This is a genomic window from Billgrantia antri (assembly GCF_017868935.1).
In the GTDB taxonomy this organism is placed as follows: Bacteria; Pseudomonadota; Gammaproteobacteria; order Pseudomonadales; family Halomonadaceae; genus Halomonas; species Halomonas antri.
Genome location: NZ_CP053383.1, coordinates 2,678,466 through 3,587,944 on the forward strand (window position 1 = coordinate 2,678,466; position 909,479 = coordinate 3,587,944).

General features: G+C 63.7%; 822 protein-coding genes, 14 tRNA genes, 3 rRNA genes, 1 other RNA gene, 3 pseudogenes and 2 riboswitches (2 of these 845 cut by a window edge). Of the genes and pseudogenes, 303 read left to right on the plus strand and 540 right to left on the minus strand.

The genetic code is table 11. From position 1 onward, the window contains the following. Positions 1–488, minus strand: partial view of an argininosuccinate synthase gene (locus tag HNO53_RS12400; RefSeq protein WP_209472489.1) — the 5' end (the start) only. It extends 733 nt beyond the left edge of the window; only the first 488 of its 1,221 coding nucleotides appear in the window; the start codon lies at positions 486–488; its stop codon lies off the left edge, out of view. A gap of 201 nt (positions 489–689) precedes the next feature. Here HNO53_RS12400 and rnt point away from each other — a divergent pair, with 201 nt between their 5' ends. Further along, complete coding sequence (gene rnt / locus HNO53_RS12405; protein ID WP_209472491.1) at positions 690–1,355, plus strand: ribonuclease T; 666 nt, start codon at positions 690–692, stop codon at positions 1,353–1,355. 35 nt (positions 1,356–1,390) lie between these two features. On the opposite strand, the gene HNO53_RS12410 is transcribed toward rnt, so the two are convergent. Both HNO53_RS12410 and grxD read right to left on the minus strand, forming a co-directional pair. Beyond that, positions 1,391–2,032 carry an HPF/RaiA family ribosome-associated protein gene (locus HNO53_RS12410; RefSeq protein WP_209472493.1) on the minus strand — a complete coding sequence of 214 codons (642 nt, stop codon included), beginning with the start codon at positions 2,030–2,032 and terminating at the stop codon, positions 1,391–1,393. A gap of 238 nt (positions 2,033–2,270) precedes the next feature. Then, positions 2,271–2,621, minus strand: a complete 351-nt coding sequence (grxD, locus tag HNO53_RS12415; RefSeq protein WP_209472495.1) for a Grx4 family monothiol glutaredoxin — start codon at positions 2,619–2,621, stop codon at positions 2,271–2,273. A gap of 161 nt (positions 2,622–2,782) precedes the next feature. On the opposite strand from grxD, the gene argF reads away from it, so the two are divergent. After that, complete coding sequence (gene argF, locus HNO53_RS12420) at positions 2,783–3,703, plus strand: ornithine carbamoyltransferase (RefSeq protein ID WP_209472497.1); 921 nt, start codon at positions 2,783–2,785, stop codon at positions 3,701–3,703. An 18-nt stretch (positions 3,704–3,721) separates the two neighbouring features. Here the strand turns inward: argF and HNO53_RS12425 are convergent, their stop codons facing one another. The 4 genes and pseudogenes from HNO53_RS12425 to HNO53_RS12440 form a co-directional block, all read right to left on the minus strand. Further along, the gene (locus HNO53_RS12425; protein ID WP_338034810.1) at positions 3,722–4,585 is read right to left on the minus strand and encodes a putative bifunctional diguanylate cyclase/phosphodiesterase; all 864 of its coding nucleotides are present in this window, start codon (positions 4,583–4,585) and stop codon (positions 3,722–3,724) included. Then, positions 4,562–6,607: pseudogene (locus tag HNO53_RS21645) on the minus strand (bifunctional diguanylate cyclase/phosphodiesterase); the annotation flags it as partial. The gene HNO53_RS12425 and the pseudogene HNO53_RS21645, both read right to left, overlap by 24 nt. Then, complete coding sequence (locus HNO53_RS12435; protein WP_209472503.1) at positions 6,507–7,193, minus strand: OmpA/MotB family protein; 687 nt, start codon at positions 7,191–7,193, stop codon at positions 6,507–6,509. The gene HNO53_RS12435 and the pseudogene HNO53_RS21645, both read right to left, overlap by 101 nt. Next, positions 7,186–8,004 (minus strand): motility protein A, encoded by an 819-nt coding sequence (locus HNO53_RS12440; protein WP_209472505.1) that lies wholly within the window; start codon positions 8,002–8,004, stop codon positions 7,186–7,188. The genes HNO53_RS12435 and HNO53_RS12440 overlap by 8 nt, the downstream gene beginning before the upstream one ends. 311 nt (positions 8,005–8,315) lie before the next feature. Here HNO53_RS12440 and HNO53_RS12445 point away from each other — a divergent pair, with 311 nt between their 5' ends. Both HNO53_RS12445 and HNO53_RS12450 read left to right on the plus strand, forming a co-directional pair. Then, positions 8,316–9,092, plus strand: coding sequence for an EAL domain-containing protein (locus tag HNO53_RS12445; protein WP_209472507.1), 777 nt, complete (start codon positions 8,316–8,318; stop codon positions 9,090–9,092). 80 nt (positions 9,093–9,172) lie between these two features. Beyond that, on the plus strand, positions 9,173–10,375 hold the full coding sequence (locus tag HNO53_RS12450) for an EAL and HDOD domain-containing protein (protein WP_209472509.1): 1,203 nt from the start codon (positions 9,173–9,175) through the stop codon (positions 10,373–10,375). On the opposite strand, the gene HNO53_RS12455 is transcribed toward HNO53_RS12450, so the two are convergent. The 28 genes and pseudogenes from HNO53_RS12455 to HNO53_RS12590 all read right to left on the minus strand — a co-directional run bounded on the left by HNO53_RS12455 (position 10,372) and on the right by HNO53_RS12590 (position 44,970). Further along, positions 10,372–11,076, minus strand: a complete 705-nt coding sequence (locus HNO53_RS12455; RefSeq protein WP_209472511.1) for an RNA polymerase sigma factor FliA — start codon at positions 11,074–11,076, stop codon at positions 10,372–10,374. The genes HNO53_RS12450 and HNO53_RS12455 overlap by 4 nt on opposite strands. A 54-nt stretch (positions 11,077–11,130) precedes the next feature. Beyond that, the gene (locus HNO53_RS12460; protein WP_209472513.1) at positions 11,131–11,469 is read right to left on the minus strand and encodes a flagellar protein FlhE; all 339 of its coding nucleotides are present in this window, start codon (positions 11,467–11,469) and stop codon (positions 11,131–11,133) included. 77 nt (positions 11,470–11,546) lie between these two features. After that, a complete protein-coding gene (locus tag HNO53_RS12465; protein ID WP_209472515.1) occupies positions 11,547–12,137 on the minus strand; it encodes a hypothetical protein in 591 nt (196 codons plus the stop codon). Then, positions 12,138–14,351 carry a flagellar biosynthesis GTPase FlhF gene (gene flhF / locus HNO53_RS12470; protein ID WP_209478630.1) on the minus strand — a complete coding sequence of 738 codons (2,214 nt, stop codon included), beginning with the start codon at positions 14,349–14,351 and terminating at the stop codon, positions 12,138–12,140. It abuts the gene before it with no gap. A 12-nt stretch (positions 14,352–14,363) separates the two neighbouring features. Then, positions 14,364–16,445, minus strand: a complete 2,082-nt coding sequence (flhA, locus tag HNO53_RS12475) for a flagellar biosynthesis protein FlhA (protein ID WP_209472517.1) — start codon at positions 16,443–16,445, stop codon at positions 14,364–14,366. Continuing rightward, the gene (flhB, locus tag HNO53_RS12480) at positions 16,442–17,638 is read right to left on the minus strand and encodes a flagellar biosynthesis protein FlhB (RefSeq protein ID WP_209472519.1); all 1,197 of its coding nucleotides are present in this window, start codon (positions 17,636–17,638) and stop codon (positions 16,442–16,444) included. The genes flhA and flhB overlap by 4 nt, the downstream gene beginning before the upstream one ends. A 297-nt stretch (positions 17,639–17,935) precedes the next feature. Next, complete coding sequence (gene cheZ / locus HNO53_RS12485) at positions 17,936–18,628, minus strand: protein phosphatase CheZ (RefSeq protein ID WP_209472521.1); 693 nt, start codon at positions 18,626–18,628, stop codon at positions 17,936–17,938. A 37-nt stretch (positions 18,629–18,665) separates the two neighbouring features. Further along, the gene (gene cheY / locus HNO53_RS12490; protein WP_209472523.1) at positions 18,666–19,055 is read right to left on the minus strand and encodes a chemotaxis response regulator CheY; all 390 of its coding nucleotides are present in this window, start codon (positions 19,053–19,055) and stop codon (positions 18,666–18,668) included. Between the two features lie 75 nt (positions 19,056–19,130). Then, complete coding sequence (locus tag HNO53_RS12495) at positions 19,131–20,891, minus strand: methyl-accepting chemotaxis protein (protein ID WP_209472525.1); 1,761 nt, start codon at positions 20,889–20,891, stop codon at positions 19,131–19,133. Positions 20,892–20,941: 50 nt separating this feature from the next. Next, positions 20,942–22,003 (minus strand): protein-glutamate methylesterase/protein-glutamine glutaminase, encoded by a 1,062-nt coding sequence (locus tag HNO53_RS12500; protein ID WP_242597414.1) that lies wholly within the window; start codon positions 22,001–22,003, stop codon positions 20,942–20,944. 100 nt (positions 22,004–22,103) lie between these two features. Further along, positions 22,104–22,967 carry a CheR family methyltransferase gene (locus HNO53_RS12505; RefSeq protein ID WP_209478631.1) on the minus strand — a complete coding sequence of 288 codons (864 nt, stop codon included), beginning with the start codon at positions 22,965–22,967 and terminating at the stop codon, positions 22,104–22,106. A gap of 20 nt (positions 22,968–22,987) precedes the next feature. Further along, complete coding sequence (locus tag HNO53_RS12510; protein WP_209472529.1) at positions 22,988–25,174, minus strand: methyl-accepting chemotaxis protein; 2,187 nt, start codon at positions 25,172–25,174, stop codon at positions 22,988–22,990. 50 nt (positions 25,175–25,224) lie between these two features. Beyond that, on the minus strand, positions 25,225–27,411 hold the full coding sequence (locus HNO53_RS12515; RefSeq protein WP_209472531.1) for a methyl-accepting chemotaxis protein: 2,187 nt from the start codon (positions 27,409–27,411) through the stop codon (positions 25,225–25,227). 80 nt (positions 27,412–27,491) lie between these two features. Continuing rightward, positions 27,492–28,826 carry a methyl-accepting chemotaxis protein gene (locus tag HNO53_RS12520; protein ID WP_209472534.1) on the minus strand — a complete coding sequence of 445 codons (1,335 nt, stop codon included), beginning with the start codon at positions 28,824–28,826 and terminating at the stop codon, positions 27,492–27,494. 81 nt (positions 28,827–28,907) lie between these two features. After that, a complete protein-coding gene (cheW, locus tag HNO53_RS12525) occupies positions 28,908–29,402 on the minus strand; it encodes a chemotaxis protein CheW (protein WP_209472537.1) in 495 nt (164 codons plus the stop codon). A 2-nt stretch (positions 29,403–29,404) separates the two neighbouring features. Further along, positions 29,405–31,549: a chemotaxis protein CheA gene (cheA, locus tag HNO53_RS12530; RefSeq protein WP_209472539.1), complete on the minus strand. Its 2,145-nt coding sequence runs from the start codon at positions 31,547–31,549 to the stop codon at positions 29,405–29,407. A 57-nt stretch (positions 31,550–31,606) separates the two neighbouring features. Further along, a pseudogene (gene motB / locus HNO53_RS12535) lies at positions 31,607–32,555 on the minus strand (flagellar motor protein MotB). Continuing rightward, positions 32,552–33,424 carry a flagellar motor stator protein MotA gene (motA, locus tag HNO53_RS12540; RefSeq protein ID WP_209472541.1) on the minus strand — a complete coding sequence of 291 codons (873 nt, stop codon included), beginning with the start codon at positions 33,422–33,424 and terminating at the stop codon, positions 32,552–32,554. The pseudogene motB and the gene motA overlap by 4 nt, the downstream one beginning before the upstream one ends. Positions 33,425–33,616: 192 nt before the next feature. Beyond that, complete coding sequence (gene flhC, locus HNO53_RS12545) at positions 33,617–34,192, minus strand: flagellar transcriptional regulator FlhC (protein WP_209472543.1); 576 nt, start codon at positions 34,190–34,192, stop codon at positions 33,617–33,619. Between the two features lie 2 nt (positions 34,193–34,194). Then, entirely contained in the window at positions 34,195–34,521 is a 327-nt protein-coding gene (flhD, locus tag HNO53_RS12550; RefSeq protein WP_209472545.1) for a flagellar transcriptional regulator FlhD, read from the minus strand. A gap of 341 nt (positions 34,522–34,862) precedes the next feature. After that, positions 34,863–35,144 carry an EscU/YscU/HrcU family type III secretion system export apparatus switch protein gene (locus HNO53_RS12555; protein WP_209472547.1) on the minus strand — a complete coding sequence of 94 codons (282 nt, stop codon included), beginning with the start codon at positions 35,142–35,144 and terminating at the stop codon, positions 34,863–34,865. 18 nt (positions 35,145–35,162) lie between these two features. Continuing rightward, entirely contained in the window at positions 35,163–36,467 is a 1,305-nt protein-coding gene (fliK, locus tag HNO53_RS12560) for a flagellar hook-length control protein FliK (RefSeq protein WP_209472549.1), read from the minus strand. Then, entirely contained in the window at positions 36,464–36,847 is a 384-nt protein-coding gene (locus HNO53_RS12565; protein WP_209478632.1) for a flagellar protein FliT, read from the minus strand. Before HNO53_RS12565 ends, fliK begins: the two co-directional genes overlap by 4 nt. Position 36,848: 1 nt before the next feature. After that, positions 36,849–37,268, minus strand: coding sequence for a flagellar export chaperone FliS (gene fliS, locus HNO53_RS12570; protein WP_209472551.1), 420 nt, complete (start codon positions 37,266–37,268; stop codon positions 36,849–36,851). A gap of 200 nt (positions 37,269–37,468) precedes the next feature. Further along, entirely contained in the window at positions 37,469–39,154 is a 1,686-nt protein-coding gene (locus tag HNO53_RS12575; protein WP_209472553.1) for an HD domain-containing phosphohydrolase, read from the minus strand. A gap of 31 nt (positions 39,155–39,185) precedes the next feature. After that, positions 39,186–43,220, minus strand: a complete 4,035-nt coding sequence (locus HNO53_RS12580) for a sensor domain-containing phosphodiesterase (RefSeq protein WP_242597416.1) — start codon at positions 43,218–43,220, stop codon at positions 39,186–39,188. Positions 43,221–43,307: 87 nt separating this feature from the next. Then, complete coding sequence (locus HNO53_RS12585; protein ID WP_209472555.1) at positions 43,308–44,528, minus strand: GGDEF domain-containing protein; 1,221 nt, start codon at positions 44,526–44,528, stop codon at positions 43,308–43,310. Positions 44,529–44,712: 184 nt separating this feature from the next. Further along, complete coding sequence (locus HNO53_RS12590) at positions 44,713–44,970, minus strand: DUF2835 domain-containing protein (RefSeq protein ID WP_338034789.1); 258 nt, start codon at positions 44,968–44,970, stop codon at positions 44,713–44,715. Between the two features lie 135 nt (positions 44,971–45,105). Here HNO53_RS12590 and HNO53_RS12595 point away from each other — a divergent pair, with 135 nt between their 5' ends. Further along, positions 45,106–45,606, plus strand: coding sequence for a hypothetical protein (locus tag HNO53_RS12595; RefSeq protein WP_209472559.1), 501 nt, complete (start codon positions 45,106–45,108; stop codon positions 45,604–45,606). A 348-nt stretch (positions 45,607–45,954) separates the two neighbouring features. After that, positions 45,955–47,931, plus strand: a complete 1,977-nt coding sequence (locus HNO53_RS12600; RefSeq protein ID WP_242597417.1) for a sensor domain-containing diguanylate cyclase — start codon at positions 45,955–45,957, stop codon at positions 47,929–47,931. Positions 47,932–47,953: 22 nt separating this feature from the next. Here HNO53_RS12600 and HNO53_RS12605 read toward each other — a convergent pair whose 3' ends face one another. The 8 genes from HNO53_RS12605 to HNO53_RS12640 all read right to left on the minus strand — a co-directional run bounded on the left by HNO53_RS12605 (position 47,954) and on the right by HNO53_RS12640 (position 62,352). Beyond that, entirely contained in the window at positions 47,954–48,310 is a 357-nt protein-coding gene (locus HNO53_RS12605; RefSeq protein ID WP_209472563.1) for a hypothetical protein, read from the minus strand. A 97-nt stretch (positions 48,311–48,407) separates the two neighbouring features. Continuing rightward, positions 48,408–49,796, minus strand: a complete 1,389-nt coding sequence (locus tag HNO53_RS12610) for a flagellin N-terminal helical domain-containing protein (protein WP_209472565.1) — start codon at positions 49,794–49,796, stop codon at positions 48,408–48,410. A gap of 287 nt (positions 49,797–50,083) precedes the next feature. Beyond that, positions 50,084–53,515, minus strand: a complete 3,432-nt coding sequence (locus HNO53_RS12615; RefSeq protein ID WP_209472567.1) for an O-linked N-acetylglucosamine transferase, SPINDLY family protein — start codon at positions 53,513–53,515, stop codon at positions 50,084–50,086. A gap of 154 nt (positions 53,516–53,669) precedes the next feature. After that, positions 53,670–54,878, minus strand: coding sequence for a FliC/FljB family flagellin (locus HNO53_RS12620; protein ID WP_209472569.1), 1,209 nt, complete (start codon positions 54,876–54,878; stop codon positions 53,670–53,672). A gap of 318 nt (positions 54,879–55,196) precedes the next feature. Continuing rightward, positions 55,197–56,567 (minus strand): flagellar filament capping protein FliD, encoded by a 1,371-nt coding sequence (gene fliD / locus HNO53_RS12625; RefSeq protein ID WP_209472571.1) that lies wholly within the window; start codon positions 56,565–56,567, stop codon positions 55,197–55,199. Positions 56,568–56,702: 135 nt separating this feature from the next. Further along, positions 56,703–58,526, minus strand: coding sequence for a methyl-accepting chemotaxis protein (locus HNO53_RS12630; protein WP_209472573.1), 1,824 nt, complete (start codon positions 58,524–58,526; stop codon positions 56,703–56,705). A gap of 121 nt (positions 58,527–58,647) precedes the next feature. Continuing rightward, the gene (locus tag HNO53_RS12635; protein WP_242597418.1) at positions 58,648–59,661 is read right to left on the minus strand and encodes an OmpA family protein; all 1,014 of its coding nucleotides are present in this window, start codon (positions 59,659–59,661) and stop codon (positions 58,648–58,650) included. Positions 59,662–59,832: 171 nt separating this feature from the next. Next, positions 59,833–62,352, minus strand: coding sequence for an EAL domain-containing protein (locus tag HNO53_RS12640; protein WP_209472577.1), 2,520 nt, complete (start codon positions 62,350–62,352; stop codon positions 59,833–59,835). Between the two features lie 341 nt (positions 62,353–62,693). Here HNO53_RS12640 and HNO53_RS12645 point away from each other — a divergent pair, with 341 nt between their 5' ends. Next, entirely contained in the window at positions 62,694–63,059 is a 366-nt protein-coding gene (locus HNO53_RS12645) for a flagellar protein FlaG (protein WP_209472579.1), read from the plus strand. Between the two features lie 3 nt (positions 63,060–63,062). On the opposite strand, the gene fliE is transcribed toward HNO53_RS12645, so the two are convergent. Further along, positions 63,063–63,392 (minus strand): flagellar hook-basal body complex protein FliE, encoded by a 330-nt coding sequence (gene fliE, locus HNO53_RS12650; protein WP_209472581.1) that lies wholly within the window; start codon positions 63,390–63,392, stop codon positions 63,063–63,065. 312 nt (positions 63,393–63,704) lie between these two features. Between fliE and fliF the strand changes: the two genes are divergently transcribed. From fliF to fliR, 13 genes are all read left to right on the plus strand, one after another. After that, the gene (gene fliF, locus HNO53_RS12655) at positions 63,705–65,444 is read left to right on the plus strand and encodes a flagellar basal-body MS-ring/collar protein FliF (RefSeq protein WP_209472583.1); all 1,740 of its coding nucleotides are present in this window, start codon (positions 63,705–63,707) and stop codon (positions 65,442–65,444) included. After that, complete coding sequence (fliG, locus tag HNO53_RS12660) at positions 65,441–66,445, plus strand: flagellar motor switch protein FliG (protein ID WP_209472585.1); 1,005 nt, start codon at positions 65,441–65,443, stop codon at positions 66,443–66,445. The genes fliF and fliG overlap by 4 nt, the downstream gene beginning before the upstream one ends. Then, on the plus strand, positions 66,438–67,181 hold the full coding sequence (locus HNO53_RS12665; RefSeq protein ID WP_209472587.1) for a flagellar assembly protein FliH: 744 nt from the start codon (positions 66,438–66,440) through the stop codon (positions 67,179–67,181). The genes fliG and HNO53_RS12665 overlap by 8 nt, the downstream gene beginning before the upstream one ends. Positions 67,182–67,190: 9 nt before the next feature. Beyond that, on the plus strand, positions 67,191–68,588 hold the full coding sequence (fliI, locus tag HNO53_RS12670) for a flagellar protein export ATPase FliI (RefSeq protein ID WP_240549159.1): 1,398 nt from the start codon (positions 67,191–67,193) through the stop codon (positions 68,586–68,588). Next, complete coding sequence (fliJ, locus tag HNO53_RS12675; protein ID WP_209472589.1) at positions 68,585–69,040, plus strand: flagellar export protein FliJ; 456 nt, start codon at positions 68,585–68,587, stop codon at positions 69,038–69,040. The genes fliI and fliJ overlap by 4 nt, the downstream gene beginning before the upstream one ends. 19 nt (positions 69,041–69,059) lie before the next feature. Next, positions 69,060–70,331: a flagellar hook-length control protein FliK gene (locus HNO53_RS12680; RefSeq protein WP_209472591.1), complete on the plus strand. Its 1,272-nt coding sequence runs from the start codon at positions 69,060–69,062 to the stop codon at positions 70,329–70,331. A 111-nt stretch (positions 70,332–70,442) separates the two neighbouring features. After that, a complete protein-coding gene (fliL, locus tag HNO53_RS12685) occupies positions 70,443–70,919 on the plus strand; it encodes a flagellar basal body-associated protein FliL (RefSeq protein ID WP_209472593.1) in 477 nt (158 codons plus the stop codon). Positions 70,920–70,936: 17 nt separating this feature from the next. Beyond that, entirely contained in the window at positions 70,937–71,983 is a 1,047-nt protein-coding gene (gene fliM, locus HNO53_RS12690; protein ID WP_209472595.1) for a flagellar motor switch protein FliM, read from the plus strand. Further along, positions 71,976–72,548, plus strand: coding sequence for a flagellar motor switch protein FliN (gene fliN, locus HNO53_RS12695; RefSeq protein ID WP_209472597.1), 573 nt, complete (start codon positions 71,976–71,978; stop codon positions 72,546–72,548). Before fliM ends, fliN begins: the two co-directional genes overlap by 8 nt. After that, entirely contained in the window at positions 72,545–72,970 is a 426-nt protein-coding gene (gene fliO / locus HNO53_RS12700; protein ID WP_209472599.1) for a flagellar biosynthetic protein FliO, read from the plus strand. The genes fliN and fliO overlap by 4 nt, the downstream gene beginning before the upstream one ends. After that, a complete protein-coding gene (fliP, locus tag HNO53_RS12705) occupies positions 72,967–73,728 on the plus strand; it encodes a flagellar type III secretion system pore protein FliP (protein WP_209472601.1) in 762 nt (253 codons plus the stop codon). Before fliO ends, fliP begins: the two co-directional genes overlap by 4 nt. Positions 73,729–73,737: 9 nt before the next feature. Further along, complete coding sequence (gene fliQ, locus HNO53_RS12710; protein WP_209472603.1) at positions 73,738–74,007, plus strand: flagellar biosynthesis protein FliQ; 270 nt, start codon at positions 73,738–73,740, stop codon at positions 74,005–74,007. Positions 74,008–74,014: 7 nt separating this feature from the next. Beyond that, positions 74,015–74,809 carry a flagellar biosynthetic protein FliR gene (fliR, locus tag HNO53_RS12715; protein ID WP_209472605.1) on the plus strand — a complete coding sequence of 265 codons (795 nt, stop codon included), beginning with the start codon at positions 74,015–74,017 and terminating at the stop codon, positions 74,807–74,809. A gap of 132 nt (positions 74,810–74,941) precedes the next feature. On the opposite strand, the gene flgL is transcribed toward fliR, so the two are convergent. The 11 genes from flgL to flgB all read right to left on the minus strand — a co-directional run bounded on the left by flgL (position 74,942) and on the right by flgB (position 85,840). Further along, entirely contained in the window at positions 74,942–76,234 is a 1,293-nt protein-coding gene (gene flgL / locus HNO53_RS12720; RefSeq protein WP_209472608.1) for a flagellar hook-associated protein FlgL, read from the minus strand. Between the two features lie 19 nt (positions 76,235–76,253). Next, entirely contained in the window at positions 76,254–78,167 is a 1,914-nt protein-coding gene (flgK, locus tag HNO53_RS12725; RefSeq protein ID WP_209472610.1) for a flagellar hook-associated protein FlgK, read from the minus strand. 61 nt (positions 78,168–78,228) lie between these two features. Further along, positions 78,229–79,359, minus strand: a complete 1,131-nt coding sequence (gene flgJ / locus HNO53_RS12730; RefSeq protein ID WP_209472612.1) for a flagellar assembly peptidoglycan hydrolase FlgJ — start codon at positions 79,357–79,359, stop codon at positions 78,229–78,231. Next, the gene (locus HNO53_RS12735) at positions 79,359–80,456 is read right to left on the minus strand and encodes a flagellar basal body P-ring protein FlgI (protein WP_242597419.1); all 1,098 of its coding nucleotides are present in this window, start codon (positions 80,454–80,456) and stop codon (positions 79,359–79,361) included. Before HNO53_RS12735 ends, flgJ begins: the two co-directional genes overlap by 1 nt. A 65-nt stretch (positions 80,457–80,521) precedes the next feature. After that, the gene (locus HNO53_RS12740) at positions 80,522–81,181 is read right to left on the minus strand and encodes a flagellar basal body L-ring protein FlgH (protein ID WP_242597634.1); all 660 of its coding nucleotides are present in this window, start codon (positions 81,179–81,181) and stop codon (positions 80,522–80,524) included. A 138-nt stretch (positions 81,182–81,319) separates the two neighbouring features. Then, positions 81,320–82,102, minus strand: a complete 783-nt coding sequence (gene flgG / locus HNO53_RS12745; RefSeq protein ID WP_209472616.1) for a flagellar basal-body rod protein FlgG — start codon at positions 82,100–82,102, stop codon at positions 81,320–81,322. 52 nt (positions 82,103–82,154) lie between these two features. After that, entirely contained in the window at positions 82,155–82,910 is a 756-nt protein-coding gene (locus tag HNO53_RS12750) for a flagellar basal body rod protein FlgF (RefSeq protein ID WP_209472618.1), read from the minus strand. A 31-nt stretch (positions 82,911–82,941) separates the two neighbouring features. Further along, entirely contained in the window at positions 82,942–84,207 is a 1,266-nt protein-coding gene (flgE, locus tag HNO53_RS12755; RefSeq protein ID WP_209472620.1) for a flagellar hook protein FlgE, read from the minus strand. Between the two features lie 82 nt (positions 84,208–84,289). Beyond that, positions 84,290–84,982, minus strand: a complete 693-nt coding sequence (gene flgD, locus HNO53_RS12760; protein ID WP_209472622.1) for a flagellar hook assembly protein FlgD — start codon at positions 84,980–84,982, stop codon at positions 84,290–84,292. Positions 84,983–84,987: 5 nt separating this feature from the next. After that, complete coding sequence (gene flgC, locus HNO53_RS12765; protein WP_209472624.1) at positions 84,988–85,395, minus strand: flagellar basal body rod protein FlgC; 408 nt, start codon at positions 85,393–85,395, stop codon at positions 84,988–84,990. 31 nt (positions 85,396–85,426) lie between these two features. Then, positions 85,427–85,840, minus strand: coding sequence for a flagellar basal body rod protein FlgB (flgB, locus tag HNO53_RS12770; protein ID WP_209472626.1), 414 nt, complete (start codon positions 85,838–85,840; stop codon positions 85,427–85,429). Positions 85,841–86,021: 181 nt separating this feature from the next. On the opposite strand from flgB, the gene flgA reads away from it, so the two are divergent. From flgA to HNO53_RS12785, 3 genes are all read left to right on the plus strand, one after another. Beyond that, complete coding sequence (gene flgA, locus HNO53_RS12775; protein ID WP_209472628.1) at positions 86,022–86,711, plus strand: flagellar basal body P-ring formation chaperone FlgA; 690 nt, start codon at positions 86,022–86,024, stop codon at positions 86,709–86,711. A 141-nt stretch (positions 86,712–86,852) separates the two neighbouring features. Next, complete coding sequence (gene flgM, locus HNO53_RS12780; RefSeq protein WP_209472630.1) at positions 86,853–87,134, plus strand: flagellar biosynthesis anti-sigma factor FlgM; 282 nt, start codon at positions 86,853–86,855, stop codon at positions 87,132–87,134. Beyond that, a complete protein-coding gene (locus HNO53_RS12785) occupies positions 87,131–87,580 on the plus strand; it encodes a flagella synthesis protein FlgN (protein WP_209472632.1) in 450 nt (149 codons plus the stop codon). The genes flgM and HNO53_RS12785 overlap by 4 nt, the downstream gene beginning before the upstream one ends. Before the next feature lie 249 nt (positions 87,581–87,829). Here HNO53_RS12785 and HNO53_RS12790 read toward each other — a convergent pair whose 3' ends face one another. Then, positions 87,830–89,827: a diguanylate cyclase gene (locus HNO53_RS12790; protein WP_209472634.1), complete on the minus strand. Its 1,998-nt coding sequence runs from the start codon at positions 89,825–89,827 to the stop codon at positions 87,830–87,832. 283 nt (positions 89,828–90,110) lie between these two features. On the opposite strand from HNO53_RS12790, the gene HNO53_RS12795 reads away from it, so the two are divergent. Beyond that, complete coding sequence (locus HNO53_RS12795) at positions 90,111–91,856, plus strand: putative bifunctional diguanylate cyclase/phosphodiesterase (RefSeq protein WP_209472637.1); 1,746 nt, start codon at positions 90,111–90,113, stop codon at positions 91,854–91,856. Between the two features lie 30 nt (positions 91,857–91,886). On the opposite strand, the gene HNO53_RS12800 is transcribed toward HNO53_RS12795, so the two are convergent. After that, positions 91,887–93,311 (minus strand): amidase, encoded by a 1,425-nt coding sequence (locus HNO53_RS12800; protein ID WP_209472639.1) that lies wholly within the window; start codon positions 93,309–93,311, stop codon positions 91,887–91,889. A 286-nt stretch (positions 93,312–93,597) separates the two neighbouring features. Between HNO53_RS12800 and HNO53_RS12805 the strand changes: the two genes are divergently transcribed. The 4 genes from HNO53_RS12805 to HNO53_RS12820 all read left to right on the plus strand — a co-directional run bounded on the left by HNO53_RS12805 (position 93,598) and on the right by HNO53_RS12820 (position 96,926). Continuing rightward, positions 93,598–93,840: a hypothetical protein gene (locus HNO53_RS12805; RefSeq protein WP_209472641.1), complete on the plus strand. Its 243-nt coding sequence runs from the start codon at positions 93,598–93,600 to the stop codon at positions 93,838–93,840. 372 nt (positions 93,841–94,212) lie between these two features. Then, a complete protein-coding gene (locus HNO53_RS12810) occupies positions 94,213–95,886 on the plus strand; it encodes a methyl-accepting chemotaxis protein (RefSeq protein WP_242597420.1) in 1,674 nt (557 codons plus the stop codon). Between the two features lie 416 nt (positions 95,887–96,302). Further along, positions 96,303–96,485, plus strand: coding sequence for a type II toxin-antitoxin system HicA family toxin (locus HNO53_RS12815; protein WP_209472643.1), 183 nt, complete (start codon positions 96,303–96,305; stop codon positions 96,483–96,485). A gap of 36 nt (positions 96,486–96,521) precedes the next feature. Further along, entirely contained in the window at positions 96,522–96,926 is a 405-nt protein-coding gene (locus HNO53_RS12820) for a type II toxin-antitoxin system HicB family antitoxin (protein ID WP_209472645.1), read from the plus strand. A 708-nt stretch (positions 96,927–97,634) separates the two neighbouring features. Here HNO53_RS12820 and HNO53_RS21605 read toward each other — a convergent pair. From HNO53_RS21605 to HNO53_RS12830, 3 genes are all read right to left on the minus strand, one after another. Then, a complete protein-coding gene (locus tag HNO53_RS21605; RefSeq protein WP_275951344.1) occupies positions 97,635–97,769 on the minus strand; it encodes a hypothetical protein in 135 nt (44 codons plus the stop codon). 385 nt (positions 97,770–98,154) lie between these two features. Continuing rightward, positions 98,155–100,386 carry a putative bifunctional diguanylate cyclase/phosphodiesterase gene (locus HNO53_RS12825; protein ID WP_209472647.1) on the minus strand — a complete coding sequence of 744 codons (2,232 nt, stop codon included), beginning with the start codon at positions 100,384–100,386 and terminating at the stop codon, positions 98,155–98,157. A gap of 226 nt (positions 100,387–100,612) precedes the next feature. Then, positions 100,613–101,263 carry a hypothetical protein gene (locus HNO53_RS12830; protein WP_209472649.1) on the minus strand — a complete coding sequence of 217 codons (651 nt, stop codon included), beginning with the start codon at positions 101,261–101,263 and terminating at the stop codon, positions 100,613–100,615. A gap of 247 nt (positions 101,264–101,510) precedes the next feature. On the opposite strand from HNO53_RS12830, the gene HNO53_RS12835 reads away from it, so the two are divergent. Both HNO53_RS12835 and HNO53_RS12840 read left to right on the plus strand, forming a co-directional pair. Next, entirely contained in the window at positions 101,511–101,741 is a 231-nt protein-coding gene (locus HNO53_RS12835; RefSeq protein ID WP_209472651.1) for a hypothetical protein, read from the plus strand. Positions 101,742–101,895: 154 nt separating this feature from the next. Beyond that, a complete protein-coding gene (locus HNO53_RS12840) occupies positions 101,896–102,471 on the plus strand; it encodes a tyrosine-type recombinase/integrase (protein WP_242597421.1) in 576 nt (191 codons plus the stop codon). A gap of 188 nt (positions 102,472–102,659) precedes the next feature. On the opposite strand, the gene HNO53_RS12845 is transcribed toward HNO53_RS12840, so the two are convergent. Continuing rightward, a tRNA-Ala gene (locus HNO53_RS12845) sits at positions 102,660–102,735 on the minus strand. 256 nt (positions 102,736–102,991) lie between these two features. Here HNO53_RS12845 and uvrY point away from each other — a divergent pair. The 7 genes from uvrY to HNO53_RS12880 all read left to right on the plus strand — a co-directional run bounded on the left by uvrY (position 102,992) and on the right by HNO53_RS12880 (position 107,103). Continuing rightward, positions 102,992–103,639: a UvrY/SirA/GacA family response regulator transcription factor gene (uvrY, locus tag HNO53_RS12850; protein WP_209478637.1), complete on the plus strand. Its 648-nt coding sequence runs from the start codon at positions 102,992–102,994 to the stop codon at positions 103,637–103,639. A 50-nt stretch (positions 103,640–103,689) separates the two neighbouring features. After that, on the plus strand, positions 103,690–105,504 hold the full coding sequence (uvrC, locus tag HNO53_RS12855) for an excinuclease ABC subunit UvrC (protein WP_209472653.1): 1,815 nt from the start codon (positions 103,690–103,692) through the stop codon (positions 105,502–105,504). Between the two features lie 67 nt (positions 105,505–105,571). Continuing rightward, positions 105,572–106,120, plus strand: coding sequence for a CDP-diacylglycerol--glycerol-3-phosphate 3-phosphatidyltransferase (gene pgsA / locus HNO53_RS12860; RefSeq protein ID WP_209472655.1), 549 nt, complete (start codon positions 105,572–105,574; stop codon positions 106,118–106,120). 71 nt (positions 106,121–106,191) lie between these two features. Continuing rightward, positions 106,192–106,266: transfer RNA gene (locus tag HNO53_RS12865), tRNA-Gly, on the plus strand. A gap of 37 nt (positions 106,267–106,303) precedes the next feature. Then, a tRNA-Cys gene (locus HNO53_RS12870) sits at positions 106,304–106,377 on the plus strand. Between the two features lie 298 nt (positions 106,378–106,675). Further along, positions 106,676–106,978: a nucleotidyltransferase family protein gene (locus tag HNO53_RS12875; RefSeq protein WP_209472657.1), complete on the plus strand. Its 303-nt coding sequence runs from the start codon at positions 106,676–106,678 to the stop codon at positions 106,976–106,978. Positions 106,979–107,017: 39 nt separating this feature from the next. Continuing rightward, a tRNA-Leu gene (locus HNO53_RS12880) sits at positions 107,018–107,103 on the plus strand. Positions 107,104–107,145: 42 nt separating this feature from the next. On the opposite strand, the gene HNO53_RS12885 is transcribed toward HNO53_RS12880, so the two are convergent. The 22 genes from HNO53_RS12885 to HNO53_RS12990 form a co-directional block, all read right to left on the minus strand. Beyond that, positions 107,146–109,626 (minus strand): phage tail protein, encoded by a 2,481-nt coding sequence (locus tag HNO53_RS12885; protein ID WP_209472659.1) that lies wholly within the window; start codon positions 109,624–109,626, stop codon positions 107,146–107,148. A 15-nt stretch (positions 109,627–109,641) separates the two neighbouring features. Next, on the minus strand, positions 109,642–110,445 hold the full coding sequence (locus HNO53_RS12890) for a phage BR0599 family protein (protein WP_209472661.1): 804 nt from the start codon (positions 110,443–110,445) through the stop codon (positions 109,642–109,644). 294 nt (positions 110,446–110,739) lie between these two features. After that, on the minus strand, positions 110,740–111,888 hold the full coding sequence (locus HNO53_RS12895; protein WP_209472663.1) for a hypothetical protein: 1,149 nt from the start codon (positions 111,886–111,888) through the stop codon (positions 110,740–110,742). An 84-nt stretch (positions 111,889–111,972) separates the two neighbouring features. Next, entirely contained in the window at positions 111,973–114,963 is a 2,991-nt protein-coding gene (locus tag HNO53_RS12900) for a phage tail tape measure C-terminal domain-containing protein (protein WP_209472665.1), read from the minus strand. A gap of 1 nt (position 114,964) precedes the next feature. After that, on the minus strand, positions 114,965–115,273 hold the full coding sequence (locus HNO53_RS12905; RefSeq protein WP_209472667.1) for a hypothetical protein: 309 nt from the start codon (positions 115,271–115,273) through the stop codon (positions 114,965–114,967). Positions 115,274–115,305: 32 nt separating this feature from the next. Next, positions 115,306–115,743 carry a phage pre-tape measure protein gene (locus HNO53_RS12910; RefSeq protein WP_209472669.1) on the minus strand — a complete coding sequence of 146 codons (438 nt, stop codon included), beginning with the start codon at positions 115,741–115,743 and terminating at the stop codon, positions 115,306–115,308. 62 nt (positions 115,744–115,805) lie between these two features. After that, complete coding sequence (locus HNO53_RS12915) at positions 115,806–116,603, minus strand: phage tail tube protein (protein ID WP_209472671.1); 798 nt, start codon at positions 116,601–116,603, stop codon at positions 115,806–115,808. A 39-nt stretch (positions 116,604–116,642) separates the two neighbouring features. After that, a complete protein-coding gene (locus HNO53_RS12920) occupies positions 116,643–117,107 on the minus strand; it encodes a hypothetical protein (protein WP_209472673.1) in 465 nt (154 codons plus the stop codon). A gap of 5 nt (positions 117,108–117,112) precedes the next feature. Continuing rightward, entirely contained in the window at positions 117,113–117,538 is a 426-nt protein-coding gene (locus HNO53_RS12925; protein WP_209472675.1) for a phage virion morphogenesis family protein, read from the minus strand. Between the two features lie 7 nt (positions 117,539–117,545). After that, positions 117,546–122,561, minus strand: a complete 5,016-nt coding sequence (locus HNO53_RS12930; protein WP_209472677.1) for a phage protein Gp36 family protein — start codon at positions 122,559–122,561, stop codon at positions 117,546–117,548. A 31-nt stretch (positions 122,562–122,592) separates the two neighbouring features. Continuing rightward, on the minus strand, positions 122,593–123,522 hold the full coding sequence (locus tag HNO53_RS12935) for a minor capsid protein (RefSeq protein ID WP_209472679.1): 930 nt from the start codon (positions 123,520–123,522) through the stop codon (positions 122,593–122,595). Between the two features lie 191 nt (positions 123,523–123,713). Then, complete coding sequence (locus HNO53_RS12940; RefSeq protein WP_209472681.1) at positions 123,714–123,929, minus strand: hypothetical protein; 216 nt, start codon at positions 123,927–123,929, stop codon at positions 123,714–123,716. Continuing rightward, the gene (locus HNO53_RS12945) at positions 123,929–124,174 is read right to left on the minus strand and encodes a hypothetical protein (RefSeq protein ID WP_209472683.1); all 246 of its coding nucleotides are present in this window, start codon (positions 124,172–124,174) and stop codon (positions 123,929–123,931) included. The genes HNO53_RS12940 and HNO53_RS12945 overlap by 1 nt, the downstream gene beginning before the upstream one ends. 245 nt (positions 124,175–124,419) lie before the next feature. After that, on the minus strand, positions 124,420–124,593 hold the full coding sequence (locus HNO53_RS12950) for a hypothetical protein (protein WP_209472685.1): 174 nt from the start codon (positions 124,591–124,593) through the stop codon (positions 124,420–124,422). 59 nt (positions 124,594–124,652) lie between these two features. Next, positions 124,653–125,585 carry a P22 phage major capsid protein family protein gene (locus HNO53_RS12955; protein WP_209472687.1) on the minus strand — a complete coding sequence of 311 codons (933 nt, stop codon included), beginning with the start codon at positions 125,583–125,585 and terminating at the stop codon, positions 124,653–124,655. 71 nt (positions 125,586–125,656) lie between these two features. Further along, entirely contained in the window at positions 125,657–126,457 is an 801-nt protein-coding gene (locus tag HNO53_RS12960) for a hypothetical protein (RefSeq protein WP_209472689.1), read from the minus strand. A 157-nt stretch (positions 126,458–126,614) separates the two neighbouring features. Then, positions 126,615–127,481, minus strand: coding sequence for a hypothetical protein (locus HNO53_RS12965; protein WP_209472691.1), 867 nt, complete (start codon positions 127,479–127,481; stop codon positions 126,615–126,617). An 82-nt stretch (positions 127,482–127,563) separates the two neighbouring features. After that, positions 127,564–128,061: a histone-like nucleoid-structuring protein, MvaT/MvaU family gene (locus HNO53_RS12970; protein WP_338034790.1), complete on the minus strand. Its 498-nt coding sequence runs from the start codon at positions 128,059–128,061 to the stop codon at positions 127,564–127,566. 44 nt (positions 128,062–128,105) lie between these two features. Further along, positions 128,106–129,473 (minus strand): DUF4055 domain-containing protein, encoded by a 1,368-nt coding sequence (locus tag HNO53_RS12975; protein WP_209472693.1) that lies wholly within the window; start codon positions 129,471–129,473, stop codon positions 128,106–128,108. A 191-nt stretch (positions 129,474–129,664) separates the two neighbouring features. Continuing rightward, on the minus strand, positions 129,665–131,227 hold the full coding sequence (locus tag HNO53_RS12980; RefSeq protein ID WP_209472695.1) for a terminase large subunit domain-containing protein: 1,563 nt from the start codon (positions 131,225–131,227) through the stop codon (positions 129,665–129,667). 27 nt (positions 131,228–131,254) lie between these two features. Next, entirely contained in the window at positions 131,255–131,689 is a 435-nt protein-coding gene (locus HNO53_RS12985; protein WP_209472697.1) for a cysteine peptidase family C39 domain-containing protein, read from the minus strand. Beyond that, positions 131,679–132,248 carry a hypothetical protein gene (locus HNO53_RS12990; RefSeq protein ID WP_209472699.1) on the minus strand — a complete coding sequence of 190 codons (570 nt, stop codon included), beginning with the start codon at positions 132,246–132,248 and terminating at the stop codon, positions 131,679–131,681. Before HNO53_RS12990 ends, HNO53_RS12985 begins: the two co-directional genes overlap by 11 nt. Positions 132,249–132,371: 123 nt before the next feature. Here HNO53_RS12990 and HNO53_RS12995 point away from each other — a divergent pair, with 123 nt between their 5' ends. Then, positions 132,372–132,809 (plus strand): hypothetical protein, encoded by a 438-nt coding sequence (locus tag HNO53_RS12995; protein WP_209472701.1) that lies wholly within the window; start codon positions 132,372–132,374, stop codon positions 132,807–132,809. 191 nt (positions 132,810–133,000) lie between these two features. Here HNO53_RS12995 and HNO53_RS13000 read toward each other — a convergent pair whose 3' ends face one another. The 5 genes from HNO53_RS13000 to HNO53_RS13020 all read right to left on the minus strand — a co-directional run bounded on the left by HNO53_RS13000 (position 133,001) and on the right by HNO53_RS13020 (position 135,766). Then, positions 133,001–133,495: a hypothetical protein gene (locus HNO53_RS13000; RefSeq protein WP_209472703.1), complete on the minus strand. Its 495-nt coding sequence runs from the start codon at positions 133,493–133,495 to the stop codon at positions 133,001–133,003. A gap of 64 nt (positions 133,496–133,559) precedes the next feature. Continuing rightward, a complete protein-coding gene (locus HNO53_RS13005; protein WP_209472705.1) occupies positions 133,560–133,802 on the minus strand; it encodes a hypothetical protein in 243 nt (80 codons plus the stop codon). A 67-nt stretch (positions 133,803–133,869) separates the two neighbouring features. Further along, positions 133,870–134,355: a hypothetical protein gene (locus HNO53_RS13010; RefSeq protein ID WP_209472707.1), complete on the minus strand. Its 486-nt coding sequence runs from the start codon at positions 134,353–134,355 to the stop codon at positions 133,870–133,872. A 146-nt stretch (positions 134,356–134,501) separates the two neighbouring features. Further along, the gene (locus tag HNO53_RS13015; RefSeq protein WP_209472709.1) at positions 134,502–135,275 is read right to left on the minus strand and encodes a PDDEXK family nuclease; all 774 of its coding nucleotides are present in this window, start codon (positions 135,273–135,275) and stop codon (positions 134,502–134,504) included. A gap of 116 nt (positions 135,276–135,391) precedes the next feature. After that, positions 135,392–135,766: a hypothetical protein gene (locus HNO53_RS13020; RefSeq protein WP_209472711.1), complete on the minus strand. Its 375-nt coding sequence runs from the start codon at positions 135,764–135,766 to the stop codon at positions 135,392–135,394. A 294-nt stretch (positions 135,767–136,060) separates the two neighbouring features. Here HNO53_RS13020 and HNO53_RS13025 point away from each other — a divergent pair, with 294 nt between their 5' ends. Next, positions 136,061–136,318, plus strand: a complete 258-nt coding sequence (locus tag HNO53_RS13025) for a hypothetical protein (protein WP_209472713.1) — start codon at positions 136,061–136,063, stop codon at positions 136,316–136,318. Between the two features lie 36 nt (positions 136,319–136,354). On the opposite strand, the gene HNO53_RS13030 is transcribed toward HNO53_RS13025, so the two are convergent. The 10 genes from HNO53_RS13030 to HNO53_RS13070 form a co-directional block, all read right to left on the minus strand. Next, a complete protein-coding gene (locus HNO53_RS13030; protein ID WP_209472715.1) occupies positions 136,355–136,726 on the minus strand; it encodes a hypothetical protein in 372 nt (123 codons plus the stop codon). 69 nt (positions 136,727–136,795) lie between these two features. Further along, a complete protein-coding gene (locus HNO53_RS13035) occupies positions 136,796–136,984 on the minus strand; it encodes a hypothetical protein (protein WP_209472717.1) in 189 nt (62 codons plus the stop codon). Then, the gene (locus tag HNO53_RS21610) at positions 136,981–137,115 is read right to left on the minus strand and encodes a hypothetical protein (RefSeq protein WP_275951345.1); all 135 of its coding nucleotides are present in this window, start codon (positions 137,113–137,115) and stop codon (positions 136,981–136,983) included. The genes HNO53_RS13035 and HNO53_RS21610 overlap by 4 nt, the downstream gene beginning before the upstream one ends. Next, positions 137,115–137,387 carry a hypothetical protein gene (locus HNO53_RS13040; RefSeq protein ID WP_209472718.1) on the minus strand — a complete coding sequence of 91 codons (273 nt, stop codon included), beginning with the start codon at positions 137,385–137,387 and terminating at the stop codon, positions 137,115–137,117. Before HNO53_RS13040 ends, HNO53_RS21610 begins: the two co-directional genes overlap by 1 nt. Continuing rightward, positions 137,384–137,560 (minus strand): hypothetical protein, encoded by a 177-nt coding sequence (locus tag HNO53_RS13045; RefSeq protein ID WP_209472720.1) that lies wholly within the window; start codon positions 137,558–137,560, stop codon positions 137,384–137,386. The genes HNO53_RS13040 and HNO53_RS13045 overlap by 4 nt, the downstream gene beginning before the upstream one ends. A gap of 22 nt (positions 137,561–137,582) precedes the next feature. Further along, positions 137,583–138,023 (minus strand): hypothetical protein, encoded by a 441-nt coding sequence (locus HNO53_RS13050; RefSeq protein WP_209472722.1) that lies wholly within the window; start codon positions 138,021–138,023, stop codon positions 137,583–137,585. A 21-nt stretch (positions 138,024–138,044) separates the two neighbouring features. Then, a complete protein-coding gene (locus HNO53_RS13055) occupies positions 138,045–138,239 on the minus strand; it encodes a hypothetical protein (protein WP_209472724.1) in 195 nt (64 codons plus the stop codon). Positions 138,240–138,428: 189 nt separating this feature from the next. Next, positions 138,429–138,701 (minus strand): hypothetical protein, encoded by a 273-nt coding sequence (locus HNO53_RS13060; RefSeq protein ID WP_209472726.1) that lies wholly within the window; start codon positions 138,699–138,701, stop codon positions 138,429–138,431. Positions 138,702–138,776: 75 nt separating this feature from the next. Then, positions 138,777–139,085, minus strand: coding sequence for a hypothetical protein (locus HNO53_RS13065; RefSeq protein ID WP_209472728.1), 309 nt, complete (start codon positions 139,083–139,085; stop codon positions 138,777–138,779). A 250-nt stretch (positions 139,086–139,335) separates the two neighbouring features. Beyond that, positions 139,336–139,701 (minus strand): hypothetical protein, encoded by a 366-nt coding sequence (locus tag HNO53_RS13070; protein WP_209472730.1) that lies wholly within the window; start codon positions 139,699–139,701, stop codon positions 139,336–139,338. Positions 139,702–139,892: 191 nt separating this feature from the next. Here HNO53_RS13070 and HNO53_RS13075 point away from each other — a divergent pair, with 191 nt between their 5' ends. Both HNO53_RS13075 and HNO53_RS13080 read left to right on the plus strand, forming a co-directional pair. Beyond that, complete coding sequence (locus tag HNO53_RS13075) at positions 139,893–140,498, plus strand: VRR-NUC domain-containing protein (protein ID WP_209472732.1); 606 nt, start codon at positions 139,893–139,895, stop codon at positions 140,496–140,498. Between the two features lie 838 nt (positions 140,499–141,336). Then, positions 141,337–142,407 (plus strand): site-specific integrase, encoded by a 1,071-nt coding sequence (locus tag HNO53_RS13080; RefSeq protein ID WP_209472734.1) that lies wholly within the window; start codon positions 141,337–141,339, stop codon positions 142,405–142,407. A gap of 572 nt (positions 142,408–142,979) precedes the next feature. On the opposite strand, the gene HNO53_RS13085 is transcribed toward HNO53_RS13080, so the two are convergent. From HNO53_RS13085 to HNO53_RS13095, 3 genes are all read right to left on the minus strand, one after another. After that, positions 142,980–143,228: a hypothetical protein gene (locus tag HNO53_RS13085; protein ID WP_209472736.1), complete on the minus strand. Its 249-nt coding sequence runs from the start codon at positions 143,226–143,228 to the stop codon at positions 142,980–142,982. Beyond that, positions 143,225–143,611, minus strand: coding sequence for a hypothetical protein (locus HNO53_RS13090; RefSeq protein WP_209472738.1), 387 nt, complete (start codon positions 143,609–143,611; stop codon positions 143,225–143,227). Before HNO53_RS13090 ends, HNO53_RS13085 begins: the two co-directional genes overlap by 4 nt. Before the next feature lie 378 nt (positions 143,612–143,989). Next, a complete protein-coding gene (locus tag HNO53_RS13095; RefSeq protein WP_209472740.1) occupies positions 143,990–146,332 on the minus strand; it encodes a DEAD/DEAH box helicase family protein in 2,343 nt (780 codons plus the stop codon). Positions 146,333–146,700: 368 nt separating this feature from the next. Here HNO53_RS13095 and HNO53_RS13100 point away from each other — a divergent pair, with 368 nt between their 5' ends. Then, entirely contained in the window at positions 146,701–147,240 is a 540-nt protein-coding gene (locus HNO53_RS13100) for an N-acetylmuramoyl-L-alanine amidase (protein ID WP_209472742.1), read from the plus strand. Positions 147,241–147,356: 116 nt separating this feature from the next. Here HNO53_RS13100 and HNO53_RS13105 read toward each other — a convergent pair whose 3' ends face one another. Beyond that, complete coding sequence (locus HNO53_RS13105) at positions 147,357–148,997, minus strand: tyrosine-type recombinase/integrase (RefSeq protein ID WP_209472744.1); 1,641 nt, start codon at positions 148,995–148,997, stop codon at positions 147,357–147,359. 372 nt (positions 148,998–149,369) lie between these two features. Between HNO53_RS13105 and nadB the strand changes: the two genes are divergently transcribed. Further along, positions 149,370–150,971: an L-aspartate oxidase gene (gene nadB, locus HNO53_RS13110; protein WP_209472746.1), complete on the plus strand. Its 1,602-nt coding sequence runs from the start codon at positions 149,370–149,372 to the stop codon at positions 150,969–150,971. Between the two features lie 32 nt (positions 150,972–151,003). Here the strand turns inward: nadB and HNO53_RS13115 are convergent, their stop codons facing one another. Together HNO53_RS13115 and HNO53_RS13120 are read right to left on the minus strand one after the other, a co-directional pair. Then, positions 151,004–151,396 (minus strand): hypothetical protein, encoded by a 393-nt coding sequence (locus HNO53_RS13115; RefSeq protein ID WP_209472748.1) that lies wholly within the window; start codon positions 151,394–151,396, stop codon positions 151,004–151,006. Beyond that, positions 151,356–151,649: an FAD assembly factor SdhE gene (locus tag HNO53_RS13120; RefSeq protein ID WP_209472750.1), complete on the minus strand. Its 294-nt coding sequence runs from the start codon at positions 151,647–151,649 to the stop codon at positions 151,356–151,358. Before HNO53_RS13120 ends, HNO53_RS13115 begins: the two co-directional genes overlap by 41 nt. Before the next feature lie 201 nt (positions 151,650–151,850). On the opposite strand from HNO53_RS13120, the gene HNO53_RS13125 reads away from it, so the two are divergent. Genes HNO53_RS13125 through lapB form a run of 3 tightly spaced genes read left to right on the plus strand, consistent with a single transcriptional unit; the run spans position 151,851 to position 153,670 of the window. Next, complete coding sequence (locus HNO53_RS13125; protein WP_086508802.1) at positions 151,851–152,147, plus strand: integration host factor subunit beta; 297 nt, start codon at positions 151,851–151,853, stop codon at positions 152,145–152,147. A gap of 29 nt (positions 152,148–152,176) precedes the next feature. After that, positions 152,177–152,482: a LapA family protein gene (locus HNO53_RS13130; RefSeq protein ID WP_209472752.1), complete on the plus strand. Its 306-nt coding sequence runs from the start codon at positions 152,177–152,179 to the stop codon at positions 152,480–152,482. Then, positions 152,483–153,670: a lipopolysaccharide assembly protein LapB gene (lapB, locus tag HNO53_RS13135; protein WP_209472754.1), complete on the plus strand. Its 1,188-nt coding sequence runs from the start codon at positions 152,483–152,485 to the stop codon at positions 153,668–153,670. Positions 153,671–153,676: 6 nt separating this feature from the next. On the opposite strand, the gene pyrF is transcribed toward lapB, so the two are convergent. Next, positions 153,677–154,378 (minus strand): orotidine-5'-phosphate decarboxylase, encoded by a 702-nt coding sequence (pyrF, locus tag HNO53_RS13140; RefSeq protein ID WP_209472757.1) that lies wholly within the window; start codon positions 154,376–154,378, stop codon positions 153,677–153,679. 201 nt (positions 154,379–154,579) lie between these two features. Here pyrF and cfa point away from each other — a divergent pair, with 201 nt between their 5' ends. From cfa to HNO53_RS13155, 3 genes are all read left to right on the plus strand, one after another. Then, positions 154,580–155,731, plus strand: a complete 1,152-nt coding sequence (gene cfa, locus HNO53_RS13145) for a cyclopropane fatty acyl phospholipid synthase (protein WP_209472759.1) — start codon at positions 154,580–154,582, stop codon at positions 155,729–155,731. 229 nt (positions 155,732–155,960) lie between these two features. Next, positions 155,961–156,872: a GGDEF domain-containing protein gene (locus HNO53_RS13150; RefSeq protein WP_209472761.1), complete on the plus strand. Its 912-nt coding sequence runs from the start codon at positions 155,961–155,963 to the stop codon at positions 156,870–156,872. Between the two features lie 142 nt (positions 156,873–157,014). Continuing rightward, positions 157,015–158,202, plus strand: coding sequence for an amino acid aminotransferase (locus HNO53_RS13155; RefSeq protein ID WP_209472763.1), 1,188 nt, complete (start codon positions 157,015–157,017; stop codon positions 158,200–158,202). A gap of 80 nt (positions 158,203–158,282) precedes the next feature. Here HNO53_RS13155 and HNO53_RS13160 read toward each other — a convergent pair whose 3' ends face one another. Further along, a complete protein-coding gene (locus tag HNO53_RS13160) occupies positions 158,283–159,029 on the minus strand; it encodes a Crp/Fnr family transcriptional regulator (RefSeq protein ID WP_209472765.1) in 747 nt (248 codons plus the stop codon). 188 nt (positions 159,030–159,217) lie between these two features. On the opposite strand from HNO53_RS13160, the gene HNO53_RS13165 reads away from it, so the two are divergent. Then, the gene (locus HNO53_RS13165; RefSeq protein WP_209472767.1) at positions 159,218–160,744 is read left to right on the plus strand and encodes an NCS2 family permease; all 1,527 of its coding nucleotides are present in this window, start codon (positions 159,218–159,220) and stop codon (positions 160,742–160,744) included. 84 nt (positions 160,745–160,828) lie between these two features. Here HNO53_RS13165 and HNO53_RS13170 read toward each other — a convergent pair whose 3' ends face one another. The 21 genes from HNO53_RS13170 to leuC form a co-directional block, all read right to left on the minus strand. Continuing rightward, positions 160,829–161,512, minus strand: coding sequence for a hypothetical protein (locus tag HNO53_RS13170; protein ID WP_209472769.1), 684 nt, complete (start codon positions 161,510–161,512; stop codon positions 160,829–160,831). Positions 161,513–162,043: 531 nt separating this feature from the next. After that, positions 162,044–162,511: a Spy/CpxP family protein refolding chaperone gene (locus HNO53_RS13175; RefSeq protein ID WP_209472771.1), complete on the minus strand. Its 468-nt coding sequence runs from the start codon at positions 162,509–162,511 to the stop codon at positions 162,044–162,046. 83 nt (positions 162,512–162,594) lie between these two features. Beyond that, positions 162,595–163,935: an MATE family efflux transporter gene (locus HNO53_RS13180; RefSeq protein ID WP_209478638.1), complete on the minus strand. Its 1,341-nt coding sequence runs from the start codon at positions 163,933–163,935 to the stop codon at positions 162,595–162,597. Positions 163,936–163,961: 26 nt separating this feature from the next. Further along, positions 163,962–164,459 (minus strand): PAS domain-containing protein, encoded by a 498-nt coding sequence (locus HNO53_RS13185; RefSeq protein WP_242597422.1) that lies wholly within the window; start codon positions 164,457–164,459, stop codon positions 163,962–163,964. Between the two features lie 122 nt (positions 164,460–164,581). Beyond that, the gene (locus HNO53_RS13190) at positions 164,582–165,166 is read right to left on the minus strand and encodes a YceI family protein (RefSeq protein WP_209472773.1); all 585 of its coding nucleotides are present in this window, start codon (positions 165,164–165,166) and stop codon (positions 164,582–164,584) included. Positions 165,167–165,206: 40 nt separating this feature from the next. Next, complete coding sequence (locus HNO53_RS13195; RefSeq protein ID WP_209472775.1) at positions 165,207–165,761, minus strand: cytochrome b; 555 nt, start codon at positions 165,759–165,761, stop codon at positions 165,207–165,209. 147 nt (positions 165,762–165,908) lie between these two features. Next, the gene (locus HNO53_RS13200) at positions 165,909–167,105 is read right to left on the minus strand and encodes an O-succinylhomoserine sulfhydrylase (RefSeq protein WP_209472777.1); all 1,197 of its coding nucleotides are present in this window, start codon (positions 167,103–167,105) and stop codon (positions 165,909–165,911) included. A gap of 11 nt (positions 167,106–167,116) precedes the next feature. Beyond that, positions 167,117–168,658, minus strand: coding sequence for an amidophosphoribosyltransferase (purF, locus tag HNO53_RS13205; RefSeq protein WP_209472779.1), 1,542 nt, complete (start codon positions 168,656–168,658; stop codon positions 167,117–167,119). A 56-nt stretch (positions 168,659–168,714) separates the two neighbouring features. Continuing rightward, positions 168,715–169,284 carry a CvpA family protein gene (locus tag HNO53_RS13210; RefSeq protein ID WP_209472781.1) on the minus strand — a complete coding sequence of 190 codons (570 nt, stop codon included), beginning with the start codon at positions 169,282–169,284 and terminating at the stop codon, positions 168,715–168,717. A 4-nt stretch (positions 169,285–169,288) separates the two neighbouring features. Further along, positions 169,289–169,984, minus strand: coding sequence for an SPOR domain-containing protein (locus HNO53_RS13215; RefSeq protein WP_209472783.1), 696 nt, complete (start codon positions 169,982–169,984; stop codon positions 169,289–169,291). 16 nt (positions 169,985–170,000) lie between these two features. Further along, complete coding sequence (folC, locus tag HNO53_RS13220) at positions 170,001–171,287, minus strand: bifunctional tetrahydrofolate synthase/dihydrofolate synthase (RefSeq protein WP_209472785.1); 1,287 nt, start codon at positions 171,285–171,287, stop codon at positions 170,001–170,003. Positions 171,288–171,296: 9 nt separating this feature from the next. Further along, positions 171,297–172,313 carry an acetyl-CoA carboxylase, carboxyltransferase subunit beta gene (gene accD, locus HNO53_RS13225; RefSeq protein ID WP_209472787.1) on the minus strand — a complete coding sequence of 339 codons (1,017 nt, stop codon included), beginning with the start codon at positions 172,311–172,313 and terminating at the stop codon, positions 171,297–171,299. Positions 172,314–172,396: 83 nt separating this feature from the next. Further along, positions 172,397–173,212 (minus strand): tryptophan synthase subunit alpha, encoded by an 816-nt coding sequence (trpA, locus tag HNO53_RS13230; protein WP_209472788.1) that lies wholly within the window; start codon positions 173,210–173,212, stop codon positions 172,397–172,399. A gap of 2 nt (positions 173,213–173,214) precedes the next feature. Next, a complete protein-coding gene (gene trpB, locus HNO53_RS13235; RefSeq protein ID WP_209472790.1) occupies positions 173,215–174,429 on the minus strand; it encodes a tryptophan synthase subunit beta in 1,215 nt (404 codons plus the stop codon). A 64-nt stretch (positions 174,430–174,493) separates the two neighbouring features. Next, positions 174,494–175,147, minus strand: coding sequence for a phosphoribosylanthranilate isomerase (locus tag HNO53_RS13240; RefSeq protein ID WP_209472792.1), 654 nt, complete (start codon positions 175,145–175,147; stop codon positions 174,494–174,496). Beyond that, on the minus strand, positions 175,144–176,088 hold the full coding sequence (truA, locus tag HNO53_RS13245) for a tRNA pseudouridine(38-40) synthase TruA (protein WP_209472794.1): 945 nt from the start codon (positions 176,086–176,088) through the stop codon (positions 175,144–175,146). The genes HNO53_RS13240 and truA overlap by 4 nt, the downstream gene beginning before the upstream one ends. Before the next feature lie 7 nt (positions 176,089–176,095). Next, complete coding sequence (locus HNO53_RS13250) at positions 176,096–178,696, minus strand: FimV/HubP family polar landmark protein (RefSeq protein ID WP_209472796.1); 2,601 nt, start codon at positions 178,694–178,696, stop codon at positions 176,096–176,098. A 222-nt stretch (positions 178,697–178,918) separates the two neighbouring features. Further along, the gene (asd, locus tag HNO53_RS13255; RefSeq protein ID WP_209472798.1) at positions 178,919–180,031 is read right to left on the minus strand and encodes an aspartate-semialdehyde dehydrogenase; all 1,113 of its coding nucleotides are present in this window, start codon (positions 180,029–180,031) and stop codon (positions 178,919–178,921) included. 103 nt (positions 180,032–180,134) lie between these two features. Then, entirely contained in the window at positions 180,135–181,214 is a 1,080-nt protein-coding gene (leuB, locus tag HNO53_RS13260) for a 3-isopropylmalate dehydrogenase (protein ID WP_209472800.1), read from the minus strand. A 237-nt stretch (positions 181,215–181,451) separates the two neighbouring features. Then, positions 181,452–182,105, minus strand: a complete 654-nt coding sequence (leuD, locus tag HNO53_RS13265; RefSeq protein WP_209472802.1) for a 3-isopropylmalate dehydratase small subunit — start codon at positions 182,103–182,105, stop codon at positions 181,452–181,454. A gap of 3 nt (positions 182,106–182,108) precedes the next feature. Then, entirely contained in the window at positions 182,109–183,554 is a 1,446-nt protein-coding gene (gene leuC / locus HNO53_RS13270; protein WP_209472804.1) for a 3-isopropylmalate dehydratase large subunit, read from the minus strand. Between the two features lie 224 nt (positions 183,555–183,778). On the opposite strand from leuC, the gene HNO53_RS13275 reads away from it, so the two are divergent. After that, on the plus strand, positions 183,779–184,669 hold the full coding sequence (locus tag HNO53_RS13275) for a LysR family transcriptional regulator (RefSeq protein ID WP_209472806.1): 891 nt from the start codon (positions 183,779–183,781) through the stop codon (positions 184,667–184,669). 116 nt (positions 184,670–184,785) lie between these two features. Beyond that, complete coding sequence (locus tag HNO53_RS13280) at positions 184,786–186,063, plus strand: hypothetical protein (RefSeq protein ID WP_209478640.1); 1,278 nt, start codon at positions 184,786–184,788, stop codon at positions 186,061–186,063. 66 nt (positions 186,064–186,129) lie between these two features. Here the strand turns inward: HNO53_RS13280 and HNO53_RS13285 are convergent, their stop codons facing one another. Further along, positions 186,130–186,645 carry a zinc ribbon-containing protein gene (locus HNO53_RS13285; RefSeq protein ID WP_209472808.1) on the minus strand — a complete coding sequence of 172 codons (516 nt, stop codon included), beginning with the start codon at positions 186,643–186,645 and terminating at the stop codon, positions 186,130–186,132. Positions 186,646–186,852: 207 nt separating this feature from the next. Between HNO53_RS13285 and leuS the strand changes: the two genes are divergently transcribed. The 6 genes from leuS (at position 186,853) to HNO53_RS13315 (ending at position 193,055) form a co-directional block, all read left to right on the plus strand. Beyond that, entirely contained in the window at positions 186,853–189,435 is a 2,583-nt protein-coding gene (leuS, locus tag HNO53_RS13290) for a leucine--tRNA ligase (protein ID WP_209472810.1), read from the plus strand. 22 nt (positions 189,436–189,457) lie between these two features. Continuing rightward, a complete protein-coding gene (locus tag HNO53_RS13295; protein WP_209472812.1) occupies positions 189,458–189,952 on the plus strand; it encodes an LPS-assembly lipoprotein LptE in 495 nt (164 codons plus the stop codon). Between the two features lie 36 nt (positions 189,953–189,988). Beyond that, positions 189,989–191,047, plus strand: a complete 1,059-nt coding sequence (holA, locus tag HNO53_RS13300) for a DNA polymerase III subunit delta (protein ID WP_209472814.1) — start codon at positions 189,989–189,991, stop codon at positions 191,045–191,047. A 183-nt stretch (positions 191,048–191,230) separates the two neighbouring features. Then, entirely contained in the window at positions 191,231–191,623 is a 393-nt protein-coding gene (locus HNO53_RS13305) for a PA2779 family protein (RefSeq protein WP_209472816.1), read from the plus strand. Positions 191,624–191,634: 11 nt separating this feature from the next. Beyond that, positions 191,635–192,585 carry a PA2778 family cysteine peptidase gene (locus HNO53_RS13310; protein WP_209472818.1) on the plus strand — a complete coding sequence of 317 codons (951 nt, stop codon included), beginning with the start codon at positions 191,635–191,637 and terminating at the stop codon, positions 192,583–192,585. 44 nt (positions 192,586–192,629) lie between these two features. Continuing rightward, positions 192,630–193,055, plus strand: coding sequence for a DUF488 domain-containing protein (locus HNO53_RS13315; protein ID WP_209472820.1), 426 nt, complete (start codon positions 192,630–192,632; stop codon positions 193,053–193,055). A 40-nt stretch (positions 193,056–193,095) separates the two neighbouring features. Here the strand turns inward: HNO53_RS13315 and HNO53_RS13320 are convergent, their stop codons facing one another. The 14 genes from HNO53_RS13320 to HNO53_RS13385 form a co-directional block, all read right to left on the minus strand. Next, a complete protein-coding gene (locus tag HNO53_RS13320; RefSeq protein ID WP_209472822.1) occupies positions 193,096–194,061 on the minus strand; it encodes a glycosyltransferase in 966 nt (321 codons plus the stop codon). A 25-nt stretch (positions 194,062–194,086) separates the two neighbouring features. Further along, a complete protein-coding gene (locus HNO53_RS13325; protein WP_209472824.1) occupies positions 194,087–194,578 on the minus strand; it encodes a DUF120 domain-containing protein in 492 nt (163 codons plus the stop codon). Between the two features lie 23 nt (positions 194,579–194,601). Beyond that, positions 194,602–195,918, minus strand: coding sequence for a hypothetical protein (locus tag HNO53_RS13330; RefSeq protein ID WP_209472826.1), 1,317 nt, complete (start codon positions 195,916–195,918; stop codon positions 194,602–194,604). A 28-nt stretch (positions 195,919–195,946) separates the two neighbouring features. Further along, positions 195,947–196,834 carry a hypothetical protein gene (locus HNO53_RS13335; RefSeq protein ID WP_209472828.1) on the minus strand — a complete coding sequence of 296 codons (888 nt, stop codon included), beginning with the start codon at positions 196,832–196,834 and terminating at the stop codon, positions 195,947–195,949. A gap of 335 nt (positions 196,835–197,169) precedes the next feature. Beyond that, positions 197,170–198,561, minus strand: coding sequence for a Si-specific NAD(P)(+) transhydrogenase (sthA, locus tag HNO53_RS13340; RefSeq protein WP_209472830.1), 1,392 nt, complete (start codon positions 198,559–198,561; stop codon positions 197,170–197,172). A 115-nt stretch (positions 198,562–198,676) separates the two neighbouring features. Continuing rightward, positions 198,677–198,943 carry a (Na+)-NQR maturation NqrM gene (gene nqrM / locus HNO53_RS13345; protein ID WP_209472832.1) on the minus strand — a complete coding sequence of 89 codons (267 nt, stop codon included), beginning with the start codon at positions 198,941–198,943 and terminating at the stop codon, positions 198,677–198,679. An 18-nt stretch (positions 198,944–198,961) separates the two neighbouring features. Further along, positions 198,962–199,657 (minus strand): hypothetical protein, encoded by a 696-nt coding sequence (locus tag HNO53_RS13350; protein WP_209472834.1) that lies wholly within the window; start codon positions 199,655–199,657, stop codon positions 198,962–198,964. A gap of 77 nt (positions 199,658–199,734) precedes the next feature. Continuing rightward, the gene (nqrF, locus tag HNO53_RS13355; RefSeq protein ID WP_209472836.1) at positions 199,735–200,967 is read right to left on the minus strand and encodes an NADH:ubiquinone reductase (Na(+)-transporting) subunit F; all 1,233 of its coding nucleotides are present in this window, start codon (positions 200,965–200,967) and stop codon (positions 199,735–199,737) included. A gap of 68 nt (positions 200,968–201,035) precedes the next feature. Beyond that, positions 201,036–201,653, minus strand: coding sequence for an NADH:ubiquinone reductase (Na(+)-transporting) subunit E (gene nqrE, locus HNO53_RS13360; protein WP_209472838.1), 618 nt, complete (start codon positions 201,651–201,653; stop codon positions 201,036–201,038). A 1-nt stretch (position 201,654) separates the two neighbouring features. After that, the gene (locus HNO53_RS13365; protein WP_209472840.1) at positions 201,655–202,323 is read right to left on the minus strand and encodes an NADH:ubiquinone reductase (Na(+)-transporting) subunit D; all 669 of its coding nucleotides are present in this window, start codon (positions 202,321–202,323) and stop codon (positions 201,655–201,657) included. An 11-nt stretch (positions 202,324–202,334) separates the two neighbouring features. Beyond that, entirely contained in the window at positions 202,335–203,147 is an 813-nt protein-coding gene (locus tag HNO53_RS13370; RefSeq protein WP_209472842.1) for a Na(+)-translocating NADH-quinone reductase subunit C, read from the minus strand. Further along, positions 203,147–204,373: an NADH:ubiquinone reductase (Na(+)-transporting) subunit B gene (locus HNO53_RS13375; protein ID WP_209472844.1), complete on the minus strand. Its 1,227-nt coding sequence runs from the start codon at positions 204,371–204,373 to the stop codon at positions 203,147–203,149. Before HNO53_RS13375 ends, HNO53_RS13370 begins: the two co-directional genes overlap by 1 nt. Beyond that, a complete protein-coding gene (locus HNO53_RS13380; protein ID WP_209472846.1) occupies positions 204,373–205,722 on the minus strand; it encodes a Na(+)-translocating NADH-quinone reductase subunit A in 1,350 nt (449 codons plus the stop codon). Before HNO53_RS13380 ends, HNO53_RS13375 begins: the two co-directional genes overlap by 1 nt. 362 nt (positions 205,723–206,084) lie before the next feature. After that, positions 206,085–207,548, minus strand: coding sequence for a glyceraldehyde-3-phosphate dehydrogenase (locus tag HNO53_RS13385; protein ID WP_209472849.1), 1,464 nt, complete (start codon positions 207,546–207,548; stop codon positions 206,085–206,087). 231 nt (positions 207,549–207,779) lie between these two features. Between HNO53_RS13385 and mfd the strand changes: the two are divergent. Together mfd and HNO53_RS13395 are read left to right on the plus strand one after the other, a co-directional pair. Continuing rightward, positions 207,780–211,230 (plus strand): annotated as a pseudogene (gene mfd, locus HNO53_RS13390) (transcription-repair coupling factor). A 191-nt stretch (positions 211,231–211,421) separates the two neighbouring features. Continuing rightward, on the plus strand, positions 211,422–212,501 hold the full coding sequence (locus tag HNO53_RS13395) for a L,D-transpeptidase family protein (protein ID WP_209472852.1): 1,080 nt from the start codon (positions 211,422–211,424) through the stop codon (positions 212,499–212,501). A gap of 127 nt (positions 212,502–212,628) precedes the next feature. On the opposite strand, the gene HNO53_RS13400 is transcribed toward HNO53_RS13395, so the two are convergent. From HNO53_RS13400 to HNO53_RS13440, 9 genes are all read right to left on the minus strand, one after another. Then, positions 212,629–212,892, minus strand: coding sequence for an Lpp/OprI family alanine-zipper lipoprotein (locus HNO53_RS13400; RefSeq protein ID WP_167110963.1), 264 nt, complete (start codon positions 212,890–212,892; stop codon positions 212,629–212,631). A 192-nt stretch (positions 212,893–213,084) separates the two neighbouring features. Then, positions 213,085–213,699, minus strand: coding sequence for a L,D-transpeptidase family protein (locus HNO53_RS13405; protein WP_209472854.1), 615 nt, complete (start codon positions 213,697–213,699; stop codon positions 213,085–213,087). A gap of 190 nt (positions 213,700–213,889) precedes the next feature. Further along, positions 213,890–215,134, minus strand: coding sequence for a GspE/PulE family protein (locus HNO53_RS13410; protein WP_209472856.1), 1,245 nt, complete (start codon positions 215,132–215,134; stop codon positions 213,890–213,892). A gap of 170 nt (positions 215,135–215,304) precedes the next feature. After that, positions 215,305–215,763 (minus strand): GIY-YIG nuclease family protein, encoded by a 459-nt coding sequence (locus HNO53_RS13415; protein WP_209472858.1) that lies wholly within the window; start codon positions 215,761–215,763, stop codon positions 215,305–215,307. 47 nt (positions 215,764–215,810) lie between these two features. Continuing rightward, a complete protein-coding gene (locus tag HNO53_RS13420) occupies positions 215,811–216,275 on the minus strand; it encodes a ferritin family protein (protein ID WP_209472860.1) in 465 nt (154 codons plus the stop codon). 140 nt (positions 216,276–216,415) lie between these two features. Further along, positions 216,416–216,880 carry a DUF6586 family protein gene (locus HNO53_RS13425; protein WP_209472863.1) on the minus strand — a complete coding sequence of 155 codons (465 nt, stop codon included), beginning with the start codon at positions 216,878–216,880 and terminating at the stop codon, positions 216,416–216,418. After that, positions 216,877–219,504 (minus strand): type I DNA topoisomerase, encoded by a 2,628-nt coding sequence (gene topA, locus HNO53_RS13430; protein ID WP_209472865.1) that lies wholly within the window; start codon positions 219,502–219,504, stop codon positions 216,877–216,879. The genes HNO53_RS13425 and topA overlap by 4 nt, the downstream gene beginning before the upstream one ends. A gap of 264 nt (positions 219,505–219,768) precedes the next feature. After that, positions 219,769–222,213, minus strand: coding sequence for a DUF3141 domain-containing protein (locus HNO53_RS13435; RefSeq protein WP_242597423.1), 2,445 nt, complete (start codon positions 222,211–222,213; stop codon positions 219,769–219,771). A gap of 140 nt (positions 222,214–222,353) precedes the next feature. Further along, a complete protein-coding gene (locus tag HNO53_RS13440; protein WP_209472867.1) occupies positions 222,354–223,331 on the minus strand; it encodes an ATP-binding protein in 978 nt (325 codons plus the stop codon). Between the two features lie 89 nt (positions 223,332–223,420). On the opposite strand from HNO53_RS13440, the gene HNO53_RS13445 reads away from it, so the two are divergent. Both HNO53_RS13445 and lipA read left to right on the plus strand, forming a co-directional pair. Then, positions 223,421–224,410, plus strand: a complete 990-nt coding sequence (locus HNO53_RS13445; protein WP_209472869.1) for a LysR family transcriptional regulator — start codon at positions 223,421–223,423, stop codon at positions 224,408–224,410. 182 nt (positions 224,411–224,592) lie between these two features. Beyond that, positions 224,593–225,645, plus strand: coding sequence for a lipoyl synthase (gene lipA, locus HNO53_RS13450; RefSeq protein WP_209472871.1), 1,053 nt, complete (start codon positions 224,593–224,595; stop codon positions 225,643–225,645). Between the two features lie 104 nt (positions 225,646–225,749). Here the strand turns inward: lipA and lipB are convergent, their stop codons facing one another. The 11 genes from lipB to HNO53_RS13505 form a co-directional block, all read right to left on the minus strand. Then, entirely contained in the window at positions 225,750–226,445 is a 696-nt protein-coding gene (lipB, locus tag HNO53_RS13455) for a lipoyl(octanoyl) transferase LipB (protein WP_275951347.1), read from the minus strand. After that, a complete protein-coding gene (locus HNO53_RS13460; RefSeq protein WP_209472873.1) occupies positions 226,446–226,754 on the minus strand; it encodes an HP0495 family protein in 309 nt (102 codons plus the stop codon). It abuts the gene before it with no gap. Between the two features lie 83 nt (positions 226,755–226,837). Beyond that, positions 226,838–228,043, minus strand: coding sequence for a D-alanyl-D-alanine carboxypeptidase family protein (locus HNO53_RS13465; protein WP_209472875.1), 1,206 nt, complete (start codon positions 228,041–228,043; stop codon positions 226,838–226,840). Between the two features lie 45 nt (positions 228,044–228,088). Then, complete coding sequence (locus HNO53_RS13470; RefSeq protein ID WP_420827839.1) at positions 228,089–229,054, minus strand: septal ring lytic transglycosylase RlpA family protein; 966 nt, start codon at positions 229,052–229,054, stop codon at positions 228,089–228,091. Further along, a complete protein-coding gene (gene mltB / locus HNO53_RS13475; RefSeq protein WP_209472877.1) occupies positions 229,051–230,115 on the minus strand; it encodes a lytic murein transglycosylase B in 1,065 nt (354 codons plus the stop codon). Before mltB ends, HNO53_RS13470 begins: the two co-directional genes overlap by 4 nt. Positions 230,116–230,170: 55 nt before the next feature. Further along, a complete protein-coding gene (gene rodA, locus HNO53_RS13480) occupies positions 230,171–231,331 on the minus strand; it encodes a rod shape-determining protein RodA (protein ID WP_209472879.1) in 1,161 nt (386 codons plus the stop codon). 3 nt (positions 231,332–231,334) lie between these two features. Beyond that, positions 231,335–233,242, minus strand: coding sequence for a penicillin-binding protein 2 (gene mrdA, locus HNO53_RS13485; protein WP_209472881.1), 1,908 nt, complete (start codon positions 233,240–233,242; stop codon positions 231,335–231,337). 42 nt (positions 233,243–233,284) lie between these two features. Continuing rightward, positions 233,285–233,752, minus strand: a complete 468-nt coding sequence (rlmH, locus tag HNO53_RS13490) for a 23S rRNA (pseudouridine(1915)-N(3))-methyltransferase RlmH (RefSeq protein ID WP_209472883.1) — start codon at positions 233,750–233,752, stop codon at positions 233,285–233,287. Next, entirely contained in the window at positions 233,749–234,111 is a 363-nt protein-coding gene (gene rsfS, locus HNO53_RS13495) for a ribosome silencing factor (RefSeq protein WP_209472885.1), read from the minus strand. Before rsfS ends, rlmH begins: the two co-directional genes overlap by 4 nt. A gap of 66 nt (positions 234,112–234,177) precedes the next feature. After that, positions 234,178–234,828 carry a nicotinate-nucleotide adenylyltransferase gene (gene nadD, locus HNO53_RS13500; RefSeq protein WP_209478643.1) on the minus strand — a complete coding sequence of 217 codons (651 nt, stop codon included), beginning with the start codon at positions 234,826–234,828 and terminating at the stop codon, positions 234,178–234,180. A 47-nt stretch (positions 234,829–234,875) separates the two neighbouring features. Next, entirely contained in the window at positions 234,876–236,177 is a 1,302-nt protein-coding gene (locus HNO53_RS13505) for a glutamate-5-semialdehyde dehydrogenase (protein ID WP_209472887.1), read from the minus strand. A 90-nt stretch (positions 236,178–236,267) separates the two neighbouring features. On the opposite strand from HNO53_RS13505, the gene HNO53_RS13510 reads away from it, so the two are divergent. The 3 genes from HNO53_RS13510 to HNO53_RS13520 are packed head-to-tail and all read left to right on the plus strand — an operon-like array spanning position 236,268 to position 239,496. Further along, on the plus strand, positions 236,268–237,137 hold the full coding sequence (locus HNO53_RS13510) for a hypothetical protein (protein WP_209472890.1): 870 nt from the start codon (positions 236,268–236,270) through the stop codon (positions 237,135–237,137). Beyond that, positions 237,130–238,062, plus strand: a complete 933-nt coding sequence (locus HNO53_RS13515) for a diguanylate cyclase domain-containing protein (RefSeq protein ID WP_209472892.1) — start codon at positions 237,130–237,132, stop codon at positions 238,060–238,062. The genes HNO53_RS13510 and HNO53_RS13515 overlap by 8 nt, the downstream gene beginning before the upstream one ends. Before the next feature lie 36 nt (positions 238,063–238,098). Next, entirely contained in the window at positions 238,099–239,496 is a 1,398-nt protein-coding gene (locus HNO53_RS13520) for a bifunctional DedA family/phosphatase PAP2 family protein (RefSeq protein WP_209472894.1), read from the plus strand. Between the two features lie 15 nt (positions 239,497–239,511). On the opposite strand, the gene HNO53_RS13525 is transcribed toward HNO53_RS13520, so the two are convergent. The 3 genes from HNO53_RS13525 to mpl form a co-directional block, all read right to left on the minus strand. Then, positions 239,512–240,135 (minus strand): LysE family translocator, encoded by a 624-nt coding sequence (locus HNO53_RS13525; protein WP_209472896.1) that lies wholly within the window; start codon positions 240,133–240,135, stop codon positions 239,512–239,514. An 80-nt stretch (positions 240,136–240,215) separates the two neighbouring features. Further along, complete coding sequence (locus tag HNO53_RS13530) at positions 240,216–240,875, minus strand: flavin prenyltransferase UbiX (protein WP_242597424.1); 660 nt, start codon at positions 240,873–240,875, stop codon at positions 240,216–240,218. Next, positions 240,868–242,247 (minus strand): UDP-N-acetylmuramate:L-alanyl-gamma-D-glutamyl-meso-diaminopimelate ligase, encoded by a 1,380-nt coding sequence (gene mpl / locus HNO53_RS13535; protein WP_209472898.1) that lies wholly within the window; start codon positions 242,245–242,247, stop codon positions 240,868–240,870. The genes HNO53_RS13530 and mpl overlap by 8 nt, the downstream gene beginning before the upstream one ends. A 178-nt stretch (positions 242,248–242,425) precedes the next feature. Between mpl and HNO53_RS13540 the strand changes: the two genes are divergently transcribed. Then, positions 242,426–243,685, plus strand: a complete 1,260-nt coding sequence (locus HNO53_RS13540) for a 6-phosphofructokinase (RefSeq protein ID WP_209472900.1) — start codon at positions 242,426–242,428, stop codon at positions 243,683–243,685. Positions 243,686–243,748: 63 nt separating this feature from the next. Here HNO53_RS13540 and HNO53_RS13545 read toward each other — a convergent pair whose 3' ends face one another. Then, the gene (locus HNO53_RS13545; RefSeq protein ID WP_419975038.1) at positions 243,749–245,494 is read right to left on the minus strand and encodes a bifunctional protein-serine/threonine kinase/phosphatase; all 1,746 of its coding nucleotides are present in this window, start codon (positions 245,492–245,494) and stop codon (positions 243,749–243,751) included. A 216-nt stretch (positions 245,495–245,710) separates the two neighbouring features. Between HNO53_RS13545 and ppa the strand changes: the two genes are divergently transcribed. The 8 genes from ppa to purH all read left to right on the plus strand — a co-directional run bounded on the left by ppa (position 245,711) and on the right by purH (position 254,441). Next, complete coding sequence (ppa, locus tag HNO53_RS13550) at positions 245,711–246,241, plus strand: inorganic diphosphatase (protein WP_209472904.1); 531 nt, start codon at positions 245,711–245,713, stop codon at positions 246,239–246,241. Positions 246,242–246,458: 217 nt separating this feature from the next. After that, entirely contained in the window at positions 246,459–248,303 is a 1,845-nt protein-coding gene (gene dsbD / locus HNO53_RS13555) for a protein-disulfide reductase DsbD (protein WP_209472906.1), read from the plus strand. A 206-nt stretch (positions 248,304–248,509) separates the two neighbouring features. After that, positions 248,510–248,977 carry an acetyl-CoA carboxylase biotin carboxyl carrier protein gene (gene accB / locus HNO53_RS13560; RefSeq protein WP_209472908.1) on the plus strand — a complete coding sequence of 156 codons (468 nt, stop codon included), beginning with the start codon at positions 248,510–248,512 and terminating at the stop codon, positions 248,975–248,977. A 27-nt stretch (positions 248,978–249,004) separates the two neighbouring features. Further along, complete coding sequence (gene accC, locus HNO53_RS13565) at positions 249,005–250,345, plus strand: acetyl-CoA carboxylase biotin carboxylase subunit (protein ID WP_209472910.1); 1,341 nt, start codon at positions 249,005–249,007, stop codon at positions 250,343–250,345. Between the two features lie 76 nt (positions 250,346–250,421). Next, positions 250,422–251,336, plus strand: a complete 915-nt coding sequence (prmA, locus tag HNO53_RS13570; protein WP_209472912.1) for a 50S ribosomal protein L11 methyltransferase — start codon at positions 250,422–250,424, stop codon at positions 251,334–251,336. A gap of 78 nt (positions 251,337–251,414) precedes the next feature. Then, positions 251,415–252,458 (plus strand): tRNA dihydrouridine synthase DusB, encoded by a 1,044-nt coding sequence (gene dusB, locus HNO53_RS13575; RefSeq protein WP_209472914.1) that lies wholly within the window; start codon positions 251,415–251,417, stop codon positions 252,456–252,458. Next, complete coding sequence (fis, locus tag HNO53_RS13580; protein ID WP_209472916.1) at positions 252,455–252,793, plus strand: DNA-binding transcriptional regulator Fis; 339 nt, start codon at positions 252,455–252,457, stop codon at positions 252,791–252,793. The genes dusB and fis overlap by 4 nt, the downstream gene beginning before the upstream one ends. A gap of 67 nt (positions 252,794–252,860) precedes the next feature. After that, the gene (gene purH / locus HNO53_RS13585) at positions 252,861–254,441 is read left to right on the plus strand and encodes a bifunctional phosphoribosylaminoimidazolecarboxamide formyltransferase/IMP cyclohydrolase (RefSeq protein ID WP_209472918.1); all 1,581 of its coding nucleotides are present in this window, start codon (positions 252,861–252,863) and stop codon (positions 254,439–254,441) included. 115 nt (positions 254,442–254,556) lie between these two features. Here the strand turns inward: purH and HNO53_RS13590 are convergent, their stop codons facing one another. The 4 genes from HNO53_RS13590 to folE form a co-directional block, all read right to left on the minus strand. Then, entirely contained in the window at positions 254,557–256,014 is a 1,458-nt protein-coding gene (locus HNO53_RS13590) for an NAD-dependent succinate-semialdehyde dehydrogenase (RefSeq protein ID WP_209472920.1), read from the minus strand. Between the two features lie 66 nt (positions 256,015–256,080). Beyond that, positions 256,081–256,398 (minus strand): hypothetical protein, encoded by a 318-nt coding sequence (locus HNO53_RS13595; RefSeq protein WP_209472922.1) that lies wholly within the window; start codon positions 256,396–256,398, stop codon positions 256,081–256,083. A gap of 85 nt (positions 256,399–256,483) precedes the next feature. After that, a complete protein-coding gene (folX, locus tag HNO53_RS13600; protein WP_209472924.1) occupies positions 256,484–256,894 on the minus strand; it encodes a dihydroneopterin triphosphate 2'-epimerase in 411 nt (136 codons plus the stop codon). A 57-nt stretch (positions 256,895–256,951) separates the two neighbouring features. After that, on the minus strand, positions 256,952–257,509 hold the full coding sequence (gene folE, locus HNO53_RS13605) for a GTP cyclohydrolase I FolE (RefSeq protein ID WP_209472926.1): 558 nt from the start codon (positions 257,507–257,509) through the stop codon (positions 256,952–256,954). A gap of 268 nt (positions 257,510–257,777) precedes the next feature. Between folE and HNO53_RS13610 the strand changes: the two genes are divergently transcribed. Beyond that, complete coding sequence (locus HNO53_RS13610) at positions 257,778–258,344, plus strand: hypothetical protein (RefSeq protein ID WP_209472928.1); 567 nt, start codon at positions 257,778–257,780, stop codon at positions 258,342–258,344. A 39-nt stretch (positions 258,345–258,383) separates the two neighbouring features. Here HNO53_RS13610 and HNO53_RS13615 read toward each other — a convergent pair whose 3' ends face one another. Continuing rightward, entirely contained in the window at positions 258,384–259,370 is a 987-nt protein-coding gene (locus HNO53_RS13615; protein WP_209472930.1) for a serine/threonine protein kinase, read from the minus strand. A 59-nt stretch (positions 259,371–259,429) separates the two neighbouring features. Further along, positions 259,430–260,170, minus strand: coding sequence for a ComF family protein (locus tag HNO53_RS13620; protein ID WP_242597425.1), 741 nt, complete (start codon positions 260,168–260,170; stop codon positions 259,430–259,432). 232 nt (positions 260,171–260,402) lie between these two features. On the opposite strand from HNO53_RS13620, the gene bioB reads away from it, so the two are divergent. From bioB to bioA, 7 genes are all read left to right on the plus strand, one after another. Then, positions 260,403–261,509 (plus strand): biotin synthase BioB, encoded by a 1,107-nt coding sequence (bioB, locus tag HNO53_RS13625; RefSeq protein WP_209472932.1) that lies wholly within the window; start codon positions 260,403–260,405, stop codon positions 261,507–261,509. A 5-nt stretch (positions 261,510–261,514) separates the two neighbouring features. Next, complete coding sequence (gene bioF, locus HNO53_RS13630) at positions 261,515–262,669, plus strand: 8-amino-7-oxononanoate synthase (RefSeq protein ID WP_209472934.1); 1,155 nt, start codon at positions 261,515–261,517, stop codon at positions 262,667–262,669. Next, on the plus strand, positions 262,666–263,403 hold the full coding sequence (locus tag HNO53_RS13635) for an alpha/beta fold hydrolase (protein WP_209472936.1): 738 nt from the start codon (positions 262,666–262,668) through the stop codon (positions 263,401–263,403). The genes bioF and HNO53_RS13635 overlap by 4 nt, the downstream gene beginning before the upstream one ends. Next, entirely contained in the window at positions 263,400–264,215 is an 816-nt protein-coding gene (locus HNO53_RS13640; protein ID WP_209472938.1) for a methyltransferase domain-containing protein, read from the plus strand. The genes HNO53_RS13635 and HNO53_RS13640 overlap by 4 nt, the downstream gene beginning before the upstream one ends. Further along, positions 264,212–264,913, plus strand: a complete 702-nt coding sequence (gene bioD / locus HNO53_RS13645; protein ID WP_209472940.1) for a dethiobiotin synthase — start codon at positions 264,212–264,214, stop codon at positions 264,911–264,913. The genes HNO53_RS13640 and bioD overlap by 4 nt, the downstream gene beginning before the upstream one ends. A 44-nt stretch (positions 264,914–264,957) precedes the next feature. After that, positions 264,958–265,042, plus strand: a tRNA-Leu gene (locus HNO53_RS13650). Positions 265,043–265,183: 141 nt separating this feature from the next. After that, complete coding sequence (bioA, locus tag HNO53_RS13655) at positions 265,184–266,452, plus strand: adenosylmethionine--8-amino-7-oxononanoate transaminase (protein ID WP_209472942.1); 1,269 nt, start codon at positions 265,184–265,186, stop codon at positions 266,450–266,452. A 90-nt stretch (positions 266,453–266,542) separates the two neighbouring features. Here bioA and lpxC read toward each other — a convergent pair whose 3' ends face one another. The 17 genes from lpxC to rsmI form a co-directional block, all read right to left on the minus strand. Then, entirely contained in the window at positions 266,543–267,454 is a 912-nt protein-coding gene (lpxC, locus tag HNO53_RS13660; protein ID WP_209472944.1) for a UDP-3-O-acyl-N-acetylglucosamine deacetylase, read from the minus strand. Between the two features lie 111 nt (positions 267,455–267,565). Further along, the gene (gene ftsZ / locus HNO53_RS13665) at positions 267,566–268,735 is read right to left on the minus strand and encodes a cell division protein FtsZ (protein ID WP_209472946.1); all 1,170 of its coding nucleotides are present in this window, start codon (positions 268,733–268,735) and stop codon (positions 267,566–267,568) included. A 33-nt stretch (positions 268,736–268,768) separates the two neighbouring features. Further along, entirely contained in the window at positions 268,769–270,052 is a 1,284-nt protein-coding gene (ftsA, locus tag HNO53_RS13670) for a cell division protein FtsA (RefSeq protein ID WP_209472948.1), read from the minus strand. Between the two features lie 194 nt (positions 270,053–270,246). Continuing rightward, entirely contained in the window at positions 270,247–270,969 is a 723-nt protein-coding gene (locus tag HNO53_RS13675; protein WP_209472950.1) for a cell division protein FtsQ/DivIB, read from the minus strand. Next, a complete protein-coding gene (locus HNO53_RS13680) occupies positions 270,966–271,895 on the minus strand; it encodes a D-alanine--D-alanine ligase (protein WP_209472952.1) in 930 nt (309 codons plus the stop codon). The genes HNO53_RS13675 and HNO53_RS13680 overlap by 4 nt, the downstream gene beginning before the upstream one ends. Continuing rightward, positions 271,892–273,304 (minus strand): UDP-N-acetylmuramate--L-alanine ligase, encoded by a 1,413-nt coding sequence (gene murC / locus HNO53_RS13685; protein WP_209478646.1) that lies wholly within the window; start codon positions 273,302–273,304, stop codon positions 271,892–271,894. Before murC ends, HNO53_RS13680 begins: the two co-directional genes overlap by 4 nt. A gap of 58 nt (positions 273,305–273,362) precedes the next feature. Beyond that, positions 273,363–274,451: an undecaprenyldiphospho-muramoylpentapeptide beta-N-acetylglucosaminyltransferase gene (gene murG, locus HNO53_RS13690; RefSeq protein ID WP_209472954.1), complete on the minus strand. Its 1,089-nt coding sequence runs from the start codon at positions 274,449–274,451 to the stop codon at positions 273,363–273,365. Next, the gene (gene ftsW, locus HNO53_RS13695) at positions 274,448–275,704 is read right to left on the minus strand and encodes a putative lipid II flippase FtsW (RefSeq protein ID WP_209472956.1); all 1,257 of its coding nucleotides are present in this window, start codon (positions 275,702–275,704) and stop codon (positions 274,448–274,450) included. The genes murG and ftsW overlap by 4 nt, the downstream gene beginning before the upstream one ends. Beyond that, positions 275,697–277,076 (minus strand): UDP-N-acetylmuramoyl-L-alanine--D-glutamate ligase, encoded by a 1,380-nt coding sequence (gene murD, locus HNO53_RS13700; protein ID WP_209472958.1) that lies wholly within the window; start codon positions 277,074–277,076, stop codon positions 275,697–275,699. The genes ftsW and murD overlap by 8 nt, the downstream gene beginning before the upstream one ends. A gap of 38 nt (positions 277,077–277,114) precedes the next feature. Then, positions 277,115–278,197 (minus strand): phospho-N-acetylmuramoyl-pentapeptide-transferase, encoded by a 1,083-nt coding sequence (gene mraY / locus HNO53_RS13705; RefSeq protein WP_209472960.1) that lies wholly within the window; start codon positions 278,195–278,197, stop codon positions 277,115–277,117. 9 nt (positions 278,198–278,206) lie between these two features. Then, positions 278,207–279,574, minus strand: coding sequence for a UDP-N-acetylmuramoyl-tripeptide--D-alanyl-D-alanine ligase (locus tag HNO53_RS13710; protein WP_209472962.1), 1,368 nt, complete (start codon positions 279,572–279,574; stop codon positions 278,207–278,209). Further along, the gene (locus tag HNO53_RS13715; protein ID WP_209472964.1) at positions 279,571–281,079 is read right to left on the minus strand and encodes a UDP-N-acetylmuramoyl-L-alanyl-D-glutamate--2,6-diaminopimelate ligase; all 1,509 of its coding nucleotides are present in this window, start codon (positions 281,077–281,079) and stop codon (positions 279,571–279,573) included. Before HNO53_RS13715 ends, HNO53_RS13710 begins: the two co-directional genes overlap by 4 nt. A 31-nt stretch (positions 281,080–281,110) precedes the next feature. After that, positions 281,111–282,820, minus strand: coding sequence for a peptidoglycan D,D-transpeptidase FtsI family protein (locus HNO53_RS13720; protein ID WP_209472966.1), 1,710 nt, complete (start codon positions 282,818–282,820; stop codon positions 281,111–281,113). After that, positions 282,817–283,146, minus strand: coding sequence for a cell division protein FtsL (ftsL, locus tag HNO53_RS13725; RefSeq protein WP_209472968.1), 330 nt, complete (start codon positions 283,144–283,146; stop codon positions 282,817–282,819). The genes HNO53_RS13720 and ftsL overlap by 4 nt, the downstream gene beginning before the upstream one ends. 8 nt (positions 283,147–283,154) lie before the next feature. Next, positions 283,155–284,111, minus strand: a complete 957-nt coding sequence (gene rsmH / locus HNO53_RS13730; RefSeq protein ID WP_209472970.1) for a 16S rRNA (cytosine(1402)-N(4))-methyltransferase RsmH — start codon at positions 284,109–284,111, stop codon at positions 283,155–283,157. 64 nt (positions 284,112–284,175) lie between these two features. Then, positions 284,176–284,540, minus strand: an RNA gene (rnpB, locus tag HNO53_RS13735) — RNase P RNA component class A. A 52-nt stretch (positions 284,541–284,592) separates the two neighbouring features. Continuing rightward, complete coding sequence (gene rsmI, locus HNO53_RS13740; RefSeq protein ID WP_209472973.1) at positions 284,593–285,450, minus strand: 16S rRNA (cytidine(1402)-2'-O)-methyltransferase; 858 nt, start codon at positions 285,448–285,450, stop codon at positions 284,593–284,595. A 103-nt stretch (positions 285,451–285,553) separates the two neighbouring features. On the opposite strand from rsmI, the gene HNO53_RS13745 reads away from it, so the two are divergent. The 4 genes from HNO53_RS13745 to HNO53_RS13760 are packed head-to-tail and all read left to right on the plus strand — an operon-like array spanning position 285,554 to position 288,876. After that, entirely contained in the window at positions 285,554–287,308 is a 1,755-nt protein-coding gene (locus tag HNO53_RS13745) for a penicillin-binding protein activator (protein ID WP_209472975.1), read from the plus strand. Next, positions 287,292–287,660, plus strand: a complete 369-nt coding sequence (locus HNO53_RS13750) for a YraN family protein (protein WP_209472977.1) — start codon at positions 287,292–287,294, stop codon at positions 287,658–287,660. The genes HNO53_RS13745 and HNO53_RS13750 overlap by 17 nt, the downstream gene beginning before the upstream one ends. A 38-nt stretch (positions 287,661–287,698) precedes the next feature. Next, the gene (locus tag HNO53_RS13755) at positions 287,699–288,292 is read left to right on the plus strand and encodes a phosphoheptose isomerase (protein WP_159553038.1); all 594 of its coding nucleotides are present in this window, start codon (positions 287,699–287,701) and stop codon (positions 288,290–288,292) included. A gap of 5 nt (positions 288,293–288,297) precedes the next feature. Further along, complete coding sequence (locus HNO53_RS13760; protein ID WP_209472979.1) at positions 288,298–288,876, plus strand: BON domain-containing protein; 579 nt, start codon at positions 288,298–288,300, stop codon at positions 288,874–288,876. Positions 288,877–288,952: 76 nt separating this feature from the next. Here the strand turns inward: HNO53_RS13760 and HNO53_RS13765 are convergent, their stop codons facing one another. From HNO53_RS13765 to zapE, 8 genes are all read right to left on the minus strand, one after another. Further along, entirely contained in the window at positions 288,953–289,441 is a 489-nt protein-coding gene (locus HNO53_RS13765) for a ClpXP protease specificity-enhancing factor (protein WP_209472982.1), read from the minus strand. A gap of 49 nt (positions 289,442–289,490) precedes the next feature. After that, positions 289,491–290,117, minus strand: coding sequence for a stringent starvation protein SspA (gene sspA, locus HNO53_RS13770; RefSeq protein ID WP_209472984.1), 627 nt, complete (start codon positions 290,115–290,117; stop codon positions 289,491–289,493). 148 nt (positions 290,118–290,265) lie between these two features. Then, on the minus strand, positions 290,266–291,033 hold the full coding sequence (locus tag HNO53_RS13775; RefSeq protein WP_209472986.1) for a cytochrome c1: 768 nt from the start codon (positions 291,031–291,033) through the stop codon (positions 290,266–290,268). Then, positions 291,033–292,292: a cytochrome b gene (locus HNO53_RS13780; protein WP_209472988.1), complete on the minus strand. Its 1,260-nt coding sequence runs from the start codon at positions 292,290–292,292 to the stop codon at positions 291,033–291,035. Before HNO53_RS13780 ends, HNO53_RS13775 begins: the two co-directional genes overlap by 1 nt. Further along, the gene (gene petA / locus HNO53_RS13785; protein WP_209472990.1) at positions 292,292–292,891 is read right to left on the minus strand and encodes a ubiquinol-cytochrome c reductase iron-sulfur subunit; all 600 of its coding nucleotides are present in this window, start codon (positions 292,889–292,891) and stop codon (positions 292,292–292,294) included. The genes HNO53_RS13780 and petA overlap by 1 nt, the downstream gene beginning before the upstream one ends. Positions 292,892–293,101: 210 nt before the next feature. Further along, positions 293,102–293,491, minus strand: a complete 390-nt coding sequence (gene rpsI / locus HNO53_RS13790; protein WP_149326461.1) for a 30S ribosomal protein S9 — start codon at positions 293,489–293,491, stop codon at positions 293,102–293,104. Positions 293,492–293,504: 13 nt separating this feature from the next. Then, a complete protein-coding gene (gene rplM / locus HNO53_RS13795; RefSeq protein WP_209472992.1) occupies positions 293,505–293,933 on the minus strand; it encodes a 50S ribosomal protein L13 in 429 nt (142 codons plus the stop codon). A gap of 171 nt (positions 293,934–294,104) precedes the next feature. Continuing rightward, the gene (gene zapE, locus HNO53_RS13800) at positions 294,105–295,283 is read right to left on the minus strand and encodes a cell division protein ZapE (protein WP_209472994.1); all 1,179 of its coding nucleotides are present in this window, start codon (positions 295,281–295,283) and stop codon (positions 294,105–294,107) included. A gap of 206 nt (positions 295,284–295,489) precedes the next feature. On the opposite strand from zapE, the gene HNO53_RS13805 reads away from it, so the two are divergent. Next, entirely contained in the window at positions 295,490–295,939 is a 450-nt protein-coding gene (locus HNO53_RS13805; protein WP_209472996.1) for a Z-ring associated ZapG family protein, read from the plus strand. A 22-nt stretch (positions 295,940–295,961) separates the two neighbouring features. Here the strand turns inward: HNO53_RS13805 and HNO53_RS13810 are convergent, their stop codons facing one another. Continuing rightward, positions 295,962–296,723 (minus strand): Nif3-like dinuclear metal center hexameric protein, encoded by a 762-nt coding sequence (locus tag HNO53_RS13810; RefSeq protein WP_209472998.1) that lies wholly within the window; start codon positions 296,721–296,723, stop codon positions 295,962–295,964. A 100-nt stretch (positions 296,724–296,823) separates the two neighbouring features. On the opposite strand from HNO53_RS13810, the gene HNO53_RS13815 reads away from it, so the two are divergent. Further along, positions 296,824–298,032, plus strand: coding sequence for a Do family serine endopeptidase (locus tag HNO53_RS13815; protein WP_209473000.1), 1,209 nt, complete (start codon positions 296,824–296,826; stop codon positions 298,030–298,032). 12 nt (positions 298,033–298,044) lie between these two features. Here the strand turns inward: HNO53_RS13815 and hisD are convergent, their stop codons facing one another. The 9 genes from hisD to HNO53_RS13860 form a co-directional block, all read right to left on the minus strand. Continuing rightward, entirely contained in the window at positions 298,045–299,367 is a 1,323-nt protein-coding gene (gene hisD, locus HNO53_RS13820; RefSeq protein WP_209473002.1) for a histidinol dehydrogenase, read from the minus strand. A 55-nt stretch (positions 299,368–299,422) separates the two neighbouring features. Then, on the minus strand, positions 299,423–300,085 hold the full coding sequence (gene hisG, locus HNO53_RS13825; protein ID WP_209473004.1) for an ATP phosphoribosyltransferase: 663 nt from the start codon (positions 300,083–300,085) through the stop codon (positions 299,423–299,425). Positions 300,086–300,126: 41 nt separating this feature from the next. Beyond that, a complete protein-coding gene (murA, locus tag HNO53_RS13830) occupies positions 300,127–301,389 on the minus strand; it encodes a UDP-N-acetylglucosamine 1-carboxyvinyltransferase (protein ID WP_209473006.1) in 1,263 nt (420 codons plus the stop codon). Positions 301,390–301,402: 13 nt separating this feature from the next. Beyond that, positions 301,403–301,672, minus strand: coding sequence for a BolA family protein (locus HNO53_RS13835; protein ID WP_209473008.1), 270 nt, complete (start codon positions 301,670–301,672; stop codon positions 301,403–301,405). A gap of 137 nt (positions 301,673–301,809) precedes the next feature. Continuing rightward, positions 301,810–302,142: an STAS domain-containing protein gene (locus tag HNO53_RS13840; protein ID WP_209473011.1), complete on the minus strand. Its 333-nt coding sequence runs from the start codon at positions 302,140–302,142 to the stop codon at positions 301,810–301,812. Continuing rightward, on the minus strand, positions 302,139–302,801 hold the full coding sequence (locus tag HNO53_RS13845; RefSeq protein ID WP_209473013.1) for an MlaC/ttg2D family ABC transporter substrate-binding protein: 663 nt from the start codon (positions 302,799–302,801) through the stop codon (positions 302,139–302,141). The genes HNO53_RS13840 and HNO53_RS13845 overlap by 4 nt, the downstream gene beginning before the upstream one ends. A gap of 24 nt (positions 302,802–302,825) precedes the next feature. After that, the gene (mlaD, locus tag HNO53_RS13850; RefSeq protein ID WP_209473015.1) at positions 302,826–303,290 is read right to left on the minus strand and encodes an outer membrane lipid asymmetry maintenance protein MlaD; all 465 of its coding nucleotides are present in this window, start codon (positions 303,288–303,290) and stop codon (positions 302,826–302,828) included. Between the two features lie 37 nt (positions 303,291–303,327). Further along, positions 303,328–304,110 carry a lipid asymmetry maintenance ABC transporter permease subunit MlaE gene (gene mlaE, locus HNO53_RS13855; protein WP_209473017.1) on the minus strand — a complete coding sequence of 261 codons (783 nt, stop codon included), beginning with the start codon at positions 304,108–304,110 and terminating at the stop codon, positions 303,328–303,330. Further along, the gene (locus tag HNO53_RS13860; protein WP_209473019.1) at positions 304,107–304,919 is read right to left on the minus strand and encodes an ABC transporter ATP-binding protein; all 813 of its coding nucleotides are present in this window, start codon (positions 304,917–304,919) and stop codon (positions 304,107–304,109) included. The genes mlaE and HNO53_RS13860 overlap by 4 nt, the downstream gene beginning before the upstream one ends. Before the next feature lie 140 nt (positions 304,920–305,059). On the opposite strand from HNO53_RS13860, the gene HNO53_RS13865 reads away from it, so the two are divergent. The 11 genes from HNO53_RS13865 to HNO53_RS13915 all read left to right on the plus strand — a co-directional run bounded on the left by HNO53_RS13865 (position 305,060) and on the right by HNO53_RS13915 (position 313,246). After that, positions 305,060–306,004, plus strand: a complete 945-nt coding sequence (locus tag HNO53_RS13865) for a calcium/sodium antiporter (RefSeq protein WP_209473022.1) — start codon at positions 305,060–305,062, stop codon at positions 306,002–306,004. Positions 306,005–306,036: 32 nt separating this feature from the next. After that, a complete protein-coding gene (locus HNO53_RS13870; RefSeq protein WP_240549166.1) occupies positions 306,037–307,050 on the plus strand; it encodes a KpsF/GutQ family sugar-phosphate isomerase in 1,014 nt (337 codons plus the stop codon). A 24-nt stretch (positions 307,051–307,074) separates the two neighbouring features. Then, positions 307,075–307,632: a KdsC family phosphatase gene (locus tag HNO53_RS13875; protein WP_209473024.1), complete on the plus strand. Its 558-nt coding sequence runs from the start codon at positions 307,075–307,077 to the stop codon at positions 307,630–307,632. An 11-nt stretch (positions 307,633–307,643) separates the two neighbouring features. After that, positions 307,644–308,264, plus strand: coding sequence for an LPS export ABC transporter periplasmic protein LptC (gene lptC / locus HNO53_RS13880; protein WP_209473026.1), 621 nt, complete (start codon positions 307,644–307,646; stop codon positions 308,262–308,264). Further along, a complete protein-coding gene (gene lptA, locus HNO53_RS13885; protein ID WP_419974881.1) occupies positions 308,261–308,800 on the plus strand; it encodes a lipopolysaccharide transport periplasmic protein LptA in 540 nt (179 codons plus the stop codon). The genes lptC and lptA overlap by 4 nt, the downstream gene beginning before the upstream one ends. Before the next feature lie 7 nt (positions 308,801–308,807). Next, positions 308,808–309,533, plus strand: coding sequence for an LPS export ABC transporter ATP-binding protein (lptB, locus tag HNO53_RS13890; protein WP_209478649.1), 726 nt, complete (start codon positions 308,808–308,810; stop codon positions 309,531–309,533). 158 nt (positions 309,534–309,691) lie between these two features. Beyond that, positions 309,692–311,113 (plus strand): RNA polymerase factor sigma-54, encoded by a 1,422-nt coding sequence (locus HNO53_RS13895; RefSeq protein ID WP_209473028.1) that lies wholly within the window; start codon positions 309,692–309,694, stop codon positions 311,111–311,113. A 108-nt stretch (positions 311,114–311,221) separates the two neighbouring features. Then, entirely contained in the window at positions 311,222–311,530 is a 309-nt protein-coding gene (gene hpf, locus HNO53_RS13900; RefSeq protein WP_167111169.1) for a ribosome hibernation-promoting factor, HPF/YfiA family, read from the plus strand. A gap of 6 nt (positions 311,531–311,536) precedes the next feature. Continuing rightward, the gene (gene ptsN / locus HNO53_RS13905; RefSeq protein ID WP_209473030.1) at positions 311,537–312,007 is read left to right on the plus strand and encodes a PTS IIA-like nitrogen regulatory protein PtsN; all 471 of its coding nucleotides are present in this window, start codon (positions 311,537–311,539) and stop codon (positions 312,005–312,007) included. A gap of 46 nt (positions 312,008–312,053) precedes the next feature. Further along, complete coding sequence (rapZ, locus tag HNO53_RS13910) at positions 312,054–312,974, plus strand: RNase adapter RapZ (RefSeq protein ID WP_209473032.1); 921 nt, start codon at positions 312,054–312,056, stop codon at positions 312,972–312,974. A gap of 2 nt (positions 312,975–312,976) precedes the next feature. Continuing rightward, positions 312,977–313,246: an HPr family phosphocarrier protein gene (locus tag HNO53_RS13915; RefSeq protein WP_209473034.1), complete on the plus strand. Its 270-nt coding sequence runs from the start codon at positions 312,977–312,979 to the stop codon at positions 313,244–313,246. A gap of 149 nt (positions 313,247–313,395) precedes the next feature. Here the strand turns inward: HNO53_RS13915 and pmbA are convergent, their stop codons facing one another. Beyond that, complete coding sequence (gene pmbA, locus HNO53_RS13920) at positions 313,396–314,736, minus strand: metalloprotease PmbA (RefSeq protein WP_209473036.1); 1,341 nt, start codon at positions 314,734–314,736, stop codon at positions 313,396–313,398. Between the two features lie 144 nt (positions 314,737–314,880). Here pmbA and yjgA point away from each other — a divergent pair, with 144 nt between their 5' ends. After that, positions 314,881–315,387, plus strand: coding sequence for a ribosome biogenesis factor YjgA (gene yjgA / locus HNO53_RS13925; RefSeq protein ID WP_209473038.1), 507 nt, complete (start codon positions 314,881–314,883; stop codon positions 315,385–315,387). Here yjgA and tldD read toward each other — a convergent pair whose 3' ends face one another. The 7 genes from tldD to HNO53_RS13960 form a co-directional block, all read right to left on the minus strand. Further along, positions 315,388–316,842 (minus strand): metalloprotease TldD, encoded by a 1,455-nt coding sequence (tldD, locus tag HNO53_RS13930; protein ID WP_209473040.1) that lies wholly within the window; start codon positions 316,840–316,842, stop codon positions 315,388–315,390. After that, entirely contained in the window at positions 316,839–320,672 is a 3,834-nt protein-coding gene (locus tag HNO53_RS13935) for a YhdP family phospholipid transporter (RefSeq protein WP_209473042.1), read from the minus strand. The genes tldD and HNO53_RS13935 overlap by 4 nt, the downstream gene beginning before the upstream one ends. Before the next feature lie 7 nt (positions 320,673–320,679). Next, on the minus strand, positions 320,680–322,143 hold the full coding sequence (rng, locus tag HNO53_RS13940) for a ribonuclease G (protein ID WP_209473044.1): 1,464 nt from the start codon (positions 322,141–322,143) through the stop codon (positions 320,680–320,682). A 53-nt stretch (positions 322,144–322,196) separates the two neighbouring features. Continuing rightward, on the minus strand, positions 322,197–322,793 hold the full coding sequence (locus HNO53_RS13945; protein WP_209473046.1) for a Maf family protein: 597 nt from the start codon (positions 322,791–322,793) through the stop codon (positions 322,197–322,199). A gap of 12 nt (positions 322,794–322,805) precedes the next feature. Further along, complete coding sequence (gene mreD, locus HNO53_RS13950; RefSeq protein ID WP_209473048.1) at positions 322,806–323,297, minus strand: rod shape-determining protein MreD; 492 nt, start codon at positions 323,295–323,297, stop codon at positions 322,806–322,808. After that, complete coding sequence (gene mreC, locus HNO53_RS13955) at positions 323,297–324,172, minus strand: rod shape-determining protein MreC (protein WP_209473050.1); 876 nt, start codon at positions 324,170–324,172, stop codon at positions 323,297–323,299. The genes mreD and mreC overlap by 1 nt, the downstream gene beginning before the upstream one ends. A gap of 131 nt (positions 324,173–324,303) precedes the next feature. Then, entirely contained in the window at positions 324,304–325,341 is a 1,038-nt protein-coding gene (locus tag HNO53_RS13960; RefSeq protein WP_104201758.1) for a rod shape-determining protein, read from the minus strand. Between the two features lie 179 nt (positions 325,342–325,520). Here HNO53_RS13960 and gatC point away from each other — a divergent pair, with 179 nt between their 5' ends. The 5 genes from gatC to HNO53_RS13985 all read left to right on the plus strand — a co-directional run bounded on the left by gatC (position 325,521) and on the right by HNO53_RS13985 (position 331,328). Further along, positions 325,521–325,808 carry an Asp-tRNA(Asn)/Glu-tRNA(Gln) amidotransferase subunit GatC gene (gatC, locus tag HNO53_RS13965; RefSeq protein WP_209473052.1) on the plus strand — a complete coding sequence of 96 codons (288 nt, stop codon included), beginning with the start codon at positions 325,521–325,523 and terminating at the stop codon, positions 325,806–325,808. 72 nt (positions 325,809–325,880) lie between these two features. Continuing rightward, positions 325,881–327,341: an Asp-tRNA(Asn)/Glu-tRNA(Gln) amidotransferase subunit GatA gene (gene gatA, locus HNO53_RS13970; protein ID WP_209473054.1), complete on the plus strand. Its 1,461-nt coding sequence runs from the start codon at positions 325,881–325,883 to the stop codon at positions 327,339–327,341. Next, a complete protein-coding gene (gene gatB, locus HNO53_RS13975) occupies positions 327,341–328,795 on the plus strand; it encodes an Asp-tRNA(Asn)/Glu-tRNA(Gln) amidotransferase subunit GatB (protein WP_209473056.1) in 1,455 nt (484 codons plus the stop codon). The genes gatA and gatB overlap by 1 nt, the downstream gene beginning before the upstream one ends. A 57-nt stretch (positions 328,796–328,852) precedes the next feature. Then, the gene (locus HNO53_RS13980) at positions 328,853–329,404 is read left to right on the plus strand and encodes a cupin domain-containing protein (protein ID WP_209473058.1); all 552 of its coding nucleotides are present in this window, start codon (positions 328,853–328,855) and stop codon (positions 329,402–329,404) included. Positions 329,405–329,633: 229 nt separating this feature from the next. Then, positions 329,634–331,328: a methyl-accepting chemotaxis protein gene (locus HNO53_RS13985; RefSeq protein ID WP_209473060.1), complete on the plus strand. Its 1,695-nt coding sequence runs from the start codon at positions 329,634–329,636 to the stop codon at positions 331,326–331,328. Positions 331,329–331,355: 27 nt separating this feature from the next. On the opposite strand, the gene HNO53_RS13990 is transcribed toward HNO53_RS13985, so the two are convergent. Beyond that, positions 331,356–332,732, minus strand: a complete 1,377-nt coding sequence (locus HNO53_RS13990; protein ID WP_209473062.1) for a DNA recombination protein RmuC — start codon at positions 332,730–332,732, stop codon at positions 331,356–331,358. Between the two features lie 193 nt (positions 332,733–332,925). Between HNO53_RS13990 and HNO53_RS13995 the strand changes: the two genes are divergently transcribed. Further along, positions 332,926–333,744 (plus strand): helix-turn-helix transcriptional regulator, encoded by an 819-nt coding sequence (locus HNO53_RS13995; protein WP_209473064.1) that lies wholly within the window; start codon positions 332,926–332,928, stop codon positions 333,742–333,744. Between the two features lie 68 nt (positions 333,745–333,812). Here the strand turns inward: HNO53_RS13995 and HNO53_RS14000 are convergent, their stop codons facing one another. Together HNO53_RS14000 and HNO53_RS14005 are read right to left on the minus strand one after the other, a co-directional pair. Then, positions 333,813–335,312 (minus strand): aldehyde dehydrogenase, encoded by a 1,500-nt coding sequence (locus HNO53_RS14000; RefSeq protein ID WP_209473066.1) that lies wholly within the window; start codon positions 335,310–335,312, stop codon positions 333,813–333,815. Further along, complete coding sequence (locus HNO53_RS14005; protein ID WP_209473068.1) at positions 335,309–336,556, minus strand: M20 family metallo-hydrolase; 1,248 nt, start codon at positions 336,554–336,556, stop codon at positions 335,309–335,311. The genes HNO53_RS14000 and HNO53_RS14005 overlap by 4 nt, the downstream gene beginning before the upstream one ends. A 163-nt stretch (positions 336,557–336,719) precedes the next feature. Here HNO53_RS14005 and HNO53_RS14010 point away from each other — a divergent pair, with 163 nt between their 5' ends. The 4 genes from HNO53_RS14010 (at position 336,720) to HNO53_RS14025 (ending at position 341,395) form a co-directional block, all read left to right on the plus strand. Continuing rightward, the gene (locus HNO53_RS14010; protein WP_209473069.1) at positions 336,720–338,129 is read left to right on the plus strand and encodes an aminotransferase; all 1,410 of its coding nucleotides are present in this window, start codon (positions 336,720–336,722) and stop codon (positions 338,127–338,129) included. A gap of 63 nt (positions 338,130–338,192) precedes the next feature. Further along, positions 338,193–339,662 (plus strand): Na+/H+ antiporter NhaC family protein, encoded by a 1,470-nt coding sequence (locus HNO53_RS14015; RefSeq protein ID WP_209473072.1) that lies wholly within the window; start codon positions 338,193–338,195, stop codon positions 339,660–339,662. 8 nt (positions 339,663–339,670) lie between these two features. Then, positions 339,671–340,795, plus strand: a complete 1,125-nt coding sequence (gene aguA / locus HNO53_RS14020) for an agmatine deiminase (protein ID WP_240549167.1) — start codon at positions 339,671–339,673, stop codon at positions 340,793–340,795. A gap of 126 nt (positions 340,796–340,921) precedes the next feature. After that, a complete protein-coding gene (locus HNO53_RS14025) occupies positions 340,922–341,395 on the plus strand; it encodes a hypothetical protein (protein WP_209473074.1) in 474 nt (157 codons plus the stop codon). 88 nt (positions 341,396–341,483) lie between these two features. On the opposite strand, the gene HNO53_RS14030 is transcribed toward HNO53_RS14025, so the two are convergent. Genes HNO53_RS14030 through HNO53_RS14040 form a run of 3 tightly spaced genes read right to left on the minus strand, consistent with a single transcriptional unit; the run spans position 341,484 to position 345,162 of the window. Next, positions 341,484–342,986, minus strand: coding sequence for an aldehyde dehydrogenase (locus HNO53_RS14030; protein WP_209473076.1), 1,503 nt, complete (start codon positions 342,984–342,986; stop codon positions 341,484–341,486). Further along, positions 342,983–344,380: an aspartate aminotransferase family protein gene (locus HNO53_RS14035; protein WP_209473079.1), complete on the minus strand. Its 1,398-nt coding sequence runs from the start codon at positions 344,378–344,380 to the stop codon at positions 342,983–342,985. Before HNO53_RS14035 ends, HNO53_RS14030 begins: the two co-directional genes overlap by 4 nt. A 14-nt stretch (positions 344,381–344,394) precedes the next feature. Further along, positions 344,395–345,162 (minus strand): gamma-glutamyl-gamma-aminobutyrate hydrolase family protein, encoded by a 768-nt coding sequence (locus HNO53_RS14040; protein ID WP_209473081.1) that lies wholly within the window; start codon positions 345,160–345,162, stop codon positions 344,395–344,397. 231 nt (positions 345,163–345,393) lie between these two features. Here HNO53_RS14040 and HNO53_RS14045 point away from each other — a divergent pair, with 231 nt between their 5' ends. Continuing rightward, positions 345,394–346,770 (plus strand): glutamine synthetase family protein, encoded by a 1,377-nt coding sequence (locus HNO53_RS14045; RefSeq protein WP_209473083.1) that lies wholly within the window; start codon positions 345,394–345,396, stop codon positions 346,768–346,770. Between the two features lie 75 nt (positions 346,771–346,845). On the opposite strand, the gene HNO53_RS14050 is transcribed toward HNO53_RS14045, so the two are convergent. The 13 genes from HNO53_RS14050 to hemA all read right to left on the minus strand — a co-directional run bounded on the left by HNO53_RS14050 (position 346,846) and on the right by hemA (position 360,775). Further along, entirely contained in the window at positions 346,846–347,421 is a 576-nt protein-coding gene (locus HNO53_RS14050; protein WP_209473085.1) for a glycine zipper 2TM domain-containing protein, read from the minus strand. A 197-nt stretch (positions 347,422–347,618) separates the two neighbouring features. Then, positions 347,619–348,911, minus strand: coding sequence for an NAD(P)/FAD-dependent oxidoreductase (locus HNO53_RS14055; RefSeq protein WP_209473087.1), 1,293 nt, complete (start codon positions 348,909–348,911; stop codon positions 347,619–347,621). A gap of 26 nt (positions 348,912–348,937) precedes the next feature. Beyond that, complete coding sequence (locus tag HNO53_RS14060; protein WP_240549168.1) at positions 348,938–349,774, minus strand: ABC transporter permease subunit; 837 nt, start codon at positions 349,772–349,774, stop codon at positions 348,938–348,940. 2 nt (positions 349,775–349,776) lie between these two features. After that, positions 349,777–350,685: an ABC transporter permease subunit gene (locus HNO53_RS14065; RefSeq protein ID WP_209473089.1), complete on the minus strand. Its 909-nt coding sequence runs from the start codon at positions 350,683–350,685 to the stop codon at positions 349,777–349,779. Positions 350,686–350,706: 21 nt separating this feature from the next. After that, complete coding sequence (potA, locus tag HNO53_RS14070; RefSeq protein ID WP_420827868.1) at positions 350,707–351,783, minus strand: polyamine ABC transporter ATP-binding protein; 1,077 nt, start codon at positions 351,781–351,783, stop codon at positions 350,707–350,709. Between the two features lie 262 nt (positions 351,784–352,045). Next, a complete protein-coding gene (locus HNO53_RS14075) occupies positions 352,046–353,146 on the minus strand; it encodes a polyamine ABC transporter substrate-binding protein (protein ID WP_209473091.1) in 1,101 nt (366 codons plus the stop codon). A 67-nt stretch (positions 353,147–353,213) separates the two neighbouring features. Then, positions 353,214–354,560 (minus strand): glutamine synthetase family protein, encoded by a 1,347-nt coding sequence (locus HNO53_RS14080; protein ID WP_209473094.1) that lies wholly within the window; start codon positions 354,558–354,560, stop codon positions 353,214–353,216. A gap of 38 nt (positions 354,561–354,598) precedes the next feature. Next, entirely contained in the window at positions 354,599–355,894 is a 1,296-nt protein-coding gene (locus HNO53_RS14085; RefSeq protein WP_209473096.1) for an NAD(P)/FAD-dependent oxidoreductase, read from the minus strand. 235 nt (positions 355,895–356,129) lie between these two features. Then, the gene (locus HNO53_RS14090) at positions 356,130–356,879 is read right to left on the minus strand and encodes a HesA/MoeB/ThiF family protein (RefSeq protein WP_209478653.1); all 750 of its coding nucleotides are present in this window, start codon (positions 356,877–356,879) and stop codon (positions 356,130–356,132) included. A 5-nt stretch (positions 356,880–356,884) separates the two neighbouring features. Next, positions 356,885–357,385 (minus strand): winged helix-turn-helix transcriptional regulator, encoded by a 501-nt coding sequence (locus HNO53_RS14095; protein WP_209473097.1) that lies wholly within the window; start codon positions 357,383–357,385, stop codon positions 356,885–356,887. A gap of 188 nt (positions 357,386–357,573) precedes the next feature. Continuing rightward, positions 357,574–358,410: a peptide chain release factor N(5)-glutamine methyltransferase gene (gene prmC / locus HNO53_RS14100; protein WP_209473099.1), complete on the minus strand. Its 837-nt coding sequence runs from the start codon at positions 358,408–358,410 to the stop codon at positions 357,574–357,576. After that, the gene (gene prfA, locus HNO53_RS14105; RefSeq protein ID WP_209473101.1) at positions 358,410–359,498 is read right to left on the minus strand and encodes a peptide chain release factor 1; all 1,089 of its coding nucleotides are present in this window, start codon (positions 359,496–359,498) and stop codon (positions 358,410–358,412) included. The genes prmC and prfA overlap by 1 nt, the downstream gene beginning before the upstream one ends. An 11-nt stretch (positions 359,499–359,509) precedes the next feature. Continuing rightward, complete coding sequence (gene hemA, locus HNO53_RS14110; RefSeq protein WP_209473103.1) at positions 359,510–360,775, minus strand: glutamyl-tRNA reductase; 1,266 nt, start codon at positions 360,773–360,775, stop codon at positions 359,510–359,512. Between the two features lie 350 nt (positions 360,776–361,125). Here hemA and HNO53_RS14115 point away from each other — a divergent pair, with 350 nt between their 5' ends. The 8 genes from HNO53_RS14115 (at position 361,126) to HNO53_RS14150 (ending at position 368,067) form a co-directional block, all read left to right on the plus strand. Then, positions 361,126–362,760 carry a tetratricopeptide repeat protein gene (locus HNO53_RS14115; protein WP_242597426.1) on the plus strand — a complete coding sequence of 545 codons (1,635 nt, stop codon included), beginning with the start codon at positions 361,126–361,128 and terminating at the stop codon, positions 362,758–362,760. A gap of 26 nt (positions 362,761–362,786) precedes the next feature. Beyond that, positions 362,787–363,407 (plus strand): lipoprotein insertase outer membrane protein LolB, encoded by a 621-nt coding sequence (gene lolB / locus HNO53_RS14120; RefSeq protein ID WP_209473105.1) that lies wholly within the window; start codon positions 362,787–362,789, stop codon positions 363,405–363,407. Positions 363,408–363,411: 4 nt separating this feature from the next. Continuing rightward, positions 363,412–364,260: a 4-(cytidine 5'-diphospho)-2-C-methyl-D-erythritol kinase gene (gene ispE, locus HNO53_RS14125; protein WP_209473107.1), complete on the plus strand. Its 849-nt coding sequence runs from the start codon at positions 363,412–363,414 to the stop codon at positions 364,258–364,260. A gap of 102 nt (positions 364,261–364,362) precedes the next feature. After that, positions 364,363–365,304 carry a ribose-phosphate pyrophosphokinase gene (locus HNO53_RS14130; RefSeq protein ID WP_010629229.1) on the plus strand — a complete coding sequence of 314 codons (942 nt, stop codon included), beginning with the start codon at positions 364,363–364,365 and terminating at the stop codon, positions 365,302–365,304. 121 nt (positions 365,305–365,425) lie between these two features. Next, the gene (locus tag HNO53_RS14135) at positions 365,426–366,070 is read left to right on the plus strand and encodes a 50S ribosomal protein L25/general stress protein Ctc (RefSeq protein WP_209473109.1); all 645 of its coding nucleotides are present in this window, start codon (positions 365,426–365,428) and stop codon (positions 366,068–366,070) included. A gap of 84 nt (positions 366,071–366,154) precedes the next feature. Then, entirely contained in the window at positions 366,155–366,736 is a 582-nt protein-coding gene (pth, locus tag HNO53_RS14140; protein ID WP_209473111.1) for an aminoacyl-tRNA hydrolase, read from the plus strand. Between the two features lie 110 nt (positions 366,737–366,846). Continuing rightward, positions 366,847–367,938, plus strand: coding sequence for a redox-regulated ATPase YchF (gene ychF, locus HNO53_RS14145; RefSeq protein WP_209473114.1), 1,092 nt, complete (start codon positions 366,847–366,849; stop codon positions 367,936–367,938). 52 nt (positions 367,939–367,990) lie between these two features. After that, positions 367,991–368,067, plus strand: a tRNA-Met gene (locus tag HNO53_RS14150). 53 nt (positions 368,068–368,120) lie between these two features. Here HNO53_RS14150 and HNO53_RS14155 read toward each other — a convergent pair. Then, the gene (locus tag HNO53_RS14155) at positions 368,121–369,419 is read right to left on the minus strand and encodes a M18 family aminopeptidase (RefSeq protein WP_209473116.1); all 1,299 of its coding nucleotides are present in this window, start codon (positions 369,417–369,419) and stop codon (positions 368,121–368,123) included. A 127-nt stretch (positions 369,420–369,546) separates the two neighbouring features. Here HNO53_RS14155 and HNO53_RS14160 point away from each other — a divergent pair, with 127 nt between their 5' ends. Continuing rightward, positions 369,547–371,619 (plus strand): carboxy terminal-processing peptidase, encoded by a 2,073-nt coding sequence (locus HNO53_RS14160; protein WP_209473118.1) that lies wholly within the window; start codon positions 369,547–369,549, stop codon positions 371,617–371,619. Positions 371,620–371,939: 320 nt separating this feature from the next. After that, positions 371,940–375,026 (plus strand): bifunctional diguanylate cyclase/phosphodiesterase, encoded by a 3,087-nt coding sequence (locus HNO53_RS14165; protein WP_209473120.1) that lies wholly within the window; start codon positions 371,940–371,942, stop codon positions 375,024–375,026. A gap of 115 nt (positions 375,027–375,141) precedes the next feature. Here HNO53_RS14165 and HNO53_RS14170 read toward each other — a convergent pair. The 5 genes from HNO53_RS14170 to HNO53_RS14190 form a co-directional block, all read right to left on the minus strand. Further along, a tRNA-Asn gene (locus HNO53_RS14170) sits at positions 375,142–375,217 on the minus strand. Positions 375,218–375,259: 42 nt separating this feature from the next. Continuing rightward, positions 375,260–375,335 (minus strand) — tRNA-Asn (locus HNO53_RS14175). A gap of 32 nt (positions 375,336–375,367) precedes the next feature. After that, positions 375,368–375,443: transfer RNA gene (locus HNO53_RS14180), tRNA-Asn, on the minus strand. 144 nt (positions 375,444–375,587) lie between these two features. After that, positions 375,588–375,664, minus strand: a tRNA-Met gene (locus tag HNO53_RS14185). A gap of 76 nt (positions 375,665–375,740) precedes the next feature. After that, the gene (locus HNO53_RS14190) at positions 375,741–376,703 is read right to left on the minus strand and encodes a choline ABC transporter substrate-binding protein (protein WP_209473122.1); all 963 of its coding nucleotides are present in this window, start codon (positions 376,701–376,703) and stop codon (positions 375,741–375,743) included. Between the two features lie 167 nt (positions 376,704–376,870). Between HNO53_RS14190 and betI the strand changes: the two genes are divergently transcribed. The 4 genes from betI to HNO53_RS14210 all read left to right on the plus strand — a co-directional run bounded on the left by betI (position 376,871) and on the right by HNO53_RS14210 (position 383,471). Then, positions 376,871–377,491 (plus strand): transcriptional regulator BetI, encoded by a 621-nt coding sequence (betI, locus tag HNO53_RS14195; protein WP_209473124.1) that lies wholly within the window; start codon positions 376,871–376,873, stop codon positions 377,489–377,491. After that, on the plus strand, positions 377,488–378,957 hold the full coding sequence (betB, locus tag HNO53_RS14200; RefSeq protein WP_209473126.1) for a betaine-aldehyde dehydrogenase: 1,470 nt from the start codon (positions 377,488–377,490) through the stop codon (positions 378,955–378,957). The genes betI and betB overlap by 4 nt, the downstream gene beginning before the upstream one ends. Before the next feature lie 229 nt (positions 378,958–379,186). Beyond that, positions 379,187–380,878: a choline dehydrogenase gene (betA, locus tag HNO53_RS14205; RefSeq protein WP_209473128.1), complete on the plus strand. Its 1,692-nt coding sequence runs from the start codon at positions 379,187–379,189 to the stop codon at positions 380,876–380,878. Positions 380,879–381,026: 148 nt separating this feature from the next. After that, positions 381,027–383,471 carry an acyl-CoA dehydrogenase gene (locus tag HNO53_RS14210; protein ID WP_209473130.1) on the plus strand — a complete coding sequence of 815 codons (2,445 nt, stop codon included), beginning with the start codon at positions 381,027–381,029 and terminating at the stop codon, positions 383,469–383,471. A gap of 55 nt (positions 383,472–383,526) precedes the next feature. Here HNO53_RS14210 and HNO53_RS14215 read toward each other — a convergent pair whose 3' ends face one another. The 4 genes from HNO53_RS14215 to HNO53_RS14230 all read right to left on the minus strand — a co-directional run bounded on the left by HNO53_RS14215 (position 383,527) and on the right by HNO53_RS14230 (position 389,346). Then, on the minus strand, positions 383,527–385,395 hold the full coding sequence (locus HNO53_RS14215) for an SLC13 family permease (RefSeq protein ID WP_209473132.1): 1,869 nt from the start codon (positions 385,393–385,395) through the stop codon (positions 383,527–383,529). Between the two features lie 133 nt (positions 385,396–385,528). Beyond that, positions 385,529–386,338, minus strand: a complete 810-nt coding sequence (locus HNO53_RS14220; RefSeq protein WP_209473134.1) for an enoyl-CoA hydratase-related protein — start codon at positions 386,336–386,338, stop codon at positions 385,529–385,531. Next, entirely contained in the window at positions 386,335–388,530 is a 2,196-nt protein-coding gene (locus tag HNO53_RS14225) for an acetate--CoA ligase family protein (protein ID WP_209473136.1), read from the minus strand. Before HNO53_RS14225 ends, HNO53_RS14220 begins: the two co-directional genes overlap by 4 nt. 21 nt (positions 388,531–388,551) lie before the next feature. Beyond that, positions 388,552–389,346, minus strand: a complete 795-nt coding sequence (locus tag HNO53_RS14230) for an enoyl-CoA hydratase/isomerase family protein (RefSeq protein WP_209473137.1) — start codon at positions 389,344–389,346, stop codon at positions 388,552–388,554. A 279-nt stretch (positions 389,347–389,625) separates the two neighbouring features. On the opposite strand from HNO53_RS14230, the gene HNO53_RS14235 reads away from it, so the two are divergent. Further along, complete coding sequence (locus tag HNO53_RS14235) at positions 389,626–390,552, plus strand: MurR/RpiR family transcriptional regulator (RefSeq protein ID WP_242597428.1); 927 nt, start codon at positions 389,626–389,628, stop codon at positions 390,550–390,552. 66 nt (positions 390,553–390,618) lie between these two features. Here the strand turns inward: HNO53_RS14235 and HNO53_RS14240 are convergent, their stop codons facing one another. After that, positions 390,619–391,596, minus strand: coding sequence for an NADPH:quinone reductase (locus HNO53_RS14240; protein ID WP_209473141.1), 978 nt, complete (start codon positions 391,594–391,596; stop codon positions 390,619–390,621). An 87-nt stretch (positions 391,597–391,683) separates the two neighbouring features. After that, entirely contained in the window at positions 391,684–392,244 is a 561-nt protein-coding gene (locus HNO53_RS14245; RefSeq protein ID WP_209473143.1) for a hypothetical protein, read from the minus strand. Positions 392,245–392,379: 135 nt separating this feature from the next. Here HNO53_RS14245 and HNO53_RS14250 point away from each other — a divergent pair, with 135 nt between their 5' ends. Together HNO53_RS14250 and nadE are read left to right on the plus strand one after the other, a co-directional pair. Continuing rightward, on the plus strand, positions 392,380–393,144 hold the full coding sequence (locus HNO53_RS14250; protein WP_209473145.1) for a glycerophosphoryl diester phosphodiesterase: 765 nt from the start codon (positions 392,380–392,382) through the stop codon (positions 393,142–393,144). Between the two features lie 80 nt (positions 393,145–393,224). Continuing rightward, positions 393,225–394,565, plus strand: coding sequence for an ammonia-dependent NAD(+) synthetase (gene nadE, locus HNO53_RS21650; protein ID WP_338034791.1), 1,341 nt, complete (start codon positions 393,225–393,227; stop codon positions 394,563–394,565). 77 nt (positions 394,566–394,642) lie between these two features. Here the strand turns inward: nadE and HNO53_RS14265 are convergent, their stop codons facing one another. The 7 genes from HNO53_RS14265 to cbiE all read right to left on the minus strand — a co-directional run bounded on the left by HNO53_RS14265 (position 394,643) and on the right by cbiE (position 400,932). Further along, positions 394,643–396,094, minus strand: coding sequence for a cobyric acid synthase (locus HNO53_RS14265; RefSeq protein ID WP_209473147.1), 1,452 nt, complete (start codon positions 396,092–396,094; stop codon positions 394,643–394,645). Then, positions 396,082–396,813: a 5,6-dimethylbenzimidazole synthase gene (gene bluB, locus HNO53_RS14270; RefSeq protein WP_209473149.1), complete on the minus strand. Its 732-nt coding sequence runs from the start codon at positions 396,811–396,813 to the stop codon at positions 396,082–396,084. Before bluB ends, HNO53_RS14265 begins: the two co-directional genes overlap by 13 nt. Positions 396,814–397,111: 298 nt before the next feature. Continuing rightward, positions 397,112–397,735, minus strand: a complete 624-nt coding sequence (gene cobO, locus HNO53_RS14275) for a cob(I)yrinic acid a,c-diamide adenosyltransferase (protein WP_209473151.1) — start codon at positions 397,733–397,735, stop codon at positions 397,112–397,114. Then, complete coding sequence (gene cobF, locus HNO53_RS14280) at positions 397,735–398,490, minus strand: precorrin-6A synthase (deacetylating) (RefSeq protein WP_209473154.1); 756 nt, start codon at positions 398,488–398,490, stop codon at positions 397,735–397,737. The genes cobO and cobF overlap by 1 nt, the downstream gene beginning before the upstream one ends. Then, entirely contained in the window at positions 398,487–399,320 is an 834-nt protein-coding gene (gene cobM, locus HNO53_RS14285) for a precorrin-4 C(11)-methyltransferase (RefSeq protein ID WP_209473156.1), read from the minus strand. Before cobM ends, cobF begins: the two co-directional genes overlap by 4 nt. Beyond that, positions 399,317–399,715 carry a cobalamin biosynthesis protein gene (locus tag HNO53_RS14290; protein WP_242597429.1) on the minus strand — a complete coding sequence of 133 codons (399 nt, stop codon included), beginning with the start codon at positions 399,713–399,715 and terminating at the stop codon, positions 399,317–399,319. Before HNO53_RS14290 ends, cobM begins: the two co-directional genes overlap by 4 nt. Continuing rightward, positions 399,712–400,932: a precorrin-6y C5,15-methyltransferase (decarboxylating) subunit CbiE gene (gene cbiE / locus HNO53_RS14295; RefSeq protein WP_209473158.1), complete on the minus strand. Its 1,221-nt coding sequence runs from the start codon at positions 400,930–400,932 to the stop codon at positions 399,712–399,714. Before cbiE ends, HNO53_RS14290 begins: the two co-directional genes overlap by 4 nt. Here cbiE and HNO53_RS14300 point away from each other — a divergent pair, their 5' ends adjacent. Further along, the gene (locus HNO53_RS14300) at positions 400,933–401,739 is read left to right on the plus strand and encodes a cobalt-precorrin-6A reductase (protein WP_209473160.1); all 807 of its coding nucleotides are present in this window, start codon (positions 400,933–400,935) and stop codon (positions 401,737–401,739) included. It abuts the gene before it with no gap. Here HNO53_RS14300 and cobJ read toward each other — a convergent pair. From cobJ to HNO53_RS14340, 8 genes are read right to left on the minus strand one after another with little or no spacing between them, the layout of a single operon-like run. Continuing rightward, positions 401,655–402,479 (minus strand): precorrin-3B C(17)-methyltransferase, encoded by an 825-nt coding sequence (gene cobJ, locus HNO53_RS14305; RefSeq protein WP_209473162.1) that lies wholly within the window; start codon positions 402,477–402,479, stop codon positions 401,655–401,657. The two genes, HNO53_RS14300 and cobJ, sit on opposite strands and share 85 nt — an antisense overlap. Continuing rightward, positions 402,476–403,201 (minus strand): precorrin-2 C(20)-methyltransferase, encoded by a 726-nt coding sequence (gene cobI, locus HNO53_RS14310; RefSeq protein ID WP_209478657.1) that lies wholly within the window; start codon positions 403,199–403,201, stop codon positions 402,476–402,478. Before cobI ends, cobJ begins: the two co-directional genes overlap by 4 nt. 11 nt (positions 403,202–403,212) lie before the next feature. Then, the gene (locus tag HNO53_RS14315) at positions 403,213–403,842 is read right to left on the minus strand and encodes a precorrin-8X methylmutase (RefSeq protein WP_209473164.1); all 630 of its coding nucleotides are present in this window, start codon (positions 403,840–403,842) and stop codon (positions 403,213–403,215) included. Continuing rightward, positions 403,826–405,019: a cobalamin biosynthesis protein CobG gene (locus tag HNO53_RS14320; protein WP_209473166.1), complete on the minus strand. Its 1,194-nt coding sequence runs from the start codon at positions 405,017–405,019 to the stop codon at positions 403,826–403,828. Before HNO53_RS14320 ends, HNO53_RS14315 begins: the two co-directional genes overlap by 17 nt. Further along, positions 405,016–408,897: a cobaltochelatase subunit CobN gene (gene cobN / locus HNO53_RS14325; protein WP_209473169.1), complete on the minus strand. Its 3,882-nt coding sequence runs from the start codon at positions 408,895–408,897 to the stop codon at positions 405,016–405,018. The genes HNO53_RS14320 and cobN overlap by 4 nt, the downstream gene beginning before the upstream one ends. Beyond that, the gene (gene cobW, locus HNO53_RS14330) at positions 408,897–410,018 is read right to left on the minus strand and encodes a cobalamin biosynthesis protein CobW (protein WP_209473171.1); all 1,122 of its coding nucleotides are present in this window, start codon (positions 410,016–410,018) and stop codon (positions 408,897–408,899) included. The genes cobN and cobW overlap by 1 nt, the downstream gene beginning before the upstream one ends. Further along, a complete protein-coding gene (locus tag HNO53_RS14335) occupies positions 410,015–411,403 on the minus strand; it encodes a cobyrinic acid a,c-diamide synthase CobB (protein WP_209478658.1) in 1,389 nt (462 codons plus the stop codon). Before HNO53_RS14335 ends, cobW begins: the two co-directional genes overlap by 4 nt. Next, positions 411,403–413,151 (minus strand): AAA family ATPase, encoded by a 1,749-nt coding sequence (locus tag HNO53_RS14340; RefSeq protein WP_209473173.1) that lies wholly within the window; start codon positions 413,149–413,151, stop codon positions 411,403–411,405. The genes HNO53_RS14335 and HNO53_RS14340 overlap by 1 nt, the downstream gene beginning before the upstream one ends. 144 nt (positions 413,152–413,295) lie before the next feature. After that, positions 413,296–413,500: riboswitch (cobalamin riboswitch) on the minus strand. Positions 413,501–413,756: 256 nt separating this feature from the next. On the opposite strand from HNO53_RS14340, the gene HNO53_RS14345 reads away from it, so the two are divergent. From HNO53_RS14345 to HNO53_RS14355, 3 genes are read left to right on the plus strand one after another with little or no spacing between them, the layout of a single operon-like run. Next, positions 413,757–414,692 (plus strand): ABC transporter substrate-binding protein, encoded by a 936-nt coding sequence (locus tag HNO53_RS14345; protein WP_242597430.1) that lies wholly within the window; start codon positions 413,757–413,759, stop codon positions 414,690–414,692. After that, positions 414,689–415,756: a FecCD family ABC transporter permease gene (locus HNO53_RS14350; RefSeq protein WP_209473177.1), complete on the plus strand. Its 1,068-nt coding sequence runs from the start codon at positions 414,689–414,691 to the stop codon at positions 415,754–415,756. The genes HNO53_RS14345 and HNO53_RS14350 overlap by 4 nt, the downstream gene beginning before the upstream one ends. Further along, a complete protein-coding gene (locus HNO53_RS14355; RefSeq protein WP_209473179.1) occupies positions 415,753–416,517 on the plus strand; it encodes an ABC transporter ATP-binding protein in 765 nt (254 codons plus the stop codon). The genes HNO53_RS14350 and HNO53_RS14355 overlap by 4 nt, the downstream gene beginning before the upstream one ends. A 40-nt stretch (positions 416,518–416,557) precedes the next feature. On the opposite strand, the gene HNO53_RS14360 is transcribed toward HNO53_RS14355, so the two are convergent. From HNO53_RS14360 to HNO53_RS14415, 12 genes are all read right to left on the minus strand, one after another. Then, positions 416,558–417,325, minus strand: a complete 768-nt coding sequence (locus HNO53_RS14360; RefSeq protein WP_209473181.1) for an ABC transporter ATP-binding protein — start codon at positions 417,323–417,325, stop codon at positions 416,558–416,560. Further along, positions 417,325–418,305, minus strand: a complete 981-nt coding sequence (locus tag HNO53_RS14365) for a FecCD family ABC transporter permease (RefSeq protein WP_242597431.1) — start codon at positions 418,303–418,305, stop codon at positions 417,325–417,327. Before HNO53_RS14365 ends, HNO53_RS14360 begins: the two co-directional genes overlap by 1 nt. 7 nt (positions 418,306–418,312) lie before the next feature. Then, entirely contained in the window at positions 418,313–419,248 is a 936-nt protein-coding gene (locus HNO53_RS14370) for a cobalamin-binding protein (protein ID WP_420827840.1), read from the minus strand. Continuing rightward, positions 419,229–421,097, minus strand: coding sequence for a TonB-dependent receptor domain-containing protein (locus tag HNO53_RS14375; RefSeq protein WP_209473184.1), 1,869 nt, complete (start codon positions 421,095–421,097; stop codon positions 419,229–419,231). Before HNO53_RS14375 ends, HNO53_RS14370 begins: the two co-directional genes overlap by 20 nt. A 116-nt stretch (positions 421,098–421,213) precedes the next feature. Beyond that, positions 421,214–421,440, minus strand: a riboswitch (cobalamin riboswitch). 52 nt (positions 421,441–421,492) lie between these two features. Beyond that, entirely contained in the window at positions 421,493–421,921 is a 429-nt protein-coding gene (locus HNO53_RS14380; RefSeq protein WP_209473186.1) for a bifunctional adenosylcobinamide kinase/adenosylcobinamide-phosphate guanylyltransferase, read from the minus strand. Beyond that, positions 421,873–422,514 carry a histidine phosphatase family protein gene (locus tag HNO53_RS14385; RefSeq protein WP_209473188.1) on the minus strand — a complete coding sequence of 214 codons (642 nt, stop codon included), beginning with the start codon at positions 422,512–422,514 and terminating at the stop codon, positions 421,873–421,875. Before HNO53_RS14385 ends, HNO53_RS14380 begins: the two co-directional genes overlap by 49 nt. Further along, a complete protein-coding gene (cobS, locus tag HNO53_RS14390) occupies positions 422,466–423,224 on the minus strand; it encodes an adenosylcobinamide-GDP ribazoletransferase (RefSeq protein WP_209473190.1) in 759 nt (252 codons plus the stop codon). The genes HNO53_RS14385 and cobS overlap by 49 nt, the downstream gene beginning before the upstream one ends. Beyond that, complete coding sequence (locus tag HNO53_RS14395; protein WP_209473192.1) at positions 423,221–423,769, minus strand: bifunctional adenosylcobinamide kinase/adenosylcobinamide-phosphate guanylyltransferase; 549 nt, start codon at positions 423,767–423,769, stop codon at positions 423,221–423,223. The genes cobS and HNO53_RS14395 overlap by 4 nt, the downstream gene beginning before the upstream one ends. After that, positions 423,766–424,851 (minus strand): threonine-phosphate decarboxylase CobD, encoded by a 1,086-nt coding sequence (gene cobD / locus HNO53_RS14400; protein ID WP_209473194.1) that lies wholly within the window; start codon positions 424,849–424,851, stop codon positions 423,766–423,768. The genes HNO53_RS14395 and cobD overlap by 4 nt, the downstream gene beginning before the upstream one ends. A gap of 17 nt (positions 424,852–424,868) precedes the next feature. Then, positions 424,869–425,864, minus strand: a complete 996-nt coding sequence (cbiB, locus tag HNO53_RS14405; protein WP_209473197.1) for an adenosylcobinamide-phosphate synthase CbiB — start codon at positions 425,862–425,864, stop codon at positions 424,869–424,871. Further along, complete coding sequence (cobT, locus tag HNO53_RS14410; RefSeq protein WP_209473199.1) at positions 425,861–426,916, minus strand: nicotinate-nucleotide--dimethylbenzimidazole phosphoribosyltransferase; 1,056 nt, start codon at positions 426,914–426,916, stop codon at positions 425,861–425,863. The genes cbiB and cobT overlap by 4 nt, the downstream gene beginning before the upstream one ends. A gap of 56 nt (positions 426,917–426,972) precedes the next feature. Then, the gene (locus HNO53_RS14415; RefSeq protein WP_209473201.1) at positions 426,973–429,192 is read right to left on the minus strand and encodes a heavy metal translocating P-type ATPase; all 2,220 of its coding nucleotides are present in this window, start codon (positions 429,190–429,192) and stop codon (positions 426,973–426,975) included. Positions 429,193–429,309: 117 nt separating this feature from the next. Between HNO53_RS14415 and HNO53_RS14420 the strand changes: the two genes are divergently transcribed. Next, on the plus strand, positions 429,310–430,392 hold the full coding sequence (locus HNO53_RS14420) for a PA0069 family radical SAM protein (protein ID WP_209473202.1): 1,083 nt from the start codon (positions 429,310–429,312) through the stop codon (positions 430,390–430,392). Positions 430,393–430,439: 47 nt separating this feature from the next. Here HNO53_RS14420 and HNO53_RS14425 read toward each other — a convergent pair whose 3' ends face one another. The 16 genes from HNO53_RS14425 to HNO53_RS14500 all read right to left on the minus strand — a co-directional run bounded on the left by HNO53_RS14425 (position 430,440) and on the right by HNO53_RS14500 (position 446,294). Beyond that, positions 430,440–431,126, minus strand: a complete 687-nt coding sequence (locus tag HNO53_RS14425) for a glutathione S-transferase family protein (protein ID WP_209473204.1) — start codon at positions 431,124–431,126, stop codon at positions 430,440–430,442. A 109-nt stretch (positions 431,127–431,235) separates the two neighbouring features. Next, a complete protein-coding gene (locus tag HNO53_RS14430; protein WP_209473206.1) occupies positions 431,236–432,231 on the minus strand; it encodes a zinc-dependent alcohol dehydrogenase family protein in 996 nt (331 codons plus the stop codon). 60 nt (positions 432,232–432,291) lie between these two features. Further along, complete coding sequence (locus HNO53_RS14435) at positions 432,292–433,089, minus strand: DUF2797 domain-containing protein (protein WP_242597638.1); 798 nt, start codon at positions 433,087–433,089, stop codon at positions 432,292–432,294. A gap of 49 nt (positions 433,090–433,138) precedes the next feature. After that, positions 433,139–433,423, minus strand: coding sequence for a YeaC family protein (locus HNO53_RS14440; protein WP_209473213.1), 285 nt, complete (start codon positions 433,421–433,423; stop codon positions 433,139–433,141). A 48-nt stretch (positions 433,424–433,471) separates the two neighbouring features. Next, positions 433,472–434,314, minus strand: coding sequence for a rhomboid family intramembrane serine protease (locus HNO53_RS14445; protein WP_209473215.1), 843 nt, complete (start codon positions 434,312–434,314; stop codon positions 433,472–433,474). Between the two features lie 209 nt (positions 434,315–434,523). After that, positions 434,524–435,510, minus strand: a complete 987-nt coding sequence (locus HNO53_RS14450; protein ID WP_209478661.1) for a metallophosphoesterase — start codon at positions 435,508–435,510, stop codon at positions 434,524–434,526. A gap of 16 nt (positions 435,511–435,526) precedes the next feature. Beyond that, the gene (locus HNO53_RS14455) at positions 435,527–436,420 is read right to left on the minus strand and encodes an NAD(+) kinase (RefSeq protein WP_209473217.1); all 894 of its coding nucleotides are present in this window, start codon (positions 436,418–436,420) and stop codon (positions 435,527–435,529) included. A 64-nt stretch (positions 436,421–436,484) separates the two neighbouring features. Further along, complete coding sequence (locus HNO53_RS14460; RefSeq protein ID WP_209473219.1) at positions 436,485–437,354, minus strand: carboxylate/amino acid/amine transporter; 870 nt, start codon at positions 437,352–437,354, stop codon at positions 436,485–436,487. A 59-nt stretch (positions 437,355–437,413) separates the two neighbouring features. After that, the gene (locus HNO53_RS14465) at positions 437,414–439,111 is read right to left on the minus strand and encodes a glycerol-3-phosphate dehydrogenase/oxidase (RefSeq protein WP_209473221.1); all 1,698 of its coding nucleotides are present in this window, start codon (positions 439,109–439,111) and stop codon (positions 437,414–437,416) included. A gap of 149 nt (positions 439,112–439,260) precedes the next feature. Next, a complete protein-coding gene (locus HNO53_RS14470; RefSeq protein WP_209473223.1) occupies positions 439,261–441,003 on the minus strand; it encodes an ABC transporter substrate-binding protein in 1,743 nt (580 codons plus the stop codon). Positions 441,004–441,065: 62 nt separating this feature from the next. Continuing rightward, positions 441,066–441,338 carry a DUF2160 domain-containing protein gene (locus tag HNO53_RS14475; RefSeq protein WP_104201682.1) on the minus strand — a complete coding sequence of 91 codons (273 nt, stop codon included), beginning with the start codon at positions 441,336–441,338 and terminating at the stop codon, positions 441,066–441,068. Positions 441,339–441,354: 16 nt separating this feature from the next. Beyond that, positions 441,355–442,248, minus strand: a complete 894-nt coding sequence (locus HNO53_RS14480; protein WP_209473225.1) for a carbohydrate ABC transporter permease — start codon at positions 442,246–442,248, stop codon at positions 441,355–441,357. Between the two features lies 1 nt (position 442,249). Further along, positions 442,250–443,134, minus strand: coding sequence for a carbohydrate ABC transporter permease (locus HNO53_RS14485; protein ID WP_209473227.1), 885 nt, complete (start codon positions 443,132–443,134; stop codon positions 442,250–442,252). Beyond that, positions 443,131–444,228, minus strand: coding sequence for an ABC transporter ATP-binding protein (locus HNO53_RS14490; RefSeq protein WP_209473229.1), 1,098 nt, complete (start codon positions 444,226–444,228; stop codon positions 443,131–443,133). The genes HNO53_RS14485 and HNO53_RS14490 overlap by 4 nt, the downstream gene beginning before the upstream one ends. Continuing rightward, positions 444,228–445,316, minus strand: a complete 1,089-nt coding sequence (locus tag HNO53_RS14495; RefSeq protein WP_209473231.1) for an ABC transporter ATP-binding protein — start codon at positions 445,314–445,316, stop codon at positions 444,228–444,230. Before HNO53_RS14495 ends, HNO53_RS14490 begins: the two co-directional genes overlap by 1 nt. A gap of 444 nt (positions 445,317–445,760) precedes the next feature. Beyond that, on the minus strand, positions 445,761–446,294 hold the full coding sequence (locus HNO53_RS14500) for a YqaE/Pmp3 family membrane protein (RefSeq protein WP_209473233.1): 534 nt from the start codon (positions 446,292–446,294) through the stop codon (positions 445,761–445,763). 221 nt (positions 446,295–446,515) lie between these two features. Between HNO53_RS14500 and HNO53_RS14505 the strand changes: the two genes are divergently transcribed. From HNO53_RS14505 to putP, 6 genes are all read left to right on the plus strand, one after another. Then, a complete protein-coding gene (locus HNO53_RS14505) occupies positions 446,516–446,923 on the plus strand; it encodes a CBS domain-containing protein (protein ID WP_209473235.1) in 408 nt (135 codons plus the stop codon). Positions 446,924–447,273: 350 nt separating this feature from the next. Then, a tRNA-Gly gene (locus HNO53_RS14510) sits at positions 447,274–447,347 on the plus strand. Between the two features lie 53 nt (positions 447,348–447,400). Then, positions 447,401–447,781: a hypothetical protein gene (locus HNO53_RS14515; RefSeq protein WP_209473237.1), complete on the plus strand. Its 381-nt coding sequence runs from the start codon at positions 447,401–447,403 to the stop codon at positions 447,779–447,781. Between the two features lie 53 nt (positions 447,782–447,834). After that, positions 447,835–448,647 carry a helix-turn-helix domain-containing protein gene (locus HNO53_RS14520; RefSeq protein ID WP_209473239.1) on the plus strand — a complete coding sequence of 271 codons (813 nt, stop codon included), beginning with the start codon at positions 447,835–447,837 and terminating at the stop codon, positions 448,645–448,647. Positions 448,648–448,827: 180 nt separating this feature from the next. Beyond that, entirely contained in the window at positions 448,828–452,019 is a 3,192-nt protein-coding gene (gene putA / locus HNO53_RS14525; RefSeq protein ID WP_209473241.1) for a bifunctional proline dehydrogenase/L-glutamate gamma-semialdehyde dehydrogenase PutA, read from the plus strand. A 43-nt stretch (positions 452,020–452,062) separates the two neighbouring features. Further along, positions 452,063–453,541, plus strand: coding sequence for a sodium/proline symporter PutP (gene putP, locus HNO53_RS14530; RefSeq protein WP_209473243.1), 1,479 nt, complete (start codon positions 452,063–452,065; stop codon positions 453,539–453,541). Positions 453,542–453,599: 58 nt separating this feature from the next. Here putP and HNO53_RS14535 read toward each other — a convergent pair whose 3' ends face one another. Further along, positions 453,600–453,896, minus strand: coding sequence for a hypothetical protein (locus tag HNO53_RS14535; protein ID WP_209473245.1), 297 nt, complete (start codon positions 453,894–453,896; stop codon positions 453,600–453,602). 273 nt (positions 453,897–454,169) lie between these two features. On the opposite strand from HNO53_RS14535, the gene HNO53_RS14540 reads away from it, so the two are divergent. After that, the gene (locus tag HNO53_RS14540) at positions 454,170–454,772 is read left to right on the plus strand and encodes an OmpW/AlkL family protein (protein WP_209473247.1); all 603 of its coding nucleotides are present in this window, start codon (positions 454,170–454,172) and stop codon (positions 454,770–454,772) included. A gap of 234 nt (positions 454,773–455,006) precedes the next feature. Continuing rightward, positions 455,007–455,633 (plus strand): OmpW/AlkL family protein, encoded by a 627-nt coding sequence (locus HNO53_RS14545; protein WP_209473249.1) that lies wholly within the window; start codon positions 455,007–455,009, stop codon positions 455,631–455,633. An 80-nt stretch (positions 455,634–455,713) separates the two neighbouring features. Here HNO53_RS14545 and HNO53_RS14550 read toward each other — a convergent pair whose 3' ends face one another. The 5 genes from HNO53_RS14550 to HNO53_RS14570 all read right to left on the minus strand — a co-directional run bounded on the left by HNO53_RS14550 (position 455,714) and on the right by HNO53_RS14570 (position 458,836). Then, on the minus strand, positions 455,714–456,214 hold the full coding sequence (locus tag HNO53_RS14550; RefSeq protein ID WP_209473251.1) for a gamma-glutamylcyclotransferase family protein: 501 nt from the start codon (positions 456,212–456,214) through the stop codon (positions 455,714–455,716). A gap of 30 nt (positions 456,215–456,244) precedes the next feature. Then, entirely contained in the window at positions 456,245–456,577 is a 333-nt protein-coding gene (locus HNO53_RS14555; RefSeq protein WP_209473253.1) for a YqcC family protein, read from the minus strand. A 65-nt stretch (positions 456,578–456,642) separates the two neighbouring features. Then, positions 456,643–457,389, minus strand: a complete 747-nt coding sequence (locus HNO53_RS14560; RefSeq protein ID WP_209473255.1) for an amino acid ABC transporter ATP-binding protein — start codon at positions 457,387–457,389, stop codon at positions 456,643–456,645. Beyond that, complete coding sequence (locus HNO53_RS14565) at positions 457,386–458,060, minus strand: amino acid ABC transporter permease (protein ID WP_209473257.1); 675 nt, start codon at positions 458,058–458,060, stop codon at positions 457,386–457,388. The genes HNO53_RS14560 and HNO53_RS14565 overlap by 4 nt, the downstream gene beginning before the upstream one ends. Positions 458,061–458,077: 17 nt before the next feature. Continuing rightward, entirely contained in the window at positions 458,078–458,836 is a 759-nt protein-coding gene (locus HNO53_RS14570) for an amino acid ABC transporter substrate-binding protein (RefSeq protein WP_209473259.1), read from the minus strand. A gap of 319 nt (positions 458,837–459,155) precedes the next feature. Between HNO53_RS14570 and HNO53_RS14575 the strand changes: the two genes are divergently transcribed. From HNO53_RS14575 to HNO53_RS14590, 4 genes are all read left to right on the plus strand, one after another. Next, positions 459,156–460,187: a DUF3549 family protein gene (locus HNO53_RS14575; RefSeq protein ID WP_209473261.1), complete on the plus strand. Its 1,032-nt coding sequence runs from the start codon at positions 459,156–459,158 to the stop codon at positions 460,185–460,187. Between the two features lie 65 nt (positions 460,188–460,252). Further along, positions 460,253–460,690, plus strand: coding sequence for an ATP-dependent zinc protease family protein (locus HNO53_RS14580; RefSeq protein WP_209473263.1), 438 nt, complete (start codon positions 460,253–460,255; stop codon positions 460,688–460,690). Between the two features lie 29 nt (positions 460,691–460,719). Next, positions 460,720–461,628 (plus strand): 30S ribosomal protein S6--L-glutamate ligase, encoded by a 909-nt coding sequence (gene rimK, locus HNO53_RS14585; RefSeq protein ID WP_209473265.1) that lies wholly within the window; start codon positions 460,720–460,722, stop codon positions 461,626–461,628. A 109-nt stretch (positions 461,629–461,737) separates the two neighbouring features. Further along, entirely contained in the window at positions 461,738–462,181 is a 444-nt protein-coding gene (locus tag HNO53_RS14590; RefSeq protein ID WP_209473267.1) for a hypothetical protein, read from the plus strand. Positions 462,182–462,196: 15 nt separating this feature from the next. Here HNO53_RS14590 and HNO53_RS14595 read toward each other — a convergent pair whose 3' ends face one another. The 8 genes from HNO53_RS14595 to HNO53_RS14630 all read right to left on the minus strand — a co-directional run bounded on the left by HNO53_RS14595 (position 462,197) and on the right by HNO53_RS14630 (position 471,095). Next, positions 462,197–462,925 carry a SanA/YdcF family protein gene (locus HNO53_RS14595; protein ID WP_209473269.1) on the minus strand — a complete coding sequence of 243 codons (729 nt, stop codon included), beginning with the start codon at positions 462,923–462,925 and terminating at the stop codon, positions 462,197–462,199. A 66-nt stretch (positions 462,926–462,991) separates the two neighbouring features. Then, positions 462,992–463,564, minus strand: coding sequence for a putative Fe-S cluster assembly protein SufT (gene sufT, locus HNO53_RS14600; RefSeq protein ID WP_209473271.1), 573 nt, complete (start codon positions 463,562–463,564; stop codon positions 462,992–462,994). 1 nt (position 463,565) lies between these two features. Beyond that, the gene (locus tag HNO53_RS14605; RefSeq protein WP_209473273.1) at positions 463,566–464,825 is read right to left on the minus strand and encodes an aminotransferase class V-fold PLP-dependent enzyme; all 1,260 of its coding nucleotides are present in this window, start codon (positions 464,823–464,825) and stop codon (positions 463,566–463,568) included. Between the two features lie 14 nt (positions 464,826–464,839). Next, positions 464,840–466,207 carry a Fe-S cluster assembly protein SufD gene (gene sufD / locus HNO53_RS14610; protein WP_209473275.1) on the minus strand — a complete coding sequence of 456 codons (1,368 nt, stop codon included), beginning with the start codon at positions 466,205–466,207 and terminating at the stop codon, positions 464,840–464,842. Continuing rightward, positions 466,204–466,956 carry a Fe-S cluster assembly ATPase SufC gene (sufC, locus tag HNO53_RS14615; RefSeq protein ID WP_209473277.1) on the minus strand — a complete coding sequence of 251 codons (753 nt, stop codon included), beginning with the start codon at positions 466,954–466,956 and terminating at the stop codon, positions 466,204–466,206. The genes sufD and sufC overlap by 4 nt, the downstream gene beginning before the upstream one ends. Before the next feature lie 186 nt (positions 466,957–467,142). Further along, entirely contained in the window at positions 467,143–468,585 is a 1,443-nt protein-coding gene (sufB, locus tag HNO53_RS14620; RefSeq protein WP_209473280.1) for a Fe-S cluster assembly protein SufB, read from the minus strand. 70 nt (positions 468,586–468,655) lie between these two features. Then, complete coding sequence (locus HNO53_RS14625) at positions 468,656–469,120, minus strand: SUF system Fe-S cluster assembly regulator (protein WP_209473282.1); 465 nt, start codon at positions 469,118–469,120, stop codon at positions 468,656–468,658. A gap of 244 nt (positions 469,121–469,364) precedes the next feature. After that, a complete protein-coding gene (locus HNO53_RS14630; protein WP_209473284.1) occupies positions 469,365–471,095 on the minus strand; it encodes a putative bifunctional diguanylate cyclase/phosphodiesterase in 1,731 nt (576 codons plus the stop codon). Positions 471,096–471,356: 261 nt separating this feature from the next. Between HNO53_RS14630 and HNO53_RS14635 the strand changes: the two genes are divergently transcribed. After that, complete coding sequence (locus tag HNO53_RS14635) at positions 471,357–471,830, plus strand: Lrp/AsnC family transcriptional regulator (protein WP_209473286.1); 474 nt, start codon at positions 471,357–471,359, stop codon at positions 471,828–471,830. A gap of 52 nt (positions 471,831–471,882) precedes the next feature. Further along, positions 471,883–472,809 carry a complex I NDUFA9 subunit family protein gene (locus HNO53_RS14640; RefSeq protein ID WP_209473288.1) on the plus strand — a complete coding sequence of 309 codons (927 nt, stop codon included), beginning with the start codon at positions 471,883–471,885 and terminating at the stop codon, positions 472,807–472,809. Between the two features lie 35 nt (positions 472,810–472,844). On the opposite strand, the gene HNO53_RS14645 is transcribed toward HNO53_RS14640, so the two are convergent. Genes HNO53_RS14645 through HNO53_RS14655 form a run of 3 tightly spaced genes read right to left on the minus strand, consistent with a single transcriptional unit; the run spans position 472,845 to position 475,952 of the window. Further along, positions 472,845–473,396 carry a hypothetical protein gene (locus tag HNO53_RS14645; RefSeq protein ID WP_209473290.1) on the minus strand — a complete coding sequence of 184 codons (552 nt, stop codon included), beginning with the start codon at positions 473,394–473,396 and terminating at the stop codon, positions 472,845–472,847. 58 nt (positions 473,397–473,454) lie between these two features. Continuing rightward, complete coding sequence (locus tag HNO53_RS14650) at positions 473,455–474,360, minus strand: ribose-phosphate diphosphokinase (protein WP_209473292.1); 906 nt, start codon at positions 474,358–474,360, stop codon at positions 473,455–473,457. After that, positions 474,360–475,952 carry a thymidine phosphorylase family protein gene (locus HNO53_RS14655; RefSeq protein ID WP_240549174.1) on the minus strand — a complete coding sequence of 531 codons (1,593 nt, stop codon included), beginning with the start codon at positions 475,950–475,952 and terminating at the stop codon, positions 474,360–474,362. Before HNO53_RS14655 ends, HNO53_RS14650 begins: the two co-directional genes overlap by 1 nt. Positions 475,953–476,162: 210 nt before the next feature. Between HNO53_RS14655 and HNO53_RS14660 the strand changes: the two genes are divergently transcribed. Next, positions 476,163–477,107, plus strand: a complete 945-nt coding sequence (locus HNO53_RS14660) for a 2-dehydropantoate 2-reductase (protein WP_209473294.1) — start codon at positions 476,163–476,165, stop codon at positions 477,105–477,107. A 93-nt stretch (positions 477,108–477,200) separates the two neighbouring features. Continuing rightward, positions 477,201–477,968: a class I SAM-dependent methyltransferase gene (locus HNO53_RS14665; RefSeq protein WP_209473296.1), complete on the plus strand. Its 768-nt coding sequence runs from the start codon at positions 477,201–477,203 to the stop codon at positions 477,966–477,968. A gap of 89 nt (positions 477,969–478,057) precedes the next feature. Here the strand turns inward: HNO53_RS14665 and thpD are convergent, their stop codons facing one another. The 3 genes from thpD to HNO53_RS14680 all read right to left on the minus strand — a co-directional run bounded on the left by thpD (position 478,058) and on the right by HNO53_RS14680 (position 480,361). Beyond that, positions 478,058–478,969: an ectoine hydroxylase gene (thpD, locus tag HNO53_RS14670; RefSeq protein WP_209473298.1), complete on the minus strand. Its 912-nt coding sequence runs from the start codon at positions 478,967–478,969 to the stop codon at positions 478,058–478,060. Positions 478,970–479,130: 161 nt separating this feature from the next. Beyond that, entirely contained in the window at positions 479,131–479,844 is a 714-nt protein-coding gene (locus HNO53_RS14675) for a hypothetical protein (protein ID WP_209473300.1), read from the minus strand. A 40-nt stretch (positions 479,845–479,884) separates the two neighbouring features. Next, positions 479,885–480,361, minus strand: a complete 477-nt coding sequence (locus HNO53_RS14680) for a YbhB/YbcL family Raf kinase inhibitor-like protein (protein WP_209473302.1) — start codon at positions 480,359–480,361, stop codon at positions 479,885–479,887. A gap of 76 nt (positions 480,362–480,437) precedes the next feature. Here HNO53_RS14680 and HNO53_RS14685 point away from each other — a divergent pair, with 76 nt between their 5' ends. After that, the gene (locus HNO53_RS14685; protein ID WP_209473304.1) at positions 480,438–480,899 is read left to right on the plus strand and encodes a flavodoxin family protein; all 462 of its coding nucleotides are present in this window, start codon (positions 480,438–480,440) and stop codon (positions 480,897–480,899) included. A gap of 100 nt (positions 480,900–480,999) precedes the next feature. Here the strand turns inward: HNO53_RS14685 and HNO53_RS14690 are convergent, their stop codons facing one another. From HNO53_RS14690 to fadB, 3 genes are all read right to left on the minus strand, one after another. Further along, positions 481,000–481,182: a CCGSCS motif protein gene (locus HNO53_RS14690; RefSeq protein WP_209473306.1), complete on the minus strand. Its 183-nt coding sequence runs from the start codon at positions 481,180–481,182 to the stop codon at positions 481,000–481,002. A gap of 139 nt (positions 481,183–481,321) precedes the next feature. Further along, complete coding sequence (gene fadA, locus HNO53_RS14695; RefSeq protein ID WP_209473309.1) at positions 481,322–482,500, minus strand: acetyl-CoA C-acyltransferase FadA; 1,179 nt, start codon at positions 482,498–482,500, stop codon at positions 481,322–481,324. Between the two features lie 28 nt (positions 482,501–482,528). Beyond that, positions 482,529–484,706 (minus strand): fatty acid oxidation complex subunit alpha FadB, encoded by a 2,178-nt coding sequence (gene fadB, locus HNO53_RS14700; RefSeq protein WP_209473311.1) that lies wholly within the window; start codon positions 484,704–484,706, stop codon positions 482,529–482,531. A 334-nt stretch (positions 484,707–485,040) separates the two neighbouring features. Here fadB and slyA point away from each other — a divergent pair, with 334 nt between their 5' ends. Beyond that, positions 485,041–485,484, plus strand: a complete 444-nt coding sequence (gene slyA, locus HNO53_RS14705) for a transcriptional regulator SlyA (protein ID WP_209473312.1) — start codon at positions 485,041–485,043, stop codon at positions 485,482–485,484. A 4-nt stretch (positions 485,485–485,488) separates the two neighbouring features. On the opposite strand, the gene HNO53_RS14710 is transcribed toward slyA, so the two are convergent. After that, the gene (locus tag HNO53_RS14710) at positions 485,489–486,025 is read right to left on the minus strand and encodes a preprotein translocase subunit YajC (RefSeq protein ID WP_209473314.1); all 537 of its coding nucleotides are present in this window, start codon (positions 486,023–486,025) and stop codon (positions 485,489–485,491) included. A gap of 100 nt (positions 486,026–486,125) precedes the next feature. Here HNO53_RS14710 and HNO53_RS14715 point away from each other — a divergent pair, with 100 nt between their 5' ends. Further along, on the plus strand, positions 486,126–486,578 hold the full coding sequence (locus HNO53_RS14715; RefSeq protein WP_209473316.1) for a universal stress protein: 453 nt from the start codon (positions 486,126–486,128) through the stop codon (positions 486,576–486,578). A gap of 55 nt (positions 486,579–486,633) precedes the next feature. On the opposite strand, the gene HNO53_RS14720 is transcribed toward HNO53_RS14715, so the two are convergent. After that, positions 486,634–488,559, minus strand: a complete 1,926-nt coding sequence (locus HNO53_RS14720; RefSeq protein WP_209473318.1) for an ATP-binding cassette domain-containing protein — start codon at positions 488,557–488,559, stop codon at positions 486,634–486,636. A gap of 100 nt (positions 488,560–488,659) precedes the next feature. Here HNO53_RS14720 and HNO53_RS14725 point away from each other — a divergent pair, with 100 nt between their 5' ends. Beyond that, on the plus strand, positions 488,660–489,553 hold the full coding sequence (locus tag HNO53_RS14725; RefSeq protein ID WP_242597432.1) for a TatD family hydrolase: 894 nt from the start codon (positions 488,660–488,662) through the stop codon (positions 489,551–489,553). Between the two features lies 1 nt (position 489,554). Further along, on the plus strand, positions 489,555–490,031 hold the full coding sequence (locus HNO53_RS14730; RefSeq protein WP_209473322.1) for a hypothetical protein: 477 nt from the start codon (positions 489,555–489,557) through the stop codon (positions 490,029–490,031). On the opposite strand, the gene HNO53_RS14735 is transcribed toward HNO53_RS14730, so the two are convergent. After that, positions 490,017–491,108 carry an ACP S-malonyltransferase gene (locus HNO53_RS14735; protein ID WP_209473324.1) on the minus strand — a complete coding sequence of 364 codons (1,092 nt, stop codon included), beginning with the start codon at positions 491,106–491,108 and terminating at the stop codon, positions 490,017–490,019. The genes HNO53_RS14730 and HNO53_RS14735 overlap by 15 nt on opposite strands. Then, positions 491,105–493,336 carry a dehydrogenase E1 component subunit alpha/beta gene (locus HNO53_RS14740; protein WP_209473327.1) on the minus strand — a complete coding sequence of 744 codons (2,232 nt, stop codon included), beginning with the start codon at positions 493,334–493,336 and terminating at the stop codon, positions 491,105–491,107. The genes HNO53_RS14735 and HNO53_RS14740 overlap by 4 nt, the downstream gene beginning before the upstream one ends. A gap of 101 nt (positions 493,337–493,437) precedes the next feature. On the opposite strand from HNO53_RS14740, the gene HNO53_RS14745 reads away from it, so the two are divergent. Further along, complete coding sequence (locus HNO53_RS14745) at positions 493,438–494,289, plus strand: LysR family transcriptional regulator (protein WP_209473329.1); 852 nt, start codon at positions 493,438–493,440, stop codon at positions 494,287–494,289. On the opposite strand, the gene HNO53_RS14750 is transcribed toward HNO53_RS14745, so the two are convergent. Continuing rightward, a complete protein-coding gene (locus HNO53_RS14750; protein ID WP_242597433.1) occupies positions 494,247–494,831 on the minus strand; it encodes an elongation factor P hydroxylase in 585 nt (194 codons plus the stop codon). The two genes, HNO53_RS14745 and HNO53_RS14750, sit on opposite strands and share 43 nt — an antisense overlap. Positions 494,832–494,963: 132 nt before the next feature. On the opposite strand from HNO53_RS14750, the gene HNO53_RS14755 reads away from it, so the two are divergent. The 3 genes from HNO53_RS14755 to HNO53_RS14765 all read left to right on the plus strand — a co-directional run bounded on the left by HNO53_RS14755 (position 494,964) and on the right by HNO53_RS14765 (position 498,285). Next, a complete protein-coding gene (locus HNO53_RS14755; protein WP_209473333.1) occupies positions 494,964–496,412 on the plus strand; it encodes an MATE family efflux transporter in 1,449 nt (482 codons plus the stop codon). Between the two features lie 22 nt (positions 496,413–496,434). Next, entirely contained in the window at positions 496,435–497,436 is a 1,002-nt protein-coding gene (locus HNO53_RS14760) for a DUF3080 family protein (RefSeq protein ID WP_242597434.1), read from the plus strand. Positions 497,437–497,571: 135 nt separating this feature from the next. Further along, a complete protein-coding gene (locus tag HNO53_RS14765; RefSeq protein WP_209473338.1) occupies positions 497,572–498,285 on the plus strand; it encodes a hypothetical protein in 714 nt (237 codons plus the stop codon). 34 nt (positions 498,286–498,319) lie between these two features. Here the strand turns inward: HNO53_RS14765 and tusA are convergent, their stop codons facing one another. After that, positions 498,320–498,577 carry a sulfurtransferase TusA gene (tusA, locus tag HNO53_RS14770; RefSeq protein ID WP_209473340.1) on the minus strand — a complete coding sequence of 86 codons (258 nt, stop codon included), beginning with the start codon at positions 498,575–498,577 and terminating at the stop codon, positions 498,320–498,322. Between the two features lie 29 nt (positions 498,578–498,606). Here tusA and HNO53_RS14775 point away from each other — a divergent pair, with 29 nt between their 5' ends. Then, on the plus strand, positions 498,607–498,894 hold the full coding sequence (locus HNO53_RS14775; RefSeq protein ID WP_209473342.1) for an antibiotic biosynthesis monooxygenase family protein: 288 nt from the start codon (positions 498,607–498,609) through the stop codon (positions 498,892–498,894). A gap of 27 nt (positions 498,895–498,921) precedes the next feature. Here the strand turns inward: HNO53_RS14775 and rlmM are convergent, their stop codons facing one another. After that, positions 498,922–500,007 (minus strand): 23S rRNA (cytidine(2498)-2'-O)-methyltransferase RlmM, encoded by a 1,086-nt coding sequence (rlmM, locus tag HNO53_RS14780; protein ID WP_209473344.1) that lies wholly within the window; start codon positions 500,005–500,007, stop codon positions 498,922–498,924. A gap of 249 nt (positions 500,008–500,256) precedes the next feature. Here rlmM and gdhA point away from each other — a divergent pair, with 249 nt between their 5' ends. Then, positions 500,257–501,609 (plus strand): NADP-specific glutamate dehydrogenase, encoded by a 1,353-nt coding sequence (gene gdhA, locus HNO53_RS14785; RefSeq protein WP_209473347.1) that lies wholly within the window; start codon positions 500,257–500,259, stop codon positions 501,607–501,609. Positions 501,610–501,705: 96 nt separating this feature from the next. Here gdhA and sugE read toward each other — a convergent pair whose 3' ends face one another. The 12 genes from sugE to HNO53_RS14845 form a co-directional block, all read right to left on the minus strand. Beyond that, a complete protein-coding gene (gene sugE, locus HNO53_RS14790) occupies positions 501,706–502,020 on the minus strand; it encodes a quaternary ammonium compound efflux SMR transporter SugE (RefSeq protein WP_209473349.1) in 315 nt (104 codons plus the stop codon). 138 nt (positions 502,021–502,158) lie between these two features. Continuing rightward, positions 502,159–502,274: ribosomal RNA gene (gene rrf / locus HNO53_RS14795) — 5S ribosomal RNA — on the minus strand. Between the two features lie 102 nt (positions 502,275–502,376). After that, positions 502,377–505,264, minus strand: a 23S ribosomal RNA gene (locus HNO53_RS14800). 316 nt (positions 505,265–505,580) lie between these two features. Then, a tRNA-Ala gene (locus HNO53_RS14805) sits at positions 505,581–505,656 on the minus strand. A gap of 108 nt (positions 505,657–505,764) precedes the next feature. Further along, positions 505,765–505,841: transfer RNA gene (locus HNO53_RS14810), tRNA-Ile, on the minus strand. 108 nt (positions 505,842–505,949) lie between these two features. After that, a 16S ribosomal RNA gene (locus tag HNO53_RS14815) occupies positions 505,950–507,489 on the minus strand. Together the 16S, 23S and 5S rRNA genes with 2 tRNA genes alongside form the textbook arrangement of a ribosomal RNA operon. 634 nt (positions 507,490–508,123) lie before the next feature. Next, positions 508,124–509,608: a 2-methylcitrate dehydratase gene (prpD, locus tag HNO53_RS14820; RefSeq protein ID WP_209473351.1), complete on the minus strand. Its 1,485-nt coding sequence runs from the start codon at positions 509,606–509,608 to the stop codon at positions 508,124–508,126. A gap of 92 nt (positions 509,609–509,700) precedes the next feature. Continuing rightward, positions 509,701–510,879 carry a 2-methylaconitate cis-trans isomerase PrpF gene (gene prpF / locus HNO53_RS14825; RefSeq protein WP_209473353.1) on the minus strand — a complete coding sequence of 393 codons (1,179 nt, stop codon included), beginning with the start codon at positions 510,877–510,879 and terminating at the stop codon, positions 509,701–509,703. A gap of 63 nt (positions 510,880–510,942) precedes the next feature. Then, a complete protein-coding gene (gene acnD, locus HNO53_RS14830) occupies positions 510,943–513,558 on the minus strand; it encodes a Fe/S-dependent 2-methylisocitrate dehydratase AcnD (protein ID WP_209473355.1) in 2,616 nt (871 codons plus the stop codon). Positions 513,559–513,633: 75 nt separating this feature from the next. Beyond that, complete coding sequence (gene prpC / locus HNO53_RS14835; RefSeq protein ID WP_209473358.1) at positions 513,634–514,761, minus strand: bifunctional 2-methylcitrate synthase/citrate synthase; 1,128 nt, start codon at positions 514,759–514,761, stop codon at positions 513,634–513,636. A gap of 49 nt (positions 514,762–514,810) precedes the next feature. After that, positions 514,811–515,701, minus strand: a complete 891-nt coding sequence (gene prpB, locus HNO53_RS14840; RefSeq protein ID WP_209473360.1) for a methylisocitrate lyase — start codon at positions 515,699–515,701, stop codon at positions 514,811–514,813. Between the two features lie 31 nt (positions 515,702–515,732). After that, entirely contained in the window at positions 515,733–516,443 is a 711-nt protein-coding gene (locus HNO53_RS14845; protein WP_209473362.1) for a GntR family transcriptional regulator, read from the minus strand. 235 nt (positions 516,444–516,678) lie between these two features. On the opposite strand from HNO53_RS14845, the gene pabB reads away from it, so the two are divergent. Next, positions 516,679–518,058: an aminodeoxychorismate synthase component I gene (gene pabB / locus HNO53_RS14850; RefSeq protein ID WP_209473364.1), complete on the plus strand. Its 1,380-nt coding sequence runs from the start codon at positions 516,679–516,681 to the stop codon at positions 518,056–518,058. 115 nt (positions 518,059–518,173) lie between these two features. Beyond that, a complete protein-coding gene (locus HNO53_RS14855; RefSeq protein WP_209473366.1) occupies positions 518,174–518,791 on the plus strand; it encodes a phosphoadenosine phosphosulfate reductase domain-containing protein in 618 nt (205 codons plus the stop codon). A gap of 100 nt (positions 518,792–518,891) precedes the next feature. On the opposite strand, the gene cysB is transcribed toward HNO53_RS14855, so the two are convergent. After that, on the minus strand, positions 518,892–519,863 hold the full coding sequence (cysB, locus tag HNO53_RS14860) for an HTH-type transcriptional regulator CysB (protein ID WP_209473368.1): 972 nt from the start codon (positions 519,861–519,863) through the stop codon (positions 518,892–518,894). 284 nt (positions 519,864–520,147) lie between these two features. On the opposite strand from cysB, the gene trxA reads away from it, so the two are divergent. Continuing rightward, positions 520,148–520,471, plus strand: a complete 324-nt coding sequence (gene trxA / locus HNO53_RS14865; RefSeq protein WP_197447954.1) for a thioredoxin — start codon at positions 520,148–520,150, stop codon at positions 520,469–520,471. A 17-nt stretch (positions 520,472–520,488) separates the two neighbouring features. Here trxA and HNO53_RS14870 read toward each other — a convergent pair whose 3' ends face one another. Further along, a complete protein-coding gene (locus HNO53_RS14870) occupies positions 520,489–521,649 on the minus strand; it encodes an AI-2E family transporter (protein WP_209473370.1) in 1,161 nt (386 codons plus the stop codon). 176 nt (positions 521,650–521,825) lie between these two features. On the opposite strand from HNO53_RS14870, the gene HNO53_RS14875 reads away from it, so the two are divergent. Continuing rightward, complete coding sequence (locus HNO53_RS14875) at positions 521,826–522,590, plus strand: SIMPL domain-containing protein (protein WP_209473372.1); 765 nt, start codon at positions 521,826–521,828, stop codon at positions 522,588–522,590. On the opposite strand, the gene serS is transcribed toward HNO53_RS14875, so the two are convergent. After that, the gene (gene serS / locus HNO53_RS14880; RefSeq protein WP_209473374.1) at positions 522,568–523,857 is read right to left on the minus strand and encodes a serine--tRNA ligase; all 1,290 of its coding nucleotides are present in this window, start codon (positions 523,855–523,857) and stop codon (positions 522,568–522,570) included. The genes HNO53_RS14875 and serS overlap by 23 nt on opposite strands. 180 nt (positions 523,858–524,037) lie before the next feature. On the opposite strand from serS, the gene HNO53_RS14885 reads away from it, so the two are divergent. Further along, positions 524,038–527,271, plus strand: coding sequence for an FAD-binding and (Fe-S)-binding domain-containing protein (locus HNO53_RS14885; protein ID WP_209473376.1), 3,234 nt, complete (start codon positions 524,038–524,040; stop codon positions 527,269–527,271). A gap of 85 nt (positions 527,272–527,356) precedes the next feature. Next, positions 527,357–527,557, plus strand: coding sequence for a DUF2905 domain-containing protein (locus HNO53_RS14890; protein WP_209473378.1), 201 nt, complete (start codon positions 527,357–527,359; stop codon positions 527,555–527,557). Here HNO53_RS14890 and nosP (HNO53_RS21505) read toward each other — a convergent pair. Both nosP (HNO53_RS21505) and trpC read right to left on the minus strand, forming a co-directional pair. Continuing rightward, entirely contained in the window at positions 527,534–529,891 is a 2,358-nt protein-coding gene (gene nosP / locus HNO53_RS21505; protein WP_242597435.1) for a nitric oxide-sensing protein NosP, read from the minus strand. The two genes, HNO53_RS14890 and nosP (HNO53_RS21505), sit on opposite strands and share 24 nt — an antisense overlap. A 121-nt stretch (positions 529,892–530,012) precedes the next feature. Next, positions 530,013–530,819, minus strand: a complete 807-nt coding sequence (gene trpC / locus HNO53_RS14900; protein ID WP_209473380.1) for an indole-3-glycerol phosphate synthase TrpC — start codon at positions 530,817–530,819, stop codon at positions 530,013–530,015. A gap of 166 nt (positions 530,820–530,985) precedes the next feature. On the opposite strand from trpC, the gene HNO53_RS14905 reads away from it, so the two are divergent. From HNO53_RS14905 to HNO53_RS14920, 4 genes are all read left to right on the plus strand, one after another. Continuing rightward, entirely contained in the window at positions 530,986–531,720 is a 735-nt protein-coding gene (locus HNO53_RS14905) for a 4'-phosphopantetheinyl transferase family protein (RefSeq protein WP_209473382.1), read from the plus strand. A gap of 97 nt (positions 531,721–531,817) precedes the next feature. Continuing rightward, positions 531,818–532,522, plus strand: coding sequence for a response regulator transcription factor (locus HNO53_RS14910; protein ID WP_209473384.1), 705 nt, complete (start codon positions 531,818–531,820; stop codon positions 532,520–532,522). Further along, positions 532,519–533,874, plus strand: a complete 1,356-nt coding sequence (locus HNO53_RS14915) for a sensor histidine kinase (RefSeq protein WP_209473386.1) — start codon at positions 532,519–532,521, stop codon at positions 533,872–533,874. Before HNO53_RS14910 ends, HNO53_RS14915 begins: the two co-directional genes overlap by 4 nt. A gap of 107 nt (positions 533,875–533,981) precedes the next feature. Then, positions 533,982–535,925: a TonB-dependent receptor domain-containing protein gene (locus HNO53_RS14920; protein WP_209473388.1), complete on the plus strand. Its 1,944-nt coding sequence runs from the start codon at positions 533,982–533,984 to the stop codon at positions 535,923–535,925. Between the two features lie 60 nt (positions 535,926–535,985). On the opposite strand, the gene trpD is transcribed toward HNO53_RS14920, so the two are convergent. Then, on the minus strand, positions 535,986–537,005 hold the full coding sequence (gene trpD, locus HNO53_RS14925) for an anthranilate phosphoribosyltransferase (RefSeq protein ID WP_209473391.1): 1,020 nt from the start codon (positions 537,003–537,005) through the stop codon (positions 535,986–535,988). A 26-nt stretch (positions 537,006–537,031) separates the two neighbouring features. Further along, positions 537,032–537,616, minus strand: coding sequence for an anthranilate synthase component II (locus HNO53_RS14930; protein ID WP_209473393.1), 585 nt, complete (start codon positions 537,614–537,616; stop codon positions 537,032–537,034). A 326-nt stretch (positions 537,617–537,942) separates the two neighbouring features. Between HNO53_RS14930 and HNO53_RS14935 the strand changes: the two genes are divergently transcribed. Next, entirely contained in the window at positions 537,943–538,914 is a 972-nt protein-coding gene (locus HNO53_RS14935; protein ID WP_209473395.1) for a metal ABC transporter solute-binding protein, Zn/Mn family, read from the plus strand. Positions 538,915–539,019: 105 nt separating this feature from the next. On the opposite strand, the gene trpE is transcribed toward HNO53_RS14935, so the two are convergent. The 4 genes from trpE to rpe form a co-directional block, all read right to left on the minus strand. After that, a complete protein-coding gene (trpE, locus tag HNO53_RS14940) occupies positions 539,020–540,504 on the minus strand; it encodes an anthranilate synthase component I (protein WP_209478664.1) in 1,485 nt (494 codons plus the stop codon). 246 nt (positions 540,505–540,750) lie between these two features. Then, a complete protein-coding gene (locus tag HNO53_RS14945) occupies positions 540,751–541,416 on the minus strand; it encodes a phosphoglycolate phosphatase (RefSeq protein WP_209473397.1) in 666 nt (221 codons plus the stop codon). After that, positions 541,401–541,694, minus strand: a complete 294-nt coding sequence (locus HNO53_RS14950; RefSeq protein ID WP_242597436.1) for a GIY-YIG nuclease family protein — start codon at positions 541,692–541,694, stop codon at positions 541,401–541,403. Before HNO53_RS14950 ends, HNO53_RS14945 begins: the two co-directional genes overlap by 16 nt. A gap of 10 nt (positions 541,695–541,704) precedes the next feature. Next, positions 541,705–542,403 carry a ribulose-phosphate 3-epimerase gene (gene rpe / locus HNO53_RS14955; protein ID WP_209473399.1) on the minus strand — a complete coding sequence of 233 codons (699 nt, stop codon included), beginning with the start codon at positions 542,401–542,403 and terminating at the stop codon, positions 541,705–541,707. Positions 542,404–542,585: 182 nt separating this feature from the next. On the opposite strand from rpe, the gene cysP reads away from it, so the two are divergent. Genes cysP through HNO53_RS14975 form a run of 4 tightly spaced genes read left to right on the plus strand, consistent with a single transcriptional unit; the run spans position 542,586 to position 546,415 of the window. After that, the gene (gene cysP, locus HNO53_RS14960) at positions 542,586–543,593 is read left to right on the plus strand and encodes a thiosulfate ABC transporter substrate-binding protein CysP (protein WP_209473401.1); all 1,008 of its coding nucleotides are present in this window, start codon (positions 542,586–542,588) and stop codon (positions 543,591–543,593) included. 37 nt (positions 543,594–543,630) lie between these two features. Then, positions 543,631–544,494 (plus strand): sulfate ABC transporter permease subunit CysT, encoded by an 864-nt coding sequence (gene cysT, locus HNO53_RS14965; protein WP_209473403.1) that lies wholly within the window; start codon positions 543,631–543,633, stop codon positions 544,492–544,494. Further along, entirely contained in the window at positions 544,494–545,321 is an 828-nt protein-coding gene (gene cysW / locus HNO53_RS14970; RefSeq protein ID WP_209473405.1) for a sulfate ABC transporter permease subunit CysW, read from the plus strand. Before cysT ends, cysW begins: the two co-directional genes overlap by 1 nt. Continuing rightward, on the plus strand, positions 545,318–546,415 hold the full coding sequence (locus tag HNO53_RS14975) for a sulfate/molybdate ABC transporter ATP-binding protein (protein ID WP_209473408.1): 1,098 nt from the start codon (positions 545,318–545,320) through the stop codon (positions 546,413–546,415). Before cysW ends, HNO53_RS14975 begins: the two co-directional genes overlap by 4 nt. Before the next feature lie 12 nt (positions 546,416–546,427). Here the strand turns inward: HNO53_RS14975 and HNO53_RS14980 are convergent, their stop codons facing one another. Continuing rightward, on the minus strand, positions 546,428–546,880 hold the full coding sequence (locus HNO53_RS14980) for a GNAT family N-acetyltransferase (RefSeq protein WP_209473410.1): 453 nt from the start codon (positions 546,878–546,880) through the stop codon (positions 546,428–546,430). A gap of 192 nt (positions 546,881–547,072) precedes the next feature. Between HNO53_RS14980 and HNO53_RS14985 the strand changes: the two genes are divergently transcribed. Further along, positions 547,073–547,663, plus strand: a complete 591-nt coding sequence (locus tag HNO53_RS14985; RefSeq protein WP_209473411.1) for a YajG family lipoprotein — start codon at positions 547,073–547,075, stop codon at positions 547,661–547,663. Positions 547,664–547,726: 63 nt separating this feature from the next. On the opposite strand, the gene HNO53_RS14990 is transcribed toward HNO53_RS14985, so the two are convergent. From HNO53_RS14990 to HNO53_RS15000, 3 genes are all read right to left on the minus strand, one after another. Then, positions 547,727–548,368 (minus strand): class I SAM-dependent methyltransferase, encoded by a 642-nt coding sequence (locus HNO53_RS14990; RefSeq protein WP_209473412.1) that lies wholly within the window; start codon positions 548,366–548,368, stop codon positions 547,727–547,729. 13 nt (positions 548,369–548,381) lie between these two features. Further along, on the minus strand, positions 548,382–549,008 hold the full coding sequence (locus HNO53_RS14995) for a TIGR04211 family SH3 domain-containing protein (RefSeq protein ID WP_209473413.1): 627 nt from the start codon (positions 549,006–549,008) through the stop codon (positions 548,382–548,384). Positions 549,009–549,163: 155 nt separating this feature from the next. Then, positions 549,164–549,493, minus strand: a complete 330-nt coding sequence (locus tag HNO53_RS15000; RefSeq protein WP_209473414.1) for a DUF1820 family protein — start codon at positions 549,491–549,493, stop codon at positions 549,164–549,166. Positions 549,494–549,717: 224 nt separating this feature from the next. Here HNO53_RS15000 and miaB point away from each other — a divergent pair, with 224 nt between their 5' ends. The 5 genes from miaB (at position 549,718) to lnt (ending at position 555,159) form a co-directional block, all read left to right on the plus strand. Next, complete coding sequence (gene miaB, locus HNO53_RS15005) at positions 549,718–551,061, plus strand: tRNA (N6-isopentenyl adenosine(37)-C2)-methylthiotransferase MiaB (RefSeq protein WP_209473415.1); 1,344 nt, start codon at positions 549,718–549,720, stop codon at positions 551,059–551,061. A gap of 127 nt (positions 551,062–551,188) precedes the next feature. Then, entirely contained in the window at positions 551,189–552,265 is a 1,077-nt protein-coding gene (locus HNO53_RS15010) for a PhoH family protein (protein ID WP_209473416.1), read from the plus strand. Beyond that, positions 552,262–552,780, plus strand: coding sequence for an rRNA maturation RNase YbeY (gene ybeY / locus HNO53_RS15015; RefSeq protein ID WP_209473417.1), 519 nt, complete (start codon positions 552,262–552,264; stop codon positions 552,778–552,780). Before HNO53_RS15010 ends, ybeY begins: the two co-directional genes overlap by 4 nt. Continuing rightward, positions 552,777–553,652: an HlyC/CorC family transporter gene (locus tag HNO53_RS15020; RefSeq protein WP_209473418.1), complete on the plus strand. Its 876-nt coding sequence runs from the start codon at positions 552,777–552,779 to the stop codon at positions 553,650–553,652. The genes ybeY and HNO53_RS15020 overlap by 4 nt, the downstream gene beginning before the upstream one ends. Before the next feature lie 28 nt (positions 553,653–553,680). Beyond that, positions 553,681–555,159 (plus strand): apolipoprotein N-acyltransferase, encoded by a 1,479-nt coding sequence (gene lnt, locus HNO53_RS15025; RefSeq protein WP_209473419.1) that lies wholly within the window; start codon positions 553,681–553,683, stop codon positions 555,157–555,159. Between the two features lie 67 nt (positions 555,160–555,226). Here the strand turns inward: lnt and phaC are convergent, their stop codons facing one another. From phaC to prmB, 5 genes are all read right to left on the minus strand, one after another. Continuing rightward, positions 555,227–557,065, minus strand: a complete 1,839-nt coding sequence (phaC, locus tag HNO53_RS15030) for a class I poly(R)-hydroxyalkanoic acid synthase (protein WP_209473420.1) — start codon at positions 557,063–557,065, stop codon at positions 555,227–555,229. 173 nt (positions 557,066–557,238) lie between these two features. Then, the gene (locus HNO53_RS15035) at positions 557,239–557,685 is read right to left on the minus strand and encodes a phasin family protein (protein WP_209473421.1); all 447 of its coding nucleotides are present in this window, start codon (positions 557,683–557,685) and stop codon (positions 557,239–557,241) included. Positions 557,686–557,892: 207 nt separating this feature from the next. Next, a complete protein-coding gene (locus tag HNO53_RS15040) occupies positions 557,893–558,276 on the minus strand; it encodes a DUF6489 family protein (protein WP_209473422.1) in 384 nt (127 codons plus the stop codon). Positions 558,277–558,345: 69 nt separating this feature from the next. Continuing rightward, positions 558,346–559,431 (minus strand): chorismate synthase, encoded by a 1,086-nt coding sequence (aroC, locus tag HNO53_RS15045; RefSeq protein ID WP_209473423.1) that lies wholly within the window; start codon positions 559,429–559,431, stop codon positions 558,346–558,348. Positions 559,432–559,462: 31 nt separating this feature from the next. Continuing rightward, entirely contained in the window at positions 559,463–560,413 is a 951-nt protein-coding gene (gene prmB, locus HNO53_RS15050; protein ID WP_209473424.1) for a 50S ribosomal protein L3 N(5)-glutamine methyltransferase, read from the minus strand. A 116-nt stretch (positions 560,414–560,529) separates the two neighbouring features. Between prmB and HNO53_RS15055 the strand changes: the two genes are divergently transcribed. After that, positions 560,530–561,108, plus strand: coding sequence for a Smr/MutS family protein (locus HNO53_RS15055; protein WP_209473425.1), 579 nt, complete (start codon positions 560,530–560,532; stop codon positions 561,106–561,108). Here HNO53_RS15055 and HNO53_RS15060 read toward each other — a convergent pair. The 3 genes from HNO53_RS15060 to HNO53_RS15070 are packed head-to-tail and all read right to left on the minus strand — an operon-like array spanning position 561,105 to position 563,863. Beyond that, positions 561,105–562,163: a patatin-like phospholipase family protein gene (locus HNO53_RS15060; RefSeq protein ID WP_209473426.1), complete on the minus strand. Its 1,059-nt coding sequence runs from the start codon at positions 562,161–562,163 to the stop codon at positions 561,105–561,107. The two genes, HNO53_RS15055 and HNO53_RS15060, sit on opposite strands and share 4 nt — an antisense overlap. Before the next feature lie 27 nt (positions 562,164–562,190). After that, a complete protein-coding gene (locus tag HNO53_RS15065) occupies positions 562,191–563,051 on the minus strand; it encodes an alpha/beta fold hydrolase (RefSeq protein WP_209473427.1) in 861 nt (286 codons plus the stop codon). After that, on the minus strand, positions 563,048–563,863 hold the full coding sequence (locus HNO53_RS15070) for an alpha/beta fold hydrolase (RefSeq protein ID WP_209473428.1): 816 nt from the start codon (positions 563,861–563,863) through the stop codon (positions 563,048–563,050). Before HNO53_RS15070 ends, HNO53_RS15065 begins: the two co-directional genes overlap by 4 nt. 219 nt (positions 563,864–564,082) lie before the next feature. Here HNO53_RS15070 and HNO53_RS15075 point away from each other — a divergent pair, with 219 nt between their 5' ends. After that, the gene (locus tag HNO53_RS15075; protein ID WP_209473429.1) at positions 564,083–565,030 is read left to right on the plus strand and encodes an AEC family transporter; all 948 of its coding nucleotides are present in this window, start codon (positions 564,083–564,085) and stop codon (positions 565,028–565,030) included. A gap of 28 nt (positions 565,031–565,058) precedes the next feature. Here the strand turns inward: HNO53_RS15075 and sixA are convergent, their stop codons facing one another. From sixA to HNO53_RS15115, 8 genes are all read right to left on the minus strand, one after another. Then, a complete protein-coding gene (gene sixA, locus HNO53_RS15080) occupies positions 565,059–565,532 on the minus strand; it encodes a phosphohistidine phosphatase SixA (protein WP_209473430.1) in 474 nt (157 codons plus the stop codon). Continuing rightward, positions 565,529–566,602 carry an NAD(P)H-dependent glycerol-3-phosphate dehydrogenase gene (locus HNO53_RS15085; protein ID WP_209473431.1) on the minus strand — a complete coding sequence of 358 codons (1,074 nt, stop codon included), beginning with the start codon at positions 566,600–566,602 and terminating at the stop codon, positions 565,529–565,531. The genes sixA and HNO53_RS15085 overlap by 4 nt, the downstream gene beginning before the upstream one ends. Before the next feature lie 115 nt (positions 566,603–566,717). Next, positions 566,718–568,160 carry an NAD(P)(+) transhydrogenase (Re/Si-specific) subunit beta gene (locus tag HNO53_RS15090; protein WP_209473432.1) on the minus strand — a complete coding sequence of 481 codons (1,443 nt, stop codon included), beginning with the start codon at positions 568,158–568,160 and terminating at the stop codon, positions 566,718–566,720. Positions 568,161–568,175: 15 nt separating this feature from the next. Further along, positions 568,176–569,747 carry a Re/Si-specific NAD(P)(+) transhydrogenase subunit alpha gene (locus tag HNO53_RS15095; RefSeq protein WP_209473433.1) on the minus strand — a complete coding sequence of 524 codons (1,572 nt, stop codon included), beginning with the start codon at positions 569,745–569,747 and terminating at the stop codon, positions 568,176–568,178. Between the two features lie 280 nt (positions 569,748–570,027). Continuing rightward, positions 570,028–571,932, minus strand: coding sequence for a molecular chaperone HtpG (htpG, locus tag HNO53_RS15100; RefSeq protein WP_209473434.1), 1,905 nt, complete (start codon positions 571,930–571,932; stop codon positions 570,028–570,030). Between the two features lie 92 nt (positions 571,933–572,024). Continuing rightward, positions 572,025–572,495, minus strand: a complete 471-nt coding sequence (locus HNO53_RS15105; RefSeq protein ID WP_209473435.1) for a PaaI family thioesterase — start codon at positions 572,493–572,495, stop codon at positions 572,025–572,027. Continuing rightward, complete coding sequence (locus HNO53_RS15110) at positions 572,488–572,982, minus strand: PaaI family thioesterase (RefSeq protein WP_209473436.1); 495 nt, start codon at positions 572,980–572,982, stop codon at positions 572,488–572,490. The genes HNO53_RS15105 and HNO53_RS15110 overlap by 8 nt, the downstream gene beginning before the upstream one ends. Positions 572,983–573,033: 51 nt before the next feature. Next, positions 573,034–573,366, minus strand: a complete 333-nt coding sequence (locus HNO53_RS15115; protein ID WP_242597437.1) for a YkvA family protein — start codon at positions 573,364–573,366, stop codon at positions 573,034–573,036. 168 nt (positions 573,367–573,534) lie between these two features. On the opposite strand from HNO53_RS15115, the gene HNO53_RS15120 reads away from it, so the two are divergent. After that, the gene (locus tag HNO53_RS15120; protein ID WP_420827841.1) at positions 573,535–575,493 is read left to right on the plus strand and encodes a transglycosylase SLT domain-containing protein; all 1,959 of its coding nucleotides are present in this window, start codon (positions 573,535–573,537) and stop codon (positions 575,491–575,493) included. An 8-nt stretch (positions 575,494–575,501) separates the two neighbouring features. On the opposite strand, the gene HNO53_RS15125 is transcribed toward HNO53_RS15120, so the two are convergent. Continuing rightward, positions 575,502–576,143: a LysE family translocator gene (locus HNO53_RS15125; protein ID WP_209473437.1), complete on the minus strand. Its 642-nt coding sequence runs from the start codon at positions 576,141–576,143 to the stop codon at positions 575,502–575,504. A gap of 327 nt (positions 576,144–576,470) precedes the next feature. On the opposite strand from HNO53_RS15125, the gene HNO53_RS15130 reads away from it, so the two are divergent. Further along, positions 576,471–576,677: a cold-shock protein gene (locus HNO53_RS15130; protein ID WP_111413787.1), complete on the plus strand. Its 207-nt coding sequence runs from the start codon at positions 576,471–576,473 to the stop codon at positions 576,675–576,677. A gap of 124 nt (positions 576,678–576,801) precedes the next feature. Here HNO53_RS15130 and HNO53_RS15135 read toward each other — a convergent pair whose 3' ends face one another. From HNO53_RS15135 to HNO53_RS15145, 3 genes are all read right to left on the minus strand, one after another. Then, a complete protein-coding gene (locus HNO53_RS15135; protein WP_209473438.1) occupies positions 576,802–577,518 on the minus strand; it encodes a prolipoprotein diacylglyceryl transferase in 717 nt (238 codons plus the stop codon). 161 nt (positions 577,519–577,679) lie between these two features. Further along, the gene (locus HNO53_RS15140) at positions 577,680–577,904 is read right to left on the minus strand and encodes a hypothetical protein (RefSeq protein ID WP_209473439.1); all 225 of its coding nucleotides are present in this window, start codon (positions 577,902–577,904) and stop codon (positions 577,680–577,682) included. Positions 577,905–577,910: 6 nt separating this feature from the next. Beyond that, entirely contained in the window at positions 577,911–578,507 is a 597-nt protein-coding gene (locus HNO53_RS15145) for a LemA family protein (protein ID WP_209473440.1), read from the minus strand. Positions 578,508–578,611: 104 nt separating this feature from the next. Here HNO53_RS15145 and HNO53_RS15150 point away from each other — a divergent pair, with 104 nt between their 5' ends. After that, positions 578,612–580,210: a cation:proton antiporter family protein gene (locus HNO53_RS15150; RefSeq protein ID WP_209473441.1), complete on the plus strand. Its 1,599-nt coding sequence runs from the start codon at positions 578,612–578,614 to the stop codon at positions 580,208–580,210. Between the two features lie 32 nt (positions 580,211–580,242). Then, entirely contained in the window at positions 580,243–580,530 is a 288-nt protein-coding gene (locus HNO53_RS15155; protein WP_209473442.1) for a hypothetical protein, read from the plus strand. Between the two features lie 81 nt (positions 580,531–580,611). On the opposite strand, the gene pepN is transcribed toward HNO53_RS15155, so the two are convergent. The 5 genes from pepN to HNO53_RS15180 form a co-directional block, all read right to left on the minus strand. After that, positions 580,612–583,245, minus strand: coding sequence for an aminopeptidase N (pepN, locus tag HNO53_RS15160; RefSeq protein WP_209473443.1), 2,634 nt, complete (start codon positions 583,243–583,245; stop codon positions 580,612–580,614). A gap of 72 nt (positions 583,246–583,317) precedes the next feature. Beyond that, positions 583,318–583,725 (minus strand): YbaN family protein, encoded by a 408-nt coding sequence (locus HNO53_RS15165; RefSeq protein WP_209473444.1) that lies wholly within the window; start codon positions 583,723–583,725, stop codon positions 583,318–583,320. Positions 583,726–583,864: 139 nt separating this feature from the next. Further along, entirely contained in the window at positions 583,865–584,395 is a 531-nt protein-coding gene (locus tag HNO53_RS15170) for an Hsp20/alpha crystallin family protein (protein ID WP_209473445.1), read from the minus strand. 191 nt (positions 584,396–584,586) lie between these two features. Continuing rightward, on the minus strand, positions 584,587–585,072 hold the full coding sequence (locus HNO53_RS15175) for a YajQ family cyclic di-GMP-binding protein (RefSeq protein WP_111413798.1): 486 nt from the start codon (positions 585,070–585,072) through the stop codon (positions 584,587–584,589). A gap of 98 nt (positions 585,073–585,170) precedes the next feature. After that, the gene (locus HNO53_RS15180; protein WP_209473446.1) at positions 585,171–585,629 is read right to left on the minus strand and encodes a GNAT family N-acetyltransferase; all 459 of its coding nucleotides are present in this window, start codon (positions 585,627–585,629) and stop codon (positions 585,171–585,173) included. Positions 585,630–585,812: 183 nt separating this feature from the next. On the opposite strand from HNO53_RS15180, the gene HNO53_RS15185 reads away from it, so the two are divergent. The 9 genes from HNO53_RS15185 to HNO53_RS15225 all read left to right on the plus strand — a co-directional run bounded on the left by HNO53_RS15185 (position 585,813) and on the right by HNO53_RS15225 (position 599,671). Further along, positions 585,813–587,318 carry a RimK family protein gene (locus tag HNO53_RS15185; RefSeq protein WP_209473447.1) on the plus strand — a complete coding sequence of 502 codons (1,506 nt, stop codon included), beginning with the start codon at positions 585,813–585,815 and terminating at the stop codon, positions 587,316–587,318. 374 nt (positions 587,319–587,692) lie between these two features. After that, positions 587,693–589,039, plus strand: a complete 1,347-nt coding sequence (locus HNO53_RS15190) for a UDP-glucose dehydrogenase family protein (protein ID WP_209473448.1) — start codon at positions 587,693–587,695, stop codon at positions 589,037–589,039. A gap of 9 nt (positions 589,040–589,048) precedes the next feature. Further along, entirely contained in the window at positions 589,049–590,974 is a 1,926-nt protein-coding gene (locus tag HNO53_RS15195; protein ID WP_209473449.1) for a glycosyltransferase, read from the plus strand. 18 nt (positions 590,975–590,992) lie between these two features. Beyond that, positions 590,993–592,573, plus strand: a complete 1,581-nt coding sequence (locus HNO53_RS15200; protein WP_209473450.1) for a PilZ domain-containing protein — start codon at positions 590,993–590,995, stop codon at positions 592,571–592,573. Continuing rightward, the gene (locus tag HNO53_RS15205; protein WP_242597438.1) at positions 592,551–593,447 is read left to right on the plus strand and encodes a polysaccharide lyase; all 897 of its coding nucleotides are present in this window, start codon (positions 592,551–592,553) and stop codon (positions 593,445–593,447) included. Before HNO53_RS15200 ends, HNO53_RS15205 begins: the two co-directional genes overlap by 23 nt. Before the next feature lie 38 nt (positions 593,448–593,485). Beyond that, the gene (locus HNO53_RS15210; protein WP_209473451.1) at positions 593,486–594,730 is read left to right on the plus strand and encodes an alginate lyase family protein; all 1,245 of its coding nucleotides are present in this window, start codon (positions 593,486–593,488) and stop codon (positions 594,728–594,730) included. 39 nt (positions 594,731–594,769) lie between these two features. After that, the gene (locus tag HNO53_RS15215; protein WP_209473452.1) at positions 594,770–597,403 is read left to right on the plus strand and encodes a tetratricopeptide repeat protein; all 2,634 of its coding nucleotides are present in this window, start codon (positions 594,770–594,772) and stop codon (positions 597,401–597,403) included. Positions 597,404–597,477: 74 nt separating this feature from the next. Next, positions 597,478–598,368, plus strand: a complete 891-nt coding sequence (locus HNO53_RS15220) for a polysaccharide lyase (RefSeq protein WP_242597439.1) — start codon at positions 597,478–597,480, stop codon at positions 598,366–598,368. A gap of 49 nt (positions 598,369–598,417) precedes the next feature. Further along, positions 598,418–599,671: an alginate lyase family protein gene (locus HNO53_RS15225; RefSeq protein WP_209473453.1), complete on the plus strand. Its 1,254-nt coding sequence runs from the start codon at positions 598,418–598,420 to the stop codon at positions 599,669–599,671. A 64-nt stretch (positions 599,672–599,735) separates the two neighbouring features. On the opposite strand, the gene HNO53_RS15230 is transcribed toward HNO53_RS15225, so the two are convergent. The 11 genes from HNO53_RS15230 to HNO53_RS15280 form a co-directional block, all read right to left on the minus strand. After that, positions 599,736–601,031: an adenylosuccinate synthase gene (locus tag HNO53_RS15230; protein ID WP_209473454.1), complete on the minus strand. Its 1,296-nt coding sequence runs from the start codon at positions 601,029–601,031 to the stop codon at positions 599,736–599,738. A gap of 124 nt (positions 601,032–601,155) precedes the next feature. After that, complete coding sequence (locus HNO53_RS15235; protein ID WP_209473455.1) at positions 601,156–602,331, minus strand: ATP phosphoribosyltransferase regulatory subunit; 1,176 nt, start codon at positions 602,329–602,331, stop codon at positions 601,156–601,158. 174 nt (positions 602,332–602,505) lie between these two features. After that, entirely contained in the window at positions 602,506–603,390 is an 885-nt protein-coding gene (gene hflC / locus HNO53_RS15240; RefSeq protein WP_209473456.1) for a protease modulator HflC, read from the minus strand. Then, on the minus strand, positions 603,391–604,614 hold the full coding sequence (gene hflK, locus HNO53_RS15245) for an FtsH protease activity modulator HflK (protein WP_209473457.1): 1,224 nt from the start codon (positions 604,612–604,614) through the stop codon (positions 603,391–603,393). Between the two features lie 148 nt (positions 604,615–604,762). Further along, the gene (hflX, locus tag HNO53_RS15250) at positions 604,763–606,079 is read right to left on the minus strand and encodes a ribosome rescue GTPase HflX (protein WP_209473458.1); all 1,317 of its coding nucleotides are present in this window, start codon (positions 606,077–606,079) and stop codon (positions 604,763–604,765) included. An 8-nt stretch (positions 606,080–606,087) separates the two neighbouring features. After that, complete coding sequence (hfq, locus tag HNO53_RS15255) at positions 606,088–606,339, minus strand: RNA chaperone Hfq (protein ID WP_103968388.1); 252 nt, start codon at positions 606,337–606,339, stop codon at positions 606,088–606,090. An 89-nt stretch (positions 606,340–606,428) separates the two neighbouring features. Continuing rightward, positions 606,429–607,367 carry a tRNA (adenosine(37)-N6)-dimethylallyltransferase MiaA gene (gene miaA, locus HNO53_RS15260; protein ID WP_209473459.1) on the minus strand — a complete coding sequence of 313 codons (939 nt, stop codon included), beginning with the start codon at positions 607,365–607,367 and terminating at the stop codon, positions 606,429–606,431. 15 nt (positions 607,368–607,382) lie between these two features. Then, complete coding sequence (mutL, locus tag HNO53_RS15265) at positions 607,383–609,329, minus strand: DNA mismatch repair endonuclease MutL (RefSeq protein ID WP_209473460.1); 1,947 nt, start codon at positions 609,327–609,329, stop codon at positions 607,383–607,385. Then, entirely contained in the window at positions 609,326–610,804 is a 1,479-nt protein-coding gene (locus tag HNO53_RS15270; RefSeq protein WP_240548990.1) for an N-acetylmuramoyl-L-alanine amidase, read from the minus strand. Before HNO53_RS15270 ends, mutL begins: the two co-directional genes overlap by 4 nt. Continuing rightward, positions 610,804–611,304 carry a tRNA (adenosine(37)-N6)-threonylcarbamoyltransferase complex ATPase subunit type 1 TsaE gene (gene tsaE, locus HNO53_RS15275; protein ID WP_209473461.1) on the minus strand — a complete coding sequence of 167 codons (501 nt, stop codon included), beginning with the start codon at positions 611,302–611,304 and terminating at the stop codon, positions 610,804–610,806. Before tsaE ends, HNO53_RS15270 begins: the two co-directional genes overlap by 1 nt. Beyond that, positions 611,285–612,847, minus strand: coding sequence for an NAD(P)H-hydrate dehydratase (locus HNO53_RS15280; protein WP_209473462.1), 1,563 nt, complete (start codon positions 612,845–612,847; stop codon positions 611,285–611,287). The genes tsaE and HNO53_RS15280 overlap by 20 nt, the downstream gene beginning before the upstream one ends. 100 nt (positions 612,848–612,947) lie before the next feature. On the opposite strand from HNO53_RS15280, the gene queG reads away from it, so the two are divergent. Next, entirely contained in the window at positions 612,948–614,048 is a 1,101-nt protein-coding gene (gene queG, locus HNO53_RS15285) for a tRNA epoxyqueuosine(34) reductase QueG (RefSeq protein WP_209473463.1), read from the plus strand. 153 nt (positions 614,049–614,201) lie between these two features. Here queG and orn read toward each other — a convergent pair whose 3' ends face one another. Then, complete coding sequence (gene orn / locus HNO53_RS15290) at positions 614,202–614,786, minus strand: oligoribonuclease (RefSeq protein ID WP_209473464.1); 585 nt, start codon at positions 614,784–614,786, stop codon at positions 614,202–614,204. A gap of 88 nt (positions 614,787–614,874) precedes the next feature. On the opposite strand from orn, the gene rsgA reads away from it, so the two are divergent. The 3 genes from rsgA to asd (HNO53_RS15305) all read left to right on the plus strand — a co-directional run bounded on the left by rsgA (position 614,875) and on the right by asd (HNO53_RS15305) (position 617,875). Further along, complete coding sequence (gene rsgA / locus HNO53_RS15295) at positions 614,875–615,909, plus strand: small ribosomal subunit biogenesis GTPase RsgA (protein ID WP_209473465.1); 1,035 nt, start codon at positions 614,875–614,877, stop codon at positions 615,907–615,909. A 30-nt stretch (positions 615,910–615,939) separates the two neighbouring features. Then, the gene (locus HNO53_RS15300; protein ID WP_209473466.1) at positions 615,940–616,770 is read left to right on the plus strand and encodes a sulfurtransferase; all 831 of its coding nucleotides are present in this window, start codon (positions 615,940–615,942) and stop codon (positions 616,768–616,770) included. 244 nt (positions 616,771–617,014) lie between these two features. Continuing rightward, on the plus strand, positions 617,015–617,875 hold the full coding sequence (asd, locus tag HNO53_RS15305; RefSeq protein WP_209473467.1) for an archaetidylserine decarboxylase: 861 nt from the start codon (positions 617,015–617,017) through the stop codon (positions 617,873–617,875). A 6-nt stretch (positions 617,876–617,881) separates the two neighbouring features. Here the strand turns inward: asd (HNO53_RS15305) and epmA are convergent, their stop codons facing one another. Then, entirely contained in the window at positions 617,882–618,859 is a 978-nt protein-coding gene (epmA, locus tag HNO53_RS15310) for an EF-P lysine aminoacylase EpmA (RefSeq protein ID WP_209473468.1), read from the minus strand. Positions 618,860–618,922: 63 nt separating this feature from the next. Further along, positions 618,923–619,489, minus strand: a complete 567-nt coding sequence (gene efp / locus HNO53_RS15315; RefSeq protein ID WP_209473469.1) for an elongation factor P — start codon at positions 619,487–619,489, stop codon at positions 618,923–618,925. A 105-nt stretch (positions 619,490–619,594) separates the two neighbouring features. Between efp and epmB the strand changes: the two genes are divergently transcribed. Continuing rightward, positions 619,595–620,641 carry an EF-P beta-lysylation protein EpmB gene (epmB, locus tag HNO53_RS15320; protein ID WP_209473470.1) on the plus strand — a complete coding sequence of 349 codons (1,047 nt, stop codon included), beginning with the start codon at positions 619,595–619,597 and terminating at the stop codon, positions 620,639–620,641. A gap of 47 nt (positions 620,642–620,688) precedes the next feature. On the opposite strand, the gene HNO53_RS15325 is transcribed toward epmB, so the two are convergent. The 5 genes from HNO53_RS15325 to HNO53_RS15345 form a co-directional block, all read right to left on the minus strand. Next, positions 620,689–621,810 carry a hypothetical protein gene (locus HNO53_RS15325; RefSeq protein ID WP_338034792.1) on the minus strand — a complete coding sequence of 374 codons (1,122 nt, stop codon included), beginning with the start codon at positions 621,808–621,810 and terminating at the stop codon, positions 620,689–620,691. Between the two features lie 26 nt (positions 621,811–621,836). Then, positions 621,837–623,543 (minus strand): 2-isopropylmalate synthase, encoded by a 1,707-nt coding sequence (gene leuA / locus HNO53_RS15330; protein WP_209473471.1) that lies wholly within the window; start codon positions 623,541–623,543, stop codon positions 621,837–621,839. 325 nt (positions 623,544–623,868) lie between these two features. Continuing rightward, on the minus strand, positions 623,869–624,204 hold the full coding sequence (locus HNO53_RS15335) for a protealysin inhibitor emfourin (protein WP_209473472.1): 336 nt from the start codon (positions 624,202–624,204) through the stop codon (positions 623,869–623,871). Continuing rightward, positions 624,201–625,244 carry a M4 family metallopeptidase gene (locus HNO53_RS15340; RefSeq protein WP_209473473.1) on the minus strand — a complete coding sequence of 348 codons (1,044 nt, stop codon included), beginning with the start codon at positions 625,242–625,244 and terminating at the stop codon, positions 624,201–624,203. Before HNO53_RS15340 ends, HNO53_RS15335 begins: the two co-directional genes overlap by 4 nt. 68 nt (positions 625,245–625,312) lie before the next feature. Continuing rightward, positions 625,313–626,146 (minus strand): ion transporter, encoded by an 834-nt coding sequence (locus HNO53_RS15345; RefSeq protein WP_209473474.1) that lies wholly within the window; start codon positions 626,144–626,146, stop codon positions 625,313–625,315. Between the two features lie 242 nt (positions 626,147–626,388). Here HNO53_RS15345 and HNO53_RS15350 point away from each other — a divergent pair, with 242 nt between their 5' ends. Beyond that, the gene (locus HNO53_RS15350) at positions 626,389–627,243 is read left to right on the plus strand and encodes an SDR family oxidoreductase (RefSeq protein ID WP_209473475.1); all 855 of its coding nucleotides are present in this window, start codon (positions 626,389–626,391) and stop codon (positions 627,241–627,243) included. A gap of 93 nt (positions 627,244–627,336) precedes the next feature. Here the strand turns inward: HNO53_RS15350 and HNO53_RS15355 are convergent, their stop codons facing one another. The 6 genes from HNO53_RS15355 to pgi all read right to left on the minus strand — a co-directional run bounded on the left by HNO53_RS15355 (position 627,337) and on the right by pgi (position 635,551). After that, complete coding sequence (locus HNO53_RS15355) at positions 627,337–627,597, minus strand: TIGR02647 family protein (protein ID WP_209473476.1); 261 nt, start codon at positions 627,595–627,597, stop codon at positions 627,337–627,339. Positions 627,598–627,680: 83 nt separating this feature from the next. Then, the gene (serB, locus tag HNO53_RS15360; RefSeq protein ID WP_209473477.1) at positions 627,681–628,901 is read right to left on the minus strand and encodes a phosphoserine phosphatase SerB; all 1,221 of its coding nucleotides are present in this window, start codon (positions 628,899–628,901) and stop codon (positions 627,681–627,683) included. After that, the gene (parC, locus tag HNO53_RS15365) at positions 628,898–631,150 is read right to left on the minus strand and encodes a DNA topoisomerase IV subunit A (RefSeq protein WP_209473478.1); all 2,253 of its coding nucleotides are present in this window, start codon (positions 631,148–631,150) and stop codon (positions 628,898–628,900) included. The genes serB and parC overlap by 4 nt, the downstream gene beginning before the upstream one ends. Positions 631,151–631,223: 73 nt before the next feature. Next, complete coding sequence (parE, locus tag HNO53_RS15370; protein ID WP_209473479.1) at positions 631,224–633,104, minus strand: DNA topoisomerase IV subunit B; 1,881 nt, start codon at positions 633,102–633,104, stop codon at positions 631,224–631,226. Positions 633,105–633,183: 79 nt separating this feature from the next. After that, entirely contained in the window at positions 633,184–633,816 is a 633-nt protein-coding gene (locus HNO53_RS15375; RefSeq protein ID WP_209473480.1) for a YqiA/YcfP family alpha/beta fold hydrolase, read from the minus strand. A 55-nt stretch (positions 633,817–633,871) separates the two neighbouring features. Beyond that, positions 633,872–635,551: a glucose-6-phosphate isomerase gene (pgi, locus tag HNO53_RS15380; protein ID WP_209473481.1), complete on the minus strand. Its 1,680-nt coding sequence runs from the start codon at positions 635,549–635,551 to the stop codon at positions 633,872–633,874. 216 nt (positions 635,552–635,767) lie between these two features. Between pgi and cmoA the strand changes: the two genes are divergently transcribed. Both cmoA and cmoB read left to right on the plus strand, forming a co-directional pair. Continuing rightward, complete coding sequence (gene cmoA, locus HNO53_RS15385) at positions 635,768–636,511, plus strand: carboxy-S-adenosyl-L-methionine synthase CmoA (RefSeq protein WP_209473482.1); 744 nt, start codon at positions 635,768–635,770, stop codon at positions 636,509–636,511. Between the two features lies 1 nt (position 636,512). Next, a complete protein-coding gene (cmoB, locus tag HNO53_RS15390) occupies positions 636,513–637,505 on the plus strand; it encodes a tRNA 5-methoxyuridine(34)/uridine 5-oxyacetic acid(34) synthase CmoB (RefSeq protein WP_209473483.1) in 993 nt (330 codons plus the stop codon). Between the two features lie 15 nt (positions 637,506–637,520). Here the strand turns inward: cmoB and cueR are convergent, their stop codons facing one another. After that, entirely contained in the window at positions 637,521–637,937 is a 417-nt protein-coding gene (cueR, locus tag HNO53_RS15395; RefSeq protein WP_209473484.1) for a Cu(I)-responsive transcriptional regulator, read from the minus strand. Between the two features lie 135 nt (positions 637,938–638,072). On the opposite strand from cueR, the gene HNO53_RS15400 reads away from it, so the two are divergent. Together HNO53_RS15400 and HNO53_RS15405 are read left to right on the plus strand one after the other, a co-directional pair. After that, the gene (locus HNO53_RS15400) at positions 638,073–638,276 is read left to right on the plus strand and encodes a heavy-metal-associated domain-containing protein (protein ID WP_209473485.1); all 204 of its coding nucleotides are present in this window, start codon (positions 638,073–638,075) and stop codon (positions 638,274–638,276) included. 52 nt (positions 638,277–638,328) lie between these two features. Then, the gene (locus HNO53_RS15405; RefSeq protein ID WP_209473486.1) at positions 638,329–640,884 is read left to right on the plus strand and encodes a heavy metal translocating P-type ATPase; all 2,556 of its coding nucleotides are present in this window, start codon (positions 638,329–638,331) and stop codon (positions 640,882–640,884) included. 29 nt (positions 640,885–640,913) lie between these two features. On the opposite strand, the gene HNO53_RS15410 is transcribed toward HNO53_RS15405, so the two are convergent. The 3 genes from HNO53_RS15410 to HNO53_RS15420 all read right to left on the minus strand — a co-directional run bounded on the left by HNO53_RS15410 (position 640,914) and on the right by HNO53_RS15420 (position 644,670). Then, positions 640,914–642,122 (minus strand): MFS transporter, encoded by a 1,209-nt coding sequence (locus HNO53_RS15410; protein WP_242597440.1) that lies wholly within the window; start codon positions 642,120–642,122, stop codon positions 640,914–640,916. A 279-nt stretch (positions 642,123–642,401) separates the two neighbouring features. Further along, positions 642,402–643,721, minus strand: coding sequence for an erythromycin esterase family protein (locus HNO53_RS15415; RefSeq protein ID WP_209473488.1), 1,320 nt, complete (start codon positions 643,719–643,721; stop codon positions 642,402–642,404). 274 nt (positions 643,722–643,995) lie between these two features. Then, positions 643,996–644,670, minus strand: a complete 675-nt coding sequence (locus HNO53_RS15420; RefSeq protein ID WP_209473489.1) for a zinc metallopeptidase — start codon at positions 644,668–644,670, stop codon at positions 643,996–643,998. 156 nt (positions 644,671–644,826) lie between these two features. On the opposite strand from HNO53_RS15420, the gene hemP reads away from it, so the two are divergent. The 6 genes from hemP to HNO53_RS15450 all read left to right on the plus strand — a co-directional run bounded on the left by hemP (position 644,827) and on the right by HNO53_RS15450 (position 650,894). Beyond that, positions 644,827–645,018, plus strand: a complete 192-nt coding sequence (hemP, locus tag HNO53_RS15425; RefSeq protein WP_242597441.1) for a hemin uptake protein HemP — start codon at positions 644,827–644,829, stop codon at positions 645,016–645,018. 106 nt (positions 645,019–645,124) lie between these two features. Next, a complete protein-coding gene (locus HNO53_RS15430) occupies positions 645,125–647,122 on the plus strand; it encodes a TonB-dependent receptor domain-containing protein (protein WP_209473490.1) in 1,998 nt (665 codons plus the stop codon). Between the two features lie 13 nt (positions 647,123–647,135). Then, positions 647,136–648,194, plus strand: coding sequence for a ChuX/HutX family heme-like substrate-binding protein (locus HNO53_RS15435; protein WP_209473491.1), 1,059 nt, complete (start codon positions 647,136–647,138; stop codon positions 648,192–648,194). Next, a complete protein-coding gene (locus tag HNO53_RS15440; protein WP_209473492.1) occupies positions 648,191–649,087 on the plus strand; it encodes a heme/hemin ABC transporter substrate-binding protein in 897 nt (298 codons plus the stop codon). The genes HNO53_RS15435 and HNO53_RS15440 overlap by 4 nt, the downstream gene beginning before the upstream one ends. Beyond that, positions 649,084–650,142 (plus strand): FecCD family ABC transporter permease, encoded by a 1,059-nt coding sequence (locus HNO53_RS15445; RefSeq protein ID WP_242597442.1) that lies wholly within the window; start codon positions 649,084–649,086, stop codon positions 650,140–650,142. The genes HNO53_RS15440 and HNO53_RS15445 overlap by 4 nt, the downstream gene beginning before the upstream one ends. Continuing rightward, on the plus strand, positions 650,136–650,894 hold the full coding sequence (locus HNO53_RS15450; RefSeq protein WP_209473493.1) for an ATP-binding cassette domain-containing protein: 759 nt from the start codon (positions 650,136–650,138) through the stop codon (positions 650,892–650,894). Before HNO53_RS15445 ends, HNO53_RS15450 begins: the two co-directional genes overlap by 7 nt. A 64-nt stretch (positions 650,895–650,958) precedes the next feature. On the opposite strand, the gene HNO53_RS15455 is transcribed toward HNO53_RS15450, so the two are convergent. The 8 genes from HNO53_RS15455 to HNO53_RS15490 form a co-directional block, all read right to left on the minus strand. Continuing rightward, the gene (locus tag HNO53_RS15455) at positions 650,959–651,447 is read right to left on the minus strand and encodes a 20S proteasome subunit A/B (protein WP_209473494.1); all 489 of its coding nucleotides are present in this window, start codon (positions 651,445–651,447) and stop codon (positions 650,959–650,961) included. A gap of 165 nt (positions 651,448–651,612) precedes the next feature. Continuing rightward, positions 651,613–652,695 (minus strand): App1 family protein, encoded by a 1,083-nt coding sequence (locus HNO53_RS15460; protein WP_209473495.1) that lies wholly within the window; start codon positions 652,693–652,695, stop codon positions 651,613–651,615. A 153-nt stretch (positions 652,696–652,848) separates the two neighbouring features. Then, positions 652,849–654,288 (minus strand): sulfate adenylyltransferase subunit CysN, encoded by a 1,440-nt coding sequence (gene cysN, locus HNO53_RS15465; protein ID WP_209473496.1) that lies wholly within the window; start codon positions 654,286–654,288, stop codon positions 652,849–652,851. Next, positions 654,288–655,259: a sulfate adenylyltransferase subunit CysD gene (gene cysD / locus HNO53_RS15470; RefSeq protein ID WP_242597443.1), complete on the minus strand. Its 972-nt coding sequence runs from the start codon at positions 655,257–655,259 to the stop codon at positions 654,288–654,290. Before cysD ends, cysN begins: the two co-directional genes overlap by 1 nt. A gap of 119 nt (positions 655,260–655,378) precedes the next feature. Beyond that, complete coding sequence (locus tag HNO53_RS15475) at positions 655,379–656,113, minus strand: phosphodiesterase (protein ID WP_209478674.1); 735 nt, start codon at positions 656,111–656,113, stop codon at positions 655,379–655,381. Then, positions 656,113–656,562: a DUF1249 domain-containing protein gene (locus tag HNO53_RS15480; RefSeq protein ID WP_209473497.1), complete on the minus strand. Its 450-nt coding sequence runs from the start codon at positions 656,560–656,562 to the stop codon at positions 656,113–656,115. The genes HNO53_RS15475 and HNO53_RS15480 overlap by 1 nt, the downstream gene beginning before the upstream one ends. 1 nt (position 656,563) lies before the next feature. Beyond that, complete coding sequence (locus HNO53_RS15485) at positions 656,564–657,208, minus strand: NUDIX domain-containing protein (RefSeq protein WP_209473498.1); 645 nt, start codon at positions 657,206–657,208, stop codon at positions 656,564–656,566. 114 nt (positions 657,209–657,322) lie between these two features. Then, positions 657,323–657,958, minus strand: coding sequence for a TRAP transporter TatT component family protein (locus tag HNO53_RS15490; RefSeq protein ID WP_209473499.1), 636 nt, complete (start codon positions 657,956–657,958; stop codon positions 657,323–657,325). Positions 657,959–658,130: 172 nt separating this feature from the next. Between HNO53_RS15490 and greB the strand changes: the two genes are divergently transcribed. Continuing rightward, complete coding sequence (gene greB / locus HNO53_RS15495) at positions 658,131–658,679, plus strand: transcription elongation factor GreB (RefSeq protein WP_209473500.1); 549 nt, start codon at positions 658,131–658,133, stop codon at positions 658,677–658,679. Here the strand turns inward: greB and HNO53_RS15500 are convergent. From HNO53_RS15500 to HNO53_RS15510, 3 genes are read right to left on the minus strand one after another with little or no spacing between them, the layout of a single operon-like run. Beyond that, a complete protein-coding gene (locus HNO53_RS15500; protein ID WP_209473501.1) occupies positions 658,649–659,659 on the minus strand; it encodes a methyltransferase in 1,011 nt (336 codons plus the stop codon). The two genes, greB and HNO53_RS15500, sit on opposite strands and share 31 nt — an antisense overlap. Beyond that, positions 659,656–660,462, minus strand: coding sequence for a methyltransferase domain-containing protein (locus tag HNO53_RS15505; protein ID WP_209473502.1), 807 nt, complete (start codon positions 660,460–660,462; stop codon positions 659,656–659,658). The genes HNO53_RS15500 and HNO53_RS15505 overlap by 4 nt, the downstream gene beginning before the upstream one ends. A 35-nt stretch (positions 660,463–660,497) precedes the next feature. After that, the gene (locus tag HNO53_RS15510) at positions 660,498–662,006 is read right to left on the minus strand and encodes an amidase (protein ID WP_209473503.1); all 1,509 of its coding nucleotides are present in this window, start codon (positions 662,004–662,006) and stop codon (positions 660,498–660,500) included. A gap of 120 nt (positions 662,007–662,126) precedes the next feature. Between HNO53_RS15510 and HNO53_RS15515 the strand changes: the two genes are divergently transcribed. Together HNO53_RS15515 and HNO53_RS15520 are read left to right on the plus strand one after the other, a co-directional pair. Beyond that, positions 662,127–662,203, plus strand: a tRNA-Arg gene (locus HNO53_RS15515). Between the two features lie 163 nt (positions 662,204–662,366). Then, complete coding sequence (locus HNO53_RS15520) at positions 662,367–663,401, plus strand: sodium:calcium antiporter (RefSeq protein WP_209473504.1); 1,035 nt, start codon at positions 662,367–662,369, stop codon at positions 663,399–663,401. A 31-nt stretch (positions 663,402–663,432) separates the two neighbouring features. Here the strand turns inward: HNO53_RS15520 and HNO53_RS15525 are convergent, their stop codons facing one another. Beyond that, a complete protein-coding gene (locus tag HNO53_RS15525; RefSeq protein ID WP_209473505.1) occupies positions 663,433–664,185 on the minus strand; it encodes a Crp/Fnr family transcriptional regulator in 753 nt (250 codons plus the stop codon). A 191-nt stretch (positions 664,186–664,376) separates the two neighbouring features. Here HNO53_RS15525 and HNO53_RS15530 point away from each other — a divergent pair, with 191 nt between their 5' ends. Beyond that, positions 664,377–664,634: a hypothetical protein gene (locus HNO53_RS15530; protein WP_209473506.1), complete on the plus strand. Its 258-nt coding sequence runs from the start codon at positions 664,377–664,379 to the stop codon at positions 664,632–664,634. Between the two features lie 270 nt (positions 664,635–664,904). On the opposite strand, the gene HNO53_RS15535 is transcribed toward HNO53_RS15530, so the two are convergent. The 10 genes from HNO53_RS15535 to HNO53_RS15580 form a co-directional block, all read right to left on the minus strand. Then, positions 664,905–665,987, minus strand: a complete 1,083-nt coding sequence (locus tag HNO53_RS15535; protein WP_209473507.1) for a porin — start codon at positions 665,985–665,987, stop codon at positions 664,905–664,907. A 410-nt stretch (positions 665,988–666,397) separates the two neighbouring features. After that, entirely contained in the window at positions 666,398–667,447 is a 1,050-nt protein-coding gene (locus tag HNO53_RS21510) for a ProQ/FINO family protein (protein WP_242597444.1), read from the minus strand. A gap of 166 nt (positions 667,448–667,613) precedes the next feature. After that, entirely contained in the window at positions 667,614–668,132 is a 519-nt protein-coding gene (locus HNO53_RS15545) for a dihydrofolate reductase (RefSeq protein ID WP_209473508.1), read from the minus strand. Next, the gene (locus HNO53_RS15550; protein ID WP_209473509.1) at positions 668,129–668,953 is read right to left on the minus strand and encodes a thymidylate synthase; all 825 of its coding nucleotides are present in this window, start codon (positions 668,951–668,953) and stop codon (positions 668,129–668,131) included. Before HNO53_RS15550 ends, HNO53_RS15545 begins: the two co-directional genes overlap by 4 nt. Positions 668,954–669,034: 81 nt before the next feature. Further along, the gene (gene lgt, locus HNO53_RS15555; protein ID WP_209473510.1) at positions 669,035–669,829 is read right to left on the minus strand and encodes a prolipoprotein diacylglyceryl transferase; all 795 of its coding nucleotides are present in this window, start codon (positions 669,827–669,829) and stop codon (positions 669,035–669,037) included. Between the two features lie 7 nt (positions 669,830–669,836). After that, positions 669,837–670,631: a sulfite exporter TauE/SafE family protein gene (locus HNO53_RS15560; RefSeq protein WP_209473511.1), complete on the minus strand. Its 795-nt coding sequence runs from the start codon at positions 670,629–670,631 to the stop codon at positions 669,837–669,839. Next, positions 670,628–672,010: a response regulator gene (locus HNO53_RS15565; RefSeq protein WP_209473512.1), complete on the minus strand. Its 1,383-nt coding sequence runs from the start codon at positions 672,008–672,010 to the stop codon at positions 670,628–670,630. The genes HNO53_RS15560 and HNO53_RS15565 overlap by 4 nt, the downstream gene beginning before the upstream one ends. Positions 672,011–672,066: 56 nt before the next feature. Next, positions 672,067–672,867: an NRDE family protein gene (locus HNO53_RS15570; RefSeq protein ID WP_209473513.1), complete on the minus strand. Its 801-nt coding sequence runs from the start codon at positions 672,865–672,867 to the stop codon at positions 672,067–672,069. Positions 672,868–672,875: 8 nt separating this feature from the next. Continuing rightward, positions 672,876–675,137: a phosphoenolpyruvate--protein phosphotransferase gene (gene ptsP / locus HNO53_RS15575; protein ID WP_209478676.1), complete on the minus strand. Its 2,262-nt coding sequence runs from the start codon at positions 675,135–675,137 to the stop codon at positions 672,876–672,878. Between the two features lie 157 nt (positions 675,138–675,294). After that, positions 675,295–675,786 (minus strand): RNA pyrophosphohydrolase, encoded by a 492-nt coding sequence (locus HNO53_RS15580; RefSeq protein WP_209473514.1) that lies wholly within the window; start codon positions 675,784–675,786, stop codon positions 675,295–675,297. 219 nt (positions 675,787–676,005) lie between these two features. On the opposite strand from HNO53_RS15580, the gene HNO53_RS15585 reads away from it, so the two are divergent. After that, entirely contained in the window at positions 676,006–676,662 is a 657-nt protein-coding gene (locus tag HNO53_RS15585) for a histidinol-phosphatase (protein WP_209473515.1), read from the plus strand. 196 nt (positions 676,663–676,858) lie between these two features. Here the strand turns inward: HNO53_RS15585 and HNO53_RS15590 are convergent, their stop codons facing one another. Beyond that, a complete protein-coding gene (locus tag HNO53_RS15590) occupies positions 676,859–677,833 on the minus strand; it encodes a malate dehydrogenase (RefSeq protein WP_209473516.1) in 975 nt (324 codons plus the stop codon). A gap of 312 nt (positions 677,834–678,145) precedes the next feature. Here HNO53_RS15590 and HNO53_RS15595 point away from each other — a divergent pair, with 312 nt between their 5' ends. Together HNO53_RS15595 and HNO53_RS15600 are read left to right on the plus strand one after the other, a co-directional pair. Beyond that, positions 678,146–679,249: an efflux RND transporter periplasmic adaptor subunit gene (locus HNO53_RS15595; protein ID WP_209473517.1), complete on the plus strand. Its 1,104-nt coding sequence runs from the start codon at positions 678,146–678,148 to the stop codon at positions 679,247–679,249. Position 679,250: 1 nt separating this feature from the next. Continuing rightward, positions 679,251–682,334, plus strand: a complete 3,084-nt coding sequence (locus HNO53_RS15600) for an efflux RND transporter permease subunit (protein ID WP_209473518.1) — start codon at positions 679,251–679,253, stop codon at positions 682,332–682,334. 96 nt (positions 682,335–682,430) lie between these two features. Here the strand turns inward: HNO53_RS15600 and rsd are convergent, their stop codons facing one another. Then, positions 682,431–682,919: a sigma D regulator gene (rsd, locus tag HNO53_RS15605; protein WP_209473519.1), complete on the minus strand. Its 489-nt coding sequence runs from the start codon at positions 682,917–682,919 to the stop codon at positions 682,431–682,433. 216 nt (positions 682,920–683,135) lie between these two features. Here rsd and HNO53_RS15610 point away from each other — a divergent pair, with 216 nt between their 5' ends. The 13 genes from HNO53_RS15610 (at position 683,136) to HNO53_RS15670 (ending at position 695,857) form a co-directional block, all read left to right on the plus strand. After that, positions 683,136–685,421 (plus strand): bifunctional salicylyl-CoA 5-hydroxylase/oxidoreductase, encoded by a 2,286-nt coding sequence (locus tag HNO53_RS15610; protein WP_209473520.1) that lies wholly within the window; start codon positions 683,136–683,138, stop codon positions 685,419–685,421. A gap of 2 nt (positions 685,422–685,423) precedes the next feature. Next, positions 685,424–686,167: an SDR family NAD(P)-dependent oxidoreductase gene (locus HNO53_RS15615; protein ID WP_209473521.1), complete on the plus strand. Its 744-nt coding sequence runs from the start codon at positions 685,424–685,426 to the stop codon at positions 686,165–686,167. Continuing rightward, positions 686,164–686,628 carry a MarR family winged helix-turn-helix transcriptional regulator gene (locus HNO53_RS15620; RefSeq protein WP_209473522.1) on the plus strand — a complete coding sequence of 155 codons (465 nt, stop codon included), beginning with the start codon at positions 686,164–686,166 and terminating at the stop codon, positions 686,626–686,628. The genes HNO53_RS15615 and HNO53_RS15620 overlap by 4 nt, the downstream gene beginning before the upstream one ends. A 2-nt stretch (positions 686,629–686,630) precedes the next feature. Next, positions 686,631–687,440: an enoyl-CoA hydratase family protein gene (locus tag HNO53_RS15625; RefSeq protein ID WP_209473523.1), complete on the plus strand. Its 810-nt coding sequence runs from the start codon at positions 686,631–686,633 to the stop codon at positions 687,438–687,440. Beyond that, positions 687,440–688,591 (plus strand): acyl-CoA dehydrogenase family protein, encoded by a 1,152-nt coding sequence (locus tag HNO53_RS15630; RefSeq protein WP_209473524.1) that lies wholly within the window; start codon positions 687,440–687,442, stop codon positions 688,589–688,591. The genes HNO53_RS15625 and HNO53_RS15630 overlap by 1 nt, the downstream gene beginning before the upstream one ends. A gap of 82 nt (positions 688,592–688,673) precedes the next feature. After that, positions 688,674–690,305 (plus strand): benzoate-CoA ligase family protein, encoded by a 1,632-nt coding sequence (locus HNO53_RS15635; RefSeq protein ID WP_209473525.1) that lies wholly within the window; start codon positions 688,674–688,676, stop codon positions 690,303–690,305. 130 nt (positions 690,306–690,435) lie between these two features. After that, positions 690,436–691,578: an ABC transporter substrate-binding protein gene (locus HNO53_RS15640; protein ID WP_209473526.1), complete on the plus strand. Its 1,143-nt coding sequence runs from the start codon at positions 690,436–690,438 to the stop codon at positions 691,576–691,578. A 62-nt stretch (positions 691,579–691,640) separates the two neighbouring features. Next, entirely contained in the window at positions 691,641–692,555 is a 915-nt protein-coding gene (locus HNO53_RS15645) for a branched-chain amino acid ABC transporter permease (RefSeq protein ID WP_209473527.1), read from the plus strand. Continuing rightward, on the plus strand, positions 692,548–693,594 hold the full coding sequence (locus tag HNO53_RS15650; RefSeq protein WP_209473528.1) for a branched-chain amino acid ABC transporter permease: 1,047 nt from the start codon (positions 692,548–692,550) through the stop codon (positions 693,592–693,594). Before HNO53_RS15645 ends, HNO53_RS15650 begins: the two co-directional genes overlap by 8 nt. Beyond that, positions 693,587–694,330, plus strand: a complete 744-nt coding sequence (locus HNO53_RS15655; RefSeq protein ID WP_209473529.1) for an ABC transporter ATP-binding protein — start codon at positions 693,587–693,589, stop codon at positions 694,328–694,330. The genes HNO53_RS15650 and HNO53_RS15655 overlap by 8 nt, the downstream gene beginning before the upstream one ends. 1 nt (position 694,331) lies before the next feature. Further along, on the plus strand, positions 694,332–695,012 hold the full coding sequence (locus HNO53_RS15660; protein WP_209473530.1) for an ABC transporter ATP-binding protein: 681 nt from the start codon (positions 694,332–694,334) through the stop codon (positions 695,010–695,012). Positions 695,013–695,025: 13 nt separating this feature from the next. After that, entirely contained in the window at positions 695,026–695,430 is a 405-nt protein-coding gene (locus tag HNO53_RS15665) for an acyl-CoA thioesterase (protein WP_209473531.1), read from the plus strand. A gap of 13 nt (positions 695,431–695,443) precedes the next feature. Beyond that, a complete protein-coding gene (locus HNO53_RS15670) occupies positions 695,444–695,857 on the plus strand; it encodes a RidA family protein (protein WP_209473532.1) in 414 nt (137 codons plus the stop codon). Here HNO53_RS15670 and HNO53_RS15675 read toward each other — a convergent pair whose 3' ends face one another. From HNO53_RS15675 to HNO53_RS15695, 5 genes are all read right to left on the minus strand, one after another. Further along, positions 695,858–696,709, minus strand: a complete 852-nt coding sequence (locus HNO53_RS15675) for an alpha/beta hydrolase (RefSeq protein ID WP_209473533.1) — start codon at positions 696,707–696,709, stop codon at positions 695,858–695,860. A 25-nt stretch (positions 696,710–696,734) separates the two neighbouring features. Beyond that, positions 696,735–697,256 carry a disulfide bond formation protein B gene (locus HNO53_RS15680; protein ID WP_209473534.1) on the minus strand — a complete coding sequence of 174 codons (522 nt, stop codon included), beginning with the start codon at positions 697,254–697,256 and terminating at the stop codon, positions 696,735–696,737. Further along, a complete protein-coding gene (gene gshA, locus HNO53_RS15685) occupies positions 697,256–698,872 on the minus strand; it encodes a glutamate--cysteine ligase (RefSeq protein ID WP_209473535.1) in 1,617 nt (538 codons plus the stop codon). Before gshA ends, HNO53_RS15680 begins: the two co-directional genes overlap by 1 nt. Positions 698,873–699,015: 143 nt before the next feature. Beyond that, entirely contained in the window at positions 699,016–701,370 is a 2,355-nt protein-coding gene (locus HNO53_RS15690) for a Tex family protein (RefSeq protein ID WP_209473536.1), read from the minus strand. A 71-nt stretch (positions 701,371–701,441) separates the two neighbouring features. Beyond that, a complete protein-coding gene (locus tag HNO53_RS15695; RefSeq protein WP_209473537.1) occupies positions 701,442–701,693 on the minus strand; it encodes a DUF1127 domain-containing protein in 252 nt (83 codons plus the stop codon). 114 nt (positions 701,694–701,807) lie between these two features. Between HNO53_RS15695 and HNO53_RS15700 the strand changes: the two genes are divergently transcribed. Together HNO53_RS15700 and HNO53_RS15705 are read left to right on the plus strand one after the other, a co-directional pair. Beyond that, positions 701,808–702,674, plus strand: coding sequence for a LysR substrate-binding domain-containing protein (locus HNO53_RS15700; RefSeq protein ID WP_242597445.1), 867 nt, complete (start codon positions 701,808–701,810; stop codon positions 702,672–702,674). A 166-nt stretch (positions 702,675–702,840) separates the two neighbouring features. Continuing rightward, on the plus strand, positions 702,841–704,496 hold the full coding sequence (locus tag HNO53_RS15705; protein ID WP_209473538.1) for a methyl-accepting chemotaxis protein: 1,656 nt from the start codon (positions 702,841–702,843) through the stop codon (positions 704,494–704,496). Positions 704,497–704,516: 20 nt separating this feature from the next. Here the strand turns inward: HNO53_RS15705 and msrB are convergent, their stop codons facing one another. The 5 genes from msrB to yrfG all read right to left on the minus strand — a co-directional run bounded on the left by msrB (position 704,517) and on the right by yrfG (position 709,028). After that, entirely contained in the window at positions 704,517–705,014 is a 498-nt protein-coding gene (msrB, locus tag HNO53_RS15710; RefSeq protein ID WP_209473539.1) for a peptide-methionine (R)-S-oxide reductase MsrB, read from the minus strand. A gap of 106 nt (positions 705,015–705,120) precedes the next feature. Beyond that, complete coding sequence (locus HNO53_RS15715) at positions 705,121–706,677, minus strand: phosphoenolpyruvate carboxykinase (protein ID WP_209473540.1); 1,557 nt, start codon at positions 706,675–706,677, stop codon at positions 705,121–705,123. Positions 706,678–706,980: 303 nt separating this feature from the next. Beyond that, complete coding sequence (gene hslO / locus HNO53_RS15720) at positions 706,981–707,856, minus strand: Hsp33 family molecular chaperone HslO (protein WP_209473541.1); 876 nt, start codon at positions 707,854–707,856, stop codon at positions 706,981–706,983. Positions 707,857–707,905: 49 nt separating this feature from the next. Beyond that, positions 707,906–708,292: a ribosome-associated heat shock protein Hsp15 gene (gene hslR / locus HNO53_RS15725; protein ID WP_197448095.1), complete on the minus strand. Its 387-nt coding sequence runs from the start codon at positions 708,290–708,292 to the stop codon at positions 707,906–707,908. Beyond that, positions 708,285–709,028 carry a GMP/IMP nucleotidase gene (gene yrfG / locus HNO53_RS15730; RefSeq protein ID WP_209473542.1) on the minus strand — a complete coding sequence of 248 codons (744 nt, stop codon included), beginning with the start codon at positions 709,026–709,028 and terminating at the stop codon, positions 708,285–708,287. The genes hslR and yrfG overlap by 8 nt, the downstream gene beginning before the upstream one ends. 97 nt (positions 709,029–709,125) lie before the next feature. On the opposite strand from yrfG, the gene nudE reads away from it, so the two are divergent. Beyond that, a complete protein-coding gene (gene nudE / locus HNO53_RS15735) occupies positions 709,126–709,713 on the plus strand; it encodes an ADP compounds hydrolase NudE (RefSeq protein WP_209473543.1) in 588 nt (195 codons plus the stop codon). Between the two features lie 15 nt (positions 709,714–709,728). Here the strand turns inward: nudE and HNO53_RS15740 are convergent, their stop codons facing one another. From HNO53_RS15740 to HNO53_RS15760, 5 genes are all read right to left on the minus strand, one after another. Then, positions 709,729–710,817 carry an oxidoreductase gene (locus tag HNO53_RS15740; protein ID WP_209473544.1) on the minus strand — a complete coding sequence of 363 codons (1,089 nt, stop codon included), beginning with the start codon at positions 710,815–710,817 and terminating at the stop codon, positions 709,729–709,731. A 73-nt stretch (positions 710,818–710,890) separates the two neighbouring features. Beyond that, positions 710,891–712,735: a dihydroxy-acid dehydratase gene (gene ilvD / locus HNO53_RS15745; RefSeq protein WP_209473545.1), complete on the minus strand. Its 1,845-nt coding sequence runs from the start codon at positions 712,733–712,735 to the stop codon at positions 710,891–710,893. Positions 712,736–712,931: 196 nt separating this feature from the next. Continuing rightward, the gene (locus HNO53_RS15750; RefSeq protein ID WP_209473546.1) at positions 712,932–713,477 is read right to left on the minus strand and encodes a hypothetical protein; all 546 of its coding nucleotides are present in this window, start codon (positions 713,475–713,477) and stop codon (positions 712,932–712,934) included. A gap of 23 nt (positions 713,478–713,500) precedes the next feature. Then, positions 713,501–715,306: a TRAP transporter permease gene (locus tag HNO53_RS15755; protein WP_209473547.1), complete on the minus strand. Its 1,806-nt coding sequence runs from the start codon at positions 715,304–715,306 to the stop codon at positions 713,501–713,503. 54 nt (positions 715,307–715,360) lie between these two features. Beyond that, positions 715,361–716,338: a TAXI family TRAP transporter solute-binding subunit gene (locus HNO53_RS15760; RefSeq protein WP_209473548.1), complete on the minus strand. Its 978-nt coding sequence runs from the start codon at positions 716,336–716,338 to the stop codon at positions 715,361–715,363. Positions 716,339–716,481: 143 nt separating this feature from the next. On the opposite strand from HNO53_RS15760, the gene HNO53_RS15765 reads away from it, so the two are divergent. Then, positions 716,482–717,210, plus strand: a complete 729-nt coding sequence (locus tag HNO53_RS15765) for an SDR family NAD(P)-dependent oxidoreductase (RefSeq protein ID WP_209473549.1) — start codon at positions 716,482–716,484, stop codon at positions 717,208–717,210. Positions 717,211–717,233: 23 nt separating this feature from the next. Here HNO53_RS15765 and lon read toward each other — a convergent pair whose 3' ends face one another. The 10 genes from lon to HNO53_RS15815 all read right to left on the minus strand — a co-directional run bounded on the left by lon (position 717,234) and on the right by HNO53_RS15815 (position 727,152). Beyond that, entirely contained in the window at positions 717,234–719,666 is a 2,433-nt protein-coding gene (gene lon, locus HNO53_RS15770; RefSeq protein WP_209473550.1) for an endopeptidase La, read from the minus strand. 112 nt (positions 719,667–719,778) lie between these two features. Next, positions 719,779–721,017 (minus strand): DUF945 family protein, encoded by a 1,239-nt coding sequence (locus HNO53_RS15775; RefSeq protein WP_209473551.1) that lies wholly within the window; start codon positions 721,015–721,017, stop codon positions 719,779–719,781. 53 nt (positions 721,018–721,070) lie between these two features. Beyond that, positions 721,071–721,544 carry a phosphatidylglycerophosphatase A family protein gene (locus tag HNO53_RS15780; protein WP_209473552.1) on the minus strand — a complete coding sequence of 158 codons (474 nt, stop codon included), beginning with the start codon at positions 721,542–721,544 and terminating at the stop codon, positions 721,071–721,073. Next, positions 721,541–722,494, minus strand: coding sequence for a thiamine-phosphate kinase (gene thiL / locus HNO53_RS15785; protein ID WP_209473553.1), 954 nt, complete (start codon positions 722,492–722,494; stop codon positions 721,541–721,543). The genes HNO53_RS15780 and thiL overlap by 4 nt, the downstream gene beginning before the upstream one ends. An 11-nt stretch (positions 722,495–722,505) precedes the next feature. Next, entirely contained in the window at positions 722,506–723,012 is a 507-nt protein-coding gene (gene nusB, locus HNO53_RS15790; RefSeq protein ID WP_209473554.1) for a transcription antitermination factor NusB, read from the minus strand. After that, positions 723,009–723,506 carry a 6,7-dimethyl-8-ribityllumazine synthase gene (gene ribH, locus HNO53_RS15795; RefSeq protein ID WP_209473555.1) on the minus strand — a complete coding sequence of 166 codons (498 nt, stop codon included), beginning with the start codon at positions 723,504–723,506 and terminating at the stop codon, positions 723,009–723,011. Before ribH ends, nusB begins: the two co-directional genes overlap by 4 nt. Before the next feature lie 108 nt (positions 723,507–723,614). Then, positions 723,615–724,769, minus strand: a complete 1,155-nt coding sequence (gene ribBA / locus HNO53_RS15800) for a bifunctional 3,4-dihydroxy-2-butanone-4-phosphate synthase/GTP cyclohydrolase II (RefSeq protein WP_209473556.1) — start codon at positions 724,767–724,769, stop codon at positions 723,615–723,617. A gap of 172 nt (positions 724,770–724,941) precedes the next feature. Further along, positions 724,942–726,078, minus strand: coding sequence for a bifunctional diaminohydroxyphosphoribosylaminopyrimidine deaminase/5-amino-6-(5-phosphoribosylamino)uracil reductase RibD (ribD, locus tag HNO53_RS15805; RefSeq protein WP_209473557.1), 1,137 nt, complete (start codon positions 726,076–726,078; stop codon positions 724,942–724,944). Between the two features lie 11 nt (positions 726,079–726,089). Next, complete coding sequence (gene nrdR, locus HNO53_RS15810; RefSeq protein WP_209473558.1) at positions 726,090–726,572, minus strand: transcriptional regulator NrdR; 483 nt, start codon at positions 726,570–726,572, stop codon at positions 726,090–726,092. 136 nt (positions 726,573–726,708) lie between these two features. Beyond that, positions 726,709–727,152 carry a copper chaperone PCu(A)C gene (locus tag HNO53_RS15815; protein WP_209473559.1) on the minus strand — a complete coding sequence of 148 codons (444 nt, stop codon included), beginning with the start codon at positions 727,150–727,152 and terminating at the stop codon, positions 726,709–726,711. 198 nt (positions 727,153–727,350) lie between these two features. Here HNO53_RS15815 and dsbG point away from each other — a divergent pair, with 198 nt between their 5' ends. After that, positions 727,351–728,103 carry a thiol:disulfide interchange protein DsbG gene (dsbG, locus tag HNO53_RS15820; RefSeq protein WP_209473560.1) on the plus strand — a complete coding sequence of 251 codons (753 nt, stop codon included), beginning with the start codon at positions 727,351–727,353 and terminating at the stop codon, positions 728,101–728,103. A gap of 58 nt (positions 728,104–728,161) precedes the next feature. On the opposite strand, the gene HNO53_RS15825 is transcribed toward dsbG, so the two are convergent. From HNO53_RS15825 to HNO53_RS15875, 11 genes are all read right to left on the minus strand, one after another. Then, the gene (locus tag HNO53_RS15825; protein WP_209473561.1) at positions 728,162–729,178 is read right to left on the minus strand and encodes a c-type cytochrome; all 1,017 of its coding nucleotides are present in this window, start codon (positions 729,176–729,178) and stop codon (positions 728,162–728,164) included. A gap of 11 nt (positions 729,179–729,189) precedes the next feature. Then, positions 729,190–729,828, minus strand: coding sequence for a c-type cytochrome (locus tag HNO53_RS15830; RefSeq protein WP_242597446.1), 639 nt, complete (start codon positions 729,826–729,828; stop codon positions 729,190–729,192). Further along, positions 729,821–731,236 carry an ATP-binding protein gene (locus HNO53_RS15835; RefSeq protein ID WP_209473563.1) on the minus strand — a complete coding sequence of 472 codons (1,416 nt, stop codon included), beginning with the start codon at positions 731,234–731,236 and terminating at the stop codon, positions 729,821–729,823. Before HNO53_RS15835 ends, HNO53_RS15830 begins: the two co-directional genes overlap by 8 nt. After that, the gene (locus tag HNO53_RS15840) at positions 731,233–731,931 is read right to left on the minus strand and encodes a response regulator (RefSeq protein ID WP_209473564.1); all 699 of its coding nucleotides are present in this window, start codon (positions 731,929–731,931) and stop codon (positions 731,233–731,235) included. The genes HNO53_RS15835 and HNO53_RS15840 overlap by 4 nt, the downstream gene beginning before the upstream one ends. A gap of 148 nt (positions 731,932–732,079) precedes the next feature. Further along, complete coding sequence (locus HNO53_RS15845) at positions 732,080–732,493, minus strand: DUF6691 family protein (protein WP_209473565.1); 414 nt, start codon at positions 732,491–732,493, stop codon at positions 732,080–732,082. After that, positions 732,490–732,951 (minus strand): YeeE/YedE family protein, encoded by a 462-nt coding sequence (locus tag HNO53_RS15850; protein ID WP_209473566.1) that lies wholly within the window; start codon positions 732,949–732,951, stop codon positions 732,490–732,492. The genes HNO53_RS15845 and HNO53_RS15850 overlap by 4 nt, the downstream gene beginning before the upstream one ends. A gap of 12 nt (positions 732,952–732,963) precedes the next feature. Next, a complete protein-coding gene (locus HNO53_RS15855; protein ID WP_209473567.1) occupies positions 732,964–734,754 on the minus strand; it encodes a SulP family inorganic anion transporter in 1,791 nt (596 codons plus the stop codon). A 3-nt stretch (positions 734,755–734,757) separates the two neighbouring features. After that, a complete protein-coding gene (locus HNO53_RS15860; protein WP_209473568.1) occupies positions 734,758–735,192 on the minus strand; it encodes a protein tyrosine phosphatase family protein in 435 nt (144 codons plus the stop codon). 22 nt (positions 735,193–735,214) lie between these two features. Further along, positions 735,215–736,081, minus strand: a complete 867-nt coding sequence (locus HNO53_RS15865; RefSeq protein WP_209473569.1) for an MBL fold metallo-hydrolase — start codon at positions 736,079–736,081, stop codon at positions 735,215–735,217. Positions 736,082–736,306: 225 nt separating this feature from the next. Further along, on the minus strand, positions 736,307–736,501 hold the full coding sequence (locus tag HNO53_RS15870; protein ID WP_209473570.1) for a YgaP family membrane protein: 195 nt from the start codon (positions 736,499–736,501) through the stop codon (positions 736,307–736,309). 355 nt (positions 736,502–736,856) lie between these two features. Next, complete coding sequence (locus HNO53_RS15875; protein WP_209473571.1) at positions 736,857–738,266, minus strand: MBL fold metallo-hydrolase RNA specificity domain-containing protein; 1,410 nt, start codon at positions 738,264–738,266, stop codon at positions 736,857–736,859. Positions 738,267–738,518: 252 nt separating this feature from the next. Here HNO53_RS15875 and HNO53_RS15880 point away from each other — a divergent pair, with 252 nt between their 5' ends. After that, positions 738,519–742,367, plus strand: coding sequence for an Ig-like domain-containing protein (locus HNO53_RS15880; RefSeq protein WP_209473572.1), 3,849 nt, complete (start codon positions 738,519–738,521; stop codon positions 742,365–742,367). A 12-nt stretch (positions 742,368–742,379) separates the two neighbouring features. On the opposite strand, the gene HNO53_RS15885 is transcribed toward HNO53_RS15880, so the two are convergent. The 6 genes from HNO53_RS15885 to HNO53_RS15910 all read right to left on the minus strand — a co-directional run bounded on the left by HNO53_RS15885 (position 742,380) and on the right by HNO53_RS15910 (position 752,019). Further along, positions 742,380–743,735, minus strand: a complete 1,356-nt coding sequence (locus HNO53_RS15885; RefSeq protein ID WP_209473573.1) for an HlyD family type I secretion periplasmic adaptor subunit — start codon at positions 743,733–743,735, stop codon at positions 742,380–742,382. Beyond that, positions 743,732–745,474 (minus strand): type I secretion system permease/ATPase, encoded by a 1,743-nt coding sequence (locus HNO53_RS15890; protein WP_209473574.1) that lies wholly within the window; start codon positions 745,472–745,474, stop codon positions 743,732–743,734. Before HNO53_RS15890 ends, HNO53_RS15885 begins: the two co-directional genes overlap by 4 nt. 242 nt (positions 745,475–745,716) lie before the next feature. Further along, entirely contained in the window at positions 745,717–746,982 is a 1,266-nt protein-coding gene (glyA, locus tag HNO53_RS15895; protein WP_209473575.1) for a serine hydroxymethyltransferase, read from the minus strand. Between the two features lie 114 nt (positions 746,983–747,096). Then, a complete protein-coding gene (locus HNO53_RS15900) occupies positions 747,097–748,512 on the minus strand; it encodes a hypothetical protein (RefSeq protein ID WP_209473576.1) in 1,416 nt (471 codons plus the stop codon). Positions 748,513–748,666: 154 nt separating this feature from the next. Continuing rightward, positions 748,667–751,267: an ABC transporter permease gene (locus tag HNO53_RS15905; protein ID WP_209473577.1), complete on the minus strand. Its 2,601-nt coding sequence runs from the start codon at positions 751,265–751,267 to the stop codon at positions 748,667–748,669. Beyond that, the gene (locus tag HNO53_RS15910; RefSeq protein WP_240548996.1) at positions 751,264–752,019 is read right to left on the minus strand and encodes an ABC transporter ATP-binding protein; all 756 of its coding nucleotides are present in this window, start codon (positions 752,017–752,019) and stop codon (positions 751,264–751,266) included. The genes HNO53_RS15905 and HNO53_RS15910 overlap by 4 nt, the downstream gene beginning before the upstream one ends. Between HNO53_RS15910 and HNO53_RS15915 the strand changes: the two genes are divergently transcribed. After that, positions 752,018–752,731, plus strand: coding sequence for an arylesterase (locus HNO53_RS15915; RefSeq protein ID WP_209473578.1), 714 nt, complete (start codon positions 752,018–752,020; stop codon positions 752,729–752,731). The two genes, HNO53_RS15910 and HNO53_RS15915, sit on opposite strands and share 2 nt — an antisense overlap. 42 nt (positions 752,732–752,773) lie before the next feature. Here HNO53_RS15915 and HNO53_RS15920 read toward each other — a convergent pair whose 3' ends face one another. Then, positions 752,774–753,700 (minus strand): DMT family transporter, encoded by a 927-nt coding sequence (locus HNO53_RS15920; protein WP_240548997.1) that lies wholly within the window; start codon positions 753,698–753,700, stop codon positions 752,774–752,776. Beyond that, positions 753,697–753,966, minus strand: coding sequence for an Rdx family protein (locus HNO53_RS15925; RefSeq protein ID WP_197448128.1), 270 nt, complete (start codon positions 753,964–753,966; stop codon positions 753,697–753,699). The genes HNO53_RS15920 and HNO53_RS15925 overlap by 4 nt, the downstream gene beginning before the upstream one ends. A 54-nt stretch (positions 753,967–754,020) precedes the next feature. Here HNO53_RS15925 and HNO53_RS15930 point away from each other — a divergent pair, with 54 nt between their 5' ends. The 4 genes from HNO53_RS15930 (at position 754,021) to ettA (ending at position 758,088) form a co-directional block, all read left to right on the plus strand. Next, entirely contained in the window at positions 754,021–755,334 is a 1,314-nt protein-coding gene (locus tag HNO53_RS15930; RefSeq protein ID WP_209473579.1) for an MFS transporter, read from the plus strand. An 87-nt stretch (positions 755,335–755,421) separates the two neighbouring features. Beyond that, positions 755,422–755,856, plus strand: coding sequence for a PAS domain-containing protein (locus tag HNO53_RS15935; RefSeq protein WP_209473580.1), 435 nt, complete (start codon positions 755,422–755,424; stop codon positions 755,854–755,856). A gap of 186 nt (positions 755,857–756,042) precedes the next feature. Then, entirely contained in the window at positions 756,043–756,258 is a 216-nt protein-coding gene (locus tag HNO53_RS15940; protein WP_209473581.1) for a PA3496 family putative envelope integrity protein, read from the plus strand. A 168-nt stretch (positions 756,259–756,426) separates the two neighbouring features. Continuing rightward, the gene (gene ettA / locus HNO53_RS15945; RefSeq protein ID WP_209473582.1) at positions 756,427–758,088 is read left to right on the plus strand and encodes an energy-dependent translational throttle protein EttA; all 1,662 of its coding nucleotides are present in this window, start codon (positions 756,427–756,429) and stop codon (positions 758,086–758,088) included. A gap of 116 nt (positions 758,089–758,204) precedes the next feature. Here the strand turns inward: ettA and HNO53_RS15950 are convergent, their stop codons facing one another. The 14 genes from HNO53_RS15950 to HNO53_RS16015 form a co-directional block, all read right to left on the minus strand. After that, a complete protein-coding gene (locus HNO53_RS15950; RefSeq protein WP_111413928.1) occupies positions 758,205–758,363 on the minus strand; it encodes a DUF1328 domain-containing protein in 159 nt (52 codons plus the stop codon). A gap of 133 nt (positions 758,364–758,496) precedes the next feature. Continuing rightward, positions 758,497–759,411, minus strand: a complete 915-nt coding sequence (lpxL, locus tag HNO53_RS15955) for an LpxL/LpxP family Kdo(2)-lipid IV(A) lauroyl/palmitoleoyl acyltransferase (RefSeq protein WP_209473583.1) — start codon at positions 759,409–759,411, stop codon at positions 758,497–758,499. Between the two features lie 43 nt (positions 759,412–759,454). After that, entirely contained in the window at positions 759,455–760,573 is a 1,119-nt protein-coding gene (gene alr / locus HNO53_RS15960) for an alanine racemase (protein WP_209473584.1), read from the minus strand. Positions 760,574–760,705: 132 nt separating this feature from the next. Next, positions 760,706–762,163 carry a TolC family outer membrane protein gene (locus HNO53_RS15965; RefSeq protein WP_209473585.1) on the minus strand — a complete coding sequence of 486 codons (1,458 nt, stop codon included), beginning with the start codon at positions 762,161–762,163 and terminating at the stop codon, positions 760,706–760,708. A gap of 114 nt (positions 762,164–762,277) precedes the next feature. Further along, positions 762,278–763,264 carry an RNA polymerase sigma factor RpoS gene (gene rpoS / locus HNO53_RS15970; protein ID WP_209473586.1) on the minus strand — a complete coding sequence of 329 codons (987 nt, stop codon included), beginning with the start codon at positions 763,262–763,264 and terminating at the stop codon, positions 762,278–762,280. A gap of 146 nt (positions 763,265–763,410) precedes the next feature. Then, the gene (locus HNO53_RS15975; RefSeq protein ID WP_209473587.1) at positions 763,411–764,472 is read right to left on the minus strand and encodes a peptidoglycan DD-metalloendopeptidase family protein; all 1,062 of its coding nucleotides are present in this window, start codon (positions 764,470–764,472) and stop codon (positions 763,411–763,413) included. Further along, positions 764,465–765,451 carry a DUF368 domain-containing protein gene (locus HNO53_RS15980; RefSeq protein ID WP_209473588.1) on the minus strand — a complete coding sequence of 329 codons (987 nt, stop codon included), beginning with the start codon at positions 765,449–765,451 and terminating at the stop codon, positions 764,465–764,467. Before HNO53_RS15980 ends, HNO53_RS15975 begins: the two co-directional genes overlap by 8 nt. Beyond that, positions 765,448–766,128, minus strand: coding sequence for a protein-L-isoaspartate(D-aspartate) O-methyltransferase (locus HNO53_RS15985; RefSeq protein WP_209473589.1), 681 nt, complete (start codon positions 766,126–766,128; stop codon positions 765,448–765,450). Before HNO53_RS15985 ends, HNO53_RS15980 begins: the two co-directional genes overlap by 4 nt. Continuing rightward, entirely contained in the window at positions 766,115–766,861 is a 747-nt protein-coding gene (gene surE / locus HNO53_RS15990) for a 5'/3'-nucleotidase SurE (RefSeq protein ID WP_209473590.1), read from the minus strand. The genes HNO53_RS15985 and surE overlap by 14 nt, the downstream gene beginning before the upstream one ends. Before the next feature lie 4 nt (positions 766,862–766,865). Continuing rightward, complete coding sequence (gene truD, locus HNO53_RS15995; RefSeq protein ID WP_209473591.1) at positions 766,866–767,927, minus strand: tRNA pseudouridine(13) synthase TruD; 1,062 nt, start codon at positions 767,925–767,927, stop codon at positions 766,866–766,868. After that, entirely contained in the window at positions 767,920–768,414 is a 495-nt protein-coding gene (ispF, locus tag HNO53_RS16000; protein ID WP_209473592.1) for a 2-C-methyl-D-erythritol 2,4-cyclodiphosphate synthase, read from the minus strand. Before ispF ends, truD begins: the two co-directional genes overlap by 8 nt. Beyond that, on the minus strand, positions 768,414–769,145 hold the full coding sequence (gene ispD, locus HNO53_RS16005; RefSeq protein ID WP_209473593.1) for a 2-C-methyl-D-erythritol 4-phosphate cytidylyltransferase: 732 nt from the start codon (positions 769,143–769,145) through the stop codon (positions 768,414–768,416). Before ispD ends, ispF begins: the two co-directional genes overlap by 1 nt. Then, positions 769,138–769,476 (minus strand): cell division protein FtsB, encoded by a 339-nt coding sequence (ftsB, locus tag HNO53_RS16010; RefSeq protein WP_209473594.1) that lies wholly within the window; start codon positions 769,474–769,476, stop codon positions 769,138–769,140. The genes ispD and ftsB overlap by 8 nt, the downstream gene beginning before the upstream one ends. Positions 769,477–769,550: 74 nt before the next feature. After that, positions 769,551–770,684 carry a GNAT family N-acetyltransferase gene (locus HNO53_RS16015; protein ID WP_209473595.1) on the minus strand — a complete coding sequence of 378 codons (1,134 nt, stop codon included), beginning with the start codon at positions 770,682–770,684 and terminating at the stop codon, positions 769,551–769,553. Between the two features lie 199 nt (positions 770,685–770,883). Between HNO53_RS16015 and edd the strand changes: the two genes are divergently transcribed. From edd to HNO53_RS16040, 5 genes are read left to right on the plus strand one after another with little or no spacing between them, the layout of a single operon-like run. Further along, complete coding sequence (edd, locus tag HNO53_RS16020) at positions 770,884–772,770, plus strand: phosphogluconate dehydratase (protein ID WP_209473596.1); 1,887 nt, start codon at positions 770,884–770,886, stop codon at positions 772,768–772,770. Further along, a complete protein-coding gene (gene glk / locus HNO53_RS16025; RefSeq protein WP_209473597.1) occupies positions 772,767–773,735 on the plus strand; it encodes a glucokinase in 969 nt (322 codons plus the stop codon). Before edd ends, glk begins: the two co-directional genes overlap by 4 nt. A gap of 12 nt (positions 773,736–773,747) precedes the next feature. After that, positions 773,748–774,683, plus strand: a complete 936-nt coding sequence (locus HNO53_RS16030; RefSeq protein WP_209473598.1) for an aldose epimerase family protein — start codon at positions 773,748–773,750, stop codon at positions 774,681–774,683. Next, the gene (locus tag HNO53_RS16035; protein WP_338034793.1) at positions 774,680–775,555 is read left to right on the plus strand and encodes an aldo/keto reductase; all 876 of its coding nucleotides are present in this window, start codon (positions 774,680–774,682) and stop codon (positions 775,553–775,555) included. The genes HNO53_RS16030 and HNO53_RS16035 overlap by 4 nt, the downstream gene beginning before the upstream one ends. 42 nt (positions 775,556–775,597) lie before the next feature. Next, a complete protein-coding gene (locus HNO53_RS16040; RefSeq protein ID WP_209473600.1) occupies positions 775,598–776,560 on the plus strand; it encodes a carbohydrate kinase family protein in 963 nt (320 codons plus the stop codon). A gap of 4 nt (positions 776,561–776,564) precedes the next feature. On the opposite strand, the gene cra is transcribed toward HNO53_RS16040, so the two are convergent. Then, positions 776,565–777,563 carry a catabolite repressor/activator gene (gene cra / locus HNO53_RS16045; protein ID WP_209473601.1) on the minus strand — a complete coding sequence of 333 codons (999 nt, stop codon included), beginning with the start codon at positions 777,561–777,563 and terminating at the stop codon, positions 776,565–776,567. 213 nt (positions 777,564–777,776) lie between these two features. Here cra and ptsP (HNO53_RS16050) point away from each other — a divergent pair, with 213 nt between their 5' ends. The 3 genes from ptsP (HNO53_RS16050) to HNO53_RS16060 are packed head-to-tail and all read left to right on the plus strand — an operon-like array spanning position 777,777 to position 783,375. Then, positions 777,777–780,659, plus strand: coding sequence for a phosphoenolpyruvate--protein phosphotransferase (gene ptsP, locus HNO53_RS16050; RefSeq protein ID WP_209478679.1), 2,883 nt, complete (start codon positions 777,777–777,779; stop codon positions 780,657–780,659). Next, positions 780,659–781,633: a 1-phosphofructokinase gene (pfkB, locus tag HNO53_RS16055; RefSeq protein ID WP_209473602.1), complete on the plus strand. Its 975-nt coding sequence runs from the start codon at positions 780,659–780,661 to the stop codon at positions 781,631–781,633. The genes ptsP (HNO53_RS16050) and pfkB overlap by 1 nt, the downstream gene beginning before the upstream one ends. Then, the gene (locus HNO53_RS16060; RefSeq protein WP_209473603.1) at positions 781,630–783,375 is read left to right on the plus strand and encodes a PTS fructose-like transporter subunit IIB; all 1,746 of its coding nucleotides are present in this window, start codon (positions 781,630–781,632) and stop codon (positions 783,373–783,375) included. The genes pfkB and HNO53_RS16060 overlap by 4 nt, the downstream gene beginning before the upstream one ends. Before the next feature lie 184 nt (positions 783,376–783,559). Here the strand turns inward: HNO53_RS16060 and HNO53_RS16065 are convergent, their stop codons facing one another. From HNO53_RS16065 to zwf, 3 genes are read right to left on the minus strand one after another with little or no spacing between them, the layout of a single operon-like run. After that, a complete protein-coding gene (locus tag HNO53_RS16065) occupies positions 783,560–784,222 on the minus strand; it encodes a bifunctional 4-hydroxy-2-oxoglutarate aldolase/2-dehydro-3-deoxy-phosphogluconate aldolase (RefSeq protein WP_209473604.1) in 663 nt (220 codons plus the stop codon). A gap of 16 nt (positions 784,223–784,238) precedes the next feature. Continuing rightward, positions 784,239–784,916 carry a 6-phosphogluconolactonase gene (pgl, locus tag HNO53_RS16070; protein WP_209473605.1) on the minus strand — a complete coding sequence of 226 codons (678 nt, stop codon included), beginning with the start codon at positions 784,914–784,916 and terminating at the stop codon, positions 784,239–784,241. Position 784,917: 1 nt separating this feature from the next. Then, on the minus strand, positions 784,918–786,426 hold the full coding sequence (gene zwf / locus HNO53_RS16075) for a glucose-6-phosphate dehydrogenase (RefSeq protein ID WP_209473606.1): 1,509 nt from the start codon (positions 786,424–786,426) through the stop codon (positions 784,918–784,920). A gap of 196 nt (positions 786,427–786,622) precedes the next feature. On the opposite strand from zwf, the gene HNO53_RS16080 reads away from it, so the two are divergent. After that, positions 786,623–787,480 (plus strand): MurR/RpiR family transcriptional regulator, encoded by an 858-nt coding sequence (locus tag HNO53_RS16080; RefSeq protein ID WP_209473607.1) that lies wholly within the window; start codon positions 786,623–786,625, stop codon positions 787,478–787,480. A gap of 30 nt (positions 787,481–787,510) precedes the next feature. Here the strand turns inward: HNO53_RS16080 and HNO53_RS16085 are convergent, their stop codons facing one another. The 5 genes from HNO53_RS16085 to HNO53_RS16105 all read right to left on the minus strand — a co-directional run bounded on the left by HNO53_RS16085 (position 787,511) and on the right by HNO53_RS16105 (position 792,798). Next, a complete protein-coding gene (locus tag HNO53_RS16085) occupies positions 787,511–788,122 on the minus strand; it encodes a 2-dehydro-3-deoxy-6-phosphogalactonate aldolase (RefSeq protein WP_209473608.1) in 612 nt (203 codons plus the stop codon). A 33-nt stretch (positions 788,123–788,155) separates the two neighbouring features. Next, a complete protein-coding gene (locus tag HNO53_RS16090; protein ID WP_209473609.1) occupies positions 788,156–789,115 on the minus strand; it encodes a 2-dehydro-3-deoxygalactonokinase in 960 nt (319 codons plus the stop codon). A gap of 10 nt (positions 789,116–789,125) precedes the next feature. Further along, on the minus strand, positions 789,126–790,274 hold the full coding sequence (gene dgoD, locus HNO53_RS16095) for a galactonate dehydratase (RefSeq protein WP_209473610.1): 1,149 nt from the start codon (positions 790,272–790,274) through the stop codon (positions 789,126–789,128). Beyond that, the gene (locus HNO53_RS16100; protein ID WP_209473611.1) at positions 790,271–791,071 is read right to left on the minus strand and encodes a FadR/GntR family transcriptional regulator; all 801 of its coding nucleotides are present in this window, start codon (positions 791,069–791,071) and stop codon (positions 790,271–790,273) included. The genes dgoD and HNO53_RS16100 overlap by 4 nt, the downstream gene beginning before the upstream one ends. Positions 791,072–791,199: 128 nt before the next feature. Beyond that, complete coding sequence (locus HNO53_RS16105; protein ID WP_209473612.1) at positions 791,200–792,798, minus strand: solute:sodium symporter family transporter; 1,599 nt, start codon at positions 792,796–792,798, stop codon at positions 791,200–791,202. Between the two features lie 263 nt (positions 792,799–793,061). Between HNO53_RS16105 and HNO53_RS16110 the strand changes: the two genes are divergently transcribed. Genes HNO53_RS16110 through HNO53_RS16120 form a run of 3 tightly spaced genes read left to right on the plus strand, consistent with a single transcriptional unit; the run spans position 793,062 to position 796,218 of the window. Continuing rightward, positions 793,062–793,934 (plus strand): putative selenate ABC transporter substrate-binding protein, encoded by an 873-nt coding sequence (locus tag HNO53_RS16110; RefSeq protein WP_209473613.1) that lies wholly within the window; start codon positions 793,062–793,064, stop codon positions 793,932–793,934. Continuing rightward, positions 793,934–794,698 carry an ATP-binding cassette domain-containing protein gene (locus HNO53_RS16115; protein WP_209473614.1) on the plus strand — a complete coding sequence of 255 codons (765 nt, stop codon included), beginning with the start codon at positions 793,934–793,936 and terminating at the stop codon, positions 794,696–794,698. The genes HNO53_RS16110 and HNO53_RS16115 overlap by 1 nt, the downstream gene beginning before the upstream one ends. Then, on the plus strand, positions 794,695–796,218 hold the full coding sequence (locus tag HNO53_RS16120) for a PhnE/PtxC family ABC transporter permease (protein WP_242597447.1): 1,524 nt from the start codon (positions 794,695–794,697) through the stop codon (positions 796,216–796,218). Before HNO53_RS16115 ends, HNO53_RS16120 begins: the two co-directional genes overlap by 4 nt. A gap of 11 nt (positions 796,219–796,229) precedes the next feature. On the opposite strand, the gene HNO53_RS16125 is transcribed toward HNO53_RS16120, so the two are convergent. Next, complete coding sequence (locus HNO53_RS16125) at positions 796,230–796,607, minus strand: RidA family protein (protein ID WP_209473615.1); 378 nt, start codon at positions 796,605–796,607, stop codon at positions 796,230–796,232. 260 nt (positions 796,608–796,867) lie between these two features. Here HNO53_RS16125 and modA point away from each other — a divergent pair, with 260 nt between their 5' ends. From modA to modC, 3 genes are read left to right on the plus strand one after another with little or no spacing between them, the layout of a single operon-like run. Further along, complete coding sequence (gene modA, locus HNO53_RS16130; RefSeq protein WP_242597641.1) at positions 796,868–797,581, plus strand: molybdate ABC transporter substrate-binding protein; 714 nt, start codon at positions 796,868–796,870, stop codon at positions 797,579–797,581. 26 nt (positions 797,582–797,607) lie between these two features. Continuing rightward, on the plus strand, positions 797,608–798,300 hold the full coding sequence (gene modB, locus HNO53_RS16135) for a molybdate ABC transporter permease subunit (RefSeq protein WP_209473617.1): 693 nt from the start codon (positions 797,608–797,610) through the stop codon (positions 798,298–798,300). Continuing rightward, positions 798,297–799,361, plus strand: coding sequence for a molybdenum ABC transporter ATP-binding protein (gene modC / locus HNO53_RS16140; RefSeq protein ID WP_209473618.1), 1,065 nt, complete (start codon positions 798,297–798,299; stop codon positions 799,359–799,361). Before modB ends, modC begins: the two co-directional genes overlap by 4 nt. Before the next feature lie 54 nt (positions 799,362–799,415). On the opposite strand, the gene HNO53_RS16145 is transcribed toward modC, so the two are convergent. Further along, positions 799,416–799,784 (minus strand): winged helix-turn-helix domain-containing protein, encoded by a 369-nt coding sequence (locus tag HNO53_RS16145; RefSeq protein WP_209473619.1) that lies wholly within the window; start codon positions 799,782–799,784, stop codon positions 799,416–799,418. Between the two features lie 204 nt (positions 799,785–799,988). Here HNO53_RS16145 and HNO53_RS16150 point away from each other — a divergent pair, with 204 nt between their 5' ends. Further along, on the plus strand, positions 799,989–801,182 hold the full coding sequence (locus HNO53_RS16150; protein WP_209473620.1) for an MFS transporter: 1,194 nt from the start codon (positions 799,989–799,991) through the stop codon (positions 801,180–801,182). Positions 801,183–801,232: 50 nt separating this feature from the next. Here HNO53_RS16150 and HNO53_RS16155 read toward each other — a convergent pair whose 3' ends face one another. The 6 genes from HNO53_RS16155 to HNO53_RS16180 all read right to left on the minus strand — a co-directional run bounded on the left by HNO53_RS16155 (position 801,233) and on the right by HNO53_RS16180 (position 808,193). Beyond that, on the minus strand, positions 801,233–802,087 hold the full coding sequence (locus HNO53_RS16155; RefSeq protein ID WP_209473621.1) for a universal stress protein: 855 nt from the start codon (positions 802,085–802,087) through the stop codon (positions 801,233–801,235). A 113-nt stretch (positions 802,088–802,200) separates the two neighbouring features. After that, positions 802,201–803,691: a SulP family inorganic anion transporter gene (locus HNO53_RS16160; RefSeq protein WP_209473622.1), complete on the minus strand. Its 1,491-nt coding sequence runs from the start codon at positions 803,689–803,691 to the stop codon at positions 802,201–802,203. A gap of 329 nt (positions 803,692–804,020) precedes the next feature. Beyond that, complete coding sequence (locus HNO53_RS16165) at positions 804,021–804,938, minus strand: DMT family transporter (RefSeq protein ID WP_209473623.1); 918 nt, start codon at positions 804,936–804,938, stop codon at positions 804,021–804,023. A 65-nt stretch (positions 804,939–805,003) separates the two neighbouring features. Beyond that, positions 805,004–805,807, minus strand: a complete 804-nt coding sequence (locus HNO53_RS16170) for a slipin family protein (RefSeq protein WP_209473624.1) — start codon at positions 805,805–805,807, stop codon at positions 805,004–805,006. Positions 805,808–805,880: 73 nt separating this feature from the next. Next, the gene (locus tag HNO53_RS16175) at positions 805,881–807,353 is read right to left on the minus strand and encodes an NfeD family protein (protein ID WP_209473625.1); all 1,473 of its coding nucleotides are present in this window, start codon (positions 807,351–807,353) and stop codon (positions 805,881–805,883) included. Positions 807,354–807,476: 123 nt separating this feature from the next. Next, complete coding sequence (locus HNO53_RS16180) at positions 807,477–808,193, minus strand: hypothetical protein (protein WP_209473626.1); 717 nt, start codon at positions 808,191–808,193, stop codon at positions 807,477–807,479. Positions 808,194–808,397: 204 nt separating this feature from the next. Here HNO53_RS16180 and HNO53_RS16185 point away from each other — a divergent pair, with 204 nt between their 5' ends. From HNO53_RS16185 to HNO53_RS16195, 3 genes are all read left to right on the plus strand, one after another. Further along, positions 808,398–809,609 (plus strand): ABC transporter substrate-binding protein, encoded by a 1,212-nt coding sequence (locus tag HNO53_RS16185; RefSeq protein ID WP_209473627.1) that lies wholly within the window; start codon positions 808,398–808,400, stop codon positions 809,607–809,609. 62 nt (positions 809,610–809,671) lie between these two features. Continuing rightward, positions 809,672–811,366 carry an ABC transporter permease gene (locus HNO53_RS16190; protein ID WP_209473628.1) on the plus strand — a complete coding sequence of 565 codons (1,695 nt, stop codon included), beginning with the start codon at positions 809,672–809,674 and terminating at the stop codon, positions 811,364–811,366. Next, positions 811,363–811,998 carry an ATP-binding cassette domain-containing protein gene (locus HNO53_RS16195; protein ID WP_209473629.1) on the plus strand — a complete coding sequence of 212 codons (636 nt, stop codon included), beginning with the start codon at positions 811,363–811,365 and terminating at the stop codon, positions 811,996–811,998. The genes HNO53_RS16190 and HNO53_RS16195 overlap by 4 nt, the downstream gene beginning before the upstream one ends. On the opposite strand, the gene HNO53_RS16200 is transcribed toward HNO53_RS16195, so the two are convergent. The 3 genes from HNO53_RS16200 to HNO53_RS16210 all read right to left on the minus strand — a co-directional run bounded on the left by HNO53_RS16200 (position 811,992) and on the right by HNO53_RS16210 (position 815,425). After that, complete coding sequence (locus HNO53_RS16200; protein ID WP_209473630.1) at positions 811,992–812,585, minus strand: DinB family protein; 594 nt, start codon at positions 812,583–812,585, stop codon at positions 811,992–811,994. The two genes, HNO53_RS16195 and HNO53_RS16200, sit on opposite strands and share 7 nt — an antisense overlap. 96 nt (positions 812,586–812,681) lie before the next feature. Next, positions 812,682–812,960, minus strand: coding sequence for a hypothetical protein (locus HNO53_RS16205; RefSeq protein WP_209473631.1), 279 nt, complete (start codon positions 812,958–812,960; stop codon positions 812,682–812,684). A 128-nt stretch (positions 812,961–813,088) separates the two neighbouring features. Further along, complete coding sequence (locus HNO53_RS16210) at positions 813,089–815,425, minus strand: PqqD family peptide modification chaperone (protein WP_209473632.1); 2,337 nt, start codon at positions 815,423–815,425, stop codon at positions 813,089–813,091. 281 nt (positions 815,426–815,706) lie between these two features. Between HNO53_RS16210 and HNO53_RS16215 the strand changes: the two genes are divergently transcribed. The 11 genes from HNO53_RS16215 (at position 815,707) to HNO53_RS16265 (ending at position 832,822) form a co-directional block, all read left to right on the plus strand. After that, entirely contained in the window at positions 815,707–816,663 is a 957-nt protein-coding gene (locus HNO53_RS16215) for a sulfurtransferase (protein WP_209473633.1), read from the plus strand. Positions 816,664–816,734: 71 nt separating this feature from the next. After that, the gene (locus HNO53_RS16220; RefSeq protein ID WP_242597448.1) at positions 816,735–817,388 is read left to right on the plus strand and encodes a sigma-70 family RNA polymerase sigma factor; all 654 of its coding nucleotides are present in this window, start codon (positions 816,735–816,737) and stop codon (positions 817,386–817,388) included. Between the two features lie 5 nt (positions 817,389–817,393). Further along, a complete protein-coding gene (locus HNO53_RS16225; protein WP_275951375.1) occupies positions 817,394–817,597 on the plus strand; it encodes a zf-HC2 domain-containing protein in 204 nt (67 codons plus the stop codon). A 398-nt stretch (positions 817,598–817,995) separates the two neighbouring features. After that, positions 817,996–819,615 carry a glycogen synthase GlgA gene (glgA, locus tag HNO53_RS16230; RefSeq protein WP_209473634.1) on the plus strand — a complete coding sequence of 540 codons (1,620 nt, stop codon included), beginning with the start codon at positions 817,996–817,998 and terminating at the stop codon, positions 819,613–819,615. Further along, complete coding sequence (gene treZ, locus HNO53_RS16235) at positions 819,612–821,426, plus strand: malto-oligosyltrehalose trehalohydrolase (RefSeq protein ID WP_209473635.1); 1,815 nt, start codon at positions 819,612–819,614, stop codon at positions 821,424–821,426. Before glgA ends, treZ begins: the two co-directional genes overlap by 4 nt. Beyond that, positions 821,423–823,567, plus strand: coding sequence for a 4-alpha-glucanotransferase (gene malQ, locus HNO53_RS16240; RefSeq protein WP_209473636.1), 2,145 nt, complete (start codon positions 821,423–821,425; stop codon positions 823,565–823,567). Before treZ ends, malQ begins: the two co-directional genes overlap by 4 nt. After that, positions 823,560–826,352, plus strand: coding sequence for a malto-oligosyltrehalose synthase (gene treY / locus HNO53_RS16245; RefSeq protein WP_209473637.1), 2,793 nt, complete (start codon positions 823,560–823,562; stop codon positions 826,350–826,352). Before malQ ends, treY begins: the two co-directional genes overlap by 8 nt. 1 nt (position 826,353) lies before the next feature. Next, positions 826,354–827,013: a DUF2934 domain-containing protein gene (locus HNO53_RS16250; RefSeq protein WP_209473638.1), complete on the plus strand. Its 660-nt coding sequence runs from the start codon at positions 826,354–826,356 to the stop codon at positions 827,011–827,013. A gap of 43 nt (positions 827,014–827,056) precedes the next feature. Further along, the gene (gene glgX, locus HNO53_RS16255; RefSeq protein ID WP_209473639.1) at positions 827,057–829,240 is read left to right on the plus strand and encodes a glycogen debranching protein GlgX; all 2,184 of its coding nucleotides are present in this window, start codon (positions 827,057–827,059) and stop codon (positions 829,238–829,240) included. Positions 829,241–829,271: 31 nt separating this feature from the next. After that, complete coding sequence (gene glgB / locus HNO53_RS16260) at positions 829,272–831,491, plus strand: 1,4-alpha-glucan branching protein GlgB (protein ID WP_209473640.1); 2,220 nt, start codon at positions 829,272–829,274, stop codon at positions 831,489–831,491. A gap of 35 nt (positions 831,492–831,526) precedes the next feature. Next, positions 831,527–832,822, plus strand: coding sequence for an MFS transporter (locus tag HNO53_RS16265; protein WP_209473641.1), 1,296 nt, complete (start codon positions 831,527–831,529; stop codon positions 832,820–832,822). 2 nt (positions 832,823–832,824) lie between these two features. Here the strand turns inward: HNO53_RS16265 and HNO53_RS16270 are convergent, their stop codons facing one another. From HNO53_RS16270 to HNO53_RS16310, 9 genes are all read right to left on the minus strand, one after another. Next, on the minus strand, positions 832,825–833,508 hold the full coding sequence (locus tag HNO53_RS16270) for a haloacid dehalogenase type II (protein ID WP_209473642.1): 684 nt from the start codon (positions 833,506–833,508) through the stop codon (positions 832,825–832,827). 83 nt (positions 833,509–833,591) lie between these two features. After that, complete coding sequence (locus HNO53_RS16275; RefSeq protein WP_209473643.1) at positions 833,592–834,545, minus strand: cyclodeaminase; 954 nt, start codon at positions 834,543–834,545, stop codon at positions 833,592–833,594. Positions 834,546–834,585: 40 nt separating this feature from the next. Further along, the gene (eutB, locus tag HNO53_RS16280; protein ID WP_209473644.1) at positions 834,586–835,584 is read right to left on the minus strand and encodes a hydroxyectoine utilization dehydratase EutB; all 999 of its coding nucleotides are present in this window, start codon (positions 835,582–835,584) and stop codon (positions 834,586–834,588) included. 125 nt (positions 835,585–835,709) lie between these two features. Then, entirely contained in the window at positions 835,710–837,134 is a 1,425-nt protein-coding gene (locus HNO53_RS16285; protein WP_209473645.1) for an aminotransferase, read from the minus strand. Positions 837,135–837,401: 267 nt separating this feature from the next. Continuing rightward, the gene (locus HNO53_RS16290; protein WP_209473646.1) at positions 837,402–838,901 is read right to left on the minus strand and encodes an NAD-dependent succinate-semialdehyde dehydrogenase; all 1,500 of its coding nucleotides are present in this window, start codon (positions 838,899–838,901) and stop codon (positions 837,402–837,404) included. 192 nt (positions 838,902–839,093) lie between these two features. Then, positions 839,094–841,898, minus strand: a complete 2,805-nt coding sequence (locus tag HNO53_RS16295) for an aminotransferase class I/II-fold pyridoxal phosphate-dependent enzyme (protein ID WP_242597449.1) — start codon at positions 841,896–841,898, stop codon at positions 839,094–839,096. Between the two features lie 40 nt (positions 841,899–841,938). Continuing rightward, entirely contained in the window at positions 841,939–842,922 is a 984-nt protein-coding gene (locus HNO53_RS16300; protein ID WP_209478684.1) for a C45 family autoproteolytic acyltransferase/hydrolase, read from the minus strand. Between the two features lie 41 nt (positions 842,923–842,963). After that, positions 842,964–844,436, minus strand: coding sequence for a biotin carboxylase (locus HNO53_RS16305; RefSeq protein ID WP_209473647.1), 1,473 nt, complete (start codon positions 844,434–844,436; stop codon positions 842,964–842,966). 136 nt (positions 844,437–844,572) lie between these two features. Further along, positions 844,573–845,442 (minus strand): carbon-nitrogen hydrolase family protein, encoded by an 870-nt coding sequence (locus HNO53_RS16310; protein WP_209473648.1) that lies wholly within the window; start codon positions 845,440–845,442, stop codon positions 844,573–844,575. A 648-nt stretch (positions 845,443–846,090) separates the two neighbouring features. Between HNO53_RS16310 and HNO53_RS16315 the strand changes: the two genes are divergently transcribed. The 6 genes from HNO53_RS16315 (at position 846,091) to HNO53_RS16340 (ending at position 852,756) form a co-directional block, all read left to right on the plus strand. Beyond that, on the plus strand, positions 846,091–847,173 hold the full coding sequence (locus HNO53_RS16315) for a coiled-coil domain-containing protein (RefSeq protein ID WP_209473649.1): 1,083 nt from the start codon (positions 846,091–846,093) through the stop codon (positions 847,171–847,173). A gap of 129 nt (positions 847,174–847,302) precedes the next feature. Next, entirely contained in the window at positions 847,303–848,424 is a 1,122-nt protein-coding gene (locus HNO53_RS16320; protein WP_209473650.1) for a hypothetical protein, read from the plus strand. A 67-nt stretch (positions 848,425–848,491) separates the two neighbouring features. Continuing rightward, positions 848,492–850,432, plus strand: coding sequence for an AAA family ATPase (locus tag HNO53_RS16325; RefSeq protein WP_209473651.1), 1,941 nt, complete (start codon positions 848,492–848,494; stop codon positions 850,430–850,432). Next, positions 850,429–851,781: a DUF6638 family protein gene (locus tag HNO53_RS16330; RefSeq protein ID WP_209473652.1), complete on the plus strand. Its 1,353-nt coding sequence runs from the start codon at positions 850,429–850,431 to the stop codon at positions 851,779–851,781. The genes HNO53_RS16325 and HNO53_RS16330 overlap by 4 nt, the downstream gene beginning before the upstream one ends. Positions 851,782–851,831: 50 nt before the next feature. After that, positions 851,832–852,098, plus strand: coding sequence for a hypothetical protein (locus HNO53_RS16335; RefSeq protein WP_209473653.1), 267 nt, complete (start codon positions 851,832–851,834; stop codon positions 852,096–852,098). Positions 852,099–852,108: 10 nt separating this feature from the next. Beyond that, a complete protein-coding gene (locus HNO53_RS16340; RefSeq protein ID WP_275951349.1) occupies positions 852,109–852,756 on the plus strand; it encodes a DUF1523 family protein in 648 nt (215 codons plus the stop codon). 90 nt (positions 852,757–852,846) lie between these two features. On the opposite strand, the gene HNO53_RS16345 is transcribed toward HNO53_RS16340, so the two are convergent. The 3 genes from HNO53_RS16345 to doeA all read right to left on the minus strand — a co-directional run bounded on the left by HNO53_RS16345 (position 852,847) and on the right by doeA (position 855,696). Continuing rightward, complete coding sequence (locus HNO53_RS16345; protein WP_209473655.1) at positions 852,847–853,326, minus strand: Lrp/AsnC family transcriptional regulator; 480 nt, start codon at positions 853,324–853,326, stop codon at positions 852,847–852,849. A gap of 41 nt (positions 853,327–853,367) precedes the next feature. Then, complete coding sequence (gene doeB, locus HNO53_RS16350; protein ID WP_209473656.1) at positions 853,368–854,381, minus strand: N(2)-acetyl-L-2,4-diaminobutanoate deacetylase DoeB; 1,014 nt, start codon at positions 854,379–854,381, stop codon at positions 853,368–853,370. A gap of 115 nt (positions 854,382–854,496) precedes the next feature. Next, positions 854,497–855,696, minus strand: coding sequence for an ectoine hydrolase DoeA (gene doeA, locus HNO53_RS16355; RefSeq protein WP_209473657.1), 1,200 nt, complete (start codon positions 855,694–855,696; stop codon positions 854,497–854,499). Between the two features lie 215 nt (positions 855,697–855,911). On the opposite strand from doeA, the gene ehuR reads away from it, so the two are divergent. Further along, the gene (gene ehuR, locus HNO53_RS16360) at positions 855,912–857,318 is read left to right on the plus strand and encodes a MocR-like ectoine utilization transcription factor EhuR (protein ID WP_209473658.1); all 1,407 of its coding nucleotides are present in this window, start codon (positions 855,912–855,914) and stop codon (positions 857,316–857,318) included. Positions 857,319–857,364: 46 nt separating this feature from the next. Continuing rightward, on the plus strand, positions 857,365–858,300 hold the full coding sequence (locus HNO53_RS16365; protein WP_209473659.1) for a 2-hydroxyacid dehydrogenase: 936 nt from the start codon (positions 857,365–857,367) through the stop codon (positions 858,298–858,300). Positions 858,301–858,371: 71 nt separating this feature from the next. Here the strand turns inward: HNO53_RS16365 and HNO53_RS16370 are convergent, their stop codons facing one another. Continuing rightward, entirely contained in the window at positions 858,372–860,366 is a 1,995-nt protein-coding gene (locus tag HNO53_RS16370; protein ID WP_242597450.1) for a methyl-accepting chemotaxis protein, read from the minus strand. A gap of 399 nt (positions 860,367–860,765) precedes the next feature. Between HNO53_RS16370 and HNO53_RS16375 the strand changes: the two genes are divergently transcribed. From HNO53_RS16375 to HNO53_RS16425, 11 genes are all read left to right on the plus strand, one after another. Then, positions 860,766–861,455, plus strand: a complete 690-nt coding sequence (locus HNO53_RS16375) for a hypothetical protein (protein ID WP_209473660.1) — start codon at positions 860,766–860,768, stop codon at positions 861,453–861,455. Positions 861,456–861,552: 97 nt separating this feature from the next. Then, positions 861,553–862,479 carry a LysO family transporter gene (locus HNO53_RS16380; RefSeq protein WP_209473661.1) on the plus strand — a complete coding sequence of 309 codons (927 nt, stop codon included), beginning with the start codon at positions 861,553–861,555 and terminating at the stop codon, positions 862,477–862,479. 184 nt (positions 862,480–862,663) lie between these two features. Beyond that, on the plus strand, positions 862,664–863,929 hold the full coding sequence (locus HNO53_RS16385) for an ABC transporter substrate-binding protein (protein WP_209473662.1): 1,266 nt from the start codon (positions 862,664–862,666) through the stop codon (positions 863,927–863,929). A gap of 16 nt (positions 863,930–863,945) precedes the next feature. Next, positions 863,946–864,923 carry a carbohydrate ABC transporter permease gene (locus HNO53_RS16390; protein WP_209473663.1) on the plus strand — a complete coding sequence of 326 codons (978 nt, stop codon included), beginning with the start codon at positions 863,946–863,948 and terminating at the stop codon, positions 864,921–864,923. Continuing rightward, entirely contained in the window at positions 864,923–865,765 is an 843-nt protein-coding gene (locus HNO53_RS16395) for a carbohydrate ABC transporter permease (protein ID WP_209473664.1), read from the plus strand. Before HNO53_RS16390 ends, HNO53_RS16395 begins: the two co-directional genes overlap by 1 nt. 92 nt (positions 865,766–865,857) lie before the next feature. Beyond that, positions 865,858–867,468, plus strand: a complete 1,611-nt coding sequence (locus HNO53_RS16400; RefSeq protein ID WP_209473665.1) for an alpha-glucosidase family protein — start codon at positions 865,858–865,860, stop codon at positions 867,466–867,468. Between the two features lie 90 nt (positions 867,469–867,558). Next, entirely contained in the window at positions 867,559–868,665 is a 1,107-nt protein-coding gene (locus tag HNO53_RS16405) for an ABC transporter ATP-binding protein (protein WP_209473666.1), read from the plus strand. Positions 868,666–868,759: 94 nt separating this feature from the next. After that, the gene (locus HNO53_RS16410) at positions 868,760–869,815 is read left to right on the plus strand and encodes a LacI family DNA-binding transcriptional regulator (RefSeq protein ID WP_219790426.1); all 1,056 of its coding nucleotides are present in this window, start codon (positions 868,760–868,762) and stop codon (positions 869,813–869,815) included. Between the two features lie 115 nt (positions 869,816–869,930). Continuing rightward, positions 869,931–871,355 carry an ATP-binding protein gene (locus HNO53_RS16415; protein WP_209473667.1) on the plus strand — a complete coding sequence of 475 codons (1,425 nt, stop codon included), beginning with the start codon at positions 869,931–869,933 and terminating at the stop codon, positions 871,353–871,355. A gap of 12 nt (positions 871,356–871,367) precedes the next feature. Then, positions 871,368–872,087, plus strand: a complete 720-nt coding sequence (locus HNO53_RS16420; protein WP_209473668.1) for a response regulator — start codon at positions 871,368–871,370, stop codon at positions 872,085–872,087. 85 nt (positions 872,088–872,172) lie between these two features. Then, entirely contained in the window at positions 872,173–872,817 is a 645-nt protein-coding gene (locus tag HNO53_RS16425; protein ID WP_209473669.1) for a hypothetical protein, read from the plus strand. Between the two features lie 83 nt (positions 872,818–872,900). Here HNO53_RS16425 and HNO53_RS16430 read toward each other — a convergent pair whose 3' ends face one another. From HNO53_RS16430 to HNO53_RS16440, 3 genes are all read right to left on the minus strand, one after another. Next, complete coding sequence (locus HNO53_RS16430) at positions 872,901–874,220, minus strand: TRAP transporter large permease (protein ID WP_209473670.1); 1,320 nt, start codon at positions 874,218–874,220, stop codon at positions 872,901–872,903. Then, positions 874,217–874,813: a TRAP transporter small permease subunit gene (locus HNO53_RS16435; protein WP_240549049.1), complete on the minus strand. Its 597-nt coding sequence runs from the start codon at positions 874,811–874,813 to the stop codon at positions 874,217–874,219. Before HNO53_RS16435 ends, HNO53_RS16430 begins: the two co-directional genes overlap by 4 nt. 109 nt (positions 874,814–874,922) lie before the next feature. Then, complete coding sequence (locus HNO53_RS16440) at positions 874,923–876,134, minus strand: TRAP transporter substrate-binding protein (protein ID WP_209473672.1); 1,212 nt, start codon at positions 876,132–876,134, stop codon at positions 874,923–874,925. Between the two features lie 480 nt (positions 876,135–876,614). On the opposite strand from HNO53_RS16440, the gene betT reads away from it, so the two are divergent. Together betT and dauA are read left to right on the plus strand one after the other, a co-directional pair. Further along, entirely contained in the window at positions 876,615–878,663 is a 2,049-nt protein-coding gene (gene betT, locus HNO53_RS16445; protein WP_209473673.1) for a choline BCCT transporter BetT, read from the plus strand. A gap of 158 nt (positions 878,664–878,821) precedes the next feature. Then, positions 878,822–880,567 (plus strand): C4-dicarboxylic acid transporter DauA, encoded by a 1,746-nt coding sequence (gene dauA / locus HNO53_RS16450; RefSeq protein ID WP_209473674.1) that lies wholly within the window; start codon positions 878,822–878,824, stop codon positions 880,565–880,567. A gap of 7 nt (positions 880,568–880,574) precedes the next feature. Here dauA and HNO53_RS16455 read toward each other — a convergent pair whose 3' ends face one another. The 3 genes from HNO53_RS16455 to HNO53_RS16465 form a co-directional block, all read right to left on the minus strand. Further along, complete coding sequence (locus HNO53_RS16455; RefSeq protein ID WP_209473675.1) at positions 880,575–880,994, minus strand: secondary thiamine-phosphate synthase enzyme YjbQ; 420 nt, start codon at positions 880,992–880,994, stop codon at positions 880,575–880,577. 145 nt (positions 880,995–881,139) lie between these two features. Continuing rightward, on the minus strand, positions 881,140–881,580 hold the full coding sequence (locus tag HNO53_RS16460) for a cupin domain-containing protein (protein WP_209473676.1): 441 nt from the start codon (positions 881,578–881,580) through the stop codon (positions 881,140–881,142). 36 nt (positions 881,581–881,616) lie between these two features. Continuing rightward, on the minus strand, positions 881,617–882,408 hold the full coding sequence (locus HNO53_RS16465; protein ID WP_209473677.1) for a methyltransferase domain-containing protein: 792 nt from the start codon (positions 882,406–882,408) through the stop codon (positions 881,617–881,619). Positions 882,409–882,546: 138 nt separating this feature from the next. Here HNO53_RS16465 and HNO53_RS16470 point away from each other — a divergent pair, with 138 nt between their 5' ends. Genes HNO53_RS16470 through HNO53_RS16480 form a run of 3 tightly spaced genes read left to right on the plus strand, consistent with a single transcriptional unit; the run spans position 882,547 to position 884,826 of the window. After that, on the plus strand, positions 882,547–883,302 hold the full coding sequence (locus HNO53_RS16470; protein ID WP_209473678.1) for a sigma-70 family RNA polymerase sigma factor: 756 nt from the start codon (positions 882,547–882,549) through the stop codon (positions 883,300–883,302). Next, on the plus strand, positions 883,302–883,559 hold the full coding sequence (locus HNO53_RS16475; protein ID WP_209473679.1) for an anti-sigma factor family protein: 258 nt from the start codon (positions 883,302–883,304) through the stop codon (positions 883,557–883,559). The genes HNO53_RS16470 and HNO53_RS16475 overlap by 1 nt, the downstream gene beginning before the upstream one ends. A 19-nt stretch (positions 883,560–883,578) precedes the next feature. Next, a complete protein-coding gene (locus HNO53_RS16480; RefSeq protein ID WP_209473680.1) occupies positions 883,579–884,826 on the plus strand; it encodes a MerC family mercury resistance protein in 1,248 nt (415 codons plus the stop codon). 74 nt (positions 884,827–884,900) lie between these two features. Here the strand turns inward: HNO53_RS16480 and adhP are convergent, their stop codons facing one another. The 7 genes from adhP to pedF form a co-directional block, all read right to left on the minus strand. Continuing rightward, positions 884,901–885,929: an alcohol dehydrogenase AdhP gene (gene adhP / locus HNO53_RS16485; RefSeq protein ID WP_209473681.1), complete on the minus strand. Its 1,029-nt coding sequence runs from the start codon at positions 885,927–885,929 to the stop codon at positions 884,901–884,903. 163 nt (positions 885,930–886,092) lie between these two features. Next, positions 886,093–887,613, minus strand: coding sequence for an acetaldehyde dehydrogenase ExaC (exaC, locus tag HNO53_RS16490; RefSeq protein WP_209473682.1), 1,521 nt, complete (start codon positions 887,611–887,613; stop codon positions 886,093–886,095). Between the two features lie 268 nt (positions 887,614–887,881). Beyond that, complete coding sequence (locus HNO53_RS16495) at positions 887,882–889,651, minus strand: PQQ-dependent methanol/ethanol family dehydrogenase (RefSeq protein WP_209473683.1); 1,770 nt, start codon at positions 889,649–889,651, stop codon at positions 887,882–887,884. A 205-nt stretch (positions 889,652–889,856) separates the two neighbouring features. Next, positions 889,857–890,801, minus strand: coding sequence for a quinoprotein relay system zinc metallohydrolase 1 (locus HNO53_RS16500; RefSeq protein ID WP_420827842.1), 945 nt, complete (start codon positions 890,799–890,801; stop codon positions 889,857–889,859). Continuing rightward, positions 890,798–891,568 (minus strand): quinoprotein dehydrogenase-associated SoxYZ-like carrier, encoded by a 771-nt coding sequence (locus tag HNO53_RS16505; protein ID WP_209473684.1) that lies wholly within the window; start codon positions 891,566–891,568, stop codon positions 890,798–890,800. Before HNO53_RS16505 ends, HNO53_RS16500 begins: the two co-directional genes overlap by 4 nt. Position 891,569: 1 nt before the next feature. Then, positions 891,570–892,496 (minus strand): substrate-binding periplasmic protein, encoded by a 927-nt coding sequence (locus HNO53_RS16510; protein ID WP_242597452.1) that lies wholly within the window; start codon positions 892,494–892,496, stop codon positions 891,570–891,572. A 43-nt stretch (positions 892,497–892,539) separates the two neighbouring features. Next, entirely contained in the window at positions 892,540–892,977 is a 438-nt protein-coding gene (gene pedF / locus HNO53_RS16515) for a cytochrome c-550 PedF (RefSeq protein WP_209473685.1), read from the minus strand. Between the two features lie 267 nt (positions 892,978–893,244). Between pedF and HNO53_RS16520 the strand changes: the two genes are divergently transcribed. The 4 genes from HNO53_RS16520 to HNO53_RS16535 all read left to right on the plus strand — a co-directional run bounded on the left by HNO53_RS16520 (position 893,245) and on the right by HNO53_RS16535 (position 897,028). Then, complete coding sequence (locus tag HNO53_RS16520; protein WP_209473686.1) at positions 893,245–894,414, plus strand: ABC transporter substrate-binding protein; 1,170 nt, start codon at positions 893,245–893,247, stop codon at positions 894,412–894,414. Positions 894,415–894,489: 75 nt separating this feature from the next. After that, positions 894,490–895,458, plus strand: a complete 969-nt coding sequence (locus HNO53_RS16525; protein WP_209473687.1) for a YVTN family beta-propeller repeat protein — start codon at positions 894,490–894,492, stop codon at positions 895,456–895,458. Then, positions 895,455–896,231, plus strand: coding sequence for an ABC transporter ATP-binding protein (locus HNO53_RS16530; protein ID WP_242597453.1), 777 nt, complete (start codon positions 895,455–895,457; stop codon positions 896,229–896,231). The genes HNO53_RS16525 and HNO53_RS16530 overlap by 4 nt, the downstream gene beginning before the upstream one ends. Continuing rightward, on the plus strand, positions 896,231–897,028 hold the full coding sequence (locus HNO53_RS16535) for an ABC transporter permease (protein WP_209473688.1): 798 nt from the start codon (positions 896,231–896,233) through the stop codon (positions 897,026–897,028). Before HNO53_RS16530 ends, HNO53_RS16535 begins: the two co-directional genes overlap by 1 nt. On the opposite strand, the gene HNO53_RS16540 is transcribed toward HNO53_RS16535, so the two are convergent. The 9 genes from HNO53_RS16540 to HNO53_RS16580 form a co-directional block, all read right to left on the minus strand. Beyond that, positions 897,025–897,972, minus strand: coding sequence for a beta/alpha barrel domain-containing protein (locus HNO53_RS16540; RefSeq protein WP_209473689.1), 948 nt, complete (start codon positions 897,970–897,972; stop codon positions 897,025–897,027). The genes HNO53_RS16535 and HNO53_RS16540 overlap by 4 nt on opposite strands. Before the next feature lie 5 nt (positions 897,973–897,977). Next, complete coding sequence (gene serC / locus HNO53_RS16545) at positions 897,978–899,087, minus strand: 3-phosphoserine/phosphohydroxythreonine transaminase (RefSeq protein ID WP_209473690.1); 1,110 nt, start codon at positions 899,085–899,087, stop codon at positions 897,978–897,980. Between the two features lie 10 nt (positions 899,088–899,097). Next, the gene (locus tag HNO53_RS16550; protein ID WP_209473691.1) at positions 899,098–899,601 is read right to left on the minus strand and encodes a urate hydroxylase PuuD; all 504 of its coding nucleotides are present in this window, start codon (positions 899,599–899,601) and stop codon (positions 899,098–899,100) included. A 103-nt stretch (positions 899,602–899,704) separates the two neighbouring features. After that, positions 899,705–900,847: a pyrroloquinoline quinone biosynthesis protein PqqE gene (pqqE, locus tag HNO53_RS16555; RefSeq protein ID WP_209473692.1), complete on the minus strand. Its 1,143-nt coding sequence runs from the start codon at positions 900,845–900,847 to the stop codon at positions 899,705–899,707. After that, a complete protein-coding gene (gene pqqD / locus HNO53_RS16560; RefSeq protein WP_209473693.1) occupies positions 900,810–901,109 on the minus strand; it encodes a pyrroloquinoline quinone biosynthesis peptide chaperone PqqD in 300 nt (99 codons plus the stop codon). Before pqqD ends, pqqE begins: the two co-directional genes overlap by 38 nt. A 96-nt stretch (positions 901,110–901,205) precedes the next feature. Then, the gene (pqqA, locus tag HNO53_RS21680; protein ID WP_114477445.1) at positions 901,206–901,280 is read right to left on the minus strand and encodes a pyrroloquinoline quinone precursor peptide PqqA; all 75 of its coding nucleotides are present in this window, start codon (positions 901,278–901,280) and stop codon (positions 901,206–901,208) included. A gap of 255 nt (positions 901,281–901,535) precedes the next feature. Continuing rightward, positions 901,536–902,204, minus strand: coding sequence for an ABC transporter ATP-binding protein (locus HNO53_RS16570; RefSeq protein ID WP_209473694.1), 669 nt, complete (start codon positions 902,202–902,204; stop codon positions 901,536–901,538). Beyond that, a complete protein-coding gene (locus HNO53_RS16575; RefSeq protein ID WP_209473695.1) occupies positions 902,197–902,961 on the minus strand; it encodes an ABC transporter permease in 765 nt (254 codons plus the stop codon). The genes HNO53_RS16570 and HNO53_RS16575 overlap by 8 nt, the downstream gene beginning before the upstream one ends. After that, positions 902,958–903,983, minus strand: a complete 1,026-nt coding sequence (locus HNO53_RS16580) for an ABC transporter substrate-binding protein (protein WP_209473696.1) — start codon at positions 903,981–903,983, stop codon at positions 902,958–902,960. Before HNO53_RS16580 ends, HNO53_RS16575 begins: the two co-directional genes overlap by 4 nt. A gap of 137 nt (positions 903,984–904,120) precedes the next feature. On the opposite strand from HNO53_RS16580, the gene HNO53_RS16585 reads away from it, so the two are divergent. Both HNO53_RS16585 and HNO53_RS16590 read left to right on the plus strand, forming a co-directional pair. Further along, entirely contained in the window at positions 904,121–904,717 is a 597-nt protein-coding gene (locus HNO53_RS16585; protein ID WP_209473697.1) for a rhodanese-like domain-containing protein, read from the plus strand. A 52-nt stretch (positions 904,718–904,769) separates the two neighbouring features. Next, positions 904,770–905,450: a response regulator gene (locus tag HNO53_RS16590; protein ID WP_209473698.1), complete on the plus strand. Its 681-nt coding sequence runs from the start codon at positions 904,770–904,772 to the stop codon at positions 905,448–905,450. Here HNO53_RS16590 and HNO53_RS16595 read toward each other — a convergent pair. The 3 genes from HNO53_RS16595 to HNO53_RS16605 form a co-directional block, all read right to left on the minus strand. Continuing rightward, positions 905,410–907,980, minus strand: a complete 2,571-nt coding sequence (locus tag HNO53_RS16595) for a hybrid sensor histidine kinase/response regulator (protein ID WP_209473699.1) — start codon at positions 907,978–907,980, stop codon at positions 905,410–905,412. The two genes, HNO53_RS16590 and HNO53_RS16595, sit on opposite strands and share 41 nt — an antisense overlap. Next, positions 907,967–909,166, minus strand: coding sequence for a nitric oxide-sensing protein NosP (nosP, locus tag HNO53_RS16600; protein WP_209473700.1), 1,200 nt, complete (start codon positions 909,164–909,166; stop codon positions 907,967–907,969). The genes HNO53_RS16595 and nosP (HNO53_RS16600) overlap by 14 nt, the downstream gene beginning before the upstream one ends. Positions 909,167–909,276: 110 nt before the next feature. Continuing rightward, on the minus strand, positions 909,277–909,479 hold the end of the coding sequence (locus HNO53_RS16605) for a porin (protein WP_209473701.1). It continues 946 nt past the right edge of the window; only the last 203 of its 1,149 coding nucleotides appear in the window; the start codon falls outside the window, past its right edge; the stop codon is at positions 909,277–909,279.

Sequence of the window (909,479 nt, forward strand, 5' to 3'; positions counted from 1 at the left end):
TGCTCGCAGTAGGCCATCAGCTTCTCGCGGGAGGTGAGATCCCACTCGCGCCACGGTGCGATCACCTTGACGCCTGGCTTGAGCGCATAGGCGCCCATCTCGAAGCGTACCTGGTCGTTGCCCTTGCCGGTGGCGCCGTGGGAAATCGCGTCGGCGCCGGTCTCGTTGGCGATCTCGATCAGGCGCTTGGCGATCAGCGGGCGGGCAATGGAGGTGCCGAGCAGGTACTCACCTTCGTAGATGGTGTTGGCGCGGAACATGGGGTAGACGTAGTCGCGCACGAACTCTTCGCGCAGATCCTCGATGTAGATCTCCTTCACGCCCAGGGCCTGGGCCTTGGCGCGCGCGGGCTCCACTTCCTCGCCCTGACCGATGTCGGCGGTAAAGGTCACGACCTCGCAGTTATAGGTTTCCTGTAACCACTTGACGATCACGGACGTGTCCAGGCCGCCGGAGTAGGCAAGCACGACCTTCTTGACATCGGACATTCGGGGGCTCCTCTGAGGTAGACGTCTCAAGGCGCTCAGTATAGCGTGGCTGCCGCCCGGCGAATACCGGCGGCGGGACGTATCACGGCCAAGCTGTTAGACTTTTCGCCCATGAGATTCGGCCTGGCCGCGGCAATGGCCCGTCGGCAAGGAGCCGTCCCCGATTTACGACAGTGAGAGGCACATGATGAGGAGAAGCGCATGAGCGAGGCGATCACTCGCGACATGATGGCGCAGCGGTTTCGCAGTTTTCTGCCGGTGGTGGTCGATCTGGAAACCGGCGGTTTCAACGCGGAGCGCGACGCCATTCTCGAAATCGCCGCCGTGACGCTGACCATGGACGCGGAGGGCAATCTGATGCCCGATGCGACCTACGCCTATCACGTGCAACCCTTCACGGGGGCCAACGTCGAGCAGTCGGCGCTGGACTTCACCGGCATCAAGCTCGACGACCCGCTACGTCAGCGCGTCGCCCTCTCCGAGGCAGAAGCGCTGGGCGAAATCTTCCGCCCGGTACGCAAGGCGATCAAGTCCTACGGCTGCACCCGCGCCGTGCTGGTGGGCCACAACGCCGCCTTCGATCACGGCTTCCTCAATGCCGCGGTCAATCGCTGCGGCATCAAGCGCAACCCCTTCCACCCCTTCTCCAGCTTCGACACCGCCAGCCTGTCGGGCCTGGTATACGGCCAGACGGTACTGGCTCGCGCGTGCCGCGCGGCGGGCATCCCCTTCGACAACCAGGAAGCCCACTCGGCGCGCTACGACACCGAGCGAACCGCGGAGCTGTTCTGCGCCATCGTCAACCGCTACAAGGATCTGGGCGGCTGGGCGTTGGCGCAGCGCGAGCAGGGCCTGGAAGATATCTAGGCAGAACGACGGTCAAGTCTCCGTCAGCGGCAAGTTCAGTGGCGAGTGCCGGTCTCCTGCTCCCAGCCGGCGGGCATGTCGAGATCGTCCTCGCCCGGCGAGCCGCCAACGCCAGGCTTGTCGAGGATCTGCACTGTGCTGGCATGCAGCCCTTTTTCGCCTTCGTCGGGTTCGAAGCGCACCCGGGTACCCACGGTCAGCCGGTCGAAGTCCCCGTGCAACACCGCGTTCTGGTGAAAGTAGAACTCCTCCCCGCTGAGGCTCTTGAGAAAGCCGTAGCCATCCTTCTCGAACAGACGCACCACGGTGGCCACCGGCGGGATCGGCTCGTCGTTGTGCTGCTTGACCTTGCCATCGCGCTTCGCCGTCTGCTTCTTGAGCTGCTTCTCCATCGCTTCGAAGGCATGGCGAATGATCGGGCGCAACTGAACCTGCGGATCGGTCACCTTGTCGCTCTTCTCGGCCACGAGTTCCCCCTTGGCTGGCAGGGAAACCTCGACCAGGGCACGATAGGGATTGCCCGTCCTGTGGGGGTTCTGCGTCTGTTCGATGGTGACGCGACAAGAGACGATGTCGCGGCTGAATTGCTCCAGCTTCTCCACCCGCGATCTGACGTATTCGTCGATCCATGCGGAGCGCGACACGTGCTGATAGGTAATTTCCAAGGGCGTCTGCATGTTACCTCCCTGCCGAACAAGGAAACCGCTACCGGTTCCTCGATGCCTGTCTCCATTTGGCCGTCAACCGCTAGCGTGGTAGCAGGCACGGGAGATTTCAATCGACTCCGTTCGACCATTTGGTTTCCCAACGTTACCTCACGCAACACAGGTCACTTCACCCTTGCCCGCCCCCAGGAAGGCACAAGGCCCGCGAACGAGCGTTCGCGGGCCTTGTGAGGGGCGGACGGGAGCGGGCTCAGGCGTCGCCACCCTCCTCCTTGGCCTTGGCACGTGCCGCCGCGTCCTTGATCAACTTCTCCAGCTCACCGCTCTGGTGCAGCTCGCCGACGATGTCGCAACCACCCACCAGCTCGCCCTCGACCCACAGCTGAGGGAAGGTAGGCCAGTTGGCATACTTCGGCAGCTCGGCGCGGATGTCCGGGTTGTCGAGCACGTTGACGAAGGCGAAACGCTCGCCGCAGGACATCAGGGCCTGGACCGTCTGGGCGGAAAAACCGCACTGGGGCAGCTGAGGTGTGCCCTTCATGTAGATCAGGATCGGGTTCTCGCTGATCTGGCGCTGGATGTTCTCGAGGGTAGTGCTCATGTGCGCTCCGTGTTGGATCGTGAATGCCGAGGCTGCCGGGCCGATACCCGAGTGCCGCACTCGGCCTTTCTCTCTTTGCCCTCATTCTACTGATGACGGGCGAATTGCGCATCCCCCGCCAGCTGGATAGGATGGTGGTTTTTTCGCGCGGAGAGTTCGCCATGGCGACACGCCATTTCCTGACCCTGCTGGACCTGAGCCCAGAAGAGCTGCACTACCTCATCCAGCGCGCCATCACGATCAAGAACCGCCTGCGTGCCCAGGGCCCGACCTATGCCCCGTTCACCAACCGCACGCTGGCGATGATCTTCGAGAAATCTTCGACGCGCACCCGGGTCTCGTTCGAGACGGCCATGGCCCACTTCGGCGGCCATGCGCTGTTCCTCTCGCCGCGGGATACTCAGCTCGGTCGCGGCGAGCCGATCGAGGATACGGCCCGAGTACTGGCGGAGATGGTCGACATCGTGATGATCCGCACCTTTTCCCATGCCGGCCTCGAGACCTATGCCGGCTCCAGCACGGTGCCGGTGATCAACGCGCTCTCCGACGACTACCATCCCTGCCAGCTGCTGGCCGACGTGATGACCTGGACCGAGCTGCGCGGCAGCGTGCGCGGACGTACGGCAGTATGGATCGGCGACGGCAACAATATGTGTCATTCCTGGATCAATGCCGCCCGCCAGTTCGACTTCCAACTGCGCGTTTGCTGCCCCGAGGGCTACGAGCCGCGCCAGGACATCCTCGAGGCCGCCGGCGATCGTATCACCCTGATGCGCGATCCAGACGAGGCCGTGGTTGGCGCCGATCTGGTCACCACCGACGTGTGGGCCTCGATGGGCCAGGAGGAGGAGCAAGCCAAGCGCGAGGCAGACTTCGCCGGCTTCCAGGTCAGCGAAGCCATGCTGGACCGCGCCAAGCCCGACGTACTGTTCCTGCATTGCCTGCCCGCGCATCGCGGCGAGGAAATCAGTGAGACGCTGCTCGACGACCCGCGTGCGGTGGTGTGGCAGGAAGCCGGCAATCGCCTGCATGCACAGAAGGCGCTGATCGAGTTTCTGCTGCTGGGTCGCGTCGACCATTGAGCCTGCGCATCGCCGGGTTCACTCCCCGGCGATGCAGACCGGCTCGTTCAGCTGCCGCTCCAGCTCCGCCAATGGCTGGGGGCGACCGAGCCAATACCCTTGAAAGGCGTGGCAGCCTTGCTCTTCCAGCCAGTCGTGATGGGCCTGGGTCTCCACCCCCTCGGCAATCACTTCCAATCCCAGGTTACGACCGAGATCGATGATCGAAGCGCAGATCACTCTGTTGACGTCATCTGCGAACAGCGGCCGCACGAAGGACTGGTCGATCTTGAGCTGATCGAGTGGTAGTCGATTCAGGTAACTGAGCGACGAGTAGCCTGTACCGAAGTCGTCCAGCGAGAAGCGCACCCCTAGCGCCTTGATGCGCAGCATGGTCTCGCGTACGGCATCGGGTTCGTCCATGAACAGGTTCTCGGTCAGCTCCAGCTTGAGACGCTCGGGGGACGCGCCAGACGCGGCTAGAATCGCTTCGAGGCGAGTCACGAAATCGGGCTGCTGGAATTGCATCGGACTGATGTTGACGGCCATGCCCAGGCCCGCGGTCCGCGTCTCACGGGCCCAGTCAGCGAGCTGATGACAGGCTTGCTCCAGTACCCAGTCACCGATCGTCACGATCAGGTAGCTCTCCTCGGCGATGGTAATGAAATCGCCAGGCGGTACCATGCCGTACTCAGGATGCTCCCAGCGCAGCAGCGCCTCGACCCCGGTCACGCGTGCATGCCGGTCGACCTGGATCTGGTAATGCAGCCGCAGTTGGTCGCGTGGCACCGCCTGGCGCAGCTCGCTCTCGAGCAGGGCTCGCCGCACCGCCACCGCCTGCATGGTTGGATCGAAGAACCGCCAGGTATTGCGGCCGGCATGCTTTGCCTGGTACATCGCCATCTCGGCCTGTTGTAGACAGGCTTCGGCATCGTCAGCGCCATCGCAAAGCAGCGTGATCCCGACGCTGCCCGACAGCAGATGGCGTCGCTTACCGAGCCAGCAGGGCTCGGCCACCATCCCCAACACGCGAGTCGCCAGCCTTTCTGCGCGCCGCGAAGCCGCCTCGATGGTGTCTCACAGGTCTTCGGCCAGGATTACGAATTCGTCGCCGCCGAGACGCGCCACCAGCTCGGCAGTGCCGCTGACGTCGACGAGACGACGGGACATGAGCCGCAGCAGATCGTCACCCGCTTGATGGCCGAGCGAGTCGTTGATGTGCTTGAAACCATCGAGGTCAATGAATACCAACGCACCCTGTCGCTCCTGTTGTTCGCCTGCCTGCAGGGCCTGGGCCAGCCGCTCCAGCAGCATGCGCCGATTGGGCAGGCCGGTGAGCGGATCATAGAAGGCCAGGCGATGGGCCTCCTGCTCGGCAGCTCGGCGCAGCGAAATATCGGTCAGCGTGGCGACATAGTGGCTGGGCTTGCCCATGTCATTCCTGACGGCACTGATGGTGAGCCACTGGGGGTAGATTTCGCCGTTCTGGCGACGGTTCCAGACCTCGCCTTGCCAGCTGCCCTGCTCATGAATGTTGCGCCACATGCCTCGGTAGAAGTCGGCATCGTGGCGACCCGAATTCAGTAGGCGCGGGTTCTTTCCCAAGACGTCTTCTGCCCGATACCCGGTGATTGCCTCGAACGTGGAATTGACCTTGCAAATGGCACCGCTGGCGTCGGTGATGAACATCCCCAAGTGAGTATCGAAGGCCAGCGCCGCAATATCGAGTTCCGCCTGCAGCGATTGATTCAGGTGATGCAGGCGCTTCTCGCTGGTCAAAAGCTCCGTCTCGGTACGCTTGAGACGCAGGTAGTGACGTAGCAGGACACCGCCGAGTACCGCCACGACCAGCCACCCGAGCATGAGCAGCACCACCTTGTCTCGCCAGCCGGCCAGGGCGTGCGACAGACTGTGCCCCACGACAACCGCGAACGGCAGCCCTTCGACCCGCCCCATGCCGAACAGCCTCCGCTCGCCGTCCAGCGGGGAGGCGATGATTGCCGCACGGCTGTCGTCACCTTGCAGCAGCTCGGCGACCTCCGGCGTCTCGATGCGCAAACCCAACGCCTGGGTAACGGAGACCCCTTCCAGTCCCGGTCGCCTGGCAATGAGGCGCAGCTCATCATCGAGAAAGGTAACGCTTTCCCCCGGTGCCAGCTGTATCGCTTGCAGTTCGTGAGCAAAGTAGAGCAGATCGAGATGGGCCGCAGCGACGCCGGTGAAGAGCCCCTCGGCATCGAACATGCGCCTCAGGTAGAGCATGCGATGCCCAGTCACGCCTGGGTTCCAGTAGACGGCGGACTTAACCTTTTCTTGATTCTGCAGAAAGCGCCTGATAAAGGCACGCTCCTCATTATCGACGCCGCTGAAGTCCTGTGCCCGAGTCGTGTAGAGCGGCACGCCGGTATGGCTGAGGATGCCCAGGCTTTCCAGAAACGGAAGGCTTCGCTGACGCTGCGCCAGGAGACTGGCAAAGGCGTTGGAAAGGGAGTTCTCACTCTCCGCGTCCAGAGATAGGCTAAAGAGATTGGCCAGCCCACTCAGAGTGTCGTCGGTCCTGGTAAAGGCGGACGATGCCCATTCGGCGATTAGCTCAGCATGTGCCAGGGCATTGTCACGCTCTGCCGCCAATTCGTGATCATGTCGGTCTTTCAGGACCCACATCATCAGAGCCAGCAGACTCACCATCACGACGCCGTACAGGAGCGAGGCCTGGCAGGCCAGCGAGCCTATGAACGGCAGCCGCTCCTGACCTGTTCCACGAGACATTATCCAGCGTCCTCGTCGTATACGGTAGATGATGGGATTGCCGACGGTGGGCAGCCTAAGGGCTCTCAGCTTCCTGATGCAGCAGCAGCTCGACTCGACGATTGGCGGCACGCCCCTCAGGGGTTTCGTTGCTGCCCAATGGGCGCGTCTCGGCATAGCCCACCGCCCGCAGCCGCTCGGCCGGTACGCCCAGCTCGGCCAGATAGCGCAATACGGCGATGGCCCGTCCGGAGGAGAGTTCCCAGTTCGACGGGAAGCGGAAACTGGCAATGGGGATGCTGTCGGTGTGCCCTTCCACGGAGATGTCCCCCTCGAATGACACGAGCACTTCGCGCAACCGGCCCAGCACTTCACGTCCCTGCCCCGTGAGAATGGCCTGACCGCTGTCGAACAGCAGGTTGTCGTCGATACGCAGGGTAATGCCTTGCTGGTCCTCCAGCACGCTCACCCCTTCGATCTCGAGCCCGGGGAAGCGCGGCTCAATACCATCGTGGCGCGGCAGAAGCCCCGCCCCGGCCACCATGCGGGCGGCAGCTTCGGCCTGAGGCGAAACTACGGCGGTCACTTCGCCGCCATGCTGGCTACCCTTTATCGCCAGGCCGTTGCCGGCCAGCGAGAGCAGCAGCACGAACAATGTGATGAGCAGCGTCAGCACGTCCAGATAGCTCACCAGCCAGCCTTCGCCCTCCGCCGCATCGACGGCGGGCGGCTGCAACATGTCACGCGTGCTGCGATCAAGCATTCTGTGCCTGTCCGTCTGGGTCGTCGCGCTTGGCCACTTCCGGGTCGCGAATCTCGTCGTGATAGTTGACGACGAAGGAGTGCAGGGTTTCTTCGATGAACGAGGGCAGACGACGCTTGGTGATCAGTGAAATGCCTTCGAGCACCATGTTCATGGCGATCAGGCGCTCCTCGGTACGCCGCTCTAGCTTCACGGCGATGGGCTTGAACACGAGGTTGGCCAGCAGAATGCCGTAGAAGGTCGTCAGCAGGGCCACGGCCATCCGCGGGCCGATGACGTGCAAGTCGCCCGACTCCATCACTTCGAGCATGTTGACCAGCCCGACCAGGGTGCCAATCATGCCGAAGGCCGGCGCATAGGTGGCCATGGTGCGAAAGATCTGGGCTTCGGCGTGCTCGCGCGCCTTGAGCCGGGCGATGCGCCAGCGCAGCAGGTCGAAGATCTCCTCCTCCTTGGTATTGGCGATGACCAGTTGGATGCCGGTGCGCAGGAAGGGATTGCGTGCCTTCTCCAGGGCCGCCTCGACTGCCCGCACGTCGCCCTTGAACCACAGCCGCGAGATGTCCACCAGCTCCTTGATGTCGTCGCGCATGTAGGTGTTCTCCCGGCGGAACACCAGGCCCACCAGGCGCACCACACGCAGCACCTCCCGCAGTGGATAGCTGATGAAGGTAGCCGCCATGGTCCCGGCCAGTACGATGGCTAGGCCCGGCAGGTTGATGAAGCTCTGCGGCGACTCGGCGGTAAAGAACAGCACGCTGACCAGCAGAACGATGCTGGCGAACATACCGATGATGGTAGACGGGTTCATGCAAGCTCCTGAAAATACGGGGCGAGTCTAGGGAAAGATATCGGCCGTGGGCATAGGCACTTTAGCCGAAATCGGAAAATGCCTGCAGTCAGTTGATCCAGGTCAATCTTTCCGCAAGACGCTAAAGTTTCCTCGATAACGGCCGATACGACAGTCATGAGATCCTTGTCGGCAACAGGTCCTGCGGTCAGGCCTGTCATGGAGGATGGTGCAGGCCACTGGCCTGCGCCTTGCCAGCGAGCGATTCCGGCGGCGACCAAGCCGCGCCGGGGAACCATCCGTTGGCCAACCGCGGCCAAACAGGAGTAGTCATGCCACGATGCGCCGAGAAGGAAGGACATTGCGAACGCTGCGAGGGGCCGCTGCCGTTCGCGTTCACCATGGCCTTCCAACCGATCGTCGACCTCGCCTCGGCCCGCATCACCACTTACGAAGCACTGGTGAGAGGGCCGGCCGGCGAGTCGGCAGCCAGCATTCTGGCCCAGGTCACCCCCCGGCTGCTCTATCGCTTCGACCAGGCGTGTCGCATCCGTGCCATCGAACTTGCCAGTCGTCTCGGCATGCGCGAGACCCTGTCGATCAACTTTCTGCCCAACGCGGTTTACGAACCGATGGCCTGTATCCAGGCAACGCTGGCGATTTCCGAGCAGGTCGGCTGGCCGCTTCAGCGGCTGATATTCGAGGTGACCGAAAGCGAGAGGGTGCAGGACCAGCAGCATCTGCGCAGCATCATCGAGGCCTACCGCAAAACGGGCTTCCTGACCGCCCTGGATGACTTCGGCAACGGTTTCGCCAACCTCGACCTGCTGGTCGAGCTGCACCCCGACCGACTCAAGATCGATCGCACCCTGGTGATGAACTGCGAAAGCGACACCCGCCGTCAAGCCATCCTGCGTGCCATCGTCAACCTCGCCGGGGAGCTGGATATCGGCCTGGTGGCCGAAGGCGTCGAGACGCAGGCGGAAGCGTTGTGGCTGGCCCGCAGCGGCATTTTCCAGCAGCAAGGCTTCTTCTTTGCCCGCCCCGGCCTCGAAAGCCTGACCCATGGCCTCGAGCCGACGCTCGTGGCATTGCAACGGGCTGTCTAGCACAAACGATTCGATCACGAGCCTATCAGCCACCATTGAGAATGTCCGAGTGCATCACACTCAGCACGGAGCCAAGCAGCATGCCTGAGCAAAGGGACACCGATCCTTTCACCGTCGCTCTCCACCCGATCCACGACGCCAGCCATCATCACGTTGCGGATCGTCTGGTCTATACCCGGCACACCGATACCGAAGCCGAGGACGTCATGGCCGCCACGGCCAGGGCGCTGGCCAGTGCCGTCTACGAACTCGGCGACGGCGGCCTGCTGGGCGACAGGACGCTGTTCGTCGACCTGCCCCTGGAGTGGCTGGAGCGCCCCGAACTGCTGCCGACGCCGGCACCACGCCTGGCGCTTGGCATTGCCGAGACGCACACGGTCGATGCCGAGCTGCTCGTACGCCTTGATGATATCCGTGAGCGCGGCTACCGGGTCATCGTCCCGTCACGCCTGTTCAAGCAGGACCCGGAAGCGATGCTCGAGCGCTGCGACATCATCGTGCTCTCTTCACCCCAGGATCTCGCCGACGAGACCCTGGAGCGACTTCCCGGGCGCAACATCAAGCTGCTGGTCGAAAATCTCGACAGCCGCGACGAGCTGGAGCGCTACCAGGCGATGGGCTGCGACTACTATCATGGCCGCTACCTCGCCAAACCCAGCTTCATTGCCTCGGCCCCACGGGGTCGTCACGGCAATCGTGCCGCGCAGATCCGCCTGATCCGCGCCCTCTACGAGGACAACCACGACCTCAACCGCCTTCACGAGCTGGTCGTGCAGGTGCCCCACCTGCACGTGGCCATCCTGCGTCGGGCCAACTCGAGCTACTTCCATCGTGGCGGCAAGGAGGTCGATCTGCACCGCGCGGTACAGCTGCTGGGCCTGATCGAACTTCGCCGGCTGATCCTGACCCTGACGCTCGCCAGCCTGCAGCCCACATCGCGTATCGTACTGCGCATGGCGCTGATCCGCGCCTTCATGTGCCGCAACCTGGCGGCCCCCTTTCCTGCCCTCGACCCCGAGGATGCCTTCACCACCGGCCTGTTCTCGATGATGGATGCGCTGCTGGAGGAGGACCGCAACACTCTGCTCGAGCACTTGCCGCTGGGGCAGCCGATCATCGACGCCCTGCGACACCGGGCCGGCCCCCTGGGCGCCGTGCTGACACTGTGCGAGAACCACGAGCGTCAGGTCGAGGAAGCCATCGACGACGTGCCGGCCGACCGGCTCCATGCTTGCTACATGAACGCCCTGGGAAGCACCAAGGCGCTGATGGAAAATCTTTAACCGTGATCGGTCAGGCGCGCCCGGAGCCGGCTCACCGCCTGACTGTGCAGTTGGCATACCCGCGACTCGGTCACGCCGAGTACGACGCCGATCTCCTTGAGGTTGAGCTCCTCCTGGTAGTACAGCGCCATCAGCAGCTTCTCGCGCTCGGGAAGCGCTTCGATCCCCTCGGCCAGCTGCTGGCGCTTCTCTTCGTCGATGAGCATGCGGTAGGGCGTGTCGATCGAGGCATCTTCGATCCCGGGCTCGATGCCCTCGGCCATCAACGCCTCGAAGGGCAGCAGGTGCCCGCTGTTGGTATCGCTGAGCAACTGGCGATACTCCTCCAGGCCCATGTCGAGTTCGGCGGCGATCTCGGTTTCCTCGGCCGGCCGGCCCAGCGTCTGCTCCAGACGCCGTACTGCCTCGTCGACGGCTCGGGCGTTGCGTCTCACGCTGCGCGGCAGCCAGTCCCGACTGCGCAACTCATCGAGCATGGCGCCGCGAATACGCTGGCTGGCGAAAGTGGCAAAGCTGGCTCCCTGGCCCGCATCGAAGCGCCCCAAGGCCTCGAGCAGTCCCACCGTGCCGGCCTGGATCAGGTCGTCGAGCTCGATGCTCGACGGTAGCCGAACCTGCATGGAGAGCGCCTGACGCCTAACCAACGGCAGGTACTCCTCCAGCAGGTCTGCCTGTTCGATCTTGCCTCGTGCTGTGTACATGCGCTTGCTCTCACGGCTGACAATTCCCTCGGGCGTCGATTCACGCCCGATGGATCAGGGACGTTGCAGGGATTGGTGGTTGACGATCACCTGCAGCCCCTGCAGGGTCGCGGCGCGCTGCCGGCGATCCTGCAGTGAAAACTGAAAATGCAGTGGCGTGTCGGCCGGCAGGCCCGCCAAGTCATCGGTCTGGCCACGCGACGCCGGCAAGCGTGTGCAGCCTCCTGGATGACACAACCAGGCATTCACCACGCTGCCGGCCGGCGGCTGGAACTGCCAACCGACCCGTCCCATGACCTGACCACTGGCCAGCTCGGGCGACGGTGGCAGCAACACTGCGGACGACATCGGCCGATCGGCCGTGACGACCGGCAGCGAGGGAGCAGTGGCCACCCAACTGCCACTGGCATACGCGCCTCCCATCCACCCACAGAGGACCACTGCCGCCAACCAGCGATGCGCTCGAACCATCATCTCGCCAATACCAACAGTTCGATGCCGAAATAAGCCTCCGCGACATACTGTAGATTGGTCAATAGACCCTGGCGCCCCACTCCTGGCGGATGCACGGCGATCAAACGCCGCGGCCCACCCTGCTCGTCGATCTGCTTGAGCAGACGGTAGCCGCGACGAAAGGCTTCGAGATCGTCATCTACCCACAGCGCCCACTGCGACTGCTGGGTCGCCAGCACTGGCAGATGCGGGCTGCTGATGGGCAGCGCCACGATGCGCCATGCGCGTGGATCCCCCACCCAACGTCGTCCCTCGCTGGCCCAGCTTTGCAGCAGCTCGGTGACTCTGGCGGTGTGCCGTTCGGCGGTTCCCGGCAGGCCCAGCACCATCAGCGTCACCGCACTACCAGTGTCAGGGACTCTGTTGCCGGTGTCAGTGGCTCTATGTGTCGATACGCGAGCGGTACTTGCCGGTTTGGCCGGCGCCCTTGCCGTGCCGTTGCCCCCGGCGGCTGCCAACTCGACCAGCGTCTCGGCCACATGTGCCGGGCAATCCTGTGCCTCCCCGTTCGCCCATTGGCGCAGCCCAGCGGCCTGGTCCCATCCCATCTAGCCTGTCTCCCTTTCACCGAGACCCAGGTGGCGAATGGCATCGCGCACCATGAAGAGTTGTACCAACGACTCGAGCAGCGCGACATCGCGCCGCCGGCGACGCCCCCCGCCGAGCCCCAGCAATTCCGCTCGCAGATCCATCGCCGCTACGTCCTCGGCAAGATCCAGGTGCGCTGCCACCGTGGCCAGGCCACTGGCCATCAGCAGGCGCAGGTCGGCGCGCAGCTCACCCAATTCGGCTGGATCCAGGCGCTGCCACGCACGTCGGGCGAGCTGCGGCAGTACGTCGCCCTGCAGCAGGGTCAACAAGAGCGGCCGGGGCTCGCGCTTCAGCCGCAACGGCACTATCCAGTAGCGTTTCGCCAGCACCTTGCCACTCTCTTCATCACGCACCTCACCGAACCAGGCCTGCGCGTCGAGGCTCTGTTGGTCGCGCCGGGCTCCCTTGAACACCACGCCGACGGGAAGCGTAGCGAGACCGAGGCGTGCTGCAGCACCGCGGAATCGGCAGCGCACGTCGCCAACGGCGTCGCCTATGCCACTGAGCGACGCCAGGGAACGCCGCTCGCCGCCAAATTCGACACGCTGGCTGCCGCGTACCTGACTGCACCAGCTCAGTCCACGTTTCTGTAGCCAGTCTCCCGCGTCGCTGTCGGGCAGCCCATTCAACAGATGCACGCCGACCCCGTATTGCTCCAGCATCTCTGCCAGGCGTGCCTGCTGGCCCGCCACTTGGCGATGCTGCAGCAACGGCAGCGCCAGCCAGGTACCCTCGGGACTGAGCGCCACGTCCGGCATCGACCAGCTCTCGCCCGGTACGCGACGGCGTTCACTCCACAGCATGCCGAGTGCCTGATCGCCCTGAGGGTAATCGGCCAACAGTCGCTCCAGGCGCTGCTGCTGGACGGAGGCTGGCATTCCCAACAGGTTCCACACCTCTTCGAAGCGCTCGAAGCCGGGCAGACGCTGGCGTAGCGCCTGCAGTACTGAAGCCAGGCGGCGGCCTTGTCCCAACAGGTTGCCTGAACTACGCACGGCCGCTTCCGGCATCTGACGGGCCGGAGACCTGGTGGACGGCGTGCGATCGGCAAGGGCATCGGCGATCAAGGCTTCGGGTTCGGCGAGCGCCATGTCCTCCGGAACGCGTTGGCCATGGGAGACAAAAAGCAGACGCAAACCGTGACGCATGACGATATCGAGCACAGGCGCCAACCGCCCTGCCTCGTCCTGCTTGGTGATGATGCAATCGGTGAGCTCGCCACCGGCGGCCTGAGCGGCCTGCCGATAGCGCACCACGACCTCCTCGAGGGTCTCGGGCTGGCTGGCAGCGTTGAGCAGCAGTACCAGGCGCACGGGCGAATCGCCTCCGTGCAAGTGGCTGACCTGCTCGATCACGCGGTGATCGCGCTGGCTCATGCCGACCGTGTCGATGATGATCCAGGACTTGCCTTTCATGCGCCCCAGCAGCTCCGACACCGGCTGGTCGGCGTTGAGGGCATACATCGGCACGTCGAGCAGGCGTGAGTAGATTCGCAACTGCTCGTGGGCACCGATACGGAAGCTGTCGGTCGTCACCAGTGCCACCGGTCGGGTGCCGTGACGCATGACATAGCGCGCTGCCAGCTTGGCTGTAGTCGTGGTCTTGCCTACCCCGGTGGGCCCGATCAGTGCCACGATCCCGGTGCGATCCATGAAGGCGGCCTCATCGTCCAGGCCACCGAGTCGCTTGACCAGCTGTCGCGCCAGCCATGCCAAGGCACGCTCGTCGACTGCCCCGGCCAGCGCCAGCTCCTCGGGCAGTGCCGCGACAACCTCGTCGGCCAGCGCCTGGCTGAAACCGGTCTCCAGCATCGTGCCGATGAGCTGCTCGCCAAGCGTACGCGTCGAGTCAGACGGGTCACGCTCGCGTGACAGCAGGGCACGCATGTCCCGCATCTCTTCGAGCAGCCTTGCACTCATGGCCTCGAAGGCCTGGGCGGGATCGGGGCTTGCCGGGGTGGCAGGCGCCGCCACTGGCGGGCGACTCGGCTCCACGGAACGAGGTGCGGATTCGCCGACATTGGCCTCGCCCTGCGTGGCCGCCGACTCGGCCATCGCCAGAATCTCGACGCCATGCTCGGTCTGTCGGTTGGCCAGGATCAGGGCCTCGTCACCCAGGGCCGCGCGTACCTGACGCATGGCCTCGCGACTGTTGCCCCCCACGAAACGCATGACACTCATTGCTTATCGACCTCCCACCAGCGTCACGATGCGCAGCGTCCGATCATCAGGTATTTCCGCCTGCGACATGACCACCAGGTGGCGCATGCGCCGACGCAGGAAACGAGCCAGTAGCGGACGCAGGCTATGCTGCACCACCAGCACCGGTGGCTCGCCGCTCGCCTCATGCCGCTCGACGGCTTGCTCGGTCTGGCTCATCAGTGTCTCGGCCAACCCTGGCTCGAGCGCCCCATTGCCGTTCATGGCTTGCATCAGGACCTGCTCGAGCTGGGCATCCAGGCCGATCACGTTCAGCGTATCGCGTCCAGGGAACCATTGCTGAGTAATCGCGCGTCCCAGCATGATCCGAACCAGTGCTGTCAGCTCGTTGGCATCCTGTTGCTGAGGTGCATACTCTGCCAGGGTATCGAGGATGGTACGCATGTCGCGAATGGAGACATCTTCGTCGAGCAGGTTCTGCAGGATACGCTGGAGTACGGTCAGGCTGATGGCTTTGGGCACCACGTCCTCGACCAGCGACTTCTGCTCCTCGCCCAGCTTGTCGAGCAGCTTCTGGACCTCCTGGCGTCCCAGCATTTCGGCCGCGTGACGATGCAGCAGGTGGTTGAGGTGCGTGGCGATCACGGTGCCGGCGTCGACTACGGTATAGCCGTAGACTTGGGCGTGCTCGCGCTGTCCTCCATCGATCCACACCGCCGGCAGGCCGAAGGCCGGATCGGACGTCGGCGTGCCCTGCAGCTGGCCAGTGACCTGTCCCGGATCGATGGCGAGCCACTGTCCGGGGAAGGCCTCGGCCCGGCCGATCTCAGCGCCTTTCAGCGTGATCACGTAGGTGTTGGCACCCAGTTCCAGATTGTCGCGAATATGCACCACGGCGGGCAGAAAGCCGACTTCCTGGGCGAATTTCTTGCGCACGCTCTTGATGCGGCCCAGCAGTTCGCCATCCTGGCGCTGGTCGACCAGCGGAATCAAGCGATGCCCGACCTCGAGCCCCAGGGTATCCACCAGCTGGACGTCCGACCAGCTGGCCTCGGGCGTTTCGGGCGCCGGCGGCGGCTCGGCCTTGAGTTCCTCCGCCACCAGGCGCTGCTCCTGCTGGCGAGTGAGCATCCAGGCCAGGCCAGCCAGGAGCCCGGTGAAGATCAGAAACACCATGTTGGGCATGCCCGGCACCAGGCCAAGCAGCCCCATGACCAGCGCTGCCAACACCATGACCTGAGGATTGACGAACAGCTGGCCGATCATCTGCTGGCCGACGTCCTGCTCGGTATTGACGCGCGACACGGTCACGCCGGCGGCCGTGGAGATCACCAGTGCAGGAATCTGGGCGACCAGACCGTCACCGATGGTCATCAGCACATAGGTCCGGGCGGCATCGCCGAAGCCCATGTCGTGCTGGAGCATGCCGATCAGCAGGCCGCCGATGACGTTGACCACCATGATCACCAGGCCGGCCATGGCATCGCCACGCACGAACTTGCTGGCACCGTCCATGGAGCCGTAGAAATCGGCCTCCTGGGCAACCTCGGCGCGACGCGTGCGAGCATCTTCCTCACCGATCAGACCGGCGTTGAGGTCGGCATCGATGGCCATCTGCTTGCCCGGCATGGCATCGAGCATGAAGCGCGCGCCCACCTCGGCAATGCGCCCGGCCCCCTTGGTGATGACCATGAAGTTGATGATGACCAGGATCAGGAAGACCACCAGGCCCACGGCGAAATTGCCGCCGATGAGGAACTCACCGAAGGCTTCGATCACCTTGCCCGCCGAATCACCGCCCTGGTGGCCTTCCATCAGGATCACCCGTGTGGAAGCAACGTTCAGCGATAGACGCAACAAGGTGGTGAACAACAGCACTGCAGGAAAGGCGGCAAAATCCAACGGCTTCTGGGTGAACATGCTGACCAGCAGCACCATCACCGCCAAGGCAATATTGAAGGTGAACAGCAGATCCAGCGCGAACGGCGGCAGCGGCACGATCATCATGCCGAGGATCATGATGATCAGGATCGGGCCGGCCAGCAGCTTCATGCGGACATCGCCCACCCAGTCGCGTCGCCCCATGAACTGGCTGAGGGATTTCATCGGCGTGCTCCGCCAGGCTCGAACGGCCCTGGTTCAGTAGTGCCATCGCCCGCATCGCCGGCGGGTACCGCCAGGCTCTCCGGTATCGGCAAGTTCACGGGTGTAGGCGGCACCTCTCCCCCCTCTTTTGATACGTGCTTGAGGCGGAAAGCCCAAGCCAGGACTTCCGCCACGGCGGTATAAAGATCCAGCGGTATTTCTCGCTCTAGGTCAACGTGACGGTATAGGGCGCGAGCCAGCGGCGGTGCCTGCAACAGCGGCACTCCGGCCTCCTGGCCGAGCTCACGAATGCGCGCTGCGACCATGTCGGTACCCTTAGCCACCACCCTGGGAGCCCCCATGCGAGCCTCATCGTACTGCAGGGCCACGGCATAATGGGTCGGGTTGGTGATGATCACGTCGGCCTCCGGTACCTTGCTCATCATGCGGTTTCGCGCCATCGCCTGCTGCTGGGAGCGAATGCGCGCCTTGACGTGCGGGTCACCTTCCGACTCCTTGTGCTCGCGCTTGACCTCTTCCTTCGACATGCGCATCTTCTTGGCATGGCTGTAGAGCTGGTAGGGCACGTCGATCAGGATGACGACCAGCAGCGTCAGCACCATCAGGCCGCAAGCCTCGGCGGCCATCATCAGCGCCCGTGCCAATGCCTGGGTGGTCGGCTGATCCATCAGCGACAGATATTCCCCACGCTTGTAGTACAGGTACGCCATGCCGACCCCACCGATGAGCACCGACTTGGCCACCGCCTTGAACAGCTCGATCAGCGCCTGGGTGCCGAACATGCGCTTCAGCCCCTTGAACGGGTTGAGCTTCGACAGCTGGGGCTGGAGCGACTTGGCCGAGATCAACCAGCCGCCCAGCAGGGCCGGCGCCACCAGCGCCACCAGCGTGAGCAATAGAAACAGCGGCAACATGGTCCACAGCGTGCGGCTTCCCAGATCGAGCACATTGCTCAGCATGGGGCCGGTCTCGAAGGCTTGGCGGCGCTCGAACAGAAAGGCCTGTTCCATCACCAGCCCCAATTGATCGTAGAGCATCGTGCCCATCGACCACATTCCCACCACGCCACCCAACAGCAGCATGAAGGTGGTCAGCTCCCGTGAACGGGCAACCTGACCCTCCTCGCGCGCCTTTTCCAGGCGCCGTGGCGTGGCCTCTTCGGTCTTTTCCTGATCGCTGCTCTCGTCGGCCATGGCACCCGCACACTTTTCCGCACGGTGGCCATTGTGGCGTCAACGGCAGGCTGGCGATACGCCAAAAAGCGCCGATGATCGTGGCTTTATCGGCCACGACCCTCGGCGCCTATGAAGATGGGAAGCTTGAAATAGGTGGCTTAAGGACTATTCATGTCTATGCGAACGCTGAGCAAATTGCCGAGCGAGATGAAGCGCAAGGCGCGCGGCGCACAGGAACCGGAGCATATGGGGTATATGTGAGGATTCCGAGCACCGCGCAACGCAGCGATTCGCTCGCGCAGGTATTTGTGCACCCTAGAAGCCGAGCTGGTCGAGCAGATCGTCCACCTGATCCTGGTTGGTGACGACATCGACCCCAGGCTTGATCTGAGGTCCGTTGAGCAGCCCCTCCTCGCGGCGACGCGCCTCGTTCTCCCACTGATCGTTGGCCTTGCGCTGCATGTTCTCGCGCGCCACTTCCTCGGGCACGTTATCGATCAGCACCTGGACCAGCTGATGCTCGATCTCGCGGATGACATCCATCATCTTCTTGATCACCTGGCCGGTCAGATCCTGGAAGTCCTGGGCCATCATGATCTCGAGCAGTTCCTTCTGCGTCGCCTGCGTCTTGTCGGGCACACCGGCCAGATAGGAGCGCGTCTGCTTGACCAGATCTCGCGCCTCATCGAGCTCCTTGGGCTCGGCGAACCATTCGGCCCAGCGCTTGTCCAGCGACTCGGCGCCACTGCTGATCGAATCCTGCAGCGGCTGTGCGCGGTCGATGGCGTTGAGGGCGCGCTCCGCGGCCTGCTCGGTCATGGTGGCTACGTAGCTCAGGCGATCGCGCGCGTCGGGAATCGCCTCTGCCGCCTTCTCGATCTCCTTGTCCAGACCCAGCTCGCGCATGCTTTCCCGCAGCATGCGGGTCAGCTGTCCGATGCGCTGGACCAGCTCCTCGCCAGCGGCGCCTGCCGGTTGAGCCTGGCCAGGCTGCTCGTTTGCGCTCATCTTGTTCTCTCCTCCGCAAGCGGGACTATCGCCGGCGTCACTTGCCCAGTTTCTCGAAAATCTTGTTGAGCTTCTCTTCCAGGGTGGCGGCGGTGAATGGCTTCACCACGTAGCCGCTGGCCCCGGCCTGCGCCGCCGCGATGATGTTCTCCTTCTTCGCCTCCGCGGTCACCATCAGCACCGGCAACTGCTTGAGCGCATCGTCGGCGCGGATCTGCTTGAGCATCTCCAGGCCGTCGAGGTTTGGCATGTTCCAGTCGGAAACCACGAACTCGAAGGAGCCCGAACGCAGCTTGGTGAGCGCCTCTTGCCCGTCCTCGGCCTCCTCGACGTTGGTGTAGCCCAACTCCTTGAGCAGGCTTCGAACGATCCGGCGCATGGTCGGAAAGTCGTCGACCACCAGAAAGCTCATGTTCTTGTCAGCCATCGGAAATACCTCTTCTCTATCAATCGATGTTCATCTTCTGACGGCGACGGGCACCGTCGTGGTTGGAAGCAGCGTTCAGAATTCTTCCCAGTCCCCCTCGACCACGGGCTCGGCCTGGCTCTTGCGCTTGGGCTTGGGGTCGACTTCGGCGGCACGCGACGTAGCGGAGCGCTCTCGGGCACCCGGCCCGACCAAGGCAGGCATACCGCTGCGCGGCGCCTCAGCCACAGCCCCAGCGGGGGCACGTCTCGCCGCCTCACGGGGTGCTTGCTGGGCGTCACCCGCAAGGCGGAATACGGCGACGGCCTGCTCGAGACGGCTGGCCTGCTCTTCGAGCGAAGCCGCGGCAACCGAGGCTTGCTGCACCAGCGAGGCGTTCTGCTGGGTCACCTGGTCCATTTGGCCTACCGCTTGACTGACCTGCTCTATGCCGTCGCTCTGCTCCTGGGAAGCCGCCGATATCTCGTCCATGATGTCGGTCACGCGGCGTACCGCCTTGACAACTTCGTCCATGGTTTCGCCGGCCTGCTCGGCCAGGGTCGAGCCCTCCTTCACCTGGGCCACCGAGCCGTCGATCAGCGCCTTTATCTCCTTAGCCGCCGTGGCACTGCGGCTGGCCAGGTTGCGCACCTCACCGGCCACCACGGCGAAGCCACGCCCCTGCTCGCCGGCCCGGGCCGCCTCCACCGAGGCATTCAGCGCCAGGATGTTGGTCTGGAAGGCAATTGAGTCGATGACGCTGGTGATGTCGCTGATTTTCTGCGAGCTTGTGGAAATACCGCCCATGGTCTTGACCACGCGATCGACCACTTCGCCGCCGCGCTCGGCCGTGGTCGAGGCATCCAGAGCCAGCCCGCTGGCCTGGCGCGCGTTGTCGGCGTTCTGGCGCACCGTGGCAGTGAGCTCTTCCATGCTCGAGGCGGTCTCCTCGAGCGAGGCCGCCTGCTGCTCGGTACGAGACGACAGGTCGGCGTTGCCGCTGGCTATCTCACGCGTGCCCACATGGATCGAGCCACTGCTGTTGCGCACCTGGCCGACGATGCGGGTCAGGCTCTGCTGCATGTTGCGCATGGCGTTGAACAGCTTGCCGATCTCGTTGCGGCTGCCCTCGGGGATTTTGCCGGTGAGATCGGCCTTGGCAATGGTCTGCAGATGATTGACCGCAGAGTTGAGCGGCCGGATCACCGTGGCCCGCAGCCCGGCATAGACCAGCACCAGCACCAGAGCGGCCAGCACCAGCGCACCCAGCTTGATGGCAGCGAAACGATCTGCCTGCGCATGGTAGTCGGCCATCATCGCCTGACCGCTGCTGAAACCATCACGCACGAACTCGGTCATGCTGCTGGCGAGCGCATCACTGGGCTCGGTCAGCGCATCACGCAGCCTGCCGAACTGCGGGGTATCGAGCTGATCGAGCGCTGCGTACTGGTCCCGAGCGAGACCGAGCACCGCCGCGAACTGCTCCTCGAGCCGCTGAGCCAGTTCCCGTGACGCATCGGACTTGGGTGCCGCCGCAAAGTGGTTCAGGCGCGCCTCGGCCCGATCCATACGGTCGGCGGCGACATCGAGCTGCTGGTTGGCATCGGCCATGCGGCCCAGCATGATCTGGTTGGAGGCGATTTCGAGGCTGACGCGCGCCACATTGAGTAGGGCATCGGCACGATTGATCTCGTTGAGCTGCTGCGCATTGATACGATCGAGGTCCGCCATGACCCGCTCCGCCTGGCGCTCCGACAGGAACGAGAGCAGAGAGACCAGCCCGATCAGCACGGCGAAGCTGACCAGGGCAGCGATCACGGACACGTTGATACTGATATTTCGAATCAGGCGGCTCATTACCTGGCGGCTCCTTGCGTAAGGTGACGATGCTTGTTGTTCTGTTCCGGTCAGACCCGCTGCGCGCGACCAGAGGCCGCCACCAGCGCCATCAGGCGCTCGGGTACTTCATCCAGGCTGGCCACTTCGACGGCGCCGCCCAGGGCAATCGCTTCGCGCGGCATGCCGAAAACCACGCAGCTCGCCTCGTCCTGCGCCAGGGTGGACGACCCTGCCTGACGCATCTCGAGCAGGCCGGCGGCTCCGTCCTTGCCCATGCCGGTGAGGATCACCCCGATGGCGTTGCGCCCCGCCTGGGTGGCGGCGGAATGGAACAGCACGTCGACAGAAGGACGATGGCGGTTGACCGGCGGCCCGTCGTCGAGCCTGGCCACGTAGTTCGCCCCGCTGCGCGCCAGCTTCAGGTGCGCATCGCCTGGTGCGATATAGGCATGCCCTGGCAAGACGCGCTCACCGTCACTGGCCTCCTTCACGGTGATGTTGCATAACCGGTTCAGGCGCTCAGCGAAAGAACGCGTGAATCCCCCCGGCATGTGCTGGGTGATCAGGATGGCCGGGCTGTTGGCCGGCAGCGGCTCGAGCACGGCGCGGATTGCTTCCGTGCCCCCGGTGGAGGCCCCGATGATGATCAGCTTTTCGCTCGACACCAGCGGCGCCTTCAAGGTAGCCCGTGGCGCCGTCTGGGCCTGGCGCGCCTGGCGCGGGCGCGACTTGGCCGCGGCGCGGATCTTCTCGGCGATGTCGTTGGCATATTCGAGCATGCCGCTGCGGATGCCCAGCGACGGCTTGGCCACGAAGTCCAGCGCCCCCAGTTCCAACGCGCGCAGGGTGATCTCGGAGCCGGCCTGGGTCAGCGACGACACCATCAGCACAGGCATTGGCCGCAAACGCATGAGACGCTCGAGAAAATCGAGGCCGTCCATGCGCGGCATCTCGACATCGAGGGTCAGGACATCAGGGTTGTGGCGCTTGATCAGATCGCGCGCCACCAGCGGGTCCGGCGCCACGGCCACGACTTCCATGTCCGGCTGCGAGTTGATGATCTCGCTGAGCAGGTCACGAATCAGCGCCGAATCATCAACGCACAGCACCTTGATCCTGTTCGATCCCAAGGCAAATCTCCTGTTCATGGGGAAGCCACGCTGACCCCTGGCATTCCAATATGTGGTTCATCGGCCCCGATGGCGAAAACTTTAGCCGCGCGCTGTCTGGCTAGGCGTTTGCACCGGTACGTTCCGCCAGGGTATAGACCGTCTGCCCGCGCAGGCGAAACACCTTGCTGATGTAAGAGAAATTTTCCGAGTGACCGGCAAACAGCAGGCCATCGGGCTTGAGTAGCGGAGCAAAGCGCTCGAGGATACGGGCCTGGGTCTGCTTGTCGAAGTAGATCATCACGTTGCGACAGAAGATGGCGTCGAAGGGACCCTTGATCGGCCACTGCGGGGCCAGCAGGTTCATCGACAGGAACTCCACCATCGAGGAGACTTCGGGGCGCACCCTGGCCAGCCCCTCGTGTTGCCCCCGCCCCTTCTGGAAAAAGCGCTTGACACGACTCTCCTCGATCTTGCGAACCTGCTCGACCGGGTAGACGCCGGCCCGGGCACGCGTCAGCGCTTCGGTATCGATGTCGGTCGCCACGACACGCGCCTCGGCCGCCCGCGGGCCCAGGCTCTCGTGCAGGGTCATGGCGATCGAATAAGGCTCCTCGCCGGTAGACGCAGCGGCGCTCCAGATGCGTACGGGCCCGCTGGACTTGCGCACGTGCTCGGCCAGCAGCGGAAAGTGATGCATTTCGCGGAAAAAGGCAGTTAGGTTGGTCGTCAGCGCATTGGTGAACGCTTCCCACTCCCGCGCATCGGGCTGACGCGCCAACTTCTCCAGGTAGTCGCTGAAGCGGGTCAGGCCATGGTGACGCAAGCGCTTGGCCAGACGGCTGTAGACCATCTCGCGCTTGTGCTCGGCCAGCACAATACCCGCACGCTGATAGATCAGCTGACGAATCCGGGAAAAATCTTCGTCGGTGAGGACCAGGTCACGCTCGAGGTGACCCAGCCCGGACCATTGCCCCGGCTCCATCCCGGGACTCAGTGGCTTCGTCAAAATGTTTCCCACTCTTCATCGGCTGTAGCCTTGCTGGACTGGCCAGGAGCCCGCTTCACGGGAAGCGGATCGTGCCTCAAGGCGGGGGTGACAGAACGTGAACGTTCGTTCGAGGTTTCAACGGCGCTCTCCTGCGCATGAGCAACGACCTGCTCGAGCCCGGCACCACGCAGCCGGAACACGCGAATCGCCCGGTCGAGCAATTCCGCCTGGTGCTGCAGGTCGCTTGCCGCCCGCGCGCTCTGCTGCACGCGCTCGGCATTCTGCTGGGTCACCTGGTCCATCTCGGTGATGGCCTGGTTGATCTGGCCGATGCCGCTGCTCTGCTCCTCGGATGCCGCCGTGATCTCGCCCATGATGTCGTTGACCCGCTGCGAGGCCGACACCACCTCGGCCATGGCGCTCTCGGCGCGCTGCACCTGGCTGGCGCCCTCGTGGATCTCGCTGGCAGAGCCATCGATCAGGCTACGGATCTCCTTCGCCGCCTCCGCACTGCGCCCCGCCAGATTGCGCACCTCGCCGGCCACCACCGCGAAGCCGCGCCCCTGCTCGCCTGCCCGCGCCGCCTCCACCGAGGCGTTCAGCGCCAGTATGTTGGTCTGGAAGGCGATCGAGTCGATCACGTTGATGATGTCCTTCATCTTCTCGGCACCGGCGGTAATGCGCTCCATGGTCTGCACCACACCATGCATCAGCTCGCCGGTGTCACGCACGCGGCTGGCGTTGTCCAGCGCCAGCCCGCTGGCCTGGCGCGCGTTGTCGGTATTCTGCTGCACCGTGGTGGTCATCTCCTCCATGCTGGAGGCGGTCTCCTGCAGCGAGGCGGCCTGCTGCTCGGTACGTGCCGAGAGATCCTCGTTGCCACGCGCGATGGAGCGCGACGCCGGCGTCACCACGTCGATGCCCTGCTGTACGCTGCGGGTAGTGCTGTAGAGGCTCTTGCGCATGGTGTTCAGCGCACCGAGCAACACGCCGATCTCGTCGCGCGTGCGGTCGGGCGAGCGCACCGCCAGGTTGCCCGAGGCGATCTGCAGGGTGAAATCCACGGCGCGGTGCACCGGCCGGGTGATCGCACGCAGGGTCCAGAAGCCCAGCAGGATCAGGAACAGGATGCCCACCGACAGCACCGCCAGCTGGCCCGTGAGCATCAGGGCCTGGCCGCGCTCGGCCTCTTCCGCCAGCTGATCGGCATAGCCGAGCTTGCCCTCGATCAGCGCATTGATGCTCTGACTGATGCTCTCGACCTCCGGTCGCAGCACATCGTTGTATGCCTCGTAAGCGGCGAAACCGCTGCCGTCGATCAATGCCTGCAACGTGGGGCGGATACCGCCATCGACGGCAACACCGAGCTGAGCCTCGAGCATGGCGATCGTTTCGCTGGCCACGTCCTCGCCTTCGAGGAAACTCTCCCAGGCGGTCTCAACGCGCTCGACAATGCCTTCGGATTCGTCTGCCAGCGCCTGGATCTGCTCCAGGCGCAGCGCCCTGGGGTTACGCACCGGGCGCTCCAGGTCGGTCATCAACTGGCTCAACAATTGGTCGATGCGCTGCAGAGCGGCAATGTCCTGCACTCCATTGCCGTTGATGAAGGCGACACGATCACCCGACACCTTGAGGCCGTAAAGCCCCACGGCCCCGCTGAGCAGCAGCAACAGCACCGGCACCAGGGTCAGGGTGACCAGCTTGGCACGGATGGTATGGACGTTGAGCCGCGACAGAGCGCCCAGCGCACCGCGCCGTACGAGCTGGCCCTGCTTGAACACCAGCTTGCGCTGCCCCTCACGAATCCGGGCATAGGCGCGGGCCGCCGCTTCGGCGGTTGCCGCCTCGACCGGCGTTCGCACCGAGGTGTACCCCTGGCACTTGCCCTCTTCCAGAATCGGCGTGACCGTTGCCTGAACCCAATAGTGGTCTCCATCCTTGCGCCGATTCTTGATCACCCCCTGCCAGGTGTCGCCTTTCTTGATGGTCCTCCACAGGTCCTCGAAGGCCTCGGACGGCATGTCGGGATGACGAATCAGGTTGTGTGGAGCGCCGATCAATTCTTCATGATCGTAACCGCTGACCTCGACGAACGCGGAGTTGGCATAGGTGATCCGCCCCTCCAGGTCGGTACGGGTGATGAGCAGATGTTCATCGCCCAGCTTGTATTCACGCTCTGTTACCGGCTGATTGTCACGCATCGTTATTATCCTTTGCCGCCTGGTCTAAGTGAGTCCCCTGCCAACACCCTTTAGAACGTTTCCCACTCCTCTTCGGAGGCCTGTTTGTGGGGCTTGGCCTGCGTCCGCTTGGCGGGTAGCGGGTCGTGTTTCAAGGCGGGCGTGGCCGCCGGTGTCCTAGCGGACCCGGCCGGCCGCTCTACGGACTGCTTGGTGTCAGGGATCGTCTCGGGGCCGGCCCCCTGCAGACGATAGACGCGAATGGCCTGGGCCAGCTGCTCCGCCTGGTGCTGCAGGTCGCTTGCCGCCCGCGCGCTCTGCTGCACGCGCTCGGCATTCTGCTGGGTCACCTGGTCCATCTCGGTGATCGCCTGGTTGATCTGGCCGATGCCGCTGCTCTGCTCCTCGGACGCCGCCGTGATCTCGCCCATGATGTCGTTGACCCGCTGCGAGGCCGACACCACCTCGGCCATGGCGCTCTCGGCGCGCTGCACCTGGCTGGCGCCCTCGTGGATCTCGCTGGCAGAGCCATCGATCAGGCTCCGGATCTCCTTCGCCGCCTCCGCACTGCGCCCCGCCAGATTGCGCACCTCGCCGGCCACCACCGCGAAGCCGCGCCCCTGCTCGCCTGCCCGCGCCGCCTCCACCGAGGCGTTCAGCGCCAGGATGTTGGTCTGGAAGGCGATCGAGTCGATCACGTTGATGATGTCCTTCATCTTCTCGGCGCCGGCGGTAATGCGCTCCATGGTCTGCACCACACCGTGCATCAGCTCGCCGGTGTCACGCACGCGGCTGGCGTTGTCCAGTGCCAGCCCGCTGGCCTGGCGCGCGTTGTCGGTATTCTGCTGCACCGTGGTGGTCATCTCCTCCATGCTGGAGGCGGTCTCCTGCAGCGAGGCGGCCTGCTGCTCGGTACGTGCCGAGAGGTCCTCGTTGCCACGCGCGATGGAGCGCGACGCCGGCGTCACCACGTCGATGCCCTGCTGTACACTCGCGGTAGTGCTGTAGAGACTCTTGCGCATGGTATCGAGTGAGCCGAGCAGCGCGCCGATCTCGTCACGTGTCTGCTTCGGCGTCTGAACCGCCAGGTTGCCCGAGGCGATCTGCAGGGTGAAGTCGGCGGCGCGACGCACCGGCCGGGTAATGGCACGCATGATCCACACGCTGATGACGAGCAGCAGCACGAAGCCGAGGGCCATGAAGCCCAGCTGACCCATGAGCATCTGCCGCTGCCCCTGCTCGGCCGCTTCCGCCATGCCCAGGGCGGCGATACGCTGCTGGTCGATCAACTGATTGACCAGTCCGGTCAGGGTCTCGGCACGCTCACGCAGCCCTGCCGTCTCGTTGTTCAATGCCATCATGGCATCGAAGGCCTCCTCGCCACCCAGCGCCTCGGCCATCGGACCGAGTCCCTCCTGCATGAAACTCTCCAGTGCGGTATCGAACTCCAGTGCCAGCTCGGTGCGGTTGACCTCGCGATCCATATAGTCGTCTCGCAGCCCAGCCAGCCGGTCGGCGATACCGGTGAGCTCCTCGGCATGCTCGTGCCGGCTACTCAGGATTTCCATGCGCTGCTCGGCGCTCAGCCGCTGCGGCCCCTCGCCGATGAGCTGCCCCAACTGCTGCAGACGAATCACGTCCTGCAGGCCGTCACGGTTCAACTCCGCCAGACGCTGCCCCGAGGTCTCCAGGCCATAGAGGCCGACGGCACCACTGACCGCCAGCAAAACCAGTGCCGAGAAGGTGAGCATGGAGAGCCGGGCGCGGATGGAGTGCAGATTGATCCGCGCAAGCCAACCCAACGGGCCGCGACGCACCAGCTTGCCTTGACGTACGGCCAAGCCGGAACGCCCGCCACGCAGACGCGAATAGCCACGTTCGGCCCCCTCCGCCACGGCGGGAAGCACGGCAGTACGCACTGAGGTGTAGCCCAGGCATTTTCCCTCTTCGACAATCGGTGTGACCGTGGCGCGAACCCAGTAGTGATCCCCGTCCTTGCGACGATTCTTGACGAGCCCCTGCCACGTGTCCCCGCGCTGAATCGTCTGCCACAGGTCGGCAAAAGCCTCCTCGGGCATGTCGGGATGACGGATGATGTTGTGGTTTGCTCCGATAAGCTCATCGTGGCTGAAGCCGCTTACCTTCACGAACGCCGTGTTGGCATAGGTAATACGACCGTCGAGGTCGGTGCGGGTAATCAGAAGCTGCTGATCGTCCAGCTTGTATTCCCGTTGTGTGACTGGCTGGTTGTTGCGCATATGTTGTTCCCTTACCGCCTCGGTTTGTCAGGGGTGCGGAGTAACCGGAGGAGCCCCCACCTTTCCGGAGTTTCAGCGCCTCAGAACGAGGCCCACTCTTCTTCTTGTGTTGTTCTAGCCTTTGCGTTCGCCTCGTACTGGCGGCGCTTGGCAGGTAGCGGATCCTGCGTGGCGGCGGCCGGGCCAGCGGGAACGGCTTTCTTCCTCGCCTCCTGGCGTGGCTTGTCTTGCTGACCAGCCAGGCGGAAGCGCAGCACGGCCTCGCGCAGGCGAGCTGCTTCGGCCTCGAGCTGGGTCGCTGCCGTGGCGGCCTGCTGCACGAGTGCCGCGTTCTGCTGGATCACCTGGTCCATCTGGGTCACGGCCTGATTCACCTGGCCGATGCCGTTGCTCTGCTCAAGCGAGGCCGAGGCGATCTCGTCCATGATGTCGCTAACGCGCTGCACGGCGGCAACGATCTCGCTCATGGTCTGGCCGGCCTGGTCCACTCGTGCGGTACCGACGTCCACCTTTTCTAGAGAGGCCTTGATCAGGGTGCGAATCTCGCCTGCAGCCGACGCGCTGCGTCCGGCCAGGCTGCGTACTTCCTGCGCCACCACGGCGAAACCACGCCCGTGCTCACCGGCACGCGCCGCCTCGACTGAAGCATTCAGCGCCAGGATGTTGGTCTGGAAGGCGATGCTGTCGATGACGCCGATGATGTCGGAGACCTTGTGCGAGCTTTCACTGATGTCGTGCATGGTCGAAACGACCTCGCCCACCACCTCGCCTCCCTGGACAGCTGTACGCGATGCCTCGCTCGCCAATTGGCTCGCCTGGCGTGCATTGTCGGCGTTCTGCTCCACGGTCGAGGCCAGTTGCTCCATGCTGGAGGCGGTTTCGGCCAGCGAGGCAGCCTGCTGCTCGGTTCGGGACGACAGCTCGCCGTTGCCTTCGGCAATCTCCTGAGCCCCCAGGTAGATGCTCTCGCTGCTGCTACGTACGGTGCCAACGGTTCCCGAGAGCCCCTCCTGCATGTGCCTGAGCGAGGTAAACAAGCGGCCGATCTCGTTGTTGCCACGGTTTTCCACCGGCTGGGAGAGATTGCCCTGCGCCAAGCCCTCGAAGTACCCGACAAGACGGGCGAGCGGGCGCAGCACGTTGACGCTGATGCCCCACACCACGATCCCCATCACCACCGCCGATCCCAGCAGCACGGCAACGATCGCCAGGCGTATCAAGCCGGCCGTGGCGGCAAACGAGGCTTGATGGGTCACGCCTGCCTCCCCCGCATGAGGGGCCATGACGGCCACGGCCGCACTGCCTTGCTGCAGGGCATAGAGCCCCAGGACACTCAGTACGACCAGCATCGCACCGAAGAACAGCAGTACCAGGAACCAACTGGCCCGGACTGTCAGGTTGTCGAGTAACTTCACGTCATCCCCTTATCAGCGGCGTGCGAAAAGCAGTCCTTTCCAACGAACATCGGCATGGGCGAGGCGAACTTGAGTCCGCCTCTACTCCGCCACACGATCGACCAGCGCCATCTCGTCGCTGGTGAGCAGCTTGTCGATGTCGACGATGACCAGCATGCGGTCCTCGAGGCTGCCAAGCCCACTGAGGAAGTCCGAGGACAGGGTGACGCCGAACTCGGGTGCCGGCTTGATCTGGTCTGGTGACAGGGTCATGACGTCGGACACCCCGTCGACGACGATACCGACGACCCGATCCTCGACATTGACCACGATCACTACCGTCTGCCCGCCGTACTCCACCTTGTCGAGGTGGAACTTGATACGCAGGTCGACGATCGGCACGATCACGCCGCGCAGGTTGGTGACCCCCTTGATGAAATCAGGCGCGTTGGCGATTCGCGTGACGTTCTCGTAGCCGCGAATCTCCTGCACCTTGAGAATATCGACGGCATATTCTTCATCGCCCAGTGAGAACACCAGAAATTCACGGTTGTGGGCTTCGGCAGCGGCGAGTGCCGCATCGTTCGTCTGGCTCATGATCAGTTCTCCAGCGCGTTTTCGGTCAGGACTTCAAGTGTCTGCAATCCACGTTCGGGCCGGCGTTTTTCCTTCTTGGCCCGGCTGAGGCGGTGCAGGCCGGTAATATCGAGGATCAGCGCCACACTGCCGTCCCCCAGGATGGTCGCCGCGGAAACCCCCGGCACCTTGCGATAGTTCGTTTCCAGATTCTTGACCACCACCTGCTGCTGGCCGACCAGATCGTCCACCAGCAAGGCATAGCGACGGCCCTCCCCCTGCACGATCACGGCGATGGTTTCGGTCAGGGTGGTCTTGGCGTTCGGCACATCCAGCGCCTCGTGAACCGCCACCACCGGCAGGTACTCGTCGCGGACCTTGAGCACCACGTCGTCTCCCGCCATGGCATACAAGTCTTCCTTGGCCGGCTGCAGCGATTCGAGCACGGCGGACAGCGGCAGAATGAACATCTCGTTGCCGACCTTGATCGACATGCCATCGAGGATCGCCAGCGTCAGCGGCAGCACGATGCGGATGGTGGTGCCTTCGCCCGGCGTGGACATGATCAGTACATGCCCCCCCATGCCCTGGATGTTGCGCTTGACCACGTCCATGCCGACGCCGCGCCCCGAGACGTCCGTCACCTCCTTGGCAGTGGAAAAACCCGGAGCGAAGATCAGCTGCCACACCTCGTCGTCACTCATGGTGTCGGAAACAGGCAAACCGTTTTCGCGCGCCTTGGCCAGCAGCCTGTCACGATTGAGGCCGGCGCCATCGTCGATCACTTCGATGATGATATTGCCGCCCTGATGCTTGGCCGACAGGATCAGCTTGCCGGTGCGCGGCTTGCCGGCCGCCTCGCGCACGTCGGGCGGCTCGATACCGTGATCGAGGCTGTTGCGCACCAGATGCGTCAGCGGGTCTATGATGCGCTCGGTCAGGCTCTTGTCGAGTTCGGTCGACTCACCTTCGGTGACCAGCTCGATCTCCTTGCCCAGCTTGCCGGCGGTCTCGCGCACGACACGGGGAAAGCGGCTGAAGACGAAGTCCATCGGAATCATGCGGATCGACATCACCGACTCCTGCAGATCCCGTGCATTGCGCTGCAGCAGGCTCATCCCGTTGAGCAGGGCGCTGTCGGCGACGCCTTCCATTTCGCTGACGGTCTGGTCGAGCATCGACTGGGTGATGATCAACTCGCCCACCAGATTGATGATCTGATCGACTTTGTCGACCGACACCCTGATAGAGGTCGATTCTCCTCCGCCCTTGGCCTTGCTCTTGGCCTTGGCGGACTTGGCATCTCCAGCCGGCTTGGCCTCCCCAGCTGTCTTGGCAGCCGCCGACTTCGGCGAAGGCGCCTCCGGAGGAGTCGGCTGCGCTGTCGGCTCCTGCTGGGCTGGCGCTTTCTTCTCGGGATCCGGGGCATCGGCCGGGCTGGCCGACACACCACCGGCTGAGCGAATCTGAACCTGATCGGCATCGACGATGAAGCACATCACCGCCTCGATATCGTCGTTGCCCACCGACGAGGCGAGCGTTACCTCGTAGCACGCCTCGTCGCCGCCATGGGTGATGACCTCGCCCAATTGCCCCAACTCCTCGACGAGCAACTGGCGGTCCTTCTCTCCCACGTTGAGCAGCGTCACGATGCAGTGATTCGAGTCCTCCTCAGTGTCCGGTTCGTCCGAGGCGACAGGTTCCGGCTTCGGCTCCGGCTCCGGCTTCGCCTGAGGTTTTGGCGCGGCCACAGAGGTGCTTCCCCCCTCGAGGTCCTGCCCGATCTCCTCGAGCGCCAGCCGCTGCAGCGTTTCGCAGATACGCTCGAAGGCCTCCTGGTCGGGCTCGTCGCTATTGCGATAGGCGTCTAGCTGATCACTGAGCATGTCCTTGGTTTCCAGAAAGATGTCGACGATATCCCGGCGCAGCTTGAGTTCGCCCTTGCGGGTATGGTCGAGCAGGTTCTCGAACAGGTGCGTCGTTCTCTGGAGCACATCGAAGCCGAACGTACCGGCGCCACCCTTGATCGAGTGGGCCGCCCGGAAAATGGCATTGAGCTGCTCGGTATCCGGCGCGTCCACATCGAGCTCCAGGAGGTAGCGCTCCATGTCGGCCAGCAGCTCTTCGGCTTCCTCGAAGAAAGTGTCATAGAAATCCGTGATATCCATGCGCTTCACCACCTGGTGTCAAGATTTGGTTTTCTGCTGCCCTGTACTCTCTGCGCCCTATTCAGGGTTGAGAGTACGGCGCAGGCCTTCGGTAAATTGCTGCACGGGTGCCAAGTCGACCTCGCTTTCGAGGCGTGTGCTCATCGGGCTCGGCACACCCGGACCATTCAGGATGCTCGGCCGGCGAATAAACTCCGCCACCTCCGGCAGCAGCACCAGCAGCTCGATCCGGCGATTGTCCGCATCGAAAGGATCGGTTTCGGGCAGCAGTACGCGGTCAGCAAAGCCGGATACCCGCAGCAGCTTGTCCGAATCGAGCCCCGCCGGCAACCAGCTCACGGCGCGAGGCATTGGCCCGGTCGCTGGATAGCTCCCAGTTGCTGTAGCCTCGATATCCACCCGCATAGGGACGGCTATCGGTGTGCCCGCTGATGCTCAGATCGTTGGGCAGGTCGTTGAGCAATGGCGCAATGGTACGCAGCAGGTTACGCATGTAGGGCTCGACGCGATCACTGCCGATGGCGAACATCGGTCGCTGCTCGGTATCGAGCAACTGGATGCGAAGCCCTTCGGGGGTGAGGTCGAAGCGCATCTGCTGACGCAGTTCACGCAGTTCGGGATCGGCCTCGATCACCGTCTCGATGCGCCGCTGCAGGTCCATGAAGAAGCGACGCTGCTGCTCGCTCGGGCGCGTGAACTCACGGGTATCGATACGTGCCCGCTCGCCATCGCTATGAGCAGGATCGGGCCCCCCACCGGGAATGACCTGGGTACTGCCTGCCCGATCACCGCCCGATACGGCACTGACCAACGGCGTGCTGAAGTAATCGGCGACGCCCTCTCGCGCCTCCGGACTGGCGACCGAGAGTATCCACATCACCAGGAACAGCGCCATCAGAGCCGTCATGAAGTCGGCGAGGGCGATCTTCCAGCTACCGCCATGGTGAGCATGGACGACTTTCTTGCGCCGAATGATGATCGGGCGCTTGTCTCCTCCCGCACTCATTCTGCTGCCGCACCCGACTTGGCGTTACGCACGTACTCCTCGAGTTCGGTGAACCCGGGACGCTCAGCGGTGTGCAACGCCTTGCGACCGAACTCCACTGCCAACTGCGGCGCATAGCCGTGCAGGCTGGCCAAAAGCGTGATACGAATGCACTGAAGCATTTTCTCCGCTTCCTTTACCTGGCGTTCGATACTGCTGGCCACCGGATTGATGAAGCCATACCCCAGCAGGATGCCGAGGAAGGTACCCACCAGGGCGTGGGCAATCATCTCCCCCATTTGCTCGGGGCCGGCATCGGCATAAGTGAGCGCCTTGACCACCCCCATCACGGCCGCGACGATACCGAACGCTGGCATGGCATCCCCCACCTTGGCGATGGCATCCGCCGGGATATGCGCTTCCTGCTCGAAGGTCTCGATCTCATGGAGCATCAGCTCGTCGATCTCCATGGGATCCATGCCGCCGGCCACCATCAGGCGCAAATAGTCGGTCAGGAAGTTCATGATCATCGGGTCGGCCAGTACCTTGGGATGCTCCTGGAACAGCGCGCTCTCCTGCGGACTGTCGATGTCGCGCTCGATACCGAGCATGCCCTCGCGACGAACCTTGGTCAGCAGCTTGAACTGCACCGCCAGCAGCTCCATGTACATCTGCTTGTTGTACTTCTTGGTGCGCCGCAGCTTGGGCAGGATCTTGAAGCTTGCCTTGATCGCCTTGCCGTTGTTGGCGGCAATGAAAGCCCCAACCCCGGCCCCACCGATCATCAGCAGCTCGGTGGGCTGATAAAGCGGTCCAAGAAAGCCCCCCGCCAGCACGAAGCCACCGAAGACGCACAGTACCACCACGAGGTAACCCAGAAGAATCAGCACAACCGATACCCTTCAATAAATGCAAGACGTCATTATCACTGCATATCGGCCAAGCGACGCCACACTTGAGGCCTGTCGGCCAAAAAGAGCGCTTCGACTTCCCGCACCGCATCCCACCTTTCTCCGAACAGCAAGACGCCGCCCGAAGGCGGCGTCTTGCTACGCAGGTTCCGTGTCAGTCGCAGACCATCGTCAACCGACTCGCTTGATCGAAGCCTCACGGCCCACGGCTTCCTCCGCTTCACGTTCGCGGCGCTTGCGGGTCTTGCCGGCGCGTGAAGGCGGCATACAGATACCGCAAACGTAGTCGTGGTCCGGCGTATGGGCATGGGCAACGAAGTGGCCATGGCAATGATTGCAGGTAGACAGCTGCAGCAGCTCGCTCTCGAAAAACCTGACCAGCGTCCACGCACGAGTCAGACCCAGCACCGGCTCGGCCTGGTCGATGCTGACCTGCTCATTGTACAGCCGATAGGCCGTAACGAAGGCCTGCATCCGCTCGCACTTCTGCCCCTCGACCAGGCTGCGATAGATGTTATAGAACAGCGAGGCATGCACGTTCGGCAGCCAGGTAATGAACCAGTCGGTAGAAAACGGCAGCATCCCCTTGGGCGGAGACATGCCGCGTACTTCCTTGAACAGGCGAATCAGACGTGCGCGACTCAGGTCGGTTTCGGTTTCCAGCACCTGAAGCCGGGCCCCCAGCTCGATCAACTCTATGGCGAGCTGGACCTGCTGCATTTCCTCGACGAGGCTTTTCTGCGACATCTTCACACCCCCCGTGACATGGAGGCGTTACCACGGCTCGCCATCAGCAGCGAGGCGTGGAACTGCGACAGTCCATTGTCACGGGGGTTGTCGATCACTTGACGCAGCTGCTCGACGCCTTCGAAACCGAAATGGCAGAGCAGTTGATTGGTTCGAGCCAGGCGGGTCAGCTGGGCAACACCGAGGGATACGAGCAGATCAGCGGTTTCGTCGTCGATCTTGAGACGAAACATGGCCGCAGCACGATCATCGTTGAGCAAACGCTGAGCCAGAAGAAGATAGGCAAGATTCAGCTCCTGGATCTCGTCCAGGTGGTTCGTGTTCATCATTCAGTTTCCCTGCACGCTGTTGATTCGCGTGTCCTTTGTTTTCTTGTAACGTACTTATTCAGGACGAACGGCCTAGAGATACGTCGGTTGGTTCAACGAAGCACCAGGCTGCACCTGATAAGGACATATCTCACACACAGGCATTGTGACCACTGTTTTAATACCTGCCAACCTCTCTCAACGCAAGATCTACTCAGACAAAAAGGTGAGATGGCTAAGCCCTAAGAACTATTTTGTTAACGCCTTGTACGGGAACATAAAAAAAGACACACAACAGGCTTGACAAAGCGTAGAGGGCGAAATCTCGTTTACAATTTTTTACAAAAATAAGGGTATCCGTTTCAACGCTGGCCTTGCGCGTCGGCAAGCTCATACACCCATACGAGCAGCTCGGCAATCACCTGATACAGCATCGGGGGGATGCGCTCATCCAGGTCCAACCCCATCAGCAGCGCGACCAGCTCGGGGGCATCGTGAACGTAGATCCCCTGCCGCCTGGCCTCGGCCAGAATCCGCTCGGCCATGTCGCCATAGCCTTTGGCCAAGACCCGCGGGGCATCGTCACCCTCGCGGTAAGCCAGTGCCACTGCCTGGCGTCGGCGCTCAGGCTTCGCTTCCGTCATCCCTCCCTCCCCTCATTCTCAATCCCTTTCCCACAAACGCGCATCGACCAGCACCGTCGCAAGGCCTGCCTTCTGCAGCCTATTCTCAAGCTGCGGCAAACCGCGCTCAAGCACTTCCAGGCTGGCATCATCCCTGGCCAGCAGCTGCAAGCGCACCTGCTTCTCCTGCAGCCACATCGCCACGCGAATCTCCCCCAGACTTGGCACCGTGAGCTGGAGCTCGGAGTGCCAGGTCTCCTGCTGTGCCTCTTCCTCGCCCTGTGGAGCGCCTTCATGCTCGTGACGGGCACCAGCCGGTAGTTGAATCATCAAGGCCATGAAGATGCCGGACCAGACGTCACCCTCCCAGCGCAGGACAGGCGCCACGAGCATCTCGAGTTGGTGACGCACCAGACCCTGGAGGCTTTCGTGTACCGACTCGCCACCCGTTGAGCGCGCACGAGCCAGCGGTTCGCCTGCCTCGCGCCCCGCCTGCTCCATCCCTTCGGTACGTGGCGCAGCCGATTGGCCCGTGTCACGTACTTGGCCGGTAGATAGGGGCACCTCAGCCCTCGCACTCTCGCCACGAGCCGCAGAAGGATAAAGCGATTCGGTGGCAACATAGGCGCTGGCTGCCGCATTGGCCTGCCCCGGGAGTGACGGCCCAGGAAGGCTTGCTCCCGGCGCAGGCGGCGCAGGAGGCACTTGTCCGGGCGACACCAAGCCTTGCGCGCCGCCGGCCAGCGCCGAATGCGCCCCCATGGCCGGTGCCGCTGCGGGCGCATTCGGCGCTGCCGCTGGCCCGTTTCCCGGCGCTGCTGGCGTAAAGCGCAATGTGCGCAGCATCTGGGGTTCCCGCTCCAGCTGCTGTCGGCTCATCTCACCGCGATACCAGCGGGACAGATGCGCCTCGTAGAACAGGCCGCTGTCGCGTACGCCGGTTTGCAACCGCTCGGCCAGTGCCGAAGCGTTTGGGACTTCCCCCGCGCTCATCAAGGGTGAGCTCGAGCTGAGCACGGATGGCGGCGCTGGAAAACGCACCAACAGGTCGGCGATGGTGCGCGCCGAGGGGCTGAAATGGGTCTGGAAGGAAGCAGCAGGCTGAGCTGGGTCGCTGCGTGGCGTAGCGGCATCACCCCGCTGGCTGGGTGTCGTCGTGCCCTGCAGCGGCACCATGCCCGGGCGGCGCCCTTCGAGGCGTGAGTCGCTATGTAACGCCCGCGGCCCCTCACCCGGGTCGACGGGCCGGACCGGCTCGGTCAGCTCCCGCGGAGGCGCAGTATCGATACGCTTGCCCAAAACCTGATGGAGCAGCGTATCGAGCAAGGGCGTGATGCCACTCACGTTGTCCCCGGGCCAAACTTGTCGGAAGCATCGACAAGGGATGCCGCCTGCTTGCCATAGCTGCGATGCAAGTCACGTTGCCGCCGACTGGTATCCATGAGCTGGCCGAGCTCACTGCGGCGCGCCATCAGATGCTCACGGATCGCAAGATCGTCGGCCAGTATGGCTTCCAGCAGCTCGGCCTTGCTTTGCTGGCTCTCGCGATCGAGTACGGTCTCCTTGTCGAGCTGCTGGATTCGGTCGACAAGCTGCAGATAGCCGGACTGGCGCTCGATGAGGGCATCCCACTCACCGGCGCGCGCCAGTTCGAGCATGACGGCGACTTGTCGCCTAAGCCGGGTGTAACCGTCGAGGACGGCACGAGTGGTCGACATCGCCATATCAGCCTTGCGCCCCGGCACCGCCTATTTCTCGCCACGCCGAGGCGATATCGTCCAGCAGTTTTTCGGCCTGGTCGAGGCTCTCCTGGTCATTGTGCCGGTTGGCTGCCAGCAACAAGCGGCCGATGTAGTCGTAGAGCGAGCCCAAGCGCTCGGCAACCTCTCCCCCTTTTTCGATATCCAGTGCCGCCAATAGCCCATTGTTGACGATATCGAGCGCTTTGGAGATGGCCTTGCCCTTCTCTGCGGTATTGCCCGCCTGCATATGGATGCGCGCCGCCCGGATGGCGCCCTGGGCGCCGTCGAACAGCATCACGATCAGCTGGTGCGGAGAGGCGGACATGGCGGCACTCTCGACGCCGACCCTGGCATAAGCGCCTGCCCCTCTTCCGTAGGCGGCAGCTCCTCGCGTGGTAGTCATGGAACGTTCTCCGAAGTATCGTGGCGGCGAGACGGACACGATGTCTATGGCCAGTGGCGTATATTGTGGCAGCCTTGGCGCCATCGGTTGCGGTGAAAAGCACGCCACCAAGGGGTTATTTCCTGTTATCGGCACGCGTTGCGGAGACTTTAGCAACGACGTGCCAGCCACCATCCTGCCCATGTCCCAGGGCAAACCGCTCAGGTCGAGACGGGAATCTCCTCTACCATCTCCCCCAGGCGCGACGTGACATCCCCACGTAGCACCTCACCCAGCGCCTCCCCCGGCGGCGCGACCCGTACGGCCAGCTGCACCTGGAAGGGCTTACCTTGCTGGTCGAGCCGCTGCACCCAGGCCAGCGCGCCACCGGAGAAGCGCACCAATGACCCCACCGGGCGCAGCCCGAAGCGCTGTACGTAGCGCTTTACCCAGCGCGGATCGTACTGATTGGGTGACTTGAGCAGATGCCGGTACACTGCGTCGATGCGCCAGGCGGGGCGATCGGCGCGATCGCGTCGCATGGCATCCACCGCATCCACCACCGCGCTCATGCGAGCCAGCTCGGGCAGCTCATCGCTCGTTGCACCCGCGGGATAGCCGCTGCCATCGAGACGCTCGTTGATACCCCCCACCACCGCCGTCATAACGCCTGCAGCCAACCACTGGCAGTTGCCCAGCCGCTGCTTCAGCAGCGCCACGTGCTCTCTGAGAAGCGTGCGCGCCTCGGGCCCCAGCGACTCGGCTGCCAGCAGACTGGGAGGCAAAAGCCCCTTGCCCAGGTCATGCACCATGGCGCTGGCTGCCAAGGCCTTGCGAACGTCTCGCGGTACCGTGCCGGTACCCGCCAATGCCAGCAAGTGCACGGCGACACCCAGCCCGTGACGCACCAGAAGCGGCTCCTGGCCCAGGCAGCGAGTGGCGAAGAGCAGCGCTTCGATATCTTCCTCGGCGAGTTGCAGCAGCATGTCGGCATGACGCGAAAGCTGTACCGAGTCGATGTCATCGCCCTGCCGAAGCTCTAGCAGTTGAGCATCGAGATAACCCGCCACCCGCGCCAGCCGACGCGCCATGGGGGTCGGGTAAGCCTGAAGGTTGCGCCGGCCGACCGGGGCAGCAGCGCTGGCCGACTGACTCTGAAACAGCAACGAGGGCAGGCGGCCGACGTCGGCATCGTCGCCATAGCGGGATGACTCGCGCTCGATCTCGCGCACGAAGAACCACAGCTTGCGCTCCTGCTCGGCACTACAGTGCTCGAACTGAAACCCCACCCTCAGCGCCTGACGATCACTGTCCGCCACCGTGTGGCGTGGCACCGCCTGGACCGTGAAACGCGTGTCGTTGGGAAAGCAGAGCTCTATTTCGACCAGCACGGCCTCGGCAAGCAGCGCCGCGGCAGACGATGGCAACTCCAGTTGGCAGCCCTGTTGGGACAGGTCCTTGAGATCTCCCTGAACTGCGGTCTCGCCTTCGGCGCCGCGCACGATGGCCCCGACCTCCATGCCCAACCGCAGACGCGCACGAAAAGCCTCGCGCCGCTGCAGTTCCTCCAGGTAGTGGGGGTACTCACAACGGCACTGCACCCTTCCGTCCACTGTGTCGACCTGGATCGACTTGAGTACCGGGCTGCGAATCATTTTGCCGCGTACCTGTCCCAGCAGTCGAAAGCCGGTGCCGCGTCTGAGTTCGCCGACAATCTCTCGCACGGCAGTAATGTCGAGTAGCAGCGTTTGCGGGACGGCCTGTTCCATCACCACCACCGGCAGGGGCGTACTGCCGGGTTTGTCGAGCAGCAGCGACGCGCCGCCAGGCTGGATCAACCGCTCCAGCAACGCCTCTATCTCGCTCGGACTTCCTACTCGAAGAAACTCGTCCTGAACCTGCGCCATGCTCGCCATTCCGCCCCTTCAACGATTGGTTTTAATGATTGTCGTCTCGCCACGACGGGGCGCCGGCCGCCAGCACCTCTCTCCCGTTCGGCACCGGCAGAATGTCACGCCGCCCAGACACGCCGCCCCGCTGCTTCAAGTAGTCCTGCAACTTTCCAAGCGGCATCGGCCGGGCGAAGAAGAAACCTTGGAACACATCACAGCCATGTGCCGCCAGGAAGTCGCGCTGCTCTGCCTCCTCGATGCCTTCTGCCACCACCAGCAGCCCCAAGTGATGCGCCATCGAGATGATACCCTGAACGATGGCGCTATCGTGGCGATTGACGGTCACATCGCGCACGAAACTGCGATCGATCTTGATCTTGCCGATGGGTAGCTGCTTCAAATAGCTCAAGCTGGAGAAGCCGGTACCGAAGTCATCGATGGATACCTCCACCCCCATGTCGCGCAGCAGGTGCAGGGTCTCGACGGCCGCTGCGGTGTCGGTCATCAGCACCCCCTCAGTAAGCTCCAGCTCGAGATAGTCCGCCGCCAGCCCCGTCTCCAACAGCGCCTGTTGAAGATTGGCCAGGAAGTTGGCGCGACGGAACTGCAGCGGCGAAAGGTTGACCGACACGCGATAGCGGCCATAGCCCTCGGCTGCCAATCGGCACATGTCGCGGCACGCCTGGCGCAGCACCCATTCGCTGATCGGCCCGATCTGCCCGGTGTCCTCGGCCATCGGAATGAACAGCCCCGGGGAGAGGTATCCCTTGACCGGATGCTTCCAGCGCACCAACGCCTCGAAACCGACCACCTCGCCGCTCCGGGCGCAGAGCAGGGGCTGATAGTGCAGTTCGAAGCTCTCCGCCTCGATGGCTTCCTGCAGGTCGTTGCGCAGCGCCATGCGCTCGTTCACTTCATCGTTGATGTCGCTGGTGAAACACTCCCAGGCATTGCGCCCTTTCTGCTTGGCACGGTACATCGCCATGTCGGCCTGCTGGATCAACTCGACGGGATTCTCCAGCCCTTCGCGCAGGAAGGCGATGCCCACACTGGCGCCGATGTAGAGTTCGTGCTCGCCAACCCGATAGGGACGACGGACGCTGGGGAGCAGTTGCTCGACCAGATGAATGGCCTCTTCCTCCCTCTCCAGCTCGGGCAACAGAATGACGAACTCATCACTACCGAAGCGAGCCAGCGTATCACCCGGGTTCAGCGCCTCGCCCAGGCGCTGGGCGGCCTGAATCAGGACCTGGTCGCCCACTTCGTGGCCGAGGCTGTCGTTGATCGGCTTGAAATCATCCAGATCGAGGAACAGGACCGCCAGATGGCACCCGTGGCGCTGCGCCAGCAGCACGTCATGCAGCAGGTGGTCTTCGAACAGCGAACGGTTGGCCAGCCCCGTCAGCGCATCGTGGCTGGCATGATAGGAGAGTTTCGCCTCGTAGGACTTGCGCTCGGAAATATCGTGTTGGATGCCGATGAAATGGCTCACGCCGCCATTGTCATCCCGCACCGGCGCCAGGTAGAGATTGTTCCAGAACGGAGAGCCATCCTTGCGGTAACAGCACAGCGTGACGTTGATCTCGCGCTGCTCGGCAATCGCCTGCTTCAATTGCGCCAGGGCGTCTGGATCTGTCTCAGTGCCTTGCAGGAAACTGCCACTGCGTCCCAACACCTCGTCCCGCTGGTAGCCGGTGATCCGCTCGAATGCCTCGTTGACATAAATGATGGGGTTATTGGACTGTCGGGCATCGGTAATGATGATGCCATTGATACTGGCCTCGACGCTGCGCTGCAGGATGCGCAGTTCGGTCTCGCGCCGGTGCTGCTCTGTCATATCCTTGGCGATGCCGTAGAAACCGATGATACGCTCGTTGACCACGATGGGCAGATTGGTCACGTCCAGGGAGACACTGCGATTTTCACGGTGCTGGATGGTGACCGAGTAGCGGAACGCCTCGCCCCTGTCGGCATCGCGATAGAGCGATTCGATGTGCTCGCGGTCCTTATGCTGGACCAGCCGCGAAAAGTGCAGGCCGATCAATTGCTCCAGGGCATAGCCGGTGACGCTGCTGCAGGCCGCATTGGCAGTGGTGAAATGTCCCTCCAGATCGAGGGAGAAAACCGCATCGGGATGATAGGTGAACATCGAGCGATAGCGCTGCTCGTTCTCCTTCAACGCCCGACGGTTGTGCTCACGCTCCACGGCCAACGACACCAGTTCGGCCGCCTCGATCACGCGACGACGGTCGCTTCGCGTGGGCTCGCCCGGCTGGTGGTAGTAGATGGCAAAGGTGCCCAGGAGCTGTTGGCTGTTGCCGACCACAGGATAGGACCAGCAGGCTCTCAGGCCGTGACGGGCCGCGAGTGCATGATAGCCGACCCAGCGCGGGTCCTTGGCCAGATCGGTGCAGATGACGAAGTCGCGCAGGTACGCCGCTCGGCCACAGGCACCGTTGTCGGGACCGATCTCCACGCTCCCGACCGCATCGCAGTAGGCTTGCGGCAAACTCACGCTATGCAGTTGCTCCAGCCGCTGCCGCGCCTCGTCGCAGAGCATGATGGAGGCGATGCCGCCCGGCACCTGGACCTCCACGATGCGGCAGATGGCCTTGAGCGTTTCCTTAAGGGGCTGGTCCCGTGCGATCAACGTCTGGACACGCTGCTGCGCCCGCAGATGGCGTTGCGTGCGTGCCAGCGCCAGCGAGCGCCGCCGGCTCAGGCCGTCCATCCCGAGGCTGAAGGCCAGCAGGTAGCTCATGACCAGCCCGCCGATGGCCACACCCAGTGGCATAAGCCCCGTCAGGCTGGCTTTCAGCGGCCCTGCGTCATGGATGCGCATATCCATGGCGGCTCCGCCTGGCAACATCACCAGTCCGCGCCGCAGCTCCACTCCCGTTTCAGCATCCCGCCGGTGATTGATCGGCAACAGGCTCACATCGCTCTGCATGGAGAGTCGCAGCGGCGTCACCAGGGAGTTCACCTCCTCGCGAAACAGGCGAGTGAGGTCGAGTACGGCAATCAGCTTGCCATGCGCAGGCAGCGACAACGGTACCGATACGAGGGCAAGCTCGGGATCGTCTGCGTCCGGCAGCACCCAGCGAGGGTAAGGACCGCCCACCGCCAGCCAGTCCAGCAGCCAGTCATGCCTTACCAGCCAATCGGATAACCGAAAGTCGTCTCTTTCTCGTCCCCAGAGAAGCTGCTCGTCGAGCCCGGACTGCCAGTGAAGCGCGACCAGGCTTGGCATATCGCGAAAGAACCCCTCGACCTCGACTTCCCGATGCTTTCGAGGCGGCAGCCCCCCGAACTCCACCCACCGCTCCGCCATGCGCTGGAGTTCACGCTGCTTGTTGTCCACCACGCGCTCGGCGCTAACCTTGAAGGTAAAGAACAGCTCCGTTGCATGCTGCTGCCTGGCGTCGTACTGCTGCCAGGTAAGCCCGTACCAGGCAATGCCACTGGCCAGCACACCGCCAGTCAGGGCCAGTATCGTCGTACGATTCAAAGCAGGCATTACGGCCGGGTGACGCGCCATCAACATCATGGCCGTACCGCTCAGCAGTGCAGGCAGAGCGGTAAAGGGCGTGGCGAAGGCGCTCCCCCAGGGACTGGCGGCAAACAGATCCGGTCGCAACCCTGCCACCACGCTAGCCCCCCCGACCAGGAACAGGCCGACGCCGCCCAGCCACCAGAACAGGCGAGCACGCACCGAGCGATTGCTTGCCATCAGGCATACGGACACGATCAGTATGGCAATGCTGGTGGCCGGCGTGAGCGGCTGCATCCCAAATGCGACATCAACGGACAGATCGCCGGGTAGCCATGCCATCAACGGCGCGTACAGGCCGATCGGCAGGAGCATTGCCCCGCAAAGCTGGGCCGTTTTCACTCTGCCCACCTGCGTCGCCAACAGCCCAGAACCCACCAGCACCATGATGGGGAGACTGATCCCGGGCGGCTGCCATTCGACCGGCAACTGCCAGGTAGCAAGGCCGTTGACGATGCCCATGACCAGCAGCAGCACTGGCACTAGCACCAGCCAGGTATGAAGCGCCACTTGCTGTGAATTGTTGGGCATTCGTCCCCCACTCGCTAATTTCCCTGAGTGAATTATCGGCAGCGAGCGGCGGGACTTGAGGAACTGGGTGAAGGAAGTCGTGCAGGTTCAAGCGTCGCAGGATACGAGCGCCGCCATGACCAGGTTACGGCCCTCCCGCTTGGCGCGGTAAAGCGCGTGGTCAGCGCGCTTGAGCGCTTCCTGAGCCGGCTCGTCCTGCTCCAGCCTGGTTACCCCAATACTGGTGGTGACGGGAATGGGCTCGCCATCGAGACCGCTGAAAGCGGCATTTTCCACGGCATGTCTAATGCGCTCGGCGACATCCAGCGCCCTGGCCTGGCTACTGCCAACCAGGATGATCACGAACTCCTCGCCACCGTAGCGCGCGACACAGTCATGCCGGCGCGTCTGTTGCACCAGCAGTTCGGCGAACTGGTACAGCACGCTATCCCCGGCGGAATGACCGTAGCTGTCATTGATCTGCTTGAAGTGGTCGAGATCCGCCATCAGCAGCGAACAGGGAATGCTGCCGAGGCGGTCCTGGCCCTCGATCTCACGCTGCCAGGCCTGGACTTTCTCCAGATGCAGCTCCAGCGCACCGCGGTTGTAGAGCCCGGTCAAGGGGTCATGGGTCGCCTGGCGATAGAGTCTCAACAGCAGGCTGAGCTGAAAGTGGTTGGCCGCCAGCGAAACGCCCAGCAGACTGGCGAGCAGCCACATGCTCTCCACGCCGCGGCCGGTCAGCCAGCTGCCATCGACGGCCTGCGAGAATCCCAGCAGCCCGAGCATGGCGAGGCCGGCAGCAAGCGATTCCAGCAGGGTAAAGGGAAACACGCTCAGCGCCGCCACCAGCAGGAACGGAATGAAGCCGTAACCCACCAGGTTTTCCACCTGCTCAGGTGGCAGCATGAGCAGTACGAAGAGGTAGAACCCCGCCGGCAGGGCCAGCAACATGCCGGCGCTGAAGCGAATGCGTCGTATCCGCTCGTGCGTGACATAGGCCAGCACCACGACGCCCATCAGCCCCAGCAACAGTCCCACCCGCCCCACCAGGGTCAAGTACAAAAGCTCGCTGGGTAACACGAGCGCATCCACCACGATCCATAATGGGGAAAGCAGCGTAAAGATGAGGCCAAGGGCTAACACACGGCTACGCAAGTATCGTGCGTGAGCGAAGGCAAAATCTCGCGAATGGTGGCGGCTGCTCAGGGTATCACGCAGGGCACTCAGGCCGACGAACAGTTCATGACCCACCTCGGGCGGTTCGGCCAACGCATCCAGGCGACGGCTCTGGTACTCATGGGACTCACGCGTTTGGCTGAAGCGCATGCTATCGCCTTGTCGGAGGGCCACCCTTCCTGATGGCGGGAAACGGAAATGCTGCTTCATGGCCGGACGAAGGGCCACTGTGCAGCTTTGTCGTTATATCAGAGCAAGCTCAAGGTAACGAGTCCACAAGGCTTGACATACGACAAATATCAAGCCATTTCACTTCCATTTCAGCCATCGCGCTTCAAGTGAACCGGTCCAGACGGGCAATCGACTGAAAACGCCCTTCCGGCGTAAAGCAGAGACGAAAGGTGCCATGCACGCCATCCCGCGACACCACTCGCCGTAGCGCCTCGGCCGGAAACACTACCCGCCGACCGTCCAGGCTACGGGCCATCACCTGCCCTACCCGCCCCTCATAATGGGCAAGGCAGGCCTCGCAAGATAGGGACAGGGTGACATCTATACTCGGCATGCGCTTCGACCGGCCCTGAGGTTTCATTATGGATCATGTTCTACAGCCGCTGGCCAAGTGTTGAATCAGCGACTTCTCATCGAAGTACAACCGCCTTATTCTACGACACTCGACACCAACGAAACGATAAGTCCCTGGACTTGATTACGCAGGAATAACACCTTGAACAGATCCCCCCTCTCCCGTACCGCCCTGGCAGGCGGCGCCTCGATCGTGGGCCTGGCCCTGATGCTCGGCACGGCCCAGGCCCAGGAGCCCGACTGGACCGCCGAACCCAGCTACGGCAGCCACCACCTTGCCGCCGGCTTCACGCCCGATCCCTGGACCCAGAGCCTGCAGGCAGGCGGCTCCTCCCCCGTCAGCGGCAAGCTGGGCCCCAACTGCACCGGCTATATCATGGCCAGTGCACCGGACCTGGACCTGCACTACACCGCCGGCAGCATGCCGCTCTACGTCACCGTGAGTTCCAGCGCCGATACTACTCTGGTGATCAATGCACCGGACGGCCGCTGGTACTGCAACGACGACTTCAACGGCCTCGACCCGGTGGTCATGTTCCAGAACCCGCCCAGCGGCATGTACAACATCTGGGTCGGCGTTCACGGCAGCGATCAGATGCAGCCGGCCACACTCAAGATCACCGAGCTGAATCCTGCAAACTGAAACGCAAGCCCCCTGCTCATGTCAGCCAAGCGAGGCCCCGCTTCTCACAGCGAGGCCTCGGTTAAGAACGCTCTTCTCGCAGCGTCATCCTCGAGGCACCTTCCGGCGGACCGCATGCATGCCAGGTTCATCGCGTGCAGCACATCAACTCATCGGACATCGGCATTTCAGCGAAACGCTTAGCCAGGAAAAGGCTTGAGATAGTCCCGACATTTGTCACGACTGCCTTTTGGTGTGCGCAGCTTACCGTATGTTCAGCCTGCTTAAAAAACAGCGTTTCCTTTCACGACAGCCTACCCTAGAATGCGCCGGCTCGAGCTTCGCTCATCACTTACGGGGGATCGCCTGGTGACGCTGAAAGTCCTTTGCAGGCGCTTGGTCGTTGCTGTTTTCGTACCTGTCATCCTGGTATCGGCCACCCTCTACCCGATATTTCGAGCGCACCTTGACGCCCGGCTCGATGGCGCCGTATCCGCCGCCGACGCCAAGCTAGAGGCCGGGCTGAGGGTACTGCAGACCGAGATCAACGCCAGCATCAACCACCTGCTGGCGACCGCCGAGATGCCTCTGCTCCAGCGCTACCTGGCTGGCGTAGGGACGGTACAATCCCCGCGACAGGAGGCCACCGCACATCTGACCCAAGCCCGCCTTCACGCTCTGTTCGACACGCTGCTGCCACACTACGCACGTTACACCCAGTTAAGCCTGATAGATTCAGCCGGCCGGCTACTGGTGCACGTCGGCAATGCACCGGCCCAGCCCGAGCGTCATACCGAGGCCACTTTCTTCCGTGAAGCCACGGCGCTCGCGCCGCGAGACGTCTACCTCGCTACGCCATCTCACGCGCCGGGGCAAAAAAGCCGCCAAACGGCTGGCGCTTACCAGCTGACTATCGCCACGCCCGTTTTCGATACGCTTGGCGAGCGCAAGGGCGTGCTGCGGTTCACCCTGGATTGGCATCACCTGGCCACCGATATCCAACGAACCGTCGCCATGGATGTGGAATCGCTCCCTTTCCTGATCGACGCACAGGGCACCTGGCTGCTGACAGAGACGAAAGGGCCACTCTCATTCGGTGACGACTTTGCGGCCCATTCGCCGACCATCTGGGAAGCGCTCCTCCAGCGTAAACGCGGAGAAGTGGACGAGGGAGATCGGCGGGTCTTGTTTCGCGCTTACGATGCGCGTATCGACCACTATCATAGCCAGGCCGGAATGGTCACCGGCCCACCGGGTCATTATCCGTGGCGGCTGGGCATCACGGTGACCCATCCTGCTCTCGCTACTCTGCTCGCAGAGCAGCCTACGGCCGTTCTGATCGCCCTGCTTCTCTATGTGCTTTCCATCGCCTTCGGCATCTACTGGGCTATCAGTCATCATCGGCAACAGGCCCTGCGCCAACAGGCGCAGCGGCTCTCCCAGGAGGCACATGACTATGCTCATGAGGTACGCGATCTCTACGAGAATGCTCCGTGCGGCTATCACTCGCTGGATGCCGACGGGCGCGTGGTCAAGGTCAACCGTACCGAACTCAACTGGCTGGGCTACGCCGCCGAGGAGGTGATCGGCAAGCGAGACTATCGGGATTTCGTCACGCCCGAGACTCGCGAGGCGTTCGACGCCGCCTTTAAGCAAGTGCTGGGCGTCGAACGGGAGGGGTCGGCGGAATGCGAGCTTATCACTCGACATGGCACCACCCTGCCCGTGGTCATCCAGGCTACCGCTTACCGTACCCGTCAGGGCTTCGTGCACTCTCGGGCCATGGTCTTCGACCTGAGCGAGCGCAAACGGCTAGAAGAGACGCTGGCCCACCAGGCCATGACGGATCCTCTGACGGGGCTGGGCAACCGCCGCTACCTCAAGGATCAGGCCAGCCTGGAAATGGCCCGAGCCCGGCGCAGCGGCGCGCCCCTCAGCCTGATCGTCATCGACCTCGACCACTTCAAGCGCATCAATGACGAATATGGCCACGACGTTGGCGACCTGGTACTGCAGCACTTCGCCCACAAGACCGGGGAGCAACTGCGGGAAGGCGACGTGCTGTGTCGCATGGGCGGCGAAGAGTTTGCCGTGCTGCTGCCCGACACGCCGAAGGAAGCAGCGCTTCAGGTGGCCGAACGCCTGCGCCAGGCGCTGGAGCGATCACCCGCAGCGGTGGATCGCGAGATCGCGCCTGGGGGGCAGCTGCGCTATACCGCCTCGCTGGGGGTGACGTGGGTCAATACGGAGGAAGCGACTCTGAAACCGGCGATCAAGCGCGCCGACACCGGGCTCTACGAGGCCAAGGCACGCGGGCGCAACCGGGTAGTGTGGCAGGGAGAGTGACGTCAGGCGATTGGTGGTAGCCTTATGCAGGATCAGTCTGCAGCCCCTGGGAGCGCTGGTAGAGACGACGAATTCTCTCGATAGCCACGGCTTCGTGTTCGTCCAGCACAAGCGGTGCTCCCCTCTCCCCTTTAGAGTCCTCAATTGCTCCCATCAGCTGATCTGAATATCTCCTGAAAAGATGCTTGAGGTTCATGCGGATCATGGAGATCTCCAGCTCGAATTCTGTCTTGAGATTTCGGAGCCGAAGTTTTTCCCTCGGATCACGACTGCCATCTATTCTGACGCGAAGCGTATCGTGGAGAAAGAGCTCAGTGGCCTTGAGCTTCGGTATTACTTCTTCCAGTAGCTCCGTATCCGTTACGCTGGTTTGGATCATCGAGGTCATTCTCCTTACCCAATAAATGCCGCAATGGCGTCAGTTGCTCGCTTGTAGCACCGGGTGGCAAGATTTTTCCTTCCAATCGACTGCCTGATTACCCCAGCAGAGCCAGCACAGTCTGAGGCACCTGGTTCGCTTGGGCCAGCATACTCGTTCCAGCCTGCTGCAGGATCTGCGCCTTAGTCAGGTTGACGATTTCTGACGAGTAATCAGCATCCATAATGCGAGAAACAGCGCTACTGGTGCTGATTTTTTGCTGCTGCAGATTCTCGATGGAACCCTCGAAGCGGTTGTGCAAAGCACCAAGTCTGGATCTGTGCTGGTCTAAAATGCTCAGGGCAGAATCGAATTTTTCCAATGCACTCGAAGCCCCCCCTCGTGTTTCTAAACTGACAGCAGCGATACCCAGGGAGCGAGCATCAGCTGGGGCGGGATCTATTGTGACCTTGCTTAGCCCCTCCCCGAATTGAGCATCGACTACAATATCGACTGGTTTACTAATAGGGGTAGGCTCAGGAGGATCGTCGACCCAATCAAACTCCTCAATGACAAAGCTGCCTTCGCCTGTCACCATAACAAAGAGCGGCTCAGTAATATGGTCGATATTTAATGTTTCAATAGTATCCTTGGGCGTAGCAGGATTGCCATCACCACTATAGCTCAAGGTCATCCCATTGTACGTTAACGTACGAGGATTGCTTCGATCAAAAAAGCCCGACCCATCCAGCAACAAGGAATCGTCGTATTCCGCATCAGCTTCAAATCCGTTCGAGGAGGTGAAAACCTTTTGCTCGACATCCTCCCCCGAATGTATGTCTACAGTCGAACTGGACCACGTGCTTTCCGCGCCAAGAGAAGTTCCGATCAAGTGTTTTCCATCTCGAGTAAATATCTGCAAGTCATCGTTCATGCCCAGGTCATCTATGCGTATGGAGAACTGTGCCACATCAGTCGGGATAAAACCTAGAGGTATAGATCCCGAAGTCTGCGGCATGCCGATTTTTGGATCGACATCTCGAACGCTCGACACATTACCAAGTTGGTTATCAACTTGATGCGGCTTGGCAGGAGCCAGGGGATACTTATCGAAAATCTCTGTTTCATAGGCGATTTTATCTATCTGATCGCGCAAGTGATGAAACTCCCGTTGAACAGCACCACGATCGGCTGTCGAGAGTGTTCCATTCGCCGCCTGTACGGCTAATTGCCGACCGCGCTGTAGCAGCTCGTTGATATTATCCAGCCCTCCATTGGCGGTCTGCAGCAATGAAATGGCATCGCTGATACCACGCGTCACGGTATCGTTTGCCCGTAGGTTTGCCTCCATTCGGTTGGCAATACCCAAGCCGGCTGCGTCATCCTTCGCACTGTTGATGCGCAGGCCAGAGGAAAGGCGCTCAATGGAAGTCGCCAGATGGGACTGGGATCGCTTGAGGCTGGATTGCCCCGTAAGCGAAAGAAGGTTGGTGTTGATGGTTGCCATGAAGGAAGCTCACCGCGCCTAGGTCGTTTCTCCCCTTATCGGCCTAAGCGCGCTGAGCTTTAGGAATCACTTAAGAAAAAGGCGTTTCGGCACACTTTTGAATCGATGCGGTCCCAAGCCTTGTTATTACGTCCCGGGAGGGCTCACACTGGCTCCCCGCCAGTTGGTCCAGCAAACGGGCCGCACCCTGCGGCCCCTCACACTCCCTCTGCCGCCCCGCCGACAAGGTTGGATGGTGACGGATTCCCGTAAACATGCGCCCTTCTCGGCTCATCCGGTCAAGGCTATCAGGCGGGCTGCCTTGCATATTCTGTCCATACCTTACGGAGATCCTTTTCTTTTATTTTCTTCTTGAGCTTGAACAAGCCTGCCGTATCAACCCTCTCAATAGGCTCAAGGAAATCGAGAACAATGTGATAAACAGGGCGGTCCCAGAAATCGTGGATGAATATCCTCGCCTCGTCCGGATCAACGCCGTGGCTCAGCAAGTGCTGTATTGCCGTGATTACGCAGGCAACCCGGAAACGACCGTCAACGAGAATCAGATCGAAAGGACTGTCATGCGCCAAGATCGCGCGGCTGTAATTTTGAAACTTGCCTGCTGCGTCGAGCGAGGTGGGGTAGCCCCACTCTCTTGTCGGACCGATGTCAACGACCTCGACTTGGCAGCGTTCACCCAGAGACTCCTTGAGGGCTGAAACCCAGTTGGCATCACTTTCCACACCGTATGCAGTCAATCCGGCATTGACTGCCCAGACGGTTGACCCCCCCGAGCCAAACTCAAAATACCGCTTGGATTCTTTCAGAGCAGCCTCGAAGAGACGCCTCTCGGCATCCGACATATGAGGAGCCTCGGGAAGACGTGGCTCTACTTCGCCCTCATTTTCCAAGGTAACTGGTTGAGCCTCATCCGTATTTTTTTTGTCACCTTGGCTCACTTGTTTTTCAATGGGCAAGGTTTCTGCAGACAAATAGCGCGAAGCGAGTTCTTCATCCACGCCCTGAAGGAGAGAAAAAGCCGCATCCTTGGCGCCAAATACAGTATGAAGCAGAAACGCAAGTTTGGTCTTGGCGGCTTGACCGAGACAAGAAAGTCGGTGGCTATCGGGCAAGAACAGAGCATCCGCCGATACTAAAGCCGTACCAGGTAAGCTATTACCTTGCAAATCACCGTCTAAAAGTCGCGCGTGATTCAGATCATTCAAACGGTAAAACTGAAAGCCATGCTGACTCAGCCATCGTTGCACATCAGCAAGCTCAGGCTGGTGTTCATGTGTCGGCTGGAAAACGACACGCACCTGTATCAGCAAGGTATCGACTAGAGCTTTCTTGCCATGTTCAAGAATGGTTATGGCATCACTAAGGTCATCCAAGATCAGCCAATCTAGGCTTTCCAGCCCTTCGATGCTGTCCAGAGAAACAGTATTGATGGGCAATTGAGTCAATACCCTAGCCCTTTGGGCATTGGCACCAAACTGCTGATCGACAGATAGCGGTTTCAAGGTGGCACTAAACGCTGGTTCGAGGCAAGCATACAGGGTCGCGGGTTGGCCATCACCCAGCACGGCATGCGGAAATACCTGAACATCATCACTGCCCTCGAAGCGCCCCGGATTCTCCACGCGGCTGGCCGGATCGAAGGAAACGATACCGAAGGCATTCAAACGGCGCAGAGCATCGAAGCCATCTTGCCTGACCAATTTGGCGCTGTTGTCGAGAGCGATAATCCTGCCAGGCAATTTCCAGTTGTAGCCGCTCTCTTCCTTCTCTGGGGCATACTGAAAGACCACTGGCTCAGATTCCCCCTCGAACCAGGCCTCACCCTCCTTATCGAAGGTCAGTGCCGCGGGTGGCTTGCCTTCACAATAGCGCTGCCAGATGGCACGGATAGCATCGGTGAAGTGTGTAGCAAAACGCTGCGCATCACATACTGGTGACTCGAGCAACACCTGTCGCAGGTGCTGGCGAATCGTCGCAAGACTATCCAGATCTGAGGCCAACTCTACGGCACGCTCTTGATACTCATCCCAGCTATTGACTACCAACTCCGGCATTCCTGCATTGATCAAGTGGGTAGCGCTGTGACGGCCGGCAAAGGTAGGCCCTGGCATGGTAATTACCGGCACGCCCATCAAGAAAGCCTCACACGTCGTCAATCCACCGGAGTAGGGCCACGGATCTAAAGCGATATCCACCCTTTGGTAAGCTGCCAGCAGATCCAGATGGCTAGAGGGGCCTTCAATGCACAATCGATCTTCAGTTATACCATAAGAGTGCAGAATCTCTTTGACGCTCTCACGAAGCTCCTGGCTATCAAACTGTAGACTTTTCAAAAAGAGTCTCGAGTTAGGCAAAACCTGGAGAATTCCTGCCCAGCAACCCAAAATCTCCTTATTTATTTTTTTTGCATTATTAAAACATCCGAATGTTATATACCCATTTCTAGCCGCAGGAAGAGAAGACACCTCCGGGAGATATGGAGGAGGTGTATAACAAATATAATCATCTGGCAACCTTACAAGCTTTTCAGTATATTTATTGTCCACCCCCACAGGAGTCTCAATATTATCAGAGATCAAATAGTCTATAGCTTCAACGCCTGTAGTATTGATCAGGCCACCCACCCACTTGACAATGATTGGGGCAGGTTCCATTGCCATGGCCATGACCTTGTTTCCAGCATTATGCCCAGCCAAGTCGACAAGGATGTCGATGCTATCATCTTTAATTTTATCAGCCACCCCTTTATCATCGAGGTGATCTACTTGGAACCAAGATTTTGCTATCCTCTTGAACCTATTTGTCAAATAATCCACATGATTAGTAGTAGTGTAGAAATAAAACTCCAACCCCTTGCCATAGCAGTGCTCTAAGGCAGAAATGGTCATCTGCCCTACTGGATGGTTTCGAAAGCCATCCGATACCATTCCAACCCGTATGGCTTTATCCGGACGCTTATCGCTTGCCTCTTGACGTTGCACGACCAAAGCCTTTGCATATTTATCATTCCATTGCCGGCATACTTTCTCTATCTCTCTTCCAGTATAGGCTGGATGGTAATGCATAGTCGTAATCAAATTAGAGAATGCCAATGGCGTGGCATTGGGCATCGACATTGCCTTTTTATAAGCAACAATACTCTCATCAAGAAGCCCAAGATCGTTCAAGGCATTACCATAGTTATTCAGCAAAGCAGGATCATCAGGAGAAATGGCAAGGCCTTGCCTATAACAATCCAACGCCTCAGAGTAGCGATGCATTGCTACCAACACTATGGCTTTAAATGATATATAAACCACATTCTTTGGCTGAAGCTTACAGGCTGACACTATGTAATTTAATGATTCTTTATTTTTATTCTTTTTATGCAGCAAATATGCCATTCCATGCAAGGCTTCGGCATAATCCGGCTTTTTCTCCAAAGCCTTCAGTAGCGATGCTTCTGCAGCCTCCGCTTGGCCCAGACGGTGCTGTAATTCGGACAGTCTCCCATACACCTCATGATCAGCACACCCGTTTTCGATCAGGTAATGGAAGTGTCGAGCCGCCTCTTCCAACTGACCTTCACTCATTAAGCTAATAGCCCATGCTTTGCGATACGAAGGGTTATCAGGAGATCTTTCAAATCTCTGCTTGACCCTTGTTACACTATAATCTTTGTTCTTTTCTAGCGTCTGTACCGTAGAAGACTTCCGGCTTTTTCTCATGCTCTGGCTCATGAAACACCTAATCGACAGCTGGGCTATCGCAGCAGCATAGCAAGAATGGTAGCCTCTCAAAGCGTGGAAAAGCGCATGCTAAACAGCATAAAAAAGCAGACCCCTAGAGGGGTCTGCTCGATGAACCACTGTAGATCGCAGTCCAACCGGATGATTAGCCCAGCAGGGACAGCACGTTCTGCGGCACCTGGTTGGCTTGCGCCAGGACGGAAGTTCCAGCCTGCTGCAGGATCTGCGCACGGGTCATGTTGCTGACCTCAGAAGCGTAGTCGGCATCCTCGATGCGTGAGCGTGCCGCCGAGAGATTGGTCTCGTTGGTCTGCAGGTTGGTAATGGCCGACTCGAAGCGGTTCTGGATCGCACCCAGATCAGAGCGCAGAGTATCGACCTTCTTCAACGCCGCATCCAGTTGGCTCATCGGGTCAGCCGTGGCACCGCTCAGCAGATCCTTGGCGCTCAGCGTGCTGCCATCCAAGGTAAAGCCAGCGGTGTTGGCGGTAGTGGTGATATTCGCATCGGCCGGCTCCAGCGCAATCTGGAACGTCTTCGGGGTCCCAGTTTCAACTTCGAGCCCCTGCAAATTCAATGCTGTAGTTTCTGAAGCGCTAGCGGCAGTAATTGTTACATCCACGTACCAGTTACCCGCTTCATCTACTTTTGCGGTAGCTTGGTTAGTGATAGAAGTTGCTGCAATGCCAAGCTCAGTAGCCATTGCAGCAGTAAAATCGTTAACAGTGGTGGTAGTGATGCTGGTAGCCGTGCCGTAAGCAGATTCAAAGGCAGCAGTAGCCGTTGCGCCACCAGCGGAAGCCAGAGAAGTCAGCGTGCCCTGGGCACCGTTGACGTTGAAGCTATCCAGGCTCAGGGTGCTGGAAGTGATCTTTTCCAGGCTGATGCTGATGGATTCCCCATCGTTGGCGCCAACTTGGATAGAGAGGCTCTGGTCCTTACCCAGCACCTTGACGCCGTTGAAGTCAGTCTGCTCGGAGATGCGGTCGATCTCGGTCAGGCGCTGATCGATTTCAGCCTGGATGGAGGCGCGGTCGTCGGCGGAGTTGGTGTCGTTCTGGGACTGAACGGCCAGCTCGCGAATACGCTGCAGGTTGTCGTTGACCTGGTTCAGGGCACCTTCGGCGGTCTGCGCGACGGAGATACCATCGTTGGCGTTACGCTGGGCCTGGGCCAGACCGGTGATCTGGGCGCTCATGCGGTTGGCGATGGCCTGACCGGCGGCGTCGTCCTTGGCGCTGTTGATACGCAGGCCTGAGGAGAGACGCTCCATGGCGGTAGACAGAGAGTTCTGCGACTTGGCCAGATTCTGCTGACCGATCATTGCAGTAATGTTGGTATTGATCACTGACATGGTGTCATTCCTTCTTGCGTTGAGGGCTCCATTGGTGGGCCCACTGAACCTTGGTTTTGCTGGCCCAGCATCTCGGGCCTACCTCAACGGCGCCGTTGGCCGTTACCCTAATTAACGGCACCTGGCGCCAGGACTTTAGGGTTTGGATGGAAAAATTTTCGTTTGGCGTTGACACCCTTCTTGCGGGCAGGCGCCAGCGAATCAATATCAGCCTGACGAGCTCCACAAAAGACGAGACTTGCGAAAGCTAGGGGGTGGGCAGAACCATCCATAAAAAACGCCGCCAGGCAGAGCCTGGCGGCGTTTTTCTAATACCGGTTAACGCTTACTTCGCCCGAGCTGGGCATTCATCATATCGAACTGCTGGATCAGATAGGAGCTGGTCTGATTCATCTGTGCAATCATGCCGTCCAGCTGGGAGAACTGCTTGCGATAGCGTTCGATGGTGCGCTCCACGCTCGCCTCCATACGCGTAAAGCGCTCATTCAAGCTCTCCACCCGACTTTCGGCACCCTCGATGGCATTACCGATCATGCCCTCGTCGTCGAGGATCTGCTCCAGAGTGGCACTGAACTGGCCGGCCATGCCGGTCTCGTCGCTTTCCCCGGCGAAGAAGGACGCCACCGACGCAGGTGAGTCCGCAATGGCGGCATCCAAGGTCTCCTCGTCGACCTCCAGCCTACCCTCCTTGTTCAGGGAGATGCCCAGATCCGATAGCAGCGTATAGTCGCCGCCCGGCACGCTGCTGGTCAGGTCACGCACCATACGCGATTCCAGGGTGCGAACGGTACGATCACCGATCAGCTCTCCCGACGAAGCCCCATCGACACCCGGCTTGATCATGCGGCCAATGGTTGACTGCAGCTCATTGTAGGCGGCCACCCACTTGTTGACGGCCTCCTTCACCGACCCTTTGTCGCGGGCAACGGTCAAGCTAAGGGTATTGCCCTCGGCCTCGGGCGTGAGCGTCAAGGTCACACCCTGGATGGCCTCCTCCACGGTATTGGTGGCACTAGTGATGTCGATACCATTGATCGTAAGGCTCGCATCCTTACCCGCCCGGGCCGTTGCGGCATCCTCACCCAGCGTGACACCGGTCGATAGTCCCGCGAAGGTCATCCCGGTAATGCCTGCATCGACCCCGGTCTCCCGCGAGGAGAGTACCAGCCGATACCCGGCGCCGTCGTTGATGATGGACGCGTCGACCCCGGCGGCCTCGTCGGCGTTGATGGCATCGCGAATGTCTTCCAGCGTGCTGCCTGCATCCAAGGCCACCTGATGGGTACTGCCATCGCCGAAGGCGAGATCCAGGGTCGCGCCGGCATCCGTGAGCCCGGTCTCGAGGCTGTCCACGCGGGTCGTCGCCAGCGTACCGGCGGTAGCAATGCTGGTCACCGTCACGTCATAGCGGCCAGGGCTCGCCTTGTCGCTGGCCGATGCTGACATGCCATCACCCTGCACGGAAGCAGTGAGTTTCTGGTAAAGCGCCGTGTCGTTAAGTGACTGCGCCGCACTCTGCAGCTTGTCGACACCTGCCTTCAGCCGGCCGTAAGCGGAAATCTTGGCCTCCTGCTGAGCCTTCTGCTGAGCAATGGGCTGCAGCTTCTGCCGCTCGGCACTGCGCAACTGGTCGAGCAAACCGTTCAGATCCAGCCCTGAGCCAATACCGAGTGAGGAGATCGTCGCCATTTTTTCACTTCCCTGGTGGCAGAGATAAGGAGTTAGTACCGCTATCGACCGCTATGCCGAGAACTTTAGCGCTTCCTCTGCTTTTTTTTTGCTATCAGCGGGTCGCGTCCTTGCAACCCGCCTCGTTTCGAGCCTTCAGGCGTGGGTAAGCCGACGCTCGCTGAGCTTGAAGCCCCCCACGGCCTCGGCCAGCCTGTCGGCCTGGTCCTTGAGCTGCTCGGCGGCGACGGTGGACTCCTCTACCAGGGCGGCATTTTGCTGGGTCATGCGGTCGAGTTCGGCCACCGCCACGTTGACCTGGCCAATGCCGTCGCTTTGCTCACCTGCCGCCACGCTGATTTCGCCCAGCACCTTGGCCACGCGGCCAACACCCGCAACCAGCTCCTCCATGGTGGTGCCGGCCCGCTGGACCAGCTCGGTGCCCGAGGCCACTTTCTGCCCCGACGCTTCGATCAAGCCACGGATCTCGCGTGAGGCTTCGGCGCTGCGCGTGGCCAACTGGCGCACCTCACCCGCCACCACGGCAAAGCCCCGGCCCTGCTCGCCGGCCCGGGCGGCTTCCACCGAGGCGTTGAGCGCCAGCAGGTTGGTCTGGAATGCGATGCCGTCCATCACCTTGACGATGTTGCCGATGCGCTCGGAGGAAGCCGTTATCTCGGCCATGGTGGTCACGACCTGCCCCACCACTTCGCCACCGCGAGTCGCAACCTCGGAGGCGGACTGCGACAGTTCGCTGGCATGACGGGCCGAATCCGCGGTGTGCTCGACGGTGCTGGTGATCTGCTCGATGGAGGCCGAACTCTGCTGCAGGCTCGATGCGGCGTTCTCGGTGCGACGGGAGAGGTCCTGACCACCAGTGGCGATTTCACCCGCCGCCACGGTTACCGACTCGCTGGCATCGCGGATGGTCAACATGACGTCCTCGATGCGCGAGACGAAGCGGTTGAAAGCAGCAGCTATCTGGGCCACCTCATCGCGCCCACTCTCCGGCAGGCGCCGGGTGAGATCACCTTCGCCACTAGCAATATCGGTCATGGCATCGCGAATCACCTGTAGCCGGCGGAACATGATCTTGAGCAGGGTTCCCAGTACCAGGAAGGTACCGACCACTACCAACACTAGGGTAATCGCCGAGCTACCCAGCACAGCCCGAAGGCCGGCGGTGGCTTCGCGCTCGTCCAGTGCGATGACCAGCTGCCAATCGGTACCCTCGATTGGCATACCTCGCAGCCGCTTGTTTCCGCCCTGCAGGGCCAGCCGAACCGGGCGCTCGGTGCCAATGCTCGAGACAAAAAAATCACCGACGAAGACATCGCTGAGGCGGGCAGCCGGCTCCAGGGTCAGCTCGGCATCGGGATGGGCCACCAGGGTGCCATCGGCAGTAACCAGGAAGGCGAAGCTGGCCGGCGTAGGGGCGATGGCGTCGACGATGGAGACCACCTTGTCAATGGCGATGTCGCCACCGGCAACGGCCACCAGACGACCATCGCGATAGAACGGTGTCGCAATGGTGACGATCAGTCCGCCGGTACTGGCGTCAACATAGGGCTCGGTGACCACGGTGGACTCCTCCTCCACCGCCTTCAGAAACCAGGGGCGCTCGCGGGGATCATAGTCGGCCGGCGGCTCCCAGCCATCGGAGAAGACGCCACTGCCGTCGCTGGCATCGGCCAGGTAAGCCGAGATGAAGCCGCCGGCAGCTGCCGCCTGGCGTAGCCTCGGCAGCGGGTCGTCACTCTGCACTGCGGGTTCCAGTGCCTCCAGCATGCCGGCACGGGCTTGCAGCCACTCACCGATGGCCAGCGCGTTGCCTCTAGCCTCGGCGGCCAGGTTCTGCGCCACTTGACGGTCATTGTGATGCTGGAAGGTGAAGTAGCTGATGGCGGCATTGACGATCAGTGCCACGGCGATCACAGCGGCCGTAGCCGCCAGGAGTCGGATTCTCAGGGAGGAAAGCATGCAGGTCTCACGGTTAACTCAGGATGCATTGGCCGGTCCCCTCCCTGGGCCGGGGCTGAGAATACATCGGCTACGAGAGACAATACTTTAGGCTTACACTCAGCTTTTGCTCCTACCTCACTCACCGAGCATGAATGATCACCTCGACTCGACGGTTCTGGGCCCGCCCCTCTCCGGTGTCGTTGCTCGCCAGGGGCCGGGTGTCGGCTAGGCCCACCGCCCGCAGGCGCTGCGAGTCGACGCCGGCCCGCTCCAGGGCGTGCACGATGGCAATAGCCCTGGCACTGGAAAGTACCCAGTTGGAGGGAAACTCGTCGGTCTGGATCGAGCGGCTGTCGGTGTGGCCCTCCACGGCAACCTCGCCATCGTGGCGCTGGATAACCTCCATCAGACGCTGGATGAGCGCCTCACCGTCAGCGGTCAGCTCCGCCGTTGCGGTGGGAAATAGCAGCCGATCCTCCACGCGCAGCTTGATGCCTTCCGCTACTCTGGATATTTCGACACCCTCCAGATCAGCCAGGAAAGGCGCGTCGTCCAAGTCTTGAGCCAGCGCCTGTTGGAGTGTCTGGGAAGCCGCAATCGCTTGCGGGTCGATCTGGCGCGCGCTGCTCGGCGGGCGGTCGGTCAGCACCAACACGAAGTCGCCCTCGGGTTTCGGCAGGTCGCCGTTGGCCGACAGGATCGGCTGGAGTTCGTTCTTCAACGGCACTGGCGCCTGAATCAGCATAAACGGTGCAGGCTCACGCTGTTCCAGCAGGGCCAGCGGTGTCGGCGGAGCGATAAAGGCAACACGCCCGCCCGGCTCGGTGCGACGCGGCAGCCCCGCCACTCCCAGCGCCGCCGAGATCGCCGACTGGCTCAACCGGCCGAGAGCCGGGCGCGGTTCGGCCGGTACGGGCAGTGCTTGGGCCATATCGCTGGGTAGCGCCTGAGCCAAGTCGCCGGGTAGTGGGATGGCAAAGGGCACGTGCGCAGCGAGCGACGTCGCTTCGTCATCCGGCTGCCCGGCGCTCGTCAGCGTGAAGATGAGCACCAACAGCGCCACCAACAGAGTCATGATGTCCAGATAGCCGATCATCCAGGTGCTGTCCTGGTCGTGATCGTGGTGGGTCGGCATCAGCGACTCGTGGCGCATGGGACCACGATGATCTCCACTAGTGGAATGCAAAGGACTCATCGAGACGGCTGTCGATCCGAGAGTGGGAGTGACGGTCGGAGAAAGATACCTAGCCTAATGGTTCGCCGCCATGGGTGAAGCGACGAAAAGCGGTCCCTTAAGCCGGTTCCTTGCCTGGCCAGACCCGTTTTAGGCGTCCTGAGGCGTCACGTCGCTTCGAGAGAGATAGCGACTGGCGAAGAGGTCGGCCGGTACCGGCTGGCCGGTGAGGTAGCCCTGGATAAGTTCGACCCCATGCCGGGCCAGGACATCGCGCTGTGCCTCGGTCTCGACCCCGACGGCAGCAAGGCGCAATTCCATTTCGCGAGCCAATCCGGCCACCGCGGCCACTATGCCCGCACTGCCCCGCTGCCCGCTATCCAGGCGCTGCACGAAGCGGCGGTCGATCTTGACCATGCTGATCGGCAGCTCCTGAAGATAGCCGAACGAGGCATAGCCCGTGCCGAAATCATTGATGGCAACCTCGCCTCCCAGGCGTCGCAGCCGCTTGAGCACGACGGCCGCCTGGTGCGGCTTTTCCAGCAGCGTACGCTCGGCGATCTCGAATCCCAGCAGGCCTGGTGGCAGTTTGTGTTCGTTGAGCTTGGTGGCCACACGCACGGGCAGGTCATGCTGCCAGAATTGGCGCGCCGAGAGATTGATACTGACAGGAACCGGCCCGGCACCAGAGGCACCCCAGGCGGCCAGTTGCGCGCAGATCTGCTCGAGGATGTACTCATCGAGCTGCGGCAGCAACCCCGCCCGCTCGGCCAGCGTCACGACGCTGATCGACGGTACGCTGCCCAACAGCGGGTGGTGCCAGCGCAGCAGCACCTCGGCACCGCGCAACCGGCTACCGTCACGCTCGAACATGGGTTGATAGTGGAGCTGCAAGCCCTCGCCGTTGGCGAGCGCTTCGCGCAGGGCGGTCTCCAGCGCACGCTGGCGATCGTCCTGGAGGTTCATCTCGTTGCGGTAGAGGCGGTAGCCGTTGCGTCCTTCCTGCTTGGCCCGGTACATGGCGACATCGGCGTTGTGCACCAGCGATTCCGCCGTCGAGGCATCGTCGGGGTAGAGGCTGATACCCAGGCTGCAGCCGAGGCGGAACTCCTGCCCTTCAAGCACGCAGGGCTCACGCACGGCCTCTACCAGGCGCCGGGCCACCCGGACGACTTCGTCGACCTCCTCCAGATCGGGTAGCAAAACGAGGAACTCGTCGCCGCCGAGGCGGGCCAGGGTGTCATCCTCTCGCAAGCGAAGCTGCAGCCGCTCGGCGATCATCACCAACAGCTCGTCGCCAAAGGCATGCCCCAGCGCATCGTTGACCTCCTTGAAGTGGTCCAGGTCGACGAAGATCACGGCGAGTCGGCTCTGATTGCGATGGGCGTGGCGTATCGCCAGCTCCAGGCGGTCTTCCAGCAGGCGACGATTGGGCAGCCCGGTCAGGGCGTCGTAGTAGGCCAGCTTGCGGATGCGATCTTCGTTGTCTCGCAAGTGCGTGATGTCACTGAACAGAGCAGCGTAATGGGTAGCCGCACCGCTGTCGTCAGTGATCGCCGTGATCGTCAGTAGTTCCAGGTAAAGCTCGCCGCTCTTGCGTCGATTCCAGATTTCCCCGCGCCAGTAGCCGCTGCGCTGCAGGGTGTCCCACATCTGACGATAGAAGGCTCCGTCGTGACGTCCCGACGACAGAATGGCGGGCGTCTTGCCGATCACCTCTTCCGCGGTATAGCCGGTCATGTGGATGAAGGCGCGGTTGACGAATTCGATGCGATTGGCGGCATCGGTGATGATGATGCCTTCCAGCGAGGAGTCGATCACCCGCTCGGCCAGTTGACGGTTCTCCCGCGACTGGGCAAGCGCACGGTCGCGCTGCTCCAGCGCGTGGCGCAGGTCCTGCATGTAGAGATGCTCGGCCCCCGCCAGCATGTCGCGGAAGCCCAGCAGCCCCACCACTTCGCCGGCCTCGTCCAGCACTGCCAGATGTCGCACGCGATGCTCCATCAGCAGATCGCGCGCGGCAATCAGGGTATCGTTCTGGCGCACCGTCAGCAGGGGACGACTGGCAAGCGAATCGATCGGCGTATTGCCCGGATGGCGCGCCACGAACCTCACCAGGTCGCGCTCGGTCAGTATGCCCAGCTCGCCGCCGTCACACTTGACCACCACGGCGTCACACTCGGAGAGCCGCATCGAACGCGCCGCCTGAGCGAGGCGCTGCTCGCCTTCCAATACCAGCGCTCGCTGGCGCATGGCCGCCTGCACTTCGCGCAGCCTCAGGTAGGGTTCGAGCCCCTGGTTCAGGGCCACGTCGGTCTGCGACACGATGCCTACCGGTGATCCACCGTCATCGACTACCAGGAAATGCCGCCTTCGCTCGGCACTGAACCGCAACGCGGCTTCACTGACCGGCATGGACCGTGGCAGGCTCGCCACCGGCTGGCTCATGACCTGGGAAATCGGCAGGCGCACGGCATCGGGGTCAGCGAAATTGACTGCCAGTGCATCGTGTTCCGTCCAGATCCCCAATGGTTGCCCTGACTTGACCACGATGATCGAGCTGAACTGGCGCGCCGCCATGCGCTCGGCAGCCATCCACAGCGGCGTCTCGGGCTCGCAGGTAAGGAGCCCGGTTTGCATGATGCGTTCGACGGGTAGCTCTTGGCTCATGGCGCCTCGCTGGCTGGATACTGCTACTTGAATCGCGTCAACGGCGACCCAAGAGCAACCTGCACGCGTCCCTGCACGCTTCAGGATTCCTGCCTGTCTGGAAAGGAAACATTCGAGAATGTAGCCAAACCGTAACTGCATTTTATCTACTTAGGCTGACTTTGCATCAACGCAGGGAAAAAAAGACCAACGCTACGCGTAGAGGTGAAAAAAGATGGCCGGATCGCTAAAGTCGTCGCTGCACCGGCCGATAGAGTTTGCGGGAGAGGCTGTCTGCCGGGCGGCCTTGGGAAGGAAGCGGAATATCGCTTCTGCTAGGGCATACACAAGGAAAACATGACATGTCTTCGCCACTGACCGATGCCACCAACGCCTTGAACACATCGGCACTGCACGATCTGACGCCGCGTCAGCGCAAGGAGACCGTGCTTGCCACGCTACCAACGGCAGGCTCAGTGCTGGCCCAGGCCGCAAGCCATGGTCAGTCGCCCAGCCCAGCGGATCTGGTGGAACCGATTCAACGCATCAATGAAGTGCTTCGCCAGTACGGCGTGGAGTTCGAGCTCAACGACACGTCACGCGTGATCACTCGTATCGTCGACCGCGAAACGGGCGATGTATTGCGCCAGATACCTTCCGAGGAAGTGCTGGCCATCGCCGAACGTCTGGAAGAGCTGCAGGGACGGCTGATCAGCCTGGAAGCCTGAAGTTTACACCTGCATGTTCATGACATCTTTGTAGGCCGTCACCAGACGGTTGCGAACCTGCAGCCCCATCTGAAAGGCGACGCTAGCCTTCTGCATGTCGACCATGACGTCGTTGAGCTCGACATTGGGGTCGCCTGCCTGAAACGCCATGGTCTTGGCGGCGGAGGCCTGCTGCAAGCGATTGATGCGCTGTATCGACGCCTGCAGCTCGCCGGCAAAGCCGCCCTGGCCGACCTGTGTGGAAACCTGCTGCCCCTTGCCTGCTTGGCCGGCGGCCTGGGTCGCCAGGGTCTGCATCTGCGCCAATGCCGACTGAATGGTCGGTGAACTCATGCTCCATGCCCCCTCATTTCAGCCATGGCGTTACCGCCACGGCAGGCTTGTCTGCTTTCGCCCCGATGCCGCCGAAACGGGCTCCTGGCGAATGTAGAGCAAGGCTATCAGCTTACGAAACGTAACCAAGCTGCCAATTGGCAGGTAAAAAAGGGGCTTTTCCCGCCTTTGGAGTGGATGGCGGCTCGCATAATAGCGTTCATCACAGTTGCGCCCCATGGGGCAACCAGAACGCGGTGAACGGATGCAGTCGATGCCAGCTTCCAGCAACATTTTCCCAGCAGCCGATGGCGCTCTCCGACAGGGGGGCGCATGAGCAACGGCGCCACGACGCAAGAGCGTCAGGACTCCCCGAGCGGCGGATCTTCCACCGCGGTGCTGGAGCGCATCCAGCAGCAGTTTCGCGGCAACCCGCTGATCGCCGTTCTGATCGGCGGCGCTGCCATGATCGCGATCGTGCTGGCATTGCTGATGTGGGCGCGCGAGCCCGAGTATCGTGTCCTCTACAGCAACCTCACCGAGGCCGATGGCGGTCGCATCATCGGTGAGCTGGACAGCCGCGGCGTTCCCTATCGCTTCAGCGAGGGCGGCACCGCCCTGCTGGTACCGGGGGATACCGTGCACAGCCTGCGCCTGCAGCTGGCCGAACAGGGCCTGCCGCGCGGCGGCAATGTCGGTTTCGAACTGATGGACAGCCAAGCCTTCGGTGTCAGTCAGTTCGCCGAGCAGGTGAACTACCAGCGCGGCCTCGAAGGCGAGCTCTCCCGTTCGATCGAATCCCTGGGGCCGGTGGAGCGCGCCCGCGTTCACTTGGCCATGGCCAAGTCCTCCGTCTTCGTGCGCGACCGCGAACCCGCCAAGGCGTCCATCATCGTGACCCTCGAGCCGGGCCGCGTCATGGGGGAAGGCCAGGTCGCCGCCATCGTCCACATGGTCTCCAGCAGCGTACCGGACCTCGCGGCCGAGAACGTCACCGTGGTCGACCACGGCGGCCGCATGCTGTCGATGCCGAACAGCCAGGGCCGCGGGCTCGACGCCACCCAGCTCGACTATATCGCCGAGGTCGAGCGCTCCTTCCAGCAGCGCATCGAGAATATCCTCTCCCCCATCCTCGGCCGCGACAGCATCAGCGCCCAGGTGACAGCCCAGATTGATTTTTCGCGCCGCGAGGAAACCAGCGAGCGCTACGGCCCCAACCAGCCGCCCAACGAGGCCGCGGTACGCAGTCGCCAGACCAGCCTCTCCTACAACGGCGGCGACGGCGTGGCACGCGGCATTCCCGGCGCGCTCAGCAACACACCCCCCGGCACGGCCCCCTCACCCATCGAAGAACTTCCCACCGACGAGGATGGCGAACTCACCGAGGAGGCACAGCAGAGCCTGCAGGCGCTGAACAACCTGAGTCAGGACGACGTCGTCAACTACGAGGTCGATCGCAACATCCAGCATATCCAGCATCGCCAGGGGCAGGTGACGCGTCTGACCGCCGCGGTGGTGGTGGACTACCGCGAGGAACGCGACGAGAACGGCGAATGGCAGCGCGTTGCGCTGAGCGATGCCGAGGTCGCCCAGATCGAGCGCCTGGTGCGTCAGGCCATTGGTTTCTCCCAGGCGCGGGGCGATGCGATCGAAGTCGTCAACAGCCCGTTCAACCGCGTGGTGGAAGAAAGCGAAGAGCTCGAGTGGTGGCAGTCACCCCAGGTTCATGCCCTGGCGCTCACCATCGGTCGCTACCTGCTGGTGGCACTGGGCATCCTGCTCGGCTACCTGCTGATCTTGCGCCCGCTGATCAAGCGCCACACCGAGCGGCCCGTGCTGGCTGCCGCGCCGGGCACCGGCCTGCAGGTTCGCGTAGGCGACGATGCCGAGGCCAGCGAAGGCGAGCTGCAGACGGCCGGCGACGAAGACGACGAACTGCGCCCGTATCAGAAGCCGAAGCGCAAGCGCCGCTCCTCGGCCTACGAAGACCATCTGGCCGAGCTGCGTGAGCTCGCCCAGGAGGATCCACGCATGATCGCCATGATCGTACGCAGCTGGATGAACAAAGAATGAGCAGTGCCAAGCCAATGAGCGGCGTACGCCGCAGCGCCATCCTGATGCTGGCCCTCGACGAGGACAGTGCCGCGGAGGTATTCAAGTACCTCGCGCCCAAGGAGATCCAGCAGCTCAGCATGGAGATGGCGGAGATGGATCAGGTCTCTCATGAGGACATGCAGCAGGTCATGCTGGAGTTCCATCGTGAGACCGAAGAGTTCATCGCCCTGAACCTCAACTCCAGCGATCACATCCGCTCGGTGTTGACCAAGGCTCTGGGCAGCGAACGCGCCACCAGCCTGATCGAGGACATCCTGGAGTCCACCGGCACCAGCAGCGGCATCGATTCATTGAATCTCATGGAAGCCTCCATGGTGGCGGAGCTGATCCGCGACGAGCATCCGCAGATCATCGCTACCATCCTGGTCCACCTGGAGCGTCATCAGGCCGCCGACGTGCTGGAGCTTTTCGACGACAAGCTGCGCAACGACGTGGTACTGCGTATCGCCACCTTCAGCGGCGTGCAGCCAGCTGCCCTACAGGAGCTCACCGAAGTGCTCTCCGGCATGCTCGACGGCCAGAACCTCAAGCGCAGCAAGATGGGCGGCGTGAGAACCGCCGCCGAGATCCTCAACCTGATGAACTCCTCTCTCGAGGAGACCGCCATCGAGACGGTACGCGCGCACAGCGAGGATCTGGCCCAGAAGATCATCGACGAGATGTTCCTGTTCGAGAACCTCATGGACCTGGACGATCGCAGCATCCAACTGGTGCTCAAGGAGATCGACACCAACTCGCTGGTGGTGGCGCTCAAGGGCGCCCCCGAGGGGCTCATGGAAAAATTCTTGCGCAACATGTCGCGGCGCGCCGCCGACCTCTTGCGCGAAGACATGGAAGCCCGCGGGCCGATTCGTGTCTCCCAGGTGGAAGCCGAGCAGAAGGCCGTTCTCCAGGTGGTACGTCGACTGGCGGACTCCGGCGAGATCGTGCTGAGCGGTGGGGACGACACCTATGTCTGAACGGTCGAGCGCCTCTTCCGAGCGCCACGCGCCCTGGCAGCGTTGGCAAATGGGCCAGTTGCACGACGAGAGCCCGGCCGAGCGGCAGAGCCAGGAGCTGGACCCCGCCGAGCAAGCCCGGCGGCGTGCCGCATTCCAGCGCCAGGCGGAGCTGAAAGCGCTGCGCGAAAAAGTGATTCAGGAAGCTCGCGAAGAGGGCTATCAGGCCGGCTTCGAGACGGGACGCCGTGAAGGCCATGCCCAGGGCTTGCAGGAAGGGCGCCAAGAGGCCGAACGCGAGCTCAAGCTGCGCACACACGAGGTCGTCACGCCGCTCAAGCCAATTGCCGAGCAGTTCACGGATGCACTCGAGCAGCTCGACGAAGAGATTGCCAACGACCTGGTGGAGCTGGCCATGGCGACGGGACATCAGCTGGCCGGCGAGGCGCTCAAGGCGCGTCCCAAGCAGGTGCTCGAGCTGATCAAGGCGTTACTGCACACCGAACCACCGCTGGTCGGGCAACCGCGCCTGTGGCTGAACCCCCAAGATCACAAGCTGGTCGAGGAACATCTGGGTAGTGAACTGACGGCGGCAGGCTGGAAGCTGCAGCCCGACGCGCAGTTGACGCGTGGCGGGTGTCGCGTGACGAGCGCCAACGGTGAACTGGATGCCACGTGGGAAAGTCGCTGGGAGGCCGTCAAATCGCAAGTGCGGCGGCGACGTTCGCCGACACCCCCCGACGGCAACGATGAGTAGAGGCAGAACATGAGCGAAGCAGCGGTATCGACCAACACGCATCAGACACGCTGGCAGCAGACGCTGCGGCATGTCCGTGCGCGCGTGGAGTCGGTGCCGGGCTATCGCACCAGCGGCCGTGTACTGCGCGCGACCGGGATGGTGATCGAGGCCGTCGGCCTGCGCGTGGCCCTGGGTAATGCCTGCCGTATCGAACTGCTCTCGCCCGGCGGTAGCGAGCCACCCCGTTTCGCCGAGGCCGAGGTGGTCGGCTTCAACGGCGAGCGCCTGCTATTGATGCCGCTCACAGAGATAGCTGGCCTGATGCCTGGCGCTCGGGTCTTCCCGCTGGGCGATGGCCCGGATCATGCTGCCCGCCGCTTCCCCCTCGGCGAGTCGCTGTTGGGTCGCGTAGTGGATGGCAATGGCGACCCACTGGACGGTCTCGGCCCCCTGGACGGCGCGCCCCGTTCCCCGCTTTCCACCCCACCGCTCAATCCGCTCAAGCGAGCACCGATCGACGAACAGATCGATGTCGGCATTCGCGCCATCAATGCCCTGCTAAGCGTAGGCCGCGGGCAGCGCATGGGGTTGTTTGCCGGCTCCGGCGTGGGCAAGTCGGTACTGCTCGGCATGATGGCTCGCTATACCGGTGCCGACGTCATTGTCGTGGGCCTGATCGGTGAACGCGGCCGCGAGGTGCAGGACTTCATCGACAACATTCTGGGCTCCGAGGGGCGTCGCCGAGCCGTAGTGGTGGCGGCGCCGGCCGACACCTCACCGCTGCAGCGTCTGCAGGGCGCCGCCTATGCGACGCGCCTGGCGGAAGGCTTTCGCGACCAGGGCAAGAACGTCCTGCTGATCATGGATTCCCTGACCCGCTACGCCATGGCCCAGCGCGAGATTGCCCTGGCTATCGGCGAACCCCCGGCGACCAAGGGCTATCCGCCCTCGGTCTTCGCCAAGATTCCCAGCCTGGTGGAGCGTGCCGGCAACGCCGAACGCGGTCGCGGCTCGATCACTGCCTTCTACACCGTACTCACCGAAGGCGATGATCAACAGGATCCAATCGCCGACTCCGCGCGAGCCATTCTCGATGGCCACATCGTGCTGTCGCGGACCCTGGCCGAGGCCGGCCACTACCCGGCCATCGACATCGAGGCTTCGATCAGCCGCGTGATGACACACATCATCGACGACCAGCAGTTGTCCATGACCCAGGCGTTCAAGCGCCTCTTCTCGCGCTATCAGCGCAACCGCGACCTGATCAGCGTGGGCGCCTACAGCCCCGGCCACGACCCACAGCTGGACGAAGCCGTACAGCGATACCCGCAGTTGGAGCATTTTCTCCAGCAGGGGATGCAGGAAAATGCCTCGATCGAGGCCTCTCGACAGGTTCTTGCTGAGACCCTAGGAGTCAGGCAATGAGTGCACCGTCACAGCTCGCCATGCTGAGTGAACTGGCTCGCGATGCTCGCGATCAAGCCGGCCGCCTGCTGGCTGGTGAGCGACAGAGCGAGCGCCAAGTGGCTGCTCAGCTGGAATCGCTCAATCGCTATCGGCTCGAGTACTCCGAGCGTTTGCAACAGGCCATGCGTGAAGGTATCGATCCAGCCAGCATGCACAATTACCAGCAGTTTCTGGCGTCGCTGGATGCCGCGCTACAGCGGGCTAGAAAGGCGCTCGATGCACAGCAGCAGCGCGTCGAGCAGACTCAGCAACAGTGGCAGCAGGAACAGAAGCGACTCTCGGCCTATGACACCCTGGTGTCTCGCCGCGACGCCGAGCGGCAGCGCCAAGAGGATCGCCGCGAACAACGTATCAGCGACGAAATGGCGACCGGACGGCTACTGCGTCAGCGTGCCGGATACGCATCGTGATCCGGCAAAGGAGATAACCATGAACATCCAGATGATTCTGTCCACCCTGCCGACGCCACTCTCCGGCCAGCCGGAGGCTAACGCCGAGCCAGGACAGTTCGCGCTGGCCCTGAGCCAAGCGACTCAGGGCCCCCAGTCGAATGGCGCCGCTCTGCCCATCTCGCTAAAGGCCTTGCCGGGACAAGGACTGCCCCAGACCATGGCGGCACGGGAGGCACTGCTACAGGCCCTGAGTGCCCATGTGAATCAGCAACCAGAAGGCAAAGCCGAAGCTGTCCTTCCCAACGCCGAGCTGAGTGAAATCATGACTCGGCTAGCCCTGATCGATGACAGTTACCAGCAGACACCGCCGACCATGGGCACTCTGCAACCGCTGCCCGATCAGGAAGTGTTGCTTCCCACCGCTGAGGCGGGCGTCGAGTTCGACGAGCAGCCCCAGGCTGCCGCTCTGGTTGCAGCTGTCGTCGCCGAAACCCAGCGCCCTGGCACGACTATTCCCGAGCAGAAGCCGCTGGGCGAAGCCACCGCACAAGCCGTCAAGCCGGCCGCGCACACCCCAGCCACCTCTGGTCACTCCGTGACGGCTGCGCCGGCGGCGGTCGCCTCGCAGGATACCGATGGTGACGCTGCAGCGCCGGCTCGACCGGTCGACTTCGCCAATGTCACGGCCAAGGCGACGGCGCCACAGCCGGGCAACGAGCCGCGTGCCGTAGTCCCCGAGGCACGGCCTGGTGGCTTCGTGCCGGAGTCCGCTCCGTTGTCTCCGGCTTCCGCCAGCCCGGCGGCGCCAGCCAGTGCATCGGCCCAGACCGCTACACTCGCCACCCCATTCACTCAGGCCAGCCTTGCCGCGCCTCTCCAGAACCCGGCCTGGCCCTCACAGTTGGGGCAACAGCTGGTGCAGTTCGCGCGTCAAGGCGGTGAGCAGCAGATCGAGATGCGCTTGAACCCAGCCGATCTCGGTCCGCTATCCGTGACGCTGAAAATGACTGAGCAAGGTGCCCAGGCTCAGTTCCTTTCCGCGCATGCCCAGGTACGACAAGTGCTCGAACAGGCCATCCCTCAGTTACGGGAGGCACTGGCTGAACAGGGCATCAGTCTCGGCGAGGCATCCGTGGGTGAGCAACGCCAACAGAATGCCCAGGCCTTTGCGGGCCAGGACGATAAGCGTGGCCCGGCAGCACAGGCTCCCAACGAAGGCGACTTGGCACTGTCGGGTGCCGAGGAACTTGGCGTAACGCCCTCCTCCACTACGCTTTCGCTGGATGGCCGCGTGAACCTCTACGCTTGAGACAAAAAGCCAAGATAGGCCCTTTCGCGCGGCCTGTTCCTGTCATCAGGGGTCGCGCACCTTCGGCATACTCTCCTCAACGGCTAGACCAACATCGATAAAGGCAAGGCAATGGCGAAATCGACGGGTGGCTCCTCCAAGCTCCTGTGGTTGATGATACTGCTGGTACTGCTCTCCACGGCAGCTGCCGGAGCAGCCATCTACATGGTCATGAACGACCGCAACGGCGAAGATGAGGCCAACCTGCAGACTCAGCAGATCGAGCGTCAGGCCCCCATCTTCGTCAAGATCGACCCCTTTACGGTCAATCTGGCTGACGACAATTTCGGTTCGCGTCTGTTGTATACCGGCATCTCACTGAAAGTCGGCAACGATGAGACACGCGAAATCCTGGACGAGCATATGCCGCAAGTGCGCAGCCGGTTGCTGATGTTGTTCTCCGGCAAGCAGGCAAGCGAGCTGACCACGCAGAGCGGCAAGCGTCGCCTGAGCGAAGAGGTCGTGGCCGTGCTCTCCGAGCCGCTGACCGAGCCCCAGCCCGCCCTGGAGATCCAGGATGTGCTGTTCACCGAGTTCATCGTGCAATAACGGGTGCCCTGGCCACCATGTCCCAAGACGATCTGCTGTCACAGGATGAAATCGACGCCCTGCTCAAGGGCGTCAGCGGCGACGACGAGCCCGATGCGCGAAGCGACGGCGACTCTCGCGTACGTCCTTATGACCCGGCGACCCAGCACCGCGTGATTCGCGAGCGCCTGCAGGCGCTGGACATCATCAACGAACGCTTCGCGCGGCACTTTCGCATGGGGCTGTTCAACCTGTTGCGCCGCAGTGCCGACATCACCGTCGACTCGGTACGTTACCTGAGCTACAGCGAGTTCTCTCGCAACGTTCCGGTGCCGACCAACATCAACATCATCGGCATGAAACCGCTGCGCGGGTCTGCGTTGATCGTGTTCCCACCCAACCTGGTCTTCATGGTGGTGGACAACTTGTTCGGCGGAGATGGACGCTTTCTGACCAAGTCGGAAGGACGGGAGTTCACCAACACCGAGCAGCGCATCATCCAGCGTCTGCTGCAGTTGGCAATCGACGCCTACGAGGAATCGTGGAAGTCGGTCTATCCCCTGCAGATCAGCTACCTGCGCTCGGAGATGCAGTCGAAGTTCGCCAACATCACCAACTCGCCCAACGAGATCGTGGTGAACACGAACTTCAACATCGAGGTCGGCAACCTCTCCAGCAGCTTTCAGATCTGCATCCCCTACCTGATGATCGAGCCCCTGCGTGACCTGCTGGCCAATCCGCTCAGCGATGGTCACCACGACCAGGACGGTTCCTGGACGAAGCGCATGGCGGGCGAGCTGCGTCGCTCCGAAGTGGAGTTGATCGCCAACTTTGCCGACGTGCCCACCCGCATCGCCCATGTCATGGCACTCAAGGTGGGTGACGTTCTCCCTCTCGAGCTACCCGAGACGGTCACCGCCAGCGTCGATGGCGTACCGGTGATGGAGTGCGACTACGGTAGCCAGCACGAGCAACGCGCGCTGCGTGTCATCCGCATCATCGATCATGGTGCACAGAACCCGGTGTCGAAGGACGCCTTCATCAAGGGCGCAGCGCCTCAAGCCAAGGACTTCAAGCATGACTGATCCCAAGAAACCCGATCAGAACGTTTCCGACGACGACTGGGCCTCCGCGATGTCCGAGCAGGAAGGAAACGAGCCCGCGGCCGATGACGATCCGTGGGCGGAAGCCATGGCCGAGCAGGAGGCGGCCGAAGCCGCCGCCGGTGCCGAGGACGACCCTTGGGCGGAAGCACTAGCCGAGCAGGAAGCGGCCGAAGCCGAGGCCGACGAAGCGCCGGCAGCATCCAGTGCGCCCCCTTCTGCCCCTCAGTCCGCCGGTGACCGTGTGTTCCGCCCGCTCGACAAGGGCAAGGAAGGCGGTGCAGCCCGTGATCTCGAAATGATCATGGATATTCCGGTCAAACTGACCGTGGAACTGGGCCGCACCAAGCTGACCATCAAACAACTGCTGGAACTGACCCAGGGCTCAGTCGTCGAGCTCGACGGCCTGGCCGGCGAGCCGATGGACATCCTCATCAATGGCTACCTGATCGCCCAGGGTGAAGTCGTCGTGGTCGACGACAAGTACGGCATCCGCATCACCGAGATCATCACCCCCTCCGAGCGGGTACAGAAACTCAACCGATGAGCAACACCACCTCTTCCGCGACCGCGTCTCTCACCGGCGGTGGCGATGCCCTGGTCGGCATGGCCACCCTCGGCAAGACCGCCGCAGCGCTGGCCCTGGTCATCGCCATCATCCTGGTCTGCACAGCGCTCCTGCGTCGCTGGAACCCTCAAAAGCGCGCGGCCGGTGGTCACCTCCAGGTGATCGGCAGCGCCGCCCTGGGCAGCCGTGAGCGGGTGGTGATCGTCGAGATCGAAGGTACCTGGCTGGTGCTCGGCGTCGCTGGCGGTCAGGTCAACAAGCTGCACGAACTTGCAGCCCCGGCCCGCCCCGCCAGCGGCGCCACATCTTCGACACCCGAGGGTGAGCGATTCGCCGCTCGCTTCGCACGCGCCCTCAAGCACAACGCCGGCCTGGGCGGCCGCGGGCGGGGAGATGCATGACCGCTCTTTCTCGCTCGCTGCGCCTGCTTGTCCTGGCTGTCTTGCTGGCCGTCGCGCTATTGCCATTGGCCGCTCATGCCCAGCAAATTCCCGGTATCGTCAGCCAGCCCCTGGAGAACGGCGGTCAGCAATGGTCACTCTCGCTGCAAACCTTGCTGCTGCTCACCTCACTCGCGTTCCTGCCGGCGGCGCTGCTTATGATGACCAGCTTCACCCGGATCATCATCGTGCTCAGCCTGCTGCGCACCGCCATCGGCACCCAGGCCACGCCGCCCAATCAGGTGCTGCTCGGCCTGGCGCTGTTTCTCACCTTTTTCGTCATGTCGCCGGTGTTCAGCCTGGTTTACGAAACCGCGTGGGTGCCGCTGAGTGCGGACGAGATCAACTTCGATGAATTCCTGCAACTGGCACAACAGCCCTTTCGCGAGTTCATGCTGGCCCAGACCCGCGAGCCCGACCTGGCTCTCTTTGCACGCCTGGCCGAAGTCGGTCCCATGCAGGGACCGGAGGACGTTCCGCTACGCATTTTGGTGCCATCCTTCGTCACCAGCGAGCTGAAGACGGCGTTCCAGATCGGCTTCACCATTTTCATCCCGTTCCTGATCATCGACCTGGTGGTGGCCAGTGTTCTCATGTCGCTGGGCATGATGATGGTGCCGCCGGCAACGATCTCGCTGCCGTTCAAGCTGATGCTGTTCGTGCTGGTGGATGGCTGGCAGTTGATCATCGGCTCACTGTCGGAAAGTTTCTTCATCTAAGGAGTCGCCATGACACCGGAAATGGTCATGAGCATTGCCTACCAGGGGATGCGAGTCACGCTCTACCTGGCCGGACCGCTGCTGATCACCGCGCTGCTGACCGGCCTGATCGTCAGCCTGTTTCAGGCCGCGACCCAGATCAACGAAATGACGCTCTCCTTCATCCCCAAGATATTGGGGGTGTTCAGCGTGCTGGTGCTTGCCGGCCCATGGCTGATCGGCCTGATCGTCGACTTCACGCGCAATCTCTTCACCAGCATTCCCAGCATGCTGATGTGAGGCACGCATGGTCGAGGTGACTTTCGACCAGCTACACGGCTGGCTCGTCATCCTGCTGTGGCCCTTCGTTCGGATCCTGGCTTTCTTTTCCGCCGCCCCGCTGTGGGGGCACTCCAGCGTACCCAGGCAAGCCAAGGTCGGGCTGGCCTTTCTGATCACCGTGGTGATTGCACCGGTGCTGCCGCCCATGCCAGACGTGCCGATCGTCTCCTGGGAAGGTCTTGGGCTGATGGTGGAACAGATGCTGATCGGCATCGCGATCGGTGTAGTGATGCACGTGACCTTTGCCGTGGTGCAAGCTGCCGGTGAGTTCATCGGTCTGCAGATGGGCCTGGCCTTCGCCACCTTCTTCGACGCCGGCAGCGGCACCAATACCATGATTCTCTCCCGGGTGCTCTACATGATCGCCCTGCTGCTCTTTCTCGCTCTAGGTGGCCACTTGATGATACTGGAAGCATTGGCCACGAGCTTCCACGCTCTGCCTGTCGGTATCGGTGCCTTCAACCCCGCTGCCTTCGAGATGCTGGTACGCTACGGAGGTACCATCTTCGTGGCGGGCATGTCACTGGCGCTACCATTGGTAGGGTCACTACTGATCCTCAATCTGGCCATGGGTATCCTCAACCGTTCTGCCCCTCAGCTCACGGTATTCAACATCGGCTTCCCCATGACCCTTACCATCGGTCTCGTTCTGCTGATGGTTCTAATGACGGATCTTTCCGGTTTTCTCCAGCACCTCTTCAGCCACGGTGTACAGTTCCAATACCAACTCATCGAGGGCTTGGCACCGCTCGGTAACTGACTAACGCCAACGAAGCGTGAGCGCAAAAAAACCGCTCCGGCGAACCGCAGCGGTGAAAGAGATCACGCCTATGCCACCGACATGATCTGCAGGGAAAAGCGGGCATGCGATCTACATGCCCAGGCATGACGGCTACAGGAAATTGAAGAGCGACAGGCCCTTCACATCGACAAAGGCCTTCTGCGCCGCCTGCAGCCCGACTTGGCGCAGGCTGTATTCAGAAATTGCCTCGTTGTAATCGAGATCGACCAGATCCGACAGCGTTTGTTCGTAGTTCATCATGCGATTGCTGCCCACCGCATCGACCACGTCGAGCTCGTTGAGCCGCGCGCCCATGGAAGCACGCACCGTGAGCACATTGTCGAGGCTGTTATCCAGCTCACGCATGGCGGAGCTGAGCGTATTGCGGAAGTGGGCACGATTCTCATCGAGACCGGCCTGGTCCATCTCCAGCACGTCGATGGCATCTTTCAGCGACTTGAAGAGATCCTGGTTGGCATCACCGGCATTGGCCGGCCGCAGCTGAATCTGGTCACCATCGGCCGGTTCGCCATCGAGCGTGATGCTCACACCGCCGAAGCTGATGCTCTTGCCCGACACATAAGCCTCGTCATACATGTCGGTACCCGGGTTGTTCGGATCCTCCACCCGCACGCGCATCACGCCGGCATCGTCTTCGAAGCGAACAGTGAGGTTGTCGCCGAAGGCGGGATCCTCCGGATCGATACGGTCAGGGCCCTTGAACGTTACGGAGCCCGCATTGGCGTAGTAACCTTTGTCCGCCTGCACACCCAGCGTATTGCCGGTACCGGGATCGCTGTCGCGTTCGGCACGGGCTACGTAGCCGGCCCCGGAGGGCACACTCTGGAAGATAGTCTTGCCGTTGTCCGCTACCGGCATCAGACGCGATGCATCTATGCGCTGTTCACGGATGTTTTCGTCACCGATGTAGGCAACGCCGGAAACACCCTGCCCCGTAGTACGAGCGAAGGGCGGCGAATCGTCCTGATAGCCGCCGAACAGGTAGCGTCCGTTACCATCGGTGGCATTGGCCTGACCGATCAACGTTTCATAGATGCCCTTCAGTTCGGACGCCAGCGACTCGCGGTCGACATCACTCAGGGTATCGCTGGCAGCCTGTACCAGACGTGTCTTGGCACTCGTCACAGCATCGCTGACGCTATTGAGAACGCTTTCGGCCTGTGCCAGCGAGTTGCGCGCCGAAATCCGCGCATCGGCGTGCTGCTCGGTTACTGCCTTGGCTTGCGAGACGCCTACCGCACGAGAAGCCGCCTGGGGATCGTCGGAAGGGTTGACCACGCGGCGACCGCTGGCAATCTGTTGGCCTACCTTGAGGAAATCGCCCTGTTGACGATTCATGGACGAGACGCTTTGCTCGTACATGGTGACGGTGCTGATACGCATCGCACTAAGCTCCTTCGAATCAGTTACGCAGACCAAGGATGGTGTCAAACACCGTCGAGGCGGTGTCGATGACGCGAGCATTGGCCATATAGAACTGCTGATAGCGGATCAGGTTGGCCGCCTCTTCGTCCAGGTTCACCCCGGATTCAGACTGCTGTGCCGCCTTGAGCTGGTCGGTCAAACCCTGGCGCGCGTCGAGATTGACCTTGACGATATTGGTACGGTTGCCGACATCACTGACCATGCCGCCATAGCTTTGGCTGAGCGTGGCACGACCTGCCACCAGCGAAGCATCCTGCAGATCTTGCATGGCCAGCGCATTGCGATTGTCGCCGGTACCCGAGCTTGCTACGCCGAATTCGAGGCTTGCAGTCTCGCCTGCATTGGGCAACGCGGTGACTTCGAACGCAATACCGTCGATCTCCAGTGTATCGCCCGCCACGACAGTATCCGTGACGGGATCGAAAGCCTCACCGTTACGAGTGACGGAGCTTCCTCCAGGCACCACGGTTAGCGAACCATCATCCGCCAGCTCGAGGCTGTAGGCGGAACCGCTGGACAGCGCCCCATCGTTGGCGCGCAAATTGCGGATCGCCATATCCCCCTCGGATCGCACGAAGCTACCTGCGGCGATTTTGTCCAGATCGGAGATATTGGAATTCATATCGGCGGCGGCACGTCGTACCGGCTGAACCTGATAGCGATCGCCTTCGGCGGGCTGGCCGTCGAAGATCAGCGTCACGCCACCAAAGCTCAGCTCACCGACGGTGCCGTCGAAGTCCCAGGCGAATTCGCCAGCGGTAAGCGCGCGACCGTTGTCGTTGCGAGTCACCTGCGGGTCACCCGCCGCATCAAAGCGGATCGTGTAGTCGGTCGCTCGCAGTTGGTCGAGGTTGGCGCTATCGAAACTGGCGCTCGTCACATCGACACCGCCCGTGTTGCGTTCGTGCGAGTATGCCTTGGGCTGGCCGATGCTGAAGAAGTCACCGCCCTGGTCGCCGTTGAGATCCATGCCCAGGCGATGCTGCTGGTTGAAGCCCGCAACGAGCGACACGGCCAGCTGGCCGATCTGGTTCTGAGTCTTGTCCAGGGTTTCCGCACGGAAGGTCATGAGCCCGCCGAGCGTTCCCCCGGTGATGGTATCTTCCGACAGCGCCACCAGGTTGCCACCCGAATCCTTGTAACCCAGGACCATTCGCTGCGGGTCGCTGGGTGACTCCATCGCTTCCAGACGATAATGATTGGTGCCGGAAACCAGCGGCTGGCCGTTGGGCAGGCTGATGTTGTAACTCTTGCCGTCCTGGATCTCCAGGCGCAGGTTCATGCGCTCGCTCAATTCCGCCACCAGCTGGTCACGCTGGTTTAGAAGGCTGTTGGGCGCCTTTCCGCTACGCGCACGTGCCAGCGCAATTTCTCGATTGAGGGTCGCCAGCTGCTCTGTCGCGTTGTTGATCTGGGTGACTTCATCCGCGATCTGCCCGTTGATGCCCTCCTGCATGTCCTGCAGGTAACCGTCGAAGGCGCGGAACTGAGCGGTCATCGTATCGGCACTGCCGAGCACCCCTTGCCGGGCCGCCGGATCTGAAGGGGCGCCAGCGAGGTCTTCCAGCGACGAAAAGAATTTCTGCATCAACGGCGCCAGGCCTGCATCCCGGTCGGCCAGCAAATTGTCGATCTGGCTGATCTGGTTCTCGTAGGTCTTCAGCGCACTGGATGAGCTGGTCGCTGCATTGAGCTGCGAGGCAACGTACTGATTGAACTGGCGCTGGATGTCGTTGACCTGCACGCCGGCATCGGCACGACTCTGCCCCAGGATCGTCAGCTCACGATTGTAGCCCGGGGTATAGACATTGCTGATGTTGTTGCTGGTGGTATTCAGCGCGTTCTGGGCGGCATTCAGGCCGCTCAGGCCGACGGAAAAAATGATGCTCATGGTGTCGTTTCCTTTCGCCAATGCCCTGTATATCGGCCCGTCAGGTCAGAACTTTAATCATTCAATAGCTAAAAAAGACCAGCGAATCCCCACGCTGCTGCATCGGGCCCATGGAGTTCATCACCGCGATCAGCTTGTCGGCATAGGCCGGGTCGGTGGCGTAGCCGCCTGCCTGCAAGGCACGAGCCGCCTGCTCGGCATTGCCGGCCGTCGTGACCGCTGAGTAGCGGGGATTGTTGCCGATCAGCCGTGCATAGTCGGTGAAGGCTTGCTCGAAGTTGTCGTAGGCACGGAAAGTATCCACCACGCGCGTGCGGCGTCCGTCGATGTACTCATGAGTGGTGACGTCGGTGGTTCGTCCCTGCCAGTTGCTACCCGCCTTGATGCCGAACAGATTGTAGCTATTGCCGCCGTCTGCCGTGGCGATCTCGTGACGCCCCCAACCGGTTTCCAGCGCCGCCTGGGCCAGGATCAGCTCGGCCGGAACGCCGGTCTGACGGCTGGCGGCCTGGGCAGGTGCCGAGAGTCGCTCCATGAACCGGCGCGCATGCTCTCCGCCCTGATTGCCAGTCGAGCCGGCGCGGGATGCTGTATTCGCTGTCGGGCCAGTATTGCCTGGCTGGACGGCAGCAGGGGCCGCAGCCGGCAACGCTGCATCAAGCGCCGACATGAAGCCGCCACGCACCGCCTCGAGCTCTTCGAGGAAGGTCGCCGGCATGGCCGATGCTTCGACGTTCCCAGCCGGCGCGGCCGCCTCCCGCTCATCCTGCGGAGGCGTTTCTTCGCTCGGCTGAAGGGCGTCTTGAAGCACCCTCGGCGTGCCGCGAGGAATGCCAGCAATCAGTTCGCTCAGTTCGCTGTCGGCCACGCCGGAGCGTGCAGGCACCGCTCCCAGTTGGCCTTCGAGCTGAGCGACGAGATGGTCGGCCAGGCCGACACCCCGCCCCGCCATGGTCTGCGCCCACTGTTGATCGAGCATCGACTGGTAGAACTCGCCCTGCTGGCTGTCCAGCAGGCCGCCCGAAGGAATCGTGTCGCGCATGCTCTTGAGCATCATCTGCAAGAACAGCGCCTCGAACTGCTGGGCGGCACCGCGCAGACCGGCCGCGCTGTCCTGACGCGCCGTATGCTTGAGCCGTTCGAGACCTTGTACGTCAAGGGCGAACTGACTGGTGGCGTCCTGGATGCTCATCAAATGATCTCCAGCTCGGCGCGCAGCGAACCCGAGGCCTTGAGCGCTTCGAGAATGGACATCAGGTCGGAAGGCGTGGCGCCCAGCGCATTGAGTGCATTGACCACGTCAACCAGGTCGGCACCTTCCACCACGCGCAGATAGGCATCCTGCTCCTGCACCTCGATTTCGGTATCGGGCACCACCACCGTTTCCCCTTCGCCGAAGGGCGCCGGCTGGCTGACCTGGAAGCGGGTATCGATCACGATGGAGAGGTTGCCGTGAGCCACCGCCGCGCGATGCAGCTTGACCGCACTGTTCATGACGACCGAACCGGTACGGGCGTTGAACACTACCTTCGCCGGTGCCTCCGTGGGCGTGACCTGAATGTTCTCAACCTGAGCCATGAAGTTGACCCGTGAATTGGCATTCATCGGCCCGTCGAGCGCGATGACCCTGCCATTCATCGCCGCGGCTACCGGACGCCCGAATTCGTTGTTGATGGCGCTGACGACGCGCTGGGCAGTGCCGAAATCCGCCTCTTTTAATTCCAGCTCGAGTAGCCCGGCATTGCTCCCGAGATCGAGCGGAACCTCGCGCTCCACCATGGCGCCCCCGGCAATGCGGCCACCGGCCAGTTGATTGACCTGCACCTGGGCGCCACCCGCTTGCGCCCCGGCCCCGCCCACCAGCAGGTTGCCCTGCGCAATGGCATAGGTATCGCCATCGGCGCCCTTGAGCGGCGTCATCAATAACGTGCCGCCGCGCAGGCTGCGTGCGTTGCCTATGGAGGAGACGTTGACGTCCAGTCGCTGACCCGGGCGCGAGAAAGGCGGCAGGTCGGCCGTGACCATCACCGCGGCCACGTTGCGAAGCTGCATGTTGGTTCCCGGCGGCACGGTAATGCCGAGCTGCGACAGCATGTTGGTCAAGCTCTGCCCGGTGAAGGGTGCCTGCATGGTCTGGTCGCCGGTCCCGTCGAGGCCGACCACCAGGCCGTAGCCCACCAGCTGGTTGTCACGCACGCCGGCGAAACTGGCAATCTCCCGAATCCGCTCGGCCTGGGCCGGCAGCGCCAGCAGACACAGCCAAGCCAGCATCAAGAGTTTCGCCGCCATCGAAGGGGATCGTTTTGGCTTGGACATCATGGAAATCATCATGATCGCCTCGCTAGCAGATCGCATCAGAAAGGCGAAATATTGAGGAAGAAGCGCTGCAGCCAACCCATGTGCTGCGCTTCGCTGATGTAGCCATTACCCACGTATTCGATACGCGCATCGGCTACCGCGGTCGAGGGCACCGTGTTCTGTCCGGTAATGGTGCGCGGGTTGACCACACCGGAGAAACGGATGAACTCGACGCCCTGATTGACGGCGATCTGTTTCTCGCCGCGCACACGCAGGTTGCCGTTATGCATCACCTCGAGCACCGACACGGTGATAGTCCCGGTCATGCTGTTGCTGGCCTGGGAGCCACCGCCACCGGCAAAGGTACTGTTGCCGGAAAGCTCACCGGACAGGTCGACGCCCTGCTCGGCCAGGCGCTCCAACACATCGGGCAGCGCTGAAAGATCGAGGCCCGCGGAACCGTCACGGTTCATGTTGGACTGCGAGTTCTTGCTGGCGCTGACCTGCTCGTCGAGTACGATGGTCAGGATGTCGCCCACCATGCGCGGACGTCGATCCTCGAACAGCGGCTGGGCCCCGCGATGCGACTGGTAAATCGACCCGTTGGCCAACCTCGGCGGCGGTTCGACGATATTGATCTGCTCCTGCTCGCCCACCACCGAGGCACGCGGCACCTGGGCGCAGCCACCCAGAACCAGGAGTGCCACGGCAACCATCAGCAAGGTCACTCGGGAGGCCAAAGCCCTCGTACCCGAGCCAGTGCTTGAACCAGTCGTTGAGATCGTACCCGTACCTTTCATTCTCACTCGCTTCCGGCCGAACCCGTCAGGCCAAGATGTTTCGTTGTTCGTCGATCAGAGCTGGCTCAGGCGCGCCAGCATCTCGTCGCTGGTTTGCACGGCACGGCTGTTGATTTCATAGGCCCGCTGGGTCTGAATCATGCTGACCATCTCCTCCACCACGTTGACGTTGGAGGTTTCCACGTAGCCTTGGAACAGCCTGCCAGCACCATTCATTCCCGGCATGGCCTCGTTGCGCGGGCCGGAAGAGGTGGTCTCGCGATACAGGTTGCCACCGATGCTCTCCAGCCCGGTCTCGTTGATGAAGGTGGAGACCGTGATTTGGCCTACCTCCAGCGCCTGGTTGACGCCGGGCTGGGTGACCGAGACGATGCCGTCTTCGCCGATGGAGATGGACAGGGCATTGTCGGGAATGATAATGGCCGGCTCGAGCGGGTAGCCGTTGGCGTTCACCATCTGGCCGTTCTCATTGAGCTGGAAGCTGCCGTCGCGGGTATAGGCCGTGGAGCCATCCGGCATCAGCACCTGAAAGAAGCCTTTGCCGTTGATCGCCAGGTCACGCGAGTTCTCGGTCTGTTCGAGACCACCCTGGCTATGCAGACGCTCGGTGGCCACCGGGCGCACGCCGGTACCGACCTGCATGCCCGAAGGCAGACGATTCTGCACGTCGTTTTGTGCACCGGGCTGACGTAGATTCTGGTAGAGCAGGTCCTCGAACACTGCCCGCGAACGCTTGAAGCCGTTGGTGCTGACGTTGGCCAGGTTGTTGGAGATGACGTCCAGTTTGACCTGCTGGGATTCCAGGCCAGTCTTGGCCGTCCACAGTGACTTGATCATGATGTTTTTCCTTTACCCTGCGTACGGGCCATCAGCCCGGTTTCGAAAGCCATCAGCCTTGTATTGAGAGCAGATTGTTGGCCCGCTGCGCGTTCTCGTCCGCGGTACTGATCGCTTTCATCTGCATTTCATAGCGTTTGGCCACATCGATCATGGCAACCATCGCCTCTACCGCGCTGACGTTACTGCCTTCCAACGCACCGCTGGCAAGCCGGGCTTCCTCGTCGGCTTCCAGCGCGGCCACCTCTCCCTCGTCATTCGGTGGCATGCGGAACAGGCCATCGTCGCCGCGCAGCAGGTTCCGCTGCGGCGTGACCAGCTTGAGTCGCCCCACGTCGACCAGGGCCTCGGGCCCCTGCCCTTCGCCAATGGCACTGAGGGTACCGTCGGCACCGACGCTGACACTCGAGCCCAGCGGCACTATAATGGGACCGCCATCGCCGATGACCGGGCGTCCCATGATGGTGACGAGACCATTGCTGTCGATCTGGAGATCCCCGCGACGGGTATAGGCCTCGCTACCGTCATCGGCCTGCACGGCGAGCCAGGCGCTGCCTTCCACCGCCACATCCAGCTCCCGTCCGGTGTGGGTGATGGGCCCCGGGCTGAAGTCGCTGCCCGGGGTGGTCGCCGCTACCGAAACGCGGGTCGGCAGCACACCGTCACCCTGGACCGGCACGGCGCGCATGGCATGTAGCTGGGCGCGAAAGCCGCTGGTCGAGACGTTGGCAAGGTTGTGGCTGACCACCGCCTGCTGGTCCATGCTCTGCTTGGCCCCGCTCATGGCGGTGTAGAGAATACGATCCACGGTTCGGCTCCCTTGGCGCTCGTCTTAGTGCTTAGCGCAGGTTGATGGCGGTCTGCAGGAGCTCGTCCTGGGTCTTGATCGTCTGCGAGTTGGCCTGGTAGGCACGCTGCGCCACGATCATGTTGACCAGTTCACGCGACATGTCGACGTTGGAGGTCTCGACCGCGCCGGAAACGATGCCGCCCAGCAGCCCGGTGCCCGGTGCACCGACCAGCTCCTGGCCCGACTCGTTGGAGGCGCGCCAGACGTTGTCGCCGGCGGGGGTCAGGCCTTCCGGGTTACGGAAGCTGACCAGGGCAACCTGGCCAGCCGGGCGCGACTCCTCATTGGAGTAGTTGCGCATGATGGTGCCGTCTTCGTTGATGGTTATGCCCACCAGGGTGCCCGAAGTGTAACCGTTCTGGGTCAGGCTGCTGACGGTGGATGTGTTGCCGAACTGCGTGGTGCCGGCCAGGTTCAGGTCGAAGGTAAGATCCTCCGGCTCGCCATTCAGATAGGCGGTGGTGTCGAAGGTAATCCCACCGATGGTTCCGTTGGCATCGACGTCACCCGCGCCGTTGACCAGCTTGCCGTTGTTGTCGAACTGCACGGAGAATTCGGTCACGTTACCGGCCCCATCGTCCAGCGTGGTGCCATCGAGGGTCATTCGAGCGGTCCAGTCATTGGCCGCGGTCTTCTCGTAGTACACGGTGATGTTGCGCGGATTGCCGAGCGAGTCGTAGATGGTGAAGTTATTGGAGTAGTGGTAGTCGATCATGGCCGGGTTGCCCGTCGAATCGGTCGCCTCCACCGTGCTCAGGTCTTCGCCTGTCACCTTGCGTGCATCCAGGTTGAGCGTGGTGCCGATGCGCGTGGTGGCACTCGCCGCCAGCTCCTCGGCAGAAACATTCAGCGGCTGCGGCTGCCCCCCCACCTGCACCTGACCCTGGGCATTGAGGCCGTAGCCCATGATCTGGAAGCCCTGCGCATTGACCAGGTCACCGTCGGCCTGCATTGAGAGCTGGCCGTTGCGTGAATAAACCACCTCACCGCTTGTATCCATATAGCGGAAGAAGCCATCCCCCGCGACCGCCAGATCCAGGTTGCGGTTGGTGGACTCGATGTTGCCTTCGCTGAAGTTCTGCAGCACGGACGCAACGCGCGTGCCCAAGCCAACCTTGGAGTTGGCGAACACATCGGAGAACTGGACGTTGGAACCCTTGAAACCCACGGTCTGGGAGTTGGCAATGTTATTGCCGATGGTCCCCAGCTTCTGCGCCTGGGAGTTCAGGCCACTCAGTGCTTGTGAAAAGCTCATTTTTCGTTCCTCTGCCTACCGCTGAAAGTGCCGCTATGCGCGGTTCTTTTATGCTATGTATGCGTTGTGAGTGAGTGTCGAATCAAAGAATCTGCTTGACCTGATCGAGTCCGACCTGGCCATAGACGGCGCCCAGGTCCAGCCTGACGCCACCGTTCTTGTCAGGGGGCGTCACCCCGCCGACCACTGCATAGTTGAGCGTGGTGCCTTGCACGGTCTTGTCACCGCTGGTGGCCTCGATGCGAACGCGATAGGAGCCCGAGGCCGCCACCTCACCCTCGCTGGTACGGCCATCCCAGGCAAACGACTCCACGCCCGCCTTGGCCGAGCCGATATCGTAGCGGTTGACTACCTGACCGCTGGCATTGGTGATGACCACGCGAACGTTATCGACCGACTGAGGCAGCTCGATACCGAACGGCGTGGTATGCGGCTCGCCGTCCTCGCCCTGCTCGAGCAGCACGCGATCGCCGGGCACCAGCACGCCCTTGCCGATCAGGCCGGTGGCCTGGAGGGTCTGGCCGGCATTCATCTGGTCGGTGATGCCAGTGAGCGTCTCGTTGAGATCCTCGATGCCGCTGACGGTATTGATCTGTGCCAGCTGGCTGGTCATCTGATGGTTGTCCATCGGCTTGAGCGGATCCTGGTGCTGCATCTGGGCAATGAGCAGGGTCATAAAATTGTTGCGCAGGTCAGCGGACTGGCTGGCGTCGCGAGCCGCTGAGCCACCCTGGTTCATGCGCGTGACGACATTGGCGTCGATGGTGGTGGACATGCGGCTTAACCCTCGCCCAGCGTGAGTGTCTTGAGCATCATTTGCTTGCTCGTATTCAAGACCTCGACGTTGGCCTGGTAGGAGCGCGACGCCGAGATCATGTTGACCATCTCATGCACCGGCTCGACGTTGGGCATCGACACGTAGCCTTCTTCATTGGCCAACGGGTGCTCGGGGCGATACTCCATGCGCAGCGGGGAGGGGTCCTCGACCACTTCGCTCACGGCGACGCCGCCAATGCCTCGCCCATCTTGCAGGCGCGTCTCGAACATGACCTGCTTGGCTCGGTAGGCCTCTCCGTTCGGCCCAGCGACACTGTCGGCGTTGGCCAGATTGCTGGCGGTAACGTTCATGCGCTGCGACTGGGCGCTCATGGCCGAGCCGGCGATATCGAACACGGAAAACATCGACATGGTATGCTCTCTCTTCGTCTGATCCGGTCTGTTATTCCGGCTGCATGGCATTCTTCAGGCCCTGAATGCGCCTGTTCATGATGGTCAGTGCCGCCTGGTAACGCACCGCGTTATCGGCGAACTGCGTACGCTCGCGGTCCATGTCCACGGTATTGCCATCCAGGCTCGGCTGATCGGGAATGCGATAGAGGAGCTCGCGGCCTGGCGTCGCCATGGCTTGGCCTTCGAGGTGGCGCTCGGAGGTGCGTGCCAGCGATAACCCGCCACCGGGGGACCTACCGTGCTCTACCGCCCGCTTCAGCTCGCTGGCGAAGTCGATATCGCGCGCCTTGTAGTTGGGCGTATCGGCATTGGCGATGTTGCTGGCCAGGATCTGATGACGCTGCTGACGCAGACCCAATGCCTGCTGGTGGTAATTAAAGGCGGCCTCGAGCTGGTCGATCATGCCGGCACTCCCGTACAAGCCCAGTGGATGACATGCGGAACTTCTTGAGGTTGAAGAATAGCGACGCCGCTGTCATTTCAATGGCAGGAACAGACCGGTTTTCCTCGTTCATTTCCGCTGTTTCAGCCTATGGCCTCCCGCTAGAATTCGACTATCACCCATTGCTGGACAGTCTTGCCCTATGCGCCTGATCCGCTTCGCTCCGCTGCTGCCGCTATTGCTGGCCATATCGTCGCCACAGGCAGCTGCCATGGCTGACGATGCCGAACTGCTGCAAGCCGTGCATGCGTTCCTGCATGATGAGGCGAGCAGTCTCGGCGACGAACTGATCATCGAGGTGCGTCCGCCATCCGCCAGGTTGCCTGCCTGCGAATTCCCCGAGCCATTCCTCGCGCGCTCCGGCGACGTCCCGCTCGGGCGCGTTTCCGTCGGGGTACGCTGTGGCAGCGACGGCCGCCAGGTGCGCTATCTGCAGGCCGAAATCGGTGCGATGGGAGACTATCCCGTTCTTGACGTCCCACTGGGAGCGGGTGAAACCGTTCGTCACGAACACCTGACCATGCAGTCGGGCAATCTGGCCGAACTACCGAATCGCGCCCTGCTCGACCCCACGACGATCGTCGGTCAGGTGGCGACCCGCCCCCTCAGTCCCGGCCAACCCCTGATGGAACACCAGTTCCGCAGTCTGCCGCTGGTGGAGAGAAATCAGCGCGTGGTGGTCGAAGCCAGAGGTTCGGCATTTCGCGTAACCCGCGAGGGACAAGCACTGGAACCAGGGGGCCTTGGCGACCGAGTCCGCGTTCGCTTCGACAGTCGCGAGATCGTGACCGCGGCAGTGGCCGGCGAGGGCGTGCTTGTCGTAGACTTCTGACATCACCACACCGCTGACGACATGCACACCGGCAAGGCAGGCACAGCCCCGCCTCGGAAGGCTGCACCGAAAAATCGAGCCTAAAGTTTTTCTGTACGCTGCCGATAGCAGGTGAAAGCATCCGGTCATGAGGCCAATATCGTGAAGATCAATAGCCAGAACCCCCTGACTCGCCCGACTCAGACGACGCCGCGCGAGGAGACTCAGCCAGTCAAGGGCGCCACCTCGGCAAAGCAGCAGGAGCCTGGCCCATCGGCCGCCACGCACCTCAGCCAGAAGGCCACCGATACCTCGCGCGACGTTGACATGGCGAGGGTCGAAGAGATTCGCGACGCCATTCGCGAAGGGCGGCTGGAAATTCGTGCCGACCGCATTGCCGATGGGCTAATCGACTCCCTTTCTGCGGAGCGCAGCGGGGAATGAGCCTGGCAAAGCTACTTCTGGACCAGCAGCAGCGCCTCAATGGCGTTCTTGAACTGCTTCAGCACGAGCGCATCGTGCTGGCTAGCGCGCAGATCGATGGCCACCAGCTCGGCGAGATCGCCCAACGCAAGCAGGCGCTACTCGCCAAGCTGGAGGCCAGCGAAAAGCTGCGTCAAGGTGTGCAACAGCGACTCGGCTATACCAGCGGTGCGCAAGGCGCTCGGCAGGCAGCCAACGATGCCGGCTGCGAGCAGGCCTGGATGCACACTCTAGAGTTGACCCGCGAAGCCCAGCGTCTCAATGCGCTGAATGGCCAGCTGGTGGAGCTGCGCATGGAGCAGAACACCCGGCTGCTGGCATTCATCCACCAAGCCGCCGAAAAGACCGTCTATCGCGCCAGCGGACGCGTTGCTGCCCAATCGGGGCGCATCAATGCCTCGGTCTAGGATGGAATAGCGGAGCCAGTGCATCGCGGCAAGAGCACGGCGACGACAACCTTCGTTACCCTCTCACTACCCCTTCGTCCTTTTTCCAAGCGCTTGCTTGCGCCCAAGACCAGGCGCCGAGCTGGCACCGCATGGCGTTTCGTCACGCCAAGCCAGAGTGCCTCCGTCACTGAGGGCAGCCAGGCCAGCCCTTGCTTGACCAGCACAGAAAGTGTCGTCGGCATGAGTACGTCGCATTTTCACATCGCACTACCACAGGCTATCGACCAGATCGTCATCGAAAGTCGTGATCACCACGGTATTGCGCCCATCCGCCTTGGCCTTGTAGCTTGCCTCGTCGGCACGAGCGAGCACGGTCTCGGCCGACTCATCGCCCTCCTGTAGCGCCGTGACCCCCATACTTAGCGTAATGCTGTATGTCTTGTCCTCGTTGGTTACCGTGACCTCGGCCACTGCTCGACGCAAGGATTCAGCAATTTCCCCCGCTTGCTTGAGCGTGCAGCTGGGCAGCAGAACGGCAAATTCATCCCCGCCCTGACGGGCCACGTGGTCGCTGCGCCGCACTTCCCAGGCCACTACCTGGGCGACACGCCGCAGCATTTCGTCACCCAAAGCATGCCCACCCTCGTCATTGATCGGCTTGAAATGGTCGAGGTCGAACAGGATCAGCACCGAAGGCGTTCCCGTCTTGGCATATTCCGCCAGCGCCTCCTCGAGGCGGCGTTCGAAGCCGCGTCGGTTGAGCAGGCCGGTCAAGGGGTCGTGTTCGGCCTCCCAGCGCTGCAGGGCTTCCTGCTGTCGCCGCTCGGTAATGTCCTTGACCATGCCCACGAAGCCCAGCGCCTGCTCGTTGCCCAGCACCTGGCTGGCATGCACCTCGACCCAGAGAGTGACACCGTTAGGATGGAGAAAGCGCAGCTGGCGCACGAAGTCGCTGCCGGTGGCCAGGGTGTGACGCCACATGTCTTCGGTGCCCTGCTTGTCAGCGGGATGAATGCGCTCCCACCATTCGTTGGCACTGTACACCTCATTCAAGCCGAGCAGCTCGAGCAGCGCTGGGTTGAGATAGTTAAGACGGCCGTTCAAACCCGCCACGAACATGCCGATGGGCGTCGAACCGAGCACCGCATCGAGAAACGCCTGGCGATCGCGCAAGTGCTCGAGCGCCGCCAGCCGCTCATGTTCGAGACGATTGAAGCTGCTCGCGACCTGGCGCAGTTCATGCATATTCGTGGATAACTCGAGGTAGCGCCTCTCGCCCGCACCAACCTGTGCAATCTGCTGCTCAAGCCGGTGCAAGGGACGCAGTAGTCGCCTCACCAGTAGACGCATGGTGACCAGCATCAACACCGCCAGTGCCAACCAGGCCCACCACAGCCGGCTGAGAAATTCACCCAGGGGCTGCTGGATCTGGGCTTGGGGCACCGCCACCTTGACGACCCAGCCGGCCGGCCAAATCTGGCGATACGACACCAGAGCGGTGGCCTCTCCACCAGCCCGGGCTACCGTCTCGCCCTGCCAGCCATCCAGTGCAAGCTGCAGGGCCGCCGAATCATCCTGGGCACCCTCTGGCCTCAACGACGAATGCCGGCGCGGATGAAAGAGCCGCTCCCCCATAGCAGTGAATATCGACACATAACCCTCCTCGCCCAAGCGGATCGTCTCCAGACGCTGAAACAGACCGCCCTGGGCGAGATTGATCATACCGCCGACGACACCGTCAAAGCTCCCTCGGTCATCGAAGCGAGGCACCAGCATGAGCACCAGCGAGTCGCCACTCGCCCTGCCGACGAAGGGACGGCTCACGTAGGGCCACGGCGAGTGGCGGACCATGCGGAAGTATTCTCTGTCGGCGATTTCCAGCCCGACTCGCCCTGGTACGACGGGCCAGTCGGCAACGACACGACCGTCGGGATCAGTGACCATCAGCCCCTCGAACCACTCCATCAACACCTGGCTGTTCGCCAACCGGGCATTAAGCTCCTCCTCACCGGCCCCACGCAGGCTCCGCTCGAGCCGCTCGAGAGCACCCAACCGGCGCTCGACCTGCCGGGTCAAGTCCTCGGCGATCAGCCGCGACTCATAGCGCAGGTGCGAGAGGTTGGCGTCATCGACGAGCTCCTTGCCAAACTGCCAGGCCAGCAGCAGAACGATACCGACGATCACCAGCCAGGTCATGACCAGCCCGGCAAGGAGGCGCCCCTGCAATGAGCAGATCGAGCGAGTCAGGGACGCAAATGGTGCCATCACGTGCAATGCAATCTCCCGGATGGAGGTAAAATGGGGCCTGCCGCCTTCGGCGTGACATCGTGTGCCGCCTGTTCCTGGCAGCCCCGCACGCAAGCGGGAAACTACCTTGACTATCGGCACGCCCGAAGCGAACTTGAGCCCTGCAAACGCATCAAACCATGTTACTCAACATGACGCCCCCGCTACTCAACGCAAGCAGGCGCCATCGCTCAAGTCTTGGCACGAAAGGACGATATAGACATTAGGACGAACCGAATTCAACTTCACCGAAGCCGTTCCGATGACCGAAAAAGGTAACCGCCCCCCGGGCAAGCATACGCACGCCCTTGCCCAGCATCCGGCTCGGCTGGTGCAACATGCCTTCGAGCAAAGCCAGAACGGCCTGGTCATTACCGACGGCGATGGCAACATCCTGCTGGTCAATGACGCGTTCTGTAGGATCGCCGGCGTGGATCGAGCCGAGACGAGCGGCTGGCCGATCGAGCACTTCTACCTTTCCCGGCGTACGCCTTCCCACCTGCCGGTTACCGCCGATACCACGCCGAGCCTGACACACTCCTGGCAGCAGGAGGTACTCTGCCGCAGCACGGAGGGCGAGTCGCTGCCGGTCTTGATGACGGTCGACGCCATGCTCGACGAGCATCAGCAGCCGCGCCATTTCCTGCACACCTTCGTTCAGCTCTTTCGTTCCAATGGAGAGATGCTCGACGACCGTCATTGGATCCATATCGACCCCATCACCGGCTTGCCAAACTGGCTGCTGCTGCGCGACCGCCTGAGCCATGCCCTGGCCCAGGCCGAACGCGCCGACACCACCTTGGCGCTGTTGTTCATCGATATCGACCAATTCAAGACCATCAATGACTCCGTGGGTCATACCGAGGGCGATCGCATATTGGGCGAGCTGGCCCAACGTCTGCAACGCGAGGTCCGCAGCAAGGACACCCTGGCCAGACTGGGCAGCGACCAGTTCGTGGTACTGCTGGAGAAGGACGGCACGCCCGAGGCGGCACAACTGGTAGCGGAGCGTCTGCATGAGGCGCTGGAGCCCCCTTTCACGTCGGGGGATCGCTACCTGTTGATGACGGCATCGATCGGCATCGCGCTGTACCCCACCGATGCCCAGGATGTCGAGCCGCTGCTCGCAGCGGCTCGCAGCGCCATGTTCATCGCGCGCAAAAAAGGGCCGGGGCGTCTGGCCTTCGTCGACCGTCGACTGACGGCGCAACTCAAGGAGAAGTACCGCCTCGAGAGCCTGCTCAGCGAAGCCATCCATATGCCGAGTCACCATTTGGAGCTGCACTACCAGCCGGAGCTCGACCGTAGCAGCCTTCGCTGCACCGGCCTGGAGGCCGTGCTGCGTTGGAAGCGACCTACGCACTGGCAGCACCCGCCCGGTGACTATCTGGATACGCTCGCCCGCCTGGGGCTCGGCGTACGACTCAACCGCTGGATGATCCAGACGGCGATCGCCGACCACCGCCGATGGCATGACAGCGGCACGGCCCTCGGCAAGCTTCCCGTTGCCATTCAGCTCTGCGAGTCGCACCTGGCACAGGACACTTTCGACCACCGACCGCTGGACCACTTCCTGCGGCACCAGGGTCACGACTCCTTCGAGTGGCTGACGCTGAAGGTACCCGCCCAGGGGCTTGGCGGTGAGCTGGACAAGGCTACTCACCTACTCAAGCGACTCGAGCGACTCGGCATCCGCCTTGCGGTGGAGGGCTTCGGCAGCCAGGCCGTGGACCTGGCCTGGCTGTCGCGCCTACCCTTCCACAAGGCTACGGTCGATGCCCGACTGCTCGGGATGCACCATGAAGGACGGCGCCTGCTGGAAGCCTCGTGTCGCATGCTGAATGCCCTCGACATCGAGCCAGTGCTCGTGAGCATCGATGAAGGCAGCGTGGCGGCCGGCCTGGAGGGGATTTCCGCACGCCTCGTACAGGGCGACCTGTATAGTCCAGCCATGCCGGCAGACGCACTGGAGAGCTGGCTTGAAACCCACGGGCCAGGCGGTGAATGAATATGGCCTGGAGCCACGCTTTTGACACTCCTAGCCAGCTGAATCGCCCCTCGCCAGGTCGAGCGCGTCGGGGAATGACGGAGGAAAGGCCGTAAGGTAGGCATTGCTGACTCGCAGCACTCGGGTATCGTCATGCTTGCCACCCGCCAGCTGAAACCCCACCGGCAGACCGCACGGTGTGAAGCCACAGGGAACGGATGCCGCGGGCTGCTGGCTGAGATTGAAGGGGTAGGAAAACGGCGCCCACTCCTCCCAGTCTCGCATGCCGGCATCGGGCGGCACGTCACGATTGAGGGGAAAAGGGCGAACCGCCACTGAAGGCGTCATGACCAGGTGATAGCGCTGGTTGAAGTGTTCGAGCCTCTCGGTGAGACGCGCCCTCTCCTTGAGCGCATAGAACATGTCCAGCGCACTCAGCCGTTCGGCTCGCTTCGCATCGGCCACCAGGCCTGGATCGAGCAGGCGGCGCTGCCGCTCGCCGTGCTCGCGATACACCGCCAACGACGCGGTAAACCACAGCGTATTGAAGATGCGTATGGGCGATTCGAAGCCGGGGTCGATCTCCTCCACCTCGGCACCGAGCTCCTCGAGACGACGGGCCGCCCTGCGTACGCATTCGATCACCTCAGGCTCCACCCGGGCGTAGCCTAGCGTGGGCGAAAAGGCGATACGCATGCCCTCGACGCCTTCGCCAAGCTCCTCTCCCCAGTCCTGAGGCTGCCCTCGCAGGGCATAGGGGTCACGATAGTCGTAGCGCCCCATCACGTTCAGCATGCGTGCTGCGTCGGGCACGGTTCGAGTCAACGGCCCCAGGTGAGAGAGAGAGGCCTCCTTGGAGCGCGGCCACTCCGGCACCCAACCAAAGGTCGGCTTGAAACCGAACACGCCGCAGAACGACGCGGGAATGCGGATCGAGCCTCCTGAATCGCCCCCTTGGTGCAGCACCCCCATGTTGAGGGCCGCCGCCACCGCCGCACCGCCCGACGACCCACCCGGCGTCAGCCCAGTGTGCCACGGGTTGGCCGTAGCACCGAAAATGCGGTTGTCGGTAATAGCTTTCCAGCCGAATTCCGGCGTATTGGTCTTGCCCAGGATTACTGCCCCCGCTTCACGCAACATTCGCGCCGGTGGGGAGTCCCGCTCGCACGGGGCGGCCGATTCCGTCAGCGATCCCTTGCGCGCCGGCAGACCGCGGGATTCGGTCAGATCTTTCAACGAGACGGGAACACCATCGAGATGGCTGAGCGGACGACCTTCCCGCCAACGCCGGGTCGACGCCTTGGCGGCCGCCTCAGCTCCCTCCCTGTCGATCACCACATAGGCATTGACGACGCCATTGAAGCGGTCGATACGCTCGAGCGCGGCCCGTGTTGCCTCCAAGGGGGAAGCCACCCCGCTCTCGAAACACAGGCGAAGCTGCCCTGCATCCATGGTGCCAAGATCGGTGTCGCTCACAAGAACCTCCCTTTTTCCAGTGAGACCTTTACGATTGTGGAAAACATTCATCCTGGATGGCAAATGGCCGGTAGCTCAGCGGCTCCGGCCTTCTATGCATGAGGCAGGCCGGTGCATCGAGCCAGCGAAGCGACGCCGCGCATGAGGTCATGGCTCTGCAACGGTTTGCCCATAACGTAGTCGACCGCGCCCCAGATGACCTCGACATGGACCGCCCACTTTGTAACCCTTCGTACTAAGGGACTAACCTTGCTTAACAAAAGCAAACGAAAACAAGGTAAAGACAATGAACAAGGCATGGGTGATCGCCGCCTGCATGGCTGGTATCGGCCTCGGCATCTACCTGCTCGACGATGCAAGGGACCGGGCAGCGCGCGTGAGTCCGGATGAACTGACGCCGGAGCAGCAGCGCTATTGCGAGAGTGTCGAACAGTGGTACCGGGAGGAGATGCTGGACGTCGCCCCCAAGTGGCGGCTCGGCCACCCCGATGAACAGGGCACCTACACCCAGTGGTGTACGAAAAGATGACACGAAAAAGCCGCCTGGCGCGATGCGTCAAGCGGCTGATTCGTCGAAGCTTGTTGGTGGAGCCTAGCGGGATCGAACCGCTGACCTCAACACTGCCAGTGTTGCATAGGCGTTCGCCTAACTTGCTGCTGGAAAAGAGAAACGCGACCTTTCAGCTGGAAGCATATACAGCATATCCGCTCCGCGTGACTGCTGACGCTCCGGCGGGGTTTTACGGTTCTTCTCCAGGCGGATGTGACCGATCGATTCGTACCAACCTGATACAGCAGGCGACGGCTGCATAACAGGGCGTCCTTTTCTTCTAGGAATACTTAAGTTTTAGATGCCGAAGCCGATAGAGGGACATCATTCCTTCACAAGCGGTACTGAAACATGCTGTCACGCGTCAAAATTGGAACAAGGCTCGGCATCGCCTTCGGTAGTATTTCTCTGCTGCTTCTAAGCATCTTCGGCGCAGGAATGCTTGGTCTCAAAGCGATTAACACAACTGTGAATACCACATTTGAAAGAGATGTGGCTCTTGCATCAAACTCTGCGCTAGTACAAATACTTTCTTTACAACAGCGACGTTACGAAAAAGATGCATTTATAAACATCGCAAACCAAGAAAAGCTAGCTTCTTATTACGACAAATGGGTAGATACCCAGAACCGGCTCAGAGAAGCACTATCAAATGGTCCCTCTTTGACCGAATCGGAATCTATACACGTACTTTACAATGAAGCCGGCATAGCTCTAAATGGCTATGTCGACGGCTTTAACGAGGTCTATGATAAAATTTTAAGCGGCATGCTTATTGATACGGAAAGTGCCAACAGTGCTTTCCGCGAGCATAAGCAGTCCATCTATCGATTAGAAGAGGTAGCCGAGCAAATAGAGCAAGCCGCCATATCCAATATGGCGTCAGCCAAAGGAGATATACTTAACCAATATGACTATGCGCGCTGGTCACTTGCCGCTTTTTCTACGATAGCTCTCTTGCTGGCTACTTTCTTAGCTTATGCGATCACGCGCAGCATAGTAAACCCCTTGCATCGTGCAGTAGAGGCAGCCCAACGAGTCGCAGAAGGGGATTTGACATCGAAGATCGTTAGCAAGGGGTCAGATGAAGTATCTTTGCTTTTGTCTACTCTTAATAACATGCAAGACAAACTCAGCAACTTGGTTAGCTCTCTGCGCAGCAGTAGTAAAAACGTTTACACCGGCTCCAATGAAATTGCAATAGGTAGTCAGGATCTTTCTTCGCGTACCGAGGAACAGGCCTCCTCCCTGCAGGAAACCGCATCCAGCATGGAGGAAATGGCTTCAACTGTTCGTCAAAACACTGATTCTGCGACTGAAGCGGATCGACTTTCTGCCGATGCTGCCGCCACAGCTGAAGCCGGTAGTCAGGATGTTTTTCGCACCATTGAATTAATGCAAGAAATTGCAGCCAGCTCAAACAAGATAAACGAATTCATTGAGATAATAGATACCATATCCTTTCAGACCAACATCCTTGCTCTGAATGCTTCCGTCGAAGCAGCGCGAGCCGGCGAACAGGGTCGAGGATTTGCAGTAGTGGCCAATGAGGTGCGCTCTTTGGCTAGCCGAAGCGCCGAGTCTGCAAAAGAGATTCGCGCTGTAGTAGAATCAACTACAGCTCAAATCAGCAATGGAGCCGAGCAGGCCAAGCGCAGCGGTAAAACCATCAACCAGACGGTCGATTCGATTCGTCAGGTCTCAGACTTGATGAAAGAAATCGCTATCGCAACCCGTGAGCAAAGCAGCGGCATTGATCAGATCAATATTGCACTCACTTCCATGGACACCATAACTCAGCAGAATGCTTCTCTAGTCGAACAAACAAGTGCCGCCGCTGCTTCTCTCGAGATCCAGGCCAAGCAACTGACTGAACTAGTTTCCACGTTCCGCACGGAGGATAAAATCGAAACGAGCCCTTCACCCCTGCAAGATGTAAGAGAGAGTCAGTCGCTTTCGATTACTCCTACAAAATTATCTCTATCTCCGGTTAAGCCCCAAGAAGCAGTTTGGAGTGAGTATTAAGCAAGAACGCATGTGTTACGCAAGGCTGCCTAGCAATTCCCTTTTGGCTACAGCTGCGCAGTATCACTGTAGTTATATCGCCATACTTTGGCTTGTTTTATAACAGGTGTGCGTGGGTGCCGACAAGCTATTGTCCGCCCGCGCAATCTCTGCGCAGGTGTAGCTCAATGGCAGAGCTGCACCAATGCAATTTCCCCTTCCCTGCCAGTGCCATACAGACCGCCCTGTCTAACATTCCGGCGATTGTCTAACAACTGCACCATTCCCCTGTCGAGAATCTGGCACCCCTTAGGGGTCGCGCCTGTTCTTCAGCCATAAGCTTTCCTACCAAAATATAACCCCAGGCGCATCTTTCTTTTGACTGTTTATGCGCCTGGGGTTATATTTTCAACATCACAAACTGAAAGGGGCCGGAGGTGAAGAGCAGAGACCTGATAAGGGAGCTGGAAGCAGATGGCTGGTATCTGGATCGAGTCAAGGGCAGCCACCACATCTTCAAGCACCCAACCAAACTAAGCTCGGTGCCAGTACCACACCCAAAGAAGGACCTACCGAACGGCACCGTCAACAGCATCAGGAAACTCGCCGTGCTGAAATAGCCCGGCAAGCTCGGCACCACCGTAGGAGACAACACCATGCAATATCCCATCGCCATTGAATGGGGTGACGAGAAGACAGCCACCGGCATAGTGTTTCCGGACATTCCCGGTGCGATCACTGCTGGCGACACCATTGAGCAAGCCTACGAAATGGCTGTCGAGGTTGCACACATCCAGTTGGAAGAGCTCGCGAACGCCGGCCAGCCGATCCCCAAGCCTCGCAGCATCGCCGAGCACCGCGACAATCCTGAGTTTGATGGCTGGGGTTGGGGGTTGGTAGAAATCGACCTTACCCCCTACCTGGGCAAGGCCGAGAAGGTCAACGTCACCCTGCCTGGCCGCCTGGTCAAGCAGATCGACGATTATGTCACCCTGCACGGCATCAAAAGCCGATCAGCCTTCCTGACTCGAGCAGCCATGCACGAACTCGAGCGCAGCTAACCCATCCAATTATGCAAAAGGCCCGGCCGCTCCTCGACCGGGCCCATCCCGTTGCGCATCGTTCCCTGACGCACCTACCAGCGTGGCTCTAGGCTCCGCTCACGTCAGTAGCATTTCTGTAAGCGCTTTCCCATCAGCTATGTACGATATGGCTTACAGCCGTGGCGAAACCCCATCGCGATACTGTATAAATATCAGTATCGGCATGACAGGAGAGAAACCACTATGACCAAGACACCCCGGGCACCGCGCCCACCCTCGACATACGAGCTGCTGGGCCAGCGGATCTAGCGGGTAAACAATTCGCCGCGGGCGCAGTCGGACCGCTGCGCGGAGATCTCGCGTCAGCCATACCCATCCGAGCGGTACGATCCCGCAACCACTGAAACGCTAGACGCCGCTCAGTCCTCGCTGCCGGCGTCATGGGACATGATCTCGACGACGGCCGTGTGATCTGCGTTGGCTCGGTGCCGCAGGGCCTCGTACACGGCCAGCAACTCCAGCACACCCCGGTGGGTTGCGGCGCCCATGCCAGATGGTGGGAGCGGTTTTCGAAATAGTCGACCGTGCCGACAGAGATAGCAACAGCCGAGGCTGTTGCCACCGGCAATGCCAATCGCTTAAGCACACTCATTTCTGCGGCAACTCTTCACTAGGGCGCCGCAGCCTGGCCATTTCAGCCGCATGTCTGCTGAGCGTGGCATCGTGCTAACGCTGGAGCATTTCTAGCTTCTGGCGCTCGATACGGGCACGCCGAAAGATCAGCCACAGCTGAGCCAGCAGGTAGAGGCACGTGTGCAGCCCGGCCACGATGGTGACCTGGGTGCTGGGATCAACGGACATGATGGCCTCCCAACAGGCGCAACCCAAGCACCCTCGTGGATATCGATCTTTGCAGACATGAAGACCCGTCTCGGCAGGTAGAGAAAAGCCCCGCACGATGGAGGCAAAGACACCAGGAGGTGCCAACACGAAAAGGGGCCATCCATGGCAGGGGAACACGCTGGGGAGGATGCGTGTTTGGTAGCAGGCTCTAGAGTCGAACCAGGTTCCCGAGGGTTTGAAGGCCCCCGTGACTTGCCGTCTGTCCCGCCTGCTGAAACGGAAACGCCCCGCCGGTGATGCCGGCAGGGCGTTGTGTGATTCTGGCTCCCGGCGATACTGCCTGCCAGGCTACAGATACGTTAGCGCAAGTTACTTTTAACGCAACAGGCACAGTTAATCAATGTCATCTTTCGAGTCCAGCCCTAACGCTCTCGCTGACTTTAAGATGCTCTACAAAGTGTGCCCTCTCTAACATCGGGTAAAGCTCCTGCGGTGTAATAGGACGTGAGATTACGTAACCTTGGGCGGTATCACATCCCATTTCAGCCAATGCTTGAAGTGTCGCTAGATCTTCCACTCCCTCAGCGGTAACTTTTAGGCCTAGGTCATGAGCCAAGCTAATTGTTGAAGCTACGATCAACCTATTTTTATTGCTGACCAGCATATTGTTTATAAAACTTCTATCTAGCTTAACTTCGTCAACAGAAAATCTACTTAAATAAGAGAGCGAGGCATATCCAATACCAAAGTCGTCCACGGAGCTTCTAATACCAGAGTCGTGCAAAACATTAAGCACCTCCTGAACATGCTCATAATCCTCTATAACGCCTGTTTCAGTAATTTCTAGACACACTCCTCCCGGAAACCATTGCGAACTTTTTCCACAAATCAAATCGACCAGAAAATCTTCATCTTGTAGATCACGCGCAGAAACATTAACGCTAACACTAAAGCTCGGAATCACACCCCGGAATCGCTCAACCTCTAGTATGGCTTCTTCTAGCACCCACGACGTCAGTTTAGTTACCAAACCTGTTTCTTCTAAAAGTGATACAAAATGCCCAGGAGGCACCATCCCTAAACTTGGATGCTTCCAACGTACCAATGCTTCAGCCTCATGAACTTTACCGGTCCTTAAATCCAGCTTAGGTTGAAAGAGAAGAAACATATCTTTAGTTCCATTGCGCTTAAAATCTTCAACAAGCATTAAATCATCAGAGTTTGGCTCTACATCCAAGCTGTAAATTTTCCAAGGCTGGCCTGACCTTATGGCGGAAGAATACGCTGTCGTAGCACGGCGAACCAATTCTTCAGATTCTGAAAGGCTTTTATGCTCCGTTTCTGCACGACCTTCACTAATCCCGATGGAAACTTGAGCACTTATCATCAAGTTTTCTATTTCAAAAGTATGATCCATAAAATCAACTATCTCTTCATGAGACATTTCCTTATCTCTATAAATAGCAAAAACACCGGAACCGAAGTGACTAACAAGAGGAAACCCGACTGAAACCAAATGATCCGCAAAACCTTTAATTACTTTTTCATAACCATAATGATAGCCAAACAAACTGATAAGCTGCTCTAGATTAAGCAGTCTCGCCAACATCACAGTAGGAGAAGCTTCTTCATTTTCCTTTACTATCACACCCAACTTTTCGATGAATGAAGATCGACTAGGAAGACCGGTGAGTTCATCGAAATCTGCTTTCTTTCTCAGCATTTTCTCCAGCTTTTCCCTAACCTTTAGCTCATCGGTCAGCTGCTTGGTACGAAGTGCTACCTTACGCTTCAAGTACCAAGCTGCCGTATAACCAGCTAGACCCGCGATTGACAGAGGAATCAAAATTAAAAGAAGGTGTCCAATCCAATCATATACTGAATGTTCATGCCACTCCAACTCAGGCAGCCATTTACGATATATTTCGTGGTACTGCCCCTCCGCATGCACTCTTGCCATTTGTTGATTCAACCATTCAATCAGCTCACCGTCTCCCTCACGAACGGCAAACACATAAGGTTGAGGCCAGAACGGCGCGCTAGTCTGTTCTACATCAAGCTCTGAAGCCATATGCCGAGAAGTAACCACGACTTCTATGCAAGCATTAGCCACATAGTCGTGAACAGCCTCTAAACATTCGCGTTCTGTATTTACCTTCAAAACCTTAATGTTATATGCATCATTTTCTAGCCGTGAAGATGCAAAGCTACCGGCAACGACAGCAACTGTCTCCCCCTTCAATTCCTCAATCGCATTATAACTCTCTGACCGTCGAGAAAAGATTCCATGCGCCAAATAGTAGAATGGCTCAGAAAAATCAAACAATTCCCCTCTCGCTTCGGACTCTAGCATAGGTATAACATCAGCTTCACCAGCAAGAACAGCACCTAGAGCCTTGTTCCAATCCATTAAACGATGCTCAGCACTCAGCCCACCTGCTTCAGCCAAGATTTCTTGAAGGTCGATAATAAACCCTTTCTCTTCCCCTTCTTTATCTATCCATTGAAACGGGGGGTAAGTAGCGGAACCCACAAATATAACTTTATCTTCAATAATTGAAGCACAGGCAGACGAAATATTTATTAACAATATCGCAGCAAGCAAAAGCATTGAATTAAAAAATTTTAATCTCATAACCCCCCCCCCTATTCTAACCATTCCTTTTATAGTTTTATTTGATCAAGGCTGAGCGAAATGGACTGACACTTTACCCACCCCACGTAGCCATGAACTTCATCCCTCATAAGCTTAGGATACTAATACTTTCCTGGTTAAGCGAATTTTAGATACGACGCGATAAGCGGTGGTTGAGCACTCCCCCCGCAAGAATTGTATATAAATCCAGTATCTGCCTGGCTGCCTAAGTTCCAGCTTTGGCAAGCAAGATCAACTCCGTACGCGCCTGTGCCGCTGCATTGGTGATGGCCTTCCCATCCTTAAAAGCTGACAAGGTCCGCGTCGAGCACACCTTATGGCCACCCTCTTGGTCCTGGCCAATGCAGTCGATTACGTGGCCCGAGACGCTAGAGCCCAGTCGCCGGGGGTAGTGCTGAATGTCGATGGCGATCTGCTCATAGCTGGCGCCCCACTCCCCCTGCACCCGTCTGTCCAACTTCCTTGCTTGAACCAGAACTGCGAGCAAGTTGCGCGGCGACAACCGGGCAGCCACGATCCACCTGCGCGCTGCCTCATGATCAGAATGCAGCCGAATTCCACGGTCATAGGCCAACGCCAGCGGTTCTCGAGCAATGTCGGTGCCGCCAGGCGCAAGCCCGCGGGCCATGGGGCTGTGCGTGTGCCAACCGCAGTTTTCGTGCTCGATCACCAGTCGCCGCTCCACCTCCATATTCAGGAACCGGCGCACGAATACCCTGGCCGCCTCGTCGACGTGCTCCGGGTGTGTCTGTCGCGCCAGCTCCCGCAGCCACCAGATGCCCATCCGCTCGTGATCCACCACAGTTGCCCCTCGCTCAGTCCGCTGTGACGTCAGTGGCAATGCCGCCTTCCCCATCGTCGCTCTCCCCCTTTCACCACTCGGTGCCGCACGGGCACGCCTCTCGAAACTCTGTCCTACTGTCTCTACCGATGGCACGGTCTCAGCCAAGCCCGCTTACCACCGAAGCATCTCCTGCGCCTCCTCGTAACCGCTCGCGAGCAGGGCGCAGTAGCCCCGGCCCTCTGTCAGCGCCAGCCAATCCCTTTGGCTCGATGCTAGGGCCGCATGCTTCGGCACCGGCCCGCTCGACGGACACCAGCTGGTGATCTATCACGAACTCGGCCGGGACGTTCTGAACGCCACCACTGCCGACGACTGGTACCAGCACTGGCGTCCGGTCGCCGCCGACGCCTGTCCGGTCTGCATGGGCAGCGGGCATGACCAGATCAAGGGCAACAAGAACCGGCCGTGCGGCGGTTGCTTCGGGCTGGGGAAGGTCAGGAAGGACGGCGAGCCGCCGACGGACATGTGGGAGCTGGCCGAAGCGGCGTAAGGTGCGGTTCGCCGGCACACCGCCGGCCATGTCCACAATCCGCAAGTGGTGCCGGGAAGGCGAGTAACTCGACGAGTACTTCAAGGGCGAGCCCTACCGCTAGCACCGCGGCCTGCTGGTTCAGGTCTTCAACTACGCGCGCACCAAGGGCTGGTTGTCGGAGAACCCCATCGAGCCCACGGCCAAGAGCGATGCCGGGTACAGCAAGCAACGGCGCCGTCTGACGCCCGGTCAGTTCAAGGCCATCTACGACAAGGCCGAGCCTTGGCTCCAGATCGCAATGGAGCTTTCCCTGGTCTGCCTGTTTGGCCGGGCCGAGGTCGCCGCGGCGCGCTATGACCACATCGTCGACGGCCGGCTGCGCTACATCCGCAAGAAGACACGCACGCGCAGCCACACCGCTTACGTGGCCATCGAGGTGACACCGGCCATCGAAGACCTGGTGCAGCGCTCTCGCCTGCTGCCGCCGGTTTCGCCCTACGTGCACCGGATACACAAGCGCATCACCGCCGAAACCAAGGCGCGCGACCACTGGAGCCGGGTAACCGACGACATGATCAGTAAGGAAGTCGCCCGGCTGCGCGACAAGGTCCCCGAGATCGCCAGACTAGAATCGCGCCAGCGCCCCACGTTCCACGAGATCCGCTCGCTCGGCTCCAAGCTGCTCGAAGACAGTGGCGCCGACCTCGGCGACATCCAGGTGCTAATCGGCCACGCCGACGGGCAATGACCCAGCATTATCTCGACGGTCACGGCATCCGCTGGCAGGAAGCGAAGGGCCCCGGCAAGGGCATGGCAGCCCTTCTTGGAGCGTCCTAAAATGGCCGGAAAACGGTGTGGAATTTTTCGGGAATTTTACGGGCACAAGAAAAAGCCGCCTGGCGCGTTGCGCCAAGCGGCTGATTCGTCGAAGCTTGTTGGTGGAGCCTAGCGGGATCGAACCGCTGACCTCAACACTGCCAGTGTTGCGCTCTCCCAGCTGAGCTAAGGCCCCACATGTCTCGACCTTGCGAGAACGAGGCGTATCATACCCGTCACACCGGACACCGTCAATAGGCAGGTGCAACGTATGCTTTGCGTTGAGAGAAAGCGGGAATCGGGATGCCTGTTCAATTTCCCTTGCCTTGCGAGTATGGCAAGCTTGCACTTGGATGCCGAAGACTCGGCGATCAAGAGCCCAACCTGAGCTCAAGCTCCGTGCGACTCTGCTCGTCGCCGCCAGCTCTCCGCAATGACGAGGAATGTCAATCTTGATCAAGGTGCTCATTGTCGACGATCATCACCTGGTTCGCACCAGTCTTGCTCGCTTGCTCGAGAACGAAGAGGACATCGACGTGGTGGGCGAGGCTGCCAGCGGTGAGGAAGCCATCACCCTATGCCGCCAGCTCGAGCCGGACGTGATACTGATGGACCTGCGCATGCCGGGTATCGGCGGCCTAGAAGCAACCCGCAAGATCATGCGCAACAATACCGACGTACGCATTCTGGCGCTGACTGGCTTCATGGAGGACAACTTCGCACAGCGCATGCTCGATGCCGGTGCTGGCGGCTTCATCAGCAAGGACACCCAGGTACCCGATATGGTCGACGCCATCCGCAGCGTCTTCGCTGGGCACCGTTACATCAGCCCTGACATTGCCCAGCGCCTGGTACTCTCCCGTTTCGACTCGGAAGAGAACCCCTTCGACAAGCTCTCACAGCGAGAGCTGCAAGTGGCCATGATGATCGTCAATTGCCAACGAGTATCGGAAATCTCCGACCGGCTGTTTCTCAGCCCCAAGACCGTCAATACCTATCGTTACCGGATCTTCGAGAAACTCGGCATCGAGACCGACGTCGAACTCACCCATCTGGGGCTGAAACACGGCCTGATCGAAGGGTTCGACACCGCCAACTGAGAAGAGGCTTCTGGTACCCTATTGCCTCCCTGCAAGACAGCCAGAGCGCCATGACCTTCGATCCGCGGCAGTTCCTTGCCAACCTCACCCAAGCCCCCGGCATCTACCGGATGCTGGACGAGCACGGCGACACCCTCTACGTGGGCAAGGCCAAGCGGCTCAAGGCTCGTCTGGCCAGCTATTTTCGCGGCGCCCTCAATACCAAGACCCAGGCCATGGTATCGCGCATCGCCGATGTCCAGGTCACGGTGACACGCAGCGAAATCGAGGCCCTGCTGCTCGAACAGACCCTGATCAAGGAGCTGCGGCCGCCCTATAACGTCCTGCTGCGCGACGACAAGTCGTACCCCTTCGTATTCGCCAGCGACCGCCACCCCTACCCCGCACTCGAGTACAAGCGTGCCCGCCGGCGCCATGACGACGGGCGCTATCTCGGCCCCTATCCAAGCAGTGGTGCGGTACGGGAGAGTCTTTCCCTGATGCAGAAGATCTTCCGCATACGCAACTGTGAGGACAGCGTCTTCGCGCATCGCACACGCCCCTGCCTGCAGTACCAGATTCAGCGCTGCAGCGCTCCGTGCGTGGGGTACATCAGCGAAGCCGACTACCGGCGCGACCTGGAGCACGCCATCATGTGCCTCGAGGGACGCAGTGAACAGGTCACCCAGGAGCTGACCGACGCCATGGAAGCTGCCAGCCGCGACCTGGCCTTCGAGGATGCCGCCCGCCTGCGCGACCAGATCCAGCACCTGCGCCAGCTCCAGCATCGCCAGTTCGTCGATACCGAAGGGGGCGATGCCGATGCCTTCGCCCTGGCCGAGCGCGAAGGCGCATTGTGCATCTCGGTGCTGGCGGTGCGTCAGGGGCGGCTATTGGGAGCACGCCACCATTCGCCTGACAACGGCCTGGGCCTGGAAACCGCCGAACTGCTGGGCGAGTTCGTCAGCCAGTATTATCTTGGCCAGGATCGTGAGATCCCTCGCGAAGTCATCAGCAGCCTGCCGCTACCCGACAGCGAGATTCTGGAAAGCGCCCTGAGCCGTCGCGCCGAACGGCGCGTGCGGGTGACCCACAAGGTGCGTGGACACCGAAGCCAGTGGCTCGAACTGGCGCGCACCAATGCCGAGCAGCAACTGACCAGCCGTCTGGCCAGCCAGAGCGAACTCGAGCGCCGCTTCGACGCGTTGCAACAGACCCTGGCGCTGGAGGCGCCCGTCGAGCGACTCGAGTGCTTCGATATCAGCCACAGCCATGGCGAGGCCACGGTCGCTTCGTGCGTGGTGTTCGACCGCAACGGCCCGCGCAAGTCGGACTACCGACGCTTCAACATTGAGGGCGTGACGGCAGGAGATGACTACGCTGCCATGCGCCAGGCGCTGGATCGGCGCTTTCGCCGCCTCGCCGAGGGAGAAGGCATGGCACCAGACATTCTGCTGCTGGATGGCGGCAAGGGGCAGCTCAACCTGGCCCGCGCAGTCATGGCCGAACTGGGGCTCGACAACATCCGCCTGCTGGGCGTGGCCAAGGGCACCACCCGAAAAGCCGGCCTCGAGACGCTGTTCATCGAGACTGTCGATCGCACCCTCGACCTGCCGGCTGCCTCCCCGGCGCTGCACTTGATCCAGCATGTTCGTGACGAAGCTCACCGCTTCGCCATTACCGGGCATCGTAACCGGCGCGACAAGGCGCGACGCAGCTCCGCCCTTGAAGAGATCGACGGTATCGGCCCCAAGCGGCGCCGGGAACTGCTGCGATTTTTCGGCGGGCTACAAGGCGTCAAACAGGCCAGCCGCGAGGAACTCGCCCGCGTTCCCGGCATCAGCGTTACCCTGGCCGAGACGATTCATCGCTCGCTGCATGGATGATGGCGTCCGGTACAGATAGAATGGGCCCACTTCGGCACTCTGATCCAAGGCAAGGACCCCCCGTGAAATGAACATCCCCAACATCCTGACGCTGGCCAGAATCGCCTTCATCCCGCTGCTGGTGGTGTTCGTCTATCTTCCCTATGCCTGGAGCATGCCGGTTGCAGCGGGCCTGTTCGCCCTGGCTTCGGTGACCGACTGGCTCGATGGCTATCTGGCACGGCGCTGGAATCAGTCCACTCCCTTCGGCGCTTTCCTCGACCCAGTGGCGGACAAGTTGATGGTCGCCGTCGCCCTTGCCCTGCTCATCGAGCGCTTCGATACCATCTGGCTGACGCTGCCGGCACTGGTGATCATTGGCCGCGAGATCGTGATCTCGGCGCTGCGCGAATGGATGGCCGAGATGGGCAAACGCAGCAGCGTTGCCGTCTCCTGGCTGGGCAAGGTAAAGACGACACTGCAGATGGTCGCCCTGCTGCTGCTGCTGGCCTTCCCCCCCGGTACGCAGCTCTCTTTACTGGGTGTTGCCACCCTGCATGTCGCCGCGATCATGACACTATGGTCGATGCTGTTGTACCTTCGCGCCGCCTGGCCCCACCTGTCTCGCTCGATGTGACCGAACGGCATCCAGCGCCAACAAGTGATTGACACCAACGAGCTTATCCGTATAATTCGCACTCGAGTCGAGCGGGAATAGCTCAGTGGTAGAGCATCGCCTTGCCAAGGCGAGGGTCGGGAGTTCGAATCTCCTTTCCCGCTCCAACCTCTTCGGAGATACAAGAGGCAAACGACTCATCGAGGCTGGATGGCAGAGTGGTCATGCAGCGGACTGCAACTCCGTGTACGCCGGTTCGATTCCGACTCCAGCCTCCATTTCCTTATCCCCTTGTCAGCTGCCTACTCGAAACCGTGCCGCCCGGATGGCGAAATTGGTAGACGCAAGAGACTTAAAAGCCCCCTCTTGCTGAGCCTCATCCACTCTGCGACAGCTGAATAATTTCTTTCGTTACAACAGCTTGCCATCTGCGATAGCCTAAGCGAGACGGCCTGTCGCAGAAGCTATGTGACAGATCTGCGACAGATATTTATTCACTTTATTAAATCCTCCTTCCTTTCTCGCCCGCTTTTAGCTAGATTTTTTTGGCATAAGCACAGCAGAAAGGTAGCTCCTATGGCATCAGGACTGCGCGAACTGGTCGATCAGAACCGGGAAGGGATTAGGCGTATCGTGACCGAAGGGAGGTGCGCGAATCCCCGCCTGTTTGGCTCTGTAGCGCGTGGCGATGATGAACCCGGTAGCGACATCGATATTCTTGTAGATACGCTTCCAGGCTGCGACCTGTTCGACCTGGGCGGCATCGACACAGGTCTGCGGGAGCTGCTGGGTGTCGATGTAGACCTGCTCACGACGAATGCACACCAGATACCCTCTGCCGAGCTAGCCGAGATCCTAAGCGAGAGCGTGCCCATCTGATTGACGATGAAGCTTTTTTGGGTATGATGGGTGCCCTGCGCGAGCGTGGCGGAATCGGTAGACGCCGGAGACTTAAAATTTCCTGACCTTTGGTCGTGTGGGTTCGAGTCCCACCGCTCGCACCAAAATGAAGCCCCTGGTCGTTGCCGGGGGCTTCGTCATTTGGGTTAGCGGCTGTGGTACAGCGTGGACTTGTAGTAGCTGGAACGCGACGTATCGGGGTCCCATCCCTGCACCTCGACCCTGAGATTTGGCGTACCGTTGTCACCTTCCCACGTATACGTATCGGCCTGCACCGTGGCCACGGCCAGCGGCAAAATGATGCCCCCTGACAGATCATCGTCGTAGACAGCCACTCTGACCCATCCTGCCGACTCCAGATCATCATTCGAGACCACAGATGCGTAGGAGGCCGGACGGCGCTTAAACGTAACCTCCAGCTTGCCATCGACGTTTTCCGACACCTGGGCGTTGATCGGGGAATTTGGTCGCGTGTATCGGTCCGACTGCGTAATGCGATACTCATCCATGCCACTGGTTAGGCTACCTGTCTCCGTTATCGTTGCGGCCTGGACGTTGTGCCTGACCCCAGCATTGCCTAGCCCACCAACCCTCGGTATCTCAGCGTTTGCTGCACTGAACAAAAAGACCCGAGACCCTGCGCTGTGGCTCATCGGTTGCGTGTCAAAAAGCCCTCGCCACACGTCAAAAATTTGGACCGTGCTACCACCTGCATTTCCAGCGCCGTAGGATATGTACTCATGCTCACCAGTCGATTCGTTGACAATGACTGCTAAGTTGGAACCCTGCGCCCTTTGCTCATCACTAATCGGGAAAAACGAGTCTATGTGAAAGGTTCCCTGGAGCGTTATTATGTCGTCATCTTTTTCTATATTGCTCTGCAAATACACCTCGTCAGTATATTCTTCAGGATGACCAGATATATCTTCAAAAACATAGCCGAAGTTTCCAGTGGCGTGCAGTAAATTATAGCCTAATTGCTTACCTGGGCTTCGTGGCGCATCGGTAAATACATTAATACTTCCGGTTGGAACTTCAAATAGATTAATCTCATTAGCATTCGTTGGTTCACCTGGCTCACTAGACTCGCCAGTGATGCCAGCGTACAACTTAGGAGATCGACCAAATACATCCTCAACCATATCTAAAGTAACCTTATTATTTTCCAGGCTACCCAGATCTATGGACTGAATACGATAAACGCGATAGAACTCATCGAAAATAGGTAGCTTAACTTTTACAGCATCGCCTATATTAAGCACAGCAGCATCTCTGTTCGATACCAGCTTTACTGTCGATATGTCGTTTGTCATGCTTACTAGGTCGCGATCAGCAGCCCATTGAGCTAGCGAAGCCTTGCAAAAGAAGGTGTAGTCTTTGTTAACTTGGTTTTGCTGGATATCGTTATTTATCAGGCCGATGTTATGGGAAACGACATTGCGCTCCTTATATTTTGCTGCTCTGTCTAAATACTTTATTTTGATTTGTGTGTTGAGCGCGTCTAGAGAAGGCTTGGAATAGTCAGAGACAGCATGGATATTAGTTTCGTCAAAAGCAAATAGATCATCAATATTATAATCAGGCCGAATTGCTATAAGCTCCACCTTGCCTGTCTCATGATTTTCACGCCTAGTTAGGTCGCAGTGGTCGCATATTTTAGTTATAAGAGAATCAAAACTTGACGGCTGAGACCACACAAACGAGATACCTAGCCCCTCATCCTTACATTGCTGTGCAACCTTCTCAACCGAAGCGATATCCAAAAACTTAGTTGCTACGCCAGCGTGCTGAGCATGAGCCATTAATTCATAGATGACATAGGCAGGATTGGCGTCATCATCAACCACCTCATTGTCGACAAAACCCATCGGCGAAGGCGGATAATGAGCTAGCTCGAAAGAAAGTTTTTTTGGTATTGGCTGCTGGCCTACATGCATGTCGTCAAAAACTATGTGAGCAAGCCCTTTGTATGCCGGGTAATGTTGCGATACCTTTTGCCTAAGTAGCGAGGAAGGCGACTGCCAGTTGTTGCCACCGAAGTATTCGAATCGGCCTATGACGCCATCTTCTTTCATTAATTTGTAGCTAATATTGTAGGTGTAGCTTCCTTTTGAGCCCCTGACGTTTTCGAACTGTATATCAAGCGCATCTACGGGGACTAACCTTCTGCCGTTGACGATGTGGCTGACGCTATGGTTGGTGATGTTAAATATGCGCTTCTGGGTAAAGTCGCCAGCCATGCCTGTGCCTGAGCTTAGGTTACCGCTGTATATCTTTTTCTCGTCCTCGTAGATGGCTGTCAGCTTGGCGGGACCAAAGGCTAGGGCTAGGTCCATTGAGGTGTAGTAGCGGTGGCCGACAATAGCTGTATCCGGCACTCCCATTAGTTTTGCTATAAACCCTATGTCTTGTTTCTCTTTAATGGGCTCGCTACGTTCGCCTCCAGCCCATATCGTGTTAGGAGCTTTGATTAAAGCCTTGCCAAAGACACATGATATCGACTTGTCTTTTGACTCAGGGTAGCTCGATACATCAAAGTTACCTGCTTCGACATTTTGGGTCTGAGGTTTTTTCCAAGTCAGCAAAAATATTACTGCGTTAACTGCAAACCATAATAGCTGCTGCATATTATATTCCTTTTATTATTGTAAATTTTTAAATGGATTGACTGGACGCATGACGCCAGAAGTCCAAATGTCATCGCTAGGTATCCAGGGAAAGCCGTAGAAGTTATCTTCGTTATTGAAGCTGACACATGCGTTCAGGCTGCGGTTACACCCTTTTGCGGCTTTTATAATGCTACCTACCGCTATGCCGGTTATAGGAGCAAATAGTGTTATGGTTCCCGCTGTGGGGTCGTAGCCGGATATCATTGCGTATATGCCATTGAACTCGCACAAGCCGCTTACGTAATGCTTGTCAGGCTTACCCTTGAGGGATTCAGCTTGTATGGTAAAGCCGCGATTAGACATAGCTTCCACGGTTACTGTATCGGCCCAATCTGAAAATTTAAGGCCGCATTCATTGCTATATAAAAGGTGATTGCAGCCAGCCGAGAAGGTGTAGTTAAGCCCGCTGGTACTTAGCTTTGAAATAATGGAAGAGCAAGTAATGGATGCGCGAGCCGTTGCACCTATTTGGGCAGAAAATGAGACTCCCGCGACGTTGCCTGTAAAATAAGGGTGCAGTTCGTCGCCAACCACTCTAGAAACCTTGACAGTAACGGTGGCATCCGGTGTGGCATTTTTGAATAGCTGGACCACCTCGTTGTCAGCGGACACCTCTATTTCAAGGTCTCTGCTATCACTTTCTGACTTTACCACCACGGAACGATTAGCAGCTATAGGGCTAAAAATCTTACCTGCAATGGATTGGATTTTGCGCGAGGATGTGTATTTAAAACTTTGATCTCTGTATGTGAACTCGATTACTTCGACGACAGCCATTATTGTTTATCTTTTAGTATATTATATCATTTAATGCAACGATTATCATTGGTTATCGAGGTGGAGTATGTTACGTACCTAAAAAAACGTCTAAATCTATAGACGTATATTTTTTTATTAATACGGAACATATCCATTGAATTAGTAGCTCTTCGATTGTGGCACTTATACATACTTATATTAATATAAAAACATTCATAAGTGACACATATTTAGGTGTAGCTAATATTTATATTGTGGAGTTTATGCATGTTATTATTATATATAGACAGTCATAAGTGCCACATCCTAGGATCAGGCTGGCTGCCATGATCGAACGGATCTCAGAGATTTGCTAATCCTTGCGTATTGATCATGATAAAAATCGTACTCGAAAACATCGTTAAGGAACCGGGCTACATGCAGGAACCTAATATCTATTAATAAGCTATGGGCTTCATCTGGAATCGACTCATTCAAAACAAGGATGTCATAGGTGCTAGCAGGCATAACATCCACCACCTTACGCCGGAAAACTCCACTTTCTGTAATAACCTCCACGACCTTGTGTGGCACATATGCCAGCTCGCCAAGCCTAGACTTTTCTACATTTATCTGGTTACCGCTGCCTATGCTATGCATATAAAAAGCGCTTGAATGGTCACTTACCCAAAAGCTACCCTGGCGCCCCCGCACCTCATGGGCAAACGCCTTGAATCTCTGTATTTCAGGACCAGCCAAATCAAACGTCATCCGCATATCCAAGCCAGCAGCCCTATTAATTCTATCTTTTACTGTGGTCCCCCAACCTGCCCCTACATCATCGTAGAACTCTCGATGATCAATAGGCTCGGCAAAATTGTGCTTGAAATCCATCACCGGCAAGCCGTCAAAAAACTCCACATCGCTTCCTGCCAACGGCATCTTAAAACTTTCCTCATCAGCCTTAAAAGGAACCGTAACCTGCACAAAATCTCCTGCCAGCACCCGCAGTTCCAGGTCCGTACTTAGGTAAAAAACATCCAGCCGAACACACTCACACCAATTCATGTCGGCCTGAACAGGTCCCGAAAGATAAACTCCACTAGACCCAACAGTACTAACCGAGTGAACGGTACGCCTGCCCTCATTATCCTTCAAAAGCAGCCATCCACCCTCCTTAAACGCCCAGGGCGGAACAGTTAAATAGGTACTACCCTTAACCACATCCCGCAAAATAAAATGCAAGTTCCGATTAGGCACCAAAAAACCTCCTTCCCGATGCCCATTTATTTTATTTCTTGCCTCAAGCCAATCGGATTTATGCAGTACATAATTATTAAATAAGGTATGATCCGGCTCATCCAATAAAGCGATACGCTGCTCAGTTCCATCCCAAGCTTCGATAATATCCGTTTTGTACTCATATCGTTCAGAAACGGGCGATGAGTAATCAATGTCGTAAAACCACTCTAACAACTCCATTATACTTATTCCTTTTTGTTATATTATAACATTTAAATAGCTGCGCAGGGATATAAAAAAGGCCAGCTCTTGCCAGCCTAATTTTTACAGTATGCTTTTTATTGTTGCTCGCTCGGCTCTTATTACGTTCACGATAGCGTTTCGACCATCGGGGGTATCCATGGCACCCGCTATGCTGGCTGAATCCACAACGTTAGTTATATTTACTGCCTGCTGACCTGCACCGCTTCCTCCAGGGGTATATCCATTACCACCGTTCTTCGGGTTGCGTATATCGTACTTATCAAGCACATACTCGCCCTTCTGAGCTATAATCGGCACTTCGTCAGCACCTATTAGGCCGCCATCATGAAACTCGGGAGCACCCGCAAAAAGGGACATAGGAACACTGCGCCTTGCGCTACCTGCCCCTATATACCCGCCTGTGTGGTTCATGCCGACCGAACTAAGGGCAGATCCAAAACCGCCACCGATAGCACTACCAGCTGCTTGCAAGGCGTTAAATATTTGCTGTTGGATAATCATTTTTAGCAAGTCAGCAATGATTCCTGCTGCCATTTCATGAAACGCATCCTTGAGGCTCTTGGTCCCCATTATGACACTGTGTAGCCCATCCGTGAGGCCCATGAAACGATTCCCGACAACATCACCTACCTGATATGCCACATCGCCAAAATTACGGTACTCCTCAGCCATGCGCTTCGTGCTGTCTATTATTTCCTCGTTACCTGTTCGTATAGCTGCCGCATTAAGATCAGGCGTAAGAGCTTCAACACCACTGTTATACTCAGATCTCGAAATCTCACCTAAATCATATGCTGCCCTCAAATCCTCTAGCTGCTTCTTGAACTCATCCAGCTGCACCTGGGCAGTCTTCATGTCCAGAAGCTTCTCGATTAACTGTGCGCCTTCACTATTGCCCTCAAGCTCTGTTAGCATGTCGCCATATTTGTTTTTGAGTTCAACTATCTGAGCGTCGGCTTCGTTACCTGTCTGTCGCAACAGGTCAAGCTTGAGGTCTGCTACCATCTTCTCTTGCTTAGCTACCTGCTCTGCGGCCTCCTTACGCTTCTCTTCGCTTTCCTTCTCAACCTTTTCTGATTCTTTGCGTAGAGCCTCCCTTTGGCGCTCAGCATCGGCAATTACCAGCAGTTCGTTTTTATACTGAGATGCAAGATCAATGTTTTCAGCTTCGAATTTAAGCCCTTTTATTCGTGCCTCAGCTTCCTCTATTTTTTGCACAGTGCTTAGGTATTCCGCGCTACCCTGCTCCAAACTACCCAGCATGTCTGACAGTGCGTCTCTCTGCCTTTTAACTGCCTCTATATCCATGTCAATGAGTCGCTGACGCATCTCGGCCACCTGCGCGTTGTGGCTCTTTTCAAGCTCCAGGCGTTTTGCGTAGTACTGCGCTGACCCTAGTTCGCCTGCGTTCTTTTGCGATTCAAGGTTTTTGAGGGCGACATCCTGCTCATGCTCCATGTCACGTATGCGCTGTCGTGTAATGGACTTTTGAGCCTCGGCCTCGTTGTTTTCCCTGGCTTCGGCTAACGCTTTCATTGCCTTTTGAGCTTCGGCGGTTATGGTTAGGTTAACAGGATTTCTGTCTGCCTCATTCTGGGCTTCGTCTGCTGCATCCTTCGCCGCCCTACGTGCCCTTTGCTCCTCTAGCAGTACATCAAGCTTGGCGGATAGCGGAGGCACATCTTTATTAAGGTACTCCTGTCCTTCTTTCCATGCTTCCTGGGCTTTTTTCTTTATTTCCTCGCCCATGGCATCAAGCATGGCACCATTGTTATTTTGCTTAGGCTTGTAGTTAGCAATGTCATCTGCCATTTGCTTCGCTGTGTCGCTAAGCTTACCAGCTATTCTTAGCCCTCCCTCTAGGGTTGCAAAGGCACCGTTAACAACAGTATTAACCATTCCATCGTAGGCTTTAACAATTAGCCCAGCCCCAGATACCACAGCATGGAAAAGCCCCAAAACAGCTGTACTCAGAATTTTATTTATGCCGCGCCATTTATTATATGCACCGATGATAAACTCAACACCTGTAATTACCGCCTTAGCCATTGACCCGCCCTCGTCGGCGCTCTTTTCCATGCCTCCGATTAGGTCGTTTATGTGCTCAACGATGACCTCGATAGCTGGGGAGATTTTGGCGAGGAACTTGTCGCGGAGAATGCCGAAGTTTCTGCCTAGGTCATTGACATCTTTGCCAATGCTGGATATGCGGTCGGCCTCAAGGCTGGATATGGTAAGTCCTGCCTCTTTGGCGTTCTCGATCATTTGGAAAAATTCGGCGTTAGAGCCTTCTAGGACGTTGGTTAGCTCACGGAGATTGTCAGAGCCAAGCTGATCTAGGAGTTGTGATCGCTCTTGGGTGGACAGGTCTTTCATCGCGTCTGTCACAGCTCGTAGCTGATCAAGGCCATCCATATTCATCATTTTGGTCGGGTCTAGTTGCTCGAATTGCGCAAAAAGATCGGCGGCCTCGCCTGCTCCATTTTTAGCAAAGTCCACAATTCTTTCGTTAAGGTCATCAAGGCCATCTTTCAGGTTTTCCCAATTAAGCCCTGCGGCCTGGGATGCGGCTGCCTCGGCTGCGGTGAACTCCTCCATTGACATGCCTAGACGCTCTGCTGCGTTAGCCATTTGGATCATTTCACGCGAGCGGTCTTTTATTTGGCTAAGCCCAGCCATACCAGCAACAGCAGCGGCAGCAGCAGCGGCTAGACCAACGAGCCCCCCGCGAAGCTTACTAACACCTGTATTCATCGCCCCGCTAACAGCAGAGCCAGTTTTAACCTCTTTGTTTAGCTTATCGACAGAATCTGCGGCTTTTTTGGCGGATCTGCTTTGTTTTTCTAGGTTTCCATCAAGTTGTTTCGCTGTTTGGCCTAGCTTACGAGAAGAGCCAGAGGTTTCTTTTATTTCCTTATCAAGCTTATCGAAACCACCAGCGGAGCTTTTAGCAGTATTGGAAACGCTACCGATGCTTTTTATAAGTTTATCAATTTCTTTTGTGCCAGCTGTCTTCAGGTTAATTAATAGCTCGACTGCTTTATTTGCCATACTACTGCTCCGTTAATTTTTTTATGTATTCTTGAAAGTATTTCCCTCCCTCCTGAGAATTAGTTCCAATAATTGCGGCTTGGTGAGCTATACTTTTATTCGCTATATTTTGGCTATATATTGCATGCGTTCGCTCGTAAGCTTTTACTAATTCCTTAAATGGGTAGCTAAAAGGATTTCTAAATTCGTTATTGTGCCCCTGGGATATAAGGAAATAGCACATACCTTCTAGGTTTTTTATTAAGTTACTTCTTACTTCTCCAGCATTAAACTTCTTCCTTGGCGTTACTAGACCAGCTTGCTTAGCCATTAGGTCACGTAACTCTCTTGCTTCTTCGCTACTTAACCCTTCACTTTTCCGCTTCTTCTTGAGGCTTGCGATACGATCCCACCCAGTATCACTCCCACTCCCTGCTGGATCTTTTTTTTTGAATCGGCCTCGGGTAGTGTCAGCTGGTACACCGCACTCAATATTTCAATCTGCTTTGATATGGGTAATTGCGCATAAAGATCGGCGTTTTCGACATCATTACATGCTAAGGAAGTGGCGAGTGCAGCAAGGGCTGGCAGGCGAACAATAACCTCTTTCACGATCATTTCACCCGAATCCCAGCTAAACGCATCGCTAAATAGTGCAGCCATAGCGTTTTCTTCTTCATTAAACAGTACTGCAAAATCCTGAGCTGTCAGGCCACGTGCCTCGACAAAAAGAGCCTCACCGCTATCGCTCGTGCCGACTCTAATTCTTTCTCTTTTAATTACTGATGGATCTAGTGGCATATATTATTTCCTTTATTAAATTAGGCGGGGGCCGACGCGGTGCCCCCGGATTGGTTTAGCCCTTAGGCAGCGTCTTGATCTACTGTTTCTTCTTTGTACAACCTGGACAGACCAGTTCCAGTCACTGCATTTGACGCCATAAGTGTTCCCTGGATCTGCAATTCTGCTTCCTGCTCAACAGAGATAAGTCCACGCTGCTGGGTTGGCGACAAAGAAACCTTATGCATGGTCACCTTCAGCGGGTCGTCGCTATTTGCAGTGTTGACGCCAACAAACACGATCTGGACGTTCACCTCATTCTTCACCATTGCCTCTAAAGACTTAGAAGCTTTGGTGTCATAGGTGATGGTTACAGCAGTATCAGCGGCCAACGGAGAAGTAGCGCCGGACTGGTCGCGGAAAAATTCGATAGCACCGTCAGAAATTGCGTAGTTCTCACCTTCGACCAAGACATTCATGGCGTCATCTTCGATTGAAGTAACAGCCGCAAGAATGCCGTCGGGAGAAACGATATGCCCTGGGCTTACGGTAGCCTGCATGGTCTCGCCAGTCTTCGCAGCGGTCTTGATGATGTCGCCATACATACCCAAAGCGATAGTGTCAGCACCAAAAGACTTGGCAGACAGGTTCAGCGTACCAGTCACAGACCTAGAGAGACGCTTGACCACGTTATTTGAACCTGACTGGGTTTCACGAATCTCTTGAGAGTCAGTTTCGAAAGAAAGGTCAGCTGAATTCATGGAACCGATGTTTACAAAGTTGCCAACAGGCTTATCGTTTTCATCAACTGGACGGACCAGTACCGAACCTTGACCCATGTAAAAGAGGTCGTTGTTAGTTAAGTTGTTACCAAATGACATATTAATATGCTCCTATATAGTTTGTTTTTATTTGCTTAGCTAAGCGATAGTCAATTCTTGGTTAAAAATTAAATACCACACAACAAATCCCCGCTTCTCGAAATCCTGATTCGAGAGAGCGCTGAATTCAGTAATGATTGGTGTGCGTAAAGAGGCCGGGTGCTTCTTTCCTACTTCATTTTTGTGCACAATATCGAGAATTTGTTTTGTAGTATCTATGGCAAAAGAGCTGTAGCCGATAGTTTCGTTGTCGTTATCTTTTCCGGCTAGCACATAAATACCGAAGCTACAGGTATTAAGTCTTTGTTGACCAGCGAGCCTAACGGGGCCACCAACTGCTGTAATGAGCACATTAGCCACCCCATGCTGGTGGGATAACTTATCAATATCTTCAGCGCTAAAAGATGACCCCAAAATTTTAACTTGGTGAACAGACTCTAATTGCTCTAGTTCTGCTTTGTAGTCATGCAGATATGTGTTCAAATCTATTGTTTTTGTGCTCATTGAACTTATTGAATAGCTCTTTCAAGCTTCTTCGTTATTACGTTAATTATAACATTATTATAACTAGCAGGCAATTTGTTAGAATTAGTTGGAATAAACATTCTTTGCCTAACATGCCCAAGCCCAATATTGTGAACTGGTGCATATTCAACATCGGTTCCAATGCTTACCTGAAGCCCGTTGGAGCGCCGTGTTACATCGTAGTCAATACTTGACACCATATTAAAAGTATCAAGAAGCGGCTTGCCTTCGCGGTGTGATATACCCGGCCATGCTCGTCCGTAGGGATCTTCGGAACGGTCAAAGCCTGCCATAACCAGATCATGTAGGCGCTCACCTATTTCATTACCGTCGGCTTCGTTAAAGAAAGAGTCGTCCCTGACCTTTTCTAGATACCGTTGTAGCTCGCCTAGGTTGTGCTTAATATCCATATTACTATTACCTCAGGAGCTGAATAGTGTGGAGCCCTTTCTTTCTTGACTCTTGAGTTTTCATTTTAATCCTGACATTCCCTTTTGCTATGTCCTTTAGCCACTGGATTGCAACTTCATTCTTTTTGGTTACGCTTTCGCTTGGCGTGCCGACATTTAGCCATAGTTTGTAGTGTGCGATATCCCAAATAGCTTCCTTGATGTACGAATAAACCTCGTCGTCAAGCTCTAGCTGCGCAGCGATAAGGAACGTCTTTACGTAGTTCAGCGTATGCGCTTTGGCGATCCTGAACTGGTCTGCGCCGATCCCCGTTGGGAAGCTTCGTCCGTAGTGGGTTTGCAGGTTGGAGAGCGTAAAGTCGTCAGTGCTGGCCGTGTCTTTTTTGGCCTGCTCGCTTGCGCTGATCGTCGCGCCGGTCTCGTCCATGACGCTCACGCTGATGGTTAGATCCCCATCGACCAACTCAGAGAGATCCAGAGCTTTGATATAGCTGCCATCGGCTCCCACGGTCGCTGTGCTGGATACTTGGCCGCCTTCTCTGTCAGTGACGCGGATGGTGACCTGCTCAAGTTCATGGACGTTGATTGTGGAGCCAGCTGCCTGGATGCGGCCCACGTTGTCCGGCGACACGTCAGGCATGAACACATCGATGGTGCCTGGGTGCAGGGCGTCCTTCTCAACCTGGGTGCTTGCCGTGATCTCTGCGCCGGTCTCGTCGGTGGTCGTGACAGTAATGGTAAGGGTGCCGTCAGCCAGCTCAGACACGTCGAGATCGGTACTGTAGCCCTCAGCCTCGGTTACGGTGCTTACGCTTGCTTGCCCGCCCTCGATGTCCTCTGCAACCACCCACAGGGAGGAGCCAGTTGGCACGTTCACCGTATTACCAAAAACCGATACTGCGCTGACGTTATGCTTGCCTACGGACGGAGCCTCGATAGTCAGGGTTCCGGGGTGCAGGGCGTCCTTCTTGATGCTCACGCTTGCGCTGATCGCGGCTCCGGTTTCATCCTCTACGCTGGCTAAAACGTGCACCTGGCCATCTGCAAGGCTGCTTAGGTCAATGGTGCCCGCATAGGAGCCGTCAGCCTGGATCTCGGCTTCTGCCCTTGCTATCTCGTTCAGTGGGCCTGTGGCGCTAATGCTGACCACGTTGCCTGCTGGTGTGTTGGCAGTTGATCCAGAAACCGGCACAGCGAGGACATTTTCTTTTGTTACCGCTTCGCTTATTGCAGTAATAGTTCCAGGGTGTAGTGCATCCTTGGTCACAGTAACGCTATCGACGATGGTTCCACCAATTTCATCAGTCGTCGTTGCAGTTATGGTAAGCTGGCCATCTAGTAGGCCTGACACATTAAAGCTAGCTGAGTACTCGCCCGTTGCTTCAACCGATGCAGTAGCGGTTACTAAACCAGATCCGCCATCGTGAACAGTGATAGTAACAGACTGACCAACATTAACATTTAGGGTTGACCCCCATACCGCAAAAGAGCCGACATTATCTTTTCCAACATCACTCGCAGATACCGCTATCGTTCCACCTTGCTCGACCGATGTGCTCTTTTGTGCTTGCGCAGTGTCAGCTACTACCGCGCCGGTCTCGTCCTCAACGCTGGCCGTGATAGTAAACGTGCCGTCAGCAATTGCAGAAAGATTCAGCGTTGTCTGGTAATCCCCATTCGCGTCCGTGTTCGCCGTGAAGTTATGTACCACCTCCGCTCCATCCACCACCTGCAAGCCCACCTGGGAGCCGCTAGGGGTGTTGGTAGTGCCTCCAGACACGGTTACTGCCGAAATGTCGCTGGTAGACCCGATACGGATAGACACTGAGCCCGGTAGCAACGAATCCTTCTCGACCATACCAGTAGCCGAAACCACATCCCCGCGCTGATCGGTGACACTCGCAGTCGCAGTTATGGTGCCATCATCCAAAGCATTGGCATCAAGGCTCAGTGACCAGCTGCCGTCTGCCTGGGTGCTCGCCGTGCCTGTAACAGTATTAGCTCCATCAGTCAGATCGACAGTGACAGTGCTCGCCTCGGGGGTGTTGGTAGTTCCACCAGACAGTGGGACCGCGCTCACGTTCGTCTTGTCTATCTGGGCGGGCAAGGTGAGGTCAATGGTGCCAGGAAGCCTAGTATCCTTGTCCGCCGTCGCCGTGGACGTCACGGTGTCGCCCCGCTGGTCAACCACGCTCGCATCGGCTGTTAGGGTGCCGTCAGCAAGCCCTGACACGTCTAGGGTGGTGCTGTAGCTTCCATCCATCCCCACCAGCGCAGAACCCGCTACAGTGCCCGCAGAGCCATCCGTGACCGAAATCGATACCGTCTCGCCCTCTGGGATCTCGCTAGTCGTACCGCTGACCGCCCATGCTGTGTCGTTGTTGTAGTCAACCGCTGCCAGGGCACCTATGGAGATTGAGCCAGCAGGAACGATATCAACGGTGACAACGGCAGTGTCAGCCAGGAGGTTGCCGTTTTGGTCCGTGACCGTGGCTTCAATCGTCGCTTCGCCGTTCGTTAGCGTGCTAGCGTCGATGGTTGCGCTGAAGGAGCCGTCCGCGATCACTTCGGCATTCGCTGTTATGGTTGCGCCAAGGCTGCCGGTGACCGTTATGCTGACAAACTCGCCAGAAGGGATACCAGTTGTAGTACCGGGTATGGCGTAAGCTGAGGCGTTGTCGCCAGTTATGGTAGCCAGAGGATCGAGCGCAAGGGTTCCGTCCAGGTGTGTGCTTTTTTGGGCCGTGGTTGTGGCAGTTACTGTGTTCCACTGCATATCCACTACCGAAGCTTCATAGGTGATGGTGCCACCAGCAAGCGCTGATACATCTATAGACCCGATATACGCACCGTCTTGCTCAGCGCTTGTGTAAGCAGTTGCTGAACTTCCAACTGAGTCCGAAGCCACGATTTTAATAAGGGTTCCAGGCTCAAGATTGGCATATGTACCGGAAGCCTGAACCGCCGCCTCGTTTGTTGCGTCAGCCGCTTCTGCTGTAATGCTCAACGTAGCGGATAAGAGCGCACTATTGCCAAAATAAAGCGGAGACCCATTAACAATATCGTATTGTGTAAGATCCTCTTTCGGCTTAATGCTTCCACTTCCTGTGCTCGCTACGGTAAGCTCAAGATCATAAACACCATCCACACCGTTAGCCTGCACCGTAAACTTGTCGCCAGGATAAATAAAGTTGTAAGCAATAGTCGAAGCTGTGTAGCCCACATCTTCACCAACATCAAAGCTAATAATCCCAGAGCCAGTGCCGTATGTTGGGGAGGTAGTTTGATTAACACCAGTTACATACAGGACATTCTTTAGCTTATTTACTTCATTTTGGCTTTTATGCCCCGCTACCAAGGTTCCGACTACAGGCTGACCGTCCTGCCAGACTGAATTTAGTAGGGCGCTATCGGCGGTATATTTGCTGGCATTTCTGGAAAAGCCAACAGTAGCAAAATCGTTAAACTTAACATGCTTGCCAGCCAAGGCCTTAGCAATGGTTGTTCCGTCGAGTCCTGAATAGCTGCGTATGGCGACATTGATTGAGTTGTAGCTATCAACATACAGGTCATGTGCAGGCAAGTTCTCGTAGCGTCTGGATCTCAAATACACTATCGTTTTGCCAGCAACATCAGCATGTTCAATACCTTTATCTTGGTAAGTTCCAAGAAAGGTAAAATCGGTGCCGGACATTTCAAATTCAATGTGCTCAAGACCAGCGAGGGTAATTATGTCGCCCGGCAACAGGTGTCCGTGATTTACGTTAAAGGCATTCTCGGCATATTTTACGCTAAAAGTGTTCTGGTCATGAAAGCCAGTTACTTCGAGCAAACCGTTTTCTGGAGCACCCTGCCGCGTGAATTCCTCAAACATTAGGCCTTTGATTGCCGTGGTTGTGTCAGTTATGGTTGTTCCAGTCTGATCCACGACGCTAGCTTCGGCGGTCAGGGTGCCGTCAGCGAGGGTGGATACGTCAAGGGTTGTGCTATAGGTGCCATCCAGTGCTACCAGCGCTGAGCCAGCCACGGAGACAGAGGAATCGTCAGTAACGTTGATAGAGACAGTTTCGCCCTCAGGGATGTCGGTGGTTGAGCCCGATACTGTTAGGACTGTCTCGTTTTGGTCAGTGACATGCTCTATAGGATCTAAAGCAATATCACCAGGAATAGCACTACCAGTAAAGTTAAGGTAAGAACCTTCGACAATAGTATAGGAGCCAAGAGGTTCTGCTGTGTAAATTCGCTTAGATACGCTTCCGTCAGTGTCTGACTCAACGGTAAATACAGTAAAGTCAATGCCGTCAATATTGAAAGTGTCGTCAGGAAAAACAAAGTCTGTAAGTATGTCTTGGGCAGTCATGCTGCTAGAGCTTTCGACCGTAAACGAATCAGTGGAGTAATCGACACCCGTAATGTACAGCGAATTTTTAATGTTTACTCTTACATACTCATCAAAATCCTCTTGGGTTTTTTGATTGATTATATGGCCAGCTACTTTAGCAGCCTCACCAAAACTGGATAAAGTATATTGTAAGTAAGCAGTAGCAGTGTCTGAAGAAGTAGCGCTTGTCCTAATTTCGTTAAGCTTAAAAACTGCCTCGCTTCCTTCAAACTGGAAGTAAGAAACACTAGGGAAAAAACTAGCTAACCGTCCATCACCAACAAAGTCATTACTTCCTGCATTAAAAGTGGAATGAGTAGAAGCAATGTCAGCTTTTAAAAAATATGAGGCGGGCGTTATAGAGTAGTCTTCAGATTTAATATACGTAAGTGGAAGTCCGCGCAGATCAGTATGACTTATTCCAGGAAGCGAGGCCAAGTCGTTAAACACATATATCAAATTAGAAGATGCTTTAGCGTGAACCACAAATTCTATATCGTAGCCACCAACCTTAAAAACGTCACCAATCTCAATCGTGGAGTTATCTTCGACATATATTCGGTTATACGTTGTGTACGTGTTAGTAACTGTCAGTGCGCTTGAAAAACCCTCACGCTGGTAATACTGGATCTGAAAACTCATTCGCTGGCTCCTATTCTGTAATATTCAAAAATTAATTTTCTAACTCGCGCAACTCTGCTAGCGTCAAAACATGGTTATTCTCATCAACAAACTGAGTGATCTTCATGCCTTTTTTATACAAAGCATACCGCCCCGGCCCTAATAGCTTTCGCTTCTCCTGCTCAGTCTGCCGCTCCAAAAAGGATGAATAAGACTGCTGCTCCACCGGCTCATCGCTTTCCAGCTCAATGATCTGAGTCCGGCAATTTGGATGAAATGGCGGCCTAGGTGCGGTAGGATCGCTTAGGCTGTAGACTTTACTTGTATCAATGGCTGAACATATTTTGGAAGTACGCGAGTCCAAAACGACAGACAGCTGGTAATACTTCGCCTTGCTTTTTTTAGCTGTCTCTAGTTTTACACCCGTAGTAACTCCCTCACCAATAGTTCTTATAGCATTCCCCGACTGCTGCTTGGCTCGCTCCTTTACAGCTGTATCTAGCCTTTCCTGTATTTGTCGCTTGCTCTCACCCGCCCCGGCTCCAATCCTTAGCTCTTGGCGAAAGCTCTTTCGCATCGTATCTGCCTGCTCGCTAACCCACTCGCTCGCCAACTTCCCGTATATAGCCTGTTCCGACACAAGCGCAGCGACGACACCAGCAGCCAGCGCAGAGCCACCTAACCCTCTTTCTTCATTGGACTTAGCACTGTACTCTGACTCGTATTCTCCAAGCTCCTGCATTTGCTCCGTAAGCTGGGATTCATACTCCTTAAAAACCCCTTCAATGAGCACATCAACCCGCTTAATGACAGCATTAATCCCCCTGGGGCTGGCAAGGTTCTTAGTCTTTTCCAGCTCACGATAAATTTTGGCAACAAGCTCATCGATGATGACATTAAGCTCATTGCTAATTCGCGTAAACTGGCCGCGTAGGTATATGCTGTGGCGTATTTGTTTGTCTAGCTTTTCTTTTGTTGTCATTTATTGTTGTTGTGCACATTGGGGTTATGTGCTCATATATGTAATATTATAACATTTGAAGTGATTAATTAACAGATAAAAAAAGACCGGAAGCGGGGCCGGTCTATTTAATGAGGTACTCTAGATCGAGTATATATCGGGCTAGTGCAGATGCGTCATTATGGGTGAAGCATGTGTAACCTGGACGACACTCACTGGCTGTTATTTTTGGTTTGCTCGGAAGTGTCTGGGTTTTTGTTATTGTTGTGCATGCTGTCAGTGTCAGCATTAAAATGGTCGTTAAACCAAGCTGTAGGGTCTTCATTGGCATCTTTGACCTCTTGTTGTTTTGCTTCATTGCGGTTTTGTTTGATAAATACTTCTACAATGGCCAGCAATGATCGAAGAATGGCTATGATGCTAGACATTACTCTTGCTCTTTTTCTGCTCTAGCTTTATCAACTTCGTTTTTAACTTCTTTCTCGCTAATGCTTATTCCGAGAGCTATACCGATGACAGAGACCAAAGCAGTAACTAGCTCAGCGACCTGAACTTGACTATCTTCTCCGAACTCGATACCAAAAGCACCCAAGATAACTGCAATTGCAGTGATAATAAGAACAACATTAGATCTTTTTGCTAACACTTTTAGTAATGCTTTAACTTTATTCATTATGTTCACCTCGTTATTTTGATTGCTTTAGCTGCCAATCTACTATTCTATTTAAGCTTTTATCGATACTGTCTAAGCGTGAGTCAAGCCTATTTTGATCTTCAATCCTTAGCGCTTCTAAATTTCCGACCCTATGCTCGACTGTGCTTACTCGGGTATCCAGCTTGCTAAACGTTACTACTGCGACAACTATAAGAGTAATTACCTGTAATATGAATGCAGGATTAAAAAACTGCTTTAGCACATCATTCGCTTGCTGACTCATCGCTCACCACCTCATCTTCTTTCTTATTTTTTCTAGCAGTGGCCTTGCGAGCAGTCTTGGCTTCAGCTTCAAATCCGAATTTTTTCATGTTTTCGACAGCGTTAGCATTAACATAAAGTACACGGTCACCCTTTTGGACTTTCACTTTTTCCATTTTATACTCCTATTTTTTATTTTATTAAATGCCCGCCCCGGTCGGACGGGCTATAGTGCTTAGTCTTCCTGAAGCATGATCACGGCAGAGTTCGGACGAGTAGCGGCAACGCCGTACAGGGTCTCAAACTTCCAGTGGTGTTTGCTGGTCTTCGGATTAAACCACACAGTCATGCGCATCGGGATGCCAGAGATCGGGTCAACGATGTTCTGAACGATTGCGCCGCCAGTGTTGCTGTCAGCACCTTCCAGGTTACGGAAAGCCACAGTAAAAGCAGACTGGTGGTAAGCAATGTTTGGCTCGGGAGCAACGCCATCGACAGAGACAATGGAGGTATCCTCAAACACATCAAAGCCGAACATTCCGCCCAGCTGACCAGAGACATAGTGCGGATCGTTCTTGTCGAAACCGTTGTTTACGGTATGATTCAGAAGATCCTGGGCAGCGATAGGACCGAGGCCGAGGAAGCGGTTCTCAGGATCAACTTCCAGCTGGTCAAGAGCGAACTTGGCAGCAGTTACCGACTTAGTGCCGTACTTAGAGCCAGCTCCACCTGAGGTAGCAGTAACAGCAGCAGTCAGAGACAGGGTCTGCTTGTTAACGTCCTTGGCGAGAGAATTGATAGCGGCCTGCATAGCGTCAGGAACAACGCCGCGAGACTGAGAGGTAGAAAACTCACGCAGGGACATAGCGAACTCTTTGTAGATATGACGGTTCAGAGTCACAAGAGCAGTCTGCTGGGTAAAGCTAGTCTCAGTAGACTCAGCGCCGGGAGCCAGAACATCAGCATCGCCCAGATCGATAGGCAGGCGTGCTTTAATAGTTTCGCCAACAGCTGAAGCCCCTTCGCTAGTGTCAGTATTAACACGAGCCAAAATAGGGGTCTTCTTGCGGAAAAGCTGAAGAGCCTGCCCAGAAATAGTTTCCAGCATGATATCGGTCAAGTCGTTATAACGAGCACCGACATAGTTTAGTTGTATTGCGTTTTGCATAGTTTTTATACTCCATTAATGGTTTTGTTTTTGTTTAATGTGTTGTTGTGCACAAACACTTTTGAGGGCAATTAACCCTCGACAAGCTTGATCTCGCCGCTTTGTGCTTTACGAATCAGGTCTGCTTGCTCTTTTCCGGTCGAAGTTGCGACCTTCATTCTGTACTCGGCCTTAGTCATGCGCTGTGCGCCGCCAGGTTGGCCGTTATTTAACCCGCCTGCTCCCTGGGCTCTAGCAGCGAAGAAATTGAACGGAGGAACCTGTAGCAGCTCATCGATAAACTCTTCAGCATCAGCCGCTCTGCGTCCGTCTGGGAGGGTGTAAACGACCTGTCCGGTCTCATCGAGGTTTATGTACTGCTGAGCTTGCTGAAACAAGAGATCTTCACCGCCACGCTCTACGCCTTTGTGTTCGGCTGCGTACTTCATAAATGAATCTTTTTTGGCGTAGGTACGCTCTTTTTCTTGGTATTCGTTCAGCTTGTCTTCTAGATCTTTTAGTTTTCCACGCTCTTTTTCAAGGACAGGGTTGTAACGCTCTTCTGCCCAAGCCTGAATACGGGTAAAAGCTTCGGCTTCATCGGTGACATCATCACCAAGTATTTTGCGGAGAGTTTCGCCTTGGAATTTTTGGTCCTTAGACTGCTGCTCTAGCTTGGACTTTTCTTTCTTTAGGTCGGCGAGCTGCTGGTCAAAAGAAGTCACCTGACTTTGTAACTGCTTATAAGTAGGATCACTTTCACGGACTTTCTGAATAAATTTAGGGTCTTTTAACAGTGCATCATAGTCAATCTGTTGGCCCTGTCCTTCACCTTCGCCGCCTTCATCGTTAAATCTGGCACCTAGGTAATTAAGTTTAAAAAGCTGAGTCATGCTTACATATCCTTTTTTATCGTTATTCATATGTTATATTATAACAAAAGAGAATAACCAGCACAACATATAGATCTGTAATTGTATTCAAATACTATATGTGCACAAGATAGGGTTGTAAGCAAAAAAGAAGCCCGCCGAGTGGCAGGCTTATATCTTAGCAGGACTGTATGTTTAAATAGTGCTCTTCGATCTTGGCTATTTCTTTGTGTGCTTGCTCTATTTTGTAGTCAAAATGTCTTTCTATATATATCGGTCTGGCGTCTATGTTTAAGCCTAGCTGGTCTTTTTGCTCTTGTACTTCCCTTACGTGGGCTTTGAGATTGTTTATTTCTTCGTATATGGCTGCTTCTCGACTTTCGTAGTAGCGTCGCTCCGTGTCTTTGCTGGTCTTTTTTGCTGCTTTGCGTGCTTCTCTGGCTGCGTCATAAAGTAGTTTTATCTGTCGGGAAATTCGCTGAATATTGTTCAGGCCTTTCTCTATTTCCAGCATCCTTGCCACATGTTCGCGCAGCTTATCTTGTTGGAACTGTAGCTTCTCTAGCCTATTAAGCGGTATCCGGCCCCGATCTGGCTTATCAGGAAATATCGAGTCATAGTGGTAAACTTCACGTACTAACTCAAAAATTCTGTCCAGGGTGCGCTTAATTTCATAGTCGATATGAGTTAGCTCGTCAGCTGGCTTGCGGCCTACCGCGTGCATGGTCTGGTTGTCCACCAGAGGGTCACGGATCTGATCAAGCGGCACATGGGGCTCTCCCTGCTCGCGCTCGTAGCGCCGCAGCTCCTGAGCCATCCTGCGCAGCCGTAGCAGCTCGTCTCGTACCTTGTCCTGTCGAAGCTTCTTAGGCCTCCCTGGGCCTGTGTGCAGCTGTCTCTCCTCCCAGCCTACAATGTCTAGTTGCTTGCGTAGCTCCCTACACCGCTCGCTCTGTCTCCTTACCCGTCGCCTTAGCTTCTCCAGCTCAGAGATTTTCGGTCGGCCTTGGTTGTAGGCTCGCCTATCCTTTACTTCCTCCGCCATCTTATTTTACCTTTAATTAAATAGAGACAACGCAAAAAGGGCCAGCGATCTGCCAGCCCTCCCGCCTTACATTACTTGACGCTTATACTGCCTGCTTGTCCTTGCCCGCTTTCTGCTCGCCACCTGCACCCTTCTTGCTCGCTTGGGTCTTGCTCTGCTCACCTTCTGCTCGCTTTTCGCTCACATCCAGCTCGCCCTGACCCTCGGCAGCCTGCTTCGCCTCAGCTTCCCAGCCTTCAACGGTTTCTTCGCCGTACTGGTCTTTCCAAGCCTTGAGCGTTTTCTGGTTGCCGCCCCGAGTCTCGACCACCTCGCCAGTGTGCGGGTTGGTGTATACCTTCAGGCGACGCTGGCGGCGCTGACGCTGCTGGTTATCTTGTCCGCCTTCGGCACGGCTGGGGTCAAGCATAACGATAAGCTCGGAGGAAGTAATGCTGTACTCACGCATCAGCGCTTCGAGCATTTCCTTGAACTCCAGCTCTTTCTTCAGCTCACCACTTTGCTCAAGCTGCTTCAGCTCTTCGGCCAGTTGCTTCATGAGCTGTTCTTTTTCCATGTACGTAGCGAGGCGGCTAGACATAGTAAGTTCCCTTGCGCTGTGTATGTAAGCGATATAATAAACGATTAAATATTGGCGTCAAGTTCTTCTTGCAGTCTGAGCGCATTTTCTTCGGTGTCCATGTCGCCATCTAGCACGCCTCTCCTAATTAGCTCCTTGATGTAGTAGTGGCGTGATAGCGCTCCGCTTTGGTATGCGCTAGCCAAAGCATTGAGTTCGTCGGCGCTAATGCTTACGCCAAAGTCCGTGTTGACCGATACAGACACAACCGGGGTACGGGATAGCTTGTAGTAGCTCAGCATCTGCTCGAACACTTTTTGCAGCGTGACGCCTAGGTTTCGGGCTATGCCGCCCAGCACGCTATTGCTCTCGTTGGCCTTCAGGGCTCGCCCTGTGGCCGTCTCAGCTGCTCCGCTGCGTGGGGTGACAAAGCTGAAGCCCATGGCCTCCATGCGTGCCTCTAGACGATCTAGGCTCTCCATAGCGTACTTAACCGTGGTGCCACCTGGCTCTACCCACTTTAGGTCTGCGTTCTCGTCGCTGGATACAATCACACGATTGACGCCGAAGTACAGCTGCTCATCGCTGGCTATGCCCTTGGCAAAAAGCTGTGGCACGTTCGCTATGTGCAGTATGTTTTCGTGATCGCTAGACTTGTTCCAGTGCAGGACGGCAAGCTCGATGAGGTTTTGCACGGCGCTACGGCATGCTATCCCGCACCCTTCCAGCACCTCGCCAGCTTTGAAGACAAAAAGCGGTATGTTGTCAAGGTCGGTTTGTACCCATTCACCCTGCATGCGGACGCCATTGGCCCCTTCCGAGAACCTGGACCAATACACGATTCCGTCGTTCTTTATGTAAGCTTTTTCTGTTTTGACAACATCTTTGGTCATGTCATCAAAATTCATCTTGTCTTCAAATTCACGTATGCGCACCGCCACCAGCTCGCCGTCCACGTAGTCGGCCTGGAGAATATCGTCTATGTGCACAAAATAGGCTACTGCCCTGCCGTTGATGAAGTCGGTGAGGATGGCTGCTGAGCCGTTCCAAATAGCTTCTGTTAGGAGTTGAAGCTGAAGGTCGTATAGGTCACTGCCCTGGCCGTCGAGATCGGTTAGGAGGGTTTCTAGGAGCTGCTGGTGGCGTGCGTAGTCGGCTGTGGCCTGGGTGGGCTTGCGTAGCACTTTGCCTACCATGCGTGATACGGCTTCGCTGGGTATGTTGGTCAGGACAGACCTTTTGAGGCGGTCGCGGTACGGATCAAAGGAGATGCCGGTTTCTTGGTCTACGCTACGTCGCTCAGCCTTTTCTCTCGGCAGGTATCTCTCGGCAGCATCGCGCATAGCTTGGGTGCCGCCTCGGATGCACCTGACTATATCCCTAACTTGGAATGCGTTGGATAGCTCGCTGGTTCGTTCGTGGATTTGTGCCATTATTGTTATATTCCTATTCGTTATATTATATCATTTCCTAATTCCTTAATCAGTAATTGAGTGAGGTGGAAATAACTTAAGTAAAAATAAAAAACTACATATTCTTTTGTTGTGATACGTTTTACTATCCACAGGTATGTGTCACTTATGCTATTCTTCTTTATATATAAGCATGGATAAGTGCCACAAATTTAGAATGGATTTACGCCAGTTGTCTTGCTCTTCTTTTTCATCGTTAGCCGGTAAGCTAGAGCATCCCATAGGTGATCGTCTGGACCTTTTGCTACCTCGCCAGCTTTGTCAGGGTGCCTGTTTAGCTCCGGCATAAACTTAACAGAATATTTACAAGTATTGAAAAAATAAATGTGCGGCCTAGTCATGTCTTGTTTTTTTGTAGCATCTAGCCTTTCAATCATAATGCCAGCGGACATTTCACGTGACCCATTGGCCTTATATGCGTCGATAAACTTAAGACCTTCAGCCTTCATCTCTTTAAACACCGTAGGATACGTACCTTTATCTATGTTTTTGCCGGTATGTGTGGAAGTATCAGCTGGCCCTGGTAATATCTTACAGTTCCTAAGAAGCCCCTCTTGTAAACCAGCCTCGCGCTTTAGTAGTCTCCTTGCGATAGGTCTGGCTGACATATTGAGCCCTTTATTTCTCCTAACTTGCTTTCCGTTCTTTTCCTCAGTTCCGTAATCTTCAGCAACAACGATTATTGAACCAGCTGGGGGTCTGAACTTTGTGCCATCCTTTAGCGCTACCTCAGTTCCATCCGCCTCTGCCGTCCATAGCATCGCAAAAGGACTATCCGACCCATCGTCATAACTACGGTGTACAGGCCAGCATGAAGGAATTTCAAAAGGATCAATGACGGTATGCTCGGACCAGTGGTAGCCAAAAATTGCCGCAATATCTATGCTATTCCAATCTCCATATAGGTAAGCCGCTTTTTTAACTGGATCGGGCTCACACTCCAGCTCTTCAATATACGACTTGATGATTCTGATATTTTCGTAAACACTCCCCTTAATATGCATAAGGTGAGGCCTGCCACGTCGATATACTATTTCGCCAACTGGAGCACGATCTATAAAGTAATCCTTTACCCATCCTTTGCCACGGCCATACGGGTTTGTAGTTGCCCTTACCTGTAGCGGCGGAGCATCAGGATCATATACCTCTTCTAGCTCATCCTCGTCATCCTCAATATCTTCATCATCTTCATTTCTTCGAGTTCTTAAGCAGGTCTTCATCAAGCTATATACTGCATCACTTTCCCAAGTACTAAGCTCGTCGAACCCAATAAACTGATACTCATTACCATGGTGCTTCTGCTCGTAGTCGCTCTCTGTCTTGCAAAAATCAAAATAAAGCTTCTCGCCGCCAGGGAATGTCCAGCATCTATGTGTCTTGTTAAACGTAGCTCCAGGGAACGCAGCACCAATAATCCGATAACTTTTCGAAATTAGATCCTTCAAAGACTTAATTTCACGCCTCAAAATAACACCAGTCCACCTAGCTCCATACCCTTTCCCTACATGCTGCAAATAGGCGACTATTAAGCACTCCGATTTTCCGAACCCCCGCCCGCCATGATACAGAACCTCTTTTACTAAGAACTCTTTCTGCCCCGTCAATAAAAAAGAGATCTGTGAGCTGTTGGGAAGCGGACTCCAGGCTACCTTTTTCTTATCAGCCTTCCTCTTTCTAGAGACCTCTCGCCTCTTTACACCGCGTGCTGCACTCATTTTATACCTTTATTTTTCTTATTATTATCAATCATGCAACAACACCACCTCTAAAACCGTATACTCCTTAAAATACCCTTGCCCCATCACCCCCCTTTTTGGACACAAAACCCCATTGCCATCAAAATACACCGCATGTAAACAACCACTCGGAGTCCGAACAGTTAGGATCGCCCGTTGTTTTGTTGTGCACAAAAGCTGGGTTATGTCCTCATGACTTATATTCACCCGCTGGTCTGCATACGGGTCGCATGCTTGGACGGCCTCTTTTGTCATCATGTAGGTGGGTTTGTGTCCAATAGACCAGAGGTAGAGCACCGTCTCGTTAGCGGTTACGCCTATTTGTCGGGCCTGGGTGCCGAGTGCGGCCAGGATCTCGTCGTAGGGCTTGCGGAGAGCTGTAGCTAGGGCTGCTACGCCACAATCAAAGTCTGTCTGCTGGGGTACTAGCCTAGTCGTCATCGCCGTTCTCCTGCCGTTTTGCCTGGGCGAGAGACTGCGTGTAGGCTTGCTGCTGCTTTATTAGGGCGGCTAGGTCTTGGCCTTGAGCTGTTGGGATACCTATAACGCCTGATTCAGTTCCACTCTCTTGCTCGCGCTCTTCTCTGGCCTCCTTGGTGGCGAAGGTGAGCATGTGAGCGTATTCTTTAGCGGGAACCCAGTCGGTAGGTATTCTTTTGCCCTTGTCGTTAAGTATGTAATTACCGTCTTCGTCCATGGCCCACTTTCGGCCAATGGCAGTATCTCTCATGATTTTAAGGTACTTGCCTACGTGAAGAGGTACGCCCATGTCAACGACGATAAAGAATTCAAGCAAGAGCTTTTCTTTTTTGGTTAACTCCGATTCTTCCACCTCTTCATCCATTACAGCATCAAAAATATCTCTAGCCTGAGCTTTATAGCGGCTATAAGATCTTGGCGGAATACCAGCTAGAGCGGCTGCTTCCTGCTGGGGATATTCGGTGATTAGCTTAGCGAGCTTGTTTATTTTGGCTTTTGTTAGCTCTAGCTTTTTTGCCATCTCTATATTCTATTTTGTTATATTATAACACTTATTAATAGCTAAGTCAGTATAACAAGCTGGCACCATTCAGAAAAAGCTGATAAATTTCTACTTAGCTCATCGCAACTAGGGAGAAAGCGTGTGCGCATCGCAGTCCTCATCTCAGCCCTGATGATAGGCGTGTCAACCAGTGCCAACGCCGAAGACAAGTATATATGTGCTGCTGACAGCTCGGTCGGCTTTGCTTATAACCAACTTACGCAAACATGGAATAATGCTAGCTTTAATTCTGAGGCTCGGTATGTGGTATCTGAACCGGGAGAGTCCGAGGAAAGCGAGTACGTTATTACTGAAATAGGACAGCAATTTCCCGATGGTTTTTGCAAAAACGGATTCAACGAATACGGTTTCCTGCATTGCAATACAATAGGAGGAAGCTTTAAATTTAACAGAAACACTGGCAGATACTTATTAGCTTATCACTTTGGTTATTATTCTGTTCCAAAAGAAGATCTGGGCACTGTCGAAGAAGGCAATAATACTCCCTATATCGAAATTGGGACCTGCTCACCCTTTTAAAGTATATGGCCTAGGCTCCCTGCGATTCTAGGCCACCCTCGAAATGTCATGTTTATCGCACAAAAAACCTGCCCTAGCTAACATGTAGAATTTTAAATGTTGCCCACTGATTCAGAGCCTAACATATAGATTTTTACACGTTAGCTTTGCAGGCAAAAAAAGACCCTCGGCGTGGCGAGGGTGAGATTATTTTACTGGGTTAATTCTAGGATCTGACTTCTCATGCTTTCAATAGCCTTATACAGATCCCCGAACCTTTCTTCGATTAGATCATGATTACTGCATCCTGAATATGGTCTTAGTGTTGTTTTAAGTGCATCTTTCAGTTCCTGATCTATATCATTCATGATTAAAATGGCTTGAAATTCTCTTCCATGATATTTTTCACAGAAGTCTCTCTCATTTTTAACGTAACCAAATTCGATATTAATTCCTGAATCCAGAGTGATTTTGTGCTGTGTTTTATTGTGAGACTCTACTAATGAATTGATCTGGCAATACACACTTCTCTCATGAACTTTCATTCTGCTAAAACCATCTGCTACAACAAGAACATCTTTAGCGTTATCTAGTACATATAAATGATGCAAAAAACCAGCTAAGATAAGACTATGACCTGCTCTTATATCGCTATAGTCTTTAAAACAAAACTTATCTCTTGAATCTTTTATTATTTCTCTACTCATCATCTTACTCCTTTTTGGTTTAGTTTTGGTTTTGTTGACACCAACCGTGGCCGGTGCCGGGGTGTTAGATTTCTATAAAGCCTGAAACTCGGACTTCTTTCAGCGTCTCCGCATCAATATAGGTCGGATATTTCTCTTTCCAAGATCCTTCGCCATGCCCGCCACTTACATGCTGCTCTGCCATGACTACCAAAAGATTCATTCCTCCATACGTGCATTTGAAGTTACCACTCAGAATCGCTTTTTCACCACACTCAGATTCCCAGTAACCAGTTCCATATGCGCGACTTACCCATTTGATTTTCATTATCTTGCTCCTTTTATCTTATTGTTTATTAATCTTTTGGCACCAACCGTGGCCGGTGCCGGGGTGGTTAGCCAAAATCTACTGGAATCTTTGCAAAAACCTTTTCAGGATTACCACTACTTCCTGAACTTACCGAGCTTAATAATGGCACTGTCTTCGTAAACAGCGACATGGCTTCATTACATATACTGTCTATCTTTAGGGGCTCGATGTATGGCTTTCCGTCCTGATAGTCTTTAACTAATCCTGCAACCTGCTGAGCCCTTCGTACCTTACCATCGAGTTTCTCCCTGAGCGCATCAACAACTTCAGATGCCAAGTCAAAATCAGTATCAATAACACCCAGCTTAGCAATTTCCTCTAGCCTTTGTGCCGCCTCACTAATCCCTTTAACTCCATCTTTTGGATTGAAGGAAATTTGTTCTACCTTTTGATAAGATTCCCATTCCAAACCATAGTCATCGCCACCTGTGACGAACTGAATGTCAATATCAAAATTGAAGTTATCGCAGATGTGGCTAAGGTTCTCAATTTCTACTCGTACATTAATCATTTTCCTCTCCTTTTATTTTCCGTCTTATTAAATTAAGTATAACATTCTTATTGCATTAGTTGCAAACAATAATTACCTTGCGTACATATGTATTTACTCTTATGTTTACATATTGGGGTTATGGTGCCATAGCCCCTTTGGTGCCATTACTTATTATATGCTCTCAACAAATTGCGGTAGGTCGCGGACTTAATAAAGTCGTCAAATTCGTCAGCGTAAGTGTATAGGAAGCCGTTCTTTTGGCACCATTGTTCGTGGGTCTGGCGGGTGCCGTCGACGCGCTTCTTTTGCCACAATATTTCGATGTCTCTGGCTTGGAAAATAAAGATTATTATTTTGCCGGTTTGTTCCGAGACAAGTTTGTATTTTTTGGCTTCGGCTGCGTCGCGGAATATTCCTTTTGATTCGAAGAGAATATCGGGGTTGAGGGGTGATACGAAATCAGGCTTGTAAGTCGCTATGAGGGTGTATTGAACGTGGGATGATTTGTCTTCGTAGTTCGCCCTGGATAGCTTTGTGTTCAGCATTAGGTGGGCTTCGAAGCACGAGGAGGCGTATGCTCCGTTTATCCTTGGCAGTTTAACGAAGGGCTCCATGATGTTGAAATGGTAGGTAACGCCCTTGGATTTAAGCTCGTTGTACTTATTCCAATTGATCGCTTGGCTGTAGTCGTACCCTTCGGCGACGTACACTTTAAATTCTTCGATGTTGTTGTCGTATAGGGCTTGTAGCTCGTCTTCGCTCAGCTTGCCGAATAGCCTGTAGTGCTGAACGTTTACGGGTCGTATAAATAGATCTTCTCTTTCGCAAGGCATCTCAACCTGAGTCGAGGTGGTCAGCTCGCTAGTGTACTTTTCAAAAAGCTCTTTACTTAGTAGTCCAGCGTGGTAGTCATTTTGTAATTGTGTTAGTAGATTCATTATTATTATACGGTACTTTGTTCACTTGCTTAGCCTATGGCTTCGTCATGATCTCGTTTTCCCGTTCTCCTTATTTTATTTTTTGTTTTATTAATACCCTGATGCTGCCACCAGGGTTAGGACCAATCTTTCTCTGTTAAGCTCTCTACTGCTCTAAGCGCTGCCACATGCGCACGATTGCTTGGGTCGAAACCCTCAGGCAAGTCAGCATCAGCGGCCAGCAGCAGCTCCTCAAGCTCCAAATCGCTAAGCGCCATTGGCCCAGGTATACCCGCAAAAAGACCCGGCAGCTGGTGGCCCGTATGCAGCGCTAGCATGTTGTACATTTGCTTGGTAATCCTTCCTTGCAGCATGTAGCCAATGGTACGCTTGCACACACCTAGAAAGTCAGCCGCTGCTTGCCTATCCACTGATCCGCTAGCCGTTACAAAGCCATTCACCCTTAACAAAGTTTCAAAGTCTTCGCCTGTGTACTCTTCGTAATCTTTCATCTTGGTTCCCCTTTATTACTTTCTTCCCTTATACTTATATTATATATTAACTTGGGCATTAAATGCAATACTTCAACCTAATTATTTATACTATTATTTATCAACTTGCACCCCATTTGATTACAACTTATATTATGTGCACATACACCCTTTTGAGCACAATAACACCTAAACCCAAGACCAGCACCTAAATATTATTTCTTGTCTCGATCTGCTTTTTTTGATGGCAAAAGGGGTGTGTTGCGCTTGGCGAAGAGTTCTGCGATACTCCCGAAAAACAACGGGGGATGAGGAATGATGATTGGGCTTTGGGTGATCTTCAGTTTTGCGGCGGGCTACTATACAACAATGCAGTATGGAAAGAAGTGTGTCAAAACTACGCGCACACACGCTCAAAGCGGAATCATGGAGGGATGGTTAACGGCTTATGGGCTAGCCAGCTTTGCTTTTGTGGTGTCCGAGCCAGTGCTGGTGGTCCCTGGGATTGCAGCGCTTGGCTATGTCGCGTATCGCTTCGACAAGTATAAAAAGCCAGTAGATGAGTCCGCCTAATGAGCACAAAAAACCCCGGCACTGCCAGGGCTGGTGTTACCATGCACTGTATAACTTATTGCGTGTCTTAAGTATAAGGTGTCTCTCCTCGCTGCTTAACTTCCCTTGTCTTTCTAGTTTATTCAGTAACTCATTTAAAGCAGCTGTAGAATCCTTTCTTGTAAAGCACGGTTTATTACAAATATATTCCGCTATGTCTTCTAGTAAAAGTAATAGAGCTTCGTTTAAGTCATCATGCTCAATTTCAAAATCAGCATCATCACCGTTGCTAAATATACCAGCCCTAACAATCCAGCTGTCCGTATAATGATTGTAGTTTAAATCAATCTCTTGACAATATCTTTCTGAGCCGACATACCGTATTAGGCTTTTTATGCAAATTTTTGTTAGCAAGCTAGTTATATCCATTACCCTTCTCCTCTCGCTTCATTTGTGCTCATACTGGATTTTGCAGACATACCTTCGATCATGTTTACATTAATGTTCATTGTGCTCATCCTCTTCTCCTTCATCCTCATCCTCGAAATTATCCCCGAGTAAGTAATCCATTATTTCTCGCGCTTTTCTGTATGTTTCGGGATTCTCTTTTACAAACTTGTTATGTCTATCTATTTCCTCTATGCCGCCCTTAAGATACAGCCCTCTAAATAAATCTGCGTCGTTCATCTCTCTTCTCCTTTTTCTCTAATCTCAATTATGTAGTTCATAAGTTGCTCTACTGCTTCGTCTATCTCTGCTTCTAAGTTGTCTGCATCGATGGTGTTGTGCTCATCTATATAGCTCTCGTAGTTGCTCATTATTCCTCTCCTCTCGTATCATTTACACCCCACCCTTCCCGTATTGCCTGCAAAACCTTCATGGCCACGGACATTTGCTCGCCTGTATTGGCTATTTTCCACTTCATTTCGATGGCCTCGGCGATGTCTACTATGCTTTCATAAGTTAGGAATAGGTCCCCCTTTATGTCCTTTTCGACCATAACTGGGTTGTTTACTACGCATTCCTCGTTATTGTGCACAAGCTTTATGAAAGCATAGGGTGCGGCAAGACGGTGTACTATCACTTTCATGAGCGCTCTCCTTCGTTAAAATCCAAGAACTTTTCGATGGCTTCTTCTAGCGTTTCCGCGTCTATTTCCTTGCCTTCCTGCGTATCGCATAGACTCTCGAATAGCTCTTGATCCATCTCTGCCAGTCTTTTTCGGCGTAGGTTAACTAGGAAGTTCTGCTTTGCTTTGTCCATTGTGACTCTCCTTTTTTTTATTTTACGCTTTATTAATATTGATTATAAGTTTATTTTCTTCGCTCGGATTTTTCAGATCTTCCATTTTGTTTAGTGCGGCAGCTATTCTTTTTGCTCTACTTATCGATTTGCCTTGGCACATTACTTCCCATTTACTTTTATCCGTTACTGAATCTGTTAGGCATGTATCTAAAACATAAGCAATGTAATTATGATAAATATTGGACTTCTCTACCCTAACAACATATCTGTCACTACCTAACTCTCTCCTTTCTTTTGATCTATTTAGATATTTAGCTTCTGTTTCTTTTGCCAATCTTGCTTTTGCTATATCAAATTCACTTCGTATATAATTAATATCTTCAGTTGTTAGAACAGTTGCTTTCTTATACTTATTTATTTTTTTCCCAATAATTGACACATCGCATTCAGCTATTTTACTTAACTGCTTCTCTGTAAACATTTTGATTCCCCTCTCTTTATTTTAAGCTTTATTAATATCTAGTATTTGTTCAACGAGGATGGTCAGTGCTAGAGCCCCCGGCACCAGTGCTGCCAGCAGTCCTGCCCCTACGCCTCCGCTGTGGTGCACGTTAGCCTCCACCACCGCATAAGCCCCAAAAGCGATGGCTACGCATGCAGCACAAGCTATGCCAGCAACAAGGCGTGATGTGCTCATAGCAGTCTTCCTGGGCCTAAATGTCGGCTCGCGGGTTCCTCGGGCTAGTAATGTTGGTGGCTCGCCTGGACCGCCCATAAATACTTGGTCCCCGTTATTCATCCTGATTCTGGTTATTCTCTTTTTCATTTCCCTTGCTCCTTTTATTTTGTGGTTTATTATATTCCCCGCCCTGCGACGGGGAGGTATTTATTCGTAATAGTCTTCTATCTTTTCTGCGATACTCCGAATAAGGTCATCGTCATCGCCAAATTTTTCTTTTATATCCGATATGTTGTGGTCGGCTAGCGTAATGTTGCGCGTATCGTAGTTCATCTCGTAGCTTATTAGGTCAGAATATACTTGGCCGTCTTTAGCTTTTATTACAATATTTGCATCGCCAACGCCACAGTCCCATTCCGGCTCATCGTAAAGCATTTGCTCAGCTGTAGCGTTATCTAATTCTATGTTGTAGTTAGTCATTTCTCTTCTCCTTTAATGTTGTCTTACTATACTTTTATAATATCAAGATTGGGCACTAAGTGCAATAGGTAACATTCATTTTATTAAATTATTTTTTATGTCGGTTGCGAGCTTATCAAAATCTTCATACACTTTGGCTTGGGTGCTAGCATACTTGCTATAGTTGTATTTTTGCTGGTTGTAGAGCCAAACAGAGTCGTCGGCCATTACTTGTATTAGTCCGATTTTAAGAGCTTCGGTAAAGATCATCTTTTGGCCCATAAAATCTGCGCTATTCGGCCAAGTCCTGTAGAAGCCTCCATTCGGATCTAGCTTTGCGCCGCTTTTGAGCATGCAATTTATTACGTCTTTCTTAGTAGCTGTTTCCTTCGTTGCATTAATCATTAATATTCACTCCTTTATATACTTATATTACCAAGCCAGGGCATTATGTGCAACAGCCAAAAATAGTCATTAATACCCTAATCAGCCCTACCCTTAGCTACTCCTAAAAACCCTAACCAAAAGAAAAATACATACAAGTAGCACAGACAAGAAAAACCCCAGCTCGGGGCCGGGGCAAAAGAAGGAGAAATGTTTAATGCTATCTACCCTTATATTGTATTATTAAGCAGCGGCCAGCTCAAGTATTATTTTAAAACTCCTCAAAATACTTCGTTGCAAATGGCTCTAAGGCTCGATAGGTTCCCACTTTCATATCTTTAACTTTCTTGGCGTCAAGTGCGATATTTTTAAGCATTTGAGCGTGCCTGGGCTTCCTGGCTATGCTTTGGCGTACGTGCTTAGCTGTCATTTTTATGCTGTATGCTAGTGCCTTTACCGCGTCTTCATCACCATCAGCTGCTTCCTTCATCAGCATATAGCATACGTCCAGCTTCGCCTCATGCTTAATTCTTGCTCCCTCAAGGCGTGCCACAGCCTCCTCCAGCTGGTGCAGCTTGACAGTATTAAACAAAAATTCGTCGCTCAAAATAGCCTCGTCTTTTATTATTTTACTCATAACTACTTCCCCTTTTGTTATATTATAACACATATTATTTATCTATATATAGCACTAGTTGCAAACAAACCAACCCCATTTGGCACCATACCTTTATGACAACAACACCTGCCCCTGCTTGTTTGCATAAGGTTTTGTGCACATTGTTTCCTGCCCATCCTGTAGGTACAATGCCGCAAAAAGGAGGAGCTATGGCACTTACAAAGAACGACATGATTGGCGACGCAGGCGAAGCACTGGCTGAAAAATATCTGGTCGAGACGGGATATGAGCTATTTGCTTTTGGTGTTAGTCGAGACTATGCAAGCCGTAAAAAGCTAGAAGCGACTGACGAGACAGCTGAAGCCTTTTTAAAAATAAACCAGAAAATATCGGACTACATCCAGCAATGTTGGACCGACTACAATAAACAAGATCCCCTTCCCTACCCTGGACCTGTTGTTTTCGAAATGATGAAGAAAGATAGAAAAGAAGCCGAGCGTATGAAAGATGCTAATCGCAAGGCACTCAAAAAGACATTCCCGGCTGGACACCCTGGTCGATATGACTTTATCGGCTTAAAAAACGGACAATACGAAGCGATAGAAATTAAGGTGAACACATCAAGGCTGAGCTATTGGCAAAAAGTAAGGCTCGGCTTACTACAAAAACATGGATACCCTGTTAAGGTCGTCCGAGTCAAAATATCCAAGGAACAGCAAGAGAAGATCTTGGTTGGTGAAGAATCGGCGCACACATCGATAGATATTACTGAGACCGTAGATACAAAAGATGTGCACATACCTGATTCATTGTGACCAATAGAGAGGGTATGTATCAGGGACCGGGCTACGCGGAGCCAGGGAGCGTAAGCGAGCTGCGCGTAGCGGGCTTTGGACGATAGCGAGCGTGAGCGAGCTGGAGGGAAAAGCCGTGACTGAAGGAGGGCCTATCGAGCGACAGCGAGTATAGGTTCGAGGGAGGGAGCTTGGGGTTGGGGTTAGTGGGTGCCATACTCCTACCATATATTGTGGATTGACTGAGCGAAGCGAAGGAAAAGTAGCAATATATAGAGTGGGAGTATGGGGAGGGTGTATGGCTTTAGGAGCTTTTGTTTACAAAGTTGGAGCGAGCGGAGCGAGTCGAACAACGTGTCAACAAAAGGGACGACAAGCCACAAGTATTTCAGCGAGCCTAAGCGAGTCCTGAAATACGCAGCCCGACCCGCGAGCCGTGAGGGGCTTGAAGCTCTCGTCCCAAGCGGGGTTTGCGCAGGGACAGAGAGCGAGGGCGCTGAGGGGTCGCTGTCGCCGAGAGTAGGAATGCGAGGATACCGCAAGCATGGAGAGCGAAGGTGGCAGGTGGTCGCTCCACCCGAGAGCGAGCATGGGTAGGTGTGGCACTGCCTGAGTGTGATTATCTTGGCGCTGAGCGAGGTTAAAAAGGATTTAGGCCATAATTGCATTCGCTGGGTCACCTTTGGCCCACCGTGGGTCACATTGGCCCAACCTGGGCCAGCCCTGGTCCATACTAATTAATGCGCACTTTCTTGTTATATCTTTTGTTATTTCCTTAACTTCCCACTTTATTTATTCGCTGATAGTATTTATCTTTTGCAATATATGCTATACTTATAAATAAGAAGGAAGAATAATAATGAGCAACAAGAGATTTAATGAAAAACTATTTAAAACATATAACAAGTATTCGAAAGACCATAAAAAAGATGTATTAAAAGAAAAGACTTATTATAGCTACTTAGGTGATGCCTCTGCCTTCCTTAATAGCGTAATAGTAACAAAAATGGCGAGTATTAAAACAAAAAAAGAGCTAAAGGTTATGCTAGACGAAAACCATAGGCTTATTATGCTATCCCTTAAGTCTACGGCTTACTCAAAAACAAGTGACTCTTGGCGCAAGCTTCGTAGAGCATTGACGATAATGTATCGTGCTGCTGGGTTAAGCGAATATGCTAGCGAAGTCGCCAAGCTTGATAACCCCGCCCCTGTTTCTGACAGGTCCCACAATACTAAGAAAAGTCGCCGTCTAGTAAAAGTAACGGATGATGTGATGCGAGACATTATTAAGCATTGCCAGGATAATAATGATCAGGACTCACTCGATCTTATCGTTCTTGCCAAGTGCTTAGGTATTCGTCCCTCCGAAGCTGAGCGCTTGCAGCTTATAAATAACGACGGCAAAGAAATTACAGTGAAGATCCACGGCAGCAAAAAGACTCTCATCGGCGAGCGCAACAAATCCAAGGCTCGCGGACTCGATAGGACGCTGACCGTAGCCCACAACGCCTCCCTACAGGCCGCCATAGACCGGGCTAGGGATCTGGATGAGCTACGCATCAAGGCCGCCCAGATGCGCTTGCACAGGGCTTCACGCAAGATTTTTGACACGACCGAGAAGCACTTCTGCCTGTACTCGCTGCGCTACACCTTTGGCTCGAACCTCAAGCGGCAGCTGTACCAGACTGAAGGCGGCAGGATAGTTGCAGCGGCGATCATGGGGCACAAAAACACCAGCTCCATTTCCAGCTATGGCCACTTCCGCTCAGGATCAGTGAGCGCGGAGATCCCTCAGGTAGACGCCGACACCATAGCCCAGGTGAAGGACAACATAGGCGAGCGCTTCGGCAAGGCGGGTCAAAACTTTGACATAGGTGAGGCCATACGCAACCGGGACTACATCAAGACCGAGCCCTCCTACAGCCCTTAGCCCCCACCAGCTACCCCGGCGTCGTCCGGGGTCCACCCCTCATTGCGCACAACACCACCCCAGCCCAACCCCAGCACCTCGCCCTTTCAATGCCCGCAAAAAATTATCGCCAGCCAAGGATTTTTATCGCTCTCGTCACGCCAGCCAGTATTTTTGGTGCCAACACCCCTTTTGCTCACATTCTTGGTTTTGTGCGCATAGCTAGGCGTAGCACATACAGGCCTTGAGACGCTTTGCTGTTAGCAGTAGCTCATCAGTACGCCTTCCCAAGCCCTGACTGCCAGAAGCTCTGAGGAAGCGATATAGGCGCGTGCGGTAGTAGCACATGTTGTATGGGCGAAGGTGCGTGTAAAAGTTGTGCAGCTCTAGATATGCGAAGCTCTCATTTATGTGAAAAATGCAGTGACGCCCCTTGCGCTCAATCACCACTATGTCAGGGTCACGCATATCAACCTCCCACTAAGCACTTAGCTATATATTGTGCTGTATCCGCTGTTATGTGCCCATATGTGGTATAAAGTTCTAGGCAGTGATTTGTTATTTTGATGCTGGCAGGGATGTCTCGTATCTGCTCATTGGATCTCCCCCTTGGCTGTCCATCCGTCGTTCAGGGCGTCAGCTGCGGCTAGGATAGCGTCTATGTGGATTGCAGGGGCAAGCCAGCCCGAGGCCATATGTAGGTCGTGTTGCAGTTGCTCACGGCGCTGGCACCGGGTCAGGCAGGCAAAGGGCTTTTTTGCGTAGTAGTCGGGAACCTTAAGGCAGGCGTCGTCTACATAGATAGTGAGGGATTCGCCATGCCTTTTCAGCTCGATCATCATTTGGTGTTGCCTGCTAGCTTCTGGCCTACGTCCGCCTCGATAACGTTATCCAGGTGCGCCAGAAACGATTTTATGCAACCCATAATAGCGGCGTGACTGTAATTGTGGTATGCCTCCAGCTCTCGGATTTCTTCCTGTAGCACCATGTAACGCTTAATCATACGAAGGTCTTTTGTCACGATTTCGGCCAAGGTTCGGGTGCTAAATCGATGTGTTGTAGTAAACTCGAATTTAGCATTTTCCATCCGTGTTAGGTCAGTAATGATTATCTCGACCTTAAATTTTACGCGAATGTCGCCTCTGAACTGCCGTGGATCTGTTTTAATCACCACGTTGTGATTATGGCCGTTGCCATGCAGGTGGTACTTTACTTCGTAGGACATATTAACGCTCACTCGTTTTGCGCTGGACTTTTTCCGAGAACGATGCTATGCATTTTATAATCTCGTTCTCGGGTGCCTGACTATTTTTCCTTAACTGCTTCAAAAATTCGTAATATGAAAATAATAAGAATAGATCGTGCATTGTTAGTTCATGCAAGCACAATGAGTAAAAGCGATAATGCATAAAAAAGAAGCCAAGATAACTATCTTTCTCTTTGGTTACCTCCACTTCTACAGGGATATGTTTAAAGTCGTCGTTACTTAGCTTACCCATGGTATTAATGACTATTTTATGTCCTGAGCTAAGCATGTATTCCTGCAACATGTCCTGCCCCCTTGGCTTAGGTAAGCTTCGAGGGCAGTATATTTTACATTTTATTAAATTGTCAAGTTCTGCGCGGCGCGGTTGGCTAGGTACTGCACCATGCGCTGGGCCGATTCGGAGGTGACGCTGTAGGTGTTGGTCATCCTGTCGCCGTCGCGGGTAGTTCTGCCTTTGTCCGTGTCCAGACCCATTTCCTTAAGGATGTCCTTTGCTGTGCGTGTAAAGCTGGCTGGCTTTTGCTTACGAAGCTTTTTGCGCAGTGTTAAGCGGTTGAAGCTCTCTCGGCTGGCGTGCAGGATCTCGCCTAGCTTGTCCGCATCCTGCGTTGTGAAGCTTCCTTCCAGTGTCTGCGGGTCAATATTAAGCGTAGCAAGCACCAGAGCCAGAGCTTCGCGATGAGATGCATAGTCAAAACGATCTCGGGCAGCACGGATTTTTTTCTTCTCGTTATAGGTCTTAACGTTTGCTTGCTGTTCAGTCATACGTGCTAACTCTACATTTTTGACTTGCTGAGCTAGTGCACCGCGCTTCCAAGCTTTTACATCGCTCATGGTGATATCGGTCTTTCCTGTAGCTTTTTCAAGCTTAGCACGTTCCACTTGGATAGCTGTCTCCGCTGTTGATTCGCCGTTCTCTTTTGCGTTGCGAATATCAGCGCGGGTCGCAGGAACAGCATTTAGTAACTCTTCCTTATACTCAGCTGATTCGATTTGTGTTGCGCTAGCATTGATTGAACGAGCTTCTTCCTTTTGTTTTTCGTTACTTAAATTGCCCACTGTGACTTTAAAGCCTGCTAGCTCAAGAGCCGTAGCTATTGTGGTAGTAATGTTGTTGCGTATGAAGTTGTCATCAGCTTCGATGCGTGCAGCGAACATATCAAATTCTGAGCTAATACCGTCGTTACGCGCTAGGATTTCTGAGGCATTATCTAGAAATACTTCATCGTTCGGCTTGGCGGCCACCGTAAAGGCCCTTGCTGTGCGCTCGCGGCGTAGCATCTGTACAGCATCCCCGCTTGTGATAACCCCTGAAAATAGCCCGTAGTGACCTGTGTAGCCGCCGTTCAGAATTGAGACTGATGAGGTTATGGCCGGTGAGAACATGAAGCTGCTGTACTCGCGTAGCTCGTCTGGATTCGCGATCAGGCTTTGGTAGTCCTCGATGTTGTCAGCTGTCAGCCCCAAAACACCCTCAATGCCTTCCTTCCGTGCCTTGGCTACGTGCTTACGGACGAATGCCTTGTTGTCGCAAGCGACGAATGCCCTACCGTTGTAAATCGTATGGACGGCTGCTGCCTGAGCTTCCTCAAAATCCTCGATGACCGCCTCTACGCCAAGCTCACGTGCTGATTCGAACATGACAATTTTTTCGTTTCCGTGCAGATCCTTTCTAGCACTCCTAATGAAGTCAATTACGAAGTCTGAGGTGTCAGCGTCTGCCACATAAACAACACGTGCTTTTTTTACGGCTTCTTTTAGTTTTTCGTAGGCGGTTACGCGGTCGTTTTTGCCGTCGAACGATCCTTTTGCGATGTGCCTGAGTGTCTGGGCCGCCTCATCGATAACCAATACGTCTAGCTTTGAGCAGTGAATGAACTCCTGTACCTGAGGCTTAGCAATCGAGTTGACCACGGTTTTCAGGGTGCGAATCTCGGCCTCTGACCCTGGCTTAATAGATTCGTAATGCTGGGCGAAGGGAGCGTTCGAGCGAGCGATAGAGCGCCTATGAGCGACGTACAGCCCGCGCCCGCCTCGGATCAGCGCCTCGACTGCCTTTTCTGTTTTGCCAAAGCCAGTGACAGCTCTATTAATAAATATTCCGCCACCCAGGATTTCGTCTACGCTAATGTCGTCCTTGCTTGTGATACGGCGCACGTCGATGCCATCAGTGCTAGTAACGCTTAATATAGACTTTGTTTTAGCAGTAATGTTATCGTAGGTGCGCTGGGCTTGCGTGTATATGTAGTCGCTCAACTCTGCTCCTGTCTCGCCTAGCTTGGCATTGATCTGTTCAGCTGAGGTGCGGACGCCGTTTTTGCGGATGGCTGAAGCAATGTAGCTGCGAGCGATGCTGTCAGCGGAGCTATTAGTAGAAAATTTTAGCTTAAGCAGGTGCAGCTGGTCGGCCTTGTAGTCGCTAATAGTGTAGCTTTCGCCAGCATAGGTAAAATCGCTGTAGGCTTCGATGGCTGCTGTAGCGTCTGCCTTTGTTTCGGCCAGTACGTGAGTTTTAGCCTTGAAATTTTCCTTGTGAAACCTGACGACGCTAAGAAGGTCGGATGGCTCTGCTGCTATGTGGGCTTTCTCGTTAAAGCGTGCTGAAATGAATAGGGTTGCGTCTTCTTCGATTTCCCTTATGATTTTATGTGGTAGTTGTGTTTGGTAGATAGTTCTCATTTTGTTTCTCTTCCTTACCTCTTATATTATTATATCAGTGCACATAATGCAACCCCTTAATTATCGTATTTAGTAAATAAGATGGGATGTGATTATTTGCTTTGCGAAATACTATTATAACAATTCAAAGCCACCATTTGCAGTCTTGACTTTTATCCAACCTGTTAGCCTTAATATTATTACTTCAATATATTGTATCTAATTAGCCCTTACTTATTGTATAGCTACTATATATAGTGTTATAATAAAAGTGTGGTAAAGGTAGTGAGTCTCCTTTTTCCCCGCTCGGCCTTCTCTCTCTTCCTCCTTCTGGCCGATGCGGGGTTTTTATTTGTATGTTATAATTTAATTAAATCGAACAATAATAAATGAACCATATTAAATATTTCACTATTCATGCTTCCGCTACTTACCCAGCCATGGACATTGACATTGAATGGATACGAGATGTACACGTTAACCAAAAGGGCTGGCGAGATGTTGGATATCATTACTTTATTAAGCGGGATGGAACTGTACAAAAAGGAAGACCTGACAACGTTCAGGGTGCACATGTTGGAAGGCACAATAAAAACAACATTGGCATTTGCTTAGCAGGCGGCCTTAAAACTGGCACAAAAGAACCTGAAGATAATTTCACTGCTGCTCAGTACATAGCACTTACTAACCTTATTACTAAGCTTAAGGAGACTCATCCAGATGCTCATATTATGGGGCACAATGGATTTAGTGGTTACCTGTCTAGGGGTTGCCCTTGCTTCGACTGGAGAGCATACAGGGACTATATAGAGCTTTCCTTGGCTTGCGAGTATCGCCCTGACTGGTGGCGTACGCATGACTGGAAAAGAGGTGTCCCTGAAGACTGGCTAAAGCCGCAAAACTGGTACGAAGCCGTCCTCAAGCAATAAGGTGGCCCCTCGTAACAACCACAAACCTTTTGCACACAAAACCCCATAAACAAAGCCCCAACCAGGATGCCTAATTCCATATCCTAGCGGGGCTTTTTTTGTGCTCATAGTTTACACTAAAACATAGCTATCATTTCGAGCAGTTGTTTTGCTTGCATATCGGGGTATTTGTGTGCAAAGGTTCCGAGCTTAATGCATTGCTCGTACATGTCGCGCACCGATTTGTTTGCTGATTCTGCTAGGCTTTGAATCTCAGCATGTAGCTCATCCTTTATATTGAAAGGGTTGGCGTCAGCGGTAAAAACCTTCTCTTTTGGCTTTCGCTTGACTCCCGCGTTTTCAAGAATGAAGTCAGTGATTGCCTGAGCGTAGAATCGCATCGTTTCAATTTCTGAGCGTGTATAGCCTGATGTTACATCCTGCGGCTGGTTGCCGTGGTCAACGAGCTGCTTATATATGTTAACTGGCACCTTGCATGACTCGGCGCAAGTAATATAAGTGGACCGTAGGCCGTGAGGAGTAAAGTCGATTTGTACGCGCTCCCGTACCCACCTTGTCCAGTCTGGTACGCCTATGGCTGCGCCCTTTTTGCCGGTTAGGTTGGGAAATATGAACTCTGAAAAATTTCCGTGCCGCCTGCGCATGTCCTCGATGATGTCGGCTGCTTCATCGCTAAGGGGCAGCATAAAGTCGTTATCAGCTTTCATCAGGTACTTGTCGTCACCAACGATGTATAGCGACTTTTCCTGAGGCTTGTACATGCGGAATTTTAGGTTAGACAAGGCACCGCCACGCATCCCTGTCATGAGCATAAACATAAGGTAAGCGCGGCCAATGATGTGGGAGGCTACATTCTTGTTGTGCCGGTCGGGTTCGTAGTCCTTGAGACCGTCTAGGACTGTCCAGAACCGTGCTAGCTCGGCTTGGCGTATACTTCTGTCACTAGCCTTTCTGACGCGGTGATCCGAGCCGACCGTCTTTGTGGCCTTGAGAGGGTCGCAGGGGTTGTGGGTAATGATCTTTTGAGGTGGAAGGTCTTCGGTCTCGTAGTTCTTCTCAGCGAAGCGGTACAGCTCATTGATTAGGTTCACTACCTTGGCCGCTGTCGCGTACCCTTCTCCTCGCTTCGCCCCGCGCTTGCGTACGTCTTTAGGAATCTGGTCATGAACCTGACGCACCTCATAGCTGGTGATCGTCGTCATATGCCTGTTGGCGAGACCGTAGCTTTCGAGGATGCGCATGTGCTTGCGATGGGTCTTGACTGTCGATTGAGCTAGCCCCTTCGGTCGTTCTGGTCTGATTCCGCGCTCTCGGATTTTATCTTCGAGGCACTGAGCTAGTGTCGGGCCTTCGAGGGCTACCTTTTGCCGCTGCGCGTCCTTAGGGTGCTTGCCCTCACTGATGGCTATGCGAGCTTCCTTTGCCAGCTTCACGGCTTGCTTGAGGTCGATGTCCTCGAAGCTGGCGATTTTGTAGCTTCGCTCCGATGCACCTGGGCGCGGGCGGTAGTGAATGACCCAAGCTGCCTGATGAGTGGTCGTTACGCGGATACAGACCTGAGCATGATCGTCGCGGGTTTCGCGGTACGTGATGGACGTATATGCCGTATAGACGGGATCTCTTTCGCGCAGCTCCTTGTCGAGACCTGTAAGGAAATGCTTATTCAGCTCTACGTCAACCACTGGGGTTTTGGACTGTCCAGGTGCCCTCTCGTAGCCCGTTGCCGTTTTGTTGCGCAAGTGGTTATTTTTCGGCATGCTTCGCGTCCCCCGTACCCTGTTTTGATGCTGTCGCAGACCTGTCGCAGATGGCGCTAGCATAGCAGGTTTTGTGGGGATTCTGCGACGATATTTTATTTTCTATTAAAAATAATGCTGTCGCAGATTAGGTGGGCTAACGCCCTTTTTGTTTAATTTCAGCTAGTTAGCCACTGGTGTCGGATTGGGTCTTTCGGGTTTACAAGGGTTTGGATACCAGCGTGAGTTACTTAAAATCTCTCGGTGGCAACACCGTGCCGGTTCGAGCCCGGCTCCGGGCACCAGGCTCTTCGCCGTCCCCCTCGCTTCCCTATCCTGTTGGACACCATTGCGGCATGCTGGCTGATGCAACAAGCCTCAGCGAGAGTGCGCATGTCTCCAATTCGTCCGACTCGTAGCGAACATGACGTTCTGGTCATCGGCGGCGGCGTTGCCGGCCTGACCCTGGCCCTGCATGTCGCCGAGACGCGCCGCGTGACCCTGGTTCGCCCCGCCAGCGACGATCAGGGCGCCAGCCGCTGGGCCCAGGGCGGCATTGCCGCGGTGCTCTCCCCCCAGGACAACTTCGACGCGCACGTCGCGGATACGCTGGTGGCGGGAGATGGCCTGTGCGACGAACGCGCCGTGCGCTTCACCGTCGAACAGGGGCCTGGCGCTATCGAATGGCTACTTTCCCTCGGCGTGCCGTTTACGCGCGACCACAGCCCAAGCGCCAGCTATCCCTACCACCTGACCCGGGAAGGAGGGCACGGCGCCCGTCGCATCATCCATGCCGAAGACGCCACCGGGCGTGCCGTACTCGACACCCTGAAGGCCCACGTCGAGGCAAGCCCGGCGATCACCATTCGCGACGATCTCGTCGCCATCGGCCTGCTGGCCGATGCCCAGCAACGCTGCCGTGGCGCCCGCTGCCTCAACGAACGAGGCGAACTGCAGGAACTGCTGGCCGGCGATACGGTACTGGCGACCGGCGGCGCCAGCGGGCTCTATCGCCACACCACGAGCCCGCACCCGGCCAGCGGCGAAGGCATGATGATGGCCGCCGAGCTAGGCGCCGAGCTGATGAACCTCGAGTTTCAGCAGTTTCACCCGACCTGTCTCTACGACCCAGACGGCCCGCCCTTCCTGATCAGCGAAGCGGTTCGAGGTGAAGGTGGACGGCTTTACAGCACGGATGGACGACGCTTCATGCCCGAGCTCGATGAGCGTGCGGAACTGGCGCCCCGCGACATAGTCGCTCGCGCCATCGACGCCGAGATGCAGCGTACCGGCTCGCCGCACGTCTGGCTGGACGTGGCCCACCTCGGCGAAACGGCCATACGCCACCACTTCCCGACGATCCAAGCCCACTGCCTGAATCGCGGGCTGGACATTACCCAAGCGCCGATTCCGGTCGTGCCTGCCGCTCATTACAGCTGCGGCGGCATTGCCACCGACCTCGACGGCAGCTCCAGCGTGCCGCATCTTTACGCCGTTGGCGAAGTCGCGTGCACGGGACTCCACGGCGCCAATCGCATGGCCAGCAACTCGCTGCTGGAGTGCCTGGTCTATGCACGCAGCTGTGCCGCCACGCTGGCAACAAGCCAAGCCCCTTCCACTCAGCCACTACTGATGGCGGAAAGCGCGAATACGGAACAGGTGAAGGGTCAGCAGGTCCAGCAGTGGCGCACGACCATGTGCGACATCATGAGCCACCACGTGGCCATCGTGCGCCGCGACGCAGGGCTCGAAGCCGCCGCGCGCAAGCTGAGCGAGCTGAGCCAAGAGGTGCATGCCGCCATGGTGCATGCCGCACCCGATACGGCGCTGGCAAGCTTATGGCTCGCCGTGAGGCTGGCTCGCCTGACCGTACTGGCAGCCCGCCAACGCCGCGAGTCGCGCGGCCTGCATTTCAACCCCGACTGCCCGCACCATACCGAAAGCGGCCTGACGCCCAGCCCATCCCGCCTGCGCCTGGCTGACCTTGCCACCTGAACCTCTTTCCCCGCCCGAAGCTCCGCGATAGGTTAGCGAGCCAGGGCGCGCCTCACTTGTCGCAACGACTCGCGCGAGGCACTGTCGGGCCATAGCCAGGTCCGGCACTGGTCAATGTCCAGGGCAATCAACCAAGGGCCGAGGTAGACGCTACGCAGCCTGACGGGAACGGCTTCGGCGGCCGCCTCCTGCCGCCATGACCAGCGCCAGCCACCGTCGGTTTCCGGCTGCATCAGCAACTCCCCCCGCGGTTGACCCCGCCAGAGCCACACACCAAGCGCCAGGAGCCACGCCACGGCCGGCAGCGTCAGCCAGTCGGGAGCATGGACAAGCACGGCACCGGTAACCGCCAGCGCCAGCAGCCACTGACAGCCCCAGGCCAACCTAGACGGGGCGACGCGGATCGTTGTCGGCGTTCTCGGCATGTTCCTGAATCAGCGCGACGATGCGACGAAACGGCGGCTCGGGCTCCTCGCGCTGCATCAGCCAGGCGAACAGGTCCTGATCCTCGCCCTCGATCAACGCGCGGTAGGCTGCCTGATCGTCGGCACCAAGCTGATCGTAGCAGTGCTCGAGAAAGGGAATCAGCAGCAGGTCGAGCTCCCACATTCCGCGCCGGGAGTGCCAATAGAGCCGCTTGCGCAAGGCAGCAGCATCGGGAGTATTCGCTTCGCTCAACGTCGACCTCGATGGTAGAAAGAATGAGTCACCAGTATACCGGAGCCGCCGAAATGGGGCAGCGCTTCGCCCCGCACTGCCTCTATTCTCTTGACCATGGTCGTAGTGCGTTGTTTTATCTCGGTTTGAGCAGTATGCTGACGGGAGAACAAGAATGCCACCCAGGTCCCACCGGACCAGGATACGCCTGGAGATGACCCGATGACCAAATCCGAGTTGATCGAACAGATCGCCATGCGCCAGCCCGAGCTCTCGATCAAGGAAGTCGAATCTGCGGTTCGCCTGATACTCGACGATATCACCGACACGCTGGCCGAAGGCGGACGGGTCGAAATAAGGGGATTCGGTAGTTTCTCCCTGCACTACCGGGAGCCTCGCGTAGGCCGCAACCCCAAGACCGGCGAACCGGTCGCACTGGAGGGCAAGTTCGTGCCACACTTCAAACCTGGCAAGGAGCTCCGCGAGCAGGTCAATGCCAGCCGCGCCCTCGGTTATTAACACTTTCGTCATTTACAAGGGAAAAACACATGCGTTGGCTCAAAGGCCTGATCCTGGCCATCATTCTGCTGGCGGTTCTGCTTGTCGGCATTCTTTTCGCCGTCAACAACCAGCAGACGGTACCACTCAACCTGATCTGGATAGAGCTGCCGGCCATTTCGCTCTCGGTCTGGCTTCTGGTCGCCCTGGTCAGCGGCGTGGTGCTGGGCATGCTGGCGATGACTGGAGTCTGGCTGAGACTGCGCACCGCACTCTCCCGTGCCCAGCGCTTGAATCGACAGCAACGCAAGGAACTCGACCGACTGCGCGTTCAGGAGCTCAAGGAACTGCCGTAAATGCCTGATGCCCTGCTGCTTGTGATGCTGGTGGCTGCCGTTGCCATTGGCTGGTGGCTAGGTCGCCGTGAGCGCCAGGGCAGCCGCGATCTCGCACCACCTAACACGCTGTCACGGGATTATTTCGTCGGTCTGAACTACCTGCTCAACGAGCAGCCCGATCGCGCCATCGAAACTTTCGTCAGCGCACTGGAAGTCAATAGTGAGACCATCGATACCCACATAACCTTGGGCAACCTGTTTCGCACTCGCGGCGAAGCCGACCGCGCCGTCAAGATTCATCAGAACTTGCTGGCGCGCCCCACCCTGACGGCACTACAAAGCGAGCAGGTGCAGCTAGAACTGGCGCGGGATTTTCTTCATCTGGGCTTATTCGACCGCAGCGAGCGACTGCTTCAGCAACTCATACAGGACGCCAGCCATGACGACTTCCGTCATTCCGCCAAGCGCCTGCTGGCAGACCTTTTCGATCGCGAGGGAGAGTGGCAAGCCGCCTTCGACGTGGCCTACCCCGGCCTGACTCGTCAGCACGATGACATCCGTCGGGCAGCCGCCCACTGGCTATGCGAAATGGCCGATCAGGAGCGCCATTCGGCCAGCCCGGGACTGGCTCGCAAGCACCTGCGCCGGGCGCTGTCCATCGACCCTCGCTGCGTTCGCGCCAACCTCTTGTTGGCAGCGCTGGCGCAGGATACTGGCCACTATCGCGAAGCCATCCGCATCCTCATGCGCATCCCCGACCAGGATATGGACATGATGCCGATCGTCCTGGAACCGCTACACCATGCCTACTCGATGATGGATGACGAGGCGGGCCTGGTGAATTGCCTGGAACGATTGCTTGAACGAGCCCACGTGACCAGCCTGATCATCCTGCTGGCGGAAACACAGCGCAAACGCCTAGGACTGCAGGTAGCCATCGAGCTGGTTAGCGAACAGCTCAACCGCGCGCCGAGCCTGGGTGCACTCGACTACTTGCTGGATCTCTACCAGCAACAGCAGCAGGAGCAAGGCCCTCCCGACAACCGGTTGCAGCTGCTCAAGCAACATACCCACACCCTGTTGACGGCACGTCCCAAGCATCGGTGCCAACGCTGCGGGTTTGCCGGCCAGCCGCTCCACTGGCAGTGCCCCAGCTGCCGGAGCTGGGGCACCACGCGTCCCATCACCGGCATCGAAGGGGAATGAGGCTGCTCAACGCGCAGCCAGCTCCTGCTCGATAGCCGCCAGGGCCGCCATGGGATCGTCCGCCTGGGTCACCGGCCTGCCGACCACGAGGTGAGTGCTTCCCGCCGCCATTGCCTCGGCCGGCGTCATCACGCGACGCTGATCACCCGGCTCGGCAAAGTGAGGTCTGATCCCTGGGGTCACCTTGAGGAAGTCGTCGCCGCAGAGCTCGCGTAAGCGAGCCGCCTCCTGTGCCGAACACACCACTCCATCCATGCCGCTCTGGCGCGCCAACAGGGCCAGTCGCTCGACATGCTGCGCCGGACTTGCATCGATGCCCACACCAGCGAGATCGCTTGTCGTCATGCTGGTCAGCACCGTCACGGCGATCAGTTGGGTGGACAAACCGTGGCGGTCCAGTCGCTCACGTGCCGCTTCCATCATGCGCTTGCCGCCGCTGGCGTGCACGTTGACCATCCAGACGCCCTGCTCGGCGGCCGCCTGAACGGCTCCGGCAACGGTATTGGGGATGTCATGAAACTTTAGGTCAAGAAAGATTTGGAAACCACGGCCGTGAAGCGCATCGATTACCTCCGGCCCGCTGCGGGTAAACAGCTCCTTGCCCACCTTGACGCGACAGCGCTCGGGATCGAGCCGGTCGGCCAGGCATAGGGCAGCATCGAGAGAAGGGTGGTCGAGAGCAATGATAAGCGGCGAATCGCTGGACACGTTCAAGAACTCCGGCTGCATGTGGGTAGCGCGAGTATACCAGCCATGCGTAGTTCACCGTTCTCTCCACCCTGAACTATGCTCTTACCTAATATGAGCACGCCATGGCATGCACGATAGACACAGATCGCTTCCAGGCTTCGCGACACTCAACTCAGCCGTGCCATGCATGCCCCCTGCCTCGAGGATCAGGAGGTTTCCATGTCAAGTGAGCAACGCATAGCGCCTATCGCCCTACCTGACAACCGAGCCCAGCGAGTTCTGACGACGCTGCTGGAGGGTTCCGGCGTCACGCTCAATGGCGAGGCTGCCTGGGACCCGCAGATTTATCATCCCGACTTCTGCTCGAGGATCCTGCGTCAAGGCTCCCTGGGTCTGGGAGAATCGTTCATGGACGGCTGGTGGGAATGCGAGCAGGTCGACGAGATGGCTTGCCGCCTGCTCCTACACGGCCTGGGAGAGCGGGCTCGCCCCCCCGCGGATCGCATCATGTATCGCCTCCAGGCGGGGCTTCTCAACCTGCAGAGCAAGGCACGCGCCTATATCGTCGGCGAAGCGCATTACGACCTGGGCAATGATCTGTTCGAGCGTATGCTCGATCCCACCATGTGCTACTCCTGCGGCTACTGGAAGGATGCCAAGACACTCCACGAGGCTCAGCTCGCCAAGCTCGAACTGGCCTGCCGCAAGCTCGAGCTGCGCCCCGGCATGCGCGTACTGGACATCGGCTGCGGCTGGGGCAGCTTCGCCGAGTACGCGGCCCGTCATTACGGCGTCTCGGTGACCGGCATCACCATTTCACGCGAACAAGCGGAACTGGCCAGGAAGCGCTGCGCGGGGCTGCCCGTCGAGATCGAGCTGGAGGACTACCGTGAGTTGAGCGGCTGCTTCGACCGCATCGTTTCCATCGGCATGTTCGAGCACGTGGGGCATCGCAACTATGCGGTCTATTTCCAGACCGTGGAGCAACTGCTGGCCGAAGGAGGCCTCTTTCTACTACATACCATTGGCTCGAACAGCTCCGAGATCAGCGTCGATCCCTGGATCGACCGGTATATCTTTCCCAACGGGGTGCTGCCCTCGGCACGCCACATCGCAGAGGCCAGCGAAGGCCTGCTGCTGATGGAGGATTGGCACAACTTCGGCCCCGACTACGACAGGACACTGATGGCCTGGCGCGACAATTTCGACGCCCACTGGCACGAGATCGCCGATCGTTACAGCCAGCGCATCGAGCGCATGTTCCGCTACTACCTGTCGGTATGCGCCGGCGCCTTTCGTGCACGTGACCTTCAGCTCTGGCAGATCGTCTTCTCCCGCGGCAGGAAGGCTCGCTACGACGCGCCACGGTGACGGCCACGCTGCGTGTGGCTTTGTCTTACAAGCTGTATAGCCAATCTCTTACAGCTTCTGCTAGATGATTTACGCACTGTTACAACGTATATTAGACATTCTCTCAACGGCTCCCTTGTACAGGTGGCGCTTCCCACGGAAGCCATGCCTGTCCGTGACGTGATACCGAGCCGTGACATAACAACATCAGGACTATGCCTGTACGCAGCAGGCCACAAGGGATGCCCGCATGCCTGAAGAGAATGCCATGACGGGAGGGGAGCTGAATGAGCCGATCAGCATGCGCGACTTCACGGAACGCCTGCCCGGCGTCGTCTTTCAGTTTCATCGTGACCATCACGGGCACATGCATTTCCCCTACCTGGCCGGAAGCGGCACCGGCCTGCCAGGAATTGACCGCGACGCCTTGAACCAGGACGCTCGTCATATGCTCGACCGCCTGGATGAGGAAGACTATCCGCGAGTGATGGCTGCCATCGAACGCTCGGCTCGCTGGCGCATTCCCATCGCCACCAAGTTTCGCATACGCCTGTCGAGCCGCCGCTGCCGCTGGGTCGCGCTCCGCGCCCAACCGGAAGATGCGACGACTGGTGTACTCTGGTACGGCCTGATGATCGACATCACCGAGCAAATGGCCGAGGAGGCCCGATTGCGCCGGCTCTCGGATACCGATGACCTGACCGGCCTGGCCAACCGCCGCAGGCTGATGACCCGGCTGGAGGAAGAGATCGCCAAGTGCAACCGGCATACCAGCCCGCTCTCCCTGATGCTGATCGACCTCGACCATTTCAAGCGCATCAATGATACCTGGGGCCACCTGCAGGGCGACCAGGTTCTCGCCGAATTCGCCAACCTGTGCCATGAACTGCTTCGCGAGGAAGACGTCATTGGCCGGCTCGGCGGCGAGGAGTTCGCCGTGCTGTTGCCTCTGACCCCCCTGGTCGCCAGCCAGCCGCTGGCCGAACGGCTGCGCCACGCCATTGCCACGCACGACTTCGGTATCGAGGCAGGCCAGGTCACCGCCAGTATCGGGCTTGCCGAGTACCGTCTGGGGGAGTCGAGAGACACGCTGATCGGCAGAGCCGACCGCAGTCTATACGCGGCCAAGCATCAAGGTCGAAACCGCGTCATCAGCGGCTGATCGCGCCACTGCCCGCCGACACCTCAAGTGGCAGAATGCGTAAGGCAGTGGCATCATGTAGAGGATGCGGGCCGTACGATAACGAGGCCCGGCGTCGCCACGATCACCCACTTGCCGCCAGACCGACGAGGTAGCGAAATACATGTTCGAACATATTGAGCGGGTTCCCGGGGACGCCATCCTCGGCCTGATCGAAGCCTTCAAGAAGGATACCAATCCCGAGAAGGTCGATCTCGGTGTCGGCGTCTACAAGGACGCCCAGGGCAATACCCCGGTGATGCGCGCCGTCAAGGAAGCCGAGGCCCTGCTGCTCAAGAACGAAACCACCAAAACCTACATCGGCTCCCATGGTGCACCCGAGTATGGCGAAGTGATCCTGCCGATGGTGCTGGGCGAAGGCTCGCCGGTACTCGAGGCCGGTCGCGCCAGCGCGACACAGTCACCGGGTGGCACCGGCGCACTGCGTCTGGCCGCCGACTTCATCAGCACCCAGCTCCCCGGCAAGGGCATCTGGGTCAGCAACCCTACCTGGCCGAACCACCACGGTATCTTCACTGCCGCCGGTATCGAACTGCACAAGTACCCCTACGTCGACGCCGAGAACCGCCTCGACTTCGAAGGCATGCTGGCAGCGGTCAAGCAGATTCCCGCCGGCGACGTCATCGTGCTGCATGCCTGCTGCCACAACCCCACCGGCTTTGACCTGAACCGCGAACAGTGGCAGCAGATCCTCGAAGTGGTTCGTGAGCGCGGCCTGCTACCACTGATCGACTTCGCCTACCAGGGCTTCGGCGAAGGTCTCGATGAAGACGCCTACGGCGTTCGCCTGTTGGCCGAGAACCTCGACGAGGTGATCATCACCAGTTCCTGCTCGAAGAACTTCGGCATCTACTGCGAGCGCACCGGCTGCCTGATCATGGTGGCGAAGAATAACGAGCAGATGCAGAACATCCGCTCGCAGGTGGCCATCGTCGCCCGCGAGAACTACTCCAACCCACCGGCCCATGGCGGCGCCATCGTCAGCGAGATCCTGCACTCCGCCGAGCTGGCTGCACTGTGGCGCGAGGAACTCACCGAGATGCGCGACCGCATCAACACCCTGCGCCGCGATTTCGTCGAGGCTCTGAAGCCCTATGGGCTCGACCAGAAGTATGCCTGCGTGGCCGAGCAGCGCGGCATGTTCTCTTATACCGGCCTTCAGCCGGAGCAGGTCGACCGCCTGCGCGACGAGTTCGGCATCTACATGGTACGTTCGGGCCGCGCCAACGTGGCCGGTTTCTCCCACGAGAACCTGCCCTACCTGGCCAAGGCCATCGCCGCGGTCAACTGATCGAGTACGGTAAGTCGCCAATGCTGCACCCCGGTATATCCGGGGTGCAGCGTTTTTATCTTGTTGATAGCCTCACGACGTCATGCGCCCTGGCCACCAAGCACAGGGCGAATGTTCTCGATCAGGTAGCGGTCATCGAACCCGGCCTCCTGGGTCAAGGCCTCCAGGTCCGGCAAGGTCACCTTGTGTCGATTACGAATGACCAGTCCATCTTCACTCAGGGCAGTAAAGGTTCGGCTGATATGCACCGGGCTGAGCCCCAGCAGATCGGCCAGGATCTCCTGTGACATCGGCAACCGAATGCTATCGCTACCATGGGCATGGGTCTGCTTGAGGCGCTGATAGATTTCCAGCAGGAAGTGCGCCAGTTTCTGACGAGCGTTGCGGCGTGCCAGATTCACCAGGCGCTCGGTAATCAAGATCTGCTGGCGGCTGGCCACGGCAAACAGGATCGAAGTGAGGGTAAACGATTGACGAAAAATGTTGACGAGGTTGCAGTGGGGAAAGAAGCAGACTTCTCCGTCCTCGACCATCTGCACCCCGGCCAGGCGCTGCGTGAAGGCAAACTCGCGCAGCCCGATGATATCGCCCGGCAGATAGATTTCGAGGATCTGTCGCGTACCGTTCTCCAGCTCACGGTAGGAGAATGCCCAGCCAGCCTTGAGCGTACAGAACTCTTCGGCCTCATCCCGCTCCTCCCACAGCACGGTGCCCGCCCGCACCCGTGAGGCGCTGTCTTCGAGCGTGGCTAGCAGTGCCTTGTCCTCCTCGGACAGAGGACTGTAAAAATTGAAGTGGCGAACGATACAGCTCTCGTCTAGATCCATCGATCAATCCCCTGTCTGCATGGGCGCCTACGCATCTCTCCCGCATAGCGCAACGAAATCCACGAAAATTGACCCATCATACCGCGCTAGCCTTGCGACATACGACAAAGGCAGTCTTGACCGAATAGTCAGAAAATAGTCAAACTGGGCCTGCCTTGACTACAACCCCAACACGCAAGAGGCTCATCATGGCGGCTTCCCCCGTGCACTACCCCTGGTACAAGAAGGAGGACACCGATGCCTTCTTCGCCCTCTTCCAGAACAATATCGCCAACTTCGTCATCATCGCCATCACCATGCTGGGTATGGGCTTTCCCGCTTCCATCGTCTTCGGCCAGGTATTACCGGGAGCTGCAGTGGCGGTGATGGTCGGCAACTTCTACTACGCCTGGTCGGCAGCACGCCTGGCACGCAAGGAGAACCGCGCCGACGTCACCGCGCTCTCCTACGGCATCTCCACGCCGGTGATGTTCGTTTTCCTGTTCGGCGTGCTGCTGCCTGCCAAGCAGCTCACCGGAGATGCCGAGCTGGCCTGGAAGGTGGCGGTCGCGGCCTGCTTCATCAGCGGTGCCATCGAGGCCGCCGTCAGCCTGGTAGGCCGTTGGGTGCAGTATCACCTGCCGCGAGCCGCCATGCTCGGGGCAGTGGCGGGGGTGGCACTGACCTTCATCGCCGGCGAGATGCTGTTCAAGACCCTGGAAATGCCCGTGATCGGCCTGCTGGTCTTGGCAATCATCATCGTCGGCCTGGTGGCCCGCGTCAGCATGCCGTTCCGCCTGCCTACCTCGCTGTTCGCCATCGTCATCGGCACCGCCATGGCCTACCTGATCGGTGATGCCGGCGGCGAGCGCTTCAGCGACGCCTTTACCCACCTGGGATTCTATCCGCTGCTGCCCAACCTGGCCTGGTTCGAGGGGCTGGGACTGCTGTTCACCGGCATGTTGGCGGTGCTCACCGTGGTGCTGCCAATCACGCTGTATAACGCCATCGAGACCATGAACAACGTCGAGGCCATGGAGGCCGCGGGCGACAAGTATGACGTTCGCGAGTGCCAGGCCGTGGATGGTGCCGGTACCATGATCGGCGCATTGTTCGGCGGCGTCTTCCCTACCACCGTTTATATTGCCACCGTGGGCGCCAAGTGGATGGGAGCGGGACGCGGCTACAGCATCCTCAACGGTGCCGTCTATGCCGTTGCCACTATGTTCGGCCTGATCGCCGCGCTGGCAGCCATCATCCCCGTCTCGGTGGTCGCACCGATCCTGGTCTTCGTCGGCATGTCGATGATCGCCACCGCCTTCCAGAGCAATGATACTCGCTACTACCCGGCGGTGGCACTGGCCATGCTGCCCTACTTCGCTAACTACGTGATGACACGCTTCAACCGGGCCGCCGAAGAGACCGTCACGGGCATCTCCTCGGGTGTCGTACCGATGGGCCAGGGGGCCATGTTCATGGCGATCTTTATCGGTGCCATGACGGTGTCGGTCATCGACCACCAGTTTCGTCGCGCCGCCACCTTCGCCGCGGTGGCAGCCACCTTCTCCTTCGTCGGCTTGATGCACGCCCCCAAACTGGCCGTAAATGCCGCCTGGGACTTCACCCTCGGCTACCTGGTGATGGGCGTGCTGTTCCTCTATTTCGCATGGCAGCAGGAGAAGCTGGCAGTCCCTCATGCCTCACCCTCGAGGCCCGCGCCGCCAGCAGCCGACTGAGGCGCAGAGCACCGGGGGCGCAGCTGCGCCCCCGGTTTCCTTACTGGCTCCCTCAGAATGCTTTGAGAGCAAACGCATGCCGGTTCAATTGGTGTCGATGGTAGTTTCGGCTTCCGTCTCGCCCTCTGCCGTCCCCCTGATGCGCTCACGATTCTGTTCGATCCGTTCCTGGGCAGGCTCGGCAGCTTGCTTCATGGCACGATCCAGCCCTGGTGCTTTCGGATCGTCGGCTTCAACCTCGGTCTCCGTTTCCGCATCGGCGTCCATGTCGGTCTCCGCGTCGAACTCATCCGTGGTTTCCGTCTCCATGTCACCGTCAAGGCTGCTCTCGGCATCGCCATCGAGAGAACCATCGGTCGTATCACCTTCGGCGCTGGCATCGGTGTCGCCATCGACACTGCCTTCGACATCGCCATCCAGGCCACCCTCGGCATCGCCATCCAGGCCACCCTCGGCACCGCCATCCAGGCCACCCTCGGCACCGCCATCCAGGCCACCCTCGGCACCGCCATCCAGGCCACCCTCGGCACCGCCATCCAGGCCACCCTCGGCACCGCCATCCAGGCCACCCTCGGCACCGCCGTCCAGGCCACCCTCGGCACCGCCGGCCTGGGCCAGCAGCATGGGAGACGATTCGCTGGCCACTCCCAACGATGCCGTGGCGGAAACATTGCCGCTCTGCCACGTCTCGCTATCGGCATGAGCGGTCGCGCCAGCCAGGCCGGCAAAGATCAGGGCCATACTGGCAGTCAGTGTCTTGAGCTTCATAGCGCCTCCTTGTCCCCGTCTCCTTGGGGGTGGTTCGGTCAAACTCCTGATGAGCGACTCATCAACGATCCCGCTCATACCCTGCCTAGCGAAAGGTATGCCATGCCAAACATAAAACTAAAAAAACAGATAATTGAAAGAGCACGGTGTTCATGCAGCTGCTTACAACTGATTAGCGCAGCCTCGATCCGTCGCAATGATGAGACAGCACAAACGTGAGGCTCGCCCACAAAATTCGCCCCGTGATACGGAGGATAAGAAGGTGCAGCCCCTGTTTCCATTTCGCGACTTCATGCCACGAGCGCAGCAGAAGCCAACCCCTACCGACGCAACGAGGCCCTGCCGATCGCTCGACAGGGCCTCGTCGATACCCACCCGTGCGCTACGTCATGCAGCGTCACGGGATACATTCAGACCGCTCGGGTCGATGATGGATCACGCCATTCGGTCAGGGGCGAACAGCAACAAGCCGCCGCTGACTTCTCCCGATGCCACAGCGACTCCCGCACGAAAGTCGCTGTGCAGGCAGCCTTACTCCGCAGGCTGGGCCGGCTGGGCCTGTTGCTGCATCTGGTTCTGCAGGTCCTGCATCTGCTGCTGTTGCTGGGCGATCGCATCGTCCAGCTGCTGACGCTGCTCATCGGTGAACACTGACTCGATGCGAGACTGAAGCAATACCGTCTCGGCCGTGATCTCGCCGGTCAGGTCGCCTAGCCGCGAGGCATCCTCACGAATCTGGTTCTCGTCGTAGTCGGGACCGACATGATCACCAAGGCGCGCCTGAAGCGCCTGGGCTTCCTGCTCCTTGGGCGCCAGCTGACGCTCAGCCTCATCCAGCAGGCTACGGATCTCCTGCTGTTGGTTCTCGTCCAGGTCGAGCAACTGATCGAGCTGGTCCACCTGATCCCCCTGGGGCGGGGCCTGCATCTGCTGTGCCGACACGCCGCCGGCAATACCCAGGGTGAGCGCGATCGTTGCCAGAAACTTGGTGAGCTTCATTACGTACTCCATTCCATCAGAGTTGCTTTCATGACCCGGAACGGTCGAGCCACTACGTCCTAATCCTGACAGCGGAACAGGCGTCAGGTTCGCTCACGAGACAAAAGTTTCGAACAGGCCTCGCTTCGTGCCAGCATGTGCCGCATCAGTTGCCAGGCAACCACTCCAGCCAGCACGTTGCCCAACGCCGCTCCCATGGCGAGCCCCGGCAGACCGGCAAGCGAAGCTCCCAGCCAAAGAAACGGCAGATAGCAGAGGAACAGCCTCGCCATCGACATCAACATGGCCCGCAGCGGCCAGCCCAGCGCATTGCCGGCGGACACTACCAGCATGCAGACGCCGAGAGCTGCGTAGCTCGGCAGCAGAAAACGAATCAGCACCGTCAGATCGTCACGCACGTCAGGACTGCCCGCCAGCAGCTCAGCAGCCCAGGGCGAAAACAGCGCCAGAATGATACCCAGTGCGAGTTGCCATCCCACCACGAGCCGCAGCGCCAGGCGCACCAGTTGCCTGATCTGCGTCCAGTCGCCGGCACCATAGCAGCGCCCCAGCCAAGGGGGCAGTGACATGGTCATGGCCAGCACCACGACTAGCGCCAGCGTTTCGAGCCTGCTCGCCAGGCCCCAAGCAGCCACGGAAGACTCACCGAGACTCGCCACCACCGAAACCGCAAGCATGGCCGCCAGCGGCGGCATGAGTTGGCTGATCATTGCCGGCCCGGCAATGCCAACGAAGGGACGCGTCGAAACCGCCAACTCCCGCCTGAGTCCACTGCCCGCCAACCAGTCGTTCTGAAGCAGCCGCTTGGCGATCAGCAGCAGCCCACTGGCGAAGGCGATCGCCGTGGCCCAAGCTGCACCGGGCAGACCGAGCCCCTGCCAAGGGCCGAAGCCGAAGATCAGTAGCGGATCGAGCAGCAAGTTGACGAGACTGGTTACCACCATCATCTTGCCAGGCAGTCGCGTATCGCCGTGAGCACGAAACAGACTGTAGACGAAGTAGAGGAGCGCCCCCAGCCAAGCGGCAAGCAGTTGCGGTGCCCAGTAGTGGCGGATTAGTTCTCGTGTTGCCGCATCGGCACCCAAGCGAGAGAAAATAGGCGACTGGGCCCACCACAGCATCAATGCGAGCAGAGCAATGATGGCACCGCCCACCATCAGTACCAATGAGCCAAGGCGCCGCGTCCTTTCAATTTCGCCGGCACCCAGCGCACGCGAAATCAACGCAGCAATGGCGATGCCAAGCCCCACCTGCACACCGATGATCAGGAATGTCAGAGGGAAGGTGAACGACTGGGCTGCCAATGGCGCCGTGCCCAGCCGAGCGACGAAGGCACTGTCCACCAGTTGAAAGCCAAGCAGTGCCAACACCCCGATAGTCATTGGCCAGGTCTGACGCCAGAGGGCCGGGCCCAACCGAGACATGGCGGCATCGCGAGAGAAAAGCGGTTTCACTGCAATAATGTCTCCAGATCCATATCGATCGCAGAGGGTGCTCGTCGCTCGGCCTCGATGTCATCGAGACGAACATCGACACAGAACATGACGGGATCTGCGGTGAATTCGTCGAGCATCACATGGTAGGAGTAGACAGGCACCGGACACCCCTGCTTGTCCTGCAGCACCAGGCGCCCCGGTGGTATGGCCTTGCCCTCGCATAGCCATGCCGTGTGGTTGCGTATCACCTGCGCTCGCATGGGCTCGGGAATGATCAGCTCTTCGAGGGGACGACCGGCAGCCTCTTCGGCCCGGTAACCGTAGAGCCGAACACTTTCCGCATTCCAGTAGATGACCCGCCGATTGCGGTCATAGCCTTGGACCGCGACATTCGGCAGGCTTTCCAGCAGCACCCTGAAACGTGAGTCACCCTGGCAACCATTGCTAGCTGAGCGTGAACGGAACCTTGATAATTGCCACAGGCAACGGAAAGGACTGAGCAAATGACGCACCTGCAGGCTCCATGACCGAGTTAAGCCTGCATGGTACTAGAGTTCAGCGACAATCTCGTATCGGCTTGCATAATGAGGCCCTCGGCTGTGTCGAGGGCCTCATCACGACAGCGAGCGCTCTGTTACTGACGCACGCCCTCGAAGGTAACGTAGAGTTCCAGCTCATGCATCGCTTCGGGGAAGTCGCTCATGTCGATACCGAAGTCGGCCAGGGTCAGCGTCGTCGATCCCTCGAAACCGGCACGGTAGCCGCCCCACGGGTCTTCTCCCTCACCCATCAGGGTAACCGGCATCTCGATCTCGCGAGTCTCTCCGTGCAGGGTCAGGTCACCGGTCAAGATACCCTCGTCCTCACCGTTGGGCGTAAAGCCGGTGGAAACGAAGGTGGCGGTCGGATACTCATCGGCTTCCAGGAAGTCGCCACTGAGGAAGTGCTTGTCACGCTCAGCATTATTGGTGTTCAAGCTATCCACCTGAACCTCCATCTCGACGCTTGATGCCTCGAGGTCCTCGGGGTCGTAGTGGAAGCGGCCTTCGAACTCCTCGAAATTGCCGAGAATGTAGGAAAAGCCGAGATGGTTGATCTTGAACTGGATGAAAGCATGCTGCCCTTCGGTGTCCACCACGTAGTCGTCTGCCAGTACCGGACCGGCGACGGCCAGGGAAACGGCGCCAAAGGCAGCAGCGAGTGCGGTTTTCTTGAACATCGAGTCTCTCCTTGATGGAAGCGCCCATGGGCGCTGGCGTTCAACGGCGACGCGTACGTGCCGGATTCAACATGCGCACGAAGGTATCGTGGCGATCGAAAAAGTGGTGTTTCAGTGCTGCCAGGGTATGGCCCGCCGCCAGCAGCAACAGCGCCACGGCACTGTACCAGTGGATCTCGCCAGCAACGCTGGCCTGGTCGGGAAGGTGACTCACCAGAGCCGGCACCTCGAACCAGTCGAAGACGCTGATGCCATGCCCTTTGGCAGTGGAGATCAGGTAGCCGCTGATCATGACGGATAGCATCAGCACATAAAGTGTGATATGCCCCACGTGCGCGGCGACACGCTCCACGCGGCTACCATGGGCGACGGGAGTGGGTTGTAACAGGCGCCAGAACACGCGCAGCAGCGTAGCGAACAGCAACAGCATGCCAATGGAGCGGTGCCACCACGGGGCACGGTTGTACCAAGGATCGTAGTAGCCTAGGTCCGTCATCCACCAACCGAGCAGGAACAGGCCCACGATTGCCAAGGCGCTGGCCCAGTGAAGAAGTATGCTGACCAGGCCCCAGCCTGAGCGGGTGTTGCGCCACATCTCGTCGCTCCCGTTGAGCTGCGTCGTCGATGAAAGGCAGCATACCGTAACGGTTGCTCAGGATGTGCTGAAAAAACCGAACGTTACATTCGTAAAAATCACTCGCTCGAGCGCCGTGCGTGCCTGCGCCGCGCCAAGCATTTCGAGTCAGAGCAGCGCATCGAGTCCACGCGCCAGGTCGAGGCGAATGTCGTCGAACGCCTCGAGACCGACCGCCACGCGGATTAGCCCCTCACCAATCCCCGCAGCTTCCTTTTGTGCCTCTGAGAGACGCCCGTGGGTGGTGGTGCCGGGATGGGTGATGGTGCTCTTGACGTCACCCAGATTACCGGTAATCGAGAGCATGCGGGTGGCATCGATGACCGACCAGGCGGCCTCGCGGCCCCCTTTCACCTCGAAACCCAGCACCGCACCAAAGCCAGTCTGCTGGCGACAAGCCAGCTCATGCTGCGGGTGGTCCGGCAAGCCACTGTAGTAAACCCGCGCCACCGCCGGGTGTCCCTGCAGCCACTCGGCAAGTGCCTGGGCATTCTCGCAGTGGGCTCGCATGCGCAGCGAGAGCGTCTCGAGACCCTTGGTGAAGATCCAGGCGTTGAACGGGCTCAGACATGGCCCACAGGTGCGCACCACGCCGAACACCTCTTCGAGTACCTTGTCGCGCCCCACGACGGCGCCTCCCACCGCACGTCCCTGCCCGTCCAGATATTTGGTGGCAGAATGGATCACCAGATCGGCCCCCAGCGTCAGCGGTTTCTGCAATGCCGGCGTCAGGAAGCAGTTGTCGATAGCGAGCAACGCCTCATTCCGGTGAGCGATCTCGGCAAGTGCCGCAATGTCGACCACCTCGGAAAGCGGGTTGGAAGGCGTCTCGGCAAACAATAGGCGGGTATGCGGCGTGATTGCCGCCTCCCAGGCGGCCAGATCGGAGAGCTCCACGTAGCGTGTGGTAATACCCAACTTGCCGAAGTACTTGTCGAACAGGCTGACGGTGGAACCGAACAGCGAGCGTGAGGCGACGATTTCGTCCCCGGCCTGCAACAGGGCAAGCACGGTCGATAGAATCGCCGCCATGCCGGAGCTCGTCGCCACGCAGCGCTCACCGCCTTCCAGCGCGGCAAGACGACGCTCAAAGGTGTGCACCGTGGGATTGGTGAAACGCGAGTAGACGTTGCCCGGCTCTTCTCCCTTGAACTTGCGCGCCGCTTCCGCGGCACTGCCGTAGACGAAGCTCGACGTGGGGAAGATCGGCTCGCCGTGCTCCTGCTCATGGGTACGCTGATGGCCAGCACGAATCGCCAGGGTTTCCAGCGCCCAGCCGTCGTCTGGAGATGTTGTGTCATGCATGCTCGGCCACCTCAGTCGTCGATGTCGTCTTCCTGATTGTGCATGCCCACCAGGGCGTGGGCCCCGACGCTTAGCTGCTCCTTGGCGGCGTCATTGCGCGAGGCTTCCAGTGCCGAGAGGTAGCTGTCGTCGATATCGCCGGTGATGTAGTTGCCATCGAACACCGAGCAGTCGAATCGCTCGAGTCCCGGGTTGACCTCGCGACAGGCGGCCTTGAGGTCCTCCAGATCCTGGTAGAAGATGCGATCGGCGCCGATCAGTTCCCCCACTTCCGCTTCACTGCGGCCATGGGCGATCAATTCCGCAGCCGCCGGCATGTCGATACCGTAGACGTTAGGGTAGCGCACCGGCGGCGCCGCCGAGGCGAAGTACACCTTGTTGGCCCCTGCATCGCGTGCCATCTGGATGATCTGCTTGCAGGTAGTGCCGCGGACGATGGAGTCGTCCACCAGCAGCACGTTCTTGCCCTTGAACTCGACGCCAATGGCGTTGAGTTTCTGGCGCACCGATTTCTTGCGCTGGGTCTGGCCCGGCATGATGAAGGTGCGGCCGATGTAGCGATTCTTCATGAAGCCTTCGCGATAGGTCACACCCAGATGCTGAGCTAGTTCCAGCGCCGAGGTACGCGAGGTATCAGGAATCGGAATCACCACGTCGATGTCGTGCGCCGGCCACTCGCTGCGGATACGGTCGCCAAGCTTGCGCCCCATCTGCATGCGCGTGCCGTAGACATAGGCGCCGTCGAGAATCGAGTCGGGGCGCGCCAGGTAGACGTGCTCGAAGATACACGGCGACAACCTTGGCGTATCGGCGCACCTTGGCGTATCGGCGCACTGCTGGGTATGAAACTCTCCCTCCATGTCGACGAAGATCGCTTCGCCCGGCGCCAGGTCGCGGTGCAGTTCGAAACCGCCAACGTCGAGCGCCACCGATTCAGAGGCGATCATCACTTCCTGACCGTTGCCCTCGTCGCGGGTGCCGAACACGACAGGACGAATGCCGTTGGGGTCGCGGAAGGCGACCAGACCAACGCCGTTGATGATAGCCACCGCGGCATAGCCGCCGCGGCAGCGGCGATGCACGCGACGCACCGCGTCGAAGATGTCGCCTGGGGCGAGATGCAGCCCCTGCTTGCCCAGCTCATGGGCGAAGACGTTGAGCAGTACTTCGGAATCCGAACTGGTATTGATATGCCGCAGATCGGAAGAGAACAGCTCCTGCTTGAGCTGCTCGGAATTGGTCAGGTTGCCGTTGTGGGCCAGCGCGATGCCATACGGGGAGTTGACATAGAACGGCTGCGACTCCGCCTCGCTGGAGGAGCCCGCCGTGGGGTAGCGCACATGGCCAATGCCCAGGTTGCCCTGCAGTCGCGCCATGTGGCGCGTGTGGAACACATCGCGTACCAGGCCATTGCTCTTGCGCAGCAGAAAGCGCCCCTCGCTCCATGTCATCATGCCGGCGGCATCCTGGCCGCGATGCTGAAGCACCGTCAGGGCGTCATAGATCGCCTGGTTCACGGTCTGCTTGGCCAGAAGGCCGACGATACCGCACATTCCACCTTACCTCGCTTGCAGGGTGCCGACCGGGTCGGCAAAGAAGAATCCGTCGTTCACTGCGCATCGGCGGCGGGCTCGGGCATCTGCCCACCACGACGCTCGGGCAGCGAAATATTCCGCCAGCCCTCGGCGGCCTCGGGCACGCGCCCTTCCCAGGTCTCGAGCTGGCTCACGGCCCAGTCGCGCAGTTGCTCGAAGGTGGGCCGCAGCTCTGCATTCTGCCACGCCTGTAGCTGTGACAGGGGCGTCAGGCTGATCAGGATGGTGGCTACCACCAGTATGGCCGCACCGCGGGCGATACCGAAACAGGCACCGGCGACACGGTTGAAGAATCCCATCCCGACCCACTCCACGGCGGCATGGACCATGCGAATGACGATACCGCAAAGCAGTACCACACCAAGAATCACCAGCACGAAAGCCAGCACCAGCCTGCCATCGGGGTTGTCGATCAGACCGGACAGCAGGTCGGCCACCGGCTCGGCCAGCAGTCGGGCAGCCAGCAGCGCGATGATCCAGGCCGCCAGACCCAGGCCTTCGCGAACCAGGCCACGCATGAAGCCGGCCAGAGTCGAGACGGCCAGTACGGCGAGAAACCCCCAGTCGATCCAGGTCAGCGTCATGCGCTCACTCTCTCACTCGCACCAGCAGGCCCTGGAGGTTGACCCGCTCCTTGACGGCGCTCATGGCACGCTCACCGGACTCCGACGAGTCGAAGGGTCCCACGTAGACCGTGGTCATGTTGTTGTCGCGCCGCCGGCTGTAGACGGGGAAGCCTTGTTCCTGCAACTGCGCCTGGAGCCGCTCGGCATTGCCCGGCTCGCCAAAGCTGCCCACTTGCACGGCCCATTCACCGCCGGGTGACGCGCTCACGCTATTCACTTGTCGCTCGGCGCCTGAGGCTTCCGGCTGGCGACTCTCCTGCCGTTCCGACGCGGCCTGGGCCAGCTCGGCAATCGGATCCTCGCGGGGTGCCTCGACCGACGGCTCCGCGTCGTTGCCCTTCTCTTCCTGGAGCGCCACGGCCGGGTCCGCATCGATCCGAGTTGCATCATCGGGCTCGGGCTCGACGTCTGCCATCGGCGGCTGCGGCTCCACCCGCGCAGGATTCGCCTCGGGACTCTGGATCTGTCCCAGGCTCGCCGGCGGCTGCGGATCAGGCACGTTACGCCGTTCCACCGGCACCGGCTGCTCGATTGTCAACACCGGCTGAGGGCGCTCATCGCGGGGAGCGGGCTCATCGAACAGCATCGGCACGAAGATTACCGCCAAGGCAACCAGAATGATGGCACCGCTGATTCGTTCGCGCATTCCGTACTTCATCACCCCTCCTGCCCCACTAAAACGCTTGCGCCTGCTTCCACGCCAGTATGGCCGCCACCGTGAAGAAGGAGCCGCACACCAATACGCGATCGTCCGGCGCCAGGCGCCCCGACAACCATTCGGCGCCAGCCTCGGGCGACTCTGCCTGGTAAGCGACATGCCCGCCTCGGTCGTCGATGCGCCGCGCCAGATCGGCGGCTGCCCGCGTCCGCTCTCCTGCCAGCGTCACGGCTACCCAGCCATCCGCCAGTTTGGCCAGCGCCTCGATGACGCCGTCGGCGTCCTTGTCTGCGAGCATGCCTAGCAGCACCCAGGTACGACCGCGACATGGCTGAGTCGAGAGCCTCTCCGCAAGATAGCCCGCGGCATGCGGGTTATGCCCCACATCCAGGCACCATTGCCCCAGCCATTGCATCCGACCGGGTACCTGCAGCTCGCGCAAGGCCAACCGACAGCTCACTGGGTCGAGCACTACGCCGGCCGCCGTCAAGGCTTGCAGTGCCGTTGCCGCATTGTCCAGCGGCAGCCCCGGATCGGGCAAGTCTTCGAGACTGGGCAAGGCGCCGTCGACAGCGCTTCCCTGCCAGTCGAAGCGGCCGGAGGCGCCCGCTTGCCAGCGAAACTCCTGCCCCAGCGCCAAAACCGGAGCCCCACAGGCCTTGGCGTACTGGCGTACGCTGTCGGGAAGCTCGCGGCTACCCAGGATGGCGGGGCTCCCGGCGCGCATGATACCGGCCTTCTCACGGCCGATTCCCGCCAGGTCGGTGCCAAGGAAGGCGGCATGATCAAGAGCGATGGTCGTGATCACGGCGACGTCGGCATCGATGACGTTGACTGCATCCAGGCGGCCGCCAAGCCCCACTTCGAGGACGGCGAGATCCGGCGCGTGGCGGGCAATAGCCCAAAGCGCCGCCAGGGTTCCTGCCTCGAAGTAAGTCAGGCTGACGGGATCATCGGAAAGACGTGCTGCCTCGACGGCTTCGAAGCCGGCAATGAGCGTGGCGTCATCAGCCTCGTCACCGTCGATACGCAGCCTCTCGTTGTAACGCATCAGATGCGGCGAAGTATAGGCGGCCGTAGTCAAGCCGTGCGCCCTGGCCAACGCTTCGATCATGGCAACGGTCGACCCCTTGCCATTGGTTCCGGCGACCGTGATCACCCGCGGCGCCAGGCGCTGGGACAGCAGCCCAATGCGACGGGCTACCTCGGCCACCCTATCGAGGCCAAGGTCGATGCCAACCGGATGGATCCGCTCCATGTAATCGAGCCAGGCCTCCAGGCTACGAGACGGAATCGAAGGCATCACGAGCAATCAGCGAGCCGGGTCGCCACGATCGAGGTTCTCGGAAGATTCAGCCTCTTCCGGCGCCCCCGGGTCGGCCGCCCCCATGTACTCGCCTTCTTCCGCCTCTGCTCGCTGTGCCTCATCGACCAGGTCCGGCTCGAGGGGCTCGGGAGGCTCCAGGCCCTGAGGAGGCTGGTGGGTAAGCTTGCGCAGCACGCCACCGAGACGGGCACGCATTTCGCCCCGGGTCACGATCATATCTACCGTGCCATGCTCGAGCAGGAACTCGCTGCGCTGGAAGCCTTCGGGGAGCTTCTCGCGCACGGTCTGCTCGATGACGCGAGGGCCGGCGAAACCGATCAGGGCATTGGGCTCGGCCACGTTGAGATCGCCGAGCATGGCCAGCGACGCCGAAACGCCACCGAACACCGGATCGGTCAGCACCGAGATGTAGGGCACGCCGGCCTCACGCAGGCGCTCCAGCGCCGCCGAGGTCTTGGCCATCTGCATCAGCGAGAACAACGCCTCCTGCATCCGCGCCCCACCCGAAGCGGAGAAGCAGACGAAAGGAATACGCTCTTCGAGCGCCAGGGTAGCCGCACGCACGAACTTCTCACCCACCACGGCGCCCATGGAGCCGCCCATGAAGGTGAACTCGAAGGCCACCACGACCACCGGCAGGCCGTCCAGCGTTCCGCGCATGGTCACCAGGGCATCCTTCTCGCCGGTCTCCTTCTGAGCCGCGCCTAGGCGATCCTTGTACTTCTTCGAATCGCGGAACTTAAGCCGATCCACCGGCTCCAGGTCGGCCGAGATCTCCTCCCGCCCTTCCTTGTCGAGGAACCAGTCGAGTCGCTTGCGCGCCGTCAACCGCAGATGGTGGTCGCACTTGGGACAGACGTTGTGATGCTTCTCCAGTTCGGGCAGGTAGAGTACCGCCTCGCACTTCGGGCACTTGCGCCACAGGCCGTCGGGCACGCTGGCCCGCCGGTCCTTGCGCTGAATCCGCCCCATGGAGGGAACAATCTTGTCGAGCCAGCTCATGTCAGAAAGACTTCCGTATGCTGTTGCGCCCGGCGGTACCGGGCGTCATGAGTCAAAATCGTGGGCAAGGGCGAGCCCCAAGGCTAGCGCGCCGGTAGCGCATCCAGGGCCTGGCGCATCTCACCGAGAATCGCCTTGAGCTCTCCGGCAATCACGTCCGGCTGCTCGGCGTGCTCGGCGATACGACCGACCAGGGCGCTGCCAACGATGACACCATCGGCGACCTGGCCGACTTCGGCGGCCGAGGCACCGTCACGAATGCCGAAACCGACGCACAGCGGCAGCTCGGTCAGTCTACGCAGCGGCGCCAGGTGCTCGGCAACATCCGCGGCGTTGAGCGTGGCGGCCCCGGTCACCCCCTTGAGCGCAACATAGTAGAGGTAGCCCTCGCCATGGGCGCATATTGTAGCGGCCCGCTCCTGCGAAGTGGTAGGGGCGACCAGAAAGATCGACGCCAGGCCCTTCTGCTTGAGAATGGGACCGAGCTCATCGGCCTCTTCGGGCGGCATGTCCACGGTCAGCACACCGTCGACACCGGCGTCAGCAGCTTGCGCGGCGAAGGCCTCGAGGCCGATGCGCTCGACCGGGTTGAGATACCCCATCAGCACGATCGGGGTCTGAGCATCACGCTGACGGAATTCGCGCACCATCTCGAACAGATGGGTGAGGCGTACGCCGTGCTTGAGCGCTCGCTCGCAGGCCTTCTGGATCACCGGGCCATCGGCCATCGGATCGGAAAAAGGCACCCCCAGTTCGATCACGTCGGCACCCGCCTCCACCAGGGCATGCATGAAGCCGACGGTGTGCTGGGGCGCCGGATCGCCGGCAGTGATATAGGGGATCAGTGCGCGACGCCCCTGGGCCTTGAGTTCGGCGAAGCGTGCATCGATTCGATTCATCGTCAAAACTCCAGGCCGTCGATCTTGGCCACCGTCATGATGTCCTTGTCGCCGCGGCCGGAAAGATTGACCACGATATTCTGCTCGGGCCGCATGGTGGGTGCCAGCACCTTGGCATGCGCCAGGGCGTGGGCTGATTCAAGCGCCGGCATGATGCCCTCGATACGAGTCAGCTCGCGGAACGCCTCGAGTACGGCATCGTCGTTGGCAGTCACGTACTGCACCCGACCCACGTCCTTCCACAATGCATGCTCGGGCCCTACGCCGGGATAGTCGAGGCCGGCCGAGATCGAGTGGGTATCGGAAACCTGGCCACCTTCGTCGGACATCAGATAGGTGCGATTGCCGTGCAGTACGCCACGCGGCGCATTGGACGCCAGCGGGGCGGCATGACGCCCGGTGTCGACGCCGTCGCCACCGGCCTCGACGCCATACATGGCGACCTCGTCATCCTCGACGAAGGGGTAGAACAGGCCCATGGCGTTGGAACCGCCGCCGACGCAGGCGACCAGCGCATCGGGCAGCTTGCCGAACTCCTCGAGCGACTGGCGGCGTGCCTCGCGACCGACCACGGCGTTGAAGTCGCGCACCAGCATCGGATACGGATGCGGCCCGGCCACCGTGCCAATGATGTAGAAGGTGTCGTCGACGTTGGTCACCCAGTCGCGCAGCGCCTCGTTCATGGCGTCCTTGAGAGTACGAGTACCCGACTCCACCGGGATCACGTTGGCCCCCAGCAGGCGCATGCGGTAGACGTTGAGCTTCTGGCGCTGCACGTCCTCGGCGCCCATGTAGACCTCGCACTTGAGCCCCAGGCGCGCCGCCACGGTGGCCGTGGCCACGCCGTGCTGGCCGGCACCGGTTTCAGCGATCACCCGCGGCTTGCCGCTCATCTTGGCCAGCAGCGCCTGGCCGATGGTGTTGTTCACCTTGTGTGCGCCGGTATGGTTGAGGTCCTCGCGCTTGAGCCAGATCCGTGCCCCACCCAGCTTCTTCGACCATCGCTCCGCATGGTAGAGCGGAGAGGGGCGGCCCACGTAATGGGCCAGGTCATAGTCGAATTCGGCCTGGAAGTCCGGATCGTCGCGAAGACGCAGGTAGGTCTTCTCCAGATCGTCCAGGGCGAAGCTCAGGGTCTCCGAGACGAACCGACCGCCATAGGGGCCGAAGTGGCCGCGGGCGTCCGGCAGTCGGGTCAGGTCACTGAACTTGCTCACTAAAGACACCTCATAGGGTCGCCATAAGGGACAGGGAATTGGGTCGGGCTTGGGCAAATGACGTTCATGCCAGGCGCTTGCGATCCGCCTCGGCCACCGCCGCGGCGAACACCGACAGCAGGCGCGGATCCTTGCAGCCGGGTTCGGCCTCCACGCCGCCGGAAACATCCACCGCGAAGGGGCGCACGCGCTCGATGGCGTCGGCGACGTTGTCCGCGCTCAGCCCACCCGCGAGAATAACAGGTTTTGCCAGGTTTGCGGGGATTCGCGACCAGTCGAAGGTCTCGCCGGTGCCTCCCGGCACGCCGGGACGATAGGCGTCCAGCAGCAGCGCCTGGGCGCCGGCATAGGCCTCTGCGGCAGCGTGCAGGTCGAGGTCGTCGCGCATGCGCAGCGCCTTGATCCAGGGCCGGCCGATACCGGAACAGAACGCCGGCGTCTCGTCGCCGTGGAACTGCAGCAGGTCGAGATACTCCGCGCAGCGCGCGATCAGCTCGGGCTCCTGATCGACGAACAGCCCCACCCGAGTGACGAAAGCCGGCACTCTGGACGCAAGCGCCGCCAGGCGCTGCTCATCGACGCAGCGCTTGCTGCCAGGCCAGAGCACGAAGCCCAGGGCATCGGCTCCGGCAGCCACGGCATCGGCCACGTCCTGCTCGCGGGTCAGGCCGCAGAACTTGATGCGGGTGCGCACCGGGGGCGGGCAGGCTATCGTCATGACTCATCCTCCTTCGCCATGGGCGCCTTGCCCGCTGCTTCGGCCACGGGCCGGCCCCGGCGAAATTCGACCATGGGACACGCGGGCAGTTCGCGCTCGCCGGTCCACTCACCCAGAAAAGCCAGCAGGTTCGGCCCCAGCGGCTCCTGCGGCAGCCCCCAGGCCTCGTCATAAAGCGAGTCGACGAAGTGCAGCCCACAAGCCGGCGCGGTGACGTCGGATAGCGTACGGTCCTTGAGCGCCAGCAGCTCGGCCAAGTAGCCATCGCCTTGCTCGCCGCGACCCACCGTGACCAGTGCTCCGACGATGTTGCGAATCATGTGGTGCAGGAAGGCATTTCCCTGCACGTCGACGACGACTAGCGGGCCGTGGCGATGCACCTCGATAAAGTGCAGGTGGCGCCAGGGCGTCTTCGATTGACAGCCCGCCGCCCGGAAGCTGGAAAAATCGTGTTCCCCCACCAGCGCCTGGGCCGCGCGATGCATGGTGTCGGCGTCCAGCGGATCCCGGCACCAGGTGACATTGGCACGTTCCAGCACCGGCCGGCTGGGCTGGTTGAGGATGAGGTAGCGGTAACGCCGTGCCAGCGCCTTGAAACGGGCGTGGAACGCCTCGGGAACTTCGCGCACCCAGCGCACGGCGATGTCGCGCGCCAGATTGGCGTTGACACCGAACACCCAGGCCTTCTGCGAACGGGGCGCCGGCGCATCGAAGTGCACGATCTGGCGGGTGGCGTGCACGCCGGAATCGGTGCGCCCACTGGCGTGTATCGTAATTGGCTGGCTCGCCACCTTGGAGAGCGCCCGCTCCAGTTCGGCCTGCACCGAGGGAGCGTGCTTGAGCCGCTGCCAGCCACAGTAGGCGCTGCCGTCATACTCCACCCCCATGGCCAGGCGGCCACTCAAGGGGCGATGATCATCGAGAGGTCGGAACAGGGTCATGCCACCGTCAGAGTCGATTGTGTGTGAGCAATGCTTGCGCCTCGTCGCGCAGGCGGGAATCCTCCGCCCCGTCACGCAGACGCTGCAGCATCGCACGAGCGCGCTCCACCTCACCGGCATCCAGCAACCGGCGGGCCTCACTCAGCTCGCCGCGCCAGTCAGGCTCGCTTGGGGCTGCACCATTATCCCGGTCCAACGGCGGGAAGGCCACCTCCTCGACCTCCCACTCGGCCTCGTCCGCCTGATCGTCGTGGCGGTCCGTCGCCTCGGCCTCCTGCTCGGCGCTGCCGGCCGCGCTGATTCGTGGGAACTCGACGCTGGGCTGCATCGGCGTCTCTTCACGAGCGGGCGGCTCCGGATCCAGGCTGGGTGGTTGATAGTCGATCGTACGCCACTCCAACGTCTCGCTGCGCCCGATGGGCGCGGCGTGTCCCGCGCCGGTGTCGGTCGAGGCCTCGTCGTCATCCTCCTGCGGCGTAACATCCGACGTCCTGGGCGACGGGACCTCCTCACGGAACGCCTGCTGATCAGGCCTCGCCTCCCCGCTGTCGGCAGGAGTCGGGGAAGGAAGGTCGGCATGCTCACGCTCGGCCGATGCCGAGGACTCGTCTCGCTCTGAGGTATGCTCTTGGGGCTCGGCCTGCTCCCTCACTCCTGGCTCGGCCAGGGGTCGCGGCGTCTCAGAGCGGCTCGACAGGGAGTCAGTCTCCGGCGAAGGAGGCTGGTGCTTGGCCAGCAACCGCCCCGCTTCGGCCACCAGGGCCGCATCGCCGGTCTCGGCCAACCGCTGCGCCTCGTGCTCTGCCGCCTGCCGGTCACCCTGCTCGACGTGCACGTTGAGCAACTTGAGGCGCAAGTCCTGCCGTTCGGGATCACGCGCCAGACCTGCCTCCAACAACTCTCGGGCCTGATCGAAGCGACCATAGGCCATGAAGATATCCGCCTCACTGATCGCCTCGGCCTGAGGCATGGCATTGCGCGGCACCTCCTCCTGTGAGGACTCGACCTCTCCTACGCTCATTCCCCTGACGACAGGAGATGCCGGCTCGGCTGGAGCGCTCGACGGTGCCACCGCAGCGGTTGGAGGAGCACCATGCACCATGTTCGGCATGGTACGGCTTCCCATCGTCGACGCGGCCTCACGGTGCTGGCGCCGACGAATAAAGAGCCAGAGTCCTAGCAGGGCCGCCAGCCCCGCGCCGCCCAGGATGAGGTTGCGATCTATGGCCACCGGATAGGCCGCCCCCCACCATGCCGCATCGGCATCGGATTCAGTCCCGCGCTGAACGACCACACCGGTACCCTCTGCCTCATCACCCGCACCGTCATTCATCAGGGCATCAAGCTGCTCCCGCATGGCCTCGATCTCGTCGCGCAGGCCACCCAACTCGTGCTGCAAGGCATCACGCTCCCTCTGGACCTCTTCCAGCGCAGCACGGCTCTCCTCCCAGCGCTGTTCGAGCAGTGCGAGTCGAGGGCCGCTTCCGCCGACGGTCAGCTCGCCGGCTCCCAGCGTTGCCAATACCTCGGCATCAAGCACGTCCTGGGCAAGTCCGCCTTCTTCTTCGGCAGTGGTCGCCGATCGGTTCTCATCCCTGGCCACACCCAGCGCGGCCTCGGCAGCCAACTCTTCATCGCTGAGCAGCGTCAGGCGCGGCGCGGCGGAGGCCTCGCCCGCCGTAGTACCGGCACCCTCCCCCTGCTCGGTCGCTTGCGGCTGACCTGACGCTGCGGAAGACTCGGCCACCGCTTGCGCTGCAGCAGTGGCAGCCACCTCGACACTGTCACCGACCGCGGCGGCTGGCGTCAGTGAAACGCGAGCCGGACCACCGCTGCCTCGGCTCGCCCAGGCCTGATTCATGGCCTGAACGATGTTGGTTGCCTCTTGTGCAGAGCGCGCCGCAATGGCCTCGCGCGACGGCACGTCCAACGTATGACCGGCGCGCATGGCGTTGATGTTGCCTGAAGGGAAAACGTCGGGATTGGCTTCGACCAGCGCCACCATCATCTGGTCCATGCTGATCCCACCATCCGGACGCAGGCGCCCGGCAACCGACCATAGGGTATCGCCACTGCCGACCCAGGCGCTCTCCTCCGCCGGACGCCGCCCATCCGCAGGCACAACGGCCACTTGTGAGGCAACGGGCGCAGTCTCGGTTACCCGCGTTTCGACGGCGGGACTTGCAGGCTGGCGCTCCGAACCGCTCACCAGCACTGGCATGCTGTCATAGCCAGGCGGGTCAAGCAGCAGCGTCATTTCTCGCAGCTGACGGCCCGCTGGCCAGTCGAAGCGCAGCAGCAGGTCCACCCAAGGCTCCCGGACCGCATTCTCGCTGGAGAGGGTCACGACCCAGCGCCCCTGGCGAACCTCTACGTCGGCTCGCACGCTGGCCGCCAAGGGAGTGCGCGACAGCCCAGCGGACTCGAACTCCTGAGGCCCCGCCACACTGACTCGCAGCCGCTCGGGGTCGAGCCCTTGCGTATCGGTGAGTGGAATGACGGCACGCAGCGGTGCATTGAGGGAGGAGCGCACTTCGACCTCCCCCACGCCCAGTGCCAGTGCCAGAGGGCTTGCGGTCGTAAGCGCCAGCAGCATGGCTGATGTCAACTTGCGTCTCATTGGTTTCCCTTGCATTGCCGCCTGCCTTCAAGGCACCCGGTTACTGTGCTGCCCGGGGCAGGTTCGAATATCTACCATATCTCGTACCGCGTGCTGCACGTCGATGTCCAGTGCAGCAGTCTTCCCCGTACAGCACAGCGCCTGCTGAGCCCACACAAAAACGGGGCACCTCCCGCAGGAGATGCCCCGTTGACGGCAACTGCGAGACGATCACTGCTCGCGCAGGATCTTCAGCATGCGCTTGAGCGGTTCGGCCGCGCCCCACAGCAACTGGTCGCCCGCGGTGAAGGCGGAAAGGTACTCGCCGCCCATGTTCAGCTTGCGCAGCCGGCCCACCGGAACACTCAGGGTGCCGGTAACGACCGAAGGCGTCAGCCCGGCGATGGTGGCCTCCTTGTCGTTGGGGATCACCTTGACCCACTCGTTGTGCTTGGCGATGCGCTCCTCGATTTCATCTATCGGCACATCTTTCTTCAACTTGATGGTAAACGCCTGGCTGTGCGAACGCATGGCACCGATGCGCACGCAAATACCGTCGATGGGAACCGGATTGTCCTGGAGACCGAGGATCTTGTTGGTCTCGACGCTGCCCTTCCACTCCTCACGGCTCTGGCCGTTGTCGAGCTTGGTGTCGATCCACGGCAGCAGGCTGCCCGCAAGCGGTGCGGTGAAATTGTCGATCGGGAAGTCGCCGCCGCGCATGGCCTGAGTGACCTTGCGGTCGATGTCGAGAATGGCGCTGGCGGGATCGTCCAGCTCATCGGCGACGCTGTCGCGCAGCGCACCCATCTGGTTGAGCAGCTCGCGCATATGCTTGGCGCCGGAGCCGGAGGCGGCCTGATAGGTCATGGAGGTCATCCACTCGATCAGGTCGGCCTCGAACAGGCCACCCAGGCCCATCAGCATGAGGCTGACGGTACAGTTGCCGCCGACGAAGGTCTTGGCGCCGCGGGCCAGCTGCTCATCGATGACGCGACGGTTGACCGGATCGAGCACGATGGTCGCCTCGTCCTCCATGCGCAGGGTGCTCGCAGCGTCGATCCAGTAGCCCTTCCAACCGCTGCCGCGCAGATCGCCGTAGACCTGCTTGGTATAGTCGCCGCCCTGACAGGTGATCACCACATCCAGCGCCTTGAGCTCTTCGATGTCGGTGGCATCCTTCAGCGGAGGCACGTCCACGCCGACGTCGGGGCCGGGCTGACCGACCTGGGAGGTGGTGAAGAAGATCGGCTCGATGCCGTCGAAATCTCCATCCTCCTGCATGCGCTGCATGAGCACGGAGCCCACCATGCCACGCCATCCGACGAAACCGACTTTCAACATGTGAAGTCCTCCTGGAAAGAATGAGGCCAATAGTATACACGACCCGGGCTCACCTCGCAGGCGAGCCCGGGCCCAGGGTAACGACAGAGGAATGCGTTGGCGTTCAGTGCGCCTCGAAGGCCGCCAGCACCGCGTCGCCCATTTCCGTAGTAGAGACGGTACGCGTGCCCTCCGAGGCAATATCCGCGGTCCGCAGGCCGTCGTCCAGCACTTTCCCCACGGCACTTTCAATGCCTGCCGCCAGCTCGGGCTCGGCGAGCGAATAGCGCAGCATCATCGCCACCGAGAGGATGGTCGCCAGCGGGTTGGCAATGCCCTGACCGGCGATGTCCGGTGCACTGCCGTGGCAGGGTTCGTACATGCCCTGGCCACTCTCGTTGAGCGAGGCGGAGGGCAGCATGCCGATGGAGCCGGTCAGCATGGCAGCGGCGTCGGAGAGGATGTCGCCGAACATGTTGCCGGTGACCATGACGTCGAACTGCTTGGGTGCGCGCACCAGCTGCATGGCGGCGTTGTCGACGTACATGTGCGTGAGCTCGACGTCGGGGTACTCCGGCGCCAGCCGCTCCATCACCTCTCGCCAGAGAATCGTGACTTCCAGCACGTTGGCCTTGTCGACGCTGCACAGGCGCCTGCCGCGCTTCTGTGCCAGCTCGAAGGCGACCCGACCGATACGCTCGATCTCGCTCTCGGAGTAGACGTAGGTGTTGAAGCCGACGCGCTGGCCGTCGCGCACCTCGATGCCGCGGGGCTGGCCGAAGTAGATGCCGCCGGTAAGCTCGCGCACGATCATGATGTCCAGCCCGGCCACGAGCTCGGGCTTGAGACTGGAGGCGCTAGCCAGTTGCGGGTAGGTGATGGCCGGGCGCAGGTTGGCGAACAGGCCGAGGTTCTTGCGCAGGCCGAGCAGTCCCTTCTCGGGGCGCTTGGCCAGGTCCTCGAGCTTGTCCCACTTGGGGCCGCCCACGGCGCCGAGCAGGATAGCGTCGGCGACTTTGGCCTTGTCCAGGGTGACGGCGGGCAGCGGCTCACCGTGCTCGTCATAGGCGCTACCACCCACGAGCGCCTCCTCCACCTCGACGTCAAGGCCGCGGGCCTGGCAGGCGGCCAGGATGCGGCTCGCCTGGGCGGTGATCTCGGGGCCGATGCCGTCACCCGGCAGTACCAGAATCTTGCGTGTCATCGTAGCTTCCTTGGTTGACTACCACCGTCGCAAGCGGGGCGCCGAGGGCAGGCCGAAGAGGAGAGCTTTTGCCATGGATGGCAAAAGTAGCGCCCAGGGATGGGTTCACAGCGCCTCCTCGCAGGCCTGCCGCCGGATCAGCTCCTCGGAGTGCCAAAGGCAAGCTTGAGTTAAGAGGCGACCACTTGCCAGCCGCCTAATCAGCCCCTCACCGACGGATGTAAAGAAAAGATCTTGTCAGGCCTGAGCACCATCACGAAACAGCCATGGCCTCTCGGCACGGTGGCGCTGCTCGAAGGCGCGAATGGCGTCCTCGTCCTGCAGCGTGATGCCGATGTCGTCCAGCCCCTCGAGCAGGCAGTGCTTGCGGAAGGCATCGACCTCGAACTCGAGGATCTCGCCCGAGGGTGTGATCACCCGCTGGTTCTCGAGATCCACGTCGAGGCGGTAGCCTTCATTCGCTTCCACTTCGCGGAACAGACGATCCACGGTCTCTTCCGACAGCGTGATCAGCAGCAGGCCGTTCTTGAAGGCGTTGTTGTAGAAGATATCGGCAAAGCTCGGCGCAATCACCACGCGGAAACCGAAGTCCTCCAGTGCCCAGGGCGCGTGCTCGCGGGAGCTGCCGCAGCCGAAGTTGCGCCGCGCGAGCAGCACGCTGGCGCCCTGATAGCGCGGCTGATTGAGGACGAAATCCGGGTTGAGCGGACGCTGGGAAACGTCCTGACCGGGCTGCCCCTCGTCGAGATAGCGCAACTCGTCGAACAGATTGACGCCAAAGCCGGTGCGCTTGATCGACTTCAGGAACTGCTTGGGAATGATCAGGTCGGTATCGACGTTGGCCCGGTCGAGCGGTGCGACGAGCCCTTCGGTGCGTTCGAATTTCCTCATGGCTCAGGCCTCCTCTGCAACGGGCTGGGCGTCGAAGTTGCGCACGTCGACGAAGTGGCCGGCGATGGCGGCGGCGGCGGCCATGGCCGGGCTGACCAAGTGGGTGCGCCCGCCGTAACCCTGGCGTCCCTCGAAGTTGCGGTTCGAGGTGGAGGCGCAGTGCTCGCCGGCACCCAGCTTGTCGGCGTTCATCGCCAGACACATGGAGCACCCCGGCTCGCGCCATTCGAAGCCTGCTTCGATGAAGATCTTGTCGAGCCCCTCGGCCTCGGCCTGGCGCTTCACCAGGCCCGAGCCCGGTACCACCATGGCGAGCTTGATGGAATCTGCCACCTTCTTGCCGCGGGCCACCTTGGCCGCCTCGCGCAGATCCTCGATGCGCGAGTTGGTGCACGAGCCGATGAACACCTTGTCGAGCTTGATCTCGGTGATTCTCTGCTTGGGCGCGAGCCCCATGTACTCCAGCGCTCGGGTGTAGCCGCGCTTGACGGTGTCATCGCCCTGCTCGGTCGGGTCGGGTACTTCGCCGGAGATGCCGGTGACCATCTCGGGGCTGGTACCCCAGCTCACCTGGGGCTCGATCTCGGCGGCATCCAATGTGACCACCTTGTCGAACTGGGCGTCCGCATCGGAGACCAGGTTGCGCCAGTCCGCCACGGCGGCCTTCCACTGCTCGCCCCGGGGAGCGAAGGGACGCTCGGCGAGATAGTCGATGGTAGTGTCGTCCACGGCGATCAGGCCGACCCGGGCGCCGGCCTCGATGGCCATGTTGCACACCGTCATGCGGCCTTCCATGGAGAGGTCGCGAATGGCGCTGCCGGCGAACTCGATGGCGTAACCGGTGCCGCCGGCGGTGCCGATCTTGCCGATGATGGCCAACACCACGTCCTTGGCGGTCACGCCGGTGCCAAGCTTGCCCTCGACGCGCACCTGCATGTTCTTCATCTTCTGCGCCAGCAGGCACTGGGTGGCGAGCACGTGCTCGACCTCGGAAGTGCCGATGCCGTGGGCGAGCGCGGCGAAGGCGCCGTGGGTGGCGGTATGGGAGTCGCCGCACACCACGGTCATGCCGGGCAGCGTGGCGCCCTGCTCCGGGCCCACCACGTGCACGATGCCCTGGCGCGGGTCGTTGATCTTGAACTCTTCGATACCGAACTCGACGCAGTTGTCGTCCAGAGTCTGCACCTGGATCAGCGACACCGGGTCCTTGATGCCGGCGTTGCCCTCGGCGCGTTCCTTCAGCGTGGTCGGCACGTTATGGTCAGGCGTGGCCAGGTTCGCGTCGAGACGCCACGGCTTGCGCCCGGCCAGGCGCAGCCCCTCGAAGGCCTGCGGCGAGGTCACTTCGTGCAGCAACTGGCGGTCGATGTAGATCAGTGCGGTGCCGTCGTCGCGCTCCTTCACCAGGTGCTGCGACCACAACTTGTCGTAAAGCGTCTGGCCTGCCATATCGTTCTCCCGGGCTCTATGGCCCTTTTGCTCATCCGGTCGGTCCGAGCTGCCCCAATGCCGCGGCTGTTCCGGCGCCGCTCACGCTGCAGCAACCGCCAAGCTAATCCGTACGGGTGATTCACGCTTGGCTCTCGTTGGTGTCATCAAGTCTTGCGCGGCTCGCCCATAAAAGCAATTCATGTTATTTATCCATTGGATTCCATAAAGGAATACAAGGAAAGATGGACACTCAAAGCCTGCAAGCCTTCCTCGCCGTGGCCGACAGCGGCAGCTTCTCCCGCGCCGCCGAGCATCTGTACCTGACCCAGCCGGCGGTCTCCAAGCGCATTGCCACCCTCGAGGAGCAGATCGGTGCCCGCCTGTTCGATCGCATCGGCCGCCGCGTCACCCTCACCGAGGCGGGCCGGGTGCTGCTGCCCCGCGCCCGTGAAATTCTCGTCATGGTGGACGACAGCCGCCGCGCACTGACCAATCTCGAAGGCCAGGTGGCCGGCAACCTGACCCTCGCCACCAGCCACCATATCGGCCTGCACCGCCTGCCACCGCTGCTCAAGACCTACACCCAGGCCCACCCAGAGGTGCGACTCGACCTGCGTTTCCTCGACTCGGAGCAGGCCTACCAGGGCGTGCTGGACGGCGAGCTGGAGATCGCCGTGGTAACCCTGGCGCCGCACCCGGACCCGCAGCTCGACGTGGTACCCGTCTGGCAGGACCGCATGTGCTTCGTCTGCGCCCACGACCACCCGCTGGCCGGATACGGGAAGCTCTCGCTCCATGAACTGTGCGCCTTCGATGCGGTGCTCCCCGGTTCGCTGACCTTCACCCGCACGCTGGTCGAATCACGCTTTGCCGCCGCCGGTCTCGAGCTACCGGTGGCGCTCTCCACCAATTACCTCGAAACCCTCAAGATGATGACCGCCATCGGCCTGGGCTGGAGTCTGCTGCCGGAGCGACTGGTAGCGGGCGATCTTCACGAGCTCGATGTGGCGCACCCCGACATTCACCGCTCGCTGGGTTATCTGGTGCACCGCAGCCGTACGCTTTCCAATGCCGCGCGAGCGATGCTCAGGCTACTCGAAGAGGCGCGTGATGCGGCGAGTCGCAAGAAATAGGCAGACATTGTTAGACTGCTCATGAAATAGAAGAATCGCCTCGACTCGCCGGAGCCCCATTCCTCGTGCCCCCACCCGATTCGCCACCGACATCCTTGCGTCATGCCCTGGCTGGCATGCTGATCCTGCTCGGCCTGGTGCAGCAGATCCTTGGCTTCGCCGGGCTGTCGCCGCTGCCGCACGGCGTCGGCTACGCGCTGTGGCTGGCCACCTTTCTACTATGGCGAGACATACCACGCCGCACCCGTTGGCAGGCCGGTGCATTGGCCGCCATCGGCCTAGGATTGCTGATCCTGGCGGGTTGGCGCTACGGCGCCGATATCGCTTGGCCGACAGTCACCAGCGGCAACAGCTATGTGGTGGCCATGCTGGTCGGCGTCAGCTTCATCGGGCTGATTGGCAACCGCAGCGGCAAGACCCGACCGCTCGGCCGTCCGATAACGGGCCGCCGAGGCACCCTGGGCACCTGGCTCGGCGTCCACCTGCTCGGCACCATCCTCAACCTCTCGACTGTGTTCATGATCGGCGACCGCCTCGCCCGGCGCGGCCCGTTGACCACGCCCCAACTGTTGGCACTCAACCGAGGGCTCTCCAGCGCCGCGCTGTGGTCGCCATTCTTCGCCTCCATGGGGGTGGTCATGACCCTGGCGCCGGACATGGCGTATTCTCGCATCCTGACGGTGGGGCTGCCGCTGGCGCTGCTCAGCGGCCTCCTGACCACGCTCGAACTGTCGCGCCGCTTCGATCTGGCCGAGGTGTCCGGGTTCTCGCTCTCGCCGCGCAGCCTGATGATGCCGGTATCGATGGCTATCCTGGTGATGCTATTTCACTTCCGGCTCACGCCCGAACTCGGTATCGTCAGTATCATCACCTTCCTGTTGCCGGCCGTGGCACTGGCCAGCAACCTATCCGCCGGACCACGCTGGACCCTGCGCCGAGTGCGCCAGCACACCCTCACGCGCCTGCCAGCGATGCGCGGCGAGATCGCCCTGTTCCTCTCGGCAGGCCTGCTGACCATGGGACTCTCTACTTTCGTCGTCGCGGCGACAGGCAGCGAATGGCGACTGTTCTCTCATTTCGGCCCGGTCCAGGCCGTGACCAGCTTCCTCGCCATCGTTGTCAGCGCCGTTGCCGGGCTGCACCCGATCATCGGCGTCTCGGTGCTGGCCTCGATGCTGGACCTGCGTGGCAACGAGCAGACGCTGTTTGCCTTTACCGCCCTGGCCTCCTGGGCGGTGGGCACCTCGGTGGGGCCGCTATCGGGGATCAATCTTTCATTGCAGGGCCGCTATGGCGTTAGCGGTTATCGCATGATGCGTCACAACCTGGGGTACGCCCTGCTGCTCAGCGGGCTAGTAGTGGTGTCGATACTCGCGCTCCATGCCTGGTTATGACGACCGATCAGAGTAGCAGCGCCGCAGCGGGCCGGCATGGCACCAACCCGCCAACTCAGGGCTCGCTTATTGCGATAGGCGATAGAAGTAGCGGTGCCCGCACCGATGGCAAGGCTCGATGCGCGTCACACCCTCCAGTTCGACCACCGCATCGCAGTGCACGCAAGCCATGCGCCCAGGTGCCGCTACCTCACCTTCGCAGTAGTCGGCCCGGGCTGCTTCCAGGTCTTCATTGAGTTGTGCGTTCTCGACAATGCTGCGGTCGGCAATGGAGAACAGGGACTCCACCACTCGGCGCGAGAGATGATCGAGGTCGATGCCCAACCAAGCGGCCACACCACGACCACCTGCCCGCAGGTAGCGGCGCATGTCGATCAGGTCACGCTCGACCCAGGCGCGCAGCAGGGCGAGTTCGTCCTTGGTGAACTCCTCCAGTTCGGCCTCGAACTCTACCGCCTCGTCCAATTCCCGCTGAAGGTTCTCCCAGGTCAGATCATCCGCACCCTCACGCAGCCTGCCAAGCATGCGCTCATAGCCCTCACGCAGCCGATGTTCGCGATGGGAGTCGGGACGTTCGCTCATAGTCATCTCCTCGAAGCGGTTTTCGGCATGGACCGGGCATGGCCGGGCATGCGCTACTGGGGTATCCTTGGTTACCATTTAGACGCCATCCCGCCGTCAGTTCAACGTTTTATCGTGAGACTGCCGGCCGGCAATGACGTCGGACAACTTTCTGCGCAAGCGCACGGCGCGCCGTGCCCGAACACATTAAGGTCATTTCGAAAGCCGATGGATGCCCAGTACAAGCCCTTTGAGATAGAACGCGACGCCCAGAACTTCTGGGAGAAGAACCAGTGCTTCAAGGCGGTGGAGGATGCCAGCCGCGAGAAGTTCTACTGCCTGTCGATGTTCCCCTACCCCAGTGGCAAGCTGCACATGGGGCACGTGCGCAACTACACCATCGGCGACGTGGTCTCGCGCTTCCAGCGCATGCAGGGCAGGAACGTGATGCAGCCCATGGGCTGGGACGCCTTCGGCATGCCGGCCGAGAACGCGGCGATCCAGAACCGGGTGCCACCGGCCAAGTGGACCTACGACAACATCGACTACATGCGTAGCCAGCTCCAGGCGTTGGGGTTCGCCTACGATTGGAGCCGCGAGTTCGCCACCTGCGATACCGACTACTACCGCTGGGAGCAGTGGTTCTTCGCCAAGCTGGTGGAAAAAGGGCTGGTCTACAAGAAGATGTCCACGGTCAACTGGGACCCGGTGGACCAGACCGTGCTGGCCAACGAACAGGTCATCGAGGGCCGCGGCTGGCGCTCCGGTGCACTGGTGGAGCGCAAGGAGATCCCGCTGTGGTTCCTGCGCATCACCGACTACGCCGACGAGCTGCTCGCCGACCTCGACAAGATCGAGTGGCCCGAGCAGGTCAAGACCATGCAGCGCAACTGGATCGGCAAGTCGCGTGGCGTGGAGCTCAGCTTCGATATCAAGGCTACCGACGGCAGCGCGGCAGAACCGCTTTCGGTCTACACCACTCGCCCCGATACCCTGCTGGGAGTCACCTACGTGGCGGTGGCGGCCGCGCATCCGCTGGCCAAAGCCGCGGCTGAAGACAATGCCGAGCTGGCCGCCTTCTGCGAGGAATGCGCCCAGGGCGGCACCTCCGAGGCGGAGCTGGCCACCAAGGAGAAGCGCGGCATGCCTACCGGCCATATGGCCGTGCATCCGCTGACCGGTCGCGAGGTGCCCGTTTACGTTGCCAACTTCGTACTGATGGAGTTCGGGACCGGGGCGGTGATGGCGGTTCCCGGCCATGACCAGCGGGACTGGGAGTTCGCCACCAAGTACGACCTGCCCATCGAGGCAGTCATTGCCGACGATAACGGCCAGGCCCCGGATCTCTCGCAAGGCGCCTACGTGGAATACGGCGTGCTGATCAACTCCGGGGAGTTCGACGGCCTGGACTTCGATGCCGCCTTCGAGACCATCGCCGGCAGGCTGGCTGAGCTGGGTCGCGGCGAGGTGAAGATCAACTATCGCCTGCGTGACTGGGGCGTGGCCCGCCAGCGCTACTGGGGCGCACCGATCCCGGTCAAGTACGGCCCCGAAGGGCAGACCGTGCCGCTCTCCGACGACGAGCTGCCCGTCGCCCTGCCCATGGAGGTCACCGTCGACGCCAGCGGCTCGCCGCTGAAGCGTATGCCCGAGTTCTATGAGCTGGGCGACGGCTGGGTGCGCGAGACCGATACCTTCGATACCTTCATGGAGTCGTCCTGGTACTTTGCCCGCTTCTGCTGTGCCGACAATCGCGACGCCATGCTCGACGAGCGCGCCGACTACTGGCTGCCGGTGGATCTCTACATCGGCGGTATCGAGCACGCCATCCTGCACCTGCTATACGCGCGCTTCTTCACCAAGCTTATGCGCGACCTGGGCCTGGTGAAGGTCGACGAACCGTTCCAGCGCCTGCTCACTCAGGGCATGGTGATCGCCGAGACCTTCTACCGCTCGACGCCGAACGGCGGCAAGGAGTGGTTCAATCCCGCCGACGTGGAGGTCAAGCGCGACGACAAGGGCCGCCCGGTCAGCGCGGTGCTCATCAGTGACCGCCAACCGGTGGAGATGGGCGGCATCGAGAAGATGTCAAAGTCGAAGAACAACGGCGTCGATCCGCAGTCGATGATCGACCGCTTCGGCGCCGATACCGTGCGCCTGTTCATGATGTTCGCCGCACCGCCCGAGCAGTCGCTGGAGTGGTCCGATTCGGGCGTCGAGGGTGCCAGCCGCTTCCTCAAGCGCCTGTGGCGCATTGTGTTTGAACACCTCGAGGCCGGCCAGCCGGGCAAGCTGGACACCGAGGCGCTCAACGACACCCAGCGTGAACTGCGGCGCAAGACCCACGAAACGATCAAGAAGGCCAGCGACGATATCGGCCGGCGCACCACCTTCAACACTGCCATCGCTGCGGTGATGGAGCTGACCAACGCCCTTGCCAAGTTCGACGACGCCACGCCCCAGGGCCTGGCCGTGGCCCGCGAGGCCGTGGAAGCCTGCGTGCTGTTGCTGGCACCGATCACGCCGCATGCCTGCCATGCGTTGTGGCGCGAGCTGGGCCATGAGGAGCCGGCCATCGACGCCCCCTGGCCGAAGGTGGACGAATCGGCTCTCGCGCGCGACACCATCGAGCTGGTGGTACAGGTCAACGGCAAGCTGCGCGCCCGCATCGAGGTAGCGGCCGAAGCCTCCAAGGAAGCCATCGAAGCCGAAGCCTTCGCCGCCGAGAACGTCCAGCGCCATACCGAGGGCAAGGCGGTACGCAAGGTGATCGTGGTGCCGGGCAAACTGGTCAATATCGTGGTGAGCTGACGCAGACCGAACGGGAGCCCCCATGCAGCGACGCGATTTTCTCAACCTTGCCATGGCCGCCGGGGCGGCCATGGCACTGGCCGGCTGCGGCTTTCGCCTGCGCGGCTTCGATACGCCGGGACTAGCCCTGGAAGAGCTCGCACTGGCGGGAGACGACAGCGAGCTGGCCCGCCTGGTGGAAGAGCGCCTGACAGCGATCGGCACCCGGGTTAACGACAACGCTCCGCTGGTGCTCAATCTCGGCCCGGAGACTTTCCGTGAACGCCAGCTCAGCGTTCTCGACAGCGGTCCTCAAGAGCGGGAGATGTCGCTCACGGTCCCCTTCTCGGTACAACAGCGTAGCGACGGGGCCTACCGCCTCTCCGAACAGCGCCTCGAGGTATCGACCCGGTTCACCGTCAGCGACGACAATCTGCTGGCTCAGGATGATCTCCGCGAGGAAGCGCGCCAGGACCTGCGTCAGGAGGCCCAGCGCCGCTTGTTCGACCGTCTGCGCGCAGTGACCGACGGCTCGTGAATATTAATTCCCTACTGCTCGCATGAAGGCGCGCTCATGAAGGTCTTTGCCGACAAGCTTCCGGAAGCGCTGGCCAAGAAATTGCCCCCGGTGGTAATCGTGGCCGGTGAGGAGCCGCTACAGCACATGGAAGCCTGCGACGCCGTGCGCAGCGCGGCCCGCGAGCGGGGCATCGATGAGCGCGACATCCTTCACGTGGAGGCCAACTTCGCCTGGGGCCGGCTGCGCGAGGCTGCCGCCAGCCTGTCGCTGTTTGCCTCACGCAAGGTGATCGAGCTGCGTCTGGGTAGCCAGAGCCTCGGCCAGGAGGGCGCCAAGGCACTGAAGGAGTACGCCGAAGCACCGGGTAACCGTGACAACGTCTTGCTCGTCAGCATGGGCAAACTCGATTTCCGCCAGCAGAAGAGTGCCTGGTTCCAGGCGCTCGACAAACTCGGATTGTTCGTCCCGGTGTGGCCGGTAGACATGGCGAGACTGGGCTTCTGGCTACGCGACCGCGCCGAGCGCCACGGTTTGTCGCTCGAGCTGGATGCCGCCCGCCTGCTCGGCGAGCGCACCGAAGGCAACTTGCTCGCAGCAGACCAGGAACTGCAGAAGCTGGCCCTTCTGTTGCCTCCAGGCACGCGCGTGGGCCCTGCACAGATTGCTGGCGGTGTGGAAGACAGCGCACGCTATGATGTCTTCACCCTGACCGATGCCTGCCTCAAGGGCGAGCGCGAACGCGTCTCGCGCATCGTACGTGGCCTGCGCGGGGAAGGCGTCGAGGCCCCCATCGTGCTATGGGCGCTGAGCCGCGAGCTTCGCACCCTGCTGTCGTTGCATCAACACCTCGATCAAGGCCAGAGCTTCGAACACGCTTGCAAGGCGCAGAAACCGGCGATTTTCGACAAGCGCCGCCCAGCCTATCAGCAAGCCATTTCACGACTGCCAAGGAAACGTCTGCACAAGCTGCTGCTGTTTTCCCAGCGCCTCGATCTCTCGATCAAGGGCGCCGCCCATCTGCCGCTGTGGGAGGGGCTACACGACCTGGCAGTGACGCTGGCGGGTGGCCGCGGCCTGCTCGCTGAACTGCCCTCCTCCTATCGTGTGGGATAAGCTGGTCACTGAATCTCGATTATTTCGACATATCGATTTATGCAAGGGCATGAAATTTCACGCGCTTTCTGCTTATACTTATACAGCATCGCTGGAGCAAGTGGACCTCTGCGCTCACCGAACCGGGAGCGCTGGATCATTCAAGAGCCGGAAGCCTCACCTCAAGAAGAAGGAACACTGATCATGAAAACACTCCGCCGCTTTCTCAGTCCCCTGCTGATTCTCGCCCTAGTACTCGGCAGCGTCTCGGTATCGGCCGCGCCGCTTCCCGCCAGCGAGCTGGTCTCTACCCAGGCAGCCCTCTCGGCCGAACGAGCCGACGCCGACCGGGAGCGAATCAACGAGATCCTCTCTCGGGCCGACGTGCAGGAACAGCTCGTCGCCCAGGGGGTGGACCCAGCCGAAGTCGAAGCCCGCGTGGCCGCTCTTTCTGACGAAGAGGCCCGTCAGATGGCCGAGCAGCTCGACCAGTTGCCCGCCGGTGCCAGCGTCGTAGGTGCCCTGGTCCTCATCTTCCTTGTCCTGCTGGTCACCGACATCCTCGGTCTGACCAACGTCTTCCCCTTCACCCGCTGATGAAAGACGACATGCAGAACCGTTTCATGCCACTACGCAAGAACGCCCGCTTCGCGGGCGTTTTTCTGTTGGGACTGTGGCTGTTCATGCTGGTGGGTTGCGCCTCGACGCCACGCCTGACCGAAAGCACGGAGCAGGCCTTGCCGCAGCAAGTGCTGATCGAGGACGTTCCATTCCACGCCCAACGAGAATATCAGTGTGGACCCGCTTCGCTAGCCATGGTGCTCAACCATGACGGTGCGGACGTGGCCATGGAGCGCCTGATTCCACAGGTCTTCCTGCCCGGTCGCGAGGGAAGCGTTCAACCCGAGATGCTTGCCACGGTGAGACGCCACGGCCGTATTCCTTACGTCCTCGACAACAGCTTCGATGCGCTGCTCACCGAAATCGCCGCCGGCCACCCTGTCGTCGTCATGCAGAACCTTGCCCTTCCGGCATGGCCGATGTGGCATTACGCCGTGGCCATCGGCTACGATCTGGAAGCCGAGGAAATGACCGTGCACAGTGGAGAAGAAGCGGCGCGCATCGAATCCTTCCGCCGCTTTGATGCCACCTGGGCACGCAGCGATCGCTGGGCTTTCGTCGCCCTGGCTCCCGGCGAGATGCCTAGCGGTATCGGTGAGCAGCACGCGCTACAGGCGATCGCTGCCTTCGAGCAGGTGCAGGGGGCCGAAGCAGCCCTCCCGGCCTGGGAGGCTTTGGTCGCACGCTTCCCCGACTCCGGCATGGGGTACTTTGCATTGGGTAATGCCCGCCATGCCGCAGGAGATGCATCGGGCGCCATAGCGGCATTTCGCGCATCGGTAGCGCATCGGGACGACTTGGGCGTAGCATGGCTGAACTTGGGCCTGCTGTTGGGCGCGCAGGGCGAAACCGGCGAGGCTCGCCAGGCCTTGGGCCGCGCCGCTGATCTGCCTGGCCAGTGGCAGCCACGCGCCAGGGAGGCGCTGCAGCGGTTGTAGCCCGGCTCAGCCAAAGAGTGTCGATAGCATTTAAGGGAGACGGCGTGCGCTACGAGATTGTACTCAAGCGAATCTATAGCCCGGGCGAACCAACGGACGGTGCCCGGGTTCTGGTCGATCGCCTCTGGCCTCGTGGAAAGAGGCGCGAGAGCCTGGCGCTGACGGAGTGGTATCGTGACGCGTCGCCCTCGCCCTCGCTGAGTCGCCAACTACGTCAGGACGAGATCAGCCCCAAGGTCTTTGCCGTGCGTTATCGTGGCGAGCTGAGGGATCATCCCGAGAGCCTGGTTCCCTTGATGCGCTATGCCCGCCAAGGGAAGTTGACGCTGCTATCAGCCGCGCGCAATCTCGAGGAGTCCTACCTACCACTGTTGCAGCAGGCTCTGCTTGAAGCACTACGGCATGAGGACGTGGAGGATCTGGAACTCGCCTCGCCGCCTTGCTATCGGCATCAAGTACCGGACGAGTAAATGACCAACGCCAGCTACCTCGGCACCTCTGCGAGGCTTCTCATTCTCTCGACTCTGCACGCATGCATCTCCTGATCCGACCCCTTGCATGGCCATCGAACAGGTAATAGAGCAGATATGCCAGCACCGTAGGATCACGTAATTCCAGGCAAGCCCTCACCAGTAGGTTCAAGTCGATCTCAGTTCCTGCACTCCTGCACAGGGACACATAGCGCTTGAGGAAAAGCCTCATACGTTGATGGATGAACGTGGTGAGCTGCCTGTCCCTCACTTTCCGGTTGAGCATCAGGAGGGTCCTGACGGTAGCATGCATGCCCTGAACGTGCTTGGGAACCTTGTGCTGGGTCATGGTCGAGTTCAGTCTTATGCGCCTTTCAAAGTATACCCGCTGTGTCACCAGGCAGCGTCTAGCGGCCATCACCAATGGGTAGAGGATACATTCATCCTCATGAAAGTGTTGGATGAACCTAAGCGAGGCATCGGTCCATAGACGGCGCCTGCTCATGTACAGACAGGTCGAGGCGGAAAATCTTCCGCTAGCACGGAACGCTTCGAGCAGTTCTATCGAGGACTCGAAGACTCCATCAAATCCCCTGTCATATTCCAGTTGGATGACGCTTTCGTCTACGCCGTCATAAAAGCTCCTTCCCGAGAAGAAGATAATATCTGGGAAAGCATTATCCTCTGCCGAATTTTTCATATCGGATATGAAATCCGGCGTTACCAAGTCATCCGCATCGAAAAAATACACATATTCACAGCTAGCCAACGACAGCCCCAGGTTTCTAGCGCACCCTTGCCCTTGGTTTCTTGTAGATAGTATTTTGACAGGGTAAGGGTGCTGAAATTCTCCCACCAATGCCAGTGTATCATCCGCACTGCCATCATCGACGATGATGACCTCATCGGGGAGAGTCTCCTGATTTGCCATGGAAGTGAGCGCCTCCACTATATAGCGCGAGACGTTGAATGCCGGCATGACCACACTAATGCTAGCCTTTTTCATTATCACTCCATATCGATATCACATATCATTTTCTTTGCCCATCTCGCATGCACCTTCTGGCAAAAAAAATCATCCTATTACTGGTATAGTTTCTTCTGTAGTAAAGATGACTTCTCCCAAACCCCCAAATCACAAGTGTAGAGATCTTCTCACGCAGACACATTCTCTCGACAAAGCCATCATCCAAGTCGATTATTATCTTCGATCCGTCCTGTACATTAAGCACCTCTCTGAGTTTTTTATCGGAAAGTATTTCCATAATATGGAATGGCGTGCCTTGCCAACGATATATCCAGACAGGCTGCCCGGCTATGCAAGCCGGCCAGATAAAACGCCTTCCGTTATCGAATATCTTTGCGCAGGCAACACGCAACTTGACTCCATCATCAAGAACGATATTCAATGAGCCAGGGAAGATGCGCAGCCCAGTGAGGTTCTCGATTTCCTCGACGGAATGAGTTATATGCTCGTTAGCCCTCCCCCTGCCCGAAGATACGACACCCTCAACCCTTCTCATTATCCATCCCCTTGAGCCGGATCTTAATGGATAGATTTTCCAATCACATTGAAACTCGGTTTAACTTGGTCTCTCATCTTTCTCAATACCTTATTAGCGAGACGAACAGGTTTCATGGCCATTTTTCCGAAAACACCCAACTCTCTTTCGCCAAACATCGACTCACTTAGCAATCCCACCACTTCCTTGTTAATATTAACCCCAACATCTATAGGCTTTTCGTAATAATAGTTATTTGATTTAAGATATCCTTTGAGCAAACCACCCATTTGCACATTATCATGCACATTGACATCTTGATACCAACTCCACTGCTTTTCCCTTGCAATCTCTTCGAGAAGTTCGATATAGCTTTTACTAACTCGACTCTTATGTACTTTACAATGATAAAGCAGTGAAAAGAAAAGATCCTCCAACTCAGGGACAAAGAAATTACCATGCTTTTTCCTGCGTTCCAGCATGTCCTTTTCCCAAGAACAAGGATAATATCCATCTCCCACGAATCGGATGTCGACAGGTATTGTATTGCCTGCAATGTCGATAGTTCCTTTGTACGGCCTCCCACTCTTCTGGTAGACGTTGGCCGCCGAGGCCAGTTTCTGGAAGTCGGAGCAAAGAAAATCCACGTCACCACAGCCGGTCCTGACAGGTAGATTTTCGAAATTCCTCAGCACAAGGTATTTTACGCAATTATTCAAAATCTCAAATGGCTCATTCCAGTCCCGCCAGCCATTAGCTCCCTCAAGGTCTTTTTGTATGTCTTTCTTTATAGGGACATCAGAGGAAAGGCATTCAGCAAGAAGTTCGCTACCTAGAACTAGAGATGTCTGAAAAATGAATTCTTCGTAATTATTACTGGAGTGGACCTGGTATGCCTTGTCGAACCAAGCGCGAAATTCATATTTTTTCTTCACGACATTGCGATTAGAAAGCTCAATATTACCGGACACATTTCGAATCAAGGCATACTGAGGCTCTAGATCCTCAACAATAATGAAGCGAAACGGGGGCTTTCCAATCTTTTTATCGTAACCTTTGAACTCAAGTGAACCCGAGGGCCTTTGGTAAAGACGTTGTATATTTCTATTATAGTTACGCTCCGACCAGAATATATTATAATCACCTAAAATATTGAAGTTACGTCTTATTCCTTCGACAATCTCACCTTCCTTGCTCCGCCCCCCCTCCCATATGGCAAAACAAGAAAAGTCTCTTCTTACCAGATCTTCCCTTTCCTGCATCACGGCTAGCTCACTCGCAGGCCCACGCCCTTTACTTTCAAGCTTGAACATGGCGTCAGGCTCGACCGAACTACCATTCATATGCCCGATAGTATTCATTTTTCATCTCGCTCTGGCTTTTCAATAGCTAGACGGCTTGTCTGATCTCTTCACGTTTCGGCCATAATCGTTCTTGCAAATGCCGCTCGAACCGACGACGAAAAATGTCGGCAGCCTCTTCCACTGTATAAAGCCCACGCCGAACATTAGGCCACAAATGGGCCTCCTCGAGTCTGATGACAGGGTTATCCTTATCGAACAGCATGGGAATGCTTTCTATCTCCAAAGCCAGACATATCGCAACGCGATGCCAGCCATGCCTCGGCTGTATGATTTCCTCACCTTTAGTGGTAAATATTCTAGCTCTTATCAGCCCAAACTCTTCCTTCAGTCCTATTCTCCTGATAGACTCATACGTATCAATGAGCCTTTTCAGCTCCATTTCCACCAACTTGGGGGAGACTGGGCCAAATCCCTTCCAGCCATCTTTCTCGCGCCAGGCTTCGAAACCATTCTTTCTCGCCTCATCACGCATCAACTTGATGCGGAATTCTCTCTTCTCCTCCGGTGTCGAAGCATCCCATGGGTATACATAAGCAAGTGGGTCCAGGAGAAGCCATTTCTTGTTGGGCATTACATTCAGGAACTCGGCCACATTCCTTGGCTGAAATTCATTAAAATAATCGGAAAAGTACCGCAGTGCCGCACCCCTTCCGCCACGTTCATAGAAACGAATCACCTCAATCCAGATGTGCATCAGGTTAGTGCTCGCCAGCAGAGCAGGCGGCACGTCTAACACATATCTCCGCTGCTTGCTGACATACATGCCTTCCAGAGGCGTGAGACACCTTCCGGGGGCCCTCATGTCCTGTAAACGAGCCTGTTGCCTTTCGATCCGGTAACCGGCCAGGCGCAATGGCCCAGCGAGACACGCTCCGACAACTCTCCTTCCCCACGCGCCCAGCGTTCGTTTCATAGCCCCCCCTCGGCCAATCGACTCGGCAACATGCTTCTCTTGTGTAGAGTTTGTCGACGGTTTTCCTCCTTTCGTAATCAAGACGCTAATGCACGCTCTCGGAAAGAACAAATTGAAACCTTTCGATACTCAAGATCACACAGCTCGCGCAGCGCTGCGTATATCATTTTTCTCATTCTTTTTTGCGAGCCTAGGGCCATGCACCGCGAACGGCGCGTATGACGAAGCGCTAGCGTGGGCGCTTCCTTGGGCTGCGCAAGCGATGCTGCCGGCAAGGACACGTGCCGGTCATGACGACCGGCACGTGAAAGCGGAGGGATCCTGAACGGAAAGGGTCAGAACACCCGATTCAGTCCGTTCTGTGCTGCTACCCGGTAGGCCTCGGCCATGGTGGGGTAGTTGAAGGTGGTGTTGACGAAATACTTGAGGGTGTTGGCTTCGCCCTTCTGCTGCATGATTGCCTGGCCGATGTGCACGATCTCCGAAGCCTGATCGCCGAAGCAGTGGATACCGTAGATCTCCAAAGTGTCCTGGTGAAACAGGATCTTGAGCATGCCAACCGTGTCGCCGGTGATCTGAGCACGGGCGGTATCCTTGAAGAAAGCCTGAGCAACTTCATAGGGCACTTTGGCTTCGGTGAGCTCACGCTCGGTCCGCCCGAACGAGCTGATCTCGGGAATGGTGTAGATGCCTGTCGGCACCTCGTTGACGAAGCGATAGTCGCGTTCGAGCAACTCGTCGCAGGCGTTGAGCCCCTGGTCATAGGCGGCGCTCGCCAGGCTCGGCCAACCGATCACGTCGCCGGCGGCATAGATGTGCGGGATGGCAGTCCGGTAGTGGTCGTCTACCTGGAGCTGGCCGCGCCCGTTGGCTTCAAGACCGATGTTCTCCAGGCCGAGCTCGTCGGTATTCCCGGTGCGGCCGTTGGCCCATAGGAAGGCGTCGGCACGCAGTTTCTTGCCAGACTTGAGATAGACCACCACGCCCGACTCGTCACCCTCGACCCGTTCGTACTCTTCATTGTGGCGGATCAGTACGCCATGCTTGCGTAGATGATAGGAGAGCGCGTCGCTGATCTCGTCATCGAGAAACGACAGTAGACGATCACGACTGTTGATCAAGTCCACCTTGACGCCGAGTCCGGAGAAGATGGAAGCGTATTCACAGCCGATCACACCTGCACCGAAAATGATCAGCGTACGCGGCGTATGCGAGAGGCTCAGGACGCTATCGGAATCGTAGATGCGCGGATGTCGAAAATTGATGTCGGCGGGACGATAGGGACGCGAACCGGTGGCGATGATGATTTTCTGCGCCACCAATTCCTCCAACGCCTCCTGACGGTCGCGCACCAGCAAGGTGTGCTCGTCCTTGAAGCGGGCCACCCCGCTGAACAGATCGATACGATTGCGCGCATAGAACTTGGTACGCATCTCGACCTGCTGGTCGATGGTGATTCGCGAGCGCTCCATGACTCTGGGAAAGGAGAACCAGCGCGGCTCACCGATATCACGGAACATGCGGTTGGTGTTGAACTGCATGATCTGCTTGACCTGATGGCGAAGAGCCTTGGAGGGAATCGTTCCCCAGTGGGTACAGTTCCCCCCCAGGATCGGCTGCTTCTCCACGACCGCCACCCGCTTGCCATGCTTGGCGGCATTGATCGCCGCGCTCTCGCCGGCGGGCCCGGTACCGATCACCACCACGTCATAGTTATGGATTGCCATGGGCGCTTGCGTCTCCTTTCCCTTGTCGATGTTGGTTTTCGGCTTTCGGGGCTACGCCTGCTGCACGATAATTCGGCCAGTTTGGCTTGGCGAAGGAGCAAGACACACCTCCCCCCTAGCGGCGGGTAGCGTCATAGCCCAGATCGGCGCCACGACTCTCGTCGCTCGAACGGCGTGCACTGGCTGCCTCCCCCTTGCGCTTGCGGTTCTCTTCCTCGCACACCTCGTCCTTGCCGCCGCAGATGTCGCACCCCTCCTTGAGGCCCAGCTTGTTGAGGCCGCCGCAGGAGCCGGCAATGGGCTTGCGTCCCATGATCACGCCGATGGCCATACACCCCATGATCAGCAGCATGAAGCCCAGTACAACGAGAAAAGTGGTCATTGCTTTCCCTCCAGGCGGCTAGGGCTCGAGCCAAGGCTCAAGGGCCGCGGTATGTTGAATTTCGATACCCTGTGGTGTCTTGACAACAACCCTGGCGGCACTATCCATGCTCTCCGCCAGGAGCAAGGCGTCCGCAGGATCGGCCTGGATCAGTAGACTGGCCTGTTGCATGGCCTCGCTGGCGCTCGGTGCAACGACACTGACCGCCAGGGGGGTCGACAACGTGACCAGTGGAACCACATCCTGCTGGGCAAAGCGCTGCACCAAGGCGGCATCCTGAAGACGCAGATGTCGTGCGCCATCCGGTCCCGAAAGCCCTGCCTGCTCGAGCGATAGGCGCCAGCCATTCTCGGAGGGCTTGCCCCGACCACGCATTACGCCGCCCACCTCGACCAGCATGGCGGCTGGAGCCATGGGATGGTCCTCGAGCCAACGCGTCAACCGATCGACAGCAAGCGAGTGAACGACGCGATCCGTCTCATGCCGCAGGCTCGGCGTGGCTATCCAGAAGTGGCTGAACGCCGCGTCCAGCGCTTGGGTAAAGATGCTTCGCTGACGTTCAAGCGTTGCCAGTTCACCTTGTATGCCGGCCTCGAGTTCAGCAACCTGGGACTGATCGAGGTCGGCATACAAGGTGATATGGTAACCCGTGCCAAGAGTCGTGCCGTGGAGATAGTACTCGCTGGCCTGATCGCGGCAAGCGCTGAGTGCCATGACCAAGGACACTGCCAGAAGGAGCCGGGCTGGCCCACACAGAGCCAGCCCGGAGAGTCGCCCGAAGGCGAAGGGGGTCATCCGCCAAAGTCGTCCAGCAAGATGTTTTCGGGCTCGACGCCCAGGTCGAGCAGCATCTTGATGACGGATGCGTTCATCATGGGCGGTCCACACATGTAGTACTCGCAATCCTCGGGAGCCGGATGGTCCTTGAGGTAGTTCTCGTACAACACGTTGTGAATGAACCCGGTGGGACCGGTCCAGTTGTCCTCGGGTAGCGGGTCCGATAGCGCCAGGTGCCACTCGAAGTTGGGGAACTCCTCGGCCAACTGATCATACTCGTCGTTGTAGAAGGTCTCGCGCCAGGAGCGCGCACCGTACCAGAACGAGATCTTGCGGTCGCTCTTGAGTCGCTTGAGCTGATCGAAGATATGGCTGCGCATCGGCGCCATGCCTGCACCGCCACCGACGAATACCATCTCGGCGTCGGTGTCCTTGGCGAAGAACTCGCCGAAGGGACCCATCACCGTGACCTTGTCACCCGGCTTCAGGCTGAAGACGTAGGTCGACATCAGCCCCGGCGGATGGCTTGTACCGGGAGGCGGTGTGGCGATACGGATGTTGAACTTGAGAATGCCCCTCTCTTCCGGGTAGTTCGCCATCGAGTAGGCGCGAATGACCTCCTCGTTGTTCTTGTGAGAGAGCTTGAACAGGTCGAACTTCTCCCAGTCGCCGCGATACTCCTCCTCGATGTCGAAGTCGGAAAACTTGATATCGTAGGGCGGCGCCACCAGCTGCACGTAGCCGCCAGCGCGGAAATCAACATTCTCGCCTTCGGGAAGCTTGAGGTTGAGCTCCTTGATGAAGGTCGCCACGTTGGGGTTGCCGATGACCTCGCATTCCCATTTCTTGACGCCGAAGACCTCCTCGGGTACCTCGATCTTCATGTCCTGCTTCACCGGCACCTGGCAGGAGAGCCGCCAGCCCTCCTTCTTTTCGCGCAGAGTGAAGTGGGACTCCTCGGTCGGCAGGATCGAGCCGCCGCCCTCTTCCACCCGGCACTTGCACTGTGCGCAGGAGCCGCCGCCGCCGCAGGCGGAGGAAAGGAAGATGCCATTGGCCGCCAGCGTGTTGAGCAGTTTGCCGCCCGCCTGGGTGCTGATGGTGTGTTCCGGGTCGCCGTTGATCTCGATGGAAACGTCGCCGGTACTGACGAGCTTGCTTCGGGCCGCCAGGATCACCACGACGAGACCGATGATGACCACGGTGAACATGACCACACCGAGCAAGATGATAGATGTTCCAACCATGTCGGTTTCCTATTTGCTGTGTAACCTGTTTCCCGGCGGCGCGAGCGCCGCCGGAAATGCGCCCCGGCTCAGAGCTGAATGCCCGAGAAGGACATGAAGCCCAGCGACATCAAGCCCACCGTGATGAATGTGATGCCCAGGCCCTGCAGGCCAGCCGGCACGTCACTGTACTTGAGCTTCTCGCGGATCCCCGCCAGCGCGGTGATGGCCAGCGCCCAGCCCACGCCGGAGCCCAGGCCGTAGACCACGGATTCGCCGAAGTTATAGTTGCGCTCGACCATGAACAGCACGCCCCCGAGGATGGCGCAGTTCACGGTGATCAGCGGCAGGAACACGCCCAATGCGTTGTAGAGCGCCGGCACGTACTTGTCGAGGAACATCTCGAGAATCTGCACCAGCGCGGCGATCACGCCGATGTAGGACAGCAGACCCAGGAACGACAGGTCGATGTTTTCGGCCCCTTCGATACCGGTCCAGGTCAGCGCGCCCTCCGCCAACAGTGCGCTATAGATGACGTTGTTGACGGGCACGGAGATGGTCAGCACCACGATCACCGCGATACCGAGGCCGATGGCCGCCGAGACCTTCTTGGATACCGCCAGGAAGGTACACATGCCGAGGAAGAACGCCAGGGCCAGGTTCTCGACGAAGACCGAGGCAACGAACAGGCTGATATAGTGCTCCATGTTACACGGCCTCCTTCGGTTGGGTGTTTTCCTTCATCTTGAACTCGTTCGCCTCGACCTGCTCCGGATGCGTGGAACGCAGCGCCCAGATGATCAGGCCAATGATGAAGAACGCCGACGGCGGCAGCAGCAGCAGGCCGTTGGGCACGTACCAGCCGCCATCCTGCACGGTGGGCAGGATGGTAAGACCGAACACGCTACCGGAACCGAGCAGCTCGCGAACGAAGCCCACGGTCATCAGGATGAAGCCATAGCCCAGACCGTTGCCGATGCCATCCAGGAACGACAGTCCCGGAGAGTTCTGCATGGCGAAACCTTCGGCACGCCCCATCACGATGCAGTTGGTAATGATCAGGCCGACGAATACCGAGAGCTGCTTGGACATTTCGTAGGCATACGCCTTGAGGATCTGATCCACCACGATCACTAGCGAGGCGATGATGGTCATCTGCACGATGATGCGGATCGACGACGGGATGTGATGCCGGATCAACGAGATGAAAAAGCTGGAGAAAGCCGTTACGAAACAAACGGCCAACGACATGACCAGCGAGACGCTCATGCTGGTCGTCACCGCCAGCGCCGAACAGATACCCAGTACCTGCAGGGCGATGGGGTTGTTGTTGAAGATCGGGGTCGTCAGGACGCCCTTGGGAGTCACAGCGGACATAGTCAGGCTCCTTAAGCTTCTGCTTCGAGTTCGACGTCGGCTTCCTGGGCTTGCTCTGTATCGACTCCCTCACGGAATCGAGCCAGATACGTGCCGAAACCCTCCGGACTCAGCCAGAACTGCAGCATGTTGGTCACGCCGTTGCTGGTCAGCGTGGCGCCGGACAACGCATCGATCTCGGTCTCGTCGTCGGCGCCCCCCTTGGTCAGGTGGATATCGGGGGTCAGATCCTCTTTGTCTTCGAAGATCTTCTTGCCTTCCCACTGGGCCTGCCAGCGCGGGTTATTCACCTCGGCCCCTAGCCCTGGGGTCTCGGCGTGTTCGTAGTAGGTGATGCCGACGATTGTGTTGCCATCGCCCTCCACCGACAGGAAGCCACGCATCAGCCCCCACAGCCCCTGGCCACGGATCGGCAGGATGATCTGATCCGGATCCTCGGCATCGCCGACCAGGTAGACGGTGGCATAGTTCTCGACGCGGCTCAGGCCGGCAATATCGCGGTCACCAGACAGGGTGCGCCCCGTGGCCGGATCGCGCGCGGCCTGGAAGTGGTCGAAGGTTTCCGGGTCGAACTCGTCGGTGTACTCCCCTGTACGCATGTCCACCACGCGTGGGGTTACCTCACCGAATGCCGCCTCCACGTCCATGCCTGGCTCGTACAGATTGGCCACGCTGAGGATGTTGGTCTTGCGATCGAGTTCCTGGTTGAGCTGTTGCTTGGAGCGCAGCGCCACCGCCGCGGTGGACACGATGACCGAACACACGATACAGAGTGCGAACGCCACCGTCAGGATCTTCTTGATGGAGTTATTGCTCTGTGCCATCAGGCAGTCTCCTCGGCCGGAACGCCGACTCGCTGAATGCGGCGTTTGATGTTGGCCTGAACAAAGAAGTGATCGATCAGCGGTGCGAACAGGTTAGCAAACAGGATCGCCAGCATGATGCCTTCGGGGAATGCCGGGTTGACCACGCGAATCAGCACGGTCATCACACCGATGAGGATGCCGAAGATCAAGCGCCCCGGGTTGGTCATGGAAGCGGAAACCGGATCGGTGGCCATGAACACCATGCCGAAGGCGAAGCCACCGACGACCAGATGCCAATACCATGGCATGGCGAACATCGGGTTGCTCTCGGAGCCGACCAGGTTGAACAACAGGCTGGTCCCCGCCATGCCGAGCAGACAGCCCAGCATGATTCGCCAGGAGGCGATCTTGGTCCACAGCAGCACTGCCGCACCGAGGAAGATGGCCAGCGTCGAGACCTCGCCAACCGAGCCCGGGAGGTAGCCGATGAAGGCGTCCCACCAGCTATACTGGGAACTCAGCGCCGCCATGCCGTCCTGGAAAGCGATGGAAAGCGGCGTCGCGCCGGTGTAGCCGTCGGCAGCCACCCATACCGCATCACCCGAGATCTGCGCCGGATAGGCGAAGTAGAGGAAGGCACGGCCGGTGAGGGCCGGATTGAGGAAGTTCTTGCCGGTACCGCCAAAAATTTCCTTGCCGATCACCACACCGAAGGTAATGCCCAGTGCCACCTGCCACAGCGGAATGGTAGCCGGCAGGATCAGGGCATAGAGCACGGAGGTGACGAAGAAGCCTTCGTTGACCTCATGGCCACGCTTGACGGCGAACAGTACCTCCCAGAACCCACCGACCACGAAGGTCACCAGATAGATCGGCAGGAAATAGGTGGCACCGAGCACGAAGTTGGCCCACAGGCTGTCAGGGTCGTGGCCGGAGGCGAGCACCATGAGAATTGCCTCACGCCAGCCGTCCATCGAAGCATAGCCGTCAGCGATGGCACTGTTGGCCAGCCAGCCGGCGTTCCACATGCCGAAGAACATGGCCGGGAAGGTGCACAGCCACACGGTGATCATAATGCGCTTGAGATCGATACCATCACGCACGTGCGCCGTGGTCTTGGTGACACTGGGCGGAGAGTAGAAGATGGTGTCGACCGCCTCGAAGAGCGGATACCACTTCTCGTACTTGCCACCCTTGTGGAAATGCGGCTCGAGATTGTCGAGTGTCTGTCGGATACCCATCATCAGGCCTCTTTCTCGATCATGGTGAGGTTGTCACGCAGGATGGGACCGTACTCGTACTTGCCCGGGCACACGTAGGTGCACAGTGCCAGGTCCTCTTCATCCAGCTCCAGACACCCAAGCTGCATGGCCGCCTCGATGTCACCGACGATCAGCGTACGCAACAGCTGGGTCGGCAGAATATCCAACGGCATCACTTCCTCGTAGACGCCCACCGGCACCATTGCCCGCTCGGAGCCGTTGGTTGAGGTATTGGGCGCGTAGTTGGAGAGCCCCTTGAACTTCGACAGATAGATGCCCAGCACCGAGTGACGGTTGTTGCCCGGAGACAGCCACCCCAGGAAGGCGCGCTTGTTGCCCTCTTCGATCAGGCTGAACTGGTTGTGGAAGCGGCCCAGGTAGCGCAGCCCACCTTCCGCGGTGAATCCGGAGAACACCGACCCGGAGATCACGCGGGTATCTTGGGGTTGGAGGATTTCTCCAGCCAACAGTTCCTCGGTGCTGGCACCGATTCGCGTGCGCAACAGACGCGGTTTCTCGGCACGCGGTCCGCCCACGGCGACGACCCGCGACATGTCGAGCCGCCCCTCGGCGAACAGCTTGCCGAAAGCGATCACGTCCTGATAGCCGATGTGCCAGACACGCTTGTGCAGGGCGACCGGAGAGAGGAAATGAATATGCGTACCGACCAGGCCAGCCGGATGCGGGCCGGCAAAGGTCTCTAGCTGCACGCCCGTTACGTCGCCGCCAGGAATCTTGGCGTCGGGAGCAGTACACAGGAAGACCTTGCCCTGGGTTAGACTCGACAGCACCTTGAGCCCATCCTCGAAGGCCTCGGGCTGCTCGTTGATGATGACGGCAGGGTCAGCGCTGAGCGGATGCGTGTCGATCGCGGTGACGAAGATGTCGGCCGGCTCGCTGTCGATCGCCGGGCTGCGCGAGTAGGGCCGGGTACGCAGTGCAGTCCACAGCCCCGACTCGACCAACTGGTCGACGACGCGCTGGCGATCCAGGGAGTCAAGCCCTTCACGCCCATGGGCCGTGAACTCGACCGCTTCCTCGTTTTCGTCGATCTGGATGACGACCGAGAGCAGCTTGCGCTTCTCGCCACGATGGATGGCGACGATTTCGCCCGCAGCCGGTGCCGTGAACCGCACACCGGGGTTCTTCTTGTCGGTAAAGAGGAGTTGGCCCAGTTTGACCTTGTCCCCCTCCCGGACCTCCATGGTCGGCTTCATGCCGACGTAGTCGGTGCCCAGGACAGCCACGTGACGCACGGGTCGCGCATCCTCGATGCGCGGCTCGGGCGTCCCCATGATGGGGAGATCCAGGCCTTTCTTGACTTCGATCATAGTCTCGCCCAGTTGATGGATCGGAAATGCGAAGGAAAGGGGTTCGAATGGATTCGAATTCTTGTTGAGTCAGTACGTTACCAGTCAGGCCCGAGGCATTCCGGGCCACCCCGAAAAAATCCACAGCATTATAAAGACAAGCGCGACCAAAGACCACACGGCCTAAGGTCGCAAAAGGGGGTAAAAAACCACGCTACGCCTGGCTTCGAAAGGGTTCAATAGGCGTTGAAATGCGTTCGTTTCAGGGGTTTTCGTGCGTCTGAAGGAACCGGGTCAGCGCCACGCTGGCGCCGCCCGGCATGACCGATAAGTGACGCGGGTCAGAGAATTCCGACCCGCGAGGTCGGGTTTGCCCGAGAAGCTCAGGCTTGGGCGCGCGGCAACTTGAGGAAGTGCACGTTGGAGATCTGCTGCAGGATGCGCACCACCTGACAGCTGTAGCCGAACTCGTTGTCATACCAGACGTAGAGCACCGCCTGCTTGCCGCTGGCAATGGTTGCCTTGGCGTCGACGATGCCGGCATGGCGATTGCCAACGAAATCGGACGACACCACCTCGGGCGAATCGACGAAGTCGATCTGCTTCTGGTAGGAGGAATCGATCGACATGCGACGCAGGTAGTCGTTGAGCGCCTCGGCATCGGTCTCGCGGCCCAGCGTCAGGTTGAGGATGGCCATGGAAACGTTGGGGATCGGCACGCGAATGGCGTTGCCGGTCAGCTTGCCGGAAAGCTCGGGCAGGGCCTTGGCCACCGCCTTGGCGGCGCCAGTCTCGGTCAGCACCATGTTGAGCGGTGCACTGCGGCCGCGTCGATCACCCTTGTGGTAATTGTCGATCAGGTTCTGATCGTTGGTGTAGGCATGCACCGTCTCCACGTGACCGCACTCGATACCGTACTCGTCGTTGAGCACCTTGAGCACCGGCACGATGGCATTGGTGGTACAGGAGGCCGCCGACAGAATGGTATCGTCCGCCGCGATGTCGCCATGGTTGATACCGAAGACGATGTTCTTGATATCGCCCTTGCCCGGTGCGGTGAGCAGTGCCTTTGACACGCCCTTGCACTCCAGGTGCTGACCCAGGCCTGCCTCGTCGCGCCAGATGCCGGTATTGTCGACTACCACGGCATTGTCGATGCCGTAGGCGGTGTAGTCGATGTCGCTCGGCTTATCGGCATAGATCACCTGGATCACGTTGCCATTGGCGGTGATGGTGCGGGCCTCGTAGTCGACACTGATGGTGCCGTCGAAGGGACCATGGACCGAATCCCGGCGCAGCAGGCTGGCACGTTTCTCCAGGTCCTTGGCGATATCGCCACGGCCACGTACCACGATGGCACGCAGACGCAGCAGGTTGCCGCCGCCGGCCTTCTCCACCAGCACCCGTGCCAGCAGACGACCGATGCGACCGAAGCCGTAGAGCACCACGTCCTTGGACTGGCCGTTATTGCCGTTGGGATCATGGGCATCGACGATTTCGGCGAGCTCATCACGCAGGAAAGCCTTGGCGTCGCCGCCGCCACGCTTCTTGAAGGCCACGCCAAGCTTGCCGACATCGACGTGAGCCGGCCCCAGGTTGAGCTCGATCATGGCCTGGACCAGCGGCAGGGTATCCTGCACCGAGAGCTCGGTGCCCTCGACCTTTCTGACGAAACGGTGGTCCTTCAGGATGCGGATCACCGAGCGGTTGAACAACGAGCGCCCATAGAGGGTGGTGACCACGTTGTTATGCCGGTAGAGGCTGCCGATGAGCGGGATCATCTGTTCGGCCAGGGCCTGATTGTCGTGCCATTCCTGGAAGACGTTCTCGAGGGGTTGCTGACTCACGTGAAGCCTCTCTGAAAATCGAAAATTCCGGTTTATTATCCCGTTCGCGTTTCGCTGGGGCAATCGCAGGATGGTCGCAGGCGCTGTAGGGGGATTACAGGAATCGCTGCTTGACTACAAGCGTCGCATCGGGCTGGTATGATCCCCCTTTGCTCCTGTTGCTGCTCTCAGCCAGGCATTGCGAACGGCCTGACGGCCGGCCCACACGACGACGGAACGCACGACGACATCATGCCCAAACTCTCGCCGCTCGATCCGCCCCACCCAACGGGGACTCGCGATACCCTTTACTGGCAAATGCCGCCGGGCAGCGCGGCTGCCCTGGCGCTGGCACATCTCGCCGACGATGCGCCACTGCTGGTCATCGCTCCCGACACCGCCAGCGCGCAGCGGCTGGAGAATGATCTGCGGTTCTATGCCCGCGTCCCCGTGCTGCCCTTCCCCGACTGGGAAACGCTGCCCTACGACAGCTTCTCGCCGCACCAGGACATCGTCTCTGAGCGGCTGCGCACCCTGCGTCGGCTGCAGAATGGTGAGCATGGCATCGTGCTGGTGCCGATCAACACCCTGATGCAGCGGTTGCCCCCAGTGGATTACATCGCCGGCCGCGTACTGACCTTGGAAGTTGGCATGCGGCTGGATCGCGAGGGCTTTCGCGAGAGCCTGTCGCGTGCCGGATATCGTGCCGTGGAGACGGTGTACGAGCCGGGCGAATACGCCTTGCGCGGGGCGCTGATCGATCTCTACCCCATGGGCAGCGAGAGTCCGTTGCGCATCGACCTGTTCGATGACGAAGTCGATACCCTGCGTCGCTTCGACCCCGACACCCAGCGCAGCCAGGACAAGGTCGAGCGGGTGGAGCTGCTGCCGGCACACGAGTACTCGCTGTCGCGCAGCGCCATCGCTTGCTTCCGCGAAGGCTTCGAGACCCTGTTCGACGTCGATCCGCGCCAGTGCCCGCTGTACCTCGATGCCTTGAAAGGCATCCCCTCCCCCGGCCTGGAACAGTACCTGCCGCTGTTCTTCGAGGAGACGGCGACGCTGTTCGACCACCTGGCCGAAGGAACACGCGTGGCCCTCCTGCCCGAGTCCTTTGCCGCCGCCGAGCACCACTGGCAGGCGATCGAGAGCCGTTATGAAAATCTTGGCGTCGATCCGACCCGGCCGCTGCTGCCCCCCCACCGGGCTTTCGTCCCCGTCGCCGAGGTCTTCGCCGCCATCAAGCGTCATCCACGCGTCGAGCTGACCGCCGACAGCCAGCATCCCCATGCCCTCGAGACGGCCTCGCGGCCCCTGCCGGAGGTGGCAATCAACGCCCGTGCCAAACAGCCGCTGGCCGCACTGCAGGGCTTCCTGACCGAACACGGCAGCACATGCGTGCTGTTCGTTGCCGAATCGCGCGGCCGCCGTGAGGCGCTGGAGGAGACCCTGGCACCGCTGCACTTGTCACTCCCTCATGCTGCTAGCTTCGATGCCTTCCGCCAGGGCGACTCACGCCTGGGCATTACCGAGGGCGAGGTCGGCAGCGGACTATGGCTGGAGCAACCCGACATTGCCGTCATTACCGAAACGGAGCTGTTCGGTGATGTCGTGCGCCAGAGTCGCCGCCGCGAGAAGGCGACCGACATGGGTGAATTGGCTATTCGCCACCTGGCAGAGCTGCGTCCAGGCGCCCCGGTGGTCCACCAGACCCATGGCGTCGGGCGCTATCGCGGTCTCGAACGCCTGGAGGCCGGCGGTCAGGCCGCGGAGTTCGTGTCCCTCGAATATGCCGACGGTGCCAAGCTTTACGTCCCGGTGGATAATCTGCACCTGATCTCGCGCTACGCCGGCGCCGACGATGAGTTGGCCCCCCTGCACCGACTAGGCTCGGATCAGTGGGACAAGGCGCGCCGCAAGGCGGCGGAGAAGATTCGCGACACCGCCGCCGAGCTGCTCGATGTCTATGCCCGGCGCGAGGCACGTGAAGGCTTTGCCTGCGTCACACCCGACGAGGAGTACGCCCGCTTCGCCGCCAGCTTCCCGTTCGAGGAGACCGCCGACCAGCGTGCTGCCATCAGCGCGGTGATCGGCGACATGACCGCACCCAAGCCAATGGATCGCGTTGTATGCGGCGATGTCGGCTTCGGCAAGACCGAGGTCGCCATGCGCGCTGCCTTCCTCGCCGTACATTCCGGTCGCCAGGTGGTGGTGCTGGTACCGACCACCCTGCTCGCCCGCCAGCACTACGAGAATTTCCGCGACCGCTTCGCCGACACCGCGGTGCAGATCGAGCTGGTGTCACGTTTCACTGCAGGCAAGGGCCAGGCGGAATCGCTCAAGCGCATCGAGAGCGGCCAGGCCGACATCGTGATCGGCACCCACAAGCTACTCTCGAAGTCGATGAAGCTGCCCAACATGGGACTGCTCATCATCGATGAAGAGCATCGCTTTGGCGTTGCACAAAAGGAGCGCCTGAAGGAACTGCGCGCCGAGGTCGACATTCTCACCCTCACCGCCACACCGATTCCACGCACGCTCAACATGGCCATGAGCGGCATCCGCGACCTGTCGATCATCGCCACGCCGCCGGCGCGGCGCCTGTCGGTGAAGACCTTCGTCCAGCAGCGCGACGAATCGACCCATCAAGGAGGCGATCCTGCGCGAGATCCTGCGTGGCGGACAGGTCTACTACCTGCACAACGAAGTCAGGACCATCGAGACCGCCGCCGATACCATTCGCCACCTGGTTCCCGAGGCACGTGTCGCGGTGGCCCATGGCCAGCTTCCCGAGCGCGCCCTCGAGCGGGTGATGTCGGACTTCTACCACAAGCGCTACAACGTGCTGGTCTGCTCCACCATCATCGAGACCGGCATCGACGTGCCCAGTGCCAACACCATCGTCATCGAGCGCGCCGACAAGTTCGGTCTGGCCCAGTTGCACCAGCTGCGAGGTCGAGTGGGCAGGAGCCACCATCAAGCCTACGCCTACCTGCTCGCTCCACCGCCGCGGGCGATGACCAAGGACGCCGTCAAGCGCCTGGAGGCGATCGGCGCCGCCGAGGACCTCGGCGCCGGGTTCACCCTGGCCAGCCACGACATGGAGATACGCGGTGCCGGCGAGCTGCTCGGCGAGGAGCAGAGCGGCCAGATGGAGGCCATCGGCTACACCCTCTACATGGAGATGCTCGATCGCGCCGTGGCCGCCATCCGCGCCGGCAAGACGCCCAACATAGAGGCACCGCTCAGCGATGGCATCGAGATCAGCCTCAACCTGCCGGCCCTGATCCCCGACGACTACCTGCCCGACGTCCAGCAGCGCCTGGTGATGTACAAGCGCATCGCCAGCGCCGCCGACGAGGCCGAGCTCAAGGAACTGCAGGTGGAGATGATCGATCGCTTCGGCCTGCTGCCGGCCGCGGTCAAGACGCTGATGCGCCAGACCCGCCTGCGCCAGCGCGCCGAGCGCCTTGGCATCGTGCGCCTGGAGGCCGGCACCGAGCGCGGCAGGGTAATTTTTGGCGGCCAGACCCGGGTCGACCCGCTGACGCTGGTCAAGATGATTCAGGCCGAACCGCAACGTTATCGGCTCGATGGCGCCGACACCCTGCGCTTCACTGACGAGATGGACAGCGCGGAGGCCCGCTTCCAGGCCGTGGAGCAACTGCTCGATGCCCTCAACCGCAAGGCCCAGGCCGCCTGACGAGGCGGCCCATCGCGCAATGACGCGCCGCTACTCCCGCCAGAGCCGGGAAGGCTATACTATGCGGTGTGTCGCATCGCAGCCTTGAACCAACCCGACGCCACCCCAGCGGCAGGCGTAGACCGTCACCAAGCGGACACTGCCTGTTCGGCAGGCACTGCCGGTGACCCTATGACGAGAACACGACGTAGATGAAGAACCCGACATTGACCAGACGCATCGGTCTTGGCGTTGCCCTGTTCGGTCTTGCCGCCCTGCTGGCGACCACGACCCTTGCCGAGGAGGAAAGCGCCGACAGCTCCGGTGAGCTGCCCCGTGGCCACTTCCACCTGCCCGACGAGGGCAACGTGATCGGCGAGGCCTATACCGTGACCGTCGAGGAGGGCGAGACCCTGCTCGATATCGGGCGCCGCCACAACGTGGGCTACGAGGGGATGCGCATGGCCAACCCCGAGGTCAGCATCTGGGCGCCCCGCCCCGGCACCGAGGTGGTGATCCCGGCCCAGTACATCCTCCCGGACGCACCGCGGGAAGGCATCGTCGTCAACCTCTCGGAGCTGCGCCTGTATTACTACTCGCGCCCCGGCATCGTCGAGACGTATCCCATCAGCATCGGTCGGGATGGCTTCGCCACGCCCGTGGGCGTGACCCGTACCACCGTCAAGGTCAAGGACCCTCACTGGTCGCCCCCGCGTTCCATGCGTGAGGAAGCCGCCGCTCGCGGCGAGCCCCCCCCCGCCGTGGTACCGCCAGGCCCTGACAACCCGCTGGGTCGTCACGCCATCCTGCTCGGACTGCCGAGCTACCTGATCCACGGCACCAACCGCCCCGACGGCGTCGGCATGCGTGCCAGCCGCGGCTGCATCCGCATGTTCCCCGAGGACATCGAGTCGCTCTACGAGCGCGTGCCCAGTGGTACGCAAGTCAACATCATCGACCAGCCGTTCAAGGTCGCCTGGTCGGCGGACGGCGTGCTCTATGCGCAGTCGTTCCCTCTGCTAGAAGAGAACGTGGGCACCTTCGAGCCAATCCTCAACGCCATGGAGATCGTGGCTGACGCCTTCGGAGAGGAGCCCGCACCGATCGATTACGCCCAGTTGCGCCAGGTCGTCGAGCAGCCCAACGGTCGCCTGGTATCCCTGCTCCGGGTCGCCGAGGAAGAGCCTGCCCCGGAAGATCGGCAAGAAACACTGGACGAGGGGCTGTTCTCGGAACTCGAGATCAGCCAGCAGACGGGGCTGTTTTCGGAGCTGGAAGTCAGCCACCTCTAATCTTACTGCACCGGCACCGGCTCGCTGGTGCCGGAACGGGCCATTCCAGAACGAGAAAACCCCGCCGAGGCGGGGTTTTCTCGTTGCAGAACCGCCACGCCCGAGGGCGATGCGGCGCTCAGCAGAATTACTTCTGCATGGAGCGCTGGAACATGCGGTTCATTTCCTCGCGGTTCTGCTCGGACATCTGCAGAGCCGCCTGGGCGTCACGCTGAGCCTGGTTGGCGGTGTTCTGAGCCTGAGTGGCGATGCTGCGAGCTTCTGCAGCGTCGGCCTGAGCAGCTTCAGCAGTCTGGCGAACTTCGTCCAGAGCGGCATTGCTGGCACAACCTGCCAGGATGGCCATGGAAGCGGCGGCGGCGGTCAGCTTCAGGGTGGTCTTCAGAGTCATGATGTTCTCCTTGAGTCTTCCTTGGTACTGCACACGTTAGTACAGCGGCGTTGATGTTGCCTGTGATCCAGGCTCCCCTGCTCAATGCAGGATTCTTGCAGCGACTGCTGCCAAGCACAGGAGTCAAACGCTGTTTTATAATACCAGACGGCGCTTGTCCATAGCTCGAAACGTCCCTTGCGTATCTAGAGCCTAGCGGATGACGACGCGAGTGCCAATGTCGATTAGCTCGGAAAGCCTTTCGATCTGTTCGTCGGTCACCGCCACGCATCCCTGAGTCCAGTGATAGCTGGCATGAACCTCTGGGTCCCCTCTACCGACGCCATGGATTCCGATGAAGCCTCCCAGTACGGTTTGCTGCGGCGGATACCCGTGGTGGCGATAGTAGGCGAAATAATCTGCGTAATCCTGCTCCGTGTAAAGCCCTGATTCCAACGCCATGCGCGCATGAGAGGGTGTAGGGTAGTCCAGACCGATGAAAACGTGCCAGTCGCTCTCCCAGTTGAACCGATTGACGCGAAATTCACCCTTCGGGGTTTTATTGTCTCCCTGTGTTCGCATGATGCTCGCCCCGGAACGACCCAACGAGATGGGAGCGAAGCGCTCGAGGAGCAAATTACCACGATAGAGGCTCAGCGAAGCTTCACTGTCATCGACGAGCACCCAGATCTCATCGGCATGGCGAGGCAGATGGGCACGCGTCAGCAATGTCTCGATCAGATTGGCCCGGCCTTCATCAGCCATCAGCAGAGTGAAGGGTGCCAGCAGGGCAAGCTGGCCGAAGCGACGACGGGATACGTATTTCATCGACTCCTCACTCGGGCGGAACGGCAGGTGACAGACGCTTTATAACGTATCGCTTGACGACTGTCAGTTCACTTAACGTAACCAGGCTCGTCAGGCGGCGCCAGAGGAAACTGGCCCCCTTTTTTCAAGCTCGCTAGACGCTTGCGCACCAATATTAAGGCCGATCCCAGGCCAGACAAAAGCCTGCCGCTCAAGCCGAAAGAATGGCCCCCATGCGAAACACTTCCCGCAGGCTGGTGACGCCCGCCTCGGCCTTGGCGAGACCATCCGCCAGCATCAGGTCGACACCGCGTTCGAGCAGGCCACGGCGCAGCTCCGACTCATCCGCATGGCGCAGGATGCGGGCATGATCCTCAGGAGCGAGCTGCCAGATCTCGAACACACCGATGCGTCCGCGAAAGCCAAGACCATCACATTGCGGACACCCCTTGGCGCGCCAGGCCAGCGCTGGTGGCGTCCTGCCTATCGCTTCCAGCCATTCTTGGTCATGTCGCTCCGGCGGCGCCTGCTCGCGACAGTGCGGACACAGTCTGCGCACCAGCCTCTGGGCAATAACCAGGCCGAGATTGGCACTGATCTCACTGTCGGCCAGACCAAGTTGTCGCATTGAGGTCACCACCCCCACGGCGTCGCGGCTGTGCAGCGTGCCCATCAGCGAGCGGCCGCTACTGGTCACGCTCAGGGCAGCAAGTGCTGACTCGCGGTCGCGCACTTCCCCGATGAGCACGTAGTCAGGATCCAGCCGCAAGAGCGAGCGCGTGCCGCTGGCGAAATCCAGGCCATGGTCGAGGTCGACCTGGATCTGGTTGATGCCGGGGATGCTATACTCGACCGGATTCTCCAGCGTGATCACGTGGCTATCGGTCAGCTGCAGCTGGCCCAGCAGGGTGTAGAGCGTGGTGGTCTTGCCCGCACCGGTGGGCCCGGCTACCAGCAGCATACTGCCCGTGGCGTCCATCCAGCGCCGGATGCCCAACGCGCCCTCCTCGCCGATCCCCAGCTCCACGACATCATCGAAGGTCTGCGGCGGCGCCAGGAAGCGAATCGCCAACTTCTCCCCCGCCGTGCAGTGCACCGCCGTAACGCGCAGATGAACCTCTTGCTCGCCGTCCTGCTTGCGCGACCAATGGAAGCCCCCCTCGGCGGTGACGAGAGATGGCACGGGGTTGAGCTTGGCCAACACCTTGAACTGATTCACCAGACGCGCGCCCTGAACCACATCGACCCGCAACGCATCGACGACACGCCCATCGATACGCAGGCGGACGCGATAGTGCTCATGGTCGGGATCGAGATGTACGTCGGTAGCCCTGGCACGCAGCGCATCGCCGAGGAGAGCGAACGCTTCGAGCGTCGCCCCTCCCATCGACTGCCCCACTTCCTTCTGCGCTGACAATGCGGGCAACAAGTGCTGCTTGTAGAACGCCTCGGACACGGTCTGCTCCTCCCTGACGGACCCTGGCACAGAAGCGGCGAGACTCGGCCGCTGAAAGCAGTCTAGCTCAAGTGCATCACGTCGCAGCGCCAAAGCACAGTGCCCCCGACAGGCACGCCTGTCGGGGGCACTCGCCGCAGCCGCGCATGCGGCCCTTTCCGGCTATCGTGCTAGGGGCGGTGCTCCACGGTGAAGATGCTCTGCAGCTTGTGCTTCTTCCCGTAGATATGCACCGTGGTCTCCGGGAACGGATAGTGATCCAGGTATTCGCTGGCGGCGTTGCATCGGGGCTTGTGCGCATAAATCATGGCCGCAGCCAGGCGTTCACGGTTTGCATGGCCACACAAACCCATGGAGTACCAGAGTTCCTCGCCGGGCTGCAGGAAAGCGCGCCATTTTTCATTGTCGGGATGGTGCTGAAGGGCGTACCGCACGTTGCGATGCTCACCCACGTAGAGCAGCTGCTGGACCTCCATGACGTTGGTCTCGGGATCCGTCGCTGCACGAAAGACACAGTAGATACCGGAGTCATCCGGCACATCACGCAGCGACCCGTCGTTCCAGTACCCGAGCATCTCTGGAGAGAGTAGGTCGTTCGAGATGGAGCTCAACATGAATCTTTCCGACATGGCGATCTCCTTGATCGTGGGTTCTATCTGCAGTTTGGCACATAAACTCAATAGTCTTCGAGCCTCTGCATATCACGTACGAGGCGTCGCACCTCTCCCTCATGCCCCTTGGCCAAGGCCTCGAAGAATTCCCGCTCATGGACGCCACCGGCCAGGTCGGCCCGATGGGCATAAAGGTCCTGAAGCGTCCTGTGTGCGGTCAGCGCCGTGGCCAGCACGCTCTGCACGCTCTTGCCTTCGACGCCTTCCGGCAAGCGCTCGAGGACCGGGGGGTGGGGAAAGTCGTTGGGATCGTCGAACCAGGTGCCGAGCACGCCGTCATGATCACTGCCATCATTGAGGTAGCCCTGCAGGTCGGCTTGCAGCTTGCGCTCCCGCTCTACCAGGTATTCCAGCGCCATCCGTACCCGTTCATCGTTACCCGTCGCGGCCAGACGGGAATAGTGGTCAGCCAGTCGAGCATGGTAGTCCGACGCCCACTCGACCAGTTCCTTGACTTGATGAAAGCGCATGTGAGCCCCCGATGGCACTCAGCCAGCCCCGATGACCGGCTGCTTGCTTTCATCCTAGCCGTTGCCCGCCATTACCACTTGATCGACATCAACCAAAGGCGATTGGCGGAATGATGCAACAGGCGTAGTGTCCGGAGGGGCTACCACTCCTCGCTGGTTTCACGCAGCGCGGCGATCTCACGCTTGGCCTCGCGCAGGCAATCGCGCAGCTCATCACCCAACGCCGCGCTGCTGCCCACCGCGATCAGCCCAGACGGGGAGGGGCTACGTCGGCGCGCCACGCCGGCAGAGTCATGCAACGCCTCGATGCGCTGCAACAACCAGCCGAGCCAGCTTTCCGGACGAGCCGCCAGCTCCCGTAGCCGGTGCAGCTCGGCAATGCCCGCCCCTTCGCTGCCGAGCAGTTCACGCCAGTCGTTCCGCTCGAGCCGGGCATGCTCGGTCACCTCGCGCAGCAGCGACTCCAGCGCCAGCTCGATCAACGCCAGCGCCGCCTCCTCGCTTGCCATGCGTCGCGCCTCGGCGTGCTCGTCATCGCCGAAGGCCACATCCAGGATCAGCTCGGCCTGGTAGAGCAACTGGTTGGTTCGGGCTCTCGGGGTCACTTGCGCTTATCCTCTACATGCCACCTACCCTTATCGTAGATGGCCCGCCAGCCGGTCGCCTTGCCCTCCTCCTCTGTCATCACGAACTGCTCCTTGCTCTTGCGCGAGTAGCGAATCTGGGCCGGGCGGCCTTCCGGATCCTCGCTGGGCGCCTCGAGCAGATAGCGGTACTTGTCGGGTAGCTCCTGGGCGTGAGCCTTGAGTTCGCTCACCAGCGGAGGGCGAGTCTCCCGGTTGCGCGGGAACTTGCTCGCCGCCAGGAACAGGCCGCTGGCCCCATCGCGCAGGACATAGTGGTCGTCAACCTTCTGGCAGGCCAGCTCCGGCATCGGGATCGGATCCATCTTGGGTGGCGCCACCTCACCGCTGCGCAGCAGCTTGCGGGTGTTCTTGCATGCCTCATTGGTACAGCCGAAATACTTGCCGAAGCGACCCGACTTGAGCTGCATCTCGCTGCCACACTTGTCGCACTCGATGGTGGGTCCTTCGTAACCCTTGATGCGGAACTTGCCGTGTTCGATCTCGTAGCCGTCGCAGTCGGGGCTATTGCCACAGATGTGCAGTTTGCGGCTCTCGTCGATCAGGTAGCTGTCCATCGCCGTGCCGCACTTAGGACAACGGTGCTTGGCGCGCAAGGCCTGTGTCTCTGCTTCCTCGCCAGCATCGGCGGGTACCGCCTCGTCACCGGGCAACAGGTCGATAGTGGTCTTGCAGCGCTCCTTGGGAGGCAGATTGTAGCCGGAGCAGCCCAGGAATACCCCGGTGGACGCCGTGCGGATCTGCATCTTGCGGCCACAGGTGGGACAGTCGATGTCGGTGGGTACCGGCTGGTTGGGGCGCATGCCTTCATCGCTCTCGGCCGATTCCAGTTCCTCGCGGAATTCGGCGTAGAAAGCGTCAAGCAATTCGCGCCAGTTGCGCTCGCCCTCGGCCACCTCGTCGAGACTGTCCTCCATGCGCGCGGTGAAGGAGTAGTCCATGAGGTCGGGGAATGACTCCTTGAGCCGCTCGGTGACGATGTCGCCGAGCTTTTCGGCATAGAAGCGCCGACTCTCCAGCTTGACGTAGCCGCGGTCCTGAATCGTGGAAATGATCGAGGCGTAGGTCGATGGGCGCCCGATCCCACGCTTCTCCAGTTCCTTGACCAGGCTCGCCTCGGTATAGCGTGCCGGCGGCTTGGTGAAGTGCTGCTGGGGGTCGAGCGCCTCGAGCCGCATGGGCGTGCCCTCGGCGAGGTCTGGCAGCGCCTGGTCCTCGTTCTTGCCGGCCGGTTTCAGCACCCGAGTGTAACCGTCGAACTTGAGCACCCGTCCCTTGGCCTTGAGTTCGTAGCCGTCGGCCTCGACGGTCAGGGTGCTGGATAGGTACTCCGCCGGCGTCATCTGACAGGCCACGAACTGGCGCCAGATCAAGTCATAGAGGCGTTCGGCGTCGCGTTCCATACCCGCCAGGTCGCCCGCCTGGAGACCGACATCCGATGGCCGGATGGCCTCGTGCGCCTCCTGCGCCCCCTCCTTGCTCGAATAACGATTGGGAGACTCAGGCAGATAGCGCTGGCCGTATGCCTGCTCGATGTGCTCACGCGCCATGGCCACCGCATCCTGAGACAGGTTGGTGGAGTCGGTGCGCATGTAGGTGATGTAGCCCGCCTCGTAGAGACGCTGGGCCAGGGTCATGGTCTTCTTCACCGAGAAACCGAGGCGACCGCTCGCGGCCTGCTGCAGGGTCGAGGTGATGAAGGGCGCATTGGGCTTCGAGCGGGTGGGCTTGTCCTCGCGCGCGGTAATGGCGAGAGATGCCTTGCGCAACGCCTCGATGCGCTCCAGCGTCTCGGCCTCGGAGGTGGGTCGGAACGGCTTGCCGTCCTGGCGCGCCAGTTCGAAGCGCACCGGTTCGCCCTGGTCGGAGACGAGATCGGCATGCACGTCCCAGAACTCCTCGGGGACGAAGGCGCGAATTTCGCGCTCGCGCTCGACGATCAGACGTACCGCCACCGACTGCACGCGACCGGCCGAAAGCCCGCGAGCAATCTTGGCCCACAGCAGCGGTGAGAGCATGAAGCCCACCACCCGGTCGAGAAAACGACGCGCCTGCTGTGCCTCGACGCGGGGGATGTTGAGCGTGCCGGGCTCTTTGAACGCCTCCTTGATGGCATTCTTGGTGATCTCGTTGAACACTACACGGCGGTAGCGTTCATCGTCGCCACCGATGGTCTCCTTGAGGTGCCAGGCGATGGCCTCCCCCTCGCGGTCGAGATCGGTGGCGAGATAGACGGCGTCCGCCTTCTCGGCAAGCTTCTGCAGCTCGGCCACCACTTTCTCCTTGCCGGGCAGAATCTCGTAGTGCGCCTTCCAGCCATGTTCGGGATCGATCCCCATGCGCCGGATGAGCTGCTCCTTGGACTTGTGCTTCTTGTACTCCGCTTTTTCCTCGGGCGACATCTTGCGCGTCGCCGCCGCCTGGCGGGCACGCTCCTTGGGATCGGAAGCCGCCTTGCCCGAGCCGCTGGTCGGCAGGTCACGAATATGACCCACGCTCGACTTCACGACGAATTCGCTGCCGAGATACTTGTTGATCGTCTTGGCCTTGGCCGGCGACTCGACGATGACCAATGACTTGCCCATAGCGCTCCACATTCTGCACGGCGGGGTTCTGCAGCCCGCCTGAACGGTTCCGTCCCGCCGGTAACTCGGCGGTGATGGTGAAAAATCCGCTTACCCTACCCCAGCAACCCATTTCACGCTAGTCGCTTCCGCATGGCGGCAGTAAAGCAGCAATGAGAAAGAAGCATCAAGTCGGTCATGCCTCGCCGCGACCTCACGCCGCCAAACGACCAGCGCCCCTGCCACGATGGGCAGGGGCGCTCGGTACAGCACGCGCCGTGTTGCTCAGCGCTTGCGCGTCCTGCGCGGCGCTGCCTTTCTTGTAGTCGTTCGACCCGTGGCATCGCCGGAGCGGCCCTGCTCCTCGGGATCGACGGATCGCGCTGTCGAGCGGCTGGCCGCCGTCTTGGCCGACGCCGCTGGGTCATTGGTCTCGAGCAGCTTGCTGACTTCATTCCGGGCAGTGGCTTCGGCCTTGGCGCCTATCGCCACCTCGTCGTGAAGTTCGGTCAGCGCCTGACGATGCAGTTCAGGATCGACCCGCTCGAGTGCCTCGCCGAAGAGTTGCTGGATGTGCTCGTAGCGCTTCCTGGCATGTTCTGAGAGCTCACCGCTGGCCGCCAGAACATGGTCGATGTGTTCTAGAGATGCGCGAATCGTTTCGCCCCGCTCCTCGGCGAGCAGCTGGGGAATCGCTGCCAGCGCTGCATCACGGTCGAGCTTGAGGATGAAGAACTGCTCACGCACCAGGTGCTTGAAGTCCGACAGGCTGCTGGCCGGCTCCAGCTCGGCGCGCGAGGCGCGCAGGCGCTTGAAGTTGCGTTCATCCGTGGTGGGAGCTCCACCCAGCACGTGGATGACGGAGCGCATCACCGCCTCGTGTATGCCGCCCTCTGCCACCCGCTGGCGCAGTTCGTCCTGACGCCGCTCGAGGAAACGGCGATGCTCAGGCTCGCTGCCGGGCTGACGGCGGTGCACGTGGGCGTCCCCCCCCAGGCCGACCATGGCCTGCAACAGGGGCTGGCCGTATAGCGTGAGGAAAAGATGCTCGATGCTCTGGTCGCGTATCTCGCGCCAGGTGTCGAGGCCATGGGAGATTTGCTGCGACGCCGCCAGCTCGAGGGTGCGCAGCAGGTTGTCTTCACCGACCGGATGGCGGTCATGTCGCACCCAGTCGGCTAATACCGGCAGCGGTACCGACAGCGGGTTGCGGTCGGAGAGCAGCTTGTAGCCCAGCCGGATGGGATGCATGCGGCGGATCAGACGTGCCGCCTCGGGGGTGTTTACCGCACGAATCCAGGGTTGCAGAAAGAGCCGGTAGAGTCCCAGATTGATTTCCGAGAGGCGCGCCACGGTAGCGAAACGCCTGTCATCGTCTTCGCGATGATGCAGCACGTCCCGGTTTAATCCCTCGATGGAACGGGCCTTGAACTCGAGCAGATAGTCACGCTCGAGCAACTCGGCATCGTCCCGCTCCTTGGCACTGGTCACCGTGGTCTCGTAAAGGCCCGGCGGCAGCACGTCGATGTAATCGATGTTGGCGGTGAATTCGGCGTGCTCCTTGCGCGACACACTCCCCGACACGAAGATCCCCAGGTGCCCGGTGGTGTCATGGACGCAGTAGACGATGGTCTGCTCGCTGGCGATGATGTCATCGGTATCTTCATAGAGATCCCGCACCCAGCCCAGCGCCTGAGGAGGCGGGGTGATGTCGTCGCCCTGGGAGCAGAACACGACCACCGGCGAGCGTACGTTACGCAGGTCGATGCGGCGGCCGTCCGAGGTCACTAGTTGTGCAGTTGAGAGCCGATTGCCGACGAACAGATTATCGACAATGTACTGGATCTCCTCTCCGCCCAGGACTACGTGACCGCCCCACCAGCGCTCGAAATTGAGATAGCGCTCGGCCTCGGTATCAACGTTGGCATACAGGCGATACTGCTTGTCCCACCAGGTATTGGCAGGGTTCAGACGCTCGAAGTTTTGCACCAGCAGGGCACCATCGAACAGGCCGTCTCCCAGGTCGCTGGCCAGTGTCGTCATCCAGCTGCCGCCGGTCATGCCGCCGGTATAGCGCATCGGCGCCTTGCCCCGCTCGCCGGCCCAGTAGGAGAGCGGCGCCCCGGCGATCAGGATCGGGCCGAAGCAGTCGGGCTCGAGGGAGGCGGCCATCATGATCTGCCAGCCCGCCTGACAGTTGCCGACGACCATCGGCTTCTCGCAGGACTCCGGATGGAGTTCGATGACTCGACGCAGGAAAGTGATTTCCGCCTCCACCACGTCCTCCACCGTCTGGCCAGGCTCGGGATAAGGCAGAAAACCGATGAAATAGCAGGGGTGGCCAGCGCGCAGGGCGACACCGATCTCGCTGTCGGGCTTGAACCCACCGATACCAGGCCCATGCCCGGCCCGTGGGTCGACCACCACGAAGGGCCGCGCCTGGAGATCGACCTCGACGTCAGCCGGCGGCAGAATGCGCATCAATTCGTAGTTGACCGGCCGCGACAGATCGCGCCCGTCCATCACCACCTCGGCGTCGAAACCCAGCACATTGGGCTTGGTCTTCTCGATATGCTCGAGATACTGGTTGCCACGCTCGCGCATCACGTCCATGTACAACACGCTGCGCTCGACGGCGTCCCGCCAGTAATCGAAGGCGGCACGACCGAAACCGAACGGATCCAGAAAGCTGAGAATTTCTGTCGGGGGTGTCGGCAAGGGTGCGTTCATGTTCGGCTCCTGATGTCTCCGCTAACGGAACGTGGTCAACGGGAGGAGAAAAGATGCTGCAATGCAGCAAGCATAGTACGCCCTGTGCGATTGCAATGCAGCCGTTTTGTCGATTTTTTGTGACTGGGTCGTGGGCCTATTCAGCCACCCTCGCCGACCTGTCCCCTCATGATGGCTGACGCCACCTGCCACTCGGCCAGCGCCCGGCGCTCGCGACGGCTGGCTTCGGCACCATCCCGTCCCCAGACCAACAAACGCACATTGACCTCGTCGCCAACGGGGGAGGCTCGGTCGAGCCTGACCCCCGGCCCACCGCCCAACAGACCTGCTGTCGACGGAAGCAAGTGCCAACGTGCCTGACCTGGCCGCCCCGGACCATGCCCCATGTGTCCGACCCGCGGCCGCCGGAGCCGCTCCCCTGCCACCAGGCGGATCTGCTCTACCGCCAGGTCGAGCCCGGTCAGGACTTCAGCCAGCCCCTCGTAGCCCGTCAGGCCAGGGCGCATGCCAACGAATCCCAGCCGGTTCTCGGCCAGAGAAAAGCTCAGCGTTGCCAGGCCGACCAGGCCCAACGAGCGAGCGCCCTGCACGGCAAGCTGCCCCAGATAGGCACGCTGCTCAGGCGTGAGGCGCTCGCTGGGGGCCATGGCAAACCCCTCGGCAAGCAGCTCATGCTCGACCAGGGCCAATGCCTGTCCCCGGCGATCGGCCAGCACCGGCAGGTGGACCCGCGGCGCCTGGGCCGAGAGTTCCCCCAACGGCACCCCCGCTTCGCGCATTAGCTGGCGCACGGCATCCACGTCGCACATGGCAGCGATGTGGCTCTCCCGCGGGCCTATGAAAGCCAGCCCGGCACGCGCACAGGCACGAGCAAGGCAGAGCTGTACGCCAGCTCCCGTCTCCCCGGGGTGCAGCACATCGCAGCCCAGCTGCTGGGCACGCTCCACCAAGGCATCGTCGACCGCACCATCGCTGCCATGCCAGGCCAGTTCGAGCTCCGTGCAGGCCTGACCGGCACGCAATGCAGCCAGGCCGCTTCCCGCCAGCATTACGCCACGCCAGCCCCCACGGCGCAGCACGCCTGGGAGAGGGCTGGATGACGCTTGATGTGGACTCATGGTGCCGATGGCATGACCCCGACCGTCCCCGGTGATAGCATGAAAAGGCTTCTTCAACGGGCCTCCCACCCCTTCCAGCGGATTGATAGATGACGACGCCTAGCCTGCTGAACCGCCTGACCTTTCGCCAGCTACAGGTGTTCCAGGCGGTGCATAGGCAACAGTCCTATTCCCGGGCCGCCGAGCAATTGGGCCTGACCCAGCCGGCGGTCAGCGCGCAGATCCGGCAACTCGAACAAGCCCTGGGCCAGCCGCTGTTCAAGTATGCCGGCAAGACGCTTCACGTGCTGCCGGCAGCCGATGCGCTGGCAGCCACGACACAGGCTATCTTCGGCCAGGTCTCGCGACTGCAGATGACGCTCTCCGACATGGACGGCACGATCTCGGGCGAGCTGAACCTGGCGGCCGTATCGACGGCGCAGTACGTGGTTCCTCACCTGATCGCCCGTTTTCGTGCCCACTATCCCAATGTCCAAGTGCGGCTGCAGGTCTGCAACCGCAGCCAGGCGCTGGAAAGGCTAGCGACACGCCGTGATGACCTGGTGATCATGGCAATGGTGCCGGAGGATGACGACAACCTGGCCTTCATGCCGTTCCTTGAGAATGAGCTGATCCCCATTGTCTGGCCTGGCCATCCGCTGCTCGACGCCCACTCCCCCACGCTGGAGGATCTCGCCCGTCACTATCTGCTGATACGCGAATCGGGTTCGGGCGTACGCACCGCCTTCGAGCAGCTTGCCGCCGAACAGGACGTCGCGCTTCAGCATACCATGGAGCTGGGTACCAACGAGGCGATCAAGCAGGGCGTGATGGCACACCTGGGCGTCACGGTACTTCCCCGGCTGGCCGTTCGCCTGGAACTTCGTGCAGGCTTGCTGGCCGAATTGCCGCTGCCGGGCTTTCCCCTACGACGCTCCTGGTGCACGGTCTATCCTCGGGACCGTTTCCCCACCCCCGTGACCGAGCTGTTCCTGCGCTTCGTACGCGAGCGGCTCGGCGAGATAGAGGCGCATTTCAAGGCCCCACCGCAGCCGATGCCCGATCATGGTGTCATCTGCCTGCCGATACCTCCCGGGTAGCGTCGCCCTACTTGTGGTAGCGGCCAGGATCGCCGTGCCAGGCCGATGCGGATATGTTAGATTACGGGCCTGCGACCCATCGTATCAATTGCATGCCATGCGGGCTGGCGCCGCCATGAATTCGACGTAGCGCAGCATCCCGACATGGTTGTGGCAGCCGCCGAGTGGAGGGCTCACACCCTATGAGCGACAGCACCTCGAAACGCGTGCCGAGCGGCGCGAAGTTCCGCACCGAGCATGGTTTCGCCGCCATCAAGGACGGCATCAAGCAACGCCAGCAGGCCGAGGAGCGCCCCGAACCGGGACGCAAGCCACAATGGCTGCGCGCCCAGATACCCGGCGGCGGCCGTTTCGAGGCAGTGAAGCGCAACGTCAACGAGCATCGCCTGAGTACGGTATGTGCCGAGTCGCACTGTCCCAACATGGGGGAATGCTGGAGCAACGGCACGGCCACTATCATGCTGATGGGTTCGGTGTGCACGCGCGCCTGTCGCTTCTGTGCCGTCGACACCGGCAATCCACGCGGCTGGCTCGACGCCGAGGAGCCGACCAACACCGCCAAGTCGGTGGAGTTGATGGGACTACGCTACGTCGTACTCACTTCGGTCGACCGTGACGACCTGGACGACGGCGGCGCCGCCCACTACGCGGCGTGCATTCGGGCCATCAAGACCCATACCCCGGCAGTCGTGGTCGAGGCGCTCACGCCCGACTTCGATGGCGACCCGGAGGCCATCGAACGCGTGGTCGACTCCGGCCTGGAGGTGTTTGCCCAGAACGTCGAAACGGTGGAACGGCTCACCCACTACGTGCGTGATCCCCGCGCCGGCTACCGCAAGACCCTCGACGTGCTGGCGCATGCCAAGCGCCATCGCCCCGACGTGCTGACCAAGACCAGCCTGATGCTGGGGCTCGGGGAGACCGATGAGGAGATCCTCGCGACCTTCGACGACCTGCGCGCCATCGACGTCGACATCGTCACCCTCGGCCAGTACCTGCGCCCCACCCGCAACCACCTGCCGGTGGAACGCTGGGTGACGCCGGACGAATTCGAACGCTATCGCCGCCTGGGCCTGGAAAAGGGCTTCATGGAAGTGGCCTCAGGCCCCCTGGTACGCTCCAGCTACCGCGCCGACCGGGTATTCGAAAAGAACAACCTGGGTCTGGCCGCACCGGCCGAGGTGCCAGGCCAGGCGGCCGACCCCAATCGCATCCAGGCCGTCAACGTCGGTTGACACCCCCATCACCGTCGGCGGGACGACGGTACCAAGCAAAAGGCGACCCCTTGCGGTCGCCTTTTTTCAATGTCTGGCCGTGTTTCGCGACGCCAACGTTGCGCTCATTTAACGTCCGCTGCGTCCGCCGTCAGCGACACAGGCCAGGCCGCCCCCGTCGAAGTGAGCTCACGTCCCAACTGCAGCGCCAGGCACTCGGCCAGCCGCGTTCCGGCCTGCTCGACAGAGAGCGGCCGAGCGACCAGGTCGGACAGGCGAGTCATGGCCATGCCGGCATAGCCACAAGGGTTGATACGCTGGAAAGGCCCCAAGTCGGCATCGACGTTGAGCGCCACACCGTGATAACTCGCGCCGCGCCGTATGCGCAAGCCCAGCGACGCGATCTTGGCTTCGCCAACGTAAACACCCGGGGCATCCGGGCGCGCATGTGCCTCGACGCCCTGCTCGGCCAGTAGCGCAATGACCGCGCCCTCGATCGCCGAGACGAGATCGCGAACCCCCAGCCGGGTCCGGCGCACGTCGAGCAAGGGATAAAGCACGACCTGCCCGGGCCCGTGATAGGTCACTTGCCCGCCCCGGTCGGTCTGCACCACCGGTATGTCGCCCGGCATCAGCAAATGTTCGGGCTTACCCGCCTGCCCCTGGGTGAAGACCGGCTCATGCTCCACCAGCCAGAACTGGTCCGGGGTCGTCTCGCTGCGGCCATCGGTCAATTCACGCATGGCCCGCCATACCGGCAGGTAGGGGCGCCGGCCCAGGCGCAGCAGCGCGATCGGCGCCCCTCCCACCTGACCGTTCAACTACACCACCATGTGGACGCGACCGGTGGCCTTGAGCTCCTCGAACAACGCCTTGAGCTGGGCCTCTCCGGTGGCGCGCAGGGTCAACCGCACCGATTGGAAGCGTGCATTGCGGCTCTCCACTACTTCAATGCTGGAGGCATCGAAGCTGGCATCATGGCGTAGCACCACTTGGCAGACGCTGGCCGTGAAGTCTTCGGCAGCATCGCCCACCACCTTGATCGGGTAGTCGCAGGGAAACGTGATCTTTGGCGCCGACTCGGTGGCAGCCGCTGGCTGACGCAGGTCGCGCAGTTTGTCGTCTGACATGGCTCTCAACACGTTCGAGTGGAATTCCGACTATTCTACTCAACTACCTGGCACCGACCAAGCCGGCGCCGGCCAGAGGCTGACTAGAACCAGCCGCTCAGCAGGCTGCTGAAGAATCGCCGCACCTGGTCGAACAATCGCTTGAACAAGCCACCTTCTTCGATCGACTCGAGGGCTACCAAAGGCTGCTCGCCCACGATTTCATCACCGAGACGCACCTCCAGCGTGCCCACCCGGTCACCCAGGCTGATCGGCGCGGTAAGGTCCGGACGCAGGTCCAGGCGTGCGCTGAGCTCCTGGTTGCGAGCACGCGGCAACGTCATAGCGACATCACGATCGACACCGACACGCAGCTCGTCCTTCTCGCCACCCCAGATGCGCGGGGTATTCAGCACCGCTCCCTGCTCGTAGAGCTCGAGGGTTTCGTAGTAGCGGAACCCGTAGCTGAGCAGCTTCTGGGTTTCCTGAGCGCGCGCCTCCTCAGAACTGGTACCCATGACGACGGAAATCAGTCGCATGCCGTCGCGCTCGGCAGACGCCACCAGACAGTAACCCGCTTCATCGGTATGACCGGTCTTCAAGCCGTCCACGGTCGGGTCGCGCCATAGCAGGCGGTTACGGTTGGGCTGGCGAATGTCGTTGTAGGTAAAGTACTTCTCGGCATAGATGGCGTAGTGCTCGGGATAGTCGTCGATGATGTACTGAGAAAGCAGCGCCAGATCCCGCGCCGTGGAGTAGTGCTCAGGGTGGGGGAGCCCTGTGGCATTGACGAACTGGGTATTGCTCAAACCGAGACGGGACGCATGCTGGTTCATCATGTCGGCAAAAGGCGCTTCGCCTCCGGCCAGATGCTCCGCCACGGCGACACTCGCATCGTTGCCGGACTGAATGATGATCCCGTACAGCAGGTCGCGAATCGAGACTTCCGTGTTGACCTCGATGAACATCTTGGAGCCACCGGTTCGCCAAGCGTTCTCGCTGACACGCACGGTATCGTCCAAACTGATGTTGCCGCGATTCAGTTCACGCTCGACCAGATAGGCCGTCATCAGTTTGGTCAAGCTCGCCGGGGGAAGGCGCTCATCAGCGTTGTGCTCCGCCAGCACCCTGCCGCTATCCGCGTCCAGCAGGATCCACGACTTCGCCGCGATCTGGGGCGAAGCCGGTATCAGGGTCTGAGGCTGAGGCACCGCTTGCGCCAAGGCCTGGGAAACGACCAACAGCAGGCCGAGCAGCGTCAGCGGGAAAAGCCGCGAACGGAAACGGGAAAACAGCACTCGTATGGGCATGGATCTCATCACTACGTCGAGAAAGGTCAAGGGTAAAGGCGCCGATCAGTCGGCGCCGTTGACGATAAAGGCCTGATCGAAACCGGCACGCCTGAGTTCGGCCCGAACAGGCTCGACCTGCCCGGCATGCGCCAGTGGGCCGACCTGGACCCGGTACATGCCGGTGGCGTCTGCCACCCGCACCGGGTGTGACAACTCACGCTCGAGGCGGGCCTTGAGCGCTCGTGCGTTGTCGGCCGACCCCAGCGCAGCGATCTGCAGGTAGATCGGCACACCGTCGTCACCGCCGGCATCAGCCGAGGTAGCGCCACCGCCGGAATTCACGGCGCCGGCGCTGGCGACGGACCGCGGCGACGCCTGTGCCGACGGCGCCGGTTGGACAGCAGGCGCAACCGTGCGGTTCGCGCCACTGCCGCCATTTTCTGCCAGCCACACCACGGGATCGATCGCTTCGACCTTCACCCGGCCGGTGCCGCGTTCGAGGATATCGAGTCGCGCGGCAGCCGCATAGGAGAGATCGATCTCGCGGTCGTTGTGAAACGGTCCGCGATCATTGACCCGCACGATCACCGAGCGTCCATTGTCCTGGTTCGTTACCCGGGCATAGGTCGGTAGCGGCAAGGAACGATGAGCCGCGCTCATCTTGTACATGTCGTAGATTTCACCGTTCGACGTGGCGTAGCCATGGAACTTCTCGCCGTACCAGGACGCGGTACCCTGTCGGACGTAACCACGGGCATCCGGCAGCACCCGATACGTCTTGCCCCATACTTCGTAAACCGGGCGATTGCCTCCCCGTGAAGGTGCCTCCACGCGGGGAACGGCATCGGGGATCTGGCTCACATCGGGGGGATCCTGGGGATAGGCATCGCCACTCATGGCGTAGCGTCCCGTTGACGTCGCCGGGGATGACGCCGAGCCGCTGTCTCGCTGTCCCGGAGGCTGAGTGCCGCTGCCTGCACAGCCCGTCAACAGAGTCGCCATTGCCAGTGCCCAGCACAACGTTCTCACAGCGAACCCTCCTGCTCGTCGGACAGGGAGGCAGACAGCGGGAAGGGCTCCAGTTTGCGCAGGTCCGCTATCGCCTCGGCCAGCTCGGTCACGGCCATGGCATAGAGATGGCTGTGGTTGTAGCGTGTGATGACGTAGAAATTTTCGTACCCGAGGCGATAGCGCCAAGCGGTATCGTCGAGCTCCAGGGCCAGCGGTATGACCGGCGCCTCGGCTTCGAGTTCATTTTGTGGAACGATACCGCTCCGCTCCAGCTCATCCAGTTGGGCGTAAGGCCGCTGCGTGCGGTTGAACTCCACTGCTCCAGGGGGGGTGGCGGGCCCTTCGGCCTCGGTATAAATGGGTTCACCCGGGCGCCAGCCATGCTCGGCGAAATAGTTGCCCACGCTGCCGATGGCATCGGCCGGGTTGGTCCATAGGTCACGCTGACCGTCACCATCGAAGTCCACCGCATAGGCACGATAGCTACTGGGAATGAACTGGGGATAGCCCATGGCACCGGCGTAGGAGCCCATGAGGCTGCCGGGCTCGACTTCCTGCTCGTGGCTAATCTCGAGAAAGGCGGCCAGCTCGCCGCGGAAGAAATCGCCACGTGCCGGATGATGAAACGCCAGCGTTGCCAGCGAATCGATGACACGGTGGCGTCCGGTGAAGCGGCCGTAGCTGGTCTCGACGCCGATGATGGCGGCAATGATTTCCGGCGGTACACCGAACTCCGCCTGGGCACGAGAAAAAGCTTCCTCGTGGGTCTCGATGAAGGCGACCCCGCGGCTGATCCGCTCCGGCTGCAGGAAGATCTCGCGGTACTCGTCCCAGCGCAGCCGCCGCTCCGCCGCACCCGCCATGGCATCGAGTACGCCTTGCTGGAAAACGGCCTCTTGCAGCGCCGCCTCGAGCCAGTCGCGCTCGATGCCGCGTCCGGCCAGTTCCTCCAGCAACTGTCTGGCCCCGTCATGTTCGGCAGGGGAAAAGTCTGCAGCGTACACGGCCGGAGCCGACAGCCATAGCGCGGTGACCACCGCCGCGGCGCCAGCCGCGATCCATTTTCTCGATGGCTTCATGCTTGCGCCACTCCCTGACTGGGCCACATCGTCCGGGTCCGCGCCGTGCCGGCGTTCAACGCGGCAACAGGCGACGGTGCCCATGAATGGACATGAGAATACCGAATCCCGCCAACAAGGTCACGCTGGAGGTCCCGCCATAGCTGACCAGCGGTAGCGGCACCCCGACCACGGGAAGTATGCCGCTGACCATCCCTACGTTGACGAAGACATAGATGAAAAAGGTGAGAATGATACTGCCGCCCAATAGGCGCCCGAAGGTATCGTGTGCCACGGCGGAAAGCCACAGCCCTCGAATCACGATCAGCAGATAGAGCAGCAGCACCAGCAGCATGCCCACGAGACCGAACTCTTCGCCAAGCACCGCCACGATGAAATCGGTGTGCCGCTCGGGCAGGAATTCGAGCTGCGACTGGGTGCCCTGCAGCCAGCCCTTGCCCGATAAACCACCGCTGCCGATGGCCGTCGTTGACTGGATGATGTTCCAGCCCGCCCCGAGCGGGTCACTGTCGGGGTTGAGAAAGGTCAATACCCGCTGGCGCTGGTAACTGTGCATGTTGATCCACAGCAGTGGCAGCGCCGCCGCCGCGGCAACGCAGAGCAGGCCGATGAAGCGCCACGAGAGCCCCGCCATCAGCACAACGAAAACCCCGGCACACCCCACCAGCAGGGAAGTACCCAGGTCCGGCTGCTTGGCGATCAGCACGACGGGCACGCCAATGAATACCGCACAGATGAGTAGATCTTTCCAGCGCGGCGGGAGTGCACGACGGCCCAGCCAGGCCGCCAGCATCAGGGGCATGGCCAGCTTCATCAGTTCGGAGGGCTGAAAGCGAATCACCCCGGGGATTTCCAGCCAGCGCTGCGCCCCCATGCCGAGGTCGCCTACCAGTTCGACTGCCACCAGCATCAGCACACCGGCACCGTACACCAACGGGGCCCAACGCATCAGCGTGGCGGGCGGCAGCTGTGCCAGTACCAGCATTACCCCAAGTGCCACCATGAAGCGGGTGCCCTGCGCCATGACCACGTCGATTCGCTGACCGCTGGCGCTGTAGAGCACTCCAAGCCCTGCCACCAGCAGCACCAGCAGCAGCAGCAGCAACCAGGGGTCGAGGTGGCTCCTCTCCCACAGGCTCTTGCGCCGCGATATGCCATCTTGCGGTGCCCGCACCGGTCGAGCTCGCAATCCTCTCGTCAGCCTCATCCAGGCCATCGCTCAGTTCCCCGCCACGCTGCTGGTGTCATTCTCCATCACCTCACGCACCTCTTCGACGTCGGGGGCCTCCTCCTCCAGCAACCAGGCATCGGTAATGGCTCGCGCCAGGTGCGCGGCATGAGTACTCCCACCGCCGGCGTTTTCCACGATCACGGAGACGGCAATCTCAGGGTTCTCCAGCGGAGCAAAGGCCATGAACAGTGCATGGTCGCGCAGTCGCTCGGCAAGCTCTTCGGCGTTGTAGCGCTGATCCTGCCCCAGCGAGAAGACCTGGGCGGTGCCCGACTTGCCGCCCATGCGGTACTCGAGATCCACCCCGGTGCGTCTGGCCGTTCCCTCTTGCCCGGTCAGGACCTTCTCCATTCCGGAAAAAATCCGATCCCACCAGGCCTCGTTCTGAATCACGATGTCGTCGGGCGTCTCGGGCAGCTGCGTTGGCACCTCCTGCTCGCCGATTCGCCTCGCCAGGCGTGGCTTCACCCACTGACCGCGGTTGGCAAGCACAGCCGTGGCCGTGGCCAGCTGCAGCGGCGTGACCTGCCAGTAGCCTTGGCCGATACCGACCGAAAGGGTCTCTCCGGGGTACCAGGGCTGATTGAAGCGCGCTCGCTTCCAGTCGCGCGAGGGCATCAGCGCCCCGCTCTCGCCATAGACGTCGTGTGCAACCCGCTGGCCGAAGCCGAAGGCACTCATCTGCTCGTGAAGTCGATCGATTCCCAAGTCGTGCGCCAGCGAGTAATAGTAAGTATTGTTGGAAACGGCAATGGCACGCTCCATGTCGACGCGCCCATGTCCCCAGCGCAACCAGTTGCGGTAGCGGCGGCTATCGTTGGGCAGTTGGTAGTACCCGGGGTCGTAGATGGTCTTCTCGGGCGTGATCACCCCTTCGGCCAACCCGGCCAGCGCCAGAAACGGCTTGATGGTGGAGCCAGGGGGGTATTGGCCACGAATGGCGCGATTGAACAACGGAAGGTCGATGTCCTCCTGAAGCGCACGATAGGAGTCGAAGTCGATCCCCGTGACGAACTGGTTGCTGTCGAATCCCGGCGTCGAGACCATGGCCAGGATTTCGCCGGTTCGAGGCGCGATGGCAACGATCGAGCCACGGCGGCCATCGAGCAGCTCGTAGGCCAGCAGCTGCAGCTCCTTGTCCAGCGTCAGCGTCAGGTTCTGCCCCGGTACGGGGTCGGTGCGACCCAGCTCGCGCAGCACCCGGCCACGGGCGTTGGTCTCCACTTGGCGCAGGCCGGCCTGGCCATGCAGCACGTCCTCGTAGAAACGCTCCACCCCGGTCTTGCCGATGAAGTGAGTCCCGGCATAGCGCCCGGAATCGAGTTCCTTGACCTCTTCGGCGTTGATACGCCCGACATAGCCCAGAGCATGTGCCATGACATGAGCATCGGGGTAGTAGCGCAGCAGTTGCGCTTCCACCTCGACCCCCGGGAGACGGTGTCGGTTGACCGCCAACCGGGCGATCTGCTCCTCGTCGAGATCGCTCATCAGCAGTGCCGGCTGGAACGGTCGCTGGGGCTGACGCGCGCGCAGGCGAACTCCTTCGGCCTCCTGCGGCGCCAGCTCCAGAAGCTCCTCGAGCCGATCCAGGGTCACATCGAGATCATCGACACGTTCACGCGTCAAAGTCAGGTTGTAAGTGGGGCGGTTCTCGGCCAGCAGCACCCCGTTACGGTCGTATATCAATCCCCGCGTCGGTGGCAGCGGCTCCACCCTCACGCGATTTTTCTCGGAACGGGTCGTGTAGACCTCGTGCTGCACCACCTGCAGGTATACCAGCCGCCCCGCCAGCAGCCCGGTCAACAGCAGGATCGTCAATACGGCAAGAAACGCGCGCACGCGAAAGATGCGCAGCTCCTGCTCGGGATTCTTCAAGGTCTCACGGCGGTCGCGCATGCCGAAAATCGTCTCGACTCCAGGTTGTCGTAAAGCCGCCGTTCAGCGGTGGTAGGGATGCCCAACCATCAGGGTCCAGGCGCGGTAGAGCTGTTCGGCCAGTACGATCCTGACCAGCGGATGCGGTAGGGTCAGCGGCGACAGCGACCAGCGCTGGTCGGCTGCCGCGGAGAGTTCCGGCGCCAGCCCATCGGGCCCGCCGACCAGCAGTACCACGTCGCGCCCCTCGAGGCGCCAGGCTTCGGCTTGCTGAGCCAGACGCTCGGTACTCCAGGCCTTGCCGCCGACCTCGAGCGCCACCGTGAGTTCGTCGCCGCGCAGCCGCTCGCGAATCCGCTTCGCCTCGACTGCCACGGCTCTGGCCGTGTCGGCATTCTTGCCACGCTGCCCGGGAGGGATCTCCTCGACCTCGAGGGTAAAATCGCGGGGCAGGCGCTTACGGTACTCCTCGACCCCTTCATTGACCCAGCCGGGCATGCGCGTACCGACCGCCAGCAGGCGGACTCTCATGCCTCACCGTGTTCCTGCTGTCGTTCCGAGTCGCTCGGCAGGTCGGCCCACAGCCGCTCCAGGTCGTATAGCTGACGAGTCTCGGGAAGCATGACGTGAACGACCAGGTCGCCCAGGTCAACCAGGACCCAGTCAGACCCGGCCTGCCCTTCTACCCCCAGCGGCTGGACACCATTGGCCTTGGCCTGCTGGACGACATGATCGGCAAGGGCGGCGACGTGACGCGTGGAGGTGCCGCTAGCCACGATCATCAGGTCGGTCACGCTCGTCAGCCGGGACACGTCCAGCTGTGCAACGTCCTTGGCCTTGAGGTCGTCGAGCGCCTCTACCACCAATGTCTTGAGCGAATCGTTCTGCATAGTCCCTCGTCAACGGGAAGTCTTGGTCGCCGTCATTGTATCGTCTTGAGTCGCCGCTGGCAGCGCTCAACGACAACGATAAAGCAAGTTGGCGTGTATTCTCGCCTCGACGGCTTCGGGCAGCAGATAGCGCACGCTCCGATCCGACGCCAGACGCCGGCGAACCTCGGTTGCCGACACCGCAATGCGCGTGGGCAGCGCCAGGCGCAGCAGGCCACCCGCAGGATACCGCATCAAGGCTTCGGGGCCGGCAACCTCTCGACCCTCGACCAGTTTGGCCAAGGCGGACGGTAACGGAGCGTCGCTGCCGGGTCGATCGATCACCACCAAGTGGGCGAGCTGGAAAAGGCGCTGTGGCGAGTGCCAGTCGGCCAGACGCAGGAAGGCATCATGACCCAGCGCCATGACGAGCCGCGCCTGGCGGCCGTACTCCTCGCGCAGGCTGGCCAGCGTATCGGCACTGTAGGAGGGACCGTCGCGCTCGAGCTCACGGGGATCGGCAACCAGCCCCGGCGTATCGCCGATACCCAGCCGCAGCAGCGCCAGGCGCTCCTCCGGCGTGACCTGCGGCGTACCACGCAGGGGCGGCACCTTGGCCGGCACCATATGAACCCGATCCAGCCGCAGGGCCTCGAGCAGCTCCACGGCGCTGCGCAGGTGACCCAGGTGAACGGGATCGAAGGTTCCGCCGAGCATGGCCACGCGTGGCGGCTCCATCGGGAGCGCGGCACGCCGGGCCGGTAGCGTACTGGTCTGATGCGAAGTCACCGCCGAACCTGACCGTCGCCCAGCACCACGTACTTGCGGGTGGTCAGCCCCTCGAGCCCGACCGGCCCCCGGGCATGCAGCTTGTCAGTGGAAATGCCGATTTCGGCGCCCAAGCCATATTCGAAACCGTCGGCAAAACGGGTCGAAGCGTTGACCATCACCGAGCTGGAATCGACCTCGGCCATGAAGCGGCGCGCCAAGCCGTAGTCCTCCGTGACGATGGCATCGGTGTGGTGCGAGCCATAGCGCTCGATGTGCGCGATGGCGGCATCGATGCCGTCGACCACGCGAATCGCCAGGACGGGCGCCAGGTATTCCGTCGCCCAGTCCTCCTCGGTCGCGGCGGCGATGTCGGTGAGAATGGCCCGGGCACGCTCACAGCCACGCAGCTCGACGCCGTGCTCGGCGTAGGCCTCGGCCAACGGCGGCAGCAACCCCTCGGCAACCGGCGCATCGATGAGCAGCGTCTCCATGGTATTGCAGGTGCCGTAGCGATGGGTCTTGGCATTGACGGCGATCGCCAGCGCCTTCTCACGGTCAGCCGTGGCATCGACATAGACGTGGCAGATGCCGTCCAGATGCTTGATCACTGGCACTCGCGCCTCGCGCGAGATGCGCTCGATCAATGACTTGCCACCACGCGGTATGATGACGTCGACGTACTCGGGCATGGCGATCAGCTGCCCTACCGCGGCACGATCGGTCGTTGCCACGACCTGCACGGCGCTCTCCGGCAGTCCGGCCTCGCGCAGCCCCTCGCGGATGCAGGCAGCAATCGCCGCGTTGGAGTCGCGCGCCTCGGAACCACCGCGCAGGATGCTGGCGTTGCCCGACTTCAAGCACAGGCTGGCCGCCTCCAAGGTCACGTTGGGTCGTGACTCGTAAATGATGCCGATCACGCCGAGGGGCACACGCATCTGGCCCACCTGGATGCCACTGGGGCGAAAACGCAGCCCGTCGACCTCGCCGACGGGATCGGGCAGCGCCGCCACCTGCTCTAGCCCCTCCACCATAGCGTCGATTCGTGCATCGGACAGTGCCAGGCGGTCGAGCAATGCCGGCTCCAGACCGTTGGCTTGGCCACGTGCAAGGTCGGCGGCGTTGGCATCCAGGATGTCACTACGGCGGCGCTGGAGCTGCTCAGCCATCGCCAGCAGGGCACGGTTCTTGTCGCCCGTGACGGCACGGCGCATCTGGCTGGCTGCGCTGCGCGCCGCCTCGCCAAGACGGGTCATGTAGGCAACGACATCGACCACCTCGGTTTCGATGCATTCGGATTGGGAGGCGTGAGCGGACATGCTGAACGAAGTTCTCCTGGGCAGAGCGCCACACGGCGCTACGAGCGTTATACTGGCGCGACAACACGATGAACTCCATAGTAAGGCACCATGCAGAGCAAGTACAAAGTCGGCCTGATGCGCCTCAACCTCTGGGCCGCGGCGTCACTCCTGATCCTGCTGGCGTACCTGTCGGAACGGCTGTCCAGTACCTTGCTGCTGGTGCTGGCCAGCGTCTGGCTGATGGTCACGGCCAGCCTGCTCGAGATGAGCCATCGGCGACCCGCCACCGTACCCTGGCAATTGTTGCCCGGCCTGCTCCTTGCCGGCCTGCTGCTGGCCGACCCGGAGCGTCATGCCTTGTGGCTATGGGTCTGGCCCGCCCTGCTGATGCTCCCGCAGCCCGGCTGGGTGCTTGCCCTTACCTGCCTGTTGGCGGTACTGACTTGGTGGCTGCTGGCGGACATGTTGGGGATCGAGCAGACGTTGTTCTCCGGCCTGGTCTTGCTGCCATTGATGCTGCTCGGCCTGGCACGCAATCGCCACTTGTTGCCAACCCGCGCCACCGCGCGGCAACGAATGCGTCTGGTGCCGGGACTTCCGTTGTGGAGCGGCCATCAGCTTTCCGCCGACCTGCGACGCGAACGTGCGCGCTGCCGGCGCGAAGGAGTACACGCCGAACTGATGCTGCTGCGCACATCGCGCCACCAACTCTGGCCTATTGCACAGGACCTTTGCCGGCTGACCCACGAGTTCGAGAACTGTTACCGCCTCGACCACCGCACTCTGGCCACGCTGCTGCTCAGCCGCGACGACAAGCAGGCCAGCGAAAGACGCCATACGCTACTCAAGGGGCTGCGACCCAGCGCCAAGGTACGCTTCGCCGCGCTAAACGAGTTGGGAACGCTCGAAGAGGCGGTGCAGCGTTTCGAGCGCCAGCGCGAGGAATTTCAGGTCGAGACGGAGAGCGTCCATGGATGACGACAACCGCCTGCACATGAGCCGCATCATTGCGGCCTATGCCATCGCCACGCTCTTGCTGGGCGGCTATGCAATCTGGCGCTATCTGATGGGTGACTACAATCGTATCCTGCTGCCGGCGTCTCTCGCCCTGGTCATGCTGGTGGCTTGCCTCATGTGCATCGCCAGTGCCAACCAGGCTCGCCTGTCGGCGTACCTGGCACTCATCACCGGCTATCTGATGCTGGCCCTGGAGCTACCATGGCTGGACGAGGCAGGCATCATGTGGCTAGGCTTTGCCCCCCTGCTCACTGTGCTCTTGCTGCCCCTCGCCTCTGCCATGCTGCTCAACTTGCTGCTGGCACCGGTCTGGCTGCTGCTCAGCAATACGCAGCTGGACGCGCACCTGACGCTGAGCTATGTCGCCATGGCGCTGGTGGCGGCGCTGGTTCCCTGGGAACAGCGCCGCCAGCAGGCGCTGCTGGACGCCACTAACCCTCGCGATCCTCACTGCAACGCGCTGGCGCGCGACGCCATGCATGAGCTCTTGGCGAGTGAATACAAGCGCACCCAGTTCCTCGGCCAGCCCTTTGCCGTGCTGGCACTTCACCTGCCTCAGCTGGAGATGGCCAGCGAGCAATTCGGCAACCGGGCACGCCAGGCCCTGCTCGACGCACTCTGCCTGGCCGTCAACCGCTTCTCACGGCGCCACGACTTCCTGGGCCGGCAGAGCGCCTCGACCTTCTGGCTAGTACTGCCCGATACCAGCCAGAGCGGTGTCCAGATGGTGCAGCAGCGCATCGGACAGGCATTGGAAGCCACGGTCCTGGTGGATACCGGGCCGCTGCAGGTAAAGATTGCCCACTGCCAGCGTCTCCCAGGGGAGAGCTGGCCACGCTTCGAACAGCGCCTGCAGTCCTTGACCCGCCACCTCAGCAGCCATTGAAGGGATTCACTGAAACCCGTCACAAGGAGCCGATGCTTGAGCCTGACCGACGCCCTGCTGCAACTCGCCCCATCCCCCCAACTCTTGCTGTTTGCCGTGGCCGCCATTGCGCTGCTCGAGTCGCTGGCCCTGGTGGGCCTGCTGCTGCCCGGCGTGGTGCTGATCACGGCAGCCGCCTCGTTGGCCGGGCATCAGGACATGGCCCTGACGTCACTGCTGCTGGCGGCATTTTGCGGGGCCGTGCTGGGTGATGGGCTCAGCTTCGTTCTCGGCTATACCCAGCGTGAGCGTGTCACCCGACTGTGGCCGTTGTCGCGCCACCCGGAGTGGCTGGCTCGCGGCGCACGCTTCTTCCAGCGCTATGGCAGCCTGTCGGTCTTCTTCGGCCGCTTCGTCGGCCCGGTGCGCCCGGTGATACCGTTGATCGCGGGAATGCTGCATATGTCGCCCCGTGCTTTCGTCTGGGCCAACCTGGCATCGGCGGCACTCTGGGCGCCAGCCTATGTCCTGCCGGGGTACCTGCTTGGCCAGACCTGGCAGCAACTGCTGGACGTCCCCGAAGGACTGGAGGCACTGCTGATAACACTGGCCATCATCCTGGTGGTGCTGACGCTGGCCTTCTCGTGGCTACGCCATCAGGTGAGCCGCTCCGGTCGCGCCTACCGGGCACTGGCGCTTGGTGCCCGACGCCACCCGCTACTGCGCCGGACCTGGCTGAAGGGAAGCTGGCACGGCGAGATCCCACTGGCCAGCTGGTTGCTGCTGATCTTCTCGCTCGGCGGGCTTTCAGGGCTGACCATTGCCGTCATCCGTCAGCGCGGCCCCTTCCCCATCGACCTTCAGGTGTACGCCTTTTTCGACAACCTGATCGTTCCCATGCTGCCCGAAGCGGGCCAGTTGCTCGCGCGCGTCGGGGACATCGCCGGCATTCTGGCCTTGGTCCTGCCGTGGGGGGCCTGGCTGCTGGCTCGCCGCCACTTGGCCGCCCTGGCCCATGTGGCCGCCGGTCTTGGCGGCATCGCCGTGCTCAACATCCTGGGCAAGGCACTGATCGGCCGGCCACGCCCGGAAACGCCCGATTACCTGACCGGCTCACTGTCCTACCCCAGCGCCCACGCGTCTTCCGCCGTGGTGCTGTATGGACTGGCCGCCGCCTTCGTGGCCCAGGAGCTGCCACCGCAGCGACGCTTCTGGGCCTACTGGCTGGCCATCGCCCTGACCCTGCCCATGGCGCTTTCGCGCCTGGTCATTGGGGTCCACTGGCTGACCGACCTGATCGGTGGGTCTCTGCTGGGGCTAGTGGTCTGCGCGCTGGTTCGCCTGGCCTGGCAGCGCCGCCCCTACGCCCCGCTCACGCCCTGCCCCTGGCCCTGGCTGACGGCGGCCTCGCTGGTGCTGCTCAGCGCCCGGGTGGCGCTGCTGCCAGCGGTCTGACGTGACCGATACGCCTCAGCCGAAGGCCAGCCATATCCCCACCCCCACCATCAGCGTGCCGGCGATGCGATTGAGTAGTCTGACATTGCCGCTCTCGCCCAGCACGCGGCGCAGACCGCGCCCGCCCGCGGCGTACAACAGCAGGCTCAGGAACTCGATGATGAGGATAACCCCGATCAACACGACCAGTTGCCCACCCAGCGGACGCGACGCATCGAGGAAAGGCGGCAGCAACGCGACGAAAAAGGCCCAGCCCTTGGGGTTGGCGACGGCCGTCATGAACCCCTGCAGCGCCAGCTGGCCGCGCGATGCCGGAGGCAACTCGACGCTTTCGAGGGGAATCGCCATGCGCCCTCGGGAGCGCCACATCATCACGCCCAGGTAGCCGAGATAGGCACCGCCGACCCATTTGAACAGCGCGAACAGCTCGGGCTGGCGCAACATCAGCGTTGCCACCCCGGCACCGGCAGCGGCCGCCACCAGCCCCACGCCGACGAGTTCGCCTGCCATCATCCACAGCGTGCGCTTCACCCCCTGGGTCATGCCCAGCACCATCGACAGGGTCATGCACATGCCCGGCGTCAGGGAGACGAACAGAAACGTCGGCACGAAGACCGACAGCAGCGATAGCTTGATCATGAGAAAGGTTCTCTGGTCTCGTCCTTGCACACAGACTGTCAGGATTCGATGACGCTCAGGCACCGTCAGCTCCGGTGCTCTCACTCTCCCCAACGCGGTACCAAGCGATGCTCGATGCCGAGCTGGTTGAGGATTCGGGCCACGATGAAGTCGACGAGATCCTCCACCTTCCGGGGCTTGTGATAGAAACCGGGCGCCGCCGGCAGGATGATCGCCCCCATGCGGGTCAGGTTCAGCATGTGCTCGAGGTGAATCGCCGACAGCGGCGTCTCCCGCGGTACCAGGATCAGTCGGCGGCGCTCCTTGAGCGCCACATCGGCTGCACGTTCGATCAGGTTGTTGCTGGCACCTGTCGCCACCGCCGATAGCGTGCCGGTGCTGCAGGGGCAGATCACCATGGCGGAGGGCGCCCCCGAACCGGAGGCTACCGGCGCCATCCAGTCCTCACGTGCGAAGCAGCGAATCTGGCCTGACGCCGCGCCGCTACGCTCGCTGAGCGCCCGCACCAGCCGCTCGGGTCGAGCCGGCAGGCTGGCATCGGTTTCGGTCTCGATCACCAGATGGGCCGGCTTGGAAATCATCACCCAAACCTCGTGGCCGGCCACCACCAGTGCCTCGACCAGACGCAGCCCATACTGGGCACCGGAGGCACCCGTGATCGCCACGGTGACAGGCGGGAGAAAGGTCGCCTTGTCCGCCGGCCCGAAGCTGGCCTGGTCCTTCGCACCTGCCTCAGCCATGCGCCACCTCGAGTGCCGCGAGCAGCTTCTCGTGGATGCCGCCGAAGCCGCCGTTGGACATCACCACGATGCGGTCGAGCGGGCGCGCCTCGGCCACCAGGGCCGTCACCAGCGCGTCGATGTCCTCCTCGAGCCGCGCCGGCACCGGACTCGCCTCGACTACCGGAGCCAGCGACCAATCGAGGCCCGGCGGCTGGTACCAGAACGCCAGGTCGGCGGCGGCGACACTCGCCGTCAGGCGATCACGCATGGTGCCCAGTCGCATGGTGTTGGAACGTGGTTCGATCACCGCCAGCAGGCGCCCGCGCGGTGTGGCGGCACGCAACCCCTCGAGGGTGGCGGCGAAAGCCGTGGGATGATGGGCGAAATCGTCGATGACCTGGATACCGGCCACCTCCCCGCGCACCTCCTGGCGTCGCCGCGGTGTCTCGAAGCGTGATAGTGCCGCACAGCCCCGCGCCAGGTCGACGCCGAAGACATGAGCCGCCGCCAGAGCGGCCAGGGCATTGAGGGCATTGTGGGTGCCGGTCAGCGTCCAGTCGACCACCGCATCTTCATTGGCTTCCCCCTGCTGGTGCACCACGCGGAAGCGTGAAGCATCGTCGCGCTCGAGGACCAGCCGCCAGGGGCTCTTGGCATCGATGCCGAAGCGCTCCACCGGCGTCCAGCAGCCCATGCCCAGCACACGGTCGAGTGCCGGCTCGCCATCGGCCACCAGCAGTCGACCGCGACCCGGCACGGTACGTACGAGATGGTGAAACTGGCGTTCGATGGCCGCCAGATCGGGAAAGATATCGGCGTGGTCGAACTCGAGGTTGCCGAGAATCGCGACCTCGGGGCGGTAGTGAACGAACTTCGAACGCTTGTCGAAAAAGGCGGTGTCGTATTCGTCTGCCTCGACCACGAAGGGCCCCCCCGCAGCGCCGAGTCGTGCCGATACGCCGAAATTGCGCGGCACGCCGCCAATCAGAAAACCCGGCTCGAGCCCGGCCGACTCCAGCAGCCAGGCGGTCAGGCTCGCCGTGGTGGTCTTGCCGTGAGTGCCGGCCACCGCAATGACCCGGCGCCCGGGCAACACGTGCTCGGCCAGCCACTGCGGCCCGGAGGTATAGGGCAGGCCAAGGTCGAGCAGTGCCTCGACTTCCGGATTGCCTCTCGTCATGGCATTGCCGACCACGACCAGGTCGGGCCGCGGCGACAGGTTGGCGGCGGCGTAGCCTTCATGCAGGCCGATACCGGCCTCCTCGAGCTGGGTACTCATCGGCGGATAGACGCCGCTGTCCGAGCCGGTAACGGTATGCCCCAGGTCGCGCGCCAGCAGGGCCAGGCTACCCATGAAGGTGCCGCAAATACCGAGAATATGCAGGTGCATGACGTCCGACCTTTTCACCAGGTAGCGCAAGCGGACAGCGTCCGCCGGAAAGAATCGGCAGACTAGCACGGCCTGGCAGGGCCCTCCAGCGGCGTGCAGGTTCGCCGCCTTTCGGCTAAAATGTCACGCCTTGTCGTGAAGCATGAAAATGGACATTTCCCAGGAGCCCATCAGCCCCATGGCCCAGCATAACGCCTTCTATGCCCAGTCTGGCGGTGTCACCGCCGTGATCAACGCCAGCGCCTGCGGCGTGATCGAAGCCTGCCGCCAACACGCCGATCATATCGGCAAGGTCTATGCCGGACACAACGGCATCATCGGTGCTCTGACCGAGGATCTGATCGACGTCAGCCAGGAGTCGGACGAGGCGATCGCCGCCCTGCGTCATACCCCCGGCGGCGCCTTCGGCTCCTGCCGCTACAAGCTCAAGGACATCGAGAGCCACCGCGCCCAGTACGAGCGCCTGATCGAGGTCTTCAAGGCCCACGACATCCGCTACTTCTTCTATAACGGCGGTGGAGACAGCGCCGATACCTGCCTCAAGGTATCGCAGCTCTCCGAGAAGATGGGCTACCCGCTGACCGCCATCCACGTACCCAAGACCGTCGACAACGACCTGCCGATCACCGACAACTCACCGGGCTTCGGCAGCGTGGCCAAGTACATCGCCACCTCTACTCTGGAAGCCTCGCTGGACATCGCCTCCATGTGCGCCACCTCGACCAAGGTGTTCGTACTCGAGGTGATGGGCCGCCATGCCGGCTGGATCGCCGCGGCCGGGGCGCTAGCCGGGGAGGGCGAAGGCGAGCCTCCCCACCTGGTGATCTTCCCCGAAGTACCTTTCGAACGCAGCAAGGTGATGGCCCGCGTCGAGGAGTGCGTGCAGAAGTACGGTTACTGCGTCATCGTGGTCTCCGAGGGGGCGCGCTACGAGGACGGTACCTTCCTCGCCGACTCGGGCAACACCGACGCCTTCGGCCATCGCCAGTTGGGTGGCGTGGCACCGACGCTTGCCGGCATGGTCAAGCAGGACCTCGGCTACAAGTACCACTGGGCGGTGGCCGACTATCTGCAGCGCGCGGCCCGCCACCTGGCCTCACGCACGGACGTGGAGCAGGCCTATGCCGTGGGCCAGCAGGCGGTGGAACTGGCCGTGGCCGGCAAGAACGCCATGATGCCGGCCATCAAGCGGGTCAGCGACACGCCCTACGAATGGCGCATCGAGTCCGCCCCCCTGGCCGAAGTGGCCAACCGCGAGAAATTCATGCCGCGCGAGTACATCCGCGAAGATGGCTTCGGTATCACCGACGCCTGCCGCAGCTACCTGTCGCCGCTGATCCAGGGCGAAGACTACCCCCCCTACGAGAACGGTCTGCCCAAGGTAGCGAATCTCAAGCTGGCCAAGGTCGAGCGCAAGCTGCCCGAATTCAAGCTCTGAACCGCAGGCACCTTGCGACGAAGCCCTCGCCACGGCGGGGGCTTCTCCGTTTCAGCGGTCACCTCAGCGCAGCAGCCAGGAGAGCACCAGCAACAGCAGCAGGATACCGGCCACGCCCTGCCAGAAGTTGGCCGGCTCGCGCAGGAAGCGGCGCGGGTCGCGATGCCTCGAGCTGACTTTTCCGTCCGGGTGACGCAGGGCATAGAGCAGTTCGGTCATGCGCCGGAAACGTAGCGAGCGCTGAGGATCCAACGCCCGACGCAGAGTATCGTCGAGCTGCGGCGTGATCTCGGGATTGTACAGCCTGGCACTGCGATAGCTGAGTTGCTCGAGGTCAGTATGGCTTCGCAGCCGATCCGGGCTCAGTTCATAGGGCAGTGCGCCGGTCAGCAGCCAATAGATCGTCGAGGCCAGCGAGTACTGGTCGCTGCGCCGCCCGACGCTGTCGTCGAGCGCATACTCGGGCGCACTGTGCTCCGAGAGGCCGATCTGGCGAGCCAGCTCGCGCGAGCGCCGGTGGCCATCCAGGTCACGCATGTGGCAAGCACTGAAGTCTGTCAACACCACTTGGCCATGCGCATCGATCAGGATGTTGTCGGGGTGAATGCGCTGGTGAAGAACCTCACGATGATGGAGGGCCTGCACCGCCTTGCCCAGCTGCTTTGCGATATCGAGGCGCTGGGCCAAACTGGCCTGAGGGTGGCGCTGCGCCCACTCGGTCAGCGTCATGCCTTCCACGTAGGCCATCAGGTAGTAAAGGTAGCGGCGTGGGCGGGAGGACTCCATCACCCGGGCCACGAACGGCGACTTGACCCGCTCGACCACCCACTGCTGCAACAGGAAGTGCTCCAGGTAGGCATTGCGGTTGGAGAGTTCGGGGCTCGGCGCCTTCATCACCATCTCGCGCTCGGTGCGGCTATCGCGTACCCGGTAGACCCGCGACTGCGCGGTGCGCGACAGCACCTCCTGGATCTCGAGACCGTCGATGCGCTCACCCGGGGAGAGCTCGGGTGGAATTGGCAGGTCGCCATAGATGCGGCTGGGGTGGTCCTGCTCCACCTCGGGCAGCTGGTCGATGCGAACCAGTTGGAAGCAGAACTGGTCGGCCCCGTAGCCCCGCTCCTGGGCCCGCTCCCTAGCCGCCTCGGCCAGGCGCTCACAGGCCGCGTCGAGATCGCTGGCATCCTCGCGAATCAGGCCCACGTAGTCGGTCGGCATCAGGGTGCCGCGCACCGCCTGAGTGGTGAAAAGGAAGATATCGCCCTGCTTGAGCGGCAGCTGCATGTAATCGATGTCGATGCTGCCATCCAACCCCAGGGCGCGCGACGGATAGCGATAGCCGCCCAGGTCGGTCACGTGATCGCGACTGAGCTGCTCGAACTCGGCACCGCGCAGACGAAAGACGAGGGTATCACCCATGTGGAACAAGTGCGCATCGCGCCCACGGTAGACCATGGCGGAAAGGGAGGCGACGTAACTGCCGCCCTCGACGAAGGTGCTCTGGCTATAGCACCAGCCGTTGAGTGCCCGCAGCACGCGAGTCGCAGAGGTCTTCACGTCCCAATGGTCCGGCGTGGAGAAGTAGTCGGCCAGGAATCCCCTCACGCTGAGGTCGCCAGCCTGCTTGGCGATGGCATTGCGCAGGCTGGTATCGCTGATTACCGCGCAGGCCCCCTTGGCGGCAGCCTGAGCAACCTGACTGGGGATGCGCACCGACATGGAGCTACGATGGTGCCGCCGATCCGGCGCCACGAATGCCTGCCCGACGCTCAACGACAGTCGATTGGATGGCAAGACACGCTCCTTCATGATATCGCCGCTGATCACCGCTCGCTCCGCATGGCTGGCCGAACCGCCTGACGACGGCCATCATACACGGTTGCAGCGATTTCAACCTGTCAACCAAAGCCCAAGCCAGCCCTGTCCCTTCGTCACCTATGTCGCATTGGTAATCCCCGGCCCTGGTCCGTATAATTTGGCGCATTTTGCGGTGTCCTCACTTTTCGCCCAACGAAGGAAGCGACGATGAACTTCGACCACATTCCCGCCGGCAAGGACCTCCCCAACGACATCTACGTCGCCATCGAGATCCCTGCCAACCACGCTCCGATCAAGTACGAGATCGACAAGGAGATGGGCGCACTTCTGGTTGACCGCTTCATGGCCACCCCCATGTTCTATCCGGCCAACTATGGCTTCATTCCCCATACCCTGGCCGACGACGGCGACCCGCTCGACGCCCTGGTGGTCACCCCCTATCCGGTGCAGCCCGGTAGCATCATCCGCGCCCGCCCGGTCGGCATCCTCAACATGACCGACGAGGCCGGTGAGGACGCCAAGCTGGTATGCGTGCCCCACGCCAAGCTGACCACGCTCTACGACGACGTTCAGGAAGTCACCGACCTGCCCGAACTGCTGCGCCAGCAGATCGCTCACTTCTTCGAGAACTACAAGGATCTCGAAAAGGGCAAGTGGGTGAAGGTGGAATCCTGGGAGGGTGCGGAAGCCGCCCGCAAGGCCATCGAAAAGTCCGTGGCCGCCTACGAGAAGGCTTAAGCCGAACCCCTTCGTCGAACGGGCCGCCCCTCGGGGCGGCCCGTTCGTTTTCGTGCGACATCCGTTTTCTGCGACACCAGGGCGCACCCGTATGGTTCTAACGCTAGCGTCGACTGAGGTATTCTGGAACTCGGCGTTTCGCTCTTGAGTCAATCCAAAACGAGTTCAGATAGTCCTGATCATCGACTGCTTCCGTTTGCCAGAGGACACCCCTGCATTGACTAGTCGCCCTCTCACACGCCTGCTCTGCTGCTTGCTGCTGTGGTTGCCGCTGGCCGCCCAGGCCCAATGGTTCTCCTCCTCTTCCGGTGGTCAGAGCGACTTCCTGCCGGTCATGGAGGCCTTCCAGCCCAGCGCCTGGCATGACGGTGAAACCCTCTACATCGGTTTCGAGAACGCCGAGGGTTACTACCTCTATCGACACCGGCTCGGCGTCGAGAGCAGCGATGAGGCACTCATGGTCGGCGAACCACGTATCCCGGAGGGTGAGTTCAAGAGCGACGAATTCCTCGGTGACGTCTATGTCTTCTACGACCGTGTGGTCTTCGAGGCACCGCTGCAGGGCGAAGCGCAAGGTCCCCTGAACATTACGGTCAGCTTTCAGGGCTGTGCCGATGCCGGGCTCTGCTATCCGCCCGAGCGCGTCGACCTCCAGGCCCCCGCCAGCGCCATGCCGGCGGCCTTCGCCGGCTGGCGTGATGGCAGCGGCTCGGGTGAAGCCACGCCCGCCACGGCGCCGCCTGCCCTGCAGAGCCAGGATGGCCGCTTCAGCAGCCTGATCGGCGAGGCCAGCCTGCCACTGGCCCTGGGCCTGTTCTTCCTTGCCGGGCTGGGCCTGACCTTCACCCCCTGCGTGCTGCCGATGGTACCGATCCTCTCCTCGATCATCGTCGGCCAGAAGCCTACCCGGCCACGCGCCTTCGTGCTCTCCGCCAGCTACGTTGGCGGCATGTCGCTCACCTACGCCCTGGTCGGGGTGCTGATGGGGCTGTTCGGCGCCGGCCTCAACTTGCAGGCACACTTGCAATCTGCCCCCGTGCTGATCGTCTTTGCCCTGCTCTTCGTCGTCTTCGCCCTGGCCATGTTCGGCGCCTTCGACCTGCGTCTGACACCGCGTCTGGCAGGCCGCGTCGACGCCTGGCAGGCACGCGCCCAGCGCAGCGGCCCCCTGGGCCTCGCCGGCGCCGGCGCGCTGTCGGTTCTGGTAGTCTCGCCCTGTGTATCGGCGCCGCTGGCCGGCGCCCTGGTCTTCATCTCCACTACCGGCGATGCGCTGATGGGCGGTGCCGCCCTGCTGGCCCTGGGGTTGGGCATGGGCGTGCCGCTGCTGCTGGTCGGCACCTTCGGCGCCACCGCCCTGCCGCGCAGCGGCGCGTGGATGAACGGCGTCAAGGTTGCCTTCGGCATCCTGCTGCTCGGCGTGGCGACATGGCTGGTCGAGCGGCTGCTTCCCGCCTCCGTCAGCCTGCTGCTGTGGGCAGCGCTGGCCATCGGCAGCGCCCTGGCGCTAGGCGCGCTTTCGCTCAACCTGGCCCAGGGCTGGCCCCGTGTGCGCCAGGCCGCTGGATTGATGCTACTGGCCTGGGGCATTGCCCTGGTATTCGGTGCCGCCATGGGCGGCAGCGATCCATTGCGCCCCTTGGCAGGACTTACCACCCCAGAGACCCGCAGCATCGAGCGCACCGAGGTGACCACGGTGGAAGATCTCGAAACGCTGCGCGGCACGTTGCGAGACCGCTCGGCACAGGACCAACCGGTTTTCGTGCACTTCACTGCCGACTGGTGCATTTCCTGCAAGCAACTGGAGCGCCAGGTCTACCCCGCCCCCCAAGTCGCCGAGCCGCTCTCGCAATTCGCCCGCATCGATGTCGACGTGACCCGCACCGACGACACCACCCGCGCACTGCTCGATCACTTCGGCCTGTTCGGCCCACCGAGCCTGCTATTCTTCAGCGGGGAAGAGGAGATCCGAGCAGCTCGCATCCAGGGGGAAGTCGGGGCCGACGAGCTCGCCAGCCACCTCAACGGGGTACTCGACTGGTTCGAGCAGCAGCGCGGCTAACGACCTCACCGAGCGCAAGCGACAACCAGGGCGAACAGCGTTCCCGATCGGCTGGACATCCCCGACGATTTTAGGCACACTCCGCCAACAACGCTTATCAAGGCCGATAGAGCCGGCAATATTCGCCATCTTGCCGCGATCTATCGAAAGTTGGCTTGGGTTAACAGCCCCCGGCCAGGCCATCTACTCACCGGTCGAGACTCAACATGGATATCCGTAAGGTCAAGAAACTGATCGAGCTGCTGGAAGAGTCCAACATCAGCGAAATCGAGATTCAGGAAGGCGAAGAATCGGTGCGTATCAGCCGTCATCCCAATGGCGTCAGCTGGCCCCAGTCCCCGATGCCGCAGTATGCCGCACCGCAGGCGGCGCCCAACCAGGCGGCACCCGCCCCAGCCGCCGGACCCGCCACCGAAGAGACCCCGGCGGCCAGCTACCAGGGCCACGCCCTGACCTCGCCGATGGTCGGTACCTTCTACCGCAGCCCGGCACCCGGCTCGAAGGCATTCGTGGAAGTGGGACAGAGCGTCAAGAAGGGCGAGACCGTGTGCATCGTCGAAGCCATGAAGATGATGAACCAGATCGAGGCCGACCGTGACGGCGTGATCGAGGCGATCCTGGTCGAGGACGGCGAGCCGGTCGAGTTCGACCAGCCGATGCTCATCATTTCCTGATCTTTCACCGACACTGGCGGACTCCCTATGCTGGACAAGGTTCTCATCGCCAACCGCGGCGAGATCGCCCTGCGAATCCTGCGCGCCTGCAAGGAACTGGGCATCAAGACCGTCGCGGTTCACTCCAAGGCCGACCGTGAGCTGATGCACGTGCGCCTGGCCGACGAGGCCGTATGCATCGGCCCGGCCCCCTCGGCGCAGTCCTACCTCAACATTCCGGCGCTGATCAGCGCCGCCGAGGTCACCGATTCCAGCGCCATCCATCCCGGTTACGGCTTCCTCTCCGAGAATGCCAACTTTGCCGAACAGGTGGAGCGCTCCGGCTTCGTGTTCATCGGTCCGCGCGCCGAGACCATTCGCCTGATGGGAGACAAGGTCAGCGCCATCGAGGCCATGAAGAAGGCCGGCGTACCCACGGTACCCGGCTCGGACGGCCCGTTGGGTGACGACGAAGGCGACAACCTCGCCATCGCCCGGCGTATCGGCTATCCGGTGATCATCAAGGCCGCTGCCGGCGGCGGCGGGCGCGGCATGCGCGTGGTGCACACCGAAGGTCACCTGCTGTCGGCAATCAACGTGACCCGCACCGAGGCGCACTCCTCCTTTGGTGACGGCACGGTGTACATGGAGAAATTCCTCGAGCGACCGCGTCACGTCGAGGTCCAGGTGCTGGCCGACGGCCAGGGCAATGCCATTCACCTCTATGACCGCGACTGTTCGCTGCAGCGACGTCATCAGAAGGTGCTGGAAGAGGCCCCAGCCCCCGGCATCGATCCCGATGCCCGGGCCAAGGTGCTCGAGGCGTGTCGCGAGGCATGCATCGAGATCGACTATCGCGGCGCAGGCACCTTCGAGTTCCTCTACGAGGACGGCCAGTTCTTCTTCATCGAAATGAACACGCGCGTCCAGGTGGAGCATCCCGTCACCGAAATGGTCACCGGCGTGGACATCGTGCGCGAGCAGCTGCGTATCGCCTCGGGCCTGCCGCTGTCGATCCGCCAGGAAGACGTCAAGCTCCACGGCCACGCCTTCGAGTGTCGTATCAACGCCGAGGACCCGCGCACTTTCATGCCCTCTCCCGGCCAGGTCACGCTCTACCACCCGCCGGGCGGACTCGGCGTGCGCATGGATTCGCATGTCTATACCGGCTATACCGTCCCCCCCCACTACGACTCGCTGATCGGCAAGCTGATCACCTGGGGGGATAGTCGCGAGATCGCGCTGACGCGCATGCGCAACGGCCTCGACGAACTGCTGGTGGAAGGCATCAAGACCAACACCGACCTGCACAAGGATCTGGTCCGCGACGGCCACTTCCAGCAGGGCGGCGTCAATATCCACTATCTGGAGAAGAAGCTCGCCTCCTAGGATCCACTCCTGGGACGAACATCGCTCCCGCAGGGTGGCCACGGCCACCCTGCTTGCGTTACGCACGGAGACCACCATGCCCTGGCTGCAACTCAAGGCCCGCATCGCCCCCGAGCAGGCCGAACGGCTCGAGGAACTGCTGCTGGCCGAAGGCGCCACTGCCATTACGCTGCAGGACGCCCATGACGACCCGGTGTTCGAACCCGAGCGCGGTACCACGCCATTGTGGAACGAAACGGTGCTGACCGGCCTGTACGATGACCTCAAGGGGCTCGACGCCATGCTGGAGCGCCTCGCCGCAGCCTGGGCCGAGACCATGCCCGAGGAGCCCTGCCCGATCATCGAGTATGAGCTGCTCGCCGACCGCGACTGGGAACGCGAATGGATGGAGGACTTCAAGCCTCTTCGCATGGGCCAGCGACTGTGGATCGTGCCCAGCTGGCACGAACCGCCCGATCTTGACGCCGTCAACCTGCACCTGGACCCTGGACTGGCCTTCGGCACCGGCACTCATCCCACCACGGCACTGTGTCTCGAATGGCTCGACGCCCTGGCGCTGGAAGGCAGCCTCGACGGCCTCGAGGTGCTCGATGTCGGCTGCGGTTCGGGAATACTTGCCATCGCCGCGCTCAAGCTGGGCGCGGCAGAGGCCACCGGCACCGACATCGACCCCCAGGCGCTGCAGGCCAGCCGCGACAATGCCATGCGCAACGATGTTGCGGAGCATGAACTGACGCTTTGTTATCCCGAGCAGCTCGACTCAGAGCGCCGCTTTCCCCTGGTGATCGCCAATATCCTGGCCGGCCCTCTGGTAGAGCTGGCGCCGATGATCGCCGGCCACGTGGCACCGGGAGGACGACTGGCGCTATCGGGCATTCTCGAGGGCCAGGCACAGGAGGTACTCGACGCTTATCGTGCCCAGGGCCTGATCATGGACGAACCGCAGCAACGCGAAGGCTGGGTTCGACTCAGCGGTGGCCGGGCACCCTGAATCTCGGTACCTTGTTCTGCCTTCACCCCGCCCCTTCGGGGGCGTATGATATGCAGCCCCGAACTCGCTGATCCGACCATGTCCGAGAGCCGCCCGCTACCACAGATCGGCCGACACCGCCTGCCCAACCGAGTCATCCTGGCTCCCATGGCCGGCGTGACCGACCGCCCGTTCCGCCAGCTCTGCCGTCGTCTGGGGGCAGGACTGGTGGTGGGCGAGATGGTTACCTCGGACCCGGCGCTTTGGCATACCCGCAAGTCACGCCAGCGCATGGATCATCGCGGCGAGCCGGGACCCCGCGCGGTGCAGATCGCCGGTGGGGATGCCGCCATGCTGGCCAAGGCCGCACGCCTCAACGCCGACCAGGGCGCCGAGATCATCGACATCAACATGGGCTGCCCGGCCAAGAAGGTGTGTAACAAGGCCGCCGGTTCGGCACTGCTGCGTGACGAGGCGCTGGTCGCCGAGATCCTCGAAGCCGTGGTGGCGGCTGTCGACGTCCCGGTGACGCTCAAGATCCGCACCGGCTGGTGTGCCGAGAGCAACAACGGCGTACGCGTGGCGCGCCTGGCGGAAGCCGCCGGCATCCAGGCCCTGGCGGTACATGGCCGTCACCGCCAGCAGCGCTACCAAGGGGAAGCCGAGTACGAGACCATTGCCGCCATCAAGCAGGCCGTGCGCATTCCGGTCTTTGCCAATGGCGATATCGACTCTCCACGCAAGGCGGCCCAGGTTCTGGACTATACTGGTGCGGATGCGGTGATGGTCGGTCGCGGCGCCCAGGGCAATCCCTGGATTTTTCGCGAGATCGACCACTACCTACGCCATGGGTACAGCTGTCCACCCCCCGCCCCGGGTGAGAGAGCCAGCGTGCTGCGGGGACATCTTCATGCCCTGCATGACTTCTATGGCAATTACATGGGGGTGCGGATCGCCCGCAAGCATCTCGGCTGGTATCTCGCCGCCGACGGTCGTTTCGACGCCCTTCGATTGCGCGAACTGCGGGCGGCCTTCAATGCCCTGGAGCAGCCTGACGAACAGTATGACTTCATCGACGTCCTCTTTCGCCTGGAGAGTGAAACTCCGCTCGGCCAGGCAACGAATGGAATCAGTGCCGCATGAACCATGAAGCCTTCAATCGCAATGCCGATTTGCCCGGCCTCGAAGCCGGCTCGTGCGCTGGCCTGCCGGAACTCGACGCTGCCGCCCTTTCGTCGGCCTCGCTGGCAGAGCAACCCCTGCGTGAGGCCGTGGATGCCGCCATGCGACGCTATTTCGACCATCTCGATGGCGGCACCGTCACCGACCTCTACGCCATGGTCATGGCCGAAGTCGAGGCGCCGCTGCTGGCCAGCGTGCTCGAATACACACAAGGCAACCAGACTCGCGCCGCCGAGATGCTGGGCCTCAACCGCGGCACGCTGCGCAAGAAGCTCAAGCAGCACGACCTGATCTGAACCCGCCGGGCAGCGCCTGCTGGCCCGGCCCCTTATATCCACTATCGATAGAGAGTTGCACCTCACCATGGCCCAAGCCTCCCCCACCCCGGTACGCCGCGCGCTGATCAGCGTCTCCGACAAGACCGGCATCGTCGACTTCGCCCGCGGCCTGGCCGGGCACGCTGTCGAACTGCTCTCCACCGGCGGCACCTTCCGCCTGCTGCAGGAGAACGGTATTGCCGTGACCGAGGTGTCCGAGCACACCGGCTTTCCCGAGATCATGGACGGTCGCGTCAAGACGCTGCACCCGAAGATCCACGGCGGGATCCTAGGTCGCCGAGGCCAGGACGATGCGGTGATGGCCGAGCACGATATAGCGCCCATCGACATGGTGGTGGTCAACCTCTATCCCTTCGCCCAGACCGTAGCCAAGCCGGACTGCACTCTCGAAGACGCCATCGAGAACATCGACATCGGCGGCCCGACCATGGTGCGCGCCTGCGCCAAGAACCACGCTCACACCACCATCGTGGTAGATGCCGGGGACTATGACCGTGTGTTAGAGGAGATCGCCGCACACGGCGGCGCGGTAAGCGATGCCACGCGCTTCGACCTGGCCGTCAAGGCCTTCGAACACACTGCCGGCTACGACGCCGCCATCGCAGACTACCTGGGCCAGCGCGTTCCCGGCGGCGAGGACGGTTTCCCTCGCACCTACAACGTGCAGTTCGTCAAGAAACAGGCCATGCGCTACGGCGAGAACCCGCACCAGAGCGCGGCGTTCTATGTCGAGGCAGACGCCAGCGAAGCCAGCGTGGCCACTGCCCGCCAGCTGCAGGGGAAAGAGCTGTCGTTCAACAACGTGGCCGATACCGATGCCGCCTTCGAGTGCGTCAAGAGCTTCACCGACACCGCCTGCGTGATCGTCAAGCACGCCAACCCCTGCGGCGTCGCCGTCGGCGCGACCCTGTGCGAGGCCTACGACAAGGCGTTCGCCACCGACCCCACCAGCGCCTTCGGCGGCATCATCGCCTTCAATCGGCCGCTGGACGCCGACACTGCCCGCGCCATCATCGACCGCCAGTTCGTCGAGGTGATCATCGCCCCTGGGATCGATGAAGAGGCCGTCGCCATCGTCGCCGAGAAGCAGAACGTGCGCCTGCTCGACGTCGGCGACAGCTGGCCCGGCGAGCGCGAGCACGCCCACGACTTCAAGCGCGTCACCGGCGGGCTGCTGGTGCAGGACCGCGACCTCGGCATGGTCGGCCGCGACGAGCTGACCGTGGTCAGCGAGCGCGTGCCCAGCGAGCAGGAGATGCGCGACCTGGCCTTCGCCTGGAAGGTGGCCAAGTACGTCAAGTCCAACGCCATCGTCTACGCCAAGGACGGTCAGACCATCGGCGTCGGCGCCGGCCAGATGAGCCGCGTCTACTCAGCCAAGATCGCCGGCATAAAGGCCGCCGACGAAGGCCTCTCGGTACCCGGCTCGGTGATGGCCTCGGATGCCTTCTTCCCCTTCCGCGACGGCATCGACGCCGCGGCAGCAGCAGGCATTACCGCAGTGATCCAGCCCGGCGGCTCCATGCGCGATCAGGAAGTAATCGACGCCGCCAACGAGGCGGGTATCGCCATGGTCTTTACCGGCATGCGCCACTTCAGGCACTAAGGTGAGGAAAACGCTGGATCTCGCCCAGCCGTTTTCTCAAGCCACTCGAATAAGCAAACCCCATCGGTCATGACCGATGGGGTTTGCGCGTCTTAAGGCTTATGACTTATGGCGTTCAGCCCAAATCGATGCAGAGGTACTTGGTCTCCAGGAACTCCTCAATGCCTTGGTGGCCGCCCTCGCGGCCGAGGCCCGAGGCCTTGACGCCACCGAAGGGCGCCGAGGTATTGGAGATCAGCCCCGTGTTGATGCCCACCATGCCGTACTCCAGCGCATCGGCGACGCGCCATACGCGGCCCAGGTCGCGGGAGTAGAAGTAGGAAGCAAGGCCGTACTGGGTGTCGTTGGCCATCTTCACGGCGTCTTCCTCGTCCTCGAAGGGGAATACCGCCGCCAGCGGTCCGAAGGTCTCCTCCTGCGCCACCTTCATGTCGCCGTTGGCGAAGCTGATCAGCGTCGGGGTGAAGAAGTTGCCGCCCAGCGGATGGGGATGACCACCCAGCAGCAGTTCGGCGCCCTTGTCGACGGCATCGTGCACATGCTCGCTGACCTTGGTCACCGCGTTACCGTCGATCAGCGGACCGATGTTGATGTTCGGCTCGGTACCGTCGCCCACCTTCAACTCACTGTTCATCGCCACCGCCAGCTTCTCGCAGAAGGCGTTGATCACGCTCGACTGCACCAGGAAGCGATTGGTGCAGATGCAGGTCTGGCCGGCATTGCGGAACTTGGCCGCCATGGCGCCCTCCACCGCGGCATCCAGATCGGCATCCTCGAACACGATGAACGGGGCGTTGCCGCCCAGCTCCAGGGAGATCTTCTGGATGTGCTGCGAGGCTCGCGACATCAACTCGCGGCCCACCTCGGTAGAGCCGGTGAAGGTAATCTTGCGTACCAGCGGCGACTCGGTCATGGCGGCGGCGATTTCAGAGGCGCGCCCCGGCACCACGTTGAACACACCACGCGGCACGCCGGCGCGCTCGGCCAACAGCGCCAGCGCCGTGGCCGAGAACGGCGTCTGGCTCGCCGGCTTGATGACGATGGTGCAACCCGCCGCCAGCGCTGCGCCGGCCTTGCGCGTGATCATGGCCGCGGGGAAATTCCACGGCGTAATGGCACCAACCACCCCGACCGGCTGCTTGGTGATCACGATACGCTGGTTGGGCTTGGCAGCGGGAATGGTCTCGCCATAGATGCGTCGTGCCTCTTCGGCGAACCAGCGGATGAAGCTTGCCGCATAGGCGATCTCGCCGGCCGCCTCCTTGAGCGGCTTGCCCTGCTCGTGGGTCATGATCATCGCCAGGTCGTCCTGATGCTCGAACATCAGGTCGTGCCATTTCATCAAGATGTCGGCACGCTCCTGGGCAGTGAGTGCCCGCCAGCCGACGAGCGCCGCATCGGCGGCGGCAATGGCGCGCTCGGTCTCATCTCTTCCCAGCCGAGGCACGCTACCGAAGACCTCTCCGGTGGCCGGGTTGGTCACTTCGATCTGCTCACCGCTGTCAGCAGCGACCCAACTACCGTCAATGTAGGCGAAAGGGCAATAGAGCTGCGTTTCCTTGAGAGCTTCCATGTTGATTCTCCTGGCCTCAGCGGGGGCCTGTACCGAGTGGATGTATTCGTATCACGCTTGCCCTTGTCACTGAGCCTCAGTGCCGTGCTGTTCGGGCATGGCCTCGGGCATGCCGTCCGGCACTGGCGGCTGAAGCATAGCGTTTAGTATGGCAAGGATCAGGACCAGCGCGATGGCAATCCAGCACAACGCGCGGCCGATGTAGCGAGCCGGCTGGCGGTGTATCTGCCGCAGCCCCATCACGGCACAGACGGCAGCGGCGAGATTCAGTGGCAGCAAAGCCCCCTGGAACAGCAGGGCGAGAATGGCAATGACGATGGCCGTCATGGCCCAGGGGGCATGGCGTCGCCGCGGCGAATCCGATGAGGAGCTGTCGCGTTCCAACGAATCGTCTCTCTCTGTCGATTCTGCAATAACCCCTCATGCTAAGCGCAAAGGACCGTTGTCACCAACCCCAGGGAGAGCAAGCTCAGCGCTGGCGATGTGGCTCACGGCTGGCCGATAGGGTAATGGAGACCGAATCGGCAAAGCGAAGTGCGTGCGGCTTGTCGATTTCGACCTGCGCCATCAGGACCTGCTCGTGCGACATGATCAGATCGAGCACCTCTCGCGTCATGCGCTCGAGTAAGAGGAAGTGGCCCTCCTCCACCATCTCGATCACCTGCTTGGTAATGGTGCGGTAGTTGAGCGCCTGTTCGATATGATTGAAGGCGACCGCCTTGTCGGCACGGTAGCGGAACACGGCATTGATGATGACATCCTGGCGGTTATTGATCTCCTCGTCCTTGATGCCGATAAAGGTCCGCAGGCGCAGGTCCTTGATGCGAATCGTGGCCAGGTCGTGATCGAGATGCTGGTCGTTCAGGGCGTGCAGCGGCATCGGATTGGCTCCAGGCAACAAACGCCCGCCGCGAAGGCGGGTACGTGGGCCCTCTGATCAGCGACCGCTGACCAGAGTGAGGAATTCCTGACGGGTCGGCTGGTTTTCGCGAAAGGCACCCAGCATGACCGAAGAGGTCATGCTGGAATTCTGCTTCTCCACGCCGCGCATCATCATGCAGAGATGTCGCGCTTCGATCACCACCGCCACGCCGCGTGCACCAGTGACACGCTGTACGGTTTCGGCGATCTGGCGCGTCAGATTTTCCTGAATCTGCATGCGCCGGGCGTACATGTCGACGATACGGGCAAACTTGGAGAGACCCAACACCTTGCCGCTGGGAAGATAGGCAATGTGGCACTTGCCGATAAAGGGCAGCAGATGATGCTCGCACATCGAGTAGAGTTCGATGTCCTTGACCAGCACCATCTCGTCCGTCTCGCTCTCGAAAACGGCGCCATTGATGATCTCCTCGAGAGTCTGGGAGTAGCCGCGCGTGAGAAACTGCATCGCCTTGGCGGCACGCTTCGGTGTATCGCGAAGCCCCTCACGATCGGGATCCTCTCCCAGTTCGATGATGATCTGGCGGTAGAAGTTGGCAAGCTCTTCGTTCATGGTCAGGCCCTGCGAGTCTGAAAACCGTTCGTCTCGTGATGGCCCGGCCATCGTCGATCAATACAATAACAGTACAAAATATACTTTCTGTACAATTTTTTCACGCCTCTGGACATTATTCTACCGTAACCGAAGGCACACCGCAGGCGGTATGCTTGAAAACGACCCCCCTGCGACATTCGTGCCGCTGCCTCGCCTTTGCGGCTATGGTAGAGTACTGGCCTTGAATCCTGCCGCTACGCGCAGCCTGGTCCCTCGAGAGCCCGATATGATCAAGATTCCAGACGCGATACTGTCAGCCAGTGGAGTTGCCCTCCTTTTTCTGCTGCCCCTGGCTGCCTCGGCCAATACCCTTTCCGTACCCGGCGACGCCGTTGTTGCATTCCAGGTCATCGACGATCTCGATCTGGCGGAGGAAGGCGGACGCCGTGACGATATCCTGCTTCGCCCCGTGAGCGGTCACGAGAGCGCTACTCACGAACTGCCCGATTACTGTGTCGTGGTAGGGGATGCCCGCCAGGACGGCGACCGACTACGCATTACCGCCAAGGCACTGACCTGTGTCGAGACCGAAGGTGGTGACAGCGACATTTACAATGGCGAAATCTCCGCTGCCGCCTACGAGGCCGACGGCAGCTACGGATTGGCCGTGTGCGAGACTGGCGGCTGTCAGCTACCGAGCGATCGCGTCTTTCATCTCAAGCTGGCCAGTCCTCTCGAGATCGAGGAGCAGGACAACCCCTCCGCTCAGATCAACGAGCAGCGCCGCCAGGCCGATGGCGCGGGCGTTGCCAACCCCATCCCCGCCGAGCGCACTGCGCCCGACAGCGACTGAGTCCTTTCGCCGTGTGCACCCCGTCGGATGCGCACGGCGTCAGGCCAGCCAGGGAGACGACCGGGTCAGCGCCACACGCTGCTGCTCCAACTGCCGGATGTGGGTTTCCCAATAGGCGGCATCCGCGACCCAGGGAAACGCCTGGGGAAACGCCGGGTCCTCCCAGCGCGCCACCAGCCAGGCGCTGTGACGCATCAGGCGCAGCGTGCGCAGGGGCTCGATGAGCGCCAGTTCACGGCGATCGAATTCCCGGTGCTGTTCGTATCCCTCCAGCACTTCCGACAGCTGCATGTGCCACTCCGCTTCGTGCTCGGCGGTGAGGAACATCCACACATCCTGCACCGCCGGTGCCATCAAGCAATCGTCGAAATCCACCAGAGCGAAGTTATCGTCGCGGCCGAGGAGATTACCGATGTGGCAGTCGCCCTGTACCCGGATCGTCTTTTCAGGCGCCCAGGCATGCGCCGCCAGCACGTCCTGCAATTCCACTGAGATGCGCTCGTAGGCCTGACGCTGGCGACGCTCCAACCAGGGGGCGGTGAGCACACGCCTGCGCGCCTCGTGCACCATGCCATCCAGATCGAGCCTGCCCCGGTGCTGAAACTCGGCACGCTCACCCACGGCATGCACCGCACCGATCAATTCGCCCAGGGCAAACAGATGGGCGGGATTCTCCAGCTCCGGGGCCTGGCCAGGCAACTGGGGAAACAGCGCCAGACGAAAACCCTCCATCTGATGCAGACTGCGCCCCGAATCATCCCGCCAAGGCGCCGCCACGGCCACGCCCTCCGCGGCCAGCTCGTCCAGGAAGTCGTGCTCTTCCTGAATCTGCTCGTCGCTCCAACGCCCCGGGCGATAGAACTTCGCCACCCAGCGCCGCCCCTCGTCGTCGTAGAGCAGGAACACACGGTTCTCGTAGCTGTTCAGGGCAAACGGTTCGCCCGGCAGCCAGAAGCCTAGCGACTCGATGGCCGCCACGACGCGCGCCGGCGACAGGGTAGCGAAGGGATGAGGCGTGCTGTGCATGTGATTCACCGACAGAATGGTGTTGCCATGGTAACAGCCTAAGCGACGACAGAGGATCGCTAACGCCGCAGCGGGGTGCGGGCCACCGACCATGCCTCCACCTCACGGGCACCGGCAGTCAGACAGGCCTGCGCCAGGGCGTCCAGGGTCGCGCCGGTGGTCATGACGTCATCGAGCAGTGCCACGCGCGACGGCAGCGCCCTCTCGACGACGAACCCGCCACGCAGGTTGCGGTAGCGCTCGGCGCGATCGAGCCCGCGCTGTGAGCGCGTGGCTTGGCGTCGCTGTGCATGCGCCAGTATCAAGCCATGGCGTGCCGCCAGGCGCCGGGCCAGCCAGTCGGCCTGGTCGAAACCGCGCTCCCGCGCCCGCCGGGGATGCAGCGGCACCGGAATCAGGGCCTCGGGCCAGGCCAAGGCCGCACGCGGCAGCCCGACCTCCAGCAGCTCGAGCAGCACGTTGCCGGCCCGCGGTGAGGCGTGAAACTTGAAGCGCTGCATCAATCCGGCCACTTCGTCCTCGTAGCGCAGCGGCACGCGTGCCCGCACGAAAGCGGGCGGACGTGTCAGGCACTGGCCGCAGCGCCTTCCCGCCAGTGCACCGGGCGGCTGCGGTTCGGCACAGCTCGGGCAGGCCGGCAGGTTCCACGGCAGCGACTCGAAGCAGGCCTGACACCATGGGCGATCACGCTCGGCGGTTGCCAGGCAGAAACCACAGCGCCCCGGCAGGGCCCGGCGCAGCGCAGAGTCGATACCGTGCCAGAGCGAGCGCAGCCAGCCGGTCGAGCGTTCTCGGGCCATAGGGGCGTCTCGCCATGCAGGCTCCCGCTGCGACTCCATGCGTGTTTCTCCAGTGTCCGAGGCATACAAATCAGCTTACCACCTCCCCAGCCACGCTTTCGCTTCATCGCGACGCGAGCTTCTCGCCTTATGGTTAACCCACCCCTTCTTTCAGGTTGACAGAAGAGCAATTTCACGTAGGCTCACAGTCAACTTTTCTATCCCACCGAGTTGACCGAGACGAGTCCCTTCCATGTCCGACGCCCAGCTTGCCAGCCCGCACGACCACACCACTCCGCCCGAGACCAGGGTTCGACATGACTGGTCGCTGGCCGAGATCGAGGCGCTCTTTGCATTGCCCTTCAACGACCTGCTGTTCCGCGCCCAGCAGGTGCATCGCGCCCACTTCGATGCCAATGCCGTCCAGGTCTCCACCCTGCTGTCGATAAAGACCGGCGCCTGCCCGGAAGATTGCAAGTACTGCCCGCAGTCGGGCCACTACGCCACCGGGCTGGACAAGGAGAAGCTGCTGGAAATCGAGAAAGTGGTGGCCCAGGCCAAGGCCGCCCAGGAGGCCGGCGCCAGTCGCTTCTGCATGGGTGCTGCCTGGCGCAGCCCGCGCGAGAAAGACCTGAGCGTGGTGATGGAGATGGTGCGCCAGGTCAAGGCGCTAGGGCTCGAGACTTGCATGACGCTGGGCATGGTCGACGCCGACCAAGCCTCCCGTCTGGCCGAGGCCGGCCTCGACTACTACAACCACAATCTCGACACCTCGCCGGAGTACTATGGCGAGATCATCACTACCCGCACCTATGCCGATCGTCTGGAAACCCTGGCTAACGTACGCGAGGCAGGCATGAAGGTCTGTGCGGGAGGCATCCTCGGCATGGGGGAGGCGCCGCGCGACCGCGCCGCCCTGCTGCAGCAGCTGGCCCGGCTCGATCCGCACCCCGAATCCGTGCCGATCAACATGCTCGTCAAGGTGCCCGGCACGCCGCTGGAGGATGTGGAAGATCTCGATCCCATCGAGTTCGTGCGCGCCATTGCCGTCGCCCGCATCCTGATGCCGGCAAGCCATGTTCGCCTCTCGGCCGGTCGCGAACAGATGGACGACTCGACCCAGGCGCTGGCCTTCCTCGCCGGGGCCAACTCCATCTTCTATGGCGACAAGCTGTTGACCACCGGCAACCCACAGGCCACGCGCGACCGTGCGCTGTTCGACAAGCTCGGGCTTCACCCCGAACGACGCGACACCTGCCACGACGACGACCGGCACCAGGCCGCACTCGAAGGCGCCGTGGCACGCCAGGCGCGTCAGTCCCGTAGCGCTGCACTGGCCTACGACGCCACCCTGGCCTGAACGTCATGTCATCCAGCCCTCAAGCCTGGTCCCGGCGCCTCGCCGAAGCGGCAGCCTGGCGCCGCGCCCAAGGCCTTTGGCGCGAGCGCCGTATGCACCCGGCCGGGATGATAGATTTCGCCGGTAACGACTATCTTGGCCTGGCCGGCGACCCGCGTCTGGCCGAAGCTCAGGCGGCAGGCGCCCGGCGCTTCGGCAGCGGCGCTGGTGCGTCGCATCTGGTCAGTGGACATCTCGAGATTCACGAAGCGCTCGAGCAGCGCCTGGCCGACCTCGTCGGACGGCCCCGCGCCCTGCTCTTCTCCACCGGCTACATGGCCAATCTCGGCACGCTACAAGCCCTATGCGACAGCGACACGCAGGTCTTCCAGGACCGGCTCAACCATGCCTCACTGCTCGACGGCGCCAAGCTTGCCGGCGCGCGCTCGCGACGTTTTCACCACCGTGATCTCGACGATCTCGAGCGCCTGCTCGCCCGCGCCCCCTCCGAAACGGCCAGGCTCGTGATCAGCGACGGCGTGTTCAGCATGGATGGCGACGTCGCCAATGTCGGCGGCCTGGGGGACATCTGCACCCGATACGGCGCCTGGTTGATGATCGACGATGCCCACGGGCTGGGTGTGCTCGGGCCCCAGGGAGACGGCTGCGTCGGTCGGGCTCACGGGGCCGACCAAGTGGCGGTTCTGGTCGGCACGCTGGGCAAGGCGCTGGGAACCGGCGGCGCCTTCGTCGCCGGCAGCGAAGCCTTGATCGACCACTTGATCCAATATGCACGTCCCTACGTCTACACGACCGCGCAACCACCCGGCGTCGCCGCCGCCACTCTCGCGGCGCTCGACATACTGGCCGCCGAGCCCGAACGCCGCGACCGCCTGCGCGACAGCATCCGCTATTTTCGCCACGAGGCGACACTGCTCGGTCTGCCGCTGACCGACTCCTTCACTCCCATCCAGCCGCTGGTACTGGGGAAGAGCGAAGCGGTGATGCACTGGGCCGCTCGACTGCAGGAGGCAGGCCTGCTGGTCGGCGCCATCCGACCGCCCACGGTGCCGCAGGGTGAAGCTCGGCTTCGCATCACGCTGAACGCCATTCACACTCGGGAAGCCCTGGATCACCTGCTCGAGACTCTAGCCCAGTTGTATGAGGAGGGCATGCATTGACGCGCCTGGTGCTGCTCTCCGGCTGGGGCATCGATGCCCGCATCTGGCAACCGCTTGCGCCCTACTGGCCGGATGGCATCCGAGTTCATACTCCCGATTGGCCGGGCTACGGTGAACGGATCCACGACCTCCTGCCGAAGACGCTCTCGGGGCTGGCAGACGAGATGCGCAACGACCTGCCCTCGGATGCCGTCTGGGTCGGCTGGTCGCTGGGAGGTTTGCTGGCCGGTACGCTGTTGTCTCATTTGCCCCCTCCCCGCGCCCTGGTGCTGGTGGGAATCGGCGCCCGCTTCTGCAGCGAGGACGGTGTAAGACCTGCCGAACTGGCTACTTTTCGTCGTGCCTTCGATCGCGATCCTCGCGCGACGTGGCAACATTTTCTGCGTTGGCAGCTGCAGGGGGAAACTGCCCCGAGAATGGCCCACCGACGACTGCTCGACCTTCTTGGGGGCCATCCCGGTGCGTCCAGTCAGACCCTCGCTCTGGGCCTCGACCAACTGGCCAGCCTCGACCTCGGAGAACGCCTTGCCATGCCCCCGTGCCCGATCTGGCGCCTTGCCGGCGAACGGGACAGGCTGCTGGGCAAGACAGCGCGTCAGGCGGCCGACCGGATTCTTATCGACTGCGGCCACTGTCCGATGCTGTCTTGCCCGGAGGCCTTGGCGAGCCACTGCGTAGATTTGGCTCACGCCGGTTGCGGGCATCGCCCCACCCAAGACGGGAGCGTGTCATGACCTCCTCCTCGCTGCATGTCACGGCCTGGCAGCAGCCTGACGCCTCCAGCGCATGGCGGCGGCAGGTCGCCAGGGCGTTTTCCCGCGCGTCGGACCGTTACACGCGCCTGGCCCAGGCACAGCAGCGAATGGGGGAAGCGCTGTGGCCCCTTCTGCCTGCACGCGCAGCACATGTGCTCGACCTGGGCTGCGGCCCGGGACTCTGGTGTGGACGGCTGGCGGAACGCTTCGGCAACGAGTGTCGGGTGCTCGGGCTCGATCTCGCTCCGGGGATGCTGGAGACCGCCCGCCGCGAGACGACCGCTCCTGTCGACTGGCTGTGTGCCGATGCTGCCTCCCTGCCCCTGGCAAGCGGACAACTGGACGTGGTGTTCTCCAACCTGGCCCTCCAGTGGTGCCCCGACCTCGATGTCGTAATGGCCGAAATCCACCGGGTGCTGCGCCCCGGCGGACGTGCCGTGATCAACTCTCTGGGCCCCGACACCCTGCGCGAGGTGGCCCACGCCTGGTCATCCCCCGGCGCCCTGCTCGACTTCCGCTCGCGGGCGCATCATCTGGCCAGTGCGCATCGGGCCGGCTTCGCGCAAGCCTGCTGCACCAACGTTCTCGAGCGCTTCTTCTACCCTGACCTGACGGCAGTGATGGCCTCGATCAAGGGCGTCGGCGCCCAGACCCCGCGAGCGTCCGCCCGCCTTACCCGCTCCGACCTGGAGCGTGCCGCACGCCGTTACGACTCGCTGCGCGAGCCGGCCGGACTGCCGGTCAGCTACCGACGACTGACCCTCGTGCTCGACAAGGAGCCGACAGCATGACCCGCTATTTCGTGACCGGGACCGATACCGATGCCGGCAAGACCCTGGTCAGTGCCGGCCTGTTGGCACTGGCCCGCTCGCGCGGTCTGAGCACCCTGGGGCTCAAGCCCGTAGCCTCGGGCTGCCGCCGCACCGACGCGGGCCTGCGCAACGACGACGCTCTCGCCCTGATGGCACGCAGCGTGCCGGCGCCGGCCTATACGACCATCAACCCCTTTGCCTTCGAGCCGGCCATCGCCCCGCACCTGGCCGCCCGCCAGGCAGGAGAAAACATCGGCCTCGCTCGGCTGGGCGAGCATGTCGCGCCGCTGCTGGAAGAGCCGCGTGACCTGATCCTCGTCGAGGGCGCCGGCGGTTGGCGCGTACCGCTCAATGACAGCGAAGATCTCAGCGCCTTGGCGTTGCACCTCGACCTGCCGGTTATTCTGGTGGTAGGCCTCAAGCTCGGCTGCCTCAACCACGCGTGCCTCACGGCCGAGGCCATCCGCGCGGACGGAGCCAAGCTGGCCGGCTGGGTCGGCAACCTGCTCGATGCCGACTTCGCGCGTGACGCCTCGCTCTACGCCGACAACCTGGCCACGCTGCGGCATCGCCTCGGCGCCCCCTGTCTCGGCGTGGTACCGCGCCTGAGCCGAGTGGCACCGGCCAGGCGCCCGGAAGCCGCCATTGCCCATCTCGAGCTCCCTCAAGGCGATTGACTTGCAACCGAAGGTCCGTACAATGTGGACGCCTGCCCAGCCCTGCGGATGTGGTGGAATTGGTAGACACGCCAGATTTAGGTTCTGGTGCCTTCGGGCGTGGGAGTTCAAGTCTCCCCATCCGCACCATCATGGCTCGCGCCCATCGAGCTTTACGGCCCCCTCGCCGACATCACCTTCGCTTACCCTGCTCCGCCAGCCTATTGGCGCCGCGTCGGTGCGTACCTGCCACGCCCCCGACCACTCACGCTACGCACCCACGGAGGCAATATGACGCAATCTCCCGTGTGGCACCCCTATGCCCATCTGCTCACCCAGCAAGCCGCCCCCAAGGTCGTCGGCGGCGAAGGTGCTCGCTTCAGACTGGAGAACGGCGAAACGCTACTCGACGCCACTTGTTCCTGGTGGTGCATGATCCACGGCTATTCGCATCCCCGCCTGGTGGCCGCGATCAAGGCGCAGGCGGATACGCTGTGCCATGTGATGCTGGGTGGACTCACCCATGAGCCCGCCGATCGCCTGGCCCGGGAACTGGTCAGGATCACACCGACGGGGCTCAACCATGTGTTCTTCTCCGACAGCGGTTCGGTGGGCATGGAAGTGGCCATGAAGATGGCGGTGCAGTACTACCACTTGCGCGGCAAGCCAGAGAAGCACCGCATGCTCTCGCTGATGAAGGCCTACCATGGCGACACCAGCGGCTGCATGGCGGTCTGCGACCCCGAAGAGGGCATGCACAGCCTGTTTGCCGGCTACCTGCCCAGACACCACTTCGCGCCGGCCCCCACGGCACCCTATGACGCCGCCCCCGAGACCGTGGCGCAGGATCTCGCCGCCCTGCGGGCAGCGCTGGAGCGACATCATCACGAGATCGCCGCGCTGTTGATGGAACCGCTGCTGCAAGCCGCCGGCGGCCTCAACATGACATCGCCGGAATACCTCAAGGGTGCACGCGAACTGTGCGACGAATTCGATGTCCTGCTAGTGTTCGACGAGGTGGCCACCGGCTTTGGCCGCACCGGCAAGCTGTTCGCCGCCGACCATGCCGCCATCACGCCGGACATCATGGTGCTCTCGAAAGGACTGACCGGCGGTTACCTTGGCCATGCGGCGACGCTGGCTACCGACCGAGTGCACGATGCCTTCATCGGCGAGTCGCCGCTGCACGCCTTCATGCATGGCCCCACTTTCATGGGCAATCCGCTGGCCTGTCGTGTGGCGCTGGAGAGCCTGGCCGTGTTCGAAGAGGAGAATTACCTGGACAAAATAGCAGGCCTCAATCGGATACTGCGCACTGAGCTGCTGCAGGAGCCAGCGCTGCATCGTCACCCTCGGGTGCGCGACGTCAGGGTGCTGGGCGCTACAGCGGTCATCGAGGTCCACGACGCTACCGCGCTCCAGGGGGTCGCGGCATTTGCCCGCACACGGGGCGTCTGGCTTCGCCCCTTCGGGCGCTGGCTCTATACCATGCCGGCCTATATCACACCCGAGGCGGACATGCGTCACATCGCCCAGGTCATGAAGGATTGGTTTCGCTGATGCAAGAGCGCCGCCCTGATAGGGCGGCGCTCTTGGCGGCACTTCACTTGCACCTGATCAACCGTTGTCGGTCGAACTTCGCGCTGAAGGTCAAGCCATGATTGGCTGCGCGTAGGAGATCGGCGCCAGCTCGCGCTCGTTCTCGAAGGTGACGATCTCGTAGGCATCGGGCTGGGCCAGCAACGCCCGGCACAGCTGGTTGTTCAGGGCATGTCCCGACTTCACGCCGCGGAATTCGCCGATCAGGCTGTAGCCCAGCAGGTAGAGATCGCCAATGGCGTCGAGCACCTTGTGCTTGACGAACTCATCCTCGTAGCGCAAGCCCCCTTCGTTGACGATCCGATACTCGTCGACCACGATAGCGTTGTCGAGGCTGCCACCCAGTGCCAGATTGTTGGCACGCAGGTACTCGAGATCGCGCATGAAGCCGAAGGTCCTCGCGCGGGAGACTTCCTTGACGAAAGAAGTCGTGGAGAAATCCACTACGGCGGTCTGTTTCTGATCATCGAAGACCGGATGATCGAACTCGATGGCGAACGTCACCTTGAAGCCCTGGTGCGGCAGGAAGCGAGCCTCCTTGCCATCCTCCTTCACCACCACGTCACGCTTGATGCGGATGAACTTCTTGGGCGCTTCCTGCTCGGCGATGCCCGCCGACTGGATCAGGAACACGAACGGGCCGGCGCTCCCGTCCATGATCGGCACCTCGGGGGCGCTGAGATCGATGTAAGCGTTATCGATCCCCAGACCGGCCAGCGCGGACATGAGATGCTCGACGGTCGCGACCTTGACGTCACCTTGCGAGAGCGCGGTACACAGGGTGGTATCGGTGACCAGGGCGGCGCTGGCCGGTACCTGCACCTCGGGGTTCAGGTCCGTACGCACGAAAACGATGCCGGTGTTCACCGGAGCCGGACGCAGGGTCAGGTACACCTTCTTCCCGGAATGAAGGCCGACGCCGGTAGCGCGGATGATGTTTTGCAGGGTGCGTTGTCTGATCATGGGCAGTAGCCAGGCCGTTGTATGTTATCAAACACCGTTCACTATAACACCGAACGAGTGTTTCAACAAAAAAACATCTCCTGGCCCTGCCTATGCTCGCAATAGCCTATATCAATCGGCCTGACGGCGCAGGAAGGCCGGGATGTCGAGGTAGTCGTCCAGTTCCTGGGGCGAGCGGCGCTTCTCCGGCTGCGGCTTGACCGCCTCCTGAGGCTCGGCCTTGGGCACGGCGCTCTGCTGGCGCATGGCCGGCTGCGGCCGCTGGCGGTATTCGCTGCCTTCGTTGCGCTTGACGGTTTCGCGACCTGCCGCCTTGACCTGGCGCCCCTCGAGGCCGGCGGCAACCACGGTGACCCGCAGCTCGTCGGTCATATCCATATCGATCGAGGTCCCCACGACGATGGTGGCGTCCTGAGAGGCAAATTCCTGAACGGTGGCACCGACGTCGTTGAACTCGCCAATGGAGAGATCGGGGCCGGCCGTGATGTTGACCAGAATGCCACGCGCACCGTGCAGGTCGATATCTTCCAGCAACGGGCTGCGGATGGCCTTCTCGGCGGCTTCGCGGGCGCGATTCTCGCCGGTGGCCCCGCCGGTGCCCATCATCGCCATGCCCATCTCGGACATCACGGTGCGCACGTCGGCGAAGTCGACGTTGATGATGCCGGGGCTGGTGATCAGTTCGGCGATCCCCTGCACGGCCCCAAGCAACACATCGTTGGCTGCGCTGAAGGCGGTGAGCAGGCTGGCATTCTTGCCCAGTACCGAGAGCAGCTTCTCGTTGGGAATGGTGATCAGCGAGTCGACGTGCTCCGACAGCTCCCTCATTCCCTCCTCGGCCACGCGCATGCGCTTCGGGCCTTCGAACGGGAACGGACGGGTGACGACGGCCACGGTGAGAATGCCCAGTTCCTTGGCCACCTGGGCCACCACCGGTGCACCGCCGGTGCCCGTGCCGCCTCCCATGCCGGCCGTGATGAAGACCATGTCGGCGCCACTGATCAGCTCGGCGATGCGCTCGCGGTCCTCCATGGCGGCCTGGCGACCCACGTCGGGGTTGGCACCGGCACCCAGACCCTTGGTGATCTCGTTGCCAAGCTGGAGCACGGTCTTGGCGGCCACCCGCTTGAGCGCCTGGGCGTCCGTATTGGCGCAGATGAACTCGACGCCTTCGATATTGCTCTCGACCATGTGGTTGACGGCGTTGCCACCGCCGCCACCTACGCCGACGACCTTGATGACCGCACTGCTCGAGGGTGCGCTATCTACCAGTTCGAACATAAGCCCCGTCTCCTGGACCGCGCCGCGGCCCTATTAGAAATTTCCTTTCAACCAGCCTTTGAGTTTTGCCAGCGCTGGAATCCCTTCCCATCCTCCACGCTGGGAGACGTCTTCGCGCCTGGGTGGCGCTGCCACTACCCTGCCCTCACGGCCATGCCCTTGCCGAGCCTCCTGAAGAGCGTAATGTAGCAAACCTACACCGGTGGAATAAATCGGGTTGCGCACCACGTCGGAAAGCCCACGTACGTTATGCGGACAGGCGATGCGCACCGGCATGTGGAAGATCTCCTCGGCCAGTTCGACGACCCCTTCCATGCGCGAGGTGCCGCCGGTGAGCACCACGCCGGCTGCCACCAGGTCCTCGTACCCACTGCGCCGGAGCTCGTCGCGAATCAGGGTGAACAGCTCCTCGTAGCGCGGCTCCACCACTTCCGCCAGCGCCTGTCGCGACAGGTCGCGGGCAGGGCGGTCGCCGACGCTCGGCACCTTGATCATTTCGTCGCTGGCGGCCAGCTGTGTCAGCGCACAGGCATACTTGACCTTGATCTCCTCGGCATACTGAGTCGGGGTACGCAGCGCCATGGCAATGTCGTTGGTCACCTGGTCGCCGGCGATGGGAATCACCGCGGTGTGGCGAATGGCACCTTCGGTGAATACCGCGATATCGGTGGTCCCCCCCCCGATGTCGACCATGCAGACACCGAGTTCGCGCTCATCCTCGGTCAGTACCGCCATACTGGAAGCAAGTTGCTCGAGAATGATCGCATCCACCTCGAGGCCGCAACGTCGTACGCATTTGTCGATATTCTGCACCGCATTGAGCGCGGCGGTCACCAGATGAACGCGCGCCTCGAGACGCACCCCCGACATGCCGAGCGGTTCACGGATGCCGCCCTGGGTATCGATGGCAAACTCCTGGGGCAAGACATGTAGCACGCGCTGCCCCTCGGAGATGGCCCGCGCCCGCGCCGAATCGATGACGCGATCGATATCCGAAGGCATCACTTCGCGCTCTTTTATCGCGACCACACCATCCGAGTTCATCGAACTGATATGGCTGCCCGCCACGCCGACATACACCGAATGGATATCGCAGCCGGCCATCAACTCGGCCTCTTCCACGGCGCGCTGAATCGACTGCACCGTCGATTCGATGTTGATCACCACGCCCTTCTTCATGCCCCGCGAAGGGTGCGATCCGATCCCGGCAATCTCGATGCCGCCGTCATCGGTAGGCTGTCCGACGATGGCCACTACCTTGGACGTTCCGATATCCAGTCCGACTACCATATTAGATGAATTGGAAGTGACTGCCATGCGCCGGAGTGTCTCCTGAAACTTGGCCCGCTGGGTATCCCATTATTCTGATAAATGGTCATTGCGCCCATTATAGAAACAACTGGCGTTAAACCACCAGTCCATTACGAAAAACCTGGTTCACGATACGGGTTATTGGAGACAAAGAAAATAGCGCAATGCTGCAAGATGAGGTCTGCACGTGACAAAAGGTTTCAGCCCGTACCGTCGCCGCCCTCTTCGATTTCGGTTTCGCCATGCCAGGCCACGGCCACCCCGTTGGGATAGCGCAGGTCGATATAGCGAATATGCGCCGCCTGCGGACCCAGTTGGCGCTGCCATGCGGCGGCCAGTCGTGCCAGGCGAGCCTCACGGTCATTACGTCCCAACATCACCCATACGCGATCGTCGAGTTGAAAACGCCAGGCACCACGCGGCTCCAGTCGCAGTTGCGTAATACTCAGTCCCAAGGCCTCGAAACGTGGAATCAAGTGATCATGATATGCCAGCACTTCGGCGCCGCTGCCGACCGGCCCGGCCAGATCAGGCAGCCCTGCCGGCGGTTCCACCGGGGCGAAGGCAAACGGTTCGCCGTTCTGATTGAGCAGGTAGTCGTCGTTCCAGCGCGCCACCGGCACCTGCTCGACCAGCTCGAAGGCCAGGGTGTAAGGCCACTCGCGGGCCACGCGAACTTCGGCCAGCCAGTCGATATTGCGGGCGCGACGCCGCAGTGCCGGGAGGTCCGCCGAGAGCCAGGTCTGTCCCTGCAGCAGCGGTGCCAGCTGTGAACGCAGATAATCGGCGCTGACATGCTGCAGCTCTCCGCGGATAGTCACGCGCTCGATGGGGCGGTCGAGCCAGGTCCACAGGGCACGACCGCCCGCCCCCAGCAGAATCAGCAACAGCAGTATGCCTAGCGTCGGGCCGCGTGTGCTCATGCCTGACGCGGCTCCAGCGTGGCGGTGAGGATGCGCAGCACCAAGGTGTCGAAATCGATGCCGGCATGGGCAGCAGCCTGCGGCACCAGGCTGTGGTCGGTCATGCCCGGTGCCGTGTTGACCTCGATCAGCCAGAAGCGCCCGTCGCCATCGCGCATCACGTCGACTCGCCCCCAGCCTTCGCCGCCGACGGCCTCGAAGGCCTGACGGCACAGCGCACCCAGTGTTGCTTCCTGGGCGCTGTCCAGACCGCAGGGAAGGTGGTAGCGAGTATCGTTGGAGTTGTACTTGGCCTCGTAGTCGTAGAAGCCGCTGGGCACCTCGACGCGAATGGCCGGCAGTACTTTCTCGCCCAGCAATGACACCGTGTACTCCTCGCCGCGGATGAAGCGCTCGGCCATGACCCGGGCATCGAAGCGTGCCGCCTCGTGGTAGGCCGCCCTCAGCGCCTCCCGGCTGTCGACGATACTGATGCCCAGGGTCGAGCCCTCATGAACCGGTTTGACGATCAGCGGCAGCCCCAGCCGGGCGACGATGTCGTCCCAGTCGGCGTCGGCGTCCAGCATCAGCGACTCGGGCGTTGGCAGTCCCTGGGCTTGCCAGACGAGCTTGGTGCGCTGCTTGTCCATGCCCAGCGCCGAAGCCAGAACGCCGCTGCCGGTATAGGGAATCCCCAGCAGCTCCAGCGCCCCCTGCAGGGTACCGTCCTCGCCTCCACGGCCATGCAGGGCGATAAAGACACGATCGGGGGCGAGCGCCTCTAGTCCGACCAGGCCGCCGTCGGCTGGATCGTAGCCGATCACGTCGACACCGCTGCGCTCGAGCGCCGCCAGCACCGCGGCCCCGCTTCTGAGGGACACTTCACGCTCGGCAGAATTGCCGCCGTACAGCACTGCGACCCGCCCTAACTCACTCGCCTGCGTCATAGCTCCACCTCGTCGAGAATCAGCCGGCTCTCGGCCAGCCCGAGGGCGATACCGCCCACATCCCCCGCACCCTGAGTGATCAGGATATCGTCGTCACGCAGCACCTGGGTCAGCAGCGCCGGCAGTTCCGACTTGTGCTGCACGAAGATCGGGTCGAGCGTGCCACGCTGGCGGATCGAACCCGCCAGCGTCTTGCCATCGGCGCCCGGTATCGGCGCCTCGCCGGCACTGTATACGTCGAGCAGCAGCAGCACGTCGACCCCAGCGAGTACGCGCACGAAGTCCTCGTACAGGTCACGAGTGCGGGTATAGCGGTGGGGCTGATAGATCATTACCAGCCGACGCTGCGGCCAGCCGGCGCGCACCGCCTTGATGACCATTTCCACTTCTCGCGGGTGGTGTCCGTAATCGTCCACCAGCATGACCTCTCCGCTGCCTTTCGGCGGGGCGAAGTGGCCGTGCACCTGGAAGCGACGCCCCACGCCGGCGAAACTGGCTAGCCCGCGCAGGATGGCGGCGTCCTCGACGCCGGCGTCGGTGGCTACGGCAATCGCTGCCAGCGCATTGAGCGCATTGTGTCGCCCCGGCATGCTCAGGCGCACTTCCAGTGGAGCCAGCCCATCGGGACGCAGGGCGGTGAAGTGAATCTCTCCGGCCTGCTGGGCGAAATCTGCAATCCTATAGTCGGCGTCTTCGCTGAAGCCGTAGGTCACGAACTGGCGATGGACGCGATCGAGCAGGCCACGCACCTGCTCGTCGTCGATGCACAGGATAGCCAGGCCGTAGAAAGGCAGGTTGTGCAGGAATTCGATGAAGGTGCCCTTGAGCCGCTCGAAGTCGCCGCCGTAGGTGCTCATGTGGTCGGCATCGATGTTGGTGACAATCGACACCATGGGCTGCAAGTGGAGGAACGAAGCATCCGACTCGTCGGCTTCGGCCACCAGGTAATCGCCCTCGCCCAGCCGTGCATTGGCCCCGGCGCTGGTCAGCTTGCCGCCGATGACGAAGGTCGGATCGAGTCCTCCCTCGGCCAGCAGGGTCGCCGTCAGGCTAGTGGTTGTGGTCTTGCCGTGGGTACCGGCCACCGCGATGCCGTGACGAAAGCGCATCAGCTCGGCCAGCATTTCGGCGCGACGCACCACCGGCACGCGATGCTCCTGGGCCCAGCAAATCTCGGGGTTCGACGCGTCCACGGCAGTGGAAACCACGACCACGTCGGCACCGACCACGTTTTCCTCGGCGTGACCGATAGCCACGCGTATACCGTGTTCGCGCAACCGGATCACGACAGGCGACGCCTTCAGGTCGCTGCCGCTGACCCGATAGCCCTGGTTGGCAAGCACTTCGGCGATACCGCACATACCGGCACCGCCGATGCCCACGAAATGAATGTGCCGAATGCGGCGCATGCCGAGGCCACGTCCATGGCGTGGCAGCGTGGCCTGACCGGGAACCGGCCTCAGGGTGCTATCGCTCAAGTGCTGTCTCCATGCAACCGGCCACCAGGCGCTCGACGGCATCGGGGTGCGCGCAGCGTCGCGCCTGCCGGGCCATGGTGGCAAGAGTATCGGGATCGAGCAGTGTCGCCAGGCTTTCGCCCAGCGCCGCTGCGCTCATTTTATGCTGCGGCATCAGCCGGGCCGCGCCCGCTGCTACCAGGGCGCGGGCATTGGCGGTCTGGTGGTCGTCAACCGCATGGGGCAAGGGCACGAACAAGGCCGGCTTGGCCGCGGCGGCCACTTCGGCCACAGTCAGCGCCCCCGCGCGGCAGACTATGAGGTCGGCCCATGCATAGGCCTCGGCCATGTCATCGATGAAGTCGCTCACCTCGGCCTCGATGCCATGCTCCGCATAGCTCTCGCGAGTGGCCGCATCCTTGTCGCGGCCGGCCTGATGGCGCACCTCGGGGCGCTGCCCTTCGGGCAGCGTGGCCAGCGCTTCGGGCAGGCGCTGGTTGAGCGGCAGGGCTCCCAGCGATCCCCCGACCACCAGCAGCCGCAGGCTTCGTCCGCGCATCGCCGACGCCTCTCTCGGCATGCTACCAAGGGCCGCTATTTCCTCACGCACCGGGTTGCCGACCACCTCGGCCCGACTGTCGAAAGCCTGGGGGAATGCGCTGAAGACGCGCCTTGCCAATCGCGCCAGGGTACGATTGGTCATGCCTGCCACGGCGTTCTGTTCGTGAATGACCAAGGGCCGGCGCAGCAACCAGGCCGCCAGGCCGCCTGGGCCGCTGGCGAAACCGCCGAGGCCCACCACCAGCACCGGGTCCAGGCGGCGGATGATGCGCACCGCCTGCCATACGGCACGGGTCAGATTGAACGGTGCCTTGAGCCAGCCGACCAGACCGTTGCCGCGCAGGCCGGCCACCGAGATGCGATGCAGTGGCAGGTCGGCCGCCGGCACCAGGCGGTTCTCGATGCCTCGCGGACTCCCCAGCCAATGCACTTCCAGCGCCTCGGCCTGGAGCCCACGGGCCAGCGACAATGCCGGGATGACATGACCGCCGGTTCCTCCCGCCATGATCAGAACGCGGCGCGTTGTCGACTGCGTCACTTCATGACTCCCTGTCCAGTGGTCCTGGGTTCGCGTCGCCCTGCCGTTTCACGCGGCGCGGTGGGGCTGGCACGCCGTAGCGCCCGGCGGGTGTCGATGTCCACCCGAAGCAACAGGCCCACCATGGCGGAGCTCACCAGCAGGCTGGAGCCGCCGTAGCTGAGCAGCGGCAAGGTAAGTCCCTTGGTCGGTAGCATGCCGGTACTCACCGCAATATTGATGAAGGCCTGGGCGCCGATCACCATGGCGATGCCGTAGCTGGCATAGGCGGCAAAGGCCATTCCTGCCAGCTCGGCACGCCGCCCCACCGCCAGCGCCCGCCAGATCAGTAACGCAAATAGCCCCACCACGCCAATGGCACCGAACAGGCCGAGCTCCTCGGCCAGCACGGCAAAGACGAAGTCCGTGTGCGCCTCTGGCAGATAGAACAGCTTCTGCACGCTGTTGCCAAGCCCCATCCCCAGCCAGTGGCCGCGCCCGAAGGCGATCAGGGCCTGCGTCAACTGGTAGCCGCTGGCGAACTGATCGGCCCAGGGGTCGGAGAAACTGGTCAGGCGCGCCAGGCGATAGGGCTCGGAGATGGCCACATAGAACCCCAGCAGCCCTACGGCGATCAGAATGAAAACGAATCGCCCCCACGGCGCACCCGCCATCAGCAGCATGCCCATCACGCAGCTGGTCATTACCACTACCGCACCATAGTCGGGTTCGAAGATCAGCAGCACGGCAACCACGCCCATCACCATCAGCGGACGCAGAAATGCTCCCCAACGACGGCGCACCTCCGGCAGGAACCGCTCCAGGTAGCCGGCGAGATAAACGATCAGGCACAGCTTGGCCATTTCCGATATCTGCAAATTGAACGGCAGCAGGGGGATCGACAGCCAGCGTCGGCTGCCGTTGACCTCGCGTCCGATCAGCAGCACCAGCAACAGCAGAACGATGCTGACCAGCAGCAGCAACGGGCCGTTGGCCCTCCACCAGGCAAGCGGCGTGCGCAGCGCGGCGACAGCCGCCACCAGCGCCATGACGACGAACAGGGCATGGCGCTGGCTGAAGTACCAGGGGTTGCCGGTGAGACTGGCTGCCACTTCGGTCGAGGCCGAGGTGACCATGACCCAGCCGGTCAGCACCAGCGCCAGCGCCGCGAACAGCAGCCAGCCGTCAAAGGGTTGATCGCGCGTCGAGAGCCGCGCTCGTATCCGGCGCAGGCGAGCGAACCTGCTCGTGGACGCCGCCCTGGTCTTAGCCATGCTCGGCTTCCTCGGCGAAGCGTTGGACCTGCTGCCGAAATGCCTCGCCACGGGCAAGGTAGCTGGGAAACTGGTCGAGGCTGGCACAGGCTGGCGACAGCAGTACGCAGTCGCCCGGCTCGGCGATTGCCCGCGCACGCTGCATGGCGGCGTCGAGGTCGGCGACACGGCTGACTGCCACGCTGCCTTCCAAGGCGGCGGCAAGCTTGTGGGCGTCAGCGCCGAACAGGATCGCCTCACGACCGTAGCGAGCCATGGGCTCGGCCAGTGGCGCGAAGTTCGCACCCTTGCCCTGTCCACCTGCCAGCAGGACCAGCCGTCCCGAAAGGGTCGGCCCCAGGCCGGCCAGGGCGGCCAGGGTCGCACCGACATTGGTGCCCTTGGAGTCGTTGATCCAGCGCACGCCATCGATATCGGCGAGTACTTCGCTGCGATGAGCCAAGCCCTTGAACCGGCGCAGCACTTGGCACATGGACGCGAGCGAAAACCCGAGATGTTTGCCCATGGCCAGTGCCGCCAGGGCATTGGCCTGGTTGTGCCGCCCCGCCAGCCCCAACTCGGCGGCGGCTATCAGTGGCATGCTGCCGTGCATCAGCCACTCGCGCCCCTCGTGCGCTGCGATACCCCATTCCTGTGCCTGCGGAGGTCGTGTCGTGAAGCGCTCGATGGCAGGCAGCGGCTCCAGCGGCCAGGTCATGGCATCCTCGGCGTTGACCACGGCGTGCCGGGCACCGCGAAAGATTCTCAGTTTGGCGGCACGATACCCCGCCATGTCGCCATGTCGGTCGAGGTGATCCTGGGAAAGATTGAGAAAGGCTGCGCTCTCGGCTCCCAGGCAGGGAGTGGTCTCGAGCTGGAAACTGGAGAGTTCGAGGACGTAGAGTTCGGCCTCGGGCGATTCGGTCAACAGGTCGAGGGCCGGCGTCCCCAGATTTCCGCCGACGGCCACGCGCCGACCGGCGGCTTGCGCCATGTCGCCGAGCAGGGTGGTCACGGTGGACTTGGCATTGGAGCCGGTGATGGCCGCGATGGGTGCCCGCGCGGCACGCACGAAGAGTGCGATCTCGCCGACGACCAGCGGCTCACCGGTGGCACGCCGGCACTCAGCCATCTCGGCCAGTCCCGGCGTGAGCGGATCGACGCCGGGACTCAAGACGACCTCTTCGGCTTCGCTCATGTCGAGCGCAGTGAGCGGCCCGCAGTGAAGCGATACATCAGGGTGTGCGACACGGAAATCTTCGAGGCCTGGCGGTGCCTCGCGCGTATCGGCGACCATGAACGGGATGCCCTCACGCGCCAGGTACCGGCAAATGGCTCGACCCGATATGCCGAGCCCGACCACCAATGTCTCCCCCTTCGCCACCTTGGGCATTTCAGCCTCCTCGCTCAGTGGGGTCGGTGCCACCCGACTCAGCGGACCTTCAACGTGGCAAGGCCGACCAATACCAGGACCACGGTGATGATCCAGAAGCGCACGATGACACGCGGCTCCGGCCAGCCCTTGAGTTCGTAGTGGTGATGCAGTGGCGCCATGCGGAAGATGCGTCGTCCGGTCAGCTTGTAGGAACCGACCTGCAGGATCACCGAGACTGTCTCCATGACGAAGATGCCCCCCATGACGAAGAGCACGATCTCCTGGCGTACGATGACGGCGACCACCCCCAGCGCCGCACCCAGCGCCAGCGCACCGACGTCGCCCATGAAAACCTGTGCCGGATAGGTATTGAACCACAGGAAACCGAGGCCGGCCCCGGCGATGGTGGCACAGAACACCGCCAGCTCACCGGCCCCGACAATGTTGGGAATCTGCAGGTAACTGGCAAACACGGCGTTGCCGCTGGCATAGGCAAAGACCGCCAGCCCCATGGCGACCATGACGGTAGGCATGATGGCCAGGCCGTCAAGGCCATCGGTGAGGTTCACGGCGTTGGAGCTGCCCACGATGACCAGGTAGGTGAGCACGATGTAGAACACGCCCAGCGGCAGCACGACATCCTTGAACAGCGGTACGATCAGGCTGGTCTCCACCGGGCTGGTAGCCGTCAGGTAGAGCATCAGCGCCGTCCCCAGACCGATGACCGACTGCCAGAAGTACTTCCAGCGCGCCGGCAGGCCACGCGGGTTCTTCTCGACGACCTTGCGGTAGTCGTCGACCCAGCCGATCGCCCCGAACCCCAGCGTTACCACCAGCACGATCCACACGAAGCGGTTGCTCAGGTCGGCCCACAACAGCGTGCCGACGGCAATCGACATCAGAATCATGGCGCCGCCCATGGTCGGCGTACCGGCCTTGGACAAGTGCGACTGCGGGCCGTCGTCGCGAACCGCCTGGCCGATCTGCCGCTCGACGAGGCGGCGGATCATCCAGGGTCCCAACCACAGGCATAACAGCAGGGCTGTCATGGTACCCAGGATCATGCGCAGGGTCAGATAGTTGAAAACGTTGAAGGCGCTCTGGTACTGCGCCAGGAATTCAGCCAGAAAAAGCAGCATGAGTTGCGTTCACCTTGATGCGTCAGCTCGTAGCGCCGCCACTACCCGCTCCATGCCGGCACTGCGAGACCCCTTGATCAGCACGCTGGCATTCGGGGGCAGATGGTCCAGGACGTAGCGCGTCAGCGCCGCATGATCGTTGAAATGATACCCGCCATCGCCGAAAGCCTGGCTCGCGGGGAGTGCCGGATCGCCACAGGTCATCAGCACGTCGATTCCCAGCTCCCTGGCGTGGCGGCCAACTTCCGCGTGCAGCCGGTCCGACTCCGTTCCCAGCTCGCCCATGGCACCCAGCAGGCACCACCTGGGACCAGGCAGTTCGGCCAGAAGCCCTAGCACGGCCTTGACCGCCCCCGGATTGGCATTGTAACTATCATCCAGCAGACGGCACTCGCGAATGCCCGCCAGCGGGCTCAGCCGCCCCGGCATCGGCATCGCCGCCGCCAGACCGGCCAGCACTCGCTCGCTCTCCAGCCCCAGCGCCAGCGCTCCCGCCGCGGCTGCGAGGGCATTGGCGACGCTATGGCGTCCGAGCAGAGCAAGCTGCACCCGCCCTACTCGTCGACCCTCCACGACAAGCGTGAAAGCATAGCGCCCCATGACGTCACAGGCCAGCTCGGTGGCCCGTACGCGGCTCGCCTCGGCAAAACCGAAGTCCAGCACTTCCCGCGGTGCGGCCAGTTGGGCCCAGAGGGGGAAATAAGCTTCGTCGCGGTTGAGCACCGCCACCCCGTCGCGACCAAGACCGCTGAGGATCTCGGCCTTGGCCTGGGCGATCTGGCCCATGCCGCCGAATTCACCGACATGGGCACCGGTCACATTCGTGATGATGGCCACCTGCGGTTCGGCCAGGCCGGCGGTCCAGGCAATCTCGCCGAGGTGATTGGCCCCCAGCTCGACCACTGCCTGACGGTGCTCGTCGGTAAGCCCCAGCAGGGTCAAGGGTGCGCCGATATCGTTGTTGAGATTGCCCTGCGTGGCCAGGGTCTTGCCGCGCTGGCCGAACAATTGGGCCAACAGCTCCTTGACGCTGGTCTTGCCGCTATTGCCCGTCACCGCCACCAGCGGACCACCCCAGGCACGGCGCCGGGCACGCCCGAGCAGCCCCAGCGCCAGTCGGGTATCCGGCACTACCAGCTGCGGCAGCGGGTCATCGACGCGGCGCTCGACCAAGGCGGCACCGGCACCCGCCTCGCGTGCCTGGGCGATGAAGTCGTGCGCGTCGAAGCGCACTCCGCGCAGGGCCACGAACAGGCTGCCTGGCGTTAGCCGACGGGTGTCACTGACGATATCCCCCAAGGCCACATCATGGCCCGGCCCGACCACGCCCAGCGCCTCGGCAACGCCGATCAGGCTCTGCAGACCGACTCCCTTCATTGTCTTTCCTCACGGCGCAGCAGGGCGGCCTCGGCTTCGACGAGATCGCTGAAGGCGTGGCGCACCCCGGCGATCTCCTGATAAGGCTCGTGCCCCTTGCCGGCGATCAGCACCACATCGTCGTCGCCGGCCTGGTCCAGGGTGCGGGCAATGGCCTCGCTGCGCCCCGCAATGCTCTCGGTGCGCGGTCTGGCCTCGTCCGATACCCCGGCGAGGATCTGCTCGCGTATTCGCGCCGGATCCTCGCTTCTGGGATTGTCGTCGGTGATTACCAGCCTGTCGGCATGACGCTCGGCAACCGCCGCCATCTGCGGACGCTTGCCGCTGTCACGGTCGCCGCCACAGCCAAACAGGCACCATAATCGACCCTCGCCGGGGAGATGCTCGCGCAGCGCCAACAGCGCATTCTCCAGCGCCTCGGGAGTATGTGCGTAGTCGACGATCACGGCCGGCCGGCCTTGTCGCTTCACCCGCTGCATGCGCCCCGGTACGGGAGTCAATCGCGGGGCTGCCTCGAACAGCGCATCGAGCGATTCGCCCAGGCCATGCAGGGTGGCGATGGCGAGCAGGACATTGTCGAGGTTGAACCGGCCCATCAGCGGCAGCTCAAGCGAACGCTCTCCCTGCGGCGTCGCCACCAGTGCCAATTGGCCGTCGCGGCTGGGCCGCCAGTCGATCACCCGTAGCGTCGCCGCCGTATCGTCGCCGACCGCCAGCACTCGCACCCCTTCCGGCAAGCCTGCCAGCATCAGTCGGGCCAGCGGGTCATCGGCGTTAACCACCGCGAGCGCCAGCTCGGAACGGCGAAACAGTCTCGCCTTGGCGGCGGCGTAGGCCGCCATGCTGCCGTGATAGTCCAGGTGATCACGACTAAGATTGGTGAATACCGCCGCGGTGACTCGACAGCCGTCGAGGCGCCCCTGCTCCAGGGCATGGGAGGAGACTTCCATGGCCACCCGATCGATGCCGCCCGAGGCCATTTCGCCGAGCGCTGCCTGCAGCGTCAAGGGACCCGGCGTGGTCAGCCCCGAGTCCTCGAGCTGCCCGGGCCGTCCCACCCCGAGCGTCCCGATGAGACCCGCCTGGCGCCCCAGCGCCCCGCTCAACTCGGCAATGTAATGGGTAACGGAGCTCTTGCCATTGGTCCCGGTCACGCCGATCAACGTCAGCGCTTCGGGCACCTCGAAGAGCAAGCGCCCCAGCTCGCCCAGGCGCTGACGCAGGAACGGCAGACCGAGGACCGGCTGATCCCGTGCCGCGTCGGGCAGCGTCTCGTCCGGCTCGAGGTGGTAGAGCACCTGAGCGGCTCCCGACGCCAGTGCCTCGGCCAGATGGGAGCGGCCGTCGCCGGCCACCCCGGGCACGGCGATGAAAATGTCGCCCGGGACGACCCGCCGGCTGTCGAGCACCAGGCGAAGCGGAGTCGCGTCGGCAAATTCCGGCATCGTCAGGCCGGGCCAGCAGCGCCGCAGCGCCGCCTGGAGACGGAGGGTATTTACCTGCATCGACACACCTTTGTCATGGAAACGGCAGGACTCATCTTGCACGCTGATCTGGCGGCACATCGAGTAGCCGCAGGGCGCTACCCGTGACACGTGAGAACACCGGCGCCGCCACGGCACCACCGTAGTACTCTCCCGCCTGGGGATTGTCGATCATGACGATGGTGACGATACGCGGGTCGGATACGGGGGCGATACCGGCGAAAAGACTGCGATAGGCGTTCTCCTCGTAGCCGCGCCCCGACGTCTTGCGTACTGTACCGGTCTTGCCGGCCACCCGGTAGCCCGGCACCGCCGCCCGCCTGCCGCCGGTGGTCGGCTGCACGGACTCCTCCATGATGCGCAGCAGCTCATGCGCGATCTCGGGATCGATGGTCGGCGTCCCCTGCGGGACCTCATCAAGCTTGAGCAGCGAAGGAGCCATGCGCACGCCGCCATTGGCCAGGGCGGTGTAGGCGCTCGCCAGCTGCAGGGCGGAAACCGACAGGCCATAGCCATACGACAGCGCCGCCCACTGGCTGCGCGACCAGCGTACCGGGGCCGGCAGGTGGCCCACGGCCTCGCCGGGAAAGCCGGTCTCGGTGCTCTGCCCGAAGCCGAGCCGCCGGTAGAGGTCCGGCACCAGCGGGTCGTCGAGTTCCAGCACCAGCTTGGACATGCCGATGTTGGAGGATTTCTCGAGGATGCCGGCCAGATCGAGCTTGCCGTAGTTGCGAACATCGTGGATGGTGAAGCGATCGATGCGCATCCAGCCTGGGGAGGTATCGACCACCACATCGCTATCGAAGCGGCCACTCTCCATGATCGCCGCCATGGCCAGCGGTTTCATCACCGACCCCGGCTCGAAGACGTCGACGATCGCCTGGTTGCGCAGGCCGCGCGGGTCGATGCCGGCACGGTTGTTGGGGTTGTAGGAGGGCTGGTTGGCCATGGCCAACACCTCGCCGGTACGAGCATCCATCATGACGACCACGCCGCCATCGGCCTCATGTTCGGCAACCGCTGCCTTGAGTTCGCGGTACGCCATGTACTGCAGACGCTGATCGATGGCCAATGTCAACTCACCGCCCGGCTGCGCCTCACGCAGGACCTCAAGGTCGCGGACCAGGCGGCCACGCCGGTCCTTGACCACCCGGCGCTGACCCGGCGTACCGGCCAGATAGGGCTGGTAGGCCAGCTCCACACCCTCCTGCCCCATGTCATCCACATTGGTAACGCCCAGCAACTGGGCGGTCACCTCGCCGGCCGGGTAGTAGCGCTTGTACTCATGCTGGGCGTAGACCCCCGGCACACGCAGGTCGAGAACCCGCTGGGCAGCCACCGGTGTCAGCTGGCGGCGCAGGTACATGAATTCACGCTCCCCGAAACGCTCCAGCCTGGCATCGAGATCATCCAGCGGCATGCCCAGCGCCTGCGCCAGCATCAGCCGCCGGATGCGATCGTCAGGCACTTCCTGAGGATTGGCCCACAACGTCACGACCGGCGTGGAGACAGCCAGCGGCTCGCCGTTACGATCGGTGATCATGCCGCGGTGGGCCGTCAGCGACTCCGTGCGCAGGATACGTGCATCACCCTGCCCCTGGAGAAAAGGACGATCGAAGACATGCAGGGTCACGATACGGCCGGCCAGCAGCAACAAGCCGAGGATCACCGCTCCCAGCACCACGCCATAGCGCAACCCGCCCATCGGCGCCATGGGAGGCCGGCGGCGCGGCGTCACGCCACTGCGTACGTCAGTGCTCATGGCCGGATGACCTCGACTTCGTCGACGCTGGGGAGGCGCATCTCGAGCCGCTCGACGGCCAGGCGCTCGATACGTGCCGGTGACGACCAGGCGCTCTCTTCCAGTAGCAGCTGTCCCCACTCCGTCTGCAGCTGGTCGCGCTCACGCTCCAGTTGCTGCAGCCGTACGTACTGCATGCGGGTCTGGTGACTGGCATTGATCACGGCCATTGCAGTGACCAGGCAAGCCAGCAGCAGGCCCAGGACCAGCAGCAGCGGCCAGCTCGGCAGCCAGGCCGGACGCCTGGCGGCGCGCAGATTCCGGAAAGACAATCGTCCTTGCGCCATGCCACTCCTCAAGTCAGCTTGCGCGCTGCACGCATCACCGCACTACGCGCACGGGGGTTGGCGTCGACTTCCTCCGGCGTGGGCCGTTGAGCCTTGCCCAGCATCTCCAGGCGCTTGGCAAGCTGGGACTCCCGCACCGGCATGCCGCGCGGCAAGTCGCTATCGCCACGCACATGTTCGCGAATGAAACGTTTGACTCGGCGATCCTCCAGCGAATGGAAGCTGATCACCACCAGATGACCACCAGGAGCCAGCGCCTCGAGCGCTGCAGCCAGGGCCGCGTCCAGCTGCTCGAGTTCGCCGTTGATGTGGATACGCAGCGCCTGGAAGGCGCGTGTTGCGGGATGCTTGCCCTTCTCCCAAGCTGGGTGGGCCGCCTTGAGCACCTCGGCAAGATCACCGGTGCGCAGGAACGGCCTTTCGGCACGACGCGTCACGATGGCCCGCGCCAGCCGTTTGGCAAAGCGCTCCTCGCCATAGGTCTTGAATACCCCGGCGATATCGCTCTCACGAGCTCGCGCCAGCCACTCGGCGGCGCTCTCGCCCTGAGTCGGGTCCATGCGCATGTCAAGCGGCCCGTCACGCAGGAAGCTGAAGCCCCGTTCGGGGTCATCCAACTGCGGTGACGAGACGCCGATGTCCAGCAGCACGCCGGCCAGCCTTCCGTGAAGGGCGTGATGTCGAGCAACCTCGCCGAGACGGGAGAACTCGCCCCGCTCGATGGAGAAGCGCGGGTCGTCCAGCGTCTGCGCCTCGGCAATGGCCTGGGGATCGCGATCGATGGCGAGCAGACGCCCTTCGGGGCTCAATCGCTCAAGGATGGCGCGAGAGTGGCCGCCACGACCAAAGGTGCCGTCAAGGTAGGCCCCGCTGGGGTCGTGAATGAGAACATCCACGGCGCCGTCCAGCAGCACGCTGGCATGACGAAAGCCATGTCGGCTCGATTCAGCGGCTGATGGCGGCATGCACTTTCCTGATCTCTTGAGCTGGCTGAAGTACCGGCCACAACCGGTAGCGGAGGGTTCGATTCGGGGGAGTCAGCCGATAAGCCGGGTTCTGTCGTGGACAGTCATTCATCTAGGGGCCGCGTCACCGCGGCTCTCCAGCAACCTACCCGAACCCGACGCGGGCCACGCCATTGGGTTCCTATTTGGTCTTGCTCCGGGTGGGGTTTACCTTGCCACGCACTGTTGCCAGGCGCGCGGTGCGCTCTTACCGCACCCTTTCACCCTTGCCGGCCTCCCGTGGGAGACGTAGGCGGTCTGCTCTCTGCTGCACTTTCCGTCGGCTCGCGCCGCCCAGGCGTTACCTGGCACCCTGCCCTATGGAGCCCGGACTTTCCTCCCCCGGCAGCGCTCGAAAGCACGGCCGGCGGCGACTGTCTGGCCGACTCCGAGCGCAAGAATACCAGCGCGCCCGATGCCTCTCAATGCCTTTCACCAGCTGTCAGCGCGCCTCCTTGAGCGCTTGGGTCCGCTCATACCACGCCTTCTTCGCGCCGCCCAGCAGACGCGCGGCCACCGCAGCCGCCTGCTTGACCCCCACGCCCTCTGCGAGCAGCGCCGCGAGCAGCGCATCGGCCTCCAGGCTGGCAGCATCCGCTTCCACCCGCTCCTCGGCGCCGGCCACCATGATCACGAACTCGCCACGGGCCTGGTCGGGGTCGCTCTCCATGCAAGCCAGCAGCACCGCGGCACTGCCGTCGAGAAATGTCTCGAACGACTTGGTCAACTCCCTGGCCAGGACCAGGTGCCGCTCACCCAATACCGCTTCGATGTCCTTGAGGGTGTCACGGATACGGTGGGGTGATTCATAGAACACCAGTGTTTCCTGGTTGGCAGCGAGGCGTTCGAGCCGCTGACGCCGAGCCCCCGTTCTGGCCGGGAGAAATCCCTGGAACAGGAAGCGGTCGGTCGGCAGGCCGGCCGCACTGAGCGCAGCTACCAGGGCGCAAGGCCCCGGCACCGGCACGATACGACGCCCGCGTGCGCGCAGCTCACGCACCAGAACGAAACCAGGGTCGCTGATCAGCGGCGTACCGGCATCGCTGATCAGCGCGATGCTCTCGCCACGTACCAGTCGCTCGTCGAGCTGCTCGACCCTTGCCGACTCGTTGTGCTCGTGCAGCGAGAGCATGGGAGTGGTAAGTCCGAGGTGGCGCAGCAGTCGTGCGCTATGACGGGTATCCTCGGCGGCAATCAGCGAAACGTCGCCCAACAGCCTCGCCGCCCTAGGGCTCAGATCCTCCAGATTCCCAATCGGCGTGGCGACCACGTACAATGTGCCCAGATCAACGTCAGACATGGCGATTCCTCAGGGAGAGTGTCGGGCTTGGCCGAACGTGATGGGTGTCGAGCCCGGAGACAGGCCTGCGCCTCTCTGAGCCTGCAGACTAAGGAAAGGATTCATGTGCAAAATGCTCCGCGGCCTGCTGGCCACCATGCTTCTCGCTCTCCTGGTGGCTGGCTGTGCGCCCTCCGGCCTCGTCGAACGCGTGGCCGACGACGACCCCCGCGCATTGCTCGAGCAGGCCGAGCAGCAAGCACCCGACCAGGCCGCGCTCAGCCGGCTCGAAGCGGCGGATATCCTAGCACGCCGCGGCCAGCGCACCCAGGCACTGGAGATTGCCCGCGAGATCGACGATGCACGATTGCCTGCCGAGTACCGTCTGCATTGGGCCATGCTGCTATCGGAGCTCGGCGCTGAACTCGATGCCCCCTGGGCCGTGGTCCAGGCCGGTCAGCTACTCGACGAGATCGACATCCCACGCGACGCCGGCCTGATCCTGCGCGAGCGCATGGGGCGCGCCCTGCTGCAGATCGACGAGTATCGCGCGGCCGCCGCCATGCTGATGGACGTGCAGGCACAGACCGACCGAGAAGCCCTCAATGACCCCATCTGGACCGCGCTTTCCCGCCTTGAGGACAGCGGGCTGGCCAGCCTGCGCGAGGGTGCCGACGAAGTCACCCAGGGCTGGCTGGCACTCGCCGGCCTGGTACGCGAGAGCGACGGCGATATCGAGCGCCTGTTCGCCCGCCTGGCGTCCTGGCGTGAACGCCACCCCCAGCATCCAGCGGCACGCAGCGTACCCGCTGAATTGCTGGCACTGCGCGAATTGCGCGGCAAGGAGGTTCGCCACATCGCCGTCTTCCTGCCCGACCAAGGCCCCCTGAGCAGCGTCGCCGAGTCGATTCGCACCGGCATTCGGGTCCATCACCTGAACAGCGCGGAGCGCAATGGCGGCGTGCGGCTCACCTTCCTCGACGCCAGCCATGGCGACCTTGATGCCCTCTATGCCGAGGCGCGCAACCGTGGCGCCCAGGTGGTCGTTGGTCCGCTCGACAAGGAGCAGGTCAGTGAACTCGAAACTCGGGACAGCGTTCCCCTGCCCACACTAGCGCTGAACTACGGCGCCGGCCCGGAGAATCGGGCCGAGGGACTGTTCCAATACGGCCTCTCCGCCGAGGACGAGGCGCGCCAAGTGGCGCGACGCGCTCGCGAAGATGGTCATCGACGCAGCGCTCTGCTGGTGCCGAACAACGAGTGGGGCGCAAGGGTCGGTCGCGCTTTCGAGAGCGAGTGGCGCGACCGCGACGGCACCATCACCAACGTCGTTACCTACGATCCACGCGGCTCGGCCACCGAGAGCACCCGCCGAGTGCTCAGCGATGGCCGCCCCGACATGCTGTTCCTGCTGGCGCTGCCCAGCTATGCCCGCCAGGTGCCGCCTACGCTCGACTACTACGGCGCTGCTGACCTTCCCATCTATGCAACCTCGCACCTCTACGAGGGGCGTCCACAGCCACTGCTCGACCATGATCTCGACGAGGTCAACTTCGTCGACATCCCCTGGCAGATCCCGGACGCCGCCGTTGGCGGGGTGGAAGCACTCCCTTACCTTGCCAGCTTCGAAGAGCTGCAGCAGGCTGCCGACCCCTCCACCTTCCGACTGATGGCCATGGGCGTCGATGCCTATGAATTGGCACGACGCCTGCCGCAGTTCCAGTTGCTGCCCGAGAGCGAACTGTTCGGTGCCACCGGCCTGCTGGTACCTGGCCGCGACGGTCGCATCGAGCGGCGCCTGCCGTGGGCGCGCTTCGAGAACGGCGTGCCGCAGCCCATACTGAGCCTGGATATTCTCGACGATGGTCGACTCAACTGACGCCCGCGCCCGCGGCGCCCGTATCGAACGCCTGGCCGCGGAGTGGCTCACGGCGCGCGGCCTCACGCTCATCGCCAGCAACCAGCAGTTCAAGGGTGGCGAACTCGATCTGGTGATGGGCGACGGCGAGACGCTGATCTTCGTCGAGGTACGCCATCGTGCCGACGCGCGTCACGGTCATCCACTCGAGACCGTGACGCCGGCCAAGCAGCGCCGGCTGGTCCATGCGGCGCGTTTTTATCTGGCGCGTAACCGGCTATCATGTCCCTGCCGTTTCGACGTGCTGGCCGTGACCGGCTCCCCACCCGCGCTCGACTTCGAATGGGTACAGGGCGCCTTCGACGCGTTCTGACCGGCGCTATCGTTCGTTCCGCGACAGGACTCGACAGAATGGATTTTCAGCAACGCATACTCGGCCATTTCAATGCCAGTATCGACACCAAGACCTACGCCAGCGAGGTACTGCCCCCCTTCATCGAGGTCGCCAGCCAGATGATGGTCCAGTGCCTGGTCAACGAGGGCAAGATACTGGCCTGTGGCAACGGCGGAAGTGCAGGCGACAGCCAGCATTTCTCTTCCGAACTGCTCAACCGCTTTGAGCGGGAGCGCCCCAGCCTACCAGCGTTGGCACTGACTACCGACACCTCGACTCTGACCTCGATTGCCAACGATTACAGCTACAGCGAGGTTTTCTCCAAGCAGATCAGGGCGCTTGGTCAGCCCGGCGACATCCTGCTGGCCATCTCGACCAGCGGCAACTCGGGCAACGTCATCCAGGCGATTCAGGCCGCCCATGACCGCGACATGGCCGTGGTCGCCCTGACCGGCCGCGACGGCGGCGACATGGCGTCACTGCTCGGCCAGGACGACTGCGAGATCCGCGTCCCCGCGACCTCCACGGCTCGCATTCAGGAGGTTCACCTGCTGGTGATCCACTGCCTGTGCGACCTTATCGATGAACAACTCTTCGGCAGCAGCGAGTAACTCCAATGACCTCAACCAGACTATTCGTCACTCTTCTGGCCTCCCTGGTCCTGGCCCTCGGCGGCTGTACAGCGGTCACCGGCGTCACCAACCCCGGCACCATCGACGAGAACTACGGCAGGCGCACGCTGGGCGCCCAGGTGGAAGACGAAAGCATCGAAACCAAGATTGTGCACAACATGCGCCGCAGCGATGCACGTCTAGGCGATGCCCGCATCAACGTCGACAGCTACAACGGCATCGTCCTCCTCACCGGCCAGGTGCCCAGTGAAGAGCTGAAGCAGAAGGCCAGCGAAGTGGCACTGGAAGTCCGCAACGTTCGCGATGTGCACAACGAGCTGTCCGTCGCCGCCAACCTGCCGGCAAGCCAGCGCCTTTCGGATACCTGGACCAACACCCGCATCCGCACTACCCTGGCGGCCGACGAACGCATCGATACCGGCCGGCTACGCTTCATCACCGAGAACGCCACGGTCTATATCATGGGCATGGTCACACAGGCCGAAGCAGATCGCATCGTCAACGCCGTTGCCGACGTCGGCGGCATCCAGCGTATCGTCAAGGTCTTCGATTACCTCGACTGAGCCCGTACGCATGAACGCAGAATGGCAGGCCTTGGCCTGCCGTTCTGCGTTCGAACCAAGACTTGCCAGCCGTCAGCTATTTGATCACGCGCAGCGAAGGGCGCTTACGGGATGAAGCGGCTTTTTCACCGGATGTCGGCTTGCCGTGCTGCGACTGCGCATCGCCCTCTTCCCGCTCTGCTTCACCGCCATCCACACTGCTGAGCCCGGGCTTGTCCGAGGCGCCATCTTCCTCCTGCCGAGGAGCCGGCATGATGGGCTCATGACCAAAGACCATGCCTACACCGTTCTCCTTGGCATAGATGGCCACCAAGGCCGGCATGGGCACGACGACCTGCATCGGCTGCCCGCCAAAGCGAGCACCGAAGCTGATGGCATCATTCTCGATATGCAAGTCCCGCACGGCGGCAGGCCCGATATTCAGCACGATCTGGCCGTTCTGCACGAACTGACGCGGCACGCTGACGCCTGGTTGCTCGGCGTCTACCACGACGTAGGGAGTCTGGTCATTGTCCAGTAGCCACTCGTAGAGGCCTCGGGCCAGGTAGGGACGGCTCGACAACATGGCGTTCTGCCCTCCAGTCTATCGACATCGGGAAATCCCGACGCCAGGTTCAGGCGCGCATCTCGCGCTCGTTCTCGCTCAGCGACGACACGAAGGAGTCCCGCTCGAACAGGCGCTCCATGTAGGCAACGAGCGGCTTGACCTGTTTCTCGGGAAGCTCGATGCCCAGCACCGGGAGCCGCCAGAGGATCGGCGCGATGCAGCAGTCCACCAGCGAAAACTCTTCGCTCATGAAGAACGGCACATCCTCGAAAATCGGCGAGATACCAACCAGGCTCTCACGCAACTCCTTGCGTGCCTTTTCCACGTCCTTCTTGCCCCCACTCTCGATCTGCTCGACGAGAGGACACCACTCACGCTCGATGCGATGCATCCACAGCCGGCTTTGCGCCCGCGCAACGGGATACACCGGCAACAAGGGCGGATGGGGAAAGCGCTCGTCCAGGTATTCCATCATGACCTTGGACTCATATAGCGCCAGATCGCGATCGACCAGGGTCGGCACGCTGTTGTAGGGATTCAGGTCGGCAAGTTCCTCGGGACGCTGGTCGCCATTGACCTCGACGATATCCACCGCCACGCCCTTTTCGGCGAGCACGATGCGTACGCGATGACTGAAGTGATCATCGCCTCCCGAGTAGAAGATCATCGACGACCGCTTGGCCACTACACCCATGTAACAATCCTCGCATCAATTCGAACCAGCATGATAGCACGCACCCCCAACCGCGAGGTGACCCATGCTCTCGACTTGGAACAATACGCAGGGGGCGCATGGCACGATGGCCATACGCCCCCTACGGCACAACCCCGATTCGAACGAATCAGTGAATGTCGCGCCAATACTCGCGCTTCAGCAGGTACGCCAGCACACCGAAGATAAAGATGAAGATCAACACCTTCGGCCCCAGCGCCTGGGCGTGCAGCTTGGTCGGCTCGCCCACGTAGGCCAGGAAGTTGGTCAGATCGTAGACCGCTTCCTCGAACTCGTCCGGCTCCATGGCGCCGGGCTGCGTCACTTGCAGCACCTCGCAGGACTGGTACTTGCCGGTCAGCGGGTCGAGCTCCGCACCATGGACCGGACGATCCGTCTCGGCACACACCTTTTCCTGCACGCCCTGCAGCGGCTCCAGCACGTTGGGCATGGCCACCAGGTCGAACACTTCGTTGTTGACCCCGTTGGGACGCTCGGGGTCGCGATAGAAGGTCAGCAGATAGGAGTAGATCCAATCGGTGCCGCGCAGACGTGCCTCGAGGGTCAGATCAGGGGGCGGTGCACCGAACCAGCTCTCTCCGTCCTCGGTGCTCATGGCGTTATGCATCTGGTCGTTGAACGCCAAATCAGACGAGAAGATCAGGTTTTCCTCGACGAGCTCCTGGGGAATGTCGAGATCCTCGGCGGCACGAGCGAAGCGCTGATGCTCGAGCGAGTGGCACCCCATGCAATAGTTGACGAAGAGCTTCATGCCCCGCTGCAGCGACGCCTTGTCGTGCAGATCCGGCGTCATCGAGTAAGGCACGCTCTCGCCACCCGCAGCCATCGCAGTGAACGGCACCAGCGCGAAGAGCAGTGCGAACAGTTGCTTTTTCATTAGCCAGTCACCCTCTCCGGTACGGGTTTGGTCTTCTCCATGCGCGTGTAGAACGGCATCAGCAGGAAGAAGGCAAAGTAGATCGCCGTACAGACCTGCGCCAGCAGGGTACGACCGTCGGTTGCCGGCAGCACGCCCAGCACACCGAGGATCACGAAGCTGATGACGAACAGCGTCAACATCACCTTGGAGATCCAGCCCTTGTACCGCATGGAATTCACCGGGCTGCGGTCGAGCCAGGGCATTACGAACAGCACCGCGATGGCAGCCCCCATGAATACGACGCCGAGGAACTTGGCATCCAGCCCGAAGATCGAGAAGGTGATGGCCCGCAAGATGGCGTAGAAGGGCGTGAAATACCATACCGGCGCGATGTGGTCCGGTGTCTTCAGCGGGTTGGCCGGCTCGAAGTTGGGCTTCTCGAGGAAGTAGCCGCCGCCCTCGGGGAAATAGAACAACACCACGCAGAACACGAACAGGAACACCGCCACCCCGAACACGTCCTTGACGGTGTAGTACGGGTGGAAGGGGATACCGTCGATCGGCTTGCCGGTCTCGTCCTTCTTGGCCTTGATGTCGATGCCATCCGGGTTGTTGGAGCCAACCTCATGCAGTGCGATGAGGTGAAGCACGACCAACGCCAGGATCACGATGGGCAATGCCACCACGTGCAGGGCGAAGAAGCGGTTGAGCGTGATCCCGGAAATCAGGTAGTCGCCACGCACCCACTGGGCCAGGTCCGGGCCGATGCCGGGGATTGCCGAAAACAGGGAAATGATCACCTGGGCACCCCAATAGGACATCTGCCCCCACGGCAGCAGGTAACCCATGAAGGCCTCCGCCATCAGCGCCAGGTAGATCGCCATGCCGAAGATCCAGACCAGCTCGCGGGGCGCCTTGTAGGAGCCGTAGAGCAGGCCACGGAACATGTGCAGGTAGACCACCACGAAGAAGGCGGACGCCCCGGTGGAGTGCATGTAGCGAATCAGCCAGCCCCACTCCACGTCGCGCATGATGTATTCGACGGAAGCGAAAGCACCCTCGGCGGAGGGATTGTAGCTCATGGTCAGCCAAACGCCGGTGAGGATCTGGTTGACCAGCACCAACAAGGCGAGAGAACCGAAGAAATACCAGACGTTGAAGTTCTTGGGCGCGTAATACTTGGACAGGTGATCCTGCCACATCTGCGTGGCGGGGAAGCGGTCGTCCACCCAGCGCATGAACCCGCTTTCTGCCTTGACACGATTCGGGTTACCCATCAGGCACTCTCCTCATCTTCACCGACGACGATCACGCTGTCGCTATCGAAGCGGTACGGCGGGACCTCAAGGTTGGTCGGGGCCGGCACGTTGCGGAACACGCGGCCAGCCAGATCGAAGCGAGAGCCGTGACAGGGACAGAAAAAACCACCCGGCCAGTCGTCCGTCCCCACGCCCTCGGCATTGGGTTCCGGCCGGTAGAGCGGCGAGCACCCCAGATGAGTGCAGATCCCGATAATGACGCCGATCTCGGGCTTGATGGAACGCAGCGGGCCGGACACATAGCTCGGCTGCTGCGGCTCTTCGGACTCTGGGTCGGCCAGACGGGAGGGATCGAAGCCCTCGATCCGCTCGATCATTTCCGGAGTGCGATTGATGATCCACACCGGACGACCACGCCATTCGACGGTCATGCGCTGCCCGGGCTCGAGCTTCGACACGTCCGCCTGAACGGGCGCGCCCGCCGCTCTCGCCTTGGCACTCGGCTGCCACGAAGCCACAAAGGGAACTGCCACTCCCACGGCCCCCACCGCCCCTACGACGGTGGTAGCCCCGAGGAGAAGACGGCGCCGCCCTTTGTTCACGCCGTTGTCTGCCATTTTCTGGTTTCTCCCATCAGCTTACCCGTTGATCCCGCACGGAATGAGTTCCGCGACCACGGATACCAAATCCGCCATATATTAAGGAATCGCACCGCCAGGTACAAGACGAAACAGTCCTGACCAATGTGGCACATGACGCCCAATTTATTGAAATTCAAATAAAAAACCCGGGCAAATGCCCGGGTTTTTTGCTCCACCTGAGCGCAATCAGCGCTTGGAGAACTGTGGACGGCGACGCGCCTTGCGCAGGCCGACCTTCTTGCGCTCCACCTGACGCGCATCGCGAGTGACGTAGCCAGCGGCGCGCAGCGCCGGGCGGAAGTCCTCGTTATACTCCATCAGAGCACGAGTAATACCGTGACGAATGGCACCCGCCTGAGCGGAACCACCACCGCCCTTGACGGTGACATAGACGTCGAACTGACCAGTCGTCTCGGTCAGTTCGAGCGGCTGGCGAACCACCATGCGGCCGGTAACGCGACCGAAATACTGATCCAGGTCACGGTTGTTGACGGTAATCTTGCCGGTGCCCGGCTTGAGGAAAACACGGGCTGTCGATGTCTTGCGGCGCCCGGTACCGTAATACTGCTGTGCCATGGTGATGATCCCCTCAGATGTTCAGTTCTTGCGGCTGCTGGGCGGCGTGCGGATGCTCGGCGCCGGCGTAGACCTTGAGCTTGGAGTACATGGCGCGCCCCAGCGGCCCCTTCGGCAGCATGCCCTTGACGGCAGACTCGATCACGCGCTCGGGTGCATGCGCGATCATCTTCTCGAAATTCATGGAGCGAAGACCGCCCGGGTAGCCGGTATGGCGATAGTAGGTCTTGGCCTTGGCCTTGTTGCCGGTGACCCGAACCTTCTCGGCATTGATCACGACGATGTAGTCGCCGGTATCGATGTGAGGGGTGAACTCGGGCTTGTGCTTGCCACGCAGGCGGCGCGCGATTTCGGTGGCCAGACGACCGAGCGTCTTGTCTGCCGCGTCGACGACATACCAGTCGCGCTGCACGCTCTGCGGCTTAGCAGTGAACGTTTTCATGGAGAAATCACCACAAGATCTATCAAGTGCATTGGACCCCGTGCGCCGTGGCGGCATCAGGATCATCCCTATTTTTCTTGGTTGCCGCGCCCAACGAGCGGCGGCAACGGTCGAGGAGCGCGTATTCTACATGAATAGCACGCTCGGGTTAAAGTCCTATCTGGCTTGTCGTCAAGGCTTGTGCGGCAGACCGAGGTACTCGTGAGACTGCATCTCCTGCAGCCGCGACAGGGTACGCTGAAACTCGAACGCGAGGCGACCATCGGCATACAGCGACTCTGCCGGCGCCTCGGCCGACATCAGCAGCTTGACGCCGCGATCGTAGAACTCGTCGACCATGTTGATGAAGCGGCGCGCCTGGTCGTCGGTGGCCGCCCCCATGCAGGTCACGTTGGAGACCAGCACGGTATGGAATTCGCGGGCCAGCTCGATGTAGTCGTTCTGGCTACGCGGCCCATCGCACAGCTCGCGGAACTCGAACCACACCACGTCATCATGCAGCCGGCGCGTCTTGAGCAGACGGTGATTGATTTCGATCGGCACGTCGACCTCGCCTTCATGGCGGGCGATTTCGCGAAAGCTGCGTAACAGCTCACGCTCCGCCGCGGCATCGAGCGGGGCGTGGAATATCTCGGCACGCTGCAAGGCACGCAGGCGATAATCGACCCCCGAATCGACGTTGACCACGCGGCAGTGCCGCTTGAGCAAGTCGATGGCGGGTAGGAAACGGGCGCGCTGCAGGCCATCCTTGTAAAGCTCGTCGGGCACGATGTTGGACGTAGCCACCAGTACCACGCCGCGCTCGAACAGCGCTTCGAGCAGATTGGCGAGGATCATGGCATCGGTGATGTCCTTGACGAAGAACTCGTCGAAGCAGATCACCCTCGCTTCGGCGGCGAACTTGCCGGCGATCAGCGTCAGCGGGTTTTTCTCGCCCTTGTAGTGCTCCAGCTCGTTGTGCACTCGCTGCATGAAGCGGTGAAAGTGGGTGCGCATCTTGTCGGGAAACGGCAGGGATTCGTGAAAGGTATCGACGAGATAGGTCTTGCCACGCCCCACGCCTCCCCAGAAATAGAGCCCCTGGATCGCAGGCAGCACCGGCTCCTCCAGCTCTTTGTCGCGCTTGCCGAACAGCCCGGCCACTCGGGATTTGAGGCCCCGCCCCGTGGTCACGGCCCTAGGCTCGGTCCTCGGCGAGGCCACGAGCTGGTCGTAGAGGCGCTGGAGGTGCTCCACGGCCTGCTCCTGGGCGGGGTCGTAATGAAAATCGTCACGCTCGAGATCGGCCCGGTAACGTGCCATCGGCGTAGTAGCCGAAGAGGAACCCGCAGACGTCACGGTCGCGCACATGGGAGTTTCCTTGCTTGATCATGGCTCGCATCGTTGCAGGCCCAGCATTATACGCATCCGGAGCGCCGCGCGCAGGAAAAAGGCGACTACCAACATGCCGAGCGTTGACCCGCCGACTGCCAACGCTTCTATAATGGGCCGCCAGACATGGCTCGAACCGGGCAGCGGCACAAGCACCGGCGTGTATCAGCATCAGGGAGAACTACGTGGATTACGGCAATGTGAACTGGATCGTGGCAATCGTCAGCCTGCTGGTCGGCCTTGGCCTCGGTGCACTCGGCTATCGCTCGCTCGGCACCTCGGCCACGCAGCTGCAGAAGCTGCGTCGCCAGATGGCCGAGCGCGAGCGCGAACTCGGCGTGATGCGGGAGGGCATGAACGAGCACTTCACCCAGGTGGGCATGATGGTGAACAACATCCAGCGCGAGATGCGTACTCTCGAGCATCGCCTCACCGAGGATGCCAGCACCCTGCACTGCGAACCCCGCCGCGACCTTCAGCTGAAGGCGGCCGACCAGCCAGCCCTGACTGGCGGCGACGACGAAGTCCCGACACCTCGCGACTATGCCGATGGCTCAGGCGGCACCCTGTCGGAAGACTTCGGCCTGAAATCCAGCGCCGACAAGAGCGAGGCCCCGCAGCCGCCGCGCTATTGACCGCCCACCACCGGGCCAATTCTCAGGCCGGGTTGTCGATATCGACGAAGCGATGCTCGACGCCGAACTCCCGCTCGAGCCATTCCCCCAGCGCCTGCACGCCGTAGCGCTCGGTGGCATGGTGGCCGGCCGCCAGATAATGGATGCCGAGCTCACGCGCCAGATGCGTAGTGCGCTCGGAGATCTCACCCGAGATGAAGACCTCGGCACCGGCCTCCCAGGCCTGGGCGATCATGTCTTGAGCCCCGCCGGTGCACCAGGCAACACGGCGCACCAGCGCCTTGCCGGGCGCCTCGACGAGCAACGGCTCCCTGCCCAGGTGCTCACCGACATGGCGTGCCAGGGCCCCGGGCGCCATCGCCTCGGGCAAACTGCCAAGCCATACCAGCCCTTGACCCAGCACACCATCGGCACACCCCTCCACGCGAAACCCGAGCTGACGGCCGAGCTCGGCGTTGTTGCCGAACTCGGCGTGGGCGTCGAGCGGCAAGTGGTAAGCCAGCAGACTAATGTCGTTGAGCAGCAGGGTACGAATGCGCCGCTGCTTGATCCCGGTGATCGCCACCGGTTCGTTTTTCCAGAAGTAGCCGTGGTGAACGAGCAGCAGGTCCGCCTTCCACGCCGCCGCCTCGTCAAGTAACGCCTGGCAAGCCGTCACGCCGCTCATCACGCGCCGCACCTCGTCACGCCCCGCCACCTGCAGGCCGTTGACGGTATAGTCCTTGAACGCGGGGACGTCGAGCAGCCTATCGCAGGCTCGTACCAGCTCGGTTCGCAAAATCATCCGTGCCTCCGGACAGCGCTTCGCTGTCGATGTTACAATCCGCTCCATTGTAACGACTGAGCGGGATGCCATCGACTGCCCGCCGACCAGGAAACGCCGCATGCGTCGTTCATTGTTAGCCTATGCCCTGCCCGTCCTCATCGGCGTGCTGTTGGCCATCGTCTTGCTGAATACCTTTCCGCAACTGCTGCGCACCCCCTCGGCACCGGACCCCACCACTCAGTCTGCGCCGACAAGCGAGCTGCAGCCGGTGACACGCCCCTCCCCCGAACTCCAGCAGGCCCCTCCGCTGGCGCGCCAGCAGGGCCCGGTCAGCTACTCTACCGCGGTCGAGAAGGCCGCCCCGGCAGTCGTCAACATCTACTCGTCGCGGGTCGTTGAGCGCGAGGAGCATCCGCTGATGTCGGACCCGTTCTTCCGCCAGTTCTTCGCCGACGACCTGCCGACCCAGCAACGCCTGCTGTCGAGCCTGGGCTCGGGCGTCATCGTCAGCGACGATGGCTACGTGCTGACCAACCATCACGTCATCGATGGCGCCGACGAGATCCAGGTGGCCCTGCGCGACGGCAGAGAGACATTGGCAGAAGTGATCGGCACCGACCCGGAAAGCGACCTGGCCGTGCTGCAGATCGACCTGGATCGACTACCGGTGATTCATCTCGCCGATACCGAGGACGTGGCGGTGGGCGACGTCGCCATGGCCATCGGCAACCCCTTCGGAGTGGGCCAGACCGTCACCATGGGCATCATCAGCGCCACGGGACGCAGCCACCTGGGCTTGAGCGCCTACGAGGACTTCATCCAGACCGATGCCGCCATCAACCCCGGCAACTCCGGGGGTGCCTTGATCAATGCCGAAGGCTCCTTGGTAGGAATCAACACTGCCATCTTCTCCCGCTCGGGCGGATCCCAGGGGGTCGGCTTCGCCATTCCTATGCGCCTGGCGCGCTCCATTCTGGAGGACCTGGTGACTCAAGGGCGCGTGATTCGCGGCTGGCTGGGTATCGAAGCGCAGGAGATGACGCAGGATCTGGCAGCCTCCTTCGGCCTCCAGGCACCTCGCGGCGTGGTCATCTCCGCCGTGGTGCCGGATGGCCCCGCCGCCCAGGCCGGCCTGCGCCCGGGTGACGTGCTGCTCGAGGTCGACGGACGTCCCATTCTCGATGCCCGTGCCGCCATGAGCGACATCGCCGCCATCGAGCCGGGCGCCACGCTCCCCTTGACGCTGGTACGCAGCGGCGAGACCTTTACCGTGGAGCTGGAGGTCGGGGAGCGCCCGCTGCCACCGAGCCGTCGCCCCGACCGCTGAGGGCGGCTGAAGCTACTCCTTGATGCGATACTCGGCGGAACGGGCATGAGCCGTCAGCGACTCGCCGCGCGCCAGCACCGAGGCTACCCTGCCCAACTGCGACGCTCCCTCCTCGGAGCAGTTGATGATCGAGGAGCGCTTCTGGAAGTCGTAGACGCCTAGCGGCGAGGAGAAACGCGCCGTGCCGGAAGTCGGCAGCACGTGGTTGGGACCGGCACAGTAGTCGCCCAGCGCTTCGGCCGTATAGCGCCCCATGAAGATGGCGCCGGCATGCCGCACCTCGGGCAGCAGCGCCTCCGGATCGGCCACAGAGAGTTCGAGGTGCTCCGGCGCGATGCGGTTGATCAAGCCCACGGCCTCGTCGCGATCACGACAGCGAATCAGCGCCCCACGGCGCGCCAGCGACTGGCGCACGATCGCTTCGCGCTCCAAGGTCGGGAGCAGGCGAGCGATGGCCGCCTCGACCTCGGCCAGGTGACGCTCGTCCCAGCTGACCAGCAGCGCCTGCGCATCCTCATCGTGCTCGGCCTGGGAAAACAGATCCATGGCCAGCCACTCCGGATCGGTTCCGCCATCGGAAACCACCAGGATTTCCGAAGGCCCGGCGATCATGTCGATGCCTACCTGTCCGAATACGGCGCGCTTGGCAGTGGCGACATAGATGTTGCCGGGTCCGACGATCTTGTCGACCCTGGGCACGCTCTCGGTACCGTAGGCCAGAGCGGCTACCGCCTGGGCACCGCCGATGGTGAAGACATGATCGACGCCGGCCAGGTGGGCCGCCGCCAGCACCAGCTCGTTGAGCACGCCATCGGGAGTCGGCACGACCATGACGATCTCACGCACACCCGCCACATGGGCCGGAATGGCATTCATCAGTACCGAGGAGGGATAGGCCGCCTTGCCGCCCGGCACGTAGATGCCGGCCCGGTCCAGCGGGGTCACCTGCTGGCCGAGGATGCTGCCGTCCTCCTCGGTGTAGGACCAAGACGTCGGCTTCTGACGCTCGTGATAGATCCGGATACGTTCGGCAGCCCGGGCCAGGGCATCGCGCTGGGCGTCGGGCAGTTCCCGATAGGCCTGCTCGAGACGAGCCGCACCCAGCGTCAGCTCGTTCATGCCCGCGACCGTCAGCCGGTCGAAGCGCCGAGTGTAATCGATGAGGGCTGCATCGCCCCGTTCACGAACCGCCGCGATGATCTCCGCCACGCGCCCCTGGACCTCGGCGTCCGACACGCCTTCCCAGGCCAGCAGCGCGTCCAGCCGCCTCTCGAAATCGGCATCCGCGGTCGCCAGCCGGGCAATGTCGACGGATTCGACAAGGGTTTCGCTCATGGTCGCCTACGCCTCCAGATGAAATGGTCTCGTTGCTGATGCCAGGCACAGGTGGCTATCGCGCTGCTGCCTCGGCACCCACCCGCCGGCGCTCCACCGCCTCGGCCAGGCGTGCGATCAGCGGCTTGAGGCGCTCGTGCTTCATGGTCATGGCCGCCTTGTTGACCACCAGGCGCGTACTGATCGAGGCGATCAGCTCCCGTGGCGACATGCCATTGGCGCGCAGGGTGTTGCCGGTATCGACGATGTCGACGATCTCGTCGGCCAGGTTCATCAGCGGCGCCAGCTCCATGGCCCCGTAGAGCTTGATCACCTCGGCCTGAATGCCCTGCTCGGCATAGTAGCGACGCGCCACGTCGACGAACTTGGTAGCGACCCGGCGTCTTGCACGAGCCGGCTTGGCGCCGTCGATGCCCGCCGTCATCAGCTTGCACTTGGCGATTTCGAGATCCAGCGGCTCGTAGAGCCCCGCCGCGCCGTGTTCGAGCAGCACGTCCTTGCCTGCCACGCCCAGATCGGCCGCACCCAGCTGCACGTAGGTCGGCACGTCGGTAGCGCGAATCACTACCAGCTTGACGTCGTCGAGATTGGTGTCGAAGAGCAGCTTGCGGCTCTTGCCCAGGTCCTCGGCCGGAACGATACCGGCTTCCGCCAGCAGCGGCAGGGTCTCGTCGAGAATACGGCCCTTCGACAGGGCCAGAATCAGTTGCTTGCTCATGGTCTCGCCTATGGTCGGGAACCGCAGGGATCGCTTAGCGCTCAGCCGGGAACGCGGCGAATCCGGGCCCCCAGCAGTTGCAGCTTCTCTTCGATGCACTCGTAGCCGCGATCGATGTGATAGATGCGATCGACCAGGGTCTCGCCCTGGGCCATCATGGCCGCAATCACCAACGAGGCCGAGGCGCGTAGATCGGTTGCCATCACCGGTGCGCCGGAAAGCCGCTCGACCCCGGTAATCATGGCGGTGTTGCCCTCCAGCGCCACCTGGGCCCCCATGCGGTTAAGCTCCTGCACGTGCATGAAGCGGTTCTCGAAAATGGTTTCGACCACATGAGAGGTACCGTCCGCCACAGCGTTGAGGGCCACGAACTGTGCCTGCATGTCAGTGGGGAACCCCGGGTAGGGTGCGGTGCGAATGTTGACCGGACGTGGTCGCCGCCCCTCCATGTCGAGCTCGATCCAACCGTCACCGACGGTCACCTTGGCGCCGGCCTCCTCGAGCTTGGCCAGTACCGCCTCGAGAATGTCGGCACGGGTATTGCGTACTCGCACCCGGCCTCGCGAAAGCGCCGCGGCGACCAGGAAGGTGCCGGTCTCGATGCGGTCCGGCATCACGTCATGATAGGCGCCGTGCAGCCGCTCGACGCCCTCGATGATGATGTTGTTGCTGCCATGACCGCGGATCTTTGCACCCATCTTGATCAGACACTCGGCCAGATCCACTACCTCGGGCTCTCGCGCGGCGTTTTCCAGCACCGTGGTACCTTCCGCCAGGGTGGCCGCCATCAGCAGGTTCTCGGTACCGGTGACGGTAACGGTATCGAAGAAGATGGTGGCTCCCTTGAGCCGGCCGTCGACGCGAGCGCGGATGTAGCCGCCCTCGACATGGATATCCGCCCCCATGGCTTCGAGGCCGCGAATGTGAAGATCCACCGGCCGCGAGCCAATGGCACAGCCGCCGGGAAGCGACACGTCGGCATGGCCGAAATGTGCCAGCAAGGGGCCAAGCACCAGGATCGAAGCTCGCATCTTCTTGACCAGCTCGTAGGGTGCATGACAGTCACGCACCTGGGAGCCATCGAGCTGGATGGTCATCTTCTCACCCATCACCGGCTCGACGCCCATGCGTCCCAGCAGTTCCAGCGTGGTGGTTATGTCCTGAAGGTGCGGCAGGTTGCCGATGGTTACCGGCTCCTCGGCCAGCAGGGTGGCACACAGAATGGGCAGTGCCGCGTTCTTGGCACCGCTGGCCCAGACCTCGCCGTCGACGGGTCCGTTGCCGGTAATGATCAACTTGTCCATGAGTGTTCGACCGTCAGGCGCCCTGGCCAGGTGAAGTCGCGTTCTCCGGCGCACTAGCCCACTGCGCCGGGGTGAAGGTCTTGATGCTCACGGCATGCAGTGCACCCGAGGCGATCTCCTCCGAAAGAGCGCCATAGATCAGCTGCTGTCGTTTGACCGGCGGCAGTCCGTCGAAGACTTCGCCCACGGCGATGACCTGGAAGTTGCAGCCTTCGCCCTGGATGTAGAAATCGCAATCCTCGAGGCGCGCCTCGAGCAGCGCCTTGACGTCACTGGGTTGCATGAAAAACGGAACTCCTGTGGGACGAATGGAGCGGCACGCGACAACATCGCGAGCCGTTGCCAGAAACGAGAGTTCCTACATGGTAAAGAAAAGCATCGCGCTTGGCGATGCCGGCGCCGGGCTTTTCCGGCAGTGGATCAGGCTTCCCCCGCCAGCGGCAGGAGTTCGTCGAGCCCCGCCACCCGGGTCAGCCGGGCCAGCGGTGCCGAGAGCCTGACCTGGCGAATCTCGACGTCAGCAGCACGCGCCTGGCGCGCCCACTCGAGCAGCACGCTGAGCGCAGCACTACTTACCTGCTCGACCCCCTCCAGGTCGAGTACCACCCGGGCACCGGCAGACTGCTCGGCGAGCCAGTCACTCCCCGCCTCGGCCAGCGGCGCGGCGATTCCGAAATCGACATCGCCGCTCACGGCCAACCCCTCGAGGCCAGCCTCCAGCCGCACACCGGCACGCTCGAGCAAGCGGCTCATGCTCCTCCGCCCTCCTCGAGCTCCTCGGCAGCAATCTCGGGCGACCAGCTGGCGATCACCGCATCGTAATCACGCCCGTGGTCACGCATTGCCTGATCGAACTGGTTGCGGAAGGTCAGCCCCAAGTTGATGCCGTTGACGATCACGTTGACCACCTTCCACTGACCATCGCTCTGGCGCAGCGTGTAGCTGACCGGATAGGCGGTTCCGTCCATGGCCACCACCTCCATGGCCACGGATGCCTGATCCTCGTAGCGCGGAGGGCTCTGGCTGTCCAGCACTCGCAGCTCGCGATAATCGAAGGTCACCAACCCTCTGGTATAGGTGTCGATCAGCGTCTGGCGGAAGACGTTGACGAATCGCGAGCGCTGCTGCGGGGTGGCATTCTGGAAGTAGCGTCCCATCACGCTGGCGCCGATGTAGCGGAAGTCGGCGATGTCGTCGAGACTGGCGTCGACCAGTGCCTCGAGCTCGTCCAGGTGGTTGGCATAGTAATCCTTGCGCCCATCGATCTGCCCCATCAGCTCATCGATACTGTCACGGATCACCTGCTCGGGAGCACGCTCGGGCGCCGCGGCAGCCGACAGGCTGGCAAGCGTCAGGCACAGCCCCAGGAGGAAACGACGCAACAGGGCGAAGGAGAGTGTCATCTGGCTCATCAGTCGACCTCGCAAAAAAAGGGATCAGTCATTGACCATGTTGGACACGAACTGCTGGATCAGTTCCTCCAGCACGATTGCCGACTGGGTATCGCGGATGGTATCGCCAGCCGCAAGCATCTCGGGATCTCCGCCGACACTGAGCCCGATATACTGTTCGCCCAGCAGGCCGGCGGTCAGGATGGATGCCGTGGTGTCACGGGGAAGCTGACCTTCGAGTTCTGCGTCGAGCTCGAGGATGACCCGGGCATCGTACCACTCGGTATCGAGCTCTATGGCGGTGACACGCCCCACCGTGACGCCCGACATGGTGACCCGGGCACGTGGCTTGAGGCTGCCAATGTTGGCGAAGTTGGCCTCGAGCTGAAACGTGTCGCTCGGTGCCGTGAAGGTCAAACCGCTGACGCGCAGCCCCAGGAATAGCAGCCCCAGGATGCCGGCCAGCATGAACAGGCCGACGCCCAGCTCCATCGTCTTGCTGCGCTTCATCCTGCTTCTCCCTGTCGCGCTGTACCCCGTACCACCATCAGGAAAATCCTCCGAACATGACCGCAGTCAACACGAAATCCAGGCCCAGCACCGCCAGCGAGGCATAGACCACCGTACGCGTGGTAGCACGTGATATCCCCTCCGACGTCGGCACCAGGTCGTAGCCCTGGTACACCGCGATCCAGGTCACTACCAGCGCGAACACCAGACTCTTGACCATGCCGTTGCCGACGTCGTCGAAGAAGTCGACATTGGCCTGCATGCTGCTCCAATAGGAGCCCTCGAACACGCCCAGCCACTCGACGCCGACCAGATAGCCGCCGTAGATACCGATCACACTGAAGCCGATCGTCAGCATCGGCAGCGCGACGAAACCGGCCCACAGCCTCGGTGCCACTATCCTGCGCAGCGGATCGACACCGATCATCTCCATGCTGGTGAGCTGTTCGGTAGCCTTCATCAGGCCGATCTCGGCGGTAAGTGCCGAACCAGCACGCCCGGCAAACAGCAGCGCCGCCACCACCGGCGACAGCTCACGCAGAAGCGACAGCGCCACCATCTGCCCAAGCGCCTGTTCGGCGCCGAAATCGACCAGAATGGTGTAGCCCTGCAGCGCCAGCACCATGCCGATGAACAGCCCCGACACCAGCACGATCGCCAGCGACAGCACACCGACGAAGTGCATCTGTCGCAACCACAGGTAGCAACCCTCGCGGGAGGGAATGCCGACGGACGACTGGGCGAGAAACAGACCCGCCCTCCCCAGTGCCTCGAGCACATCGCAGCCACTACGCCCGAGGCGCACGATGCGGCCGATCATGGCCGTCCCTCCAGGTTGAGGATATCGCGGAAATAGTCCGGCGCCGGATAGTGAAAGGGCACGGGACCATCCGGCTCGCCATGCACGAACTGGCTGACCCGCGGGTCGTCGTCGATATCGAGGCTTCCGGGCGTGCCATGCGCCATGACCCGACCATCGGCGATGACGTAGACATAGTCCGCGATCGACAGTGTTTCCTGGATATCGTGCGACACCACGATTGAGGTCAGGCCCAGCGCCTCGTTGAGCCTCTTGATCAACTGCACCAGCACCCCCTTGGAGATCGGGTCCTGACCCACGAACGGCTCGTCGTAGAGCACCAGGTCGGGATCCAGCGCGATCGCCCGGGCCAGCGCGACACGCCGCGCCATGCCGCCGGACAATTCAGCCGGCATCAGCTCGCGTGCCCCTCGCAATCCCACCGCCTGAAGCTTCATCAGCACCAGGTCGCGAATCATGGTCTGCGGCAGGTCGGTATGTACACGCAGCGGAAACGCGACATTCTCGAATACGCTGAGATCGGAGAACAGCGCCCCACTCTGGAACAGCATGCCCATTCGCCGGCGCAAGGAAAACAAGGCCTTGCGCGACAAGGCGTGCACATCCTGCCCGGCGATCAGCACCCTGCCGGCATCGGGCAGTAACTGTCCGCCGATCAGCTTGAGCAGCGTCGTCTTGCCGGTACCGCTGGGACCCAGGATGGCCGTGATCCGGCCGCGGGGAATCCGCAGCTCGACACCGCTGAAGATGGTCTTCTCGCCACGCGAGAAACGCAGGTCCTCCACCTCCACGAAGGGGGAATCGATCATGCCGCACGGTCCTGGGAAAATTATCGAACATCGTATCCTAACTCATCTACCCGACGCCAGCCCACCGGGTGCGCGACTTGCACCCAAACCAGTGAAGACGTCTAATGTGCGGCCTCACTCGTCTCCCTGACTCGTTTGCCATGTGGATTCCCCTCGTCACCGTCGTCCTCGGCCTTGCCGTACTCACCTGGAGCGCCGACCGTTTCGTCAATGCCGCGGCAGCCACCGCCAGCCGTACCGGCCTGAGCGCGATGCTGATCGGCATGACCGTCGTGGCGCTGGGCACCTCGGCCCCCGAGATGGTGGTCGCGCTGTTCGCCGCGCTCGACGGTCTACCGAACCTGGCCATCGGCAATGCCCTGGGCTCCAACATCGCCAACATCGGGCTGGTGCTGGGCGCCACGGCACTGGCACGCCCCATCCCGGTCCCCTTTTCCCTGGTGCGCCGGGAGCTTCCGCTACTGCTCGGCGCAACCGGAATCACCGGCTATGCGCTGGGCAACGGCATACTGGGGCACTTCGACGGCTTGATCCTGTTGATCATGATGGTGTTCAGCGTGTGGTGGCTGATTCGCGCCGACACCCCCGACACCAGCCCGATCAGCGAGATCCCCGACATGACGGTGAAGAGCGCGCTCTCCTGGCTGGTCATTACCTTACTGCTGCTGTCACTGAGCTCCCGCGCCCTGGTGTGGGGTGCCAGCGAACTCGCGCGCGGTCTCGGCATCAGCGAGCTGGTCATCGGCCTGACCGTGGTGGCCGTGGGCACCAGCCTGCCGGAGCTGGCCGCCTGCGTGGCCAGTGCCGTGAAACGTCACCACGACCTGGCCATCGGCAACGTCATCGGCTCCAACCTGTTCAACCTGCTGACCGTGCTGCCGATACCGGCGCTCGTCGCCCCCGGCGCCCCCGACCCGGATGCCGCGGGACGCGACTATCGTGTCATGCTGTTGCTGACGCTGGCTCTGGCCGCACTGTTGCTGTGGCAACGCCAGGGCCGCCTAGGCCGTCCCATTGGTGTCGCCCTGCTGCTCTCCTATGCCGCCTACCTGGCGTGGCTCGGTATCAGCGGTCGTGCCACTTGAGTGAAACCTCGCATCGGGCAACAATCATCGCCATGAACTCAGACGAATCCACCGCGCCCCCCGGCAGCGCCACCCCAGCCACCTCGACGCTGAGGGAAAGCGCACGCCGCACCCTCAGGATCGAGGAGCAGGCCATCGCGGCCCTCAAGGGGAGGCTCGACAGCCATTTCGACCGCGCCTGCGAGCTGATGCTCGCCTGCCAGGGGCGAGTGGTGGTGACCGGCATGGGCAAGTCGGGGCACGTTGCCGGCAAGATCGCCGCCACGCTCGCCAGCACGGGCACGCCGGCCTTCTTCGTGCATCCCGGCGAGGCCAGCCATGGCGATCTGGGCATGATCACGCCGGGCGATGTGGTACTGGCCCTGTCGAACTCCGGCGAGACCGCCGAAGTCACCGCACTGCTGCCGCTGCTCAAGCGTATCGGCACCCCGCTGATCAGCATGACCGGACGCCCCGAATCGACCCTAGCCCGCCATGCCGATGCGCATCTCGATGCCGGCGTCGAGCGCGAGGCGTGCCCGCTGGACCTGGCTCCTACGGCCTCGACCACCGCCGCCCTGGCACTGGGCGATGCACTGGCCGTGGCCCTGCTCGAGGCGCGCGGCTTCACCGCCGAAGACTTTGCCCTGTCGCACCCCGGCGGCAGCCTGGGCAAGCGCCTGCTGCTGCGTGTCAGCGATTTGATGCATCAGGGCGAGCGATTGCCCAGCGTGCCCCTGGGCAGCCCCTTGCGTGACGCCCTGCTCGAGATTACCCGTCAAGGGCTCGGCTTCACCTGTGTCGTCGACGAGCAGAATCGCCTGATCGGTGTCTATACCGATGGCGACCTGCGTCGCACGCTCGACCAGCACCAAGACCTCAGCCAGTTGACGGTGGACGACGTCATGACCCGTCCCGGCAAGCGCATCGCCCCTGATGTGCTGGCCGCCGAAGCGGTGCGCATGATGGAGGACAACCTGATAACGGCGCTTGCCGTCGTTGACGAAGCAGGCCACCCAATCGGCGCCCTGCACATGCACGACCTGCTGCGAAGCGGCGTGATCTGACATTACCCTGACCAAGGAGAGCCCATGGCTCTGGCCAGCTCCACCCTCGACCCGCACCTCATCGATCGCCTGCGCAGGATTCGCCTGCTGGCGCTGGACGTGGATGGCGTACTCACCGACGGCCGCCTCTACTTCCAGGCCGACGGCGTAGAGATCAAGGCGTTTCACACCCAGGACGGCCTGGGCCTCAAGCTGCTGCGGCGCGCCGGCCTGCAGGTGGCCTTCCTGACCGGACGCGAGTCGCCGATGGTCAGTCACCGCGCCGCTGCCCTGGGCATCGACCATGTCTACCAGAGCTGCGAGGACAAGCTTGCCACCCTGCGCGAGCTGTGCACGCGCAAGGGTATCGAACTCGAACAGGTGGCCTACTGCGGCGACGACCTGCCCGACCTGGCCGCCATCCAGCGCGCCGGGGTTGGCATCACCGTCCCCAACACGCCGGTCTATATACGCGACATGGCCGACTACGTTACCGAACGCAGCGGCGGGCATGGCGCGGTGCGCGAGATCTGCGACCTGCTGCTCGAAGCGCAGGGGCATCGTGACGCGCTGATCGACACCTACCTCCACGGCAAGCGTTGAGGCCAACGGATATGCTGCGCCGGCTACCGCGCCCCTCGTTCCGTGCCTGGCTGTTCCTGCTGCTTCTGCTGCTCGGCGGCCTGATCGCCTGGCTGGATCCCTGGCAGGCCCCGGCACCCGGGCCGGTGCCCAGCGACGAGGCGGGCGAGCCCGACTATTTCCTTGAGCAGGCCCAGTTGACCCGCTTCGATGCCACCGGCCGCGCTCACCAGCGCCTGGAGAGCCCACGACTCGTCCATACCCCCCATGACGACGTCACCCGAGCCGTCGAGCCAGAGGCCCATCTGATCGACCGCGAGGGCCGACTGTGGGTGGCAAGCGGCACGGAAGGCCGCCTCGGCCCGGGCGGCAATCCGCTGACGCTCACCGGCGACGCCCGCCTGCTTGCCCCCGAGGAACGCTGGCAGCTCGACACCGAGACCCTGCACTTCGACGCCGACACGGGACACGCCTGGAGCGACACGCCTGCCCTGCTGCAGCAGCCACCACAGCGTATGCGCGGCGAACGTTTCGACGCCTGGATCCATGACAATCGGGCACGTTTGACCGACAATGTGCGCGGCCACCATGTGCCCGAAGGCACCCAGACGGACCAGGCCGACGCCGTCAACCTAGAGGATTTCACGCCATGACGCGATACAGGCTCCCGACCCTATGCCGGCCTCTCATCCTGATGCTGGCTGGTGCGGCGCTGCTCAGCCTGGCGGGCATGGATTCGGTCGTGGCACAGCAGCGCGACGCCGAACAGCCCATCGAGGTCGCGGCCGATCGACTCGAGCTCGACGACCAGGCCGGCACGGCGGTTTACACCGGTGATGTCGATATTCGTCAGGGCAGCATGCAGCTGACCGGTGACCGGGTCGAGTTCCAGCGCAATGAAGCCGGCGAGCTCTCGCGCGCCACAGCCTACGGTGAACGCGCCTACATCGAGCAGCAGCCCGATCCGGAGCAACCGGTCGTTCGCGGCTGGGGACGCAAGATCATCTACCATGTCGCCGAACGGCGAGTGGAACTGATCGACCGCGCCGAACTGCATCAGGGCGGCGACACCTTCGAAGGTGGCTATCTCGAATATTTCCTCGATCGCCGTGTCGTTCAGGCCCGCGCCCAGAGCGAGGGCGTCGAAGGCAGCCAGCGCATACGCATGACGCTGCAGCCGGAGCGCTGAGATGTCGATGAAGACCCTACATGCCCGGCATTTGGCCAAGAGCTACAAGCGCCGACGCGTGGTGCACGACATCAGCATCTCGATCGAGCAGGGCTGCGTGGTGGGCCTGCTCGGACCCAACGGGGCCGGCAAGACCACCTCGTTCTACATGATCGTCGGGCTGATAAAGGCCGATGCCGGCGACGTCTACATCGACGACCTGGATCTCTCCCACAGCGCCATGCACGAGCGCGCTCGCGCCGGTATCGGCTACCTGCCCCAGGAAGCCTCGATCTTTCGCAAGCTGTCGGTGGCCGACAACATCATGGCCATCCTCGAGACACGACGGGATCTCGACCGTCGTGGGCGACAGGCGAGGCTCGAGCAACTGCTGGAGGACTTCCACGTTACCCACATCCGCGACAACCTCGGCATGAGCCTGTCCGGTGGTGAGCGGCGACGCGTCGAGATCGCCCGGGCACTGGCCACCGAGCCGGCCTTCATTCTGCTCGATGAGCCCTTTGCCGGGGTCGATCCGATCTCGGTGGGGGAAATCAAGGGCATCATTCGCCAGCTCAAGGCACGTGATATCGGCGTACTGATCACTGATCACAACGTACGCGAAACGCTGGACATCTGCGACTCGGCCTATATCGTCGGCGACGGCCAGATCATCGCCGAAGGCGATGCCGAGGCCATTCTGGCCAACCGACGGGTCCGCGAGGTTTACCTCGGCGAGGACTTTCGTCTGTAGCTCACTCTGTCGCATTATGCAAGCCCCTAGACTGCATTAAAACATTCTAATCAGGGATAAAAACCCTTACTGGCATACATATTGCAGTCAACTCTCTTGCAAGTCGTGACCTTCCCGTCTAGGGTAGAGCTTTTCCGGCAGATGAGCGCCTACCTCTCATGGCCATGAAAGCATCCCTGCAACTGCGTGTCGGCACCCAGCTGACCATGACTCCCCAGCTGCAGCAGGCGATAGCCCTGCTGCAGCTTTCGACGCTCGACCTGCGCCAGGAGATCCAGCAGGCACTGGAATCCAACCCCATGCTGGAACTCGACGACGGCTTCGGTGAGCAGGCCGTCAGCGATACCCCAAGCGATGACTGGGCCAGCGAGATACCCAGCGAACTCTCCACCGACAGCGACTGGTCGGATACCTACCCCGATCACGGCACGAGTTCCGGTGGCATTACCGGCGAAGGCCCCGACTTCGAGCGCCAGGCCTCGGCGCAGACCCTGACCGGCCATTTGATCTGGCAATTGGCGATGACCGATCTGAGCGATCGCCAGCGCCTTATCGCCGAGAGCCTGATCGACGCCGTCGATGCCACCGGCTACCTGGCGCAACCCCTGGAGGAGATTCGCGACGGCCTGCGCCGGCAAGGCCTGGAGGGCCTGCCGACCCGGGAGGTCGAGCAGGTCCTGCTGCGCCTGCAACAGTTCGAACCGACCGGCGTGTTCGCCCGCGACCTGCGCGAGTGCCTGATGCTGCAGTTGGCCGCGATGCCCGATGACACGCCGCTGCTGCCCCAGACCCGCCGCCTGGTACGCCAGTTCCTCGAGGCCCTGGCCGCCGACGATCGTCGCCTGCTGAAGCGCCGCCTAGGGCTTGACGACGAATCTCTGGATCAGGTCATCGCCCTGGTTCGCTCGTTGGACCCCCGTCCCGGAAGCGCCTATGCCGAGGTCGGCAGTAGCTACGTCACCCCGGACCTAGTTGCTTACCATGACGAATCCGGCTGGCGCGTGGAACTTAACGCCGAGGCACTGCCACGTCTGCGTATCCAGCCCGACTACGTCGCCCTGGTACGGCGCGCGGACAAGAGCCAGGACAACCAGTTTCTCAAGGATCACCTGCAGGAAGCGCGCTGGCTGATGAAAAGCCTTGCCAGCCGCAACGACACCCTGCTGCGGGTGGGGCGAGAGATCATGGCACGCCAGATCGAGTTTCTCGAACAGGGCGAGGAGGGCATGAAGCCGCTGGTACTGGCCGACATCGCCCAGGCCGTCGAGATGCATGAGTCGACCATTTCGCGGGTGACGACGCAGAAGTTCATCCATACCCCCCGCGGGGTCTTCGAACTGAAGTACTTCTTCTCCAGCCATGTCGGCGGAAACGGTGACGGTGACGTGCATTCCAGCACGGCGATTCGCGCCCGCATCCGCAAGCTGATCGCCGATGAACCGCCGCGCAAGCCGCTCTCCGACAGCCGCTTGGTGGAGCTGCTGGGCGAGGATGGCATCCAGGTCGCTCGCCGCACGGTGGCCAAATATCGCGAAGCCCTGGGCATCCCCTCTTCGAGCGAACGCAAGCGTTTTCGCTGATACCGCGACGCAATGCTGATCCCCGGCAAACCCGCCATTCGAAGGGGTATGCAGGGCAGTAAAAAGGGTTACAATCGAGCTACCACCCGAAGGACGAAGGAGCTTGTCATGCAAGTCAACATCACCGGCCATCATGTTGAGCTGACCGATTCACTGCGTGACTACGTGAGCGAGAAGCTGAACCGCGTCCAGCGACACTACGACAACATCACCAACGTGCAGGTCACGCTCTCGATCGAGAAGGAGCGTCAGCAGGCCGCCTGCACGCTGCATGCCGCCGGCGCCGACCTTCACGCCGAAGCCTCCGATCAAGACATGTACGCCGCCATCGATGCGCTGACCGACAAGCTCGATCGTCAACTGGTCAAACACAAGGAAAAAGCCCAGGCTCGCGCCCAGGGCGCCGGCATTCGCTGAGTTGCCATGACACTGGAAACCATCCTGCCCCCGGAGCGAGCGCTGTTCGATGTTCCGGGAGGCAGCAAGAAGAGGGTGCTGGAGTTCTTCAGCACCTTCATTGCGCAGAACACTCCGAGCCTCGACAGTCAGGAGGTCTTCGGCAGGCTAGTCGGTCGCGAGAGGCTGGGCAGCACCGGCATCGGCAATGGCGTGGCAATCCCCCATGCCCGAAGCCCGCACTGTCACAGCCCGGTGGCGGCGTTTCTCAAGCTGGCCGAGCCGATCGACTTCGATGCCATCGACGGCGAGCCGGTCGACCTGGTCTTCGTGCTGCTGGTCCCCGAAGAGGCCGACGATACGCACCTGTCGCTGCTGAGCCAGGTAGCCGGCGTGATGAACGATGCCGAGACGCGCGCCCAGCTGCGAAAATGCGCTAGCCAGCGCGAACTCCACGAGCGCCTTATCGAAGCGATTCGACGACAGTCCTCGGGCTGAATTGAACGATTCACCGTTTCGGCCAGCCCTGATCAGGAGACCCCTCATGCAGCTTGTGATCATCAGCGGCCGCTCCGGCTCCGGCAAGTCGATCGCACTGCAGGCGCTCGAGGACATCGGCTACTACGCCATCGATAACCTCCCGGCGATGCTGCTCGGCTCCTTGGTGGATGAGCTACGCAACTCACCCACGATCCAGACTTCGATCGCGGTGAGCATTGATGCTCGCAACCTGCCTCATGCCCTTGAACGCTTCCCGCGTCTGCTGGAAGAGCTGCGTACCAATCAGGTCGACTGCCAGATCGTCTACCTGACGACCGACGCCCGCATCCTTCTCGAACGCTACTCTGCCACCCGGCGGCGCCACCCCCTGACCCGCGGTCGGGACATGACCCTGAACGAAGCCATCGAGTCGGAAGACGCGACCCTCAGCGACATTCGCAACCTGGCGGATCTGATCATCGACACCTCACGGCTGTCGGTGCATGACCTACGCGGGCGCATCACCGAGCAAGTGGCCAGCCACCGCGCCGACCAACTGACCCTGACGGTGGAGTCGTTCGGCTTCAAGGGTGGCGTGCCGCTCGATGCCGATATCGTTTTCGATGCACGCTGCCTGCCCAACCCCTACTGGGATCCGCGCCTGCGCTCCGCTACTGGCCGGGAACCCAGCATCGTGGAGTTCCTTGAGCAGTACCCGCTGGTACAACAGATGCTCGACGACATCATCGCCTGGATCGAACGCTGGTTGCCGGCCTATCGCGACACCCACCGCAGCTATTTGACCGTTGCCATCGGCTGCACCGGTGGCCAGCACCGCTCGGTTTATCTCGCCGAGCGTCTCGCGCATCACCTCGCGCAGCAGCAGCCGGACGTACGCCTTCGCCACCGCGAACTCGGCATTCATACACCGGTCACTCCCGCCCGTGGAAAGACCGCAGAGACATCAGACAGCAAGGAAACCTGAGTGTGCCCTGCCGCAAGCTGACCCTGACCAACAAACGCGGTCTTCATGCCCGAGCTGCCACCAAGCTGGTGCAGTGCTGTCAGCCTTTCGATGCGCGCGTGCTCGTCAACCGAGGGCCGCAGCAGGCCGACGCCAGCAACATCATGGCGCTGTTGATGCTGGGCGCCCCCTGCGGCACCGAGCTGGAAATCAGTGCCGAGGGGGACGACGCCGAAGCGGTGCTGGAGGCCATCGAGGCTCTCTTCGAGGCCCGCTTCGAAGAGGATGCCTAGAGGAATGGCTGCGCTCGGCCATGCGGCGTTGAAGCCCTCTTCGCAGTGCTCATTTAGGTTCCCTAAACTCCGCCTGCTCATCGGGCTTCGCCTGGCCTGACCATCGCTCGCTCATTCCCGCGAGCTTTGCGGTAAAGCGTAAATCCGCTTCAGCTACCCGCCACGGTCATCTCACCGATCAGCCAGCTGCCGGTGTGAATGCTGCCGCGGGTGTCGATATCGCTGCCGACGGCCTGCAACCCCTTGAACATTGCCTCGAGGTTGCCGGCGATGGTGAACTCCTCCACCGGGTACTGGATTTCGCCATTCTCCACCCAGAAGCCGGCTGCACCACGCGAGTAGTCACCGGTGACTCCATTGACGCCTTGCCCCATCAGCTCGGTGACCAGCACCCCGCGCCCCATGCGCGCGAGCAGCGCCTGGCGCGTCTCGAGCGGTGCCGAGATGCGCAGGTTGCGAGCGCCACCGGCATTGCCCGTGGTCTGCATGCCGAGGCGCCGTGCGCTGTAGGCCGACAGCATGTAGCTGGCAAGGCGGCCCTGCTCGATGAAGACATTGTTGCGCGTCTGCACACCGTCGTTGTCGAAGGCCGAACTGGCCATGGCACCACGCTCCATGGGATGCTCGCCCAGGGTGAACCAGTCGGGAAACAGCGGCTCGCCCAGCCGGTCGCACAGGAAGGAGGCCTGGCGATAGAGCGAACCGCCGGCGATGGCGCTCATCAGGTGCCCGATGAGACCACTGGCCACGGTGGCATCGAACAGCACCGGCAGGCGCCCGGTAGCGGGGCGCTGCGCGCCAAGCCGGCTCAGGGTGCGCTCGGCTGCCCGCCTGCCCACCACCTCGGCAGACAGCAGTTCCTTGGGATCACGTGCGCTGGTGTAGTCGTAGTCACGCTGCATGCCGTGTTCGTCTTCGGCGATCAGCATGCAGGAGAGCGAATGGCGGCTGCCGCGCTGACTGCCCATGAAGCCGTGACTATTGGCATAGACCCTCACCCCTTCGCCGCTGGAGAGCGAAGCCCCTTCCGACTGACGGATACCGGGTTCGCCGCGCCCGGCCGCCTCGCAGGCCAGCGCCAGATCGATGGCCTGCTCGGTGGAGAGCGGCCAGGGATGGTGCACGTCGAGATCCGGCAGCTCGGTGGCCATCAACTCGGGATCAGCCAGCCCGGCCGCGGGATCCTCCCCGGTGTAGAGGGCGATGGCCATGGCCTTCTCGACCAGCTCGCGTATCGAAGCATCACCGGCGTCGGTGGAGGAGGCGCTGCCCTTGTGCCCACGCAGGTAGACCGTCACGGCGATTCCCTGGTCGCGTGAGAGTTCGACGGACTCCACCTCTCCTTCACGCACGCTGATGCCGATTCCCTGATCGACGCTGGCTCCCACTTCGCAGGCATCCGCCCCCAGGTGCTTCGCCAGCCGCAGAGCCTGCTCGGCCCGGGATTCCAGCAGCGCCTGCTGGACGGAGGCATCGAAAGCCTTGCTCATGTGTCTCTCCTTCGCTGACCGGACGCGCCGGCTTCCCACGTGTCATTTCCCGCCGCCCGGCGACGGACTGATATACTGCCATCATTCGAGCTTGGTCGCTTAACTGGCCAGGCTATTCCCGAACTCTCACTAGTTGGACGCGGCATGACCCAGGATACTCCCTCCTCCTTCGACGAACGGCCGAGCAAGTCCCAGCTCAAGCGCGAAATGCATGCACTGCAGGCCCTGGGCGAACAGATCATCGCCATGACACCCGCCGAGCGCGCCCGCTTCCCGCTCTCGGAAGACATGCTGGCGGCCGTCGAAGAAACGTCCCGCATCCGCTCCCACGAAGGGCGGCGGCGCCACATGCAGTACGTCGGCAAGCTGATGCGGCGCGAAGACCTCGAGGCAATCCAGGCCGTATTCGACGAAATCGAGCAGGAGAATCGTCGTCGCGATCTCGCCTTCCACCGCCTCGAGAAGTGGCGCGACCGGCTGATCGATGACGGCGACGAAGCCGTTGAAGCCTTCATCGCCGATTACCCAGATGTCGATCGCCAGGCTCTTCGCCAGCTGATTCGCAACGCAAGGAGCGAGCGCGAACGCGGCAAGCCCCCGGCCAACGCCCGCAAGCTGTTCAAGCTAATCCGCGATACGGCCGGCATGTGATCAAGAGGCAGTGCCGCCGACGGTGAGCTCATCCAGCTTGAGCGTCGGCTGGCCAACTCCTACCGGAACGCCCTGCCCCTCCTTGCCGCAGACGCCGATGCCGGTATCGAGCTCCAGGTCGTGACCGATCATTGACACCCGGCCCATCGCCTCGGGCCCGTTGCCGATCAGGGTGGCCCCCTTCACTGGCGTGGTGATCCGTCCATCCTCTATCAGGTAGGCCTCGCTGGCCGAGAACACGAACTTGCCTGAGGTGATGTCCACCTGGCCACCGCCGAAGCTGACCGCGTAGATACCACGCTTGACGCTGGCCAGGATATCGGCCGGATCGTCCTGACCGGCCAGCATGTAGGTATTGGTCATCCGCGGCATCGGCATGTGGGCGAACGACTCGCGTCGGGCGTTGCCGGTGGGCTGCATACCCATCAGCCTGGCATTGAGCTTGTCCTGCATGTAACCGGTGAGAATGCCGTCCTCGATCAGCGGGGTGTACTGCCCCGGCGTACCCTCGTCGTCCACGCTCATGGAGCCGCGCCGATCGGACAGGGTGGCATCGTCCACCACGGTGACACCGGGAGCCGCCACGCGTTGGCCCATACGCCCGGCAAACGCCGAACTGCCCTTACGATTGAAGTCGCCCTCCAGACCGTGGCCCACGGCCTCGTGGAGCAGGATGCCGGGCCAGCCAGGCCCGAGCACCACCGGCATCTGGCCGGCCGGTGCATCGACGGCCTCCAGATTGACCAGGGCCTGACGCACCGCCTCCTTGGCGAAACGTTCGGCGACATTGTCGTCACGTAGCCGTGACATGGCATAGCGGCCGCCACCGCCGGCGCTGCCACGCTCGCGCCTACCGTTCTTAACTGCGATCACGCTGACGTTGAACCGCACCAGCGGGCGGACATCAGCCGCCAGGGTGCCATCGCTGGCGCGCACCAGCACGACCTCGTGCACGCCGGTCAGGGAGGCACTGACCTGACTGACTGCCGGATCGGCGGCTCGCGCCACACGGTCGGCCTGCTTGAGCAGAGCAATCTTGTCCTCGGCCGACAGGCCCGACAAGGGATCGATCGCGGCATAGCGCGATGCTGCCTGGCTCACCACGCGCGTACCGACCGGCAGTGTGGCACCGCTACGCACGATGCCCGACGCCGTGCGTCCGGTCTCGGCCAAGGCATCGGCGGTGATCTGGTTGGAGTAGGCGAATCCGGTTTTTTCACCGGCCATGGCGCGCACGCCGACGCCGCCGTCGATGTTGTAGCCGGCTTCCTTGACCTCACCGTCCTCGAGGACCCAGCTCTCATGCCAGCTCCTCTGGAAATAGAGGTCGGCATAGTCCACACCGGAGGTCAACACGTGCCCTAGGCCGGCATCGAGCGCATCGATGTCCAGCCCGCCGGGATGCAGCAGGATCTCGGCAGCGGTATCGAGTAAGAGAGAGGAAGAGGTGGTCATTCGGCGGTTTCCAGAGTGATTTCCGGCGAGATCCACGGACCCCGCACGCGATAGTGAATTCGGGTGACTCGATCGATGGCGCGACCGAACAGGCGATCGGCCAGGAACAGCGCCCCACCCACAACTGGCGCCCCGGCGATCACCGCGGCCAGCGGCAGGCTACTGCTGACGGGTACCGTCACCCCCAGGCGCTGATCCAGTTCCCGCTGGACGAGGTCGACGGTGCCATCCAGGGTGAAGGAGGTCGCCGGGCCGTCTATCGTGACCGGGCCGTTGGTTTCCAGCACGCCCTCATACAGGGTAGCAGCCCCATTCACACGATCGAAAGCCGTGCCTTGGCCGGTCACGTCGGAAAAATCCATGCGCAGCCGGCGCACCAGGTTGTCGATGTTGAGCAAGCCCACCAGCCGTGCCGTGGGTGACTCGAGGTTGGCAAAACGGCCATCGCGCAACTCGACTTCGATGCTGCCGCGTGAGCGTGCCAGGGCGAATTGCCAGGGAGCACCCGGCCAGGCCAGCTGGCTACGCACCCGGGTCTCGTTGCTGTGAATCGAGACCGGTTGGCCGAGCCGTTCCAGTGCCGTGCCCAGGTCACGCCCATCGAGATCGACCCGCGAACGGGTCAGGCTGTCGCCGGCACCAGCCGACTCCCAGACGACCTCCCCCCGCGCCGATATCTGCCCCAGGGTCAGTCCCAGCGGGGCCACCCGCAACCGCTGCGGCCCGCCCTCCCAGTGAGCGGTCAGCGGGCCGATCTGCCGTCCCTGGTAAAGGATGTCGGCGATTCGTAGACGTCCATCGGGCAGTTCGGTGAGCCAGCCGGGCAGCGGAGCCGGGTCAGGCGGCACATCGAGCTCTTCGAGCAATGTTCCGGCGCCCTGCCCACCGGCCGCCGTAAGCAGGCCATCCAGGGTCAGCCTTTCGAGCGCGATATCCAGCGGATCGGCAAGGCTCGGTCGGTAATCGAGACTCCCTTCGAGCAGGTCGCCGCGCAAGCCGACACGCCAGCCGCCGCCGACGTGTGGGCGCGCTTCGGCGTAGATGGCTCCCAGGCAGGCCTCGGGGCCGACGAGACAGGCGGTTTCCACCCGCAGACTCTGCAGGTAAGCAGGGGGGGTGCTGTCTCCAGAGGCTTCCTCCGCCAACAGCGGCGACAATGCCTCGCCCCACGCTACAAGATCGAGCCGGGGGAGATAGAGCGTACCCGACCAGCCCTCCTGCTCGGGCCACGGCGGGGCATCCGGCAATCGTCCCAGCCAGAACTGCCCCTGCCCGTGACTGGACCACGGCAAGCCTCGCCAGCGCAGGCGTGCCTCGCCCCCCATCTCGGCCTCGATCCGCTGCTGGTCGAGGTCAGCCGAGGCCCACAGCGGGCGCGCCTCGCCCGCTGCCTTGCCCAGCGGCTCGGGCAGGTCGATGGCGACTCCTTCCATGCTGCTGTCGAAGCGAAAGGTGTTGCCCACCTCCCCCAGCGAAAACCGACCACGCCAGGGCAGGTGGCCCGACACGCTGGCACCAAGATGGCCGACATCGAAACGCTGCAGCACGCTTTCGATCTCAGCGGAACCGTCGAAATCTACATGGCCGGCGAGAGTGTCGAGGTCGGCATTGAGCGGCCCACCGAAGAGGCGTGCTTCCAACTGCCCCTCAAGCCCCCCTTCGTCATTGCGCTGGCGCCACGCCAACGGGCCCTGTACGTTCTCGACAGGAATGCCCAGTGGCAGGTAGACCAGCCGCTCCATATCCACCTGAGTGTCGAGATCGAGCTGGAAGTCGTCCTCCTCACCGAGCTGCGTGGCCAATTCGATCTCGCCGCTGACACTCCCTTCAGCGCGCCAATCCTCGACCTGCTCCATACCGTCAACGGGCAGCGCCCGCAGGTAGCGGTGCAACGCTTGGCCATCGGCTGCCAACGCTCCTGTGACGCGCAGCACCTCGTCCTCGATGGTGACCCTTCCATCGCGGCCCTGGACCCCCAGACTTTCGGCATGCCGCACCTCAGCCTCGAGGGTGCCGATCCCAGCCCGCAGCCGCCCGTCGAGCGATTCGATCGCCGGCCATTGCGGGTCGAACGACAGCCGCCCTTCCTCGATCTCCAGGTCGAGCTGCAAGCGGGGCTCAACGTCGCTTCCACCTTGGCGCAGGGGCAGGTGCAGCTTGAGTTCGCCCGACGGCACGCGCCCGGTCACGCCCGCGGACAACCACGCATACAGCTCATCGCCTAACACGTCGCCGGGTAACCAGTCCTCCAGCGGTCGCTCCAGCGCATCCGCATCGCGAAATTGTAGATCGAGACCCAGCCCCCCCTGCACGCCGCCACCGAGCGCCAAGCCAAAACTGCCTTCCACTTCGGCCCCCTGCCACCCTGCGTGGAGGTTACGACCGCTGACGAAGGTACGTGGTCCCTCGTAGGTCCACCGCACCTCACCGCTGGCATGAGAGAGCTCCATCGGCGCTTCATAGAGCCGCGGCACCTTGAACGTCGGCTCACCGACACCGACGAACTCGACACTCCCCGAGAGGTCACGCGCCTCGACCCAGGCATCGAGCGGACCTCCCCCCGGCGCATCGTTCCATGGCTCCACTTCGACCTGATGCACCGCCGCCTGGGCAACCCAATGCCCGTTGCGTCGCCCGACACCGAGCCCCGACACCAAGCCGCGAGGGGCCAGGGCATCGATCGTGCGCACTAGCGCTTCGGGCAGCAGGATGCGCTCGCGCCAGGCGGCCAGCGATGCCAGTTCGAAGCGGCTGGTGGTCAGCCACCAGCCTTCGGCGTCGCTGCGTACATGCCAGAAATGCGGCAGTGCCGGCTCCCGCTCGCGCTCGAGCTCACGCGGCTCGGCCCAGTCGGCTGCTGCGGCATCGCCCTGCAGCCACGCCTCCCAGCCTTCCTCGTTGCGCAGCCACTGGCCGCGCGCCTTGAACGGTTCCAGCACGATGGGTTCGTCATCGCGACGCAGTGCCAGTCGCGGCACGTCGACGTCGATTCGCGCATCAGCAAGCTCCCCGAGGTGCCAGCGTCCCCACAGGGTGACGTCACCGCTGGCGTCCTCGAGACGCAGGGGGTCTTCGGGAGTGAAAACTTCGACCAGATCGACCAGCGTGCCGAGCTTCATCGTGGTCTGAAGGGCAGCGCTGAAATCACGAAAGCCGGTAGGTCCGGGGAAAACCTCCAGCGCGCCCTGCAGCGTAGCCTCCTCCTGCCCCTCCAGGTGCACTTCACCCTCGAGATGGGCACGCCGCTCATCGCCGGTGAGCAGCAAGCGTGGCGCCAGCATGTCGACCCGGCGCTCGCGACCATGCAGCACCAGCCGTACGTCTTCCACCCAGGCGCGCTGGCGCAGCAACAGCCCGACCCAGAAATCGAGCTGTTCGAGGTCGAATTCGCCTTCGAGCAGTTCAGGTGGGATTTGCGCCGGATCCGGCCAGTGCCAACCGCCCTGCTCATCCTGATAGAGATGCAGGGTCAGCCCGCGCATGCGAGCATCGGCGATCACCGGCACGCCGGTACGCAGGCTGGCAGAGCTGTCGAGCCACAGCCGGGCGTATTCGACTTCGAGCAGAGGCAGACCGGCGCCCCCCTCCTGGGTGCTGAGCGACAGGCCGCCCCCCTCGACCACCGGATCGAGCCGTGTCAGCCTGGCATTGAAATCACGCAGCTGGACCGCCGCGCCCGTGCGCGCCTCGAGCAGGCGCTCGACGCGTGGTGCCATCTGATCGACCTGGGACAGCGCCAGTCGTAGCACCAGCAACAGCAGCGCAACCAGCGACAGCAGCACGGCCAGAAGGGTAAGGGTCCAGCGTCCTATCCGGCGAGAAGGTGGCATCGGACGCTCACATCAGCACGATGTCGTACTGCTCCTGGGAGTAGTGGGTCTCGACCTGGAAGCGGATGGTCTTGCCGATGAAGGCTTCCAGATCGGCGACCGCCGCGGACTCCTCGTCGAGCAGCCGATCCACTACCGGCTGGGAGGCCAGCACCATGTAGGTCTCGGCGTTATAGGCGCGTTCCTCGCGCAGGATCTCGCGAAAGATTTCGTAGCACACCGTCTCGGCGGTCTTCAGGGTGCCGCGCCCGCTGCAGGTGGGGCACGATTCGCACAGCGTCTGTTCCAGGCTTTCGCGGGTACGCTTACGGGTCAGCTGCACCAGCCCCAGTTCGGTGACGCCGGTGCACTTGGTCTTGGCATGGTCGCGCTCCAGCGCCTTCTCGAGCACTCGCAGCACTTGGCGCTGGTGCTCGGGGTCCTCCATGTCGATGAAGTCGATGATGATGATGCCGCCCAAGTTGCGCAGTCGTAGCTGGCGAGCAATGGCGTTGGCCGCCTCGAGGTTGGTCTTGAAGATGGTCTCCTCGAGGTTGCGATGCCCCACGTAGCCGCCGGTGTTGACGTCAATGGTGGTCATCGCCTCGGTGGGATCGATCACCAGATAACCGCCGGACTTGAGCTGCACCTTGCGCCCCAGCGCTTTCTGGATCTCGTCCTCTACGCTGTAAAGGTCGAAGATGGGTCTCTCGCCGGGGTAGTACTCGATGCGTGCCGAGGAATCCGGCATGAACTCTTCGGCGAACTCGAGCAGCTTGACGTAGTTCTCCCGCGAGTCGATACGCACCTTCTCGATCTCGTCGCGCATCAGGTCGCGCAGCGTACGGATGAACAGCGGCAGGTCGTCGTAGATCACGCTGGGTGCCGGCGCCGTCACCTTGCGTTCGCTGACCTTGCGCCACAGGCGCAGCAGAAAGTGCATGTCGGCAAAGAGCTCGTCCTTGCCCACGTTCTCTGCCGCCGTGCGCACGATGAAGCCACCGGTTATCTCGATCTCCTGCTCGGCCTGGCAGAGCTCGAGCAGTTCACGCAGGCGCTCGCGCTCACGCTCGTCCTCGATGCGCTGGGAGACGCCATGATGGGGAGAATCGGGCATGTAGACCAGATAACGCGACGGCACCGACAGATGAGTGGTGAGACGCGCCCCCTTGGTACCGATGGGGTCCTTGGTGACCTGCACGACCAGAGCCTGGCCTTCGTGCAGCAGCTGGCCGATGGAGGCCTGCTCCTCGGGCGGGGTACCCGGAGGCATCACCTCGTGGGCATGGATGAACGCCGCCCGGTCGAGGCCGATATCGACGAAGGCCGCCTGCATGCCGGGAAGCACCCGTACCACGCGGCCTTTGTAGATATTGCCGACGATGCCGCGCCGGCGCGTTCGCTCGATCAGCGCCTCCTGCAGCACGCCGTTTTCCACTACCGCCACGCGGGTTTCCATCGGCGTCAGGTTGATCAGTACTTCGCCGCTCATGCGGAAATCCTTGTCCAGTTCAGTCTTCGCCGCATTATGACATAGTGATGCGACTAGACAGCACCATTCCATAACCGGACGCCCTGCCGACCCAGCAGTTGCGCCGTCTCGTACAGCGGCAACCCCACCACGGCAGAGTGGCTGCCCTCGATGCGTTCGATGAAGATCGCCGCCAACCCCTGGATGGCATAGCCGCCCGCCTTGTCGACCGGCTCGCCGGTGGCCCAGTAGGCCGCCACCTCCCTCTCTTCGATCCGGCGCATGTGGACCCGCGTCGTCACGCAGACCTCGAGCAATCCGGCAGGCCCCGTCACGGCCACGGCAGTGAGGACTTGGTGTGCACGCCCCGACAGCAGGTGCAACATCTCCGCGGCCTCAGTCCGATCGGCAGGCTTACCGAGAATCCGGCCTTCACACACCACCGCGGTGTCCGAGCCCAGTGTCGGCAGCCTCGTGAGTCGTCCTCCGGCCGAGGCCTTCTCGCGCGCCAGTCGTACGACGTACGCCTCGGGGCTCTCTTCGGCTAGAGGCGTCTCGTCAATATCGACGGGCTTCACCTCCGCCTCCACCCCGATGCTGGCGAGCAGCTCGCGCCGTCGCGGCGAAGCCGACGCCAGACACAGCACGGCAGGACTCGACGTCTCGGTCATAGGGTCGTTCCTTCAATCGTGACTCAGCAGGCGACGCTCCAGTGCCTGGAACATGGTGACCAGCCAGGGCCACAGCGCTGCGCCGATCAAGGATGGCAACAGGAAGGCAAGATGCATCGAAAAAGGACCGAACAGGGTGCGCAGCCACTGTTCTACCAGCTGTACCAGCCCCAGCAGCACCAGAATCAACAGTGCCTGCTGCACCAGGGAGTAGGTTCGAAAACGCGGGTAGACCAGCGCCGAGAGGAACGCCAGCAGGGAAAGGGTCAAGGCGTTCTGGCCCAGCGGCGCCCCCTCGATGAGATCGAGCAGGATGCCGAGCACGAAACCATGAAAGACGCCGACCCGGTCGGGCGTAGCCATGCACCAATAGATCAGCATTAGGCCGAGCCAGTCAGGGCGCCAGATCTGCCACCCCTCGGCCAGCGGCATCACCTGCAGGCAAAGCGCCAGCAGCAGGGTGAACCACACCCAGGCCAGAGGGGCACGAGGTCCGCTTGGCATCACTCCTGCTCCTCAGTGGCGGGACCGAGGGAAGCATCCACCTCAGCCTCCTCGGGCAGTTCGCGGTCCCACATCTCATCCTCCGGGACCGGAGGAGGCGCTGGCGGGAAAATCAACAGAAAGTGGCGCGAGCGTTGCAGACGCGCCACGGGCTCGGCCGTTACCCGGGCAAAGGGTTGTCCGGGGTCATGTACCACCTCGGTGACTCTTGCCACCGGATAGCCCGATGGAAAGCGACCCGCAAGACCGGATGTCACCAGCAGGTCCCCTTGGCGAATGTCGGCAGTATCGGGTACGTGCACCACCCGCAGGGCATCGTACTGACCGCTCCCCTGGAGCACGAAGCGCAGCCCGTTGCGATTGACCTGGATCGGCAGCGCATGGCTGGCATCGGCGACCATCAGCACCCGGCTGGAGTACGCCGAAACGGCCGTTACCTGCCCCACCAAACCCGAGGCGTCCAGCACCGGCTGCCCCACGTAGACCCCGTTGCGGCGACCGCGGTCGATGACCATCTGATGGGTGAACGGATCGGCGTCCAGGGAGAGCAGCTCAGCAGTAATGTACTCCGCCTCCGTACGCGCCGCGGCCCCCAACAGCTCGCGCAGGCGAACGTTCTCCGCCGTCAGGCTCGACATGTGCTGCACCCGATGCGACAGGTGCAGGATCTGCTCACGCAGACGGCGGTTTTCCTCCACCAGTCCACGCTGATCCGATAGCGCCAGCGACCCCCAGGCCAGGATGTCACTGGGCACGGCCACCAGCCACTGTATCGGCGCCACGACGGTGGTGAGCTGCGCACGGACCTCTTCCATACGGGTAAAACGATGATCGACGAACATCAACACAGAAGCGGCCACCGCACACGCCAGCATGCGGTAGCCAGGCACAGAACCGTGCGAGAACAGCGGTTTAATAGACGTCCCCCCCGCACCGGGCGCGGCATATCGACTGGCCGCGCCTGTTCATACGTCGATTCGCACTGGCAATCGGTCTTGCGCCGGCGTCAGTCGCTCGAGAGCAGCTCGAAAGTGTGGCGGTCGATCATTTCGAGCGCCTTGCCCCCACCACGCGCCACGCAGGTCAACGGATCTTCGGCGACGATGACCGGAAGCCCGGTCTCCTCGGCGATCAGCTTGTCGAGATCGCGCAACAGAGCGCCACCGCCGGTCAGCACCAGCCCACGCTCGGCAATGTCCGAAGCGAGCTCCGGCGGCGACTGCTCCAACGCGCTCTTGACCGCGGCGACGATCGAGGAGAGCGTCTCCTGCAGCGCGTCGAGGATTTCATGGGAGTTCAGGGTAAAGCTGCGCGGAATGCCCTCGGCCAGGTTGCGGCCGCGTACGTCGATCTCACGCAGCTCGCCGCCGGGATAGGCACAGCCGATCTCCTCCTTGATGCGCTCGGCAGTGGCTTCGCCGATCAGGCTGCCATAGTGACGCCGCACATAGGCGGAGATGGCCTCGTCGAAGCGGTCACCACCGACCCGGATCGACTCGGAGTAGACCACCCCGTTGAGCGAGATGATGGCGATCTCGGTGGTTCCGCCACCGATGTCCACTACCATCGAGCCCTGGGCGTCGTCCACCGGCAGGCCGGCGCCGATGGCGGCGGCCATGGGCTCCTCGATCAGGAACACTTCGCGGGCACCGGCCCCCTCGGCAGACTCCTTGATCGCCCGACGCTCGACCTGGGTCGACATGCAAGGTACGCAGACCAATACCCGCGGACTGGGTGTCAGAAAGGTGCTTTGGTGCACCTTGCGGATGAAGTGCTGCAGCATCTGTTCGGTCACGGTGAAGTCGGCGATCACGCCGTCCTTCATCGGCCGAATGGCGGTGATGTTGCCCGGCGTACGGCCCAGCATGCGCTTGGCATCGGCACCAACCGCGGCCACGCTGCGCATGTTGCCGGACTGGCGAATGGCCACTACCGACGGCTCGTCGAGCACGATACCGCGACCGCGGACATAAATCAGCGTATTGGCCGTACCCAGATCGATGGAAAGATCGCTGGAGAACAGCCCCCTCAAACGTTTGAACATGGACGTCGTTACCTAGTGCAGACCGGGACCAGTGCGGAGGCAAACGGTATCATCGCGGCCCCCGTGCAGCAAGCGACATGGCGCCGCCGCAGGTGCGAGAAGAGTGCCCGCCACGCGTCGGATATGGTACCTTTTCCTGCTGTGTATAACACTCCTATCCGTGCGAGGACACTCAGCTCATGGCGCTTGAACACGCAGACGTGCAGCGGGCCGCCCACCTGGCCCGCCTCGGCCTGACCGACGACGAAGCCGCCCGCTACGTGGACGACCTAGGCCGCATTCTCGAGATGGTCGACCTGCTCCAGGGACTCGACACCGAAGGCGTCGCACCACTGGCGCACCCGCTCGACGTCACCCAGCGCCTGCGCGCCGACGAAGTCACCGAGAGCGACCAGCGCGCTCGCTTCCAGCGCTGCGCTCCGGCCGTGGAAAACGGGCTCTACCTCGTTCCTCGAGTCGTCGAATGAGCCCCGACCGGCCGCCGGTCATCGCAGGATCCGCTTCCTCTATCACGGCACGCCTTCATGGAGCCATGCCGCATGCATGACAAGACCCTTGCCGAACTGACCCGTTCGCTCGAAGCCGGCGAGTTCTCCAGCCGCGAACTGACACAACACCTGCTGGGCCGCATCGACCGCCTCGACGGCAAGCTCAACAGCTTCATTACCGTCACCTACGATCAGGCCCTGGTCGCCGCCGATGCCGCCGACAAGGCGCGTGCCGCGGGCGAGGCAGGGCCGCTGACCGGCCTGCCCCTGGCGCTGAAGGACATCTTCTGTACCCAGGGCGTCAAGACCACCGCCGGTTCGCGAATGCTCGACAACTTCATCTCGCCCTACGACGCCACCATTGTCGAGAAGCTGGAGGCCGCCGGTACCGTCAGCCTGGGCAAGACCAACATGGACGAGTTCGCCATGGGCTCCTCCAACGAGAACAGCCACTACGGTGCGGTGAAGAATCCCTGGGATCTCGATGCCGTGCCCGGCGGCTCCTCCGGCGGCAGCGCGGCGGCGGTGGCGGCCGGCCTGGTGCCGGCCGCCATCGGCACCGACACAGGCGGCTCGATCCGCCAGCCCGCCGCCTTTTGCGGCATCACCGGCCTCAAGCCCACCTATGGGCGGGTGTCGCGCTACGGCATGATCGCCTACGCCTCGAGCCTCGACCAGGCCGGCCCCATGGCCCGCTCCGCCGAGGACTGCGCCCTGTTGCTGGGGGCGATGGCCGGCCACGACCTGCGCGACTCCACCTGCGTGGCACGCGGTGTGCCGGATTACACCGAGGAGCTCGACACGCCTCTCGCCGGTCTCAAGATCGGCCTGCCGCGAGAGTACTTCGGCGACGGCCTCGACCCCCAGGTGGAAGCGGCGATCCGCGAGGCCATCAAGGTCTTCGAATCGCTCGGCGCCAGCGTGCGCGAGGTGAGCCTGCCGCACACTCACTACGCGATCCCGGCCTACTACGTCATCGCCCCCGCCGAGGCCTCATCGAACCTGTCGCGTTTCGACGGCGTACGCTTCGGCCATCGCTGCGACAACCCCGCCGACCTGATCGACCTGTACAAGCGCAGCCGCGCCGAGGGCTTCGGTGACGAGGTCAAGCGCCGCATTCTGATCGGCACCCACACGCTTTCCGAAGGCTTCTTCGATGCCTATTACAAGAAGGCCCAGCAGGTGCGCCGCCTGATCCGTCAGGACTTCCTCGACGCCTTCGAGGAAGTCGACGTACTGATGGGCCCGGCCTCGCCCACGCCGGCCTTCGATCTCGGCGCCAAGAAGGATCCGGTCTCGATGTACCTGCAGGACATTTACACCATTGCCATCAACCTGGCAGGCATTCCCGGCATGAGCGTACCGGCCGGTTTCGCCGGCAGCCGCCCCATCGGGTTGCAGATACTGGGCAGCCACTTCACCGAGGCGCGCCTGCTCAACGTCGCCCATCAGTTCCAGCAGGCCACCGACTGGCACCGTCAACGCCCCGCCTTCGCCGAGGAGAACGCCTGATGCAATGGGAAACCGTGATCGGGCTGGAGGTTCACGTCCAGCTCGCCACCCGCTCGAAGATATTCTCCGGCGCCTCCACCGCCTTCGGCGCCGAACCCAACACCCAGGCCTGCGCCGTCGACCTGGGCCTGCCCGGGGTATTGCCGGTGCTCAACGAGGCAGCCGTGGCGATGGCGGTCAAGTTCGGCCTGGCCATCCATGCCGAGATCCCCGAGGTTTCGGTGTTCGATCGCAAGAACTACTTCTATCCCGACCTGCCCAAGGGCTATCAGACCAGCCAGATGTACCAGCCCATCGTCGGTGCCGGCATTGTCGAGATCACCTTGGAGGACGGCACGACCAAGCCGATTCGCGTGCACCACGCGCACCTTGAGGAGGACGCCGGCAAGTCGCTGCACGAGGACTTTCACGGCATGACCGGTGTCGACCTCAACCGCGCCGGCACGCCGCTGCTCGAAATCGTCTCCGAGCCCGACATGCGCTCGGCGAAAGAGGCCGCCGCCTATCTCAAGGCCATCCACTCCATCGTTACCTACCTCGGCATTTCCGACGGCAACATGGCCGAGGGTTCGATGCGCTGTGACGTCAACGTCTCGGTACGCCCCCAGGGCCAGGAAGCCTTCGGCACCCGTGCCGAAATCAAGAACGTCAACTCCTTCCGCTTCGTCGAGCGCGCCATCGCCTTCGAGGTGGAGCGCCAGATCGAGCTGCTCGAGGATGGTGGCAAGGTGGTGCAGGAAACCCGCCTGTTCGATCCCGAGCGCGACGAGACTCGCAGCATGCGCACCAAGGAGGAAGCCAACGACTATCGCTACTTCCCCTGCCCCGACCTGCTGCCGGTGGTGCTCGACCAGGCCTACATCGATCACCTGCGCGACAACCTGCCGGAGCTGCCCGCAGAGAAGCGTACCCGCTTCGAGAACGAACTGGGCCTGTCGGCCTACGACGCCAGCGTGCTCTCCGCCACCCGCGAGATGGCCGACTATTTCGACGAGGTCAAGGACGTCTGCGGCGATGCCAAGCAGGCCGCCAACTGGGTCCAGGGCGAACTCTCGGGCGCCTTGAACCGCGAAGGCCTGTCGATCAAGGACAGCCCGGTCTCGGCCCGCCAGCTCGGTGAACTGCTCGTCCGCGTCATCGACGACACCATCAACGGCAAGGCCGCCAAGCAGGTGTTTCAGGCGCTGTGGAACGGCCAGGGCAGCCGTGCCGACGACATCATCGAGGCCCAGGGGCTCAAACAGGTCACCGACAGCGGCGCCATCGAGGCGATGATCGACCAGGTCATCGCCGACAGCCCGGCCCAGGTCGCTCAGTATCGCGATGCCGAGCCGGACAAGCGCGGCAAGATGATCGGCTACTTCGTCGGCCAGGTGATGAAGGCCTCGCGCGGCACCGCCAATCCGCAGCAGGTCAATGCGCTGCTGAAGGAAAAGCTGGACGCGCTCTGCTAGGTCACAAGGCGCTGTCGCGTCAGCGACAGCGCCGGCTCCCCACGACGAGGAAACAGCATGTCGGATGATGTAGGCACACGTCTGCGTGCGCTGCGCACCCTGCGCGGCATCTCCCAGCGCGAGCTGGCCAAGCGCTGTGGGGTCACCCACTCCAGCCTGTCGCTCATCGAGCAGGGCAAGGTCAGCCCCTCGGTCAGTTCGCTGAAGAAGATCCTCGATGCCATACCCATCAGCGTCGGGGACTTCTTCACGCTGGACATGGAGAGCCGAAATCAGGTCTTCTACTCCGCCGAGGAGCTGGCCGACGTAGGCAGCGGCGAAGTCATCTACAAGCTGGTCGGCGCCAATCGCGCCAGCCGTGCCCTGGCGTTCATGATCGAGACCTACCCCCCCGGTGCAGACACCGGTCGCGAGATGATTGCCCACCAGGGCGAAGAAGCCGGTGTGGTGCTCGAGGGCGAGATCGAGATCACCATCGGCGCCGAGACCCGCCTGCTCGGGCCCGGCGAGGCCTACTACTTCGATACCAACGTACCCCACCGCTTCCGCAACCCCGGCAAGGCCTCCTGCCGACTGGTGAGCTGCTGCACGCCGGCCCGCACCTTCTAGCCAAGCCGACCAGCACCACCCCTTCCTGTACAAGTTTTTCAAAGGACCTGCCCTGTACGGCAGGTTTTTTAATTCTAATAGCTGGATACTGCTATCAACCGACCCTCTACGTGGCTATGACGTGGCTATGGCACAAATAGTGTCAAATGATTGTACAACTTTTTGCGTGCCCTATAGAGTATGCCTTGTATAACAATTGCACGCCCCTCCACGCAGAAGGAACGACATCATGAAGGCCATCAGCGCCAGCCTTGCCCGGCTCGGCATCCGCACCCGTTTGCTTCTCGGCTTTTCCGCCGTGCTCGCCCTGATCGTGCTGCTCACTGCCATCGGCATCGTGCAGGTCAACCGTATCGACCGCAGCCTTACCACCATCAACGACGTCAATGGCGTCAAGCTGCGTCACGCCATCGACTGGCGGGGTAGCGTGCATGACCGCGCTATCCTGCTGCGCGACATGACTCTGGTGGAGACACAACCGGAATTGGCAGCGCTGCAGAACGACTACCAGGTCCTGGCCGACGACTATCGACTCGCTGCCAGCGGCATGAGCCAAATGACGCGCGAAAGCGTCACGCCACGTGAGCGGGAGCTGCTGGCCGCCGTGGAGCGTCAGGCCGAATCCACCCAGCGCCTGGCGGCAGAGGTCATGCAACAGCGCGAACAAGGGAATCTCGTCGCAGCCCGGGAGCGGCTGCTCAGCGCCGCCGGCCCCGCCTTCTTCGCCTGGCTCGACAGCATCAATGCCTTCATCGACCACCAGGAGGCCGAAAGTGCCGCCGACAGCGCCCTGGCCCGCGATACCGCTGCCGGCTTCCAGATGCTGATGCTGGCCTTGTGCCTTGCAGCCTTGCTCGTGGGGGGCGGCATCGCCTACCTGCTCGCCCGTCAGTTGCTGCGCGAGCTGGGCGCCGAGCCGCATGAGGTGCGCGCCTTCGCGGAAGCGATCGGCCGCGGCGAGCTGGCCACTGCCGGGCGCCTGCGCAAGAACGACGAGCGCAGCATCATGGCCGCCCAGGTGGGGATGGCACGCCAGCTGCAAGACATCGTATCCCAGGTACGAGCCGCCGCCGAAGCGGTGGCCAGCAACAGCGAGCAGATTGCCGAGGGCAATACCGATCTCGCCTCACGTACCCAGCAGCAGGCCAGCGCCCTGACCCAGACCGCCTCGGCCATGGAGGAGCTCAACGGTGCCGTGGTGCAGAATACCGAGAACGCCGGTCAGGCCAGCCGTGAGGCCGAAAACGCATCGCATACGGCCCGCCAGGGAGGCAACGCAATCGAGCAAATGGCAGCAACAATGGATGAGCTCGACAAGAGCGCCGGCGAGATCGCAACGATCATCTCGACCATCGACGACATTGCCTTTCAGACCAACATCCTGGCGCTCAACGCCTCGGTGGAGGCAGCACGTGCCGGCGAACATGGCCGTGGCTTTGCCGTGGTCGCTGCAGAAGTGCGCAAGCTGGCCCAGAAGAGCGCCGATGCCGCTAGCGAAATCAATGAACTGATCACCAGCAACATCGAGCGCGTGAAGAGCGGTAATGCCCGGGCCACGGAAGCACGCCAGGCCACAGAGGAGATCGTTGCGGCTATTGCACGGGTCAGCCAACTGATGCGCGAGATCAGCCAGGCCAGCGTGGAACAGAGCGCCGGGGTGCAGGAAGCCGGCACCGCCGTGGCCGAGATGGACCGGGTCACCCAGCAGAACGCTACGCTGGTCGGGGAGAGCGCTACGGCGGCCGACAACCTCCGCCAGCATGCACGGCAGCTGATGACGGCCATGTCTGCCTTCCAGTTGCCGACGAATCCTGGGCAGCGCAGCGCAGGGATCGAGACAGCGCCCAGGAATGCTTCCTCGCCCTTCCTGCCTCAGCTGCAGCTGACAGGCCACAAGCCTGAGCCCGAATGGGCTAGCTTCTGACCCGACCCTGCCGGTAGACGCAGCCGGTTACTCCACAGCGCCCCCGTCCGGCACGGTCGTACGGGGGCGCTCGCTTTCCAGCTCCAGCCCCGCCCGTTCAACCAATTCGGCGGGCAGCTCCTTCTTCACCGCCACCCCCAGCTCCTGAAACTCGGCGGCCTGCTTGATCAGGTTGCCGCGGCCATTGACCAGTTGCCCCATGGCGCGGTCGTAGCTGTCGCGAGCGCCGTCGAGTTTCGCCTGCACCTCCTGCATGCTCTCGAGGAACAGGCGCAGCTTGTTGTAGAACCTCTCGGCGCGGCTGGCGAGCTCGGCGCTGTGGCGGCTCTGATCCTCGAAACGCCACAGCTGGCGCACCACGTTGAGGCTGGTCAGCAGCGTGGTGGGAGTCGCCACCAGCACGTTGTGCTCGATGGCACGCTGATAAAGCGTCTCGTCGTGCTTGAGCGCCTCGACGTAGGCCGATTCCACCGGAATGAACATGATCACCACGTCGGGCGAGTTGAGGCCCGGCAGGTCGTAGTACTGCTTGTCGGCAAGCTCGGCGATACGTTCGCCCACCGCCCTGGCATGGGCCGCCAGGGCCAGCCCGCGCTCGTGTTCGTCCTCGGCGTTGACGTAGCGCACGTAGGCCGACAATGAGGTCTTGGCGTCGATCACCAGGTGACGCCCCTGGGGCAGGTAGACCACCGCATCGGGCCGCCGGCGACCCTCGGCCGTGGTGAAACTCACCTCACGTTGGTAATCCTTGCCGGGGCGCAGGCCGGAACCCTCCAGCACGTTCTCGAGCATCAGCTCGCCCCAGTTGCCCTGCACCTTCTTCTGGCCCTGCAGCGCCTGGGTCAGGCGCTCGGCCTGATCGGTGATCTCACGATTGAGCGCCTGCAGGTGGCGCAGCTCGGCGCGCAGACCGGCGCGCTGCTCGGTGTCGTGGCGGTGGATCGTCTCGACCTTCTCGCGAAAGCCCTTCATCTCGGCCTGGATCGGCTGCAGCAGGCCGCTGATGCGCTGCTGGGAAAGCTCCGAGAAGGCGCGCCCCTTGCGTTCGAGGATCTCGTTGGCCAGGTTTTCGAATTCCTGGCGCAGCTGGTCGCGGCTGTCGCGTAGCAGGGCCAGCTGCGCCTCGAAGTGCTGCTGCTTCTGTTCCAGCATGGTGGCCAGGCGCGCTTCACTGACCTGTACCTCGCCCAGCTCGCGCTGAAGCTGGTCGAGGCGCTGCTCACGCTCGGCGAGGCGCTCCCGGAGAGCGGCCAGAGCGGCCTCGTGACGTTGCGCTTCGGCGCGCTGGCGGCGGGCCGCAAGCCAGCCGGCCAGGCCGAAGGCAAACAGGAACGCCGCCAACGCGGCAGCCATCAGGACAATGCCCTGGGGCAGGGAGGTCAGCAGGGCGGTGAGATCGGTCAAGGGTATTCTCCTGCTGCAGCAAAGGGATAGCTCGCAAGTCTCCTCAATACCGCCGAGTTTGTCACGGCCTGCATCGCGCCCAGCCTGGCATCGCTCAACGTTTCGTCCTCAGCTCAGCCATCAACGAACGGCGTCCAGGCATCAACGCAGGGCCATGCTATCGTGAAAGCCAGACTCTACTGATGCACCTGCAATGCTCGACTTCCTTGCCCGTTCCGAAAGCCATGCTTGGCACCAGCAGCTGGCTCGCCTGCTGCGCACGGCGGCAACCCCCGACCTACCCGCCCGGCTCGACCAGACGCTACGCGAGCTGGTGGGTCACGAAACCGTACTGATCAACGCCTATCGTGGCCGCCGGCAACCGCTGCTGATCCACGACGACTACCCGCCGCATCGCCACGAGCAGGGTGTCGAGCGCTACCTGAGCCAGGCCTATCTGCTCGATCCCTTCTTCACGGCAGTGAGCAACGGCCTGGATCAGGGCGCCCATCGCCTACGCGAGCTGGCCCCGGATCGCTTCGAAGCCAGTGAGTACTACGCTCATTACTATCGTGCCTTGGGCCTGGTCGATGAAGTCGGCATCTTCTGCCGAGTGGATGAGGAGGTGGTCATTGCCGTGTCGCTGGGGTTCGGTGCCAAGTCGCCACCGCTGACCCGGCGTGCCCTGCAAGCCTTGCGCCACCTCTCGCCCATGGCGGAAGCGCTGCTGGTCGAATATTGGAAATGGCAGGGGAACCAGTTCCAGCAGCGCCTGGCCGAGCAGGAGCCGGTGGAAGTCGCACTCGCCAGCTTCGGCGCCGGGATACTGACGACTCGCGAACAGGAAATCGTGCGCCTGCTGCTGGCCGGCCATTCGACCAAATCCGCAGCCCGGGAGCTCGATATCAGCGACGGCACGGTCAAGGTTCACCGCAAGCACATCTACCAGCGCCTGGAGGTCTCCAGCCAGTCGCAGCTGTTTCGGCTGTTCCTCGACCACGTGGCCCTGGTATCGCGCCAGCAGGCGGTATGACGCTCGCAAAAAAGCCGGCTCCCGTGGCAGGGAGTCGGCATGTCGAAGACCGTATCGAAGGCGAGTGCTCAGGGGGCTAGTGCCATCCACACGCTCTTGAGTTCGGAGTACTCCTCCAGGCTGTGGTGCGACTTGTCGCGCCCGTTGCCCGACTGCTTGACCCCGCCGAAGGGCATGGTCTGGTCGCCACCGGCCCAGTTGTTGACGAACACCTGGCCCGACTGCAGCCGCCGCGTCACGCGCATGATGCGGTCGATGTCCTGGCTCCACAGCCCCGCCGCCAGGCCGTAGGGCGTGTCGTTGGCCATGGCGATGGCTTCGTCTTCGCTGTCGAAGCCGAACACCGCCAGCACCGGGCCGAAGATCTCTTCGCGGCCGATGGTCATCTGCGGCGTCACGCCGTCGAACACCGTCGGCGGAATGAACAGCCCCGGCCCGTCGATGGCCTGGCCGCCGCTGCGCAGCCGCGCGCCCTCCTCCACGCCCTGGCGAATGTAGTCGAGGATGCGGCGATGCTGGGCCTCGTCGACGATGGCGCCCATGAAGCTCGCCGGGTCCAGCGGATCGCCCGGCTGCATGGTCTCGGCGGCTTTCAGCACCCGCTCGACGAAGTCGTCGCGAATCGAATTCTCCACCAGCAGCCGGGAGCCGGCGATGCACACTTCGCCCTGGTTGTGGAAGATCGCCGCGGCGGCATGGCTGGCCACCTGGTCGAGGTCCTTGCAGTCGGCGAAGACGAGGTTCGGCGACTTGCCGCCGCACTCCAGGTAGACCCGCTTGAGGTTGGACTGCCCGGCGTACTGCATCAGCTGCTTGCCCACCGCGGTGGAGCCGGTGAAGGCCAGGCAGTCGACCTGCATGGAGAGCGCCAGGGCCTTGCCCACGGTGTGGCCGAAGCCCGGCAGCACCTGGAACACGCCCTTGGGCAGGCCGGCCTCCTTGGCCAGCTGGGCCAGGCGCAGCGCCGATAGCGGCGACTTCTCCGAGGGCTTGAGGATCACGCTGTTGCCGGCGGCCAGCGCCGGGGCGATCTTCCAGGCGGTCATCATCAGCGGGAAGTTCCACGGCACGATGGCCGCCACCACGCCGATCGGCTCGCGCAGCACCAGGGCCAGGGAGTCCTCGCCGGTGGGCGCCACCTCGCCGTAGAGCTTGTCGATGCACTCGGCCTGGTAGCGGATGCAGCCGATGGCGCCGGCCATGTCGCCCAGCGAGCTCGTGATGGGCTTGCCCATGTCGAGGGTGTCGAGCAGCGCCAGCTCGTGCTTGTGGGCCTCCATCAGCTCGGCCAGGCGCAGCAGGGTCTTCTTGCGCTTGCCCGGTGCCAGGCGCGACCACGCGCCGCCGGCGAAGGCTTCACGAGCCGCCGCAACGGCGCGTTCGGCGTCGGGTTCGTCGCAGCTGGCCACCTGGGCCAGCAGCTCGCCGGTGGCCGGGTTGCGCGATTCGAAGGTGTCGCCGCTGTCGGCGTCGACGAAGGCGTCGTCGATAAAGGCGCGACTCTCCGGGACCAAGGAGTGTGCCAGGGCGTGCCAATCGTCGCGAGTTCCGGGGGCTTCGAAGCTCATTGCGCACCTCCTTGAGGGTTGGCGCGTTCCAGCAGGGCATCGCAGAGCACCTGGGCACCCAGGGCGCAGTGCTCTGGCGTGGCGTACTCGGCCTCGTTGTGGCTGATGCCGTCACGACAGGGAATGAAGATCATCGCGGTCGGCGCTACCCGCGAGACATAGACCGAATCATGGCCGGCACCGCTCATCATGCGCCGGTACGGCACCCCCTGTGTGCGGGCGGCGCGCTCCACGGCCTCGATGCAGCCGGCGTCGAAGTCGACCACCGGCGAGGCCCAGATCCGTTCGCTGGCCGCTTCCACGCCGAAGGTCTCGGCCGCGGCGGCCAGCTCTTGGTCATAGCGGGCCTCCAGAGCATTCAACTCGCCCTCGTCGACATGGCGCAGATCCACGCTCAGTCGCACCTCGCCGGGAATCACGTTGCGCGAGGGGCTGTCGATCTCCAGGCAGCCGAAAGTGACCTTGGTGGCACCGCTGTTGTCGGCCATGGCCTGCGCCTGCAGGCGATCGATCAGGCGCGCCGCGGCGGCCAGGGCATCGTGGCGGTAGCGCATCGGCGTAGGCCCGGCATGGGCCGACTGACCGCGCAGGGTGACGTCGAACCAGCGCATGCCCTGCACGCCGGTGACCACGCCAATGGCCTCACCCTCCTGCTCCAGCACCGGCCCCTGCTCGATGTGCAGCTCGAAGAAGGCGTCGAGCTGCGGTTCGCCCACCGGCAGCTCGCCGGCGAAGCCGCAGGCAGACAGCGCCTCGCCGAAGGAGACGCCGTCGCGATCCTTGCGTGCCAGGGTCGACTCGACGCTGAACTCGCCGGCATAGGTGCCGGAAGCGACCATGGCCGGGGCGAAGCGGCTGCCCTCCTCGTTGGTCCAGACCACCAGCTCCAGAGGACGTTCGGTGACGATGTCATGGTCATGGAGGGTGCGGAATACCTCGAGCCCCGCCAGCACCCCGAGAATGCCGTCGAAACGACCGCCCTTGGGCTGGGTGTCGAGGTGGCTGCCGGTGGCCACTGGATCGAGGTCATCGCGCTTGCCGGGGCGACGGAGAAAGAGGTTGCCGACCCGGTCGACGCGCAGCGTGCAGCCGAGCGCCTCGCACCACTCGATCAGCAGTCGCCGCCCGGTGGCGTCCTCTTCGGTCAATGCGAGGCGACAGCTGCCGCCATTTTCGGTGGGGCCGATCTCGGCCATGGCCATCAAGCTCGCCCAGAGCCGCTGGCCGTCGATGGAAACGCTCATGCAGGTTGCCTCCCTTTGTCTTTATATCCCAACCCTAGGCCGACCCGTCGCGGAACCGATATACCCCAATCAGGATATGTTCCCCGCTACCACCCCCTCGCTAGTCTGATCCTGACCTCAATGCAGCACACACCAACAACGACATCGACACGCGAGGCCAACCATGACCACCGCAACCCGCACGCCACCCCGGAGCTACGATGCCCAGGCGCTGTGGCAGAAGGACAGGGATCACTTCATCCATCCGTTTACCGACTTCAGCCTGTTTCATGAGAAGGGCTGCGACCTGATCGTCGACAGCGACGGCATCTACGTCGAGGACATCCACGGCCACCGCTTCATCGATGGCATCGCCGGCCTGTGGTGCGTCAACGTCGGTCATGGCCGCGCCGAGATCGGCCAGGCCATGGCCGAGCAGGCCACCCGCATGGCCTATTTCTCCACTTTCAACAATCTGTCGAACGCGCCTGCGGCAGAACTTGCCGCCAAACTTGCCGAGCTGGCACCGGCAAACCTCAACCATGTCTTCTTCAGTTGCGGCGGCTCGGCGGCCAACGACGCCACGATCCGCCTGGTGCACTACTACTTCAACCGGCTGGGCAAGCCCAACAAGAAGCGTATTCTGTCACGCAACAACGCCTATCACGGCACCACTTACCTGGCCGCCACCCTAACCGGCATCGAAAGCAACAACTGGGACTTCGATACACTCGACCACCTGGTGACCCACCTCAGCGAGGCCAACTGCTACCGCCGCCCGGCGGGGATGAGCGAGGCGGACTACTGCGATCACCTGGTGGCCGAACTGGAGGAGACCATCGCCGATATCGGTGCCGGCAACATCGCCGCCTTCATTGCCGAGCCGATCATGGGCGCCGGCGGCGTGCTGATGGCACCTCAGGGCTACCATGCCCGCATGCAGGCGGTGTGTCGCGCCCACGACATTCTCTATATTGCCGACGAAGTAGTCACCGGCTTCGGTCGCCTGGGCCACTTCTTCGCTTCCGAGGCGGTGTTCGACACCCAGCCGGACATCATCAACTGCGCCAAGGGGCTCTCCTCCGGCTATGCCCCGCTGGGCGCCACGCTGATCTCCGATGCGATCTACGAGGTGCTGGGCACCCCCCAGCGCAAGGGCGGCGTGCTGAGCACCGGCTTCACCTACTCCGGCCATCCGGTGAGCTGTGCCGCGGCGCTCAAGAACATCGAGATCATCGAGCGAGAAGGCATCTGCGAGAACGTGCGCGAAGTGGGGCCCTACCTGGAGCGGCAGCTAAAGACGCTTTCGCATCATGAAACCGTCGGCGACGTGAGGGGCAGCCACTTCATGCTGGCCATCGAGAACGTCGCCGACAAGGCCACCAGGAAGTTGCTGCCGGTGGAGGCACGGGTCGGTGACCGGGTCGCCGCCGAGGCCCAGAAACGCGGCCTGATCATCCGCCCGGTGGGCCATCTCAACATCATCTCGCCGCCGCTGATCTGGGATCGCGACGTGGTGGATCGGGTGGTGGCGATCCTCGACGAGGCTTTCGCCGCGACCACGGCATCGCTACGCAAGGACGGTTATCTGTAACCCGCCGGCTGCTGCCAGCGATGCTACCAATAGAGCAACGTACAACAACAAAGGTTGACGACCATGACACACTCTCCTACGGGCCCGACGGCCCACCCCCATAGCGTTGGCGGCTCCACCAAGGGCGGCCTGCTGTTTCTCGGTATCTTGCTGATTGCCAGCCTCAGCGGCTTGGCACTGATCGACGGCGACGACTATGGCGTCTACAGCCTGTTACCCACCGCCGTGGTGCTGGGCATGGCTATCCTCACCCGACGCACCATCGAGTCGCTGCTCACGGGCGCCCTGGTGGGCTTGCTGATGATAGATCCCACCACAGTGGTGTCGCAGGGTTCGGATATCCTCCTGACGGTGCTGGGCAACGATACCGTCACTTGGATCATTCTGGTCTGTGGCCTGTTCGGCAGCCTGATCGCCCTGCTGGTCAAGACAGGCGGCGTATTGAGCTTCGGCGATGCCGTCACCCGGCGCATCCACGGCCGCCGCCAGAGCCTGCTGGCCACCTGGGTACTCGGTCTAATCATCTTCGTCGATGACTACCTCAACGCGCTGACCATCAGCGCCTCGATGAAGAAGATCACCGACCGCTTCAACATCTCGCGAGAGAAGCTCGCCTACGTGGTGGACTCCACCGCGGCCCCGATCTGCATCTTGGTGCCCTTCTCCACCTGGGCCGTGTTCTTCGCCGGCCTGCTGGAAGACAACGACGTGACCGGCAACGGCATGCAGCTTTATATTGAAGCGATCCCCTTCATGTTCTACGCCTGGGTGGCAGCGGCGCTGGTGCCGCTGGTAGCCCTCGGCTGGCTCCCCGATTTCGGACCCATGAAGGCCGCCGAAGCCCGTGCCGCCGCCGGACAGCCGATTCCGACAGGGGTCGACGACGGCGCCCTGGAAGTGGCGGACGATGGGCGCAAGCGGCCTCACCTGCTCAATTTCCTGCTGCCTATCGTCACGCTGGTCTTCTTCACCTGGTATTACGATATCGACATCTTGCGCGGAGTGATCGTGGCACTGGCCGTGACTCTGGTGCTGATCGGCGTGCAACGCCTGCTCAGCTTCCACGATACCTTCGATACCGCCCTGGACGGCTTCAAGGCGATGATCATGCCGCTGGGCACCCTGGTGGCCGGTTTCGCCCTCAAGGAAGTCAACGACATGCTCGGGCTCACAGACTACGTGATCGCTACTGTGCAGCCGCTGATGACGCCGGGCATGCTGCCGGTAGTGGTGTTCGTGACAATGGCCTTCCTGGCCTTCGCCACCGCTTCCTTCTGGGGGCTATTCGCCGTGGCGCTGCCCATCGTGCTGCCGCTGGCGGCCAGTATGGATGCCCATATGCCGCTGGTGATCGGTGCCCTGATTTCGGCCAGCGCCTTCGGCAGCCACGCCTGTTTCTATGGCGACTCCACGGTCCTTTCCGCCCAGGGTTCCGGCTGCACGCCCATGGCTCACGCGCTGACCCAGCTTCCCTATGTCCTGATCGCCGCCGGCATTTCGGCCGCCATCTTCCTGTTGGCCGGGCTAATGTGAGAATCCCCATGAACGTACCGATGAATGCCACCGCACTCGCCGACTCGACGCCCAAGGCTCAGGGCTATGCCATGCCCGCCGAGTTCGCCCCTCACGACGCCTGCTGGATGCTGTGGCCCCAGCGACCGGATACCTGGCGCTTCGGCGCCAAGCCGGCCCAGCAGGCCTTCGTCGAGGTGGCCACCGCCATCGCCGAGAGCGAGACGGTCTACGTCGGCGTCAACGACGAGCAATACGAGAACGCCCGCCACCAGCTGCCGCCGCAGGTGAGGGTGGTGGAGATTTCGAGCAATGACGCCTGGATGCGCGACGTGGGTCCCACTTTCCTTACCCACCCAGACGGTCGCCTGGCCATGGTCGATTGGCAATTCAATGCCTGGGGCGGCCTCGACGGAGGGCTCTACTTCCCCTGGGACAAGGACCGGCGCATTCGCACCAAGATCGCCGAGATGCTCGGTATTCCCCGCTTCACCGCCCCGGTGGTGCTGGAGGGCGGCGCAATCCATGTCGATGGCGAGGGTACGCTGCTGACCACGGAGGAATGCCTGCTCAATCCCAACCGCAATCCCGGCATGAACCGCGAGGCAATGGAGCGGGTGCTGCGCGACACCCTGAGTATCGAGAAGGTGGTCTGGCTGCCTCGGGGCTGCCACCTGGACGAGACCGACGGCCACGTGGACAACCTGTGCTGCTTCGTCGCCCCCGGCGAGGTGGCGATGAGCTGGTGCGACGACGAGACCGATCCCCAGCACGCCATCTGTCGGGAAGCCCTGCAGGCGCTGGAATCGTCGACCGATGCCAAGGGCCGCAAGCTGCGTGTGCACAAGCTGCCCCAGCCGGGCCCGCTGTTCATCGAGGAGGACGAAGCCAGTGGCATCGACCGGTTGAGCAGCTCCCACCCGCGGCGCCCCGGTGACCGCATGGCCGGTTCCTACGTCAACTTCTACATCGGCAACACGGTGGTGGTCATGCCGCTGCTCGATCCGCGCCGCGACGAGCAGGCCCGCGACATTCTCCAGGGGCTGTTTCCCGACCGTCGTGTGATCGGCGTACCGGCCCGGGAGATCCTGCTCGGCGGCGGCAATATCCACTGCATTACCCAGCAGCAGCCCCAGTCTAGGCGGCCACGCTGAGGCACTCGCTTGTCGAACTTCGCCCCTTGGAGCATGCTATTAACAGGCTCCCTTGAGAAGAGACCACACGCAGGCGGGCGAAGGCCTTAGCGAAGCTGGACACAGCGATTCAATAGGAGCGCGACAATGCTTGGAAAACACCTGATCGGCATGGCACTCGTGGCTGGCACCCTGCCATTGACAGTTCTCGCCCAGGAAGGTCCGGCAACGACTGAGGAACTCGATAACGGAGTTGTCGTTGAGGAGAGCCAGCCCGAGACTCGAGAGCAGGCACTGGAAAGCCTCGATACGGCCAGCGAAGAGACCCCAGAAGCAGCCAGCTTTGGCCTGGAGACCGCCCAGGAGGCGGTGAGCCAGGGCGGAGTCGACGGCCAAACCGTCAGCGGCACCGCCAGCGGCGGGCGCAGCACCGAGGCACCTGACCAGGCCGACGGGAGTGCTGCCGGCGGGAATGCCGGTGGCATGGGCGCCGCTAACGCTGGCGGTGCCGGCGGCGATGGTGCCGGGGGCGGCGGTGGTGCCGGCGGTGGTGGTGCCGGCGGTGGTGGTGCCGGCGGCGGTGGTGGTGCCGGCGGTGGTGCCGGCGGCGGTCGCGGCTGATCAGCTTCGCGGCAGCCACAGAAACCACGAGGCCGGCCCCATGGGGCCGGCCTCGTCGCTGTAGAAGATCCTCTTCCGAGAGGCTCGCTCAGGTAGCGAGATTGATCCACACGCTCTTGAGTTCGGAGTACTCCTCCAGGCTGTGGTGCGACTTGTCGCGCCCGTTGCCCGACTGCTTGACCCCGCCGAAGGGCATGGTCTGGTCGCCACCGGCCCAGTTGTTGACGAACACCTGGCCCGACTGCAGCCGCCGCGTCACGCGCATGATGCGGTCGATGTCCTGGCTCCACAGCCCCGCCGCCAGGCCGTAGGGCGTGTCGTTGGCCATGGCGATGGCTTCGTCTTCGCTGTCGAAGCCGAACACCGCCAGCACCGGGCCGAAGATCTCTTCGCGGCCGATGGTCATCTGCGGCGTCACGCCGTCGAACACCGTCGGCGGGATGAACAGCCCCGGCCCGTCGATGGCCTGGCCGCCGCTGCGCAGCCGCGCGCCCTCCTCCACGCCCTGGCGAATGTAGTCGAGGATGCGGCGGTGCTGGGCCTCGTCGACGATGGCGCCCATAAAGCTCGCCGGGTCCAGCGGATCGCCCGGCTGCATGGTCTCGGCGGCTTTCAGCACCCGCTCGACGAAGTCGTCGCGAATCGAATTCTCCACCAGCAGCCGGGAGCCGGCGATGCACACTTCGCCCTGGTTGTGGAAGATCGCCGCAGCGGCATGGCTGGCCACCTGATCAAGGTCCTTGCAGTCGGCGAAGACGAGGTTCGGCGACTTGCCGCCGCACTCCAGGTAGACCCGCTTGAGGTTGGACTGCCCGGCGTACTGCATCAGCTGCTTGCCCACCGCGGTGGAGCCGGTGAAGGCCAGGCAGTCGACCTGCATGGAGAGCGCCAGGGCCTTGCCCACGGTGTGGCCGAAGCCCGGCAGCACCTGGAACACGCCCTTGGGCAGGCCGGCCTCCTTGGCCAGTTGGGCCAGGCGCAGCGCCGATAGCGGCGACTTCTCCGAGGGCTTGAGGATCACGCTGTTGCCGGCGGCCAGCGCCGGGGCGATCTTCCAGGCGGTCATCATCAGCGGGAAGTTCCACGGCACGATGGCCGCCACCACGCCGATCGGCTCGCGCAGTACCAGGGCCAGGCTCTCCTCGCCGGTGGGCGCCACCTCGCCGTAGAGCTTGTCGATGCACTCGGCCTGGTAGCGGATGCAGCCGATGGCGCCGGCCATGTCGCCCAGCGAGCTCGTGATGGGCTTGCCCATGTCGAGGGTGTCGAGCAGCGCCAGCTCGTGCTTGTGGGCCTCCATCAGCTCGGCCAGACGCAGCAGGGTCTTCTTGCGCTTGCCCGGCGCCAGGCGCGACCACGCGCCGCCGGCGAAGGCTTCACGAGCCGCCGCAACGGCGCGCTCGGCGTCGGGTTCGTCGCAGCTGGCCACCTGGGCCAGCAGCTCGCCGGTGGCCGGATTGCGCGACTCGAAGGTGTCGCCGCTCTCGGCAGCGACGAAGGTGTCGTCGATGAAGGCGCGCGATTCGAAGGCTAGCTCGGCTGCCAGGGCCTGCCAGTCGGCCAGGGTGCGTGGAGATGACGTACGGCTCACGATCCGGACTCCTCTCTAAAGGGTGACTCATCCGCCTGCTCGCGTGCGGCCAGCCGCCGCGCGGTCTCATCCAGCGCCTCGCGGGCCAGGCGCACCAGTTCATCGATTTCGGCGCGGGTGATCACCAGCGGCGGCGAAATGATCATCGTATCACCCACCGAGCGCATCACCAGGCCATGATCGAAGCAGATGTCGCGGCACAGGGTGCCGGCACCGAGCGACTTGGCAAAGCGCTCGCCGGTGGTCGGATCGATCAGCTCCAGCGCACCGATCAACCCCAGCGAGCGCGCCTCGCCCACTAAGGGATGATCGGCCAGTGCGGCCCAGCGCTCGGCGAGATAGGGGCCAACGTCGTCCCGTACCCGCTCGACGATGCCCTCGGCCTGCATCAGCTCGAGGTTCTTCAGCGCCACGGCGGCACAGGCGGGATGGCCGGAGTAGGTGAAGCCGTGGAAGAATTCACCGCCGCGCTCGATCAGCGTCTCGGCCACGCGGTCGCCCACCAGCACGCCACCGATCGGCAGGTAACCGGACGAGAGCCCCTTGGCAATCGGCATCAGGTCGGGTTCGAGGCCGTAATGCACGCTGCCGAACCACTCGCCCAGGCGACCGAAGCCACAGATCACCTCGTCGACTACCAGCAGGATGTCGTACCTGGCCAGCACCTCCTTGACGGCCGGCCAGTAGCTCTGCGGCGGGATGATGGCACCGCCAGCTCCCTGCACCGGCTCGGCGATGAAGGCGGCAACGTTCTCTTCGCCGAGCTCCTGGATCTTGGCCTCGAGCGCCGCGGCGCATTCGCGGCCGAAGGCGTCGGGGCTGGTATCGCGCCCTTCCCCAAACCAATAGGGCTGGCGCACATGGGCTATCTTCGGCACCGTCGGGCCGCCCTGGGCATGCATCGGCGCCATGCCGCCCAGGCTCAGGCCGGCCACGGTGGAGCCGTGGTAGGCGTTCTCGCGCGCGATCACCCACTGCTTGTCGGGCTTGCCTTCCAGGGCCCAGTAGCGCCGCACCATGCGCAGCACGGTATCGTTGGCCTCGGAACCCGAGCCGGTGAAGAACACCCGGTTCATGTGCGGCGGTGCCAGCCGGCTCAGCGCCTCGGCCAGCTTCACCGCCGGCGGATGGGTGCTCTTGAAGAAGTTGTTGTAGTAGGGAAGTTCGCGCAGCTGCGCGGTGGCCGCCTCGACCAGTTCCTCGCGACCATAGCCGAGGTTGACGCACCACAGCCCGGCCATGGCGTCGAGGATGCGATGGCCCTCGCTGTCATGGATATAGATACCCTCGGCGTGAGTGACGATGCGGCTACCCTCCTCCGCCAGTGCCTTGAAGTCGGTGAAGGGGTGCAGGTGGTGGTCACGATCCAACTGGCGGTAGGTCTGGGTCTGCATGGGTATTCTCCTGCTCAGATGGATAGCGACTCGGCAACGGCGCGGTCGAAAAAATGAGCACGACAGGCAGCGGCGAAGCCCTCGAACAGGGCGTGATAGAGCGGATGCTCCTGTGTACGCCATTCGGGGTGCCACTGAACCGCCAGGGCGAAGGCCGGGGCTGCGACCACCGATATCGCCTCGATCAGCCCGTCCGGCGCCGTCGCCTCCACTTTCAACCCGTCACCCAGGCGATCGATACCCTGCTGGTGCAGCGAGTTGACCGTTGCATGCGGCTCGACGTACAGCGCTGCCAGGCGGCCTCCGGCGCAAACCTCGATGTCATGCGCAGGCGCATAGCGGGTCGCGTAGTCGGCTTCTGGCTCGCGGTGGTCGGCAAGGCCGGGCACGTTCTGCACCGCCTGGTGCAGCGTGCCGCCGTAGGCTACGTTGAGCTCCTGGAAGCCGCGACAGATCCCCAGCAGCGGCAGGCCCTGACGAATGGCGGCGGGTATCCAGGCCAGCGCGGCGGCATCGCGGTGCAGGTCGTCGCGGGTGTTCTCCCGTGCGCGCTTTGCCCCGTAGCGGGCGGGGTCGACGTTGGAGTAGCTGCCGGTCAATAGCAGGCCGTCCAGATGCGCGAGCAGGTCGCCGTCCAGAGCATCCTGCCAGACCGGCAGCACCACCGGCGCCAGGCCATAGGAGCGCAGTGCACTCAGGTACTTGTCGGTCACCACGTGGGCAGGGTGGCCCTCCACCTCTCGGCGACAGGCGATGACGCCCACCAGGGGTCGGTTCGGCATGGCGGCCTCCTCGAAATCAGGTTGGCAGAACTGTGTTGATTAAACTTTCCACTATCGAGGCAAAAAAATCCACCCCCGGCCCCACAGCCCCTTGCTCAAGCTACACACGCAAGGCTTTTTGCGGAAAAGCATCAGCAATCCGCATCGACAATCCGTAAAAGATTTGACAACACAGGATCGTCGACGAAAGATAGGCATTAATGACGAACCAGCGACAGTGACAGGTGCCCCATGCCGCCGCTCAGCGCCGACCAGGCCCGGGAGTTTCTCGCGCGCCACCCTGCCATCGACAGCATCGATCTGCTGATCAGCGATCTCAACGGTGTCATGCGCGGCAAGCGCATCCCGCGCGACAAGCTGGACAAGGTCTGCCGTGACGGCATCAACCTGCCGGCCTCGGTCTTCGCCCTGGACATCAACGGCCATACCATCGAGGCGACCGGCCTCGGCCTCGCCAGCGGAGACGGAGACAGGATATGTCGCCCCCTCGAGGGTACGCTGTTGCCATCGCCTTGGCTGCGCAATGGCCGTCAGGGCCAAGTGCTGATGACCATGGTCGAGCCCGACGACTCGCCCTTCTTCGCCGACCCGCGCCAGGTGTTGTCACGACAGTTGCAGCGACTGCACGAGCGGGGCCTGACGCCGGTGGCGGCAGTGGAGATGGAGTTCTATCTGCTCGACCGCGAACGTACCCCAGAGGGGTGGATACAGCCACCACGCTCACCGCGCAACGGCGAGCGCGCCAGCCAGAGCCAGCTCTATTCCATCGACGAGCTCGACGAGTATGCGGCTTTCCTGGAAGACGTGCAGCGGGCGGCAGAGCTCCAGAACCTGCCGCTCGACACGGCGCTCAAGGAGTGCGCGCCGGGCCAGTTCGAGATCACCCTCGGCCACTGCAACGATGCACTCAGAGCGTGTGACAGTGCCGTCCTGCTGAAGCGACTGGTCAAGGGCGTGGCGCTGAATCACGGCTTCGAGGCCACCTTCATGGCCAAGCCCTACGGCCTCGAGGCAGGTAACGGCACCCACGTGCACCTCAGCATGCTCGACGCCAGCGACCGCAATGTCTTCGCCGCCGACAACGGCGATCTCCTCGGCAGCCAAACGCTCCACTGGGCCGTGGCGGGACTGCTGGAGCTGATGCCGGCCTCGATGGCCATCTTTGCGCCCAACCTCAACTCGTTCCGGCGCTTCCAGCCTGGGCTCTATGTCCCCATGGCCCCGACCTGGGGATTCGACAATCGCTCGGTGGCCCTACGCATCCCCTCCGGCAACAACGACGCACGCCGTATCGAGCACCGGGTCGCTGGGGCCGATGTCAATCCATACCTGCTGCTAGCCGTCCTGCTGGCAAGCATCGAGCACGGCATCGCGGAACAGTTGACGCCGCCTGCGCCCGTCGAGGGTAACGCCTATGAGCAGTTCGGGCCCTCTTTGACCAACAGTTGGCAACAGGCGATCGACCTGCTGGAAGCCTGCGAGCCGCTCAAGAGCGCTCTGGGCCGCGAGTTCGTTCACGTTTTCGCTGCCAACCGGCGCGCCGAGCGTGAACAAGCCATGCAGACGGTAAGCCAGCTGGAGTACGCCTGGTACCTGCGTCACGTTTGACGAGTGCGCACTCTCGCGGGGGCGGAGCAAATGACAGCGCCCCGACCGAAGCCGGGGCGACACGAGGAAGAGTGATCAACCATCGCTGGTGGCCAGCGGAAGGTCCCAACGTGGCTGCCCTTCCTCGAGCAGCACGCGATCACCCTGCGGCTGATGGTCCAGGCGGGACACCTCGGTAAGGTCGCCGTGGCGCCAGGTGACGTCATAGCCGACGGTTTCCTCCCGGGTATCCATGACGGTGTGGCACTGTCGCTGCGTGGTGGTGTAGGTCTGGGTCTGGTTGGCCTCGATACGCCCCTGGATCTCGCGCCCGGCAAAGCCGCCGCCCACCACCCCCGCCACGGTGGCCAGGGTCTTGCCACTGCCGCCACCGACCTGGTTGCCGAGCAAGCCACCAATCACGGCCCCCGCTGCCGTACCGGCGATGCGATGGGGATCGCGGCTGGGCGCCTGGGCTTGCTGTTGGACCACCACGTCCTCACACACCTCGCGCGGCGTCTCGACGCTGCGCGTCACCGGCTGCACCGCCACGACCTCGGCGAACTGCGGCCCGCTCTCCCTGGGCGCTTGCTGTACCTGCCAGGCGCCGTAGCCCAGGCCACCCAGTCCCAATACGCTCAGCGTCGCTCCGATCACGATCGACTTGTTCATCACGCTCCTCCTGCAGGGCGATATGCCGCCCCGGGCTTATAAGGCTCGGCTCGATACGATGTGCAAGAGAAGAGACGTGACGAGCGGCACTCCATGCCGCCCGGGAATGACTTCAGTATACGCAGCGGTAGGGAGACGTTAAGCGCGACGCAACGGCTTTCACATTTTCTGCCCCGGTGTCCGCCGCTGGCGACACCTCACCAGCCGAGCCGGTCCCGCGTGGCGTAGTACCATGCTCCGAGCGCCGAGAGCGGCACGCGCAGCAATCGCCCACCGGGGAACGGCAGGTGCGGCAGGCCGGCAAAGGCCTCGAATCGCTCGCCCTCGCCGCGCATCACTTCGGCGACCAACTTGCCGGCCAGGTGCGAGCAGGTCACCCCGTGCCCCGAGTAGCCCTGGGCATAATAGACATTGTCGTTAAGGCGACCGAACTGCGGCAATCGATTGAGCGTCATCAGGAAGTTGCCGCTCCAGGCGAAGTCAATGCGCGCATCGGCCAGCTGCGGAAAGGTCTTGAGCATCTTGGGACGAATCACCGCGGCAATATCCGCCGGATCCTGGCCGCCGTAGTTGACCCCGCCACCGTAGAGCAGGCGGCCGTCGGCGGTGAAGCGGTAGTAGTCGAGCAGGTAGTTGCAATCCTCCACCGCCATGTCGTGAGGGATCAGCTCGCGACGCAGCGCCTCTGGCAGCGGCTCGGTGGTGATGATCTGCGTACCACAGGGCATCGACTTGCCCTCCAGCTCCGGCAAGATGCCCTGCAGGTAGGCGTTGCCGGCCATCACCACGCGCCGTGCGGTCACGCTGCCACTCGGCGTACGCAGCGTGACGCTCTCACCGTGACGCACCTCGAGCACAGGGGTTTGCTCATGGATCTTGCCGCCCAGCGACTCGAACGCAGCGGCCTCGCCCAATACCAGATTGAGCGGATGCAGGTGGCCACCGGAATGATCCACCAGTGCACCGACATAGCGTTCGCTGCCGATCTCGCGCCGGTAGGCCTCGCCCTCCAGCAGTTCCAGCTGACGGTTGCCATAGCGCTCCCATAGCGCCTTGTGCTCGCGCAACCCCTCGAGCTGCTTGCGGTTGCAGGCGGCGAACAGGTTGCCCTGCTTCAGGTCGCAGGCGATCTCGTAGCCGGCGATACGATCACGAATGATGCGATTGCCCTCGAAGGCCATATCGCCCAAGGCCCGCGCGGTGTCGGCACCGTACCTGGCCTCGATCACGTCCATATCGCGGCTGTAGCTATTGACGATCTGGCCGCCGTTGCGCCCGGAAGCGCCGAAGCCGACGCGGGCGGCCTCGAGCACGACCACCTCCAACCCCTGCTCGGCCAAGTGCAGGGCCGCCGAGATACCGGTGAAGCCCGCCCCCACCACGCACACCTCGCACTCGATGTCGCCGACCAGGGCGGGGCGCTCCGGCGCGGGGTTGGCTGTGGCAGCATAGTAGGACGCCACATGCTCGGCATTGGCTTGGATCGACATAACTACCTCATGCTCAAAGAAAAAAATTATCTTCCTGCCGTCATATCCTGCAACATCGCCTGCCGCCGCCTTGCCTCGCTGCGCCGCATCAGGTACCAGGCGATGAAGGTGGCCAGCGATACCGCCAGGATGATCAGCGTGGCCAGGGCGTTGATCTTGGGCGAGACGCCAAGGCGCACCGAAGAGAACACCACCATCGGCAGCGTGGTCGCACCGGGACCGGAGACGAAGCTGGCGATCACCAGATCATCGAGCGACAGGGTGAAAGCCAGCAGCCATCCCGCCGCCAGCGCCGGCGCAATCACCGGTAGGGTGATCTGGAAGAAAGTACGCACCGGGCGGGCCCCCAAGTCCATGGCCGCCTCCTCGATCGACAGGTCCACCTCGCGCAGACGTGAGGCCACCACCACCGCCACATAGGCGCTGCAGAAGGTGGTGTGGGCAATCCAGATGGTGACCATGCCGCGGTCCGCTGGCCAGCCGATCAGCTGCGCCATGTGCACGAACAGCAGCAGCAGCGACAGGCCGGTGATCACCTCGGGCATCACCAGCGGCGCAGTGACCATGCTGGAGAGCGCCGTCTTGCCGCGGAAACGGGCGAAGCGCACCATCACGAAGGCGGCCAACGTGCCCAGGCACACCGCCATGGAGGCGGAAAAGAAGGCGATGCGCAGGCTAGTCCATATGGCCGAGAGGATCTGCTCGTCACGAAACAGTTCGACATACCAGTGCGCCGAGAAGCCCGCCCATACGGTGACCAGACGCGACGAATTGAAGGAGTAGATCACCAGGATGAGCATCGGCAGATAGAGGAAGACGAGCCCGACGATCAGCATCACGGTGGTGAAGGATGGCTTGCGCATGGTCACTCCTCCAGCTCGCGGGACTGGTAGCGGTGGAACAGGGCGATAGGCACGATCAGGATCGCCAGCATCACCATCGCCAGTGCCGAAGCCACCGGCCAGTCACGGTTGTGGAAGAACTCTTCCCACAGCACCTTGCCAATCATTACCGTATTGGGCCCGCCCAGCAGCTCCGGGATCACGTACTCCCCCACCGCCGGGATGAACACAAGCATCGAGCCGGCGATGATGCCGCCCTTCGACAGCGGCAGCGTCACGGTGAGAAAGGTGTTGAGCTTGCGCGAACCGAGATCCGAGGCCGCCTCCAGCAGCGAGGTGTCGAGCCGGGTCAGGTTGGCATAGAGCGGCAGCACCATGAACGGCAGGTAGGCATAGACGATTCCCAGAATCACGGCGAAGTTGGTGTTGAGCATGCGAATCGGCGAATCGATCAACCCAGCCCATATCAGCAGATTGTTGATCAAGCCGTTGTTGCTGAGGATACCCATCCAGGCATAGACGCGAATCAGGAACGAGGTCCACGACGGCAGCATCACCAGCAGCAGCAACACCAGCTGCCAGTGGGCCGGGGCGCGGGCCATGGCATAGGCCATGGGATAACCGAGCGCGAGGCACAGCACGGTGGCCAGCAGGGCTATCTTCACCGAGCCCCAATAGGCCGAGACATACAGCGTGTCGGTGGCCAGGAACAGGTAGTTGCCGAACGTCACGATGACGTTAAGCGTCTGGTTGGCATAGTCGAAGATAGGGCCGTAAGGCGGTATCGAGATGGCAGCCTCGGAGAGGCTGATCTTGAGTACGATGCCGAACGGCAGCAGGAAGAATAGGGTCAGCCACAGCAGCGGGACGGCGATGATCCAGCCACGGCCGGGCTTGAGCAGTCGCCGCAGGCGAGCGGTTACGTGAGTCATGCGGATCTCCCGGCGTCTCGATCAGTCGTGCAGAATGACGGCGCTCTGGTCGTCCCAGTGAACGAATACCGGCTCGTCCCAGCGCGGCCGGTCGCCGCGGCGCTCGGTATTGGTCATGCTGGCCTTGACCAGGTGGCCGCCCTCCAACCTCACGTAGTAGACCGAAAAACCGCCGAGGTAGGCGATGTCCTCGACGATACCGGCCGCCCAGTTGGTTTCGCCCGACGGACGTTCGCGGGTCAGCCAGGTCTTTTCCGGACGCACCGCCACCCACACCCGACGTTCGTCGGCCTGGGTGCTGACACCGTGGCCGATGCGAATCGAGCAGCCGAGCGCGGGGCTCTCGATGATGCAGTGGTCGGTTTCATCGACGACGATCTCGCCCTCGAACAGGTTCACCGTACCCACGAACTCGGCCACCATGCGGTTGGCCGGGCTCTCGTAGACGTCCATCGGCGTTCCCACCTGGGCGATCCAGCCATCAGCCATGATCGCCACGCGGTCGGCCATGGTCATGGCCTCCTCCTGGTCGTGGGTAACCATGATGCAGGTGACGCCGACACGCTCCAGGATCTGCACCACCTCGAGCTGCATCTCGGTGCGCAGCTTCTTGTCCAGCGCCCCCATCGGCTCATCGAGGAGCAGCAGCTTGGGTCGCTTGGCCAGCGACCGGGCCAGCGCCACGCGCTGTCGCTGGCCGCCGGAGAGCTGGTGCGGCTTGCGCCGGGCGTAGGCCTCCATGTGCACCAGCTTGAGCATCTCGGCCACACGCTCGCCAATCTCGCGTCGAGGCAGCTTGTCCTGCTTGAGGCCGAAGGCGATATTCTGCGCCACCGTCATGTGCGGAAACAGGGCGTAGGACTGGAACATCATGTTGATCGGCCGCTCGTAGGGCGGCATGGCGGTGATATCTTCCCCATCGAGCACGATCTGACCTTCGCTGGGCTTCTCGAAGCCGGCCAGCATGCGCAGCAGCGTCGACTTGCCCGAGCCGGAGCCGCCCAACAGGGCGAAGATCTCGCCGCGACGAATCGACAGGCTGACATCATCCACCGCCAGTACGCCGTCGAAACGCTTGCTGACGCGACGAATCTCCATCAGCTCTTCATGACGGACCGGGCGCGGCTTGCCGGGCACTCCTTCGGCCTGCGCCATGCTTTCGGCGGTTCGTCGCGGTGGCTCTGTCGCTTGGGTCCGGGTCTCTGTCATCACAGCATCTCCTGTGCAAACGAGATGAAAGCGAAGGCGGAACTCGTCACAAATGGTGCCTGGCCGGGCCCGCCGACCTGGGCGTGGCGACGCCAGGGGTACGTGACGAATTCATGTCTTTATGCCGGCCCGCAGGGCCGGCATGGGAGGGTCAGATACCGGACTTCACCCGGTTCCAGGTGCGAGTACGCACGCGCTGCACGGCCAGGGATTTCTCTTCCTGAACGTATAAGTTCTCCATCACCTCCTGATTGGGATAGACGGAGGTGTCGTTGAGGATCTCCGGGTCGAGATATTCGTTGGCGGCGATATTGGGGTTGGCGTAGACCACGTACTCGGTGATGTCAGCGGCGATTTCGGGCTCGAGGATGAAGTTGATGAAGGCGTGGGCGTTGTCCGGGTTGGGCGCGTCGGCCGGAATCGCCATCATGTCGAACCACAGCGCCGCGCCCTCCTTGGGTATGGTGTAGGCGATCTCGAAGTCACGCCCCGCTTCCTCGGCGCGGTCGGCGGCCTGGAAGATGTCGCCAGAGTAGCCCGCCGCCACGCAGATATCGCCGTTGGCAAGGTCGGAGATGTAGCGCGACGAGTGGAAGTAAGTGATGTTGTCGCGCACCGCGGCGATCAGATCGCCGGCCGCCTCGACGTCTTCGGTCTCCTCCGAGGTCGGCGACAGGCCCAGGTAGGCCATGGCGGCAGAGAGCATGTCGTCACCGGTATCCAGCATGGAGATACCGCAGCCGCCCTCGTTCAGTGCCGTGGTCACCTCGGGGTCGAAGATCAGCGCCCAGGAATCCAGCGGCGCATTTTCGCCGAGAATCTCGGTGACCCGCTCGACGTTGTAGCCGATACCGTTGGTGCCCCACATGTAGGGAATCGAATACTGGCTGCCCGGGTCGATCGACTCCAGCTGCTCCATCAGTTCGGGGTTGAGGTTCTCCATGTTGGGGATCTTGTCGTGATCCAGCTCCTGATAGACCCCGGCGCTGACCTGGCGGGTCAGGTAGTAGTTGGAGGGCACCACCACGTCATAGCCGGAGCGACCCGCCAGCACAGCGGCGTCGAGCACCTCGTTGCTGTCGTAGACGTCGTAGATCACCTCGATGCCGGTGGCCTCGGTGAACTTTTCCAGCGTGTCCGGCGCGATGTAGTCCGACCAGTTGTAGACGCGCACCTCATTGGCCTGGGCGGCAGCGGCGATGGTCAGTGAGCACAGCGCTACGGCCTGAGTCAGCTTGCGTTGACATGACATGATGACACCTCTTGTTCGCATTGTTGTCGTCGGTCCGACCGCAGCAGCTGGCCGGTCATTCTTCCCACTAAACGCTCAACAGCAGGAACTCCCTCTCCCACGAGCTGATGACTTTCTTGAAGTTCTCGTTCTCCACCCGCTTGACTGCCACGTAGCCGGTCACGAAGCGATGGCCCATGTAGCGCTCCAGCTCGCTGCAGTTCTCCATCCGCTCCAGGGCCTGCTCGAGGGTGAACGGCAGGCGCAGGTTGCGACGCTCGAAGGCCCGGCCCTGCACCGGCGCGGAGGGGTTGAGCTGCTGCATCATACCGAGGTAACCACACAGCAAGCTTCCCGCAATGGCGAGATAGGCGTTGGCGTCGGCGCCGGGCAGGCGGTTTTCGATGCGCCGGTTCTGCGGTGAAGAGTCCGGCACCCTGAGACCGCAGGTGCGGTTCTCCTCGCCCCACTCGACGTTGACCGGCGCCGAGGTGTCGGGCAGGAAACGGCGGAAGGAATTGACGTTGGGCGCCATCAGCGGCAGCGCCTCGGGAATGAAGCGCTGCATGCCGCCGATATGGTGCAGGAACAGCTGGCTCATGGAGCCGTCCTCGTTGGCAAACACGCTCTTGCCGGTCGTGGCATCCAGCACGCTCTGATGGATATGCATGGCGCTGCCGGGCTCGTTGGTGATCGGCTTGGCCATGAAGGTCGCCACCACGTCGTGCTTGAGCGCCGCCTCGCGCAGGGTGCGCTTGAACAGGAAGACCTGGTCGGCCAGCATCAGAGGGTCGCCGTGACGGAAGTTGATCTCCATCTGGGCGGTCCCCTCCTCGTGGATCAGGGTATCGATGTCGAGGCCCTGAACCTCGCACCAGTCATACATGTCCTCGAACAGCGGATCGAACTCGTTGGCCGCATCGATCGAGAACGACTGCCGACCGGTTTCCTGGCGCCCGCTGCGGCCGATGGGCGGCAGCAGCGGCAGGTCGGGATCCTCGCAGCGCTTGGTCAGGTAGAACTCCATTTCCGGCGCCACCACCGGCTTCCAGCCCTGTTCGGCGTAGAGCGCCAGCACCCGCTTGAGCTGGTTGCGGGAGGAGAGTTCGATGGGGTTGCCCATCTTGTCGTAGCAGTCGTGGATCACCTGGGCGGTAGGCTCCAGCGCCCAGGGTACCGGGTAGACCGCGGAGATATCGGGTCGGCAGAGCATGTCGATATCTGCAGGGTCGAGCAGCGAGTAATAGAGCTCGTCCTCGACGTAGTCACCGGTCACGGTCTGCAGCAGCACGCTCTCGGGCAGACGCATTCCCTTTTCGGCCATGAACTTCGACACCGGCGTAATCTTGCCGCGGGCAATACCGGTGATATCGCTGACCAGGCACTCCACCTCGGTGATGCGTCGTTCCTTCAGCCAGCTTTCCAGGTCTTTCATGGGAACCTCATTGCAGCCCGTCCCGGGCGTCATGTTCGTTATAGTCGGTCGCGCAGCTTGTAAAAAGTGGTGGCCAGTACCAGCAGCGGCGTGCGCAGGCGCTCGCCGCCGGGAAAGCGGCGATGGGGCATGGCGGCAAAGAGATCGAAACGTTCGCTCTGACCGGCAATGGCCTCGCCAAGCAGCTTTCCGGCCAGCCCGGCCAGCGCCATGCCGTGCCCCGAATAGCCCTGGGCATAGTAGACGTTGCTGCCAAGGCGGCCGAAGTCCGGCGCACGGTTGAGCGTGATCGCCACGTCACCACCCCAGCGGTAGTCGATACGTATCCCGTCGAGGACCGGAAACAAGCGTGCGATCTTGGCGTCCATGCGCTGCTGCAAGCCGCGTGGCTCGCGGCCATCGTAACTGACCTCCCCGCCATAGATCAGCCGCCTGTCGGACGAGAGACGGTAGTAGTCGAGCACGAAATTGGCATCGGATAGCGCATCGTTGCACGGCAGGACTTGAGCCGCCCGCGCCTCACCCAGCGGCTCGGTGGCGATGATATAGTTGGCCGCACGCATGACGCGCCCCTCCAGCTCCGGCAGCAGGCGCCCCAGGTAGGCATTGGCGCCAACCACCACGAAATCGGCCGTGACCTCCCCCTGGGCCGTCACCACCGTGGCCGGCTGGCCGCGACGTACGGCCAGGGCGGGGCTATGCTCGTAAATCGCAACGCCCGCCCGCTGGGCCGCCCGTGCCAGGCCCAAGGTATAATTGAGCGGATGCAGGTGCCCCCCCTCGTGCTCGAGAAGGGCGCCGGGATAGGCGTCGGTGACGACTCGCTCACGCAGCGCCCCACCTTCCAGCCACTCGAGCGCCGTGTAGCCGTAGTCCCGCGCCAGGCTCTCCTGCATCTCGCGCAGTTCACGCACGTGGCGCGGCTTGACTGCGGCATGCAGATAGCCCCAGGCGAGGTCGCAGGGAATGGCGTGGCGCTCGATGAGCTCGGCCGTGAGGCCCACCGCCTCGCGGCTCATCTCCCACACCTCCCGGGCACGCTCGCGGCCAAGCGCCTGCGCTACGGTGGCGATATCGGTCCCAAGACCGGGAAGAATCTGCCCTCCGCTGCGCCCGGAGGCGCCGAAGCCGATCTCGCGAGCCTCCAGCAGCGCTACCGAATAGCCACGCTCGGCCAGGTGGAGCGCGGCGGAACAGCCGGTGATACCGCCACCGATCACGCACACGTCGACACGCCGCTGGCCGGCGAGCGGTGGACATGTCTGATCGAGACGCACCGCGATCGAGTCGCGATAGTAGGAGGCGGGTCTGTCGGTCTGGGCGGCAGTGGTCATACTGCGTTTCCTGAAGCGGTACACCGGGACATCGGGTTCGACTAGTCTGGCACCATACCGACAGGGGCTGTCAAGTATTCAATAACGAAATTGACTTACCAGCCTTTACCCAGCCCAAGCAGGTCTTAAAAAAATCCTTTAAAAACAGCAGTGAATTGAGAAATAGCGCAGCCGAATTGGGCTTTCTCACTATGACGGCCAATTGCATTTGTAAAATAATAACCATCACCCGAGCTCAGCGTGCGGCACATACCGGACAGTTCGGATCGCGCGGCACCTGGAAGTGACGCCACTGCCCGGAGAGGCCGTCAAAGGTGGAAAGCCCCCTGTGCGGCGTTCCGGCGCCGCTGAGCAGCTTGACCGCTTCCAGCGCCTGAAAACAGCCGATCAGCCCCACCAACGGCGCCACTACCCCGCTTTCGGCACAGCGCAGCTCCTCGTCGCCACCCTCCCCCGGGGGATAGAGGCAGGCATAGCAGGGCGAAGCGGCATCGCGCGAATCGAACACCGCCAGTTGGCCGGAGAACCGGATCGCCGCCCCGGACACCAGCGGTACACCGGCGCGCTGACAGGCGGCATTGATGGCATAGCGGCTGGAGAAGCGGTCGGTACAGTCGAGCACCAGATCGACCTGGCGCACGGTGGCATCGAGCGCGGCCTCATCGAGATGCGCCTCGATCACGCGGATGTCGCACCCAGGGTTGAGCGCCACGGCGGAATCACGGGCAGAGCGCGCCTTGTTGCGCCCCAGATCGTCCATGCCATGGGCGATCTGGCGCTGCAGGTTGGAGAGTTCCACCTCGTCGGCGTCGGCCAGGACCAAGTGACCCACTCCGGCGGCGGCCAGGTAGAGCGCCACCGGCGAGCCCAGTCCGCCGGCACCCACCACCAGCACGCGTGAAGCCAGCAGACGCTCCTGCCCGTCGATGTCGATCGCCTCCAGCATGATCTGCCGGCTGTAGCGCAGCAGCGCCTCGTCGTTCATTGCCATTACTTGCCTTCGAGTTCGTCGATGTCGGGGACGTAAAGCGAGAATTCCTCCTTGACCTCTTCCATCACCACGTAGCTCTTCGACTCCTTGACGCCGGGAAGGGTCAGCACCACGTCGCCGAGCAGCTGGCGGTAGGCGGACATCTCGGGAATCCGGCACTTGAGAATGTAGTCGAACTGCCCCGAGACCAGATGACACTCCTGGATCTGTGGCAAGCGGGAGACGGCACGACGGAATTCGTCGAACACGGCCGGCGACTGCGTCTCGAGGCTGATCTCGACGAACACCAACAGGTTGGCCTTGAGCGAACGAGGGTTGAGTATCGCCTTGTAGCCTTTGATGACACCGGACTTTTCGAGGCGCTTGACGCGCTCCAGGCAGGGTGTGGTGGAGAGTCCGACCTGGGCGGCCAGGTCGACGTAGGAGATACGGGCGTTGTCCTGCAGGCAGCGCAGGATCTTGAGATCGATACGATCGAGCGAGCGGGTCTTGGTTTTCATTATGGTGTCGTGGAAAGCCGAATCAGAGTGAGTGAAGCGTCGCCATGTCAGCAAATCGACCTGAAAAAGCGCGGCATTCAGGCGTAGTGCTGGTGTTCGGTCGCACAAACATGCCGACATTTGGAATTATTTCCTGAACAGATGTACCACAGCGACCACCACCCCTCCAATACGCCTCCTCAACGTTGTTACGGCCGCCGCCCGAACGTGACCCGCTCCTGTCCGCCCAGGTCCCGTCGGCCGGCTATCGCGACATAACCGCAGGCCTCCAGCAGGCGGCGAACGGTTGCCGCCTGGTCGTGCCCATGCTCCAGCACCAGCCAGCCCCCGGCTGACAGGTGGGCTATGCCACGCTCGGCGAGATGGCGCAGGTCGGCAAGCCCTGCCCCCGCCGCGACCAGGGCGCTGCTGGGCTCGAAGCGCACGTCGCCCTGTGCCAGGTGCGGATCCTTGGCGTCGATATAAGGCGGGTTGGCCGCGACAAGCGCGAAGCGCTCCTCCGCCAGGGCAGTGAACCAGTTGCTGTGAAGGAAGCGCGCATTGGCGATGCCCAACCGACCCGCATTGGACTCGGCCAGCGCCACGGCCTCGGGCACCCGGTCGACGCCGAGCGCCTCCCAACCGGGCCGCTCGCTGGCGAAGGCCAGTGCGATGGCGCCGGTTCCGGTGCCCAGATCGAGCAGCCGACCCGACGGCTCAGACGCCAGCTCGAGCAGCACTTCCACCAGGGTCTCGGTGTCGGGCCGGGGAATCAGGGTGTGCCGCGAGGTGGCCAGGGCCAGCCCCCAGAACTCGCGCACGCCGGTCAGGTAGGCCACGGGATGTCCTCCTGCGCGTGCCGCCACCAGGGCCTCGAAGCGAGCCCGCGCGTAGCTCGTCGCGGGCCGGTCGCCCCACGTATAGAGCCAGGTACGCTCGACGCCCAGCACATGACACAGCAGCACTTCGGCATCGAGCCGCGGCGTGGGCGAGCCCGCCCCAGCCAACCGCTTGCTAGCCCACGCCACCAGGGCGTCGAGGCGCATCAGGCCTCCTGCTGCAGCGCCGCCAGCTGCTCGGCCTGGTGCTCTTGGATCAGCGGATCGAGGACTTCGTCGAGTTCGCCGGTCATCACCTCACCAAGCTTATAGAGCGTCAGGTTGATGCGGTGGTCGGTGAGCCGGCCCTGGGGGAAGTTGTAGGTGCGAATGCGCTCGCTGCGATCCCCCGACCCGACCAGACTGCGGCGCGTGTCGGCCCGCTCGCGCTGATGGCTCTCCACGGCGCTCTGCTTGAGGCGCGCGGCCAGCAACGACATGGCCTTGGCCCGGTTCTTGTGCTGGCTGCGCTCCTCCTGGCACTCGACCACCACCCCGCTCGGCAGGTGGGTGATGCGAATCGCCGAGTCGGTGGTGTTGACGTGCTGGCCGCCGGCACCGCTGGAGCGGAACGTATCCACCCGCAGGTCGGCGGGATTGATGGTGACATCGCCCACTTCATCGGCCTCCGGCATCACCGCTACGGTACAGGCCGAGGTATGGATGCGCCCCTGGGACTCCGTGGCAGGCACCCGCTGGACGCGGTGCGCGCCGGACTCGAACTTGAGCCGGGCATAGACCCCATCGCCCTTGACCCGCGAGATGATCTCCTTGTAGCCGCCCTGCTCCCCATGACTGGCGCTGATCACCTCGACCTTCCAGCCCCGCTTCTCGGCATAGCGCGAGTACATGCGGAACAGGTCGCCGGCGAACAGTGCTGCTTCGTCGCCACCGGTACCGGCGCGAACCTCCAGAAAGACGTTGCGACCGTCATCGGGATCACGCGGCACCAGCAGCTGCTTGAGCCGTGCCTCAAGTGTCTCCAGCCGTTCCCGCCCCTCCTCCAGCTCCATCTGGGCCAGCTCGCGCATCTCGGCATCGCTGTCGTCGGCCAGCAACGCGGCGTCTTCCAGCTCGCGCTCGGTCGCCAGATAATCGCGCCAGGCCTCGGCCAACGCCTCGAGTTCGGCATACTCACGGGAATAGTCGCGGAAGCGAGGCTGATCGCTGATCACCTCGGGCTCCGCCAGCAAGGCGGCGAGCTCCTCGAAGCGCTCGACGAAGCCATCGAGACGCTGGCGCAGGGTCGCTTTCATGGCGTGTCCTGTCAGGGTTTCGTTGATGGGGAATCCAGCAGCAGCGCCTCGGCGGCGATGAGCAGATCACGTCGCTCGCCGCCAGATGCCTCACGCAGGGCTACCGTGGGCCGATGCAGCAGGCGATTGGTGAGCTGGTGCGCCAGCAGGCGTATCACCTCCTCAGGGTCCTCCCCGCGAGCCAGCTTTGCCAGCGCCTGACGCTCGGAATACTCGCGCAGCTCGGCCGCCTGGTCGCGATAGCGCCGGATCAGCTCTCCGCTGCTGCGGATGCGCCGTTCGTGCAGCCAGACGTGTACGCCATGCTCGATCAGTGCTTCCGCCTGGTCGGCGGCCGCCTGGCGGTGACGCCGATTCTCCTGGATCACCTCGTTGAGGTCATCGACGGTGTAGAGAAAAATGTCATCCAGATCACCGACCTCGGGCTCGATGTCCCGCGGCACGGCGATGTCGACCATGAAGATCGGCCGGTGGCGGCGCTTCTTCAGCGCCCGCTCCGCCATGCCCTTACCCAGAATCGGCAACGGTGCGGCGGTCGACGAAATGACGATGTCGGAACGCGCCAGGGCATCGGGTATCTCGTTGAGCGAGATCGCTTCGGCATTGAATTCGCCCGCCAGCACCTCGGCACGCTCACGCGTACGATTGGCGACGATCATGTCGCGCACGCCGGCCTCGCGAAGATGACGCGCCACCAGCTCGATGGTCTCGCCGGCACCGATCAGCAGTGCACGCGAACGACCGAAGTCCTCGAAGATACGGCTTGCCAGGCTCACTGCGGCGTAGGCCACCGACACCGGGTTCTGGCCGATGCCGGTGCGCGTACGCACCTGCTTGGCTACCGCAAAGGTGTGCTGGAACAGCAGCTCCAGCTCGCCGCCCAACCCGCTCGCCTGACGTGCCGACTGATAGGCCTCCTTGAGCTGACCGAGTATCTGAGGCTCCCCCAGCACCATCGAATCCAGCCCCACTGCAACGCGCATCAAGTGACGCGCGGCATCGTTGTCGAGATAGTGATAGGCGCAGGGTGTCAGCTCTTCGAGCGCCAACCCATGGAAGTGGCTCAACCAATCGAGAATGGTACGCTCGCCGCTCGGTTCGGTAACGCAATAGAGCTCCGTGCGGTTGCAGGTCGAGAGCACCGCCGCTTCGTGCACCTGGGGCAGGTGACGCAACTCGGCCAACGCCGACTCGAGCTGAGCCGGGGTGAAGGCGACCCGCTCGCGCACTGCGACCGTGGCCGTCCTGTGGTTGATTCCAAGGGCAAGAAGCGTCATGCGTTAAGCGTCTTCGGGTGATGTCGGCAACGGCACCGTAAATGAAAAATCGTCTCTGCGGCGCTGCATTCTATCACAGCCTTCCGAACTCGGCGCCAGGCACACCGCCTCGGCAATTGACGCACGACAAGGGAACGCATTCGTCGAGCCGCATCGTCGACGCAGCGATCCCTTTGCCCCTGGGCTGCTAGCCGGTATGCTGGCAACTCGGGACACCGGATGAGATACGCATGCCCTCGACGCTGATACGCTCCTCACGCCATGGACTGGCAATGCTTGGCCTGACCGCCCTGCTGGGCGGATGTCAAAGCCTGACCTCCTCTCCTTCAGCCATGTCTCAAGAAGACCCCATGGCATCGGCGCCCCCCATCGAGCACGGACTGGACGCGGAGGGGCTGGCGACGCTGCTGACGGCCGAATTCGCGGGACAGCGCGGTGACTATCGCCGCGCCACGCTGGGCTACCTGGCCATGGCCGAACGCTACAAAGCCACGCCGTTGGCGGAGCGCGGTACCCTGGCGGCACGCTTCAGCAACGATATTCTGCTGCTCGAACAGGCCGTTGGCACCTGGCACGAGCTCGACCCGAGCGCGGAAGCACCGCTGCGCCTGCTCGCCAGCCTGGCCTTGCAGCGTGGCGACTGGGCTCAGGCGCTCGAACGACGCCTGGCACTGGCCGAGCAGGGTCAGCATGCCGAGCTGGCACTCTTCGCCGAACTGGCGCTGGAATCCGGCACGGACCTGCTCCCGCTTCGCGAACGGCTGGGAGAGTATCTCGACCGCAACGAAGCCGGCACTCACCCCCACTATCACGATGCCGTGCTCGCCATGGCAACGCTCGAAGCGGCCACGGGCCAGCGTCAGCAGGCCGAGCGGCGCCTGACTCGGCTCGAGCGCAATCACTCGGAGCTGCCTGCCCTGTGGCTGACGCGCGCCCAGCTGGCGCTGGAAGCCGACAATGCGCATCAGGCCCGTGAAGCCGCACGCCGCGGTCTCGCGATCTCCCCGGGAGATCCGCGCTTCCTGCTGCTGCTGGCCCAGGCCGAGCTGATGCTGGGCAACGTGGCCGCCGCCGAACGACACACCTCCACCCTGATGGACGAGCACGTCGGCAACCAGGAGCTGCACATCTCGCTGGCCCGTCTCTATCTGGAAGGCGGCCACCTGGATGCGGCCCGACGCCTGCTGCTGCCGCTGGTCAGCAGCGACGACCCACCACCTGCGGCTTTTTATCTGATGGGCACCATTGCCGAGGAGGAGGGCGAGCTGGACAACGCCCTGCTCTATTATCGCCAGGTCGCTCCCGGCAGCGATTTTCTGCGCGCCCGCTCGCGCGCCGCTCAGATGCTGATCGAAGACGACCGCTTGCTCGACGCCCGCGCCTTCCTGCGCATCGAGCGCCTGCGCCATGAATCGCACTTCAGCGAACTGGTGGCTCTCGAGGTGGAGTTGCTCGACGAGGCCGGGCGCCAGGGTGATGCCGACGCCCTGCTCGACCGCGAACTCTCGCGCACCCCCAATGACGAGGCACTGCTGTATCTGCGTGCGATGCGCACCTGGGAGCGTGGCAACCTCGAAGGGATGGAGCGTGACCTGGGCCGTATCATCGAAGCCAACCCGGAGAACGCCTCGGCCTTGAACGCGCTGGGCTACACCCTGGCCGACATCAACGACACCGAGCGCCTGGAGGAAGCCCGCGAGCTCATCGAACGCGCCTATGCACTCGAGCCCGGCAGTCCGGCGATCATGGACAGCCTGGGCTGGGTCTACTATCGACTGGGCGATCCCGAGCAGGCGCTGGGGTGGCTGGAACGCGCCTACGCCAGCATGCCCGACCAGGAGATCGCCGCCCACCTGGCCGAGGTGCTGTGGGTTCTCGACCGTCGGGACGAGGCGCGGCGCATCGTGGAACAAGCGCTACGTCGACACGACGAGCATCCACGCATCGACGATCTCCTCGAACGCATTCCCGAACTGGCGCCCTGACCATCCACTGTCAACGAGACGATGCCATGAGACGCTCCTTTTTCGAGATACGCTGGTTTATCGTGAGCCTCGCTCTTGTGCTGCTGGCCGGCTGCGCTGCGCCGGGCAAGGCACCGGAAGGCGAACGCGCGAGCAATCAGTGGCAGGCGCAGCAAGAGCGGCTGGAAGCCCTGGACACCTGGACGCTGATTGGCAAAGCCGGATTGCGCACGCCTCAGGAAACGACCAGCGCCAACCTCGACTGGAGCCAGCACCCTCATTATTACCGCATGCTGATCAGCGGCCCCTTCGGCAGCGGCCGCAACCTGCTCGAGGGTCGCGAGGGCCGCTTCACCCTGACCAACGCCGAGGGGCGTTTCGAAGCCCCGACTCCCGAAGCCCTGATGCGGCAGCAGCTGGGCTGGTCGCTGCCGGTCAGCGCCCTGGCCGACTGGATTCGCGGGCTGCCCGCCGATCACAGCGGCTATCAATTGGCTGAGGACGCACGCGGCTTCCCCCTGCGACTCGAACAGGATGGCTGGCAGATCGTCTATCGCGACTGGACCCAGGTCGAGTCGCTGTGGTTGCCACGCCGAATGGTCATGGAATACGACGATCTTCAAGTGACGCTGGTGGTCACCGAGTGGCGCCCGACCATCGACGAATGAAACGATGACCGAACTCCAATTGCCGGCGCCGGCCAAGCTCAACCGCATGCTGCACATTACCGGCCGCCGGGCCGACGGCTATCACGAGCTGCAGACTCTGTTCCAATTCCTCGAGCATGGCGACGAGCTGTGTCTTCGACTGAGGAAGGATGGCGAGATCCGCCTGACGCCTGGCCTACCGGGCGTATCCGACGGCGACAACCTGATCGTGCGGGCAGCTCGGCTGCTGCAGGCGGAGAGCGGCTGCCCCCTGGGGGCCGATATCCACCTGACCAAGCGCCTGCCCATGGGCGGCGGTCTCGGTGGCGGCAGCAGCGACGCCGCCACCACGCTGCTCGGCCTCGACCGGCTATGGCAGCTCGGCCTAACGCACGACCGGCTGGCCGCGCTCGGGCTGCGACTCGGCGCCGACGTCCCGGTGTTCGTACGCGGCCATGCCGCCTGGGCCGAAGGCGTAGGCGAGCGACTCACGCCGGTCACGCTTGATACCCCATGGTTCCTAGTCGTGCATCCCGGTATCGAGGTCGCCACCGCCGCGGTGTTCGGGGCCGCGCAATTGACACGTAACACCGCCCCGATTACCATGGCGCGCGCACTGCAGGGGGGAGCGCCCAGCTGGCACAACGACTGCGAACCGACGGTCCGGTCACTCTATCCGCAGGTCGCCGAAGCCCTCGACTGGCTTGGCAGCCGGGCACCCGCCATGCTGACGGGAACCGGTGCCTGCATCTTCGCTCGGCTGAACACGGAAGCCGCGGCGAGGCGTCTATTGGCCGACCTGCCGGAGCGCTATACTGCTTTCACTGCTCGCGGCCTGAACCTCTCCCCGCTACATGCTGCTCTAGGTGACTGAACATGATGCCGGCGTGCGTCCGCCCCCAAAGCGCTACGGCGTCGCGCACGGCAACCTGGTTCATCGCTACAGGGCTCCCCAACACTGCATAGGTGGATGCGCGTGTCAAAATTGATGGTTTTTGCCGGGAATGCCAACCCCGAACTCGCCCAGAAGATCGCCGAGAGTCTCGACACTCGGATGGGCAATGCCACGGTCGGGCAGTTCAGCGATGGCGAGATCGCGGTCGAGATCAACGAGAACGTTCGCGGCAAGGACGTCTTCATTCTGCAGTCCACCTGCGCACCGACCAACGACAACCTGATGGAGCTGATCCTGATGGTGGACGCGCTGCGGCGCGCCTCGGCTACCCGTATCACCGCCGTGGTGCCGTACTTCGGCTACGCCCGGCAGGACCGCCGGGTACGCTCCGCCCGGGTGCCGATCTCGGCCAAGGTGGTAGCCGACATGATGGTCAAGGCCGGCGTCGACCGGGTGATGACCATGGACTTGCACGCCGACCAGATCCAGGGCTTCTTCGACGTGCCGGTGGACAACGTCTACGGTTCGCCGATCCTGCTCGACGACATCGAGCGCCAGAACTATGACGATTTGGTCGTGGTATCGCCCGACGTAGGCGGCGTGGTGCGGGCCCGCGCTATCGCCAAGCAGCTCAATGCCGACCTCGCCATCATCGACAAGCGCCGCCCCCAGGCCAACCAGGCTCAGGTGATGCACATCATCGGCGAGATCGAGAACCGCACCTGCGTGGTGGTGGACGACATGATCGATACCGCCGGCACCCTGTGCAAGGCCGGCGACGCACTGAAGGATCACGGTGCACGCCGCGTGGTGGCCTACGCCACCCACCCGATCCTGTCGGGCCCGGCGGTCGAGAACATCACCGGCTCGGTGCTCGATGAAGTGGTGGTAACCGATACCATACCGCTGTCCGACGTCGCTCGTCGCAGCGGCAAGATACGTCAGCTCAGCGTGGCAGGGCTGATCGCCGAGGCGATCCGTCGTGTCAGCAACGAGGAATCCGTCAGCGCCATGTTCCACTGAGGTTCTCAACGATTCTCAGCAAGAACGTGGCGCCGGAGTAGCGCCCCCACGGGGCTTTCGGGAACGTCGCGATCAGGTCGCGGGTCGCACGTCTCCCTTACCTTCAGCAAGAGGCAATACCATGTCCGATTTCACACTGAATGCCAGCGTTCGTAACGACCTGGGGAAAGGTGCGAGCCGCCGCCTGCGTCGTGCGAACCTCGAAGTGCCGGCCATCGTCTACGGTGGCGAGCAGGCTCCCCAGCCGATCTCCGTCGAGAAGGCCGCGTTCTACAAGGCCATCGAGGACGAGTCCTTCTTCTCCTCGGTGCTCAACCTGGTCATCGACGGCAAGAAGGAGCAGGTCGTCGTGCGTGACCTGCAGCGCCACCCGTACAAGCCGCTGATCACCCATGCCGATTTCCTGCGCGTGGACGCCACGCACGAGATCACCATCAACGTGCCGCTGCACGTGCTGGGCGAGGAGAAGTCCAAGGGCATCAAGGATCAGGGCGGTGAGCTGCACGTCCTCTCCAACGAGGTGCAGATCAGCTGCCTGCCGAAGGACCTGCCGGACTTCCTCGAAGTCGATATCAGCGATGTCGAAATGGGCACCACCCTGCACCTCTCCGACCTCAAGCTGCCGGCCGGTGTCACGCTGGTCGAGCTGACTCACGGCGCCGACCACGACAACGCCGTGCTGAGCATCACCAAGCCGAAGGGCCGCAGTGAGGCCACCGAAGGCGAGAGTGAAGGCGAGGAAGGCGAAGAAGGCAACGCCGAGTAAGCGCTGCCACCGGGGCCGCCTTCGGGCGGCCCTCTTCCCCATCCGATCAAGCGCTACGGCGCTTGTTTTTGTTTGGAGGCCCATATGCCCCAGGTCAAGGCGATCATCGGGCTTGGCAACCCTGGTGACAACTACGCCGCCACGCGCCACAACGCCGGCGCCTGGCTGGTCGAGATCCTGGCGCGCCAGGCCGGCACCGAGCTGCGCACGGAGAAGAAGTTCCTCGGCCTTTACGCCAAGGTCCAGCTCGACGGCCAGGAACTCCATCTGCTCGAGCCCACCACCTTCATGAACCGCAGCGGCGGTGCCGTGGCGGCGCTGTGCCAGTTCTTCAAGATCGCCCCTGGCGAACTGCTGGTGGCCCATGACGAACTCGATCTCCCTCCCGGCACCGCCCGCTACAAGCAGGGAGGCGGGCACGGCGGCCATAACGGCCTGCGAGACATCATCAGTGCGCTGGGCGACAAGGACTTCAATCGCCTGCGCATCGGCATCGGTCATCCCGGCGATTCACGCCAGGTGACCAACTATGTGCTGGGCCGCCCGGGCAAGAGCGAACTCGAAGCGATCGGTGCGGCCCTCGACGAGAGCCTGGCAACGCTTCCGCTCGTCATGACAGGCGAATGGGCACGTGCCATGAGCCGGCTGCACAGCTTCAAGGCCTGACGGTCTCGGCGGGTTCGGGCAGCAAGCTCGTAGCTCGTAGCTCGTAGCTCGTAGCGACGGTAGAATAGCCAGCACTTTCCAAACGCGAACACGCTTTCCAGGACGATCCCATGGGTTTCAACTGCGGTATCGTCGGCCTGCCCAACGTCGGCAAGTCGACCCTCTTCAACGCCCTGACCAAGTCCGGCATCGATGCCGAGAACTTTCCCTTCTGCACCATCGAACCCAACGTCGGCATCGTGCCGATGCCCGATCCGCGCCTCGACAAGTTGGCCGAGATCGTGAAACCGCAGAAGGTGATCCCCACCACCATGGAGTTCGTCGACATCGCCGGCCTGGTGGCGGGCGCTTCCAAGGGCGAGGGACTCGGCAACCAATTCCTGGCCAACATCCGCGAGACCCAGGCCATCGCCCACGTGGTGCGCTGCTTCGACAACGACAACGTCATCCATGTCGCCAACCAGGTCGATCCACGCGCCGACATCGAGACCATCAACCTGGAGCTGGCGTTGGCCGACCTCGACACCGTCGAGCGCGCCATTCAGCGACTGGTTCGCGTGGTCAAGGGCGGCGACAAGGAAGCCATCGCCACCAAGGCGATCCTCGACCGCATCCAGCCGCACCTGGCCGAAGGCCAGCCGCTGCGCAGCTTCGGCCTCGACGATGACGAGAAGCGCCAGCTCAAGAGCTTCGGCTTCCTGACCCTCAAGCCGACCATGTACATCGCCAACGTCAACGAGGACGGCTTCGACAATAACCCCTATCTCGACGTGGTGAACGAGATCGCCGCCGAGGAAGGCGCCGTGGTAGTCCCGGTATGCAACCAGCTCGAGGCCGAGATCGCCGAGCTCGACGATGAGGAGCGCGCCATGTTCCTCGACGAGATGGGCATGGAGGAGCCCGGGCTCGATCGGGTGATTCGCGCCGGCTACAAGCTGCTCGGCCTGCAGACCTATTTCACCGCGGGCGTCAAGGAGGTGCGCGCCTGGACGATCAAGATCGGCGCCACGGCCCCCGAGGCTGCGGGCGTGATCCACACCGACTTCCAGAAGGGCTTCATCCGTGCCGAAGTGATCGCCTACGACGACTTCGTCGCCCTGGGCGGCGAGCAAGGCGCCAAGGACGCCGGCAAGTGGCGCCTCGAAGGGAAGGAATACGTGGTCCAGGATGGCGACGTCATTCACTTCCGCTTCAATGTGTAACCAGTGCCTTGACCTGGCGGGAGTGAATCCGTAGACTTCGCCTCCGTTGATTGGCTACGTAGCTCAGTTGGTTAGAGCACATCACTCATAATGATGGGGTCCCCTGTTCGAGTCAGGGCGTAGCCACCACAGATCGAAAAAAAACCCGGCGCCTTGTGCGCCGGGTTTTTCGTGGTGACGCCTCAGACCAGCCGGGGGCGGTTGGCGAAAGCAATCAGCGCCCGGGTCAGGTGCTCGACATCCTGGCTACCTGCCGTCTCGCGGATCGAGTGCATGGCCCACTGGGGCACGCCTACGTCCAGCGTCGGCACGCCAAGCTCGGTGGCGGTGATCGGGCCGATGGTGCTACCGCACCCCATGTCGGCACGGGTTACGAAGGTCTGCACCGGCACCTCGGCCTCGCGGCAGACGTCACGGAACAACGCCGACGTAGCGCTGTTGGTGGCATAGCGCTGGTTGGCGTTGACCTTGATCACTGGCCCACCGTTGAGCACCGGCCCGTGGGCGGCATCGTGCTTGTCGGTGAAATTGGGGTGCAGGGCGTGGGCATTGTCGCAGGAGATCATCCGTGAGGCCTGGATCAAACGGATGAAGCCCTCGTCACCCGGCTCGCCAAGCTGCGCGTTCACGCGGCGCAGCACGTCGCCGAGGAACGGGCCCTGGGCGCCGCAGGCGCTGGCGCTGCCGACCTCCTCGTGGTCGTTGGCGACCAGAACCACGCCCTGGCTGCCATCGCTCTCCAGCAGCGCCTCCAGGCCAATGAAACAAGAGAGCAGGTTGTCCAGCCGCGCACTGGCCACCAGTTCGCGTTCGACGCCAACCAGGGCCGGCGGCTGCACGTCGTGGAGCGCCAGCTCGAAGTCGAGGATCTCGGCCCCCGCGATGCCATGCTGGGACTCCAGCCACTCGAGCAGCAGGCGCTGCAGGTCGGCCTTCTCTCCGCCCTGCAGAAACACCGGCGGCATCTGGGTCTGAGCGTTGATCGCTCGCCCGGCATTGACCTCGCGATCGAGGTGGATGGCGAGGCTGGGGATGATGGCGACCGGCCGATCCACGTGCAGCAGCACGCCCTCTATCCGGCCATCCGGATGCCGCACATGCACGCGCCCGGCCAGCCCCAGATCGCGATCGTACCAGGGCGCCAGCAGCACGCCGCCGTAGAGCTCGATGCCGAGCTGCAACCAGCCTGCCGCCGTCTGGGCGGCGTGCGGCTTGAGCCGCAGTCCGGGGCTGTCGGTATGGGCACCGATCATGCGCAGCGCCTCGAGCCCCGCATGAGGCAGCTGCAAGGCCACGATGGACGAGTCGTTACGCGTCACGTAGACCCGCTCGCCCGCCGAGAGCTGCCATGCCTGGCTCTCGTCGAGCCGGCGGAAGCCGGCGGCGTCGAGCCGCTCGGCCATGGCCGCGACGGCATGCCAGGGGGTGGGAGAACGGTGCAGAAAGTCGAGCAGGCGCTCGAGACGGGCTTCCCGAGACATGTGATTCCTCATCAGGGGTCGTGGTAGACGCAAGAGCTGCTACAATGCGATGTCTGCCATAGGCAACTCACCGGGCATTCGCTTGTCTAGGGAAGGAAGTGTACACGAAACCAGGGGTGCTTCATCGATGAGCCAGTTTGTCGTTATTCGGCGCACAGCGGTCCTGACGCTGGCGCTGCTGTTGTCGTGCGCTCAACTGGCGCTTGCTCAGATCCAGCCCGGCGATGACCAGCGGCAAGCTGCCGTCGAGGTGGCCGAATCACTGCGCTACGGCCATTATGCCGACACCGCTCTCGATGACACCTGGTCACAAGCGGCCTTCGAGCGCTATCTCGACATATTGGACAGCCAGCGCGCCTTCCTGCTCGAGAGTGACATCGAGGAGTTTCGTCACCTCGAGACGCGTATCGACGACATGATCTTCGAGGGCGAGCTGGAACCCGCCTACCAGCTTTATCACCGCTATCACGATCGTGCGGAAGCGCGCTTCGAATGGCTGCTCGAGTCCCTGGATCAGGGATTGAGTTTCACCTACGAAACCGACATGCGACTCGACCTCGACCGTCGCGATACCGACTGGGCCGCCAGCGAAGCCGAGCTTGAGGAGCTATGGCGCAAGCGTCTGAAGAACGACGCTCTCACCCTCGACATCAGCGGCCAGGACGAAGAGCAGGTGGAGAACAACCTGCGCCAGCGCTACGAGGGTCAGCTCACGCGCCTGCGTCAGACCAACGCCGAAGACGTCTTCGGCCTGTTCATGGCCGCGGTAACCGGCAGCATCGATCCGCACACCGAATACCTCTCCCCGCGCCAGGGCGAGTCGTTCGACATCCAGATGCGACTGTCGCTGGAAGGCATTGGCGCCATGCTGCAGTCCGATGGCGAATACGTGAAGGTAACCAGCCTGGTGGCTGGTGGCCCGGCCGACCGCGCCGGGGTCCTTGAGCCCGCCGACCGCATCGTCGGGGTGGGCCAGGAGGACGAGGAGAAGACGGTCAACGTCGTCGGCATGCGGCTGGACGAAGTGGTCGACCTGATTCGCGGTCCCAAGGGGACCGTTGTACGCCTCGAGGTAGTGCCGGCTGAAGCCGTGGACATGACCCGCTCGCATACCGTCGAGATTACTCGGGATACCGTCGACCTCGAGGAGCAGGCTGCCAAGGGCGAGATCGTCGAGGTGGAGCGTGACGACGGCGTCAAGCGCATCGGCGTGATCACCATCCCCACCTTCTATGTCGATTTCGACGCCTGGCAAGCCGGAGAGGAAGAGTTTCGCAGCACCACTCGCGACGTGGCGCGCGAGGTGGAGCGGCTCAAGTCGGAAGGCGTCGACGGCATCATGCTCGACCTTCGCAACAACGGGGGCGGCGCCCTGCAGGAAGCCAATTCGCTGCTTGGCCTGTTCATCGACCGCGGCCCCACCGTTCAGGTGCGCGACGCACGCGGCCGCATCAGCCTGTACGGTGATACCGAGACCGGCACCGTCTACGACGGCCCCCTGGCCGTGCTGGTCAACCGCCTGTCCGCCTCGGCCTCGGAAATCTTCGCTGGCGCCATTCAGGACTATGGCCGCGGGCTGGTGCTGGGCAGCGCCACCTTCGGCAAGGGCACGGTGCAGACCCTGAACGACCTTAGCCACGGCCAGATCAAGCTGACCCGTGCCAAGTTCTACCGCATCTCGGGCGAGAGCACCCAGAACCGCGGCGTCGAGCCCGACATCCTGTTCCCCGATATGGTCGACCCGGAGCGAATCGGCGAGAGTAGCCTGGACAACGCGCTGGAGTGGGATACTGTTCAGGCCGTCCAGTACCGCCACTACGGCGAGCCGTGGGAGCATCTCGAAACCCTGCGCGCACGTCATCGGGAACGCGCCGAATCCCACCCCAACTTCGTTTACCTGAAAGAGCGAGTGGCCTTGGCCCGTCGTCTACGCGAGGAGCACACCAGCGTCAGCCTGGATCGCGAGCAGCGCCAGCAGGAAGTGGAGAGCCGCGATGCCGAGCAACTGGCACTGGAGAACCGTCGCCGCCAGGCCCTGGGCCTGGAGCCACTGGACGAGCTGAGCGACGCGCGCAGCGAGCAGAGCGATGAGGAAACGGAACGCAACGAGCCCGTGGATCGCGTCCAGGTGACCGAAGCCGCCGCCATCCTCGCCGATTACGCCGAGCTGACCGAGCGACGCTTGGCCGGCCGCTACTAGCGGCCGTGGGGCGGGCCCTTTACGGGCTCCGCCCCACGCTCGACCGGTCCCCTCGCCCTCCCCTCCTCCACCTCGACGCCCCAATCAGGCCACCCCCTGCAATCATGAGATAGGTCATCCATTCTCATGCGCTTCCCTGTTAGCATCACCGCCACACGGCCTGCCGGCTCCGGTTTCGTCCACGCTGCGTTGATGGCGTGTAGCAGCGGATCAACGAGAATGACCCTTACCACGACCTCAGCGTGCCACCGGGGCGCCGCACGAGTTCGCTCCACTCACGGCTCGTCATCACCCGTTCACGCCCCAAGGGAAGAATGCGTATGGTGACTCATCGGTTGGCACGTGCGGCTCGGTACGCCAGCCAGCACTGGTCGGGCTGGTTGCTGGCCTACCTCGTGCTCTCCCTGGCGGCGTCCTTGCTACGCAATCCCAGCCACGGCTTCAGCCTGATCCTGCCTCAAGGAGGGATCCTGCTTGCCGCCTTCCTCGTACTCCCCCCCTCCCGGGGCGCGCGAATACGCTTGTCAGGTGCAGTCCTGGCAGTGGAATTCGGCATGTGTCTTGGTCTCAAGGGCCTGTCGCCACTCGCCGCCCTATGGGTCAGCGGCCCCCTGTTGGCGCAGGCCTGGCTGGGTGCACATCTGCTGCTGCATTACGCGCCGGAAGGCCGCATTCCGGACACCCAGCGGGGTATCTCGCAATTCCTGCTTTGGGGCTGCCTGCTTCCGGCAATGCTGTCGTCTAGCCTGACGGCGCTGGGCCTGTCCCAGGCGAATGGGCATTTCGTCACGGAATGGTTGTGGTGGTGCATCCAGCGCTTGAACGGCCTGCTGCTCTTCGCGCCACTGCTGGTGCTGTGCCTTCGCTCTTCCTCCACCTGCACCCATCCGAGTCACTGGGAATCGCTGGCATTGTGGGGGCTCTCCTGCCTGGCAGCCGCTGTGATCTTCAGCATGAGCAATCCTGCCGGCAGGACGCTGGCCACCTACAGCTTCCTGCTGACACCGCTGCTGCTGGTCACCGCCATCCGGCTTCCCCTGACGAACAGTCTGTTCATCGTCCTTTCGGCCAGCCTGATCGCTGGCGCAGCCGATGCCATGGCAGCCGGTGCCACGCCGATAAGCGCCCAGCGTAGCCTGATCGCCGTCTCGGTTTTCCTGTTGATCAACCAGATGGTGGTTTGGCTGCTTGGCGCCTTGATCGAGGAACGCCGTCACGTCCTCAATCGCGTGCAGAAGATGCGCGACATGTACGAAATGCTCAGCCATGCCAATCAGGCACTGATCGATCTCAAGCTGACACCGACTCAGCTCTACGAGCGGATGTGCGAAGTCATCATTGCCAAGAGCGACTTCAGCCTGGCCTGCATCACGCCGCTACAGCCACCACGGCCGGGCATGGCCGACAAGTGCCCGGACGCAATCTGCGTACGTCAGGACGGTGGCCCGCCCCCGGCATGCTGCTACCCCGACTCGGACCTGATCCGACAGGCTCAGGCCGGCCGTGGACATGTCATCCGACGCGACTGGCAGCCACACCCCCTCTCCCCCGCCCTGCCGGAGGAGCACGGCACCCTTGCCGCGTTCCCCATCCAGCCGAAGGGCAAACCGGTGCAGGCCGTACTGACCGTCGTCAGCCTGCTGCCCGAAGGCTTCGATGACGGCATGCTGCGTCTGTTCGACGAACTTGCCGACGACATTGCCTTTGCCATGACCATGCAGGCGGACCGTCAACGCCTGAAGCTGGCATCGGAGGTCTTCGAGCACAGCCACGAAGCCATCATCATTGCTGACGCCAGCGGCCACATTCTCGACGTCAATCCCTCCTTCACGCGTATCACGGGCCACAGCCATCGGGAGGTCGTCGGACGCAATCCTCGCATGCTCCAGTCCGGCCGACAGGACCGTGCCTTCTACGAGTCGCTGTGGCGCAGCCTGCTGACGAAAGGACATTGGGCCGGCGAATTCTGGAACTCACGCAAGGACGGTGAACACTATCCCCAGCGCGGCACCATCACCGCGGTAAAGGGAGAGGATGGCCAGATCGAGCACTTCATCTCCGTCATGGAAGACGTTTCGGCCCAGGTAGAGGCCGAACAGAAAATTCTCAATCTCGCCAACTACGATGCCTTGACCGGGCTACCCAACCGGCTATTACTGGAGAACCGCTTCCAGCATGCAATCGAGCAGTTGGGCGATGGTCCGGCAGCCCTCTCGGTACTCTTCGTGGACCTGGACGAATTCAAGCACGTCAACGATGCCATGGGACACCAGCAGGGCGACCTTCTGCTGCAGCTGGTCTCCGCCCGGTTGCAGCGCGAGCTGCGCGACGGCGACACGCTGGCGCGCTTCGGCGGCGACGAATTCGTCGTACTGCTGGCCGGTCGGCGACAGGAAGCACGCTCACTGGCCAAGCGCCTGATCCGCAGCGTTCGCCAGCCCTACCGGCTCGATCAACAGCCCGTGCACATTGGTTGCAGCATCGGCATCGCCCAGGCACCTCGCGATGGCATCAGTCTCGATGAGCTGATCCAGGCCGCCGATACCGCCATGTATCAGGCCAAGGCACGTGGTCGGGGCATCTATGCGTTCTATTCCAGCGACATGCAGCATCAGGCGCAGCATCGACTGACCCTGAGAGTGGAACTCGACGGCGCCATGCAGCGCAACGAGCTGCGAGCTCACTACCAACCCAAGCTCGGCATCGCCGACGATGAGATAGTCGGCTTCGAGGCGCTGGTCCGCTGGCAGCATCCCGAGCGCGGCCTGGTGCCGCCAGGAAGCTTCATTCCGCTTGCCGAATCGAGCGGCCAGATCGCCGCCATCGATCGCTGGATGCTCAAGACGGCAATCGACCAGTTGGCGCAATGGCGACGCCAGGGACGTCGCATACTACCGATAGCGGTCAACGTCTCGGCCTCGCTGTTCTCCCGCTCCGATTTCGTTGCCGAGCTGACTCGCTGGCTCGACGAGCGGAAGGTACCGGGTCACGACCTCGAGCTGGAGATCACCGAGCACGTGGCCATGTTCGACCTGGATTACACCCTATCCACGCTGCAGGCACTGAAACGCCTTGGCGTGGCACTGTCCATCGACGACTTCGGTACGGGCTATTCGGGGCTCGCCTACCTGCGCGACTTCCCCATCGATACCGTCAAGATCGACATGAGCTTCATCCAGAGGGTGCACGAGGACGAGAAGAAGCAGGGCATCGTGCGGGCCATCATCGCCTTGGCCGATACCCTGGGCCTGCAGACCATTGCCGAAGGCGTGGAAACCGAGGAAGAACTGGCGTTCCTCAAGCTACAGGGATGCTGGGGCTACCAAGGCTACCTGTTCAGCCCGGCGCTGGCGGCCGACGAGATCGAGCGTCGCTATCCGGTACGCGAAGTACGACAGGGCATATGACTCGACCCGACTGAAGTCCGCTGCAACGCTTTGCCGACAGGCGCGATCAGCCAGCGCAACGACAAACCTCACGGCGCGATGGCGAGCCGATGACAGACGATGGGGCAGCGGAGCTTGGCTCCCGGAGCAGGACTCGAACCTGCGACCCAGTGATTAACAGTCACTTGCTCTACCGACTGAGCTATCCGGGAACGATACGGCGGGAAAGTGCAACGCTTTCCGTGGAGGGCTGATGGCTCCTCGAGCAGGACTCGAACCTGCGACCCAGTGATTAACAGTCACTTGCTCTACCAACTGAGCTATCGAGGAATGACGAACGTCACAAATCAGCTTGTGTTCAATGGCTCCCGGAGCAGGACTCGAACCTGCGACCCAGTGATTAACAGTCACTTGCTCTACCGACTGAGCTATCCGGGAATCGTCCTGAACACGGTGCGTAGTATACGGATCAGCCACATAAGGTCAAGGGCGGATCTCGTCGACGCCGCCTCCGGAGCAAGACGCGGCGACCGGAAACAGAACGCCCGTGCAGGCTTGGCTGCACGGGCGTTCTGATCGATCTGGTGGCTACGCCCTGATTCGAACAGGGGACCCCATCATTATGAGTGATGTGCTCTAACCGGCTGAGCTACGTAGCCTTTTCACACCTTGCCATACTTCGGCGCGGCGATGGGGCAGAATTATGCCCGCCCCCCGTCGCCTTGGCAAGAGCGTTCAGGCATCAATTCCGAGCTCGGCCTTCACAGCCTCGGCGCCGGGCTCGCCGTCACGCGTATCGACCCCCTCCAGCCAGGCATCGAGCACGTCGGGATTCTCCTGCAGATAGGCCCGAGCGGCCTCGCGCGGGTCGCTGCCCTCGTTCATGATCTCGCCCATCAGGCGATTTTCCATCTCCAGCGTGAAGTTGAGGTTTTCGAGCAGGGAGCCTACATTGCTGCACTCCTCGGCAAAGCCGGCTCGAGTATTGGTATAGACGGTAGCACCGCCCAGGTCGGGGCCGAAATAGTCGTCCGCACCTTCAAGATAGGCAATGTCGAAGGTGGTATTCATCGGGTGCGGTTCCCAACCGAGGAATACCATCCACTCCTCGCGCGGTACCCGGGCGCGTAGCTCGGCCAGCATGCCGGCCTCGCTCGAGTCGACCAACTGCCAACCCCCCAGGCCAAAAGCATCATCATCGATCATTTGCTGGATCAGCTCGTTACCGTCGTTGCCGGCCTCGATACCGTGCAGACTGGACTCGAACTTATCGGCGTATTCATCGAGGTCGGCGACCGACGTGACCCCGGCATCGTGGACGTACTGCGGTACCGCCAGGGTGTACTTGGCCCCTTTCAGGTTGGCTGACAGGCGATCGACTTCGCCCCGTTCGATGTACGGGTCACTGATCGAGGCCATGGACGGCATCCAGTTTCCCAGGAAGACGTCGAAATCGCCGTTACGCATGCCCGAATAGGCAATCGGAACGGACACCGTGTCGACCTTTGTCTGATAGCCAAGCGCCTCGAGGACTTCGCTAGTCATGGCGGTGGTAGCCGTGATGTCCGTCCAGCCCACCTCGGCAAAGCGTACCGTTTCGCAACTCTGCGGCTCGTCGGCCCAGGCAGGGGCTACCAGCCCACAGGCGAGCATGCCAAGGCTCAGGGCGGTGGAACGCATGGCGATCGTCTTGTTCATTCGGCTCTCCTCTTGCGGATGAAGCATCGTTTGGACGAGTGGAATGCCTCGACGGGCTTAGTGATTTTATATTGATTGAACGTTCAATAAAAAAATGCCAAGCTAGTCTCAAAGGTAACCACGCATGGCCGTGGTTGCAAATCGTAACCGGCATCGGGAGAACGAAGATGCCCAAGACAGGTATGGAGCCGATTCGACGCAGCCAGCTCATTCAGGCCACCATGGCCGCCATCGACGAAGTCGGGCTGGCTGATGCCACCGTGATGCGCATTGCCCGGCACGCCGGCGTCTCGGCAGGCATCATCAGTCACTACTTCGGCGGCAAGGATGGCCTGCTCGAGGCCACCATGCGCCAGATCCTGAGCGACCTCGGCGAGGCGGTGGCCCAGCGCCGTCGCCAGCTCGTCAATGGCTCGCCGCGAGAGCACATCGGCGCGATCATCGACGGTAACTTCGACCGCAGCCAGATCATTGGACCGGCCGCCAAGACCTGGCTCGCCTTCTGGGCCAGCAGCATGCACAAGGCGCAGCTTCAACGGCTTCAGCACGTCAACGACCAGCGACTCTACTCTAACCTGTGCTGCCAGTTCCGCCGACTGATGCCACATGAAGAGGCACGCGATGCCGCCCGCGGCCTGGCCGCCATGATCGATGGCCTGTGGCTGCGCGGCACCCTGAGCCCAGAAGGGCTGGATACTGAACGCGCCCGACGCCTGGCACACGCCTACCTCGACCAGCTACTGACCGGCTACGAAACCTCCCTTGCGTCCACAAAGGAGACAGCATGACAGCTTCCAACACCGAGACTCTCTTCATCGCGGGCCGTCGGCAGCCGGCCACTTCCGGCGAAACCTTCGACGTCATCAATCCCTATGATGGCAGCTTGTTGGCCAAGGTCGAGCAGGCCAGCCAGGCCGACGTCGACCGCGCCGTCCAGTCGGCACGGGAAGGCCAGCACCGCTGGGCCGCCATGACCGGCATGCAGCGTGGTCGCATCCTCAATCGTGCCGTTGCGCTCTTGAGAGAGAGGAATGACGAGCTTGCCGAGCTCGAGACGCGCAATACCGGCAAGCCGATCAGCGAAACCGCCGCGGTGGACATCGTCACCGGCGCCGACGCGCTCGAGTATTATGCTGGCCTGGCGCCGGCCATCGAGGGCGTCCAGATTCCGCTGCGCGAGTCGTCGTTCGTCTATACCCGCCGCGAGCCGCTCGGCGTCATCGGTGCCATCGGGGCCTGGAACTATCCCATCCAGATCGCCTGCTGGAAGGCGGCGCCGGCATTGGCGGCAGGCAACGCCGTAGTGTTCAAGCCCAGCGAAGTCACTCCGCTGACCGCAATGAAGCTGGCCGAGATCTTCACCGAAGCCGGACTGCCCGATGGTGTGTTCAACGTCGTGCATGGCGATGGCCGCGTCGGCCAGATGCTGACCGCGCACGATGGCATCGCCAAGGTGTCTTTCACCGGTGAGGTGGGCACCGGCAAGAAGGTGATGGCCGCGGCCGGCGGCTCGACGCTCAAGGACGTGACCATGGAACTGGGCGGCAAGTCGCCGCTGATCGTGTTCGCCGATGCCGACCTCGAGCGCGCCGCCGACGCCGCGATGATGGCCAACTTCTACTCCAGCGGGCAGATCTGCACCAACGGCACTCGGGTCTTCGTCGAGCGCTCGGTGAAGCAGGCCTTCGAGGAGAAGGTCGCCGAGCGCGTGGCACGTGTCCGCGCCGGCGACCCGCTCGATCCCAGCGTCAACTTCGGCCCGCTGGTCAGCTTCGAGCATCAGGCCAAGGTGCTCGACTACATCGCATACGGCAAGCAGGACGGTGCCCAGGTGCTGATCGGCGGCGAGCCCTTGGCCGAAGGCGATTTCTCCCGCGGCGCCTGGGCACCGGCCACGGTGTTCACCGATTGCAGCGACGATATGCGCATCGTACGCGAGGAGATCTTCGGTCCGGTGATGTCGATCCTCGTCTTCGACGACGAGGAGGAACTGATCCGCCGCGCCAACGACACCCACTACGGCCTCGCCGCCGGCGTGTTCACCGAGAGTCTGGCCCGGGCGCATCGCACCATTCATCGCCTGGAAGCCGGTATCTGCTGGATCAACACCTGGGGCGAGTCGCCGGCGGAGATGCCGGTGGGTGGCTACAAGCAGTCCGGCGTCGGCCGCGAGAACGGCATCGAGACCCTGGCCCATTACACCCAGACCAAGTCGGTGCAGGTGGAGATGGGGCCCTTCGAGTCTGTGTTCTAGGAAGCAGGAGAGAACCTACGGGATCGCTCGGGGCTGATCCGCCGACAAGCCTGCGAGGAGGCGCTGTGAACCCGCCCCTGGGCGCTACCCTACGCCATCCATGGCGTAGGACCTCCTCTTCGGCTTGTCCCCGGCGCCCCTCGCTACCGCCAGCCGCTCCTGCCTTGGGCCGGCACTCCTTGCGCACAGGAGCGGGCCCGCTTCCGTCGCGTTACCAGTGAGAGATGTTATGTCCCAGATACGTGAATTCGACTACGTCATCATCGGTGCCGGTTCCGCCGGCAACGTGCTGGCCACCCGCCTCACCGAAGACGCAGACGTCAGCGTGCTGCTGCTCGAGGCGGGGGGCCCCGATTACCGCTTCGACTTTCGCACCCAGATGCCCGCCGCGCTCGCCTATCCGCTGCAAGGCAAGCGCTACAACTGGGCCTTCGAGACCGACCCGGAGCCGCACATGAACGGCCGCCGCATGGAGTGCGGTCGCGGCAAGGGCCTTGGCGGCTCGTCGTTGATCAACGGCATGTGCTATATCCGCGGCAACGCGCTGGACTACGACAATTGGGCCGGTATGGCGGGCCTGTCGGACTGGCGCTACGTCGACTGCCTGCCCTACTTCAGGAAAGCCGAGTGCCGCGATATCGGACCCAACGCCTACCACGGCGGCGACGGACCGGTCAGCGTGGCCACGCCCAAGGAGGGCAACAACGAGCTGTACCGCGCCTTCGTCGATGCCGGCATACAGGCGGGTTACCCCGAGACCGAGGACGTCAACGGCTACCAGCAGGAGGGCTTCGGCCCCATGGACCGTTTCGTCACTCCCAAGGGGCGCCGCTCCTCCACCGCCCGCGGCTACCTCGACCAGGCCAAGCAGCGCGATAACCTCACCATCGAGACCCACGCCACCACGGACGTGATCGAGTTCGAGGGCAAGCGTGCCGTGGGCGTGCGTTACCTGCGCCGCGGCCAGGCGCAGCAGGTTCGCGCCCGCCGCGAGGTGCTGCTGTGCGCCGGGGCCATCGCCTCGCCGCAGATTCTGCTGCGCTCGGGAGTGGGCAACCCCGAGCACCTGCGCGAATTCGATATCCCTCTGGTTCACGAGCTGCCTGGCGTCGGCGAGAATTTGCAGGACCATCTGGAGATGTACATCCAGTACGAATGCAAGCAGCCGATCACGCTCTACCCGGCGCTGAAGTGGTTCAACCAGCCTAAGATCGGCGCCGAGTGGCTGCTGCTCGGTAGCGGCATCGGCGCCAGCAACCAGTTCGAGTCGTGCGCCTTCATTCGTACCCACGACGAGGAGCCCTGGCCCAACCTGCAGTACCACTTCCTGCCCATCGCCATCAGCTATAACGGCAAGAGTGCGGTGCAGGCACACGGCTTCCAGGCCCACGTGGGTTCGATGCGCTCGGAGAGCCGCGGGCGCATTCGCCTTACCTCACGCGACCCCAAGGCGGCCCCCAGCATCCTGTTCAACTACATGGCCAAGGAGAAGGACTGGCAGGAATTCCGCGATGCCATTCGCCTGACCCGCGAGATCATCGCCCAACCGGCCATGGATCCCTACCGTGGCCGTGAGATATCGCCGGGGCCGGACGTGCAGAGCGACGAGCAGCTCGACGCCTTTGTACGCGAGCACGCCGAGACCGCCTACCACCCATGCGGCAGTTGCCGCATGGGCGAAGGCGACGACGCCGTCGTCGACGGCCAAGGCCGCGTGCATGGCCTGGAGGGGCTGCGTGTAGTGGATGCCTCGCTGTTTCCGGTGATCCCCACCGGCAACCTCAATGCCCCGACCATCATGCTGGCCGAGAAGATCGCCGACCGCATCCGTGGTCGCGAACCGCTGCCGCCCTCCGACGCGCCCTACTACGTGGCCGGCGAGAGTCCGGCCCGGCGCGAGCCCCAGCGTCGCTTGAGCTGAGCATCTACGCCACCACGTCATGCGCCCCGCCATCGAGCGGGGCGCCTTCGTTCGTGCCTTTCACTGGGCTGGTCACCTGTACCAAGATGGGCTAGGCTGACACATTCAAACAACTGTTCTAAACATGAACCAAGGGAGCGCTGAAGAAATGCTCACCCTCATACTGCTGATCCTCACCGTCGCTGGCCTGCTGGCGCTGTTGCGGCGCGAGGCCGGCGCCATGCCGATCCTGGCAATGCTCGGCGGCCTTGGCCTGGTGAGTCTGCTGGTGTCCCCGGTGCTGGGCGTGCTGCTGCTGCTCGGCGCGGCAGTCGTGGCCGTGGCCGGCCTGCCGGCACTGCGCATCCAATGGCTCACCCCGCGCCTGTTCGCCATGTTCAAGCGCGTCTCGCCCAAGGTCTCCGACACCGAGCGCATCGCGCTGGAAGCCGGCACCGTGGCCTGGGACGGCGAGCTGTTCTCGGGTCGCCCCAAGTGGGACAAGCTGATGAGCTACCGCGACGATGGTCTGAGCGAGGAGGAGCGCACCTTCATCGAGCACCAGTGCTCGGTGGCAGCGGGCATGTGCAATGCCTGGGAGATCGCCAAGGAGCGTGCCGACCTGCCTGAGGAACTGTGGCAATACCTGAAGCAGGAAGGCTTCTTCGGCATGATCATTCCCAAGGAGTACGGCGGCCTCGGGTTCTCCGCCAAGGCTCAGTCGCTGGTGCTGCAGAAGCTCTCCATCAGCGAGACGCTGATGGTCACGGTGGGTGTACCCAACTCCCTGGGACCGGGCGAGCTGCTGCTCAAGTACGGTACCCAGGAGCAGAAGGATCACTATCTGCCGCGCCTGGCCGACGGCCGCGAAATCCCCTGCTTCGGCCTCACCGGCCCGCGCGCCGGCAGTGACGCCACCTCGCTGCCCGACACCGGCATCGTTTGCAAGCAGGTGATCGACGGTAAAGAGGTGCTGGGCCTGCGCCTCAACTTCGAGAAGCGCTGGATCACCCTGGCGCCCATCGCCACCGTAGTGGGCCTGGCCTTCCGCCTGTTCGACCCCGACCACCTGCTGAGCGAGGAAGAGGATCGCGGCATCACCCTGGCCCTGGTACCGCGCAACACCGCCGGCATGGAGATCGGTCGTCGCCACCATCCCATTGGCAGCCCCTTCCTCAACGGCCCGATCAAGGGCAAGGACGTCTTCGTCCCGCTGGATACCATCATCGGCGGCACCGAGATGATCGGTCAGGGCTGGCGCATGCTGGTGGAGTGCCTCTCCATCGGCCGCTGCATCACCCTGCCCTCCGGCGCCAGCGGCACCTCACGCTATGCCCTGGGCTGGACCGGCGGCTTCGCCCGCATTCGCCGCCAGTTCAACGTCCCGGTAGCGGAAATGGAGGGCGTGCAGGAACCGCTGGCACGCCTGGCCGCGCTGGGATACATCGCCCAGGCTGCGGTCTACCAGACCGCCAATACCATCGATCGCGGCGAGAAGCCGGCGGTGCCCTCGGCGATCCTCAAGAGCCAGCTCACCGAGTTCCAGCGCATCGCGCTCTCCGATGCCATGGACATCCACGGCGGCAAGGCAGTGACCCTGGGCCCGCGCAACTACCTGGGTATCGGCTACAGCGCCAACCCGGTGTCGATCACGGTAGAGGGTGCCAACATCATGACTCGCAACCTGATGATCTTCGGCCAGGGCGCGATCCGCTGCCATCCGTACGTGCTCGAGGAGCTGGCCGCCTCGGACAGCAACGATCTGCCGGCCTTCGATCGCGCCTTCTTCGGCCATGCGGCGCTGGTCTTCGGCAACGCCGCCCGGGCCTTCACCATGGGACTCGGCATCGGCAAGCCGGATGTGCCCTTCGACGCGGTGGCTGCACCCTATGCCCGCGACATGGCGCGCCTCTCGGCCGGCTTCAGCCTGTGTGCCGATGCCGCCATGGCCAGCCTCGGGGCCACGCTCAAGCAGCGCGAGATGCTCTCGGCGCGGCTGGGCGACGTGCTCTCCAATCTCTACCTCGCCTCGATGGTGCTCAAGCACTGGCAGGAGGGCGACAAGGTGGAGGGCGAGGCGGCCCTGCTCCACTACAGCTGCACTCATCTGCTGCAGCGCGCCGAACAGGCCTTCGACGAGTTGTTCGACAACCTGCCCAACCGCGCGCTCGCCGGCGTGCTACGTGCCGTGACGATGCCGTTGGGGCGGCGTTGGAAGCGCCCCGCCGACCAGTTGACCCGCGAGATCGCCCAGGCGGTGTCGCGCGACACGCTGCTGCGCGCCAAGCTGCTCGCAGCGGCCTGGCAGCAGAACGACGGCGTGAAAGACAATCCCCTGGCTCGCTACAACGCGCTGCTCGCCGACTACGACCGCGCCGAGGCGCTCTACCGTACGGTCAACAAGGCCTACGCCAAGGGCGAACTGCCGCCTGAGGCGCTGCACCCCGAAGCTCGCCTGGAGGCGGCGCGTGAAAAGGAGCTGGTCAGCGAGGAGGACGCCGAGTTCATGCGCGGCTTCGAAGCCGAGGTGCTGGAACTGCTTAGCGTGGACGACTTCGAGTACGACGAGTTCGCCACCGACAAGGCCAACATCCTGCGCCACAACGCGGCGTAAGTTCGGTCCATCCTACCCAACCCCGGCCCAGCGCCGGGGTTTTTCGTTGCCTCTCCTACAACGGCCAAACCAGCAGGATCATCGGTATCGCCACTGCCATCACGACCATCTCGAGCGGCAGGCCCATCTTCCAATAGTCGCCGAAGCGATAGCCGCCCGGCCCCATCACCAGGGTATTGGACTGGTGCCCGATGGGGGTGAGGAAGGCGCAGGAGGCACTCACGGCCACGGCCATCAGGAAGGGATCGACGGAAGCCTCGAAACCGTTGGCCAGACTGACGGCGATCGGTGCCATGAGGACCGCCGCGGCCGCGTTATTGATCACGTCGGATAGCATCATGGTGGTAACGAACAGCAGCACCAGAATCGAAACGACGGGCCAAGTGCCGCCCAAGCGCAGCAGGCTCTCGGCGACCAGCGCCGCGCCGCCACTGGTCTCGAGCGCCGTGCCCACTGGAATCATCGCTGCCAACAGCACGATCACCGGTCCATCGACGGCCTGGTAGCCTTCGCGCAGCGGCAGCACCCCGACCAGCAGCGACACCACGGCGGCAAGCGCCAGGGCGATGGCATTGGGGAGCAGATCGAACAACATGGCGCCGATGGCAAGCGCGAAAATGGCGATCGACACCAGCAGCATGCGCGGCTGCCCCAGCGAAATGTTGCGCCGCGCCAGCGGCAGGCAGCCCAGCGTGGCCAAACTATCACTGAGGTTGCTTTCGCCGCCCTGTAACAGCAGCACGTCACCCGGCTGAAAACGGATATCGCGCAGGCGTTGGCGCAGCCGGCTGCCGTCGCGGGCCACGGCCACCAGATGCATGCCGTACTGGTTATGCAGGCGCAGTTGGGTCACGGTGCGGTTGACCATCACCGAGTCATTGCGCACCACCGCCTCGACCAGCTCCAACCCCTCGGTATCAAAGCCGTTCGTCTTGCGCGGTGTTCCCTTCTCCACCTGTTGCTGCTGATGATCGGCGTCGCGCTCCAACTGGCCGCCCTCATCCTGGACTGGCGCCTCTTCCTCACTCTCCTCCTGCGGATCGAGCCCCACCTGCAGGCCGGCCTTGTCCTCGAGCAGCTTCATCTCCTCGGGGCCGGCCTCCACCAGCAGTACGTCATCCTCCTTCAATACGCCAAGAAAGGCGTGCCCGGCATAGCGACGCTCCTCGCGCAGCACCGCCAGCACGGGAACGGGCTCCTCGAGCTCGTGGTGCAGCTCGCGCAAGGTCCAGCCAAGCGCCTTGGATTCCGCGCCTACCCTGGCTTCGACCAGGTAGTGAGTGATGTCGAACATGGCCTCGGTGGAGGCATTACCGGCACGCCTCGGCACCAGCCGCCAGCCCAGCAGCACGATGAACGCAAGCCCCGCCAGGGCCACGCTGGCCCCTACGGGAAAGAACGAGAACATGCCGAAGGTTTCGCCGGTCACGCTGCCGCGATAGCTGGCAATGATGATGTTGGGCGGCGTGCCGATCAGCGTCATCAGGCCACCGAGCAGCGAGCCAAAGGCCAGCGGCATCAGCAGCAGCGACGGCGAGGTGTCGTGCTCCCGCGCCAGGCGCATGGCCACCGGCAGCAGCAGCGCCAGGGCGCCCACATTGTTCATGAAGCCCGAGAGAACCACCACCGTGGTCGTCAGCGCCACCAGCTGCAGGAACAGCCGATCGCCGATCTTGAGAACCTGCTCGGCAATGACATCGACCACGCCGGAGCGCTCGAAACCGCGACTGAGCACCAGCACCGCCGCCACGGTAATGACGGCAGGATGACCGAAGCCATGGAACGCCTCCTCGCCCGGCACCAGCCCCAGGATCACGCAAGCCAGCAGCGCGGACAGGGCTACCAGATCGTAGCGGAAGCGCCCCCAGACGAAGGCGGCCAGCGTGAGTCCCAGCACGATGAATACCAGCGTATGGTCGGCCATACCCGCTCCCTGTCGTGGCACAGGCTTCAGCACAACAGTCGCACGAGAAAAAATCCAGCCTTTTCGATCACTTCGGGCGAGGGAGAAGGAAAAAACCCGGCCGAAGCCGGGTTTCATGTGAGCTCAACGCAGACTATTTCGCCATCTTCTCGAGCATGGCGTTGACCGCCGTCAGATGCTCCGGCTCGTTGTGACACATGCCCTGGAACACGGCACAGACATCGAGGAAGTCCTTGAGCTCGGTGCGCTGGGCCATCTTCATCAGCCGCTTGGTCAACCGCGTGGCCTTGGGTGGCTGCTCGGCGATGCGCGCCGTCATTTCGCCTACCCGCTCCATCAGCGCCTCCGGTTCGGTCACCTCGAGCACGATGCCATACTCCTTGGCCTCCTCGGCGTCGATCACCCGCCCGGAGAGAGTCAGCTCGAAGGCCCGCTGGTAGCCGATCAGGCGCTGCATGAACCAGGCACCGCCATCGCCGGGGATGATGCCCAGGTTGAGGAAGGTCTCGCCGAACTTGGCCTTGCGCGAGGCGATGCGGATATCCGCCATGTTGGCCAGATCGAAGCCGGCGCCGATGGCCGGGCCGTTGACCGCGGCGATCACCGGTACCTCCACCGCCTGCAGCGCCAGCGGGATGCGCTGGATACCGCGCCGATAGCGCCCCGCCACTTCGGCCACGTCGCCGGCGAAATCACCACCGCGGTTGGCCATGTCCTTGACGTTGCCACCGGCGGAGAACGCCGAACCCGCCCCGGTGAGGACCAGCACCGAGACCTCGTCACAGCGATTGACCCACTCCGCCACGGCGACGATGTCGTCGGCCAGGGCCGTTCCGGTCAGGGCGTTGCGCACGTCGTGGCGGTCCAGGGTCAGGGTTGCGACGCGCTCTTCCAGGGTCAGCAGCGCATCCTGCAGGACGGGCTGGTATACGCTCTCGCTCATGCTGCGCTCTCCTCGTCATGACTGGCGATGGGTTCGCGCTCCACGATAACCCGGGCATCCACCACGGCATAGCCGTCGGCGTTGAGAATCACCGGGTTGAGATCCAACTCGCTGAGCTCGGGATAGGCGTCGGCGATGCGCGATACCGTGAGCAACAACTCCACCAGCGCCTCCTTGTCGATTCCCGGCTCGCCGCGAGCACCCTCGAGCACCTTGCGCGCCTTGATCTGCTCCACCATGCTGCGCGCATCGTGGCGCGACAGGGGTATCGAGCGAAAGGCCACGTCCTCCAGTATCTCGACGAAGATCCCGCCCAGGCCGAACATCAACACCGGGCCGAAGATCGGATCGCGAATCACGCCGACGATCACCTCGACGCCCTTCTTCGCCATCGGCGCAACCAGCACGCCCTCGATCTCGGCCTGATCATCGTAGGCGCGGCAGGAGGCGAGGATCTCGTCGCGCGCGCGACGCAGCGCGGCCTCGCCCATCAGGTTGAGCTTGACCCCGCCGGCATCCGACTTGTGCAGGATGTCCTTGGACACCACCTTCATCGCCAGCGGCGCTTCACCGAATGCGGCCACCGCTTCGGCCAGCTCCGCGTCGCTGCGCACGACCCTCTCCTGCGGCACCTCGATGCCGTGCTCGTGCAGCAGCTGCTTGGCCTCGTACTCGAACAGGTCGCGTCCCTCCGCCCGGGCGCGGGCGAACAGCTCGCCGAGCTCCGGTTTCGGCTCGAGCGCCGGCTCACGCGGATACTGCTCACAGAGCTGGAGGTAATCGCCGCGCTCGCCCAGCGCCCGCAGCACGCGTACCGATTGCTCGATGGAGGAGTAGATCGGGATGCCGGCTTCATGCAGCCGGCGCAGGGCAGGCGGCTTGATCGGCGTGTAGAGGCTGTAGATGACCAGCGGCTTGTCGGTGGCCTTGGAGAGGTCGACCATCGCCTCGGCGCCGCGCATCTCGTCGCCCAGCAGCGATTCGGCGAAGCGAATGCTGTAGCCACCGAACATGCCGACGAGAAAGATGCTGTCGACGTTGTCGTCGGCGGCGACGATCTCCATGCAGGTGGCCAGCAGCGAGGGGTTGGCGTCGGTGGAACCCGCCACGTCAACCGGGTTGACCGTCGAGGCCTGGGGGAAGAGCACCTCGCGCAGCTTCTGGCGGGTCTCCTCGGAGAGCTCGGCCAGGGTGAGGCCCGCCTCGGCCAGGCGGTCGGAGGCGATGGTGGCCTGGCCGCCGCCGTCGGAAATCACCGCCACCCGCTTGCCGCGCGCCTTCTGCAGCAAGCCGAGCCCCTCGGCTACCGGCAGGATCTCGTCGGAGCGATGCACCACGCTGACGCCGGCCTGGCGCAGCAGGTCCACGGTCATGGCGTAGCTGCCGGCCAGCGCGCCGGTATGCGAGCTGGCCGCCTTCTGGCCGGCCTCGGTGGAGCCCGACTTGTAGACCACTACCGGCTTCATGGCGGTGACGTCGCGCGCCACCTCGAGGAACTTGCGCCCGTCGCGGAAGCCCTCCACGTAGAGGGTAGCCACACGGGTGTGTTCGTCCTCGCCCAGATAGCGCAGATAGTCGTTGAAACCGATGTCGCTCTGGTTGCCGGGACCGACATAGGTGGAGAAACCGACCTGGCCGTTGTACTGGGCCTCGAGCGCCAGCGACAGCAGCATGTTGCCCGACTGGGAGATGATCCCCACGTCACCCGGCTTGACGTTGTCCAGGGCAAGCAGGTTGACGTGATGGTGCAGGTTGAATACCCCAGAGGTATTGGGTCCGATGACGCGCACGCCGTGGGCTTCGGCCTGGGCCATCATCTCGCGCTCGAGCTCGGTGCCTTCAGCGCCGATCTCGGCGAAGCCGCTGGCGAGAATCACCGCGCCCTTGATGCCGTGGCGGCCACACTCGGCAATCAGCCCCGGCACGCTGGCCGCCGGCGTGCAGATCAGCGCCAGCTCCGGGGAGCCGGGAATCGCGGCGATCGAGGGCCACGCCTCGATCCCCAGGATCAGATCGGCCTTGGGGTTGACCGGATAGATAGCGCCACGGAAGCCGTCCTTGATCAGGCCCACCATGGCCTTGTAGCCGCGCTTGGTCGGATCGCTCGAAGCGCCGACCACGGCAATGCCGGACGGCGCCAGGATCTCGTGCAGCGGACTGCGTGTCGGAAGATGTCCTTCGATTGGGTTCATGTCTCGCATCCTTGAGTCTGTTCAGTGGCCCTGGAACCGGGGGGTGCGCTTCTCGGCGAAGGCATCGACCCCCTCCTGCCAGTCGGCCGTGGTGGAGCAGGTAAAGACCGCGTCCAGTTCCTGCTGCAGCTGGCTTTCGAGCCCGGTGTCGCTGCCTTGGTTGACCAGCCGTTTGAGCATGGCGATCGATACCGGCGCCTGCCGGGAGAGGCTCTCGGCCAGGTCCAGAGCCTCCTGCATGAGTCGATCGCCGGCATGGCAGGAGGTGGCCAGGCCGATGCGCGCCGCCTCGTGCCCGTCGATGCGCCGCCCGGTGTAGAGCAGTTGGCGCGCCATGTTCAGTCCCACCAGTTGCGGCAACAGCTTGGAGACGCCGCCGCCGACGCAGGTACCGATACTGGTTTCGGGAAAGCCGATCTGCGCCTCTTCGGCCATTACGATGAAATCACAGGCCACTGCCATTTCCGCCCCGGCGCCCAGTGCATAGCCGTTGACAGCGGCAATGATCGGCTTGGGATGACGCAGAATCGCCTCGCAAACGTCGTTGCCAAGCTGAAGGTATTGTCGACGCTGGAACAGCGTGCGCTGGGCCCCGCCGTGCTCCTTCATGTCGGCACCGACACAGAACGCGCGCCCCTCGCCGGTGAGGATCACGCTGCGGACCTCCGGGTCGGCCTTGGCCTCGGACAGAGCAGCGAGCAGTTCCCCGTAGAAGGCCTCCACTACCGCATTGAGGCGGTGCGGCCGGTTGAAGCGGATTTCCATGACCGCCTCCTGGCGATCGATGATGAGGGTTTCAGGACTGGCTGGGCTCATGACTTGAGGCACTCTCGACGCATCGTTGACGGGTTTGCATAACGTTCGGCACCCTTGACACCGAACAGAAACGAATGTGCCGTTATCAAAAAACAAGCGGCACACTTGTGTTGTCGGCATCCTAGCCAAGGCGCAGCATGTCGTCAATACGGATGTACCATTGGGCAAAAAATCTAGAAACATTCGTTTCGTTCATTCACCATTGCCATGCGTTACAATGCGCCTCGCCCCGGCCGTCCTGTCCCGTTGCTGGGCCATGATCCAACGAGGAGAACCGCCGTGCTGGAACATGATCCGCAGACTGCCGAGCTGGACAGTGGCCAGGACCCGGCGCCGACCGGCCTGGACACGGTCAACCAGCAGCTCGCTGCCGCCTACCCCGAGCTCAGCCCACAGTTGAAGCTCGCCGCCGGCTACGTGCTGGAGCATCCGGTCGAGATCGCCTTCCAGTCGATACGCAAGTCGGCGGCCGCGGCGCGCGTAACTGCCTCAACCCTGGTACGCCTGGCCAAGCGCCTGGGCTTCGACAGCTACGAGCAGTTTCGCGACGTGTTCCAGTCCGCCGTTCAGGCCGGTCCGGTGGAGCTCTCGGGGCGCGCCAGCGACCTGCGCACCCTGGCCAGCCAGACCGATGACCAGGTCTTTCTCGATGTGGGCGACGCCGCCTTCGACAATATCGGCCGCCTGTTCACCGCCGATAACCAGACCCGGGTGCGCGAGGCTGCCAGGCTGCTGCTCGACGCCGACAAGATCGCCGTGGTGGGCTTTCGCGATACCTTCGCCTGCGCCTACCACTTCGCCTACGTGGGGCGCATCGCCATGCCCAACGTACAGCTGATCCGCGGCCAGGAGGGCGGGCTGCTGACGGAGCTGGCTCCCTATGGGGATCGGGACGTGGTGGTCGCCTTCGGCTTCGAGCCCTACTGCGCCGAGACCATGCGCGCCCTGGAAATCGCCCGCGCGGGCGGGGCCAAGGCCATCGTCATCACCGATACCCTGCGCTCCCCGCTGGTCCCTGGCGCCACCATGACCTTCACCGTCGCCAACGCCACGCCACACTTCTTCCCTTCGATTCTCTCTGCCATCACGCTGATCGAAGTGCTGCTGGCCGAGTGCGTGGCCTTCGGCCCCGACGAATTGGTCGACAACGTGGCACGCTTCGAGTCGCGCATGCGCGCCATGGGTGCCTACGTCAGCAACGAGTAGCCTGGCCCGAAACGACGGCGCCCGCCTCAGGGAGGCGGGCGCCGCGTTTGGCTGAAGCGCTTGCGCTTACGGCAACAGGAGGGTCGAGCCGGTGGTACGACGCCCGGCCAGGGCATCCTGGGCCTTGCCGGCATCGGCCAGGGCGAAGCGCTGGCCGATATCGACCTTGACCTTGCCGCTGCCGAGCATGTCGAACAGGTCGCGGCACATCATCTCGAGGCGCTCGCGAGTATCGGCATAGCCGTTGAGGCTGGGGCGGGTCACGAACAGTGAGCCCTTCTGGTTGAGTATGCCGAGATTGACACCCTCGACCGGCCCCGACGCGTTGCCGAAGCTGACCATCAGCGATCGCGGCTTGAGGCAGTCCAGCGAGGTGATCCAGGTATCCTTGCCCACCGAGTCGTAGACCACGTCGCACATTTCGCCGTTGGTGAGCTCGCGCACCCGCTCGACCACGTCCTCGCGGGTGTAGTCGATGGTTTCCCAGGCACCGTTGGCCTTGGCCAGCTTCGCCTTCTCCTCCGAACTGACGGTGCCGATCAGCTTCACGCCCAGGGCACGGGCCCACTGGCAGGCGATGGAGCCCACCCCCCCGGCCGCGGCGTGCCAAAGAATCGTCTCGCCACCCTCGAGAGGGGCGGTCTGGCGCAGCAAGTACTGTACGGTCAGCCCCTTGAGCATGCTGGCGGCAGCGGTCTCTGCGTCGACACTGTCGGGCAGTACCACCACCTTCTCGGCAGGCAGCACATGATACTCGGCGTAGGCCCCCAGCGGACCCTGGGCATAGGCGACCCGGTCGCCCTCCTTCAGGTGGCTAACGCCCTCGCCCACGGCGTCGACCACACCGGCGCCCTCGGTGCCGAGCCCGGAGGGTAGCCCCGATACGGGATAGAGCCCGGTGCGGAAGTAGATGTCGATGAAGTTGAGGCCGACCGCCTCGTTACGGACGCGAACCTCGCCAGGCGCAGGGTCGGCCGGCGTCACGTCGACGAGCTCGAGCACCTCGGAGCCACCGGTACGAGCAAACTGGATACGCTTGGCCATGTCATTTTCCTTTGTCCGCTAATGATCGGTGCGCCCATTTCAACGCTGTCCACTCAGGCGGTCAAGCGCAGGCTTCCGCCACTGCTTTCAGCCGGGGAAGGCCGACAGCCGGTCGACGAAGTGACGCTTTTCCTGTTCGAAGAAACGCGGGTCGTGCTTGAAGCGCCGCAGCACGGCGTCGTCATCGAAGCTCAACGCCGGCTCCAGCTCGCCCACACCCTGCGCCGGGTGATGGGGAGAAAGACCGACGCGTCGGCCACCCGGAGCCGCAAACCAGCGATTGATCCCACAGCGGCGAAAGAACGCCTCTTCGTCCTGGTCCACCGCGTCGACCCGCAGCGGGGCTTTCTGGGCCAGCTCGCGAATCAACCGGCGCAGGCTCTCGCGGTCGCCGCCGGGCGAGGCGTGCAGCCACAGCGCCATGCCTGAACCCGACGCATCGAGCGTCAGCAGGGCCAACGCGCCGGGCCTGCCCTGATCGTCCACCAGCGCCCACAGACGCGCAGCTTCATGAGCGAAGAGCAATTGCCGTGTGCCGGTGAACGTGACCAACGGCGACAGCCCCGCTTCCCTTCCATAGATATCGGCGCACAGACGGGCGAGCCAGGCATCGCGCTGCTCGTCACGCTCGGGGGTCATCACCTTCATGCCTTGCCTCGTTGCATCGTCAAAGGCTGCAAGCCTAGCATAGTCGCGGTCGATTCCACGCGTGTCACGCGCTGGGTGTCGTCAACCTGTCATTGCCACCGTTTAGCCTGCCAGGGCCCTCCACCGGAGCTCCACATGCCAAAGCCCCCCGCTATCGCATTGCCCAGACTGATCGCCCATCGCGGGCTCTCCGCCCACGCCCCGGAGAATACGCTGGCGGCGGTGAAGGCCGCCCATGAAGCCGGCTTCCGCTGGGTGGAGCTCGATGTCCAGCTGCTCGGCGACGGCACGCCGGTGATCTGGCACGACGCCACGCTCAAGCGCTGCTCCGACGGTCACGGCAGGCTGGCCACGCTGGATCTCGCCGCGGTGCGCAAGCTCGATGTCGGCGCCTGGTTCGGTGACGACTTCCGTGGCGAGCGCATGGCCACCCTGAGCGACATGTTGGCGCTGCTGGTGGAGCTGGACATGGGCGTCAACATGGAGCTCAAGGTGACCCGCGCGCGCAGCGGCACCGAGCTGGCCGAGGTGGTGGTGCCTCGCCTGCTCAAGGCGTTGCCGCCGGAACGGCTGATTCTCTCCTCCTTCAACCAGCCCGCCCTGCAGCATGCTCGCTCCCTCGCCGACGCCTCCTTGCTGCCCATCGGCGTCCTCACCGAAAGCGTACCCGAGAAATGGCGCTCACGCTGCGAGGCACTAGAGGCCTATAGCATTCATACCGACTGGACCCGGCTCACTGCCCGCCGCGCTCGTGAGATCAAGGCGGCTGGCTACCGGCTGCTGTGCTACACGCCCAACGACCCAACGGCCTTCGCCAATCGCTGGACGTGGGGCGTCGACAGCGCCATCAGCGACGACCCGGCCCTGTTCGCGGGCTTCGCGCCTCCAGCGCACGTCTGATGGGGCACGGATAAAGGACAGCGGTGCTTCAAGTGGTCTAGCTTGAGTAGCAAGCCAGAGAAGCGACAGGAGAACCTGCAATGGAACTGCTCGACACGATCACGGAGTACTTGATCGACAACGAACTCAAGCTCGCCACCGCCGAGTCGTGTACCGCCGGGCTGATCGTCTCGGAGCTGGCCCGGGTGCCTGGCAGCGGCCAGAGCATAGATTGCGGCCTCGGCGTCTATTCGCCCCAGTCGAAGCACCGTTACCTCGGGGTCAGCTTCGACACCATCGAGCGCTACGGACTGACCAGTGAGGCCGTGGCCTGCGAAATGGCCGCCGGAGCACTGGACAACAACGATGCCGACGTGGCCCTGGCCAATACCGGCATCGCTGGCCCCAACCCCGGCGACGACGATACCCCCATCGGCACGGTCTGCTTCGCCTGGGCCTTCCGCCACAACTGCGGCCACCACCATTATTGCGAAACGCGTCGCTTCGACGGCGAACGCAACGAAGTGCGCCTGGCCGCCGCCCACTACGCCCTGGAGCGCCTGCCCCATTACCATCGGCTGTGCCTAGAGAGCACGGCGAAGAGCGAAGAGCAGACACGCTCACACCGAGCCGTGCAACGCGCTATTGGCGTGCAACTACAGGCCAGCCCGGAGGTCGACCCCCGGCAAGAGCTGGAACGTCGCCGCGACTTTCTCTGCGACGCCATGCACGAGAGCGGCCAGACGACACTGGTACTGGGCATCAGCGGCGGTGTCGACTCCACCGTGGCGGGTCGCCTGGCACAGCTCGCCGTGGAAAAGCGCCGTGAACAGGGCGAGCAGGCCGCCTTCGTTGCCATGCGCCTGCCCTACGGCGTGCAGCAGGATGCCGACGATGCAGACAGGGCGCTGGCCTTCATCCAGCCCGATGAAGTGCTCGACGTGAACATCCAGGGCGCCAGCGACGCCCTGCTGGAGGCGCTGGAGAGCGGCGGGCTGACGTTCACGGATGCCCACCAGCGCGACTTCGTGCTGGGCAATATCAAGGCGCGCCAGCGCATGGTGGCCCAGTACGCCGTGGCCGGCACCCGCGGCGGCCTGGTCATCGGCACCGACCAGGCCGCCGAGGCACTGATGGGCTTCTTTACCAAGTATGGCGACGGCGCCTGCGATGTCGCCCCCTTGACCGGCCTGAGCAAGCACCAGGTGCGCCTGCTCGGCCAGCAGCTCGGCGCCCCCGAAGCGCTGGTGGACAAGGCCCCCACTGCCGATCTCGAGTCGCTGGCGCCGCAGAAGCTCGACGAGGTAGCCCTCGGCGTCACGTACGAGGAGATCGACGCCTTCCTGGAAGCCCGAGAGGTCTCCGCAAGCGCCTTCGATACCATCGTCACCACCTACCGGCGCACCGAGCACAAACGCCGGTTGCCCATCACCCCGGACTGAACCCCTGCGCCTGACACCAAGCGGGCCGACACCAGGGTGTGGGCCCGCACGGCAGCCAAGCTGCTCCGACGATACTCTCAGAGCTCCAGCAGGCGCTCGATGGCCGCCATGTCCAGGTGCGCTTCCAGGCAGTCGGCCAGCCGGTCGAGTTCCTGCTGGCGATGCAGCTGGTAATCCACCGCGGCACCCTGCGCACCGAGCCCACAGCGGGCCAGCAGTGCCGCACACGCCTCGGGCCGGTCGAAAAGACCGTGCAGGTAGGTCCCCATGACCTGGCCGTCGGCACTGGCGGCACCGTCGGGCCTTCCCTCCAACTCACACAGAGGCCGCTCCAGGTCAGGGCCTTCACTCACGCCGTTGTGAATCTCGTAGCCGCTGATCGCTACGCCCTCGGCTAGCAAGCGCCCATTCACGTTGCGCAGCTGCTTGCCCGCTACCATGCGTGTCTCGAACTCGAGCAGGCCGAGTCCATCACTGGAGCCTGCCGGGCCCTCCAGGCCATCCGAGTCGTGGACCGCCCGGCCCAGCATCTGGAAGCCGCCGCAGATGCCGAGCACACGGCCGCCGTAGCGCAGATGGCGCTGTATCGCTTCCTCCCAGCCCTGAGCGCGCAGCCAGGCGAGATCGGCTATGGTGCTCTTGCTACCCGGCAGGATGATCAGATCCGCCGGCGGGATCGCTCGGCCGGGCCCGACGAAGGTAAGGTCGACCTGCGGATGCAGGCGCAACGGGTCGAAGTCGTTGTGGTTGCTGATGCGCGGCAGCGCCGGGATCACAACCTTGAGCGTGGCCCCCGGCCCTACCCGACCGCTGCGACCGATGCTGTCCTCGGCGTCGAGCAGCAGCCCCTGTAGATAGGGCAGCGTGCCGAACACCGGCTTGCCGGTGTGCTCGGTGAGCCAGTCAAGGCCCGGCTCGAGCAGGGCGATGTCGCCGCGAAAGCGGTTGACGATGAAGCCATGGGTACGTGAGCGCTCGCTCCCGCTGAGCAGCTCCAGGGTGCCGACCAGTTGGGCGAAGACGCCGCCGCGGTCGATGTCGCCGACCAGCACCACCGGGCAGTCGACCATCTCGGCGAAGCCCATGTTGGCAATGTCGTTGGCGCGCAGGTTGATCTCCGCCGGGCTGCCCGCCCCCTCGGCGACGATCACATCGAAGCGCGCCGACAGCGCCTGCCACGCCGCCAGCACGCTCTCCCGTGCGGTGCGCTTGTAGGCGTGATAGTCCAGCGCATCCATGTGACCGTGGACCCGGCCGCGCAGGATCACCTGGGCGCCGCGGTCGCTCTCCGGCTTGAGCAACACCGGGTTCATGTCGCTATGCGGCTCGACGCCTGCCGCCAGCGCCTGCAGCGCCGTGGAGCGGCCGATCTCGCCGCCGTCCACCGTCACCGCGCTGTTGAGCGCCATATTCTGCGGCTTGAACGGCGCCACCGACACCCCGCGCCGAGCCAGCACCCGGCACAGCCCGGCCACCACCGTGCTCTTGCCGGCATCCGAGGTGGTGCCCTGGATCATCAGGGTTGGCATGGCTTGGCCACCTCTCGCAGCGCCTCGTGTAGGGCCTCGTCCACCGGCGCCTGCCCCCAGCCGTTGCCATGCACCAGCTCGGTGAGGGGCAGTCGCTGACGCCATCCGGAGCGGGCCAGTTCGGGCTGTTCCAGAAACTCGCTGACGTAGCCCAGGCACAGGTACGCCAACGGGAAGACCTGTTCTGGCAGGTCGAGGATCGACGCCAACTCTTGCTGATCGAGGATGCTGACCCAGCCCACGCCGATGCCCTCGGCGCGGGCCGCCAGCCACAGGTTTTGCACTGACAGGCAGGTACTGAACAGGTCCGTGTCGACGATGCTGGTGCGTCCCAGCACCGGGCCGTCGCCACGGCTACGGTCGCAGGTGATGCAGAGGTTGAGCGGGCTCTCCAGGATGCCTTCGAGCTTGAGGCGGCGGTAAGCCTGCTGCCGCTCAGCGGAAAACTGCTGCGCTCCCCGCTCGTTCTCCCGCAGGAACAGCCGATGCACCTGCTCGCGCACCTCCAGGCTGTCGATCACCAGGAAGTCCCAGGGCTGCATGAAGCCCACCGACGGCGCATGATGTGCGGCGTCCAGCAGCCGGGCCAGCACCTCGGGCGGCACCGGGTCCGGCAGGAACTGGGCACGTACGTCGCGGCGCTCGTGGATGGCACGGTAGAGCCCCTCCCGATGTGACGGGGGAAAGGCGTGATCGGCTCGCCCGCTTCGTTCTGCCATGCAGCTCTCCAAAAAGTCATGAGGGATCGAGTCGGCAGGATGACTGCCAGGGAAAAGCTGATGATGCGTGAGCTCGGCAGGATGAGCGCCGGGGACAAGCCTAAGCGAGGGTCTTTTGCCATGGGTGAGGAGCACTGCTCCGAACGGGCTGGCCATGGATGGCCAGCACCGGTCCTGCTAGCGAAGCAGGATGCGAGAGCGAAGCAGGGCAAAAGTAGCGCCCAGGGATGGGTTCACAGCGCCCTCGCGATGGCTTGTCGCCGGAGAAGCTCATCATCCGCTCCGGCCGAATCATCAGCTAGAGTTCAATGCCCTTCTGTGCCTTGACCCCCTGCTCCTTGAACGCGTGCTTGACCACGCGCATCTCGGTGACGGTGTCGGCCAACTCGATCAGCGCCTCCGGGGCGTGCCGGCCGGTGACGACCACGTGCTGCATGGCCGGGCGGGCCTGCAGGTCGTCAAGTACGCGATCGAGCTCCAGGTAGCCGTGACGCAGCGCAATGTTGAGCTCGTCGAGCAGCACCAGATCGACCGCAGGATCCTCGAGCATGCCGCTAGCTACCTCCCAGGCCGCCTCGGCGGCCTGCACGTCCTTGTCGCGGTCCTGGGTATCCCAGGTGTAGCCCTCGCCCATCACGTGGTAATCGACGTTAGGCTGCTGGCGAAAGAAGGCTTCCTCGCCGGTCTGAAACTTGCCCTTGATGAACTGCACCACGCCCACCTTCATGCCATGGCCCAAGGCACGTGCCAGCATGCCGAAGCCGGAGCTGCTCTTGCCCTTGCCGGGGCCGGTGAGAACCAGCAGCACGCCCTGCTCCTTGTCGGCGCGGGCGATGCGCTCGTTCATGATCTTCTGCTTGTGGGCCATGCGTTCGGCATGGCGCTGGGGGTCGACCGTTTTCATTATTGCACTCTCCTTCATTACATCCGCCGTAATAGATAGACGTCCATGATCCAGCCGTGCCGTTCGCGCAGGGCGGCACGCCGTTCGAGGATCGTCGCGGCCACGTCCACCAGCGGGCCGTCGATCAGGCACTGCTTGTCCATGCCGAGATAGGCCCCCCACCAGATGAAAAGGCCTTCCGGGGATAGCACCTGGAAGGCACCGCCGCTGTCGAGCATCACCGCCACGCTCTCGGCGTCACTGGGCCAGCCGCGCTCCCGCAGCCGCCGGCCAGTGGTGATCAGCACCGGTTCGGCCAGCGCATTCAGGGGGATGCGGTGCGCGGCGGTGAGCGCCTGGAGGCTGGTGATTCCGGGCTCCACGCGGATTGCGACCGCTTGCCCCTTGTCACCTAGACGCTGGGCAATCCGCAGGCTGCTGTCGTAGAGCGAGGGGTCGCCCCAGATCAGCATGCCGACCCGCCCGCCCCGGGGCAGGTGCGTCGCCATCAGTTCCGCCCACACCCCGGCAATGGCGCCGTGCCACTCGTCCACCGCGCCCAGGTAGTCGGCACGGGCCTCGCGGCGCGGCAGATCGAACTCCACGACCCGGGTGCGGGATGACGATTCCAGCAGATCGCGGCACAGCAGCCGACGCAGGTCGACCAGGTCCGACTTGGCCTCCCCCTTGCGCGGCAGCAGGATCAGGTCCGCCTGGTTGAGCGCCCGCACCGCGGCCAGGGTGACATGCTCCGGGTTACCGGTGCCGATGCCGATCAGCGACAGATGGATCATGGCTCGCCCCTCTTATCCACACTCTTGTCGACCCTCTCGTCGCTGGGTGCGGTGCCGGCAAAGGGCGACGACGCCGACTGCGGCCGAAAGCGACGGTCATAGCCGACGGAATAGAGGCAGCTCTCGGTAAAATCCTCGCTTTCCAGCACCGGCCCCACCAGGATCAGCGCCGTGCGCTGCAGGGTGTCGTCGTCGACCAGGGTTTCCACCGCCGCCAGGCGCCCCCGTACCACCCGCTCGTCGGGCCAGCTGGCCCGCCAGACGATGGCCACCGGGCACTCGGCACCGTAGTAGGGCAGCAGCTCGGCGACGACCTGGGACAGGTTGTGGATGGAGAGGTGGATCGCCAGGGTGGCACCGCTGCCGGCGAAGTTGGCCAGGGTCTCGCCATTCGGCATGGCGCTGGCCCGTCCCGGGGTGCGGGTCAGTACCAGCGACTGCGCCACGCCCGGCAGGGTCAGCTCCTGGCCCAGGCTGGCGGCGGCCGCAGCGAAGGCCGGCACCCCCGGGATGATGGTGTAGGGAATCGCCAACTCGCGCAGCCGGCGCAGCTGCTCGCCCAGGGCCGACCAGATCGACAGGTCGCCCGAGTGCAGCCGTGCCACATCCAGGCCCGCGGCATGGGCGGCGCGCATCTCGGCGACGATCTCGTCGAGGGAGAGCGGCGCGGTATTGACGATACGGGCGCCCTCCGGGCAGTGGGCCAGGATCTGCTCGGGCACCAGCGAGCCCGCGTAGAGGCATACGGGGCAGGCCGCGATGAGGTCGCGCCCGCGCAGCGTCAGCAGGTCCGGCGCACCGGGGCCGGCACCGATGAAGTGTATGGTCATGCGCTCTCTCCTCTCAAAGCTCCTCTCGCTACTGCCGCGGTGGCCATCCGATCCGCCGAGACCAGCCGGGGCGCGAGCAGGCTTGCCCCCGGCCCCGCCGCCAGCAGGGCGACAGCCTCGGCGACACTGCCCGTACCCCGGGCCTTCCGGCTATGGTGGGAGTGCGTGAGAGTGACGGCCGATGGCAACGCCTCGTCGGCCACGGCGATCACCGCCATGCCCCGCTCGCGCCCCAGCGCCTCGACCAGCGCCCGCTTGGACGCTGCCGCCGCCAGGCGGTCAACGGAGACATAGCGGGCCTCCAGCTGCGCTAGCAGATCGGCCAGCGAGGCCAGCCGTGCCGCACGGCGAAAGCCGAAGCCGACCACGCGCATGGCGTTCGGAGCCGCCTTCATCGGGTCACTCGCCACTGCACGATGGGGTAACTGGCCTTCCAGCCCCGACGGTTGCCGAGGGGAGCGGCACTGGCCAGCTCGATGCGCAGCAGCTCGCCGCCGGCCCGCCGCTGCCACTCGCTCAGCAGGGCCTCGGACTCCAGGGTTACCGCATTGGCCACCAGCCGCACCCCGGGCGGCAGGCGTTGCCACAGCGCCTCCAGCAAGGTGTCTGATAGTCCGCCCCCGATAAAGACCGCATCCGGCGGCGGCAGGTCTCCCTGTGCCTGATTCAGAACGTCGAGGGCATCGCCTTCCACCACCTCGAGCCAGTCGACACCGAGGTTGTCGGCATTGCGCCGCGCCCGCGCTGCCCGCTCGGCGTCGCGCTCGAAGGCCACCACCTTGTTCTCTGGATGAACCAGCAGCCATTCGATGGCGATCGAGCCAGACCCTGCACCGATATCCCATAGCCGCTCCCCCGCTGCCGGAGCCAGGGCGGCCAGGGTCATGGCACGCACGGCCTGCTTGGTGATCTGGCCATCATGCTCGAACAGCGCGTCCGCCAGGCCGGGCGTGAGCGGCAACGCCGGGCCCTCACCGGCGACTTCCAGCCCCACCGCTACCGGGTGGGCGATATCGTCGGGCAGGGCGGCGTCGGCCCGCATGGAGCGAATGCGCTCGTCGTCTCCGCCCAGCGCTTCCAGTACGTGCAGCCGCGACGCGCCGAAGCGGAGGTGCACCAACAGGTCGGCCAGCCCATGCACGGCGTTCCCGTCCCGCAGCAGTACCAATAGATGTCGGTTCTGCTGCAGGTAGGGCCGGATGCGCGTCAGCGGCTGGGCATGCAGGCCGAGGCAGGTGCACGCTTCCAACGGCCAGCCCAGGCGCCCTGCCGCCAGGCTGAAGGTGGAAGGCGCCGGCAGCGCCCGCCACTCCGCGGTGAGCAGATGGCGCGCCAGCGTGGCCCCGGCGCCGAACCAGAAGGGATCACCGGAGACCAGCATGACCACCCGCCGGTCCCGCTCGGCCAGCAGACGAGGGATGCCCTCGGCGAAGGGCACCGGCCACTCCCGTACCTCGGCGGCCAGCGGTGGCAGCAGGCGTAGATGGCGCCGCGCACCGAACACCAGCTCGGCGGCCTCCAGCGCCTCGCGGCTTGCCGCGGTCAGCCCTTCTGTGCCACCTTCCCCCCAGCCAAGCAGGGTCAGCCAGGGAGCGTCGTCAAGGTCCGTCATATGAAAATCCTGATTCTAGGGGGAACCACTGAAGCCAGCGCCCTGGCGGCTGCCTTGGCCGAGCGCTCGATTCCGGCCCTGTTCAGCTACGCCGGCCGGGTCCAGGCGCCCAAGCCACAGCCGCTGCCCACCCGGATCGGCGGGTTCGGCGGCGGGGCGGGGCTGGCCGCCTATCTGACGGAGCAGCGCATCACCCATCTGGTCGATGCCACCCACCCCTTCGCCGAGCAGATGAGCCGCAACGCCGTAACCGCGGCAAGCCACAGCGGCATCCCGCTGATTGCCCTGACCCGCTCGCCCTGGGTGCCCCAGGCCGGGGACCGCTGGGAACCGGTCGCCAGCGTCGAAGCGGCGGTGAGCGCCCTGGCCGGTCCGCCCCAGCGCATCCTGCTGGCCATCGGCCGCCAGCAGCTCGCCGCCTTCGCGGCCCAGCCCCAGCACCACTATCTGCTGCGCCTGATCGAAGCCCCCGAGACGCCGCCGCCCCTGCCCCGCCACCACCTCATCCTGGACCGCGGCCCCTTCACGCTGGACGGCGACCTGGCACTGCTGCGGGAGCACGGCATCCAGCGCGTCGTGTGCAAGAATGCCGGCGGCACGGGTGCCATCGCCAAGCTCGACGCCGCTCGCCGGCTGGGCGTGCCGGTGGTGATGCTCGAGCGGCCGGTGTCGCCGCCCCGGCGCGAGGTGCACTCGGTCGATGCAGTGTTGGCTTGGCTGCATCACGATTTGGCTCCTGAATCAGACTCCGAGCCAGACCCTGATTCAGGCCCTGAGTCAGACACCAGGGCCGAGCGCGGGGTGTAGACCCACGGAACGCCTTCACGCCGGATCAGGCGCGTCTGGCTGGAGCCCACCATCACCAGGGTGCGCATATCGGCCATCTCCGCCGTGGCCTCGCCCAGCGTGGTGACCGTCAGTTGCTCTTCCAGCGTGGAGACGGCCCGGGCGAACATGATCGGGCGCTCCGCCCCGCAGGCCTCGCGCAGCACTTCGAGAGTGCGGACGAAGCCCTCCGGCCGGGCGCGGGAGCGTGGGTTGTAGAAGGCCATGGCGAAATCGGCCTCGGCGGCGAGCCGCAGGCGCCGTTCGATCAGCGCCCAGGGCTTGAGGTTGTCGGAGAGATTGATACAGCAGAAGTCGTGGCCCAGCGGCGCTCCCAGGCGTGCACTGGCGGCCAGCATGGCGGAGATGCCCGGCAGCACCTGGATGTCCAGCTCGCGCCATTCTGCCTCGCCGGCCTCGAGCGCCTCGAACAGCGCCGCGGCCATGGCGAAGACCCCGGGGTCCCCCGAGGAGACCACCACCACCCGCCGCCCTTCGGCGGCCAGCCGCAGCGCCTGCTCCGCGCGGCGGATCTCCTCGCGGTTGTCCGAGCCATGGCGCGTGAGCCCTGGCCTCGGCGCCACCCGTTCGACGTAGGGCACGTAGCCCACCACGTCGGTGGCCTCGCTCAGGGCGGCGGAGACTTCCGGTGTGATCAGCGCAGCATTGCCCGGGCCGAGGCCAACCACCTTCAGCCAACCGGGCTTGCTCTTGGCTGTCATGGCCGCCTCCCGTTGCCATGGATCACAACGATGGAGAAGTAGGGCACGCTGTCGCCGACCTCGCGGAACGGTCGTATCCGCTGCTGCGGCATGGCGGCGTACTCGATCAGCCAGGCCTCTTGCTCCCGGCCGGCCTCGGTCAGCGCGCGCTGGAGCTTGGCCAGGTTGCGACCGATCTTCATCACCACCAGGGCATCGGTCCGCGCGATGTGCTCGACCAGGGTCGCTTCGGGGAGGGTACCCATCAGCACGGTCATGATGTCGTCGCCCCAGGTCACCGGCCGCCCGGTGGCGGTCCAGGCAGCGGACATGCCGGTGATGCCGGGCACCACTGCCACCGGCACCCGCCCCTGCAGGCGGGTATAGAGGTGCATGAAGGAGCCGTAGAAGAACGGATCGCCCTCACACAGCACCACCGCATCGCAGCCGGCCTCGGCGATCTCGCGGAGCTGCGCGACGCTGTTCTCGTAGAAGGCCGCCAGCAGTTCGTTGTAGAGCGGATCGTCGAACGGGATTTCGGTGGTGACCGGATACTCCAGCGGGATCTCGATCGCGTCAGGCGCCAGCAGGCCTTCGACGATACTGCGAGCATGGCCGCGACGTCCCTTCTTGCGGAAGTAGACGACGTGGGTGGCCCCGCGAATCAGCCGGTAGGCGCGCACGCTCATCAGGTCCTGGCTGCCGGGGCCGAGGCCGACGCCATGGATGGTGCCCGGTGTGATGGTTTCCTGGCTCATTCGCTGCGATCCGCCATGGCATTGAGGGCGGCCACCGTCACCGCGCTGCCGCCGAGGCGCCCTTCGACGATTACGCAGGGGGCCGCGGTGCTCTCCCACAGCGCCTGCTTGGATTCAGCGGCCCCGACGAAGCCTACCGGGCAGCCAATGATCGCCGCCGGACGCGGGCACGCCGGGTCTTCCAGCATGTTGAGCAGATGGAACAGCGCGGTGGGCGCGTTGCCGATTGCCACCACCGCCCCGTCGAGATGGGGCCGCCACAGCTCCAGCGCCGCCGCCGAGCGGGTGGTGGCCAGCTCCCGGGCCAGTTCGGGCACGCACTCGTCGTGCAGGGTGCAAATGACGGTGTTGTCCGCCGGCAGGCGCTTGCGGGTGATGCCCTCGGAGACCATGCGCGCATCGCACAGGATGGGAGCGCCCTGCTCCAGCGCCGTGCGAGCCCGGTTCACCGCATCGCCGCGGATGTGGATATGCGCGGCGAGTTCCACCAGCCCGGCGGCATGGATCATGCGCACCGCCACCGGCTCCTCCTCCGGCGCAAAGCGCGCCAACTCGGCCTCGCGCCGGATGATGGAAAAGGACTCCCGGTAGATGGCCGGGCCGTCCGTTTCATAGACGTAAGGCATCGCGATTCTTCTCTAGGTGTTCGATAACATCGGATTCATCCAGGCCGGTGGCCACCGGCGTCCCATCGGCGCGACCGCCGACGATCAGGTCGAAGCGCCCCGCCCGCCCGGTCAGGCAGAGGTCCGTCGGCGCCTGGCAGGCGCAGCCCTTGACGCAGCCGGACAGGTGCATGCTCCCCGCTACCTGTCCGTTCAGCCGTTCGGCCAATTCCTGGGCCAGGCCCAGGGTCGCCACGCTGGCCTGTTCGCAGTAGGGCGCGCCCGGACAGGCCTGCATGGCCAGGCGTGGATCGCTCTCGCTCTCCAGCAGCCCCGGCGTCGAAGGCGCCCCGGCGGGGAAGCCCTCGACCAGCAGCCGCCGCCAGGGGGTGACCCGCACGCCGCTGATCGAATCCGAGGCGACCGCGGCCCGCAGCATCGCCGCCGGTGCCCGGCCGAACGGCAGGCCCAGCGCCCTGCCCCAGGCGTACTGGCCCAGGGCCGGCCCGGGGCCGGGTGCGGCAGGCCTGAGCGTGGCAGGCGCCCAAGGCGGCAGCGGCGCCGGGTGCCGGCGCATGCGTCCGGCATCGATCCCGCCGCTGTCGACGAACCAGTGCAGCAGGCGAATCAGCAGCTCGACGGCGGCCGCGGGCGAGTCCACCGGGGTGCCCTTTTCGCGCCCGTCGGCACGTACCAGCAATGTCCCTTCCCGCGAGCGCTCGATACGGAAATCCGCCGATACCTCGCCCAGCAGCGGCGCGGCGCCGGCATCGATGGCCACGCCCATCTTGGCCGGCAGTGTCGGCAGCGCATCGAGCCGGGCTTCCAAGCGTCGCGCCACCTCATGGGTGGCGTCGCCCGGCTGCCAGTCGGGCGCCAGAAGCAGCGGCAGCCGACGCTCGTCCTGTGGGTCCACCGCCACCAGAACGTGCTCGACGAGAAAGGCCATCAGCCCGGGCCAACTGGCGTCGGACACGCCGCGCAGCTGCAGGTTGGCCCGATTGGTGAGTTCGATCAGGCCGCTGCCAAAGGTCTCGGCCGCCTCGCACAGGGCCAGCATCTGATGCCGGGTGAGCCGCCCCAGCGGGGGGCGCACGCGCACCAGCAACCCATCGCCGGAGGCCATGGGGCGCCAGGCGCCGGGACACCAGCCCTTGATGCGCGGCGCGCTCGCCGGCTCATTCGCCTGATGCGTCATGGCGCCGCCACCTCCCGGGTTTCGTCGATTTCTAGCAGCAGGTCCTGCAGGGCCGGGCCCTGTTCGCCGGGCTCCCGCCACAGGCCGCGCTGGATCGCTTCGAGCAGGCGTTCGGCCATCTCCTCCATGGCCGCCGGATTGTGCTCGCGCAGGAACGCCTGGTTCTCGCCATCCAGCACCAGCGCCTGGCTGACCTGGGCATACTGGTAGTCGGCCACCAGATCTGTAGTGGCATCGTAGGCGAACAGGTAGTCCACCGTCGCCGCCATCTCCGCGGCGCCCTTGTAGCCGTGTTCGCGCATGGCCTCGATCCACTTGGGGTTGAGCACCCGGGAGCGGATCACTCGGGCCAGCTCCTGCTCGAGGCTGCGCATGCGCGGCCGAGCCGGATTTGCGTGGTCGGCGTGATAGATGCTCGGCGCCTGGCCGCTGAGCGCGAGGCTGGCGTTGGCCATGCCGCCCTGGAAGGCGAAGTAGCCGTTGGAGTCGAGGATGTCGTGCTCGCGGTTGTCCTGGTTGTGCATCACCGCCTCCAGCCCTTCGAGCTGGTGCTCGAAGGCCGCCCGGGCCGCCACCCCCGACTCGGGAAACTGGCCGTAGGCGTAGGCTCCGCTCGCCAGGTAGGCGTCGGCCAGGTCATCGGCGTGCCGCCAGGCGCGCTCGTCGAGCAGCCGGTTGAGGCCGGTGCCGTACTCGCCGGGCCGGCTGCCGAAGACCCGATAGCCGGCCTCCCGCGCCGCCTGCTCCGGGGAGCGGCCCTGCGCCTCGAGCTCCTGCCGGCGCGCCATGACCGCCGCACGGATGGTGTTGGCCTCCCCCGGCTCCTGGTACTCGGCCACCGCCCGCACCGCCCGGTCGAACAGGCGAATGACGTTGGCGAAGGCATCGCGGAAGAAGCCGGAGACCCGCAGGGTGACATCCACCCGCGGCCGCCCCAGCAGCATGGCGGGAATCACCTCGATGTCGATCACCCGTCGCGAGCCCAGCGACCACACCGGCCGCACGCCCATCAGGGCGAAGGCCTGGGCGATGTCGTCGCCGCCGGTGCGCATGGTGGCGGTACCCCAGATCGATAGGCCCAGCCTCCGCGGATAGTCGCCGTGATCCTGCAAATAGCGCTCGACGAAGGCCTGGGCAGATTTTTCGCCCAGCGACCAGGCAGCCGGCGACGGAATCGAGCGGTTGTCGACGCTGAAGAAGTTGCGCCCGGTGGGCAGCACGTCCAGGCGCCCGCGACTGGGCGCGCCGCTCGGCCCGGGCGGGACGAAACGCCCTTCGAGGCCGGCCAGCAGCGACTGGATCTCCATCTCGACGCCGCGCTGCATGGCCGCCCAGAGCCCGCCGCGCACATGGCGCAGCTGCTCGGCGGTGATCGGATAGTCATGGGCCAGACTGACCAGACAGCCCTCCTCCACGACGTGCGTCTCCACCAGGCGGTGGGCGAGCCGCTCCAGGCGCTCGCGGGTATCGGCGGCACTGCGCCAGGGGGCATCGTCCAGCTCGGCCAGCGCGGGAGGCCGTGGGCCGTGCCAGGGCTCCGCCCCGGCCGCCAGGGGGTCGAACGCCGGCGGCAACCCCAGGTCGGCGGCCAGGTTGTGCAGCAGGCCTCGCTGGGTCGACGTATCGCCCCGTGGCAGCCGCAGGATGGCGACCAAGGTCCCGGCCAGCTTGTCCCGCGGCGGCAGTCTGCCCAGCACGTGCAGGCCGTGGCGGATCTGCGACTCCTTGATGTCGCACAGGTAGGTGTCCAGCTCGTTGAGCAGGCGCTCGTCATCCGTCTCCCCGGCCGCTTCCCCGCCTGTTCTGCCCTGCGCCAGCTCGCGGTCGATGCCGGTGTCGCGCAGGTGGCCGAGGATGCGCTCGCGCAGCAGGGTCTCGCGTCGCGGGTCCATGCCCAGGGCCTGGTAGTACTCGTCGGTCAGCGCCTCGAGTTCGGCCATGGCGCCGTAGAGTTCGGCACGGGCCAGCGGCGGCATCAGGTGATCGACGATCACCGCCTGGCTGCGGCGCTTGGCCTGGGCGCCCTCGCCCGGGTCGTTGACGATGAAGGGGTAGAAGTGCGGCAGCGGCCCCAGGGCGACGTCCGGCCAGCACTCGGCACAGAGCGCCGCGCTCTTGCCCGGCAGCCACTCCAGGTTGCCGTGCTTGCCGACGTGGATCAGCGCATCCACCCGGTAATGCTCGCGCAGCCAGAGATAGAAGGCCAGGTAGCTGTGGGGCGGTACCAGCTCGCTGTCGTGGTAGCTCTGGAGCGGGTCATCACCCAAGTCACGCAGCGGCTGGATGCCGACGAAGGTTTCGCCCAGGCGGATGCCGGCGATCATCAGCCGGCCCTGGCGATGCTTGGGGTCCTCGCTGGGCGCGCCCCAGCGTCGCCACACCGCCCCCTGCAGGGCTTGCGGCAGGGTCCGGAACCAGGCCAGGTAGTCGTCGAGGGCGATGCTCTGCCAGCAGCCGCGCTGGTCCAGCCCGCGGGGGTCGTTGGTCACCCCCGCCTGCAGTCGCCACACCAAGGCATCGCCATCCGTCGGCAGCTCGTCGACCGGATAGCCCGCCGCCGCCAGGGCGCGCAGGATCGCCAGCGTCGAGGCCGGCGTGTCGAGGCCGACGCCGTTGCCGATGCGGCCGTCGCGGTTGGGGTAGTTGGCCAGCACCAGCGCCAGGCGCTTGTGCCGGTTCGGCGTGCGCTGCAGGTCGCTGAAGCGCCGCGCCAGCCGGGCGACGAAGGCGGCGCGCTCGGGGTGCAGGGCGTGGCGGATCACCGGCAACTGGCAGCGCTCGCTGTAGTGGGCCTCGCTCTTGAAGCCCACCGCCCGGGTCAGGATGCGGCCGTCCATTTCCGGCAGCACCACCTGCATGGCCATGTCGCGGCTGCGCAGGCCGCCGGCCTCAGCCTGCCAGTCCTCCTCGGTGCTGCTGGAGAGGATCGCCTGCAATACCACCGGCTGGTCGACGAAGAGCCCCGCGAGGTCCTGGTCGAGATCCGCTTCATCCGGCGCCTCGCTCTCGTCGGCATGACGATTGACCGAGAAACCGGTGGTGTTGATCACGATGCCGGCCCCGGTCTGCTCGATCAGGTGGTTGACGAAGGCCAGGCAGGCGGGCTCCTTGAGCGAGGCCACCGCCACCGCCAGGGGCGCGAACCCCTGGGCCTCGAGCACCTCGAGCAGGCCATCCAGCACCGCCGTGTTGGCGCCCTGTAGATGGCTGCGATAGAACAGCAGCAGGCAGACCGGACGCGTCGCATCCTGCTGCTTTCGCCACTCGTTGAGCGTCACCGCCGGCTGGCCGTGCGGCGATTTTCGATCGAATATTGCGGGAAAATAGAGCAGCGCCGCGGGTAGCGCCTGAGGCTCGCGCCACGCCAGCGGCAACCCAAGGCACTCGCTGCCGACACAGCGCAGCAGCTGCTCGGCGTTGTCGACCCCGCCCTCGCGCAGGTAGCGCCATACCCGGTGGGCCAGCGCAAAGGGCACGCTGGAGTCCGCCAGCAGGGCGTCGTCCGGGGCGTCGCAGCCCGGCACCAGGATCAGCTGACGGCGCCGGTCGGCGGCGGCCCAGGCCAGTAGGCGATCAAAGCCGTAGCGCCAGTAGCCGCTGCCACCCAGCAGAGAGACGATCACCAGCCGCGCCTGTTCCAGCACCCGATCCTCGTAGAGATCAAAGGCGGCCGGCTTTATCAGGTTCATCCAGTTGGCCAGGCGCAGCGAGGGAAAGCCTTCACCGCCCGCCTCGGCTAAGCGCTCCGCCGCCTGGGCCAGGGCCGACAGGCTACTGTCGGCGGCCGACAGGATGACGATCTCGGCGGGGCTCTGCTGCAGATCGACGATACCCTCGTCGTCGACGAAGCCCCCCGGCTTGGCGGCGAAGAGATGCATCAGGCGCTCGTCGCGATCTCGGTATCCGACAGGGCAGCGTGCAGGGCCGCGCTATCCAACCCCTTGCCGATGAAGACAAGCTGGGTGGCGCGCGGCTCGTCCTGCCCCCACAGCCGGTCGAAGTAGCCGTCCAGACGCTCGCCCACGGCCTGGATCACCCGCCGCATGGGCTTGCCGGGAATCGCCGCGAAGCCCTTGGCGCGATAGATCTCGTGGTGCTTCAGAAGCTGCTGCAGGCGCGCCGTCAAGGCCTCGCCGTCGACCTCGCCCAGGCGGATCACGCAGGAGTCGAAGTGATCGTGGGCGTGATCGTGGTGGGCGCCCTCGGCGTGGTGGCGATCGTGGTGGTTGTCGATAAGGTCGATGCCCTCCTCGCTGGCCGCGCCAATGCCCATCAACGCCTCCAGTTGGGCGCGGTCCTCGGCCAGTCCCTGGTCGATGAACAGGATCTTCACCGAGGCCGGCACCCGCTGGGCGACCAGTGCTTCCACCCGGGCCCGTTCGGCCGGTTCGAGCAGGTCGGTCTTGCTGACCAGTACCAGATCCGCCGCGCTGAGCTGGTCGTCGAGCAACTCGCGCAGGCTGGGGTCGTGATCGAGGGACGCGTCGGCGCGGCGCTGGGCCTCCACCCTCTCCACGTCATGGGCGTAACGGCCGGTGGCCACCGCCGGACCGTCGACCACGGTGATGATCGCATCCACCGTGCAGTGCCGGCGCACCTCCGGCCAGTTGAACGCCTGCACCAGCGGTTTGGGCAGGGCCAGGCCGCTGGTCTCGATCAGGATATGGTCGATCGTGTCGCGGCGGGCCATCAGCTGCTTCATCACCGGCAGGAACTCCTCCTCCACGGTGCAGCAGATGCAGCCGTTGGCCAGCTCATAGATGCCGTTTTCGACCTCCACCGGGGCGCCCGCCTCGTCACGGCCTTCTTCATTACCCTCTTCACAGCGCAAGGCACAGCCGCGCAGCAGGCTGGAGTCGATGTCCTGCTCGCCGAACTCGTTGACGATGACGGCGATGCGCTTGCCGGTGACCTGGCGCAGCATGCCGGCCAGCAGGGTGGTCTTGCCGCTGCCCAGGAAGCCGGTCACCACCGTGGCGGGGATCTTGTGCAGGTTCATCCTTGGGACTCCAGTGAAGTGATGGAATGAGTCTCTAAAGCGCTTGCCGACTGCCCGCTCGCCGTGAACAGCCGGGCCAGGGCGTCGGGATTGTCAGGAAAGAACAGATGCAAGTAGCTGGCCGTGAGGCCGCGCTGGCGATAGATCGCCTCGCCCGGCGCGGGGTGGCGCTGACGCCGACAGAAGGCGATGGGCGCAGGCGTGCCTTCCGCGACCGAGCGGTGATGCGCGTGGCCACGCACCGGCCCCTCCGGCAGCTCGGCGGTCTGCATGCCCTGGCAGCCGCGGCGTCCGCGCATGGCACCGTGGCCCGGCAACAGTCCCAGCATGGTGTGGGCCTCACCATCGATATCTGTCAGGCTCTCCAGGCAGTAGAGCAGGCCGCCGCACTCGGCGAGGATCGGCTTTTCCGCAGCAAAGAAGCGGTGCAGCTCGTCACGCAGCGACGCGTTCGCCGCCAGCTGGGCGGCGTGCAGTTCGGGATAACCGCCGGGCAACCACAGCGCATCGCAGGGGGGCAGGTGGCGGTCGGCCAGGGGCGAGAAGAAGCGCAGGGTCGCCCCCATGCGCTCCAGCAGATCCAGGTTGGCCTGGTAGATGAAGCTGAAGGCCGCGTCCCGGGCCACGCCGATGACCCGCCCCCGCAGCGACGGCATGGGCGGCTCGGCGGCCTGGCACGGCGCCTCGAAGGTGACCGGCGGCAGCTGCAGCAGCGCCTCAGCCAGCCCCTCGGTGTCCAGCGCCCTGGCGCCGGCCTCGAAGCGCTGCTCCAGCTCGGTGCGGATCTCGTCGGCCTGCACCAGCCCCAGGTGGCGCTCGGGCAGGGTCAATGCGCCGTCCCTCGCCACCGCGGCCAGCAGCGGCACGCTGGGTGGCAGTGCGGACTCGATCAGCTCGCGGTGGCGCTGCGAGGCGCAGGCGTTGGCGATCAGCCCGGCGATGCGGATGTCGTCGCGAAAGCCCGCCAGGCCGGCCACCAGCGCCGCGGCGGTCTGAGCCATGCCCTTGACGTCCATGACGATGACCAGCGGCAGGCCGAACAGGGCGGCCAGGTCGGCGCTGGAGGGCTCGCCGTCGAACAGCCCCATGGCGCCCTCCACCAGGATCAGATCCGCCTCGCAGGCCGCCTCGAAGAAGCGCTGGCGGCAGTAGGTCTCCCCCGCCATCCACAGGTCGAGCTGATCCACCGGCCGGCCCGAGGCCTGGGCCAGGATCTGGGGGTCGAGGTAGTCCGGCCCCGTCTTGAACACCCTCACCACCTTGCCGCGGTTGCGCAGCAGCCGGGCCAGCGCCGCGGTCAGCGTGGTCTTGCCCTGGCCCGAGGCCGGTGCGGCAATGAACAGTGCTGGACAGGCGGTGCTGGTCCGCTCGACGGGTTCCTTCATCACGCCTGGCCTCCTGCCCATGAACGGCCCACCGACAGCGGCAGGCGACAATAGCGGGCACCGAGTTGCTCGGCGATGATCTCGCCCCGCCCCCGCCTGACGGCGGCCTGCTCGGTATCGACCACTAGGCAATCGCCCAGCGCCGGCAGGCCGGCCAGGGATTGCCGGGTGCGGCCGTCGGTAATCAGGTAGGTGCGTATTTGCAGGTCGGCCTCCTGCCGCCGCCACTGGCGAATCAACCGCGCCGCCTGCAGGATGGCCAGGCGCAGCGGCGTGCCGCCACCCCCGTCGGCGCTGTCGAGCCGCTCACGCAGCGCCTTGGGCGCACGGCGGCGCAGCAGGACCGGCGTAACACCGTCATTGCCGAAGCCGAGCACGGCCATTTGCTCGCGGGCGGCATAGGCCTGCCGGGCCAGCTGCTCGACCAGCCCCTTGGCCCGTCCCAGCAGCTGCCGCCCCAGGGTCGAGGCGGAGGTATCCAACAGCACCAGATGAACCGTCGGCGGAGCGGCTTGCGTCTTGCGATACTGCAGCCGGCGCCAGGGCCAGCGGCCATGATTGGCGGCCACGGTGGCGAACCAGTCCGGCCGGGGCGATACCAGATAGGAGCGACGCTGATGGCCCCGACGCCTGACCACAGCAGGCGCCTGGGAAGCCCTGGCGCAATCGGATCCACGCTCATGCGCGACCATGTCCGACAGGCTCGGGGCCGGCACACTGACGCTTTTCTGCGCTACCGGCGGCATGGCGCCCCACTGCCCCTGGCCGCCTGAGCCAGCCGTGTCGCTACCGGAGCCTGCCGGCCCGCTCGACGCGGGTGGCGTACCGGAGCTTGGCGGCGGCGGGGGCGGATTATGGCCCGAGTGCCTGCCGGGCGCCTGGTCAGACGGCGAGGTCCGCCGATGCGCCAGCACCCAAGGCTCGACGATATCCAGATCCTCCCTGGCCACGGCAGCGGCGCCGCGCCAGGCGGCGTGGGCCTGGGCCGCACGATGCCAGGTCACGTCCGCCCGCAGCCCTTCGACGCCGGCCTCCTGACAACCCAGCGCGATGTGCTCGTAAACCCACGCCTCGCTGACGATCTCCGGCAGCGCCGACTGGGCACGCCGGATGCGCTGGGTCAGCGCTGCCTGGGCCTCGGCGTGGCGTGCCACGTAGCCCTGGGGGTCGCGGTCGAAGGCTTCGCGCTGCTGCACGATGGCGATGCGCTCTTCCACGCTGACCGAAGTGTGCTGTTCGAGGCAGAGGCCGAAGCGGTCGAGCAGCTGCGGGCGCAGTTCGCCCTCGTCCGGGTTCATGGTGCCGATCAGGCGGAAACGCGCGGGATGGGAGTGGCTGACACCGTCGCGTTCGACGACGTTGGTACCGCTGGCGGCCACATCGAGCAGCAGGTCCACCAGGGAGTCCGGCAGCAGGTTGACTTCGTCGACGTAGAGCACGCCGCCGTGCGCCTTGGCCAGCAGCCCCGGCTGGAAGGCCGCCTCACGTTCTGCGAGTACCCGCTGCAGGTCCAGGCTGCCGGTCAGGCGCTCCTCGCTGGCCCCCAGGGGCAGGGTGACGAAGGGCGGCCAGCGCTCTTCGCCGTCGTCAGGTAGGATCGCCGCCAGAGCCCGCGCCAGGGTGGATTTCGCACTGCCACGCGGCCCGCTGATCAACACCCCGCCGATGCGGGGATGGATGGCGTTGAGCAGCAGCGCGGTCTTGAGTTCTGCCAGGCCGACCACGGCGGCGAAGGGAAACTCGCTCACAGGAGCCTCGCCATGCACCGGCCGGACTCGCAGCGGCACACGGCCGACGAGGCATCGGTCGTAATCGGCGACACCCCCGCGGAAGGGGTAAATGGAACGAACGCAGACACGGCATCTCCTCGGTGCCCACCGCACCGTTACGGGATGATGATGGATTGATGGGCCGGTCTCCGGGCTCGAGGAGGACGTCAGAACGACGTCGAAGCCTGCACCTTCCCAGCACAATGCCAGTGGTTCCTGCAGGCGACTCTCTCATTACCGTTGCGGGGGCAGCGATGGAATTGGCCTAGGCCTCACCATACTTCCCGATTATCCCCTAGGCACAGGGGCACCCATGTCGATCGGCCCATCGTAAAGGAACTGGCGCGACCGGCGCAATGCAGAAAAATAAATGTTATAGTATAACAATTGCTTTTCATCCCCAGGTCCTGGCAATCTTCGCCGCAACGGCCAAAGTGCTGTACCGAGCCCCGCCAACATCAAGACAAACCGACCATTAACCAACGATAATCTGGACAGATGCCATGAAAAATGCACGACGATTGTGGGCCATTCTTGCCTTTTTTCCTTCTTCATTTCTCATGGCAGACACTACCGATTATCCATTGACCCTGAACAATTGCGGCACGGAAATTCGCTTCTCTTCCGCGCCTGAAAGCGCCGTTACCGTTGGACAATCCGCCACCGAGATTCTCTATTCCCTTGGCCTTTCCGACCGGGTAGTCGGCACCTCGGTCTGGTTCAATCCCGTGCTGCCTGAGTTCAACGAGGTCAACGCCGGCATTGAACGGCTGGCCGACAACGACCCTAGCTTCGAATCCGTGGTGATTCGTCGACCGGGACTCGTCGCGGCCCAGTACGAGTGGCATGTGGGACCCACCGGCAGCGTGGCGAGCCGTGAGCAGTTTCACGAGCTGGGCATTGCCACCTACATCATGCCGGCCGACTGCGACACCAAGGACAACAGCACCGGAGGCGACGGCACCCGAACCGCCGCCTTCTCCCCCGCGCACGTCTACAAGGGCATCACCGAACTGGCTGCCATTTTCGACGTGCAGGAGGCCGGCGAGGCGCTGGTGGCCGACCTCGAGGCTCGCCAGGCCGACGCCATTGCCAAGGCCGAAAGCCTGGAGCTTCCGCAGGATCTGTCGGCAGTATTCTGGTTCTCTTCTCCCGACAGCTCGGTGGACCCTTACGTTGCCGGTCGGCTTGGCGCACCCGGCTATATGATGGAGCAACTCGGCATTCGCAACGTCATTCAATCCGATGAGGAGTGGCCTATCGTCGGCTGGGAATCCATCGCCCGTTCCGACCCCGACCTGATCGTGATAGCACGCATGGACCGTCGGCGCTTTCCCGCCGACGACATCGAAGAAAAACTGAACTTTCTGCACAGCGACCCGGTGACTCGGGAGATGACGGCGGTCCAGAATGGCAACATCATAGAGATGGACGCCCACGCAATGAGTGCCACCATGCGCACGATAATCGGCCTGGAATCGCTGGCCGATGCCTTGACGACGCTCTCCTTCGAACGATGAACCTGGCCGCGACATTGCACTTACCCGTGGTTCTCCGATGGCGCTGGGTCTGGCTCGCGCCATCGACGCTGTTCGTGGCCGTGATAGCCGGCACAGCGATCGGCGAAACGGCGATTCCCCTGGAGACCATTCTCAAGGTATTGGCGAACCGGCTATGGGGGGCGGAGCATGTCGTCGACCGAATCGACGCCGGCATCATCTGGAACTACCGGCTCAGCCGCGCCATCCTCGCCGCCTGCTGCGGTGCCGGGCTGGCCTTGTCCGGCGTCGTCCTGCAAGCCTTGCTGCGCAACCCGCTGGCCGACCCCTTCCTGATGGGGATTTCCGCCGGCGCCTCGACCGGCGCCGTGGCGGTCACCATCGCCGGGCTCGGTGCCGGCGCCGTGACACTCTCGCTCGGTGCCTTTGCCGGCGCGGGGCTGGCCTTCTCCCTGGTGGTACTGCTCGCCCGTGCCGCCGGCAGCGGCACCGGGGGTGGCCGCAGCGCCCAGGCCGCAGGCGCCATCATACTGGCCGGTATCGCCGGATCGCAGCTGTTCAATGCGCTCACCGCCTTCATCATTGCCAAGTCGGCGAACGCCGAACAGGCCCGAGGCATCATGTTCTGGCTGATGGGCAATCTTTCCGGAGTGCGCTGGGACGACGTCACCCTGGGCCTGCCCGCCGCCTTGGGCGGCCTGTTGGTGTGCCTGTGGCATCGACGCGCCCTGGACGCCTTCACCTTCGGCGCCGACAGTGCCGCCTCGATGGGCATCGCCGTGCGCCGCGTGCGGGCGATCCTGATCGCCGTCATGGCGCTGGTGACGGCAACGATGGTGTCGATGGTCGGCGCCATCGGCTTCGTGGGGCTGGTGATTCCTCATGCCATGCGCTTTCTGGTGGGCAACCGCCACACCCGGCTGATACCGGCATCGGCGTTGGCCGGCGCCGTGTTCCTGATCGGCGCCGACATTCTCTCGCGCGTCATAGTGCCGGGGCAGGTGCTGCCGATCGGCGTGGTCACGGCCCTGGTCGGGGCACCGGCCTTCGCCGTCATTTTGATTCGCGGGACGAGAAGACGATGAGACTGACAGCGGAAGGCGTCGGCTGGACGATCCACGGGCACAAGCTGCTGGATGACGTCAGCCTCGGCATTGCGCCCGGCGAGACCTTCGGCCTGATCGGCCCGAACGGCTCGGGCAAGACCACGCTGCTGCGCGTCCTGGCCGGGCTGCAACGCCCGAAGCGTGGGCGCGTGTTGCTGGACGACCGGCCGATGCAGGCAATGCCCCAGCGCGACATCGCCCGCAGCATCGCCTTCGTCGAACAGCAGGCGGAGACGCACGAGCGCATCGGCGCCAGGGAGGTGGTCGAGCTGGGCCGCACCCCCTTCCTCTCGCCGCTACGCCCCTGGACCGAGCAGGATGACAGAATCGTTCACCGCGCCCTCGAAGACGTCGGCATGCTGCCCCTGGCGGAGCGCCTCTGGCATACCCTCTCCGGCGGCGAACGCCAGCGTGTGCAGATTGCCCGTGCCCTGGCTCAGCAGCCACGCATTCTGCTGCTCGACGAGCCCACCAACCACCTCGACATCCGCCACCAGCTCTCGATCCTGCAGCTGGTCAAGCAGCTGCCGGTCACGGTGGTCATCGCCCTGCACGACCTCAACCAGGCCATGGACTGCGAGCGTATCGGCGTGATGGAGGCCGGCCGGCTGGTCGACCTCGGCACGCCCGAACAGGTCCTCACCGCCGCCAGGCTGCGTCGTACCTTCGGCGTGCAGGCCGACGTCCTCGAAGATCCCGTCGATCGAAGTCGGATCATGCGCTTTCGCTGCGCACTGTGAGCCCCACCGAGGAGCCCGATTCAGGTTTCGTCAGCGCTTCTCATCTAACGGGCACGAACACCGGGGCGCCGTCGATCTCGGCGGTGGCCAGACGCTGGCCGTAGAGCCGCTCCAGGGCGGCGGGCACCAGCATGTTTCTGGCCGGCCCCCAGCAGGCATCGCCGTCGGGATAGAGCAGCAGCAGGTGATCGCACCAGCGCGCCGCCAGGTTGAGATCATGCAGGCACATCATCACCGCACGGCCCTCGGCGGCCTGCTCGGCGAGCAGCGCCATCACCGCGCTCTGGTGATGCAGGTCGAGATGGTTGGTGGGTTCGTCGGCGAGCCATATATGCGGCGCCTGGGTCAGCACCGTGGCAAGCGCCAGTCGCTGGCGTTCGCCTCCCGAGAGCGTGCTGACCAGACGCTCTGCCAGATGCGCGACGTCGAGCCGCTCGAGGGCCGCCTCGGCCAGGCGCAGGTCCTCGCCGCCCTCCATCTGCCATGCCGAGAGCCACGGATGCCGACCGATCAGCGCCGTCTCGCGCACCGTGGCGGGAAAGCCGTCGTGACGCTCCTGAAACACCAGCCCCAGGCTACGCGCCACCTGGCGCCGCCCCAGCGCCGCCAGCGGGCGGCCGTCGATCAGCACCTGCCCTGCCCGTGGCCCGCGCAGCCCGGCCAGGGTGTGCAGTAGGGTGGTCTTGCCGGCGCCGTTGGGACCGAGCACGCCCCACACCTGCCCCGGCTCGACGCTGAGCGTGAGCGCTTGGCCGTCGCGCCGCCCCGGCACGTCGATCACCAACTCGCGAATCTCGAGGCGGTTCATCAGCGACTCCGGTGCAGCAGGTAGAGGAAGGTGGGTACGCCGAGCAGCGCGGTGATCACCCCCACCGGTAATTGCTCCGGGGCGATCAGGGTACGCGCCAGGGTATCGGCCAGTACCAGCAGGGTGCCACCGGCCAGGGCGCAGGCCGGCAGAATCAGGCGCTGATCGTTACCCAGCACCATACGCAGCATGTGCGGCACCACCAGACCGACGAAGCCGATGCTGCCGGCGGTGGTCACCGCAGTGGCGGTGAGCACGCTGGCGGCAAGATAGATCGACCACTCCAGCGGGCGCACGTTGACCCCAAGGGCCGCCGCCTGCAGCGGGCCGCGCGCCATGACGTTGAGGCTGCGCCCCAGCGGCATCAGCAGCAGGCAGATGAGCAACAGCAGCGCCAGCGGCGGCCACGGAGAGTGCGAGTAGGAGAGATCACCCATCAGCCAGTAGAGCATGCCGGGCAGCCGCTCGGCGGGGCTGATCGCCAGCATCAGGGTGATCACGGCACCCCAGCCGGCGGCCACCACCACGCCGGTGAGCAGCAGTCGCGACGGTGTCCAGCTGCCGGTACCGTGGGCCAGGCCGAACACCAGCAGCGTCGAGAGAAAAGCCCCGGCGAAGGCGGAACCGGTTATCACCGCTCCGCCCAGCCCCGCCAGCATCGCCGCCAGTGCCCCCACCGAGGCGCCACCGGAGAGACCCAGCACGTAGGGGTCGGCCAGGGGATTGCGCAGCAGCACCTGCATCAACGCCCCCGCCACGGCGAGCAGGCCGCCTACGGCAAAGGCCGAGAGGGAACGGGGAATGCGTAGCTCAAGGATCAGCGTGCGCGCCAGGGGGCTACCCTCTCCGCGAGCCAACGCCCATACATCGCCCAGCGACAGCGCGGCGCTGCCCAGGGTGACCGACAGCAGCAGCGCCGCCAGCCCCAGCAGCGCGAGCACGGCCAGCGGCGGCCACAGTGAGCGCCGGGGCATGGTCATGCCGGCCTCAGCGCTTGGCACGGGCACGGTCGAGCTGCTCGCAGAACAGGCGGCTGCCCTCGAGCAGCCTCGGCGTGGGGCGCTGAATCAGCGACGGCGGCACGAAGTAGAGATTGTCGCGCTCGACGGCGGTCAGGCTCGGGTACTGCTGCCAATGGGTCAGCCAGCCGCGGTTCTCCTCGCCCATGCCGCCGGCGAGTATTGCCTCGGGGTCGGCGGCCAGCACCGACTCGTCGTCGATGCGCGGCACCAGCCGCGACAGCTCGCCGTAGACGTTGACCCCACCGCACAGGGTCAGCACCTTGCCGATCAGATGCTCGTCGTTGATGGTCATCAGCGGCTCGTCCCACACCTGATAGAACACCGACACCGGCTCGGCGTCGACGTAGCGCTCGGCCAGTGCCGCCATGCCGTGGCGGAACTCGGCGGCGACCCGCTCGCCCTCCTCGCGAGTATCGGCCAGCAGCGCCAGGCGCTCGATGGCGCTGGAAACGTCCTCGAAGTCCCGCGGCTCGATGTAGAACACCGGCACGCCCAGCGCCTCGATGGTCTCGAGCTGCTCGGGCGGGTTGCCGGTCATCCAGCCGATCACCAGGTCGGGATTCAACGTCACCAGGGTTTCCAGATCCATGCGGGTGTGGCTGCCCACCGACGGCACGTCCCTGGCTTCGGGCGGATAGTCGCTGAAGGCCACCACCGCCACTACCTTCTCCCCCGCCCCGGCGGCGTAGACCAGCTCGGTGGCGCCGGGCGAGAGCGCGGCGATGCGCTCGGCAGGCTGGTCGAGACACACCTCACGCTCGCGGTCGTCAATGGCGCACAGCGAACCGGCATGCGCCTCGCCGGCCGCCGGCCCCGCCAGGGCCAGCGCCAGCAAGGCGCCGAAAAACGCAGCGGGGCCAAGGGCCCCGCCGAACCGGCCGTTACTGGCCGAAGTGCACACTGACGAAGGCCGCACGACCGGCGTTGAGGTAGTCATCGCCATCAAAGAAGCGCGCAGTGACATACTCCTTGTCCAGAGCATTCTCGATGTTCAAGCGGACCGACCACAGCGGGGCAAACTGCCACCCGGCACGCAGGTTGAGCAGGCCGAAGCCACCGATGCGATCTTCGTTGGCCGCATCATTGTAGCGATGGCCCTGAACGACCCAAGAGCCGCCCAACGACCACTCGCCCAGCTCGCGTTCCACGTCGAAGCGCGCACTCTGGCTGGCACGGCGCTGAATGCGATTACCCGTTTGACGGTTTTCAGGGTCGGTGTAGGTCGCGGCGGCAGCCAGCGTCCATGCACCTACCTCAGCGCCTAGGGAGAGTTCGACGCCACGGATACGCGTAGTGGGCACGTTCATCGTCGGTCGCCCCATTTGTTGCCAGACAATCAAGTTATCAACATCGGTTTGGTAGAGTGCAGCATCCCAGAACCAGCGCGTAAATTGTCCACGTACACCAAGTTCCACTGTTTCGGAAGTTTCCGCTTCCAGATCGGGATTGCCAAATCCCGGCCAATAGAGGTCGTTGAAGGAGGGTGCCTTGAAAGCCGTGCCATAGCTGGCCCGCAGCGTATGCTGAGAATTGATGTCATACCCGAGTGCCAAGCTACCCGTCGCTTCCTCGCCATAAGCTTCGTTGTCGTCGAAGCGCAAACTGGCTTGCACTGCCAAGGGGGAAAAATCAAGCAACGCCTGGGTAAAGACAGCCTTGTTATCGCGATCTTCTACATCATAAGGGCCATCCCAGGGCGAGTCCCCTGTGATACTACCAGCCACGCTGTCATGCATATATTCCATGCCAATGACAACTTCATGTGCCTCGGTGCGAAGCGTGTTCTCCCAGCGGGCCGTCCGCGTCTGCGTATCGAGAATGGACCCCCAAAAGTGGTTGACGCTTTCATCACGTGCCTCGCTGAGCGTCAAACGACTGCGCCAGTTGGCAGCTACCGGCAGTTCTCCATAAATCCCCGCTACCTGCTGTACATAATCAGTTGTTGCCGGCGAGCCGCTCTCGTCATATTCGGTAGTTCCACGTGCACGCAGCGCCAAAAATCCGACTTCCGCGCCACTCTCAAAGGTATGTGACATGCGCGTCAGCGCCGTGGTGTTGTCGTAGCCCATGTCTTCGCCATCACGGCGCACAGGTACACCATCGGTATTCAAGTGGCTGCCGGCAAAGCTGTAGCGGGTGCCGCCGCTCTCGCCGGAGAGGCCGGCGCTATAGCGCTGGGTATCGAAGGAGCCGCCGCCCACGGAAACACGAGGATGCGGGCCGCCCTCTTCGGCCTCGTGAGTGAAGAGCTGTACCACGCCGCCTACCGCATCGGCCCCGTACAGGCTGCCACGAGGGCCGCGCACGATCTCGGCGCGCTGGAACATGCGCGGGTCGAGGAACTGCCAGGCCGCGCCACCCGCCGTCGCCGAGCGCAGGCGGATGCCGTCGATCATCAGTAGCGCCGATTCGTTGCCGGTACCCCGCAGGTAAACGCTGCTGTTCTTGCCGAAACTGCCGTTGGTGGTGATATCCACCCCCGGCTGGCCGCGCAGCATATCGGTAACGCTGGTGGGGTCCTGCCGACGCAGAGTGGCCTCGTCGAGCACGGTCACCGAGGAGAGCGTCTCGTCGGCGGTGCGCGGCGCCAGGGTGGCGGTGATCACCAGCGGGTTGAGGGCGACAGTGTCGTCTTCTTCAGTGGGGGTGGTGGCCTGGGCCTGAACGGCCAGCGGAAGCACAGCCAGGCCGAAGGCAGCCAGGCTCTGCGCAGCCATAGGGAGCGCGGCCAGAGGATGCTTGGTTTTCATTTTGATTCCCTTGCTCGCCGTGCCTACCCGCACGGTCTTCTAGGCGAAGCCGGGGCGGCGTGAAGGGGATCGAGAAAGGGAGAGGCGCGGCCCTGCCTCGAAGTTGCCCGCCGCAACCCGACAGATTACCTCAGGCCGGTCTCCGGGCTGACGAGCGAAGCGCCGACTGCACGCTTCGGGTCCATCGCCTTCCCATGCAAAGCACAGTGGCGTGATGATGAACCTGCACTCGATCACCGTTGCGGGGGCAGCGTCGGAATACGCCTCTTCATCTTGAAGAGGACCACCGACTTCCCGTTTAACCTCGATAGGACAATGAGGCGCCTGAGAGTGGGCGTAAGCTAGCAATCGCAGCGCCAGGCGTCAACGCAGGGTTAGGCGTGTATTGAGACAGATCAAAGCGTTAGCGATTTCACCAATCCATTCCATACGTACCACACCCGCTCGCAACGTGCCGCGGCGTCCTGGGCCAGCCAGCCGTTGAGGTCGCGCAGGCGCCTGTTCTGCCGGCCGAGCGGCACGATATCGCGGCCCATCTCGAGCAGGATCAGCACGGCCTGGCCGCCCTGCTCGGCCTCCCAGGCCCGCAGTGCATCGACTTCTCGTGCCATGGCCCGGCGCAGCCGGTCATCGTCGGGCTCGGCGGCGAGCCGCTGGCCGATCCAGCGCTCCCAGCCCTCCAGCACCAGGCAGCGCTTTTCCGTCAACGAGCGCCACGCCTCGAGCCGGCTCCCGGCATGGGCGGAGTGCCAATGCGGGGCGTCGAAGCGCTGCCTTACGGCGTCGCGCTTGCCGGCGCAGGCACCGCCGATGAAGAGCTGCATTGCCAGCGTTCCCCGTCATGAGTAAACACGAACCGGCGTCCTTCGGCCTGAACGACGCCTCCTTCCCAGAAGCCAATGCCCTCGAAGCGGCGACGCAGCTCTCGAATCACCCCGCCATGGGCAACCACCAGGGCGCGATGCCGGTCGCGGGGTGCGCAGCCGTTGACGACATCGGCGAACCAGGCGTCGAGCCGTCGGCGCAGGTCGGTGGTGGATTCGCCGCCGGGTGGGGCCTGCTGGCCTTCGCTGTCGATCCAGGCGCGATAGAAGGGTTGCGATTTCAGCTCATCGTAGGTGCGCCCCTCGTAGTCGCCGAAGTCGAGCTCGCGCAGGCGCGCATCGAAGTGCGTCGGCCAGGCGCGCTCGCGCCCTTCGGTCACATGCGCCAGGGTCTGCCGGCAGCGGGTCAGGTCGCTGCAATGCACGGCATCGAAGGTTTGCGTCTCCAGCACCTCGCGCAGCCGGTCGAGGCCCGGCAGAGCGTCGGGCAGCAGCAGCGGGATATCGCGCTGTCCCTGGTAGCGTCGTTCGCGATTCCACTGCGTCAAGCCGTGGCGAACGACCACCAGCTCCAGGCGACCAGCAGCAGCCATAGCTCTCCTCCCTCGATTGCGGTTCCGACGATATCGCCATTGATGCCCTTGAAGGCACGCAGCATGCCCCAGGCATAGAGCGCCAGGAACGTCGCCAGGGCAAGGCACAGCCACACTCCTCCCGGCACCAGCACGGCCAGCGGCAGCAGCGGCAGCGCCGCGAGCCAGAGATCGCGCGGTGCCAGGTCACGCTGCCAACTGGCGGCCATGCCCTCGGGCCGTGCCGCCGGGGCCAGCACCAGCAGCGCCACGGCAGCCAGTCTCCCCAGCCCCAGGATCATCACCAGCAGCAGCAGGCTGGCGCCGACGTCGAGCAGCACGAACAGCAGCGCGGCTTTCCACAGCAGCAGGAACACCAGCGCCAGGATGCCGAAGCTGCCCACATGGGGATCCTTCATGATCTCCCACTTGCGCGTCAGCGGCGCGTTGCTGCCCAGAGCGTCGGCGACGTCCATCAGGCCGTCCAGGTGCAGCCCGCCGGAGAGCGCCACCCACAGCGTGAGCAGTGCCAGCGCCAGCAGCGGCGTGGGCAGCAGGCTCTCCAGCAGTGCTGCCGCCGCCACCACCAGGCCGCCGAGCAGCATGCCCACCAACGGATAGCAGCGTACCGCCCAGCGCCGGGTAGGCGGCGTCCAGGGACAGGCGAGCGGCAACGGTAGGTGGGTGAGGAACTGCAGCGCCAACACCAGGCCAAAGGCGGCGTCTTTCATGAGCGCTCCTCATCTCGGCGTTTCCACACCTGCGACAGCCCGGCCTTCACCTGGATCACCTCGTCCGCCTCCTGCGCCACCAGGCGGTGGGCTCGCTGCAGGAAGGCCAGGTAGCGCCACACCTCGGCGTCCTCGGGAGGCATGCCCTCGTTGACGTCGTTGGAGACGATCACCAATGCCACGTCGCGCCGCCGGGCCTCGACCAGCAGGCGCTCGATCATGGCCACCCCCTGCGCTTCGTCGAAGTCGCTGAAATAGAGCAGCTGGCTGGCCCAGAGCGTAAGGCAGTCGAGCAGCAGCGTGCTACCGGGCTCCACCCGCTCGAGGGCGGCGACGAGATCTACCGGCTCCTCCAAGGTAATCCAGCCTTCGCCTCGGGCTTGCCGATGGCGGTCGATGCGGGCCTGCCACTCACCGTCATCGCTGCGCCTGGCGGTCGCCAGGTAGTAGCGCGCCCCGCCCCGCTCGGCCTGCCAGCGCCTCGCCAAGGCTTCGGCATGAGTACTCTTGCCGGAGCGCGCCCCACCGCTGATGAAGGCGATCATGGCTCACTCCAAAGGGCAACGGCCTCGACCAGCGCCCGGTTCTCCGGCCGTGAGCGCACCGCCACCCGCAGCCAGGCGCCCTCGAGGCCGATGAAATTGTGGGTATGGCGAACGAGAATGCCGCAGCGCGCCAGGTGTTCGAGCAGCGCCGCCATGGAGCGCGACTCCCCATGCCGAAGCAGCAGAAAGTTGGCGTGGGAAGGGACGACGCTCAGCCCCAGCGCCTCGAGCTCGTCCTGCAGCCAGGGACGCTCGGCGTCGAGCCAGGCGCGGGTCTGCGTCAGATAGTCAAGATCTGACAACAGCGGCGCGACCAGCCCCGCCGCCAGGGCATTGACGCTCCACGGCGGCTGCAGCTGGGCGATACTTCCTACCGCCTCTGCAGAGCCCAACAGGTAGCCCAGCCGCAGCCCGGGAATGGCGTACAGCTTGGTCATGGAACGCAACAGCAGCAGGTTGTCGTAGCGCACCAGCAGCGGCGTGAGCCGCTCGTCGCGAATGACGAAATCGACGAAGGCTTCGTCCACCACCAGGGTGGTACCCCGCCGCAGGCCCTCCGCCAGCAGACGTTCGATCAGCTCGCGCTCGACCAGCGTTCCGGTAGGGTTGTTGGGGCGGCACAGGAACAGCGCGTCGGCCTCGCGCATGGCCTCACAGGCACGCGCTTCGTCCAGTACGAAGCACTCTTCCACCAGGGCGAAGTTCGCCACCTCGATGCCGTAGTGGTGACAGGCCCGCTGGTACTCGCCGAAGGTCGGCTGCACGATCAGGGCCCGACGCACACCACGCCTGGCCAGCAAAGCGGCGGCGAGGAAAATCGCCTCGGCCCCGCCGTTGGTCAGACGCACCTGCTCAGGTGCGAGCCCTTCGTGCCGGGCGATGGCCTCTCGCGCCTCGCGATAGTCGGGGTCGGGATAGACGGCAAGCTCCGCCACGCCAGCGGCAATCCATTGTGCCAGCCACGACGGCGGCCCCAGCGGGTTGAGATTGGCGCTGAAATCGATAACGGAACGCTCGGCCGCCAGGCCGAGGCGCGGCAATACCTGCTCCGGGCGCCCACCGTGGCTTGGCCAATCGCTCATGTGCCCTCCCGGTTCGTTCATGTCGTGGCGCTCCATGCCCAGGCCACGCCCGCCATCGACAGGAAAAAGACGACCCAGGCGCCGTGCATGTGGCGTACGGCACGCTCGATATGGGCAACCCGTAGCGATTCATACGGCTCGCCCATCCGTGCCCGCTCGGAGACCTGGCCGTGATAGTGGTTGATGCCGCCGAGCTGCACGCCGAGCAGATGGGCCATCATCGCCTCGGGCCAGCCGGCGTTGGGGCTGGGGTGGCCCGGTGCGTCGCGCCAGGTGCCGGCCAGCGCTCCCTGTCTACGCACCCCCTGCCAGCGGGCCTCCGGCAGCGCCAGGGCGGCCAACCACATGCTCAGCGCGGTGAGCCGGGCCGGTACCCAGTTGGCCAGGTCGTCGAGCCTGGCCGAGGCGTAGCCGAAATCAACATAGCGCTCGCTGCGATGGCCGACCATGGAGTCCAGCGTATTGACCGCCTTGTAGGCCAGCGCCAGCGGCGCCCCGCCGAGCAGCGCCCAGAACAGCGGCGCGGTGATGCCGTCGACCGTGTTCTCGGCCACGGTTTCCACCGTGGCGCGGGTGATCTCGGCCTCGTCAAGGGTATCGGTGTCGCGCCCGACGATCATCGCCACCGCACGGCGCGCACCTGCGAGGTCACCCCTGACCAGTGGGCCGGCCACCGCGAAGGCGGCATCGCGCAGCCCCTTGATCGCCAGCGCGCTGGCCAGCAGCAGCAGTTCGCCGCCAAGCCCCAGCCAGGGGTGCAGCCCGGCGAGCAGCGTCAGCACGCTCCAGGCCAGCGCATAGACGAGCGCCACCACGCAGCCGGTGAGCAGAAAGCCCTTGAGCCGACGAGCCTTGGGGCTGCCACGGTTCCAGCTACGCTCCAGCGCGTCGATCAGCCGCCCCATGGCGACCACCGGATGCGGCAGCCAGCGCGGGTCGCCGATGAGCAGATCCAGCACCACGGCGCCAAGCAGCAGCGCCAGCAGAGCTAGACTCAACGGCTCGACACTCATTCTGCCTTGTCACCCGAAGCCACCCCGGCCGAAGCGAAGGTGGCCATCTCGCTCAGCATGCGGCAGGCGGCCTCGAACAGCGGAAAAGCGAGCGCCGCCCCGGTGCCCTCTCCCAGGCGCAGTTGAAGGTCGAGCAATGGCCTGGCCTCGAGCAGCTCGAGAGCGGCGTCGTGGCCCGGCTCGCAGGAGCGATGAGCGAACAGCAGGTAGCCGCGCACCGCTCCTGCGAGCCGGCAGGCCACCAGCGCCGACACGGTGGCGATGAAACCGTCGACCAGGATCGGCATGCGTCGGGCCGCCGCGCCCAGGTAGGCGCCGGCCATGGCGGCGATCTCCAGCCCGCCGAGCTTGGCCAGTACTTCCAGCGGCTGGGCAGGGTCCGGCTTGCGCGCCACCAGCGCCCCTTCGATCACTTCGGCCTTATGGGACAGTCGTGAGATATCGATCCCCGTCCCTTGCCCCACCAGGCGACTCACCGAGAGGCCACTCAGGGCAGCCAGCAGTGCGCTGCTGGCGGTGGTGTTGGCGATGCCCATCTCGCCGACGATCAGGCAACGGCAGCCGGCGTCGTGACTGCGCTCGGCTGCGCGAATGCCGACCTCGATAGCGCGCTCGGCCTCGGCCAGGCTCATGGCATCCTCACGGCAGAAGTTGGCCGTGCCGCGACGCACCTTATCGCACACGACACCCACCCCTTCGACATCGCCGTTGACGCCAACATCGACGACCTCGAGCCGCGCGCCGACCTGGCGAGCGAAGACGTTGATGGCGGCGCCGCCGGCCGCGAAATTGGCCACCATCTGCGCGGTGACCTCCTGGGGAAAGGCCGAGACGCCCTCCTCGGCCACGCCATGATCGGCAGCGAACACGATCACGCCTGGCGGTGATACCTTCGGCATGGCATCGCCACTTATGCGGGCCAATTCCATGACCAGGGACTCGAGGCGTCCCAGGCTGCCGGGGGGCTTGGTGAGATTGTCGAGGCGAGTCTGCGCGGTGGCGGCGAGCGTGTCATCGACCGGGGCGATGGCGGCCAGAGTTTCGGCAAGCATGAGAGCGTCCTGACAGGGCGTGGGCAGCCGCCATCTTAACAGCCTGGCTCGGCCTGTCACGGTACCGTACCGACTGCCTCCGGCATTGCACGGTCCACTCTCACGGCTTTTCCGTCTTCACTCCACGCCAGTCGCGCCGAATTCGCCACCACGCTGAGCGAGCTGGCCACCATGGCCAGTACCGCCACCAGGGGCGGAATCGGCATGGCCAGCGCCAGTGTCAGGGCCAGCAGGTTGTAGACGCCGGAAAGCATCAGATTCTGGCGCATCACCCGACGCGTGCGACGCGCCAGGCGCCAGGCCACCTCGATCCCGGCGATCCCAGGTGTCAACAGCGCCACGCTGGCGCCCTCCTGCGCCATGGCGTTGGCACCCAGCGGCGCCACGCCGACGCTGGCGGTCGCCAGCCCCACCACGTCGTTGAGCCCGTCGCCCACGTAGAGCGAGGGCTGCGGCATGGCGGCGAGCAGCTTGCCCTTTGCCTCGGGGCTGCGCCCGGCATAGCACTCTGCCGGCTTCATGCCGACCCGTTCGCCCAGCCGCCTCACCGCCGGCTCCCTGTCGCCGCTGATCAGCGCCAGGGAAAAGCCCTGACGACGCAGTTCGGCCAGCGTCTCGGCCGCACCGGGCAGGACCGCCTCGCCCAGGATGAAGCGAGCCATCAGTACGCCATCGCAGGCCAGCAGCACTTCGCTCTCCCCCGAGTCACCGGCCTGCTCGGTGGTAACGCCCTGCTCGGCGAACCAGGCACGGCTGCCCAGCAGCAGGCTACGACCGTCGGCAAGACGTACGCGGCGACCCAGCCCCTCGATCTCCTCGCTTTCAGCCACTTCCTGGGCCTTATGTTGGCCAGCCTGCCTGGCGTACCTGTGTACGGCTCGCGCCAGAGGATGATCGCTGCCGCGCGCCGCCGCCGAGGCCAGCGCCAGCAGCGCCGGCTCAGAAAGGTTGGCCGTCGAGTGCATGGCCTGCACCTGGGGCTCGCCGGCGGTGAGCGTGCCGGTCTTGTCGAACGCGGCGCTGCGAATTCGTGCCAACGCCTCGAAGGCACCCGGGTCGCGCACTATCACGCCACGCTCGAGCGCCTGGGTGCTACCCGCCAAGCCGGCCAAGGGAATGGCCAGCCCTACGGCACAGGGACAGGCCACGACCAGGACCGATAACGCCCTCACCCAGGCCGCCTCGGCCGGCGCGCCCGCCAGCCAGGTCGCCGCCAGGGTGAGCAGTGCAAGGGCCACTGCCACGGGGCTGAGCCAGGCGGCAAAACGATCGGCCAGGCGCTGCAGTTCGCCCTTGCGGGCCTGCTGCCACCACATCTGCTCACGCAGCCGGTCCAGACGACACTCACCGGCGGGTGCGGTGACCTCGAACACCAGCGCCGTGCCGAGGTTGCGGCAGCCGGCCGCCACGGCATCACCCGGCAGGCAGCGCCGTGGGGCGCTTTCGCCGGTCAGCGGCGAGAGATCGAGTAACGCCTCGGAATCCCTGAGGGTTCCGTCCAGCGGCAGCGTCTCGCCGGACTCGACGCGCAGCCGCTCCCCCACCGCCACGGCGTCGAGCGAGCAGTCCTGCCAGGCGCTCTGCACCCAGCACTGCACTCGCGCCGGCGGCTGATGCAGCGACTGGAACGCGCGCAACCCGCGGTGACGACACAAGGTTTCCACCAGCCGGCCTACCAACAACAGCGCAATCAGCATCACCGCGGTATCGAAATAGACCTCGGGCGAACCGCGCAACAACAGCCACAGCGAAACTCCCACCGCCGTCAGCGTGCCCAGCGCCACCAGCGTATCCATGCCGGGTCGTCCCGCCCGCGCCGTGCGCCACCCGGCACGGTAGAACGGCAAGGCCACGTAGCCGATCACCGGCAGCGCAAAGGCGCCGGACACCCAGGCCATGACCAGCTCCAGTCGCGGACTTGGCATGGCGCCGACATAGATCAGCAGCGAAGCGAGCATGGTCCACATGCCGAAGGCCACGGCCATCAGCAGCCGCAGGGTGAGATAACGGCTCTCGGCACCGAGCCGCGCCTCGGCATCTTCTGCCGCCTCGGGCGGGCCGAGGCGATAGCCGAGACGGCGTACGGCAGCCGCCAGACGGGGCTCGCCGAGAGCTTCCGGCGCACCTTCCACCAGCAGGGTCGCGCTGGGGTAGTGCACGCTGGCGGTGGCGACCCCGGGCAGCCGCATCAATTGGGCCTCGACAGCCAGCGCGCAGCTGGAACACCAGAGTCCCTGCACCGAATACAACGCTTCGGTACGACTGGTGAAAGACATTTTGGAAGTTGGCGTCATGCTCATCAGCGTAATGAGCCGCGGCCATTTATCCAGCGTTGGCACTTCGTGAGCGCACCGATATACTGTATATAAATACATGTATAGAGAGCCGCCGTCATGCCGCAGTTCGACCAGCAGCAGCCGCGCAAGGGGCGCGGCGCCACCTACAACCCCGATAACCGCTTCTCTCCGACACACAGCGATACGGAGGACGACGGCTGGTGGCAGGAAGAGATGCCGACGCGCCTGGCTACGGTAGTCAGCGAGGAGCGAGCCCGCAGCGCACTGGCGTGGAACGACTCCCCCGACCTCGGCTTCGATCGCTCGCTGAATCCGTACCGCGGCTGCGAGCACGGCTGCATCTACTGCTACGCGCGGCCCAGTCACGCCTACTGGGACATGTCGCCGGGCATCGACTTCGAAACCCGACTGATCGCTCGCACCGGCCTGGTGGAGCGGCTGCACGAAGAGTTCTGCAAGCGCAGCTACGTATGCCGGCCTATCGCCCTCTCCGGCAATACCGACTGCTATCAGCCGCTGGAAGCGGAGCGTGGTTCCACCCGCGAGATACTGGCCTTCCTGCTCGAATGCCGTCATCCGGTCTCGATCATCACCAAGAGCGCCTTGGTCCTGCGCGACCTGGACCTGCTCGCCGAGCTGGCGCGCCTGCGTCTGGTCAGGGTGTCAATCAGCCTCACCAGCCTGGATACCGAGCTCAAGCGCAGCCTGGAGCCACGCGCCGCCTCGCCTGCCGCACGCCTGCGTACCATTGAACGCTTGAAGCGTGCCGGCATCCCGGTAGGTGTCATGGTCGCACCGATCATTCCGGGCCTGACCGACCACGAACTGGAACGTCTTCTCGAAGCGGCGTGCGATGCGGGGGCGGAGTCTGCCGGATGGACGCTGCTGCGCTTGCCGCGGGAAGTGGCCCCGCTCTTCGATGAGTGGCTGCAGGCATATTATCCGCTGCGTGCCGACAAGGTGATGAGCCTGATGCGCCAGTGCCGGGGAGGCGCCGAATACGACAGTCGCTTCGGCAAACGCATGCGCGGCGAGGGCATCTTCGCCCAGCTCATCGCCCAGCGCTTCGACAAGGCCTGCCGACGCCTAGGCCTCAACGATCCGGGGAAGCGAGACTCGCGCCAGCTGGACACCACGGCCTTCCGGCCGCCCCGGGCTCAGGGCGACCTGTTCAGCTGACAACGAGCTGAGGCATGCTCCGGCGGAAGAAAGCAGCTCGTGGCGAATCAGGAAGACTGCCGCCTGTCCTCGATGACGGTGCCGTTCGCCTGGACTTCGGCCTCATGGCCCGCTTCGCGCCACGGCTCGGCCAGCGCCTCCTCGTACCACTGCTGCATGGCAGGTAGCGCCAGCAGTCGTTCGACGTACTCCCTTGAGAGCGCACCGAGTTCGAGGCCAAAACTCTGCACGCGGAAGGCCACGGGAGCGAAGAAGGCATCCACTGCCGTAAAGGACTCCCCGGCCAGGAAGGGGCCGCCAAAACGCGTGAGGCCCTGCTGCCAGAGTTCATCGAGGCGGGCGAGATTGCGGGTCAACGTATCCGGCGTCCGATGCAGTTTCACTTTCACCCCGCAGTTCATCGGGCACAGGCTGCGCAGCGTGGAAAAACCGGCGTGCATCTCGCTGCTGGCACAGCGCGCCCAGGCGCGCGCCTCCTCATCGGCGGGCCATATCCCCGGATGACGCTCGCCCAGGTATTCGACGATCGCCAGCGACTCCCATACGGTGCGTTCGCCATCCTCCAGGCAGGGCACCATTCCTGAAGGGGAGAATGAGCGAAAGGTGGTCCAGTTCGAGCCAGCCTCGAAGGGGGCCAGGCGCTCCTCGAACGGGATGTCCAGGTGGCGCATCAGCACCCAGGGGCGTAGCGACCAGGAAGAGTAGTTCTTGTTGGCAATATGCAGGCGATACATGTCAGAACCCATCACAGGAGAGAAGAAAGGACAGCATAGCCTGCCAACAACGCTGCCTGCCATGCAGCCCGCACGAAATCAGGCAACCCTTCTGAACATGCAAGCCGGATCAGGGAATCAGCACCGCCGCCCCGGTCAGAGCCCCTTCGCGCAGGTCGGCCAGGGCCTGGTTGGCCTGCTCCAGCGGATAGGCACGGGTCTCGGTGAGAATGGGTACCGTGGGGGCCAACGCAAGGAACTCTTCGCCATCCTGACGCGTGAGGTTGGCTACCGACTTGACGCTGCGCTCCTGCCACAGCAGGCGATAGGGGAAGGCAGGGATGTCGGTCATATGGATACCGCCGGATACGACCACCCCACCCGGGCGCACCTGGGCCAATGCCAGCGGCACGAGCTCGCCCACCGGGGCAAATAGCAACGCGGCGTCGAGCGGCTCGGGCGGTGACTGGTCGGAACCTCCGGCCCATACGGCACCGAGCCGCAATGCAAAGGCCTGGGCAGCGTCGTCGCCCGGCCGTGTGAAGGCGTAGACCCGCTGGCCGCGCGCCACGGCCAACTGCACGAGGATATGCGCCGCGGCGCCGAAACCGTAGATTCCCAGGCAGCGATTCTCCTCACCGCCCGCCAAGCGCCAGGTGCGATAGCCAATCAACCCCGCGCAAAGCAGCGGCGCGGCGGCCTGGGCATCCTCTGCCATCAGCGGAAAGCAGTAGCGAGCATCGGCCACGCCGTACTCGGCATAGCCGCCATCGAGGGTATAACCGGTAAAGCGCGCACGCTCGCAGAGGTTCTCTCGGTCGGCCAGGCAGGCGTCGCACTCGCCACAGGTCCAGCCCAGCCAGGGCACGCCGATACGCATGCCGGGCGTCAGATGGCTGACGCCTTGCCCCGCTGCCGTGATCTCGCCGACGACCTCGTGGCCCGGCACCAGCGGCAGGCTGGGCGAAGGCAGCTCGCCATCCACGACATGCAGATCGGTTCGGCACACGCCGCAGGCCAGCACACGATATAGCACCTGGCCCGCCTGGGGTTCAGGCCGGGGCACGACGTCCAGCTGCAGCGGCTGGCCCAGGGCATGCAGTCGCATGGCGCGCATCAGGCTCATGGCTGGCTCCTGAATGACCGTGGTCTCTCTGCGGGAGCATAGCGCAGCCAGGCAGGGGAATCAGCTCACCGAGACCTCGTAGCCGGTGAACTTGCGCAGGTTGATCACGCCCGTGTCGAGGATCAGGTACTGCCCCTTGAGACCCAGCAGCGTGCCGCTCACCCGCGCCTGCTTATCGAAGTTGTGCGAGACGACCTTGCGCGGAAATTCCAGCACCGGATAGTCGAAGGCGACCGGCGCTTCGTCGAGTACCCGCAAGGTATCGATACCGAAGCGTTCGCGCAGCTGGCCGAGCCCGCTGTCAAGCCGGGCCAGAAGGCGGTCGCGCTCGGCCATGAGATCGAGCGTCTCCACCTCGCCCTTGAGCATGGCCCGCCAGTTGGTGCGGTCGGCCACCTCTTCCTTGAACAGCACTTCTACCAGGCCGGACTGCTGCCGCGTCACCACCGCCAGGATCGGCAGCGCCTGAATCGCCCCTTGGTCGAGCCAGCGCGTCGGCACCTGAGTGCCGCGGGTGATGCCCACCTTGAGCCCCGAGGAGTTGGCCAGGTAGACCACATGAGGCTGGAAACAGTGCCTTTCGGCCCACTCGGGCTCGCGGCAGGTACCGGCATCGAAGTGGCAGGTCTCTGGCTTGACGATGCAGGTATCGCACTGGGCCAGCTTCTTGAAACAGGGGTAGCAGTAGCCCTGGGCGAAGCTCTTCTTCGTCGCCCGGCCGCAGTGGGTGCAGGCGATGGCGCCCGTCCAGTGCAACTCGAGCGACTGGCCCAGGCGCGCGTTGAGATCCAGGCGATGCTCGCCGGCACGCAGCGTATACCTTGCCGGCCCTCCCTGCTCGCCGGGTACGATGGCCATCTTGCTCAGGCAGCCCTGCACGACAGGGGCCGCCTCTATCCGCCCACCTTCAATCACGGGAGGCATCCCGGGCCAGCCCGGCGAGTTCGGGCGGCACATCGGTGCCGCTGCTGCCACTGCCACAGGTGCGCTGCTGCAGATACCCGACCCGCAGTTCCTCGGGCACGTTGTTCTCGTGCTCGTAGCGAATCACCGCCTCGAGGCAAAGCTCGGTCTGCTCCGCTGTCAACATGCGTCCGTCGGGCCACTTGCGCAGCGCCACCGCCTGCTTGAGGCTGTCGTAGATGGCCGGCGTCATCTGCCGGATCATGCGCTCGAAGGTCATATCGCTCATGGGAACTCTCTCATAGGGAAAACCCTGAAATAAATCGGGCAGTGTTTCCTAGCGGCGTGCACGGCCGGAATAATACCACCCGAACAGCAGCCCCACGACCAGCCCGCCCAGGTGCGCCTCGTTGGCCACGTTGCCGAAGCCGACTGCCTCCGCCATGTCGGTCATGGTGAACACCATCCAGCCGAGCATGAACACCACCAGCATCTGCGGCACGAAGAAGCCGCTCGCCGGCGCCCGGCGCGACATCAGCCAGACATAGCCGAGCAGGGCGAAGTCGACGCCCGACATGCCGCCGAACAATACGGTGCCGGTGGCGTACTGGGCCAGGTTGGCGCCGATGCCCGCCACCAACAGGAGCATCAGCATGCGCCCGCTGCCCTGCAGCGTTTCGATCTGGCGCCCGAAGTACCACAACCACATCATGTTGAAGATCAGGTGCATCCAGCCGAAGTGCAGGAAGGCCGGCGACAGCAGCCGCCACACCTGCCCCGAGGCCAGTGCATCAGCGAGGTTGCCGAAGGCAAGCCCGCCGCCCACGACGGCAACCGGCACGATGGTCAGCATGGCCACCACGATATCCCCGAGCACGGCCATGACGGCAAATACCAGCAGCGAGATACCCAGCGCGGCGGAGGTGACCGGCACTCGGCGCAAGGCCAGCGTGAGAGCGGCCCCACCCGTCGACCGGCGCCGACGTTCCGGCATGATTCGCTCGCCGCGTTGCCAGCGGGTGAGCAGCCGGATCAAGGCATCATGCTGGCTGGGGTCGGCGAGCCACAGCACCTGCCCTTCCGTTTCCTCGGTGAAGCGGTGCCCGATGCGATGGGCCCACAGCGCTCGGCGCAGTTCGCTGGTGTCCGTTTCGTGGGGAAACAGCATGATGCGGTACATGAAATTTTCCTGAATCGATCGTTAGGGAGCATCTTGCGCTGCAGTGCCCCTTTTCTCAAATCGGCCGACGTGCGCCCATAAAAAATCCGGCGGAAGGGGGGCCGCCGGACAAGAGCAAGGGATCATTCAAGGGAACACCTATTCAGATGGACGAATCGAAAGGAAGTTCAGGGTGGCGGCAAAAAATGTTGTAAAACTTTGTATCCACTTCAATCGAAGTCGATTTCCCACGGCCTGGGCCTCGCCGCTTCTTCCTGCGGCACCCTCACCCAGACGAAATGATTGGCATCGAGCCGCCGCTCGCCGCTCCAGCGGTAGGCCACCAGACGGCCGAACTTCACCGCGCTGTAGTCGAGGCAGGCAATATTGGACGTGGGCAGCGCCGGGATACCCTCGCACCAGTAGTGACCGATGAACAGCGGCGGCTGGTCGAGCCCGTAATGCGATAATCGCGCACGCTCGGCCGAGCTCAGCTCGCGCTGCTCGAGATCGTCGGGCAGATTGTCGGGCTGGAAAATCACGTCGCCCCAGGTGCGCGGGTCGCGGGCCCAGAAGTGGGCACGGAAGCTATGCCGGGTAAAACCATCGCCGGAGTGGATCTCCACGCCTTTCGGCAGCGACAGGTGCACGCCCCGAGTCAAGCGATCGAGCACACGGTAGGCCAGAGTGTCCGGTGCCACGGACTGTTGCAGGAACGGCTCATCGATGACGCCGCCCGGACATTCGCGCTCCAGCGCATCGATCAGCGATTGGTCCCAGCAGGCATGGACCACGCGGAACCCGCCGAAATCCAGGTAGAGCGGAATCTCCATGAACCAGGCCAGGATCTCGTCCCACTCGGCGGGATGATCACGGTACTGGTCGAGGGTTTCCTTGATGATGCGGTTGTGTCGCGGCGAGTGATCGCGCAGCCACTCGCGCCCATGCTGGCGGGGCGCGCGATGGCAGTAGGCCAGCGCATTGTATTCATGGTTGCCCATGACGATGTGGGCCTCGCCCTCCTCCACCATGCGCCGGGCGATGGAAACGGCCAGGCGAATACGCGGACCGCGGTCAATCAGGTCACCGAGGAAGATCGCCTTGCGTCGTGGATGACGGTAGACGCCACCGCGCTGGTGGTATCCGAGCTTCTCTAGCAGCGCACCGAGAGTCGCGCCGCAGCCATGCACGTCGCCGATCAGATCGTAGCCTTCTATCGCCGCCTGCCTCACGTCAATCCCCTAGCCGGTTGCTCCAGCCCAGCTTGCTGCGCAGGACCTCGTAGAAGTTATGACCGAGAGGATGCACCAACTGCACCCGCTGGGGCTTCCGCTTCACCACCAGTACGTCGTCCGGCTTGGCCACCGCACGCGTCTGGCCATCGCAGCTGATGTGGGGATAGGTCTGGTTGGTCTCGCCGATGTGTACGTGAATCTCGCTGGCGGCATCGATCACGATGGGACGGCTGGAAAGGGTATGCGGGAACATCGGTACCAGTTCGATCACATCCAGCTTGGGGTGCATGATCGAGCCGCCCCCCGACAGCGCATAGGCGGTGGAACCGGTGGGTGTGGCCATGATCAGCCCGTCGCTGCGCTGGCTGCAGACGAACTGCTTGTCGATGAACAGCTCGAATTCGATCATGCGCACGGCCTTTCCGGGATGCAGCACGACTTCGTTGAGGGCATCGCCATTACCGACCAGGGTACCGTCGCGGTACAGCTCGGCATCCAGCAGGAAGCGCTCCTCGACCTCATACTGGCCGGCGAGCACCTGGCCGACACGCTCCTCGAGCTCATCGGGGGAGATGTCGGTCAAGAAGCCCAGTCGCCCGCGATTGACGCCCAATACCAAGGTACCGCTATGGCACAGCGTGCGGGCGGCACCCAGCAGGCTGCCATCCCCGCCCACCACGATGACCAGATCGCAGAGCTCGCCAAGGGTACGCCGGCTGGCCTCGGGATGGCCATGGTCGAGCAGCACGGTGGCGGTGCGGTCCTCGACGATGACGTGTAAGCCGCGCTCGTCGAGGAAGCGCAGCAGGCGCTTGAGGGTCTCGACCACCTTGGTACTGCCCAGGCGGCCGATCAGGCCGATGTTCTTGAACCCGTCGTGCTCTTTCTGCATGCCCTGCTCTCTCGGATCATGGGCGCTCATTATGGAGGCTGGGTGCAGGGCGGGCAAACTCGACTCAGGCAGCGGCAGGTGCGCGGCGGCGCAGCCACCACTCGTTGAGCACCAGCGAACCGACGATGATCGCTCCGCCCATCGCCAACCGCACCAGGTCGGCATCGCGGTTCCAGATCACCAGATTGACCAGGAGCCCGGCGGGAATCAGGGCATTGTTCATGATCGCCAGCGCCCCGGCATCGACTCGGGTGGCCCCCAAGTTCCAGAAGAAGTAACCGAGGCCCGAGGCCACCAGGCCCAGCCACATGAGCACGCCCCAGTGCACGCCCGTGGTCGGCAGCATGGCGCTGTTGCCCAGCAGTGCAAAGGCCGGCAGCACCACCGCCAGCGCACCGAGATAGAACCAGGCGAAGACGCTGTGGCGTGGCAGTTCGGCAGGCAGCGTCACGGAGAAGCGGCGGTAGCCCACCTGGCCCAGTGCGAAGCACAGGTTGGCCCCCTGGACCACGAGGAAGCCCAGCCAGAAGCCGCTGTCGATGCCGTCGTAGCGGATCACAGCCGCTCCCATGACCGCCAGAGCAGCAGTGAGCAGGTAGAACGGCGTGAAGCGTCCGAACAGGGCATCGTCGAGCAGCGTCACGTAGAGCGGCGTGAAAATGGTGAACAGCAGTACCTCGGGTACCGACAGCAGCAGGAAGGACTGGTAGAAGAAAATGTACATCACGCCGAGCTGCACGGCCCCCAGGCCCATCAGGGCCAGCCGCTGGCGCCCCTTGAGCAGCTGCGGCCGCAGGAAGGGCAGGAACACCAGGGCCGCCAGGCCGACGCGCATAAGCACCGCGAAGTAGCTGTCCACCTGGCCGGCGAGATAGACACCGATCAGCGAGAACGAGAAGGCCCAGAGCACGGTGACGCCGATGAGATAGCTCACGGTTAACGTCTTCCTTCTGTTTGGGTTGACGGGCGATTATACCGCCATGCCGCAGAGCATCAATGCGACTCTCGCTGCCGCGCCCCGGCTGCGGGCGAGGGACAAGCCTCGGGCAGGTCGGCTCCCTCGGCCGCTGCCTCGCTCCTCTCGCGTCGCGTGGTGGCAAAGTATTCGTCGAGCCGGGCATCGGCTTGATCACCGAACAGGATATTGCAAGCCTCGCGCAGACCGGGAGACTGTCGCATCGCCTCCTCGTGCACCACCAGTGCAATCTTGGAGCGTCGCCGCAGGAAGTCCTCCAGGCGCGTGATCATCTCGCGCCGCTTGGCATAGTACAGCTCGCAGCGCAGGTACTCGGTCCCCTCGATCAGTACCTCGGCCTGCCGCGGGTCTTCGCGGATCTCCTCGAGCATTTCCAGCGCATGAGTGCCGTAGCGCCGCCACAATCGGCTCGACAGCGGCTCGGAGGCATCGCTTGCGGTCAGCTCGTCGAGGTGCATCAACTTCGCTTGATGCATAAACTCACGGCGCACCTGTTCCGGCGGTTCGCCGTACCAGCGATGCTTCGGATAAGGCACCCCGATCCCCATGTCTCCTACCGCAGCGAGGATCTCTTCGCCCACATTGAGGCAATCGGTCAGTTTGCCGCCAAAGATGCTCAGGTGGGCATCGTGCGGGTTGAGGTCGATGGCATGCTTGCGCGAGAGCTGGAGGAAATCGCGCCCACCACCGCCTTCGGCCCGGATGGCGAGAGGCCTCACCCCGCAGCGGATGGAGATGATGTCTTCCTTGCCCAGCGGCTTGTCGAGCCTTAGACGCTTGTTGATGTTGTCCAGCACGAAACGAATGTCGTCTTCCGTGGCCACTACCTCGGGTCGCTCGACACGGGTATCGGTGGTACCGATGCAGGTGCGCGGCCCCATGGGAATGACGAAGAACAGCCGGCCATCGTCGGCGAAGAACGCCAGTACACGTTGGTTGTCGGTCAGTCTCGGCACGATCAGGTGGATGCCCTTGGAGTAGACGTGTCGGTGATGCGTGGCCTGACCGGTCAGCGCATTGTGTTCGTCGACCCAGGGGCCGGCGGCATTGATCAGGACCTTGGAGCGTACGGCGAATTCACGTCCGCTGACGACATCGCGTGCCTGCGTCACCCAGCCGCCACTCTCGCGTCGCGCCCCCAGCGACTCCACGTAATTCGCAGCCACGGCACCGTAGTTGAGCGCCCCGCGTACGAAGTTGAAGACGAAGCGGGCATCGTTGTCGTGCAGGTAGGCATCGGAATACTCGAAACCGCCGATGGCGTCGCGCGTGTCGATGATCGCTTCGCTATCGCGAATTGCACCCGGCGAGAGGAAACGCGGGATACGCGTGAAACCATTGCCGATCAACCAGTAGAGCCAGGCGCCCGCCCAGAGGTAGCGTGGGTGGTAGCGGAAGCCTCGTGTAATCGTGGTCAGGAAGCGAATCTCCTGCACCGTGGCAGGATAGCTCCTGATCAGGTGATTGCGACTCATGCAGAGCTTTCTTACCAGCGCGAAGTCGCGGCTCTCCATGTACTTGATTCCGCCCCACACCAGGTTGGAGGAGTGCATGCTGGTGCTGCCGGCGAAGTCGCCTCGGTCGATCAGTGCGACCCGCACGCCCTTCCCGGCCAAAGCGGCCGCCGAGGCCGCGCCGTTGATGCCGCCGCCGACGATCAGGACGTCGAACACCTCACCGTCGAGTTTGTCGATGTTGCTGCTGCGCAGTTCCATGTACGGACCTTTTGCATGCAAAAGCCCCGCTCGGCGAGCACCGAACGGGGCTGGAATGACCCGGACGGGCTACCGGAGACACGTGGTGTGTCGTGGCCCGGCACACGCCGGGCCTCGACCGGGTCGGACGCGAAGTCCGACCGGGTACTCTACTGACGTGTACCGGCAGCCATCCACTCCTCCATCATCTCGTCGTAGGGTACGGTGGTTCCCTGCGGCATCTCGTCATCCAGCTTCGCCTTGGGCGCGCCTTCCTGAGACAGCCACTCCTGCGGGTCGCGCTCCTCGTTCAATGCCGGCGGATAGGCTTCGAAAACGTTGGCCCGGGCCAGTCGCATCATGATGTTGTCGATCTCACCAGCCAGGTTGTCGAGCGCTTCCTGAGGCGTGATCTCGCCGCTGACCGCAGGGGCCAGGTTCTGCCACCACAGCGGCGCCATGCGCGGGTAATCGGGCACGTTGGTGGAGGACGGCGTCCAGTTGGACTCGTTGGGACTACGGTAGAATTCCACCAGACCGCCCAGCTTGGGGGCCATCTCGCTCATCTGGTCGGAGAAGATATCGGACTCGCGAATCGGCGTGAGACCGGCCATCAGCTTCTCCAGTGACACGCTCTTGGACACGGCAAACTGGGCGAACAGCCAGGCCGCGGTGCGCCGGTCCTCCGGGGTGGAGTCGAAGAAGGTCCAGGAGCCCACGTCCTGATAACCCACCTTCATGCCCTCTTGCCAGTACGGCCCGGTCGGCGACGGCGCCATGCGCCACTTGGGATTGCCCTCGTCATCGGTAACCGGCAGGCCAGGGTCGGTCATGTCGGCGGTGAAGGCGGTATACCAGAAGATCTGCTGGGCGATGTTGCCCTGCGCAGGCACCGGGCCGGCCTCGCCGAAGGTCATGCCCTGCGCCTCGGGCGGCGCGTATTTGTCCAGCCACTCGACCATCTTGGTCACGGCGAACACCGAGGCCGGTGAGTTGGTCGCTCCGCCGCGGCTGACGCTGGCGCCCACCGGACGGCTCTGTTCGTCGACGCGAATGCCCCAGTCGTCCACCGGGTTGCCGAACGGCACGCCGGGGCTGCCCATGCCGGCCATGGAGAGCCAGGAGTCGTGGAAGCGCCAGCCCAGTGACGGATCGCGGCGCCCATAGTCCATGTGGCCATAGACCCGCTCGCCGTCGATCTCGCCGACGTGCTCGGTAAAGAACTCGGCGATGTCCTCGTACGCGGTCCAGTTGGTCGGTACGCCGAGGTCGTAACCATAGATCTCGCGGAACTGCTCCTGCAGGTCCTCGCGCTGGAACCAGTCGTAGCGGAACCAGTAGAGGTTGGCGAACTGCTGGTCGGGTAACTGGTAGAGGTTGCCGTCGGGACCGGTGCCGTACTGCAGACCGATGAAGTCATCGAGATCCAGGGTCGGCAGGGTATAGTCGGCCCACTCGTTCTCCATCGCCTCGGACAGGTTGATCGTGGTGCCGTAGCGGATGTGCGTACCGATGGCGTCCGAGTCGTTGACGTAGGCGTCGTAGATGTTGCGCCCGGTCTGCATCTGGGTCTGCATGTTGTCCACCACATCACCCTCGCCGATGATGTTGTGGGTGACCCGAATGCCGGTCAGCTCCTCGAAGGCCGGCGCCAGCACGTCGCGCTCCCAGACGTGGGTGGTAAGCCCCTCGGCGACGGTATTGATCTCCATGCCGCGGAACGACTCGGCAGCCTTGGCGAACCACAGCAACTCCTCGATCTGCTCCTCACGGGAGAGCGTCGAGTTCTGGAAGTGCTCATCGACCAGCCGTTCGGCGATGGCACGGGCATCGTCTGTCTGGGCGTGCAGGGCACCGGAGGCGAGCAGCAGACTGCCTACCAGTGCCGTCAGTTGGATCCTATTGTTCTTCATGTTGACCTCGTTCTGCGTGTGGTCGTCATCCTTGACTCGGTTGTCGTCCGTACAACCTTGGTTCAGCCCCAGCGCATCAGCACCAGCAACCAGAGGACGGAGATCCCCAGGGCAAACCAAATCGAGAGCTCGGTGAAGCCGACCGTCACCAAGTGGATATAGGCGGCGGAGAGCAGCCCGATGAAGAGCCGGTCGCCGCGCGTCGTGGCGATCGGCAGGAAACCGCGCCGCTCTACCGTCGGGGAGACCAGCTCCCAAGCCGTCATGCCGAGAAGAATGGCAGCGATCACGGAGAAGAAGATTGCCGTGGGCAGGGTCCAGACCATCCATTCCATTGCGACTTCCTCCCCTTCAGGTACGGCCCAGGGCAAAGCCCTTGGCGATGTGATTACGCACGAAATAGACCACGATGACGCCGGGAATGATGGTGAGCACACCGGCGGCGGCCAGGGTGCCCCAGTCGATCCCCGACGCGGTCGAGGTCCGGGTCATGATCGAGGCGATCGGCTGGGCATTGGTGGCGGTCAATGTGCGCGACAGCAGCAGTTCGACCCACGAGAACATGAACAGGAAGAACAGCGTCACGCCGATTCCCGAGCGAATCATGGGAATGAAGATCTTCACGAAGAACGCCGGGAAGGTGTAACCGTCAATGTAGGCCGTTTCGTCGACTTCCTTGGGAACGCTGCTCATGAAGCCCTCGAGGATCCACACCGCCAGCGGGATGTTGAACAGACAGTGGGCCAGCGCTACGGCAACGTGGGTATCGAATAACCCCACCGAGTAATAGAGCTGGAAATAGGGCAGCAGGAATACCGCCGGCGGCGCCATCAGGTTGGTCAGCAGCCAGAAGAACAGATGCTTGTCGCCGATGAACTTGAAGCGGCTGAAGGCGTAGGCGGCAGGCAGCGCCACCAGAATGCTGATCAGCATGTTCATCAACACATAGGCCAGCGAGTTGACATAGCCCATGTACCAGTTGGCGTCGGTGAAGATGCCGATGTAATTCGCCAGGGTGAGGTTCTGGGGCCAGAACGAAAACGTGCCGAGGATCTCGCTGTTGGACTGCAGCGAAAGGTTGAGCAGCCAGTAGATCGGCAATAGCACGAATACGAGATAGAGCCCGAGCAGCGTGCGGCGACGCCAGCGGACGGTGGCGGAGCGCGCGAGCTTGCGGCGCTTGGCCGACGCCTCGGCGGCTTGTTGACGTACGCTATCGGGCGTGGTCGGTACGGAGCGGGTCATGTCAGGCTCCTCCCTGTGGGGTGTTGTCCTTCTGGCTGTTCATGATCGCGGTGTAGAAGACCCAGCAGACCAGCAGGATGATGAGGAAGTAGATCAGCGAGAAAGCAGCCGATGGCCCGAGGTCACGCTGCCCGATGGCCATGGTGGTCAGCGTCTGGCTGAGGAAGGTGGTGGAGCTGCCCGGCCCACCGCCGGTGAGCACGAACGGCTCGGCATAGATCATGAACGAGTGCATGAAACGCAGCAGCACGCCGATCACCAGGACGTTGGTCAACTTGGGCAACTGGATGTAGCGGAACACGGCCCACTTGGAGGCACGATCGATGCGCGCCGCCTGGTAGTAGGCATCCGGAATCGCTCGCAGGCCGCTGTAGCACAGCAATGCGATCAGTGGCGTCCAATGCCAGACGTCCATGAGGACGATCGTCGCCCAGGCATCGGTGGGGTTGCGAGTAATGTTGTAGGCATAGCCCAGCTCACGGATTCCCACGCCCATCAGGCCGATATCACCGCGGGTGAAGAGCTGCCAGATGCTGCCGACCACGTTCCAAGGAATCAACAACGGCAGGGTGAGCAGGATCAGCATCGCCGAGGCCTGCCAGCCACGTTTGGGCATCAGCAGGGCGATACCGATGCCCAGCGGTACCTCGATGGCCAGGACGGTAAAGGAAAAGGCAAACTGGCGCAGCAGCGCAGCCTGCAGCGCGCTGTCGTTGAGCATGGTCTCGAACCACTCGGTGCCGGTGAAGAAACGTGTCTGGGCATCGAACACGTCCTGCACCGAATAGTTGACCACCGTCATCAGCGGGATGATGGCCGAGAATGCCACCAGCAGCAGCATGGGCAGGATAAGAAACCAGGCTCGGTTGTTGTAGACCTTGTTCATCGTCCCACCTCCACGCGGAACTCGTCTATGTAAAGGTGCAGAGAGGAATCGGGGAAGCGGACGAACGCTCGGTGCTGCGGTATCGGCTGATCCTCCTCCAGGCGGGCCCGGAACGTCTTGCCGGCGAACGCGAACGACACGATGCGGTAGGTCCCAAGATCCTGAGTGCTGGCGATCTCGATGGGATAGGCTGCCTCGGCCGGCGCGTCCAATACCTCGATGAACTCGGGTCGAATGCCGAGCTTGAGATTGCGCGAACGCGCCTGCTGGATAGCCTTCTGAAGCGCCGGGGGGAGCGTCAGGTCGACGGTACCGGCCCGCGCCCCGCTGTCGGTCCGTGCCACCTCCATGAAATTCATTCCCGGACTGCCAATGAAATAGCCGACGAAGGTGTGCGCAGGCGCCTCGAACAGTTCACGCGGGGTGCCGAATTGCACTACCTGTCCCTCGTACATCACGGCGATCTTGTCGGCGAAGGTCGAGGCCTCCAACTGATCGTGGGTTACGTAGATCATGGTGATGTTGAAGCGCTCGTGAATCTCCTTGAGCTTGCGCCGGAGCTTCCACTTGAGCTGGGGGTCGATCACCGTGAGCGGCTCGTCGAACAGGATCGCTGAGACGTCGTCACGTACCAGTCCGCGCCCCATGGAGACCTTCTGTTTCTCGTCGGCGGTGAGGTTGCGCGCCTTGCGTCGCAGCAGCGGGGTGAGCTCGAGCACCTCGGCCACCTCGTTCACCCGCTCGTTCACCTTGGCCTCGGGCGTGCCCACGTTACGCAGCGGAAAGGCCAGGTTGTCGTACACGGTCATGGTGTCGTAGACCACCGGGAACTGGAACACCTGGGCAATGTTGCGCTCTTCGGGCGGCAGCTCGTTCATGATCTGCTCATCGAACAGCACCTGCCCGTTCGAAGGCGTCAACAGGCCTGAGATGATGTTGAGCAGCGTCGACTTGCCGCAGCCGGAGGGGCCTAGCAAGGCATAGGCCCCGCCCTGGTGCCACACGTGCTCCATCTCACGAATGGCATAGTCCTCGGGGCCCGAGGGGTTGGGCGAATAACTGTGCGCCAGCGACTTGAGCGTGATCTGGGCCATCAATGCGCTCCTGGCCGTGCCGGAATGTGCACGACATTGCCATGCCGGTCGAAGGCATAGATCTTGTGGGTGGGAAAGTAGACTTTGATGCGCTGGTCGACGCCGAACGCATGCACGCCGGGAAGATGCAGCACCAGGTGGAAGGATTCGTTGTGCACGTGAAGAAAGGTCTCGGCGCCACTGATCTCGGCAATGTCGACTGTCACCTCCATCTCGAGGTCGTCTTCCGCCTGAGGCGTAAGCCCGATGTGCGAAGCACGCACGCCGAACTGATATTGGCCGGGCGCCAGCCCCGCCAGATCCTGATTGAGCGGAAAATGCACGCTGCGGTCGAAGGTCACTTCGGCCTCCGACACCGTGGCCGCTACTACATTGATGGGAGGTTCGGAGAACATTTCGGCGGTGAGCACATCACGGGGGCGGTGATAGACCTCCTCAGTGGGGCCGTACTGCAGCAGGCGCCCCTCGTGAAGCACTGCGGTGTGTCCACCCAATGCCAGCGCTTCATTGGGCTCGGTGGTGGCATATACGGCTATGCAATTGCGGGCCTTGAACAGCTCGCGCAGCTCCTCGCGAAATTCTTCGCGCAACTTGTAGTCGAGGTTGACCAGTGGTTCGTCGAAAAGGATCAGGTCGGCATCCTTGACCAGCGCCCGGCCCATGGCGGTGCGCTGTTGCTGACCGCCGGAGAGTTCCGCCGGGTAGCGATTCAGGAGATGCTCGATATGCAGCATGCTGGCCGTCTCGTGGACCCGCCGCCGTATCTCCTCCTGCGACACTCGCGCCAGCTTCAGCGGTGAGGCAATGTTGTCGTAGACCGTGAAGTTTGGGTAATTGATGAACTGCTGGTAGACCATCGAGACGTTGCGCTTGCGCACCGAGGTTCCCGTCACGTCGGTGCCATTCATCAGCACTCTGCCTCGAGTAGGTACCTCGAGACCGGCCATGATTCGCATAAGCGTGGTCTTGCCGGCCAATGTGCGTCCCAGCAGGACGTTGAAGGAGCCGGCTGCCAGCTCGAGATTGATGCCCTCGATGTGCGTGGCCCCATTGACCACATGGTCGATGTTTTCCAGTATCAGTGACATGCTGAGCTCTTTGTCGTCGTTATCGAGTCGTTGGGTAGAGCGGCCAGATCTCGAGACGGCCGGCAAGACGGTCGTGCCATGATCGAAGGGAGTGGGACATGGGTCTCGCCCTGTTGTTCTTGTTGATTCGTCATCACTGAGGCGGTGACAAGGGCACGAAGCGTGGTTGCACCCATGTTCGCCAGTGATCGAAAACGAACTCAAAATGTTCGAATTACGATAGCGAGACTAGCCTAGAGCGCATTGAGCAGCAATGCTCATGTTCGAATAAGCACTTATACCATAGTCTAATTTCGATAACGTACAGACAATAACCCGCCCGCGAGCATCACGGCAGAGCCCTTACGCGCTTTCACTTTCGACACTCCCATTCGGTTGCGAAAGAGCCCATCTTGAACCGCCATGGGGCATGAAGCTGACCGGGCCGGTCGATGAACACGAGCCTCACCCCATCACGCGCCGCAACCATGCCCAGGCATAAAGACACCCCGGCACCCAGCCCAGCAGCGTGAGAAGAACGCTGATGATCACACGCCTCCAGCCACCTTGCGCCAGGCCAACGGCCAGGGGTGGCAACAGCACGGCGAGGGTCTGGTAGGCGATACGCAGCGCCGCAGACTCCTGCCAGGCTGGCGGCGAAGCTGGTTCTGCGCTGCGTGCCTGACCGGTAACCGGCCCCGCCGTTGCCGGGGGCACATACTGCTCTACCGCCGCATCCGCCTGACGCTGCATTCGCATCGATTCACGAGACGGCTCATGCGCCTCGTGATCGATCTTCTGCTCGATGGTTTCCGCCCCCTCGGCCAGCTCCTCGTGATAGCGCTGCCAGTCCTCCCAATCATAGGGGGTGCCGGCCCGAGGCTGATGCCCGCCGGCTTGGCGCGCACGCTCCCACGCCTTCTCTTCCAGGGTGTTGGGACGCTCCTCGTCCCGGCGACCATCAAGCCCCTTTCTTGCCAGGTATTCGCGCGCGTCCATCACCACCTCCTGCTCTGATCGTGGCGCCCGATTCGCCGGGCCTGAGAATAAAACTAGCCCAGTTCCTATGCTTTGGAGCCCGCCCGGCCTGGTCGTGTTCCACTGCCGCGGTACCAGCGATACGAGCGTTGGCCAGGTGTTGAAGCCCCTCCTTATGTTTGGGCCGACTCGACTATGCTGAAAGTGTCCCGCCGAGAGCGTTCGGAACAAGGAGATGCGCCATGCCCCAGAGGGCCCCTACCATCGTTCGCGAAATCATGTCCCGTGATTGCTATCGGGTCACCGGCAACATGTCGATCACGACCCTGGCCGAAGGGCTGGCACTCCACCGTCTGCCGGGCGTGCCGGTCGTCGACGAGCACGACCAGCTGATCGGCTTCATCTCCGAGCAGGACGTACTGGGCAAACTGCTCCAGAGCGCCTATCTCAACGACGAGGCCCCTCTAGTGAGGGAGTTGATGCGCAACGAAGTCCTGTCCGTTTCCCCAACCAAGAGCATCACCGACCTGGCCCAGGAAATGCTCGGACAGAAGCCCAAGGTCTATCCGGTAACCGAACAGGGCCGCCTGTGCGGCATCGTGACCCGTCGCGACGTCCTGACGGCCATCCTGCGCATGCGACACCACTGACCCCTCACTCGCCCGGCGCAGCCGGGCAGCAGGCATCCTTTGGAGAACGAGCGAGCCCACCGATGGAGCTCGCTCGTCGTCGTAGCTCGCGGTATTCGCACACAGAAAAAACCGCCCATGAGGGGATCATGGGCGGCAAGATCGAAACTGCGAGCCAGAGCAACAGTGTTAGCGACTGCCATCGCGCTGTTGCCTGTACCAGTTATGACAGCACCAAGTACAAAAGTTCGCCACTGTTCGTTAATTTTTTTGTCTTCGGGGGGAAAACAATCACTTAGCGGGCGAAGAAAAGGATTTTCCCGGCGCGACTTGCCAAGCCCAAGCCCTTGGTTTTACTATCGAATCCGCGCGCGGGTGTAGCTCAATGGTAGAGCAGAAGCTTCCCAAGCTTAAGACGAGGGTTCGATTCCCTTCACCCGCTCCAGATCCCGCAGCCGCCGTTGCGCCAGCCGGCTCGCCTTTCCCAGCGTGGCTTTCATGGCACTCTTCCTGCTCATCTTCGCCGTTTGCCTGTTCGTCATCGGCGGCATGGTGCTGATTCTGCTGTTCTCGCGTACCCCACGCTATCGCACCGAACCAGAGCAGTTGCTCGAGTTGTTCGACAAGGCATTGGCGAGTCAGGTTGGCGAGAACGAGTGGAACATCGTGATCAACTATCCGATCCGCCACGACGATTACCTCGACGGCGTGAGGCGCCGGGCCCAGCGCCTGATGCAGGAGCATGGCCGCCCCTGGCAGGTCGCCCAAGGCAAGCCCCTGCTCGACAAGACCGGACGCGAGGAACTGGCCGCACTGCGTCATCACCTGGCGTCCCACAAGCGCCTGAGAGAACGTCAACTCCATCAACCGAAGCGTTGATGGTGCTTCGAATATGGTAAGCTCCCAAATGATAGCCATAGGCGGGAGGCCCCATGTCCAGCGTCATACGCCAGATTCCGCTCGATACCGCCACCCAGCATCACGCGCATGACTTTCATCAGATCGTCATCGGCCTGCAGGGTCGGGCCGAATTCGAGATCGAAGGCCTTGGCGGTGCGATTTCCGCCTTCTCCGGATGCATCGTGCCCGCCAATCATGTGCACTACTATGTCGGTCAGGGCGAAAACCGCCAGTTGATTCTCGACCTGCCTGCCGATGCGCCCTCGCTCACCGGCTATCACCATGAACTTTCGCGTCTCTTCGATGCGCCGCGCTTCTTCGCCTTGGATACTCCGCTCAAGCACTATCTCGAATTCCTGCTGCTCGAGCAGAACAATGGCGAGCAGGGCCTGAGCGCCGCACAGAACGACCGCCTGGCCGCCACCTTCCTCGGTTGCCTGCATGCCAGGCTCGGCGGAACGGCTTCCCCTCCCGGCGTGCGCCGCCTGGATCTGGCCAAGCTCGACCGCTATATCGACCGACACCTGGCCTGCCCCATCGCCGTGGCCGACCTGGCCGCCCAGGCATGCCTTAGCGAGGCCCACTTTCGCAGCCGCTTCCGCGAGCAGACCGGGCTCTCTCCGTGGCAGTACGTGCGTCGACGGCGCCTGGAGGCGGCACGTCGGTTGCTCGAGGAGAGCCGGATGCCGCTGTCGCAGATCGCCGTGAATACCGGCTTTGCCCACCAGAGCGCCTTGACGCATGCATTTCGCAGCACGTTCGGCTGTCCGCCGAGCCAACTCCGGCGCGCCGTTCTGGAGCGCTCCGCCCCCGAAGCCACAAACCGTCTACGACATACGACTTAAGTCTAAATTTCAATGGCTCTGCGGCAATCTGCCGCGAAATTCATAAATCCTTCCCGGTTTTTGACAAGCAGCATCGCTCAACCGGCCCTACAGTCAAGGAAGACACACCCATGTTCGGGCAGAACGCCACGCACATGGCGTTTAGCCGTTCTGGAACGGGTGGATACCCGGGGGACTCCTATGCTCAATGCCGAAACCATGCTGAATGCTGCCACCTGGCAGCAGGATCTCGATAGCCTGTTCTCGCGTATCAGCGCACATTACGTGGTGGATGAAGAAACCTTCGTCAAGGAGCTGGTCAACGTACTCAGCGCCGATACCGAGGATTTCCGACGCATTGCGGGCAAGACCGCCGAACTGGTCCGCGAGGTGCGCGAGATGGACACTGCGGTCGACACGATCGACCAGCTGCTGCAGCAGTACAGCCTCGACACCCATGAAGGGCTGATGCTGATGTGCCTGGCCGAAGCCATGCTGCGCATTCCGGATACGGCCACGGCCGACGCCCTGATCGAGGACAAGCTCGGCCCCGCCGACTGGAAGGCCCATGTCGGGCAGAGCGACTCCTGGCTGGTCAACGCCTCCACCTGGGGGCTGCTGATGACCGGTCACGTGGTCACCCTCGACAAGCCGCGCGACGGCAAGCCCTCGGGCTTCATCAACCGCATGGTCAATCGCATGGGTGAGCCGGTGATCCGTCGCGCCATGTACGAGGCGATGAAGATCATGGGCAAGCAGTTCGTGCTTGGCCGTGACATCGACGAGGCCTTGAAGCGCTCCCGCCCGCTGTTCGACAAGGGCTACACCTACTCCTACGACATGCTGGGCGAAGCGGCACGCACGCGGGCCGACGCCAAGCGCTACTTCGACGACTATGCCAATGCCATCCAGCGGGTCGGCCTGACCAGCACCAAGCTCACCGCACGTACCCCGGCGCCTTCCGTGTCGATCAAGCTCTCGGCGCTGCACCCACGCTACGAGTTCGGCCGTCGCGAGCAGGTCCTGCGCGAACTGGCGGGCAGCGTGCGCGAACTGGTGGTCATGGCGCGCGAGCGCAACGTGGCGCTAACCATCGACGCCGAGGAGGTGGATCGCCTGGAGCTGTCGCTGGAGGTGTTCCGCGCCGTCTATGAAAGCGATGCCTGCAAAGGATGGGGCCACTTCGGGCTGGTAGTCCAGGCCTACTCCAAACGCGCCCTGCCGGTGCTGCACTACCTAAACCGTCTGGCCGATCGCCAGGGTGACGAGATTCCCGTGCGCCTGGTCAAGGGAGCGTACTGGGACAGCGAAATCAAGGAGTCTCAGCAACTCGGCGTCGAGGGCTACCCGGTCTATACCCGTAAGGCGTGCACCGACGTGGCCTATCTGGTCTGCGCCCGCTTCCTGCTGTCCGACCAGACTCGAGGCCGCATCTTCCCGCAGTTCGCCACCCATAACGCTCATACCATCAGCACCATTCTGGAGATGGCCGACGAGGCCACCCGCCCCTTCGAGTTTCAGCGTCTGCATGGCATGGGCGAGGCACTCTACGATGCGGCCCTCAAGCGTGCGCCCAAGGGCACCTACTGCCGCATCTATGCACCGGTGGGCGCACACAAGGACCTGCTGCCCTATCTGGTGCGCCGGTTGCTGGAGAACGGTGCCAATTCCTCGTTCGTGCACCAGTTGGTCGATCCCAAGGTGCCGGTGGAAACGCTGTGCGTGCATCCGGTGGAGACGCTGGGCCAATACCGCACCTTCTCCAACCCGCGGATACCGATGCCCAAGGATATCTACGGCGAAAAACGGCGCAACTCAAGGGGAGTCAACCTCAACGTGCGCAGCCATTATGAACCGCTGATGAAGGCCATGTCGGGCTTCATGGAGCGCAGCTACGACGTACAACCCCTCTTGGCCTTCGATGTGGAACCCGACCCGGCCAACGTGCATGAGGTGTTCAGCCCCTACGATCGCCGCCAACGGGTCGGCAGCGTGCAGTGGACCAGCCGCGACCAGGCCGCCCGCGCGGTAGATGCCGCCTGGGCCGCATTCCCGCGCTGGGAAGCCACGCCGGTCGCCGAGCGCGCCGCCATCATTCGCCGCCTGGGCGACCTGATGGAAGAGAATCTGGCCGAGTTGATGACGCTGTGTTCCCGCGAAGGCGGCAAGCTGCTCACCGATGGCGTCGACGAGATTCGTGAAGCCGTGGACTTCTGCCGTTACTACGCCATGCGTGCCGAGGAGCAATTCGGCGAGCCGTTCGAGCTGCCCGGCCCCACCGGCGAGTCGAACCGCCTGATGCTGAGCGGCAAGGGCGTGTTCGCCGCTATCAGCCCATGGAACTTCCCCGTGGCGATCTTCTGCGGCCAGATGGTGGCAGCAGCCGTGTCCGGCAACAGCGTGCTGGCCAAGCCCGCCGAGCAGACATCCATCGTCGCGCATCGCGTGGTCGAACTGCTCCATGAAGCCGGCATGCCACGTGACGTGGTACAGCTGCTGCCGGGCGACGGCCCCACCGTGGGCAGCGTGCTCACCTCGGACCCGCGCATCACCGGCGTTGCCTTCACCGGCGGTACCGATACCGCCCAGATCATCAACCGCGCCCTGGCCGCCCGCGAAAACGCCCCGCTGCCCGCCCTGGTCGCCGAGACCGGCGGCATGAACGCGCTGATCGTCGATTCCACCGCCCTGCCGGAGCAGGTCGTCGCCGACGTGATCCAGTCTGCCTACCAGAGCGCCGGCCAGCGCTGCAGCGCGCTACGCGTGCTCTACCTGCAGGACGACGTGGCCGACCGTGTCATCGAGATCCTGCGCGGCGCCATGGACGAGCTCCACGTGGGCGACCCTCGCGACCTGGGTACCGACGTGGGCCCAGTGATCGACGAGGATGCGCGCAAGAACCTGCTGGCCCACATCGAGAAGCTCAAGAGCGAGGGACGCCTGCTGGCCGAAACCCGCCTGGATTCGGCACATACCGCCCATGGCACCTTCGTGCCGCCGGTCGCCTTCAGCATCGATTCCATCGACGCCCTCGAGCGGGAACAGTTCGGCCCGGTGCTGCACGTGGTGCGGTACAAGGCCAGCGAGATCGAGCAGGTGCTGGAGTCGATCAACGCCAAGGGTTACGGGCTGACATTCGGCGTTCATAGCCGTAATGAATCGTTCGCACAGCTCGTTGCACAGAAGATTCGCGTTGGAAACGTGTACATAAACCGGAATATCATCGGCGCCGTCGTAGGCGTTCAGCCGTTCGGCGGCCAGGGACTTTCCGGCACCGGACCCAAGGCAGGCGGGCCGCACTACCTGCTGCGTTTCGCCACGGAAAAGACCGTGACCGTCAATACCGCCGCACTGGGCGGCAATGCGTCACTGCTTGCGCTGGGAGACGAGTGACAAGGCTCGTCTGGCAACACAAGAACATTGAAGGAATCCCCAAATGGTTGAAAACAACATGGCTATCGGCTTCACCTTCGCGGTGTACCTCCTAGTGATGCTGGGCATCGGTATCATTGCCTACAAGCGCACCACCAATCTCTCCGACTACATCCTCGGCGGCCGCTCGCTCGGCCCCTGGACTTCGGCGATCTCCGCCGGCGCTTCGGACATGTCGGGCTGGCTGCTGCTCGGCCTGCCCGGCGCTGCCTATGTCAGTGGCATTTCGGCGAGTTGGATCGCCATCGGCCTGCTGGTCGGCACCTGGCTCAACTGGCTGATCGTGGCGCGCCGTCTGCGCCTGTACAGCTTCAAGGTCAGCGACGCCCTGACCCTGCCCGAATACTTTGCCAACCGCTTCCGCGACAACTCACAGCTGCTGCGAGTCATCTCGGCGGTGTTCATTCTGATGTTCTTCCTCTTCTACACCAGCTCCGGCCTGGTCGCTGGCGGTCGACTGTTCGAGACGGTTTTCGGTCTCGACTATACCGTAGCCGTCACGATCGGCACTCTGACCATCATCTCCTACACCTTCATCGGTGGCTTCCTGGCGGTCTCCTGGACCGACCTGATCCAGGGTCTGATGATGGCGGCGGCACTGGCCATCGTACCGATCATCGCCTTCAGCGACCTGGGCGGCACCAGCGGCGCCGGCGCCGCACTCGCCGCGGAGAGCGAGTCCATGCTCGCTTGGTTCCGCGACGCCTCCACCGGCGAAGCGCTAACCTTCATGGGCATCGTCAGCTCGCTGGCCTGGGGCTTGGGTTACTTCGGCCAACCGCACATCCTGGCACGCTTCGCCGCCATTCGCAGCGATCGGGATATCCCCGCCGCCCGCCGCATCGCGGTGACCTGGACTGCCATCGGCCTGGTCAGTTCGGTCGCCGTAGGCCTGCTCGGGGTGGGCTTCGTGCAGCGTGACCTGGCCGACGGCGAGACCGTGTTCATGATCATGGTCAACCTGATTTTCCACCCGGTGATCGCCGGCATCCTGCTTGCTGCCATCTTGGCCGCGATCATGTCCACCGCCGATTCGCAGCTGCTGGTCTCCTCCTCGGCACTGACCGATGACTTCTACAAGGCAATCTTCCGTAAGGATGCCAGTCAGACCGAGCTGGTGTGGATCGGGCGACTGGCCGTGGTCGCCATTGCCGTCATCGCCTACCTGCTGGCGCTCAACCCCGATGCCACCGTGCTCGACCTGGTAGCCTACGCCTGGGCCGGCTTCGGTGCGGCCTTCGGCCCGGCGCTGATCATGTCACTCTACTGGCGCCGCATGAACAAGTGGGGGGCGCTGGCCGGCATCGTGGTCGGCGGCGTCACCGTGGTGGTCTGGGCCGAGCTGTCCGGCGGCATCTTCGACCTCTACGAGATCGTGCCTGGCGTCATCCTCGCCTATATCGCCATCGTGGTGGCGAGCCTGGCCACCGAGGAGCCGGACCTGCGCGTAACCGCCGACTTCGATACCTTCGAAGAAGCGTAACCGCTCGGCACTAAAATGCACCAAGAAAGCCGCCTGCGGGCGGCTTTCTCGTTGTCGTTCAGGCCAACCAGAACGCGCGTATCACCACCAACAGAGCAAAGGTCGCCAGCGCCACCAGGCTCACCGGTGGAGCAGTCGCACACCTCAGCCAGTGGCGGCGGAACTCGAGCCCCAGCGGCTGCATGAAGGCTGCGCCCAGTGCCCAAACCCCCAGCCCGATGGCAGGCATGCGCAGGAACATCGGCAGCCCGCTGAGCAGCTCGGGACGCATCAGCAACCATAGCGCCAATGCAGCAGCTACCAGCATGGCGGCCAGCGGAAGCCACATCGGACGACCCTGAACCTCTGTTCGCATCTTGCCTTCTCCTTTAATGCGCTTACACAAGACTTAGCCCTTCGTCTCCCCCTGCGCCATGTTGCGCCACAGCAATAGTTATACACCTCTCTGCACATTGTTTGTCATATTCAAGACGGCGAAATTAGGCAACCCTGGGATTGCATCAATCAATCAGCGCTATATGGCCGATAACAAAATTAAACAGGACTTTTAGAAACACCGTTCTTATACTCCTCAGTGTCCAATCTCGCCGGAACCTCCGGCCAGCTGAAAACCTGGAGGAAACGCTTTATGAAACCGATTCGTCTGATTCCCGTGGTTGCCCTTGCTGCCGGCTCCCTGTTCGCCAGCCAGGCGGTCCTGGCCTATGGCGCCGGCGATGTCTTCGTGCGTGGCGGTTTCGCCAAGTCCGAGCCGAGTTCCGATAATGGCCAAGTCGCCGGGCAGGACCTTTCCATTGATGATTCCAACGGTTTCACTTTCGGTGCCGGCTACCTGTTCCATGACAAGATCGGCATCGAACTGAACAGCTCCGAAAAGATCGAGCACGATCTCGCGCTTGATGGCGCCGGTGCCGGCACCATCGACCGCATGCCAGTCAATCTGCTGGTGAACTACTACCCGCTGGGCGGGCTGGATTCCAAAGTGCAGCCGTACGTGGGTGCCGGGGTGAACTACACCCGCTTCTCCGGCGAGCCGGATGGCATCAACGCTGACAATAGCTATGGCGCTGCCGGCCAAGTCGGGATCGATCTCGCCATCACGGATAATCTGATGCTGAATGGCTTCGCCAATTATGCCGAAGTGCACTCTGACATCTCAGCGGGTGGCAGCGAGACTGAAGTCAAAGTCGACCCCGTAACAGTGGGCGGCGGCGTGACCTACCGCTTCTGAGCCTTGCGAAGCTGGCAACGCGTCAGTGCGCAAACGCCGGGCGACTTGCCCGGCGTTCTTCGTTTGCCACCCCTGACTGTCCGCTTTTGCCGCATAAGCAACATCCAAAATACCTCTTTAGTTTCAGAAACAACTATTGTCGTGGGTCAATAACCTGCCGCCAGGCACTGAGTAGACTGGCTTCGTTTCGTAAGCAGCTCAGGCTGCCCCTCTGCAAACGACAGGAGTCGACCCATGCATAAGCCTTCACTCCCTACTCTCTTAGGCGCAGGCCTGACAGCCACTGCCCTTCTCGCAAGCAGCCAGGCGCTCGCCTATAACCAGGGCGATTTCATTACCCGCGTGGGCGTCGCCCATGTCGATCCCAAGAGCGACAACGGCAGCCTGGCCAATGATGCCATCGACGTTGAGGTCGATAGTGACACCAACCTGGGCTTTACCCTGGCTTACCTGTTCCATGACAAGCTCGGCGTCGAGCTGCTGGCGGCACTGCCGTTCAAGCACGACATCCAGCTCAATGGCGTCGAGGCCGCTTCAACCAAGCACCTTCCCCCTACTCTGACCCTGCAGTACTACCCGCTGGGCGGCACCGACAACCAGATCCAGCCCTACGCCGGTATCGGACTCAACTATACCCACTTCTTCGATGAATCGACCGAACTGGGCGACCTTGAGCTGGACAGTTCCTGGGGCCTGGCTGGCCAGCTCGGCATCGACGTGCGTCTCGATGATAGCTGGGGGGTCAACGCTGCCGCCTGGTACGTCGATATCGATACCGACGCCAGTCTTGATGGTGCCGACCTCGGCACGGTCAATATCGACCCTTGGGTCTTCATGGCTGGCATCAGCTACCGATTCTGAGCGATGACTGACGCTGCGAGGCACACCGAAGAGTGGGCCTCGTATGTTTCCGGCCACCCAGAGCATAGCGCAGGAGCGCCTCAGCGCGGTGAGTGCCGAGACAGACCGAGCAGCGAAAGCTGACGCTCTTCGAGACCGCTGATTGATTCGACCCGAGCCAGGCGACGATGGTAGTCGGAACTGAGAAACGGCTCTCCGGCCAGCAGATGATCCAGGTACTCTCGCGCCGGCTTGAGCGCCTGGGCGGTAGTGCCGGGGGCGGCGATGTAGACCCACGCCTCGATCGCTCCCTCAGCGGTAACGATGGGCAAGCGGTGGCGCTGGTACTCGTGCGGATAACCCTCGAAGGGATCCATCCGCTCGATCTGGGCAGGCTCGAGCAGTTCGAACAGCGCGCCCTCCACCCTCTCGCCCGCTGTCGGCACCACGTTGGCATGGGCGATGCCGGCCACCCGTGACGCCTTGTCGAAGCGCAGCACATGGTCGTGCAATACGCCCGCCATGGCGCGACGTGTCGCACCGATGCGCGCCTCGACCCTGGCGACATTCATGTTGCTACCGTAAGCGAAATAGAACGGCATCTGGCTTTCGTCTTCTCTGGCCTGGCCGGATCAGTTATCCGTGATCAGGCGATCTATCTCTTCCACCGCCTTGCAAAGCAGCAGTCGATCCGTGGCTCGCGCGCCCTGCTGGGCCAGGTAGGTGTCGACCACGGGCGCTACATCGCACTTCTCCGGCATCGGTGCTTCGGCCTCGATCAGCGCATCGAGACGAGCTATGAACACGAAGCGCAACCACTGGGGCAAGGCCATGGTATCGATGCAGAACGGCTGCTGGCTCTCGTAGGCCGCTGGCTCCGGCACGCTCATGCGCCACATGTTGGTGGCCTTCATGGTGGCCTCGAGCCGGCGCAGGGCGACGTCGAGCTCTTCATGTACGGTCATGACATCTCCTGTTGGACATACCATGCATTATCGCACACTTCGCTCATCGTCCCATCCGCCGACGGTCACGCGGGCTGGCCGGCCAGAATCTTGCGCAGGAAGTCGCGCGTACGCGGATCACGAGGAGCGTTGAACAGCTGCGCAGGTGGACCTTGCTCGACGATGCGCCCCCCATCCATGAACACCACGCGATCCGCCACGTCCCGGGCGAAACCCATCTCGTGCGTTACCACCAGCATGGTCTGGCGCTCCCGGGCCAGCTGCTTCATCAGCGCGAGCACCTCTTCGACCCACTCGGGATCGAGCGATGAGGTCGGCTCGTCGAACAGGATCACCTCGGCCTGTGCGGCCATGGCGCGACCGATGCCGACCCGCTGCTGCTGACCGCCGGATAACGACGCCGGATAGGCGTCCGCCTTGTCGGCCAGACCGATGCGCTGGAGGATCTCCCGGGCGCGAGCATGCGCCTTGGCTTTCGGCCAGCGGTTGACCACGATCAATCCTTCGGCAATGTTCTCGAGCGCGGTCTTGTTGGCGAACAAGGCATAGTTCTGGAAGACGAACGCCGTGCGCCGTCGCGCGGCCAGTACCTCGGCACGGCTGGCCCGGGTAACGTCGACGTCCAGGTCGCCGATGATCAGGCGACCGGCATCTGGCCGCTCGAGAAAGTTGAGACAGCGCAATAGGGTGGACTTGCCGGTTCCCGAGGGGCCGATCACTACGATGATCTCGCCCTGTTCGATGTCGAGATCGATACCGTCGAGCACGGTTGCGTTGCCGAATCGCTTGACGAGATGGCTGATCTTGATCATCTGCGATATGCCCTGTTGAGTCGTGTTTCCAGCCACCTCTGAAACCAGGCCAGCAGCTCGACGATGATCCAGTACATCACTGCCACGGTGATGAAGGCCTCGAAGTAGAGAAAGCTGCCGGCCGCCTCTTTCTGCGTCGCCCCCATCAATTCCGTGACGCCCAGGGTGAACGCCAGGGAAGTCGCCTTGATCATGTCGATGAAGTAGTTCATCAGCGTGGGAACGGCCACGCGAGTGGCCTGGGGCAGCACGATACGACGCATCAGTTGCCCATTGGTCATGCCTATCGACAGGGCGGCTTCGGTCTGGCTGCGATCGACCCCGACGATGGCGGCGCGTATCGACTCGGCCATGTAGGCCGAGAAGTGCAGCGTCAGCCCCATGATGGTGGCGGTAATGCCGTTGATGTGGGTCAGGAAAGCCAGCAGCTGCGGCAAGCCATAGTAGAACAGGAACAGCTGCACCAGCAGTGGCGTGCCGCGAAAGAAAGAGATGAACAGCATCGTCGCTGCGTTCAGCCCCGGAATCTTCAGCACGCGGATCACCGCCAGACCGCAGGATAGCACCAGGGCGAACGCCATGCCTGCCGCTGCCATCTGCAGCGTCAACGGCAGATAGCGCAGCAGGATGGGGATCAGCCCCAGCATGTAGTCGAGATCGAGTACGCGCATGGCAGGCACTCAGCGGATCACGGGCGCGTGATGTCGGTACCGAACCAGCGCTCCGAGATGGATGCCAGGGTCCCGTCATCGCGCAAGGTGGCAAGCGCCTCGTCGACTCGATCCCGCAGCGCCCGGTCCGCTTCGGTGTCGCGGAAAGGCAGCGCGTTGCGAATGCTCGAGAACGGCTCGCCGGCAAGCTGCAGCGGCAGGGGTTTCTCCTTGATCAACTGGCTGGCGCTGACGCGATCCATGACGAAGGCGTCGACGCGTCCCAGGGCGGTATCCTGCTCAATGTTGCTGTCATAGGTGCGGATATCGATGTCGTCGGCGTAGGGCAGTTCGCGCAGCAGCTGCTCGTAGTTCGAGCCGAGGTTGACGGCAACCCGCTTGCCCTTCAGGTCTTCCACGCCTTCGATCTCCTCGTTGCCTTCCCTGACGACGACCTGTGCGCCGTCATAGACGTATGGTTCGGTGAAGAGGTACTTCGCCTCGCGCTCTTCGGTAATCGTGATCTGGTTGGCGATGGTGTCGATGCGTCCCGACTCGAGCATGCCGAACAACCCCGAGAAATTGGCAGTCTCGAATTCGATCTCGACGCCCATCTCCTCTCCCAGGGCGCGCATGACATCCACCTCGAAGCCCTTGAGCGTATCCTGCTCGACAAACGTAAAAGGAAAGTAGCTTCCGGACATTCCCACCCTGAGCACATCGTCTTCGGCCTGGGCAATGTTGACGAAAGCAAGAGCACTGGAAAGAACCGCTGCAGTAATGATACGTGGCGACATGGTCCACCTCCCTTAATGCCAAACTGCAATAGAAAACCTTGCTTTTATTCGATTCTACCAAAACAAGGAGAGCTTGACGCTTGGCGCTTCATTGAAATGATGCATGACTGCCATAGCGTAGCCGGGCAGCCTGGGATCATGCACAGATTCACTGCAAGAGGCTGTGGATAAGCTTTGGAAACCCGGCCCGGTAGCAGACAAGCCGTGGCTTTGCCAGGCATGCTCAATTCTTGACCAATCGCGAGCGCTGCCACGCAGGACAAGTGGCTGACAACTCCCCGGCGGTCACGGTAGAGTGCACGCTCAAAAGGGAGCCCCTATGCAGCCCATCCACACCCTTCATGAATTCTTCGAGCGCACCGGTGCCGACGTCCGCCTTTACCACATGGGCCGGCGGGTCGAACCGTGCCCGCTAGGCACCCTGGCAAGCCTGGAAGTCGCTGCCAGCCCCTGGCCGCTTCCCTGGCAGGGTCAGGCTCGCCTGGGCATCGTCTTTCGCCTCGGTGACCTCACCGACCCGCTGATCTGGTTTCTGGCCTTGCCGCTGGACGAACAGGGTCAACTGGTCCCCGCTCCTCGCGATGCCTTCCTGCAGCGGCTGCTCGTGACATTGGGATATAACGTCGAACGAGCAGGCCGCCAAGACCCGGAGAGCGGCGACATCGACAACCTGATGCACGACAACCCTCTGGCCTTCACGCCATCGCTGCCCTTCCAGGCCATGCTGCATGCTCGTGCCACTCACGACACCGGCAAGCCCGCCAGCTCCCACCTGGAGCCGGTGGAGGCCTATCTCAGCGGCCAGCAGCAGGTGGACTGGCAGTTCCTGGGACTGCAGGGGCTGGCCGACTTCGCCGTACGTTTAGATAGCGAGGCCGCTCGCCAACTGGCCTCGACACTTCCTACCCTGCCCGACGAAGTGCTGCATTCACTGTGCTACTGTCTAGAGCATGTCGGCGTGCCCGATTCGCTAGGCTTGGCGCTGCGTGGCCGGGGCGAACAGGCCGCCGCCGCGGGCCGACTGGAAACCTTGTGTGCCTGCGTGCGGGCCGTGGGCGGTGCCGACGAAACGATCGCCGGGGCATGGTTCGATGAATTGCTGTCCGACCCGGCAGCCTGCGGCCCCGACCTGCTGGCGGCGATTGCCGCACGTGGTTGGGAGCATCTGGAGGACGGCGAGCGCCTGCCTCGCTTCCTGGAGCGCCTGGCCGCCCAGCCGAAGGCGGATTTTGCCAGTCTGGCCCGCGACCTGGCGCTGATACCGCGGCTGCGCCTGCCCGTGCTGATGAGCCTGCGTGAGGCACGGCAGGACTCCGCCATCGGTCGTCGCCTGGCAAGCCTGGGGCAATGAGCCAGCGCAACGCGCCCGGTTCCATGAGCCAGGGCCAACGAAGAAGGAAAGCCGGAAACCATGTCATGAAGGAACTGCCCTATATTCCCAAGGCCGTGATTGGCCGCCTCGAGATGGTCACCCTGCCTACCATCGGCATGACCGTCTGCGCCAAGATCGACACTGGGGCCTACACCTCGGCACTACATGCCGAGGATATCGAGATCTTCGAACAGGAGGGCCATCTCTGGGTCAGCTTCACCACCCGTAGCGGAGGGTTGGAGTCGCCCCCCCACGTCTACCGCACCCACCTGCACGATCGCCGGCGCGTAACCAGCTCCAACGGCCAGAAGGAGTGGCGCTACGTGATTCGCACCCCGATGCAGTTGGGAGAGCTGGAAGTAATGGTGGAACTGACCCTGGCCGATCGCAGTGACATGCGCTACCCCATGCTGCTCGGCCGCCGTGCACTGCGACGCCTTCTGGTGGCGCCCGGCGTCACCTTCCTGCATGGCGAACCCTGACCACCGGCCCTACCGTCCCGGAGCCCACGATGCATATCGCGCTGCTGTCCCGCAATCGCAATCTCTACTCCACGCGACGCCTGGTCGAGGCCGCCGAACAGCGTGGCCACAAGGTACGGGTGATCGATACCCTGCGCTGCTACATGAGCATCGCCGCGCACCATCCCTCGATTCACTATAAAGGCGAGGAGATCGAGCGCTTCGATGCGGTAGTGCCTCGCATCGGCGCCTCGGTGACCTTCTACGGCTGCGCCGTGCTGCGCCAGTTCGAAATGATGGGTACCTACGTGCTCAACGACTCGGTCGCCATCACCCGCTCGCGTGACAAGCTGCGCTCGCTGCAGCTGCTGTCGCGCAAGGGGCTGGGCCTGCCGATCACAGGCTTCGCCCATTCACCGGACGACATCCCCGATCTCATCACCATGGTCAAGGGCGCGCCGCTGGTGATCAAGCTGCTGGAGGGCACCCAGGGCATCGGCGTGGTGCTGGCCGAAACCAACCAGGCGGCCGAATCGGTCATTCAGGCCTTTATGGGCATGAAGGCCAACATCATGGTGCAGGAGTACATCAAGGAGGCCCGCGGTGCCGATATCCGCTGCTTCGTGATCGGTGACAAGGTGGTCGCCTCGATGAAGCGGCAGGCAGCGGAGGGCGAATTTCGCTCCAACCTCCACCGCGGCGGCACGGCCAGCCTGATCCGTATCACCCCGGAAGAGCGCTCCACGGCCATCCGCGCTGCCAAGGCCATGGGCCTCAGGGTGGCCGGTGTCGACCTGCTGCGCTCCAACCATGGTCCGGTGATCATGGAGGTCAACTCCTCACCGGGGCTTCAGGGTATCGAGACCGCGACCGGCAAGGATATCGCCGGCCTGATCATCGAGCACATCGAAAAGAATGCCACCGCCTCGCGCAAGGCGCCGCCTAAGCCCAAGGGGTAATTTGAGAAAAGCGCAGGAATTTGTAGAAAGAGTACTTATTTTACTCGCGGGGGTAGCAAAACAGTGTTTCCCCCGCCACAATCTGCGTCACCGGAGGAGGTGACCGCTCATGTTTCTCGACAATCGCCAAGTGGCGATGGACAGCGTTCTGGAAGCGCTGGCTGACAGCATCGATTATTTTCAGGACAACCTCGAGCGCCTGCGCCCTTCCCTGCGCGAAACGCTCAAGCCTCACTATGAAGCCCGCGCCCAGACAATGCACAAGCTGCAAGAGCTGGCCAGGCAGCACCTCAAGCTGCTTCCGCGCGATGCCGACGTCGAGCGTGACGATTACATGTGGCTCTGGAGTCGCCTGAAGAGCTTCGTCGGCAACGAGAGCCAGGTGGTCATCGGTGAGCTGCTGGAGCAGGAGCGCGTCCTGATGCAGGCGCTCGCCACGCTCTACACCCACCCGCTGCCTAATCCGCTCGAGCCGATCGTCGAGCAGTGCTGGAAAGACTGCCGCGCCCTGATTCGCGAACTCTACCGGCAGCAAAAGTCGCGTCGCCGCTGAGTCGCGGTCGAGCACTCAGGGTGTCGCCGGCGCTTCCTCCCACTGCGACTCCCTGTCGAGCAATTGACGCCAGACCGGCGGAGCGATCTCAAGCGGTTCGAGCGGCCCCAGGAAGTAGGGCTCTCGTTCCCAGAGATAGAGGTCTCCCACGGTGGCCGCCCGTGCCAGCCACTCCCGCGCCTGCAGTCGCCACACGCCAGCCACCGGGCGCGACGGCGCGCTGCAACCGTACGCCTCGAGGCCGATCGCATCGGCAATGAACAGCGCACGCGGCAGATGCCAAGACTGCGTGACCAGCAGCACCCGATCGACACCGAACACGTCCCGCGCCCGCACCAGGGTATCGAAGGTGCTGAAGCCGGCATAATCGAGGGTCATGTCCTCGTCGCGCACGTACTGGGCACGCAGGTCACGCCACATGGTGATGGGCTCGTTGTACTGGCGGGTGCGGTTATCGCCGGAGAGCAGCAGATGCTCGACCCGGTTCAACCTCATCAGGCGAGAGGCGGCATTGATGCGCGCATCGAAATGGGGATTGCGCACGCCACTGCGGGTCCAGTGCGAAGTGCCGAAGACGATCCCCACCTGCTCGGGGCCGCACAGCGGCAATTCGTGTTCGATACGGTCGTGGGTCTGCGCCAGCACCCAGAGGTTGGCGCCGACTAACAGCAGCAGCGCCAGCAGCAGCAGTGCGCCGAGCGACATCAGAAGAAGCTTGAAGGTTTTCCACAGCAGCGCCTGCATTCACCGTCACCGGACAAGGAAACACGAAGCCCCGCCACCGCCAGACGAGCGGCTGGAGCCCAGCGGCTAGAACATGCCGAGTTCCAGCTTCGCCTCGTCGCTCATCATCTCACGGCTCCAGGGCGGATCGAAGACGATTTCGGTGTGCACGCGGCTGATTTGGGGAGCACCGAGGATCTTGTTGCGGGCGTCGGCGGCAATCACGTCCCCCATGCCGCAGCCGGGCGCGGTCAAGGTCATGCGGATGGTGACGATGCGCTCGCCGCTGATCAACCGCTCGATGCGACAGCCGTAGACCAGGCCCAGGTCGACGATATTGACTGGGATCTCCGGGTCGAAGCAGGTACGCAGCTGATCCCAGACGAACTGCTCGATCTCGTCGTCGGTGGCATCCTCGGGCAGGGTCGGTCGCGGCAGTGGCTCGAGCCCCAGGGCATCGAGGTTGCTGCCCTCGATCAGGTAGAGACGCCCCTCGTAACCGACGCTGACCGAACTTCCCTTGGCCTGCATTACGCTGACCACACTGTCCTCGGCGAGCGTTACGGTTTTGCCGAAGGGGATCGAGATGGCATCTACGTCACGCTGCAGCGGCAACGACTGTCCTTTCTGCAGGCTGGCAATCTGCTCGATACTGGACATATCAGCGCACCATGCCAATGACGCGTTCCAAGGCCGCTGCAAAAGCGTCGACCTCCTCCAGCGTGTTGTAGGCGGCAAACGAGGCCCGACAGGTCGCCGTCACGCCGAAGTGCGCCAGCAGGGGCTGCGCACAGTGGTTGCCGGTGCGAATGGCCACGCCGAGTTGATCGATCAGCAAGGCGATATCCTGCGAGTGAGCGCCGTCGACGACAAATGAGAGTACGCCGGCCTTGTTCGGCGCAGTGCCGAGGATACGCAACCCGTCGATACGCGATACCGCCGCCGTCGCCCTTTCCAGCAGCCCTGCCTCCCAGGCGCCGATGGCGTCGAGTCCCACGCCGCTTACCCAGTCCAGCGCCACGCCTAGCGCAATCACCTCGGCGATGGCCGGCGTGCCCGCCTCGAACTTGTGGGGAACGTCGGCAAAGGTGGTCGGCACGTCGAAGGAGACGCTACTGATCATCTCGCCGCCGCCCTGCCACGGCGGCATCGCCTCGAGCAGCTCGGCCCTGGCGTAGAGCGCGCCTGCCCCCGTCGGGCCATAGACCTTATGACCCGAAAAGGCGTAGAAATCGGCGTCGATCTCGCGCACGTCCACCGTCTGGTGCGGCACCGCCTGGGCACCGTCGACCAGGATCAGGGCGCCGTGCTGGTGAGCAATGGCCGCCATCTCGCCCACCGGGTTGACGGTACCGAAGGCGTTGGAGACGTGATTCACGGCCACGAGCTTGGTGCGCTCGGTGAACAGTGCGCGGTAGGCATCGAGATCGAGCACGCCGCGCGCGTCCACCGGAATCACCTTGACCCTGATACCGAGCTGGCTGGCCAACAGCTGCCACGGCACGATGTTGGAGTGGTGTTCGAGCAGCGAGACCAGAACCTCGTCACCGGCCATGAGGTTGGCCCGGCCCCAGCTGTTGGCCACCAAATTGATCGCCTCGGTGGTGCCGCGGGTGAAGACGATCTCGCGCCGGTCGACCGCATTGAGAAAGCCGCGTACCGTCTCGCGGGTCGCTTCGTAGGCTGCCGTCGCCTCGTCGGCCAGGGTATGCAGGCCGCGGTGGATATTGGCGTTGTAGCGGCTGAAGTAGTCGCGGAAAGTGTCAATCACCGCCAGCGGCGTCTGGCTGGTGGCGGCATTGTCGAAATAGATCAGCGGATGACCATGCACCTGCCGCTCGAGTATCGGAAACTGGGCGCGAATCCCGGCCACGTCGTAGGCCGGTGCGCTGAGCGCTCGTTCTGTGGCCAGGTGATTCATCGCTCTCTCCTTGTTTACTCGTCGTGCAGGGCCATGGCGGCTTCCACCAGCCCGGCCAGGTTGAAACGCTCCGGCAGCTTGCCGGCCACCGCCAGCTCGACCCGCTCGGCCACGGCATCCAGCTCGACCTGCTCCATCACCTCACCGGCGAAGGCCAGGGTCAACAGACCACGCGCCGTTTGCTCGTCGATACCGCGGGTACGCAGGGCGTAGACCGCTTCCTCGTCGAGCTGGCCTGTGGTGGTGCCGTGGGAGCACTTGACGTCGTCGGCGTAGATCTCGAGTTCCGGCTTGGCATCGATCTCGGCCCGGTCGGAGAGCAGCAGGTTGGCGTTGCTCTGGAAGCCTTCGATCTTCTGGCTGTCGCGCTTGACTACCACCTTGCCGTTGAACACGCCGCGGGCGCGGTCGTCGAGGATGCCCTTGTAGTTCTCGTTGGAGAAGGTACGCGGGGCGTTGTGGTTGGCCAGGGTATGGTTGTCGATGTGCTGCCGCCCCTGACCGTAGAACAGCCCGTAGAAGTTGGCCTCCGCCCCTTCGCCGTTGAGCTCGCTGATCAGGTCGTTGCGCACCAGCCCACCGCCCAGGTTCAGGTTGAACGAGGTGTAGCGGCTGTCGCGATTCTGCTCGACGTGGATGCTGGCCACGTGCAAGTCGGCAAGCGGCGACTCCTGCAGCTTGTAGTGGGTCAGGATAGCCCCACGGTCGAGCATCAGCTCGGCCACCAGGTTGGTGAAGTTGGCCGCCTCGCTTTCGCCGACATGATGCTCGATCAGCGTGGCCTGGCTACGGGAGCCGGCCTCGACCAGAATGCGCGGATGGCTCATCACCGGCTGGGCGTTGGCGCGAGAGAGGAACTGCACCACGATGGGCTTCTCCACCACGCTGCCCGGCGCCAGGCGCACCACCGCGCCTTCTTCCACGAAGGCGGTATTCAGCGCCGAGAACGGCGAGAACTCAACCCCCGTCAGCCGGCCCAGCGGGCCTCCCACGGCCTCGTGGTTCTCAGCCAGAGCCTGGGACAACGGCAGCACGGCCACGCCGCGGGGAAGCTCGGCCAGGTCGGAGAGCGCCGGCGAGAAGATGCCATCGACGAAGGTCAGGCGGTAGGCTTCAATGGGCAGTGTCAACGCCGCCGCCGAGGCCGGCGAAAACTCGGCGCTGTCGGTCAGCACGAAGTCACCGCGAGCGATCGCGCGCACGTCGGTGTACTTCCACGCCTCGTCGCGGCGGGTGGGAAAGCCGAGCGCCTCGAAGCGGGCCGCCCCGGCCTGGCGCCGCGCGGCGATCCAGGTCGGCTCTTGCCCGCGGTTTACGTTACGCTCCGCAAGCCGGTCGAGAAAGGCCTTCACCTCGCTTGATTGCCGTTCGACATCGCTCATGCAGCGGACTCCTCCACGACCCAGTCGTAGCCGCGGGATTCCAGCTCACGGGCCAGCTCGGCGTCGCCGCTCTTGGCAATGCGGCCATCGACCAGCACGTGCACCCGGTCGGGCACGATGTAGTCGAGCAGGCGCTGGTAGTGGGTCACCAGCAGAATGGCGCGCTTCTCGTCGCGCAGCGAGTTGACGCCATCGGCCACCACGCGCATGGCGTCGATATCGAGGCCGGAGTCGATCTCGTCGAGCATGGCGAGCTTGGGCTGAAGTACCAGCATCTGCAGGATCTCGTTGCGCTTCTTCTCGCCGCCGGAGAAGCCCTCGTTGACGGCACGCTGCAGGAAGCTGGCGTCCATCTTCATCTGCGCCAGCTTTTCCTTGACCAGCTTCATGAACTCCGGCGCCGGAATCTCGCCCTCGCCGCGAGCCTCGCGCTGGGCGTTGAGCGCCGCCTTGAGCAGGTAGATGTTCTTCACCCCGGGGATCTCCACCGGGTACTGGAAGCCCAGCAGCAGGCCCGCCTGGGCGCGCTCCTCGACCTCCATTTCCAGCACGTCGCGGCCCTCGAAGGTGATCGAGCCCTTGGTCACCTCGTAGCCGTCCTTGCCCGCGATCACCGCCGACAGCGTCGACTTGCCGGCCCCGTTGGGGCCCATGATGGCGTGCACTTCCCCGGCGTTGATAGTCAGGGAAAGGCCCTTGAGAATTTCCTTGCCTTCCACCTTGACGTGCAGATCCTTGACTTCGAGCATCTTGAATACCTTTTCGATTCTGGCGAGCCGCATGAGCGACCCGGAAAATAATTCATCCAGCCCAGCGAAACGAGCGAGCGGCGTCTGGACAAGGCGAGCGCGGAAGAGAGAAGCGGAGTTTACGGCTGTAAATGAGCATTCTCGAATCCGCGCTCAACGCCGTCCAGGCGTCGCGCAGCCGTTTCCTCACCCAACAGCGCCTTCCAGGGTGACGTTAAGGAGAGCCTCGGCCTCCACGGCAAACTCCATCGGCAGCTCCTGGAACACATCCTTGCAGAAGCCGTTGACGATCATGCTCACCGCATCCTCCTCGGAGATACCGCGGCTCTGGCAGTAGAACAGCTGATCCTCGCCGATCTTGGAGGTAGTCGCCTCATGCTCGATGGTTGCCGTGCTGTTGCCGATCTCCTGGTACGGGAAGGTGTGAGCACCGCACTGGTCGCCGATCAGCAGCGAGTCGCACTGGGTGAAGTTGCGCGCCCCCTTGGCCCGCGGCCCGATCTTGACCAGCCCGCGATAGGACTGGTTGCTGCGGCCGGCGGAGATACCCTTGGAGACGATGTAGGAGCGCGTGCCCTCACCGATGTGGATCATCTTGGTGCCGGTATCGGCCTGCTGGCGGCCGTTGGTGACCGCCACCGAGTAGAACTCGCCGATGCTGTCCTTCCCGCGCAGCACGCAGGAGGGGTACTTCCAGGTGATGGCGGAGCCGGTCTCGACCTGGGTCCAGCTGATGCGCGAGCGGTCGCCGCGGCAGTCGCCGCGCTTGGTCACGAAGTTGTAGATGCCGCCCTTGCCGTCCTCGTCGCCGGGGTACCAGTTCTGCACTGTGGAGTACTTGATGTAGGCGTCATCCAGCGCCACCAGCTCGACCACCGCCGCGTGTAGCTGGTTCTCGTCACGCATCGGTGCGGTGCAGCCCTCGAGGTAGGAGACCTGGGCACCCTCCTCGCAGATGATCAGGGTGCGCTCGAACTGGCCGGTGTTGGCGGCGTTGATACGGAAATAGGTCGAGAGCTCCATCGGACAGGTCACGCCCTTGGGCACGAAGACGAAGGAGCCATCAGTGAACACCGCCGAGTTCAGCGCGGCGAAGTAGTTATCTGCTACAGGCACCACCGTACCCAGGTACTGCTTGATCAACTCCGGGTAGTCGCGGATCGCCTCGGAGATCGAGCAGAAGATCACGCCCGCCTCGTGCAGCTTCTCCTTGAAAGTAGTGGTCACCGACACGGAGTCGAAAACCGCGTCCACCGCAACGCCGGCCAGGGCGGCCCGCTCGTGCAGCGGAATGCCCAGCTTCTCGTAGGTCTCGAGCAGCTTGGGATCGACCTCGTCGAGGCTCTGGGGGCGATCCTCGGGACGCTTGGGCGCGCTGTAGTACGAGATCGCCTGGTAGTCGATGGGCGGATAGTCAAGATGCGCCCAGGAAGGCGACGTCATCTTGAGCCATTGATGGTAAGCCTTCAGGCGCCATTCGAGCATCCACTCGGGCTCGCCCTTCTTGTTGGAAATGAAGGCGATCACACTCTCGTCGAGCCCCGGCGGTACCGTATCGCTCTCGATGTCCGTCACGAATCCTTCTTTGTATTCGCGGCGGACAAGCTGTTCCATTTCCTCACTTGCCATGGTCTCTCCCCTCCCGGGCGGTTGGGCCGGCGAGCGAACTCGCCTCGGGTCATGTATCCGTTTCGGTGGCTCAGGCCGTGTCGGCGGCCAGGCTCACACTCTGTATGGGTAGCTGCACCGGCAGCTTGATCGGCGTGGTGTCGGCCAGGTGCGCCAGGGTCACGCTGTCGAGCAGGGTACGCACCGCCAGCGACACGCGCTGCCAGTTGTCGGAGACGCCACAGGTCGCCAGCAGATCGCAATCACCTTCGGCGTGGCTGCACTCCGTCATTGCCACCGGCCCCTCGATAGCCGTGATGATATCGATGGCGGTGATCCGTGATGCCGGGCGCGCCAGGGAGTAGCCACCCTGGGCGCCACGACGCGACTCCAGCAGCCCCGCCTTGACCAGCATCTTGAGGGTCTTGCTGACCGTGGGATGCGGCAGTTGCACGGTCTCGGCCAACTCCGCCGCCGCATGGGGCTGTTCGGGATGCCGGGCGATCTGCGCCAGGATCACAGCGGCGTAGTCTGTCAGCCGAGAAAGCTTCAGCATGCCTGACTCCTGATTGGAACGGACACGAGGCGAAGGCCCTGCGCTCCATTTGGGACCATTTTAGTCCTGTATGGATCCGATGTGAAGGCCTCAGAGCGTCAGCAAGCGTGCAAACGTCAAGATGGCGACACGTTCGGCACCGTTCACGCCATTAAACCCAATCATTCTCATTTCCATGCCAGGCCAATGTCTCATCGGATCCGCCCGGATGCAGCATCAGGAGAGAAAAAGAACGGCAGCACGTTCAACGCGGCGGCACGCTGGAGGAGGCCCGCTGAGAAGTGAGAGCCTCCGCTTGACGCATGAGCTGCTCGCGCTCGTGGTGCCAGGCCAAGAGCTCTTCGACTGGGAGTGCCTTGGAGTAGAGGAACCCCTGGGCCTGATCGCAGCCCAGCTCCACGAGAATGCGATGCTGGCCCTGGGTCTCGACGCCCTCGGCAGTAACTTCCAGATCGAGTGCGTGCCCCACATCGATCAGGCAGGCCATCAGCTTACGAGCCCGCTCATCCTTCTCGAGCCCTTCGACGAAGGCACGATCGATCTTGAGGCCTGTGATGGGCAGGTGGCGCAGATACTCGAAAGAGGAGAAGCCGGTGCCGAAGTCATCGATACTGATCTGAATGCCGTAGCCGCGAAGACGCTCCAGCGCCTGCTTGGCGGCAAAGAGATCGAGCACCAGAGCACTCTCGGTCACTTCCACTTCGAGCTGCGAGGGATGGATTCCGGTCTCCTCGACGAGCCGGTTGAGTTCCTCCAGCAGGTCATCGTCCATCAGGTTACGCACCGAGAAGTTGATGCTGACCTTGCCGCCATGGCGCCGAGCGAATCGGCACGCCTCCTTCATGACGAACCGGGTCACCGGGGCGATCAGGGTAGTGTTTTCGACCTTCGGCATGAACATGCCGGGGGCGATCAGAGCACCACGCTCGTCACGCCAGCGAATGAGTCCCTCGAAGCCACTGACCCGCCCGCTCGCCAGATGCAGCTTGGGCTGGTAGTGAAGCTCGAACTCGCCCTGCGCCAGGCCGCGCCGCACTCGAGCGATGAGCCGGATGTTCTGGAGGCTACGGCGAGCGAAGGAGGGCTGGTAATGGCAATGCGCACGATGCTTCTCGGAGGCAGCCAACATGGCGATTCTCGCCTCGCGGATCAAGCTGCCGGGGGTAGCGTTCTCGGCGCCCTGCAGCGAACTGCCCAACACCAGCTGAGCACGCAGGGGCACGCCAAGCGCCACCAGATTGTCCTCGCCCAGCTCCACCACCTGATGCGCGAGCCGCCCCAGCTCCTTGAGCCCGACCGGCCAAAACAGCAGGACCAGCTCGGCGCCGCTGACACGATAACAGCCCTGGAGATTGGGCCCCAGTTGGGCCATCCGTCCGCTGATCGCCACCATCAGCTCATCGGCAGCATCCGCCCCCAACGCTTCCATGATTTCGCTGATGTCATCGACGCGCACCAGAACCACTCCGATGCCACGCCCATCCTGGCGCGGCGTTCGCTTCAGCCAGCGTGCCAGGTCCGCTTCCAGTGCAATATCGTTGGGAAGCCCGGCGCGAGGATCGGTGCGCGATGCCAATTCGGCATTGTGATAGCTCTGCCTCAGGCGCTCGAACAACCCTCCGGCAAAGCCGCCGATAACCAAGTACAGACCTAGGCGAATCATCCAGTTGAGGGTCGCCTGAGGCTCGCCGGTCTCCACCGATAGCGGGATTGCCGCCATCAGCAGGCCGGCTGTCAGCGCGACGAGCAGGGAGCCGCCCCAGGTATACCAGGTCCCCGCCAGCAGCACGGGTATCAGCATCAGGTAGGGATAGGCGTATTGGGTACCGCCGGTGACATGCACAAGCGCGGTACCCGCCATCAGCAGTGCCACCAGCACGAAGATCTGACCGCCATGGCGCAGCACGAGCGGACAGGATTGCCACCGTCGCTCCACGGCACGCCACGCATGCAGAATATTGCTCGGATCAGCCATGCCACCTCCCTGCCCCGATAGCGTCAACCAAGCCCAAAGCGCGAATTCCTCGAAGTGTAAACAACATAGCACGAGGACGACCTCAACCTCCCTCAACGCTTGGAGACGCGATGGCCTCGCCACCTCCCGGCAGGAAGTGATTCGCACCAGCCGCATACAGGCTCGTGAACTGGCGAGTACGGGCCAGATTCGCCAGACTTGCATTGATGGTTAGCGGTACCGGCCAAGGAACCCCTGAACGCCACATTGACGAGGCACCCCATGCGCAATCTCAAATTCGACCGCATCGACCGCATGCTGCTCGAAGCCCTCCAGCAGGACGCCCGTCTGACCACTGCCGAGCTGGCAGAGCTCGTGAGCCTCTCGCCTTCGCCTTGCGCGCGCCGCATTCGCCGGCTCGAGCAGGCGGGGCTGATCAAGCGCTATCGGGCAGAACTGGACAAGAGCCGGCTCGGCCTGACGGTTACGACCTTCGTGCAGGTACGCCTCGACCGGCATCGTCAGGAGCGGGTGGAGGCATTCGAGGAGCGCATGAATGACATGCCGGAGGTGGTCCAGTGCCATAGCGTCTCCGGTCACTTCGATTATCTGCTGCAGGTTATCGTCGCCGACATGGACGCCTTCGAAGGGTGGCTGCGACACTTCCGCCAGTTGGAGATGGTCGACACGGTGGACAGCAGCTTCGCCATACGCACCGTCAAGGAAAACGGGTCCCTTCCCTTGCCCACGCACTGAGTCCCGGCGACAGCCGCTCGCGCCCGCCTCCCCCTTGCAACCAGGAGACAACATGGCGAAAGCCCTCATCACCGTATTCGGCGGAACCGGCTTTCTGGGTCGTCACGTGGTGCATGAGCTGTTCGATGCGGGCCATGCCGTTCGCATCGCGGCACGCCGTCCTGTGCTGCCGGATTGGGCCGAAGCTGGTGATCCTGTGGAGCCGATGAGCATCGATATCCACAGCGAGAGCGACGTGAGCCGTGCCCTCGAAGGGGCGGTCGGCGCGGTCAACGCCGTGAGCCTCTACGTCGAGCGTCGCCAGATGAGCTTCGAGCAGGTGCATGTGAAAGGGGCCGCACGTCTGGCCCGCGTGGCGCGGGCACAGGGTGTGCGAATCTTCGTCCAGCTCTCCGGCATAGGGGCTGACCCCTCGTCGCGCTCGCGCTACGTCCGGGCACGGGGGCGCGGCGAGTCGGCCGTTATCGATGCGTACCCCAAGGCAGTCATCCTGCGACCGAGCGTGATGTTCGGCCCCGGGGATGCCTTCCTGAAGCGCTTGGCAGACTTGACCCGGCTTCCCGTCATCCCGCTCTTCGGGCGCGGCGAGACGCATCTCCAACCGGTACACGTGGTGGATGTGGCAAGAGCGATCGTGAGGCTGATGGGCGCTGCCCCATCCGAGCGGCGGCTATTCGAATTGGGCGGCCTGGATATTCTGAGCTACCGGGAAATCCTGGAGCTGATCATGGCCCACCTGGAGCGCGAGCGCTTGCTGCTGCCTGTCCCGTTCGTGTTGTGGCAGCTCGCCGCTCTGCTGGCTTCGCCGCTACCCGGGCCACCGCTGACCCGGGATCAGGTCACCATGATGTCCCAGGACAATACGGTTGGCGCGGGCGTGGGTACCTTCGCCGACCTCGACATCCTGCCGCGCTCGCTGCGCGATGCCCTGCCCGCCTGCCTGCCGACGCGCCACCCGGCATCCTCCCGCTCGGGTTGACGACGACACGACACCCCATCCCTGTCTGGCTGGCCTCACTGCCAATAGTGGCCATGACGTGCCCACCACTGCCGTGCTATTTCGCGGTTCTCCGCGTTAGCGCTCGCATCGAGCGTCGTGGTAAGGCGAACGTAATCGCCGCCGGTTCGGGCCATCGAGCGCGGGTCCTGGGTGGCCAGCTGCAGCGCATAGAGTGCCAGCATCAGCTCGTACTCGTCACGGGTATCGAGCAGCGCCACCAGCAGCGGGATCGCAGGCTCACCGATCTGGCCCAGGCGCTCCGCCGCTATGTACCAGACCCTCGGGTGCTCCCCGCCGCCGTAGACATCGATGAACCCCCTGTCGGCCAGGCGGCTGATGTAATAATGCACCTCGTCCTCTTCCGAGGCAAAGAGTGGGGGCACCCAGAAGCGATCGTGACGCGTGGTGGCCACGAGCGGCGCCGACGGTTCAGCCGGCGTGACCGTCTCGGGCTCGTCACGCAACGGCCCGGAAGCGGCCTGCTCGGCCACCGGCGCCGACCGTCCGGCACAGCCGATCAGGCTCAATAGCAGAATCAACGTACTGAACGTCCTTGCAACTCGCATGTCCCCTCCCGGGTTGGCTAGCGTTGCGCCGCGTTTTACGTCTTCCGGCGCCGTTTGGCTAGCCCCCACCCGCTACTTCTCCAAGCACCTGCTCCAGCGCCTGGGCCAGGACAGATGCCATGTAGGCGACATTGCTCTCATGGGCAATGGTGTCGGTGCTCCATATTTCCCCCACGCCGGCCTGGCGAATGACCTGAAGGGCATCGCCGGCAAACAGCGCATGGGTCACCGCTACGTCCACGCTGGCCGCGCCGGCGGCGAGCACCCGCTCGGCGGCTCGCGCCAGAGTGCGGCCGGAACTGGCGACGTCGTCCAGCAGCACGATGCGTCGGCCGGCAATGGTCAGGTCGGGCAGCGTAATGTCGACGTCACGATCGCCATGGCGCTCCTTGGTACAGGTGGCATACGCGAGCCCGGCGATGCTGGCTGCGCTCTCCACCCACTGCAACGATTCCGCATCGGGGCCCAGCAGCAGGGCATCGCTGCGCCGCTCGGCGATCGTCGCGGCCAACGGCGCAGCACCGGAGAGGGCAATGGCATGACGCACGGGAATCGCCTGCTCGAGACGCTCGATACGGTGCAGATGCGGATCGACGGTAATCACGGCGTCGAACAGCTCGGCGAGAAAGCCCCCGACCAGGCGCTGGCTGACCAGCTCGCCGGGATGAAAAACCGTATCCTGGCGCATGTAGGCAAGGTAGGGCGCCGCCAGCACCAAGCGCTCGACGCCGCGCTCACGTGCGTGGCGCGCCAGCAACATCAGCTCGACCAGCTTGTCGTTGGGGCGATCCAGGCTGCGATAGATGACCAGGCAAGCAGGCAGGTCGATATCAGGCAGGCGCAGGCACAACTCCTCGTCGGGAAAACGGTGGCAGCCGACCACATGAGCTTCGATACCGGCCACCGAGGCCAGGCGTTCGGCAGGCCTGGACTCCTCGTCGAAATAGAGCAGGGCTGCGTGCATCAGAACTCCACATTCAAGCGGTTGATTTCGTCCGGCTGACCGATACTGTAGCCGCTGTCACGTTCGCTGCACTGATGGGCGAAGCCGCGTTCGCTACGAAAGGCAGCATGGACCCGGTAGAGCGGCTGGCCCTGTACGACCCGGTCGCCGATCTGTGCCAGTAGATCGACGCCGGCCCCCTTGGCCTTGGGCGCCCCGGCCAGACGGGCGATCCGCGCCAGCCGTAGATTGTCGATGGCGGTGACCACCCCGCCCCGAGGTGCCAGCACCTCGAACCGATGCGGCGCCAGTTCGGGGTTGTCGAGGTCGAAGGGCTTCTCCCCCTGGGCGCGAATGATGGCCTGCATCTTCTCCAGGGCCCGGCCGGAGTCCAGAATGTCACGGGCAATACCGAAGCCATCCCCGCCGCGAATGTCGGGGTCGAACTCCAGCATGCGCCCCGCCAGGCGCAATGACTTCTGACGCAGGTCCATGGGCGCCTCGGGGTGGTTGGTGAGCACTCGCATCACGTCACGCGCTTCCAGTACTGGGCCGATACCCCGACCGACGGGTTGGCTGCCATCGGTGATCACCACGTCCAGCACCAGCCCCATGCGACCGGCCACGAACTCGAACAGCTTGCGCAAGCGGCGGGCTTCCGGCATGGAACGCACCTTGGCATGCGGTCCGATGGGAATGTCGAGCAACAGGTGCGTCGAGCCGGCTGCGACCTTCTTCGACAGAATGGAGGCGACCATCTGCCCCGGCGAATCGATGGATAGCGGCCGCTCCACCGAGATCAACACGTCATCGGCCGGCGATAGTTCACTGGTGCCGCCCCATGCCACGCAGCCACGGTGAGTACGCACCAACTCACCCAATTCATCGAAGGGTACCTCGACCTTGGCCAGCACCTCCATGGTATCGGCGGTTCCCGAAGGTGAAGTGATCGCGCGCGACGAGGTCTTGGGGCACAGCAGGCCGTGTGCCGCCACGATGGGCACCACCAGCATGGAGGTACGATTGCCGGGTATCCCGCCGATGCAGTGCTTGTCGACCACGGGATGTTCGTGCCAATCGAGCCGTCGCCCCACCTGCCCCATGGCATCGCTGAGGTAGAAGATCTCTTCTCGGTCGAGCTCGCCGAGCTCGCAGGCCATGACGAAAGCCGTCAGTTCGATTTTCGAATAGCGCAGTTCGGCGATGTCCTGGATGATCTCGCGAAAGTCCCTGCGCGACAGACGCTCACCGGCGATCTTGCGATGCAGAGCCGGAATCGATGCGGGCGGCTCCGCCTGCGACACGCTGACGGCGTGCCCCTCTTCAACACCCAACAGCGAGAAGGCATCCTCCGAGAGACCCAGTTGGGTGTGGCCGACGATGGCAACGTCATCGACCACGTTCAGTGACGCCAGAATGCGCCGGCCATTGGCACGGACTTCCACCTTCGACAGCGCCTGGAAGCCCTCGGCGCGATACAGGTCGCACTCGCGGTGCAGGTAGGCGACGTTTTCACGGTACGTGTCGATGGCCACGCGACACAGCGCGAGGGGCAACCCGGCGTCATCCATGGGCGGGGCACTGCTCGTTGATGGCGGCTGAACTCGGCTCATACGGCGGATATCTTCCACGAGGACGGTTGACTTCAGTCTGCCGCATTTCCACCGTGCTGGGCAGCACAATGACGCCCGTCATGACCTGCAGCAAGCTTGTCGCAGGCTAGCCATGGAGCCCGTCGCGCCCCTCGGCAGCAGGAGAGGCACACACGCCGGCCATCTTGCCGCTATGCTCCGAGAAACGAGACTGAATCGACAGGAGGCAGCATGAAATTCGCCATCATGGGTAGCGGCGGTGTCGGTGGCTACTTCGGCGCCCGCCTGGCCGAAGCGGGTGAAGAGGTCACGTTCATTGCCCGCGGGGAACACCTCGCCGCCATGCTGAACCAGGGGCTGCACGTGCGCAGCATCAAGGGAGACGTGACGCTACCCCGGGTCCAGGCCACGGACGACCCCGCCGGCGTCGGCGAGGTGGATTGCGTCATCGTGGCCGTCAAGGCGTGGCAGGTGCGCGAGGCGGCTGAATCGATCCGGCCCCTGGTCGGACCCGACACCCTGGTGCTGCCCCTGGAGAACGGCGTCGAAGCCGCCGATATTCTGGCCGAGGTTTTGGGTGATGCACCAGTTCTCGACGGCTTGTGCGGCATCCTGGCCTGGCGGGAAGCGCCAGGCAGGATACGTCATGCCGGCGTGGATCCTTTCGTGCGCTTTGGCGAACGAGACAATCACAGCAGTGCCAGGACCGCACGACTCAAGGCCGCCTTCGACAAGGCGCGTGGCGTCAGCGCCGAGATTCCCGACGATATTCGCGTCGCCCAATGGAGCAAATTTCTTTTTATCTGCGCCATGAGCGGAATCGGCAGCATTAGCAGGGCACCCATCGGCGTCACGCGTCAGGTGCCGGAGACGCGCAGCCTGATTCAAGCCATGCTCGAGGAGATCGACCAGGTGGCCCGCGGCCATGGCGTCGCTTTTCCCTCCGATGCCGTCGCCCGCGCCATGCAGTTCATCGACGCCATGCCGGCCGAGAGCACCTCTTCCATGCAGCGCAACATCCTCGCCGGCGAACCTTCCGAGCTGGAGTCTCAGAATGGCGCCGTGGTGCGTCTGGGGCGCTCGGTTGGCGTGGAGACGCCGGTGCACGCCTTGATCTATGCCGCCCTGCTGCCTCAGGAACTGGCGGCCCGCGGCGAGATACCGGCGATAAGATGACCCCGCCTACTTGCAAGGAACACGATGGTTTGGCTCGGTTTGGAGTATTCTGATAGGCAAAGACCTGACGCGCCTCACCCCTGGAGCACCGCCATGAATGACGCCTCGTACAACGCCCCGGGCCAGCAATGGAACGCCGCTGCCTATGCGCACAACGCCGATTTCGTCGCCGAGCTGGGCGACACGGTGGCCAGACTGCTCGCCCCTCGCCCCGGGGAGCGCATACTCGACCTGGGATGCGGCGACGGCACTCTCACCGAGCGGCTGGCGAAATCCGGGGCCACCGTCGTCGGCGTGGACGCTTCACACGACATGATCGAGGCAGCCCGGTCCCGCGGGCTCGATGCCCGCGTTCTGGACGCGCATCACCTGCCCTTCGAGCGCGAATTCGATGCGGTGTTCAGCAATGCCGCCCTGCACTGGATGCTGAATCACGAATCCGTCGTGGCAGGAATCTATCGCGCCCTCAAGCCGGGCGGGCGCTTCGTCGCTGAATTTGGCGGACACGGCAACGTGGCGGCAATCTGCACCGCCATACTGGCGGCACTCCAGGCGCGAGGCATCAGCGGCAAGGCCCGCTTCCCCTGGTTCTTCCCGACTCCCGAAGAGTACCGGGAATCCTTGGAGGCAGCGGGGTTCAAAGTCAATGCCATCGAGCTGATACCACGTCCGACACGCCTGCCGACCGGGATAGCCGGCTGGCTCGCCACCTTCGCTAACCCTTTCCTGCACGGTCTCGACGAAGACCTTCGCGAGGCGATACTGGACGATGCGGAGTCGCTGTTGGCACCGAGCCTGCGCGACGGCTACGGCAACTGGACGGCCGACTACGTACGCCTGCGGGTGCAGGCACGGCGCTGAAGCGTCAGACCCCGAAGCAGCAGGCTCTGACGCAACTCACCGGCAGGTGCACCAAGCGAGCAATGCCATATGCATCGCCTGCCGGCCTCTCACCCAATCGGCTCGAGCGGATTCCAGTCCTTACGGTTGGCCAAAAACTCGGGGCGCGGGCGATTACCACAGAAGGGATTCAGCAACCCGTTGTCGACACTGTTGTAAACGAAGAAAAGGTTGCTGCGCGGCCAGCACGACATATTGGTATTGGAGCCGTGCATGGTATTGCATTCGAACATCACCAGGGTGCCTGCAGGCCCCTTGGGTGCCTCGATTTCCCCCTTCAGCATCAGCTCGCGCAGGCTGGCATTGTCGGGCACCCCGACATCCTGACTCTTGAGGGATTCCTTGTAGTTGTCGGTCGGAGTACGCCCCACGCAGGGCACAAAATACTGGTGCGAGCCGGGGATCAGCATCAGCGGGCCGTTGTACTCGCCGTTGTCGGTCAGCACGATCGAACAGCTCAGCGAACGCATGCGGGGCATGCCGTCCTCGCTGTGCCAGGTCTCGAAGTCGGAATGCCAATCGAAGCCCTTGCCCTTGAAGCCCGGCTTGTAGTTGATTCGCGACTGGTGAATGTACACGCCTCCACCGAGAAGCTGCTCGACCATGGCCAAAAGCCGCGGATCGCGCGTCAAGCGACTGAAGCGTTCGGAGATCTCGTGGATACCGAAGATGGAGCGAATCTCCTCACGCCCCGGCTCCAGGATGGTGCCCTCCGACAGCTTGAGGTCCTCGTCCTCTTCGTACTCACGCAACTCCCGAATGAAGGCCTCCATCTCTTCCCGGTCGAAGAAACCTTCGAACGACAGGAACCCTTTCTCCTCGTATTCGCGAACCTGCTCCTCGCTCAGCGGTCCATCGGCACGCTCTGCCCCCTCGGAATAAACCACGGGGTCGATACGCTCGAACATGCCGAGCTTGCGTTCCAGTCGCGTAGGGAACAAATCCTGTACATCGTTTTTCATCGCATGCTCCTCCTTGAATCCAAGCGAAACGCCAGTCATCCAACTGGTAGTAACCCAACTTAGACCTGGAAACCTTTGCATGCAAAACGACTTTGTATCGGCCTATTGCGCAACGAAAATTAACCGTAATCACCGTTTGGAAAAGGCGCTTTCCCCGTCACTCAACCCTCTGATTCACCGGTAGAAGAGAGATCATTCTTGCGGTTCCACTGAGTAATCTCGCGGCACAGTCGCCGCCGCTGCCAGGGCGAGGAGAGGCGCTTGGTATCCCAGGTGGCCGGTACCAGGCCGCAGCCCGGCTGCTCGTTGATGAATTCGAAGCGCCGCTCGGCACCGACCGGCAAATCCTCCGAGCCGTAGACACAGATGAGGCGGACGGTCAGAGCATGGAACACGATGTCATTCAGCGGCCGGTATCCCGCCATCTCGATCCCCCCATCGTGGGCCAGGCGCCGAGTCAGGGCACCGAAGCTATCGATATGCACGAAGTCGCCCGATCCCAATGGCCCCTGGTGAGAACCGTCGCGCACGATGGGTGATGGATTCGTCGTGGCTGCCGAATCATCCTCCTGCCGATGCTCGTCTCCGTCGCTGTAGCTCTCCGTGCGATCGGTCACGTCGAGGCGAATGACGCCTTGTGAGGTCTCCAGCTCGGCGACGATGTGCTGGATGAAAACCGGCTCGGCGCTCATGTTGCTGATGATGCACAATGCATCGATGTCCTTTTTTCTGCCGCGGTTAATCAACAGGCGCGGACGACGCTGGCGACGGAAGCCGAAATAGAGCAGCTGGGCGTAGACCAGCCAGATCAGCAGAGTGCCGATATCAGTCAGCACGGAGATGGTCTCTCCGTGCTGGTTGAGCCAATCGAACATCGCAATCCTCCGTGACTGCCATGAACGCTATGCCACGATGTCAGCCACGACGGTAAGTGCCGATCAGCCGGTTCATGCCGAGCAGATGGGGCTCGAGCTGCTTGAGCATTTCCCCGAGCCCGAGTCCCTCGGGTAGATCGGTCGGCTTGTCGAGCGCCAGCACCCAAAAATAGTAGTGATGCACACCGTGTCCCTCAGGCGGCATCGGACCACCGTAGCCCAGCTTGCCGAAATCGTTCTTGCCGCTCTTGCCGTCGCTGCTGCCTTCGGCCAGAGTCGTGGTGGATGCAGGCAGGTTGTAGAGCAGCCAATGCACGAAGCCATAGCTGCCGTGCTGAACCAGGGGGGCATCGGGGTCGTGGCAGATGATGGCATAGCCCTTGGTTCCCTCGGGGGCCCCGCTCCAGCTCAGTGCCGGCGAGATGTCTTCGCCCTCGCCGGTATGTCGGGTAGGGATGCTCCCATGCGCCTGAAAGGCGGAACTCTCCAGTTGCATGTTCGAAAGTGCAAAGGCCATGGCCTGGATTCCTCCTGTCTGTTGAAAACCGGAAGGTGCCGAAACAGCGTCGGAAAAAGCCAGTAGACTGTCAAACATGAAACAATTGCTGATCGTGGCCCATGCGCCTTCACTCAATACCCGAGCGCTACGAGACGCCGCGGCGCGCGGTGCCAGGCATGCCGATATCGAGGCGGTCGAGGTCGTGGTCAAGGCTCCTCTGGAAGCCGGCCCCGAGGACATTCGGGCAAGCGACGCCATCCTGCTCGGGACCACCGAGAACCTCGGCTACATGAGCGGTGCGCTCAAGGATTTCTTCGATCGCAGCTACTACGCGGTACTGGAGGAGAAGCAGGGGCTGCCCTGCGCGCTTTACGTCCGCGCCGGCCATGACGGTACGGGTACGTGCCGGGCGGTGGAGAGCATCGTCACCGGGCTGCGCTGGCGTTGGGTACAGGAGCCGCTGATCCTGCGTGGGGAGTGGCAGGATAGGTTCGTAACTCAAGTGGAGGAGCTAGGCCTATACCTGGCGGCCGGGCTCGAGGCGGGCGTGCTCTAGCACCGGCCAGGCTTGGAACATCCGAGAGTTGGAAAAGAGCGGATATCCCTTGCAGGGCTTACCCGCTGCCTTTCGTTTGGCTACGATTATCGGCCGGGTATCAGTTGCTGCATGATCCGCAGACTCCTGGCTCCCCATGCTTCGCCTTCTTCTTTGCCTCGGTGCTGACGGTTTCACCTGAGTTGGTGTCCGCAGCCGCCGTTGTTGTCGCTTCAGGCTCAAAAGCCTGGACGGCTTGCTTGTCTTCCGCCTTGTCTTTCTTGAACAGATTCTTGAGGCCCATGGAGACACCCTCATAATGATTTTTAAAAGGTGCATAGCAAATGCATCTTATTGTTCGACGATTTGGGCGTCAACGAATAAAACGGCCCCGCCCCTGAAAGGGCGAGGCCGCTGGCTATGGCAGGCGCCTGCTTGAGCGCTTATTTCAATCGCTCGAAAACCGTCGCCACCCCCTGCCCCATACCGATACACATGGTGGCGAGCCCCAATGCGGTATCCTGCTGGCGCATCACGTTGAGCAGCGTGGTGCAGATACGCGCGCCGGAACAGCCCAGCGGGTGACCCAGGGCGATGGCGCCGCCATTGAGGTTGACTTTCTCGTCCATGGCATCGAGGAAGCCCAGATCCTTGAGCACCGGGATCGCCTGAGCGGCGAAAGCCTCGTTGAGCTCGACGGTCTGGATGTCCTCCGACGACAAGCCCGCCGCCTTGAGCGCCTTCTTGGAGGCCGGCACCGGGCCGTAGCCCATGATCGAGGCATCGCAGCCCGCCACCCCAGTGGAGAGTACCCGTGCCATCGGCTCGAGGCCCAGAGCACGCGCACGCTCGTAGCTCATGATGGCCATGGCCGAGGCCCCTACGGAGAGCGCCGAGGAGGTACCGGCCGAAACGGTACCGCTGCGAGGATCGAACACCGGCTTGAGCTTGGCCATCTCCTCGAGGCTGGCGTCGATACGCACCACCTCGTCGTGCTTGAAAAGCGTACGGAAGCCTCGCTCGTCGTGTCCTTCTACGCCGACGATCTCGTTGTCGAAATAGCCTTTCTGGTTCGCTGCGTAGGCGCGCTGGTGCGAGCGTACGCCGAACTTGTCCTGCTCTTCGCGGGTCACGCCGTGCATCTTGCCCAGCAGCTCGGCGGTGAGGCCCATCATCATCGCCGCCTTGGCGGCATACTTGCTGGCCGCCGGGTTGACATCGACACCATGGGTCATGGGCACGTGCTCCATGTGCTCCACACCGCCGATGACATAGAAGTCGCCCATGCCGGCCTTGATGTTGGCCGCAGCAATGTGCAGTGCGGTCATCGAGGAACCGCACAGACGGTTGACCGTCTGGGCCGGCACCGTACGCGGGATGCCGGTCATGATCGCCGCGTTGCGGGCGATGTTCATCGACTGTTCGAGGGTCTGGTTGACGCAGCCCCAGATCACGTCGTCGACTTCGGCCGGGTCGAGGCCGGCGTTACGATCGAACAGCGCCTGCATCACCGCAGCGGAAAGATTCTCGGCGCGCACGTGACGAAAGGCACCGTTCTTGGCCTTGGCCATGGCAGTGCGGACGCCGTCGACCACCACGATATCTCTTGGATTCAAACTCATTTCAACTCACCTCCTGCTCGTGGTGGATTCAGCCTTGGCCCTGGGTGGAATAGAAGCGCTCGCCGGACTCGGCCATCCGGCGCAGCTTGTCAGTGGGGGCGTAGAGCGGCCCCAGCTCCTCAGCCAGCCCGTCGGCCAGCTTGACGAACTCAGCCACGCCCATGGCATCGATGTAGCGCAGCGCACCACCGCGGAACGGCGGGAAACCGATACCGTAGATCAGCGCCATGTCGGCTTCGGCCGGCGTCTCGACGATGCCGTCTTCCAGGCAACGCACGGTCTCCAGGCACAACGGCACCATCATGCGGGCGATGATGTCCTCGTCGGAGAACTCCTTCTCCTGCTGGACGACCTGATTGACCAGCGCATAGGCTTGCTCGTCGCTGACCTTTTTCGGCTTGCCCTTCTTGTCTTCCTCGTAGGCGTAGAAACCCTTGGCGTTCTTCTGCCCCAGGCGCTCGTTCTCGACCATCACCTGGATCGCGGACTTGGCGTCGCGCGCCATGCGGTCGGGGAAGCCTTCCGCCATCACTTCGTTGGCGTGCACGGCGGTGTCCATGCCGACCACGTCGAGCAGGTAGGCGGGACCCATGGGCCAACCGAACTTCTCCATCACCTTGTCGACGCGCTGGAAGTCGGCGCCCTGCTCGACCAGCAGGCTGAAGCCGCCGAAATAGGGGAAGAGCACGCGATTGACCAGGAAGCCGGGGCAGTCGTTGACCACGATCGGCGTCTTGCCCATGGCGCGGGCGTAGGCCACGGTAGCCGCCACGGCAGCGTCGCCGGTCTTCTCGCCGCGAATGACCTCGACCAGCGGCATGCGGTGCACCGGATTGAAGAAGTGCATGCCGCAGAAGTTCTCGGGGCGCTTGAGGTTCTGAGCCAGGCGGGTGATCGAGATGGTCGAGGTATTGGAGGTGAGAATCGTGTCCTCGCTCACCAGGCCTTCCACCTCGGTCAGCACCGCATCCTTGACCTTGGGATTCTCGACCACCGCCTCGACCACCAGGTCGACATGGACGAAGTCGCCGTAGGAGAGCGTGGGACGGATCAGGGTCAGCTTCTCCGCCATCTGCTCGGTGGAGAGCTTGCCGCGTTCCACCTGCTTGGCGAACAGCTTGCGCGACTCCTTCAGGCCCAGCTCGATGGCCTCCTCCTTGATGTCCTTCATCAGGATCGGCGTGCCCTTGGAGGCGCTCTGATAGGCAATACCGCCGCCCATGATGCCGGCCCCCAGCACTGCCGTCTGCTTGACCGCCTTGGCCTGCTTCTCGTACTTGCCGGCCTTCTTCTTGACCACCTGGTCGTTGAGGAACAGCCCCACCAGGTTGTAGCAGACATCGGTCATCGCCAACTTGGCGAAAGCCTTGGCCTCGATGGCCTGGGCGCGGGCGCGCTCCTCACCGGCTCCCTTCTGGATCACCTTGATCGCTTCGATCGGTGCGGGGTAGTGCGGCCCGGCCTTGCCGGCCACATAGCCCTTGGCGGTTTCGAAGGCCATCATCTGCTCGATGGCGTTGAGCTTGAGCGGCCCGGTCTTCTCGGCTCGGCGTGCCTGGTAATCGAGTTCACCGGCGTTGGCTCGCGCGAGGATGTCCAGTGCCGCCGCCTCGAGCTGATCGTTCGGTACCACGGCATCCACTGCGCCTACCTTGAGGGCGGCATCGGCACGGTTCTCGCCGCCGCCGGCGATCCACTCCACGGCATTATCGGAGCCGATCAGGCGTGGCAGGCGCACGCAGCCCCCCCAGCCGGGCAGAATGCCGAGCTTGGTCTCAGGCAAGCCGATCTTGGCCTTATCCCCCATGACGCGGAAATCGGTGGTCAGCGTCACCTCGCACCCGCCACCCAGCGCCAGCCCGTTGATGGCAGTCACCGTGGGGAAAGGCAAATCCTCGATGGCGTTGAAGATCTCGTGCACCTTGAGGTTCATCTCGACCAGGTACGCTTCGCCCTTCTCGAAGATGCCGTGGAATTCGGTGATGTCGGCCCCGACGATGAAGGCCTCCTTGCCGCTGCCGATCACCAGCCCCTTCAGGCCGTTCTCGGCGCGAATGGCCTGTACGGCCTCGTCCAGCTCGGCAACTACGGCACTGGACAGCTTGTTGATGGACTCGCCCTTCAGATCGAAGGTGAGCATGGCGATGTCTTCGCCCCCGTTCCCGGTACCGCGTGCCACCGTGATGGCGTTGCCTTGATAGATCATCCACGAATCTCCACACAGAGGTTGACGTTGGAGGAGTGCCAGTTTCATACGGCCGTTTGATTACGGAAGCTTGGTGCACTCCGGGCGGCGCGTCAAGCCCTCGAGGACGCTTTGTGCGCATGGGGTGCAGGTACGTCCCGGTCGGGGCGCTGCACTGGCGTCCCGGAAGCGAACAGTCTCATCGCCGCCAGCCGGATGCGTGCCGGAGTGAATGGCAAACCTGACCATTGATGCCATTATCGACGCACCGAGGCTCGGTTACTTGACGAGACAAGTTGCATTACACGCACGGGGTCCGGACAATTCGACAAATTCAACGATTAAGCGGAGTCCCATGCACCAGAACATCGGCTTCCGACTGTCACGTCTGCCTCGCCTGTGGCGCGCCATCATCGATCGTCGCCTGGCTCCGTTGGGCCTGACGCAAACGCGCTGGATCACGCTATACCACCTATGGCGACTCGGCGATGGGCAGCCCCAGTGCGATCTGGCACGGGCGATTGGCGTGGAGGCACCTTCCCTGGTACGTACGCTTGACCAGCTATCGGAGCAGGGGCTGATCGAGCGCTGCCCCTGCGAGCAGGACCGCCGCACCAAGCGGGTATTCCTGACCGCAGCAGCAGATCCGCTACTCGAGCAGATCGACGAGGTTGTAACCCAGGCACGGCGCGAGATGCTGGAAGGGCTCAGCGAAGCGGATATCCGCCAGCTCGACGCCCTGCTCGAGCATATCGAGAACAACGGTCTGGCCATCCAGGCCAGAGAAAGCGAGGGCTGAACGCTCAGTCGCCGGTCGCGCCGGCACCGAAGTCAGGTTTGACTCCGCCTCGATCGGCACGTCCAGCCAAGGCATCGCGCAGCCGGCGAAAGTCGTCGAGATAGGTGGTGAAGCGTTCCGCCGTCTGCGACTCCCACCACCACAGGGTGATGGCGCTCTCGTTGGATTCGATCACAAGGGCATCCTGTGGCAAGCGAGTCAGCAGCGCTTCGAGCGGCTCGCGCGCCGCTTGAGGTAGGGACCGGAGCGGCTCGATCCGCCAGCGCCAGCCGGCCACACAGGGCTTGAGCAGGTCGCTGGCTTCGCTGGCCCGCACCAGCAGGAAGTGCGGCCCCGGTGCGGCAGCGGGATAACTCCAACGGTAACCCGGCATGGCGGTTTCGATACCGTGCAGCGGCGGCTTTTCCAGCACTACTCTGACCCCCGCCTTGGCCGCCGCATTGCGCAGCGGCACGATGCGGCGTTGACGGGGGCTGGGCTTGAGCCACATCACTGGGGAGATCATCAACAGCATTGCCGCCAGAATGACTAGCCAGACCATCCGCTTTCTCCTGATTCTTGACGCAAGTCGTTGTCTTGATTCATCAGCCGTCCTAGAGTGAAGGCATATCGATCACATGCCGTTACGCAGGAGCCCTGCCATGAGCAATGAATATCGTCATATCCTGGTCGCCGTCGACCTGACCAAGGATTCCCACAAGGTGCTAGAACGAGCCTTGCAGATCGCCGAGCGCAACCAGGCCAAGCTCTCGATCATGCATACGCTGGAACCGCTGGGTTTTGCCTATGGCGGCGACATCCCGATGGATCTCACCAGCATTCAGGATCAGTTGGACGAACATGCCAAGCAGCGCTTGGCCGAGATCGCCGATCCGCACGTGGCCAAGGAAAACCAGCACGTGCTGGTCGGCATGCCCGACACCGAGATCCACCGTTTCGCCCAGGAAAACGGCGTCGACCTGATCGTGGTCGGCTCACACGGCCGGCACGGCTTCGCCCTGCTGCTCGGCTCCACCTCCACCGGCGTGCTGCACGGCGCCCAGTGCGACGTACTCGCCGTACGCGTTGGCAAGAAGGGCGAAAGCGCCGAGTAGCGGAAACCCTGTTTATCTCCTTCGCTCGACGACCCACAGGGAAGTGGGGAGCACCTTACTCTCCCGCTGCCATGGCCTCCAACTCCATCCACCGCTCCATGGCGGCATCGAGTTCGGCCTGCTTGTCGCTCATGGCCTGCAGCACCTCGGCCACCGTCCCCGCCTCCTGCTGATAGAACGCCGGATCGCCCACCTTGGCTTCGTACTCCGCCACCTCGGCCTCGAGCCGCTCGATCTCGGCCGGCAGCGCGTCGAGCTCGCGCTGCAGCTTGTAGGAGAGCTTGGCGGGCTTCTTGGCCGGCGGCGCTGAGGGTGACGGGCTGGCGGGCGCCTTCTCCATCGGCTTCGCCGTGGGTTCCACCTGCTGACGCGCCGCCCCCTCCCACGGCGCCGGCGGCAGCTTGCCGCCCTGGCGCACCCAGTCGCTGTAACCGCCTACATACTCCCGCACCACACCGTCGCCTTCGAAGGCCAGCACGCCGGTTACCACGTTGTCCATGAAGGCCCGGTCGTGGGAGACCAGCAGCAGGGTGCCGTCGAAATCGAGCAGCAGCTCCTCGAGCAGCTCCAGGGTCTCGACGTCGAGATCGTTGGTCGGCTCGTCGAGCACCAGCACGTTGGCCGGCTGGGTGAACAGCTTGGCCAGCAGCAGACGGTTGGACTCGCCGCCGGAGAGTGCCTTGACCGGTTGGCGCGCCCGTTCGGGAGTGAACAGGAAGTCCTGCAGATAGCTGATGACGTGCTTGTCCTTGCCGCCCACGCTGACCCTGTCGCTGCCCTGGGCGACGTTGTCGTAGACGCTCTTCTCCGGCTCCAGGCCGGCGCGCAGCTGGTCGAAGTAGGCCACCTTGATATTGGTGCCCAGCCTTACCGTACCCTCGCTGGGCTCGAGCTCGCCGAGCAGGATCTTGAGCAGCGTGGTCTTGCCGGCACCGTTGCGTCCGATCAGGCCGATGCGGTCGCCACGCTGGATCTCGAGCGACAGGTCGCGAACGATGGTGTCGCCGCCGAAACGGTGGGACACACCGACGAGCTCGACCACCCGCTTGCCGCTGCGCTCGCCGCTGTCGATGCCGAAGCTGGCGCGGCCTTGCACCTCACGCCGCTGGCTGCGTTCGCGCCGCAGCTGCTCCAGCGCTCTCACCCGGCCTTCGTTGCGTGTGCGTCGCGCCTTGATGCCCTGGCGAATCCAGGCTTCCTCCTGGGCCAGCTTCTTGTCGAACTCGGCGTTTTCCCGCGCCTCGACCTCGAGCTCATGAGCCTTCTGCTGCTGATACTTGGCGTAATCCCCGGGATAGCGCCCCAGCCGCCCGCGATCGAGCTCGAGGATGGTGGTGGCCAGTTTCGACAGGAAGGCCCGGTCATGGGTGATGAACAGCACCGCCCCGTTGAAGTCGAGCAGCTGTTCCTCGAGCCAGGCGATGGTGTCGAGATCCAGGTGGTTGGTAGGCTCGTCGAGCAGCAGCAGATCGGGCTCGGCGACCAACGCCCGGGCCAGTGCCACGCGCCGCCGCCAGCCACCGGAAAGCGAGCTCATCAGATCGTCGGCGGGCAGGCCCAGCCGGGTCAGCACCACGTCGATGCGCTGATGGAAGGACCAGCCATCGATGGCTTCCAGACGGCTCTGCAGGGTCGCCATGCGCTTCATGTCGGGATCGGCGGCCTGCACCAGGTGATGGTACTCGGCCAGTAGCTCGCCGGCCTGGGGCAGTCCCTGGGCCACCACATCGAAGATGGTTTCCCCCGATGCGGATGGCAGGTCCTGCTCCAGCACGCCGATCTTCAGCCCCGGGGCGCGCCAGATGCTGCCGTCGTCGGGCAGGATCTCCCCTGCCACCAGCTTGAGCAGAGTCGACTTGCCGGTACCGTTGCGACCGACCAGCGCCAGACGTTCGCCCTTCTCCAGCACCAGGTCGGCGCCGTCGAGCAGCACATGGGTACCATAGGCCAGTTGCAGGCCTTCCAGACGTAGCAGGGTCACACGCTCACCTCATCGTTCATCAAGGCGGCTAGTGTAACGCATGGCTGGCCCGCCGTGGCTTTGGTTACAATGCGCGAAAGCTGCAAAGGAGCGCTCCCCATTGGCTGATACCGACGCCGCCTTCGACGACTTTCTGCCCGAGGCACTGCGCTTTCGTTCGCCAGCCCCATTGGTGGACATCGGCGCCAACCTGACCCACGACAGCTTCGCCCGCGATCTCGAAGCGGTCGTGCAGCGTTCGCGAGCCGCCAACGTCACGACGTTTATCGTGACCGGCACCGACCACGCCCATGCCGAGCAGGCCGTGGAGCTGGCCCAGCGCTATCCTGGACTACACGCCACGGCCGGTGTACACCCTCATGACGCCAGCGATTGGGACACCTCTCTGGCCGCTGCCATGCGGGAGTTGCATCAACGCCCCGAGGTGGTGGCCGTGGGTGAGTGCGGTCTCGACTTCAACCGCAACTTCTCCACGCCGGCCGAGCAGGAGCGTGCCTTCGAGGCCCAGTTGGGGCTTGCCGCGGAGAGCGGCAAGCCGCTGTTCCTGCACGAACGCGACGCCGGACCACGCATGCGCGAGATGCTGCGGGTCTGGCGCGACGATATCGCCGATGCCGTGGTGCACTGTTTTACCGCCGACCGAGCCACTCTTTACGGCTATCTCGACATGGACTTGCACATCGGTCTGACGGGGTGGATCTGCGACGAGCGCCGTGGCCACCACCTGCGCGAACTGGTGAAGGAGATCCCCCTCGCGCGTCTGATGGTGGAAACCGATTGCCCCTACCTACTGCCGCGCGATTTACCTGCCAGACTCAAGGGCAGACGCAATGAGCCTGCCCTGCTGCCGTGGATCGTGCGCGAGATCGCCCACTGGCGAGACACTGACGAAGCGGAACTGGCCCGCGCCACCAGCAATACCGCACACCGCTTTTTTCGCCTGAACGAGGCTCGCGAAGCCCAGGAGACAGGCCGTGACCAACAGGAGTCGTAATATGGCCGAAATACCCGGATTCATTGCCGTGGAGACCGGCGACGACAGCGACCTGCCGCTGGCCATTGCCTGGGTGCTACCCGACGGGCGTATCAAGCACACCCTGATACAGCCCGACAATGACTGGCTCGACGACGAATATAACGAGCTCAATGGCTACAGCCTGGAGGAGCTACACAGTTTCGGCGCGAGTCCACTGGACGTGATCCGTGAGCTCGAGAGCGATCACTTCAATGCCACGCTGTTCACTGCGGGTATCAGCGGCGATGAAGCCGCCCTGGCGCGCTTGTTCGACACCTACGGCATCGATCCTTTCGTCGAGCTGGCTCCCGCCGACAGTCTCTATCCCGAGCTTTCTGTCGGCGAATGGAGCCGGGCACGCAACGAGCTGTTCGGCGAGATGGGGCTCGAGCCACTACGGCCCGAGCATGAGGTCGAGGTGATGCTGCATCTGCACCAGCGACTAGCCGAGGGCTGATGCTGCCTGCGCCGGCAGCAGCCGGTCACGTTGCTCTGCAATGCCCATGCATAGCAGGCGTGGCTCCTGCTGCTGCCCGGTCTGAAAAGCAGCCTTGTCGCTCCAACCCTGCCAGCCGAGCTGGATCAAAGCTTGAGCCGTGGCCCCGCCCAGGGTCGCTCCCGGGCCGGGAATCACGATGCGGTCCGGCGCGAACTCCCGCACACCAACCTTCACTGCCGCGGTGAAATCGTAGGGCGCGACCAGCTGTTCGCCCAGGGTGTAGTCCCACAGCGCCTGGGGATCGGTGCTCCAGGGCGTCCAGATATGGCCGCGGCCATCGATCATCGGCACCTCGGGAGCGCGGAACGGCCCGGCGCCAAGCCGCCGGCGCGCCTCGCGCTTCACTCCCTCCTGAAGGGGTGTATGGAAGGCGGCGTGCTGGTGCAACCGCAGCGGGAAACGCTCGCGCGCCGGCAACCGCTCGGTCAGGCGCGAAAGCCCCGTTTCATTGCCGCCGAACACCAGCATGCCGCCGAGCTCGATCGAGAGATAGAGCTCGGCACCCGCGATGCCGTGAATACGCTCGATCAATGCCAGCAGCTCCTGGCGCAGCGCCCAGTCCGGCCGCCAGGCGTCATCGACCCAAGGGTAGAGGACCTGGCCGCCGGCCAGGCTCTCCTGCATCAGCCATCCCATGGTGCCGATCAGGTGCAGCGTCTCGTCGGGCCCCAGGGCGCCGGCCGCCGCCAGGGCGATGTACCAGCCCATGGAGTTGCCGGTGACCGCCACGATATCGTAGCGCTCACGATCGATCGACAGCAGGTCGGCCCAGGCGCAGGCATAGATCAGCGGCGAGGCATGCTCGCCCCGACCCTGCAGGCTCTGGCGAAAAGGTATCTCGCCGTCCAACTCGGAGAGCGTCGGCAGATCGGCCTCGCGGCGCATGGCATCGAAGCGTGTCAGCCACTCGCAGCCCCCCGCCAGCCGGTTCAGGGTGCCCCACTCCGCGGCGTTGTAGGTGCCCCGACCGGGACAGACGATCAATAAGCGCTCGCGCTCCGATGCGCCGTTCACCATGCTGTCGCTGCGACTCATGCCTCGCCACTCCCTGCCGTGACCTTGCCCGTGCCTACCGCGTTAGCGGCCACCTCACCATGCTGCCTTGACGCCACGAGGCGTCGCCCCTGTGCCACGATCGCCTGCACCGAGGGCAACGTGACCGTGGCTGCCCGCCCCAGGGGAATGAAGCTGTCCTCGGCCGTCAGCCGGTGCAGCCTGTCGCTCGCCATACCGCGCTCCACCAGGCCCGCGATCAGCTCCTCGCTGGGCGAACCGCTGCGCCGACACTCATCGACGATCAGTATCTGGGCGCAGTCGGCGACCAGGCGATGCACGGCGTCATGATCGATGGCGGTCAGCCAGCGCAGATCGACGATGCGCAGCGCCACGCCGTCGGCTTCCAACCTGGCGGCAGCCTGGCGCGACAGATAGACACCGTTACCGTAGGTGACGATGGCAAGCTCACGGCCCTCGCCCCATGCACCAGGCTCGCCCACACCCAATCGATGCTCGGGCCCGGGATCGGTAAAACACCACTGCTGGTCGCCCTCCTCGAACAGGTCGCGGGTGTGGTAGAGCGCGATCGGTTCGAGCACTACCACCACCCGCTGTTCCTCGTCGGCCAGGCGCACGGCCTCCTGTAGCAAGCCCACGGCGTCGGCAGCATTCGATGGGCAGGCCACCAGCAGTCCGGGGATATCGCGCAGCACGGCGATGGCGTTGTCGTTGTGGAAATGCCCACCGAAGCCCTTCTGGTAGCCGAGACCGGCGATGCGCACCACCATGGGATTGGTGTACTGGCCGTTGGAGAAGAAGCTGAGCGTGGCCGCCTCGCCACGCAGTTGATCTTCGGCGTTGTGCAGGTAGGCCAGGAACTGGATCTCGAGGATCGGCACCAGGCCGCTCTGACCCAGACCGATGCCTAGCCCGAGGATGCTCTGCTCGTCGAGCAGGGTATCGATCACCCGATGCGGCCCGAATTGCGCCTGCAGCCGCTGGGTAACGCCGTATACGCCGCCCTTGCGACCGATGTCCTCGCCTGCCATCACCAGATGCGGGTAGCGAGTCATCGAGCGCTGCAGCGCCTGGTTGAGCAACTTGGCCATGGGCGCCGGGGTAGCGTCCACCTCGCCCTGCCAGGGCCGCACACGCTCCGGCCTTGGCGGCGGCACGATGCTGGCCATGACCTGAGCGGCCGTCTCCAGCTTGGGCCGGCAAATCGCCTCCTCGGCAACCTGCGCAACCCGCTCGGCCACCGAGCGGTAGAGTGCTTCGATGGCGGCGGCATCGAGCACCCCGTGGCGCTGAAGCAGACCGGCCGTGACCAGTAGCGGATCGCGCGCCTCGTCGGCCTTGATCCGGGCAGGCGTCATATAGGCCTGCTGAGCATCGGAGCCGGCATGGCCGTATAGCCGCACGCAGCGCATGTGAAGGAAGACCGGCTGCTTGCGGCACCGCGCGATGCGCTCGGCTTCTCTGGCCGCCCGCCAGGTATCGAGCAGGTCGAGACCGTCGCAGGTGAGGTAGTGGAAGCCGGGGCGCGAACGCATGCTGGCTTCGATCCAGCCATCCGGCGTGGGTGTGGAAATGCCGATACCGTTGTCCTCGCACACCATTACCAAGGGCATCGGCGCCCCCTGGTAGGCGGCCCATCCGGCAGCGTTGAGCGCCCCCTGGGCGGTGGAGTGATTGAACGAAGCGTCGCCGAAACTGCAGATCGTCACGCTGTCGGCGGGCCACTCGCCCCCACCTCCCAGTCGCCGCCACAGGCCGAAGCTGTAGCTCGCACCCACGGCCTTGGGCAGGTGCGAGGCGATGGTGCTGGTCTGGGGCGGGATGTGCAGCGTCTTCGAGCCCAGCACCTTGTGCCGACCGCCGGAGATCGGATCCTCTGCCGAGGCGGCGAAGCTCAATAGCAGGTCCCACAGCGGCGTCTGACCTGGCACCGCACGGCTGCGCTGGATCAGGAAGGCCGCGTCGCGATAGTGCAGGAACGCAGGATCGGTTGTACGAAAGGCGCGCGCAATGGCGGCGTTGCCTTCGTGACCCGCGCTACCGATGGTGTAGAAGGCCTCGCCGCGCGCCTGCAGGCGTCGGGCGTGCAGGTCCAGATGACGACTCATCAGTTGGGTTTCGAACAACTCGGCCAGACCGGAGGGAGTGAGCCCGACCTCGTCGAGCTGCCATTCCCTTTGTGGTGCGGGCCAGTCGCCGCTGTGTAGTGCAGCGTAAAATCGCTGCTCCTGAGGAAGGGGTTCGAGCACGGTGCAGGCTCCCGGGGCTGCCAAGGTGATGGTTACAGCCTAGCGTGCCCGGCAGATAAAGCGATAATATCGATATCCTGCCCCAGATATAGGCATAGCTTATGGATGTACGAAGTCTGCGCTACTTCATCGCCGCCTACGAGGGCGGTTCGATCAGCGCCGCCGCCCGGCGCTGCCACGTGGCGCAACCCTCCATCTCGACCGCGCTGGTGCAGCTGGAAGAGCGCCTGGGCACGCCGCTGTTCGAACGCCACCGTCGCGGCATCACGCCAACCGAAGAGGGACACCGGCTCTATCCCTTGGCCCGCCAGGTCAGCGAGGATCTCGATGCCATCAGCCGGCTGTTTCGCACGCCGGCACCCGCAACACCAGTGCGCCTGGGCCTGATGCGCTCGCTAGGCGCCAACCGCATGACCGCCCTGCTCAAGGAGTACATCGGCCAGGGCGACAACCTGGCCCTGACCCTAGTCAATCCGGAGGAGCGCTGCGACGCACGCATCATCGGCGAACAGGACCTGTCGCCCGGCGAAGCCTTCCAGCCGATCTGGCACGACAGCTATCTCCTCGCGCTGCCTAGCGGGCACCCGCTGGGCCTGCAGGGCACTGTCTCGCTGGCCGACCTCGACGGACTGCCGTTCATCTGGCGCCACCCATGCGCCGCCATGCAGCAGTTGGCCACGGCGCTCAGCGATGCCGGCGTGCGCTGCCAGGTACGAGCGCGTCTGCGTACCATCGAATATACCCTGGGGCTGGTGGCGGCCGGAGTCGGCGCCTCGCTGGTGCCGGCCTGGCCCGAGATCCTCGCTCACCCGGACGTGCAGAGCCGCGCCCTTGCCGAGCTCGAAATTCGCCAGACCATCGGCGTCGCCTACCCGGCGCAGCAGACGATGCCGGCGTTGACCCCGCTGCTTCAGCTCGGCAGAGCGGCGTGGGAAGCTCGCGAGCGCAGCTGATCGAGCACACGCAGCCCTTCTGACAGCGCGCTCTGCATGGGCTCGCCCCGTTGGTAGAAGGCTTGCAGCGCAGCGCGGAAAGCGGCTGCCCGACATGGCAGCCCCTCCCGCTCGTAGCGGGCCGCGCGTTGCGCAACGCGGTCATGGAAGGCCTCGCGGTCGACCTCGACCTCACCACCCAGGTTGTCGACGCTGACATGAAAGCGTAGCCCGCAAGCGCGCGAGAAGAGCATCTCCAGTGCTTGGGGCGCCACTTCGGCCTGCTCGAAGCGGCGTTGCTGCTCTGCGCTTCGCCCGTCGGGCAGATACCAGTAGCCGTAATCCTCCTGCAGGCGCCGCTGCTCACCGGCGATGCACCAATGGCTGATCTCGTGCAAGGCGCTCGCGTAGAAGCCTCGCGCAAAGATCACCCGATGCCAGGGAACACGGTCGTCGGCAGGCAGGTAGAGCGGCTCGTCGCCACCACGTACCAACCGAGTATTGAAGCGTGGTAAGAACAGGCCGTCGAACAGGGCGATCACGTCATCGAGGCGATGCGTCACGGGTTCTCCATGCATGACGAAGGGGTCGCCAGTATAGGCGAGTCGGTTGCGCAGCGAAATTCACCGGGAATTGCTAACATATTCGGTTTCCTTGGCATGCGGCCAAGGTCCTGACATGCACGGAGCACTCCCTTGGCAACGTTCTTCACCGACCTGCTGAGCGTCAGCCGCACGGAAACGCGGCCCCTGCTGCGGCTGACCCTGCCGATTTGCGGCGCCCAGCTGGCGCAGGCCGGCATGAGCGTCACCGACGTGATGATGACGGGCCGTGTCAGCGCCACCGACCTGGCAGCCGTGTCCGTCGGCTCCAGCCTTTGGCTGCCGCTGATGCTGTTCATGACCGGCACACTGATGGGGCTGACCCCTATCGTCGCTCATTTGCTGGGAGGTGGTGCCACCGGGCGAATACGACCCAACGTTCACCAGGCACTCTGGGTCGCGCTGGTTCTGGGGCTGGCGTCGGCAGCGTTGCTATGGCTCACGGTGACCCCCATCTTCCGCCTGATGGACGTTCCTCCCGAAGTTGCCAGACGCTCATCGGCCTACCTCGCCGCCGTTGCCTTCGGCATGCCGGGCGTTGCCCTGTTCCAGGCGTTGCGAGCCTTCTCCGACGGCATGAACCATACCCGACCGTCGCTCTGGATCAGCCTGGTGGGGCTTGGCGTCAACGTTCCCAGCAACTTCATCCTGATCTACGGCGGCGACGGGTTGGTCCAGCTGTTTGGCGACGCCTTGCCGGGTTGGCTGCATGCCCTGCCGGCCTTGGGGGCACTGGGCTGCGGTATCGCCACAGCACTCTCCATGTGGACCATGTGCCTGGCCATGATCCTCTACACCCGCCGCTCGCGCGCCTACGGCAACGTCTCTCTGTGGCACTCGCCCACGCCTCCGCGCTGGACGCTGATCGGCGAACTGCTGTACGTAGGCGTCCCCATCGGCGTGGCGATCTTCGTCGAAGTCACGCTGTTCACGCTTATCTCGCTGTTCATTGCCAGCCTGGGTGAGGTGACGGTGGCAGCGCATCAGGTGGCCCTGAACTACACCTCGATCCTGTTCATGCTGCCACTGGCACTGAGCATGGCGCTGACCGTCAGAGTCGGTAACACACTCGGACAGGGCAAGGCCGAGCGGGCGCGTATGGTGGCCTGGAACGGCGTGCTGGTATCGGTGCTGATCGCCCTGCTCAATAGCACCTTGCTGTGGTTCACGGCAGAGCCGGTCATGGCCCTCTACACTCACGATACGGCCGTGCAGCGCCTCGCCCTATCGCTGATTCTGCTGGCCATGCTCTACCAGATTTCCGATTCGCTGCAAGTCAACCTGGCCGGCGCTCTGAGAGGCTACAAGGACACGCGGGTCATCATGCTGATCACTCTGCTTGCCTACTGGGTGGTGGGCTTGGGTGGCGGCCACTGGCTGGGTACCCGAGGGCTGGCAGGCTTGGTAGGCCCCCTGGGAGTGCATGGCTATTGGATTGGCCTGATCGCCGGGCTCACCGTGGCGGCGGTCCTGCTCGGCGTACGTCTGCAGCGCAAGGCCCGGGGAGTCGCGAATGGCAGGCTGGATATTCCGCAGGATTGAAGCGAGGGGCAGCCTCGTTTGCGTGCTCATCCTCTTGCTGTTGGGCGGATGCGGCGGCGAGGACGAAGGTGCGGCCAGGCTGGCGAAATACCAGCAGGCACTGGCCCGCGCCTTGGGTCAACCCGAACCCGAGAGAAACCCTCCAGAGAATATTGGCGCCTTCCCCGATCGCAACGAGCGCCTTCGTGAGGTCGCTGAAACCCGCGAGAGCCTACTGAATGTCTATGCCCTGCGTGAATGCCGCATCACTTCGCTGATTGCCGCGCGCAACAATCAGCTCGGACGCGTTGCGCCGCCCAGCCAGCGCTGGATCTACGAACTTGAACTTTGGCGCCGGCTGCATGCCTGCTGGCATGGCGACATCCCTGGTACGCTTGCCGAACCCGACCGTGAACGGCTCGAACAACTCCTACGAACCAAGACCGAGCAGCTACCGAAAGTGAGCTGGAACAGCCTTTTCGACTCCGATGAGTGGGTACGCCACTTCTCCCGTGCAAGCTCACCCCTGGCACCTGGTGACTCCCGCGGCATTGAAGCACAGTTCGATGCCTTGGCCTGGCTACATCAGGCCACGCTCAACCAGTTCAATCCCGACTGGCATCCTGAGTCGGCTACGCTTGAGGGCCATCTCAAGTCGCTGCAGCGTCGGCCTCTCACGGCTGAGCTGCTGCGTGCACTGCTGCTAGCCGAGCAGCGATTGGTGGAGGCAACCGAGCTTTTGACCAGCAGCCTCGCCCGCAACGATACCTGCCAAGCGCTTGCCGCATCGCCTCAGGAACTGCATCGAAGATTGACCGACACACCAGCCCACGAATGGCTGGATCAGCTCGAGACGCTTTCTACCCGCTGGCTAGCAGCCATCGACCAACTGCTCGCGAGCCACATCACCCCGCCCGATGCAGTCGCCGAGTACCTGCAACGCTGGCTCTCTCTGGAAAATCCCGAAGCTCCCTTGCCAGCCCTGCGCCAGGCACGCCGTGAGCATCGTCAGCATTGGCATGCCCTGGTAGAGCAATGTTCATGAAAAGACGTCGCCGGACTTAACTTGCACAGCGACTCTGTGATATTGGTGATTCGTACGAGGTAGGAGTCGATCCCGTCAGCCTAGCCGCAGCCGTGACCTTTCCGCTCGGCCCATGCAGAATCTGGAGGGAGAAACATGGGTATGACACTGTCGCCCCGCCCTGCCCGGGTCATCGACCTGGAAACGATGCGCCAGAAGCTCCAGGCCAGGCGGCGCCTGGTACGCCTCTCACCGGAGCTCGACGGCCTCGAGATGGTCTACAGCCTGGCTTCGGACCCCGACTCCCTTTATGGCATGCCCATACTTGCCTGGGGGCTGCGCGAGGATGGCGACGTCGTGGGCCTTGTGCCTTGGATGGAGACCTTGACCCCCTGTCATCAGCTCGACGACGCAGAGCATGGCTGCTTCGTTGGCTATCGCGACCCCGAGACCGAGGAACTGCTGGAATTCCCTCCCCCACATAAGGCATGCGAGCTGGAGCACGCTGCAGCCTATTTCGATTATGAAGAGACAAGCGACATCACGCTGATTCAGCAGATTCCCGACACCCAGGGCACCCACGCACTGTGCATCGATGACGATAGCCGCCCCTGGCAGCTGAAGCAGGTATTCGGCTGGCGCCTTTACAGCGACGGCAACGTGGAAGCCCTACTGGCAGACGAGTCTCTCATCGAGAGCACTCCGATTCTACCGGGCGATGCCTGCCTCTACCCGGGCAAGAGCCGTCACCGGATGGTCTACTTTTTCCAGCGCAGCATCGCCAACCGGATTCGCGAGCAGGACCCCGGCACGCTCGAGGCCTTGGCTCTGATGGTCGTACCCAGCGCCGCGCAAGAAGCCGGCGACTAAGCCATCGACACACGGCTACTGGACTGGCCGGACATTAGCCTAAACGGATAAAGTAGAGGTAGTGTCCATCCGATTCCTGCTGTGAAAGCAGCTCATGGCCCAGGAAACTGCAGAACTTGGGTACGTCACGGGTGGTTGCTGGATCCGTGGCAACCACTTTGAGGACTTCCCCGGCCTTCATGTCACGCACCTTGTTATGCATGAGCATGATGGGTTCCGGGCAATAGAGACCGGTCGTGTCCAGCTCGACCTGAACGCTGAAGTCGGGCTGGGAGTCGGCGGTATTCGTCATCGATCGACCTCGTCGTGGGGAACTACCAAATGATCAAGATCATCATTGAACGTCGTATCATGCCTGGCCTGGAGGAGGAATACGAGGAAGCCGCACGCGAGGCCATGCGTTACTCTCTCGGGGCCAGGGGGTTCATCGGCGGTGAAACACTGGTCGAACGTGGCCACAGCGATCGACGCCTGGTGATCGTCAAATGGCGCAACTTGGATGCATGGAACGCATGGTACACCAGCGAGGAGCGTGCACGTGCCATGCAGCTTATCCTGCCGCTGCTGACTGAAGACGAGACCATACGTATCTACGAACCCGCTTACTGACCCGGCTCCACTCCAGAGCGCCTCGAGTCAATCCAGTAGCCTGACATGCACCGTGACCTCTTCGCGGTCATGATAGAGGTGTCGGCATCGCAGCTCGGTGCGAACGCCGGCATTCTCTAATGCTTCGCCCAGCAGAACCAGGCAGCGATCGACTTCCTCCCAGCGTCGCTTCATCGGCAACTTCAGGTTGAAAACCGCTTCCCGACACCAGCGGCGGATCAGCCAGCTCTGCACCATCGCCGTCACACGAGCCGGCTTGTCGACGATATCGCATACCAGCCAATCCAATCGATACGGCGGCTCCCAGACGAAGCCATCTTCTCGCAGGTGCTCGACCATGCCCGTGGCAATCAGATCGCCCTTCATGGGGCCATTGTCGATAGCGAAGACATGCATGCCCCGGGCAACCAACTGCCAGGTCCACCCACCCGGTGCCGCTCCCAGATCCGCCGCCTGCATGCCCTCTGCCAAGCGCACGCTCCATTCATCGCGCGGTATGAACTCGTGCCAGGCCTCCTCGAGCTTCAGCGTCGAGCGACTGGGCGCAGCCGAAGGAAAGCGCAGCCGGCGAATACCGCCGGACAATTCGCTTCGGTTTCCCGGAAAGCTCATCCCCAACTGGACGAAGTCACCGTCCATCCAGAACAGATGCAAGCGGCGCCCACCGGCCTTGCGACGCAGGGCACCCCGCTTTCGCAGCGCCGACTCGAGCGGGCGCGTCAGCGCCTTGATCAGCCCCACCAGCGCCTTGCCTTCGTTGGTATCGGGCGTTTCGTGCCAGATCGACTCGAAACTCCAGCCGCTGGCCATTACCTGGGCCAGGATGGGAGACATCCTGTCGTCACGGTTCAACTCCAAGGGCGCCAACGCGACCAGGCTTTGACGGGCAAAGACGAGCTGTTCGAACTTCAGCTGACGATGCAGTTCGTTGGCCGGCCTTTCATCGTCCACGACGAAACAGGCGAATCCACCCTGTTCGATGAACTCAGCCCTACCCCGCCAGCCAAGTCGCTCGACCCGCTCAGCCACTTCGGTCGCGACATCGGCTTCGAAACCTGGGCGACAGTAGAAAAGCAGCTGATCGGGCACCACACGGTCTGCCAGGCTAGACATTGGCTTTCTCTCAAGGATTCGTTGATGACGCATGGTACCAGCACTGGCTTTCGCTGTCGGCCACCCCTAAATCGTTTAATAAACGTCTTTTAAAAAATACTTATGTTCAATGTTGGTGCGCAGAAAATAGCAACTTGAAAGCGATTTCGACTCATATCAATGTCTAATCCTGACATAGCCTATGCGATTGCTGCATAATGGTGCATTGAATTATAGTGAGCGCACCTAATTCCACTCAGGACGCTCTCAATGACCTACATTCACGACACTCTCGAAGGGCTGCGCCGGAGCAGTCCGGCCCAGGGCGAGTTCTACCAGGCCGCCGAGGAAGTGCTCGAATGTCTGCGGCCCTTGCTAGAGGCCGTGCCGCGCTATCACCAGCACAGCATCATCGAGCGTATTGTCGAACCTGAGCGCCAGATCATGTTCCGCGTCAGTTGGGTCGATGATGCCGGAAAGGTTCAGGTCAACAAGGGCTATCGCATCCAGTTCAACTCGGCGCTTGGCCCCTACAAGGGCGGCCTGCGCTTCCACCCCAGCGTCAACGCCAGCATCATCAAGTTCCTGGGGTTCGAGCAAATTTTCAAGAATGCGCTGACCGGGTTACCCATCGGGGGCGGCAAGGGCGGCTCCAACTTCGATCCCAAAGGTAAATCCGACGGCGAAATCATGCGCTTCTGCCAGTCGTTCATGAACGAGCTGTATCGCCACATCGGCGCGACCATCGACGTGCCCGCCGGCGACATCGGCGTTGGCACTAGAGAGATCGGCTACATGTATGGTCAATACAAGCGGCTCACGGGCAACTATGAAGGCGTCTTCACCGGCAAGGGACTGAACTGGGGCGGGTCACTGGGTCGCAAGGAAGCCACCGGTTACGGTGCAGTCTACTTCGCACAGAACATGCTCGAAGCTCGCGGCGATAGCATCTCCGGCAAGACCTGCCTGGTATCTGGCGCCGGCAACGTAGCCATTTATACCATCGAGAAGCTTTACCAGCTCGGCGCCCGCCCCATCACCTGCTCGGACTCCCGCGGCATGATTCACCACCCGGAAGGCATCGACCTCGACACGTTGAAGTTGCTCAAGGAGGTCAAGCGGACTTCTCTTCGCGAATATGTCGAATATCATCCCGAGGCAACGTATATCGATGCCGAGGACTACCCGAGCGACGGCCATGCCGTGTGGCGCATCAAGGGAGACGTAGCCTTCCCCAGCGCCACCCAGAACGAGGTGACCGAAGCCGACGCCAACGCGCTGCTAAACAACGGTGTGCATTGCATCAGCGAAGGTTCCAACATGGCCTCCACGGCTGCCGCCGTCGACCGCTTCCTCGAAGCCAGGATCGCTTATGGTCCCGGCAAGGCGGCCAATGCCGGTGGTGTAGCAACCAGCCAGCTCGAGATGGCACAGAACAGCAGCATGCAGCAGTGGACTCTGGAGAAGGTCGACACCAAGCTGCAGGCGATCATGGCTGATATTCATCGGCAATGTGCGAGCACCGCCAAGGAGTTCGGCGAGCCCGCCAACCTGGTACTGGGAGCCAATATTGCCGGATTCCGCAAGGTGGCCGATGCCATGATTGATCAAGGCGTCGTATAAGCCGCTCCTTTTGCCGGCTTTACTTCGGCAGCATAATGCATAAGCCCCGGCCTCTCGACCGGGGCTTTCGTCCTGTAGGCGCTTTCTTGCAGCCCGCTAGGCAGCCAGCTTCAAGCCCACCAACCCGGCAAGGATGAGCACCAGGCTGGTCAGCCGCAGCGGCGAGGCACTATCGCCATAGATTAGAATTCCCAGCAAGACCGTACCCACCGCACCAATCCCCACCCAGATGGCGTAGGCAGTACCCACGGGGAGAACCTTCATTGCCTGTGCCAACAGATAAAAGCTCGCCACCATCGCCAGAATAGTGAACAGACTCGGCAGCGGGCGGCTAAAGCCATGTGACGCCTTCAGGCCCAACGCCCACGCCACTTCGAGAAGACCGGCAACGACCAGTATCACCCAGGCCATTGTGATTTCCTTCTGAGGGTCCGAGGCCGTCCCCGGGTTGGCAGCACACCACCGGGTCGTCCCGCTGGCGATCAGGGGCCGTTTTCGGTCCCCTAAACGGCGAAACCCCGACCAGTTGGCCGGGGTTTCTGAAGAGATGCCTGACGATGACCTACTCTCGCATGGGGAGACCCCAAACTACCATCGGCGCTGAGCGGTTTCACTGCTGAGTTCGGCATGGGATCAGGTGGTTCCCACTCGCTATGGTCGTCAGGCGAAAACGGTTGGAATCATGCTGACGCGATCGTCTCTGCCCGGCTCTCGCTCAGGCGGCGTATCCGTCAATCGTGCGCGATGCGCAGACCCCTTGGGGTTATATGGTCAAGCCTCACGGGCCATTAGTATCGGTTAGCTCAACGCCTTGCAGCGCTTCCACACCCGACCTATCAACCAGCTGGTCTCGCTGGGCCCTTCAGGAGGCTCGAGGCCTCGGGGATGTCTCATCTTGAAGGGGGCTTCCCGCTTAGATGCCTTCAGCGGTTATCCCGTCCGCACGTAGCTACCCGGCAATGCCACTGGCGTGACAACCGGAACACCAGAGGTGCGTCCACTCCGGTCCTCTCGTACTAGGAGCAGCTCTTCTCAAACATCCAACGCCCACGGCAGATAGGGACCGAACTGTCTCACGACGTTCTAAACCCAGCTCGCGTACCACTTTAAATGGCGAACAGCCATACCCTTGGGACCGACTTCAGCCCCAGGATGTGATGAGCCGACATCGAGGTGCCAAACACCGCCGTCGATGTGAACTCTTGGGCGGTATCAGCCTGTTATCCCCGGAGTACCTTTTATCCGTTGAGCGATGGCCCTTCCATACAGAACCACCGGATCACTAGAACCTACTTTCGTACCTGCTCGACGTGTCTGTCTCGCAGTTAAGCACCCTTATGCTCTTGCACTCAATGCACGATTTCCGACCGTGCTGAGGGTACCTTCGTGCTCCTCCGTTACTCTTTGGGAGGAGACCGCCCCAGTCAAACTACCCACCACACACTGTCCTCGATCCGGATCACGGACCTGAGTTAGAACGCCAATGATGCCAGGCTGGTATTTCAAGGTTGGCTCCGCCCGAACTGGCGTCCGGGGTTCCTAGCCTCCCAGCTATCCTACACAAGCAACATCAGCGTCCAGTGTGAAGCTATAGTAAAGGTTCACGGGGTCTTTCCGTCTAGCCGCGGGTACACAGCATCTTCACTGCGATTTCAATTTCACTGAGTCTCGGGTGGAGACAGCGTGGCCATCATTACGCCATTCGTGCAGGTCGGAACTTACCCGACAAGGAATTTCGCTACCTTAGGACCGTTATAGTTACGGCCGCCGTTTACCGGGGCTTCGATCAAGAGCTTCGCCCGAGGGCTAACACCATCACTTAACCTTCCGGCAGGGCAGGCGTCACACCCTATACGTCCGCTTACGCGTTGGCAGAGTGCTGTGTTTTTAATAAACAGTTGCAGCCACCTGGTATCTTCGACCGCCTCGTGCTCCGGCCGCGAGGGCCTTCACACTAACGCGGCGTGCCTTCTCCCGAAGTTACGGCACCATTTTGCCTAGTTCCTTCACCCGAGTTCTCTCAAGCGCCTGGGTATTCTCTACCTGACCACCTGTGTCGGTTTGGGGTACGGTCCCACTGTATCTGAAGCTTAGAGGCTTTTCCTGGAAGCGTGGCATCGATGACTTCCACCCCGTGGGGTGTTCGTCTCGCCTCTCGGCCTTGGGGATCCGGATTTGCCTGAATCCCCAGCCTACGGGCTTTCACCAGGACAACCAACGCCTGGCCCACCTAGCCTTCTTCGTCCCCCCATCGCAATACAGTGAGGTACGGGAATATTGACCCGTTTCCCATCGACTACGCCTTTCGGCCTCGCCTTAGGGGCCGACTCACTCTGCTCCGATTAGCGTCGAACAGAAACCCTTGGTCTTCCGGCGGGGGAGTTTTTCACTCCCCTTGTCGTTACTCATGTCAGCATTCGCACTCGTGATACCTCCAGCAGACTTCTCAATCCACCTTCATCGGCTTACACGACGCTCCTCTACCGCTTGCCATTCGGCAAGCCCGTAGCTTCGGTACCTGGTTTAGCCCCGTTACATCTTCCGCGCAGGCCGACTCGACTAGTGAGCTATTACGCTTTCTTTAAAGGATGGCTGCTTCTAAGCCAACCTCCTAGCTGTCTGAGCCTTCCCACATCGTTTCCCACTTAACCAGGATTTCGGGACCTTAGCTGACGGTCTGGGTTGTTTCCCTTTTCACGACGGACGTTAGCACCCGCCGTGTGTCTCCCACGCTTGCACTCACCGGTATTCGGAGTTTGCCTCGGGTTGGTAAGCCGGGATGGCCCCCTAGCCGAAACAGTGCTCTACCCCCGGTGGTGATACGTGAGGCGCTACCTAAATAGCTTTCGAGGAGAACCAGCTATCTCCGGGCTTGATTAGCCTTTCACTCCGATCCACAAGTCATCCAAATCTTTTTCAACAGATCCTGGTTCGGTCCTCCAGTTGATGTTACTCAACCTTCAACCTGCTCATGGATAGATCGCCCGGTTTCGGGTCTATTTCCAGCGACTGGTCGCCCAGTTAAGACTCGGTTTCCCTACGCCTCCCCTATTCGGTTAAGCTCGCCACTGAAAATAAGTCGCTGACCCATTATACAAAAGGTACGCGGTCACAGAACGAGTCTGCTCCCACTGCTTGTACGCATACGGTTTCAGGATCTATTTCACTCCCCTCTCCGGGGTTCTTTTCGCCTTTCCCTCACGGTACTGGTTCACTATCGGTCAGCCAGGAGTATTTAGCCTTGGAGGATGGTCCCCCCATGTTCAGTCAAGGTTTCACGTGCCCCGACCTACTCGATTTCACATGTTCAGGCTTTCGGCTACGGGACTATCACCCCCTATGGTCGAGCTTCCCAGCTCGTTCGCCTAACCAGTCACATGCTTAAGGGCTACTCCCCGTTCGCTCGCCGCTACTGGGGGAATCTCGGTTGATTTCTTTTCCTCGGGGTACTTAGATGTTTCAGTTCCCCCGGTTCGCCTCCCAACACCTATGGATTCAGTGTGGGATACCCAGCTTGTGCTGGGTGGGTTTCCCCATTCGGAAATGCCCGGGTCACAGGTTGTTTGCCACCTCACCGAGCCTTATCGCAGGCTACAACGTCCTTCATCGCCTCTGGCTGCCAAGGCATCCACCGTATGCGCTTAATCGCTTGACCATATAACCCGAAGGGGTCTGGTCTGCGATCACGTACGACAATTGCCGGATACGCTTGAGACGTATCACTTTCGCTTTCTCCTTGCGGAGAAAACTTGTCAGCATGATTCACATTGTTAAAGAGCAGACTGTCAATCGACAGTCATAAACCCGACATCGCGATACGCGACGATGGCTTATGACTGCAGATCCGATCAGGTAAGACTGTGGGAAGCGGGTGGCGAGAAGTGGCGAAGCCAAACGATCCGAGGCTAGGCGAAAGGTGACGACGCATAGTTCGCTATGCGAGGAGCCTTTCAACGACGCGTCGGGAAGTTTGGTGGAGCCAAGCGGGATCGAACCGCTGACCTCCTGCGTGCAAGGCAGGCGCTCTCCCAGCTGAGCTATGGCCCCACTGATCATCGCATGCTGCTTACGATGAATTTCGTCGGAGACAAGGCGCTTTGGGCCGACGCATAGCTCGCTATGCGAGGTTCAAAGCAACGCCGTATCCGGCGAAATTGGTGGGTCTGGGCAGATTTGAACTGCCGACCTCACCCTTATCAGGGGTGCGCTCTAACCAACTGAGCTACAGACCCGGCTTACTACCGATGCATCAGTGATCGCTCACTGATCCAAACAGTCTTTGCTCTGGCCGATCAGGTAATTCATTGTGGGCACTTGCCGCGAGGCGGCGATACGTCGTTTAAGGAGGTGATCCAGCCGCAGGTTCCCCTACGGCTACCTTGTTACGACTTCACCCCAGTCATGAACCACACCGTGGTGATCGCCCTCCCGAAGGTTAGGCTAACCACTTCTGGTGCAGTCCACTCCCATGGTGTGACGGGCGGTGTGTACAAGGCCCGGGAACGTATTCACCGTGACATTCTGATTCACGATTACTAGCGATTCCGACTTCACGGAGTCGAGTTGCAGACTCCGATCCGGACTGAGATCGGCTTTCTGGGATTGGCTTGCCCTCGCGAGCTCGCAACCCTTTGTACCGACCATTGTAGCACGTGTGTAGCCCTACCCGTAAGGGCCATGATGACTTGACGTCGTCCCCACCTTCCTCCGGTTTGTCACCGGCAGTCTCCCTAGAGTTCCCGACCGAATCGCTGGCAAATAGGGACAAGGGTTGCGCTCGTTACGGGACTTAACCCAACATTTCACAACACGAGCTGACGACAGCCATGCAGCACCTGTCTCTGCGTTCCCGAAGGCACCCCTTCGTCTCCGAAGGGTTCGCAGGATGTCAAGGGTAGGTAAGGTTCTTCGCGTTGCATCGAATTAAACCACATGCTCCACCGCTTGTGCGGGCCCCCGTCAATTCATTTGAGTTTTAACCTTGCGGCCGTACTCCCCAGGCGGTCGACTTATCGCGTTAACTGCGCCACAAAGTCCGCGAAGGACCCAACGGCTAGTCGACATCGTTTACGGCGTGGACTACCAGGGTATCTAATCCTGTTTGCTACCCACGCTTTCGCACCTCAGCGTCAGTGTCAGTCCAGAAGGCCGCCTTCGCCACTGGTATTCCTCCCGATCTCTACGCATTTCACCGCTACACCGGGAATTCTACCTTCCTCTCCTGCACTCTAGCCTGACAGTTCCGGATGCCGTTCCCAGGTTGAGCCCGGGGCTTTCACAACCGGCTTATCAAGCCGCCTACGCGCGCTTTACGCCCAGTAATTCCGATTAACGCTCGCACCCTCCGTATTACCGCGGCTGCTGGCACGGAGTTAGCCGGTGCTTCTTCTGTGGGTGATGTCTTCCCTGACGGGTATTAACCGTCAGGCGTTCTTCCCCACTGAAAGTGCTTTACAACCCGAGGGCCTTCTTCACACACGCGGCATGGCTGGATCAGGGTTGCCCCCATTGTCCAATATTCCCCACTGCTGCCTCCCGTAGGAGTTCGGGCCGTGTCTCAGTCCCGATGTGGCTGATCATCCTCTCAGACCAGCTACGGATCGTCGCCTTGGTGAGCCATTACCTCACCAACCAGCTAATCCGACATAGGCTCATCCGATAGCGCAAGGTCCGAAGAGCCCCTGCTTTCTCCCGTAGGACGTATGCGGTATTAGCCTGGGTTTCCCCAGGTTATCCCCCACTACCGGGCAGATTCCTATGCATTACTCACCCGTCCGCCGCTCGCCACCAGGGAGCAAGCTCCCCGTGCTGCCGCTCGACTTGCATGTGTTAGGCCTGCCGCCAGCGTTCAATCTGAGCCATGATCAAACTCTTCAGTTTAAAATCATCGAGTCCTTGCTCGTCCGAAGACGAAAGCGGACCAATCTCGGCTCAAGGTCAAAGCTTCTCAAAAGACCCGAAGGTCTCGACGAGTCGCTTGCCTTGAAATGGTGTGACTTCTCACCACCTCATCGACAAGCGCCCACATGAATTACCTGATCGATTGTTAAAGAGCGGCTCCGGGCTCTTGAAGAGAGCGGAGCGTCTCGCTTGCTGTCGGGGCCGTGAGGCCTCGCCAGCGCCCTGCGAGGAAGGCGTATTCTACTGAAGCGCCGGAGTTTGTCAACTCTCTTCGAGGCCGTCACCGAAATGACCCTGGCGTCGAAGACCGGCCTGGGCCGGCGACCGCAAGCCCGCTTGCGGACTTGCTTTCGAGTGAGGCGCATTCTACCGAATCCGCCGTGGGCGTCAAGTGCGAATTTTACGAAGCGAATCGAAAAACCCAAAGCAAGACAGCCACTTACCACTCTTCCCACCGCCTGCAACGTTGCCCGTCGCCGGCAGCGGATGCGTACTTTACGGGCTGCCCATTAATGACGCAACCCTTTGCGTCAAAAAAATATAGCTCAGGTTTCTGACAGCAGCCATGACTGCGATCAATTTTCTCACCTTCACACGCAGGTAACGAGATGCATCAGATGATGAAGAGTTCGACGAATCGATGTACCGGCGTGGCTTCCAGCTGTGCCTGATTGCTGCACAACGAGAATATTCGCTCGCAGCGACCGGCGGGGAAGCGCGTGGCCAGGTTGCGCCGAAACTTCTCCTCTAGCATGGGAATGCCTTCGTCGCGACGTCGTCGATGGCCGAGTGGATACTCCACTTCGACGCACTCCGTAGCGCTGCCGTCGCGGAAGACCACCTGGATGGCGTTGGCGATAGAGCGCTTGTCGGCAGCCAGATAGTCTTGGGTGTAGCGGGGTTCCTCTCTTACTTTCATCTTCCCGCGCAGGGTATCGATCAGCGGATGCTGATGATGAAAATCGTCTTCGTAGTGCTCGGCGGTCAGGTCACCAAAGATGAGCGGTACGGCCACCATGTACTGCAAGCAGTGGTCACGGTCCGCCGGGTTGGCCAGCTTGCCCTCCTTGGAGATGATGCGGATCGCCGACTCATGGGTGGTGATGACGATACGCTCGATCTCATCGAGGCGGTCCTTGACCTGGGGATGCAAGCGCACTGCAGCCTCGCAGGCAGTCTGGGCATGGAACTCTGCCGGGAAGGCGATCTTGAACAGGATGTTTTCCATCACATAGTTGCCGAACTCGCGCTGGAAGCGAAACTTCCTCTCCCCTTCAGGTTTGATCGCCTGATCCTTGTTGGTCTTCGAGAAGAGCACGTCGTAGAAGCCCCATTGTGGCGCACTGAGCACCCCGGGTATGCCCATCTCACCACGCAGGGCAATATCGGCCAGGCGCACGCCACGAGAAGTGGCATCTCCCGCCGCCCAGCTCTTGCGTGAGCCGGCGTTGGGCGCATGGCGATAGGTACGCAGACTCTGACCGTCAGCCCAAGCGTGCGACAGAGCCGACATCAGTTGATCCCGACTCGCCCCCATCAGATGGGCGGCCACCGCTGTGGATGCCACCTTGACCAGGACCACATGATCCAGGCCAACCCGGTTGAAGGAGTTTTCGAGCGCTAGCACTCCCTGGATCTCATGAGCCTTGATCATGGCCTCGAGGACGTCGCGCATGGTCAACGGCGCCTCGCCCTGGGCGACTCGCTTTTGCGAGAGGTGATCCGCCACGGCGAGAATGGCACCCAGGTTGTCGGAGGGATGCCCCCACTCGGCGGCAAGCCAGGTGTCGTTATAGTCGAGCCAGCGCACGATGCAGCCGGTATCCCAGGCAGCCTTGACAGGATCCAGGCGGAAGGAGGTGCCTGGCACCCGGGCACCATGGGGCACGACGGTGCCTTCGACGAGCGGCCCCAGGTGCTTGGTGCATTCCGGGAAGCGCAGCGCCAACAGGCCACAGCCCAGGGTATCGATGAGACAGTTGCGTGCGGTATCCAGCGTCTCGTCGCTCTCGATCCGATAGTCGAGAACGTAGTCGGCGATCATCTGCAGTTCAGGGTCGTAATCGGGACGGACGTTGCGTTCGACGGTGGCGCTCATGCTCCCTCCTGTCGCAGGCTCGATGTCGTCTCCTCACTATAGAAAACGCCCCAAGCCTTGCGACCCGGGGCGAAGCCTGACATGACTAATGCCTAGAACGAATCGCCGGGCACACGCACCCAGCCTTCCATCAACACCCGGGCGCTGCGGCTCATCACCGCCTTGGTTGCCGTCCACTGGCCGTTGGGCTGAGAGGCTTCCGCCCCCACTCGCAGCGTGCCCGATGGATGCCCGAAGTGAACCGAGTTGCGTTCGCCGCCGCCTGCCGCCAGGTTGACCAAGGTGCCGGGCACCGCTGCCGCAGTGGCGATGGCGACCGCTGCCGTGCCCATCATGGCGTGATGCAGCTTGCCCATGGAGAGAGCGCGCACCACCAGGTCGATGTCACTGGCCTTGATCGCCTTGCCACTCGAAGCGACATAGTCGGACGGCGGCGCAACGAAGGCCACCTTGGGCGTGTGCTGCCGCTCGGCCGCCTCGGCAACGTCAGAGATCAGTCCCATGCACACCGCGGCATGGGCGCGAATCGACTCGAACATCGCCAGCGCCCTGGTGTCGCCGTTGATCGCCTCCTGCAGCTCGGTGCCGCTGTAGCCGATCGCCCCGGCGTTGACGAACACGGTGGGAATACCAGCATTGATCATTGTTGCCGAGAGGGTGCCCACCCCCGGCACCTCGAGTTCGTCGACGAGATTGCCGGTAGGGAACATCGCACCTTCGCCGTCGGCCGGATCCATGAACTCGACCGCCACCTCGGCGGCCGGGAAGGTCACGCCATCGAGCTCGAAGTCGCCGGTCTCCTGCACCTCGCCGTTGGTGATAGGTACACGCGAAACGATGGTCTTGCCGATGTTGGCCTGCCAGATCCGCACCGTGGCCAGGCCGTTCTCGGGAATTCGCGACGAATCCACCAGGCCATTGCTGATGGCAAAGGGACCCACTGCCGCCGAGAGATTGCCGCAGTTGCCGCTCCAGTCGACGAAGGGCTTGTCGATGGAGACCTGGCCGAACAGGTAGTCGACATCGTGATCGGGGATTTCACTCTTCGACAGGATCACCGTCTTGCTGGTGCTGGAGGTGGCCCCGCCCATGCCATCGATCTGCTTCTGATAGGGGTCGGGGCTACCGATAACGCGCAGCAGCAAGGCATCACGGGCCGGGCCGGGCTTGCGTGCTGCCTCGGGCAGGTCGTCCAGACGGAAGAAGACGCCTTTGCTGGTCCCACCGCGCATATAGGTGGCGGGAATCTTGATTTGAGGGACATGTGCCATGAGGTTCATTTCCTGAAGGGAGGAGCGCCCGGCAAGAACCGGGGCGCTCACATTACGCATGGGTCAGGCCGTCGCTTCGGTTTCGGACTCGAGGAAGTCCTGGGCGAAGCGCTGCAGCACGCCGCCGGCCGAATAAACCGTGACCTCCTCGGCGGTATCCAGGCGGCAGATCACCGGCACCCGATCGACTTCGCCGGTCTTGCGATGGATGACCAGCTCGAGGGTCGCCCGGGGAGCAGGCTTGCCCTCCACGTCATAGGTCTCGGTGCCGTCGAGCTGCAAGGTGTGACGCGTGGTGCCTTCCTCGAACTGCAGCGGCATCACACCCATACCGACCAGGTTGGTACGGTGGATGCGCTCGAAGCCCTCGGCGACGATCGCCTCCACTCCGGCCAGTGCCACGCCCTTGGCTGCCCAGTCGCGCGAGCTGCCCTGACCGTAGTCGGCCCCGGCGATGACGATCAGCGGCTGGCCGCGCTCCATGTAGGTCTCGATGGCCTCCCACATGCGCGTCACCTTGCCTTCCGGCTCGATGCGCGCCAGCGAGCCCTGGATCACGTCACCGTTGTCATCGCGCACCATCTCGTTGAACAGCTTCGGGTTGGCCAGTGTGGCGCGCTGGGCTGTGAGGTGGTCGCCGCGGTGGGTGGCGTAGGAGTTGAAGTCCTCCTCCGGCAGGCCCATCTTGGCCAGGTACTCGCCCGCCGCGCTGTCCAGCAGGATGGCGTTGGAGGGCGACAGGTGGTCGGTGGTGATGTTGTCGGGCAGGATTGCCAGCGGACGCATGCCCTTCAGCGCTCGCTCGCGCGCCATGTTGCCCTCCCAGTAGGGCGGCCGGCGAATGTAGGTACTCTGCGGGCGCCAGTCGTAGAGCGGGCTCTTGGCCTGTTCCACCTCGTCGAGGTTGAACATCGGGATGTAGACCTGCTTGAACTGCTCCGGCTTCACGTACTCGCCAACGATGGCATCGATCTCCTCGTCGCTGGGCCACAGATCCTTGAGCGTGACCGGCTTGCCGTCCTTGTCATAGCCCAACGCGTCCTTCTCGATGTCGAAACGCACGGTACCGGCAATGGCGTAGGCCACCACCAGCGGTGGCGAGGCGAGGAAGGCCTGCTTGGCATAGGGATGTATGCGTCCGTCGAAATTACGGTTGCCGGAGAGCACCGCTGTGGCGTAGAGGTCGCGGTCGATGATCTCCTGCTGGATCTCCGGGCGCAGCGCGCCGGACATGCCGTTACAGGTGGTGCAGGCATAGGCCACGATGCCGAAACCGAGCTTCTCCAGCTCGGGCAACAGTCCGGCCTCTTCCAGATAGAGACGGGCGACTTTCGACCCTGGAGCGAAGGAAGACTTCACCCACGGCTTGCGCAGGAGACCCAGTTCGTTGGCCTTCTTGGCCAGCAGCCCCGCCGCCACCACGTTGCGCGGGTTGGAGGTGTTGGTACAGCTGGTGATGGCGGCAATGATCACCGCGCCGTCGGGCATCCTGCCAGCCCTCTCTTCGGCCAGCGCCTGCTCAAGATTCGTGGCGATGCCGCGCTCGGCCAGCGCCGAGGTCGGCAGGCGACGATGCGGGTTGGAGGGGCCGGCCAGGTTGCGCTCGACGCTGGAGAGGTCGAAGGTGAGTACGCGTTCGTACTCGGCGCCTTTCAGGTTGTCGGCCCAAAGCCCCACGGTCTTGGCATAGTGCTCCACCAACGCCACCTGCTCCGGTTCGCGTCCGGTGATGGTCAGGTAGTCAAGGGTCTGCTGGTCGATGTAGAACATCGCCGCGGTGGCACCGTACTCCGGCGTCATATTGGAGATGGTGGCCCGGTCGCCGATGGTCAGGCTCTCCGCACCTTCGCCGAAGAACTCCAGGTAGGCGCCCACCACCCGCTCCTGGCGCAGGAACTCGGTAATGGCCAGCACGATGTCGGTGGCGGTAATGCCCGGCTGACGCTTGCCGGTCAGCTCCACGCCGACGATGTCGGGCAGGCGCATCATCGAGGGACGGCCGAGCATCACGGTCTCGGCTTCGAGCCCGCCGACGCCGATGGCGATCACGCCCAGGCAGTCGATGTGCGGGGTGTGGCTGTCGGTGCCCACGCAGGTATCGGGATATGCCACACCGTCGCGCGCCTGGATCACCGGCGACATCTTCTCCAGATTGATCTGGTGCATGATGCCGTTACCGGCAGGGATCACATCGACGTTCTTAAACGCGGTGCGCGTCCAGTCGATGAAGTGAAAGCGATCCTCGTTGCGGCGATCCTCGATGGCGCGGTTCTTGTCGAACGCCTGAGGGTCGTCGCCGCCGCACTCCACGGCCAGGGAGTGATCGACGATCAGCTGGGTCGGCACCACCGGATTGACCTTGGCCGGGTCGCCGCCCTTCTCGGCAATGGCATCGCGCAGTCCGGCCAGGTCGACCAGCGCCGTCTGGCCGAGGATGTCGTGGCACACCACCCGCGCCGGGTACCAAGGGAAGTCAAGGTCGCGGCGCCGCTCGATCAGCTGCTTGAGCGCATCGGTCAGCAGTTCCGGCTCGCAGCGGCGCACCAGCTGCTCGGCCAGCACGCGAGAGGTATAGGGAAGCGTGTCGTAGGCACCGGGCTGGAGCTCCTCGACGGCCGCACGCACGTCGAAATAGTCCAGCTCGGTGCCGGTAAGCGTTTTACGATATTGAGTGTTCATGTCGACGGTCTTCGCGTGGTAGAGGGTAAAGCAGCGTAAAAGGCGGCCCTCAGGCCGCCTTGGATCGGTGGAAGCTCAGTCGCGCTCCTCGATCGGCACCCACTCGCTCTTCTCCGGGCCGATATAGTCGGCGCTGGGGCGAATGATGCGGTTGTTGGCACGCTGCTCGAAGACATGGGCACACCAGCCGGTCACGCGCGAGCAGACGAAGATCGGCGTGAACAGCTTGGTCGGGATGTCCATGAAGTGGTAGGCGCTGGCGTGGAAGAAGTCGGCGTTGCAGAACAGCTTCTTCTCGCGCCACATCACCGCCTCGACGCGCTCGGAAACCGGATAGAGCACCGTATCGCCCACGTCCTCGGCCAGTTTCTTCGACCACTCCTTGATAATGGCGTTGCGCGGGTCGGACTCGCGATAGATCGCATGGCCGAAGCCCATGATCTTCTCCTTGCGCTCGAGCATGCCCATAATCTCGCGCTCGGCCTCCTCCGGCGACTGCCAGTTCTCGATCATGTCCATGGCCGCCTCGTTGGCACCGCCGTGCAGCGGGCCACGCAGCGAGCCGATGGCACCGGTCACGCAGGAGTGCATGTCGGAGAGGGTCGAGGCACACACCCGAGCGGTGAAGGTCGAGGCATTGAATTCGTGCTCGGCATACAAGATCAGCGAGACGTTCATCACCCGAGCGTGAAGCTCTGACGGTGCCTCACCGCGCAGCAGATGCAGGAAGTGAGCGCCCACCGACTCGTCGTCGGTCTCGGTCTCGATGCGCACGCCGTCGTGGCTATAACGGTACCAGTAACAGATGATCGAAGGCAGCACGGCGAGCAGTCGGTCGGAGACGTCCTGCTGCTCATCGAAGCTCTCCTCGGTCTCGAGGTTGCCAAGCATCGAGGCGCCGGTGCGCATCACGTCCATGGGATGGGCACTGGCCGGAATCTGCTCGAGCACGGTCTTGAGCGCTGCCGGCAGGCCACGCAGCCCCTTGAGCTTGCTGACGTAGGCATCGAGCTCGGCCTGGTTGGGCAGCTTGCCCTTGAGCAGCAGGTAGGCCACTTCCTCGAAGCGCGCCTTCTCGGCCAGCTCCTTGATATCGAAGCCGCGATAGGTCAGGCCGGAACCGGTCTTGCCGACGGTACACAGGGCCGTACTGCCGGCGCTCTGGCCGCGCAGGCCGGCACCACCGATGGGTTTGTCTGACATGTCGTGTCTCCTTGATATGGCGTGTTGTTGTCGGCGTGACGGGTCGGACTCAGGTGTCCGCGCCTTTTTCGGCAAATAGTGCATCGAGCTTCTGCTCGAAAGCGTGGTAATTGAGGAAGTCGTATAGTTCGTCGCGGGTCTGCATCAGCTCGACCACGTCACGCTGATGGCCGTTGTCGTGGATGCTCTGGTAGACCTTGAGGGCTGCAGCATTCATGGCGCGGAAGGCCGACAGGGGATAGAGCACCATGCGACAGCCCACCTCGGCTAGCTCCTGCTGGCTGAACAGCGGCGTGGCGCCGAACTCGGTGATGTTGGCCAGAATCGGTGCATCGACTCGCTCGCAGAAGGCGCGGTAATCGTCCAAGGTATGCACCGCCTCGGCGAAGATGGCATCGGCCCCCGCCTCGATGCAGGCATTGGCACGGTCGATGGCGGCGTCCAGCCCCTCCTTCTGGAAGGCATCGGTACGCGCAATCAGGTAGAAGTCAGCGTCGATGCGTGCGTCGGCAGCCGCCTTGATGCGATCGACCATCTCCTGCCTGGAAACGATCTCCTTGTTGGGGCGGTGCCCGCAGCGCTTCTGCGCCACCTGATCCTCGAGGTGCACGGCAGCCACACCGGCACGCTGTATCTCCTTGACGGTGCGGGCGATGTTGAAGGCTCCGCCCCAGCCGGTGTCGATATCCACCAGCAGCGGCAGGTCGGTGGCGCCACAGATGCGGTGCGCGTCCTGGACCACGTCATTCATGGTAGTCATGCCCAGGTCGGGCAGGCCGAACGAGGCGTTGGCCACGCCGCCGCCGGAAAGGTATATCGCCTGGTGACCGACCCGCTCGGCCATCATCGCGGTGTAGGCGTTGATGGTGCCGACGATGGGCAGCGGACGATTGGCTTCGAGGGCGGCACGGAAACGAGCGCCGGGGGTGGGTTGCGTCATGGTAGGTTCCTCTGTGATCTTTTCGCTGGCCTCAAGCGGTCGCCTCGGCCTGCTCCTTGAGAATCTCGGCATAGCGGTCGGCCACGTTGGCCCGCGAGGCGCTGACGTGGCGGCGCATCAGCAACTCGGCCAACTCGGCATCGCCCGCTTCGATGGCATCGACGATGCGATGGTGTTCGACGAAGGCGCGCTGAGGCCGGGTGCCGCTGGCACTGAACTGGGTGCGATAGAGCCTGACCAGGTAGTAGAGGTCGTCGCACAGCATCGTCATCAGCATGCGATTATGGCTGCCTAGGACGATGCGGTAGTGGAAGTCCAGGTCGCCCTCGCGCTGATAGTAGGCCTCGCCGCTCTTGAGGTCGGATTGACGCTCATGCAGCGCCAGCACTTCGCGCAAGCCGGCGATTTCCTCGCGGGTCATGTGCTCGGCGGCAAGTCGAGCTGCCATGCTCTCGAGCGCCTCGCGCACATCGAACAGCTCGAGCAGCTCTTTCATCGACAGCTTGACCACCCGCGCCCCGACGTGCGGCACGCGCTCGATCAGGCGGTGAGCTTCCAGGCGGCGCATTGCCTCGCGCAGTGGACCGCGGGAAATTCCGTAGGCCTTCGACAGGCCTGGCTCGGTGATCTTGCTGCCCGGTGCCAGTTCGCCGCGGACGATGGCGTCCTGCAGCTGGTGAAAAACCCGTTCAGCCAAGGTCCGGACTTCAGGAGAGGTTTGTTCTGGAGCAGCTGAGTTCATGATAATTGTCGACAATTGGGGAATAAAGTGACTTTAGACATTGCTTTCCCGTCGGTCAACCACCCATTTACTGGGATGCGCTACGCCTTTGGTTGTAAGCTCTGGGAAAAGCATCTTACTTGCTGTCGACAATCTTGACAGCATTGGTGAAAAAAACCGTTAGCAGACCAACGCCTCTCACGACAAAATACACTCTGCCCCCTAGAATGGATGGCCGGTTCTGAAAGGCCCCCTCATGAAAGCCAGACTTCACATTACTCCACTCCCCTATCAGGACGATCCGATCGTCTATTTTGGAGCGCTGCGTCAACGTCCGGGAGCCGTTCTCCTCGATAGCGGAAGACCCGTCGCCTCCGGCGGACGTTACGACATCATCTCGAGTGACCCCGTGTCGCTGCTGTACGTCGACGAGCAAGGCAGCGTTCGGGTCGACGGCATCGTTTGCGAGCAACCCAATCCCTTCGTCTCCCAGCAGGCGTTGCTGGACAGCCTCGCTCTCGAACTCCCCGACAGCGATCTGCCTTTCCTCGGAGGTCTGATCGGTTACTGGGGCTACGACCTTGGGCGGGCGCTGGAGCCGGTAGGAGCTACCACAAACCATACGGTGGGTCTGCCCTCCAGCCGCACCGGGCTCTACGACTGGGCCTTGATCCAGGATCATCGCCAGAAGGAGAGCTGGCTGGTCGCCACGCATGCGAGGCGTGAGCAGGTCTTGGGCTGGCTGCACTCACCCGCTTTCACGGGCCCCGAATTTCAGTTGCAGTCTCCCTTCGCCGGAGAAATGGACCGGGCCGGCTACGCCCGCCGCTTCGCCGCCGTGCAGGAATACATTCGCGCTGGCGACTGCTATCAGATCAATCTGGCGCAGCGCTTCAGCGCACCCTATGTCGGCGATCTATGGTCGGCCTATTTGCGCCTTCGCAAGGCAACGCCGACTCCGTTTGCCGGCTACATGGCGTGGCCATCGGACCGGGGTGAACAAGCCATCCTGTCGCTCTCCCCGGAGCGATTCCTGTACTGCCGGAGCGACGGTCATGTCGAAACACGACCGATCAAGGGCACCCGTCCGCGCGGGGCCACGCCGGAGGAGGACCGGCATCTGGCCGAGGCGCTGAAGGCCAGCCCCAAGGACCGTGCCGAGAACGTGATGATCGTCGATCTGCTGCGCAACGATTTGGGTCGGGTATGCCGGCCCGGAAGCGTGCGCGTGCCGCAACTGTGCGGTCTGGAAAGCTATGCCAACGTGCATCACCTCGTCAGCGTCGTGTGCGGTGAACTGGAGGCGGGGCGACGCCCTCTGGACCTGTTGGCAGCCGCCTTTCCCGGCGGCTCGATCACCGGGGCGCCCAAGGTGCGAGCGATGCAGATCATCGACGAGCTGGAACCGAGCCGTCGCAGCGTTTACTGCGGCAGCCTCGGTTTTGTCGACGTACGTGGCAACATGGATACCTCGATCGCCATTCGCACGGCAATGGCCGACGGTGAACGCCTCCACCTGTGGGGCGGCGGCGGGCTGGTAGCCGACTCCGAGGTCGAGGCAGAGTACGTCGAGACGCTGGACAAGATTCGCCATCTCATGGCGGCACTGGGCGAGACAAAGCACGAACTGGAATAAGAAGAGAAATTTTTCTCTCTTTTGGATATATCAATCCAATGAAACGATATTGGGGGCCGATCCGCTGCCTTTGTTAGGGTATGGGCATGATGCCATCAACGACCCTGGAGCCCCCATGGCAGACCTCGACGCGATCAATCAAGAACTCGGCAACGACCCGGATGCGCTGATTCGCTGGGCCCTGGAGCAAGGCCAGCGCCCCATCGTCACGACCAATTTTCGCCCCTTCGAAGCCGTGATTCTGCACATGGTGACGCGCCACCAGCCCTCGATCCCGGTGGTGTGGATGGACCATGGCTACAACACGGAAGCGACGTATCGCTTTGCCGATGCGCTGGTCCAGCGACTCGACCTCAACCTCATCACCTACCTGCCGAAGCGCACCCGGGCGCACCGCGAGGCGGTGGAAGGCCCCATGCCGAGCATCGATGACCCGCGTCATGAGGCTTTCACGCGTGAAGTCAAGCTGGAGCCATTCGAGCGTGCGCTGCGCGAGATGGCGCCGGACGTCTGGTTCACTGCGCTACGCGCCGAGGATACTCCAGAGCGCGCCCGTATGGCGCCCCTCAGCAAGAACGCCGATGGTCTGCTCAAGGTCTCGCCGTTGCTGGGCTGGAGCGCCAAGGACATGTACCAGTACCTGCAGCTGCACAACCTGCCCAACGAGTTCGACTACTTTGATCCCACCAAGGTGGAAGAGAAGCGCGAGTGCGGGCTTCACCTGCAGCATTAAGCCTGATGGCAAAGTTGCTGCGGATCGCAAGGGGGGGGGCGAGTGAAAACTTGCCCCCCTTTACATTCTCGCGATGGACCGCTCTGGCAAAACGACTTTCCTAGCGCACCGGCAACTCGATGTGCTCGAACAGCTCGGCCTCGTGGCGTGGCCCGGCAGCTAGCGCCGCATCGACCAGGTCGCGTTCGAGGTGGCTGGCAAAACCCTTGACGAAGTCGTACATGTAGCCGCGCATGAAGGTGCCGCGACGAATGCCGATCTTGGTCACCGAGCTTTCGAACAGATGGCCCGCTTCGAGCGCGACCAGATCGTCGTCGAGCTCGGGGTCGTAGGCCATGTGCGCCACGATGCCGACCCCCAGGCCGAGCCTGACGTAGGTCTTGATCACGTCGGCATCGGCGGCGGTGAGCACCACGTTGGGCGTGAGTCCCTTGGCCCGGAAGGCGTCGTCGAGCTGTGAGCGGCCGGTGAAACCGAATACATAGGTCACGATCGGCTGCTCGGCCAGGCGCTCGAGGGTCAGCCCGCCACTCTCCGCCAAAGCGTGGCCCCGCGGCACCAGCACACAGCGGTTCCAGCGATAGCAAGGCAGCAGCACCAGGTCGGTGAACAGCTCCAGCGACTCGGTGCAGATCGCAAAATCGGCCATTCCATCGCTGACCATCTGGGCAATCTGCTTGGGCGTTCCCTGCTGCATATGCAGAGCGACATCGGGATACTTGCCAGTGAACTCACTGATTACCGGCGGCAGCGCGTAGCGCGCCTGGGTATGGGTCGTGGCAATGGAGAGGCTTCCCCGGCGTTCGTCACTGTGCTCCTGGGCCACCTGCTTGATGTTGTCGGTGAGACGCAGCACCTGGCCGGCCAGCTCGACGATGGACTCGCCGGCCGGAGTGACCCGGGTCAGATGCTTGCCGCTGCGGGCGAAAATTTCTACGCCCAACTCATCTTCCAGCAAACGTATCTGCTTGGAAATGCCGGGCTGCGAAGTGAACAGGCTCTGAGCCGTCGCCGACACATTGAGGTTGTGGCGGGTCACTTCCCAGACGTAGCGTAGTTGCTGTAGCTTCATGATCGACTTGGCTCCCTTACGCCCGGCAAGACAGAGGCAATGGTGATTAGACAACGCTGGCTAATCACGAAATAGCATAACGTTTAACACGTATTCAGGCCATGGGATCGATGCAAACGGAGCAGCTGGGTATTGCACATGAGATGACGGCGCTTCGCATCACGAGGCAGATCATTGCCTGCCATTTGCCAGACACCCGGTCGGCGGCTAACATCTGCCGACCGGACATGCCGATGCATGTCACCTGATCCGCTCGATGTAGCGCAACGTAACTGGAGATTCACATGGCCAATAACGTCGATGTCACCAATGCCAACTTCGAGCAGGAAGTCCTCAAGGCAGAGCAACCCGTGCTGCTGAAATTCTGGGCGCCCTGGTGCGGCCCCTGCAAGGTCATGGCCCCGGTGATCGACGAGGTTGCCGAAGAACGCTCCGACAGCCTCAAGGTCGTCAGCATCAATGTCGACGATGCCCCCGAGATCGCTGCCGAGCAGGGCGTGCGAGGCGTTCCCACCGTCATGCTGTTCAAGTCGGGCTCAAAGGTCGCTTCCCTGGTTGGCGCCCAGTCAAAGTCGCAGCTGGTACAGTTCATCGACCAGAACGCCTGAGACGACGGGACCAGACATCATCGTACGCGCCGCCCCGGCTTTGGCCGGGGCGCTTGCGTTTCAGGAGGGAGCGGGCCCGGCTCTGCGTCGAGCGGGAGCGACCTCACTTCATCGACCATCTCATCGGCAAACGGCCGCTTGCCCGGTCCCAGCAGGTCGGCAATCCAGCGCGTCTGCGGGTGACTGTCCAGGGCGATCTTGAGGGTCATGGTCAACACCACCGAGAGCAGCATACCGACCACACCCAGCAGCCAACCCCAGACCACCAGCGAAAGGAAGGCGACGAAGGCGGAGAGTCCCAGCGCGCGGCCCATCAGGCGAGGCTCCACCAGATTGCCGAGAACGAAATTGATGACCAGGTAGGCCATGGCCAGTGTGAAAGCCTGCAACAAGCCACCGTCCTGGGCCACCAGCAGCAGCAGAACCGGCGGCAGGGCGGCAATGGCCGAACCGATGTTGGGGATGTAGTTGAGAGCAAAGGCCAGCACGCCCCATAGCAGCGGAAACCCCACCCCCGTCACCAGACAGGCCAGCCATGCCATGACTCCGGTGAGCAAGCTGACGAATGTCTTGACCGCAAGGTAGCGCTTGAGCGTCTGACTGAACTCGTGGAAACGTTGCAGGCTGGCTTCCGGATTGTCGAGCGCCTGCGCCACCTTGCGCCGAAAGTTCAGCGTCTCGAACAGCATGAAGATGACCAGCAGCGCGACGACCACGCTCTGCATCAACAGGTTGCCCAGCCCTCCCAGAAAAGCGGTGAGCCACCCGTCCTCGTCCTCGGGCTCGACCAGGCCGGCCAGCGTATCGGGATTGATGGCCAAACCCATGGCAGCCAGGCTGTCGAGTATGTTGAGGTAGTGCTCGTAGAGGCGGCCTTCGATTCCCGGTAGTGCCTCGATGAAGGTGCCGAAGGCATTGACCACCAGCAGGCCGATCAGCGAGAGAAAGCCGCCGATCACCAGCAGGGTCACCACCACCGCCGTACGCAGCCCAAGGCCGCAGCGGTGGAGCCAGTGCACCGGAGACGTGCAGATCACGGCAATGAACAACCCAAGCAGGATCGGGACGATCAGGTCGGCTCCGGCATGAATGCCGGCAATGATCACCACCAGCGCCGCCAGGGCCAGCGTCAAGGTGAGCGGGCGACCGTATCGCACGTTGTCATCGCGGTTAAGCATGCCATCTATCCCTGGTTGGCGTGTCCTGCTTATCATGACCCTTAGCGGGCGAGCACACAAACCTGCCGACACGATGACGATGGAATCCGATACCTTCCGTCATGGGCAGGCACCCTCAGCCCAGTCTGACGCGATCTCGCGTAATTTCGCATGCTTAACGCAAGGAGGCCTACCCAATGCCCTCGATTCGTCTTCATTACCTGCTGCTGGGAGGCCTGTTGGCCGCGATCCCCCTCTCTGCGGCTGCCACCACGAACGAAGAATCCCGCGCCAAATTGGATGTGCAGGCCGAAGCCCAGCTCGACGTGGCGCCGGATCGCGCGACGCTGAGTGCGAGGCTGTGGGAGCGTACGCCGGCCGTGGCACGCCACGACGACGATACCGACCCCGACGCCCTGCGTCAGGCGCGTGATCGACTGGAGGAGCGCGCCGCCTCCCTGATCGCCGCGCTGGAGGAAGCCGGTGTGAAGCGGGACGACATCAGCGCCGGCTCGCTCAGCGTGCAGCCCGAGTATGTTCCCGCCCCGCGGCGCAGCGACGCCGATCAGGAAATGCTGATGCGCACCCGGCTCGAGCGCCCCTTCCAGGTCCGCGTCGACGACCTGGAACGCCTACCGCGCTTGCTCGACGCCCTGACTGCGGCCGGGGTCAACGTCATGGATGGCATCAGCTACGACCTCGCAGATCGCGATGCCGCCACCGACGAGGCACTGGTCATGGCGCTGGAGAAGGCTCGCCACAAGGCCGAGCTGATGGCGCGCACGATGAACGTCACGCTGGGATCGGTGGTATCGATCAGCGAAACGCGCTCTCCCGTTTACCAGCCGCGCATGATGGCAATGAGCGCTGACGCCAGAGAGAGCGCAGGTCAGGCAGAATACCGTCCCGGCACTATCGTCATCGAGGCGGGCGTCAGCGTCAGCTGGGAGATCGAGAATTGAGGGTGGTGACGCCGCCCAGGTAGGGGCGAAGCGCCTCGGGTACGGTGATGGAGCCGTCGGCGTTCTGGTGGTTCTCCATCACCGCGATGAGGCAGCGCCCTACCGCCAGGCCCGAACCGTTGAGGGTATGCAACAGCTGGGGTTTCTTCTGCTCGGGATGGCGGAAACGCGCCTGCATGCGCCGTGCCTGGAAGTCCTCGCAGTTGGAGACCGAGGAGATCTCGCGGTAGGTCTGCTGGCTCGGCAGCCACACTTCGAGATCGTAGGTCTTGGCCGCGCCGAAGCCCATGTCGCCGGTACATAGCGTGACCACCCGGTAGGGCAGCTCCAGCGCCTGTAGAATTGCCTCGGCGTGGCCGCGCATCTCTTCGAGCGCCGCGTAGCTTTTCTCGGGCTCGACCAATTGCACCATTTCGACCTTGTCGAACTGGTGTTGACGAATCATGCCGCGGGTGTCGCGGCCGTGGGAGCCCGCCTCACTGCGAAAACACGGCGTATGGGCGGTAAGCTTGAGCGGCAGAGCCTTGTGCTCGATGATCTCGTCACGGGCGAAGTTTGTCAGCGGTACCTCGGCAGTGGGGATCAGGTGATAGCGGCGCTCGTCGTCCAGCCGGAACAGATCCTCGCCGAACTTGGGTAACTGTCCGGTGCCGAACAGCGAGGCCTCGTTGACCATGTAAGGGACGTAGCACTCCTCGTAGCCGTGCTCGAGGGTCTGCTTGTCGAGCATGAACTGCGCCAGCGCCCGGTGCAGGCGGGCGATCTGTCCACGCATCACGGCAAAGCGCGAGCCGGTCAGCTTGACGGCGAGTTCGAAGTCCAGCTCTCCCTTGAGCGCGCCGAGGTCGACATGATCGCGCACCTCGAAGTCATATTCCCGCGGCGTACCCCAGCGGTGCAGCTCGACGTTATCCTCCTCGCTCTCCCCCGCCGGCACGCTGTCGTGGGGCAGGTTGGGAATGCCACTGGCCAGCGCCTCCCACGCCTCCTGTACTTCCGCCAGTTGACGCTTGGCGGCATCGAGGCGGTCGCCGAGATCACTCACCTCGTCGAGCAGCGGCTTAATGTCCTCGCCGGATGCCTTGGCCTTGCCGATCGCCTTGGAGCGGGTGTTGCGCTCGTTCTGCAGGGACTCGGTCTCAGTCTGCAACTCGCGACGCCGGGTCTCCAGCGCCTCGAGTCGCTCGGTGTCGAGGGCGAAACCCCGTTTGGCCAATCGTTGGGCAACCGTATCGAGGTCGCTGCGCAGCAGTTTGGGATCGAGCATGGCATCCGGTCCGTAACAGTCGGTGAATCGGAAAATCGAGCCGTCCATTGTAGGCAAAAGGCCTTGAGGGCGCCACGCGCTCACGGCCCGGGATGCGCACCACCGCCCTCTCGCGGTAAAGTAGCGTCACCCCTGCCGCCCTGCTCTTCGGCGGCATCAAACGACCGAATACGACTAGCCATGATCGCCAGACTGGACACCGCCGCCTCTCCCGTCATTGAGGGTCTGGGCGCGCACTACCTGCGTTTTCTCGAGGCACTGAAGGCCGCCGGGTTCGAGGGTGAGATCGCGCCCGACTACGCCAGCCGCACGGTGCTGGCCACTGACAACTCCATCTACCAGCGCCTGCCCCAGGCGGCGCTGTTTCCGCGTCACGCCGAGGATCTCGAGCACATCGCGCGGCTTGCCGCCGCCCCCGCGCATCGCCAGGTGATCCTCACGCCCCGCGGCGGCGGTACCGGCACCAACGGCCAGTCGCTCACCGACGGCCTGGTGGTGGATGTATCACGGCACATGAACAAGATTCTCGAGATCGACGTCGAGAAGCGCCGGGTACGCGTCCAGGCCGGCGTGGTCAAGGATCAGCTCAACGCGGCGTTGAAGCCTCATGGGCTGTTCTTCGCCCCCGACCTCTCAACCTCCAACCGCGCTACCATCGGCGGCATGATCTCCACCGACGCCAGCGGACAGGGCAGCTGCGAGTACGGCAAGACCCGCGATCATGTGCTCGAGCTCGACACCGTGCTGCTAGGCGGTGAGCGGCTGGTCAGCCGCCCGGTTGACGAAACAGAGCTGGAGGCGCTACGCCATCATTGCGGCGTGATCGGCGACGCCTACCGTACCGCCCAAGAGATCATCGACACCCAGCGCGAGCTGATCGCGGCCAAGTTCCCGCCGCTCAACCGCTGCCTGACCGGCTACGATCTGGCGCATCTCAGAGACACGGAAGGTCGTCTCGACATGAACAGCCTGCTGTGCGGTTCCGAGGGTTCGCTCGGACTGCTCAACGAGGCCGTGCTCAACGTGCTGCCGATTCCCGGACACTCGACCCTGGTCAACGTGCGCTACGCCGGTTTCATGGACGCCCTGCGCGACGCCAAGGCCTTGATGGGGTCTGAGGCGAAACCCACCTCCATCGAGACGGTGGATGACAGGGTGCTTTTGTTGGCTATGGAGGACTTCGTCTGGGACAGCGTGGCGGAGTTCTTTCCCAGTGAGGCGGCCGTCAACCCTGGCGAGGGCGATACCGCAACGGCCGAACGCCAGACGGTGGCCATTCGCGGCATCAATCTGATCGAGTTCAACGACGACGACCCCGAGCGGCTCGCCCAACGAGTCGCCACCTTCTGCCGCCATCTGGAAGCGGATGAGAGCGTGCCGCGCCTCGGCTACACCCTGGCCGAGGGTCGCACTCAGATCCAGCAGGTCTACGGCATGCGCAAGCGCGCGGTAGGCCTGCTGGGCAATGCCAGGGTCGACGAGAAGGGCGAGAAGCGCCCGATCCCCTTCGTCGAGGACACCGCGGTGCCGCCGGAGCACCTCGCCGACTTCATCGGTGAGTTCCGCGCCGCGCTGGACGCCCGCGGACTCAGCTACGGCATGTTCGGCCACGTCGATGCCGGTGTGCTGCACGTGCGACCGGCCATCGACATGAAGGATCCGCAGCAGGAGCGGCTGATCCGCGAAGTCTCCGATGAGGTCGCCGAGCTGACCCACAAGTATGGCGGTCTGCTATGGGGCGAGCACGGCAAGGGCGTGCGCTCCGAGTACGCGCCCAGGTTCTTCGGCGAACTCTACCCCAGCCTGCAGCGGGTCAAGGCCGCCTTCGACCCGCACAATCAGCTGAACCCGGGCAAGATTGCCACGCCGCTTCCTGTTTCCACCCCACCCGAAACCGTGGGGAGCCTGCCCGACGCCGCGGCAGCCTCCGCGGAGGAGCCGGTGAAGTGGGTAGACCCGGGGCTGCTGACCATCGACGGCGTGCCCACCCGCGGCCAGCTCGACCGCCAGATCGACGAGCGCGTGTGGCAGGCCCATGCCGCCACGGTGTACTGCAACGGCAATGGCGCCTGCTACAACTACGACCCCGACGACGCCATGTGCCCCTCATGGAAGGCGACCCGCGATCGCATCCACTCGCCCAAGGGTCGCGCCAGCCTCGTTCGCGAGTGGCTGCGCCTGCAGGGCAACGCCGGGGTCGACCTGGTGGAACAAGCACAGCAGCAGCGCCACGAGGGGGTCTGGGACTTTCTCAAGCGCCTGCCAACTCGGGTGCGCAACACCTGGCGCCGCCGCGACGAGGCCGATTTCTCCCATGAGGTCTACGACGCCATGGCGGGCTGCCTGGCCTGCAAGTCCTGCGCCGGACAGTGCCCGGTAAAGGTCAACGTACCGGACTCGCGCTCGCAGTTCCTAGAGGCGTACCACGGCCGCTACCTGCGTCCGCTGCGCGACTACCTGATCGGCGGCATGGAGTTCTTCGTGCCCTATCTCGCCCACGCCGCGCCGTTGTACAACGCCGCGCTGAATCAGCGCCTGGTGGACCGGCTATTGACGCAGCACATCGGCCTGGTCGACAGCCCCCGTCTCTCGCGCGCACGGCTGGCCAAGCAGCTGCGTGCCTGGGGCGTCGCCGAGGCCACGCCGATCTCGCTGGGCCTGCTAAGCGAGGCGCAGAAGGCCAGAAGCATGGTGATCGTACAGGACGCCTTCTCCAGCCACTTCGAAGCCGAACTGGTGATGGACATCATCGAGCTGCTCTCGCGTCTGGACATCAAGGTCTTCGTCGCCCCCTATACGGCCAACGGCAAGCCACTGCACGTGCAGGGTTTCCTCGGTGCTTTCGAGCGCACGGCAGCGAAGCAGGCCCGGCGGTTGCGCGCCCTGGCCGAGTTCGGTGTGCCGCTGGTGGGTATCGACCCGGCCATGACCCTCACCTATCGCCAGGAATACGTGAAGGCGCTGGGACCCGGTGCCGTGCCCGAAGTGCTGATGCTGCAGGAGTGGCTGGTGGCCCAGGGCCAGCGCCTGGTGCCTCCAGCCCTCGCCCAGGAGCTCAAGAAACTCGACGACCCCGACTTCCGTCTGCTCTCACACTGCACCGAGAAGACCAACGCCCCGGGCAGTCCCAAGGCGTGGCAGCAGGTCTTCGCCGCTTTCGGTTTCGAGCTGGAACTCGTCGCCACCGGCTGCTGTGGCATGTCCGGCACCTACGGCCACGAGGCGCGTAACCTCGAGACCTCCAGAACCATCTACGCGCAGTCGTGGCAGCCGGTGGTGGAAGACAAGGCGAACCAGGGCCGGATGTTGGCCACCGGCTACTCCTGCCGCAGCCAGGCCAAGCGACTCTCCGATCAGGCCTTGCCGCACCCGCTGCAGGGGCTGCTCAGCCACCTGCGTCAGCTAAGTTGGTAGACGAGCAAGGCCGGCGAGGCGCCGCCGGCCTTGCTGGGAAACGAGTCGTACCAGCTTTTACCACGCTGGAAGCATAGGAGGCTGGATGTCCCGCACCCTGATCCTCATCGGCTTGTGCATCGTCGCCATTGGCCTATTCTGGCCGTGGCTCTCCAAGCTGCCGCTTGGACAGCTGCCGGGAGACATCGCGATTCGCCGCGAGAACTTCTCGTTCTACTTCCCGATCACCACCATGATCCTGCTGAGCCTGCTCATTAGCGGGCTATTCTGGCTGTTCAACCGCTGAAGCATTTTCTTCCGGGGGCCGTCTCACGGGCAGCCAGAGAGTGAAGGTCGTGCCCTCCCCAGGCCGGCTAGCGACCTCGATTCGGCCCCCATGCTTCTGCACAATGCCGTAGGAGAGCGACAGGCCGAGACCGGTCCCCTGGCCAACCGGCTTGGTGGTAAAGAAGGGATCGAAGATCCGCGACTGCAGCTCGGCTGGAATGCCCGCCCCGTCATCGGCAAATGCGAGCCAGACCCGATCGCCTTCACAGCCGGTGCGAAGCGTGATGGTGCCGTGCTCTTCGATCGCCTGGGCCGCGTTGACCAGCAGGTTGAGAAAGACCTGGTTGAGCTGGGCCGGCACGCACTCGACCGCAGGCAGTTGGCCATACTCCCGCACGATAGAGGCTTTGTACTTGATCTCGTTGGCCGCCACGTTGAGTGTACTCTCGAGGCCCTGATGAAGATCGGCGAATTGCCAATCGGTGGCTCCGGTACGGGAAAAGTCGCGCAGGTCCTGAACGATGCGTCGTACGCGAGCCGTGCCGTCGATCGATTCGGCAATCAGCGCCCCCACGTCTTCGCGCAAGTAGTCCAACTCGAGCTCGGCCTTTAGCTGTGCGATCTGTCCGGAAGCCTCTGCCGTCATTGACGGCTCGACCGCCTCATAGAAGTCGACCAGGCGCAGCAGATCCTCGATGTATTGCCTCAGGGTGTTGAGATTGGAATTGACGAATCCGATGGGATTATTGATCTCATGGGCCACGCCCGCGGCAAGTTGGCCGATCGAAGCCAGCTTTTCCGATTGCAGCAGTTGATTATGCGCCTCCTCCAGCTTGCCAATAAGGATGCGCTGCTCCTCCCTCTCGCGCTCCAGCGCCACGAGGGCCTCGCGACGCTCGCGAATCTCCCGCGCCATGTCCTCCTGGGCCTGCTGCAGGGCACGGTTGATCTGTTCGTTCTCGCGCAGCGCCGCTTCAAGCTCCCTGGTTCGCGCCCGTACTTGGTCTTCCAGCATCACCGCGGTCTGGAAGAGACTGAAACCCGAGCCCCGGATGCTGGTGCTACGCTCGGCACGATCCATCAGGGCTTGCACCATCTTGTGCAGCTGCTCGGCCTCGATCTGTCGCGGCGGCACCGGCGGGGTCGCGACGGATCCCGGCTCTTGCCTCCCTTGCCAGGCGGGCGAGTTCCAGCCACTCGCCGAACCACGCATTTCACCGCGCGCGCCACCGCCAATGACGATGCCGGTCAGCGTCTGGTTCATGTGCACGCCACCGTATTGCTCGCCGTAGGTACTGAAGCCGACCGCGTTGTGGCGGCCAAGAACCGCCTCAACCGCTGACTTGGTATTCTTTTGCGTCACCTCGAGATTGCGCAAGATGCAGTCGCAGGCGAGAACGAGCTGGGGCGGGCCGAGCTCCTCGCGCAGCTGTGCCATCGTTGTCTCCAGGTCCGAGACCAGGTTCATTCCCTGAGCCACGCGCAGAACCAGCCCCTCGTCGATGGCACTGTAGAAGGTCAGGCTGCCGTCCGGCCCGGCCTTCTGTATCGAGCGAACGTAGTCGGTGCCATCGATCAGCACCACCACCGGTGCGGCGGCAAAATGGTGCGGCTCCAACTCTTCCACCGTGACGCCGATCAGCTCGGCATAGGCCTGGGCAGCAGGGATGCCATTGATCTCGTGGACGATCCGCTGCTCCGCATCGGCCCGGGTGACCACCAATCGCTCCTCCAGCGAGAGAAAGTGCTGGGTCTTGAACAGGCGAAACGGGAAGTCGGTGTTCAGCAGAGTCAGCACGGCGCTGTCCTGGTGGAAGGCGCCGTCATGGAAGACCCAGGTCTGGGCAAAGCACAGATCATCGCCAGCCGAACCGCCTACCAGTACGATATCGCCCATGGCTGTCTGCAGCGTGCGTGCGACCTGTTCTTCACGCACGGAGAGACCATCGACGAGAAGGAAACCAAAGCTGTTGGCACCGCTCGGCTTGGTCGCCCGGGCATCGAGGCGTTGCAAGAGGGCGTCGGTGAAGGTCTGGCCGCGAGCGATGCTGAACTGCTGGAGGGCTTCCAGCCGCCCGGTGACCGCCGTACAGCTGCCAGCCGGGAAACTGACACCGGCGAGCGTGTGGTCGAGGTAACCCAAGGGACCGATTTCACCCGCAGTCGTGCAACCCACCACCGGAATGTCGCCGAACAGCCGATTCATCTCGTCAGCCAGTGCGGCCAGGTCGTAGTGGCTGGAACAGAAGAACAGCACCAGCTCGGTATCGGGCTGAAGTAGCTCCTGATGTAACTCGCGAACGGCAGTGCGGGCATCCTCAGCGCGGGTCTGCATGCTGCGAATCCGGCTCATGGCTGCTTCCTTCATGGATCGTTTTAATCGTTATCGACCCCGGCCGCTGAAAGTTGAGGCCGCTACCCAACGAAAAAGGGCAGCCAACGTGGCTGCCCCTTGGCTTCCTATTTCAATCCGCTCAGTAGAATAGCCGCCGCAGCGCTTCGCCCGGTTCCTGCTCGCGCATGAAGGCCTCGCCGACCAGGAAGCCGTGCACGTCGTGCTCGCGCATGCGCAGCACGTCGGCCTGGGTATGAATGCCGGACTCCGTAACTACGGTGACCTCGGCAGGAAGGCGCGGAAGAAGCTCCAGTGTGGTCTCCAGGCGGGTCTCGAAGGTGTGCAGGTTACGGTTGTTGATGCCCACCAGGCCGATACCGAGCTTGAGCGCACGCTCGAGCTCCAGCGCGTCATGCACCTCGACCAGTACGTCCATGCCCAGAGCCGTCGCCTGCTGGTAGAGATCGGCCATCTGGCTATCGTCAAGCGCGGCGACGATCAGCAGGATGCAGTCGGCGCCGATGGCACGCGCCTCGCTGACCTGATAGCCGTGTACGATGAAGTCCTTGCGGATCACCGGCAGGTCACACGCCTCGCGGGCGGCAATGAGGAAGTCCTCGTGGCCCTGGAAAAAGTCGGCATCGGTCAGCACCGAAAGGCAGGCGGCACCGCCAGCGGCGTAACTCGCGGCAATCTCGGCGGGATTGAAGTCTTCGCGGATGACACCCTTGGAGGGCGAGGCCTTCTTGATCTCGGCGATCACTGCCGGGTCGCCCTCGGCAATGCGCCGGTCGAGGGCGGCGATGAAACCGCGTGGGGCGCTCTGGCGCTGGGCCAGCTCCAGCAGCTCGGCTTCGGACACGGCGCGGCTGCGCTCGGCCACTTCCTCGTCCTTGCGGGCCAGGATGCGGGTGAGAATGGTCGGGGCGTCCTTGGTTGGGCTCATGGTGCTGTCTCGGTGCGGGCGGCGCTGGCCGCGGATGAAGCCGGTAAGCGGCCCATCTTACCTAGCCCCGGCTCGAGTTGGAAAGTCACAGCCCCAAAGTCGTGCATTAAGGGCGAATACCACTTCAGCATGGCACCCATACAGGTGCCCATGCCAGAATCCGCCCATGGACACGTCTCCTTCCTTTATCGGCCCTTTCAGCAGCGACTGGCCCTGGGTGTCACCTTTGCCTGGCACCCGCCTGATCGCGGCGCGCTTCGACTCCGCGCTCTACGAAGCGCAGACAGGCACGGCGCCCCTTGCAGGTATCCCCCTTCCCTCCCGCCTGCGAGGTGCCATTGCCAAGCGGCGGGCAGAGTATGTCGCTGGGCGCCTTTGCGCCCAGCGAGCACTTTGGCTGCTGGACGGCCGTAGCGCCTGCCCCAGTATGAATGAGGATCGCTCACCCCGCTGGCCCATGGATTGCGTAGGCTCCCTCACTCACAGCGACGGCTGGGCCGCGGCGCTGGTCGCCCACCGGCAAGCCTACCTGGGGCTGGGCCTGGACGCCGAGCGACTGCTGGGTTCCGAGGAGGCCAGGCGGCTGGCCAGACGGGTGCTGACACCGAGGGAGGCCGCTCGTCTGGAACAGTGCGAACCATCACACGTAGCGCTGATGGTCGGCGCGACATTCTCCCTCAAGGAGAGCCTGTTCAAGGCCCTCTACCCCTTGGTGGGGCGGATGTTTCACTTTCAAGCCGCCGAGCTGGTGGCCTGGCACGGCCTCGGCGCCGTGCGCTTGCGCCTGCTGGAAGACTTGGGCAGCGGCTGGGCGGCAGGCCGGGAGATGTCAGGCATGGTCTGCCTGAGCGGCGGCAGACTCCTCAGCGTGGTAGCACTACCGGCTACCGATACGGCGTGAATCATGGCCTGAGCAAGCAAATCAGGTTGAGATATATTGCCAATCGCACCCGTCATGCATACGATAACGATTATCGTATGCATGGAGTGTAGGCCCAATGGCTTCAGTCGCACCGCGCCGACCGCATGTACTGGTTGTCGAGGACGACCGTACGCTGAACGGGCAAATCACCGGGCTACTGGAGAGCAAAGGATACCGGACTTGCCAATGCTTCGAGGGTGAAGGCGCGCTGCTCTCCGCGTTGGGCCAACATTTCGATCTCATACTGTTGGACGCCATGCTGCCGAAGCTGGACGGCTTCGCGGTGCTCGACCGGCTGCGCAAGACGCGCCAGACCCCGGTGATGATGCTCACCGCCCGCGGCGCGGAAGAGGAACGCATCCTGGGCTACCGCTGCGGCGCCGACGACTACGTGCCCAAGCCATTCGGCTTCACCGAGCTGCTGCTGCGCATCGAGGCCCTGCTGCGCCGCACGTTGGGAGTCACCGACCAGAGAGCCGACCCCGAAGAGCTGAAGGTAGGTCCGCTGAGACTCGGTCGTGCCAGCCTGGAAGTTCGCCACGACGGCATACCCGTCTCGCTGACCCCGATCCAGTTCCGCCTGCTATGGATGCTGTTACTTCACCAGGGCGAGGTGCTCAGCAAGCCCTATCTTTACCAGTTGGTGCTAGAACGCGAGTTCAGCCGCTATGACCGCAGCCTCGACATGCACCTTAGCCGGGTCCGGCGCAAGCTGGTAACGGCAGGAATGGCCGCCGACCGGTTGCAGACGGTACACGGCAAGGGGTACTGCTTCCTGTGACACGACGTCTGTTCTGGAAGCTGTGCGGTCCCCTCACGCTTGGCACCCTGGTCCTGGTCTGGGTAGTCACTTTCCTCGGCTCCGAAACCGAACAGAAGATGAGCTTCATCGCCGAGCCGCACCAGCAGACTCTGAATCAATGGGGAGCGACGGCCGAACGTCTGTATCGCACCGGCGACGAACAGGCCCTGGCCGAGTGGCTGGAGGCATTGCAAGTCCGTGAGAACACCTGGGCCGCCGTGGTGCGCTCGGACGTCCAACCCTTGGCGGGAAGCAGGTTGTCCGAGCAGTTTCAGGAGGGTTTCCGGCTGGGACGCCACGTGGAGTGGAAGATACATCTCTACTTCACCGAGAACCCCATCATGGATGTCACCTTCACCGACGGACAAACCCACTTTTTGGTGACCCTGCCCCAGCGCATGCGCCCCGGGACCTACCTGCCGGAGACCAAGCTGCTGCTCAAGGTGGCACTACCACTCGCCGTGCTGGTGCTGCTCGCGGTTGTGATCTACCGCCACCTGATGGGACCACTGCGCCAACTGGAGCTAGCCACACGCTCCTTCAGCGAGGGCAACCTGGGAGTGCGGGTACGCGCCCTGCTGGGCAAACGCAACGACGAGCTCACCGCTTTGGCGGAGACTTTCGACCGCATGGCCGAGCGCACCGGCGACCTCATTCTCACCCAGCGTCGGCTGATAGCAGATCTCTCTCACGAACTGCGCACCCCGCTGACCCGCATCGACATGGCGGTGAGCTGCGTGGAGGAAGGCATCGACACTCAGCACTTCCTGCCGCGTATCCGCCGCGAATGCCGCCTGATGCGCGACCTGGTGGAGGATGCCCTGACGCTGGCCTGGCTCGAGAACGAACAACCGAGCCTCGATCAGGACAGCCTGGACCTCACCGACCTGCTCGACAGCGTCATCGAAGATGTCCGCTACGAGTACCCCGATCATTGCCTGGAGAGCGACCTTCCCCCTCAGTCGGCGATCAGCGGAAGCAGTCATCGCGCCGTGGCCCAGGCAGTCGAGAACGTGATCCGTAACGCCTGCCACTATACCCCTGTCGGTGGCCACATCCGCATCGGCCTGTGGCCGGACGACGAGGGCTACCGGCTCACCGTCGACGACGAAGGTCCCGGCGTGGCGAGCGACCAGTTGGAACTCATCTTCACGCCTTTTTACCGCACCGACCAGGCCCGTGACGACCGCCCGGACGGCCATGGCCTGGGTCTGCCGCTGGCCCGCCGTCAGGTCGAGGCAGCCGGCGGTTGGGTTCGCGCCGAGAACCGCGTCACGCGTGGCCTGCGCATGACGTTGTGGTTCCCGGCGTCACGTCCGAAGCGGCCATGAAACGCACTTCGTAACAAATGTAAAAGCGGTTCACTTCGGCTTCGAGTTAAACAAGAATGCACTCCAAATAAGAACACTTATCACTCATAGGAGCGCAGAAAGAACTCATGAAACATGAATCGCACTTCAGCAACACTTGGGCTCGCAACCCATTGTGGCTGGCCATCGCCCTTATCAGCACCTCTACCACTGCCCTGGCCCAGAGCGATCCCCAGCAGCTCGACACGCTACAGGTTACCGCCGAGCGCACCAGCGAAAGCGACCGAAGCGTCGACGCGGACGCACTCGAACGACGCCAGGCTAGCGACCTTCAGGATATCTTTGCCGAGCTGCCTGACGTCGCCGTGGGTGGCGGCGCCCCGGCGGCCCAGAAGGTCTATGTGCGCGGCCTGGAAGACACCATGCTCAACGTGACCGTGGACGGCGCCACCCAGTCCGGCAATTTGTTTCACCATCAAGGGCGCCTGCTGGTCGAGCCCGAGCTGCTCAAGCAGGTCGATGTCGTGACTGGTGCCGGCGAGGCAACCAACGGCCCCGGCGCTCTGGGCGGTGCCATTCGCTTCGTGACCAAAGATCCCGAGGATCTACTGCGCCCGGGCCAGAACGTCGGCACACTGCTCAAAGGCGGCTATTTCAGCAATACCGATGGTTACAAGGCCTCCACCTCTCTCTACGGACGCTTGACCGACAACTGGAGCGCCCTGGCCACACTGACCCAGACCGACCACGGCGACTACCAGGACGCCGAAGGTGACACCCAGCCCTATACGGGCACCGAAAGGTTCACCGGCTTCGCCAAGCTGGTTGGCCAGCTCACCGACGAACAGCGGGTCCGGTTGAGCTACGAACGCAGCGAGGACGAAGCGTATCGCCTGCATCGACCCCACTGGCACCCCAGCGCACGCAACGCTCCCCTCGATCAGGAAGTGGTGCGCGAAACCGTGACCGGCCAGTACGGCTTCACCTCCGACACGAATGACTGGCTCGATCTGGACCTGACGCTCTACCACACCGAGGCATCGCTCGAGCATGTCGATGGTCCCTACGGTGACTATATCGGCGCCATGCAGAGCCACGGCGGCGACCTGCGCAATCGCAGCCAGATCGGCGACCTCACCCTGACCTACGGCGTCGACTACCGCAAGGACGAAGCCAGCCTGGGCAGCCCCCTCTACGGCACCGACCGGGAAGAGGGCAGCGTGGTGGGGCTCTACCTGCAGAACCACTATCAGCTGACCGACCGCCTGCGACTCAGTGCCGGCGCACGCCACGACTGGTTCGAGCTGGACGAGCACTTGACCGACAACAGCTTCAGCGAAGCCGGCTGGAGCCCCAACCTGGGCCTGCGCTTCGACGCCACCGAACAGCTTACCCTGCACGGCGGCTGGGCACGCGCCATTCGCGGCACCCACGTCAAGGAACTGTTCGTCCTCGATTACTATCGCAACGCGGAAGATCGCACAAAAGAAGTCGCCGACAACGTCGAGCTGGGCGCCACCTATCGCCAAGGCAACCTCTACCTGGCGGCGGAAGTGTTCGAGACGCGCATCGACAACGTGGTGGGCCAGGTCGAGCGTGGCGTGCTCGGCAACCTGGGCGAACTGAAGTCCCGCGGCTTCAACGCCAGGATCGGCTACGAGTGGGAGCGCCTGGACGCTTCGCTCGCCTATAGTCGGGCCCGGCCCGAGATCGACGGCGAGCCGCTCAGCGACGATGATATGGCCATCGGCACCAGCATTGGCGACACCTGGGTGGCCAACGTCAATTTCCAGGCGACCGACGCCATCGACCTGGGCTGGACCGGACGTTTCGCCGAGCGGCTGGCCCACGTCGCCGAAGACTACCCGCAGAAGGCCGGCTACGGGGTCAACGACCTCTACGCCAGCTGGCGGCCGCTGGACGGCGATGAGCTGACGCTGTCGCTGCGGGTCAACAACGTCTTCGACAAGCAGTATTTCGATCACGCCAGCTACGGCGATGCCGGCGACGTCGCTCACGGCCTGCCCGATCCCGGACGCGACATCCGCCTGAGTGCTACCTATCGCTTCTGATCGAGCAGAGCACAACGATAGCGTCGTAACGAGAAGGGGCGCCGCGTGGCGCCCCGATCATCACGAAACCAGCACACGAGTGAAGTCGGCCAGTTCCTTCATTTTCTCCAGCGGCAGCTTGGAGGCCTGGGCGTCCTGGGCCATCATCACTCCCTCCTTGAGGGTGTCGGCGATACCCGCGCAGTAGAGTGCCGCTCCGGCATTGAGGGCGACGATATCGGCCGCCGGTCCCTCACCTATCAGCGCCTCGCGTACCAGGCGCAGGCTGTCCTCGGCGCTGACGACCTTGAGCGGGGCCAGTTCCTGTCGCTCGATGCCGAAGTCTTCGGGCGCGATGGTATAGCAGCGAATCTCGCCGTCCTTGAGCTCCGCCACCTGGGTAGGAGCGTCCAGCGAAATCTCGTCCAGGCCGTCCTCGGCATGCACTACCATGACGTGGCGGCTGCCAAGCTGGCGCAGCACTTCGGCCATCAGCGGCACCAGCTCGGCAGAATAGACGCCCAGTACCTGATTGGGTGCGCCAGCAGGATTGGTCAACGGACCGAGGATGTTGAACAGGGTGCGTACGCCCATCTCGCGACGCGGGCCAATGGCGAAACGCATGGCGGGATGGTGGTTGGGAGCAAACATGAAGCCGACCCCCACCTGCTCGATGCAGCGTGCGACCTGCTCCGGCTTGAGGTCCAGCTGGATGCCAGCCATGTCGAACAGGTCAGCGCTGCCGGAAGACGAGGAGACACTGCGGTTGCCATGCTTGGCCACGTGGGCACCGGCCGCCGCGGCGACGAAGCTCGAGGCGGTCGAGACGTTGAACAGGTTGGCGCCATCGCCACCGGTGCCGACGATGTCCACCACATTCTCGGCCACCAAGTGCACTCGTTTCATCAGCTCGCGCATGACCTGGGCAGCGGCACCGATCTCCTCGGCGGTCTCCCCCTTCATGGCCAGACCGACCAGCAGGCCGCCAATCTGGGCATCGGTGGCCTCCCCGGTCATGATCTGCTGCATCACCGAGTGGGTGTCGTCGAAGCTCAGGTTATCGTGGCGCATCACCGCGGCGATGGCTTCTCGCATCTGCATGGACAGAAACTCCTCTCTCTTGCGGTTCAGCGGCGCTTCAGGAAATTGGCCAGCAGCTCGTGCCCCTGACGGGTCAGTATCGATTCCGGATGGAACTGCACGCCCTCGATGTCCAGCTCGCGATGACGCAGACCCATGACCAAGCCAGGCGTCACATCATCTTCATCGGTCCAGGCGGTAACTTCCAGGCAGCTGGGCAGGGTCTCGGCCTCCACCACCAGGGAGTGGTAACGGGTGACCTCGAGCGGATCCTCGAGGCCGGCAAAAACGCCCTGGCCGGTATGGCGAATCCGCGAGGTCTTGCCATGCATCACCTGAGGCGCCCGCACCACCTTGCCGCCATACACCTGGCCGATGGCCTGATGACCCAGGCAGATGCCGAGAATCGGCAGGCGTCCGGCAAAATGTTCGATGGCGGCCAATGAAATCCCCGCCTCGTTGGGAGTACAGGGGCCCGGCGAGATCACCAGGTGGCTCGGCGCCAGCGCTTCGATCTGGGCCAGCGTGATGGCGTCGTTACGGTAGGTCGCCACCTCGGCTCCCAGCTCTCCCAAATACTGCACCACATTGAAGGTGAAGCTGTCGTAGTTGTCGATCATCAGCACGGACATGGCGTAAGGTCCCGTTCAATCTCTGCATTGTTTCGTAGGCTCGGCCAGCCGTGCAGGGCCTGCTTCGGACACAAAAAAGCCGCCCCAACGGCGGCATTTTCTTCAGTCGTCAGCGTGCCGCCCCCTCGCTCAGGAGCGCCACCACTGGATCATGTTCGGCATGTAGGCGTTTGCGTTCATGTCGCAATAGTGCCGTCGTAGCCGCGTGGCTGTCAACGCACGATGGCGGCGAGGCACACCGCAGACGAGCTGGTCGGGCCGCTGGCCAGCCTAGGTTCCAGTCTCTATCATCGGGGCACGTGCGCTACGTAAAAAGGAGATTGACGATGCGCTTTATCCGCCGTGCCTGTACCTGGCTGGCTCTCCCCCTCGCTGCCATGGTCGGCGGCGTTTCAGTCGCAGCCGCCAATCCCAAGGTTGTCGCCAGCTTTTCGATCCTTGGCGATCTGGTCAATCAGGTCGGCGGTAACGATATCGAACTGGTCGTGCTGGCGCCTGCTGGTGCCGAAGTGCACGACTGGGAGCTGACACCGGACAGTTTCATCGCGCTGGAAGATGCCGACCTCATCTTCTACAACGGTTACCAGTTGGAACAGTGGATGCGCCAGGTCCACGCTACCGTAGGCAACCGGGCACCGCTGGTGGCCCTCGCCGAGGCATCGGAGTATTCGACCCAGCCGATCATCACCGGTGAACATACTGGCGAGCCCGATCCTCATCTCTGGATGGACCCGCGTGCCGTGGCGGCCTACCTCCAGGTCATCGCTGATCATCTCGCCGAGTTGCACCCGCCGGCTGCCGATAGCTTCCAAGCCAGAGCCAGTGCCGCCAAGGAGAAGCTCGCCGCGCTGCATGAGGAACTGGACAATATCCTGGCGCAGATCCCCGAAGAGCAGCGGGTCCTGATCACTACCGAAGCGGCCTTCGTCTACTTCGCCGAGGCCTACGGCTTTCGCCATGACGGCATCTGGGGCAGTAACGCCGAGACGGCGGGCTCGCCTCCTCAGGCCAAGCGCATAGCGGACCTGATCGAAGCGCTGCAGCCGGCTGCCATATTCTGGGAAAGCACCCTGTCGGACCGCGACATTCAGAGACTTACCACCGATAAGGCCATCCCCGCTGTCGCCGGACCGCTCTACGTCGATTCGCTCAGCGAAGCCGATGGCGACGCCTCCAATTACGTGGCCTTGATGCGCCACAATGCCAACCTGATCCGCAGCGCCCTGATGCAGGAAGAGGAAACCGGTCAGGAGAGCGTGGACAGCCAAGAGCGGGAAGGCAGCGCGGACAGCGAGTAAAAGCTCGCTTGCCTCAGGTGAGACGAATTCGCCTTCGATGCGCCAGCCTGCCTCCACCGAGAGAGCGGCCGCCCGGCACTAGGAGGCGCCGGCGGCCAAAGCTCCCTAGAGGTTGTCCAGCCCCTTCTCGGCCATCGCCACGGCGCGGAAGATGGCGCGCCCCTTGTTGAGGGTCTCCTGCCACTCGAGCTCGGGCACCGAGTCGGCGACCACGCCGGCGCCGGCCTGAACGTGCAGCTCGCCATCCTTGATCACCGCGGTGCGGATGGCGATGGCGGTGTCCATGTTGCCGTGCCAGGAGAGATACCCCACCGCGCCGGAATAGATGCCTCGCTTGACCGGTTCCAGCTCGTCGATGATCTCCAGCGCGCGGATCTTGGGTGCACCGGAAAGCGTGCCGGCCGGAAAGGTGGCGCGCAGCACGTCCATGGCGGACAGCCCCGGCTTCAGCCTACCGGTGACGTTAGAGACGATGTGCATGACGTGGGAGTAGCGTTCGACGGCCATCTGGTCGGTCACCTGCACCGACCCCGTTTCGCTGATGCGCCCCACGTCGTTGCGCCCCAGGTCGATCAGCATGAGGTGCTCGGCGATCTCCTTGGGATCGGCCAGCAGCTCGGCCTCGAGCGCGCGGTCCTCCTCCTCGGTCTTGCCGCGCACCCGGGTGCCGGCGATCGGGCGCACGGTGACCTCGCCCTCCTCCAGCCGCGTGAGGATCTCGGGAGACGACCCCACCACATGATGGTCGTCCAGGTTGAAGAAGAACATGTAGGGCGAGGGGTTGAGGCTGCGCAGCGCGCGGTACAGATCGAGCGGCGAGGCCTGGTAGGGGATCGACATGCGCTGCGAAGGCACGCACTGCATCACGTCGCCAGCCAGCACGTACTCTTTGATCTTCTCCACCGCGGCCTTGAAACCAGCCTCGGTGAAACCTGAGGTGAAGTGCCCCTCCTCCACCGCGCTGCGCCCGGTGCCGGGACTGGCGGCCTGCACGCCGGCGCTGCGCAGGCGCCGCTCCAGGCTCTCGAGGCGCGCCACCGCCGTGGCAAAGGCGTCCGGGATGGTCGGATCGGCATGGGTCCATAGCGTCAGCCGCCCCGAGAGGTTGTCGAAGACCACCAGCTCGTCGCAGACCATCAGCAGAATGTCCGGCACGCCGAGCGGGTCGGGTTTCTCGACGCCCCGCAGGCGCGGTTCGATGTAGCGGATGGTATCGTAGCCGAAGTAGCCCACCAGGCCGCCGTCGAAGCGCGGCTGGTCGTCGAGGTCGGGCACGCGGAAACGCGCCTGGAACTGCTCGATCCAGCTCAGTGGGTCCTCCACCTCCACGCGCTCGAGGCATTCACCTTGGCGAAAGCGGCTGACAGTGAAGCCGCGCACTTCGATGCGCTCCTGGCACGGCAGCCCGATGATCGAGTAGCGTCCCCACTTCTCGCCGCCCTGTACCGATTCGAGCAGGAAGGTCCAGGGTTCGTCGGCCAGCTTGAGATAGGTCGAAAGCGGCGTATCGAGATCGGCCAGGACCTCGCGGGTGACCGGAATACGGTTATAGCCGGCCTCGGCCAGCGCATGGAAACGTTCGGAAGTCATCATGACCGGTTCCTCGGTGTTACGACAGGGACGCAAGGGAAAAGAACGGAGTTAATGCTCTAGCGAGCGTCACCATCGCCAGCCGGCAGGCTCTGCAGCGAACGGCACCGTCGAGGTGGCAGCCAGGAGAAGGCGACCACGTGCAGAGGAGGGGTCATGCAGCATCATGCTGTCCATCGAAGCGTGTCCCGCAGGATAGGCAAACGGAATGAATCCGAGGTCATTGATAGGGTTCGAAAATCGACCCTAAACGAGTTCCGCCAGTGAATCAACCAGCGCATCGGGCCGGCTGTAGCGGACCGGCTCGCCGTGGTTGTAGCCATAGGAAACCGCCAGGGTGCGAAAACCGGCGGCGCGCCCTGCCGCCACGTCGTGACGCGAATCCCCCACCATTAGGCATTGCGAAGGCGGCAGGCCGAATTGCGCCGCCACGTGCAGCAGCGGCGCCGGATCAGGCTTCTTCTGCGGCAGGCTGTCGCCGCCCAGGCAGAGTGCGAAATCGTGCTCGATTCCGAACTGGGTCAGGATCGGTCGAATGAAGGCGAACGGCTTGTTGGTGACCAGCGTCAGGACCCAACCGCCGTCACGCAGGCCATCCAGCGCTTCGCTCACGCCGGGATAGAGCCGTGTGCGCGAGCCGGGATCGCGTCCGTAACATTCGAGAAAGGCCTCGTGGGCACGCCCTAGCAGCGCCTCATCGGGAGGCGCGTTTCGGGCAAAGGCCAGCGCGCGCTCGACGAGCTTCAGCGAACCGTTCCCCACCCAGTCACGCACCCGTGCCTCACCTGCCGCAGGCAGACCGAGCTCGCTCAGACTGGTATCTACCGCCACCGCCAGGTCGGGCACGGAATCGACCAGGGTGCCATCCAGATCGAAGCTGATCAGGCGAATACCGTTCAAGATGGGATGCATGGTGCCTCCTCGTGGCCCTGCCGTTCCTTTAGCCAGATCCGTTTGCGTGCAGCCGAGAGACGCTTGATCGCGGCCTCGAGCCGCAGCGCGGCGCCGTGACTGCCCACCCGCTCCTGATGCACCAGCACCAATGGCCCGCGCCCGCGCAGAGCCTTGGCCCCACGACCGGCTTCGTGCTGCGTCAAACGCCGTGCGACATCGGTGGTGATGCCGGTATAGAGCCTCCCCTGTCGAGTTTCGACCATATAGAGGAACCACTCGGGTGATGGGTGCTGCATCGCTGTCGACCTATGCCGTCGCCAGTTGCTTGCGAAACGCGCGAATGACGCTGTCGTAGCGGTTCGGGTCACTGTCGCTGCCCGCCTTGAATACCGCCGAGCCGGCAACGAAGGTATCGGCCCCGGCCCGGGCGATCTCAGCAATGTTGTCGACCTTTACCCCGCCATCGATCTCGAGGCGAATATCGAGACCCGACGCATCGATGCGACGTCGCGCCTCACGCAGCTTGTCGAGCGTTCCCGGAATGAAGGACTGGCCACCGAAGCCTGGATTGACGCTCATCAGCAGGATCATGTCGACCTTGTCCATGACGTAATCGAGGTAGGAGAGAGGCGTGGCGGGATTGAACACCAGCCCAGCCTTGCAGCCACCGCTGCGGATCAGCTGCAGCGAACGGTCTATGTGTTCGGAGGCCTCCGGATGGAAGGTAATGTAGCTGGCTCCGGCATCGATGAAGTCGCCGATCAGCCGGTCCACCGGCTTGACCATCAGGTGCGCGTCGATGGGGGCAGTGACCCCGTGCTTGCGCAGCGCCTCGCAGACCATGGGGCCGATGGTCAGGTTGGGGACGTAGTGGTTATCCATGACGTCGAAGTGGACGATGTCGGCCCCGGCGGCCAGTACGTTGTCCACCTCCTCACCCAACCGGGCGAAATCGGCGGAGAGAATGGAAGGGGCTATCAGGAAATCGCGGTTCGCGTCGCTCATTGGGTCAACCAGTCATCGCACGGAAATAAGGCCGCTATGTTAACAGACCCGCTTGTTTCGCGAGCGGAGACGGACATGTTTCGTCAATGAAGCATATAGATAAAAAGAATAAGAGCGGAGATTGTAATTCCACATCAGCAATCATACTCTTGCTAACAAAGTTCCATTTGCCGGAGACACCAATGCGACTTACCTCTCTTCGCCGCACGCTTCTCGCCGCCGCCTTGGGCATTGGTCTGGCGACGCCGGCGCTCGCCGCCGAGCGCGAGCTGCTCAACTCTTCGTACGATATCGCCCGCGAACTGTTCAGCGCGATCAATCCCGAGTTCATCGCCCACTGGCAGGCGGAAAACGGCGAGGAGGTCGAGATCCAGCAGTCCCATGGCGGCTCCTCGGCCCAGGCTCGCGCGATTCTCCAGGGACTGCGTGCCGACGTGGTCACCTACAATCAGGTCACCGACGTACAGGTGCTGGCCGATGCGGGCCTGGTCGCCGAGGACTGGCAGCAGCAGTTGCCCAACAACGCTTCGCCCTACTACTCCACTACCGCCTTCCTCGTTCGCAAGGACAACCCCAAGGGCATCGAGAGCTGGGACGACCTGGTAGAAGAAGGCGTGCAGATCGTCTTTCCCAACCCCAAGACGTCGGGCAACGGTCGCTATACCTACCTGGCCGCCTGGGGCTTCGCCGACCAGGAATACGAGGGCGATGAAGAGCGGGTCCACGACTTCATGCGCACCTTCCTGCGCAACGTGGCGGTGTTCGACACCGGCGGCCGTGGCGCCACCACCAGCTTCATCGAGCGCGGTATCGGTGACGTGCTGATCAGCTTCGAGTCCGAGGTCAACAACATTCGCCAGGAGTACGGCAGCGACGACTATGAAGTCATCGTGCCGCCGGTCAGCATCCTGGCCGAATTCCCGGTGGCGGTCGTCGAGTCCAATGCCGAACGCAACGGCAACCAGGACCTGGCCCAGGCTTACCTGGAGTATCTCTACAGCGAGGAAGCGCAGCGCATGCTGGCCGGCTTCAACTACCGTGTGCATCACGAAGCGGTAGTGGAGGAATTCGCCGAGAACTTCCCCGCAACCGAGCTGCTCACCGTCGAGGAAATCGGTGGAAGCTGGGACGAAGTGATGGACACGCACTTCGGCAGCGGCGGCCTCCTCGACCAGCTGCAGCGCCGCTGATGGCAGCAGCTGAGACACACGCCAAGAGCGAGGTTTCATGAGCACTCGGTCCTTCGCCATCGGTCTCGGCAGCACCCCCAAGCGGGTGCTGCCGGGTTTCGGCTTGTCGCTCGGCATCAGCCTGACCTTCGTCTCGCTGATGCTGCTGCTGCCCATGACCGGGCTGTTCGGCCAACTGGCGGGGCTGAGCCTGGCCGAATACTGGACGATCATCACCAACGACCGGGTGGTGGCAAGCTACATGGTGACCATCGGCGCCGCCGCCGTGGCGGCCATCGTCAATGCCGCCTTCGGCCTGCTGCTGGCCTGGGTGCTGGTACGCTACGAGTTTCCCGGCAGGCGCCTGCTCGATGCGCTGATGGACCTGCCCTTCGCGCTGCCTACCGCGGTGGCCGGCATCACCCTGGCCACCCTCTACGCCAGCAACGGCTGGATGGGGCGGCTGCTCGAGCCGCTGGGGCTGCAGGTGGCCTATACCTGGGTCGGCATTGCCCTGGCCATGGCCTTCACCAGTATCCCCTTCGTGGTACGCACGGTGCAGCCGGTACTCGAGGACATGCCCCACGAGATGGACGAGGCTGCACTGACGCTGGGCGCTTCGGACATCACCGGTTTTCGCCGGGTGATCCTGCCGCACCTGTGGCCGGCCCTGGTAACCGGTACCGGGCTCGCTTTCGTTCGTTCGCTGGGCGAGTTCGGCGCGATCATCTTCATTGCCGGCAACATGCCCTACGAGACCGAGATCACCGCGCTGATGATCTTCGTGCGGCTGCAGGAGTACGACTATGCCGGCGCCTCGGCCATCGCCTCGGTGGTGCTGTTCGCCTCGCTTGCGCTGCTGCTCGTCATCAATATCTGGCAAGGCCGCTTCATCAAGCGCCTGCATGGAGGACACGGCTGATGCAACGGATCGGTGACGCTCCCGCTGTCAGGCGCCTCTTGATCACGGCCGCCGTGCTGCTGGCGGCGCTGTTCCTGCTGCTGCCGCTGGTGGCGATCTTCGCCCAGGCCTTTGCCCGGGGCGTCGATGTGTTCTGGGCCAACATCACCAACACCTATACCCTGGCGGCGATCCAGCTGACGTTGGTCATCGCCGTGCTGACGATCCCCGTGTGCCTGGTATTCGGCGTCGCCCTGGCCTGGCTGGTGACCCGTTTCCGCTTTCCGGGGCGGCGCATCCTGCAGACACTGATCGATATTCCTTTCGCTGTCTCACCCGTAGTGGCAGGGCTGGTCTACCTGCTGCTGTATGGCCGCACCGGCTGGCTCGGCAGCTGGCTGGATGGACACGACATCCAACTGATGTTCGCCTGGCCCGGCATCCTGATGGTCACGATCTTCGTCACCTGCCCCTTCGTGGCCCGTGAGTTGATTCCGTTGATGCAGGCCCAGGGCTCGCGCGAGGAGGAGGCCGCGGTCACCCTGGGCGCCCCCGGCTGGACCATCTTTCGTCGGGTGACGCTGCCCAACATCCGCTGGGCACTGCTCTACGGCGTGATCCTGACCAACGCCAGGGCGGTGGGCGAATTCGGCGCCGTCTCCGTGGTCTCAGGCGCCATTCGTGGCCAGACCAACACCCTGCCGCTGCACCTGGAGCAGCTCTATCAGGACTACAATACCGTGGGCGCCTTCGCCAGCGCATCGCTGCTGGCCCTCATCGCCCTGCTCACGCTGGTCGCCAAGGCCAGCCTGGAATGGCGCGCCGCGCGCCGGGAGGATCACGCATGAGCATCCGCCTTCATGCCATCGGCAAGCACTTCGGCAGGACCCAGGCGCTGGAGCCGGTCGACCTGGACATCGCAGAAGGCGAACTGGTCGGCTTGCTTGGCCCCTCCGGCTCCGGCAAGACCACGCTGCTGCGCATCATCGCCGGACTGGAAACGGCTGACCGCGAGCCCGGGGGGCGTATCCTGTTCGGCGAGCGCGACGTGACCCACCTGCACGTGCGCGATCGGCGCATCGGCTTCGTGTTCCAGCACTACGCCCTGTTCCGCCACATGACAGTGTTCGATAACGTGGCCTTCGGCCTTACCGTGATGCCGCGCAAGAGCCGCCCCTCGAGCGGCGAGATCCGCAGCCGAGTGCACCGCCTGCTGGAGATGGTCAAGCTCGAGCACATGGCCCAGCGCTACCCGGCCCAACTCTCCGGCGGTCAGCAGCAGCGCGTCTCGCTGGCTCGCGCCCTGGCCCTGCGCCCCGACGTGCTGTTGCTCGACGAGCCCTTCGGTGCGCTCGACGCCAAGGTGCGCCAGGAGCTGCGCCGCTGGTTGCGCCATCTGCACGACGAGCTCAACTTCACCAGCCTGTTCGTGACCCACGACCAGGAGGAGGCGCTGGAGCTCTCCGATCGCGTGGTGGTGATGAGCGATGGCCGCATCGAGCAGATCGACACGCCCGACGTACTCTATCGACGCCCCGCCAACCGCTTCGTGTTCGAATTCCTGGGTGACGTCAATCACCTGGAGGGCAGCGTACGCAACGGCGTGCTGACCTGCGGAGACGCCAGGCTGGCCGTGGACCTTGCCGACGGACCGGAAGAGTTGCTGCTGCGCCCCCATGAGGTGGAGCTGGCAGAGAAGCCTGCCGCTCATGCTCACATGCCAGTCACCGTGACCGCGATCTCGCCGGTAGGCGCCGAAGTGCGCGTGGAGCTGGCAGCCGACTGGCTGGGCGAGCCGTGGCTGGCAACGATTCGCCACGCCGACTACGAGCGACTGGCACTCGCTCGCGGCGTACGCCTCTATGCCCTGCCCCGGCGCTGGCATCGCTTTCCCGCCGAGCGAGACCATCAGCCATCGAAAACGGTAGCGACCACGAGTTGAGCGAGCGATCGGCTACGCCTGACCCGCTGTGCCCTCCGGCCGCTGCGTCCACAGCATCAGGGTTTCGCTTTCACCGCTGTGCGGGTCCAATCGCTCCTCAACGGCCCGAAAGCCCAGCCGGCGGTAGAAGGAGACGGCGCGCACGTTGCGCGAGTAGACGCACAGGGTAATGCGCTGCCGCTTGCCCATGGCGTGGGCCATCAGGTGGGTGCCGTGGCCGAAGCTCTGCAGCTCGGGATCGATGAACAGCGCTTCAAGATGGTCGCCGTTGAGCGCGGCGAAGCCTATGGCGCGACCGGCCACCTCCAGCACATAGGTTTCCGCCCCGGGCAGATAGATACGCGCCATGTCGTCGGCACGCTCATGCCAGAATGTCGCGGGTATGAAATCATGGGCCAACTGCGAAGCCCGCAGCCAGATGTCGACGAGCTGCGGTATGTCCTCGGCAACGGCAGGACGAATCATGAAGCATCTCCCTCACTTGAGAGAGCCAGTGTAACCGCTTCCATTGTCCCGAGTGTAACGCTGTCGTCATCCAGCGCACGGCGATATACTGCGCAAGTGCCTGAATCCAGTGAATGGAGGTGCCCAATAAAACATCGGGTACCAAACGTTCCGGGCCATGATCTACCCAGCAGACGACTTCCGGGAGGGAGAATGAACCGACGTCATGTCCTGCGTGCCGCAGCCGTGCTGTTTGCCACCGCCCTGCTGGCCGGCTGCGCCAGCCCCCACTATCTGCAGCTGAACCCCCAGCGTAGCGTCTCGGTGCCGCAGGCCGGAAATGGCCAGGCCGTGACGGTGGCCGCCGTGGATCAACGCGAGGACGATGTGGTCGGCACTCGAACCGGCAGCGCCATGTCTACCGCGGTGATCACGGTCAGCGCTCACGAACTGGTACCGAACCTGCAGCGCGAAGCCGAGCGCGCCGTGCGCGACATGGGTTTCTCGCCGACCACTCAGCCCGGCAACGACCGCCCTAGCCTGACGCTAACGCTGCAGCATCTCGGCTACGAGCGTGGCGACAGCCAGCCGGTCATCGACGAAGCTCGCCTTGAAGCCGTGCTCGAGGTCAAGGTGACCAACCAGGGCACCACCTATACCGGCACCTACACCTCGCGACGCACGCAGAGCTACGCCCTGCGCCCCGGCCGGGACGCCAACCGACGCATGCTCAACGACCTGATCGCCGACGCCCTGGACCGTGCCTTCAGCGACCCGGAACTGGCCCGACTGCTGGCCCGCTGAGACTCTCGGCTCTTCAGCGTAGTGGGACCAGGCAATGCTGGACGCCCCGTCCGGTGTATTTTGCTAAGTCAGCGGACCACGGCGGACCAATGCCCAGACGCTCTCGCGAAAGCCGCTGCCCGCTTCCGGCGCTCCGTCCTCGAGGTGGGTGACCTGGAAATTGGGGGTGAACAGCTCGCGAACCTCCTCGGCCGATACATGGTAGGGCGGTCCGGCGGCTTCATCCCCGGACGCCCTTGTCAGCGATACCAGCAGACCGCGGCAACCGGGGAGGATCAACTGGGCAAGATGGAAGGCGTAGCGCTGCCGCGTGGCGGGCGGGAGCGCGATCAACGCCGCCCGATCATAGAAAGCGCCAATTTCCGCCGCCTGGTCGATATGGAAATGGAAGAAATCTCCGCACCATAGCTCCACGCTACCCTGGCGACAGATCGAGAACGGCCCTTGCTGGTAGCGCGAAACGTCACCCGCCCCCTCGGCAACGAACTGTTCGATAGCCTCCTGGGCCAGTTCGATACCCAGCACCGGATGGTCGTGGCGGGCCAGCCAGCGCATGTCGAGGCTCTTCCCGCACAGCGGGACCAGCACCTTGGTGCCGGGGCGTACGCCGAGCAGCGGCCAATGGCGCACCAGAGCCGGGTGAGTCTCGGGGCGATGAAAACCGATACGCCCCTCGCGCCAGCGGTCGAGCCACTCGTGTGCCATGCCACTCCCTCTACTAGAACCAACGATCGCGCTTGCGCCGCTTGCGCGGCAAGTGCGGAACGATCAGGCCCACCAGCAGGCCGGCACCGGCCACGCCACCGCCATACATGAAGTAGCGCATCAAGAGGTCCTCTTCCTGAGTATCCAGGCGCGCCTGCAGTTGGCGGATGGTGCGGCGCGACTGCTCGGCTTCACTGTCGAGCTGATGATTGCGCGCCTCGAGTTCGGCGATGCGCCGCTCACGTGCCTCGAGCGTCTCCGTCATGGCCGAGACTCGTCCCTCCCAGGTCTCGTTGATACCGTCGAGCTCCGCTTCGAGCTGGGCGACCTGCTCCTCCATCTGCGGCAGTCGCTCATGCGAGCTTGGCGTTTCCTGAAGTTCGGCACTGAGCACCCATACCCGTTCGCCCTCAGCGTTCTCGACTCGGCTGTAGTCGCCGCTGGTCTCGAGCAGGGTAACCGGCTCACCAGCCGTCAGGGTCCCGACGATGCGATAGCCGTCGGTCGGCCCGCTGCGCACATAGGTCGTCAGCTCTTCGGAAACCCAGTGGCTGGCGTCCTCTGACTGCTGGGCGTGCAGCGGGGAAGCCATCAGGCCCAGCGCCACACCCGCGAGCAAAAATTCGAATCGATGCTTCATGCCGTTGTCCTGCTCATGTCGTTCAGCGACCTATCCACAGAATCTGTGGATAAGCCCCGGGAAAACCGCTGGAAAGGCAGCCTCATGCCACGCCGGCACGGACCCGGTCCAGGCTGATCGTTTCCTGAACAGCCCGTCGCCGCCTCTTCGGCCGCTCAGGTCTCGCGCCTCGGGGGCGGCATCGGGCCACGCGGAAATTCGGCGATGCGCCCCTCGCTCTTGACCGCTCTTGCCGGCCCCTCGCGTTCCACCTCGTCGATACGTACGATGGCGTTCAACGGCAGATAACTGCGCTTGACACCGTCGAAGGTGTGTCGCAGACGGTCGGCCGAAGGGTCCACAACCAGCTTCGAACCATCCTCGAAGACGAACTCCTCGACCTCGATGAAGCCCCAAAGTTCGCTCTGGTAGATCTCCCTGGCGTAGAGCTCCCAGATTTCGCCCTGCTGGTGGAAAACCACCCGATAGATCGGCTTGGCCGCCATATGGCCGTCTGTCCTCAACGTTGGGTTACGCTTCGAGCCCCCACTACGGGGCCTGCCAAGGCGCAAGCGTACCACAGTCGCACACCGCCGCGGTGGCCCCTCTGGCCCCGGTGGTCGGGCTTACGTATAATGCGGCCACCTTCGAGAACGGCTTGAACGAGCCCATTCCCGCGACACTCCACTCACCGGTGACGCACGCGTCGGATAACCGACCTTCAATTCTTATGGCGAAGAAACTCTTCATCAAGACCCACGGCTGCCAGATGAACGAGTACGACTCCGCCCGCATGGCGGACCTGCTCGGCGAATCGCACCAGCTCGAGTTGACCGACGACGAAGGCGAGGCCGACGTCATCCTGCTAAATACCTGCTCGATTCGCGAAAAGGCCCAGGAGAAGGTATTCCATCAGCTCGGCCGCTGGAAGAAGCTCAAGGACGCCAACCCCGATCTGGTGATCGGAGTCGGCGGCTGCGTAGCCAGTCAGGAAGGCGAGGCGCTGCGCAAGCGGGCGCCCTATGTGGACATGGTGTTCGGCCCCCAGACCCTGCATCGCGTGCCGTCGATGCTCGATGCCCGCCGCCAGAATCAGATCTCGGTGGTCGACGTCACATTCCCCGAGATCGAGAAGTTCGATCACCTGCCCAAGCCGAGCTCCGACGGGGCGACGGCGTTCGTCTCGGTGATGGAAGGCTGCTCCAAGTACTGCACCTTCTGCGTGGTCCCCTACACCCGCGGCGAGGAGGTCTCGCGCCCGTTCGAGGCGGTGATGGACGAAGTGATCCATCTCGCCGACCAGGGGGTGCGCGAGATCAATCTGCTGGGCCAGAACGTCAACGCCTACCGTGGCGAGAACCAGCTCGGCGACGAGATCGACCTGGCCGAACTGATCGCCTGCGTGGCGGCAGTGGATGGCATCGACCGCATTCGCTTCACTACCTCGCATCCAGTGGAGTTTTCCGACAGCCTGATCGACGCCTACGGCGAGATCCCGGAACTGGTCAGCCATCTGCACCTGCCGGTACAGGCCGGCTCCGACCGTATCCTCACCGCCATGAAGCGCGGCCATACCACCGAGGAGTACGTGGCCAAGATGGAGCGGATTCGTGCGCTGCGTCCCGACATCAGCTTCTCTTCCGACTTCATCGTCGGCTTCCCCGGCGAAACCGCGGAGGATTTCGAGGCGACCATGGACCTGATCCATCGCATCGGCTTCGACCACTCCTTCAGCTTCGTCTACTCGGCGCGCCCCGGAACCCCGGCAGCCGCCCTGCCCGACGACACTCCCGAAAGTGTAAAGAAGCAGCGCCTGGCGATCCTACAGGAGCGCATCAACCAGCAGGCGATGCAGATATCGCGGCGCATGGTGGGCACTACCCAGCGCATCCTGGTCAGCGGTTTCTCGCCCAAGGATCCGGGACAGCTGTCGGGACGCACCGAGAACAACCGGGTGGTCAACTTCCGCGCCGCCAACCCTACCGAGTTGATCGGCTACTTCGTCGACGTGACGATCACCGAGGCACTGCCCAATTCTCTACGCGGCGAGCTGGCTTCCCCGGCGCTACACTGACCACAGGAAACCGTTATGGTCGCCCGTAGCATCACGGGCCGATCCTTCGTTTTCCCCAAGGATTGCCCTGCCAAGAGGCGGGGCAGTAAGCTGGTGCCAAACCACGCAACGCAGGAACTTCGCCACCTTGAGTCAACACGCCGCACAGGCCAACCGCATCATCACATTGAGCCTCGAGCCCAATGACCCACAGCGTCTCGCCAACCTCTGCGGTCAGCGGGACGAGCATCTTAAGCTGGTCGAATCACGCCTCGGCGTCACCCTGCGCAACCGCGGCAACGTCTTCCAGCTGGCGGGACCAGGCCACCGGGTCAAGGCCGCCGCCAACGTGCTGGAGCACCTCTATCGCGAAGCTGAGGCCAGCGACCTGTCGCCGGATACCGTGCACCTGTTCCTGCAGGAGTCGGGGCGCGAGGCAGTCGACGACGACGAGGGCCCCAGCGATGATGAGGTACTGCTGCGCACGCCCAAGGTGTTGATCAAACCGCGCGGGCAAAACCAGCAAAATTACGTGGCGAGCATTCGCCAGCACGATATCAACTTCGGTATCGGCCCGGCCGGTACCGGCAAGACCTACCTGGCCGTGGCCGCGGCGGTGGAGGCGCTCAATCAGCAGGAAGTGCGCCGCATCCTGCTGGTGCGACCGGCCGTCGAGGCGGGCGAGAAACTCGGCTTTCTGCCCGGCGACCTGGCGCAGAAGATCGACCCCTACCTGCGCCCGCTCTATGATGCCCTCTACGAGATGCTCGGCTTCGAGCAGGTGGGCAAGCTGATCGAGCGCCAGGTGATCGAGATCGCTCCGCTGGCCTACATGCGCGGCCGCACCCTGAACAACGCCTTCATCATTCTCGACGAGAGCCAGAACACCACCCGTGAGCAGATGAAGATGTTCCTGACCCGCATCGGCTTTGGCTCCACCGCGGTAATCACCGGCGACGTGACCCAGGTAGATCTGCCCCGCGGCCAGAGCTCCGGGCTGATCCAGGTCCTGGAAGTGCTCAAGGGAACCGCCGGTATCGGCGTGACCCACTTCGCCGCCAAGGACGTGGTGCGCCATCCGCTGGTGCAGCGCATCATCGAGGCCTACGAAAGCTTCGAGGCCGAGCAGGAAGTCCAGGAACGCGCCCGCAAGGAAGCACGCGAGCGTGAGCGCGAGGCGCTGCGACAGGAGCGCGAGCGCAACCGGGAAGATGACAGGAAATGACCTCGACACCGGTGGTCGATCTCCAGCTTGCCACCTCCGCCGAGGGGCTGCCGGCACCAGCCGATCTGGAAGCCTGGATCCACGCCGTGCTGGCGCGCTTTCCGCATGAGACGCGCCACGAGGTCACCGTACGCATCGTCGGCATCGAGGAGGGACAGGCGCTGAACCGCGACTATCGCGATCGTGACAAGCCGACCAACGTGCTCTCCTTTCCCTTCGAGAGCCCGCCAGGCATCGTCCTGCCCCTGCTCGGCGACCTGGTGCTGTGTCATCCGGTGGTGGTACGCGAAGCCCACGAGCAAGCCAAGCGTCTTACGGACCACTACGCCCACTTGGTGATACACGGTATGCTGCATCTGCTCGGACACGATCACCTCGAGGAAGACGAGGCGGAGGTGATGGAAGCGCTGGAGCGGGAGGTCCTGGCGGATTTTTCCATCGCCGACCCCTATGCACCGAGCCCGGACGACGAGCAACAACAAGACGACCGCAAGGACGAGAGACACGATCGATGAGTGACGACCGAACGACCGGCCAGGGCGGAAGGTCCTGGCTCGACAAGCTGCTCGGCGCCCTCTCGGGGGATAGTGAAGGCCCCAGCTCGCGCGAAGAGCTGATGGAATTCCTGCGCGAGGCGGCCGCCCGGCTCAAGCTGGACCAGGACGCCATGATGATCATCGAGGGCGCCCTGCAGATCAGCGACCAGCAGGTACGCGAGGTGCTGATCCCACGCTCCCAGGTAGCCGCCATCGCCGTCGACCAGCCGGCCGAGGAATATCTCTCGCTGATTTACGAGACCGGACACTCGCGCTATCCCGTGATCGGTGAGAATCTCGACGAGGTCAAGGGACTACTGCTGGTCAAGGACCTGTTGCAATTGCTCAACCGCCCCGAAGAAGAACGCGAGCGCTTCCGCTTGGAAGACGTGCTGCGCCCTGCCATGTTCGTGCCGGAGTCCAAGCGCCTCAACAGTCTGCTCAAGGAATTCCGTGATACCCACAACCACATGGCGGTGGTGGTCGACGAGTATGGCGGCACCGCCGGGATCGTTACCATCGAGGATATCCTCGAGCAGATCGTCGGCGATATCGAGGACGAGCACGACACCGACGAGGACGACGATATTCGCGACCTGGGTGAAGGCCGCTACGCCATCCGTGCGCTGACCCCCATCGAGGACTTCAACGAACGCTTCGGCACGCGCTTCTCCGACGACGAATTCGATACCGTGGGTGGCCTGGTGATGCAGCGCTTCGGCCACCTCCCCGGCCGTGGCGAACATGCCGAACTGGGCGGCTGGCGCTTTACCGTGCTCAATGCCGATAACCGCCGCATCCGCCTGCTCGAGGCCGTGCTGCAGGACGAGTCGGCTCTGTCCCAGGACTGACCGCGGCCACCTCAGGAAACGACACGCCATGACCTACTCTCGCCTGCCGTCGTCGCTTGGCTATCTGTCAGCGCTCGTTGCCGGGGTGCTCACCACCCTGACCGCTTCGCCCTATGAACTCTGGTGGCTCGGCCCGCTGGCGGCGGGCCTCGTCTACTGGGCGGTCAAACCGCTGCATCCACGCCGCGCGGCGCTGCTGGGCTGGTGCTACGGCGTCGGCCTGTTCGGCTCCGGCGCCTCCTGGGTTTACGTCTCGATCCATGACTACGGCTATACCGGTGTGCCCCTGGCGCTGTTCCTGACCAGCCTGTTCGTTGGCGCCCTGGCGCTGTTCCCTGCCGCGACACTATGGCTTTACCGCCTGCTGTGCGGACCGCGCCTCGCCTTCCTCAGCTTCGCCGGCGCCTGGGTACTGGGCGAGTGGCTGCGCACCTGGCTGTTCACCGGCTTCCCCTGGCTGCTGTTGGGCAGCTCGCACGTCGACTCGCCCTTGGCCCTCTGGGCGCCGGTCGGCGGAGTCTACCTGTTGTCGCTGATCGTCGCGCTGTCCGGCACGCTGGGCGTGGAGTTCCTGCACCGCCGCTGGTGGGCACTCCTACCCATTGCCGCGCTTTGGCTCGTGCCGTTGTCACTGCCCGCACAGTGGACCGAGCCTGCCGGCGAACCACTGCAGGTAGCGCTGCTTCAGGGCAACCTGGATCAACTGATCAAATGGACACCGGAAGGTCAGCGAACCGCTGCCAACACCTATCTGGATATGACCCGTGAGCATGCCGACGAGGCCGATCTCATCATCTGGCCCGAGGCAGCGCTACCGATGTTCGAGGACGAGGCCGAGCCGCTACTGGCTCGCGCCCAGGTCCACCTGGCACCGGACAGCGCCCTGCTAACCGGCATCCTCCAGCGCGAGGGCCGTGGGCTCTACTACAACAGCGTGATCGCCCTGGGTAACGCCGAGGGCGAATACCGCAAGGAGCATCTCGTGCCCTTCGGCGAGTACCTGCCGCTGGAGCGCTGGCTGCGGGGCACCATAGCCTTCTTCGACCTGCCCATGCCGGCCATGACACCCGGGCCAGCGGGCCAGCCGCCGATTCGCGCTGCCGGTACCGTGATCGGCAATGCTATCTGCTACGAGATCATCTACGCCGACCTGGTAGCCGAACGGGCCCGGGATGCCGAGCTGCTTTTGACGGTATCCAACGACACCTGGTTCGGCGCATCGATCGGTCCGCTTCAGCACCTGCAGATGGCCCGCCTGCGCGCGCTGGAAAATGGCCGCTACGTGATCCGCGCCACCAGCAATGGCGTGACGGCCGTGGTCGACCATCACGGCCACACCGTCGCCAGCGCGCCTCAGTTCGAGACCGTGACGCTGCTGGCCGAGGCCGTGCCCATGCAGGGCCTGACGCCCTTCACCCGCACCGGCAGTTGGCCAGTGTGGCTGCTCAGCGCACTGCTGGTACTGCCTGGACTGCAGCTGCCACAGCGTCAGCGACGACACTTCTAGCCCCCGGCCCATGCGACGAGGCCCGCTTGCGCGGGCCTCGTCGTTCCACTGGCATGGATCTGAAAACTCAGTCGGCCTTGGCCGGCACCTCGCCCAGCACCTCGGGAATGGTCATGCGCACGTAGCGCCCCGGCGCCTCCTCCAGCAGCTTGAGTTCGCCCTCGCCGGGCTGGCGTGCCGGCACGCGCTTGTCGGCATCGGCGTAGCCGTTCTCGGTCATCCACTGCTGCCAGTGCGGCCACCACGAGCCTTCGTGGAATTCGGCACCCTCCTTCCAGGCCTCGTGATCGTCCGGCAGCGTGTCGTTGGTCCAGTACCCGTACTTGTTGCGGGCAGGAGGGTTGACGATGCCGGCGATGTGGCCGGAGCCGCCCAGCACGAAGGTCACCGGCCCCTTGGGCAGCAGCGCACCATAGTAGGTGCTGTTCCACTTGGCGATGTGGTCCTCGCTGGTGGAGACGAAATAGCTCGGCGTCGAGATCTTGCGCAGATCGATGCGCACGCCGTCGAGCTCGATCCCACCCGGCTCCACCAGCCGGTTCTCGAGGTACATATGACGCAGGTACCAGCCGTGGGTACCCGCCGGCAGGTTGGTGCCGTCGGTATTCCAGTAGAGTAGGTCGAACGGTGCAGGATTCTCGCCCTTCAGGTAGTTACTGACGTAGAAGGACCAGAACAGGTCATTCTCGCGCAGCAGGTTGAAGGTATAGGCCATGGAGCGGCCATCCAGGTAGCCATCCTCCTCCATGCGCGCCTCGATGCCTTGCAGGATCGGCTCGCTGAGCAGTACGCCGAGTTCGCCGGGATCACGGAAATCCTGCAGCGTGGCCATGTACGTCACCGACTTGACCTTGCGTCCGCGGCGGGTGCTGGTGAGATAGGCCACGGTGGATGCCGCCAGGGTACCGCCGATGCAGTAGCTGAGCAGGTTGACCGACTTCTCGCCGCAGGCCTGCTCGATGGCCCCCATGGCGGCGATGGGCCCCATCTGCATGTAGTCGGCCCAGGTCAGGTCGCGCTGCTCGGGTCCCGGGTTGCGCCAGGAAATCAGGAACACCGTATGCCCCTGATCGACCAGCCACTTGACGAAGGAGTTGTCCTGGCGCAGATCGAGAATGTAGTACTTGTTGATCCACGGCGGCACGACCAGCAGCGGCGTCTTGAACACCGTGTCGGTGGTCGGAGTGTACTGGAGCAACTGGATCAGTTCGTTCTCGTAGACCACATAGCCGGGCGTCACGGCGATGTTGCGTCCGATCTCGAAGGCGCTGCGATCGGTCATGGCCACGTTGAGGCCGTCGGCCGAATTGCCCAGGTCGCGCCGTAGCTGAGCCAGCCCCTCGACGAGGTTCTGGCCTTTCGTTTCGAGGGTCCGGCGCATCACCTCGGGATTGGTGGTGACGAAGTTGGTCGGCGCCATGGCGTTGACCAGTTGACGGGCATAGAACGCCAGGTTGCGCTTCTGCCGCTCGGGCAGGCCGTCGAGCTGCTCGATCAGCTCCTCGACCGCGCCGGAGAACAGCAGGTACTGCTGCATGATGGCACGGTAATAGGGCTCCTGCTGCCAGGCTTCGTCCTTGAAGCGCCGATCCCCCTTGGGCGGATACACCAGCGGCTCGCCCGGCGTGCCGGTCAGAGCCTGCAAGCCCTGCTGCCAGAGCTGGTACTGGTCCTGAATCAGTCGCGCCTGGGTCTGCCACAGCAACTGGGGGTTGCGCATCAGCGACTCGGCGCCGGCCTGGAAGGCTTCGCGCATGTCGGCCTGGATCGAATCGGCGGCCGCATCGGGTGCCATGCGTTCGAGCAGATCCTGCAACAGGCCTTGGTAATGCTGGCCCATCTCCTGTAGCTGTTCCTTCCACTCTTCCAGTTCGACCTGGGAGAAAACCGCATCCCCTGACTGCATCGCCCTCTCCTGTTCTCGGACCCTTGACTTCGTTCACCGCAGACCATCGAGCCATGTGCAAGGCATGCCCCGCTCGACGAAACCAAGCCACCGCCTGACCGGCACCTGCCGGTTCGGCGGTGGCTCTTCATGGCAGCCAAGGCCGCCCGCATCGCGGCGGGCGGCCTTAGGGATCAGCTCTTGCGCGAAGCCTGGCTGCTGGCCTTGGCCGGGGCATCGCTCTTGCTCGTTGCGGCCGGCTTGGCGCTCGCTTCGCTCGGCTGGGTCTGCTTGGCCTGATCGCTCAGCTCCTGGCTGACTTCGCCGAACAGTTGCTCCAGCTCGGTACGGAACTGCTGACTCATCTCGCCGAGGGTCTGCGCATCCTCCATCATCTGGCGCGAGAGTTCGTTCATCATTTCGGCCTGCTGCGCCCCGAAGGCCTGCAGATCCTGAGCGTCACGAATCTCGGAAGCGCTGCGCATGCGCTCGGTACCCATCTGGCTGTAGCGTTTCATCGCCTCGAGCTGGTACTCGGTCATTTTCTCCATGTTACCGAGCATCAGCGAGTTCAGCTTGCGCATGGGTTCGAAGAAACGCCGCGTCTGCTGGTTGAATTCATCGAGCATCTTGTCCTGCATGGGGTAGACCTCCTGTGGACCGGAAACATGCGGGGCGGCGCCAGCGCCACTATGTCGACTTGTCTGGCAACTTCCCTGCGCCTTGCGATGCAGGCCGACGCCATGGCGCGGCCCGGCGGCATTCATGCTGCACCGCACAAAGCGTAGCTTGACAGGGCCTTCGCTGCAATACCCTTCCACTTCCACAGGGCGATGCCCCGGCAACCGTCACTCCGAGCGCCGTGAACGAGAGCGCGCACTGGCCGAGCCAGCCTTGCCCGAGCCCTTCGGTGCAGCCTCGGCCTCGCCCGCCTCGGCGGGCTCCCGTGACTTGCCCATCGAACTCCCTGCCTGGCGCAGCATGTCGAGCATCATCTGCTGATAGGTACCGAAACTGGCCAATCCCTGAGAGAGCCCCTGACTCATGTCCTGGGGGAAGCCCTGCTGCAGGAAGGGCTTCATCAGGCTCATGGGGTCGTAGCCCTCGACCCCGGATTCCATTTGCTTCTGAATCCGGCCCAGCAGCTCCTGCTGGAAGGCTTCGACATCGGGCAGGCCCAGGGCCCGGCGGAACTCCTCGGGAGTCAGATCGAACTCGACGTTTATCTTCATGGCGTTTCCCTGCTTCAGTGTGTCTTCAGTGTAGCAACTCGGCGCCAGACTCAACGCCTCGGGCCAGGCTCAGCGCAGCACCGGTGTCGCCACCCTGACGGCGGCATTCTGCGCACGATGACGCAACAGGTGGTCCATCAGCGTGAGCGCCATCATCGCCTCGGCGATCGGCGTGGCACGAATGCCCACGCAAGGATCGTGGCGACCCTTGGTCACCACTTCGACCGGGTTGCCGTCAACGTCGATGCTACGTCCCGGAATGGTGATGCTGGAGGTGGGCTTGAGCGCCAGATGGGCGATCAACGGCTGGCCCGAGGAAATGCCGCCGAGTACGCCGCCGGCATGGTTGGAGAGAAACCCGTCGGGGGTCATCTCGTCGCGGTGTTCGCTGCCGCGGCTCGCCACGGCGGCGAAGCCGTCGCCGATCTCCACGCCCTTCACCGCGTTGATACTCATCAGGCCATGGGCCAGCTCGGCATCCAGCCGATCGAAGACCGGCTCGCCCAAGCCCGGGGGCAGCCCTTCGGCTACCACGGTGATCCTGGCACCCACCGAATCCTGATCTCGGCGCAGCTGGTCCATGAACGCCTCGAGTTCGGGCACGCGCTCGGGATCGGGGCAGAAGAAGGGGTTATCGTCCACGGCCTCCCACTGCTTGAAGACGATCTCGAGCGGGCCGAGCTGGCTCATGTAGCCGCGCACGGTGATGCCCTGGGACGCCAGGAACTTCTTGGCGATGGCGCCGGCGGCCACCCGCATGGCGGTTTCACGGGCGCTGGAGCGACCGCCGCCACGGTAGTCGCGGATGCCGTACTTGTGATGGTAGGTGTAGTCGGCATGAGCGGGGCGGAACTGATCCTTGATATTGCCGTAGTCCTTGGAGCGCTGGTCGGTGTTCTCGATCAGCAGGCCGATGGCGGTGCCGGTTGTCACGCCTTCGAACACGCCGGACAGGATGCGTACCCGATCGGGCTCGCGGCGCTGGGTGGTATGTCGCGAGGTACCGGGGCGGCGACGATCGAGGTCCCGCTGCAGGTCTTCCTCGCTGAGCGCCAGCCCCGGCGGGCAGCCGTCGACGATGGCGCCCAGTGCCGGGCCGTGGCTTTCGCCGAATGTGGTGACGGTAAACAACTTGCCGAAGGTGTTGCCGGACATGAGCGTGCCTCCCGATATCTAGAGGAATGGATCAGGCGAAGGACGCCGCATGGGCGTCGAGTTCCGCGGCGGTGAGGGCGAAAACGCCCTGGCCGCCGCGCTCGAAGTCGAGCCACAGGAAAGGGAGCTCGGGGAAGGCGGCCTCCAAATGGCGGTCGGAGTTGCCGACCTCGACGATCAGCACGCCGTCGTCGTTGAGATGGTCGCGCGCCTCGCGCAGGATGCGCCGCACGATGTCGAGCCCATCGGTACCGGCGCCCAGCGCCAGCTCCGGCTCGTGGCGATACTCGGCGGGCATGGTGGCAAGATCCCGGGCATCGACATAGGGCGGGTTGGAGACGATCAGGTCGTAGCGCTGCCCGGCCAGACCTTCGAACAGATCCGAGAGCACTGCCCGCACCCGCACGCCAACGTCGTGACGCTGGATATTCTGCTTGGCGACGGCCAGGGCATCGGCGCTGACGTCGGAGAGGTCGACCTCGCAGGTCGGCAGATAGAGCGCCGTGGCGATACCGATGCAGCCCGAACCGGTGCACAGGTCGAGCACCCTGGCGGGCGGCTCTTCGGGAAACCAGGCGGCAAAGCCGGTCTCGATCAGCTCGGCAATGGGCGAGCGCGGAATCAGCACACGTTCGTCGACGTCGAAGGCAAAGCCGGCGAAGAACGCCTCGCCGAGCAGGTAGGGCAGCGGCCGACGCGAGGCGATGCGTTCGCGCACCAGGCCGACGATGCGCGCGCGCTCCATCGGCAACAGTCTGGCTTCGAGCACCGCCGGGTCGACGTTCCAGGGCAGATGCAGCGCACCCAGCGTCAGGGCGACGGCTTCGTCCCAGGGCGAGTCGGTACCATGGCCATGACACAGCCCGGCCAGGTGGAATTCGCTGGCGGCCCAGCGCAGGTAGTCGCGCAGGGTAACGAGGTCGCGACACAGCGCCTCGTCATCCAGGGTAAGGGTCGAACGGGAAGCGGTGGAGTTAGCCACGTCAGGTCCTGCGGGTCGATGATGAGCGATGTGCCGATTGTACCCGTGGCGGCAGGCGGTTCACAGCCACGCCAAGGCCGCTATACTGGCCGCTCGACGACACCACGCGAGACCTCATGAGCCAACGCCACCCACCCGATGACGACGATGATGACACCAACGCCTTTCGCCAGGCGCTGCGCGAGGCCGGCGTGCGTCGCCTTGCCGTCAACCGCGCCGACCCGGGACGCCCCAGGCGGCGGGACCCCGCGACGGCCGAACGGCGCGCCGCCGCAGTGGCGGCGGAGACTTCGGACGGCACCAGCCGCACCAGCGACGGTCGCGTGGCGCCTGTCAGGCCGTCGGAATTTCTCGACTTCGCCCTCCCCGATCTGCCCTACCGGACCCGCAGCCAGCTCAAGCGCGGCCAGATCGAGTGGGAGGCGGGATTGGACCTGCACGGCTACAGCCTCGACGAGGCGCGCCTGGAATTCGAGAGCTTCCTGAAGGAGGCCGTCGGCAGCCGCATGCGCTGCGTGCTGGTGGTTCACGGCAAGGCCTGGGGCAGTACGGCGGACTATCCGGTGCTCAAGAGCCACGTCAATGCCTGGCTACGCGAGTGGCCGACGGTGCTGGCCTTCTGCTCGGCTCGGGAGATCGACGGCGGCACCGGCGCCGTCTATGTCCTGCTTCGACGTCGCGGCCAGCCCCTCTAGCCCTTCCCCGTCTCGCTGTCGGCCGGCATTTGTGGTGGCTCGACGATAGTGCCGGCGCTGCCACCATCGCCGCTGTGACTGCGCCCCTCATAGCGATCCAGCGCCTCCATCGCCAGATGACGCCCCAGGCGGACCAGTGCTTGGGCACGATGAAACTCGAAGGCACCGCACACCGTCTTGGGCACTTCGATCAGTACATCTGGGGGATAGCCGGCGATCTTGTACTTGGCCAGGGAGGCCTGGGTGATGTCAAAGGAGGCCAGGATCATGTCCATCCGCCCCCAAGCGCGTCTTCCACCCGGCGCCGGCACCGCCTTGGCATCCTCCTCGGCGGCGTCGGTCTCGGGACCGCCGAGGCCTTCGAACAGCCAGCGCGTTGCCCCGCGCACGTCCATCCACTTGCGCGCCACGGCTTCCGCTTCAAAGTCGGCTTCCTCATGAGCCTCGGCCGGCAGCAGGTCGTCGAGTGACACCGGCCGGGCGCTGTGGGCGGTCACGTTGACGGCCAGCATCATATCAGCGTGGGCCGAAACGGTAGGAGTGATCGGCAGCGGGTTGAGCAGCCCCCCGTCGACCAGGGTATTTTCGCCGATGTGAACCGGCGTGATGACGCCCGGAATGGCGATGGAAGCCCGAATCGCGCGTAGCAGCGGCCCCGACTGGAACCATACCTCGCGCTGGCGTATCAGATCGGTGGCCACCGTGGTCAGCGGAATCGGCAGATCCTCGATCAGAATGTCACCGACCAGTTCCTCGAGCTTGCTCATCACCTTGCTGGCACGCATCGCTCCCATCGGACTCCAGGTGACGTCAACCAGCTTGAGCACGTCGAAGTAGTCCAACTGGCAGACCCAGTCGCGGTAGGCCTCGAGCTGCCCCGCGGCGTATACCCCACCGATGACCGAGCCCATCGAGCAGCCCGAGAGTGCAACGATCTCGTAGCCTCTCGCCTCCAGCACTTCGATCACGCCGATATGGGCGTAACCGCGTGCGCCACCGCTACCCAGGGTCAGCGCCACCCGCTTGCCCGTTTTCGCCGTCTTCCTGCTGCTCATCACGCCTCCCCGGAAGGTCGTTTTCCGCTACGGTGCCACTTGCCAGTTCGCGATGGCCTCTGCCACGGCGTCCACACTCTCGGGTTCCAGATGCAGATGGTGCCCTCCCGGCAGTACTTCGCGCCTCAGCTGCGGCACGGCCGCCCGGGCCGCCCGGGCCATGTCGCGCTCGCCGAGGATCCCACGCTCGCCCTCGATCAGCAGGACCGGCGCCTTGATCGCGCCCAGCAGCGCCAGCGCCTGCTCGGGGCTCAGCCGTACCGGCGAGGGCCACAGCAGCCGGCCGTCGGTGCGCAGGCGTACATGGCCATCGGCCTCTCGTATTAGGTTACGCTCGACCAGAGGCGTCGCCGTACCGGCGTCGATCGGCGTCACGCCCCCCGCGACGCGAGCCGCCACTGCGGTCTTGCTATCAGGATAGCGCGGCGTCACCGAACGCGTGCGCCGGGCCGCTAGCAGGCCCTTGCGCAGCTGGACGGCGCTCTCCGCCGCCGGGGTGGTCACGGCGCCCAGGCCATCGATCAACACCAGCTGCTCGATACGCTCCGGGAGCGCCGCTGCAGTGAGGCAGGCCACCCCCGCGCCCATGGAGTGGGCCAACAGCGAAACACGCCCCAGGCCCAGCTCGTCGGCGGCGTCGAGCAGGTCGTGGCAGTAGTCCCACAGCGCGTAATCACCCTCGCAATGTTCCGAGTGGCCGTGCCCGACGAAATCCAGCGCCACGAGGCGAATGCCGAGGCGCTCGACCAGCAGGGGCGCCAGCCGGCTGAAGCTGGCCGCGTTATCCAGCCAGCCGTGCAGCGCCAGCCAGGTGGGCGCATCCTCGCGCCCCCAGGCGAGTGCGGCCAGTCGCCCCTCGGCCAGGCTCAACGAGTGTGCTGGGTTCATGCCTCACCTCCCAGCAGGTCGTCGAGCATGGCCAGCAGGGCCTGGCGGGTCTCTTCGGGATGCTCCATGGGAAACATGTGGGTGCCCGGCACCAGGGCCAGGGGAATGCCATGGCCGGCCAGGCGTCGTCGGCGCCTGGGCGTGATCAGGTCGGAGTCGCCGCCCACCAGGACACCGAAGGGAATGTGCAGCCGGCGCGGCAAGCGGGCCAGATGATCGGGCAGGTTGCGAAAGATCTCGGTCTCGATGGCCGGGTCGTAGATCAGCTCGGCGCTGCCATCATCGCGCAGCCGGGTACCGCCCTCGACGTAGTCGTGCAGGGCATCGGGCGTAAAGCGACGGAACAGCCCCCGGCGGCGCAGGTGGTTGGCCATGGCCTCACGGTCTGGCCAGCTGGCACGGCGCGCCCTGCTCTTGCCCGCGGGCGTCACCCGATCGACGAAGCCGAAACGCTTGGCGACCTTCATGCTCCAGGCGTCGAGGCCCAGCATCAGCGGAGGATCGAGCATCACCACGCAGCGAAAGCGCTGCGGTGCATGCTCTGCGGCCATGGCCATCAGCACCCCGCCCATGGAGTGTCCGACGCCGATGACGGGACCGTCGGCCTCCGGCACATGCTCGAGAAGTTCATCGCGCAGCGCCAGCCAGTTGGCCCCCACGGGATAGGCGGGATGGTGACCGAGACGATCGACGGGGTGAATGTCGAAACGTTCGTGCAGTGGCGCCAGCAGGCTGCGATAGCTCATGCCCGGAAAGCCGTTGGCGTGGGCGAAGACCAGCCGCGGCCGCATGGAGGGGTGACGTTCGTTCATGGCGGGGTCCCATATCAGTCTGGCAAGCCGCTAGTGGCGATAGCAGGCTAACGGGTTTACTCTATCTCGCCAAGTCGACCTCCGGCCCATGCCGTCCGCTTCTCTGGAGTCCATCATGCCTCGCCCCACCCGGCCCCGGCGCGACACTCGCTTACGCAACCGCCTATTCTGGATCACCGTAACCGCCGCCATCGTGATCGGCCTGTGGCTGGTGCGTGGATGAGCCTGCTCGACCTCTTCTTCGCCACCCTCGAGATCACCCTGCCGGTTTTCGCCATGGTCTTTCTCGGCCTGGGCCTCAAGCGTCTGGGCTGGATCGATCATGCCTTCGTAACGACCGCCTCGCAGTTGGTTTTCCGCGCCACCATGCCGACGCTGATCTTCCTCAGCATCATCAAGGCCGACCTGGACGCCACGCTGAATCCCGGCATGCTGGGATACTTCGCCCTGGCCACTCTGGCCAGCTTCCTGCTCAGTTGGGGCTGGGCCATCCTGCGCGTGCCCCATGCCGAGCGGGGCGTCTACGTGCAGGGCGCCTTTCGCGGCAACTGCGGCATCGTCGGCCTGGCGCTGGCCGCCGGCATGTACGGCGACTACGGGCTCTCTGCCGGCGGGCTGCTGCTCGGCGTGGTGATCCTCACCTACAATGCCTTCTCGGTTGTCGTGCTCGCCACCTACCAGAAGGGCAAGCGCACCAACTGGCGCAGCATCGCCGGCCACATTCTGCGCAACCCGCTGATCCTGGCCGTGGTGGTCGCCGTGCCGGTGGCCGCCCTGGAACTTCGCCTTCCCGGCTGGCTGATGACCTCGGGGCAATACTTCGCCTCGCTGACCCTGCCGCTGGCATTGATCTGCATCGGCGCCACCCTGTCGCTGGGCTCGATCCGGGCCTCGGGCCGGTTGGCAACCGGCGCCAGCCTGATCAAGATGGTCAGCCTGCCGCTGGGCGCCACCCTGGGCGCCTGGCTGTTCGGCTTCGAGGGGCGCGAGCTGGGGGTGCTGTTCCTGTTCTTCGCCAGTCCCACCGCCGCGGCCAGCTTCGTGATGGTCAAGGCCATGGGCGGCAACGCCGCGCTGGCGGCCAACATCATCGCGTTGACCACGCTGCTGGCCAGCCTGACCGTCACCGGTGGTGTGTTCGCGCTGAAGGTGATCGGCTGGATTTGAGGCTCAGCCGGGCTTCGATCACCCTGGCTCAGCGAATGTCAGCGGGTGCCCTGAAACGCAGCAGCCTGGCGCAACCCGCCGCCCAGACCTCGCCCTCGAGTTCGGCCACCGCGGCCGTGGGAAAGCCTAGACCGCGAAGCGCCCTGCCCTCCGTCAGCAGCTCGGCGAGCAGCCCTACCAAGGGCATGTGGCTGACCAGCACGATGGGCGTATCGCTGGCATGGGCAATCAGCCAGTCGCATACCGCCGCCGGCGAGTCGTCGGGTGTGATGAGTGGCAACACCTCGGCTTCGATACCCAGCGCCTCGGCCACCGGCGAAGCCGTCTGACGCGCCCTCACGAAGGGGCTGGTATAGAGTCGGGCACCTGCCAGCGCCTGCCGACCGAACCAGCCGGCCATGCGTTCGGCCTCGGCCTGTCCGCGGGTGGTCAGCTCGCGCTCACTGTCTGGATGCCCTGCAGCCGCCTCGCCGTGGCGCATGATAAAGAGTTGCGCCGTCATGCCCCGCCCTCATCCGCCTCGATTCGGCGATGAGCCTGTTGCACGGCTTCGCGTGGCAGGACGAACTCCACGTCGCTGCTTTGCTCGCCGCGCATCAGCATGCGCGCCATCTCGCGCGCCGGCACACCTTCGAACAGGACCTGGTAGAGCCCCTCGGCCAGCGGCATGTAAACACCATCCGCACGTGCCTTGTCACGCACCAGACGCACCGTATTGACACCCTCGGCGACCTGACCCAGTGCCTCGACGGCCTCGTCCAGCCCCTTGCCCTGGCCCAGGGCGTAACCGACCCGGTAGTTACGCGACAGCTGCGACGAGCAGGTCACGATCAGATCGCCCACCCCGGCCAGCCCGAGGAAAGTCATGGGGTTGGCGCCCAGACTGACGGCGAAGCGGCCCATCTCGGCCAGTGCCCGGGTCATCAGCATGCTGCGAGTATTCTCGCCCATGCCCAGCGCCGCAGCCATACCGGCGGCAATCGCATAGATGTTCTTGAGCGCTCCGCCCAGCTCGACGCCATAGCGGTCGTTGCTGGCATAGACGCGGAAATAGTCGCAGCCCAGCGCCTGTTGCACCCGGGTGCGTGTCAGCGCATCGTCGCTGGCCACCACGGTGGCGGTGAGCTGTTTCTGGGCGATCTCGGTGGCCAGGTTGGGCCCCGAGATCACGCCGATATGGGTGAAGCCCGTTTCCTCCTCGAGGATCTGGCTCATCAGCTTGAAGCCCTCCTCCTGGATCCCCTTGGTGGTGCTCACCAGAATCTGGTCGGGATGGAGCCAGGGCCGGGCCTGGCGCACCACGTCACGGAAGGCCTTGGAGGGAATCGCCACCAGTACCAGCTCGGCGCCTTCGAGCGCTTCCTCCATGTTGCTGAATGCCCGCACTGCCGGGTTGATGGCGTAGTCCGGCAGGTAGCGAGGGTTGCGGTGTTCGCGGTCGATCTGTGCCGCCAGCTCGGGGTCGCGCAGCCACTGGCTTACCCTGGCGCCATTGTCGGCGGCGATGCTCGCCAGCGCGGTGCCGAAGCTGCCGCCGCCCAGTACTGCTACCCGCATGGGATCGTCTGACATGTCTGCCCCGTGAATCGAACGAAGTCTCAGGAGATTCCGTCATGAGTGTAACGAAGAATGCCCCCTTGCGGGGGCATGTCTCGTCATTGGACGGCGGGCGCAAGCCCGGACTGGCTCAATCGATCTGCGACAGCAGCGAGTCGATGCTCTGCCGGGCATCACCGTAGAACATGCGCGTGTTCTCCTTGAAGAACAGCGGGTTCTCGATGCCCGAATAGCCGGTACCCTGGCCGCGCTTGCAGACGAATACCTGCTTGGCCTCCCACACCTTGAGCACCGGCATGCCGGCGATGGGGCTGTTGGGATCCTCCTGGGCAGCAGGGTTGACGATGTCGTTGGAGCCGATGACGATCACCACGTCGGTGCTGGCGAAGTCGTCGTTGATCTCGTCCATCTCCAGCACGATATCGTAGGGCACCCGGGCCTCGGCCAGCAGCACGTTCATGTGGCCCGGCAAGCGCCCCGCCACCGGGTGGATACCGAAGCGAACCTCCTTGCCCGCCGAGCGCAGCTTGCGCACCAGCTCGCTCACCGCGTTCTGTGCCTGGGCCACGGCCATGCCGTAGCCCGGCACGATGATCACGCTGTCGGCATCGTTGAGCGCGCTCGCCACCCCGCCGGCATCGATCGCCACCTGCTCGCCCTCGATCTCGGCCGCCGGTCCCTGGGTGCCGCCGAAGCCACCGAGGATGACGTTGACGAAATTGCGGTTCATCGCCTTGCACATGATGTACGACAGAATGGCACCGGAAGAGCCCACCAGTGCGCCGGTGACGATCAGCAGGTCGTTGGAGAGCGTGAAGCCGATGGCCGCCGCGGCCCAGCCGGAGTAGCTGTTGAGCATCGACACCACCACGGGCATGTCGGCGCCGCCGATGCCCATGATCAGGTGGTAACCGATGAAGAAGGCCAGCGCGGCGATCAGCAGCAGTGTCCAGAAGCCGGCGCCGTTGAGGTAGAGGATGGCCAGCAGCAGCGACAGCGCGGCCGCCCCGGCGTTGAGCAGGTGGCCACCGGGCAATTGCTTCGGCTTGCCGTCGACCTTGCCGGCGAGCTTGCCGAAGGCGATCACCGAGCCGGTAAAGGTCACCGCGCCGATGAATACGCCCAATACCACCTCGATCTGCAGGAACATCAGCTCATCCGGGGCCTTGGTGGCGACGAGCGCGGCGAAGGCCGAGAACTGCTCGGCGCCCGCATCGAGGGCCCGGGCCGCCAGCACGCGGCGCCGCTCGAGGTCCGCGCTCCAGGCCACGAACACCGCGGCCAGGCCGACGAAGCTGTGCAGCGCCGCCACCAGCTGCGGCATCTCGGTCATCTCGACCTTCTTGGCCACGTAGGCGCCGACTACCGCGCCGACGATCACCATCGGGATCATCAGCCAGTAGGCGCCGATCCCCGGCCCGAAGGCGGTGAAGAAGACCGCCACGGCCATACCGATGATGCCGTACCACACGGCCCGCTTGGCCTTCTCCTGATTGCTCAGCCCTCCCAGGGAGAGGACGAACAGTACGCTTGCCGCTATCGCCGCGGCAGACACGAATCCTTGACTCAGCATGTGTTGTCTCCGCGCTTACGATTTCTGGAACATGGCGAGCATCCGGCGTGTCACCAGGAAGCCGCCCACGATGTTGATGGTGGCGATCAGCACCGAGATGGCCGCCATCAGCACGACGAGCCAGTTCCCGGAGCCGATCTGCAGTACCGCCCCGAGCACGATGATCCCCGAGATGGCATTGGTCACCGCCATCAGCGGCGTATGCAGCGAGTGGCTGACGTTCCAGATCACTTGGAAGCCGACGAAGCAGGCCAGCACGAAGACGATGAAGTGCTGCATGAAGGAGGCAGGCGCCACCTGGCCGAGCACCAACATCAGCAGACCACCGGCACCCAGCAGGGTCGCCTGGCGCTTGGTCTGCGCCTTGAAGGCAGCATGTTCGGCCGCTCGCCGCTCCTCGGGAGTGGGCTCCTTCTCCTTGGGCTTGGGCTTCGCCGCGGCGATTGCCTTGACCTTGGGCGGCGGCGGCGGAAAGGTGATCTCGCCCTGGTGCGTCACCGTGGCGCCACGGATGACGTCGTCCTCCATGTCATGGACGATGCTGCCGTCCTTCTCCGGTGTGAGGTCGGTGAGCATGTGACGGATGTTAGTGGCATACAGCAGCGAGGCTTGCGTCGCCATGCGCGAGGGGAAGTCGGTATAGCCGACCACCACGACGCCGTTGTCGCTGACGATCCGCTCGTCCGGTACGGTCAGGTCGCAGTTGCCGCCCTTTTCGGCGGCCAGGTCGACGATCACCGAGCCGGGCTTCATCGCCTTGACCATGTCCTCGAGCCACAGCTTGGGCGCCGGCCGCCCCGGGATCAGGGCAGTAGTGATGACGATGTCGACCTCGGGCGCCTGCTCACGGAACAGCGCCAGTTGCTTCTCGCGGAACTCGGGGCTGGAAGGCGCCGCGTAGCCGCCGGTGCCGGAACCGTCCTGATTCTCCTCGAAGTCGAGGAACAGGAACTCGGCACCCATGGACTCGATCTGTTCGGCCACCTCGGGGCGCACGTCGAAGGCACGCACCACCGCCCCCAGGCTGGTCGCGGTGCCGATGGCGGCAAGCCCCGCCACGCCGGCACCGACGATGAGCACCTTGGCCGGAGGCACCTTGCCGGCGGCGGTGACCTGGCCGGTGAAGAAACGGCCGAATTGATTGCCCGCCTCGATCACCGCGCGATAGCCGGCGATATTGGCCATCGAGGAGAGGGCATCCATCTTCTGGGCCCGCGAAATACGCGGCACCATGTCCATGGCGACCACAGTCGCGCCCTTGGCCCGGCAGCGCTCCAGCAGGGCCTCGTTCTGCGCCGGCCAGAAGAAGGCGATCAGGGTCTGGCCTTCGCGCAGGAGGTCGGCTTCTTCATCCGTGGGCTCGCGTACCTTGATCACGACCTCGGCCTCGCGCCACAGCGCCTCGGCGCTCTCCACCACCGTGACACCGGCGGCGCGATAGGCGTCGTCATCGAAACCGGCGGCGATACCGGCCCCGGATTCGATCAAGCATTCGTGTCCTAGCTTCTTGATGAACTGCGCACTGTCAGGGGTCAGCGCGACACGCGCCTCTCCTTTGGCGAGCTCCTTGGGTGCACCAATCTTCACGTTGGATCTCCCTTATGGTTATAGAAAGGTCGAATAGGGCAAACAGTTATTCATACCTGACCATGCCGCGATGCACAACCGCTGCGCAGCTTTTCCAACACCTTCGAATGTAAAACTATGCAGCTGAAATATCGGAAAAAAATGAACGATGACGTTGACGTCAAAGATACATGGCGGGACGCATATGGACATGAACAAGCCGCCTGCAGGCGGCTTGAAAACGCGTAGGCATGCGGCCATCAAGCGACGGGCCTCGCCGTGACGACGCCCGTCGCAAGACCTAGGTTGTCAGCAGCGTATTGAGCCGCTTGACGTAGGCTGCGGGGTCGTCGAGGTGGCCACCCTCGGCGATGATCGCCTGGTCGAGCAGTACCTGGGCCAAATCGGCGAAGCGCTCGCCTTCGGCGCCCTCGAGCCGCTCGACCAGCGCATGGGTCGGGTTGAGTTCGAGTATCGGCTTGACCTCTGGCATCTTCTGGCCGGCGGCTTCCATGATGCGGCGCATCTGGAAGCCCATCTCATGCTCCGGCAACACCACGCAGGCAGGAGAATCGGTCAGTCGATGGGTCACCTTGACCTCCTGCACGGCGTCGCCCAGCGCTTCCTTGACGCGCTTGACCAGCGATTCCTTGGCCTTGGCGGTCTCCTCCTGGGCCTTCTTCTCTTCCTCGCCCTCGATCTCGCCGAGGTCGAGCTCGCCCTTGGCCACGTCGACGAAGCGCTTGCCCTCGAACTCGTTCAGGTGGCTCATCAGCCACTCGTCGATGCGGTCGTGGAGCAGCAGCACCTCGATGCCCTTCTTGCGGAAGATCTCCAGATGCGGGCTCGACTTCGCCGCGTTGAAGCCGTCGGCGACGATGTAGTAGATCTTCTCCTGGCCCTCCTTCATGCGCGAGACGTAGTCGGCCAGCGACTGATCCTGGGTGGCGCTGTCGGTGTGGGTGGTGGAGAAGCGCAGCAGCGCGGCGATCTTCTCGCGATTGGCGAAGTCCTCGGCCGGGCCCTCCTTCAGCACGCTGCCGAAGGTGTTCCAGAAGGTCTGGTAGGCCTCCTGGTCCTTGGCCAGCTTCTTGAGCATGTCCAGCGCCCGCTTGGTCAGCGCGCCCTTGATCTTCTCGACCTTGGGATCCTGCTGCAGCAGTTCGCGGGAGACGTTGAGCGACAGCTCGCGGGTGTCGAGCACGCCCTTGATGAAGCGCAGGTAGAGTGGCAGGAACTGCTCGGCGTCGTCCATGATGAAGACACGCTGGACGTAGAGCTTGACTCCGCGGGAGCCATCGCGCTCATAGAGGTCGAAGGGCGCGCGCCCCGGTACATAGAGCAGACTGGTGTACTCGAGTTTGCCCTCGACCTTGTTGTGGCTCCAGGTCAGGGGATCGCTGAAGTCGTGGGCCACGTGCTTGTAGAAGGCCTTGTACTCGTCGTCGGAAACCTCGCTCTTGGGCCGCACCCACAGCGCGGTGGCCTCGTTGACGGTTTCCCAGGTGGTGACCTCGCTGCCTTCGATCTCGTTGCCTTCGTCGTCCTTGGCCGTCTCGACCTTGGGCATGCGCACCGGCACTTCGATATGGTCGGAGTACTTTCGCACCAGACTGCGCAGGCGGAAGTCGTCGGCGAACTCCTTGGCTTCCTTCTTCAGGTGCAGGACGATCTCGGTGCCGTGTGCCTCGCGCTCGAGGTCGGCGACGGTAAACTCGCCCTCGCCCTTCGAGCGCCATTCGACACCCTCGCTCTTGTCGCTGCCCGCCTTGCGGGTACGCACCGTGACTTCGTCGGCGACGATGAAGCTGGAGTAGAACCCCACCCCGAACTGGCCGATCAGCCGCGCATCCTTCTGCTGCTCGCCGGAGAGCTGCTTGAGGAACTCGGCGGTGCCGCTGCGAGCAATGGTGCCCAGGTTCTGGATCACCTCGTCACGGCTCATGCCGATGCCGTTGTCGCGCACGGTGACGGTGCCAGCCTTTTCGTCATGCTCGATCTCGATGCGCAGCTCGCTGTCGCCTTCGTACAGCGCATCGTTGTCGAGCGCGGCGTAGCGCAACTTGTCACAGGCGTCGGCGGCGTTGGAAATCAGCTCGCGCAGGAAGATCTCCCGATTGGAATACAGGGAGTGGATCATCAGGTGCAGCAGCTGCTTCACCTCGGTCTGGAAGCCGAGGGTTTCCTCGTGAGCGGTCGTGGACATGGATCGGTTACCTCATGGCTTGAACCCGCGGCGGCGCATGACGCGACGCCGTTTTTGAACTGTTCAGCGATATGGGGGCCGGCTCCGGGTTTTCAAGCGTCGCTTGGTTCCGGCACCCCCAGGACCAGATGCAGGCGAGCCGTGGCCACCGGTTGATCCTCCGATTCCTGCCAGGCCGTGACCTGCACGTTGGCCAGGCGCCGCCCTTCGCGCAGCAGGCGACATCGCGCTAAGGTCGGCACGACGCGCGCCGTGCGCAGATAATCGATGGAGAAATCGACGATGCGTGGCAGTCGCGGTTCGCGCGCGGACAGCATCAGGTCGAGGGTACCGGCGGTTTCCATGAAGGCGGCCACCACGCCACCATGCAACGCCGGCAGCAGAATATTGCCGATATTGTGCTGGTGCGGCTCGAGGCGAAAGACAAGGCCATCGCCACCGGCGTCGGGGCTCGCCGTAACGCCTATGTGGCGGGCATAGGGCAGCCGTTCGAGCCAGGCAGCCACGTCCCCCTGAGCCCGGGTTCTGGCCAGCCAGGCCGCGTCGTGGAAGCCCTCAGGCATGATCCACCTCCGCGAACAGCGCCTCGGCGAAGCCTTCCGGCGTATTGCGCTCGCCCAAACGGACGAAATTGCCGATGCCGCGGGCAACGGTGCATCCCGGCTCCTGCCACACCCTTCCCTCGGTGAAGACCATCGAGGCCGTGACCCGCAGCACCTGAGCCTCGACCCAGATCGGCTTTCCAGCCACCGCCGGGCGGTAGTGGTCGACGCGCAGGTCCAGGGTCGGGCAGACCTCGGGGCGCGGCAGGCCGCAGAGCACCGCCGAGCCACAAGCCGTATCGAGTAGCAGGCTCAGCACACCGCCATGAACGAGTCCACGCTCGACGTCGCCGAGCAGGTCGTCGCGCCACGGTTGGCACATGGCCACCGTCGGCGGAGCGACGGAAACGACCTCGAGGCCCAATTCTCGAGTGTGCGGTATCACGGTCACGAAGCGCGCCAGGGCGGCACGCCACTCATCCACGGTGGGGGCAGGTACGTCGGGCATCTTTCGGCCTCACACAAGTCCAGGGGCAGGAATCAAACGAGCGTATCAAAACTACCCCTCGTCGTCCCCCTCTTCCATGACAGGAAAACCTCGCCAGCGGCGGTATGCGTCCAGGTTGCGGTCTACCTTTGTCAACAGCCAGCCGACGACCACCATATCATCGACAACTCCGAGCAGAAGCAGCCAGTCGGGAATCAGGTCCAACGGCGAGACGAGATAGGCCAGCGCCGCCAGCATCCAACCGAAGGCCGGCCACGGCGGTGGCCGATAGCGACCCTTAACCACGTCGCGATACATGGGCACGAACAGCTTGAGCGCGCGTGCAATCTGTCCCAATGCCCGCGAGCGTCGGCGCAGCCGAGCCACGATATTCCACGGTTTCACTTCTTACTCCTCGTTTCGCCGTAACAGCCAGTAGGACCCTTCACCATAGGCGCTCCCCGGCACGACACCTACCTCGTAGTTCCGCTGATTTAGTGCGACACTACTGCCATCGTGCCTGCTGACCATCTCACCACCCATGCCGCCCGCGAACCGAACGAGGTCGTTACCATGTCGCCGATGCTCACCTTGAGGCAATGCCTGAGGCACTGCCGCTTCCTGGTCGCCACCTCCTTTCTCTGCCTGCCGCTGATCGGCCAGGCCGATGACGCAGCCATGCGCGAAGCGCTCGAAGCCGCACGCCTTCATCAGTGGCAGCGTATCGACGAGGCCGCCATCAGCGGCCATGTGCTCGAGAGTTATGTCGAGTATCACCGCCTGCGTAGCCGCCTGCCACAGGCCGAGCCGGGCCAGATCCTGGAATTCATCGAGCGTCATCGCGGGGCGCCCGTCGCCGACTGGATGCGCGGCCAGGCAATCGCCCGCTATGGCGCCGCCGGCCGCTACGGCAGTCTGCTCGCCGTGGCCGAGGGCGTGCCCAGCGGCACCGAGCGTCAGTGCTACTACTACACGGCCCTGCTAGGCAGCGACCCGCAGGCAGCCGCCGAAGGGGGACGCGCCCTGTGGCATGTCGGCCGTTCGCAGCCTTCGGCCTGCGACACCCTGTTCGACCACCTGCGTGCCAACGGCGAGATCAGCGAGTTCGAGATCTGGGAGCGCATGATGCTGGCCTGGGAGCAGGGCGAGAGCGGCCTCGTCAGCTACCTGGGTCGGCTGCTCGGCAGCCGCTGGCAGGAGGGCCGCAGCGCCGTGGAGCGACTGCAGCGCAGCTATGCCGACATCACCCGGATTCCTACCTGCATCGGACCCGAATGCCGCGGCAGTGGACCACTCTTCGTTGCCGCCATGCAGGGGTTCATTCGTGCCGACACCGAGGCCGCCATGGAGGCTTGGCGCAAGATCGCCCCACACCTGCCGATCGAACAGGACCATCGCCACGCCATCGAGGAAGAACTCGCCTTCTACTCGCTGGTGCGTAACGTTGGACAAAACCTGGGCTGGGTCGACGAGGCCTTGCCGCGGATCGGCACCGCACGTGTGCTCGAACTGCGCATCCGCCACGCACTGACCCAGCGCGACTGGAACGATGTGCTGCGCTGGGTCGAACATCTGCCCGAGGATGTCGCCGCCGACAGTCGCTGGCAGTACTGGAAGGCTCGCGCCAACGAGCAGTTGGGTAACCAGGAGCTAGCCGAGGTGGCCTATGCGCGAGCAGCACAGGAACGCAACTTCTTCGGCTTTGCCGCTGCCGATCGTATCGGGCGTCCCTACTCGCTGAACCTGGAACGCAGCACCTTCAATGACGATTTCCGCGATCAGGTAGCCCAGTGGCCTACGGTACAGCGCACCGAGGCGTTGCTGCGCATCGGCGAGGAGGGGCTGGCCAACAGCGAGTGGCTGCATGCCGCGACCAACGCCACGCCACGCGAAGTCAGAGCGTTGGCCGACTATGCCGCGCATCGCGGCTGGCACGCACGACTGGTGCAGACCACCATCGCTGCCGAGCTCTGGGATGCGCTGGACTGGCGCTTCCCGGAGGCCTACCGCGAGCATTTCCTGCACTGGGGACAGCAGACCGGCGTGGATCCTTACCTGCTGATGGGCATCGCCCGGCGAGAGAGCGCCTACAATCCGGAGGCGCTGTCGCCGGCCGGCGCCCGCGGCCTGATGCAGCTCATGCCGGGCACCGCCTCACTGCTCAGCCGCCAGCTCGGCATCCGCGACCCCGGGCCGTACGGTGTGCTCGACCCCGAACTCAACATCCGCCTTGGCAGCACCTACATTCGCGACATGACCCACCGCTACCGCGGCAACCGCCTGGCCGCAGCGGCGGCCTACAACGCCGGCCCCGGCCGGGTGGACCGCTGGCTGCGCGACGCACCGGAAGAGTTCGACCTGTTCGTCGAGTCGATCCCCTTCCGCGAGACCCGCGACTACGTGCAGGCGGTGCTCTCCTACCGGGTCATTTTCGAGAGCCTGGCCAACGGCGGCAGCAGCGAAGGCGTGGCGATGCTCAGCCAGGCGGAGAAGACAATGCGCTACGATGCCTCGCTGCTCGCCAGCAACTGACACTCTTCTCAGCCAGGCTGGCGCTCCAGTGCCAGCCTGATGCCGAACAGTATCAACACGGTGCCGGTCGCTCCGTTCAGCGTGCGGGCGAAGCGCCGGCTGCCAAACCAGCGCCCGGCGCTGCCCACCATGAACACGATGGCGATCTGCCACAGGTTGGCGATCACGAAGTGGACCCCGGCAAGCCACAGCGATTTGAGCAGTGCCGGGTCGGTCGGCGCAATGAACTGGGGCAGGAAGGCCATGTAGAAGACTATCGTCTTGGGGTTGAGCACGTTGGAAAGCAGCCCCTCGCGCAGCGGGCGCCACAGCGGAACGGCCTGACGCTCGCTCTGCATCGCATCTACCGGCAATCCCCTGCCGCGCCAGGCTGACACCAGGCCGTTTATGCCCAGCCAGATCAAGTAGGCAGCCCCTGCCAGCTTGAGCGCGTTGAACGCCCAAGCCGACTGCAGCAGGATCAGCGAGATGCCCAGCGCCGAGATGGTGGCATGCACGAACAGGCCGCAGCAGATCGAAAGGCTCGTGATCACACCATCGCGCACCCCGCCGCGGGTGGTATTGCGTATGACCAGCAGGGTATCGACCCCTGGGCTCATCGAAAGCAGGGTAATGGCGATCAGAAAGGGCCAGAACTGAGCATCCAGCATGAGGGACCTCCGGTTGAGTAGGGGCATGACAGACCCGGCATGGCGAGCGCCTGAGCACCACGAGGTTGACGGTGTGCCATATGAAGTATTGCCAATTTAAGACGACGGATTCGCTGGACGCTCGGTTTTTTTCTAACTACAGTGGATTGAGCGGAAGGCACGGGTGACGTTGCTTCCGCGGCGTTGGTCAGCAAGTGGAAAGTCGTCCCGTCGTATGTCGAGCCTTTCGATGCACCCGAAGCGCACTTTTCCCCTCTAGCCCACGCAGTTTGGGCCCGGTATCGCCGGTGCCCGGCACGATCAATCAGTAAGTAAGGAAAATCGACAATGGCAACTGGCACTGTCAAGTGGTTCAACGATACCAAGGGCTACGGCTTCATCTCTCCGGACGACGGCGGTGATGACCTGTTCGCGCATTTCTCCGAGATTCAGGCTGAAGGCTTCAAGACCCTGCAGGACGGTCAGAAGGTGACCTTCGACGTGACCCAGGGCAAGAAAGGCCTTCAGGCCTCCAACATTCGGGTTTCCAACTGAGGCTTCCCCCTCGGTAGACCCGGCGCCGGGTATAGTAGAATGACTCGGCGAAGCGCCGAAAGGCCCACTCGAGAGAGTGGGCCTTTTTCCTTGCTGCACGGGTAGGCGATGGCGCCAGCAAGGCCTAGGTCCCCGAACCGGGCTCGTCCTGTGACCGGTTCTCGGGCTGGGACTCCTCCTCGCTGCCTGCCTCGGCCTGCTGCTCGGACTCGATTCTGGGCAGGCCGCTGCTCGGCTCACTCTTCTCCGCCTCTTCGAACTGCCGGTCGAGCTCGCGCTGCGCCTCCTCGAAGCGCCGCTCGGTCTCTTCGAGCCAGGCGTCGACATCGGACTGAGATACCTCGCCGGAGCGCTCCGCCTCTCGCTCTATGTCAGAGACCGCGCTTTCTTCGTCACTCTCCATCGGCTCGAGTTCGGGCCGACTCTGCTCCGCCTCTTTGAACTGCTGGTCGATCTTGCGCTGGGCCTCCTCGAAACGGCGCTCGGTGTCCTCGAGAATCGCCTCGATGTCATCGCGGGTCGGCTCTCCCGGGAGCGCGCCGCCCTCTTCCAAGGTCTCGTCAGGGGTTTCGGCCAGCGTCTCGGCGCCAACTTCCTCCTCGTCGCCAGGCGCAGGCTCGTCCGCCGCCGATGACTCCGCATCCTCCGCGGGCGGCGAGGCCGCGGACTCGTTCGCGGTGACTTCTTCTTCGGACTCGGGCTCGGGCGCAGGCGCTGTCTCGGTCGGGGGCTCGCCATCCTGGGCTGGCGCTGACGCTTCCTCGCCGTCGTCGCCACAGCCCGCGAGCAGCAGGGCAAGGGTCAAGGCCGCGGCGGCCGGGATCCAGGGTGTCTTGGCCATCGGTTTTCTCCCATCCATATGAGACCCGCAAAGGGGCTTATTCCAGCAGAGCCCGACGAGCGCTGCAAGCCGCCGGGGCAGTCACCCTACTGCTTGGACACCAAGCGGGGAAAACGATCCATTCCCGCTCTCATTCAGAGCGGCCAGCGGTAACGGACAGCCTAACGACCAAGCCACGGCCCGCAGCGGGTCCGCCTGCTCGGGATGGACGAGGCCAGGTCACCTAGCGCCTTGGCCAGGGCAGCACCTCCGATCAGCAGCCTGGCAAGCGCGACCACCGCTACGGCGGCAGCGAACATGCCCAACACGGCGACGATGAGCAGCACGACCAGCCACAGGGTGAGGCGTTTCGCGCGCGCCTGGGCGCCAAAGAAATCCATCGCCATGTGCCGTCAGAAGTTGATGCGCGGTGCCGCCTGAATATTGGCGCTGTCGTCAAACTCCAGCAGCGCCGCGTCCGGGCTATGTCCCAGTGGCCCCGCCAGCAGCACCGGCGGGAAACTCTGCTTGTAGGTGTTGTACTGCATGACCGCGTCGTTGAAGGCCTGACGGGCAAAGGCGACACGGTTCTCGGTGCTGGTCAACGTCTCGGAGAGCTGGCGCATGTTGTCGGAGGCCTTCAGATCCGGATAAGCCTCCATTACGACATTGAGGCGCCCGAGGGCAGCCCCGAGCGCTCCCTCGGCACCGGCGAGCTCGGCCATGGCACCGGGCTCGCCCGGCCGGGCGGCGGCCGATTTCAGCCCACTCAGGGCGACGTTGCGCGCCTCGGTCACAGCGGTGAGGGTGTCGTGCTCTTGCGCCATGTAGGCCCTGGCGGTTTCGACCAGGTTGGCAATAGTGTCGTAGCGGCGCTTGAGCTGCACTTCGATCTGGGCGAAGGCGTTCTGATAGCGATGCTTAAGCGCTACCAGGCGGTTATAGATGCTGACGGCATAGATAACCATCAGCACCAGCACGACCAGTAGCACGATTGTCGTGAGTTGCATGTTATCTCCTCGTTGCCGGCGCCGGGCGACGACTCCGCCAGTGCCATTTGGGCAGCAAACTTTTACACTCAGCCTCGGACACATTATCAGAGCACTGGGGTTAGATGATCGACGCCGCCTACATAATTGCCGCTTTTCTCGGTGGCGTAGCCGCCATGCTCGTGCGCCTGCCGCCGCTCGTCGGATTCCTGGCGGCCGGTTTCGTCCTCAATATGCTGGGCTACGAGTCGACACCACTGCTCACCACGATCGCCGACATCGGCGTGACCCTACTGCTGTTCAGCATTGGCTTGAAGCTCAACGTACGCCAGTTGCTCAAGAGTGAGGTGTGGGGCAGCGCCTCGTTACACATGCTCGGCTCCAGCCTGCTCTTCGTCCTCGTCCTCGGCGCGCTCAAGTGGCTGGGCCTGGGACTACTGGAGAAGACCAGCGCAGCCACACTGCTGATGCTGGGCTTCGCCCTCTCTTTTTCCAGCACGGTGTTCGTGGTCAAGGTGCTCGAGAAGCGCAGCGAGACCCAATCCGCACATGGCCGCCTGGCCATCGGCGTGCTGATCATGCAGGACGTGTTCGCCGTGGTGTTCATCTCGGCCTCGAGTGGCGAGCTGCCGAGCCCCTGGGCCCTCGGCTTGGTCCTGCTCATCCCGCTGGCCCCGCTTCTGCGCCAGACCCTGGACCGCTTCGGACACGGCGAGATGCAGATGCTGTTCGGCATGTTCCTGGCGCTGGTCCTGGGCTATGGCCTGTTCGACTTGCTGGGGCTCAAGGGAGACCTTGGTGCTCTGATCGTCGGCCTGCTGCTGGCGCCACACCCTGCCGCCGGTAACCTCTCACGCTCGATGTTCAACCTGAAGGAGCTGCTGTTGGTGGGCTTCTTCCTGAGCATCGGCTTTACCAGCACGCCGACTTGGGAGATGCTCGGTCTGGCGCTGCTGCTGGTGATTGCCCTGCCGTTGAAGAGCCTGCTCTACCAGGCGGTCTTCATGGTCTTTCCGATGCGTCACCGCACTTCGCTGCTGGCCACGCTGGCGCTCACCAATTACTCCGAGTTTGGCTTGATCGTGGGCGCCCTGGCCGTCGCCACCGGCTGGCTGACGGCAGAATGGCTGGTCGTACTGTCACTGGCGGTCGCTCTGAGCTTCGCCTGCTCCGCCGTGCTCAACGCGGTCAGCGAAAGCGCCTACCGTCGCCTGGAAGCGCTCTTGCCCACGGCACCGGCAGAGGCGTTGCCGACCCGCGAGCGGCCGATAGAGATAGGCGATGCCCAGGCGGTGGTGCTCGGCATGGGGCGAATCGGCCGCAGCGTCTACCGTCGGCTGCGCAAGCACTATGGCCTCAGGGTGCTGGGCATCGACAGCAACCCCAAGACCGTCACTGAGCTGAGCGAGCGCGACTTCAACCTGCTCGAAGGGGATGCGGTCGATTCAGAATTCTGGGATAAGTTGCTGATGTCGAGCGAGGTGCAGATGGTGGTCCTGGCCATGCCGCATCACTCGGGCAACCTCTTCGCCCTGCAGCAGCTCCGCAACCGGCAGTTTCCAGGTCGCATCACCGCCGTCGTCGAGTATCCCGAGGAGATCGAACCGATACGCGAGTTGGGGGCAAATGCGGTCTTTCATGTCTACGACGAGGCGGGGCGAGCCCTGGCAGACAGCGCCGCCGAAACCGCCGGCGTCGCGCCTGTGGCGCAGCAGATCGGCTGAAACGAGCTTCATCCATTGACGCGAGATTGTACATGCAAGATTTCTTTTCCTGGCTGGGCAAGACCCTGGGCGAGATCATCCGCTTCGTGGTCGACCTGCTGCTCGTCTTCTTCCAGAACCTGGGCGCCTCCGCCCGCGGCTTCTTCGACGGCCTGGCCAGCTCGCTTGGCATACCTGCCACCGTGGTCAGCCTGGCGGTGTTGCTGCTCGGGCTGTGGCTGCTCTATCTCGCCCTGCGTGCCCTGCTGCGCCGCAGCCTGTTCGCCACGCTGATCTGGGCGGTGCTCGGCGTGACGGTGCTTAGTTGGTTGATCTATTAAGCCCAGACAAAACGAAATGCCGCCCTTGGGGCGGCATTTCGTTTGATACAAGGAAAGGCGAAATACGCGATTATCATTTCCTCAGGCAAGGGCCTTTTCGATCACCTCGTATACATTCGGCGAGAGCTTCTCGGCGCGAATGCGTTCGAGCTCGCCCTTCATCAGCTCCTGGCGCGATTCGTCGAAGCGCTGCCAGCGGGTCAGCGGCGTGACCAAACGTGCGGCGATCTCGGGGTTGAGCCGGTTGAGCTCGATTACCACATCGGCGAGTAGACGGTAGCCTTCGCCATCGGCGCGGTGGAAGTTGATCCGGTTCTGGTTGGCGAAGGTGCCGATCAGTGCGCGAACCTTGTTGGGGTTCTTCAGCGAGAAGGCCGGATGCGCCATTAGATGCTTGACCCGGTCCAGCGCGTCCGGCTGAGGCCGGGTGACCTGAATGGCAAACCACTGGTCCATGACCAACGTATCGTGCGCCCACTTCTCACCGAAGGCACGCAGTGCAGGCGCCGCAAGGTCGTCACGGCTGCTGTGGGTCAGCAGCGTGAGCGCGTGCCGCACGTCGGTCATGTTGTGGTCGGCCTCGAACTGCCGACGAGCGATGTCGATGCCCTGCTCGTCCTCGATCGCCATCAGGTAGGAGAGCGCCACGTTCTTCAGGCTGCGACGGGCAATCTGATCGGGCTCGGGGGCATATGGTGCCTCGCTAACGTTCTCCTCGTAGACACGCAAGAAGTCGTCGCGCAGGGTCGCGGCCAGCGACTGCTTGACGAAATCACGTGCGGCGTGGATCGCCTCGACGTCGACCAGCGGCTGCTGCTCGGCGATGTAGGCCTCGCTGGGCAGCGTCAGCATCTCGGCCAATACCGCCTTGTCGTCGCTGCCACGTTCCAGCAGGGCACGGAAGGCCTCGACCACGCGCGTGTCCATGACCTTTTCGACGCCATTACGGTGGGCGGCAATCAGGTCATCCAGTGCCAGCATCGCCAGCCGCTGGCCGGCGTCCCAGCGATTGAAGCCGTCGGAGTCATTGGCGAGCAGGAAGGCCAGATCTTCGCGGCCGTAGGGGAAGCGCAGCTGAACCGGTGCCGAAAAGCCGCGCAGCAGCGAAGGTACCGGGGCCTCGGGCACATCGGTGAAGACGAAGGTCTGCTCCGCCTCGCGCAGGTGGATCACACCATCACTGCCGAGCGACTCCCCCTCCAGCGTCAGGGCAAGGTCGCGGCCTGTCTTGGTGCCCACCAATCCCAATCGAACGGGAATGTGCAGCGGCTGCTTCTCGGGCTGGCCGGGCGTGGCCGGCGTGCGCTGGCGTAGCGTCAGGTGATACTCGGCATTGGCGTAGTCGTATTCGCCGTAGGCATCGATCTCCGGCGTGCCGGCCTGGGAGTACCACAGCATGAACTGCGACAGGTCCTGGCCGGAGGCTTCGGCCATGCAGTCGACGAAGTCCTCGATAGTCACCGCCTGGCCGTCGAAGCGCTCGAAGTAGAGATCGCTGCCACGGCGGAAGGCCTCCCAGCCTACCAGGTTGCTCAGCATGCGGACCACTTCGGCGCCCTTCTCATAGATGGTCAGGGTATAGAAGTTGCCGATCTCGATGTAATGATCTGGGCGCACCGGATGAGCGGTGGGACCGGCATCCTCGGCGAACTGCGCGGTACGGAAGAAGGCGACATCCTCGATGCGCTTGACCGGAGCCGAGTTGACATCGGCGGAGAAGCACTGGTCGCGAAAGACAGTGAAACCCTCTTTGAGCGAGAGTTGAAACCAGTCGCGGCAGGTGACGCGATTGCCTGACCAGTTGTGGAAGTATTCATGGGCGACGATACCCTCGACCCGCTGGAAGGCAGCGTCCGTGGCGGTATGCGGGTGGGTCAGCACCGCCGCCGAGTTGAATATGTTGAGCCCCTTGTTCTCCATGGCGCCCATGTTGAAGTCGTTGACCGCCACGATCATGAACAGATCGAGATCGTACTCGCGACCATAGGTCTCTTCATCCCACTGCATGGCGCGCTTGAGCGAGGCCATGGCATGCTCGGTCTTGCCCAGGTTCTCCTCCTCGACCCATAGCTGCAGCGTGACCTCGCGTCCGCTCATGGTGACGAAGCGATCCTCGACCTTCTGCAGGTCGCCAGCCACCAGGGCGAACAGGTAGCTGGGCTTGGGGAAAGGGTCGCGCCAGGTGACGAAGTGACGCCCGCCGGGGAGCTCACCCCGCTCCAGCGGATTGCCGTTGGAGAGCAGCACCGGCAGGCTTGCCCTGTCGCCGATTACCGTGGTGGCAAAGGTCGCCATCACGTCCGGACGGTCCGGGTAGTAGGTAATACGACGGAAACCCTCGGCCTCGCACTGGGTACAGTACATGCCGTTGGAGAGATAGAGCCCTTCCAGCGCCGTGTTCTCGCTTGGCGCGATTTCCACCACCGTGTCCAGACGGAACTGGCGGGGTGGGTTGTACACGGTCAGCCCGGTGTCGCTGAGTGCGTATTCGTCGTTGGCCAGCGACTGTCCATCGATGGCGATGTGCTTGAGTGTCAGTTGCTCGCCATCGAGTTCCAGCGGCGCATCGTCCCCGCTCTGCGGATGGCGCTCCAGCTGCAGGCTCGCCTTGACCTGGGTCGCGGCGGGGTCCAGTTCGAAGGTCAGCTCGACATCGGTCACACGGTAGGCGGGCGGCCGGTAGTCGTGACGATGGATCGGCTTGGGTTCAGACATCGGGGAGACTCCTGTCCATGATCGATGCCCATTGTACGGTTGCCGACTCCCCAACCTCAAAGGCCGCTGTCGCTAACGCCGAACCAGACGTGCCATCGAGCCCGCTGCCACGCCCGCGGGCTCGGGTCGTGTGACGATCCACACCCCCAGCAGCGTCAGGCCCGCTACCAGCAAGAGCTTTAGCCAGACCAGGCTGAGGGTCACGAGGAGTACCATGATCGACAGGGACAGCATGATGCCGGCTACCCATTTGGCATGGCGTGGAATGGCGCGCTCACCCTCCCAGGCCAGCACGGTCGGACCAAAGCGGGGATGCTCGCGGATCCACATGGCGAAACGCGGCGAACCGCGCGATGCCGCCCATACCGCCAGCAGCATGAAGCAGGTCGTCGGCATCAACGGCATGAAAACGCCCACCACGCCGAGCGCGAAACTGACCCAGGCCAAGGCAAGGTAAAGGGCACGGCGAAGCGAATGCATTCAAGAACTCCCATTCAGGCTTTCCCTGCTGTGTTCATTGAAGCCCATCTCGCCGCGGCAGGCCAATCGACCATGCCTATGGCATCGTTAGAAAAGGAAAAAGCCCGCCCGAAGGCGAGCTGAGTGACGTGCACCACGCTTACTGGATGGGGATCTCCCGGCGATTTGATCGCACTTCGCCGCTGCGCGGCACCCTGATCTTGAGGATGCCATGGACGAAGGACGCCTGGATCTCCTCGCGCTGGGCGTCGGCAGGAAGGTCCAACACCCGGCGGAAACTGCCGTAGGATCGCTCTATGCGCTGGTAGCGGTCTTCCTGGGTGCTGCTCTCCTGCCGTTTCTCGCCTTCGACGATCAGGCGATTGTCGTCCAAGGTGAGCTTGATGTCCTTCTCTTCCACGCCAGGCACTTCGACGCTGATTACATACTCGTCATCGCGCTCGGCAATGTCGAGGCGGGGCCTCAGCAAGCTCGGCATCTCGCCGAAGCGACTCTCCAGGGCGGGCATGCCGAATTGACGCATGACGTCGTTCATCCAGCGATCGAGTTCCTGGTGCAAGCCGGCAAACGGCGTCAGCTCACCCTGTCGGGGCTCCACGGGTATCGGCGCCTCGGCATCACCGCGCTCGCTCTTGAACCAGTTCCACGGAGAAAGTTTCTGCAGGTTCATACGCCACCTCCTTTCGTGACAAGCCAATCTCGTGACAAGCCAACGTGACGCATCGGGCAGGCCACAGCGGCACTGCGCTTGCACAAAAAGGATGGTGGCGCCCAGCCACTTTTCAAGAGGAGTTCGACCGACTCTTGCGCTGGGTCAAATTTGCCATCGACTGAGGGGGAGCCGATGGCAAGCACAGCATGTCAGTCGCGGAAGTTATCGAACTGCAGCGCCAGGTCGGGGCCGCCTTCACCGCGCAACATGGCGATGACCTCCTGCAGGTCGTCGCGCTTCTTGCCGGTGACCCGCACCTTCTCACCCTGGATCTGGGCCTGGACCTTGAGCTTGCTGTCCTTGATCCGCTTGACGATGTCCTTGGCCTCCTTCTGCTCGAGCCCCTGCTTGAGCTTGACCTCCTGACGTGCCCGCACTCCGGAGAGTTCGGGCTCCTGCTCCTCCATGCAGCGGGCATCGATGCCTCGCGCGATAAGGCGATTACGCAGCACGTCGAGCATCTGCTTGAGCTGGAAGTCGACTTCGGCTTCGAGCAGTACCGTGTCGCCGTTCAGCTCGAAGCTAGCCTTGACGCCCTTGAAGTCGAAGCGACCCTGTATTTCACGGTTCGCCTGGTCGACGGCATTGCTGGCCTCGTGTTTGTCGTATTCGGAAACGATGTCGAAGGAAGGCATGGCGATGTCCTTGTTTGCCCAATCATGCCGGGAAGTCTACCAGCCCGGGTCGATCCCTGCGCGTCCGCGGTTGTCTGCCCCGTATGCAACCTCTCAAGTCAAGCCGATGCGGCAAGCGGCTTGCTCATCTGCCAGCCGGCACAGCCATCCTCGTAGTAGTCGTCGAGCCAGCGCTCCAGCCGAAAGCCCATGCGTCGATAGAGGCCCAGCGCGATGCGATTGTCCGCCCGCACCTCCAGCCCCAGCGCCTCGGCATTGTGGTGAATAGCGACCCGCTCCAGCGCCTCGAGCAGCTGACGCCCCAGCCCGCTGCCGCGGGCATCGGGATGCACGCAGAACGAGTAGAGCCGGGCACGACGGCTGCCGCGCCGGAATAACAGGGTGCCATAACCCATGAGCCGCTCCCCGTCGTCGGCAACGAGGGTTTCGGCATGAGCACGATTCAACAAGTGCCAGAGCTGTCGACGGCTGAAACGGTCACCGCTGAAGGCTACCTGCTCAAGGCGGTGGAGCGCATCCAGATCCTGCGGCTGGGCCTGGCGCAGAGTGGCGGTCATGGGTTCTCCGGAGCCGACGCTAGCAGCACGGATGCTGACGATAAAGGCGAACCGACGAGCATTGCCCCGTCGGAATCATGAAATCATTTCACCTGTCGAAGCGCTTGTCGACAGGAAGTTGCAGCGGCATGCTGGCCGCAACCTGCGCAATGTCGCGCCTAGCCCACCAAACGGATCTTGCCCATGTGCCCCTTGCGTATCGTCGTCGATCGACAGGAAGACTGGCGGCCCTACTATCCCTCCGAGGACCTTATCAGCGCCGACGATTTCCTGGCCCTGGACCGGCGCCATCGCAGCGCCCCCGACCAGGATCGCAGCACCCATGTGATCAATCTGTGCAGTGAGTTCGACTATCTAGGCACCGGCTATTACGTTTCGCTGCTTGCCCAGGCGCGCGGTCAGCGCGTCCTACCAAGCGTGGAAACCCTCAATGAGCTGTCGCGCAAGGCCCTGGTCGACCTGCAGTTGGATACGCTGGCTCCGTTGCTCGGTGAGCTGGCACGTCAGGGTCGCCTGGCGGGCGACAGTGTGACGCTGCGTGTTCTGTTCGGCGAGTGCCGCGAGCCCGAACTGGCAAGGCTCGCCCGCAAGCTTTTCGAGCGCCTGCCCTGTCCGTTGCTCGAGGCACGCCTGGTGCGCCGCCACGATCTATGGCGGCTGGCCCGGCTCAAGCCGATCCATCTTCGGGATCTCAGCTCCGACGAGCAGGACCTGTTCGCCTCCGCCCTCAATCGGCACTCGCGCAAGGTGTGGCGTACCCCAAAGGCACGTCGCCGCTACCGCTTCGACCTGGCGATCCTGGTCGATCCCAAGGAAGTCATGCCACCCAGCAACCGCAGCGCACTGAAGGCATTCATCCGTGCCGGCCGCAAGCTGGGTATCGACGTCTCACTGATAACCCGCCGCGATGCCGGGCGACTAGCGGAGTTCGACGGCCTGTTCATCCGCGAGACCACGGCGCTGGACCATCATACCTATCGCATGGCCCGGCTCGCCGAGCATGAAGGACTGGTCGTCATCGACTCGCCGCGTGACATCCTGCGCTGCACCAACAAGGTCTACCTGCATGCGCTATTGCGTGCTCGCGGGGTGCCGGCACCGGAAGGCGTGCTGCTGAAGCGACGCGATCGCCGGTCGCTGGCGGAGCGAATTGCCGGCCTGAGCTTCCCCATGGTGCTGAAGATACCCGACGGCGCTTTCTCACGCGGGATCGTCAAGATCGGCTCGCTTGAACAGCTCGAACTCGAAACCCGGCGCCTATTCGAGGATTCCGCCCTGCTATTGCTGCAGGAGTGGCTGCCGACCGAGTACGACTGGCGCATCGGCGTCTTGGATGGCCAGGTGCTGTTCGCCAGCCGGTACTACATGGCGCGAGGCCACTGGCAGATCTACGACCACTCCGGCGCCCGGGTCAAAAGCGGCGGCTTCACCACCCACGATCCGGCCGAGGTACCGCCCGCCGTGATCAAGGCGGCGCTGAAGGCCACCCGCCTGATCGGCAATGGACTCTACGGCGTCGACCTAAAGCAGGCCGGGGATCGCGTGGTTGTCATCGAGGTGAACGACAATCCCAACGTCGATGCCGGTATCGAGGACACCGTGCTGGGCCGCCAGCTCTACGAGCGCATCATGGGCATCTTCCTGTCTCGCATGGAAGCGCGCGTCTCGGCCAGATCGGCGGATGGATGAGGCGCAGAGGGAGCCGGCCGCCCTTCTTACCGAATAAAACAAATCGATTCATAAGGTTACCGCCTTACCTTCTACCATTGTCGCCAATAAGAGACATTCCAAGCCCTTGATCTACAAGGCTCAGGGGGCTTAGGCTCACATATGTCGCGAATCCGCGACGCTCTTCGGATGTCCGGCTCGCGACACTTCTTCCTAGATCACGCCAACTTACTGACAGCAAAAGAACTTTTCGAGTTGGCGTGAATGTTGCGTAGCACAAGGCACGCTAATTACACGAACCCGGCCCTGCACGCCATCGCCCGTCGGCCACTCCGGCACCGGCGCGATGGCGTTGATCGGATGACAGGGCATCATTGCAAGGAGCGACGACGATCATGAGGATTACCATCTTCGGTTCTGGCTACGTAGGACTGGTCACCGGTGCCTGCCTGGCCGATGTCGGCCATCGGGTCATGTGCGTGGATATCGACGAGGACAAGGTGGCTCGCTTGAACGCGGGTGAGGTTCCCATCTACGAGCCCGGCCTGGAGGAGCTGATCCGCAAGAACAAGAGCGCGGGACGACTCGAGTTCACCACCGACGCGGCCCAGGCGGTGGAGTTCGGCCTGCTCCAGTTCATTGCCGTGGGCACGCCGTCCGATGAGGATGGCAGTGCCGATCTCAAATACGTGCTGAAGGTCGCCGAGACCATCGGTCAGCACATGAACGACTACAAGATCGTCGTCGACAAGTCGACCGTGCCGGTGGGCACCGCCAGCAAGGTGGAGCGCACCGTGGCCGCGGAACTGGAAAAACGCGGCCTCGAGCTGGCGTTCGACGTTTGTTCAAATCCCGAGTTCCTCAAGGAAGGCGCCGCTATCGAGGACTTCTCACGCGGCTCGCGCATCATAGTCGGCACTGACTCGGAGCGGGTCAAAAAGGCCATGCAGGAATGCTACGGCCCCTACAATCGTCAACGCGACAAGCTCATGTTCATGGGCGTGCGCAGCGCCGAGCTGACCAAGTACGCCGCCAACGCCATGCTGGCGACCAAGATCAGCTTCATCAACGAAATCGCCAACCTCGCCGAGCGTCTCGGCGCCGACGTCGAGGAGGTCCGCCACGGCATCGGTTCCGATCCGCGTATCGGCTACAGCTTCATTTACCCCGGCTGCGGCTACGGCGGTTCCTGCTTCCCCAAGGACGTCAAGGCTCTGGCCCACACCGCCGAGGAGATCGGCCATCCCGCAGAGATGATCAAGGCCGTGGAGCGCGTCAACGGCCGGCAGAAGAACAAGCTGTTCGAGAAGCTCTGTCAGGCCTTCGATGGCCAGCTCGCCGGAAAGACCATCGCCGTCTGGGGGCTCGCCTTCAAGCCCAATACCGATGACATGCGTGAAGCCCCCAGCCGCGCCTTGATGGAAGCGCTGTGGGAGGCCGGTGCACGGGTTCAGGCCTATGACCCGGAGGCCGCCGACGAGTGCCGTCGCATCTACGGTGAGCGCGACGACCTGACGCTGAGCGAGCAGCGTGACGATACGCTGGAAGGGGCTCATGCCCTGGTCATCTGCACTGAATGGAAGGCCTTCCGCACCATCGATTTCTCCGAACTCTACGAGAAGCTCGAGGAGCCGGTGCTGGTCGACGGCCGCAACCTGTTCCAGCCCGATACCGTGAAGGCTGCCGGACTCGCCTACTATGGCATCGGACGAGGGGATTCCGTGCGGCCCGTGCTGGCCTGAGGAGAGACCATGTCTGCGACTCCCCGCGACCCGTCTACCGCCAGCCGAGTCACGGAGGTCACCACCTTCCTGTTCGGCTTGGCACTGATGGTGGTCATCCTCAGCGAGCTGCCGTCGGAGGTGTTCTCTCCAGAGTCGGAGAGCTTCATCTTCGTCATCGGCTGGATCGCCATGTGGCGCTACTCCTGGTGGGCCGTCCAGGCGGTCCGCTCGGTATGGTACAACCGCCGCGTCTTTCCGCAGATGCGGGCCGAGGCGGACGCGATCGGCGAGGAGGAGAAGCCGCCCGAGCTGTTCGTGCTGTGCACCTCGTTCCGGATCGAGCCGACGGTGAACTTCCAGGTCTACGACGCCCTGATTCGCGAGGCCCGGGATTACGGCGTGCCGACCACCATCTTCGCCTCCGTCTCGGACCGCACCGACGTGGATGTCATCACTCACGTGATGGATGACCACGGTTGGCCGAACAACGTCGAAGTGCGCTACATGTTTCAGAAAGGGGACGGCAAGCGCTCGGCCATGGCCGAGGTGCTGCGCGCGATCTCCCGGCGCCTGCCGGCGCCGGGGTCGCTACTGGTTTCGATGGATGGCGACATCCGGCTCGAACCGGGCACGCTGTCTCGCTCGCTCTCCTTCTTCCAATCGCAGGAGGATCTGGGCGCTCTGACCACCAACAACCGTGCCGAAGTGACCGGGAACGATGCTACCCGAGAGTGGTACGACCTGCGCTACGCACAGCGCCATCTGATGATGAGCTCGATGTCACTGTCACGCCGCCTGCTGGTGCTGACCGGTCGCTACAGCGTCTTTCGCGCCGATCTCGCAACCCAGCAGGACTTCATCGAGCTGATCGAGAGCGACCACGTCGAGCACTGGCGCTTCGGCAACTTCAAGTTTCTGTCAGGCGATGACAAGTCCTCCTGGTACTGGCTGCTGAAGAACGGCTGGCGAATGCTCTATATCCCCGACGTCTTCGTCACCGGGTTCGAGGAACTGCCCGACCGGCGCCGCTTCTTCGCTTCGACCACCGACCTGATGCGCCGCTGGTACGGCAACATGCTGCGCACCAGCAATCGCGCGATTGCTCTCGGGCCTCGCCCGATGGGCATGTTCACCTGGTGGAGCCTGGTGGACCAGCGCCTCTCGATGTGGACGACCCTGGTCGGACCCACGGTGGTGACGCTGGTCTCGCTGTTCGTGCGACCGTCGTTCTTCTTTGCCTATGTGCTGTGGATTCTTTTCACCCGCGGCATCGCCACCTCGATCCTCGCCTGGCAGCGCGGGCGCTTCAGCCTCTTGTGGATCCCGCTGATCTACTACAACCAGGTGTGGGGGGCGCTGCTGAAGACCTATGTCAGCTTCCGCTTCAACCGCCAGAAGTGGTCGCGGCAAGGCATCTCGGCAGGCGAGCCGGACGATCCTGTCGCAGCCAGAAGGCAGCGCCGCATGGGCCATGTGCTGCACGGCTTCGCCTATGGCGTCATGCTGTTCGGCCTGCTGCTGGCCACCGGTGTCATGGCGCCGCCGGATCGGGTCTCGCTGCACATCGCCCACAACGAGACCTGGGGCCACCAGGATCCCGAGCGGATCGACCGCTGGCTCGGCGCGGCCCTGAGCGACAAGAGAGGCGACTCGGTGCAGCTCCCTCCCGGCTACTTCCGACTCGAGGGAGAGTTGATCGAGACCCTTCAACAGAACACGCTGCCGAGCGACAAGCGGATCCACGGCAACCACGAAGCCACCACGCTGGCGGTCTCCCCTGCCGTGGCGAAACTGATGCAAGGCCCAGATGGCGCCCCCATCCAAGAGGCTGCCGAGTGCACCGTGGATGCGAACTGCCAACTGGCCCTTGGCGAACATGACCTGACCCTCGTCAACGTACGACTCAGGGTCGAGCCCACTGCACCGCCCGAAGTAGCAGTGGCCCAGCCCTGACGCAAGGAGCACCAACGGATGGCTGACAACTTTTTCAACGACGACTCCAAGCGGCACGAGCCTACCCTGGGAGGGAGCCGACCGAGCGGACAACCGGATACCCGCAGCGAGCCGAAAGACGCCGACCAGGGCAGCGAGCGGTTGACCCGGGGCGACCGGCTGCAGCACGAACGCCGCGACGAGCGAGGCTATATTCGCGTGACCCTGCCGTTTCGCGTCGACCTCGACGACAGCGACGCGGAGCTGAGCGGTAACGACGTGTCGCTGGGAGGTTTTTCCGCCCGCAGCTCGCGCCGCTTCGAGCCAGGCGAGCGCATCTCCGCCTCGCTGCTGATGATGGCTGGCGCGACCGAACTGATCGTTCCGCTGAAGGCGGAGTCCCTGCGCTCGGTCCCCGCGGAACAAGGCAGCGGCTACGACACCAGCTTCGAGATTACCGAGATCGAGCCGCAGCACCGCGAGCTACTGCGTCAGATCATTCGCAGTGCACTCAGTGGCCGTACCCCAAACGTGGAGGGTCTGATCGGCGGCGAGGACCCGCAGACCCCGCGCAAACGCCAGGCGGCGCGCCCTACCCCGCCATCCCGCCCGCCCAAGCCGATGGGGCGCTACATCCTGTTGTTCGCGGCCATCGGCCTGCTGGTTCTGGTGGGGGCCGCCACGGCCTATCGCAACTTCATGCTGATCGAACCGAGCTTCGCTGCCGTCACAGCGCCGCGCATCGACATCCGGGCCCCCGGACCAGGGATTCTCGGTGAACACGAGTTGACGGCCGGGGAGCAGGTCGAACGAGACCAGCTGCTGACCAAGGTGATCAACAGCGAGCTGGAATCGGACCTGATCCTGGCCGAGGCGGCGCTCGACTACAACAATCGCTTGATCGAGAACCTGCGCGAGCACATCCAGGGCGGCATGCAAGAGGTCAGCCTGGCCAACTCGGCACAACCCGCCAGCGGCGACACCATGACGTTCGAATCGGTCTCGCCGGAGATCGCCCAGGCCCGCGTCGAGCAGTTCGAGACCGTTCGCGATTACGAGAGCTCACGTATTGCCGCTCTCGAGGCGCGCATGGCCAGCAATGACATCTATAGCCCCTGCGACTGCCTGGTGGCCTGGGCCTTGAGCAGCGCTGACGGGGTCTACATCAACGAAAGCGAGCGGATCATGACTCTGATCCGCACCGACGAGGACGACGTGCTGGTCGAAGCTCTGGTGCACATGAATGACATCAGTCGCATCGAGCCCAACCAGCAGGCGTACGTGACCCTGGCCAACTCCAACCAGCCGATCCGAGCGCGGGTACGCAACGTCGCTCTGGACGTCGAGCGCCAGCCGCGCGCCGGCTTCCCCAGTTGGGTGCGCCAGCAGCAGAACGTGGCCAGTGTGCTGCTGGTTCCCGAGGAGCCGTTGCCGGCCGAGAGCGTCGGTCAGCCGGTGGACGTACGCTTTACCGAAGCGCCGCTGCTAGGGGCTGCCTCGGAGCGGATCTGGCAGGGGGTGCGCACCGTCATCCAGTTCGGTGACCAGATCTATCGTGCGGCCGTGGAAGACAGTGGAACCAACCTGGAGGAACCCGATGACACAAGCGATGAAGGCTGAACGCCACCAATCGCGCCCTGCCACCCGACACACGTGTCTGGTGGCAGGCGCGCTGACGCTGCTGCCGTTCGCCGCCGGTCACGCTGACGAGGCCGAGGATGCTCGCGTCAGCATTCCCCAGGTGACGCCCTGCTCGCAGCGCTACACATTGGCCGACACTCCCCGCCCCCCGTCAGCCGAGAACGGCCATGCCGCCGTGAGACAGGGCTTCGACACCACTCGCCACTGGGGAACCAAGGAGAACGTGGAGCGCTTGGATACCGGCCGTACCGGCATCGATGAACCTGGGCTGCGCGTGCACTACCCCGCCGGTAGCTCGTCGCCGGGCGACGATCCCCGCGGGGGGGCCGGCTTCTACAGCGCTCCCGCTTCGCTGCAGGGAGCCGAACGCGCCTGCTTGAGCTACATGGTCCGCTTCCCGTCCGACTTCGATTTCGTCAAGGGAGGCAAGCTCCCCGGGCTGTATGGCGGTGAGGCTCCCTCCGGCGGTGAGGACGTCAGCGGCAAGGAGGGCTTCTCGATGCGCCTGATGTGGCGCGAAGACGGCCAAGGGGAACTCTATCCCTACGTGGTGGGGTTCGAGGGTAAATCGGTGGGCCGCGGCTTCTGGCATTTTCCGGTCGGTCAGTGGGTTACCGTCGAGCAGGAAGTGGTGCTGAACGACCCCGAGCAGGAGAACGGCATCGCGAGACTATGGATCGATGGACGTCCGGTGCTGGAACAGCAGAACATCGTCTACCGCACCTCGCCTTCGGTCACCATCGATGGACTGATGTTTTCCACCTTCTTCGGCGGCAGCGGCGAAGGGTGGCGCACGCCCCGCGATCAGTACGCGGACTTTGCCGCCTTCCGCTTCTTCACACCGCAACCTTGACCCTTCCGCGTTCGAGCGCCAATGGAGCGACGCCGATCATGCCCCTTGCCGTAGCCAAAGGATTCACCGCAAGACTGTTGCGCACGCTTCCCTTCGCCCTGCTGGCGATGGGGGGCAGCGCAGCACTGGCCGACACCCTCTCGCGAGAGGAGCGCATGGAACTCGACCTCTCGGAGTATCGCGTCACCGATACGGATGCCGGCTACTTCGATGTCGAAGCGCGCATGGCCCTGCTGGACGAAACCGACAATTCGATCCTGCTGCAGCTGCAGGATGAGCTCGAGACGGGACCCAGCTGTCGCCAGATGCTCAACTTCAAGCCCATCACCACGCGCGGCGGTATCCCCGGCTTTTATCCCAGCCCAGAGGAATGGGAGCTGGCCACCGAACCGCTGTTCGCCTTCGAGGACAGCGTGTCGGTACTGGCCGGCAGCTTCGTTGCCAGTGGCGATACCTTCTATGCCGACTGCCTGGTGCGCTTCCTGCACCGCTGGGCCGAGGCCAAGGCACTGACCACCTTCGTCTTCGACCCGAACGATCCTCAGGCCTGGTTCGCGTCGGAGTCGATGATCTTTGCCGCTGCCATGGCCTACTCCATCGTGCGCCCCCACGTAGACGGCCTGCAGGAGGAGCGCGCCGAAGTCGAGCAGTGGCTCCACGGCCTCGCCCTGCAGCACTCGGCGTTCCCCGGGCAGCCGGAGGAGAGCTGCTGCAACAACCATTTCTACCGGCGTGCCCTCTACGCCAGCATGATCGGCGTGCTGGTGGAAGACGACGACCTGTTTCGCTTCGGCGTCAGCGCCGTCTATTCGGCCCTGCACGACATGACCGAGGAGGGTGCCCTACCGCTCGAGGTGAGTCGCGGCCGCCGCGCGACTCACTACCAGAACTACGCGCTCAACTACCTCATCACCAACATGCAGATCATCCAGCGTCAGGGTTATGACATCTTCAACCTGGAGTACGAGGGCAACGATATACACGAAGCCGTCGACTATCTGTTCCAGATTCTGGACAACCCTGCGGCGCTGGGGGATTACGCACCGCTGGAACAGTACACGGGATTCCTGCGCGACCCGCAGTACTTCACCTGGATGGAGATCTACCTCACTCACTTCGACCATCCACCGATGGAGCGTTTCCTCACCCGGGTGCGACCCACGTACAACCGCAGTGCCGGCGGCTACATTACCCTCTACTTCATGGACCCAGAGGCCCAGCAACACGTTTATCTGAATGAGAAGCGACGTCGCACCGAAGCCTTCCGCGGCCTGAACAACTGAGCACACGGCCAGACAACCACACACCACAGAGGGGAACACATGGAACGCACCAAGGTTAGGACTCGACTCATCCCCTCGCTGCGACTGGCAACAGCGATCGGCATCACGGTCGCACTCGTCGGCTGCGCAGCGACCGGCGGCTCGGCCCCCGGCGAGCATGTCCCTCCCGTACCCCAAGCCTATCAAGGCTGGTTCGGCGGCGTCATCGACGCCGACATCTCGGGCCGGGACTGGGACACCATCGACTATAGCCAGCGTTTGATCGAAGAGGAGCGCTACGAGGAGGCCCTCAAGCACCTCAACGCGTTGATGGCGCGCAATGTCATGCCGGCCTTCTACGAGGTCGGGAAACTCTACGAGCGCGGGACCGGCGTGGAGGAGAATCCCGCCAAGGCAGCTGAGCTGTACGGCAAGGCGCTGGATCTACAGTCGCCCATTCATGGTAACGCTTCGCTCAACCTGGGGCGCCTCTACCAAGAGGGTCGCGGGGTCGAGCGCAACGACGTACTCGCCTACCACCTGCTCTGGCAAGCCATGGAGGAAGGCGTCGAGCAGGACGCCGAGACCCGGCTGGCCAAGATGCTGGCCAATGGCACCCAGAACATCGAGGCCGACCCTGACACGGCCAAGCGGCTGCTGGAGCGTGCCGCCAACCGGGGCGATGCACAGGCGCTGGAAGCGCTGGCCAATGCGCACTCCCCCGGCGGCTGGCTTGAGGAGGAGCCCGCCTTGGCCATGGACTATGCGCAGCGCTTCGCCGAAACCCTCGAGGCAAAGGCCAGCCAGGGGGATACCGGCGCCATGCTGCAACTGGCATCGATGTACTCGGCGGAGGGGCTGCTCGGCGATCAGCCCGAGCAACGCATCCGCTGGATGCGCCAGGCCGCCGAAGCCGGCGACATCGATGCCCTGGCTCGCACCGGACGCCAGATGATCGATGCCGGAGAGAGCGCCCGCGGCCTCGAACTGCTTGCCGAGGCCGCCGGAGAAGGCCATGTCGACGCCATGACCTATTATGGCGAGGCGCTGCTCGAGGGTACCGCCGGCCAGCCGCAGCCGGTACAAGCCGAGCGCTGGCTGCGCGAAGCGATCGAGGCGGGCTCGGTGGATGCCAAGGTCATCCTCGGCCGTGCGCTGGTCAACGGCCAGGGCGGGCTCAACGACCTGCCCCGCGGCATGAATCTGCTTGAGCAGGCGGCCGAACAGGATCATGCGCTGGCACTGGCCCAACTGGGCGCGCTCTATCTCGACGATGAACGCATCGCCGGCCAGCCCTACATCGCCGTCGATTATCTCGAACGTGCGCATGAACTCGGCCATCCGTGGGCGACCCAGCAGCTGGGCGAGGCCTATCTCAAGGGTCGTGGCGTACCTCAGGATCCCGCCCAAGGCGAACAGCTGCTGCGCCAGGCCGCCGATCAAGGGCAATCGGGCGCGATGCGCCTGCTCGGTGAAGCCTACCTGGACGAGAAGAACCCCAACTTCCAGCCCAGTCGCGGCGAGGAGATGCTGCGTCAGGCCGCCCAGGCCGGCGACACTACGGCCATGACCCTGCTCGGCGAAGCCTATCTGGAAGGGCCGCTGCCGGAGAACCCCTCCCAGGGCGTCCGCCTGCTGACCCAGGCTGCCCAACAGGGCGACGCCTACGCCATGGTGGTCCTCGGCCGCGCCTACCGCAACGGCAGCGGGGTCGAGCGTGACCTGAGCGAAGCCAACCGCTGGCTGACCCGGGCCCAGGAGGCCGGTCACGAATCCGCCGACGAAGCGCTGACCTATCTGCAGCGGGACCTCGGCGCCCAAGGCAACATGGAAGCGCTGGTCGCTGCGGCAGAGGACGGTCACCCCGGCGCCATGGCCGATCTGGGTCGCGCCTTTCTTACCGGTGAAGGGGTCCAGCGGGACCAGGGGCGAGCGGAATACTGGCTAGGACAAGCCCACCAGGCCGGTCATGCCGGTGCCGCAGCGAGCCTTGGTCGCATGTACCTGGACCGGGGCGCCACCGGACGCGGCATAGACTACCTCGAAGCTGCCGTGTCCCGGGGCCATGCCGGGGCCCGCGCCGACCTGGGCGAAGCCTATCTGGCCGGAGACGGCGTCGAGCGTAACGTGGAGCGCGGCATGGAGCTGCTCAGGGCTGCCGCTCAAGCAGGGAATGCACAAGCCGCCTTCCATCTGGGCGAAGCCTACCAGCACGGCAACGGCGTGGAACAAGACGCCGAGCAGGCCGAACGCTGGTACCGTCAGGCCAGTGATGCCGGTGCCCTTCATGCACGAGTGGCGCTGGGGCTCGCCCTGATGCGTGGAGAAGGTGCCATCGCCCAGGACGTCGAACAAGGCCACGAACTGCTGCTTGCTGCCGCCGAGCAAGGACACCCCGGTGCTCAGGCCACCCTCGGTCGCGAGTACCTGCGCGGCGAAAACGTCGAGCGCGATCCCGAAAGGGGCGCCGACTATCTCTACCAGGCGGCCAGCCAAGGCCATCGCAGTGCGCGCCTCTCCCTGGCCCAGGCCTATCTCTCGGCCCGCGGGCTGGAGCACGCCAACCAGCAACAGGCCCTGCTGTGGCTCGACGACGTCTTCGAAAGCGAAGGACAAATGGCCGTCGAGACGCTGCGTCAACTGCTCACCGATGAGGCCGCCATCGCCGCTGCTGCCAACGGCAGCGCGGAGTAAGTAACCGAAAAGCTAGCGGCTCCCCCGCCTGATGGGGAGTCGCTAGCGCACGCCTGTCTACCGAGGAGGCACGGATGTCGCAATCCACACGCCGCCTGACGCAAGCCACCCTGCTCACCCTGCTGCCCCTGATCGGGGGCCTTCCCACCAGCGCCGACACATCAACTGGCGACCATCATCGCATGCCACGCCTGACGCCCTGCTCCGAACGCTACCCCCTGGTGGCCACCCTGCGACCGCGTCATGTACTGCAGAGTGCCAAGGAGGCGATTCGCGAGGACTTCGCCTCGACCCGTGACTGGGGCACCGAGACCAACGCCGAGTTGCTCGGTGCGCTGACCAGCGGGTTGGTCGAGCCTGCCCTGCGTGCCCACTACCCCCAGCACAGTTCCTCTCCCAGCGATGCCGACCAGCAAGACGTACCCCGTGGCGGTTTCGGCTTCTACACCAAAGAAAAATCCTTGCAACACACCGACCGGGCATGTCTACACTATCGGTTACGTTTCGAAGCAAACTTTGACTTTGTTAAAGGAGGTAAGCTCCCCGGCCTGTACGGCGGTGACGCCCCCAGCGGCGGTGAGGAAGTGACGGGCGAGAACGGCTTCTCGCTGCGCCTGATGTGGCGCAAGGACGGCCAGGGCGAACTCTACCCCTATACGGTCGGCCACGAAGGCGACTCTATGGGCCGCGGCAGCTGGCATTTCCCCACCGGCCGCTGGGTCACCGTCGAGCAGGAAGTGATCCTCAACGAACCCGAAGGGCGCGATGGCATCGTCCGGCTATGGATCGATGGCTGGCCCGTGCTCGAGCGCAGGGAGATGGTGCTTCGCACCACGCCGACGCTCGGCATCGACGGCGTGATGTTCTCGACGTTCTTCGGTGGCACCGGCGAGGAGTGGCGTACGCCACATGATCAGCACGCCGACTTCTCCGTCTTTCGCCTTTACGCACCCGAGCCAAGGTAGCGGCTAGATCGTCAGCCGCTGCCGCATCGAAGCAGGAGGCTGACCTAAGATGAGCTACCAAGGAAAGCACGCTCGCCAACGTACCATTCCCTCATGGATCGCTGGGTCGCTGATCGCGACGCTGCTAGGGGTTGGTACCACGACTCAGGCCCTGACGCTGGAGGAGCGCCAGGAACTGGATCTCTCCGATTACACGGTGCGCGCCCCGGACGCATCCTATTTCAACGTCACGGAGCGCATGATGCTGCTCCAGGAGACCAACAACAGCCTGCTGATGCAGCAACGCGAGGAACTGACCAATTACGCGCCCAGTTGCCAGCAGCGGCTGGAAATCCCCACCATTACAAACCAGTTACGCATTCCCGGCTTTTACCCCACTCCCGATGCCTGGAGGCTCGCCACCGAGCCGCTGTTCGATTTCGAGGATACCGTCTCGGAACTGGCCGGTTCCTTCGTCGCCAGCAGCGACGACTACTACGCGGAGTGTCTGGTCCGCTTTCTGGACAAATGGGCCCGGGACGATGCCCTGCTCAGCTTTTATTACCACTGGAACCAGCCTCAGGCTTGGTTCTCGCTGGAGTCGATGATCTTCGCTGCCGCCATGGCCTATTCCGTCGTGCACCCCCACGTCGAGGGACTGGAGGAAGAAAAGACCCGGGTCGAAGCATGGCTCAACGAGCTGGCCAACGTGCATATGGCGATCGAAGGCGCAGAAAGCAGCTGCTGCAATAACCATTTCTATCGCCGCGCGCTCTATGCCGCGATGATCGGTGTCCTGACCGAAGACGACGACATGTTCCGCTTCGGCGTCAGCGCGATCTACTCCGCCCTGCACGACATGACCGAGGCAGGAGCGTTCCCCCTCGAAGTCAAACGCGGTCGGCGCGCCACCCACTACCAGAACTATGCGCTGCTCTATCTGATACCCATCATGGAGATCACCGAGCGCCAGGGATACGACGTCTATGACCTGGAGATCGATGGCAACACGATGCACGATGCGGTGGACTTCGCCATGGCCATTCTCGAGGATCCCGCCGAGCTGGGCGACCTGGCGCCACGGGAACAGTACACGGGGTTTTTGAAGGACGACCAGTACTTCGCCTGGATGGAGATGTACGGCGCCCGCTTCGGTGAAGCGCGCTTCAACGATATCGTGGCGCCCATGCGGCCCATCTACAATCGCGGCGCCGGTGGCTACGCCACCTTGTATTTCATGGATCCCGACGTGCAACAGCACCTGGTAATCGACGACGAGGGCAGGCGCGAGACGCAGGCATTCAAAGGGCTGTCGAGCAACTGACAATCAGCAACGAAAAGGCCGGCGACGAAGCCGGCCTTGAGTGTCGGGGCGCACCAGGTCGTGCTCAGCCCTCGAACGGATTACGCAGTACGATGGTCTCGTTACGATCGGGACCGGTGGAGACGATGTCGATAGAGGTACCTACCTTCTCCTCGAGGAAGCTTATGTAGGAGCGGGCATTGGCCGGAAGGTCCTCGATACGCTTGGCACCCAGGGTCGATTCGCTCCAGCCCGGCAGGTCCTCGTAGACCGGCTCGACCGCCTCGTAGCCCTCCGAATCGACCGGATTGTCGAGCACATCACCGTCCTTGCTGCGATAACCCACGCAGACCCGGATGTTCTCCAGCCCATCGAGCACGTCGAGCTTGGTCAGGCAGATCCCCGAGACCGAGTTGATTTGCACCGCGTGGCGGAGGGCCACGGCATCGAACCAGCCACAGCGGCGCGGGCGCCCGGTGGTGGCGCCGAACTCATGGCCCCGCTCGGCCAGGTGGCGGCCATGCTCGTCGAACAGCTCGGTGGGGAACGGACCGGAGCCGACACGCGTGGTGTAGGCCTTGGTGATGCCGAGGACGTAGTCGAGATAGAGCGGCCCTACGCCGGAACCGGTGGCGGTGCCACCCGCCGTGGTATTGGAGCTGGTGACGAACGGATAGGTGCCGTGGTCGATATCGAGCAGCGAGCCCTGTGCCCCCTCGAACAGAATGTTCTCGCCGGCGCGGCGCAGCTCGTGCACCAGGCTCACCGTATCGCACACCATTGGGCGCAGCTCCTCGGCCATTTCCATGGCCTCGTCGAGGATCTGCTGGAAGTCCACTGCCTTCTCGCCGTGGTAGTTGACCAGCACGAAGTTGTGATAGTCGAGCACTTCGCCCAGCTTGGAGGCAAAGCGCTCGCGGTGCAGCAGGTCGCCCAGGCGCAGGCCACGCCGTGCCACCTTGTCCTCGTAGGCCGGGCCGATGCCACGCCCGGTGGTGCCGATCTTGGCCACGCCACGAGCCTTCTCGCGGGCCAGGTCGAGGCGCACGTGATACGGCAGGATCAGCGGACAGGCCGGCGACAGTCGCAGCCGCTCGCGCACCGGCACGCCCTTGGTCTCGAGTTCGCGGATCTCCTTGATCAGCGCCTCCGGCGACAGCACTACGCCGTTGCCGATGACACACGTCTTGCCCTGGCGCAGAATGCCGGACGGAATCAGGTGCAGCACGGTCTTCTCGCCGTCGATGACCAACGTGTGTCCGGCGTTGTGCCCGCCCTGAAAGCGAACCACCGCGGCCGCCGATTCGGTCAACAGATCGACTACCTTGCCCTTGCCTTCGTCACCCCACTGGGTACCCAGTACGACTACGTTCTTGCCCATTGCGTCTCGTCTCTCGTGTCGGCGCCGCGTATGTGCGCGTCGATGATCCGGCCCTGCGGGCCGCGCTCGTCATCCGGCCCGCTTGCCGGTATCGTCCCATTCGGGCCTTGGCTGGTTCGCCAGCCTAGAGTGCCTGCGTCTGCCAGCGGCCTTCGACCATCACCAGCCGCCGGCTGCAGCGGTGCGCCTCTGGCGGCGTAGTTTGCCCCGGCAGTGCCTGCACGACCCGGTGTCCGCCGTCGCGCAGCGAAGCGATCGCCTCGGCCACGCCTTCGCCATCGGCGGGTGCCCAGATGCCGTCGCTGGCCGGCTCGCTCTGCACCAGCGTGGCAAGCAGTTTCAGGTCCATCGAGAAACCGGTGGCGGGGCGCGCACGACCGAAGGCGCGCCCGGTATCGTCGTAGCGCCCTCCCTTGGCCAAGGCCTGACCGTAGCCCGGCACGAAGGCCGCAAACATCATGCCGGTGTGGTACTGGTAGCCGCGCAGCTCGGCCAGGTCGAAGTACAGCTCGACCTCGGGATGCTCCTCAGCCACACCACGATGCAACGCCTGAAGTTGCGCCAAGGCGTCGGCCACGGCCACCGGCGCGCCGGCCAAGGCATCCCTGGCACTATCCAGCACCTCGGGACCACCATGCAGTCTACCCAACGCGCGGAACATATCCGCCAGGACAGGATCGGCCACGCTCGCCTCGACCTGCTGGGCCAAGGCCCCGGGCGACTTCAGCTCCAGGGCTTCGAACAAGGCGCGTTCCTGGTCGGGTGCCAAGGCGGCAGCCTGTACCAGGCTACGGTAGATGCCGATATGACCCAACGCCAGGTGCAGTTCGCCGGCCCCTGCCGCCTTGAGGCTCAGCAGCGCCAGGCGCAGGATCTCGAGATCCGCCTCCAGCCCGGCATGGCCGAACAGCTCGACGCCGACCTGCACCGGGCTGCGCCCCCCCTGATGCTGATCGGCCTTGGCCCGCAGCACGTTGGTGCAGTAGCACAGCCTGGCCGGTCCCTGATGATGCATGGAGTGGGCGTCCATGCGCGCCACCTGGGGCGTCACGTCGGCGCTCACTCCCATCAGGCGACCGGTGAGTTGATCGGTCAACTTGAAGGTCTGCAGGTCCAGGTCGGTGCCGGTGCCGGTCAACAGAGAGTCGAGAAATTCCACCGGCGGCGGCATCACTTGATCGTATCCCCAGCGATAATAGAGGTCGAGCAGCGTACGACGCAGCTCTTCCATGCGGCTCGCCTGGGGCGGCAGCACCTCATCCATGCCGTCGGGCAGCAGCCAGCGGTCAGCAATGGTCATGTCGTCAATCCTGCAAGGCAAATTAGGCGGGCAAAAAGGATACGATGGCGAAAAAGGCCCACAAAAAAACCGGGCCACGCCCGGTTGACCGATTCTACCACGTTTGACGGCCGGTTGAACCCCGACTGCCAACGCGAGCAAGCCGGCCGCACGGCGGGCCGGCTTGCTCCGGACTCACTCCTCGTCCTGGACTGCCGGACTCCGCAGATAGCGGAAGAAATCGCTGGTCGGATCGAGTACCAACATGTCCCGTTCGCCGTCGAAGCTGTCACGATAGGCGTTGATACTGCGCCAGAAGCTGAAGAATTCGGCGTTCTCACTGTATGCCTCGGCGAAGATCGCCGCCGCTTCGGCATCCCCCTCGCCACGCAGGGTCTCGGCCCGCTCGGAAGCCTGGGCCAGCAGCACCTGGCGGCGCCGGTCGGCGTTAGCGCGGATGCGCTCAGCTTCCTCCTGCCCCTGGGCACGCCATTCACGAGCCTCGCGTTCACGCTCGGAGCGCATGCGTTCATAGACGGCAGCCGACACGTCGTCAGGCAGGTCGATACGCTTCACACGCACGTCGAGAATCGCCACGCCCAGCTCATCACGGAGCAGCTCATCGAGTTCTTGGGTCGGCCCCGTCATCAAGTCATCGCGGCGTTCGGCAATGATCTGCTGCAGGTCCAGGCGACCGAATTCGTTACGCAAGCTCTCGTCGACTCGCGGCTGGATCAGGCGAATCGCCATGGTCTCGTCCCCGGCCGTAGCCTCGTAGTAGCGCGTGGGGTTGATTACCTGCCACTTGACGTAGGAGTCGACGATCACCGCCTTCTGCTCGAGCGTCAGGTAGCGGCTGGCATCGGTATCCAGCGTCAGTACCCGAGTGTCGAACTTGCGCACCGTTTGCGTGATCGGCACCTTGAAGTGCAGTCCGGGCTGGATATTCTCCTCGACGATCTCACCGAAGCGGAGCTTGACCGCCCGCTGAGTCTCGTCGACCACGAAGAGGCTGTTGCTGGCCAACCAAGCCACGGCAGCGAGGCCGCCCACGATGATCAAGGAACGGTTATTGATCATTTAGCGACCCTCCCTGCGGATACCACCATTGTTGCTGCTCTGCTGCGTCGAGGAAGAGGAACGCAAGCGCTCGAGCACACGCGGGTCAAGCTCACCGTTCTCTCCACGAGCTTCGTCGCCGCCGCCTTCGGTGCTGGCTTGGCCGGGACGCTGATCGAGGGGCAGGTACATCAGCGGCGCATCGTCGCTCACGTCGACCAGCACCTTCGGCGTACGTCCGAAGACATCGGCCATGGCATCAATATAAAGCCGCTCACGCATGATATCCGGCGCATTGCGGTACTGAGCCAGCAGCGCGTTGAAACGGTTGACCTGCCCCTGTGCCTCGGCCACCACCGATTCGCGGTAACCTTGGCCTTGCTCGACCAGACGCTGTGCCTGACCCTGGGCGGCCGGAATGATGGCATTGGCGTAGGCCATGCCCTCGTTGATGGTGCGCTGGCGGTCTTCGCGGGCTCGAATCACATCATCGAAAGCGTCAATGACCGGAGCCGGTGCCGAGGTCGATTCGATGTTGATGGTCTGCAACCGAATGCCGGTGCCGTAACTGTCCAGATAGGTCTGCAGGCGGCTCGCTACGGAGCTGCCGAGAATTTCACGCCCGGAGGTCAGGATTTCGATCATGTCGGTGCCGCCGACCACATGACGCAGGGCACTGTCCAGAGCATTCTCGATGGAGAGTTGCGGATTGCGCACGTTGAGCACGAAGTCGCGCGGGCTCGCCACCTGGTACTGCGCCGAGATCTCGACCTCGACGATGTTCTCGTCGCGGGTCAGCATCGACTGGGTCTGGGTCAGCGAGCGTACGCGGGTCACGTTGACCATGCGCACGTCGTCGATCAGCGGCGGGTTCCAGTGCAGGCCGGGACCCACCACGGACTGGTACTCACCGAAGCGCAGCACCACGCCACGCTCGGCCTGGTCGACCAGATAGAAGCCCATCGCGCCCCAAATACCCAGGGCAATAATGAGCAACAGCCCTGGCAGTGCGAAGGTGTTGCGTGGACGCCCGCCGCCCTTGCCGCCACGACCGCCGCCCTTGCCGCCACGCCCGCCAAGCATGCTGTTGAGCTTGTCCTGGAACTTCTTCAGCGCCTCGTCAAGGTCGGGTGGTCCCTGGTTCCCCCCACGGTTGCCACCGCCGCCGCCGTTGCCACCGCCGCGCCGGCCCCCGCCACTCCAGGGGTCATGCTGGTTCCCGCCACCCGGCTCATTCCAAGCCATACGTCGTCTCCACTCTGCGTTACCCCCCGCCGACGTTTCACTCGGCCGTGCGGGGAGGTCGGTTGCTATCCTGTCGGGACACCCGAGGGCGTCTGATGCCGTCGTTATCAGGGGAAGCCGATTTTGTCGGCCATGACAACCATTGCTGTCATGCGTCCCAGACCGGCCGCTGGTGCAGGTCGGACGGCAGGTAATCCTCCGCCCGTTCTCCCAGCCGAGCCATCAACTGCAGGAAGTCGCGGCGAGGCAGACGGACCTCGAGGCGCACCTTCCCCCCCTCTTCGTACTGTTCTTCCCGGACGGCGCCAAGCTCGTGCAGACCCGCCCTCAGCCGGCCCTGCTGCGGCGCTAGTTGCATGCTGAAATCGATGACGTCCTCCGCCAGACACTCCGACAGCGCCTGGCCGAGCAGATCGAGCCCGCGACCATCGCGCGCCGACAGCCATACCGTTTCGGGACGCCCCTGACCGTCACGCTCGATCCGCGGGGCGCTATCCAACAGATCGATCTTGTTCATCACCTTGAGCATCGGGACGTCGAGCGCACCGATCTCGTCGAGCACGCCTTCGACCTGCGCCACGTTGAGCTCGCGGTCGGGATCGGCGGCATCGATCACGTGCACCAGCAGCGAGGCCTCGGCCGCCTCCTGGAGGGTGGCCTGGAAGGCTTCCACCAGCTTGTGCGGGAGATGGCGAATGAACCCGACCGTATCCGCCAGCACCACCGGACCGACATCGCCGACTTCCAGCCGGCGCAGAGTTGGATCGAGCGTAGCGAACAACTGGTCGGCCGCATAGACCTTTGCTTCGGTCAGCGCATTGAACAGGGTCGACTTGCCGGCGTTGGTGTAACCGACCAGCGACACACTGGGGATCTCCGCCCGCGCCCGGGCACGGCGATTCTGGCTGCGCTGGCTGCGCACCTTGTCGAGGCGCTTGTGAATAGACTTGATACGTGCCCGCAACAGCCTGCGGTCGGTCTCGAGCTGCGTCTCACCCGGGCCGCGTAGCCCGATACCACCCTTCTGACGTTCCAGGTGAGTCCAGCCACGTACCAGACGCGTGGACATGTACTCCAGTTGCGCCAGCTCGACTTGCAGCTTGCCCTCGTGGGTACGTGCTCGCTGGGCGAAAATATCGAGTATCAGTCCCGTGCGATCCAGCACTCGGCACTTGAGCTCCCGCTCCAGATTGCGCTCCTGGGAAGGGCTCAAGCCGTGGTTGAAGATGACGAGCTCGGCACCGTGCACCTTCAGCGCCTCACGCAGCTCCTCAACCTTGCCGCTACCGATGAAGGTGCGCGAATCGGGCCGATGCCGGCTGCCGCTGAGCAGCATGGCCGGCTCGGCACCGGCGGAACGAACCAGCTCCATGAACTCGCCAGGGTCCTCGCGCTCGCGCTCGTCCTGGAAGTCGACATGCACCAGTACTGCCGTTTCACCGGCGTCGGGTCGTTCAAAAAACAATCAATACCTCACGCGTTGCTGTCCGGCTGGGCCGCAGGGTCCTGCGGCGGTAGCCGCACGTTGCGCGAAGGCACCACGGTGGAGATGGCGTGCTTGTAGACCATCTGACTGACGGTGTTGCGCAACAGGATCACGAACTGATCGAACGACTCGATCTGTCCCTGCAGCTTGATGCCGTTGACCAGGAAAATCGAAACCGGAATGCGCTCCTTGCGCAGAATGTTCAGGTACGGGTCTTGAAGGGACTGCCCTTTGGACATGTTACCTCTCCCTAATACGTTCTCATGAGGGGTGGAAGTTGTGTTCTTTCTCGGCTGGTCACCCGGCCACTCGAAGCCAACATCTTACGCTAAGAGCCCGATTCACGCACGAATTTCAGGACCGTGTCCAATGCATGCCGGCTTTGACTATCGACCCAGTGTAGCGCCGTCCAGCTCCGCAGCCAGGTCAATTGACGCTTGGCCAGCTGCCGGGTCGCCACCACGGTGCGTTGACGCAGTTGTTCGAGATCGCCCCTGCCGTCGAGGTATTCCCAAGCCTGGCGGTAACCCACGCTTTTCATCGATGGCAGACCGAGATGCAGGTCATCACGCACCTTCAGCGCCTCGACTTCGGCAATGAGGCCGGCCGCCAGCATGATCTCGAAACGTGCGCCGATGCGCTCATGCAGGACACGACGATCAAAAGGCGTGAAACCTATCGACAACACTTCCCAGGGGAAGGTTTCAGGACGTTGCCGACGCCACAGCTCGGTCAGGGTCGTGCCGCTCGCCCGATAGACCTCCAGCGCTCGCATCAGGCGCTGCGGATCGTTGGGATGAATGCGGCGGGCAGCATCGGGATCGACCCTGGCGAGCTCGGCGTGCAGTCCAGCCAGACCGCTACGCTCGAGCTGCCGCGCCAGTTCGGCGCGTATCGCAGGATCGGCCGCCGGCAGGTTGGCCACCCCCTCTAGCAGGCGCTTGGCATACATCATGGTGCCGCCGACCAGCAGCGGGGTGCGACCGGCTGCGGTTATTCGTCGCATCTCGCGGCGCGCATCCTCGCGGAAATCCGCCGCCGAATAGGGTTCAGCCGGATCACGGATGTCGATCAGCCGGTGCGGGGCGCGCGCCAGCTCCTCCGGCGACGGCTTGGCGCTGCCGATATCCATGCCGCGGTAGACCATCGCCGAGTCCATGCTGATCAGTTCGCAGTCGAGCCGCTCATGCAACGCAATGGCCAGGTCGGTCTTGCCGGCGGCAGTAGGGCCCATCAAGAGGATGGCGAGCGGACGTCTTGGAGACATGAACTTGGCGCTTCCTTACTGCCCACGTAGGAAAAGACGGTCGAGTTGCTTGAGCGACATCTCGGTCCAGGTGGGCCGGCCATGGTTGCACTGGCCGCTACGCTCAGTGCGCTCCATGTCGCGCAGCAAGGCATTCATCTCGGTCGTGGTCAGGCGACGGTTGGCACGAACGCTGCCGTGACAAGCCATCGTGGCTAGCAGTTCGTTGATCCGAGCCTCGAGCCGGTCGGAGCGGCCATAGCGCTCCAGGTCGCCGAGCATGTCGCGGATCAGCGGCTCGACGTCGGCATCGGCCAGCAGCGCCGGAACCTGACGCACCAGCAGGGTCTCGGGCCCCGCCACGTCGAGCTCGACGCCCAGGCGGCTGAATGCATCGCGTTCGGCCTCGGCGGTAGCCACCTCGGCGTGGCTGGCAGCCATCGACACCGGTACAAGCAGCGGCTGCGCTTCCAGTACCCCCTTGTGTACCTGATCCTTCATGCGTTCGTAGACGATACGTTCATGAGCGGCGTGCATATCGACGATGAGCAGCCCCTGTGCCGTCTGCGACAGGATGTAGATGCCGTGCAACTGGGCGATGGCAAAGCCCAGCGGCGGTATGCCGCTGCTCTCCTCCGCCGGCGGCAGCTGGGAGGATGCCGCCGTGGCCGCCAGTGCCGCAGAGGAGGGCGACATTCCGGCGCCAGCCGGCTCGTCACCGACCGGCTGCGGCGTCAGCAGGCGGTCTTCATGGTCGGGATGCAGCGCGCGATAGCCGCTCATGAAGGCGCGCACGCGATCGGCCGTGACCCTCTCTGCCGACTCGCTGGCGTGATGCAACCCGATCGGCTGCTGTTGCCAGCGCCCGGCCGGCTCCTGCACCGCACTTTCGCCACCCTGACTCGCAACGGGGAGTGTCGTGTCGGTGTCGCTCCCATCACCCTCCTCATGCGAGCCAGGGCGCGTCTCGGCCAACGCCCGGTGCAGGCTGGAGAAGAGAAAGTCGTGCACCAGCCGGCCGTCACGGAAGCGAACCTCATGCTTGGTGGGGTGAACGTTGACGTCCACCACCGTGGGATCGACCTCCAGGTAGAGTACGAACACCGGATGGCGGCCGTGGAAGAGCACGTCGCGGTACGCTTGGCGGATCGCATGTGCCACCAGTCGGTCGCGAACCACCCGGCCGTTGACGAAGAAGTACTGCTGATCGGCCTGGGCACGGGAATGCGTCGGCAAGCCCACCCAGCCCCACAGGCGCAGCCCGCCGGCCGCCAGGTCGAGATGCAGGGCGTTGTCTAGGAAGCCCTTGCCCAGCAGCGCGGCGATACGGCGCTCGCGACGAGGAGCGTCGTCACCCGGCGGCAACTGATGCACGGTCTTCTGGTTGTGGCGCAGCACCCAGGCGATGTCGTAGCGCGAAAGTGCGAGCCGGCGGAAGGCTTCCTCCACATGCCCGTATTCGGTCTTCTCGGTGCGCAGGAACTTGCGCCGTGCCGGCGTGTTGAAAAACAGGTCGCGCACTGTGACCGAAGTGCCCCGCGGGTGGGGCGCCGGAGTGACACGGGGCTCCATCTGGCGTCCTTCGGCCACCACGCGCCAGCCGCTGCGCGGGTCGTCCTCAACGTTGGCGACGAGTTCCAGGCGCGAGACCGAGCTGATGGAGGCCAGCGCCTCGCCACGGAAGCCGAGGCTGGCCACGCCCTCCAGATCCTCCAGCGAGGCGATCTTGCTGGTGGCGTGCCGCGACAGCGCCAGCGGCAGGTCGTCCTCGGCGATTCCACTGCCGTCGTCGCGCACGCGGATCAGCCGTACCCCGCCGGACTCGAGCTCAACTTCGATACGCGTGCTGCCGGCATCGATGGCGTTCTCTACCAGTTCCTTGACCACCGATGCCGGGCGCTCCACCACCTCACCGGCGGCGATCTGGTTGGCCAGCCTGGGATCGAGGACGCGGATGCGTCGTGTTTCTTCGACTACCGTCATGAGCGCGGAATCCGTAGTACCTGTCCGACGCGGATCACGTCGCCATTGAGTTCGTTGGCCTGTTTGAGCTGCGCCACCGGCACGCCGTGGCGGGCGGCAATCTGCGACAGCGTGTCGCCCGGCTGGATGCGGTATTCGTTGCCCGAGGGCGTACGCTGATTGTCGCGCTGCCAGGCCAGCAGACTCGCCGGGGGCGGGTTGCTGCGGAAGTGAGCCCGGATTCCCTCGAAAATGGACTCCGACATCCGCTGCTGATGACCCGAGTCGCGCAGGCGACGCTCTTCGTCGGGGTTCGAGATGAAGCCCGTTTCGATCAGCAGCGAGGGGATGTCAGGCGACTTCAGCACCATGAAGCCGGCCTGCTCGACTCGCGACTTGTGCAGGCGGTTGACGCGACCCAATTGATCGAGTACCTGCCCGCCGATGGCCAGAGAGTCGTTGAGAGTCGCTGTCATGGTCAGGTCGAGGAGCACGCCGCGCAGCACCTCGTCCTTGTCGTTGAGCGAGAGGTTGCCGTCCACACCGCCGATCAGGTCGGCCTGGTTCTCGCTCGCCGCCAGCCACTGAGCGGTCTCCGACGTGGCACCGCGCTGGGACAGGGCATAGACCGAGCTGCCATTGGGGCGGGGGCTATTGAAGGCATCGGCATGGATCGAGACGAAGAAATCGGCCTTCTGCTCACGGGCAATCCGAGTACGCTGGCGCAGCCCAATATAGTAGTCGCCATCACGAATCATGACGGCACGAAAGCCCTCGGTATCCTCGACCAGGCGCTGCAGGCGACGGGCGATCTCCAGCACCACGTCCTTCTCTCGCGTGCCGCTGGGGCCGATGGCGCCCGGATCCTCGCCACCGTGGCCGGCATCGATGGCAATGATGATGTCGCGACGCGGATGAGGTGCCGCCGGCTGCTGCGCCACCACCTCGGGGTCGACCCGCGGTGCATCCGCCTCGGCGGCTCCGCTGCGATGCCGATTGGCCGCGATTTCCTGCTCGCGAATCATCGACTCGATCGGGTCGATGGGGTTTTGCACCGCACTCTCGCCCGGATACTCCATGTCCACCACCAGGCGGTGACCGTACTGCTCGTTGGGCGGCAAGGTAAAGTGGCGCGGCTCCACCTCGCGGGAAAGATCCAGCACCACGCGCAGACCGCCGCCGTCGCGCCGCCCGCTGCGCACCGCCGTGATGGCGCTGCCCTCCAGCTCCAGGCTTGCCAGATCGGTGTCGAGCCCGCTCTGGTCGAGGTCGATCACCAGGCGTCTCGGGTTGTCCAGGGAAAAGACATTGGCCTCGGCATGGGCGGAGAGGTCGAATACCAGTCGCGCATGGTCAGGTGCCGCCCACAGGCGAATATTGTCGACCTGGGCCGCCTGTACCGGTGCGACCGGTACGATCTGCAGCCCCCAGGCCACCAGCAGGCAGCAGCGGAGCGCTCGACCGACACGCCCCATGGGCAGGTTTCGCATACTCATCACGGCGTTTCACGCTCTCCGTCGCTGATCATGTCGGCAAGAGCGGCCTCCATCGCCAGTGCCTCGAGCACTGACCGGCCATGTTCGGTATGCGCCTCGAGCCTTGCCTCGCGTCCGGCGCCGTCCAGCGATAGCGTCACGCTCAGATCGGGTGGCGGCAGCCAGCCTTCGCCCCGGCTTGGCCACTCGACGATACTCAGGGCATCGTCGGCGAACAGATCACGCCCTCCGATGAACTCCAACTCTTCGGCGTCGCCCAGGCGATAGAGGTCGAAGTGGTAGACCCGACCGCCCTTCAGCTCATAGGGCTCAACCAGCGTATAGGTGGGGCTCTTGACCGCCCCCGCATGTCCACAGGCACGCAGGATGCCGCGGGTCAATGTTGTCTTGCCCGCGCCCAACTCCCCCTCGAGATAGATGCGTCCTCGCCCCTTCATGGCCGCTCCCAGGCACTGCCCGAAGATGACCTGACGGTCTTCATCAGCGAGTCTTATGCGCATCGCGCCCCCCTGCAAGCGAATGAACCCCCGGTTCGAAATCGGGGTTGACGATGACTCGGGCATAGGATGCCAGATCGGCAGCCAGCAGACCACGCTCCCCCGCGTCGCGCACGGCCGTGTCAGCGGCCATGGCGTGCACCATGACCCCCAGCCGGGCCGCCACCTCCAGCGGCAGGCCTTGGGCCAGCAGCGCCCCGAGAATCCCCGAGAGCACATCGCCCATGCCACCGGAGGCCATGCCCGGATTGCCGTAGGGACATATTGCCGCGCCGTCCGGCCCCGCTATCAGACTACCGGCCCCCTTGAGCACGACCACTCCGCCATAGCGGCGTTGCAGCTCGCGCACCGCCGCGGGGCGGTCAGTCTCCACCTCCGCCGCGGAGCAGCCCAGCAACCGTCCCGCCTCGCCCGGGTGGGGCGTCAGAACCCAGTCGTCGCGCTGCATCCCGCAAAAACGGGAGGCAAGCAGGTTAAGCCCATCGGCATCGACAACGAGCGGCTTCGACTCGGCCAACGCCGCCTGCAGCATGCCCTCTCCCCAGGCGCCCTGGCCCAGTCCCGGACCGACCACCAGCACATCGGCCTTGCCAGGAAGCTCGCCAAGTTCAGCGGCCCCGCGCAAGCCGTGCACCATCACCTCGGGACGGTAGGTGAGGCAGGCCGTGACATGTTCCGGCGCCGTGGCCAGGCTGATCTTGCCAGCACCCAGGCGCGCCGCCGCCTCGCTGGCGAGCAGGGCGGCGCCCCCGAAGCCCGGCGCCCCGCCCAGAATCAGCACATGACCCATGGCGCCCTTATGGGCGTCGCGAGAGCGGGGCGGCAACCACGCCTCGAGCAGAGCCTTGTCCAACAGCTCGGCGGCCGGTACCAGATCGGCATGACGCCGCCCATCGACGCCCAGGGCACGAAAGTGCACCTCGCCGGTACGGGCGGGCGCGCGCCCGGTGTGCAGTCCGACCTTGTCGCCGATGAAGGTCACCGTACGCGTTGCACTTACCGCCACGCCGAGCTCCGCCCCGGTATCGGCGGCCAGCCCCGATGGTATGTCGATGGCCAGAACCGGCAGGCTGCTGGCATTGATCGCCTCGATCGCATCGCGGAACTCACCGCGCACCTCGCCGGTGAGGCCGGTACCGAGCAGGGCATCGACGACCACCTCGCCGGTGAACTCGATTCCCTTTCGCCACGGCTCGAGACCCACGCCTGCGGCGGTGGCCATTTCCGCGGCGCGTGCTGCATCGCCCTCGAGCGCATTCGGCGGCTTCAGCGCAATGCGCTGCACCTCGACACCCGCCACTGCCGCTAGCGCCGCCAGCACGTGGCCGTCGCCGCCATTGTTGCCACCGCCACACAGTACGCTGATGCGCTTCACACCCGGCCAGCGTGCCTTGAGGCTCTGCCACGCCGCCGTGGCCGCCCGCTGCATCAGCGCGAAGCCTTCGATCCCGGCTGCAATGGTGCGACGATCGAGTTCGCGTACCTGCTCAGCACGGTACAGTGGACGCAACGCTACCTGCTCTTGGTCGGAACGATTGCCAGACATCCGGTGTCTCCCTGCCGGCATTGCTTTATCATGGGAGTTTAAGCACCACATCGTTGACGCCAATCCCCCCGCTGTGTTTTTGCCCGGTTTTTTCTCGATCATGCCTCTCCCTGCGACCCTGGACGACAAAGCGCTGGCCGAACTGGCCACGACGATCAAGACCTGGGGCCGTGAACTCGGCTTCCAGCAGGTGGGCATCGCCGATGTCGACCTGGCCGCGGACGAATTGCATCTGCAGCGCTGGATCGATGCCGGCTATCACGGCGAAATGAGCTTCATGGCCAAGCACGGCAGCAAGCGCACGCGCCCCGAGGAGCTGGTACCCGGCACCCTGCGCGTCATCAGCGTGCGCCTGGACTACCTGCCTGCCGAAGTCGAAAGCGCCAAGGTGCTTGGCCAGCCGCAGAAGGCCTATGTCTCGCGCTATGCGGTGGGTCGCGACTACCACAAGCTGATGCGCAAGCGCCTGGCCACCCTGGCCAAGTGGATCGAGGAACGCATCGGCCCGTTCGGCTACCGTGCCTTCGTCGATTCGGCGCCGGTGATGGAGCGCGCCCTGGCGCGCAAGGCCGGGCTCGGCTGGGTGGGCAAGAATGCCATGCTGCTCAACCCGCGGGCGGGCTCGCTGTTCTTTCTCGGCGAACTCTACGTGGACCTGCCGCTGCCCGTCGATCCCCCCTTCGACAGCGAGCACTGCGGCAGCTGCAGCGCCTGCCGCACGGCCTGCCCCACCGGGGCCATCGTCGAGGACAAGGTGGTCGACTCCAGGGCCTGTATCTCCTACCTCACCATCGAGCTGTTCGGCAGCATACCCGAGCGCTTTCGCGAGGCCATGGGCAACCGTGTGTTCGGCTGCGACGACTGCCAGTTGGTTTGCCCATTCACCCGCTTCACCCGCGCCACGGCAGAGGACGATTTCGCGCCGCGCCACGATCTGGATCGGGCCAGCCTGGTATCGCTGTTCGCCTGGGGCGAGGAAGAGTTCCTCGACAAGACCGCCGGCAGCCCAATCCGTCGCATCGGCTACGAGCGCTGGCTGCGCAACCTGGCGGTGGGACTGGGCAACGCACCCTGGAGCGAAGCCGTGGAGGCAGCCCTGCGCGCCCGCCTCGCCTACCCCTCCGATCTGGTGCGCGAGCATGTGCGCTGGGCACTCGAACTGCAGCGGGAGAAGCGTGACCGGCTGATAGCAAGCGCCTGACCGCAGTGGGCCGCGGCTTTACTGGCGACAGCTCTTCGAGGAGGCGCTGTGAACCCATCCCTGGGCGCTACCTTTTCCATCCCTGGAAAAGGACCTCCTCTTCGAGCTGTCCCCAGTGCCGCTCACCCTTGGTGGTGCCTGCCAAGGGCGCTCCTACTCCTCCTCGTCGCGCTCGCTGTCGGCCAGGCGCAAGAAGGCATTGCGGTAGTGCGCCAGCTCGGCCAGCGATTCACGAATGTCATCCAGCGCCTGGTGGGTGTTGCGCTTGTTGAAGCCGGCCAGCGCGCCCGGGTTCCAGCGCTTGGCCAGCTCCTTCAGGGTCGAGACGTCCAGATTGCGATAGTGGAAGAAGGCCAGCAGCTCGCGCATCTCGCGCTCGAGGAAGCGCCGATCCTGATGCACGCTGTTGCCGCACATGGGCGAGGTGCCGGGCACCACGTATTGCTTCAGGAACTCGAGGGTCTGCCGCTCGGCCTCGGCGGTGTCGATACGGCTCTGCTTGACCCGCTCGACCAGGCCAGACTCGCCGTGGGTCTTCTGGTTCCACTCGTCCATGGCGGCGAGCAGGCTGTCGGACTGGTGCACGGCGATCACCGGCCCTTCGGCGACCAGGTTGAGGTCGTTGTCGGTGATCAGGGTGGCCACCTCGATGATGCGCTCGCGCTCGGGCTCGAGCCCGGTCATCTCGAGGTCGATCCAAACCAGCAGATCGTCGCGTGGCGCAGGCGTGTTGGGCATGGGACAGGCTCCAGAGTTGAAGGGCGCGGCAGGACAGGCCGGGCCACGCTTAGTACAATGCCAGCATTGTAACGATCTTCGGGCGCTCATGAGCAAACGCAAGCTGAGTCGCCAGCAACGCTGGCGAATCGAGAAGATACAGGCCGAGCGGTCTCGGCGCGCCGAGCAGCGCGACGCCAGGGATTCGCACAAGCTCGCCGCGGGCGAATACGGGTCCGAACGACCGGGCCGGGTCATCGCCCATTATGGCCGCACGCTTGACGTGCAGGGCGACGACAGCGAGACCAGCGTACGCTGCCACCTGCGTGCCAACCTCGAGGGCCTGGTCACCGGCGACAGGGTCACCTGGCGCGCGGCCCAGGATGCCGAAGGCAACATCGTCGAGGGCGTGGTGGTGGCTCGCAGCGAGCGCCAGAACGTGCTCGAACGCCCGGATGCCCGAGGCCAGCTCAAGCCGGTGGCGGCCAACATCGACCAGATCCTGATCGTCTTTGCCGTGGAGCCGGCGCCGCACCCCAATCTGATCGACCGCTACCTGGTGGCCGCCGAGGCCACCGGCATCGCCCCGGTGCTGGTGCTCAACAAGATCGATCTGCTGCCCGAAAACGGCGGCGAGCTGCGCGCGCTGCTGGCGCGCTATGAAGCGCTCGGCTATCCGGTGGTGACCACCACCACCGCCCGCGAGACGGGCCTTGATGAGCTGCTGGAACGCCTGGCCGGGCGTACCTCGGTGTTCGTCGGCCAGAGCGGCGTGGGCAAGTCATCGCTGATCGACCGCCTGCTGCCCGATGAATCGCTGCGCATCGGCGAGCTGTCGAAGGATTCACGCAAGGGCACCCATACCACCACCACGGCCCGCCTCTACCGCTTGCCCACCGCCGACGACGCCGAGCTGATCGACTCGCCGGGTATTCGGGAATTCGGCCTGATTCACCTGGACGAACGGCAGGTTGCCGAAGGCTTTATCGAATTTCGCGACTTCCTCGGCCGCTGCCGCTTTCGCGACTGCCGCCATCGTCAGGAGCCGGGCTGCGCCCTGCTCGAGGCAGTCGAGCGCGGCAACATCCACCCCGCGCGTTTTGCCAGCTACCGCCATATCGTCGATAGTCTCAGCGAGACCTGATTCGGCCCGCACGAGCAAGAGGAGAGCGCCATGAGTTCCGAAGAGAATCTGCTACCGCTGATCGTCGAGCCAGAACAGCTCGCCGCGCACCTGGACGATTCACAGTTGCTGATCGTCGATGTGCCACTCAAGGCCGAAAGCTACCAGGAGGGGCACGTGCCCGGCGCGGTCTTTCTCGACTATCGCCGCCTGCTGCGCGGCGAGGGCGAGGTGCCCAACGAGGTGCCGAGCCCCGAGGCACTGTCGCAGCTGTTCTCGTCGCTTGGCCTCACCCGCGATACCCATGTGGTCGCCTATGACGACGAGGGCGGCGGCTGGGCCGGGCGTCTGCTGTGGACGCTGGAGCTGATTGGCCACACCCGATACTCCTATCTCAACGGCGGCATCCACGCCTGGCATCAGGCCGGCCTGCCGGCTTCCCGTGAGTCGACCTCGCCGACGCCCAGCGAGTACGAGGCCGAGGTCCTGCACCCACAGGTCGCCATCGACCGCTTCGAGCTGCAGGAACGCCTGGGTGAGAAGGGTTTCGCGGTATGGGATGCCCGCTCAGCGGCGGAATACCGCGGCGAGAAAGGTGAGAACAAGCGGCTCGGGCACATTCCCGGTGCGGTCAACATGGAATGGACCGAAGCCATGGACAGGGAGCGTGCCCTGCGCATTCGCGACTACGCCGAGCTGATCACCGAACTCGAGGCGCTGGGGCTCACGCCGGATATGGAAGTAGTCACTCACTGCCAGAGCCACCATCGCAGCGGCTTCACCTGGCTGGTGGGCAAGGCACTGGGTTTCGAGAACATTCGCGGCTACGCCGGTTCCTGGAAGGAGTGGGGCAACCGCGACGATACGCCGATAGAGAAGTAAACCAACTACACGACAGCCAACCGGGCAGGCAACGACGCGACCTTAGCGGGGCCGCTGCCATGAGCGAGCCGAGTAGCGCAAATCGACAGGGATGTCGATTTAGGACGTGTGCGTCGCGACAGGCAAGAGGTACCTTGATCCTGCTCGGCGCATCACTCGGCTCGCGAGTGCCAGGGTTTCGGCACCGATTGTCGCGAATCGCCTTGTCCGGTTGGCTCAACCAGACCGCTACGGAACCGTTACTTTGTCTCTTTCCAAGTTCTTCGCCCTGATCCAGTATCCGCTTCCCCATCACCTGCTCTCGCGGCTGGTGGGCTATCTTGCCGAAACCCGCATCGCCTGGCTGAAGAATGCGCTGATCCGTGCCTTCATCAAGGCCTTCGAGGTCGACATGCGCGAGGCCGCCGAGCCTGACCCCACCGCCTACGCCACCTTCAACGACTTCTTCACCCGTGAGCTGAAGCCCGATGCCCGCCCCCTGGGCGAGGGCCTGCTCTGCCCCGCCGACGGTAACCTGTCCCAATTCGGCCCCGTCGAGGCCGACAGGCTGTTGCAAGCCAAGGGGCACCGCTTTTCGATGGTCGACCTGCTCGGCGGCGACGCCGAGGCAGCCAGGCGCTACAGTGGCGGCAGTTACGCCAACGTCTATCTCTCGCCCAAGGATTATCATCGAGTGCATATGCCGCTGGCCGGCACCCTAACCGAGATGGTCTACGTGCCGGGGCGGCTGTTCTCGGTCAACTCGGCCACTACCGACCACGTACCCAACCTGTTTGCCCGCAACGAGCGCCTGGTGTGCCACTTCGATACCGAATACGGCCCCATGGCGGTGGTGCTGGTCGGGGCGATGATCGTAGCCGCCATCGAGACGGTGTGGGCCGGTCAGATCACGCCGCTCTCGGGCCAGGTGCAACGCATCCGTTTCGATCAGCCGATTCGCCTGGAGCGCGGCGAGGAGATGGGCCACTTCAAGCTCGGCTCCACCGTGGTGATGGCCTTCGCCGGCAAGGTCGATTATGACTCCCACCTGGCGCCCAAGACCAAGGTCAGCATGGGCCAGTCGCTGGGCGGCTTTCCGCAGTCAAACACGCCCGACTTCGTCTAGGCGCCCTCAGCAGCGCGGCGTGGCAAAGGCCATCACCTCCGCCACGCTCGATTTTTCCAGAGCCAGCTGAATCAGCCGGTCGATACCCAGCGCCACGCCGCTGCCGGTCGGCATGCCGTGCTCCAGTGCGGACAGCAGGCGCTGGTCCACGGCCACCTCGGGCAGGCCCAGCCGTCGGCGGGCGGCGTTGTCTTCGGCGAAACGGGCGCGCTGCTCGGCGGCATCGGTGAGTTCGTCGTAGCCGTTGGCGAGCTCCAGCCCTTCGAGGTAGACCTCGAAGCGCGAGGCGACCCACTCGCCGTCCTCCGGGTCGCGATGGCGCCGCGCCAATGCTGCCTGGCTGGCCGGGTAGTCCACTACCACGTCGAGCCCCTCGCGCCCAAGCGTAGGCTCGATGGCCAGGCTCATCAGCAGGTCGAGGCAGTCGTCGCGTGCGGCATCGCGCATGTCGAGCCCGCCGCGCTCGCCGGCCAGGCGCCGTAACGTATTGAGATCGACGCTGAAGGGGTCGAGCCCCAGCCCCTTGCGGAACAGCTCGCGGTAGCGGCGCCGCCGTAGCGGCCCAGGATCGCAGTCGAGCACCTGACGAATCAGCGCCACGACCTCCTCGATCAGCTCGTCGAGGGAAAAGCCCGGTCGATACCACTCCAGCATGGTGAACTCAATGTTGTGGCGGCCGCCCACCTCGCCGTCGCGAAAGCTTCGCGCCAGCTGGAAGATAGGCCCGCTGCCGGCGACCAGCAGTCGCTTCATGTGGAACTCAGGCGACGTCTGCAACCACAGCCGCTCACGCCCCGCCGGTGTGGTCGCCTCGAGCGACAGCGAGGCCAGGTGCACGTCGGTGCTGCCGCCGTGGCCCAGCACCGGCGTCTCCACCTCCAGCACGCCGCGCTCGGCAAAGAATGCCCGCACCGCGGCCAGCAGCCGCGCCCGCTTGTGCAAGGTCGCCACGGTGGCAGTGGGCTGCCAATCGATCTCTTGCATGGTCGTCACCATCGAAAACGCCGAGCCCAACGGGACTCGGCGTTGAAACAGCTAGGCACCCGGTCAGGCGCGTGACACATATTCGCCGGAGCGCGTATCGACTTTAAGCACTTCGCCCTGGTTGATGAATAGTGGCACCCGCACCACGGCGCCAGAAGAGAGCGTGGCCGGCTTGGAGCCGCCCTGAGCGGTGTCACCCTTGAGGCCCGGGTCGGTCTCGACCACCTCCAGCTCGATGAAGTTGGGCGGTGTCACGCTGATGGCGTTGTCGTTCCACAGGGTCACGGTGTATGCCACCTGCTCCTTGAGCCATTTGAGAGTGTCACCCAGCGCCTTCTGCTCCACGGCGTACTGCTCGAAGGAACCGTCGGTCTTCATGAAGTGCCACATGTCGCCGTCGGTGTAGAGGTATTCCATCTCGAGGTCTACCACGTCGGCGCCTTCCAGGGATTCGCCCGACTTGAAGGTACGCTCCCACACGCGGCCGGTGATCAGGTTGCGCAGCTTCACGCGGTTGAACGCCTGGCCCTTGCCCGGCTTGACGAATTCGTTCTCGACGATCGCGCAGGGGTCGCCGTCCAGCATCACCTTCAGACCGCCCTTGAATTCGTTGGTAGAATAGCTAGCCATGTTGCCTCTCGAATGATCGGGCGCGCCGCAGCAGGCTCTGGGCGCGCAAAAAAAACCGAATCGACGAGGATTCGAGCCCTCGCCCCTTTGTGACTGGTGTGCCGCATGATAACCCGAAGCTCCGCCCTTTTGCAGAGACCGGAATCGCCAAGCGCTGACGTGACGCCCTTGTCGCTGCCAAGCGCCTGGCAGACCCAGCTGTCGCGGGCGATCCGCGCCCCGCATGAGCTGTGTCGGCGCCTGGGCCTGGATGATTCCTGGCTGCCCGGCGCCGAGGCGGGCCATGCCCTGTTCGAGGTGAGGGTGCCCGAGGCCTTCCTGGCCCGCATGCGCTACGGCGATCCGCGCGATCCCCTGCTGCGCCAGGTACTGCCGCTGATCGCCGAGAACGAGAATGTACCCGGCTACGTGATCGACCCGCTGGAAGAGGCCGAGCACACGCCGGGGCCGGGGCTGATCCATAAGTACGCCGGCCGCGTACTGTTGATCGCGAGCCCCGCCTGCGCGGTGAACTGCCGCTACTGCTTCCGCCGCCACTTCCCCTATGACGACAACAGCCCCTCGCGAGCCCAGTGGGAGCGCTCCCTCGACACGCTGAGGCAGGATGCATCGATCCACGAGGCGATCCTCTCCGGCGGCGACCCGCTGGCCGCCAACGACCGCCAGCTCGCCTGGCTGGTCGAGCGCCTCGAGGCAATTCCTCACCTCAGGCGCCTGCGCCTCCACACCCGCCTGCCGGTGGTCATACCGGATCGGGTCGACGACGCCCTGCTCGGCTGGCTCGGCGCCACGCGACTGCAGAAGGTGATGGTGCTGCATGTCAATCACGCCCAGGAGATCGACGAGGCCGTGATCGAGGCTTGCATGCGGCTGAAGGCCGCTGGCGTGACGCTGCTCAACCAGAGCGTGCTGCTGCGCGGCGTCAACGACTCGGTCGAAGCGTTGGCCCAGCTCTCCGAACGGCTGTTCGAGGCCGGCGTGCTGCCCTACTACCTGCACGTGCTCGACCCGGTGGCCGGCGCAGCCCACTTCGATGTGCCCGACGAAGAGGCCCGCGAACTTGTCGCGGGCCTGCGCGAGGTGCTGCCGGGCTTTTTGCTGCCGCGCCTGGTGCGCGAGGTACCGGGAGAGTCTAGCAAGACGCCGCTGTAGCCCCATGTCGCGCTCGCTTCATGCGGTCCCTTTGTTGCAAGCGTACGTCAGCGTGCCACCGCCGTGTCATGCGCGCGCTTGGCCAGCCGGCGGCTGGCCAAGCCAAGGCACGACCGCATCAGCGGTATCAGCAGCCACAGCAGCGGGGCGAGCAAGCAGCGATGGGCAAGACGGGCGGCGACAAACACCGGCAACAGCACGATCAGCCATAGCAGGAACTGGCCCAACCAGGTAGGCCAGCCGAGCCGCTCAGCGAGCGTGGCACCGAGCGCACTGATCAGGCTAGGGTGGCGAACCAGCACATAAGCCGTGCCAGCCACCGCGGCCACCTTGGCCATGCGCGGCAGCGTGGCGAAGCGTCCGCCGCCGGCGACGACTTGCCGCATTCCTGACCGAGCCCCCTGGGCCTCGAGACCACTCACCCGTGCACCACGCACCACCCGCCCGGCCTTGAGTACCTTGACGGTACTGGCCATCACCAGCAGATCGAGACCCGCCCAGCCCAAGTCGCTTGCGCCTATGGCTTCACCGCGGCGCCACTGGCTCTCCAGGTCGCGCAGACCACGAGTGAAGAAATCCCCTACTCCCGCCACTACGCGCTCGCCCTGCAGCCACTCTACACTCCCCTCGTCGCCGACCACGAACTGGTTGAGCAACCCGTGCCCATGCGTCTCCAGTAGCGCAATGCCCATCTGGCCGCGTCGATGAGGCGTCAACGCCACCGTTTCAGGTTCGGCGCCCGCCTCGTCGCCCCACCAACCACTGGCTTGCCGATAGCGCTCGCCGAGCCAGTGCCGTGCTCGCAGGGTGGCAACATCATGATCGCGGAAGTAGCTCACCGGCAGTACCGCATCCGCGCCGTAGCGCACCAGTACCTGCTGGAACGCCGGCGACGAGCCATAATCGAGCAACGTCCTCCGCGCGATGTCGCCGTGACGCATCAGCGCCAGGGAAGCGCTCATCCACAGTGCCGGATCCGAGGCGAAGCCGAGGAACAGCGCACTAAGCTCTGGCGGCTCCTCGCGCAGCATCGGTGCCAGGTCGGGCAGCGTGCGTTGCACCTCCATGCGCACTAGCCTGGCCTCGTATGGCTCGTGAGACGCCGCCGTGGTTACGATGCCTGCAACCACCACGGCGACCAGCACCATGACCCGCCAGGGCCGCATCATCGTCCCTCCCCGCACCACTAGCGTGCTTATCCCAAACTTTCGGCAGTCACATTGGCCGCCACCGGCTGGGTGGAGACGTGGCGGTTGATGGCGCTCATCACCGCCTTCATCGAGGCACTGGTGATGCTCTCGTCGGTGCCTACACCAAACACTGCCTTGCCGTCGATGCGTACCTCAACGTAGGCGATCGCCTCGGCGTCGGCGCCCTGGCCGCGGGAGTGCTCGTGGTAGTCGATGATCTCGACGTCATGGCCGGCCGCCGCCAGGGCCTTGATGAATGCCGCCAGCGGGCCGTTGCCTTCGCCGCCGATGGTGCGACGCTCGCCGCGCTCCTCTATAGTCGCATCGAGCTTCACCTTGGGGCTGTCAGGCTCGGAGGAGAGGCGATGATTGACCATGGCGTAGGGTGCGGTACGGGTCAGGTACTCGTCGGCAAAGGCCTGGTAGATCATCTGCGAGGTGATCTCCTTGCCGGTGCGGTCGGCCACCTCCTGCACCACCTGGCTGAACTCGATGGAGAGCCGGCGCGGCAGCTCGATGCCGTGCTCTTGCTCGAGCAGGTAGGAGACCCCGCCCTTGCCCGACTGGCTGTTGACGCGAATCACCGCCTCGTAGCTGCGGCCGACATCCATCGGGTCGATGGGCAGATAGGGTACCTCCCACATGGCGTCGGGATTGGCGCGGCGCTCGGCCATGCCCTTCTTGATCGCATCCTGGTGAGAGCCGGAGAAGGCGGTGAAGACCAGATCGCCGACGTAGGGATGACGCGGGTGCACCGGCAGCTGGTTGCAGTACTCCACCTCACGCATGATCGGCGTGATGTTGGAGAAGTCGAGCCCCGGATGCACGCCCTGGGTATAGAGGTTCATGGCCAGGGTGACGATGTCGACGTTGCCGGTACGCTCGCCGTTACCGAACAGGGTACCCTCGACGCGGTCGGCGCCGGCCATCACGGTGAGCTCGGCTGCCGCCACGCCAGTGCCACGGTCGTTGTGGGGATGCACGCTGACGATCAGGTGGTCACGGTTCTTGACGTTGCGACAGAACCACTCGACCTGGTCGGCGTAGTTGTTGGGCGTGGCCGCCTCCACCGTGGCCGGCAGGTTGACGATCATCGGCTTCTCGGCTGTCGCCCCATAGGCTTCCATCACCGCCTCGACCACCTCCTTGGCAAAGTCCATCTCGGTGGTGGTGAAGAGTTCCGGCGAGTACTGGAAGGTCCAGTTGGTTTCCGGCGCCGCCGCCATCAGCTCGCGAATCTGGCTGGTGGCGTCCACGGCGATGCCGATGCACTCCTCCTTGCTGACGTTGAACACCACGCGACGGAACACCGGGTCGGTGGCGTTGTAGACGTGCACGATGGCGTTTTTGGCCCCCTTCAGCGCCTCGAAGGTACGCTCGATGAGGTGCGGACGCGCCTGGGTCAGCACCTGGATGGTGACGTCATCGGGCACCTTGTTCTGCTCGATCAGCGCACGCACGAAGTCGAAGTCGGTCTGGGAGGCCGAGGGGAAGCCGACCTCGATCTCCTTGAAGCCGATCTTTACCAGCAGGTCGAAGAAGCGCTGCTTGCGCTCCTGGTCCATGGGGTCGATCAACGCCTGGTTACCGTCGCGCAGGTCGACGCTGCACCACAGCGGCGGCGACTCGATGCGACGGTTAGGCCACTGGCGGTCGGGCAGGTCGACGGCAACGAAGGGACGGTACTTAGCGGCGGGGTTGTCGAGCATCATGGTGGCGGTCTCCCTGGACTGGCGGCTCTGGTTCGGACAGGTGGCGTTCAGAAACGACGACGCCCCGGCTGCGAGGAGCATACCGGGGCGTCGTGGCAATGGACGAAACGATCTACGCGACCGATGACGGTCACGGCGAAACGGTGTACGTAGCGGGAAGCAATTCGGTTGGTTGACATTTTGGCACCTCGACTGACCCTGGACAAAAACGCGATGCACAACGCATCGCCCGACGCTCAAAGGCCGGCTAGTAGTCGTAGGTTCAGGCTGAGGTAGCAAAATGTCGTGTTCATGCCCTCTAGAAAATCAGCATGGCCGACGCTTGTCAAGGCTCACCGCCGTTTTCCATTTGGGTATCGGCACGTCGCCACCACTCCAGCAGGCCGGGAGGCACCGCTTCCTCGGCCACCGTCACGCTCCATAGCGAAGCGCCGCTGGCATCCTCCACGCACAGGCAGAAGCGTCGCCGATCAGCGCCATGCACCTCTTCCCGCCCCGCTTCCGCACTCGACAGCAGGCGCCACAGCTCGTCACGCTGGGCCTCGCTGCAGCGGGCGCAATCAATGCAGCGTGGCCGCGCCAAGCCGGGAAAGTGAGCCAATCCCCCTTCTCGTCGCAGCCGAACCACGTTGTCCGAGGTCAGATGAGGCGGCTGGTTCATGGCATCACCCCCACGCCTCGCCAACCTTCACGCACCGCCTCGACTTCCACGCTTGCCGCACCGAAGCGCCACTCGGCATTGGCGAGCGTCAGGCCGGCAAAGGCGACGAAGTCGCTGTCCTGGAGGAGACGGGGATCGACCAGGGTGTCGTACCAGATCCGGCCGGCCCGCTCCCAGGCATGGCCACCCAGTGCCATGGCCACAAGGTGAAAGGCCCGGTTGGGAATGCCCGAGTTGATATGCACCCCGCCGTTGTCCGCCTCGGTGACCACAAAGGCCTCCATGTGGCCGGGCTGCGGGTCGCGCCCCAGCAGCGGGTCGTCGTAGGCGCTACCCGGCTTTGCCATGGAGCGCAGCGCCCGGCCGTCAATCTGCTCAGTGAACAGCCCTTCGCCGATCAGCCAGTCCGCCTCGTCGACGCGCTGTCCCAGTTCAAGCTGCTTGGCCAGGCTGCCGAACACGTCGCACAGCGACTCGTTCAGCGCGCCTGATTGCCCTACGTAAGCCAGCGCGGCTTCATGCTGAATGACTCCATGGCTCAATTCATGGGCAATGATATCCAGCGCGACGGTGAAGCGGTTGAACAGTTCGCCGTCGCCATCGCCGAACACCATCTGGCGGCCGTCCCAGAAGGCGTTCTCGTAGTCCTGGCCATAGTGCACCGTGGCCAGTAGTGCCATGCCGTCCCCGTCGATGGAGTGGCGCTCAAAGGCCTCCCAGAAGAGCCGGTAGGTCGCTCCCAGGCCTTGGTAGGCCTCGTCGACGGCCGGGTCGCCGCTGTCTACCTGCCCTTCGCGCCTCACCAGCGTGCCGGGCAGAACCTGCTGCTGCTCGGCGGAATAGACGTAGCGGGCCGGCTCCCCGCGTCGGGCACTGCCCGACGGCAGGGCCACGGCACCTTCACGAGCACGAAACCGACCGTCGGCCAACAGGGTGTGCCGAGCACATTCGCTCAGGCGGGACGAGCCAGCGCTGGCGATACGCTCGAGCAGGTAGGGGGGTAGAAAATGCCTGGCACCGGCAGCTGGCAAGTCGGTCATCCGTTTCCTCTCCTTCGCACCATGCGGCTCGCCCATCGAGCGCGGTTGATGAGAGCATAGCGAAAAACCTACCGCTCACGCCGCTCCAGCATCGTCTCCATGCGTGACAGCTGGTCGCGCAGTTGGCGCACGTCGTCGCGCAGGCCGTGCAGCTCGGCCGCCTCCCCTTCGCCGCTCTCCAACTGAACCTGGATGCTCTCCTTCTGCATCACGTCGAGCACGATGCCGATCATCATGTTGAGGAAGATGAAGGCGTTGAGAAAAATGAAGGTGAGAAAGAAGATCCAGGCGTATGGGTAGTGCTCCATGGTGGGATAGAGCACCGCCGTAGCCCAGCTCTCGAAGGTGGCGACCTGGAACAGCGTCAGCATGGCCAGCGAGATGTTGCCCCACAGGCGCTCGTCGACGCCACTGAACAGGAAGCTGCCGATCGCCGCGTAGATGTAGAAGATGATGAACATCAGCAACGCCACGTAGCCCATCCGCGGGATCGACTTGAACAGCGCCGCGATCAGCATGCGCAGCTCGGGGATCATCGATACCAGGCGCAGCACACGGAAGATGCGCAACAGCCGCGCCAGCAGCACCATCTCGGAATCGTCCATCGGGATCAGGCTGGCGGTGACGATCAGAAAGTCGAAGACGTTCCAGCCGCGCCTGAAGAAATCGCGCAGGCGGCGCTCCGCCGCCATGCGAATCAGGATCTCCACCAGGAAAAATACCGTCACTCCCACGTCGAGCAGCAGCAGCCACTCCTGAAACGGGCTGACCTCCTGCTCGTAGGTCTTGGCGCCAATCAGCAGCGCCGAGAGCACGATGATCGCAATCACCGTGAATTCGAAGATCTTGTTGGCGCGCAGCCGCTCGAAGCGGTCGCGCCAAGTACCGAAGGAAGCGCTCATGGACATTCTCGTAAGCACGCTCTATGGAAGACGACTTCGTTGCCATTCGACGGGCATGCGGCACGCCCCATCGCCATGGCGGAGCGATGGTATCACGAGCGTGAAGCCCGACATGCCCATCACGAACGGCAACACCGGACGTTACGACAGCGAAACCTTTATTCACGCTCCCCGCCTTGTCCAGTCGGTTGCAGCCTGCCTACCTTCAAGTCATCACGTGCATGGGAAAAGGAGTTCAGTACATGAGCGAAGAGAAGCAACCTCCCCAGGAGCAAGCCCATCAGCCCGGCGCCGAGTACAAGATGGATCCGCAACCGGAGTACATCCGCGAGAGCTACCGCGGAGCCGACAAGCTCAAGGACAAGGTGGCGATCATCACCGGCGGCGATAGCGGCATCGGGCGTGCCGTGGCGGTGCACTACGCCCGCGAGGGCGCCGACTGTGTCATCGCACATCTGGAGGAAGATACCGACGCCCGCGACACGCAATCCCTGATCGAAGCGGAAGGACGCCGCTGCGTGGTGCTCAAGGGCGACGTCGGCGAGCCATCATTCTGCCAGGAGATCGTCGCCAGGACGCTCGAGACATTCGGCAAGCTCAACATCGTGGTGCACAACTCGGCCGAACAGTATGACTGGGACGACATCACCGACATCCCCGACGAGCAGATCCAGCGCACCTTCCAGACCAACGTGTTCAGCCATTTCTACCTGACCAAGGCGGCTCTGCCCCATATGCACGAGGGCGACACGATCATCTGCACGTCGTCGATCAACGCCTTCAAGGGCAACCCGAGCCTGATCGACTATACCGCCACCAAGGGTGCGATCCAGGGACTGGTGCGCTCGCTGGCGGTGCCGCTGGCCGAAAAAGGGATTCGAGTCAATGCGGTAGCGCCGGGGCCGGTGTGGACGCCGCTGATCCCGGCCAGTTTTCCGGCCGAGAAGGTCGCCTCCTTCGGCGGCCAGGTGCCGATGAACCGTGCCGGTCAGCCCTCCGAGATGGGGCCGGCCTACGTCTACCTGGCCTGCGAGGAATCTTCCTACATGAGCGGCCAGACGCTGCATCTCAATGGCGGCGTAGTGCTGAATACCTGACGCCAATTGGAAGAGCACCTGAAGCTCACGTTAAAGCGCGACGCCCGCCTCCTGGAGGCGGGCGTCGTCATGTGGTACCAGAACCCTAGCCGTTCAAGTGGTCAGTTCGGCCGGATCGAGAAGCCCGGCGAGTTCCTGGGCATGCAGGGCCGCCTCGCGCCCAAGCGGCGTCAGATAGCCGCCGTCGGCCTGGGTCACCAGGCCCTTTTCATGCAGCCGCCGTGCGGCGGCAACCGCGCTCGCCTCGGCGCTACCGGCATGCACTTTTAGGCCTTCCTGGGTGGTATCGAGATTGTAGAGACAAAGCAGGTTCATCTCTTCCAGCAGTTCGGCGGAGAAATGCGCTTGGGCCATGGCGACCTCCAGTTCGATGGGATCCTTCGAAGGTACGCCACTTGCTTTCGCTGCACCACTACTCGCTGCACCACCACTCTCGATCAACCTGCCAGGCTGTCGTCTTCCAGATCGCCCTCACGATAGCCCATCAGGTAGAGCACGGCATCGATCCCCAGGGTCGAGATCGACTGGCGTGCCTGGCTGCGCACCAGCGGCTTGGCACGGAAGGCGATACCGAGCCCGGCAGCGGCGAGCATCTTGAGGTCGTTGGCGCCGTCGCCCACGGCAATGGTCTGCTCCATGGTCAGCCCCTCACGGGCGGCGATCTCGCGCAGCAGCTCGGCCTTGCGGCTGGCGTCCAGGATCGGCTCGCGAACCTCGCCGGTGACCTGGCCGTTCTCGATCACCAGTTCATTGGCATGAACCTCGTCGAAGCCGAGCTTCTCCTGCAGGTGACGGGCGAAGTAGGTGAAACCGCCGGAAAGGATGGCGGTACGGTAGCCCAGCCGCTTCAGGTGCTTCATCAGCCGCTCGACGCCATCCATCAGCGGCAACTCCTCGGCGATCTCGGCAAGCACCGCTTCGTCGAGGCCCTTGAGCTTGGCCATGCGCTCGCGGAAGCTCTGCTGGAAGTCGAGTTCGCCGCGCATGGCACGTTCGGTGACCGCCGCCACGTCCTCGTAGACACCGTGGCGCCGCGCCAGCTCGTCGATCACCTCGGCCTGGATCAGGGTCGAGTCCATGTCGAAGCAGACCAGGCGACGATGGCGGCGCCAGATCGAGTCCTCCTGGATGGCGATGTCGACCCCGTGCATGGCCCCCAATGCCAGCGCCTTCTCGCGCAGGCTGTCGAGGTCGACTTCCTCGCCACGCAGCCAGCACTCTACGCAGGCACCGAACGCCGGCACGCCACCATCCAGCGGTTCGCGACCGGAGAGGCGGTGGATCAGCTCCACGGTGAGGCCGTGCTCGGCGGTGAGCGCACCGACTTCGGCCAGGATACCGGCGGGTAGATGCGGCGCCAGCAGGGTCAGGATCAATCGCGGCTGGCTGGCATGAGCACTCCAGCGCTGGTAGTCCTCGGCGCTGACCTGGATCGCCTGGACGTCGAGGCCCAGGCTGTCTCCCGCCTCGTGAAGGGCCCCCTCCAGGTCACTGTCGCGGTCGAGCCCGACCAGCGCCTCGAGCGAGACCATGCCGAAAGTCACGCTCTGGTTGATATCGAGCAGCCGTGCGCCGCTGCGCGCCAGAGCCTGGCCCAGGCCGGCCAACTGGCCGGGTCGTGCCGCGCCGGTGGCGCGAATCAGCAGTCGTCGTGTCATTCCCCACTCTCCAGGCGATCCACCTTCTGCAGGCCGCGGGGCAGCTTGCTGCCACGACGGCCACGTTCGCCGCGATAATAGTCCAGATCGGCGTCCTTGAGGGTCAGGTGACGCTTGCCGGCATGAATGATCAACGCCCCCCCTGCGGGCAGCAGGGCAATATCGCGTACCAGTTCCTCGCGCCGGGCGGCACGCGCCCCGGGGATATCGATCATCTTGTTGCCCTTGCCCTTGGCCAGCTCGGGTAGTTGTTCCAGCGGGAACAGTAGCAGACGCCCCTCGTTGGAGACCGCCGCTACCCAGATGTCCTCACCCTCCGGTATCCGCACCGGCGCCATCACCCGGCAACCCTTGGGCACCGAGAGCACCGCCTTGCCCGACTTGTTCTTGCCGATCAGCTCATCGAGCCTGGCCACGAAGCCGTAGCCGCCGTCGCTCGCGAGCAGGTAGCGGGTCTCGGGCGGGGCCAGCATCAACCCGGCCATGTGGGCACCCGCCACCACATTGACTCGGCCGGTAACCGGCTCGCCCTGGCTACGGGCGCTGGGCAGGTTGTGCGCGGCCAGGGTATAGGCGCGGCCGGTGTCGTCGAGCAGCACCAGCGGCTGGTTGGTCTTGCCGCGCCCGGCCAGGGCGAAGCGGTCGCCGGACTTGTAGGAGAGCCCTTCCGGATCGATGTCGTGGCCCTTGGCAGCACGAATCCAGCCCTTCTCGGACAGCACCACCGTTATGGGATCGGCGCCCATCAGCTCGACCTCGGAGAGCGCCTTGGCCTCCTCGCGCTCGACGATAGGCGAACGACGCTCGTCGCCGTGCTCGCGGGCCGCCTCGCGCAGTTCCTCCTCGATCAGGTCGGTGAGCTTGGCCTCGCTGCCGAGCAGCGCCTTGAGGCGCTTGCGCTCGGCTTCAAGCGCATCCTGCTCCCCGCGAATCTTCATTTCTTCGAGCTTGGCCAGGTGGCGCAGGCGCAGCTCGAGGATGGCCTCGGCCTGGCGGTCGGAGAGGCCGAAGGCAGACATCAGCGCGCTCTTGGGCTCGTCCTCCTCGCGGATGATGCGAATCACCTCGTCGATATTGAGGTAGGCGACGAGCAGGCCTTCGAGGATGTGCAAACGGTCCTCGACCTTGCCCAGGCGATGCTCCAGGCGCCGCCTCACCGTCTTGCGGCGGAAGCTGAGCCACTCGCCGAGCAGGTCCGGCAGTGGCATCACCCGCGGGCGGCCGTCGAGGCCGATGACGTTGAGGTTGACGCGAATGTTCTTCTCGAGGTCGGTAGTGGCGAACAGGTGCGCCATCATCGCCTCGATGTCGACGCGGTTGGAGCGCGGCTCGATCACCAGCCGGGTCGGTTCCTCGTGGGTCGACTCGTCGCGCAGGTCGTCCACCATGGGCAGCTTCTTGGCCTGCATCTGGGCGGCGATCTGCTCCAGCACCTTCGATCCGCTGACCTGGTAGGGCAGCGCGGTGACCACCACCTTGCCCTCCTCCATCACGTAGCGCGCGCGCAGCTTCACCGAGCCGCGGCCGCTCTCGTAGAGTTTGCGCAGGTCGTCGCGAGAGGTAATGATCTCGGCCGCGGTGGGGAAGTCCGGCGCCGGCAGGTGTTCAACCAGGTCGGCAGTCGTGGCCTCGGGATGGCGCAGCAGGTGGCAGGTGGCCTCGACCACCTCGTGCACGTTGTGCGGCGGAATGTCGGTGGCCATGCCCACGGCGATGCCGGTGCCGCCATTGAGCAGCACATGGGGTAGGCGCGCCGGCAGCACCACCGGCTCGTTCATGGTGCCGTCGAAGTTGGGTGTCCAGTCGACGGTACCCTGGCCCAGCTCGGCGAGCAGCACCTCGGCAAACTTGGAAAGGCGCGATTCAGTGTAGCGCATCGCCGCGAACGACTTGGGATCGTCGGGGCTGCCCCAGTTGCCCTGGCCGTCCACCAGCGGGTAGCGGTAGCTGAACGGCTGAGCCATCAGCACCATCGCCTCGTAGCAGGCGCTGTCACCGTGGGGATGGAACTTGCCCAGCACGTCGCCGACGGTACGCGCCGACTTCTTGTACTTGGCGCTGGCGTTCAGCGCCAGCTCGCGCATGGCGTAGACGATGCGCCGCTGCACCGGCTTCATGCCGTCGCCGATGTGCGGCAGCGCCCGGTCGAGGATGACGTACATCGAGTAGTCGAGGTACGCCTTCTCGGTGTATTCGCGCAGCGAGAGGCGCTCGACGTCGCCCTCCGCCACCTGGATATCCATGGTCATACGATATGCCCTAGGTCAGGGTTCAATGTCTCTTGTTCCCACCGCGGCTATCCCGGCGCCGCTCGTCTTGGCGCTATACCTCTATGTCTGCGAGGTTGCCATAGTCTTCGAGCCAGCTCTTGCGGTCGGCGGCGCGTTTCTTGGCCAGCAGCATGTCCATCATCTCCATGGTGCCGTCGCCGCCCTCGCGGGTGAGCTGCACCAGGCGGCGGGTTTCCGGTGCCATAGTGGTCTCGCGCAGCTGCAGCGGGCTCATCTCGCCTAGGCCCTTGAAGCGCTGCACGTTGGGTGTGCCGCGCTTGCCCTCGAGGCGGCGCAGGATGGCCGCCTTCTCGCTCTCGTCCAGCGCGTAGTGCACCTCCTTGCCCAGGTCGATGCGATAGAGCGGCGGCATGGCGACGTAGACGTGCCCGGCATCCACCAGCGCCGGGAAGTGGCGCACGAACAGAGCGCACAGCAGCGTGGCGATGTGCAGGCCGTCGGAGTCGGCATCGGCAAGAATGCAGATCTTGTGATAGCGCAGCTGGGTGAGGTCGTCGCTGCCCGGGTCCATGCCCACCGCCACGGCGATGTCGTGGACTTCCTGTGAGCCGTAGATGTCGTGGCTGTCCACCTCCCAGGTGTTGAGAATCTTGCCGCGCAGCGGCAGGATCGCCTGGGTCTCGCGGTTGCGCGCCTGCTTGGCGCTGCCGCCGGCGGAGTCGCCCTCGACCAGGAACAGCTCGCCCTGGGCCGGGTCCTGGCCGGAGCAGTCGGCCAGCTTGCCCGGCAGCGCGGGACCGGCGGTGACTTTCTTGCGCGCTACCTTCTTGGCGCTCTTCTGGCGCCGCTGGGCGGCGCTGATGACCAGCTCGGCCAGCGCCTCGGCCTGGTCGACGTGATGGTTGAGCCACAGCGAGAAGGCATCCTTCACCACGCTGGAGACGAAAGCCGCGACGGTGCGCGACGAGAGCCGCTCCTTGGTCTGGCCGGCGAACTGCGGGTCGAGCATCTTCACCGAGAGCACGTAGGCGACGCGCTCCCACAGGTCTTCGGCGGTGAGCTTGACACCCCGCGGCAGCAGGTTGCGGTATTCGCAGAACTCACGCAGCGCCTCGAGCAGGCCTGAACGCAGCCCGTTGACATGGGTACCGCCCTGGGGCGTGGGAATCAGGTTGACGTAGCTCTCCATCAGCGTCTCGCCGCCTTCGGGGAGCCACTGCACCGCCCAGTCCACGGCCTGCTCGTCATCGGCGAAGTGCCCCACCAGGGGCGAGGCGGGCAGTACCTCGAAGCCGTCGGTGGCCTGGGCCAGGTAGTCGCGCAGGCCGTCCTCGTACTGCCACACGCTCTCGGCACCGTCGGTTTCCACCAGGGTGACCTTGAGTCCCGGACAGAGCACCGCCTTGGCCCGCAGCAGGTGCTTGAGCCGGCCCATGGCCAGCCGGGGGCTGTCGAAGTAGGACTCGTCGGGCCAGAAACGCACCAGGGTACCGGTGGTGCGCTTGGCCACGCTGCCGATCTCGGCGAGCTCCGAGACCTTGTCGCCATGCTCGAAGGCCATGGCGTGACGGGCACCGTCACGTGACACCTCGACTTCCAGGCGCCGCGACAGGGCATTCACCACCGACACCCCGACGCCGTGCAGGCCGCCGGAGAAGCGGTAGCTGGACTGGGAGAACTTGCCGCCGGCGTGGAGCCGGGTAAGGATCAGTTCGATCCCCGAGACGCCGTGCTCCGGATGGATGTCGATGGGCATGCCGCGACCGTCGTCGGCCACCTCGATGCCGCCGTCCTCGAGCAGGCGCACGGTGACCTCTCGGGCATGGCCGGCCAGCGCCTCGTCGACGCTGTTGTCGATGACCTCCTGGGCCAGGTGATTGGGCCGCGAGGTGTCGGTATACATGCCGGGGCGCTTGCGCACCGGATCGAGACCGGAGAGAACTTCGATTGAGCTGGCACTGTACTGTGTCATGCGTGTTCCAAAGCCATTGCGAATTCGATTGCGCTCCCAGCCGGTTTCACGCTTCGTCCCTGAAGCCGGTCCCGTGAGCTCACCGCGACGCCACGGCAGTCACGCGCCCCGGCGCCAGGCGGTATCCGCCGTGAGCCAGCACGGCCGGCAGGTAGTGCTCCAGCATGCCGAAGACATGATCGCCGCCGGGGTGCAGCACGGTCCGGGCACCGCGGTAGAGCGCAAAGGCGTCGGCCGGGTCGAGCGTCTCGTCGGCGGTCCCCAGCAGCAGAAGGTAGCGTTCGGGGGTGACTCGCCGAGGTGCCAACGCGGCCAGCTCCTCACGATGCGCCGGCTCGACGACGAAGCGCTCACCGCTATGTTCGTTGACGAAGGCCTCGCCGATCCATTCTGCCACCAGCCGTGCCGGCCGCACCGCAGGGTTGATCAGCACCGCCGGCAGCCCGTGACGCTCGGCCAGGCAGGTGACCAGAAAGCCCCCCATGGAGCTGCCGACCAGCAGCGGTCTCGGCCCCAGCGACACCAGCAGCGCCGCAGCCATTTCCAGCGCGGCTGCCGGTCGATGCGGCAGCTGAGGCGTCTCACAGGGCAGCGCCAGCTCCGCACAGGCGGCCCGCATCAGCACCGCCTTGGGCGAGCCATAGCCACTGTTGAAACCGTGCAGGTAGAGCAGGCCGCTGGCGGGCGCGGCCGCCAATGGAGCCGTCAGCATACCGAACCTACTGTATACATTGCCAGCCTTTCCACGCGCTTGCCCTTACCCTGCTTCAACGGTCGCTTCCCCCTTCGGCACGCCAGACCGCTTCGAGCAGGGCCCGGGTGGAGGCATCCATCTGCTCGTGTCCGTGCTGATCGGCCAGCATGCGCTCGGTTTCGCCGGCGATCTGCTTGCCCAGCTCCACCCCCCACTGATCGAAAGGGTTGATATCCCAGATGGCAGCCTGAACGAACACCTTGTGCTCGTAGAGCGCGATCAAGGCTCCCAGGGTCGCCGGCGTCAGGCGATCGAGCAGCAGCGTCGTGGAAGGCTGGTTGCCACGGTAGCGCTTGTGCCCCGGTCGCTCGCCCGGTTCGTCGATGGCGTCGTCACCAAGCATCAGCAGACGCGACTGGGCAAAGCAGTTGGCCAGAGTCAGGCGGTGCTGGGCCTTGAGATGATCGCGAGTCGCCGCGTCCTCGACATCGTCGTAGCGCTTGAGCGGGGCAATGAAATCGCACACCACCGGCTGGGTGCCCTGATGCAGCAATTGATAGAAGGCGTGCTGGGCGTTGGGGCCGAGCTGCCCCCACAGCACCGGGCAGGTGGAGTAGCTCACCTGGCGGCCGTCGTGGGTCGCCGACTTGCCGTTGGACTCCATCTCGAGCTGCTCGAGGTAGGCGGCGAAGTGCTCCAGGCGGCCGTCGTAGGGCAGGATCGAGTGGGCGCGAATGTCGAGGAAGTTGACGTTCCAGATCCCCGCCAGCGCCAGCAGCACCGGCAGGTTGTCGCCGAGAGGCGCCTTGGCGAAGTGCTCGTCCATGGCGTGGGCGCCGGCGAGCAGCTCGCGGAAGTTGGCCATGCCGATCACCAGCGCAATGGGCAGGCCAATCGCTCCCCACAGCGAATAGCGACCGCCGACCCACTCCCAGAACAGTAGTTGGTTGGCCTCGGCGATGCCCCACTCGCTCATCTTGTCGGGCTTGGCCGAGACGCCGACGAAGTGCTGGCGCATCACCATCTCCTCGTCGACACCTTGGATGCCGTCCTCAACCAGGCGTGCCATCAGCCAGTCGCGGGCAGTGCGCGCGTTCGACAGGGTATCGATGGTGGTGAACGACTTCGACGAGATCACGAACAGCGTGGTCTCGGGGTTGAAGCGGGTGAGATAGTCGGCGAGCTGAGAGCCGTCCATGGTAGAGGCGAAGTGAACCTCGACATGGTGCGCATCGGCAGGCCGATAGTCGGCCAGCGCATGGGTCACCATCAGCGGGCCGAGATCGGAGCCCCCTACACCGAGATTGACCACGTCTTGAATCGGCCGACCGGTGGCACCTCGCCACTGGCGGGCGTGCAGGCGCGCGACCATGCTGGCCATGCGATCCAGCGTGGCATGCACGCCGGGCACCACGTCCTCGCCGTCGACGACCAGCTCGGCCTCGGGTGGCAGGCGCAGCGCCGTATGCAGCGCCGGACGATCCTCGCTGATGTTGACGTGCTCGCCATTCAGCAGCGCCTGGATGCGCTGTGGCACCTCGACTGCACGCGCCAGGTCGAGCAGGCGCTCAAGCGTGGCGTCGCTCCAGCGCTGCTTCGACAGGTCGAGGGTCAGCCCTGCCGCCTGTCGCATGAAGGCGCCGCCTCGATCCTCATCGACGAACAGCTCGCGCAGGTGGGTAGTGCGCATCTCCTCGGCGTGTTCCATCAGCCGCTGCCAGGCGCCAGTCTGGTCGATCGGAGCGTGGTTCATAGCAATCCTCCTTGACGTCTTGCGGAAGCAACCGCGTCGTTGACGGCCAGCGTGAGACGAGCGAATCCTTCGCTCACAGGCTAGCCTTGTATCCGCCTGTAAATCCATAGGCCTGCAGGATCCGGGTACGATCCCGCACCGGCATGGCGCGTCGACCGTGCAGTCGACCGGCGGCAGGCGTAGAATACCGGCCTGTTCCACGTTACCGGCCTGCTCATGAGTGACGCATCTTATCGCGACGCGATCTTTTCCACACCCCTGGACCGGGTGGCGCGCTTCTCCTTCGACGAACGCGTCGTGGCCTGCTTCCCCGACATGATCCGCCGTTCGGTACCCGGCTACGGCCAGATACTGGGCATGCTGGGGCTGATCGCGGGGCGCCACCTGCGCCACGGCGCCCATGTCTACGACCTGGGCTGCTCGCTGGGTGCCGCCAGCCTGGCCCTGGCCGGCCAGTTGCCGGCGGACGCCTTTCGCCTCACCGCAGTGGACATCTCGCCGGCCATGGTCGCCCGCGCCCGTGAGACCCTCGCCGCCGAGTGCCCCGAACACGCCATCGAGGTCATCGAGGGGGACATTCGTACGCTCGACTACCGACAATCGGGCATGGCGATCCTCAACTTCACCCTGCAGTTCCTGCCGCCCGAGGATCGCGAGGCACTGCTGGCGCGCCTCTACACGGCGCTGGAGCCCGGCGGCGTGCTGGTGCTTTCGGAAAAGGTGGTCGATCCCGACGAACGCGACAACGCCTGGCGGGTGGAGCGCTACCACGACTTCAAGCGCGCCAACGGCTACAGCGAACTCGAGATCAGCCAGAAGCGCACGGCGCTGGAGAACGTGCTGGTGCCGGATACTCTGGAAGCCCACCATGCACGTCTGGCCCGGGCCGGCTTCTCACGCTCGCTGACCTGGTTCCAGTACCTCAACTTCGCCTCGCTGATTGCATTCAAGGAGGCCTGAGGTGGCGATTCCTCCCGAGCAGCGCCCGCTTTATAGCGCCTTTATCGATCAGGGCCTGGAAACCTGGCTCGCCAACCTGCCGGAACAGCTGGCCCGCGGCCTCGACCGCCAGCGCTACGGCGACTTGCCGGCCTGGGAGAAAGCGGTGGCCAAGCTACCCACGCTGCCCGAGGTGCGCGACGTCCAACTGGATAAAGATACGGTAGCGGTGGATTGCGCCCTCGACGACAGCCGGCGGCGCCAGTGCGAGAACCTGCTACGCAAGCTGATGCCGTGGCGCAAGGGTCCCTACCGGCTCGCCGGTATCCACATCGACACCGAATGGCGCTCCGACTGGAAATGGCAACGGGTCGCCCCGCACCTGGCCTCGCTGGTCGGTCGGCGGGTGCTCGACGTGGGCGGCGGCAGCGGCTACCACGCATGGCGCATGGCCGGCGCCGGGGCCGCCTTCGTGCTGGTGATCGACCCCTCGCCGCGCTTCTATTACCAGTTCCAGGCGCTGCGCCACTTCGTCGGCGACGCCGACGGCGGACGCACCCACTTCCTGCCGGTAGGCATCGAGGACATGCCCGAGCGGCTCGCCTTCTTCGACACGGTGTTCTCCATGGGCGTGCTGTATCACCGCCCTTCCCCGCTGGAGCACCTGCAGCAGTTGAAGGAGGCCCTGCGCCCCGGTGGCGAGCTGGTGCTGGAAACGCTGGTGGTGGAGGGCGACGAAACCACGGTGCTGCTGCCCGGCGAGCGCTACGCCGCCATGCCCAACGTCTACTTCCTGCCCTCTTCCGCGGCTCTGTGCCAGTGGCTCAAGCGCTGTGGCTTCACCAACGTGCGGGTGGTCGACGAGGCCGCTACCACGCTGGACGAGCAGCGCTCGACCGAGTGGATGACCTTCCAGTCGCTGGCCGACTTCCTCGACCCGACCGACCCGACGCGCACCCGCGAGGGCTACCCCGCGCCACGACGGGCGGTGGTGATGGCGTCGAGACCAAGGTAGCGAGCAGATGCCGCGTCAGGGAGTCTCGGCTTCCAGTTCGAGGCTTTCCGCCGCCAGGTCGCCGAGGATCGGACACTCCGGGCGCTCGTCGCCATGGCAGTGCTTCACCAGGTGCTCGAGGGTACGGCGCATGCCCTGCAGCTTCTTGATCTTGCCATCCAGCTCCTCGATGTGCGCCTGGGCGACGGCCTTGACGTCGGCACTGGCCCGATGGCGGTCCTGCCACAGGGCGAGCAGGTTACCCATCTGCTCCACCGAGAAGCCCAGGTCACGGGCCCGGGAGATGAAACGCAGCGCGTGAACCTCCTTCTCGCGGAAGACCCGGTATCCCGCCTCCGTGCGACTGACCGGGCCGATCAGGCCAATGCTCTCGTAGTAGCGGATCATCTTTTCCGAGATGCCGGATGCCTTCGCCGCTTGTCCGATATTCATCGGTCTCTCCCTCGATCTTGGGGAGGCCAGAGCTCCCCGGTAAAAAGTGCACTAGAGCATTTGACCTTACAACAATGGGAAGGTTTATGCTGCTTATCAGCAACCCCCTTGCTTCCACAGACAGGAGAAAAACTCATGCTGAAACTCAACGTTCCGGACATGACCTGCAACCATTGTGTCTCAGTGATCTCGGCCGCGGTCAAATCGGTCGACAGCACTGCACACCTGGAGTTCGATCTTGCCCAACGGCAAGTCAAGGTGGAAACCACGGCCACAGACGAGGCGATCCAGGCCGCCATTGAAGAGGCCGGCTACACCAGTGAGGCGGCACAGTCTTAGCGCCTTTCAAGAATCAAAAAGCTACATCTCCTTAGAAGCGGAGTCACACGTCATGGCGACCCATACGGCCCCACAGGCAATCGAAGAAAAGACCAGCTTTGGTGAAACACATTCCTTGGCCATCGAAGGCATGAGCTGTGCCTCCTGCGTCGGCCGGGTCGAGAAAGCGATCCGCGGCGTGCCAGGAGTCGTCGACGTTTCCGTCAACCTGGCCACCCAGCGCGCCCAGGTGGTGTTCGCTTCCGGCCAGGCGGATCTCGCCGGTGTCGTGGCGGCAGTGGAAAATGCTGGCTACCCCGCCGTCAGCGAGACCATCGAGCTATCGGTCGAGGGGATGAGCTGTGCCTCCTGCGTCGGCCGCGTGGAGCGCAAGCTCGCCGACGTGCCCGGAGTACTCGAGGCCAGCGTCAACCTGGCCACGGCGACGGCCACCGTGAAAGTGGTGACCGACGCCGTGACCGCGCCGCGCCTGATCGAAGCCGTGAAGGCGGCGGGCTACGACGCCGAGGCCACCAGCGACGCACCGGATCGCAGTGATCGCGAACGCGAGGCCCGTGAACGGGAGATCGCCGAGCTGAAGCGTGCGGTAACCATCGCCACGGTATTCACATTGCCACTCTTCGTGCTGGAGATGGGCTCGCATTTCATACCAGGGCTGCATCACTGGCTACAGATGAGCCTGGGCCAGCAGAACCTGTTCTATCTGTTCTTCGTGCTGGCTTCGATCGTGCAGTTCGGCCCTGGCCTGCGCTTCTACCAGAAGGGCTGGCCCGCCCTGATGCGCGGCGGCCCCGACATGAACTCGCTGGTAATGCTGGGCACCTCCGCCGCCTGGGGCTACTCGGTGGTGGCCACCTTCCTGCCCCAGGTGCTGCCGGCCGGCACGGTGAACGTCTACTTCGAGGCCTCGGCGGTGATCGTCACGCTGATTCTCGTCGGCCGCTACTTCGAGGCCATCGCCAAGGGCCGCACCAGCGAGGCGATCAAGGCGCTGATGAAGCTCCAGGCCAAGACCGCCCGCGTGGTGCGCGACGGTGAGGAAATGGAGATCGGCATCGACGCGGTGCGCCAGGGCGACATCGTGCTGGTGCGACCCGGCGAGAAGGTCCCGGTGGATGGCCAGGTCATCGACGGCAGCTCCTTCGTCGACGAGTCGATGATCACCGGCGAACCCGTGCCGGTGCGCAAGGAAGCCGGCGCGGACGTGGTCGGCGGTACCCTCAACAAGATGGGCAGCTTCAGCTTCCGCGCCACCAAGGTCGGCGCCGACACCCTGCTTGCCCAGATCGTGCGCATGGTCGAGCAGGCCCAGGGCTCGAAGCTGCCGATCCAGGCCATGGTGGATAAGGTCACTACCTACTTCGTCCCTGCCGTGCTCATGGCAGCCCTGATCACCATCGGCGTCTGGCTGGTCTTCGGCCCCGCCCCCGCGCTGACCTTCGCCCTGGTCAACGGCGTGGCGGTGCTGATCATCGCTTGCCCGTGTGCCATGGGCCTGGCCACCCCCACCTCGATCATGGTGGGGACCGGCAAGGCGGCGAGGATGGGCGTTCTGTTCCGCAAGGGCGAAGCCCTGCAGTCGCTGCGCGACGCCAAGGTGATCGCGCTGGACAAGACCGGCACCCTGACCAAGGGCCGGCCCGAGCTCACCGACCTGGTTGTGGCCAAGGATTTCGACGAAGCCGATACCCTGCGCCTGGTGGCCTCCGTCGAGCGTCAGTCGGAGCACCCCATCGCCGAGGCGATCGCCAGCGCGGCCAAGACCCGCGGGCTGGAGCCCGGTGCCATCCAGGGCTTCGAGGCCATTCCCGGTTTCGGCGTCACGGCCCGGGTCGATGAACACCGGGTGGACGTCGGTGCCGATCGCTACATGCGCCAGTTGGGCCTGGACGTGGAAACCTTCGCCGAGAGCGCGCACCGGCTTGCCGACGAGGGCAAGTCGCCGCTGTACGCCGCCATCGATGGCCGCCTGGCCGCCATCATCGCCGTCGCCGATCCGATCAAGGAGTCTACCCCGGCCGCCATCCGCGCGCTGCACGCCGAGGGTCTGCAGGTGGCGATGATCACCGGCGACAACAGGCGCACCGCCGAGGCAATCGCCCGCCGCCTCGGCATCGACAAGGTGGTGGCCGAGGTACTGCCCGACGGCAAGGTGGATGCGGTGAAGCAACTGCAGGCCGAAGGCGGCCTGGTGGCCTTCGTCGGCGACGGCATCAACGATGCCCCGGCACTGGCCCAGGCCGACGTGGGGATCGCCATCGGCACCGGCACCGACATCGCCATCGAATCCGCCGAGGTGGTACTGATGTCCGGCGACCTGCGCAACGTGCCCAATGCCATCGCGCTGTCCCGGGCCACCATCCGCAACATCAAGCAGAACCTGTTCTGGGCCTTCGCCTACAACACCGTGCTGATCCCGGTGGCCGCCGGCGCGCTGTTTCCCGCCTTCGGGATCCTGCTCTCGCCGATCTTCGCCGCCGTGGCAATGGCCGCCTCGAGCATCTGCGTGCTTACCAACGCGCTGCGCCTCAAGGGCTTCAAGCCGCCGCTCGCGATCGAGACGGATAATCATGTCGAGCCGAATCCGCACCGCTCTGCGCCGGCTTGACAAGAGGTTTGTCACTGAAGCCCACCGTTTCATCGACTCCCATGGGAAGCGCTTTCGTTAATAACGGCTCGCCTGGTCGCCCAGGCGAAGCCGAGCAGCCCCACGATCGGGCCGGGAACGAGCAGCCAGGCGGCGTGCAGCCCCACGCGTTCGAACAGCGTCGTCGTGGCGGCGATGGAGACCACGGTGATGGCGAAGCCGATGGAATTCTGAATCGCCAATGCGGCACCGACCAGCTCGCGCGGGCAGGCCTGAGCCGAGAGAGCGGAGAACTGCGGCGAGTCCGCGATGACGGTCGCTCCCCACACCAGCAGTAGCAGGCCCAACGCTATGGCCGGCAGCGCCTGCCAGAACAGCGCGAACACCAGGGCGCAGACACCCGAGGACGCCAGGGCGCCCAGCGCCACCCTGGCGCTGCCGATGCGTCGCGATAGCCATCCCCCGACGACACAGCCCAGCGCCCCGACGCCGATGATGGTAAACGCCATGCCGGAGACTCCCAGCGCGCCGTACCGACTGGCCAGCACCGTCTGCGACACCAGCAGCGGTACCACCGTCCAGAAGGCGTACAGCTCCCACATATGGCCGAAGTAACCCAGCGCGGCCGCGCGAAAGCGATGGATCCGGAACGCGTCCAGCACAATGGGCCGCCGCCCTGTCTCGGGGTCCAAGGATGTCTTGCGCTGGCGGGCATCCGGCAGGTGAGGTCCGTCGCCCAGCCAGCGGATCATCACCGCACCGAGCAGGGCGAGTCCGGACGAGGCAAGAATGATTGTCTGCCAGGGGAGTTCAGCCCCCACCTCCCGCAGCCCATGAGGCAGCGCCGTACCCAGCGTCAGCATGGCCACCAACTGAGCCAGCGCCTGACCGGTACGCTCCGGCGCCCAGCTGACGATCAGCTTCATGCCTACCGGATAGATGCCCGCCAGCGACAGCCCGACCAGGAAACGAAACGCCAGCGCGCTGGCCAGCCCCTCCGACAGCAGGGCAAAACCAGCGTTGAATAGGGCGCCAGCCAGCGCACAGCAGACGAAGATCCGGCTGGCGCGATAACGATCCGCCAGGCCGCCGAGGGCCATGGTCAGCGTACCGAGAATGAAGCCGACCTGCACCGCGCTGGTCAGCCAGCCGATATCGGCGGCGCTGACGTGCCAGGTGCGCATCAGGTCGTCCGCCGCGCTGTTGGCGCTGAACCACAGCGAGGTACCGAACAGCTGGGCTATGGCGATCGTTGCCACGGGCCACGTATCGCTTCGGGGGTTCCCCTCTACGTTGCCTGACGTCATTGTGGTTCTCCGGGTCGCTCGAGCCAGGCACTGACACGACCCGGCCATGATCGAGGCACGGCCAGCATGCTTCGCCAGGCACGAAGACAGGCTCCCGACAACCTCGGCATTAAAGCAAGCGCAGCGAATCGACCGTGCGCTACGGACTACACCACTGCGCCATGTTTCAATGCTGGCAGAATCCCGACCACCCGTACATCAGCAGAATTCGATGGTAACCGCCGCCAGGCCCTAGACCCCAAACGGATAGGTATCCGGCACCTCCTCCGGTCGCCACAGCTCACCCTTGTCGAACGGCTCCACGGCACGGGTCTCGTCGACATGAAAAACGGCATCGAACTGCTGCGCCACCGAGGCCTTGAAATAATGGCTGATGCGTTCCGATTCGGGCCGGTAGATCACGCCGATGGCGCGCTCCCATTGCGGCTCCTTCAAGGGGGCGGCTCGCTCGCCCAACGGCAGGTAGAAGTCGCCGGGGCCGCTATCGTGAAGCAGCCGCTCGACGCTGCCCTCCATGGAAGGGCGCACCTTGCGATGTTCCACCGGGCCATCCCAGTCGCGGGCCGCCGAGACGAAGCCGGTGTGAGTGGTGAACCCCACCAGCAGAGCCTGCTCGGCACCGAAGCGATGACGCACAAGCTGGCCAACGTTGTGCTGACCACGATGCCAGCCCATGTCGGTGAACTCGGCATCGCCCAGGTGCGAGTTGTGCGCCCATACCACCAGCTTGCCCTGCCCACCCTGACGACGCAGGTGCTCGCGCAGCTCGGCGATGGTATCGGTCATGTGCTCGTCGCGCAGGTTCCAGGTATCCACCCTCGAGCCGAACATGGCGCGGTAATAGTGCTCCGCATTGACCACTACGCGGGCATTCTGTTCGGCGAAGAACTGCTCGTCCCGCGAGCGCCAGCCATCCTCGCGCAGGTAGCCGGTCGATTTTTCCAGCAGGTCGGCAAGCAGGCGCACGGCGGCATATTCGCAGATGCGGCTGAGGCCGAAGGCAGCGTCGTGCCCATAGCGCACCGGGTCGCCGCCATGATCGAGGCAGCCGTAGCCCTCGCGGGCGATGCGCGCCTGCTCCGGGTCGATGCCTTCTAGATACTCGATCACCGCTTCCGCCGAGCGGTGCAGGCTGTAGATGTCGAGGCCGTGGAAACCGACCTGCTCATCGGCATGCTTGCCGGCGTTGTACTCCTTGAGCCAGCCGATGAAGTCGCGCACCTCGGTGTTGCGCCACATCCACAGCGGAAAGCGCTGGAAGTCGTCGAAGGCGCTCTTGAGCGTGTCGTCGTCTTCGCCGCGCGCGTAGCGGTTGAGCCGTAGCGCATCGGGCCAGTCGGCCTCGACGATCACTGCCTCGAAGCCCTTCTCGCGGATCAGGCGGCGGGTGATCTCGGCACGCATGCGATAGAACTCGGCGGTGCCGTGGGAGGCCTCCCCGAGCAGCACCAGTGAGCGCTCACCGACCTGCTCGATCAGGCGGTCGTAGTCGCTGCTACGGCCGTCGAGCGGTATGGCATTGTCGCGAACGTAGTCCTGGGGAGTGGTCATGAACGCACCTCCTCCGTGAGTTCGTTGACTTCACCCAGCACTTTAGGAACCGCTCCCGCTTACGCTCAAGCCAACTTCACCACATTAGGACAAATAGGCGAGCCTGATGAAGCGCAAGGCGCACGGAGCGCAGAACCGAGCGAAGCGACAAACAGCCGTAGGCTGGCCCCGAAGGGGAGAGAAGCCGAAGGCTTCGAATCAAGCGGAGCCTATGGGGTATAGGTGAGCATTACGAGCACCGCGCAACACAGCGATTCGCAGGCGCAGCCATTTGTTAGCGTCTGAGGATCACCAGCCAGCGCCCCAGGTTCAGTATGCTCGCCAGCGAGGCGGCCACGTAGGTAAAGGCGCAGGCGGTCAGCACGTGGCGGGCCCCGGGCATGTCGTAGGGTGGCACGTACTCGCGCAGCAGCGGCAGGGCGCGATTGAAACTGGCATCGAATTCCACCGGCAGGGTCACCAGGTGCACCAGTGCCGCCGTGCCGAAGCTGATCACCGCCGCTGCAATCACGATGGCGAGCCCTCCGGGCAGGCGGGTCAGGATGAACAGGAAGGGAGCGGCCATCATCAGCAGCGCACCGAGCTTCTCGGCCCGCTGCGCCACGCCCACCATGCGTGCTCGGGCGGTCAGCGGCGCATAGCCCTCATGATGCTGAATCGCGTGACCGACCTCGTGGGCGGCCACGGTCACCGCGGTGAGCGAGCGCCCCTCGTAGTGCTCACGGGAGAGCCGCACCCGGCGCGCCTCGGGGTCGTAGTGATCGCCCTGCTCGGTCAACTCCACCTTGACTCCCTCGATACCCAGGCGGCGCAGCAGGTGGTCGGCCAGCTCAGCGCCGCTGCCCGGGTAGTCGTCGCGCCCGCGTGAATGCCGCGCCAGCACCCACTTGGCCCAGGCATTGGGCAGCACGAAGATGGCCAGCAGCAAGGCAATCAGCAGCACGATCATGCGTTTCGGGTCTCGTTTCGGCGTCTTGATTTTGACCAAGCCTACCCGTTTCGCGTTCATGCGTCGCCCTAGGACTTCATGCCGGGGCTTGACGCCAGCCAAACCACAAACAATAATTATTCGCGTTTAATACCATAACCCATTCAGGCCAATCCCATGTGCGCAACCTCCCCCGACCCGACCATGGCCCGCGCGCAGGCCGCCAAGCCGCAGGAGCGCTCGGGAAAACCCGGCATCGTCGAGAGCAGCGCGCTGCTCGACGAGCAGGGTCAGCTGATCATCGAGCATCGCGGCAAGCGCTACCAGCTTCGTGAAACGCGCAACGGCAAACTGATACTGACCTCATAACCCCGACGACCGATCTCACAACTTCGACGAAAAGACCGCCAGCCAGGTAGCCCACGCCACCCAGCCAGCCGCTCATCGCCTGATACGACAAGGGAACTTCAGGAACATGAAGCGAGCAACGAGCTGCATCGGCGCTTTGGCGCTACTTCTGCTGTCACCGCTGGCCCTGGCCCAGGCATCGCCCGGCCAGCCCACTGCAGCGCCGCAACTGGCGCCGCTGGTGGTCACCGGTACGCGTACCCCCACCGACACCTTCTTCGCCCCGCTGATCATCGATGTGATCGCCCGCCACGATCCGACGCTCGCCACCGCGTCACGGGTCGAGGACATCCTTGCCGATCAGCCCGGCCTGCACGTCGCCGGCCAGGGTCGGCGCAACGGCCAGACCCTGAGCCTTCGCGGCTTCGACAAAAGCGGCGTGCTGGTACGTCTCGATGGAGTGCGCCAGGACATCAACACCGGCCACCTGGGCAACTTTTTCCTCGATCCATCGCTGTTGCGCGAGGTTCAGATCGCCCGCGGCGCCCTGTCAAGCCTCTACGGCAGCAATGCCATGGGCGGCGTGATCAGCTTCGAGACGGTAGACGCCAAAGACCTGCTGCGCCCGGGCGAGACGCGCGGAGCCCGGCTCTCGCTACGTGGTGCCACGGCCAACGACGAGCTCGGCGCCACCCTGTCGCTGTTTGCCAAACGCGACCTGGCTGACGGCAGCAGTCTCGATGGCCTGCTCGCCTTGGGTCGCAGTGAATCCGGCGACATCCGCCGCGCCGGCGGCCAGACCACGCCGGAGGACGCCAGCCTGAACAGCCTGCTGGCCAAGGGCGGCTGGCAGCTCAGCAACGATCACCGCCTGTTCACCAGTTGGCAGCACTATCGTGAAGACGCCACTCAGCCGGCCAATCCACAGAACCTGGTGATCGAAGACGGCGACCTGCGCGATCGCGACACCGCCAGCGACAACCTGCAACTGGGCCACCGCTGGACGCCGACGCCGGTCACCCAGCTCGAGACCCGCCTGACTCTGAGCCGCCAGGACATCGAAGAGACCGCGGCGGAGCGTACCCTGCAGCGCCTCGGCGTGCAGAGCGACGGCTACCATCGCCTGGAGCACGGCTGGCTGTCCCAGACCCTGGCCTTCGGCGTCGAAGCGAGCCACGCCACCCAGCGCCCGGGCGGCACGGCATCGGGCTTTCCCGATGCCGACATCGATAGCGCCGCGCTCTATCTCGACGACACCCTCACCGTCGGCCGCTATCTCGACCAGGGCGGTGCCGGCGAGTTCGACCTTGGCCTCGGCGTCCGCCACGACAACTATCGCGCCGAGGACAGCGAAGGCCGCGAGAGCGATCAGAGCCATCTGTCGCCGCGCCTGCGCCTGGCATGGCGGCCCACCGGCGACCTGATGCTCTACAGCGGTTACGCCGAGGCCTTCCGCGCCCCCACACTCTCCGAGCTCTACGCCGACGAGCGCCACTTCGGCGGCTTCTGCATGGGCCCCTTCGTCTGCGTGCCCGACAACTTCTGGGTGCCCAACCCCGACCTGCAGCCGGAAACCAGCAAAAGCTGGGAGAGCGGCCTGGCCTGGCGCTTCGGCGACTGGGGCCTGCGCGCCAGCTACTTCGACACCCGGGCCGAGGACTTCATCGACACCGAAGTCGATCTCTTCGCCGGCACCACGCGGGCGGTCAACGTTAGCCGTGCCCATCTGTGGGGCTTTGACGCCCGTCTCGACTGGTCGCCTGCCGCCGCGCCCGTCACAGCCTTCTTGGGCCTGGCCGAAGTCAGCGGACGCGACCGCGACAGTGGCGAACCGCTCGGCAGCCTGACACCGCTGGAGGCACTCACGGGGCTCGACTATCACCTCGCCGGTCCCGAGTTGACGCTGGGCTGGCGCGGCCGCTTCGCCCGCGCCTTCGACAAGCAGGGCGATGACGCCATCCTACCCGGCTATGGCCTGCACGACGTGCAGCTCGCCTGGCAGGTCACGCCAACCCTTTCTGCTTCACTCAAGCTGCGCAACGTCGCCGACAAGGAGTGGTATCGCCCCGACGGCAACCTCGGCGACGGGCGCAGCTTGCTCGCCAACGTCAGCCTGCAATGGTGACTAGGAGACTCCCATGAACGCCACCGCTCAGACCCGTCAAGCCATTCTCGAAGCCCTGGACGCCACCCGCGCGGCCTGCCCTCACCTGCCGGCTCTGGAGATCGCCCAGCGCCTGGAGATCAGCGAGGGCGAGCTGCAGGCCGCCCGCCTCGGCCGCGACGTGCTGACCCTGCCGCTGTCGCCGCATGCGCTGGCCACACGCTTTCACCAGTTGGGAGAGGTCAAGGCGCTGACCCGCTCGCGCCACGCAGTACTCGAGCAGCAGGGCCGCTACCCGGCGCTGCGCGGCTCGGAACAGGCCGGCCTGCTGCTCGCCCCGGGCGGGCTCGACCTGCGCCTGCACCTGGCCCAGTGGCACTGGGCCTGCCTGATTCGCGACCGCCTGCCACGCCGTGATGGCGAGACCACCGAGCGCCTGAGCCTGCAGGTCTTCAACCGCCATGGGATTGCCCTGCACAAGGTCTTCTCGCTGGCAGACGAAGCGCCCGAGGCATGGCATGAGCTGGAGACGCTGGGTGTTTGCGATGCGCCCGCCTTCACCCAGTTCGTCGAACCGTCGCCGCGGTCTCTTCCACGGCTTCCCACCCTGGCCGACGAGTGGGCGCGAATGAGCGACGTGCACCAGTTTCTTGGCCTGCTGCGCCGCCACGAGCTGCGACGTCACGAAGCCAATACGCTGATGGAAGGCCGCTTCACTCGCGCTCTTCGGCCATCGACATGCGGCCAGGCACTGTTCGAGGCGGCCGCAAACAACCTGCCGCTGATGCTGTTCGTCGCCAGCCCCGGCTGCGTACAGATCCGCACCGGAAAGGTGCCGGCACCGCAGCGTATGCGCGGCTGGCTCAACCTGTTCGGCGAGGATTTCACCCTGCATCTGGACGACGCCAATATCGCCAGCGTATGGCAGGTGCACAAGCCCAACCGCGACGGCGGCGTGACCAGCCTGGAGGCCTTCGACACCCAGGGTGGGCTAGTGCTGCAGATCTTCGCCGAACGCCGTGAGGGCCAGCCCGAGCGCAGCGAGTGGCGCCAGTTGCTGGATGGCCTCGACGCCCGGGAGGCAGCGGCATGATGCTCCCGTCATGGCTGAGCTGGCTGGCCAGCCTGGCCTTGCTGGTGTGGCACATGCAGGCGTCGGCCGCACCGCCACGCACCGTGCTGATCGGCAGCGACGTGGCCGAGATCGTGGCCGCCCTCGATGACCTGGAGGGCGTGGTGGGGCGCGACGATACCAGCCAGTATCCCGCAGCGATCGCCGCCCTGCCCTCGGTGGGCTACCTGCGCCAGCTGGCAGCTGAGGGCATCCTGACGCTGGCCCCGGAGCGACTGATCGTGGGCGCCGCGGCCGGCCCACGCGAAGTGCTGGCCCAGCTCGAGGCGGTGGGTGTCGAGGTGGTGCGCATCGAGCAGGGGACGAGCCTGGCGGAGCTGCCCGACAAGGTGCTGGCGGTAGCCAACGCCATCGGTCGCGACGCCGAAGGCGAAGCGTTGGCGATCGAGGTCGAGACAGATCTCGCCCGGCTCGAAGCACTGCGTGAGGAAGCGCAAGGAGCCGAACTGAGCGCCATGTTTCTGCTCAGCCACAGCGGCATGACGCCCATGGCCGCGGGACGCGATACTGCTGGCCAAGCCGTTATCGAGGCGGCCGGGGCACGCAACGCTTTCGCAGGCTTCAGCGGCTACAAGGCGGTGGGCGCGGAAGCTCTGGTGGGTGTGGCGCCGGAGATAGTGATCGCCACCCGCAGTGGGCTCGCGGGCATAGGCGGCGAGGCACGGCTATGGCAGCTCCCCGGGCTCGCCATGACGCCGGCGGGACGCGAGCGCAACCTGATCGTATGTGACGACCAGGCGCTGCTCGGCTTCGGCCCGCGCACGCCCGCCACGCTGATGGCCCTGCATGCGGCGCTGCACTCCGCGGGTGACGCTACCGTCATCGAGGAGGGCTGCTGGAGAGTGACATCATGAGCCGTGCCGCTGCTCTCTATCAGCGGCGCATCGCCACCATGCCTGGCCGGCATCGTGGTGCCCTGACAGAAGTCCGCATACTGCTCGCCCTGACCATGGTCGTGCTAGCAGCACTGCTGGTCGGAGCCATGAGCGGAAGTGCCGGATTGTCGCCCAAAGTGCTGCTCGGCGAGTGGCCGACACCACTGGCCTGGCAGGTGTGGTGGCAGCTGCGCCTGCCGCGCCTGCTGCTGGCCGCGCTGGTGGGCGCCATGCTGGCCGGCAGCGGGGCGGCCATGCAGGGACTGTTTCGCAATCCGCTCGCCGATCCCACCCTGCTGGGCCTGGCCAGCGGTGCGGGGCTTGCCGTGGCACTGTGGATCGTACTGTTCGATGGTGCCGCCGGCACTTTCGGCCTGTATGGCCAATTCCTAGCCGGCTTTCTCGGCGCGCTGTGCGTGTGCGTGCTGGTGTTCGCCCTGGGCCAGCGCCGGCACGGCCAGGAGGCGCTGTTCACGCTGCTGTTGGCGGGGCTCGCGATCAATACCCTGGCGGGTGCAATGGGCGGCGTGATGGCCTTCATCGCCAGCGACGAGCAGTTGCGCCAGCTCAGCCTGTGGGGCATGGGCAGCCTGTCGCATGCGCTGTGGAGCGCCACCCTGGGGGCGCTGATCGGCATACTGCCAGCGCTGTGGTGGCTATTGCGCTGCGCCCCTGGGCTCGATCTGCTGCAACTCGGCGAGCTAACCGCCTACGGCGCCGGGCTAGATGCCCCGCGGCTCAAGCGCCGCGTGGTCGTCGCCACGGCCCTGGGCGTGGGACTGTGCGTGGCGCTGGCCGGTATCATCGGTTTTCTCGGCCTGCTGGTGCCCCACTGCCTGCGCCTGTGGCTGGGGCCAGGGCATCGGCTGCTGCTGCCCGCCTCGATGCTGGGCGGCGCCCTGCTGTTGATCGTGGCGGATACCCTGGCGCGCACCCTCGCCAGCCCCGCCGAGATCCCGGTGGGACTGCTCACAAGCCTGCTTGGCGGCCCCTATTTCCTGTGGCTGCTGCTCAAGCGGAGGGCACAATGCTGAGCCTGATCGACGCCGGCTTCACCGAAGCCCCTACGCTCGCCCCCTTGAGCGATCACCTCGAGCCGGGAGAGCTGACGGCGATCGTCGGCCCCAACGGCGCCGGCAAGAGCACCCTGCTGTCGCTGCTCTCGGGCTATCGCGCTCCCGGGCGCGGCAGCGTCTGCCTCGATAGCAAGCCACTGTCCTCCTGGGCAGCGGTCGAACTGGCCCGACGCCGCGCCGTGGTGGCGCAAAAGCTGACTCTCGGCTTCGACTGGCCGGTGCGCGAACTGGTCGCATTGGGCAGCGAAGCCTCGCCAGAGGAAGTCGAGGAAGTACTGGCCATGCTCGATCTCGAGGTACTGGCCGGGCGCGGCGCGCAGAATCTTTCGGGCGGCGAAGCCCAGCGTGTGATGATCGCCCGGGCGCTGTGTCAGTTGGGCCTAGGCCGCACCGCCGGGGTCTCGGCCAACAGCGTTCTGCTGCTCGACGAACCCACCAGCGCACTGGATATCGGCCAGCAGCAGCGCCTGATGCGTCTTCTGCGCCAGCTAGCTGAGCGGCAGCGTCTGGCGATCGCCTGCGTGCTGCACGACCTCAACTTGGCGGCGCGCTACGCTCATCGGGTCTGGTTGTTGGAGCGCGGCAGGCGGATCGCTGCTGGGCCACCGATCGAGGTGCTCGACGGTCGCATCCTGGCGCGGGTATTCAAGGCAAAGCTGGTCACCAGCCGTCAGGCCGATGGTTCACCACTGGTAGTGCTGGCGTCTTGACACGACCCACCCCAAACGCAGCAGCCCCGGTCGATGACCGGGGCTGTGCGGAGTCTTGCCGCCTTCAGGCCGTGACGGGATCCGGTTCCGTCTCGACGTCACGCATCATCGTCTCGAAGGGCATGCCGGCCCGGGTCGCTGGCGTCACGGACTGCACCTCGCCCCCGGTGTCGTGGTCGCGCGTCTTGGCGTACTCCACGGCCTCGATGGCGCTCTTGCCGTGATCGATGGCGGCCAGCGCCCATTTCCAGCCGGTGCCATACGCCACCGGGCCGCTGACCGGAATGCGCACCAGCTTGTTGAACATCTCGAAGACACCGTCGGGCCCGGCGATGATCATCTCGACCCGCGTCACATGCGGCTTGTCGTTGCGCGGCGCCCCGGCGTTGAGCCACTCCATGACCTCCCACCACTCCTGCTGCTCTCCGGCGAAGGCGACCCACTCACCGCTGTCGAGCTGGAACAGCTTCTGCGCATGGTTGTAGGTCGAGCCGTTGACACTGATCAGCGAATCCGTCGCCAGCGTGGTCCCATCCCATACGATCGTGGTCATGCGAGTACCTCTCTGAAACGTGCGCGGGCCTCAACGTAAAAGTAACGAAGCCCCTTGCGTCAGGCGCAGAGTAGAATCGAAAAACGCAAGAAATCGACACATAGAATAACCAATTCGTCACCCGCCAAAACGAGGGACTAGCGCCGGGGGCGGCATCAGATCGGGCTATGGACGCGATGCCTGACTCACCCGCTCGAGCCCCTCCTCGGCAATCAGTCCCTGGGTGAAGGCGTGCTCGGCCATGGCAAGACTGTCGTCGGCCAGCACCAGGTCGCAGCCGATATGGCGGATCTCTTCGCGCAGCGCGTCGATGGCACGCTCGCGCTCGGGCCGGCGCTCCACCCGGCGAATGTAGACCGCACGGATCCGCTCGGGATGCTCGTGCACGATGCGGGCGTAGACCTCGGGATCGTGCTGGCCGCTGTCGCCAATCAGCACGCAGGGCAGCTCGTCACGCATCGACAGCATGTGCTGGATCATTTCGTATTTGTGGTCTTCGGCACGCCGCGGCCAGGGCTTGCGCCACGAGATGCCCCACTCGCGCAGGAACAGGATGGGCCCCACCGGGATGCGGTTGAGCTGGAAGAACTCCTCCAGCATCTCGTAGATGCTCCAGGGGCCGCGCGAAACGTAGAGGATCGGTCGCTTGGCCGTGCCGCTACTGCCGACATGCAGCGCTTGGTAGAAGGCTGCCACGCCGGGAAAGGCCATGCGCTGATGCGCGCGCTTGACGAACAGACGATGCAGCATGCGCAGCTTGTTGGCTACGCCGGTGTACATCACCGTATCGTCGATATCGCTGATGACCAGTAGATCGGCCTCGGCCGGGGGAATGTAGACCTCGGTGAAGGACTGCACCGGCTCCACGCCCGGCAGCACCACGTGAAGTTCGGCGTGGTGCCAGGCGCTGTCCCGCGGCAAGGGAGCATCGAGGGGCATGTGGACGTCGAAGTAGCCGTCGCGATCGGTCGTGACGGTGGTGACGTTCTCCCCCAGCGTCACCTCGACGGTGGCCTCGGGAAGCCCGTGGCGAACGAGGCGCCTCAGGATATCGGCAAGATCGCGCAGTATGCCATAGCGGGGGATCACCTCGCCCAGCGCGGCCTGGCGGAACACCCGACCCATCAGGAAGACCTCATGGCGGGAGCCGTAGCCACGGTAGGGGTGCACCACGTAGCCACCTCGCCCGCGGTCGCGTCTCATCGGACGGGCAGCAATGTGCAGCAGGCGCCGGAGAAAACCGCTCATCGTCTCCCCCGAGGCAACTGCAGCCGATCCTGGCAATACGTCATCGCTTCCTCCCTGAAACTCGACAGGGTCCGGCTTACGCCGGACCCTGACTTTAGTGTGGAGGATCTTGTCGCAGAATCAACCGCCTATGTATTGCTTAGTTACGCTCGTTCAACGCAGCAGGTCGCGCACGTCCTTAGCCTCCCAGTGAGGGAAGTGTCGGCGGATCAGCGCATTGAGCTCGAGTTCGAAGGCAGCCCAGTCGACCTCGCCGTATGTCTGTGTCGACCCCTCGGCAGCGCTGCGCACCATGCCCGCCCCCACGGTCACATTGGAGAGCCGGTCTATAACGATGAAGCTGCCGGTCCCGGGGCTCTGGTCGTAGGCGTCGAGCGGCACCTCGGCCGTCAGCTCGAGCCGGCAGCGGGCGATGGCGTTCAGCTCGAGTCGCTCGGCCTCGTGCCGCTCCAGGGTGTTGACGTCGACCTGGTGGTGAATCGCAGTCACGCGGCCGGCCACCGAACGTCCGGCCAGGCGGATGTCGTATTGCCGTCCGGGTGACAAAGGCTGCTCGTGCATCCACACGATGTCGGCATCGAAAGCATTGGTCAGGCTGACCTCGGCATCCTCGGCGACGATCCAATCGCCGCGGGAGATATCGATCTCGTCTTCCAGGGTCACCGTCACCGCCTGGCCCGGCCACGCCGCCTCCAGATCGCCGTCGAACGTGACGACCCGCTCGATGCGGCTGGTCTTGCCCGAGGGCAGCGCCTTCACGGCCAGACCGGGGCGCAACACTCCGGCCTCCAGCGTGCCGGCATAGCCGCGGAAATCAAGGTTGGGCCGATTGACGTACTGCACCGGGAAGCGCAGGTCGACCAAATTACGGTCGCGGCTCACCTCCACCGTTTCCAGCAGTTCCAGCAGGGCCGGCCCTGCCTCGCCATCGATTTGGTACCAGGGCGTGCGGTCGCTACGGTTGACCACGTTGTCGCCCTCCAGCGCCGACATCGGCACGAAGCGCAGGTCCTTGACCGAGAGCTGCTCGGCGAAGCGCCGGTAGTCGGCGACGATCTCGTTGAAGCGCGCTTCGTCGAAGTCCACCAGATCCATCTTGTTGACCGCGATGACCAGGTGCTTGATGCCCAGCAGGTCGGCAATGAAGCTGTGGCGCCGGGTCTGGGTCTGCACGCCGTAGCGGGCATCGATCAGGATGATCGCCAGGTTGGCAGTGGAAGCCCCGGTGGCCATGTTGCGGGTGTACTGCTCGTGCCCCGGGGTGTCGGCGATGATGAACTTGCGCTTGTCGGTGGAGAAGAAGCGGTAGGCCACGTCGATGGTGATGCCCTGCTCGCGCTCCGACTGCAACCCGTCGACCAGCAACGCCAGGTCCACGGCGTCGCCGGTGGTGCCGCTCTTCTTCGAATCACGGGTCAGCGCCGCCAGGTGATCGTCGAAGATCATCTTGGAGTCGTGCAGCAGCCGACCGATCAGGGTCGACTTGCCGTCGTCGACGCTGCCGCAGGTGATGAAGCGCAGCAGGTCCTTGTTCTCGTGCTCGTGCAGGTACTGCTCGATATTATCGGCGATCAGTGTCGATTGGTGTGCCATCAGAAGTACCCCTCGCGCTTCTTCTTCTCCATCGAGCCGGCCTGGTCGTGGTCGATGGCCCGGCCGCTGCGCTCGCTGGTGCGGGTCAGCAGCATCTCCTGGATGATCTCGGGTAGGGTGTCGGCCTTGGACTCCACCGCGCCGGTCAGCGGGTAGCAGCCCAGGGTGCGGAAACGCACCCAGCGCTCCTCGGGCACCTCGCCGGGGGCCAGCGGCAAACGCTCGTCGTCGACCATCACCAGCATGCCGTCGCGCTCCACCACCGGGCGCGGGGCGGCGTAGTAGAGCGGCACGATGGGGATCTGCTCGAGGTAGATGTACTGCCAGATGTCCAGCTCGGTCCAGTTGGAGAGCGGGAAGGCGCGAATCGACTCGCCCTTGTTGACCCGGGCGTTGTAGAGGTTCCACAGCTCGGGACGCTGGCTCTTGGGGTCCCAGCGATGGAACTTGTCGCGGAACGAGAAGACCCGCTCCTTGGCGCGACTGGCCTCCTCGTCGCGGCGGGCGCCGCCGAAGGCGGCATCGAAGCCGTACTTGTCCAGCGCCTGTTTGAGCGCCTGGGTCTTCATCACGTCGGTATAGCCGCTGGAGCCGTGGTCGAAGGGATTGATGCCCGCGGCACGCCCCTCTTCGTTGATGTGCTCGATCAGCTCCATGCCCACCTCACCCGCCATGCGGTCGCGGAAGGCGATCATCTCGCGGAACTTCCAGGTGGTGTTGATGTGCATCAGCGGGAACGGCGGCGGCCCAGGGAAGAAGGCCTTGCGCGCCAGATGCAGCATCACCGAGGAGTCCTTGCCGATGGAATAGAGCATCACCGGGTTGCGGAACTCGGCCGCCACCTCACGGATGATGTGGATCGACTCGGCTTCCAGCTGCTGGAGATGGGTCAACCGGCGCGGCGACAGGGAGGCCGGCGAGTCGGAAGCCGGGGAGGCCGGCTTGTGCTCGGGAGCGTTGAGACTGGTCATCGGCCCGGATACCTCGCATGACGATGGGCAGTAAAAATCATGCACACAGGGTAACGTCGAGCCAATAATAACGTAAAAGAATGATTGCCTATCTTTTTAGACCAAAAAAGAATCAAAGCTCATAGGTCAATCCGCTCGATCCAGGTCAGCCACTCCTCGCCCTGAAGATCGAAGATTCGAAAACCGGGACGCGACGCCTCGTCGATGGCGAAGCCCTCGGAGCCGGCCAGGAACTGATCGGTCGTGGAAGGGCAGCCGTAGACCCGCACCTCGCCATGCTCGAGCACTTGCCGCCCGGCAAAGGCCTGATGGATGTGACCGCAGAGAATCGCCTTGACCTGGGGGAAAGCGGACAACCCTTCCCACAAGGCATCGCGATCCTTGAGCCCGATCTCGTCGAGCCAGGCCGAGCCCACCGCGAGCGGCGGGTGGTGCATTGCCAGCAGAGTCGGTCGGGCGTCCTCGGCAAGACGTTCGACGAGCTGCCCCAGGCGCTCCTCGCCCAACTCACCGTGCGCATGCCCCTTGACGCAGGTATCGACGATCAGCAACCGCCAGGCGCCCAGATCGATATCGTCGTGGATGACCTTGACGTCCCGCATCAGCTCCTGCTGGTCGTGATTGCCTCCCAGCCAGAACCAGGGACACTCCAGTGTCGAGAGCACTCGATGGGCATGCTGGTAGGAAGCAGCCGTCTCGTCCTGACTGATATCGCCGCTGACGAGGACGACGTCCGGACGCTCGGCGCGAACGGCCGCCACCACGGACTCGAGCTGGCGCAAGGGGAAACCGGCACGCGAGCGGGCAGCGGGGTCGGCATGCAGGTGGCAATCGGTGAGCTGCGCCAGGCGCATCATCCCGGCAGTTCCGTCACGTTGGTGGGGTGGCCGTGCTCCAGGCCATGGGCCAACCATTCCCCCAGAAAGCGGTTGAGCTGGAGCTTTTCGTCGGGTTGGTGCATGCGCACGTTGGGATAGCGGTAGCGCCCGTTGAAGTGGCGCTCGCGCTGGAAATCGGTGACTTCTGCCATGCGCACGTCGTGATAGAGGTGCACGCGCATGCAGGGGGGGTCGATGACGGCGTCCATCAGGCCGCTCTGGCTCACACGCGCGATGGTCGTGTAAGGCGCCCGCTCCAGCACCGACAGCCACAGGGTGCCGAATCGACCCCGCCCGCCGGTCAGCTCGAGTTCGCGCGTTTCGCCCGCCCCCAGATCGCCCAGCAGCCGAACCAGGCGCAGGTAGTTGGCGCTGCACTCCCCCTGCAGGCCTTTCAGATCGGTGACATAGGCGGTTCTCGCCACGCTACCCCCTTGCTCTTAGAGATGCTCGTTCGGCCGCCAACCACTGGAGGGCGATCAGACACATGGCATTGTCGAGTCGTCCAGCCTGCAAGAGTTCCCAGGCATGATGAAAAGGTAACACGTGAACGCGAATATCCTCATGCTCTTCGTCCAGGCCATGCACGCCACCCAGCCCGTCACAGTCGACCAGAGCACAGAACAGCGTCACTCGCTCCGAGCAGGCACCGGGGCTCGGATAGTAGGTATAAAGCTCGATCAGGTCGGAGACCTCGCAGCCGGCCTCCTCCATGGCCTCCCGCCGGGCCACCTCGGCAGCACTCTCGCCCCCCTCGACCAGACCGGCGACGATCTCGAGCTTCCACGGGGACTCGGGATCGTCCAGCGCACCTGCACGGATCTGCTCGACCAGGGCCACGCTGTCGCGCTCTACATCGTAGAGCAGCACGCCAACGGCGTCATGCCGCACATGCACCTCACGCACCATCTTGCCGCTCCAGCCGCCCTCGAACAGGCGATGGCGCAAATACACCTCGTCCAGGCGGAAGAAGCCCTGGTGCAGGCAGCGACGCTCGATCAGCTCGACATCGGCGCCGCCAAAGCTGGGCAAGCGGGCAGCATCCCGGCCGCTTTCCTGATTATCGGTCATGCAAACCTCCGAGTCTGCGAATGGCGACCATTATCGTGACCGGAGCCGGCCATGCCAACCATCGCCATGCCGATCCATGCGCCCCTTGCACGAGGCGCACGGGCAGGCAAGCCGTCAGAGTCGGGAGAGCAGCGCCCTGGCCTGCGCTCGCAGCGCCTCGTCCGATGCCTGGCGATCCTCGCGGGCAGTGCCGTCGGCGGCACGCTGAGCATGCTCGCGTGCCTCCTCGGGGCGCCCTTCTTCCTCGAGGAAGGTAGCATAGTAGTAATTGACGTCGATGCCGTCGGGGCGGATCTCCAGGGCGCGCTGGAACATGCGCTCGGCGGTCTCGCTGTCACCGAAACCGATGGGGAAGCCCGGCGCACGGTCGTACAAGGCGCCCAGCGTCACGTAGGCCGAGCCGTTGCCGCCCTGCGGATCGAGCTCGATGGCGCGCTCCAGGGCATCGCGCGCCGTGCGGGCGCTGCCCAGCGCCCCCAGACCGCTGCGCTCGCGCGCATGCGACGCCTCGATGATGCCGTACCAGATCAGCGGCTGGGCCTCGTCGGCATTGGCCTCGGCCAACCGCTCGGCTTCGCTGGCCAGCGACTTGAGTGCGGTGCGACGCTGCCCCTCGGCTTGCTGCGTGTTGATCCGCTCCCAGCGCTGCTTGAGCGCTTCCACTTCGCTCTCCCAGGCCAGAGCACCTGCAAGAGGGGCGAGCAGCAGGCCGGTACCCAGGGCGGCGGCGAGCAACTGACGTCGTAGCATGTCCAGACTCCTTTCTTACCTTTGGCGGATTGTTCTTGGGATACGGCGTTGCCGTCTCTCGGAATGTAACGAACGTTTGAATGATACGCCAGCCCATCATCGGTCCGAGACTGGTTCCGGCGGTATCAATGACGTATGTTGCTCACGCTAGGCAACGAAGGAGCGCTACGGCATGAAAGGCCGCAACATGACGCGCTGGCGCGACCCGGCCAAGGATCCGCGCCAGGAACCCAAGAGCAACCTGATCACCGCCGAGGGCGCCGAGCGACTGCGCGGCATCCTCGATCATCTCTCCCGGGTCAAGCGTCCCGCCCTCTCGGCCAAGGTGGGTGAAGCCGCGGCGCTGGGCGATCGCAGCGAGAACGCCGACTACACCTACAACAAGAAGGAGCTCAATCGGGTTATCGCACGCATCCGCTACCTGACCAAGCGGCTCGATGAGCTGCAGGTAGTGGACCGGCTGCCGGCGGATACCGACAAGGTCTTTTTCGGCGCCTTCGTCACGCTGGAGGACGAAGAGGGCGAGGAGCTGCGAATCCGCATCGTCGGCCACGACGAGACCGACACCGCCAAGCGCTGGATCAGCGTCGACGCCCCGCTGGCCAGGGCCCTGCTCGGCAAGGCGCTGGACGACGAGGTCACGGTAAAGGCGCCGGCAGGCGATACGACCTACCTGATCACCGAAATCGCCTATCGGGATTCTGCCCCCCGGGCACGATAAACCCGAAACCGCCGATCATCGGCCAGGATCTCGAATCCACCGAAAGCGCGTTCCAGCAGGTCCGGATAGGGCAGAAAGGCATTGGCTACCAGTAGCAGCGTTCCGCCCGGCAGCAGATGCGCGGGCGCCTCGCGAATCACGCGGCCAGCCGGTCCGTAGTCGATACTGCGCTCCTGGTGGAACGGCGGGTTGCTGACAATGGCGGTGAAACGACGGCCGTCGAGCGCCGAATAGACATCGCTGCTCAAGGCCTCCCCCTCGAGGCCATTGGCCGCCAGGGTGCGTCGGGCGGCTTCAACCGCGAAGGCATTGACGTCGACCGCGGTCACGCGATGGCCGCGACGCGCCAGCCAGGCGGCGAGGATGCCGTCGCCACAGCCCATGTCGAGCACGTCTTGCGCCCTGCCGGGTTCCGGCAGCTCCGCTTCGAGCCGCTCGAGCAGCAGCCGGGTGCCCTCGTCCAGCTTACCGTGGCCGAACACGCCGGGATGGCTGACGAGCGTCAGCCCCTCGGCTTCGAAGGTAGTCCAGGCCGCATCCGGGTCGATGCCGACTTCGCCGAGGCGCGTCTCGAACAGGATGCAGCGCCGCGCACTGTCGAGCTTGCGACAGCCCAGCCCCAGAGCCGCCAGCACCTTGAGCACCCGCTTGATGCCGCCCTGGTTCTCCCCCACCAGCTGCAGCGGCGTGCCCGGCGGCAGATTGGCGCACAGCCACAGCAGCCACCACTCGCCGAGCAAATGGCTCTTGGGCCAAAACAGCACCGCGCCGGGCAGCCCCTCACCGGGCACGGCATCGAACGGCGAGAAGGCCGGGCGCCCGCGCTCGCGCCAGGCTTGCAGCACGCCATGATCGGCACTGACGACACTGCCCTGCCCCGCCTCGAGCCAGGCATCGCGCGGCGGCGCCACCCAGAGCCAACCGCGATAGTCGGCCTCCTGGCGCTCCAGCAACTGGCAGACGGGCGTTTCGGCACTCATGGCGCGCGCTCCTCGTTTGTCGGTTCGTCCTTCGTCAGCGTATAGAGCAGGTAGCGGCCCAGTCGCCAGTGCGGCTCGGCCTGGCAGTAGCGCCGCTCCAGGGCCACCAGACGCTGCCAGTCGTCCTCGCTGGCCGGCGGCTGGCGCAGGTAGTCATGAAAGACGCGGATGCCCGCCACGCCGCGGATCGACAGGCCGCACTCGCGGCTCCAGGCAACGACCTGCGCATGACTCAGCGGCGAGATGGGGGTGAGCCGTTGACGCTTGCCAGTGCCTTCGAGGCGATCGTCCAGCGCCTTCTGCAGATTGCCCTTCACCACGTTGGACATGCGCAGCGCATCGCGATTGAACACCATCAGCGACAGCTGGCCACCGGGGGCAAGCCCCTCCGCCAGAGTGGCAAAGGCGGCGCGGGGATCGCTGAGCCACTCCAGTACGGCGTGGCAGGCGATCAGCTGCCAAGGGCCGGGCGCATGATCCGAAAGTGCCTGCAGCGGCGCCTGCACGAAGCTCACCGGCAGGCCATCGAGCGCCTCCCGGGCCTGGTCGAGCATGTCGCCGGCGGGCTCCAACAGCGTCACCGGGTGGCCGCGCCGGGCGAACCAGGCGGAAAGCTGGCCCAGACCGCCGCCCACGTCCAGCAGCGGCTGGCGATCGAGGTCGAGCAGTCGCGGCAGCAACTCGTCTAGCAGGATCAGGCGCAGTTCACCGCGCGGGCCGCCATAGAGGCTGCCGGCGAATTTCTCGGCCAGGCCGTCGAAGTGACGGTCACCGGCAGACGAGAGCGGAGTGGAATCGGTCATGGCGGGAACCACGTCAGCAAGGTGTGGCGCGCATTCTACCTATCTTGCCAAGGCCTGGGCAGGTGTCGTCCCCAGCCCGACTCGGCCTCGACATGGGCCGCCAGCGCCAGCAGGCGGTGCTCGTCGCCCATCGCACCAACCACCTGCACGCCCACCGGCAGGCCCTGCGTCGTCACGTGCAATGGCAGCGACATGGCCGGCTGGCCGGTCAGGTTGGCCAGTTGGGTGTAGGGCGTACGTGACAGCGCATCGCGCGCCAGATGCTTGAGCATGCCCGCCTTGAGCGCCAGCGCCGCCAAACCGGGAATCGCCAGCAGCCCCATCAGGCGCTCGTGCGACGGAGGCGGGTATAGCTCTCCCAGGCGCGGCGCCGGCGCCGCGGTCACCGGCATCAACAGCACGTCGTAGCGACGGTGGAACGCCCCCATGGCGCGTGCCGCGGTGTTCCAGTCGCGCTTGGCCAACTCGTAATCGCGCACCGGCAGGTGGCGTCCCAGGCGAGCGATGGCGCGGGTGGAGGGCTCGATCTCCAGACGCGTGACGGGCACGCCGGTCTCGCGGGCGATCCAGGCCAGGTCGGCGCTCAAGTGCCCCAGGTAGAGCGTCAGGTAGGAGTTGGCCAGACGCTCGCCATCGACCGGCGGATCGGCCCACTCGACATGATGGCCGAGCCCTTCGAGCATGCCAGCCGCGGCTTCCACTGCCTGGCGCACCTCCGGATCGAGCTTGGTGCCGAGCGGCCTGCCCAGCGGTTCACCCAGCGATACCGCCACGCGCAGCGGCTCGGGCGGGCGCTCGATACCGGCCAGATAACCCTGCTCGCGCCTGATGGGATGGGGCGAGCCCTCGTCCATGCCGTTGATGGCGTCGAGCAACGCAGCGCTGTCCCGCACCGAGCGGGTCACGGCATGCTCCACCACAGCGCCCTGCCATACTTCGGCGTGCAACGGGCCCTGCGGCACCCGCCCGCGCGACGGCTTGAGCCCGAACAGGCCGCAATAGCTGGCGGGAATGCGAATCGAACCGCCGCCGTCGCCGGCCATGGCCAACGGCACCAGCCCCGCAGCAACCGCTGCCGCTGCCCCGCCGCTGGAGCCGCCGGGCGAGTGCGAGGGCTGCCAGGGGTTGACCGGATGCGGGAAGGCCCGCGGCTCGGTGATCCCCATCAGCCCTAGTTCGGGCGTCGCCGTCTGGCCGAGAATGGCGAAGCCCGCCTGGCGCAGGCGCGAAACCAGGGTCGAGTCGACGGGCGGCTTCCACTCGGCCAGGGCCGCGCTGCCGAAGGCCAGCGGTTCGCCCGCGATTGCCATCAACAGGTCCTTGGTCAGTGTCGGCACCCCGGCGAACGGCGCCGCCGTATCGATATTGGCCGCTTCGCCCTGCGCCCGCTCGAAGCGCGTGCGAACCACCGCCTGAAGCCGCGGATTCCCGCGCTCGATGGCACGGCAGGCGGCGTCGAACACCTCCTCGCGGCTCACCTCGCCGCTACGTATCAGCTCGACCAGGCCCAGGGCATCGTGCCGGCGGTACTCTTCGATTTCCATGCGCGCTTCCTGCTACTGAGAACAGGCTCGATGATGGCCGCACGACTCCCGGCTTGGCAACACACGCAGGGCAAGCGGTTTATCTCGCTGCCACAAGCGCTTATAATGCGCAGCCGTGCGGCCCCCATAGCTCAGCTGGATAGAGCGTCCCCCTCCTAAGGGGAAGGTCCCAGGTTCGAATCCTGGTGGGGGCGCCAACCTGTTTCCACTCCCCTTCCGCCCCCCTTCCGCGCTTCTGCCCGGCGCAACTTGGCTCCGCGAAGCAGACCCTGCCTTGACGAACGCTTTCAGGCGATCGCTTGTGCTCACCGTCGCTGGCGGCTACGGTCAAATACCCATGCCGCCGAGACGAAAGGCCAGATGCCCATACCGTTCACCATTACCTCCTTGCCCATCGCCATCGTCCTGTTCGGCATCTGCACCTTGGTGATCGGTATCGTAGGGACCAGGCTGGCCGGTATCGTCGACCATCTGGCAGATCGCACCGGGTTGGGGGAAGCCATGGCCGGTGCGGTACTGCTGGGCATGGTCACCTCGCTTTCCGGCATCGTCGTCTCGGTCTCGTCGGCCTGGACCGGCAAGCCCGAGCTCGCCATGAGCAACGCACTGGGGGGAATCGCAGCCCAGACGGTGTTTCTCGCATTTGCCGACATCGTGCACAGACGCGCCAATCTCGAGCATGCCGCGGCTTCTCTGGGCAACTTGATTCAGGGGGGATTGCTGCTGTGCCTGCTGAGCCTGCTGCTGGTCGGGCGCTTCGCCCCGGAATGGACCATCTGGCAGATTCACCCGATCACGCCTTTGCTGTTCATCGCCTATTTGTACGGCCTGCGGCTGATCAAGATCTCCAAGGCCAACCCCATGTGGCGACCGGCAAAGACGCGTGAGACACGCCCTGACGTGCCCGAGGAAGCCTCTAATGAGCACTCGCTGACCTTCTTGTGGCTGCTCTTCCTGCTGCTTGGCGCCAGCATCGGCATTGCCGGCTGGCTGCTCGAACGCAGCGCCACGGTAATCGCCGCAGAAACCGGGCTCAGTCAGGCCGCAGTGGGCGTGCTGCTCACCTCAGTGGCAACGTCGCTACCCGAACTGGTGACCACCGTCGCGGCGGTGCGTCAGGGTGCGCTGACCCTCGCCGTGGCGGGTATCATCGGCGGCAACGCCTTCGACACCCTGTTTGCCGCCGCCTCTGACGTGGCCTATCGCGGCGGCTCGATCTACCACGCTATTCCCGATCACGTATCGCTATGGGTAGCGCTGGCGATGCTGATGACCAGCGTGCTAATCCTGGGCCTGCTGTTTCGGCAGGAAAAGGGGCCCGGACGGATCGGCTTCGAGAGCGCGACGATCATTGCCTTATACCTGGCGGGGCTCGTCATGCTGCTGGTGGGATAGCCGCGGCAAGTCGCTATGGCGATAGCAGGACTCAAGCCGACTTGCCTCTCAGGTGCAAATAGAGCGGATCGAACTCCCCCGCCTCCTTCAACCGCTCCCAGTCGGGAAGGTGGATGCGCGTCCTGGTGGTTTCGATCAGCCCATTGTTGCGCAGCGCCTGGAAGGTGCGACTCACGTGGACGGCGCTGATACCGATGGTATCCGCCATCTCCTCCTGGGTGATGGGCAATTCGAAGGTATGATCCTCCACCAGCCCCACCGCCTTCAGGCGAATCAACAGTTCACAGAGCAGGTGGGCGACACGGGCGTAGGCATCGCGCTGGCCGATATTGAGCAGCCATTCGCGATAGATCGAGGCATCGATCAGCGTCTCGCGCCAGAAGGCGGCGGTGAGGCGCGGGTGGAGCTCGCACATTCGCCGTGCATCTTCGTGCTGAAAAAACCCGACCTTGCAGGAGCTTATCGAAGCGATGCTGATGTCCATGACCTCCAGATGCAGGCTCTGCAGGTCGGGGATGTCGCCCGGCACGTGCAGCGCCATGATCTGACGCTTGCCCCCCACGCTCAGCTTATAGACACAGGTGAAGCCCTGCAGGATCAAGCAGCACTGGTACGGACGTTCGCCCAGGCGCACGATGTCCTGGCCGGACTTGAGCTCCACGTCCTGGATCGGCAGCTCCCGGATGGCCCGCGCCTCCTCGTCCGTTAGCGGAAACATGCTCGACAGCTTACGGTTCATCAAGGCGTTGGCGCTGAGAGAAGGGAAAAGAGGACTCGCGGTCATGGTGCGCTCCGGCCCTGAAACTGTGGATATATTTTCCCTGCGTCAATGCAGTGTAGTGGTTGAAGGGAGATACCGGCCAACCGCATCAGATCGCAGCGAGGATGCCTCGCATGCCACGGACGGTCACAAGACGGTAGGAAAAATTGTGGTAGGGTAAAGGCTTCCAAAGGAAGTTCAGGCAGGAGGCCCGAATGTTTCAACGCACAAGGAAAGTCGCGTGTCCCCATTGCCACGGTGCCAACTTCTGGCACGGCAACCCTAGGCCAACGGACGTGCTGCGCTGCCGCTACTGTGACGCCGATGTCATCCGCTACGACGAGTACGTCGAGCAGGCGGCAAGACACGAGGCCGAGCGGCTGATCGCCGAGTTCGTCGAAACCGATGTTTCTCGCGACCTCGCCCACCTCAAGGCCGTGCTGGCGGCGCCCGAGCAGAGGCCGGGCCAGTGAGCAGACGCACCGCTCCAGGCGACTGAGCCCATCTCATCGAAGCGGCCACCCCATCGGGTGGCCGTCTCGTTTGTGCCCTTCTTGTCCGTGAGGCGAATCGGAAGGCTTCGGCTCTGCCCTGCTACCAGCGCGGTATCCTAACTAGAAAGTAGTAGCATAGCTACCTGGATAAAGCAGAATGCACGCGCAAAAAAAACCGGCCCCGAAGGGCCGGTTCTGTCGTCGCGCTAAGCGACGTGTCGTGCTGTCCTCGCTGGACGGCAGACTCGCTTAGAAGTGGTAGCGAGCGCCGGTCAGCCAGTAGACATTGTCGCCCAGATCGCCAGCCGGGGTATTGTCCAGATCCGGCAGGTCGGCGTCGTTCAGCTCGAGGAAGACGTCGAAGTTGCTGGAGACCTTGTAGTAGGCGCCGGCAGCCCAGGCGGTACGAGTGTCGTCCTCGGCATCTTCGTCGACGCGGTAGAGGTCAGCGTTGAAGGCCCACTGACCCATGGCGTAGCTCATGCCCAGACCCCAAGTGTCGAAACCGCCACCGTTGGTGTCGTTGTCGTCACGAGTCTCGTAGCCCAGGCGAGCGGAGAAGGCATCGGTGATTGCGTAGGAAGCAGTCGCCCCGTAAAGGACTTCACCAGTACCACCAGCACGATCTTCCTCGTCATCGGTATAGCCCAGTGCCAGACGCAGCGGGCCAGTCTCGTACTTCACACCGCCCTGGGTGACGATCTCGCTGTCGCCGGTGGCATCGATCTCAGCCTGAGTCTCGCCACGCTCGCTGTAGTGCTTGGCGGACAGGAAAGCCTGGAAACCGGACAGATTCGGCGTGATATAGCCAACGGAGTCGCCACGGGCCTGAAGAGCACCACCCTGACCGTTGGAGAACTCAAGGCCGCGATCGATGTAAACATCGAACGGCGCCATGACGTGGCTGTTGTAGAAGCTGTCGTAGTTACCCGCCATCACGGTACCGAAGCTGGCGCTTTCGAGACCGATGTAGCTGTGGCGCACTTCGCTGAAACCGTTGATGCTGTCTCCGTTGGAATCAACAACACGGCTGTTACCGGTACGCTGGTCACCACGGAAGCGCCACTCGACGCGACCGAAGGCCTTGAGGTCGCTGTTGATCTGGTGGCTCATGGAGATGCCGAGGCGAGAGTAGACGTCAACGAACTCTGCGCCGTCGTCGACTTCTTCACCAGCACTGTTGTACTCAGTGCCGCCGCCGGCGATACCCATGGCGATACGGCCGTTGATGATCAGCTGAGTGCCGTCCTGGTCGTAAACGGTTGCGGCCTGAGCGGCAGCGGAGGCGCCCAGGGCACCGGCAATGGCAGTCGCTAACAGTGTCTTTTTCATCGCGATAGTTCCTTTTACTAGCTTACTGTTTCGATCGTTACTGCACGATCAGGGATCGGTGCAGGTAGCTTGCCGGGCATGGGTCCCGCCGTACTCGGGCCGGTTCCTTCTCAGGAAGCACCAGGGCCGGTCATGACCTCAGCGAAGCCTTGTTATAGTCCAATGCTCGCAGGTAGAACTCTATACCGGGAAAAATGGGAACGCAATAAGAAAAAACACTGTTTTCCTTCGACGCTCGCTTCCCCGACGGAACTTTTCCCTGCTAATGCGGTCTTGGGCGCTCCCGCCCAGCGGCCGCGTGCCGCAGGCAATGGCAGTAAGTGTTGCCTGGCAGCGATGAGCCCGCACATCATGCCCCGCTGATTAAGCAGAGGCAAGCACCCTAATAAACGCTCAGGAGAAGCGAGCCTTCAGGGCCCCTTCGCCTGGCCGTTGTGCTTGGCCAGCAGAGCCGAGAGCTTGGCCTCCATGCGCGCTTCCGGGTCGGCCGGGGTGGCAGGAGTCGCACTGGCCGTCGCCCCCCTCTCCTTGGCTGTCGGGGCGGGCTTGGGCTTGGCCTTGCGCGGCTGGCCCCTGGTGTCATCGCGGCCGCGGGGGGCCTTGCCGTCGCGCCGGGGCGTGGCGCCCGCTGCACGGTCACGCTCGCGCCGCTCGCTCTGCAGGCGTTCGAGCTTGCGCTTGGCATGCTCGGCCGCCTGAGCATCGACGCTGCCGGCGGGCTCGCCGTCGAGGTCGAGGCGCTCGGCGCCCTCGCGCACCGCCTTGAGGTAGCGCGGCAGGTTGACGTAGCCCGCCAGCGCCCGGCGCACCAGCTTCTCGGGCCAGGGCTCGCGGGCGGCCAGGTCGTGGTGGATGCCGACCTTGAGCGGCCGGGTATGGCCCTTGAAGAAGGTTCGGGGATAGCGCTGGTACCACTGTTTCAGCAACGCATCAGCGGAAGGCGCCTGCTCGATGGCCAGCGCCCCTTGACGCTCCCTGTCGGCATCGCTTTCTGCTTTCGGCTCCGGGATCGCCTGGGGCGAGCCGGAGGCAGCCGGCCGCCAGGCCGGGGCGGGGCGTGATTCGACTGGGGGCTCCGCCATGGCCGACGACTCGACACCGATTCGTGCATCGCCTGGGCGCGCCGAGGCTGCCCGCAGCCCTGCAGCTTGATCCTCCCGCGGGCGCTGGCCGATCAGTGCCGCCAGCCCCTGGGCGCGGCGCGCCGGGCCAGGAAAGGCCGGTGCCGGCTCGCCCTTGCGCAGCCGCTCGCGCAGGCGGGCGTTGTCCTCCTCGAGCTCGCGATTCTGCTCATCGAGCTCGCGGTTTTCTTCCATCAGCTCGAGCCGCTCCGCTTCAAGCTCGGCCACTCGCTCCTGAACCTGTTGCAGCCGTTCGCGGCAGGCGTGGAGCTCCGTGAGCGCATCGGCGGCACGTGCCTCCAGGGCGCTTAATAGTTGTCGTGAACGCTCTTCGATCAAACCGGCATCCTCCCGGAAAAACGCGGCACCAGTGCTGGGCGAGCGAATCGCCGCGTTGCCCCATGCCCCCGCCTAGTGTGTGTCACAAGCGAGGCGCTGACAAACCATCCGTTGAATGGAACGTTTTCGCCCGTTAAGTCCGGCCGAAAGGCCCGGCGCAGCCAGCCTAGCGGCGACGATACTCGACGAAGCTGAACGCCGGCTGGCCCGGGTTGGGCGAGCCCGGCACCCGCTGCACCTCTTCCCATTCGCGCTCGTCGAGCGTTGGAAAGCGGACGTCGCCCTCCACCTCGACGTCCACCTCGGTCAGGTACACGCGACTGGCATGCGGCAGCGCCTGGGCGTAGATCTCGCCGCCGCCCATCACCATGATCTCCTCGGCGGCGTCGATGGTGGCCTGCTGGTCGGCCAGGAACAGCGCCGATTCGAGGTCGTGGCAGACGCGCACGCCGTCGTGGTGGAAGCTGTCGTCGCGGGTGACCACGATATTGAGCCGCCCCGGCAGCGGCCGGCCGATGGAGGCGAAGGTCTTGCGCCCCATGATCAGCGGCTTGGCCTGGGTCATGCGCTTGAAGAACTTGAGGTCTTCGGGCAGATGCCAGGGCAGCTTGTTGTCGATTCCGATCACGCCGTTGCGCGACACCGCGGCGATCATCGCCACCGGCACCAGGGTCTCGTCGGTCATACCGCTACCTCGGCCTTGATATGGGGGTGGGGGTCGTAGCCCTCGATGGCGATGTGCTCGAAGCGGAAGTCGAAGAGCGAGTCGACGTTCGGGTCGAGCACCAGCCGCGGCGCCGGGCGCGGCGTGCGCGACAGCTGCAGCTCGGCCTGTTCCAGGTGATTCAGGTAGAGATGCGCGTCGCCCAGTGTGTGCACGAAATCGCCCGGCTCGAGCCCCGACACCTGGGCGATCATCCGGGTCAGCAGCGCGTAGCTGGCGATATTGAACGGCACGCCGAGGAAGATATCGGCGCTGCGCTGATAGAGCTGGCAGGAAAGCTTGCCCTGCGCCACGTGGAACTGGAACAGGCAGTGGCACGGCGGCAGTGCCATCTCGTCGACCAGCGCCGGGTTCCAGGCCGAGACGATAAGCCGTCGCGAGTGCGGGTGGGTGCGGATCTGCTCCAGCAGCTTGGCGATCTGGTCGACGTGGCCGCCGCGAGGATCGGGCCAGCTGCGCCACTGGTAGCCGTAGACGGGGCCAAGATCCCCCTTGTCGTCGGCCCACTCGTCCCAGATGCTGACGCCGTTCTCCTTGAGGTAGGCGATGTTGGTATCGCCACGCAGGAACCACAGCAGTTCGTGGATGATCGAGCGCAGGTGCAGCTTCTTGGTGGTCACCAGCGGAAAGCCGCGGGAAAGGTCGAAGCGCATCTGATGGCCGAACAGCGAGCGGGTGCCGACGCCGGTGCGGTCGGCGCCATCGACACCCTGCTCGAGAACCTGGCGCATCAGGTCCAGGTAAGGCTGTTCGAGCGGGGGCTTGGCATTGTCATCTGGCATCGTTGGGCAAAACTCTGAAAGGATGATCGATAGGACCGAAGTCTACCGCCTCTCCGGCCCCCCTCCTACTCCCGTTCGGTTTCACTGCGTGACCAGCACTTCATCCATCGGCTGGCGCCGCGACCAGGCGATCAGCGCGATGCCGAAGGCGATCATCGGCAGTGTCAGCAGCATGCCCATGGTGAACCAACCGAAGGCGAGATAGCCGATATGGGCATCGGGCAGGCGGAAGAACTCCACCAGGAAACGGAACGTGCCGTAGAGCAACAGGAACAGGCCGGACACCAGGCCACGGCGACGCGGCATGGTCGAAACCCACCACAGCACGACGAACAGCACCAGCCCCTCGAGCAGGGCTTCGTAGAGCGAGGTGGGGTGGCGCGGCTCTGGCCCCATGCCGGGAAACGGCATGCCCCAGGGCAGCTCGGTGACCCGCCCCGGCAGCTCGCGGTTGATGAAATTGCCGATGCGCCCTGCCCCGAGGCCGATGGGCACCATGGGGGCGATGAAGTCGGTCAGCGTGAAGAAGGCCATGCCCTTCTTGCGCGCGAACCACAGCGCCGCCAGCAGAACGCCGATCAGCCCACCGTGGAAGCTCATGCCGCCGTCCCAGACGCGAAACACCCACAGCGGATCGGCGGCCCACTGACCCAGGCCGTAGAACAGCGCATAGCCCAGCCGGCCGCCTACCACGACGCCGAGGGCGGCGTAGAACAGCAGGTCGCCGACGTCGTCTCGGCTCAGCCCGAAGCGCTCGGCTCGCAGCCTGCCGAGCCACCAGGCGCCGACGAAGCCAATGACGTACATCAGGCCATACCAGTGAACCTGGAAGGGGCCGAGGGAAATGGCCACTGGGTCGATAGCGGGATAGTTCATGTCCACCTCAGAACAGGAAACGGAGTCCCACGGTCAGCAGCAGCGCCGCGAAGGCGAGCCGCAGCACGCGGGGCGAAAGCACATGGGCCAGGCGTACGCCCAGCCTGGCGAAAGGCACGCTGGCCACCACGATGCCGAGAAAGGCGGGCCACATCACGAAGCCGGTGGCCCCTACCGGCAGCGCCGGGTGTCCCCAGCCCACCACGATGAAGGTCAGCGCGCCGAACAGGGCGATGGGCAGGCCACAGGCGGCGGAGGTGCCAACAGCCTGGGTCATGCTGGCACCGCAGCGGGACAGCCAGGGAACGCAGAGAGTGCCCCCGCCGATGCCGAACAGCGCCGATACGCCGCCGATGACCCCACCGGCAAGGCCCATGGCCAGCCGCCCGGGGGCCGCGCGCCCCGCCTTGGGGCCGATGCCCAGCGCCATCCTGAGCGCCATCAGCACCACGAAAACGCCGAATAGGGTACCCAGCCGCCCGCCCGACAGCGCACCGGCGACGAACACGCCGGCCACCGCGCCCAGCATCAGCCCGGGCAGCAGGGAGAGAAACCACTCGCGGCGAATGCTCCCCCGCTGGTAGTGCGCCCAGGCCGACGAGGTACCGGTGACAAGGATGGTGGCCAGCGATGTGCCGACCGCCAGGTGCATCGTGACCGCCTCGTCAATGCCCTGAAAGCCAAAGGCGAAGACCAGGGCCGGCACGATGATCAAGCCACCGCCGACGCCGAATAGTCCCGCCATGGTGCCGGCCGCCGCCCCCAGCCCCAGGTATCCCAGAAACGTGACGAGGACGGTCATGTCGTTGACGATTCCTCGAAGGCATCGGGTCGCCAACGCTGGAGAAGCTCGATCAGCTCCCGTGGCCCATAGGGCTTGGCCAGGTAATCGTTCATGCCGGCCTCGTCGAAGCGACGCCGGTCGCTCTCGGTAGCATTGGCCGTCAAGGCCACCAGGATGCTGCGAGCGGTATCGGGCCGCTGCGCTTCCTGCTCACGCCAGCGTCTGGCCGTCTCCACGCCATCCATGCCGGGCATGAAGATATCCATCAATACCAGGTCGTAGGCATGGCGATGCTGCAGCTCCAGCGCCTCCTGGCCGCTGGCAACGCTGTCGACGCGCAGCCCTTGCCGCTCCATGACCTGACCGGCCAACATGCGATTGACCGGGCCATCGTCCACCACCAGCACGCGCAGCGAAGCAGCCCGCCCCGCCGGCAGCTGCATATCGCGCAGTGCCGCTTCGCCCTGCTCGCCTGCCAGGCTGCTGATCAACAGCAGGATATCGGCGATACGTTCGCTCAGATGGGCATTTCGCTGTGGATCGATACGGCCGTCCTCGAACTTCATTTCACGGGACAGCTCGGAGAGCAGCGGCTCCAGCTCGCGCTGCAGCAGCGTCAGGTAGCGCGACTTGAGCCGTGAATCCTCACGGGCTCGCTCCCGGGCCGCCAGCAACCCACCCAGGTCATGCGATCCGGCACGCTCGAAGAACAACAGCTGATAGGGCGGCGCCTCCAGCCACGCCACCTGAAAAGTGCGCCAGCGGCCTTCTCCGTCCAGCAGCTGTACCTCGCCGGGCTTGCTCCCGGCCGCTTCGGCAAAGACCAGGCGAGTCGCCGGATCCTGCCCGGCCAGTGTCTCCAGGCTCTCACCGAGCAGTTGCTCCATGCCCAGATTGGCGCTCACGATTCGCCCGTGGTAAAGCAGCATGGCCGGGCGCTGGCTGGCCGTCAGCAGGTCATCCAGGTTCGGCATCTGCTCGAGTCGGGACTGCAGCTCGAGCATGCCGTCATGCAACGTCTCCAGGCGCGCGATGACCGAACCCTCCTCGTCGGACGGCTGCCGGGACGCGCCGAGCCAGCGCGGCAGGCTCTGTTCAGTCTCCTGCAGCAGCCTTTCGACGCGGGCGAGGCGGCCCTCGATCTGTCCCTCGCACTCGCGGATGGCGTGACGCAACTGCAGGAGAAAGGCCGAAACGGTCAAGGTGGTGCCCACCAGCAAGGCCACCAGCAGCCAGGCGGATTCGGCCCAGGAAGTCGGATCGGGGGTGGCCACCCACAGCACGGCCCCCACCAGCAGGCAGAGCAGCACCAGGGCTGCCTGGGCCAGCAGCAGTGGCCAGAGCAACGGCCAGATCAGGTACGACCAGAAGCGGTCCTTGCGGGTTCCGACGGGCATTCGCATCCCTGTGCCAGGCTGTGGTGCAGTGAGTTTACGTCGCCGTGTCCCGGCTGTCATGGACAGTGCGAGGCATCCAAGTGCGCACGCTGCAGTGACATTCTTTCCCGGCTATGGCCCTGTGCCACCCCCTCGGGGCCGTAGCGATACTCCTCCAGCTCGATGATACCCGCTTCGGCATCCCAGGCGAGCCAGGTCGTGGCGCGAGTGCCGTAGTGCTCGCCGACGATGAAGGGAGGCGACAGGCGCCGCTCCAGCTCGAGGCCAACGCCGGTATCCGGCAAGTGCGCGTCATCGGCCGGTTGCGTCGCGGAAAATGCCGCCACGGCATCCTCCGGCCAGCGGCGGCGCAGCGCCGTCGCCAGGCCCTGGCGGGCCACGATCAGCTTGGGCCAGGGTGTGTCGAGGCTGGCGTTCGACAGGCCATGGGTACCGGGTGAAACCTCCGTGAGCAGCAGTCGCTCACGGCTGCGATGCAGGTGCCAGAGGCGATGGCCGTCGCCGGCCAGCAGGTTGAAGCCGGCATAGCGCCAGCCGTCGCCCTCGGCCAGTCTGGCCAGCCATCCGGGCAGATCTGGGCACTCCAGCGCCTCGCGCACCAGTTGCCCCCGGCTTGGCGCATCGGCGGGCACCCTGAGCGCCGGGTCGCGCACGTTGGTGACGGCCGCCATGCGCCCGCGGCGATGCACCGCCAGCCAGCTGCCGCCGGCCTCCAGATCGCGACCGCCGACGATATCGGGCGCATCCTGCCAGGGCCCCAGCGACGCCGTGGGGCGCTGGTAGAACTCGTCACGGTTGGCGATCAACCGCAGCGGCACGGACGCTCGCGGGCGGTAGTCGAAGGCGATCAGGCACATGGACGCGCTCAGTCCCGCGGCGGCAACAGGTGCGCCAGCTGCCACTCGTTGAGCCGGGCGAACAGGTGGCTGCGCACGGCGGCCGGGGTGTTCAAGGCCAGGATCTCATGCACCAGCGCCTTGGCGGCATCGAGGGAGACTCGACGAATCGCAGCCCTGACCCGCGGCAGGCTGGGCGCATTCATGGAGAGCGAGTCGAAGCCCATGCCCATCAGCAGCAGCGCCCCGGCCGGGTCACCGGCCAGTTCGCCGCACACCGAAATCGGCTTCTTCAGGCGTGCCGACTCCTCGGCCAGGCGTGCCATGGCGCACAACACGGCCGGGTGGCAGGCATCGTAGAGGCTCGCCACGCGCGGGTTGTTGCGATCCACCGCCAGCAGATACTGGGTCAAGTCGTTGCTGCCCACCGAAAAGAAGTCGGCGCGCTCGGCCAGGGCATCCAGCTGGTAGAGGGTCGCCGGCACCTCCAGCATCACGCCGACCTTGGGCCGTGGCGACACGATGCCCTCCTCGCCCAGCTCGCGAATGGCGCGATCGAGCATGCGCAGCGCATCGTCGACCTCGTCGACGTTGGTCACCATTGGCAGCAGGACCTGCAGGTTGTCGAGGCCCTGGGAGGCACGCAGCATGGCACGTAGCTGCACCATCAGCACTTCGGGGTGGTCGAGGGTGACGCGGATGCCGCGCCAGCCGAGGAAGGGATTGGCCTCGTCGATGGGGAAATAAGGCAGATCCTTGTCGCCACCGATGTCGAGGGTGCGCATGACCACCGGCAGCGGCGCGAAGCTCTCGAGCTGGTCGCGATAGAGTCGCGCCTGCTCCTGCTCGCCGGGAAATCGTTCGGCGATCATGAACGGCACTTCGGTTCGATACAGCCCCACCCCGCTGATGCGTTTCTTGAGCGATACCGTGGTGTCGATGGCCAGACCGGTGTTGACCATCAGCGGCATGACGTGGCCATCGGGAGTCTCGCTGGGCAGGTCCTGCTCGTGCTCGAGCACTTCGACCAGTGCCGCCTCTTCGGCGATCAGGCTTTGGTAGCGGGTCTTGAGTTCCTCGGAGGGTCGCACGAAGAGCCGGCCCCGATGCCCATCGAGCACTACTTCGGCGCCGGAGAGACGCGGCAGTGGCAGGTCGACCATGCCCAGCACGGTGGGCACCCCCATGGCCCGTGCGACGATCGCCACGTGGGAGGTACTCGAGCCGCGCACCGAGACCAGCCCGGCAAGCCGCTCCCTCGGCACCTCGCCGAGCGTGGCCACGCTGATCTCGTCGCCTACCAGGATGGTGCTCTCCGGGAAGGTGTCAGGGACCTGAGGCGTCTCTTCCTGAAGGTGGGCGAGTACCCGACGGCCCAGGTCGCGGACGTCGGCCGCCCGCTCACGCAGGTAGTCGTCATCGACCCGCTCAAGATACTGCACGTGGCGGCGCACTACGTCGGCCAGGGCCCCGGGTGCCCACTGCCCCTCGCGTATGCGCTTCTCGACCTCCTGGGAGAGCGCCGCCTCGCTCAGCATCTGCTGATAGACCTCGAACAGCGCCAGCTCCTGGGCCGAGATGCGGTTGGCCAAGCGCTCACCCGCGGCGCGAATCTCCTCGCGCACGCGTTCGATGGCCTCCTTGAGACGCACGATCTCGTACTCGACATCGGTCGGGATCAGGTCAGGCACGCTGTCCAGGTCGGCCAGCGGCGCCACTACCACCACTTCGCCGATGGCCATGCCGGGCGAGGCGGCAACCCCGGTAAACAGCGCCTGGCCATCAGGCAAGGCGGGCCGGCTGAGGCTGCCAGTTGCCAGGGCATGGGCCAGCACGCCGGCGAGCTGTGCGCCCATGGTGATGAGGAAGGCTTCGTCTTCCTCATCGTAGCGCCGCTTCTCCGCCTGCTGTACGACCAGCACGCCAAGCATGCGACGCTGGTGGATGATCGGTACGCCGAGAAAGCTGGAGTAGCGCTCCTCGCCGGTGGCCTCGAAGTAGCGGAAGCGTGGATGCGAGGGGGCGTCCTCGAGGTTGAGCGGCTCCTCGCGCTCGGCCACCAGGCCGACCAGGCCCTCCCCTACCCGCAGGCTCACGTGCCCCACCGCCTGACTGTGCAGGCCGATGGTCTCCATCAGCACGAGCTCCTGGGTCTCCCCCTCATAGAGATAGAAGGAGCATACGTCGGTGTGCATGGCCTTGCGGATACGCCGAACCATGGTCGCAAGCGCCGCATCGAGATTACGGGCACCGTTGACCTCTTGTATGACCCGGCGCAGCACCTCCAGCATCGGCGTCTTGCTTTCCATTATCGTCGTACCTCGCCTGGCTGAGGAATCAAGACCCAGCTCCGTCACCCGGGGAGAACGGGGCTTGGTTGGCGGGGCCCTGCGTAGCCCCTCGTATTGCGCTCACCAATTGCTTGCTTCGGCAAGTGGACGCCTTCGATCAGCGTCCTTCGAGCGCCAGCCGCTGTGCGCGCGGGGACAGCTCGCTCAGCGCGCGGCGATACACCTCGCGCTTGAAGGGCACCACCTGACCCAGCGGATACCAGTAGCTGACCCATCGCCAGTTATCGAACTCGGGTTTTTCCGAGCCATCCATACAGATACGAGTCTCCTGGCAGCGAATCCGCAGCAGGAACCATTTCTGCTTCTGGCCAATACAGACCGGCCTGGAATTCATGCGCACCATGCGTCGCGGCAGGCGATAGCGCAGCCATCCCCGAGTACAGGCCAGTAGCTCGACGTCATCGGCGGTCAGGCCGATTTCCTCTTCCAGCTCACGATAGAGCGCCTGCTGCGGTGTCTCGGTTGACTTGATGCCTCCCTGGGGAAACTGCCACGCATTCTGTCCAACCCGACGCGCCCAAAGCAGTTGCCCCCTGGCGTTGGCGATGATGATGCCAACGTTGGGGCGAAAGCCGTCAGCGTCGATCACGGACGTCACCTTGTGAAATACGTCATTGAGAGCATTCTTCCACAAGGGCACAAAGCGCATCAATACAACGATCCGGTGGTCGTCAACGCCCGCCGCCGCCCACTGCGAGAAAAAGCGCGGCGGGGCTTAGCAGTGCGCGGCGTTGTCTGACATAATCGCCAGCTTTCACGCAATGCAGCATGACGTTACGACAACTCACCACATCGCAAGGGGTAAGCCGTGAGTCTGGCCATCTTCGATCTGGACAACACCCTGCTCTCCATCGACAGCGATCACGCTTGGGGCGAGTTCCTGCTCGAACAGGGGGCCGTGGATGCCGAGGCCTACCGTGAGGCCAACGACCGCTTCATGGCCGATTACGAAGCGGGCACGCTGGACATTCATGCCTTTCTGTCGGTGGCGCTCAGGCCGCTGGCCGACAACAGCCCCGAGCAGCTTGCTGCCTGGCACCAGCAGTTCATGGCCAGCAAGATCGAACCCAGCATCCTGCCCAAAGGCGAGGAGCTGCTGGCACGCCACCGCAGTCGGGGCGATACCCTGCTGATCATTACCGCCACCAACCGCTTCATCACCGGCCCCATCGCCGAGCGGCTGGGCGTCGATCATCTCATCGCAGTGGAACCGGAGGTGCTGGATGGCCGCTATACCGGCAAGTTGAGCGGCACGCCGAGCTACCGCGAAGGGAAGGTGAAGCGCCTGGAGGAGTGGCTAGCCGACAAGGATCTGACCCTGGACGACGCCTGGTTCTACAGCGACTCGCACAACGACCTGCCGCTGCTGCGACTGGTGGAGCATCCGGTAGCGGTGGACCCCGACCCTACCCTGCGCGAGGAAGCCGAAAAACTCGGCTGGCGCATCATGAGCCTGCGGGACTGAACCAGCCTTACCTTAAAAACGGAAAAACCCTAAAGCGGGTGCCTTAGGGTTTTTATCGTTTACTGACTAAGCGCTGAGCAAATAGCCGAGCGAGATGAAGCGCAAGGCGCGCGGCGCACAGGAACCCGAGCATATGGGGTATATGTGAGGGTTATGAGCACCGCGCAACACAGCGATTCGCTCGCGCAGGCATTTGTTACCCAAGCAAATGCTCGACGGCGGCACGCTCTTCGCGCAGCTCGTCTTCAGTGGCCTTCATCTTGCCGCGGCTGAACTCGTCGATCTCGAGACCCTGGACGATCTCGTAGTCACCGTTCTGGCAACGCACCGGGTAGGAGTAGATGATGCCCTCGGCGATGCCGTAGCTGCCGTCGGAGGGAATCGCCATGCTCACCACGCCGTCGGTACCCAGCGCCCAGTCGCGCATGTGATCGATGGCAGAAGAGGCGGCGGAAGCGGCGGAGGAGGCCCCGCGCGCCTTGATGATGGCGGCGCCGCGCTGCTGCACGGTGGGGATGAAGTCGCTCTCGTACCAGTCGCGCTCGACCAGGTCGAAGGCGGGCTTGCCGGCCACCTTGGTGTGAGCCAGATCGGGGTACTGGGTGGCGCTGTGGTTGCCCCAGATGATCATCTGCTCGACGTCGGTGACGCGCTTGCCGGTCTTCTGCGCCAGCTGGGTCAGGGCGCGGTTGTGATCGAGGCGAGTCATCGCGGTGAACTGGCGCGGGCTGAGGTCCGGCGCGTTGCAGGAGGCGATCAGTGCGTTGGTGTTGGCCGGGTTGCCGACCACTAGCACGCGCACGTTACGGCTGGCGTTGTCGTTCAGCGCCTTGCCCTGTACGGAGAAGATCGCCGCGTTGGCTTCCAGCAGGTCCTTGCGTTCCATGCCCGGGCCGCGCGGGCGGGCACCGACCAGCAGGGCGTAATCTGCGTCCTTGAAGGCAACATTGGGATCGTCGGTGGCAACGATCTCCTGCACCAGCGGGAAGGCACAGTCGTTCACTTCCATCACCACGCCGTTGAGCGCGTCCATCGCCTGCGGGATCTCGAGCAGCTGCAGGATGACGGGCTGATCCGGGCCCAGCATGTCGCCGGCCGCGATACGGAAGATAAGGGAGTAGCTGATCTGGCCGGCACCGCCGGTGATGGCAATACGTACGGGGTCTTTCATCGTTGCTCCTTCGGTTGAGCCGCCTGAGGGAAACGCTGCACGAAGGTCTGCACGAGCGAATCGCACCGTTGCACGTCATCTCGCTCGCCGATTCGCGCGGCACTTCCTTGGATGAGCCTTGGGGATACATATCCGCCCTGGCCGGAATCCGGACCGCCAAGATGTTATGCCTGCACCGCACAAAACTCAATCCGACCTCTGGTTAGGGGCCTTGCTGGAAAATGGCGCCGCAAGGCAACTGCGACCTTCCGGCACATGCGCTATCATGCCTTGCCGAATAAGCTAATGCCGAATTCAACCAGGGAAGGCTGCATGTTGAAACGCCCCCCCATCTCCGCCCTGCTGGCCGCCCTGGTGCTGGCCGCCCTGTTCCTGTGGCTGCTGTTCGGGGACATCCAGCGCTTCCAGAGCGAGCCGCCCGAGAGCCAGGAAGCTTCGACCGACAGCCTGCCCCGCATCGAGTTTCGGCAGAGTCACGCTTCGTCGCACCAGCCGCAACAGGTGACCCAGGGGCAACTGGAGGCGCTGCGCGAGGTTACCCTGCTTACCCGGCGCGACGGGCGCGTGGCCGAGCTGCCGGTCGAACAGGGCGACAGCGTGGAGGCCGGCGCGACGCTGCTGGTGCTTTCCCGCGACGCCCTCGACGCCCAACTGGAACGCGCCGAGGCGCAGCTCGAGCTGGCACGGGCCGAGCTCTCCGGTGCCGCCGACCTGCGTCGCCGGGACCTGATCTCCCAGCCGGAATACCTGCGCCTGCAGAGCAGCGTCAGCGTGGCGGCAGCGGAGCTCGCCGAGCTGCGCCAGAGCCTCGATGAGACGCAGCCCACCGCCCCCTTCGATGGCGTGCTCGATCGTCTCGAGGTGGAACTCGGCGAGGTCCTGCAGGTGGGCGAGAGCTACGGCCGCCTGATCGACGATAGCCGGCTCAAGGCCAGCGCCTGGGTCGCCCAGCGCCGCGCTCTTGAACTGCGGCCGGGCCTGCCGGTGGAGGTACGCCTGCTCGACGGCAGTCGTCTGTCCGGCGAGCTGAGCCATGTCGCCCGGCGAGCCGACGAGGCCACCCGCTCCTTCTACATCGAAGCCGAGCTCGACAACCCCGAACGGCGGCGGCTCGCCGGCGCCAGTGCCACGCTGTCCATCACCCTGCCCGAGCGCAGCGTTCATCGTCTCTCCTCCGCCCTGCTGGAACTCGATGAGCGTGGGCAACTGCAGGTCAAGCACCTCGACGAGGAGGCGCGTGTGGTCGCCACGCCCGTCGAGCTGGTGGAGGCCGACGCCCGAGAGGCGTACGTCGCCGGTCTGCCGGAGGAGATCCGGCTGATAACACTGGGTGGCGGCTATGTCGAACCCGGCGATCGCGTCGTTGCGGTGCCCGAGCCATCGGCAGACAGCGCCCCGGACGAGGAGTCGCTCTGACATGCGCACCCTGATCGAGGCTGCGCTGGACCGCACGCGCACCACCCTGCTGCTGCTGTTCGCGCTGCTGGCGGCGGGCGTTGCCGCCTGGCAGGCGGTCCCCAAGGAGGCCAACCCCGACGTCCCGATCCCGATGATCTACGTCTCGATGACGCTTGAAGGAGTGAGTCCCGAGGACGGCGAGCGGCTGCTGATACGCCCCATGGAGCAGGAGCTGCGCACTATCGAGGGGGTGCGCAAGATGACCGCTCAGGCGAGCCAGGGTTACGCCGCGATCACCCTGGAGTTCGACGCCGGCTTCGACGCGCGCCAGGCGCTCGCCGACGTGCGCGAGCGGGTCGACATCGCCAGCGCCGAGCTGCCGGACGAGGCCGAGGAGCCACGCGTCATGGAGGTCAACGTCGGCCTCTTCCCGGTATTCACCCTGGGCCTTTCGGGGCCGATCGAGGAGAACCGACGCCTGGCCATCGCCCGCCGCCTGCAGGATGCGGTCGAGGGCCTGCCGGAGGTACTCGAGGTGGAGATCGGCGGCGAGCGCGAGGAGCTGATGGAGATCGTCGTCGACCCGCTGGTGCTCGACAGCTACGGCGTCGACTTCGACACCCTGTTCAACCTGGTGACCCGTAACAATCGACTGGTCGCCGCCGGTAGCCTGGACACCGGCGCCGGGCGCAGCCCGGTAAAGGTACCCGGCATCATCGAATCCCTCGAAGACGTCATGAACATGCCGGTGAAGGTCGACGGGGACCGAGTGGTGACTTTCGCCGACGTGGGCTGGATCCATCCCACCTTCAAGGATCCCGAGGGATTCGCCCGCATCGACGGCGAGCCGGCCATGGTGCTGGAGATCTCCAAGCGTGCCGGGGCCAACCTGATCGCCACCGTCGAGGGCGTACGGGACATCCTGGCTGAGGCCGCTCCGATGCTGCCCGAGGAGCTCTCGATCACCACCATCATGGATCAGTCGGAGACCGTCGAACAGATGCTCTCCGAGCTGCTCAACAATGTGCTCACCGCCGTGGCCCTGGTGCTGATCGTGATCCTGGCCGCCATGGGAGTGCGTTCGGCATTGATGGTGGGGCTCACCATCCCCGGCGCCTTCCTCACCGGCATCCTGCTGATCTGGGGAGTCGGCTATACGCTCAATATCGTGGTGCTGTTCGCGCTGATCCTGGTCTCCGGCATGCTGGTGGACGGTGCCATCGTGGTCAGCGAGCTGGCCGACCGCCACCTGCGCGAGGGGCAGCCGCCGCGCCAGGCCTGGATCAATGCCGCGACCCGCATGAGCTGGCCGGTCATCGCCTCCACCGCCACCACCCTGGCGGTGTTCGTGCCGCTGCTGTTCTGGCCCGGGGTGGTGGGCGAATTCATGAAATATCTGCCGGCCACGGTGATCCTGTGCCTGCTCGCCTCGCTGGCCATGGCGCTGGTCTTCCTGCCCACGCTGGGAGGGCTGTTCAGTGCGCGTACCGACACGCCTCAGCGCAGCGAGGAGATGATCAGCGCCGGCGGCCGGCTCTACCGTGGCGTACTCGCCAAGTTGCTGATCTGGCCCGGCACGACGCTTGCGATCGCGCTATTGCTGATGGCGCTGATCTTCGTCGGTTATGGCCGCTTCAATCATGGCGTGGAATTCTTTCCCGCGGTCGAGCCGGAGAATGCCCAGGTGGTGATCCGTACGCGCGGCAGCCTCTCCGCGGAGGAGAAGGATGCCATCGTGCGCCGCGTCGAGTCCCGCCTGGCCGGCATGGGCGAGGTGCAGGCGCTCTACGCCCGCACCTACGGCGTGGCCAACGAGCAGATGGGCAACGACGTGATCGGCACGGTGCAGTTCCAGTTGATCGACTGGCAGGAGCGCCGTCCGGCACGGGAGATCATGGATGAGATGGCCGAGCGTACCGCCGACCTGCCCGGCGTAGTGCTGGAATTCCGCGAACAGGACATGGGGCCCGGCGCCGGCAAGCCCATCGTGCTCGAGATCAGCGCCCAGGATGAAGCCGCCGGCGAGGCCGCGGTCGAGGCCATTCGTCGCCAGATGGTAGAACTCGGTGGGTTCCGGGACATCGAGGACAACCGCAGCCTGCCCGGCATCGAGTGGCGGCTGAACGTCGACCGTGCCGCCGCCGCGCGCATGGGTGCCGACGTCGCCGCTGTGGGCAGTGCCGTTCAACTGGTCACCAACGGCCTGCAGGTAGCTACCTACCGGCCCTCCTTCGCCCGCGACGAGGTCGACATCCGCGTGCGCCTGCCCGAGGCCTGGCGCAGCCTGGACCAGCTCGGACGACTGACCCTCAACACGACGCGCGGCCAGGTGCCCGTCTCCCACTTCGCCAGCCTCGAGCCGGCGCCGAAGGTGGACACCCTGCACCGTATCGACGGCCGGCGTGCCATCACCCTGGAAGCCGACGTCACCGCGGGCTACCAGCCCGACGAGCGCCTGCGGGCACTGCAGGAATCGCTGGGGCCACCGCCGGAGGGGGTTCATATCGAGGTCGCGGGCGAGCAGGAGGACCAGGAGCAGGCCAGCCGCTTCCTGATGTCGGCCTTCCTCGTGGCGATCGGGATGATGCTGCTGATCCTCGTCACCCAGTTCAACAGCCTTTACCAGGCGCTGCTGGTGCTCTCCGCCATCGTGTTCTCTACCGCCGGGGTATTGATGGGGCTGCTGATCAACGGCCAGCCGTTCGGCATCGTCATGGTCGGCATGGGGATCATCGCGCTCGCCGGCATCGTGGTGAACAACAACATCGTGCTGATCGATACCTACAACGAGCTGCGCCGGTCGGGGCTCACCCCTTACGACGCAGCGCTGGGTGCGGGCGGCCTGCGTCTGCGACCGGTACTGCTCACTGCCATCACCACCGTGCTGGGCCTGATGCCTATGGTGCTCGAGGTCAACGTCAACCTGTTCGCCCCGAGCCTCGGCCTCGGCGCCCCGTCGACCCAATGGTGGACCCAGCTCTCCAGCGCCATTGCCGGCGGGCTGGTCTTCGCCACCGGGCTGACGCTGCTGCTTACGCCCTGCATGCTGGTACTGTGGCAGCGCCGCCCGCAGCGTGAAGCGGCTGAGGCTGCCGCGGCGTGAGCATTGCCGGGCTCGGCGTGAATGCACTCATGCAACGACGCCGCTGCGAAGCTTGGCTCGCAGCGGCGCCTGAGAAATCGGCAGTACGCCAGGTGGTTAGTCGGCCTGGGCTTCCCTTTGCGGCGTATGTGCCGCATGCAGGCGAGCGATGAGCTGGTCTTCCAGGGCGAAGCGCTCGGTCAATCCCTTGGCCAGACGGTCGAGCCAGGCAGGCAGGCGCGGCAGGAAGTGCTGGCAGCGCACCGGGGTCGAGTAGTCGGCATCGAACGCCAGCACCAGCTCGGTGGAGAGTTCGAGTCGTTCCAGCAACTTGCTGGCGATCTCCAGGGCCTGGTGATCCTCGAAGGCGCTGGCCTCCTCGCGCAGCTGCGGGTAGATCTCGAAGTGGCCGGCGCTGATGTAGTCCATCAGCAGTTCGCTGAAGCGATCGATCTGGGGCTTGCTCACGGCCTCCAGCTCGGTATCGCAGGCCTCCTTGAGCTCCAGAAAACTGACCAGCAGCTCACGGCGCTCATCGAGCCACCGATCGATGAGCTGATGCACGCCGCCCCAGCGCTCCCTGGCCGTCTTGCACTGTTCCAGCATCGCGAGCCTCCTTCCCCTGTGAAGCCTGTTGCAGCTCGGCCCACCGAGCGTCGAATGGAAAGCCCCAGACTCGCCGTTGCCACCCTGGCTGTCAATCCTTCGATCAACGAAAAAATCACTTCAAGCCATTAATGTTCAAGCTTGAAATTTTAAGCTTGAAGTAATTCTTCACAGCGTCTAGCCTGAAGACATACAACAACGACACGGTTCCACGCCATGAGAATCGCCTGCCTCGGCGGCGGCCCCGCCGGCCTCTACTTCGCCATCAGCATGAAGCGCCGCGACCCTTCCCACGAGATCGTGGTCATCGAGCGCAACCGCCCCGACGACACCTTCGGCTGGGGCGTGGTGCTCTCCGACGAGACGCTCGACAACCTGGCCGCCAACGATGCCGTCAGCGCCGCGCGCATCCGCGAGCACTTCGCCTACTGGGACGATATTGCCGTGATCCACGACGGCGTGCGCACCGTCTCCACCGGCCACGGCTTCTGCGGCATCGGCCGCCATCGGCTGTTGCTCCTGCTGCAGGAGCGCGCCCGCGAACTGGGCGTCGAGCTGCGCTTCGAAAGCGACGTGCCCGAAGAGCGCATCGACGAACTGCGCCGTGAATTCGACCTGGTACTGGCTGCCGACGGGCTCAACTCGCGCACCCGTCAGCGCTATGCCGAACACTTCCGCCCCGACATCGAGGTGCGTGCCTGCAAGTTCGTCTGGCTGGGCACCCACCAGACCTTCGACGACGCCTTCACCTTCATTTTCGAGAAGACCGAGCACGGCTGGGTATGGGCCCACGCCTACCAGTTCGACGAGAACACCGCGACCTTCATCGTCGAATGCAGCGAGCCCACTTGGCAGGCCTTCGGCTTCGGCGAGATGAGCAAGGAGGAGTCGATCGCCACCTGCGAGCGCATCTTCGCCAGGCACCTCGGCGGCCACTCGCTGATGAGCAATGCCCACCACATTCGCGGTTCGGCGTGGATCAACTTCCCGCGGGTGCTGTGCGAGCGCTGGAGCTTCGACAATGTGGTGCTGATGGGCGACGCCGCCGCCACTGCGCACTTCTCCATCGGCTCGGGCACCAAGCTGGCGCTGGAAAGCGCCATCGCGCTGGCCGACTACCTGCACAGCGCACCCGACATGGCCAGCGCCTTCGCCCGCTACGAGGAGGAGCGTCGGTTGGAGGTGCTGCGACTGCAGTCGTCAGCGCGCAACTCCACCGAGTGGTTCGAGCAGGTGGAGCGCTATCTTGACCTCGACCCGGTGCAATTCAACTATTCGCTGCTGACCCGCTCCCAGCGCATCAGCCACGAGAACCTGCGCCTGCGCGACCCGGCATGGCTCGAGAGCGCCGAGCGCTGGTTCCAGGCCCAGGCCGGCAACGAAGGCAGCGCACGGGCGCCTATGTTCGCGCCTTTTCAACTGCGCGAGATGCGACTTGCCAACCGCGTGGTGGTCTCGCCCATGGCCCAGTACAAGGCGGTGCACGGATGCCCCACCGACTGGCACTTCGTGCACTACGCCGAGCGCGCCAAGGGCGGCGCCGGGCTGGTCTATACCGAGATGACCTGCGTCTCGCCGGAGGGTCGCATCACCCCCGGCTGTCCGGGTTTCTACGCCCCTGAGCACGAGGCGGCGTGGCAGCGCCTGTGCGACTTCGTCCACGCCGAGACGCCGGCCAAGCTGTGCGCCCAGATCGGCCACTCCGGGCCCAAGGGCTCGACCCAGCTCGGCTGGCAGGAGATGGACGCGCCGCTGGTCGAGGGCAACTGGCCGATCATGGCGGCCTCCGCCGTGCCCTGGTCGGATCGCAATCAGGTGCCGAAGGCCATGGACCGCACCGACATGGATCGCGTACGCGACGAGTTCGTCGCCGCCGCCCGGATGGCCGAGCGTGCCGGCTTCGACATGCTCGAGGTGCACGCCGCCCACGGCTACCTGCTGTCGTCGTTCATCACCCCACTGACCAACCGCCGCGACGACGAGTACGGCGGCTCGCTGGCCAACCGTATGCGCTACCCATTGGAGGTGATCCGCGCGGTGCGTCAGGCGTGGCCGGCGCACAAGCCGCTCTCGGTACGCATCTCGGCCAACGACTGGGTCGGCGACGAAGGCGTGACCCCCGATGAGGCGGTGGAGATCGCGCGCCTGCTCCAGGCCGCCGAGGTCGACATCGTCGATGTCTCGGCCGGGCAGACCTCGACCCGCGCACGGCCGGTCTACGGGCGCATGTTCCAGACGCCTTTCTCGGATCGCATCCGCAACGAGACCGGGATGGCCACCATGGCGGTGGGTAACATCTACCAGGCCGACCACGTCAACTCGATCCTGATGGCCGGCCGCGCCGACCTGGTGTGCCTCGCCCGCCCGCACCTGGCCGACCCTTACTGGACGCTGCACGCCGCTGCCGGCATTCAGGACCGCGAGTGCGACTGGCCGGCGCCCTATCGTGCCGGCCGTGACCAGCTGCAGCGCTTGGCCGAGCGCGGCGACGGGTGGGTGTAACCATGAACCAGTTACATGGAAAGCGCGTGGTGATCACCGGCGGCGGCAGCGGCATCGGCGCCGACATGGCGCTGGCATTCGCCGAGGCCGGCGCCGAGGTGATCATCACCGGACGGCGCCGCGAGCCGCTGGAAGCCACCGCCAGCCACCACTCGGCCATCGCCTTCGAGATCGCCGACGTGACCCGCGAGGCCGACATGGTGGCCCTGTTCGAAGGCCTGGGCGAAGTCGATATCGTCATTGCCAACGCCGGGGCGGCAGAGAGCGCGCCGCTGGCCAGGACCGGGCTCGACCAGTGGCAGCGCATGCTCGACGTCAACCTGACCGGCACCTTCCTGACCCTGCGCGAGGGACTCAGGCACCTGCGCGACGGCGGCCGGCTGATCGCCGTGGCCTCCACCGCCGGGCTCAAGGGCTATGCCTACGTGGCACCCTACTGTGCCGCCAAGCATGGCGTGGTGGGGCTGGTGCGCGCCCTGGCCCAGGAGGTAGCGGGGCGCGACATCACCGTCAACGCGCTGTGCCCCGGTTTCACCGAGACCCCGCTGCTGGAAGAAAGCATCGCCACCATCGTCACCAAGACCGGTCAGAGCCCGGAGCAGGCGCGCGCCCACCTGCAATCGACCAACCCCAGCGGCCGGCTCGTTCAGCCTGCCGAGGTCACCACCACCGCGCTGTGGCTGTGCGGCCCGCATAGCGGCGCCATCCACGGCCAGGCGATCTCGATCTCGGGAGGCGAGACATGACGGCCCCGCTGCCAAAACCCCAAACCCTGAGCAAGGAGCGCCTGCGCCTATGGCTGCGCATGCTGCGGGTCACTCGCCAGGTCGAGGCGGCGCTGCGCGAGAAGCTGCGCCTCGAGTTCGACTCTACCCTGCCGCGCTTCGACGTCATGGCGGCGCTGCTACGTGAACCCGAGGGTCTGAAGATGAACGAGCTTTCCAGGCGGCTGCGCGTTTCCAACGGCAACGTGACCGGCATCGTCGACCGCCTGGCCGACGACGGCCTGGTCGAGCGCATCGCCATCGAGGGCGATCGCCGTGCCACCCGGGTACGCCTCACCCCTGTCGGGTGCGACGCCTTCACCGTCATGGCCCAGGCCCACGAGAGCTGGGTCAACGAACTGCTGGATGGCGTCGATGCAGAGGATGCCCATCATATCGGCGAGCTGCTGCATCGCTTGCCGGCCGACACGGGAGCACGATAACGATGAAACTGGCCGATCTCGCGCCCAGGCATTTCCTGTGGCGCATGGAGGGCGACGTCGTGGTGATTCGCCTCGACCGCCCAGAGCGCAAGAACCCGCTCACCTTCGACAGCTACGCCGAGCTTCGCGACACCTTCCGCGACCTGGCTTACGCCGAAGATGTAAAAGCCGTGGTGTTCGCCGCCAACGGCGGCAACTTCTGCTCCGGCGGCGACGTTCACGAGATCATCGCCCCGCTGGTGGGGCGCGACATGAAGGGCCTGCTCGAATTCACCCGCATGACCGGCGACCTGGTCAAGGCGATGATCAACTGTGGCAAGCCCATCATCAGCGCGGTCGACGGCGTCTGCGTCGGTGCCGGCGCGATCATCGCCATGGCCTCGGACATTCGCTTCGCCACGCCCCGTGCCAGCACCGCCTTCCTCTTCACCCGGGTGGGCCTGGCCGGCTGCGACATGGGCGCCTGCGCCATGCTGCCGCGCATCATCGGCCAGGGCCGTGCCGCCGACCTGCTCTACAGCGGGCGCAGCATGAGTGCGGAAGAGGGTCATCAATGGGGCTTCTATAACCGACTGGTCGAGGAAGAGGCGCTAGAAGCCGAAGCCATCGCCTACGCCACCCGCCTGGCCCAGGGACCGACCTTCGCCCACGGCATCACCAAGACCCAGCTCAACCAGGAGTGGTCGATGAGCCTGGAGCAGGCCATCGAGGCCGAGGCCCAGGCCCAGGCGATCTGCATGCAGACCCGCGACTTCGAGCGCGCCTACCGCGCCTTCGCCGCTAAACAGAAGCCGGTCTTCGAGGGGGATTGATGAGCGACACGAGCTTTCTCGACTGGCCCTTTTTCGAGCCGCGTCATCGCGACCTGGCCAAGCGTCTGGAGGCGTGGTGCCGGCGCGAGCTGCCCCGCGTTCATAGCGACGTCGATACCACCTGCGTCCAGCTGGTGCGCGACCTGGGCCAGGCGGGCTTCCTCGAGGGCACCGCGGGCGACGCCATCGACGTGCGCAGCCTGTGCCTGATTCGCGAGACCCTCGCCCGTCACGACGGCCTGGCCGACTTCGCCTTCGCCATGCAGGGCCTGGGTACCGGGGCGATCAGCCTGTTCGGCAACGCCGAGCAGAAGCAGTGGCTGGACAAGACCCGCCGCGGCGAGGCGCTCTCCGCCTTCGCCCTGAGCGAGCCGCGCTCCGGCTCCGACGTGGCCCAGCTCGACACCACCGCCGAGCGCGACGGCGACCATTATCGCATCAACGGCGAGAAGACCTGGATCTCCAACGGCGGCATCGCCGATCTGTATACCGTCTTCGCGCGCACCGGAGAAGGGCCGGGCGCCAAGGGGCTCTCGTGCTTCCTGGTACCGGCCGACACGCCGGGGCTCGCCATCCGCGAACGGCTGGAGACGATCTCGCCGCATCCGCTGGCGCGGCTCGGCTTCGACGACATGCGCCTGCCGGCCAGCGCCATGGTCGGCAGTCCCGGCCAGGGCTTTCGCATTGCCATGTCGGTGCTCGACGTATTCCGCTCCACGGTGGGGGCCGCCGCACTGGGCTTCGCCCGCCGCGCGCTGGACGAATCCCTCGAGCGCGCCAGCAGCCGCGAGCTGTTCGGCGCCAGCCTGGCCGACCTGCAGATGGTACAGGGCCACCTGGCGGAGATGGCGCTGGACGTGGACGCTGCCGCGCTGCTGGTCTATCGCGCCGCCTGGACCAAGGACATGGGTGCCGAGCGGGTCACCCGCGAGGCGGCCATGGCCAAGCTCTATGCCACCGACCGCGCCCAGCAGGTCATCGACAAGGCGGTGCAGCTCCACGGCGGCGACGGCGTGCGCAAGGGGCACATCGTCGAGAGCCTGTATCGCGAGATCCGCGCACTGCGCATCTACGAAGGCGCTTCGGACGTGCAGAAGGTGGTGATCGCACGCAGCTGTTTGGCCCAGCAGGAGACCGTCCGGCAAGAATAAAGCGGTTAAGGAAGCGCCAGACCCGTATCCCCCTGTCGACGCCTCGGCGCCGAACAACAACAACGACGTACGGAGAATGGTCATGAACGCAACGTCGGCTCACGCCGATACCTTTGCCCGGGACAACCTGCCTCCCGTGCATGAATGGCCCGAGCTCAGGCTCGACGGCTTCGACTATCCCGAGCGACTCAACGCCGCGGTGGAGCTTTGCGACCGCTGGCTCGAACGCGGCCATGGCGAGCGGGTGGCGCTGATCGGCAACGGTCGCAGCCGCACCTACCGCGAGCTGGCCGAGTGGACCAACCGCCTGGCCCATGCGCTGGTCGACGAGCTCGGCGTACGCCCCGGCAACCGCGTACTGATTCGCTCGGCCAACAACCCGGCCATGGTCGCCTGCTGGCTCGCCGCCACCAAGGCCGGCGCGGTGGTGGTCAACACCATGCCGATGCTGCGCGCCGGCGAGCTTGCCCAGATCGTCGACAAGGCCGAGATCGCTCTTGCCCTGTGCGACACCCGCCTGCTCGACGAACTCGATGCCTGCGCAGCCGATAGCGCCTATCTGAAACGCGTGGTGGGTTTCGACGGTACCGCCAACCACGACGCCGAGCTCGACCGTCTGGCGCTGACCAAGCCCCGCGACTTCGCCGCCGTTGCCACCGCCGCCGACGATGTTGCCCTGCTCGGCTTCACCTCCGGCACCACCGGCAAGCCCAAGGCGACCATGCACTTCCACCGCGACCTGTTGATCATTGCCGACGGCTACGCCCGCGAGGTGCTCCAAGTAAGAGCGGACGACGTCTTCGTCGGCTCGCCGCCGCTCGCCTTCACCTTCGGCCTCGGCGGGCTCGCCATCTTCCCGCTGCGCTTCGGCGCCAGCGCGGTGCTGCTGGAGAAGGCCACGCCGCCCAACATGATGGAAATCATCCGCGAGCATCGTGCCACCGTCGTGTTCACCGCACCCACGGCGTATCGCACCATGCTCGCCTCACTCGAAAACGGTCAGGAACTCGACAGTCTGCGCGTGGCGGTATCCGCCGGCGAGACGCTACCGGCGCCGATCTACCATGACTGGATCGAGAAGACGGGCAAGCCGATCCTCGACGGCATCGGGGCCACCGAGATGCTGCACATCTTCATCTCCAACCGCCTCGACGACCATCGCCCGGCCTGCACCGGCAAACCGGTGACGGGCTACGAGGCGAAGATCGTCGACGCTGACATGCACGAACTGCCCCGCGGCGAGATCGGGCGGCTGGCGGTACGCGGCCCCACCGGCTGCCGCTACCTGGACGATGCGCGTCAGCGGGGCTACGTGCAGCAGGGCTGGAACCTGACCGGCGATGCCTTCTATCAGGACGAGGAGGGCTACTTCCATTTCGCCGCACGCAACGACGACATGATCGTCTCGTCCGGCTACAACATCGCCGGTCCCGAGGTGGAAGCCGCCCTGCTCGCCCACGAGGCGGTGGCGGAGTGCGCCGTGATCGGCGCACCGAATGGAGAACGTGGGCAGATCGTCGAGGCCTTCGTGGTACTGTCTCCCGGTGTCGAACCGGATGCCGAGTGCGTCGCGCGACTGCAGGCCTTCGTCAAGCAGCGCATCGCACCCTACAAGTACCCGCGTTCGATCCGCTTCGTCGAAACGCTGCCGAAGACCGCCACCGGCAAGGTGCAGCGCTTCCGGCTGCGCCAGGAGCACTATCCCGAAAAGTGATGATCAGCCCGAAGAGGGGATGATCAGCCGACAGGACGCTCCATCTGACGGCAGTTTGACGAATCACAAGAGCACAAGCGCTGGACAAGGCGCCGAAACCACAACAAACGAGAACGAAGAGGGAAAAGCCATGAAGAAGCTAGCCAGCGTTGGCCTTGGCCTGCTGATGACCGCCACCACGGCGGCGGCCCAGGCCGAAGAGGTCAAGATCGGCATGATCACTACCCTGTCCGGCGGCGGCTCGCACCTGGGCGTGGACGTACGCGATGGCTTCATGCTGGCCATCGAGCGTTCCGGCCGCGACGACATCGAGGTGCTGGTGCAGGACGACGCCAACCGACCCGACCTGGCGCGCAGCCTGTCCAACGAGTTCATGCAGCGCGACGAGGTCGACATCCTCACCGGTATCATTTTCTCCAACCTGGCCATGGCGGTGGTTCCCGCGGCGGTACGCCAGGGCACCTTCTACATTTCACCCAACGCCGGCCCTTCGGATCTCGCCGGACGCATGTGCCACGAGAACTACTTCAATGCCGCCTGGCAGAACAACAACCTGCACGAGGCCATGGGCGCCTACATGAAGACAGAGGGCTTCGAGCGCCCGATCCTGCTCGCGCCCAACTATCCCGCCGGCACCGATGCCCTGGCCGGCTTCAAGCATCGCTACGAAGGCGAGGTGGTCGACGAGATCTATACCCAGATGGGCCAGACCGACTACGCCGCCGAGATCGCCCAGATCCGCGCCAGCGATGCCGACAGCCTGTTCTTCTTCCTGCCGGGCGGCATGGGCATTTCGTTCATGAAGCAGTGGGAGAACTCGGGGGTCGATATTCCGCTCTTCGGGGCCGCCTTCTCCTTCGACGAGATCATCATCAAGGCCGTGGGCAGCGCCGCCGTCGGCACCATGAACACCTCGCAGTGGGCCTACGATCTCGACAACGAGGCCAACCATGCCTTCGTCGAGGCCTTCCGCGAGGCCTACGGCCGCACCCCGACCCTCTATGCCTCCCAGGGCTTTGACACCGCCAACCTGATCCTCAGCGCCCTGGACAAGGCCCATCCGGACGACCAGGACGCCTTCCGCGAGGCGCTGCGCGAGGCCGACTTCGATTCGGTGCGCGGCGAGTTCCGCTTCGGCCCCAACCACCATCCGATCCAGGACATCTACGTGCGCGAGGTGGTCGAGGGTGACGACGGCCAGCCTACCAACCGGCTGGTCGGCATCGCCGTCGAGGACATCCAGGACATCTATCACACCCAGTGTGAGATGTAAGTCCCGGCCGCCGGGTCGGTCGGCCCGGCGGCACTCCTGCAACGCTCAACAGTGACCATGCCATGACCCTATTCATCGAACAGCTCTTCAATGGCCTACAGCTCGGTACCATGCTGTTCCTGATGGCCAGCGGCCTGACGCTAGTGTTCGGCGTGATGGGGCTGATCAACCTGGCCCACGGTTCCTTCTACATGGTCGGCGCCTATGCCACGGCGCTGGTCAGTGCCGCCACCGGCTCGTTTTTCGTCGGCCTGGCGGCCGGCATCACCGTGGCCGCCGTGGTGGGTGCCCTGGTCGAGCTGATCGTGGTGCGCCGGCTCTACCACCGGCCCCACCTCGACCAGGTGCTGGCCACCTTCGCCTTGATCCTGATCTTCTCGGAGGGCACCCGCTGGCTGTTCGGCTCCTCGCCGCTGTGGCTCAATCCGCCGGAAGTGCTGTCAGGCTCGGTCAGCCTGCCGGGCGGCTTGCGCTATCCCATCTATCGCCTGGTGATCATTGCCGTGGGGATCGCGGTGGCCGTGGGCATGTATTTCCTGATTTCGCTCACGCGGCTCGGCATGCGCATTCGCGCCGGCGAGAGCGACCGCGAGATGATCGGCGCCCTGGGCGTGAACATCGCCCGGCTCTATACCCTGGTATTCGCCATGGGTGCGGCGCTGGCCGGCCTTGCCGGCGCCATGGTCGGCGCCCTGCAGTCGGTGCAGGTGGGCATGGGCGAGCCGGTGCTGATACTCGCCTTCGTGGTAATCGTGATCGGCGGCATCGGCTCGATCAAGGGTGCGCTCTACGGCGCCATCCTGGTCGGGGTCGTCGATACCCTGGGGCGCGTTTTCCTGCCGTCTTTCTTCGGCCAGTTCATGAGTCCTTCGGAGGCCGCCGGCGTCGGCTCCGCGATCGCCGCGATGCTGATCTACATCCTGATGGCCGTGATACTTGCCTTCAAACCCAAGGGACTGTTTGCCGCCCATGACTAAGTCCGACACTCGAATCCTCGCTCCGCAGCCGGGGCTGCCAGCACCCACGGCGAGTTGGCACGACCGCAAGGGGCTGGTGCAGATCGGCCTGCTGGCGCTGCTGCTGCTGGCGCCACTCGCAGCCCATTTCCTGGGCCACGTCTATTACGTCAACCTGGCCTCGCGCGTCACCCTGATCGCCATGGCCGCCGTGGGCCTCAACCTGGCCATCGGCTACGGCGGCATGGTGAGCTTCGGCCACGCCGCCTACTTCGGCCTGGGCGGCTACGTGGCCGGTATCAGCGCCTATCATGCATTCGATCTCACCCCGGTGATCGGCTGGCCGGTGGCCATCCCCGGCAGCGACAGCATGCTGGCGATCTGGCTTGTCGCGATCGTTGTCTGCGGCCTGCTGGCGCTGGCCATCGGCGCCGTGTCGCTGCGCACCACCGGGGTCTACTTCATCATGATCACGCTGGCCTTCGCCCAGATGATCTACTACTTCGCCAACTCCTGGCCCACTTACGGCGGCGAGGACGGCCTGCCGATCTACCTGCGCAACACGCTGCCCATCGTCGATACCAACGACGCCCTGACCTTCTTCCTGATCTGCTTCGGCGGACTTACGCTCTCGCTTGCGCTCACCTCGCGCATCATGAAGTCGCGCTTCGGCGCCGCCCTGACCATGGCCCGGCTCAACGACACCCGTCTGGCCACCGCCGGCATCGCCCCCTACCCTATCCGTCTGGTGGCCTTCGTCATCTCGGCGATGATCACCGGGCTGGCCGGTGCGCTGTATGCCGACCTCAACGGCTTCGTCAGCCCTACCATGCTCAGCTGGCACATGTCGGGCGAACTGATGGTGATCGTGATTCTCGGCGGCGTGGGCCGGCTCTACGGCCCGCTGGCCGGAGCCATCCTGTATGTGATGATGGAGACCCTGCTAGGCGGGCTCACCGAGTACTGGAAGCTGTTCCTCGGCCTGGTGCTGCTGCTGGTGGTGCTGTTCGCCAAGTACGGCGTGATGGGCTGGCTGGCCGGGAGGGAGCGCCATGAGTGATGCCGTGCTGACACTTGCGCACCTCAACAAGCGCTTCGGCGCGCTGCAGGCCACCAGCGATGTTTCGCTCGACCTGCGAGAGGGCGAGATCCATGCCTTGATCGGCCCCAACGGCGCCGGCAAGTCGACCCTGATCGGCCAGATTGCCGGCGGTCTCAAACCCGATTCCGGCAGCATCGCGCTCGCTGGCCGCGAGATCTCCACGCTCAGCGTGGCCCAGCGCGCACGGCTGGGGCTGGGACGCAGCTTCCAGGTCTCGTCGCTTGCCGAGCCGCTGTCGGTGAAGCGCAACGTGATGATCGCGGTACAAGCGCTGCAGGGACACAGCTTCCGCTTCTGGAAGCCGGTGCAGCGCGACGAGAGCCTGCTCGCTCCGGCCATGCAGGCGCTGGAGCGCATGGCGCTCGCACATCGCGCTGACACGCCGGTATCGGAACTCTCCCACGGCGAGCGGCGCCAGGTCGAGGTGGCATGCGCGCTGGCGCTCAAGCCGCGGGTGCTGCTGCTAGACGAGCCCATGGCCGGACTCGGTCCGGAGGGTTCGGCACGCCTGACCGAACTGCTCGAGGCGCTCAAGCACGAGGTGCCGATCCTGTTGATCGAGCACGACATGAACGCCGTTTTCCGCCTCGCCGACCGCATTTCGGTACTGGTGGCCGGCGCCGTGATCGCCCACGGCGACGGCGCCGAGATCCGAGGCAATCCGCAAGTCCGCGAAGCCTACCTGGGGGATTGAGATGCTCAACGTCACCGCCATCGAGACCTTCTACGGACCTTCCCAGGCATTGTTCGGCGTCGACCTCAGCGTCCAGGCCGGCGAGATGGTGGCCCTGATGGGGCGCAACGGAATGGGCAAGACCACCACCATCCGCTCTATCTTCGGCCTCAGCCCGCCACGCAGCGGCAGTATCACCTTCGAGTCGCAGGATCTGCGCCGATTGCCCTCTTACCGCATCGCTCAGGCCGGCCTCGGCCTCGTGCCCGAGGGGCGGCGCTGCTTCCCCAACCTTTCGGTGCGCGAGAACCTGCTGGTCACGGCGCGACCCGGTCGCTGGGATCTGGCACGCGTGGAGGGGCTCTTCCCCCGGTTGGCCGAGCGGCGCCACCAGATGGCCAACACGCTCTCCGGCGGTGAACAGCAGATGCTCGCCATCGGTCGCGCGCTGATGACCAACCCTCGCCTGCTGGTGCTCGACGAAGCCACCGAAGGGCTGGCCCCGGTCATACGTCAGGAGATCTGGGCAGCCATACGTGCCCTCAAGAGCGAAGGCCAGTCCACGCTGATCGTCGACAAGTCGCTATCCGAGCTGCTGCCGGTGGCCGACCGCTGCACCATTCTGGAAAAGGGGCGCACGGTATGGACGGGCGAACCCGATGCGCTCGACGAGACCCTTCGCGACCGCTACCTGGGCGTTTGACGAGGAGGCCGCCATGCCGTTCACGACACAGCGCAAGGTGCGCTTCCAGCACTGCGACCCCGCCGGCATCGTCTTCTATCCGCGCTACTACGAGATGCTCAACTCGGTGGTCGAGGACTATTTCGCCGAGGTCGTCGGCCACGACTTCAACCGCCTGCACGTGACGTCTCGCACCGGCGTGCCGACGGCCCGGATCGAGACCGACTTCCACGCCCCCAGCCGGTTGGGCGAGACGCTCGACTTCGAATTGACCATCCGCGACGTCGGCCGCACCAGCCTGGCCATTCGCACCACGGTCCATTGCGGCGGCAAGCCACGCCTGACCTGCGACGCCACGCTGGTGTTCGTCGACCTCGACAGCGGCCGCCCGCTGCCCTGGCCCGAGGCCATGCGCTGCCATTTCGCCATTGAGAGCTAACAAGGATACCAAGATGAATGACGCCACCTCGCACGAGCTGCTTCACCCCTCGCACTGGAAAGCCGCGGTGGGTTACGCCAATGGCGTGCTCGCCTCCGGCCAGACGATCTTCGTCGGCGGCCAGATCGGCTGGAACGGCGATCAGGTGTTCGAGAGCGACGATTTCGTCGCCCAGGTGCACCAGGCCCTGGCCAACATCGTCGCGGTACTGAAAGAGGCCGGCGCCGGCCCCGAGCATGTGGTACGGCTGACCTGGTACGTCACCGATAAGCAGGAGTACCTGGCCCGGCTCAAGGAGGTGGGCGCCGCCTACCGCGAGGTGATGGGCAAGCACTTCCCGGCCATGACCATGGTGCAGGTGGCCGACCTGATAGAGGACCGGGCCAAGGTGGAGATCGAGGCAACCGCCGTCATTCCCGACGCTTGATCAGCTGCCGTGGAAGGCTGAAATACGCTGGACGAAGCGTCCGCCCGGCGCATAGTGATCGAGAATCGAGAAGTGATCGTCGCCGGGCAAGAGCTCGGCGCTGACGGCCGCGCCCTGGGCCTCGAGGTGCTCGGCGTGGGCGTGCATCTGGCGCGCGAACTCGGTGGACTCCTCTCCGCCCGCAACGAGATGCACCGGCGTCGGCACTCGACACGGCAGGAACAGCGGGCTGTAGGCGTCGACGTCGCGCCCGCTGAGCTGCAGCTTGGGCTGCAGCCACGACCAGGGGAACGGACGCAGGTCGTAAAGCCCGCTGATGCACAACGCGCCCCCGATGAGATCGTCAGGCAGACCGTACTCCCCCTCCCAATCCGCGGCCAGCAGCATGGCGGCGAGATGCCCCCCGGCAGAGTGGCCGGAGACGCTCAGGCGCGATGCATCGACGCCCAGCGATGAAGCGTTGTGCCTCACCCAGGCGACCGCGGCCCGAGCTTGCCTCACCAGTTCGCCGAAGGCCACCGTGGGGCACAGCGCATAGTTGACCACCGCCACGCTGATGCCCGCCGCTACCAGCCCCTCGGCGACGAAACCGAACTCGCGGTGGCCCAGCGAGCGCCAGTAGCCACCGTGGAAGAAGAGATGCAGCGGCGCATCCTCAGCCTCGGCATGATAGACATCCATGCGCTCGGCCAGCGTCGGCCCGAAGGCGACGTCCAGCGACACCCGGCAGCGCTCACGCACCGCCTCGCTGTGCGACTGCCAGCCAGCCAGCAGCGCGGACAGGTCGCGCCCGCGCGAGGGATCGTACTCGCGGTCGATCGCTTCCTGGGTGGAGAAATCGCGATACAGCATGCCTGCCTTCCTCTTTGTCAGCGCTTCAGGGCCATAGACCGCGGACGGAGCGATACAGGATCCCCAGAGGGGCCAGTGCGAGCACGATGAAGCCGATCAGCGTCCAGCCCGGCAGCGAGATACCCAGCAGCAAAAAGTCGATCTCGGCGCACTCGCCGGAGCCGGAGAGCACCATGGCGACCACGTCCTGCATGGGCAGGACATCCACCATGTAACCGAGCCCCGGGCCACAGCTCGGCACCTGGTCCGGCGGCAGCGACTGCAGCCACACGTGACGCGCGGCAACACCGATCCCCCCCAGTACCGCCGCCAGCGATAGCCCGCCGTAGATGACCGGTCCCAGACGTCCCTGTGGGTTGTGAATGGCCGCTACGATGAACACCGCCGCAGCGGACAGCACGGCGATACGCTGGAAGATGCACAGCGGGCATGGCTCGAGCCCGCCGATATGTTCCAGGCCCAGGGCGACCAGCATCATGAGAACGCAGAAGGCCAGCCCGGCCAGACTCCACTGGCGAACCGAAAGACGACGAAGTGCTGCGAACATCAGGCATTCCCCTGACTGGCCATGGCCACGCGGGGCTCGCTGGCACTGGTGAAATAGTCGCCGAGGAACTCCTCGAAGCGCTGGGTATCGGCCACCTCGATGTCCCGCTGCTGCTGGTGCGAGGTGCCGACCATCTGCTCGAAGGTCGCCGCCCGTGCCGACTCGACACCTTCCTGGCGTAGCCGGTCGGAGTGCTCCTCGGCAAGGGACAAGATGGCCTCGATGAACTCCTCGCCGGTCGCTTCGAGCCGCGCCAGCAGACGGCCGGACGGCGTCAGCGACGGATCACCGAGCCAGGGCTCGAAGGCCGCGACGGCCCGCGCATGGGGGCTGCCCTCCTCCAGGGCATCGAGCACTTCGGCGGCCCGGCCCATCTCGGCAAGGATCTCCCCGCCCCAGTCGGCCACGGAGCGGCGATGGCCGTTCTGAAGCAGCCGGAGCTCGGGGTCGCGGCCGCGCTCGACGACCAGGCGCCGATTGTCGTCCAGCCGGTCGCACTCCTCGTCGGGAATCCAGGGGCTCTCGGCGAGCAGGCACCACATCATGAAGGTATCGATGAAGCGCAGTCGCTGCTCGTCGATGCCCAGCGGCAGGAAGGGATCGAGATCGAGGCAGCGCACCTCGATGTATTCGACGCCACGCGCCTCCAGCGCCTGGCTCGGCGTCTCATTGTGACGGGTGACGCGCTTGGGCCGGATGTCGCTGTAGTACTCGTTCTCGATCTGCAGGATATTGGCGTTGAGCTGCTGCCAGTCGGCACCGTCACGCACGCCCAGCGCCTCGTAGGCGGGCCAGGGCGTGGAGATCGCGTGCCGCAGGGTGCCCACGTAGTTGGAGAGCGAGTTGAAGCAGATCTTGAGCTGAGCCTGCACCTTGTTCTGGTAGCCGAGGTCGGACATGCGCAGGCTGGTGGCGTAGGGCGATACCAGGGTATCGCGCCCGTGCGCCTGCAGCTTGTCGGGAATGTTGCCCTCGGGCAGGAAGCTGCGATCGAGCGCCGGCGAGGCACCGAACAGATAGAGCAGCAGCCAGCTGTGGCGGCGGAAATTGCGAATCAGGCCGAAATAGCGGCTCGAGCGATAGTCATCGAGCGACATGTCGACGGCGCCATCGCGCTGGCGCAGCACCTCCCACAGCTCGTCGGGCAGCGAGAGATTGTAGTGGATGCCGGCGATGGCCTGCATGATCCGCCCGTAGCGTACGTCCAGCCCCTTGCGGTAGACGTGCTTCATGGTCCCGACGTTGGAGCTGCCGTAGTCGGCGATGATCACGCTGTCGTTGCCGTCGAGTCTGGCCGGCATGCTGGCCGGCCAGATCAGCTCCTCGCCGAGATGGCGATAGCTGAAGCGGTGCAGGTCGGCGAGAAAGTCGAGGGCATCGCCGGGGCGACAGTAGACCGGCGTAATGTACTCCAGCAGTGCCTCGGAGTAATCGGTGGTGATATGCGGGTGGGTCAGCTTGGAGCCCAGCGCATGGGGATGCGGCGTGGCGGCGATACGCCCCGCGCGATCGACGCGCAGCCCCTCCTTCTCCAGGCCGCGGCGCAGGCGCCCGAAGCGCCCCCGGGCAGCCAGCCCGGCAAGATGCGAAACGGTGGCAGAGTATGAATCAGACAAGGCGTGGACCCCGTGTCTTGGAGGCCAATCTCGGGCCTCCGGTCTAAACGTGCCGGCCGCCCGTGGCGGTCGGAGGTAGCCGACGAGACCGCCGGCTACCTCATGCGAATGATGTCGAGAGTATGGCGAGTGCTATGCCCGGATCAAGATTTGCCCTTCCTGGCCTTGAGCAGAGCCGCTCCCAGGGCGCCCATCTGGTTGGACTGGGCCTGCTCGCGCGGCGCGCCCTTGCGCTGCGCCTTGCCCTGTCCACCACGCCGTTCACCCTGGCCGGCGCGCGACGATCTGCCGCTCTCTGCCTCGCCGGGCTGGTCGGTCAGGCGCATGGAAAGCCCAATACGGGCACGCTCGAGGTCGACGCTCATCACCTTGACCTTGACGATGTCGCCGGCCTTGACCACCGAGCGCGGGTCCTCGACGAACTTGTCGGAGAGCGCCGAGATGTGCACCAGGCCATCCTGGTGCACGCCGATGTCGACGAAGGCGCCGAAGTGAGTGACGTTGGTCACGCTGCCCTCGAGGATCATGCCCGGCTCCAGGTCCTTAAGCGTCTCCACCCCCTCGCGGAACTCGGCGGCCTTGAACTCGGGACGCGGGTCGCGTCCCGGCTTGTCGAGCTCCTTCAAGATGTCGCTGATGGTGGGCACGCCGAAGCGCTCGTCGGCGAATTCGGCCGGCTTGACCGCCTTGAGCGTGGCGCTGTCGCCGATCAGGCTGGCCACCGGGCGTCCGTTGCGGCTGGCGATGCGCTCCACCACCGGGTAGGCCTCGGGATGCACGGCGCTGGCATCCAGCGGGTTGTCGCCGTTCATGATGCGCAGGAAGCCCGCGCACTGCTCGAAGGTCTTGGGGCCGAGACGGCTGACATCGAGCAGCTGCTGGCGGCTGGCGAAGGCGCCCTCGGCGTTGCGCCGCGCCACGATGGCCTCGGCCAACGCCGGGTTGAGCCCGGCCACCCGCGACAGCAGCGCACTCGACGCCGTGTTGAGATCGACCCCCACGGCGTTGACGCAGTCCTCGATCACCGCCTCCAGGCTCTTCGACAGTTGCAGCTGCGAGACGTCGTGCTGGTACTGGCCCACGCCGATGGACTTGGGTTCGATCTTGACCAGCTCGGCCAGCGGGTCCTGCAGGCGCCGGGCGATGGAGACTGCCCCGCGGATGGTGACATCGAGGTCGGGCAGCTCCTTCGAGGCATACTCCGAGGCGGAGTAGACCGAGGCGCCGGCCTCGCTGACCATCACCTTCGACAATGCCCTTTTACCGGCGAACAGCTTGACCAGCTCACCGGCCAGCTTGTCGGTCTCGCGGCTCGCCGTACCGTTGCCCACGGCGATCAGCGTCACGTCGTGCCTGTCCACCAGCTTGGCCAGCTCGGCGAGCGAGGCATCCCAGGCGTTGCGCGGGGCATGGGGATAGATGGTGGCGTGCTCGAGGAACTGGCCGGTGGCATCCACCACCGCCACCTTGCAGCCGGTACGCAGGCCCGGGTCGATGGCCAGCGTCGCCTTCTGCCCCGCCGGGGCCGCCAGCAGCAGGTCCTTGAGATTGGCGGCAAAGACCTCGATGGCCTCCAGCTCGGCGCGCTCGCGCAGCCGCCCCATCAGCTCGGTCTCGAGGTGGGTATAGAGCTTGACCCGCCAGGTCCAGCGCACCACGTCGGCCAGCCACTTGTCGGCGGCGCGGCCCTCGTCGCGGATATCGAAGTGCCTGGCGATGGCCACCTGGGCCGGATGGATCGGCGCTTCGTCCTCGCCGGGCAGCCGGATGGCCAGCGTCAGCACGCCCTCGTTGCGCCCGCGAAACATCGCCAGCGCCCGATGCGAGGGCGCCTTGGCCAGCGGTTCGTCGTGTTCGAAATAGTCGGAGAACTTGGCACCCTCACGCTCCTTGCCCGGAAGCAGACGGGCGCTGAGTTCGCCCTCCTGCCACAGTCGCTCGCGCAGCGAGCCAACCAGCTCGGGGTCCTCTGCGAAGCGCTCCATCAGGATCTGGCGTGCGCCATCCAGCGCCGCCTTGGCATCCTCGACGGCAGGAACGTCACCCTCGGCGGGGCGAAGATACTTGGCCGCCTCCGACTCGGGATCGAGGGTGGGATCGGCCAGCAGTGCGTCAGCCAGCGGCTCGAGCCCGGCCTCACGGGCGATCTGGGCCTTGGTGCGACGCTTCTTCTTGTAGGGCAGGTATAGATCTTCCAGGCGCTGCTTGGTGTCGGCCGCCTGGACCTGCCCCGCGAGTTCCGGCGTCAGCTTGCCCTGCTCGTCGATGGCGGCGAGCACGGCGGCACGGCGCTCCTCCAACTCGCGCAGGTAGCGCAGGCGCTCGTCGAGGTTGCGCAGCTGGCTATCGTCGAGGCCACCGGTGACCTCCTTGCGGTAGCGGGAGATGAAGGGCACGGTGGCGCCGCCGTCGAGCAGTTCCACGGTGGCTGACACCTGCTGCGGGCGAACGGCGAGTTCCTCGGCGAGGCGCGAAATGATCCGGGTCGTGGCGTCCATGACTTCCTTGGTATTGCGACAACGAAAGATCGCGCCAAGGTATCACAAACGCCACCGTGTCGCCGCCGCGATCAACGCCGCCAACCGCTGACGTCCCACAGGTGACGGCGCGCCTCGCGGGCCACGTCGCGGCGAGTCAGTCCGATATCGCGGAGCTGGTGATCGCTGAGCTCCAGCAGTTGGTTGCGTTCGCGGCGCAGCTGCATCAGATAGCTCAGGCGGCGCAGCCATTGCCACGGGGACGAGAAGAAGCGCTGGGCGCTCTCAACGCGACCAGGCGCAGTACAGGATGACGCATCGTAGCAGGTGTCGGGGGCCCTCATGGCTGGTTTCCTCCGGATCATGGCGAGTGATGGAGAAAGTCTCGATGCATCGCTACAATCAATCCAACGAATACTCCTGATACCATGCATCACTCATCATGATGGAAACCGGTCATGCTCCACACCATCGATCACGAGCTGCTGCGCACCTTCGTCGCCATTGTCGACCATGGCGGCTTCACCCGGGCGGCCCAGGCCGTCAACCGCACCCAGTCGGCGGTCAGCATGCAGATCAAGCGACTCGAGGAAGAAGTGATCCAGCGCCCGCTGTTCGAGCGCCAGGGCCGTCAGATGCATCTGACCAGCGAAGGCACCACGCTGCTCGGTTATGCCCGCCGCATCCTCGACCTGCAGGGCGAGGCGCTCAACATGCTGCGCGAGCCGGAGATGGTCGGCCGGGTTCGCATCGGCGTCCCCGACGATTTCGTCATGCGCTTCCTGCCCGGGATCCTCAAGTCCTTCTCCCAGACCTGGCCACTGGTCGACGTCGAGGTGCAGTGCGCACCCTCCTCGGAGCTGCTCGGCCGCCAGCAGGGCAGCCTCGACCTGAGTATCGTGACCCGCGAGGTAGGCCAGGAGATCGGCACCATTCTGCGCCGCGACGAAACCGTGTGGGTGGTGGCGGAGAGCCATGCCGTGCATCGCCAGACGCCGCTGCCGCTGGCGCTGTTCGAGGAGCCCTGCTTCTGCCGGCGGCATGCCTGCAACGCCCTGACCCGTGCCGGACGCCAGTATCGCATCGCCTACTCCAGCCCCAGCCTGGCCACCCTGCAGGCGGTGGTGGGCGCTGGCCTGGCGGTCTCGGCGCTGATGAAGAGCCTGGTCACGCCGGGCATGCGCGTGCTCGGCGAGACGGACGGCTTTCCCCCACTGCCGGACGGTTCGATCGTGCTGCTGCGCGCTCGCCCGACAACGCATCACCGGCGGTGGCCGGCCTGGCGCAGCACATCATCGAGGGTTTCAAAGCCTGATCGTTGCTGAAAATTCTCCCTTGCCGCTTTCGCTCCGCTGCTTAAGTTTCGGCTCGAAATGCCGATACCGTCTATGAAGTCCCACTCTCCAGAGCGCGCCCTCCGCGTCACTCAATAAAAAGCTCGATGGCAACGAGCACTCGAACCGCTCCACTCCGGCAAGGGAGTCACACCCAATGCGCAAGAACCTCAACAAAATACGCGTCAAATATGCCGTCGCCTTCATCGGCGTCGCCATGTCACTGCTGGTCGTAGTCGTCGCCGACCTGCTGCTGGTGCACTCCGTCAGGGATCGCATGACCGAATTCAGCGGCACCTTCAACGCTGCGATATCCGCCGTGCTCAACGCAGACCGTGACCTCTACCAGGCGCGTGTCGCCGAGCTCGAGTACCTCCGGACGGCGGCTGGCTCGGAACAGGCCCAGGCCCTTAAGGGCGACTACGAGGAGAATGCACAGCAGGCCTACGATCGCATGCACGAATTCACCCGACTGCTCGATGCCTACCCCGAGATCGTCCAACCCCTGGACGGCTTCGAAGCGCTGTTCTCCGCCTGGTCGGCACAATCCGGCGAGGGGCTGAACCTGCACGCTGCCGGCGATACCGCCGCTGCGCGCGTGCAGGTCGAGGGCGCCTCGCTGACTGCCTTCAATCAGTTGAGGGAGGTTTACAATACGGCGGGCGAGCTGGCGGATGCCAAGGTCGTCGAGCTCGAAGCCCTGACGCTTGCCCGAATCCGCATGCAACAGTTCGCTGTGTTCGGCTTTTCCTTCCTGGTGTTTCTCGCCGCCGTCGCCATTGCCCTTGTCGGGCCAATGCTGATGTCGCGCGCCATTCGCCAGATTACGGGCCGTATCAAGGAAATCACCGATGGTGACGGCGACCTGACGGCGCGCATCGAAAGCCGGCGCAAGGACGAACTGGGCGAACTGGCCGAGCAGTTCAACGCTTTCATACTGCGCATGGACGCCACCTTGCAGACCGTGCGCAGCAGCACCCTGAGCGTGCACAACGCCTCCAACGAGATTGCCAAGAGCAGCCAGGACCTCTCCTCGCGTACCGAGCAAACCGCCGCCAACCTGCAGGAGACCTCGGCCTCCATGGAGGAGATCACGGCCACGGTGAGCAATACCTCCGACGCCACCCAGCAGGCCAACCAGCTGGTGCAGGAGACGGTGGAAGTCGCCCGTCGCGGTCAGGAAGCCATGGCTCAGGTCGAGAGCACCATGGATGACATCAGCCGCTCCGCAGTACAGATCAATGAGTTCATCGGCCTGATCGACGGCATTACATTCCAGACCAACATTCTCGCCCTCAATGCGTCGGTGGAAGCCGCACGCGCCGGCGAACACGGACGTGGGTTCGCCGTGGTGGCTCAGGAAGTTCGCACCCTGGCCAGCCGCTCGAGCGATGCGTCTCGCGGCATTCGCGAGCTGATCGACACCTCCGTTTCACGCACCCAGTCGGGGGCCAGCCTGGTCAAGAGCACCGGCAAGACCATGCAGGAGATCGTTGCCAGCATCGAGCGCATCACCGGCGTGATCAGCGAGATCAGCGCCGGTGCCAAGGAACAGAGCCAGGGCATCGCCCAGGTGAACATCGCGGTCTCCGAACTCGACAACATGACGCAGCACAATGCGTCGCTCGTCGAGCAGACCAGCGCTGCGGCGGATGAGATGCGCGAACAGGTCGAACGCCTGAATGACCTGATCGCCAGCTTCCGCCTGAGCGATGCCTGCGACACGGAGCGGAACTTGCTGCCCACCCCGAAGCGTAAACCCGCCACGGTTCGCGGCCATCAGGATATGCTGCCGGCCGAAGCATCGTTCTAGCCGGGCAGAGGCGGCCTTGGCTAGGCGGGCACGAAGGTCAGGGCCAGGCCGTTGTTGCACCAGCGTAGTCCGGTGGGCTCGGGGCCGTCGCTGAAGACATGGCCCTGATGCCCGCCGCAGCGGGCGCAGTGGTACTCGGTGCGCGGCCAGACCAGCTTGAAATCCAGCTCGCTCAACAGATGCCCCTCGACGTGCTCGAAGAAGCTCGGCCAGCCGGTGCCGGAGTCGTACTTCATGGCACTCTCGAACAGCAGCAGGTCGCAGCCGGCGCAGCGGTACTCGCCTTCGCGCCACTCCTTGTCCAAGGGGCTGGAGAACGGCGGCTCGGTACCATGCTCGCGCAGGATCTCGAACTGCTCGGGCGTGAGGCGCTCGCGCCACGCGTCGCGCGAAAGCTCCAGACGCTCCAGTCCCGGCGCGGCTTCAAGACTCAGCCGCGGAAAACCCCAGCCGAGGCCGGGTACCAACCCCGCTGCCCCACCAACCCCCAGCAGACCCAAGAAAAGACGTCGTTTCATCAGACCCTCCCACCTGGCCAGCCGACCTGCCAGGCCCACATCGCAAACGGGGAAGAGGCTTACGCCTCTTCCCCGTTCAGACCGCCACGGCTACCGCTGGTTCACCTCAGGTCAAGCTGGGCCCGGCCTTGACGATGGCTTCGCTGACGCCTTCGAATTTCTTGAAGTTGTCGACGAACTTGGCCGCCAGGTCGCTACGCTTGCGGTCGTAGGCGGCCTGGTCTTCCCAGGTCTCGCGCGGATCGAGCAGGCTGGAGTCGACGCCGGGCACCGCCACCGGCACGTCCAGGTTGAGCCCTTCGATGCGCTTGGTCTCGATCTCGCGGAGCACGCCGGACTGGATGGCGCTGATGATGGCGCGAGTCGTGGGAATGGAGAAGCGCGAGCCGCCCTCACCGTAGGAACCACCGGTCCAGCCGGTATTGACCAGGTAGACCTGGGCGTCCTTGGCTTCGACGCGCTTGATCAGCAGGTCGGCGTAGACGCGAGCCGGACGCGGGAAGAACGGCGCGCCAAAGCAGGTGGAGAACGTCGCCGCGAGGCCTTCGGAAGAGCCCATCTCGGTGGAGCCCACCTTGGCGGTGTAGCCGGAAAGGAAGTGATAGGCGGCCGCTTCCTTGGACAGCACCGACACCGGCGGCAGCACGCCTGACATGTCGCAGGTCAGGAAGATGATCGCGTTGGGCTCGCCGGCGCGGTTCTCCGGCACCCGCTTGTCGATGTGCTCCAGCGGATAGGCGGCGCGCGAGTTCTGGGTCAGGCTGTCGTCGGTGTAGTCAGGCTCGCGACGGTCGTCGAGCACCACGTTCTCTAGCACGGTGCCGAACTTGATGGCGTTCCAGATCACCGGCTCGTTCTTCGCCGAGAGGTCGATGCACTTGGCGTAGCAGCCGCCCTCGACGTTGAACACGGTGCCGGGGCCCCAGCCGTGCTCGTCGTCGCCGATCAAGTAGCGCGCCGGATCGGCGGAGAGCGTGGTCTTGCCGGTACCGGACAGGCCGAAGAACAGCGCCGTCTCGCCATCCTCGCCGACGTTGGCCGAGCAGTGCATGGGCAGCACGTCGGAGGCCGGCAGCAGGAAGTTTTGCACCGAGAACATCGCCTTCTTCATCTCGCCGGCATAGCGCATGCCGGCGATCAGCACCTTCTTGTGAGCGAAGTTGATGATCACGGCGCCGTCGGAGTTGGTGCCGTCGCGGTTCGGCTCGCATTCGAAATGGGGCGCATTGAGGATGGTCCACTCCTCCTTGGCCGAGGGGTTGTAACCCTCGGGGCGCACGAACATGGTACGACCGAACAGGTTGTGCCAAGCCGTCTCGGTAGTGACCCGCACCGGCAGGTAGTGGGTCGGATCGCTGCCCACGTGGAGTTCGGAAACGAAGCGCTCGCCGCTGTTCAGGTAGTCCTCGACACGCGCCCACAGGGCGTCGAACTTGCCGGCGTCGAAGGGGCGGTTGACACTACCCCAGTCGATCTCACCGGTGGTAGAGGGTTCGTCGACGATGAAGCGATCCGCGGGCGAGCGACCGGTACGCTCACCGGTATTCACCACCAGAGCGCCATTGGCGGCCAGATGGCCTTCTCCGCGTGCCACGGCACGCTCGATGAGCTCGGCGCTGCTGAGATTGACGTGTGCTTGAGGAGCGGCTTGGGATGTGGTCATGTCGTTTCCTGGGCCTTGCGGCCGGTTCTCTCTCGTGTGCCAGGCGTCCGTACGCCGTTGCATTGCGTTTCCGATCGTCCGTGTGCGGATGCTTGCCGTCTTGTCATGCGGCGATCGGCCCTTAGGCGGGCGCCATTATGGCAAAAAGGGAGCCGTCGGGAAACGGGAACTTTGACCGAAGTTCATGTAGTTTTACTACTACATCGAGACATATCGCCGCAGATTGGACACATCATGCTTGTGCAGCGCAGCATTGTGCCGCGCCGGGCGAGACGTGCTCCGCCCCGCCCCGTTCGACGACATTCAGTGCAGAACCGGCGGCGGCCCGTCCTGGGCACGCAGTAGCGCCTCGATCTCGTTGTCCGAGAAGCGGTAATGGGTATGACAGAAATGGCACTGGGTCTCGATCTCGCCCCGTTCGGCCAGCACGTCGCGCAGCTCATCGGCGCCCAACGTCAGCAGGGCATTGCCGATACGCTCCCGCGAGCAGGTGCAGCCGAAGCGTAACCGCTTGGGCTCGAAGACCCGTACCGTCTCCTCGTGATAGAGCCGGTGCAGCAGTTCACGCTGCTCGAGCCCGAGCAGCTCTTCGGTACGCAGCGTGCGGGCCAACTGCACCGTGCGCTCCCAGGCATCCTCGTCCTGGTTCTGCGATTCGTCCGGTAGGCGCTGCAGCAGCAGCCCTCCGGCACGTTCATCGTCGGCACGCAGCCACAGCTGGGTAGGCAGCTGTTCGGACTGCGAGAAGTAGGCCTCGAGGCAGCCGGCCAGGCTGTCATGATCGAGCGCCACGATGCCCTGGTAGCGATTGCCCTCGCGCGGGTCCAGGGTGATCACGATATGGCCATCACCGACAAGTTCGCGAAAGCCCGCCTCGCCAGCCGGCAGCGTGGCATCCTCCGCCACTCGGGCGATGGCGCGCAGTTCGCCGCCGGGGTTGGACTCGGCCATCAGCAGCGACAATGCGCCCTGGCCGCGCACTTCGATGCTGAGGATACCGTCGAGCTTGACCGTATCGGTGAGCAGCGCCACCGCCGCCAGCAGCTCGCCCAGCAGGCGATTGACGGCCGGCGGGTAGCCATGGCGATCGAGCACCTCGCCATAGGCACGTTCGAGGGTGACGATCTCGCCACGTACATTGGTGCGTTCGAACAGGAAACGCTGGATCTGGTCGGTCATGATCGATTCCGAAAGAGGTCGTTCAGGGTAGGTCGGCGGGCGGCGGTACTCACTCGTCCTGCTGGCGCTGGAAGCGCTGAATCTCGCGACGCTGCTTCTTGTCGGGGCGCTTGAGCGGGTGCTGCATGGCCTGATTGGTCAGCCGTCGGCCTTCCGCCTCGCGCGCGCGACGTTCGACGCTCTCGGCGGTCTCGCGATAGAGTTCGCGGGCCTCGGGCGCACCACGGCGCTGGTCGGAAAGCGCCACGACCTCCACCTCCCACACGTCCCAGCCCTGGGGCACGCGAACCAGCGCCCCCACCTCGACGTTCTTGCTGGTCTTGGCGCGGCCGCCGTTGTAGTGCACCTTGCCGCCTTCGATGGCCTTCTTGGCCAAGGCCCGGGTCTTGAAGAAGCGGGCCGCCCATAGCCACTTGTCGAGTCGTACGCTATCCAATCTTGCCTCCCTCCTCGCCGGGCACTGCCCGGTCGCTGCGTATCATTTCGCCACGTAACTGGTCACCACGTACCTGGGAGGGTAGCTCCTCGGGCAGGATCGTGGCGAAGCGGTCCAGGGCGATGAACTCTTCCAGTTCCTTCTCGGGACGCGTGCTGTCGGGCTGCTTGATGCCCAGGAGGTGGCGTATACCGAACTCCCGCGCACTCTCAAGCACCTCGGGATTGTCATCTATGAAGAGTGTCCGCGCCGGATCGAAAGGCTCGACTTCCTGCAGCGCGAACCAGAACTCCTGGGCTTCCTTGGGTACGCCGAGGTCGGCCGAGGAGACGATGGCATCCAGATAGGCCTCGAGGCCGGTGAGCGGCAGCTTGAGCTCGAGGCTTTCGCGGTCGGCGTTGGTCGCCAGGATTACCCTGGGATGGGCCCTCTGCAACCATTTGAGAAAGTCGAGTGCATCGCTGCGCAGGCCGATCAGATGCTGGATCTCGCGCTTGAGGGCGACGATATCCACCCCCAGCTCGCGGCTCCAGTAGGCCAGACTGTACCAGTTCAGCGTGCCCCGCTCGCGCAGGATGCGCGCGCGGATCTGCTCCTGGGTAGCCTCGTCGAGGCGGTGCAGCTCCACGTAGCGCCGCGGCAGGTGCTCCAGCCAGAAGTGACTGTCGAAGTGCAGGTCGAGCAGTGTGCCGTCCATGTCGAGCAGAACGGTATCAATGGCGCGCCAGTCGATCATGGCGACTCCCGGTGGGTCTGTGCAGGGGAAGGCGTGGTATTGTACCCAATGCGGAGAGACGACGCATTCCCGGCAGCCCGCATGACACGGAGCCTTCATGTCCGAGAGACGCCCCCTGCAAAAACCCCAGGTGCTATCACGCCAATCCGTGGCCAGAAGCCGCCTGTTCCACATCGAGGCGCTGGAGCTGCGTTTCGCCAATGGCGCCGAGCGCACCTTCGAGCGCCTCACCGGCAGCGACCAGGGCGCGGTGATGATCATCGCCATGCCCGATCCCGATCACGTGCTGCTGATCCGCGAGTACGCCGCAGGTTTCGAGGATTACGTGCTGACCCTGCCCAAGGGGCTGGTGGACCCCGGCGAGGATATCGTCACCGCGGCCAATCGCGAATTGATGGAGGAGTGCGGCTTCGGCGCCCGGCGCATCGAGCCACTGGTGGAACTGTCGCTGGCACCCAACTACATGCGCCACCGCATGCAGGTACTGCTCGCCACCGACCTCTATCACAAGCGTCTGCCCGGCGACGAACCGGAACCTCTGGTAGTCGAGCAACACGCCCTAGAGGAACTGCCCGCCCTGTTGATGCGTGACGACTTCCACGAGGCGCGCGCCATCGCCGCCCTGTTCATCGCCCGCGACACCCTGCGCGAGCGCCGCGACAAGGAGACCCCACTGAGCTGGTGAAGCAAGCCCCGGGGCTCAGCCGTGGCGGTGAAGCTGGCGCAGGCTGCCGCCGTTATTCTCCTTGAGGCGAATCCAGCGGTTCTGGCGGTAGCTGTCGAGCCCTACCTCCAGCAGGGTCATGACCTCGATCCCCTCCTCCACGCTGACCGGCACCGGCGCACCGCTTGCCAGTGCCTCGACGATACCGACGTAGTAGGCCAGGTAATCGCCGGGGAGCCCCGAGTGCTCCCGGGTGACCAGGGACCCGTCGCTGCCTTCGGCCAGCGTCAGCTGGCCGGGACGCTGATCGACGCCCCACTCCCGCGTGGGGGTGCGCCCCTCCTTGAGCCAGTTCTCCTGGGGGTCGCGGCCATACTTGACGAAGCTGCCTCGGGTGCCGTGCAGGGCCTGCTGCGGTGTCGGCTCGGCCACCAGCGAGCTGGCGCGCAGGGTCACCCTGAGGGCATCGTACTCCAGCAAGGCATGAAACTCGTCGTCCACCTCGGCGCCATCCCGTGCCGCCATCAGATCGAGCAGGATCGCCCGAGGCATGCCGAACAGCGTTCTGGCCTGATCGAGCAGATGCGCCCCCAGGTCGTACCAGATCCCGCTGCCGGGCTTGTGCTGTTCGCGCCAGCGATCGGCCACTACCGGTCGGAAGCGATCGAAGCGCAGCTCCAGCGACACCGGTCGCCCCACACTTTCCTCCGCGACCAGCGCTTGCAGGGTACGGAAATCGCTGTCCCAGCGACGGTTGTGAAAGACGCTGACCCGGCGCTCGGCCTTGTCGGCCTCGGCCTTGAGCAGGCGCGCCTCCGACAGCGACACGGTAAAGGGCTTGTCGACCACCAGATGCTTGCCGGCGGCCAGGGCTGCCTTGGCCAGTGGGTAGTGAGTCTCGTTGGGGCTGGCGATTACCACCAGATCGATGTCGGGACGGGCGAAAAGCGCCGCTGGCTTAGGCAACACGTCGACTTCGGGCAGCACGTCGTGCACTCGCTCGGGCGAACTGCTGACCACGGCCAGCAGCTCCAGCCCAGGTGTCGCCTGGATCAGCGGGGCATGGAAGATGCGGCCGGCCGTGCCGAAGCCGATCAGGCCGACACCGAAGGTCTGCTTGCGCATGTCGTCGTTCCTTACTGCTGCTTGATGAAGCCCGCAACGACGAACCGGGCCAGGGCCCGGTTCGACACTCGTCTCAGTCGAGCTTGGACAGATCCCTCACCGCTCCCTTGTCGGCAGACGTCGCCAGCAGCGCATAGGCCTTGAGCGCGGCCGAGACCTTGCGCACGCGCTGAATGCTGGGCTTCCAGGCCTGACTGCCGCGCGCCTCCTCGGCTTCACGGCGTGCGGCCAGTTCGCTGTCGGACAGCTTGACGTCGATCGTGCGGTTGGGAATGTCGATACGAATGATGTCACCCGTGCGCACCAGGCCGATGGCGCCGCCTGCCGCGGCCTCGGGCGAGACGTGACCGATGGAGAGACCGGAGGTGCCGCCGGAGAAGCGCCCGTCGGTGAGCAGTGCACACGCCTTGCCCAGCCCCTTCGACTTGAGATAGGAGGTCGGGTAGAGCATCTCCTGCATGCCGGGTCCGCCCTTCGGCCCCTCGTAGCGAATGACGACGACATCCCCTTCCTTCACCTCGCCGGCGAGGATGTGTTCCACCGCCTGGTCCTGGGACTCGACGACATGCGCCGGCCCCTCGAACACCAGGATCGAGTCGTCGACGCCAGCGGTCTTGACCACGCAGCCGTCGACGGCGATGTTGCCGCGCAGTACCGCCAGCCCGCCCTCCTTCGAGAAGGCATGCGCGAGGTCACGGATGCAGCCGGTCGCGCGGTCGCCATCGAGGCTCGGCCAGCGCGCGCTCTGCGAGAACGCTACCTGGGTCGGCACGCCGCCGGGGCCGGCCTTGTAGAACTCCACCACCTCGGGGCTCGGGTTGCGCATGATGTCCCACTCGTCCAGGGCCTCCTTGAGGGTGTCGCCGTAGACGGTGGGTACGCGGGTATCGAGCACGCCGGCACGGTCGAGCTCGCCGAGGATCGCCATGATGCCGCCGGCACGATGCACGTCCTCGATGTGGTACTTCTGGGTGTTGGGCGCCACCTTGCACAGCTGCGGCACTTCCCGCGAGAGGCGGTCGATGTCGACCATGGTGAAGTCGAGCTCGGCCTCCTGGGCGGCGGCCAGCAGATGCAGAATGGTATTGGTGGAACCGCCCATGGCGATGTCCAGCGTCATGGCATTCTTGAACGCCGCCTTGGAGCCGATGGCGCGCGGCAGCAGGTGCGTCTCATTGCCCTCGTAGTAGCGCTTGGCCAGCTCGACGATGCGGTGCCCGGCGGTTTCGAACAGCCGGCGACGATCGGCATGGGTAGCCACCACGGTGCCGTTGCCCGGCAGCGCCAGGCCCAGCGCTTCGGTCAGGCAGTTCATCGAGTTGGCGGTGAACATGCCGGAGCAGCTGCCGCAAGTGGGACAGGCGCTGCGCTCGACCTCGGCCAGGGTGGCGTCATCGACCGAATCGTCGGCGGCCATGACCATGGCATCGACCAGATCGAGCCCGTGGTCGATCAGCTTGGTCTTGCCGGCCTCCATCGGGCCGCCGGAGACGAAGATCACCGGAATGTTGAGACGCATGGCTGCCATCAGCATTCCCGGGGTGATCTTGTCGCAGTTGGAGATGCACACCAGGGCGTCGGCGCAATGGGCATTGACCATGTACTCGACGCTGTCGGCGATGATGTCGCGACTCGGCAGCGAGTAGAGCATGCCGTCGTGGCCCATGGCGATGCCGTCGTCGACGGCGATGGTGTTGAACTCCTTGGCCACGCCGCCGGCCTTCTCAATCTCCCGTGCTACCAGCTGACCCATGTCCTTGAGATGCACGTGCCCGGGCACGAACTGTGTGAAGGAGTTGGCCACCGCGATGATCGGCTTGTGGAAGTCCTCGTCCTTCATGCCGGTGGCACGCCACAGGGCGCGGGCGCCGGCCATGTTGCGGCCGGCCGTGGTGGTACGGGAGCGATAGTCGGGCATGGTGTCCTCTTCGTGCGCATTCGCGCTATACGGTTAACGCCGTCTCTGCCACCCATGGGCGGCGACGGTCTGGACTGTGTCTGAAAACTGCCTGCGCTTGGCCATATTTTTCCTTCTCTGACCTTCGCTCGCCGACTTTTCAAACACAGTCTGGTATGGGGTCTGCCCCGATTCTGTCATGCACGGGCCGCAGCGGCTAGACCACCAGCGTATGGTCACCGGGTAACGGCCGAGTGCCGTACAGCACCCACACATCCAGCGCCGGCCCCAGATCCTCGATCAGGCGCAGCTCGTCAGGATGATCTTCCAGAGTCTGCCGGGCGCAGATACCCGCCTCGTAGCGCCCGTCCAGCAAGCCCTCGGCCACCGCCACGGTGGTCGGCGCATCGACCTCCTCACTGAAACCCGAGAGATCGGTGTAGTAGCGGGTGGCCGGCTGGCGGATCACCTGACGCGGCTCGGCGATCTCGCGCCGCGCCAGCAGCGCTAGCGGATGACTGCCAGCCACGAACACATCCACCGGAAAGGCGCGATGCATGTACCGGCCCACGCAATCGGCATGACTGAAATGTGCCGTGCACTGCAACACGCGGTCGACTTTCCCCGCCACCAGCGCCGCGAAGGCCGTCGGGAAGTCGTCGAGCAGCGTCACCTGTGCGTCGGCTTGTCCGCGGGTCGTGAGATAGCGACGCAGGACCAGCTCATGGTTGCTCCCTTCCGGACCTAGCGTGGCGACGATCATCTCGAGCTCCTCAGACGTTGTTATCAGAAAGCGAAAATCACCAGCGTGCCGGCCACCACCAGGAGTGTCCGTAGCCACGCCGTGCGCCGAGCGATCACGCCGTAGGAGATGGCAACGAGACCCAGCGCGATCTTCACCGCATCGAAGATTGCCCACAGCGGATCGAAGGCCAGGCGGATCACGTCGGGATTGGCGACCATGGCCAACGGAATGATATAGAGCCCAAGGCCCAGCGCCATGGCCTTGATCGCTACCTTCAGCCAGTTTTCCCCGACCATGCCGGCGGCGATGAACACGCCGCCGCACACCGGCGGCGTGATGGTCGAGAGCAACGCGTACCAGAACACGAACAGATGTGCCAGCAGCGGCTCGAGCCCCAGTTCGGTGAGCGCCGGCCCGGCCACCGAGACGCAGATCACGTAGGCGGCCGTGGTCGGCACCTCCATGCCCAGCACCAGGCAGGCGAGCGCGGTGAGCAGCAGCGCCGGCCACAGCATTTCGTTCGACAGCGACAGAATGCCTGAGGTGATCTTGACGCCGAGTCCGGTCAACGACAGCACGCCGATCACCAGCGAAGCGCAGATGATGATCGCACCGATCACTGCCACCTGGCGTCCGGCGGTGACCACCGCCTCGGCCAGGCGCGAGGCGAAGCCTCGCAGGGAGAACGTGAGGGTCGCGTCGCAGAACAGCAGCAGCAGGCCGGCGAAAATGGCGATGCTCGCCGCGTACTGGGGCGTATAGCCCCCCAGAAATATGCGCTCGAGCAGCAGCACGAATGGCACGGCGAAGAACAGCGAGGTGATGAGCACCTCCTTGCCACCGGGCTGATCGCCCGCCGCCATGGGACGCAGGTCATGGCGGGTGGCGAAGGCGTTGATCCCCATCCACACCGTGGCGAAGTAGAGGATGGCCGGGAGCAAGGCCGCCGCCATGATCTGGGTGTAGGGTGTGCCGGTGAGTTCGACCATGACGAATGCCCCGGCCCCCATCAGCGGCGGCATGATCTGACCACCCGAGGACGCCACCGCCTCGACGCCGCCCGCCAGGGTGCGCGGATAGCCCAGGCGGACCATGGAGGGAATCGTGATGGCACCGGTCGAGGCCACGTTGGCCGAGGCGGAACCGGAGATAGACCCCATCAACGCCGAGGAGATCACCGCCACCTTGGCCGCACCGCCGGTCAGGCGCCCGGCGAAGGCGCTGGCCAGGTTCATGAAACCGCGCCCCGCCTCGCCGGCGTTGAGCACCGCACCGAAGATGACGAAGATCGCCACTACCCCGACGCTGACCCCGGTCAGCTTGCCCCAAAGGCCGCCCTCAGTGAGGGTCAGCGTCCCCACGTAGCTCTGCAGCGGCAGCCCTGGGTGACCGAACTGGCCCGGCACCCATTCGCCGAACAAGCCATAGAGCAGCGCCACCAAGGTCACCAGCGGCAGCGGCCAGCCGATCGCCCGACGCGCCGCCTCCAACGCCAGCCCGATCAGGAATACGCCGACGAGCATCTGGAAGTGCGTGTCGATGAAGCCATACTGGCTCGCCAACGCCTCCTCGTTGAAGGCGATGTAACCGCAGGCGGCAATGCCCAGCAGGGTCAACAGCCAGCCGCTCCAACGCTCCCAGGGCGTTCGCGCGGCATGGATCAGTATCCAGGGTAGCGCCAGGGCCATGTGCAGTGGTCGGCTCACCAATGCCGGGGCCAGGCCGTAGAAGATCAAACCCAGATGGAAGGCGACCGTCAGCGTGCCCAGGATCACCCAGACGGGATGCGTGCGCGGCGAGCCGTCGACGGAAGAACCGACCGCCGGGGAGGAGAACGTCGATGACATAAGAAAGCCTTGAACGGGGCCGGCGGCACGACGGTCCAGGCCGGCCCGGCAGGATTAGCGCAAGTCGTCGGGAACTTCGATGTCGACTTCGTCGTAATAGCGCAAGGCCCCTGGGTGCAGGGTACCGGCAATGTTGCCGATCATGTCGTGGGTGATACCGCCCCACCAGGGAGACTCCTCGGCCATGGTCTCGCGCCGCTCCCAGAAGGTCTTGGTCAGGGTATAGGCGGTCTCCTCGTCCATGCCGGTGGTGGTATAGGCGATGACCGGCAGCGAGGTGGTCTGCACGTCCTCGTCGACGCCGCTGTAGGTGCCAGCCGGGATGGTCTGACGTGCGGCACCGGTCTGCGCGATCTGCTCATCGGTGAGGCTGACCAGGCTGATCGGCATGCTGGCGGCGGTCTCGATCACGTTGGGCGTGGGAAACGAGCTTGCCGTGACGAAGGCTTCGATCTGGCCATTCTTCAGTGCATCGGGACCGCTGCCGATCTCGGCATTGGCGACGCTCACCTTGTCCATCAGATCGAACATCTCCAGGTAGCGCTCCGCCTCACGGGCGCCGAAGGTGCCGCGGCCGATCAGGATCTCCTTGCCCTCGAGATCCTCGAGCGCGATCACGCCCTCGTCGCCGGCCACCACGAAATGCATGGTGATGGCGGGAATCGGGAACAGCCCGCGAATCTCATCGAAGCGTGGGCTCTGGCGCTCGGCGAAGGGCCCCTCACCGGCCATGGCCTGTTCGACCAGCCCCGGCGGCGTGGTGAAGACGTAGTTGCCCTGGCGTGCCATCACCTCCATGACGTTCTGCACCGAGCCCTGGCTCTCCTCCAGCGTCAGCACGACGTCGCCGTCGGTTCCCTGCCGAATCGCCTCGGACAGCTCGACGCCCATCTGGTAATAGGCGGTACCCGCCGAGGCGGACTTGTAGGTCACACGGGTCTCGGCCTGAGCGGAAAGTGAGCCGACCCCCACCAGAACGGCGGTGGCCGAGGCCAACAGGGTACGGGCAAAGGCATGCTTGCGGTTTGACATGTGTCTCTCCGTTATCGTCGTCCAGCATCGCGGTGCGATGGCATTGTTGTGATTTGTTATGGTTATGAATTCGTTATAAAGAAATGTCGAGCATCCGTCTATAATGCCGATTTTTTGGCTCGAAGAATACCTAGGATAAGCACATGCGAATCATGGCCGTAGTGGGCGGAGCCGGAGGAATCGGCAGCGCCATCGGCGAGGTACTGCTCACGGCAGGGGAGTTCGTCTTCCTGCTCGACCGTGCGCAGGCTCGCGAACGGGCAGAGGGATTGCTGGCGCGCTGGCCGGAGCGCTGCATCTTCATTGCTTGCGACCTGACCAGCCCCAACAGCATCGCGGCGGCCTTCGCCCGCATCGAGACGCATGGAGCCGGGCTCGATGTCTGCATCAATGCTGCCGGCGTGATCCGTAGAGGGCGCTTCGTCGATGTCTCGGCGGCGGAGCTTGGCGAGATGCTGGCGGTCAACGTCAGCGGCGCCTACCAGGCACTGCAGGCCGCCGCCCGCCTGATGATGGCCGGCGACGGCGGCCGCATCGTCACCGTCACCTCGGCCCATGGCCTGCGCACCACCGCCGAGCGCTCGGCCTATGCCATGTGCAAGGGCGCCATGCTGGCCCTGAGCCGGGCGCTGGCGGTGGAACTCGGCCCCCATGGCATCTTGGTCAATGCCGTGGCGCCCGGGCCGGTCAGCGCCGGTATGCAGGATGCCGAGTCACAGTCGCGCCGACGCTGGCAGGCAGCGACACCACTCGGCCGGGTCGCGGAAGCCGACGAGGTGGCCCGGGCAGTGGCCTTCCTCGCCGCTGCCGAGAATACCTTCATCAGCGGCGATACCCTGGTGGTGGACGGCGGCGCCAATGTTGCCATGTAACGCCGCACGTTTCGCCATGGGCATCAAATACCGAAAGCCACCTTCGCCACGTCGCGGTAGCGCTTGGCGAAGTGCACCGTCATGCCCTCCTTGAGGAAATCGGGCAGTTCGTCGTAGTCGCGGCGGTTGGCCTCGGGCAGGACGACCTCGAAGATCCTGCTGCGCCGGGCGGCGATGATCTTCTCGCGAATGCCGCCTACCGGCAGCACCTGCCCGGTCAGCGTCAATTCGCCGGTCATCGCCAGTGGCCTGTCGATGCCCTGGTGACGCGCCAGTGACAGCAGCGCCGTGGCCATGGTCACCCCCGCCGAGGGGCCGTCCTTGGGCGTGGCGCCCTCGGGCACGTGCAGGTGGACGAAGGCGGAATCGAAGAAGTCGGTATCGATCCCGTACTCGGCGAGATGGCCCAGCGTATAGCTGTAGGCGATGTTGGCCGACTCCTGCATCACTTCGCCGAGCTTGCCGGTGAGCTTGAAGCCGCGGGTCAGCGAATGCACCTTGCCCGCCTCGATCGGCAGCGTGGCACCGCCCATGGAGGTCCAGGCCAGGCCGGTGACCACCCCCTCGCCCTTGAGTACCTGCTCCTGGCGGAACAGCGGCGCACCGAGATATTCCTCGAGATTCTTGACCGAGATGCGCACCGACGCCTGGTCGCCTTCGAGCAGCTTGACCGCGGCCTTGCGCACGATGCTGTGGAGCTGTTTCTCGAGCTGGCGTACGCCCGCCTCGCGGGCATAGCCCTCGATCACCTGGCGCAGCGCCGCGTCGGTGAGGTTGATGCGCTTCTTGGGTATCTTGTCGCGCTCGAGCAGCTTGGGCCACAGGTGGTGCTTGGCGATGGCCACCTTCTCCTCGGCGATATAGCCCGACAGGCGGATCTGCTCCATGCGGTCGAGCAGCGGACCGGGGATGGTGTCCAGCGCGTTGGCGGTACACACGAACAGCACCTTGGATAGATCCAGGCGCACGTCGAGATAGTGATCGAGGAAGTCGACATTCTGCTCGGGATCGAGCACCTCGAGCAGGGCCGAGGCCGGATCGCCCTGGAACGACTTGCCCAGCTTGTCGATCTCGTCGAGCATGATCACCGGGTTCTCGACCTCGACCTCCTTTAGCGCCTGGACCAGCTTGCCCGGCATGGCGCCGATGTAGGTGCGGCGGTGACCCTTGATCTCGGCCTCGTCGCGCATACCGCCCACCGAAAAGCGGTAGAACTCCCGCCCCAGCGCCTCGGCGATGGAGCGGCCGACCGAGGTCTTGCCCACCCCGGGCGGACCGACCAGCAGCAGGATCGAACCGCCCACGTCGCCCTTGAAGGTACCCTCGGCGAGGAACTCGATGATGCGCTCCTTGACGTCCTTGAGGCCGTCGTGGTCGCGGTCGAGCACCGTCCGGGCGTGGACCAGATCGAGCTGATCCTGACTGCGCACGCCCCATGGCATGGAGGTCAGCCAGTCCAGGTAGTTGCGCGTGGTGCCGTACTCGGGCGAGCCGGTCTCCAGCACCGAAAGCTTGTCGAGTTCCTCCTCGATGCGGGTCAGCACCTTGGGCGGCACGGTCAGCCCCTCCAGCCGGTCGCGGAAGGTATCGACGTCGTTCTCGCGATCATCCTTGGAGATGCCGAGCTCGCGCTGGATCACCTTGAGCTGCTCGCGCAGGAAGAACTCGCGCTGGCGCTCCTGCATCTGGGCGTTGACCTGCTCGCTGATCTCGGTCTGCAGCTGGGCGACGTCGATCTCCTTGCGCAGCAGCGGCAGTACCTTTTCCATACGCGCCTGAACCGGCAGCGTTTCGAGCACGGCCTGCAGCTCACGCCCCTTGGCCGAGGTGATGGCCGCGGCGAAATCGGTCAACGGACCCGGCTCGTGGGGACTGAAACGGTTGAGGTAATGCTTGAGTTCCTCACCATAGAGCGGGTTGATCGGCAACAGCTCCTTGATGCCGTTGATGATCGCCATGGCGTAGGCGCGGGTCTCGTCCTCGTCGGCCTTGACCGGTTCGCGGGGATAGCTGACCTCGACCAGGAAGGGGGGCTCCTTCGAAAGCCAACGCTGAATGCGGAAACGACGCAGGCCCTGGGCAATGAACTGCAGCTGCCCCTCCTCGCCGTGCATCTTGTGCACCTTGACCGCCGTGCCGATCTCGGGGAAATGGTCGTGGCCGAGCTCCTCCACCGCCCTGTCGCCGACGAAGGCCACGCCAAGCGTCTGGTGGGGTGTGTTCCCCACCCGGCGCATGGTCTCCTCCCAGCGCTCACGGTTGATGACCAGCGGCTGCACCTGGGCGGGAAAGAAGGGCCGGTTGTGGATCGGCAGCAGATAGATGCGTTCGGGCAGATAGTCACTGGCCGGAATGACCGCGTTGGCGACTTCGTCCACTTCGCCATCGGAGCCCAGTGCCTCGTCAGACCCCGCCCTCGCCTGCCAGCCGTGTTCGTCCTGATCGTGCTCGCTCATGAAAACCTCGTCCTGAAGCCAATAAAGCCAATGCCCACTGCCCAGAGGAATGCGGGCAGCAACGGCCAACTTCAAGGTGAACAGAACTCAATGAGCAAAAGTCGATGAAGCACTAGCGCCAGAGCGGCGGTAGCGGACGCCCGTTGACACGCACCTGGCCCCGTCCGATATCGACCTCGAGGGTGCGCGTATCCAGCGGCAAGCCGAGCCACAGCGCGACCACGGTAGGCAGCTCATGCCAGGTGAAGTCGCCGTCGAGACGCCGCCGCCAACGCTCCTTGACCGCGGGTTCCTCGAAGTCGACCAGACTCAGGACATCCAGACGACGACCATCGAAGAACAGCGAACCATCCACCCGTGCCGCCAGTCCCAGCATCGGGCTGTCCAGCTCGAGGCGCTGCAGGTCCAGGCGCGGCGAGTCCTTGAGCATCGCCAGCAAATAAGGCTCTAGTGCCGCCAGCAGAGCGTCAGGGTCATCCCCGTGAGCACCGCTCGCAGCCAGCTCGCGCAGCCGCGCCATGGTATGGCGAATCGCGTCGGCATTGAGTCGCGACAGCTCGGCCTCTACCTGCCCGGTCAACAGCACTTGCTCTGCGGCATGAATCTCGCCGAGATCGATATCGAGCTGCATGCGAAGTTCCTGCTCATCCAGCGAGATACGATTCGCCAGGCGGAAGGCGGTAGCATCGAGCTCGAGTTGAGGCTGGTGCCAGGAGAGCGATTCGATTTGCAGCCGATCCTCCTGGGTAAAGGCGCGCGCATCCTCGGTGTAGGCATAATGGCTGTTGAGCGTGGCGGGGCCGATCTCCAGACGAACGGCACCGTCACTGAGCGTCCATGCGCTCAGCTGGGCACGCAATCGCCAGTCGCCCTGCTCGCCGCTGAAGCGCAGGCGCCCCCCGTCGAAGGCGAGTTCACGTTGCTGCTGGGTGATACGCAGCGGCGAGAGCTGAATCCTGCCCTCGAGCACGCCGTTCAATGTGTGGTAACTGGCCTCCCACTGCGGCGGTGAAGAGGCCAGTGAATCGCCGAACAGGTTTACCCCGTCGGGACCATGGCGCAGCATTGCCTCGCCGTTGAGGAGGGTGCTGAGTACGCCATGTTGAGCTTGGTAGGTCAGCTCCAGCTGCCACGCTTGCCCCAACAGCGGCGCCAGGCGAATACGCCCGGTCGAGGTCCACCACCCCTGCTCCACGTCCAGGCGCTGGATGTCGATTTCGCCGCGCGCCTCCAGATCGGCGAGCGTACGCGCCATCTCTCGCTCGAACAGCCAGCTCGAGACGGCCTGGCCCACCAGCCAGACAAGCAACAGCACGACCAGCAACGGGACGATGAGCCGTTCCTTGCGCATAGCTTTCGCCTCCCTGTCGATTTCCTTGTGCCAGCCCGCTTACTCTAGGTAACTTAATGCAACCAGAGCCAGAGATGCATCGTGCTCCAGGCATAGATGGCGGCCAGCACGTCATCGATCATGATGCCAAACCCGCCCGCTACGCGCCGGTCGGCCCAGCGAATCGGCCACGGCTTGAAGACGTCGAAGATGCGGAACAGCACGAAGCCCCAGAGTGCCGCTTCCCATGAGAACGGTACGGCGGCCATGGCGATCCAGTAACCGACGAATTCATCCCAGACGATGCCGGAGTGATCGTGAACCCCGAGATCGCGTGAGGTCTTGTCGCACAGCCACACGCCCGCCAGAAAGGAGACGGCCACCAGCGTGACATACCAGGTCAGCGGCAGCTCCGACAGCAGCCAGTAGAAGGGAATCGCTGCCAATGTGCCAAAGGTACCCGGCGCCCAGGGCACTCCACCGCTGCCCAGCCCAAAGGCGAAGAAATGCACCGGGCGCCGCCAGACACTCGGAGGGCAACGGTTCATGACTCGCCTCCGCGGAAGTGCTGCCAGCCATGCGCGCCATCGAGATCGACGCCCGTCACTCCAGCCTCGGCACGCACCGTTCCGATCGCGGTCAGCGTCAGGCCCTGCCCCGCCAGACGTCGCCGGGCCTCTCCCAGGAGATGCCCCGGCAGGCTCACCAGCAGTTCGTAATCGTCGCCTCCGCACAGCGCGGCGCGGTAGGCCGCCGCTTCGCCGAGCACCTCTCTCAGGCCCGTTGCCAGGGGCAGCGCCTCGCGCTCGAGCCGCGCCCCCACGCCTGACGCGGCGAGGATATGCTCGAGGTCGGCAAGCAGACCGTCGGAAACGTCGATGGCTGCATGCGCCAGGCCGCGCAATGCCTGACCGGCCGCGAGCCGCGGGACCGGCTTGAGGTAGCGGGCCAGCAACGGATGGTCAAGGTCGCGCTCGCCGCGCTGCCAGAGCGCCAGCCCGCCGGCCCCGCCGCCGAGAACACCCGTCACGGCCAGCACGTCGTCGGCGCGGGCTCCACCGCGTGACAGTGCCTCACCGACCGGCACCTCGCCCATCACGGTCACCCCAATGGCGAGTTCGCCGCGGGTCACGTCCCCTCCCACCAGGGCCGTGCCGCTCGTCTGGCACAGCGAGTGAAAACCGCTGGCGAAGTCCGCCAGCCAGGCTTCCTCGTCGCTTTCGAGCGCCAGCGCCATCAGGCACCAGCGCGGTTCGGCCCCCATTGCTGCGAGGTCGCTCAGGCTCACCGCCAGGGCGCGGTAGCCGATCGCTGCGGCCGGCGCATCGCCAGGGAAATGCACGTCAGCCACCGAGGTGTCGACACTGACGGCCAGTTGCATGCCCGGGCGCGGGGCAAGCAGCGCACAGTCGTCACCCACGCCCAGCGGCACGCCGGCCTCCGGGCCGGGTGCAGCAGGCGTGAAATGGCGGGCGATCAGGTCGAATTCGCTGGCCACCGGAGGCACCTTCAGCCGCGACGCGCCCTGACCTCGGCGCTACGCAACCGGGCGGCCAGCTTGTCGAGAATGCCGTTGACGTACTTGTGCCCGTCGGTGGCGCCAAAGGACTTGGCGAGTTCGACGCCTTCGTTGATCACGACTCGGTAGGGTACGTCCAGCCGGCGGCTGAGCTCGTAGGCTCCCAGGCGCAGGATGGCCAGTTCGATGGGGTCGAGGTCTTCCAGGCGGCGGTCGAGCAGGGGCGCAATGGAGGCATCCAGGTCAGCGCGGAAACGCACCACGTTGTGCAACAGTTCGTGGAATAGGGCAAGGTCGGCGATCTGCATCACCTTGGCCCAGTTCTCGTGATCCTCGAGGTCGTCGTCGGGCAGTTGGCTGCGGAATTCGGACTCGATGGCAGTCGCCGACTTGCCGGTCATGTGCCATTGGTAGAGCCCCTGCACCGCCAGTTCGCGGGCCGCGCGCCGTGCCTGCTGGCCTGCCGACGGGGCACGCTGCGGACGCGATTCACTCATGAAGCTTCTCCGCTCTGGTTGTCACCGAAACCACGCAGCAACGACACCATTTCCATGGCGGCCATGGCCGCCTCGGCGCCCTTGTTACCGGCCTTGGTACCGGAACGCTCGATGGCCTGCTCGATGGTGTTGACCGTCAACACGCCGTTGGCGATGGGCGTCTCGAACTCGAGCTGTAGATTGCCCAGCGCCGCATTGCAACCGCCCGCCACGTACTCGAAGTGCGGGGTGCCGCCACGAATCACCGCGCCCAGTGCGATCACCGCGTCGGGACGTGCCACCTGAAGGGCACGCTTCACTGCCAACGGCAGCTCCCACGCCCCCGGCACATGAACGATATCGATATTGTCGGCATCCACGCCGTGCCGCACCAGGCTATCCACGGCGCCTTCGACCAGACTGTCGACCACGTGATGATTGAAGCGCCCCACCACGATCACGTAGCGGCCATCGACGTCGACGAAGTTGCCTTCCAGTTGAGACAGGGTATGCATCGGTAGTACCTGCTGAAAAATGGTCTTGCTGATAACGACAGGGATCCTGCTGAATTCGAGCAGGCCGGCAGTGCATGCCGGCCTCTTGTACATGGGAAGCGTGTCGGCTCACCCTTCGGTGGCCGCTCCCTCCTCGCCCGGCGCGATCAGCTCGACCACTTCGAGGTCGAAGCCCGACAGCGCCGAGAACTTCCACGGCGAGCTGAGCAGTCGCATGCGACCTACGCCGAGGTGTCGCAGAATCTGCGAACCGGTACCGATGGTCAGGTAGTTGCCGGCACCGTCGGAATCGCTGGTGCGCGGCAGACGGCGGCGCTCAAGAAACACCTCCAGCTGATCGCGGAAGTCCTGGTGCGGACGGCCATCGTCGAGCAGCACGAAGACGCCGTGCTCGACCCGGGCGATCTCCTCCAGTGCGCTGTGGGTCGTCCAGTTGCGGCTCTCGCTCTTCTGCAGACCCAGCAGGTCACGCATGGTGTCGGCCAGATGCACGCGCACCGTAGTCAGGACATCGGGGCTCGGCTCCCCCTTTACCAGCGCGACATGATGAGCATTTTGGATCCGGTCGTGGAAAACGTGCAGGGTCAGCTTGCCGACGGCCGTATCGACCAGCGTGGACTCCACCGGCTCGACCGTCTGCTCGTTGTGAATGCGATAGTGGATCAGGTCGGCGATGGTGCCCATCTTGATACCGTGCTCGGCAGCGAAACGTTCGAGCTCGGGGCGCCGGGCCATGCTGCCGTCGTCGTTCATGATCTCGCAGATCACGCCGCTGGGATCGAAGCCGGCCAGAGCCGCCAGGTCGCAGGCCGCTTCGGTATGCCCTGCGCGCCGCAACACGCCACCCGGCTCCGCCATCAGCGGGAAGATATGCCCCGGCTGAACGATATCCTCGGCACGCGCGTTACGCGCCGCGGCCACCTGCACCGTACGTGCACGGTCGGCGGCCGAGATGCCGGTGGTCACGCCTTCGGCGGCCTCGATGGAGAGCGTGAACTTGGTGCCGAAGCCGGAACCGTTGTCGCGGACCATCAGCGGCAGCTTAAGGCGCTCGCAGCGCTCGCGAGTCATCGGCATGCAGATCAGGCCACGCGCGTGGCGCGCCATGAAGTTGATATGCTCGGCCTCGACCTTCTCGGCGGCCATGATGATATCGCCTTCATTCTCGCGATCCTCATCATCCATGAGGATCACCATCTTGCCCTGCCGAATGTCTTCGATCAGGTCTTCGATGGGAGCCAGGCCCCCAGGGGAAGATTGCACGCTGGAATCTCCGAATGTCGATCGACTTGCTGGACGATAGTGCACCGCAACAGAACGTTGCCGACCATATCGCACCACTTGAATGGGCGTCAGAGTACATTGGCGCGGCTTCGGGCGCCAGTAGCGAGTACATTGGCGCGGCTTCGGGCGCCAGTAGCGAGTACCCTCCCTCTTACCCCTGCCGACGCTCCGGCCTCGCCGTGATCCGCCAGTCACGCCCCACGGCACGAATGTCGAGGATCTCCAGCGGACGCTGCTGTGCCATGCGCGTCAGCCCCGGCAGGGCGAACAGCGGACGCGCCTCGCCACCAAGCAGCGTAGGCGCCACGAACAGCTGCATCTCGTCGACCAGACCGACATCCAGCATCGCCCCGGCCAGCGTGGCGCCGGTCTCGAGCAGTACCTCGTTAACCAGCTCCTGCTCGGCCAGATAGCGCATCAGCGAAGGCAGGTCGACGCGGCCATCGTTGCCGGTGCGCAGCACCACCACCTCGGCACCGGCCGCTTCCAGACGCGCGCGACGCTGCGGTTCGTGTGCCGACACGGTTGCCACCAACGTGCGTCCCGGCTCACGCAGGCAGGCCGCCGCCTCGGGCAGGCGCAGTTGGGTGTCGACCACGACCCGTAGTGGCTGACGCGCAGCGATGGCCTCGGCATCGTCGAGGTTCAGCTGCGAAGCACGCACCGTCAGGCGCGAGTTGTCGAAGATGATCGAATCGACACCGGTCATGATCGCACTGGCAGCGGCTCTCAAGCGCTGCACCTCGGCCCGTGCATGAGGGCCGGTGATCCACTGCGACTCCCCGGATTGCATGGCGGTGCGGCCATCCAGGCTCATGGCCATTTTCAGGCGGACGAACGGACGCTGGCGCGACATGCGCGAGACGAAGCCGACATTGAGACGTTGCGCCTCCTCTTCGAGCACCCCGACCTCGACCTCGATTCCCGCGCCACGCAGCATGGCGATACCCCGTCCGGCCACTTCGGGATTGGGATCCTGCATGGCGACGACGACTCGCTTGACGCCCGCCTCGATGAGTGCCACCGCACAGGGACCGGTGCGTCCGTGATGGGAGCAGGGCTCAAGGGTCACGTAGGCAGTGGCACGACGGGCCGACTCCCCTGCCATGCGCAGCGCATGGATTTCGGCATGCGGCTCTCCAGCACGCAAGTGCCAGCCCTCTCCGACCAGGCGACGGTTCTTGACCAGCACGCAGCCGACGCGCGGGTTGGGGTGGGTGGTATAAAGTCCACGACGGGCAAGCTGCAGCGCATGGGCCATCCAGGCGGCATCGGTCGGCTGGGCCATAACTCTCCTGGCTAGTCGTCGGCGGTGCCCGGCGGAAAGCCGGGTTCCTGGGCGAGGCGATCGATCTCGGCACGAAACTCGTCGATATCCTGAAAGCGGCGATAGACCGAGGCGAAGCGTATGTAGGCCACCTGATCCAGGCGCTTGAGGGCCTGCATGACGACATCGCCGATGTCGCGTGCCTGTATCTCGCGCTCGCCGCTGGCCCGCAGATGGTGACGAATTCGCTCCACGGCGGCCTCAATGGCCTCGGCACTGACTGGTCGTTTCTCCAAGGCACGCAGCATGCCGGCGCGCAGCTTGTGTTCGTCGAAGGTTTCCCGGGAACCGTCGGACTTCACCACCCTGGGCATCACCAGTTCGGCGGTTTCGTAGGTAGTGAAGCGCTCGCCGCAATCGGTGCACTGGCGGCGGCGGCGCACCTGATCGCCTTCCGCCACCAGGCGGGAGTCGGTCACGCGTGTGTCATGGGCGCCACAGAAGGGGCAATGCATGGTGTCGATCCGAAGGTGTAGCGGGGCGACGCGAGGCCGCACCCGGGTCACGAATTAGCGTGTTGACCCGGCATTGTACCCGCTCACCCGTCAACCGCCCAGCACCGCCCCAGACAGGCCGATCTCCGCTGCGCCCTCAGTGGTCGTGATTCATGATCCGCTTGACCGGCGCCTCGATCAGCTGGGCTTCGCCCGTTACGAACCGAAGCTCGATCTCGACGGGCTCGCCCTCTTGCAGTGGCGCGGTCAACCCGATCAGCATCATGTGCAACCCACCCGGCGCCAGCGCTGCGCTGCCCCCGGCCGGGACGACGATCTGAGGCACCTGGCGCATCTGCATCACGCCGTCCACGTTCTGGTGATCATGCAGCTCCGCCACTTCCGCGGCCGGGGATTCCGCCGCTACCAGGACCACATCCCGCTCGCCCGGGTTGCGCAGCGTCATGAAGGCAGCGGAGGTCGACGAACCGGGCGGCACCGCACGCACGTGCGCGTTCTCGACGACCAGCGGGTCGGCAACGGCGACGAACGAGATCAGCGAGAAGCTGACTGCAGTCAATAGCGAACGGGGCGACATCATCTCGTGGCTCCTTGTTCTGGTGTGGCAGCATGCGCCAGGGAAAGAAAAAGCAGCATACTATAGGGTTTCCGGCCAAGGTCGCTGGATGCGTCAACGCGACACAGCCGAGCCTTAACCGGCAGATAATGAAGTGCTGGCACACTGGCAACCCAGACCGGACTTGCACGCTCTATTCGCCAGCGCTGAAAAGGAGCCGACATGGCATTTCGACTTACGCTAGGTACCGCGCTGGCATTGACTGCCATCGCTCCATGGGCAACCGCCGACGACTGGCCAGCTCCCGTGCGTGCCCTCGTCGAGCAGGGGCTCGAGATTCACGGTGAATTCAAGGCTCCCGGCGACCTGAAGGGTTACGCGGCTAGTCATCAAGGCCGCGAAATGACCCTGTTCGTGACCGCTGACGGCGAGCATGCCATCGTCGGCAACCTGGTCGACGCCGAAGGCAACGACCTTTCCGAAGCTCCGCTGGACGAACTGATTCGCGCCCCCCAGGAGGGCGAGCTCTGGCAACGCCTCGAAGAGAGCCACTGGATCGCCGACGGCAGCGCAGACGCTCCCCGGGTGCTTTACACCTTCACCGACCCCAATTGCCCCTACTGCCATCGCTTCTGGGAGGCGGCGAGGCCCTGGGTGGAGGCCGGCGAGGTCCAGCTGCGACACGTCATGGTGGGCATATTGGCCCCTGACAGCCCGGCAAAGGCGGCAGCCCTGCTGGGCGCCGACAATCCGGAGACAGCCTTGCACGCCCATAGCAGCGGTGACGGTATCGCCCCGTCAGCCCAGCCCCGCCACATCGAGGATCAGGTCTACCGCAACAACCAGCTTTTCGACGAGTTGGGCTTCTACGCCACACCGACCACGCTCTTCCTGCACGACGGACGCCTGGAGCGTGTGGATGGCATGCCCGACGAGGCGCGCCTGGTCGAGATGATGGGCGGCGAAGCTCTCTGAGCCGGCTTGGGTCGAGCCCCGCTCGGCGCGAACCGAGCGGGGCTTCCAACGGCTTCCCTCAATCCTCCAGATACTCGAAACGCGGCAATCCGACGTTCCAGGGCCGAATCTCTCCTTTCTCCCCCGTGTTGCCATGGTTTCCCAGCAGGGCGCCATCATGCTCACGCTCGGTGCCGTACTGTGTGTGCTTGTGGAAGGTGTCTGCGAAGCGCTCACGCGTCTCCCTGACGTCACCGGTGTAGCGAGGATCCTGAGGCCGTTCCTGGCTGGTGATGTACAAGGCAACGTCCCAGGCCTCCTGATCGGACAGGCTCATCGGTTGACCCAGCGGCATGTTGTGCTTGACGAAACCGGCCATGGTAAAGGTGCGCGAAATGCCTGCACCCCAGTTGTTGGAACCGTCGCCCCAGGGAGCCGGGAAGACGTACTCACCCGCCTGGTAGAGCCCTGAACCGTCCTCGCTGTGGCAGACCGCGCACTGCTCCTGGTAGATCTGCTCACCGCGAGCATAGTCCGGCGCCTGCTCAGGCTCGTCGAGACGCGGGAAGCCCCGCCCGTATATCGGCTGCCCCGGGTACATGGGCACGCCGGTAGCCAGCCACTGGTGGTAAGCCGAAAGTGCCACCATGTCGTCGCTGCCATAGATGGGTGGCGTGCCGTTCATCGAGTAGGCGAAGCAGCCGGCGATGCGCTCTTCCAGGTTGTTGACGTGCTGGTTCTTGCCGCGGAAATCGGGCAGCGTCACGGCTGCCGGCCACACTGGCCCGCTGAACGGCTGGCGCCCCTCGCCCAGGTGACAGCTCGAGCAGTTCATGTCGTTGAAGACATTCACGCCGCGCAATTGCTGCGTATTGGTGAACAGGTCGTAACCCCGCCGGATCACCTGCTTCAGCTCGGGATGCAGGTCTGCCTCCTCGAGGTCTTCCATGGTCGGCGGTACGTGCACCAGCTCGCCCTCCTTGGGAGCGGGATACCCCATTTCAACGAGGGTCTCGTACTCCGCCCAGACGCCGGCGCTCATGCCCCCTGCCAGAATGACGCCGGTCAGGGCCAGGCCAATCGATCTATTGTTCATGCTCTGTCCCCTTATTGTGCTGTCACTTTCTGGCTTGCGAGCCATGCCGCCACGGCGCGAATATCTTCGTCACTCATGCGCTTGGCGATGGCGCCCATCAGGTTCTGCGGATCGTTGCCTCGTTCATTCGCTTGCCAAGCGTGCAGCTGAGCCTCGATGTAGCCGGCGTGCTGGCTGGCGATGCCGGGAAAAGTGCTTCCTGCCCCCTCGTTGCCGGGACCATGACAGCTCTTGCATGAGACGATGTAGGCGTTCCAGTCACCCCGCAGCGCCAGTTGCTCACCTCGCGCAAGCAAAGCCTCGTCAGCCTCTCCACCGCCCTCCGCCTCGGTAACGGGCAGTTGGCTGTAGTACGCTGCCACGTCGGCGATCTGCTGATCGTCGAGCATGTTGGCGAAGGGTTGCATGGTGGCGTTTTGCCGCCGCCCCGCCTTGAAATCCTGCAGCTGTTTCGCGATGTAGTCGGCATTCTGGCCAGCCAGCCGCGGCCAGGACTCTGCTCCGTCGATGTGCTTTCCGCTACCATTCGCCTGATGGCAGGCCACACAGACGGCAGCGGCAGTCTCGCCGCGTTGCGGATCCCCCTCCTGAGCCACAGCCGGACCGGCCATGAGGCCAAGCATCAAGCCGAGGCGGACTGCGCTATTCACGGTCGTCATCTCGCATCACTCTCGTCGTTGTTATGGGTCCCTTGCGGGGCGTCTGGTCCGGGGTCGCCGGACCCTCATGTCGCCGCACGAGCGGCAGCGTCAGTCGAGCTTCGAAACTTCCCTGCGTGGGGCAACTGAAGGTCACGTTGCCACCGAAACGCGCTGCAATGGCCGCCACGATGGACAACCCGAGACCACTGCCCTGTTGCGTACCCCTTCGCCAGAAGCGGCGAGTAAGCTGCGCCAGAACCTCAGGGTCGACACCGACAACTTCATTACGTACGCAAATCGTCACCTGATCAGGCGCATCGCAGCCAGCCGGCTCGGGAACCACGTTCAGCGTAACGGGCGAGCCGTCATGGCCATGACGCAGCGCATTCTCGATGAGGTTGCGCAAGGCGGTAATCGACAATTCCCGCGGAATTGCCAGTTCCAGATCCGGCCAGGTGAGGGGCAGCTCGATATTGGCCGTGCCGGCTGGATCAGCGTCTCGCCGCGCCAAGATCACGACCTCCTCGATCTCGCTCGGTACGCCATCGTCGAAGACCAGCCGGCCCTCGACCCGTGAAAGCGTCAGTAGCTGATCGATGGTCCGGGACAGGCGAACGATTCCCTGCTCGGCATGCTTCAGAGCCTTGTGTGAGGCCGGACCCTCCAAGCGACGCGCCACCTGGAGGTGCGTCTTTGCCGCGGTCAACGGCGTGCGTAGCTCATGCGCCGCATCGCTGGTAAAGCGTTGCTCTCGGACGAAGGCGGCCCGAACTCTCGCCAGCAAGGCATTGAGGGTATCGATCAGAGGACGAATCTCGGCCGGCATACCAGCGCTGGAGACAGGTTCCATGGCGTCGGGATGACGCTGCGACAAGGCACCGCGAAGCTGCTCGAGCGGCGCCAGGCCGCGAATGACGCCGAACCATATCGCTACCAGACTTCCCAGCAACGCCACGACAAAGGGCACCACAGCCACCTTGATCACATTGCCCAGCAGCAGGTTTCGTTCATCCATTCGATCCGCCGTGGTGATGATCAGGCCGTCTCGCTCATAGGTGAATACCCGCCAGGTGACACCGTCCGATTCGCGATAGCTGTGTCCTTGCCCGCCGACTGCCAGAATGTCTTCCATATCGGCATGGGTACGCGCCATGATCTCGCCACTCGGGGAGTGCACCTGGCAGGCGAGCCCTTCGATGGGCGGGATCGTCAATGCTTGACGATCCGCCGCCAACCAGACCTCCTGAGGAAGCTGAGCCGCCAGCGCCGCCACCATGCGCGCCGACTGGGCGAGTCGTTGATCGAGCGTGGCTACGAACTGGTCATGCAGATCGCGCAGCAACCAGGCTGCGGCCAATCCCCAAAGCAACACCAGGGTGAGCCCCAGGGTAAGCAACAACCTTGCCCGCAGGCTCATGGCACCGCGTTCCGCTCGATACTCTGTCCGACACGCTCGGGCTTACCCAGACGGAAGCCCACACCACGCACGGTCTCGATCACCCCGCTTCCGAACTTGCGCCGCAGATGATGGATATGCACGTTGAGGGCGTTGCTCTCCACTTCCTCGTTCATACCGTAGAGGCTGTCCTTGAGTTGACCGGCGGACAGAACACTGCGCGGCGACTGCAGGAAGGTTTCCAGCAACACCAGCTCTCGCCGAGACAGCTCCACTGCCCGGCCATCCAGGGTGACCTCACGGGTTGTCGGGTCGAGGCACAAGGAGCCGTGCTCAACGCAGGCCCGTGTTCGTCCGGCGACGCGTCGCAGCAAGGCCTGCAAGCGGGCGACCAGCTCATCCAGATCGAAAGGCTTGATCATGTAGTCATCCGCACCGCCCTGCAGCCCCTGTACGCGATCGTTGACGGCATCGCGAGCAGTCAATACCAGAACCGGCAGGTCGACTCCGGACGCTCGCCACTCTTCTAGCAGCGTCAGGCCATCACCGTCTGGCATTCCGCGATCGAGTATCACCGAATCGCTCGACACGGCCTCCAAGGCCGAACGTGCCAAGGCCAGCGTCGGCACGTGGTCCACCACGAACCCATACAGACCCAGGCCGGCGCGAATCCCCGATGCCACCAGGTCATCATCCTCGACGAGCAACACATGCATAATGGAACCTCAAGCGTTGTGCGACACCTTGCCACGCATTCATTAACGCGGCGTTAAGCGGATGCAGGCGCTGCGCCAAGGCTGGCTATCCATTGGTCGCAGTGGGCTCGTCCTGTTTCCCAGCCTGAAAGGAAACATGAACATAATCTCAGCCTCGGGCGGGAATCGCGCGTGCCAGGAACCAGCCCGCCACCATCGCCGCGAGCATGGCAAACAGCGGCGCGGTAAGACCGGCGATGGAAGCAATGGCCGGACCGGGGCAGTAGCCGGAGAGCCCCCAACCGATGCCGAACAGGGCGGCACCGCCGATCAGCCGGCCATCCAGATCCTGGCGGGTCGGCAACTGAAAAGTCTCGCCCAGCATGGGTTTCTCGCGACGGAACACGACACGGTAGCCAATGAAGGTCGTCACCACGGCCCCGCCGAGTACGAACATCAGGGTCGGGTCCCAGTCGCCGAAAAGGTCGAGAAAGCCCAGCACGCGCGCGGGGTCGGTCATGCCGGCAAGCGCCAGACCCAGGCCGAACAGCAGCCCGGCGATGTAGCCCATGAACGTCTTCATGCCCCACCTCCAATGACGTGCCGCACCAGATAGACCGTGACGATGGCGCAGACCAGGAAGGTCACGGTGGCCACCATCGAGCGGGGCGACAGCCGCGCCAGGCCACAGACACCGTGGCCGCTGGTGCAGCCGCTACCCAGGCCGGTGCCGACTCCCACCAATAGACCAGCCACGAGCATGAGGCCGATGCCTCCTGCCGGCTGACCGACCACCTCGCCGGGTGCGCCGGCCACGTTGCCGAGACCTCCCCCCAGCGCCATGAGCAACAGCGGGCCGCTGACCAGACCGAGGACAAACGCCACGCGCCAGGCGCTGTCGCCCTTGGGCAGCGTGGTAACAAGGCTACCGACGATGCCGCTGATGCCCGCAATGCGCCCCAGCGTCGCCATCAGCCAGACGGCCGAAAGACCGATGAGCACACCACCTATCAACCCCTGCAGGCTTGCATTCCAGTCCACTTCTTCCCTCCTTCATTGATTCATTGAACGTTCTAGCGGGTCATGACCTATCGCTACCGTGCCCGTCTCGCTGCAGGCTCGACCCGGTGTGGCAGGTTCACCTCGCAGAGAGCACCAGGCGTCATAGGTGCTCAGGAACACCATGCCGGTCATGTCGCGACAGAAGTCGGTGTGCTTGAGCCGATCCATCACCGGCCCCTTGACCTCCGCCAGGTGCAGCTTGACCCCGGCATCCCGTAAGCGGGTATTGATCGCCTCCAGGCTCTCCAATGCAGAGGCATCGATCCTGTTGACGGCCTGGCAGGCCAACACGATGTGGTCGAGCCCCGGCTCACGCGCCGCCAACGACATCACCAGATCCTCCAGGTAGCGAGAGTTGGCGAAGTAGAGGCTCTCGTCGACTCGCAATATGGCCAGGCGCGGGTCCGTCTCGACGCGATGCCGCTTGACGTTGCGAAAGTGCTCGGTCCCCGGTACCCGACCCACCACTGCACTGTGGGGGCGGCTGGTGTTGTAGAGATGCAGCGCCAGCGACAGCCCCACCCCGGCGAGTATCCCGCTCTCCACTCCATGACCGAGCGTCACACCAATGGTGGCGAGCATGGCCAGGGCATCGGAGCGTGAATAATTCCAGGTATGCTTGATGGTCTTGACGTCGACCAGCGACAGCACCGCCACGATGATGGTCGCCGCCAGCGTGGCGATCGGCAGGTAGGCAATCAGCGGGGTCAGCAGAAGCGCGGCGATGGCGATGCCCACCGCCGTGAAGGCGCCGGCCGCAGGGGTTTCGGCGCCCGCGTCGAAGTTGACCACCGAGCGAGCGAAGCCCCCGGTGACCGGCATGCCGCCGGTCAGCGACGCGGCGATGTTCGACGTGCCCAGGCCCACCAGCTCCTGGTCCGGGTCGATGCGCTGACGCCGTTTGGCGGCAAGAGTCTGCCCCACCGAGACCGACTCAACGAAGCCGATCACACTGATCAGCAGTGCCGCCACGAACAGCTGACTCCACAGGCCGCTATCGAAACCGGGCAGGGTCAACGGCGGCAGGCCTGCCGGCACCGATCCCACCACGGCCACGCCCTGCCCATCCAGCCCCAGCCCCCAGGTGGCCACTGTGGTCACCGCCACTGCCAATATCGGCGCCGCCTTGGTCAGCATGTCCGCCGGTCGTGCCGGCACGCCCAGCTTGCGCAGGCCAGGCTTCAGCCAGCGGCGCACGACATAAAGAAACGCCAGCACGGAGAAGCCGATGACCAGCGTAGGCCCGTTCACTTCCCCCAGGTTACCGCCCAGGCTGGCCAGCAGTTCCAGCAGGTCGTGGCCGCGGGCCTCCACGCCCAGCACGTGCTTGAGCTGGCTGGCGGCAATGATCAGCCCCGAGGCGGTGATGAAGCCCGAGATGACCGGATGACTGAGGAAATTGGCCAGAAAGCCCAGCCGGGCAATCCCCATCAGGATCAGGATCAATCCCGACATCAGCGCCAGGGCCAGTGCCGCACCGAGGTATTCCGGCGAGCCCTGGGGGGCGATCTGCCCCACCGCTGCCGCGGTCATCAGCGATACCACCGCCACCGGCCCTACCGCCAGGGTGCGGCTGGTACCGAATATGGCATAGACCACCAAGGGCACAATGCTTGCGTACAGCCCCACCTCGGGTGGCAAACCGGCCAGCATGGCATAAGCCAGCGACTGGGGGATCAGCATGACGGTCACGATGACCGCCGCCAACAGGTCGCTGGACAAGGTGGCACGGCCGTAGCCCGGCAGCCACTGCAGGATCGGCAGGTAGCGCTTGGGATTCATCGCTCAGTTCTGCCCGGCAGCGGCTTCCAGCTGGGCACGACGCTCCTCGAGGTCATGCCCCGCGGCACGTGCCGCGGTCAGCAGCATGGGAATGTTGCATTGCGGCTCACGGCTGCGCGCATGTGCCCACAGATGCACCGCCCGCCTGCCGGTTCGGCAAAAGGCGAGGATCGGCGTGGGCAGCTCATCCAGAGCGCGGCCGAAGGTCTCGATATCGGTGTCACCGTATTCACCCGGCGCCACCGGGATGCAACGCCACTCGATCCCCAGCTTGGAGGCCTTGGCGCTGAGGGCGCGGTCGTCCGGGTGATCCTCCGCCTCGCCCGGACGGCGGTTGCATATCACCGCACGGAAACCAAGCCGGGCGACCTCCTCCAGATCGCCGGGAGTCAAGGCATCGGCGATGGCAAAGCCGGGTTCGAGTTGATGTATCTGCATGGGGGCTCGCCTCCCGTCCGGCTCAGAACTTGTTGATCGGCACCTTGAGGTAAATCTGGCCATTGTCCTCGGGCGGGGGCATATGGCCGGCTCGCATGTTGACCTGAACCGACGGCAGGATCAGGCGCGGCATGTCGAGGGTGGCATCGCGCTCGGTGCGCATCCTGACGAACTCCTCCTCGCTGATGCCTTCATGCACGTGGACGTTATGGGCACGCTGCTCGGCCACGGTAGTCTCGTGCTGGTACTCCTCGCGTTCCGGTGCCTTGTAGTCGTGGCACAGGAAGAGTCGGGTCTCGCCCGGCAGGGCCAGCACCTTCTGGATGGATTGAAACAGGGTGCGCGCATCGCCGCCGGGGAAATCGCAGCGCGCCGTGCCGTAGTCGGGCATGAACAGGGTGTCGCCGACAAAGGCGGCGTCGCCGATGACGTAGGTCAGGCAGGCCGGCGTATGGCCGGGTGTATGCAGCACTCGCCCTTCCAGGTTACCGATGGCGAAGGTATCGCCTTCCTCGAACAGGCGATCGAATTGGCTGCCATCACGGGCAAACTCGGTGCCTGCATTGAAGGCCTTGCCGAATACGTCCTGCACCACGGTGATTCTGGCACCGATGCCGGTCTTGCCACCGAGCTTCTCGTGAAGATAGGGGGCGGCGGAGAGGTGGTCTGCGTGAACGTGGGTCTCGAGGATCCACTCGACCTTCAAGCCCTCGCGCTGGATGAAATCGATGATGGCGTCGGCGGAACGCACGTCGGTTCTGCCAGCGGCGTAATCGAAGTCGAGCACGGAATCGACGATGGCGCAGGCGTTGCTGCCGGGGTCCTGCACCACATAGCTGAAGGTATTGGTCGGCTCGTCAAAGAAGTGGGTCACGATCGGCTTGGACATGTTTGATCGACCTCCGTCGGTGTGGCTTCCGAGCAATGGCATGAATATAGCACAAGCTATGTTATATGCATATACCATCTAGGAATAAAAAGGACCGACCCCGACCTTTCAGGCCAGGGTCCGCGATAAGCTTCAGAGCGACTTCTTGCAGAAGTACCAGTCGGTGTACTCGTAGCCCCGTCCCAGGGGCGACTGCGCATAAAAGACCAAGGAGAGAGCACCCGGCTACTTCCTGGAAAGCTTGCAAGTGTTGATGCCCAGCAGCTGATACGCCGGGCAGAAGTTGAACAGCCCGGTCGCCAGCGGCAGCACGCCGATCCAGCCCCAGACGCCGATCATGCCGGTCAAGGCCAGGCCGATCAGAACAGCACCGACCACGATCCTCAGAATTTTGTCGATACCGCCTACGTTGCTCTTCATAGATATCACCCCACGAGGTTGAGATTGGAAGCAATCGAACCGATAGAAGCACCTTTTAATTATTTTAAGATATATGCAAATAACCAAATACCCTAAGCATCGTAGCGCATTGCGGCATCGTTCACATGCGTCATGTGGCCGCATGACGATGTACATCAAGAAATCCAGCGGGAGAGGACTGAGCAGAGCCATTGCGGCCACAGCGCAAGCAAAAGACGCAACAAGCCTGCACGAGGCCAAGCTTGAGCAGCGCCTTGGGCGGGTGAAGCGAGCGACCGGCCATGGGATGGGAACCAGCGGCTATGCAGGTGGCTCACCCTTTAGGCAATTCGCTGGTTGATGTGCCGCTACGAACTTATAGCTCGATACGATCGCCGAAGGCAGGTATCTCTGCCTCGATGCCGCTCTCGGCAAGGGCGGCCTGCAAGACGACCTGGGTTTGGGGCTCGCCGTGCACGAGATAGAAGCGGGGCTTGTCTCGGAAGGCTCCGGCCCAGCCGATCAACTGGCTCTGCCCGGCATGGGCGGAGAAACCGCCAATGGTATGCACCTTGGCCTTGACCGCCAGCTCCTGCCCCAGCACGCGCACCCGCTCGGCACCGTCGACGAGCTGACGCCCCAAGGTGCCGGCAGCCTGAAAGCCGACGATCACGAGCCGGGTGTTGGGCTTCTCGAGGTTGTAGCGAAAGTGGTGAACGATGCGGCCACCGGTGCACATTCCGGCGCCGGCGATGATGATCGCCCCGCCGTGGATGCGGTTGATCGCCATCGACTCCTCGACCGTGCGCGTCATGCGCAGGATCGGCAGGTACTGGCTGGTATCGCCACTGGCAGCGATATTGAGCACCTTGAGATCCTCGGCATCGAGACTCTTGCGCGCGCGATGGTAGAGTTCGGTGACCTTGATCGCCATGGGGCTGTCGAGAAATACCATCTGCTGGCGCAGGCGCCCCTCGTGGTAGAGCACGCTGAGGTGATAGAGAATCTCCTGGGTGCGACCCACGGCAAAGGCGGGAATCAGCACGTTACCGCCGCTGGCATGGGCTTCCTCCAGCACCTGGGCAAATTCCTCGAGCGTCTCCTCGAGAGGCCGGTGGTCGCGGTCGCCGTAGGTACTCTCCATCAAGACCACGTCGGCCTCGTGCAGGCGGACGGGCTCCTTCATCAGCACCGAGCTGGGGTTGCCCAGGTCGCCGGAGAACACCAGCCGCTTGGCCTGCCCTCCCGATGGCACGGTCAGCTCGACGATGCCCGAGCCCAAGATATGGCCGGCATCCTGGTAGACCAAGGTCACACCGCCGGGCAACGAGATGGGCTGACCGTAACCATGGGACTGGCACAGCGTCAGCGTGCGCTCGACGTCCTCCAGCTCATACAGCGGCTCGATCAGCGGCTTGCCGTGGCGCTTGCGCCACTTGTTCTCCCACTCGACGTCCTTGGCCATGATGAAGGCGGCGTCCTCCAACATGATGTCGAGCAAGTCCCGCGTGCCGCGCGTGCAGTGGATCGGGCCGGCATACCCCTCACGAACGAGCTTGGGCAGCAAGCCGGCATGATCCAGATGGCCGTGGGAGATCACCACCGCATCCAGCTGCTTCGCCAGGGCGCCGAACGGCACGGCATTGTCGCTATCCGCCTGCCGGCCGCCCTGATGCAGGCCGCACTCCAGCAGGATGCGGTACGAGCGGTCGCTACCTTCCACCTCGAGCAGATAGCGAGAGCCGGTTACTTCTCCCACGGCACCTTGGAACGTAAATGTCGACATCTGCCCCTGCCCCTTCGCTGTGGCCGTTACATTTTTCAGCATACTCGAAGATGAGTCTGAAGATGCAGGGAAAACATGGATCTGGGTCAGGTTTGGCTGCAGTCCGCAAGACGCAGCACAGACCGAAAAACGTCAGTCCCGGGCATGACATTCCTGCGCTGCATGGGGTTGCATCATTAGGGTGGAGACACATCGCCAAAGCTACTTAACATACAGAAACAAATGCCCACGTGTTCCATGGGAGGGCTGACCATGAGCTCAACGGAACAACCGGAAGAGCAGGACGGTCTGGTCACGTCCGACAACGTGGAGGAGGCGGAGACAGCCACCACCGTCCAGTTCCAGCAGGGTGTCGACGGCTATGCGGGGGTCGTCGATACCTATCTCCACGGGGGCTCCAAGGCCACCAGCCGGGCCGGGGTCGCCACGCTCAACGTCGACAGCGACGACAAGGGCAACGCGGTACAGACGCTACTGCGCTTCGAGCAGATATTCGGCAGCGGATCCGGGCAGATCCCGCTGGGCGCCACCATCGTCTCCGCCACCCTGGAGCTCAACACCACCGGCAAGGGTGACGGCGCCCGGCTGCACCGCATGCTGATGCCGTGGAACGATACCGATACCTGGAACACCTTCACCGATGGCCTCCAGGCCGACGGCGTCGAAGCCCATGCCAGCGCCGACCTGACCACCGGCTTCGTGCCCGCCGGCACTACCCGGCTCGACGTCACCGCCAGCCTGCAGGCCTGGGCCGACGGCACGCCCAACTACGGCTGGGCGTTCCTGCCGACGGGCCCCAACGGCTGGGACTTCCACTCGGCGGAGGGCAGTACGCCACCGCGGCTGATCGTCGAGTACACCACCGACGGCAGCGAGCCCGGCAATAACCCGCCGGTGGCCAACGACGACAGCGCCACGACCACCAAGGACTCGGCCGTCGAGATCGCCGTGCTGGCCAACGACAGCGACCCGGACGGCGATCCGCTGGCGGTGGGCAGCTTTACCCAGCCGACCAACGGCAGCGTCATCCAGAATGACAACGGCAACCTCATCTACACGCCGAACCAAGGCTTCGTTGGGAGCGACACTTTCACCTATCACGCCTCGGACGGCGAGCTGGTCAGTGATGATCCCGCCACCGTAACCGTCACGGTCGAGGAAGACGAACCACCGCCAGCATCCGGCACGCTGCAGTTCCAGCAGGGCCTCGACGGCTATGCGGGTGTCGTCGATACCTATCTCCACGGCGGCTCCAAGGCCACCAGCCGGGCCGGGGTCGCCACGCTCAACGTCGACAGCGACGACAAGGGCAACGCGGTGCAGACGCTACTGCGCTTCGAGCAGATATTCGGCAGCGGATCCGGGCAGATCCCGCTGGGCGCCACCATCGTCTCCGCCACCCTGGAGCTCAACACCACCGGCAAGGGTGACGGCGCCCGGCTGCACCGCATGCTGATGTCGTGGAACGATACCGATACCTGGAGCACCTTCACCGATGGCCTCCAGGCCGACGGCGTCGAAGCCCATGCCAGCGCCGACCTGACCACCGGCTTCGTGCCCGCCGGCACTACCCGGCTCGACGTCACCGCCAGCCTGCAGGCCTGGGCCGACGGCACGCCCAACTACGGCTGGGCGTTCCTGCCGACGGGCCCCAACGGCTGGGACTTCCACTCGGCGGAGGGCAGTACGCCACCGCGGCTGATCGTCGAGTACACCACCGACGGCAGCGAGCCCGGCAATAACCCGCCGGTGGCCAACGACGACAGCGCCACGACCACCAAGGACTCGGCCGTCGAGATCGCCGTGCTGGCCAACGACAGCGACCCGGACGGCGATCCGCTGGCGGTGGGCAGCTTTACCCAGCCGACCAACGGCAGCGTCACCCAGAACGACAACGGCAACCTCATCTACACGCCGAACCAAGGCTTCGTTGGGAGCGACACTTTCACCTATCACGCCTCGGACGGCGAGCTGGTCAGTGATGATCCCGCCACCGTAACCGTCACGGTCGAGGAAGACGAACCACCGCCAGCATCCGGCACGCTGCAGTTCCAGCAGGGCCTCGACGGCTATGCGGGGGTCGTCGACACCTATCTCCACGGCGGCTCCAAGGCCACCAGCCGGGCCGGGGTCGCCACGCTCAACGTCGACAGCGACGACAAGGGCAACGCGGTACAGACGCTACTGCGCTTCGAGCAGATATTCGGCAGCGGATCCGGGCAGATCCCGCTGGGCGCCACCATCGTCTCCGCCACCCTGGAGCTCAACACCACCGGCAAGGGTGACGGCGCCCGGCTGCACCGCATGCTGATGCCGTGGAACGATACCGATACCTGGAACACCTTCACCGATGGCCTCCAGGCCGACGGCGTCGAAGCCCATGCCAGCGCCGACCTGACCACCGGCTTCGTGCCCGCCGGCACTACCCGGCTCGACGTCACCGCCAGCCTGCAGGCCTGGGCCGACGGCACGCCCAACTACGGCTGGGCGTTCCTGCCGACGGGCCCCAACGGCTGGGACTTCCATTCGGCGGAGGGCAGTACGCCACCGCGGCTGATCGTCGAGTACACCACCGACGGCAGCGAACCCGACAATAATCCGCCAGTGGCCAACGACGACAGCGCCACGACCACGGAGGAAGAGGCGGTCGAGATCGCCGTGCTGGCCAACGACAGCGACCCGGACGGGGATCCGCTGACGGTGGGCAGCTTCACCCAACCGGCCAACGGCAGCGTCACGCTGAACCCCAGCGGCACCCTCACCTACTCGCCGAACCAAGGGTTCATCGGCAGCGACAGCTTCACCTATCGCGCCTCGGACGGAAGTCTCCAGAGCGATTCGGCCACGGTCATCGTTTCCGTCGAATCCGGCATGCCCCCGCCTATTCCGCTGGAAACCTCTTATATTGCGACCGAATTCGGCACCGACCACCGACGCAATTTCGAGCACACCAATGCCAACAAGAGTTTCTTCCATGCCGGTACCTGGTGGGCCGTGCTACCGGAGCAAAGCGGCTGGCACGTGTATCGCTTCGACGGCACCCTACCCGAACCAGGCACGATGGGCGGGTGGTCGATAGCGAGCCCGACCATGATGACCAGCGGCCGCCGAGCCGACATCGCCTGGAATGACGCGACCGATACGCTGTACGTGCTCAATTTCGGACCCACCGAATCGACGCCGCATCTCTACGCCATGACATACGACACCCAGGCCGAGTCGTTCGCCGTGTCAGCTGAGATCAAGCTAGCCGGTTCGGGCGGCAAGCTGCCGGGGGTGGAATGGCAGCGCAATCCCGACATGGCGCTGGGAATGGATCAGAACGGCAATCCGCTGGTGGCCATTATCGGCCCCTCTGAAGCGGGCGGCGAACAGGGCTTGAAGCTGGCCTACCCGACCTCGAGCGACCTCTCGGCCTGGAGCGTGGTGGACATCGATGATGGCCCCACCACCGTCTCGGCCAGTAACGGCGACAACAAGGTCGACTTCGTGTCCTTCCAGTTGAACGGCGTCGACCATGTCGGTCTCGTCTACGGCGACAGCACCGCGAACGCCTGGAAGTTCGCCTCCCAGCCAACCTCCGCGACGCCGAGTGACTACGCCGACGGCTGGACCATAGAGCAGATCACCGACCGCGTGCCCCTGGACGATCATCTCGCCGTGGTATGGACCGGCAGCACCCTCGTCATGACCATGAAAGACGACACGGATGCGATCTGGTTGGTCAAGGGCCTGCCCGGCGCCTGGGAGGAGCCGGTACTGGTGCATGCCGCCTCCCACAAGGCCAGCCGGCCGACCCTGGCCTATGACGAAGACAATGACTTCATCTATGTCTTCTACCAGGAGAACGCCGTTAGCCCGTATGGTGATATTCACTTCAAGGTCTCGCAGGTCGCCGAGCTATCTTTCGACACCGCCTCCCCCGGTACGCGAATCCTGACCAGCGGCAGCAGCGACGAGAACATGATCGACCCGCAGACCCCCACACATGCCGTCGGAGAAGCTACCGGCGACAAGTTCTTTCTGTTCGCCCGCAACGCCGAGGCCAAGGAGATCTGGTACAACGACTTCCAGCTAGACGACGACATCTTCCTCGCCTGAGCACCGAGCTCGTCATGCCTCGCGCACCGCCCGGGCAAACATGTCGGTGAGCGGCTTGAGCAGATAGCTGGCGAAGGTACGCTCACCGGTGCGGATCATGACTTCCGCCGGCATCCCCGCCAGCAGCTGCATGTGGCTGTCCAAGGCCTGTCGCCCCGTGTCGGACACTTTCAGCCGAACGCGATAGAACCGCGCATCGGTCGCCTCGTCGACCTGGCTGTCGGCACTGACATAGACCACTTCAGCCAGGCTCGAATAGGTCTGGCGCTGGTTGAAGGCGGTAAAGCGGATCTCGGCCGCTTGCCCCGGGTACAGTCGGTCGACATCGCGTCCGGGCACGCGCGCTTCGATGATGAAGCCATCGCCTGCCGGTACCAGGTCGAGCAGCGAATCGCCCGGACGCACCACGTCGCCATTGGAATGCACGCGGCGTTCCACCACCGTACCGGCCACGGGTGCCCTTACCGTGGTTCGCAGAACCTGATCCGACAGCGAGATGATGCGCTCCTCGGCTTCCGATACCCGCGCCTGGACGTCGCGCAGCTGCTCGCCCACTTCTTTATGAAATTCCTGAATTCGAACCTCGCGCAGCATGCGGTTCTCGCTCAGTTGGGAGCCCAACCGACCGATCTCGGCACGCCGGCCGGCCACCTCGCCTTCGAGTTGCAGCAAGTCGCGCTCGACCTCCCGCAGGCGCAGGTTATCGACGAGTCCCCTGGCATAGAGCCCGCGCAAATCGTTCTCCTCGGCGCTTAGCGAGGCTAGGTGACGCTCTCCCAGCCTTACCGTCTCCTCCAGCCCTTCGATCTGTCGTCTTAGTTGTATGACCTGCTCGTCCAAGGCGTTCAGGGCACCGCGATGGGATTCCCGCCGCGCGACGAACAGTGCCTGTTGCAGGGCCAGCACCTCTTGAACCCTCGGCAGGTCGCTCGTTGCAAGTTCTTCGGGAATCGACAGCGTTGCATTTCCTTGCTGCTCGGCCAGCAGACGCAGTTCCGTGGCCCGGTGAATGAGGTATTGAGAGCGCATGATCTGCAATTGGCTGCGCGCCTGGGTGTCGTCGAGCACGACCAGGGGCTGGCCTGCCGTCACGCTGTCGCCATCCTCCACCAGAATCTCCCGCACGATACCGCCTTCGAGATGCTGAACCGTGCGCCGATAAGACTCCGCCGCCACGTACCCCGGCGCCACCACCGATACCGAGAGTTCCGCGGTAAAGGCCCAGCCACCGAAGCCCCCCAACCCCAGCAGCAGCACCAACAGGCCAAGGCGGTGATAGCGTCTCTCGTCGAGGGGAACGTGCGGTGGGGCCAATGCCGGCGCCGAGCCTGTCCCCCCGTATGGCTGGTCGTCTCGTGCCGTCGTCATCTTCGCCTCTCCACGGGTGGCGCCGCCTGGCGCGGCTGCGCCTCGGCGGCCGCACTGGGCACCGGCTTGATTGTCAGGCTTGCCATTACCTCTTCACGCCGGCCGAAGCGCTGCATCTCACCATCGCGCAACAGCAGCAGCCGGTCCATTCCCTTCAGCACGCTGATGCGATGGCTGATCACGCACAGGGTGACGCCCTCCTGCTTGAGCGCCGACATCGCCGCCGCCAGGGCCTTCTCTCCACGGTCGTCGAGGTTGGCATTCGGCTCGTCCAACACCACCAGCACGGGGTCTCCATAGAGTGCGCGCGCCAAGGCAAGGCGCTGACGCTGCCCCCCTGAGAGGCCGCTGCCGGAAGCGATGAGGGTGTCGTAGCCATCGGGGAGGGCCAGGATCATCTCGTGGACGCCCGCCTTGCGCGCCGCTGCCACGACCCGGATCGAATCGACCTCGCCGAAGCGGGCGATGTTCTCGGCAATGGTGCCATCGAACAGCTCGATGTCCTGGGGCAGGTAGCCAATGCACGGGCCCAAGGCGTCACGCTGCCAGCTTGCTATATCGGCTCCGTCGAGTCGCACCGTACCCGCCGACACGGGCCAGATGCCCAGCATGACCCGAGCCAGGGAGGATTTGCCGGCGGCACTCGGCCCGATGATGCCGAGGTGCTCGCCGGGTCCCAGCTCGAAGTGGATGTTGCTCAGCACCGCAACTCGGCCTCCCGGCACGCTTGCGGTCACGCCCTCCAGGCGCAGCCGGCCGCTTGGCCGTGGCAAGGGCATCCGCTCGGGCTCCATCGGTACCCTGAGCAGCAACTCCTCGAGACGGCGGTAGGCGCCACGAGCGGAAATGAAGCCCCTCCAAGTACCGATCATACGGTCGATAGGGGCCAGCGCTCGCCCCATGACGATGGAGCCGGCGATCATCATCCCCGGTGTCAGTTCTTCGCGCAGCACCAGCCAGGCGCCCAGTCCCAGGATCAGGGATTGGGCCAGCAGGCGCAGCACCCGTGCACTGCTGGCCAGCGCCTCGCCGCGATCGCTGGCCCGGGACTGCCCCGCCAGGTAGCGCCGGTGCCGCTGCGACCAGCGCGCCAGAATGCCCGGCAGCATGCCCATGGCATGCAGCGCCTCGGCGTTGCGCAGGTTGGCGTCGACCAGTTCGTTCGCCTTGATCTGTTCGATGGCAGCCCCGCTCAGCAGCGGCTGGGTCAGCTTCTCCCCCACTGCGGTCAGCGTCAGCAATACCAGGCCGGACAGCGTGGCGAACAGGCCAAGCCATGGATGGAAGAGAAAGAGCACTGCCAGGTAGACCGGTACCCAAGGGGCATCGAAGAAGACCAGCAGCCCGTTGCCGGCAAGGAACTGGCGCAGGGTAGCCAGGTCGGTGAGCGGCTGAGCCGACTGCCGGCTGCCCGTCAGCAGGCTGTGCCGAAACATGGCCTGGCACAACCTCCCGCTGAGCTGAAGGTCCAGGCGATTGCCGATACGCACCAAGATGCGCGAACGCACCAGCTCGAGCAGACCCATGATGAGGAACAGGAAAACCACCACCAAGGTGAGCATCAGGAGGGTCTCGCCGCTCAGGGTAGTCAACACGCGGTCGTATACCTGCAGCATGTAGATGGCCGGCACCAGCATCAGCAGGTTGACGAAGAGGCTGAAGAGCCCCACCGAGGCAAAGGAACCCCGACAGGAATGCAGGGCATGGTGAAGCTCCGAGGCTTGAGGTATCCGGACCATTGCGGGTCACCGAATGAAGAAGACGCCAACCCAACCTTCATTACAAAAAAGATACATACCGTTTCAATCACGGTAGCACGCCACGCGCACGTCACCACCAAGCGTGCAGGAAAATGAACCTAAAAGGTTGATGACGCTAAGCCTTTAGGCTGAGCAACCGAGGCATCGGACCGCCTACCTCAAAAACGACGACGCCTCGTGCCGTCACCGGCACGAGGCGTCGGGATGCGTTACCGCCGGATTCAGCGATAGACCGGGAAGCGGGCGCAGACGGCCTCGACCTTGCCCTTCACCTCGGCTTCGATGGAGGCGCTATCGTCACCCTTGGCCATGGCGTCGAGGATGTCGCAGATCCAGCCGGCCAGTTCGCGGCACTCGCCCTCGCCGAAGCCGCGGGTGGTTACCGCCGGGGTGCCGATGCGCAGGCCGGAGGTGACGAACGGGCTCTGCGGGTCGCCGGGCACGGCGTTCTTGTTGACGGTGATGTGAGCGCGACCCAGGGCGGCATCTGCATCCTTGCCGGTCAAGCCCTGCTTGATCAGCGAGAGCAGGAACAGGTGGTCTTCGGTGCCACCGGAAACCACGTCGTAGCCGCGCTCGATGAACACCCCGGCCATGGTCTGGGCGTTCTTAACCACCTGCTGCTGGTAGGCCTTGAACTCGGGCGCCATGGCCTCCTTGAAGCACACTGCCTTGGCGGCGATGACGTGCTCGAGCGGGCCGCCCTGGATGCCGGGGAAGACAGCGGACTGCAGCTTCTTCTCGATCTCGGCATCGTCTTCGGCAGAGAGAATCAGGCCACCGCGCGGGCCGCGCAGGGTCTTGTGGGTGGTAGTGGTCACCACGTGGGCATGGGGAAGCGGGCTCGGGTAGATACCGGCGGCCACCAGGCCGGCAATGTGGGCCATGTCGACCAGCAGGTACGCTCCCACGTCATCGGCGATCTCGCGGAACTTCGCCCAGTCGATGACCTGAGAGTAGGCAGAGAAGCCGGCGATGATCATCTTGGGCTGATGTTCGCGGGCCAGACGCGCCACTTCCTCGTAGTCGATGCGCCCCGTGTCGTCGATGCCGTACTGCACGGCATTGTAGTGCTTGCCGGAGAAGTTGGGCTTGGCGCCGTGAGTCAGGTGACCACCCGCGTCGAGGCTCATGCCCAACACGGTGTCGCCCGGCTTGACCAGCGCCTGGAATACGGCACCGTTGGCCTGGGAGCCGGAGTGGGGCTGAACGTTGGCGTAGGAGGCACCGAACAGCTGCTTGGCATAGTCGATGGCCAGCTGCTCGACGATGTCGACGTACTCGCAGCCGCCGTAGTAGCGCTTGCCGGGGTAGCCTTCCGCATACTTGTTGGTCAACTGGCTGCCCTGGGCCTCCATCACCCGGGGGCTGGCGTAGTTCTCGGAGGCGATCAGCTCGATGTGTGCTTCCTGACGGGCGAGCTCTTTCTGCATCGCATCGAACAGGGCGTCATCGAAACCGGCAATCGTCATGTCACGGCTGAACATCGGCGGGAAACCTCGCATCACGGGGAGAATCGGGATGCGCCATGATACCCCAGGCCATGATGGCTTTCACATGAAAGGCCGTCATGAGTGTGTGCAGTATTTCTCATGCTGGGTTTAGCGGGTCTCGAACTTGACGTTGAGCTTGTCGACCACCCCCAGCGGATCGGTTTGGTAGCTGGCCACGCTGCTCTCGGCGGGCAGGTTTAAGCGAACTTCCAACTCCTCGGCGGAACCCTCCAGCAGTTCGACCAGCCCCAGCAAGACCGCTTGCGCCTCCGGGCCGAACATCATGCCGAGCCCCTGGGCCTGGGTGCGCGCCTGCTCGACGTACTGTGCCTCGGTCATCCCTTCCATGGCTGCACCCAGGGTTGCCAGACGAGCAAACAAGCCCGCGTCGGTGAGGCTCAGCCGCATGTCTCCCCCCAGCAAGGTCGCACGCTCCAGCCAGTCGGGGTCGGCGAAAGCATCGGCCGGCGTCACCCCGGCCGGCAGTCGCACCGGCAGATTGACGTCGAACAGCAGACGCAACGCGTCCTGAACAACGATCTGGCTATCGCTGACCAGCACGCTGTGCTCGCCCTTCTCCTGCCAACTACCGAGAAGGGCGGCGTCGAGCCGTAGTTCGCCGCTGCCGTCGGTCAGCACGTTGCTAACCATGCGCAGCTGGGTACGCTCCTCTTCGGGCGCCAGCTCGATCATGCGCGCCAGATCGAGCTGAAGCCCCTCGAGGCGCATGCCGCCCTTGCCATCATTGAAATCACCATCGACGTCGAGCATGGCCAGGCTGCCGACCAGTTCGCTGGCATCGACGTCGAGATCGCGCAGCAGCAACGACGCCAGCGTTTCTTCACCTTCGGTATCGAGCCCGGTCAGTTCCTCGAGACGCAGCGAGGCCAGGGTGAAGGAGCCCGAGCCAATCTCGTCCAGATTTTCCGCCGCCCCCGCCACGCCGGTGATCTCGAGCATGCCGATGGCGTCGTGGGTCAGCGATTCGCCGCGCACCCGATCGATGGTCATGCGTCCTTGGCCGTCCTGCAAGGGCGTGTCGAAGAAGAGTTCCTCGCCCAACTCCGAGGCCAGTTCGAGCACGATGCCGTCGATGGCCAGGCTGCCGAGACGTACCTCATCGGGAGCCAGTTCCGCATGCAGCGGGAAGACCGCGTGCGAAGGCTCTCCCAGCACGATTCGCTCCGCACTCATCAGCGTCAGCTCGGTGAGGCTGTCCTCGATGCGCAATCCTTCCAGCGTCACCTCGTCGGGGGCGTCGTAGTCGCCGCTGACGATATAGCGATCGATCACCAGACGCTCGCCCTCCTCGGCCTCGAAGACGATCTCCTCGGCGGTCACACGGGATCGCAGCATCCCGCTCGAAACCTCGCCCAGCGAGAGGTTGCCGCCTGCGCCGAACAGCGCCCGCAGGTCGGCCTCGAGCCGCTCTGCATCGGCGGCTACGGTAGTACTGCCGCCCATGAGCGCCACGCAGGTCAGCAACTGGCCCAGGCGAGTCACCGAGGAGTTAAAGGCTTGCATGAACATCACCTCCTGTGAATGCATAGAAACCGGAGTGGCGATGTCAGCCAGCGCCACGCTTACACAGTGTAACCTTATCGGTAGTGCAGTTGTGGCCTCGTGCAAGTCGCTAGCCAATGCCGGTTCAACGCATTGGCCAGCGCCGCCGGTCAGGTCAGGCCTCCCCCAGCAGACCGAGACTGGCCGCCGGCGCCTCCCGGCGCAGTCCACGCGACAAGGCGTGGCCGATGGCTCCGATCAGCAGCGCGCCGCCCAGCGGCAGCACCAACCACAGCCACGGATGCAGCCGCGGAGCCAGATCGAGCCAGGCCACGTAGATGCCGGCAACGGCCAGCTCGGCCAGCAGTGCGCCCATCAGGCCGCTGGCCAGGCCGAGAAGGGCGAACTCGGCCCCCTGCACGCGGGAGATCAGGCCACCGCCGGCGCCGAACACCCGCAGCAGGCCGCTCTCATGCGCGCGCGCCGGACGGCTCACGGTCAGTGCCGCGTAGAGCACACTCACCCCGGCCAGCAGCACGAAGGCCAGCACCAGCTCCACCGCTCGGGTGACCTGGGTCACCACGTCGCGTACCTGGGCCAGGATAGCGTCGATGTTGAGCAGCGATACGCCCGGGAAGCCCTGCACCAGTCGGCGCAGTGTCTCGCCCTGCCCCGCCTCGAGGTGGAAGGCGGTGATGAAACTGTGGCCGAAGCGCTCCAGCACCCCGGGTGGGAAGATGACGAAGAAATTGGGGCGGAAACTGTCCCAGTCCAGGTTGCGCAGACTCGTCACCTCGCCGACCACCTCCTCACTGCCGATGGTGAAGGTCATCTGGTCGCCGAGAGCCAGCCCCAGGCGTTCGGCCAAGCCGTCCTCGAGCGAGATCGGCACCGTGACCTCCCGGGGCTCGGCATCCACTGCTCCGAGCCAGCCAGTCCCTGCCTGTGCGCTCTCCAGGTCATCGAACCAGCGGCCGGCCACCACCCGGTTGCCCTCCGGCAGTTCGGCCTGCCAGGTGAGGTTGAGTTCACGGCGCAGCGAGCCGTCACCGCGGGATTCCACCGGCACCGCTTCGCGTGCCGGCTCGCCGTTGATCGCAGTGAGGCGTCCGCGCACCATGGGATAGAGCGCCGTGCGGTCGTCGGCATTGGCGTCGAGGGCGTCGATGAATGCCTCACGCTCGCCGGGCTGGATGTTGATGGCAAAGTAGTTGGGCGTGTCCTCGGGGAGCTGGGCCTGCCAGGTGGTAAGCAGATCCCCGCGCACCAGGGCAATCATCGCCATGGCGAAGAAGGTCACCGCAAAGGCGAGCAGCTGGCCCAGGCTGGCGCTACGTCTCCTGGCCAGCTGACGCCCTCCCAGGCGCACGGCCTGGGACAGCTCGCTGCTACTGCGCCCCTGCGGCAGGCGAGACGCGAGGCGCAGCACCAGGCCGAGCAGCAACGCCCCCAGGCCCCACAGCACTACCAGCATGACCAGGCCGCCGACCAGCAACGAGGCCGCCAGGTCGATATCGCCTGAATAGAGCCACAGCAGGCCGCCGAAGACCAAGCTGGCCACCAGCACGACCAGCCAGGCCGAGGCCGGCAGCGGATCGAGCTCGCGACGCAGCACCTTGAGCGCGCTGACACGCTTGAGCCTCAGCAGCGTCGGCCCGGCGAAGCCGACCAGCACCGCCAGCGCCGTCAATATGCCGAGCCACAGCGGCAGCCAGCCCGGCGGCGGTAGGCTGAGCGGCAGGAACGCCGTCAGCAGAGCCAGCAGCGCGGCCTGACCTGCCAGGCCCAGCAGTGCACCCAGAAACGACGCCGCCAAGGCCAGCCACAGCAGCTGCAGGGCAAACAGCCAGGTCAGGTCGCGCTGGGAGGCACCGAAGCAGCGCAACAGCGCCGCGGTGTCTAGATGTCGCTCGACGTAGCGCCGCGTTGCCATGGCCACCGCCACACCGGCCAGCAGCACGGCGGCGAGCCCGGCCAAGCTGAGGTACTTCTCGGCGCGTTCCAAAGCGTTGCCAAGCCCCGGGCGGTCGCGCCTGACATCGCGCACATCGACCCCTTCACGGCGCAGCCGCTCGATCAGCGGACCCAGTTGCTCCAGCGCCTGGGGTGGGCCGGCAGCAAGCAGCTCGAACTCCACCCGCGCCCCGGGTTGTACCAGGTTGGTGGCGTCTAGATCATCGAGATGCATCATCAGACGCGGGTTGAAATTGGCGAAGCCGGCGGACTGATCCGGCTCGCGCTCGACCAGGCCGGTCACCGTCAGCTCGCCTTCGCCGACCTGGATGCGATCGCCCAGCTCGGCCTCGATCAGCAGCGCCAGGCGCGGCGCCAACCAGGCTTCGCCGGGAGCGGGTCCGTGGGCCAGGGTCTCGATGCCCTCGCCGCGGTCGACGTAGATCTGGCCGTAGTGGGGATAGATGCTATCGATCACCTTGAGGCTGGCCGGCTGGAAGGCGTCACCGAGACTGACCATGGTCACCATGTCGACCTGGTCGCTCAGCGTCATGCCAGCTTCCTCCAGGGTGCGACGTAGCTCGTCATCGAAGGGACGCCCCTGCTCCAGCACCAGATCGCCCCCGAGCAGCTGCCCAGCCTGGCGGGTCAAGCCCCGGTCCAGACGATCGAGGAAGAAGCCGATCATGGTCGAGGCAGCCACCGCGAGGGCCAGGGAGACGAACAGCGCACGCACGTCGCTGGCACGCAGGTCGCGCAGCAATCCGCGGGCGGAGAGCCGCAGCAGGTTGGTACCGGCTGAGCGGTTCGGCGTCCGGCTCATGCGCCCACCTCGTCGCGCACGAGCTCGACCAGCCGCCCCTCCTCCAGGCGCAGGCAGCGATCGCAGCGCGCCGCCAGGGCGTGATCGTGAGTCACCAGTACCAGGGTGGTGCCGGCCTCGCGATTGAGCTGGAACAGCAGCTCGATGATGCGCCCCCCGGTGGCCTGGTCCAGGTTGCCGGTAGGCTCGTCGGCAAAGACAAGTTCGGCGCCGGTGACGAAGGCCCGCGCCAGCGCCACGCGCTGCTGTTCGCCGCCGGAAAGCTGCTTGGGCAAATGATCCAGGCGTTCGCCGAGCCCAACACGAGCCAGCCAGTCGCGCGCCCGCGCCGCGGCATCGGGTAGCGGCGAAAGCTCCAGAGGAAGCAGCACGTTCTCGAGTGCCGTAAGGGTCGGCAGCAGCTGGAAGTTCTGGAACACGAAACCGACCCGGCCGGCGCGCAGCCGGGCACGACCGTCCTCGTCGAGCTGACCCAATGTCTCGCCAAACAGCTCGAGCTCGCCGCCACTCGGTTCGTCGAGCCCCGCCAGCAACCCCAGCAGGGTCGATTTGCCCGCCCCGCTCTGCCCGAGGATCGCCACGCTCTCGCCGGGGAACACTTCGAGCGTCAAGCCACTCAGAATGGTGAGCCGCCGCTCTCCGCTCACGACCTGCTTGCTCAGCTGCCGAGCATGTAGAATCGGTGTGGCATCACGCCTTGAGCCGGACGTCGTGGCGGGTGCTACAGCATCTCGAGTCGAGGAGTCGGACATGGTGAAAGGTTTCCCCATTGGTGTGAACGGAGTGTGCCGAGCCAGGCAAGCCCAGCGGCGATTAAGCTTCGCTGGCTCAGCCTGCGTCATACTGCTCGCCTTGATGCTGGCGGCCTCGGCGGCCCTGGCTGCAGAGCGGCCAATCGTGCTGGTCATGGGCGACAGCCTGAGTACCGCCTATGGCATCGAACGGGAAACAGGCTGGGTCCGCCTGCTGGAAGAGCGGCTCGACGGACACGCACGGGTGGTCAATGCCAGCATCAGCGGCGAGACCAGCAGTGGCGGTGCGAGCCGTCTCCCCGAGCTAATCGGACAGCACGACCCCGACATCGTTCTGCTAGAGCTGGGCGGCAACGACGGCCTGCGCGGCCTGCCGCCGAGCCAACTGGAGGCCAACCTGGCCGGCATGATCGAGGCCAGCCAGAGCGCCGGAGCAGAAGTCCTGCTGCTCGGCATCGACATTCCGCCCAACTACGGGCCGGCCTACCGCCGCGCCTTCACCGACGTATTCGCCCGCCTGGCCGATAACTACAATACACCGCTGGTGCCCTTCCTGCTCGAAGGGGTAGCGCTCGAGGAGGGCATGATGCAGGACGACGGCATTCACCCCACCAGCGACGCCCAGCCGATCATTCTCGACAACGTGTGGCCGGAACTGGCGCCGCTGCTGGAAGGCAATGGAGTGGAGCTGGCCGAAGCGGATCGGGAATGACACCACCAGTGCCAGAGGAATGAGTTCAACTCTTTTCGAGCATCAGCTGCTCTCCTGAGCCGCAGTCACCGGCGCCTTCTGCCACTGCTGCAGGCCGAGCCCGCCGAGGATCAGCACCAGTCCGACCAGGGTGGAGACGAGGATCGGCTCGCCCACCACCAGGTGGAGCAGCAGCAGCGACACCGGCGGCGACAGGAAGATCAGGTTCGAGACCTTGGCCGTGCGCGACACACGATGCACGGCCAGTTGCCACAGCACGAAGGCGATACCCATCTCGAACAGGCCGACATACACCCCGGCGCCCAAGGTCGCCCAGCCGTGCCAGGCAAAGCCGGGACCCAGCAGCATCAACAAGGTGAGTACCGGCAGGCCGACGCCGAAGTTCTGCCACTGGGCGACCAATGGCGGGCGGGCGTCGCGCACGTTGAGCAGCCAGTAGAGTGCCCACAGCAGGGTGGAAGCCAGCGCCAGCCCTACCCCCAAGGGGTCGGCAAAGTCTACGTTCAGCACCTGTCCCCGCGTGGCTATCACCCATACGCCCGAGTAGGCGACCAGCCCCGCCAGCACATCGATGCGGGTGAGCCGCTGCCCCAGGATAGGCACCGCGAGAAAGGCCATGGCAAGGGCCCAGGTGTAGTTGAGCGCCATGGCTTCCTGGCCCGGCAGGCGGTCGTAGGCACCGAACAGCACCAGGTAGTAGGCTACCGGGTTCATCAGGCCGGCCCAGGCCGCGGTGCGCCAGCCTTTACGCAATGCCTCGCCGAGCAGGCCCTGGCGAACCACCAGTGCGCCCATCAACAGCCACGACACCAGCGACGCCAGCCACATCAATTCCAGCGGCGACATGTCGACCAGGGCCACCTTGAAGGCAGTGGCCACGGTCGACCATAGCGCCACAGCGCCCAACCCAAAGAGCATGGCCTGGCGATCCTGGCTCGATACCTCCGTGCTCGTCGCTGCCATCTTCATCGGTCAATGTGTCCCAGGTCCCGCTCGGGATCGAGCCGGTCGCGCACGCGCTGCTTGAGCTGCTTGCTGTCGGGGAAGCCGCCGTCGCGCTTGCGCTCCCACAGCGATTCATCGTCGTAGAAGATTTCGAAGTAGCCCCCATGGGATGGCACCAGCGCGACCTCTTCCAGCTCCTCGCCGAAGGTGGAAAGCAGCTCCTGGGCCAGCCAGGCGCTGCGCAGCAGCCACTGGCATTGGGTGCAGTAGTGAATGCGGATGCGTGACATGCGGACACCCTGTCGCAACAATGGAGTGGTGATGATAGCAGCCAAGGAGCCTGAATGGCCGAACGCGAGATCAGCCAGTCGCGTCTCTACGAGTGGTTGACGGGCGACGACGACAGCCGCATGTGCCAGGACATCCCCGACGCAGCCTGTCGCGAGCAGCCGCATAACTTTTTTCTTCATCTGTCCGCCGCCTTGGGCAACAAGCTGGCCGACGAACTCTCCAGCGCCAGGTTGGTGCTGCCTTGGCTGCTCGGCGTAATCGGCGCTCCGCTATGGATGATTGGTCTGCTGGTACCGATTCGAGAGTCGGGCGCGCTGCTGCCGCAGCTGTTCGTCGCCGGCTTGATTCGCCTCAAGCCGCAGCGCAAGTGGGCCTGGGTGGTCGGCGGGGTCGTCCAGGCACTGGCCGCCGCGATTCTCGCGCTGCTCGCGCTGTATGGACAAGGCGGGCTCGGCGGTACCCTGGTGCTGGCCACGCTGATCGTTCTGTCGCTGGCCCGCGGGCTCTCCTCCATCGCCACCAAGGACGTGTTGGGCAAGACCATCGCCAAGGGTCGGCGCGGCAACCTGATGGGCTGGAGCGGCAGCGTCGCCGGTGCCATGACGCTGGTTGCCGGCGGCACCCTGATGCTGTTCCAGGATCGTCCTGGCGAGCTGGCCCTCGCAGCCCTGCTGGGCATTGCCGCACTGGGCTGGCTACTCAACGCGGCATGTGCGGCAAGCATCAAGGAGGAGCCCGGCGCCGTGGAGGGGGGCGAGAACGCCTGGAGCAGCATCAAGCTGGGGCTGCGCCTGCTGCGTGACGATCGCGACTTCCTGCACTTCAATCTGTCGCGCTCGCTGCTGCTGGCCAGCGCCTTGTCGCTACCCTACGTCGCCCTGCTCGGCCAGCAGCAGAGTGGCACCGAGCTGGGCGGCCTGGGTGTGCTCATCGTGGTGTCGGGGGTGGCGGGCATGCTGGCCAACCCGTTGTGGGGCAAACGCGCCGACGCCTCGAGCCGTACCGTGCTGCGCGACACCGGCCTGGGGGCCGCAGCCTGCTGCCTGCTCGGTGCCGGTATCGCCTGGCTGCCGGGCGAGTGGACGCAAACGGTGTGGCCCTATGCCAGCGTCTATGCTCTGCTCGTCATCGTCCACGCCGGCGTGCGTCTGGGGCGCAAGACCTATCTGGTCGACATGGCGGGTCACGCTAGGCGCGCCCTCTATGTGGCACTCTCTAACACCCTGACCGGAGTGATCATGCTGCTGGTCGGCGGTGCGACCGGACTGCTGGCGCAATGGCTCGGCACCGACTGGCTGCTGGTGGTCCTGGCCGCCATGGGCCTGGCCGCTGCCGTCTCGGCCGCACGCATGCCGGAAGTTGAGTAGCCCCTGCGTTGTCAACGTGGCGCAGGCTAGCCATGATGTAGCATAGTCACGTTGTGTTACCGCCACGTCTCAGCCAGGAATGCTTGAATGAAACGCGCCCCATTGATCAGCCCGGAACTGCTCGAACGCATCGTCGATGCCTCGGAAGACGGTATCGTGGTCGCCGAGCAGGAAGGTGACGAGAACATCCTCATCTACGTCAACCAGGGCTTCGAGCGACTCACCGGCTACAGCACCGACGAGATCCTCTATCAGGACTGCCGCTTCCTGCAGGGCGACGATCGCGACCAGCCAGCGCTGGCCACTATCCGCAAGGCCCTGAGCGAGGGGCGCCCGTGCCGCGAAATCCTGCGCAACTACCGCAAGGACGGCACGATGTTCTGGAACGAGCTGTCGATTACCCCCGTCTTCGATGCCGACGACAACCTGACCTATTACATCGGTGTGCAAAAGGACGTCACCGAGCGCATCGAGGCCCAGATGGAGCTGGAGCGGCTCAAGGCCGAGCATGGGCTGCCCTGACAAGGCCGGACACGGCAAAAAAAACATCGCGGAGGGGTTGCTCTCGAGGCCTAGCGGAGATATATAGCCGTCAGGTGCCAGCCATTGGCGCCGATGGCGCTTCAGGTCCGTCGCTTCGGACGCGAAGCGAATGTGCGATACGTCGATCGCCGAGCGGTCGACACTGGGCCATGGGAGGATTTTCGCATGAGCCATGAACCCCTTGTCAGCGACACTCACGACGACGACCAGGACTTCCTCGAAGCGGTAAACGACGACGAGTACGTACGCCCCCGCGCCTCCAGCCGCGCCGACACCCTGCGCGCACGACGCCGCGTCGAGGCCCTGCTGGAAGAGCGACGCCTGCAGCGTGCCATCGAAGACGACTGGATGCTGATCGGCGAAGAGGAAGAGGAAGAGTAGGCAGCACTCCCCCGGCACGAGGCATCCACGGATGCCTCGTTCAGTATGTCAATCCTCACAGCACGCCATGCCGCGCCACATGTGGCGTCAAGCACGGCAGCACTGGCCTTTGCCCCGCCCGGCCACTATCATCGGGGCCACTGAAACCCTCAACTCCAGTGGAATTCCATGGCGCAATACGTCTTCACCATGAATCGGGTGGGCAAGGTCGTTCCGCCCAAGAAGCAGATCCTCAAGGATATCTCGCTATCCTTCTTCCCGGGTGCCAAGATCGGCGTGCTGGGCCTCAACGGCGCCGGCAAGTCGACGCTGCTGCGCATCATGGCCGGCGTCGACAAGGAGCACGAGGGCGAGGCGCGCCCCATGCCGGGTATCAACATCGGCTATCTGCCTCAGGAACCCCAGCTCGACGACGAGAAGAACGTGCGTGAGACCGTGGAAGAGGCGCTGGGCGAGATCAAGGAGGCACAAACCAAGCTCGACGCCGTCTATGCCGCCTATGCCGAGCCGGACGCCGACTTCGACGCCCTGGCCGCCGAGCAGGCGCGCCTGGAGAACATCATCGAGGCCGCCGACGCCCACAATCTCGAGCGCAAGCTCGAAGTGGCCGCCGAAGCGCTGCGCCTGCCGCCGTGGGAAGCCCGGGTAGGCAACCTGTCCGGGGGCGAGCGCCGCCGCGTGGCGCTGTGTCGCCTGCTGCTCTCCAACCCCGACATGCTGCTACTCGACGAGCCCACCAACCACCTGGACGCCGAATCGGTGGCCTGGCTCGAGCGCTTCCTGCACGACTACAGCGGCACCGTGGTCGCCATCACCCACGACCGCTACTTCCTCGACAACGTGGCCGGCTGGATCCTCGAACTCGATCGTGGCCATGGTATCCCCTTCGAAGGCAACTACTCGCAGTGGCTGGAATCGAAGGAGAAGCGCCTGGAGCAGGAGGCCAAGCAGGAGGCCTCACGGCAGAAGGCGATCAAGCACGAACTGGAGTGGGTACGCTCCAACGCCAAGGGCCGCCAGGCCAAGAGCAAGGCACGCCTCAACCGCTTCGAGGAGATGCAATCCGGCGATTTCCAGAAGCGCAACGAGACCAACGAGATCTACATTCCGCCCGGCCCGCGCCTGGGCGACAAGGTCATCGAGTTTCACGGTGTGTCCAAGCGCTTCGAGGACAAGCTGCTCTACGAGGATCTCTCCTTCAACGTGCCCAAGGGCGCCATCGTCGGCATCATTGGTGGCAACGGCGCCGGCAAGTCGACCCTGTTCAAGCTCATCACCGGGAAAGAGCAGCCGGACAGCGGCGAGGTGGTGATCGGCGAGACCGTCGACATCGCCTACGTCGAGCAGCTGCGCGATGCGCTGGAAGATAAGCAGACGGTGTGGGAAGCAGTCTCCGACGGTCAGGACATCCTCAACATCAACGGCTACGAGGTCTCCTCGCGTGCCTACGTCGGTCGCTTCAACTTCAAGGGCAACGACCAGCAGAAGTTCCTGCGCGACCTCTCCGGCGGTGAGCGCGGTCGCCTGCAACTGGCCCAGACCCTCAAGCAGGGCGCCAACGTGCTGCTGCTCGACGAGCCGTCGAACGACCTGGACATCGAGACGCTGCGCGCGCTGGAAGAGGCCCTCCTGGCCTTCCCCGGCTGTGCCCTGGTGATCTCCCACGATCGTTGGTTCCTCGACCGTATCGCCACCCATATCCTCGCCTTCGAGGGCGATTCCCAGGTGGTGTTCTTCGAGGGCAACTACACCGATTACGAGGCGGATCACCGTAAGCGGGTCGGTAGCGATACGCCGCATCGCATGAAGTACAAGCGTATCGACGCCTGACCGCTGCTATCGGGTCAAGCGACGAGGCCTCGCCACTCTGGCGAGGCCTCTCTCGTTACGGATTCATGGGTCGCTGCAGGATCGTCAGCGCAGTTCGTACCTCTCGCCTCGTCGCGTCAAGGGCGTCGGCCGGTGACCAGCGAGACGATGAACAGCACGATAAAAAGAAAGAACAAGATCTGCGCGATGGTGGTGGCCGCCCCGGCGATACCGGAAAAACCCAGCACCCCGGCGATGATCGCAATGATCAGGAACAGCATGGCATTACCGAGCATAGGAACCTCCTTGGTTCATCCAGGCGCCATCCTTCGGCACCGCGTCCATGGTCCTCTTAAGCCTTGCGTGAGCCCGGGGAAGCGTCAAGTTACCATCGGTGAGTCGTTGTAACTCAATCCCGCTCAACCGACCTCAGTATAAGCCCGGCTCGCCCCGCGGACGAGTCTTGAAGCGACGGTGCAGCCATAGATACTGCTCCGGATGCTTGCGTATCGCCTCCTCGATGAAGGCGTTGACACGTGCGGCATCGGCTACCTCGTCTCCACTGGGAAAGTCCTCCAGCGGTGGCCGCCACTCGATGGTGTAAGTGCGGTCATCAGGATTGCGATGGAACATCAGCGGTACCACCGGAGCCCCCGTCATGCGCGCGATCTTGGCCGTGAGGCGGATCGAGGCCGCATCGACGCCGAAAAATGGAGCGAACACGCTGGCGTCACGACCGAAATCCTGGTCGGGCGAATACCAGACGCTGTGGCCCGCCTTGATCCGCCGCACCACGCCGCGCAGATCGTGACGGTCGATCGCCTCACCGAAGATGCGGCTGCGCGCCCGGGTCATGAAACGGTCGAATAGCGGGTTGTTGTGGGGCCGATAGACCACGTCGGCAGGAAAGAAGAGCGAGTGGAAGGCGCCGCCGAGGTCGAGGGTCGAGAAGTGGATACCGATGATGAGCACCCCCTTGCCTTGCGCCTGGGCCTGGGCCAGGTAGTGGCCGTTCTTGCTGGCGACTCGATGGCGTAGGTGGCGGGGATCGCGACACCAGGCGGTGGCGGTCTCGAGCAGGCCGATGCCGTTGGCGGCGAAGGTTTCCTTCACCAGCCGGGCGCGCTGAGCCGCATTCAGCTCGGGAAAGCACAAGCGCAGGTTGGTCTCGACGATGTGACGACGACGCGGGATCAAGCGCCAGGCCAGCAGCCCGATACCGCGTCCGAGGGCGAGCTTCACGCGCCATGGCAGCCAGGCCCCCAGCCACATGCTGCCGATGGCCAGCCATGCTGGCCAGAACCGGGGGTGGGCGAAGGAGGCGGGCCAGTTTCGCTTGGACATGCAGAATTCCGTTCGGTCTAATTCGGGCAGCGATCGCCCACCCTCAGGCAGGCGGCGTATAGCGTCTGGGAACTCGTGGCAGGATGCCGGTTAGCAGCGTGTAGCTGATGGTGTCGCAATGCCTTGCGACCTCGTCGACGGTGAGCACCGCTCCATGACGAGACCTGCCCCACAGCACCACTTCGGTGCCGATGTCAGCCTCGGGGATATCAGTGAGGTCGACCGTCAGCATGTCCATCGAGACCTTGCCGGCGATCGCCGTTCGTTGCCCCGCCACCAGCACCGGCGTACCGTCCGCGGCATGCCGATCATAGCCGTCACCGTAGCCGCAGGCCACCACCCCGATGCGCGACGGCCGAGACGCCTGCCAGCGACCCGCATAGCCCACCGGCTCGCCTGCCGCCAGGTCGCGCACGGCGATGATCTCGGAGCGCAGGGTCATCACCGGCTCGAGTCGGTGGCTCGCCTCGTTGGCCCGCTCGAGGGGATCGCTGCCATATAGCATCACCCCTGGGCGAACCCATGCACCATGCGCTTCTGGCCATACCAGGGTCGCCGGGGAATTGGCCAGGCACAGCGGCGCATCGAGTCGCCTCGCCAGGGCCTGCATGCAGTCGAGCTGACGCTGGAAGTACTTTGAGTCAACGGCATCGGCCGTGGCAAAGTGACTCATCAACAATAGGCCAGTGGCACACGTCGGCGCGGCGGCCAGGCGCTCCCAGACTGCCGCCGCCTGGTCAGGAGGAAAGCCCAGCCGATGCATGCCGGAATCGACCTTGAGCCAAACGGGAATGGGCTTGGCCGGTCGGTAGGCCAGCAGCGCGCTCACCTGCCACTCGCTATGGACCGCCATCCACAGCCCCAGCGCCTCGACGCGAGCCAGCTCGTGCGGCTCGAAAATGCCTTCGAGCAATACGATCGGTGACTCGATGCCTCCTTCGCGCAGGGCTTCCGCCTCTTCCAGGCAGGCGACGGCGAAGGCCGGCGGCCGCCGCTCGGCAGGTAGAGACTCCAGCGCAGCGGCACAAGCGACGGCACCATGACCGTAGGCGTCGGCCTTGATCACGGCCACCGCCCGGCTGTCACCGGCCAATTCACGCGCCAGCGAATAGTTGTGACGCAGGGCGCCGAGATCGATCTCGGCGAGCAAGGGCCTGGCCATGACATTCTCTCCACTTGGCGAAATAGCGCAAAATTATGTTTCAAACTCCTCGCTATTACACGAAGAAAACCACCGACTTATCGGTGGTTTTCGATATAAGAAACTCAAATCAACTCTATATTCAGCAAATCATCAGGAAGGCGCCTGGGGCCGCTCGCCAATGTTCATGACGGGATCGGGGTTGGCCTCGTCGGGCAGATCCAGCAGAACACGCTCCTCCTCGGAGAGCCAGGCATTGACGGCCTGGATCGAGTCCGGCCCGAGCAGCCCCGCCTGCTGCTGAAGCTGCAGCAGCCCAAGAATGTAGTCGTAGCGCGCTTCGGCATGTTCGGCAATAGCGTTGAACAAGTTCTGCTCGGCGTTGAGAACGTCGACGATGTTGCGCGTCCCCACTTCATATCCCGAACGCGTCGCTTCCAGCGCGCTCTGATTGGAAACGATCGCCTGGCGACGGGCCTCGACGGTTTCGACATCGTTATTGACGCGGGTAAACAGGGAGCGCACCTGCTGTATGGTGTCACGCCGCTGTGCCTCGAAATCGTACTGGCTGGCCTCCAGCAGGAAGCCGTTCTGGCGAATCTGTGCCTGGGTCGAGCCGCCGGTGTAGAGCGGCAGACTGGCACGCAGGCCGACCTGGCTTTCCGACTGATGATTCGTGCCCGTGCGATCGCTGTCCGACCAACCGTAGTTGGCGAAGGCCGACACCACCGGCTGCTGACCGGCCCTGGCGATGTCGACATTGCTGCGCGCTACCTCGATACCGGCCTCTGCCGCCAGCACGAGGGGATTGTTGGCCAGGGCCAGCGCCACCCACTCCTCACGATCCGCCGGCTCGGGAGGCGCAATCGGCACCTCGTTCTCCAGCGCTTCGATGCTGTCGTAGCGATGTCCGGTCAGGCGCTCCAGGGCCTCGAAGCTGACCTGCATGGCCCCTTCCGCCGCGAGGCGCTGGGCGCGCGCCAAGTCATAGGTGGCCTGCGCCTCGTGAACATCGGTGATTGCAATCAGCCCCACCTCGAAGCGCTCCTGCGCCTGCTCCAGCTGACGCTCGATGGCAGTCTCCTGGGCACGCCGTGCGCTCAGGACATCGTGAGCCCGAAGGATCTCGAAGTAGGCATCGGCCACGTCGAACAGCAGCTGCTGGGTTGCCGCGTCGACCCCCAGGGCATCGCGATCGATCTCGCGCTCGGCTCGCTCCAGCTGGGCACGACGGCTAGGGTCGTACAGCGCCTGCTCGGCATCGAGGTTAAGGCCCGCGCTGTTGACGTTATCGTCCTGTTCGGCCAGCCCCGGTATGGCCGCTTGCCCTCCACCCTGCCCGAACGCCGAGCCCGTGGCGCTCGAGTAAGTGCGGGTATGCGCCACGTTGCCACCCACCGAGACCTGGGGAAGCAGCGCACCGCGCTGTACGTCCCGCGCGGCTTCGGTGGCGCGGAAACTCGCCTGGGTGGACGACAGCTCGGCATCATTGGCCAAGGCATCCCGGGCGATGGTCCAGAGATCGGCAGCCTGTGCCTGACCGATCATGAGGCAACCGATGACAGCGGCCAGTCCCCGTGGGAAGCGGCGTGCGAAAGGTGGGCGAAGCATGTGTTCTTTTCCCCTTTTCATCCCTGCATGGTAAGGAGGCTAATGATATCCTATCAGCATGCAGAAAATATGCAGCCGACCCTTGGGTCGGCTGCCATTTCTTCGTCGCAGGGCCTACTCGTTGAAGATGTTGTCCATCGAGAGCCCTTGCTTCTCGAGTACCCGGCGCAGCTTCTTGAGCGCCTCCACCTGGATCTGGCGAACCCGCTCCCGGGTCAGGCCGATCTCGTCGCCGACCTCCTCCAGGGTGGCCGCCTCGTGGCCGCGCAGCCCGAACCGGCGTACCACTACCTCCATCTGCTTCTCAGTCAGTTCCGCCAACCACTCGTCGACGTGCTGCTTGACGTCGACGTCGACCAGCGACGACTCGGGGCCCTGCTCATTGTCGTCGGCCAGGGTCTCGATCAGTGGCTTGTCGCTATCGCCACCCATGGGGTAGTCCACCGAAGAGACCCGTTCGTTGAGCCCCATCATCTTCTTCACCGCCTCGACCGGCTTGTCGAGATGATCGGCGATCTCTTCCGGCGTGGCCTCGTGATCCAGCTTCTGGGTCAGCTCGCGCGCTGCCCGCAGATAGATGTTGAGCTCCTTCACCACGTGGATCGGCAGACGGATGGTGCGGGTCTGGTTCATCAGCGCCCGCTCGATGGTCTGGCGGATCCACCAGGTGGCGTAAGTGGAAAAGCGGAAACCGCGCTCGGGGTCGAATTTCTCCACGGCACGGATCAGGCCGAGATTTCCCTCCTCGATCAGGTCGAGCAGGGTCAGCCCGCGGTTGAGATAGCGCCGGGCGATCTTCACCACCAGGCGCAGGTTGGACTCGATCATTCTCGCCCGGCCCGCCGGGTCACCCTTCTGCGCCAGGCGGCCGTAGTAGACCTCCTCTTCGGGCGTCAGCAGAGGCGAGAAACCGATCTCGTTGAGATAGATCTGGGTGGCGTCGAGGCTATGGTGGTAATGCTTGTCTTCACGACTCAACGCTTTCTCGAAGGCGGCGTCATCGTCACTGGTTGCAGTGTCCGAATCCGTTTCGAGGTCCTGGTCGGCCTCGGTGACGTCATCGAGATCAACATCCTGAAGGTCCCGTTCAAGCATGCTCATCGGTTGCTACCCCGTGGTTTCGTCCTGAAATGCCTGTTGCTCTGGCATGGCTCACAGCACGCAGAGTTCTATTTGTTATGACTCCTCACGGTGCCCATCGGCACCCATGCCCACCTGTGACGCTCCGACGGCAACCGCGATATTGACTAGCGTTCCGGCAGGAACTTCAGGGGGTCCTGAGGCTGGCCATCCTTGCGCACCTCGAAGTGCAGCCTGGCGCTTTCGGCATCGCTATCACCCATCGTGGCGATCACCTGACCGGCTTCGACCACATCGTTCTCCGTCACCCGGAGGCTGTCGTTGTGGGCATAGGCGCTCAGGTACTGGTCATTGTGCTTGAGCAGGATGAGGTTGCCATAGCCCCGCACCCCGCTGCCGGCATAGACCACGATACCAGGTCCGGCTGCTCTGACAGGTTGCCCCTTTTGCCCGGCGATATCAATGCCGGCGGTTATGCTGCCGCCTTCACCGAAGCGACCGACCAGCTCACCGTCTGCGGGCCACTGCCAGGGGACCTCTGCTACCGGTGTATAGCTGCGACCATTGCTCTCGGGCTGGCGTTCAGGCTCCCCGGCCACCTCGGTGCCCGCATCCTGCGGTTGAGCTTCCGGTTGCGGCTCGGGCTCGGGCTCGGGTTGCACGGCGGTGGCTGCTTCGGGCTCGACTCTGGGCTCCGGCGGAGTCTGCGGCTGGCTTTCAGGCTGAGTCGGGCCCTCGGCAATGCTCTGCGCCCCGGCTATGGCAGTATCACTGGGAACGCCCTCCTCCGCGGAGAGTGGCTCGGCCGTCAACCTCCGGTTACGCTCGATGGCTTCTTCGTCGGGCAGCAGCCAGTCGTCATCCCCCGTTTGAGCCGCCGTGCCGCCGCCGAGAGCCGTCGCCGTCGCGACCTGGCCTTGCCCCAGCTCACCCGAGCGAGACTCTCCGGACGACGACGCCGCCGCAGCGTCGCTCAGACGTAACTGCTGGCCGGGTTGGATACGGTAGGGCGGGCCGATCTGGTTGAGCCTGGCCAGATCGCGATAGTCCATGTCGTGGCGCCAGGCGATACCGTACAAGGTATCGCCGGCCTCGACCGTATAGTGGCTGGCCGGAGTGCTTTCGCGGCTCACCGACAGGTCGCGGACCTGGGGAGTGGAATACTCCTGTTGAGCGGCACAGCCAGCCACTGCCATGGCAACGGCCGAGACGAGAAATACCTTACGCATTGGAGCCCTCCTTCTTGTCAGACGATTTGCGAGAGCCGTTGTCGGCCTTGCCAGACTCCCCGCCCCGCGAATGGCGACCCAACGCCAGGACCAGCACGCCACCGGCCGCCATGGCGATCACCACGGGAACCAGCAGAGCAGGCTCCCCGGTCAGGTTGGCGTAGTCGCCGGGTGTCAGATAGCGGTACTCGAGCGGGATCACCTGCGACTCGGGCCCGAGCTGGTAGCGTATCAGCTCCCGCCAGGGCCACAGTACCGGCAGCGAGCCGACGATGAAGCCAATCAACAGCTGCAGTGTTGCGGTGTGGTGGTAGCGCAGCAGCCAGGAAAGCAGCCGCGAGAAACCGAAAAGACCAATCAGGCAACCCACCGCGAAAGTCGAGAGCAGCGACAGATCGAAGCTCCGGATCCCCTGCATCACGGTGCCGTAAAGCCCCATGGTCAACAGCAGGAAACTGCCGGATACGCCGGGCAGCAACAAGGCGCTGATGGCTATGGCACCGCCGACAATCAACACCAGCGAGGGACTACCCAGTTGTGTGACCAGCGGCATCAGCGACGGCAGTCCATGAGCCAGCAACAGGCCCAGAACCAGCGGGATCAGGTGCCAGAGCTTCCAGTCGGCGGGATGACGGCTCACCACGATGGCCGAGGCCGCCACCAGGCCGAAGAAGAAACCGTTGAGCAGCAACGGGTAATCGTCCATGAGCCAGACGACCAGATGCGCCACGCTGACCAGACTGGCCCCGATACCGAGCAGCAGCGGAATGGCAAAGGCCAGATTGAGATGGGCGAAGAGCGCCGCCAGGCCACCGCGTCGCCAGGCCGTGAAAGCACTAGGACCGAACTGCTTGATGGTATGAATGAGTTCCTCGTAGATGCCCGTGACGAAGGCTATGGTGCCACCGGAGACTCCGGGCACGGCATCGGCCGCCCCCATCCCGGCCCCCTTGAGAAAGGTACTGAATTGTCGCTTCAACGAATCACTCCTTGCAGCAGCGGCACGAAGCGTACGCGCTCGAGCCGCTGAACCTCATGTTGAGCCCCCATTCGGCGCACCCGGGTCAGCCACTGTTCGCCGTCGGGGTCGGCCAAGGGCAGAATCATCACACCCGCTTCACTGAGCTGCGAGATCAGCAGCTCGGGCAACTCGTGGGCGCAGGCGGTGAGCAGCACGACATCGAACGGCGCCGCCTCCTGCCAGCCGTGTCCGCCATCGGCCAGGCGCAGGCGCGCGTTATGCGCCTGCAACAGGCGCAACCGCTTCGCCGCCCGGTGATGCAAGGCATTGATTCGTTCGACAGACCAGAGTTCCGGCACCAGGCGGGACAGGATCAGTGTCTGGTAGCCGGAGCCGGTACCGATCTCCAGCACCCGCCCCGGGTTTTCCTGCATCACCAGCTCCGTCATCCGCGCCACCATCCACGGCTGGGACAAGGTCTGGCCGTGGCCGATGGGCAACGAGGTATCCTCGTAGGCGCGGTGAGCCAATGCCTCGTCGAGAAAGAAATGACGTGGCTCGGCGGCCATCACCCGGAGGACTCGTTCGTCGGCGACCCCTTGCCTTGCCAGGCGCGCCACCATGCGGTCGCGGGTTCGCTGCGACGTCATGCCGACGCCGCGCAGCAGTTCGGGTAATCGTTCAGGTGAATGCATCCAGCCAGCCCTGCACATCTTCGATGGCCGCACGCTGCGTCAAGTCAGTCTGCAGCGGCGTGATCGAAACATAGCCCGCCTCGATGGCGGCAAAGTCGGTATCGGGACCATCATCGGCATTCTCTCCCACTGCCGCAATCCAGTAGCGCAGGCGGCCGCGAGGGTCACGCACCTCCATGGGCCGCTCTGCCGGGCCGCGGTAGCCCATCCGAGTGACGCGAAAGCCCTGGATCTCCTCCCAAGGCAGGTCCGGCACGTTGACGTTGAGCAGGCTGCGAGGAGGCAGCGAGAGCTGGTCGGCCGCCCCTACCAGGCTCGCCGCCACGCGTCCGGCGGTATCGAAGTAACGTGAACCCACCAGCGACATGGCGATCGCCGGCATGCCCAGGTTTCGCCCCTCCATGGCCGCCGCCACGGTGCCGGAGTAGAGTACGTCGTCACCCAGGTTGCCGCCGTGGTTGATGCCGGAGATCACCAGATCGGGGCGCTCGTCCCACACGCCGTTGACCCCCAGGTAGACGCAATCGGCCGGGGTGCCATCGACACAATGAAAGCCGTTGTCCAGCGACGTGAGCGCCAGGGGCCGATTGAGGGTGAGTGAATTGCTGGCACCGCTTCGGTCGCGGTCAGGCGCCACCACGCGCAGCCGGGCATGGGGCGCCAGGGCGTCGTACAGAGCGTGCAGGCCCGGAGCATGCACACCGTCATCATTGGAAAGCAGAAGTCGGCGCATCCGATCAGGCCTCCGTGGAAAGCGTCAGAGTGGGGTGGTCGATGAGTTCACGCAGCACTGCCGTGGCGAAACTGCCGCGCGGCAAGAGGAAGTCGAGCCGAGCCTCCCTCCCATCCCTCTCGAGCCGCGGCTGATCCAGGCGCATGCGCAGGGCACGCCGAGCCATGCGGACCCCGGCCCGCTCCAGGCCTTGGCAGAGCACAGCATGACGCTCGGCAATGGCGTTCTCGTAGTACAGCGCATCGCCCCTGGCGAGGGACGTGCCCACGCCCCACAGCACACCGGACGGATGCAAATCGAGCCTTGAGGCCCGCTCGCCAAGCTCGGCATCCACGGCATCCACAGCGAACTGGCTCGCGGTGCCGTCGAGTATCGCCACGTCACCCGCCACCAAGTGCCGCCAGCTGCCGTCCGACAGCCGCAAGGCCGTGAGCTCATTGAACAGGTAGCTGCGCGCGGCCGAGAGCAGCATGCCCTCACGATCGTCACGCTTGCGCCAGCCTCGCGCCAGCAGCGACCGGGCACGTATCAGGTTACGGCCTGCCGGACCAAAGCGCTGGGGGCCAAACAGATTGGGTACGCCATGTCGACACAGCCAGGCCCAGCGCGCCTCGAGTTCGTCGTTTATGGCCGCCCCCGAAAGACGCAGCTGGAAGCGGTTGGCCCGATGTACGCCACGCTTGAGCTTGCGCGGATGGCGAACCTGCTCCAAGACTCTAACGCCGAGAGCGTCAAGCCGCGCCGCCAGGTCTTCCGGCGCCTGCTGGCCCGGCAAGTGTACCGAAAGCCACTGACGGGTCACGGCAATGCGATCCTTCATGCCCGCATAGCCGATGGCGCGCGGCGTCATGCCACAGGCCCGTGCCAGATGGCGCACGACCTCCAGCGTGGTGAGCCCACGCTTCTCGATCCATAGCCAGAGATGCTCGCCCTGCCCCTCGGGGGCGAAGCCAAGGACCTCTTCCACCACGAAGTCCTCTGGGGTGGCGCGAAACTCCCCGCTGCGCGGAGGGCCGAACTCGGCTTCGCTGACGCGGGGCCAGCAACTCGGCAGCGAGTCACTCACGCGACATTTCCCCCGCACGGGTCAGCAGCACTACGGCCTCGGCGGCAACGCCTTCGCCACGACCGGTGAAGCCTAGCCGCTCGCTGGTGGTCGCCTTGACGTTGACCGCATCCAGGGCAAGCTCGAGATCCTCGGCGATACGCTCACGCATGGCCGAGATGTGGGGTGCCAGCTTGGGTGCCTGAGCGATCACCGTGGCATCGACGTTGCCAACGCGATAGCCCGCCTCGCGCACCAGCGACAGCACATGACGCAGCAGGCCGCGACTGTCGGCACCGGCCCAGGCGGGGTCGGTATCGGGAAAGTGGCGGCCGATATCGCCCAGCGCACAGGCGCCAAGCAACGCATCGCTGATGGCGTGCAGCAGCACGTCGCCATCGGAGTGGGCAACGAAGCCGTGATCGAAGGGGACGGCAACGCCACCAATCATCAGATGGTCGCCCTCACCGAAGCGGTGAACGTCGAAACCATGGCCGATGCGCAGCATCAGGGCGCCTCCTCGTGGGAATGATTGAGTGGGGACATGCCCTGCTGAGCGGCCAGGATGTGCTCCGCCAGCGCGAGGTCCTCCGGGTGGGTAATCTTGATATTGTCGCGTCTGCCCGGCACCAGTCGCGGTGCGAGGCCCAGCGCCTCCACCGCCGACGCCTCGTCGGTCACCACGAGGCCGTTCACCGCGGCCTCGTCCAGTGCCCGGCGCAGCAGGCCGTAGCGAAACCCTTGCGGGGTCTGCGCCTGCCAGAGGCCGCATCGCGACTCCGTCCGAGCCACGCGACCATGGCTGTCGTCGCGCTTCATGGTGTCGGCGACCGGCGCGGCAAGCAGGCCGCCCACCTCGTCCTCGCAAAGCGCGATATACAGGCGTTCGAGGTCCGTCTGCGTCACGCAAGGGCGCGCCACGTCATGAACCATCACCAGATCGCTGTCCGCGGCGCTATCGGCCATGGCAGCCAGGGCGTAGCGCACCGAGTCGACCCGCTCGCTGCCTCCCGGGGTGCGCCGCCAGTGAGAAAAAGGCACCCAGGCGGGATCGAAGTGGTCGTCGTCGACGTCGAGACACAGGCAGAGCCGTGCCGCCGGAAAGGCCCGGTGCAGCCGCGCCAGGGTATGAGCGAGCACCGGGCGCTCGCGCAGGGGCAGGTACTGCTTGGGCACATCCGAGCCCATGCGCCGACCACGGCCCGCCGCCGGCACCACCAGCCACAGGTTTTTACTCATTCGGGTGCCCCGCCCGTGCATCCGTCACGCCGCGCCCTCCTGTACCGCTCTCGGCCCCCACGCCCGGTACCCAATAGAACTGTTCGTCGGTGCGCACCATGCCGATATCACTGCGCGCGCGCTCCTCGATGGCATCGAGGCCCGTCTTGAGATCCACCACCTCGGCGGCCAGCCGCTCGTTGCGGTCGCGCAGCGGCTTGTTGGCCGCGTCGAGCATGGCCACACGCTTGTCTATCTCGCGCAATTCGTGAATGCCGCCGTCGCCGAGCCACAGGCGATACTGCAGCAGCGCCAGCAACAGCAGCAGGGCGATGGCAAGCCACTTGAGCATCGACTGACGTCCTCATGATTCTGAATGGCCGGCATTATGCCATCATCGCCTGCCCGGCTCACGCGCTGAACGTCTCAGCAGCGGTAGGGCAAGGCTCGCTCGGCGGCCCGGCAGTAGGCCTCGACGTGGCGGCGCTCCTCGTCACAGAAGCCGGCCAGGGCATCACGCAGCCTCGGGTCGGCGATGTGATGCAGCGAGCGTAGCCGGCGGGGGGCAAAACCGCGCGTGAGCTTGTGCTCGCCCTGGGTGCCGGGATCGAAGCAGGTCAGGCCGTGAGCCAGGCAGTGCTCGATTCCCTGGTAATAGCAGGCCTCGAAATGCAGGCAGTCGGCCATCACCTCGCTGCCCCAGTAGCGCCCGAAGAGGGTACGACTGCCCTGCAGGCAGAGGGCAGCGGCGACCGGCTGGTCATCGAGGCGTGCCTGAATCAGCACCAGCGCATCGGCCATGGTGCGACGCAAGCGTCGGAAGAAGTCCAGATTCAGGTAGCCATGACGGCCACGCTCGAGATAGGTGATCTCGTAGCAGCGGAAGAAGTGCTCGAGCTCGCGCTCGCCGATCGCCTCGCCGGTCAAGCGATGCAGGGTCAGGCCCTGCTCGGCCACCCGGCGGCGCTCACGGCGAATCGTCTTGCGCCGCTTCGCCGTAAGTGCACTCAAAAAACCCTCGAAGTCGCCGTAACCGCGATCCTGCCACTGGAACTGCACGCCGTGACGCACCAGCAGGTCGGGGCGTGCAGTGAGCCAGGCCTCGACTTCGTCATCTTGGGCGAACAGCAGGTGCCAGCTCGATAGCGTGCTCTCCTCCCACGCCGCGGCCAGAAGCTCCCGGGCCGCCAGGGGGTCGACGTCAGCGGCCAGGGCCAACCGCGGTCCTGGTACCGGAGAGAACGGGATCGCCGTGAGTCCCTTGGGATAATAGCGTCCACCCGCCCCCTCCCAGGCATCGGCCCACGCCCAGTCGAACACGTATTCGCCATAGGAATGGAACTTGTGGTAGTGCGGCATCGCGCCGACCAGGGCATCGCCCCGCCATAGCGTGAGGTGGTTCGGCACCCAGCCGGTCGCCCGTCCCACCGCCCCGCTCGCCTCAAGCGCATGGAGAAATTCATGGCGCAGGAAGGGGTGGTCCTCATCGACCAGCGCGTTCCATTGCGTCGCCGCCACCGCCTCGATGGCTGGCAGCCGCTTGAGAATCAGCTCGGACATGGTGTTTCCGTGAGGCAGGTGACCGAAGCGCCGGCTGACAACTGACCGACAGCCGCCTACATTGTGCCCAGACCTACCCAACCTTTTCCATCGCTGTAATAAAACTACATAGTTTCGGCCAGACACCTTCAAATCTGCCACGCGATGGGACACAATTGTGTAAATTTACATCTATCACCCAACGACGCGAGGTGCTCTCATGGCTCGCCCCACCGCACTAAACCCCACCGTCGAGCAGGTGACCGGCCGCATTCGCGAGCGTTCACGCGAGCGCCGCAAGCTCTACGAAGCGCACATGGCTGCACAGCACAGGCAGGGCGTGCATCGCGGCGAGCTCTCCTGCGGCAACCTGGCCCACGGCTTTGCCGGCTGTGATCACGCCGGCGACAAGGACAGCCTCAAACTAACCAATAGCGCCAACCTGGGCATCGTTTCGTCATATAACGACATGCTTTCGGCCCATCGGCCTTTCGAGAGTTACCCCGAGATCATCAAGCAAGCCGCCCGCGGCATGGGCAGCACCGCACAATTCGCCGGTGGCGTACCAGCGATGTGCGATGGCGTCACCCAGGGTATGCCGGGCATGGAGCTGTCGCTGTTCTCCCGCGACGTGATCGCCATGGCTACCGCCGTGGCGCTGTCGCACAACATGTTCGATGCCGCGCTCTACCTGGGCATTTGCGACAAGATCGTACCGGGGCTGTTCATCGGCGCGGCGCGCTTCGGCCACCTGCCGGCGGTGTTCGTCCCCGGCGGCCCGATGCCCAGCGGCCTGCCCAACGACGAGAAGGCCCGCATACGACAGCTCTACGCCGAGGGCAAGGTCGGCCGCGAGGAGCTGCTCGAGGCCGAATCGCGCTCCTACCACAGCCCCGGCACCTGCACCTTCTACGGCACCGCCAACTCCAACCAGCTGATGATGGAAATGATGGGCCTGCACCTGCCCGGGGCTTCCTTCGTCAATCCGGGCACTCCGCTGCGCGAGGCGCTGACCCGCTACGCCGCCGAGCAGGCCATTCGCAACACCGAGCAGAGCGGCAACTACCGACCCTTCTACCGGCAGATCGACGAGCGCGCCATCGTCAACGCCATGGTCGGCCTGCTCGCCTCGGGCGGTTCCACCAACCATACCCTGCATCTGGTGGCGATGGCCGCGGCGGCCGGCGTCACCATCGACTGGGACGACTTTACCGCCCTCTCGGCAGTGGTACCGAGCCTGACCCGGATCTACCCCAACGGCAGCGCCGACGTGAACCATTTCCAGGCTGCCGGCGGCATGAGCCTGCTGATCCGCGAGCTGCTCGGGGCCGGCCTGCTGCACGCCGACATCCCCACCGTGTTCGGCACCGATCTCTCCGCCTATACTCAGGAGCCCTTCCTCGAGGACGGCAAGCTTACCTGGCGCGAAGGGCCGAAGGAGAGCCTCGACGCCGACGTGCTGCGCCCGGTCGCCAATCCCTTCGCCCCCACCGGCGGACTGGTGGTGCTCGACGGCAACCTCGGACGCGGCGTGATCAAGGTCTCGGCGGTGAAGCAGGCCAACCGGATCGTCGAGGCGCCGGTACGCATCTTCGACGACCAGAACCAGGTCAAGGCCGCCTTCGAATCGGGCGAACTCGATCGTGACGTGGTGGTGGTGGTGCGCTTCCAGGGACCCAAGGCCAACGGCATGCCCGAGCTGCACAAGCTCACCCCTTTCCTCGGTGTGCTGCAGGATCGCGGCTACAAGGTGGCGCTGGTTACCGACGGGCGCATGTCGGGCGCTTCGGGCAAGGTTCCCGCCGCCATCCACGTCACCCCGGAGGCGGTGGATCGTGGCCCGCTGGCGCGCCTGCGCGACGGCGACGTGGTGCGCCTCGATGCCGAGCGCGGTGAACTGACCGCACTGGTCGACGCCGCCGAGTTCGCCGGCCGCCCAAGTATCGACCCCAACCTGGAGCACTACCACTTCGGCCTGGGCCGTGAGCTGTTCGGCGGTTTCCGCCACCTTGCCGCCAGTGCCGAGCTGGGCGCCGGCGTGTTCGGCGGCTTCGAGGACGAGGTACTCTCCCGCGAACTCGAGAAGATCGCCCAGGAGGATCAATGACCCGACCGGCCCTGATCGGCGACATCGGCGGCACCAACGCCCGCTTCGCCCTGGTGACCCCGGGCGAGCACGTGCCGCGAGAGATCCTCGCCCTGCCCTGTGCCGACTATCCCGGTCTGGTGGAGGCGGTGCGTGACTACCTTGAACGGGTCGGGCTGGCCGCCGAGGCGGCACCGCGGGAGGCCTGCCTGGCCTTCGCCTGCCCCATCGGCGACGATCGGGTCACCATGACCAACAATCACTGGTCGTTCTCCCGTCGCGACGTGCAAGCCGCACTCGGTCTCGAGCGGCTCAAGGTGATCAACGACTTTACGGCCCAGGCGCTGGGTGTGCCGCACGTGGCGGCCGACGAGCTGGTCGAGATTCACCCGGGCGTGGCGCGCGAGCATGCCGCCTGCCTGGTGATCGGGCCAGGAACCGGCCTCGGCGTTGGCGGCATCTTTCCCGGCCGGCATGCCTGGATCCCGCTGCCCACCGAAGGCGGCCACGTCACCTTCGCCCCCACCGACGAGCGCGAACAGAACCTGCTGCGTCATTTCCGCAACCGCTATGGCCGGGTGTCCGTGGAGCGTATTCTGTGCGGCCAGGGACTGCTCGACCTCTATCTCGCCCACTGCTCGCTTAAAGGTGCCAATCCCGGTTGCCGGACGCCGGCCGAGGTCACCGCCGCGGCCGCAAGCGGCGACGGCATCGCCCGTGATACCCTGCTGAGGTTTCTCAAGATCCTCGGTGACGTCTGCGGCGACGCCGCCCTGACCATGGGGGCACGCGGCGGGGTCTTCCTGTGCGGCGGCATCCTGCCGCGCCTGCTCGACTGGCTGCCCCAAAGCCGTTTCGTCGAAGCCTTCACCGCCAAGGGGCGCATGAGCGACTACACGCGCACCATCCCGGTACGCGTCGTTACTGCTCCCTGGCCGGGATTGCTGGGCGCTGCCGAGGCCCTGCACAACGAAGAAGTGGAATGATAGGGAGAGCGAATGATTCCGCAAAGCCTGCGAGCCCTGCTCGACGACACTGACGGTCAGCGTGAATGCGAGTGGCAAGACCGCCGCGTCTGGCTGGCACGCGAACCTTGGGGCGAGCTGGCCGTCTGTCTGCAAGGCGCTCAGGTGCTTCACTTTTTCCCCGCGGCCACCGCTGCGCGAGCAGGCGTGGTCGAGGCCACGGGCGAGGGAGAAGAGGCGCTGGTGCCCGGCGGCTGGCTATGGGTCACGCCTACGCCCCAGGCGCTGCCCGGCGCCATCCGCGGCGGCATCCCGCTGTGCTGGCCTTGGTTCGCCGACGAGCGCGGCGCCGACGAGAGCCCGGATCGCTCCGGCCCCATGCACGGCCCGGCGCGCAAGGCCCAATGGCGCCTCGACGCGGTGGACGAGCACGAGGGCGGCGTAGAACTGCACCTCTCCCCCACCGAACGCCTGCATAGCCAGCTGGTGCCGCGCACGGTGATCCAGGCCAACGCCCGACGCCTGCACGTGGAGCTGATCACCGAGCACGTCGGCGAGACCCCGGTGAAACTGAGCGGTGCCCTGCACAGCTACCTGGCCGTGACCGACAGCTTCGCCTGTCGCGTCGAGGGCCTGGCCGGCGCCCGCTACCTGGACAAGCTGGCGGGTTTGGCCGAGCGCGAGCAGCAGGGCGAGCTCGCCGTGCGCGGAGGACTCGATCGCATCTATCACAGCAACGCCGAGGTGGTGCTCGACGACGGCAACCGTCGCCTGCGCGTCGCCCGCCAGGGCAGCGACTCGGCGGTGGTGTGGCATCCGGGCGAGACACCGCCCGATGACACATCGGTCGACGCCGCCAGCCACTTCCTCTGCGTGGAATCGGCCAATACCCGTCTCGATCCGGTATGGCTGGTTCCCGGCGCCCAGCACCTGCTGGGCACCACCCTGTCGTGCGAGGCCGGTTCGTGAAGCCCGCCGGATCGCTGGAGACGCCTTTCCTGCTGGGCATGATGCGCCTGCACGAGGTGACCGACCTGCACCCGCCGGCGCGCCTGGCAGCCTGGGTCGAGGCCCGCCTCGACGAGGGGCTCGAATGGTTCGATCATGCCGACATCTACGGCGACACCCAGGGCGAGGCTCTGTTCGGCAACGCCCTGCGCACGCGCCCCGGACTCGCATCACGCGTCAGGGTCGTGACCAAGGCCAGCATCGTCAACCCGGTGCGCGACGCCTCGCCGTTTCGCGTCAAGCACTACGACAGCTCGCCGACGTACCTCGCCCGCAGCATCGAGGCCTCGCTGGCCCGCCTGGGCGTCGAGCGTCTCGACCATTTCCTGCTGCATCGACCCAGCCCGCTAATGGACGCCGAGGCCACCGGCCGCGCACTGGATGACGCCATCGATGCCGGCAAGGTCGGCGCCGTCGGGGTCTCGAATTTCCTTCCAGACCAGTGGAGGCGCCTGCAGGCGGCGATGCACCACCGCCTGGCGGCTCATCAATTGCAGCTTTCGCTGGAGCATCATCAACCGCTGTTCGATGGCAGCTACGATGCGCTGGTCGGCGACGGCCTGATACCGCTCGTATGGTCGCCCCTGGGCGGTGGGCGAGTCTTCCAGGGTCCGGCCGAACGGCTGCTGATCCGCCTCGCCGAGGAGCTCGGCATGACACCAGCCGGGCTGGCTCTGGCCTGGCTGCGCGCCTTGCCGGGTCGCCCACGACCGGTGATCGGCAGTCTGCGTGCAGAGCGCATTGCCGCTTTGCAGGCGGATGCCGAATGCAAACTGGATTCCCCCACCTGGTATGCCCTGCTCGAGGCTGCACGGGGGCACGAGGTGGCGTGAATGCACGCCCACCCGCAACAACGACACATCGTGAGGACACGCATGACGCCCGTGATCGCCTTCGGCGAAGCTCTCGTCGACATGCTTTCCAGCCGCCTCGGCGAGGCGGCCGGCAACGCCCCGGAAACCTTTACCCCCTATGCCGGCGGCGCCCCGGCCAACGTCGCCGTAGCCTGCGCGCGACTTGGGGTGCCCAGCCGCTTCCTCGGCATGCTCGGCGAGGACCATTTCGGCGACTTCCTCGCCGCGGAACTTGCCTCGCATGGCGTCGACCTCTCCGGCGTGGTGCGCACCCGCGAGGCGCGCACGGCGCTGGCCTTCGTCTCCCGCGATGCCCACGGCGAGCGCACCTTCGACTTCTACCGCCCGCCCGCCGCCGACCTGCTCTACCGCCTCGAGCACCTGCCGGCCGGCGTGTTCGCCAATCCCGCCATCGTGCACTTCTGCAGCAACAGCCTGACCGAGGCGGAAATCGCCGAGACGACCCTGTCCATGGCCGACATGGCCGGCCGCGCCGGCTGCCTGGTCAGCGTCGATGCCAACCTACGGCACAACCTGTGGGCCAGTGGTAGCGCCGACATCGCCCTGGTCACCCAACTGATCGACCGCGCCGAGCTGGTCAAACTCTCGACCGAGGAACTCGACTACCTGCGTGCCGACCACCCGGCCGACGCCTGGCTGGCCGAGCGGCTCGCTGCGGGCGTCAAGCTGTTGGTGATCACCAACGGCCCCGGCGAGGTGCGTGCCGTGGGCGTGGGCAGAGAGCTGCGCCATGCACCTCCTGCGGTCGAAGCGGTGGACACCACCGCCGGCGGCGACGCCTTCATTGGTGGGCTGCTCGCCGAACTGGCCGAGCATGGTATCGACAATGCCTGGTATCACGACGAGGCGTTCCTGCAGCGTGCCCTTGGCACCGCCGCCAACTGCGGCGCTCACGCCGTGACCCGCCCCGGGGCCTACGCCGCGCTGCCCGACCGCCACGATCTGGCCGGATTGAGAGGGTAAGGCTTCAAGAAGCGAACCTGACCGGCAGCCGTCGCCGCAAGGTTCGTGGCACGACCTGCTGCCCTACGCGGTAGTCGCCTTGCGCAGCCGCCAGGGCGCAAGCCAGCGCCATCGCCGCCATGCGGTCGTGGTCCTGCACCGCCGAGTTGACCGGCAGCGGCAGGAAGTCGAGCAGCCGGCTGTCGCCGAAGGTCGCCAGGCGCAACGCCTGCGGCAGCCCGCCCTCCTCGAGCAGCACATCGAAGACCCCGTCGAGCAGCGTGTAGGAGGCCGTGACCAGGGCATCGGGGAGTCCGTCACGCTCGAGCAGCTCGCGCATCAGCCGGGCACCGTCGGCACGATCGTAGCGCTCGGCGCCGAGCATCAACGGCTCACCGTCGCGTCCCGCCAATGCCTGCTGGAAACCGGCCCGTCGCTCGCGGCTGATGGAGAGCGCCGGCACCGCATCCAGCCAGGCGATTCGCTGTATCGAATCGTCGAGCAACGAGCGCGTCAGCTGCTCGGCGGCTGCGCGATCGTTGCTCACCACGCTGGCGAAGCGCCGCGGGTCGAACCCACGGTCGACCGCCACCACCGGCAGGCCTGCCTGCAGCAGTTCGCCATAGAAAGGATCGTCCATCGGCAGGCAACTGGCCGTGATCAGCACCTCGCAGCGCTGGGCACGCAGCGACAGTGCTAGATCGCGCTCGGCATCCGGCTGATCGTCGGAGCCGACGATCAGCAGCTGGTAGCCTTGTTCACGAGCGCCGCGCTCGAGCCGCTTGGCCAGGCGCGCATAGCTGACGTTCTCCAGATCAGGCACGATCAGGCCCAGCGTGCGGCTCGAGCCGCGCCTTAGCGCTGCGGCCTGGGCATCGACGCGATAGCGATGCTCACGCACCACCGCCATGACCCGCTCGACGGTGTCCTGGCTGATGCGCCGTTCGGTGGCCTTGCCGTTGATGACATAGCTGGCGGTGGTACGCGATACCCCGGCCAGTCGGGCGATTTCAGCGAGTGTCATGGGCTTCCTCTATCTGCGGGAATCGATTCTACGCCATGCACGGCCTCTCCGCCCCCTGCGAAAGTCTAAGAAAAGGCGCCTTGCGAAACGAGTTGAATCGTTCCAGCATGATAAACACGATAGGTGACACGATTCAGCTTAGCCTCTAGATATCAGGCGCAGAATGTAATCGCAGGTTTTTGCATGTCGCCTAGGCCATCAGGAGAATCGATGATGCTCACGCTACGCCCCGAGGACATCCGCCTCGGCTGTCAGGCCCCCGACTGGCGCGTCGCGCTGGAGCAGGCTGCCGAGTCGCTGCACCAGGCGGGGCTGACCGCTCCCGCCTATCGCGACGGCCTGTTCCAGCGCGAGTCGCAGTCATCCACCTATCTCGGCAATGCCATTGCCATTCCTCACGGGACGCCCGAGAGTCGTGAACACGTGCGCACGACCGGCGTGCGCGTGCTGCAGTTTCCCGGCGGCGTCGAGTGGCACGACGGCCAGCGCGTCCATGTGCTGGTCAGCATTGCCGCCCAGAGCGACGAGCATCTCGGCATCCTGCGTCAGCTCACCCATGTGCTGGATGACGATAGCGTCGGTGAGCGCCTGGCCGCCGCAGGCTCCGCTACCGAGGTCGCTGCGCTGCTGTCGAAAGCTGTGGTCGAGGCACGCCTGGACGCCGAGACCCTGTGCCTCGGCTTTCCTGCTCGCGACACCCACGAGCTGGCCCTGGCCGGCGCCGCGCGCCTGCATCAGCTCGGCTGCGTGGGTAGCGACTTCATGACCGACGTGGCCGAACGCACCTTGGCACCAATGGGCCAAGGGCTGTGGCTGATCCACGGCGAGCGTAGCGTCGAGGTGCCGGCACTGGCCCTGGCAACACCGGAAGAGCGCCTGGAGCGCGACGGCGAAGCGGTGAAGGGAGTGTTCTGCCTGGCGGCTCAGGGCGACGCCCATCGCGGCCTGCTGGAGCGCATCCTGGCGCTGCTCGACAGCGGTGCCGCAGCCGAGCTGCCCAATGCCGATGCGGCCACCGTGCTGGCCCGGCTGGCGGGCGAGTCGGCAACGGCCCATACCCGTCTCGCCCGGGTGCTCAACGCTCACGGCCTGCATGCCCGTCCGGCCAAGCAGCTGGTTCAGATCGCCCGGCAGCAGGGGCTCCCCATCCACGTGCGCCTGGCCGAAGGCGGCGGCGCCGCGGTGCCGGCCACCAGCCTGACCAAGGTGATCAACCTCGGCGCCCGGCGCGGCCAGCAGTTGACCTTCTCCGCCGAGGGCGACAACGCCCAGGCGGCGCTCGACGCCGTGTGCCGGGCCGTGGCGGACGGCCTCGGCGAACAGGTATTGCCCTTCGATGAGAGCCGCGAGCGCATCACGCCCTCAGCGGATACCGCACCTCCGGAACCGCTGCCCGACGACACGCCTCATCAGGGCGTAGCAGCCTCGCCGGGACTCGCCATTGCCCCGGTGTTCGTGCTGCAGACCCCACGCTTCGACTATCCCGAGCGCGCCGCCGATCCCGCCGAGCAGCAGCGGCGCCTGCACAGCGCCATCGACGAGGGCGCGGCACAGCTCGAGGCGCTGGAGCGCGAGGCCCGCGGCGGCGAGGTGGCCCAGATACTCTCCATGCACGAGGAGATGTTGCGCGACCCGGAGCTTTTTGAAGCGGCCCGCGAGGGCATCCAGGACGGCCGCTCCGCCGAAGCTGCCTGGTGGGAAGCGATCGAGACTGCCGCCCACGCCCAGGAGATGCTAGCCGACCGCCTGCTGGCCGAACGCGCCGCCGACCTGCGCGACGTCGGCCGCCGCGTGCTCGGCATCCTGTGCCAGGTGAGCCGACCGGAGCCGCCTGAAACGCCCTATATCCTGGTCACGGATGACATCGGCCCCTCCGACGTGGCACGGCTCGATACACGCCGGGTGCGCGGCCTGCTCACCGCTCGCGGCGGCGCCACCGCGCACAGCGCGATCCTGGCCCGGGCACTGGGCATTCCCGCCGTGGTGGGCGCCGGCGAGCGTGTGCTGACACTGGCGGGAGGCTGCGAGCTGATCCTCGACGGTGAGCGTGGCCGGGTGATCCCGGCCCCCTCCGCCGCACGCCGCGCCACCGCCGAGCAGCGCCTGGCAGAGCGCCAGCAACGCGAAGCCGAGGCATGGGAAGCACGCTTCGAGGAGGCACGTACCCGCGACGGCCACCGCGTCGAAGTCGCCGCCAACCTGGGCAATACCGCCCACGCTGTCGATGCCGTGGAGCGCGGCGCCGAAGGCGTCGGCCTGCTGCGCACCGAATTCCTGTTCATGGCGCATGCCCAGGAACCGGACCTCGAGACTCAGGTCGCGGAATATCGTGAGGCGCTCGATGCCCTCGACGGCCGTCCGCTGGTGGCCCGCACCCTCGACGTGGGTGGCGACAAGCCGCTGCCCTACTGGCCGGTGCCGAAAGAAGACAACCCCTTCCTCGGCCTGCGCGGCATTCGCCTGACCCTGACCCGCCCCGAGGTGCTCGAGACCCAGCTGCGTGCACTGTTGATGGCGGCCGCTCCCGCAGCGGAGCAGGCACCGAGGCCACTGCGCATCATGCTGCCGATGGTCAAGGATATCGCCGAGTTCCGCGCGGCACGGGCCATCCTCGATCGCCTACTCGACGAGATTCCCGCGGCCGAGCGGGCCACCGACGTGCAGCTCGGCGTGATGATCGAGGTGCCCTCGGCCGCCCTGCTGGCACCGACGCTGGCCGCCGAGGTGGACTTCTTCTCGGTGGGCACCAACGACCTGACCCAGTACACCCTGGCCATCGACCGCGATCACCCCGCGCTCTCTGCCCAGGCCGACGGCCTGCACCCGGCGGTGCTGCGCCTGATCGAGATGACCGTAGCGGCGGCCCATGCCCACGGCAAGTGGGTCGGTGTGTGCGGCGAGCTGGCCAGCGACGCCTTGGCGGTGCCGGTACTGGTCGGGCTCGGCGTCGACGAGCTTTCGGTGAGCGCGCGGCAGGTGCCGCTGGTGAAGGCGCGGCTGCGCGAGTTCGACCTCGCCGAAGCCCGGGTCCAGGCCGAGCTGGCGCTGGCCCAGGCCACCAGCGAGGCGGTCCGCGACGCCCTGGAGGTGCGCTGATGGCCCGCGTGCTCACCCTGACGCTCAATCCCGCGCTGGATCTCTCCGTGAGCCTGGAGCGACTGACGCCGGGGACGGTCAACCGCACCCGCGAGACCCACCTGACGGCAGCCGGCAAGGGCGTCAACGTGGCCCGGGTGCTGGCCGATCTCGGCCACGATGTCACCGTGTCGGGCTTTCTCGGCGCCGACAACGACGGCCCCTTCCTGCGCGCCTTCGAGGCCATGGGGGTGGAGGACGCCTTCCTGCGCGTGCCCGGCGAGACGCGTATCAACGCCAAGCTCGCCGAGGCCGACGGCCGGGTCACGGATATCAACGGCCCGGGTGCCGCCATCAACGCCGCCGCCTGGCAGCGCCTGCTCGACGGTCTCGCTACGCGTATCGGCGACCCACGGCGCCGGCCCGACGCCGTGGTCATCGCCGGCAGCCTGCCGCCTGGCGTGGCGCCGACCGATCTCGCCGAGCTCACCGCCCGCCTGCGGGCAGCCGGGCTGCCGGTATGGGTCGATACCAGCGGCGAGGCATTGACCCGCACCATCGAGGCCCGCGCCACGGCGGTCAAGCCCAACGAGCAGGAGCTCGCCGCCTGGGCCGGCGAGAGCCTCGAGAGCGCCGAAGCACGACTCAAGGCGGCGCTGCGCCTGTATGCCGCCGGCATCGAGGAAGCCGTCGTCTCCGCCGGCCCCGCCGGCGTGCTGTGGATCAGCCGCCGCGGTGCCTGGCAGGCCATGCCGCCGCGCCTGACGGTCGCCAGCACCGTCGGGGCCGGCGATACCCTGCTGGCCGCCCTGCTGCATGGCGTACTCGCGGGTCATCCGCCCGATCAGGCCCTGCGCCTGGCTACTGCCCTTTCCGCCGAATCGGTTCGTCACGTCGGCGTGGGTAACCTCCACGCCGACGACTTCCCGCAACTCCAACAACAGACCCGCGTTCGGCGTCTCAACGACGTCGACGCAGGGGGAGCCCTCGCATGAACGTGATCATCGTTACCGCCTGCCCCAGCGGCATGGCCACTACCTTCCTCGCGGCTCGCCGTCTCGAGCAGGCGGCGCAGCGACTGGGCTGGCAGCCCAGCGTCGAGATGCACAGTCAGCTCGAGGCCGTCCAGCCCGTTTCAGCCGACGCCATTGCCGATGCCGAGCTGGTCGTGGTCGCCGCCGACCATCTTCCCGCCGCCGAACGCTTTGCCGGCAAGCGCCTGTTCCAGGCCTCAGCCAGCGAGGCACTGCCCGACCCCGAGGCATTCCTGCAGCGTGCCCGGCGCGAGGCCAGCGACTACACACCACCCGCCGTGAGCGCGACCGCGAGTTCCTCGCCCCAGGCCGGCGCCAGCAGCATCGTTGCCGTCACCGCATGCCCCACCGGCGTGGCCCATACCTTCATGGCCGCCGAAGCGCTGAGCGAAGCGGGCAAGAGCCTGGGCCATGCAATTCGCGTCGAGACCCAGGGCTCGGTCGGCGCCCAGGACAAGCTCACCGACGAGGAGATCGCCGCGGCCGACGTGGTGATTCTCGCCTGCGATATCGAGGTCGATCCGACCCGCTTCGCCGGCAAGCGCATCTACCGCACCTCTACCGGCAATGCACTCAAGAAGCCGCGCCCCACCATCGAGGCGGCGCTGGCCGAAGCCGAGATCGAGGATGCTGCCAACGCTCCGCGCCGCAATGAGGCGAAGAAGAGCCTGAAGGAGAAGGGCGTCTACAAGCACCTGCTCACCGGCGTCTCGTTCATGCTGCCCATGGTGGTGGCCGGAGGCCTGCTGATCGCACTCTCCTTCGTCTTCGGCATCGAGGCGTTCCAGGAGGAGGGCACGCTGGCCGCGGCGCTGATGCAGATCGGCGGCGGCACCGCCTTCGCCCTGATGATCCCGGTGCTGGCCGGCTACATTGCCTACTCCATCGCCGACCGTCCAGGCATAGCCCCGGGCATGATCGGGGGCATGCTCGCCAGCGAGATCGGCGCCGGCTTCATCGGCGGCATCCTCGCCGGCTTCCTTGCCGGCTACGTGGCACTGGCGGTGACCCGCCATGTCAAACTTCCTGCGAGTGTCGAGTCGCTCAAGCCGATCCTGATCATTCCGCTGATCGCGAGCCTGGTCACTGGCTTGACCATGATCTACGTGATCGGTGAGCCAGTGGCGGCCATCCTCTCCGCGCTGACCGCATTTCTCGAGAACATGGGCTCGGCCAACGCCGTGCTGCTCGGCATCCTGCTCGGCGCCATGATGTGCTTCGACCTGGGCGGGCCGGTCAACAAGGCCGCCTACACCTTCGGCGTCGGCCTGCTCTCCACCCAGACCTACGCACCGATGGCCGCCATCATGGCCGCCGGCATGGTGCCGGCCATCGGCATGGGTATCGCCAGCTTAGTCGCGCGTCAAAAGTTCTCCGAGCCGGAGCGCGAGGCAGGCAAGGCATCGTTCGTGCTGGGGCTGTGCTTCATCAGCGAGGGCGCCATTCCCTTCGCCGCCAAGGATCCGCTGCGGGTGATCCCGGCCTGCATGCTGGGCGGCGCCGCCACCGGCGCGCTTTCCATGTTGGTTGGCGCACAGCTGATGGCTCCCCACGGCGGTATCTTCGTGCTGCTGATTCCCAACGCCATCACACCGGCACTGTTGTATCTCGGAGCCATCGTCGCCGGCTCGCTGATCACCGGGCTGGGCTACGCCGCGATCAAGCGCGGTGCGGCACCGGTGGCAGTTGCCGCCAACGCCTGACACGCCCCCAGCCGACGCTCAAGCGCGGGTGCACGCCGTCCAAAGGGCGACGAGCACCCGCTCTGACTCTTGCGCACCGCTGGTCACTCCAAGGCCGACAGATAAAAAAACCCGGCCATGAGGCCGGGCGCAATGACAGCTACTGGCTGCCGAGAGAGCACAAGAAAGAGGTCAGCGTGGCCGCTCAGTGATGAAAGCGCTGGGCGGCCTCCTTGGCGAGCTGGCGGATGCCGTTCCAGTCTTCGGCATCGACCAGCGATTTCGGCGTCAGCCAGGAGCCGCCCACGCACATCACGTTCTTCAGCGCCAGGTAGTCCTCGGCGTTGTCGAGGCTGATGCCGCCGGTGGGACAGAAACGCGCTTCGGGAATCGGGCCGGCAAAGGCCTTAAGCGCCTTGACGCCGCCGCTGGCCTCGGCGGGGAAGAACTTGAAGCGGCGGTAACCGTACTGCCAGCCGGTCATCAGCTCGGACACGGTGGCCACGCCGGGCAACATCGGCACCGGGCTGGTGATGCCATAGCGGTAAAGCGCCTCGGTGGTACCCGGCGTGACCACGAAATCGGCACCCACCTGCTCGCTCTGACGGTACTGGGCCGGCGTCAGCACGGTGCCCACGCCGATGCTGGCCTGGGGCAGGGCTTCCTTGAGGCGGCGAATCGCCTCCAGGGCGCAATCGGTGCGCAGGGTCACCTCCAGCACGGTGAGCCCACCTTCGACCAGGGCACGGCCCAGCGGCACGGCATCTTCCACCCGCTCGATGGCCAGCACCGGGATGACCTCGGCCTTGAGGCAGATGCTGTCGAGTTCGGTGATACGCGTGGACGGCAGCTGTTTGTCGATGGTCATGAGCAAGACTCCAGTTTCAGGGGGCCCAGTAAACGGCCAGCGGGCAGGAAAGAAAGGCGCGGATCGGCAGTTCACGCAAGTCGTCGCCGGACAGGGCCCGGGCCAGCACGCTGCGCTTGTCGTCACCGGTGATGTGCAGTACGTGGCGTCGCGCCTGATGCAGGCGGTCGGCGCTGAGGGTGATCCGCGCTTGGGGCTGACTGGGCGTGCGCGCGGCCAGTACCGGGGCATCGGTGGTGAGCCCCAGCTCCAGCTCGCGGCTATCGGGAAACAGCGAGGCGGTGTGACCGTCGCCGCCCATGCCCAGCACCACCACGCTGGCCGGCCAGGTCAACGCCTCGATGCGCCGGGTCACCTCCTCTACGCCCTGTTCCGGCGTCCCGTCGTCGGTGGTCAACGAAACGAAGCTGGCAGCGGCCGCCTCGCCTTGCAGCAGGTGGCGGCGCACCAGGTGGGCATTGCTGGCCTCGTCGGTCTCGCTCACCCAGCGCTCGTCGGCCAGGGTCACATCGATCCGCTCCCAGGGCAACGCCTGGGACGACAGGGCCTGAAAGAAGGGTACCGGCGTCGAGCCGCCGGAAACTACCAGCAGAGCCCGCTCCTGCTGGGCCAGATCCTGGCGCAGTGCTTCACAAGTGGCTTCGGCGAGCTGCACGGCGAGCTGTTCGCGCGGCCCGGCGGCGAGATGCGTCATGTCAGTAGTCCTCATACCAGCTGCGCCCATCCTGGGTAATCATGGCAATGGAGGCCACCGGCCCCCAGGAACCGGCCGGGTAGCGCCGTGGCGGCTCGCCCATCTCCTTCCAGGCGGCAATCAGACTATCGCACCAGTGCCAGGCGTGCTCGACCTCGTCACGGCGCACGAACAGGTATTGGCGCCCCTTCATCACCTCGAGCAGCAGGCGCTCGTAGGCGTCGGGGATGCGCGTCTGGGGGAAGGCACTGCCGAAGTCCAGGTGCAGCGGACCACGGCGCAGGCGCATGCCCCGGTCCAGCCCGCTGTCCTTGGTCAGCACCTCCAGCGCAATGCCCTCTTCGGGTTGCAGGCGAATGACCAGCTTGTTGGCCGCCAGGTTGCGCTGATCGGGGTCGAAGATGTAGTGCGGCTGCTGGCGGAAATGCACCACGATCTGCGATAGCTTTTCCGGCATGCGCTTGCCCGTGCGCAGGTAGAACGGCACCCCGGCCCAGCGCCAGTTGGAAACGCCGGTCTTCATGGCGACGAAGGTCTCGGTCTCGCTCTCTCGATTGGCGCCCTCTTCTTCCAGGTAGCCGGGCACGCTCTTGCCTTTGATGGTGCCGGCAATGTATTGGCCACGCACCACGTCGCGGTTGAGCTTGGTCTCGCTGAATGGCTGCAGCGCCTTGAGCACCTTGACCTTCTCGTCGCGGATGGCGTCGGCATCCAGATTGGCCGGCGGGTCCATGGCGATCAGGCAGACCAGCTGCAGCAAGTGGTTCTGTACCATGTCGCGCAACTGGCCGGCACGGTCGAAATAGCCCCAGCGCCCTTCGATACCGACCTGCTCGGCCACGGTGATCTCGACGTGGGAGATGTGGTTCTGGTTCCACTGGGTACCGAACAGTGGATTGGCAAAGCGCAGCGCGATGAGGTTCTGGACGGTCTCCTTGCCCAGGTAATGGTCGATGCGATAGACCTGGGACTCGTGGAACACTTCGCCGATGGCGTCATTGATCTCGCAGGAGGATTCGAAATCGTAGCCGATCGGCTTCTCGACCACCACGCGGGAGAGTTCGTCGAGGCACTCGCCGGCCTGCAGGTTGCGGCAGATATCGCCATACAGGCTCGCCGGCACCGCCAGGTAGACGACCAAGGGACAGACCACGGTGTCATGGCGCACGGCCCCGCGCCATTCGGTGATGGCGCGATAACCCTCGGCGTTGGCGAAATCGAGCTGCAGGTAGTCGAGACGTGCGGTAAAGCGCTTGACGACCTCCCGATCGAGCTCCGCGGGCTTGACGTAGGTCTGTAGGGTGTCGGCGATACGACGGCGAAAGGCGTCGGCCTTCAGCTCCTGGCGCGCCAGCCCCAGAATACGCGTGTCGTCGTGCAGCAGGCCCTCGCGGTCGAGGTGGTAGAGCGCGGGATAAAGCTTGCGCAGCGACAGGTCCCCCAGGGCACCGAACAGCGCGAGATCGATAACCGGCCGACTCTCTTCCTCAGGCCGCGTGGTTGCCTTCATGTCCGCCCCCATCTGGTTAATTTACACAAAAAATACGCAAAAAAGCCCTTAGCATCAACCAATATTTTGTAATATTACACTCATCATAGCGATTTTCGATACCTCGATTCGCGCCCGGCCGATGCTCCGCGATAGGATAGCCGGTGACCATGTTGTTAAATCACTACATTATCAGCTTGAGAGAGTCCCTTCAGCCATGGCCCATCACGATCTGCTGCAACGAATCCGTCAACGCCTCGACGAGCTCAATCGTTCCGAGCGCAAGGTAGCAGATGTCATCCTGGCCGACCCAGCCCGTGCCACCGGCCTGAGCATCGCCAGCCTGGCCCAGGCGGCCTCGGTCAGCGAACCCACGGTGAACCGCTTCTGTCGCAGCTTCCATGCGAAGGGCTACCCCGACTTCAAGATCAAGCTGGCCCAGAGCCTGGCCGGCGGCACGCCCTATGTCAGCCAGTCGGTGGAGCCAGGCGACGTTGCCGCGGACTACACGCGCAAGATCTTCGGCGCCACCATTGCCGCCCTGGACGAAGCCAGCCGCACCCTCGATCCGGCCCGCATCGAGCGGGTGGTGGACTACCTGATCCAGGCCAAGCAGATCCACTTCTTCGGTCTCGGCGCGTCCGGTGCCGTGGCGCAGGACGCCCAGCACAAGTTCTTCCGCTTCAATCTTCCGGTCACGTCTTATGTCGACGTGCTGATGCAGCGCATGGTCGCGTCGGCCTGTCATACCGGCGATGTGGTGGTGGTGATCTCCTGGACCGGTCGCACCCGCGAGCTGGTCGAGATCGCCCAGCTGGCACGCGAGAGCGGTGCCGTGGTACTGGGCATCACCGCTCCCGGCTCGCCGTTGGCGGCGGAGTGCACCGAGACGCTCGAGGTACCCACGCCGGAAGACACCGACGTCTACATGCCGATGACCTCGCGCATGATTCAGCTCACCCTGATTGACGTGTTGGCGACCGGTGTGACCCTGCGCCGTGGCGAGGACTTCCTGCCCCACCTGAAGAAGATCAAGGACAGCCTTCGCGATACCCGCTACCCGCCTCGCGGCTGAGCGCAGCCGCAGGGCCGCCCTGCGCCTGGCTTACGCTTCGCCATCGGTGGCACGCCAGGCCGCGACCAGGGCGCGTGCCTGTTCACCCACCTGCTCGGGCGACTGTCCGGGGCGATAGAGCGCACCGCCCAGGCCGGCGCCATCCACGCCGGCGGCACGCCAGGCGGCGAACTCCGCCGCACCGATGCCGCCCACGGCATAGAGCCGTGTGCCATTCGGCAGTACCGCCCGCAAGGCCCTCATGCCCTCCACCCCCACCTGCACGGCGGGAAACAGCTTCAGCCCCGTGGCCCCGGCGTCCAGCGCATCGAAGGCTTCCGTCGGCGTCAGCACGCCTGGCCAGCTCTGCATGCCGAGGCGTCGCGTCTCCTCGATCACGTCCGGACGGCAGTTGGGAGACACCACCAGACGACCCCCGACGGCATGCACGGCACGCACCTCATCCACGCCGAGCACGGTGCCGGCGCCCACTAGGGCTCGATCGCCCAAGGCTTCGACCAGACACCGAATGCTTTCCAGCGGGTCGGGAGAGTTGAGCGGAACCTCGAGAGTTGTGATGCCGGCGGCAAGTACCGCCTCGCCCACCGCCACCGCCTCGCCGGGGGTAACGCCGCGCAGGATACCGATCAGTGGCAGTCTCATGTGCGTCTCCACCAAGGTTGTCAGTTAGGGTTGTCAGATACCGGCCCGTGCCAGCCCAAGGCCGGCCAGTACCGCCGCCTCGCCCTCGACACGCCGGCTGGCATGGCCGAGCGCCTCGAGGGCCAGCGCATAGCGTTCGCACAGCGCCTCGCCGCCGACCAGGGTGACGGAAGACGCCGAGAGGTCGTGACGAACGCCACCGAGCTCGAGGCCAATGGCGAGCCCCGAGAGACGCGCCCCCAGCCGGGTTTGCCGCGCTTCCCCGGCAGGCAAAGAAGCGTCGAGCAGGTCGGCGGCACGCAGGCCGAACAGCAACCTAGCGAACTCACCGGGTCGGGCGCTCGCCTCGCGTACCGCGGCGACGAACGCCTCGCGACAGCCGGGTTCGGTGAGGCCGTCGTCGGCCACGGAGTGTCTGAGCACCGACTGGCCGGCCAACAGGCCATAGAGCTCGCCGGTCAGGTAGGTGGCGAAGCGCTTGACCTCTCCGCGCTCCAGCCACGCCCACTTGGCATGGGTACCCGGCAGGCAGACCAGCCCCGAGAATCCCGGCTCACGGGCCACCAGCCCAGCCAGCTGGGTCTCCTCCCCGCGCATCACATCGAAGTCGCACCCGGTGACATCCGCGTACTGGCACAGCCCCGGCAACAGGCGTACGTCAAGGCGCGTATCGCGTACCGACGGCATGACGGCGCCGTGGGCCAGTTCATCGAGGCGTGTCGGCACCGACAGGTAGGCCGCCTCGCGCCAGCCCTGGCGGGCGCCGGCCATGCCACAGACCCACACTCCCACGCGCCCGGACGCCGGCAGCCAATCGCCGACGATCTCGAGCAGGGCGGTCTCGTAATCCTCAGGCCTGAGCCCCAGCATGCCCTTGTCACTGCCGCCCCGCACCAGCACCTCGCCGCTCTCGTCCAGGCCCCAGACGCGCAGATGGCTCGAGCCCCAGTCCACCGCGATCCAGGCCAGTCGCTCGCGTACCGCATCGCTCATGTCGATCTCCTCACCACTCGGCGATGGAGCCGTCCTCGTGGCTCCATACGGGGTTGCGCCAGCGATGCCCGACCTTGGCCCGCTCCTCGACGAACGCCTCGTCGATCTCCACGCCGAGCCCCGGCCCCTGGGGAATGGCACAGAAGCCCTGCTCGATGGCCAGCGCCGACTTGTCGACCAGGTAGTCGAGCACGTCGTTGTCGCGGTTGTAGTGGATGCCCATGCTCTGCTCCTGAATGAAAGCGTTGTGGCTCACCGCATCCAGGTGGAGCGAGGCGGCCAGGGTCAGCGGACCGAGCGGACAATGCGGTGCCAGGGCGACGTCGTGGGCCGAGGCCAACGCGGCAATTTTCAGCCCCTCGCTGATGCCGCCGCAGTGGGAGAGGTCGGGCTGGATGATGTCGACCATGCCGTCGGCGAGCAGGTCGCGGAATTCGAACCGGGTGTGCAACCGCTCGCCGGTGGCCAGCGGATAGCCCAGGCCGCCGGCGATGTGCTTCAGGCTGGGTAGGTGCTCGGGGGCCACCGGCTCCTCGACGAACATCGGATGGAACGGCTCCAGCTCACGCAGCAGCGCCTTGGCCATGGGCCGATGCACCCTGCCGTGAAAATCGATGGCAATGCCCACCTCGGACCCCACCGCCTCGCGGGCTTCGGCGACGCGAGCCACCGCCTCGTCGATCTTGCGGTGCGAGTCGACGATCTGCATCTCGGCAGTACCGTTCATCTTGAACGCGGTGAAGCCACGCTCCACCAGCTCCCTGGCGCCCGCCCCCACGTCGTTCGGCCGGTCGCCGCCGGTCCAGGCGTACATACGCATGCGCTCGCGCACCGCGCCGCCCAGCAGTTGGTGCACCGGCACGCCCAGGTCGCGTCCCTTGAGGTCCCACAGCGCCTGGTCGATACCGGCGATGGCGCTCATCAGGATAGGGCCGCCGCGATAGAAGCCGGCTCGGTAAAGCGTGTTCCACAGGTGCTCGATGCGGTGCGGGTCCTGACCGATCAGGTAGTCGGCAAGCTCGTGCACTGCAGCCTCCACAGTGGCGGCGCGGCCCTCGATGACCGGCTCGCCCCAGCCGTAGCAACCCTCGTCGGTCTCGATCTTGAGGAACAGCCAGCGCGGCGGCACCTGCCAGGTCTTGAGTCGAGTGATCTTCATGGTGAGCGCTCCTTGGCATGAACGATGGATTCGGCTAACGGCGCCTGGACGGACTCGGCTTGTGCGTCGGCGACGATACCCAGATCGACAGCAGTGCGTCGCAGCACGTCGACAGCGGCCGCTTCGGCTGCATCCGCATCCCGGGAGCGGATCGCCTCGAGCAGGCGGCCATGACGCGCCAGGCTGTCATCCAGGCCGGCATCGAGAGGCTGGAGGTGGGCCTGGGAGCGCTGGATCAGGGCAATGATCGAGGGACGCAGTAAATGCCCCATCTGGCGCCACACCAGATTATGACTGGCGCGATAGATGGCATCGTGGAAGGCCACGTCGTACTCCGCATGCCGCGCACTGGACTCCGGCATGCCGGCGGTACGCTGCATGCCCAGGAAGGCCGCTTCCAGGCGCTCGAGATCCTCCGCTTCGGCCGCCCGGGCTGCCAGGCGGGCGACAGCCGGCTCCGCCGAATAGCGAAAGGCAAAGATCTCGCGCAGCAGCTGAGCATCGGGCGTTTCGATATCGGCCATCCACGCGCTCACCAGCGGATCGAGCAGATGCCATTCGCCAATGTTGCAGACCACGCTGCCGCGCCCCGCGGTGCGCTCGATCAGACCAAGGGCGACCAGAGTCGCCAGGGCGTTGCGCACCTGGTTGCGGCTGACCTCGAAGTGCTGGCAGAGGTCGCGTTCACGAGGAAAGGTTTCGCCGGGGCGCCAGCGCCCGGCCAGCAACGCCTGCCCCAGCAGCCGCGCCAGGCCGTCGGCACCGCCGTGATGGCGTGGCAGCGAAGTCAGTGTCATGACGTCCTCCAGATGAGCACTGCTCAAGTGGCGAAGTGCAACGACTATAGAGCATGCCGTCACAAATGTCAGACATTTGCCCTTGCCCAAAAAGAGGCGAGCCTGGCGGCCCGCCTCCGCGCGTATCCTCAACCACCGGCGAAGGTCGCGTAGATGATGACCACCAGCGCCACCAGCAAGAGGCCCACGGGCACGGCGCCGCGCCAGGGCGTGAGATCGACCGCACCGCTGTCCTCGTGCACCCAGTCGGTTTCGCGCGGGCGCAGCTTGCCGATCACCAGCATCAAGGCCACCAACAGCACGAACACGCCGGCCACGAAGTGGAACTCATGCATGACCAGCGGCAGCCGGTCGAACGGCGGCACGAAATAGCCGGCGGCAATCAGCAGGCAGCCGCCCACCAGGGCGATCTTGGCCGCCATGGGCGGTACGCGCTTGGTCAGCAGGCCGACGATCACTACCGCGAGGATAGGGATGAAATAGATGGCGTTCATCTTCTGCAGGTAGCCGAACAGGCTCTCCTGACCGGCCAGCAGCGGCGCGATGGTCATGGTGACGAAGGCCATGATCCAGCCGAACACCTTGCCCGACTTTACCACCTGCTCTTCGCTGGCCTCCTTGTTGAGCACGCCTTTATAGAGGCCCAGGCTGAAGATGGTGGTGGTGCTGTTGAGCGCCGAGTTGAACGACGACAGGATGGCACCCACCATCACCGCGGCGAAGAAGCCGGTGAGATAGGGTGGCAGCACATTGAACACCAAGTGACCGTAGGCCTCGTCGGCCTGAATGCCCTGGTCGGCATAGAGGTGGTAGGCGATGATCCCCGGCAGCACCAGGTAGAGCGGGCCCAACAGCTTGAAGAAGCCGGTCAGCAGAACCCCCTTCTGCCCCTCGGCGAGGTTCTTGGCGGCGAAGGTACGCTGGATGATCTGCTGGTTGGTCGTCCAGTAGAAGAGGTTGATCAAGAACACGCCGGTAAAGAGGGTGGAGAATGGCACCTGCTGATCGGAGCCGCCCAGTGAGTTGAGCTTGTCCGGATCGCTCTGCTTGAGGATGTTCCAGCCCTCGAGCAGGCCACCGTCGTTGCTGACCGCCTGCAGGCCGAAGTAGACGATGACGAAGCCGCCAACCAATAGCCCGATGCCGTTCAGCGTGTCCGATACGGCCACGGTGCGCAGCCCGCCGAACAGGGCGTAGATGGAGCCGATGAGGCCTACCACCCAGACCGTGAGCCACAGCAGCAGCGTCTGCGACTCGATCCCGGTCAGGCCAGAGAGATCGAGCATGCCCTGCAACCCCATGGCGCCGGAGTAGAGGATGATCGGCAGCAGGATCACCGCATAGGCGATCAGGAAGATGACGTTGCAGATCAGCTGGGTGCCGGCGTCGAAGCGGATCAACAGCATCTGCGGCAGGGTGGCGATACCGCTGCGCAGGAAGCGTGGAAGGAAGAACAGCGCCAGCGCCACCAGCGCAATGACCGCCACCACCTCCCAGGCCATCACGCTCAGGCCATCGCTGAAGGCCGCCCCGTTGAGCCCCACCATCTGCTCGGTGGAGAGGTTGGTCATCAGCAGCGAGCCGGCGATCAGCGGGAAGGTCAATGAGCGGCCGGCGAGGAAGTAGCCGCTGGTGCTGGCATGATCGTCGCGACGGGTCAGGCGCCAGGTGATGAAGGCCACCAGGCCGGTAAAGAACAGGAACGACAGCAGGGTCAAGGCATGCATGCGGATACACTCCCTTGCAGGCGGTTGGCAGTCCGTTGGGCCAGAAAATGTCTGACATTGATGAATTGACAAGATTCTAAGCGGAAAAGGCGCGTATCGCATGCGCCTTTAGTCGCAAAAGAACGTTAAATTTTTGTAATATTACGCACTCCTTCATCTTGCCTATCGACCGACCCGGCTGCGTCTTGCCTACAGGGTTGTCAGGCAGGCTAGGCGGCACAACAATAGCCTCTCTCTCGAACTCACTCTCATGGACCTTCTTCATGCGCCGGATCGCCCTTCCTTCCATTTTCCTGCCCACCATCGCCCTCGCCTTGTTCGCTCAAGGGGCCGCCGCCGAGACCTTCCGCTTCACCGCCATCCCCGACGAGGACCAGGCGCGCCTGGTGGAGCGCTTCGCCAAGGTGGCCGACTATCTGGAGGAGCGCCTCGGCGTCGAGGTGGAGTACGTGCCGGTGAAGTCCTACAGCGCCGCGGTCACCGCCTTCCGCAACGATCAGGTGCAACTGGCCTGGTTCGGCGGGCTCTCCGGGGTGCAGGCACGCCGCCTGGTGCCGGGCTCCCAGGCGCTGGCCCAGGGCAGCGAGGACAATGCCTTCGTCAGCTACTTCATCGCCCATGAGTCCACCGGCCTCGAGCGTGCAGATGAGCTGCCCGACGAGATCGAAGGCATGAGCCTGACGTTCGGCTCGCGCACCTCTACCTCCGGCCGACTGATGCCGGAGCACTTCCTGCGCCAGCGCTTCGATGACGCCAACCCCGAGGACCTCTTCTCGCGGGTCGGCTACTCCGGCGATCACTCACGCACCATCGCCCTGGTGGAAGCCGGCACCTACGACATCGGGGCGGTCAACTACACGGTGTGGGAAGCCGCCGTGGAGGACGGCCGGGTGGATACCGACAAGGTGGGCGTGATCTGGGCCACGCCCTCTTACCCCGACTACAACTGGACTCTGCGCGGCGACGCCGACGAGCGTTTCGGCGAGGGCTTCAGCGACAAGGTACAGGCCGCGTTCCTCGAGATGGAGGATCCGGAGCTGCTCGCCACTTTCCCCCGCGAGGCGTTCATCCCTGCCGACAACGACCTCTATGCCCCCATCGAGGAGGTGGCCGAGGAGCTCGGCCTGCTGCGCTGATGGAGGATGAGCAACGTCGCCTGCTGGTTCGCTTCGACGGAGAGGATCTCGGGCATGGCGCACAGGTCGTCCTGCCCCGCCTGACCCTCGCCCTGCACGAGGGTGAGCGAGTCGCGTTGCTCGGCCAAAGCGGCGCCGGCAAGTCGACGCTGCTCGGTGAACTGCGCCAGCGGCTCGAGCGCCAGGCGGCCTGGTGCCCGCAGCATCACGGCCTGGTGCCGCAGCTCGCGGTGTATCACAACGTCTTCATGGGGCGTCTGCCGGAGCATTCGGCGCTCGCCAACCTGTGGAACCTCATCCGCCCCCTGCGCCGCCCCTGGCGGGAAGTGGCCGCGCTGTGCGACGAGCTGGGCCTGGCCGGCCTGCTGCGGCGCCCGGTGGGCCAGCTCTCCGGCGGCCAGCGCCAGCGGGTGGCCATCGCCCGCGCCCTCTATCAGGGCCGGCCGCTGTTTCTCGGCGACGAGCCAGTAGCCAGCGTCGACCCCCACCAGGCGCTGCGCCTGCTGAGCCTGATCGATTCTCGTCACACGACCTCGGTCATCGCCCTGCACCAGCGCGAACTGGCACTGACGCACTTCGACCGCGTCTGGGGATTGCGTGACGGTCGCCTGGTAATCGATGGGTCGGCCGCTTCGCTCACCCTGGCCGAGCTGGACGCGCTCTACCCCGACGCCGATGCCACGAGGCACAGCCCGGATACGCGCGACGCCAATGTCGGCGCGCTGGACGTCAACGCTCTCCCCTGCCCCCGGGGGCGGCCGTGAACGACAGCTCATCGACCCTGCCCCCATCGGGGTGGAAAGCGTGGTGGCGAGGGAGATCGCCTGGCCTGCGCCTGGCCCGGCACAGCCTGGGCCTGGTGGCACTGGCGGTGCTGATGGTGCCTTTCGCCGATCTTGCCGTGCATACCCGCGACCCGTGGGGAGAACTCGGTCGCATGGCGGCCGGCCTGGCCTGGCCCGCCTGGGGGGCACTGGAGTCGCCCTTCTCGGCATTGGGTCTCACCGTGGCCGTGGCCCTTTGGGGCACCCTGGCCGGAGTCGTATTGGGTTTGCCGCTGGCGCTGCTCTTTGCACGCTCGCGCCTGGTGCGTGCCGGCTGCGCCTCCGTGCGCGCCATCCACGAGCTGTTCTGGGCGCTGCTGTTCATGCAGGTATTCGGGCTCTCGGCGCTCACCGCCCTGGCCGCGCTGGCGATTCCCTATGCCGGCATCTTCGCCAAGGTCTACGCCGAGATCCTCGAGCAGACCCCACGTGCACCGCGCGATGCCCTGCCACCCGGCAGCGGGCGGCTGGCACGCTTCGTCTACACCGAACTGCCGCTGGCCTGGTCCCAGCTCGCCGCCTATACCCGCTATCGTTTCGAGTGCGGCCTGCGCGCCAGCGTGCTGCTCGGCTTCGTCGGCCTGCCGACGCTGGGATTCCATCTCGAGACGGCGTTTCGCGAAGGGCGCTACCCTGAGGCCGGTGCCCTGCTGTGGCTGTTCTACCTGTTGATCGCCAGCCTGCCATGGTGGGGCCACAAGCGCTTGATACCGCTGCTGCTGGTAGGCGGCGCCTGGCTGCTCGGCCCCTGGCCGAACGTTGACGGCGGGCTGCTGTGGCGCTTCGTCTCTCAGGACCTCTGGCCGGCGGCGCTGCTGGCCGGCAACTGGGCGGGCTTGATGGAGTGGCTCGCGCGCATCCCTTCGCTGGGACCGGCCATCGGCAACACCCTGCTGCTGGGCCTGCTCGGTACCGTGGGTGCGCTCGTGGTGGCACTGGCACTGTGGCCGCTGGCCAGTCGCCATTTCGGCAATCGCGCCACCCGCCTGGCCGGACACGGCGTGCTGATCTTCCTGCGCTCGACGCCGGAGCTGATGCTGGCGTTCGTCTTCCTGCTGCTGCTCGGCCCCTCGCTGCTGCCCGCCTGGCTGGCCCTGGCACTGCACAATGGCGCCTTGATAGCCTTCCTCGCGGCGCGCCACGCCGATGCCGTTACCCCGGGGATGCCAGGGCTGCCTGCAAGCGGGCGACTGGCCTACGAGCTGCTGCCGCGGGTCTATCCGGGGCTGCTGGCGCTGCTCTACTACCGCGCCGAGGTGATCCTGCGCGAAACGGCGATTCTCGGCATGCTGGGGGTCGCCACCCTGGGCTTCTACATTGAAGAGGGCTTCGACTACCTGATGTTCGACGTGGCCTTCTTCCTGCTGCTGATCACCGCCGCGCTCAATATCGCCGTGGACGCCCTCTCGCGGCGGCTTCGGCCGCGAGAGGCGCCATTGGATGACCCCTGCGCGAGATAAGCCAGGGCGTCTCAGTAGGGGTAATCGCCACCGGCCACCACGGCAGCCGTCACGGTAATCTCTACCTTGAGCTCATCGGCAGGCATCGGCGCACAGACGCAGGTGCGCGCCGGAGCATGGCCGGTGGGCACCCAGGCGTCCCACACCGCGTTCATGGCGGCGAAGTCGTGGCCGTCCTTGAGGTAAACCGTCGCCGTCAACAAATGCTCACGGTCTGAGCCGATCTCGGCCAGCAGCGCATCCACTCGAGCCAGCATGCTCTCGGTCTGCTCGGTGATGTCGCCGTGACGCGCCTCGGGCCCGGCCACCTGGCCGCACAGGTACGCGATGCCGCTGTGGATGACGGCGCGGCTCATGCGTGCCTTGGTGTCGTGACGAACGATGGTCATTGATGGTCTCCGCTGACGGTGAAAAGCTGAAATGACTGTTGCTAAAGGCTACCTCTCTTCAGCGAGGATGAGTACTCCCACGACGGTATGGTGCGATTATCGTTATATATGTCAGTATACGGCGAATCGCTATATCCGAACGAACATGACGACCTGAGCCGCAGCGGCATCCACTCAACAGCGGGGGCAGCGCCGTGCAATCCATTTTCAAACGCCTCTTGATGAGTGTCGCTGCCCTCGGGATGAGCCTCGCCTTGACCATGGCCCAGGCCGAGCAGGAGCCGACCCGCATCGCGGCGGCAGCCAGCCTGCGGGCCGCGATGGATGAGCTCGTTGCCACCTATCGGACGCAACATCCCACGGCGAGCCTCGAGGCGGTGTATGGCGCTTCGGGCAGCCTGCGGGCCCAGATCGAGAACGGCGCCCCTTTCGACCTGTTCTTCTCTGCCGACATGGCTTTTCCCCAGGCTCTGGAGGCGGGTGGCCACGCCGCGGGCGGCGTCACTCCGTATGCCGAGGGTCGCCTGGTGCTGTGGAGCGAGGATATCGACGCTTCGACACTGACGCTGGGCGATCTCGCCGATGCGCGTTTCCGGCGTATCGCCATCGCCAATCCCCGCCATGCCCCCTACGGCGCGCGCGCCGAGGAGGCACTGCGCGCCAGCGGCCTATGGCAAACGCTGGAGCCAAAACTGGTATTCGGTGAGAATATCGGCCAGGCGCTGCAGATGGTGCACAGCGGTGCGGCAAACGTGGGAATCCTGGCACTGGCCCAGATGCACGCATCGGCCATGCGGGGATCGACCTTCCACCTCATCGACTCTAGCCTGCATCAGCCGCTGGAGAACGGCTTCATCGTTACCCGCCGGGGCGGTGACGACCCCACCGCCAGGGGCTTCGCCGAATTCATGCAAAGCCCCGAGGCGCTACGGATCCTCGAAGCCTACGGATTCTCCATGCCGCGTGGCGACTGAGGCCCCGTGAAGACTGAGAGGTCACGATGTTAGGCTTGACGCCCTCCGACTGGGAGGCTCTGCGACTGACCCTGCGCCTGGCCCTGATCAGCACTGGCCTGCTGCTGGTGCTGTGCCTTCCGCTGGCCTGGTGGCTGGCCCATACCCAGCGGCGCATCAAGGTGGTGATAGAAGCCCTGGTGGCCTTGCCGCTGGTCCTGCCGCCGACGGTGATCGGCTTCTACCTGCTGATCCTGCTTGGGCCTCGCGGCGTCGTGGGCGGCACCCTGGAGCGCCTGGGCGTGGGCCACCTGGCCTTCACCTTTACCGGGTTGGTGATCGGTTCGATGATCTATTCGCTGCCCTTCGTGGTGCAGCCGCTGCAGAACGCCTTCCAGGCCATGGGGCGCCGCCCCCTGGAGGTGGCCGCTACCCTGCGGGCCGGGCCCTGGGATCGCCTGCTGTCGGTAGTGCTGCCGCTGTCGCGGCAGGGCCTGCTTACCGCGGCGGTGCTTTCCTTTGCGCATACGCTGGGTGAATTCGGCGTACTGCTGATGATCGGCGGCGGCATTCCGGGCCAGACCCAGGTGGCCTCGATTGCCATCTACAGCCATGTCGAAGCCTTGGACTACGCCTCGGCGCACCGCCTGTCGCTGTTCCTGATGCTGGTGGCCTTTACGCTGCTGACCTGCATCTACGCCCTCAACCGGCGCTTCAAGGTCGCGGGGGTGATGCCATGAGTGTATCGGGAGCCTTGCGGTTGAAGCGCGGCGATTTCGAACTCGAGGCCGAACTGGAACTTCCCGAGCGCGGGGTCACCGCGCTGTTCGGCCGTTCCGGCTCGGGCAAGACCACCCTGTTGCGCTGCCTGGCCGGGCTCGAGCGTGGCGAGGGCTGGCTTTCGGTCAATGGCTGCCGCTGGCAGCATGGCCGGCACTTTCTGCCGGTGCACCGCCGCCCCCTGGGCTACGTGTTCCAGGAAGCCAGCCTGTTTCCCCATCTGCGGGTACGCGACAACCTGCGCTACGGCTACCGGCGGGTTGCCGCCGGCCAGCGCCGCGTCGACTTCGACGAGACCGTGCACCTGCTCGGCGTCGAGGCGCTGCTCGACCGGCACCCTCATGCGCTCTCCGGCGGCCAGCGCCAGCGCGTGGCCATCGCCCGGGCGCTGCTCGCCAGCCCCCGCCTGTTGCTGATGGACGAACCCATGGCCTCACTCGATACGGCCAGCAAGGCGGAGATCCTGCCCTACCTGGAGCGGCTGCACACGCACCTGGAAATCCCGGTGGTCTATGTCAGCCATGCCCTGGAGGAGGTGGCTCGGCTGGCCGATTTCCTGGTACTGCTGGAGGCGGGCCGGGTGCTGGCCGCGGGCCCCCTGCACGAACTGCTGGTGCGCAGCGACCTGCCGCTGTCGCATGCCGACACTGCCGCCGCCGTGCTGGAGGCACGGGTCCTGGGGCACGATGCCGTGCAGCAGATGATAGAACTGGAGTGTGGCGCGGGGCGGTTATGGCTCTCCCACCCACCGGCACCCACTGGCACGCCACTGCGGGTCAGCGTCAAGGCCCGGGATGTGGTGCTCTCCCTCACCCCGCCCCAAGATTCGAGCGTGCTCAACTGCCTGCCGGCACGTATCAGCGAGATTGCCGACGATCCCCACCCGGGTCATCTGCTGGTGCGCCTGACGATCGGCGATCAGACCCTGATCTCCCGCATTACCCGCGAAGCGGCAAGGCGCCTGGCGCTGGTCGTCGGTCAGCCGGTCTACGCCCAACTACGAGGGGCTGCCCTGTCGTGACGCCTCCGTTGTCGGGCTCGCCCACGGCTTACCAGGGCGCAGGTGAGGAAATGTTCAATCCGATGGTGGCGAGGGGGCAAGCAGCGAGGCGAAGTCCTCCATCTCTTCCGCCACCGCCTCACTGGCGATGCGCTGCATGCGTTGATAACGCGCCAGGACCTCTTCGCCGAACGGAGTGATCCTGGCGCCGCCACCGCCCTTGCCACCGGTGGCGGTATTGACCAGCGGTGCCTTGAAGCACTGATTCATGGTATCCACCAGCAGCCAGGCACGCCGGTAGCTCATCCCCATCTGGCGGGCCGCCGCGGAGATCGAACCGGTCTCGGCGATGGCCTCGAGCAACTGCACCTTGCCTGGGCCCATGGCGATGGCATGGCCCAATTGAATGCGCAGGCGAGGGGTCATCGGGTCGTGGGCGGCCACGGTGCGACTCCATAGGGCAGTTTCCGCTGGATGGTAGCATCACTCACCGATAACGGCATGGCCGTGGCGCTTGCCGCCGCTGCCTGGTGCGGCGGCACGAAACTCCGATGGACGTCGGCCTCGCTGCCATACCGCAAGCTGCTATCATGCCGGCTTCCCTTCCACTTTCTGCCTTTTTACTTGCCATCGCTCAGGGAGGGCGCAATGGGCTATCGTACGCTGCTGCGGGACCACCAGGGATTGCTGGGAATCTGCTTCCTGGCCATGTTCACCTCGAGTCTCGGCCAGAGCTTCTTCATCGGCCTGTTCCAGGCGCCGATCAGCGAGCGACTCGGGTTCACCCCGGGACAATTCGGCACTGCCTATGCGCTGGTCACGCTGATTTCCGGTTTCGCCGTGCTGCGCCTGGGCCCGAGCATCGACTGGGTATCCCCGCGGCGCTTCGCCCTCCTGGTCATGGCGGCACTGGCCGCAGGCGTGCTGCTGCTGACGCTTTCGCCCTGGTGGGGCCTGGGGCTGTTGGGGCTGGGGCTGGTGCGCTTTTGCGGTCAGGGTATGATGACGCACCTGGGCAACACTCTGGCCGGACGCGAGTTCGTCAGCATGCGTGGGCGTGCTCTGGGCCTCGTCAGCATCGGCATGATGCTCGGCGAGACGCTGCTGCCGCCGCTGATCGCGGCGCTGCTGGTGTGGCTCGGCTGGCGCGAGCTATGGTGGCTGTTCGGCCTGGTGCTGGCGGCATTATGGCTGCCGCTGCTGCTGCGCGGCCCCTGGCCCGCGGCGCCCGGGCAGCGCCCCGCCCGCGGCCATCGACCCAGCGGCCCCCGCCCTTTTCGCGACGTCCGCTTCTGGCGTCTGCTGCCGCTGCTGATGACACTGCCGATCACCATGACCGGGCTGTTCATCTACCAGGCAGCGATGACCCGCGACCTGGGAAGCACCCTCGCCATCTATGCCCTCGCCTTGACCGGCATGGGCCTGGCCAAGCTGCCCGGCGCGCTGCTCGGTGGCCGCTGGGTCGATCGCCTGGGCCCGGTGCGCCTGGCGCGCCTCTACCTGCTGCCCTACGCCCTGGCGCTAGGGCTCGCCATCACTTTCGGTGGCCATCTCGGCGTGTGGGCGCTGATGGTAGGCGGCGGGCTCGCCATGGGCTCACAGGAGTCGATCGCCACCAGCCTGCTGGTGCGTATCTGGGGGGCCGAGCACCTCGGCACGGTGCGCGCCACGCTGAGCGCCGCCATGGTCTTTGCCACCGGTCTGGCCCCGGCGTTGCTGGGTATCGCGCTCGATCTCGGCGCGCACTTCTCGTTCATTCTGGCCGGCATGCTGGCCTTTCTCGTTTTCGGCTGGTGGCTCGCCCAGGGCGTCCTGCGCAGCCCCGAGGCGCGCGGAGAGTGACACGACGACGCCGGCTCCAGGCCGGCGTCGTGAGGGATTGATAAATCTGCCTAGCGCAACAGCAGCACCGGTACCTTGGCCCGTCGCAGCATGGCGGTAGTGGTACTGCCCACCAGCAGGTGACGAATGCGCGAGTGGCCGTAGGCCCCCATCACCAGCAGGTCGATGGCATTTTCCTCCTGGTAGACGCGCAGGGTCTCCTCCACCTCGCCGGCGCGAATTGTGCCTTCTGCCTCGTGGCCGGCCTCGCGCAGTGCGGCCAGTGCCCAGTCGAGCTGCGAGCGGTTGTCTCCGGTCTCGGCGCCGACGATTACCACGTGCACCGGGATACCGTTGAACAGCGGGCTCTTGGCTAGCATCTCGACGCCCTTGCGGGTGGTCTTGCTGCCGTCGAAGGCAAGCATCACCCGTTCGGGACGCTTGAAGGTCTCCGGCGCCATCAGGATCGGCCGGTGCAGGGTGCGCACTACCCGCTCCAGGTTTGAGCCCAGGTGCTCGCTGGCCCGATGGGCGGTCTCGCCGCGCTTGCCCAGCACCAGCAGGCGAATCTCGTCCTCCAGTTCGGCCAGGGTCTCGACCAGGGTGCCGTTGCGCTGGCGCGTACCCGGCTCAGCCACGCCCTCCTCGACTGCACGTTCCCGGGCCGCCTGGAGCATCAGCCGGCCCTGCTCCTGGGCCACCTTGGCGCGCTGTTCGTCGAGCTGCGAGAGCTCCTCGAGCAGGTGCTCGCGGGAGCCCAGGCCGATGTTGCCGGAGAGGTCCGCCTCGGCGGTCTGCGGGTGGTTGTCCACCACGTGCAGGAAGGTCAGCGGCGCACCCAGCGCCAGGCTGGCCCAGGCGGCGTAGTCGCACACCCCGGTGGAGAACTGCGAGCCGTCGATGGCGGCCATTACCTGTTCTGTCATCGTGTCGTTTCCCATGCTGGCATTACCGTCGTGGCGCTCAAGTACGCTGCGACGCTCGATTCGACCCAGCGGGCCGCGGCTCCTTCAAGAGGAGCACCGGCCCGCGATTGACGTCAATGGCCGCCCATCAACTTTTCCACGGCAGCCGGGTCATCGTGGATGGCATAGCGGTCGACGATGGTGGCGCTGGCCTCGTTGAGCCCGATCAGCTCCACTTCGGTGCCCTCGCGGCGGAACTTGATCACTACCCGATCCAGCGTCTGAACCGCGGTGATGTCCCAGAAGTGTGCACGCGACAGATCGATGGTGACCTTCTGCACGGTTTCCTTGAAGTCGAAGGCATTCCCGAAGCGCTCCGAGGAAGCGAAGAACACCTGGCCTACCACCCGATAGATACGGTGATTGCCTTCGTCGGCCTCTTCGGAGCCGATGTAGAGAATGTTGCCAACCTTGTTGGCGAAGAACATGGCCGCGAGCAGCACGCCGACGAATACGCCCATTGCCAGGTTGTGAGTGCCCACGGTTACTGCCACCGTGGCCAGCATCACGATGTTGGTGCTCATGGGATGCTTCTTGAGGTCGCGAATCGAGGCCCAACTGAAGGTGCCGATGGAGACCATGATCATCACCGCCACCAGCGCCGCCATGGGAATCTGCGACACCCAGTCGGCGAGGAACACCACCAAGATCAGCAGCAGCACGCCGGCCACCAGCGTGGAGAGCCGCCCGCGGCCACCCGACTTCACGTTGATCACCGACTGGCCGATCATCGCACAGCCAGCCATGCCGCCCAGCAGGCCGGCGCCGATGTTGGCGACCCCCTGCCCCTTGCACTCGCGGTTCTTGTCACTTGGCGTATCGGTCAGGTCGTCGACGATGGTGGCAGTCATCATCGACTCCAGCAGACCTACCACGGCGAGCATCACCGAGTAGGGCAGGATGATCCACAGCGTCTCGAGGGTCAGCGGCACGTCGGGCCACAGGAAGACCGGCAGGGTATCGGGCAGCTCACCCATGTCGCCGACGGTGCGGATCTCCATGCCGCTGATCATGTAGACGGCGGTGAGCACCACGATGCACACCAGCGGCGAGGGAATCGTCTTGCCGATCCTGGGCACGTAGGGGAACAGGTAGATGATGCCGAGCCCGGCCGCTGTCATGGCATAGACATGCCAGGTCACGCCGGTAAGCTCCGGCAGCTGGGCCATGAAGATCAGGATCGCCAGGGCGTTGACGAAACCGGTGACCACCGAGCGCGAGACGAAACGCATCAGGTCGGCCAGCTTGAGGTAGCCGGCCACGATCTGCAGCACCCCGGTGAGCAGGGTCGCGGCCAGCAGGTACTCGAGGCCATGATCGCGCACCAGGGTAACCATCAGCAGCGCCATGGCGCCGGTAGCCGCCGAGATCATCCCCGGGCGTCCACCGGCGAAGGCAATGATCACGGCGATACAGAACGAGGCGTAGAGCCCCACCTTGGGGTCGACGCCGGCAATGATGGAGAAGGCGATGGCCTCGGGAATCAGGGCCAGCGCGACCACGATGCCGGCGAGGGTGTCGCCCTTGATGTTGGAGAACCAGTCTTGCTTGATGGATCGGATCATTCTTCGGTCCAGTCGGTGGTTTTTCATTTCCAGCTGGCATCGGGCCAGATGGCGCCAGGGGTCGTTCGAGCGCTCTCCCGGCCACGCGTCGACGACGACGCAACGTGTGAAGTCGCGCAGTTGAAACGTTGAATTCGGTCAGGCAGCTCGGCACATCGGAATGATGTCGAGCAGTGACGTGCCGATGACGGCAGCGTCGGAGGAAGGCAGCGCTAGGGCGGCGTGGCCAGCCCGGTCGGAGGAGTCAGCACGTTGCGTCGCATCCATGGCCAGAAACTTGGGCGGCCTAGACTTTCGTCTAACACACGAACCCGATAGGAGGCCGAATACTAACAGAGTTCTCGCTCTGCTGCATCCCGCCCCCGCAAGCGCCGTTCCAGCCGGCGTTCGTAAAGCCCCTTGGCCAGCAGCGTGCCGAGCACCAGGGCGCCACCGATCAGCGCCACCGGCGCCGGCCGCTCGCCGAGAATCCACCACACCCACAGCGTGCCCACCACCACTTCGAGCAGCATCAGCAGGCCCACCTCGGCAGCAGGAAGGTAGAGCGGCCCGCGCTGGATCAGGGTGAAGCCCAGCGGCAGCAGCATCAGGCACAGCAGCACGAGCAACAGCAGGCTATCCGTCGACGGCAGCGCAATTCCGCCTTCGGCCAGGCCGAAAGAGGCCGCTATGGCCGCGACGATGAGGCCGGACAAGGTCAGCATGGGGCTCATGTCGACGCCGGGGCGGGTGCGGCAGAGAGTAAAATTGGCCGCCAGCGCCGTCGCTGCCAGCAGCGCGAAGCCGTTGCCGACCCACGAGCCGACACCGGTATCGTCGAGCACGATCAGCGAGGTGCCGACCAGGCACAGCCAGATGGCGAGCCAGGTACGGCGCGGCAGCCGCTCGCCGAGAAACAGGCGAGAGAACAGCGCGGCGATGAGCGGCGCCCCGGCCAGGATCATCAGCACGTTGCCGCCCTTGGTGTACTGATTGCCGAGCACGAAGCCGAAGGTGGAGAGACTGAACAGCAGCGCCACGCCGATGCCGGTCCAGCCGCAGCGGCGATAGGCATCGACGGTGCCGGCCCCATGGCGGACCAGCATGATGATGACGAAGCCCAGCGCAGTGAGCAGTCCGCGCCATAGCAGAATCTCGCCGTCGGGCAGGCCGATCAGCTTGATCAACAGGGCATCGGGAGAAATGATCAAGGCACCGCCGCCGGTCAGCAGCAGCCCCTGCTGGCGGTGCGAGAGGGAATGAATCAAGGCGACCTCGGCATCCGTAAGGTCGCCTCAGGATGCCACGCCCAGGCGGGCGTGGCACGTCGAACTCAGCCTTCGCCGAGATCGTTCGGTCGCCCTTCGTCGGTTCTGGCTCGCGCCGCCGGCGAGGCCTGCATGTGTCGAAATGCCTCCATGATGTCCATCGGCAGGGGGAAGACGATGGTCGAGGCGTTCTTGTTGCTCATGTCGCTCATGGTCTGCAGGTAGCGCAGCTGCAGCGCGGCGGAGTTCTCTGCCATCACGTTGGCCGCCTCGACCAGCTTCCGCGAGGCCTGCAGCTCGCCCTCGGCATGGATCACCTTGGCCCGCCGCTCGCGCTCGGCTTCGGCCTGGCGGGCGATGGCACGGATCATGCTCTCGTCCAGATCGACGTGTTTGATCTCGACGTTGGCGACCTTGATCCCCCACTCCTCGGTCTGGGCATCGATGATCTCCTGGATGTCGTCGTTGAGCTTGTCGCGCTCGGATAGCATCTCGTCGAGATCGTGCTTGCCGAGCACCGAACGCAACGTGGTCTGGGCCAGCTGGCTGGTGGCGAGGGTGTAGTTCTCCACCTGTATTATCGCCTTCTCGGGGTCGACCACGCGGAAGTAGAGCACGGCATTGACTTTGACCGTGACGTTGTCCTGGGAAATGACGTCCTGCTCCGGCACGTCCATGGTGATCACGCGCAGGTCCACCACGCTCATCTGCTGGATCCCGGGGATCACGATGATCAGCCCCGGCCCCTTCACCGACTGGAAGCGGCCGAGGAAGAAGATCACGCCACGCTTGTATTCCGGCAGGATGCGGATCGACGCGGCGATCAGCAGGAACAACAGAACGACTGGCACGAGATAGGAAATCATCATGAGCACGCTCCTCGGTATGTCAGGCTCCGATGTGTCATAGGCTGGATGGGTGCTGGTCGCGATTCCGTCACGCTCACGGCGTCGACCGCTCGATGGGCTCGACCCTGAGCGTCAGCCCATCGACCGCCACCACCCGAACCTCCTGGCCACGCTTCAAGGCGGCACCGCTGCGAGCATTCCAACGCTCGCCCCGCAGGCGCACGTGACCCTCTTGCTCGAAGTCTTCCAGCGCCACCGCCTGACTGCCGACGAGCTGTTCCTGGCCGGTGCGGGCCGGGCGCCGACGCAGGCCGACGAAGCGCACCATGACCCACAGCATGATGCCCGCTGCCAGCAGGGCGATGCCGCCGATGAGAGGAAGGGAAACTGCCAGCTGTTCTGAGTCCATCAGCATCACCGAACCGATCACGAAAGAGACGATGCCTCCCATGCCTAGGATGCCGAAGCTGGGCATCAGCGCCTCGCCGACGATCAGCCCGAGGCCGACCAGGATAAGCGCCAGGCCGGCGTAGTTGATCGGCAACAACTGGAAGGCGAAAAGCGCCAGCAGCAGCGAGATCACGCCGATGGTGCCAGGCACCAGGGCTCCCGGGTTGGAGAGTTCGAAGATCAGGCCGTAGAAGCCGATGATCATCAGGAAATAGGCGACGTTGGGATTAGTGATGACCTGCAGCAGCTCGGTGCGCCAGTCGGGGTCGAAGCGCTCCAGGGCCAGGTCGGCCGTCTGCAGGGTCCTCGATCCCTGGTCCATCACGACCTCCCGGCCATCGATCTGGGCCAGCAGGTCGTCGATATCGTTGGCCACCACGTCGATCACGTCTTGCTCGAGGGCTTCGCGTGAGGTCAGGTTGACCGCCTCGCGCACCGCCTGCTCGGCCCAGTCGGCGTTGCGCCCGTGGCGCTCGGCCAGGCTGCGAATGTAGGAGACGGCATCCTCGAGTACCTTGCGCTCCATGGCGGTCTCGCCGCGCCGGGTGGAATCCGCTGGCGACTCACCCGTCTCGCCGCCTGCACTGTCGGCCTGCTCATCGACGGTGCCTTCGTCGCTTTCCCCGGCATCGGCCGCATCCTCGGCGGGCGCCTCCTCTTCGGGACCGTCCATGCCGGGCAACCCGCCGCCGCCCATCTGCACGGGGGTGGCCGAACCGAGATGGGTCGCCGGGGCCATCGCGGCCACGTGGCTGCCGTAGAGCAGGTAGGTGCCGGCGCTGGCGGCACGTGCGCCGCTGGGCGAGACATAGATGGCAACGGGGACCTTGGATCCCAGCATGGCACGTATCATGCTGCGCATGGAGGCATCGAGCCCGCCCGGGGTATCCATCTGCACGACCACGAGTTCGGCGTCACGCTTCTCCGCGCGCCTGAGGCCACGCTCGAAGTAGTCGCCGGTAGCCGGCCCGATGGCGCCGTCCACGGTCATGACCATGGCGATGCGCTCACTCTCCTGGGCCTGACTCTGCCACGCCAGCATGCCTCCGAGCGCCAGGCACAGCAGGCTCATCCACAGCACGAGGCAACGACAGAGGGCGACACGGCGTACGCTCATGGTGAGCTTCCTCGCATCGTGATGAGGGTGGCCTTTCAAGGCCTGCCACTGATACAGCAACTCCTGAATTCAGATTAGCAGGCCTCGCCATGGGACGCCGCGTCGACTTCTTCTGACCGCCGCTCAGAGGTTGTGCGGTTCTCCCGTGAAGCGTCGCTGCACCTCGACCATGTAGGCAGCAAGCGAGGTCAGCTTATCGCTCCCCCACTCCAGTGGCTCGGCGGCCATCGGCGCCACCATGCAGATCTGCACCATCTCGTCGGCATGCACCTGGGCCATGCCGAACTGGTTCTCCGCCATGCCCACTTGATGCGGAAAAGGCTGCTCGAAAGTCGCGGCATAGCCTCGGTCGTCGCCGTCGCTGCCGTGGCAGCTGGCACAGGAAAGCCCGTTGGTGCTGAGCGAGGTTTCGTAATAGAGCGCCTCGCCCTGCGCCAGCAGTTCGGCGTCGTTCTCACCGTCCTCGCTGTAAGCTGGCGAGTAGCCCTCGGGGCGCTGGACGTCACTCATGTCGCCCTTGGCTTCACCTTCTGCCTCCGCTTCGGCCTCTCCTTCCGCTTCAGCCTCGGCGCTACCTTCTGCTTCTGCCTCAGCTTGATCCTCTGCATTTCCTTCCGCCTCGGCTTCCGCTTCGGCCTCGGCATGGGCGCTGGACACCAGCCAGGCTGTCTCGCTCAACTCGGCCATCACCTTGCCCACTCGGCCGAGGGGCCACTCGGCACCAGCCTGCAAGGCCACTCCTCCCCCTACCGCCAGCATCAGCGCCGGCGCCGTATAGGCCAGCCGGCGGCTGAGATGCCCGAGCAGCTGTCGTCTCTTGCCGTCATTGTCATATGACATGGGGACTACCTCCGTGATGTGACATGTCGGGGACATCTCGCGAATGTCGCCGCTGTTCGTCAGCGGTAAGGCTCTGTCGCCCAGCCCGGCTCCGCCTTACACGACTTGGCGGGAGCAAGAGAAAATGTGTAAGGATGGCAGCAGCTTCGCGACCATGTGGGTACGCTCATGAACGTACGATCCACCCAATTGAGGAATGCGTCGATGTCGCTGCGTCTACTGTGTGCCTTGCCACTGGCTGCCATGCTGGCCTTCCCGCTCCACGCGGCCTCCCCCCCGCAGGAGTGGGAGAGCGTGCTCGAAGAGGCCCGCGGCCAGACTGTCTACTGGCACGCCTGGGCGGGCGACACGCGGGTCAACGACTACATCGCCTGGGTCAAAAGCCGCGTACGGGCCGAGCACGACATCGAGCTGGTACACGTCAAGATCGACGACACCGGCTCCGCCGTCTCGCGGGTCCTGGCCGAGCGCAGCGCGGGCAATCACGACGACGGCAGCGTCGATCTCATCTGGATCAACGGCGAGAACTTCGCCGCCATGAAAGAGAACGCGCTGCTCTACGGCCCCTTCGCCGAGCAGCTACCGAACTTCGCCCTGACCCACCCCGAGCACAACCCCGAGGTGGTCAACGACTTCACGCTGCCCACGGAAGGCTACGAGTCACCCTGGGGCAAGGCGCAGATCACCTTCTACTACGACGCGGCGGAACTCGACGAAGCGCCGCCACGCAGCATGGAGGAGCTGCTCGCCTGGGCCGAAGCCAATCCTGGGCGCTTCGCCTATCCGCGCATTCCCGACTTCCTCGGCAGCACCTTTCTCAAGCAGGCGCTCATCGCCCTGGCCGACGATAGCGACGCTCTCTACGAACCGGTGGCGCAGAGCGATTTCGAGACCGTCACGGCCCCGCTGTGGCACTACCTCGACGCCCTGCACCCTCACCTGTGGCGCAGCGGCCGGCAATTCCCCGCCAATGGTCCCGAGCTGCGCAGCCTGATGGCCGATGGCGAACTGGCGCTGGCCTTCACCTTCAACCCGGCGGAGCCTGCCGCCGCGGTGGCCGACTTCGAGCTACCCGAGTCGACCCGCAGCTACGTGCTCGACGGCGGCACCCTGGGCAACGTGCACTTCGTCGCCATTCCCTACAATTCCCCCCGCCGGGCCGGCGCCATGGTCGTGGCCAACTTGCTGCTCTCGCCCGAAGCCCAGGCACGCAAGCAGGATCTCGCGGTGTGGGGCGACCCCACCGTGCTCGACGTGGCACGCCTCGATGACGAGAGCCGTGCACTGTTCGAGCAGCAGAGCGACAACCCCGCCCTGCTGACCCCGGAAGCCCTGGCCGAGACCCTGCCGGAACCGCACCCGAGCTGGATGACGGCGCTGCAGGACGCCTGGCAGGCGCGCTATGTCGGTCGCTAGGAAGCGAGCGACATGACCGCACGTAACGACCGCCTCCACCTGGTGAGAGGCGCCGGGCCCTGATGCTGCGCCTCGCCCCGCTGCTGATCGTCACCCTGCTGGTCGGCCCGATACTGGCCGGCCTGGTGATGGCATTGCTGCCCGCCTTCGGCTACCTGCCGGCACTGGGTGGCGATGCCTTCAGCCTGGCTCCCTGGCGCGAACTACTCGCCCAACCCGGGCTCGCCCATTCGGTGGGTGTGAGTTTCGCCAGCGGCCTGTTCACCACGGCCGTATCGCTTGCCGTGGTGCTGCTGTTCCTGGCCAGCGTGTCGGGCAGCCGACTGGATCGCTGGATTCGGCGGCTGGTCGCACCGCTGCTGTCGCTCCCCCATGCCGCCGCCGCCTTCGGCCTGGCATTCCTGATCGCCCCTTCGGGGTTGCTGGCCCGGTTGGTCTCGCCGGGGCTGACCGGTTGGCAGCGCCCCCCGGACCTGTTGATCGTCAACGATCCCTGGGGGCTCTCGCTGATGGCCGGCCTCGTCATCAAGGAAACCCCCTTTCTGCTGCTGATGTGCCTCGCCGCCCTGCCCCAGCTCGATGCGGAACGACGCGTGGCCATGGCCCGTTCGCTCGGTTATCGCCCCATGACGGCCTGGCTCAAGGTGGTCGCCCCTTCGCTCTACCCCTTGATACGACTGCCGGTCTTTGCCGTCATCGCCTATGCCACCTCGGTGGTCGACGTGGCACTGATTCTCGGCCCGACGCTGCCGCCGACGCTGGCGGTATCGATTCTCACCTGGTTCAACGACCCCGACCTCTCCCGGCGCTTCATGGCCTCGGCGGGCGCCGTGTTACAGCTCGGCGTCACGGCGACGGCACTGATCGCCTGGTGTTGCCTCGAGCGCCTCGTCGCCCGGCTGGGGCGGCACTGGCTCGCCCGCGGCGGGCGCGGGCAGGGCGAGCGGCCGCTACGCCTGGCGGGCAAGGGGCTGATCCTGCTGGCCTCGCTTACCGCCTTCGTGGGTCTGGCCGGCCTCGCGCTCAGCTCGATCGCCGGCTTGTGGCGCTTTCCCGATACCCTGCCCCAGAGCCTTACTGCAACTCACTGGCTGCGCGCCCTGCCCACCCTGGCAGGACCGATTGCCACCACGGCGCTGATCGCCATCGGCGCCACGCTGCTCGCCCTGACCCTGACGCTGGCGGCGCTGGAAAACGAGCAGCGAAGCGGCCGCCGACCGGCCGAGGGCAAGCTGCTCTCGGCACTGACGCTGCTCTATCTGCCGTTGATCGTGCCGCAGATCGCCTTCCTGTTCGGCCTAGTAGTGGTCATGGAATCGCTGGGTACGCGGCCACGGCTATGGCTGGTGATCTTCGGCCACCTACTGTTCGTATTGCCCTACGCGTTCCTGTCACTTGCCGAAGCCTACCGCCGTTTCGATCCGCGCTGGACGCAGCTGGCGCTGAGCCTGGGCGCCTCGCGCAACGCTATTTTCTGGCGCGTGCGCCTGCCCATGCTGCTCGCACCGCTGCTCACCGCCGGCGCCGTGGGCCTGGCCGTCAGCATCGGCCAGTACCTTCCCACCCTGCTGCTCGGTGCCGGGCGCATCGCCACGGTGACCACCGAGGCGGTGTCTCTGGCCGCCGGCGGCAACCGGCGGGTGATCGGCGTGTGGGCACTGGTCCAGGCCAGCCTGCCGCTGGTGGGCTTCATCATCGCCGTGGGGCTGCCACGGCTGCTCTGGTCCAACCGACGTAACATGAGGGGTTCGCCATGAGCGCAGGCCACCGCCTGGTGCTGGACGATGTCCGCATCGTTCTGGAGGGCAACACACTGCTCAAACTCGACGCAGAGATCGGTCCCGGCGAGGTGTACACCGTGATGGGGCCATCCGGCTCCGGCAAGTCAACCCTGCTGGCCTACCTGGCGGGCTTTCTTGCGCCCGCCTTTCAGGCCAGCGGTCGGGTCTTGCTCGATGGGCACGACATCACCCGGCTGCCGGCGGAGCGGCGCGGCATCGGCCTGCTGTTCCAGGACCCGCTGCTGTTTCCACACCTCTCGGTGGCCGGCAACCTGCGCTTCGGCATGCCCAACGCCGCCCCCGACAAGGCCGGGCAAATCGAAGCGGCATTGGAACGGATCGGCCTGGCCGGCTTCGGTCAGCGCGACCCCGCGACGCTCTCGGGCGGCCAGAAGGCCCGCGTGGCCCTGATGCGCCTGCTGCTCTCGGCGCCCAGGGCGGTGCTGCTCGATGAGCCCTTCTCCAAACTCGACAGGCCGCTACGCCACGACATGCGCCGACTGGTCTTCGACCGGCTGCGCGAGGCGGGCCTGCCCAGCCTGCTCGTCACCCATGACAGGGAGGACGCCGAGGAGGCCGGCGGCCGGGTGATCGAACTCAGTCATTGAGAGACAAGTCCAGCCTTGCTCTGGCTGGAGAGCAAGCCGGATGCCTGAGGCGCGATTGCGCTTCGCTGCCAAAACCGCAGCGTCGACGGATGGACGCCGAAATGCACCGGCAAGTCCACGCCGAGGCTCTCCGCAATCATTCCCAGTAAGGCCATGTGGTGTACGGTATGGCTGGTAAGGAAGGCCAGCTCACGGGGCAGGCTGGTGGTCAATACCAGGCTGCCGCTAGCCCCCTCGACGGGATATCGCAGCTGCAGCGTGGCCGACCGATGCGCCTCCAGGCCTGGCAGTGCAGCGCAGATCTCGGCAACCCGCGCCACGGCCAGCTCCGGCTCGGTCTCGAGCCGTTCGTCGCGCCGACGGTTCTCGTAGTCGATACTTCCAGCTCCGGCACCGACCAGCAGGGCATCGTAGTGGTCGAGAATATGACGCACGTGCTTGCCCAGGCTCTGGCGCCCCGTCGGGCCAAAGGTGTATCGGTAAAAGGCGGGGGTCAGCCGCTCCAGGAACGCCTGCAACTGATACAGGGCCAGCCGGTTCTCCTCGATGAGGCTGTAGAGACCGGCAGTGTCTTGTTGTTCGCTCATGCGCCTTTCCCTTCTTGAGTGGACGGGCCTTGGGTTGCCGGCTCCGCACCGGGTCACGTCAGGGCCCGGCACGGAACACGGCGGGACGAGATATCCCTAGGTGCCTTCGGCCTCGGCTTCCGCTTCTCCTTCCGCTTCGCCCTCGGCCTCGCCTTCCGCCTCACCTTCCGCTTCAGGCTTCTTCTCCTCGTGCGCTTCGGCCAGCATCAGCGGCGCCTCCTGGCCACTGGTATAGGCCGGCTGCGTGCCGGCCTCGTCGGCCACGGCCTGCAACGCAGTACCGCTCGCCACAAGCGCCAGGGCAGGAGCCGCGTAGCCGAGGCGGCGGCTCAGCCGGCTCAACAGCGTGCGGCGCTTCTCCTCGTGCTCTGTCATATCGTCTTCTCCTCAAGGTCATGATGTGAAGGCGGCATGCAGCCAGAGGCCATCGCGCCGCCTGACAACGAAGCGGGCTTGTCGTGCCCGTTTCGGCAGGTGGCCCACACGGGTGGGTCACCGGCTGCTCAGTTCCCGGCTGCCATGGCGTCGGCCGGGGTTGGTTGAGAGTCGCCCAGCTGTGTCAGCGTGGATTCGACGGCAACGGTCCAGCACGTTCTTTCCTCCAGCCAGCGGTCCAGCTGTTGTATCGTCTCCGCCGAAGGAGGCTCGCCGCCGGCCGTACGGCAGCCCGGCAGCAGCGCCGCCAGGGCATCGAGACGGGACAGCGGCGCTGGGGTAGCGGGCGCGGACTCCTTGCCGGCCATGACCCAGACCGGCAGCTCGCGTGGTAGCGCCGGAAAGGCTTCCGCCGCGGGTGAAACCGCTCCCAGCCCCGGCAGGCCGAGCGGTTCCAGGCGCACCTGTTCGCCCTCCTGCACCAGCCTGACGCCACGGGAGAACCGGCTGCGGAGAGCCGAAGGCAGGGCGGCCAGCGCCTCCCGCGCCTGGGCATCACTGGCGATACAGAGCGCGGCGTTGCCTGCCGGCATCAGCACCAGATAGGCATCGATCACCGGCTGCCCAGGCGTCGCGGCCTGACGCAGCAGGAACTCCGTCAGTGCCGGAACGATGGCCGGGAGCGTCAGGCGTGAGGCGATCAGCGTATCGTCCGACGCCAGGGCATAACCCGCCGCCGCCTTCAGCAGCGCCAGCCGCGACAACCCCTGGGCCGCCTCGGCGCCAAGCGGCATGAGCCCCTCTCCGAATCCCGCCTGCAGGCGCTCCATGGCAGCGATGTCGGTCACCTCCAGTGCCCAGCGCCGCTGTTCGTGCGCCAGCAGCACTGTCTGGCCGGCCTCGTCATTCGTCGGCGGTGCGCCAGCAGCGTCATGTTCCGGTAGCGCGGCCCCAACCTCACCGCGCTGACACAGCAGGCCCAGGCGGCACCACTCCGCAAGCGTCGACCAAACCTCACGGCGCAACGCTTCGGCGTCGAGGGCATCTCCCGCCTCGGCGGTCGCCGCTTCCAGTGCCTCGACGATTGCCTCGGGATCGAGCCCTTCGGTGGCCAGTAGCCAGATCAGCGCCGCGGTGTCGTTGGGGCGATACAGACGACCACTCTCGGCGTCATAGAGGGCCAACTGCTGGTCGTCATAGAACTCGCTGACGCGACGGCGCATCAGCTTGGGGCGTGACACACGGCGGCCGGCCAAACCATCGGCGAGTTCCAGATCCTCGGGCGTGGGCAACGAAAAGTACGCCAGGTAGCGCTCAGGAACGATGGCGGGCAGCAGGCGCCGGAAGCCGCCGGCCCTGGCCAGCTCCGCCTCGGCTTCGGCCAGCAGTTCAGAGGCTTCGGCAGCCTCGCTGTCAGCCAGGCCGGTCAGGGCGATCAGGTCGCGCACCAGGTCGCCCTTGATCCGCTCCTCGATGAGCCCGCCGCTTTCGGGCGCGGCACAGGTCCCCAGCGACGGGCTCAGGTTGCATTCGAGAATCCACGGCTTGAGGGCGTCGTCGATCAGGCAGTCGAGACCCAGCAATTCGTAGCAGCCCTTCGGCTCGGCGCCCACGGCGACGGTGCGGCTGCGCATCGCATCGACACCGGCGATGGCGGTTAGGCTCACGAGTTCCTCGATGCGCTCGAACAGCACCGCGTCGTCATGCCCCTGTTCGCGCAGCCAGGCGCGGTAGCGGTCGAGATCGATGAACTCCACCGGCACCTCGGCGCGAGTGTTGAGCGCATTGATGTCGGGATTGGTCAATTGGCTGTAGGGGTTGTCGGCATCGTCCGGGTCCCAGGGCTCGGAGGCGAGCTTGGCGAAGCCTTGGCGATAGAGGTAGACCCGCAGCGGCGCGAGCGAGGCAATCAGCACGTAGAGCCGCAGCACGTACTTGTGCCCGCGAATGGTATGCGGATGATCGAGGTACTCCTGCACCAGCCAGTCGGGCGCCAGCGGTGCCTCGCCGGCATCGCGCAGCACCCGCACGCCCTTGCCCTTGGAGGCATTGGTCGGCTTCAGGATCCAGCGCTGGGCGGGGTTATCCCGAGCGGCCTGCTGCAGGGCGTGATAATCGTGCGGCATGACATAGGCGCGGGGGAAGAAATCCAGGCGCGAGGTCAAGGAGTGCCGCTCGCCGAAGCCATCGACCAGGCGCACGCGCAGGTTCGCCAGGCTCTCGTGCAGCCGGCTCTTGACGGTCAGCGCCGCATTGCCGGGAAAGTGGTTGATCCGCCGCCGGGACGAGGCGTTGCGGAACTGAGCGGGCTCGGGCATGCCGGTGACCCAGGCGGCATCCCAGTGGCGCTCGTCGCCCTCCTCCCAGCCCCGGGCTTCGAGGGCCTCGCGAAAGAATCGGTCCTGCTCGGCGGCCCGCTTGCCCGCCAGCCAGAAACGCCTTAGGGGCGGCTGCTGCTCCGTCATGCTCGCGATCTCCTGTGTCTTGTTATCGACGCGTGGCCGCATGCACACCGCTGTCGGCGACCATTGGGGCTAGGAGGATTACCGGGCCCCTCAGTCTGTGTCGACGCAACCGCGCGTTCCTTACAACCGATAGCAGTCAATCATCACTCTGTCGCTGAAGAAGGCCCGGGGTGTTATACCCGTGGGGAATGTATCGAACGGAAAGCGTTCTCGACGAAACGTTGCGACCTCGTTGGCCTCGGCCTAGGCTCCTTTCCATCCCCTGCGAGGAGGACAGTCTCATGCGAACCCCACTGATCGTGGCGGCCGGCGCGCTGGCGTTTGCCGGCACCGCCCAGGCGATGCACCCCTCTCCCCTGGTCGATGCCGAATGGCTCGATGGTCAACGGAACAATGACGCTCTCGTGGTACTGGACGTGCGCTCCGCCATCGATGACGGCGGCGACCGTGCCGCCTTCGAAGCCGCCCGTATTCCCGGCAGCCGCTACAGCAACTACGCCGAGGATGGCTGGCGCGAGGAGCGCGATGGCGTGGCCGGTCTGATGCCTGATACCGAGGCGCTGGCCGAGCTGATCGGCGACCTGGGGATCGGCAACGCTGACACCGTAGTCGTCGTACCCGCCGGTACCGGCCCAACCGACTTCGGCAGCGCAGCTCGGGTCTACTGGACCTTCAAGGCACTGGGCCATGACGAGGTGGCGATCCTCAACGGCGGCTTTGCCGGCTGGGAGCAGCAGGGTTTCGAAACCGCCAGCGGCCCGACCGACTCGCCCGAGGCGACTTCCTTCAGCGCGACGCTGCGCGAGGAACTGCTGGCCACCGACGCGGAGGTCGAAGCGTCACGCCAGGCCGGCGAGCAACTGGTCGATGCCCGTCCCGAGGGGTTCTACCGCGGCGAGGAGCAGTCGCCCGCCGCGCGGGTGCCGGGCACCATTCCCGGCGCGGTGAACCTGCCCCACCATGATGCGCTGGTGGAACGCAACGGCGCCTGGTACCTGGAGCCCGAGCGGCTGACGGCAGCCATCGATGCCTTGGGACTGGACCGCGAAGCGCCGACCGTCGCCTTCTGCAACACCGGTCACTGGGCCTCCAGCGGCTGGTTTCAGCTCAGCGAAGTCGGAGGTCTCGACAACGTCACCATGTACGACGGTTCGATGGCCGCCTGGACCCGCGACGACTCGCGCCCCGTGCATCTGGCCGACCGCGGCACCGTGAAGGTAGGCGAACTGCTTGATTGAAACATGATGACAACTAAACGCAGCCTGTGTCGCTGCTACCCAGGCCCCCGAAGCACATTGAGAGGTATTGCGTGAACGATGAGCCAGCGGATGCTTCCGGCGAGATAGAGCAGGGGCGTGACGCTGCCTCGCCAGGTGCAGCATCCGCAGGGAACCAGCAGGATCGGATGCAGCGCCTGGCCGCCGTCCGTCCGCGGCTGCTCTCCTTCGCCCGTTTGCATCTACGCCAAAACACCGCTGCGGAAGACGCCGTGCAGGACGCCCTGGAAGCCGCCATCGAGAAGGATGCCAGCTTCTCCGGCCGCTCCGGCTACGAAACCTGGGTCTTCGGCATTCTCAAGCACAAGATCCTCGATATCATGCGTGCCCAGAAGCGCCAGGGACTGTGGCAGCCGCTCGAGGACGAAAGCGATGACGACGCCATCGACCGCCAGTTTCAGCAGAGCGGGCGCTGGCAGAAGGAAGCCCGTCCCAGCAGTTGGGGCGAGCCCGAGGCGGTATTCGAAAACGAGCGTTTCTGGAAGGTGTTCGATGCCTGCATGATCGTGCTGCCGGACACTCAAGCCCGGGTCTTTTCGCTTCGCGAGCTGATGGGCCTCACGACCGAACAGATCTGCCGGGAACTGGCGATCAAGGAAAACAACTGCTGGATCATCCTGCATCGCGCGCGGTTGCGACTGCGGAGCTGCATCGAGCAGGGCTGGCTGACAGGAGAAGACGCTTGATGATCATGTGTCGTCGCGCCACGGAATTGATGTCGCAACGTCTCGACCGCCCACTGCGCTGGTCTGAACGCATATCCTTGCGGTTCCATCTCTCCATGTGCGGGGCCTGCTGCCAGTGCAACCGGCAATTCGAGCTGCTGCACCGGGCGGGTGATCGCTTCACCTCGGCGCCGTCGGCGGAAGAGCCTTCATCTTCCAATCAAGAGTGAAATCTCCCACCTTTATCTTTCCTCACCCCAAGCCCCACCAGCAAAGCCGTCCGTTTCTGAACGGATTGAAACGAAGGAACGCTGCCCATGATGCCGGACCGACGGCCGTACTTTGGGTAACGATTCGTCAAGGAAATCCGCCACGTAGTAAGTGCTGCAGAACGTCGATACGACGACTTCGCGCAGTGACGGCCCATGCCCCCGTTCCCGTCTCGGCTTTACTCAGGTTATGGGCGAATTTCACTTCGCCCCCTTAGGATTCATCGACTATACCTATGCAACGTCACCTTCTGCCTGCTTCTTCTCAAGGCCAGGAACCGCCTGAAAGCAAGCGCCTCGAAAGGAAAAGGGGACCGTCTAAGCATCTTGGCCATGCCACAACAGGGAGGTCCGTCATCATGGGCAATGTGGCACTGAAGGGTATCAATTACGAAACCGGAAACGACGGTCGAAGCCGCTCGTTGACACTCGGTGGCGATGTACCTCTTGCCGAACGCCACGTCGAGGAGGGTGACAACGATAGCGACGATCCGCGCGGACACGGCGCGCCGAGCCTTCCCTCACAGCGCGTCCTCTTCGTCACTTCCGAAATTGCCGATTTCGTCAAGGTCGGGGGGCTTGGCGACGTGTCTTCGGCCCTTCCCCGGGCGCTGGCGGCCCATCACGACATTCGCATCCTGATACCCGCCTACCGGGAAGTCGTCGCCTCGTCACGCGAGATCCGCCGCGTCGGTCAGCTTCCCGCTCACGCCGATCTGCCTGCCTGCGACATCGGCGAAATGACTTGTGACGACGGCCTGATCATCTATGTGTTGCTCTGCCCTGAACTCTACGAACGAGAAGGTGGCCCCTACGGCACCGGGCCGGGCGGATATGGCAGCAGTGGCTGGGAGGACAATGATGTCCGCTTCGCCCGTCTGTCGCTGGCCGCAGCCGAGATCGGTGCCGGCCATGCCGGGCTCGACTGGCAGCCGCAGCTCTTGCACCTCAACGACTGGGCGTGTGGGCTGGCACCGGCCTACCTGCACTGGATGGGGCGCAACGTACCCAGCGTGTTCACGATCCACAACCTGGCCTATCAGGGCCTGTACGATGCGTCTCGCTGCGCGGCCCTGGGCATTCCCGATTCGGCGTTTCACATCGAAGGCGTCGAGTATTACGGCAAACTCTCCTTCATGAAGGCCGGCATCGTCCATGCCTCGCATGTGACCACGGTCAGCGCGACCTACGCCCAGGAGATCACTACGCCCGACTTCGGCTGCGGCCTGGAGGGTCTGTTGCGCTGCAAGGCTGAGCAGGGACGCCTCAGCGGCATTCCCAACGGCATCGACGATTCTTGGGACCCGCGCACCGACGCCCATCTGGTCCAGGCTTTTTCCTCCAACGACTGGCGCGGCAAACGGGCCAACGCCGACTACGTGCGCCACCGCTTCGGCCTGGGCCCAAGCGCCGGACCGCTGTTCGCCATGGTCTCGCGCATGGTGCACCAGAAGGGAGTCGACCTGGTCATCGACGCTGCCCCCCACATCGTCCAGGCCGGCGGGCAGCTGGTATTCATCGGCAAGGGCGAGCGACGCGTCGAGGCACAGCTCGACCGCCTGGCCGAACGCTACCCTGGCGCCGTGGGCGTCTACATCGGCTTCGATGAAGAGGAAGCGCGCTGCATCTACGCCGGCAGCGACTTCCTGCTGATGCCGTCGCGCTTCGAGCCCTGCGGCTTGAGTCAGATGTACGCCCAGCGCTTCGGCTCGCTGCCCATCGCCCACCGTACCGGCGGCCTGGCCGACACCATCGAGGATGGCGTGACCGGCTTCCTGTTCGACGAGGTCGACCTGGCCGGCTTCATGCAGGCGATTCAGCAAGCCTTTTCGGTCTACCACTCCACGGAGCTGTTCTACGCCATGCGCCGGGCCGCCATGACCGGTCGCTATCATTGGCGTCAGTCGATCGCACCCTATACGCAGCTCTACCAACGCATCAGCGAAGAAGCCGGTGTGGAGGCACGCAGCTCGGCATGAACGAAGCAGACCGGCTCCATTACACCTTCGGTGCCCAGGTCATCGGCCCGCAGTGGACCCAGTTCTCGTTGTGGGCACCCAGTGCCAGCCGGGTCGATCTCGAAGTGGAAGGCCTTGCACCCATCGCCATGGCCCATGCCGGCGAAGGGCGCTTCGTCGGCGGGGCACCCTGCGACCACGGCGCTCGCTATCGCTATCGCGTCTTTGTCGGCGGCGCGACGCAGGGTATCGCCGTAGCCGACCCTGCGTCACGCGCCCAGGAGGGAGGCGTCGAGGGGGCGAGTCTGGTGATCGACCCCTACCAGCACGCCTGGCGCCATGCCGACTGGCAGGGCCGGCCCTGGCACGAGACGGTGCTCTACGAGCTGCACCTGGGGGCGCTGGGCGGCCTGGAGGCGGTCCGCCGAGAACTGCCCTACCTGGCCGAACTGGGCATCACGGCGGTGGAGCTGATGCCGGTAGCGGCCTTTCCCGGTGCTCGCAACTGGGGCTATGACGGCGTGCTTCCCTACGCCGTGGACGAAGCCTACGGCGACCCCGGCGCGCTCAAGGCCTTCATTGACGACGCCCATGGCCTGGGGCTGATGGTCTTCCTCGACGTCGTCTACAACCACTTCGGGCCGGACGGCAACTACCTTCCCCACTATGCCGGGGCCTTCTTTCGCGGCGACCGGCAGACGCCCTGGGGGCCGGCCATCGATTTTCGCCAGCCCATGGTGCGCCGCTTCTTCATCGAAAACGCCCTGATGTGGCTCGATGAGTACCGCTTCGACGGCCTGCGCTTCGATGCGGTACATGCCATCGGCGAGCGCGACTTCCTGGTCGAGATGGCCGAGACGCTGCGCAGCCGCATCGATCCGCGACGCTACGTTCATCTGGTGCTGGAGAACGAGCACAACGATGCCGACCTGATCGACCTGTGCCTGTTCACGGCGCAGTGGAACGACGACTGGCACAACGTGATGCACGTAATGCTCACCGGCGAGAGCGAAGGCTACTACGGCGACTTCGCCGACGCCCCGACGCACAAGCTGGCACGCTGCCTGGGCGAGGGCTTCATTTATCAGGGCGATGCCACGCGCCAAGGCGCTCCACGCGGCACGCCGAGCGCCCACCTGCCGCCGACCGCCTTCGTCGCCTTCCTGCAAAACCACGACCAGATCGGCAATCGTGCCATGGGCGAGCGCCTGTCCCGGCTCGCCAGGCAGGAAACGCTGGCAGCCGCCACGCTGTCGCTGTTGCTCTCGCCCATGGTGCCGCTGCTTTTCATGGGCGAGGAGTGGGCCAGTGAGCAGCCCTTTTTGTTTTTCACCGACCACCACGATGCGCTGGCCGAGGCCGTGCGCGAAGGCCGCCGGGCGGAGTTCGCCGCGTTCAGCGCTTTTCGGGATCCTGCCTCGCGCGCGCTGATTCCCGACCCCAACGATGCGGCCACCTTCGAGGCATCCAGGCCCGACATTGAAGCTCGAGACACCTCGCCCCATGCCGAATGGCTGGCCTTCGTCCGGCATCTGCTGGCGATACGCCATGCCGAGATCGTGCCACGCCTGGATGGCGCGCGGGCGCTCGGCGCCGAGACACTCGACGAGGGTGCCGTCGTCGCCCGTTGGCAGATGAACGACGACACCCACCTGGTTATCGCCCTGAATCTCGGGGAACGGACCGCGGCCACCCGCGCCTTCGGTGTCGGGCGATGCCTGTACGAGACCCGCGAGGGCGTGGCGATGGCCACCGAGAGCGGCAGCCTGCCGCCGCGCTGTGCCGCGGCCTGGCTCAAGCAAGTACCCGGCGACGAGGAGCTGTGCGCATGAGCGAGGAGGGACTGAGACGACTGGCCGACGCCGCCGGCCTCATCGTCGAGTGGGAAGACAGCGAGGGCCGCCTCCGCCGACTCGGTAGCGCGTCCCAGCGCGACCTGCTGGCCCGGCTCGGCTACCCGGCCACGAGCGCGGGCGAGATCTCCGCCAGCCTGGCGCGGTTGCAGCCTCCCGCCCCGCCGCAAGAGTGGCCACCGCTGATCACCGCCGAGCAGGGTGCGACTACGTCGCTGCCCTCGCTGCTGCCCCCCGGGACCCGCTATCGGCTCGTGCTGGAGAATGGCGAGCAGCGTGATGGCATGCTCGACGAGCGCAGCGAGCTGCCCGGTATCGACGAGCCCGGCTACCACCGCCTGCAGATCGCCGCCGCCGAGCTGAGCCTGGCCGTGGCTCCGCCGCGCTGCTTCACCCTAGCGGATACGGGCGTCAGCGAGCCGCCACGCCTGTGGGGGCTGGCGGCCCAGCTCTATGCGCTGCGCCGGCCTGGCGACGGCGGCCTCGGCGACACCCTGGCCCTGGAGCAACTGGTACGCCACGCCGCCCAATCCGGTGCCTCGGCGCTGGCCGTGAGCCCGATGCACGCCATGTTCAGCGCCGATGTGAAACACTACAGCCCCTACTCGCCCTCGAGCCGCCTGCACTACCACGCCCTGCACGTCGCCCCGGAGTCGCTGCTTGGCGAGGAAGCGGTGGCGGCGGCCATCGAGTGCAGCGGGCTGGTCGAGACGCGGGCCCAGCTCGAAGCCCAGGAGCTGGTCGACTGGCCCCGTGCAGCAGAGACCAAGCTCGGCTGGCTACGTACCCTTTACGACGCGCTGATGCATCGCGAAGACGCCGAGGCACGACGCGCCCGCCAGGCCCTGGCGACCTTTCGTGAGCAGGGCTTTGATGAGCGCAGCGGCGCCATGCTCGAGGCACACTGCCGCTTCGAGGCGCTGATGCAACATCTGGGCGAACGCGACTGGCGCCAGTGGCCGGCGCCACTGCGCGACCCGGCAAGCCCCGAGGTGGCCCGTTTCGCCGAAGAGCACGCCCATGAGATCGGCTTCCATGCCTTCTTGCAGTGGATCGCAAGCGAGGGGTTGGCGCGTGCCCAGGCCACGGCCCTGGAGGCCGGTATGGCGGTCGGGCTGGTCGCCGACCTTGCCGTGGGCGCCGACGCAGCCGGCAGCCAGGCCTGGAGCCGTCAGGGCGAGATGCTGGAGGGCCTGTCGATCGGTGCGCCGCCGGATGCGTTCAACGTTCACGGCCAGGACTGGGGGCTCGCGCCCTTCTCGCCCCAGGGGCTGGTGCAGGGCGGCTTCGCCGGCTTCATCGACATGCTGCGGGCCGGCTTCACCCACGCTGGGGGGCTGCGCATCGATCATGTGCTCGGCCTGATGCGCCTGTGGCTGGTGCCCCATGGCTCATCGCCCACCGAAGGCGCCTACGTGCGCTATCCGCTGGACGACCTGCTGCGCCTGGTGGCGCTGGAATCCTGGCGCCACCGCGCCATCGTCATCGGCGAGGACCTGGGTACCGTCGCACCGGGCTTGCGTCGACAGCTGGCACGTCGCGGCATCCTCGGCATGCGCGTACTGTGGTTCGAGCGCGACGAGGAAGGAGGCTTCCTGCCGCCTGAGCAGTGGACGCAGCACGCCGTTGCCACCAGCTCGACCCACGACCTGCCGACGCTGGCCGGCTGGTGGGCCGGCCGTGACATCGACTGGCGCAGCCGGCTCGGCCTGCTGGGCGAGGACCGGGATGCCGAAAGCGAGCACGCCGAGCGCCGTATCGAGCGGGCCCGCTTGGCGCGGGCGCTGGGCCTGCTCGATCGTCAGGCGCCGGCCGAGGCACTGGACGCCGCCGACCTGCCCGCTTTGCGAGTGCTGGATGCCGCCGTGCGGAGGTTGGGGTTCACGCCGGCACCGCTCACGCTGCTACCGCTGGAGGATGCCCTGGGGCTCGAGGAGCAGGCCAATCTGCCCGGCACCCTTGAGCAACACCCCAACTGGCGGCGACGGCTGCCGGACGACAGCGATCGCCTGCTCGCTTCGTCCGAAGTGGCAGGTCGCCTGGCTGGCCTGGCCGAGGCGCGCTGCGAAGCACAGCGCGTCGCACACCCCGACGTCCCCGAAGGGGGTAGCGATGAGTGAGATTCGCGCCACCGTTCGTCTGCAGTTCCACTCTGGCTTCACCCTCGACGATGCTGCCGAATGGGTGGGCTACTATGCCCGGCTCGGCATCAGCCATGTCTATGCCTCGCCGCTGCAGATGTCACGCGCGGGCTCGCCCCACGGCTACGACGGCATCGATCCCACCCGCATCGACCCCGAGCTCGGCGGCGAAGCGGCGCTGGAACGCCTGGTCGCCCGCCTGCGCGAGCATGACATGGGGCTGATCCTCGACATCGTGCCCAACCATGTGGCGGTGGGCGGCTCGCAGAATCCCTGGTGGCAGGACGTGCTGGCCTGGGGCCGGGCGAGCCCCTACGCCGGATTCTTCGATATCGACTGGCATTCGCCCGACCCACTGCTCGCCGGCAAGCTGCTGCTACCCTTCCTCGGCATACCTTACGCCGACGCCCTGCACGGCGGAGACCTGGTGCTGCGCCTGGACCCCGCAGCGCTGCGTTTTCACGTCACTTATCACGAGCATCGCTTTCCCGTCGACCCACGCCGCTACGGCGACATCCTGCGTCTGGCCGAACATGCCGCGCTGTGGGACCTGGCGCCACGCTTCGATGCCCTGCAACGGCGTGACGACGCCTATACCGCCGTCGCCGAATGTCGCCGCGAACTGCGCCAGGCGTTGGCCGATCCGGCCGTCGGGCAGGCGCTGGAGAACCTGCTAATACTGTTCGACGGCAGCACTCGCGGCGGAGCCATCCGCCTGCACGACCTGCTGGAGCAGCAGGCCTACCGTCTGGCCTGGTGGCGCACGGGAGCCGACGCGATCAACTGGCGGCGCTTCTTCGACATCACCGAGCTCGGCGGGCTGCGCATCGAACGGCCCGAGGTATTCGAGGCCGTGCACGCCCTGCCCTTGCGCCTGGTGGAACAGGGTTGGGTCGATGGCCTGCGCGTCGATCACGTCGATGGCCTGGCCGACCCGCGCGGCTATTGCCGCCGCCTGCGGGCTCGCCTGGGCGAGTGCCAGAAGCGCCGGCCGCCGGGAGCGGTCCGCCACGTGGCGATTTTCGTCGAGAAGATAGTGGCCGCCGACGAGCCCCTGCATCGCGACTGGGGCATCGACGGCACCACCGGCTACGAGCTGATGAATGCCGTTTCCGCCTTGCAGCACGACCCGGCCGGCGCCGAGCCGCTGGGCGATCTATGGCATCAGGTCAGCGGCCGGAAAGAGGACTTCCCCACCGAGGTGCGCCTGGCCCGCCGCGAGGTACTCACGACCCTGCTGACCAGCGAGTTCGAGACCTGCGCGCGCGCCCTGCATGCCGTGGCCCGCCACTCCCTGGCGACCCGCGACATCACCCTTGCGGCGGTGCGCCGGGCGCTGACGGCGCTGATCGTGCACTTCCCGATCTATCGTACCTACGCCGACGACGGTGGCCGCCCCGAACTCGATGCGCCCTTCTTCGATCAGGCCATGGCCGGCGCCCGCGGCGAACTGAGCCCACCGGACGCCGAGGTGCTGGCGTGGCTGGAACGCTGGCTGGGTGGCGAGGCGCCCGCCGACGCCCCCGACGCCGAGGAGCGCTGGCTTCGCCAGCGCGCCATCACGCGCTTCCAGCAGCTCACCTCGCCGGTGGCGGCCAAGGCCGTGGAGGATACCGCCGGCTATCGCAGCGCCGCCCTGATCTCGCGCAACGACGTCGGTTTCGACGGCGAGCACTTCAGCCACTCGCCGCGCTGGTTCCATGACACCAACGCCTGGCGCGAACGCCACTTTCCGCACGGACTGGTCACCACGGCCACCCACGATCACAAGCGCGGCGAGGACGTGCGGGCGCGGCTGGCCGCGCTGAGCGAGCATGCCGGCGCCTTCGCCACCCGCGTGGAGCGATGGCGTGAGCTGGCTGCCCCGTTGCGCCAGGCGCTGCCTGACGGGACTGCCCCCTCTCCCGGCGACGAGCTGATCCTCTACCAGGTCCTGCTCGGCGCCTGGCCGCCGACGATCGAGCGCGACGACACCGACGCCATGCAACGCTTTGCCGAACGTCTGGCCCAGTGGCAGCAGAAGGCCTTGCGCGAGGCCAAGCTGCGCACCCATTGGCTGTGGCCCGACGAGGACTACGAGAGCGCTTGCCGCAGCTATCTGGAAGCGCTGCTGGCCTCTCCCGAGCTGAGCCCGGAGCTCGAAGCGGCAGCCCGCGAGCTGGACCTGTCGGGTGCGCTCAACGGCCTGGCCCAGACGGCCCTGCGCCTGACCGTGCCCGGCGTGCCCGATCTCTACCAGGGCTGCGAATTCTGGGACTACAGCCTGGTCGATCCCGACAACCGCCGCCCGATCGACCATGTGGCGCGTCAGGCCGCACTCGCCGCGGCCTCCGACCCCGCCGCGGCACTGGCCCACTGGCAGGACGGCCACGTCAAGCAAGGCCTGATCGCTCGCCTGCTGGGGCTACGCCACGACTGGCCCGAGCTGTTCCGCCACGGTGACTACCTCCCCCTGGCGGTCGAGGGCGAACAGGGCGAGAGACTCGTCGCCTTCCTGCGCAGCCATGGCGACCGGCAGCTGCTGGTCGTGGTGCCACGTCTTTGTGCGGCGCTACTGGAAGGCAGCGAGCAGCCCCTCGTGCCGCCATCGTGCTGGAGCGACACGCGGGTATATCTCCCTGGCGAGACAGGTGCCGCTTGGCAAAATGTGCTGACGGGTACCACGCTGGGAGTGAGGAACGAACATGTCGCCGTCGAGGAACTGCTGGACGCGTTTCCCGTCGGTATCTATCTGCGAAACCGGTACAGGCATAGGGAGAGCTAGGATGGCTGACGAAGAGCGTGTACGGAACCTGGCCTACAAGATCTGGGAGTCCGAGGGACGTCCCGAGGGTCAGCAGCAGCGTCACTGGGACATGGCGCTGCGTATCGTCACCGCCGAGGAGGAGGCGGGCATCGACGCCGAACTCGAGGAGGTCGGCGAGCCGGTGGACGAAACCCCCATTCTCGAGGACGACCTGCCGCTGGAGGACGACGAGATCGGCATTCAGGAGAACCGGCTGCCGCTGGACGCTCCCGATGGCGAGCCCGATTTCGATGAGCTGCCCTATCGCGATGACCGCGACGTAGCGCGTGACGAACCGGTGCAGGATCGCGCCCACTCGGGGCCGGCAGCGGATGAGCCCGCCTCCACGGCGGCCTCGACCCGCCCGTTGCCCGCGGAGCAAGCCACTTCGACCGGCGCCCAGGATCAGGACGTCGCCAACCGTGGCGGTCCGGACGGCCCGGCCACGTCTCCCGAGCCCGGGCAGGGGCCGCTGGAGCCGCTGCCGCCGGAGTCCGCCACCGCCAGGCGCACTCGCCGGCCACGCCGCAGTGACGATGGCCTGACCCAGCCGGACAGCACCGACACCGCACAGGTGTCGGGCAAGACGGTGAAAGCCGGCGCCGGGCGTAGCAGCAAGACGAAGCCGCACAAGGAGTGATGGCCCAGGGACGAGAGGCCTGCTGTTTCAGGGAAGAAAAGAGATGAATACGAGGCATGAGCCGCATGAGAGCGATACCGCCGTGGCGGTCGATGAGCTTCCCGGCGTGATTCGACGCTCGCGCGTGCGCGAGGGTACGCCGTTCCCGCTGGGTGCCACCTGGGATGGCCTGGGCGTGAACTTCGCCCTGTTCAGCGCCCACGCCACCAAGGTCGAGCTGTGCCTTTTCGATGCGAGCGGCACTCAGGAAGTGGAACGCATCGAGCTGCCCGAGTATACCGACGAGGTTTGGCACGGCTACCTGCCCGATGCACGCCCGGGCCAGCTCTACGGTTACCGCGTTTACGGTCCTTACGAGCCCGAAGCGGGGCACCGATTCAACCCGCACAAGCTGCTGCTCGACCCCTACGCCAAGCAGCTGGTGGGCGAATTCACCTGGGACGAGGCGCTGTTCGGCTATACCCTCGGCCACCCCGACGGCGACCTCAGTTTCGACGAGCGCGACAGTGCCCCGTTCATGCCGCGCTGCCGGGTGATCGACCCCGCCTTCACCTGGGGGCGGGCCCGCGGCATCCAGGTACCCTGGGATCGCACCGTGATCTACGAGACCCACGTGCGCGGCTACACCATGCGCCATCCGGCGGTGCCCGAGGCGCTGCGCGGCACCTTCTCGGGGCTGATGGTCAACGAGGTGGTCGACTACATCCACTCGCTCGGCGTGTCGTCGGTGGAACTGCTGCCGATCCACGCCTTCGTCGACGACCAGCATCTGCTCGAACGCGGACTGCGCAACTACTGGGGCTATAACACCCTGAGCTTCTTCGCCCCTCACTCGCGCTATCTTTCGGGCGAGAACATCAACGAGTTCAAGCAAATGGTGGCCTGCTACCATGCCGCCAATCTCGAGGTAATCCTCGACGTGGTCTACAACCATACCGCCGAAGGCAACGAACTCGGCCCGACCCTGTCACACAAGGGCATCGACAACGCCTCCTACTACCGGCTACTGCCCGACACGCCGCGTTACTATATCGACGACACCGGCACCGGCAATACCCTCAACCTGAGCCACCCGCGGGTGCTGCAGATGGTGACCGACTCGCTACGCTATTGGGCCACCGAGATGCGCGTCGACGGCTTCCGCTTCGACCTGGCGACCATTCTCGGCCGCGAGCCCCACGGCTTCGACGAGGGCGGCGGCTTCCTCGACTCGTGCCGCCAGGACCCGGTGCTCAGTCAGGTCAAGCTGATCGCCGAGCCTTGGGACTGCGGCCCCGGCGGCTACCAGGTGGGAGGTTTCCCCCCCGGCTGGGCGGAGTGGAACGACCGCTTTCGCGACACCAGCCGGGCCTTCTGGCGCAGCGACGAAGGCCAACTGGCGGAGTTAGCCTCGCGGCTGATGGGCTCGGCGGATCTGTTCGACCGCCGCGGGCGCCGCCCCTTCGCTTCGGTCAACTTCGTCACTGCCCATGACGGTTTCACGCTGCACGATCTGGTGGCCTACGACGTCAAGCACAACGAGGCCAACGGCGAGGACAATCGCGACGGCCACGACCACAACCTGTCGTGGAACCACGGCGAGGAGGGTCCCACCGAGGACCCTGACATCCGCTCGTTGCGCCTGCGCCAGATCCGCAACTTCCTGGCCACGCTGCTGCTCTCCCAGGGCACGCCGATGCTGCTGGCCGGTGACGAACTGCTTCGCACCCAGCGCGGCAACAACAACGCCTATTGCCAGGACAACGAGATCAGCTGGCTCGACTGGAATCTCGAGGGCGACGCCCACGACCTGATCGAGACCGTGCGCCAGCTCATCGAACTGCGCCTGCGCTTCCCCATCCTGCGCCGCGGCCGCTTTCTCTCCGGCGAGTACAACGAGGAGATGGGGCTCAAGGAAGTGACCTGGCTGGCTGCCGACGGCAGCGAGATGGACGTGGCACGCTGGGAAGACCCCGAAGCGCGCAGCCTCGGCCTGCTGCTCGATGGCCGCGCCCGCCCCTCGGGCATTCGCCGCATCGGAGACGACCGTTCGCTGCTGATCCTGTTCAACGCCAATCCTGACCCGATTGCTTTTCGTCTGCCCGACGTGCCGCGGGGCATCGGCTGGGTATGCCAGCTCGATACCAGCCGCAGCCCGGCGCCGGACAAGACCCTGAGAGCCTTCGGCGAAGACTACGCCATGGTCGGACGCTCATTGACGCTGTTCGAACTGGAACAGGCGCCATGAAGACCGGCCTTCACGCTTACGAAAACAGGCCATGACGGAATTGACTGACAGAGCGCGATATACCGACCCTGCCGCAGCCGAGCTGCCACAAGCCGACGCCGAGGCCCTGGTCCGAGGCCGTCACCCCGACCCCTTCGCCGTGCTCGGCTGGCATGCCCAGGGCGATGGCCATATCCTGCGGGTCTATGCTCCCGGTGCCCGGACCGTGGAGGTGCTCGCGCGCGACGACGGCCGCTGGCGAGGCGAGCTGACCGAATGTTCCACGCCAGGCCTGTTCGTGATCGCCCTGGACGAGGCCTTTCCTTATCGGCTGCGTTTCCATTGGCCCGACGGCGTGCACGAGACCGAGGATCCCTACGCCTTCGGCCTGCTGCTCGGCGATCTCGACCTGCACCTGATCGGTGAAGGTACCCACCGCGACCTGGGCCGCTGCCTGGGCGCCCAGCCCATGCAGATCGATGGCGTGGCGGGCGTACGCTTCGCCGTGTGGGCGCCCAACGCCCGGCGCGTCTCGGTGATCGGCGCCTTCAACGGCTGGGACGGCCGACGCCACCCCATGCGCTTGCGCCACCAGGCCGGTGTGTGGGAGCTGTTCGTACCGCGCCTGGCGCCGGGCGAGCCCTACAAGTACGAGCTGGTCGATGCCCAAGAGCAGGTGGTGCACAAGGCCGACCCGGTGGCATTGGCCAGCGAACTGCCGCCGGGCACCGCATCGAAAGTGGCCGACCTCGACGGTATCGTATGGCACGACGAGGCCTGGCTCGCCCGGCGCGCCGAGTCGCTCGTGCCTGACCATCCGATCTCGATCTATGAAGTGCATGCCGCCTCCTGGCGCAAGCACGGCGGCAACGAGGGCGAGCTCTATGGCTGGCAGGAGCTGGCCGAGCAGCTGATTCCCTACGTGCTGGAGATGGGTTTCACCCATATCGAGCTGTTGCCGATCATGGAGCACCCCTTCGGCGGCTCCTGGGGCTATCAGCCGCTGGGCCTCTTTGCCCCCACCGCACGACACGGCTCGCCGGCCGATTTCGCCGCGTTCGTCGACGCCTGCCATCAGGCGGGGCTTGGCGTAATACTCGACTGGGTGCCGGCGCACTTCCCTACCGACGCCCACGGCCTGGCCCGCTTCGACGGCACCGCCCTGTACGAGTACGCCCACCCCTTCGAGGGCGTCCACCAGGACTGGAACACCTATATCTACAACTACGGACGCCGTGAGGTGCACGGTTTCCTGCTCTCGTCGGCGCTGCACTGGCTCAAGCACTACCACGTCGACGCGCTGCGCGTGGATGCGGTGGCCTCGATGCTCTACCGCAACTACTCGCGCCGCGACGGTGAATGGATTCCCAACCGCCATGGCGGCCACGAGAATCTCGAGGCGCTGGATTTCCTGCGCCATCTCAATCGGGTGGTGGCCGAGGAGGTGCCCGGCACGGCGATCATCGCCGAGGAGTCGACCGCCTGGCCCGGCGTGACCCGGGCGGTGAGCGAAGATGGGCTCGGCTTCGCCTACAAGTGGAACCTGGGCTGGATGCACGACACCCTGAGCTACATGGCAGAGGACCCGCTCTACCGCTGCCACGGCCACCACAACATGACGTTCCCTCAGGTCTACGCCTACTCGGAGCACTTCGTGCTGCCGATCTCCCATGACGAGGTGGTCCACGGCAAGCGTGCGCTGCTCGACAAGATGCCCGGCGACGAGTGGCAGAAGTTCGCCAACCTGCGCGCCTACCTCGCCACGCAGTGGACCCAACCGGGCAAGAAGCTACTGTTCATGGGCTGCGAATTCGGCCAGTGGCGTGAATGGAGCCACGATCGCGAACTCGACTGGTGGCTGCTCGACGCACCGCGCCATGCCGGCGTGCGTCTGCTGGTGGGCGATCTCAACCGGCTCTATCGCGAGCTGCCCGCACTGCACCAGGGCGACGGCGATCCCGACGGCTTCGTCTGGGTCATCGGCAACGACCAGACCAACAGCGTCTTCGCCTGGCTGCGCTGCGACTCCAAGGGGGAGCCGCTGCTGGTGATAGCCAACATGACCCCCGTACCCCACGAGGAGTATCGGGTCGGCGTACCGCGCAACGGCGAGTGGGACGAGATCTTCAACAGCGACGCCGAGTGCTACGGCGGTTCGAACCTGGGCAACCTGGGCCGGCTCGAGGCCGTCGACGAACCGCTGCACGGCCAGCCGGCGAGCCTGGCACTGACGCTGCCGCCGCTCGCGGTAATTCTGCTGCAGCCTCGCTGAACACCGTCGCTCGAGGCGCGAAGCAAGGAGACAACATGCTGGCCATGCTGCAACCGGTCCGGTCGATCCTCTGGAGCGTCGCCCTGCTGCTGCTCGGCAACGGTCTCATCAACACCCTGCTGACCCTGCGCGGAACCGAGGAAGGCTTCTCGTCCACCGTGGTGGGCGTGATCATGTCGGCCTACTTCGTCGGCTTCACCTGCGGCACCTGGGTCAGCAGCCGACTGATCCGCCGTGCCGGGCACATCCGCGCCTTCGCCTTCTGCGCCGCGCTGTGTGCCTCCGGGGCGCTACTGCACAGCATCTTCGTCGATCCCTGGGTGTGGATCGCGCTGCGCTTCTTCTACGGCCTGGCCTTCGTCACCCTGATGACGGTAATCGAGAGCTGGCTCAACGGCCAGGCGGCAAGCCACGAACGCGGCCGGGTCTTCGCCACCTACATGCTGGTCAACCTCGGCGCGATCGCCGCCGCCCAGCAGATCCTGCGCCTGGACACCCCCGGCGGGTTCCTGCTCTTCGCCGTCACCGCCATTCTGATCAGCTGGGCACTGCTGCCGATCACCATGACCCGGCGCCAGCAGCCGACGGTGCCGGAGAACGCCAGGAGCAGCCTCAAGGCGCTGCTCGGCTTCGCCCCCCTGTGCGTTGCCGCCTCGGTGCTGTCGGGGCTGGCCATGGGCGCCTTCTGGGGCATGGCACCACTGTATGCACGCCAACTAGGCTGGAGCGCTGCCGACGTGGGCATGCTGATGAGCGTGACGATCCTGGGCGGAGCGCTGCTGCAGCTGCCCATCGGCCGCTTCTCCGACAAGCACGACCGCTCGCAGGTAATGACCTGGGTAGTGATTGCCTCTGCCGCACTGGCGGCCTTGATGCCCTTCGCGCCCAACCGGCCGGCCTTGATGGGACTGTTCTTTCTGTGGGGAGGGTTCTCGTTCGCCATTTATCCCCTGGCGGTGGCCCAGTTGATCGACCAGTTGCACCCCGAGGAGGTGGTATCGGCCTCGGCCGACATGCTGGTGACTCAAGGCGCGGGCAGCGCCCTGGCGCCGATACTCGCCGGCCTCCTGATGGGTGCCCTGGGCCCGCAGGCGCTGCCCCTCTATATCGCGGCGGTACTGGCCCTGCTCGGCATCTATGCCCTCTATCGCCGCCGCCATGTCTCCGATCTGGTGCACGGTCACGCCCACTTCGAGCCGATGACCCAGACCAGCCCGCTGTCGCTGGAGATGATGTTCGACGATGCCCAGCCCGACCTGTTCGACGACCCCAGCTTTTACGAGGAAGACGAGCACTACCGGCTGGTCGAGGCCTACCGGCAGCGCGAGTGACCTCAGCTCAGGCGGTCTGAAAGGCCCTCCAGGTCGGTCACGGTCAGGTCCGGCTCGATGCCCCAGGGGTCGAAGGGAGAATCGAGGCTGCGCCGCACCCAGGCGGCATGCAAGCCGGCATGGCGAGCGCCGATCACGTCGAAGGGATTGCTCGAGATCAGCCAGGTATCGCCCGGCGCCACCTCGAGGCGGTTGCGCAGATGGGCATAGACAGCGGGGTCGGGCTTGAAGCGCTTGACCTCATCGACGCTGATCACAGCCTCGAAGCGCTCGAGAATGCCGGCCTGCTCCAGCAGACCACTGACAGCATCGGCGGTGCCGTTGGAGAAAGCCACGCAGCGCATGCCGGTGGCGGCCAGCCGCTCCAGGGCGCCGACCGTCTCGGGAAACGCCGGCAGGCGGCCATAGGCCGCCATCAGATGATCCTTGTCGACGTCCGAGAGCTGCGTCTGCAGGGCGCGGTCGGTGAAATCCAGCGCCTCGCGGGTGCATTGGCCGAAGGGCACGTAAGCGCCCATCAGGCCGCGGCGGAAGCTGTATTCGAGCTGCTTGTCGCGCCAGCGGCGCGAGAACTCGGCGGCCATCTCCCCCTTGCCCGCCCTGCCGAGCCGCGCTTCCAGCTCGGTGACCACGCCGTGGGTATCGATCAGGGTGCCGTAGACATCGAAGGCCAGAACCGTTGCCATCTGCCGTGCTCCTCGTTTCGCTTCGCCAACCCTCAGCATGGGGGCTGGCACGTCCGGGCTCAAGCCGAGCGGCGAGCGCCTCCTCATTGCGGTGTCAGTTGCGCCAGGGTGAAGTTGGCGATGGCGGTGTCCTGCACTCCGGTGCCGGTCAGGTCGCAGAGCGTGATGGTCGCCTCCGACACCCGCAGGTTCTCGCCCCGCTCGATTACCTGGCCCAGCTCGTAGACCTTGAACGGCGGCTCGCGCCCTGCATTGGCGAAGACCTTGAGCTCGCCGTTGTGCTCGCTCTGGGCGCGGGTGTCGCAGACGAAGACGTCGGCACGGGTCAGCACCGACTCGTCCAGTTCACGCTTGTCGGGACTGTCCGACCCCATGGCGGTGACGTGCACCCCCTCGGGCAGATCACTGGCGTGCAGCAGCGGCTCCCGCGAAGGGGTGGCGGTAATGATGATGTCGGCCTGGGCACAGGCGGCATGCACACTGTCGTGCAGGCTGACGGTCAGTCCGCGGCTGCGCATTCGGTCGGCGTAAGCTTCGGCACCTTCGGGCCGGCGCGCCCAGACATCCAGGGTGTCGACATCGCGCACCAGGCGTAGCGCCTCCACCTGTCGCTGGGCCTGTTCGCCGGCGCCGATCACCGCCACCCGCCGACTGTCCTCGCGGGAGAGATGCTTGGCGGCTATCGCCCCCGCCACGGCGGTGCGCACCATGGTCAGGTAGCCTTCGTCGAACAGCACCGCCTCGACCCGCCCGGTCTCGGCGGAGAACAACATCATCAACCCGCTCAGACTCGGCAGGCCGCGCTTGGGGTTGTCGAAAGCGCCGCTGCTGACCTTGATCGCATAACGTTCCCAGCCCTTGATATGGGCCGTCTTGACGTCGACCTCGCTGTTGAACTCCTCCATGGCCATCGACAGGATCGGCGGTTGCACCACCTCGCCGCGCCCCAGGGCGGCGAACCCCGCCTCGACCTGGCGCAGGGCGTCTTCGTCGATACCCACCACCGCTTCGATTTCATCACGCTGATAAAGCTTCATCTCTCCTCCTTAGCCAAGAGCGAACCCTGGAAGGATCCCTTCAACGGCCAGCCATCGCCCGTGCCCGATCCAGGGTCTCCAGTGCCACGCCGTTGCCGGAGAGGATCAGCGCCACCCGCTGGCCGCGCACCTCGATGCCATGCTCGGCGAGGGCCGCCAGCCCCACCGCGGCGGCACCCTCCACCAGCAGCTTCTCGTGCTCGAGGATGTCGACCATGGCATGGGCGATGGCGTCTTCCGATACCTGATAGTGATCGTCCATCACCTCGCGAACCAGGCTGAACGTGCAGCGATTGTCGAGGCCGATGCCGCCCCCCAGCGAGTCGGCCAGGCTCGCGACCTCCTCCACCGCCACGGGCCGGCCGGCTTGAAGGCTCTCCCACATCGCCGCCCCGCGCGAAAGGCTCACCCCGGTGAGGCGCGTCTCGGGGCGGATCGCCTTCACCGCCGCACCGATGCCGCCGAGCAGACCGCCACCGGAGAGTCCGACGACGACCCGGTCGAGATCCGGCGCATCCTCCATCAGTTCCACGCCGATGGTGCCCTGTCCGGCCGCTATCAAGGCATCGTCGAAGGGAGGAATCAGGGTCATGCCGCGCTCGCGGACCAGCCGCTCGACCTCGCCGAAGGCCTCGTCCTGGCTCTCGCCCACGCGCCTGGCCTCGGCACCCAGCGCCTCGATGGCCGCCACCTTGTTGGCCGGCACCAGCCGCGACAGGCAGATCGTCGCCGGCACGCCGAGTCGGGCGGCGGCATACGCCACCGCTCGGCCATGGTTGCCGGTAGAAGCAGTGACGACACCGCTGGCCAGGGCGCCGCGACCGTGACGCTCGATCAGCGCAGCGATCATGTTGGCGGCACCGCGCAGCTTGAAGGCACCGGTCGGCTGTTGAGTTTCCAGCTTGAGCAGCACCTCGGCGTCGAAGCGCTGCGAGAGTGCAGAGGAGCGAATCAGCGGGGTGCGAACCGCCTGACCGGCAATGCGCCGCCGCGCCTGGTACACGGAGGCAAGAGAAACGCCGTGCTCGGAATGCGACATGGCTAGTCCGGCTCCAGAACGGATGGCATGGGATAGCGCTTTCAGCCTAGAGGAGATCGGCGGGCCGGGCCAAGACGAAATAAGGCCGCGGTTCGACCGCGGCCTTGGATTCCCTTCGGGATCGCTCAGCTGTACGACATGGAGGCCTTGACCACGCCCTCACGAACCAGCTCGTCGGTGACCTTGTTCACCGCGCGCTCGGCACGGGCGACGATCTCGTCGACCTCGGTGCGGGTCGCCACCAGCGGCGGCGCGAAGCCGAGTATGTCACCCTGGGGCATGGCACGGGCGATCAAGTTCTCGTCCAGCGACGCTGCGGCGATGCGCGCGCCGACCTTGTGTGCGGCGTCGAAGTGCTTGCGCTTGGCCGGGTCGACGGAGAACTCCAGCGCCGCCAGCATGCCTACGCCGCGCACGTTGCCGACGATGGGGTGGTCGCCGAAGGCAGCCTGCATCCGCTGCTGCAGATAGGCACCGGTTTCGGCGGCGTTTTGGGTCAGGCCCTCGCGCTCGATGATCGCCAGGTTGGCCAGCGCCGCGGCGCAGCCCAGGGCATGGCCGGAGTAGGTCCAGCCGTGGCCGATGGGACCGTACTCGGCGGTACCCTGCTCCAGCACGCTCCAAACGCGGTCGCCGACGATCACGCCGGAGAGCGGCTGGTAGGCGCTGGTCAGGCCCTTGGCGACGGTGATCAGGTCAGGCTTGATGCCGTAGTGGTGGCTGCCGAAGTCGGCACCGATGCGACCGAAGCCGCACACCACTTCGTCGGCGATCAGCAGCACGTCGTACTTGGCCAGCACCGCCTGGATCGCTTCCCAGTAGCCCTCCGGCGGCGGCACGATGCCGCCGGTGCCGAGCACCGGCTCACCGATGAAGGCGGCCACGGTGTCGGGGCCTTCGGCCAGGATCATCTCCTCCAGTTTCTGCGCGCAATGCTTCGAAAACTCGCGCTCGCTCATGCCCTCCTGCTCGGCGGCGCGGTGGTAGTAGTACGGCGCCTCGGTGTGCAGGATGCCGGCCAGCGGCAGATCGAACTGGTCGTGGAACGCCTTGAGGCCGGTCAGCGAACCGGTGGCCAGACCGGAGCCGTGGTAGCCGCGGCTCCGTGAGATCACCTTCTTCTTCTGCGGGCGACCCAGCACGTTATTGTAGTAGCGCACGATCTTGAGCTGGGTCTCGTTGGCATCGCTGCCGCCCAGGCCGTAGTAGACCTTGGACATGCCGGGGCCGGCGAGCTCGATGATCTTCTCGGACAGCGCGATCTGCGGTTCGTTGGAGTGGCCCACGTAGGTGTGGTAGTAGGAGAGCTCCAGCGCCTGCTGGTAGATCGCCTCGGCTACCTCGGTGCGGCCGTAGCCGATGTTGACGCAGTACAGCCCGGCGAAGCCGTCGATGAACTCGCGGCCGTCCTTGTCGACGATATGGATGCCCTTGCCGCCGGTGATCACCCGGCCCGGCGCGTCGCCGTGGGCGAAGTCACGCAGGTGGGTGGAGGCGTGGAAGGTGACCTTGCGGTCGCGCTCGATCAGTTCGCGGTGCTGCTGGCTCATTGTGCTCTCTCTTCTCCAATGCCCCGCCACAGCGGGAGATGTTCGATTCGTTATGATGTCGCTGGCCCAGCGTCAGGGCAGGCCAGCGAGCGATATCTACCCAAGGGCGCTGATGCAAGTGCAGCGGCGCGCGGCGATCGACATGGATGTCGATCGAGGACCGGCAAGAGGGACCTTGATCCGGTCCGACGCGCAAGCCGCAAACGCAGCGTCAGGGTTTCACCCTTGGGCATCGCGAGATGGGATGCGCTGGCATTTCCTCTCGCTTCAGCTCCCCGATACGGACCCCAGGGCGCCCAGGCAGTAGTACTTGGTCTCGAGATACTCATCGATCCCGGTGATGCCGCCCTCGCGGCCCAGCCCCGACTGCTTGACGCCGCCGAAGGGCACCGGCGGGCCGGTCATCTTCACCGAGTTGACGCTGACCATGCCGTACTCCAGCGCCCGCAGTAGCTTCCAGATGCGGCGGATGTCGTGGGTGTAGACATAGGCCGCCAGACCGTACTCGGTGTCGTTGGCCATGGCGATGACCTCGTCATCATCGCGGTAGGCGGTCACGCCGGCCACCGGGGCGAAGTTCTCCTCGCGCCACACTTTCATCTCAGGCGTCACGCCGGTAAGCAGCGTGGGCATGAAGAAGTTGTCACCCGGTGCCTGGGTCTGGTCGCCGGCCACCAGCGTGGCCCCACGGGAGATGGCGTCGTCGACGATGGCCGCCGCCTTGTCCACCGCCTGGCGATGGATCAGGGGCCCCAAGTCGACCTCGCCCTGCATGCCGTTGCCCACGGTCAATGCCGCCATGCGCTCGGCGAAGTGCGCGACGAACTCGTCGTGGATCGACTCGTGCACCAGGATGCGGTTGGCTGCCAGGCAGTCCTGACCCGCGGTCTGGAACTTGGCCGCCACCGCGGCGAAGGCCGCCTCCTTGGGGTCCATGTCGGGGCCGACGATGAACGGGGCGTTGCCGCCGAGCTCCAGCGACACGCGCTTCACCGTCTGCGCGCTCTGCTCGAGCAGCAGCCGGCCGACCCGGGTGGAACCGGTGAAGGATAGCGCCTTGATGCGCTCCTCGGCACACAGAATTTTCGAAACCTCGGCGGGTTCGCCCAGCACCACGGAGAACACCCCGGCGGGAATGCCGGCGCGCTCGGCCAGTTCGGCCAGCGCCAGCGCCGAAAACGGCGTCTCGCCGGCCGGCTTGACGATCACCGGGCAGCCGGCGGCCAGGGCGGCGGCGGCCTTGCGGGTGATCATTGCCAGCGGGAAGTTCCACGGGGTGATCAGCGCGGCGATGCCCACCGGCTCCTTGAGCGTGCCCAGCGCGGCGTTGGGAATGTGGCTGGGAATGGTCTCACCAAAAGTGCGCTTGCCCTCCTCGGCGAACCAGCGCACGAAGCTGGCACCGTACTCCACCTCGCCACGGGCGTCGGGCAGCGGCTTGCCCTGCTCCAGGGTCATGATGGTGGCGAGGTCTTCACGGTTGGCCTGCAGCAAGTCGTGCCAGGCCAGCAGGCGCTCGGCTCGCTCGTCGGCACGCAATGCTCGCCAGTGAGCGAAGGCCGCATCGGCGGCGTCTACCGCCTCGCGGATCTGGTGCGCCTCGAGCCAGGGAATGTAGCCGATGACCTCGCCAGTGGCGGGATCGAAGACCGTCTCCTCACGGCCGCCGTCGCCGTGGGTCCACTTGCCGTTGACATAGGCGTGCTGACGAAACAGACGCGGATCGTCGAGCATGGTGGACAGTGTGTTGGTCAGCTTCATGTTCATGCGGCACCTCCCCTGATCTCGGCTCCCTCATCGACGGCGCCGAGCGTGGCAAAAACGAGTGAGCAGCCCGTGGCTGCTCGATGGGTACAGGGTAAGGGCAAAACCAGGGCGGGACTTTTCGTTAGCCCACGGGACGAATGCGCTTTTTTTTGTCCTCCATGGGTAAGTTGCGTTTTTTTCTGTGCATGGCGCTCACGTCTCCGGCGGTGCTGCCAGAGCCTCCTCGGTGAACACGATCAGGCCCAGTTCGGGCCGGTAACCGTGGATCTCCTTGACGTCGAGCGCCTGCAGGAAATGCAGGATCTCCTCGCTTATCACTTGCCCCGGCACCAACACCGGGAAGCCCGGCGGATAGGGAATCACGAAGCTCGCCGAAACCACGTCGCGGCCGGCGCGCATCTCGGCCTGGAGTTCGCCGTTGTCGAAGCGCAGGTACTCGGTGTTCTCCTCGTCGTAGCTGAGGAAGTAGGCGCGGCGAATGTCGCCCTCGGGCGTCTCGCTGCACTGGCGGAAGGCGTCGTGGAAGCGACTGAAGTCGGGCAGCGGTGGCAATTCACGAGTCAGCGAATGCACCCGGTGCTCGATGATCTTGCGCTCGGGGCGGCTGCTCTCCTCCCAACGGTACTCGAACTCCTTGGCCAGCTTGATCAGCACGTCGAGCAGATAGGCGATGGAACCACGGGTGGTACCGATATTGGTCATGAACAGCACGGTGTTGCGCGAGGTCTTGTTGATCTGGATGCCGTACTTGTTCATCAGGTACTCGTTCTTGAACGCGTCGCCGTCGACCCCGGTATTGCCGATGGCAATGGTCACCCGGGTGGGGTCGACCACGAACTCGTCCCGTGCCCAGGCCTCCTCCATCTGGTTCCAGCCGGTTACCGGGTCGTAGTAGGACTCGACCCCCGACTCGCGGTACTCCGCGGGCACCATGTCGCTGTTCTTGAGCACGCGGAAGTACTTCTGCAGCAGCGGATGGGTGTAGAGCTGTTCGCGCAGCGACAGCGCCGCCTCCACCTGGGCGTGGACCAGCTCGAACCCTTCCATCTCGGCCTGCATGCGCCCCACGTCCAGCGAGGCGAGGATCTGGTAGTTGGGCGAGGTCGAGGTGTGGGTCATGTAGGCCTCGTGGAACGGGGCCTCGACGCGCTGACGGAACTCCTGGTCGTAGACGTGGATCATCGAGCCCTGACGCAGCGAGGTCAGGGTCTTGTGGGTGGAGTGGGTGGCATAGGTGCGAATACGCACCGTATCCGGGTCGGGCAGCAGCCGCTGTTCGAGCCAGGTGGCATCGTCATCGGGGTCGAGCGCGTCGAATGCCTCCTTCCACGCCGCATACTCCTCGCGGTAGGCCTCGCTACGGTAGCGGTCGCGCAGGGTGCGGGCGGCATGCATGGCGGTGCGCGGTCGGTAGGTGGGATTGAAGGTGGCAAAGGCGAACCACGCCTCGTCCCACAGGAACACCAGGTCGGGCTTGATCGCCAGGCACTCCTCCATCACCCGGCGCACGTTGTAGACCACGCCGTCGAAGGTGCAGTTGGTCAGCAGCAGCATCTTGACCCGGTCGAGTTCGCCCGCTCGCTTGTAGGCGAGCAAAGTCTTCTTGATTTCGCGCAGCGGCACCGCGCCATACATGGAGTAGTCGTTGAGCGGATAGGAATCCAGGTAGTTGACGTGGGCGCCGGCCAGTACCATGCCGTAGTGGTGCGACTTGTGGCAGTCGCGGTCGATCAGCACGATGTCGCGCGGCTTGATCAGCGCCTGCACCACGATCTTGTTGGCAGTGGACGTGCCGTTGGTGACGAAGTAGCTCTGGCGCGCGCCGAAGGCCCGGGCGGCGTACTCCTGGGCCTTCTTGATCGGTCCATAGGGCTGCAGCAGCGAGTCGAGCCCACCGGAGGTCGCCGAGGTCTCGGCGAGGAAGATGTTGATGCCGTAGAAGTCGATCATGTGGCCCGCCCAGTGCGAGCGGGTTACCGACTTGCCCCGCGAGATGGGCATCGCATGGAATACCCCAGTGGGCTTCTTGCTGTATTCGCGCAGGGCATCGAAGAACGGCGTGCGGTAGCGGCTGTCGATGGCCCGCAGGATGGTGTGATGCTGCTCGATGTAGTCGGTCTCGCGATAGAAGATGCGGTTGAAGTGGCGAATGTCGCGACTCGCCGTGGCCTCCACGTCGCCGCTGGTGACCAGGAACTGGTCGATCTCGGGGCGCAGCTCATGGATCATCGAACTGAGCAGAATGCTGCGCTCCGCCTCCGACTGGTGCTCCAGCTCCTGCTCCGAGAGTCCCTCCAGGTAATTGCGCAGGGCGCTGAGGTTGTACTTGGACTTGTAGGGAAACTCGTAGCGGATCAAGCAGGCCTGGATGTTGGGATTGACCAGCACCGCGATCAGCGCGTCCTCAAAGCTGCGAACCGTGACCACGTCGTAGACGAAGCGGTCCTCCGGCCGGCGCAGGCTGTGGAACGCCTCGCGCACCACCTCCTCTTCCTGGGCCGAGAGGTTGTCGACTATCAGCAGCTCGAAGTAGGGCTGCGCCGAACTGTTGGAGGCCGGGTGGCCGTGGCGCAGCTGCGCCAGGGCGTCGAGGGTCTCGAGATCCTCGGCGTCGGCATCGGTCTCGCTGAGATCGACGTGACGCCGCCGGTAGGACTCACTGATCAGCGCCCGCACCAAGCGCTTGACCACCTTCTCCAGCAGCACGTACTCCTCGCGGTCGAACAGCGACCAGAGATGGCGAAAGTCCTCCTTGGAGGGAAAGGCATGGTAGTCCTCGATGATCTCGAGTCGCGTCAGCTTGACGTCGATCGCCTTGATCAGGTTGCGCACACGGCTCTCGTCGCTGAGCCGCACCAGCTGCCCCAGGTCACGCTTCAGCGCGTTCCAGGTATCGGCGCGAAGCTGGGAGATCTTGTGATAGAAGCCCAGCGCGGTATAGGGCGTTTCGGTATGGCTGCTCTCGTGCATGGCGACACCCCTTCCATCGTTGTTCATTGTCGTTCTTCCAGCGTCGGCTCGCGGCCGCCCACACCGGCTATCTGGGGCCGTAACGAACCCTCAGCTGCCTTTCGGGGAAGTGCTCGAAGGACAGGTCGAGAGTCTCGCCCGGCCAGCGATAGCTTACCCGTCCCGTCACCGGCCAGTAGGCCGCGGTATAGATGGTGCCCAGCCCTCGCGCATAGTCGCGGCGGAACAGCGGGGGCGCGGCAAAAGCCTCGAGCAGGCGCGCCTCGGTGGTGGCCTCGTCATCCACCAGGATCGATAGCTGGCGCTCGCGGATCAGGGTCTCCGAAGCCAATGCATGGGCGTACCACTCGATCCTCTTCTGATGGTTGGTGGCCACCGGCACCCGGCGGATGCTGGCCCGACGATCGGGGGCGATCATCGCCGTGACGTAGCGCCCTGCGGCGTCGGTCAGGGTGATGTTGTAGGCCATGTGGGTGGGCACCCGGGCCAGCACCTCGGCGGCCTGGGGCACGTCATCGCAGAACTCCAGCAGGTAGCGCAGGATGATGGGGGCGCCGAAGCCTTCGCCTACCGCCTTGCGCCCGCCGAAGGCCAGCGATACGGCGAGGCCATGCTCGCTCATGCCGTCCAGCACACCCCACAGGCAATCAGTCATGGCGATCACGCCGCGCCCGTTCCAGCGGGTATGCAGGACGGTGCCCTCGCACAGTTCCGGCGGGTAGTCGTAGTTGCGTGCCAGCAGAGGCGCGCCGGGACGTGCCAGTACCGCCTGGGAGCAGCCGGTGATGTAGGGCGGCGGCTGGTAGAGGCTGAGAAAGCGCGCCGCCAGGTCGCCCCCGCCGGCCATCTCGCAAAGGGCCCGGTAAGTCTCGAGCAGCTCCGGCATGTGCCGGCGCAGGGCGTTGTAGCAGCTCAGGTAAGCCGGCCGTTCACGCTCGCCCTCGGCCAGGTACCAGGCCTCGTAGGCCGGCCAGTGGTAGTCGAACAATGACTGCCACTTGGGCCCCGGCAACGCCTCCTGCAGGGTACGGAATACCAGCGTTTTCTCCATTTCCACCTGCCGCGCCTCGTAATGCCCTGCTACCCCGATGTTCACAGGATCTTGAAATTGCCGCCGCCGATGGCGTGGGTCACGGCGACCTCCTCTACCGCCGGGTCCTGCAGCGGCTGGCCGGCGTATTCGCCGCGAATGCCCTCGATCCAGGCCTTGGCACGCTCGGTAAGCTGGAAATCGTCATCCATCAGGCGGCCGCGAGTGATCAAAATGCCCAGGTCGGCGCCTTCGTAGCGAAAATCGCCCGGCCCGCTGATGCGCAGGAAGAAGGCTTCACGCTCATTCTCTGCGGCATGGGGGTGGTAACTGTAGTGGTCGTAGCCGATCTTGCCATCCTCGGCCATACGCCAGACACCGGTGCGCGGCGCCTGGGTCAGCAGGTCGACGCTTTCGTCGGTGTGCTTGATCACCAGTTGGCTCCAGCTGTCGACGCTCTCGGGATGCGACCAGCGCTCGTTGATCTCCTCGATGTCCAGCTCGAAGTCGACCTCCGAGAATTCCAGTAGGTGAAAGAGGAACAGCGGGATATCGGAGTGGGCGAAGGCCGCCACGTTGGTCAGCGAACTGGCGCCGGTGACGCGAGGGTTGAGCTCGCCCAGGTAAACCTCGCCGTTGTCCATGTCGATGAGGAAGTCGAGCTCGAAGTAGCCGCGATAGCCCTCCTCGCGCAGCGCCTCGCCGAACTTGAAGGTGTACTCGCGCGCCTTGTCGCGGACCTCCTGGCTGAAGGCGCCGGCGAACATTTCGTTGCCGCACCAGCCGCCCTTGTAGGGTGTCAGCGACTTGAAGCCGACCAGTTCGGTCATCAGCGGACCGACCACGGTGCCGCAGCGGGTGGCACAGGCCTCGATCGCCGAGCCGCGGCAGTTGATGCGCTTCATGATCTTGACCTCGGGTTCGGCCTCGATCTCCTCGGCATGCTTGTAGTAGTCGTCCTCGCTGGCGATGAAGAAGGTGGTGTGCCCGGAGTCGCCGTAGGCAGTCTGCACCACCAGGTCGTCGCCCAGTTCCTTGCTGACCTCGAGCAGCTCCCGGTAGCTGCCGACCTTGGCCAGCACGTTGGGCACGCTGGGCACCCCGGCCTTGTTGCCGATACGCACCGTCTCGATCTTGTTGTCCATGCGGCTGCGCAGCGCCGCCGGCGGGAAGGCGACGCGCAGGCCAAGCTGCCGGCAGATCTCCTCGGTGTGCTCATCGAACATCAGGAAGGCGGCCACCCCGGCGTTTTCGCCATCGGCGCGCGACTGGATGAAGTCGATGACCTCCTTGTGCTCGAGCAGGTAGTTGTTGATGTCCTCGATACTCTCGAAGTCGCGCGGGAACTTCTCCTTGGGCACGAAGACGTTGCGCTGCTGACCGTCGAAGCAGTCGATGTAGTTGATGTGGCGAAAGCTACCCACCCAGTCACCGATGCCGAGCAGGTTGAAGTTGGTGGCGGAAATAAAGTAGACCGGCTCCTTGTTGTTGCGGAAATGGCGACGCACATCGGCAATGCTGGTGATCTTGTTCATTGTTGTCGCTCCATCGATGGCGGAAGGGGTGGCAGCGGCGCGCCTCGGGCGAGCCGCTGACGGGAGGGAGCCCCGAGGCCGGAAGAATCGTTGCATCAAGCGAATCAGGAACTCCCGCATGGCGGCCTCCTAGTGGTCAATACTCCTCGATATCGGTGGGCTGCGGTTTGGCCAGCGGCCCCAGACCGGCCAGGAACGGCGTGGGCCCCTGCTCGAAGCGGTAGACGGAGAAGTCCACTTGGCGGTCGCGAAAGCTCTTGAGCGGCTGCCCCAGGCCACGCAGGCCGGTTTCGCGCTCGCGCCGCACACGGCTGAAATCCACCTCGATGGGCATGATCTCCTCGCCGGAGCCAGCCTGGTGGATGACATCCCCCGAAGGCCCCACCACGATCGAGCGGCCATTGCCGATGGCACCCGCGCCGTTGATGTCGAAGAAGTAGCACTGATTGACCGCGGCGTTGGTCCGGGCGATGGAGAGTTCGATGTCGCGGTCGATGGTATCGGTCATGGTCGGGTGGAGGATGACCTCGGCACCCATCGCTGCGAGCGTCCGGGTAGTCTCGGGAAACCACATGTCGTAGCAGATCGACACGCCGAAGCGGCCGACGTTGGGTACGTCGAACAGCACGAACTCGCTGCCGCTCTCCACGCCCGCCTCGTAGGGGCGAAAGGGAAACATCTTGCGATAGCGCGCCACTACCTGGCCGCTTGGGTCGATCACCGACAGGGTGTTGTAGATACCGTGCTCGGTGCGCTCGAACATCGAACCGGGAATCAGCCAGATACGGTACTGCTCGGCAAGCTGGCAGAAGAATTGCTCGACATGGCTCGGCAGCGGGTGGGCATGGTGCGGCGAGGCACCCAACGCCATCAGCTCGCTGAACAGGACCATCTGCACCTGGGGGAAGCGGCTCATCAGCACGTCGACCCGGTGGCGCATGGCCTCGGTATTGTCACCGTGATGCAGGGCCTGCATCTGCACCCCGGCGATGGTGAAGTAGGACATGGGCATCTCTCTGCGTCAGGCGATCTCGTCTCAGGGCGCTAATCAACTCGTCCGGCACCACGATGACGTGCCGGAAGATCGCCCGGCCAGGTGAACTCCTGTTCACCCTCGCCTTTAGCTTATGCCATGGATGCCGCCGGCGTATCAACGTTGAGTTCGCGTTGGCTGCCTTGCAGCGCCCGCCTTAGGGGCCTTCCACCGCAGCCAGCGGCATATGCCTCCCTTCACAAGGGTTGCACCACTGGCGCCAAGCTTCTGCCTATGTCGATGGGGGTTTCTGTCGCCTCACGACTGCGAGCGAATCGCCTGCGTCGGCTCGCTCCGTCACGTACGACATGGCTGCCATTCGTGTACGTCAAACAGGAATGTTTCTGTAAGACATTAGCCATAAACGTGTAAGCCAAACCGACCTGCACAGCTCAGGGGGCACAATCCCCCCACCCCGTTGCGGAGCAGCAAGGCGAAATGTCGCTATCTGCCGGCATTCTCAGGCGCGCAAAGGTGCCTGACATCGGCGCTCGGCGCCCACATCGGGGTGGCGTTTCCGCCTCCCTGAAACACAACGTTACGATTTGACACCGAATCGAAAGCCCCCTAAATAAGCCGCTCTCCAGGTGACCGTTCATTCGTCTTTAAAGGAAAGGAAGCATGAGTTCCTCGCAGTTCGACAAGCTGATTCAGGAATCCGAAGAGAAGGTCAGGGACTCACGGGCCAAGATCGCCGCCGTCACTTCGCGTATGGAGACGGCACGCAACAAGATCGAAGCGGGCGAAGATGCCAGCATCGATATCGAGAACGCGACCCTCGACGACGTTCAAGCGCATGCCGAGCTGATGAACGCCAATATCGCCGAACTCATCATGGGACTGGATGACACCACGGCGGCCTTCTCGAAAGACTTCGACGACATGCGTGGCAAGACCGGCTGGGAGAGCTTCGTCAGCTTGTTCAGCAAAGGCAAATCGGAGTCGATGCGCCAGGAGCGCATTCGCACCGCCAACATCGATGACAAGCTGCAGGATCTGATCTCGAAATCCGACGTGATCGTCAAGCTGCTGCAGGAACAGCTCGAAGCGCTGGAGGAACAGCGTGAGAGAGTGCAGCAGAACCTGGCAGCGACCCTGGATGACAGGGAGGCGACGGTACACGAGCTGGAAGCCGTGCGCGCCGACATCCTGGCGCTGGACCCCAGGATCGTCGAGCTCGAGAACCGCATTGCCGTCGAACAGGATGCCGCCGGCAGGGCCAAGCTGGAAACCGAGCTGGCCGAGGTCAACGAGACGTACAACGCCATGGTCCAGGAGGAGCAGGTCAAGATCGCCAAGTCGCAGACCCTGGAGCGCTATGTCGAGAAGGGCAAGACCTGGGTCGACAGCCTGCAGAACCAGGCGGCAACGCAGATGGTGCTGATCAACAAGCTGCAGACCGACACCCAGCAGCGCGTGGTGCTCTACGATGCCCTGACCAAGTCGCTCAAGACGGCCCAGCAGCAGGAAGTCGCCCATCGCATCAATGAAATCGGGGTAGAAACCGACAAGGAAGCCCAGACCGCCATGGCGGCGATCGGCACCGCAACCAATCAGCGCATGGCCGATATGCTCGAAGCCCATGAAGGTCACATGGTGTATTCCCGCGACGTACTCGAGAAGAAGGCCAAGGCGGACGAGCGCTTTGCCCGTCGATTCTCTGCCATCGTCGAGAAGCACGACAAGAACCTCTACGGCGGCTGATAGCCGGCACTCCAAACCGCGCCCCTACAGGCAACGACTCCCGACCCCTGGCGGCGCCCGCACCGGTGGTCGGGCTTCATGAACGTCCGGGGAGTCAGAGCGGCCCGCTGCAACCGGAGAGAGACATCGATGACGGATCCTAGTCTGGAGCATGGCGAACTGACCGATCCCTTTGCCTCGCGACGCTATTTCCGCAAATTCAAGCAGATCCTCCAGCACCTGAGACGAGTCGCCGCCGCCATGCATTCGGAGGGCCGGCTCGACAAGGTCGAGGTGAGGTTACTGACTCGCTACCTGGCACAGCTCAACTACAGCTTCCAGGCACTGAGCATGAAGTATCTCTTGGCCGGACAGGAGGGTGGGCGCCTGTCCCACAGCCTGAAGGTGGACAGGAGCGACAGTGGTTTCCCGCTGGCGCTGGAGCTGCTGCATATGGCAAACGATGCCCAGCAAGCCCAGAAACATCTGTCCCATCTACCCTCCGCCGGCAAGCTCAAGGAGCAGATGGTTCGCGCCATCCTCAGCGAGCGCAAGACGCCGACTCGGCTGCAACATGCCCTGTCCCAACGGCTCTATTACGAGGAGCTGCTCAAGGGCGAGCTGTTCTGGGCCCAGAATCACCCTGAGTGCGAATGGCTCGGCAATACCGGCGCGGGCCGTCGCCGGTTCATGCTCCATTGGGCCGCCTACGACAGCCAGATCAATCTGCCGGTGATCTATCTGGCCGACGTCGAGGACAGCGGCAAGACCGCCCTGCCCCAGGATCTCGTTCGCTGGCTGGACGTGCAGGAGCACCTGATGGCCCAGTCCCTGGCCGGCTTGAAGCTGCTCACCATTGCCCGCGGTTTCGATGAGGATTTTCACTGCCTGCATCCCAAGCGACTGCTGCGCTTCCACGTGGGGCCGATGTATTCCTCGGCCTATACCGAGCAAGCCGGCCCGCTGCGCCGCGTGCTGGAGGACGCCCGTGCCGGCGAAGGACAGGATTGGGTGCTGGCCTGGACCATGGAAGCGCTGGAAAGCGAGGACGTTCGCGACGAGAGAGTCGGCTGGTTCAACAAGGTGGAGCGCGAGGTCTTCGCCCTGGATCCCTTCGGCGGACGCGGGGCCGACACCGGCGCCACTCGAACCGAGCGGGCGATCATCCTGCCCCAGCGCCCCTTTCAGGCGCTGGCCGAGCTCGCTCCGCCCGGCTTCTCGGACGTGCATAAGTTCGTGGTCAGCCCCAACGGACAGGTATTGAGCTATTGAGCTTGCGTGAAGGCCAAGCAAGCCGGTGATACGACAAGGGGCAGGATCGCCCCAAAGTGAGGATGCCATGAGTTTTACCAGCGATCAGATGGAGCTTCGTGAAGAGGAGATCCGCAAGCATTACGTTGCCGCCACGGCCATGCTGGAAGGGATCGACCATACCCCGCGCATTGCCAGGCCACAGGTCGATGCCGCGGATCCGGAGCGTTCCCCGGGAGTCGGTCGCACCCGCCGCTTTCGTTCCACCACGCCGGGGCTGGTGACTCGCACCACGGCCCGCCCAGAGGGCGTTCACCTGCGCGCCCGGGTCGAGGCAGCAGACGATGACGACCCGCTGATGACGCCTCTGCAGGCCACCGCCTTGCACCTGCTGCGTCGGGCACTTGCCACTGCCCTGGCAATGGGCGAAACCTACTCCGTGGGTTCGGGCCTGGCCGAGCTGAAGCGGGCCAATCTGTCCGGCACCCTGGACACCGCCCGCAAGGCCGAATTCACGCAGCTTCTGGCCGCCGAAGCCTTGACCGTGCTGCATGTCTTCGCCAACGCCACCGCCTTCCTGCTGGCGCCCCATGCCGGGGAAGTTCAGGTCGAGATCGGCGAGGTCGAGGAAGTGCTGACCGACAACGCCCAGCTTGCGCTGCATGGGGCGCTATGGGAGCTGGACCAGAAGCTGGCGCTGCATGCCGCTGACGATGCCAGGCTGATCGCGACCCTTTCCGCTTTCGCCGAACAGGCCATGGAGAAGGTCGCTCTACGCGCCCAGAACGCGCCTCGGCTGGCGCCCTTCACCGACGCCGCCTGGCGCGTCGAGGCCGACGACCTGACCCTGCGCGGCTTCGAGCCGGCGACCAAGGCGAGATCCACCACCTTCACCATGGCGTTCAAGAAACCCCACGAGGTGGTCGGCAACCACATCGCCAAGTACCAGGCGCTGCGCCTGGCCAAGATGCTGATGGCCTATGACTTCGACCGCCGCCTTAACCCTTTCGCCGACATGGGCGGGTTCATCTTCACCTTCATGGGCGACGGCAAGCCGGGAACGGGCAAGACCACCCTGATCCAGATGATGGCGGGCCTGCTGCACGACTATTGTCAGGTGGCCGGATACCCCTTTCGCTACCAGAACTTCGGCATCGACAACATCGACAGCTATCAGGGCAAGTCGGGCCAGAACGCCAAGGCTTTCATCGATGCCGTGATGGACCCCGGTGTGATCGGCTTCGGCACCGTGGACGATATCGACCAGATCGCCGGCAAGCGCGGCGACCGCCAGTCGTCTGCCGGCCAGCAGGAAGTCACCGCCGTGCTCATGGATGCCTTCGCCGGGGCCAACACCCTGGTCCGGGGCAACTGCACCTTCGGCATGTTCTCCAACTACCCCGAGAACGTCGACGACGCGCTGCGCCAGCGCTCGGGCGCCCGCTTCCTGGTGGATGGACCCCAGACCCGGGAGGACTATATCGACGTGCTGCACCTGTTGCTGGGCAGCAATCACCAGATTGCCCTGGGCGAGCACGATCTGTATGCCGCGCAGGAAATCAGGCAAGCAGTGGCCCGCTCCTTCGAGTCCCACAATCGCCCGCAGGAGGAGGCCTTGCTGGCAGTGTTCGACCGCGTGCACTCCCGAATCGGCGAACTCGACACCATTGCCAAGCTCGGCACCTACCTGAAGGCGATCCAGGAAACCGACGAGCGCTTCACCGGTCGCGCGATCAAGAACATCACCGATGCGGTAAAGGTACGCTCGATGGATTTCGAGCTGCCCGACGAGTGGATGGAGAACCCTGAACTGTTCCTGTTCCAGGATTACGACACCAAGGCGGCCATGATCGCCGAGCTGAGAGTCCCCATTACCACCGAAATGGTACTCCAGGAGATCAACCGCTACGCCGACAGCGAGTTCCGCTATGCCGGCAAGTCGGACGAGGCAGCGATCGAGGCCATGGTACGCGACCTCGGCCGCCAGGCGGAGGCCAAGCGCCGCTACCTGGAGGAGCGCACGGCATGAAGCGCCTGATCGAGAAGGGCCTGATGTTCGGCAATCTCTTTGCCGTCGACTCACCGGCCCTGGTCGAGCGTTACAACCGAGCCCTGCGACACCTGACGGGCTTGGCCACCGCCTTGACCGAGTTTCACCTCGACATCTCCGGCTACTCGCCCGAGATCGGCGACGAGCTCGACGATCACCACTACCTGAATCACGGCGGCGTGAATCGACAGTTCATCCTGCTCTCGACCGAGCAGAGGCACTGCCCTCTGCTCAATGCCGAATTCTCCACCAGCCGCGACATCCTGCGCCGTTTCATCGAGGCCAACGAGCAGCAGCTTTTCGCCCTCACGGCCACGGACGCGGTGGCCGGCGAGCTGGAGAACTCGGTGCTCGCGGTGTCTACCCCCGAGCACCTGTTCGATATCCGGCGTATCGTCGTCGAAGCCGACACGACCGCCGGCACCCTCGCCCACGCGGAGCGCCTGGAGGCGCTGATCGAGCGCTTCATGGGCGAGGAAGACGCCTGGCTCGACGAAGCCCTGATCGGCGAAATGGTGGAGACGGCCAAGCTTACCGGCGACATCACGCGCAATCCGGTGCGCCTGCGGCATGTGGCGTTCGAGCAGAAGAATTTCTGGACGGCGCATTTCGGCGGGCTCTACCTATTCCAGGACGTCAAGCGCTCGGCCCTCATCGCCAGCACCAGCAAGCCGGTGGGAAGACTGCCCCTCAACGCCAACCTCAGCCTCGGCGACCGCAAGGGGATCGCCAGATTCCTCAAGGCCAACCAGCTCGCCGAGCCCATCGTCAAGCGTCACGGGGCCGACGAGGTCGCGATCCTGCGCCAGAAGATGGACTTCATCATCGCCGACGCCCTGGCCAACGCTAGCGTTGACCTTACCGACCTGTCGCGCTCCGACATGCGCCGCCTCGCCGCCCGCTACGCCGATAGCCTTCCCAAGGAGTACGAGGGCCTCGCCGCCATGGTCCGCTGGGCCGAGACGCGAGGGGCAAGGCCCAAGATCGGCCTGGAGCACCCGAGCTATTTCTACCTGCTGCGGGCCACGGACAGCCCTGACCGGGATCTGGTCAACATGCTCCTGGCCGAGCTGACGGTGCTGGACGTTCGTCAATTGTTCATCTGCCACAAGGAGGCGTTCTACCGTCACTACCGTACCTGGCCCGAGACCAAGAAAGCCTATGTGGCTGATTTGCTGGCGCGGGAATACGCCATGGACAAGGCCGGGGCTCGCGCCTACCTGTTCGGCGACGAACCCGACATGAGCGGTGGCGTCCCCACGACCGGCCTTGGTGCGAGAGCCGGGATCCGAGACGACGCCCTGGGCCAGGACACGCAATTCGCATGATAGGCAGGCCTGGTCGAAACCCTGACAGCGTCGCGCGAGGATTCCGCTAGATGTTCGCCTTCCTGCGGCTCGTGCTTACCTTCGTCGTAATTCTGGCACTGCTCTACGCTGCGCTCTCGCTGCATATGCGCCTGCGCTACCGCGCCAGGCTCAGGCGTCACCTGGACGCGCAACATGCAGACGGCGACCGGGCCTTGTTGTTTCGGGAAGGCATGCAGCGATACGACCGCTCCTTCCAGCGCAAGCTGACCCACCTGGTCTATGTCCTGCCGCCAAGCGCCATCCTGCTCATCATCTACGTCATCAACTTCCTGTGAGGGACCCGCGATGGTCTACGTGAAATGGTTGTTCTGGATCATGTTATTGGCCCTCCTCGGTGCCTTCCTCCACTACAGCCTGCCCCAGTACGATGTCGTGCGCATCGTCAATACCTACGAGAAGCGCCAGGATCTCGACGACTGGACGCGCATTTTCTGGGCGGATCCGGACGAGCAGTCCAGGCGACTGGTCAACCGCGACGTTCAGTTCATCCAGGCTGTGCGTCCCGATGGCCGCACCATCGTCTACCGCAACGAAGACACCGGCTGGGGCTGGCCGCCCTACTTCAAGTTCGACACCGCCAACCTCTATACCGAAGCCAGCGATCTCGTCTCCACCAAGGCCGACCCGAAGTGGGTCGCCATCATGCACTTCGGCTGGCGCAACATCTTCCTGTCGATCTTTCCCAATGCCATTTCCATCACGCCGGTGGAAGGGCCCGAGGACAAGCCCTTCAATTGGTTCACCAGCGTCTTCCTGGTCGGGATGGCCCTATTCGCAGGCTACGTCTACTTGCGCTGGCGCCGGTTTCGTCGCAACCGGCTCGATCCCGTGCTGGAAGGTGTCGAGGAAGGCCTGAATGCCGCCAGCGGCGCCATCTCGGCAAGGCGGAGCCGCCTCCAGGCCTGGCTCGACACCTGGAAGACGAAGAAGTAGGCGATCGATGAAAAAGGGGCGGCGCTACGGCGCCGCCCCATGGGCTTGGGCGAGGAGACTGCCGGCGCCGGGCTTGGCCCAGCGCAAGCGTTAGAACGCCTGGACGTCGCCCCGCCCCAGGCCGGGAGAGGGACGCTTGACCGTCTTGGTCACGATGTAGGTGAAATAGCGCTCGATGCCGGCGTCGGAGGTCAGCCAGTCGTCGATCAGCCGCTGGTAGGCGTCCACGGAATCGGCCTCGACCTTGAGCAGGTAGTCGACCCCGCCGCCCACCGCCACGCACTCGGTGACCTCGGGGGTCTCGTGGACCAGCGCTTCGAAGCAGGCAAAGCTTTCGGCATTGTGCTGCTTGAGTTCGATCTGCACCCATACCGGGGTGCGCTTGACCAACGCCTGGGGGTTGAGTCGGGCACTGTAGCCCTCGATGATGCCTGCCTTCTCCAGCCGCCGAACCCGCTCCCAGCACGGGCTAACCGAGAGGTTGATCGCCTCGGCCAGCCTCGACTTGGTGATGCGTCCGTCGCGGGACAGGATCTCGAGTATCTTCAGGTCATAGCGATCAAGTTTCATCGTTTTCTCGTTTCATTCAATCGGACGCAGCCAGATCGCCTTCAGCCCAGCGAATCCACGACCTCGGCGATCACCGCAATGGTGTCGCCCATGTTGACCAGGGCCGGGAAACGCCGCGCGGCCAGAATGCCGTCGCGGCCCGCTCGGTACTCCACCGGGGCACTGCCGCTGCGCGTCATGTCGTAGATGCGGGCGATGACCTGCCCCTTCTCCACCCTGTCGCCCAGCGCCAGGGTCAGCTCGAGCAGGCCACTGTGCTCGCTCTGCACGTAGCAACTGGCATCGGGCATATCGAGGAAGACCTGAGGCTCGTCGGGCATCGCGACTTCGCCTTCGATGAGCCCGAAGTGAATCAGGAAGTTGCGCACGCCTCGTTCGGTAATGGCCAGGCTTTCGGGCGTCGAGGTGCCGCCTCCGCCCAGCTCGGTGGCGACGAATACCTTGCCCTGGCTCTCCACCGCAGTATCGAACAGCGCCGCCGCGTCGAGCTCGAACATCATCATGGCATAGGGTGCGCCGAAGGCCTTGGCCCCCTCCAGCGCCTGGCGCTGCTGCTCGGGGTCGTCGAGCACGTGGGAGGCTCCGAAGGGAATGATGTCCAGGGTGCGCCCACCGGAGTGCAGGTCGAGTACCACGTCGCACATCGGTACCAGGCCACGGGTGAAGTAGTCGGCAATCTTCTCGGTCACCGTACCGTCGGGGTCGCCGGGAAAGCTGCGGTTGAGATTGCCGCCATCCATCGGCGAGGTGCGCTTGCCGGCCATGGCCGCCGGCACGTTCATCATCGGCACGATTATCACGCGCCCATGCACCTCCTCGGCGCGCAGCTCACTGGTGAGCTTCATCAACGCGGTGATGCCCTCGTACTCGTCACCGTGGTTGCCGCCGGTGAGCAGCGCCGTGGGGCCCTCGCCGTTCTTGACCACGGTGACCGGAATCATCACCGCCCCCCAGGCCGACTCGTCGGTGGAGATCGGCAGCTTGAGGAAGCCGTGCTGGACGCCGTCGGCATCGAAATCCACGGTGGCGCTGATCGGGCTGGGTCGTTTGGTCATGTTCCTGGAACTCCTTGTACTATGGGCAACTGCTCGGGGCTACTCCGGCAACAAACCTATTTCCTTCCTGGACTTGTCCCCGGCGCCCCTCGCTACAGCAGCTGTCGCTTGTTACTCATCGCACAAACAGCTGGCGCGGGAAGCTGGCCAGCGATTCGCAACCGGTTTCGGTGATCAATATGCTCTCGGTAATCTCGAGCCCCCACTCGTCCTGCCACATACCCGGCATGAAATGGAAAGTCATGCCGGGCTCGAGAATGGTCTCGTCCGAGGGACGCAGGCTCATGGTGCGCTCGCCCCAGTCGGGCGGATAGCTGATACCGATGGGGTAGCCGCAGCGTGCCCCGCCGCGGTCGAAGCCGTACTTGTCCATCGCGGCACCCAGCGCCATGGCGATATCGGCCGTGCGATTGCCCGGCTTGGCCACGGCCAGACCGTTCTCGATCCCCTCGAGCAGCGCCGACTCGGCGCGCACGAACTCCGCCGGCGGCCGACCCAGAAACACGGTGCGCGACATGGGCGCGTGGTAGCGCTTGTAGACGCCGGCAATCTCGAAGAAAGTGCCTTCGCCCTCGAGGAAGGGCGTGTCGTCCCAGGTCAGGTGCGGCGCGGCAGCATCCTTGCCGGTGGGCAGCATGGGCACGATGGCAGGATAGTCGCCGCCGTGAACCCGGCCCTGCGGGTCGACCCAGCCCTCGATGCCGACCCGGTAGATCTCGGAGACCAGCTTGCTCTTCGGCAGCCCCGGCTCGATCACCTCGAGGATGCGCGAGTGCATGCCCTCGACGATCTTGCCGGCCACACGCATGTAGGCAATCTCCTGGGGCGACTTGATCGCGCGACACCAGTTGACCAGTGAGTTGGCATCCATGAAGCGCGCATGGGGCAGCTCGCGCAGCAGGCTCTGGTAGGCCTTGGCCGAAAAATAGTAGTTGTCCATCTCCAGCCCCACGACCCCTTCGTGCCAGCCGCGATCGGGCATGATCGACTGCGCCAGGTAGTCCATCGGATGCATGTCCGGATTCTGGACGTAGTAGTCAGGGTAGTAGGTGATGTTGTCGGGATCGATCCAGCAGGTGCGCAGCGCCCCATTGGCATCCATGCGCCGTCCGTACCACACCGGCTCTCCCTCCAGCCCAACCAGCACGCACTGGTGTACGTAGAAGGACCAGCCATCGTAACCGGTCAACCAGGCCATGTTGGAGGGATCGCTGATCACCAGCACGTCGATTCCGCGGCTGGCCATTTCGGCACGCACCTTCCATAGCCGGCTTGCGTATTCTTCACGAGTGAAGGACAGGGATACCTGAGTCATGAGGCCACTCGCCATCGAATCACCAAGAGCCAGCCATCTCCAAGGGGAGAAGGCCGGGCCAAAGGGGTAGTCGGTCATTCGTCGGTCGGGAAAGAGGACCGTTGCCGTAGATTGTCATGAATCACTCTAATGAAAAGCATGACAATTCCAGGCCAATGCCGCTAAGCTGATAGTAGCACTCCCCCTTGGCTGGCGGTCAAAGGCTTTATTGAATCATGACAATTGATCTAACTCCGTACCTGACGGAGAAAGGCCCCAAGTATCTCGCCATCGCACGAGCGCTCTCTGAAGCGGTGCGTCAAGGTGAGCTCGCCCCCGGCACCCGCCTGCCGCCTCACCGTCAGCTCGCCGAGAACCTGGGAGTCAGCGTACAGACCGTGTCGCGGGCCTATGCCCAGGCCGAGAAGATGGGCCTGGTACAGGCCAGGATCGGCAGCGGCACTTGGATCAATGCGCTGGACGATGCGCGGGAGTCGGCTTACCTGCGTGGGCACGAGGCACGCCAGGAGAGCCCCCTCATCGACCTGTCGATCGCTCACCCGGTGTGCACGCCGAGCCACCATCTGCGCTTCCGCCAGGTGCTCGCGGAACTGGCCGAGCAGGCCAGCCCCGAGGTGATCACCGCCTGCCGGCCGATTGCCGGACTCGCGCATCAGCGCGAGCGCGCCAGCCACTGGCTGCACTCCCGCCTGCACGTCCCTGGCGACCTCGACGACCGGATCCTCTGCAACGGCGCCGCCCATGGCCTGATGCTGGCGATCTCGAGCGTGGTGCAGCATGGCGACCTCGTGCTGACCGAGGCGCTGACCGATCACGGCCTGATCGCCTTGTCGCGCACCCTGGGCTTCCAGCTTCGCGGCATCGCCATCGATCACGAGGGCATCGTGCCCGAGGCCCTGGACCTGGCCTGCCAGCGCTTCAAGCCGCGCGCGCTCTACCTGACACCGACTCAGCTCAATCCTACCGGGGCGACCATGAGCGAGGCGCGCCGGGACGCCGTGGCCGAGGTCCTGGCCCGTCATCGGGTATGGTTGATCGAGGACGACGTGCACGCCCTGCTGGAAGCGCCGGGCTTCACGCCGGTGACGGCGCGCATCCCACAATTGAGCTTTCATGTCACCAGCCTGACCAAGGTGACCGTGCCGGGCCTGCGCGCCGGCTATCTCACCGTGCCGCGCGGCCAGCTGCATCACGTGCTGCCTCGCATGCGCGCCACGACCTGGATGGCCACCTCGCTGATATTCGAAATCGCCGATCGCTGGCTGGCCGACGGCACCGTCGAAGCCATGGCCGGCGAGCAGCGCCGACTGCTCGGCGAACGTCAGCAACTCATTCGCCATCGGCTCGGTCACCATGCCCTGGAGTCGCGCCCCACCAGCCTGCATGTGTGGGTATCGCTGCCTGACGCCTGGCGCGCCGAGGAGTTGCAGCAACAGGCCGAGCAGGAGGGGCTGGCAATCACCACCGCGGTACCGTTCATGGTCGAGCGAACCCCGCCGCCACGGCGCATCCGCGTCAGCCTCGGAGCCGAACAGGACTTCGCCCGCTTCGAGGAGGGGGTCAAGCGCCTGGGCGTGCTGCTCGACGAGGCACCGCCGCCCATGATGCAGATCGTCTACTGAGCGATCCGGGATCGAAAGCCAAATGGATCGCAAGCGAGGAACCGACATGCGAATACTGCTGCACATCGACGACGTCGAGGCCTGGCGCGACGCGCTGGCCGAACGCCTGCCCGAGGCCGAGATCGTCACCGCCGACGACCCCGCCGAACGGCGCCGTAACGCCGACTACCTGGCGGTGTGGAAACCATCGGAGACGCTGCTCGCCGAGCAGACCCGTGCCCGCGGCATCGTCAACCTGGGGGCCGGCGTCGATGCCCTGCTCAACAATCCCGCCCTCCCCCGGGACGTACCCATCGTCAAGCTGCGCGATGCCGGCATGAGTGAACTGATCGGCGACTACGTACGCTATGGCGTCCTGCACTTCCAGCGCGACTTCGACCGCTATCGTCGTCGGCAGGCCCAGCGGACGTGGCATGAGTATCCTCTCGTGGACAAACGCGACTGGCCGGTCGGTGTGCTGGGTCTCGGTGCCATCGGCGCCAAGGTGGCTGCCATGGTCGCCGCCGACGGCTTTCTCGTGCACGGCTGGAGCCGCTCGCCCAAGTCGCTCGATGGAATCACCTGCCATCACGGCGACGCAGGCCTTGCCGAACTGCTCGGCCGGGTGCGAACCCTGGTGCTGCTGCTGCCGGGAACGCGCTCGACCCGACATATCGTCGATGCGGAGGCACTGAACGCCCTGCCCGAGGGTGCCAGCCTGATCAACCCCGGTCGCGGCAGCCTGATCGATGAAGTGGCGCTGCTCGACGCCCTGGGGGAAGGCGAGTCCGAAGGCCGGCTGCGCGGGGCGCTGCTCGACGCCTTTGCCGAGGAACCCCTGCCTGCCGACAGTCCGCTATGGTGCCATCCGCGCATCTGGGTGACGCCGCACATGGCCGGCCCCACGCCGCTGGGCGAAGCCGTCGACCAGGTGGTCGAGGCGATCCGCGCCCTCGAGGCCGGCGAGGAGGTGGAAACCGTCGACCCCGAAGCGGGCTACTGACGGGTTCGGCCTATGGCAGATAGCGCAGCGGCGGGCCTCGGCCCGCCGCTCTCCTCTACCCTCGCCGAACCTCAAGCCGGCTGCGGCAGGCCCCTGACCTCCCGGCAGTTGAGTACCGCGACGTCGACGATGTCGTCCCGCTCATGCTCCAAGGCCGCGCTGACGCGGAAACGCGCGATCAACCGAGCCATCTCGCCGGCCTGATCGTCGAGCGAGCGGCTGGAGGTCGCCACCTGCTCGACCAGTGCCGCGTTCTGCTGCGTGGTGGCCTCCAGTTGGCTGACCGCCTGGTTGATCTGCTCGATGCCCGCCGACTGCTCGATGCCGGCCGACGAGATCTCTGCCACCAGGTCGGCCACCCGACGAACGTCGCGAGAAATCGCCATCAGAGCTTCCGAAGTCTGCCCCACCAGCCCATTGCCGGTTGCCACTCGCTGGGACGTGTTGTCGATCAGTTGACGAATCCGTTCGGCCTCCTCTGCACTGCGGCTGGCCAGCTTGCGCACCTCGCCGGCCACCACGGCGAAACCTCGGCCGTGCTCGCCGGCGCGCGCCGCTTCCACCGATGCGTTGAGCGCCAGCAGGTTGGTCTGGAAGGCGATACCGTCGATAGCCTCGACGATGGCGGTGACCTGCCGGTTGGCCTCGAAGATCTGCTGCATGGCCTGGCGCGCCTCTTCGGCAACCCGACTGGCCTGCTCGGCTTGAGTGACGGCCTGCTCGCTCATGGCACTGGCCTGGCGGGCATTGTCGGCCGACTGACGCACGGTAGAGGTCATCTGCTCCATGCTGGTGGCGGTTTCCACCAGCGAGGCGGATTGCTCCTCGGTACGACTCGCCAGGTCCTCGTTGCCCTGCGCGATCTCGCTGCTGGCCGAGCCGACGCCGCGCGCGCCCTGCTGGATCGAGGCCACCAGCGCTTCCATGCTGGCGGTGGAAACGTTGAAGGCGCGGTAGAGCTGGGAGAGTTCATCGGAGCCTGGCTCGGCCAAGCGCTGGGTCAGGTCACCGCCACGCGATTCGATCCGAGCCAGGGCAAGACGCAGCGGCCCTACCATGCTGCGCACCAGAACGATGGAGAGCAGAATGGCCATCACGATGGCCAGCGCCGCCAGTCCGGCGAAAGTGGCAAGTTCCAAACGCGCCTCTGCCGCCAGCGCTGCGGCACGCACCTGCACGGACTCGGCCAGCGCGAGCTCGACCTCGCGCATCCGCTCCAGCTTCCCGGTCTGGGCTTCGAACCAGCGCTCGGGCTGGATGCCATAGCCACCGTCGATGCCCTGGCGCATGGCGATCTGGCGCATCATGTACAGTTGGCCATGTGCCTCGTGCTCCGTGGTGGCGGCGCGATAGCGCGTGGCGATGTTCGTATCCGCCTGGACGGTGAAGTTCTCCTCGAACGCCTCCTCCTGGCCCAGCAGGCGCAGGAACCGATAGTAGACGTCGGGTGACATGCGGTTGGCGGCAAAGGCGCTGGCAAGTAGCGCCCGTTCGATGCCGGCACTCTCCTTGATCTCGAGCAGGGCGTAGTAGGCCCCCAGGTGGCGGGACAGTTCCCCGGCGTTGCCAAGCCCCCCAAGCCTGCCCACGATCTCGGCCAGTCGCGCATTGATCTCGGTGTAGAAGTCGAGTGCCGACAGGTTGTCGATGGCCAGCTCATCGACCTTGCGACGCATGGCGGCGATCTCGCCCAGCAGCGCCTCGACCTCTTCCTGCCGCTGCGCAATGCCGGCGTCGCCGCTGTCGGCCAGCCCCGCACGGAGGGTGCGGTAACCGGCCAACTGCTCGTCGACCCTGGTGCGTTGGGCCATGAGGCGCTCGCCGAACGTTTCGCCACGGCTGCCTATGAAGCCGACCGAAAGGCCACGCTCGACCTGGAGTTCATGCAGGACGCCCCCCAGTTGGGCCGCCAGCCCGGCAAAGCGGTCGACCTGTTGCATGTCGTCGGTCAGCCGCTGGCGCTCCATGATGCCACCGGTCGCCAGCCAGACGATGACACAAAGCGGAAACGCCAGTGCCAGCATGAATTTGCGTGACACCGGAATACGGTGAAGAAGGTTTTTCATGTTCATGATTCCTGCCGAACTCAGTGATATCGGATGGTCGGGACGTGGCTGGCGTAGCTGAGCCGTTGTAGTTGTGATATCCGTCGGCCTTGTTGCTAATGCGCTGTATCAGCAATCGCGTAACGCTTTTTCGGCCATGGAGAGCGAAGCTTTAGATCGTCTCTTCGGGGTTTTGCCGAATGTTGATCAGGATCACGCTTTCGTTGCCGTGCCCGACTCGCGATAACGATTGAGCGCCGGATAACGGCAGCGGGTGGCAAGGCCGATCTGGCCATACTGGAAACGCACACAGGCGCGGCTTGGCGGCATCAACCGTGAAACAACCGTGCATCGTGGAACCTGCTGGCCTTTGTCGGGCTCACAGCTACTGTCGCCCTTCAGCCCAGCGGTACCCCCGACATGCGCCAATCCCTGCAAGCCATCGTGCTTCTGCCCTTTCTCGTCCTGATGCTGGCCGGAAAGGCCGTTGCCACTCCTGCCGCCGTGCCGCAATTCCAAGCCCTGCTGCAGCCGTTCCATGCAAGCTATCGGCTGGAGGTGAAGGGCTGGCCCAATGCCACCATCGAGCATCAGTTGAGCCGTGAGAGCGGTCATTGGCAGAGCCACATGCAGGCCGCCATCGCCGTGGCCCGCGGCAACGAGCGCAGCCGCTTCATTGTCACCCCGGAGGGCGTGCGTTCGGTGAACTACTCGAGCGGCTACTCGCTGTTGGGCGTGGGGGACGACTACCGCCTGGACAGCAGCGAACTGGCCAGGCTGCCCGATCGCCAGGCGGCACTGGTAGAACTCTCGCGCCGCGCCTTGAACGGTGGCTGTGAGGCGACGCTCTGCCGCCTGGTCTATCTGGATCACCGCGGCCGCGAGGAAGTCCTCGACTACCGCCTACTGGAGCCGGAACGGTTGACTCTCCCCATCGGCGAGTTCGAGGCGGTCAGGATAGAAGTGAACGATCCGGAAAAGCCCGAGAGGTCGATGTTGTTCCATTTCCATCCCCAATACCCGGGGCTATTGCTGGGCGTGGACTACCTTCGTGACGGTGAGCGCAAGAGCCGTCTCACGCTCACCTCGCTGAATATCGAGCCTCGTTGAACGTGGCCTGAAGACGCTGACACCGGCGCAACGCGCAAAAGCCTGATAAAGTTGGCGGCTTTCGCCGCCATGGGCGGCCTCGGTGAAGGGAATCGCGATGCTTTCCGGGCTTTTGATCGTACTGCTGCCACTGCTGCTCGGCTATCTGGTGCCGGTACGCCACAACGGCGTGATGAACGGCATCAACCGAGGCGTCAACGCATCGGTCTACGTGATTTTGCTGCTGATGGGCATCAGCCTGGCAGGTCTCGACGAGCTCGGCCGCGAACTGTCGCACATGGGCAGTCAGGCGCTCAGGCTGTTCGCGGTCATCACTGCCTGTAACCTGGTCGCATTGTGGTGGCTATCGCGACGCCTGGGGCTACGCATGGGTCACTCGCCGGTGGTGGCTAACGCCCCCACGACAAAGCTGGCCGCACTGCTCGGCTCACTGTCGCTGGTCGCCATCGTGGCCGGCGGCGTGCTCCTCGGACTCGCGCTCGCCTGGTTGGGGGGAGACATGATCTTCCTGCATGCCGAGCAGTGGGCCGAATGGGTGCTCTACGCCCTGCTGGCGCTGATCGGCTGCCAGCTGCGCAACTCGGGGATGCCGCTGAAGCAGATCCTGCTCAATCGCCACGGCCTGGCGATTGCCTCGGTCCTGGCTGTCAGCTCGCTGGTTGGCGGCCTGCTCGCCGCGCCTCTGCTCTCGTTGCGCTGGCAGGAAGGGCTGGCAATGGCCTCCGGCTTCGGATGGTACTCGCTTTCGGGCATTCTGGTCGGCGATCGACTCGGTCCGGTGCTCGGTGGGGTGGCCTTCTTCAATGACCTGACCCGCGAACTGCTCGCCTTTCTTCTCATTCCCATGACGATCCACCGCCATGCGCCGCTCGCCATCGGCTATGGCGGTGCCACCTCAATGGACTTCACGCTACCGGTGATCCAGCAGCATGGTGGCGTGGCATGCGTGCCCATGGCCGTGGTCAGCGGTTTCCTTCTCTCGTTGCTGTCGCCGCCGCTGATCCTGTTCTTCCTGTCGCTTTAGGGTGTGTTCGCGGCCTCGGCTATGCTGAGATGAGCTCCATGACGTCGCTCCTTTAGCCAAAAGTCTAGGTTGATCTCGTATCGAAGAAACGGCTAACTGGGCGCCGGACAACTTAATCGTTTAAGTTTCTCCAGAAACCACTCAAACCAGGTCTCGATAACAACAAGCCGACAAGGATTTCCTCATGTTCAAGAAGTCGTTGATCCCGACCCTCGTCGTCGCCGGAGCCGCCAGCCTCAGCCATGCCCAGGCCGCCGACCTGACCATCTCCTGCGGCGCCGTCGGCGCCGAGCTGCAGCTGTGCCAGCAAGGCGTGGAGGCGTGGGAGGAGCAGACCGGTCATAGCGTCGACGTGGTCTCGACGCCCAACTCCTCTACCGAGCGCCTGTCGCTCTACCAGCAGATTCTCTCCGCCAATTCCACCGATATCGACATCATGCAGATCGACGTGGTGTGGCCGGGTCTGCTCGCCAACCACCTGCTCGATCTTCGCGAGGTGCTGGGCGAAGACGTCGGCGAGGGGCATTTCTCCGCCATCATCGAGAACAACACCATCGACGGTCGCCTGGTAGCCATGCCCTGGTTCACCGATGCCGGCGTACTCTACTACCGTGCCGACCTGCTCGAGCAGTACGGCCACGAGCCGCCCCAGACCTGGGAGGAACTCACCGAGATCGCGCGCGAGATCCAGAACGCCGAGCGCGAAGCGGGCAACGACCGCATGCACGGCTTCGTGTTCCAGGGACGCGCCTATGAGGGGCTGACCTGCAACGCCCTGGAGTGGGTGGCCAGCCACGGCGGCGGCACCATCGTCGATGCCGACGGCGAGGTCACCATCGACAACCCGCAAGCGGCCGCGGCTCTCGATCGCGCCGCCACCTGGATCGGCGACATTGCTCCCGACGGCGTGCTCAACTACACCGAGGAGGAGGCCCGCGGCGTGTTCCAGGGCGGCAATGCCGTATTCATGCGCAATTGGCCCTATGCCTGGGCGCTGGCCCAGAGCGACGGCAGCGAGGTGCGCGGCAAGGTCGGCGTGACCCAGTTGCCGCACAGCGGTGAAGGCAGCAGTGCAGCCACCCTGGGCGGCTGGAACCTGGCGGTCTCCAAGTACAGCGAAAACGCTGAGCTCGCCGCCGAGCTGGTGGCCTTCCTCGCCGGCGAGCAGGAGCAGAAGCGACGCGCCATCGAAGGCGCCTACAATCCGACCCTCGAATCGCTCTACCAGGATGAGGAGGTGCTCGAGGCGGTGCCCTTTTTCGGCGAACTCTATGACACCTTCGTCAATGCCGTGGCGCGCCCGTCGGCTCCCACCGGCGACGCTTACGGCCGCGTCAGCAACGCCTTCTTCAGCGCCACCCACGACGTGCTCTCCGGCAACAGGAGCGGCGAGCAGGCGGTGAGCGACCTCGACCGCGAGCTGGCCCGCCTCAAGCGCCGCAACTGGTAACCCCCTGGAGCCCGAGATGTCGACTCCCGTGACCGAAAGCGCGCCGATCCCGGCGCGCCTCCTGCCGGCCAGTTATCGCAGCACCAAGGTGCGCCGCCAGCGAGTCAGGGCCGCCTGGTATTTCCTGGCGCCGATGCTGGTGACGCTGGCCATGGTGGCCGGCTGGCCGCTGCTGCGTACCTTCTACTTCAGCTTCACCGACGCCTCGCTGTCGGACATGGGCGATACCCTGTTCATCGGGCTGGAGAATTACCTGATCTATGACGACGGCCGCTGGTTCGGTGTGCTGGCCGACCCCGCTTGGTGGCAGGCGGTGTGGAACACGGTCTACTTCTCGGTGGTCTCGGTGTCGCTGGAAGTGGTGTTCGGCGTCATCGTGGCATTGATCCTCAACGCCGAGTTCAAGGGTCGCACCCTGGTGCGGGCCGCGGTGCTGATCCCCTGGGCGATTCCCACCATCGTCTCGGCACAGATGTGGGCGTGGATGCTCAACGACCAGTTCGGCATCATCAACCATCTGCTCATGGGCGCGGGGCTGATCGACAGCCCCATCGCCTGGACCGCCGATGCCAGCTACTCGATGTGGGCGGTGATCATGGTCGACGTGTGGAAGACCACGCCGTTCGTCGCCCTGCTGGTGCTGGCCGCGCTGCAGATGCTGCCCAAGGACTGCTACGAGGCCGCCGAAGTCGACGGCATCCATCCACTCAAGGTGTTCTTCCGCGTCACTCTGCCGCTGATCACTCCGGCGCTGATGGTGGCGGTGATCTTCCGCCTGCTCGATGCCCTGCGCGTATTCGACGTGATCTACGTGCTGACCTCCAACTCCACCAGCACCATGTCGATGTCGATCTACGCCCGCCAGCAACTGGTGGAGTTCCAGGACGTGGGCTACGGCAGCGCCGCCTCGACCCTGCTGTTCCTGGTCATCGCCCTGGCCACCGTCGCCTATCTCTATCTGGGCCGCAAGCAACTGCAACTGGGAGGTGAGTGATGAGCTCGCGCCAGCTTTCCAAACTCACTGCACGCTTCGGCTTCTGGCTGCTGGTGGCGCTGGTCGTGGTGATGGCGGTGTTTCCGTTCTACTACGCGATCAAGACCTCCTTCACGCCTTCCGGCGACCTGTTCCAGGTCGAGCTGTGGCCGACGCGGGCGACACTCGCCAACTACCTGCAGATCTTCTCCCAGCGCAGCTTCCTGCAGGCGATCTTCAATTCGGTCGTGGTGGCCACCAGCGTGGTATTCATCGCCCTATTGCTCGGCATCACCGCCTCCTACGCGCTGGGCCGGGTGCGCTTTCGCGGGCGCACCACGGTGCTGCTGGTCATCCTCGGCGTCTCCATGTTCCCGCAGGTGGCGGTGCTGTCGGGGCTGTTCGAGGTGATCCGCGCACTCAACCTGTACAACAACCCGGGCGGATTGATCCTGAGCTACACCATCTTCACCTTGCCTTTCACCGTGTGGGTGCTGACCACCTTCATGCGCCAGCTGCCCATGGAGCTCGAGGAGGCCGCGATCATGGACGGCGCGACGCCCTGGATCACCATTACCCGGGTCTTCCTGCCGTTGATGTGGCCGGCCATGGCGACCACCGGATTGCTCGCCTTCATCGCCGCCTGGAACGAGTTCCTCTTCGCCCTGACCTTTACCCTGACCGACAGCCAGCGCACGGTACCGGTGGCCATCGCCCTGCTCTCCGGTGGCAGCGCCTACGAGCTGCCCTGGGGGCCGATCATGGCCGCCTCGGTAGTGGTCACGGTGCCATTGGTGGTGCTGGTGATCATCTTCCAGCGGCGCATCGTCTCGGGGCTGACCGCCGGCGCGGTGAAGGGATAACGACTCGATGGAACCCCGGCGTGCAGCACATTGTCCACGCCGTCTCGACCGGACGAACACCGTATAAACCGAGGCCTGACCAAGGGAAAACCATGCAAGACAACACCTTCTGGTGGCGCGGCGGCGTCATCTACCAGATCTACCCGCGCAGCTTCATGGACAGCAACGGCGACGGCGTCGGCGATCTGCCCGGGGTGACCGAGCGGCTCGAGTACGTCGCTTCGCTCGGCGTGGACGGCATCTGGCTGTCGCCCTTCTTCACCTCGCCGATGCGCGACTTCGGCTACGACATCAGCGACTACCGCGACGTCGATCCGCTGTTCGGCACGCTCGACGACTTCAAGCGGCTGCTGGAGCGCGCCCATGCGCTGGGTCTCAAGGTGATCATCGACCAGGTCATCAGCCACACCTCGGACCAGCACCCCTGGTTCCAGGAGAGCCGCATGACCCGCGGCAACCCGCGGGCCGAGTGGTACGTGTGGGCCGACCCCAACCCCGACGGCACGCCGCCCAACAACTGGCTGTCGATCTTCGGCGGGCCAGCGTGGACCTTCGACAGTCGGCGCCAGCAGTACTACCTGCACAACTTCCTGTCGAGCCAGCCGGACCTCAACTTCCATAACCCCGAGGTGCGCACCGCCCAGCTCGACAACATGCGTTTCTGGCTGGAGATGGGGGTCGACGGCTTCCGCCTCGACACGGTGAACTTCTATTTCCACGACCAGCACCTGCGCAGCAATCCGGCGCTGACCATCGATGCCACCCGCACCATGGGCGCGCCCAAGGAGAACCCCTACACCTGGCAGCGCCATGTGTACGACATCAGCCGCCCCGAGAACGTCGACTTCCTGCGTGAACTGCGCGCCCTGATGGATGAGTACCCCGGTACCACCACGGTAGGCGAGATAGGCGACGACACGCCGCTCGAGCGCATGGCCGAGTACACCTCGGGCGGCGACAAGCTGCATATGGCCTACACCTTCGATCTGCTCAACTCGCCGCGCTCGCCGGCCTACATTCGCGACGTGCTGCAGCGCTTCCAGCAGTTCGCCGGCGATGCCTGGCCGTGCTGGGCGCTGTCCAACCACGACGTAGTGCGCAGCGCCACGCGCTGGGGCAGCGAGGAGTGTGCCTTCGCCTATCCGCGGGTGGCGCTGGCGCTGCTGTTCTCGCTGCGCGGCAGCGTGTGCCTCTACCAGGGCGAGGAGCTCGGCCTGCCCGAGGCCGACGTGCCCTTCGAGCGCATCCAGGACCCCTACGGCCTGCCTTTGTGGCCCGACTTCAAGGGCCGCGACGGCTGCCGCACGCCGATGCCGTGGGACGACACGCCGCTGGCCGGCTTCTCGACCATCGAGCCGTGGCTGCCGGTGGCCGAAGCGCACCTGCCGCTGTCGGTAGCCCGCCAGCAGGCCGACGCCGAGTCGATGCTCAACGCCACGCGGCGCCTGCTGCGCTTCCGCCACCAGCACCCGGCGCTGTTCGACGGCGACATGGAACTGCTCGAGCTGGGCGAGGCGCTGGTCGCCTTCATCCGCCAGCGGGGCAGCGACAGGTTGCTGTGCGTGTTCAACCTCACCGGCCAGCCCCAGACCGCGACGCTCCCCGAGGTACGCGAAGCGCTGGAGCACCACGGCTTCCAGTACGAAGTCAGCGGCGGCACGCTGCACCTGCCGCCGTATCAGGCGGCCTATTTCCGCCTCTAAAAAATGGCTGCGCTTCGCTCGCCGATTTTTAGACAAGTGGCAACGTCTTGAACAACAACGACCGGCCGAGTACGGCCGAGGATGGGTCAAATGGCAAGCGTCACCCTCGACAAGATCAACAAGGTCTTCGGTAGCACCCACATCATCAAGGATGTGGACCTGGCGATCGGTGAAGGCGAGTTCGTCGTCTTCGTCGGCCCCTCCGGATGCGGCAAGTCGACCCTGCTGCGCCTGATCGCCGGGCTGGAGTCGATCACCGACGGCGAACTCTCCATCGGCGACCAGGTGGTCAACGAGCTGCCGCCGCGGGAGCGCGGCGTGGGCATGGTGTTCCAGTCCTACGCCCTTTACCCGCACATGACGGTCTACGAGAACATGGCCTTCGGTCTCAAGCTGGCCAAGACCGCCAAGGAGACCGTGCACGAACGGGTCATGGCCACCGCCCGCATCCTGCAGCTCGAAGAGCTACTCGAGCGCAAGCCCAAGGCGCTCTCCGGCGGCCAACGGCAGCGAGTCGCCATGGGCCGCGCCATGGCCCGCGAACCGCGCATTCTGCTGTTCGACGAACCGCTCTCCAATCTCGACGCCTCGTTGCGGGTGCAGATGCGCAACGAGATCGCCCGGCTGCACAAGCGGCTCGGCTCGACCATGGTCTACGTCACCCACGATCAGGTCGAGGCGATGACGCTGGCCGACAAGATCGTGGTACTCAACGGCGGCCGCGTGGAACAGGTGGGCAGCCCCCAGGAGCTCTACCAGCGCCCGGCGACCAAGTTCGTTGCCGGCTTCATCGGCTCGCCGACGATGAACTTCCTGTCCGCGCGGCTGGTCGGTGCCGATACCCACGGCTGCCGCGTCAGCGCCGCCGGGCTGGACGAGCTGGCGCTGCCTCAGGACGCCTCGGGTCACGCCCAGGGCGATGGTCTGACGCTGGGCATACGCCCCGAGCACCTGCGGCTCACCGAGACCCAGAGCAGCGAAGGCTTCGAGATCGTCAACGTCGAGTACCTGGGCAACGAGGTCTACGTCTACCTCGACCCCAAGGAGGGCGACACCTTGCTGATCCAGCGCGGCGAGGCTCCCACGCCATGGTCAGTGGGCCAGCGGGTGGCGCTGGCGCCCGACCCCGAGCATGTCCATCTGTTCGATGCCGGCGACCGAGCCCTGCCGGTCAGCCCGGCACGTGCCGCCGCCTGACACCGCGGCATCGACACGAAAAGCGGCGATAGGACTGTCCCGGCCATTACCGGGACGGTATCCTTGGGTCAGTCTCATTAGCAGGGAAACCAACGTGTCGCCACCGGTCCGTCGCATCACCCTCAAGGATCTGGCTCGCGAGCTCGGCGTCTCCACCGCCACCGTCTCCAATGCCTTCAACCGGCCGGACCAGCTCTCGCCCAACCTGCGCGAGCGCATCCTTGCCGAGGCCAAGCGGCTGGGCTATCGCGGCCCTGACGCCAAGGCGCGCAGCCTGCGCACCGGGCGCTCGCGGATCATCGCGGTGATCCTCGCCGAGAGTCTCACCTATAGCCTCAACGACGCCGTCTCCAGCGAATTTCTCTCGGGCGTTGCCGAAGTGCTCGACACCCAGGGGCATACCCTGCTGCTGCTCTCGGCGCGCCAGGCCAAGTGTCAGCTGGTCGACTCGGCGAGCATGGCCGACGGCTTCATCGTCTACGGCCTGATGCCCTCGGACGAACTGTTCGATTCGCTGCCGCTCGACGCCTCGCTGGTGGCCGTCGATTTCAACGTCTCGGGTCACCCCTCGGTGCACGTCGACAACGAGCCGGCCAGCCTGGCGATCGCCGACCATGCCCTGACGGCGACGCCTCGCCGACGCCCCGCCATCGTCAACCTGCGCCTCACCCGCGAGCCCTGCAACGGTCGCATCGCCCCCGGCTATACCCTGCTGCCGGCCGAGCGCACCATTACCCGTTCGCGCCTGTCCGGTTTCCACCGCGCCCTGGAGAAGCACGGTTTCGCCACCGGGCAGGTACCGATGTGGAACGTCGAGGAAAATACCTTCGAGGTCTGTGCCCCGGTGATCGAGGAGATCCTCGACCTCCCCGAGAACGAGCGTCCCGACCTGCTGCTGTGCATGTCCGACCGCATCGCCCTGACCGCGCTGACGCTGGCAGAGAGTCGGGGTTTGCGCATTCCCGAGGACATTTGCCTGATCGGCTTCGACGGCATTGCCGAAGGCCAGTACCGGGCGCCTCGCCTGACTACGGTGCGCCAGGAGAGCGGCGAGAAGGGGCGCCTGGCGGCACGCATGATCCTCGGCCTCGAGCCTGGCCAATCGCGCCTGCTGGGCACCGAGCTGCTGCTCGGCGAAACCTGCCCCTGAGCCGTCTTTGACCTCGCTTGCACACTGCTTGCACTCTCCGTGACCATTGGTTGCATCGCCCTGCGCGATGCTGCCTCGCAGGCACGTTTCACAACGCCACTCAGGAGCCGACACGATGAGGCCACGCCTGCCTCGCCCCCCTTTTTCGCACCTGGGCGTCAAGCTGTTCGTCATCATCCTGTCGGTCAACGTGGTAATCGCCGGGCTGGTGTTCCTGGCAGTCTCGCGCAGCCTCGACCGCGGCTTTCTCGACTATCTCGAGACCACCCAGGCCAACCGCGCCGAGACCCTGGCCGATGGCCTGGGCCAGGAGTGGGCGCGCCGCGGCGGCTGGCAGTGGCTGCGCAACTCACCGCCGGCCTGGGAGCGCCTGGTGCGCCAGCAGCTGTGGCCGGGTGAGCGCCCGCCACACGGCATCGAGCGCCGCCTGGGCGATGCCCGCGACTTCGTGCTGCACGATGCCGAGGGGCTGCCGGTGATCGGCCTACCCCCCGACGACCGCGAGATAGCCGCCGAACTGCACTGGCTGCCCATCGAGTACCAGGGCCAGAGAGTCGGCACCCTGGGCTATCGCCCGCCACAGCAGTTGATGGCACGCATGGACCGTATCTTCCTTTCTCGCCAGCAGCGCAACCTGGGCATCATCGTCGCCGCCCTGGGCCTGGCCTCGCTGCTGCTGGCCGGCGGGCTGGCCTGGTGGCTGGGGCGCCGCACCCGCAGCATGGCGCTGGCGACCCGACACCTGATCGAGGGCGACTACAGCGCGCGACTGCCGGAGCGTGGCCGTGACGAACTCTCGCGCCTGGCGCGCGATTTCAACATGTTGGCCGCAACGCTCGAGGCCAGTCGCGAGGCGCGCAGCCGCTGGGTTTCCGACATCGCCCACGAGTTGCGCACCCCGCTGGCGGTATTGCGCGGTGAGATCGAGGCCATGCAGGACGGCATTCGTCCGCTCGATCAGGACAATCTTCACTCGCTGGCGCAGGAGGTAGGACAGCTGGAGCGCCTGGTGGCCGACCTGCGATTGCTCTCGCAGAGCGATGCCGGGGCACTCGAAGTACAGCTCGCACCGCTCGACCTGGCGGCGAGCCTCTCCTCGCGTCTCGAAGAGGCGGGTGGCTGGCTCGACGACTGCGGTATGGCCGTGTCCACCGACATCCAGGGGCCGGCCTGGATTCGTGGTGACGCCCGGCGGCTGCGCCAGCTGTGGACCAATCTGCTCGACAACAGCTGTGCCTACACCACTTCCCCCGGGCTGCTCGAAGTTCGCCTGGAACAGGCGCATAACCGGGTAAGCGTGATCTGGCAGGACAGCCCGCCGGGCGTGCCCGAGGCGGCACTCGGCCGGCTCACCGAGCGGCTCTACCGGGTCGAGGGCTCGCGCAGCCGGGCCAGCGGCGGCAGTGGCCTTGGGCTCTCCATCGCCAGCGCCCTGGTCAAGAGCCATGGCGGCACCATGCAGGCCTCCGCCTCCCCGCTGGGTGGGTTATGCTGGACCCTCGAGTTTCCTGCCCTCGATGCCGAAGAACGAACCCGATGAGGAAAGGCACCCATGCACGACTTCGACACCCCGCGTGACACCCTGCTGATCGTCGAGGACGAGCCCAAGATCGCCCGTCTGGTTGCCGACTACCTGGAGGGCAGCGGTTTCTCCACCCGGCATATCGACCACGGCGACCAGGTACTGCCCTGGCTACAGAAGCAGCACCTCGACGAGCAATTGCCGTCGCTGGTACTGCTCGACCTCATGCTGCCTGGGGTCGACGGCCTCACCCTGTGCCGCGAGATTCGCCAGCGCTGGCCCGGCGTGGCGATCATCATGCTGACGGCGCGAGTCGAGGAAGTCGACCGCCTGCTGGGTCTCGAGCTCGGTGCCGACGACTATATCTGCAAGCCGTTCAGCCCCCGCGAGGTGGTCGCCCGAGTCAAGGCAGTGTTGCGCCGCAGCCAGGCACTGCGCGATCCCGCCTCGATCAGCGGCAGCCAGCTCGAGCTCGACGACGAGGGCTGGCGGGCGCTGGCCGACGGCCAGGACCTCGGCCTGACCGCGGTGGAGTACCAGTTGCTCAAGGTGATGATGCAGTCGCCGGGGCGCATCTTCACCCGCGATCAGCTGATGGATCGCATGTACCGCGACCATCGCATCGTCTCCGAGCGCACCGTCGACAGCCACGTCAAGAAACTGCGGCGCAAGATCGCAGATATCTGGCCCGAGCGTGAGATCATCCGCTCGGTCTACGGGGTCGGCTACAAGTACCAGCCGGAGGAATGACCCCGGTTCTTCCACGATTGCTGCAAGTTGATTGCACAGCGGCGTACGACACTGACAGCATCCCCAATGCAATGGAGTGACCGAGATGCGCCGTAACGTAACCCGCAAGCTACTGATGCCCGCTCTACTCGCCGTGGCCATCGCGCCCCTGTCGCTGGCGGCCTTCGCCACCCCCGGCCAGGGCGAAGGCGGCTGGCACGAGCAGCGCCACGAGCGCTTCGAGGAGCGCCGCCAGGAACTGTTCGAGCGCGCCGGCCTCGACGAGGAGACCCGCAGCGCTCTGGAAGAAGCCCACGGTGAACACATGCAGGCGCTGCGTGAGCTGCACGAACGGCACCGCGAGCGCATGGACGAGATCCTCGACGAGGAGCAGCGTGAAGCTCTGCGCGAGGCCAAGCGCGACATGCACCAGGAGCGGCACGGCGAGCGCCATCAGGGTATGCAGGAGCGCCTGGCCACCCTGGTCGACAGTTGGGAACTCTCGGACGAGGAGCGTGATCGGTTGACCGAGCTGCGCGAATCCCTGTATGCCGACATGCAGGAGCTGCGCAATCAGGAATTCGACTCACGCGCAGAACGCCGCGAGGCATGGCAAGCGCTGCGTGCCGAACATCGTGAAGCCCTCGGCGAGGTGCTCACCGACGAGCAGATCGCCGCCCTCGAGGCCTTCATGCAGCCCCGCCACCCCCACGGGCACGGCAAGCATCACGGCGAACGCCACCGCGGATGATCGATGGCCAAGGCGGTGAAACGCAGCGGGCCCGGCATTGCGCCGGGCCCGCTGCGTTCCGTGTGATGGGCGTCGAGAAAGACTCAGTTATAGAGCACCCCCGGCAGCCAGAACACGATGCCCGGCACCATGTAGAGGATGAACATGGCGACGAACACCATCAGCAGGAACGGCGCGATGCCGATGAAGATGTCGCCCAGTTGTATGCCCTTGGGCGCAATGCCCTTGAGGTAGAAGGCCGACATGGCCATGGGTGGCGTGAGGAACGAGGTCTGGATGTTGAGCGCCACCAGCACGCCGAAGAACAGCGGATCGATACCGAACATGTGCAGTAGCGGCAGGAAGATTGGCACGAAGATGATGATGATCTCGGTCCATTCCAGCGGCCAGCCGAGCAGAAAGATCATCAACTGCGCCAGCAGCAGGAACTGCAACGGCGTCAGCGACAGACCGCTGATCCAGTGTTCGATCAGCGAGTGTCCGTCCAGCAGCGAGAACACCGAGGAGAAGATCCATGAGCCGACGAACAGCCAGCACACCATGGCGCTGGTGCGGGCGGTAAGAAACACTGCCTCGCGCAGCCGGGCGAAGGTCAACTGCCGGTAGGCCGCGGCCAGTACGATAGCCCCAAGTGCGCCGATGCCGGCCGCCTCGTGGGGGGTGGCCAGGCCGAACAGAATGGCACCGAGCACCGCCATGATCAGCACAAACAGCGGTACGAAGGAGGTCAAGAGCCCCCAGTAGACCTCCTTGAGCGGCACGTCGAGGCTCTCCGGCGGCAACTTGGGGGCCACCTTGGGATTGACCATGGCCCGCCCCATCACGTAGAGGATGTAGAGCCCCGCCAGCAGCAGTCCCGGGATCAGTGCCCCCGCATAGAGGCGCACCACCGAGACCCCCGCCATTGCCCCGTAGAGAATCAGCATGATGCTCGGTGGTATCAGAATGCCGAGACAACCCCCGGCACAGATAACCCCACTCGACATGCGCTTGTCGTAGCCGGCATTGAGCATCGCCGGCAGCGCCAGCAGCCCCATCAGGGTTACCACGGCACCGACGATGCCGGTGGCGGTGGCGAACAGCGCGCAGGTGATCAGGCTAGCCACGGCGAGCGAGGCCGGCATGCCGCGTGCGGCGAGCTGCAGGCTGGAGAAGAGGCGGTCGAGGATGTTGGCCCGTTCCACCATGTAGCCCATGAACAGGAACAGCGGCACGGCGATGAGCACATCGTTGGACATGACGCCGTAGGCACGCTGCACCAGCAACGGAAAGATGATGTCGCCGATGGCGAAGTAGCCGAAGCCGATGCCCATGGCGATCAGCGTGAAGGCGATGGGGAAGCCGAGCATGATCAGGATGACCAGCATGCCCAGCATCATGATACCGATTTGCGGTTCGCTCATGGCTGCTTGTCTCCTGGCTCCTGCTGGGCGGTCTTGATCTCGGCCTCCTTGTTGACGGGAATATCGATCTCCTCGACATCCTCAAGGCGTAGCGGCCACTTGCCATGCCTGAGGCACAGGAAGCAGCGCGTCACCTCGGCCATGCCCTGGATCGCCAGGAACGTGGCGCACGCCGGTATGACGAACTTGTAGGGCCAGATCGGCGGTCCGCCTGGCGTGAAGGAGCTGTGCTCGTCCTGGCGAAACGAGACGCTGAAGAAGTCCCAGCCGCTCCACACCAGCGCCAGGATGCCGGGATAGAAGAACAGCAGGTAGAGCGCCAACTCGACGCCCGCCTGCCAGCGCGGCGAGAAGTAGCGCGACACCACGTCGGCACGCACATGGGCGTTGTGCGCCAACGCGTAGGCCCCGCTCATCATGAACAGCGTGCCGTAGAGCATGTAGCTGGTGTCGTAGGCCCAGGTGGTCGGCGCTCCCAGGGCGTAGCGCATGAAGACCTCATAGCTCACCACGAAGGTCAGCAGCAGGATCGCCCAGGCGAAAGCCTTGCCCACCCACGTGCTGAGATGGTCGATGAAGAACACGAAACGCATGATCACCTCTCACCTCCACGCGCCACCCACGGGATGGCGCGGCACGGACTCGAACCCGGCAGCATCCTGCACCGGGACATCAGGGTGCCGGGCCCGGAGGCCCGGCGGCTTACAGGATGGTCGAGGTGTCGGTCGGCTCCTTGCCGAAGAAGTGGCGGTACGCCGGCGTCTTGGGTGCCGTACCTTCGAGATGCCAGCCGACCACACGCTCGCAGTACTCGCGCTGATGGTCGATGACCTTCTTGAAGAAGGGGTCCTGGGACTCGTTCTCGATCACCGTATTCCACGCATCGAGCTGCGCCTGAAGCACCGAGTCGGGGGTGATGTAGGTCTGTACCCCCTGCTCCTCGCGCATGGCCTGCAGATCCTTCGGGTAGCGCTCCATGGCCTTCCAGTACATCTCCGAAGAAGCCGCCTTGGCGGCGTACTGCAGGATGGCCTGGAACTCCTCCGGCAGGCTGTCGTGCTTGGTCTTGTTGAAGATGATCTCGAAAGCCTCGCAGTCCTGATGGTAGCTGCGCAGCATCCAGGTCTTGCTGACGTCGGGGAAGCCGAGCAGGCGATCCGAGGAGGGATTGTTGAACTCGGCACCGTCGAGCAGGCCACGATCCATGGCCGGCACGATATCCCCACCGCCCATGATGGTCACCGCCGCGCCGAACTCACGCATCAGGTCGGCGGCCAGGCCCACGGTGCGATACTTGAGCCCGCGCAGATCTTCGGCGCTGGCGATGGGTTCCTTGAACCAGCCCAGCGCCTGGGTCGGCATGGGACCGGTCTGGTAACCCACCAGCGGCAGCTCGAGGTTGGCGAGCAGCTCGTTGTAGAGCTCCATGCCACCGCTGTTCCAGAACCAGGCAAGAAACTGATGGGCATCCCAACCAAAGGGCGGCGGCGTGCCGAACAGCGAGAAGGCCTTGTGCTTGCCGTACCAGTAGGCCGTCACGCCATGGCCGCCATCGAGCGCCCCGGAGATGACCGCATCCTGCAGCTGCAGCGCGCCCACCACGGCACCGGCCGGTAGCAGGTTAAGCCGCAGCCGGCCGCCCGACATCTCGTTGACGATGCGCACATAGTCGGCGGCGAACTCGTGGAAGATGTCCTGGTTGGGCCAGGTGCTCTGGAAGCGCAGCGTGGTGGTCTGGGCCACGGCAATGCTGGGAAAGCCCACTGCGGCGGCGGCACCGGCCCCCACCGCCGCCGCCGACCCGGTGAGGAAGCGGCGCCGCGAAGTGCGGGTGGACGGGTTGTCGGTGGAGTTGCTGTCGCTGGCGCTTTGCCCATCGGCCTGGGCCATGGGCGTGTTCTTGTCATGAACCATCGGATACTCCAGAAACGATTGTCGTTGTACTTCTGGCTGCCTGAACCGGCACAGGCCGGTCACGCAGTCGTCCCGAAAGCCTCCCTGTCAGGTGCTGACACAGCGTGCTCTCTCCCTGAAGCGCAGTCGGCTATATCAGGTATAGCTTGGGTAAGCGCAGGCGCAAGCGCCGCTTCCTATGTTCAATTAACGTTGTTGCCGAATCTGTTAACGCAGGGTTGAAGGGCAAAGGTAAAGCGCGTATTTTATTTGAACGTTCATTCAAAAAAACAAAGAACGGCTTCCCGCCGGAGTCGTCAGTCCTGACGCCATCCCAGACACACGTGGCCCGTGTCCCTACATGACCGTGAATGGCTGCGTCAGGCCTGAAAACACTGGGTTATCTTCAGGCGTGCTTTCGATTGCGAGGAACAATCCTCAGCGCGTCTCGGCAAGGAATCGGCGGGAAGGGTCATTCATCCCTGAAAGGAGTACGCCTGCATGGCGCATAACCTACCCCTTACCCAGCGACGCGACCGACTCAACCCCGTGGTGTTCCACGGCTCGGTCGCCGGGATCCTGGTCTTCCTCGTGCTCACCATGAGCTTTACCGAACAAGCCGGCGCCTTCTTCAACGCCGGCCTGGCCTGGGTCAGCGAGACCTTCGGCTGGTATTACATGCTGGCGGTACTGGCCTACCTCGTCTTCGTCGTCGCCATCGGCATGTCACGCTTCGGCAGCATCCGCCTGGGCCCGGATCACTCGCGGCCCGAGTTCTCGACGCTGTCGTGGGCGGCAATGCTGTTCGCCGCCGGCATCGGTATCGACCTGCTGTTCTTCAGCGTCGCCGAGCCGGTGGCTCACTACCTGGCACCACCGGACCTCACCCCCGAGAGCCAGGAGGCAATGCGCTATGCCGTGGTGCAGACCTTCATGCACTGGGGGCTGTCCGGCTGGGGGCTCTACGTGCTGATGGGCATGGCCCTGGCCTACTTCAGCTACCGCCATCGCCTGCCGCTGGCCATCCGCAGCGCGCTCTACCCGCTGCTCGGCAAGCGTATTCACGGCCCCATCGGCAATGCCGTGGACATCACCGCCGTCATTTCCACCGTGTTCGGCATCGCCACCAGCCTCGGCATCGGCGTGATGCAGCTCAACTATGGGCTGAACTACATGTTCGACGTGCCCGAGAGCCTCTCGGTCCAGGTGATCCTGATCGTACTGGTGGTCGTGCTTGCCACCATCTCGGTGGTCAGCGGCGTGGAGAAGGGCATTCGTCGACTGTCGGAGTTCAACATGCTGCTGGCGCTGGCCTTGCTGCTGTTCGTGCTGTTCCAGGGCCACACCCTGCGGCTGCTCGACATGGCGGTCAACAACGCCGGCGACTACTTCACGAGCTTCGTCGCCAAGAGCTTCGACACCTACGCCTTCGCCGGTGATGGCGCCAACGAGTGGAAGATGTGGTGGACGATCTTCTTCTGGGGCTGGTGGATCGCCTGGACGCCGTTCGTCGGCCTGTTCCTGGCACGCATTTCACGTGGGCGTACCATTCGCCAGTTCGTGGCCGGGGCGCTGGGCATTCCACTGGCCTTCATGATGGTGTGGATGTCGGTGTTCGGTAACAGCGGCATCGAGCTGGTGGCCAACCAGGGCGTTGTCGAGCTGGGCGAACAGGCGCTGAACACGCCGCAGACCACCATGTACACGCTGCTCGAGTACTACCCCTGGGCAGGCGTCACTGCCGCCGTGGTCACCGTGCTGGGCATCGTGTTTTTCGTCACCTCGGCGGATTCCGGCGCGCTGGTGCTGGCCAACTTCACCTCGATTCTCTCCGACGTGAACCACGACGCGCCGATCAAGCTGCGCATCTTCTGGTCGGCGGTGATCGGCCTGGTCACCGTCGCCCTGCTGATGGCCGGCGGGCTCAACGCCTTGCAGAGTGCGGTGGTGATTACCGCCCTGCCCTTCTCGTTGGTGATCTTTGCCATCATGGTCGGCATGTACAAGGCGCTCAAGCTGGAAGGCAGCAAGGCCGAGGCGCGCCGTCGTATCGCCGGCACCGCCCCGGGCGGCGACTGGCGCGAACGCCTCGATCGCGCCCTCGACGTCTCCAACCGTGCCGGCGCCGCCGCCACCATCGAGCATGCCATTCGCCCGGCGCTGACGCAGTTCGCCCAGGAACTGGAGAGCCGTGGCCAGGAGGCCAACGTGACCGAGGAGAAGCTTGAGGGTGAATCACTCCCCAGCCTGACCCTGCAGGTGGACCTGGAGAATGCGGCGAGCTTCGTCTACCAGGTGTGCCCGCACCGCATGCGCACGCCGAGTTTCCTGCCGGCGGACGACGACTATTACGTGCGGCTCGACGTCTACCTGGCCGAAGGCGGCCTGGATAAGGATCTCAACGGCTTCACCCGCGGCCAGGTGATCGCCGACGTGCTCTCGGAATACGAGCGCCACCTGCACTTCCTGACCCTGACCGACCAGGGCGGCAACGTGCAGGCGATGCCAGGAGCGGTGGGGGAACCGCCACTCGACGCCAGCCCGGCCTGATCGGGCTTTCCCCCTCGCCACGGCGGCATCCTTCGGGTGCCGCCGTTTTGTTTGCAAACGCAGACAGTTTACGGGCATGGCCTAGACCTTGGCCGGCTTGTGGCGCCGCAATATGCAGGAGTAACGTTACCGTTACCTTGCTCACGTTCGGTACCGCCATGGCTCGCTCACGACGTTCCACCCGTTACCGGCCCCCGCTGCCCGGCAGCGCCCTGGTTGCCGCCTGGCGCCAAGGCTATGGCCTGGCCGAACTCAAGCGCGATATGCTCGCCGGGTTGACCATCGGCATCGTCGCGGTGCCGCTCTCCATGGCATTGGCCATCGCCACCGGCGTACCGCCCCAGCACGGCCTGTACACCGCCATCGTCGCGGGTGCGGTCATCGCGCTGACCGGCGGCTCGCGGTTCAACATCTCCGGCCCTACCGCCGCCTTCGTGGTGATCCTGTTTCCCATCGTCGCCAGCCATGGCCTCGGCGGGCTGCTGATCGCCACGCTGATGGCGGGGCTGATCCTGGTGGCACTGGGCCTGGCACGGCTGGGCAACCTGATCCAGTTCGTGCCCTATCCGGTGGTGCTCGGTTTCACCGCCGGCATCGCCGTGGTCATCGCCCTGCTGCAGCTGCCCGACTTCCTGGGGCTCGAGAGCGTCGCGCTGGGTGACAGCACGCTGCACAACCTGGCGGCCATCGTCCGTGCCTTGCCCTCGCTGGCGCCTGCCGAGCTCAGCGTCGGGCTGCTCACGCTGGCCACGCTGATCCTGTGGCCGCGCCTGAAGCTGCCGCTGCCGGCGCCGCTGGTCGGCCTCGCGGTGGGCACGCTGGCGGCGCTCGCCGTGGCACCGCTGGGCGTGGAGATCGAGACCATCGCCTCGCGCTTCCAGTGGGAGTACCTGGGTCAGGCCGGCAGCGGCATTCCCCCCTTCGCCCCTGGCCCGGTACTCCCCTGGCGCCTGCCGGGAGCGGACGGTACGCCGCTCACGGTGGATTTCGCTCTGATTCGCGAGCTGCTCGGCCCGGCACTGGCCATCGCTATGCTGGCGGCCATCGAGTCGCTGCTCTGCGCGGTGGTGGCCGATGGCATGACTCGCACCCGCCACGACCCCAACGCCGAACTGATTGGCCAGGGGCTGGGCAACATTGCCGCCCCCTTCTTCGGCGGCATCACTGCCACCGCGGCGCTGGCACGTACGGCCACCAACATCCGCAGCGGCGCGGTCTCGCCGCTGGCGGCGGTCGTGCACGCGCTGGTGGTGCTGTTGGCAGTGGTGGCGCTGGCCGGCGTGCTCGCCCTGGTGCCGATGGCGGCGCTCGCCGCGCTGCTGTTCATCATCGCCTGGAACATGAGCGAGGCGCGCCACTTCCTGCACACCCTGAAGAGCGCGCCGGGCAGCGACGTGGCGATACTGGTGATCTGTTTCCTGCTCACGGTGGTGTTCGACATGGTATTGGCAGTGGCGGTGGGCATCGGCCTCGCTGCGGCGCTGTTCATTCGCCGCATGGCCCACCTGACCCACGCCCGACGCCTCGAGCCGGGTGGTGACGATGCTAGCCACGACCTGCCGCGCCAGGTGGCGCTCTATGACGTCAACGGCCCGCTGTTCTTCGGCGCGGCAGAGAAGGCCGTTTCCTCGCTGAGAGTGGTCGATCCCGAGGTCCGCGTGGTGATGCTCGACATGCGCGACGTACCGAGCCTGGACGCCACGGCCATCGTTGCCCTGCAGTCGCTGGTCGAGGAGCTGGGCACGCGCCAGGTGGGGCTGATTTTCGTCGGCATGCCGCCGCGCATGGTACTCAAGCTCAAGCGTGCCGGTGTCAAACGCCAGGCCGGCCGGCTAGCCGCCGTACGTCAGCCTGCGCAGGCCCGGAGGCTGGCACAGCGTTGGCTGGTCGCAGCGACTACCTGATGCCGAGCTACTCGCCCTGAAGCGTAGCGATCAACCGCCGCGACCCGCCATGCTCGCGATGCTCGCCGAGCCAGATGCCCTGCCAAGTACCCAGCGCCAGGCGACCGTTGCGCACCGCCAGGGTAAGCTGGGTGCCGAGCAGGCTGGCGCAGACGTGCGCCGGCATGTCGTCGGGCCCCTCCAGGGTGTGGCGAAAATAGGGCAGGTCCCCCGGGATACGCTCGCGCAGGAAGGCGTCGAGGTCGTGGCGCACGTCCGGGTCGGCGTTCTCGTTGAGGGTCAGCGAGGCCGAGGTATGCAGCAGCTGCAGGTGCAGCAGGCCGACCTCCACCTCACGCAACTTATCCAGCGCCCCGGTTATCTCGTCGGTGATCAGATGAAAGCCGCGCGAACGCGGCGCCAGGTGCAGTTCCTGCTGATGCCACATGGCCGGGCTCCTCGTGTGGGTTTCTCGCCATGCTAACGCGTCGCCTCGTCACCACAAGAGCGCCGCCCGCGTTTCGGCGGGCAGCGCTGAGTGCCCCTGGCGCAGTGCGGCTGCGCTCCCTTGCGTTACCTCGGAAAGCGAACGATTACTCGCTGGCCACCGTGGTCGGCTGACCCTCCGTAGCGGTGAAAACCACCAGCACCCTGGCTTCGTCGTCGCTCACGTTGAAGAGCTGATGATCCCTGTTGAGCGCCTCGATGTAGGCCTCACCGGCGCTGTAGGTGTGGGGGTCGCCGCCCTCGGTGCGCAGCTCGACCTCGCCTTCGAGAATATAAACGTACACCGGCACCGGGTGCTGATGCCGAGGCGTCCGGCCACCGGGCTCGATGGTGCCGATCACCGAGATGAACTGGGCGGTGCCTTCGGGCCAGGCGATGGGATCGCCGTCGCGGGTCTCGGTGGTCTTCAGTACCGGGGCGGTCTCGAACCCCTCCGGCAGGGCGTCGTCTTGCGCAAGCGCAGCGCCGATTGACAGGATCGCAACCAGCCCAAGGGTCAGAGCTGCCGGTTTAATGATGACGTTCATGATGCTTCACTCCTCTGCGATACAACGATGTCTTCCTCAAGCCTTGATCGCCAGCAGCGAGATGCTCTTCACCCCGTAAGAGGCGCTGGCACCCTGGGCTGAGTCGGTCAGGAAGCGGTACTCGGGATGCTCGCGCCAGGTTTCGATGACGAGACCCGCCGCCTCGATGGCCGCACGATAGGCGTCCTGCTGCAGTGCACCGCCGATGCAGGCGGCCCATAGCGTGGCGTTGCAGGAGACGCTCTCCGGCAGCGGCTTCTCGGTGACGATGTCGGCCAGCGCCAGTCGCCCGCCGGGACGCAGCACTCGCGTCGCCTCGGTGAAGACCTTGGGCTTGTCGGCCGACAGGTTGATCACGCCGTTGCTGATCACCACGTCGACGCTGCCGTCGGCAAAGGGCGGCGCCTCGATATAGCCGTCGTGGAAGCTGACCTGGCCGAAGCCGGCCTCGTGCGCCAGCCGCGTGGCCTTGTCGCGCTGGGCGGCGGTCATGTCGAGCCCCAGTACCTGCCCGCCGGGTCCCGTCGCCAGGGCCGCCAGCAGGCTGTCCATGCCGGAGCCGCTGCCCAGGTCGAGTACCGTCTCACCGGGCTGGATGGCGGCCAGGTCGAGGAAATGGCCGACCCCGGCGAAGGAGTCGATGGCGGCGGCGGGGATGCGGTCCAGCGCGCGGGGGTCGTAGCCCAGCCGCTCGGCCAGGGCACGCCCCATCTCGAAGTGGAAATCGCCCTGGGGCGACTCGGCTACCTCGCGGTACATCGTCTTGACCCGCGCCTCGAGCTCCTGCTTGTCGACTCCGGCGCTGGCCACTTTTGCCGTGATTGTCATTGTCTTGCTCCTCTTGGCTGCTCACGACGACACCGAGCGGTGCCGTGTGCGCCAGGACGCGGCGCCCGGCAAAAGGGTTCCCGGCAGACACCAAGACGATCGAGTGGGAACCGAAACGCAAGGCGAAGCGTCCCTGCCATGCCCAAGCGCTTGCCCGGCGAGGGCGAACGGACCAAGCTCGAAGGAGGTTTCGCCATGCTGTTGGCAGGGGTACTCCTTGCTCCTACACGGTCGCAGCCACGCGTCCCGCACCGGGACGCCACGGGGGCCACCATGCGTTTCGACGAAGCTGCCGGCCGGCGGGCGTGGTTCGAGCAGCGCCTGGCGCCGCTGATGGACCGCCTCTACGGCACGGCACTGCGGCTCACCCGCAACCCTGCCGACGCCGAGGATGTCGTGGCCGAGGCAGTGACCAAGGCCTGGACGCAGCTCGACCACCTGCGCGACCCCCAGCACTTCGAAGGCTGGCTGTTCCATATCCTTAGCAATACCTTCGTCAGCGAATGGCGCCGGCGACGCTGCCGCCCGCAGGCGGCCGGCAGCGATACCGCCGAGCCCGCCGAGCTGGACAGCGCCACTTTCACGCTGTTTCAGCAGCTGCATCAGCCCTTCCTGCTGTGGTGGGGCAGTCTCGAGGAGCAGTTCTTCAACGGCCTGCTGCAGGAAGACCTGGAGCGCGCGCTGGACGCCCTGCCCGATGCCTACCGGGTGGCGATTGTGCTGGTCGAGGTGCAGGGCTATACGTATGAGGAAGTGGCGAACCTGCTCGGCATCCCCCTGGGCACCGTGCGCTCGCGACTGAGCCGGGCGCGCTCGCAGCTGCAGAAGCGACTCTGGGAGCAAGCCAAGGAGGCGGGCATAACGCTCGGCCAGGGAGATGGAGGAGCGCAATGATGAGCCCGAGAGCCATGAGCTGCGAAGAAGTCATCGAGCGCCTCTTCGACTATCTCGACCGGGAACTCGACCCTCAGGAGGCAGCCGACGTCGAACGGCACCTTCACCGCTGCCGCGACTGCTTCACACGCGCCGAATTCGAACGACGACTACGGGCCAGGGTGGCGGCCACCGGCACGGCAAAGGCCCCGCCTCGGCTGCACCAGCGCATACGGACTTTGCTCGATCGCTTCGACGAGTCCGACACCACCCGCTGACCCGTGAGGAGAACACCTCATGGTGGCCATACTCGGCTATTCCCGCCCGCAGATCCTGGCTGCAGTTCAGCAGATGTACACTGCCGTAGCGGATGCCCCCACCTCGCCATTCCACTTCCCCGTCGGCGCAGATGCCAGCCGCCGCCTGGGCTATCCCCCGGAACGGCTCGCTCAGCTGCCGGCCGAGGTGCGCGATGCCTTTGCCGGAGTCGGCTACCCCTTCCGCGCCGCGGCCATCCGCCGCGGCGACCGGGTGCTCGACATCGGCGCTGGTGCGGGCGGCGACGCGCTGATCGCACGTCAACTGGTCGGCCCTCAGGGGCGGGTCATCGCGCTGGACCTCACCGCGGCTATGACGCGCCGGCTCCAGCAGGCCAGCGAGCGTCACGACATCGAGGGGCTAGCCGTGGTGCAGGGCTCCGCCGAGCAACTGCCGCTACCCGATGCCAGCATCGACAGTATCACCAGCAACGGCGCCCTCAACCTGGTACCGGACAAGCGCCGTGCCGTGGTCGAGATGTTTCGCGTGCTCAAGCCTCATGGACGCGTGCAGCTGGCCGACGTGGTGATCCATCGCCCAGTATCGGTCGACTGCCACGAGGATCCGCGCCTATGGGTCGAGTGCGTGGTGGGCGCGACGGTGAAGGAGGAGCTGGTGGCGCTGTTCGAAGAGGCCGGCTTCGAGGAGGTACGCGTGGTCGGCAGCCACGACTATTTCGCCCTGAGCCCCAGCGCCCAGACCCGCGAGATCGCCGCCGGCTTCGGCGCCCACTCGGTCGAACTCGCCATGCGGCGAGGGGCAGTGAGGCCCGCCTGGTTTCAGCGCTGGCGGCGGCGCCTCGACCCGCGACGCTGGCTGCGGCTGGGGTATCGCCGCGGCCTGCTCGGCATGCTGGCCTACCTGCTGGCCCTGCTGAGCTGCTACGGCACTCTGGCCCTGGTCGCCCTGTTGCCGCTGCTGGGCGTTCACCTGGCCCTCGACGAAGGACTATGGGCCGGCGCCATCGCTGCCTTCGTATTACTCACCCTGGCGGTGGTGGCAAGCGGCCTGCGCCTGCACCACCGCCCCTGGCCCGTGCTTGTGGGTCTGGCCGGCACGTTTCTCGTTCTGTATGCACTCTTTGTCGACTATTCGATGCTGGTGGAGCTAGGCGGTTTCGTGCTGCTGGCATCTGCCGTGGCCTGGGATATCTGCGAGCGTCGACGACACGAAGCGAAGATGCTGGGCCTGACACCGATGAACCCAGACGCCTCACCTCCGCCCTAAGCAGGGATCGGACAAAAAAAGCGCGGCAATCGCCGCGCTTGAAGTCGCCATTGCTGACGACGAGAGAGCAACCTTTAGCTCGCCATGTCCAGCACCACGCGGCCATCGATTTTGCCGTCGATCATGCGCTGGAAGACGTCGTTGATGTTCTCCAGCCGGTCGGTGCTTACCGTGGCCTTGACCTTGCCTTCACCCGCGAAGTCCAGCGACTCCTGAAGGTCCTGGCGGGTACCGACGATGGAGCCACGCACGGTGATACCGTTGAGCACGGTCTCGAAGATCGGCAGCGGGAAGTCGCCGGGCGGCAGGCCGTTGAGGGAAATGGTGCCGCCACGGCGCACCATCCCCTGGGCCTGCTCGAAGGCCTTGGGCGACACTGCTGTGACCAGCACGCCGTGGGCACCGCCAATGGCTTGCTTGAGATAGGCCACCGGGTCGGTCTTGGCCGCATTGACCGTGACGCTAGCCCCCAGTCGTTCGGCCAGCGCCAGCTTGGCATCGTCGATATCGACGGCGGCGACGTTGAGGCCCATGGCCTTGGCGTACTGCACCGCCATATGTCCGAGACCACCGATGCCCGAGATCACCACCCACTGGCCGGGCCGGGTATCGGTGACCTTGAGCCCCTTGTAGACGGTAACGCCCGCACACAGCACCGGAGCGATCTCGACGAAGCCGACGTTATCCGGCAGATGGCCGGCGTAGTCTGCCACTGCCAGGGTGTAGTCGGCGAAGCCGCCGTTGACTGAGTAGCCGGTGTTCTGCTGCGATTCGCACAGGGTCTCCCAGCCTCCCAGGCAGTGCTCGCAGTGGCCACAGGCGGAGTGCAACCAGGGCACGCCAATACGATCACCTTCCTTGACGTGTTTGACGCCGGCACCGACGGCGGCCACATGGCCCACGCCCTCGTGGCCGGGGATGAAAGGCGGGCTGGGCTTGACCGGCCAGTCACCGTGGGCGGCGTGCAGGTCGGTATGGCACACCCCCGAAGCGGCAATCTTGACCAGCACCTCGCCGGGACCGGGCCGCGGCACCTCGACCTCCTCGATGGCAAGCGGCTCGCCGAACTTGCGTACCACGGCGGCTTTCATCGTCTTGTCCATTGCCTTGCTCTCCTTATCTATCCTGTCGTGCCAGGCGGCAGGCTGCCGACCGACGGAATCAATGTAATCGCCAGGGCTTGGAGTGGTTGGCCACTCTCTAGAAAGGGGACAGAAAGCCGCCCGACAGGGGCCGGGCGGCAGGGGTGGTTCAGAACAGGCTGGCTCAGAAGAAGCCGAGCGGGTTGATGTCGTAGCTCACCAGCAGGTTCTTGGTCTGCTGGTAGTGCTCGAGCGCGACCTTGTGGGTTTCGCGACCGACGCCGGACTTCTTGTAGCCACCGAAGGCGGCATGCGCCGGGTACTGATGGTAGCAGTTGGTCCACACGCGGCCGGCCTGGATGCCGCGACCCATGCGGAAGGCGACGTTGATGTCGCGGCTCCACACGCCGGCGCCGAGGCCGAACTCGGTGTCATTGGCGATGGCCAGCGCCTCTTCTTCGTCCTTGAAGGTGGTCACCGCCACCACCGGGCCGAAGATCTCCTCCTGGAACACGCGCATCTTGTTGTTGCCCTTGAGCAGCGTCGGCTGGATGTAGTAGCCCTTGTCGTAGGCCGGGTCGAAGCTCTCCTTGTCGCCGCCGGTGAGGAACTCGGCGCCCTCCTCGCGAGCGATGTCCATGTAGGACATGATCTTGTCGAACTGCTCCTGGGAGGCCTGGGCACCGACCTGGACATCGGTATCCAGCGGATTGCCGCGCTTGATCTTCTGCACCCGCTCCATGACCTTGGCCATGAAGGCGTCGTAGATACTCTCCTGGATCAGTGCCCGTGATGGGCAGGTGCAGACCTCACCCTGGTTGAAGAAGGCCAGTACCAACCCTTCCGCCGCCTTCTCGATGAAGGCCGGCTCGGCGTCCATGATGTCGGCGAAGTAGATGTTGGGCGACTTGCCGCCCAGCTCCACGGTGGAGGGAATGATGTTGTCGGCTGCACACTTGAGGATGTGCGCGCCCACCGGGGTGGAGCCGGTGAAGGCGATCTTGGCGATGCGCTTGCTGGTGGCCAGGGCCTGGCCCGCTTCAGCGCCGTAGCCGTTGACCACGTTGACCACGCCCGGCGGCAACAGGTCGCCGATCAGCTTCATCAGCTCGAGCACCGAGGCCGGGGTCTGCTCGGCGGGCTTGAGCACCACGCAGTTGCCGGCGGCCAGCGCCGGGGCCAGCTTCCATACCGCCATCAGCAGCGGGAAGTTCCACGGGATGATCTGCCCCACCACGCCCAGCGGCTCGTGGAAGTGATAGGAGACGGTATTGGCGTCGATGTCTGCCGCTGTGCCCTCCTGGGCGCGGATGCAGCCGGCGAAGTAGCGGAAGTGGTCGACGGCCAGGGGCAGATCGGCGTTGAGCGTCTCGCGTACCGCCTTGCCGTTGTCCCAGGTCTCGGCCACGGCCAGCATCTCGAGGTTCTGCTCGATGCGGTCGGCGATCTTGAGCAGGAGGTTGCTGCGCTCGGTGGCGGAGGTCTTGCCCCAGGCGGGAGCGGCGGCGTGGGCGGCGTCCAGCGCCTTTTCGATGTCCTCGGCGGTGGAGCGGGGAATCTGGCAGAACGCCTCGCCGTTGACCGGGCTGACGTTGTCGAAGTATTGCCCCTTTACCGGCGGTACGAATTCCCCACCGATGTAGTTGCCATAGCGCGATTCGAAGGAAACGACGGAACCGGGCTGACCGGGATTGGCATAGATCATGATGGATGCTCCTGGGTTGCGTTGTCGTTGCTCTGTGGTGGCAGAAGGCAGCGCTGGCTGACAACTGCGCGATCACCGAATGCTCTTTCCTGCCTGGTGTCCCCCTGCTTTGCTGATCCGGTGCGCCAGTGGTTCCCGTTGGCGTAACCGACCTCAGTTCGCAGTGTAGATAACCTTGGGGGGTGTGCCTTATCCTTCGTTGGGGGTGTTGAAGAGGGTCTTTGGTCGTAGTCTGCCAGGCCCGCATGGAGCCCGGCAGGCTCATGCGTCACTGCGCGCCGTTTTCGCTAGGCAGTTTGAAGGTCCACAACATGCCGCCCTGGTTGAAGTCCTTGACCACCTTGGCGACTTCGCCGCCCCACAGCGGCACCGCCCCGCCCCAGCCCGAGGCAACGGAGACGTACTGCTCGCCGTCCATCTCCCAGGTAATCGGCGTGCCGACCACGCCCGAGCCGGTGTTGAAGCGATACAGCTCCTCGCCGGTGCGGGCGTCGAACGCCTTCAGGTAGCCCTCGGGCGTGCCGGTGAAGACCAGGTTGCCGGCGGTCGTCATCACCCCGCCCCACAGCGGTGCGCGGTTTTCGTGGCGCCAGACCTCCTCGCCGGTGCTCGGATCGATCGCCCGCAGTACCCCGATGAACTCCTCGTTGGCCGGCTTGATGGTGAAACCGGCGCCAAGGTAGGCCGCGCCCCGCTTGTAGGAGACCGGCTCGTTCCAGATATCCATGGACCACTCGTTGGAGGGCACGTAGAACAGACCGGTAGTCTGGTTGTAGGCCATCGGCATCCAGTTCTTGCCACCAAGGAAGGCCGGGCGCGCCAGCACCGGCTCGCCCTTGTCCTCCTCGGTAGCGGCAGGATCGCCCGGACGCCCGCCTTCGGTATAGATCGGCCGACCGTTCTCGTCGAGCCCCTCGGCCCAGGTGATCTCGTCGACGAAGGGGAAGCCGCGGATGAAGCTGCCGTCGGTGCGATCGAGCACATAGAAGAAGCCGTTGCGGTCAGCGGTTGCTGCCGCCCTGACCAGCTCGCCGTTCTGCTCGTAGTCGAACGAGATCAGTTCGTTGACCCCATCGTAATCCCAGCCATCGTTGGGGGTGGTCTGGAAATGCCACTTGATGCTGCCGTCGTTGGGATCGATCGCCAGGCGCGACGAGGAGAACAGGTTGTCGCCGGGTCGCAGGTGAGAGTTCCAGGGCGCCGGGTTGCCGGTGCCGAAGAACAGCGTATCGGTATCGGGGTCATAGGTGCCTCCCAACCAGGTGGCGGCCCCGCCGGTCTCCCACATGTCCCCGGGCCAGGTAAGCCCCGCCTCGCCCCCCGAGATACCGTTCTCGACGGCTTCGCCGTCCTGGTAGACGTAGCCCATATGGCCTTCGACGGTGGGCCGCGTCCACAGCAGGTCGCCGGTTCGGGGGTCGTAGGCTTCGACCTTGCCGACGATGCCGAACTCGCCACCGGACACGCCGGTGATCAGCTTGCCGTTGACGATGATCGGCGCCGCGGTGATCGAGTAGCCTTCCTGGTAGTCGGCGACCTGCTTGACCCATACGACCTTGCCGGTGTCCTTATTCAGGGCGACGAGCTTGGCGTCCAGAGTGCCGAAGATGAACAGGTCGTCGTACAGCGCACCGCCGCGGTTCACCACATCGCAGCAAGGCATGATGCCGTCGGGCAGACGCGCATCGTACTGCCAGATCTCCTCGCCGGTATGGGCATCGATCGCATAGGCGCGCGAATAGGAGGCCGTGACGTACATGACCCCATCCTTGATCATCGGCTGGGACTCCTGACCGCGCATCTTCTCGCTGCCGAACGAGAATGCCCATACCGGCTGCAGCGATTGGACATTGTCAGCATTGAGCTGGTCGAGGCTGCTGTAACGCTGGCCTTGAAGGCCCATGCCATAGGTCACCACGTCGTCGACGGTGGTATGGTCGTTGAGGATGTCCTGGTCGGTTACCGCCTGGGCGCCGAGAGAGACTGCCATGGCCAGGGTGCCAAGGGTAAATCGTGTGCTGATCGAGCGATATGTCATGGTTGTATTCTCGCTTCTCTTGTCATGCGTTTTTGCCGAAGGCCGTAAGGCCTTTCCAACCCTTTCGTCATTCTTGGCGGGCGTTGAACGATCAACAATGAACCTCTTGGACGACTTCCTTCGTTCCTTGGTAGTAAGACCTGCGCTTACGAAAAAACCGCAGCCATGCTGCGGTTGTCGCGTCATTAGAGAACCATGTCGTGACTCATTCGAGGAGCGTGAGAGCGGCCTTCTCGTAAGCTGGATAAAGGTGCATCACTGTTCTGGTCAGCTCGTAGCGACTCCCTTCCAGCGCATCGAACCGAGATGGTATGTCCATTGCAGTGACTTCCGTCATACTCCATCCCTCGGACGCCGCACGGGTCAATGCTTCGTCCAGCCAGGCGAGATAATCACGCGTCTGCTGCAGCGCCATATTGCCCATGCTGGGCGCGCCGTGACCTGGCACCAGCCAGCGGAAAGGCAGCGCTTCCAGCCGCTCGAGATCCTCTATCCAGGTTGTCAGACCGGGGCTCTGCGGTGTAGTCAATGCTCGGTCATGAAATACGAGATCGGCGGCAAAAAGAACCTTGCTCTCCTCATCGAAGACCACCAGGTCGGAGCCAGTATGGCCGGTAAATTCGAGCAGATGCAGGCGACGGTTTCCCACCTCCCACTCGCCGGGGTGCAGGGTCTTTTCCGGCATGATGATCTCGGTGCCGCGCATCCAGTCACCGACGAGGCGATACATGTTGTCGGCGAACGCCTCACCGTCCCGTCGCAGCAATTCTTTAGCCGTATCGAGCATGTAAAGGGTATCGGGATCGAAGGCCTGGTTGCCGAAGACATGATCGGGATGGTGGTGAGTCAGCAGGACATGAGTGATGGGTTCATGCGTAGTACCCTCGATCAGACGTTTTAGCGCTTCGCCGTAGCGTCTCGAGGGACCCGTGTCGATGACCACTACCCCGACCCCGGTCTCGAGAAAGGCGGTATTGACGATGTTGCCCCCGTTTTCGCGCGAGAAGTTCTCCGTGCTGCCCTCCACGACCCATACGCCCGGCTCGATCTCCATGGCTTCCAGGGCATAGTCCGTCCCAGCCTGTGCCGTGGCACACGCCAGGCCAACAAGTATCGGAGCCATGAGCCGCGATAAGAGATGTCGCATCATCCTGTCTCCCCCACGAGGCGTCGTTCGAAGACGTTGCCGTGGTTGTCGCGCATCCACAGCCGGGGGGCAGCCGGCGGATGCGGCAACTCGAAGACAAACATCGGGTTTTCGGCGGCGGACTCGGACAGCATCAGTCGCAGGAGGAGTTCGTCTTCTCCCGCATCGCGCAGCTCCACTTGCTCGATGAAGAAGGCCGGGATGTTATCGACCATGCCGGAATCCATGGGATGCATGACGCTGGTCTTGTAGCGAAGATGATCGCCACGCGAAAAAGCACGGCCGCGGATCGTGCCAAAGCTGCGCTCCCAGTCGGGGTTGGCTGCCGTCAGGCTGGGTGCCGTACAGCCGCCTCCCGCGGCATCCACCTGGGCGCTGGCAACGTGCCAGATGCCCTCGTCGTCCTGCACGGCGGCTCGCACCGTCGTCGCCTGCTGGACCCGGAAGTTCAACGCAATGAGCCGGAGCGGAGTGACACCGGGCTCGTAGGTGAACAAATGCGGTACCGGATTGAGATCTACCCAGGCGATGATCCGCTGCGGCCGGTGGGGAAAGTTCGCCAGGTCCAGCGTGAGCGGAACCTGCGCAGAGTCCTCGGCGAAAGCGGGCACCTGAAGATCGATGCGTGCGTCGTGACGCACCTGGACATCGGCACCCAGGTAGCGCTCGAGATTGTACTCCCACATGGGAGAGCCAAAGGGGTCGGCCGGCACCCCAGCGTGGGCCTGGAGGCCTGCCCACAGCAACACCAGCAGCCACCAACGACTCATGTCACGTCTCCTCGTCCATTCCCAGGATGCCGTCGTAGTAAGCAGGCACGCTGTAGCGCAGTCCGTGACGGGCGAAGATATCGGCGATCTCTCCCTCGCGCACCATGCGGTCGACGATCGCCTCGATCACATGCCCCAGCTCGCGATGGGTATGCTTGACCGCCATGCCGACATCCCAGCTCTGCTTCACCAGCCCAGGGAAGCCATTGGTGGCCGACCGGAAGGGTCGATCGGCGTGGCGCGCCAGCTGATGGTCGATCTCGGCGCGAGTACCCATGACGGCATGCACGCGGCCCTCGAGCATAGCGTCGAAGGCACGTTCAACGTTGCGGAAATGCTGCGTGCTGTCGCGCAGGGAACCGCCGAACGCTGAGCTGAGGTAGGTGTCGGGCAGCGTATCGATCTCCACGCCGATGGGGTGGTACTGGAATACCGCCATCGTCCTTACCACGTCGAGGGCCTCGGCATCATGGGCGATCTGCCAGTGCTCCTGCTGATAGGGGCCGAACATCACCACCTGGTCGTTGATCACCTCGCCTGTGGAATCGCGCATGTAGGCAAAGCGGCGGTCGTAGGGCACCCGCAGCATGACGTCGGCGATACGCCGTTTCGCCAGGTAATGTCCCTTCCAGACGTTATTGCGCAGATCGTCTTCCAGGGTCTCGTCCGGAGTGATCCAGTGCACGCGGAACTCTACACCCAATTCTTCGGCGATACGTTGGCCGATCGCCACATCGACGCCTGCAGGTTCGCCGTTCTCGAGGTAGGAGTAAGGGGGAAAGTCGCGATAGAGCCCGACATTGAGGTAGCCCGACTCGACGACAATATCGTAGGTCCGCTCCGGCGGGCGATCGAGGACAGCATCGCTCGCCTGGGCGAGCGAACTCAATACCATCAGCAGCGTGAAACACCAGTAAATCGCGTTCATGGCGCCCCCCTCATTGACGAGAATACACGCCCCTTCCTAGCGCCTATTCCTTGACCGATTCTACGTAGGTCTTGATCGCCCAGATGGCGTTCTGATCGAGATTGTTCTTGAACGAAGGCATCCCCTTGTCGGTACCGTTACGCACGCGCCCGATGAAGTACTCATCGTCCCACTCCTCGAGTTCACGCAGATCGGGCGTCAACCCGCCAGACATTGCCTGGATGCCGTGGCAGACGGCACAATTGCCGGCATAGCCGCTCTCCCCGACCCTGACCGCTTCGTCGTGAAATTCGCCATGCTCGTTGCCGGGCCGGAAGGGGTTCTCGCTCAGCGGCTCCGCCCCCAGTTCAGGCAAGCTGCCGGTATCGACCTCCTGCGGTGTCACGTCGCCGTGCCCCATGGCGACGACCGACAGGCTGTAGAACCCGAGCGCAATGCCGGTTCGAGTAATGCGGTTTCTGAGCAGGCTAGTGGCTTTCATTTCGGTCGCCTCCGGCTTGGAATTGTTGAACGCTTGCGGTCGCCTTTTCGCTGCGAGCTTGGCGAGTCTGATCCAAGTCTAGGAAGCCGCCTCGACCCGAGGAATGGCACTTTCGTCCGCGAAAACCACTTCCTTGGTAGTAGCCATCCCCCTCTGAGACCTAGGGCATAGTGCTTTGGTACCGCCTCATTGCGACCATGGAAATATTCTTCCCCCTGCCCGGCTTGCCTAAGGTCAGGGGCATGGAATTCCACCGGGGAGCGGCCCATGTCCAACCACGCCAAGCGACTCGCCTTTGCCCTCATCTGCTGGCTGGCCCTGCCCGGTGCGGCCACGGCCCTGGATGTACGCATCGGCTATGTGCATTGGGTTCCGGACGCGGGCCCCGTGCTGTCCAACGTAACCCCCGAGCCCGAGGATGCCGGCCTGCGCGGCGCCGAGCTCGCCATCGACGACAACAATGCCAGCGGGCGCTTTCTCGACCAGCACTACGTCCTGGAGTCGCACATGGCCGAGAGCGAGGAGCAGGCGCACGCCGCCTTCGAGCGGATGCTCGAGGCGGGAATCGAGCTGTTCGTGCTGCGGGTACCTGCCGAGACGCTGCTTGCCATGGCCGACACGGCCGCCGAGCGGGCGCTGCTCTTCAACGCCGGTGCCAAGGAGGACACCCTGCGTACCGGCGATTGCCGCACCAACGTGCTGCACACCCAACCGAGCTTCGCCATGCTCACCGACGCCCTCGCCCAGTGGCTCAACCTGCGGCGCTGGCAGCAGGCATTTCTCATTTCCGGGCCGACCGATGACGACCGCGCCTGGGCGGATGCCTTTCGCCGTTCGGCGGCACGCTTCGGCGTCGAACTCGTCGCCGACAAGACCTGGACCTTCGACGCCGACCTACGGCGCACGGCATCGCGCGAGCTGCCGCTGTTCACCCAGGCGAGCGACTACGACGTGGTGGTCGTCGCCGATACACGCGGCGATTTCGGCGAGTACGTTCCCTTCAACACCTGGCTGCCACGCCCCGTGGTGGGCACACAGGGCATGATGCCGGTGGCCTGGCACCGGGTGGTGGAGAGCTGGGGTGCCGCCCAGCTGCAGAACCGCTTTCGCGAACTGGCCGGGCGCGACATGAACGGTGACGACTATGCCGCCTGGGCGGGTGTGCGCTCGGTGGGCACGGCGGTCACCGAACTCGGCGTGGCCGAGCACGGGGCGCTCCGCGACGCCATCCTCTCCGAGGATTTCCAGTTGGCCGCCTTCAAGGGTCGCCGCCTTGGCTATCGCCCATGGAACGGCCAGCTGCGTCAGCCGATTCCGCTGGTCCATCCGCAGGGCCTGGTGATTACCGCTCCCATCGAAGGTTTCCTGCACCCGGTCACCGATCTCGACTCCCTGGGCTACGACTCTGCCGAAAGCGACTGTCGCATCCACCCTTGAGAGCGGCGTGCCTGCCCCGAATCTGGTCCGGACGACGGTAGACGCTAGCCACAATGAACAACAAGGAAACCGACGATGAATACTCTGCTTCGCACCGCCCTGGCCTCGACGCTGCTCGTCCTCGCCTCCCCCGCCCTGGCCGGACTGGCTTACGTCTCCAACGAGAAGGACAACAGCATCTCGGTGATCGACACCGAATCGCTCGAGGTGGTCGAGACGATCCCGGTCGGCAAGCGTCCTCGCGGCATCCTGCTCTCCAAGGACAATACCAAGCTGTATATCTGTGCCAGCGACGACGACACCGTGCAGATCCTCGATCTCGAAACCCACGAGATCATCGACACCCTGCCCTCGGGTGAGGATCCCGAGCAGTTTGCGCTGCACCCCAACGACCGCTGGCTGTTCATCGCCAACGAGGACGATGCCATCGTCACCGTGGTCGACGTGCCGACAAAGGAGGTGCTGGCCCAGATCGATGTCGGCATCGAGCCGGAGGGCATGGCGGTCAGCCCCGACGGTCGCTGGGCGGTGAATACCAGCGAGACCACCAGCATGCTGCACTGGATCGACACCGAGGACTTCACGATCAAGAAGAACATGGTGGTCGGCCAGCGCCCCCGACACGTGGAATTCAGTGACGACGGCAAGGTGGCCTGGGCCTCGGCCGAGATCGGCGGCACGGTCCATGTGATCGACGTGGAAGCGCTGGAAGAGATCGCCACGCTCGACTTCGCCATTCGTGGCGTCAACCAGGACAAGGTGCAGCCGGTGGGCGTCGCGCTCACCTCCGATGGCCGCTACGCCTTCGTCGCGCTTGGCCCTGCCAACCACGTCGCGGTGGTCGATGCTCAGACCCTTGAGGTACTCGACTATCTGCTGGTGGGGCGTCGCGTCTGGCAGCTCGCCTTCAACGAGGACGAGAGCCTGCTCTTCACCACCAACGGCATCAGCGGCGACGTCTCGGTGATCGATGTCGAGCAGCTGGCCGTGACGCGCTCCATCGAGGTTGGCCGCTACCCCTGGGGCGTGGTCGTCACGCCATGAACACGTCTATTCAGGCCCCTCATGCGCCGATGCTCGAGATCGACGAGGTCGAGCACCGCTACGGAGCCCGCTGCGCCCTCGCCGGGGTGAGCTTTGCCCTGGCCCGCGGTGGCTTTCACGCCCTGCTCGGACCCAACGGGGCCGGCAAGAGTACGCTGATCGGGCTGATGACCGGCCTGCTGCGCGGTCAGGCCGGCGAGATTCGCATCGACGGCCATTCGCTGAATCGCGAGCCGCGTCGGGTACGGCGTCAGTTGGGCGTGGTGTTTCAGCAATCGACGCTGGATCTCGACCTCAGCGTACGCCAGAACCTGCTCTATCACGCCTCGCTACATGGACTGGGGCGGCGCCTGGCACGCCAGCGCTGCGACCGCGAACTGGCGCGCCAGGGGCTCGAGGCGCGCGACGGCGAGCGGGTGCGCCAGCTCAACGGCGGTCACCGACGCCGGCTCGAAATCGCCCGGGCCCTGCTCCACGAGCCTGCGCTGCTGGTGCTCGACGAAGCCAGCGTCGGACTGGACACCGCCAGCCGTCAGGCGCTCAACGAGCATGTGCGCGCACTGTGCCGCGAGCGCGGCATGACGGTGCTGTGGACGACCCACCTGCTCGACGAGATCGCCCCCGATGACAACGTGGTGATGCTGTGCGCCGGCAGCGTGGTGGCCTCCGGCCGCGCCGACGCGCTGTGCCGACGCACCGAAAGCAGCACCCTGCAGGACGCCTTCCGTCGCCTGACGACCCTGCAGGACATCCCCGCAGAGGAGCGCTGCTGATGCTTGCCGCCTATTGGCACTGCTTCCTCGGCGTCGGCGGCCGCGAGTGGCGCCGCTTCGTCCAGCAGCGCACCCGCTTCTTCAGCGCTCTGGTGCGTCCCCTGCTGTGGCTGGTGGTGTTCGCCGCCGGCTTCCGCGCCGTATTGGGCATCTCGATCATGGAGCCCTACGGCACCTATATCGTCTATGAGGTCTACATCACCCCGGGGCTGTGCTGCATGATCCTGCTGTTCAATGGCATGCAGGGCTCGCTGTCGATGGTCTACGACCGCGAGATGGGCAGCATGAAGGTGCTCTTGATGAGCCCGCTGTCGCGACCCTTCCTGCTGCTGTGCAAGGTGCTGGCGATCTCGCTGGTGTCGCTGGTCCAGGTCTACGCCTTCCTCGCCATTGCCTGGGGCTACGGCATCCGCCCGCCGCTGATCGGCCTGGCCACGGCGATGCCGGCGCTGCTGCTGGTGGCGATGATGCTCGGCAGCCTGGGCCTGGTACTGGCCAACGCCGTGCGCCAGCTGGAGAACTTCGCCGGGGTGATGAACTTCGTGATCTTCCCGCTGTTCTTTCTCTCCTCGGCGCTCTATCCGCTATGGAAGATGCAGGAGGCAGGCCCTTGGCTCTATTGGCTGTGCGCCAACAACCCCTTCACCCATGGCGTGGAGCTGGTGCGCTTCGCCCTATACGGTAGGCTGGCGCTCGAGCCGCTGCTGTGGTGCCTGGGGCTAACGGTGCTGTTCGCCAGCGTCGCGGTATTCACCTTCAACCTGCAGCGCGGTCAGGGCCTGGCACGTCCGGGTTAAGCGCGCCCTGGGGCGGCATTGCCCAGAGCACGAGCGACCCATGGCCCCTCGTAGACCAGCGCATCGTGCAGTTGTACCAGCATAGCGCCGGCATCCAGACGCGCCGTGACGTGCTCGGCCGTGGCGATACCGCCCACCGAGATCAGCGGCAACCGGCCGTCCAGCAGCATAGCGGCCTGGGCCACCTGATGGCACGCTTGGCGCTGTCGCTCCGGCAGGCGCCAGTCGGCATAGCGCTGCAGCGTCGCCGGCGGCCCGGCATCGCATGCCAGGATCAGCCCCTCGAAGCCCAGCGCTTCCAGGTGTTTCACGATGGGCGGCGGTGCCGTCGCTTCACGCTCCATGCGTAGCTTTATCGCCAGCGGTACCCAGTTGCCGCTGCAGTCCGCCAGCCGCCGCTGCTCCCCTTTCAGCGAACCCAGCAGCCGCTGCAGCTCGCCCAGTCGGGAGGGGCACAGCAATGCCGCGGCCTGGGGACTGCCGAGATTGACGGCGACATAGTCGGCGTGACGCCATGCCTCGCGCAGGCCGGCCAGCAGGTCGTCGAGCGCGTGAGTCGTCGACGTGCGTGGCCCCAGGGCGACGTTGATGCCCAGGACGGCGTCACCCGCCGACGGGGGATGGCACAAAGCGGCTCCCGCATGCGGCGACCACGAGCCGATCTCGATACAGCCGAAGCCCAGCGCCGCCGCCCGGCGTCCCAGCCGCCCCCGGCGGTCGAAGCCGGCGGCGATACCCAACGGATTGGGAAACGCCAAGCCCATGGCCTTTACCGGCGCCGGCGGATCGCCATCGCCGCCAGCGGGCCGGCCCGCTCGCACGGGCGGGCTGCCCAGGCGAGCGGCCCAATGCACACGCGCCTGAGCGATGCCGCGGCCCAGGCGCGGCGCTTGCCGCATCAGCGCGGCCATCAGCCACCGGGGCAGGTCACGATCACGAGGCAAGGCGGCTAACCGCAGCGCCTTCGCGCACGTCCATGGCGTGCGGCGAAGGTCTCCATGAAGGCGATCAGCGCATCGACACCCGCTTCGGACATGGCGTTGTAGAGGCTGGCGCGCAGACCGCCCACGGCGGGGTGGCCCTGCAGGTTGAGCAGGCCCTGGCAGCGCGCCTGCTCGACGAACTCAGCGGTCAGTGTCGGCACGGCAAGGTGGAAGCAGACGTTCATGCGTGAGCGATCGGCCACCTGCCGGTCGCAGGCGTAGAAGTCGCTGGCATCGATGTAGCTATAAAGCGCCTCGCTCTTGCGCCGATTGCGTGCGGCCATCGCCTTCAGCCCACCTTGCGAGCGCAGCCAGCGAAAGACCAGCCCGGCCAGGTAGATCGCCTGGATCGGCGGCGTATTGAAGCGGTTGTCGCTGTCGATTTGGACGCGATAGCTGAGCGCGGCGGGACACGCCGGCCATGCCGTTTGCAGCAGATCGTCGCGGATGATGACGAGGGTCAGCCCCGCCGGCCCGACGTTCTTCTGAGCGCCGGCATAGATCACACCGAAGCGCTCGACATCAAGTGGGCGGGAGAGGAAGTCGGAGGTCATGTCGGCCACCAGCGGCACGCCCCGCGTGTCGGGCAGGCGGTGGTAGGCCAGTCCATCGGCGGTCTCGTTGCTGGTGATGTGGCAATACCCTGCCTGGGGGTCGAGCTGCCAGTACCGGCGGCACGGCAGCCGGCTATAGCCGTGCTGGGCGCCGCTGGCGGCCACGTTGACCGACACGTAGCGCCGGGCCTCGGCGATCGCCTTGCGCGACCAGTGGCCCGTATCGACGTAGTCCGCGCGGCCGTCCGGCGGGAGCAGGTTCATCGGCAACAGCGAGAACTGGGTCGACGCCCCGCCGGGCAGGAACAGCACATGGTAGTGCGGGGGTAGCTCGAGCAGCTCACGCAGGTCGCGCCGTGCCTGGTCAGCGATATTCTGAAACTCAGCTCCCGTGAACGGCATCTCGAGTATCGACATGCCGCTGCGGCGGCAGTCGAGCAGCTCCCGCTGGGCCTCGAGCAGCACCTCCCGCGGCATCACGCCGGGGCCCGCAGCGAAATTGTAGACCGATGAGGCGTGCATCGCGGCGCGCCTAGAAGAACTGCAGGCCATGCCCACTGGCCAGCATCAGGAACAGCAGCGGCATCGACAGAATGGTGTTGGTCCGCGACGACAGGAAAGTGATGCGCGAACAGCGCACCCGTTCTTCCATCGGCGCGGGCACGAAGCCAAGTACCTTCTTCTGGTGCGGCCAAAGCACCAGCCACAGGTTGAGCAGCATCAGCGTGCCGATCCAGGCGCCCATGCCGATCACCGCCAGCGGCCCCTGCAGCAGCAGCGCGTCTGGCAGCCAGCCGCGATACCACAGCATGCCCATCCCAGTGGCCCAGACCACGATCGAGGCATAGCGGAAGGTACCGTGCTCGCGCTGCATCCGCGCTTCCAGGTCGGCGCTGCGTGATGGCTCGTCGTGCTCCATACCGAGCGGCCTGAAGGTCGGCTGCTTTACCACGTTGGCGTAGTTGTGTCCGATCCAGACGAGGGCGAACAGCAGGTGCAGCCAGCGCAGTATAAAGTCAAGAATCGAAGCGAGCATGACGGGCTCCTGGACTAGACCATCGTGCGCAGCAGCAGATACAGCGCGGCTGTCAGCGTGATGCCGGCGGACAGCGTGCCGGCCAGCGAATCGTGGGGCAGCCTCATGCGCCACAGCCCCCGGATGCCAACCCGCCCTGGCGAGCGATCAGCGTCCCCGACCCTGCCTTTGCGGCCTGGGCCCGTTCGACGGCCTCCTGAATCACGTGGTGATGCGGTGACCTGCTGCAGGCAGGGTCGGCGTTGGCGGCGTCGCCGGTGAGCAGCAGCGCCTGGCAGCGGCAGCCGCCGAAGTCGTGCTCGCGCTCGTCACAGCTGCGGCAGGGCTCCTTCATCCACTCGGCGCCCCGGTACTTGCGGAAGGTGGGCGACTCCCGCCACAGCCATTCGAGGCTGTGCTCGCGCACGGTGGGGAAATCCAGCGTCTCGAGGGTGCGCGCCTGGGAGCAGGGCAGCGCCGCGCCATCCGGCGCAATGGTCAGGTGGATCGAGCCCCAGCCGTTCATGCACGCCTTGGGGCGGCCTTCGTAGTAGTCGGGAATGACGAAGAAGATGGTCATCGTGTCCCCCAGCCGCCGGCGCGCCTTGGCGACCTCGGCTTCGGCCCAGGCCAGTTCCTCGCGGGTGGGCAGCAATTCGTCACGGTTGAGCAGGGCCCAGTTGTAGTACTGAACATTGGCCAGCTCCAGGTATTCCATGCCCAACGAGCTGGCCAGCTCGATGATCTCGGGAATCTGCGCGATGTTGTGGCGGGTGATCGGTACGTTGAGCACCATGGGAAAGCCGTGGGCCTTTATCTCGCGCGCCATGGCCAGCTTGCGATCGAAGCTGTCCACCCCGGCGAGCCAGTTCGCCGTCTGCCGGTCGCTGGACTGAAAGCCCAATTGGATATGCTTGAGCCCCGCCTCCTTGAGCGCCGCCAGGCGGCGTGAGGTCAGGCCGATCCCCGAGGTAATCAGGTTGGTGTAGTAGCCCAGTTCGTTGGCCTCGGCCACCAACGTCTCGAGGTCCTTGCGCAGCGTGGGCTCGCCGCCCGAGAAGCCGATCTGCATCGCCCCCAGGTCACGGGCCTCACGCATCACCCGCTTCCACTCGGCGGTGCTCAGCTCCTCCTCGCCGTAGCGCTCGAAATCCACCGGATTGCTGCAGAAAACGCACTTGAGCGGGCATCGATAGGTGAGTTCCAGCAAGACCCAGATGGGCTTGCCCTCACCGTCGAGGCTCGGCACGGATCCAACCCTTGGCATGGGCCACCTCCAGAAACTTGACGACGCCCTCGGCAACGGCATCGCGCTTGGCGTCATAGCATGTGGCGAGCGCATCGATCATCGCCGTCACGGTGGTATCGCCGTCGCAATGCGCGAGGATACGGCCGCCGGTCTCGTTCAGCTTGACGATGCCTTCGGGATACAGCAGGACGTGAGCATCCTGGGACGCTTCCCAGCGAAAGAGGAACGTCGGGTGGATCGAATAGCAGGCCGCCATGTCGATGTTCGTTTGGTCAGTCATCGTCTCCCCCCCGCCCTTTGCTTTGTTTGATCTTGCGGCGTGCCCGCTTCGTCTCGGAAAGCGGGAGTGGCGCCTGCCATTCCCGCCCGGTCTCGATCAGCGAACGTAGACGTAGGCCGTCACTTCAAAGCCCAGACGCAAGTCGCAGAATGCCGGATCAACCCATTGCATGGCGCACCTCCCGTGATGCGGTTCGTTGACTGCAACGACAGTGTTGCCTTACCGAGGCTAGGCGGGTCGTCAGGCTGTCGAAATGGCACTTTGGCCGCGACCGGATACTCCTTTCGTACTGATTTTCCATAATTTTTTTGAAAATCACGGCACTTCGAGACGAGATTGACGATGCTCAAGATTGTCTGTCCCGGGCACTTTCGTCGCAGTGATTTTGCACGGGAAATGGCGCACCTTTCGGGGCCGATACCGACGTCAGATGGCTTCGGCCAGCCGTGACAATGTCAGCACTACCGCGGCCCGATCGTCGGCATGTTCGAGCCTCTCGTCCCAGCGCAACTGCGCCGGGCTGCCATCTAGATACCAGACCCTGTTGGCCAGGCGCGCCGCATCCTGAGCATCATGCGTCACGCAGATCATCGCCATCTGCGGTCGCTGCTCCAGCAGCGCCGCGAGACAATCGCGCAGCGACTGGGCGCGGCGCGTGTCGAGCGACGCGAAGGGTTCGTCGAGCAGTAGCAGGTCGGGTTCGACGGCCAGACAGCGTGCCAGCGCCGCCCGGCGCGCCATGCCCAGCGAGAGTTGATCCGGCAGGTAGTCGCCGTGACCGGCCAGGTCGACCCGGTCCAGCAGCGAGTCGACGTCATCCGGCGCGGCACCGACCAGCATCAGGTTCTGGCGCAGCGTGCGCCACGGCAGCAGCCGGTGCTCCTGGAACAGGTAACCGACCCGCAGCGTCGCGTCGCGCCTCACGCCGTTTCCTGCGGATGGCACGCCCAAGCCGGCGATCAGATTGAGCAGCGTGGTCTTGCCGCTGCCCGAGGGGCCCAGCAGGCAGATGCGCTCGCCCGCGGTGACTCGTAGGGAGAGGCGGCCTAGGATCGCCCGTGGCGTGCCGTGATAGGCGACGTCCAGCTCAAGCATGGTGCGGCTCCCCGACTCTTCGCCAGCGCGAGGAGCGACGCTCCAGTGGGCGCAGTACCACCTGTTCGACCAGTTGCACTACGGCAATGAACGCCAGACTGTAGGCCAGGATGGTGGCCACATCGAAGACCTGGAAGGCCATGTGCAACTGGAACCCGACCCCGTCGGAGCGGCCGAGCAACTCCACCACCAGCACGATCTTCCACACCAGCGCCAGGCCGCTGCGGGCCGCCGCCATCAGGTAGGGGGCCAGTTGCGGCAGCCACACGTGTACCAGGCGCCTGCCACGGCCGAAACGGTAGATATCCGCCATCTGCTCGAGGCGCACGTCGAGGCTGCGCGCCCCCTCGCGTACCATGACCGCCACGTTGGGCACCTTGTTGATCACCACCGCCAGCACTGCCGCGGCCTCGATCAGGCCGAACCATACGTAGAGCAGGATGATGGTGACCAGGGCCGGCAAGTTGAGCAGCGCCACGAGCAGCGGGTCGAGCAGGTCGTCGGCGAGCCGGCTGCGTCCCATCCAGACCCCGAGCAGTGTGCCCAGGGCCATCGCCAGGAAGAAGCTGATGACCACTCGCCGCAACGTCACGCCCAGGTGATGCCAGAGCTCACCTGTTCGCTGCGCCTGCCACAGGGTATCGAACACGGCTCCGGGTGTGGGCAGCAGAGCGCTGTCCAGCAGCCCGGCGACCAGCCACCAGGCGAGCAGCAGCGTCGGCAGACCGACCCAGCCGGCCAGCGCGCGGACGCTCACGGCGTCTCCGTTCGCGCAGCATGACGGTAGAAGAGTCGGGACGGCAGCAGCCGCTGCGCGTCGGCCCCGGCCAGTTGCAGCAGCGCCTGGAGATCGGCGATACGCCGCTCGTCGAGCGGTGCGGGCACGCCGTCGAGAAAGCCGCGGCGAAACGCCTCGAACTCGGCATCGCTCTCTACGCGCATCAGCGGACGCAGCTCGTCCCAATGGGACTCGCTCTCCGCCAGCGAGCGCTTGGTCTCGGTCAGGGCTGCGGCGAAGCGGTCCAGCAGCGCCCGGTTAGCGCGAACCCAGCTTTCCTGGAACACATAGCCCAGCACCGGCAGGTCGCGCTCGAGCGCCAGGGCATCGAGCAGGCCCGCCATCGGCATCAGCCGGCGAGCCTCGCCTGAGGCCTCGAGCCGCGCGGCGAAGTGCCAGTAGGTCACCAGCGCATCGATGCGCCCTCGACGCAGCGCTTCGCTGAGCAGCGGCGGCGCCGCGTACTGCACTTCGGCCTCCCGCTCCAGCTCGAGGCCGCGCTCGGCCGCCACCCGGCGCAGCAGGATCCAGCCCTTGCTGTCGGGCCCGCCGGCCACGCCGATGCGCTTTCCACGCAGCCCCTCCAGCGAGTCGATGGCCGAATCCGGCGCCACCAGAATGGCCCCGATCTGCGAGGAGAACGGCAGGAAGAGATATGGCTCGCCCTGCTCGAAACGCGCCTGGACCCAGAGCAGGTCGGCAACGGCTCCCGCCACCTCGCCACTGGCAAGCGCAATGCGCGAAGCCGGCAGATGCGGCACCAGGCGCACCTCGAGCTCGAAGCCGGCCTGCCGGTCCAGGCCCTGACGCTGCATGTGCTCGAGCTCCCAGTGGGCGGTGCCCGACTGCAGCACGCTGAGCCGCAGCGTCGGCAGTGGCTCGGCGTTCGCGGGCGGGCTGCCGAGCAGCCACGGGCCGAGACCGAGCCCGATCGCGAGCACGATTCGACAGAGGGCATGGCGCAGCGCGTGCGGCCACAAGGCATGAGTACGTATCGTCATGCCGCCACGATACGAAGGGCATGGCGACCCCAGAATAGTACCTTGGTACCTGCCACGTTGAGACAATGGTGGCATTCCCTGGCGCGCAATACCTGTCGTTCAATGAGAGCAACATAACAATACGTCGAGGTGCATCCATGGCATTCAGGATCCTCCTCGCGCTGACGATGCTGGCCGGCGCCTTCGCCGTCTGCAGCACGAGCCTGGCGGACGACGACCAGAACGACGTTGGCGAGCCTCTGTTCAATGCCGATGGCTATCGCGTCGACCGCTACCGGAGCCCCACTCCGTCGCATCTCGAAGGCGCCGAGATACTCGATACCGCGTCCCTGGCCCAGGCCCTGGCGAGCCCAGCCCCACCACTGCTGATCGATGTCTACAACCTGCCCTGGCGGGGAGATCGCTTCGTCGCCAGCCAGCCCCACGCCTCGCTGCCGGGCGCCATCTGGCTACCCAACACCGGCCTCGGCGAATTGTCGCCGGCATGGCAGCAATATTTCCTGCACCATCTGACCCGGCTCACCCGCGACGACGGGCAGCGTATGCTGGTGTTCCTCTGTCGCAGCGATTGCTGGCTGTCGTGGAACGCTGCACGCCGCGCGCTGGCACATGGCTTCGACCATGTCGGCTGGTATCCGCACGGCGTGGACGGCTGGGAAGCCGCGGGGCAGCCGCTGGAGGCGGCCGAGCCCGCGGCGCCGGTATCCGCCCTTGCCGGGCATGACGGACCGTGACGCGCCCCTGGCGCCTGTTTACCATGACAACGACAACTCTCGGGGCCTGCCCATGTACAAGCTGCTGATCGCCGACGATCATCCTCTCTTTCGCGAAGCCATCTGCCGCGTGATCCGCGACGGCTTCGAGGACGCCGAGGTACTCGAAACCGAGGACCTCGAATCAACGCTGGTGCTGGCACAAGAGCAGGAGGACATCGACCTGATCCTGCTCGACCTCAACATGCCGGGCGTGCACGGCCTCTCCGGGCTGATCCAGCTGCGCAACGAGGCTCCGACCATTCCGGTGGTGATCATCTCGGCGGAACAGGAGAAGCAGGTGATCCTGCAGGCGGTCACCTACGGCGCGGTCGGCTTCATCACCAAGTCGTCGCCGCGCGAGCAGATGACCCAGGCCATCGCCCAGATCCTGGAGGGCAACATCTACCTGCCCTCGGACATCATCCGCGCCAGCGGCGGCTCATCGCGTCCCGCCCGCGGCGAACCGACGGTGACCTCACGCCAGCTGGAAACGCTGACGCGCAAGCAGCTGCAGGTGCTCGAGCACATGACCCGAGGCGAGTCCAACAAGATGATCGCCTACCACCTGGAGATCGCCGAGACCACCGTCAAGGCACATGTTTCGGCGATCCTGCGCAAGCTCGGCGTGCACAACCGGGTCCAGGCCATTCTCTCGGCCAGCGACATCGACTTCAGTGTCTATCACAAGCGTGCTCCGCGACTAGACGACTGAGCGCCACACGCAGCTTGAGCGGCTTGACCGGCTTGTGCAGCAGGGCATAGCCGAGTTCACGCATGCGCTGCTTGAGTTCGTGGCTGTGGTTGGCGGTAATCGCCATGACCGGCAGCGGCTCGCGGCGCCGGGCATTGATGCGCTCGGCCAGCGCCAGGCCGGTGTCGCCGTCGTCGAGGTGGTAGTCGACGATCAGCACGTCGGCCGGCGTCTCGCCCGGCACCACCTGAGCCGCCAGGGCGGCCTCGCTGTCGGCCACGCACACCTCGCAACCCCAGCGCGACAGCAGCACGCGCATCGCCTCGCAGATGTCGGCGTCGTTATCGACCACCCAGATGCGCTTGCCCTCCAGCACCGCCTCGTCGGCGACCGTCGTCGCCAATTCGGTCGGCCGGCGGCGTGGCGCCAGCTCCGCATAGGGCAGCAGCACGCTGAAGCACGAACCGCGACCGGCGACCGACGCCACCCCCAGCGGATGTTCGAGCATGCGCGAGATCTTGTCGGCGATTGCCAGTCCCAGCCCCAGGCCGCGATCCTGTCGCCGCCCGGCAGCGTGGGAGCGACGGAATTCCTGAAAGATCGCTCCCAGTTCCTCCTTCTCGATGCCCAGGCCGGTATCGCCCACGACGATCTCGAGTCCCGTCGCGCGGCGTCGGCAGCCGAGCAGAATGCGCCCCTCACCGGTATAGCGAATGGCATTGGACAGAAAGTTGCGCAGCACCCGCGTGAGCAGCTGGATGTCGCTGCGCACCACGGCGCGGCTCGGTACGTAGTGGAACGCGAGCCCCTCGCTGGCGGCCACCTGACGATATTCGCGGGCCAGCCCGTCGAGCAGCTCCGCCACCGCGAAGGCGTCCGGGTCGGGTGTTACCACCCCCGCGTCGAGCTTGGAGATGTCCACCAGGGTGCCGAGCAGGCTCTCGACGTCCTTGAGCGAACGCCCCGCCTGCTCGATCAGCTCGTGATGCTCGGGCGCTACGTCCTGCTCGCCCAGCGCGCCGATGAACAGCCGGGCGGCATTGAGCGGCTGCAGCAGATCATGGCTGACCGCAGCGAGGAACTTGGTCTTGGAGAGGTTGGCCGCTTCTGCCTCCGCCTTGGCCTCGCGCAGGCGCTGCTCGATCGCCGCGCGTTCTGCTATCTCCTCGCGTAGCTGGCCGTTGACCTGCGTCAGCTCGCCGGTGCGCTCGCGCACGCGCTGCTCCAGGTTCTGGTAGGCCTGATGCAGGGCCTCGGCGGTGCGTCGGCGCTCGGTGATGTCGCGAATCAGCACGAATAGCCCGATCACCTCGCCGTCGCCGTCGAAATGGGGAACATAGGCGCGCAGCAGCACCCGTCGCTCGCCGCTGCCGCTGACCTCAGGGAACTCGAAGGAGACGCTCTCGCCGGCCAGCGCGCGGGTCAGGTAAGGGCGCAGCTTGGCGCAGTGCTCGGCACTGTGCAGGGCGTCGAGCTCGCCGCCCAGCAACAGGTCGCGCGGCCAGCCGTACCACTCCTCGTAGACGCGATTGGTGAAGACGTAGCGCAGGTCGCGATCGAGGTAAGCGATCATCGCCGGCAGCTCGTCGGTGATGGTGCGAATCCAGTGCTCCCGCTCGCGCAGCGTCTCGGCATGGCGAATGCGTTCGGTGACGTCGGTAAAGGTCAGCACCTGACCGCCGCCGGGCATGGCATGCCCGCGCACCTCCACCACGCGACCGTCGCCGAGATGCCGTTCGCAGGCCTGCGTCACACCGCGAGCATCGCCGGCATCGATCAGTTCGCTGCGGTGACACAGCGCCTCCAGGTCGTGCGGCACCTCTAGCGCCAGCAGGCCGGTCAGTTCACGGAAGCGCTGGTTGCACATCTCGAGTAAGCCACTCTCGGCAACCACCGCTACGCCCTGCGACAGGCTATCCATGGTGGCCTGCAGCAGTCGGGTCTTCTGCGCCAGGGCATGCTCGCGCTGGGCGTGCTCGTGACGCTTGAGTTCGGTAATGTCGACGTAGAGGAACACCCGGCCGCCGCCACGGGTGGGCCGCTGGTGAACTTGCACCCAGCGATCGTTGTGCAGGCGGTAGATCGTGCGTCGGTCGCGATGGCCGAGCTGCTCGCTGATCACCAGTCCCGAGCTCAGCGCCAGACGGCGCAGGTCCTCGAGCTGCATGCCCTGGCGGATGCGGATCCCCGCCGGACGCCAGAACTCGGCGAAGCGGCTGTTGTAGCGCAGAATGCGCTGGTCGGCATCGAACAGCACGAAGGCGTCGGTGATGCTCTCGATGGCATCGGCCAGGTACTGACCGGCGGCTTCCGCCCGCTCGCGCGCCTCGGCCAGCAGGCGGTTGCTGGCGCGCAGCTCGTGGGTGGTCTGGTTGAGCGCCTGGGTGCGCTCGCGTACCTGCTCGGCGAGCAGCACGGCATGCTCGAAGGCGGCGTAGGGCGCGCTGCGCGGCAGGTTGCTGGCTTCGACGCGCTCGATCAGTGCCGCATTGATGCGCTTGAGCTTGGCGATCTCGCGTTCCAGCGCCTGCTCGCGCTCAGCGGGATCCATTGCTCCGGCGCAGCTGGCCGATGACGACGCCGGTGAAGGTCTGGTTGAGGTGCATGCCATTGCACTGCTCTCCGTAGGTGTTGAATCCCACCACGCGATAGTCGCGCAGCAGCGCCGAAGCGGCGTCGCTGATGCCGTCGGCCTCGATCTCCAGGCGTCGCAGGAAACAGTCGCAGCCGATCACCAGGCGCGGCGGCCCCAAGCGCTCGCGGATCTCATCCAGCGCCGCGCGAAGGTCGTCGAGTATGGGCGCGGCACGCATGGCCGTCAGCACGATGCCGTTCTCCACGGCGCAGTAGAAGCTCAGGCTGAGATCCTCGTTGACCCGCTGGATCGAGCGTACGTAGGCATGGTCGTGCAGACGCACCGCCAGCGGATGGCGGGCGAAGGTCTCCTCATCGAGCTCGTCGACCCGGCACCCCACCAGGCGCGCGTACTCTTCCGCGGCCGGTTCGGCATTGAGCTCGATGACCCGGCGATGCTCGCGGTCCGCCGCGGTGACCACCAGCTTGTCGTCGAGCGGGCGCAGGTGATGGGTGGTGAAGACCTCGAAATCGAGTGTGGTGTTGATCATGATCACCACGGCAGCACCGGTGCGAAAGCGTCCGTTGCCGTAGACATGGGTACCGGAAAGGCGGTTGTCGTCGCCGGCGCTGCCGCCGAAGTGCGGGATGCTGCCGAGCGCCGCATTGAGCGTCGCCAGCACGCGCTCCTCACTGGCCGAGAGTCCATCGAGCAGGGTCAGGGCGAAGGTATGCCCCTTGATCGGAGCGATGCCCGCCTGCCGACAGCGTTCGAGGAGACCGTCGGTGAGCTGCTGCGCGGCGAGCAGCGAGACCTGGTCCAGGTCGTCGAGCAGCGCATGGTCGAGGGCGAAATCGCGCTGATCGAAGCCGATGGCGGTAATGCCGCCACGACCGTAGCCGGCATCGGTGATCTCGCCGGCGGTGGTGCAACCGCACAGGGTCACGCCGCCGAAATGCTGCTCCATGGCCTGGCCGAGCGCCTCGAGGTCGTACTCCGCCGAGCAGAAGAACAGCACGCCGCCGAGACAAGGATGCAGCAGCCGGCTCGCCAGGTCCTGGGCGGCCATGTCGGGGTCGCGAGAGCCGCTGTGGGCAACCAGTACCGCCTCGTGGCGATCCGGGTTCGCGGTAACGTAGGGCGTGGGAAGTTCGATGTCCATGGGGCGCTCGCAGTGTATGGCCCCTCAAGTATAGGAAGCGCCCGGGCGCGGGGATATGCCACTTGGGTGGCGTCCTTGACGCCCAGTGGCATACCTAGGTAGTAGACGGCCTACCAGGACATGGTGACGCCCAGCGCCACGGTGTCGGTCTGCTCGACGTCACTGCCACCGTCCAGCGCGGTGATGTCGTGGCGATTGACCTCGCCGACCAGGGTCAAGTAGTCGTTGATGTCATGGAACAGCGCCAGGCCGCGCGTCTGGAACTCGAGCCCGCTCTGCTCGTCCTCGGTCTCGCCGAACGACAGCGCCACGC

What these genes read in the sequence shown, in the direction of transcription:
- acnD (WP_209473355.1), bottom strand. Translation starts at nt 513,558, where the DNA reads ATGAACACTCAATATCGTAAAACGCTTACCGGCACCGAGCTGGACTAT.
- surE (WP_209473590.1), bottom strand. Translation starts at nt 766,861, where the DNA reads ATGCGCCGACTTCTGCTTTCCAATGATGACGGTGTGCATGCTCCGGGC.
- HNO53_RS15935 (WP_209473580.1), top strand. Translation starts at nt 755,422, where the DNA reads ATGAAACGCGCCCCATTGATCAGCCCGGAACTGCTCGAACGCATCGTC.
- serS (WP_209473374.1), bottom strand. Translation starts at nt 523,857, where the DNA reads ATGCTCGATCCCAAACTGCTGCGCAGCGACCTCGATACGGTTGCCCAA.
- HNO53_RS16480 (WP_209473680.1), top strand. Translation starts at nt 883,579, where the DNA reads ATGGTGGCCATACTCGGCTATTCCCGCCCGCAGATCCTGGCTGCAGTT.
- HNO53_RS15505 (WP_209473502.1), bottom strand. Translation starts at nt 660,462, where the DNA reads ATGACCGATTCCACTCCGCTCTCGTCTGCCGGTGACCGTCACTTCGAC.
- rsfS (WP_209472885.1), bottom strand. Translation starts at nt 234,111, where the DNA reads ATGCAGAACGATTCGCTCAAGACATTGGTGGTAGAGGCGCTCGACGAC.
- cobW (WP_209473171.1), bottom strand. Translation starts at nt 410,018, where the DNA reads ATGAACCTGCACAAGATCCCCGCCACGGTGGTGACCGGCTTCCTGGGC.
- HNO53_RS15875 (WP_209473571.1), bottom strand. Translation starts at nt 738,266, where the DNA reads ATGTCGACATTTACGTTCCAAGGTGCCGTGGGAGAAGTAACCGGCTCT.
- HNO53_RS12410 (WP_209472493.1), bottom strand. Translation starts at nt 2,032, where the DNA reads ATGCAGACGCCCTTGGAAATTACCTATCAGCACGTGTCGCGCTCCGCA.
- HNO53_RS14465 (WP_209473221.1), bottom strand. Translation starts at nt 439,111, where the DNA reads ATGGAACTGCGCAGCAGCAACATCGACAAACTCGACGGTGAGGTGTTC.
- flgG (WP_209472616.1), bottom strand. Translation starts at nt 82,102, where the DNA reads ATGATCAAGTCACTGTGGACGGCCAAGACTGGCCTGGAATCCCAGCAG.
- hemP (WP_242597441.1), top strand. Translation starts at nt 644,827, where the DNA reads ATGTGCGCAACCTCCCCCGACCCGACCATGGCCCGCGCGCAGGCCGCC.
- HNO53_RS16510 (WP_242597452.1), bottom strand. Translation starts at nt 892,496, where the DNA reads ATGAACGCGATTTACTGGTGTTTCACGCTGCTGATGGTATTGAGTTCG.
- HNO53_RS14160 (WP_209473118.1), top strand. Translation starts at nt 369,547, where the DNA reads ATGAGCCAGTTTGTCGTTATTCGGCGCACAGCGGTCCTGACGCTGGCG.
- phaC (WP_209473420.1), bottom strand. Translation starts at nt 557,065, where the DNA reads ATGCAGTCAGGGGATGCGGTTTTCTCCCAGGTCGAACTGGAAGAGTGG.
- HNO53_RS15165 (WP_209473444.1), bottom strand. Translation starts at nt 583,725, where the DNA reads ATGCATTCGCTTCGCCGTGCCCTTTACCTTGCCTTGGCCTGGGTCAGT.
- prpD (WP_209473351.1), bottom strand. Translation starts at nt 509,608, where the DNA reads ATGAGCGCCACCGTCGAACGCAACGTCCGTCCCGATTACGACCCTGAA.
- lgt (WP_209473510.1), bottom strand. Translation starts at nt 669,829, where the DNA reads ATGAACTATCCCGCTATCGACCCAGTGGCCATTTCCCTCGGCCCCTTC.
- HNO53_RS12795 (WP_209472637.1), top strand. Translation starts at nt 90,111, where the DNA reads ATGACCGAAAAAGGTAACCGCCCCCCGGGCAAGCATACGCACGCCCTT.
- cra (WP_209473601.1), bottom strand. Translation starts at nt 777,563, where the DNA reads ATGACACTCGCTGAAATCGCCCGACTGGCCGGGGTATCGCGTACCACC.
- HNO53_RS15835 (WP_209473563.1), bottom strand. Translation starts at nt 731,236, where the DNA reads ATGAGCCTGCGGGCAAGGTTGTTGCTTACCCTGGGGCTCACCCTGGTG.
- HNO53_RS16180 (WP_209473626.1), bottom strand. Translation starts at nt 808,193, where the DNA reads ATGTCATATGACAATGACGGCAAGAGACGACAGCTGCTCGGGCATCTC.
- HNO53_RS13510 (WP_209472890.1), top strand. Translation starts at nt 236,268, where the DNA reads ATGCAGAGCAAGTACAAAGTCGGCCTGATGCGCCTCAACCTCTGGGCC.
- gatB (WP_209473056.1), top strand. Translation starts at nt 327,341, where the DNA reads ATGCAATGGGAAACCGTGATCGGGCTGGAGGTTCACGTCCAGCTCGCC.
- HNO53_RS15155 (WP_209473442.1), top strand. Translation starts at nt 580,243, where the DNA reads ATGCAAGATTTCTTTTCCTGGCTGGGCAAGACCCTGGGCGAGATCATC.
- HNO53_RS13775 (WP_209472986.1), bottom strand. Translation starts at nt 291,033, where the DNA reads ATGAAAAAGCAACTGTTCGCACTGCTCTTCGCGCTGGTGCCGTTCACT.
- HNO53_RS12445 (WP_209472507.1), top strand. Translation starts at nt 8,316, where the DNA reads ATGCCACGATGCGCCGAGAAGGAAGGACATTGCGAACGCTGCGAGGGG.
- tusA (WP_209473340.1), bottom strand. Translation starts at nt 498,577, where the DNA reads ATGACGAATACCGCCGACTCCCAGCCCGACTTCAGCGTTCAGGTCGAG.
- modC (WP_209473618.1), top strand. Translation starts at nt 798,297, where the DNA reads ATGAGTGTATCGGGAGCCTTGCGGTTGAAGCGCGGCGATTTCGAACTC.
- HNO53_RS14665 (WP_209473296.1), top strand. Translation starts at nt 477,201, where the DNA reads ATGAATGACGCCTCGTACAACGCCCCGGGCCAGCAATGGAACGCCGCT.
- HNO53_RS13995 (WP_209473064.1), top strand. Translation starts at nt 332,926, where the DNA reads ATGCTCGACTTCCTTGCCCGTTCCGAAAGCCATGCTTGGCACCAGCAG.
- HNO53_RS16405 (WP_209473666.1), top strand. Translation starts at nt 867,559, where the DNA reads ATGGCAAGCGTCACCCTCGACAAGATCAACAAGGTCTTCGGTAGCACC.
- ybeY (WP_209473417.1), top strand. Translation starts at nt 552,262, where the DNA reads ATGACCTCGACACCGGTGGTCGATCTCCAGCTTGCCACCTCCGCCGAG.
- HNO53_RS15070 (WP_209473428.1), bottom strand. Translation starts at nt 563,863, where the DNA reads ATGAACGAACGTCACCCCTCCATGCGGCCGCGGCTGGTCTTCGCCCAC.
- HNO53_RS12925 (WP_209472675.1), bottom strand. Translation starts at nt 117,538, where the DNA reads ATGGATATTAAGCACAACCTAGGCGAGCTACAACGGTATCTAGAAAAG.
- hflC (WP_209473456.1), bottom strand. Translation starts at nt 603,390, where the DNA reads ATGATCAATAACCGTTCCTTGATCATCGTGGGCGGCCTCGCTGCCGTG.
- HNO53_RS15190 (WP_209473448.1), top strand. Translation starts at nt 587,693, where the DNA reads ATGAGGATTACCATCTTCGGTTCTGGCTACGTAGGACTGGTCACCGGT.
- cobO (WP_209473151.1), bottom strand. Translation starts at nt 397,735, where the DNA reads ATGAAGGAGAGTGCAATAATGAAAACGGTCGACCCCCAGCGCCATGCC.
- leuD (WP_209472802.1), bottom strand. Translation starts at nt 182,105, where the DNA reads ATGAGGAAATTCGAACGCACCGAAGGGCTCGTCGCACCGCTCGACCGG.
- HNO53_RS14240 (WP_209473141.1), bottom strand. Translation starts at nt 391,596, where the DNA reads ATGGCCAAGCGTATCCAGTTTGCTCGTACCGGTGGCTCCGAGGTGCTC.
- HNO53_RS15375 (WP_209473480.1), bottom strand. Translation starts at nt 633,816, where the DNA reads ATGCTGACGGCTCCATTGGCGGCCGCGCCCGCCAGCGGCCTGCTCTAC.
- HNO53_RS15690 (WP_209473536.1), bottom strand. Translation starts at nt 701,370, where the DNA reads ATGGACGCCACGACCCGGATCATTTCGCGCCTCGCCGAGGAACTCGCC.
- mpl (WP_209472898.1), bottom strand. Translation starts at nt 242,247, where the DNA reads ATGCACCTGCATATTCTCGGTATTTGCGGCACCTTCATGGGTAGCCTG.
- HNO53_RS13615 (WP_209472930.1), bottom strand. Translation starts at nt 259,370, where the DNA reads ATGCACAGCACGCCTCATCCCTTCGCTACCCTGTCGCCGGCGCGCGTC.
- nudE (WP_209473543.1), top strand. Translation starts at nt 709,126, where the DNA reads ATGTCCGAGAGACGCCCCCTGCAAAAACCCCAGGTGCTATCACGCCAA.
- cmoA (WP_209473482.1), top strand. Translation starts at nt 635,768, where the DNA reads ATGAGTGACGCATCTTATCGCGACGCGATCTTTTCCACACCCCTGGAC.
- HNO53_RS14115 (WP_242597426.1), top strand. Translation starts at nt 361,126, where the DNA reads ATGGCATCGGCGCCCCCCATCGAGCACGGACTGGACGCGGAGGGGCTG.
- HNO53_RS15845 (WP_209473565.1), bottom strand. Translation starts at nt 732,493, where the DNA reads ATGAAGACGTTCATGGGCTACATCGCCGGGCTGCTGTTCGGCCTGGGT.
- HNO53_RS14060 (WP_240549168.1), bottom strand. Translation starts at nt 349,774, where the DNA reads ATGCGCAAGCCATCCTTCACCACCGTGATGCTGATCGTCGGGCTCGTC.
- HNO53_RS14420 (WP_209473202.1), top strand. Translation starts at nt 429,310, where the DNA reads ATGCCGCAGTTCGACCAGCAGCAGCCGCGCAAGGGGCGCGGCGCCACC.
- leuC (WP_209472804.1), bottom strand. Translation starts at nt 183,554, where the DNA reads ATGGCAGGCCAGACGCTTTACGACAAGTTGTGGTCGCAGCACCTGGTG.
- HNO53_RS15620 (WP_209473522.1), top strand. Translation starts at nt 686,164, where the DNA reads ATGACGGCCCCGCTGCCAAAACCCCAAACCCTGAGCAAGGAGCGCCTG.
- HNO53_RS16105 (WP_209473612.1), bottom strand. Translation starts at nt 792,798, where the DNA reads ATGCATGCCTTGACCCTGCTGTCGTTCCTGTTCTTTACCGGCCTGGTG.
- HNO53_RS15560 (WP_209473511.1), bottom strand. Translation starts at nt 670,631, where the DNA reads ATGACCGTCCTCGTCACGTTTCTGGGATACCTGGGGCTGGGGGCGGCG.
- HNO53_RS15400 (WP_209473485.1), top strand. Translation starts at nt 638,073, where the DNA reads ATGCTGAAACTCAACGTTCCGGACATGACCTGCAACCATTGTGTCTCA.
- leuA (WP_209473471.1), bottom strand. Translation starts at nt 623,543, where the DNA reads ATGATGCTCGACAACCCCGCCGCTAAGTACCGTCCCTTCGTTGCCGTC.
- HNO53_RS14320 (WP_209473166.1), bottom strand. Translation starts at nt 405,019, where the DNA reads ATGACGCATCAGGCGAATGAGCCGGCGAGCGCGCCGCGCATCAAGGGC.
- cobM (WP_209473156.1), bottom strand. Translation starts at nt 399,320, where the DNA reads ATGACCATACACTTCATCGGTGCCGGCCCCGGTGCGCCGGACCTGCTG.
- HNO53_RS15675 (WP_209473533.1), bottom strand. Translation starts at nt 696,709, where the DNA reads ATGCTGTATCGCGATTTCTCCACCCAGGAAGCGATCGACCGCGAGTAC.
- HNO53_RS15415 (WP_209473488.1), bottom strand. Translation starts at nt 643,721, where the DNA reads ATGACCACTCCCCAGGACTACGTTCGCGACAATGCCATACCGCTCGAC.
- HNO53_RS15695 (WP_209473537.1), bottom strand. Translation starts at nt 701,693, where the DNA reads ATGAGGGCCCCCGACACCTGCTACGATGCGTCATCCTGTACTGCGCCT.
- trxA (WP_197447954.1), top strand. Translation starts at nt 520,148, where the DNA reads ATGGCCAATAACGTCGATGTCACCAATGCCAACTTCGAGCAGGAAGTC.
- HNO53_RS16595 (WP_209473699.1), bottom strand. Translation starts at nt 907,980, where the DNA reads ATGGATCCCGCTGAGCGCGAGCAGGCGCTGGAACGCGAGATCGCCAAG.
- HNO53_RS13080 (WP_209472734.1), top strand. Translation starts at nt 141,337, where the DNA reads ATGAGCAACAAGAGATTTAATGAAAAACTATTTAAAACATATAACAAG.
- HNO53_RS14950 (WP_242597436.1), bottom strand. Translation starts at nt 541,694, where the DNA reads ATGCAGCACCCATCACCCGAGTGGTTCCTCTATATGGTCGAAACTCGA.
- HNO53_RS14870 (WP_209473370.1), bottom strand. Translation starts at nt 521,649, where the DNA reads ATGCTTAACCGCGATGACAACGTGCGATACGGTCGCCCGCTCACCTTG.
- holA (WP_209472814.1), top strand. Translation starts at nt 189,989, where the DNA reads ATGAAGGTCTTTGCCGACAAGCTTCCGGAAGCGCTGGCCAAGAAATTG.
- HNO53_RS15215 (WP_209473452.1), top strand. Translation starts at nt 594,770, where the DNA reads ATGGAACGCACCAAGGTTAGGACTCGACTCATCCCCTCGCTGCGACTG.
- HNO53_RS15530 (WP_209473506.1), top strand. Translation starts at nt 664,377, where the DNA reads ATGTTTCAACGCACAAGGAAAGTCGCGTGTCCCCATTGCCACGGTGCC.
- sthA (WP_209472830.1), bottom strand. Translation starts at nt 198,561, where the DNA reads ATGGCAATCCATAACTATGACGTGGTGGTGATCGGTACCGGGCCCGCC.
- HNO53_RS14475 (WP_104201682.1), bottom strand. Translation starts at nt 441,338, where the DNA reads ATGGAATGGATGGTCTGGACCCTGCCCACGGCAATCTTCTTCTCCGTG.
- htpG (WP_209473434.1), bottom strand. Translation starts at nt 571,932, where the DNA reads ATGTCCACGACCGCTCACGAGGAAACCCTCGGCTTCCAGACCGAGGTG.
- pfkB (WP_209473602.1), top strand. Translation starts at nt 780,659, where the DNA reads ATGGCCCGCGTGCTCACCCTGACGCTCAATCCCGCGCTGGATCTCTCC.
- HNO53_RS15680 (WP_209473534.1), bottom strand. Translation starts at nt 697,256, where the DNA reads ATGTTCGCAGCACTTCGTCGTCTTTCGGTTCGCCAGTGGAGTCTGGCC.
- HNO53_RS14590 (WP_209473267.1), top strand. Translation starts at nt 461,738, where the DNA reads ATGTTTCTCGACAATCGCCAAGTGGCGATGGACAGCGTTCTGGAAGCG.
- HNO53_RS14990 (WP_209473412.1), bottom strand. Translation starts at nt 548,368, where the DNA reads ATGGCACACGAGTGGCTCGACCGCTGGCGCGAGGGGCGTATCGGTTTT.
- yjgA (WP_209473038.1), top strand. Translation starts at nt 314,881, where the DNA reads ATGACCCAGGATACTCCCTCCTCCTTCGACGAACGGCCGAGCAAGTCC.
- HNO53_RS15140 (WP_209473439.1), bottom strand. Translation starts at nt 577,904, where the DNA reads ATGGCGATGGATTTCTTTGGCGCCCAGGCGCGCGCGAAACGCCTCACC.
- HNO53_RS15840 (WP_209473564.1), bottom strand. Translation starts at nt 731,931, where the DNA reads ATGCATGTGTTGCTCGTCGAGGATGATGACCTGGTGGCATCGGGGATT.
- HNO53_RS16225 (WP_275951375.1), top strand. Translation starts at nt 817,394, where the DNA reads ATGTGTCGTCGCGCCACGGAATTGATGTCGCAACGTCTCGACCGCCCA.
- HNO53_RS16415 (WP_209473667.1), top strand. Translation starts at nt 869,931, where the DNA reads ATGAGGCCACGCCTGCCTCGCCCCCCTTTTTCGCACCTGGGCGTCAAG.
- HNO53_RS13675 (WP_209472950.1), bottom strand. Translation starts at nt 270,969, where the DNA reads ATGAGCACACGCGGCCCGACGCTAGGCATACTGCTGTTGCTGATTCTG.
- pedF (WP_209473685.1), bottom strand. Translation starts at nt 892,977, where the DNA reads ATGAAAGCCACTAGCCTGCTCAGAAACCGCATTACTCGAACCGGCATT.
- HNO53_RS15825 (WP_209473561.1), bottom strand. Translation starts at nt 729,178, where the DNA reads ATGAACAATAGATCGATTGGCCTGGCCCTGACCGGCGTCATTCTGGCA.
- hemA (WP_209473103.1), bottom strand. Translation starts at nt 360,775, where the DNA reads ATGACGCTTCTTGCCCTTGGAATCAACCACAGGACGGCCACGGTCGCA.
- HNO53_RS16115 (WP_209473614.1), top strand. Translation starts at nt 793,934, where the DNA reads ATGGAGGATGAGCAACGTCGCCTGCTGGTTCGCTTCGACGGAGAGGAT.
- HNO53_RS16370 (WP_242597450.1), bottom strand. Translation starts at nt 860,366, where the DNA reads ATGAAAAACCTTCTTCACCGTATTCCGGTGTCACGCAAATTCATGCTG.
- nosP (WP_242597435.1), bottom strand. Translation starts at nt 529,891, where the DNA reads ATGAGCCGGATTCGCAGCATGCAGACCCGCGCTGAGGATGCCCGCACT.
- HNO53_RS14595 (WP_209473269.1), bottom strand. Translation starts at nt 462,925, where the DNA reads ATGCAGGCGCTGCTGTGGAAAACCTTCAAGCTTCTTCTGATGTCGCTC.
- HNO53_RS13075 (WP_209472732.1), top strand. Translation starts at nt 139,893, where the DNA reads ATGGCACTTACAAAGAACGACATGATTGGCGACGCAGGCGAAGCACTG.
- HNO53_RS16090 (WP_209473609.1), bottom strand. Translation starts at nt 789,115, where the DNA reads ATGAGCGATGCGGTACGCGAGCGACTGGCCTGGATCGCGGTGGACTGG.
- eutB (WP_209473644.1), bottom strand. Translation starts at nt 835,584, where the DNA reads ATGTCGCATTCCGAGCACGGCGTTTCTCTTGCCTCCGTGTACCAGGCG.
- HNO53_RS13195 (WP_209472775.1), bottom strand. Translation starts at nt 165,761, where the DNA reads ATGTGGCGCAACACCCGCTCAGGCTGGGGCCTGGTCAGCATACTTCTT.
- HNO53_RS13105 (WP_209472744.1), bottom strand. Translation starts at nt 148,997, where the DNA reads ATGCCGAAAAATAACCACTTGCGCAACAAAACGGCAACGGGCTACGAG.
- HNO53_RS15625 (WP_209473523.1), top strand. Translation starts at nt 686,631, where the DNA reads ATGAAACTGGCCGATCTCGCGCCCAGGCATTTCCTGTGGCGCATGGAG.
- orn (WP_209473464.1), bottom strand. Translation starts at nt 614,786, where the DNA reads ATGCCCAACACGCCTGCGCCACGCGACGATCTGCTGGTTTGGATCGAC.
- HNO53_RS16535 (WP_209473688.1), top strand. Translation starts at nt 896,231, where the DNA reads ATGCTTGCCGCCTATTGGCACTGCTTCCTCGGCGTCGGCGGCCGCGAG.
- bioF (WP_209472934.1), top strand. Translation starts at nt 261,515, where the DNA reads ATGTCATCCAGCCCTCAAGCCTGGTCCCGGCGCCTCGCCGAAGCGGCA.
- HNO53_RS14640 (WP_209473288.1), top strand. Translation starts at nt 471,883, where the DNA reads ATGGCGAAAGCCCTCATCACCGTATTCGGCGGAACCGGCTTTCTGGGT.
- fliQ (WP_209472603.1), top strand. Translation starts at nt 73,738, where the DNA reads ATGACACCGGAAATGGTCATGAGCATTGCCTACCAGGGGATGCGAGTC.
- HNO53_RS14045 (WP_209473083.1), top strand. Translation starts at nt 345,394, where the DNA reads ATGCCGCCGCTCAGCGCCGACCAGGCCCGGGAGTTTCTCGCGCGCCAC.
- HNO53_RS15765 (WP_209473549.1), top strand. Translation starts at nt 716,482, where the DNA reads ATGCGAATCATGGCCGTAGTGGGCGGAGCCGGAGGAATCGGCAGCGCC.
- HNO53_RS13640 (WP_209472938.1), top strand. Translation starts at nt 263,400, where the DNA reads ATGACCTCCTCCTCGCTGCATGTCACGGCCTGGCAGCAGCCTGACGCC.
- mltB (WP_209472877.1), bottom strand. Translation starts at nt 230,115, where the DNA reads ATGAAGCCATCGAGAAAATGGATCGCGGCTGGCGCCGCGGCGGTGGTC.
- HNO53_RS12605 (WP_209472563.1), bottom strand. Translation starts at nt 48,310, where the DNA reads ATGATCCAAACCAGCGTAACGGATACGGAGCTACTGGAAGAAGTAATA.
- HNO53_RS15615 (WP_209473521.1), top strand. Translation starts at nt 685,424, where the DNA reads ATGAACCAGTTACATGGAAAGCGCGTGGTGATCACCGGCGGCGGCAGC.
- argF (WP_209472497.1), top strand. Translation starts at nt 2,783, where the DNA reads ATGGCGACACGCCATTTCCTGACCCTGCTGGACCTGAGCCCAGAAGAG.
- mreD (WP_209473048.1), bottom strand. Translation starts at nt 323,297, where the DNA reads ATGCCAAGCGGACCTCGTGCCCCTCTGGCCTGGGTGTGGTTCACCCTG.
- dgoD (WP_209473610.1), bottom strand. Translation starts at nt 790,274, where the DNA reads ATGAAGATCACTCGACTCAAGACCTGGCAGGTGCCGCCGCGCTGGCTG.
- edd (WP_209473596.1), top strand. Translation starts at nt 770,884, where the DNA reads ATGGCTCGCCCCACCGCACTAAACCCCACCGTCGAGCAGGTGACCGGC.
- HNO53_RS12665 (WP_209472587.1), top strand. Translation starts at nt 66,438, where the DNA reads ATGTCTGAACGGTCGAGCGCCTCTTCCGAGCGCCACGCGCCCTGGCAG.
- HNO53_RS12990 (WP_209472699.1), bottom strand. Translation starts at nt 132,248, where the DNA reads ATGGCAAAAAAGCTAGAGCTAACAAAAGCCAAAATAAACAAGCTCGCT.
- cueR (WP_209473484.1), bottom strand. Translation starts at nt 637,937, where the DNA reads ATGAATATCGGACAAGCGGCGAAGGCATCCGGCATCTCGGAAAAGATG.
- flgC (WP_209472624.1), bottom strand. Translation starts at nt 85,395, where the DNA reads ATGTCGATGTTTTCCGTGTTCGATATCGCCGGCTCGGCCATGAGCGCC.
- HNO53_RS12955 (WP_209472687.1), bottom strand. Translation starts at nt 125,585, where the DNA reads ATGCAAAACGCAATACAACTAAACTATGTCGGTGCTCGTTATAACGAC.
- HNO53_RS14490 (WP_209473229.1), bottom strand. Translation starts at nt 444,228, where the DNA reads ATGGCCCAGATCACGCTCAAGTCGCTGGCGCACAGTTATTCGCCCAAC.
- HNO53_RS13100 (WP_209472742.1), top strand. Translation starts at nt 146,701, where the DNA reads ATGAACCATATTAAATATTTCACTATTCATGCTTCCGCTACTTACCCA.
- hslO (WP_209473541.1), bottom strand. Translation starts at nt 707,856, where the DNA reads ATGACCGACCAGATCCAGCGTTTCCTGTTCGAACGCACCAATGTACGT.
- HNO53_RS15000 (WP_209473414.1), bottom strand. Translation starts at nt 549,493, where the DNA reads ATGGCGGCCAAGCCGATCTATCGGGTGGTTTTCCACCAGCAGGGCGAA.
- HNO53_RS16125 (WP_209473615.1), bottom strand. Translation starts at nt 796,607, where the DNA reads ATGACCATCGTTCGTCACGACACCAAGGCACGCATGAGCCGCGCCGTC.
- HNO53_RS14555 (WP_209473253.1), bottom strand. Translation starts at nt 456,577, where the DNA reads ATGACCGTACATGAAGAGCTCGACGTCGCCCTGCGCCGGCTCGAGGCC.
- HNO53_RS16580 (WP_209473696.1), bottom strand. Translation starts at nt 903,983, where the DNA reads ATGACGATACGTACTCATGCCTTGTGGCCGCACGCGCTGCGCCATGCC.
- HNO53_RS15455 (WP_209473494.1), bottom strand. Translation starts at nt 651,447, where the DNA reads ATGACCACGATCGTATGGGATGGGACCACGCTGGCGACGGATTCGCTG.
- HNO53_RS12805 (WP_209472641.1), top strand. Translation starts at nt 93,598, where the DNA reads ATGAACAAGGCATGGGTGATCGCCGCCTGCATGGCTGGTATCGGCCTC.
- HNO53_RS14975 (WP_209473408.1), top strand. Translation starts at nt 545,318, where the DNA reads ATGAGCATCCGCCTTCATGCCATCGGCAAGCACTTCGGCAGGACCCAG.
- HNO53_RS14765 (WP_209473338.1), top strand. Translation starts at nt 497,572, where the DNA reads ATGGGTATGACACTGTCGCCCCGCCCTGCCCGGGTCATCGACCTGGAA.
- rpe (WP_209473399.1), bottom strand. Translation starts at nt 542,403, where the DNA reads ATGAGCGACGCGAACCGCGATTTCCTGATAGCCCCTTCCATTCTCTCC.
- petA (WP_209472990.1), bottom strand. Translation starts at nt 292,891, where the DNA reads ATGGCAGACAACGGCGTGAACAAAGGGCGGCGCCGTCTTCTCCTCGGG.
- HNO53_RS13295 (WP_209472812.1), top strand. Translation starts at nt 189,458, where the DNA reads ATGCAGCGACGCGATTTTCTCAACCTTGCCATGGCCGCCGGGGCGGCC.
- HNO53_RS16330 (WP_209473652.1), top strand. Translation starts at nt 850,429, where the DNA reads ATGAAGCGCCTGATCGAGAAGGGCCTGATGTTCGGCAATCTCTTTGCC.
- HNO53_RS14935 (WP_209473395.1), top strand. Translation starts at nt 537,943, where the DNA reads ATGCGCTTTATCCGCCGTGCCTGTACCTGGCTGGCTCTCCCCCTCGCT.
- mreC (WP_209473050.1), bottom strand. Translation starts at nt 324,172, where the DNA reads ATGCTGGCGTGTGCGGTGGCCGCTTCTGTGTTGATGTTCGTCGATCAT.
- HNO53_RS16395 (WP_209473664.1), top strand. Translation starts at nt 864,923, where the DNA reads ATGAGCTCGCGCCAGCTTTCCAAACTCACTGCACGCTTCGGCTTCTGG.
- HNO53_RS15225 (WP_209473453.1), top strand. Translation starts at nt 598,418, where the DNA reads ATGAGCTACCAAGGAAAGCACGCTCGCCAACGTACCATTCCCTCATGG.
- HNO53_RS14005 (WP_209473068.1), bottom strand. Translation starts at nt 336,556, where the DNA reads ATGAGCGTTTCCATCGACGGCCAGCGGCTCTGGGCGAGCTTGATGGCC.
- greB (WP_209473500.1), top strand. Translation starts at nt 658,131, where the DNA reads ATGAAAGGCCGCAACATGACGCGCTGGCGCGACCCGGCCAAGGATCCG.
- epmA (WP_209473468.1), bottom strand. Translation starts at nt 618,859, where the DNA reads ATGCAAGAGATCGATTGGCAGCCCACTGCCACCGTGGCGACCTTGCAC.
- HNO53_RS13610 (WP_209472928.1), top strand. Translation starts at nt 257,778, where the DNA reads ATGATCAAGATTCCAGACGCGATACTGTCAGCCAGTGGAGTTGCCCTC.
- hisD (WP_209473002.1), bottom strand. Translation starts at nt 299,367, where the DNA reads ATGAGCGAAACCCTTGTCGAATCCGTCGACATTGCCCGGCTGGCGACC.
- HNO53_RS13060 (WP_209472726.1), bottom strand. Translation starts at nt 138,701, where the DNA reads ATGACTAACTACAACATAGAATTAGATAACGCTACAGCTGAGCAAATG.
- HNO53_RS14010 (WP_209473069.1), top strand. Translation starts at nt 336,720, where the DNA reads ATGACCACCGCAACCCGCACGCCACCCCGGAGCTACGATGCCCAGGCG.
- HNO53_RS14920 (WP_209473388.1), top strand. Translation starts at nt 533,982, where the DNA reads ATGAAACATGAATCGCACTTCAGCAACACTTGGGCTCGCAACCCATTG.
- HNO53_RS14095 (WP_209473097.1), bottom strand. Translation starts at nt 357,385, where the DNA reads ATGAAAACCAAGACCCGCTCGCTCGATCGTATCGATCTCAAGATCCTG.
- HNO53_RS14635 (WP_209473286.1), top strand. Translation starts at nt 471,357, where the DNA reads ATGCGCAATCTCAAATTCGACCGCATCGACCGCATGCTGCTCGAAGCC.
- HNO53_RS12980 (WP_209472695.1), bottom strand. Translation starts at nt 131,227, where the DNA reads ATGAGTGCAGCACGCGGTGTAAAGAGGCGAGAGGTCTCTAGAAAGAGG.
- HNO53_RS14735 (WP_209473324.1), bottom strand. Translation starts at nt 491,108, where the DNA reads ATGAGTCGCAGCGACAGCATGGTGAACGGCGCATCGGAGCGCGAGCGC.
- gdhA (WP_209473347.1), top strand. Translation starts at nt 500,257, where the DNA reads ATGACCTACATTCACGACACTCTCGAAGGGCTGCGCCGGAGCAGTCCG.
- HNO53_RS14535 (WP_209473245.1), bottom strand. Translation starts at nt 453,896, where the DNA reads ATGCGAACAGAGGTTCAGGGTCGTCCGATGTGGCTTCCGCTGGCCGCC.
- HNO53_RS13945 (WP_209473046.1), bottom strand. Translation starts at nt 322,793, where the DNA reads ATGACCGAGACGTCGAGTCCTGCCGTGCTGTGTCTGGCGTCGGCTTCG.
- fliG (WP_209472585.1), top strand. Translation starts at nt 65,441, where the DNA reads ATGAGCAGTGCCAAGCCAATGAGCGGCGTACGCCGCAGCGCCATCCTG.
- HNO53_RS15885 (WP_209473573.1), bottom strand. Translation starts at nt 743,735, where the DNA reads ATGACGACGGCACGAGACGACCAGCCATACGGGGGGACAGGCTCGGCG.
- HNO53_RS16455 (WP_209473675.1), bottom strand. Translation starts at nt 880,994, where the DNA reads ATGTGGCATCAGCAGGAACTGCACCTGGCGCCGCGTTCGCGCGGCTTT.
- HNO53_RS13030 (WP_209472715.1), bottom strand. Translation starts at nt 136,726, where the DNA reads ATGGATATAACTAGCTTGCTAACAAAAATTTGCATAAAAAGCCTAATA.
- HNO53_RS16310 (WP_209473648.1), bottom strand. Translation starts at nt 845,442, where the DNA reads ATGTCCTACTTCACCATCGCCGGGGTGCAGATGCAGGCCCTGCATCAC.
- HNO53_RS13395 (WP_209472852.1), top strand. Translation starts at nt 211,422, where the DNA reads ATGAAGAACCCGACATTGACCAGACGCATCGGTCTTGGCGTTGCCCTG.
- nqrE (WP_209472838.1), bottom strand. Translation starts at nt 201,653, where the DNA reads ATGGAGCACTATATCAGCCTGTTCGTTGCCTCGGTCTTCGTCGAGAAC.
- HNO53_RS16210 (WP_209473632.1), bottom strand. Translation starts at nt 815,425, where the DNA reads ATGACGGAGCAGCAGCCGCCCCTAAGGCGTTTCTGGCTGGCGGGCAAG.
- HNO53_RS15600 (WP_209473518.1), top strand. Translation starts at nt 679,251, where the DNA reads ATGCGCACCCTGATCGAGGCTGCGCTGGACCGCACGCGCACCACCCTG.
- HNO53_RS12645 (WP_209472579.1), top strand. Translation starts at nt 62,694, where the DNA reads ATGTCTTCGCCACTGACCGATGCCACCAACGCCTTGAACACATCGGCA.
- slyA (WP_209473312.1), top strand. Translation starts at nt 485,041, where the DNA reads ATGCACCAGAACATCGGCTTCCGACTGTCACGTCTGCCTCGCCTGTGG.
- HNO53_RS13765 (WP_209472982.1), bottom strand. Translation starts at nt 289,441, where the DNA reads ATGTTGTCGAGCCGTCCCTACCTGGCCCGAGGCCTCTACGAGTGGCTA.
- HNO53_RS13505 (WP_209472887.1), bottom strand. Translation starts at nt 236,177, where the DNA reads ATGTCCGCTCACGCCTCCCAATCCGAATGCATCGAAACCGAGGTGGTC.
- HNO53_RS15085 (WP_209473431.1), bottom strand. Translation starts at nt 566,602, where the DNA reads ATGTCAGACGATCCCATGCGGGTAGCAGTACTGGGCGGCGGCAGCTTC.
- HNO53_RS13175 (WP_209472771.1), bottom strand. Translation starts at nt 162,511, where the DNA reads ATGAAGCTCACCAAGTTTCTGGCAACGATCGCGCTCACCCTGGGTATT.
- pmbA (WP_209473036.1), bottom strand. Translation starts at nt 314,736, where the DNA reads ATGAGCAAGGCTTTCGATGCCTCCGTCCAGCAGGCGCTGCTGGAATCC.
- cbiB (WP_209473197.1), bottom strand. Translation starts at nt 425,864, where the DNA reads ATGAGTGTCGAGCCGTTGAGTCTAGCTCTGCTGGCGCTGCTGCTTGGC.
- HNO53_RS13985 (WP_209473060.1), top strand. Translation starts at nt 329,634, where the DNA reads ATGAAGGCCATCAGCGCCAGCCTTGCCCGGCTCGGCATCCGCACCCGT.
- HNO53_RS15750 (WP_209473546.1), bottom strand. Translation starts at nt 713,477, where the DNA reads ATGATCGTCGCCACGCTAGGTCCGGAAGGGAGCAACCATGAGCTGGTC.
- HNO53_RS12785 (WP_209472632.1), top strand. Translation starts at nt 87,131, where the DNA reads ATGAGCCTGGCAAAGCTACTTCTGGACCAGCAGCAGCGCCTCAATGGC.
- HNO53_RS14385 (WP_209473188.1), bottom strand. Translation starts at nt 422,514, where the DNA reads ATGGCTGCTGCTGGTCGCCTGGAGCTGGTGGTCGTTCGCCACGGCTTG.
- HNO53_RS15860 (WP_209473568.1), bottom strand. Translation starts at nt 735,192, where the DNA reads ATGCAGATACATCAACTCGAACCCGGCTTTGCCATCGCCGATGCCTTG.
- mlaE (WP_209473017.1), bottom strand. Translation starts at nt 304,110, where the DNA reads ATGATCGGCCGCATCGTGCGCCTCGGGCGTAGTGGCTGCGATGTGCTC.
- HNO53_RS14220 (WP_209473134.1), bottom strand. Translation starts at nt 386,338, where the DNA reads ATGAGCGAGAGCGTATACCAGCCCGTCCTGCAGGATGCGCTGCTGACC.
- flgE (WP_209472620.1), bottom strand. Translation starts at nt 84,207, where the DNA reads ATGAGCTTTTCACAAGCACTGAGTGGCCTGAACTCCCAGGCGCAGAAG.
- HNO53_RS15485 (WP_209473498.1), bottom strand. Translation starts at nt 657,208, where the DNA reads ATGACCGATAATCAGGAAAGCGGCCGGGATGCTGCCCGCTTGCCCAGC.
- HNO53_RS12890 (WP_209472661.1), bottom strand. Translation starts at nt 110,445, where the DNA reads ATGGCTGTCGTCGAAGTAATCGAGTTCACATACAGAGATCAAAGTTTT.
- HNO53_RS15105 (WP_209473435.1), bottom strand. Translation starts at nt 572,495, where the DNA reads ATGCCTGAGGGCTTCCACGACGCGGCCTGGCTGGCCAGAACCCGGGCT.
- HNO53_RS15490 (WP_209473499.1), bottom strand. Translation starts at nt 657,958, where the DNA reads ATGCTACGACGTCAGTTGCTCGCCGCCGCCCTGGGTACCGGCCTGCTG.
- HNO53_RS16185 (WP_209473627.1), top strand. Translation starts at nt 808,398, where the DNA reads ATGTCGCTGCGTCTACTGTGTGCCTTGCCACTGGCTGCCATGCTGGCC.
- HNO53_RS15205 (WP_242597438.1), top strand. Translation starts at nt 592,551, where the DNA reads ATGACACAAGCGATGAAGGCTGAACGCCACCAATCGCGCCCTGCCACC.
- HNO53_RS15350 (WP_209473475.1), top strand. Translation starts at nt 626,389, where the DNA reads ATGAGCGAAGAGAAGCAACCTCCCCAGGAGCAAGCCCATCAGCCCGGC.
- fliO (WP_209472599.1), top strand. Translation starts at nt 72,545, where the DNA reads ATGAGCAACACCACCTCTTCCGCGACCGCGTCTCTCACCGGCGGTGGC.
- sufB (WP_209473280.1), bottom strand. Translation starts at nt 468,585, where the DNA reads ATGGCAAGTGAGGAAATGGAACAGCTTGTCCGCCGCGAATACAAAGAA.
- HNO53_RS12435 (WP_209472503.1), bottom strand. Translation starts at nt 7,193, where the DNA reads ATGCTTGATCGCAGCACGCGTGACATGTTGCAGCCGCCCGCCGTCGAT.
- HNO53_RS14055 (WP_209473087.1), bottom strand. Translation starts at nt 348,911, where the DNA reads ATGTCGATCCAAGCCAATGCCGAGCATGTGGCGTCCTACTATGCTGCC.
- gatA (WP_209473054.1), top strand. Translation starts at nt 325,881, where the DNA reads ATGCATGACAAGACCCTTGCCGAACTGACCCGTTCGCTCGAAGCCGGC.
- HNO53_RS13380 (WP_209472846.1), bottom strand. Translation starts at nt 205,722, where the DNA reads ATGATCGAAGTCAAGAAAGGCCTGGATCTCCCCATCATGGGGACGCCC.
- HNO53_RS16170 (WP_209473624.1), bottom strand. Translation starts at nt 805,807, where the DNA reads ATGATGATTTCCTATCTCGTGCCAGTCGTTCTGTTGTTCCTGCTGATC.
- HNO53_RS15565 (WP_209473512.1), bottom strand. Translation starts at nt 672,010, where the DNA reads ATGCCCGTCGGAACCCGCAAGGACCGCTTCTGGTCGTACCTGATCTGG.
- HNO53_RS15535 (WP_209473507.1), bottom strand. Translation starts at nt 665,987, where the DNA reads ATGAAAAAGACACTGTTAGCGACTGCCATTGCCGGTGCCCTGGGCGCC.
- cheA (WP_209472539.1), bottom strand. Translation starts at nt 31,549, where the DNA reads ATGGATATCACGGATTTCTATGACACTTTCTTCGAGGAAGCCGAAGAG.
- mraY (WP_209472960.1), bottom strand. Translation starts at nt 278,197, where the DNA reads ATGCTGCTTTTTCTGGCTGAATTCCTGGCGCAGTACCAGAGCGCCTTC.
- HNO53_RS14025 (WP_209473074.1), top strand. Translation starts at nt 340,922, where the DNA reads ATGCTTGGAAAACACCTGATCGGCATGGCACTCGTGGCTGGCACCCTG.
- HNO53_RS14545 (WP_209473249.1), top strand. Translation starts at nt 455,007, where the DNA reads ATGCATAAGCCTTCACTCCCTACTCTCTTAGGCGCAGGCCTGACAGCC.
- cobS (WP_209473190.1), bottom strand. Translation starts at nt 423,224, where the DNA reads ATGAAAGACGCCGCCTTTGGCCTGGTGTTGGCGCTGCAGTTCCTCACC.
- mlaD (WP_209473015.1), bottom strand. Translation starts at nt 303,290, where the DNA reads ATGAAGCGCAGCAAGACGATGGAGCTGGGCGTCGGCCTGTTCATGCTG.
- HNO53_RS12985 (WP_209472697.1), bottom strand. Translation starts at nt 131,689, where the DNA reads ATGACGACTAGGCTAGTACCCCAGCAGACAGACTTTGATTGTGGCGTA.
- HNO53_RS15670 (WP_209473532.1), top strand. Translation starts at nt 695,444, where the DNA reads ATGAATGACGCCACCTCGCACGAGCTGCTTCACCCCTCGCACTGGAAA.
- HNO53_RS15780 (WP_209473552.1), bottom strand. Translation starts at nt 721,544, where the DNA reads ATGAACCGTTGCCCTCCGAGTGTCTGGCGGCGCCCGGTGCATTTCTTC.
- HNO53_RS14250 (WP_209473145.1), top strand. Translation starts at nt 392,380, where the DNA reads ATGCCAAAGCCCCCCGCTATCGCATTGCCCAGACTGATCGCCCATCGC.
- HNO53_RS12635 (WP_242597418.1), bottom strand. Translation starts at nt 59,661, where the DNA reads ATGCGCCACGAGTCGCTGATGCCGACCCACCACGATCACGACCAGGAC.
- HNO53_RS15220 (WP_242597439.1), top strand. Translation starts at nt 597,478, where the DNA reads ATGTCGCAATCCACACGCCGCCTGACGCAAGCCACCCTGCTCACCCTG.
- HNO53_RS15035 (WP_209473421.1), bottom strand. Translation starts at nt 557,685, where the DNA reads ATGCAGGACAAGATGCTCGATGAATTCAACCAGCAGACGCGGCGTTTC.
- HNO53_RS13130 (WP_209472752.1), top strand. Translation starts at nt 152,177, where the DNA reads ATGCGTTGGCTCAAAGGCCTGATCCTGGCCATCATTCTGCTGGCGGTT.
- HNO53_RS16380 (WP_209473661.1), top strand. Translation starts at nt 861,553, where the DNA reads ATGCTTTCCGGGCTTTTGATCGTACTGCTGCCACTGCTGCTCGGCTAT.
- HNO53_RS13680 (WP_209472952.1), bottom strand. Translation starts at nt 271,895, where the DNA reads ATGACGCAGGCGAGTGAGTTAGGGCGGGTCGCAGTGCTGTACGGCGGC.
- HNO53_RS15355 (WP_209473476.1), bottom strand. Translation starts at nt 627,597, where the DNA reads ATGGCCCAAGCGCATTTCTCCGCCGAACTGCTGGAAGAGATGAACCTG.
- bioD (WP_209472940.1), top strand. Translation starts at nt 264,212, where the DNA reads ATGACCCGCTATTTCGTGACCGGGACCGATACCGATGCCGGCAAGACC.
- modB (WP_209473617.1), top strand. Translation starts at nt 797,608, where the DNA reads ATGTTAGGCTTGACGCCCTCCGACTGGGAGGCTCTGCGACTGACCCTG.
- HNO53_RS13400 (WP_167110963.1), bottom strand. Translation starts at nt 212,892, where the DNA reads ATGACTCTGAAGACCACCCTGAAGCTGACCGCCGCCGCCGCTTCCATG.
- HNO53_RS14075 (WP_209473091.1), bottom strand. Translation starts at nt 353,146, where the DNA reads ATGTCATGTCAACGCAAGCTGACTCAGGCCGTAGCGCTGTGCTCACTG.
- nadD (WP_209478643.1), bottom strand. Translation starts at nt 234,828, where the DNA reads ATGGAGCCGCCACGCGTGGCCATGCTCGGCGGAACCTTCGATCCCGTT.
- flhB (WP_209472519.1), bottom strand. Translation starts at nt 17,638, where the DNA reads ATGGCCGACGAGAGCAGCGATCAGGAAAAGACCGAAGAGGCCACGCCA.
- HNO53_RS12945 (WP_209472683.1), bottom strand. Translation starts at nt 124,174, where the DNA reads ATGAATAAAGTTAAAGCATTACTAAAAGTGTTAGCAAAAAGATCTAAT.
- rlmH (WP_209472883.1), bottom strand. Translation starts at nt 233,752, where the DNA reads ATGAGAGTCCGCCTGCTGGCGGTCGGTACGCGCATGCCCGGCTGGGTC.
- sufT (WP_209473271.1), bottom strand. Translation starts at nt 463,564, where the DNA reads ATGTCCAGTATCGAGCAGATTGCCAGCCTGCAGAAAGGACAGTCGTTG.
- HNO53_RS14470 (WP_209473223.1), bottom strand. Translation starts at nt 441,003, where the DNA reads ATGAAGAACAATAGGATCCAACTGACGGCACTGGTAGGCAGTCTGCTG.
- cheW (WP_209472537.1), bottom strand. Translation starts at nt 29,402, where the DNA reads ATGAGCCAGACGAACGATGCGGCACTCGCCGCTGCCGAAGCCCACAAC.
- HNO53_RS13370 (WP_209472842.1), bottom strand. Translation starts at nt 203,147, where the DNA reads ATGGCACAGAGCAATAACTCCATCAAGAAGATCCTGACGGTGGCGTTC.
- HNO53_RS16400 (WP_209473665.1), top strand. Translation starts at nt 865,858, where the DNA reads ATGCAAGACAACACCTTCTGGTGGCGCGGCGGCGTCATCTACCAGATC.
- glyA (WP_209473575.1), bottom strand. Translation starts at nt 746,982, where the DNA reads ATGTTCAGCCGTGACATGACGATTGCCGGTTTCGATGACGCCCTGTTC.
- fis (WP_209472916.1), top strand. Translation starts at nt 252,455, where the DNA reads ATGAACCATGAAGCCTTCAATCGCAATGCCGATTTGCCCGGCCTCGAA.
- HNO53_RS15435 (WP_209473491.1), top strand. Translation starts at nt 647,136, where the DNA reads ATGAACGCCACCGCTCAGACCCGTCAAGCCATTCTCGAAGCCCTGGAC.
- HNO53_RS15630 (WP_209473524.1), top strand. Translation starts at nt 687,440, where the DNA reads ATGAGCGACACGAGCTTTCTCGACTGGCCCTTTTTCGAGCCGCGTCAT.
- HNO53_RS14875 (WP_209473372.1), top strand. Translation starts at nt 521,826, where the DNA reads ATGCCCTCGATTCGTCTTCATTACCTGCTGCTGGGAGGCCTGTTGGCC.
- flhA (WP_209472517.1), bottom strand. Translation starts at nt 16,445, where the DNA reads ATGAAATCCCTCAGCCAGTTCATGGGGCGACGCGACTGGGTGGGCGAT.
- HNO53_RS15210 (WP_209473451.1), top strand. Translation starts at nt 593,486, where the DNA reads ATGCCCCTTGCCGTAGCCAAAGGATTCACCGCAAGACTGTTGCGCACG.
- trpC (WP_209473380.1), bottom strand. Translation starts at nt 530,819, where the DNA reads ATGAGCCCAACCAAGGACGCCCCGACCATTCTCACCCGCATCCTGGCC.
- HNO53_RS16385 (WP_209473662.1), top strand. Translation starts at nt 862,664, where the DNA reads ATGTTCAAGAAGTCGTTGATCCCGACCCTCGTCGTCGCCGGAGCCGCC.
- HNO53_RS13895 (WP_209473028.1), top strand. Translation starts at nt 309,692, where the DNA reads ATGGCCATGAAAGCATCCCTGCAACTGCGTGTCGGCACCCAGCTGACC.
- HNO53_RS15755 (WP_209473547.1), bottom strand. Translation starts at nt 715,306, where the DNA reads ATGTCATCGACGTTCTCCTCCCCGGCGGTCGGTTCTTCCGTCGACGGC.
- HNO53_RS14575 (WP_209473261.1), top strand. Translation starts at nt 459,156, where the DNA reads ATGCAGCCCATCCACACCCTTCATGAATTCTTCGAGCGCACCGGTGCC.
- fliN (WP_209472597.1), top strand. Translation starts at nt 71,976, where the DNA reads ATGACTGATCCCAAGAAACCCGATCAGAACGTTTCCGACGACGACTGG.
- HNO53_RS13460 (WP_209472873.1), bottom strand. Translation starts at nt 226,754, where the DNA reads ATGTCAGACGACAAACTGCGCGACCTGCGTCAGCCAGCGGCTGCCACC.
- ispF (WP_209473592.1), bottom strand. Translation starts at nt 768,414, where the DNA reads ATGCTGCGCATCGGCCATGGTTTCGACGTTCACCGCTTCGGTGAGGGC.
- HNO53_RS14210 (WP_209473130.1), top strand. Translation starts at nt 381,027, where the DNA reads ATGCTCACCCTCATACTGCTGATCCTCACCGTCGCTGGCCTGCTGGCG.
- purF (WP_209472779.1), bottom strand. Translation starts at nt 168,658, where the DNA reads ATGTGCGGTATCGTCGGCCTTCTGGCCAAGCAGACCGTGAACCAGGCG.
- HNO53_RS15920 (WP_240548997.1), bottom strand. Translation starts at nt 753,700, where the DNA reads ATGAAGATGGCAGCGACGAGCACGGAGGTATCGAGCCAGGATCGCCAG.
- HNO53_RS16250 (WP_209473638.1), top strand. Translation starts at nt 826,354, where the DNA reads ATGGCTGACGAAGAGCGTGTACGGAACCTGGCCTACAAGATCTGGGAG.
- HNO53_RS13160 (WP_209472765.1), bottom strand. Translation starts at nt 159,029, where the DNA reads ATGGATCTAGACGAGAGCTGTATCGTTCGCCACTTCAATTTTTACAGT.
- HNO53_RS14355 (WP_209473179.1), top strand. Translation starts at nt 415,753, where the DNA reads ATGAGACTGACAGCGGAAGGCGTCGGCTGGACGATCCACGGGCACAAG.
- HNO53_RS15405 (WP_209473486.1), top strand. Translation starts at nt 638,329, where the DNA reads ATGGCGACCCATACGGCCCCACAGGCAATCGAAGAAAAGACCAGCTTT.
- HNO53_RS15905 (WP_209473577.1), bottom strand. Translation starts at nt 751,267, where the DNA reads ATGAGCCGGACGCCGAACCGCTCAGCCGGTACCAACCTGCTGCGGCTC.
- HNO53_RS14745 (WP_209473329.1), top strand. Translation starts at nt 493,438, where the DNA reads ATGGATGTACGAAGTCTGCGCTACTTCATCGCCGCCTACGAGGGCGGT.
- efp (WP_209473469.1), bottom strand. Translation starts at nt 619,489, where the DNA reads ATGGCTAGCTATTCTACCAACGAATTCAAGGGCGGTCTGAAGGTGATG.
- rsd (WP_209473519.1), bottom strand. Translation starts at nt 682,919, where the DNA reads ATGCTGGAACAGTGCAAGACGGCCAGGGAGCGCTGGGGCGGCGTGCAT.
- ftsW (WP_209472956.1), bottom strand. Translation starts at nt 275,704, where the DNA reads ATGGCTAAGACCAGGGCGGCGTCCACGAGCAGGTTCGCTCGCCTGCGC.
- HNO53_RS14480 (WP_209473225.1), bottom strand. Translation starts at nt 442,248, where the DNA reads ATGACCCGCTCCGTACCGACCACGCCCGATAGCGTACGTCAACAAGCC.
- HNO53_RS12640 (WP_209472577.1), bottom strand. Translation starts at nt 62,352, where the DNA reads ATGAGCCAAGAGCTACCCGTCGAACGCATCATGCAAACCGGGCTCCTT.
- topA (WP_209472865.1), bottom strand. Translation starts at nt 219,504, where the DNA reads ATGGGCAAGTCATTGGTCATCGTCGAGTCGCCGGCCAAGGCCAAGACG.
- HNO53_RS13210 (WP_209472781.1), bottom strand. Translation starts at nt 169,284, where the DNA reads ATGACGCTGACCTGGATCGACTGGGGGTTTCTCGCCGTACTGGCCGTC.
- HNO53_RS12615 (WP_209472567.1), bottom strand. Translation starts at nt 53,515, where the DNA reads ATGAGCCAGAGCATGAGAAAAAGCCGGAAGTCTTCTACGGTACAGACG.
- HNO53_RS13405 (WP_209472854.1), bottom strand. Translation starts at nt 213,699, where the DNA reads ATGAAATACGTATCCCGTCGTCGCTTCGGCCAGCTTGCCCTGCTGGCA.
- HNO53_RS14650 (WP_209473292.1), bottom strand. Translation starts at nt 474,360, where the DNA reads ATGCACGCAGCCCTGCTCTATTTCGACGAGGAGTCCAGGCCTGCCGAA.
- HNO53_RS15120 (WP_420827841.1), top strand. Translation starts at nt 573,535, where the DNA reads ATGTCGCCGATGCTCACCTTGAGGCAATGCCTGAGGCACTGCCGCTTC.
- HNO53_RS13870 (WP_240549166.1), top strand. Translation starts at nt 306,037, where the DNA reads ATGAACTCAGACGAATCCACCGCGCCCCCCGGCAGCGCCACCCCAGCC.
- HNO53_RS16080 (WP_209473607.1), top strand. Translation starts at nt 786,623, where the DNA reads ATGGCCCATCACGATCTGCTGCAACGAATCCGTCAACGCCTCGACGAG.
- tsaE (WP_209473461.1), bottom strand. Translation starts at nt 611,304, where the DNA reads ATGCGCATAAGACTCGCTGATGAAGACCGTCAGGTCATCTTCGGGCAG.
- nadE (WP_338034791.1), top strand. Translation starts at nt 393,225, where the DNA reads ATGGAACTGCTCGACACGATCACGGAGTACTTGATCGACAACGAACTC.
- tldD (WP_209473040.1), bottom strand. Translation starts at nt 316,842, where the DNA reads ATGACCACCTCTTCCTCTCTCTTACTCGATACCGCTGCCGAGATCCTG.
- HNO53_RS12875 (WP_209472657.1), top strand. Translation starts at nt 106,676, where the DNA reads ATGGCATCAGGACTGCGCGAACTGGTCGATCAGAACCGGGAAGGGATT.
- HNO53_RS12910 (WP_209472669.1), bottom strand. Translation starts at nt 115,743, where the DNA reads ATGCCACTAGATCCATCAGTAATTAAAAGAGAAAGAATTAGAGTCGGC.
- HNO53_RS13035 (WP_209472717.1), bottom strand. Translation starts at nt 136,984, where the DNA reads ATGAACGACGCAGATTTATTTAGAGGGCTGTATCTTAAGGGCGGCATA.
- serB (WP_209473477.1), bottom strand. Translation starts at nt 628,901, where the DNA reads ATGACACGACGACTGCTGATTCGCGCCACCGGCGCGGCACGACCCGGC.
- HNO53_RS12920 (WP_209472673.1), bottom strand. Translation starts at nt 117,107, where the DNA reads ATGAGCACAAAAACAATAGATTTGAACACATATCTGCATGACTACAAA.
- HNO53_RS13415 (WP_209472858.1), bottom strand. Translation starts at nt 215,763, where the DNA reads ATGTCGGAAAGATTCATGTTGAGCTCCATCTCGAACGACCTACTCTCT.
- HNO53_RS14265 (WP_209473147.1), bottom strand. Translation starts at nt 396,094, where the DNA reads ATGCCAACCCTGATGATCCAGGGCACCACCTCGGATGCCGGCAAGAGC.
- lptC (WP_209473026.1), top strand. Translation starts at nt 307,644, where the DNA reads ATGCTGCGCCGGCTACCGCGCCCCTCGTTCCGTGCCTGGCTGTTCCTG.
- lapB (WP_209472754.1), top strand. Translation starts at nt 152,483, where the DNA reads ATGCCTGATGCCCTGCTGCTTGTGATGCTGGTGGCTGCCGTTGCCATT.
- HNO53_RS15270 (WP_240548990.1), bottom strand. Translation starts at nt 610,804, where the DNA reads ATGAGTATGCGAAACCTGCCCATGGGGCGTGTCGGTCGAGCGCTCCGC.
- HNO53_RS15235 (WP_209473455.1), bottom strand. Translation starts at nt 602,331, where the DNA reads ATGACCATTGCTGACCGCTGGCTGCTGCCCGACGGCATGGATGAGGTG.
- HNO53_RS15195 (WP_209473449.1), top strand. Translation starts at nt 589,049, where the DNA reads ATGTCTGCGACTCCCCGCGACCCGTCTACCGCCAGCCGAGTCACGGAG.
- HNO53_RS16195 (WP_209473629.1), top strand. Translation starts at nt 811,363, where the DNA reads ATGAGCGCAGGCCACCGCCTGGTGCTGGACGATGTCCGCATCGTTCTG.
- treZ (WP_209473635.1), top strand. Translation starts at nt 819,612, where the DNA reads ATGAACGAAGCAGACCGGCTCCATTACACCTTCGGTGCCCAGGTCATC.
- dauA (WP_209473674.1), top strand. Translation starts at nt 878,822, where the DNA reads ATGGCTCGCTCACGACGTTCCACCCGTTACCGGCCCCCGCTGCCCGGC.
- HNO53_RS12940 (WP_209472681.1), bottom strand. Translation starts at nt 123,929, where the DNA reads ATGTCTAGCATCATAGCCATTCTTCGATCATTGCTGGCCATTGTAGAA.
- HNO53_RS14710 (WP_209473314.1), bottom strand. Translation starts at nt 486,025, where the DNA reads ATGGTCTGGCTAGTCATTCTGGCGGCAATGCTGTTGATGATCTCCCCA.
- HNO53_RS15065 (WP_209473427.1), bottom strand. Translation starts at nt 563,051, where the DNA reads ATGAACCCAGCACACTCGTTGAGCCTGGCCGAGGGGCGACTGGCCGCA.
- HNO53_RS12810 (WP_242597420.1), top strand. Translation starts at nt 94,213, where the DNA reads ATGCTGTCACGCGTCAAAATTGGAACAAGGCTCGGCATCGCCTTCGGT.
- pgi (WP_209473481.1), bottom strand. Translation starts at nt 635,551, where the DNA reads ATGAACCACGCTCCGATCGACCAGACTGGCGCCTGGCAGCGGCTGATG.
- HNO53_RS13065 (WP_209472728.1), bottom strand. Translation starts at nt 139,085, where the DNA reads ATGATTAATGCAACGAAGGAAACAGCTACTAAGAAAGACGTAATAAAT.
- HNO53_RS21610 (WP_275951345.1), bottom strand. Translation starts at nt 137,115, where the DNA reads ATGAGCAACTACGAGAGCTATATAGATGAGCACAACACCATCGATGCA.
- HNO53_RS13720 (WP_209472966.1), bottom strand. Translation starts at nt 282,820, where the DNA reads ATGAGCACTGACGTACGCAGTGGCGTGACGCCGCGCCGCCGGCCTCCC.
- HNO53_RS14290 (WP_242597429.1), bottom strand. Translation starts at nt 399,715, where the DNA reads ATGAAGGCGGCTCCGAACGCCATGCGCGTGGTCGGCTTCGGCTTTCGC.
- HNO53_RS12620 (WP_209472569.1), bottom strand. Translation starts at nt 54,878, where the DNA reads ATGTCAGTGATCAATACCAACATTACTGCAATGATCGGTCAGCAGAAT.
- HNO53_RS15335 (WP_209473472.1), bottom strand. Translation starts at nt 624,204, where the DNA reads ATGAACCAGCCGCCTCATCTGACCTCGGACAACGTGGTTCGGCTGCGA.
- rng (WP_209473044.1), bottom strand. Translation starts at nt 322,143, where the DNA reads ATGAGCGGCGAAGTACTGATCAACCTGACGCCGATGGAAACCCGCGTG.
- HNO53_RS12885 (WP_209472659.1), bottom strand. Translation starts at nt 109,626, where the DNA reads ATGCAGCAGCTATTATGGTTTGCAGTTAACGCAGTAATATTTTTGCTG.
- HNO53_RS14435 (WP_242597638.1), bottom strand. Translation starts at nt 433,089, where the DNA reads ATGGCCATCGTACCCGGCGAGCAGGGAGGGCCGGCAAGGTATACGCTG.
- HNO53_RS12960 (WP_209472689.1), bottom strand. Translation starts at nt 126,457, where the DNA reads ATGACTCAGCTTTTTAAACTTAATTACCTAGGTGCCAGATTTAACGAT.
- murC (WP_209478646.1), bottom strand. Translation starts at nt 273,304, where the DNA reads ATGCGCCGCATTCGGCACATTCATTTCGTGGGCATCGGCGGTGCCGGT.
- rodA (WP_209472879.1), bottom strand. Translation starts at nt 231,331, where the DNA reads ATGGCCTGGATGAGGCTGACGAGAGGATTGCGAGCTCGACCGGTGCGG.
- HNO53_RS15855 (WP_209473567.1), bottom strand. Translation starts at nt 734,754, where the DNA reads ATGAATCCCAAGCGCTACCTGCCGATCCTGCAGTGGCTGCCGGGCTAC.
- HNO53_RS14085 (WP_209473096.1), bottom strand. Translation starts at nt 355,894, where the DNA reads ATGACCACTGCCGCCCAGACCGACAGACCCGCCTCCTACTATCGCGAC.
- HNO53_RS13045 (WP_209472720.1), bottom strand. Translation starts at nt 137,560, where the DNA reads ATGGACAAAGCAAAGCAGAACTTCCTAGTTAACCTACGCCGAAAAAGA.
- HNO53_RS14455 (WP_209473217.1), bottom strand. Translation starts at nt 436,420, where the DNA reads ATGCAGAAAGAGCACGACGGGTTCAAGAACATCGGCCTGATCGGCCGC.
- HNO53_RS13960 (WP_104201758.1), bottom strand. Translation starts at nt 325,341, where the DNA reads ATGTTCAAACGTTTGAGGGGGCTGTTCTCCAGCGATCTTTCCATCGAT.
- HNO53_RS12630 (WP_209472573.1), bottom strand. Translation starts at nt 58,526, where the DNA reads ATGCTTTCCTCCCTGAGAATCCGACTCCTGGCGGCTACGGCCGCTGTG.
- HNO53_RS14775 (WP_209473342.1), top strand. Translation starts at nt 498,607, where the DNA reads ATGATCAAGATCATCATTGAACGTCGTATCATGCCTGGCCTGGAGGAG.
- HNO53_RS13095 (WP_209472740.1), bottom strand. Translation starts at nt 146,332, where the DNA reads ATGAGAACTATCTACCAAACACAACTACCACATAAAATCATAAGGGAA.
- HNO53_RS14135 (WP_209473109.1), top strand. Translation starts at nt 365,426, where the DNA reads ATGTCCGATTTCACACTGAATGCCAGCGTTCGTAACGACCTGGGGAAA.
- HNO53_RS15055 (WP_209473425.1), top strand. Translation starts at nt 560,530, where the DNA reads ATGAGCCAACGCCACCCACCCGATGACGACGATGATGACACCAACGCC.
- lipA (WP_209472871.1), top strand. Translation starts at nt 224,593, where the DNA reads ATGAGCGACAGCACCTCGAAACGCGTGCCGAGCGGCGCGAAGTTCCGC.
- HNO53_RS16500 (WP_420827842.1), bottom strand. Translation starts at nt 890,801, where the DNA reads ATGATGCGACATCTCTTATCGCGGCTCATGGCTCCGATACTTGTTGGC.
- HNO53_RS12510 (WP_209472529.1), bottom strand. Translation starts at nt 25,174, where the DNA reads ATGCGTGACAATCAGCCGGTAACAGAGCGTGAATACAAGCTGGGCGAT.
- zwf (WP_209473606.1), bottom strand. Translation starts at nt 786,426, where the DNA reads ATGAAGGCAACCACGCGGCCTGAGGAAGAGAGTCGGCCGGTTATCGAT.
- HNO53_RS13200 (WP_209472777.1), bottom strand. Translation starts at nt 167,105, where the DNA reads ATGCATGACACAACATCTCCAGACGACGGCTGGGCGCTGGAAACCCTG.
- HNO53_RS13020 (WP_209472711.1), bottom strand. Translation starts at nt 135,766, where the DNA reads ATGAAAGATTACGAAGAGTACACAGGCGAAGACTTTGAAACTTTGTTA.
- rnt (WP_209472491.1), top strand. Translation starts at nt 690, where the DNA reads ATGAGCGAGGCGATCACTCGCGACATGATGGCGCAGCGGTTTCGCAGT.
- sugE (WP_209473349.1), bottom strand. Translation starts at nt 502,020, where the DNA reads ATGGCCTGGGTGATACTGGTCGTTGCCGGTCTTCTCGAAGTGGCGTGG.
- flhD (WP_209472545.1), bottom strand. Translation starts at nt 34,521, where the DNA reads ATGATGAACACGAACCACCTGGACGAGATCCAGGAGCTGAATCTTGCC.
- HNO53_RS15175 (WP_111413798.1), bottom strand. Translation starts at nt 585,072, where the DNA reads ATGCCTTCCTTCGACATCGTTTCCGAATACGACAAACACGAGGCCAGC.
- HNO53_RS14910 (WP_209473384.1), top strand. Translation starts at nt 531,818, where the DNA reads ATGGCTTCAGTCGCACCGCGCCGACCGCATGTACTGGTTGTCGAGGAC.
- HNO53_RS14430 (WP_209473206.1), bottom strand. Translation starts at nt 432,231, where the DNA reads ATGAGCCTGATGCGCGCCATGCGACTGCATGCCCTGGGCCAGCCGCTG.
- HNO53_RS12790 (WP_209472634.1), bottom strand. Translation starts at nt 89,827, where the DNA reads ATGGCACCATTTGCGTCCCTGACTCGCTCGATCTGCTCATTGCAGGGG.
- HNO53_RS15890 (WP_209473574.1), bottom strand. Translation starts at nt 745,474, where the DNA reads ATGGTCCGGATACCTCAAGCCTCGGAGCTTCACCATGCCCTGCATTCC.
- pepN (WP_209473443.1), bottom strand. Translation starts at nt 583,245, where the DNA reads ATGTCTGAACCCAAGCCGATCCATCGTCACGACTACCGGCCGCCCGCC.
- HNO53_RS15150 (WP_209473441.1), top strand. Translation starts at nt 578,612, where the DNA reads ATGATCGACGCCGCCTACATAATTGCCGCTTTTCTCGGTGGCGTAGCC.
- HNO53_RS15340 (WP_209473473.1), bottom strand. Translation starts at nt 625,244, where the DNA reads ATGACCGACTTGCCAGCTGCCGGTGCCAGGCATTTTCTACCCCCCTAC.
- HNO53_RS14425 (WP_209473204.1), bottom strand. Translation starts at nt 431,126, where the DNA reads ATGTATCGCCTGCATATTGCCAACAAGAACTACTCTTCCTGGTCGCTA.
- hisG (WP_209473004.1), bottom strand. Translation starts at nt 300,085, where the DNA reads ATGAGCAAGCAACTGATTCTGGCCCTGTCGAAGGGCCGTATTCTCGAC.
- HNO53_RS12585 (WP_209472555.1), bottom strand. Translation starts at nt 44,528, where the DNA reads ATGCGCTTCAGCCAAACGCGTGAGTCCCATGAGTACCAGAGCCGTCGC.
- HNO53_RS14570 (WP_209473259.1), bottom strand. Translation starts at nt 458,836, where the DNA reads ATGTCGCCACGTATCATTACTGCAGCGGTTCTTTCCAGTGCTCTTGCT.
- HNO53_RS12680 (WP_209472591.1), top strand. Translation starts at nt 69,060, where the DNA reads ATGAACATCCAGATGATTCTGTCCACCCTGCCGACGCCACTCTCCGGC.
- doeB (WP_209473656.1), bottom strand. Translation starts at nt 854,381, where the DNA reads ATGACCAAACGACCCAGCCCGATCAGCGCCACCGTGGATTTCGATGCC.
- folC (WP_209472785.1), bottom strand. Translation starts at nt 171,287, where the DNA reads ATGCCTTCGATTCCGTCTCGTAGCCTGGAGGCCTGGCTCGATTACATG.
- HNO53_RS13620 (WP_242597425.1), bottom strand. Translation starts at nt 260,170, where the DNA reads ATGGCCCGAGAACGCTCGACCGGCTGGCTGCGCTCGCTCTGGCACGGT.
- HNO53_RS12975 (WP_209472693.1), bottom strand. Translation starts at nt 129,473, where the DNA reads ATGGCACAAATCCACGAACGAACCAGCGAGCTATCCAACGCATTCCAA.
- nqrF (WP_209472836.1), bottom strand. Translation starts at nt 200,967, where the DNA reads ATGGTTGGAACATCTATCATCTTGCTCGGTGTGGTCATGTTCACCGTG.
- mutL (WP_209473460.1), bottom strand. Translation starts at nt 609,329, where the DNA reads ATGACGGTAGTCGAAGAAACACGACGCATCCGCGTCCTCGATCCCAGG.
- HNO53_RS13085 (WP_209472736.1), bottom strand. Translation starts at nt 143,228, where the DNA reads ATGATGATCGAGCTGAAAAGGCATGGCGAATCCCTCACTATCTATGTA.
- HNO53_RS14855 (WP_209473366.1), top strand. Translation starts at nt 518,174, where the DNA reads ATGGCAGACCTCGACGCGATCAATCAAGAACTCGGCAACGACCCGGAT.
- gatC (WP_209473052.1), top strand. Translation starts at nt 325,521, where the DNA reads ATGGCGCTTGAACACGCAGACGTGCAGCGGGCCGCCCACCTGGCCCGC.
- betT (WP_209473673.1), top strand. Translation starts at nt 876,615, where the DNA reads ATGGCGCATAACCTACCCCTTACCCAGCGACGCGACCGACTCAACCCC.
- HNO53_RS15610 (WP_209473520.1), top strand. Translation starts at nt 683,136, where the DNA reads ATGAGAATCGCCTGCCTCGGCGGCGGCCCCGCCGGCCTCTACTTCGCC.
- glgA (WP_209473634.1), top strand. Translation starts at nt 817,996, where the DNA reads ATGGGCAATGTGGCACTGAAGGGTATCAATTACGAAACCGGAAACGAC.
- HNO53_RS14520 (WP_209473239.1), top strand. Translation starts at nt 447,835, where the DNA reads ATGTCCAGCGTCATACGCCAGATTCCGCTCGATACCGCCACCCAGCAT.
- HNO53_RS13015 (WP_209472709.1), bottom strand. Translation starts at nt 135,275, where the DNA reads ATGAATCTACTAACACAATTACAAAATGACTACCACGCTGGACTACTA.
- HNO53_RS16275 (WP_209473643.1), bottom strand. Translation starts at nt 834,545, where the DNA reads ATGAAGCTTTATCAGCGTGATGAAATCGAAGCGGTGGTGGGTATCGAC.
- HNO53_RS12580 (WP_242597416.1), bottom strand. Translation starts at nt 43,220, where the DNA reads ATGCCCAACAATTCACAGCAAGTGGCGCTTCATACCTGGCTGGTGCTA.
- serC (WP_209473690.1), bottom strand. Translation starts at nt 899,087, where the DNA reads ATGCACGCCTCATCGGTCTACAATTTCGCTGCGGGCCCCGGCGTGATG.
- ettA (WP_209473582.1), top strand. Translation starts at nt 756,427, where the DNA reads ATGGCGCAATACGTCTTCACCATGAATCGGGTGGGCAAGGTCGTTCCG.
- alr (WP_209473584.1), bottom strand. Translation starts at nt 760,573, where the DNA reads ATGGCCAGGCCCTTGCTCGCCGAGATCGATCTCGGCGCCCTGCGTCAC.
- HNO53_RS13050 (WP_209472722.1), bottom strand. Translation starts at nt 138,023, where the DNA reads ATGTTTACAGAGAAGCAGTTAAGTAAAATAGCTGAATGCGATGTGTCA.
- HNO53_RS15460 (WP_209473495.1), bottom strand. Translation starts at nt 652,695, where the DNA reads ATGAGCGGTTTTCTCCGGCGCCTGCTGCACATTGCTGCCCGTCCGATG.
- HNO53_RS16085 (WP_209473608.1), bottom strand. Translation starts at nt 788,122, where the DNA reads ATGAGACTGCCACTGATCGGTATCCTGCGCGGCGTTACCCCCGGCGAG.
- ppa (WP_209472904.1), top strand. Translation starts at nt 245,711, where the DNA reads ATGAACTTCGACCACATTCCCGCCGGCAAGGACCTCCCCAACGACATC.
- HNO53_RS14645 (WP_209473290.1), bottom strand. Translation starts at nt 473,396, where the DNA reads ATGCGAGTTGCAAGGACGTTCAGTACGTTGATTCTGCTATTGAGCCTG.
- HNO53_RS15815 (WP_209473559.1), bottom strand. Translation starts at nt 727,152, where the DNA reads ATGATGTCGCCCCGTTCGCTATTGACTGCAGTCAGCTTCTCGCTGATC.
- HNO53_RS13745 (WP_209472975.1), top strand. Translation starts at nt 285,554, where the DNA reads ATGTGCAAAATGCTCCGCGGCCTGCTGGCCACCATGCTTCTCGCTCTC.
- accD (WP_209472787.1), bottom strand. Translation starts at nt 172,313, where the DNA reads ATGAGCTGGCTCGACAAGATTGTTCCCTCCATGGGGCGGATTCAGCGC.
- HNO53_RS14335 (WP_209478658.1), bottom strand. Translation starts at nt 411,403, where the DNA reads ATGAAGGAACCCGTCGAGCGGACCAGCACCGCCTGTCCAGCACTGTTC.
- HNO53_RS14485 (WP_209473227.1), bottom strand. Translation starts at nt 443,134, where the DNA reads ATGAACAAGGTCTACAACAACCGAGCCTGGTTTCTTATCCTGCCCATG.
- HNO53_RS15950 (WP_111413928.1), bottom strand. Translation starts at nt 758,363, where the DNA reads ATGCTCGGTAATGCCATGCTGTTCCTGATCATTGCGATCATCGCCGGG.
- HNO53_RS13155 (WP_209472763.1), top strand. Translation starts at nt 157,015, where the DNA reads ATGTTCGAACATATTGAGCGGGTTCCCGGGGACGCCATCCTCGGCCTG.
- HNO53_RS15060 (WP_209473426.1), bottom strand. Translation starts at nt 562,163, where the DNA reads ATGAGCAGCAGGAAGACGGCGAAAACGGGCAAGCGGGTGGCGCTGACC.
- HNO53_RS13845 (WP_209473013.1), bottom strand. Translation starts at nt 302,801, where the DNA reads ATGAGCCAGATGACACTCTCCTTCGCCCTGTTGCGTCGTTTCCTCCTG.
- HNO53_RS12440 (WP_209472505.1), bottom strand. Translation starts at nt 8,004, where the DNA reads ATGAACCCGTCTACCATCATCGGTATGTTCGCCAGCATCGTTCTGCTG.
- fliM (WP_209472595.1), top strand. Translation starts at nt 70,937, where the DNA reads ATGTCCCAAGACGATCTGCTGTCACAGGATGAAATCGACGCCCTGCTC.
- HNO53_RS15170 (WP_209473445.1), bottom strand. Translation starts at nt 584,395, where the DNA reads ATGAACCTGCAGAAACTTTCTCCGTGGAACTGGTTCAAGAGCGAGCGC.
- HNO53_RS16475 (WP_209473679.1), top strand. Translation starts at nt 883,302, where the DNA reads ATGAGCCCGAGAGCCATGAGCTGCGAAGAAGTCATCGAGCGCCTCTTC.
- HNO53_RS14375 (WP_209473184.1), bottom strand. Translation starts at nt 421,097, where the DNA reads ATGAAAACCAAGCATCCTCTGGCCGCGCTCCCTATGGCTGCGCAGAGC.
- HNO53_RS13865 (WP_209473022.1), top strand. Translation starts at nt 305,060, where the DNA reads ATGTGGATTCCCCTCGTCACCGTCGTCCTCGGCCTTGCCGTACTCACC.
- HNO53_RS13810 (WP_209472998.1), bottom strand. Translation starts at nt 296,723, where the DNA reads ATGATTTTGCGAACCGAGCTGGTACGAGCCTGCGATAGGCTGCTCGAC.
- HNO53_RS12465 (WP_209472515.1), bottom strand. Translation starts at nt 12,137, where the DNA reads ATGGGATGGGACCAGGCCGCTGGGCTGCGCCAATGGGCGAACGGGGAG.
- HNO53_RS15135 (WP_209473438.1), bottom strand. Translation starts at nt 577,518, where the DNA reads ATGGCCAAGACACCCTGGATCCCGGCCGCCGCGGCCTTGACCCTTGCC.
- nrdR (WP_209473558.1), bottom strand. Translation starts at nt 726,572, where the DNA reads ATGCATTGCCCCTTCTGTGGCGCCCATGACACACGCGTGACCGACTCC.
- HNO53_RS13280 (WP_209478640.1), top strand. Translation starts at nt 184,786, where the DNA reads ATGCTGATCCTGCTCGGCCTGGTGCAGCAGATCCTTGGCTTCGCCGGG.
- HNO53_RS16505 (WP_209473684.1), bottom strand. Translation starts at nt 891,568, where the DNA reads ATGAGTCGTTGGTGGCTGCTGGTGTTGCTGTGGGCAGGCCTCCAGGCC.
- HNO53_RS16550 (WP_209473691.1), bottom strand. Translation starts at nt 899,601, where the DNA reads ATGCTCGCTTCGATTCTTGACTTTATACTGCGCTGGCTGCACCTGCTG.
- potA (WP_420827868.1), bottom strand. Translation starts at nt 351,783, where the DNA reads ATGGAGATTCGTCGCGTCAGCAAGCGTTTCGACGGCGTACTGGCGGTG.
- HNO53_RS16340 (WP_275951349.1), top strand. Translation starts at nt 852,109, where the DNA reads ATGGTCTACGTGAAATGGTTGTTCTGGATCATGTTATTGGCCCTCCTC.
- HNO53_RS13320 (WP_209472822.1), bottom strand. Translation starts at nt 194,061, where the DNA reads ATGAAAAAGGCTAGCATTAGTGTGGTCATGCCGGCATTCAACGTCTCG.
- HNO53_RS13000 (WP_209472703.1), bottom strand. Translation starts at nt 133,495, where the DNA reads ATGAGTAGAGAAATAATAAAAGATTCAAGAGATAAGTTTTGTTTTAAA.
- HNO53_RS14050 (WP_209473085.1), bottom strand. Translation starts at nt 347,421, where the DNA reads ATGAACAAGTCGATCGTGATCGGAGCGACGCTGAGCGTATTGGGACTG.
- rsmH (WP_209472970.1), bottom strand. Translation starts at nt 284,111, where the DNA reads ATGCCGCCATCAGCCGCTGAATCGAGCCGACATGGCTTTCGTCATGCC.
- HNO53_RS16390 (WP_209473663.1), top strand. Translation starts at nt 863,946, where the DNA reads ATGTCGACTCCCGTGACCGAAAGCGCGCCGATCCCGGCGCGCCTCCTG.
- HNO53_RS12820 (WP_209472645.1), top strand. Translation starts at nt 96,522, where the DNA reads ATGCAATATCCCATCGCCATTGAATGGGGTGACGAGAAGACAGCCACC.
- sufC (WP_209473277.1), bottom strand. Translation starts at nt 466,956, where the DNA reads ATGCTCGAAGTCAAGGATCTGCACGTCAAGGTGGAAGGCAAGGAAATT.
- HNO53_RS14625 (WP_209473282.1), bottom strand. Translation starts at nt 469,120, where the DNA reads ATGCTGAAGCTTTCTCGGCTGACAGACTACGCCGCTGTGATCCTGGCG.
- aroC (WP_209473423.1), bottom strand. Translation starts at nt 559,431, where the DNA reads ATGTCCGGCAACACCTTCGGCAAGTTGTTTACCGTCACCACATTCGGC.
- HNO53_RS14995 (WP_209473413.1), bottom strand. Translation starts at nt 549,008, where the DNA reads ATGAAGCATCGATTCGAATTTTTGCTCGCGGGTGTGGCGCTGGGCCTG.
- HNO53_RS16425 (WP_209473669.1), top strand. Translation starts at nt 872,173, where the DNA reads ATGCGCCGTAACGTAACCCGCAAGCTACTGATGCCCGCTCTACTCGCC.
- folX (WP_209472924.1), bottom strand. Translation starts at nt 256,894, where the DNA reads ATGCCGCTGCACGCCCTGAACGACCAGCATCTCGATCACGACCTGGCC.
- HNO53_RS13170 (WP_209472769.1), bottom strand. Translation starts at nt 161,512, where the DNA reads ATGAAGCTCAAGACACTGACTGCCAGTATGGCCCTGATCTTTGCCGGC.
- HNO53_RS15280 (WP_209473462.1), bottom strand. Translation starts at nt 612,847, where the DNA reads ATGTCTGGCAATCGTTCCGACCAAGAGCAGGTAGCGTTGCGTCCACTG.
- ispE (WP_209473107.1), top strand. Translation starts at nt 363,412, where the DNA reads ATGACCGAACTCCAATTGCCGGCGCCGGCCAAGCTCAACCGCATGCTG.
- fliI (WP_240549159.1), top strand. Translation starts at nt 67,191, where the DNA reads ATGAGCGAAGCAGCGGTATCGACCAACACGCATCAGACACGCTGGCAG.
- lolB (WP_209473105.1), top strand. Translation starts at nt 362,787, where the DNA reads ATGAGACGCTCCTTTTTCGAGATACGCTGGTTTATCGTGAGCCTCGCT.
- HNO53_RS14495 (WP_209473231.1), bottom strand. Translation starts at nt 445,316, where the DNA reads ATGTCACTGATACTGGAAAACATCGACCATGTGGTCAATGGGGCCACG.
- HNO53_RS14230 (WP_209473137.1), bottom strand. Translation starts at nt 389,346, where the DNA reads ATGAGCCCAGCCAGTCCTGAAACCCTCATCATCGATCGCCAGGAGGCG.
- cysW (WP_209473405.1), top strand. Translation starts at nt 544,494, where the DNA reads ATGCAACGGATCGGTGACGCTCCCGCTGTCAGGCGCCTCTTGATCACG.
- HNO53_RS13435 (WP_242597423.1), bottom strand. Translation starts at nt 222,213, where the DNA reads ATGAACGCACCCTTGCCGACACCCCCGACAGAAATTCTCAGCTTTCTG.
- HNO53_RS12455 (WP_209472511.1), bottom strand. Translation starts at nt 11,076, where the DNA reads ATGTACACAGCACGAGGCAAGATCGAACAGGCAGACCTGCTGGAGGAG.
- HNO53_RS15870 (WP_209473570.1), bottom strand. Translation starts at nt 736,501, where the DNA reads ATGAAGAGCAACGTAGGCGGTATCGACAAAATTCTGAGGATCGTGGTC.
- HNO53_RS16265 (WP_209473641.1), top strand. Translation starts at nt 831,527, where the DNA reads ATGCTGGCCATGCTGCAACCGGTCCGGTCGATCCTCTGGAGCGTCGCC.
- HNO53_RS16060 (WP_209473603.1), top strand. Translation starts at nt 781,630, where the DNA reads ATGAACGTGATCATCGTTACCGCCTGCCCCAGCGGCATGGCCACTACC.
- HNO53_RS14500 (WP_209473233.1), bottom strand. Translation starts at nt 446,294, where the DNA reads ATGGACGCGCGCGAATACCTGGCAAGAAAGGGGCTTGATGGTCGCCGG.
- HNO53_RS15300 (WP_209473466.1), top strand. Translation starts at nt 615,940, where the DNA reads ATGAGTTCCGAAGAGAATCTGCTACCGCTGATCGTCGAGCCAGAACAG.
- cysN (WP_209473496.1), bottom strand. Translation starts at nt 654,288, where the DNA reads ATGGCACACCAATCGACACTGATCGCCGATAATATCGAGCAGTACCTG.
- HNO53_RS16155 (WP_209473621.1), bottom strand. Translation starts at nt 802,087, where the DNA reads ATGACAGAACAGGTAATGGCCGCCATCGACGGCTCGCAGTTCTCCACC.
- HNO53_RS13335 (WP_209472828.1), bottom strand. Translation starts at nt 196,834, where the DNA reads ATGAAACGAACGCTGGGCGCGTGGGGAAGGAGAGTTGTCGGAGCGTGT.
- HNO53_RS12935 (WP_209472679.1), bottom strand. Translation starts at nt 123,522, where the DNA reads ATGACAACAAAAGAAAAGCTAGACAAACAAATACGCCACAGCATATAC.
- HNO53_RS12740 (WP_242597634.1), bottom strand. Translation starts at nt 81,181, where the DNA reads ATGGTTGCCGTGGCACTCCTGGTTCTGGGTGGCTGCGCCCAGGTGCCG.
- parC (WP_209473478.1), bottom strand. Translation starts at nt 631,150, where the DNA reads ATGACCATGGATATCCAGGTGGCGGAGGGCGACGTCGAGCGCCTCTCG.
- HNO53_RS12590 (WP_338034789.1), bottom strand. Translation starts at nt 44,970, where the DNA reads ATGAAACCTCAGGGCCGGTCGAAGCGCATGCCGAGTATAGATGTCACC.
- murD (WP_209472958.1), bottom strand. Translation starts at nt 277,076, where the DNA reads ATGCCCAAGGTGGCGAAGGGGGAGACATTGGTGGTCGGGCTCGGCATA.
- HNO53_RS14580 (WP_209473263.1), top strand. Translation starts at nt 460,253, where the DNA reads ATGAAGGAACTGCCCTATATTCCCAAGGCCGTGATTGGCCGCCTCGAG.
- HNO53_RS16015 (WP_209473595.1), bottom strand. Translation starts at nt 770,684, where the DNA reads ATGTCCGAGCTGATTCTCAAGCGGCTGCCAGCCATCGAGGCGGTGGCG.
- HNO53_RS15775 (WP_209473551.1), bottom strand. Translation starts at nt 721,017, where the DNA reads ATGCGCAAGGAACGGCTCATCGTCCCGTTGCTGGTCGTGCTGTTGCTT.
- HNO53_RS12905 (WP_209472667.1), bottom strand. Translation starts at nt 115,273, where the DNA reads ATGGCTAAGCAAGCTGGTCTAGTAACGCCAAGGAAGAAGTTTAATGCT.
- HNO53_RS14630 (WP_209473284.1), bottom strand. Translation starts at nt 471,095, where the DNA reads ATGGCTGATCCGAGCAATATTCTGCATGCGTGGCGTGCCGTGGAGCGA.
- HNO53_RS15345 (WP_209473474.1), bottom strand. Translation starts at nt 626,146, where the DNA reads ATGAGCGCTTCCTTCGGTACTTGGCGCGACCGCTTCGAGCGGCTGCGC.
- lptA (WP_419974881.1), top strand. Translation starts at nt 308,261, where the DNA reads ATGACGCGATACAGGCTCCCGACCCTATGCCGGCCTCTCATCCTGATG.
- HNO53_RS16420 (WP_209473668.1), top strand. Translation starts at nt 871,368, where the DNA reads ATGCACGACTTCGACACCCCGCGTGACACCCTGCTGATCGTCGAGGAC.
- HNO53_RS15635 (WP_209473525.1), top strand. Translation starts at nt 688,674, where the DNA reads ATGAACGCAACGTCGGCTCACGCCGATACCTTTGCCCGGGACAACCTG.
- HNO53_RS15715 (WP_209473540.1), bottom strand. Translation starts at nt 706,677, where the DNA reads ATGACCACATCCCAAGCCGCTCCTCAAGCACACGTCAATCTCAGCAGC.
- HNO53_RS14675 (WP_209473300.1), bottom strand. Translation starts at nt 479,844, where the DNA reads ATGTTCGATTGGCTCAACCAGCACGGAGAGACCATCTCCGTGCTGACT.
- HNO53_RS12825 (WP_209472647.1), bottom strand. Translation starts at nt 100,386, where the DNA reads ATGAGATTAAAATTTTTTAATTCAATGCTTTTGCTTGCTGCGATATTG.
- ftsL (WP_209472968.1), bottom strand. Translation starts at nt 283,146, where the DNA reads ATGGCGCAAGGACGATTGTCTTTCCGGAATCTGCGCGCCGCCAGGCGT.
- ptsN (WP_209473030.1), top strand. Translation starts at nt 311,537, where the DNA reads ATGACACTGGAAACCATCCTGCCCCCGGAGCGAGCGCTGTTCGATGTT.
- HNO53_RS14945 (WP_209473397.1), bottom strand. Translation starts at nt 541,416, where the DNA reads ATGCATCCCATCTTGAACGGTATTCGCCTGATCAGCTTCGATCTGGAT.
- HNO53_RS16290 (WP_209473646.1), bottom strand. Translation starts at nt 838,901, where the DNA reads ATGAACATGAAGCTGACCAACACACTGTCCACCATGCTCGACGATCCG.
- pqqD (WP_209473693.1), bottom strand. Translation starts at nt 901,109, where the DNA reads ATGACTGACCAAACGAACATCGACATGGCGGCCTGCTATTCGATCCAC.
- HNO53_RS13980 (WP_209473058.1), top strand. Translation starts at nt 328,853, where the DNA reads ATGTCGGATGATGTAGGCACACGTCTGCGTGCGCTGCGCACCCTGCGC.
- HNO53_RS13055 (WP_209472724.1), bottom strand. Translation starts at nt 138,239, where the DNA reads ATGAGCACATCACGCCTTGTTGCTGGCATAGCTTGTGCTGCATGCGTA.
- HNO53_RS12970 (WP_338034790.1), bottom strand. Translation starts at nt 128,061, where the DNA reads ATGTCTAGCCGCCTCGCTACGTACATGGAAAAAGAACAGCTCATGAAG.
- HNO53_RS15705 (WP_209473538.1), top strand. Translation starts at nt 702,841, where the DNA reads ATGCGCAAGAACCTCAACAAAATACGCGTCAAATATGCCGTCGCCTTC.
- HNO53_RS14605 (WP_209473273.1), bottom strand. Translation starts at nt 464,825, where the DNA reads ATGAATCACCTGGCCACAGAACGAGCGCTCAGCGCACCGGCCTACGAC.
- HNO53_RS16190 (WP_209473628.1), top strand. Translation starts at nt 809,672, where the DNA reads ATGCTGCGCCTCGCCCCGCTGCTGATCGTCACCCTGCTGGTCGGCCCG.
- mrdA (WP_209472881.1), bottom strand. Translation starts at nt 233,242, where the DNA reads ATGCGCGACCGCCGTGAGACCTTGAAGAATCCCGAGCAGGAGCTGCGC.
- fliE (WP_209472581.1), bottom strand. Translation starts at nt 63,392, where the DNA reads ATGAGTTCACCGACCATTCAGTCGGCATTGGCGCAGATGCAGACCCTG.
- sufD (WP_209473275.1), bottom strand. Translation starts at nt 466,207, where the DNA reads ATGAGCGATGTCGAACGGCAATCAAGCGAGGTGAAGGCCTTTCTCGAC.
- HNO53_RS15075 (WP_209473429.1), top strand. Translation starts at nt 564,083, where the DNA reads ATGAGCCTGCTCGACCTCTTCTTCGCCACCCTCGAGATCACCCTGCCG.
- HNO53_RS15130 (WP_111413787.1), top strand. Translation starts at nt 576,471, where the DNA reads ATGGCAACTGGCACTGTCAAGTGGTTCAACGATACCAAGGGCTACGGC.
- bluB (WP_209473149.1), bottom strand. Translation starts at nt 396,813, where the DNA reads ATGGCAGAACGAAGCGGGCGAGCCGATCACGCCTTTCCCCCGTCACAT.
- ptsP (WP_209478679.1), top strand. Translation starts at nt 777,777, where the DNA reads ATGCTCACGCTACGCCCCGAGGACATCCGCCTCGGCTGTCAGGCCCCC.
- nusB (WP_209473554.1), bottom strand. Translation starts at nt 723,012, where the DNA reads ATGAGTGAATCGCGTCCGCAGCGTGCCCCGTCGGCAGGCCAGCAGGCA.
- HNO53_RS14350 (WP_209473177.1), top strand. Translation starts at nt 414,689, where the DNA reads ATGAACCTGGCCGCGACATTGCACTTACCCGTGGTTCTCCGATGGCGC.
- HNO53_RS14395 (WP_209473192.1), bottom strand. Translation starts at nt 423,769, where the DNA reads ATGATCGCCTTCATCAGCGGTGGGGCGCGCTCCGGCAAGAGTACTCAT.
- HNO53_RS15925 (WP_197448128.1), bottom strand. Translation starts at nt 753,966, where the DNA reads ATGTCACGCATCCGCATTCACTACTGCACCCAATGCCAGTGGCTGCTG.
- HNO53_RS14380 (WP_209473186.1), bottom strand. Translation starts at nt 421,921, where the DNA reads ATGCAGCTCTTCATCGGCGGTGCCTGCGCCGGCAAGCGCGACGCCGTA.
- nosP (WP_209473700.1), bottom strand. Translation starts at nt 909,166, where the DNA reads ATGGACATCGAACTTCCCACGCCCTACGTTACCGCGAACCCGGATCGC.
- HNO53_RS16460 (WP_209473676.1), bottom strand. Translation starts at nt 881,580, where the DNA reads ATGAACGTCATCATTAAACCGGCAGCTCTGACCCTTGGGCTGGTTGCG.
- HNO53_RS16345 (WP_209473655.1), bottom strand. Translation starts at nt 853,326, where the DNA reads ATGAAACTTGATCGCTATGACCTGAAGATACTCGAGATCCTGTCCCGC.
- HNO53_RS16160 (WP_209473622.1), bottom strand. Translation starts at nt 803,691, where the DNA reads ATGATCCGATCCATCAAGCAAGACTGGTTCTCCAACATCAAGGGCGAC.
- rapZ (WP_209473032.1), top strand. Translation starts at nt 312,054, where the DNA reads ATGCAGCTTGTGATCATCAGCGGCCGCTCCGGCTCCGGCAAGTCGATC.
- HNO53_RS16030 (WP_209473598.1), top strand. Translation starts at nt 773,748, where the DNA reads ATGATTCCGCAAAGCCTGCGAGCCCTGCTCGACGACACTGACGGTCAG.
- prpC (WP_209473358.1), bottom strand. Translation starts at nt 514,761, where the DNA reads ATGTCAGACAAACCCATCGGTGGTGCCGGCCTGCGCGGCCAGAGCGCC.
- HNO53_RS13070 (WP_209472730.1), bottom strand. Translation starts at nt 139,701, where the DNA reads ATGAGTAAAATAATAAAAGACGAGGCTATTTTGAGCGACGAATTTTTG.
- HNO53_RS15650 (WP_209473528.1), top strand. Translation starts at nt 692,548, where the DNA reads ATGACTAAGTCCGACACTCGAATCCTCGCTCCGCAGCCGGGGCTGCCA.
- HNO53_RS15475 (WP_209478674.1), bottom strand. Translation starts at nt 656,113, where the DNA reads ATGCGCCTGGCGCAGCTCACCGATTGCCACCTGCATGCCGACCCCGCT.
- HNO53_RS12515 (WP_209472531.1), bottom strand. Translation starts at nt 27,411, where the DNA reads ATGCGCAACAACCAGCCAGTCACACAACGGGAATACAAGCTGGACGAT.
- prpF (WP_209473353.1), bottom strand. Translation starts at nt 510,879, where the DNA reads ATGGCACATGTCCCTCAAATCAAGATTCCCGCCACCTATATGCGCGGT.
- HNO53_RS15965 (WP_209473585.1), bottom strand. Translation starts at nt 762,163, where the DNA reads ATGCTTCGCCCACCTTTCGCACGCCGCTTCCCACGGGGACTGGCCGCT.
- HNO53_RS15660 (WP_209473530.1), top strand. Translation starts at nt 694,332, where the DNA reads ATGCTCAACGTCACCGCCATCGAGACCTTCTACGGACCTTCCCAGGCA.
- fliP (WP_209472601.1), top strand. Translation starts at nt 72,967, where the DNA reads ATGACCGCTCTTTCTCGCTCGCTGCGCCTGCTTGTCCTGGCTGTCTTG.
- HNO53_RS16285 (WP_209473645.1), bottom strand. Translation starts at nt 837,134, where the DNA reads ATGAGCCAGCAGCACCGCGAACTGATCGAGCGCGACCGCAAGGTCACC.
- HNO53_RS15420 (WP_209473489.1), bottom strand. Translation starts at nt 644,670, where the DNA reads ATGATCGTGCTGCTGATTGCCTTGCTGCTGGCCATCTTCGTGCTGCCC.
- HNO53_RS16295 (WP_242597449.1), bottom strand. Translation starts at nt 841,898, where the DNA reads ATGAACAACGATGGAAGGGGTGTCGCCATGCACGAGAGCAGCCATACC.
- HNO53_RS14165 (WP_209473120.1), top strand. Translation starts at nt 371,940, where the DNA reads ATGGTGACTCATCGGTTGGCACGTGCGGCTCGGTACGCCAGCCAGCAC.
- HNO53_RS14515 (WP_209473237.1), top strand. Translation starts at nt 447,401, where the DNA reads ATGGCACTCTTCCTGCTCATCTTCGCCGTTTGCCTGTTCGTCATCGGC.
- HNO53_RS15230 (WP_209473454.1), bottom strand. Translation starts at nt 601,031, where the DNA reads ATGGGCAAGAACGTAGTCGTACTGGGTACCCAGTGGGGTGACGAAGGC.
- HNO53_RS13835 (WP_209473008.1), bottom strand. Translation starts at nt 301,672, where the DNA reads ATGCAACCCAGTGACGTCAAGGCGCTGCTCGAGGCGCGCCTCGAGGAT.
- HNO53_RS13590 (WP_209472920.1), bottom strand. Translation starts at nt 256,014, where the DNA reads ATGGAAGCTCTCAAGGAAACGCAGCTCTATTGCCCTTTCGCCTACATT.
- treY (WP_209473637.1), top strand. Translation starts at nt 823,560, where the DNA reads ATGAGTGAGATTCGCGCCACCGTTCGTCTGCAGTTCCACTCTGGCTTC.
- truA (WP_209472794.1), bottom strand. Translation starts at nt 176,088, where the DNA reads ATGACCCTGTTCCGACCTCTCGATGATCATCGCCCCTTGAGTGGCCGC.
- leuB (WP_209472800.1), bottom strand. Translation starts at nt 181,214, where the DNA reads ATGACACGCAAGATTCTGGTACTGCCGGGTGACGGCATCGGCCCCGAG.
- HNO53_RS13840 (WP_209473011.1), bottom strand. Translation starts at nt 302,142, where the DNA reads ATGAGCCGCTTGCTCGAGCGTGCCGGTGTGCGGCTGGAGGCTGGCCTC.
- HNO53_RS16585 (WP_209473697.1), top strand. Translation starts at nt 904,121, where the DNA reads ATGGCATTCAGGATCCTCCTCGCGCTGACGATGCTGGCCGGCGCCTTC.
- HNO53_RS15200 (WP_209473450.1), top strand. Translation starts at nt 590,993, where the DNA reads ATGGCTGACAACTTTTTCAACGACGACTCCAAGCGGCACGAGCCTACC.
- hfq (WP_103968388.1), bottom strand. Translation starts at nt 606,339, where the DNA reads ATGTCCAAAGGGCAGTCCCTTCAAGACCCGTACCTGAACATTCTGCGC.
- cobT (WP_209473199.1), bottom strand. Translation starts at nt 426,916, where the DNA reads ATGCTTGCCGAAACTCTGGCCGCCATCGCCCCGGTCGATGACACGCTC.
- exaC (WP_209473682.1), bottom strand. Translation starts at nt 887,613, where the DNA reads ATGATCTATGCCAATCCCGGTCAGCCCGGTTCCGTCGTTTCCTTCGAA.
- HNO53_RS14190 (WP_209473122.1), bottom strand. Translation starts at nt 376,703, where the DNA reads ATGAACAAGACGATCGCCATGCGTTCCACCGCCCTGAGCCTTGGCATG.
- modA (WP_242597641.1), top strand. Translation starts at nt 796,868, where the DNA reads ATGGCCCAGGCCGAGCAGGAGCCGACCCGCATCGCGGCGGCAGCCAGC.
- HNO53_RS13815 (WP_209473000.1), top strand. Translation starts at nt 296,824, where the DNA reads ATGCGTCGTTCATTGTTAGCCTATGCCCTGCCCGTCCTCATCGGCGTG.
- trpE (WP_209478664.1), bottom strand. Translation starts at nt 540,504, where the DNA reads ATGACTTCCGAACGTTTCCATGCGCTGGCCGAGGCCGGCTATAACCGT.
- HNO53_RS15545 (WP_209473508.1), bottom strand. Translation starts at nt 668,132, where the DNA reads ATGACCGACGAGACCCTGGTGCCGGTGGCGATGATCGCCGCGGTGTCG.
- nqrM (WP_209472832.1), bottom strand. Translation starts at nt 198,943, where the DNA reads ATGACCACTTTTCTCGTTGTACTGGGCTTCATGCTGCTGATCATGGGG.
- rsgA (WP_209473465.1), top strand. Translation starts at nt 614,875, where the DNA reads ATGAGCAAACGCAAGCTGAGTCGCCAGCAACGCTGGCGAATCGAGAAG.
- HNO53_RS13285 (WP_209472808.1), bottom strand. Translation starts at nt 186,645, where the DNA reads ATGAGCGAACGTCCCGACTCCCATCGCGAACATCGGCTGCGTGAGGGC.
- cfa (WP_209472759.1), top strand. Translation starts at nt 154,580, where the DNA reads ATGTCAAGTGAGCAACGCATAGCGCCTATCGCCCTACCTGACAACCGA.
- queG (WP_209473463.1), top strand. Translation starts at nt 612,948, where the DNA reads ATGCCTCTCCCTGCGACCCTGGACGACAAAGCGCTGGCCGAACTGGCC.
- HNO53_RS15110 (WP_209473436.1), bottom strand. Translation starts at nt 572,982, where the DNA reads ATGCCCGACGTACCTGCCCCCACCGTGGATGAGTGGCGTGCCGCCCTG.
- HNO53_RS13125 (WP_086508802.1), top strand. Translation starts at nt 151,851, where the DNA reads ATGACCAAATCCGAGTTGATCGAACAGATCGCCATGCGCCAGCCCGAG.
- HNO53_RS16100 (WP_209473611.1), bottom strand. Translation starts at nt 791,071, where the DNA reads ATGACACTGACTTCGCTGCCACGCCATCACGGCGGTGCCGACGGCCTG.
- HNO53_RS14000 (WP_209473066.1), bottom strand. Translation starts at nt 335,312, where the DNA reads ATGAGCTTCGAAGCCCCCGGAACTCGCGACGATTGGCACGCCCTGGCA.
- cheZ (WP_209472521.1), bottom strand. Translation starts at nt 18,628, where the DNA reads ATGAGCGCAAACGAGCAGCCTGGCCAGGCTCAACCGGCAGGCGCCGCT.
- HNO53_RS16150 (WP_209473620.1), top strand. Translation starts at nt 799,989, where the DNA reads ATGGGCTATCGTACGCTGCTGCGGGACCACCAGGGATTGCTGGGAATC.
- HNO53_RS15640 (WP_209473526.1), top strand. Translation starts at nt 690,436, where the DNA reads ATGAAGAAGCTAGCCAGCGTTGGCCTTGGCCTGCTGATGACCGCCACC.
- HNO53_RS12950 (WP_209472685.1), bottom strand. Translation starts at nt 124,593, where the DNA reads ATGGAAAAAGTGAAAGTCCAAAAGGGTGACCGTGTACTTTATGTTAAT.
- murA (WP_209473006.1), bottom strand. Translation starts at nt 301,389, where the DNA reads ATGGACAAGTTGATCATTACCGGCAACGGACCCGTCGACGGCGAGGTC.
- bioB (WP_209472932.1), top strand. Translation starts at nt 260,403, where the DNA reads ATGTCCGACGCCCAGCTTGCCAGCCCGCACGACCACACCACTCCGCCC.
- HNO53_RS13180 (WP_209478638.1), bottom strand. Translation starts at nt 163,935, where the DNA reads ATGTCTCGGTTGGGCCCGGCCCTCTGGCGTCAGACCTGGCCAATGACT.
- HNO53_RS12930 (WP_209472677.1), bottom strand. Translation starts at nt 122,561, where the DNA reads ATGAGTTTTCAGATCCAGTATTACCAGCGTGAGGGTTTTTCAAGCGCA.
- uvrC (WP_209472653.1), top strand. Translation starts at nt 103,690, where the DNA reads ATGACCTTCGATCCGCGGCAGTTCCTTGCCAACCTCACCCAAGCCCCC.
- HNO53_RS12610 (WP_209472565.1), bottom strand. Translation starts at nt 49,796, where the DNA reads ATGGCAACCATCAACACCAACCTTCTTTCGCTTACGGGGCAATCCAGC.
- HNO53_RS15185 (WP_209473447.1), top strand. Translation starts at nt 585,813, where the DNA reads ATGTGCCCCTTGCGTATCGTCGTCGATCGACAGGAAGACTGGCGGCCC.
- msrB (WP_209473539.1), bottom strand. Translation starts at nt 705,014, where the DNA reads ATGAAACGACGTCTTTTCTTGGGTCTGCTGGGGGTTGGTGGGGCAGCG.
- ehuR (WP_209473658.1), top strand. Translation starts at nt 855,912, where the DNA reads ATGACAATTGATCTAACTCCGTACCTGACGGAGAAAGGCCCCAAGTAT.
- HNO53_RS16530 (WP_242597453.1), top strand. Translation starts at nt 895,455, where the DNA reads ATGAACACGTCTATTCAGGCCCCTCATGCGCCGATGCTCGAGATCGAC.
- ispD (WP_209473593.1), bottom strand. Translation starts at nt 769,145, where the DNA reads ATGAGTAAAAACCTGTGGCTGGTGGTGCCGGCGGCGGGCCGTGGTCGG.
- HNO53_RS13365 (WP_209472840.1), bottom strand. Translation starts at nt 202,323, where the DNA reads ATGTCCGCTGTGACTCCCAAGGGCGTCCTGACGACCCCGATCTTCAAC.
- HNO53_RS13090 (WP_209472738.1), bottom strand. Translation starts at nt 143,611, where the DNA reads ATGTCCTACGAAGTAAAGTACCACCTGCATGGCAACGGCCATAATCAC.
- trpD (WP_209473391.1), bottom strand. Translation starts at nt 537,005, where the DNA reads ATGCAGATGCGAGAAGCCATCGCCGCGGTGATGCGCCACGATAACCTG.
- HNO53_RS16175 (WP_209473625.1), bottom strand. Translation starts at nt 807,353, where the DNA reads ATGAGCGTACGCCGTGTCGCCCTCTGTCGTTGCCTCGTGCTGTGGATG.
- putP (WP_209473243.1), top strand. Translation starts at nt 452,063, where the DNA reads ATGGTTGAAAACAACATGGCTATCGGCTTCACCTTCGCGGTGTACCTC.
- pqqE (WP_209473692.1), bottom strand. Translation starts at nt 900,847, where the DNA reads ATGCCAAGGGTTGGATCCGTGCCGAGCCTCGACGGTGAGGGCAAGCCC.
- HNO53_RS13440 (WP_209472867.1), bottom strand. Translation starts at nt 223,331, where the DNA reads ATGAGTCCACATCAAGCGTCATCCAGCCCTCTCCCAGGCGTGCTGCGC.
- HNO53_RS13005 (WP_209472705.1), bottom strand. Translation starts at nt 133,802, where the DNA reads ATGAAAATCAAATGGGTAAGTCGCGCATATGGAACTGGTTACTGGGAA.
- HNO53_RS16040 (WP_209473600.1), top strand. Translation starts at nt 775,598, where the DNA reads ATGACGCCCGTGATCGCCTTCGGCGAAGCTCTCGTCGACATGCTTTCC.
- pgl (WP_209473605.1), bottom strand. Translation starts at nt 784,916, where the DNA reads ATGACGCATCTCGCCGCCGGGCCGCGCGAACAGCTCGCCGTGCAGCTC.
- pth (WP_209473111.1), top strand. Translation starts at nt 366,155, where the DNA reads ATGCCCCAGGTCAAGGCGATCATCGGGCTTGGCAACCCTGGTGACAAC.
- HNO53_RS13115 (WP_209472748.1), bottom strand. Translation starts at nt 151,396, where the DNA reads ATGCCGAGAACGCCGACAACGATCCGCGTCGCCCCGTCTAGGTTGGCC.
- cobJ (WP_209473162.1), bottom strand. Translation starts at nt 402,479, where the DNA reads ATGACAGCCAAGAGCAAGCCCGGTTGGCTGAAGGTGGTTGGCCTCGGC.
- HNO53_RS15020 (WP_209473418.1), top strand. Translation starts at nt 552,777, where the DNA reads ATGAGTGACGACCGAACGACCGGCCAGGGCGGAAGGTCCTGGCTCGAC.
- prmA (WP_209472912.1), top strand. Translation starts at nt 250,422, where the DNA reads ATGCCCTGGCTGCAACTCAAGGCCCGCATCGCCCCCGAGCAGGCCGAA.
- bioA (WP_209472942.1), top strand. Translation starts at nt 265,184, where the DNA reads ATGACGCAATCTCCCGTGTGGCACCCCTATGCCCATCTGCTCACCCAG.
- HNO53_RS14315 (WP_209473164.1), bottom strand. Translation starts at nt 403,842, where the DNA reads ATGCCTTACGTCTATGAAACGGACGGCCCGGCCATCTACCGGGAGTCC.
- HNO53_RS15910 (WP_240548996.1), bottom strand. Translation starts at nt 752,019, where the DNA reads ATGTCCGACTCCTCGACTCGAGATGCTGTAGCACCCGCCACGACGTCC.
- HNO53_RS15880 (WP_209473572.1), top strand. Translation starts at nt 738,519, where the DNA reads ATGAGCTCAACGGAACAACCGGAAGAGCAGGACGGTCTGGTCACGTCC.
- hpf (WP_167111169.1), top strand. Translation starts at nt 311,222, where the DNA reads ATGCAAGTCAACATCACCGGCCATCATGTTGAGCTGACCGATTCACTG.
- HNO53_RS16435 (WP_240549049.1), bottom strand. Translation starts at nt 874,813, where the DNA reads ATGCGTTTCGTGTTCTTCATCGACCATCTCAGCACGTGGGTGGGCAAG.
- HNO53_RS16470 (WP_209473678.1), top strand. Translation starts at nt 882,547, where the DNA reads ATGCCCAAGCGCTTGCCCGGCGAGGGCGAACGGACCAAGCTCGAAGGA.
- HNO53_RS16200 (WP_209473630.1), bottom strand. Translation starts at nt 812,585, where the DNA reads ATGAGCGAACAACAAGACACTGCCGGTCTCTACAGCCTCATCGAGGAG.
- HNO53_RS15700 (WP_242597445.1), top strand. Translation starts at nt 701,808, where the DNA reads ATGCTCCACACCATCGATCACGAGCTGCTGCGCACCTTCGTCGCCATT.
- fliR (WP_209472605.1), top strand. Translation starts at nt 74,015, where the DNA reads ATGGTCGAGGTGACTTTCGACCAGCTACACGGCTGGCTCGTCATCCTG.
- HNO53_RS16430 (WP_209473670.1), bottom strand. Translation starts at nt 874,220, where the DNA reads ATGAGCGAACCGCAAATCGGTATCATGATGCTGGGCATGCTGGTCATC.
- dusB (WP_209472914.1), top strand. Translation starts at nt 251,415, where the DNA reads ATGTCCGAGAGCCGCCCGCTACCACAGATCGGCCGACACCGCCTGCCC.
- prpB (WP_209473360.1), bottom strand. Translation starts at nt 515,701, where the DNA reads ATGACGCAACCCACCCCCGGCGCTCGTTTCCGTGCCGCCCTCGAAGCC.
- glgX (WP_209473639.1), top strand. Translation starts at nt 827,057, where the DNA reads ATGAATACGAGGCATGAGCCGCATGAGAGCGATACCGCCGTGGCGGTC.
- epmB (WP_209473470.1), top strand. Translation starts at nt 619,595, where the DNA reads ATGATAACCCGAAGCTCCGCCCTTTTGCAGAGACCGGAATCGCCAAGC.
- HNO53_RS13525 (WP_209472896.1), bottom strand. Translation starts at nt 240,135, where the DNA reads ATGATCAAGCTATCGCTGCTGTCGGTCTTCGTGCCGACGTTTCTGTTC.
- fliS (WP_209472551.1), bottom strand. Translation starts at nt 37,268, where the DNA reads ATGACTACCACGCGAGGAGCTGCCGCCTACGGAAGAGGGGCAGGCGCT.
- HNO53_RS14560 (WP_209473255.1), bottom strand. Translation starts at nt 457,389, where the DNA reads ATGATCAAGATCAGCCATCTCGTCAAGCGATTCGGCAACGCAACCGTG.
- HNO53_RS14985 (WP_209473411.1), top strand. Translation starts at nt 547,073, where the DNA reads ATGAACCGACGTCATGTCCTGCGTGCCGCAGCCGTGCTGTTTGCCACC.
- parE (WP_209473479.1), bottom strand. Translation starts at nt 633,104, where the DNA reads ATGACACAGTACAGTGCCAGCTCAATCGAAGTTCTCTCCGGTCTCGAT.
- HNO53_RS12495 (WP_209472525.1), bottom strand. Translation starts at nt 20,891, where the DNA reads ATGAGCCGCCTGATTCGAAATATCAGTATCAACGTGTCCGTGATCGCT.
- flgD (WP_209472622.1), bottom strand. Translation starts at nt 84,982, where the DNA reads ATGTCCACCACCATCGACGCCAATGTCGTCACGCGCATGAACCAGGGT.
- HNO53_RS13710 (WP_209472962.1), bottom strand. Translation starts at nt 279,574, where the DNA reads ATGAAGGGAGTCGGTCTGCAGAGCCTGATCGGCGTTGCCGAGGCGCTG.
- HNO53_RS12900 (WP_209472665.1), bottom strand. Translation starts at nt 114,963, where the DNA reads ATGGCAAATAAAGCAGTCGAGCTATTAATTAACCTGAAGACAGCTGGC.
- HNO53_RS16300 (WP_209478684.1), bottom strand. Translation starts at nt 842,922, where the DNA reads ATGGAGAAAACGCTGGTATTCCGTACCCTGCAGGAGGCGTTGCCGGGG.
- HNO53_RS16110 (WP_209473613.1), top strand. Translation starts at nt 793,062, where the DNA reads ATGCGCCGGATCGCCCTTCCTTCCATTTTCCTGCCCACCATCGCCCTC.
- HNO53_RS15125 (WP_209473437.1), bottom strand. Translation starts at nt 576,143, where the DNA reads ATGCTGGATGCTCAGTTCTGGCCCTTTCTGATCGCCATTACCCTGCTT.
- flgA (WP_209472628.1), top strand. Translation starts at nt 86,022, where the DNA reads ATGCGCCTGATCCGCTTCGCTCCGCTGCTGCCGCTATTGCTGGCCATA.
- HNO53_RS15040 (WP_209473422.1), bottom strand. Translation starts at nt 558,276, where the DNA reads ATGAAGATAAACGTCGAGTTCGATCTGACTCCCGAGGAGTTCCGCCGG.
- HNO53_RS15525 (WP_209473505.1), bottom strand. Translation starts at nt 664,185, where the DNA reads ATGACCGCGAGTCCTCTTTTCCCTTCTCTCAGCGCCAACGCCTTGATG.
- cobD (WP_209473194.1), bottom strand. Translation starts at nt 424,851, where the DNA reads ATGAGCGATTGGCCAAGCCACGGTGGGCGCCCGGAGCAGGTATTGCCG.
- HNO53_RS13935 (WP_209473042.1), bottom strand. Translation starts at nt 320,672, where the DNA reads ATGCCACCTTCTCGCCGGATAGGACGCTGGACCCTTACCCTTCTGGCC.
- lptB (WP_209478649.1), top strand. Translation starts at nt 308,808, where the DNA reads ATGAAGACCCTACATGCCCGGCATTTGGCCAAGAGCTACAAGCGCCGA.
- sixA (WP_209473430.1), bottom strand. Translation starts at nt 565,532, where the DNA reads ATGACGGCGCAACTCTTTATCATGCGCCACGGCGAGGCGGCTGCAGGG.
- HNO53_RS14300 (WP_209473160.1), top strand. Translation starts at nt 400,933, where the DNA reads ATGAAAATCCTGATTCTAGGGGGAACCACTGAAGCCAGCGCCCTGGCG.
- HNO53_RS14905 (WP_209473382.1), top strand. Translation starts at nt 530,986, where the DNA reads ATGGACACGTCTCCTTCCTTTATCGGCCCTTTCAGCAGCGACTGGCCC.
- HNO53_RS15645 (WP_209473527.1), top strand. Translation starts at nt 691,641, where the DNA reads ATGACCCTATTCATCGAACAGCTCTTCAATGGCCTACAGCTCGGTACC.
- HNO53_RS16065 (WP_209473604.1), bottom strand. Translation starts at nt 784,222, where the DNA reads ATGACCATCGACAAACAGCTGCCGTCCACGCGTATCACCGAACTCGAC.
- HNO53_RS15500 (WP_209473501.1), bottom strand. Translation starts at nt 659,659, where the DNA reads ATGAGTGCCGAAACGCCCGTCTGCCAGTTGCTGGAGCGCCAGGAGGCC.
- HNO53_RS15520 (WP_209473504.1), top strand. Translation starts at nt 662,367, where the DNA reads ATGCCCATACCGTTCACCATTACCTCCTTGCCCATCGCCATCGTCCTG.
- ftsZ (WP_209472946.1), bottom strand. Translation starts at nt 268,735, where the DNA reads ATGTTCGAACTGGTAGATAGCGCACCCTCGAGCAGTGCGGTCATCAAG.
- aguA (WP_240549167.1), top strand. Translation starts at nt 339,671, where the DNA reads ATGAACGTACCGATGAATGCCACCGCACTCGCCGACTCGACGCCCAAG.
- HNO53_RS13545 (WP_419975038.1), bottom strand. Translation starts at nt 245,494, where the DNA reads ATGAAGGAGCGTGTCTTGCCATCCAATCGACTGTCGTTGAGCGTCGGG.
- HNO53_RS16335 (WP_209473653.1), top strand. Translation starts at nt 851,832, where the DNA reads ATGTTCGCCTTCCTGCGGCTCGTGCTTACCTTCGTCGTAATTCTGGCA.
- HNO53_RS12565 (WP_209478632.1), bottom strand. Translation starts at nt 36,847, where the DNA reads ATGGCGATGTCGACCACTCGTGCCGTCCTCGACGGTTACACCCGGCTT.
- HNO53_RS14565 (WP_209473257.1), bottom strand. Translation starts at nt 458,060, where the DNA reads ATGCGCGTACTCGATCTCGACTACATGCTGGGGCTGATCCCCATCCTG.
- HNO53_RS13010 (WP_209472707.1), bottom strand. Translation starts at nt 134,355, where the DNA reads ATGATTAATGTACGAGTAGAAATTGAGAACCTTAGCCACATCTGCGAT.
- ychF (WP_209473114.1), top strand. Translation starts at nt 366,847, where the DNA reads ATGGGTTTCAACTGCGGTATCGTCGGCCTGCCCAACGTCGGCAAGTCG.
- miaB (WP_209473415.1), top strand. Translation starts at nt 549,718, where the DNA reads ATGGCGAAGAAACTCTTCATCAAGACCCACGGCTGCCAGATGAACGAG.
- HNO53_RS12735 (WP_242597419.1), bottom strand. Translation starts at nt 80,456, where the DNA reads ATGGCGGCGAAACTCTTGATGCTGGCTTGGCTGTGTCTGCTGGCGCTG.
- asd (WP_209472798.1), bottom strand. Translation starts at nt 180,031, where the DNA reads ATGTTGAAAGTCGGTTTCGTCGGATGGCGTGGCATGGTGGGCTCCGTG.
- flhF (WP_209478630.1), bottom strand. Translation starts at nt 14,351, where the DNA reads ATGCGTTTCGTGGGGGGCAACAGTCGCGAGGCCATGCGTCAGGTACGC.
- HNO53_RS15595 (WP_209473517.1), top strand. Translation starts at nt 678,146, where the DNA reads ATGTTGAAACGCCCCCCCATCTCCGCCCTGCTGGCCGCCCTGGTGCTG.
- adhP (WP_209473681.1), bottom strand. Translation starts at nt 885,929, where the DNA reads ATGGACAAGACGATGAAAGCCGCCGTGGTACGCAAGTTCGGCGAGCCG.
- HNO53_RS14445 (WP_209473215.1), bottom strand. Translation starts at nt 434,314, where the DNA reads ATGTACCGCATCATGCTGTTTCCCCACGAAACGGACACCAGCGAACTG.
- HNO53_RS13715 (WP_209472964.1), bottom strand. Translation starts at nt 281,079, where the DNA reads ATGCAGGTAAATACCCTCCGTCTCCAGGCGGCGCTGCGGCGCTGCTGG.
- HNO53_RS16320 (WP_209473650.1), top strand. Translation starts at nt 847,303, where the DNA reads ATGACGGATCCTAGTCTGGAGCATGGCGAACTGACCGATCCCTTTGCC.
- HNO53_RS16590 (WP_209473698.1), top strand. Translation starts at nt 904,770, where the DNA reads ATGTACAAGCTGCTGATCGCCGACGATCATCCTCTCTTTCGCGAAGCC.
- HNO53_RS14365 (WP_242597431.1), bottom strand. Translation starts at nt 418,305, where the DNA reads ATGACCATGCCCCGGCGCTCACTGTGGCCGCCGCTGGCCGTGCTCGCG.
- HNO53_RS15590 (WP_209473516.1), bottom strand. Translation starts at nt 677,833, where the DNA reads ATGAAAGACCCCGTACGTATTGCCATCACCGGCGGTGCCGGCCAGATC.
- HNO53_RS13310 (WP_209472818.1), top strand. Translation starts at nt 191,635, where the DNA reads ATGCAGAACCGTTTCATGCCACTACGCAAGAACGCCCGCTTCGCGGGC.
- HNO53_RS15430 (WP_209473490.1), top strand. Translation starts at nt 645,125, where the DNA reads ATGAAGCGAGCAACGAGCTGCATCGGCGCTTTGGCGCTACTTCTGCTG.
- leuS (WP_209472810.1), top strand. Translation starts at nt 186,853, where the DNA reads ATGGATGCCCAGTACAAGCCCTTTGAGATAGAACGCGACGCCCAGAAC.
- HNO53_RS14845 (WP_209473362.1), bottom strand. Translation starts at nt 516,443, where the DNA reads ATGAACTCAGCTGCTCCAGAACAAACCTCTCCTGAAGTCCGGACCTTG.
- HNO53_RS14225 (WP_209473136.1), bottom strand. Translation starts at nt 388,530, where the DNA reads ATGAACCCAATCGAAGGACATCTTCCGACACGCAGTCCGCTGCACGAG.
- HNO53_RS15760 (WP_209473548.1), bottom strand. Translation starts at nt 716,338, where the DNA reads ATGTCAAACCGCAAGCATGCCTTTGCCCGTACCCTGTTGGCCTCGGCC.
- ribD (WP_209473557.1), bottom strand. Translation starts at nt 726,078, where the DNA reads ATGGCCCAGCCGACCGATGCCGCCTGGATGGCCCATGCGCTGCAGCTT.
- zapE (WP_209472994.1), bottom strand. Translation starts at nt 295,283, where the DNA reads ATGTGCGCGACCGTGACGTCTGCGGGTTCCTCTTCGGCTACTACGCCG.
- HNO53_RS15510 (WP_209473503.1), bottom strand. Translation starts at nt 662,006, where the DNA reads ATGGAAATCGAAGAGTACCGCCGGCACGATGCCCTGGGCCTGGTCGAG.
- cysP (WP_209473401.1), top strand. Translation starts at nt 542,586, where the DNA reads ATGCGACTTACCTCTCTTCGCCGCACGCTTCTCGCCGCCGCCTTGGGC.
- fadB (WP_209473311.1), bottom strand. Translation starts at nt 484,706, where the DNA reads ATGATCTATCAAGGCAACGCCATCACGGTGGCACGCGGTACCGGGAAC.
- malQ (WP_209473636.1), top strand. Translation starts at nt 821,423, where the DNA reads ATGAGCGAGGAGGGACTGAGACGACTGGCCGACGCCGCCGGCCTCATC.
- HNO53_RS16465 (WP_209473677.1), bottom strand. Translation starts at nt 882,408, where the DNA reads ATGACAATCACGGCAAAAGTGGCCAGCGCCGGAGTCGACAAGCAGGAG.
- HNO53_RS13875 (WP_209473024.1), top strand. Translation starts at nt 307,075, where the DNA reads ATGGCTCTGGCCAGCTCCACCCTCGACCCGCACCTCATCGATCGCCTG.
- HNO53_RS15740 (WP_209473544.1), bottom strand. Translation starts at nt 710,817, where the DNA reads ATGCGCAAGCAGACCTTCGGTGTCGGCCTGATCGGCTTCGGCACGGCC.
- HNO53_RS12575 (WP_209472553.1), bottom strand. Translation starts at nt 39,154, where the DNA reads ATGGCGCAGGTTCAGGACGAGTTTCTTCGAGTAGGAAGTCCGAGCGAG.
- HNO53_RS15940 (WP_209473581.1), top strand. Translation starts at nt 756,043, where the DNA reads ATGAGCCATGAACCCCTTGTCAGCGACACTCACGACGACGACCAGGAC.
- lpxC (WP_209472944.1), bottom strand. Translation starts at nt 267,454, where the DNA reads ATGATCAGACAACGCACCCTGCAAAACATCATCCGCGCTACCGGCGTC.
- HNO53_RS15325 (WP_338034792.1), bottom strand. Translation starts at nt 621,810, where the DNA reads ATGATGCGGCCCTGGCGGGTCATGGTGCTGGTCGCCGTGGTGGTTGCA.
- thpD (WP_209473298.1), bottom strand. Translation starts at nt 478,969, where the DNA reads ATGAAAAACGATGTACAGGATTTGTTCCCTACGCGACTGGAACGCAAG.
- fliD (WP_209472571.1), bottom strand. Translation starts at nt 56,567, where the DNA reads ATGGCGACGATCTCCTCACTCGGTATTGGCTCAGGGCTGGATCTGAAC.
- HNO53_RS16440 (WP_209473672.1), bottom strand. Translation starts at nt 876,134, where the DNA reads ATGGTTCATGACAAGAACACGCCCATGGCCCAGGCCGATGGGCAAAGC.
- HNO53_RS12450 (WP_209472509.1), top strand. Translation starts at nt 9,173, where the DNA reads ATGCCTGAGCAAAGGGACACCGATCCTTTCACCGTCGCTCTCCACCCG.
- cysB (WP_209473368.1), bottom strand. Translation starts at nt 519,863, where the DNA reads ATGAAGCTACAGCAACTACGCTACGTCTGGGAAGTGACCCGCCACAAC.
- putA (WP_209473241.1), top strand. Translation starts at nt 448,828, where the DNA reads ATGCTCAATGCCGAAACCATGCTGAATGCTGCCACCTGGCAGCAGGAT.
- fliL (WP_209472593.1), top strand. Translation starts at nt 70,443, where the DNA reads ATGGCGAAATCGACGGGTGGCTCCTCCAAGCTCCTGTGGTTGATGATA.
- HNO53_RS14680 (WP_209473302.1), bottom strand. Translation starts at nt 480,361, where the DNA reads ATGGCCTTTGCACTTTCGAACATGCAACTGGAGAGTTCCGCCTTTCAG.
- HNO53_RS13755 (WP_159553038.1), top strand. Translation starts at nt 287,699, where the DNA reads ATGGATTTTCAGCAACGCATACTCGGCCATTTCAATGCCAGTATCGAC.
- doeA (WP_209473657.1), bottom strand. Translation starts at nt 855,696, where the DNA reads ATGACTCAGGTATCCCTGTCCTTCACTCGTGAAGAATACGCAAGCCGG.
- HNO53_RS13540 (WP_209472900.1), top strand. Translation starts at nt 242,426, where the DNA reads ATGGCCCAGCATAACGCCTTCTATGCCCAGTCTGGCGGTGTCACCGCC.
- pabB (WP_209473364.1), top strand. Translation starts at nt 516,679, where the DNA reads ATGAAAGCCAGACTTCACATTACTCCACTCCCCTATCAGGACGATCCG.
- HNO53_RS15915 (WP_209473578.1), top strand. Translation starts at nt 752,018, where the DNA reads ATGGTGAAAGGTTTCCCCATTGGTGTGAACGGAGTGTGCCGAGCCAGG.
- glk (WP_209473597.1), top strand. Translation starts at nt 772,767, where the DNA reads ATGACCCGACCGGCCCTGATCGGCGACATCGGCGGCACCAACGCCCGC.
- HNO53_RS14035 (WP_209473079.1), bottom strand. Translation starts at nt 344,380, where the DNA reads ATGCAGACCCAGACCTACCGCCAGTTGGATCGTGACCACCACCTGCAC.
- HNO53_RS21605 (WP_275951344.1), bottom strand. Translation starts at nt 97,769, where the DNA reads ATGTCCGTTGATCCCAGCACCCAGGTCACCATCGTGGCCGGGCTGCAC.
- sspA (WP_209472984.1), bottom strand. Translation starts at nt 290,117, where the DNA reads ATGGGTGTAGTGGCCAAGCGGTCGTCGATGATCTTCTACTCGGGAGGC.
- rsmI (WP_209472973.1), bottom strand. Translation starts at nt 285,450, where the DNA reads ATGTCTGACGTTGATCTGGGCACATTGTACGTGGTCGCCACGCCGATT.
- HNO53_RS15450 (WP_209473493.1), top strand. Translation starts at nt 650,136, where the DNA reads ATGCTGAGCCTGATCGACGCCGGCTTCACCGAAGCCCCTACGCTCGCC.
- HNO53_RS13465 (WP_209472875.1), bottom strand. Translation starts at nt 228,043, where the DNA reads ATGCCCATACGAGTGCTGTTTTCCCGTTTCCGTTCGCGGCTTTTCCCG.
- HNO53_RS14360 (WP_209473181.1), bottom strand. Translation starts at nt 417,325, where the DNA reads ATGAACCGCCTCGAGATTCGCGAGTTGGTGATCGACGTGCCGGGGCGG.
- lpxL (WP_209473583.1), bottom strand. Translation starts at nt 759,411, where the DNA reads ATGTCCAAGCGAAACTGGCCCGCCTCCTTCGCCCACCCCCGGTTCTGG.
- HNO53_RS14715 (WP_209473316.1), top strand. Translation starts at nt 486,126, where the DNA reads ATGAGCAATGAATATCGTCATATCCTGGTCGCCGTCGACCTGACCAAG.
- HNO53_RS14215 (WP_209473132.1), bottom strand. Translation starts at nt 385,395, where the DNA reads ATGGCCGACCATACGCTGGTATTCATCGTGCTGGGACTCACGCTGGCC.
- HNO53_RS13750 (WP_209472977.1), top strand. Translation starts at nt 287,292, where the DNA reads ATGGTCGACTCAACTGACGCCCGCGCCCGCGGCGCCCGTATCGAACGC.
- flgB (WP_209472626.1), bottom strand. Translation starts at nt 85,840, where the DNA reads ATGATCGACCAGCTCGAGGCCGCCTTTAATTACCACCAGCAGGCATTG.
- rlmM (WP_209473344.1), bottom strand. Translation starts at nt 500,007, where the DNA reads ATGTCTAGCCTGGCAGACCGTGTGGTGCCCGATCAGCTGCTTTTCTAC.
- HNO53_RS13350 (WP_209472834.1), bottom strand. Translation starts at nt 199,657, where the DNA reads ATGGCACTCAGCGCTTGCCGCGATCAGGCCAGCGAGTACTATCTCCAC.
- ribH (WP_209473555.1), bottom strand. Translation starts at nt 723,506, where the DNA reads ATGCATACCCTGTCTCAACTGGAAGGCAACTTCGTCGACGTCGATGGC.
- purH (WP_209472918.1), top strand. Translation starts at nt 252,861, where the DNA reads ATGGCCCAAGCCTCCCCCACCCCGGTACGCCGCGCGCTGATCAGCGTC.
- HNO53_RS15570 (WP_209473513.1), bottom strand. Translation starts at nt 672,867, where the DNA reads ATGTGCCTGATCGCCTTCGACTACCGCCCGCGAGCGTCCGTGCCGCTG.
- HNO53_RS13420 (WP_209472860.1), bottom strand. Translation starts at nt 216,275, where the DNA reads ATGCGCTTTCATCAAGTCAAGGAACTGGTCGAGTGGGCGTCGGACTAC.
- HNO53_RS14685 (WP_209473304.1), top strand. Translation starts at nt 480,438, where the DNA reads ATGAAACAATTGCTGATCGTGGCCCATGCGCCTTCACTCAATACCCGA.
- cbiE (WP_209473158.1), bottom strand. Translation starts at nt 400,932, where the DNA reads ATGACGGACCTTGACGACGCTCCCTGGCTGACCCTGCTTGGCTGGGGG.
- HNO53_RS15090 (WP_209473432.1), bottom strand. Translation starts at nt 568,160, where the DNA reads ATGCTGAGTCAAGGATTCGTGTCTGCCGCGGCGATAGCGGCAAGCGTA.
- flgJ (WP_209472612.1), bottom strand. Translation starts at nt 79,359, where the DNA reads ATGAGCATCCAGGACGCCACCAGTCAGTTCGCCCTTGACGTACAAGGT.
- miaA (WP_209473459.1), bottom strand. Translation starts at nt 607,367, where the DNA reads ATGTCTCCAAGACGTCCGCTCGCCATCCTCTTGATGGGCCCTACTGCC.
- folE (WP_209472926.1), bottom strand. Translation starts at nt 257,509, where the DNA reads ATGAACGAAGAGCTTGCCAACTTCTACCGCCAGATCATCATCGAACTG.
- prmC (WP_209473099.1), bottom strand. Translation starts at nt 358,410, where the DNA reads ATGCGCCTCGACGCCCTGGTGGCGTGGGCTAGCAAGCGGTTGGCTGGG.
- accB (WP_209472908.1), top strand. Translation starts at nt 248,510, where the DNA reads ATGGATATCCGTAAGGTCAAGAAACTGATCGAGCTGCTGGAAGAGTCC.
- HNO53_RS13325 (WP_209472824.1), bottom strand. Translation starts at nt 194,578, where the DNA reads ATGAGAAGGGTTGAGGGTGTCGTATCTTCGGGCAGGGGGAGGGCTAAC.
- cobN (WP_209473169.1), bottom strand. Translation starts at nt 408,897, where the DNA reads ATGCATCTCTTCGCCGCCAAGCCGGGGGGCTTCGTCGACGACGAGGGT.
- glgB (WP_209473640.1), top strand. Translation starts at nt 829,272, where the DNA reads ATGACGGAATTGACTGACAGAGCGCGATATACCGACCCTGCCGCAGCC.
- fliF (WP_209472583.1), top strand. Translation starts at nt 63,705, where the DNA reads ATGAGCAACGGCGCCACGACGCAAGAGCGTCAGGACTCCCCGAGCGGC.
- HNO53_RS12555 (WP_209472547.1), bottom strand. Translation starts at nt 35,144, where the DNA reads ATGACGGAAGCGAAGCCTGAGCGCCGACGCCAGGCAGTGGCACTGGCT.
- HNO53_RS13190 (WP_209472773.1), bottom strand. Translation starts at nt 165,166, where the DNA reads ATGTTCAAGAAAACCGCACTCGCTGCTGCCTTTGGCGCCGTTTCCCTG.
- HNO53_RS15975 (WP_209473587.1), bottom strand. Translation starts at nt 764,472, where the DNA reads ATGCGTAAGGTATTTCTCGTCTCGGCCGTTGCCATGGCAGTGGCTGGC.
- HNO53_RS14540 (WP_209473247.1), top strand. Translation starts at nt 454,170, where the DNA reads ATGAAACCGATTCGTCTGATTCCCGTGGTTGCCCTTGCTGCCGGCTCC.
- HNO53_RS14930 (WP_209473393.1), bottom strand. Translation starts at nt 537,616, where the DNA reads ATGTCCGTGCTGATGATCGACAACTACGACAGCTTCACCTTCAATGTG.
- HNO53_RS13445 (WP_209472869.1), top strand. Translation starts at nt 223,421, where the DNA reads ATGACGACGCCTAGCCTGCTGAACCGCCTGACCTTTCGCCAGCTACAG.
- HNO53_RS12915 (WP_209472671.1), bottom strand. Translation starts at nt 116,603, where the DNA reads ATGTCATTTGGTAACAACTTAACTAACAACGACCTCTTTTACATGGGT.
- HNO53_RS15550 (WP_209473509.1), bottom strand. Translation starts at nt 668,953, where the DNA reads ATGCCAGATGACAATGCCAAGCCCCCGCTCGAACAGCCTTACCTGGAC.
- ptsP (WP_209478676.1), bottom strand. Translation starts at nt 675,137, where the DNA reads ATGCTGGAGGTGCTGCGCCGGGTCATACAAGAGGTCAACGGTGCCCGT.
- HNO53_RS15440 (WP_209473492.1), top strand. Translation starts at nt 648,191, where the DNA reads ATGATGCTCCCGTCATGGCTGAGCTGGCTGGCCAGCCTGGCCTTGCTG.
- ilvD (WP_209473545.1), bottom strand. Translation starts at nt 712,735, where the DNA reads ATGCCCGACTATCGCTCCCGTACCACCACGGCCGGCCGCAACATGGCC.
- HNO53_RS14415 (WP_209473201.1), bottom strand. Translation starts at nt 429,192, where the DNA reads ATGTCTTTCACCAGTCGTACCGAAGCGTTGTATTCGGTGCAGGGACTC.
- HNO53_RS13040 (WP_209472718.1), bottom strand. Translation starts at nt 137,387, where the DNA reads ATGAAAGTGATAGTACACCGTCTTGCCGCACCCTATGCTTTCATAAAG.
- HNO53_RS14660 (WP_209473294.1), top strand. Translation starts at nt 476,163, where the DNA reads ATGAAATTCGCCATCATGGGTAGCGGCGGTGTCGGTGGCTACTTCGGC.
- HNO53_RS13025 (WP_209472713.1), top strand. Translation starts at nt 136,061, where the DNA reads ATGATGATTGGGCTTTGGGTGATCTTCAGTTTTGCGGCGGGCTACTAT.
- ftsA (WP_209472948.1), bottom strand. Translation starts at nt 270,052, where the DNA reads ATGGCAGTCACTTCCAATTCATCTAATATGGTAGTCGGACTGGATATC.
- flgL (WP_209472608.1), bottom strand. Translation starts at nt 76,234, where the DNA reads ATGCGTATCAGCACCGTCACCATGTACGAGCAAAGCGTCTCGTCCATG.
- HNO53_RS15900 (WP_209473576.1), bottom strand. Translation starts at nt 748,512, where the DNA reads ATGCAAGCCTTTAACTCCTCGGTGACTCGCCTGGGCCAGTTGCTGACC.
- fliJ (WP_209472589.1), top strand. Translation starts at nt 68,585, where the DNA reads ATGAGTGCACCGTCACAGCTCGCCATGCTGAGTGAACTGGCTCGCGAT.
- HNO53_RS16375 (WP_209473660.1), top strand. Translation starts at nt 860,766, where the DNA reads ATGCGCCAATCCCTGCAAGCCATCGTGCTTCTGCCCTTTCTCGTCCTG.
- HNO53_RS13240 (WP_209472792.1), bottom strand. Translation starts at nt 175,147, where the DNA reads ATGACGATAGCCTGCCCGCCCCCGGTGCGCACCCGCATCAAGTTCTGC.
- pgsA (WP_209472655.1), top strand. Translation starts at nt 105,572, where the DNA reads ATGAACATCCCCAACATCCTGACGCTGGCCAGAATCGCCTTCATCCCG.
- HNO53_RS16325 (WP_209473651.1), top strand. Translation starts at nt 848,492, where the DNA reads ATGAGTTTTACCAGCGATCAGATGGAGCTTCGTGAAGAGGAGATCCGC.
- rpsI (WP_149326461.1), bottom strand. Translation starts at nt 293,491, where the DNA reads ATGGCACAGCAGTATTACGGTACCGGGCGCCGCAAGACATCGACAGCC.
- HNO53_RS12425 (WP_338034810.1), bottom strand. Translation starts at nt 4,585, where the DNA reads ATGGCGATGTACCAGGCAAAGCATGCCGGCCGCAATACCTGGCGGTTC.
- lon (WP_209473550.1), bottom strand. Translation starts at nt 719,666, where the DNA reads ATGAGCGAGCACGATCAGGACGAACACGGCTGGCAGGCGAGGGCGGGG.
- HNO53_RS16270 (WP_209473642.1), bottom strand. Translation starts at nt 833,508, where the DNA reads ATGGCAACGGTTCTGGCCTTCGATGTCTACGGCACCCTGATCGATACC.
- cysD (WP_242597443.1), bottom strand. Translation starts at nt 655,259, where the DNA reads ATGACCAGTCTCAACGCTCCCGAGCACAAGCCGGCCTCCCCGGCTTCC.
- HNO53_RS14440 (WP_209473213.1), bottom strand. Translation starts at nt 433,423, where the DNA reads ATGAGCGATATGACCTTCGAGCGCATGATCCGGCAGATGACGCCGGCC.
- HNO53_RS15665 (WP_209473531.1), top strand. Translation starts at nt 695,026, where the DNA reads ATGCCGTTCACGACACAGCGCAAGGTGCGCTTCCAGCACTGCGACCCC.
- HNO53_RS13780 (WP_209472988.1), bottom strand. Translation starts at nt 292,292, where the DNA reads ATGGGTAACCCGAATCGTGTCAAGGCAGAAAGCGGGTTCATGCGCTGG.
- HNO53_RS14065 (WP_209473089.1), bottom strand. Translation starts at nt 350,685, where the DNA reads ATGACTCACGTAACCGCTCGCCTGCGGCGACTGCTCAAGCCCGGCCGT.
- HNO53_RS14040 (WP_209473081.1), bottom strand. Translation starts at nt 345,162, where the DNA reads ATGCCGAACCGACCCCTGGTGGGCGTCATCGCCTGTCGCCGAGAGGTG.
- trpA (WP_209472788.1), bottom strand. Translation starts at nt 173,212, where the DNA reads ATGAATCGAATCGATGCACGCTTCGCCGAACTCAAGGCCCAGGGGCGT.
- betB (WP_209473126.1), top strand. Translation starts at nt 377,488, where the DNA reads ATGACAGCTTCCAACACCGAGACTCTCTTCATCGCGGGCCGTCGGCAG.
- HNO53_RS16365 (WP_209473659.1), top strand. Translation starts at nt 857,365, where the DNA reads ATGCGAATACTGCTGCACATCGACGACGTCGAGGCCTGGCGCGACGCG.
- HNO53_RS14155 (WP_209473116.1), bottom strand. Translation starts at nt 369,419, where the DNA reads ATGTCTCGGGAAGCCCGTCTCGAGCGCCTGCTCGACTTTCTGCACCGT.
- HNO53_RS14980 (WP_209473410.1), bottom strand. Translation starts at nt 546,880, where the DNA reads ATGATTCGTCCTGCCGTTGCCGAGGACATACCGCAGCTCGTCGACATC.
- HNO53_RS16495 (WP_209473683.1), bottom strand. Translation starts at nt 889,651, where the DNA reads ATGACATATCGCTCGATCAGCACACGATTTACCCTTGGCACCCTGGCC.
- HNO53_RS12505 (WP_209478631.1), bottom strand. Translation starts at nt 22,967, where the DNA reads ATGGAGCCGGGGCAATGGTCCGGGCTGGGTCACCTCGAGCGTGACCTG.
- HNO53_RS16305 (WP_209473647.1), bottom strand. Translation starts at nt 844,436, where the DNA reads ATGAACAAGATCACCAGCATTGCCGATGTGCGTCGCCATTTCCGCAAC.
- HNO53_RS14015 (WP_209473072.1), top strand. Translation starts at nt 338,193, where the DNA reads ATGACACACTCTCCTACGGGCCCGACGGCCCACCCCCATAGCGTTGGC.
- prfA (WP_209473101.1), bottom strand. Translation starts at nt 359,498, where the DNA reads ATGAAAGCGACCCTGCGCCAGCGTCTCGATGGCTTCGTCGAGCGCTTC.
- HNO53_RS15445 (WP_242597442.1), top strand. Translation starts at nt 649,084, where the DNA reads ATGAGCCGTGCCGCTGCTCTCTATCAGCGGCGCATCGCCACCATGCCT.
- HNO53_RS16215 (WP_209473633.1), top strand. Translation starts at nt 815,707, where the DNA reads ATGCGAACCCCACTGATCGTGGCGGCCGGCGCGCTGGCGTTTGCCGGC.
- betA (WP_209473128.1), top strand. Translation starts at nt 379,187, where the DNA reads ATGTCCCAGATACGTGAATTCGACTACGTCATCATCGGTGCCGGTTCC.
- HNO53_RS13305 (WP_209472816.1), top strand. Translation starts at nt 191,231, where the DNA reads ATGAAAACACTCCGCCGCTTTCTCAGTCCCCTGCTGATTCTCGCCCTA.
- HNO53_RS14245 (WP_209473143.1), bottom strand. Translation starts at nt 392,244, where the DNA reads ATGAAGGTGATGACCCCCGAGCGTGACGAGCAGCGCGATGCCTGGCTC.
- HNO53_RS13165 (WP_209472767.1), top strand. Translation starts at nt 159,218, where the DNA reads ATGGCGGCTTCCCCCGTGCACTACCCCTGGTACAAGAAGGAGGACACC.
- nadB (WP_209472746.1), top strand. Translation starts at nt 149,370, where the DNA reads ATGTCTCCAATTCGTCCGACTCGTAGCGAACATGACGTTCTGGTCATC.
- HNO53_RS12965 (WP_209472691.1), bottom strand. Translation starts at nt 127,481, where the DNA reads ATGGCGGAGGAAGTAAAGGATAGGCGAGCCTACAACCAAGGCCGACCG.
- HNO53_RS14730 (WP_209473322.1), top strand. Translation starts at nt 489,555, where the DNA reads ATGGCCGAAATACCCGGATTCATTGCCGTGGAGACCGGCGACGACAGC.
- HNO53_RS14550 (WP_209473251.1), bottom strand. Translation starts at nt 456,214, where the DNA reads ATGCCGTTCTATTTCGCTTACGGTAGCAACATGAATGTCGCCAGGGTC.
- HNO53_RS16205 (WP_209473631.1), bottom strand. Translation starts at nt 812,960, where the DNA reads ATGACAGAGCACGAGGAGAAGCGCCGCACGCTGTTGAGCCGGCTGAGC.
- HNO53_RS16570 (WP_209473694.1), bottom strand. Translation starts at nt 902,204, where the DNA reads ATGCTTGAGCTGGACGTCGCCTATCACGGCACGCCACGGGCGATCCTA.
- HNO53_RS15655 (WP_209473529.1), top strand. Translation starts at nt 693,587, where the DNA reads ATGAGTGATGCCGTGCTGACACTTGCGCACCTCAACAAGCGCTTCGGC.
- cheY (WP_209472523.1), bottom strand. Translation starts at nt 19,055, where the DNA reads ATGGCTGACAAGAACATGAGCTTTCTGGTGGTCGACGACTTTCCGACC.
- HNO53_RS12895 (WP_209472663.1), bottom strand. Translation starts at nt 111,888, where the DNA reads ATGGAGTTGTTAGAGTGGTTTTACGACATTGATTACTCATCGCCCGTT.
- hflK (WP_209473457.1), bottom strand. Translation starts at nt 604,614, where the DNA reads ATGGCTTGGAATGAGCCGGGTGGCGGGAACCAGCATGACCCCTGGAGT.
- HNO53_RS15930 (WP_209473579.1), top strand. Translation starts at nt 754,021, where the DNA reads ATGGCCGAACGCGAGATCAGCCAGTCGCGTCTCTACGAGTGGTTGACG.
- HNO53_RS13530 (WP_242597424.1), bottom strand. Translation starts at nt 240,875, where the DNA reads ATGGCTGAGGCAGGTGCGAAGGACCAGGCCAGCTTCGGGCCGGCGGAC.
- ftsB (WP_209473594.1), bottom strand. Translation starts at nt 769,476, where the DNA reads ATGCTCAAGTGGCTTGCCATCGCCCTGCTGCTGTTGCTGGCGCTGCTG.
- dsbG (WP_209473560.1), top strand. Translation starts at nt 727,351, where the DNA reads ATGGCATTTCGACTTACGCTAGGTACCGCGCTGGCATTGACTGCCATC.
- HNO53_RS14090 (WP_209478653.1), bottom strand. Translation starts at nt 356,879, where the DNA reads ATGAACGACGAGGCGCTGCTGCGCTACAGCCGGCAGATCATGCTGGAG.
- cobF (WP_209473154.1), bottom strand. Translation starts at nt 398,490, where the DNA reads ATGATCCATCTGTCGCTGATCGGCATCGGCACCGGTAACCCGGAGCAT.
- HNO53_RS16520 (WP_209473686.1), top strand. Translation starts at nt 893,245, where the DNA reads ATGTCCAACCACGCCAAGCGACTCGCCTTTGCCCTCATCTGCTGGCTG.
- HNO53_RS13150 (WP_209472761.1), top strand. Translation starts at nt 155,961, where the DNA reads ATGCCTGAAGAGAATGCCATGACGGGAGGGGAGCTGAATGAGCCGATC.
- HNO53_RS13860 (WP_209473019.1), bottom strand. Translation starts at nt 304,919, where the DNA reads ATGATCGATTCCCCCTTCGTGGAGGTGGAGGACCTGCGTTTCTCGCGT.
- HNO53_RS14080 (WP_209473094.1), bottom strand. Translation starts at nt 354,560, where the DNA reads ATGAAAGACCTGGAAAGCTGGCTGAAGGAACGACGCATCACCGAGGTG.
- accC (WP_209472910.1), top strand. Translation starts at nt 249,005, where the DNA reads ATGCTGGACAAGGTTCTCATCGCCAACCGCGGCGAGATCGCCCTGCGA.
- HNO53_RS14505 (WP_209473235.1), top strand. Translation starts at nt 446,516, where the DNA reads ATGCCCCAGAGGGCCCCTACCATCGTTCGCGAAATCATGTCCCGTGAT.
- HNO53_RS14885 (WP_209473376.1), top strand. Translation starts at nt 524,038, where the DNA reads ATGATCGCCAGACTGGACACCGCCGCCTCTCCCGTCATTGAGGGTCTG.
- rplM (WP_209472992.1), bottom strand. Translation starts at nt 293,933, where the DNA reads ATGAAAACGTTCACTGCTAAGCCGCAGAGCGTGCAGCGCGACTGGTAT.
- HNO53_RS15145 (WP_209473440.1), bottom strand. Translation starts at nt 578,507, where the DNA reads ATGCAACTCACGACAATCGTGCTACTGGTCGTGCTGGTGCTGATGGTT.
- HNO53_RS16525 (WP_209473687.1), top strand. Translation starts at nt 894,490, where the DNA reads ATGAATACTCTGCTTCGCACCGCCCTGGCCTCGACGCTGCTCGTCCTC.
- fadA (WP_209473309.1), bottom strand. Translation starts at nt 482,500, where the DNA reads ATGAGTTTGAATCCAAGAGATATCGTGGTGGTCGACGGCGTCCGCACT.
- HNO53_RS13275 (WP_209472806.1), top strand. Translation starts at nt 183,779, where the DNA reads ATGGACACTCAAAGCCTGCAAGCCTTCCTCGCCGTGGCCGACAGCGGC.
- rimK (WP_209473265.1), top strand. Translation starts at nt 460,720, where the DNA reads ATGCATATCGCGCTGCTGTCCCGCAATCGCAATCTCTACTCCACGCGA.
- rpoS (WP_209473586.1), bottom strand. Translation starts at nt 763,264, where the DNA reads ATGAGCATGCTTGAACGGGACCTTCAGGATGTTGATCTCGATGACGTC.
- HNO53_RS13515 (WP_209472892.1), top strand. Translation starts at nt 237,130, where the DNA reads ATGGATGACGACAACCGCCTGCACATGAGCCGCATCATTGCGGCCTAT.
- cysT (WP_209473403.1), top strand. Translation starts at nt 543,631, where the DNA reads ATGAGCACTCGGTCCTTCGCCATCGGTCTCGGCAGCACCCCCAAGCGG.
- yrfG (WP_209473542.1), bottom strand. Translation starts at nt 709,028, where the DNA reads ATGATCGACTGGCGCGCCATTGATACCGTTCTGCTCGACATGGACGGC.
- HNO53_RS13375 (WP_209472844.1), bottom strand. Translation starts at nt 204,373, where the DNA reads ATGATGGGTATCCGACAGACACTCGACAATCTCGAGCCGCATTTCCAC.
- HNO53_RS12830 (WP_209472649.1), bottom strand. Translation starts at nt 101,263, where the DNA reads ATGGGGAAGGCGGCATTGCCACTGACGTCACAGCGGACTGAGCGAGGG.
- HNO53_RS14690 (WP_209473306.1), bottom strand. Translation starts at nt 481,182, where the DNA reads ATGGGCCTCAAGAATCTGTTCAAGAAAGACAAGGCGGAAGACAAGCAA.
- grxD (WP_209472495.1), bottom strand. Translation starts at nt 2,621, where the DNA reads ATGAGCACTACCCTCGAGAACATCCAGCGCCAGATCAGCGAGAACCCG.
- HNO53_RS15985 (WP_209473589.1), bottom strand. Translation starts at nt 766,128, where the DNA reads ATGCATTCACCTGAACGATTACCCGAACTGCTGCGCGGCGTCGGCATG.
- lnt (WP_209473419.1), top strand. Translation starts at nt 553,681, where the DNA reads ATGACCTACTCTCGCCTGCCGTCGTCGCTTGGCTATCTGTCAGCGCTC.
- HNO53_RS15180 (WP_209473446.1), bottom strand. Translation starts at nt 585,629, where the DNA reads ATGACCGCCACTCTGCGCCAGGCCCAGCCGCAGGATCTGGATGCGCTC.
- HNO53_RS16315 (WP_209473649.1), top strand. Translation starts at nt 846,091, where the DNA reads ATGAGTTCCTCGCAGTTCGACAAGCTGATTCAGGAATCCGAAGAGAAG.
- HNO53_RS14655 (WP_240549174.1), bottom strand. Translation starts at nt 475,952, where the DNA reads ATGAGCCGAGTTCAGCCGCCATCAACGAGCAGTGCCCCGCCCATGGAT.
- HNO53_RS13760 (WP_209472979.1), top strand. Translation starts at nt 288,298, where the DNA reads ATGACCTCAACCAGACTATTCGTCACTCTTCTGGCCTCCCTGGTCCTG.
- HNO53_RS13215 (WP_209472783.1), bottom strand. Translation starts at nt 169,984, where the DNA reads ATGAAGTACGGAATGCGCGAACGAATCAGCGGTGCCATCATTCTGGTT.
- HNO53_RS15865 (WP_209473569.1), bottom strand. Translation starts at nt 736,081, where the DNA reads ATGTCCAAGCCGATCGTGACCCACTTCTTTGACGAGCCGACCAATACC.
- flgK (WP_209472610.1), bottom strand. Translation starts at nt 78,167, where the DNA reads ATGAGCATCATTTTTTCCGTCGGCCTGAGCGGCCTGAATGCCGCCCAG.
- betI (WP_209473124.1), top strand. Translation starts at nt 376,871, where the DNA reads ATGCCCAAGACAGGTATGGAGCCGATTCGACGCAGCCAGCTCATTCAG.
- flhC (WP_209472543.1), bottom strand. Translation starts at nt 34,192, where the DNA reads ATGTCGCAGAAAAGCCTCGTCGAGGAAATGCAGCAGGTCCAGCTCGCC.
- HNO53_RS14890 (WP_209473378.1), top strand. Translation starts at nt 527,357, where the DNA reads ATGTCCCGCACCCTGATCCTCATCGGCTTGTGCATCGTCGCCATTGGC.
- HNO53_RS13330 (WP_209472826.1), bottom strand. Translation starts at nt 195,918, where the DNA reads ATGAATACTATCGGGCATATGAATGGTAGTTCGGTCGAGCCTGACGCC.